This window comes from Guptibacillus hwajinpoensis, from assembly GCF_001039475.1.
In the GTDB taxonomy this organism is placed as follows: domain Bacteria; phylum Bacillota; class Bacilli; order Bacillales; family Guptibacillaceae; genus Guptibacillus; species Guptibacillus hwajinpoensis.
This window is the reverse complement of record NZ_LELK01000004.1, coordinates 403284-1326029: the sequence shown is the minus strand read 5'-3', so window position 1 is coordinate 1326029 and position 922746 is coordinate 403284. Positions and strand designations below refer to the sequence as shown.

The following is a 922746-nucleotide window of genomic DNA, read 5'->3' as shown; positions in this document are numbered from 1 at the left end:
CACATCTTTTGCAGCTTGAATTTGAGCAATTCCACCATCAATAATAATTAAGTCCGGTAGGGGGCCACTTTCCTTCAACATTCTTGAGTAGCGTCTACGAACGACTTCTTTCATCGATCCAACATCATTTGGACCTTCAACCGTTTTAATTTTGTATTTACGATACTCATTTTTCTTAGGCTTGCCATCTAGGAAAACAACCATAGCCGATACAGGATTTGTCCCTTGTATATTAGAATTATCAAATGCTTCGATTCGGAGTGGTGCGTCAATTCCGAGTTGATCCCCTAAATTCTCGACTGCATCAATTGTTCTCTTCTCATCACGCTCAATGAGAGAGAATTTCTCATTAAGAGCAATCGTAGCATTTTTTTCTGTCAATTCAACGAGCTCTTTTTTCTTTCCTCGCTTCGGTTGGTGAACAGGAATCTCTAACAATTCTTGTGCCATCTCAGCATTAACATGCTGTGGCAAAAGCAATTCTTTCGGTTTTGGATGGTTTTTCTGTAAGTAGAATTGACCGAGATAGGTTAAGAAATCCTCTTCCGCATCATTATAGAATGGAAACAGTGAAACATCTCTTTCAATAAGCTTTCCCTGACGAACAAAGAAGACTTGAACACACATCCAGCCCTTATCGTAGCTGTAACCAAAGATATCCCTATCAATTCCGTCATTGGATTGGATCTTCTGTACTTCCATTACTTTATCGATATGAAACATAAGATCGCGGTATTCTTTTGCTCGCTCAAAATCCATATTCTCAGCAGCAAGACCCATCTTCCGTTCAATGTCCTCTTTAACCTCTTGATGGCCGCCATTTAGAAAACGCGTGATTCCATCAATCATTTCCTTATTTTGTTCTTTCGTAACATCTTTCACGCAAGGTGCAAGACATTGACCAATGTGGTAGTAAAGGCAAACACGGTCAGGCATTTTTCTACATTTCCGTAGTGGATAAAGACGATCTAGCAACTTCTTTGTAGCACTAGCTGCATACGCATTTGGATAAGGTCCAAAATACTTTCCTTTATCTTTCTTTATCTTTCTCGTGGTAATTAGACGTGGCTGCTCTTCAGATGTGATTTTAATGTATGGATAGCTTTTATCGTCTTTTAACATGACATTATATTTAGGATCATGCTTTTTAATCAAATTAAGCTCTAGAATCAGTGCTTCAAGATCTGTAGATGTAACAATATATTCAAAATCCCGGATTTCACTTACTAGACGCTGTGTCTTTCCATCATGTGATCCACTAAAATATGAACGTACTCTATTTTTCAGAACCTTTGCTTTCCCAACGTAAATAATCGTTCCCTGGCGATCTTTCATTAAGTAACACCCGGGCTGGTCAGGAAGGATTGCTAGCTTGTTCTTAAGATTTTGCTCCATGCTGACTCACCTCACTATTCCCTTTAAAGGCGTATCTATGTTCGCCTCTCATTGTACCACAATCCCGCTATTTTCTTTATTCGCGATACTCATATAAAACAATGTTGTCATAAATAGGATCATACAAGGATGATGAATCAAAGTTTATGACTCTCTTTATTGAATTCTCAATTGGAATTCCCTGTTCTTTAAATCCATCTACAACTTCCCCTGTTAAGAAGATTCGATGGTTTTCGTAATAGCTTTTATCTGATCGAAAAGTAGAATACGTATAGATCTGTTCATGTTCAAAGTCGGCATCTACATATCCCATTACCCTTGTTTCTTCCCATGTATACACGATAACCGGTTCATTGATCTCTTCTAAATAATCAATAAGTTGATGAACAGCTGCTGGCTTTTCTGCCTCTTTCATAACGACGTACGAGAAAGTAGTTTGTGTAACCACTACGAATAATAAAAAAACCATTACTCTAGTACGAAGAGTATGCTCACTCACAATAATGGTAGCAAGGCCAAACAGTGCCATCGTTGGTAGAGGAAGGATATGCCTTGGCTTATCAACATTTTGCGCAAATAAAGCCCACAGGAAATAACCAATAAACATTGCTACGTAAGCCCAAACGAACGGAGTACCACTAGACTTTCTTATTCTTTTCACTAATGCAATCGCTGCATAGACAGAGAATAGTGCAATCACGCCTAACAACAAAGTAGATTGTCCAGCGAAACCAGTCCAAGCGATATTATAGAACAGCAAATTGGAAAGTCGTTCAAGAATAGATGAAGAAGCTGAAACCGCCGTTCCTCCCCAATCCTGAAAATGTCCATTCGAGAAACCGAGCGCTAATTGAATAAACGCTGCTACTCCGCCTTCTGAGACTGCAAGTCCAGCCACCCATATCAACTGAAACAATAAAGCAATGCTTATTTGAATAATTAAAAACGAGGCGTACTCTCGGGTTTTGAATTGCTTTTTTCGTGATAATAGAAGGAGTAAAAGTCCGATCCCAAACGGTAGGTACGAAAGGCGTATACCTAATAAGAAACTAAATAATAAAGATGACAAGACAACAAATACTGTCGAGTTCTTGCGTTGAAAGGCACTCTGTAATATCCAGATATACCACCAGAGGATCGCTACAGCAGCTGCTTCACTCATCGGTTGAACAGCCATAACATTTAGAAAAACCATTGATTGAATGATCGCTACCGCTACTACGCTCCCTGTCGCCCAGAGATAGGATCGACTAAGTTTGTAAATCGGATAAACAGTCGTTAATAACAAAAGTGAATTCCAATTTGCAAGAGCCTGAGTTGGATTCACAACCCACTCGTTAATAAGCATCCCACCCAGGATGAAATAAGGATACCCGGGGAAATGTGGCTGCATAGCAAATAGGTCAAACCTCGTTAATGCCAAAGAAAAGTCAACTTGATCCCACGAACGCGGTACATCGAGTGCATAGACAAATCTCCACCACACTACAAGGAATATACTACTAATGGAAACAATCCATAGTGTACATATAAGAATCTTGTTCCATACTAATTTCTCATCTAATCGATTCAAACCACATCACCCTTTAGTTAGATCCATTATAAGACGTTTGTAATAATAAAGAAGGCTATGTTAATCAACAGTGTTGATTTTTGGCTCATTTATGCCCTGTGGTGACCAATCGCCTGAGCAAATGAATTTGCTCGAAGCGATTGGTCATCACAGGGCGACCTTTCAGCAGAGCTGAAAGGCGAGTAAAACTGAGGTTTCACTCGAATGAGCCAAAAATCGAGAAATTAACAATATGAGCTAACATAGCCATAAAGAAAAAGCACAAGACGATATGCATCGCCTTGCACCTTAGTTAATTATTTAACTGCAGATTCATTCATCTTGTTTGATGTGTTATAAACAGCCGTTTTTGGTTCTTTTACGCTAGCTTTCGCAGGTTCTTTTTTCGTATTAACAAGTAGGTAAATGACGGTGAAGTATCCGATATATCCAACAATTTCTTCAAGTGATGGCATAGATGAATATCCAAACAATGCCTTAAAGAATATCCCTATATCACCAGAGAGCAGTGGCGCCACACCATGATCACGAACGTAGTGAGCATAATCAATCGGATGTTCAGGTAGGAACCACGTTAAGTCGTATACGTGAGGCATTACGCTACCGATCATTTTAATATCTTGCATCATCGAAATGCCCTGAACAAACAATCCACCTGCAATCAACACAATGAAAATCCCTGTTACTTTAAAGAAAGATTTAAGTGGAATACGCATTGTACCCTTAAAGAAGAAGTAGGAAACACCAGAAGCAATTATGACTCCTGTAATGGCACCCCAACCTTCAAACCCTTTGCCGATATCCCCACCTGTAATGGCAGCGAAGAAGAAGACAGTCTCAACACCTTCTCGAAGAACAACAAGAAATGAGTGAATCACCATTCCTACAATGTTACCTGTTGTAATGAGCTGGGTCATCTTACCTTCAGTTTTACCTTTAAGATCGCGGCTATGTGAAGCCATCCAGAAAACCATTTGAGTAAGTAGTACAGCAGAGATTAACATAATGGAAATCTTCAGGTAGATCTCACTTCCCATCGCAGCGAACCCTGTGAAGACAACCTGGAACAACATGGCTACCCCAACGCTTGCTAATACGGCAAGCCCTGCACCGAGCCAGACAAATTTATTATACTGGCACTGTCCCATTCGCTTCATGTATGTTGTAATGATTCCAATGATGAGAAGTGCTTCAAGTACTTCTCTGAACATAATCAGTAATGCCTGAATTTCCATTATGTTTTCCCCTTTCTACAATCAAATGTTACGAGCGACGACGCCTTTTTGTATAGATCACAACGCTCGCAATCACGACAATAAGCAATACAAGCGGTAACCAATTTGATAACTGACCAAGATCTGTCCATTCTGTTTTACCGTTGCTTGCTGTCTCTTCATCTGTGGCGCTTTCGCCAAAGTGCCCAATTTCAACTGATTTCATATCGAATTGAGCCTTTAAACCATCAAGGATAATCTTTTTGCTTTCAATAAATTGTTCTTTATCTGATTCTTTCTCACCAACACCGAATAATCCCGGGTTACCTAGAGAGTTAAGAAGCGTTTCAAATTCAGCTTTAATCGTTTCATCTAGATCCTGGTTATCTTGTTTAACAACTGGTGAAAGCTTTTTGTATGTCGCATCTGCTTTACCTACCAGTTTTCTAGTTGTATCATATTCTTCAAAATCCTGTTCAACGCCTTCGAGTCGACGTGAAATATTGAGAACAAGAATCTCCTGCATATTTTTAATGACAGCTTCTTTATTCTCATCATCAAGCTCGCTTTGAACTGCTTGAACAGCATCATCACCCATATGTAACTTTATTTCGTCACTTACTGAAGCAAATATTTCATTCGCTTCTTCATACTTTGGAGGAGACTCGTTTAGTTTAGCAGACATTTCAACATATGCTTCAGCCACAATCTCTTCTGTTGGGTCACCATAAGAATAGGCCTGAGCCAGATCAGGAACAGAAAGTGTACTGATCAATACTACTATGAATGCTATTGAAAAAATACGTTTTATCATTGAAAATCCTCCTCATTGATAATGATAATGATTATCAGCTCTTAAGTCAATAAATGATCTGCAATTATTGTGACTTTTCTGCCACGAAATCCGGAATAGGATTTCTCGCTAATACATGCGCATTCTCATCGATTTTCACTTTTTCTACTGGTCGCATTATCTCTTTCATAATGGCTGGTAAAACCGATGTAACATACGCTTTAAATTTAATATAAGATTCTCCTGTAGAACGAACCTGATAGGCGATCGGCACTTCCTTCACCCTAAACCCTTTTCTAACAAGGTTTAAGGTTAAGACCTGTGCATAGTTGTAATCATGAATAATTTCGCCGTGCTCCATCGCCTGTTTTGAGAATACTCTCATTCCGGATTGACCGTCATAGATCCACTTCTGTAATAGAAGAGATTGTAGGAAAGTAAAGCAGTAGTTTCCTAATCGACGATGAAGACGCATTCCATCAATCGTTCCTTTAAAGCGTGAACCCATTACATAATCCGCTTCACCACGTAATAGAGGATCTAAAAGTTCGGGAAGTTGCCATGCTGGATACTCATTATCAGCGTCGAGCATAACACCAATATCCGCGCCGAGTTCAAGAGAATGGGATAGACCCTTACGCACTGCAGCACCTAGCCCTTGATTTTCAGTAAAAGAATAAACATAGTCTGCGCCATAATGTTTTGCTACTTCAACTGTTCGGTCAGTTGATCCATCATCGATAACGAGCACACTCACACGAACATTCGAGTGAAAATGACGTGGAATCTGCTTAATAACTTCTCCGATCGCATGTTCTTCATTATGAGCAGGTAAAAATACTATTACGTGTTGTTTCATTACCTTATTTCTTCCTTCCTATCTTGAAAAGCATCTTCTAGAATAGCTCCCCTACTATGAGAAGGGATTGGAGCTCCTAGCAGATGAGCAACAGTTGGTGCTACAGATGTAAGGCTATGCTTGTCCTCAATGATTTTCCCTTTTGCTATTGAAGGACCATTCATGAAGAAAGGTACGTACCTTTCCCCTTCATCGAGATGGCCATGCCCACCAATTCCATCTGCTTGACCATGATCAGCACAAACAATTAATGTTGTATTTTCCATGAATCCTTGTTCCTCTAACCATCCAACATATTCCTCAACTAGTTTATCTGCTTCTTCAATTTTTTGAATGTAATCATCATACAATACACCTCTTGCATGGCCAGTTTGATCGGTACCGATTAGCTGTACTGCGAAGAAGTCAGGATTTTTATCCAACATGATTCGGCGTGCGCCTTCCATGATTTTGGTATCAGCTATATCGTTGTTCATAACAGCTGTTACTGTGTCAACATCGTCACCCATTGCATCAACAAGATGAGCGATACCAAGGAGACGTCCGCTTTTTCCAACTTTACGTAAAGTATCAAAAATGGTTTCTACCTTTACCCCAAGCTTCCAAACCATATTTGACTTTATACCATGCTCGAGAGGGTAGGTGCCTGTCATCATGGAAGAAAAACACACCACCGTTCGTGCTGGGTAAACAGTTTCCATTTGACTGTATTCTGTCCCGTTTTTCTTTAATGAATCGAGAAATGGTGTATTCGCTTCTTGAAAACGTTCTTTACGCATTCCGTCAATGACGATCATCATAACGCGTTCATTTGTAGAAGTATTCGGTATCGCCTTTGTATAATCAGGTTTGACCTCAGGTTTCCAATCAAATAAATTCCGATGCAAAACAAAGCTAAACAACCAGATCCCAGCGTATAAGTATAGAAGGTTGCTCCACTGGAACGAAGGCCCAGAACCCATTGATGCATTAATGACCATCGACCATATTGGTATGATCAATAGAAACTTAGGCAATTGTTCTTGGGCATTTCCACTTGTTGAATCACTATTCTTAAGCACTAACTTCCAGAAACGTGTGAAGTTCAGCCAGCTTGTCCCGATTCGTAGGTGGTAATAGAATGTTCCCCAGAAAAAAACGGTAAAGAAGAAATACAAACCAACTCCAAGCAATGCTGCTGATAAGGCGTATGTATCAAATAGTAATAAATATGCCATTAATGGTAGCCATAAATAATTCCTTAAAAAAAGTGGAAAATCGTATACGTAATATAAAACAAGAAGGGGAAGAATGGCACCAAGTCCAATAATAAAGGCTTCCCAGAACTCGATTGAAGACCACTGTGTTAGATACACTAACAATACAGTCCCAGTAACAAAGATTGGGGTGAATGGCTTACCTTCATTAAGAAGGTTCCAGCACCTCGCTGCTATTTTCTCAAAACCTGATGCTTGCTTCATGATGTTTCTCCTTTCTTAGTTAGAAACGTCTTCAATCTACGAAATTGAAGAGGATAAAGGTAAAACGCTACCAGACCGGCAGCAAAAGAATAGAGGTATTTAAATGCATGTGTAATAAGCGCAATCGAAAGAGCTTCCTCCCAACCAAAACCGACCTGGTTTAAAGAGAAACTCATAACACTTTCATAGGTTGCAAATCCTCCTGGTGCTAGCTGAAACACACCTGCCCCCACCGATAGTGCCGTTACCCACATCGCATTCCAATAAGTAAAAGTGTATTCAGTTAGGCTTGCAACACCGAAGACCACAACCCCTTCAGCAATCCAACTTATACATGATAGCACGATAACGACAGGGAAATACGATGAAATCATAAGGTCTCTTAACGTGAGCCACTGCCTTTTGAATACGGATTGCAACTTACTTTTTTTAAGAAATAGAACGACTAGTACACCTAAAGCTACTAAACCAAAAAGCAATCCAATTAGAAAATTTAGATGAACGTTAATTCCTATCCAAGCAGCACCGACAATCGCAAATACACCCAACCAGAACATATCAACCATGCGTAATAGAATAACCGATTGAATAGCTGTTCCCCATTTCCCTTGCTGTTCTTGTGCCAAGACTCCCATTCGAACGGCTTCCCCTCCTTTAAACGGAAGAAGATGATTAAAAAACAAGCTATAGAAAATTCCTGCTATGTATACTTTGAATTTGATCTTCTGATCAACAAGAAGTTGCCAGCACCAGCCTCGCAATAAGAATGAGACTGTATACCCTCCAACCATCGTAAGAAGCACAATTGGATGAGTTAGGAGTTTAAAGCTAAAAGAGGTTACCATCGATAAACTAAACTTATTTAATAGAAGAAAAATAAACAGCATGACTAGGAGCAAGCCAACATTCCACTTTACTAATCGTGATAATTTTTTGCCCATTCGACTGTTCTCCGCAACCCTTCTTCGAATCCTATTTCAGGAACATACCCAAGATCTTTCTTCGCCTTCTCTATGTTACTCCACGTGTGTCTAACATCGCCAGCACGAAACGTTTCGTCTACTACATTTGCATCAGGAAAATAGTTCATTAAAAGACGAATTAAGTTTTCAAGACGAACCGGTTTTCCAGAGCCGAGGTTATAAATTTCAGACTGTTTCGTTTGATTAAGTGCAAGGGATATACCGTTTACAATATCATCGATGTATGTAAAATCCCTAGATTGATGACGACCGTATATATGGATTGGCTCTCCATTTAAAAGTTTTGTTAGAAAGAGTGGAATGGCCATATCGGGTCTCCCCCATGGTCCATAAACAGTGAAAAAACGAAGGATTGTTAATTTGAAACCATAAAGCGACTGATAGGCATGGCAGAATGACTCTGCTCCTGCTTTAGCAGCTGCATAAGGTGACTTTACTTTGCCATTAGCTATGGATTCTGAAACTGGACCATCTTGATCACCGTATACCGAAGAAGAAGAACCAAATAACACTTGGGATACACCTGAAATTCCAGCAGCCCTTAACACGTTAACAGTAACCTTTATATCCTGATCAATGTAAGCATGTGGATCCGTTAAAGAAGGCTGTACGCCAGGTAGTGCAGCCAGATGAATAACGGCATCATAAGAGTGTTCATTAAAATGAGCGATTGTTTTCTCCTCATCTAGTAAATCAAACTCATGTATCGCAACAGGACCGATCTTTTTAATTTGTTCAACCTGCTCCAATTTCCTTTCAACATGGTAGGATGTTGAAAAGTGATCGATAATTGAGACTTCGTGGTTTGCTTTTAATAGTGACTTGGAGAGACTACTTCCAATAAAACCAGCTCCACCTGTAATCAATATGTTCATAAATTGCACCCTTCACTTGAAATACCTCATATAAATAACCTTTATACAAGAGAAACGGCCGCATTTAGCGGCCGTCAAATTCTATCATTATTCTACTACACTTTGTAATTCGGACAAAATTTGCTCACTTAGCTTGTTTGCTTCTTCAGCATTATCGTTATCAATTGCTTCATACCAGCTTGTTGCATCTGCGTATAGCGCATCGGCTTCCTCTTGACCGATTGCATCAGTTACTGGCATTTCAATAGCTTTCAAAAAGACATTTGCTTCCATAGCAGCTTCTTTTGAATCAGTAATTTTGCCCTCTTCAGCCATTTCTGCAACTTTTTCGTGATAGCCTTTGATTTTCCCTGCAAATGCCTTCACGAATAGGTTAGAAACTTCGTCTGCTTTAATAGAAGCAGGCTCATTACTAATATCAAATAACTCACTTAGTTTAGCTGCTGCTTCTTCATCTCCACCAGCTAGTGACCCTTTAATTGCCTGATAAAATCCTAATGCTTCCGTTTGCATGATTTGTAGTTCCTCGGAATCACCAGCATTTACTGCTTCTTCAATTTTCTCAGCGTAAGAATTTGAAGCAAGGTAATAGCTTCTATAAATTGACTTATCCGTAATTTGCTTCGCTACCGCAAAATCTTCCATACCTTCTTCACTAGAAAGAGCTTCTTCCTGTGCAGTCAATCCACTGTTAATGTTCTCCACGATGCTTGACTCTCCTTCAAGCTCATAATAAGAATCACGTTTTTCAGCTGTAGGAACAAAAACATTTTCTACAAGTAACTTAATTTCTTCAAAATGAAGCATTGCTTCATCATTTTTATCAGCGTCTTTCGCATCAATAACTGCTTGCTGCAAAGACTTTTGTTTCTGGTAGAAATAAGACTGAGTGCCTTTATCAATCATCTGGCGTGCCACATTCTCTTCAAGCTCTCCTGATGTTCCAGCCTGAATACCTGTTGTAATAAATTGATCAAACTCATTATCGATTTCATTTACAGCGCTTTTCAAGTCGCTAGTATAAGTCGATTCAACAAGATCCCAATCTACTTCTTGATCTTCCTTCATTTTATTCAATTCGTCTGTAATCGCTTTATATGCATCGACTTGTTTAGCAGTTGCCGATTCATCAACTGACATCTCCTTGCTTTGATCTGAAGATTGAGAATCTGTAGATTCTTCCTGAGAATTATTCTCTGTATTCGCAGTATTTGCAGCATTTTCTGAATCATTACCACAAGCTACAAGTACTGTACCTGCTAGTGTAATTGAAGCGAATAACATCATAGACTTTTTCATATGTAAAACTCCTCTTCGTATGGTCTTTTATCCATGACGATTATATCGAGAACGATTATCAGTGTCAATACCGTAAATTTGTCAGAAAATAAATCACCACAAAAAAAAGCCCTGTTCTTTTGAGAACAGGGCTCTTTAAACAATTATTGATGTTTTGAAAGTGTTTGTGCAAGTGCTTCTTTTGGTTGGAAGCCAACTACTTGGTCAACTACCTCACCATTTTTGATTACTAGTAGTGTTGGGATACTCATAACACCGAACTTGCTTGCCGTTTCCTGATTTTCATCAACGTCAAGTTTAACAACTTTAACGTCGCTCATTTCAGCATCAAGCTCTTCAAGAACTGGTGCAATCATTTTACATGGGCCACACCATGGTGCCCAAAAATCCGCTAGTACAAGACCTTCACTTGTTTCTTCTGTGAAACTTTGATCTGTTGCGTGTACAATAGCCATTCTATATCTTCCTCCTTCAAACATTTATCACTTGAGAATACCAGGTTAAGGCCGGTTGCCTCAATGTGCTCTGCCATGTTGGTATCGATCAACTGGCTCAAAATGAGTATATCATTAATACTCTTCATGATTCCATTTTTTTGACTCACATTCATTGTTCCCCATCTTTCTTTTAATAAAACGAGTCATCGTAAATAATACAAACAAATTTAGAGACTGTTCTTTTAAATCGGTTGTTATATTAGACTTTGTTTCTATACGATAAGAGTAGTAGTTGATTTCCGCTCTAGGTGCTCGCTTTCTGCGGGGCGGGACACTTGAGCCTCCTCGTCGCTTACGCTCCTGTGGGGTCTCACCTGTCCCGCTAGTCCCGCAGGAGTCGAGCTCCTTCCGCTCCAATCAACTATGGAATGTTGTTCTCTATAGGGAAATTCTTTAAAAACTACTAGCGTTTAGATAAGAGCCTTTAATAAAAAATTCATTATATAAAAACAATCTTTCAGAAACTTCTCGGCACATAAGAAAAAGCGAGCTATATAGCTCGCTTTGTTCTTAGCTTGTTTGAAGTACCTTCTTAAATTCTTGTGTAAGCAATGGTACAACTTCGAAAAGATCGCCTACAATACCATAATCAGCAACGCTGAAGATACTTGCTTCAGGATCTTTATTAATTGCAACAATTACTTTGGAATTAGACATACCTGCTAAGTGCTGAATTGCACCTGAAATACCACAGGCAATATAAAGATCTGGAGTTACTACTTTACCGGTTTGCCCAATTTGGAGGGAATAGTCGCAGTAATCGGCATCACATGCACCACGAGAAGCTCCTACTGCTGCGCCAAGTAGATCTGCTAGTTCTTGTAGAGGTTCAAATCCTTCTTCACTCTTAACACCTCTACCACCAGCAACAATCACTTTTGCTTCAGAAAGATCAACGCCTGAAGTCGATTTACGAACAACTTCTTTCACAATCGTACGCAAATCTTTAATCTTTATGCTCTCTTCAAAAACTTCACCAGAACGAGACTCATCTAATTCAAGTGGAGCAATATTGTTGGGTCGAATTGTTGCAAGAATGATGCCCTCTTTAATCTTCTTCTTCTCAAAAGCTTTACCTGAGTAGATTGGACGAGTAAAGACTACGTCTTCTCCCTCAAGTTCAATTCCTATAGCATCTGAAACAAGTCCAGCATCAAGTTTACTTGCCAGTCGAGGAGCTAAGTCTTTCCCTATTGAAGTATGTGGCATAAGAATAGCATCAGGATCAACGGAATCAACGATCTGTATGAAAGCCTGTCCGTACCCATCACTCGTATAGTTTTTAAGTTTCTCATCTTCTACTTTAATGACGCGGTCTGCTCCGTAATGGAAAAGAGGATCTGTTAGAGAGCCTACATTTTCTCCCACTACTACTGCGATGACTTCACCACCAGCTGCGATTTCTTTCCCTGCACCAATCGCCTCAAACGATACGTTACGTAGTTCATTATCACGAGCTTCTGCAAATACAAGTACTTTTTTAGCCATAATTGTCCCCTCCTATATAACTTTCGCTTCCTGGCGAAGTAGTTTCACTAGTTCTTCTACTTGATCACCTAACTCACCTTCGAGAACCTTACCTGCTTCTTTTTTAGGTGGAAGATAACGCTCAATCGTTTCTGTTTTAGCTTCAATTTCATCATCTTCTACATCAAGTTCATCATAATCTATATTTTCTAATGGCTTTTTCTTTGCCTTCATAATACCTGGAAGTGAAGGATAGCGTGGCTCGTTTAATCCTTGTTGAGCCGTCACAAGAAGTGGTAGTTGTGCTTCAACAATTTCCATGTCACCTTCAACATCGCGCTCCATTGTAGCTGTTGTTCCATCAATATCAAGCTTAGTAATCGTTGTTACGTAAGCGATTCCAAGTTTCTCAGCAAGACGTGGTCCAACTTGTCCAGTACTATTATCGTTCGATACGTTTCCTCCGAGAATGATGTCGAATTCTTTATCCTCAAAATATGCTGCTAGAAGGGCCGTTGTTGTATATTGATCGCTATCGTCGAGATCTTCGTTATTAATAAGAACCGCTTTATCTGCTCCCATTGCAAGGGCTGTTCTTAGCTCTTTCTCAACTTCTTCATCACCAATACTTACAACTGTTACTTCACCGCCATGATCATCACGGAGTTGAATCGCTTCTTCAATGGCATATTCATCATAAGGGTTGATAATGAATTCAACACCTTCTTCACTAATTTTTCCGTTTTCGATAACGATTTTTTCCTCAGTATCAAAAGTTCTTTTCATGATTACATAAATGTTCATATCTTTATCCCTCCCTGAGATAGTTCACTTTATTTATCTTGGAATTGCGGCTTACGTTTCTCAATAAATGCACGAATACCTTCTTGTCCATCTTCTGAAGCAAATGCCTTCCCAAAATACTCTCTTTCTTTTTGAACACCTTCATCAAACTGCTCTGACTTAGAATAGGTGAGAAGTTTAAGAGCATAGTTAACTGCTACAGCACTCTTTAAAGCGATCTTCTCAGCAAGTTCTTTAGCTTTAGGAAGCAGATCTTCGTCGCTATATACTTGATTCGCTAGACCTGCAGCCACAGCTTCAATGCCTGTAATTGGCTCACTTGTTAGTAGCATTTCAGTTGCTTTTGCTTTCCCCACAAGTGCTGGTAGTCTTTGAGTTCCCGCAAATCCAGGAACAAGACCAAGTTGTAGTTCAGGAAGTCCAAGCTTGGCGTTTTCAGTTACTAATCGAATATGACAAGCCATCGCGAGCTCCAAACCTCCACCAAGCGCAGCACCATGAATAGCTGCAATGATCGGTTTTGGGAACGCTTCCATTTTATCGAATAATTGCTGTCCAAAACCACCTAGCTCTGCAAATCCCTCTTCACTACTAACTGTAGTAAATTCCTTAATATCAGCACCTGCTGAGAAAAATTTGCCTTCACCTGAAATAAGGATTACTTTTGTCTCGGGATCTCCTTCAATACTTGAGAGCACTTCGGACAGTTCTTTTAAAACATCAGATGCAACTGCATTAGCTGGTGGTCTATTCAATGTTACATGCGCAACCTTGTTCTCATTCTTTACTCTAATAAATTCCACTTCTCCACTCCTTTCATATGGTGGTCCCGGTCTAAGCCGGGACATCTTTTTATTTACTCAAGCCGTTTATCAATAAATTGTGAAGCGGCTTTGCGAGTGCCTCTAAATCAAACTTGTGATCTTTCATAACCCAGTTTGTTACGGTTTCATCCAACGTCCCAAAAATCATTTGTCTAGCTAGTCGAATGTCCAATTCCTCTATAAACAAACCTGATTTAATACCTTCATCGAGAATATGATCAACTAGGGTGAGGTATTTCTTCAGTACCTCGCCGATTTGAGCACGAAGCGCTTTGTTTGTTTGTCTAAGCTCTAGTTGTGTAACGATAGCAAGCTCATAATCTGAACCAAGGTGTTTAAAATGCATATCAATCAGCGTGAACAGTTTATCCATTGCGTTGTCTTTGTTGGCAATTTGCTCTTCCGTTTTGTCGATAAAGCTGCCCATCTTTTTCTGGAATAGCGAGATTAAAAGATCTTCTTTGTTTTTAAAATAAAGATAGATTGTACCATCAGCAACTCCTGCTTCTCTAGCAATTTTGGAAACCTGTGCTTGATGATAACCATTTTGAGCAATGACAACAACTGCTGCGTCTATGATTTTATCGTACTTTGGTCCTCTTTTTTTCCCCTTTTCAACCATAATAGTTTCTCCTTTATTCTTTATCCGGCGCTCATCCGAAAATGAATGAGCGTTCATTCATAATCTTATTGTAGCGATACGAACCATCCGCTGTCAACATAAGATTTCTGAGCGAGCGCTCGTTTAGAATCAGGAGATTTTTTACAAAATAATCATACCATAATAAGCAGAAATGTGCGAATCTTTCCAGAATATTAATGATTAATTTTAGACATTAAATCAGAAGGCTATGTTTGCTCATATTGTTGATTTCTCTATTTTTGACTCATTCGGGATGACCAATCGCAGGGCGTAAATAAGCCAAAAATCAACACTGTCCATTGACATAGCCAATCAGAAAAACCAATCGCTAGAGCGATTGGTCCTTTTTTGCCTTTTCTTCATCTACTAGAACACGACGGAGAATTTTACCAACCGTAGTTTTCGGAAGCTCTTCTCTAAATTCATAAAGTCTAGGCACTTTATAAGCAGCAAGGAATTTACGACAGAATTGATTCATTTCTTCTTCAGTTGCCTTTTCATTCTGCTTTAATACGACAAATGCCTTTACCGTTTCACCGCGATAAGCATCAGGTATGCCGATGATAACAGCTTCTTGTACTGCTGGATGTTCATAGAGTACTTCTTCCACTTCACGAGGATAAATATTATAGCCACCTGCAATAATCATATCTTTCTTTCGATCCACTACATAGAAGTAACCTTTTTCATCTCGATAGGCCATATCACCTGTAAAAAGCCACCCATTCTTTAATACCGCATTCGTTTCATCAGGTCTCTTCCAATAGCCTTTCATAACTTGAGGTCCTTGAACAATAAGCTCTCCAATCTCTTTAAGAGCCGCTTCATCTCCTGTTGGCAATACAATTTTAGCATCTGTATCTGGCCAGGGAAGGCCTATACTTCCAACTACCGTTCCATCCGAAAGTGGATTCGAGTGCGTTACAGGGGAAGACTCCGTTAGGCCATATCCTTCTACGAGTCTACCAGTGATTTTCTCCTGAAACTTTTGTTGGACCTCAATTGGGAGTGGCGCAGAACCGCTTATACATGCTTTAATCGATGATAGATCATACTTATCAAAGTCAGGTTCATTTAACAATGATATATAGATGGTTGGTGCCCCAGGAAATAATGTGGGCTTCTGCTTCTCAATCGCCTTAAGCGTATCTTTTGGTTCGAATTTAGGAAGAATAATCATTTTAGCCGCATACATAATTGAAAGGTTCATCACACATGTCATGCCGTAAACATGGAAGAACGGAAGAATACCCATAACACTTTCCTCACCGTACTTCGCATCAGGAATCCAATTCTTACACTGCATTGTATTCACTACAAGATTGAAATGAGTTAGCATGACACCTTTCGCAAGACCTGTTGTTCCACCCGTATATTGAAGAAGAGCAAGATCTTCTTTCGGATTAACATCTAATTCAATGTCATCCTCACTCCCATTTGCTACCCAGTTCTTGAATGTATGAATTTCATCTGTAGATGGCATTTCAACAAGCAATCCCTGCTTCTTTTGCTTTTGGATAAGCGGAAAAAGTAGATTTTTAGGAAATGGTAAATAGTCCTGGATTTTTGTTACAACAATATGTTGAAGCATTGTCTTATTTTTCACCTTCAATACTTTTGGTAGTACAAGGTCAAGACAAATCATTATATTCGCTTCTGAATCGGTAAGCTGATGCTCCAATTCTCTCTCCATATACAGAGGATTGGTTTGAACGACTACTCCTCCTGCCATAAGGACAGCATAGTAACTAATAACAGCTTGCGGACAATTCGGAAGCATAATGGATACACGATCACTCTTCTTGAGCCCATTCTCACGCAATGAATTTGCTAGTCGCTTCGACCGGCTAAGTAGTTCTTGAAACGTTAGTTCTTTCCCAAGGAAATGAACAGCTGTTTTGTTAGGATGTTTTGTGGCTGCATCAATCAGATAAGCTTGCAGTGGTTTATTCTCATATTCAATTGAGCTAGGAACTCCTTCTTGATAATAGCTAAACCACTCTTTTTCAACGTTGTTCGTCATATATCGTCAACCTCCCTTTTACGACTCCTTCCAAACCAAATATTCTCTCTATAAGATAATTATAATGAAAACGCTTAAAATATCCTATCTTTTTTTGATTTTTTTGAATACATTGGCAATTTAAGTCGGAAAAAGGAGACAAGCGTCACTCTTATCTTTCTTTAGCAAAGGCTCTTTTAGTAAACATTGTTACTATATGAGTAGGTTAATTTCCGCTCCAGGATGCTCGCTTCCAGCAGGGCGGGCGGGAAGCCTCCTTCCGCTCCAATCACTAAGTGTGTTTTTTTATATATGTTTTAAAAGCAACAATATTTTAGAAAAGAGCCTTAGCAAATAAAAAAGAAACAGGCATTTCGCCTGTTTCTTCATGATTACACAAAATAAAGTAAATAAACTATACCTGCAATAAAAAACACGATAGATACGACTATAAGTACTTTCCATAACGTTTCCATACCTTGCTCCTCTTATGAAATCCCAGCTCCAATAACGAAGGACAGGCCAATCGATATCACCATCGAAATAAAACCTACTGCTCGATTATCTGCTGCTATTTGTTTATCAATCTTAAATTTAGGCGTTAGAAATTCAAAGGTAAAGTATCCGATTAATAGAAGGAAAAAACCGAAGACTCCCCATCCCATCATCGTGACAAGCGAATCATTGTGTTCAATTGAAAACCGAAAGATATTGGCTATTCCGAATATCTTACCCCCAGTAGCCATTGCAACAGCAAGATTTCCTCTTTGAATTTCCTCCCAGTTACGATAGGATGTGACAAATTCAAAAAGCGCAAGAAAAACAATCATACAAACAATAACAACACTGTAATTAGCGGCTGTCTGAAATGCTACACTCTCCCACAATTGATCCATAATGATAATTCCTTTCTCTACTTCAGTTCCACAACGGTAACACCACCGCCGCCTTCATTCATGCCGCCCATTCGGAGATTTTTCACGCGAGAGTGACGTTTCAACCATTCATGAACACCTTTTCTAAGCGCCCCAGTACCTTTCCCATGGATAATCGAAACCTGGCTATATCCCGCAAGTAGTGCATCGTCAATATAGCGCTCTACTTCCATTTGAGCGTCTTCGTATCTTTTACCTCTCAGATCAAGCTCTGTCTTTACTCTGCTATCGCTTCCCCGAACAGTAACAAAGGGCTTTCGTTCAACGGCTGGTTTTGATTTAATCGCTTCAAGGTCGTTTGATTTTACGTTCATCTTCATTATTCCAAGTTGAACCTGGTATTCGTTCTTGCCCACTTGTTCGACAATATGACCCTTTTGGTTAAAGCTAATCACTTTCACTTCATCACCAGGTTGGTAGGATCTAACTTTTGCTTTCTTTTGTGTAGGCTTTTCACTTCGAAGTTCAGGCTTTGCATCCTCAAGCTGTTTCTGTGCATCGATTAACTGATGTTCTTTAACAGCTCCCTTTTGGAAGGTACGCAGATCATGGATAATTCGTTTAGCTTGTTCCTGTGCTTTCTCAACTTCTTCTGCAGCCTTCTGCTCTGCTTCTTCAAACATACGTTCACGCTGTTTCTCAAATTTCTCTAATTGAGTTTCCAAGTCTTTTTTAAGTAATTCAGCTTCTTTTCGGAGATCAGTTGCAACCTCTCGATCGCGCTCAGCCTGCTTCTGACTATCTTCTAAAGAAGAAATCATGCGATCTACTTTATTACTCTCACTAGAAATCTGTGACCGTGCATCGTCAATAATATCATCCATTAATCCTAGACGTCTTGAAATTTCGAATGCATTGCTTCGTCCAGGTACACCAATTAAGAGACGATAGGTTGGACGAAGGGTCTCCACATCAAATTCTACACTAGCATTCATAACCCCTTCACGATTATAAGCATAGGCTTTTAATTCACTATAGTGGGTTGTGGCAATCACTCTAGATCCACGGTTATATACGTAATCAAGAATGGAGATGGCAAGCGCTGCACCTTCTTGAGGGTCCGTACCAGCACCAAGCTCATCAAACAGAACAAGACTATTGTGATCAATGTTCTCTAGAATAGTAACGATATTCGTCATATGAGAAGAGAATGTACTTAGACTTTGTTCAATAGATTGCTCATCGCCAATATCAGCAAATATTTGTTGGAAAACGGACATCGTAGAGCCTTCATCAGCTGGAATATGTAAACCCGACTGTGCCATAAGTGTTAAAAGACCAGCTGTCTTCAGTGTAACAGTTTTCCCCCCTGTATTTGGACCTGTAATAACAAGTGATGAATAATCACGTCCAAGATAAAGAGAAGAAGGTACGACTTCATCCTGAGGAAGAAGCGGATGTCGACCGTTTCGAATCTCAAGCTCGCCTTCATCATTCATGGATGGATGAGTTGCTTTCAGTTCATTTGCATACAAAGCTCGTGCGAAAATAAAATCGATATCTGCAAGCGTATCGACATTATGACGCAACGTTTCTGAAGACTCTGCAACTCGTCCTGTCAATTCAGTTAAAATACGCTCAATTTCAAGCTTCTCTTTCACTTTCACTTCTTTAAGCTGATTGTTGATCGATACAACTGATTGAGGTTCAATAAACAACGTAGCTCCTGAGGATGATTGATCGTGAACCATACCTCCAAATGAACCACGGTATTCTTGCTTTACAGGGATCACATAACGTTCATTGCGAATGGTAATCAGAGCATCGGAAAGCATTTTTCTAGTACTTGATGACCGAATCAAGCTCTCAAGCTTTTCCCTTACTCGTGATTCAAAACTTCGTAACTGTGTACGTAGACGACGTAAAGCATCGCTAGCTGAATCTAATAAATCTCCGTCTTGATCAATGCATGCATTAATCTCCTGTTCAAGCTCCGTTTCATGCATAATTTGACTTACAAGATCGTGAAGAAGCGGAAGTTCTACCCCATCTTCAACCATATTCTCTAGGAATGTCTTAAATCGTCGTCCGCCATAGATTGTACTTGAAATATCTAATAATTCGGACGGATTAAGCATTCCACCTATTTCCGCTCTCTTAACACTCTGGCGTATATCTCGAATGCCGCCTAGTGGTGCCTGACCACGAAGTCGGATTACTTTTCTTCCTTCTTCTGTTCCATCTAGCTGATGCTTTACATCTTGTAGAGAAAACATTGGAACGAGCTGTTCCACCCTTTGCTTCCCTAATGAAGAAGATACATGTTTACCGAGTCGTTCTTTAACTTTGTCGTATTCGAGTAGCCGCAAGACTCTTTTTTGCAATGGTCGTTCCTCCTAGAAGCTTAAATTTAGTTAACGATGACGGTTAAAGAATGTTTCTAGTTCTTTCACCGTGAATGTGTTTAAGACGCTCTCTTTTCGTAGCCAACCTCTTCGTCCAGCAGATACGCCAATTTCCATATGTTCAAGCATGTCCATGTGATGGGCATCTGTATTAATCATGATTTTAACATCTTCATCCTGTGCTTTCCGAAGCCATTCAGCAGCAAGGTCCAATCGATTTGGATTAGCATTTAATTCAAGGGCCGTATTGGTTTCTTTAGCAAGTTGGATCAACTTCTCATGATTGAGTGCATAACCTTTTCTTCTGCCAAGAAGCCTTCCAGATGGATGGGCAATAAGATCAACATGATGACTCTTTAGCGCTGTCTCAAGACGTGCCATAATCGTCTCTTCATCTTGAGTGAATGAAGAGTGAATAGAGGCAATAACAAAGTCCATCTCAGCAAGTAATTCGTCATTATAATCGAGCGTACCATCTGGTAATATATCCATCTCTACTCCTGCGAAAACTCTAAAATCGGTCCATTTTTTATTTAACCGATTGATCTCGACTCTTTGTTCGCGCAGTCTTTCAGCAGTTAAACCATTCGCAACCTTTAAATACTGTGAATGATCTGTTATTGCAATATAAGAATAGCCCTTCTCTCGCGCACGCTCAGCCATTTCTTCTATTGTATAAGCTCCGTCACTCCAAGTAGAGTGCATATGGAGATCACCTTGAATGTCTTCTAATTGAACTAACTCCATCTTCTTTTCGGCAGCTTCCTCAATCTCACCAGTATCTTCGCGGATTTCAGGTGGAATAAAGGACAGACCAAAATGGTGGTAGAATTCTTCCTCACTCTTAAAGGTAAGAACTTCTCCAGTTTCTAAAGATTCAACTCCATATTCACTAATTCGCTCGCCATTTTTTTTCGCAATCTGCCTCATTTTTACATTGTGTGCCTTTGAACCTGTAAAATGGTGAAGCGTTGTTGCGAATTCTTCCGGTTTCACTATTCGGAAATCAACTGATACGCCATACTCGTCATCTAATTCGAGCGTAATCTTCGTTTCTCCTTTTACGACAATCTTGGAAATACCGTCAAGCTCTAACAACTTCTCTGAAACGTCAGCAGCTGTTGTAGTCGCAATAATAAAATCAAGATCTTTAATAGTCTCACGAACTCTTCGCAAGCTACCTGCTCTTGCGAATTTTTCTATACTTGAAATTTCATTTAATTGAGCCTCAATTTTCTCTGCAAGAGGGAGCATGTAAGCAATCGATAAACGATCCGGTCTTTTTCCAACTTCCTCAAGCGCTGCAAGTATCTTTTCTTCACTTTTCTTGCCGAAACCAGGTAGTTCTTGAATCTGCTCTGCTTCGCATGCTTTTTTAAGTGAAGCTAGATCAACAACTCCGAGCTCCTTATATAGTTTGGCAAGTTTTTTACCCCCAAGGCCTGGCAATTTAAGGAGCGGAACAAGTCCTTCTGGCACTTCTTTCTTTAAAGACTCAAGAGTTTCAGATTCACCGTTTTCTATTATCTCATTAATAACAGCTGCCGTTCCCTTACCAATGCCTGTTAGTTCAGCAGGATCATCGATTTGATCCATGCTTCGATCATCCGTCTCTAACGCACGAGCTGCTTTACGAAATGCCGATATTTTAAAAGGATTCTCACCTTTAAGTTCCATGTACACTGCAATTTTTTCAAGGTATTGAATGACGTTCTTTTTGTTCATTGTCTTCTCACCCTTCTTAATGAAATCATTACCTCTATCGTATCCATATTTACAGCTAAATCCAATTATTTAATCTTATTTATTATTAAGTGTTATTTTAAATATTGTTGCATAAAAGTAGTGGCTAATCTGCTAAGTGCAGTTTTCACTAATATTTTAGAAAGTCTCTTTACTAACAGATTGTTACTACCAAAAGAATTTTTGTATAAGAGCCACACTTCGCTAATTGGAGCGGAAGGATGCTCGACTCCTGCGGGACTAGCGGGACAGGTGAGACCCCACAGGAGCGTAGCGACGAGGAGGCTCAAGTGTCCCGCCCCGCGGAAAGCGAGCATCCTGGAGCGGAAATTAACCTCTCTTATAGCATTAATTTCTATAAAAAGAACTTCTATAAAAGCTTATAACAAACAAATAACCCTTCTATGCGAAGGGTTATGCTACATGCGTACTCCAGAGATCTTTAATTTGTTCTGTTAGCACAGGAGTGTGCTTCACAATACTCTCTGCAAGAATTGAATTGGAAATAGCGGTTTGAACCGTCTCATTTGGAAGAAGGGCAGCAATGAAGAGAAATAGAAATACGACAATGTACACTTCTACAAACCCAAGTACACCACCAAGCCAACCATTCACAGTTCTCAAAATTGGAAGATCCGCAAGAAAATCGAGCATGGACCCTATTATTTGCATAATGATTTTTGTACCAAAAAACAAGAGTGCAAATGCAATTCCACTATAATATGTAGCTTCAAGATTAATAGCATCAAAAATCATGGCTGTTGATGCAGCCTCATTACCAAAAGATGGATATGGAATCCAGAGTTTTAGCTGTGGTGCGAGATCTTTAAAGTACATGTAAGCGACGATAAACGAAACAATAAATCCGGCCAAATGGACTACCTGTAGAATAAGACCTCTTCGAAGCCCTACTAGGAAGCCTCCAACCAGTATTATTAAAAGAATTAGATCAACCATCTTACGTTATTCCTCTTCTCTCAGTTTTTTCTTCATTTCTTCGAGTTCTTTTTTAATCATAACGTATTCATTTACTATATTTACTGCTGTTAACACAGCGAGGCGCTTTGTATCTAGATACGGATTTAAACCTTTAATCTCACTCATCTTGTCATCGACTAAATTTGAGACTTCACGAATATGTTGATGACTTTCATCGCCGACGATTGTATATTGTTCACCATAAATCTCAACAGTTGTACGTATTTTTCCATGACTGTCTGTCACCCAATAAGCCTCCTATCATGAGAGAGAATCCTAACGTATATCATAGCATGAATAGTGTGGTAATGAAACACAGTGCTCTTGAACCGTTCCGATTCACAAACACAGTCTGATATAATAGGATGTAAGCACAGTTCACAAAGGAGTTTTGTTATGTCACAGGTAGTTTTAACTGTATCACCATCCATTATGAATGAAATTAAAAAGAAATACAACAGCCTCTTAAGCGATAAACAGCCACCAGGTAGCATTTTCGTAGCAAAGACACCTTCTTGTACGATTACAGGATATCGTTCGGGAAAGGTTATGTTTCAAGGTACAGCGGCAGAAGCAGAAGCAAAGCCATGGCAATCTTCTAGTAAGCCCTCTACATCAAGCAAATCATCTGCAAAGAAAAAAGTAGGAGATCATCAATTCGCACCACCTGCTCACATTTCTACCCTTTCAGCTATTGGAAGTGATGAAGTAGGAACTGGAGACTTCTTTGGACCCATTACAGTAGCAGCTGCATTCGTAGACCAAAAACAGATTCCACTTTTAAAAGAGCTCGGTGTACGAGATTCTAAAGGAATGAAAGATCCCGAAATCATTGAAATTGCAAGAAACCTGATTAAAACAATTCCATACAGTCTGTTAGTATTACCAAACCAGAAGTATAATGCGATGCAGAAAAAAGGAATGAATCAGGGGAAGATGAAGGCTTTATTACATAACCAAGCTATTCAGAACGTACAACGCAAAATCCCTTCTTACGATGCTATTTTAATTGACCAATTCGCTAAGCCAGAAATCTATTTTAACTATTTGAAAGGTCAATCGACTATTGTGAAAGAAAACGTATATTTCGCTACCAAAGCTGAAGAAATTCATCTCGCTGTTGCAGCTGCTTCTATCATAGCAAGATATTCTTTTGTCATGGAAATTGATAAGCTTGGTAAAGAAAACAACGTTAAATTACCTAAAGGAGCAGGTGCAGCTGTAGATCTTGCAGCAGCCAAATTAATTCAAAAGCATGGTGAAGACGTACTAAATCAACTCGCTAAGACTCACTTCGCTAACAGCTTAAAAGCAAAAAAAATCGCCGAGAAATCTAATCGAAATTAATCAAACTTTTAAATGATGAATGAAAGGCTGGCTCTGTTGAGCCAGCCTTTTTGATCTCTAAATTATAGGAATAGTTGTGGCGCTTCTAGTTGATCTTCTGCCTGATGCATAAGTGCTGTCAAATATTGAAAGAACAGGTCACGATCGACGTCATTGACTACAGTAACTTCTCTTCCCTTTTCATCAAGAATCGTTCTACCCTGACTTACTCCGTCTTTTTCAACATAACAGTTAACCACTTTCGAATGAATGAACGATTGAGGCGTTAATGATACCGTTGTTAACACATCCCAGAGGTAATATGTAGAGTTTGTTTCGATATGAACAAGTGGTGGACACATGGCATAGCATTGCCCAATAAAATCGACTCCTATATGCTTTCGTTGTGACGCCCACATATTACGAATTTCATTGGTTAAAGGAACTTGATTTGTGCTTTCAAGAGCAACCATGTTTATTTCTATTTCAGTAGCAAAAACCGCTGCGACTGCCTCTGGATCCCAGAAAGCATTCCATTCTGCCGTTCCATCATGTTCAGGCTCTTCGACATTCCCTTCATTAAGAAATGTGCCTCCCATCCAAACTAACTTTTCGATCTTCTTTTCAATTCCAGGAGCGATCTCTAGAGCTCTAGCAAGATCTGTTAATGGACCTGTGAAAAGAAGTGTGATTGGTTCTTTGCTTTGTTCAAGAGTTTGGATAAGGTGTACGTGTGCTGGCAATTCTGATTTCAGAGTATGAACAACGTTTGACTCATTTAATAAAGGTAACGCATCTACATAGAATGCGTGCATACGCCACTCTTTCGGGAATGGATTGACACCACGTGAAGTTGAAGCAGCTACGTTAAGGTCTTCTCCCTTACCAAACCGATCAATTATTTTTCTGCTTGCTGAAACAGCTGGCTCTAAATAGCAATCTGCCGGAATAACAGAAACACCTACTAACTCTATTTCCTCCATTGTAAGCAATAGAAATAAAGATGCTAAATCATCAACGCCACCATCATGGTTAAAATACACTTGTTTTTTACTCATAAGTCATCTCCCTAAATTTTAAAAACAGCTGTCATTCAGCTTTTTACTTTGTACTCTATCAAAGCTTGTGAAGAGAAACAATCCCTCGTATTTTGTCGAACGCTTACATAGTGAGCATGAATTTTTTAAAGATTCCTACTATCTAAACAGGTCTTGCTACCTACTATTTCTTCTGCTAGATTGATTAATACAACTTCACATTTATCTCTATATAATTTTGGAAATAGGGTCCAATAAGTTTCTACCCGGCAACCGTTAATTGCTGGACTATAGGGAAGGTACGCATTGTTTATACATACACATGTGTTGTATTTACTGTTGTGACTATTCTTCCTATAAACTCGGACATTCTTATATGTTCGAGTTTTTATATTTTTTTATTTGTGGAGCAACACTTATTTAACAGGGGGATTCAGTCATCATGAATATTATCACAGGGTTTCTATCAATTGCAGGCGTACTCGCGATTGCCTGGTTATTAAGCAATAGAAAAAAATCGGTTAGATGGAAAACAATTGGAATTGGCCTACTCATAGAAGGACTATTTGTTTTATTTGTCCTTAAAGTAAATACAGGAAAGCTACTACTAGAAAAAGCATCAGCAGCCGTACAGAATGTCATTAATTACAGTAACGAAGGCATTCAATTCGTATTCGGCGGATTATACGAACAAACCGATTTAACGTTTGTTTTTGCTATTAACGTACTTGCCGTTATTATTTTCATATCTGCGCTCGTCTCAGCTCTCTATTATTTACGCATCATTCCAATCGTCGTTCAGGTAATCGGGGTAACGGTTGGGAAACTTATGGGTACAACAAAAGTTGAGACTTTTAATGCTGTTGGCAACTCTTTTCTTGGACTTGCAGAAGCGCCGCTTCTCGTTAAACCCTATTTGAAGTTATTAACGAGATCTGAAATATTCGCTATCATGGTGGGAGGTACAGCTTCCGCTAGTGGAGCAATTCTTGTTGGCTACTCCCTGATGGGAATTGATCTGAAATATTTATTGATTTCCGTATTCAGCGTGCCGTTCGTGTCACTGATTATTTCAAAAATCATGGAGCCTGAAACTGAAGAATCACAAACAAATGATAACGTAACGATGAAACGATCAGAACATGCTAATATTTTTGAAGCAATCGCAGACGGTACTGTTAGTGGTGTTACGCTTGCATTAAATATTGGTGGGCTGTTAATTGCATTCATTAGTATACTTGCCGTTGTAAACGGGATGCTTGGTGAAGTTGGAACTGACCTTGGCTCAATACTCGGTTATATCTTCTATCCGTTTGCTTTACTTGTAGGTATCCCACTAGATGAAGCCTTCCGTGCTGCTTCAATCATTGGTACCAAAATGTCTATAAATGAATTTGTTGCTTATCAGAATTTAACTTCTATACAGGATGGATTATCTGAGAAGACAGTTGCGATTCTATCAGTTGCTCTTTGTAACTTTGCTAATTTCTCATCAATTGGTCAATTGATTATTGGACTTGGGTCACTTGAACCCTCTAAGCGTTCTCAGGTATCTCGTCTTGGGTTCAAAGCTATTATTGGTGGAACGCTTGCTTCGTTTATTACGGCTATTTTTGTTGGTATGTTTATGTAAAATAACTCTTTTCGTAGACATTGTTGCTATAAGCGCGGGTTAATTTCCGCTCCAATTAGCAAAGTGTGGTTTTTTATTCAATAATTATTTCAAAAGCAACAACCTTTTAGAATTTGGTCACAAAAAAAGACTCCTTTCTTTTAAAAAGAAAGGAGTCTTTTCTATTAGCTACGAAGCGCAGCACCGAATTGTTCTTCTACTGCAGTAAGCACGCGATCATGCGCCTTCTTTACTTCTTCTTCTGTTAATGTTTGTTCAGGGTTGTAGTACCGCAAGGAGAAAGCAAGTGATTTCTTACCTTCTTCTAAGTGTTCACCCTGATAGACATCGAATAAATTAATTTCTACGAGCTTTGCTCCGCCAGCTTCTTCGATGACGCGTTTCACCTGACCTGCTTCAAGTGATTCATTGACAACGAGTGCAACATCACGAGTTACTGAAGGGAAGCGAGGAAGCTTCTTGTATTTAAGATGATCAACATCTGCTTTCAACAATGCTTCAAGATTGATTTCGAAAACATATGTTTCACTTAAATCAAGCTCTTTCTCAACTTCGGGATGAAGTTGACCAATATAACCGATCAATTCATCATCTAGATGAACTGCTGCTGTTCTACCCGGATGCAGCTTCGGTTCATCTGCTCTAGCAAATGTAAGGCGATCTTCCACACCGAATTCTACGGCAAGTTCTTCAAGAATACCTTTCACAACGAAGAAATCAACAGGCTTCTTTTCTTTCTGCCATAGATGCTCTTGCCATAGGCCAGATACTACACCAGCAAGATGTTCCTGCTCTTTAGGAAGCTCTCCTTCTGGTAAGAAAACAGAAGCTGTTTCGTAAAAAGCCAGGTTCTCTAGCTGACGATTCTTGTTATACTGCGCCACCTCGAGAAGATGTGGTAGCAAACTAGTTCTAAGTTCACTTCGCTCTTCACTCATCGGCATCGCTAGACGAATGGCATCTGTTGTCTCATTAGAGAAGAATACACGTTTTGAAGGGCTAGTTAGGGAATAAGTCACCGTCTGATATAGTCCCGCTCCTTCTAAAGCTCGACGAACACGACGGCGTTTCTTCTGGTAATCAGAAAGTTGACCTGGCGTGCTTTCGGTAATTGGTAGCGTTGCAGGAACATTGTCATAACCGTAAAGACGGCCAACTTCCTCAATCAAGTCCTCTGAAATCGTGATATCAGGACGACGAGGAGGAACCTGAACAGTAAACGTGCCACCAAAGTTCTGATATGAGAATTGAAGACGCTCAAAAATAGCCGCAACTTCTGTTTCAGAAATCTCAGTACCGAGTACTTGATTAATTCTCGTTACTTCGATACTAACTTCTTTCCCTTCAACTGTACGATCACCCTGTTCCGCTGTACCTTTAAGAACGGTTCCACCGGCAATCTCTTGAATAAGCTGTGCAGCACGCTCGCTTGCACCGATTACGCGATTACGGTCTATTCCTTTTTCAAATCGTGCACTAGAGTCACTTCTTAACCCAAGATCTTTCGATGCTTTACGCACAAGCTTACTATCAAAATAAGCCGCTTCGAGCAAGATCGTCGTTGTATTCTGTTGAACTTCAGAATCTGCTCCACCCATTACTCCTGCAACAGCAACTGGCTTGGAACCATTCGTTATCACAAGATGATCACTTGAGAGCGTACGCTCTGTATCATCAAGTGTAACGATTTTCTCTCCTTCTGCTGCACGACGAATAACAACCTCTTTCGATCCAAAGCGGTCATAATCGAAAGCATGTAATGGCTGCCCGTATTCAAGAAGAACATAGTTTGTAATATCAACTACGTTATTAATTGGGCGAATTCCTGCAGACACTAGTCTATTAATAAGCCACTGAGGAGATGAAGCAATGGTTACATTTTTAATAACAGTTGCCCCATAATACGGGTTATCATCTTCGTTCTCTATTTGAACAGACACATAATCTTGTGCGTTTTCCTCAGAACGAACAAGCTCAGGTGATGGGAGTTCAATCGATCGATTTAGTACCGCTCCAACTTCATAAGCAACACCGATCATATTCATCGCATCTGCACGATTTGGCGTTAAACCTAATTCAAGAATTTCATCATTCAAATTAAGGTAATGAAGTGCATCCTCACCTGGTGTTACATCATCACTGAATACAAAAATGCCATCTGCATATTCTTTATGAACAAGCTTGCTTTCGATCCCAAGCTCTTGGAGTGAGCAAATCATACCATGCGATGCTTCACCACGAAGCTTCGCTTTCTTAATTTTGAAGTTTCCTGGTAGAACAGCTCCAACCTTTGCCACTGCTACGTATTGTCCTGCTGCAATGTTCGCAGCTCCACAAATAATTTGGACTGGTTCTTCTTCACCAATATCTACACGGCAAATGTTTAGCTTATCCGCATCAGGGTGTTGTTCACAAGATAGAACGTGTCCGATTACCACTCCACTAATTCCTTTATTAAGCTGTTCAACTGTCTCAACTTCAATTCCGCCCTTAGTAATAAGGTCTGCTAGTTCATCAGCTGAATAACTATCTAAATCTACATACTGTTGTAGCCAGTTCATTGATACGAGCATTCTTTTCTCCTCCTAACCATCATCTATAGTGTGTTAAATTGTTTAATAAAACGACTGTCATTTGTATAGAAGTGACGAATATCATCAATTCCATATTTGAGCATTGCAATTCGTTCAGGTCCCATACCAAATGCAAAGCCAGTTACTTTCTCAGGGTCAAATCCTGACATACGGAGAACATTCGGGTGAACCATTCCTCCACCAAGAATCTCAATCCATCCTGTACCTTTACATACAGAACAACCATTACCAGAGCAAATAAAACATGAGATATCCATTTCAACAGAAGGTTCTGTAAATGGGAAGAAACTTGGACGGAGACGGATTTCACGCTCGTCACCGAACATTTTCTTTGCGAATGATTGCAACACGCCCTTCAAATCACTCATTCGAACATTCTCTCCAACCATTAACCCCTCAATTTGCATGAATTGATGAGAATGTGTTGCATCATCTGTATCACGACGGTAAACCTTACCTGGAACAATAATTTTAACTGGACCTTCACCGTTAAGCTTTTCCATCGTTCTTGCCTGCATAGGAGATGTATGTGTACGAAGTAAAGTTTCCTCAGTAATATAGAATGAGTCCTGCATATCACGAGCTGGATGATCTTTAGGGAGATTCAGTGCTTCGAAATTATAGTAATCTGTTTCAACTTCAGGACCTTCAGCAATTGAAAAGCCCATTCCAAGAAAGAGATCTTCAATTTCTTCAATGACCCTCGTTAGCGGATGGTGATTGCCTCTCTTGATTGGACGACCTGGAAGAGAGATATCAATTGTTTCTTTCTTAAGTCTTTCTTCAACAGCTGCTTTCTCTAAACCATTCACTTTCGCTTCAAGTTGGTCAGATATGGCTGTGCGAATTTCATTAACCAGCTGTCCCATCTTAGGACGCTCTTCAGCTGAAAGCTTGCCCATCCCCTTTGAAATTTCCGTAATTGGTCCTTTCTTTCCAAGGTAAGCAACTCGAATATCCTGTACTTCTTTCATTGAAGAAGCTTTCTCAATTTGTGACAGGGCTTCCTCTTTTAACGTTTGTAAACGTTCCTGCATCGTTTTGACCTCCACTTCATACTTTTCTTTCAAGTAAAGCTTTTTTAAGCAATAAAAAAATCCTCGCTCCCAGTAAAGGGGCGAAGATTTGATTTCGCGGTACCACCCTAATTCACTGATAGAATGAATCTATCAGCCTTAAGCAAAGAATAACGGTTTGTCACCGATCCGCTTTTGTATACCAACTAAGCGGCAACTCCAGAGCGAATTCGGCGGCTTCCCTGTAGAAATGCTTCCAGTCACGGCATTTCCTCCCTGCAAAGGCAGCGGCAGCTTACTACTCTCTATCATTGTTTTTAACATATATAAGTTGCTTCTAATTATAGAAAAAAAACCATCACTCTGCAAGCCTGATTATGAACGAAGTAAACCATACATAAGAATTCCAGCGGCTACAGCTACATTTAATGACTCAGCATCGCCATATATCGGAATATAGACATTTACATCTGCCAGCGTTTGAAGTTCTTCTGATACTCCATTTGCTTCGTTACCTAGAATAACAGCAAAGTTTGACTGATGTTCAACTTCTTGATAAGGCGTGCCTCCACTTACTTCAGTTGCGTATATGTGCATACCTGATTGCTTGAGTGATTTAACTTCCTCAACTAAATTCGCTTTTCTAACTGGCAAATGAAATATAGAGCCTTGTGTAGAACGAAGCACTTTACTATTGTAGGGATCTACTGTTCCTGCCCCTAACAATACACCATCATATCCCGCACTATCTGCTGTACGAATAATCGTTCCTAGATTTCCTGGATCCTGAATCGCATCAAGAAGAAGAAGCTTTCCATTTTGAGGTGATACAGGCTCGGCCATTTTGCATACTGCCATTATTCCCTGTGGGGTTTCTGTATCGGTTAGCTCAAACATGACTTTCTCTGTAACAGTATAGACAATAGGACTTTCTTTAAACGGATAGGAAGATAAATCCATACCTTCTGTTAGAATGACTTCTACAATTGGAGCTTCTGCTTTTGCAGCTTCTTCAATAATATGCGGACCTTCAATAAGGTAAGATTCTGCTTTCTCTCTTCCTTTTCTTGTTTGGAGCTTTTTCCAATCTTTCACTTTTTGATTTTTTACGGATTCTATAATCATTATGCTCTCCTTTGGTTCTCAATGTTTTCATTATAAAGGGTCACAACGGAAGATTCCAACAAAACTCATGAAATTAAACTGAAACGCTCATACTAATGGTGCTTGTTCTAACAAGCGAATGAGAAAGGTGAGGTGTAAAGTATGGACCTTAACTTACGAAAAGCGATCCTCGCTAATATTGATGGAAACAACGAGGAGCAGCTTGAAGCTACAATCCTTGACGCTATGCAAAGCGGAGAAGAGAAGATGCTTCCTGGACTAGGCGTTCTTTTCGAAATTCTTTGGAAAGAAGCTCCAGAGAATGAACGTGAGCAAATGCTTTCTTACATGGCACAAGGGGTTAATTAACGAGCAAAATCCGGTGGAAAAATTCCACCGGATTTTGTGTTTAATTAAATGTAATTTCTTTAACTGTATCAGCGTCTAGCTTTTTAATGACTTCAACAATTAAGTTTACTGCATTTTCGAAATCATCGCGATGCAGAATCGCTGCGTGAGTATGAATATAACGTGTGGCAATTGTGATCGATAATGCTGGTACTCCATTTGCAGTAAGGTGAATTTTACCTGAATCTGTTCCACCACCTGCAATCGCATCGAATTGATAAGGAATGTCTTTCTCATCAGCTGTGTCAGTCACAAGATCACGAAGGCCTTTATGACTAACCATTGATGCATCATACATAATGATTTGTGGGCCTTTACCCATTTTGGATTGAGCATCTTTATCACTAACTCCTGGAGTATCTCCAGCAATACCAACATCCACTGCAAAACCGATATCCGGCTTAATCATATTGGCAGCTGTAGTAGCGCCTCGAAGACCTACTTCTTCTTGAACTGTTCCAACTCCATAAACAGTGTTCGGGTGGTCACCATCTTGAAGCTTTCGAAGAACTTCTATTGCAATCGCGCAGCCGATGCGGTTATCCCATGCTTTTGCCATAAGCATCTTCTCGTTGTTCATGACCGTGAATTCACAAACAGGTACAACAGAGTCACCAGGTTTAACTCCCCACTCCATTGCTTCTTCTTTACTTGAAGCACCAATATCAATAAACATATCTTTCTTATCAACTGATTTCTTGCGCTGTTCTGCTGGGAGAATATGTGGAGGTTTTGAACCAATTACACCCATGATATTCCCTTTACGTGTCATAACATTAACACGCTGAGCCAGCATTACCTGCTCCCACCAGCCTCCAACAGTTTGGAACCAAAGAAATCCTTTATCATCAATTCGTGTAATCATAAAGCCAATTTCATCAAGGTGACCAGCTACCATGATTTTGGGGCCTTCTGCTTTTCCTTTTTTAACAGCAATTAAACTACCCAAGTTGTCATACATTAACTCATCCGCAAGAGGTTCGATGTACTTTTTCATAACATCGCGAGGTTCACGTTCATTGCCCGGTACACCATTCGCATCTGTTAGTTCTTTAAGCATCTGCAATGTTTCATCTTTCGCCATATGTATTGCCTCCTTGATATGTATTCTTTATTTATTATAACGGTTTCCGAAATTTTTCACAATTGAGAGCGCTTCACACTTCTAATATCCGTGATCCTGTCGATTATGATTGACTTCATTTTTCTTTAAATAAGCTTGATCAATTTCATTGAGACTTAAACCAATTCGGTCGCCGAGTTCAAGGTAACATTCGATAAGATTTAGATAGGCACCTTCTTCTTTCTCATTTGCAACCCGATCTATTGCACGGTAAACATCGTGAAAAGCTTGGACAGCTGTGAGTCGCTCGTCAGATTGTGTTGGAATAACACCTTCAGTATAACCAAGTTCAAGGCCTAATGAGAGAATGAAATGAATGCCATCAACATACTCCTCAAGAACTGTTTCTTTAGGAGAAGGAGCTTTCTTACTCCAATATTTGAAACACCGCGTTTCATTCGCAAGTTCACCCACTTCTACTTTTAAAGCAAGTAACTTATTTTCAAAAAGATCTTCGCCTTCGAGGTTATGCTCCTGCACGATTCGATCATCTAATTGTTTCTGTAGTGTGAATAATTTGTTGAAATTCAATTTAACCGTCCTTTCTAAAACATTTCTTTTTATGAAACCTTTCTTTATCATAAACGTATAAAGAATAGAAGCATAGTGAAAACGAGGTGCTGACTAATGATTATTATACTTTTTCGTCTTGTCATTCTTGCTGCAATGGTCTTGATTGCCTATTCTGTCATTCGCTTTTTTCTCGATCCAAAACGCAAGCTAGAGAAGGCCTATGATCATAAAGATTACTATTTTTTTGATGACCCGTCCAACGTTAGAAAGAACTTTCTCCTCACGTATAAAGGAGCGCTATTTGAAGGTGAGAAATACCTTGGAACGACAGATCATTCATTCGACATCATTACCATATCTGTTGGCGTGAAGAATGCATCAGAGCTTTATTTACTTGAAAAAGAAGACTTCTATTTCCTTGAGAAAGAGATGGACCTTCGTTATCCAAGCGCCAAAATTGAATGGAAAAGTCCAGTGAAAGAATTTCTACGTCATAGAGAAAACTCATAAACAAAGAAATCCCCCTGATGCCAGGGGGATTTCTTTGTTTATACGATTACCTAGCCGGCTGAAAGAATTCATCCCACTTCATAATCCATTCTCGTCTTCTTAATAAATAGAAAAGAATAGCAAGGCCTGAAAGGATTAAAACAATTAGTACAGGTTCGAACCCCCTAATTGCTGTTCCAAAAAAAGAATACATCAACGCAAGTGGTAAGTTGGAAATAATGGATGAACGTAAGTAATCCTGAAAGTCCTTTGAAACCTCAATTAAGCAAAGCGATATTAAATGAAAATGAACGAAAGGAACCAATCTTAAGATGGCGATTTGTCCTACAGACATCGGCATTCGTTTACGCATCCATTTCTCTTTCATCCGAGTAATTTTCTTAAACAATGAAGGCACTCGCTTAACCACCAAGTAGAAAACAGTACTTACAACCGTAATGCCGATCACGGAATAGATTGTACCGTAAAGCGCTCCGAACATAACTCCTCCAGCAATACACACAACACTAACCGGTACAAAGAAAAACTGACGAATAAAATGAAGAACAATAAAATAGAACGGGGCGTATATTCCGCTGTTCGACACAACTTCGACAAGCGGTAGGACAAGCTCATTCATGATGTTCCCCCCTTCCATTAACGTGTATGACAGCAGACGAGTTGTTATGTCAAAAAATGAGTGAGTTATAAGAATATTTTCTGGCAATACGTGGACAATAAGGGGAGATTTGAACAGAACGGTAAATGGAGGAGATTGCTTTGGATGAACTCGTTATCGCCCGCTCGCTATTTGGTATGACAATGGGTGTACATATTATTTATGCAACGCTAGGTGTAGGTTTACCCTTCATGGTTCTCATTGCTGAGCTAATGTATCAGAAAACAAAGGACAAAGACTACGCTTTAATGGCTAACCGTTGGACGAAGGGATTTGCTGTCTTACTTGGCGTTGCGATTCCGACTGGAACTATTGCAGGTGTTCAGCTCTCTCTTTTATGGCCTGGATTTATGGAAGTTGTAGGAAGAGTTATTGCATTACCTTTCCAGATTGAAATCTATGCGTTTTTTCTAGAAGCTCTTTTTATGTCGATTTATGTTTATGCAGCTGACCGTCTTTCGCCTATTATGCGTATCGTTAGCGTAACACTCGTTGCATTCGGTGCTAGCGCGTCCGCTATTTTAATAACAAACGTACACGCCTTCCAAGGAACTCCAGCTGGGTTTGAAATTGTAGATGGAAAATTCGTGAACGTTGATCCTTGGGAAGCATTTTTCAATCCTTCCTTCTTCGTTACAGCTGGACATGTAACTGTCTCAGCACTAATGACAGGTGCTTTTGTCATTGCGTCTATTGCTGCTTACAAGATGATTCGTCAGCGAGGAAATACGAGAGAATATAAGTTTCATCATAAAGCACTAATGATGGGGCTTGTAATCGGAGGTATTTTATCAGTTTTGACATCATTAAATGGACATGAATCTGCTCAACAGCTGTATCAGTATCAACCAGAAAAGCTTGCCGCTGCAGAGGGATTATTTGAAACACAGAGGTATGCGCCACTTGCTATTGGAGGTTATACAGATAAGGAAGATCGCGAGGTAAAGTGGGCCATTGAAGTACCATGGGCGCTCAGTTTCCTTTCAGATGACGCCTTTGATACCAAAGTTCTTGGACTTGAAGAATGGCCTGAAGAGGAATGGCCACCTTTGTTTGTCCACACTTTATTTAACTCTATGGTAGGAATCGGTTCACTGTTACTTCTATTATCCATCGTAGGTTTTACATGGTACAAAATTCTTAAGCGAAAAGAGTTCCCACGCCCGCTCATGTGGGGGTTTATCGCCGCAGGACCTCTCGCAATGACTGCTATCGAATTTGGTTGGATTTTCGCCTGTACAGGAAGGCAACCATGGATTATCTATCACATAATGAAGACAGAAGAGGCAGTGACGACTTCAGGTAATATCGGCCTGCTTTTCGTGCTCTTTCTCATAGTCTATATCATTTTAATGATTTCGACAGTGCTCGTTCTTCGTTATTATTTCAACCGAAATCCTATATCCGAAGAACTCGACCAATAATTCACTGCAGGTGTTTTACCCTACTCTAAAAAAGATCAAGAGGTGAACAACATGTCAGAAGCATTCTACGCAATCACGTTGATTTGGGGACTTGTCTTTATTTACGCGGTTATGGCAACCATCGATTTCGGGGCAGGGTTTTGGTCTATGATTTATTTAAATCGTAACAATACGAAAGCAACAAATATAGCCAACCGCTACCTCTCCCCTTCATGGGAAGTAACCAATGTGTTCATTGTTGCGATTGTAGTGGCTCTTTTTAGCTTTTTCCCTGGCGCAACGTTTACATTAGGTACTGTTCTTCTCATCCCAGGTAGCATGATCATTCTTCTACTTGCTCTTCGAAGTGCATTTCTCGTATTTTCACATTCAGCATCTTCAAATTACAAACGGATTTTAACGATTATCTCAGGAGTCACTGGATTTCTTATTCCGGCTCTCTTAATCTGTGTTTTGCCCATTACACATGGAAATTTCATCGAAACAACGAATGGAGCAGAACGTCTACTACTTGGTGAGTTATTAACCAGTCCTAGCGTATATGCATTCATGGCCTTTGCCGTTTCTAGTACACTTTTTCTATCATCCTTGTTGCTTTCGGACTACTCTAACGTATCAGGAGATCAAGAAGCATATGAGACGTATAGAAGAGACGCTATTCTCGTTGGTCCGATTTCACTTGCAATGGCGGCCTTGCTTGTTCTTACCATTCGCAATGAAGCACTCTGGCTATATGAAAACCTAATGAACTACATTCCCTGGCTTATAGGATCAATTGCTACATTCGCTCTCGGCTACGCTTCACTCTTTATTCCGAGAAAAACAGGAGTCGGCATCCCAAGACTCGCCATGATAAGCATCGTTGTACAGTATTTACTAGCTAGTTATGCATATGGCTCAGCCCATCTCCCTTATATCGTCTATCCAAACGTCACAATCGAAACCGGATTCACAGATCCCGCCACATTCCGAGCCCTAATCGTCACCTACATCGTAGCCTTCTTCATCCTAACCCCAGGCTTCATCTACTTCTGGCGCCTGTTCCTAAAAGACAAAAGGTACCTAAAACAAAATGAGTCTTAATACGAAAAGCGGAGACGAGCGTTTAGAAACGGAGATATTGGAACTCTTTCACAGGAACACGTTTTTTGTGTTCCTGTGAAAGAGTGAAATATCGCAGTTTCTGCGAGTCGTAGCTGGATCTAACGAAAAGCGGAGCAGGGCTGCTTAAATCCGCAGGATGTTGGAGCCCGTGAAGATGAGACTCCTTTTGTCTCAACTGAACGAGCGAAACAGCCGGAGGATTTGGCCTGCGCAGCTGGATCTAACGAAAAGCGGAGCAGGCCTGCTTAAATCCGCAGGATGTTGGAGCCCGTGAAGATGAGACTCCTTTTGTCTCAACTGAACGGGCGAAACAGCTGGAGGATTTCATCTGAACACAGTCTTTGTGTTCCGATGAAATCCTGAAGCGACTCGAGGACCTGCCCACTGCACCTAGACACGAAGAAAACCGGAGACAAGCGCTTAAAATACAAAAACATTCACCAATTAAAAAACGCCTACACGGCGTTTTTTTCTAACTAAAGAAATAAACATAGACAGCTACTAAAAGTAAATGAACAACAATGATTGCAGGTGTGCCGTACACAAATTGCTTGTGTTTCGTTTTATGCCTAAAATATTTCATCCCAATGTAGCCACCTATGCTACCTCCAATGATAAAAAAGAGCCATAATGTTTTTTCAGGAATTCGTTGTTTACGTTTTTGCGCTTTCTTTTTATCAACGCCCATTGCTATGAAGCTCCAACTATTCATGATGATGAGGTAAACAAGAAAAAGGGTGAGAACATCCATAGTAGAATTACCTCCTTTCCTTTTATGAAATAAAAAAACCATTCTCACAAGTGAGAATGGTTCAAAAAACTTACTTCAAGTTTTCTTTTGCTTTTGATGCTAGTTCAGTGAACGCTTTTTCGTCGTTAACTGCAAGCTCAGCAAGCATTTTACGGTTGATGTCGATACCAGCTGTTTTAAGACCAAACATCAAACGGCTGTAAGAAAGTCCATTCAAACGAGCTGCCGCATTGATACGAGTGATCCAAAGCTTACGGAAGTCGCGCTTTTTCTGGCGACGGTCACGATAAGCGTACATGTTTGATTTCATAACTTGCTGATTAGCAACTTTGAAAAGCAAAGACTTAGATCCGTAATATCCTTTTGCGAGTTTTAACGTTCTTTTACGTCTACGACGTGTTACGTAGCCACCTTTTACTCTTGGCATACTAAACCCCTCCTATTTCTGTGTCTAAATAATATAAAAACCGATTACTTCTTGTTGTAGATTAAAGTCTTAATGCGCTTGAAGTCACCTGCGGAAACAAGAGAAGCTTTACGAAGCTTACGCTTCTGCTTTTGAGACTTGTTACCGAACATATGGCTAGTGTAAGCACGGCTGCGCTTAAGTTTACCTGATCCAGTTTTCTTAAACCGTTTTGAAGCTCCACGGTGAGATTTCATTTTTGGCATGAGTGAGTTCCTCCTTCAAGAATTACTTTTCTGCGATAGGTGCCAAGATTAGGAACATGCTGCGCCCTTCCATTTTGGGTTTGGACTCAACAGTTGATATATCTTTGCAATCTTCTGCTAGGTGCTCAAGCACCTTTTTACCGATATCAGAGTGTGTAATCATACGTCCGCGGAAACGGATCGATGCTTTCACTTTGTCGCCTTTTTCAAGAAACTTACGTGCATTACGAAGCTTCGTATTGAAGTCGTGTTCTTCAATGTTCGGGCTCAAGCGAACCTCTTTAACGGTAATGATCTTTTGTTTCTTACGCGCTTCTTTCTCTTTCTTCTGCTGCTCGTAGCGGAACTTTCCGTAGTCCATAATGCGACAAACAGGAGGTTTCGCGGTTGGAGCAACCATAACAAGATCAAGATTTGCATTACGAGCCATATCTAATGCCTCAGTTTTGGATTTCACACCAATTTGGTTTCCGTCTGCACCAACAAGACGTACTTCCCGAGCACGAATGCCCTCATTGACGTTCATATCTCTACTAATAATCAGCCACCTCCATGGTTATTGTTCGATGATGATCATCTAACATGATGTCATTAAATGGTTTATATATTCGGTTCAAAGCATAAAAAAAGCGTCGGCGCATACGACACCCACACATTACACAATTATAAAAACAGTGTACCTGCAAACTACCAGTTACGGCGTCAATCAGGTGAGAAGCGGGCGCTTCTGCTTGCTTTGTTTCCGATATTTAATTACCTAAGACAGTATACCATGCTGACCAAATTTATGTCAAGGTGATAAGATTCGTTCGAAGTGCACTTGATTATCATAACGAATCTTTCTCTTTGTGACAAGGGTTTTTTGTAAATTTGTTTCATCTTAAATTAAAAAGCCGGCATTTTCGCCGGCTCTTCATTACTTTTTGTTTTTAATTTCTTCTTCAATTCTAGCAGTGAATTCGTTTAGAGAAACAGTCTCTGAATCCTGTTGGCTATAACGGCGAACGTTAACAGCTTCACCTTCAACCTCTTTATCTCCTACGACAAGCATATAAGGAATTTTCTGCATTTGTGCTTCACGAATTTTGTAACCAATCTTTTCGTTACGCTCATCTACTTCTACGCGAATGCCTGCTCGTTGAAGTTTCTTTTGAACTAATTTTGCATAGTCCATATGCACTTCTGATACAGGGATGATTTCCGCTTGAACTGGTGAAAGCCATGTTGGGAATGCACCTTTGTATTCTTCAATTAAGAACGCAACAAATCGTTCCATAGTTGATACAACACCACGGTGAATAACAACTGGACGGTGATGATTACCATCTTCACCAATGTAGGATAGATCGAATCGTTCTGGAAGCAAGAAATCAAGTTGCACTGTAGATAATGTTTCTTCTTTTCCAAGAGCCGTTTTCACTTGAACATCCAATTTAGGTCCGTAGAACGCCGCTTCCCCTTCTGCTTCAACGTACTCAACATTAAGGTCACCCATTGCTTCTTTAAGCATTCTCTGAGCTTTTTCCCACATCTCATCATTGTCGATATACTTCTTCTTATCTTCTGGATCACGATAAGAAAGACGGAATGAGTAATCATTAATACTAAAGTCTTTGTATACTTCTTGAATGAGCTCAACTACTTCTATAAACTCTTGCTTGATCTGATCAGGACGACAGAAAATGTGAGCATCATTTAATGTCATAGAACGGACGCGCTGAAGTCCAGCGAGTGCACCTGACATTTCATAACGATGCATCGTTCCAAGTTCTGCTACACGATATGGAAGGCCACGATAGCTTTTCAGATCGTTTTTGTAGATCATCATATGATGTGGGCAATTCATCGGACGAAGAACTAACTCTTCTGTTTCATCCATTTTCATTGGAGGATACATATCGTCTTGATAGTGCTCCCAATGACCGCTTGTTTTGTAAAGTTCTACATTTGCAAGATGTGGCGTATAAACATGGTTGTAACCAAGTCGCTCTTCAAGATCAACAATATATCGCTCAATCGTACGGCGAATTGTTGCCCCTCTAGGTAACCAGATTGGCAATCCTTGTCCTACCTCTTGAGAAATAGTGAAAAGCTTTAGTTCTTTGCCGAGTTTACGATGATCACGTTCCTTCGCTTCTTCTAATAAGTGAAGATATTCTTCAACTTGAGATTGCTTAGGAAATGCAGTTCCGTAAATACGTTGGAGCATTTGGTTATCACTATCTCCGCGCCAATAAGCGCCTGCTATTGATAACAGTTTAAAGCTTTTAATCTTACTAGTAGAAGGGACATGTGGTCCACGACAAAGATCAAAGAATTCACCTTGCTCATATATTGTTACTTGTTCATCAGCTGGAATGGCTTCTAGTAACTCAAGCTTAAGGTCATCACCGATTTCTTTAAACATTTTCTCAGCTTCTTCTCGGCTTACGACGATGCGCTTCACTTCAAGATTCTCATTAATGATTTTCTTCATTTCCTTCTCTATCTTAGGAAGATCCTCAGGTGTAATGGAGACAGGGCAATCAATATCATAATAGAAACCACTATCAATAACAGGTCCTACGCCAAGCTTCACATCACTATAAAGTCGTTTAATCGCCTGCGCCATAAGGTGAGCAGTACTATGACGAAGTACTTCAAGACCATCTTCGCTTTCTTGAGTAACAATTTCGATTTGAGCGTCTTCTTCAATTCCACGACGCAGATCAACTAATACTCCGTTCACCTTCCCAGCAAGTGCCTTCTTCTTCAATCCCGGGCTAATTGAACTTGCGATATCTTCAGTTGTTGTTCCTTTATTAAATTCCTTTACAGAACCGTCAGGAAACGTCATTTTAACCATTTCAGCCATGCTACTTCACTCCTTTTTTGCATATAAAAAAACACTCATCCCAAAAAGGGACGAGTGTTAATCTCGTGGTTCCACCCTGCTTCCCGCATAGAGAAATCCTACGCGGCTCAGACTGCTATAACGTAGCAGAAACGCTACCCCATTTCCAGGGTAGAGTTCAAAGGTGGTAAGACTGTTTGTCCGGCTAGGAAGTTCGCACCATTTCTTCCCTCTCTGAAAGCTGACAGAACATCTCATGTCCTTATCGTAACAATAACGTATATGCGTGTATGTAGGTATTATAAGTAGTGTACTTATGAAAATCAAGCCTATTTTAATGATTGCCCGAAAAAAGTATTTTAGACATACAATATGGGAAAAAATATATTCGCTCTTCAAATACGTTGCGGATTGTCTGAGCAAGTCCCTCTTCGTTATCATCTGTATAGAAATGAATCTCTTCTGGAGCAGCAACAAGCAAAGGTAGCAAAATGTCAGGATCTATATCTTCTACACTAAGTCCATTCGGAAGATCTTCTATCCGTAAACCCTCCTGACACGTCAAAACCTGTCCTGTTGCATTATACAAATGGTAGCTTCCATTAAACACAAGGATAGCACGTTTAGTAACAGTATCTCTTGATTTTAGTAGTATCCTTAATGCCTGGACAAAATTTTGATATTCCTGTTCTAATTTATATTCATCAATTGCTTCTCCAATAAGCGATGCTAATAGAGAACGATAGGGCCCTGTACGAAATCGTAAAAAAGAATCAAATGAGATGGTTCCACCCTGCTCGATACAAGACACGGCCGCTTCAAGCAGTAAGTCATGTCGATTCGAATAGCGAGAAGCACCGGGAATATCGTCTATATTTCCATCACCAATGTTTCTTGCAATGGCTGAGATCTCTGCGATTTCATCTTGATCTTGAAAGTAATAAGTGGACTTTAGAAGCTGGTCCATCCATCGCTTCTCATAAGTGGTGCCCAAAAGGGCAAGGCATTGAGAAATAAGATAACACATTCTTGTATCGTATGGTTCAATTGCAATGGATACTTTCAGCGCTTCTCTATCACTTTTCACACGTTTTGGATGATCCGTAACTTTAGTCAATTGTGCAGTCATAAATTCGAAGTCTTCTAGATCGCTAAATGTTATCGAAACCAACGCTTTCCCCCCTGTCCATCTTCATATTAAAATCTATATGGTCATAATGAGGAAATCATGTATAGAACCGTAAAAAAAAGCCCTCCAACAGGAGGACTTTATACTCGACGATTTTTTCCTTCGAGAAAGACTGGTGTTGTAAAGTGCTTAATTCGCTCCATTATTCGTTTCGCTTTCGTTTCCTCTATCCCACTCTTGTGAGAGTAGGCAAGGTGTTCCTCAAGCAAACTATAATCTAAATTAGAAGAATAAAGAGTTGGAAGACCTTCAGTCATTCGGTATTGAAGAAGAGCTCCGAGAATATCATCACGCACCCAGCTCGAAATATTCTCTGCTCCAATATCGTCAAGAATCAGTAGCGGCGTTTCTTTCAGATAATCAAGTTTTGCATCAATAGACTGATCTTGGATCGCACTTTTCATCTGACGGAAAAAGTCAGGCGTATAAATAAACTGAGAACGAACTCCTTTATCTTTTGCAAGTTGATTTGCAATCGCACCTAGAATAAAGGTTTTTCCCACTCCAAACCCGCCATGTATATAAAGACCTTTTGATGTCTCCCCAGGAACAAATTCCTCTACATACTGAATGGCTGTCCCAATCGCTTCAACACGGACAGGGTCTTCATCATCTAAGTCAGCGAATGTAGCTTGAAGAATTTCCTTTGGAATGTAATAGCTTTGAATCATTTCATTCCGCTTCTTGTTTTTCTCATCTTCCATTCTAGTTGGACAGCGATTGTAACGTATATCTATCACGGAACGATTGATGAATAACTCAGGCTCATACCCTTGCATCATATTGATACAGTTTGCAAGTCCCGGACATCCTTCACATCGTTTCGCCTGTGTTGTATATTCGTATAGCCTTGCTAGACTTCGATCAACCATTTTATCGTCAACCTCATCATGTTCCTCAATGAAGGCACGGATATCAGCGTCTGCCATAATGGCCTTCTTCATCTCTTGATACTGCTGTTGGAATTTTTTATTACCAGGCATTTTATTAAATGATTCCTGGATGGATTCCATCCCACTTCACCCCGCTTTTAAACGACTTATTTTTTGTATTTACTCAACATTTTCTTAAGCTGGTCCTGTTTTTCAGATCGCTCTTCTTTAGACATGTCCGGTTCCTTCTGTTCAGAAATCCATTCCGGAACTTTATCCTTACGAGCTGTAGACTTTCCTCGACTATTAGAATTCCCAGATTTCCCTTTTGGCTTAGCAGGCTGCTGAAGTTCTTTAATGGCAAGATTCATCGCATCTCTAACTGTCTTTACCCTTGCTCTAGCCCAATGACTCGCAAACTTTTCCACATAATTTTTGGATAGTTTCTTGTCTTGAGTTTCAAGAATAAAGTCAAGAAGAACATTCATAACTCCTGGGGTTAGCTTTTGCTCATCCATTATACGCTCTACCAATTTCATATCAGCTTCAGATGGCTTCCCACCTTCCGCAGCACGCTGCAAGATGTCGTAAGGAGTCATTTGCTCATATCGCTGAGCAGCTTTTTCCTCTTCTGTGACGGGTTCTTTTGTATGGAATTCCTGCAAAGAAGTAGGTTGATGCCTATATTGAAGAGCTGGCATTTTCCCCCGATTTTCAAGAGCAAACCAGCTACTAACTTCTTTACGTAAAAGGTCATCAGATAATTCTTCGTGATGAATGGCCGCTTGTTCCACAATTCGGCCCATTTCATACGGTTCTATTTTGTAGACGAAAGCAAGGCGCTCTATTGTCTTTTTAACATTATCTGTTAACATTCGATCTGATACAATCATATCAGAGATATGCTGTTTCATCACCTCGAAGTCAAACTGAGACGAAGTAAAAATGAGTCCTTTATTATCGCTTCGTTTCTCAATAGCATCATGATTCTCCTCTTCTTCATGTAAAGATGTCATTTCAGAAGGGTGAAGAGAGTCATATACCTCATTGAATGATGCTGTAATATTACTGTACTCACTGGGGTTTAGTTTATCAACCGTAAAGTGTTGTTTAAGGTCGTTGTATCTGTTTCGACCAAGTCTGTTAAACAAATAAATGTTGAGTACGCCGTCGTTAAAGAATCGATCAGGTGTAAGAGGTGGTTGAAGTTCATATGTGAAGTGCCTTGGGTCTTCCCCAGACTTTAAATAAGTTTTCAATAATCCTATTCCTTCTAACTTCCTACGTTCTTCAAGTATTCTCTTTAAATCCCACCTCATCATAAGTAATAAGTTGTGATGAGTCATTGTAGTAACAAGCGTATCTTTCTGCTCATGGGCACTCCAAAGGGTCATATAAAGACTGTATGCACCTGCACCAATTAGAGGTTGATATAAAAGAGTTAGCACTCGTCTGTCATATTCATGCAAGAGTCCTGACGCTTCAACCTGAAGTGTATCGACAGGTAGTAGTTCTTTCCAATGCATATGCTTCACCTTTTTATTCTCTCGTGAATTTTAAAGCTTAATCTTTTTTTGCTGTTTTCGTAAACTTTGTTGTTATAAGAGTAGAGATTGATTTGCGCTCCAGGATGCTCGCTTTCCGCAGTGCGGGCGGTGAGCATCCTTCGACTCCAATCAACTTTGAAGTGGGGATCTCTAATTAGTCGTGTATTAACGTACAAAAAAAGAGCTTACATTAAGCTCCCCTTTCGTTACTCTGCTCTGTTGATTAAATCTTTTAATTCCCGAATAAACACATTAATGTCCTTGAATTGACGATAGACGGAAGCAAATCGAACGTATGCAACTTCATCGACTTTAGCCAATTGGTCCATAACGAGCTCACCAACGACATCACTGCTAATTTCGGATGCTCCTTGATTACGAAGATCTCGTTCAATTTCATTAACAATTGTTTCAAGAGTTTCAAGTGGGACAGGTCGTTTCTCACAGGCTTTTATTAATCCTCTAAGAATCTTATCCCTGCTAAATTCTTCTCTAGTTCCCTCTTTTTTAACAACAATAAGCGGTATTTCTTCAACTGTTTCAAATGTTGTAAATCGGTACGTACAAGATTCACATTCCCGGCGTCTACGGATCGAACGACCTTCATGAACCGGTCTGGAATCAAGCACTCTTGTACCATTCTGATTGCAGTTGGGACAACGCATTAGATCATCTCCACTAAACGAACAAGATTTCTACCTTCTATTTTAGCATACAATGCGCTGCTACACATCTATCTCTAAAATTGTTCAGAAATACCCGTTCCGATTAACGTTAACTTATTTTGAATATCACTATATACTGTGCCTATTATTTTCTTGCTATATCCGAAATCAACTGGAAGAGGTGTCTCAGTTGAAACTGAAAAATCAACTGCTGTTTTGTAAGCACGAACGGATACTACCGTCACAACGATTAGTGCTTTCTTAGGTGATTTAACTTGATAGACAAATTCCCCACGCTCAGGAGAATTTGTAACAACCTCACCTTGGTAATGTTTCTGAAGAACAGCTTTTGCTTCAGTAAAAGCCTGTTCCTTAGTTGCTTTAAAATAATGTGTTTTTAATGCATCATTAGGATGCCTTTCACTTGTTTCTGAACGGTTGCTAAAAAAGTCTTTAATTCCCACCCTTGTCCTCCTCTATTTTTTTTAAGAATAGCAATAATTGAATGATAAATCAATTGCATAGAAGTTAATTAGCAAGGAAGGAAAGAAAAAAAAGGAGTGCGTTAGCACCCCTTTCAGTATTTGTATAATTATGAAGTAAACGCTGATTGCTCTTTTCTAACTTTAGGTTTCACTGGACCCATGCCTCGAGGAAGCTCAATGTTCTCACGTGTATCTGCTCCAAGAGCGTCAGCGATATAATTAGCTGCAACGTTAGGATCAAGATCACCACATGTGTATACATCGATGCTTGCGTAACCATGTTCTGGAAAACTGTGGATCGTTAAGTGTGATTCAGAAATAATAACCACACCACTAACGCCTTGTGGCGCAAATTTATGAAATGCTACCTCACGTACTTCTGCACCAGACTTTAGAGCAGCTTCTACAAACGTTTCTTCAATTAATTTCATGTTGTTAAGTTTTTCAATGTCACAGCCCCATAATTCGGCGATAACGTGACGTCCCATTGTATCCATAGCAAATTCCCCCTTTAAGTTTACTCATGCGTAGTCAGCATGCGGTATTGAAAATCCACCACGGGGGAAAGTTAGTCCGATGAGGTCCTAACCCTTTAAGTAGTTTCCAATGCCAAATTGCTATAAAAGAAGTTCACGAAAAATAGTATAATGCTTTTAAAAATGATTTGCAACAATAAATTAAGTCTTCCTCCTTAGTACCTAGACGTTTAGTCAAAATGAAAAGCGGAAGTGTAGCACTCCCGCTTTTATCTTATTATATTATTAAACGCTTACTTTCATTCTCCCGGGTATCTTTTCTCCCACATATTTTGCCATATCGACAACTCTGCAAGAATATCCCCACTCATTGTCATACCATGCTAGAACTTTCACCTTCTTATTCTCAACAACCATCGTTGAAAGTCCATCAATGATGGAAGAATGATCATTTCCATTATAGTCAATTGAAACTAGCGGTTCATCAGAATAAGCGAGTATGCCACGGAGAGGTCCCTCTGATGCTGCTTTTAGTACATCATTAACTTGTTCCACTGTGACTTCCTTCTCCAAATCAACTACGAGATCAACAAGTGATACATTTGGAGTGGGTACACGTAAGGACATTCCGTTTAATTTCCCTTCAAGGTGAGGGAGAACTTTTGATATTGCTTTCGCTGCTCCTGTGGAGGTAGGAATAATTGACTGTCCGCATGCACGAGCTCTTCTTAAATCTTTATGTGGATTATCAATGTTTTTCTGATCATTCGTATAAGCATGAACAGTTGTCATCATACCTGAAACGATCCCGAACGATTTATCAAGTACTTGCACAACAGGAGCAAGACAGTTTGTTGTGCATGAAGCATTTGACAATATATGGTGTTTTTCGCTATTGTATTCGCTTTCATTTATGCCCATTACAATCGTTAAATCTTCATTTTTCCCAGGCGCTGTAATAATCACTTTTGTTGCACCGGCATCCAGATGGTAAGCTGCTTCATCTCTAGTCCGGAATTTACCAGTTGCTTCAATAACAATATCAATGCCCATTTCTTTCCATGGGAGATTTTTTGGATCGCGGTTGTTTAGCACTACTACTTTTTTATTATTAATCTTGATACCGTTTTCAAAAGGACTAACGTCTCCATCAAACGTACCATGAATGCTATCATATTTAATTAAATGGCTGAGCGTTTCCGGCGGATAGCTAGCGTTAATTGCTACTACTTCCAAATCCTCATCCATCATTGCCTTTCTAAAAACCATACGCCCAATTCTTCCAAAGCCATTAATCGCTATTCTTGTGTTCATCCAGCGTTCCTCCTGCCATATATGTGTTATACTTAATTCCCCTATCACAAAATTAGTATAACATATAATATGCAAATGAAAAGATATATTTACACTATTCACAAACAAAAGTACATATCTGGTTTATCGTCTACAAAACAGGTTAAGAAGAATCAAAAAAACACGTCAAATGACGTGTTTTTTCGGAAACATTGTTACCTTTTGAGAGAGGTTGATTTCCGCTCCAGGATGCTCGCTTTCCGCGGGACTAGCGGGAGTCGATCATCCGCTCCAATCAACTTCGATATGTGAATTTCTAAACCTAAAACAAAAATCTCCATCATTTCAAAAGAACTTTTTCTAGATAATTTCCCATTTTCTTAGAACATGAACTAGCTGTTCTTCAGATTCTTTTCTTGATCCAGTGTTATCAATAACGGCATCAGCAAGTTCTTTCTTCTTCTCAATTGGCATTTGTGATTGAATCCGATCGGATGCTTCTTGTTCAGTACTTCCATCTCGTTCCATCAATCTCTTCAACTGTGTTGAAGGATCAACATAAACAAGGAGCGTTCGATCAACTAAATGATTCAATTCACTTTCATATAGAAGTGGAATATCAAGTACTACGTGCGGTTCTCCTTGGTTCTTGTATGAAGCTACCTCTTCAAGCATGCGCTTTCGAATGGCTGGATGCAGAATACTGTTGAGAAGCTCACGCTTATCTTCATTGTTAAAAATAACTGAACCAAGTCGTTTTCGATCAAGACCTCCATCTTCTGCCTTCATTTCTGAACCAAATGACTGAACGATCTCTTCTAATGCGGACTCACCCGGCTCAACAACCTCCCTAGCAATAACATCTGCATCGACGATTGGTATGTTATAGTTTCTGATCATATCCGCTACAGTACTTTTTCCACTAGCAATTCCACCGGTCAGTCCTATATCCATTGTATCCTCCTTGAGGGCTACATCCTCATGAAGCCCAGTATTATTAATAAACAACCAGGTAAATACGATACTTTATCCATCCACTTAATAGAAGAAGTGAGATTTCCAAACTTAAGTCCGAGTAGAACAAAAAACGAACTCATACATGCGATGAGTAGTGACGTTTCAATGGGAGCATACCCAATCATAGAAGCACCCACACCTGCTCCAAATGCATCTAGTGAAAGAGCAGCACCAAGCATAATCGCCTCAATACCTGTTATTGTGCCAGAATCATCAAAATCCGCTGTCGTCGGTTTTCGTAATATACTAATAACAACACCGAGAGAGCGTATTTCAAAATGCAGTAGCATCCGTTCTGAAACCGTTCTTTCTCCTTCATTTGTTTTCCTGATCATTTGGTATAATACCCACGCACCAAGAGCAATAAGAATAAACCCTCCAACGCGCTGAGCCACAACGTCTGAAATCCAGAGCTGCAGAAATGATCCGAGTCCCATTGCGATCAACATGGAAAACGCCGAGCAGATTGTAATGATTAGAATCGACTTAAAAGGAATTTTCATTCTTCGTAAGCCATATGTTAAGCCAACTCCAAAACCGTCAACACTAACAGCAAATGCTAAGAAAAAAAGAGAAACCCAGTACATTGGCGAACTCCTTCCATACTGAAATCTTAAATAGTATATGAAAGGAGCCCATCCAACGCTACGAGTTACTCATTTACCTGGCATACTGGACAATAAGTAGTTCCTCGTCCACCTACTACAATTTTCTCAAGCACATTGCTACAAGACTTACATTCTAATCCAACTCGCCCGTAAACAAACAAATTGTCCTGATAGGTACCGATTTTCCCCTGGCTGTTTACATAGGAGCGAATTGTACTACCACCTTTATTTACAGCCTCCATTAGCGTGTCAACAATTTCGAATTGGAGACGCTCCATTTCACGTTCATTGAGTGTGGAAGCAATTCGCTCAGGATGAATTCCTGCCTTAAAAAGCGCTTCATCTACATAGATGTTACCTAATCCAACGACTAGTGTTTGATCAAGTAGGACCGTTTTAACTTTACGAGTCGTCTTCTTAAATCCCTCTTTCAAAACATCTACAGTAAACTCAGGTGAAAAAGGTTCGTGACCTAACTGAGCAAGTGGCAATACTAATTCTTCTGTTCCAATCGGGAACAAATGCATAGTGCCAAATTTTCGTACATCATGGTAACGAAGCTCAGTTCCATCATCAAAAACAAAGAAGACATGTGTATGATGATCTGCTTCTTCCCCAGATTGATTCATCCGATACTTGCCTTCCATCCGAAGGTGAGAGACAATGACATCTTCTTCAAGGAAAAGCTTTAGAAACTTTCCTCTTCGTTCCACACGTTTGAACGACTGCCCAACCACTTTCATTTTGAATTCTTCAATGTCATCTGGGCGTTTAATTATTTTCGGCCATTTTACGTGTACTTCAGTGATTTTCTTACCTATAATTAGTTCTTCTAGCGTTCGTTTAACCGTTTCTACTTCTGGTAACTCCGGCATATCCCCATCTCCTTTGATGCCTACTTCGCATCATACCAGGTGGAGCCATACTCATAATCAACCTTCAAAGGTACATCGAGTTTGATTGCAGATTCCATCACTTCGGGTACGATACGTTTTAACGTTTCAATCTCTTCTTCAGGTGCTTCAAAAATGAGTTCATCGTGTACTTGAAGTAGCATACGTGCCTGAAGATTCTCTTCTTTAAGACGAGTATCCATTTGAACCATAGCTAGCTTAATAATATCTGCAGCTGTTCCTTGAATCGGTGTGTTCATCGCTGTTCGCTCAGCGAAACCTCGCTGATTAAAGTTTCTAGAATTGATCTCAGGAAGATATCTTCTTCTTTGCATCAATGTCGAAACAAAACCATCTTGCTTCGCTTCTGAAACAACATCTTCCATATATCTTTTTACCCCTGGAAAACTCTCAAGGTAACGGTCTATAAATTCTCCTGCCTCTTTTCTAGATATTCCAATACTTTGTGAAAGTCCATAATCACTGATTCCATAAACAATACCAAAGTTTACAGCTTTTGCATGTCTTCTCATGTCTGAAGTAACATCATCTTTCTGAACATCAAAAACATTCATCGCTGTTTTCGTATGGATATCCTCGCCTTGTTGGAATGCCTCAATTAGATTCTCATCTTTAGCAATGTGTGCAAGAACTCGCAATTCTATTTGAGAATAATCAGCAGCAAACATAACCCAATTCTTCGTTGAAGGAATAAAAGCTTTACGTATTTTGCGTCCTTCCTCAAGGCGAATGGGGATATTTTGTAAGTTAGGGTCGATCGAACTTAATCGTCCTGTTTGGGTTAATGCCTGATTAAATCGCGTATGGATTTTACCAGTATCTGAATAAATAACTTTAAGGAGACCCTCAATGTACGTTGAATTCAACTTTCCAAGCTGGCGATAGATAAGAATTTCTGGTATTACTTCATGCTTACTCTCAAGCTTTTCAAGTACATCAGCTGAAGTAGAATATCCTGTTTTTGTTTTCTTAATAACTGGAAGCTCTAGCTTTTCAAACAGAACTTCACCTAATTGCTTAGGAGAATTAATATTGAACTCCACTCCTGCTAGTTCGAAAATACGAGATTGAATAGCGCTTAACTTCTTGTTTAACTCTTCGCCCATTTTCTCAAGAAACGCTGTATCAACAGAAACACCTTTTGTTTCCATTTCTCCAAGCACTAGGGTTAAAGGCATTTCAAGATCTTGGAACAATTCGAATTGCTCATTTTTTCTCAGCTGTTCTTCAAGCGTTTCCTTTAACTGATACACAGCATATGCCTTTCTAACTAGATGATCTGCAAGCTCATTTTCTTCAGGTAACTTCCGCTTGGCTCCTTTTCCATAAACGGTCTCATCTGATGAAACTATGGAGAAACCTTCCCGCCTTGAAATGGCAGATAAGTCATGGGTTGATTCAGATGGATTGAGCAGATAAGATGCAATGACTAAATCGAACGTAATCCCTTTTAGCGCAATTCCTTTCCATCCAAGTGCAACAACTGCGCTTTTCGCATCGAATACCCACTTCTTCTGTGACCCGTCTTCTAGAAACGTTTTGAATACGTCTGAAGACAAAGCAAGATCAGTAGGAAGATAGAAATTCCCATTCTCATTAATAATAGAAAATCCTTGTATGTCCGCGTTATGGTAATTTTCTTCCATCACTTCTACAATCATTGCTGATGGACTGACTAAATGTTTTTCTTCAATTTGATCAAGTGTTTCAAAATTTAATTCATCAATTTCAGTTTCTTCCTCGACTTCTTCGGCACCTATCCGGGTAAGTAGAGACTTAAAGCCAAGATCACTAAATAATGCTGCAACAGTATCATGATCAAATCCGCTGTACGTTAAATTCTTCAATTCTAGATCAAGAGGAGTATCTTTATAGATCGTAACGAGCTCTTTGCTCATCATCGCTTTATCTTGATTCTCTTCTAGCTTTTCTTTCAATTTCTTTCCTGAAACCTCATCGAGTGACTCAAATACTGCTTCCACTGTTCCAAACTGTTTTAATAGTTTAAGCGCTGTTTTCTCGCCTACACCTGGTACGCCAGGAATGTTATCGGAATTGTCACCCATCAACGCTTTCATATCAATTATTTGATCTGGTGTAAGTCCATATTTTTCATTTAAAAACGCCGGATCATATGTATCAATATCCGTGATGCCTTTTCTTGTTAAAGCAACATGAACATTTTTTGAAACAAGTTGAAGAAGGTCTTTATCTCCTGAATAAATCTTAACATCCCAATCTTCTTTATCTGCAAGTAACGCTACTGTACCGATAATATCATCGGCTTCATAGTCTTTAATCTCATATCGTTTAATATCAAAAGCATCAAGTACTTCACGAATAACAGGGAATTGTTCACTTAATTCAGAAGGAGTCTTCTGACGACCACCTTTGTACTCGGTATACGTTTTATGGCGAAATGTTGTTTTACCAGCATCAAATGCAACAAGCATATGTGTAGGCGACTCATTTTCAATAATTTTCAAAAGCATCGTTGTAAAGCCAAGTACAGCGTTTGTGTATACGCCTTTATCATTATTTAACAGTGGAAGTGCAAAAAATGCACGATACGCTATACTGTTTCCATCAATTAGTACAAGTTTATTCTTCAATAGAAAGCCTCCCGTTCGAATGCAATTAGCGTCTCTTATCATCAACTAAAAAACGCCTGCTTTCTTCATTTTACCACGTTGGCAAAAAGAAAGAAAAACAAGCGACAGCTTATAAATACCGTAAACAAAAAAATGTATTCTTAGTACGTACAATAAATTCGTATACCATAGGCTATATTAATGCATTGTTGACTTTTGGCTCATTCGAGTGAAATTGAAGTTTCACTCGAATGAGCCATCGAGAAATAAAAAAGGAGACGAGATAAACTCGTCTCAAAAATTTGCTCTCGTCATGATGAAGGGGTCAATTGTTACTATACAGAAATAGTTTAAAGGGCATATAAACAAAGTGTAAAGAAAACGTAAAGATTAAAATTTACGTTTCTTTAATAGCGAAATGCGAAATGTCGTTCCCTTTCCTGGTTCACTATCCACTTGAATCTTTCCGTTATGTGCCTCAATAAGGTGCTTAACAATCGCAAGACCAAGTCCTGTACCACCTGAATTTCTGCTTCTTGCCCGATCAACACGATAGAACCGTTCAAATATTCGAGGGATTTCCTGTTTCCTTATCCCTATGCCGTTATCGGATATGTTGAACTCAACGGTTTCGTTTGTTTCTTTAACCGAAATATCAACTTTTCCGTTCTCTTGAGTATAAGTAAGGCTATTTGCAATTAAGTTAAGAAAAACCTGTTTTAATCGGTTAGTATCTCCTTTAACACTAACATAACCTTCATACTCGACGGATATTTCTATGTTCTTCTCGTCTGCCTTGCTCTTAGTCATCAGCAGACAATCATCTATGATTTCTTGTAAATCTACGTCTTGCCAGCTTAGTGAAAAATGCTTTTGTTCCATTTTTGATAAATCTAACAAATCTTGAATGAGACTTTGAAGTCGGTCACTTTCATTGAGGATAATTGTTAGAAACCTAGTGCGAAATGCTTTGTTTTCCATCGCGCCATCTAATAATGTTTCAGCAAATCCTTTTAATGAAGTAACTGGTGTTTTCAATTCATGAGAAACATTCGCAACAAAATCTTTACGCATTTGTTCAAGTTTTTTCAGTTCAGTAATATCGTGAAAAACAAGCACAACGCCTTTTAATTTATCATCATGATCTAGAATTGGCGCACCCGAAACATCAAAATGACGAATTTCGATTCCTACTTGAAGCTCAACTTGTTTCCTTACTGTTTTCTCTACCAAAAGCGTTTCCTCTACAAGACGTATAATCTCACGATACGGAATTGCATTATAGTAGAGAGAATCAATATATTCTTTAGAGTCAATCCCAAACGTTTCTTTATAGAAACGATTCACAAGGTTAATAAAACCTTTTGTATCAATTAGGATTAACCCACTGTCCATGTTTTCAATTAACGTCATTAATCGATTTTGCTGCATTTCATATGAGCTTGTCATATTTTGCAAATTGCGAGCTAAAATGTTGAGAGCATGACTTAATTGTCCTGTCTCATCTAGCTTATACTCGTAAGTCCTTGCCTGAAAATTTCCAGAAGCAAGTTCATTTGCAACTTTAAGCGCACCTTCAAGTGGCTTTGTTAGCTGGTTGGAGATGCTCAGGCTTATATAGATAATGACGAAAAAGGCCGTTGCAAACGAGCTAATTAATATAAGCCACATATTCGTTAAAGCTTCTTGACTCGCATCCTCGAACAGGATTCCCTCAAATAGATTTCCAAGAAAGACAATCATGATTATAAAAACAATAAAGAGGATTACAAACTGCGCATTAAGAAACCGCGAGCGAAACTTTTTCATTAAATTGAAGGCTCCTCTAACTTATAACCAAGTCCTCGAATCGTCTTAATATATTCAGGTTTACGAGTGTTTTGTTCAATCTTCTCCCGTAGATGACTAACATGAACATCAACAATTCTTGTATCACCAACAAAATCATAATCCCAAACTGCACTTAGAAGCTGCTCTCTAGTCAGAACACGTCCTTTGTGACGAACAAGGTATACCAACAATTCAAACTCTTTTGGTGTAACTTCCATTATTTTTCCTTGGAAAAATGCTTCATAGTTATTTGGGTAAACTGCTAACTGCCCAACTTGAATTTTCTCTTCTTCTTGCATTTCAGAAGCTGTTTTGGATTCTTCTAGCTGCTTCACTCGCCTTAGTATGGCTTTCACTCGAGCAACTACTTCTCTTGGACTAAAGGGTTTGGTCATATAATCATCAGCCCCAAGTTCGAGACCGAGTACCTTGTCAAATTCGTCGTCCTTCGCGGTAAGCATAAGAACAGGTGTGTGAATATGCCGTTGTCTTAATTCTTTACATACTTCTAATCCATCCATTTCAGGTAGCATAAGATCAAGAATGATACATTTAGGATTTTCAGCAGTAACAACTTCAAGAGCTTCAGCCCCATTTTCAGCTGTAACAACCTCATAACCTGCCTGTTCAAGATTAAATTGAAGCAATGTCAAGATTGATAGTTCATCATCGACAACTAGAATTTTTTGACTCATTGTAAAGTCCCCCTAACGAATTTCCCCATTCATCAATGCCGATACCGTAGATCAGGCATGTTCTATTATTTTTGCCTGATTACACTCATCATACTATTATTTTTGATAAGGCAAAAGAAGAACTTACAGCAAACCCGTTTATTAAGCGCTTACTATCATAAAAACATACATAAAAAGAGCCTACGGAGTAGGCTCTTAAAAATTATCAAAGGATGTTGTTTTAGTTAATGGCTTTACAGGATATGGAGGACACACTGTGAACTCGCCTTCAAGAACTGAATGCCCCGTTTCATTTGTACCGTTCACACGAATAAGAACTTCATGAGCTTCTTTTGAAACATCAATTACCTCAAACTGGTAGTGTACCGTCTCATAGTGATAAACCGGATTGTTATATGTCACATCACTCTTTTTAATACTACTACCAGGGCCGGGTAGGTATTTAGAAATCGCGCCAGTTACGATGGCAAGAAGCATAATCTGTGGAACAATTGGTTTTTTGAATGGTGTCATAGATGCATAATCATGTTGAATAAATAGAGGATTGTTATCATTAGAAAGCCCTAGAAATAACAGTAAATCACGATCTTCTATTTTCTCTGTTACTTCAAGTTTTTCTCCTACAGAAATCTCTTCAATCATCCGACCTATTTTACGTTTTTTGCCTAAAATCATAGCTACTCCCCCTTCTCATAAAGAAAGCGCTTTCTGTTTTTGTGTAAAAAGAGATCCGGCTTGCACCGGACCTACTTATTTAGCTTAATACAGTCATCACTTTACGAACAGAATCAGCTGACTTATCTAGTTCTTTCTTCTCATCATCAGTTAGATCTAATTCGATAATATCTTCAATCCCACTTCCACCAAGGATCGTCGGAACGCCAAGGTAGAGTCCGTTATAGCCGTACTCTCCCTCGAGATAGGCGATGGTAGGAAGAACACGACGCTGGTCTTTTAAGATTGCTTCAGCCATTTCAACGAGAGAAGCGGCTGGCGCATAGTACGCACTACCATTTCCTAATAGACCCACTATTTCTCCTCCGCCTTTACGCGTACGTTCTACAATTTCTCCAAGGCGTTCTTCAGAAATGAGGCTTTGAAGAGGAATACCACCAGCGAACGAATAGCGTACAAGAGGTACCATATCATCACCATGGCCTCCAAGAACGAAACCAGTAATATCTTTAACTGATAAGTTAAGTTCTTCAGCAATGAACGAACGGAATCGTGCAGAATCGAGGATTCCTGATTGACCAATAACACGGTTTTTAGGAAGACCAGATTCTTTGTAAACTGTGTAGGTCATCGCATCAACCGGATTTGTTAGGACAACAATGATAGTATCAGGAGAATACCTCACAATTTCCTTCGTTACGCTTTTCATAATCTTAGCATTAGTATTAACCAGATCATCTCGGCTCATTCCAGGTTTTCTAGCGATACCTGCAGTAATTACAACAATGTCTGAATTAGCTGTATCCTCATAGTTTGAAGTACCTGTAATTTTAGAATCAAATCCTTGTACAGGGCTCGCTTCAAACATATCTAGTGCCTTTCCCTTTGTGGGACCTTCCTGATTTGGAATGTCTACAAGAACGACATCAGCAAGCTCTTTTTGAGCTAGTAAAAAAGCTGTTGTTGCTCCAGTAAAACCAGCACCAATAACGGAAACTTTTTTGCGTTTCATTGTCATTTGTAAGCCACTCCTTTAATCCAGTTCTTAATGGTATCGCTCTTATTCCATGTTGTTGATGAGTTCATCACCAAACTCTGAAGTTTTAACTTCTGTTGCTCCATCCATTAGACGAGCGAAGTCATACGTTACAACCTTATTAGCGATTGTTTTCTCCATTGAATCCAGAACAAGCTTCGCTGCTTCTCCCCATCCAATATGTTCAAGCATTAGAACACCTGAAAGAATAACAGATGAAGGGTTTACTTTATCAAGTCCTGCATATTTCGGAGCAGTACCATGAGTCGCTTCGAAAATAGCATGTCCAGTTTCATAGTTAATATTTGCTCCAGGCGCAATACCGATTCCGCCAACCTGTGCTGCAAGAGCATCAGAAACATAATCACCGTTCAAGTTCATTGTTGCTACTACATCGAATTCAGCTGGACGAGTAAGGATCTGTTGCAAGAAGATATCCGCAATGGAATCTTTCACGATTAACTTGCCTTCTCCTTCTGCTTTCGACTGTGCTTCGTTAGCAGCATCCTTACCTTTTTCTTCAACAATACGGTCATACTCTGCCCAAGTAAACACCTTATCACCGAATTCTTGCTCAGCAACTTCATAGCCCCAGTTTTTAAATGCACCCTCTGTAAATTTCATAATATTCCCTTTATGAACGAGCGTTACATTTTTACGGCCTTCATCAAGTGCATATTGAATTGCTGCACGAACAAGACGTTTTGTTCCTTCTTCAGATACAGGCTTAATACCGATTCCTGAAGTTTCAGGGAAACGAATATTCTTAGAACCCATCTCATCTTGTAGGAAAGAGATGATTTTCTTAACTTCATCAGTTCCTTTTTGGAATTCGATTCCAGCATAAATGTCTTCAGTATTTTCGCGGAAGATAACCATATCCGTATCTTCAGGGCGTTTTACTGGTGAAGGAACTCCTTTAAAGTAACGCACTGGACGAAGACATGTAAACAAATCTAATTCCTGACGAAGGGCAACATTAAGAGAACGAATGCCTCCCCCTACTGGAGTTGTTAGAGGTCCTTTAATCGCAATTATGTATTCTCGAATTGCATCAAGAGTATCACCTGGTAGCCATTCACCTGTTTTATCAAATGCTTTTTGACCAGCGTATACTTCTTTCCACACAATTTTCTTCTTACCGCCGTATGCTTTATCTACTGCACCTTCAAGAACTTTAGAAGCTGCTGCCCAAATATCAGGGCCAGTGCCGTCGCCTTCAATAAATGGAATGATTGCATGATCTGGAACGTTTAGTACCCCATTATTTACGGTAATCTTCTCTCCATTAGCCATTATTAATTCCTCCTACTGAATTTACTTTATCTTTTTTGAAAAAAGGGAAGATGATGTCTTCCCTATTGATTTCTTCTATCGATTTTCCACACTAACATAAGTTTGGTTCGTTGAGCCGACATACTCGGCACGTGGACGAATTAAGCGATTATTGCTGTACTGTTCAAGAATATGTCCAATCCATCCTGATACACGGCTTACCGCAAATAATGGTGTAAACAAGTCATGATCGATGCCAAGGCTATGATAAACAGAAGCTGAATAGAAATCTACGTTTGGTGGAAGTCCCTTTTCATTCGTGACGACTTCTTCCATTTTAGTAGACATCTCGTACCACTTTGTTTCACCAGTAAGATCAGTTAGTTTACGAGACATTTCTCTTAAATGTTTCGCACGAGGATCTCCGGTTTTGTAGACACGGTGTCCAAAGCCCATAATCTTTTCTTTATTTTCGAAAGCGTTCTGTAAGTAAGGTTCTACATTGTCTACGCTATCAATTTCACTTAGCATAGCCATTACGCGCTCGTTAGCACCTCCATGAAGTGGACCTTTAAGTGCTCCGATAGCAGCTGTTACACCAGAATACATATCTGAGAGCGTAGCCACACATACGCGAGCAGTAAACGTTGACGCATTTAACTCATGATCTGCATGAAGGACAAGAGCCTTATTAATGGCTGTTACAGCTACATCTTCAGGAATTTCTCCTGTTAGCGTATACAAAAAGTTAGCAGCAAAGCTTAGATCTTTCTTTGGCTCAACGGGATCTTTTCCTTCACGAACACGTGAAAAAGCTGTTACAACTGTAGGGATTTTCGCTTGTAAACGAATTGCCTTACGATAGTTTGCTTCTTCACTCATATCGTCAGCTTCTTCGTCATAGAGTGCAAGTGTAGACACAGCTGTGCGAAGAGCAGCCATTGGATGCACTTTATCAATAGGATAAGCTTTCATTTGATCTACAATCTCTTTAGGGATTGTCGCATTAACTGCGAGCTCTGCAGTGAACTGATCAAGTTCTGTCTTATTTGGAAGTTTATCATTCCATAATAAATAAATTACTTCTTCAAAACTAGCATTCGTAGCGAGGTCATCGATGTTGTACCCTCTATATGTTAAGACGTCGTTTACGATGGAACTAATCGATGATGTTGTTGCAACTACGCCTTCTAAACCGCGAGTAGTCGTCATACGTTCCCCTCTCCTTTTCCATATTATTGGCTCTAGTATTTTCTAAAAATTCTGCTTTGATAACGCTTTTAAAACGCTCCAAAAAAATAAGAACCTATGTACAAAGATGGTGCGTCAATTCTCATTATAAACAATTCTCTGATATTTGTGAATGAATATGCATGATTTCGTCCATTCCTTTTTTTCTCAGGTTGTCTAATTATGCTCTACCATGAAGAGTGCTATAGCGCTAAAACACTTGTCTGAACGGTTGTTCAGGTAAAAAGTTCGACAACTTTCATAGCCATGTAAGCAATACCAGCACCAATAAGCGGCCCAACAGCTATTCCTTGGAAAACAGCTACAGCAAAGATCGTGCCGAACACAAGTGCAGTAGTGATATGAGGATCATTTTGCAGTAGGACAATTCCTTTTGAAGCGATGACTGCAACAAAAATTCCAGATGCCATCGCAATCCAAGCATATGAGGACTTTACAGCTTCGCCAAGTTGCTTGAAACCGATCTCACCTGTTGCAATTGGGACAAGAACTGCAATCGTAATAATTGTAACTCCCCAGGAAATGCCTTTTGATTGAATGATTGGGAATATCCTGTCACTAAGTCCAAAGACTTTTACTACAAGTAGAAAAGCAACTGCAATAATAAGCGTACTATTCTTTGCAATCATTGCGATAACAAGCAAAATGAGCAGGAATATAAAGGACTGAGAAAAAATGGTCATATTGTTCCCTCTTTCACATTAACAGAACTACTTTAGCATAACAAACTTTTACAAATTAAGCACGAAAACAGCAAACATACGATTGATTGTATGGAATCACGAGGTGTAATATATAGGAAAAGCTACAGAAGGAGGTTTCCGATGAACTGGAAATACGTACATAGATTTCTACGTTTCTTATTAGTGGTTGCTCTCATTATTCTTACCTTGATCGCCTTTTATTATATCTGGCACCTAGCATTTCCGTTCGTCATAGCACTTTTCCTTGCATTCCTAATAAATCCGATGGTAGATCTTCTAGAAAGAAGGGGGAAAATCCCGAGGCCACTTTCTGTTGCAATAGCTATTCTATTCCTAATTGGAGTTCTTGCAGCGTTCATTGCACTTCTCGTAAACGAAATCGTACAGGGTATCGTATATATCGCGAACGTACTGCCTGGAAACTTTCAAGAGATTGTTTTATTCGTTGAGAATTTGTTCGTTTCACATGTTTTACCGCTTTATAATCAACTTGAAGACCTCTTTAAAGATTTAAACAAAGACCAACAAACAACTGTTATGGATAACATTCAATCGATCGGCACGACGGTAACTGCAACCGTTACAAACATTCTTCAATCTCTCGTAGAAGGAATTCGTTCATTAATTCTGAGTTTGCCTACAATTTTAACAGTACTTGTTTTTTCGATGCTCGCTACCTTTTTCATTAGTAAGGACTGGTATAAATTCATAAACTGGGTCAAGAAGAAAGTATCTACAAACGTTCAGAAAAGCATTGGAACGGTTTATGTCGATCTGAGGAGAGCACTGTTCGGGTTTCTTAAAGCTCAACTGACGCTAATCTCTATGACAGCAGTTATCGTTCTTGTTGGTTTACTAATACTAAGAGTAGATTATGCAATCACGATTGCGATTATCATTGGGTTTGTTGATCTACTACCTTACCTTGGAACTGGGGCAATTTTTGTTCCATGGATGATTTATTCATTCCTTACAGGAAATTATGGGTTAACCATCGGTCTTTCGATTCTATACGGTGTTGTGGTTATTCAACGTCAAGTAATGGAGCCAAAGGTACTTTCCTCTAACATTGGCCTGGATCCTCTCGCTACGTTAATCGCTTTATTTGTGGGGTTTCAGGTGCTAGGTTTTCTTGGCTTAATAATCGGCCCTGTTTTACTCGTTGTGGTTAAAACCCTATACCAAGCTAATGTATTTAAAGACACTTGGCGTTATATTATGGGATAGTTCAAGTAATGCTTTATAAAAAGAAAAGCTTGCAGGGGAATTCACCTGCAAGCTTTTTGAATTGATGTTATCTTTTTACTTCATGACCTTCGTAGCTATTCACTTCTAGAGGGGCAACCAAATATTCAGGTGCTTTCTGCACGAAAGCTTTGAAGTGCTCGCTTTGACCATGCTCTTCTACTGCATCAAGGCTCTCCCAAATTTCTACCATAGTGTAGGCATTATCTTGCTCTACATCTTTCATAAGAGTGTAAGAAATGTTACCTTTTTCTTTTCTAGATTCCTCAATAAGAGTGCGAACCTCTTCAAGAAATGCTTGCTCTTTATCTACGTTAATTTGTAGTCCTGCATGTGTAATAATCATCGTTTAATTCCCCTTTTCTAAAGTTTTATTTCCATTCAGTAATCGATTCAACTGGTAAACGAACGGATTGATAACCCGTATCTGCAGCTTTACCGATCGAAATTAACATAACTGGATAATAGCGATCTTTGTCCATACCATATGCTTCAGCGATTTGATCTTTTTCGTACCCACCAATTGGATTTGTATCATAACCATGTGCACGTGCTGCAAGCATCAGCTGCATCGAAACCAAACCACCATCAATAACATTCATTTCTCTAAATTGCTCAGTTGACAAGGTTCCCAATAAGCCTTTAATAGATGGAAGCTGTCGATCTCGCACTTCTGCAGGCATATACCCTTTTTGCACAGCAGTATCGTAGATTTCATCTGCATAGTCCAAACTATTCATGTCAACAAATACAGCGATCATTGCTGAAGACGTTTCTACCTGAGTCTGATTAAATTTAGCAAGTGGTGCTAATGTAGCTTTCCCTTCTTCGCTATCAATAACCACAAAACGCCAAGGCTGAAGATTTACCGAAGATGGAGCAAGAGTAGCTTCTGTTAATATTTCCGTCATTTCTTGTTTGCTAATCTTCACTGATGGATCATAGTTGCGGATCGAACGTCTTCCAGTAATAATTTCATTAAAGTCGTTGATTCTTGTTGCATTCATTCTTATAATCTCCTTCTAGAAGTTCTAGTTAATATTGAATGTCTTTCACATTCTTTTGAATACGAGTAAGCATATTTGATAGTGAAGTTTGTTCTTCTTCACTAAAGTCCTTTAATACCTTTGTGATGAACTGCTCTTTCTCTAACCGATAAGATACAATCCGTTCACGACCTTCTTCAGTTAAGCTTACAAACGTAAACCGATTATCATTGGGGTTCTTTCGACGAGCCACCATCCCTTTCCCCTCAAGTTGCTTTAAGTGTCTTGTCACAGCGGCAGAATCAATGTTCACTTCTTTCTGCAATGCCGACTGACTAGTTTCGTCCACTTCAAACAGCTTGTGCAGAAGATCTAAGCGAGACTGACTGATACCAGTGCATCGTTCGAATTTAGGACTCATTTGCTTAAATATCTCATTCAACTGGTATATTATCTTACCTTCGTCTGAACATCGATTGGACAAAAAACATTCCTCCTTAAATCAATTGACGGGTCAATAGTTGACTCATCAATTAATATAATACAAATTTGAAATACGTTCAACTAATACGACTTACACTTTAATTAAGTCTACTAATAAATGAATGGAGCTTGAATTTTCATTCAAGCTCCATAGAGATTTAAAGTACATTATTAATGTGGTATTCAATATTTATCTTTCGTTTATTTCTTAGAGATTCTTGTTCTTGACGATAAAACATTATCGCTATAAAAGTAGTTGTTGATTTCCGCTCCAGGTGCTCGCTTTCCGCGGGGCGGGCGGTGAGCCTCCACGTCGCTAACGCTCCTGCGGGGTCTCACCTGTCCCGCTAGTCCCGCAGGAGTCGAGCACCTTCCGCTCCAATCAACTTTGATGTGCAATTACTTTCATTCAAAACCCCAATCGAAAATATCCTAATATCCTTATCTTCTAATAAACATAAACTGTCCATTTTTCATTTTGCGTTCAATGAATGTCAACATCCAGCGTTTGAATGGCTTTCTAGTTGCTGGAATAAGAAGTAAGAAACCTACTGCATCTGTAATAAAACCGGGAGTTAGTAGCACAACACCACCGATCAGGATACATAACCCATCAAGAATCGCATCACCCGGCATCTGACCGGTTTGCATTTGACGATTCACTTTCTGAATAGCTTCCGATCCTTCTCTTCGAGCAAGCCAGGCTCCAAGCACTCCGGTGCTAATAATGAGTAGAACCGTTGGAAGAAGACCAAGCGTTCTTCCTGATAAAAGCAAAAGGGCAATCTCTAGAGCTGGTACAATTATAATAAACAGTAATAATATTCGAAACATATGAAAGCTCCCTCAATCATAATCGGGTACTCTTCCCGTTACCTCTATTATACGCGATATTTACTTCTTTTCGAACCAACACGCATTATGTAATCATCAATCGACTTATCATTTCATAGATCTATTCGTTTCTGTAAGATAAAAGGCTGTCGATTAATCGACAGCCTTTTAAATAACTCTATTTTATAAAATACTTGTTTTGCCGTTATAAACAATGCCTGTTGTAGCATCTAGAGTAACTTGCTGACCTTCTTCAAAGAGAGTTGTTGCATTTTCAAGGCCAACAATAACTGGAAGTCCAAGGCTTAATCCAACAACAGCTGCATGGCAAGTAAGACCGCCTTCTTCTGTAATAAGTCCAGCTGCTTTCTCGAGTGCAGGAACCATATCTTTGTCAGAAGCGATTGTTACAAGAATCGTATCTGCGTCAGCTTTTTCAATTGCTTCTTCAGCTGTTCTTGCGATGGCAATCTTTCCAGAAGTCGATGTTCTACCGATTCCCTGTGCTTTTGCAAGAATGTCACCAATGACATGTACTTTCATCAAGTTCGTTGTACCTGATTCTCCAACCGGTACTCCCGCTGTAATAACAACCGTATCACCGTGGTTTACAATACCAGATTGAATAGAAGCATCAACAGCTACTTCAAGCATTTCATCTGTTGTTGCGACTTTATGGCCTTCTTGAGCATGTACACCCCATACAAGAGCAAGCTTGCGGCATACGCTAGCTGTATTCGTTACAGCAACAATTGGTGCTTTAGGGCGATATTTAGAGATCATACGAGCTGTATGACCGCTTTCTGTAGCAGTAATGATTGCTGGTACATTCAAGTTATAAGCTGTATGAGCAACAGATTCACTAATTGCATTTGTCGTGTTTGTCTCAGTTTCCTTACTTCTTACAGAAAGAAGTTCACGGAAGTTAAGTGATTTTTCAGTGTATGAAGCAATGTTATGCATCGTTTGCACTGCTTCAACTGGATAAGAACCAGCTGCTGTTTCACCAGATAGCATAATTGCATCTGTCCCATCCAGAATAGCGTTTGCTACGTCACTTGCTTCAGCACGTGTTGGACGCGGGTTACGTTGCATAGAATCAAGCATCTGTGTTGCTGTGATAACAGGTTTACCAAGAGCGTTACATTTCTTAATAAGCTGCTTCTGTACAAGAGGCACTTCTTCAGCTGGAATTTCAACCCCAAGGTCACCACGAGCTACCATCAATCCGTCAGAAATTTCAAGGATTGAGTCAATGTTATCTACACCTTCACGGTTTTCGATTTTAGGAATGATCTGAATGTCAGTTGCTTTATGCTTTTCTAGAAGTTTACGGATATCAAGAACGTCAGAAACACGACGTACGAAAGATGCTGCAATGAAATCAACACCCTGTTCAATACCGAATTCAATATCAGCTGCATCTTTATCAGTAATACCAGGAAGGTTTACGCTAACGTTTGGTACGTTAACACCTTTTTTATTCTTTAATGTACCGTTGTTAAGCACTTCAGTATAAAGTTCATTCTTCCCTACTTCTTTAACTTCAAGCTCAATCAAGCCGTCGTCTAGTAGAATCTTAGATCCTACATGTACATCATTTACAAGATCAGGATAAGTTACTGAAATCTTTTCAGTTGTACCAAGTACTTCTTCCATTGAAACAATTAGCTGCTGACCTGCTACAAGGTCAATGCCGCCGTTTTCCATTGTGTTAGTACGAATTTCTGGTCCTTTTGTATCAAGAAGAATTGCTACGTTCTTGCCTAGCTTTTCTGCTACAGAACGGATCGTCTTAATACGTGCACCATGTTCTTCAAAATCACCGTGTGAGAAATTAAGACGTGCAACATTCATACCTGCTTGAATTAATTTTTCTAGTGTTTGTGCATCCTCACTTGCTGGTCCTATCGTACAGACGATTTTCGATTTACGCATGGGCCTGTCTCCTCCTAAAAGCTATTCTTCGCTTAGTTTTCATCAATAGATGACTGTTATACAATATAAATTAAGACATTACGATACACCCCTTACTCGAAGGGGTGAACCAACGTTCTAACTATTAAATAGATAATTCTCTCGCTAGCTGACACATTTTCTGATTCACTTCATGTGGCAGTGCGAGTGCTTCGTTAATATCAAGGTCAACAATTTCATTCTTTTGAATGCCAACCGTTCTACCTTCCGCACCTTCGAGAAGCAGTTCTACTGCACGTGCGCCAAGACGACTTGCAAGTACGCGGTCAGATGCAGTTGGAGAACCACCACGTTGAACGTGACCAAGCACAGTTACTCGGGTCTCCATATTCATTTCTTCTTGAATTTGTTTACCAATTTCAACTCCGCTTCCAACACCTTCTGCAACGACAATGATGCTGTGTCGCTTACCACGGTCATGTCCTCGCTTCAATCGGCTCAAGATGTCAGCCATTTCGAACTTTTCCTCAGGAATTAGGATCGATTCTGCACCGTCAGCTAGTCCTGACCATAGCGCAATGTCACCTGCATCGCGACCCATAACTTCAATCACATATGTACGCTCATGAGAGGTCGCAGTGTCACGAATTTTATCAATAGCTTGAATAACAGTGTTAAGAGCTGTATCAAAGCCAATTGTAAAATCAGTTCCTGGAATGTCATTGTCGATTGTACCTGGAATCCCGATCGTTGGGAAGCCGTGTCCAGTTAGTTTCTGAGCTCCACGGTATGAACCGTCCCCTCCAATAACAACAAGTCCTTCAATTCCGAACTTTTTCAGATTCTCTACACCTTTTAATTGTCCTTCAAGCGTCTTAAACTCAGGACAACGAGCAGAATAGAGCATTGTTCCGCCACGGTGAATTATATCAGCTACAGAACCTATTTCCATTTTCTTTATATTTCCATTCATCAACCCAGTGTACCCGTGGTAGATGCCATATACTTCAATATCATGGTAAATCGCCTTACGAACAACAGCACGGATGGCTGCATTCATTCCCGGTGAGTCTCCTCCGCTGGTTAAAACACCAATACGCTTCATACCTGTTCACCTCATTAATTCTTTGTGTTACTAAAATATCAAATACAACCGTTTAATACAATAGCTAAGCTAGCTCGTAAAAAAGTGCTTTCTCTTTTTTGAGAAAGCACTTTCCTTATTTTAAGCCAATGGTATCGGTTACAAACGTATATTGTCCAATATTTCTGTATTTTTCATAGCGATGCAGAACAAGCTCATCTTTGGTAAGTTGTGTCAATTCTTCAAGCGATTTGGAAAGTGCCTGTTGGATCGACTTGGCTTGCTCTTCTACATTACGATGTGCCCCACCTTTTACTTCTGGTATGATCTCATCGATCACATTAAGCTCTTTCAAATCAGGCGCTGTGATCTTCATCGTATCGGCAGCTTGCTGTGCAAGTCCTGAATCTTTCCAAAGAAGCGCCGCAGCTCCTTCTGGAGATATAACAGAGTACCAAGAATTCTCAAGCATGTGAACGTGATTCCCTACACCAATAGCTAGAGCCCCTCCACTTGCACCTTCACCTATAACCATGCAGATAATCGGTACAGTTAATCCAGCCATTTCTATCAGGTTTCTAGCAATCGCTTCACTTTGCCCTCTTTCTTCTGCTGCTTTACCAGGGAATGCCCCTTTTGTATCTAACAAGAATACAACTGGACGATTGAATTTCTCCGCCTGTTTCATCAGGCGAAGCGCTTTACGATATCCTTCTGGATGAGGCATACCAAAATTTCTTCGTAAATTTTCCTTCGTGTCTTTACCTCTTTGATGACCTATTACCGTCACAGGCTTTCCTTCAAACGTTGCAATACCTCCAACTATCGCTTCATCATCACCGAAAAGACGATCACCGTGTAACTCAAGAAAGTCTTGAAAAATACGGTCAATGTAGTCATAAGTAGTCGGGCGTTCTGGATGACGAGCAAGTTGCACACGGTTCCAAGCTGTGAGGTTCTCATATATTTCTTCTTCCATTTTGGAAAGTCTTTTCTGTAAACGTGAAACCTCATCAGTTAGATCAACGTTTTTCTCTTCCATAAAGGAATTAAGTTCAGCAATTTTGTCTTCAAGCTCTTGAAGTGGTCGTTCAAAATCAAGGCGTTGTGCCATTATTTCTCACCCCTATTTCCATGAATCATTAATACTTTACAAAGCGTCTTCTTCATATCAGCACGGTGGATGACGCGATCAAGCTGTCCGTGATGCAAGAGGAATTCTGCTGTTTGAAAATCCTCTGGAAGGTCTTCACGTATTGTTTGCTCAATAATACGTCTACCTGCAAATCCGATTAATGCCTTTGGTTCTGCAAAATTAAAATCACCCACTGAAGCAAAACTAGCAGAAACTCCACCTGTTGTTGGATGTGTCATGATTGAAATGAACAGTCCTCCACGGTCGCTGAACCGCTTTAGGGCAACGCTTGATTTCGCCATTTGCATAAGGCTCAAGACACCTTCCTGCATACGTGCACCACCTGACGCAGTGAAGATAATGAAAGGTATCTTCTCTTTATCAGCGTGTTCAATTGCTCTCGTGATTTTCTCACCAACTACTGACCCCATACTCCCCATACGAAAACGAGAATCCATAACAGCGATTGCTGTTCGATATCCATCGATCGTTCCTTCACCTGTCACAACAGCTTCATTAAGAGAAGATTTCTTTTGATCTTTCTCGAGACGTTCGACGTAGTCTGGAAAAGAAAGGGGGTTCTCAGAAATCATATCAGCATCCAGTTCCTTAAACGATCCCTCATCAAGCGTATTCTTTAACCGTTCTGGAGCAGACATTTGGTGATGATACCCACACTTCACACATACTTTATGTGATTTTTCGAGTTCCTTCGTATAAATAATACTTTTGCAGCTAGGACATTTCGTCATAATGCCTTCCGGAACATCCTGTTTTATTTTATCGGAGGGAACCGTCGCATACTTTTTCTTTTTATTGAATAAATCCTTTAACAATGTTGACCATCCCTTTCACCATTTAAATCATGTTGTTTATTCATCCGTTCTTTTCATTTCATACTTGTCTAATAGTCGTATGGCTTTCTCCTGGTCTTTAATAGAAAGTGCTTCAATGAGTTGCTTATAATAAATAGATGGACGAAATGTTAGATGATGCCAGATTGTCTGGTGATAATCTGCAAGCTCGCTCCATAATCTCATTAATAAATAGTTTCCGGTGGATGAAACAATGATTCGAAAGAAAGCTGTATCAAATTCAGTAGAGAAGATCTCCCCTTCTGAAGAGTTGTCCTTATGTTCCATCATAGTTCTTAATCGCAAAAGATATTCATCTGATATTCGTTCACAAGCTACTCTAAGAATGTCTTTTTCGATTAGCTTTCTAGTTTCTAGTAGATCTTCTCTAGACTTCGTGTCTTTAAGAATAAAAGAAGCGATAACTTCAACTAATCGATGATCTTTTGCATTTGCTATAAATGTACCTTCGCCTCGTCTCGTTTCAATGAGACCAAGCATCTCCATCGATCTTAATGCTTCTCTGACAGAAGATCTCCCGGCATTTAAGCGTTCAGAAAGCTCCCTTTCTGAAGGGAGCTTATCACCTGTCTGCAAACCATCATTGTAAATAATCGCTTTAATCTTCTGAAGGATATCCTGATAAACTTTTCTCTGGGTTGTCATAGAAAATCAACACCCTTTCCTATCCCTAACCAATCATTCGCCATCTTTGTTCCAAACAGATCTTTCATTCGTCTTTTACAAAGTAACTCTGTACTTGAACCGCAAGAAAAAAGTGAGAAAGTCAAACTCTTCCCCACTTACTCGTTATCTTCTTCAATAATAGCAAGAGAACGCGTTTTTTCTTTAACAGCTTCAGGGTCTACGTTTATACGTGCTACTCCAGTCTCCATTGCTGCCTTTGCTACGCTCGCTGCGACAGCAGGTGCTACTCGTGGATCAAATGGAGCAGGGATTACATAATCTGAATTGAGGTCTTCTTCTGCAACTAAGTCAGCGATAGCATGAACAGCAGCAACCTTCATATCTTCATTAATATGTGTTGCACGAACATCTAGCGCACCTCTGAATATACCTGGGAATGCAAGAACATTGTTTATTTGGTTTGGAAAGTCCGAACGTCCTGTTCCAATGACTCTAGCACCCGCTTCTCGTGCATCATCAGGCATAATTTCTGGATTAGGATTGGCCATGGCGAAAATAATCGGTTCTACATTCATTGATTGGACCATTTCTTTCGTTAATGCTCCTTCAACAGAAACACCAATAAACACGTCCATATCAGCAATCACTTCTTTTAACGAGCCCTCTGCTTTATCGCGATTCGTATATTTTGCTACTTCAGCCTTCACGTCATTCATTCCGTATGAACGACCTTCATAGATAGCACCTTTTGAATCACACATGATAATGTCCTTGACACCAAAACGATTCAGTAGTTTGATAATGGCAATTCCAGCTGCTCCAGCCCCGTTAATAACAACCTTTATTTCACTCATTTTTTTATCAGATAATTTAAGTGCATTCACAAGACCAGCAACGGTCACGATCGCCGTACCGTGTTGATCATCATGAAAGATTGGTATATTTGTTTCTTTTTTGAGACGTTCCTCAATGACAAAACAATTTGGTGCAGCAATGTCTTCAAGGTTAATCCCACCAAAAGTAGGTTCCATCAACTTAACGGTTTGAACAATTTGATCTACATCAGTTGTATTTAAGCAGATCGGAAATGCATCTACACCCGCAAAACTTTTGAAAAGTACCGCTTTCCCTTCCATTACTGGAAGTGCTGCCTCTGGACCAATATTTCCAAGCCCAAGAACTGCTGTCCCGTCGGACACAACTGCCACCATGTTGCCTTTCATTGTATATTCATAAACTTTATTCTTGTCATCATAAATTTCTTTACATGGCTCAGCAACTCCCGGTGAATAAGCAAGGCTCAAATCTGTTGCATTTCGAACTGGTACTTTAGACTTTGATTCTAGCTTTCCCTGTCTCACGCGATGAATATGTAGAGCTTCTTCTCTTGTAATGGACAATAAACCCACTCTCCTTTTTTCAGAAGCATTATTAGATTATGATATTTTCCCTAGCACATTTGGGCAGTGGTCAGACCACTCTATTTTCACCATTATAACAAATCATCATTTGCTGTAAAGATTTTCATGACGTCTTTTTTACAACATTTGCTTCACCTAGTAACTCTCTTAACTTTGTTAAGGACGGAGAATCAGCGTTAACAAGCCACTCTTTGCCTAGCTTAACGGTTTTTTGTGTCTCGCTATAATAGATTACGACAGGTGTATCACCAGGGCTTTCCTTAAGTACTTGTTTAACCTTATTCAGAATACCTTTATCGTGGTGTTCCTGCTCTATTTTCAGAAAAAGCGTTTTTTTCGTTATCTTTGGTGATATGTCTTTTAATTTCATAGCCCTTGAAACAATAATATTGGTTTGATCATTTCTTTTTTGAGACAAACCATCAACATATACGAACTCGCCTTTTTCTAATACGCTTGACGTTTTCTCCCAAACATCAGGGAACACAACGCCTTCCATTTCTTCTGTTTCATCTTCAAACGTAACGAATGCCATCATTTGTCCTTTTTTCGTACGGATACTTCTCGCTTTCTTTACCTGAGCTGCAATTCGTAATGGTTCACGATCTGAAGTCTTATGAGCATCCACAATGACGGTTCGTTGGTATCCTTTAAGGTTCTCTAAATAAGGGTCGATCGGATGTGCTGTTAAATAGAATCCAATGGCTTCTTGCTCAAAGGCAAGCATTTCCTTTTCTTCAAAAGGAGGAACACTTTCATAGGCAGGTTCAACTTCTCGATCAAGAAAAAATCCTGCTTGTTCGCTTTGCTCAGCACCGTAGTTCATTGCCCCTTCAAGAGATGCAAGCATAGACGATCGGCTCACGTTAAATTCATCCATGCATCCGGCAAATATCATAGATTCTAACGCTCGCTTATTGACAATCTTTAATGAAATTCTTGCACACAATTCAAATAAGCTTTTGTAGGAAGATTCACTGCGTTTAGCAATAACTTCTTGAATCGCATTTCTACCAACATTTTTGATGGGTAGCAATCCAAAACGCAGACCATCTTCTTCAACCGTAAAAGTCTCGAAACTTTGATTGATAGATGGTGGAAGAATGGTAATGCCCTTTTGTCTAGATTCAGTTAAATAGACCGACAATTTGTCCTGGTTTCCAATCGCTGAAGTTAAAAGACTGGAGAAGAAGTAGCGTGAATAGTTAGCTTTTAAATACGCTAGTTGATATGCAATAACACTATAAGCAACGGCGTGACTTCTATTAAATCCATAATCAGCAAAACGCACAATATACTCATAGACTTTTAGAGCTGTTTCACTAGGATATCCTTTTGCTATACACCCATTTACGAAGTGCTCTCTTTCTGATTCGAGTACCTCTCGCTTTTTCTTTGAAACTGCGCGTCGTAAAAGATCTGCTTCTCCAAGTGAAAATCCTGCTAGTTTTGAAGCAATTTGCATAATTTGTTCTTGATAGACAATGACACCGTATGTTGATTTCAAAATCGGCTTAAGGTCAGGGTGAAGGTAATCGACAGCTCTCTCTCCGTGTTTTCCTGAAATAAATAACGGAATATTTTCCATTGGACCAGGGCGATAGAGCGCATTCACTGCTACGATGTCTTCAAATTCTGTCGGTTTCAATCTACGTAATACTTGACGCATGCCGTCTGATTCTAGTTGAAAAACACCTGTAGTATCCCCCTGTTGAAGAATTTGAAATGTTGCTTCATCATCCATCGGTAGATCTGAGAGAGTTGGGCGCTCTCCGCTTTGCCCTTCGATATCATTCAATATGCCTTCGATTAATGTTAAATTTCTTAGTCCAAGAAAATCCATTTTGAGTAGCCCAATTTCTTCAAGATCGTTCATCGGAAATTGCGTCAGACTTATCTCATGCCCACCGAGTAAGGGGACATGCTGTGTCAGTGGCTCAGCAGAAATCACAACTCCAGCTGCGTGAGTAGATGTATGACGTGGCAATCCTTCAATTGTGCTAGCAATGTCAAAAACTCGTTTTCCGTCTGAAGATGAAGAAAGAAGATTTTCAAGATCTTTTGACTCTTTTAAAGCCTGTTGAAGCGTCATGCCAGGTCTTGAAGGGATCGCTTTAGACATTGTATCAAGAACTTTGTTATCTACTTCTAATACCCGTCCTACATCACGGATTGCCGCCTTCGCTGCAAGTGTTCCGAATGTTACAATTTGCGCGACCCGATTGTTACCGTATTTCTTATGAACATACTCGATCACTTCATCCCGTCTTACGTCTGGAAAATCAATATCGATATCAGGCATTGTTACACGTTCAGGGTTTAAAAATCGCTCAAATAATAGGTTATGCTCAATTGGATCCACGTTCGTTATGTTCAGTAAGTATGCAACAAGTGAACCAGCCGCAGAACCTCTTCCAGGGCCAGTAATCATGTGGTTGTCATGTGCATACTTCATAAAATCCCATACAATTAAAAAGTAATCGTTAAATCCCATTTCATTTATAATGGAGAGCTCATAATTCAATCGTTCTATAATTTGTGTTGTAGAGTTTTCATATCGAGACGAAAGGTTCTCTCGGCATATCTTTTCAAGATACTCAAACGCAGTTAAGTCACCTGGAACAGGGTAAACTGGCAAATGAGTGTCCCCAAACGGCAGCTCCAACTTACATTGCTCGGCAATATGTACTGTATTTTCTAGCGCTGCTTCGTATCCTTTAAAGCGACTGTTCATGTCATCTATTGATGTTAAATAATATTCGTGATTAGGAAGGGCCACCTTACTTTTCTCTTCATAGCGCTGCCCTGCATCTATGCATCTTAAACAATCGTGTGCTTCACCATCTGATTTACTTATATAATGAACGGCATTTGTAGCTGTCAGGGGAATTGTCGTCTCAGCTGCAAATTTAGAAATCAGGTGGTTCAGCTGTCTTTCTTCTCGCAAGGCATGATCCTGCATTTCTAAATAGAACCCTTGTGAGAAAGCGTTTTGATAGCGAGTTGCAAGTTGTAGAGCAGCCGCTTCTTCTCCATGGAGTAGCTGCTGTCCAATTCTACTATCTACAGTTCCTGACATTGCAATTAGACCATCAGTTAAATTCAACAGCTCTGCTTCGTTTATGTATGGCGTTCGACCTTCCGCATGCTGCATAAGTGTACTTATTTTCAATAAATTCTCGTATCCTTCACTATTTTGAGCAAGCAACACAAGGTTATCATAATTCCTTTCTTGCAGATATAAACCACTATCGCCAGCTCCAACACGTACATCAAGGCCAATTATAGGCTTAATCCCATGCTCTTTACACGCTTTATAGAAAGGAATCGTTCCAAACATCGTTCCTTTATCTGTTAAGGCAAGTGACTGGTATCCCTTCTCTTTCGCAGACCTAACAAGAGATTCAATTCGACTTGGGCTGTCGAGAAGGCTATATTCACTGTAGACACGAAGATGCACAAATTCCATAACTAATCCCACTTTCGCTTTGCTATTACTTTCTATTATAAATACTTGATGCATCCCGAACAAACATTATCAAGCATAACTGGCTCTCCTTTTCGCATAGGCTTTACTAGATACGTAAACTTGTCTAATTAAAAGGTTATGTACTACAAGTATAACAATCAGAAAGAAGGAATCATAATGGAGAGAGTAACACTCGTCACTCTAATTATTGCTTTTTTCGTAGCGTTCGGTGTTATCGTCGGCGGATCTATTATTGGTGGCATCGGCGCTTTCCTCTCTGGTGAACCGCCGCTACATTGGATTTACATTGTTGCTCAGCGTTTGAAAATCTGGGCAATTGCCGCAGCCATAGGGGGAACTTTTGATACGATAAACAATATGGAAAGAAGCTTTCTGAGTGGTTCTCCAGATGAAATCATGCGCCAGTTCCTATGGATCTTCTGCGCTTTAGGTGGTGCACAGGCAGGGATGGAAGTCATCAATTGGTTAACTCAGGAACGCTCATCTTTATGAGAGTACCACCTATTTATTCAAGAAAAGGCTGGCAAAGATTCCTCGCAGGGTTTTCAGTAGGCGTAATCTTCGGTTGGCTATTCTTTCTAATGCTGTTCGGAATCATGTACGAAAAACAGATTACCTCCATCAAAGAACACAAAATCGAGATTTATGACCTTAAAACCCAAAACAAGACGTTATTGGATGATATGAAAAGCTATGATAACCAAGATATTGAAAAAACCCTTCTCGTAAAGAATATCCACGTCACATTTGAGAAGGATGAGGATCTTCCCTTAAACTCATTAACACGTCATGAACTTAAAAAAGATGTTCAAACTGAACTAAATGATTTATTAAATAAGGACCTTGGTTCCGTTGCTAGAACTAGAAGCTTTGTTATTAAGTCACTTGAGAATAAGACGCTCACCATCGATAACATTAAATACGGCTTCGAAGTGAGGGAATTTATTCTATGGACAACAGTTGAAGTTGTACTCACTATAAACCTTGTTCAATAAAAAGTCGCAATTTATCGTGAATATTTGTCAGACAAGTCGCAATTTTCGCCCGTGTAGTATATGATAAGAGTACCGTAAAAATTGGAGGTGGCACGATGGTTATAGATCGCAAGCAACTTGCTAGAACCAAAGTTGCTGATTTGCAGAATGGGCGATCCGCTTACGCTGAGACGCGTGAAATGACAGCTCTAATTAAGAAAGAATTGCAGTCACTTAACATCGACGTGCATGAGGACGTGACAAGCTTTGGCTCCTGGTTCATTCCCAAAACTCAGGATCAACCTTAACTAGAAAAGACCGACTATCTCACTACGGAGATGCCGGTCTTTTGTTATTGTTATGAAGTTAGGAAAGACATGCTTCTTCAAGATCAGCCAATACACGATCCGCTTCTTCCCACGTGTAAACCGTAGCACCAGCAGCCCTTGGATGACCACCACCGTTGTAGTTTGCTGCAATAGTGTTTACAACCGGACCCTTAGAGCGAAGACGGACCCGTATTTGATCGGCTTCTTCAATGAAAAACACCCATGCTTTTAAACCAGCTACATTTGAGAATGAGTTAACGAGCTGAGAGGACTCGCTTGCAGTAACTCCAAATGATGCGATGGTTTCTTTCGTAATTTTAATCCACCCTGCCCCATTCTCAGAGGTTTCAAAGTTCTGTAATACATGACCATTTAATCGAGCAATATGCTTTTCCGTTTTGTATAATTCATTGTATAAAGAATCTGTATCGACTCCAAATTCCAAAAGTTCACCAGCATACTGGAATGTGCGCTGTGTTGTATTAGAAAACATGAAGCGACCAGTGTCTCCTACAATGCCAGCGTAAAGGAGAAATGCTCCTTTGTCCGATAGCTTGTACCCCCGCTCTCTTGCAGTAACATACAAGTCTACAATCATCTCACTCACCGAACTTGAATTTGTATCAACCCAGAGTAGATCACCGTATGGGTCCTCATTTGGATGATGATCAATCTTAATCAATAGCTTTCCATTACGATAGCGATCGTCACTAATTCGAGGTTGATTGGCTGTGTCACAGACGATAACAAGCGCACTTTCATATTCTTCATTTGCAACTTCATCCATACGATTTAAAAACAGTAGCGATGGTTCTTCTTCACCTACGATAAATACCCTCTTCTCAGGAAAAGTGGTTTGAATGAGCTCAGCAAGACCGCCCTGTGAACCTAGAGCATCAGGGTCTGGTCGAACATGTCGATGAATAATAATTGTTTCGTGTTCTTCAATTGCAGCTAATATTTGTTCTTTCATCAAACTTCTCCTTTCGGTTGCCTTCCGAATTGTTCTACTTCCGCCATAGATTTTCACGTTTAAGTTCTATACAATAGAAGTGAAACTGTTATCTGGAGGAAAGCTACCATGCCGATCTTTATCATTTTAATTGTCTTTTCAATCGTTTTCTATTTATTTTACCGAGTAAAATCTTTTAGAACCAACGGTGTAGCGACAAAGCAATGGCTTAGCTCGAAAGCAAGCATTGCGCTTGGACTATTCCTTATTTTTTTTGCTATCAATTCATTTACCGTATATATCTCGACAGTCACTTATATCGTTGGTGCTGCATTTATCATACTTGGTGTAGCTAACGTCGTCGTTGGGTATAAGAAATATCGCCACTATCTTCCTTTTGCTATCGAAGAAGCAAATAGCATGAAGTAGCAATAAGCACGGAAACCGCCATTGACTCATGGCGGTTTTTCTTTTTATCGATCAATAAGCTGCGCCATCATAAGTGCTTTACCCACAACCGAACCTTCGTGATAAATCTCAACATCAACTTTACCAAACTTCCGTGACACCTCAAGAACTCTTGGTACAATCTCAATCGTATGATCAATTTGAACCGGCTTAATAAAATAAAGAGTGATATTCTCGACAACAAGGTCACCTTTTTTATACTTCTTTAGTACTCTGCTCCCCGCTTCCGTTACAAGCGTTGTCACTACCCCATAAGATAATGTACCAAGAAGGCTTGTCATTTGCGGAGTCACTTCACAACTATATCGACTCTCATTCCCAACCGAAACGTCCTTGATCTGACTTGTTATTAAGTCATCAAACGTCTCTCCAATTTGTGGCTGTTGCTGAATCATTTGTAGCGCTTTTAGTACATCTTGCCTGCTAATAATACCAATTAATCGCTGATATTGATCTAGAACTGGCAGCATTTCAATCCCTTCCCAGATCATCGTATGTGCGGCAGATGCTACAGAAGTTTGTTCATTAACTGTTAGTGGATGCTTTGTCATCACCTTTGTAATGATCGTTTCGTGCTGCTCTCCAAGAATATCCTTTGACGTTACAATTCCTTGAACCTTCATATTTGGATCAACTACAGGGTACCGACTATGCATTGTTGATTCATTCAGTTCATGCCAGCGCCCAACATTCTCAGTAGTTACAAGGAAACTTGTTTTTGTAAGTGGTGTTAATATATCACTTACAAGTGCTATTTCCTTCTTGATTAATCGATCATAAATGGCACGATTAATCATTGTAGCTACGGTAAAGGAATCATATGATGTTGAAATGATTGGAAGGTCATACTCATCTGCCATTTTCTTCACATCATCCTGTGCATCGAATCCCCCCGTAATTAGAACGGCAGCCCCTGCCTCAAGTGCGATTTTGTGAACATTATCGCGATTACCGACAATCAGCAAACTACCAGGATCTACATATCTCATCATTGCTTCTAGTTTCATCGCGCCTATGACAAATTTATGGAGGGTTTTATGTAATCCATCTCTTCCTCCAAGCACTTGTCCATCTACAATGTTCACTACTTCTGCATAAGTTAATTTCTCAATATTTTCTTTTTCTTTTTTTGTAATACGAATTGTACCCACACGTTCAATCGTGCTTACCGTACCCTTATTTTCTGCATCTTTAATTGCTCTGTACGCCGTTCCTTCACTGACTTTCAATTCTCTTGCAATTTGACGGACAGAGATCTTGCTTCCTACATCAAGCGTTTCAATATATGCCAGAATTTGTTCATGTTTCGTTGTCAATGTCTCTCACCATACTTTCTACGTGCACATCTGTATCAGTAGCTAAACTTCTTCTGTTATAGTGGTGTTAGAATTGACTTCATTATACATAACTCACGGCTATAACTTCAACGGCTGTATTGTTTTTTTCTCAATTCCGTTACCGAATCTTCTTCTGGCATGCTCTGAACCCTAGTCCGATCAAAGAATAAGCCTGCAAGATTGCCGCCTAGCGCCATAATGGCAAAAACAAGCCACAGACTGAAAAAGGCTCCTTCTAGTGTTAAATCAATTTGGAATCGTGGTATAGCATCATACATCAGAAATAAGATACAAAGGACCGATAGAAACAAACGCTGTTTCACTAACATTCCCCCTCATCGTCTTTATAACAGGGTATGTTAAAGTGTTGCTATTTAATACGTTATTCAAACACAAAACCGATGCAATGCATCGGTTTTGTTCAACTTATAATTCAATTGTTTCACCTGGTCTTAATGCTTTCCCTTTTGTTTCTTCGAGACTATCTATAAATGAATCTGGATTCTGCTCAATAAGAGGGAATGTATTGTAATGAACCGGAACTGTTAAATCCGCTTTTATCCATTTTGCTGCAATAGAAGCGTCTTCAGGTCCCATTGTGAAATTATCCCCTATTGGAAGGAATGCTAGATCTATACGTTCATTAGCTAAAAGCTTCATATCAGAGAAGAGACCAGTATCTCCAGCATGATAAATTGTCTTTCCTTCCGCACTCAATAGAATTCCCGCAGGCATTCCAGTATAGATAATTTGCTTCGTATCTTCTTCTGTATAACTCGATCCATGGAATGCTTGTGTAAGTTTCACTTTACCGAATTCAAATTCGTGTGCGCCACCAATAGCCATAGGATGTGCATTAACACCCTTCCATCCTAAATATGTAGCAAGCTCGAACGGTGCTACAACTAGCGCATCGTTACGTTTGGCAATCTCAACTGTGTCACCTACGTGATCATTATGTCCATGTGTAAGTAAAATAACATCACATTTGACCGTGTTCGCATCTAAATCGCACTGACCGTTTCCTGAAATAAATGGATCAATTAGAATTTTTGCCTTGTCCGTTACAACTTCGACAACCGAATGACCATGAAACGTTACCTTCAATTGAATCGCTCCTTTAACGGTTTGAGATTACTTCCCATCTTGGCTTTAGTTGATGGGAAGGTTGTATTTAACTAATTCCCTTTCACTCATGAACTAAACTAATGGCAATGTTAATGAACAATGTTAATTTTCGGCTCATTTACGCCCTGTGGTACCGAATGACCCAAAATCGAGAAATCAACAATATGAGCTAACATAGCCAAACTAATAATACAACCAGGCAGCTTCATACTTCTCAATTAAATGAGGGCGAATTAAGGTGTTCGGTTCAAAGGTAACTTCTTCTCCATCTTTTATGATATGCTCATCCTCATCTTTGCCAAACGAGGTAAGAGAAGGAATCATATCAGATGATAAATAATCCGTCTCAACAGCAACATCTAATTTGTTCTGTTGGATTGGCTTCCTCGTCCCCATTACAAAGCCCCAGTTACCAAAGCTCGGGATATCAACGTGATAATTTGACGTGATTAGCCCTGTTTCTTCAATTGTTCTAGAAATGGTCCAATACGCTTCCCTTGCAAAAACAGGACTTGTCGCCTGCACCATTAAAGCACCGTCTGAACGGAGATGATTTCTCAACATAGAATAGAATTCCCACGTGTATAGCTTATTTAACGATTCATTATTCGGGTCTGGAAGGTCAGATATAATAACGTCATAACGATTATTATCTTCCTCAATATATTGAAAAGCATCCTTATGAATGACCCTGACACGTTCATCCTCAAAAGCATGTCCATTTAATTCTGTTAACAAATGATTTTCTGAAGCAAGCTCCACCATTCTAGGATCGAGGTCTACAACTGTAATCGATTTTACCTCCTCATATTTTTGGAGTTCTCTTACAGCCAATCCGTCGCCACCGCCAAGAATTAAAATATCTTCTGTTTTTGTAGCAGCAGCCATAGGGATGTGAATAAGCGGCTCGTGATACCTGTGTTCATCACTTGAGCTAAACTGAAGTTGCCCATTTAAAAAGAGTCGAACATCACCCTGCTCTTTCGTAAGGATAATTTTCTGATAGGACGTTTCTTCTGAGTGAATAATCGGATCCTTATAAAGACGTTGTTCAAATGAAAAAGCAATTTCTTCACCAAAAATCGTTCCAGCAATCATTAATAGAAAGATAAGAATCGCCACGACTAGATAGCTAACTCGATGCACGATCTCCTTACGAAAAGCATAAATCATCCAAAAGGCAACGGAAATGTTAACAAGCGCGACAAGAAACGCAGACTTCACTAATCCAAACTCAGGTCTTAAGTAAAAGGCAAAGAGTAACCCACCGACAAGCCCACCTGCATAATCAGAAAACAACACACGGGCAGTACTTTTATTCATTTCAACGCCAATCTCATTTGCTTTTCGAATGAGTATAGGTAATTCAAGTCCTGTAAGACCACCAATCACCAAAATAATGCTATACAAAACTATAGCTGTTGCTTCTTCACCAGCAACAGCTGTAATACCGAAAACAGTGAAACTTGATAAGCCACCAATCAAACCAATAAGAAGCTCGATGGCTATAAATCTTGTAATAAGTCTTTTAACGACCCTTTCGCTTAAGGATGCACCAATACCCATCCCAGTTAGAAAAAGAGAAATAGTTAGCGTATACTGCTTAACTCCGTCACCAAGTATGTATGAGCCAAGCGCACCGAATAACACTTCAAAAATAATTCCACAAATGGATACAATTCCTGAAGCCCAGTACAGCTGACTGCTTTTATTCATTTTCTTGCTCATGTATTTCACCTTCAGCTGTGAATTTCTTCTACGTAATAGAAGCTCCGACTACCAACCCTAATCCAATCGATACGCACATTGATAGTATGCCTACTGATACAACGCCCTCATTGAGTTTCTGTTCTACAGAGAACCGTCTCGTAAGAAAGTCAAAAATGTAGTAAGCAACCAGTTGTAAGACAACTCCATAAGCGCCCCAAATTACAGTATCAAGTACATCTGAGCTATGATAGATGGAAAAGGCGAGAATCAAACAAATACCAACGATCTTGCCTCCGATCGAGAGGGCTACAGCTGTATTCCCTTTTTCAATTTGTTCCCAATCTTTGTATTTCGTTGTGATTAATTCAAATATAACAAGTCCAATCGCTACCACTACGATGGATGCAATAAAATATAAAAACGTTAATAAAAATGGCCCCATATCTAAACTCTCCTTTAATTATTTTCCTGTTCCTGGTCCGCCACCACGACTACTAGATCCTCGAAATGATGGTGTATTTGTAGGACCTTTATATGCCCCACCAGTTGCACTGTAGCCTCCATAGCAATTTCCGCTACTACTATTACAACGATTTTTTTGCTTTTTACCCCAGTCATCAACGTCAAGTATTTCGTCTAGTATGTAATAAGCTAGTAAACCATCAAAAAAGCTCGGTTGGTAGTTATCTCTAACAAAACCTACAGTTGCTACCTCAACAAGGGTATTAGAGTCTTCTTCAGATAACGTAACAATATAATCATCATAAACAAGAATTTGCTTTCCTTCTTTAACTTCACTGACTTCATTCGGCTTAATTTGATCCTGAAGATAGGAGGCAACGGATGCGAGATCTTTATCAGCCTTATAGACTTTAGAAACATCTCCCGAATCAACGCTGCTCTCAATTACATCTTCAAGCTGATATCGGTCCTCCACGATTTCTTGAATATCCTTCGTGATTCCACATGCCGATAAGAGCAGAATGAATGCTGTCAGCAATCCTGTTAGCCATTTCATTCTTCCACCCCATTAAAGGGGAAAGTATTATTCTTTCCCCATTTTTTTCTTAAGTTCTGAAAGCTCATCATCAATTCCGTTATTCTTATCAAGCGAATCTAGCTCGTCATCAAGAGAACGACTGCTCGAACGCATATCCTCACTTGTTTCTGCTTCAGCTTCATACTGAAGAACCTTCTCTTCCATACGATCAAAGCCACGTCGGGAATCGTCTCCACCAATGTCAGACATTGCGCGATTTATTTTTGTTTTTGTTTTTGCAGATTCTGCACGTGCTTTCAAGCTATCCTTCTTCAACTGCATTTGACGGTATTCCTCTTTCATCTCATCAAGCTTCGAGCGTAGAGTATCCGCATCTGTTTTTGCTCTCTCATAAGACTCTTTCAACGTCTCTGCCTTTGTTTCATGATCTTTCTTATCTTGAAGCGCTCTTCTTGCAAGGTCATCATTGTCTGCTTCAAGGGCTTTTACAGCTTGATCTTGTCGCTTTGTGACCATCGCACTTGCATCATCCCATTTTTTCTTTAGCATTTTCTCATTAGAAATTTGCTTTGCAACTGCTGTCTCTGCTTCCCGAATGTCCGTTTCCATATCACGCATGAATTGCTCGAGCATTTTAACTGGATCTTCCGCCTTATCAAGAGCAGCATTTAACTCAGACGACATAAGTGTTTTAACTCGTTTAAACATACTAAACATTAATACTCATCCTCTCATTTGCTTCCAGCAAGAATTTTGATTTCATATTCTTCAATTTCATAGCCTTTGCTGACTTCTATCTCAGATCCCCAAATCTCAATTGATAGAAATTCCGTTTCTTCCTCATTGGAGAAGTCATAATATTCGACATCCTGGCCATTCACATTACTTCCTCGGCCTTTACCAGACACATTAGCATGCCCATGTTCATCCTGATAATAAACAACACCATCTATCGTTAATTCTTTTGGTATTGGTTTTGATACTTTTTCTTTAACTGTTTTGTAAATGCCAAGCTCTAGCTCATCATCCATTTCAACACTAAGCCAGATCGATGATCCTTCAGATTGAAGCTGATAGGCCTGCCATTTATACCCTCTTACAGTATAAGTCAATGTTCCTACAACCTGATAATCTTCAAGATCATACGTTATAATATCCCCGACCTGGATATTCATTACTGTTCTTTCTTCAACTGTATTTTCTTCTTCTTTCTTCCCAAACAATTTCGATAGAAATCCCACCTTCAAACCCTCCTCTCTTCTATTTACGAACTGATTTCAATAAAGTTTCGCTTATTTTTCTGGCTTACGGTGCGATACCATTTGTTCTTGCTCTGTTAAATAGAAATCAATTGGAGGTCTCTCCTGTAGCATAGCCTTTTTTTCAAGCTTATAGAAACTGAGCTTACGAAACGGATCCCCATCAATAACCGGAAGTTCCTCCTCCGTTCGAATATAGGTATCAACAGCTTTTTGCATTTTATCAATCCAAAAAGGAATGTGTTTGTCTTTACCCTCAAAAAGTTCAAAAGTCTCTTTAGACATAAAAAATGGCTCTGAAGGAATTCCTCCTAAATAAGAACTTAGAAGGGAATGGTCAATCGAGTTGTCTTCTAGCACTAGAATTTTTAGTGAAATGCCATCCCTTTTCTCTTCAGCAAATGTGCTAATCGCTCTTCTAACCTCTTGAATGGAAACATCTATTACTTTCGCTTGAGTAGATTCCTTCTTTTCCTTACCTTTTTTATTCCAAAATGCCATCGTGCATGCACCTCCTCTTCTTCTGTTCGAGCAAGAAAGGCAAATACCTTTCGATCGATTCAAGCTTTACATAATTATGTAATCTCATTCACATTATAGTGTAGTCTTCGTCTACAATATTAGCTATATCCGCAAAAAAAATAAAGCAGCTCATCGGCTACTTTATTTTTTATCTTTATTCCGTCGGAGCAAGCATTGCTCGAGCACTTTTATACTCAAGCTCATTTGCCTCAGCAACTGCTTGGTACGTCACAAAACCATCCATTGTATTAATTCCTTTCAACAATGGTTCATTTTCTAGACAAGCTTTCTCATATCCTTTGTTAGCAAGTTGAACCGCATATGGCACTGTTACGTTCGTTAATGCAATTGTAGATGTGCGTGGAACGGCTCCAGGCATATTTGCTACTGCATAATGAACAACATCGTGCTTCGTATATGTTGGGTTGTCGTGCGTAGTAATGCGATCAGTTGTTTCGAAAATTCCTCCCTGATCAATTGCAACGTCCACGATAACAGATCCAGGCTTCATATCCTTAATCATCTCTTCTGTTACAAGCTTTGGTGCTTTAGCTCCTGGTATAAGCACGGCACCAATGACAAGATCAGATTCCTTTACTGCTTCTGCAATGTTTAAAGGATTCGACATCATCGTGTTGATCTCAGTACCAAAAATATCATCAAGTTGACGCATACGTTCAGGACTTAAATCCATAATAGTAACATCTGCACCTAGACCCATTGCAATTTTGGCTGCATTTGTTCCAACAACACCTCCACCGATGACAGTTACTTTGCCCCGTTTAACGCCTGGAACACCACCTAGAAGTATACCAAGTCCGCCTTTAGGTTTCTCAAGAAATTGAGCGCCAATTTGAGCAGACATACGTCCTGCCACCTCACTCATTGGAGTAAGTAGCGGTAACGAATGATTTGGAAGCTGAACTGTTTCATATGCAATCCCGATCACTTTTTTCTCAACAAGTGCTTTTGTAAGCTCAGACTCAGCTGCAAGGTGAAGATATGTAAATAAGATCAGTCCTTCTCGGAAGTAACCGTACTCCTGTGGAAGAGGCTCTTTCACTTTCATCACCATTTCCATAGACCAAGCTTCTCTTGCTGTTTCTACTATATTAGCACCAGCTTCAAGATATTGTTCATCTGTAAAACCAGATCCAACTCCTGCACCTTTCTCGATATATACCTCATGTCCAAAGCGCATTAGACTCAAAACACCAGCTGGAGTCATAGCTACACGATTTTCATTATTCTTTATTTCTACAGGTACACCTATACGCAATTAAATTCCTCCTCTATATCCTTCAAAATCTTTACATTGTAAGGGCTTTATCAAAAACCTCTATCATCATAACACTTCGACTCTCGTTTCGAAACCATAAGTTATAACAAATTGAAAACCCTTTCAATACCCTCTCGCATTACCCAATCATTAAGTAACCGAACACTACCATTAACAGCCCGCTTATCAAACTTATTAAGATGTAGAAAACAGAAAGCCACAACTTTTCAGCAGCAATAGTAACGGCTTCATACATGAAGGTTGAGAATGTAGTCAAAGCGCCTAGAAAACCCGTAGAGAATGCCGGTCCAAAATCACCTGCTGCATATGCCATTCCCATTAGAAAGCTACCTGCTAAATTCACAATGAAAGTTGCAAAAGGGAAAGGAGAATGATCCCACTTGCTTACCACTAGTGCAATCATATAACGCAACCATGCTCCTGCTCCACCTCCAACCGCAATCATCACCCATTCCATGCAGGATTCCTCCTCATTTTGCGTGCAATTGTCATTCCTAGGAGGATGCCTATTATCCCTAAAAGAATGCTTCCTATTCCGTAGAGAAATGCAACGAAAAACTGACCTTCTCTTACATACACGAAAAGGTCTAGTGAATAAGTAGAAAAAGTTGTGAACGAGCCCAAGATGCCTGTTGCTATAAATTTCTTAAGGGTTCCTGAAATTCGATGATTGGATTGTACAAATTGATAGAAGAATCCAAGGATAATTGAACCTGTTACATTCACTAGAAATGTTGATACAGGAACTCCGTTCAAACCTGTTCCAATCATAGCTCGAAGCGTTGCACCAAGAGCGCCTCCAGATACGATTGCTAGACTATTTTTCAATTGAATGCGGCTCCTTTCACCTCTTCCCCATCTTAACGAAACCGCCAATTAAAGTCTACTTGTCTTCTTCATTCCAAACCCATGTATAAAGCCTACCATTTGAATCCATCCATTTCATTTCGAATCGTTCAACATCCTTATAGCCATAGGTACCCATCTTCTCAACTAGCTCATCAACTTGTGCTAATTCACTTACATTAAGATGTTGAAATAGAGCTGACACTTTCTGCTTAGCTGCAGATCCTTTCTCAACGGTATTGCCTTTTTCGAACTCATATTCATTAGGACTTGAGAATTCCCACTCGTGTTCAACTCCATTTGTCATTACCATACATTTAAAAGAAAAACTATTTCCAAGTGTGGTTGCTTCAGAGTGAATAGGAAAAGTAAAAAGATATACAGCGAATGCTAAACAAACAACCTTTTTCATCATTCATCACCTCTATCTTAGATTGACGGAAAACAATGAATATTATTCACCTAAAAAGTAAACAGGATTGCATCCTTCTCTTACTGCAACTAAAATGAAACATAAGTCCGCGATCGTAAAGGAGAAAATATGAGCACAATCAGTAAACAAACAACTAGTATACAAATCGAGCGATATGGACTGGAATCAGTACCGCAGAAGTTACGAACAACTTCCTGGTACGAATACGCCATGATTCAAATGACCGTTTCCGTTAACGCTGGTAATTTTCTCGTTCCCGCTCTTGCCGTACTTGAAGGTGGTCTTAGTTTTATTTGGGCAGTTCTTTCAACTATACTTGGAGCAACAATTGCTTTTCTATTCGTTTCCTATCTTTCTTTTCCAGGTGCTCGTATGGGAATCCCTTCTCAATATGCTGTTAGATCATTTGTCGGCATTAAGGGCGCACAGTATTTCGCCTCACCTGTTAGAACCATTACCTCGCTCTATTGGTTTGCTGTTCAAACAATCGGCGGTACTTACATGGTTGTAGAACTAATGAAACGAGCTTTTAACTTTCAATTTCAATTCCTTCCTACCGCTTTATTTCTAGCAGCTGTCATGGCAGCACTTGCATTAGTTGGATTTGATGCCGTTAAAAAAGCAACTAAATACTTTCTCCCGCTTCTTTTTGCAGGAGGCGTGGCGATGTTCTTTGTTTATTTTACTACTTCAGTTGAAGGAAACCATTATTCATCCATTCTTTCCATGAATGAGCAGCCTGATCTAAGCTCATTTCTTTTTTTCTCAAGTCTTGCTTTTGTTCAATATGTATCTGGAGTGAGTAGTTCGTCTGACATGGCTCGATACGCGAAATCCACCGGCCATGCTTTTTGGGGGATATTCTCTGGTAATACAATTGGGTTTACGCTCACTGCATTGCTCGGTGCTTATACAGCTGCCGTTGCAGGAACATGGAATCCTTTTCTAATTACAAGTCAGCAGACAAATTCAACTCTGCTACTGATTCTTATCTTTGCATCAGCTCTTTGCTCAATGATTATGATTAACATTAGTAATGCTTATACAGGAGGGTATAGCCTTCTCAATACCTTCCCTTCACTTGGTAGAGTTAGAAGCGCACTATTGCTTGGTTGTGCAGCAATACTACTAAGTAGCTTCCCTGAATTTGTTGATCAAGCTGAGACGTTCATCTCCTTTCTAGGAGCGTTTGTCATTCCACTCTCTGCCGTGATTGTTAGCGATTTTATTGTGGTGAAAAAAGGACGATTCACGACAGAAATGCTTCAGGAACTATCTGAACGCACCAACACCTTAAATCACCCTGGTTTTGTGGCTATAGGTTCTGGTCTTCTTCTATATCTTTTACTCCCAACAGCATACTCACCAGGATTCCTGTCATTTATTGTAACAAGCATCGTCTACCTCGCTTCTCGAAAAGCGATGGTTCGATGACAACAGATTTTCCCTAGTTCATTTTCAAAACCTTTTAGTTTTAGGCTCTGTTAATGGACTATGTTGATTTTTGGCAGCCTAGTTATAAAAAGGTTTGGTATAAAAACCACTCATCAAGTGGATTGTAGCGGAAATCGAGCATCTGGAGCGGAAATCAACCACTTTATAACAAAAAATATTTTCACTTCCACTAAACAAAAAAGTTCATGCTATAAGGCATGAACTCTCAGTATTCTAATAGTAACTTTTTCGGTCTTGCTTCCGAGGCATCTTTTTTGCATTTTCTTTATTCTCTTCCTGATCAATAACTCCACTTTGGTACGATTCACTTAGTTGTTGGTGAACGGCCATTTCGCCGCTTTCATCGTAAATTAGTTCATTTCTCTTGTCTGGCATATGAGCAACCTCCTGTGATTTCGGACTCTTGCCTTCGTATTCTTTCCGATAACACGTAGGATTACTTAATATGAGTGAAGTTGATTATTTCCAAATAAAAGGGGATACATGTTATGTATAAATTTCAGTACGATCATCGGCTGCAAATTACGCTACCAATGCTTGACGACAGCTGGGAAAACCTTTCAATAGCAGATCAGGAGGCTATCCTCCTTAAGTGGGAACAAATCAAAAGCTTAATACCCGATCGCATTGCTGAACTGGAACAAATGATTTGTTATAAGCAAGCTAAATTAAGTGATGAAGCCAACTTCCAGCAGTCATGTCTTCTGAACACAGAAATAGCTGACCTCGCTTCTATTATTAATGATTTATGGCTCTGGTATCGTAAAGAGATGTTCATTTCTCCCTACAAACCAAGAAGATCGTCCTCATCATTTATTTAACTCTCTAACTATATGTGGAAGTTCCGGTAACAACAGTCTCGACATCGCAAGCTTAACTGCTCCTGAAGATCCCGGCATAGCAAATATTGCTGTATCTCCAACAACGCCTCCTATCGCTCTGCTTAGCATTGCAGGAGTTCCAATATCATCTGTATAGCTGATCATACGAAACAACTCACCAAATCCAGAGAGCTCTTTCTCAAGCAATCCTTGAACTACTTCATATGTAACATCTCTTTTTGCTATGCCAGTTCCACCATTTAAAAGAACAATGTCTACCTCTTTTGCGTTGACCGCCCATTGTATGGCATCTTTAATGTCATCCTGGACGTCTTTAACGATGATTCTGTCACTAACCACATGTCCGCTCTCAGTAAGCATAGATGAGATTAGCTGGCCGCTTTTGTCTGTAGTAAGTGTTCTAGTGTCGCTGACTGTAATAATAAAGCATCTTACAGTGGAAGGTGCCTCTTTCTTGTGTTCACTTGCACTCAATCCTATTCACCCCTTTCAAGCTCTGATAGAAAGCGTTTTTGATAAAAGTGATGAGCAGTTTCGCTAACAGACCTCGTAAATCTGTAATTTACCCCTGCACCAATTGCAATACCGAAAAGTGGAATTCCCTGAATGATTTTCTTCCTTAACATCATTAGCACTGTACCTTTTACAACTTGTTTCAGTGGTCCTTGTATCCATTTGGCATCTGCAATTTCTTCAGGACCTTCATAAAAATAAGGATGAGCTTGATTGTAATTCACCTCTTCTTCAAGAGAAACCCAGGCTTTTTCCTGCATTCCCTTAGGAAGTGTTGCCATATGAAATACTTTAAGCGCTATCATCATTTCTGAAGGGTAATTGACCGGATAACCGTATGTCATCGCAATTAACTGCACCGTCCTAAGATTGATCGCGAGTACAGCAGGCAAATCAAGACCTAATAAGAGAAGACTTCCTGTACCTGCGAGCCCACCTTGAGCAAACGAAACCATTCGCTGCCTTGCAATTTGTTGATCTGCTATATAACTAAGCTGATCAATCGTTAACTCTTTCATATCCTGAATCTGTTCAATTGCTGGATTGAATAACCGAGCTTCCGTTAACAGACGATGGCTCGCATCAACCTGTGATTGGGAATTCTGAATAAAAGAATGCGTATGAAATAGAGCAGAGTCAATAACTGAATAAACGCGATTTTTGGTAGTTGGTTCCAACTGATTAATTTTGTAATCATACCATTTCTGAAAGGTACGTTCTATATCAGTTGCATTTTGCGTAAAATGCTCTTGTTCCCATTGTTTAATTGCATCAAGCTTCTTTTGTTCTCTTTCTGTCCAGGCCAAACGAATTCGCTCCCTTCAAACACTTTCTTATATTGTAGCTTTTTCAATCAAAAACTTCCAATAAAGGTGCAAAACACACAAAAAAGAGCACCCTTTTGGATGCTCAATTATTTTTAGACTTTATACTATTATGATTAGAGAGTTAACACTAGCTGAAATCAACAACTCTTATCGCAACAGAAGAGCTTATTTTATTGTGAAAGCCTTACAGTATCTCTTGCAATAACGACTTCTTCATTTGTAGGGATAATCATAACTTTAACAGGTGAATGAGGATAGTTAAGGAATGCTTCTTTTCCTCTTACCTTGTTAAGAGTCGGGTCCCAATATACACCCATAAATTCAAGTCCGCGAAGAACACGAGCGCGAACAGCTTCACTATTTTCACCGATACCAGCAGTAAAGATAATAGCATCAAGGCCAGACATACGAGCTGCATAGGAGCCGATGTATTTGTGAATGCGTGAAGTAAATACTTCAAGTGCCAATTCTGCACGTTCGTTTCCTTCTTCAGCCTTAGTTGTAATATCTCGAAGATCGCTTGAGAATCCAGAAACGCCTAGAAGTCCACTTTTCTTATTTAACGTATTCATTACTTCTTCAGCAGATTGCCCTGTTTTCTCCATAATGAATGGAATCAATGCTGGATCAATGTTACCAGAACGAGTTCCCATTGTTACACCAGCTAGTGGAGTAAAGCCCATTGACGTATCAATTGATTTACCACCTTCAATTGCTGCAATACTCGCACCATTTCCGAGGTGACAAGACAGCAAACGAAGCTGTTCTAATGGACGACCGAGCATTTCAGCTGCTCTTTCAGAAACATATTTATGAGAAGTACCGTGGAAACCGTACTTACGAATTCCAAAATCTTGATAGTACTCATATGGCAGGCTGTATAAGTATGACTGCTCCGGCATTGCCTGATGGAAAGCAGTATCAAATACAGCAACAGATGGCACATCTGGAAGGATTTCACGAAATGCACGAATCCCAACAAGGTTAGCAGGGTTATGCAATGGAGCAAGTTCAGAAACTTCCTCAATACCCTCTAATACTTCTTCAGTAATCATAGCGGAGTCGTTAAACTTCTCTCCACCGTGAACTACTCGATGTCCGACACCTTCTATTTCATCATAAGAAGAGATAATTGAGAAATTAATAAGCTTGTCCAGAAGCATTTTAACTGCCACTGCATGATCAGGAATATTTGTTACTTCTTCGTTTTTCTCACCGTTTACTTCTATTGTGAAAATGGCGTCATCAAGGCCGATTCTCTCCACGAGTCCTTTTGTGATAACAGTTTCTTCCGGCATGTTTAAAAGTTGAAACTTCAATGAAGAACTACCGGCGTTGATTGCGATTATTTTCGCCATATGTGACAGCTCCTTTAATTCAATTAATGATAAATTGACGTACGACACGAAAATAGAAGGGAAGGTCCCTTCTATCTTTTAACACTCTTATTATTTAAACACCCACCATTACTTTATTCAAGGCGAAAACCGCTTACATATAAGTATTCCGCCAATTCAGAAATGTAAACGTTTCAAACCGCTTATGAAAGTTGTGAGAACCAGCCATTAATTTGAGACATCATGTTTAACATCGCTTCACGATTGGAGAAGGACGGTAATTTCGCCATCATTACCTGCTTCGGTTTTAACGTATGCTCACCGTTCTTCTGAACAACTAGAATGCTTTTTGCTTGAGATTCATTTGCAAAAAGGCTAGTAGGTAATTGAATAATTCCATGAATGACAGAGCGTTCATTCAATAAGTTCCTTACTTGTTTCGCTCCATCGTCACCGAAGAGAAAGTTTGGAATCATAAAGAAGAGCATTCCTGAGTCTTCTGTCATATTCAAACTTTGCTCAATAAGAAGATGATGGACGTAAGACATTCCTTCGCTAGCTCTTAACGTGTAATTCGCAGCAGCTTCCTCGTGTGGGTAATAACCTACAGGAAGATCCGTAACAACCGTATTCACCTGCGGAATGTACAGTGGCTTCACGCTATCCTGGTGGAGAAATTCAACTTGGTGTTTTTGCAAATTAGCATTTGCAAATCCTAGGTGCAGTAGTAAATCATCTGGTTCAGCACCATATGCCTCAACAGTCTCTCCTTCTAACTGGTTGAGAACCGAGGTTAATAAATTTCCAGTTCCTACTGCAGGATCCAGAATTCTCATTTCGTCTATGCCTAATACATCTTTATATTTTTTCACAAGGTATCCGATTAGATGTGCAACACTATCTGGTGTCATTGCATGGTGAGGCTGAATACCTTTTTTCATCCCTTTCAGTAGGGCGAGTTGGATTCCTTTACGAATGGTTTCTTTCTCAACACCTTCCAAATCACATGAGTCATACAGATTTTTAAGGCGCACAACCGTATCCGCATCCAATTCTTCTTGAAGTACCTTATTTTCAAAAAGGTTTAGTCCCGTTTCAACAAGTCCCTCAAGATAAGACATTTCTAATTTATTTTGTAGAACAAGCGTCGATTCATCTAGTACTTTATATAAAGCTTCTACAGTCATATCAGACATCATTTGGCCTCCTATCAGTTTGCCGTCTCTATTGTAAACAGTCTTGAACGCTTTCGCAACAATGCAGGATAATCTTGCTTAATTGCAGGTGATCAAGAACTCCTAAAAAAAGACCTCGATGAGTTTTTCATCGAAGTCCTTCTCTAGGTTCGTTTCTTTATTCAGCTTGCTTCGCAGCCTTTAATGCTTCTTCATAATCAGGATGGTTTGTTGCTTCACTTACATACTCTGCATGAACCACTTCGTCTTTACTATCTACGACAAAAACAGCACGCGCCAACAAGCGAAGTTCCTTAATAGCAACGCCAAACGCCTTACCAAATGATAGATCACGATGATCAGATAAAGTAATGGCATTCTCAATGCCTGCAGCACCGCACCAGCGTTTCTGTGCGAATGGAAGATCAGCACTTATCGTTAACACGTTAACATTATTCAAACCAGCTGCTTCTTCGTTAAATTTACGCGTCTGAGCATCGCAAACACCCGTGTCAAGTGATGGAACTACACTGATAATACGCACGCCTGAATAGTCATTAAGTGTTTTTTCTGATAGATCATTTGCTAGTACTGTGAAATTCGGAGCTTTATCACCCTTTTTCACTTCTTCACCAAGAAGAGTCATTGGATTTTCTTTAAATGTAATATTAGCCATGTTCATACCTCCTTTATAATTGGTCGTATGTACGACTGCTTTCATCATATATGTGCTGAGATTATATTTCAAGAAATTAGCTAATCTGGTTATCCTCTTAATTGATACATATGAAGAGGATATTTTCGTGCGGATGGGCGATGAGCCTCCTCCACTACAATCAACATCGAAGTGAGGATTTTTGATACAAAATCCTTTTCAAAAACAACTTTTTTAAAGCTCTTTTCGTAAACTTTGTTGTTATAAGAGTAGTGGTTGATTTCCGCTTCAGGATGCTCGCTTTCCGCGGGGCGGGCGCTGAGCCTCCTCGGCGCACAAAAACATTGCGGCTGTGGGGTCTCACCTGTCCCGCTAGTCCCGCAGGAGTCGAGCATCCTTCCGCTCCAATTAGCTAAATCTGGTTCTTTATACAAAACTTCTTTCAAAAGCAACAACCTTTTAGAAAAGAGCCTTTTTTAACCTATTAAAAAGCCGCTTAGATATAAGCGACTTAGAAGTTTAAATCCTGCTTTTCGTCATCATGTTGTCCGCGTTGGTGCGAGCGAAAAAGATTCTTGGACTGAGTTGTATGTTTTTGGCCACTGCCCTGTTGTCCATTTGATTGATCCTTTTTCTCTTTGGAATCTTTGTTCATGTTCTGAAGCATACTTTGCACCTTTTCAATCGCTTGAGGTGCAAGGTCCAATAAGCGTTCATATAGATGTGTTGTGTTATCAAGATGTATCATTTTAATATCGCCTGCGCTAACAATTAGAAATGCAATTGGAGTGATGGACACGCCACCACCGCTCCCTCCTCCAAATGGCTCTCCTTTACTTTGGTTCTGATCACGGCTCGAGCCCGACTGCTGTTTCAACATAAATTCACTTCCACCTGCTGCAAAGCCAAACCCTACCTTTGACACAGTTAGAATAACACTGCCATCAGGCGTTTCAACAGGATCTCCAATGATTGTATTTACATCGATCATGTCTTTAAGGTTCTCCATTGCAGTTTGCATAAGTCCTTCAATAGGATGTTCAGCCATCTCGTTTTCCTCCTTCACCTACTAGACCGTTAAGTCCCTTGAATATTCTTCTGAGACTTCAATAATTTAATTACCGCGATCATAGCATGCCCCAGTTTAAAGGTGATCATGCATTTAATATATGTTTGGATTGTTTTCATTTCATAAATAGGTGTAACAATTAATTGGGGAACGGTAAGTAAGTTCGAATAGTGAGATAGAAGCGCAAATAAAGCAATTTTTGCATTTAACAGTAGCTCAGCTCCCACCGCCGTATTTGCTGCGTTGGTCATTCCAAAATTAGTTTCCCACTGAATTTTTCTTACACTTGTTTTCTCTAGAATAAATTGAACAGCATCTTTCGCTCCATGCGTTTTTTTAAATAATTTCAGAAGTTCTTGTATGTCCCCTTTAAAAGTTGTTTCTTCAGCTTTGTCTTTAATTGCTTCTTCTCCGCTTTCTAGCAGCTCTTTAAGCGGAATAGCTGTAGAGTAAAACAATAGACCAAACAGCGCCTTAACATCGATCTGTAGCTCCTCTACAGCTCTCGAATGTTCAATTGTTACTGTGACTTTAACAGTTGAAAAGATAATGAGAGGCACGGAAGCAATTAGAAGCAAACCAAATACAGCAACAATTGCTATAATCAATAAACATGCCCCTCCTTTTTATAGGCTTTTTAAAGCACCTTTTATATACGAATGATTAATAAGCAAAAAAATGCCACATAGAATAAACCTGCCCAGTGTGGACAGGTTTATACACTAAACGTTATTTTTCATGAACAACGATCGTATCTGCAAATAGATCATGTATCCCTTGTTTCTTCTTTGTGAATGCCACTACTATAAATCCGACAAAAAAGATGGTTTTGCTTATAAAACGGCCAATACCTTCTCGGAAAATAACAGTTCCCCATGTTAACTTAGCAACTTTATCAGACTCAACTCTTAACCCGAAAAGCATCTTCCCAAGCGTTTGAGACAGAAACTTCGTCATCAAGATAAAATAAGCATAATAGACAGTTCCTGTTAAAATGGCTTGAAGTGGTAAAAATGCCGGTTCACCTGCAGGGATATCAAACCCTCTTATAGCAGGAGTAATTAAAATACCATTTAGACTTGCTACAACAATAATATCGACTAAATATGCCCAAAAACGCATCCAAAATCCAGCAAATCGAACGTTCGACAATTCATTAGAAACGGATGCAGGAGGGGCAGTTGTATTCATTGTTTCGTCCATTCTGCCTGCCTCCTTATTCAGAGTATAAATACATTAGTTTCGGTGATTGCGGCGTAGACAGTAGCTGCTGAATACCTAGTAGGTCTTTATCTGGCCCCATTAATTTGGCAGCTGTCATTTCGAATAATGAGTTAAAACCTAGGTTCTGTTTGTATTGAATAACTTGAAGATTGCTATCCCCTAAGTCTTTCTTCATCGCTTCGAAGGTGTCTTCTAGGTTGCCAAGATCATCAACAAGATCAACATCCTTTGCCTGTCTTCCATCGTAGATTCTTCCGTCAGCAAGCTCTCGAACTTTGCTTTCGTCTATCTCTCTTCCTTCACTTACAACTCGAACAAATTCGTCATAAGAATTATCAATCATAGACTGTAGAATATCACGTTCTTCATCAGTCATCTCACGATTAGGAGACATGATATCTTTATGAGGACCACTCTTAATAGTCTCCCACTTCACTCCAACTTTCTCTGCAAGCTCAGAGTAATTCATTGACTGCATGATAACGCCAATTGACCCTGTAATTGTTGATGGACTAGCATAGATTTTATCAACAGGAGCTGATATGTAATACCCTGCTGATGCTGTCATACTACCCATTGAAACATAAATCGGCTTATCTGTTTTTTCTTTCAACTCTAAGATCTCATCATGAATCTCTTCACTTTCAACAACACCGCCACCTGGCGTGTTCAAGCGAAGTATGATTCCTTTAACACTGTTATCATCCCCTGCATGTTCAAGACGCTTAAGAAAGACATCGTGATTGTAACCCGCCTGTGGCAAAAAGCTATTATTCGCTCCCGTATCCTGAATAACGCCTTCTACATTCAGCACTGCGATTTTGTTTAAACCGCTCCCTTCTTCAATAACCGTCTCAGCGAACTGATCTGATGAATTTATTTCCTCTTTCCATCCGCCAAAAGCAAGACTAGAAACGAAATTAAACCCAATTGATACGATGATAAGAACGACAGCTATACCAAGCGCTATCCACCGTTTTCCATTCATAATAAGCCTCCTCTATATCCTGATGCTATAGTATGTACGATGAAGCCATATTATTGGTTTCATATTTTCGAGAATATCATACAAAATAAGGAACCGCACTCTTTAAACTTGTTGTATCATTTCAAAAAGAAGCGCTAAACTAATAGATATCCGATTAAAAAATGAAATTTTTTCTTTTTTCTAAAAAGAGAGAATGATAAAGTAAAGAAGACTAACAGTTGGACAGGGAGGAATTCAAATGCCAAATCGCCGTAATTTATTCTTTTTCTATAAACAAACAAAAGAATTGCAGGAGAAAGTAGAACCTCTAAAAGCGCTTGCTGAAAAAAACGATTTTCATATCGTTGAAGAAGCAAAAGATGCAAGCATTATTGCAAGCATAGGTGGAGACGGTGCTTTCCTACAAGCAGTTAGACAAACAGGATTTCGAGAAGACTGTCTATACGTAGGAATCTCAACCGGAGAGCTTGGCTTCTATTGCGATTTTCACATCGATAACTTGCAGGAAATGGTAGGAGATATTTTGTCAGAGGGCATTGAAGTTCGTCGGTACCCAACCATTGAAGTTAAGGTAAATAATGAATCCTCTTTTTACTGTTTAAACGAATGTACAATTCGATCTTCTATTATTAAAACGCTTGCAATGGAAGTGTATGTAGAAGATTTCCACTTTGAGACATTCAGAGGAGATGGGCTGATCGTGTCGACTCCTACTGGGAGCACAGCTTATAACAAATCAGTAAATGGAGCAGTAATGGATCCTAAACTAGCTTGTATGCAGGTTAGTGAGCTCGCTTCACTAAATAATAACCACTACCGTACACTCGGATCGCCATTTGTACTAAGTGATGAAAGATCACTAACACTTCAAGTTATCCAAGACGGTAATGATTATCCGGTTATTGGAATCGACAATGAAGCGTTAAGTATTCAACATGCGAAAGAAATCCATATCCACATCCCTGAAAAACGAATCAAAACAGTGAAGCTAAAGGATAATTCCTTCTGGCACAAAGTTCAGAGAAGTTTCCTGTAAAAAAGCTGAATCGCCAAGAAAGAAGCACCGCTATATATAGCGGTGCTTCTTTCGATTTAACCATTAAACTTCCGTCATGCAACTAATTAAAGTCACTATACACAACAGATTCATTAACCACCGTCATAACTGCTTTTGTTTGTAGGAGTAAATCCGAATCGCATGCGAATATATCACGGTTTAGAACAGTGAAATCAGCATCATAGTTCTCCATTATTTTCCCCCGCTCATCTTCACGACCAATTGCGTATGCGCTTCCTGTAGTAAATAGTGACACTGCCTCAAACATGGATAGCTTCTGCTCAGGGTAATAGCCTTCATGCGTATCATTTGGACGTTTTCTCGTAACGGCTGCATGAATCCCGAGCAGCGGATCAACCGGCTCAATTGGGGCGTCAGATCCACCTGCTATTGGGATGCCACTATGTAACAAGGTTTTCCACGCGAACGACATAGCCATTCTCTCTTCTCCTAAACGCTCCATCACCCACGGGAAATCAGATGCAACGAATCTTGGTTGAATATCAAGAATGACAGATAGTTGGTTAAGACGATCTATTAAGTCTGGTCGAACAACTTGTGTATGAATCAAGCGGTCTCTCAAACCGTATGGGGCAGGGAATTGTTCAATTGCTTCAATGGCATATTCTAGTGCTAAATCTCCAATGACATGAATGGCAACAGGCATATCATGAGTTCTCGCTTCTCTAACGAGCGTTGTTAACCCTTCTATGCTGTGTATCGCAACTCCTGATGTGTCAGGAGAATCATTGTATGGATGACTCAATAATGCTGTTCGACCTCCAAGCGCACCATCAGCAAATATTTTCATGGCACCAAGTTCTACGTATTCCGTGCCATCACCATAACCTAATCCTTGCCTTCTCATCTCATCAATGACTTCATGATGAACGAGCAAATTCGCTCTAAACTTGCGTTTGCCATTAATTACATTCATAAAGGTTTCATATGTTCGGGTAAAGCCACCATAGTAATTTAGGTCTTCACTATGTCCACCTGTGACACCTTTTGATACAAGATCATCAACGGAAGATGAAAGGGCTCGTTCAAGGAATCCTATACTCACTTCTGGCATAGCATTTTTCACTAACTCCTGAGCACGATCAAGAAGATAACCAGTCGCCTTGCCATTACTATCTCGCATAATGACTCCACCTTCAGGATCTTTCGTCTCATCGGTGATACCAGCCAGATCAAGCGCTATGGAGTTTGCAAGAATGGCATGTCGACAGACGCGCGTTAGCATCATCGGATGGTTTGGCGAAATTTCATCAAGTTCATCACGATGAAAAATCTTACGATCAGCGAAGTTATTCTCGTTCCATCCTTCACCAATAATCCACTCATCTGAAGAAGCATTGCTTACTTTCTCAAGAAGTAGCCTTTTCATTTCCTCGGCTGATTGAGATTGAGATAAGTCCAAACGCAGAAGTTTCTCGCCATGACCAATCATATGGAGGTGACTATCAACAAAACCTGGAATCATAACGTGACCTTTAAGGTCACGGCGCTCATTTATTTGACTGCCAAAAAGAGATCTTAGTTCAGCTTCAGTACCTGTTTTTTTAATACGTCCGCCTTCTGTATAAACTGCTTCTACTGTCTCATTCTCTTGATCAAGCGTATATATTTTCCCACCAAACCAAAGCGTTCCCAATGATTTTCTCCCCTTTATATCTAATGTCAATTGTTCACTTATTGTATCACTCTACTCTTATGCTGTGAATCTTCTGGATTTTAAATTGAACTCTTTGTATTTTTTTAATCATGATACAATAGGGAGAGTGAATAAAATGAGCAAGACAATTGTTGAAGGTGAGGAAATCTCGTTGAAAAAGAAAATTTTATTTACCGGTGGCGGTTCTGCCGGACATGTGACAGTTAATCTAGCTCTTATTCCACGTTTTCTTAAAGATGACTGGGACATTCATTATATTGGTTCAGAAAATGGCATCGAACGTCAGTTAATAGAACCACTGAAAGGCGTAACGTACCATCATGTTTCAACAGGAAAATTACGCAGGTATTTCGATTGGAATAATTTCAAAGATCCATTTAAGGTTATTAAAGGGGTAGGAGAAGCGTTCTCTATTATTAAACGCGAAAAACCTTCTGTAATTTTCTCAAAAGGTGGATTTGTTTCTGTTCCTGTTGTAATTGCAGGCAAAATGAATAGCGTGCCTGTTATTATTCACGAATCTGATTTAACTCCAGGTCTTGCTAACAAAGTTGCCATCCCATTCGCTTCAAAGGTGTGCACAACATTCCCAGAAACGGTGAAACACCTTCCAGAAAATAAGGCTGAATACATTGGTGCTGTTGTTCGAGATGAACTAAAAAGCGGAAATCGAGCTAAAGGATTGTCCTTCTCTGGGTTTACCGGTAGCAAACCAGTCATGCTTATTATGGGTGGAAGCCTCGGAGCAAAAAGAATCAACGAAGCGGTTAGAAACCAGCTTGATGAACTTCTAAAAACGTTTGATATTCTCCACCTAACTGGTAAGGGTCAAGTAGATTCAACGATTCACATGAATGGATACAAACAGTTCGAATATGTAACAGATGAACTACCTGACCTATTAGCAACGGCAGATTTGATTATTTCAAGAGCAGGTTCAAATTCAATCTTCGAATTCCTTGCTTTAAAGAAACCTATGCTTCTTATTCCTTTATCGAGAGCAGCAAGTAGAGGTGATCAGATTTTGAATGCCCAATCTTTCGAGAAATCTGGTTATGCAAATGTCCTATTAGAAGAAGATCTTACTGAAGAATCTTTCATGAAGTCTGTTCGTGAAACCTATCAAAATCGAGAGACATATATTCATTCAATGGAACAGGACAATGCAGGAGATCAAGCAAACAAAATTGAGGCATTAATTAAGAACAAAGCCAAATAGAAAGACGAGGACCATAACGGTCCTCGTCTTTCTTACTGTTTAGGAAACACTCTGTGTTTCTTTTTGACGAAGTTCTATTCTCCTAATTTTACCCGAGGTCGTTTTTGGGAGCTCTTTAATAAACTCTATTTTACGCGGGTATTTGTAAGGTGCAGTTAGCTCTTTCACATGATCCTGTAAATCACGAACTAGTGCGTCTCCAGCCTGACTTTGATCCTTAAGTACAACGTATGCTTTAACAATATTGCCACGTACTTCATCTGGACTTGCAACTACTGCACACTCTTGGACAGACGGATGCTTTACAAGAGCATCCTCTACTTCAAATGGTCCAATCGTATAACCAGAGCTAATAATAATGTCATCTCCTCTACCCTCGAACCAGAAGTAACCATCAGCATCTTTAGACGCTTTATCGCCAGTTAAGTAGTAATCACCCCGATATGCCATTTGTGTACGTTCTTCATCTTTATAATAATGTTTAAACAAAGCAGGCACATCTTTATGAACAGCGATATCACCAACTTCTCCGACTCCGACAGGGTTACCTTCATCATTAATAATTTCAACCTTATTCCCAGGTGTAGGCTTACCCATCGACCCTGGCTTCACTTCCATCCCCTTAATAATTCCAACAAGAAGTGTGTTCTCAGTTTGTCCATACCCATCTCTCACGTCTATATTGAAATAACGTCTAAACGTGTCAATAACTTCACGGTTCAGCGGTTCACCTGCTGAAACAGCACTTCTTAAGGACGGGAGGCTGAAGCGATCTAACTCATCTACTTTCGCCATTAAGCGATATTCTGTAGGTGTACAGCAAAGCACGTTAATATCATATTCAGCTAGAAAGCCAAGATAGGTTTCTGGATCAAATTTGCCGCTATACACAAATCCTGTAGCACCACTACATAATGTGGCTACAAAAGGGCTCCAGATCCATTTCTGCCACCCTGGTCCAGCTGTCGCCCAAACATTGTCTCCTTCTTGTATATCTAACCATGAAGCTGACGAAGTTTTGAGATGAGCATATGCCCAACCGTGACTGTGAACAACACCTTTCGGATTACCAGTTGTCCCAGATGTATAAGATAAGAATGCCATATCGTCCCTAGATGTTTTTACCCCTTCAAATAAAACGCTTTCATTTTGAGCTTTATCAAGTAATGAAATCCAACCGTCTTGCGCATCCCCAACAACATATTTCATTTTCAGTGAAGGCGCCTCAGCTTCTACATCTTCGAATGAGCCTGTTAGCTTAGAGTCACAGATAACCGCCTTAGCTTCTGAATGATTAATTCGATAAACAAGGTCTTTCTTTCTTAACATCTCTGATGATGGAATAACAACTAGACCTGCTTTTAGACAAGCGATATAAACCGCGTATGTATCGATAAGGCGAGGCATCATGATTAGTACACGATCCTCTCTCTTTAACCCTTCTGATGTTAAAGCCCCTGCAATTTGGTTCGCTTTATCCATTAAATTATTGTATGTAATCTCATGGAATTCTCCTTTATCACTTCGCCATTTAAGAGCAATCTTATGTTCTTGTTTAGTAAAACGCTCGATCTCGCTTGTTAGATTGTAATAGTTAGGTGCAATTAAATCTCCCATGCTATTCCTCCTCTTGTATGTAATAGTTTCATTATACATAAAAATGGGAAAGTTTTGAACATTTCTGAATAAATCAAAAAGCGGAAGATGCTATATGCACCTTCCGCAAGCCATGAGTATTCAATTATTTAGAGTATCCTCCAAATTGTTGTTCAGACTGTTGTACAAGACGCTTAGTAATCTCGCCACCAACTGAACCGTTTGAACGTGAAGTTGAATCTGGACCAAGCGTTACACCAAATTCAGAAGCAATTTCATACTTCATTTGATCAAGAGCCTGTTGTACACCTGGTACTACTAGGTTGTTTGAGCTGTTATTTGCCATGGGATGTTCACCTCCTTGCCTATAGAATTTGATAGACAGGGAGGTGTTATTCCTTTTAACTTATGGGAATATGGTCAAATGTTGGAAGCTTTATAGCAAATCGCTAAATTCTTCGTCTTTTTCATTGATAATAATTGTTTCAACGCCAGCAACAGCTTCCTGCACTAATTCATCTACAGGTAAGTATTGTTCAAATTTGTTCGCATGCTCTCGTTTTGGCTTTGTTTTCGGTGCTTCAGGTAAAAATACGGTACAGCAATCTTCATAAGGGCGAATGGAAATATCATATAAATCAATTGCTCTTGAAATTTTCATGATCTCAAGTTTGTCCATTGAGATAAGCGGACGAAGAATCGGGTAGTTTGTCACTTCATTAATCGTATTCATACTTTGAATCGTTTGGCTTGCAACCTGCCCAAGGCTCTCTCCTGTTGCAATTGCAAGGGCATGATTTTGCTCTGCTAATTTCTCAGTAATACGCATCATCATTCTTCTCATAATTGTCATGCTGTAGTTATCAGGCATTTCTTTCTGGATGGTTTTTTGGGTATTTGTAAATGGTACGATATGAAGACGTATATCTCCACCATAACGTGTTAGAACTTTCACGAGATCTTCAACTTTTTGACGAGATCGTTCGCTAGTAAAAGGAGGACTATGAAAATGAACGGCTTCTACCTTCACTCCTCGCTTCATTGTAAGATACCCAGCAACCGGACTATCAATCCCGCCTGATAACATTAGCATCACTTTGTTGTCCTGAACCGTCGGTAGGCCACCAGCACCAACTGAGTTATTGCAACTCAAATAAGCACCATCTTGCTTAACCTCTACTTTAAGCTCCATACCAGGGTTGTGCACATCTACTGTAAGATTCTCAGTATTCCGAAGAACGAACCCTCCAATATCACGATTCATATCCTGTGAACGGTGTGGGAACTGTTTAAACGGTCGTCTCACCGTTACTTTAAATGTCATGCTTTCCCCTCGCTGTTGATCCTCAACTAGCTGCAATGCTTTCTCTTTAATAAGGTCTAAATCATGCTCCGTCTTAATAGCCACACTAAGCGAATGAATGCCAAACACTGTTTTAAGTTTATTAATAACCGGTTCATGATTTGCTCCATTTAATTTAACGACCATACGATCAAAAGATTGGTGTACTTCAATCGAATCGTAATCCGTTAAAACCTGCTTTACTCTTTTTTTCAAAGAAGTAATAAATCCTTTTCTGTTTTTACCTTTAAGGGAGATCTCCCCGTATCGAATAATAATATGATCATACATAGCTATTACCTCATTACATGTTTTAGTTTAGAAATGGCGTTTTGAAGCTCACTAAGAAATATGCCGATCTGATCGTCAGTTGTATCGTATGACAAGCTAATCCTTATTGCCGTTTTGGCTCTTTCCACCGGAAAACCAGCAGCCGTTAACACATGACTAGTTTCTGTAGCTTTTGAAGAACAAGCAGATCGTGTTGAAACATAGATGTCTTTTTCTTCTAAAGTGTGAATCAAGACTTCTGGCTTTATGCCACGAACCGAAAAATTAATAATGTGTGGAGCCGCAAATCGAGACGTATTAAGTTCAACTTCTGGAATCTCAGGAAGTTCATCGACCAGTTTCTTTCTCCATTCTTCAAGCTTACCCTTCTTTGCATCAGCTGTATCAAAATATAACCTCAGAGCTTTAGCCATCGCAACAATGCCTGGTACATTCTCTGTTCCTGAGCGTATTTCACTCTCCTGCCCACCACCAGATAACAAAGGAAAAAGCGCAATGTTTTTCTTCTTTAGGAGAAGTCCATTTCCTTTTAATCCATGAAATTTATGAGCGGAATAAGAAATGAGATCCGCTTTAACATTATTAAAATCGAGCGGAACCTTCCCTATCCCCTGAACATCATCAATATGGAAGACAGCACGTGATTTCTCTTTAATGATGTGACCGATGTCTTGAATGGGCTGTATCGCACCTATCTCATTATTAACATGCATAATTGAAACAAGTGTTGTCTCAGAAGTAAGGGCATTTTCAAGATCGTGTATGGAAATTTGTCCGTTTGTATCAACTGGAAGATAAGTCACTTCAAAGCCCATGTCTTCAAGCTGGTGAAAAGATTGCATGCTAGAAGCATGCTCAATTTGTGACGTAATGAGATGCTTTCCGCGACTCATATATTGAAGTGCTACACCTTTTATTGCTAAATTGTTACTCTCTGTTCCACCAGAGGTAAAGACAACTTCACTTATCGAAACATTTAATAATTCAGAAATGCTTTTTCTAGCTTGTCTAAGTAGCCTTTCTGCTTCTCCACCTTTTCGATGAAGAGAGGAAGGATTTGCAAAGAAATCTTCTGCTACTGTTCGATAAGCATCTAGAACTTCTCGGTATGGTTTGGTCGTTGCACTATTATCCAAATAAATCATATTATGACACCTTCAGTCATCTTATATTTCCAACTAACAATCTTACCACAGCGTTATAGAAAGACCAAATAAATTCCACATGAATTTTTAGCTGAGGAAATCATTTTAAATCCTATGCATGCCTGGTTAACATTCCCAACAGTCGCTCCCTCCCCGTTATCATTGATGGATAATTATTTGAATAATTAATCATTTCAGAATCATTATGATTTGTCGGTTAATTGTGTTAATATAAAGTCCGAAAATTAGGACAGGTTAAACAGTTTAATCAGGAGGCATTTATGAAAGCAAAATTATCAAATCAAGATACGTTTACAATAGGGTTAATGCTCTTCGCGCTTTTTCTCGGAGCAGGAAACATGATCTTTCCTCCAGCACTTGGTCAAGCTGCCGGTGAAAATATCTGGGTTGCGATTGCTGGTTTTCTTTTTACAGGCGTTGGACTTCCTCTGCTTGGTGTAACCGCCATCGGCTTAACAGGCGGTAGCTTGAATGATATTGCTTCTAAGGTACATCCCGTGTTTGGACTTACCTTCACAGCAGTTCTTTATCTTGCGATTGGACCATTGTTTGGGATCCCTCGTACCGGTACAGTTGCTTTTGAGATTGGTGTCGTTCCTTTCCTAGGTGAATCTACAAACCCTACTGGTCTACCTTTACTTCTTTATACAATAGTCTTTTTCGGGATCACTTTCTTGGTAGCATTGAATCCCACTAGGTTAGTTGATCGGGTAGGTAAATTCCTTACTCCTATGTTAATTCTCGTACTTGGAAGTCTAATTGTCGGTGCGTTCGTTAATCCACCTGGATCACTTTCGCCACCCTCTCCTAACTATGAGAACGGCGTATTTTTCAAGGGATTCCTTGATGGGTATTTAACAATGGATGCCATCGCAGCGCTTGTATTCGGAATTGTGGTCATTAAAGCAGTCAATGATCGAGGCGTAACCGATCGAAAAACGGTTTCTCTAGCAGTTCTAAAGGCAGGTATGATTGCTGCAGTCGGACTAACAGCTATTTACTTATCACTTGCCTATATTGGCGCTACAAGCCTTGATCTTGTAGGGAAAGCCGATAATGGAGGGGAAATTCTCTCACGTGTCGCTAGTTACTTATTTGGATCATTTGGAACAGCATTACTAGGTGCTGCCATTACCTTTGCTTGTTTAACGACTTCAGTAGGGTTAGTAACAGCTTGTGGTGAATACTTCTCGAAGGCGTATCCAAAACTCTCTTATAAAGTAGTGATCCTACTCGTAACGCTGTTTAGTGCATTCGTCGCAAACTTAGGCCTTACACAGCTCATCACATTTACTGTGCCTGTTTTAATCGCAATCTATCCAGTTGCAATCGTACTGATTTTCTTAACCTTCATTAACTATGCGATTCCAGTTCACACCTACGTTTACAGGGGGGCTATCTTACTTACAATCCTGATTAGTATTCCTAACGCAATTGAAGGAGCAGGATTGGTCGAGTTTGGATTCTTGCACGCTTTACCATTATACAGCGAAGGGGTAGGCTGGCTCATTCCTGCAGTTGCTGGTGGAATGATAGGATTCATTATGCTGCAGTACAAACAGAAAAAATAAAGAAAAACGCAGGCATTTGCCTGCGTTTTTCTTTATTAGCTCTTCACATGTTACAAAAAACTCTCCTCATATGAGGAGAGTTATGTTCTAACAGGTTCTCTTACATCATCTTTTAGTGATTGAAGAACTTCAGGATCCACTTTTTCAATGGCTGCTTCAGCTGTTGAAAGAGCTTCATCATATTCGTATCTTCTAAAGTGATCTTCTGCTTTCTGAAGCAATTCATTCATACTTTTGTACTTACCACGATAACGATTACCAAATTGTATTAGTCGTTCAGTTAAGATTGCGTCTTCCACTAACTTCTTGGTTACTTCGGTACTATGTTCAACTGCACGCTCTGCATCTGCTAACACTTCGTTTACTTGATAAATATCTAGCGGTACATCCGATAATCGATCATTTAATTCGATAATGATATCCTCAGCAAGTTCAAAACCGTCTATATAAGATTCTGGTATACCAGGAAGGTTGCTAAGCTTCATCATTCTCCTTGATTCAATCAACCTTCGTTTCAATTCTTTGATTGTTTCAAGTGCTTTTAATTCATCTTTCCTTAACATATGCAAATTCTCTTTCTGGATTTGCATATCGTGATCGATCGTTGCTAGATCCTCTTTGAGTGTCAGAACAGTTTCGGCTAAAGTAGTATACGCCTGTTTATTCCCTTCTACCGCTTCACGAACTGCACTAAACCTAAGATGCATATCTGATATTTTACTCTCAACTTCTTTAATCATCTTAAGTTCTTGCTCTTCTAATCGATAGCTAAGCTGAACAACATTTGTTTCTTCCTGCAAATCTTGAAAATGATTATTCGTTTTAAACAATTCACGCTCGAGTTCTTCCACTTTCTCGGTAACAAGTTGTCTAGCGTCAACTTCAGATTCAAGCTGGTCATAAAGTCCTTCAATACTTCTTCTAACTGCATCGACTTCCGTCTTCACTTCTTCTATATCCGTTTTCTCAATGGCAGAATCCCATTTCACGAGATCAGATTCTACATTCTCAATGTGTTCTTGAATTTCAAGATGATCAAGAACATATCCTTCAGACTCCATAGCAGAAGTGCCATCTTCAAGCTCTTTAAGCTGAGCAGGGATTTGCGTATGAACTAGTGTAATGAGTTCTGGCGTGATCACAATCTTCTCTTGTACTGCAGTTAAACGATCTTGAATTTCTTTCAGTACATCCCTTGCTTCAAGATAATTCCCATCCTCTGTTAACGTTTCATACTGTTGAAGCTTTTGTCTTAGTTCTTCTAACTCAGCTTCTAGCGTAGGAAAAGCTTTACCCAGCGAACGGTTTTGAGAAAGCAATTTCTGTTTCGCTTCTCTGAACACTTCCTGTACTGAAACGATTTCAGTTCGGTTCTGTTCTTCACTAGAAACAAGTTCGTTTATGTCATTTAACATAAGCTCGATTCGTTTTTCAATTTGCTCAAGTCGATCGCGCGTTTCAACAAGCGTGTTTTTGGCTTTTCGAAATTGATATCTCTCAGCTGCATCCTCTGTGTCCATGAGCTGATCTTCAAGATTAGGCAGCTTCACAGCAACAATTTCATCCCACTCTTCACGCCATTTCTCGAATTTCTCTTCCGTTTGGCCTGACATGATAAGCCCTTTTACTTTCGAGATCTCATCGGTCACAGGTCTGTTTAATATATCAATCTTCCATTCCTCAAGACGATCGATTTCATTGTATATTTTTCTTCTCGCAAAAGTGCCGTATAATATGACGGCTACCAATATAATAATCGCAATGACAATATACTCCAACGGAAGCACCCCTTCTTCCACATCATCAATTTATGTAATCATGCTAATTTAGCAGTCTAAATCGTCAGATATAGATCGTTTGTAGACGAATATGTACGAAATTTAGTAATGTTTTTATGATACCATGTAATTACCTGTTTGACTAAGTAAATTCAATATTCGGCATGTAAAATCCTTGATATTATTATAAACTTTTTCATAATCAGAAAGAAGGTGCTTTAGGATGAGTATTTCATATGATGGTCATGTTCACTCTCCATTCTGCCCACATGGAACGACTGATCAATTAGAAGAATATGTTGAAGAAGCAATTACGTTTGGTTATAAAGGAATGACATTTACAGAGCACGCTCCTTTGCCTCAAAATTTCAATGATCCGGTTCCCAATAAGGATAGTGGCATGTCAGAAAAGAACTTAAACGAATACCTTAAAGCTGTACATCAGTTGAAAAGTACCTATGCTGGAAAAATCGAAATAAGATGTGGTCTTGAAATCGATTACATCGAAGGCTTTGAAGATGAGACTAAGCATTTTCTTCAAAGGGTAGGACCTCAGTTAGATGACGCTATTCTTTCTGTTCATTTCATTAAACACGGTGACCAATATACTTGCCTCGACTATAGTCCGACTGCATTTAAAGAGTTGGTAGACTCTCTTGGATCAATTGAAAGCGTCCATCAGAAATATTATGATACTGTATTAAAATCCGTTCACGCTGATTTAGGTATATATAAACCTAGGCGGATAGGCCACATTACTCTTGCAAATAAATTTCAGAAAGAGTTTCCTTTCGAAAGTCGTTTTCAAGCAGAAATATCCTCACTTCTTGATGAAGTAAAAAATCATGGCTATTCCCTTGATTATAATGGGGCTGGAACGGTTAAGCCTCTATGCGGGGAACCCTACCCACCTGATTGGGTGATCAAGGAAGCAATAAATCGAGAAATCCCTCTTGTCTATGGATCTGATGCCCATAGCGCAAAAGGGATAGGTCAGGGAACTGAAATGATCATGACACAAACACTTTCTTCTCCATATAGGGTTAGCCGTTCATAACGAGCGGTCTTACTCCCCAGCTTTCAGTATCGCATATATATAGTTCAATCCATTCCTTTAATTGCTTCGTGTATCGGTCTATAAAGTAATGCTCATGCGGTTGTATATGATGAACTTCAAGTATATATTGGGGATGCAAAAACGGCATAGACAGCATGCCTTTCATTTGCATAATTATATAATCTATTGATTGTGGTCGAAATTCCTTTCTCGCAAAACCAACTTCATATATTTTAGAGAAATAGAACTTCTCCTTTGAAAGGTATGTTGTCATAATCTCACGAACTAGGACAGAATCAAATGTGATTTCTCGATGTACAAAACGAGCCAACTGTCTGTTTTGATGCTGATATTCCATTACACGCTGAATAGCATCGATCAGACATGTTTTCGCTGATTTCATGTCCAGTTGCTGATAGGCCGCTTCAATTTCTTTCACATATCCTTCAAGAAAAGATGTCATAAGATATTCTGCGAGTCCTTTTTTTCCATTAAAATAATAAGAAATTAGCGCCACATTTACTTCGGCTTTGCCTGCAATGTCACGAACAGAAGTACCGTTGAATCCTTTCGTATTAAAAAGTTGAATGGCGGCCTGTATAACACTTCGCTTCGATACTGTATCTCGCTCCTGTTTCACTAGTAACCACCTCCAAATTGATCGATCATTAACATATTCGAGAAATTCTAACCCGTTCCTTTACAAATCGTGCGACAAAATATGTGTATTAACCGTCAGGATTTGATATGATTAGCATAATTTCGAGTTAAGGAAGAGGTGCATTGACGTGTTTGAAGTCGAATCCTATTCAGGAAAAAGAGAAAAAGATTATCAAATGGTTATTAAACAACTAAGAGCGCTGTTAGATGGCGAGCAAAACCAGCTAGCTAATTTGGCAAATGCGTCTGCTTTATTAAATCAGTTTTTGTCTGATGTAAACTGGGTTGGATTCTATCTTTACGAAGAAGAAACAGACCAACTTGTGCTCGGACCGTTCCAGGGACTTCCAGCTTGCGTTCGAATTCAAAATGGAAAAGGCGTTTGTGGGACAGCATCTAAAGAAGGTAAAACGATGAGAATCGAAAATGTACATGAATTTCCTGGCCACATTGCTTGTGACGCTGCTTCGCAGTCTGAAATCGTCGTACCAATATACAAAGCTGACAACTTACTTGGCGTGCTAGATATCGATAGTCCAAATGTAGGACGATTCGACGAAATTGATCAAGAGTATCTAGAAAAGTTCACTTCCGCTTTACAAGATCACCTATAGTACAAAAAAACAGTCTTGGTTCCAATCTGGAGCCAAGACTGTTTTTACTATGCTTCGAGGGCTTGAAGAACGTCTTCCCAAATATCTTCCCATGCTTCGAGTCCAATTGATAATCGAATTAAAGAATCACTGATTCCCATTCTTCTTCGTTCACCTTCAGGAACAACAGCATGCGTCATTGTTGAAGGATGTTGAATTAATGTCTCAGCATCTCCTAGGCTTACGGCAATTTTGATCATTTTTAGCTTATTCATAAATTCTTGTGCTTCCTGCTTCCCTCCATCTAATTCAAAGCTTATTAATCCTCCAGGGTACTTCATTTGTTTCTTTGCAATAGCGTACGAAGGAGATGTTTCAGTTCCAGGATACATAACCTTTTTTACACGTGGATGACTGCTAAGGTTCTCGACAATACTTCTTGCGTTCGCACAATGTCTGTCCATTCGTAATGGTAATGTTTTTAACCCACGTAGTAGCAACCAGGCATCAAACGGAGACAGAATTCCTCCAATGTCCTTCTGGGTGCTTTTTGCAATGGATGTCATCGCATCCTTACTTCCTGCTACAAGTCCCGCTACCACATCTCCATGTCCTCCAATGTATTTCGTTGCACTATGCAACACAATGTCACATCCAAATTCAAGAGGTCTTTGTAAATATGGAGTAGAAAACGTATTATCGACGACAACTTGTATACCATATTCCTTTGCAACTGATACGATCATCTCGAGATCAATCAACTTTAGCGTTGGGTTAATTGGCGTCTCAATATAAATCACAGTTGTGGTAGGGCGAATGGCACTACGAATTTGTTCCACTGAATCTAAAGGAAGTAAATCATGATCTATAGAAAATTTTCCCTCTAGCATTTTAAGTAATCCAAACGTACAGCCATATACTCCTTCAGAACAAAGAATATGGTCTCCTGATTTAACTAGATTCAATAGAACGGCAGAAACGGCTGCCATTCCGGAACCAAACGCTAATCCTGCTTCCGCATTTTCAAGAGATGCAATGCGCTCTTCTAGCATCCGAACAGTAGGATTTCCAAGTCTTGAATAAATGTAGCCCGGATCCTCGCCTGCGAATCTTCGTTCTCCCGCTTCTGCCGTTTCAAAAGTAAACGTGGATGTTTGGTATATTGGTGCCGCTAAACTATTATGATGTGATTTATCTTCATATCCATCGTGAATTGTTCTTGTTTCAAAGCGATGATTGTCTGTCAAAGTATTTCCCCCTTATGATCGGTTTACTCTGTCCTTTATTATTGTAAGCGCTTTCTTAAATAAGGTGAAGGGGTAATCACTTATAATTAGAAATAAAAATTTTGGGTCTCATAACTCTAGTAGTGTTAAAATAGTTACCCAAGTTGACAGAGTAACGTGAAAGAGTTACAATTGCATTTGTGTAAAATAAGAATGGGCAGCAGCGTGACGGGCTGCGATTTCATTGTGTTCCTTTAAATAGGTACGCCGCGTACCCTCCGGCTGTCGAGGTGAAGGCGTGTGAAAACACAATGTGCGCAAACCGGAATCACGACACTGTTTTTATTTTATACCAATCTAAATGGTATAAAGGAGGAGCTAATTATGGCTCGATATACAGGACCAAGTTGGAAGATTTCTCGTCGTCTTGGTATTTCTCTAAGTGGAACAGGTAAAGAATTGGAAAAGCGTCCTTACGCTCCAGGTCAACACGGACCTAACCAGCGTAGAAAGCTTTCTGAATATGGACTTCAGCTTCAAGAGAAGCAAAAGCTTCGTCACATGTACGGCATGACTGAGCGTCAATTCCGTCGTCTTTTCGATGATGCTGGTAAAATGAAAGGTGTTCACGGTGAAAACTTCATGATCCTTCTTGAAGCTCGTCTTGATAACCTTGTTTATCGTATGGGTCTAGCTCGTACTCGCCGTCAGGCTCGTCAGCTAGTTAACCACGGCCACATCACTGTAGATGGCAAACGCGTTGATATCCCTTCTTACCGTGTAGCAACTGGTCAAGTGATCAGTGTTCGTGAGAAGTCTAACAACCTTGACATCATCAAAGAAGCAATCGAAGTAAACAATTTCGTTCCAGAATACCTTACTTTCGATGCAGATAAGCTTGAAGGTACGTTCTCTCGTCTTCCTGAGCGTTCTGAACTTCCTGCTGAAATCACTGAAGCTCTTATCGTTGAGTACTACTCTCGTTAAGCTGTTTCACAAAAACCCCGGAATGGTTTCCGGGGTTTTTATATTGCTTACTAATTGTTAAGGGCTCTTTTCTAAAGGCTCTTTTCTAAAAGATTGTTGTTATGAAAGGATTTTCTTAAAAGAACCTGATTACGCTAATTGGAGCGGAAGAATGCTCGACTCCTGCGGGACTAGCGGGACAGGTGAGACCCCGCAGGAGCGTTAGCGACGAGGAGGCTCACCGCCCGCCCCGCGGAAAGCGAGCATTCTGGAGCGGAAATTGACCAGCTATAGCAACAATGTCTATGAGAAGAGCCTTGTTAATAAATCTTTATAACCAAAAAAGGTGCACTCCTTTATCTAGGAGTGCACCTTTACTATCGATTAATAAGTAAGAAGGAAGTATTTCTTCTTACCTCTTCTAATAATGACATATTGATTCTCGATTTGGTCAGTTTCTGAAATGACTTTATCCATTTCCTGACAGCGTTCGCCGTTAATGTAAACAGCTCCGTTTTTAATATCTTCCCTTGCCTGACGCTTGGAAGGTGAAATGCCCGCTTCAACTAGAAGATCTATCAACCCTTTTTCATGATCTTCTACATGATAAGAAGGAACATCTTTAAAGCCTAATTTGATTTCTTCGGCAGTTAACTGCTTAATATCTCCGCTAAAGAGCGCTTCAGAGATATTTATTGCCTGTTGAAGCTTCTCTTCCCCATGAACGAGCTTTGTAACTTCTTCTGCTAACTTACGATGAGCTTCTCTTTTCTCTGGGGCTTCCTCGTGCTTAGACTCAATGTCTTTAATTTCTTCAATTGTTAAGAAAGTAAAGTAATTAAGGAATTTCACTACATCACGATCATCGGCATTGATCCAGAATTGATAGAATTCATAAGGAGACGTTTTATCAGCGTCTAACCAAATTGCGCCACCTTCAGATTTACCAAATTTGGACCCATCACTCTTCGTTACGAGTGGGAATGTTGCACCAAATGCTTTTGTGGATTCGTCAGTACCTTCTTCTTTACGAATTAATTCAAGACCAGCAGTAATATTGCCCCATTGATCACTACCACCAATTTGAAGGCGACAATTCTCTTGACGGTAAAGTTGAAGGAAGTCATATGATTGCAGAATCATATACGTGAATTCAGTAAAGGAGATACCCGCTTCAAGACGTGAAGTAACTGAATCTTTTGCAAGCATATAATTCAAACCGAAATTCTTACCAACATCACGAAGGAATGGAATAACGTTTAACTCTCCGATCCAGTCGAAGTTGTTTACAGCTTTAGCTGAATTTGCTTGATCACCAAAGTCCAGAAAGCGAGCAAGCTGTCCCTGTAACTTATTCGTCCATTCCTTTACGATATCTTCTGAATTTAATGTACGTTCGTCTGAGCGTCCACTTGGATCTCCAATTAACCCAGTGGCTCCGCCTACAAGCGCAATCGGTGTGTGTCCAGCGAGCTGAAATCTACGAAGAGCTAGAACTGGCAAAAGATGACCGATATGCAGACTATCTGCTGTCGGATCAAAACCAGAATAAAGAGCAATTCTGTTCTCTGTTAATTCCTTTTCTAGACCTTCTCTATCTGTTACTTGATTCAAAAGGCCTCTTGCTTCTAATTCATCCAAAATGTGCATGTTTTCGACTCCTTTTGTTATGAGTTTAATGATAGTCATATGGCGAACGTTGACCAAAAAAGCATATAAAAAACCCGCCCCAGGTAAAAGGGACGAGTTTGATCGCGGTACCACCCTTGTTGAAGAAAGCAATCTTTCTCCCACTCAGTCAGATTAACGGCCTGAACCGTCTAATGCTACACAGACGTTAAGTCTTTCCCATTAGATGCTCATGGAGGTAATTCACATTTTCCTTTATGCTGATTCACACCTACCACCAGCTCTCTGAAAAAGGGAGAAAAACGTTACTTCGTCCAATCAATGCATTTCGTTCTTAAAAATCACTAGTTAAATTATTATCACAAAGGAGAAAATGTGTCAATTTTAACCTACTATCGTTCCTTACCAGTTTATACAAATCTCGACGACATATGCTATAATAAACAGGATTAATTTGAGGGGGTATAAGAATGCGAGAGCTTTTTTCTACTGTCAGGCAGAAGTGGAACGCGTTCATTGATAGATTACAAGAATACAACGTTTTGACCGGCTCGAGAATTGCTTATAAAGTGATCTGGAATCTTTTGTTAATTTTTCTTGTACTTGGTCTAATGGGCACCTTTTTTGCCGGCGGTGTTGGTGCGGGATATTTCGCATCTCTTGTGAAAGATGAACCAATTCGTTCTTATGATGAAATGAAAAAAGATGTCTACAACTACGAAGAAACGAGTGAAGTCTACTTCGCTGGAGACGTCTTTCTTGGAAACTTCAGGTCAGATATTGAACGAAAAGAAGTTGAGTTAAAAGATATTTCACCTCTTCTTCAAAAAGCAGTTATTTCTACAGAGGATGAATATTTTTATGATCATGACGGCATCGTTCCGAAAGCGATCGGACGAGCTGTTCTTCAAGAGGTCACTAATTCAGATGATCGTAGTGGTGGTAGTACACTCACTCAACAGTTAGTGAAAAACCAAATTCTAACGAGAGAAGTGTCATTCGAACGAAAAGCTAAGGAAATGCTGCTAGCTCTCCGTCTCGAGAACTTCTTTAATAAAGATGAAATTCTAGAAGCATACCTCAACATTGTACCTTATGGACGAAATGCATCAGGGAACAATATTGCAGGTGTTCAAGCTGCATCACGGGGAATCTTCGGAGTTGATGCAAGTGAATTAAACTTACCGCAAGCTGCTTTTATTGCTGGTATTCCCAAAAATCCTTATACATACACCCCGTTCACAAACTCTGGGGGAGTTAAAGAAGATCTTTCTGCAGGAATCGAACGAATGGAGTTTGTTCTTTATCGTATGTATCAAGAAGAAACGATTACGGAAGCAGAATACAACAAAGCACTTGAGTATGATATTGAGAAAAATCTAACTGAGTCATCGCCTTCACCAGTAGAAGAATACCCTTACCTTACATTTGAGATTGAAGATCGTGCGAAGCGAGTTCTTGCCGAGCAGATTGCAGATGAAGAAGGATATGATGGAGAAAAACTTGGTAAAAGTTTAGATAACTACAATCAAATTACTTACGAAGCTAACATTTATGGAAAATCAGCTACAGAAGTTGCGAAACAAAAAGAACTAAAATGGAAAGGAATTCAAGAAGATTCAGAGGTCTTTCTCGAATTTATGAGTAACGCAGAAATTGCACTTAGAAAAAACGGTTATAAAATTCATACTACAATTGACAAAGATATGTATGAAGGTATGAATCAAGCAAAAGATGAAGTACTCGATAATCCTAACTATTTTCAGGGAACTAAAACAGTTTCTGTTCAAGATCCTAAAACTGGCGAACTCGTTAACAAAGAGCTTCCAATGGAAGTTGGAAGTATTCTAATTGAAAACAAATCCGGAAAAATCCTATCTTTCATTGGTGGCCGTGACTTCAGTACCGAACAGTTGAATCATGCTACTGGAGCTTATCGCTCTAACGGTTCGACAATGAAGCCGATACTAGACTATGCTCCAGCTATGGAGATGGGGAAAGTTCAACCAGGTTATATTATACCGGACCTTCCTTCTGACGATTTATGGCTGCCTGACAATTACGGAAAGAATTTCCACGGATTAGTAACTGCTCGTAAAGCATTACAACAGTCCTATAACGTTCCAGCTACTAGGATTTATTCAAAGATGGATCCTTATCAAGCTACAAATTATTTAGTGAAAATGGGTTTTAATACGTTAACTCAGCCTGATCGTTCAAATGCTTCCACTTCCATCGGTTCTCTAGATCGTGGAGTTAGCGTAGAAGAGAACACAAATGCGTTTGGCACTTTCGCAAACGGCGGGAAATTCGTCGATGCTTATATGATCGATAAAATAGTGGACAGTGATGGAAATACGATTTTCGAACAAAAACCTGAACCTGTTGAGGTTTTCAGTCCTCAAACAGCTTATCTTACGATTGACATGATGCGCGATGTAATCAGTCAAGGTACCGCTCAAGATATTCCTGGTAAGTTGAAGTTTGCTTCCGATTGGGCAGGTAAAACAGGAACTGGACAAAACTACAAAGATGCCTGGTTTGTTGCCGTTAATCCAAACGTCTCACTTGGTGTTTGGACAGGGTACGATCTTGAATTACCAATGGATCCAAACCTTTATTCTAAACGGAATAAAAACTTATGGGCACTCTTTGCAAATGCAGCATACGACGCAAAACCAGAAATAGTCGATCCAAAGGAATCGTTTAAGATGCCAACTGGAATTGTACGCAGATCATTCTGTGGTATTTCAGGCAAGCTAGCTTCTGATTTATGTCAAAAAGCCGGCCTCGTTCAAACGGATCTATTTAATGCGAAGTATGTTCCCACTGAAGTTGATGACAGCCTCACTGAAGGACGTTACGTCGTGATGAATGGTAATACCTATCAAGCACTTTCAACTACTCCACAGGAGTTTGTATCAAGTGGTGTTATGATTAAAGAAGATTACTTCTCTGGAGTTGATCTTGCACAATTATTACCATCTGAATTTAGTAACCTTAACATTGTCTCAGAAGGGACAACTGCTAAAGAAAATGGCAAGAATCCTGGTGCTGTTGGAGGCGTTTCTATTAGTGGCTCCACATTAAACTGGAGTGCTTCAGGCGAAAGCGATATAGTAGGTTATCGAATCTACCGTGCATCGAATGGTAGCAATTCTTTTACAAAGCTAGGTAGTATCAAGTCTTCAGATGGAAGTTCATTTAGCATTCCCTCTGGTGCTTATGCTTTCTACGTTACAGCAGTTGACGTAGCAGGAAACGAATCTGGACCATCCGCTAAAGTTATAAGTGGCGATTGGTCAAACGAGCCTGAAAAGAAAGAACCAAAACCTAAAGAACCTGAAAACAAGCCCGATCCTGATCATGAACCAGAGCCTGAAGATGAAGGAAATGGAAATGCAAATGGAGATGGCGCCTCTACTAATGAGGAGAATAACAACAGTTCCAATGACTCCAATGAAGCGGATGAGTCTGAGGAATCTACCTCTACAAATAACAATGAAGGCAACAGTAACAATTCTAATAGTAGTGGTAACAGCAACACTTCCAATAGTGGTAACGGTAGTTCCAACGGTAATGGTGGTTCGAATAGTCCGGACGGAAATACAGCACCAAATAACAATTCGAGTAGTCAGAACAATTCTGAAAGCACAGAAACTACGAACAACAGCAATCAATAGAAAAACAGCCTGCAGCAATTGCTGCAGGCTGTTTTATTAATCTTCCATTGTAGATAAATCACCTGTTGGGAGGTCTAATTCCCAAGCTTTTAAGACGCGTCGCATAATCTTACCACTTCTTGTTTTTGGTAACTTATCTCTAAATTCGATTTCACGAGGTGCAGCATGTGCTGCAAGACCCTTTTTCACGAAGTTACGAATTTCCTCCATTAGCTCATCTGTTGGCTCATGTCCATCTCTTAGCGCTATGAAGGCTTTGATAATTTCCCCTCGCACAGGATCAGGCTTACCAATAACACCTGCTTCAGCAACCGCTGCATGCTCAACAAGCTTACTCTCAACTTCAAATGGTCCTACTCTCTCACCCGAAGTCATGATTACATCATCTACGCGACCTTGGAACCAGAAGTATCCATCTTCGTCTTTATAAGCTGAATCACCTGAAACGTACCAATCACCTTTTAGGAAATAGCTTTCATACTTCTCAGGACGATTCCAGATCGCTCTCATCATGGAAGGCCATCCCTTTTTAATTGCTAGATTCCCCATTCGATTAGATGGCAGTTCATTACCCTGATCGTCTACAATCGCTGCATGAACACCAGGAATAGGTTTCCCCATGGAGCCAGGCTTAATTTCCATCGTTGGATAGTTACTAATAAGCTGAGCTCCAGTTTCCGTCATCCACCAGTTATCATGAATGCGCAGTTCCAGAACTTTATTTCCCCACTTAATAACTTCTGGGTTTAACGGCTCTCCAACACTTAGGACGTGGCGTAAAGATGAAAGATCATAACGTTTTACAATTTCATCTCCTGCTCCCATAAGCATACGGAAGGCAGTTGGAGCACTATACCAAACTGATACTTCGTACTTCTCAATTGTTCCGTACCAATCATCTGGGCTAAATCGCCCTCCACGAATGACGTTAGATGTTCCAGCAAGCCACGGCGCAAAAATTCCGTATGAAGTTCCCGTTACCCAGCCAGGATCAGCTGTACACCAGTAAACATCGTCCTCTTTAAGATCAAGCACCCACTTTGCAGTCTGATAGTGCTGTATCATAGCGTTATGAACATGGAGTACGCCTTTCGGTTTTCCAGTCGAACCAGAAGTATAATGAAGAATCATCCCATCTTCGCGATCTACCCATTCAATTTTAAGCTTTTTGTCGGCAGTCTTGAAATGCTTATTAAAGTCTAAATAAGGTCCTTCTTCTTTAATATCATCACCGACAAGTATTACGCTTTCTAAATTTGGCAGCTCTTCAACAGGTACACGTTCAAGTAGTTCAGGCGTTGTAACAAGCACTTTTGCCTCACTATCTTCAAGTCGATCACGAACCGCACCTTCCATGAATGCTTCAAATAAGGGACCAGCAATCGCTCCAAGCTTTAGAGTACCTAGTAGAATAAAATACAGTTCAGGAGAACGTGGCATGAAGATAAATACTCGATCTCCCTTCTCCACGTTCACTTTCTTTAGAACATTACCTGCTTTGTTACTCATTGTTTTCATTTCATTATACGTGTACTTCTCGTCTCTTTTTGGATCCGAAAAATACAGCGCTACTTTGTTCTTTCGATCGGACTCAGCGTGCTTATCAATTGCCTCATAGGCCATATTGACGTTACCTGTTTCATTCCAAGTAAATGCCTTTTCCACGTCTTTCCAATCAAAGTTCTCGTATGTAGCTTTATAATCCTGTAAATTATGATTCCCTAATGTAGCAGAAAGCGGTTTCAATTCCATAATTAATCTCCTCCCTCTCCTTCATTTCTTTCCCTGATAGTATAACATAAATTCCAAATTTTTTAACAAATGACAAAACTTAATGAATTCGCATTGAAACCCCTTACATTTCCTTTGTTTCATGTATAATAAGAGCTGAGGTCATTATTAAAAGGTGGTGACTAAATGGAACATAAGAAAACCTATAATGCAATTGAATGGAACACACCTCACGGAAAGTTAATTATTGAAGGACCTATTTCACCCGACAGACTTGCCTCCTATCATTTACATAGCGATTTGGTAGCATTTCGTCCACCTGCCCAGCAGCATAAGGCACTTGTCGAAATAGCTGGACTTCCAGAAGGTAGAATTATCGTTGCTAGAGAACGAGAAACGATTGTTGGATATGTGACATTTTTATACCCTGATCCGCTCGAGCGTTGGTCAGAAGGGAATATGGATGATTTACTAGAACTTGGTGCGATTGAAGTCATACCAAAATACCGAAACGCTAAAGTTGGCAAAAGTCTGCTAAGAACATCATTCATGGATGATGCAATGAACGATTATATCATCATAACCACTGAATATTACTGGCATTGGGATCTTAAAGGCACCGGTCTATCCGTATGGGATTATCGAAAGGTTATGGAGAAAATGATGAATGCCGGGGGACTTGAGTGGTATGCAACAGACGATCCAGAAATCAGTTCTCACCCAGCAAATTGTTTAATGGCAAAGATCGGAACGAGAATTGATCAGGAATCGATTCAGGCATTTGATCGACTTCGATTCCATAATCGATTCATGTATTAAGAACGAAAAGGAGTGAAATAAGTTGCTCATAGAGGAAATTATGAATCGAAACGTTTTTTCATTAGAAGAGAACCAGACAATAGCAGATGCGATTAAGATGATGCGAGAAAAAAATATCCGTCATCTTCCAATCGTCAATCAAAAAGGGGAACTAACTGGGATTGTTTCGGATCGAGATTTAAAAGATGCAAGTCCTTCGATTCTAGACTCTGATCCAAACAAAGAGGTTCTAGAGTCACCCCTTTCTTCTATTATGAAAAGAGACGTAATTACTGCACACCCATTAGATTTTGTTGAAGAAATTTCAACTATTTTTTATGAGCAACGAATAAGTTCTATTCCAATAGTTGATCAACGAAAGGTTATCGGAATCCTTACTGAAACAGACATGCTACATACGTTAATACTGTTAACTGGAGCACACCAGCCAAGCTCACACATTGAGGTTCAGGTAGCTAATGTATCTGGTAAGCTTGCTGATATCACTCAGATTATAAGCAAACGAAATGTTAACATTATTAGCGTATTAGTTTATCCATGTAGCCATGATGAACAATATAAGAATATCGTCTTTCGTATTCAAACAATGAACCCAACTACCGTTATAAACGATATCAAAAATGAGGGTTATCAAGTACTCTGGCCAAACATGCCGGGTGTGACAAAATGAAATGTGATTCTCTTTTCATTTACTCCAAAGACTATTTAAACTATAAGTTCAGTGACGACCATCCGTTTAACCATATTCGAGTACAGCTAACCCAGGATCTCCTAACCGAAATAAATGCTCTTGCTAGTGAAGAAATGATCGCCCCTCGCATGGCGACTGATCAAGAGATTGCCCTCATTCATGATCCTGCTTATATCGAAGCAGTCAAAAAAGCAAGTAAAGGAGAACTCCCATCAACAACTGCAGCAAACTATGGACTAGGCACAGAAGACACTCCTATTTTTGCGAATATGCATGAAGCTAGTGCCTTGATTGTAGGTGGAACGTTAACTGCAGTCGATGCTGTAATGACTGGTAAATCAACACACGCATTGAACATTGGCGGAGGACTTCATCATGGATTTCGAGGAAAAGCTTCTGGTTTTTGCATATACAACGATAGTTCAATTGCAATTGAGTATATGAAACAAAAATACAATGCTAAAGTTCTTTACGTTGATACCGATGCGCACCATGGTGATGGGGTTCAGTGGGCCTTCTACGATGACCCTAATGTATGCACGCTATCAATCCATGAAACAGGGAGATATTTATTTCCTGGGACAGGTAATCTGAATGAAAAAGGACATGGCAAAGGGTATGGGTTTTCTTTTAATATTCCCATCGATGCTTTTACAGAAGACGAATCATTTCAAGAAGTGTACGAAGCTTCCTTTCGAAAAGTCATTGAGTTTTTTAAACCGGATGTTATTCTAACCCAAAACGGTGCCGATGCTCATTATTACGACCCGTTAACACATCTATCCGTATCAATGGCAACCTACGAATTCATTCCTAAACTCGCACATGAACTTGCGCATGAATACTGCAATGGGAAATGGATTGCCGTCGGCGGGGGAGGATATGATGTGTGGAGAGTCGTTCCTCGTGCGTGGTCTAGAATTTGGCTAGAAATGAAAGGGCTTACCATTTCAGGAAGTCTTCCAAAAACCTGGCTCGAACGCTGGCAAGCTCATTCTCCTCTTGAATTACCAGCACACTGGCATGATCAAAAGAATTTATATGATCCTATTCCAAGGAAACAGGAGATAACAGAAAAAAACAAGCTCACTGTCGAACGTGCGCTATATCAAATTGTTAATTAAAACGCTCTTTTCTAAAAAATTATTGTTTTTAAACAATTTTTTTAAAACAACATTTAGTGATTGGAGCGGAAATTAACTCACTTTTATAGCAACAACGTATACAAAAAGAGCCATTAAAAAAACGAGCCGATCGGCTCGTTTTTTGCTATTCTTCATTATGCATTGTTGAATTACGATGCTGCAATCTGTGTGGAAGCACAACCGTTTGATCTTCAACTGTCTCTTTGTTCATTAGCTTCGTAAGTAAACGCATAGCAACGGCACCAATGTCATACATTGGTTGAACTACTGTAGATAGTGTTGGACGGACCATTGTCGCAAGACGAGTGTTATCGAATCCAACTACTTCGAAATCTTCAGGTACATTAAATCCGTTGTCCTGAGCTGCATGAATGACGCCTAGGGCCATTTCATCTGTACCAGCAAAGATAGCTGTTGGTTTCTCACTTAGCTCAAGGAAGCCTTCCATCGCTTCTATACCAGAATCATACGTGTAGTCACCGATAGCAACACAATCTTCGTTAACTTGCATGCCTGCATCTTCAAGTGCTTTACGATAGCCGAGGAATTTCTCCTCACCATTAATCGGATCTTCTAGTGGTCCACTAACAAGACCAATCTTCTTATGACCTTTGTTAATAAACTCAGTTACAAGTTCGTATGCCGCTTTTTGATAGTCAATGTTAACAGAAGGAATCTCCTGCCCCTTTTCAAGTGTTGCAGCTAATACAACCGGAACAGGAGAGCGCTTAAATTCTTCTACATGCTCTTCGGTAATTTTTCCACCCATAAATACAATACCATCAACCTGTTTACCTAGCATTGTATTAAGAAGATGAATTTCTTTCTCTTTGTTTTGATCTGAATTACTTAGAATAATATTATATTTATACATCGTCGCAATGTCTTCAATTCCACGCGCTAACTCTGCGAAGAAAATACTCGAAATATCGGGAATAATAACCCCTACTGTTGTTGTTTTCTTACTAGCTAGTCCTCTTGCCACGGCATTTGGACGGTACCCTAGTCTCTCAATTGCTTCAAGAACTTTCTTTCTAGTGGCAGGCTTTACATTTGGGTTACCATTTACAACCCTTGATACAGTTGCCATTGATACTCCCGCTTCTTTTGCTACGTCATAAATCGTTGTATTCACAATAATCCTCCTTCATGCTCTTTCGGACTTTAATTTACTTAATGATACGATACTATTTGTTTCACTGCAAACGTTAACCTTATATCTACTATCGCTAATGAACGAATCTAAATGTCTGCCTCTACAAGTGGTATGTAAACTATTTCACAAATACATACTTTATTAAAGATAGCATATTTACTCACTTTTTGCTTTAGATAAGAATTAATTTTTATGGACAATCTACGAAATCTAATCAAAAACGACTTATATGCTATATGATGACACGTTAACATAGATTTATTCAATTTATAAAAAGGAGATGGATTTTTCATTCTATCAATCATTTAAGATTTTAAGCGAAGGCTATGTGAATGAACAATAGCTCTAACATAGCCTAAGCGAAAAAAAACCTTCTACTTATAAAGTAGAAGGTGTAACTTTCGCAGGATTGAATAATCCGCTTGTTTTAAGATCATCAACAAATTTCTCGTATTGTGGAATATCTAGCTGCTGTGCTGCATCCGATAGAGCTACTGCTGGATCTGGATGTACTTCTACCATGATACCATCAGCTCCAATCGCTAGACCTGCCTTAGCTGCTGGAAGAAGAAGATCTTTACGTCCAGTCGAATGTGTTACGTCTACGAGTACTGGTAAATGAGTTTCCTGCTTAAGGATTGGAACAGCCGTAATATCTAGTGTATTACGCGTTGCTTTCTCATACGTTCTAATTCCTCTTTCGCAAAGCATAACCTGTGTATTCCCGTTGGATACAATGTACTCTGCTGCGTTAATAAATTCTTGAATAGTAGCTGACAGCCCTCTCTTTAGAAGAACCGGTTTGTCTACAGAACCTGCTGCTTTAAGAAGTTCAAAGTTCTGCATGTTTCTTGCACCAATTTGGATAACGTCAACGTACTTAACAGCCATTTCAATATCCGCAGGGTTTACAATTTCACTAACAACAGCAAGATCATACTCATCAGCCACTTGCTTAAGAATCTTCAGACCTTCTTCACCAAGCCCTTGGAAATCATATGGTGATGTACGTGGCTTAAATGCTCCTCCACGAAGCATTTTGAAACCTTGCTTCTTAACAGCTTTTGCTACTTCAGCAACCTGCTCGTAACTTTCTACTGCACATGGCCCAGAAATAAGAACTTGCCCACCGTTTCCGATTTTTTCACCTTTAATGTCGATGACAGTGTTATCGGGTTGTCTCTTTCTTGATACTAAAAGAGCTTTACGGTGATCATCTTCTTGAAGCTCAAGGCTTGCCTTAAAAATTTCTTTAAAAATATGCTGAAGAGTGGAAGTGTCAAACGGTCCACGATTTTTCTCTGAAAGTAAATCAAGCATTTTACGTTCTCGTACCGGATCGAAACGATTGATCCCCTGTGCTTTTTTTACTCTACCTATCTCTTTTGCCAACTCAGCTCGCTCATTAATTAAATCAAGCAACTGTAGGTTAATATCGTCTAACTTCTCTCTCAACTCATCAATCTGGATATTCGCCATACTATCTCCACTCCTTATCTGTTTAGGTGATTAGGGTCATTATATACGATGAAAAATAAAATGTCACTACTTTTCTTTTAATTCTTAAACGCTTTTAAGCATTAAACCATGTCAGTGAAATAAAAACGGCTAGTATGAGCCGTTTTATTTCAAATATTGTTTCGCAGCATCTGATAAGGAAGAATAAGTGATACGCCAGTGTGAATCATTCCAAACAACGTGATCACCATTAAAGACAAGAGCTTGGGGCGACTGGTGTTTAACGCCAAATGTATCAGCAACTTCTCCTGACAGTTCTCTCGATTCTTGGACATTTAAATAGTAAACTTCTTGATTTATATCTTGTGAAAACTTCTCGAATTCCTCGAATGCCTGAGCACTAATTGGACATGTTGTGCTATTTTTAAAAAGTAAAAATGCATTGTTATTTTCTTTCACGCTTTTAAATTCTTCAGAAGTTGATAGTTTTGTTATAGCCATGTGTAAATCCCCTTTCTGATTTCTATGTCTATTATAAAAGAAAGCACCGAAAAAGAAAAAGAAGAAGCCTTATGCTTCTTCTTTTGTAACACGATACACTTCTTATTAAGGTTTTGTTGGATTCTCCATTGAAGCAGGCTCTTCCTCAGAGAAATGGTCATTAAGGTCCTGTTGGAAGCTTTCCACATCCTCATCAGCTTGAGCACGAATAGCGTCATTTTCTTCTGTTTCTAAGTTTCTGTCTTTGATTTTAGATACAAGCGTATTGGATTGATCAGAAACTTGCTTGTAAATTGTATTGGATTTCTCTTTTGCACGGTTAGCGAAATCTGAACTGCGCTCTACTGCTGAATCACGGAATTGAGATGTTTTTTCTTTAACTACTCCAGCTTGTTGGTTAAGATCGCTTCTTAGCTCTTTACCTGACTTAGGTGCAGATAATAATGCAGCCGCAGCTCCTACAATCCCACCGATTAGTGAACCGATAATAAAATCTTTCGTATTAATATTGTTGTTGTTATTGTTATCTGACATATAAATACCTCCTATTATTTTGAATCAATATACTGATCTGTTGCTTTTTTCTTAACTTGCCATTTTTGCCAAATTTGCATAGCCGCATTACCCCATTGAACTACTTTAGTTACTTGTTCAGATTGGCGCTCTGCCTCTTCTGTTACTTTACCGGTAATATTCTGGAATGAATGATTCATCTTCCCAAGTGATGTCCCGACTTCTTTTACTTGTACGAAAACAGTATCCAGCGCTTCAGATTTACCCTGAATATCCTCTGCAAGCAAGTTTGTCTTATGTAACAATGCAGTTGTTTCGGTTGTTAAACCATTCATTTGTTTTTCAAGGCTATCAAGTGTTTTCGCGGTATTACTAAGGGTGTCCTTTAAAGATTTTAACGTTTGGGCCACAAAATAAACAAGTACTGCAAATGCAATTGCGATAATAGCTACACTTAAATAAAGTATTATTTCCATATGTGTTGGCACCTCCCTTTTTTTAATCTGTTCCCTTGTTTACTTTCAACTAAACACACGCTTATCATTTCACAGGTATAAGTAAAATGAGTCCACCTTACTACGTACAATTCGTTACACGTTTCATTATTCCTTTTTTAATTTTTTTTATAACATCTCTGATTTGTTTAGCAAAAGCGATTATCAAAACCTTAACCAAAAAAAGAAAAGGCTCTTGAGCCTTTTCTTTAAATAGATGTTTTCTCTGCTTCATATGCTTCTTGGTATTTCTGGATATCACCAGCACCCATGAAAAGAAGCACACCATGATTGTGTTCACTTAATTGCTTGAGCCTTTTCTTTAAATAGATGTTTTCTCTGCTTCATATGCTTCTTGGTATTTCTGGATATCACCAGCACCCATGAAAAGAAGCACACCATGATTGTGTTCACTTAATTGTTGGATGGATTCTTCTGTAATTAGATGTGAATTAGGAATTTTTTCCATCAACTGGTCTATCTTTAACTGACCAGAATCTTCACGTGCAGATCCGAAAATATCACACAAATAAACGACATCTGCTTCTTTTAAAGTATCAGCAAATTCATTTAGGAATGTCTTCGTTCGAGTAAACGTATGCGGTTGAAAAATCGCTACTACTTCACGATCTGGATACTTTTGTTGAGCTGATTCAATAGTTGCTTTAATTTCAGTAGGGTGATGTGCGTAATCATCAATTAGAACCTGACCATCAACCACCTTTTCAGTGAACCTACGCTTAACACCTTCAAAGTTCATTAACTGAGCTGCAACAGCATCACCAGGGAGATTCTCGTAATGGCAAAGAGCAACGACTGATAAAGCATTCAACACGTTGTGCTTGCCATACATAGGAATTTGGAACGTACGATAGTAATCATCACGCACATGTACATCAAACGTTGTTCCATTCTCATCTATTTTAATATTTGTTGCTTGGAAATCGTTTTGGTCATCAAATCCATAAAATACTACAGGTACTTTGGTCTGGATTTGCTGTAAATACGCATCATCTCCATAAGCAATAATACCCTTTTTCACAAGCATTGCCATATCCTGGAATGCTGAAAACACATCATCGACATCTACAAAATAGTCTGGATGGTCAAAATCGATATTTGTCATAATGGCATAGTCCGGCTGATATGATAAAAAGTGACGACGGTATTCACAAGCCTCAAATACAAAATACTGACTGTCTTTGACGCCTCTTCCAGTGCCATCTCCAATTAGGTAAGAAGTTGGCTCAGCAGCGCCTACAACGTGTGAAAGCAAACCAGTTGTCGACGTTTTCCCGTGAGAACCAGTTACCGCAATACTAGTGAACTTTTGAATAAAGTCACCAAGAAACTTATGATAACGATAGACAGGAAGGTTCAGTTCTTTTGAGCGTACTAACTCTTCATGCTGATCATCAAATGCATTGCCGGCGATAATAATCATATCTTCTTTTATATTTTCTTCTCCAAAGGGGAGAATAGTGATACCTTTTTGTTCAAGGGCCTCCTGAGTAAAAAAACGTTTATCTACATCTGATCCCTGTACGTTATAACCCATATCATTAAGGATTTGTGCTAGGGCACTCATACCGGATCCCTTAATGCCAACAAAGTGATATATAGTCATTTCAGAACCTCCACACTTTCATTTCTTCTCCGCTTAACCTTCTTTAGTATATGATGTCATTACAAGTATGCTCTGCTTTTCTTTTCAATACTACATTATAGCAGAAAAAGAGACAGGCCTACAATATAAATTATTTCATTAAAGAATCGATACGGGCGCAAAAAAGACAGGATTTTGTTCCTGTCTTTTTTGGTTATTCAACACGCTCTAGGCGTGGATTATGACGGTATTTTCTACCAGCTTTAGCTTCTGGCTCATCATCAAGAATCACATTGTCACCTGTAAAACCTATGTCTACCTTAAGTAGGCTACTACCTACTCCATAAATATCAACGGGAACATTCTGAGATTCGAATGTTCTTATTCTTTCTTCAGTAAAGCCACCGCTTACTACAATTTTGACGTGGCTATAGCCTTCTTCATCAAGTGCTTCTCTTAAAGCAAAAATTAGCTCAGCATTTACACCCCTAGGGTCAAAAGTACCTAGCACATCCGGGTTTCTCCAGAAATACTGATCAACCATTGTACGAGATGTATCTACACGTACGCCCTTTAATGTATCACCGAATTCCCTAGCAACTCGTAAAGCATCTTTTACAACGTCATTATTGTAATCAACTAGAGCAATTAATTCATCTTCAGGATACTTAGCATAATACGCTTTAGATGCCTCAACTACATCACCTTTGAACAATTGAATAAGTGCGTGAGGCATTGTACCCATTCCTCTTTTTCCCCACCATTCGTTCATTGCATGAGTAGCCTGTGCAGTAGAACCACCAATATAAGAAGCATACCCATCTCCAGCCTGCTGGGTGTAGTGATCGTCACGGTCACCCATGAAGATAACAGGCTTCTGTATGCCAGACGAGCGAGCAGCTTTAACTACATGATATACATTGGTAGCGACAGAAGTCCTTCTGCCTAGAATACCATCGATTATTCCTTCGAGAAAACCAAAGTTTTGATAAGGTCCTTTGATTTTGAGAACCGTTTCGAATGGTGAAATTTTATCTCCATCTTTAAGAGAGTCGATTTCAAGGTCGTCTGGATTTTTGGCAAATGTTTTAATCAATGCAATTGCTTCATCTGTTCCACAAAGCACTGCGTCGTGTTTTTGAAAGAACTGCATGGTAACCACGTTATCTGGTTTGAACTCTTCCACAATCTCACATGTTTTTAGAAAGTATACTGCAGAAAACCATCCTTCTCTTACACGCTCATCAAATTTAAAGGTTCGATTTGTTAGCCTTTTTATTTTGCCTTGCATCTTAAGTTCAATTTCTTTCATAATGGGGCTCCTTCAAGTAGTTTCGTCATTCGAATGTGAGCTCTCTATGTTCAACCATTCACTTACCTGACTATAAATCCAATACTAGTTTAACACTATATATCATATAGAACTAGCTTATAGAAAACAAGTAGAAAAGATATGCACTAGACGTGCATATCTTTAAAGAAGGCATCTTCAAAATCTGTTTTATTCATAAGAATGCTTCTAGGCTTACTACCCATCGCCTCAGATACTAGCCCTCGCTCCTCCATCATTTCGATCAATCTTGCAGCGCGGTTGAAACCAATTCTGAAACGTCTTTGCAATGCTGAAGAAGAGGCTTGCCCTTGCTCAAAAGCCCACATGCAGGCTTCTTCAAATAAGTCATCTTCTTGATCATTGTATTGCTGTTTTTTCATCAAATCTTCTTTTTTAATTAAATAATTTGGCTTTCGCTGTTTTCTAACAAATGAAGTGACGCGTTCAATCTCCTCATCTGATACAAAATTGCCCTGCAATCGTACCGGTTTAGATGAACCATTCTCAAGGCAAAGCATATCGCCTTTCCCGAGTAGTTTCTCAGCTCCACTAGCATCCAGGATTGTTCTGGAATCAATTTGTGACGATACTGAGAACGCAATGCGCGTTGGGATGTTAGCTTTGATAAGTCCAGTAATCACATCAACTGAAGGACGCTGTGTTGCAACAAGCAAGTGAATTCCACATGCTCTTGCTTTCTGAGCAATTCGACAAATAGCATCTTCGACGTCCTGAGGAGACACCATCATTAGGTCCGCAAGCTCGTCTATAACGATTACAATGTAAGGAAGTTTATGCTGCGGTTCCCCATGATTAATCGCTCTTTCATTGTATCGCTTAATATCCCGAACCCCAGCAGCCGCAAACTTCTCATAACGCTCTTCCATTTCATCAACTGCCCATTTTAATGCGGTTGTTGCTTCTTTAACATCATTGATGACAGGAGTCACTAAGTGAGGAAGACCATTGTAAGGAGCTAATTCAACCATTTTTGGATCGATCAGCAACATTTTCACATCGCTAGGATTCGCTTTAAGAAGCAGACTTACTAGAATAGAGTTAATGCAAACACTTTTACCTGAGCCTGTTGCACCTGCTATCAGACCATGAGGCATTTTTTGTATGTCTGTTATTTTTGCCTCGCCCGCAATATCGAACCCAAGGGCTGCATTTAAGAGGGACCCTTCGGATTGAAATGCACCACTTCTTACAATCTCTCTAATGAACACTGGCTTACTTGTCGGGTTTGGCACCTCAATCCCTATGGCGTTTTTCCCAGGAATAGGAGCTTCCATTCGAATGTCTCTAGCAGCTAGACTAAGTTTAATATCATCACTTAAGTTCGTTATTTTATTTACTTTCACTCCAGGACTTGGTTGAACTTCAAATCTTGTAACTGTTGGTCCCATCGTAGCCCCAACTACACGCGCTTGGACATTAAAGTTTTCTAGAGTTGACTCCAATAGCTCCCGCTGCTCCTGAAGCCATTGGTCATCAGTACCCTCATTTCGAGGGGGAATATCTAGAAGCGATATTGGAGGAAGCTTGTATTCAGCTCCAGATACTGGTTTCTTAGAAAGATGTCTTCTATCATTCGCAAGCATCATCACATTGTAAGGAACCTGTGGTTTTGGCCTACCTTCTTCTCGTTTTGACTGTGGTTGTTGCTCTTGAATTTCTTCTTCACCATTCTGATCTTCTTGCTTATCTTCTAATGTAGTTGCTGTTTCAACATTACTAATTTGAGCTAGTTCAGCTGTCTCTGATTCATTTGATTCTGCATGGATAACTTCACGCGACTCATGATTTTCAGAACGATCGACATACTGAGATTCATACTGGACTGAGTCTTCCTCTAAAGCTACCTGATTCTCAAGTTCTGAGTCTTCTTCTAAAGCTATATGTTCTTCTACGTCTATGTCTTCTTCTAAAGTTACATCTTCTTCTACGTCTGTGTCTTCTTCTAAAGTTACATCTTCTTCTACGTCTCTGTCTTCAGCCATTGCTGGTTCGTAGACTTCTTCAACGGGCTCATATTCTTCGTGCTGAATTGGTTCTTCTACTACATTTCCATCTGCATGTTCTGCGGCTACGTTACCTACTTCTTCAATTACTGACGAATCAATTTGTGTTTCATGCTGATCATTAGTAGCCTGAGTCTGAGAATCGTTCAATTGGCTTACTTTCTTCTCGAACGTACTTGCTTCAACACTGATCGATTGGTCAACCTCTTCTTTAGGAGTATAGGTTTCTGTATCTCGAATTAACTTCTCCATCGTTTTGTTTTCATCTAGAGAAGTGTAGTAGTTACTTGGTGCGCTTTTGGCAGCTTCTTCCATCTTTTCAACGACAGGGCGCTTACTAAATCCATAGATCGGTGATGGAATATCTGATGGTTTAAAGTTTACACCAGTAAACTTTTTGCTTTTCTCGGTTTCAGGTTCAGCTGATTTAGTATTTCTAGTAGTATTCCTAGCATTATTTTTAGCCGGGCCCTGTTTCTTAGACTGATGCTGCTCCGACCAAGAAGGTGCCGGTTTTTCATTTTCATTCCGTTCTTGTTTTTCAGTTTTCACATCTTTCCTTGTTCTATTGTTCGATTGATCAGGAATAAGAGGAAAGCGGAAATTACCTTCCCTTGGATATTGGTGAACAACTCTCGCTTCACTCTTCCGATTTGCATTTTCCATTCTTCCAATAGAGTGCTTTCGATCAATCGGATTGTTATCCTGTGCTCGCTTCCGAACTGGAGGGTCTTCCTTTCTCTTCTCAATCGTTTCTTCTTCTTCATCAACATCAAATAATTTATTCCACACTTTTTTCATCCAATTATTATCCAATTACTATCACCTTTTCTAATTAAGCCCTTTTATCTCGCTCTGTTCTTCTATTTTATCGGAAAATCCCCTATCATTGTAAGGCTGTTTCTAAAATCTTTCGTTAAAAATGCTACTTCTTCGTCTAAAAATGGTAAAACAGGTTCTATATCCCTATTACCTTCTTTACAGAAAGAAAAAACCTACTAGAAAAAATCCTAGTAGGCTTTGAATTCAGATCCGATTTCATAATCATCAGGTAAGACAAGAATCCCTTTTTCCTGAGGTGCATCCGGTAGGTCAAGTTCTCGAGCTGAACAGATCATTCCAGTAGACTCGACACCACGCAAGCTAGCATCTTTAATAATCATTCCAGAGGGCATTACTGCTCCAACTTTTGCAACAACAACTTTTTGCCCCTCGCCGACATTAGGTGCTCCACAAACGATTTGTAGCTTTTCTTCTCCAACGTTCACCTGACAAATGTTTAACTTATCAGCATTGGGGTGTTTTTCCATTTCTTCAACAAAGCCAACAACAAATTTAGGAGACGCATCGAATGTAAGTTCATCTGTGAATCCATTCTCTTTAATTACTGTATTAATTGATGAAATGAGCTCCTCATTTCCATCAACTACGCCAGCTGTTTCAATTTGATCGATTGTAGTAAAATCAAACACATTATAACCAATTGTTTTGTTTGTCTCTTTGCTGTAAATACGTGCTACATTTCCATTTCGTTCAACAGCTTTATCATCCCGTTCGGTGCTACTTAGCGTGATAATTAAAGTGTCTCCAATGCCTTCTTTGTTGTAAAACATGTTCATATTCCTTGTACTCCTTTTACCAGTGATTATTTTTTTGGTTTGTTCTTAGCCATAATAAATATTGGTTCAAGCTTCCCATCTTCATAAATGAAAGGTAGACCAGTTACTGGCACAAGGCCGCTTGAAAAGAAGTGCATTGTAAGTTGGGCTAGTGCATCATATCCGCGTTCATTCTCAAGATCTGCAAAAATTAACACGTCTTGATGTGGTACAGCAACCGCAAGCTCTCCTTTTACTTCACTCGCCATTCGCTCGAGTAACGAGTCATTTAGAATTCGACTCGCATCATATCCATCATTCGTATTTAAGAAATAAAAAGTATTTCCAGCAACAGTATCTGTCTTCATTTCTGTAGAAAGCCCGCGAAGATTAAACATGGATACTTGATGTAACGCTTCTTTTGTCCAACCTTCTTTCTCAAGCCAATCCTGATCAATCAATCGATAAGAATTACCAAGGTCAAGAGCGAAATAAATTCTTGTTTCTGCAGTATGTTCTACAAATACAAATGGAACACCCGCCTCTGTTTCAGAAGCAAATGAGCCTGATCGTATAACAGGAAATATATTATTTTCTTTCCCATTAAGTTCTTGGGTTTCTTTCATTGCTTTAAGGGTTTCTTCTACATGATGAACCACTTCATCAAGTAACTTCTCTTTCCGCTCCTCATACTTTGCGGAGAGCCCCTTAAGTCCAAGACTCATTCCTTTTCCAGATGTCTTATCTTCTACCCTTAACTTCTCTTCTTTCCTATCGTATGTAAGCTCACGCTCTTCATGTTGAAGTCGATTCTCGAGCAGTTTTTTCAAATCTTTTGGTTCCATCTTTTTTCACCACCATATACGTACTAAGCTGTCACTTTATCATACCATGAAAAGCAATAATACAAAAACAAAGCTACGCAGAGCGTAGCTTTGTCCATTATTACTTTACAGTAGTAAGGAATTCTTCAATTTCTTCTTGTGATTTGCTAAGCTTACTTACAAAACGACCACTTTCTTCGCCGTCTTGGAAAGCAACAAAACTTGGGATACCAAAAACATCCATTTCTTGACAAAGGTCAATATGGTCGTCTCGATCCACATAGTAGAAATCTAACTCTGAATATTTCTCTTCTAACTCTGGAAGAAATGGTTCAATAACTCTACAGTCCGGGCACCAGTCTGCAGAAAACAGTAGTACAGACTTCCCTTCTTTAATTGCCTCTAAATATTCTTCGTGTTTTTCGAATTTCTTCATAATGATCCTCCTATGATTAATCTGTATTTATTTTCATATCACCTGGGCGAATGAAACCTTTTCTTCTCATTAATTCGGATATTAGCAGACTTATCACTGCGGGTCCAATGAAATGCAACAGGATGATTGCAAGCCATACTCCTCCACTTGCTCCCATAACGTTTAACGTCATAATCTGTCCTACAAATCCACTTGTACCCATTCCAGCTCCTGCAGAGTTGTTCATCATCATAATCCAACCGCTACCAAATGGAGCAATAATTGCACCTGCTACTGTTGGAGGAATTAATATCAATGGATTACGAACAATGTTTGCTACTTGTAGCATGGATGTCCCAATCCCCTGCGCGATGACACCACCGAAACCATTTTCACGATAACTGCTTACAGCAAAACCAACCATTTGAGCAGCACAACCGATTGTCGCAGCTCCTGCAGCTAGTCCTTCTAAGCCAAGCATAATGGCAATTGCAGCACTTGAGATTGGGGCTGTTAAAGCGAGTCCCATCAGAACCGCAACGATAACACCCATTAAGATCGGACGTTGCTCTGTTGCCCACATAATAAGTGAACCAAAATTCGTCATAAATGTATTGATACCAGGTCCAATTAGCGATGCAGTTCCAAAACCAGCGAAAATTGTAACAAGCGGCGTAATAATAATATCTAGTTTTGTTGATTTTGAAACAATCTTCCCTGCTTCGGCTGCTACAATGGCTGCTACGTAACTTCCAGCTGGCCCTCCGAGTTCAGCTCCTGCAGCCCCAGCTAGTAATGAAGCAAAAAGAACAAGTGGAGGAGCACCAAGACCATAAGCCACAGCCACACCAATGGCAGGACCCATTAACTCCATAGCGAGTGTACCAATTGGAACCAAGAATGATAGGGAGGAAACTTGTCCCCCTATCGTTTTAAGAATAAGTCCAATAATAAGCGAAGAGAAAAGCCCAAGCGCCATATAGCTTAAGGCAGTAATAAAATACACCCTAGGTGACAGTGTAATTCCCTTCTTCTGCAAATAATCTTTCATCTTACTCTCCTTCCAACATAACTACGAATAGTATACTCTTCATTATTAGCACAATACGGCATTCACTTTACTGGGAATATACTGAAACACCATGATACAATCGTTTCGTTACCAAATTTAAGGAGGCGTTACCAATGGAATTAACTGTTTATCTTGCTGGACAAATTCACGATAACTGGCGCAGTGAATTAAAGAACAAAGCTAAACAAATGGAACTTCCTATTCATTTCGTAGGTCCAATGGAAAATCACGATCGCTCTGATAACATTGGCCAAGAAATTAAAGGTGAACAGCCGAGTGCGATCTTTAAAGATGAAGCGGCTTCTGAAATAAATAACCTTAGAACACAAGTACTCCTTAATAAATCGGATGTTGTGATTGCTTTGTTTGGGGAGAATTATAAACAATGGAACAGCGCGATGGATGCTGGCACCGCAATTGCTCTTCAAAAGCCACTGATTCTTATTCGTCCTGAATCACTGCATCATCCATTGAAAGAGATTGCAAACAAAGCACAAGTTGTAGTAGAGACTGAGGAGCAAGCGCTTAAAGCATTGTCTTATATTTTCGAAACAAACTAACGAGTATAGAAGTGATATTGACCGAGCAGAACTTCTACGATTTGTTTATACATGTTCGTCCTCGTTATGGCGCCGTTGGTAAAGATACCGATTGCGCCTTCTTTTTTGTTTACTTCGGATCTTTTAGCAAACGCTGAAATAACTGGACCTAATTCCTCACCTTTAACCATTTTTACTTTAATCTCCTCTGGAAGTGGCAATCTTGCTCCACCAGCAACAATCTCCATCCCACCTTCATCAACAAGCACACCCCAATTGCATAAATAAAGGCGGTCATCAATTAACTGTACTCCACCTTCAAGCCCTATTCCGATAGTAGCTTTTGCTTGTTCCATCGCTGCCTTCGCTCGTTGTTTTGCACCAACTATTGTTTCTTCATCACCCCAGGGTTGATCTCGCACTCCAGATGGAACGGAGATACCTTCTACCGCTTCACCAAAACAGGCGATTACAGCATTCACTTTCACTGGATTAGTCGATCCTACTGCAATTTGCACTTAAAACGAACCTCCCTAGATTGACATTCAATTCTTTTAATAGGTTCTTTTCTAAAAGATTGTTGCTTTTGAATCAATCATTGAATAAAAAACCACACTTCGCTAATTGTAGCGGAAGGATGCTCGACTCCTGCGGGATTAGCGGGACAGGTGAGACCCCACAGGAGCGTAAGCGACGAGGAGGCTCACCGCCCGCCCCGCGGAAAGCGAGCATCCTGGAGCGGAAATTAACCCACTCTTATTGCAACAATGTCTACGAAAAGAGCCTTATAATATAATCCATTTCCACAAACAAAAGGAGCCGCTAAGGCCCCTTTCACTTACACGTTCGAACGAATGCTATCGACTGCCGTTTGATCAGTTGATTTAACGAGCTTGATAAGCAATTCTTTTGCTGCAGCATAATCATCAACATGAATAATAGAAGATGACGTATGAATGTATCTTGAACAAATCCCAACAACAGCTGAAGGTACGCCATTATTTGATAAATGAACGCGTCCTGCATCCGTTCCACCTTGTGAAATAAAGTATTGATAAGGGATTTCATTGCTTTCAGCAGTATCAAGGACAAAATCTCTTAATCCTTGATGCGTTACCATTGAGCGGTCATAAATTCTTAATAACGCTCCTTTTCCAAGCTGTCCAAATTCATTTTTATCGCCGGTCATATCATTTGCTGGACTTGCATCAAGGGCATAGAAAAGATCTGGATTAATCATGTTCGCCGCCGTTTGCGCACCTCTTAAACCAACTTCTTCTTGGACGGTTGCTCCAGAATACAATTCATTTGGAAGTTCTTCATTTTGAAGTTCCTTAAGAAGTTCGATCGCAAGTCCGACTCCGTAGCGGTTATCCCAAGCCTTCGCCATGATCTTCTTATTGTTAGCCATTGGCGTAAATGGACACGTTGGAACAATTTGTTGTCCCGGCTTAACACCAATTCGCTCTGCATCTTCTTTGTTATCTGCACCAATATCAATAAGCATGTTTTTAATCGCCATTGGTTTATTACGTGTTGCATCATCAAGCAAGTGTGGAGGGATCGACCCAATGACACCTGGAATCGGTCCATTCTTCGTCATAACTTCGACGCGCTGTGCAAGAAGCACTTGACTCCACCATCCACCAAGTGGCTGAAAACGTAACATGCCATTTTCAGTAATTGAAGTAACCATAAAGCCTACTTCGTCCATATGTCCTGCGACCATAATTCTTGGGCCCGAATTTCGTTTTACTCCAAAAACACTTCCAAGGTTATCCTGAATGATTTCATCACTATATTTACTAATTTCACCCTTCACAAACTTTCTCACATCATGTTCGAATCCTGGTGCTCCCTGTAATTCTGTTAGCGTTTTAAATAGTGATAGCGTCTCTTCTTTCATATGTATCCCCTTTCATCATTCCTGTTTTCCCTTTCTATTGTATCGAATCTGAATAAGTGTTGCTAGTGTGATGAATTTTCAGCATAAACATTTGGTTGGAACCAGAACTTCCGATATACTGAAGAAGGAAACGAAATAGGTTAGTTTTAGAAGGGAGACTTCAGGAGAATGAGAACGAGAGATGTTTTAGTAGGTGCGCTTATAGGCGCCAGTGCTGCAGCTATTTCAGCGGCTTCAATCGCTTCAAGACAAACGTATCTATCACCCGAGAAAGCACTAAAAGCTGTAAAAGGTGCTGTAAAGCCTGTGTATACAATTAAAGGCTCATGGATTCATATGAAAACAGATTCAGTACAGAAATACAATCTCCCATTTACCGTCTATTCTGGCGGTCTCACTTGTGAGAAAGATGGACAGCTTCTACAGCTTGATTTCATGGTTGATGCAGAAACAGGAACACTCGTTGACTTGCAATCTCAATAAAAAATCCCTCTTCGATCCAAATCGAAGGGGGATTTTAATTCATTCTACATTTAGAACGTAGAATTTGTTTCATATACATTGTTTTTCAATTTAAAGCTTAGTGTAGAATATTTGTTTTTTGACCACATGTAACCAATAAAGAATGGAACTACAAACATAATTGCACTTAGAAATAGAATGACGCCCATATTAAGATGCTGACCACTTTCATGGCTATCTTTAAACTCTTTTGCTTTCTCCAAATCTAAAACTTGCGTATCAGGAATAATAGCATTTGCATCTGTGTCATAGAAAAGGACCTGAGTATGATCTTCAAAGAAAATGTTGTCACGTACTGTACCAAAGTCTACTACCATCATAGTAACCTGGCTGAATTCTTTATCTGCTGAACTATCAACCTTGAGAGTTTCAGCCTCCTGAATTTTGAGAGAACCTTTATCATAATCATAGTGTTCCTCTTCCAGGTAACCCGTAACACCTTTTTTAACTTCATCGCTAACCTGCGCTTCAGCATTCGCTGCTGTACCCGCAAAAGGAAATGCGACTAAAAATGCAGCAATAAGAGCAAAAATTCCTTTTTTCATCATTTTTTCCTCCTCTAACAAACAAATTATCCAATTCTTATCATATCATATTCCCTCTATTATTCTACTAACATTTTGAAGAAAAGAACATCCAATACGAGGAAAACCCGGACAGATCATCCAGCTCACTACTGATTGTACCCCTCATATTAGGATCTCTAACTATCTTATCGAAAAAAAAAGAACCGGTTTTTACCGGTTCTTACTGTGTAACTGGTTTTTTATTAAATTGATTACTAATTTCTTTTGAACGAGTAGCCGCATTTTCGACTGCAGCTTCAATCGCTTCTCCGCCACCGTTCTCATACAATGCTTCAAGTCCTGCTTGAGTTGTACCATTTGGAGAAGTCACTTTCTTCCTAAGAGCTGAAGGAGAATCTTCCGATTGCTCTGCCATCATTCCTGCACCAAGTACAGTTTGGACAGCCATTTTACGAGCGGTTTCGGTTTCAATGCCTCCCTCGACTGCTGCTTTTTCGAGGCTCTCAATTACATGATAAATATAAGCTGGTCCGCTTCCTGCAACACCTGTAAATACGTCCATTTGTTCTTCTTCAATCACAACTGTTTCACCGATTGAACGAATAAGTGCGCGGGCAATTGTTACCTGCTCATCAGATACATGTTCTCCTGCTGCAAGAGCAGAAATTGATTTCCCAATCATACTTGATGTGTTCGGCATAACGCGAATAACTGGCTGTTCACCTTCCAGTTTTTCTTCAATAAATGATGAAGGTACTCCAGCAAGAACGGAAAGTAGAAGTTGTTCATTTGTAATGAAATCTTCAATTCCTTCTAGCGCACGTTCAACATCTTTTGGCTTCATAGCCAGGATAACAACGTCAGCTTCACGAACTGCGAATTCTATACTCTGAGTCGCCAATACGCCATGGTTCTCCATAAGTTCCTGACGACGTTGTTCATTACTTCTGTTTGTCATAATAATACGTTCAGGTTCAATAGTACCTGACTCAATCATTCCTGCTGCCATTGCTTCTGCCATTGAACCCGCTCCGATAAACGTTACGGTTTTATTTTCTAGCATGATTGCCTCCTTTGGATTTCCGAAAAATCATCTACGGTCATTTATACTAACACTGCTTTCAGAACGCTTCAACCTTAATACAGTAATAAATGAGCATACTCGTAAGATAGTAAGTGAAAACGCTAACATTTGTATCTCAGCATAAACTGTATTTACGAGATGGGCATATATCGTGTCTCACGCCTTCTCACACTCTCTCATCCCGACTGGACTTTTTACACATTATGGTAATATAGCACTTCTTCATCTTTTTAGAAAGCTCTTTTCGTAGACTTTGTTGCTTTTACTGTATAGGTTCGCTTTCCGCGGGGCGGGCGGTGAGCAGCCTTCCTCTCCAATCAGCAAAATATGGTTTTTTATTCAATAATTGTTTCAAAAGCAACAATATGAGCTAGCATAGACTAGAAATAAAATAAAAAGGCCCCTTGTTGGGACCTTTTCATACTTTTATGCCTGTACTTCTGGTTTCGACTTCTTCAATATCCCTACCAATAATGCTGTAACGATCGTACCGATTACGATCGCAAGAATATAAAGAAGGATATGGGAAAGTGAGATATTATTTACTGACCACATGACAAACGCTCCACCATGTGGCGCTGGTAGTGCAATGTTAAATAGCATCGTTAGCGCACCAGCAAGTGAAGATCCAACAATGATGGAAGGGATCACTCGTCCAGGATCAGCTGCCGCAAATGGAATCGCTCCCTCTGTTATGAATGATGCGCCCATCACATACGCAACTTTCCCTGCTTCTTTTTCTGTTTGGTTGAAACGCTTCTTAAATAGCGTTGTAGCAAGTGCTAGTCCAAGTGGGGGCGTCATACCACCTGCCATAATAGCGGCATGATAAGTAAGGTTACCAGCATCAATCATCGCAATCCCAAACGTAAAGGCTGCTTTATTAATTGGACCACCCATATCGACTGCCATCATTCCACCTAGAATTAAACCAAGTAGTAATTTGTTCGTTGTGCCCATACCACTTAACCAATTCTCAAGACCAGTATTAAGAGCACCCACAGGTTCGATTACAACATACATCATAACAATTCCAGTAATAAAGATACCAAACAATGGATAGAGCAATACTGGCTTTAATCCTTCAAGTGACTGTGGTAGATTTGAGAACAGCTTTTTAAGAAGAAGAACAGCATAACCGGCTAGAAATCCGGCAATTAACCCTCCTAGGAATCCAGCACCATTCGTTGAAGCCATTAGACCACCGACAAGACCAGGAGCAAGACCAGGACGATCAGCGATACTCATTGCAATGAATCCAGCAAGGACAGGAATCATTAGGGCAAACGCATTTCCACCGCCAATTGTGCTAAGCGCTGCTGCAAAAGCGTTATAACTCGGATCATCAGGATCAGCGGCATTAATACCAAAGATAAAGGAAAGTGCGATTAAAATACCACCACCAACAACGAGAGGAAGCATGTTTGAAACACCATTCATTAAGTGTCTATAGAAAGGAGACTGCTTGCCTTTTCTTTCGTTTTTCTTCTCGCTAATTTGATCTTCATATGAACCTGTCGCATTGTAGATTGGCGCATCACCGCTAGTAGCTCGATTTAATAGCTCTGCTGGTTTTCGAATCGCTTCTGCGACAGGTACTTCGATCACCTTTTTGCCTTTAAAGCGATCCATTTCCACTTTTGTATCTGCTGCAACAATTATGGCTGGCGCTCTCTGTATCTCTTCATCAGTAAGACGATTCTTAACTCCACCTGACCCATTGGTTTCCACTTTAACGCCATATCCTAATTCAGCTGCTTTTGCTTTTAATGCATCTGCCGCCATATAAGTATGAGCAATACCTGTAGGACAGGCAGTTACAGCAAGAATTTTCCCAGATAGTTGATTTGATTCTTCCTCTTCTTCTGTCTCTTCATTTTCTTCTTCTTTTTGATCGAACGCCTGAATAACTTCCTCTTCTGATCGCGCTTTCAAAAGTCCTTTGCGAAATTCTGTATCCATCAAGAAAGAAGATAATCTTGAAAGAGCTTCAAGGTGAGTTTGGTTTGCACCTTCTGTTGCTGCAATCATAAAGAACAAGTGAGCAGGTTGACCATCAAGAGATTGATAGTCTATCCCTACTTCAGAGCGGCCAAATACAATAGCCGGTGCCTTTACAGCAGCAGTCTTTGCATGCGGGATCGCTATACCTTCACCAATACCTGTTGTACTCTCGTTCTCGCGCGCGTGTATGGCCTTTTTAAATGCTTGCAGGTCTTGTAAATGACCAGCTGAATCTAGTTTTGCAGAAAGTTCATTAATAACCTGATCTTTGGAACTTGATTCAAGGTCTAGAATCATTGTCTTTTTAGTTAATAATTCTGTGATTCTCATTATCTTTGACCTCCCCCATTATCATACGGTTTAACCGAAATTTTTTTTCGTAATGTCTGGACTTCCTCTTCCGTACAAAATCCTGATGAAAATGCGCTAGCACTTCCTGCTGCAATACCTGATTGGAATGCTTCCTTGAGGTCTCCTGTTTCTATATAAGTACTTAGAAAGCCAGCAACCACTGAGTCACCTGCTCCAACCGAGTTTTTAACGTGACCAACTGGGACATTTCCAAAAAGAATATCTTCTTGTGTAATTAATACTGCGCCATTTCCCGCCATAGAAACAATCACATTCTCTGCGCCCATTGCTTGAACTTTCTTGCCATACTTCACAGCATCATCAACTGTTGTCACTGTAACTCCAAATAAATCGCCAAGCTCATGATGGTTTGGTTTAACAAGAAATGGTTTTGCTTTCAATGTTTCTTCCAGCGCTTTTCCTTTCGTGTCTACAATGGCTTGTACACCATCTGGTAAAGAATGAAGAATGCGTGAATAGATTGACTGATTAATGCTTGCAGGAACGCTACCTGCCATCACGACCAAATCACCTGGGACTGTTTGAGAAAGTTGCTCAAATAATTTATCCACATAATCTTCCGAGATAGATGGGGATAATCCATTGATTTCAGTTTCTTCACTGTTTTTGAGTTTAATGTTGATGCGTGTGTCGCCTTCAACGTGAATAAATTTGGTAGATAATTCCTCATCATTAAGGGACTTTTCGATAAACTGACCTGTAAACCCACCCACAAAACCTAAAGCAGTGGATTGATGACCGAGCCTTTTAAGAACTCGCGTTACGTTTACACCCTTACCGCCAGCAATTTTCGTTTCTTGATCAACCGTATTAACTAGCCCTGTCTTGAGGTTATCAAGTTGGACAATATAATCTACAGATGGATTTAAGGTAATTGTATATATCATATCTTCACCACTTCTACTGTTGTATGTTTAATTGCATCGTAGTTAATATCAGGATGTTCATTCGTTATAATTGTGCATTCTTCTATGTCCGCCACTTTACTGAAGGCTGATTCACCTATTTTGGAGTAATCCGCGACAATGTACGGCTCTCGTGAGAGCTTTATCGCGGCTCTCTTGATAATTGCCTCATCTGGGTCAGCTGTTGTGTACCCGAGCGTTTCATGAATACCATTTATTCCAATAAAACATTTATCAAATCGATAAGTTTCAATGCTTTCAAGCGCCTTTGAACCTGTCATAGCTCCAGTTCTTGCTTTAAACTTTCCACCTACGATATAAGTTGTAATTCCTTCTGCCATAAGATTCTCAATAACCTGATACCCATTCGTGACGACAATAACCTCTTTACCATGCAAGAACTCGCCAATTTTTTGTGTCGTTGTTCCCGCATCAAGAAAAATACAGTCACCATCTTTTACTAACTCAGCGGCATAAGCTGCAATCTTAGCTTTCTCATCCAGATTCTGACTGGATTTCTCACCGAGTGACGGCTCCGTCCACTTTGAGCGAAAAAGAGATGCACCTCCATGAACGCGTTTAAGCTTATTCTCGTTCTCTAGTTGGACAAGATCGCGACGTATTGTCGACATCGAAGCACCTGTAACCTCACTTAAGTCATGTACAGTCGCTGTTTCTTGTTCCTTCAAAACTTGTAAAATGATGAATTGACGCTCTGCATTTAACAAGTCATCACCTACTTTCTAATCACAGTATAATGAAAGCACTTTCAGAAGTCAATCATTTCCGATCAAATTAATTCAAAAACAATCAATATCAATCAAATATATTCACCAAAAGAGTTATCTAAGAAATTGCAAAATGACTGTTGGTTATGAAAGACAATTAATAAAATCGATCAGACATAGCTTAATGGAGCGGAAACTTCCAAATAAAAAAGGAAGACTGCGCAATCTCCAGTCTTCCTTACACTTATCTTTCCCGCTTCACTTCATCCAATACTTTATAGGATTCATCCCATTTAAGCCCTCGATAAATCGCATCGTGATAAAAGATAAACCACGCGTTCTTCTCAACAGCATCTTTAATCCATTTTTCTTTTGCATAAATGGATGTCATAGGGTAATCATCATACGCGAGTACCCAGAGTGGATTTGCATGAGCATGAGTTGGCATTAAATCAGCCATGTGAATTAGATACTCGTCGCCTTCTTCCATTGTAATAATGGAATGCCCATCACTATGTCCACCCGTATGGTGCATCATTAACCCTGGAAGGACTTCATAAGAACCACTGAAAGTGCGCACCTGATCTTCTACAGCTTCCCAATTTTCTTTCCAATATGTATTCTTTGAACGAATGTTAGGATCTCTCATCTCGTTCCATTCTACTACAGAGGTATATATCACAGCATTTGGAAAAGTCGATTTGTATCTATTTTCAACCGCTTCTGTTAATCCGCTCGCATGATCAAAGTGGAGATGTGTCATTAGAATAATATCAATGTCCTCTACCGATAGCGAAAGTTCTTCTAACGAGGAACGAACATCTGATTCTTCATGTACACCATAATTTCTCTTTTGCTTATCATCGAGTTTCCCTAATCCAATACCTGATTCCACTAGAATATTCTTTCCCTGCCATTGGAGTAGCAAGGGATCTGTTCTAAGCTCTATTTGATTCTTTTCATTCACAGGGTACTTCTTGCTCCAAAGTGGTTTTGGAACGACACCAAACATGGCGCCTCCATCCATGTGCGTTACGCCACCTCTAAGCCATGTGATCGATAATGTCCCAACTTTTAACTGTTCCATCGATATCCCCCTCTTATTGAATTCCATATTATTTTCTCATTAAAAGAAACCGCTTTCAAATATAATTAAAAAAAAGCCGTTTAAACAACGGCTTACGATCTAAATTGTGCTTCACAACGATATATTCGACTGCCTTTTGCAGAGAACTTTTCCTCATATTCAGTCATCACATTGTTTTCCATCTCGCTTCGATGCAAATCGAGACTCACTTCGTTTAATGTCATGCCATATGCAGAAAAGCTATGAAGAGAATATTCAAATAGTCCTTGATTATCCGTCTTAAAGTGAACCTCACTATTCGGCTTCATCACAACACGATATAGATCAAGAAACGTTTTGTACGTAAGTCGTCTTTTCTCATGGCGATTCTTAGGCCATGGATCAGAGAAATTTAAATAAATGCGACTTACTTCGTTCTCCTCAAAAATAGTCGTTAAATCCTGGGCATTTTCATTTAATAAACGCACATTTGGAACGTCTTCCTCCAGCAACTTCTCAAGTGCTGATACCATTACACTTGAAGAGAGTTCTAAACCGACAAAATTCACATCAGGATTCTGTTTTGCCATACCAATAATAAACTGACCTTTCCCAATTCCTACTTCTAAATGAATTGGATTACTATTATTAAAAACGTCATTCCATTTTCCTTTTCTTTCACTAGGGTTGGTTGGAACGAGTTCAGGATTTTCTGCAAACATATCCTCCGCCCATGGTTTGTTTCTTTGACGCATGCTTTCACTTCCTTATTATCTTCTTTCCGTTTGGCTCTTTTCTAAAAGATTGTTGTTATTGAAAGAGATTTTGCAATTTCAAAGTTGAATGGATTAGAAATCAACCAATACTCTTATAGAAACAATGTCTTAGAAAATAACCTTCCGTTTTCACACAATCGACATTTTACCATGAAATCAACAGAATAGAAAGCGCGTTCGACGGGTATTAAATAGTAATAAAATTGTAGCAAAATCATGTTGAATCGAAAGACAAAGAGGTTATGATGAAGACAAGGAGGCATGATTTTAATGGAACACTTTCTAATTATGTGGGCACCATGGATTGTTATCGTTCTTTCAGTAGCTGCTTTATTCGGATGGGCAGCAAAAGGAGATACACATTAATATCATTTCATATAAAACACGGATGACTCCGTGTTTTTTTACTTTCTTAGCAGGATAATTCTCCATAAGCTGTACACGCTACTAAGTAGTACTGTTAAGGAGGAAAGGATATGCCACTCTCACACGAGGATCAGCTCTACGTTCTAACTGATATTCTGAAAAACCATCACATCGATTGTACAGGAACATCATCCGAATGCCAGCAAATTCAAAGGTTAGCATCGGCACTGCAACGAAACAATTTCATCGCTCCAGAAATTAAGCAAGTTCTTGGACAAATTGAGCAATACAGCTCAGCTGGGGCTCTTCATAAGGATCTGCTAGAACACATTGAAACCCACCAGCCTCATCTTAGCCAGTGGGTAGATACAATTAATCAGTATCAATAAGTCGGTAATGGTTTAAGTTCTCAAGATCTTTCTTCCAGAATTCCACTTCTCCGTTTAATCCTTTATGATCATACCAGTAGATTGACAGTAAGGTCTGAGCCAGCACATACCAATACATGCGTTGGCGAAGACCTTCTGTATTTGTAAGACCATAATGAGTGAGCCAATCTCCCCACTCCTCTTTTGGCAGATACCAGTATAGGAGCATGCCTATATCTAATGCTGGGTCCGCAACAACTGCTCCGTCCCAATCAATCAAATACAAATTCCCTTCCTCACTGAACATCCAATTATTATGATTAACATCACAATGGCAAACGACCTTTTGCACATGTTCAAGGTCGTTTTTGTTTGCTGCAAGATAAGAAAGAGCCCTTATAACCTCTACGTCCGTACGATGATGATTCTCGAACTTCTGCATAAGATCGAGGTAGATCACGTCCGGGGATAAAGGCTTTTTTCCGAGACGATTAAGCATCCTGAGAAGTTCTGAAGACCGATGAATTTTATAAAGCATTTGTGCCACTCTTGGCTGCTTCATCTCATGTGACTTCAGTTCCCTCCCCGGCAGCCACTTCTGGGCTGTAATGACGTCTCCATTCTCAAGTCGCTTGGTCCAGAGAAGTTTCGGTACAATTCCTTCCGCCGACAAAACAGCCAGAAAAGGCGAGGAGTTCCGCTTGAGGAATAATTTCTCGTCTCCATATTGAGCTAAGTATGCTTCGCCTGTCGCTCCGCCAGCAGGCGTCACCTGCCAGCCTTCGCCTAAAATGTTCTCCAACAAATTCACCTTCGATTCCCGTTAGTTTGTAGATTCTGGAAGTTTTACTTTTGTCTTTAGCGGTACGTTCTCCGGACTTAGCTAAAAACCGCCTACGAATAAAAAATTATAACACAGGTTGACGAAATCTTCATGTATTAGTCGTTTGTCATTAAAACAATCGTATTAAACGGAGCAATCGTTAGTACTTTATCGCTCGTTTTTCTGATAGGTTCGACACCTGCTAAATCACCTTCAGCAAGAATCCATTTCTCTCCATGACCAATATCAATCACATCAGAGTGAAATCCTCCGTTATGAATAACAATCATCGTTTCATTCGTCTCATCTTGATCAATTCGATACGCAAGTAATGGACCTGGAGAGTCAAGGAAAGTAATTCTTTTAAGATCATGTACTTCGGCCATTCTAAATGCTTTAAAGTGTTTACGAATGGCGATAAGGCCTTTTACATACTTAACGTTTTCCTGAACTGCTCTCATTCTCTGCCAATCAAAGCGATTAATTTTATCTGGTGATTTATAACTGTCTTCTACACCGTTCTTCGTTCTGAAAAACTCCTGTCCCGCGTGAATGAAAGGAATGCCTTGCGAAAGGAGTGTAATGGCTGTGGCAAGCCTGTGCATTTGTTTCTTTACTTCTTCATTCACATCCGGATGACTCCGGTTTAAGCGGTCCCATAACGTATGGTTATCATGGCACTCAACATAATTAATTGACTGAGAAGCGGTAATGAAATAATCTTCAACACTCCCCATTATACACTTCTTCACCTCTTCTTTAACTGAAAAGTTTCCAGTCGCAAAACCGTTCGATCGCGTATCGAATAATTTCCCTTTCACAGAATCACGGTAGTGGTCATTAAAGAAACCGATACGAGGCATTTCACTTGCATGAGAAATCATAGCTTTACGGTGATCAGGTAAAATCGTATTCATATGCCAGCCTTCACCGAATAAGAGAATTGTCGGATCAATACAATCAAGTGCATAACGAACATCATTCATAGTCTCTTTATCGTGAATTCCCATTAGATCAAAACGGAAACCATCTACTCCGAACTCCTTTGCCCAGTAAACAACAGAATCGATGATTAGCTTTCTCATCATCTTTCGTTCAGAAGCAGTATCATTTCCAACTCCCGTTCCGTTTGAGGGTTTACCACCTTGATCGAATCGAAAGAAATAGCCTGGTACTATTTTCTCGAGGTTCGAAGCATGAAGCTGATAAACGTGATTGAATACCACATCCATTATTACTCTAAGTCCTTTACGGTGAAAGCTTGCAATCATTTCTTTCACTTCTCGAATTCTAGTATAGGGCTCATGTGAGTTCAACGAATAGCTACCTTCAGGAACAAAATAATGAATTGGATCATAACCCCAGTTATAAGACGGCTCCGGCTTCATTTCATCTACACTTCCAAAATCCTGAATTGGCAATAACTCAACATGAGTAACGCCAAGCCATTTGATGTAATTTAATCCGGATGGAATTCCATTCTTTTCAGGTGGTTCTTCCGTAAAGGCTTTATATTTTCCTTTGTTTTGTAAACCACTCTTAGCTTGAGAGCTGAAATCTCGTACATGAAGCTCATAAATAATCGTATCCGAAGGCTTTTCTAACGACGGCTTTGCCATTGGATCCCAGTTTTCTGGATTTGTATTAGCTGTATTAACAACCATACCAAATTTACAATTTGACGTTGCAGCTTTGGCATAGGGATCGATAGTCTCCCGCCATTCACCGTTTACATATACGCTGTAAGTATAGAGCGTTCCCTCTCCTTCCGTGGAAGAGCATTCGAATACACCACGATCTTGTTTTAACATTGGAAGTTCAATTCGCTTCTGAAAGCTTTGATTGTAGATGTTTACAATCACTTCCGTTGCTGTTGGTGCCCACACTCTAAATATCGTTCCTGTTTCTGTTAATAAAGCTCCTAGTTCACCATCATAATAATAGCGATCATCAAAAGCCTCTGTTCGAACAACTTTCCCTGTGAAAACAAGGCTAGACTCGCCACTTGAATGAATTAGAAAGTAGTCATTTCCAGGAACGTATTCGTCACTTACGTATAATGTAACGAGCCTCTTCTTTCCCATTTTGGAATTCTCTTTCACTTCAACTGGAAGATCTAAATGACCATCAGTAAGGGTGTAGGCATCATGAACATCTAACGAGATATCGGCCATAACCGTAATTGTGCGAAAATCATCCCAATATGCTGTAAAAGCCTGGCTTACTTTTTTAAATGCAGAATAATCTCGTATCAAATAAATCCCATCCTTTGCTGAGGTGCTTACAACCTTTTTCTGTATCTATCTTATTTAACAAAGCCATTTTTGACATCTTGTCTTTTCAGTAAAATTAAGAAATCCACGTTAATATAATCGGTCCTAGGACAGATACACAAAGTGCGCACAAGCCTAATCCAACGGAACTTACAGCGGCTTCTTCCTCACCGTATTCAAGTGCTTTTGCTGTACCAATCGCATGCGATGCTCCACCTAACGCCATACCAATTCCAAGGAAGTTAGATATCCCAATAATATTAAACAACCACGGTCCGGTTACAGCGCCACCTATTCCCGCAATCATAACAAAAATAACTGCGATCGCTGGTTCTCCACCCGTCATACGTGCAACCTCCATGGCAACGGGAGTGGTGACATTTTTTGAAATAATAGTTGATGTAATCAATTCATTATACCCACTCATTAACGCAAGCCAATAACCGGTTAAAATACCTAGTATGCTTGAAGTTAGCACAGTTGCCAGAATCTCGACCTTGTATTTACTTATTAACTTGCGCTGTTGATAAAGCGGAAAAGCTAGGGCGACGATAGCTGGACCAAGCAAAGCATCAATCCATTGACCGCCACTGAAATAAACATCATAGCTTAGGTCGAACGATGTTAAGATAAAAACAAGGAAAACGGTACAAGTGAGCACTGGAATCATAAATGGATATGGCAGTAGCTGATAAAGCCTTCTGAAAATAACATACAAAATAAGTGTTAATAAGAACCAAAATAACATATGAAAAACAACCAACATTCTCTACTCCTTTCGATTCGCAAGAAATTGTCCAAGCAATCCCGTTATTCCCATTACAATCCAAGTACTTAGGAGAACAATCGGGACCAATAGAAGACTTTTTCCGCTAAAGAAGTCGAGATGCTGCATTATGCCAACAGTTACTGGTATAAAAAGCAAAGGCAGATGGTTCAATAAAGTCGAAGCTCCCTTTGCTATCCAGCTAATCGGCATCCATTTCAAATAAAGCATAATAAGTAGAAGTAGCATCCCAACAACACTTCCTGGAACCGGAAGTGCAAATACGTATTGAAGATAAACTCCTGCCAAATAAAAGCCAAACAGAAGGCCGATCTGTATGGTCGTAATGAGAACGTTATAGCTTATTAAACGCATACGTTCTAACAACTTGATATCTTGGTTTCTCTGTGGGAGCTACCTTGTAGAGGTTTAAACAAGATACTTCCTGACTATCACAGATAAGTGTTGGCCAATCAGGTGTTATCTCTTTGTTTGAATCTCGCCATTTTTTTGCTAATGTAATATGCGGTCGATACTCTCTTTGATCAACAATAAAGCCTGATTTCGAACAAGCATGAACAACAGCACGATGAAGTTTGTCCAACCATGCATTTATTTGAACACTTGCATAAAGTACGCGAGGCTTCTTCTCTCGACCAAAAGCAGCTATTCGTTCAGCTTTTAGTTCAAACGGCGGAAATGTCGTTACCACATCACTCAACTGCTCATGAAGAGAAGAGAGTTGCTCTTCAGAAGCATCCCCTAGAAACGCTAAGGTAACATGATAATCTTCAGGATAAACAATATGCTTAAATAAATCTAAATCAATCTCACGGCTAACTTGCTCTAGCATTTGCCTTAGTTCGGGTTGGATGGGGAGCGCAAAGAAATAATGAGTACCCAAGAACGTTCACTCCTTCTATCCTAGTTCTATTCTATCAAAAATCTGAATTCTCTTTCACTTTTTTATTCATAAGCGCCATTTTATTCAGTTTGCTCATGTTTTGCTATAATGGGGAACAGTAATAGGAGTATGATTTAAACCTAACCAGACTTCTACAAGTGAAAGTGACTACTTTCTCTACTTTAACCATTTCATTCAGAAACTTAACCTTAATTTATATGAAAAGGATGTGCTTATATGATCTATGAAAATATGGCTGATCTCATCGGCGACACACCACTGCTTAAATTAAACCGGGTTCCAAATCCAGATGGTGCAAAAATTTATGCTAAGCTAGAATACTTTAACCCTAGCAGGAGCGTAAAAGATCGTGCAGCTTACAATATGATTGTAAAAGCTGAAGAGGACGGCCTTCTAAAAGCAGGTTCAACCATAATTGAACCAACTTCAGGTAACACCGGTATAGGTCTTGCAATGAACGCTGCCGCAAAAGGCTATCCAGCTATCATTGTCATGCCTGATAACGCAACCGAAGAACGAATTAAACTACTTAAAGCATACGGTGCAAAAGTCGTTCTCACGCCTTCATCAGAAAAAATGCCTGGCGCAATCAACAAGGCGAAGGAAATTGCTGAGACAATTGAAGGTAGCTTTATACCGATGCAATTCGAGAATGCTGCTAACCCTGATGCACATCGCACAACAACTGCACTTGAAATCATTGAAGGAATGAAACAACTTGGCGTTACGCCAGCTGCTTTTGTTTGTACAGCTGGAACAGGCGGAACAGTTACTGGAACTGGAGAAGTATTGAAAGAACACTACCCTGACTTAACAGTTCACGTTGTTGAGCCACAAGGATCTCCTGTACTATCAGGTGGCAAACCAGGTAAGCACAAATTAGTTGGAACAAGCCCTGGCTTCATTCCTGACATTCTTAACACTTCTATTTACGATGAAATTATCCAAATCACTGATGAACAGGCGTACGACGTAACTCGCAAACTCGCTCGAGAAGAAGGATTGCTCGTTGGACCGTCTTCCGGGGCTGCTGTATACGCTGCTATGCAAGTTGCAGGTCGGCTTTCACCTGATCAAGTTGTCGTTACAATGACGTGTGATTCTGGAGAACGGTACCTGTCAAGCGACTTATTTAGTTCATTATAATTTCTAGCGCCATGCCGAGGTTCGGCATGGCGCTTTCTTTATTATTTAGCAAGCTCATAGATAGCTTCTGCATAGATAGCAGCAGCCTTAAGTAAATCGTCCATTTCGACATACTCATCTTTTTGATGAGCGAGCTGTGGTTTCCCTTTAAACAGTGCTCCAAAAGCAACTCCCGCTTCAAGAGAGCGCGCGTACGTGCCTCCGCCAATGGATAGTAGATCTGCTTTCTCTCCCATTTGCTTTTCATACACTTGTTGAAGCTTTTGGATGAGCTGGTGATCTTTTGGCACGTGATGTGGTGTCATATGGTCAAGAACATTCATGGTCAAAGCTAATGGATCTGTTACCTTTTCGAATAATTTCTGAACGTCCTCGAATTGACATGTAACAGGATAGCGAAGATTTATTCCGATCTGACCACCCTCACTGTAGCGATAGGTGAACGTACCTGCATTCATTGTAAGAGGTCCTGTGATCTCGTCTTCGAATGAAACGCCTAATCGTTCACCTCTACTGTCATCAACAAGCCATGTTGTTATAAACTCGATATAAGCTTTTCCATTTTGATCAAGTTCCTGACTTTCTAAGAATTGCGCCAGTCGAAACGCGGCATTAATTCCTTCTTCTGGAGCAGAACCATGAACAGATATGCCGTGCACTTCAAGTGAAAGCTCTGTTTCAACAGATGCCTGTCCTTCCAAGTCATGTTGTGCAAGGAATTGTTCAAAACTCTGCTTCATTTGAAATAAAGTGTTTTCATCACTCTTACATACTGCCTTCGCATAATCAGGCACCATATTAAGGCGTTGTCCTGAATGAAAAGAAGAAAGAATGATATCTTTTTCATCTCCTTCATTTACTGGGAAAATCCATTCAAAATCAGCAATCCCTTTTTCAGCATGAATGATTGGAAACACTGCATCAGGAGCAAATCCCATCGAAGGCATCTCTTCATGTTTGAAGTAAGTATCAACACATCGCCAAGAGCTTTCTTCATCTGTTCCAATAATCATACGAACACGTTTTGATAGTGAAGGATATAGTTCTTTAACAATGTTCATTGCCCAATAAGAAGCGATTGTTGGTCCTTTATCATCGATTGCACCTCTAGCGAATAGCTTGCCGTCTCTCAAATCTGGTTCAAAAGCAGGTGTTGTCCAGCCATTTCCTGCTGGGACTACATCGACATGACACAATATACCGATAAGTTCTTCTCCTTGGCCAAATTCAAGATGTCCTGAAACGTGCTTAACGTCTTTTGTTCGGTAACCGTCTCGATCTCCTAGCGCAAGCATGTAATCAAGAGCTTCACGTACCCCTGTACCAAAAGGCGCCTGATCACTTGCATTCTCTTCATCTAGAACACTTTCAATCTTTAATAATCCCCTTAAATCATTCAACAGATCATCTTTTCTTTTCAGGACTTCTTCATGCCAGTTTACTTCACTCATCCAGCCCATTCCTTTCCTTTTAACTTCTCATATACAGCTTTATCACATATGACAAGTAACTTTGCCTCTTCCGAAATAGGTTCATCAAGTCTTCGGTTGATGTCCATTCTGTTTCCATCAGCAATTAAGGTTGCTCCCTCTTGTAACAATGCATCAAACGCTTCACGATATGTATGCCAATTCGCATGAACGAAAATTTCGTATAAATTGTCTCCATGCCCTCTGCTTAATAACTGCGAATAAATTCCCGCGATCCCTTTTGTGAAAGCGGATCTAACGGCCATTCGTGATACTGCTTCATGTGACAGGACAAACTCGTCAACTTGAACATGAGTAAAGTTTTTAATGTGCTCTTCCTTCTTTATTTCAACTGTTGTATGAATATCAGTTGACATTCGTTCAATAGAACTTGCAATAATTAATGACTTGCCGTCCGCTAATAGCGAATCATGAATCGTATCGTCAGAAAAAACAAGAACTGCTTTGGCATTTGTGATATCTGCATTACGAAGGACTTCCTCTTCTGCTGCATCGCCTTGAATATAGTGAATATATTCCTCAATAACTGGAGCTTTAGGTAGTTTATCAATAATCACGATTTCACATTTTTCGGATTCAATAATTTCAGCTACTGCGTAAGATGCTTTTTGAGACCACCCAATGATGACAATGTGATTCTGGCCCTGATATGGCAACTTCCCTTCCTCCCTTCGCTTTTTCAATTCTGCAAATCCATCCACAAACTTTCCGATCACAACCCCAATTAATCCAATCCCAATGATATAGAGAAACATTGCATAAATTCTCCCGCCTACTGAAACAGGATAATAATCTCCATACCCTACAGTTGTCACCGTTGTCATAACCCACCATACTGCTTCAAATAAAGTAGGAAATGTTTCAGGCTCTATGACTCGCATAATGACTGCACTTACTCCAACGAGTACTAACGACGCATAGAATATAAATGCGGTGTTCATTTTTACAGCCTTTTTAATAAACATCCTCAAAAACATCCTTTGCCCTCCCTTCTCCATACTGTTTCTACAGTTAAGAATAGCAAATGATGGTTTCAGAAGGAAGAAGAACCCAATTGAAATGAATTTTTTTGCCGAAGTTACTGAATTATTGTAAAATATATTTTAACGAAGGGGGTGTAAATTGTTTCGAAACAGGGAATTGGCAAAACAGTGGATTGAAATCTATAATGCCGATCAATCGCTTATCTTATGAAAGTGGTATGACCCTATTCGTCATTACACCTTGTTGGGAACCCAACACATCTAGAAATCACTTCCAGTCATAATCGGAGCACTCAACCAACTAAACTTTCATGAATAAAACGAAGTAATCCTTAGAAAATTAAGTATATCTTTACGTTTCCTTCATATTGTTTTAATAGTCAGAATTTATTCTAGGGGTAAGGCATTGATTACATGTTAGGGAGTGGTTCTTTGAGTATTACTTCAACTGATCGTATGATGACCCGTATCAAGTCTATCTACCTATTTATTAGCAAGCATGGTACTGTCAGCACAAATGAGTTAGTTGAAGAGTTTGGGATTACCCAGCGAACTGTTCAAAGAGATTTAAACGTACTGGCCTATAACGAATTAGTCAAAAGCCCAAACAGAGGAATCTGGACGACTACAAGCAAGAGAGTAAAAGTTGGATAAAAAGTAAAAAACGGCTTTTCGTCATGGTTATTCTGACGAAAGCCATTGTTTTTGCTATTATTTGTAGCTTGAAGAAGGATAGAAAGAACCCGGTGCTAGCACCGGGCTTTTCTTTTTCATTGAATTTAGAACGATGAAGAGAATCAACCAAGCCTTTTGATGAATATGCACGTCCCCTCTTGTTAGTGCCTTGAAACAAACAACCCACACTTAACAAGAATAAAGCTATAACCCACCAATCATAAAGACTGAGAGAATGGTCTAGCTTCATTTCTCTCCCCTTCATATCAGTTCTATCCTTAGTTCAAATAATAAGGATAACTTCAACTGTGATTTCCATGACTATGTAACAAACGAAATTTAGTACACAAAAAAGAATAGAGAAGATTAGAACCCTCTCTATTCTCACAACCGGCATATGCTTTTAGGACAGCCTTCACAATGACAAATATCTTTTAGTTGATCCATATCATTTATCGTAATAATTCCACATTCATATCCAATAATATTGTCTTTTTTCATTTGGTTTAACATTCTATTAACCGTCTCTCTAGTCGAACCAATAAGATCTGCTATTTCTGAATTTGTAAATTTATTAGAAATGCGAATGGAATCTCCGTCACTAACACCAAACGTGTTAGACATTCTAATCAATGTAGAAGCAAGTGCACCATGTTTCCCAAAAAACAATAGATCACGAAGCTTTGTTTGCAAGAACCGTTGCATATATCCGAGCCATTTCATAAAATCAATCGCCAAATCACCATTTTGCCACAACAATGTCTCTAGATCCTTTTGTTGAATAACTCCTAAGGTACAATCACTCATTGCTTCAGCACTGTAACTATTCGTTGTGTTAATGTTATCTCTCAAATCACCAAAAAGATCTCTAGGTTGAAAGTAATACAATACAAGGTCTTTTCCATCGTCCGAACTTTTCGTAAGCTTTACTGAACCTTGTTTTAAATAATAGAGATACTCGCAACCTTCACCTTCCCAGTAAATCTTCTCTCCTTTAGAGACATGGCGTTCATACATAACACCTTTTAGTTTAGAGAAATTATTCTTATCAAAGGACTGTGTGTTATATCCAGTTGTGCTTAAAGGGCACTCCATTATATTAACTCCCTTCGATCCATCGAATCATTAAAAATAGTATAACAGATGATGTAGTAGTAGGGTGTGATAAATATCACACTTCAGTAAGTGTGACTAAGTACACATATTAATACCCCATCAAAATGTATCATTAGAGAAAAATACCGATGGGAAGTGAGAACATGGTTACAGGGATTTTAATATTCAATACCTATAGTGAAGACTTTTTCTCAGCTGATCGTTACGTAGCTAAATTAAATCAAAAACTCAAATTTATTAAAGCTTATTCAGAAGAAGTTATTATCGTATCTAATGTTCCAGAACTTCTTTTACCTCATACACCGCGTAATATTCGAATTATAACAGAATATTATAAAGGCAAGGGAGTTATAGGGCGCCTTCATGCAGGGTTATCACTCTCTAGCTACCCTACGAACATCGTTATTCATTTTGACACCCTTCCAGATGATATAAATTTACCTCATGTCCTAAATCGTTTTTATCTAACTAAGTCTGACTTAATTCTTTTTGATCCTTCTTATTTGAATGGCATCTACAGAAAATCGATTGTACCATTACTAGCACACGCCCTCGAACAGGAAAGTTCAACACATAACGCGTTTGAAAAACTAAATTAGTTAGCACAGTTATAGGTGCCTAAAACAGAAATAACGTCATCCCTTTTTAAGAGGAATGACGTTATTTACTTACTTTGATGATTTCCTTACTATTTTCATTTCGAAATTTTTTCAACGTATTTATCAGGCACAATTACTTTTCCATGTTCGAACTGAATTGACTCGTTCAATTCAAGAAGAGGCTGATCGCTTTTCAGCAAATCAGTAAAGAGGCCCTCGGAAAGCTCAAGTCCTTCAACTAGACCATGCTGATTAATAACAACCTCTTTCACTTTACCTAGCTCTTTTCCTTCTTCCGTGAGAACCTCCGCTTTATTTAATGCTGCAAACGAGTTCTGATCAACAAGTATTGTAGATTGAACTTCCTTTTCAGTATCCATAAGTGAAAGGGAACCCTGCTCCCATGAAAGTGAATCGTAAGAAACGATCATGCTTCCATTCGCATCGTGCGCTTTACGATCATCATCTGTCACAGGGTAATTATCCGGTGTGAATTGTCCTCCTGAAGCTTCAATAGAATGCAGCATTTCACTTGAATAATGATCAGGAACTGCATCTTTATAATTAGAAGCTTCTCGCTTATTAACCTCTACATAAGTTACCTTACTTAACGTTTGATTGAAATAGACTTGATTAATACTTAACTCAGCTGTCGAGTCATTTGTAAGCTTATGACCTATTAATTCATTACCAACCTTAATCACGATTATCCTCTCCTCCGCAACTGTATAAGGTTGCTATTCCCTATGTCTGCGAAAAAGAAACGAATAATCATTTTTGTAACAAATTCACTTCTTCTACTGTTAACTCACGATACTCTCCAGGTTCTAAATCTTGATCAAGATGAAGATCGCCCATTTGAATACGCTGCAAGTAAGTGACTTTTTTATCAACCGCTTCAAACATCCGTTTTACCTGATGAAACTTGCCTTCATGAATCGTCAACTCAATTTCAGACTGATCATGATCATTTGCGTCTAGGATTGTTAATTCCCCTGGCTTTGTTACGTATCCATCATCAAGAGTGACACCTTTTTGGAAAGCTTGTACATCGTCCTCCGTGACGTGACCACTTATTCTTGCATAATACGTTTTGGGTACGTGATGCTTAGGTGAAGTTAGATGATGGGCAAGTTTCCCATCATTTGTGATTAAGAGTAATCCTTCAGTATCTTTATCAAGGCGCCCAACAGGGAAAGGTTCAAAAACTTGATCTTCAGGGATGAGGAGATCGATTACAGTCTCATCTTCATCTTCAGTTGCTGAAATAACTCCACCTGGTTTATTCATCATAAGATAGATAAACTCACGATATTCAACCGTTTCCTCGTGAACCGTAACATGATTCCCCTCTGGATCAACATGTTGTTTAGGGTCCTTCGTTACCTCTTCGTCTACACGGACAACACCTGTTTTCAGAAGCTTCTTCACTTCCTTTCTTGTTCCATATCCCATATTGGCAAGCATTTTATCTAAACGCATCTAATCGCTCCTTTACCATAATTCTTCCAAATTTTCTTTTATTTTAAAGCATAGTTTCAAGGAATCAAGGGTATGTAAATAACAGATGTCAAATTGCACGTTTGGAGTGAATTGAATGACTGTTAAGGTTGGACTTCTAGCAACTGCAAGAAAGAAAAGCCAAAAATCAGCACCTGTTATAGAATTCTATCAAAGTCCATTGTTTCAAAAGACACTTGAGTATGCTTCACACAACTATGATCGCATGTATTTCTATAATGCCAAAGACGGTCTACTATTACCAACCGATATAATGGATCCGTACGATGTTTCCATTAAAACATTTACACATCAACAACGAGAAGAGTGGGCTCAAAAAGTAATTGAGCAGTTCTCAACCTATGAAACCTCTACGAAAATAACAGTTTGTTTGCATGGTGGTTCTGTGTATCGTAAACACCTCGAGCCTCAACTGAACCGTTTCAACTACCATTACGAAGTCCCACTTAAAGGACTCGGCATCGGAGAACAGCTAAGCTGGTATCAGAGAAACTCAGTATAACACGGGCAAAAGCCCAGAAACACTGCCTAGCTTTTGCATACACTATCACGTACCTAATTAAAGGGGGAATCGTGTATGTATGATCGACAGCAAGGGCAAGGTTATCCTGGATATCCGGGAGGGTTTCCGGGTCAGCCAGGCGGATTCCCTGGTCAGCCGGGTGGATTTCCTGGTCAACCGGGTGGATTCCCTGGTCAACCAGGTGGATATCCTGGTTATCCTGGTAATATCGAGCAGCAATTAAGAGAGATCGAACGCCAACTTAGAAGGCAGAATAGAAGAATTAGACGTATTGAAAGACAGATCGGAATAAGGGAAGAAGAAAACGACTATTGAAAAAAGCAAAATTCTCTTCATTAAAAATGAAGGCCAACATGGCCTTCATTTTTTATCGTCGTTTTAAGAATGTGAACCGTTCACCGAGTATTAATCCTGCAAGGTTTGAACGATATGAAAGCCAGAGGTAAACAATCCCGCCAACCGTTAGTCCTACTAGCAGATTGATAACCGAGTAAAGCATGCTTCCACCTTCACTGTTAGAAAGGTAAAGGTCAGGGTACACCGATTCAAGTGGCAGGATAGCAGCTCTCGCAGTTACTGCCATAACTGTAACGAAAATCCCTATTAACAATAGTCTTCTAAAGAGAAACCCAAATTCATACTCCGTATATCGCTTAATGATCGTGATCGTAATCACGACTGATGTAAACAATCCGATATTCGTTGCAATGATTGCCCCTTTTCCCTCGAAGATCGTAACGAGTGGATACGTTAATCCTGCTTTAAAGGCAAGACCAGCAAGCAAGCTATATACAGCGAATTTTTGTTTGTTAATCCCCTGAAGAATAGCTGCCGTAACTGAGAAAAGGGCAAATAAAATTGCTGTTGGAGCGTACCACATTAACAATGAACTACCCACTTCTTGATTTACAGTAGGATAAAGCACACGGAAAACGGGCTCTGCTAGAATTGCAAGGCCAATCGCTGCAGGTACTGTTAGAAATAGTAGAATCTGAAACGTTTGGGTTAACTGATTCTGAAGTACACCTTCACGATTAGCTGTAAATGATTTTGTAATCGCAGGAATTATCGTCATAACGAGCGCCGTTGCAAGTGAAACTGGAATCATAATCAACTTGTGAGCAAGTCCAGTGATAATAGCAAACACTTCTTCATAAGATGGCTGACTATATCCTATACTCTTAAGTGCAGGATTAATAAGAAAAGTATCAACTTGAAGGTACAATGGAATCGCAAGACCAACAACTACGAATGGTAGAGCATACGTAATAATTTCTTTGTACATATCTTTCAATGACACGTCATGGTCTACTGTACTTTCAGCAAGCTGTCGATCAAGTTCAGGCTTACGCTTTCTGTAATACCAAAAAACCACCATTAAGCCGCCGACAGCACCTACGAATGCGCCAAACGTTGCATATGTTGCAGCAGTAGCTGCACTTCCGTCCATGAACTTAATGATAATAACGCTTGATGCAAGGATAAAGACGATACGGAAAACTTGTTCAATAACCTGAGAAACAGCAGTAGGCCCCATAGACTGAAGGCCCTGGAAAAATCCTCGTGTTAAACTCATAATTGGCACAATCAACAGCGCCATACTTACAACCCGAATAACAAGGGTCACATCCGCTATTGTGTTACCTTCTTTACCTTCATCAATAACAATCCTTGCAATTGGCTCCGCTAATAAGAACAGAACAAGGAATGCGACGAAACCAGTTAAAGCCATTAGCACTAGCCCAGATTTATATAATCGCCTTCCAGTCCTATAATCTCCGAGCGTATGGTATTTTGAAACAAACTTCGAAACAGCTAGCGGTATTCCAACTGTAGACAAGCTAAGCATAATTGTATAAGGGGTATACGCATACGTATATAATGCTACTCCTTGTGTTCCTACAAGAGCAGTAAAAGGGAACATGTAAATCATCCCGAGCACTCTTGAAAAAAGGGTGGCAGCTGTTAACAGCATCGTCCCTCTAATGACATTTGAATCAGACATTTCTCCATCTCCTACTTCTAACCATTCATCTAACTCTATTCGTCAACTATCAACATTTTTCAACAGTTCTTTAAAATACACTTCTTCATTTTAAGCTATTTGCCTAGTAACAACAAATATAAATTTCTGCGAAACTTTAATATGTAGTATTAAATATGGTATGTTTGTCTTTAGCAAAATGAGAGAGGTGTAAGCATGAAATACGATGTCATTGTGATTGGCGGGGGTCCGTCCGGACTCATGGCGTCAGTATCAGCCGCAGAGCACGGAGCGTCTGTGTTGCTCGTTGACAAAGGAAATAAACTTGGGCGTAAGCTAGCTATTTCTGGAGGTGGAAGATGCAACGTTACAAACCGCCTACCGCTAGATGAACTTATTAAATTCATCCCGGGTAACGGGAAGTTTCTATATAGTGCGTTTAACATCTTTAATAACGAAGATATCATTACATTCTTTGAAGATCTAGGCATTAGACTGAAAGAGGAAGATCACGGGAGAATGTTCCCGGTAACAGATGATGCCAAATCAGTTGTAAATGCACTTCTTGAGAAAGTACGCAAGCTGAATGTGACAATTAAAGTAAATACGCCTGTTGAGAAAGTTATTTATCGTAACGGAGCTGTTACAGGAGTAAGACTTCAATCAAAAGAAGAGATCGAGTCGTCGAATGTTGTCATTGCCGTTGGAGGAAAATCAGTTCCTCACACTGGGTCAACTGGAGATGGATATGCTTGGGCAGAAGAAGGCGGTCATACTATTACTGATCTTTATCCTACTGAAGTACCTCTCACATCCAGTGAGCCTTTTATTAAGGATAAGGAACTTCAGGGATTATCTCTTAGAGATGTCGCATTATCTGTTCTTAACCCTAAAGGTAAAGTGATTAAAACGCATCGATGGGATATGATTTTCACTCACATTGGCTTATCTGGACCTGCAGTCCTAAGATGTAGTCAGTATGTTGTTAAAGCGATGAAGAAGTTTAATGCGCAATATATTCCTCTTCAAATTGATTCCGTACCCGATCAAAACGAAGAAGAATTATATCGAGAACATATGAAGATCGCAAAAGAAGAGCCTAAAAAAGCAATTAAGAACATCTGGAAAAGTAAAGTTCCAGAGCGATATATGCTTTTCTTATTGAGCAAAGCAGAACTTTCTCCAGACACCACCTACGCTCACTTATCAAAAGAAAAAGTGCGAGAGTATGTCCGTCTGTTGAAACAATTCCAGATTGCAATTGACGGTACTCTTCCAATTGATAAGGCCTTTGTTACAGGAGGCGGCGTCTCTTTGAAAGAAATTCATCCAAAGGAAATGGGTTCTAAATTCACAGAAGGTCTCTATTTCTGTGGCGAAGTTCTCGACATCCACGGCTACACTGGCGGTTATAACATTACATCTGCTTTTGTAACAGGTTTTACAGCAGGAAAGAGTGCAGCAACAAGAGCATAATAAAAAGGAGGGGACTTTGTTCCCCTCCTTCATTTATTTCTATCGCTTATTTCGATTTCTTCCACCGCTTCGATTGTTAGATGAACCCGACCTACGATTAGGGCGATTGGTTCGACCTCTATGATCACTTCTCTCCTTATCCTGCTCTTCATGTGCAGGAAGTGCGCCTTCAACCGTTTTACGAGCTAGCTTCTTTCCGATCCCTTTTTCGATCATTTGAATAAAAGCCTGGTCTTTTGCTGCAATAAATGTGTATGATGCTCCATCTTCTCCAGCGCGGCCCGTCCGACCAATCCGATGAATATAGCTTTCAGTATCTTGTGGGATATCATAATTGAAAACATGTGTAACGCCCTCAATATCTAGCCCTCTCGCTGCTACATCCGTTGCTACAAGCAATTGAATTTTCGCATCGCGGAATCGTTTAATAACACTTTCACGCTTAGCTTGTGAAAGATCTCCGTGTAGCTCATCTGATAAGTACCCTTTTGATTTCAAATCTCCATTAAGCTTACTAACCCTGCGTTTTGTTCGACAGAAAATAATTCCTAGAAATGGACGCACTTCATCAATGGTTTCGGTAAGGGAAGGAAACTTTCTTCGATCTGTTGTCTCGATAACATATTGTTGAATTTCCTCAACCGTTTTTCCTTTTTCTTTCCCCTTAATAGTTTGCGGAGAGTTCATAAATCGCCTTGCAAGCTTTTTAATATCACTTGATAACGTGGCAGAAAAAAGAGCTGTTTGGCGATCGTCAGGCGTTTCACTTATAATATCTTCAACTTCTCTAAGGAAGCCTATATGCAACATTTGATCCGCTTCATCTAAGACAAGAAATGACGTGCGAGACAAATCAATCGTTTCTCTTCTAACATGATCAAGCAAGCGTCCAGGTGTGCCGACTACAATGTGGACTTGCTTGTTAAGACGCTTGATCTGTCTCTCTACGTCTTGTCCTCCATAAACTGCAAGAACATTAACATCCTCTCGTTCTTCAACAAGCTTCATTAGCTCAGTTGTAATTTGGATGGCTAACTCTCTTGTTGGTGTCACGATTAATGCCTGTACTTCTTCAGCTTCAGTATCTAATTTCTCCAATATTGGTAGTAGAAACGCAAACGTTTTACCAGTTCCTGTCTGCGCCTGCGCAATGACATCATGCCCTTGTAACATGACAGGAATCGTTTCTTTTTGTATGTCTGTTGGGGTCTGGATTCCTTGATCTTCTAATGGTTTAATAAGCTTAGAGTCTAAGCCTAACGTTTTAAATTCGTTCAAATTATTCACCTCATATATAGTATATCAATTGTCTCTATCTTCTCTCAGCTAATGTGAAATTTATTTAGTAGACATTGTAGCCTTACCCATAAAAGTAGTAGTTGATTTGCGCTCCAGGATGCTCGCTTTCCGCGGGGCGGGCGGTGAGCCTCCTCGGCGCGCTTGGGCACGCCTGTGGGGTCTCACCTGTCCCGCTAGTCCCGCAGGAGTCGAGCACCTTCCGCTCCAATCAACTTTGAAGTAGATATTAAACCACTTCTAGTAACACCAACCATTCATAAAAAATAACTAAAAAACAAAAAACTGTCTTCATTCGACTGCTGGAGAGCGGTCGTTTGAGACAGCTTTTCTCTTTATGCTAAATAATTACCCATCACTTTTGAAACATAATTCTGCGTTTCTTTAAAAGGTGGAATTCCTCCATAACGATCAACATTACCAGGACCTGCGTTATATGCTGCTAGAGCAAGCTCGGTGTTACCGTCGTATTTCTCAATCATCTGCTTAATGTATTTCACGCCACCTTCAATATTCTGCCCTGGATCAAATGGATCTTTTACCCCAAGATAAGATGCGGTGGCAGGCATTAGTTGCATTAATCCCATAGCGCCTGCTCCACTAACGCTATCTGATTTATAGCCGGATTCCTGTTTAATAATAGAATGAACTAATTTTGGATCAACGTTGTACTTGTCTGATAATTCTTCAATATATCCATCAATCTCAAGCGAAGAAGATGAGTATGAAGCGGAACGAGTATGTACAACTGGTGATGTATTTGTTTCATTTGTTGCATTTATAGGGGGAACAGTAACTGTCGACTGCTGCTGTTCGGAGTTTTGGTTCGAAAGAGCTGCTTCAAGCATGTCAGTAAAGGAAAAGGCTGATGACTGCTGACTAACCATTGTTTTACCTGGTTGCAGTTGGCGTAATGCCTGTAAGTCCATCATAGCTCGCATAAGTTCTGCCTTCATTTCAACACCTCAGTGTAGTCTTTTCCATCATTATATCAGATGAAGAACACAAACAAATGATTTTAAGTCAATATGCTTGGATAAAGAAGAAAAAAGTGCTATGATTTATTAATCTTATCAACTTACTTGGATTAAGGCTCCAGCAAAGCGCCTTTATGGATAACTCATTCCACAAGGCGCTCGTAACAATTAAGAGGTAACTGTCATGTAATAAATCTGTTGTTTGCGCTGCTTCATTAAGATCTTTACAGCAAGTCTTGCTGCCTTACGATCTTCTGCAAGTACAACGATATCTTTATCACAAACTTCTTTTTCTCTTGTTTGTCTTCCCAGGTAAGAAAGCGGGATATTTTTTGCTTTCTCATACGGCATTCTATGTGAAAGAATGTAATCTCTCACATCGATCAGACAGTATTTATCATCGTCAAACCGATCAAGGTTAATCGGCTTCATATAAGAATAAGGATAAACAACTTTCCATAAACCTAATATGAATGCTGCAAAAGCAGCTACAGCCGTTCCCACTATTGCCATTCGTTTTCTCTCCTTTTCAGGAAGGGCTACTTAACCTTACCCTCCCATTTCATCATACCGCCAACCATGTTCTTCACTTCATATCCAGCTTCTTGCAGATATTCACAAGCACGTTCACTGCGTCGACCAGATCGACAAATCATAATATGCTCTTCATCTTTGTTTATTTCGTCAAGACGTTCCGGAAGTGTACCAAGACGAATGTGAGTCGCTTCAGGAATAATACCTTCTTCCACTTCTTCATCCTCACGTACATCAATTAATGAAACATTTTTACCTTGATTTAATAGCGCTTGAACCTCTTCAGGTGTTACTGTCTTAATTTCATTACTCATAGAAAAACATACCCCTTTCGATACATATCATATGATTTTTCATTATTATTTACTTCAACAAAATCAATCGTACATGATTCGTACTTTCAATACAAGAAATCTAACTTACGTATAGTAGTATTCTTTCCCACTTCGGGTGGTTATTCAACCTTCCATTTTTAAAACCCCTCTTCTGCTAAAAAAGAAGAGGGGTTTCGGGTTAATTGGCAACTATATTAACAAGTTTTCCTGGAACAGCAATCACTTTACGAAGCGTCTTGCCGTCAAGTTGGCCTTTAATTTTCTCATGCTCTAGTGCAATTTCCTGCATTTCGTCACGAGATGCTTCAGCTGGAATAGAAATTTTTGCGCGAAGCTTGCCGTTAATTTGGACAACAATTTCAACTTCATCCTCGACTAACTTGCTTTCATCAAACATTGGCCAATTTGCATAAGCTAACGTTTCTTCGTGCCCTAGTGCACTCCAAAGCTCTTCAGCAAGGTGTGGAGCAATCGGTGAAAGTAGCTTAACAAAGCCTTCCATTAAGCTGACTGATACGGTTTCCTGCTTATACGCTTCATTAACGAAGACCATCATTTGAGAAACGGCCGTATTGAAACGTAAACCTTCCATATCTTCAGTAACTTTCTTCACAGTTTCGTGGTAAACACGTTCCATTTCTTCACTTGAATCCGTTTCAGAGAGTGATGACTTACTAATATCACCTTCACCAAACAATCGCCATACACGGTCAAGGAATCGACGAGCACCATCAAGTCCATTGTTAGACCATGCGATTGACCCTTCGAAAGGCCCCATAAACATTTCATAAAGACGAAGCGTGTCAGCTCCGTGACTTTCTACTATCTCATCAGGGTTTACAACATTACCTTTGGATTTACTCATTTTCTCATTGTTTTCTCCAAGAATCATCCCCTGATTACGAAGACGCTGGAAAGGCTCTTTCGTAGGTACAACGCCAATATCATAAAGAACTTTATGCCAGAAACGGGCATATAGCAAGTGAAGAACAGCATGCTCAGCTCCACCAATATACATATCTACTGGTAGCCATTCATCCAATTTCTTCGGATCAGCTAACATTTCATCGTTATCAGGATCAATGTAGCGAAGGTAATACCAGCAGCTACCAGCCCATTGCGGCATAGTATTTGTTTCACGACGACCTTTTTTACCTGTCTCTGGATCAACAACGTTCAACCAGTCCTCTATGTTAGCAAGTGGTGATTCACCAGTACCTGAAGGTTTAATCTCAGTTGTTTCAGGAAGTACAACTGGAAGCTGTTCTTCCGGTACTGCACTCATTGTGCCATCTTCCCAGTGGATGATTGGAATAGGCTCGCCCCAGTAACGTTGACGACTAAATAACCAGTCTCGTAGACGGTACGTCGTTTTTTTCTTACCTTTACCCTTTTCCTCTAGCCATTCGATACTCTTCGTAATGGCTTCTTCTTTCTCTAGATCGTTTAAGAAATCAGAATTAACATGCTTTCCATCTTCTGTATAAGCTTCATTCAATACATCTCCACCTGCTACAACTTCAATAATTGGCAAGTCAAACGTTGTCGCAAATTCATAATCACGCTCATCATGTGCAGGAACAGCCATAATGGCACCTGTTCCATATGTCATTAACACATAATCCGCCACCCAAATCGGAAGCTTCTCATTATTAATTGGGTTAATCGCATAAGCTCCTGTAAACTCACCAGTCTTTTCTTTCGACAATTCGGTGCGCTCAAGATCACTCTTAGTTTGCACTTTTGAACGGTAGCTATCTACTTTAGCTAGTTGCTCTTCAGTTGCAATCTGCTGCACAAGAGGATGTTCTGGTGCAAGTACCATATAGGTAGCACCAAATAATGTATCTGGGCGCGTTGTGAATACGTCGATGGATTCATCATGACCATCAATTTTGAATGTCACTTCTGCTCCTTCAGATTTACCGATCCAGTTACGCTGCATTTCTTTAATACTTTCTGACCAATCAAGCTCTTCAAGGTCTTCCAGTAAACGATCTGCATATTCTGTAATTTTAAGAACCCATTGTTTCATTGGTTTGCGTACGACAGGATGGCCACCACGTTCACTTAAACCATCAATGACTTCTTCGTTGGCAAGCACCGTCCCAAGAGCCGGACACCAGTTCACAGCAACTTCGTCTACATAAGCAAGTCCTTTTTCATATAGCTTTGTGAAAATCCACTGCGTCCACTTATAGTAGCTCGGATCAGTTGTGTTAACTTCTCGATCCCAGTCGTATGAGAAACCTAGTTCTTTAATTTGTCGACGGAATGTATCAATGTTTGTTTGTGTGAAATCTCTCGGGTTGTTTCCAGTATCTAGCGCATATTGTTCTGCGGGAAGCCCAAATGCATCCCAGCCGATTGGATGGAGCACATTATAGCCCTGCATTCGCTTCATACGGGACAGTATATCAGTCGCAGTATAGCCTTCAGGATGTCCTACATGAAGACCCGCTCCAGATGGATAGGGGAACATGTCGAGAATATATACTTTCTCTCCACTTGCGTCATGATCTGTTTTAAATGTTTTCTTTGTTTCCCAGTAGTGCTGCCACTTCTTCTCAATTGTTTTGTGATCAAATGCCATTGCTACTCTCTCCTTCCAGTCCTTAAAAAAATGACTATGTTAGCTCATATTATTGATTCATCGAATGAGCCGAAAATCAACACTGTTCATTAACATAGCCCAAAAAAACAAAAAAACCTCTCGTCCCCGTTGTTTATCAACAGGGACGAGAGGTTCTGAATCTAAAATTCATAATCACCCGCGGTACCACCCGGCTTAGTGCTAGAATCAGCACTCACTTCAAACCTTTAACGCAGGCATACGGGTAACCTTACTCCATTCAGGTTCCGATTCAAAGGCGAGTTCATAAAAGTTCTATGTTAACTTCCACCAACCGTTAACTCTCTAGTAATAGAATCTTTATTACTATTCCTTATCATAATCTTTGGTTTCGATAAATTACGTATATAATTTTCATTGTATGAAGACTTGTGAAGATTGTCAAGAACATTATCAGAATAGACGATGTTTTCGTTTTTTATACATGTGGCAGTGTTTCCTCAACTGTTGGATTTTCTCGTAATCCTTATCATAAAAAAGGGTGAAAAGCGATGCAATCAATACGACACCATAACTATTTATGACCTTGCGATGGTTCCAACAAAAAAAACGCACCAAGATCGGTGCGTTATCCTTCTCTATATTTCTTTTGACTAGCTGAATCATCTTTGGAATGAGGTTTGTCTTTTTCTTCTTTCTCTTCTTCCTTTAAATCTTCCAGTGGAATAGCATCAACATTCATTTCTGCATCATCACGATCGAGCTGATTCCTTTCTTCATCTGGAAGTTGCTCTGGATTATTTGTTTCTCCTTTTTTATGGCGCTTTTCATTACGTTCCATATGATCACCTCTTTCTACATGATACTTGCATGTACCACGAACCATTTATTCCTAAACTAAAGAATAGGCTATTGGAGGATTAACCTTGGAAGTGGTAAAGTGAAATTAGTCATTTAGGGTTTATAGCCCACGAGAGGAGTCATAATGGATCCACATCAACTAGATATACCAACTTATTTTGGTTCAGAAAAACGATACTATACACTTAATACCTTTCTTCAACATAAATTTGGACATCGCGTTATGAAAGTTCCGTTAGATGGAGGATTTGATTGTCCTAACCGAGATGGTAAGGTTGCACATGGTGGCTGTACTTTTTGCAGTGTCAGTGGCTCAGGTGATTTTGCGGGAGATCGACGAGAAGATCTTGCTACACAATTTCAGACAATCAAAAACAGGACAAGCGGGCGTAAATGGAAAGGCGCAAAATACCTTGGGTACTTTCAAGCATACACAAATACATATGCTCCTGTTGAAGAGTTGCGGAATAAGTTCGAAATCATATTAAAACAGGATGATGTTGTTGGACTTTCAATTGCTACAAGACCCGATTGCTTACCTGACGATGTTATCGATTACCTTGCCGAATTAAACGAACGAACATATCTTATCGTCGAACTAGGTCTACAAACGGTTCATGATCAAACAGGCGAATTAATCAATCGCGCACATGACTTTACTTGTTATGTTGAAGGTGTTGAAAAACTTCGTAAGCATAACATAACTGTTGTCTCACACATCATTAATGGACTGCCGGAGGAAACACCTCAAATGATGATGGAAACAGCACTAGCAGTAGCTAAGTTAGACGTACAGGGGATTAAGATCCATCTTCTTCATCTACTCAAAAAGACTGCGATGGTGAAGCAATATGAAAAAGGCAGACTCGAATTTCTTGATCAAGATACTTATGTAAATCTGGTAGTTGACCAACTAGAAATTCTTCCACCAAATATGGTTATTCATCGATTGACAGGAGATGGTCCAGCTGACTTACTCATCGGACCTATGTGGAGTATGAACAAATTCAGTGTCTTAAATGCAATCCAGACCGAGCTGATCAAACGAAACAGCTGGCAAGGTAAATTTTATTCATCAGAAAGGATTCATACAACATGACGCTAGAGCGAATATTACCTTTTACAAGAACACTTCTAAATGACGTTCTCACTGAAGGCGACGTCACCATTGACGGCACTTGTGGCAACGGCCATGATACGCTTTTTCTTGCTAAATCTGTTGGCAAAACGGGCAAAGTATACGGATTTGATATCCAAAAGGATGCTTTAGAGTCAACCTATCAACGGCTTTTGGATGCTGAACAAACGGCACAAGTTATACTAACCCACGCAAGTCATGCGACAGTAAAAGACGTAATGGACCCTGAGGATATCGGAAGGGTTTCAGCCGCTATCTTTAACCTTGGATACCTACCAGGTGGAGACAAGTCCATTGTGACGAAACCAGAAGAAACATTACAAGCAGTAACAGACATGCTAACTCTTCTTCGATCAGGTGGTTTACTCATCCTGGTCGTTTATCCGGGACATCCTGAAGGAAAAATCGAGAGTGAAATGGTTACCGACTTTGCATCAGATCTTTCGCAATCTGACTTTCAGGTTCTTAAATATCAGTTTATTAACCAAATCAATGAGCCACCTTATATTCTTGCTATCAGTAAGAAATAAAGCCAGTGCACCTGCACCGGCTTTTTTCTATGTTTACTCTAGAATTCCCATTGATTCGATGTGATCTCGCGTTCTCTTTGTTCCAAGGTCGTGAATAAGCTGATAAATTTGCTTCATATGATCATCATAATCATCGTTGTTTTTATCCTCATGGTAGCTCATTGCTGGTACGTGAGCGCGATAAAGAGAAAGCCGACTGTCTGTGTCAGTTATATCAAATAGCTCGCTTAACTTGAAAACATCTGCCTCATCCGCGTCTATTTCAAAATTATAGCTAGATGCTCCCTGTTCTTCTAATATTTCACCTGAGCTCACAGCGACGTAATAGCGCTTCTTCATATAAAGAACCCCTTTCAAAATCCTATAGGCTTCTTTTCTCACGAAACAGCATATTTTATACGTGGTTTATTGCGAAGCTTTGTGAAGCCTTCTATACACCCACCCATTAAAGTAGAAGAAGATGCTTGATCGGCCGCCTTTTCGAATAATCTTGCGGGCTAAAGAACGAACATCTTTTTGTTCTGTTACTTTTCGATCAGCAAGATATATGCCGAGCAATCCTTTGTTTATAAGACGGTGAAAGGAAGCGTGCGGCAGTCCTTCAACACTTCGATCAGCTTCTTTAATAAAGTGAGCAACACGGCGTGCTAGCTCATCATTATCTTTATAATAAAAACAGAAATTCAAATCTCCACCGACTCGATCTTCCTCCTGATCAATAAAGTAATCGAGCATAATGTGAAGGCCTTGTACCCAAGGGAAATAGCCATCTTTTATAACAGCTGTTCCACCTTTAGGAAGGTTGTTCCCAAGTGAATAAGAAACAAGACAGAAAATCCCTAGTGTTGACCCTGCACACGCTGAGAATTCATTCCAGGTCATATCAGGTAACTGTGGTTTATGTTGATCAAACCAGCTTTGTAATCTTGGGACTCTGTCTTCCTCAGTCACATGCTTATGTACTTGTAGGTCGCAATAGTAATGACAAAGTTCGAGTAATGGTGGTTGCACTTCTTCACGGTTAGGTAGTTGTCTGATAACATTTTGACACGTTTCTACGAGTGCTAGTAAATAACCCCCATCATCTTGTTCCTTTCTATATCGATAATAATTATTAGAAGCTTTAATTTCCGGGGAAAGTGCCTCGACCATTGATTCATGCAATGCACTGAAGTCTTGAGGATCTAATGAAGTACTACGATCACATAAGTTATCTAAGTAGTCGCTGATCGTTTGATAAGCTGCTACGAATTCAATCGATTTACCAATCTGATTTCCTGCAAGAAGACCATAAATCGCACCTCCTTCGCAGTGAAACGTCTTAGATTCAATACTCGCGAGAGCTTGCTTTCTTAATTCGGAATCAGGAATTTCCTGAGCTCTCCTTTTCCAGTGATCAAGCTCTTGATGAATTCTTGGTAATACGCGTTTGTATATACTGTACATTAACGTCCAGGGATGACTTGGTACTTTCAACCGATTCCACTCCTGTATCATTTATTTGCCTTCTTGGTCGTTTGCTTGATAATCCAATAATTCAAGTTTCAACTCAACAAACGCTTGGGCTGTTTTAAAAACTGTATCACGCTCTGGTTCATTAAACACTTCATGATAAAGTCCATCCCATTCTTTATAGGACTTCTCTGTTAATGGGATCCGATTGAACCATGATCTCACTGCATGTTTATCAACAATTCGATCATCACCGCCTTGTAAGACAAGCAATGGTAAATTCTGAAAAGATTTAGATCCTTCGTTTGCAATTTTCATCGCCTTAAGAAGTTCTCGATACCATCTTACAGATACTTTATGAACCATTAAAGGATCTTCCTGATCTCGAGTATGAAATTCCGTATTCCTCGTTCCAATATTCGATTCGATTTTGGAATTTAATCTAAGTGTAGGAACGATAGGATTTAACATTTTCGAAAGAAGATCTACTCCTTTATTCGGTGGATTTACAAGACCAATACAAGGTGAGGACAAAATGACACCTGTTAGGGAAGGTCTTTTTTCCATAATCGTACGAATTGTTGCTAGCCCACCCATACTGTGGCCGAGTAAAAAAACTGGTAGTTCATATTCAAATGCTCGTTTAATCCATTTATCAATTGTTTCGATATACTGATCAAATGAATCAATGTGCCCGCGTCGTCTTGTGCTCTCTCCCTGACCAGGTAAATCACCAAGTACTACGTGATAATCTGCCTCAATCCATTTTGAGACAAGCCAATCGTAGCGGCGATGATGTTCATTAGCTCCATGAACTAAAACAATAACTCCCTTTGCATATTGCGCTTCTTTAATTCTCATTGTTATAAGCCCCCTTATGTAGGTCGTCGCTTTTTGATAAACTACGTTTGAAAAGGATTTCATATATTATAAAGGAAAGTTGGGATTGAAATGCTCTACGCTTATCGAGATAAAAAACCTTCGATACATGAATCAGTCTATATTGCGGATTATACTACCATTACAGGGGATGTGACAATTGGTGAGCAAAGTAGCATCTGGTTTAACACCACTATTCGCGGAGATGTAGCTCCTACAGAGATTGGTTCAAGAGTAAATATTCAAGACAATTGCGTTCTCCATCAAAGCCCTAACAAAAAGCTTATCCTAGAAGACGGCGTTACTGTTGGACATCAGGTTATTCTTCATAGCAGTATTATTCGAAAAAATGCACTTATTGGAATGGGATCCATCGTTCTTGATGGTGCGGAAATTGGTGAAGGAGCTTTTATTGGTGCCGGTAGTCTTGTTCCGCCCGGAAAGAAAATCCCACCGAACTCACTCGCCTTCGGACGACCTGCAAAAGTCGTAAGAGAATTAACACAAGAAGATCTACTTGATATGGAGCGAATTCGAAATGAATATGTAGAAAAAGCAGCTTACTACAAAGATCAGAAACCACTCTAGAATTGTGCATATTTCATGTAGGTTTGAGGAAGGTTACCAATACAATCCTATTGGATAGAGGTGCCTTCTATGTACAAACTGACCCTCGTCTTAATCGTGTTAGTTGTTATCACGTTATTAATAGGGGCTTTTATGACTTATCGACTTGGCAATAACCAAAAAGGTGAATACGATAACCAGGGAAACGCCCGAGCTAAATCGTCCTACTTCAGCAATCCGATCTTCCTTGTGTATATCGTTGCAACCGCACTTGCGATTGGATACGTCATTTATTTCACATTACTTTAAAGAAAAGATCAGGAGAGTTTTTCTGGTCTTTTTTTGATGGTTTAAATGCAACTTCTTACTAAACGCTTGGCTCCGCTTTTGGTGTCTAGCTGCAGTGGGCAGACCCTCGGTCACTTCGCCTTTCAATCTGAACACAAAGAACGTGTTCCAATTCAAGAGTTCCAATATCTCCGTTTCTAAACGCTCGTCTCCGCTTTTCTTGTCCAGCTGCAGCGGCCAGGGTCTCGATCGCTTCAACTCCCTTCTAGAACACAAAGGGCGTGTTCCAGTAGGGAGGTTCCAGCGCTTGTCGACCCTAAACGGCCGCTTTCGCTTTTCATCTTAACAATCATTTTAATTTTCTTTAATACTACCATTATATTTCCTCTTTAAGATAGAAGTAACATATACCTTAAGGGGGATTCTTTTTGGGCAGAGTAGTTTGGTGGCTTTATGAGCAGGAGTGTTCGGTGTTTCGGTTTGTGAATTTAAGGTGTCATTCTCGATTTCTGACTTCTTTTTTTGGTTGGGTTACGCATGTTGGTGGGGCTAGGGCGACGATTCTTAGTACTCTTTTGTTGTGTCTATTCTTACCTTCTCCATCTAGTTTATGGGCAATTCAGAGCGCGATTGCACTTACAATTAGTCACTTGCCTGTTCATTTAATCAAGAAATACTACCCGAGACACCGCCCTTATCTTTCTATTCCAGAAACGAAGATGCTCGTGCTTCCACTTAAAGACCATTCATTTCCGTCGGGTCATACGACAGCTGTTTTCTCTGTTTTAACACCGTTTATGTTACACGTACCTTCGCTTTTCATTCCTTTACTTACTCTCGCAAGTCTTGTTGGGCTGTCGCGAATTTATCTAGGTCATCATTATCCTTCCGATGTCTTAGTTGGGGCTTTACTTGGGAGCGGGAGTGGCGTTCTTGTATCAATTTTATTCGGTTAAAACATGAAACGGGAGGTACTAGTATGAAGCTTGCACTTTTTACGGACACGTATTTTCCTCAAGTAAATGGTGTATCACGTACACTCGGTAAATTAACTTCCTATATGGATAAACAACAGGTCGAATATATGTTATTCGCGCCCGATTGCCAGACAGAGGAAGATCTCTTCTCAAGTAATATACATCGATTTGCAAGTATGAAATTCTTTCTATATCCAGAATGTCGAATCGCTTTACCGAAACTTAACATGATACGAAAACAGTTACGGGGATTTTCTCCAGACCTGCTTCATATCGCAACTCCATTTAACATCGGACTAAGTGGTCTTCACTATGGGAAAAAGCTTAACATTCCTATGGTCGCTTCGTATCACACGAATTTCGAGGATTACTTAGAGCACTATCGTCTTGACTTGTTGTCTCCATTTGTTTGGAAATACATGATGTGGTTTCATCAACCCTTTTCATCGATCTTCGTTCCATCCACAGAAACACGTAATCGCTTAAGTAGTCAGGGCTTTGAGAATTTACACTTATGGCGACGTGGGGTTGATTGTGATCTTTATTCTCCACGTAGAAACAACGCATCAATTCGAGAACGATATCAAATTAAGGAGAAGTACATCCTTCTATTTGTCAGCAGGCTTGCACCAGAAAAAAACCTTGGCACGCTCCAAAAGATAATGTGGAAGCTTCCGAAAGAAATGAAGCGAGAGATCAGATGGCTTGTTGTAGGAGATGGACCAGCAATGCCTCATTTTCAAGAAAACCTACCTTCGAATGTAACCTTCACAGGCTACAAGCAGGGAGTTGAGCTAGCTGAACTATACGCTACAGCTGATCTATTTCTCTTTCCATCCGCAACTGAAACGTTTGGTAATGTAGCGTTAGAATCACTCGCATCGGGGACTCCTGTCATCGCAGCAAACGCCGGGGGGTTAACAGACGTTATATCAAATCAACGAAACGGTCTCCTCTGCTCACCTTATGATGAAGGCGAGTATATCCAAGCGATTCGTCGACTCCTATTGGATCAAACAGAAAGAAAAATGATGGGATACGAAGGTCGACGTTATGCACTTACACAATCTTGGGACGCTATATTTGGAAAGCTAATAGAGGATTATGAAACAACAATCGGACAGAAAAAGATTGCTCAATATGCTTAACAAAAGTAAAGGAGGAAAAGTGATGAAGCTAGCAGTATTTGGAGCAAATGAAATTGGTTTAACCGTATCTGCTGTATTTGCATCTCATGGGTATGACGTAGTATGTACAGATGAGGATCGTGATCAAATTACAGCGCTTAACTCCGGAGAATTACCAATCTATGAAGAAGGACTACCCGAACTCATCATGAAAGCTAAATCAGTTGGAAAATTAAGTTATTCTGTAAATCGACTTACTGCTGCATCTGAATCAGATTACCTTCTTTTCACTGAACCAATTCCAGTAGATGAAAATAATAAGCCTGATTTATCAGCATTCTACCGATTCATTAGACAGATCACCATTACTGTCAGAACTCACAAAACCTTTATTATTAAAAGCGCTGTTCCACCGGGAACAGCTTCTGAAATAGAGGCTATTCTACTTGAACAAGGATTACATGATCGTTCCTTTGATGTGGTGAGCAACCCTGATTTCATAAGAAAAGGATCGGCAGTGAAAGACTTCCTGTTCCCCTCAAGAGTCATTCTTGGTACCTCTTCTCTACGAGCTTGCAGAATAATGGAAACGTTCTATGCTCCACTTTCTAATGCTCTTACTTACATGGATCATTCGAGTGCAGAATTAATGCGTTATGCTTATCATACGTACCAATCAATGAAAGTATCGTGTTTAACGATGATTGCTGGAGTTGCAGAAAACTTTGGAGCTGATGTCGAAGCAATTCAATCAGCACTACCTTCAGAACCAAGAAGCCATGATCATTCATTACATCCTGGATCCTGCTTTCTAGGATTTGAGAAATCCGTTGAAGCAGCCTCTTATCGTACAATGATTAAAGAATCATCATCAGCTAATAAAATGTTTGAAGCTCTAGAGGGAATCGATCAATATCAACCAGAGCTGTTAATACAGAAATTGAAGGATTTTCTAGGTACTCTTCAAGGAACGACGATTGCTATCTTTGCATCAGCCACCCTAAAAGGTTTTCCTGCTCTTCCACCTTCTAACTTTGTAATTAAACGACTTGAAGAAGAAGGTGCAACCGTTAGAACGTTTGATCCAATCACAGAAGAATTCCAATTGAGAGAAAACACTGTCTCCCCTATGTACGAAACAGTTCAGGATTGCGATGCACTTCTGCTTATGACAGAAATCCTTTCGCTTCAGCATGTAAACTGGGGTAAGGTTGTAGATGGTCTTAAACTACCTTTACTCGTAGATGGACATAATTTGTTTACACTCGATGAGATGAGAAAAATTGCTAACTCATTTGACCTGATCTATTGTTCAATTGGAAGACCTAATATCTATAAAGGACTTGGATCGATCTCTGTTCAGTCGGTTCAGTAATTCTGATGGCATATACACGCTTCTCCCTATGAGTGCTTTCTGTCTTTCACAATCTCCCATCACTTATCCCCTCTATTTATACTCTACTTCCATTAAGCTCGCGATAAAAAAAAGAGAAGCCATTAAGGCTCCTCTTTTATGAAAATTAAATGCCAGCACCCTGTTTTAAGGATTCTGCACGATCCGTTTGTTCCCAAGGAAGCTCAATATCTGTACGTCCAAAATGACCATAAGCAGCCGTTTGCTTATAGATTGGGCGACGAAGATCAAGCATCTTAATGATTCCAGCTGGGCGGAGGTCAAAGTTCTCTCTTACAAGCTCAACGAGGCGCTCTTCTGATACTTGACCTGTTCCAAACGTATCAATCGCAATAGATACAGGCTGAGCCACACCAATTGCATAAGCGAGTTGAACTTCACAGCGGTCTGCAAGACCTGCTGCTACAAGGTTTTTTGCAACATAACGAGCTGCATATGCTGCAGAACGGTCTACCTTCGTTGCATCCTTACCAGAGAATGCTCCACCACCGTGACGAGCATAACCGCCGTAAGTATCAACAATGATCTTTCTTCCTGTCAAACCTGCGTCACCTTGTGGTCCACCAATAACAAAGCGTCCAGTAGGATTGATGAAGTACTTCGTTTCATCATCAATCAATTCAGCTGGAACAACTGGTTTCACAACGTGTTCTTTAATATTGCGCTGAATCTGTTCAAGTGAAATCTCAGGATGGTGCTGAGTAGATACAACAATAGTATCAACACGAACCGGCTTGCCAGTTTCATCGTATTCCACTGTTACTTGTGTCTTACCGTCTGGACGAAGATAAGGAAGAATTTCTTCTTTTCTTACTTCGCTTAATCGACGAGCTAATTTATGAGCAAGAGAAATTGGAAGTGGCATAAGTTCTGTCGTTTCATTACATGCATAACCGAACATTAAGCCTTGATCTCCTGCACCAATTGAATCAATCTCATCTTCAGACATCGTACCTTCACGCGCTTCTAAAGCAACGTTTACACCAGCTGCTATATCTGCAGATTGCTCATCAATAGATGAAAGTACTGCACATGTTTCCGCATCAAAGCCATACTTTGCACGAGTATAGCCAATGGTTTGAATCGTCTCACGAACGACTTTTGGAATATCCACATAGTGGGATGTTGTAATTTCACCAGAAACTAACACAAGACCGGTTGTTACTGTAGTTTCACAAGCTACGCGCGCATTTGGATCATGCGCAAGAATATCATCTAGAATGGCATCTGAAATCTGATCTGAAATTTTATCAGGATGCCCCTCTGTAACTGACTCAGAAGTAAACAAACGACGATTACTCACTCAAGTACCTCCTTAAGGAATTGGATCCTATCAATAATGTAGTAATGGATACGGTACTCATTTCCCTATTATTCTTAGCCGAAACGAGAGAACGAATTCAATTTCTTATCGTTTAACCTATTTAATTACATCATAAATCGTAACGACATTAAAAAAGCCCTTTCCTTCTATGTAGAGGGAAAAGGAGCTGATATCTCATGCCTTTCGCCTCTTATCTTCCAAGACTATTGTCTTGCAGGTTAGCACCTTAATCCTCAATTTATAGGAGTTGGTTGCTGAGCTTCATCGGGCCTGTCCCTCCGCTTGCTCGGGATAAGAGTATCCATTCTCGACATATAATAACGCAGTTAAAAGACCGTGTCAATAACGAAAGGCGGAGACGAGCGTTCAGAAACGGAGATATTGGAGCTCTTGAATTGGAACACGCTTTTTGTGTTCCGATGAAAGAGTGAAATATCGCAGTTTCTGCGAGTCGCAGCTGGATCTCACGAAAAGCGGAAGCGGCCGCTTAGACGCGGCAGGCACTGGAACCCTCCAACTTGAACACGGTCTTTGTGTTCGAGTTGGAGGGTGAAGTGACAGAGGGTCTGGCCGCTGCAGCTGGACATGAAAAGCGGAAGTGGGCGATTAGGTCCGACAAGCGCTGGAAGGATTTCATTTGAACACGTTCTTTGTGTTCGGATGAAATCCTGAAGCGACTAGAGGACCTGCCCACTGCAGCTAGACATGAAAAGCGGAGACGAGCGTTCAGAAACGGAGATATTGGAGCTCTTGAATTGGACTTTTTGTGTNAAAGAGTGAAATATCGCAGTTTCTGCGAGTCGCAGCTGGATCTCACGAAAAGCGGAAGCGGCCGCTTAGACGCGGCAGGCACTGGAGCCCTCCAACTTGAACACGGTCTTTGTGTTCGAGTTGGAGGGTGAAGTGACAGAGGGTCTGGCCGCTGCAGCTGGACACGAAAGGCGGAGACGAGCGTTCAGAAACGGAGATATTGGAGCCCTTGAACTGGAACACGTTCTTTGTGTTCGGATGAAATCCTGAAGCGACTCAAGGACCTGCCCACCGCAGATGGATCTCACGAAAAACAAAGCCGCCCCACAGATCCGTAATATGGTTGCGTCCAATCAACCGACACTCATACCCTCACTCGATTGGGCGAAACAGCCGGGGGATTCCCACCGCTAACTCCACCTTCGACAATTTCTAGTTCTCCTCTAAAGCAATCCAATATGACTCTCTTCCTATTAATAATAGGCTAAAGTCGAGCCTAACTAAATAGGTATTAGCCTTTTTTTCTCTTTTTATGCAAAAAATACGTAAATTAGTATAGAATAATTAAATAAATGTGTTATACTATTTTTGAGATTATTTAGACAGCATAAGACAGCAAACGAAATCTTCAAAAAAGGATGGGTCTAACGTATGAAAACAGCTTCCTTCTCCTCACCGTTATTGGATGAGACTTTAAATAAGAACAATCCACATGTGAATTTATCAGTCTCTGAACTTACAGAGCATTCTCTTTTTAAAAACGAAGGAACTTTGTCTTCGACAGGTGCACTTCGTGTTGAAACCGGAAAATACACTGGACGTTCTCCCGCGGACAAGTTCATTGTTAATGAAGACTCCGTTAAAGATAAGATTAATTGGAAAACAAACCAGCCTATTTCCGAGAAAAGTTTTGAAAACCTTTACACAAAAGTACTGAATTATCTCGGTGAGAAAAAAGATCTTTATGTATTTAAAGGATTCGCTGGAGCTGACCAGTCTTCTAGACTTCCTATCCAAGTTATTAATGAATATGCATGGCATAACCTATTCGCACACCAGCTATTCATCCGTCCTAATGAAACAGAACTTAAAGAACATGAAGCTGAATTCACTGTCATCTCTGCGCCTGGCTTCCAAGCAGATCCAGAAGTAGATGGTACTAATTCAGAAACGTTTATCATTATCTCTTTTGAGAAGCGCACCGTTCTTATTGGTGGAACAGAATACGCTGGTGAAATTAAGAAATCGATTTTCACCGTTATGAATTACATTCTTCCAGAGCGAAACATTCTATCTATGCACTGCTCTGCCAACGTTGGAAAAGAGGGCGATGTTGCTTTGTTTTTCGGTTTATCCGGCACTGGAAAGACAACGCTTTCAGCTGATGCCCATCGTTCTCTCATTGGCGATGATGAGCATGGTTGGTCCATGAATGGCGTGTTTAATATTGAAGGCGGTTGTTACGCAAAATGCATTAATCTTTCGAAAGATAAAGAACCACAAATATGGGATGCTATTCGATTTGGAACCGTCCTTGAAAATGTCATGATGAAAGAAGAAACACGTGAACCGGACTATGATAATACGAGTTTAACCGAAAACACGCGTGCTGCCTACCCTATTGATGCAATTCCGAATATCGCAATTCCTAGTGTTGCTGGGCATCCTAACACGATCATTTTCTTAACAGCTGATGCATTTGGCGTACTTCCTCCAATCAGTAAGCTGACGAAAGAACAGGCGATGTTCCATTTTCTTTCAGGATACACAAGTAAACTAGCAGGAACTGAACGTGGCGTAACATCACCTGAAGCAACCTTCTCTACTTGCTTTGGAGCTCCATTCCTTCCTTTACCTGCCCATCGCTATGCTGAGATGCTGGGCGAGAAAATCATGGAGCACGATGTACAGGTATTCCTTGTTAACACTGGTTGGTCTGGTGGGGGCTATGGTGTTGGTGAGCGTATGAAATTATCTTACACAAGAGCGATGATTCAAGCTGCGTTAAACGGCGAGCTAGATCGTATTGAAACTGAAACAGATCCAATCTTCGGTTTGCATATTCCATCGCATTGCCCTGGTGTTCCAGCTCAAGTCTTGCAACCAAAACAAACTTGGGAAAATCAAGAAAGTTACGACATAAAGGCAAAAGAACTAGCTACTCAATTCGTAAAGAACTTCGAGAAGTTTACTAATGTATCGAAAGAAATTAAGCAAGCAGGACCTAACATTTAATTCACTTGTGAAAAGCACCTTAGCGGGTGCTTTTTTTGTTTGAAATGAATATCTCTCATGCTCAAAGTTTGTGGGGCAAACACACAAATCCTCCCTGTACATAGGCTATAGTATCTTAAAACATGAGCCTATTTCATGTGACAGCGGGGGCTAGATTATGACAAAATATTGGTTTAACCGGATAACACTTTATACAAGTATCCTCTTTCTTATCATTCTATCTGCATGTGGAAATAGCAGTGAAAATGATCAAGTGCGAGTAGCTGAAGTAACTCGATCAATTTTCTATGCGCCACAATATGTTGCCATTTCTGAAGGCATTTTCGAAAAGCATGGAATTGATGTAGAACTAACAACCACATGGGGTGGCGACAAAACGATGACGACGCTACTTTCAAACGGAGCAGATATTGCACTTGTCGGATCAGAAACATCTATTTATGTGTATGCTCAAGGAACAAACGATCCTGTAATTAACTTTGCTCAGCTTACACAAACAGATGGCACCTTTCTTGTTTCAAGAGAAAAGATCGATCATTTTGCATGGGAAGATTTGAAAGGCAGTACCTTCCTCGGCCAACGTAAAGGTGGTATGCCTCAAATGGCGGGTGAATTTGTCTTAAGAAACAAAGGTATTAATACACAAGATCTCGATCTCATTCAGAATATTGATTTCGCAAACATCTCGAGCGCATTTGCTTCAGGCACAGGAGATTTCGTTCAGCTTTTTGAACCGACTGCAAGCATATTCGAAGAACAGGGTGTTGGGCATATCGTAGCGTCATTTGGTAAAGAATCCGGCAAGATACCATATACCGTCTTTATGGCCAAAGAAAGTTACCTGAACAAAAATCCTGACACTGCCAAACGATTTACTAAAGCGCTATATGAAGCACAGCAATGGGTCGATACTCATTCAGCGGAAGAGATCGCAACGTCAATTGAACCATTCTTTCCTGATACGGAACTGGGCCTCATCACAACGGTCGTTGATCGCTACAAAAGCCAGCATTCTTTTGCGACAAATCCGATGCTTGATGAAGAAGAGTGGAATAACCTTCAAAATATAATGGATGAATCTGGTGAACTACCGAAGCGAGTCGATCACAGTAAGTTAGTAGATAACAGTTATGCAGAAGATGCGCAAAAATAGGAGGGATTGAACTCATGTCTTTCCTTCAAGTTAATGGCATTAGCCACGTTTATTTAACAAAAACGAAAGCTAAAGAAGCCATTGCTGACCTGTCATTTTCCATTGAGGAAGGTGAATTCGTATCCTTGCTCGGTCCAAGCGGATGCGGTAAATCTACGTTACTCTCCATAATATCTGGACTGTTACAGCCAACCGAAGGAAACGTTATTATACAGGGGAAAACTAAGCATAAACCGGGCGAATCGATGGGATATATGCTTCAGCAAGATTATTTGTTTCCATGGAAAACAATTGAAGACAATTGTTTAATAGGTTTAAAGCTAACCAACAGACTCACGAAAGAATCGATAGATGGGACCTTAAATCTTCTTGATCAAATGGGGTTATATGATGTCCGGCACGCTTACCCCGATCAGTTATCAGGCGGTATGCGCCAGCGTGTAGCACTTGTACGTACGTTAGCAACTGGACCCGACCTCCTTTTATTAGATGAGCCATTCTCGGCACTAGATTACCAGACAAAGTTAAAATTAGAAAATCTCGTTTCCGCTACTTTAAAAACACACAACAAATCAGCTCTCCTTGTCACTCATGATATTGGAGAGGCCATTGCGATGTCAGACCGAGTCATTCTACTTTCACCTAGACCTGGAAAGATCGCTAGAACGTTTCAAATGCCTTCTCACCTACGTGAGTTAATACCATTTGATGCGCGGAACGATCCAGAATTTGCTGAGCATTTTCAAGTTATTTGGAAGGAGCTTGATTCTCTTGAACAATCTCCAACTTGAGAAACAACACTCGGCTTACCTTAAACGACTTAGGAAAGAGAAATATGAAATAACGGGATGGCAACTTTTCATTCTACTAGCTTTCTTAACGCTCTGGGAAACAGCGGGTCGCTTTAACTGGATTGATCCATTGTTGTTTAGTTACCCTAGCAAAATCTCTTCTCTATTCGTAGCTAAACTAAGCGATGGCTCATTGGCTTTGCACACTAGTGTCACTCTCCTTGAAACAATTGCTGGATTTATCCTTGGAACGGCTTTAGGAACTCTCTTTGCAGCCGCACTGTGGTGGTCAAGGAAGGCATCAAGGATCTCAGATCCCTACCTTGTTGTTTTAAATTCAATGCCGAAAGTAGCTCTAGGACCAATCATTATCGTCGCTCTAGGTCCCGGCTACCTCGCCATTATTACAATGGGTGCTTCTATTTCCATTATCATCACTACCCTCGTCATCTATCATGCCTTTCATACCGTTGAACCTAACTATGTTAAAGTGATTCAATCTTTTGGAGGTAACAAAAAACACACTTTTCTTGAAGTTATCCTCCCAGCTTCTTTTCCCGCGATCATCTCCACACTTAAAGTGAATGTTGGACTGTCATGGGTTGGGGTGATCGTGGGAGAATTTCTTGTTTCAAAGCAAGGACTTGGGTATATGATTATTTATGGTTTTCAGGTGTTTAACTTCACGCTTGTTTTATTAAGTCTCTTCATGATTGCTGTTTTCTCATCTCTAATGTACCTCGGAGTTGAATGGTTAGAACGGAAGTTAATAAAGAATTAGCCTTCTCTTTATCGAGAGGCTTTTTTTGTTGGGATTGGGCAAACTAGTTAGCTAGAACTTACAAAACTGACACGGTCCTAAACGTCTAACCGATGGCAAAATGATTGCTCTAGACCCACCCGAACGCCATCTGATAGCATGTAGAGGAAGATAATTAATAATGAAATCAGGTGAAGAAAATGAATGCACTGCGGGGAGTCTGGATTAGCATCACAGCATATTTGCTTCTTTCAATCGCTAAGCTTTTTGCTGGATATTTCTTGGGATCAGAGGCTTTGCTTGCAGATGGTTGGAACAATGCTTCAGACATTGTGGCATCAGTTGCTATATTAATTGGAATGAAAATATCGCTTAAACCACGTGATCGAAATCATCCTTATGGACATTCTCGAGCTGAAACAGTTTCTTCCCTATTCGCCTCGTTCGTTATGATGGCAATTGGTTTGCAAGTACTCTTTCACACAGCTTCTATTCTCATTCAAGGTCCTAAGTCCCCTCCACCGTTAAGCTCAGCGTGGATTGCTTTACTTGGTGTTTTGGTAATGAGTTCCGTTTACTTCTACAATAAAAAGCTGGCTATCAAAACAAAAAGCCACGCCCTCATGGCCGCAGCGAAAGATAACTTATCAGACGCCCTTGTGAGCGTAGGCGCATTTATAGGCATTATCGGAGCTAGTTTACACATGTACTGGCTCGATCCACTTACTGGATTTATTGTCGGGCTGATCATATGTAAAACAGCTTTTGGGATTTTCAAAGAATCTTCCCTAATGCTAACAGATGGATTTGATACAGATAAACTCAACGAAATTCAAACAACCATTAAAGAGATCGATGGTGTAGAAGCACTGGTTGATATTAAAGCGCGTATGGCTGGTAGTAGTGTTATTGTCGATGCCATTGTGGAAGTAGCTCCTGACTTAAACATTAAGGAAGGACATTTTATTACAGATGAAATTGAGGCGCGCCTTGAGAAGGATTATGATATTAGAACCGCCCACATTCATATTGAACCTGGTCAACGAAGCCAATAATAAAAAGCCCAGGAAGAGACTGGGCTTTTTACTTTGATTGATTAAGATATTCAAGACTATAAGGAAGCACCTGATCCTTCATCATAAAACTAAATCGTTCATTTAGATGAAGTTCTTTCGGCAGATGCTTCAACAAAACAGGACCTCTAGTTTCCATATAGTCGTTCTTGTCGACAAGGCGTTCAATATCAGCATAATAAACATTCTTAATAATAGTGCCACCTTTACCTTCTACTCGATACTGGCCAACATATCGAAGGTTTCTCACTACGCCACCAGTTTCTTCATATACTTCACGAACAGCTGCGTCTTCAGCCGTTTCCCCCTCTTCCACCTTACCACCAGGAAATTCTATTCCACGTCTCGAGTGTTCCGTTAATAACCACTTCTCATCCAGACGGCAAATCACCCATACATGTTTAGGTTCGGAAGAATAAGGATGATCTTTGAAAGAATATGTGACTTGATTATGATAGTAATCTGTAAACGTAAATTCGCTCATTTGATAACCTCGTCTTTTAGTTTCTAACTTTATTGTAAAAGAGTCCGTTGATGTTGTCCAATTTGCCTATATAAAAACGAAACGCACGGACATATTGTCTCGTGCGTTCGCATTACTTAATTTTGAAATTTTCGATAATCCAGTGATTGTTTTCATAAAGGAAATTGATTTCAATTGTGTAAGTGCCGTATAGATCTGATTCAGTTTCTTGAACCAATTGATATTCAAATTTGTTTAATTGATTCAATTCATAAGGCTCTTCGCCGTTCATCCATGGAAATAGCTCAGTTGGAATAAGATAAAGCGAACCTTCTCGTTCTTGATAGTAAGTGTTTGTTATGTTTGTTGCAAGATCTTCAGAAGCAACTTCTTGCAAATGCTTATTTAGCTCTTCTTTTGTATTGAAATTTTCCACTTGAAAGTTTTGATTGGTATTTTGAATGATGCGATTCATTAGTTCATTTGAAAGCTTCTCTACATCTGGCTTTTCTATTGCAGTTGTTTTTGCTTCTGCTTTGTTATCTATTGAAGCTAGCACTATTTCAGAATGATTCTTTGCTAATTTCCCTACGTCCGAGCCACATCCTGCTGTAATACTTAGCATCCCTGCCATCACTATAAAGCTTATGTATCGTTTCACGTTACCCATCCTTTTAATTAGTAAATTTCGGTTAGATCCAGTTGCGCTTTTCAGCTCTACTTTCAACATTCCTCAAGGATTAAGGTATCAAACTAACTAGAGGTAGATTAAGACTTTTTTACCATGGAAGTTATTGTTGTTATAAGATTAGTGGTTTATCTCTGCTCCAAGATGCTCAGTCTTGTTTTTATACAACATTTATTTCAAGAAGAACAATCTTTAAGAAAAGCTCTTTTCTAAAAAATTGTTGCTTTTGAAAGAATTTAATATAAAAAACCACACATCGCTAATTGGAGCGGAAGGATGCTCGACTCCTGAAGCGTCCCGCCCCGCGGAAAGCGGGTAGGAGCGGAAAATTACCCACTTTTATTTCAGACAATGTATACGAAAAGAGCCTATTAAAAAGATGAACCGGAAAAATTCCGGTTCATCTTTTGATTTAGCAGTATGGGTTGTAATTTGCTCCACCGACGTTACCAGGACCTGGTCCACAGTATCCACCCATTGCACCAGCGCCTACAATGATTAATAGAATAAACAATACAACAATTAAAGCAAAGCCTTTTCCGTATCCTCCGCTCATCTTTATCCCCCTCAATAAGTTTGTTTAACTACATTATTAGATTATGTATGTTGTCTGTTTTAGGAAGGGCAGGAGCGGAGTTCTGGAATAAATCGTGGTCAATTAACAAGTTTTGTTAGTAAAGTATCATCAAAACACAAAAAATAGAGGCCTGCAGCCTCTATCTCTTCGTATTATGATTCAGAGCGGATAACACGCCCATTTCATCAATTTGTCGCTTCGTTTTGTCAGTGCCTAATTGATGCATGAGACGATAAAGTTCATAAACTGCATCATCAGTCCAATTACGATGACTGTCCACTTCTTTCTCATTAAAGTGATTCAATGAAAAGAAGTCATTCTGCTGCACATATTTCTGAGATCTGAGCTTCTCGATAACCCTCTCAACTTCCATTTTTTCCTCTTGACTTGCACGGATTTCAAAAGAGTTTAATTGATTATCGACCTTCGTTTCATGAAGTTCACCTTTTGGTGTTACATAATAGGTTTCTCGTACCATTATCTTTCACCTCCAAGAAGATTTAGACTGGACTTTCTTCAGTATGACTGTAACCTTTGTATTCGTGTTGTGCTGCATCGATCGTTTTTTCTACTGTGTCTAAACGGGAACGAAACGTCCCGACATCGCGACCATTATTTTTAGCCTTCTTTACACGTTCATCATAGTTGCTCTCACCAGTTGCTTCTGACTCAACATGAAATTTCTTTTTATCATGATCGACGACGACCTGAATAAATTTCTCCATTTGTCAGTACCTCCTCATTTTCTTATCCTGCTAGTCTCTTTACCCGAATCAATACAATATTAATCTTTCCTTTGAAACGAATAGACGCGATTTTATGATAAAATAAACGGATGAATCTATAAAGATAGTTCAGGTGATGATCATGAATTTTACAACAACGCCACATCGTGCAGTAACTGAATTAGACCTTTCTGCGCCGTTAACACGTCTCAAGGCGACAGAGCCTTTTCAAAATGCAAAAGAGCAAGCCTTTTTTGAATCCTTGGAGGAAAAAGGAATCCGTTTAAACAGACGACAAACTGAGGCCGTTCAGCATACAGAAGGTCCACTACTTACTATAGCTGGGGCAGGGAGTGGCAAAACCTCTGTTCTTACAGCACGTACCGCTTTTTTAATGACCGTAAAAGAAAAAGATCCTAGTAGTATCTTACTTATTACATTTACTAGAAAAGCTTCTGAAGAAATGCGTGAGCGAATTAGTAGATTACCAGGCGTACATGCTCAGGATGCTAGAAGATTAACAGCTGGCACATTCCATTCAATCTTCTTAAAGCTGTTGAGAAGTCTCGGCTATAATCAAAAAATACTGAACAGCGAACGTCACAAGCAAATAATTATGAAAAACATCCTTAAAAAGATGAAGAGTCCCGAAGCATCACTACCTGAAATTATGTTGTCTTCTATTTCTTCGTGCAAAGTAAAAATGATGGAACCAGTAGATGTGCCAGACAGTAAGGAAACGAAAGAACTTAAAGCAGCATTTACAGCGTATGAAGAATGGAAAACAAGCAATGGATACATGGATTTCGACGATATTCTTGTATTCACTTACCGTGAATTTGTTAATAATCCAAATCTGCTAAGCAAAATGCAAAATCGTTTTCAATACGTTCTAGTCGATGAGTTTCAAGATACGAATCCTATTCAATACGAACTCATTAAACAAATTGCCGCACCTCAAAACAATCTCTTTGTAGTTGGTGACGATGACCAAGTTATTTATTCATTTAACGGGGCGAACAGTTCCATTATTCTAGAGTTTGATAAAGCTTACCCAGACGCTTCAGTGGTTACACTTAATACCAATTATCGATCTGCTCCACCTATCGTTGGGCTAGGAAACCACGTTATCAAGCACAACACTTACCGAAGAATCAAAACGATGAATGCAACTGACAAAAACGGAAAGCAACCATTCTACTTACGCCCTGCTACAACAGAAGATGAAGCAAGTCATGTTCTCACTCATATGCGTGAGCAGCAGCGTGATTGGAAAGATATAGCCATACTAACAAGAACCTATACAAATGCACGAGCCATTTTTGAGCAGTTGATTGAGCAGGATATTCCTTTTAATGCTCAAGGAATGAAGCAGATTTTCTATGAACAATCCATCATTAAGGGAATGATGGATCACTTGAGACTTGCTTATGAGCACCATAACCTAGACGCTACTGCTGCGATTCTACCATCCTTATTTATCAATCAGGAAGCAGGGATGAGGCACATTGAAATGGAGAATTTTGTTGATCCGGCCGATTTCCCACTAGTTCATTTAAAATCTTGGAAAACGCTTCGTGACTTTCAAAAAAAATCCATTGATCGACGCATCCGTTTAATCGAAGAAGCCAAACGGCACCGTCCTGAGAGAGCGATCCAAGTGCTTCGCGATGATTACATGAAGCATTTAGACAGTGCCAACGACGAAGCCCTAACAGTTCATAAGACAACGCTTAAAGAAATGATGGACGAGCTTGAATTCTCAAGCTCTCGTTTTGAAACGATTCCTGAATTCCTTGCTTATGTTGATCGAATCATACAACGGTTTCATGAACACAAACAAAATGATCGTTTTTCAAACGCACTATCACTGCTATCAATCCATCAAGCGAAAGGTCTGGAATTTCCCATCGTATATGTTATCGGAGCTTCAGAAACGATATTACCTCACGTTTCTGCTTTGAGTGCGATGAAGGATAAGGAGACCTCTCATAAACAACTATATATGAAAAATCCAACAGCAGATCTAGAAGAAGAACGTAGACTTTGTTACGTTGCTATTACAAGGGCTAAAGAAGAACTTTATATCAGTTCGCCAGAAAAACACCTTGGTAAACAAACACCTGTCTCACGATTTCTAACAGATGCATTCAAAAAAATCGCTAAGGCAGAAGAAGGCAAAACAGTAAAGGCCTGGATCTGCACAAGCGAATTCTGCAAAGGATGGATGAAAATCGATGAGGATCAACACCCAAATGAAAAACAATGTCCCCTTTGTAGTAAACCGATGATTATTTCGCAAAAAGCTGTAAAAAAGGACTGAATCATGTTTCATACACAACAAACTATGTCATCCTGTTAAGCATTGTTGCGCTTTGATTACAAAACATTTAAGAGAAGTTTAACTTAGGTTTTTTGTTTATCAAACATGCTATAGTAGAAAAAAACGCGCAACAGGAGGGCTCCTATGAGCAGCATACGTTATGAAACAATTTTTCAGAAACAGCTTGGTAACGGTACAGAGATCGGCATCATGGACTACCTTGAAGGCAAGCTGATTAAACTGAACTTAAATGACAAGGAGCCGGAATATCTGAATCCGGAATTAAAAGAATTCTTCCAGCAAGAGCGCATGAAAGTAAACCCTAAACAATAGTAAATAAATGGAGCCTTCCAAATGGAAAGGCTCCTTTTTCATTAATTTCTTTACAAAAGGCTCTTCTCTAATAGATTGTTGCTTTTGAATCAATTACTGAATAAAAAAACCACACTGGGCAATTGAAGCGGAAGAATACTCGACTCCTGCGAGATGAACGGGACAGGTGAGACCCCGCAGGAGCGTTAGCGACGAGGAGGTTCAAGCGTCCCACCCCACGGAAAACGAGCATCCTGGAACGGCAATTCACCTAATCCTACAGCAAAAATCTCCATTAGAAGAGCCTTATTAATAGAAATCCAAATTATGTTCGTCTTGCATAATTTTACGTTTTTACGGAACGCTAATAAAAAATATATAGGCTTTATTAACTATTATTTAAGAAATAGGTTTGATTTAAAAATTAATTAGGGTATATCAATAGTAGCAACGAGCATTGCTATATTGAAGGAGGAAGTCATTATGCTAAAACAAGTTCTAGTTATTGTCGGAATCGTAGTTGTAGTTGCATTTGTTGTTAACGCGTTATTCTAGAAGACAACAAATACTAATGGTATGAACGAAGAAATAAAATGACTTATGCAAGGAGGAAGACTAATGGTACGTACGATCCTAATGGTTATCGGTGCAATTGCCGTAATCGCTGCAATCCTTTCATTTATCTAAGTGCTAACATACACTCAATTACTTTTAAATTGAAATTGAAATTTTTCTTATTTTTTATTCAAAAAGACCGTCAAGCGATTACTGCTTGACGGTCTTTTACAATCTATTAATCATTTTTCTTCATGTTATTTTTGGCTTCATCAACTTTGGACTTAGGAATGTATATAAAAATCGCCTTTTTTTTGTTGTTCATACAAATCTCCTTCAAAGTTTAGTATATCATCCATATTCATTCTACTTGATTAGACGTCGAATAATCAAATATCACTCAAAAAACAATTAAAAACGATGCATTAGTACTAAATGTTCTGTCAATCTGAGCAAAGAAGTGAATTGCTTATTCTAAAGACTATGGTAATGAGCCAAAAATCGATAAATCAACAGTATGAGCTTCATAGCCATTCTTAATAACTGTCAATAAATCGATAAATCTCATGCTTCTATCGAAACAAGCATGCTGATATACTAGTTGTATACTGCTTGTATCTGTTATTGTGAAAAATATCACAACAGTTGTTAATAAAGGAGTGAATACGTTTGTTTAATCAACCATTAAAACTATTTCGAGGTATCGGCTATGCTGAAGGGATTTCTTTTCTACTATTGCTTGGAATAGCGATGCCACTTAAATACTTCATGGGTATGCCAATGGCTGTAACGATTGTAGGAGCGCTTCATGGAGGATTATTTGTTCTATACCTTGCTGTTATTCTCTATGTAACGATTGTAAAGCGATGGTCCTTCTTAAAAGCTATTCTCGCTGTTATCTCTTCAGTGATTCCATTTGGGCCATTTATTTTTGATGCACGTCTCGTGAAAAGTTCTGAAGCATAAGAAAAGAAAGAGAGGCAGAACCTGCTAGGGTTCTGCCTCTTTTCACTTTTACTGTTTACTTATCGTATTTCCTTCGCTAACGTTACCCGCTCTAGCTCTTTCCTATTTAACTCGAATCCAATCCCACTTCCATCTGGCACGGCAATAGACCCATTTTCGACTATCACTTCAGGAAGTATGATATCTCGTTCCCAATAACGTGAAGAAGCAGAAACATCCCCTGGTATTGTGAAATTAGGTAAACTAGATAACGCTATATTGTGCGCGCGCCCGATACCAGATTCGAGCATGCCACCACACCATACTGGTATGTTTTGACTAGCACACAAATCATGAATTTTTTTACTTACGCTCAATCCACCAACTCGTCCAGGTTTAATATTAATGATTCTACAACTGCTAAGACTGAGAGCTCTTCTTGCATCATCATATGAAGCAATGCTTTCGTCAAGGCAGACAGGTGTCTCAAGCTCTTTTTGTAGAAGGGCATGGTCGACAATATCATCTGCTGCAAGTGGCTGTTCAATCATTAACAATCCATACTGATCGAGTTCCTTCAGTCGTTCTATGTCATTTAATGTATAAGCTGAATTCGCGTCTGCCATTAAATCAATAGAAGGATGAGACTTCCGTATAGCTCGAATGAGAGACAGGTCCTGTGATGGTTTAATCTTCACCTTAATCCGCTCATATCCTTCTTCAATTCTTTTACTTATCTCATTTAGCATTACTTCAGGTTCAGATGCACCAACAGCGACACCAGCTTTAATCCTTTTAGCAGTACCTCCTAACGCTTCTGCAAGCGAAATTCCTTCTCTTTTAGCATAAAGGTCCCAGATTGCTCCTTCAATCGCATATTTCGCCATAGGATTACGTCGAATTCCTTTAAGCAGATGTTCAACATCAGAAGGGTGAGGTAGAACTTGTGCTTTCAGAGTTGGTATCATAAAGTCTTTCAGCATGTGCCATGATGTTTCAAGGGTTTCTTCGGTGTACCATGGAGATGTGAAAGCAACCCCTTCACCAAATCCTACATAACCATCTGTATCAATTGCTTCAACAATGATAAGTTCTCTGTCATTAACTGTCTCAAGACTATTCACAAAAGGGGTTTTAAGAGTCATTTTAATATGATGAAGTGTTACTGAGTGTAGTTTCATTGTTTTGTTTCTCTCAAGTTTGTTAGTTGATTACGTTGAAGTTTGTTGGCGCCGTTTCTAGGAAGCTCATCGACAAAGGAAATTCGTTTAGGCAATTTGTAGTTAGCCAGGCGTTCAGAAAGAAATTCAAGTAGAACGGATGACGAAAGTTCGAATTGGTCACTTACAACATATGCAACAGGAACTTCTCCCCATTTCTCATCTTGTATACCTGTCACACCAGCATCTTTTACAGCATGATGCTCAAGAAGCGCGGACTCAATTTCAGCAGGGTACACGTTCTCTCCTCCTGAAATAATAAGGTCTTTTCTTCGATCTAAAACAAACAGAAATCCATCTTCATCCATGTAACCAATATCACCTGTATGTAGCCAACCATTTCGGAGAGCCTCTTGTGTGGCTTCATTTCGTTTCCAATATCCGCTCGTAACAGTTGGTCCCTTCACTCGTATTTCACCGTGTTCTCCTGGTGGAAGATTATCAGCAATAACCACTTCTGATGGAAAAAGCGCCTTACCTGCCGATCCTTGCTTCTGAAGCATATATTCTGGGGAAAGCGTTACAAGTTGTGAAGCCGTTTCTGTCATACCAAACGTCTGATAAACCGGTATCCCTTTCTTCTCACAAGTTTTAAGAAGTGGATATGGAGCAGGTCCTCCTCCAAGAAGCACACATCTTAAGGTAGGCGCGTAGCCCTCTTCACCAAGATCATCAAGCATTCTTCTTAGCATAGCGCTTACTACCGATACAATGGTTACTCCTTCATGTTGAATCGATTGATTAACGACATGCGGGTCGAATCGCGGCTTGATTATCATCGTAATCCCATAAATAACACTACGCAATAGAATCGATAGTCCACTCATATGAAACATGGGTACAGCGCACAACCAGCGATCCTGAACCTCATGACCAAGATTAAGACTTGAACTGATAGCACTCCACCAATGATTACCGTAAGTTAGCATAACCCCTTTTGGTTTACCAGTAGTCCCTGAAGTGTACATAATCGTGTGAAGTTGATTCAGTTCTATCGTTACCTCAAGGTTACTTAACTCTTGACTACCTTTTTGTAATTCTTGATAAACAAGCAGTGATACATTTAAATCATTCAGTGCCTCACTTGCTTTGCCTTTTAGTTCATCATCACTTATGACATACGTTAACTCTGCATCATTTAGTTGAAACGAGAGTTCAGATGCTGTTAAGCGATGATTCAGTGGAACGATAACCGTACCAATGTACATAAGGGCATGTAAACAAACAGCCGCTTCTAGGCTATTTTGCATGAAGAAACCAACATGATTTCCCTTAGCGATTCCTTTTGTTCTTAAAGCATTGGCAACCTCAACTGACCTCATTTGTAACTCTTTATATGTCAATTGTGTATCATTCTCTATAATCGCCACTCGATCAGGCGTCATTAAAGCTCGTTTATGTAGCCAGTTCGGCATCGTTTCCATCCTAGACATCCTTTCTATATCTGTCTATATCTGAAAAAACAGCTTGATGGGATTCCATCAAGCTGTTTATGAACAATCGATTTAAGGAAAACGAGGGAATTGTTTAAAGTCAGGCTTACGCTTTTCTTTAAACGAATCGCGTCCTTCTTTTGCTTCATCTGTTGTGTAGTAAAGAAGGGTAGCGTCTCCACCCATTTGTTGCAGACCAGCAAGACCATCAGTATCTGCGTTAAGAGAAGCTTTAAGGAAACGAAGTGCTGTTGGTGACTTATCAAGCATTTCTTGTGCCCACTGAACCGTTTCAGCTTCAAGCTGCTCAAGTGGTACAACCGTATTTACAAGTCCCATATCAAGCGCTTCCTGTGCATTGTATTGACGGCAAAGGTACCAGATTTCTCGAGCCTTTTTATGACCTACAATACGAGCAAGGTATCCTGCACCATATCCAGCGTCAAAGCTACCTACTTTAGGGCCTGTTTGACCGAAGATTGCATTATCAGCTGCAATCGTTAAATCACATACAACATGCAGTACATGCCCTCCACCAATTGCATAGCCAGAAACCATCGCAACGACTGGCTTAGGGATAACACGAATTAAACGCTGAAGATCCAGTACGTTCAAGCGAGGAATTTCGTCATCGCCAACATACCCACCGTGGCCACGAACACTCTGGTCTCCTCCTGAACAAAATGCTTTGTCTCCTGCACCTGCAAGAACAATTACCCCGATGTTTGAATCGTCTCTTGCAAAAGCAAAAGCAGTAATAAGTTCATTAACCGTTTTCGGGCGAAATGCATTGCGAACTTCTGGACGGTTAATAGTAATCTTAGCGATTCCATCATACGTTTCGTAAAGGATGTCTTCAAATTCGCGTTCTGTCTTCCATTGAATCATAGTGAAATACTCCTTCCATATGTAGCGAAATTTACAGAAATGAATCTGCATGCTTTTTTAGAAAAGCTACTACCATTTTATCAAAGATTTGCGGTTCTTCTACATGAATTGTATGTCCTACGTTATTAATTTGCACAAAATCCGCTCGAGAAAGGGATTTTTTCATTTGTTTCGCAATGGAAACAAACTTTTTATCTAGTTCACCGGTCAAAAGGAGTACGGGAAATTCCAGATGATCTAAGTGATCCCAATAGGAAGATTGTGCACCTGTTCCCATTCCGATTAAGCTATTTGCAAGTCCGATTTCCGAATTTCTTAGCCTTTGTTCTCTCACCTTACTCTGAACGGACTGAGACAAATTCTTCTGAGAAGCAAAAAGAGGAATTGTTTCCCAGAACTGAACAAATTCTGATATCCCTTTTTCTTTAATACGGTTTGCAAGCGCATTGTCTTTTCTTACTCTCTCACCCCGTTCTTCTATGGTAGGAAGACCGGGAGAACTACTCTCAAGAATGAGTGATTTAACCAGAGAAGGATACTGAATTGCAAATGATAAAGCAAGCCTTCCTCCCATTGAATACCCAAGTAAATGAACTTTATTAACGTTCAGACGATCAAGTACCTTCTTTAAATAGCCACTCATCGTTTCCATCGAATAGAAGGAAGGATCATCAGGCTTACTACTCTTACCATGTCCAATGAGATCAACTGCAATAATTTGAAATGACGAAGACCATTTATCAATAAAAGGTTGCCAGTTCGAACTTGACCCTGTAAAACCATGCAGGAGAAGAATCGGTTCACCTTCTCCCTTCTTTTCAACGTAAAAAGAAAGATCCTCTACGTCAATCATCATGCTAGGACACTCCCTTAGCAATGTGTTTGACCTTAGCAAACACTTCCTTATGAAGTGAAAGATTCGTATTGCGGTTAGTAGGTACCTCAATAATGCTTAGTCCCTTAACTTTACGACTAGTGATGAAAGCACTTCTAAAATCTTCCCAATTTGTCACACGGTCAAAACGTGCACCATAGAGTGAGGCAACATGTTCATAATCAAGACCAAGAGGAGTACCGAATAACTGTTCAAAATGCGTCTCTTGCTCTCGCTGTGGTAAGAAGGAGAAGATTCCGCCTCCATCGTTGTTCACCACAATAACAGTGAGATTTAACTGATGTAATTTAGCAAGTAACAAACCGTTCATATCATGATAAAAGGAAAGATCCCCAATAACGAGAACGCTGAAAGGAAAGGCGGTACTCGCTCCAAGTGCTGTTGAAACGATACCATCGATACCATTAGCTCCTCTGTTCCCCATCACTTTAGGTGGATGATCAACAGGATAAAAGAAGTTATCAAGATCTCTTATCGGCATGCTATTACCAACGAAGAGAAGTTCATCTGACCGCATCATTCCACTTAATTCACTAAACACATGGCCTTCAAACAGCTCCTCTGTGTCTACTGACGTTAGCACGTCTAGTGTCTTAGCATTCATCTCTTGCCATTTCTCTATCCATTGGGAATTGTTATGATTTACTCCTTGAACAGCGCTGTGTAACGCATCCGTAAATTGAACAGGTGAAACGGTAAGCATATCTGTACTGAAGAGTGTAGGATCTCTCCATCCGGCTTCATCCACTACAATACTTCTAGCGTCTCTCAATTGCTTAACAAACAGCATATAGGCTTTTGAGACAGGCATTGCTCCAAAACGAAGAATAACGTCTGGATATAAATCAGGTTTCACTTCCCCTCTAAGAAAAGCGTCGTAACTTTCTACTAAAAGAGGTTCATCCGTTCTTCGACAATTGGATAGCGGATCAGCTAGGACCGGATAACCTAAGGCATTCGCTAGACTAAACACCGACGAAGCCAACTCTTCGTTTTCTTGAGGACCGACTACAATGATTCCCTTTTGACCGGCGAGTCTGTCTGCGTATTGCTGTATTCCTTCTTCTTTAAGAACACGTACTTGTTCCGGAACACTCACCCATGGTTCGTTCTCTTCACGACCGTTAGAAAAGAGACTAGGATAAGATAAATCAGGAATGAGTGGATCTCTAAATGGGAAATTAAGGTGAACAGGTCCAGCAGGCGCATCAGATGAAACAGATGACGCTCTTGAAGCGGCCGTTCTTATGTAACGAGTTAAGTCTGATGAAGAATCTGGTAGTGACATTTCCATGAACCATTTAGGATAGTCGCCAAATAAATTAATTTGATTAATAGCCTGAGGCGCACCATTATCTCGAAGTTCATGAGGTCGATCTGCCGTTAAAACAATAAGTGGCACTTTTGATTGAGCAGCCTCAATCACAGCGGGATAATAGTTCGCACCAGCTGTGCCTGATGAACACAAAACAGCTACAGGCTCTTTCTGCGCTTTTGCTATACCTAGCGCAAAAAAGCCTGCAGAACGTTCATCCACATGAACCCAAACGTTTAATGAAGGATGCTCAGCCATTATCATTGCGATAGGGGTTGAGCGAGATCCAGGACTTATGACAGCTTGTTTTACTCCTGAGCGAACCAATTCATCTACGAATGAACCAACGTAGCTTGAAAGTATTTCATTATCAGTCATATTGATTCCCTCCAAGAGCGGTTAGCATCGGTTTGAACTTCATCTTTGTTTCTTCATATTCACTTTCGGGATCAGAGTCTGCTACGATGCCACAACCAGCATAAAGAGTAGCTTGATCTCCATTCAATAAGCCTGAACGTATCGCTACCGCGAATTCGCCATTACCTTGATAATCAATCCAACCGACCGGACCTGCGTACCAACCTCGATCAAGATTCTCAATACGCTTAATTTCTTCGACCGCCTCTTCTTGTGGATACCCACCAAGTGCAGGTGTAGGATGTAAGCGCTCAACCATGCGAAGCAAACTTGTTCCTACGCCAGCTCTTGCAACGACTGGTGTGAAAAGATGCTGAATATGCGGCGTCTTTAACAATTCAGGCTCAGAAGGTACTTGGACAAAATCACATTCTTCTTCCATCGCCCTTCGAATCATCTGTACGACCAAATCATGCTCAATACGATTCTTATGGTCATTGAGAAGAATATAACCAAGTTCAATATCCGTTTCTGGCGTTTCACCTCTCTGAATCGATCCAGCAAGACATGTTGAATATACCTGTTGCCCTTCTCTCTTCACTAGTCGTTCAGGCGATGCGCCAAGAAAACACTGTTTTCCATATTCAAAAGCAAACAAGTAGCTGTCACTTTGCTGTTTTTTTAGATTCATTAACGTTCGTGAAGATGAAAATGAACGAGAGGATTGCACTCTAATCTCTCTAGCAAGTACAACTTTCTCAAGTTTTCCTGTTCTTATATTAGCAGCAGCACTTCTCACCGTTTCTTTCCATTCTTGAGGTCGAATCTCTTCTATAGAAATAGCATCTACTTTTGAAGAAATATCTGTAGATGAGTGAGCTAGAATACCATGATGTTTTAACAAAAGGTCTTCCGCCACTGCTTCTAAATCATCATCTTCATTTACAATTGCGTTGATCGTAAGCCACCCTTGACTGCCTGCAGATGTAAGCATTAACTCTGGAAGTACCATACCTCCCTCAGGAAAGTGATCCCAATCGCCACTTTCTGGAGCTGTAGGATCAAACGCAAATCCACCAAGCAGAACAGGACCAACACCAGGTCGGGATGGCGCACCATCAACAATAGAGAATTGAAGAAAGCTTTGCCACTCGTTCTCTATCGTGCGAAATCTGTCTTTGTATGCCTGGAATTGTTTCACACACCCAAGACCAACAATAGTTGTATCATTTTCTGGATCTGACCAGAATGTTCGATCATTGTCATACTTATTCGGACCAGCTGCATAAAAGGAGAAGGGATCGACTGCAGCTACTGATAGCACCTGACTAACAAGCACGGACGTTCCCCGCTTTTCTGCCTTACGAATACCTTGATGAAGCAGGCTATATAGTTCTTGATGTTGTAATGTAGACACCGTCTTTTCCCCCCAACTTTCTTCCATGCAAAAGCAGACCGAGTCAGCCTCGGCCACAGTTACTTAAAGGATACACCTGTGCGGCTTAGACTGTCAACGAAGCAGATTCACCTTGCATCGACTTTTCATCTATAGATTCCCCATCTCTAGAAAAAAAACCATTTCGATGCTCCGCAGATGCCTTTAGCAAAATAAATAGTCTGCATAGACTGATAAGAGTAGACGCTGCATAGCAGTTGTTTATGGACTAATTAAGAAGGAGGTTCTTAAATGTCCAGACACTATTACCATGGCGTTTGCCGACAGCATATTGGACAATGTGTTGAAATCAGGTGTCATGATGGCCAACTGCACAGAGGTCATATTGAAGATATTGACGATGAATTTGTATATATTCGTCCATTAAATCGACAGTGTGATGGTCCTCAACAGCCAGATGGACCCGGTCTGTTTTTCTTTGGAGCATTCGCAGGAGGCTTTCTTGGAGGCCTGCTTGGTGTAGGGTTGGGTAGTATCGCTTTCTTTAGACCTTACCCTTATTACTAGTCAAGAGGCGCTCATCTTTAACGAGGTGAGCGCTTTTCTTCTTTATTCAAGGGCAACTGACTCTAAAGGTCCGATTGATTCATCTAACCATCAGAGGAGGTGAAAGGCCCCCCTGATGGAAGTTTCGCCTTAAATTGACAAAATGATTGACACCCCCTATCCGTTTTTTTAAACTATAATGGTTACAGGGGTAAATTAGTAGAAGGTCATTATTTAAGGGAGAGACATAAATTTATGGAAGAGCGTATGAATAACAGCCACGATAAGCTGGGTAAAGTCACGCCTTCAAAACCAACATGGCAAGTGTGGTGGCGATTACTTAGACCTCACACATTAACCGCTTCATTCGTCCCGGTTTTCCTGGGCACAATGGTTGCCCTTCAAAATCATACATTACATTTTGGATTGTTTATGGCGATGATGATCGCATCCATTCTTATCCAATCGGCTACGAACATGTTTAATGAGTATTATGATTTCAAAAGAGGCCTTGACCATGCAGAGAGCGTTGGAATTGGCGGAGCCATTGTTCGAGATGGAGTTAGCGCAAGAACAGTGCTTAACCTTGCATTTATTTTCTTTGGTATCGCTATTGTGTTAGGAATATATATTTGCTTATTAACAACGTGGTGGATTGCTGTGATCGGCACAATCTGTATGGCTGCTGGGTATTTCTATACCGGTGGACCCTACCCTATTGCCTATACACCTTTTGGAGAAATTGCAGCCGGTATTTTTATGGGATTAATTCTTGTTTTACTATCAATTTATATTCAGGCTGAGGTTATTACAGCAGACAGTGTACTTTTATCAATTCCAATCTCAATCCTTGTTGGTGGAATTCTAATGGCGAACAACATTCGTGACCTTGTAGGAGATAAAGAAAAAGGCCGTCAAACGGTCGCCATTCTTCTCGGTCATGATAAAGCTGTTACATCGCTAGAATTGATGTTCATTGTTTCTTATCTTTGGATTGTTGGTTTGATTGTTACCATTGATGCATCTCTATGGCTTTTGTTAGTTCTTCTAAGTATTCCAAAGGCTTACAAAGCCATTAAATTATTCGAAGGCAAAACAAAAGCAGTCGAAATGGTAGATGCCATGAAAGCAACAGCTCAAATGCACACTCAATTTGGATTGTTAATGGCAATAGGATTGTTGGTCGCTTATCTTGTTTAGGTCGCGACGTAGAAAAGGCAAAAGTTCGATTGGCGAACTTTTGCCTTTTTGTATGCAACGGGTCGTGTATACTGGAAATAGAAATACATAGAAATGGGGAGATTGAATGGAATTTGCAAACACTTTGCTCGAAGCACTTGGGATTAAAGCAATCACATTAACGCCAGAAAAAGTTGTGCTAGAAATGCCAGTAGGCCCAAGTACGCATCAGCCACTCGGTTTTCTTCACGGTGGTGCATCAGTAGCGCTTGCTGAATCAGCCGCTAGCATTGGCGGAAGCTTGAATCTTGATTCAGATAATGAAGCGGCGTTCGGGATGGAGATTAATGCAAACCACCTTCGTAGCAAAAAAGATGGAGTCGTTCGGGCGATTGCACAACCGATTCATATCGGTAGAAGAACGATGGTATGGGAAATTAACATTGTTGACGAAGAGGAAGAATTAATCTGTATCTCACGCTGCACACTTGCAGTGAAAAGGTACTAGTCATTTACCTCACACCACGAAGAAATCCCGTCAAACCTGACGGGATTTCTGTTCTATTTTCCTTTCACTTATCTCTCTATAATCTTCATGATAACTGTCTGATATCGCATAATGGCATCCATCACAAACCAACCTTCGTCTTTCCCATAGGAAGAGCAATTCTTTCTCACAGTAGATACATCCGTGATTCACTAAAGATCACCCCCATTTAGCTTATGCGATGGATAGAGACGTAAGACCATAATTACTTCGAAAGGAACTCACAGATGAGAACACATGTAATGCCTTTATTTATCCTTTTTATCTTTTTAACCGCCTGTACCACTATTTCTTCAGAACCAGTGAAAGACAATACAATCCCTGCGACCGTGGATCGTGTTGTTGACGGCGATACCTTAAAGGTCCAAGTTGAGAATCGCGAAGAGACCGTAAGGCTGCTTCTTGTGGACACCCCCGAAACCAAACATCCGACTAAGCCAGTCCAACCCTTTGGTCCTGAAGCGTCACAATTTGCAAAAGACATACTAGAAGGCAAGGAAATTGGTATAGAGATAGATGTCTCAGAACGAGACAAGTACGGAAGACTTCTCGCATACGTTTGGATTGGGGATAGCATGTTTAATGAAATGCTTCTTGAAGAAGGACTTGCAAGGATCGCATACATCTATCAACCAAATGTAAAATACGTCGACCATTTTCAGTCCATCCAGCGTGAAGCTCAGGAGAAAGGCATTGGAATTTGGAGTTTGGAGAACTACGTTCAAGAAGAGGGTTTTAACGAATCATCAAAGAAGAAATCAGAAAAACCATCCTCCACAGGTTGCGACATAAAAGGAAACATCAATTCAAAAGGAGAGAAGATCTATCATACTCCAGATGGAGCGTATTACGATATGACCATAGCGGAAGAACTATTCTGTAGCAAGGCTGAAGCTGAAGCAGCTGGATTTCGTCCATCTTCGAGATAAACTAGTGAACGTTTTTGCCTTACATAAATAACTTCATTCTGAACCAGTATAGAATGAAGGAGGTTCTAAAAATGAAGAAAATATATAGTTCGATGCTAGGTATTCTTCAATCGTACAAAGACGACACTCCAAAACCACCATTGCACGTTGGAGAAGTGATGAGCTGTTGGACAGCTTATGCAATCTTTAGGGAAGCCCAGATTTTCTACAAAATGGCTCTTAATACGACTGAAGATAAACCACTGAAAAACATAACTCAGGAAATTTTTGACGGTAGTATTAAGGATTGGAATAAGTTAAGAGATTTTCTAATTAAAGAAGGGGTACAGCTGCCTCCTACCTCACAAGCAAAGCCGGACTCAAAACCATCAGACATACCGCTTGGTGTAAAATTAACAGATGATGAAATCGCTAATGGAATTGCACTGAAACTTGCTTCTGTTAATGTCTTGTGTGCGAGCTCCATTTCTCAATCAACTAGAACTGACGTCGCCTTAATGTTTCTAAAGGTTCAAACCAATATTCTTATGTTCTCTGCAGAACTTAAAACCTTAATGGAGAAAAGGAGCTGGCTGAAGACACCACCATTTTACCTGCCACCTGGCGCCCCAACACAAAAACCGTAGCTGTATACAGCTACGGTTTTGCTCTTTTTGGTTTGATTTCATTCGAAACAGTTCAAACCGCCTGCTCAATCTTCTTCCCCTGCTGAAGCTGATACATTTGATAGTATCTACCTTTACGCTGCATTAAATCATCGTGATTGCCACGCTCAACAATTTCACCTTGATGGAGCACAAGAATTTGATCTGCTTCTCGAATTGTTGAAAGACGGTGAGCAATAATAAATGTTGTTCGCCCCTTCTTTAAGATATCAAGCGCATTTTGAATCATCATCTCTGTCTCCGTATCAACATTTGATGTCGCTTCATCAAGAATCAATACAGCTGGATCAAACGCTAATGCTCTTGCAAACGAGATCAGCTGTCGTTGACCAGATGATAGCGTACTTCCTTTCTCAATGACTGGTTCATCAAATCCTTTTGGTAGCGAACGTAGAAGCTGATCCGCTCCCACATCTTTTAGTGCTTTTTCAATTTTCTCACGTGAGATGGATGGATCATCGAGACTAACATTAGATGCAATCGTTCCTGTGAAAAGAAATGGATCTTGTAGAACAATTGCCATATGTTGTCTCAACTGCTGCTTCGGAATATCCTGAATATCCCTTCCATCAATTGAAATGGTTCCTTTTTGATTGTCATAAAAGCGGAATAATAAATTCATGATTGAACTTTTTCCGGAACCTGTATGACCTACAAGCGCAACAGTTTCACCCTTTTTCGCTTCAAAGGATAAATCTTTTAACACATAGTCATCACATTTGTAAGCAAAGGAAACCTGTTCGAAGGTAACGTTACCTTCATAACGCTCCAGCTTTCCATCTGAAACATCTTCACCTTTTTCATCAAGCAGTTCGAACACACGATCAGCGGCTACCAAAGCTTGCTCTAGATTCGCTAGCTGGTTAACCATATTTGTAACAGGCTGAAATAAACGATTCATATAATCAACGAAGGCATACAGAACACCTAGACTAATGATGGCCCCTGCGGTAAGCGAAGCTCCACCAAAATACCAGATTAATGTAACGAATGCGATATTACGAAGAATATTAACTAGGTTATGCGACATTAAGGCATTTAGATTTAAGAGCTTATTCTGGTACGTGAAATGACTATCATTCAACTCTTCGAATTCCTTCTCAGTCTCATTCTGACGTTTGAATGCTCGAATAATAGACATACCCTGAATAGACTCATTAATCATCCCGTTAATATCACTAATTCTAGTCCGAATGACCTTATTAAACTTAGAAGCATATCTCCGATAAACAATAATCCAGATAAATAGGAGCGGAACAATGGTTAACGTAATAAGAGCTAGCTTCACATCTAATAAAAAGAGTGCAATAAATATCCCGGTCATATAAAAAATACTCGTAAAAAATGTGGCAAGTACTGTTACATACAGTTCACGTATCGCTTCAGTGTCGTTTGTAATTCTCGCTACTACTTTTCCTGCAGGCAAGTTATCAAAATAATTGATATGCAAACGCTGAATTTGCCCGTAAACATCAGTCCTCATTTTCTGAATGATTCGATTGGCAGATGTTTGTAACAGAAGACCCTGCCCATATTCGAAAAAGGAAGCAAACACAAGCAATCCAAAATAAAGGGCAATTAACCAGATCATTGGTTCAATTTGAGGTTGATAGAATGCCAGAAGTTCGTCGTTACTTAGCTCATCTGCTACATACGTTCTTTCTTCACCATCTTTAGCTATCGTTAGCTCATTACCTTGAATTAATCGTTCACCATCATAAGCAATTGATTGATCAATGAAATAATAGTCCCGACCCACCTGAAGGATGCGTACTTCACTTCCTTTTTCTTCTCCACTTTCAAAATTGTCACTTCGTTTGTACCATTCTCCGTCATACTTAACGGCGTTCTCTCCTTGATCTGATTCATACCAGGATTTCTCGATACCAAGGATATGAACATCGATCATTCTCTTAGCGATAAATGGACCCGAGAGCTCTGCCGTCACCGCAACTGTTAAGAGAAGAAGAGCAATGATAATACTTTTCTTGAATCCAAGTGCGTACTGAACCAAACGCTTCCCTACATTACGATTCACTTACAGCACCTCCTTAAGAGAATCTTCAAGCTGCTGTCGATCATATTGCTCTCTATACCAGCCTTGTTGTTTAAGCAGTTCATCATGCGTACCTTCTTCAATCACCTCTCCATTATGAAGCACAACAATCCAATCAGCATGCTTTACACCTGATAGACGGTGGGTTGCGATAAACGTCGTCTTACCTGCACGCTCACTACGAATATTGGAGATGATCTGAGCTTCTGTTTTTCCATCTACAGCACTCATCGCATCATCAAGAATAAGAATTTCGGGATCAATCATCAGTGCTCGTGCAATAGATACACGTTGTTTTTGCCCGCCAGAAAGAGCAACACCCTTCTCACCAACTAACGTTTCTAGTCCCTCAGGAAGAACATGAACATCTTTCTGAAAATCAGCAAGTCTAAGAACTCGTTCAACATCCTGATCTGTACCTGAACTTTTTCCAAAAAGGAGATTTTCACGAACAGATCTAGAGAAAAGCATTTGATCCTGCGGGACATAACCAATCCAGCTCTGTAGTGTACTAAGTGGCAATTCTTCAATCGGAACGCCAGAGAAAAGAATCTTCCCATTTCCTACGGGATACTCTCTTAATAGCTGTTTAAGTAGAGTTGTCTTACCACTTCCAGTCTTACCTACAATTCCAAGCGTTTGCCCTTTCTTTAACGTGAAAGAAACGTTTTGCAAATTCTTGACAGAAGACGTAGGATACGTAAACGTCACATCATTGAATTCAATCGTTCCTGGGATTTCAAGATGCTGTGGCTTTGAATGTTGCTTCACATCTTCTTCCTGTGAGAGCGTTTCTAGCACGCGATCAAGTGATGCGTTACCACGCTGCATTACATTAATTAATTCACCAACCGCAATCATCGGCCAGATAAGCATTCCTAGATATACGTTAAATGACACCAATTCACCAAGTGTTAGTACTTTATGAAAAACGAGATATGCCCCATACCCTAAGCCAATTAAGTAACTAATCCCTACGAGAACTTTAATCGTTGGCTCAAATAGCACATCAACTTTCGCTACATCGATGTTCTTTTTGTAAACATCCTCGGTTAGGTTTAGAAATTTCCTTTGATCCGCTCTCTCCTGCACGTACGCACGTGTTACTCTTACGCCAGCAATAGACTCTAGAACCTGATCATTCATATGACCAAAAGAATCCTGAGCTGCTGTAAACCGCTTATGAATAATGCGGCCGTACCTGTTCATGGCTAATGCCATTAACGGTAATGGGATAATCGCAGCAAGTGTCAATTTCCAGCTAATCAACACCCCCATTGTTGTGAGGATGAGGAACATAAAGATGGTCGAGTCCACTAACGTCAATATTCCGAAGCCAGCTGTCATCGACACCGCTTTCAGGTCGTTTGTTGCCCTCGCCATCAAGTCACCTGTACGGTTCTTCTCATAAAAAGAAGGCGTCATCTTTAAAAGATGCTTCATAAACTTTGAACGGAGCGTTCGTTCTACAAGGAAGGCTCCTCCGAAAAGTTTATACATCCATACATACGTGATGAAGTAGACAACGATTAGTAATCCTCCATAAATGAATAAATAAGTTCGTAAGCTTTCCCATGTTAAGCTTCCAATATTAATCTCATCAATAGCCATACCAATCAGTTTCGGAGGAATTACTTCAAGTATTCCGCCAAGAATCAATAAACCGATCGCAAGACTATAACGCTTCCAATGCTGTTTAAAGAACCAGCTTAACTTTCCTAAAATTGAGAACAAAAAACCACTCCAATCACCATTAAAGTTGGATACAATTGAGTTTTAACTACTTGAAAACCAACTACTTCACCTCCGAAATTTAATCAAATTCATTTTAATAAAAGGCTCTTTTCGTAAACATTGTTGCTATATGAGTGGGTTAATTTCCGCTCCAGGATGCTCGCTTTCCGCGGGGCGGGCGGTGAACATCCTTCCGCTCCAATCACTTAGTGTGGTTTTTTTCAATATTTGTTTCAAAAGCAACAATTCCTTAGAAAAGAGCCTAATAAAAAACAAAAAAGGCATAACCGCGTGCGGTTATGCCTAATTGCTTCTGAAGACATAGAAAAGAGCACACGTCTAGACGCGTGCCCAATCCTTTTGAAGCCAAGGATTACATGACAAGAAAAGTGCGTCTATGAGGATATACAGTTAGTTGAATAGAACGTTCTACTACATGTCTCATCAAACACACTCTCCTTTACCGTTATTTTCACTCTGTAAGCTTAGCACCATTGTCACAATTTTGTCAATATTATTATTTACTTAATGGATTGACACTTTCTTCACCTGTTAAATTAGCAATCATTTCCACAAGAAGATCAATTTCTTCTTTCATATCCGTTAGACTGACTGTTTCAACAGGCGCATGCATGTAACGAAGCGGTAATGACACGAGTGAAACAGGTACACCATGTCCTGTTAAACGTAGCTTATCCGCATCGGTTCCTGTCATTCTAGGAGTAAGTTCATATTGTAGTTTAAGATCAAGTTTCTTCGCTGCATTTTCTAACAATTGATTAATTTTATGATTAATCGGAGCACCTTTCGCTAGAACTGGTCCTCCCCCAAGGTTCACTTCGGTATGCTTACTTGAATCCACTCCAGGGTAATCCGATGAGAATGTAACGTCACATGCAATAGCCATCGTTGGCTTTATTCCTGCACCAGCGAAATAAGCTCCTCCCATGTTTGTTTCTTCGTTCACAGTACTTACCGCATATACCCCGACTTTGGGATTACGCTTTGCAACTTCACGAAGAACTTCAGCTACAATGAAAGATCCTGTACGATTATCCAGTCCTCTTCCGCTAATTTTGTCGTTCAGCAGAAACTCAGTTTCACGCTTATATACGGCTAAATCTCCGATTTGAACGTACTTTTCAACCTCTTCTTTCGTGTTGGCACCACAATCTATGTAAAGATCCTCGAACTTAAACTCTTTTGCACCACCATGATGTTCCGCATTCACACCAAATACACCAGTTAGTTTACCATGTGTACCAAGAATCGTTACCTTCATCCCAATAGCAGGTTTTTGGCTAATACCGCCTAGCTTCTCGACGCGTATAAATCCGTTGTTATCAATACTCTTAATCATGAAGCCGATCTCATCACAATGCCCTGCAAGAAGAATTTTGAAGTCAGCTTCGGGATTCAGAACACCAATTGCATTCCCTGCATTGTCGGTTCTCATTTCATCTGCAAATTCGCTAACATAATCCATCCATTTGTGTTGAATTTCCATTTCTGCCCCTGATGGAGAGGGTGTGGAAAGTAGTTCTAGTAGAAAATCCTGGTTCATTTAAAGCACCTCCGATTAGTATTAAAAACCTTATTTCATTGTATCGCACCACGGTTCTTCAATCTAGTTTCTCCCTGTTCATCGAGACATACAAAAAACCTCGCCTAAGCGAGGTTTCTAGTTATTTCATCTCTTTCATTAGTATATCTTCCACTTCAGCTTTTGTCGGAAGAGCCGTCATTGCCCCTTTTGTAGCAGCTGCAAGCGCACCAGATACACTAGCGAATTGCGTCATGCTTTCAAGTTCTTCTCTTGTTAGCTCAGAAAGTGATCCCTCATACTCATTAAATCCATGAAGAATACCTGATACAAAGGCATCCCCTGCACCAGTCGTGTCGACTGCCTTCACTTTCATAGCCGGCACTCTTAGTGAATAGTCTGGAGTGAAAACAAGGCTACCTTCTCCACCCATCGTTATGAAGATAACGGGTATTTTATAATGTGCAAGCTTTTTAATTCCTGCTTCAACGTTCTCTTCTCCTGTAATGAATGTTAGCTCTTCTTCAGAAAGCTTCAAAATATCTGCTTCTGACAGCATCGAAACAATCGTTTCTTTCGCACGCTCTTCACTTTCCCATAACCCAAGACGAAGATTAGGATCATACGAAACAAGCATTCCTTTTTCTTTTGCTGTTTCAACAGCTTTTTTCGTCGCACTTCGAGAAGGTTCGCTAATCATGGAAATAGAGCCGAAATGAAGAATTCGATGATGAGCAAACAGTTCCCCACTAATTTCTTCAGCATTCAAAAAGCGATCTGCACTTGGGTTTATGTAAAAGTCGAAGCTACGCTCCCCATTTTCCGCATTCGTTACGAAAACAACCCCTGTTCTTGCAGATTCGGTTAATATCAAAGTCGAAACGTCCACACCGTAATTTTTAAGGGTATCTTGAAGAAAACGCCCAAGAACATCATCCCCTACTTTACCGAGGAATGTGGATTTGACACCGAGACGTGCAAGTCCTACTGAAACATTAGCAGGTGCACCTCCAGGACTTTTTTGATAAGTAAGATTTTCTTGATCAAGAGGGATAAAGTCAATTAATGCTTCCCCTAGACTAATAACTCCTTTATTCATATGAACTACCTCCTATATCGATCATTACTATCGCAGAATGTACTTTACCTGAGTACAGCTTTGCCGCAATCATAACATGACTGATTCTAAGACTAAAGAAAAAAAAGGAAGGCTGATGCCTACCTTATCCCATAATTCGCTTAATCATTTTTAAACCGTTTTTAGCAGATGGATAGCGAAACGAGAAATCAAAATTCGTCGTTTGTTTTACGATACTTTTACGATGGGAAAAAGCTTCAAAACTTGATTTCCCATGATAGCTACCTGTACCACTCGATCCAACTCCTCCAAACGGAAGATGAGGTGTTACAATGTGCATTAATGTATCATTCATACACCCTCCACCGAACGAAAGGGACGATGTAATCATATCCTGCTTTTCTTCTGATTCTGAGAAGAAATAAAGAGCAAGCGGTTTAGGACGACGACGCACTTCGTCTACAACTTGATTAAGATCAGTAAATTCAAGCACAGGGAGAATTGGTCCGAAGATTTCTTCCTGCATGACGGGATCGTCCCATGATATGTTATCAATAATCGTCGGAGAAATAACGCGTTCACTCTCCTTATGTTGCCCACCGATTAACACATCGCCATTCGTTAGAAAACTCTTCAGTCTTTCAAAGTGCTTATCGCTAACGATATGGCTATACTTGTCACTTAATAATGGATCTTCTCCGTAGAATTCTAGAAGAGCTTCACTCATATGTTGAAGTAACTCTAGCTTCACATCACTATGAACATATAAATAATCAGGAGCAACACAAGTTTGTCCTGCATTTGTAAACTTCCCCCATAGAATTCGTTTGGCAGCAAGTTTCAAATTTGCATCCTGATCTACAATGGCAGGGCTTTTTCCTCCAAGCTCAAGCGTAACAGGGATTAACTGCTTCGCAGCTGCTTCCATCACGATTTTTCCGACAGGCACGCTACCTGTAAAGAAAATGTGATCAAACGGCTGTTTCAATAGCTCTGTACTCGTTTCTACGCCACCTTGAACAACGGAAACATATTCGTCAGGAAAAACCTCTCGTATCATTTTAGAAATGACAGCTGATACAGCTGGCGTCAACTCCGAAGGCTTTAAAACAGCACAGTTCCCAGCAGCGATCGCACCAACAAGTGGCGCTAATTGTAACTGAAATGGATAGTTCCATGGGGCAATAATTAAGGTCACACCATAAGGTTCCTGGTGAATCATACTTTTCGACCCAAGGTGCGTAATAGGTGATTTCACCTTCTCAGGACTCATCCACTCTTTCAAGTGCTTTAATGTAAACTTGATTTCTTCAAGTAAGAATCCTATTTCCGTGGTATAAGCTTCCCATTCAGATTTATGAAGATCTTCTTTTAAAGCTACCAGCACTTCAGGTTCATATTCCTTAATAACTTCTCGTAAGGTTTCAAGCTGTTTTTTCCTGAATTCATATGATTTTGTTTCACCTGTAAAGAAATATTGTTTATGTCTGTTAAGTAGTTCATGCAGCATGTCCATATCGCAATCTCCTTTAACACATTGTAATAGTTCTTGAGTTTAATCTTTTAAACAAAAAGAGTCAAGGAATGTCACCTCTTCCTTATCATTATACGCCCATTCGCAATTCCCTGTTTAACAATGTGCTGTATAGGGGAGAAATCCTGTATAAATCAAATTCCTGAAATGAACACTATAGGGAAAGTCAAAAAGGGAGGCTATCATCATCGAAACATTAGGTCATCATATCATTGCCGAAATGTGGAATTGTAACAAAGAAAAATTAAACGATCTAATCTATATAGAAGAAACTTTCGCTAGTGCTGCACTCGAAGCAGGTGCAGAAATAAGAGATGTTGTTTTTCACCCGTTCGAACCACAGGGAATAAGTGGGGCAGTCATCATCGCCGAATCTCATCTCACAATTCACAGCTTTCCTGAACATGGTTATGCTTCAATAGACGTTTATACGTGCGGTGATAAAATTGATCCTAGTGAAGCAACAAATGCGATTGCTCGTGCTCTAGAAGCTCAAACCATTCATACTGTCAAAATCCCAAGAGGGACTGGCGAAATCGTTGTGAAGGAAGTCGAAAAGACTGGAATAGAAGGAAATTAAAAAACGAGTGCAGCGCACTCGTTTTTTTACGCCTTCTTTCCTAGGCATAGCACGTTAATCCTACCAATAAATAGACAATAACCATTTTCCAACAACATCTCACAGTATGAAATTCACAAAGTTTTTAGCTATTTTAGAAATAATATTGTAAATTTTTTGAAACTTATGTAAAATGCAAATGGATTGAAAATTTAAGGGGGACTATGATGAAAAAATATGGGATACCAATTCTAACTGCTTTCGTTATCTTATTACTCATCTTTCTTCATCAGCTATCAATACTTCAAGAGAAGCCTGATGAAGGATGGAGTCGAACGGTTGATCTTAATGTTTCAGCTCAGGACAGCCAAGTGTTTACAAAGAACGAGAGTGATGAGACGGAACTTTACTTTAGTGGCGATCCAGTGCGTAAAGTAACCGTTAACGAACAATTAGATGTTGAAACGGAGGATATGAATTACGCCATTCCGGAAGGCTACTCTTTCTATGTGGATGATCAGCAAGCCATCTACAAGAAGAGCGATGCGCTCGTATACTCTACTAATGGTAAAGAGAAAACAATTGCTGAGAACATCGAAGGTCTACATGCATCTGACAATGGCATTGTTGCCTGGTCACGTCACCAGCTAAATTTCGTTACACCTGAAGGTACAATTGAATCAGCAACAACCGTATCACCTTACATAAAAAATGCCGTTGTAACAGAAGATGGAAAAGCTCTACTCTATGTTCAAACAGATGCCATGAATCAATTTTACACCCTTGAGCAGGGTAGTGAGCCTGAAATGATTTATGAAACGGCTCTCTCCTCAGGAGAACTATTTAGTAACCTTCAAGCGATTTCCACAGATAATGGCTTAGTATTTACCTATACGGCTTTCGCTTCAAGGCAAGGAACAAGAATTGTTGACACGTATTACGGAGAAAGCGCTAATGGAGAAGCAGCTGAGGTTAATCTTCTTAAAATCGCTAATGGAGAAACTGGATCTGAAATTACGAGACCTAACTATTTCTCATTAAATGAGATAAATGGCGAGCCCCATCTGTTGTTCAGTGCTAATGGTGCCATTTCACCAAAACGAGAAGTCATTAGTATTTACGAAGCCACTCAAAAGAACGATAAATGGGTTGCGTCACGAAGAAGTACGAGCGAGGAACTTTCCATTCGCCCAATATCTGTATCCGGAAATTCAGTCATCTGGATGGATAAAGAAAAAAGCGGTTTTGTGTTACACGGATCGAGCACTTCACAGGAGGTTGTCGAGAGTAGTAATGCAACAAGTGGAGAGGACTTAAAGATCGCCCTCTTTTATACCTTCACAGCTGTCGTTGGGATGTTCGCAATGCTCGCTTTCTCATTCGGATTCCTAATTCTTCCAGCAGTTGGTTTAATGTATTTGTATTTTGCCAATACAACAGCCATTGAACAGGACAAGAAGTGGGTGGAATGGACCATTGTACTGTTATGTGTAGCATCTCAAATGATATTTCTTCCTTCAATACTTGATGGACCATTTCAGTACCTTGCTCCTACCTATCTTACGTTTCCAGGAGCTGCTTTCATCTGGCCTATTATTATCTTCCTTATTTCCTTTTCAATTAGTCGTCTTGGACAAGATCAGGAATGGACGATTCTTCAACGAACCTCTTACCAACTTGGACTTAATCTCGGAATTTTAATCTTCCTTTTAGGACCATATATTTTGTAACTAAAAAAGCATGCTCAGGATTCCTGAGCATGCTTTTTTTATTTGGCCTGTTCTGCTGCTTTGGCATTAACAGCAAGCACAGCTTGATGTAGAAGATCACTAAAGTTTCCATTCTCTAGAACCTCAAGCCCCGCCGCAGTTGCTCCACCAGGCGTTGTCACTTGATCTCGTAAATCACCAGCTTCACGCCCATCTTTTAACATCGAAGCAGATCCATAAATCATCTGTACGACAAGCTTCCTAGCCACATCTGTTGACAAGCCGTAAGATTTTGCTGTTATTTCAAGTGACTCAGCCATATGATAAACAAAAGCAGGAGCGCTTCCCGTCACAGCAGTTAAATGATGGATTTGCTCTTCTGTTAACTCAGTCGATTCTCCTATTGCATAAAGAATCGTCTGCAACACTTCTCGATGCTCTGATAAGACATGCTTCCCGCATGCAAATAAAGACATGGATTCACCGATATCAGCTGCTGTATTTGGCATAATCCAGGCTGTTGGTCGGTTTGGAAGAGCTTCTTCAAGAACAGACGGTCCGATTCCCGCTGCAACTGTTATAATAAACTGATTGTCTACTTTATTAGCAAGCTCAGCAAGAACTGCAGGGTGAGCTGAAGGAGGCATTGCAAGAATGATCACCTCATGGTCTGAAATAACTTCTTGCCACGAAGCTGTTTCAACTTCATATGTATCTTTTAACTGTTCCAAACGTTCTTGATCTGATTGATTTGAAATCGTAATTGTACCGATTGTGTTTGGCTGTTTAAGACCAGCAAAAATAGCTTCTGCCATTCGACCAGCACCTATAAACAGGATATTCGGTTTATTCATATGCATCTCTCTCCTTCCTTTTTCCTTATTAACTATATCAAACGAAGCAAGATAAGAGCTAATGTGTAGGTTGGACAATATAACAGAGTTTTAGCTAATATATTGGATTTTTGGACAATAAAAATCGATTTCGGACAATAAATGGATTTTTTGGCTATGTTAGCTCATATTGTTGATTTCTCGATTTTTGGCTCATTCGAGTGAAACCTCAGTTTCACTCGCCTTTCAGCTCTGCTGAAAGGTCGCCCTGTGGTGACCAATCGTCTGAGCAAATGAATTTGCTCGAAGCGATTGGTCACCACAGGGCGTAAATGAGCCAAAAATCAACACTGTTCATTAACATAGCTTAATTCTTTTTAAAGAGGAATATCCTTGATTTTGTCGAAACTTAAGTTTGTACATACTAATACTCAATGAATGAATATAGGAGAATTACATGAAAAAAATAACAATTGGAATACTTATCATGCTTGTTATCGCCGTTGCAGCTTTATTGCTACAAGGGGAAGACGAATATTCTGCTGAGAGAAAATCTTTAGACCTTTCTACTTATAACACGGACATCTCCCCTGCTAAAAGCAACCAACCTCTTACAACTTCGTCGATCACTCTTGCTGCAGTTGGAGATATTCTTATCCATGATCGCGTCTATGAGAAAGCCGTTGAAGGGAACAGCTATAACTTCAATCCAATGCTCTCAAAAGTACAAAAGCAGTTACAAGATGCAGATATAACTTTTGCTAATCAGGAAACGGTCATTGGTGGAACTTCTATTGGTTTATCTTCCTATCCTTCCTTTAATAGTCCTACGGAGGTTGGGGACGCCCTAAAGTCATCAGGCGTCGATATTGTTTCAATGGCGAACAACCACACGCTTGATCGAGGAGAAAAAGCGATTCAAAATGCAATTAAACACTGGAACAAAATTGGAATTCTCTATACTGGAAGCTATCTTTCAGAAAAAGATCGTAAAGAAATTCGCACCATAGAGCAGAATGGTATCTCTGTTGCCTTTCTTGCTTACACTTATGGAACGAACGGGATTCGGCCTCCGTCAGGAAAACCCTATCTCGTTAACTACATAGATCGAGAGTTAATAAAGAATGACATTCTAGCAGCTAAAAAAGAAGCGGATGCGGTAGTTGTTAGTATTCATTTCGGAAACGAATATGAGAGATACCCTAGTAACGATCAATTAGCTCTCTCATCGGATATAGCAGAAGCAGGCGCTGATCTTATTCTTGGGCATCATCCACACGTATTGCAACCACTAGAATGGATAGAAACTTCAGATGACCGTAAAGTACTTGTCGCTTATTCACTCGGTAATTTCCTCTCAGGTCAACGGATGGATTATAAAGATATAGGTGGAATTCTGAAAGTGAACATTGTAAAGAAAGAATTCAGAGGAATTTCAACGATTACTGTCACCTCTCCTTCGTTTACACCTACGTTTGTAGATAAGAATTACCACGTTAATCCATTGAGCGAAGTGAACTCCGAGTTATTAAACGAGATCAATCAACATATGAAGCAGTGGATTCCTGATTTGAAAGTACCTAAAGCATAAGAAAAACCCGTGCATTGCACGGGTTTTCCTTATGCTAGCGTGTAACCACCATCTATAACTAGATTGTGGCCGTTTATATAACTCGACTCATCACTTGCAAGGAAATACACAGCTTTCGCAACTTCTTCAGGTCTTCCGAATGATCCTCTTGGGTGCTGTTTATACGCTTTCTGAAAGTTTTCTTCAGATCCATAAAGCTTTTGAGCAAGAGGCGTATCGATTGGTCCAGGTGATATCGCATTAACACGTATTTTGCGTTTGGCATATCGACCTGCCAATGATTTTGTCAGAGCAACTACACCTGCTTTTGCTGCACTATATGCTGGAAGAGCTGAAGGATATTTTATCGTTCCAACAATCGCTGCATTGTTAATAATAGTAGACTCTTTTACAAAAAGTCTTTCAGCATGATTCACCATATAGTAAATGGATTTCAAATTAATATGAAATAGCCGATCCCAATCTTCGTCCGAAACGCGACTTAGCGGACCAATGCCAACATCTGCGACCCCTGCATTATTAAATAGTACATCCAATTTCTCATATGTTTCTTTAAATTCTTCAAAGAACTTCTTTACTTCGGACTCTTTTCCTACATCTACTTGATAGAAATCAATAGATCCCGCGAGTGATTCCCCTTTATGTTCTAGCGCTTCGCCACGCTCTTTAGAACGTCCAATCCCAACAACCTGTGCTCCTTTTTCTGCAAAATTAAGGGCTGCTGCCTCTCCTATTCCTGACGTTGCACCTGTTACAATAACAACTTTGCTCATCTAGACCATCCTCTCGACTTTGCTACTTCAAGCGTAACGGAAGTAGAGAGTTTGCACTATTTTCAATCTGTTTTCGATGTGCTTGCTAGAAGAGCATATTCCACGTTGCAGGCCCAACGATTCCATCTACGGAAAGTCCCTTCCTTGCTTGATACCTTTTAACTGCACTCTCCGTGTTGGGACCAAAAATCCCGTCTGGTTTAACATTAACAGCTCGTTGGATCGCCTCTACATCTTTTCCTCTATCTCCAATCATCACGTAACTACCCGGATAAGGACGAACGGGCGTTGAAGAATTGAATTGTCCTTTACGAACGCGTTTTAGAGCTGCAATGGTTTTAGGTCCAACGATTCCATCCTCAATTAGTCCCGACAACCTCTGGAATTTCTGAACTGCTTCAAGTGTTTCTTTACCGAACACTCCGTCGGCTCCGTATTCACGAAGATCCATTCCTGCACGGATAAGAAGCTCTTGAATCTTTTCTACTGCAGCACCTCGATCACCATAAGTTACAAGTAGTGTGCTGTTCGTAGATCTCACTTTTTCATCTGAACTCGTTGTTCGAAACGTCTTCCATTCTTCTACCACGTCTTCAATAAAGGCTCCCCACGTTATACCATAGCGATTTAACGCATTTTGAGGATCTGTTCTTCTCGTTGGATCAAGAGTTGAATGAGCTACAATATCTGATTGTGGGTCAAGATTGAATTTGTCACACAAATAAGCATGATACCAAACGTAGCGTTTATACGCTTCTGAAAATGAAATACTACCTCCCCAGCATAATTCAACACCAATTGCCTTATCATTCGCATCACCATCAAATAGAATGTTGTCCATTGTCGAGACATACCTGACATGCCAAGCTTTTTCGGTAAGTGGGATGATTTCAAGGATGACTGAATCATCGATGAAGGTATGCGCTGAAGCAGAGACAACATTCTTTGCAAAGTACGCACGGTTTACATATGCACTCGATCCCGGGTTACCAGTGTCATGCGCTACAATAAATGTGATCCCGTCATTTTTTTCTTTTGGTCTTGATTTTCCTTTTCCTATATAATCTCTCGTTATTCCATAATTGGCCATATCCTATTACCTCCTGAATTTATCCTCCTCCGCTCTTTATTACCATCATATGTAAAAAAACAGCTTGTGCTATTACATAATGAATGTGATCGTACGAAAACGGGCGAAACCATTATTACTATCCAAAACTCACTTGCTTATTGATCCGAAATATTTTCTTCTCATTCATAATAATGAGCTCTTATTGTAAGAATAACGATGAGGTGAATGTGATGAATCGAGGAATTGGGACAGCGATCTCTGCAATCTTGCTAGCACAGGGCCTAAAGATTGCGACGTATAAGGTTACAAAAGGGAAATGGGACTGGAAACCATTCTTCCAGACGGGTGGAATGCCTAGTTCCCACTCTGCTGGTGTCTCGGCACTTGCAACATATACAGCGTTAGAAACAGGCAAACATTCAGTTGAGACGGCACTAGCTGTCGTATTTGGTGTAATTGTCATGTATGACGCTCAGGGAATCAGAAGACATACTGGGGAAATCGCGAGACTTGTGAATGATTTAGACGAAGACATAGAGTTATTATCAGGTCACTATCCTGATCTCTTTCATGCAAGAAGAGACGTTGAGCTTAACGAATTGCTTGGTCACCAGCCTGTCGAAGTTGGTGGAGGTGCCGCTCTCGGTATCGTACTAGGGTTGATCGGATACTTTTCAGGAAAAAAATAACAACAATGTTGACAATATAACTGAACCGTGTATAATGTGTAGTTGGGGTATCAATAAACCCGATATTAACAACTAGCTCCTTTAGAATAAGGAGAACTAAAATTCATAACTGGAAAGGTATGAACAGCATGATTCTAATTGGCTTGTATCAAGTTAATGGCCATACTACAATTGCTGTTGATCCTCCTCACTCACACTGGCGCGGCTTCGGAGCCGTAAGGATGGAAGAGAGGTAGGGCTTTCGTTGTTTGAGAGATCAACAGATCTCTATGGTATGTTTACCGCGGCAATGAAGGAGTTACTGTTAATAACTAACGATCGTTATATATAAAACGAAGAAAGAGCGCATCCAAGCGATGCGCTCTTTGTCAATTTAAAAGGAATGTTCTTATTTATTCTGAGTCATGATAGTAGCAAGAACACTTCCGGTATAAAGAATAGATGATATAATGGCCGAAATTCCGAATGCACCCATAGCAAGGATCCACCTTAGTGGATAAGGCTCTTCAATCGTTGCATAATCTGGTAAGTTATTGCCAAGAGTGATTCCGATATAAAGAGCAGCAACAATCCCTGCTAGTAATGTATATACTGACATTTTTCTAAGTAAATAGCCGTTCACGATACCAACCTCCTTGTTTCGTTTATTCCCTTTCTCTTTTGAGCGAAACATCAACTCGTTTCATTATCTATCATCCGAACTAATGACTAAACCGCATCTATGTTAAAATAAAATGCACATGATTAAAAAGGAGCAAACATATGAAAATGTTCGATCACCACCCATTTCTTTCAGAGAATTGGCAAGCTGCAGGATTTACTGATCTGTCACAAGTTCAGGAGAAAGCCATTCCTAGAATTATGGATGGAGAAGACCTTCTTGTTGAAGCGCCAACTGGAACTGGTAAAACACTTGCTTACCTTCTACCAATTCTTCAAAAAATGGATCCTGAGAAAAACAAAACTCAAGCTATCATACTTGCCCCAACACGAGAGCTTGCTATGCAAGTCTTTGAAGTCTCACAAGGCTTCTTAAAAGGAAGCGGAATGACAGCTGCCTCACTTATTGGTGGTGCTGCTGTGAAACGTCAGCTAGAAAAGCTTAAAAAGCACCCTCAACTAATTGTAGGCACGCCAAATCGTATCGCTGAATTAATTGATATGAAGAAGCTTAAAATGAACGAAGTGAAAACCATCGTTGCAGATGAAGCCGATCAGGTTCTTCATCCTTCTACAATAGAAGATGTTTCCTACATTTGTCAGTCTGCGCTTCGCGACTGTCAGCTCCTTTTCTTTTCTGCTACGATTAGCGATAAAGTTCTTGTTCAGGCAAAGAAACTTTCTGACGACCCGTCAGTTCTAAGCATAGCTGCTACAGACGATGAAAAGAAAGCAATTGATCACAGTTATTACGTTACAAATCGACGAGAAAAGCCTGAACTTCTAAGAAAGCTCGCCCGCAAAGATGGCGTGAAAGCACTAGCATTCGTAAACAATAGTAACTACCTTTCACGACTTAAAGATATACTTGCCACTAAGAAAATATCGTTCGATGTGTTAGATAGTTCGACGAATAAAACAGAACGTAAAAACGTGCTGAATCGTTTTCGTAATGACCAAGTCCAGCTTCTGCTTACAACAGATCTTGCTGCTAGAGGTCTAGATATTGATAATATCACCCACGTTTTTCATTATGATCTGTCAGAAGATGCTAGAACTTATCTCCATCGTTCTGGTCGAACAGGTCGAATGGGCAAAGAAGGTTCAGTTGTGACACTCCTTCTTCCTGGAGAAGAAAAGTACTTGGAGAAAATCACCCAAAAACTTGAGCTTGACCTAAAAAGAAACGTTGCACCAAAATCAGCTAACAAACCAAATAACAAGCGCGGGAAAAACAAATAATACACTATCCAAAACAAAAAGCTGTTACTAGTCGACTGACTAGTAACAGCTTTTTTTCTACCTATTGTAATCTGAAGCGTTGTGAAAGTTATTTTGAGCGCACCAAATCTTTCGCATCGAGAGGAATAACACGTTTAACCGTTCTACATACTTCTTCAATATCAAACGGTTTTGCAAAATGAGTGATCGCACCTAAATTCATGAATTCTTGCACAAGTTTTAGTTCGCCGTACGCAGTCATGAAAATAACCTGGACTTTTTCATCGAATTTCTTTAAGGCTTTAAATACTTCTAATCCATCCATACCGGGCATTTTTAAATCAAGGAGTACTAAATCAGGGCTTTCTTGTCTTACAAGCTCTATTGCCGTCATTCCATTTGCAGCTTGAAGTGTCTGGTACCCTTCCTTTTTGAAAACCTCGCTCAACAAAACGCGAATTCCATACTGGTCGTCCACTATTAATACCTTTTTCATCTTTATGCCCCACCTTTTTTGCGATATAGTCTCAGATCATTCGACTTCTTATGATCATTGTGCATCAAAAAACGGGCTGTGGAAATAACTTCGTGGAAACTAGTCATGAGATTACAAAATCCGCACATTTTCGTCCTTTCACGTGTTCATTATAAAGAAATGAAAGCGTTTTATTTAGAATAGAAAGACTTTATTACCATTTTCTAACTTTTAAGCGATTTTGTGTTTTAACTTATACGAGAGGGGAACTGTCTAGTAGAACAAATTAGGAGGGTTTATGTTATCATGATTGGTCCAACCAAGCAGGACATTAAGCAAATCGAGAACAAAGCTAAGCAGGAACAACAAGAGGCACTAAAAGCAAGAAGTGTTGTGAAAGAAGCGACTAAAGTAAACTCGATTCACCATTCCTAGACGTGCAGACAAAATCACCACAAAAAAGCCAACCGCTCATGCGGTTGGCTTTCTAACGTTTATCGTTTACGCTTTGTGCGTTTTAGTTCAAGTTCAGCTGCTTCATTCAATGTTTCAGGATGATCTGGATCTCTTTCTAACGTACGCTCAACATCAGCCTGAATCACATCTTCCATCGTCTCTGCACCTTCTGTTTCAACGATGATTTTCTCGACATCATGTTCAACAATTGTTGAAGTTGGAACTTCAGTCTCATCGAGTTCAGCAGCCCGTTTAATAGAATAACCACTAGCAGTTGCTGCCGCTGCTTCTTCTTCAGGCGAACTTGTATCGCCTTTTCTGTTTTTTACTTTACTTACTAAATCATTAGACTTTGTCTTTACTGATTGTGCAAAAGCAGTCGACTTATCTTTCACATTTCCTGATACTTCAACACTTTTGTCTTTCGCCTTTGTGACGCCATCGCTAATGTCATGTCGTAGGTCTTTCCCAGCTTTTGGTGCAAGTAGCACACCGGCTGCTGCCCCTACAACACTACCAGCGATCGCAGCAATGGTTGGTGCCTTAATTTGTTTTTTAGGCTTTTGTGGAGCGGACTTATTAATCTTAATAACCTCTCTTGTTGGAGATGAATACCCTTCTGGAGCTGGCTCGTGTTCAACCTTCACTTCATGATCAGATGAGTTTGATTTCTTCATTGTTATCCTTCCTCCTTGGCCGTTTGTACGTTCATTTTCTTCAAGCGATACTTCTCCCACATTGCTAAAGCAGTACTACCCCAATTCGCCGCCTCGGCAGCCTTTCCCTGCTTTGCATCCACACCTTTTTCTACAGATTGTCCAAGTTTAGATAATGAGTTGGTCAAATGGTGCAGTGAATCTCCTGTTTCTTTCACAGATTGAAAGACAGGTGAGAATTGTCCAACCTTTGTTTGAACATCGTCAGCAAGGACGTTTGTTTTGTGAAGAATCATTGTTGTTTCCTTTGTTAATCCATCAATTTGTCCTTGAAGAGAGTCAATTGTTTTCGCTGTGTTTGAAAGCGTCTTTTCAGTCGATTTAAGCACTTTAATTAGAAAAACGCTTAAGACTGCAAATACAAGTGCAATGACTGCTACAGCTACATATAATATGAGTTCCATGATAAATCCTCCTACTGTCTAAGTATAATTACCAATACCCTTCCATAAGAAAGATAATCATTGAAATTCGATATGATTTTGATTTCTTATTAATGAAACACTGCAGCAATCGTTTTCTGCAGCTTTTCAAATAAAGGAAAAGAAGATTGTTCTGATGAAAGATCCGTCATGAGACTTGTGTAAATCGTGTTGTAATACCACTGCTGTTGGTCTCTCCCTCGATTAAACCGCTCCCAGACTAAGGGTCCTTCATTCCTAAGATCACGTTGAATAGTTCTTAAATTATGTAATTTATCTGCACATGTAATTTGTTTCACTGAAAAAGACGCTGTTTTTAGTTTATTAATGGTATGGAGCTTTCTCTCCTCCCACTCAAGACTTTTATCTGGCTCAGAACACTCGAATACAAGATTTGCAATAACTTCTCCGAACTCTGCTTTTACATTATCAAATGATAGCGACGTATCCTCAAGAACATCATGAAGAATGCCAGCTGCAACAACTTCTTCTGATGATCCTGACTCTAGCAAATAGAAACCAACTGTTACAGGATGAGACAGATAGGGGAGCGTCGATTTTTTTCGATATTGTCCATCGTGCGCGATACCAGCTGTTTCAATCGCTTTTTCAATGATTTTCATGAGAATTACCTTCTTTCCTATTTCGTTTAATAGAAAACCTCTTTTGATACGTTACCATCCTCCAGACCCATTCAACTGGTCCGTATTGATACGCCTTTAACCAACTTCTGCTCCCTAGCACTTGTAAAACAAAGAACCCTATTAATAAAACAACACCTGTACTGATTTCAACACTGCCATACAACCCAAGACCATAATGATAGAAAAGGAACGTGCCAAGAATGGACTGCAGCAGATAATTAGTGAGAGCCATTTTACCAATCCATTCGAATACCTTTAATCTTCTACCTGAGTAATAGAGTAGCGATAAGGATGAAAGATAGAATAAAGATACAAGCGGTCCACCTAGACTATCTTGAAGATGTGAGAATGCATAGGAATCGAATACGAATGGACTAACTTTAATCACGAATCCAAGTGCACCAATGAACAACATTTTTTTTATTAATGGTAAGTGACTGACATCCCCATTAAACCAGCCTTTTTTCGCAAACCCTGCACCAAATAAGAAATATGGGAAAATCGTGAATAGTAGAAAAGCACCGTTCAATCCACCATTAACATAGTACCAATCACTAAGACGTTGAATCATGATTTCAGTATAACTACCAGAGCCGTATACTAGGATAGACTGTTCTATTGCAGAAGGATTATGAGTTGTTAAATCTGCGTTAGCGAACGGAAGCATCAGAAGAAAGAAGATCGTAACATAGAATAGCCAAAGGCTAAGACCGATTTTGATTAATGTCTTCCCTTCCAGATGAATAAAGAAAAGGAGCAAAAACCCACATAAGCTATAAGTAAATAGAATGTCTCCATGCCATATGAGAGTGAAATGAATGATACCAAGGGCTAATAGAAACAGCAACCTTCTAACTATAACCGACCGAAACGCCTCACCTCGATCAGTGAGCCGATTCCTCAAAATAAGAAATCCATAACCAAATAGAAACGAGAAAAGGGGATAAAAGCTAGCCTGAGCAAAAAGATCGATTGCATTCATTAGAAATTGATTCCAGTCATCCCCCCAATAACTAATTTGATCAACATACATCCATGGTGAATGAAAATCAACCATATTAACAAAGAAGATCCCTAGCAGAGCGAGACCTCGCATGGCATCAATGGAATGTATTCGTTCGTTAGGTGCGGTTGGAGCTAGTGTTGATTTCGTCATCTTGTTCATCCTTTATTTATATGTATTGTTCTTCTAAAATACCTTTCCACACCCACATGTTGTTCTCCTCTCCCCCTGCCAATTCCCTACCTAGGTACAAATAACCACTTATAAGAGAATAAGCTTCTTTTTCTATTTAATTTCAGGAAAATCCACCCAGTTTTCCTCATTCTATTCTATAATGTACGAATACCCACAAATTATGGAAAATAGACGAAATGAAACCCTTCAAGCATGAGCATCGTCATTTGTTTGGAAGGGCTGAAAAAGGAGGGCCAGCCTTGGGGAGAAGAGAATTCACAGATCTATTAGACATTGACCTCACGGATAAGGATGCGGTCCTTGAAACAATTATGGAAGACTATGGAGAAAGTGTTGTATGGCTTGCCTATAGTTATTTAAAAGACAAAGGGAAAGCAGAAGATATCGCCCAGGAAGTGTTTATCATATGCTACACAAAACTTGATAGCTTTAATAATAATGCTTCTCTCAAATCATGGGTCCTCACCATTACTGCGAATAAGTGCAAAGATGTACTAAAAAGCTGGTCCCATCGCAATATTGTTTTCGCTCAATCATTATTATCAACAATTAAACACCAGGACTCTTCACCCGACGCTCAACTAGTGGGTTTAGAAGAAAATAAAGAGCTAACAAGAAATATTCTAAAGTTGCCAATGAAATACCGAGAAGTTATTTTTCTGCATTATTTCGAAGACTTAAAAGTCCAAGAAATGAGCGACCTATTATCCCTTAAAGAAAACTCTGTCAAAACAAGATTAAGACGCGCAAGAATGCTTTTGAAAGAAATGTATTAAGGAGGTGTGACAATGGATGAGAAGCTAAAAAGTCTTCGAGCTAGAATGATCGATACAAAAGCCGTTTCCTTTGAGGATCATCACAAAAAACGTGTTCGATCTCGTCTTCAACATCCTGATACGCCACCAAAGACAAGAAGGTTTACAATCTTTATTCAAGAAAAATTCCCTGCTTATCTCACATACATTGTTCTCCTAGTCATGCTAACCGGCACTGGTCTTTTCGCTGCTTCTGAAATCGGATTTCTTTATACTGAGACAAATAATACAGAAACAAAAATGCAAGCGACTCCGTCAAAAGAAGAGTTGTATACTGCAATTTTTCAATCACTTGAAACAATCAATAGCGAAAGTGACCGAGAGCAAGCTAGGTCATTTATTGAATCTTACCTTACTAATCTTGATAACTGGAGAATAAGTGATGCAAATGCCGATTTTACAAACCGTAAAGCTATTCTTGCTCAAGGCAGAATAACAGAAGGATCTTTTGATAAAACAACTTTTAGTCTATGGGTTGAACCAAATTCAGGACTTCCTCTAGAATTCGTCATTCGAAATCAAGAAAGTAGTGTATTAGAAGAGTTCAAGCTTTCCAATGACACAATTGCAAAAGCATATAAACAAAAGTAAAGACTTCTGTTACGACCAACAGAAGTCTTTATTATTTGGCTATGTTAATAAATAGTGTTGATTTTTGGCTCATTTACGCCCTGTTGTGACCATCGTTTCGAGCAAATTCATTTGCTCAGACGATTGGTCATAACAGGGCGACCTTTAAGCAGAGCTGAAATGCGAGTGAAACTGAGGTTTCACTCGAATGAGCCAAAAATCGAGAAATCAACAATATGAGCTAACATAGCCTATTATTTTATAATTTACATATTCTATTCAGTTCATCGGAGGTATGTTGTAACAACTCCCGATCCAGGTCAGGAAAACCGTTAAGGTCAATACTATTGATGACATAAGAATGAAACTTCTGTACATCTCGCTTGATTGCCTCATTTTGTCCATCTGCTGTTAGGATTAATGCGTCTAATATCCCATTAAGCATGGCTACATCATCTTGACCGTAATGTCTAATTTGATAAAAAGATTTGTAAAGGTATTGAAAGAATGGTTTTGGCTCCGTTAATACGCGAAGATTCCTCTTATCATCGAAAAAGGCTTCTTTTGGTTGATACGTGTGCCCTATCTTCGAAAGAATAGTACCTATTCTGTTGGTGCAATTGATAGCAGTGTGTGGGTCATTAATCGATGGTGAGATGGCTCTAAGAGCGATCTCCACAAGTTTCTGGATAGAGAATTCTAGATCCTGCTCATTAATACGTTCTGTTCCAATAGCAATCGAATTGATAACATTACTTTCAGAGAAAGAAGACAAATCAGCTGACCAGACAGTTGCTAATCTTGTTCCAGGATTTACGTAACGACCAACATCGGCGTCGATTCGAATGACGCTTTCACTTTGAGTAGCGATTTGAATCAATTTCTTATAAGGAATGAACTGAATATAGCCCATTTTTTTGCTGTATATGGGTAAGCCTTCATCTTCCTTTAACTCGCTTATCTCCCAGCTATCCCACTTTTCAAACGGCTCTCCTTCATGCAATTCGCTTTTATTCTCTACAAGGGATAATGATTTCCTAGCAATTTTCTCGATTAAATTATTAACCTGTACAAATGCCGCTGAGTGATGAATAAATAGAACAAAAAACAATAAACAAGTAATAGCAAGAATAACAGTTAACAATGGTGATACAATAATGCGGCTGTCTTTTCCAGTAAGGAGAAGTAAATTAACTAGTGCAAAAACAAACCCCGCAACGAAGATACCAAGAACATGCTGTGTAAAGCGATCAGATATGAAATCCTGGAGAACTCGTGGGGAAAATTGACTTGAATAGGTTGTGAGCACCACCATAATAGAGGAGAACGAGATCGTTGTCATCGTTAAGATCGCGGTTACAAGCGGCCCGTATAGAGACTGTGCAACCTTTTCAGTTGAAAGGAATAGTTTCGGTAGTTGCCCTTCAAGCTGCGAAACGTATAAGAGATCAACCCATGTACTGAGTGCAACCACTACTAGTGATATAAGTCCATAAACGACTGGAAGAAACCAGAAGCTGTTACGTAAATTGATGGATGCTTTAGATAAATTCATACAGTATCCTCTTTCATTAATATGTCGTCCTCTTCTTGTTCCCTAATTCATTCAACCTAATCCTAAATAGCGGATATGTCTATCATTACCACTTTAGGGATTCTATCTTAATAGATATAAGGTACAAGCCGATAACGTTCTTTCCCCCACTTACGATAAGGCTCCCCAACTGAATCATAGAGCATCCTTTCTTCAAGGCGTATGCGAAATAGTAGCGCAGGTGTAATCAATAGGACTACTAGTATGACACCACCCCACACTCCAATATAGATCGGAATTCCAATTGTAGTTAAAAGCAGTCCTGTATATAGCGGATGTCTTAATATGCGATATGGTCCAGAACTTACAAGGTCCACTTTACTCTCTACAATGACGTTTCTAGAGAAGAAATGGCCGAGTTCCTTTATTCCCCAGTATCTTAGCGCAATACCTCCACCATATAGAAGCAAACCAATTCCATTCGTAACCGGACTTTTATTAAACAGAAAAACTTCTAGCTCATTCAATAGGAGCGTAGCTGCGATTGAAGTGATAATCATAGATAGGATGAGGAGGAAGGAACGCTTCTCAATTGACGATCCGCTCGTGCTTTCTTTTCCCCGTTTCATAATAAACTCGCCTATCCATGTAGCTGTTAATAATACGAAAACAATATCAAAAAAGTTCATCTCACCGCCCCTTTGCATCGTGTTTATGAGCAGTATACCAAACTTCATAACCCTTGTCTGATACAAGTGTGGTGGCAATGTATAAAAAACAAATTTTATTCACCACAATAATGAAAGCCCTTACATTTTGCGCTTTATCAACTTTCAACCTATGCAAGGATACGAATAAATTGGATATTAATGGTATTAAGGAACGTTTTCCAATCGTTATATATAGTGGTAAGCCCTCCTCTCATCTTCTAAGCCAATGTAAAGTGAGGTTAGAACTCATATCGTCCATATTCTTAGTTATTCTCCATTTATCCGGACTATTTGAGCGAGTCATATTGTATGACAATGAGCGTTTGTTATACTCATAGAGTCAGTTGATTAAACGAAATCACACATTTAACGGCAAGTTATAGGAGTGAAATGATGAGTCTAAACGACGAAAAGAAACGAATCGTAATTAAAATAGGAAGCAGCTCTTTAACGAGCAGACTTGGAGACATTAGCCGAAGAAAACTTGAAAAGCTAGTTGATGACATTGTTATGCTTAAAGATGAAGGACATGAAGTTCTACTTGTATCATCAGGTGCAGTAGCCGCTGGTTACCGTAGACTTGGTTGCCTTGAACGTCCAACATCACTTTCAGAAAAACAGGCCGCGGCATCAATCGGTCAAGGACTGTTAATGGAGGCTTATTCAGAACGGTTCATATCTCACGGCTACACTGCTTCACAAATTCTGATTACGCGCAGTGACTTTTCTGATCGAAAAAGATACAACAACGCAAGAAATACCATCAATGTATTGTTAGAACGAGGAATCGTTCCTATCGTTAATGAAAATGATACTGTAACTGTAGAACGATTGAAATTTGGAGATAATGACACACTTTCAGCAAAAGTTGGAGCTCTTGTAAGTGCGGATCAACTTATCATTCTATCTGATATAGATGGGCTTTATAATGATGATCCAAGGAATAATCCAGATGCTAAGCTTCTCGAACACGTAACAGAAATCACACCTGAAATCGAAGAATCAGCTGGTGAACCGGGTAGTTCAGTGGGTACTGGTGGCATGAGATCCAAAATTGATGCCGTCAAAATAGCGATGGCTTCAGGTACGCCATCTTTCCTTGGTAATGCAACAACAAAAGGCATTATTTATGATGCAGTACACGAAACAGCAAAAGGAACGTACTTTACACCTGAAGGACAAACAGAACTTGATAACAAGAAACAGTGGATTGCATTTAACTCTGGTCCTGAAGGCGAAGTTATTGTAACAGATAAAGCAAGCTCAGAAATTTCCGAACATGAACGAAGCCTACAGCCAAAAGGTGTTCATTATGTACACGGACACTTCAAACCAGGTGCAGTTGTTAAACTCACTGATATGGATGGAGAAGAAATTGGAATTGGCGTAACAAACTATTCTTCCAAGCATCTGAAGATGATCAAAGGATTATCAACAGATGAAATTTCGGAACTCATTGATACCTCAGTTAAAGAAGCTGTTCATATTAATGACTTTGTTTACCACGATCAATTAGCTATTCCACTCGGATCATAGCATTACGTCAGAGGGGGACATTTACTCCCTCTGTTCGTTTGTTATGCAATTTACTAATCTTAAAAATGATATAAAATAAAAGAAAACTATAGGAGGCGTTTGATGACTACTCTAGATCGTACAGTCAATGTAAAGGAACAAGCAAAGAAAGCACAGGTAGCTTCTAAATCTCTATCCCTACTAACAACGGAAGAAAAAAATGAGGCTTTACTCATTATTGCAGATGAACTTGAAAAAGAAACAGAGTTTATTCTTAACGAAAACAAAAAAGATTTAGATCGCGGTACAGAGAAAGGATTCACTGAAGCGTTTATGGATCGTCTTCGCTTGACTGAAGAGCGTGTAAAAGATTTCGCAAATGGTCTTCGTGAAGTTGCAGAGCTTGAAGATCCTGTAGGAGAAGTTATTTCCGACTGGAACCTTGATAATGGCATGCAGGTTGAACAAGTACGCGTACCTCTTGGTGTTATTGGTATGATCTATGAAGCTCGACCAAACGTAACAGTAGATGCAACTGGGTTAGCTTTGAAATCTGGTAACGCAATTGTGCTGAAAGGTGGTTCAAACGCACTTAATTCCAACAAAGGAATCGTTCGTGTGATTCACGAAGCACTTCCAAAAACAAAAATTCCAGCTGAGGCCGTTCAGTTAATCGCAACAACTGATCGCGAAGCAACAAGTCAGCTATTCACTATGAAAGATCATATCGATGTACTCATCCCACGCGGTGGCGGAGCTCTTATCAACACGGTTGTTAACAATGCAACGGTACCCGTTCTTGAAACAGGAGTCGGGAACTGCCACATCTATTTTGATGAAACAGCTCAACCAGAAAAAGCAATTGATATTCTTATTAACGCAAAAACAGACAGACCTGCTGTTTGTAATGCGGTAGAAACCCTTATTGTTCACACTAAGTGGCTAGAAGAGAACAAAGATCTTTTAGAAAAATCACTTGCTGACAATAACATTAAAGTCCATGGTGATGATCACATCGTGAACACATTTAAAGAAGCCGTACCAGCAGATGAAGACGACTGGAGCAATGAATATCTCGGTCTTGAAATTGCGATTAAAACAGTAAACAACACTCAGGAAGCAATTGACCATATTGAAACATATGGCACAAAGCACTCTGAAGCAATCATTACTGAAGATGCTAAATCAGCTTCACTTTTCCGTAATCTTGTAGACGCTGCAGCTGTTTATCACAATGCGTCTACTCGTTTCACAGACGGATCGGCTCTAGGCTTTGGTGCAGAAATTGGTATTTCTACACAGAAGCTTCATGCAAGAGGACCAATGGGCTTACCAGCTCTTACAACGATCAAGTATTGCATGACAGGTACAGGTCAAATTCGATAAATCTTTTAAAGATAACTCCATTTAATGGGGTTATCTTTTTTTAGGCTTCTTTTTCAACGTTTGTTAATCCTGAAAGAGTTTTATATAAGTAGCAAATTTTGAGGTTGGTTGGAGCGGAAGGATGCTCGACTCCTGCGGGACTAGCGGGACAGGTGAGACCCCACAGGCGCAATGTTTTTGTGCGCCGAGGAGGCTCACCGCTCGCCCCGCGGAAAGCGAGCATCCTGGAGCGGAAATCAACGGCTTCATTTGCTAAAAAAATCACATTTTTAAAACTCTGATTTGCTCTGTGGGTATGAAGAGTGTAAAAATGTGGAACCTATTGTAGTGAGCATAACCTTCGTTTATTCAATAGGTTTCCCATATAATGAGTACCGTAATGACTTAGTGAAAGGATGATAATAATGGCACATGAGAATTTATATACTTCTAAGCAACTAGGAAAGATATCAATGAACAACCGTTTTATTGTTGCGCCTATGACACGTATTACTGCAACAGATGATAGTAGCGCAACGACAACAATGCGTGATTATTATGAGCGATTTGCAAAAGGTGGTTTTGGTGCTGTGATTACAGAGGGCATCTATACCGATGAGTTATATAGTCAGGGGTACTTAAATCAACCTGGCCTTACAAACAATAATCACGTTGAAACTTGGAAGAACGTTGTTTCTGCTGTTCACGAACATGATACTGCGATCATTGCGCAACTGATGCATGCAGGTGGTCAAAGTCAAGGAAACGCTTATACTGACGAGACAGTAGCACCATCAGCAATTCCACCAAAAGGTGAACAGCTTGGGTTCTATGGCGGTTCAGGTACATTTGATGTTCCAAGAGCCCTTACACTCGATGAAATTGAAGAAGTTCGTCACTCTTTTGTTCAAGCAGCTCGTCTTGCTAAAGAAGCAGGCTTTGATGGTGTGGAAATACACGGTGCGAACGGCTACCTTCTTGATCAATTCTTAACCGATTATTTGAATGAACGCGACGATGAGTACGGCGGTTCACTTGAAAATCGCTTGAAGCTACTTGTTGAAGTTATTAAAGATGTACGAAATGAAGTAGGAGAAGACTTTACTGTAGGCATGCGCCTTTCTCAAATTAAAGTAACTGATCCTGCTTATAAATGGCCAAATGGTGAAGAATCAGCTAAAACCATTTTCACTACTCTTGAACAAGGATTAGATTATATTCACGTGACTGATCCAGATGCTACTCAACCTGCTTTTGGTGAAGGATCAAAATCATTAACAGCAGCTGCAAAAGCATTTAGCAGCTTACCGGTTATTGCCAACGGACAACTTGGTGATCCAGATAAGGCAAGTAAGCTCCTCGATCAAAATGATACTGACTTTGTTAGCCTCGGTACGAGCGCACTCGCTAATCCTGATTACCCAAATCGGCTTGCAAGCGAACAAGAATTAAAAGCATTTGATTTTGAAAGCACACTTCTTCCTCTTGCTTATATTAAAGAACATGAAGTTAATGCAGAAATCATTAAAGCATAGTGAACGTTTAACACCCTCTCCAACCAATGGAGAGGGTTTTGTATTAAACTACTTTCTTATAGACAAACGCTAAAATCAATGAAAACATTAGGTGTGTAAGCAGACTCATTAATTGACCCGATGAAAAGGCTTGACTAAGCATCGTTCCCATCCCCATCATCATGGGCATGACAACAAGTGGCCCGATAATCCAGATCGCAATACCATGAAGAATACCGAGCATATAAATTTTGTTCGTGTTTACTGCAATCAAACCAAAACCTATAGCAAAAACAACGCTAATTACCATATGAATGCCCCACCCAACGACTAGGCTTTCACTTCCCATCATTGAAGCGATCATACCGATGCGCCCCATCATCTGCATTAGAATTCCAAAAATAATACCTGCAACGATTCCACCAATAACGGATGCTTGAACTGACTTCGTTAATGCTGGTTTTACCTGAGCTTCTGATTTAGCAGTCATTGTTTCAGCCACCTTTAACACTCCTTTTTCATTTGATACTTGTATAATAAAACAAAACCATCAACTGATCTGTAATCTCCATTACTAATTAATTGAATATTCAAAACAAAACAAAAAGCCCACCATCTCTGGTAGACTTTAACAATATTAATTGGTAGATTCTTTTGCTGAGGTTGGATTTTGATAGGAAAGCACAGCTGAAAGCATCGTTTTGCATTGTGGAATGGAATAACGAATAATGTTACCAAGCATAAAAGCAATCACAATACTTCCGATTCCAACAGGCCCACCAAGTGCCCATCCTCCTAATAACACCACTACTTCAATTCCATTTCTTACCCAATCAATTCGCCACCCTGTTTTTTCGACAATGAGTAGCATAATACCGTCTCGTGGACCAGCTCCTAGCCCAGATGTAACATATAGTCCTATGCCATATCCAATTACGATCACACCGAAAACAAAAACAATCCCCTGTATTACTAGCGATTCTGGAGTAGGTAGAATATATAGAAATAAATCGATAAACAATCCGAGAAATAGCATATTCAAAAATGCGCCTAACTTCGGATAGGTTTTTGTATAAAGGGATGTGACGCCCAGTAGGATAAAACCGGTAATAATAGACCAGGTACCAATCGTTAAACCAAACTGTTCATATAATCCATAATGGAATACATCCCAGGGACCAATCCCGAATGCTTTCCCTTTTATCGTCATGGCAATTCCGAGACCAAGCACGGCTAGACCTATGAAAAAGAAGCTCCATCGAATCATTGTGTTACGCATAAAAAAGGCTCCTCTCGTGCACAATTAATTCAAACCTTTGAAACTATATCACACGAGAGAAAACATAAAAACCACCCGGGAAACTTGGTCATTCCAGTAGTTTACGAGTAAAGTTGCTAGAAAAACGCAAAAAAAGACTGCCTGATTATTAATCAGGCAGTCGGCTACTTACTTTTTAATTAGTCAAGTACTGTTACAGTTAATGTCTTACGGCCAAAGTCTAGCGCATCTTGACGTTCAGGCATGAATAGATCAATGCGGTTTCCTTGGATAGCACCACCAGTATCACCAGCGATTGCTGTACCATAACCTTCTACATGTACTTTAGATCCAAGTGGGATAACGTCAGGGTCAACAGCGATTACTTTTTGATTTGGATTAGCTCTTAAATCAATACCAGTTGCTGTTACACCTGAACAACCTGTACAAAATGCTGTGTAGGCTGTAGCTTCTACGCTAATTTCTTTACCACTCTGCTCTGAAGATTTGCTTTCTGAGTTAGATTGCTTTGCAGATGTGGAATTAGAATTTGAAGTAGTTGTCTTCACTGCTTCTTTATTAGTAGTTTTAGCAGGCGCAGCTCCACCGTTCAATACTGACCATGTGTTCTTACCAGCAATACCATCTACTGATAGGCCATTGTCAGCTTGGAACGCACGTACAGCTTGTGCTGTAATAGGGCCATATATTCCATCTACTGAGTAGTTATAGTATCCACCAAGCTTCTCCTGTAGTGCTGATACTGAATGACCGCGGTCACCCTGTACTAGCGTACGTTGAGCTTGTCCATTATTAACGTTTTGAATTGCTGAAAATGTATTTGGACCTGCGATGCCGTCAACAGAAAGACCGTGATCTTTCTGGAATTGCTTCACTGCACCTTGAGTAATTGGTCCGAAGTATCCTGTAGATTCATCATAGTTGAAATACCCTTTGGCTGACAGTACATCCTGTAACTCGACAACGTCGCCGTGTTTTTCACCATAAGAAAGTGTTTGATCTCCTAGAGCCGCCTCTGAAACTACCGGACTAGCAAACATCATTCCAGCTAGTGCTGTGGATGTAACCACGTTTCTTACAATGTTTTTACGAGCTACCATGTATACATTCCTCCTGAGAGTTTTAATATTGGTGTTGTTTTGTTTCTTTCTCAATCACCCATGTTCCACATGATAACAGGGAAATATAACACAGCGATTTTAGTCCAGTAACAAGTCAGTTACATAAATGTGACAGATTAATACGGTTTTTATAACCTTTGCACAATATAGTACCATATACCTATTTACCTCATGTCTTTATTACAATTGTTTCAATAATCGAGTTAAAACCCATGTTTTTGGTTCTTCAATAAGAACGGATTTTAATCAAATCTTTTAATACAAACTATTACATTCTTTTTTACCAGGTCTTTTAACCTATCATTTTTTCTTTAATTAAAACCTATGTTAATGAACAGTATTGATTCTTGACTCATTCGAGTGAAACTGCGGTTTCACTCGAATGAGTCAAGAATCAAGAAATCAACAATATTAGCTAACAGAACCTAATTGAAAAGGAGCATCTAATTTATAACAATAACAGCTCGACATTAGCAGTTCATCATGATTTCCTTCCATTATAATTTCACCCTCCTCCATAAATACAATATGATCTATTCTTTTCATACTTACCTACAAGGTAATGCGTTACCCAAACGACCGTTTTCCTCTCAAGTACTTGAAAGATCGTGGCAAACTAAGGCAATGCAACACTAATGAAGTTAGACGCTTTTCACAGGCTTCGTAGACCAAATTCGACAAAAAAGCACATAAATCGGGTGGTGACAGGCACTTTTCCTCAATTAACCATTGCTATAAGCATCAGTAATGCGATATATTTGTTTTTGTGTTTTTTGAATCAAAAGCGCTTTCATCGATCACATAAAGATGAAGCAAATGTTTAACTGGAGGCAAACATTAAATGAAAATGTACTTATATCCGTTGCTCGTCATTATTGGGGCAAGCAGCTACGGTATCGTTTCAACCATTATTAAATTAGCTATGAGCAGTGGCTTTACAGCATCTGAAGCTGTTACAAGTCAATTCTTTATTGGTTTTGTGATCGCAGTGCTTATTTTTCTCATCACTAACCGACAGAAGCTTAGCTTCGCTGGAATTAAAATCTTAATTTTCGCGGGGGTTTTTACAGGCTTAACGAACATTTTCTATGGGCAATCATTAAATTTCTTACCAGCGTCCCTAGCTGTTGTTCTGCTTTTTCAATTCACATGGATTGGCATGGTAATTTCCAGTATTACAAAACGAAAGCTTCCAACTCGTATGGAAGTGCTCTCTCTTGTTATCTTAATCGGAGGAACAATTCCTGCAGCGGGACTCCTTGATGCCAACTTATCAAACATTCCTTTCCAAGGCTGGTTATGGGGACTTGGCGCGGCACTTTGTTATTCACTCTTCCTTTATTTTAATGGGAAAGCAAATGCCAAAATGAATACATCAAACCGATTAGTCATCGTGTCGTTTTTCGCATTCCTGATCTCAGCAGTTTTTCAATCTCCAGAAATCATCTGGAATGGCACATTGCTCGCAGAAGGACTTTGGATCTATGGTATAGCTCTAGGGTTATTTGGAATGATCATTCCTGTTTATCTATTTTCCATCGCGATTCCAAAGGTGGGACTTGGCAAATCCTCCATTCTGAGTGCAATTGAGCTTCCAATCGCTGTCATGGTTTCCGTCATCTTATTAAGTGAAACAGTTTCTGTGCTGCAAGTCGCGGGTATTGTGATCATCATCATCGGAATGACGCTGCCAACTCTCTTCAGCGAAAATATGAGCCTAACTCAGAGAAAAATAATCGAGCAACAATAGCAAAACACCTCATCCAACTGGATGAGGTGTTTTCTATTTAAACTCAATTGGACCAACATTCATCTCAAACGACCCATCTTGATACAAAAGTGGTGATCGCTCTGTTCCGCTTTTCGAATACTTCTCAACATGACTAACGCTCATATCTTGTGCATCCGTGAAATCAATTTTTGCGATAGCCACCCAATAAGCAAAGTTATTCTTTTCGAAAAGTGGTGAAGTTACGTTTTGTCCCATTTGATTATCTACAACTGCCTTTGCTTTCATAGATTTAAAGCTGCCTATTCCATTCGAAACTGCGCTATACGCTGAAAACAAAACGTATTTGAGTTCAGAAGGTTTATGAACAATAACCGTTTCCTTTCCTGCTCCCTTTGCATCTCCATCTAATGTGATATATGGTTGTTTATTGGCATGTCCAGGTGTCCGATAGTACACTTTTCCTTCCGTTCCATCTTTCAATACATAGAAACAGTACAGGTCTAAGTCTTTCTTACTTTTCCATTCAAGCGTAGCAACGACTTTCTCTGACTTTCTAATAGAGATCGCTTCTTTTTTCTTCAGAGTGACCGTTAATGGAACAACCGCTTCCTGTGTAGCCGCTACTGGTGCGCTTACCATTGATTCAAGGTGTTCCTTCTTTGTATCATTACTCTCAACTTCTATTCCGAAATTCTCACATAGCGCCGCTAGTCCTCCAAAGAACCCACTACCAACTGCACTAAACTTCCAATCTCCATTATGTAAATACACTTCACCTACTACAATTGCCGTTTCCTTGGTTAACTCTTCACCAAATGCAAACGTGACAAGGTTCTCTCCAGTTGCTTTATCTGCAATGCGAAGGGATAAAGAAGACACTTGTCCGAAATTCTGGCCCTTTTCTTCACCTTCATGAATCGTTAACGTAAAGGCTACCTTCTGAGTATCAGGCGACATCTTTCTTAATGAAAGGTGTGTTTCATTAAGGTTATCCCCCTGTTTAACTTGCTTCACACTTTGATCAACACTGACCGGCTGTCCATAAAATAAGAAACTTTCATCCCCGTTGCATCTATTTTCTTCATTTAATAGAAACGCAGCTGCGTCTATTTCTATTGGTTGATTATTATTTTGCCATTCTAGCGTTACAACGAGTTCTGATACGTTCCTCCCTTTAGTGATCGGAACTTTCTGACCTCTACTTACGTTCATTCGATCTCCTCCTACCTAACCTGTTCGTAAATAGTATAGCTTATTTTGGTAGAAGTCGTAGTTTTAAAATAGAAATCGCACGGTATTCTTACAGATTTATTAAATGGAATTTCTTATATAATCACTCCATTATTTACATTTTAATGTTAATGATATGAAATTAAAAAGGTACTATGTCATGGGCTATTTGCATCATTTTATGCCATTGTATACGCAATACCTATCAAGTTATTACAAAATATGCTAATTATATATAGGAAAGACTACTGATTTACGATTATTTATTTGTAAATTATTAAATTAAGAGGAGTGGTTACAAATGGCAGGTCAAATTCGCGTAACACCAGAAGAACTAGTAGCAATGTCCAATCGTTATTCAACAGAATCCGGTAGAGTGGGCGAGCAAATCGGAAACTTAGACGGAATGATTAATGAGTTGCGCGACATGTGGGAAGGTCAGTCTAGTGTTGCATTTAGTGAGCAGTATGAAGCTCTTAAACCTTCATTCCAGCAAATGCAGCATTTACTAGAAGAGATTTCTACTCAGCTTAGAAGTACTGCTAACTCTCTTGAAGATGCAGACGCACAAATTGCTAACCAAATTCGCGGATAAGCGATAAAGAATTAATCAGGAGCGCTTAACATAGCGCTCCTTCCTTATGAGGTGAACGAAATGTATATTGAAGTAACCATCGATCTCGGCCGTTATAAGAAAGATCATTTCATTGACCTAAGACTTTCAAACTATCACTCCGTTAAGAAGCTTATTGAAATAGTTTGCCAGACCGAAGAAATCAATACGCCTCCTAATCCAAATCAATGGATTCGGATTGTGAATAAGCACAAAATAGTAGCTGCTAATGAGCGTTTGATTGAAGCTGGTATTATGACCGGAGATCGAATTGAAATACTCTGAAGGAGATCACAACCATGTCCAATCAAGTGAAACCCTATCTTGAAACACAAATAGATGCGAATATCTTAAAAGAAAAAGAAGCGATTACCTTTCTGTTCCAGAAAGAGAAAATCAAACTTGATGATTTATCAGAAATCCATTTTCTAAGTCAGATCAATACAGGAATTCATAAAACGATTGAGATGAATGAAGATGAGGTAAGTATTCAGCACGAGCTTTTACCCTCGATAGCACCTTTTCCAATTAAACTGAAGAAGATGAATGAAAGCGATCGCCTTGCAAGTGCCTATCAACTTGTGCAGAAAGTAAAAGATCACCGCTACACACGTCTTCACTTAATTGTTTGCCCTGATAACATTGTCATAGATCAGGGAATGACCCCATATTTCATGCATTTTGGGGTGAAGGAAAGCCTTCCTCCTTACGAAGATGAGCCAGAACGTATTCTGGAAGAAACACGGGCTACCGTTGCGACTATGATGAATCCTGAGCAATCATTCGAACAATATCTCTATTATTCTGAAACACTCACACTCTCCCCGGAGCTTAAACAGGTTCTACAAGTCAAAACACTAGATGAGCTACAGCCTATTATTCATTCCAGAATAGAAGAGTTACATAAGAAAGATTCAGAGTTTGTGAAGGTTAAGAAAAATAAATGGAAAACGAGCCGTTATGTGCTGCTTGGCATATCCATTTTCTTACTCCCAACTTTACTTTACTCTCTGTACTCGCTGTTCCTTCTTCAACCGAAGCAAGAGAGCATTGTACAGGCACAGGAGAATTTCTTAACAAATGAGTACAGTGAAGTTGTCAATTCTCTACAATCTTATGACATTGAGGATATACCAAAGGTGACGCAGTATCAGCTTGCTCTCTCCTACATCATTAACGAGTCACTCACCGATGAGCAAAAAGAAAGTGTGCGAAACACAATCTCACTTCAATCTGATCCAAGATACTATGAATATTGGATTTATATTGGTAGGGGTGAAGCGGAACAAGCACTCGAAGTTGCACGTTATTTAGAAGATCGCGACTTATTAATGTATGGCATTCTGAAACGTAAGGAACAAGTTAAAGCAGATTCAGATCTTGATAGTGAGAAGAAACAGCAGATGATTAACGATTTAGAGCAAGAGTTCGAAGAATATGAAAGAGAACTTAACGAACAGCAGGCAGAAGAACAGCCACAAGAGGATACGACAGAGGAAAATCAAAAAGAAGATGAAAACGACCAGAAGAAAGATGACAAATAGATTGGAGGTGGAGAAATGGATCAACTGTGGACTTTCTTTCGAGATACATATCAACGAGTTGATTTAGACGAGAGTTCAAACCCTATTAGAATCGGATCAAGTACGAATGATGCCATAACAATTCCCACAGAACAGATGGAACATGTAACGATTGAATTTGTTAACGACGGCTATTATCTAACCGGTCAAGAGGAAAAGATCGTTGCATTGTTGCCAAATGAACGTACGTCCTTCCAACTTGGATCTGAAGAAATTGTTGTAATGGTAACATCTCAATCACAGAAACAATCCTATTATATTGGTGACCATGAGGAGATTAAGGTTGGCAGAACGTTAACTGAAAGTCATGTTGTACTCAAAGCTCTGGAAGAGAACACCGGATTAGCGATCATCCGCAAGAGTAAACACTGGACACTTAAACCTTCAGGTCATTCACCTGTTTATGTAAATGGATCACTACTAACTAGAAGCACGGAATTGATGATTGGCGATATCATTTTCCTTCCTATGTTGACGTTTACTCTAATGGCAGACGATATGATAGAAATAACCTGTCCGGTAGAATTTGAAACATCTTTACCAGAAGCGATCATTCCGACATCTGAAATGAAGAAGAAATACCCTAATTATCGTCGAACGCCAAGAATGATGTATGAACTACCAGAGGATAAGATTGATTTATCATTTCCAACGCAAGAATCAGAGAGAAACAATCGGAGTTTATGGATTATTATCCTCCCTCCGCTAATGATGTTAATTGTCATGGGGTTAGTTGCAATCCTTATTCCAAGAGGTATTTTCATTCTTATTTCTGTTGTGATGTTTACAACGACTCTTGTTACATCTACTGTGCAATATTTTAAAGATAAAAGTCATCAGAAGAAATCCAAAGCACGGAAGAAAAGAATATACAAAAGGTACCTCGAGGATAAACGCCAAGAACTACACGAATTAGCTCAAAAGCAGCGGAAAGTACTAACGTTCCACTTCCCTTCTTTTGAACGAATGAAATATTTAACGGAACAAGTTTCTGACCGCTTATGGGAGCGAAGTTTTGAGAGTCCTGACTTTCTTCAATTTCGCTTAGGTACTGGGACGGTCCCAGCAAGCTATAATATATCGGTCAATTCAGCAGATATGTCAACGCGAGAAATGGATGAACTTTTAGAAGAATCTCAGAATCTGAAACAAGTCTATAATGAACTCCATTCACTACCTATCACTGCCAATCTATTCCAGGGAGCGGTTGGCTTCATCGGTAAAGAAGCGGTAGTGAAAAATGAACTTCATCAAATCATTGGGCAATTGGCCTTCTTTCATAGCTATCATGACGTCAGGTTTGTTTATATTTTTCATGAAGATGAATACGCAGATTGGGAATGGATGAAATGGCTACCACACTTCCAAATGCCGAATTCGTTTTCAAAAGGATTTATTTATAATGAACAAACGAGAGATCAGCTACTCTCTTCACTCTATGAAATGATCCGGGAACGTGATCTTGAAGAAGATAAAGAAAAGATACGATTTGCCCCACATTATGTCTTTGTTATATCAAATCATAACTTGATCTCAGATCATGTGATTCTAGAATACTTAGAAAGTGAACATACTCATCTTGGTTTATCAACGATCTTCGTTGCAGAAGCAAAAGAGAGCTTATCAGATAATATCCATACACTGATTCGCTTTATTAACAAGAACGAAGGCGATATTCTGATACAGGACAAGAAAGCTACACAAATCTCATTCGAACTTGATGAGCATAAGCAAAATGGAAATGAACAATTCTCTCGAATGCTTCGCACGCTTAATCATCAGAGAGGTATGACGAATTCCATTCCTGATAAAGTATCGTTTCTACAAATGCTGAATATAGAGGATATTAATGAATTACCAATCTCACATAACTGGGTAACGAATCAATCGTCGAAGTCACTTGCAGCACCAGTTGGACTTAAGGGACGGCAGGATGTTGTAGAGTTGAACCTTCATGAGAAAGCTCACGGTCCACACGGTTTACTTGCAGGTACAACGGGGTCAGGTAAGAGTGAATTTCTACAAACCTATATCCTTTCACTAGCTGTCCACTACCACCCACATGAAGTGGCTTTTCTGTTAATTGACTATAAAGGCGGAGGAATGGCGCAACCGTTTAAACAAATTCCACACCTTTTAGGAACGATAACGAATATTGAAGGTAGCGAAAATTTCAGTGCGCGGGCACTCGCCTCCATTAAAAGTGAATTAAAGAAACGACAAACGATTTTTGATCAGTACGAAGTCAGTCATATTAATGACTACACAAAGCTATTTAAAAGTGGCGTAGCTGCCGAACCAATGCCTCACCTTTTTTTGATTTCAGATGAATTTGCTGAATTAAAAACAGAGGAACCAGAATTTATTAAAGAGCTAGTCAGTGCAGCTCGAATTGGTCGAAGTCTTGGTGTCCACCTTATTCTGGCTACACAAAAACCAGGTGGCGTCATCGACAATCAGATCTGGAGTAACGCTCGTTTCCGCGTCGCTCTTAAGGTACAAAACATAGAGGATAGTCGTGAGATTCTAAAGAATGGCGATGCTGCCTCGCTAACAGTTACAGGTCGCGCTTATTTACAAGTTGGAAATAACGAGGTGTACGATTTATTCCAATCTGCTTATAGCAGAGCAACCTATATGGAAGATACGTCAGATATGGAGGATGAAGTGGCTCTTGTTACTGATCTTGGTCTTGTTCCACTATCAGAACTATCTTCATCTAAAGAAAGCAAGAAAAAGAAACAAAGTGAAATTGAAGTGATTGTCGATAAAATTGTTAATGTTCAGCAAGAGCTTGGCTTGAATCGATTACCAAGTCCATGGTTACCACCCTTAGAAAAACGATTGTATCGTCATCAATTCGATTCAGATCATATGAAAATCACTTTTGCCTTACTCGATGAACCCGAAAAGCAAGCACAGTCTCCTTATGAATATGAACTAATAAAGGATGGAAACGTTGGTGTATTTGGGTCGTCAGGGTTTGGAAAAACGCAAACGCTCCTAACTTTATTAATGGGTATCGCATCAACGAACACACCTGAAGAAGCACAATTCTATGTACTCGATTTCGGTAACGGTGGCTTATTATCGATAAAGAATTTACCTCATACGGCAGATTATTTCTTAATTGATGAAGAGCGGAAGCTAAATAAATTACTGAAGTATATTCAAGAGGAATTTACGAAGAGGAAACAACTCTTTCAACACCAGGAAGTGAGTTCGATTACAATGTACAATCGAATGAATGAGCACCCTCTTCCTCTGCTATTCATTACGATTGATAACTATGATCTCGTCAAAGAGGAACTAATGGATCTCGATCCAATCTTTACTCAATTCGCAAGAGACGGTCAATCACTTGGTATCTACCTAATCCTAAGCGCTACGCGGATGAACTCAGTTCGTCAGGCACTCATGAATAATCTCAAAACAAAGATTGTGCATTATTTACTTGATAGTTCTGAAGCATACACCGCACTCGGAAGACTACCGTTTGCTCCAGAAGCGATTCCTGGCAGGGCAATTATGAAGAAGGAGAAAACACACTTTGGACAAGTTGTTTTGCCTGCTGAAGGCGAAGACGACTACGAGCAGCTTGCTTCCATGAAAGAAGAAGTTCAAATGCTCCAAGAGAAATACCGAGATGCTACTAAACCAGTGCCTATTCCTATGCTACCGACAGATCTTACATTAGAAACATTCGATACGTATATGAAAGCATCGCAATCAGTTAATGATTACGCGATTGGATTGCATGAAGAAAATGTTAAGCCCGTCTACCTATCCTTTGCGCAGACTTCCCACTGCCTAGTGCTTGGACAGGCTCAGAAAGGTAAAACAAATATTATGCGTCTTCTTACTCATCAAGCGTTACAAGAAGAAGTCGATCATATTGCCGTATTTGATTCGATTGATCGAGGTCTTTTCCATTTAAAAGAAGAGGATAATACGACTTATCTAGAGACGAAGGAACAAATCGAACAATGGCTTGAACAAGTGACGACCGAATTTAAGGCTAGAGAAATCACTTATCATGAGAGTATTAATAGTGGACAACCCACTCCTGAATTCTCGAAAATCTTCCTCTTCATTGACGGATATGGTCGATTTTCACAAACGGTAGGAACTCTCAATCAGGATCGGATGACCGCTCTAATTAAAAACTATAGCCATCTCGGCTTAAGTATTGTCGCTTCAGGAAATAGCAACGAACTAACAAAAGGTTACGATCCACTAACGGTTGAATTGAAACAAATTCGTCAAATTATTCTATTAATGAAGAAATCAGATCAAACACTAATAAGTTTGCCATTTGACCGAAAAGAACCTGATATTAAACCTGGATTTGCTTACTATGTAAAAAGCGATAGCGCACAAAAAATTCAGGTTCCACTTGTACAGACAGAAAGGAAGGTACATGCGTGAATGAAAAGAAAAGCATTCTTAAATTAATTCTTGTGACAGCGATAATTCTTGTTCTTCCTCTTGTGTACTTCACTTCAATTGGTGAAAATCCAATGAAGACGAAAGAAAACGCCACGAAAACAATCGCAGTCGTTAACGAAGATACTGGAACAGAAGAAGACGAAGAATTAGTCAAATTCGGAAATGACGTCCCTCCTATACTTAAATCTGATTCTACCTACAACTGGGAGGTCGTTGGACGCAGTGCAGGAGAAAATGGATTAACGAACCAGAAGTATGATGCGATCGTCTACATTCCATCTACTTTCTCTCAGAAAATATTAACGTATGACGAAAACCAACCTGAACAAACAAAGCTTGAATTTACTGTTCAGAACCAGCTAAATGCCATTAACAAAGAGAAAGTATTACTTGAAATTGAGCAGGCGACGAACCGAGTAAATACGAAGATGTCATCTCTCTATTGGAACTATGTTTCAAATGACCTTGCCAATATTCAGGAAGAATTTGATCAAATCGTAGAGAAAGAGAAAGCATTCCAGCAGACGATGCTCTCTTTCTACACGCCAAGTTCTAAAGACCTTGCAGATCAAATGGAGCAGCAAGTCTCCATGCTCGCTACTCTTCAATCCTCTTCAGAAAATGCTGAGGAGCGTGCAGCAGATCAAGCTGACACAATGGAAGGTTTCCAAGAAAAACTCGCTACCTTTGTAACCTCTACAAATGACTACCGCGAGTATCAACAGAAGCAACAAGAAGTCCTAGAGCAAGTTCAAGCTGATTCAGTAGATTCCATTTCACAAGCTACTGAAATGCCTCAGCCTATGTTCATGAACAATAAAGAGTTATTTGAAGGTGAATCTGAGAGCGTACTTCAAAATATGTCTCAAATGGAAAACCAGTTAGTTGAACAACAAGAGATGTTTTCAGGACTTAAGGAACTACGTTATAACCAGGTCGAACGCCAAGTTGACGATTTTTACACCCTACAAGATCGGATTATTAACTATTATCAACAGTTAAAAGACTCAATGGTTCTGAACGATCTTGAAAGTGAAATCGCAACGCTAAGCAACAGATTGGGAAATGGGGACGATATCGTTATCCCTGATGATCCTGAACTTCCAGAGGTCCCTTCTGATCCAGAAGAACCTGTTAATCCTGAAGAACCATCCGAAGATGAGGATCCATTGAATGAATTGAATCAACTTCTTGAAAGCCTACAGGATGAGGAACCACCAGTTATAGAAGAAGATAATACGCAAGAAGGCTCTACTCCAGTGGATTTAAGTGTTGAACGGAATGAGTTATTAGCCATTGCACAGGAGATTCTAGCAATACAAGAAACATTAATCGCACTTGAAGAACCAAAAGTTGAAGATCTTGAGAAGGCTTCTACTAATTTAGTAACCCTCAAAGATCGAATTCAACAAACAGAAAAGCAACTTCTAGCAAAAGAAGATGGCGACAATCCACTTGACGGTGAACTAGAAGAACTGAACAAGCTACTTGAAACGCTGACAGAAGAAAAGAAAAGCCTTCTTGTACAAATTGGTGAACTCACTAAAGAAGTTGATGAGCTAACAAAAGAAAATGATAAGCTCACGACTCAGAAAGAGACACTAAGTGAACAAGTAGATGTTCTAAAAGACTCAAATACTGAACTGAAAGATTTACTAGTGATGGTATCCGATAAAATCTACCGTATCTCATCAGGAATTAATGAGAAAGAAAATGCAATTCTAGCATCTCCTGCCTTATCTCAAGCAAGAAAAGATAAGCTATCCGTCTATTTCCAGCGTCCAATCAAAGGAACTAACTTAACGGATGTCCTGCAGTACTATGCTTATCTTGATCGTTACGAAGCTACGCTGAATGGCATGCTTTCTAAAAATGACGTGAAAGAAACTGTTCTTCAAGACAACGAACTACGCGAAGAAGTGAATAGCATGTTAGAACTTACAAGTGAAGAAAAAGGTCAGTGGGATGCTGTTGGCACACAGGTGCCAAAGACGAGCGATGCCCTAACTACTTTACAAGATGATTTCACTGTATTTCTAGCTGACTATAAGAACGTCTTAGACACGCAGCAAGCGAAGTTACTAGAAAGCTTAAATGGCATTGAAGAAGAAGCAGGTAATGTTCTTACTCAAATGCAGCAGTCAGAACAGCAGGCACCTAATGAAACAACACAAGGTGGAACACAGATCATCAGTAATCACGATCAGATCAAAAGTCAGATGAGTTCCCTGTATGATTGGATGGATTCCGTAGAAAATAGTCAGTCAGAAATTCTAACGTATACGGATGAACTCCAATCTCGAGTAGCAGAAGTTCAAACTGATGCGAACACGCTTAACAACAAGTGGGATAACAACGTAGCATCTACACTTATGATTCGTGATGATGTCTTCAATGTGATGGGCAATGCATTCGTAGATGGACAATCGAATGATTACGTCTACGATTTCCTTGCTACTCCTATCGACGTGACGGGTAGCGTGTTCACAGATAAGAAAGACACCAATCTTCCACCGGTTGTGATCTTGTTCGTTATTCTCTTAAGCAGCTTGTTAATTGGTTATGCTAGCTACTATTTCCAACACGGGCCATGGTGGTTACAAACCATTCTTTTCTTAATGCTTACGAGTATCGTAGGTCTTGTTATAAGCTTATACAGCTTATCAATTTATCCATTAGGAAACGATCGCTCGCTAGAATGGACAATTTTCACTATTTTACTCTTACTAAGCTGTTCCGGCTTAATACGAGTCGCCTTCATGGGGCATCATTTAATAGGATGGTTTGTTACAGTTGGGCTTGTTGCCTTGTTTGTGACTCCATTACTAGCACTATCAACGCCAAACTTTAGCTTTACTGATCCAATGTCTAGAGTGTATATGTCGATCCAGAACAGTACACAAACACTCTTTACAGAGGGCGCAATGATTCTAACAGCCGTGTTGATCGTCCTGATTATTCTTCAATATGCGTTAAGCAAACGATTATCATGGACTCAAAATAAAGAGGATGAGGCTCATGAAGCGTAAGCTTATCAGCCTCATCACCCTGATTTTCCTCTGCGGCCATCTTGTTCCTGTAGCAGTTGGAGCGAACACGGACATTAACGAGCTTTTACCGAATGAATACCAGAAGAACAAGTTCAAGAAAAATACTGACTTCATTCATGACTCTTCGAACACCAAAGAAATGGGAGAGATTACGGAAGAGCAGAAAACCATTGTATTTAACGGTGATAAATCTTTTAATCCTGAGCCTACGATCAATCAATTGTTTCTCTCGATGAGTACAGAAAACAGTACGATTAAAGATAAAGCAGAAAACCTGAAGCTATTCTCAAACACTGAGACGACCGGCTTCCAATCTAAGATAAACGAGGATACTCAAACAAGCTCATCTTCCTTTCAATTATTGATTGGCGTATTAATTGGTATATTTCTGCTTGGGCTTGTCATTGTATTAGTGATTTATAATCGACTTTCTCCAACAACAAAGTAAAAAGAGACAAAAGAGATAAAAGCCACGGACCAAGGGTCCGTGGCTTTTATCGTAATTTCATGTGACATTCGACATAATCCAACATATATCGGGTGGTGACAGGCACTGTTATCTACCACCGGCAATGATCGTTCTCAGCATATCTTTGTTAAGATCGAGTGTTTGGACATTGCTTTCAGATAATAGCTTTCTAGTATTCGTATCATCAAATGTTAAGGTTTTATCCAGGTATTGATGGAAAACTTTCATAGGTTCATTGAATTTCATTTCTTGCTCTGTTAATTCCCCATCATAACTGGTTGACACCAATTCCACTTGATTGAAATCAAGCACTGATTTCAAAGTCTCAAATACGAGTAGATTCGTAGGTGGTTGAGAATTCGTAATATGATAAATTTCCTTATTCTTAGAATTCTCTAGACCCGCTACTAGTACATCTACAACATAATCAACTGGGACCAAGTTTTGCGCTGTATCTTGGGCACATAGGAATTTGATTCGATCAGAAGGCATTTCCTTCTTGCGTTCTATTCTCTTCTTCATGATTTCAAAGCTTCTAATAACGCCATATAAAGCAAATGTAGTCTCAGCTTCTCCTGTTTTGGAGTCGCCTATTATAATAGAAGGTCTGAAGATCGAGACATTGAAATGATCCTCATATTCAAATACAAGATGTTCTGCATAACATTTGCTTTGCTCATAATAATTAACGAAACCATTATCGACAGAATGAAGACTTTCACTAGCATACAGCTGATCGCCGAGTGTATAAGCTGTACTAACATGGTAGAAGTTCTTCGCTTGGATGACCTTAGAGAATTCTAATATATTTCGTGTACCATTCACATTTATATCAAAGGTTTTTTCCTTTTCACTATCATCAAACGAGAGATACGCGGCGATATGATAGACCGTATCAACCGTATCTTTTAATCGATCAATATTCTCAGCTGAAACGCCAGCACGATCATTCGTAATATTACCTTCTATAATGAATAACTTATTTTGTAGTTCAGCTGGCAATGATTCGATTAAGGTATCAGCTTTTCGCTCATTTCGGGCTAATGCATAGACTGTATGTCCCTCATTTAGTAACCTGATCGTCAGTTGCTTCCCTACAAAACCTGTCGCACCTGTTAAAAGTATGTTCATGTTGTTCGTTATCCCACCTAAACTATCAATTAGATTTTATTGTGATACATCTTATCAAAGTTTAGCATAGAAAGCTTCATGAAACAGTAGAAGGATATGGATTTGCAATATAAAAGCACCTATTCAAGATTCTGAATAGATGCTCCTGCATTACTTTACCTTATCAGATAATAATTCCAATTGTGATTCTACTTCTTTCATCACATCAAATGCCCCTTCACTACAATTAGAAGGAATCGCAACCGTAACATTTGACTGAGGGTAATAAGCTGAGTGGAAACAAACACCAGGATCATATCCCATTACATGGAACTTCACAATACGATCATTCCTACGGTTGATCCAGACCCCGTAGCCGTACTCTACACCCTCTTTCACACTAACGTGTGGGTGTAAGAACAACCTGGTATTCTCTTTATTTAATAGATGATACGAAAATAATCCATTCCAAAATCTAACCATTTCAGGAGCAGTCACATACGCACCGCCGTCTGCCCCCCCAATAATTGGGATAGAGTACGTATTTGTTCGAAAAGATCCATCCTCTTCATCTATATAGCCAATAGCTGTACGACGTGGAAGGCAATCTAATGAAAAGTAACCAGAATCAGTCATTCCACAACGCTCAAATATATGCTTTTCTACATATTTTTGAAATGTCATTCCAGACTGCTGCTCAACGATTAACCCTAATAATATGTAGCCCGCATTATTGTAATGAAACGTTTCTCCTGGGGTATCAAGCATTTTGTTCTCTTGAAAAAGTGGTAGGAAGTCTTTAAGCCGTTTTAAAAGGTACATCGGCGTTTCTTTCCATAGATCTTCAAAATCATCCATCACATCTTCATCGAAATAATCCGGTATACCTGACGTATGTGTTAAAAGGTGATGGACGGTAATAGCTTCATGAAAGTTTGGAAAAGAAACATCCAAGCAATCACTTAGTTTAGTCGTATAGGAAAGAACATTTCTCTCAACTAATTGAGCGATTGCTATAGCGGTAAAGATTTTGCAACCTGAAGCGATTCCAAATCGGGTGTCCACACTATTAACGATCTGTTCTGCTCGATTGGCATACCCAGATGCCGCTTCAATGAGAAGTTTATCTTCTTTTTTTACAAACGCCGCTCCCGAAAATGTAGATTTCTTCATGAATTCCTCGATTGATTTCTTAAGATTATGATCAGACATATAAAATCTCCATTCTATTAGATGAATAATAAAGCTTAGTACTTCTTCTCTTCTAGCTAATCTATCAATTCCCTTCTATAACGTCTATTAGATCCATCAACGCAGTACTATAGGCTTATTTTTCCATTATTTTATATTTTAAGATAATTACAAATACTCATGAACTACGACTATATCCCCGCTATAATTGTAAATAGATTACATTTAGGAGGGGTTTAGTTGAGAAGAAAAGTCTTTGCACCACTTGTTTTAACTACTGCACTACTATCTGCATCACTTCCATACAACAATGTACTAGCCGTACAGCCTGATCATCAAATTGAAAATCATGCTGTGAAGAAATGGAACGAGAACGCTAACGTTCCACTCTTTGTTAAGGAAAAGCATGCCAAGCGTCAATCTGCTACTTCAAATGATGCACTTAACTATCTTGAAGAGAATAAAGCTAAGATCAAAATAAAGAACCCGAAAGCTGAACTTAAAGTGGAAAAATCCGATAAAGATGAGCTTGGAATGACCCACGTTCGCTTTAATCAAACTAAAAATGATGTACCTGTTGAAGGTGCAGAAATCATTGTTCATTACAATGCAAACGATGAAATCACAGTTGTAAATGGTGCATACAACAATCAACTAGAGGAAAGCGATTTAGATACCACTCCAGCTGTAACATCAGAAAAAGCGATGGAAGCAGCAAAATCTTCCGTAAAGGCACCTAACGAGTTAGATCAGCTTCCAACTTCTAAGCTTGTTATTTATCCTTTCGAAGGACAAAATCACCTTGCCTACAAAGTAAATGTAAACTTTATAGGAAATGAGCCTGGTAACTGGTTCGTATTTGTAGACGCAGAGACAGGTAAAGTCATCGATAAGCACAACGCTATTATGGACGTCGATCAATACAAGACACAAAACGGATCTGGTACAGGTGTATTAGGCGATCATCGCCTTCTTCATATCTCAAAAAGCAAAGCTGAGAATGAAGGAACGACTTTCCAGTTAGCTGACTATAGTCATGAAGGTTTGGATGGAATCTTAACATACGACTATTCCAATAATAAGCTGGAATTGTTCTCAAATAAGAGTGCATCATTTAAGTCCGAATTCGACCGACCTGCCGTAGATGCTCACTATAATTCAGAACAGGTCTATGACTATTATTTAAACGAGCATGGTCGTAATTCTCTTGATAATAACGGGATGCCTATTCAATCGGTCGTACATTACGGCGATAACTACAACAACGCTTTCTGGAACGGAACATATATGGTTTATGGCGACGGTGATGGAGAATTCTTCATTCCACTATCAGCTAGCTTAGATGTAGCCGCACATGAAATGACACATGGAGTAACATCTAATTCAGCCAATCTGATTTATAAATTCCAATCCGGCGCACTGAATGAAGCATTCTCGGATATTTTCGGTGCTCTCATCGACGATTCTGACTGGGAAATTGGAGAAGATATTATGGCTCCTGCTGCTGTTGCGGATGGTAGAACATCATTAAGAAGCTTAAGTGATCCTAGTAAATATCCTGTTGGATCTAAATATGCTCCATATGGTAATGGTGAAGGGATGTATCCTTCTCATATGGATGAATTCTATGATTTGCCTGGTGATCTAGATAACGGAGGCGTTCATATTAACTCGTCTATCATTAATCATGCTGCTTATCTAACAGCTCAGGACATTGGACGTGAGAAGCTTGGGGATATCTATTACCGTGCGCTAACACACTATTTAACACCAACGTCTGACTTTAGTGATGCGCGCCAAGCGATCATTCAGTCTGCTGTTGATCTTTATGGTGAAGGAAGTTCAGAAGTTGAAGCCGCTACAGGTGGCCTTGATTCTGTAGGTATCACTGAATAAATCACTTTATATGAAAGAAAGCATGAAGACATAGTGTCTTCATGCTTTCTTTCATTGTCAATTTGCTCACCTGCAAATTTCTGGAGGATCACTTTTATAACAATCATTTTGGATAAAACTATTCTCCTTATTGTCTGCTTTCATATCATAAGGTGCGTTCTGAAATAGCTTATTTCTGAGTAGTAGATTATTACTTGCTTTATCTGTTAAGTAAATACCGTTACCTTGGTTAATTAAAATCTTGTTATTCTGGACATTGTTGTATTCAGTATGAATAAAGATCCCACCCTGTGAATGGGATTGTATTTGATTACCAGCGACTTGATTTCCTACACTATTTAAGGTTACTCCTCTTATGTTTGAAGAAACTCGATTGTTAATAACAGCACCAGAACCAATACCCTCTACCTCGTACATACCATTATTACCATTCTGACTCAACTCATTATTGTAAATAAAGTTAAAGCCAGCATGGTCTTCGATGCCATTTACCGCATTCGATTTGATACGATTTCGTGTAACGGTACTCCCAACCGTTGTGTTTCCTTCAAATTGAATTCCATTACCTCCGCTCGAGAAAATATCATTGTCAATAATCCAGTTATTCATTGCTTTTACTCTGATTCCATCTTCACGTGCATCGATGATTTTATTTCTCCACATTAAGGTTGAGAATGCTAATGACAACTCAATTCCATTGCCATCAGTAATATTCCTTATTCTATTTTCAACCATAGATATACCAATGCCTTTTACAAAGATCCCTGTTTGAACATAATTTCTAATAATAAACCCTTGTATAAGTAAGATATTCGCAGAAAGCTCAAAAGCAGTATTAAGCTTCCCTTTTCCATCAAGAATAACTTTATCTCCATTTGCAACGAGACGAATTCCAGATTTAGTAAGTGGAATAGAAACTTCTTCTTGGTAAAGTCCGTTGTTTACTAGGACCGTATCTCCAGGAGATGCCGCATTCACAGCTTCAGAAATGGTTGGAAAATCATCTGGAACTACGATCACACGAGCATTTTGAGAAGAATGATCCTTCGCGTTCTGAAGAATTGTATTGTTCGGATTCGTAATCACTAAATGATTGTCTTTATTCCCATGAAACAAGTTACGTAAAACGAGATTTCTAGTCGCTTTTTTCTTCATCACGAGACCGTTCTTGTTTTGAATGAGTTTATTTAGCTCGACCACATTAAGCTTACTCTCTACAAGAACACCCGATAAGTAGTTACTTGAAATTTGGTTATCTATTACTAAGTTTCCGGGGGTTTTAACGAAAACGCCATTTCCATTGTTCTTTTCAATCGTGTTAGTTAAAGACATTGAACCTCCTAGCTTAGTTGGTAAGTTAATACCTTCATTGCCATTCTGAACAATCTCATTCTTATATACGAGATTAAAACCTTCATCTTCTAATACGCCGCTCTCTTGATTACTATGAATTTTATTCTCAACAATGTGATTTCCAGATGTCTCTATACGTATGCCATTTTGTCCATTGTGACTAAATTCATTACCAACCACCCAGACGTTTTTAGATTGAAGATGTATTCCGTCCTTATAAGCATGAGAGACGTTATTCTTCCAAATTAAATTAGAGAATGTTCCCTGATCAAGTTGAATTCCGTGCCCCTTTGTAACATGAATGGTATTCTGAATAAGTTTCACTCCATATACCCCTGTCACTTCAATACCCGATTCTACATAGTCTCTGATTTGAATTCCGTTTAACTCGATATTATTTGCCATTAACGTAAATCCTGTATCTAGCTTTCCTTGTCCATTCAAAATAACACTCTTACCGTTCGCAATAATACGGAGAGATGATTTGGTAGAAGGAATAGAAATACTCTCATGATACATACCATTAGCTAGTAAAATCGTGTCACCAGCGGCTGCTTTACCTACTGCTTCTCCGATCGTTGGAAAATCTCTAGGTACATGGTAAACGCTTTTCTTGGTGATTTCTTCCTCCCGTTCTACTGCCTCATTCCTATTCGTAATAGAAACCAAATCTGAATGGTAAGCTTTAATGATGCTATTCCACTTTTCAAAAAGTTGCTTTAAACCTGAATATGCCATCTCCACACCCTCTTTAGAATATCCAATCATTTGTCTGATAAAAGAAAAAATGAAGAAAACCATAGTCTTCTTCATTACCAAGTGAATTGCTTATATCATATATATTACTGATGGGATGGAATGATTGGGTATTTACCTATCCTTTCGATTTATTAAAGAAAAGGAGACTGCCTACTGCTACGCTAAAGCATTAGAACAACCTCCACCCCCTATTAAGTATCCTTTTAATTGATCTAGTGTCGAAATAAATTGAAGCAATAAATCGCTAGAATTCTTCAAATCGTTTAAATCGACGACTTCATGTGGCGTATGAGTGTATCGTGACGGAATAGACAGAGCCCCTGTTGCTACACCTTCTCCAGTCATTAGTACATCATTTGTATCACTTGTTGGTGTAGTATCAATCGCTATGGCATAATCAGGCCGTTAACATAGTCCAGGTGTACTACTGACTGATCTAAAATGTTTATGTTACCGCGGCTAAAGTAGACGCAAGAAGCTGATTCTCATCCCCATAACTTGCAAAAAAACGTGTTTGTAATAATTCGAGATCATAACCCGCTTTTTTTGCATACTTAGCGTATCGCTTGTTAGCTTCAAAGGTCCAATCTGTTTTCTGTGGATGCTACGAAACAACAATTCCACTGCTAACATTAGGTACCCAATAAACAAATTCCAAACTCTTCCACATACGAAACCGTCCCCCTTCGTAAGTAGACGGACATTCTCAGCTCATGATAAAGTAACTGTAATGAGCTGGTGTGTCCGTAATTGTCGCGTGTCTCATCGTTGATCGTCCCTTGAGAAGAGGTGTTGCAGCAGCTCTTCTTGCTTGCTTTTCAACAAGAATATCAATCAAAAAAGCCCCTTCTGCTCTCACGGAGCAAGAAGGGGCTTTATTACGATATAGAAATACTCTCGTATCTTAATAAGCACCTACAGCCATTCTATATCGTCACAAGCTTTCCTTTATTCTCAACAAAACTTCTATTGATTTTTATTCCTAGTCCTGAACCTTGAGGTACATCTACCCAACCATTTTTATGCTCAATCGGTTGTTCAACTAATTCAGTGCGAAATGGATGCATAGAAGTATCATATTCAAAAACTGGTTGTTGAGCAAATAGAGAATGGTTGGAAACAGGAGTGGCTGCAAGAAGATGTAATGACGCATATTGCCCAATAGCAGTTCCCCAAACATGTGGATTCACTTCTACTCCATATGCATACGCCAGAGCCATTATATGTTTACAAGCTGTAAACCCACCAACTAGACAAACATCAGGTTGAGCTATATCAATTGCATTATTCTCTAATAAATTTTTAAATCCGAAAACTGTATATTCAGCTTCACCACCAGCTATAGGAATTGACAGTTTTCTCTTTACTTCTTGATATGCTCGAATACTCTCAGGAACCACAGGTTCTTCAAACCATCTTAGGTCCATTTTTTCTAGTGATAAACCTAATCTCACTGCATCAACTGCACTATAGGCATGATTTGCATCGATCATTAAAGTAATTTTATCACCAATTGCGTTTCTCACTCCATTGATTACATCTAAATCATCTTGTATGCCAAATCCAATCTTAACTTTCATAAGATCAAAGCCGTCTGAAGCATGTTTCATTGCTTCATTTGCCATTTCCTTCGCTTCACCTTGTCCTTTGGTTCGGAAAAACCCAGTTGCATAAGCTTGTATCTTCTCTCGAAATGCACCACCTAACAATTTATATATAGGCTGATTTGTTACCTTACCATGGATGTCCCATAGTGCGATATCAATAGCACTAATCGCTCCAATGACTACTCCCTTTCTTCCATAGTCACGTGTATGATGATACATTTTATGCCATAGAACCTCTGTATTAGTTGGATCCTCTCCCATCAGCAATGGTTTGAAAGTTGATTCAATAATAGAGGCTGCAATTTCAGGGGTCTGCAATCCAACCGAAAACGTCTCTCCCCATCCACTTAATCCTAAATCTGTCACAACTTCCACTACTGTCGTTGAACGGTGGGTAACCCACCCTTGAGAATAGGCAAAAGGTTGTTGAAGTTGATTACTAAGAATATAGGTTTTAATATCAATGATTTTCAAAATACTACATCCTTTTCAATTAGGTATTTTCACTCTAGTAGATTCACTCAATTCAAATAACAAAACGAAAATATTAATCCCTGATATTAAAGTCTTCTCTGTTCACCAAACAAATGGAGCCATATCCTGCAAGATCCTTTAAATCATCATTTTCCACTTTCTCTATTTCAGTGAAATAATCATCATGATAAAGTAATGTTGTAAAAGCATCACGCAGGATTTCTTTCCCCGCAACAACAACTTTTGTATTCCTATTGACAGATAGTGTACTACTATTTTTAATAGCAACTAGATCAGTTGCGAGAACTGCACCCAATAAAAAATTTGCCATTTCATTCGTGGTAGAATCTGTAGATTGGTCTAATATTCTAATAGTAAATAATGTTCGATTCAGTCCCGTTCGCATACATTGCTCAAAGCCTTTGACAGCAAACCTCTTATTAAATTGCTCTACAAAAGACTTTCGTACAGAATTTGCTATAATTGTATTATGAGTAATTACTGAGATCATTTCACCAGCTAGAGAAGTACAACAACCAGTAATTTCATTTTCTTCATTAATAGAGACGAATTTGGAATGCGAGCCTGGAAGTATAATCAACGCCGGTCCTTGAAGGTTTATTCGATTAATTAAACCAACCGTTTCAACTTCTTCTCCTCGCATAACATCCATTTCTTCACAATTTTCAATCGATATGTCTTTCACATTATTTTTAATACCAGGAATAAACCATATATCTTTTTCTATAATTTCAGAGACTCTCTTTCTCATAATACCTTGAGTAAGATCTTCGCTCGTGACGGGAGTAATTAAGTGAGGAACTTCAACAATCCCTAAATTAGATGTAATCATACCTGAAGCCAAAATATAGTCTATCTCTTCCAACAGTACGCCTGTTTCTTGCATGACTTCCTGTATTACTTCTTTAACGGCTGCTTTTAATCGACTATTATTCCCATCAACAGCAGTATTCTTCACACCAATTTCTCTTTTTCTAGTATTAATAACCTTTCCACTTTGCCATAAGGTTGCTCTGGTGTTAGTGGTTCCAGAATCTAATGTAATGGTATACATAGTTCTTAAATACGTCCAAATTTATTTAACAATTCTTCTACAGTTGCTCCATTCAATATCTCTTCACGTGTAGCAATTTCTTTATCAGCTTGTTCACGAGCAATAGGATAAACTTCTTCTAACTCTTCATAAGGAACAACTGAGACACCAATCTCATCTGCAACAATAAGATCTCCTGGATTCACAATAATTCCTCCGCATGAAACTGGAACATTAATAGAAATTGGTTCTTTGCGCCCTGAGTATGCGGTATGGGCTGCTCGTGGTCCTGATACTTTCGCAGTTATTGGAAATCCTAACATAGTAGATTCATCAGTATCTCGACAACTTCCATCAATAACTGCTCCAACAACACCCGCATTCCTAGCCAGTCCAGACATCAAACCTCCCCAGATCGACGTCTCAGTTTCTCCAAAAGCATCAATAACAATTACATCTCCAGGCTGGGCAAGTTCAAATACCTCCAGGCAATCTACTATATCGCCTGCTGTTAATTTAACTGTAATAGCTGGCCCAATAATTTTTTTATTTGCTGCTTTTGGTTTCATATCATGACGCATTACGTTACTTCGCTCCATTGCATCTCCAACGACACAAGATAAAGATAAAACATCTTCCATTTCACGAAAAGGTGCGATACGTTTCTCATCAATTGCTGGTCTAGTATTAATTACTTTTTTCATATGTGTTCCCTCCAAATTGATAAATATTAGAATTGAATAATTTTGCTACTTCTGTAATTTTCCTATAATCATTTTTTTCAATTGCGTGTGCTAGTACTAAACTTCCACCAACGCCCACCCCAGTTATACCAGTATTTAAATACCTTTGAATGTTAGTTGGTGAAATTCCACCAACCGCAAGAAAAGCGAGATGATTTAGTGGACCCATAAAAGCCTTTATAAAATCGTGACCTAATTCTCCAGCCGGAAACAGCTTAATGTAATCAGCACCATGACGATCTGCAATCACAGCTTCTGTCGGTGTTAAAGCTCCAGGTATCGATATCTTTCCAAGTTCAATCGTTTTTTCAATAACTTTTTCATCAACATTCGGAGAGATGATAAATTCAGCACCAGCTTTGACGGCTTCTACTACTTCTTCAGGTGTCAGTACAGTACCCGCACCTACTTGAACATCCTCACCAAACGCTTCCTTAATTCCCCTAATCTTATCCGATGTATTTGTTATATAGTTGGAATGATTATGGTCAAATGTAACTTCTAGAAGAGAAACTCCCCCTTCAATAAGCGCCTCTACTGTAGGAATGATTTTGTCTTCAGAAACATTTCTCAAGATAGCAATCATTTTCTTTTCTGAAATAAGCGATTTTATATCCTCTTTACGCATTTTGCAAATTCGCCTTTTTTTTAGGCATGACGATGTTGGGTGGACTCTGACCGAGTAAAACTGCTTTAACATTCTCTGCTGCCGTTCGCCTTGCTTCATTTAATGAAGACTGAGATATATAAGCAGAGTGTGGCGTTATAATGCAATTTTCAAGTTTAAACAACGGGTTCATTTCCGGACTCCATCCATCTACCTTGGCTGGCTCTTCTTCTGTATCATCTAAACCAGCTGCAGCTATCTTTCCTTCTTTTAATGCTTTATACAAAGCCTTGTTATCTACTACTTTACCTCGTGCACAATTAATTAGAATGGCGTCATTTTTCATTATTTCCAAAGCTTCTTCATTAATTAAGTGATGGGTTTGAGGAGTATACGGGCACATAACATCTACTACATGTGAACGTTTAAGTAGTTCCTCTAACGTTACTTTTTGGACCCCAAACGTAGCCATATAACTTTCAGAAACATATGGATCGTAAACGAGTATTTCAAATCCAAAAGGCAAAAGTTTTCTAGCAATGTTTTGAGCAATCCGACCAAATCCAATTAAACCAAATGACATTTCTCTCATTCGATGAACTGGCGAGTTCCAATCATTCCAATGCCATTTCCCCTCGTGGGTTGCCTTATTATAAGCAGGGATAGACCGTATTAAAGTAAATGCCATTGAAATTGAATGATCTGCTACTTCATCAATACAATAATCTGATACGTTTGTGACAATCATTCCATTTTCATATGCAGCTTCCACATCTAGAATATCTACTCCTATTCCATAGCGAGCGATCACTTTACATTTATTCAACTGTTCAATCGTCTCCCTAGAAATTTTGGCGTATTGTTGAATAATGGCATCCGCATCCTTAGCCATTTCAGCCAGATTAATACCGGTTTTGCATTGCAGTCCAATTACCTCAGCTCCAATTGGTTCTAATACTTCTTTTTCAATACTAAGGTCTGAATAGTCATAATCGCTTACATATACTTTGTAATTTGGCATCTTTTTCTCTCCAATTCTTTTTTTACTTTCCTATCAATAGATCTGGCAAATAAAGTGATATTGAAGGTACATAGGAAATAAGTAATAACAGAACAATCATTATCACAAAATATGGTAGTATCGCTCTCGATAATTTTTCAATCGAGAGACCGCTAATACCACTGGCCACAAATAGGTTAACCCCCAGTGGAGGAGTACAAAATCCGATGGCCAAATTAACCGTTAAGATGACACCAAATAGAACTGGATCTATACCTAATTGCATAACTACTGGTAACAAAATAGGAGTTAAGATAATAATGGAAGCAATTGTTTCCATAAACATACCGACAAATAACAAGAATATGTTAATTAACAATAGGATTATGATCGGGTTATCTGATATGTTTGTTAAGAAGTTTGCTAGATTAGTAGGTACTTGTTCTAACGCTAGAATACGACCAAAAGTTGATGCAAACACGACTAACGAAAGAACTGTCCCAGTCGTTAAAGCGGACTTTGCAAACACATTAGGAATATCTCTAATTTTCAAGTCTCGATAAATAAAAATTCCAACAATAAGTGAATAGAATACAGCTACCGCAGCAGCTTCTGTAGGTGAAAATATTCCTCCATATATCCCGCCAAGGATAATCACTGGTGCCAACAATGCCCAAAAAGCTTTTTTGAACGTGTGAACAGTAGTTGTTAACGATAGGGCTCCTGATACGGTAACGAATCCTGATTTGATATATAGAATATAAGCTGTCATCATGAAACCAACCGCAAACAATAGTCCAGGTATCACTCCAGCAATAAATAACGCACTAACGGATTGCTCCGCTGATATTCCATACATAATAAATGGAATACTTGGTGGTATCATAACGCCGATCATCCCTGAAGCAGCCGTTAAAGATGTGCTATACTCCTTCGAATATTCTCGTTTTTCCATTTCTGGAATCATGTTCGAGCCTATAGCTGCAACAGTAGCAGGTGAAGACCCTGAAATAGCAGCAAAAAATGTAGAAGCTAGGACATTCACATAAGCTAACCCTCCCCTGAAATGACCTACCAATGAATCAACAAAAGCTATTATTCTTTTCGAAAGCCCTCCAGAATACATTAAATCTCCAGCTAAAATGAATAGAGGTACCGCAAGTAAAGGATAAGAGTTTATGGATGTTACAATAGATCGTGCTTGAAACATTAGCGTCGTTGTATCGAACAACATAATAACGATAACGGAGCTCATACCTAACGAAATCGCTATAGGTACACCAATCGCAATTAGAAAGAACAATAAACCAAATAATAAAAGCGCTTCCATCTTTCCCCTCCTCTACTACTCACTTCTCAATGATCGTATGTCTTCGAATGTATTTTGAACAATTCTAACTGTAGATAGCGCAGCTCCTAATGGAGCAGAAAAATAGAATAGCCACATTGGGTATTTGAGCAGCAAAGAAGTCTTGTTTTGTACAGAAGGTTCACTCATCCAATCGATTCCAACCTTAATCAATAGGCAAAAGAATAAAATAATCATAATGCTTACGATTACTTCTAAGATTTTTCGCCACTTTACTGGCAAGAACTCTGTAAGTGCAGTTACTCTAATATGTTTTCTTTCTTTAAAAGCGTAACTAATCCCAATCCAAACGAAGAATACAAAAATAGTTAAAACAGCTTCTGAAGCCCAGGCTATTGCACTTTGAGTAATGTACAACATTAAAACATTTAATATCATCAGAAAACTAAACAACATGAAGAGAACAATGGACAAAAACCGTTCTATATTCTCATTAAGCCAGTTAAGCGTTGCCACGTCTTTTCTTCACCTCTCTCTATATAACAAATAAATTTATTTACCTGCTATATAAATAGCTTAAGTGTTTTATTTTGTACTGTTTTTTATGCTTTCAATAAATTTATCGAATTCCTCAGATCCCAATTCATCCCGATAATGATCAAGTGTAGGTTGAGCAGCCTTTATAAACGCTTGCTTCTCTGAATCATTCAATTCAATAACCTCTGTAGGAAACTCGGTATTATTTTTAATTTCTTTCAGCTGTTCACTTTCTTCATCCGCAATCAATTGCAACTGGTACTCCTGTGCAGCTTGATACGCTGAATCAATTTTTTGCTGTTCCTCTTCGTCTAAACTGTTCCAAAAATCAATATTCATAACTGGAACATATGTTGTGTATACATGACCAGTCAAACTTAAGTAAGATTGAACTTCGTAGAATTTTTGAGAATAAATATGAGCAACTGGATTTTCCTGACCATCAAAACGTCCTGTGCTGAGATTGTTATACAATTCTGCAAAAGGTGCTCCTTCTGCTGTTGCTCCAAGATCATTCCACAAATATACATGTGCCGGAACTTCCATAGTTCTTAGTTTTAGTCCATTTAAATCTTCTGGTTTTCTAATTGGTAACTTACTATTTGTAATATGTCTTAATCCATTTTCAAGATATCCCATACCATACAAACCATCATCTTCTAGTTCAGTTAATTGCGCCTGTCCCCATTCACCCGAAAGCGTACTCAATGCAGCTTCTCTAGTAGGAAACACATATGGTAGTTCAATTAAAGCCATACTAGGCGCCTCATCTGTTAAGAAAGATGAAGGTGGAGTAGCAATCGTTAAATCACCTGTCTTTACGTTTTCAATCATCTCAGCATCATTTCCAAACTGAGATGATGGATAAATTTCAACTTCAAAGTCTCCTTCTTCTTCTAAGACTTCCTCAAATTTCAACCAAGCTCGATTCATGTGATATGATTCGCTTGCTCCATGACCAACTTTGATTGTTTTTACTTCATCTGCTGATGAAGATGACCCTTCGCTTCCACAAGCAGTTAAAGAAAATGCTACCAGTAATAAAAATAATGAGCTAAGATAATTTTTCATTTTAACCCTCCACGTATTATTTTTTATTTAATAAGTAGTAAATACTTTCATTTCACTTTTCTCACTCAACAAGGTTTTCTAGAGCTTCTTCCAAATGTCTCACCATGAGCAAGGAAGCCATTTCCGTATCTCCTTTCTCAATAGCCTTTAGTATTTGCTCGTGATAATGAAGTGCGATATCTGGACCAACATCATGATAAAGTTGCTTCATGTTGTATTTTAAAATGCTCTGTAGAATTTCATTGATACTTATCACAATTGGATTTTTCGTTCCAATCGCAATCTCTTGATGAAAATAAAAATCATATAGATAGTATTTTTCGGGATTGTCATAATTAAGTTTCATGTCTTCATAGTGATTTTTTAACTTGTTAATTTCTTCTTGACCACAATTCTTCATAAACATCTTTATATTGCCATATTCAAACTGAATTCTAAATTCGAGAATATCTTTCACATCGTTCTCACTTAGCGTAATAATTGGCACTAAATTTTTCAGTAACATAGAGGGCTTGATTTCGTTGACTACCGTTCCTGAACCACGTTTCTTTTCTAGAATTCCCAAAGCTACTAGTTTTTCCAATGCATGGCGTACTGAAATCCTGCTAACATTAAGATCAGAAGCTAACTGGATTTCGGATGTAATCCTCGTTTTTGATTTCCATTCATTTGAAACAATTTTCTCCATGATGTATTCATATACTTTTTCAGTTGCACTATTTTCTTGACTCATACGGTCCTCCTTGTACTACAAATTAATTTCTGAATATTATTTGTATTACAAATTGTTATGTTTAACAACATACTAACACCCTATTAAAGCGTTTTCAATCCTTTTTAAAGGAAATTTTAATACATATTTATTTTGTTTTAAAAAACCTGTACTACAACTCAGGTGTTTTACAGTATTCTAGAAAAAACTTTTTTCCAAAGATTGAAGAATTTTATTCGTAATATATTGATTTCAACGAAAAAAAACGCTTAGTTTAAAAACTAAGCGTTTTATCATATGGTTGGTTTGATTAAACTTTTAAAACCTAATATTTTTAATAAGCACCTTCAGAATAAGTTAACTCGTAGCTATGCGTATAGATCTCAAAAATGTTACCAAATGGATCCTCTACATAAACCATTTTAAATGGCTTTTCATCAGGATAGTATTCACGGATTGGCATACGCTGCTTTCCGCCATGCTGCTTGATTTTCTCTACGATGCCTTCAATATCAGGGTCCTGGATACAGAAGTGGAAGATTCCAGTTTTCCAGTATTCAAAGTTGTTTTCTGGCTTTTCGTTTTCAGGGAACTCAAACAATTCTACCCCAATTTTATCTCCTGTTGATATGTGGGCAATTCTAAATGAATCCCAATCGTTCCCAAAGACGTCACGGCACATTTGACCAATCGGAGTATCATCATTTTTAACTTCAGATGGCTCCATCAAAACATACCAACCAAATACATCCGTATAGAATTTAACCGCTTCTTCTAAATTTGGAACGGACAGTCCAATATGAGAAAAACTTCTTGGATATGTTAACATAGTTTTGAACTCCTCCTTGATTATTACTATCTTCTAACACAGCTTCATTATACTTAGAATTATTAGACCATGTAAGAACGCACTTTTTTGTGCGATACTATCCAAAAGGTAAGTAAGGAGTCGAACCAATATGAATTCTCCTGTAGATGAGAACGGTAAACTGAAATGTTCAATCGAATATACGCTGAAGAAAATCGGAGGTAAATGGAAGACGGTTATTTTATGGCATTTAGGAGTTGAAGGAACGCTTAGATATAGTGAATTGCGCAAATTACTTCCCGGCGTAACTCACAAAGTAATGACTCAACAGCTAAAAGAAATGGAAGAGGATGGTTTCATTAATCGCACCCAATACGACACCATTCCACCAAAGGTAGAATACAGTATGACCGAAAGAGGGAAAACCTTGATGCCTATACTCGAGCAGATGCATTTATGGGGAACAGAAAATCAAATATGAAAAAAAGTACCTGTCCTCACTGCGGACAGGTCTTTTACATAACCAACCAGTCACTACTACAACCCAAAATAGTCCCTTAAAATCTTTATATTCATTCCATCAATATCTCACGGATATCCTCTTCTGTTAGGGTTGTTGATGCTTGTTCTTCTGAATCAATAATGTCTGCAATCAGCTCTCTTTTTTTGTCTTGGAGCTCATTCATTTTTTCCTCAATGGTTCCACGCGCAACGAGCTTAATCACGTTCACAACCTTCTCCTGTCCAATTCGATGCGTGCGATCCGCTGCTTGCTCTTCAACTGCCGGATTCCACCAAAGATCATACAGAATGACCGTATCTGCACCTGTTAAGTTAAGTCCAGTCCCTCCAGCTTTTAAAGAAATGAGAAACAACTCTCTCTCACCTTCATTGAATCGATTGCAGATTTCCACTCGCTTCTCTGCGGCCGTTTCACCGTCAAGGTAGAAATACGGTTGACCTTGCATTGCTAACTCTTTTCCGATCAGCTTAAGCATTTTTGTGAATTGGGAGAAGATCAAGACTCTTCTACCCGTACGTCTTGATTCATCTAGAATGTGTAGCAGCTGTTGGAATTTCGCTGAGCTTCCTTGATAACCATCTACAAACAATGAAGGATGACAACAAATTTGTCTTAATCGTGTTATTCCAGCTAGGATTTTAATACGATTCTTTCGAATGGTGTTTCTGTCGAGGTGCTTTAACGTATCCGTTCGTAACTTCGCTAAATAAGCTGCATAGAGCTTCTTTTGTTCAGGTAAAAGCTCGGTTAACTCAAGCGACTCCATTTTTTTAGGAAGCTCAGCAAGTACATCCTCTTTCATTCGACGAAGCAAGAAAGGTCGAACTCTTCTGGCAATCGTTTTCCTTGTAAGGTGGCTGTATTCTCTTAAGCCCTGGAAGAGCTGCGGGAAAACAACATGAAAAATGGACCAGAGTTCTTCAATGGCATTCTCAACTGGTGTCCCTGTAAGTCCAAACCGATGATCAGCTTGAATCTTTTTAACAGTACGAGCTGTTTGGGTCGCAGGATTTTTGAAGGCTTGAGCTTCATCAAAAAACACTGTGTGGAACGATTGATTCTCATACCATTTACTATCTCGACGAAGCAGTGGATACGACGTAATCATCACATCCATTGCTTCGCTATTCTGTATTAGATTTTCTCGTTTCGATTGATTTCCATCTATGACAATCGCTTTCAAATTCGGAGCAAACTTTTTCATTTCATTTAGCCAGTTATACGTAAGAGATGACGGGCAGACGATGAGAACTGGTTTCTTCTGCTCTCGAATAGATGAAAGTTCTGAAACAATATACGTGATGCTTTGCAGTGTTTTACCAAGCCCCATATCATCTGCTAGTACACCACCAAATCCATAACTAGCGAGGGTTTTCATCCACTTGTATCCTTGTTTTTGATAATCACGCAGGATAGGGTCTAATTCCGCTGGCACTTCAAAATCTAACTTACCTGGATGAAGTAGATGATCAAGAAACTGTCGAAACGACTTCTCAGCCGTGAACACCTCGCTATCATCAATGGAACTAAGAAGATGGAGACTTTTTGAAACTGGTAAATTCCACTTTGCTTCAAAATTCTCATCTTGAATCGGTACAGTAGTTAAAAATCGGTGAATTTCTTCCATTTCCGTCGTCTCGAGCGACAGGAGAGACCCGTTTCGAAGACGATAATATTTCCTTTTCTCTTCCAATGCCACTAAAATGTCACGAATTTGATTGTCAGAAATACCGTCCATTTCAAATTTGAATTCCAACCAATTTGTTCGTTCTCTTTTCTTATGTTTGACCCTTATAGCGGGGTGAGTCTCTTTTCTCACAAGGCGATTTCGAATAGCTGTCGTCGCATACAGTTGAACCAATTTCTGAAGCTTTGGAACAACATGATAGAGAAATTCATACTCAAGTGCTTCATTCTGCATATAATATCCGCCATCCGTCTTCGAGAACCCACTTTCATCCAAAAGCTCCAGGATCTCCTGTTCTTTTGCAATATCTCTTATTATCATTGGACCGGTGGGAACATCTCTGCTTTCAAGCGGTTGAATCACGACTCCTTCATAATGAAACTCAAGTCCAGCAAGGAGACGGTTTCGTAAGCGATCGAGATACAACCTTGCCTTAAGAGGTGTTTTGAAGAATCGCTGATTTACCGCCCTCGATAGTTCAACATGTCCAATCTTTTTCAGATCAGGAACAATTTTTTGGAGAAAATAAGTAATATCCTTACTAGGAATCGGTATGTGATTCGTATCAAGAAATGGAAGCATTTGCTTGAGTTCGAATAATCGATCACAGTCTTCTCCATCCAATTGGAAGACTTGACCGTCGCATAGAACCGAACGATATGAGTTCAAAACAAGCATACCCTCAAAGCCTTTGACCGTTAATTGGAAGTTATCCTGACTCGTCTCATCCAATAGAAACTGGATAGGCGGTGCCCCCTCCACAACTCGTAAGTGATCGAAAAGGCGTTCATTATACTCTAGCTTCGCAGATGAATCTATAAGCAAAGGAACAAGCCTCTTCCAAGAGGATGGGGGAATAATTAGAGTTTGATTCGTGCCTTTATAACCGGTTGTATGCGACATCGATTCTAGTAATGATTCTTCATCATGTACCACACGAATGAGATGCTGAATGATCGCATCTGTCTTCGTTGAAAAGCAATGAAGATCAGGATCATATGTAAATTCAGAAGATAGTCTAATCGGTTCTCCTTCATTAACACCAAGAAGAAAGTCTCGAATATGAAGTACATTGGTGCTTTTAAGTGCTACTTCAAGTCCAAGCATATACTGTCCGTTTCCTACAGATAATGCTTTACATGTAAACGAAATATCCAGTACAGCTCGTTTTTCGAAATAGCGATGATGGCCACTCGCTTGAGTCGGTTTGTCATTGAAAATCGTCATGAACCCTTTTGTAAGATCTCCGCCATTCGTTTGCTGCAATCGACTATTCGTTCCTTTTTGTTCATGATCATAAATCGCTAATAGAACAGCAGCAATATGCTGACAATCCTTTTGAAAATTAGCTAATGAAGGACAGCTACATTCCCCCCGAAAACCCCCATTTCTATCTTTCACAATAGATACGTGAAACTCTTCCGTTCCAAAAACTGTAGCGTCACAAGAGTTCTCATTGTATTCATCAAATTTCACTTTATCCGAACGATAATAAGCTTCCCCTCTTTTGAAGGAAAGGGTACCGCACATTTCTTTAATGATTTTGTTGTTTACTTTTATATCCATGTACTCCGTTCCTTCTATTCCGTATTAAGGCGAGCGTATTCATCTTTTCGCACTAGTCTTTTCACATTTTACCATATGTTGCTCTGGTCAATCGAAAAACACTGGGTTAATGCTATAAGAATACGGAGCGTAAATTTTTTATCAGTCCACGTATAATTTTAGCGAAAATCACCAAACATTAAAGTACTTGGAGCATAGAATAAGTAATAATGAAATTGGAGATGATCGTTGTGTGGGTGATCACGGTAATTGGAGACAACGGTGTTCGTACCACGTTAGATGTTTGCTTCAGCACGTTTGATGAAGCTGCATCGTATGCTGAAAAAGCTCAGTTTCCCTCGTTTACGATTAAAGTTGCAGCTAGATAGAATCACCGGACATTTCCAGGCTGATTCAATAACAACTCTCACAAGATGGACTTGGGATGACTGCCAGGTCTTTTTTTATGCTTAATAACAAAAACACCTGCTAAGACCGTCATATTCATTGATATTGCTCAATATACTTAAACGTTCTAGAAAAAATATAAAGAGGGGGATACACTATGAAAGTTGGGATTCTATTTCTAAAATTGGCAGCTCTTTATTTTCTAATCGGAGTTAGTATGGGGTTATTGATGGAAATTATAAAAGACCACAGTTTGTCTGGTGCACACGCTCATATTAACCTGTTAGGATGGGCATCCATGGGCATGTTCGGAATCATATATCTTCTATTCCCAAAAGCTTCCGAAACGCTGTTAGCAAAACTTCATTTTTGGCTTTATAACATTTCACTACCCTTATTTATGATTGGGTTATCTTTCTTTCTAGTAGGCAATACTTCGCTAATGTTTCTTCTAATTATATTCCCTAACATACTCGTATTGAGTGTCATTCTGTTCGTGATCAATATCTTCTTGAATGTAAAAGGAGAAGATGTAAGTCCCTTCTTAAAGCAAGGGCAGAATACATCTGTATAAAAACGTAAAATAGCATGACATCCAAGAGATTGGAGTCATGCTCTTATTTTGATTCTCAACAAAGTTATTTTCCATATTATTCTTTTTTAGATGCCCTTCACACTTAGGAATGAGGTATAATGACCTAAAGGATTATAAGAGGAGGGTTTCATATGTTCTGTCCAAATTGCGGGACAAAAAACATAGAAAATGCACTGTTCTGCATCCAATGTGGTCACTCTTATACAAGTAAACAGAAGAACAACCGATGGTGGTTGGCCGGTATCATTTTTACCTTTCTCCTGATGAGCGGAGGATTATTTTATTTTATCGTTCTTGATAAAGAACAAATTGGTGAAACTGCCGTTACAGAAACACTTCCTATTCAAGTTGAAAGTGACGCTGACTCTACTAAATCGGAAGAACAATCAAAAGTTGAAAAAGATAGGAAAACAAACACTTCTGCAAATGCTGAACAGAAAAAGAATACAACCGACCAGAAAGCACCTCCCGCTTCTACATTCACTCAAAAAGATAAGAAAGAAATTATACAAGATGCACAATCCAAAGTGTATACAATCCGAACAACAGATGGTCAAGGTTCTGGGTTTTTGTTTCAGAAAAATGGTACTGTTGTGACGAATGCCCATGTTGTGGCAGGCTACATTGATGTTCTTGTGAAAGACCAAAACGGCCAAGAAATGAACGGGAAGGTTATTGGCATATCAAATCAATATGATGTTGCGCTAATTGAAATCAAGGATCTAGCGGGAACAACTCCTTTAGCACTGGAAATGAATGTATCAGACATTGGTACAGAAGTTATAGCACTCGGAAGCCCCCAAGGGTTGGAGAATACAGCATCCATTGGATACCTAACGGGTCTCGATCGATCAGTTGTTTCAGAATTCCAATACGAAAATGTGTATCAAATTGATGCCCAAGTCTCACCTGGAAGCAGTGGAGGACCGTTGTTGGATGGGAAAACAGGAAAAGTGATCGGTATCAATTCAGCCTTGTTAATTAGCGATGACTCGATTGCATTCTCAATACCAATGTACACGATGGCTGATCTCTTAACTAGTTGGTCGACGTCACCGATGACTGAGAATGAAGTAGCTAGCACATTTGATTTTTATGATGAATATGACTACGATGATGGTTTAGAAGGTGACTATTCCGAAGAAGAAGCTTATGATATTGCGTATGATGAAGCGAGTTTATCTGACTTTATCCTCAATTTCCGAGGAGACTATGAAGTCGCATTGCAAAATGAGGACTTTAGTTATATTGAAGATATGCTGCTAGATGACAGCCAGGTCTATTATGAAATGGCTGACTACATTGATGAAATAACCGGTCAGGGAATGGTCTTCGACTTCACCTCAAATGAAGTAACGAATATTGACATCCAAGCAGATTATGCCATTGTCAGCACCTTCGAGGTTTTTGACTTTATGAACGCTGCAGGTGAATGGAGCGTGTACGAACGGATTAAAGATTATGTTATCGTGATTGATGAAGATGGCTATTATAAGATTACGAATATAGAGATCTACCAATAAAATCTGGCTCTCGATCCTTTGAAATCACAAAACTTCACCCTTCGTAGTAATAAGGTGAGGTTCTTTATTGTTGGCTATGTTAGCTCATATTGTTGATTAACATAGCCTTATTGTTAATTCCTTTGTAATTCTGAAGACACTGGCGTTTTCTCTACGATAAGTTCATAGTGTTTTAAGGCAAGCTCACTAAGCAAGTAAGGGTCACTTTGCAAGGTATGTTCAATAAAGATACGAGAGATAGCTTGTTTCCTTTCACCATACTGAGCCGCATCCTTTAGCGCAATCGTAGACTCAAAGATATTCGTTAACCATTTTGTCATCCGCTTCGAATGATAGGTTTGCATCGACTGATTCATCTGAGAAATCTGATTGATACGGGCATGAGCTGAATCGATGGCTTTCATTACTTTTGTTTTCTCTAGAGCTAGGTTTTCAGGTAGATTGTCTAATTCCCTTTTCATTCTTGCGAAAAATAAATGGTGCACTTCATACTTATGAATTAAACGAAGCACTTCAAGTCCTAGTATATTTGCTGTTCCTTCCCACACGGTTAATACTTGAGCATCCCGAAGTAAGCGTGGTGTTACAAAATCTTCTATATAGCCATTTCCCCCATGCATTTCAATTGCCTCATGTGAAAAGTGAACAGCCTGTTCTGCCGTTTCTTTTTTCACTAATGCAATAAGTAGTCGATTTAACGCCTGCTCTTCTTCGCTACTTTGACCGCTTGCTACTTTTTCAAAAAGGGCAATGCTTGAGAACAGGGCGCTCATTTCAACTTCATGCTTTACTTTCATATTCACGAGCGATTCTCGTATCATCGGGAAGTCTTTTAGCTTTTGCTTAAAAGCGCCACGTTCATAAGCATAGCTTTTCGCTTCCAGGTACGCTCGCTGCATAATACCGACTGAAGCAACAGCATTGCAAAGGCGAGATAGATTTAACGCTTCTGCCATGTAAGAGAAACCTTTTGATGCATCTCCAACAAGGTATGCTTTCGAACCTTCAAGCAAAACCTCAGCGGAAGGAACAGCCTTTACGCCTAATTTGTCTTTTAACCTTCTAATGGAAAGATTGTTGTTAGATCCATCATCCTTTTTCCATGGCACTAAGAACAAGCTAAGCCCCTTAGTACCTTGCTTTTGATCATCAATTCGAGCGAGGACCATCGCAACACCACATGCCCCTGCATTACTCGCAAAATATTTCTCACCAGTTAAAAGGTAGTTCTCTCCTTCTTTCACAGCACGTGTTTCATTCGCACCTACATCAGAGCCTCCCTGGCGTTCGGTTAAGAAGGTCGCTCCTTCATAAAGCTCGACATCTCCAGTTGCAAGCACATGAGGGAGAAATTTCTCCTTCAACTTTTCATCAGCATAGTGATCAATTAAGTAAGCTGTTGCCATCGTCAAGGTTACTGGGCAATAGAAGCCAGGTTCTGATTGCGAAAGAAGATACCCTTGTGCAAACGAGTAAATGTAGTTTCCCTTATGCCCCAAAGCTGGTATCTCTTTATGAACATAGCCAACAATTCCTCGATCGTATGTCTGTTTAACCGTTTTAAGATAGCCTTCATTTTTCCAGACGAACGAAATATCATTGCCCATCTTGTCATACTTCAACAGTTTCGGCTGTCCCTCTCGATCGGTATGACGAGCGCGATCATCTATCTCATTTGCACATAACGCTCCGTATTCCACCAGTTCTTCCTCAGCCCATTGAAAGAAGCCGGGCTCAAGATAAGCTTTTAATAGAGTAGCTAAATTCGGATCCTCGGTATAAAAGTTTCTCATTGTTTCACTTCCCCTCTTTTAATTTCGCCTCAAAACTCTCAAGATACCACTTCATGTCTTCTCGAAGTTGGTTCAGCTCCTTAATCTTATTTTCTACCTCAAGAAGCTTCTCTTTCCCGTATTCAATCGTTCTCTTCAGCTGTCGCTCCCCTGTTCGATCTTGATCGAACAGTTGAATCATCTCTTTGATTTCTTCAAGCTGGAAGCCAAAGTTCTTCCCTCTAAAAATAAGCTCAAGTCGCGTTCTTTCTTTTCTTGCATATTCTCTCTGTCCATTTTCTTTTCGTACAGGCGAAAGTAATCCAAGTTCTTCATAATAGCGAATCGTCCGCGTACTTACCTTAAAGAGGCTAGCGATTTCAGATATTGTGTATTCCTCCAATGGAATCACCTCTTATGACTGAATTTTCTGATGTTTCAAGCATACCATTGACGTTAACGTTAAGTGCAAACATTTTTTCATATAAAAAACCACCGTTCTCCATTACTGGATAAAACGGCGGCTTTTGTAAGGATTGGGACGTTCACGCGATTCATAACCCATTATTTTACTGTTCATTTAACAATGACTTAACCCGGTCAATAATCCAGATTCATTTTCTTTCTATACTAATATGTAATCAGTAGAACCGTCCCCCACATGAATACATTTCTAACACCCCTGAATGCCTCTCCAGAAAATACGCCAGGCGTTTTGAAGTCGCTCCTCATGTACCACTTCAGAATAATAAAAAAGCTGTTCAAATGTGCCATCTAGTAAGCATATATAAGCATCAATTGCCTCACTTTGATCTGCCTGGATATCTCCTCTTCGCTTTCCTTCTTTTACAATCTCAATCAATACATCCGTTAATGCTTTCTCTGATTTAATAAACTGTTCATTAAGTGTATCTTTCAATACTAGCGGTGGGAAAAGCATAAATCTCTTGAATAGAAGACCTAGATCTTCATTTTCAAGATAAGTTGTATGATCTTTTAACAAGCAATATAACTTCTGCTCCGTTCTCATATTGCGATACTTATGTGCTTGCCTTTCTAGAAAATCCCGATAATCTCGATTCACTTTTTGAAGAATAGAGAGAAAGAGATCTTCTTTACTATCAAAATGGGCATATAAGGAGGGTTTTTTAATTCCGACACTTTTAGCAATTTTACTTAATGATGTCCCTTCAAAACCTTTTCTCGCAAACAATGGTAGAGCTGCTCGTTCGATTCGTTCAATCATAGGAAATGTTGTAGATGACATGTATGATCACTCCTTACGTACCTCAGACTAATGAGCTCATTTGTTACCTACTAGATTTCATCACTATCTTAAAAAGGCTCTATTTTCAACAATCTCCGAAACGCCTTGAACCGTTCCGTATACAATTAATCTATATACCTTCTAACGACTTCTTCTTTTCTTCATTTGTTTCATAATCAAGAACTAATGCCAATTCCATTTATAGTATCCATTGAGCTTTCGACGTTATTAAATACAGGAACATGCCTAAAGAAGTTAATTTTGTTAAATGTTTTTTAAACGTTTTCAACGAACTTAAATGCTATCATCTATGCTTTTATCTGTCAAAAAGTTTAAGCAATCTACCACCGAAATTAGATATTTGTATACTTCTTGCCCAACCTTAAAATAGTGATCTATGACTATTTATATATCGATAGTGTATTTGACAACAAAATCTAATCATGTAATATTTATTAAATACGTTAAGAAAATATTTAACAAAATTAACTTTCTGAATGAAAGGAGCTTTAAGAAGTTGAATAAAATGAATAGGAAATGTGATTCCAATATAATTGACTTGGCGCAAAACCTCACAAAATTTTATAGAGACTAAAACGATTTGTTTACAGCTTCCAATCAGTAAAAAATGAAATTTATCGATTAAAGAAAAATCAAACCTAAGCTTCCCAAACAGGGATACGACTAGAAATGATTTTAATTTAAAATTACTAGAGGTGAAGGTATTTGAGTGAACGAAAAGGAAATCTTTTAAAAATAGGTACATTTGTAGCAGCTGTTTTAATAATGTTTATTTATTTAGGAACGTCAAATTCAAATATTAACTGGGGCTCATTTATTGCCATGTTAGTATTCTATGGAATAATCTATTATATCGGTGCTTTTATGGCCAGTGGCAAATCTGAATCTGCATCAGATATGATGGTAGCGAAACGGTCCTTACCATTATGGATCTCGATGTTTACAATGGCTGCCACCTGGGTCGGCGGGGGTTACATATCTGGTACTGCAGAATCAACGTATTCACTTGGATTAGCATGGGCCCAGGCGCCATGGGGTTATGCACTAAGTTTAATTATTGGCGGTATCTTCTATGCTAGAAAAATGCGTCGATACGAATTTATGACAATGATTGATCCACTTGAACAGCGCTTCGGTAAGAAAGTTGCTGGTGTCTTATATATCCCCGCTCTATTAGGTGAAGTCTTTTGGAGTGGTGCGATTTTAACAGCTTTAGGAACAACTTTTGGAACGATTCTGGGTTTAGACTTTCAAACATCTATTATTCTATCAGCGATAATTGCCGTTGCGTACACTGTCGTTGGAGGTATGTGGTCAGTTGCCTTTACTGATGTTTTTCAAATGCTCGCAGTCATGATCGGTCTGTTCTTAGTACTTCCTTTTGCCCTATCAGAGGTAGGTGGCTTAAGTTCGGTTTGGGGTCACTATCAATCAGATATGGGGAGCTATGCAAGTCTGTTTCCACCACTAGATGGGTGGAAAGATCCTGAGTGGGGAAACTATTATTGGAACTGGTGGGACTTTGCATTATTACTAATATTCGGAGGAATTCCCTGGCAGGTATATTTCCAGCGTGTTCTTTCTGCTAAAACGGAGAACACTGCAATGTGGCTTTCAATCATAGCAGGATTTATCTGTATTATTGCAGCCATACCAGCCGTTATCATAGGTGCTATCGGATTAGATACAGATTGGGCAAGTCTCGGTTTAGAGGCTCCCGAAAACCCATCTATGATTCTTCCTTATGTTTTGCAATATTTAACGCCTGATATTATTGGTGCAATTGGATTGGGAGCTCTCGCTGCAGCCGTGATGTCTTCAATGGACTCTTCCATTCTATCAGCATCTTCCATGGCTGCGTGGAATGTGTATCGACCACTTTTCAAACCCAATGCATCAAGCGATCAACTTAAGAAAATGATTAAGCGCTCGATCATCCTTGTTGGTATTGCAGCCACCATCATTGCACTAAATGTTCAAAGTGTTTATGCTTTATGGTATCTTGCTGCAGACCTTGTATATGTTATTCTATTTCCTCAGTTAACTACCGCTTTGTTCTTTAAAGATGCAAATAAATACGGTTCAATTGCAGGATTAATCGTTTCTTTCATCCTTCGAATTGGTGGCGGAGAACCAATCATTGGACTTCCAGTCTTCCTACCATATCCCATGATTGAAGACGGCATAGTACTGTTTCCATTTCGTACGCTCGCAATGGTTGCAGGCTTAGTTACGATTATCGTTGTTTCTAAAATGACTAAAAAAATGTGTCCACCTATGCCTTTATTAATGCCAAAAGAGAGAGAGAACGGTAATGAAAAGATTGCCTCATAATTTTTAAATGGGTGATAAAATAAAAAAGCTTACTTCATTAATTTTTATGAAGTAAGCTTTTTTTATATGTTTACGTTCTATCAACCTTACATAGATTCCAGAGACATCATAACTGCACCCTCTCAAAATTAACAAGAGCGCCATACAAGGCACTTCATCATTGCTTAGAGGGATATTCCTTTTCTTGAGATATCATTCTTTGAGAGAAAGCCTAAGCTTTGTTGCATCTTAACAGTTTCTAGGCGACGATGATCTCTAGAACTATCAAAGGGTTTAAAGTTCATCTATCCAATAAGAACACTCTTTCCTTTTTAACTACTCTTATAAGTACATCTGACTTGTGGATAACCTTCAGTATAATCAATTCCTTCCAGATGAAACCCTATAAATAGTAAAAGCCAAGAATGCTTTTACTTAACACTCTTGGCTTTCGATTTGCTTCCTTCTAGCAGAAGGGTGGATTTATGGCACCCCGATAAAAAAGAGAAGGCACTCGATCATCCATGTACGCTGCATAAACAAATACATGTTGAAAGAGTCCTTCTCATGAAAAGCGTTATTCTGTTACTGTTCCTGCATCGGCCGGATGTACACCATGACGATAGAAGTCCGCATCAATTGGATCCAGCGGTTTACGTCCAAGGATGAGATCCGCTGCCTTTTCCGCTAACATCAATACTGGTGCGTGGATATTGCCGTTCGTAACGTAAGGCATAGCAGATGCATCGACCACTCGTAGGTTTTCCACTCCGTGCACCTTCATCGTTTCCGGATCTAGGACAGCCATAGGATCTGACTTAGGTCCCATTTTACAAGTACATGATGGATGAAGTGCCGTCTCAGCATCTTCTTTCACCCACTCAAGGATTTCTTCCTCTGTTTGCACAGAAGGACCAGGTGAGATTTCGCCGCCATTATATTTTTTCATGGCTGGTTGAGACATAATGTCACGAGTAACTTTAATCGCTTCTACCCACTCACGCTTGTCCTGTTCTGTAGAAAGGTAGTTGTACACCATGCTCGGATGTTCTTTCGGATCTTTCGAGCGAATTTTCAATGAGCCGCGGGCATCAGAGTACATCGGTCCGATATGTACTTGGAATCCGTGTTTTGTAGCCGCTTTTTGACCATCGTATCGTACCGCGACAGGAAGGAAGTGGAACATTAAGTTCGGGTAATCAACATCCTCGTTTGAACGTACGAACCCTCCACCTTCGAAGTGATTGGTTGCTGCTGGTCCAGTTCGTCCAAGCATCCACTGCAAGCCAATCCAAGGCATACGCGCTTTACTTAGATTAGGCTGTTCAGAAACAGGCTCTGGACATGTATGTTGCACATAGACTTCCAGGTGATCCTGAAGGTTTTCGCCTACTCCAGGAAGGTCTACGATCGGTTCGATGTCAAGGGAGCGAAGATGTTTAGCATCCCCGATTCCTGCTAGTTGAAGCATTTGCGGCGTGGCGATCGCACCGCCTGAAAGAATTACTTCACCTGCTTCAACTTGATGAGTTTTTCCGTTTCGGCGATACGTCAATCCTTTGGCACGTTTACCATCGAAGTCGATGCTCGAAACAAAAGCACGTGTTTTCACCGTTAAGTTCTCACGATCCATAAATGGATGTAGGTAGGCACGTGAAGCGGACAGACGCTGACCTTTGTACACATGCTTATCAAACGGTCCGAAACCTTCCTGACGAAAGCCGTTCACATCCGGAGTACGTGAATAACCAGCTTCTACACCCGCATTGAAGAATGCCTGGAATAATGGATTCTTGGCAGGTCCGCGTTCTAATTTGATCGGACCGTCGTGACCGCGAAGATCATCATCCGGTGATGCCAGAGCATTTTCCAATCGTTTGAAATAAGGAAGACAGTGAGCAAAATTCCAACTTTCCATACCTGTGTCTGCTCCCCATCGCTCATAGTCCATCGGATTTCCGCGTTGATAGATCATGCCGTTAATAGAACTAGAACCGCCGAGCACCTTCCCTCTAGCATGCGGGATATTCCTTCCCTTCATGTATGGCTCAGGGTCCGTCTCGTATTGCCAATCGTAGAGATCTTTTCCTGATGGAAAAGGTAGAGCTGCTGGCATTTGGATCAGGAGATCCCATGAATAATCACTTCGTCCAGCCTCTAATACAAGCACACTTTTCTTTCCATCTTCACTTAGGCGGTTGCCGAGTACAGAACCCGCACTACCACCACCAACAATTACATAATCATATGATTCAGTCATACACTGTTCCTCCTTGATGTTGAAATAGGAAAAAGGTATTCAGACAATAAACGCATTGCCAGGTATTCCTTCATCCCTATTACATGTAGTTTCTAGTTTGCTATATTTTATGTTTAGACGATTTATCAGCTTGATTTCATCCTATAGAATAGTAAGAAGAGATCGTTCTCTTAGAACCAGTTGATCGTTTCAGGCTTAAGGTTTTGGAAGATATGCTTTGTTTCTGTATATTCTTCCATACCTAATTTACCTAGTTCGCGCCCGATACCAGATTGCTTATATCCACCCCACGGTGCGTGTGGGAAATAAAGGTTGAATTCATTGATCCAAACAGTACCCATGCGCATTTTCGCTGCACAGCGTTCCGCTTTTGCAATATCGTTTGTAAAGACGCCGCCAGCAAGTCCGTAGATCGAGTCATTCGATAGTTTGACCGCTTCTTCTTCTGTACTGAATTTCTCAACCGTAATAATTGGACCAAACCCTTCTTCTTGTACAACACTCATGTCTGTGGTGCAATCTGTGAAGATCGTAGGCAAGTAGAAAAAGCCTTTTTGCAATTCAGGATCTTCTGGGCGTTTACCGCCTACTGCTACTGTAGCACCTTCTTGAATCCCTGCTTCTACATACTTTTCTACTTTCTCAAGATGTTCTGCCGAAATTAGAGGACCCATTTGAGTATCTTCATTAAATCCGCTTCCTAGTTTGAATTTCTTCACTCGCTCAACAAGCGCGTTAACGAACTCATCGTGAATGCTTTCTTCTACAATCAATCTAGTACCAGCTGAACAAATTTGTCCTGCGTGGAAGAATACTCCGTTTAACGCTTGATCCACTGCAATATCAAAATCAGCATCAGCGAAAATAATATTCGGGTTTTTCCCGCCAAGCTCAAGTGCAAGTTTCTTCACATTCATGCTTGCAGCTTGCATAATTTTCTTTCCGGTTGCAATCCCACCTGTGAAAGAAATCAGATCTACATCCTCATTACTAGACAGCTCGCTGCCAATTGTATCGCCAGCTCCAAGAACTAGGTTTGCAACACCGGCAGGCACTCCTGCTTCTTCCATCAGTTCAAAGACTTTTATATGAGTGAGCGGTGTAATTTCACTTGGCTTTATAATCAACGTATTTCCTGTCGCAAGCGCAGGAGCTAGTTTCCAGGACGCTTGAAGAAGAGGATAATTCCAAGGAGTAATTTGGCCACATACACCAACTGGTTCACGGACCACTTTGCTGATCGAGTTAGGTACTGGGGAATCGATTAGTTCTCCACCATCTTTATCTGCTAGTTCAGCAAAATAACGAAATACTCCAGCGATATCATCCATGTCTCCACGGCTTTCTTCAACTGTTTTACCTGTATCCAACGATTCTAAGTGAGCTAGTTCTTCACTGTCTCTTTCAATGAATTCAGCAATTTTTCTTACGATAGCTCCTCGCTCAGTTGCTGGTGTAGTAGCCCATTCTCCGTTATCAAATGCTTCTCTTGCTGCAGCAATCGCTGCTTTTGCATCTGATTCATCACCTTCTGGAACAGTAGCAATAACCTCCTGGTTAAATGGATTAATAATAGTACGTGTATTCCCAGAGTTCGCTTCTACCCATTTGCCATTTATGTATTGTTGTAGTTTTAGATTCATATCTATCAACTCCAATTTTGAATTAAGTTAAGTTTATTAAAAATTTATTTAACACACTTAACGTTAACATGCTATGTTAAGGCTGTCAAAATTTATTCAGAGATGAGGTATAGTAAGAATTAAAATTAACTAGAATGATTATAACTAGTGATGTCATAGGTGTTTTCAATTCGCGAAATGAAAACCTTGCATTTGACATTTTATCTGAACACGTTAACATTAACTTTGTAAAGAATATTTTTTAAATATTTAATGTGGTTTACTTTATACCGAAGGAGCGACCTAATGAGTGAATCTATTGAAAGACACGAAATTAAAATAGAAGAAGCCAAAGATAAAGTTATTGGCGCCATTGCAGAGACTATGGATTTATATGGTGTAACACCAGCTGCTGCAAATTTATACGCAACGATGTACTTTAAAGATCAGATGACACTTGATGAAATGCGTACAGAACTCGAAATGAGCAAACCAAGTATGAGTACTAGCGTCCGAAAGCTTCAAGAAATAGAAATGGTAAAAAAAACATTCACACGCGGTTCTAGGAAACATACTTACGTAGCGGAGAAAAATTTCTTCCGTTCCTTTATGGCGTTCTATTGTCAAATGTGGGAACGCGAAGTAAAAATGAATTTGGAAGCAATTGAGGAGTCACAAGAAGATTTCATAGATATCATAAAAGATTCCACTAGTACACCAGAAATTGTTGCAACCGCAAAGAAACACTATGATCAATTAGAAGAGTCTAAAAAATACTATTACTGGTTGGATGACTTAGTTGAAAGTATAAGAAGCGGCAAGATATTCGAATTCTTACCGAAGGATCAACAAGATTAAATTAATAAGATGTGATTAGGTAGTCTAATCAAACTCTGCTATAGACTACCTAGTTATAACAATGTTCCACTATTACATAAGAAAGGTAGATTTGTTTTGTATTTTCGTTAAATAAATTCTTAATGAATTAAATTATTTGGATGTTTTGGAAATAATACTAAATACAACAGGGGAGTTAATCAACATGAAAAAAGGACTTAGTTTTATTTTAGCCATTATAATGGTTGCTGTACTGACAGCATGCGGAAACAATGACCAAGCAGGTACAGCATCAGAGGAAAAGGATAAAACATTATCAATTGGTCAAATTAGTTGGGCTGAAAATATTGCCGTCACAAATATGTGGAAAGTTATTCTAGAAGATAAAGGGTACGATGTGGAGTTTAACTATTTGAACATGGGTTCAACAATGACGGCCTTAGACAGTGGCGATTTAGATGCTAGTTTAGAAGTATGGTTACCCGTCCAGGATGCTAACTATTTGGAGAAATATCAAGATACGGTTAATTTCTCAGATGCGACTTGGTTTGACAATGCAAAAGTAGGCCTTGTTGTTCCTACCTATTTAGAAGACATTAATAGCGTAAAAGACTTAAAAGAACATAAAGAAATGTTCAATAGTGAAATTGTTGGTTTTGATCCAGGAGCAGGTACGATGGAAGTGACGGAACAATTAATTAAGGACTATAATCTTGATTTTGAATTAGTACCAAGCTCTGAATCCGCCATGTTAGCTGAAATTAAAAAAGCAGTAAAAGATGAAGAACCAATTGTAGCGCCACTTTGGAGCCCACACTGGGTATTTTCCAAATATGACTTAAAATTTCTGGAAGATTCACAAAATACATACGGAGGTGTGGAAAAAATCCACCATGCTACAAGACAAGGATTTGAAAAAGACTACCCAGAAGTAAGCAAGTGGTTCAAAAATTGGAAGATGAATGATCAACAAGTCGCCGAACTTATTCACTATGTAGAAAGTAGCGATGAGCCTGTTGATGGGGCTCGGAAATGGGTTAAAGAGAACCAAGATTTGATTAATGAATGGGTAAAATAAAGGCATAGACGTAAGAAAAAGAGAAGTTGGTCACTCGTTATTTTAGGGTGGCCAGCTTTTTTCGTTATGGAATGATTTGATGGTTCTACTAATTCGTTCACATAAATTAAGGAGAGATCTAGATGATCGAATCAATATGGTTGATTCACCCGAGTTTTCTTTGAGTATATTTGCAAAGTATTTATTTATACTGAATCTGAAGAATCGTAATAAATGAATGTTTTCTTCCCCACCTTAAATGTCGGATATAACGATCTATTAACCCCTACAAAAGTCATGCTAGTCTAGAAAAACACAAAAAGCAGGGCAAATGCCCTGCTTAAATACCTGGTAAAATTCCAGAGAAAACACTAAGGAGATATACCATACCTAGTGCACTTAATCCTGCGATAAAGCCTCCAATGGTCCAAGCTTTAATTGTCTCAGGTACTGTTAATTTACCAAAACGACTAACCACCCAGAATCCAGAATCGTTCGGTAGCGAAAGTCCAACACCACCGGCACAAATAGCAAGACCCAATAAGACAGGTGATACACCAAGATCAAGAGCAAGTGGACCAAGTATGCTTGATGTCGTTACAAGCGCAACAGTTGTTGATCCTAATGAAGCACGCAGAATTTGAGAGAAAATAAAGGCTAGCAGTAGAGCAGGAATACTCCAGTTCTGCATCGTTTGGATTAAATGATCACCAATACCGCTCTGATTGATTACTGCTCCAAATGCACCACCTGCACCAGTGATAAGTAGAATAACACCAGCTGAGTTAACGGCATCTGTATACAGTGTTTGCTTTGGTGCATTGATATAAGGAGTTAGCACTAGAATGGCAACGATTACACTTATGAACAGCGCCATGTTTTTATCCCCAATAAAAGCGAGTGTTGATGCAAAAGTAGTGCCAGGAACAAGAAGCTGTGAAACGGTATTTGCTAAAATAAGGGCGATTGGTAGCACTAGCATCGCATAAGCTAATCCCGTACTAATTTCCTTCGACGGTGTTTCACTCGCTACCGCTACTTCTTGTTCTGCTTCATCAGGTTTAGACTGAACGCGCTTTCCGATAAACATTCCATAGAAATATCCACCTACTAATGTCGCAGGGATCGCGCAAACGAGTCCGTAGATTATGAACAGTCCTAAATCTGAACCAGTATTCTCAGCGACAACTAGCGGTCCTGGCGTTGGAGCAATCATGCTATGTGACACGATTAAACCTACACCGAGAGCAGTTACAAACGTGACAATTGAAATGCCCGTTTTTCTTGAAAGACTCTTGATTAAACCTGTTAATATAACGAATGCAGCGTCAAAATAAACAGGAATTGATACGGCTGTTCCGGTAAGTGCAAGTCCAGCTGCTGATTTCTTAGCTCCGAAAACTTTCAGTACCGATTGGGCAATTTTCTCAACAGCTCCTGAAGAAGCTAGAAACTGTCCAAAAATCACACCAAGTCCAATTAGAATTCCAACTCCAGCAAGAGTATTACCGAAGCCGGTCGTGATAATGCCTGGTATTTCAATAATTGGAATTCCAATGATAAGTGCTGTCCCAAACGCAACGCCAATCAATGCCAGAAAAGGCTCAAGCTTGAATTTTAATATTAGAACAAACAAGGCGACGAGCGAAAGCAAAAAGATTAAGATAAGCATGTTACCAGTTACCATACTGTCAACTCCTCCGTTTGAAAGGTTATACCCTCTCTATATTTTGAACAATATCTCTAAGCGTTGTGACTGCCCCAACATTTCCGGGGAAAATGATATAAGGAAGGTGTGGAAATTTACTATTTTCATCCGTTTCCCAAACGGGAATGCCAGGCGCCGCCTGTCCGAGAACAGTCGCTCTCTTCACTTGAAGACCATTCGTTCCAACATCACTAGACGTAATGCCGCCTTTCGCAATAACATATTTAGGTGCAACGGAGAAGTCTCTTACAATACTCGTTACAGCATTCGATATCTCAACTGAAAGTTTAAGCTCCTCTTCCTTCATTCCTTCACCGAGATCTAATCGCTCTCTTCTCGTATAGATGACAACGGTTGTTCCTTCTGCAACCTTCGCTTCTGCTTCTTCCCTAACGCGCTTTACTTCGGATTTGAACGCTTCAGCTTCCAAAACTAGGTGACAGTCAAATTCAATCGCATGCACTTGAGAGAGTTCTTTTAATGCATTTAGTTGATCAGTTGATTTCTGTACGTGAGAACCAACAACAATAAGTCCTCCACTGGTGGCGTCTTTCGCAATTAATTGTTCACTTGTCAGAAGAGGCTTAGATGAAATATCACCAATGATCTTTGTGAACGTTGCTGCTGTTCTAAAAATAAAGCGTTTTCCATTTTTCATAGCTTTCATTAATGCAATTGTAAATACTTTAATATCTTCTTCTTCAACCGCATTGACAATAACCTTTCCAAAATCAGATACATCGGCTAATTGGTCTACTATTTTATCAATTCGCAGTTCACGAATATCCTCAAGAGATATCGAAGTAACCTCTTCTTTTGTAAATTCTCCAGCCGTTTTTTCCTCAACCCACTCAGTTAAGTCGCTTGATTTAAATCCAAACGTTCGATCTTTAGCAAATTCCGTTTCACCTGCCGGAATTAGAACGCTCTCATTTTGAACATAGTGAATGTTATCGATCGTCAAGCGGCCGCCTTCTTTAAAAAATGGGATAATCACTTCACCATCTATCGGTTCATCGCTCTCTTCGATACGGTCTTTCATAACTTCTGTTTCGAGAGGATAGTGCCCTCGTAAAGTTGAATCCCCTCTACTAATAATGAGATAAGGTTTATTTAGGTCACGTGCAACGCGGCCAACACGTTCTGCAATCGTATGATGAAGATTTCTAGTGTCTTGCTCAGACAATGCCCGTGAATTCGTAAGAATGAAAAATATACTAGTCTCTTCTTCAAACCCCAGGTTAATTGTTTTTTCTGTCCAATCTGTATAAACGGATACCCCATGAACAGTCTGTACTCCAGTAGGATCATCATCTAACACCACGATCTGATGGTTAAAATCAGATCGCTCTTTTTTCCACAGATTAGAAATTGCCTCGTAATCTATCGATTTTAATTTCGGAATCTCTTCGATTACTAACTGGTTAGACATGCTCTTTCACTTCCTTTTTTACGACTGTATTTGCCAAACTCTCATAATACTGCACAAGACCACCGTGGTCATCACCAGCTTTGCCATCTACTTTAAGAGCACTAAACATCTCAAGAACTTGACTTGAAAGAGGAAGTGGAACACCCATTTCATGAGCTGTTTCCATCACGTTTGTTAGGTCCTTCATATTAATATCTATTCTTCCTCCAGCTACGAAGTTTCTTTCAAGAATGAGCGGAACCTTCGCATCCAATACGGCACTTCCTGCAAGGCCTCCACGAATCGCTTGATACATTTTCTCAATATCAATTCCCGCTTTTGAAGCTAGAACAAGCGCTTCAGACATTGCTGCTATATTCACATTAACCATAATCTGATTAGCTAACTTTGCTGTAGCACCACACCCATTTCCTCCAACTAAGGTAATGTCTTTACCAAGATGTTGCAGAACAGGAAGCACTCTCACATACACTTTCTCTTCTCCACCTACCATAATTGCTAATGTTCCATCGATTGCTTTTGGCTCCCCACCGCTTACAGGTGCATCGAGCATATGAATGCCATTGTTGCGTAATTCATTAGCTAGCTCTTCTGAAACAACGGGAGATATAGAACTCATATCCACAACTACCGTTCCTTCCTTAGCTCCTTGAATGATTCCGCTTTCATTTGTAATAACACTTTTCACGTGATTGGAATTAGGAAGCATCGTCAAAATGATTGAACTCTCTGCTGCAACTTCTTTTGGGGAGTGAGCACCACTTGCTCCAAATTCAACACATTCTTGCACAGCTTTTTGATTAATATCAAAGACGGTTACTTTCATGCCGGACTTCACTAAATTTTTTACCATCGGCTTACCCATAATTCCTAAACCAATAAATCCTATATTTTCATTCATCATAACCTCTCCTTTTTTAATAGCGCTTTCATTTCTTGTTTTGAGTGTACACGATATTTTGTATTTTGTATACAATTTTAATTAAATTGTATACAAAATTACTGATCGCTTTTCATTAGGGATGTTTCGCTCTATAATTTAAGTGATAGAATTGGTAAGTGAATAGTTTATTTAGAAACTAAATTGTTACTAACAGGAGTTCATTATGAAAAAAAATGCTTCACAATCTGCTTATCAGCATGCCTATGAAAGTATTCGAGATAAAGTTTTAAACGGAGAGATTGCAGGCGGTACAAAGTTGGTAGAAGAAAAGCTTGCTAAAGAACTTGGAGTAAGTCGGACGCCGATTAGAGAAGCGATTCGTAAGCTTGAGCAAGAAGATCTAATTCAAGATAAACGAGTCGTCCTGCCAACTGAAAAAGATATGAGAGAAATTTTTCAAGTTCGTATTCTTTTAGAAGGATTTGCTGCACGCGCTTCAGCTACGTATATGAGTGAGGAAGCGATTGAAGAGTTACAAAAATGTGTAGACATCGGACGAAATGGAACAACCGAAGAAATTATGAAAGCTAACAAAGCATTTCATGAAATTATTTTAGACACGAACAACAACAAAGTAATGATTAAAATAATGGACCGAATGCAATCGATCATTTACCTTTTTCGTAAAACCGTTGTCTATCATAAGCGGCCACATTTGATTGATGAGCATGATCAGATTTGCCAGGCAATCAGAAACCGGAATCCAGAAGAAGCAGAAGAACTAATGAAGAAACACCTTGAAGCGGATCTCGCATTTTTCTTGCACTTTATGGGACAAAATTAATCAGAAATTTATAGCACTTCTTAATTGGGAGCTGCTGTTTCTTGAAACAAAAAAAAGAGTCCAACCATTCGTGGTTTTGGACTCTTCGTTTTGCTTAACTATATACCTTATGGAACCTCATAGTTTCTACGCGTTTAACGCCACATCTTCAGTTTGGTCCTTCGACAGAACTTCCACTTGAATTTTTCTTACGCGACGTTCTTCAACCTGTTCGACTATGATCTTCAAATTCTCATAATAAAAAGAATCTCCGCTGTTAGGAACTGTACCGAGGCTTTCAATGACCCATCCGCCTATCGTGTGATAAGAACTTTCAGGAGGGGTCGCATTCATTAGTTCAAAGAAATCATCTAGCTGATGTTGCGCATCGAAGTGATAGTTGCTATCAGAGATTCGTTGCATCGTGGTGAATTTCTCATCTTGCTCATCCCAGATTTCCCCGACAATCTCTTCTAGAACGTCTTCTAAAGTCACTAACCCTGACGTCCCACCAAATTCATCTAGGACAATGGCCATATGCACTTTTTCCTTTTGTAGCTTAGGTAGCAAAGTGGAAATTTTCATAGATTCTACTACAAACAGTGGCTCTCGAATTAGCTCTTTAACATCAACGTTTTGATACTTTATCAAATGTGTAAGAAATTCTTTCTCGGTTAGTATTCCAATAATATTATCAATACTATCCTGGTAAACAGGTATTCTTGAAAATCTCTCTTCAAAAAAGATCTCTTTCATTTCGTCAATTGATTGATCGATATCAATCGCTACAATGTCAATTCTCGGCGTTAATACCTGACCCGCAAGCGTATCATCGAAGTCCATCGAGCGATGGATAAGGTCTCTTTCTTCCTTATCAATAACGCCCTCTTCTTGACTAATGTCCAACATCACTTTAAGTTCTTCCTCTGTAACGGATGGCATTGTGCTACTTTTTGCAAAAAGTCTTGATACCCATACTTTCAATTTAACAAAAAAGAAGTTAATTGGGGCAAGCAGTTTGATTAAAACGTATAACACAGTAGCAATCAACAATGAATAAGATTCTGCGTGTTCCTTAGCTAACGATTTAGGAAGTATTTCGCCAAAGATTAGAATTAAGATAGTCATAACAACCGTACTCACAACAAGTCCCGTGTTTCCGCCAAATAAATCGGTTGCTACAGCAGCTGAAATACTTGCAGCAGCAATATTGACAATATTGTTTCCAATCAGAATCGTTGATAGAGCTTTATCGAAGTTTTCGGCAATCGCTAAAGCCCTTTTACTCCCACGTCTTCCTTCATCTGCAAAGTTTCTTAGCCGAATCTTGTTTACGCTTGAATAAGCAGTTTCAGCTGATGAGAAAAAAGCTGATAAAAGAATTAAGGAACCTAATAAAAGAATCGAATCCAGTGGTATGTCATTCAAAAATTTTCACTCTCCTGAGTTTATTGTTTCTATTAATTTACTATTTTCTATTTTCATTATTGCAACGTCAATTTGAGTAAAGAAGTAGCGATTGAATAAGTGCTACAGTCTGAGGTGAAAGACTCTTCTTAATCTTCATCTGGGTAGAGGCATCTAACTTTTCAACGCTTTCGTGAATATCCTCTAATTCAGCACTCAGATATGTCATTCTATCCATTACTTCCCTCACTTGATTACTAATCATTTCTGTATCAACCTGATTAGACTTCTTTACTAGTAACCGTTGTTCAATTTGCTTTAAAGTCATTTGCATTTCTTTGCATTGTTCAATGAATCTAATATCCTCAATCGCATCTTTCCCATAAAAACGATAATTCGTATCAGATCGCTCACACTGCAACAAACCTATTTTTGTATAATAATCAACTGTACGTTTTGATACATCACATAGTTCAGCTAATTCACCTATTTTTAACAACACCCCAAGATCAATCACCTCATCTTAATTCTATGTTAAAAAGGGCAAACTGTACAGTAGAACGTTATGCTTTTTCTTTACCAATTGGGTGAAACTCTGTTTGTACTGTTTCATTCAATTAAGAACACATGAAATTATCTCATCTACCAATAGGTTAACGATTAATTTTGAGGAAAATACCTTGAAAACCTATAATTCTTTTGCTAAAAAAAGAGAGCCAATAATAGGCTCTCTTTATTAATCTTACTTATTCAGTGTAAGATCTACTTCTTTTGTTTTTGCTACTGTGTCCATGCCTTCCTCAGTATATACATCTGAGAATGATAGTTTCACATTGTCTGCATCAGGATTGGAAACGAGAACACCAACAGTTCCATTGTATTCCGTACCACTAAGAATAGTATCAGTGGGCTCATCATTAGTCATGATGAAGTCATTCATCATAACATCAATCTGTTTCTTTCCAAATAGAATTTGATCAATATCATTCCACCATACAGCAGTGTCAGTGTTATTCTGAACAGTGTATTCTACTTGTAGATATTGTGCAGGCGTTTCTAACTCATCAGTGCTAGTCATCATCATGATACCTTGCTTAAACTCTTCATCAATCTCTTGAAGTTCAATCAATTTAACTGAATTAAGAGTTACACTGAAATCTCCTTCATGCACTGGTTGTCCTTCATTCCAAAGACCCAGAAGTTTAGCCTTAACACCCTCATTTTCTTCTATTTCTCCAATTGTATCGAGAGTATCATTGCCATCATCTTCAGCTGCTTCGTCTTTAGGCTCTTCCTGCTTACCTTCCTCATTCGAATCATTGGCACTGGAGTTAGCATTAGTACTAGTATTTCCTTGACTCTCGTTGCTACCACACGCACCTAAAACTAGGATAGCCCCCATAAATAGTAATACGAGACTCTTTCTCATATTAACCCCCCTTAAATTTAAAAATAATGCCTGGCTACTATATCATTTGCGTCATCTGATTACCAACGGATATGAAGATATCGAAGTTCTTCTGAAAATTCAAAGCCAGTCCCATACGTAACGTACACGGAACTGGCTCTTTTTCATAACTTACTCAACTCATTTTTCACAGATTCAACTTTTGTTGAATAGCCTGCAACCTTCTCACCTAAATCGTTCCAATACGCTTTCCTTTTCTTCACCATTTCTTCTACAACCTTTGGATTAGGCCCACCTGTCACGCTTCTTCGCTCGATGAATTTCTTCGGATCTATAATGTTCTTCCAATCTTTCTCCGAAATCTGTACGTCTACCATCCACTCATTTACTTGAGCCGTGGTTACTTCGTCTAACTCTTTCTTTAACTCATTTGCTTTTTTACTTACTAGACTTGATAGATGGTGAGCTTTTCGAAATGGGACATCATAGTCTCTAGCTAAGACGTCCGCGAGTTCAGTGATCGTAATCATATTTGTTTTGGCTTGCTGGAGTGCTCGTTCCTTATTGAAGGTCATTGTTGTAATAACTGCTGTTAAGAGCTTTGACACGCGACTTGCTTTATGGAACCCATTATAGAGATGTGGCTGTAAGTCATCCTCTGTATCTACAATATCTCCATACGGCGTATTGTGAATCATTTGGATGACGCTTAATCCTTCACCTACTGCACTGCTAGCTAGAGCTCTGGAATGTTCTAATGAGACAGGATTTCTTTTCTGCGGCATAATGCTACTCACTTGAACGTAAGCATCAGAAACTTTCAACAGCCCTACCTCATTTGACGCCATTCGAAGAAACTCTTGAATCCACCTGCCCATGTTGGTCATTAAGCTAACTAACGAAAGAGCTGTTTCGATTAAGTAATCTCCAGTTCCTATCGCATCGTATGAATTTTCCATCATGTCATCGAAGCCTAGTAACTCTACCATTCGTTCTCGACTAATTGGAAATCCAGTTGTCGTAATGGCAGCTGCCCCCATCGGTGACTGGTTTACAGTATGGTAGGTTTGCCATACTCTTTCCACATCTCTTGATAGATTATCTGAAATCGCAAGCAAATAATGACCAAAAGTGGTCGGCTGAGCCGGTTGCGTATGAGTATGTGCAGGCATAATAGTATGGATATGATCCTCTGCTTCTGTAACAAGTGATTGACCTAGCTTCTGTAAATGTTCTAAAAGGTCGATCATATGATCTCGGATAACAATGCGATACATCGCTTCTCCCATATCATTTCGACTCCGAGCAATATGCATCTTCCCAGCTAAATCGCTACCAATGAGTTTCGCAATCTCTGCCTCCACAAGAAAGAAGAGATCTTCATACTCAGGCATATAGTTTAGTAAATCCTTCTCCATCTTAGCAACTTGATTCACTCCGTCTAGAATTTGCTTAGCATCTTCTTCCGTAATAATTCCTTGCTCTTTCAGCATCGTCGTATGGGCGCGGTGAATCATAAACATGGCATCAAACAAGTAGTCCCGCTGATCTTTAAAGACCGGTTTAAGGAGTTCGTTTACATATGTTTTCCCTGGAAATGCTGCACCGTCTTCTAACTCGAAATCTACCTTCCTCTTACTCACGTTTCCACCTCACTTTACTAAAGCGTATTTTCTGATTTAACACCAAAGAACTTATACGAAATGATCATAACGATCGCGATTAGTCCAACCTGAATCATGCCGTAAGCTGCTGCTTGTCCAAGGTTGAACATCCTCAACTGGTTCATAATTTCGATTGAGATCGGTCGATTATCGAGCGTATACAGCAGTACAGATGTTGGAAATTCTCCTACTGCCTGCACAAATGCAAGAAGTGTTCCACTTAAAACGCCTGGCATAATGATCGGCAAGACAACCCTTCTGAATGTATATAACCATCTCGCACCTAGATTCTGAGCCGCTTCTTCAATCGAATCATCCATTTGCTCCAATACAGCGTTCGTAGATCGAACCACCAGTGGAATAAATCGAATAAAATAGGCAAGTGGCAAGATCCAGAATGTCCCTACAAGAACCTGTCCAAAGGAGAAGATAGACTTGCTGTTAAAAGCCAGTATTAGGTTCATCCCTACAACGGTTGCTGGCAATGCCCAAGGTAGCATAACCAGAATATCAAGTAAGTTCTTACCGAAGAACTTCCTTTTCACAAGAGCATAGGAAGTAATGATCCCAAACACAAAACATCCTAAACATGCTACGAATGCCATGATTAAACTATTACGAACTGGGTCCCAGATATTTGGATCTTCAAACAACAAACGATAATTTTCTAAGTTGAAAGTTGAAGGGTACTTTTGCCACGTCCATGCTCCTTCTGGAACAAAAGATAGAATCGCCAATACAGCGTGTGGCAATAATAGGACAACCATAGCTACGATTCCAATCGTCACCATAATCCATTTCAAAATTGGATTGTTTACTTCACTGCGATGAGCACCGATCCCCTTTGATCCCATTCGATAGTCTCTGCGATTCTGAAACCAGCGCATAAACAATAGAAAACTAATAGAAACAGCTGAAAGAATAACAGATTGAGTAGCTGCCATTTCTAGATCTCCATTAATTTTGGAGAAATAGATTTGTAAGCTTAGAACCCGATAGCCACCCGCTAGAAGAAATGGTGCACTAAAGGACGCCATCGACACCATAAAGACAAGCAAGGATGCAGCAACTAATGCAGGAGTTAATAAAGGAAACGTAACTTTCCAGAACACACCAAAGCGTCCTGATCCTAGATTTGCTGCAGACTCTTCAAGCGACGGATCAACATTATTAAGTGCGGATGAAACCGTCATGTAGAAATAAGGGTACATCGTATAGGCGTGGACCAGGAGTATACCTGTAACACCACCAATACTAAATGGGACTTCTTCTAGATTGAATAGATCTTGAATGGCAAGGGGAACAAGCCCTACTTCACCATACAACCACATAAACGCCATAACTCCGACAAGTGACGGGAGAACGATCGGCATAATTGCGATTCCCGAAAAAAAGGATCGCCCCGGAAAGTTATATCTAGTAAAGATAAAAGCTAAAGGGATACCGATACATGCGCTTAACAATACCGATAACAATGATATGTATACCGAATTCCATAGGGCTTCTAAATTTGCCTGCGCTTTAGGTCCGAAAAAATCTACATAATTTTGAATTGATACTATTCCGTTTTGTTTAAAACTCTCGATAAACGTTTCTATTGTTGGGTATAGAACATAGCCAACCAATACAAAGATGATCGGGATCAGTAACAGAATTGTTTTTCTCTTCTCTGCAGTTAACATCCTAGATCACTCCTTCGCCACAGGTACAATACGAACCTGGTCAGGTGGTAATTGAACATATAGTTCAAATCCCTCTTTCAAATATGTACTCGGTCCGCGATTTAAATCTGTTACTTTTAAGGTAGTGCGACCATTGTTTACTTTAATGAAACTATGAACTGATTCACCTGTGAATTGAACAAGATCCACTACTCCTACTAAAACGTTATCTCCTTCAAGCCGAGTTTTAGAGATAGCTATTGCTTCAGGCCGTACAGACATCTTGAATCTTTTGTTCTCATCAAATTCTTCTTGTATACTGCTATCAGCAACCACTTGAAGATTTAATGCATCACAAAACAGGTTAAGACTCCCCTCACTTCTTTTCACCTCAAAGAGGTTTGTCTCCCCAATAAATTCAGCAACAAAATCATTCACCGGCTGATTGTAAATCTCCGTTGGAGTACCGATCTGCTGGCAGTTTCCAACATTAAATACAGCGATGCGATCACTCATCGTAAGCGCTTCGACCTGATCATGCGTCACATAAATTGTTGTGATACCATACTCCCGCTGCAGACGAAGAATTTCATTTCTCATTTCATCTCGTAATCTCGCATCAAGGTTACTAAGTGGCTCATCAAGTAAGAGAATGTCTGGCTCAATTACCAGTGCTCTTGCTAAAGCAACCCGTTGCTGCTGTCCACCACTTAACTGACTCACCTGGCGATCAATAAAAGGCTTTAAGTGCACTTTTTCTAATACATCCTCTACTCTTCTTTTCACTTCACCTTTATTCACTTTCCTTACTTTCAATCCAAAAGCCACGTTTTCAAAAACTGTCATATGAGGGAAAAGGGCATAGTTTTGAAAAACCATGCCCGTATTTCTTTTTTCCGGCGACACTGTCGTCATATCCCGATCATTGAACTTCACTTTTCCTGTAGAGGGATAATAGAATCCTGCAATCATCCTAAGGGTTGTTGTTTTTCCGCATCCACTTGGCCCAAGAAAAGTAAAAAACTCCCCTTCTTTGATTGTGATATCTAACTCTTTAACGGCCGTTACATCGCCAAACTGTTTTGTTATATTTGATAAGGTTACTGCTGTCATAACCAACAACTCCTCTTTCTGGAGGTCTATTCCTCTTTTTGCTTATCACTGTTCTTAATGTTGTTATCCCAGTATTCCATCCACTCATCAGATTTCTCTTGGAAAACCTCCCAATCAATCTCCATCGCATTAATTTCTGTCTCTTCAATCCACTTCGGAAGATCACTAATATCGTCACGCGTCGGAATTCTGTAATATTTCTCAGCTAATAACTTAGCAGCTTCCTCTGAATTAACAAACTCGTAAAATGCTTTTGCTGCTTCTGGGTGTGGAGCATCTTCAACAATCGCAATACCTTCCGTCAACACCGGCGTCCCACTCTCTGGAATCACATAGCTAAACGGGTAGCCTTTTTCTTCAGCAAGCATTACGGTATCTGGCATATTCCAAACGGATAGATTCCCTACACCTTTCGCTACTTGGTTGTACATAATTTCTGGATTCGCCGCGTATTCCTTCGTATTCTCGTCTAATTTCTGTAGCCATTCATATCCAGCATCAGGGCTATCAGACTCTTTAAAATCCTTGTAAATGATAGACGAATAGATTGTTCGCATTGTCCCTGATGCAAGCGGATAACGAATAATTAATTCATCTTCCCACTTAGGATCGATTAGATCATCCCAATCCTTAGGAGCTTCTTCTTCCGATATCTCTTTGTTGTTATAAAGGATCACTTCAGGTGTTTGGGAAGTACCTGTCCAATACCACTCTTCATCGTGGTACATATCATCTAACGAATCAGCATAGGTTGGCTCATATTTCTGAAGAAGTTCATCCGCCTTCGCTTCGTCAAACATCACTTGGGGAGCCCCCCACCAGATGTCTGCCTGCGTGTTATTCTTCTCTGATCGAACTCTGTCTAGAATTTCTTGTGAACCAAGATCAAGGAATTCCATATCAACATCATATTCAGCTTCGAATTGCTTCTCAAATTCACTCAAGATATCTTTTCCATGAGGAGAATAAACAACAACCTTATCTTCTAAATCCCCTTCACTATCAGACCCCGAATTACCATCTCCACTCGCTTCCTCATTTCCTGCCATACATCCAGTTAGGATTATTCCAAACACAAGCATAGCTACCAGTAAACCCATCCAACGACGATTTCGTTTCATAAACAAGTTGCTCCTTTCTCATAATCGAATAATCGAATCATGTTCCTCTAGAAATAGTGCCACTGCTCCCACGATTCCTGCTTCTTTTCCAAACGTTGACCGCACAATTTTGCAACTCTGAGGTGTGAAATGCTCAACAATCTCAATCAATGATGCCTTATAATCATCGAACGACTCGCTTACACCACCTCCTATAATGACTAGATCAGGATCGAATAATGATACGTAATTTGCGATACCATAACCTAGTTGCTCTACCGCTTCTTCAATGACTTTCTGCGCAGATTCATCACCTTTTTTCCAAAGGGTAAATGCTTCCTTTGCTGTTACCGTTTGATTCTTTACAGCAGAGAGCTTATGACCAATGGATGAACCACTTGCTACACTTTCCAGAAAGCCATACCCCTCATAAGTAGGATGATAGCTTTTAGCATTTTCATAGTCTGTCACAAGGTACCCCATCTCGCCTGCACTGAAATTACTACCCCGGAACAGCTTTCCGTTAATGATCATGCCGCTCCCAATTCCAGTCCCAACAGAAATAAAGATGATATTCCGTAACGACTTGCCAGCACCAAGCCATTGCTCACCAAGAACGCTCGTATTCACATCATTCTCTACATAAACTGGAAACGAAAAATACTCACTCGCTATTTTGCGAACGGGGTAACGCTTCCACTTCAAACTTGGAGCATCCAGCACAATGCCCTGCTCCACATTTGTTACACCTGGAACGCCAATCCCCATGCCAAGAATCTCACTATTGCTTAACCAAAGATCTTCAAGCATACTCGACACGTCTTTCTGTAAGCGCTTAAACAAGTCTTTTGACAGGTAATCGCTAGTTGCAAATTCCCGATAGGCGTGAACCTTTCCATTTAGACACGTTATTCCTGAAGCGACTTTTGTTCCCCCGATATCAACTCCAATCACATAAGCTGCTTTCGGATTAAAAACCAGCTGAACAGGCTTTCTTCCGCCACTAATCGTTGACTCTCCAGGACCTTTCTCCTCAATCCATCCCTCCTGTAGCAACTGCTCTACCATAAGAGAAACAGATGGTTTACTTATTTGAATCCTTTTGGAAATTTGCGAGCGAGAAATGGGTTCGAAATGACGTATGCAACTCAACACAAGTTGTTTATTTATATTTTTGATAGATGCGGCATCGCTCTTTTGCATAAAAGTGTGCTCCTTTATAGATGATAAAAAATAATATCCGTGTCTTTGGTTAGTTAAGATTACTAACTAACGATTACTTTCATTTATAACGGGTGAGATAAAAAATGTAAAATACTGTTTATTATCCTTCTATCAAACTTAGATTGAATATGCTCAATAATGCTTCAAATTGCTGTTGTTTAATATAAATTTAGAAAATTATTTATATTTTGTTAAATTGTGACTAATTGACTATCCATACAGTACGAAAGTAGGTTCCATTTATTGGATGATTCTGGTTACAATGGTTTTAAGTTAGTTATAAATCTTTACTAACTAATTCGAATTAGGAGATTAAGGAGGATTTAGTTGAAGAACCTGGGGAAGATGTTATTGTCGTTGGTTTTGATCCTTTCTGCCTTTGGTCCAAGCTCCACCCTTAGTTTTGCAGAAGAGTCATCTACACAAGATTCAAACTTAGCACTATGGGAATCTGTTGTTCCACTTACAACAACCGCAAGCTTTATGAACACGGGTGCTCATCCTGATGATGAGCGTAGTCATTTCCTTGCTTATTTATCTCGAGGACAAGGAGTGGATACGTCCTTTCTTCTTGCTACTCGTGGACAGGGTGGTCAAAATGAAATCGGTAGTGAACTCGGCGATGGATTAGGGATCATTCGAACAAACGAATTACAAGCTTCATCAAGAGTACTTGGAATTGACACCTTTTTCTTAAATGAAGACTTTGAAGACAGTATTAAAGACTTTGGTTTCTCCAAAACACCTGAAGAAACACTGAACAAGTGGGGTGAAACGGAAACCTACGAACGACTCATTCAAAACATTCGTGCATTCAAACCAGACATCATGATGCCCTCTTTTCGAAACGTTGACACCCAGCATGGTCACCACCGCGCTATGACAGAACTTACCCTAAAAGCATATGAAGGTGCAGCCGACTCTTCTGTTTTCCCTGAACAGCTTGAAGATGGCTTAACCACATGGCAAGTAAAGAAACTTTACCTCCCTGCTGAAACAGAAGATCAAACCACAACTTACATTCAAATCGGAATCTATGACGAACACTATGACATGACCTACCCGCAACTTGGTGAAAAAGCCCGCTACTTACACGAATCTCAAGGAATGGGAAGAGATGTTGGAGATGGTCCAGAAACTGTCAATCTAGAGCTAGTTAAATCAACGGTTGGCGATATTCCAGAACATGAAGAGAGCATCTATGAAAACATTCCCTACGATTTCGCGGATTACGCTAACACCCTTTCAAAAGGGGGCAATAAGTACAAACAGAAACTGATCCACCTTCAACAAGATCTTGAAAAGGTGAAAAGCGCCTATCCTAATCATCAAAAAGTACTATCGCAAGGTGAAAATGCGTACAAACAGCTGCAAAAAATCAAAAAACATATGAATAAGGATAAGAAACTTTCTGATGATTTGCGTAACACCCTAACCCATAAGCTTCAAGTAAAAGAAGAACAGCTATCAACCACTATTTTTACAGCTGCACAGTTGGAAGTAGATGTAGAGGTAGCCGATCCGCAATTAACTCCTAATGACTCTACAAATGTAAGCGTCTCTATTACGAATAATGGTACTTCTAAAATCAAGGATCTATCAGCTACGCTTTCCATACCTAAAGAATGGACCGTTAAAGGACAGCACTTTACGTTAACGTTAGCACCTGGCGATCATCAAACATTCGATTTCAACGTAACTGCTGCTTCACGAAACTATTATGACGCCTACACGCCAAACGCCATTGAAGCTGATATAAGTTTTAAAACAAAAGGTGGAACTTTAACCAAAACGTTTACACCAGAAGAACGAGTAGCATTGCTTCCAGAGGTATCAGTGAAACCCGCCCCTGAAAACTTAGTCATAAACACAAAAGAAGTTGAAGACCATGTTGCGATGGATGTAAACGTAGAGAAGTTTGTGGAAGGTGCTATGGATACAGACGTAACACTTCAACTCCCAGAAGGATGGACATCTGAACCAGAATTGCAGCAAGTCTCATTTGCGTCAGATGAAAAGATGAAGACCGTTTCGTTTACACTGTCCCCTCCACAAAATGTAGAAGAAGGAGAATTTCAGATCGTTCCACAAGCTCAAATTGGAAACGAGACAATCAGCAAAAACATTCAACTCATTCAATATGACCATATTGGAACAAACTATTATGTATCTGATGCTGCTGTTAATGGCGTTGCTTTTCCACTTGAATATCCTGAGGGTCTTAAAATCGGTTATGTCGATAGCGGCTTTGATAAAGTTGCAGATCAATTGTCAAACGTTGGTATGGACATTACCCAATTAAGCGAGCAGGACTTAGCTCAAGGAGATCTTTCCAAATACGATACGATCGTAACAGGAATCAGAGCTTATCTATCAAGAGATGATCTGCTACAGCATAACGAGCGCTTATTAGAATACGTCAACAATGGCGGTCACCTAGTTGTGCAATACAACAAACCATGGGATAACTGGGACACGAACACAACGGCACCTTATAAACTCGAAATCGGACAGCCTTCCATCAAGTGGCGCGTTACCGATGAAGATGCTCCAATTAACGTATTAAAACCAGAAGCGACGATCTTCAATTATCCCAACTCGATTAAGCAATCTGACTGGGAAGGCTGGGTACAAGAAAGAGGACTTTACTTCCCAATGAACTGGTCAGATGAATTCGAAACATATGTAAGCGTCGCTGATCCAGGTGAAGATGCATTTGAAGGTGGACTACTGAAAGCAAACTACGGAGAAGGAACGTACATTTATACGAATTTAGTATGGTACCGTCAGATTCAGAATCAGGTACCTGGTGGATATCGGATTTTCACTAACTTGATTAGTTATCCTTATTATGAGGAGTGAGGTAGATAAGAAAACCGCCTGGAGATTTTCCAGGCGGTTTTGTTTAGATATGAGCACGTCTCTAATCTACACAAAAGTCGTCGTTAAATAAATTACGACTGGCATAGTGACTAGGCTAGATAAGGTTGAAACCAATGTTGCACTCGAAACATTCTGTGGTTCAGTATGAAACTGAATGGCATACATCGTTGTATTTGCGGCCGTTGGAGTTGCTGCCATGATGATCATGATTTGCTTTGTCATGGTATCAACCGGCATTACCAGCACGATGCATGCTGCGATTATTGGTGCAATCATTAGTTTAAGAGAAAGAGCTGTCGATAGTTTTTTCCAGTCAATCGATTTCACTGTAATGTTCCGAAGCTGCATCCCGAGCGTTACCATGATGACCGGTATTGCAGCGTCTGCGATTAAATCAACCCCTCCAGCTATCGTGCCAAGAGGAATATGTAACCATTGAAACAACAAGCCAATAATAGCACCATATACCATCGGCATGCGCCTCACTGCTCGAAGTGCTGCCTTAAATCCATCGTGATCTGGACTGCCTTTTGCAGCATAATAGACGCCAAGCGTACTCATCAACAGCTGCTGGAGTACCATCAGAACGATTGCCGTATCCATTCCTACCGTCCCAAATAAAAAGAGTATGAGCGGTGTTCCATAGTTTCCATTATTCATAAATGCGCTCGATAGGACAAGCCCGCATCGTTCTGACTCTGTGAATCGATAGATTTTCGATAGAATGCTAACGATCGCGATCAATGCGAAACAGAGCCCCAGCATGTAGAGCGAGAGGTAGCCATAAGATGAATCGATTTCCTGTTCATAGAACGTACGAAACACAAGGAATGGCACTAGAACATACAACGCAAGATTAGAAAGAACCTTTGTTTCAAGCTTCAAAAAGCGCTGTGCAATATACCCCACACCAAATACAAAAAAGATCGGTAACAAAATCGTGACGATCGACATACTCATTCTCCTTTACCTTTTAACGCGGCTATTACTTAGAAAAAGGGATCCAATAATCTGGATCCCTTCTCATTCTAACCGTTAAATACGACAATTTTCTCTTCTGTCATTTCTTCAATCGCATAGCGGGGACCTTCTTTTCCTGTGCCGCTCTTCTTAACTCCGCCATATGGCATGTGATCCACACGGTAACCGGATGTATCATTGATGATAAGGCCACCTACGTGAACTTCATTGATTGCTTTCAACGTAAATGCGAGATCGTTCGTAAACAAACCTGCTTGAAGACCGTATTCCGAGTCGTTTACTCGAGCGATCACATCATCCTCTGAGCGATAGGTACTCACCGCAACGACCGGACCAAAGACTTCCTGACGGCATACCTTCATATCGTCGTTCACGTTTGAGAGAATTGTAGGTTGATAGAATACCCCGTCACGCTTTCCGCCACTTTCAATTGTAGCACCCTGCTCGATCGCTTCGTTCACCCAGTTCTCCACACGAATCGCTTCACGCTCAGCGATCATAGGACCAATGTCCGTAGCTTCATCCATCGGATCTCCGAGAACCAAGCTCTCTGTAACTTCCTTCATTTTCGCAAGGAATCGTTCGTAAATATCTTCATGTACATACACACGCTGAACAGAGATACATACCTGACCAGCATTGTTAAAGCTTTTCTGAGCAGCAAGCGTCGCTGCAGTTTCAACATCAGCATCACTGTGAACGATCGTTGCTGAGTTGTTTCCAAGCTCGAGTGAAACATTACGAAGACCTGCTTTTTCACGAATGTACTGTCCGACACGTGGACTTCCTGTGAAGGTAAACATATTCACGTCTTGATTCGAAATCAACCATTCGCCCACTGTAGCACCTTCACCTGTCACGAGGTTTAAACGTCCAGCAGGAAGACCTGCTTCTTCCATGATTTCCGTTAAGATGATCGCGCTGACCGGTGTCACTTCTGCTGGTTTCAATACAACACTGTTTCCAGCTGCGATTGCTGGTCCAATCTTATGACAAACAAGATTTAGTGGAACATTAAATGGTGTGATTGCGGCTACAACACCGATCGGAAAACGTCTTGTAAATGCCTGACGCTTCTCAGATCCTGGTGCTGCTTCAACAGGAACGCCTTCACCGTGGATGCGTTTTGCTTCCTCAGCAGATACTTCAAGCGTCAGGGCCGCACGTCCGACTTCCCCCTTACACTCAGCAAGTGGTTTTCCAACTTCTTTCGCGAGTACTTCACCAAGCTCATCTTGACGTGCACGAAGCGTAGCCGCTGCCTTAATCAATACACTATAGCGATCATATGGTGAGAAAGGTATCTTTAATGCTTTTTTAGCCGAGTCAACTGCGTCAATTACATCCTGTTTTTCAGCTGCCGCTGTTTTTGCACTTACTTCTTGTGTGTACTTATTCAATACATCGTCCGTCTGTGATTTCTCCCGCCATTCGCCATTAATGTACAAGCCATATGTACGTACTGAAGTTTGTGTACTCATCGATTCATCATCCTCCTTAGGAAATGGTAATGACCTTTTTGTTTGTTAAAAGTTCTTCTGCCTTGTTCTGGCTACCAAATACACGAATCTTCTCCTGAACTTTCTCCTTCATACGCTCTCGACCGCGTCCCAGTGTGCTTGCAAGTACGATATCATCACGATTCTCAGCAAATGCTTCTTGTACGCCTCTTGTAAATGCCTGACGAAGTTCTGTATCCACGTTAATCTTCGCAATTCCAAGTGAAATCGCACGTTGTACTTGCGCATCTGGTACGTCAGAGCCTCCGTGAAGAACAACCGGGCGTTTTACCGCGTCTACGATTTCTTTTAAGCGATCAAAGCGAAGGTTCGGCGTTTGTTTATAGATGCCATGTGCCGTTCCGATCGAGACAGCAAGATAATCAACATCCGTTGCCTCAACGAATGAAACCGCTTCTTCAGTCGACGTGATTAGTGCATCTTTTTCATCGACCGTGATGTCATCCTCAGTACCACCGATCTTACCAATTTCACCTTCTGATCCAATGCCAAGTGCTCGTGCGATATCAACAACTTTTTTCGTTGTAGTGGTATTCTCTTCGAATGAAAGACCAGAGCCATCGAACATAACAGACTGAAAGCCCATTTGAACAGCTTGCATCGTTTGTTCGAACTGACGACTATGATCGAGGTGGATTGCGACCGGCACGTTGTAGTCTTTTTCGTACGTATCGATAAGTCCTTTCAAAGCTTCCATTCCAAGTGTTTGGATGACCTTTTGCCCCACCTGAATCATGATAGGGGCTTTTTCTTCATGCGCCGCCTCCAAGATTGCAACAACCGTCTCTGCGTTATGTGCGCTGAACGCACCTACTCCGTATCCGTTTTGAAAAGCGTGGTCAAGCATCGTTTTTCCATCAATAAATGGCATGTGATATGCTCCCTTCTTATCGTTTCAGTTCAATATGATAGTGGTACTGATCACTTCTATATTTCGTTCTTGTGTATTCCATCGGATGATCATTTAGTCCGTAGCTTAGACGCGTCATCTCGAGCAACGCTTCCCCAGGTCGAATCGCAAGCAAATCTGCTTCATCGATCGTCGCATTCATAGCCGCGATGCGTTCGTTTGCGCGATTTAAGTAGATTTGATCGTTCTCCAAGATTTCATAATACTTCGCTTCATTTAAATCATGCTTCATTAAAAGTTGCCCAATTTCTTCTGGCCAGCAGCTTCGCTCGAGTGCAACAGGCGTATCATCTGAAAAACGGATTCTTTCTATTAATAGTATAGGCGCATCTTCAGGCACTTGAAGCATTTCCCTTTCGTGATAAAGGTTCGTTTTGAATTCAGCTCGAATCAGTTTCGATCGTGGAACAGATCCGCGCTCCATCACTTCCTCTGCGAAACCTTTTAGCTGCCCGAGATTTCCAACGAGCTGTTGCGGTTTCACGACCGTACCTCGCCCCTGTTTCTTTTCAAGTAGACCGTTTTGTACAAGGACCGTGATTGCCTGGCGTATCGTTGTCCGACTCACCCCAAATTCTTTAATTAATTCCTGTTCGGTAGGAATCAATTCGTTTGCTTTCCACGAGCCATTTTGAATACGATCGATTAAGATATCTTTTATTTGTAGGTAGAGTGCTTCACCTTTAGTAAACTGTTCATTCGACATATACTTCGTCTCCTTTTAGCGGTGGAGGATAGATTGACACATCCTCTCCTATCAGCGGCTTCAACCACTCATAGTACAGCTTTCGATTCTGGATGAACTGCTCTGGCATGACACGTTCGCCCGCTTTTACAACATCCTCAAGCTGAACGGGAATCATACGAGCAGTATATCGATGGTGGGAATGACGAGTGATCGAAACCATCACATTGGACAATCCATCACGAATCCATTCTGCACCAACTCTACCTACAGTATAAGCTTCTTCGCGATCGATGTCAGATACAACGGCTGAAAAGCTGCGCTGATTCATTCCGAGAAGCTCTGCTCTCGTCATCACATTGCATTCTTTTTTCAAAAACGCTGCGATTTCATTTGAGATACCACCAAGAACCGGTCTCCCATCGACGATTTCTCGTTGTACCTGTGACCCTTCACTCCAAGTCACGCCTTCACTCACAACAACAGTCGCATGGCCGTAGCGACTAAGGGCATTCGTTACACCTTCTAAAAGGGTCTCCTTCTTTAGCGGGCGTTCTGGAATCGCGATAACGTGCGGGCCTTCTTCATCATACTGTTGAAGTAGCCCTGAGGCAGCAGCTAACCAGCCAGCATTTCTTCCCATCGTCTCGAGCACGCGTACCTTTTCAAAATTCTTCATCGATGCAAGATCACGACTCATATCTCTCGTCGCCTGTGCAACATACCTTGCCGAACTTCCGAATCCAGGTGCATGATCCGTTTCACCGAGATCATTGTCGACCGTTTTCGGAAGTCCTAACACCTGCAAAGGGTATTGTTGCTTTTTTGCTTCTCTATCTATTTTTTTCAGTGCCTCCATCGTGCCGTTCCCGCCAATAAAAACGAGCGCATCTACACCCTCTTTTTTCAGTCGACGAACGCCACTTTCAATGTGGTCATCCGTAAGAGGGAAGCGTCCTGAACCGAGGCACGCACCTGGTACATCGCGATGAAGGGAAATGCTCTTCAACATCTCCTTATCGCATTCATAGTAGCTTCCTTTTGCTAATCCTTCATAGCCATTCTTAATAAAAAGCAGGGAGTGATCGCGTTCAACCTCTTTTACAAACCCTGCGAGAGTAGCATTGATTACGGCCGTAGGTCCCCCGGCCTGGCCAACGGCAACCTTCTTCATGCACCCCACTCCCTTCAGTTCTTTGTATAGACAGTGGTCTTTAGTCCTAGCTGTTTTCCAAGCTCGACTAACTCGTCAGCCACATCATCATAAACGATCGCATAGTGCGGTTCGAAGCCTTCTTCCATCAATCCGTACAACGTATCGTTAATTTCTGTTTCTAGCTCTACTTCTACTGACGTTCCGTTGAAACGCTGCGGTGTATCGAGTGCGTTTCCTCTCATTACGAGAAGGCGGTAACCATCTGGTGTGTACCCAACACGGAACATCGTCACGCGACCTGGCTTTAAACCAAATTCCATCGTAAAGCCAAGCTTACGGTTCGGATGCACCCCTGGTTTTGCTCCTTGATCAGGGTGTGCTAGTGAATATGCTCCTGCCCCGCAGTGCCAGAACACAACAGAGTTACTTGCTTCATTCACATGTACCATGTCACCAAGATACGGTGCGCTTCCTGTTAACTGCTGAAGGATGAACATGGAAACAGAGCCGTGAATATCTGATTCACATGACGACACCACACCATCTTCGGTGAACTGAGAAAGTGTCGAACAAGCAGCTGCGCCAAGTTCATTGAAAAAGTCTGGCCAGCAGCGTATCGCAAGTGCCGATACATCTGCTTCATCGATCTTCTCCTGAACATATGTAGTGAACTGAGCGAAACGTTGAACCGTTTCTTCATTGCGGTTAAGGCCGATTACCTGTTGCTCAGCTCGTTCAATCGCCCCTTCCCATTTTTCACGAGGAAGCTTCACACATTCTTCAAACGCTTTGTTGAGATCAAAATTTTTCACCGTTACCCCAAGCTGTTTATGAAGCGCTTCTTCATCTGTTCCTGAGAAGAAGAAGCCTGGAGGATGCTCTCCGATAACACCGATGCGTAGGCCTTTCAGATCTTCGATTACTTTCTGAACTTTGAGTTGAACCTTCACACGCTTTTGAACCTGTGCTTCGTCTGCATTTCCAAATACAAAGCTGAACGGGTGTTTCGCACAGCGGAGAACATGGCTTGTGCTGTTTCCACCAGTAAGTGAATTCAGTCTTAACCTTCCGCCAACACTCGGTTCTCTAACAGACCAAACGATAACTGGTGCGTCGTCTACCTTTTTAATGAGCGCTTCAACAAATTCCCCATCCGCGAATGTGACGCTTTGATAGATGCTTGCGATAATTTCTTCACTGTTAACGGTTTCAAGAAACTTTTCAAGATCCTCCGGAGACGTGATGATTCCCTCTGGTTCAATAACGTTCTCTGTTACGCTGTGGAGAAATTCAGAGCTTTTCTTTCTCTGAACTTCACCCGCTTCAAGATCAAATGTTTTTCTTCCGATCGGTACGTATAAAATGCTCGTTTTTGGCATGATTGGTCACAACCTTTCTTAGCTGTTCGTTACACACACTATATCATAAGTAATAACCTTTTTAAATAGGTTATTACCTTTCATTCTTCTTCATCACCATTTCCTTTTGGCAGCTTCTTTAAAAAGCTCCCCATATGAAGAGTTTTTACGATAAAAGACTGGCGTTTCTCCAAGCGGTGCATCAACTTCAACCGTTCCGCCATTCGTCTCTTTTCCGCTCCAGAAGTGAACCCATTCATCTTCAGGCAAATAGACACTCCACTTGTCCTTTCCTTCTTCATAAACAGGTGCGACCACAAGATCAGATCCGAGCATGTATTGATACTTGATATCATAAGCTTTCTTGTCGTTTTCATATTCCATAAATAATGGACGCTGCATCGGAATTCCTTTCTCAGCATTTTCTTTCGTGAGTGCTTTTAAATAAGGCTTTAACGTCGTGAATACGTTCGTCATCTTCACAAAATGATTCAGCGTTTCCTCGTCATGATCATACTGACAGCAATCACCCGGGCGATTTCCTTCATGTGAACGCATCACTGGTGTAAAGGCAGCCATATCGACCCAGCGAAGCAGAAGCTCTTTGTCTCGCTTGTTCCCATGAAGGCTGGTGTAGCCACCGATGTCACTATGATGAACTCCGTTTCCACTCATCCCAGCAGAAAGTGCAGCCGGAATAACGGATGCGAGACCATCATCAAGACTCCAATCCACACTCTGATCTCCTGCCCAAAGCAGTGGACAATATCCTTGCGTTCCGGAATAACCCGCACGCATGAAGTAAACGATATCGCCCCAGCGACCGGCTTTCTTTACAGCGTCATGATTGACCTTCGCCCACATCACTGGCCATGCATTATGCATCATTGTTGCGGACTCTCCGCTATGAAGCTTAAGGTCTGTCGGGAGATACTCACCAAAGTCAGCCATCCAGCCGTCCATACCAAAATCAATCATATTTTCTTTGATTACGTTCTGATACCATTCACACGCATCTTCATTCGTAAAATCTACCACGCCACAATCGAACTCACCGAAGTCTACAACATAATCGCTTCCATCGAGTGATGTCGCAAGGTATCCTTTTTCATATGCTTCTTTATAAAGGTGTCCTTCAACTGCAACATACGGATTAATGTAGCCGAGAAATTTGATTCCTTGCTGCTTCCACTCTTTGATTTTCTGGTCTAGTTCAGGATACATCTCAGGGTTCCATTTCCAATTCCACATAAGGCGCTTACCGAACGAAGTTTCACGTTTCCCTTGCCAGTCCTGGCACCACAGCGCCCCGATCTTCATCCCTTTCTCTAGCGCGCGATCAATTTTTTCCTGAACGATCTCCGTTCCACCCTGCATACCAAGCCAGATACCATCGAACGTCCAGTCTGGAAGCTCAGGCTGTCTTCCCAGACGAGCGGTTAGCTTCTCTACTAAACTTTTATACGACTCACCCGTTTCAAAAAGAATCGACGCTGGTGCTTCCCAAATGTGTAGCTCGTGGAAATCACCTCGCTGAAAATCGAAATCTGCAAACGCTGTTGTCTCAACATGACAGAAGTATTTATTCGTAGATACGTAGGTTGGCTGAGGATAGTTCGTATTATAGTAATCTCCTCCAGCCTGATCTTTCACGTCAGCCTGCCAAGTCGTGTACGTTGATTTGTTTCTTCCAACCCCAGGCTCTGAGGTCCACAGTGGAAAGTTCTTTCCTCGCAGGTTAAAGTAGGAAAGCTGTTCACCACAGCCATAGATTTTCTCGCTCTCGTCTGCAGCGACCCGGACCCAGAAACGATTAAATAGAGGATCGACTAGCTCAAACGAAACGCGTAGACCTTCTCCATCTTTTTTCAGTACCATCGTAAGGAGTTCGTGATCGTGGGAGAAGTGACGGAATGCGATCCGGCACGTTTCTCCCTCATGTCTTACTGTTGCATAACGAAGTGCAACTCTCTCAACCACGTAATCTTTTATTTTGAAATTTCCTCTGTACATATCGATCGTCTCTTCACCACTGCCAACAAATATGAATGGTTTTGCTGGAGAATGCTTGAACAATAAACGACCATCGAGTTGAACGTTGAACTCTTCTCCCTGTTGATTCACTTCAAATACATTTTGAACTTCTTGTGTTCTCAACATAAACGCCTCCTACAACCTAATTAATTATGCACTTCTAAACTTTTTATCTACTTCAACGGCTTCTTCGTGCTTACGCGTTACATAGCCTGTATATTTTTTGTTCCAAGATTTGAGAGCAAGTACGTAGCACAATGTTCCTACGATCGTTGTTCCAATAATAGATGGCCAGAACCAACCTGATACGATCCCATCAGCATACGCAACACCGATTGGTGAGAACAGGATATAAACCATCACGACAAGACTGATAAGAACAACCGCAACGGGCATGGTGTATTTCCATGGCACCATGTCGACCTTCGGATTCGCACGGAACTGATACGCTTCTTTAAGCGGACGAATGCGACCAACAACCATCATGATTGCTACCTCGATTAGGAAGAGAATCGCTGAGATGTGAATGAAGTTCATAGTAATTTCGATACCGAACAGCTGCGTTAAGCCCCACACGAGCATGTAATATGTGATGACGTGGAATATGATTGCAATCTTAGCACCTAGCGCTGGAATGCGTTTTGACATGATACCTACAAGTACGATCGCAATGATCGGAATGTTAAAGAATCCAGTAAAGCGTCGGATGAGGTCCCATAGACCATCTGGCGCGTTCATCAACATCGGTGCGATGAAGAACGACACGAGCGCGAGAACGCTTCCAAAATATTTACTTACATTGATAAGCTGACGATCAGTCGCGTCTTTGTTAATGCCAGCTTTGTACACATCAAGTGCAAACATTGTTGCTGCACTATTTAATAGTGAATTAAAACTTGAGAATACCGCACCAAGAAGAACAGCTAAGAATAAACCCGACATAAAGGTTGGTAGCAAGTTCGATACGACAGTTGGATACGCAAGATCGACAGGGTCCATCGAACTTCCATATAGATGAAATGCAATGACACCAGGAATCATCATCATGAACGGAACGGTTAGCTTATAGAAACCTGAAAGGAGTACACCTTTTTGTCCTTCAGCAAGGTTCTTCGCACCAAGTGTACGTTGAATTACGTACTGATTTGTGCCCCAGTAGAACATGTTCATAAAAATCATACCGGTAAAGATCGCTGAGAACGGAACGGAGTCGGTACTCGATCCGATTGAGTTTAACTTCTCAGGATTTTCAGTTGCAATCGTCTTCATTCCTTGTAGAAAATCTCCATCACCTAGAGCGAAGAACCCTAACACAGGAACAATTAAACCTATGAAAAGAAGGCCGATTCCATTTAGCGTATCCGAAACCGCAACCGCTTTCAATCCACCAAAGATTGCGTAGATAGCACCGATAATTCCAATCACCCAAATAACGACCCAAACAGATGATTCGAATGAGATTCCAAACAGGCCAGGAACATCAAACAATCTCAAGATCGCAAGTGCACCAGAGTATAAAACAGAAGGGATCGTGACGAACACGTATCCTAGCATAAATAGAATTACTGTGTATCTACGAACGCTTTCATCATATCGTTTACTTAGAAATTCAGGAAGCGTAGAGAAGGCACCGCCTAAATAACGCGGAAGTAAAATCAGAGCCATAATTACAATTGCAAAAGCTGCCGTAACTTCCCATGCCATATTGGATAAATTGGTTCGATAAGCTTGTCCATTTAATCCGATGAGCTGTTCAGCTGATAAGTTTGTAAGTAGGAGAGAACCAGCGATGAACCCCCCTGTTAACCCACGACCTGCCAGAAAATACCCATCCGAATCATCAACTGAATTTCTTGTTTTTAAATAAGAGACCCAGGCGACGAGTGCCATGAAAAAAACGCATGAGACTAGTGTAAAAGTGATGCTAGACATTCAATTTCCTCCTTTGTTCTTTACTCGGGTATGCAAGAGTTAGGTTTTCACCGATAATGCCGTCATGTGCTCCCTGATTCATGAACCGCTCATGTTCTCGATGGGCAAGTAGCCACTTATTCCTCATGAAGAGAAGTGGGTCGAATGCTTTTTCTTCTTCTTGTAGAGGCATGTTTGTTCCCTTTGGCAGAATCACCGCACATTTAAAACCATCTTCCCTCACTTTGCAAGGCGCAAGATGAAGTGTGGTTTGATACATTTCAATCGCAGTTCCTGATGGAACAAAGAATGCCTTGATCTTCCTCACATCGTAGCTATTGTCGACAATATCATTTGTATGACCAAGTAATAACACGAAATCGGTTACGGCTACGTTTATTTCACTTCCTTTGTGAAACTCAAGACCGCCGAGCGAAGAATTTTTTCCATTACAGTAACCTATTTGAACAGGCATCCCACCATAATAGCGTTTTTCAACGAATCTTTTGAGAGCTTCATCTTCTAGCTCTTTAAAAGAAGGAACGTATTGGTTACCTTCTTCAGGGATAACTGTCATATCCATTCGTTTGGCCATTTCATCATAAGGAAAATCATAAAGAACTCCACCATAAGGTAAGAATGAATGATTATGTACGCTTTCTAACTCGAGATGCTGATTCAATTCTTTTAACACATCAATCATATTAATCCCTCCACCCATAAGTAATAACGTTTACGAAAACATCATAACCTTTTAACACATTATATTGTAACCGCATACATAATTGCAACAGTTTTTAGAAAATTATATCAAATGAATTAGGTGAACCATGTACCATATAATAATGGGAAAGCTTGACGTGCATTGTAGTTAAGGTTTAGAACAAACATAAGACACTACCTTTTTGGGAGTGTCTTTTGTTTGTTTTATGGGCAAATCATCGGGACGGTTCTCGCAATTCATAGTCCAATCATTTGTACAGAATTTCAATCTCATAAATGCTCTAAGCATCCTTGTTTTTCTATTTAATATAGAATGAGGAGAACCCCCCACTGATTCCGGTGGGAAACTCTAAATGAATGTATTCTTCACTCAATCATAGTCTAGCCCGTACTATTCCTCTAACCCCGCAATCCCAAAGCCCCCGGCTCCAGAATGAGTCGAAATCATACCTCCCGCTTGGATCCATTTTATATTTTGGAATCCGTTTTCTTTGGCAACTTCATCCATCCGCTGCTTGATCGTTTCATCGAGTCCAATAGAGTAGATAAAATAAAGCTGCTCTCGATCGATGTTGAATTCATTTAAGTAATCACTCAAGAGTTTTTCACTAGCTCCACTCATTTTCCCGCGGTACTTCTTTGTAGACATAAGCTTTCCATCCTTCAACTCGATGCATGGCTTAATTTTCAATAGAGCTCCAATTAGAGAAGCCATATTGCTTACCCGTCCTCCTGCTTTAAGAAACTCCAGGCTGCCTGGGATGAAAGCCAGTCTTGATTTAGGAACGATTGCCTCTATTTTTTCGACTAGGGTTTCCGGTTCGATATCAGGTTCTTTTTCTAGAGATTTAGCCGCATACAATACAATCGCAGCTAATCCACCAGTCACGTTTAGTGCATCAATAAGAAAAACGTCTTCAAATTCTTTCGCAGCAATGACAGCATTCTGAAAAGAAGAAGACGCTTTTGAGGTATAACCAATATGTATGATGATGCAGTCTGGGAAATTCTCTCTTATAGTTGCGAAAAACTCTTGATACTCATGAGCATTTGTAGAGGTGGTAGAAGGTATTTTCTTCGTACGTCCGTAATAGTCATAAATATCCTGGACCGGCAATGAACCGTCTAAATAATCTTTTCCGTCCATAATAATATGCATAGGAACGACTTGAACATCGTACTTTTCAGCTAAATCACCCGGTAAGTCTGCTCCGCTTTCAGTCGATAAGATGATTCTACGCATTCTATTTCCCCCTTGGTTGTATTTAAGGCCACCTTCACTCTTCCTACATTATGCTTTAACTATACATGATAAAACCGTATTAGCATGGTGATAACTGTAATTTGGTATTAATAGTGCACGTTTCGTGGATTTGATTATGTGAAGATCTCTGAAAAAACTGCTTCACTAGTTTCTACTGGATACAGGTCTATGCAAAAAATCTTCCCCTCATGTATCTAGTTCCTCTAGAATCGTGGGACGATTCTCAACTAACCAATTGCGTTTAGATTAAATGATTGAACATAAGTTGTCCCTATGAAAAGAATAGGGACATACATCCAAAAATGGTTAATTCTTCTTTAATATCTATGATATTATGGTCATAAAAAAGATACTGAGGCTGCGAAAATGAATGAATTAATATTTGAGAAGGACGATTTCACTCCTAATTCTGATACTATCATGAAGTCAGTACACCTAAATAATTTTCCAATTGTATATATTCTATACAACGAAAAAAAGAGACCTTCAGCATATATTGGTCAAACTGTACAAGCTAGAAGAAGGATAAAAACTCATTTAGAGAATAAAAAAAGAAAGAATTTGAATCGCTCTATTTTAATTGGCCATAAGAAGTTTAATCAATCAGCAACTTATAATATCGAAACAAATTTAATTAACTATTTTATCGCTGATAACCACTTCCAATTACAAAATGTAAGCCAGACTAGCTCTAGAGTAATGCACAATTACTATGAGAAACCCTTTTATAACGAGGATCTTTTTCACGATATTTGGGAGAAGCTTCTCAATGAAAATATAGTAAGCGATACACTTGAGAATCTTAGAAATAAAGATATTTATAAACTATCTCCTTATAAGGAACTTTCGCATTTGCAACTTGATATTAAGAGCGAAGTCCTTGACTTCTGTAAGGAATATATCCAAAAGGAAGGCAACCATGTTATTACTATTGAAGGTGATGCTGGGACAGGTAAAAGTGTACTATTAAGTTCTTTGTTTAATACTCTTCAGGATTTATCCAAGGATAATAGCTCTCTTTTATTTGGAACTGATAATTACTTACTAGTGAATAATGGTGAGATGCTGAAGACTTATAAAAGTATTGCCAACAGCTTGCCAAACATTAAGAAAAAGAGTCTTATGAGACCAACACCGTTTATTAATGAGAAAACTAGACAAGGGACAACAGCTGATATTGCATTAATAGATGAAGCTCATCTGCTGTTGACGAAAGAAGACACCTATAATAATTTCAATTATAATAATCACCTCGATGAAATCATTAAAAGAAGTAAAATAACGATTGTCATTTTTGATCCAAAACAAGTATTGAAAATTAAAAGTTACTGGAACGACGGATTACTTGAGGAAATTTCAAACCAGTATTCTAGTAAAACCGTAAAGCTAACAGACCAAATGAGAATGAACGCTCCTCCTGAAACCATCAACTGGATTGATCAATTTGTAGCCAAAAAAATCATTGCATTGCCGACTACAGAGACCGAGTCTTCTTTTGAGCTAAAAATATTTAATGATGCTGAATCGTTTAAAACGGCGATTCAAAATAAAAATAACAAAGTTGGTTTATCTCGTATTGTCTCAACTTTTGATTACTTACACAAAAAAGATAAGGAAATTTACATAGTGGATAAAGAAGGCATTAACATGCCTTGGAACAACACACAGAATAATGTTGCTTGGGCAGAAAACCAAGATTCCATTAAAGAAGTCGGCTCCATATATACTGTTCAAGGATTTGACCTGAACTATGTAGGAGTTGTACTTGGGCCTTCCGTTGGCTATGATGAAGAAAAAGACGAGCTAGTCATACACCCTTCCAAATATAAAGATACCGGCGCGTTCACCTCACGCCAGGACTTTTCAATTGAAAAAAATCAAGAAATAAAGGAAGAAATCATCTTAAATTCCATCAATGTATTGATGAAAAGAGGAATTCATGGTCTTTACATTTACGCAACCGACCCTGCATTGAGAAAACGATTATTCGATTTAGAAAGGTGCAAAAAATCATGAGCGATATACAAAAATTAATTACTTTAGTTAACGAATTTAGAGACGAGCGAAACTGGAGACAGTATCATAACCCTAAAGATCTCGCCATTTCTATATCCATTGAAGCTGCCGAATTACTAGAAGACTTTCAATGGATCAATAGCGAAGAGGCTCTAAAAGAAAACAAAGAAAACATCCGTGAAGAAATCGCGGATGTCTTGATCTATTCGTTGATGCTTTGTTCTGATTTAGACTTAGATGTTATAGAAATTGTAGAAGAGAAGATGGTTAAGAATGGCAAGAAGTATCCGGTTGGTTAAGAGGTGGATACTTCCTCTCTAATGTGTTTCAATTCCTATTAAACAAGGCACGGAGAAACACAGGGAGACCGTTCCCACTATGATTTATACCATAATCCTTGGCGGGACTAGTAACCTGTCTTGTTTACCATCATCATAACTTGTGATATGGCTCTCTGTGGTGTATCTAAATAAGTTTTCTATTTTCCAAGTGTTGCAAATTTCACAAATTACTATCTAATAAGAAAAGAGTAACTGTAACGTCACAGTTACTCTTTTCTTATATGTTTGACTTAAGATTTTGGTCTCAAATAACCTAGATATTGCTCAATTAGTTCACCTCAAAAAGATGCTAGGTATAAGAATTTAATTCGGAAACAACTACCTATATAACTCCATATGTAAGATGAAAATCTATTTCTACTCCAGTGTTAATTGCATATTCAATACATTAAATTCTCATTTAATTACTATTATAATCATGCATAATCGAAATCGTTTTATTTGCCACATCACTTCCAAGTGAAGCATACAATTTCTTGTCGCCTATAACATAAAATTCTTCTTTAGCTCTTGTAGCTGCAACATTCATCATATTTGGATCAGCAACAGCCCATCTTGCTGATCCACTGTTATTAGAGTCCGCTCCAAGAACAAAATAGACAATTTTTGCTTCCTTCCCTTGAAAAGTATGAACAGTTCCAATATTTGTTATTTTATCGTTTTCTCGTTTGGTGAAGTTAATACTGTCTAAAACTTGTGCAAGTTTATAAGCCACATTTCTGAATGGGGATATAACATAGATTTCTTCTGCTAAACCTGGATCTCCCTGCAAACGTTTATCAATGAGACTTTTCAGTAAGTCAGCTTGTTCTTTAACAAATTTGTCATTTGCTTTGCCGATTGAATCGTACCATTGCGATTTACCTTGTGATTCATCTTCTAACTTACCTTGTACCATCAGCCCATCATAAGAGATTTCATTTGAAATCGTAAACATTGGATAGTTCGAACGTCTGTGTACCCAAAGTGGTATACCAATCCATTCATCATCATTTTTTAGGAAACCATACTGACTTGTGGCATCCACAATTGTTTGAGTAGATGCATCAGCAGAGACAAACATTTCATCAACTTTGTAAAATCTTCTTATCAAGCTCAGAACATTTGAGTCTAACGTCATTACTGGTTTTATTTGTGATGGATCTCCAACAACCATAACCTTCTTACTTCTAAAAATTGCGCCAACACTGGCTTGTGGTAATGCTTGACCAGCCTCATCTATGAATAGATTACCAATTGAATTTTCATTTAGGTTTTTAAACATTCTACCAAAACTAGCAAAAGTAGTACTGACAACAGGGATAGTGAAATTTAACCATTGCCAAGATTCTGAAATCAACTGATGTCCATTCTCTTTTCCAATGTATTCAGACTGTTTATTCCAAATAATCCTTGCTGCTTTCAAACTCTTTCTATTTTCATACAGGAATTGCTTTCTAACTTTTAAGGCCGAAATAAATAACTCTGATTGTAAAATACGTATCTGCTTGGTAAACCATGGATTAGCCTTTTGAAGTTCGTCATATGAAAGTGAAAAATCTAGTTCATTTATATCACTTTGGAGTTTGAGTTTTTCCAAAAACGCAATTTCTTGTTCCAATTTCTTCATTTCATTTTGTTGAGTAGTCCTCCACCGGTCAAAGTCAGCTTTGGTTTCCTGAATTTGTTTTTGAGCATACTCACTTTTTGCAACAATCCCTTTTAACTTTTTTTCGAGTTGCATATGATCATTCAACAATTTAGTCTTTTGTTGAAAAAGATAGTTTAAATGATAATTAGTATTATTGAGATTTTTAAAATAATGCTTAACTCTCGACCTATTAAATATTTTCTGAAACCATAAAAAACTTGGCTTTTGTGAAATAACTACATGATAATTCCTTTCAGCTTGAGCTTGTACATTAGTTAATTCTTTTATTTTAATGGAACCATTCGATAAATCTTTTTGGAGATTTACGCTTTCATGTCTCAGTCTTTCAAGTTCACGATTCGCTTCTTCTTGCTGTGAAATCAAATTTGTTTTTTTCTTCTTTTCTTCTTGTTCAACAGCAACTGCTTGCTCCTTATGCTTGGTTTTTAATTTTCTAAGAGAATACATTTTCTCATTATATTCTTGAATTTTTTCTCTTTCAATTATTAATTCATCGTAGAGACGTGAGAATTCCTGATATACACTTACACCTGCATTTGCTTGATAATTTTCTTCTAAATCTTTTTCAATTACTTCAATATTTAAAAGTAACTTGTTAATGTTTGTTGATGCTCCACCTTCTAACGAGAATGCACCCCAATTTTCCTCATTTAAAAGCTCACTTTTAATCTCTCGATTCTTTCCGAAACCTTCACCGGTTAGTTTAGAATTAGAAATATCTTTAAAATAATTCGCTTCCTCAAGTTGACTTTGAAAATTGTCAGCAATCTCTTCCTTTTTTGGCAACTCCTTAACAATGTTTTGAACTGCTCCATTGTTTGAACTTGCAACAATAATATTCTTATCTGAAATGGTATGCGGTAAAACACCAAGTTTAGCATTTCGCCAATAAACTAGACTACCTTGAATACTTTTATCAGAAAGCTGCAAAATTTCTACTGCCTGTTGTACTACTAAATCAGCAAATATGTCTTTTAAAAGTGTTGTTTTCCCTGTTCCTGGTGGCCCATTGACACTTCGAATATCATTTTTATCATTTAAAGCTAGATTTACCGCAACCTGTTGCATGAACGAAAGCGCATAATCTGGTTTACTTGGGAACCGACCCAACGGATAAAACTTAGGTTGTAAAATTGTCTCGAAAATATGTGAGTTAAAATGAATTGATTCATTATTACCATCCAGATTTTTCTTATTTCCAGAAAAGCCATTAAAATATCGATTCAAATTTTTATTAGTAATTGTCTTTGCTCTATTTAGATCTTCAATAAAAAACGAATGTAAATTTGCATCTCCATTATCCAAGTTTTTCACAAATGCATAGCGAAAATTTTCTGTAGAAATATTATACTTTTGTAAAATTTCAGAAAGTGTGGTATTAAAATCCTCATTAAATTTCCTATTTAAATCTTCTCTAAATGAGTTTTCAACTTTTATAATATCTTTCGGAAAATAACCATGCTGGTGGATATAACCACTCATTGTAAAGAACAATTTGTCTGCTATAAAATTTAATTGGTTATCAAAATATATAGAGAAGGTGAAATTGTCAGAGTTACTAACTTCTTCGTAAGTTTTAGTAATATTGTATTTCTCCCTCAATATATCAACAACTTCTTGAAAATTGAAAATATCAAAATATAATACTAAACCCGATTTCTTAAAGAACTTATCTGATACATTTTGTTGTTCTTTTTGTTCGGTTAAAAAGTCTGAAAAAAATTCATTCCAGTCTTCCTCTTTTATATGTATAGACTTTAGTGATTTGTCTTTTTTATTAATAGAACCTTCTGATAGTTGCTCTATAGTAATCCAAGCATTTAAAATATCTTTCCTTCTATTCATATTCTCTCCCCAATATCATTCTCGTATTTTCAAAACATTTATAAGAAATAAGTTATAGAATCCTATTGTTGGGGTTTTATAATCAATCCCCCCCCTGAAATTTAAATCTAAGGATAATTAAGGTTACCACACACATAACTACCTTAGATAGGAAGTGACAATTTGTACCATCAAATTACAACCTATTTATTAAGTACGAAGATAAAATTAATCAACATTACTTATCCTACTTCTTGGGAAAAGCATGTTCGAAAGCTCTTCGAATAAAAAGGTAGATCCCGTTCAAGTGCTCCTTCAGGATCATATAAAGAAAACAGGAAAAGTTTTAGAATAATAAGGACGGTTCTCGTGATTCATTGCCTATTAATTTTTTATTGATTTACTCGGCCCGCCTTTAATCCGAAGAATTCTCGATTTTTTTCCTTAATATAGAAAACTAAGGAATCAGCGGGCCGGGTCTACTGGTTCACTCATATACATAAAAAGAAACCCAGATGATCTAATCGATATGATTAGTTCATCCCGGTTTTCTTTAAATATATTTGCGGAGTATCTATTTAAAGTTAATCTTGAGAACCGTTAATGATACTAGTATGCTGCTATATCTGATCTCGATCTACAACGCCACCATTGTTATTTCTAGATAGCATCACTAGAACCGTCCCCGTGATTCCTAGCGCACATTTCGGTTTTTTTGATTAATACTGCAGGTTGAGGGTCTTGGAAAGTGGGGACAGTTCTCACGATTCATCGTTATTTTTTATTCTTTCACTAACCTTTAACACAACGAAGATCAAGATTTGTTATTTCATATATAAAGTATAAGGATAATCAGTACGATTTATAAAAAAGAAACCCTCTTGCATACGCAAAAGGGTTTCATCGATGGAGCATAGCGGGCTCGAACCGCTGACCTCTACACTGCCAGTGTAGCGCTCTCCCAGCTGAGCTAATGCCCCGTATAATGACAGCGATTTCCTGTCGACAAAATTTATTTTATCATAGCTTTTAATGTGAGGGCAACTTGTTTTTTGAAATATGTGAAAGTGGTCCTCAACATACTCAAAGAATAAATCTATATTGAGGACCTATTAAACATTGGACTCTTTTTAAAGCATTTCTTCTTCTGGCTCTTGAGATTCTTCATTGAGCTCTAACTTTCTCTTTTCCAAATCTAGTTTCTTTTCTTCTATCTCTAATTTTTTCTTTTTCAAGTCAAAATTGAGTACAAAATATAAAAAGATATAAGTCATACCCACAATTACTGAAATGAAGAAAAATAGAGTCAAACAGATCTCCTCCTTAATTTACCTTTGTTCATTAAGTATACTAATGAGTATAAACATCATGTTTATTTTTTTGCGAATTTGTTTCGTTAGTTAAATATGATGTTATAGCCCGCCTTACCTCTACCTGTTTATTATTGAAATACTTACGTGTAAATACAATTTTTGATAAGGGAGAAGACTTTCATGAGAGATGCCCTTATCCAGTATACGAAAAAACCCTCATGCAAATGCAAGAGGGCTTCTTCGTATATTTATTACATATTAAAAGAAACGCCCTTCTCAGGCGTTCCCTCTACCTTATCTTCTCTCCCGTTCAGTCAATCCCATTGCAACAAACCTTACAATCAATGATGCCACAATACTATACACAATCAGTGCAAACACCGCAGAGAATTCAACGACATATTGTCCGGCGAATTCTGTTGTAGGAAAAATGTTTCTGAATGGAGATAACAATGGATCTGAGAAATCATAGATCCACTGCACAAATGGTGCAGCTGGGTTTGCGCTGAATAGTTTCAATAATATACGAATTCCTAGAATCGCTTCGATGATGCCGAAAATGAGGCGAACGATCGATACGAGGAATGATGAAATAGCTCTCATGTTGATCACCCTTTTTTAAACTGTCATACCCTTTCTTTACCCTATTGTGATTGATCAAACACGTGTCGTTTTTTTCCAGTGTTTGATGGACATAATGGAAATAGAGAAAGGAGCGTTTAGTTTGAGGTTACGTAACTTAGTTTATTATATATCGCGGTATCCACCTATATTACAACTCGGCGTTTTAACTGCACTTATTCTTATTTCCATGGGCTTTATCATGCATCTTGTTGAGCCGGACATGTTCCCTACTGTATTTGATGGGGTCTGGTTTGCAATTGTGACGGCATCCACTATTGGGTATGGGGATGCTTCACCTGAATCCGTGAAAGGAAAAGCGATTGCAATCGTGTTTATCATGTTCGGTGCGGGCTTCATGACTTTCTATATGGCAAAGCTCGCTTCGACTTTTGTGGTGAAGCAAGGTTCAATCGGGCGAGGTGAGCGAGGTTACACCCGTAGCAATCATGTGGTTATTATTGGATGGAATTCGCGAAGCAGGTATACAATCAGTGACCTGCTAGCTAACCAGCCGGAAAGGTCAATTGTTTTGGTCGACCAATCGTTAACTGAAAATCCTCTTCAGAAAGAAGGGATTCATTTTGTAAAAGGGAATCCTGGTGAAGACAGGACGTTAAAGAACGCGAATGTAGAAGAGGCTCATACCGTTCTGATTACTGCGGATCAGTACAAAAGTGAGCTCGAAGTTGATATGCAAACGATCCTGACGCTTTTGACCGTAAAGGGGATTAATCCTACGGTTTATACGATTGTCGAGATTCTATCTCCAGAACAAATCGTGAATGCTGAACGTGCTGGCGCTGATGAAATTATTGAAAGTGCCCATCTACTCAGTACCGTGATGACGAATAGTGTTTTCTCACACGGGATTTCAACAACACTACTCGAGATACTGACACATTTGAAGCCAAATCAAATTGATTTTATGAGTGCGGAAGCGTTCAGCGACGATTCATTTTGTGATGTGGCACAGCGCCTAAATGAAAAGGACATTCTCATGATTGGAGTTAAAAGAGGGGAGGAACTCGTCATGAACCCCTCCCCTTCGTTTATCATTCAACCCGATGACTATTTGCTTGTTATTCACACATAAGGCATGAGCGCTGCGTCGAGTTCTTTTAGATAGCGCTCACCGTATTTCAACCATTTCTCATCGATTTCAGCATCTTTATCGGTTGGCTCCTGAAACTGATTAAAAGAAGCGGTGATATTTGTGATATTTCCTTTTGGATCGACTCCTGCCTGATACATATGAGAGAGCATGAACGGCTGACCGATTTCAACGATCGCGCCATCCGCATCAAGCTCTTTTTTGACAGCCTTAATCGGCACTCGTAGAAAAAGATAGCCGTCCTCGTCATCGATTTTATAGTCAAAATAGCCATGATCGTATTCCCAACCGCCTCCATAGCTATACCCTAATTGTCGGAGCTTGTCTTCCATAATACTAAGTTCAATCGTTTTGCCTTCGAGCACGGAATCCATTGTAATCATAAGTGCTTCCTCCCTGTTTTACATATTCTATTCTTATCGTGTCCAAACAGGGTTATTTCATGAATAAAGCAAAAAGAAAAGAGAGTGCCCTCGGCACTCTCTTCTAACTTCTATTCGTGGGACTTAAGGCGATCCTCAAGTTCTGCTTTTTCTTTCTCGAAACCTGGCTTGCCTAGAAGAGCGAACATGTTCGTCTTATAAGCTTCAACTCCTGGCTGATCAAATGGATTCACGCCTAGAAGGTATCCAGATACCGCACATGCTTTTTCAAAGAAGAATGCAAGGTAACCGAAGTGATAAGCTGTCATTTCTGGAATGTTCACGATCAAGTTCGGAACGTCACCATCTGTATGTGCAAGCATTGTACCCTCGAATGCTTTCTGGTTTACAAAGTCCATTGTTTCACCAGCAAGGTAGTTCAGCTTGTCCAAGTTCTTGTCGTCTTCTTCGATTGTGATTTCATGGCGTGCATTCTCAACGTTCAATACTGTTTCGAATAGGCTACGACGGCCATCTTGAACGTATTGACCCATTGAATGAAGATCCGTTGAGAAATCAACTGAAGCTGGGAATAGACCTTTGTTGTCTTTTCCTTCACTTTCGCCGAATAGCTGCTTCCACCACTCAGAGAAATAGTGTAGAGATGGCTCGTAGTTCACAAGTAGCTCGATGTTCTTGCCTTTGTTGTAAAGAGCATTACGAACAGCTGCATACTGGTACGCCTGGTTTGATGCAAGATCAGGTGTGTTCAAGTCATCTTGAGCATCTTGTGCACCTTTCATCATCTCTTCAATGGAGATTCCGCTAGCTGCGATTGGAAGAAGTCCTACTGCAGTTAGAACAGAATAGCGTCCACCAACATCATCAGGAATTACGAAGCTTTCGTATCCTTCTTCGTCAGCAAGTGTCTTAAGAGCACCTTTGGACTTGTCAGTTGTAGCATAGATGCGGCGTCTTGCTTCTTCCACACCGTATTTCTCTTCAAGGAACTTACGGAAAATACGGAACGCGATTGCAGGCTCTGTCGTTGTACCTGATTTTGAAATTACGTTAACAGAAACGTCTTTTCCTTCAAGTACGCTGAAGAGATCTTTCACGTAAGTAGAGCTAATGTTGTTACCTACGAAGAAGACCTGTGGAGTCTTGCGTTCTTCTTTTGTAAGAACGTTATAGAAAGAATGGTTAAGCATTTCAATCGCTGCACGTGCTCCTAGATAAGATCCACCAATCCCTACAACAAGAAGAACGTCAGAATCTGATTTGATTTTCTCAGCAGATTTCTGAATACGTGAAAATTCTTCTTTATCGTAATCGTGTGGAAGAGTCAGCCAGCCAAGAAAATCGCTGCCCGCTCCTGTTGAATTATGTAGCGCGTCATGTGCAGCCTTCACTGCATCCGTCATGTATGTTACTTCATGTTCGCCAACAAACGACAATGCTTTTGAATAGTCAAAACTTACTTTTGAAGTCATAGTTAGCCTCCAATTATCAATTTTTGTTCTTCTCTCACATTTTACTTTAGCCCAAGAACTATTCGAAATCAAGAACACCGACCCATGTAAGCGTATACCTTATCAATTTCTTTCTAAACTCTTTTGACATTTATTCTTTTTAACTTCATGAGACAAATTTCTTCGCTCGATTTTTAGCTCATTCGATTGAAACGCTTCGTTTCAATCGCCTTTCAGCAGAGCTGAAAGGTCGCCATGTGTGACAGCCACGGTGAGCAAATTCATTTGCTCTAACCGTGGCTGTCACACATGGCGTAAATGAGCTAAAAATCATTCCCAGCTAATGCAAAAAAAGACCGCTCCAAACGGAACGGTCCTTAACTACATTCTTCTTATAGAGAAGCTTTCAAAATCGCAATAACATCGTCGCGCTCAAGGGACTTGAAATTACCAAAAGCACCATTAGCCATTGCACGATCTGCCATTAGATCAATTTTGCTATCATCAATATCGTAATCAGCAAGACGGTTAGGTGCACCTAGGCTGCTCCAGAACGCGCTTAGCTTATCGATACCTTCAAGTGCGATATCACGATCTGTTTTGCCTTCTTCGCTTACACCAAGAACCTTAACAGCAAGACGCTTGAACTTACCTACATTGACATCAAGGTTGTGTCTCATCCAGTTCGGGAACAGGATCGCTAGACCACCAGCGTGTGGAATATCATATACAGCTGATACTGCGTGCTCGATGTTATGAGAAGCCCAGTCACCGCGAACACCCATCTGTAGAGATTGGTTAAGAGCTACTGTACCACTTAGCATGATTGTTGCACGGTGATCGTAGTTTTCCATATCTTCAAGAAGTTTCGGAGCTGTATCCATTACCGTTTCAAGAACAGAGAACTGCATGTTTTCTTGAAGCTCAGTTTCTGTTTCAGGGTGGAAGTACTGCTCAAGTACGTGAGACATCATATCTACCATACCGTAAACGGTGTGGTTCTTTGGTACAGTGTACGTGTTTTCAGGATCAAGAATAGAGAATTTAGGGTGTACAAGTGGGTGTCCCCAGCCGTATTTCTCTTGTGTCTCCCAGTTTGTGATAACAGAACCTGGATTCATTTCAGAACCAGTTGCTGCTAGCGTTAGAACTGTACCGAATGGAAGAGCTGCTTTAGGAGCTGCTTTCTTCGTTACGAAGTCCCATGCGTCTCCATCATATTTAGCACCTGCAGAAATAGCTTTTGTGCAGTCAATTACACTTCCGCCACCTACTGCTAGGATGAAATCAATATCGTTCTCTTTACAAATATTAACACCTTTATGAACGGTAGTTAGTCGTGGATTCGGTTCCACTCCACTAAGCTCAGATACTTCTGCACCGATTTCGTTCAAGGTATTCATTACGCTATCGTAAACACCGTTTTTCTTAATGCTTCCTCCGCCGTAAACAACGAGGACTTTCTTCCCGTATTGTGGAATTTCATTCTTCAGTGCTTCAAGTTGCCCTTTACCGAAGATCAATTTTGTTGGATTTTGGAAAGTAAAATTATTCAATGTTATGTCCCCTTTCAATTCAAATCAGGTATACCCCAGCCTAAGGCGCAGTAAACACTCACCTTTACCTTTCAAGAAGTTTAAATGAGCGTTAACTACCCAAAGGTGCGATTCGTTCAACTAACCATCAGAATAAATATCTCTGGTGGAAGTTTCACCTTATTATGTCTCATTCTCTTTTTAAAATAAAGTAATCTGATTGGCAAAACTTTTTAATTCGCTGTGCATAATGAATGACTTTGTGAGTTATCTTATGAATGAACCGCTATGTTTCCTAATAAAAGGAGGTAGTCTCATGAGCACATTACAAAGGGTTGCTCTTGCATTAGTTATCATTGGTGCAATCAACTGGGGCCTCATTGGATTTTTCCAATTTGACCTTGTAGCTGCTATTTTCGGCGGGCAAAACGCTGCGCTTGCTCGAATTGTATATGGTCTTGTTGGGTTAAGCGGACTTTATTGCCTAACTTTACTATTCAAGCCCACTGAAGAGCTTTCACATGAACCAGATCGAGCAACAACATAATTAAGAAAAGCGGAAGCGCCCCGAAAGGTTCGACAAGCGCTGGAAGGCTTTCCGGTGAACACGTTCTTTGTGTTCATCGGAAAGACTGAAGCGACTCGAGAACCTGGGCGCTGGAGCTAGATCACGAAAAGCGCAAGCGCTTGTTCACCCGCGACAAGCTTAAGGCGAACCTCAATGTGGCGCTTTTTGCCACAATGAGGATTGACTTAAGACCTCGAGCGGGTAGGCGCTGAAGCTAGATCACGAAAAGCGTAAGCGCCCAATAGGTTCGACAAGCGCTGGAAGACTTTCAAGTGAACACATTATTTATGTTCATCAGAATTTTATCAACAAAAAAGAAGGCAGCCATAAGGCTGCCTTCTTTCATCACTTACTTCTTAAGACGTTTGTTCAACTGTGCTTGACGGTCGTTAGACTCTTTCAACCAGTCTTTAAGCTTATCTTCAAGCGTGTTGAAGCCTTGTGGAGAAGAAGTCTGTTGTGGCTTCTTGTTTCCACCGCCGCTTGGTGCTGCTGGGCGAGGCTTTCTTTCCGGACGCTCAGGCTTAGGCTGAGTAGCACGGATTGATAGAGAGATTTTACCAGAACCCTCTTCAACGTTAAGGATTTTAACTTTTACTTCGTCTCCAACAGTAAGTTGGTCTTCGATATTTTTTACGTATCCGTGAGAGATTTCAGAAATGTGAACTAGACCTTGCTTTTGGTCGTCAATTGCAACAAATGCGCCAAAAGGCTTAATACCAGTTACCTTCCCTTCTACGATATCACCGACGTTATATTGTTCTGCCATGAAAACACTCCTAACAAATTTTTTCAACTTAACTAGTATAACATAGATATTGTGTCAAGACAAAGCATCCTACTAGACCTTTTTTTAAAATCATACATCTCCACTATAGGAATAGCAAGAATAATTATCACTGTCTTTATAAGGATTTACTTTGAAAATAAAATTAACCATGGAAACTCTTGAAAAACCAGTCCCATCAAGGCTTACAACTAGTGGTAAATAAATACAAGAATATTTGATATTGACTGAATACTTTCTGCTCGCTATAGTGATAAAATGCATTAGGACTTATTACATAAGAGGTGAAACAATGAAATCAAATGATCAATGGTCATCCAGGTTCGGATTTATACTTGCTTCAGCAGGATCTGCAATTGGACTTGGTGCACTTTGGAAATTCCCATACATGGCTGGCACGAACGGTGGAGGCGCCTTTTTCCTTGTTTTTCTACTTTTCACATTTGCCGTTGGTGCACCGATGTTACTCGCTGAATTTGTAGTCGGTCGACACTCACAACAAAACGCTGTATCTTCATACGAATCCATTTCAGGAAATCCGAAATGGAAGTGGTTAGGTTACCTAGGCGTGACGGCTTCCTTTATTATTCTTTCCTTTTATAGCGTTATTGGAGGTTGGGTAATCACCTATTTGCTTAGAAGCTTTTCAGGATCCTTGACGGGGCTTTCTAACAGCAGATACGCAGAATTATTCGGTGAGATTATCGGTAGCCCTTCTACCTCACTCCTTACACAGGCGGCTTTTCTCGCAATCACGATCGCGATTGTACAATTCGGTGTTCAGAAAGGGATTGAAAAAGCAAGTCGCTATATGATGCCAGCACTATTTGTGCTCTTCATAGTTCTCGTTGCTCGTTCTCTTTCACTTGATGGTGCAATGGAAGGAGTCGCATTCTTCTTACAACCAGATTTAACAAAGCTCACAGCTGAAGGCGTCCTTGACGCACTAGGACAATCATTCTTCGCGCTTAGCGTCGGAATATCGTTAATGGTTACGTACAGCTCTTATCTTGATAAGAGTGCTGACCTAACAGGATCTGTCATTTCTGTCGTTTCCCTGAACGTGTTTATTTCGTTTCTTGCTGGGCTTGCGATTTTCCCTGCTGTTTTCGCATTTGGATTTGAACCTTCAGGTGGTGCTGGATTGATTTTCACAGTATTACCTGCTGTATTTAACCAGATGGCATTTGGTGGATTGTTCTTTACCATTTTTATGGCGCTTCTACTTTTCGCCACGTTAACGTCAGCTTTCTCACTTATGGAAATCATCGTGTCGACAGTAACACGTGGCAAAGGAAACCGTAAAAAAGTAGCATGGATCGCCGGCTTTTTTGTTTTCTTACTTGGTATTCCTTCAGCCCTATCTTTCGGAACATTAGCGGATGTATCGATCTTCGGAAGAACAATTTTTGATGCGATGGACTTTCTTGCAAGTAATGTATTGATGCCAGTCGGTGCCCTCTTCATCTCAATCTTTGTCTCACGTAAGATGAAACGAGACATTCTTTCAAGCGAAGTCATGATGTCATCCAAAATTGGACGAGTCATTTTCCCAATCTGGTATATCTTAATTCGCTACATCGTTCCCGCGGCAATCGTCATTGTATTAATTACATCATTACTTGCTTATTAATTTTGCTAATTAGCTATATTGTTGAATCCTCGATTTTTGGCTCATTCGAGTGAAACCTCAGTTTCACTCGCCTTTCAGCTCTGCTGAAAGGTCGCCCTGTGGTGACCAATCGCCTGAGCAAATTGATTTGCTCGAAGCGATTGGTCACCACAGGGCGTAAATGAGCCAAAAATCAACACTGTTAATTAGTATAGTCATTAATTTTAATAAAAAAGGTATATATTTTATTAACTATGGGAATAACAGGAGTAGTAAGCTATCTATATTCCCCCTTTTGATAGACGAGGCACATGCCTCGTCTTTTTTTTGTGCCTACACCACCATGTGTAATCTTCACACGCTCTGTCGGATAATCTTCTCGAATTTAAGCCAAACTTTAGATAGACAGACCGTTGGAGAGGAGCGTTGATTCGTGTTTGCCCACATGAAAGAAAAGAGAAAAATTGGAAATGTCACAATTTCGTATGAGTATTACAGGCGGCCGAACAAAAGCGCTCCTACACTTGTCTTCATACACGGCTTTCTTTCATCATCTTTTAGCTTCCGTAAACTACTTCCGCTTCTACAAAAAGAGTACAATCTCCTCTGTTTCGATTTACCTGGTTTCGGTGAAAGTGAAAAGAGCTGCGATATTCATTATTCCCTTCATGAGTATGCCGTTCTTACGAATACACTACTTGAAGAAATGAGCATTGATAAAGCCGTTCTAGTTGGTCACTCGATGGGCGGTCAAATTGCGCTTCGTACGTGTATTCAACATCCCGAACGAATTGAGAAGTTGATTCTTTTATGTAGCTCAAGTTACATCAAGTCATCTTCAGCAGCACTTAGACTATGCTCTTACCTTCCCTTTTTCCCTTATTGCTTGAGCCTTTCCATGAGTGCGATTAACATGCAGAAGAATTTTGAACATCTGGTTTATGACAAAACGCTTCTAACAAAAAAGGTTATTGATGGCTACACAACATCCTTTAATGAGAAGGGCTTCTACCTAGCTCTTTGTCGCCTCATCCGAGAACGTGAAGAAGACTTATCAACAAAAGCATTAAACAAAATTAATTTCCCAACTTTATTAATTTGGGGAAGTGACGATCGGCTCGTACCGATCCGAGTTGGTGAGCGCATGAAAAAAGATCTGCCGGATGCAGATCTTCTTGTTTTCTCTCATACAGGTCATCTCATTCCAGAAGAAAGACCTAAGGAAACGACAAAAGCAATTCGCGAATTCCTATCTAAAACATAGCAAAACCGCTCTTATATAAGAGCGGTTTATTTGTTCGCTACCAATTGCGTTTCTTCTTTTAGGAGAATGCTAAAGAATCCGGATATAACAAGAAAAGCAGCTGGAATGATATAGAAAATAGATAGAAAAATAATTCCGCCTGCTGCTGATACGAGTAAACTGAATCCACCAACAATCGGTCTTGCTTTCATTAAATAACAGCCTACTATTGCAACTATAGGAAAGATAAAAGCAGTTAGAAACGATATATCTCTGACCTGTATTAGAGGTACCACACTAAACCGCGAGAGCACTGCTGCTACGATGCCTAGAACACATCCTGCAAGAGCCAGTTTAAACATGCGTTTTTGTTTCATTCTATTCCCTCTCTCATTGAAAACCTTACTCATTATACTCTATTCGATTTCATTTACCTTTCATCCTTCTCAAAATTGAGACTTTCCACTAATCTTCTACATTTTAACATGAAATTTCAGTCTCTAGACGGAGAAAAAATCAATCTTAAACTACAGTTCATGTTTCTGAAAATCTACTATACTAATAGTAACATTTAATCCCTGAATCTTTTAAGAAGCACTGTTTTAGTAATCGTTGTTTTTATAAAGGTAGTGGTTGATTTCCGCTCCAGTATGCTCGCTTTCCGCGGGGCGGGCGGTGAGCATACTTCCGCTCCAATCAGCTAAGTGTGGCTTTTTTTCAATACCACTTAAAAAAGAACAAAAGGCTTTACTAAAGAATATTACACGATTCTTATGAAGAGCAGGATTAATGAATATTACTGTCAAATATGTTTCCTAGGAGACAGAATGAATTGAGGAGATCGTATGAAACATTTTCCAACAGGACAATTCCTGGTCGCTATGTCATTTGTAGCGCTTGGTATTTTTCTTCTTTTTATAAATATCGGCATTATTTCCATGGAAATGACGGAAGCCTTTGTCTTTTTTTATCCTTTTCTGTTGCTTTTACTCGGAGGAAAGTACGTTGTAGACGCCATTTTACCTTCAACGAAACGAAATAAGTTGTTCCAAGGAATACTACTCCTAACACTTGGTTCACTCCTTGTTATGGATCGCTTTCAAATTATCAACTTTAGTCTTTGGAGCATATGGAAACTTTGGCCACTTGTATTTGTGTTAATCGGGATTAAATTGCTTGGGAAATTTCGACACAACCAGGGGTTCAGTCTCGTTCGTTCACACTCGTTTAAGAAAGCCAATTGGAAAGTTGAAGCCATTCATGATTGGAGCTTTGTTTGCGATTATGACTTCGACTTTTCGACTACGTTTATTCCTGAGGAAGAAACGGTTATTAACCTATCCGGCTTTGTAGGTGACATTTCCATTCTCATCCCAGAAGATATTCCGTTCAAAGTTGAAGGAAGTGCTCATGTTCTTTCAGCAAAGATTGATAAACATAACCAGGATACCGTTGGACGCGGGCACGGAATCAATTACAGCACAGTTGATTTCGAAGATTCACTACAGCGTCTCGTTTTTCAATTAGACTTCTCGGTACTTGATGTAAGAGTGGATCGAATATAAAGGAGGATACACAAGTGTGAAAACCTTAACGTTAAGGTGGAAGTTTCTCAAATCCACTCTTTATCTAGCAGTATTTGCTGGCCTTATCTTTTTTCTATTTGTACAAATCTGGCTTTTCTTCTCACCAGTTTCAAAGCTCATTCTTAGTCTAGTCTTCCCGATTATTATTATGATTATTGTCTTTATCGCAGGAAGCTATTTCAGTTACAGAGATACAAGTTCCATTAAAGATCGACTTGAAGATCTTTCCATGCACATTAAAAGTTTATCAAACGGGAAATTTTCAGAAAGAGTGGAAATGGTAGAGCAAGACGAGATTGGAACCATTAGTGAAGAATTAAATGAGCTTGCTGAGAAACTTCAAAAGCAAGTGACATCCTTACAAAACCTTGTAAATCAAAAAGCTGATCTAGCCGATCAAGCTAGAGGAGCAGCAATTATCGAAGAGCGCCAAAGGTTCGCACGCGACCTCCATGATGCAGTAAGTCAGCAGCTTTTTGCATTGAACATGATGTCCTCAGCTGCCATTAAAGTAATGGACAGAGATATGGAAACAGCTAAAACTCAGATGGTTGATGTTGCTGACCTTGCAAGTAAAGCTCAAGTGGAAATGCGAGCACTTCTTCTTCACCTAAGACCCGTGCAACTTTCAGATGATTCATTAGGTGATGGAATTGAGAAACTTGTAGAGGAATTACAGAAGAAGTCAGGAGTAGACTTTCACCTCCTATTAGACGATCTACCTGAACTCTCAAAAGGAATTGAAGATAATTTATTCCGAATTGTTCAAGAAAGTCTTGGTAATGCATTAAGGCATGCTAATGCATCGGATATTCACATCACAGGGAAATTAAAAAACAATCAATTGTTACTACAAATTAAAGATAATGGTACAGGATTCACGATTGAGCAAGATCGAAAAGGCGCATACGGGCTTGGCTCTATGCAAGAACGCTGTGACGAAATAGGAAGTAAGCTGCGCATTGTTTCACGCATTGAGGAAGGAACGCTAGTCGAAGTTCGCGTTCCATTGGAGGGTTCAAAACATGGGGAACACTATTAATGTCATGATTGTCGATGACCACGATATGGTCAGAAAAGGCTTGAAAGCTTATTTGTTAACAGAGTCAGATTTACTTATAACAGGTGAAGCGAGTAATGGAAAGGAAGCCGTTACGGTGGCTAACGAGCTTAAACCTGACGTTATTTTAATGGACTTGATTATGCCTGAGATGACTGGAATTGAAGCAACACGTGAAATCATGGCAAATCATCCATCCATAAAGATTATTATCATTACAAGCTTTTACGATGATGAACAGGTTTTTCCTGCCATTGAAGCTGGAGCATTCAGCTATCTTCTGAAAACAGCTTCAGCAGATGAAATCATTTCCACAATACATAAAGCCGTTCTAGATGAAAGCGTGATTGAACAAAAAGTAGCTCAACGAATGATGAATCAACTTCGTACGAAACAGCAATCAAAGCTACATGATGAATTAACGAGAAGAGAAAAAGAAGTCCTTCTACTCATTGGTCAGGGCAAGACAAATAGTCAAATTGCAGAAGAATTATTTATCGGTTTAAAAACAGTTAAAACTCACGTTAGCAATATTCTAAGTAAGCTCAATGTACAAGATCGAACACAAGCTGCTGTATATGCTATTCGGAATGGTCTAACACGTTAAGTCTCGCTTTTTGCACCTCCTCCTTCTAGGTCGTTAGTTATTAAAAGGAATTGTGATTTGGGAGTTATATTCTAAGAAAATGGAAATCCCATAATAATAGAATGGTATATTTCCCAATGTATGTACGAGGAAATGGGCCGTTATTTTAGGCATTCATTCCGTGCAAAAATCTTATTCTCCGTTATAATAGATGGAAGATTAGATGATGAAAGGACCTTACATATGAGGCAATTTCTAACACTCTCTCTTCTCCTATTTATTCTTTCCGCTTGTGGGACAAATGGAGAGGAACAGACGACTTTAACGATCGCTGCAGCTTCGAGTTTAAGTGATGCTATGGAGGAACTGAGTGCAGCATACGAAGTAGAACATCCTGACACAGAGATTGTACTTAACTTTGCATCTTCTGGCGTTCTAGCGAATCAAATAAAGCAGGGTGCACCAATCGATGTCTTTCTATTAGCTTCCAAGGACCACTATAACGAGCTAGTGAAAAGTGATCTAATTGACCCCGAACTACATACAAACTTACTAAGCAATAAGCTCGTTTTGATTTCAAATGAAGCGACATCACTCGCGGGGTGGGATGACTTACTGTCAGATCGTGTTGACCGAATTGCAATTGGAACACCTGAAACCGTTCCAGCGGGCGCTTATGCGAAAGAAGCATTGCAATCCCTGCAAATGATGGACAAGCTAGATGAGCAACTGATCTTCGCCAAAGATGTTCGCCAGGTGCTAACCTATGTCGAGACAGGCAATGCTGATGCTGGTATCGTGTATCAAACGGACTACTTAACATCAAACAAAGTAAGTCTAGTAGCAGAGGCTCCTCTTGATGCTAACTCACCGATCACTTATCCGGCAGGCGTTGTGAACGATGCGCAAGAAGAAGCCAAGACCTTCTTTACCTATCTACAAAGTGAAGAAGCTATGACTATATTTAAGAAATATGGATTTCAAGGAAAGAAGTGATAGTAGATGGCTACCTTTCTTGATCCCATCTGGATATCACTGAAAATCTCACTTGTAGCAAGTGTTATTGTGACCGTACTTGGGATCACCCTTAGCAGATATATGGCCGGGAGGAAGTTTAGAGGAAAAAGCATCATAGATACGATTATCATGCTCCCTCTCGTACTCCCACCATCGGTGGTGGGTTTCTTACTACTTGTTCTTTTCGGAGCCTCAAGCCCCATTGGACAGTGGATTGAAGAAATCTTCAACCACCCCCTTGTCTTTACATGGCAGGCTGGTGTTATCGCTGCGAGCGTTGTCGCCTTTCCACTCATGTACCAATCAGCGAAGGTCGGTTTTGAATCAGTCGATTCAGATATTGAAGATGCAGCCCGCGTCGACGGGGCAGGAAGATGGAGAGTGCTTCAAAAAGTGTCGATTCCGCTTGCTTCTAACGCTTTACTATCTGGCATCATCTTGAGTTTTGCTCGGGCACTGGGAGAATTCGGAGCGACGTTAATGTTCGCTGGCAATCTCCCGGGGAAAACACAAACCATGCCAACAGCCATTTATGTTGCGATTGATTCCGGACAAATGACGCTCGCCTGGTCATGGGTAGCGGTCACCGTCTTCATCTCTACACTAATGCTTCTCCTTTCTTACAGGATTGCTGTTAGAACATGAAAAAACTCGCATACTCTGCGAGTTTTTTAATCTTCTGCCTCTTCATCGTCTGATTGAATGGTAGGCTTATAATATTCTTTCTTGATATAAATTTTCTCGATTTTTGGATTCTCTTCAACCTCTTTTTCCCCATAGATCGTAACATCAGAAAAGCCATCAATTAAATAAATGGTAACTGGTGTTTCGAATGGATTGGAACCCTTCCTCAACTCTTGAACTTCATAACCAAGACTTGCAAGTAACAGTCGATTGTCTCCTGGATATTGTAACGCTTCTGGATAATAGGTCATAGAAATGGCAATGTTGTTTTGAAACGTTACCTCACCATTCTCAAAAACCATTTTCATAGGATCCTTTTTATCAGGATTAATCTCCTTCGGGAAGTTTGATAGAAATTCTTCTCGTGATAACCCTAGTACTTCTTGGGCATTTACAATTACTTCAATGGAAGCTGGATCAAAATCAATTTCTTCCTCAATCTTTGCTAGCTCTTCTTTCTCTTCAATCGGTGCTTCATCTTGATTTTGTTGATTCTCAGATATCGCTTCATTCCCGCCACCACTTACTTCATCAGGCGTGGAACCGAAGGAAGGAATGCCCCAAACAGCTATGTACAAAGCAAGCCACAAAATCGCAAAGATTGCTGCTCTTTTTCTTGTGAGAGAAGCAATAAAAGGTTTAATCACATTTGCAGTCATGATTAGAAAAGCAAGCAAAACAATAAATTCAAAAAAGTCCATTACGATTCACCTCACTTCTTACTATAAAACCAATCATTCTGAAAGCACAACAGTTTATTTAACTGAAACAACTATACCTTACGACCCATTTAACTAATCATTTACAATTCTAATAAAGGAAAAACAGGATTATGTATCTAACTAGAATGGTAGACTGACCTTAAGGAGGTAACCATGTCGACTGATCGTTATACAGGTTTACCCATACACAACTACCAATCCGTTCGAGGTGAGATTCAAACAGGCGATCTCCTTCTTTGTAGTGGCAATTACCCTGTTAGTAAAATTATCAAGAAGGTCTCACAGTCTCGGTTTAGCCACGTCGCCCTTATTTTCCAATGGGTAGATCGCATGATGATTCTAGAAAGCGTGGAAAGCTATGGTGTACGAATTGTGCCGCTTTCTCATTATTTCACTGACTATCGAAATTCAGATCAACCATACAAAGGGAACCTTTTTCTTGCAAGGCATTCAGCCGTCAAAAATCTAGGTCCTATCAAAATGAACGCCATGTTGAGGCGCGGAGCTGACTTAACAGGTCAACCCTATGATATTGAAGAAATCGTCAAGATCCTCGCAAGCGTAGTGATCGGTGACCTTACATCCATCCCAAATGATAAATACATTTGTTCAGAATTTATACAAGAGTGCTATAAAAAAGCGGGGATTTTTTTCCAAGATGATGGTCGAGGTTTCATCTATCCTAAGCACATCTCAAAGGATCCATCCGTGCAACCTTTATATGAGTTAATTCCTGAATAGCCTATTTATTCCAAAAACCTCCAATTTATTCGGGTTTGTCCATACCAATTCTCGTTTTTCTAATATACTACTAGTATTCGACATAGATGGAGGGAGTATATTGAAATTAATAGTTATTGACCCTGGTCACGGTGGTTCTGACCCAGGTGCGACATACCAGACTTACAAAGAGAAAAATTTCAACTTTCTTATTTCAAGTATGGTTAGAGATCGTCTTCTATCTAAATATGATGTAAAAGTTGTTCTCACTCGAGATTCTGACAAAACCATTTCATTAAAAGAAAGAACAGACCTTGCGAATGCATTAAAACCAGATTTCTTCTTAAGCATTCACAATAACGCTGCTGGGGGAAGTGGATTTGAGAGCTATATTTACAATGGAACAATTCCAAAAGAAACGGTACAACTTCAAGCGACGATTCACGACAGAATCGCAAACTCAGTTCTCAAGAAGTATCAAGTTTTGAATCGCGGAAGAAAACGTGCAAATTTCCATGTCCTACGCGAAACAAACATGAGCGCCTTGCTGATTGAAGTGTTGTTTGTCGATAATGCTTCAGACCTTAAGCTTCTCACGAATCCAGCCTTTATTACGGACATGTCAACGAGCATTGCAGATGCAACAGCCGTTGCTATGAATTTGCCACTCAAACCTGCTCCACCAGAAGGTTCATTGTATAAGGTAATTGCAGGTTCATTCAGTAAACGGGAATTGGCTGACGACCAACTAAATCGTCTGATTCAAAAAGGATTTAACGCTTTTGTTGCATCCGCAGTTGTAAATGGTCAAACCGTTTACCGGGTACAAGCAGGCGCATTTAAAGAAATGGAAAATGCAGAAGCCCTTGTCGAAAGATTGAACAAAGCAGGCTTCGAAACGTTTATATTAATTGAAACAATTGCGCCACCAGAAGAACCGCCTAAGCCGGAGCCTGAACCAGACAAAGGACATCCTATTGAAGGATCTACGATCTTAACAGCAGCTCAAATGAATGCCTATGTTCGTTCGGTTAATCCAAAAGCTCCAGCCCTTGGAGCACTCTATCTTTCTCACAGTAAACGCTATGGTATTAGCGGAGATATTGCATTCGCTCAAGCCATTCACGAAACGAACTTCTTCCGCTTTACAGGCGATGTTAAACCAGAGCAAAACAACTTTGCCGGTATAGGCGCGACTGGTGGTGGCGCTGCTGGTGCATCATTCCCTGATGCTTCAACAGGTGTTACCGCTCAACTACAGCATTTGTACGCCTATACTTCAACGAAGCCTTTACCAGAGGGTAACAAACTAGTTGACCCGCGCTTCTCACTCGTTCAAAGAGGATCTGCAACAACATGGCAAGCTTTAAACGGTAAGTGGGCTGTTCCTGGAACAACGTACGGACAACTCATATTAAAGCACTATGAACGAATGCTAGAGTTCTCGATTAATGAATTGGTTAAGCAACAAGGAACACTTCAATCGACTAAAGATAATCTCGAAATCGAAATTTAGTATGCTACACCAAAAACGTTCAGCTCATTGAGCTGAACGTTTTCTTATGATTAATCCCAAGCAAATCGCTGTTCTTTCCACGGGTCGCCATACATATGATAGCCATTTCGTTCCCAGAATCCTTGCTGATTTACCGATCGGAATTTAATCGCTCTTACCCATTTGGCGCTTTTCCAGAAATAAAGATGCGGGATCACGACACGTAATGGATACCCGTGTTCTGGTGTTAACGATTCTCCATTATGTTTATATGCGAGGAGACTCGTTTCAGCTAGAAAATCTTCAAGCGGCACGTTTGTGGTCCATCCCTCTTCCGCTTCTACCATCACAAATTTTGCTTCTTCTCGAATTCCTACATGATCCGCTATCGCACGGGTTGAAATGCCTTGCCATTCATTATCGAACTTCGACCACCCCGTTACACAATGAATGTCATTTTGTTGGGACGTTTCAGGTAAGGAGAGCAATTGCTCAAATGTTAGAACAGTAGGACGATCAACTAATCCTCCTATGCGTAAATCCCAATTCGATAAATCTTTGTTGTAGTAAGGAACATCACCTACATGCAGGACAGGCCAACCAGATGTAACTTGCTGATTTGGCGGTAGGCGATCATGATTTTGATGCTTTACTTTCCCAAAATACATACAGCACCTCATTTCATTTCTTTTCGTTTCGTTTCGTTTCGTTTCTCTAGTTTACCAGATGGCTAACTGGATTCAATGATGAGCAAATACCCTTTTTTAGAAGATTGTTTTTTATAATATGTTTTTTTAAAAAAACCTCATATAAAATTGGATTGGAGCGGAAGGATGCTCGACTCCTGCGGGACTAGCGGGACAGGTGAGACCCCGCAGGAGCGTAAGCGACGAGGAGGCTCACCGCCCGCCCCGCGGAAAGCGAGCATCCTGGAGCGGAAATCAACCGCTGTCTACGAAAACAGCTTAATTAAAAAAACACAGGGTAAACATCCCCTGTGTTCGTTACCTTAAAAGATCATGGCTGCAATCCAACCAAATAGGATCAATGGAATATTGTAGTGAAGAAACGTCGGAACAACTGAGTCCCAAATGTGATTGTGCTGTCCATCCGCATTCAATCCTGAAGTTGGTCCAAGCGTACTATCAGAGGCAGGTGAACCTGCATCACCAAGCGCAGCAGCTGTTCCAACAAGCGCAATGGTTGCCATCGGACTAAAGCCAAGCTCGATTGCGAGAGGTACATAAATCGCTGCGATAATCGGAATGGTTGAAAATGATGAACCGATTCCCATTGTGATGAACAAACCAACAATCAACATAAGCATGGCAGCAAGTGCTTTATTATCACCAATAATATCGGAAGCTTGTGTGACTAGCGTTTGTACTTCACCTGTTTCCCTTAGTACTTCTGCAAAGCCATTAGCCGCAAGCATGACGAATCCGATAAATGCCATCATTTTCATACCTTCTGTTAAGACAGCTTCAGATTCTTTTAGACGAATACTTCCGGTTACATATAGAACAATAATTCCTGAAAGAGCACCTAGAATCATAGACTCCGTCGGAATTTGCACCGCTAGCGTTACGATAACAGAAATAGCAGCAAATAGAATGGAACGTCTGGAATAGACATGTTTCTCCGGAAAATCTTCTTGTGAGATAGAAAGCTGTTTGTACGACCTCTCACCACGATATGAAATGAACACGGCGATCAATAGACCTACGACTAACCCAGCTGTTGGTAGTAACATGGCTGTTGGAATAGAAGATAATTCGATCTGCATTCCACTATCAGCCATGTTTGACTGAAGAATTTCGTGAAATATCTTCCCGAATCCAGCAGGTAGTAGAATATAGGGTGCAGTTAAACCGAATGTTAGTACAGCAGCAACTGCCCGACGATCGATACCAAGTTCATTTAGTACTTGCAAGATCGGTGGAATAAGAATTGGAATAAAAGCAATATGAACTGGTACGAGATTTTGAGAGAAACATGAGATCAATAGAATAATGAATAGAATAAGAACCTTCGCAAGTCCTTTCTTACGATCGCCTCCCTGGCGATTCACTAACTTAAGTGCACGTTCAACAATTAGTTCTGGTAAACCTGTACGGGTTAGACCAACTGCAAAGCTCCCAAGTAATGCATAGCTTAGAGCAACTGTGGCTCCTCCTCCGAGACCCGAACTAAATGCGGTAATTGTAGCGTCAAGAGACAAACCGCCAAGCAAGCCTCCAGCAATCGCTCCTATCACAAGAGCAATAACGACATGTATACGAAATAAGCTAAGACCTAGCATAATGAGAACAGCTATAATAACGGCATTCATAACGTAACAACCTTTCAACAAATCCTTTAGTTTGGTAAATCACTAATAAGTTAACATGTAGGAGCGAGAGTGTCAATGGAAGGACCCAATCTTGGTTTGAGTTCAGATAACTCAGCAAATTCGTAGGTCTTTAAAGTACAGCGTCTACACAATATGGTATAATTGACTGATAATTTCTATAGAAAATGCTTACTCCACTATGTATAAAGGGTTAAGAAGAATCTGTCCTACATATGCTCTTACACCGATTAAACTGGAGTAACTTAGGGTAAATCACACAAAGGTTCAATTTAGAAAGGAAGATGTTGTCACTCATGGATATTTTGTTTAACTTCCCACTTTGGGCAGCGTTATTTGGCGTCTTCTTTGCCCAATTTCTTAAAGTACCCATTTATTTTATTGCAACAAAACAAATTAATTGGTCACTATTCAATGCTACTGGTGGTATGCCAAGTTCTCACTCTGCTGCGACAACCTCGCTCGCAACAGGCGTCGCACTTGAATCTGGACTTGATTCTCCCGTTTTTGCAGTAGCAGCCATGTTTAGTATTATTGTAATGTTTGATTCAACCGGCGTTAGAAGACAAACTGGTGAACAGGCAATTGTACTAAATCAGCTTGTTATGAATTTCAATAGATTTGTTTCTGAAGCGAAGAACTGGCAACAAAAGCAGGAGCGCGAAAAGATCGAAGAATTAAAAGAGCTATTAGGCCATAAACCAATTGAGGTTCTCGTAGGTGGTTTACTTGGTATTATCGCAACGATTATTCTTTATTATGCCCTTCAACTTGGTTAGAAAGGAGACATTTCATGCGTATTGTTTCTCTCTGTCCTAGTAACACGGAGCTTTGTGCTTTTCTAGGAATCACAGATCAACTTGTTGGCGTTGATGATTTCTCAGATTGGCCTGAACAGATTCATACATTACCGCGACTCGGTCCCGATCTTTCAATTGATATGAACAAGGTTGCAGATTTGAATCCTGACTTAATCCTTGCCTCACTAAGCGTACCTGGTATGGAGAAAAACATTGAAGCCCTTGATCGTTTAGGACTTTCTTATACGGTTTTGAACCCTAACTCACTAGACGATATTTGTAACGATATTGTTACGCTTGGTGAATTAACGAATAAACGTGAGGAAGCGACCACCTTATCGCAGCGTTTCAGAAACGTCCTCAAAGAATACAAAGACATTAGTGATTCGATTGAAAGCAAGCCTGAGATATACTGGGAATGGTGGCCAAAGCCTATTTTTACACCTGGCCAAACAAACTGGCTTACTGAAATCAGTGAACTTGCTGGAGCTAGAAATTGTTTCCGTGATGTTGAGCTTGCATCTGTTCAAACCGACTGGAACGATGTTGTGAACAGAAAGCCTGACCATATTTGTCTTGCATGGGTTGGCGTGAGGAAGAATAAAGTGAATCCCGCCATTGTAAAGAAACGTGAAGGTTGGGAAAAGCTCAATGATTGTCCTATTCACGTTCTCGAAGAGTGGCTTTACTGTAGACCTTCTCCGCGTCTTCTCACAGGTCTCATTAAGCTCGCATCCATTCTTCATCCTGATCGCTATCCCGCTTATAAGAGTGAAGAATCATTGCTTCAAAGTTAATCACATACAACAAAACGACGGAGCTAGAGCTCCGTCGTTTCTTTTTTACATAGTAACATACCTAACCGAACCTATTGTTATTCTACCTCTTTCAGTAGCTCCTGCCTGAACACCTGCATCGATTCTTCTTCATTCATAACTTGTAGTGCTTCTTCTGTTAGCGTACCCTTTCCTTTTTGTATAAGGTACACGTTTAGCGTCTTTTTACCCCATTCATTGTACACATCTTGAACCGTATCGTAGTATAAATCAATTCGATTTCCCTTTATAGCACTTCCTGTATCTGCGACTACACCAAATCCATATTCAGGAATAAACAAGACACTTCCAATTGGAAAAACCGACGTATCTGCTGCAATGGTAGAATATAAATCTCGTTTTACTTTCACACCAGAATACGTGATACCATATGCAGGATGATCTGGCGTTTTACCGGTTGATTCTTTTCCCGCAGTATATCCTGTTGCTGTCACCTCAAGTGCAGGATACTGCGTCCAATCTTGAGATGAATCAAGACTTTCAGGCTTATCTTCCTCACTTAGTACTACCTGATCTCGAAACATCCACTTTGTCGCCTCGTTTAATGACACACCGGATAATAACAAATACGTAGATAACAAAGCTGCTGCAAATAGACCTGTGAAAAACAAGCCTTTTACCATCAGCACGATAACACGCACGTTCTTCACTCCTCTCATGGTCTATTCATTTCCAGAGAACAGTGATGCTATTCATCCATTTCGGATCACAACAAGCTTGTCTAGTAAAAACCACAGAGTTTGAGCCAAATAAAAAAAGCTTCTGCCAGCTATTGGCGAAGCTTTTAGAACATCTGATACCCTCTAACACGCAGCATACGTATCGCAACACCCGCAAAAACAGCTCCAACAAGTCCTGCTGATAAAATAATGGCATCTGCACTACCAAGTGAAAGAAGATCAGTTCCCAACGCTTTAAATGCAGCGCCTGGCATTGAGAAGTATTGGAAAAATGAAACGTTATCAATAATCATTATGACGATAATTGGATAGGCAACCGCCATAACCCATGTTGAACGTAACAACATATTAAGCAGAAATCCAATTCCAAAGAAAAGCACTATAAATAATAGCATTGAGATAATTAGCTGTGGAATAGCCATTGCTTCACCCCCTTGTAATCATTGTTAGTTTACTGGATTGTATCCAGTTAGTCAATGAACGGAAGGTGAACGGTTCCAACAGAAAAGCTAAGCGCACATTGCGCTTAGCTTGTTAAATTAGGCTTTAGCTCCACTTCCTGAACAGCTATCACATGTTTCTGATCCGCCTAGAAGCAGTTGAAAATACCCCTTCCCCTGGCAATAAGGACAGTCCGTTGCTTTACCCTTATCCTGCTGTCTTCTCAATTCAACCACTCCTTTTGTTTCAATTTTCTGATAATATATCAAGAATGACAGAAAAAGAAAAACCCCAAATTACCTCGGGATTGCTTGTGTAAGCGGATACATGATATATTATCAGAATATTTCGTCCTTTTTCTAATCATTTCTCTGATTTGATAACAATTTATAGGAAGTGTAGCCAAATTGAGCTCCGGGGTCCATTTCGGTCTTGTATTTCTCTAATCCATTTATAAAGGGAGGAATCATAGACGACGTTCTTGTATCTGTTAATAACTCATCCTTCGTTTGAAATGAGCTCTCTTCGATCTCAGTTGTGGCAGACGAGAGTTGACCTCCGACTCTACGCATATGAAACACAACTAAGTTATCACTTATGTCGTTGTTAATAACACCCGATCTGATACCTGCAATTCCTACCGTCTCAGCAATGATACCCGTTTCTTCGAATACTTCTCGGACAGCTGCTTCGTCGACTGTCTCACCTGGATCTACGAAGCCGGCAGGAAATGACCACTTTCCCTTCAGTCCACCGTATCTCTTCTTTACAACTAGGTATTTCCCATCAGATTCAACAATGCCAGCAGCGGCAAGCCAAACCTTTCCTCTTTCAGTCAAGATCTATTCCTCCCTGGCATATTCTATATCGTTTGAACATAAGCTGTACCATAGCCCCTATTCCTTTGAATAGATTAGAAAAACTGGCATATCGCCATTTCGATTCTGGCGATAGCCTTGGTTTTTCTAATGCTGTCATTCCAAAGAATACAAGCTTTTGTAAAGTATAAAAAAGGCAAAGACATAGCGTCTTTGCCCTCTTTATCCTGCAATCTTAAAATAACTTTAGCTTACCTTTTTTCCAGACAAGCCCTGGTCCACCCAGCATGAATAAATAACGGTTATCGATAATTTTCTTCATTGCTGAAGCTGTAGAACCGTAAAGTTTCTTGTTTCCAACTTTACCGATTGCTTCGCCTTTACCAAGTGAAGCGACTGTACCCTTAATGTCTGGAGTAAAGCTCTCAAGCTCATTACCACGCACAAGGCTAAGTAGGTTCTTAGAAACCGTTCCAGCAGCTTGAATGGCTACTTGTGCAGTTGGAGGATATGGACGATTGATCTCTTCGTTGATTAAGAGCGCACAGTCACCTACAACAAATACGTTATCGTAATCAGGTGTACGCTGGTCTTTACGAACAGGTACTCGACCACGATTCGTTTCGAAGCCTGAATTTGCAACGATGGAGTTACCTTGAACGCCACCTGTCCATACAACAGTTGCAGATTTCACTTCTTCATCTTCACCTAGGATAACGCCATCTTCTGTCACTTCTTTAATCATTGTGTTCGTACGGAACTCAACGCCTTTACGCTCAAGAAGGTTCATTGCATATTCAACTAGCTCTTCATCAAATCCTGGAAGAACCGTTGGAGAAGCTTCAACGTTAATGATCTTAACGCGGTCGCGTGGGATATCGAACTCTTTACAAAGTTCAGGAACACGCTCAGCAAGCTCACCTACGAATTCAATTCCTGTGAAACCTGCACCACCAACGATAATTGTTAGAAGGTCGTCACGACGCTCTGATTCGTTGTTATAGCTAGCGAATTGGTATTCAATGTGCTCACGAATTTTGCGAACAGAATTCACACTACGAATGCTGAAGGCGTTTTCTTTAAGACCTTTAATACCAAACGTTGCCGGTTCAAAACCTAGTGCAAGTACAAGATAGTCATATACAAGCTCACCTTTTGAGAGAATCACACGTTTCTCATCTGGCTTCACTTCAACTACTGTATCTTTAACGAATTTAATTTTGTTCGTGTCAATTACGTCATTGATCATGATACGTGTTTTATCATGATGCATTGTTCCAGCTGCTGGCTCATGAAGCCATGTTGTTTGATAGTGATAATCATGCTTGTTTACGAGGGTTACTTCAACTTCGTTTGTACCCATTTCCTTTTGAAGACGAGCCGCTGTCATAATACCGCCGTAACCTGCACCTAAGATCGCAATTTTTGGTCTACTCACTAGTATCACATCCACCTTTTTTACCGATATTTTTTAGGACATAGTAAGGAAATTCCCTTATGTGTCCAACCGTGAAACGTCATAAACGTTAAGAATAAGGATATTATCCCTCATATAATAGATAATAATAGGAAAGATTGAGAGACATTGTTAAGGATTTCACGTTCTAGATCAAAAAAAAGACGATCTAATACGCACTTTGTCATAAATTTTTCAAATCTGACGCTCAATTTTAATCATATTCTTTTTTATTTTGTTTTTCAACCCTTATAATGAAACTTCTAGACGTGTTTTCACGTTAGGGGTTTAGTTCCGTTTTTATTATGATTATAATAATGAAAGCACATCGATTAAATTTAAGGGGGACTGACAATGACAGACCAGCAAGAACTATATGATATTACAATTATTGGCGGAGGTCCTGTCGGATTATTCACTGCTTTCTACGGTGGTATGCGCCAGCTTCGCGTCAAAATTATTGAAAGTATGCCACAGCTTGGAGGGCAGCTCTCTGCTCTTTATCCTGAAAAATATATTTATGATGTTGCGGGCTTTCCGAAAGTACTCGCTCAAGAGCTTGTTGATAATTTAAAAGAGCAAGCGAATCAATTTAATCCAGAAGTGGCTCTAGAGCAATCGGTAGAAGAAGTTAAAAAGCTTGAAGATGGCACACTTTACTTGCGCACGAATACAGGTGAGGAGCATTACACACGCGCGGTCATTATTACGGCTGGCGTTGGTGCATTCCAACCTCGTCGTCTTAAAGTAGAAGGCGCAGATCAGTATGAGGGGAAAAACCTTCACTATTTCGTAAATGACCTTACGAAATTCGCTGGACAGAAAGTTCTCATTGCTGGTGGTGGAGATTCTGCCGTAGACTGGGCTAACATGCTAGAACCAATCGCTGAAGAAGTAACGCTCATTCACCGCCGTGATAAGTTCAGAGCACATGAACACAGTGTTGAACAACTTATGAATTCCTCCGTCAACATCCAGACTCCTTATAACATCAGTGAGTTCATTGGAGATGGCGAGAAAATCAATCAGGTTGTTCTGGAACAAGTTAAAGGCGAAGAAACGATCACGAAAGACGTTGATGCCGTTATTGTAAACTATGGCTTTATCTCTTCTCTTGGACCAATTAAAGAATGGGGCCTTGATATCCAGAAGAACTCCATCGTTGTTAATTCTAAAATGGAAACCAATGTTGCAGGAATCTATGCTGCTGGAGATGTAGCTACATACGATGGTAAAGTGAAGTTGATCGCCTCAGGATTTGGTGAAGCACCAACCGCAGTTAACAATGCAAAATCCTATATGGATCCAGATGCGAAAGTTCAACCTCTTCACAGCACAAGCTTGTTCGATAAGAAGAAGTAATTTAAACGGGAGGAAGGGATAGATATGGACGAAATTATTTTTATTATAGTCATGGCTGCAGGTCTTGGTTATTCCCTATTCCGAAGCTTGAAAGAAACGCCTAAACCTGATTGGAAATCTGTTAAGCAAAACCTCTTCCATTCTACACATTAAAGGTAATAATTCATTCAAAATCGCCCTGTGAATCCACAGGGCGATTTTTGTTATTACTTTAACGTTTCTCTTAAGCGTACAGCAGTTAATAACCCTGCAAAAAGAGGTAATAGTGCGACTAAACCAATGGCCCAATTAACGTCTAGAAGATCAGTAATTACCCCAGCCATAATTGCACCAAAGGCATAGCCACTGTCACGCCAAAAACGGTAAATACCCATTGATGTTGCTCTCCAATCCGGATGCGCAACGTCACCAATAGATGCCATAAGCGTGGGATATACCATAGCTGTACCTATCCCTAATAGAATAGCCCCGATCATCCACAATGAATAACTATCTACAACTAATATCCACCAAAGTGAGAGAGCTTGTAGCCACATTCCGAATGTAATAAGCCATTTACGACCTATTCGATCACTCAATACTCCTGTAAAAAGTTGAAAGAATCCCCAGGAGGCTGGATAAACAGCTACAATGGTTCCAATTTGACCGACTGACAAGCCTTGAGCAGCTAGGAAGATCGGAAAGAGTCCCCAGGCCATCCCATCTTTTAAATTTGTTGATAATCCCGCAAAACTAATACTAGAAAGGTTCTTGTCCTTCCATGTTGTCTTTTTGAACACTTCTTTTGAATCAATACGTTCAATAGTGCCTTTTTGCTGAGCTTGAACCTTTACTTGTTTCTCAGTATTTTTCACGAACATGGAAAAGACAAATCCTAGAATAACGATCCCAATACCAATATAAAACGGTTCCGGGCTCATTGAATACGTTGAAGCGACATACCCAGATATAACGGCCATTAGAGCAACACCAAGATATCCGGCAAATTCATTAAATCCTACAGCTAACCCTCGCTGGGTAGGCTTTGCCAGATCCACCTTCATGTTAACAGTCATCGACCATGTTAACGCCTGATTAACCCCTAAAAGAACGTTAGCAACAACAATAACCCACCAGGAGTGTGCGAAGATGACAAGTAAGGGTACGAATAATCCGATTCCCCAACCTAATAAAAGAACCTGTTTCCTCCCAATTCGATCTGCAAGATTACCAGCAATAAAGTTAAAAACAGCTTTCGAGAAGCCGAAGCTAACAATGAACGATAGAGCAGCACTCGCCGAAGCTATTCCGAATTGTTCTTCTCCTATAATCGGCAAGATGGTCCTCTCAAGACCAACCATAGAACCTACAAATAAGTTGATAACGACTAATAATGAAAATTGCATAAGATTTTCTTTAACGCCTACTTGTACGTTATTTAACGACCTTTCCATTTCACTCACCTCCACACCTAAAAATCACGAATCTATTTTTTCATCACTGAAAATTGCTGCGCCTTTGGTTCCATTCATGGATACCAGCTTCTAACCGTTTCGCGTTGTAACCTTCTGCTCTAAGAAACTCTACAGCCTCTGTCGCATATACACAGTATGGTCCACGACAATAAGCAATCACTTCTTGATCTTTTGGTAAATTGCTTAGATGCTTCTCTATTTCATGTATAGGCATTGAAATCGCTCCAGTAATGTGACCAGTTTCGTATTCGTTTCTAGGTCTAACATCAACTAGTATGTGATTACCTTCTTCCATCCGCTCCATCAACTCTGCAAGTTCAAGAGTTTCTAGCTCATCGGATCTTAAAATGAATTCATTTCGTAACGTATTAACCTCGTCGATTTGTTCTGCACCAACCGCTTTTATCGAAAGAAGTAAGGATACTACCATTGGACTTGCTAATTTATAAAACACAAAGTTTTTTTCTTTGTAAAATGTAACCAAACGAGCATCAAGAAGTGCTTGTAAATGTTTAGAAGTATTAGAAACACTCATCTTCGTAGCTTGCGAAAGTGATTCAACGGACTTAGGAGAATGAGAGATCAAATCCAATAACTCCAAGCGCTTAGGACTTGATAATACTTTCCCAATACGTGAAAACTCACCATAAACATTATCTTTAAACTCTCTTGAATCCATAGAAACATCTCCTTCCTTCTATTCAACTCAATGGTTGAATAGTAGCACGGTCGTAATTGACCTGTAAATGAATACGTTTGAACTGTTATTGCAGAATGTGGCTCTTGAGACAATTATTTTTAAAAAACCACACTTCGCTAATTGGAGCGGAAGGATGCTCGACTCCTGCAGGACTAGCGGGACAGGTGAGACCCCACAGGCAAAGCCGAGGAGGCTCACCGCCCGCCCCGCGGAAAGCGAGCATCCTGGAGCGGAAATTAACCTCACTCTAATAGTTAACAAAAAGAGTGCATTTACATAATCGTAAACGCACTCTTTTTATATCCCTTTATGCAATTATCCATCAAATCGATTACTTCTATTTTTATTTACAGAAGCATTGCTTGATATGTATTACCAACCGAGTCCAACTTTAGTTGTAAGAATCAATTCACCTGAATTTTCTTGCAACGAAATTTCATAACGTCCAGGCTTATTTGAATAGGCTAGCGTTTGCTTCTTAAATTCAACATTAGCACGATAGCGCACCTCGATATTCTCGGTTTCAAGATCACCTGAATCTTCCTCACGTATCTTTAATAAGTACACAATATATCCCCCCATAACAAGAATTTATACGTTCATTTTATCACCAGGAGGGATCCTGAGATATGAAAAATAGTTTACAATAAGTCCACTATTTTCCATCAGAACTAATTTCATATTACTGATTTGAATAAAAACCACACTTCGTTGATTGGAGCGGAAGGATGCTCGACTCCTGGAGCGGAAATACCCCCCCTACTGCAATAACAACAGTGTCTACGAAAATAGCCTTTCAAAAAGATTATTCTTACGCAGTAGCGGGTACTAGCCATATTAGTTGATATAAGACTTTACTGAGGAGGATAAATCATGAATAGATTACAAAACAAAATTGCCGTTGTCACTGGCTCTGCAACAGGGATCGGGAAAGCAACGGTCGAGCTTTTCTCAAAAGAAGGTGCGACAGTTCTATGTGCAGATGTTAATACAGAAGAACTGGATAAGACAGTAGAGGAATTAAACAAAGACGGAGGCAACGTTAAACCGTTTCAACTAGATGTTTCTAATGAAGATAGCGTCACCCGTTTTGCCAATCAAGTAAAAGAAGAGTACGGCACGATTGATGTGTTATTCAATAACGCAGGTGTGGATCAAGAAGGTGGAAAAGTTCACGAGTATCCTGTTGAACTGTTTGACCGTATTATTTCAGTCGACCTACGCGGGACTTTCTTAACGAGTAAATACTTAATACCACTTATGCTTGATCATGGCGGTTCAATCATTAACACTTCTTCTATGTCAGGGCGAGCAGCTGACCTTGATCGATCTGGTTATAATGCAGCTAAAGGTGGCATTACAAACTTTACGAAAGCGATGGCAATTGATTACGCTAGACAAGGCATTAGAGTAAATTCAATCTCTCCTGGAACGATTGAAACACCGTTAATTGATAAGCTCGCAGGATCAAAAGATGAGGAGATGGGTCAGAAGTTTAGAGATGCGAATAAATGGGTCACTCCTATGGGACGCCTAGGTCGACCAGATGAAATGGCCAAAGTAGCTCTCTTCCTTGCTTCAGACGATAGCTCCTACGTAACAGGTGAGGATATTACAGCTGATGGAGGAATTATGGCTTATACGTGGCCAGGTAAGATGTTAATTGATAAGGAATGGAAAGAAGAAACAGAATAAAACCTAGTGAAAACCCCGCATCCTATGGATACGGGGTTTTCTAACTATTAAGCCCACCACATCTCAGTTGGCTGGTCTTCAATTAATACAGATTGAAGGTTCTTCACAGCGCGCTGGAAACCTTCTTCAATCGACATCAGTGGATCTTCGTGTTCAATACTAACCACATGATCATAACCAAACATGCGAAGTGCGCTCATCATATTCGACCATTCTTGATTGCTGTGGCCACAGCCAACAGATCTGAACGTCCAAGCGCGAGATTTCACTTCTCCATAAGGTTGCATATCTGTTAATCCATGCATGTTCACATTATCTTGATCGATATACGTGTCCTTCGCATGGAAATGATGAATCGCATTCTCTTTACCTAGAATCTTAATGGCTGCGACAGGATCAATTCCCTGCCACCACATATGACTTGGATCAAGGTTCGCTCCAACGGCATCACACGTAAGTTCACGAAGCTTCAACATCGTGTACGGTGTATGTACTAGGAATCCTCCATGAAGCTCAAGACCGATCTTCACATTGTGATCTTTAGCAAACTGTCCCCACTCTTTCCAATATGGAACAAGCTTCTCTTCCCACTGCCACGTTAGTACGTCAGAATACTCAGCAGGCCATGGTGTAACTGGCCAATTCGGAAACTTCGCTTCCTCATGATCACCAGGTGTTCCTGAGAAACAGTTTACGACTGGTACATTCATAAGAGAAGCAAGCTTCACTGTTTTCACGAACGCATCGTGACACTGCTGTGCAAACTCTTTATCAGGAGAAATAGGGTTACCATGACAGCTAAAAGCACTAATTTCTAGACCTCTCGACTGTATTTTCTCAAGATATTCTGCGCGTTTTTCTTCGCTATCCAACAACTCATCAACATTACAATGAGCATTACCAGGATAGCCTCCCGTTCCAATCTCAACCGCTTTTAGACCGGATGCTTTCGCATGATCGAGCATTTCTTCAAATGATTTATCCGAAAATAGAACCGTAAATACGCCAAGTTTCATCTTCTCACTCCTATACTTTCTAGTTATTATAATTGAACGCTTTTTCCTGTAGCACAGCTTTCATAGATTGCTTCAATCACCTGTGAAACAGTGCGTGCTTCTTCTGAACTCACAATAGGTTCCTCAAGACCGAGACAACTGTTTACAAAGTTTGCAGCCTGAGGCAGTCCTGGATCTTCGTCACCGGGAACCCACTCGCTACTGCTGTTTAACAGCATGCCATACTTTGCTTGGTTCAGTTGAAACGGAAATACCTCTAGGCCACCATTGCTACCAGAAAGACTAACTGACTCTTTATCTTCTGCAATATTAGCTGACCACGACGTTTCAAATAGCATCGAAACATTGTTATCAAATTTAATATACGCCGTCACATGATCATCCACATCGAATGTCTCATGATCAAAAGCACCCCATAAATTAACTTGTTCAGGCGTTTTACTTAATCGATTATACGTTGTTCCTGATACTTCTACTGGCTTTGGATTTCCCATAAGCCACATACTTAAGTCGAGAAAATGACAACCATAGTCGATTAAGCTACCGCCACCTTGTAGCTGTTTATTCGTAAATACGCCCCAACCTGGTACTTTACGACGGCGAAGCGCCTGTACTCTTGCTACCATTGGATCGCCAATTTCTCCTTCTTGAATAACCTGATGTGCTGCGCGCGGCTCTTTCATGAAACGATAATGATAAGCGATCGAAAGGACTTTTCCTGACTCTTTTTCTGCTTCGATCATACGATCACATTCTTCTACGCTCATCGCCATAGGCTTCTCACAAAGCACATGTACGCCCGCTTCTAACGCCTGAACAGCAAGATCTGCATGGAATTTGTTCGGTGTGCAAATCGTTACAGCATCTACGTCTTTTAGCATATCTGACACTTGCTCGTACACATTTGTGATGTTAAATAACACTGAAGCTTCCTTTGCTCTCTCATAGTCAACGTCATAAACACCAAACAACTCTACCTGTTCAGTGAGTTGTTGGTATGAAGGGATATGACGTGACTGAGCGATTCCACCAGACCCGATAATTCCCATTCGTAATTTAGTCACGTAATCACCTCAAACTAATCATTTTCTTCGTTTCATTTGATTCAAGAGCCGCTAGGACAACTTGAAGTGAATTCATTCCTTCAAGACCACTTACAGGTGACTCTTTATCAGAAGCGATACTATCTACAAAACGATCAATCACCTGCGAATTCGACTGACCACCTTCGTCATTCGATTGGATTCCACCTAGTTCATACTTCACAATTTCGCCTGTTTGATACTGAACGACTAGTGAATTTACTGGATCATCTTCAAGTCGTAAGATGGCTTTCTCAGCATAAATGATCGTCGAGTTATCTTCTTTTGCTGTATAAGCCCAGCTTGCTGCAAGCGTGCCAATGATGCCGCTTTCTGATTTCAAAATGCAAACTGCATTGTCATCAACCGTTGCAAATTCCTTTGCACTCGTTTCAACAAAAGAACCTACTTCTACGATTTCTTCACCTAGTACATAACGAATAAGGTCCGTTTTGTGAACACCAAGATCTCCCATTGCTCCAATAAATGCCTTCTCTTTCTCGAAGAACCAGCTATCTTTCCCATCAACGCTCCATGCTTCTGGTCCAGGATGACCGAAAGCTGTACGGAAACTATAGACTTTCCCTACTTCACCACTAGCTAGAATCTCTCTTGCTTTTGCGTGGGAAGGCACAAATCGTTGGTTATGAGCAATCATTAGCTTCTTACCGCTCTCTCGGGCTGCTTCAATCATCTGTTCTGCATCTTCTCGTGAGGTTGCCATCGGCTTCTCACAAAGAACATGCTTACCCGCTTTTAATGCAGCAATGGAAATCGGGGCGTGCAAATAGTTTGGCGTACATACGCTCACTGCATTAATTTCTTTGTTCTGAAGCAATTCTTCCACACTTTCATAAGAGACTGCTCCATAAAGTGCCGCAATTTCATCAGCTCGCGTTTTAACGATGTCACAAACAGCAGCAACTTCTATTTGTTTGTTTGCTGCGTATTCTGGAAGATGACGATGTTGTGCGATGCTTCCGCATCCGATTACACCAACTTGTAGTTTTTTCATGGTTTCTCCTCCTCTATCTTTCTTTTATTTAGATGTAATAGTTTCGAGTGGTTTTGCATTTCCATAGACTGGCTTTGCTATTGTTGTAGGCTTTGCCCAAGCAACAGCGTTCTTCATCACTCTCTGAATATCTTTGTGATAATAAGTCGGGTACGTTTCGTGTCCAGGTCTGAAGTAGAATACTTTGCCTTGTCCACGTTTATATGTACAACCGCTTCTGAAAACCTCTCCGCCTTCGAACCAGCTAACAAATACAAGCTCGTCCGGCGCAGGAATATCAAAATGCTCTCCATACATTTCTTCTTTTTCAAGTTCGATCTTCTCTCCAATTCCTTCTGCAATAGGGTGAGTAGGATCGATAACCCACATTCTTTCCTTCTCATCCGCTTCACGCCACTTGAGATCACAGCCTGTCCCCATTAGCTTTTTGAAGATTTTGGAGAAGTGACCTGAGTGAAGTACGATGAGACCCATTCCATCAAGAACGCGCTGATGAACACGTTCAACAATTTCATCTGATACCTCTTCATGGGCAATATGGCCCCACCAAAGAAGAACATCGGTACTATTTAATACTTCTTCTGATAAACCGTGTTCTGGCTCGTCTAGCGTCGCTGTTCTTACTTCGAAATCTTCTTTCATAAATTCAGCAATCGCTCCATGAATGCCGTTCGGATAGACACTTCTTACTTCTTCACTTTTTTGTTCGTGTCGATTTTCATTCCATACAGTAACGTTAAGCATATGATCCACTCCTATTATATCTATTCTTTTACTGAACCTGATGTTAAGCCAGAAACAATTCTACGTTGGAAAATGAGTACCATAATAACAAGCGGAACCGTTACAACAACAGTTGCTGCTGAGATCTCGCCCCATGGAATTGTATATTGTCCCTGGAATAGAGCAATTCCGACTGGTACGGTTTTGAACTTATCAGCTGTGTTGATCGTAAGGGCAAAGAGAAATTCGTTCCATGCAGCGATAAACACGAGTATAGCTGTTGTGAAAATCCCTGGTACCGCTAGCGGCATAATGACTTTCCAATACGTTTGCCATAGTGATGCACCATCAATTCTTGCTGCTTCTTCAAGATCAAATGGAATTTTTCTAAAGAACGTCACGAGTAACCAAATGGATAATGGAAGCGTGATTGTCGTATACGGGATAATAAGTCCCAGGTAGCTATTCGTAAGACCTAAGTTTTTAAGAAAGATGTAGATTGGTGAAATCGTTGCAACCTGTGGAAACATCGATACTGAAAGGACCACTCCAAGAATAATTGGTTTTCCTTTAAAATTAAGACGCGCAATCGCATAAGCTGCGAAAGATGCTACAAGAACGGTATAAACGGTTGTAATCGTAGCGACAACAGTACTATTCCAAAGATAGCGCATGAACGGATAATCTACGAAAACGGATACATAGTTTTGTAGTGTTGGGTTCGATGTGAATGGATTGAACGCTCTGTCTCCAAATAGCTCAGACAGCGGCTTAATCGAGCTTGCAAGCATCCATAGAAATGGAAACATAACCAAGAAAACAAACACGACTAGAAAAACATAAAACATCGGTCCAGCTTTCTTATTCATCTGGCAGACCCTCCTTCTTCATCATAAAATACATTATCATTATTTTCCAGAACCATCTTTGATCAAATCAGATCCAAGAAGTTTAATAAAGATTCCTGAAATGATGGCCACACAGATAAAGACGACAACTGAAATAGCTGATCCCTCTCCAAAGTTCGTTTGCTTAAACATAAGGGTATAAGCGTACATGGATATGGTTTCAGTTGAGTTCGCTGGACCTCCACCAGTTAATACGTAAATTAAGTCGAACACTCGGAATGCATCAAGCGTACGGAATAATAGAGCTACAAGAAGGCTTGATTTCAGTAGCGGCAACGTAATCGTAACAAACTGCTTCCATTTATTTGCTCCATCAATGGATGCTGCTTCATAAAGGGATCCAGATATTGTCTGTAATCCTGCAAGAAGAAGTAATGCCATATATGGCGTTGTCTTCCAAACATCCGCAAAGATAACAGAGAACATCGCACCTGTATCAGTTGTTAATAGCATCGCCATTCTGTCAACAAGTCCAACATCTTCAAATAGCTTTGCGACAATCCCGTTTTGACCATCATATAGAAACTTCCACATAAGGGCCGCAACTGCAGTCGGGATCGCCCATGGAATAAGAATACTCGCTCGAATTAATCCTCTTCCAAGGAAAGCTTTGTTAATAAGGAGGGCAATAGCAAGACCAAGAATAAGCTCTGCTAACACGGAGATAAATGTAAACACGCTTGTGTTCCAAAGAGAGCGCCACATCCGTTGGTCAGTTAAATTCTCTTTATAGTGTTCAAATCCGACAAAGTTAGGCTCTACCACAATCTCAGTAAGTGCTGATGATAACCCAACGATTTTGTCACCTTGTTCTAGATTGCCGTTCTCGTTAATCGTTCTTAAATCAGCATTAATTTCTTTAACAGACGTAGTAAATTCTTGTGCAACATCTTCTTCGATTTCAATATACTTCATGTCGGCTGGGATATTCTCAAAGTTATCTAATTTTGCATTAATTGTGTCGTAGTTCTCTTGTGCTTCAGGCTTTTCTTTAATACCTTCATCGAGGTTCTCAAGCGTTGATTTAATCGTTGTTAATTCCTCACTTGAATTACCTTTATCAATTTCAGAGTCAATGGCTCCGACTAGAAAAGGGAAGTTCTGTAAATAACGATCTAAATCGATTTGGTAATCTAGATGAACTTCTGATTTAGTCGGCTCATTGAGCTGAAGGTCGAAAAGACTAAAATAAAAGGATTGAATAACTGGCCAAATGGAAATGGCTAGAATTAGGATAAGTGCTGGCGCTACAAGTAAGTAACCTACAACAGAATCATTCTTCTTCTTCTTCTTAGGCCGCTTCTCAACTTTGATCGGCTCTTTCGGATCGATTTCCGTTTGCATACCACCGCTCCTCTCTTAGGAAAAAACATTAGCCTTCGGTTAGAAGGCTAATGTATATCACATTTACTTTTCTAATTTCTCATTCATTTCTTTCTCCATTGCAGCAGCAGCTTCTTCAGGTGTTTCTTCTCCTGCGATTGCTTTTGATACATGGATTTGAATGATTTCAGAAATTTCAGGATAGTTCGGTGCTACTGGTCGGGAAACAGCTGCTTCAAGAGCAGTTTGGAACCCTTCTTCACCAAAGAATGGGTTTGCATCAATGATTTCTTGGTCATCGAATAGAGCTGGAAGTGTTGGTGCGTGTGAACCTACAATTGCATCAATTTTCTGTCCTTCTTCACTAGTCATGAACTTCAATAGTTCCCAAGCTTCTTGTGGATGCTCAGAGAAGTTGTTGATAGCTGACATCCAACCACCAAGAGCCGCTGCAGAACCTGCGTCACCTTCAGGAAGAGGAGCTACTTCTACGTTACCAACAATTTTAGATTGCTCTTCATCATTAGCAAGTGCGTACTGGTAAGGCCAGTTACGGATAAATGGAGATTGACCTTCAATAAATGCAGTGTGAGATTCTACTTCAGTGAACGTGTTAATGTTTCCTGGAACGAAATCTGAGTTTGCAATTTCAACCAACTTAGAAAGTCCTTTAATTGCTTCAGGGCTATTGATTACAACTTCGCCATTCTCATCGATGAACGCGCCACCATAAGAAGCTACGAATTCTACAGCATTTGTAACAAGACCTTCATATTGCTTCGCTTGCATAAGGTAACCAAACTTCGTACCATCTTGACCTTTTAGTTCAGAAGCTTGAGTCATAAGATCGTCCCATGTTTTTGGAGCTTCAGACACTAAATCAGTACGGTAGAACAGCATACCTGCATCAATAAACTTCGGCATTGCCCACTGCTTACCATTAAATGTTGCTGCAGAAACTGGACCCTGGTTATAGTCGTCCATGTTAATGCTATCTTTCTGGATGAAGCGATCAAGAGGTAATACATAACCTGCTTGTGCGAACTCAGCTGGCCAGATTACATCGATATCGAATACATCAATCTCAGATGATTCTGCGTTCAGCATCGTTACATATGCATCGTGTTGTGCACCTGTATCAGTTGGCATTTCACGGAATTCTACATCGATATTAGGATTCTGTTTCTCAAATTCTTCAATCATCGCATCAGTTGCACCTGTTGCATCTTTACCACGTGCATAAACGATTGTGACCTTTTCTCCTTCTCCAGAACTCGCATTTTCGTCTCCTGAATTAGTGTTGCTGTTTGAAGATGAATTGTTTGAAGAGCTACAGGCAGATAGTACTAGAATTAGAGCCAATACGATAAAAAGAAGCTTACTATTCTTCAAAATTCTCATAACAGTTTGTCCCCCTTAAGTTTGGTTGTAATCGATTTCAATAAGTTGTAATCGATTACAATAAAGATAGCGCTTACAATGTTGTTATTATGTTGAATCACGAATAACTAGTGATAGAGGCAGTTCAATAACGGCTTGACTCATTCGTTCCCGTATACCATTCAAACACTCAATGAAAACGGTCATCGCTCTTGCGCCGATTTCGTCACCTGGTTGATAGATGGTTGTTAGTTCTGGTTCAATTAAACTCGCGATCGGTTGATCATCAAAACCGAGAATAGCTATATCCCGCGGTACATGAAGACCATGTGTTCTAGCTTCCTTCACCATTGCTGATGCAACCTCGTCCCCACCAGTAAAAATAGCAGTTGGTCGATCGGAAAGCTGAAGGATTTGCTGAAATACTCGTTTACCATCTTCCATCGTGTATGTATCACGGAAGATCCAATCTGACTTCATGTCAATTCCAGCTTCTTCTATCGCTTTGAAGAATCCAAGGCGTCTGTCAAAGGACAAGCCACTCGTTGAGCCCATGCAGTATGCGATTTTCTTGTGGCCTTTCTCTATCAGATGCCGAGTACCTAAATAGCTACCCTGTATCTGATCCAGACGAACCATTGGAACAGTCGCTTCGTGATGGTATTCATTGCACAAGATAATTGGTCCATATGCTGTATAAGGCTGAATATACTCCCACTCATTTTCAATAGAAGTAAAAATAACGCCATCAACTTGTTTTGTTTGGAGCAAGTTAAGAAAGTCAATTTCCTTCTTCTTACTTGATTTAGTCTGACAGATAATCAGCTGAAACCCATTTGCTTCAGCTACTCTCTCAATTCCATCTAGGATTAAAGTGAAAAATGGATTAGTCAATCTTGGAATTAAGACAGCTACTACATTCGTCTTGCGATTACGTAGATTTCTAGCAGATGTGTTGGGAAAATACCCAAGCTCTTTCATTGCATCATGTACTAACTTGCGCTTGTCTTCAGATACGTGTGGATAATCATTAATGACGCGTGACACAGTTGCACTTGATAAACCTGTATACTTTGCGACATCAGCAATTGTAGCCATGTTAAATCCTCCCCCGAAAGTTCAAAAGACCCTCCCTTCTTTTGTAATCGATTTCATGAAATCGATTACATTTATCTTAGCTCAAGTTCACAAAATGTTCAACATTATTTTTAGAATTTTTCTAAAAATTTATTTCTGAAGCTGAAGTTTCCTTAGATACTGGTAGCTTTGTGTAACACTCTCGATTGGATCGTAGTCACAATTATCCTGCTCAACAACCCACCACTTAACGCCACTTTCCTTACCTTGCTCAAGGACTTCGTCAATCGGTATGTTACCCGTACCAAGAATGACAGTCTCTTCCCTCTCATCATCCGAGCGATCTTTCAGATGAACGATTGGCGTTCTTCCAGCAAATTTCTTCATCCATTCAACAGGATCATGTCCGACCATATTAAGCCAATAAATATCAAACTCAGCTTGAATAGATTCATCTGCTTTAAGAATGTAATACAGTTCGCTTCCATCTAGATTACGTCCAAGTTCAAAATCATGATGGTGATAACACAGCTCAAGGTTATGCTCAGCACAAATGGCAGCTGCCTTTTTCATGATGTTAGCCACTTCTTTAAAATCTTCACTTGTTCTTCTTTCAGGTGGCAACCACGGACAAACGATACGAGAATTACCAAGCGCAACTTGCTCCTTAATCACTTCGTCTAAATCATTCTCTATTCGCTCAATTGGAATATGATGCCCAATAACAGCTAAATCAAGTGCATCCAATTTCTCCTTCACTTCTTCAGGATTATAGTTGTATAAGCCCGCTAACTCTACTCCTTCATACCCAATCCCTGCAACTCTCTCAAGAGTTCCAAAGAAATTTTTCTCACATTCATTTCTCAATGTATAAAGCTGTAAACCAACACCTATTTCGTTCATTTGTCTCTCTCCTTTTTCAATAACGTTACAATTAGAAATTGCTCAATGCAAAGGTCCAGTGGTGACCTACTCCACATGTTTCGATAAAACGACTTGAAACCCTTTTTTATTACAAAAAAACCTACGTTTCATTATGAACTTTCTCTGTATTCTGTCGAATTTGTTCACCGATGTATTTTAGCGAAGCACTTGATCCATATGTTCCATGACTTAAACCATTTTCATCCCGTTTGCTTCCGAGACCGATAAACTGTTCAGATGGTTTAAAGTATAGACCTAACAATGGAATTTTCTTTGATGAGTAATAGCCTATTTGATAAGCAGCGTCTGGAAACTCACTCAAAAACTGAACCTCTCCAAGGTATGTCTCCTTTTCAATACGCTCAATCCTTTCACAGTGTTCTTTTCCTAATATGATAATCAGTGATGGCTCTAGAAAAGCCAAGAGATCGACTACCGAATTCTTTACGAAGTCTGAGTTAAGCAATTCTTCTTTTTCCTTCATTCGCCCTATCTGCTTTTGAGTTGGAAAAGGGAATAAATCCATGTGAATTACAGGGGTATATGCATTAGCATCATAAAACGATCCTCCCATGCCATTCATGAACGCTTCGAGCTTACCGCCACCTTTTCTTCCAAACCAACTCCTATAAGCGGTGTCCCGTTCGAAATACGTACGATAGTAATCAATCGTTTTCTCTAACTTCGAATCATCATAACGATATTCTTCTAGATTCACATGATTCTCTCTAATAAAGAACCTGGCTTTTTCGTTTTCTAAAAGCTCGTTATGTTGATTCAAAAACTCTTTAGCAGAGGGATTTGTGCCAACCGTCACGATATTTCCTGGCACGTTTTCACCACGCCACAGTACAGGTGTAGATCGTTTAATGAACTCATTATCAAAAGGCGATTCACTAATCTCCTTTTGATAATCAATAGCTCGTTTAAGTAGGGATTTTGCGATGCTCATCTTGGATGGTGATAAGTTAGGCGTATGTTGATTCATTTCACTCACTCCTGTAATAGTCGTTTCTTTTCACTTCATACCCTCTTTCCGCTTGTTGATTCAGATCCAGTGTTCTAGAAACAAAAAAAGCCTTCTCTAGTCGTAATGTACGTTCCATTACTTTCGAGAAGGCTTTACTAAAGCGTGATTAACAATTCTCCGGCGTACCAGCGTTCGTCGCTGTTTTAAACGAAGAACCACAGCCGCATGATGCGATCGCGTTCGGATTGTCGATTGTGAATCCGCCGCCCATCATGTTTTGTTTATAATCAATATTCACACCGTTTAAGACCGGCGCACTTTCTTTATCCATAATGATTGTAACGCCGTGCTGAGCATCAAGTGCTTCATCGTCGTCATTGATTTCTGTGTCAAAACCCATGCCGTAGCTTAAGCCTGTACAACCTCCACCTTTAACACCTACACGAAGATATAGACTATCGCCTTCTTCTTGCTTCATCATTTCTTTTACCTGTGCTGCTGCAGCTTCAGATAAATGGATCATATAAATCCCTCCAATCACCGTATTGCTACTATTAGTATACCGCGCCTTTTAATTGAGCTCAACAGATGACACTTATCTTACAGCTGTGCTCAATTCTTTAGCCTGGTATTTATATTTCAACTGCAATATTAGATTATGCGTCTCATCGAGTTTTTGACTATACTCTAGTACATCGGGATGATTTAAACCGAGGACCATAGCAGATTGTGTCATTTTTGCTCGTAGAATTTCAATTTCATTGTTGTATCGCTGCATTGTTTCACAGTCCAAGACTTGAGTCCCCTCTCTAATCACTTCCTCCTATTATTCTACATGATTATCCTTTTATTTACAAACCATTACCTAACCTTGTGAATAAAAGACTCCTGTCGTGATCGTTACAGCAGGACCTGTCATCCAAACATGATCATCTTTGGCCCAAGTAATGAAAAGGTCACCACCAGCAAGATGAACCGTTACTTCAGTTCCTTTAGACGTTTTCTCATTTAATACGCCAGCCACAACAGCAGCACAAGCACCAGTACCACAAGCCTGTGTGATTCCTGAGCCACGTTCCCATACGCGGAAATGAAATTCCTTGTCCGAAACCACTTCTACAAATTCTACGTTAATGCTTTCTGGGAACATCTCATGATCTGTAAAATAAGGTCCGGCAGTTGTAAGGGGTGCTGCTTCAATCTCGTCTACAAACATCACCATATGTGGGTTCCCCATTGAAACACCAGTCATATGAAATACGTTTTCCTCAAATTGAACTGATTCGTTAATCACTTTATCATTTGATTCACCACTCATTGGGAGACTGCCTCTTGTCCACTGTGGTTTCCCCATATCAATCGTAACCGTATCAACGCGATCATATTTGAGATGAACTTCTGCCTGTACAATTCCACCTAGTGTTTCAATGGCGAATTTCTCAGCAGATACAATGCCATTCTCATAAGCATATTTCGCCACACAGCGTAATCCATTTCCACAGTTTTTACCTTCAGATCCGTCTTTATTAAAAATCCTCATTTTAACCTCAGCAAGCTCAGACGGACAAATTAGAATCATTCCGTCTGAACCAATGCCAGTATAGAGATTTGAAACTTCAATCGCGTACTGTGGAAGCTTCTCTTCTGGCAATTGTTCTTCAAATTGGTTTATATAAATATAATTATTTCCTAATCCGTGCATTTTTGTATAAGTTATTTCACGCAATGCTTTCACTCTTTCTGTCATTTAATGGCTCTTCCGAACAGCTTCTGTTGTCCAGAAATAATCATGATCTATTTTTTCAATTACAAGCTTTCCGTTACAGCAAGGCATCACGAGCCTCGTTTTAATTTCTTCACAACCCTGTTTGTAATCTCTCTCCGTCATAGGTGTTAGAACGTTCTCACTATGACAAAACGGGCATTGCGGAATATAGACGTCACCCATCATACGATCGTATGGCAGTGTATGTTCAAAGCTACTCAACAGTGATCCCCTCCTGTCTTTTATTTAGACAAGTATACCGTAATCAAACGAAAAAACAACATTCCTTTGCCTATATTAATTCGTTTAGTATTATTGAGATGATTGTTAGGAGATAAGGTCCTCCGGGGGATGACTCGCTTTCCGCGGGGCATGCGCTGAGCCTCCTCCGGATCTTGCCGAAGTTGGCGCTTAAAATCTCTCTCTTTTGACGTTAACAGGAACTAGAATTTTTGGACTTCTGCTTTTTTTATGTTCTTATTTTTCAGTCCTCGATGATTGGAGTGCAAATCACCCACCCTCTCATTGCAACAAAGTATACGAAAAGAGCCAATAAAAAAAAGCCTCTATATAAGAGGCTTTCAATTTAGAAGATAAGCATACCAGCAATCGCTGCGTTTAACAGGTTAGCAAGCGTACCTGCAAGGATCGCGCGCATTCCAAATTTCGCAATTTCAGGGCGACGGCTTGGTGCAAGTCCACCAAGTCCTCCAAGAAGGATTGCAAGAGATGAGAAGTTCGCGAATCCACAAAGAGCGAAACTGATAATAGCGACTGATTTATCAGTAAGAGTTCCTGCACCAATTTCAGGACCGAATGCAGAGAAAGCAACGAATTCGTTAAGAATAAGTTTCTGACCGATATAGTTACCAGCTTGAACTGCATCCTGCCATGGAACTCCAATGACAAATGCTAATGGAGAGAAAACATAACCAAGAATTTGTTCAATCGTAATATCTCCGTATCCGAAGAGTCCACCAATTCCACCAAGTAATCCGTTGAAAAGTGCAATAAGTGCGATAAACGAGAGAAGCATTGCCCCTACGTTTAATGCAAGTTTAAGACCATCAGATGCACCGTGTGCTGCTGCATCAATTACGTTAACGTGATCTTCGTTACGTTCCATTTTAATCTCATTTGCTGTTTCAGATTCTTCCGTTTCAGGCATGATTAACTTCGCCATCAATAGACCAGCTGGAGCTGCCATGAAACTTGCAGCAAGCAAGTACTCAAGTGGAACACCTAGAAGAGAATATCCAATAAGTACTGAACCCGCTACTGAAGCAAGTCCACCTGTCATAACTGCAAATAACTCAGATTTCGTCATTTTATCAATATAAGGTTTGATGACTAGTGGTGCTTCCGTTTGACCGACAAAGATATTAGCTGTTGCAGAGAGTGACTCAGCTTTACTTGTTCCAAGTGCTTTTGAAATCGCTCCACCAAGAATTTTAATTACCCACTGCATAATACCCAGGTAATAGAGGACGGAGATTAAAGATGAGAAGAAAATAATGATGGTTAATACTTGAAAAGCAAATATAAAACCGATGCTCTCATTCCCAATTAGTCCACCGAATAGGAAAGCTATTCCGTCATTCGCATAATTTATAATATCTTGCACTCTTAATGAGAGCCATTTCAGTCCAGCTTTACCCGCTTCCCATTTTAATACTACGAATGCGAACGCTACCTGAATAGCAAGTGCACCAAGAACCGTACGGAGATTAATCGCTTTGCGGTTTGTAGAAAAGATAAGTGCGATGGCAAATAGGACTGCCATACCACCTAATCCCCATAGAATTTGCATATTTTACACCCCTCGTGAATTATTGAATCCGTTTATAAGCTTAGACTACCCCATTACCAGATTTAAAATAGAAATATTATAGCAATCAGCTAAATATAGCGCTTACAAACAGTCTTTTGTGTCTGAAAATTCGACATTTTTCGCACACATGCGGAAAATAAAAAGTCTGCTCTCTCTCTATCAGACTTCCGAACCTTAGTTATTATAACACAGAAAAAAATGAATGAAAGCCCTTAATTACGTTCATCTAATATTCTAATTATTTGGCTATGTTACCTCATATTGTTGATTTCTCAATTTTTGGCTCATTCGAGTGAAACCTCAGTTTCACGCGCCTTTCAGCTCTGCTGAATGGTCACCACAGGGCGTAAATGAGCAAAAAATCAACATTGTTCATTAAGATAGCCAATTATTTTATCGATTAACGCTTCAGCGCTATCCGCATGAATGAGAACGCCTGCCACAATGGCAAAGGCTTCAGAGTAACAATTTCCACAATAACCAAGACATCCATAGTCCACTAAATTCGTATTCGGTATCTTTTCCAATTCTCTCCAAACAACCATATTTTCTCTAAGGTTGCCGGCACAAAACTCAATTGTAGTCAAATGAAAGCAACTCCTTTTGATACTCATTTTAGAAATTATATTGTACATATGTAGCAGTTTCGCTATACTTTTAACTGTCAGAACTGAAAGAATAGTTAGTATCATTATAGCGCGTGTCGCTTTCTTTTTTCATATTAAATTCTAAATTCTTCGTGCTATTCAAATCTTAAACGGACACAGCGTTATCGAATTTTACCAAAGGGGACCTCTTATCATGAAAAGGCTAGTGCTTTTAGGCGGCGGGTACGGTGGTATGCGCATCCTACAGAAATTATTTGCATCTGAACTCCCAGAAGACCTCACCATTACGCTTGTTGACCGCAATCCCTATCATAGTATGAAAACAGAATATTATGCCCTTGCTGCAGGGACAGCGAGTGATCACCATATACGTGTTCAATTCCCCGTCAATGAGAAGCTTGAAATGAAGTACGGAGAAATTTCAGGCATTGATTTAGAACAAAATGTAGTCAGTTTTAAAGACGATGACGATCTTCCATACGATACACTCGTTATTGGATTAGGCTGTGAAGACAAATACCATAACGTGCCTGGGGCAGATGTTCATACCCTCAGCATTCAAACCATTGATTCGTCCAGACGAACGTATGAAGTATTAAACAATCTCGGCCCTCGCTCGATCGTTGGAATTGTTGGAGCTGGGTTAAGCGGTGTTGAACTCGCTAGTGAGCTTCACGAAAGTCGACCGGATCTTCAAATTAAATTATTTGACCGAGGACACACCATTCTTTCTGCCTTTCCAGAACGGCTCGGTAAATATGTTCAATCCTGGTTTGAAGAACGCAATGTAGAAGTAGTAAGTGAATCGAATATCACAAAAGTGGAACCACAAACCCTCTATAACCATGGCGAACCCGTTCATTGTGACTCGATTGTATGGACAGCCGGTATTCAGCCAAACAAAGTTGTAAGAGAATTAGATGTAGAGAAAGACGCACAACAGCGTATCATCCTTAATGACTACCATGCGATGTCAGATTACAACAACGTATTTGTTGTAGGAGACTGCGCAAGCCTACCACATGCACCAAGTGCACAGGTTGCAGAAGAACAAGCTGAACAAATCGCTCTAGTTCTACAAAAACAATGGAAACAAGAAGCACCACCTGCTCTTCCACCAATTAAAATCAAAGGCACACTAGGATCCCTCGGAAGCAAACACGGCTTCGGAGTAATGGCCAACCGCCCACTAACCGGCAGAGTTCCAAGACTTTTGAAATCCGGGATATTATGGATGTATAAGAATCATAATGGCTAGAAAAGCGGAGACGAGCGTTTAGAAACGCAGATATTGGAACTCTTGAACTGGAACACGTTCTTTGTGTTCCGGTGAAAGAGTGAAATATCGGAGTTTCTGCGAGTCGTAGCTGGATCACGAAAAGCGGAAGTGGGCGGTTAGACACGGCAGGCACTGGAGCCTTGCAAAATGAACACGGTCTTTGTGTTCATTTTGCAAGGTGAAGTGACCGAGTGTCTGCCCACTGCAGCTGGAGACGAGCGTTTAGAAACGCAGATATTGGAATGACCAGCACTTGAGCCACTCAAAAAGCCAGCAAGCTAAAATCGCTTGCTGGCTTTTTACGATTCACGCTGTTGCAGAATGATCTTCTAACACAGCATATAAGTCTTTCAATTTCGGATTTCCTTCAGATACGATCTCATTTCGGACAACAACGACAGGATAGAACAAATCTTCATCAATAACTTTTGCAGCGAATGCAGCTTCCGTTCCTGAAAGTTCACTATGAATATCTATATACCGAACAGCTATCTTTCGATCAGGATATTTACGTTCAAGTGCAGCTCTCAACCATTCGGCTGTTTCCTCTGATGAGGGGAGGTTAACACAGCTTGCACAACGTTCTCCCGCTCCATAGACAAGTACTTCTTCCATGTTGCAATACGCCCTTTCTGTATCGTCACTTTTCTTTATTGTACCTTATTCATGTTAGGACGAAAAGAACCATTCGTCTATTTCCTTTTTCAATCTTGAATGTGGCATCATTGCGTGATAAAGTTATAGTGATAATTATAATCATTCCACGTTAGCACATAGATTTTTCAGTTAATTATCAGTATAATGGAAGTATGAAGGGAGTCGATGAATGATGCAAGAACAAGTACAGGATGTATTGAATAAACTGCGTCCATTCCTACTGCGCGACGGCGGAGACGTAGAGCTTGTAGACATCGAAGAAGGCGTTGTAAAAGTACGTTTAATGGGAGCGTGCGGCAGCTGCCCTAGTTCCACTATTACACTTAAAGCAGGTATCGAGCGCGCACTTCTTGAAGAAGTTCCAGGCGTAGTCGAACTTGAACAGGTATTCTAAATCTAACAAATTCATCCCCTCCAGTTATCTGGAGGGGATTTTTTAATGTATTTCATTTTTCAATTAGGCTCTTTATTATTGCTTTTGAAACAATTTTTGTTTAAGACCTTACTTAGCTGATTAGAGCGGAAGATGCTCGACTCTAGCGGGACAGGTGAGACCCCCACAAGAGCGGAAATGAACCACTATTCTACTAGCAACAATGAGTACGAAAAGAGCCTTCCATTAAGATAACCACTCGATTTTTCTCATTTGGCTTCCACGATCACCAACTAATTCTTTAAATAACATACGATATAAACCTTCACGTTCACCTTCACTTCTAACGAACTCCTTCATATAAGCAAGACTTCTTTCCTTTTCCTTTAAGTTCCCATCACTATAATAATGCTCGACCGCTTCAACATAAGGAAGTGGAAACAATAGCCTTGCGTAAAGTAAATTCCAATCCATCTGATTTAAGGTGCGCCGCTCATGGTAATCCCATAGAAAGGTTCGAATGTTCGTAAAGTCACCGTTGCTATGGATTAATTCATTCCTAATCCACTCGGCAAGGTCTCTTGCAGGGTGATCGAGAATGAACTCATTTGGAAAGAGTGCTTCAGATGTTCTTTGAGAAGTAGATGTATATCGATTGAACGCAAGTGTTCTCACCTGAAAAGGATTTTCACCAGTATCCATTCCTGAGTCTACAATATACTGAATGGCATTTTCTGATACACCTGAGTAATAAGGAAACGTTTCGATAAACCACACATCGAATTCTCTTAAGCTTTGTTGCTGATTTTTTAATTCCTCACGAAAAGCCTCAAGCTGATCCATCCGAAACTGCCATCTCGTTTGCCACGGTTGAATCTCTGGTAAATCACTGTAGGCTGCTAGAAGATTTCCTCCTTTACGATGCAGAAGAGCAAGGCGCTGCCCATCACTTAATCTGCTATAACCGCGATTGTGTGGTTTTTGGTACAGAGTATGAGCTTCATTGTTAATCGTCTCGATGTACTTTCCTCGTCTAGATTGAATAGGCATCATTGTTGGTTCATTTTGCTGATTGTAATACTGAGCAACCATCACAAACCACGGAAAGTCTACTTCTTGTTCCATGATCGTACGTCTGAGTACATATTCGGACATATCAGCAGTTCTAATTTCATACCCTTCATTTCTCTGAATTTGCTGTTCAACTACGATGCCATACTGATGAAAAAGCTCCCGTTCAAGCATGATGACCCTCCGACATTACGTCATTATATTCGTAACATATGCTCTAAACGCCCAATAGGTGTATTTGATCATCAAATATTCGTTGTCATATTTGAAGCGTTCCTGCCATATACTAATAAAATCAATAACCTACAATACCAATTTACTATAAAGTTAGGTGGGACAAGAATGGGCGAAAAACCTATGGATCTTGTGGAGCAAGCAGCTAGAACAAAATTAAAAGAACGCGGAGTAGAAATTAGCGATATTGCAGACTTAGTCTACTATCTTCAGGAGAAATATCACCCTAACCTTAAAATAGAAACATGCGTGGAAAATATAGAACGAGTACTGTCAAAAAGAGAAGTTCAAAATGCAATCCTAACGGGAATTCAATTAGATGAACTAACAGAAAAGAAGATGCTAGATCAACCTTTGCAGGATATCCTAATGAAAGACGAAGGGTTATATGGTGTGGATGAAATTATCGCCCTATCCATCGTGAACGTTTATGGCTCAATCGGATTTACTAACTATGGTTTCATCGATAAACAAAAACCTGGCATTCTCGAGAAACTGAACGACAAATCATCTGGTATGTGTCATACGTATCTTGACGATATTGTCGGAGCTATTGCAGCCGCAGCATCCAGTCGTCTTGCCCATCGAGCTCAGAAACTCGAATAGCTTACAACAAAAAAACGCCCAATGGGCGTTTTTATATTTTCCATTCATCCAACGTTAGTGCTGTATAAGTCGGTTGTCGTTCTACCGATACAAGATGCTCTCTAGTCGTAACTCCGGTATGCACAAGCAATGTATCAAGGCCTGCGTTCATCCCAGCGAGAATATCCGTTCTATAATTATCCCCAACCATCAATGTCTCTTCTTTCGAAGTTCCGAGTTGAGCAAGTGCTTGTTCCATAATAATCGGTTCAGGCTTTCCAATGAAAATAGGATCAACTTCAGTCGATACAGATACAACTGACGTTAACGAACCATTTCCAGGAAGCAAACCACGTTCAGTTGGAATCGCAATATCACCATTTGTTGAGATAAAAGTAGCGCCATTCCGAACAGCTAAACATGCTGTAGCAAACTTCTCATACGTAATCGTCCGATCAATACCAACTACTACGTAATCAGGTCCTTCGTCTTTCAATGTTAACCCCTTATCTGTTAAGGCATCACGAATTCCTTCTTCGCCTATAACATAAATAGAGGCATCGCTCTTCTCATTTGAAATGTAACTTGCAGTCGCCATACTCGTTGTAAATACGTGGTCTGGTGTACATGGAACACCGAATTGCTGGAGCTTCTCAGCAACCTGCTCTTTCCGTTTCGATGAGTTGTTAGTTACAAATAAATATGGAATATTTGCCTCTTGGAGACGCTTAACGAATTCCACAGCTTCCAGAATCTTTTCAGTACCACGATACATTGTACCGTCAAGATCGATTAAATACCCTTTATACTTTTTCAATTGACTTCCTCCTTTTAACCATAAGAAAACCGCTTCCCATTATGAAAGCGGTTGATTTATTGGTGTTGTCACATGATGAACAAACGTATGCTGTTTAAAATAGCTGTTCATCATCCAAAACACCTCTCAGTCTACAAACAGTTTAGCTTATATCACTGTCCCTCATCAACTATTTATCGTCTTCAGGTATAAAGGCGGATACTACTCCTAGCTCGTCATTTAAATAGGTTCGAACATATTTAGGGAAGCTTTCAATGGCTTCAATATTCTTTCTTATATTCTTTTCAAGCGCAGTATGATCAAGACCAATATACCTTTGCATAAGAGGCTTTCTCATCAAAACGATTTCTTTCAAAGCTTTAGAGCTGTCGGTAGGGATGACTTTCTCATCTGCTAATATTTCAATGATGTCTTCGTAACTTCCCGGATCTCTCATAATAAAGCCATCAATAAGATTGTTACCAACATCAATTATACTTTCAATAAAAACATGATGAACTCTCTCCAAGCCCAATTTCTCAATCGGATTCTGAAACGTACTCTCTTTGAAAAGATCAACGCCATTCGTTAAATAAACAAGATGCTCTTCAATTTTCTTTCGATCAACAAAATACATGGATACCCACCTACCTAATGAACAAATTAACAATCATGGAGCCTATGTAACACTAGTTGTACCTTAACCCTAAGTGTACAGCTTCATTCTATCATAATCTAAAATGAAAAAGCTTACATTTAGAACGGATGTTATATGAGAAATCGTAAGAATTTGGTATGATAACGGTAACTAGAAAAAGGAGGGTGTTAAGATGGAAGACGATAGACTTATCTATGACGAACAGGAAGCAACTGAAGCAAGGTTCGTATGCTTCATGGGAAGCAATCATCGGTTTGATCTTTGCATTGTGAAATCGGATCGATTTTTTGGAAAATCACTCGTTCTTGACATTCAGGGAGGTAAATTCGCTATTATTGGTCACGACGACCTTAATGAGCCAGGTAACATCGAGCATGCTTATTCCCTTAATGAAGAAGATGCAGAAGAACTTCGAACCTTTCTTCGCGAGAGATTAAGCGCTTAATATTTTCATCCTGCAATGAATACACTACCTGTTAAAGGTGGTGTTTATTCATGTTTGATGATGAAAACTATACAGATTTTGCTAATGTAGAAAAGGGACGGAACTACGTGTTACCTGAAGATACACCTGAAGGACCATATGGTTCACCCGTTAATAAAAAATTGGGTAAAACCACTCCTTGGCGTGAAGGTCAACGTTCTTACAGTGCGTTCAACTACGAGAATAAAAACCTTCACCAGAACCTTCCAAGGCAAGATCCAGCCTCACACCCTCCACATGATGATTCTGAAAAAGACTCTGAGAAACCATATAAAGCATAAGCCAAATGGCTTATGCTTGTTGTTGTTGTTGTTGCTGCTGTTCCTGTTGCTGTTGCTTCTTAGGTTTTTCCTTTTTCTGTTTCTTTAATACAAAATAAGGACATCCAAAATTACAGTATTCATATAAATAATCCAGCACAGTGCTGAACTTCGTATCAAACGTGGCTTTTTGATTACGATCCTCGAAAAACCCCTTTAGCCTCAATTGGCCATATCCCCAGTCACCGACAATGTAATCGTATTTATCTAGAATTTCGCTGTATCTTGCCGTGAACGCTTCTTCGTTCCAGCCTTCCCGCTCATCTTTGACCAGCTCAAATGTTTGTTGATTAACTGTTATCACTATACTTCCCTCATTTCATATGGGCTCATTAGTCTTATGATACCTTTTTTATATGAATTGTCCAAGTAATACCAGTAAAAAAGAAACGACAATCGGTCATGATAACCGTATGGAGGTGAATGTGAGTGAAAAAACAAGTACTGTTCATTTTGCCACTTGCACTAGGACTTGCTGCATGCCAGGGGCAAGATGCAACTGATTCTTTCGACCATGCAGATCTAACACCAGTCAAAACGGACCCTGAAGAATACGGAATGAACATGGCAAACTCTCAAGAAAAAGCAAAAAAAGGAAATTTTGGATTCGTACGTGAATCTAGAAATACAAACAACATGAATTCACAGGCAAAACCGAGAGATGTCGTCTATCTTGATCGAGAGCGATTGGCAGACATGATAACATCAATGGCCATTGTTCTTCCATACGTAAATGATGTTGCTACGCTCGTAACAGATGAAGAAGTGTTAATTGGTTATAAATCAACAACCAAAGACCGTGATGGCACTGCAGACCAAGTTAAAAAGACAGCCCTTTCCGTTATTCCACGTTATTACCATGTCTACGTTTCAGACGAGCAAGGAATGATCGCTGAAGTTGAGCGCTATCAGAACGGTTCTACTGCAAGTGGTGAACTCGATAAAAGCATCGAGCAAACAATCGCAAAAATGAAAAAATCACCACAAGGGAATAAGGTTAGTGAAGGCGAGAATGAGAACGGTGAAATGAAGGGCGAAATGAATGATGAGTTAAACGATTCAAACGGAAACGAAATGATGTCGAAATAAAAATCGGCCCTGGTTAAGGGCCGATTTTGTCTTATATTTATTGACTGATTTCCGCTTTTTTTGCTGCGTTTACTTGTTCGTCGGCGTGGTAGGAAGAGCGTACCATTGGGCCGGATTCACAGTGTTTGAATCCTTTTTCTAGCGCGATATCTTTTAGCTCAAGGAATTCTTGTGGAGTCCAATATTTTTCAACTTTCAGATGCTTTTTAGAAGGCTGAAGGTATTGGCCAAGGGTCACAATATCAACATCATGTGCACGAAGATCGTCAAGTGTTTGGATAATTTCTTCCTTCGTTTCACCAAGTCCCAGCATGATACTTGATTTTGTAGGTATTTCTGGATTCATTTCCTTCGCACGTTGAAGAAACTCAAGTGTACGACGATATTTTGCACGTGCGCGAACTCTTGGAGTAAGACGTTCTACCGTTTCAATATTATGGTTCATAATGTCTGGTTTCGCATCCATTAGTGTTTCAAGTGCTTCATATTGTCCACCCATATCGGAAGGAAGTACTTCAATCGAGCAGAATGGATTCTTTCTACGAATTGCACGAACGGTCTCAGCAAAAACTGCTGCGCCTCCGTCTTTTAAATCGTCTCTTGCAACTGCTGTAATAACAACGTGTTTTAAGCCCATTTGTTCAACGGAATCTGCTACACGTTCTGGCTCAGCCCAATCAAGCTCAGTTGGAAGCCCAGTCTTAACCGCACAGAATCGGCACGCACGAGTACAAACGTCCCCAAGGATCATAAAGGTCGCAGTTTTTCGAACAGCCCAACACTCATGAATGTTTGGACATTTTGCCTCTTCACATACAGTATGTAGCTTTTTCTCACGCATCATCTTTTTAAGGCCTTTGTAGTTCTCGTTTGTATTCAGTTTTATTTTCAACCACTCTGGTTTACGTAGATATTCTTCTTTCTTACTCACTATTATCACCCCACCAATTCCTTTTCTGTATTAAAGAATAACATATCCAATATGTGTATTTCTAGGAAAAGTGTGAATCTAATGACGATTAGGGCTTTTTACCTTCCATTATTTAGATCTAATGTTTTAGAAGATGAAAACCACACTAAGAGTAATGACAATTTACGAAAGGAGAAGAAACGCTTGAGAAAATACAGTTTTCTTATCCTTATTCTTTTCTTTCTCTTACCAACTAACATTTGCTTATCTGCAGAAGTAGACGAAGATAAATTAAGAGCAGAACGAATGATGTTGTTTCACAAAATGGAAACCCTGACACATGTACCATGGTACATTTACGCTGGAATTGATCAATATGAACGAAGTATTAGACGTTCTCAAAAAGATATTCCGCGTGAAAAGGGCGCTATTGCGATCTATATTCCACCTGAAAAATGGGCTGGAGGAGCTAACCCAAACAAAGCAGATACTTCCGCTAATTCCATCTCATTCTTTGGAGGGATTGGGCTTGATGGCAATGGTGATGGTAAAGCAGTTATAACGGATGATGAAGACCTTCTCTATACGATAGGGCATTTCTTACAATCTTATGGGACAACGATTGAGGATATACGGATTGGTTTGTGGGATTATTATCATCGTGATCAAGCCGTTCGAACAATTATTAGCAATAGTGCTGTTTATCGGACTTTCGAAACACTGAAGCTAGAAAAACACGCTTTTCCTGTTCCACTACATGCGAATTATAGCTATCGAAGCACATGGGGAGACCGTAGAGGCTGGGGCGGGCTACGAATTCATGAGGGAACAGATATTTTTGCATCCTACGGTGTAGCAGTGAAGTCAACGAGCTACGGTACGGTTGAGACAAAAGGTTGGAATCGATACGGTGGTTGGCGTATCGGTATTCGAGATATCCAAGGCAATTACCATTATTATGCACATTTAAATGGTTTTGAAAAAGGCATTGAAAAAGATAGCGTTGTTCAACCCGGTCAAGTGATCGGCTATGTTGGAAGCTCTGGGTACGGTCCTAAAGGAACCGCAGGTAAATTTCCACCTCACCTCCACTATGGTATTTACAAAGATAATGGAAGAACAGAGTGGTCATACGATCCCTACCCTTCTTTGCGCTTATGGGAACGCCAGGAACGATCAAGAAAAAAGTAAAAGAGGAACTAACAACTCGTTAGTCCCTCTTTCTTTTTTATTGTTTTCTAGATACTCTCACAGCATTAAGGATACTCGCTGTAAGACCACCCCATATAATAACCATACCAACAATCATCATAAAAATTGCGCTACCACCCATATTAGCTTACCTCCTTATACTTTTGCTGTTCTACTTTCGAGTCCCATTTCTTTAGGCTGAATAGAATTCCAACCAGAATGGCGAACCCTGCGACAGCCCAGCCACTGTAAAGAATAAAGCCATTTGAGTAGCCTTCATAGTTTCCAGTTGGTGTATCAAACTGACGAAGTAGGTTTGTTTTAAAGAGATCGAACATCATGTAGCCAAGGACAAGCGGTGTAATGACTCCAAGACAAGCTTTCCACCAATATTTCAATGAAATGTCTGAAATACCGTTTGCGTGTGATTCAAGCGTATTAAGTTCACGAAGTACCCAAGCTACGACAACGACTTCCACTAGTCCTACGAACGCAATTCCAAACTGGTTAATAAAGTAATCTGCTGCATCAAGGAAGAACAATCCGCCTTGCGTTGCAAACAATATAGAGATAATAGAGGAAACTCCTCCACCAATTAGAACAGCTTTTGTACGAGATATGCCAAATTTCTCTGACACACCCGCTACATATGTTTCAGAAATAGAGATTAGTGAAGATAAACCAGCAAGAACAAGTGATGCAAAGAATAAGAAACCGAACAAACCGTTCAAGGCTGGGAACTCATTAATAATTTGTGGGAAGACGACGAAAGCTAGTCCAACTCCACCACTCACAACTTCACCAACAGTAAGACCCTGCTGCTGAGCCATAAATCCAAGCGCCGAGAATACTCCAATACCTGCTAGAAGCTCAAACGCCGAGTTACCGAAACCAGTAATAAACGCATTATTTGTGATATCGGATTTCTTCGGTAAATAACTAGAATAAGTAATCATAATAGCAAAAGCAATGGATAAACTGAAGAAAATCTGTCCGTAAGCTGCAACCCAAACGCTTCCAGACGTAATGCTGTCAAAGTTCGGTGTAAAGAAAGCATTTAGACCTTCAGCAGCTCCTGGTAATGTCACTGCACGAATAACAATAATTAAGAAAAGAACAACCAATGTAGGAATGAAAATTTTGTTCGCACGCTCAATTCCTTTTTTGACACCTGCAAGAAGAACACCGAGCGTAATGATCCAAACCGCAATCAATGGTAGGAATACGCCTGGGACAATACTACCTGTTTGTCCTGGATCAACTGTAAGCTTTAAGTAATCATTGAAAAGGAACGCTTCTGTATCAGAACCCCAACTTTGATTAAACGCAAAGTAGCTATAAGAGATTGCCCAAGCAATAATAACTGCGTAATATGTCGAGATAACAAAAGCAACAATAACGCCCCACCAACCAAGCCACTCCATCTTTTTGTTCATTCTAAAGAATGAAAGTGGTGCAGATCCTCTAAATTTATGACCAATTGTGAATTCTAGTATTAAAATCGGGATACCAGCTGTAAGTAATGCGAATAAATACGGAATAAAGAATGCCCCACCACCGTTGTCATATGCTACGGCTGGAAATCTCCATATATTACCTAAACCTATTGCTGAACCAACAGCTGCTAGAATAAAACCAGCCCTTGTCCCCCATTGCGCACGATTCTCCAAATCAATTACCCCCTTAGACAATTTAAATCCTTTTTTAACTCCAAGCCTCCTCCCAGAAAAAGGTTGTGACTTTTAAGTAAATTCAGATTATTTTGTTTATAGTATATCTAGTACGAATGTCCATGTCAAAACAATCTTTTACCTTTTTTAGTATAAATCGTTCAATTTCTGATAAAAATCTACACTTTTTTGTGAATTCATATAAAAAAGCAGGAGGAATGTCCCCCTGCTTCATTAATTTTTAGCTACTTCAACTGGTCGATTGGCATATTTTGTTTTTAACATAAAAATCAATATTCCAAAAAGAACCGCAGTAGCTAGTAAGCCAAGTATTGAGCTTCCTGTAAATCCAAGTACAAGATAACCAAGCAAGGATATACCTGCGACAAGCACTGCATAAGGTAGCTGAGTCATAACATGATCAATATGATGGCTTCCCGCACCTGTTGATGAAAGAATCGTTGTATCTGAGATCGGTGAACAATGATCTCCAAAAACGGCACCTGCGAGAACAGCTGCAAGTACTGGGAGCATTAAGGTTGGATCAGTTGCAGCAGCAATCTCTCCTGCAATTGGTAGCATGATGCCAAACGTTCCCCACGATGTACCAGTTGCGAACGCCATAACGCCTCCAAGGAGAAATAGAATTGCAGGCAAGAAACCAATCACGATATGCTGATTAACTAGTCCAGCTAAGTACTCACCTGTTCCAAGTGATCCAATAATCTCAATTAATGTCCACGCAAAGAAGAGAATATAAACTGCTGGGAGCATAGACTTAATCCCTTCCCAGATTCCTTTGCCTAGGATAGCTCCTCCCATACGCTTCACGAAGAAGAAGATAAGTGATGTAGCAAGCCCAATCAATCCTCCGTAAAGAAGTGAAGTAGCAACATCCGTGTTTTCAAAAATAGTAAGTGCCGTAACTGCTGTATCAGTCCCACTTACAGCCTGGATACCAGTCACAATCATAAACGTAACTGTTCCCGCAATTAGCATGATAATCGGCCAAGCAAGATCAGCAACACTACCTTTGTCACTTTCAGGTAGTCCAGTTGTTTCCCCAGGAACCGCGCCCTTTTCTGGATCAAGAACTTCTCCTGTCTTTTGGGCACGATCTTCATGTACTTTCATAGCCTTAAGATTTATATCGAAATAACTTACAAAGAAAACCATGACTAAAGCAAACAGAGCATATAAATTCATTGGAATCATTCTCATGAATGCTTCCAAAGCACCAACACCTGTAATACTATGTGTAGCGAGGACGCCACCAATAATGGCAATAATATAAGCACCCCAGCTTGAGATTGGAGAAATGATACACATTGGTGCAGCAGTCGAATCAATAATGTACGCAAGCTTCGCTCTAGACACGTTATGCCTGTCCGTAATTGGTCTACTAACATTCCCTACTGCAAGGGAGTTAAAGTAATCATCAATGAAAATAATAATACCGAAAACGGCTGTGACAATTTGAGCTCCAACTCTTGTTTTGACACGCTTCATTGCCCACTCACCAAATGCACGGCTACCACCAGATATGGAGATAAATGCGGTCATCATACCAAGTAATAGTAAGAAGAAGATAATGTACATGTTCCAGGTATTTAGCCCACCGCTTTCAGAATCAATAAAAATTCCTTTTACGATTGTATAAATTTCCTGAATGGAACCTGTTACACTCCAATTATTGATCATAAGTGCACCGAGAATGATCCCTACTCCTAGAGATGGCAGCACTTTCCTTGTCACAACGACCATAAGTAATGCAACAAGCGGCGGAATAATAGATAAAAACGAGTTTTCCACGGAAACCCTCCTTATATTTAATAGTAGATTGCGACAGGGGTAAGCTCATCCAACATTACTCTTCAAATTTTGCATAATGTAAATCGAAATTTCGATTTACAAGCACAAAAAAAACGAGCAATGATAGGATTGGTCCTATCATTGCTCGTTTCACCGAGTCAATGTTAAGTGTCCACCCCGATCAGTAGTTCACCATTACAAGTTAGACTTATAATGACAGTTCGACATTTATTCAATGCCGCCCCAACAAAAATAACGTGACAATTATTCTTGCTTCGGCAGATCTCCCTTTCGATGCTGATCATTGGTGTCATTCTCCCAACACGTACTAATGAGGATCTGCTCCTCTACCTCATCGTAAAAGATAAGGAACGATATTAAGTTCAGTTTAAAAGTATACCTTATCTTACTCCTTTCTGCAATTAGAAATTATTGCATGTCTTTCATATCAATAGATGGATTTGGCGCATCATCGCCTCCACTGTTATAAAAGTTCGGAACATCTCCCTTAATAATCGTTGCGATAACAGGAATATCCGTCGTAACAACGTCCGAATCGCTCGCAAATGGAATAACGATTTTAACATTCACTTCGATGTGAACGCGAATATCGACCCATATATTGTTAATTCCTACTGGCTCAATCTTATGTTTAATATCTGATTTCACTTCTCCAATCGCAGTAAAACGCACTGGAACTTTTGGTCCAAAGTTCGCAAGTAGCGTATTGTTGAAAGCCTGACCGATTGGAATATAATGTATAATACCTGTATTGACAGGCGTATCTTCATCCACTTTAAGATCAACACCATTTTGCTCTGCCCAATAATCGATCTTACCATCTTCAATGCTTTTTAAGAACTTTTGAACTTTATCCGTGGATTGAGCGAGAACTTGACTAACAGCTCGCTGATTAATCTGAACAAGCACAACTTTTCCCTGATCATCTTTCACTTCGGTTATTAGCGTTTCCTGGTAATTGTCTACTTCTTCTACAATCTTTTGATTGATCGCCTGGTTAATCGCAAGTGTTGCAATACGATTTGTCTCTGTTCTAGCAATCTCAATAAGCGTCGGCTTGATTCCCTTTTCAACGATCCATAACCCCTGCACTGTCATGAATATGAAAAGGATGAAGGAGATGATAAATACATAACGAAAGGGAAGTGGACCCTTTCTAAAGAATCTTCTACGAGTTCGAAACAAACATGAACCCTCCCTTCTCTCCAACATGTATATGCTATGAAGTAAGGAAGTATGGACAAAATTATCACGAAAAGCGAAAGCGCTAGGTAGACCCGACAAGGGCTGGAACCTTTTTGGATGAACACGTTCTTTGTGTTCAACCAAAAAGGTGAAGCATCTCGAGGGTCTGAGCGCTGTAGCTGGATCACGAAAAGCGAAAGCGCTCGGTAGACTGTATCCGAAAAGCAAAAGAAGCCGCAGCATTGCTACGGCTTCTTTCACATCATTTTAAGCATGGCATCTCTGCCTATTGTGCCGACTGTAATGCCCCTTGCTACTGCTTCATGTGTAACAGATTCAAGGGGAGCATCCAGCAGCTGTTCGATCGTCCTCACGCCTACAGCTCTGCCTGCAATAATCTTCCGCTCACTTAATTTCTCGTTAAGTAAAGCTATATCAAGTGCTCCACACATGATATACCCATTCTCATTCATTACTGCAAGAAAATTCGTTTTCGGAAGTTGCATGCTCACAGCCGTAAAAGGATGACCGTCAATCATAATAGGTGACATAGTAATCAATTCATTCTCGCCTCCTGACTTGAATGATTAACACTATATCTATATGAAAGTTTCTAGTATCTGTTCTCAAGTCTCCATTCAAGAAGATCCCTTAACATCTCAGGTAAATAATATTTCTTTTTCGCATGTTTCATTTGAGGATAGAATTTCCCAAACGTAAACATATCAGCTGTGGCAACAGCATATTCTTCATCAGATATCAACTGCTGTCCATTATGAAGAATGTCAGTTACATGGTGAAGACCATCTTCCATTAAAACAGTTTTTACTTCTAAGCCATCAAACGCCATAATCCCCATCACTTCTCCGCGAAAGCCAAGTCCCTTAAAACTTAAGTTCACAATCTCATCTGTCATAGCGTAAGAAATGATTTCTCGAAGTTCACTGCCTTTTAAGATGACTTTGCAAGGGTTTACCGGATGCGGGCAAATACGGTGAATGTTCTCACGAGAAACGTTCCCTTCAGAAAGCCCATCAAGCAGCATACCAGAGTTAATCATACCGATATCAGCATGACACCACTCCCTTAACGCTGCGGCTAATTCATCAGGTAATACAGACGGTTTAAACCACTCTGCTTCTAACGGTTGTTCTAGTCGACAAATGACTTCGTCTAACAAAGCCTGTGCTTTTAAACCCAATTGTTTTATGCTCTCTCTTGTAAGGTCGTCTTCCTTACGATTACGGACAGAAACGGCATAGGCTTCTTTTTCAAGAACATGGTCGTTTTCCAAATCGAAACAAATCGTCACTTCTCCTACATAGTTGCCGTTTTTTCCTGACTGCGTTATGAGCGTGTCCTCTACAATTACTCCGTGCTTTAGAACATGATGAGTATGAGCGCCAATGATCACATCAATTCCTGTCATCTCTCTTGCTAATTGCTCGTCATTTCCTAGCCCCATATGAGACATGAGGATAACAACGTCAGATTGTGAGCGAACGTCATTCACAAGCTCCTGAAGGTAGTTGTATGGGGAATGGATTGTCCACCCTAGGAGAGAATAGAACTGCTCATATGGTATCGTAATCCCAATGATACCTACTTTCACACCATTTAGTTCATGAATCTTATATGGGATTGCAAAGGAGGGTCTTGTACCATCTTGATGATAGAGATTGGATACAATCACTTCGAACGTTGCTTCTGTGTATAATTCCTCAAGCTCCTTCTTAGAGAACGTAATTCCTTCATTGTTTCCGATCGTAGCATAGTCATATTGAAGTTCATTTAGTAACTGCACATTCCCTTTTCCAACCGTTCCTTCCGTGATTGGATGAACTTTATCAGAATGGTCACCAAGATCCAGAAGTAAGTAAGGTGTTCCCTGGAGTTCATGCATTTTCTTTTTCTCTTTGAGAAAAGAAGACACTTTAGACCAGTTCTCAAAGTGACTATGAAGATCATTTGTATAATAGATATTTAGTGTTTTACAAGTCAAGTCAATCTTCCTTTCCTACCCCATAGTTCCCTGCCAGATCAGTCGAATTCCAACAATGATTAACATCCATCGCAAAATAACTACAACGGTCTGGTCTGATAGTTTTTGATTAATAAATGCGCCTAACTTGGCTCCGACCCATGCTCCTGGAACTAATCCGATTAAGAGAAAGCCTCCCACGTTTCCGAGTACTAAATGGGTCAGTGTACCTGTTATGCTTGAGAGGAAGATCATAAACATCGAAGTTGCAACTGCAACTGACATCGGAAAGCCAAATAGCAAGATCATCGCAGGAACCATTAAGGAACCCCCACCAATTCCAAACAACCCTGAGATAACTCCTACAACAAATGAAACCGCAACTGCTGCTGGAGCTGAAAATTGATAGGTTACTTTCTTTCCATCAGAATTAGTGAACGAACGAGTGAATTGTCCATTCAACTTCATTGGGCGTAAACGATTCCTTATCATTAATAATATGGAAACAAGCACCATAAATAACCCAAAATAGATAGAAAAATAATCTACTTCAATAAATTTATTTAACCAGGCTCCCAAAACGGCTCCAGGACCACTTCCTAGAAAGAAGAGCGCACCACTTTTATAATCCACACTTTTCTTCTTCATATAAGCTAATGTAGATGAAAGACCAATTGCAACAAGGACGACGATCGAACTTCCGACAATTAATTGAGGAGATAATGGCGGTAGCCAATTTGTATATTGATCAATAATAAGAAGAACAGGAACGATGATGATCCCGCCACCAAGACCAACAAGACTACCGATTGTCCCAGCAGCAAGACCAATAAGTACTAACAGAATCCAAGTTATCATGAGTCAAACTCCTTATTCTTCAAAAAGATCCAGCTGTTTCGGATTTAAATTTGTATACTCAATATCAAGCATTTGAATCATCTTCTTCGCATTTCCTGAAGCATGACCACCTGAGTTGTTGTTAAATAAAATAGACACATGCTCACATTCATTTGCCAATTGATGAATCCGCTCTTTCCATTCCATTAACTCTTCCTCGTTATAATCATACAAATAACGAACATCTCTCCAATTATGACGATTGCCAGGGTTTGTCCAACCATTCACATTTCGTCCGTGAAGACGCACAAGAACTTGCTTCGAATGGACTGTTTCCATAACGAGAGGAACGGACCCTTCTCCTGCCTGTGGCTCATCACAAATCGTGTGGATATATCCCTGCTCTTCAAGAAAATGTAGCGTCTTATCGCGAAAAGCTTCATGATACCAGGATTGATGACGAAATTCGACTGCACAAGGAATATCGCCCATTCGTTGCTTACAGTCTCTTAATATGTCCACGTTCTCTTTATTCACATCAAACCATGGTGGAAACTGAAAAAGCACCATCGAAAGCTTACCAGCTTTCTGAATGGGACCAAGGGAATTTATAAACGCCTGGAACATCTCTTCTCTTGTTTCAAACGGTACGTCTCCTCTTTGATGACCCGTCATGCCTTGATAAGCCTTGACTACAAAGCGAAAATCTTCAGGCGTTTCATCCGCCCACTTCTGAAAATTCCTCGTAGGCTGAACCGCATAAAAAGATGAATCTACTTCAACAATTGGAAAATGCGATGCGTAGAGTGAAAGCTTCTCATTGCTTTTGACATCGGGTGGATATAAATCATCATGATCGCCCCATCCTGTAACGCCTATGTATATCATGCAATCCTTCCTTTCATCTTCGATGGAACATCCGAAATAATTATATCGTTAGTAATAGTAAAGTTATAATTAAAATGATTCTTCTTCTATTTTCATGTGAAGGCGAAAAAATAGCAAGGAAGAAGCATAAGAGTTCTTTGCTCTAGGCTTCATTTTAAATAATCTATTCCCTATATTAAAAGGCTCTTTTCTAAAAGATTGTTGCTTTTAAAAAATTTTTCTATAGAGAACCCCATTTCATAGTTGATTGGAGCGGAAGGTGCTCGACTCCTGCGGGACTAGCGGGACAGGTGAGACCCCACAGGAGCGTTAGCGACGAGGAGGCTCACCGCCCGCCCCCCGGAAAGCGGGTAGGAGCGCAGATCAACTACCACTCTTATGGCAAAAGCAAGAATGTTTACGAAAACAGCACAATAAAAAAACGAACCGGAAAATCCGGTTCGTTTCATAATAGTGCTTAACCGATTGAACCTTCCATCTCAAATTTAATGAGACGGTTCATTTCAACCGCATACTCCATAGGAAGTTCTTTCGTAAATGGCTCGATAAAGCCCATTACGATCATTTCAGTAGCTTCTTCTTCAGATACACCACGGCTCATCAAGTAGAAGAGCTGTTCTTCCGAAACCTTCGATACTTTCGCTTCGTGTTCAAGTGAAATGTTATCGTTAAGAATTTCGTTGTAAGGAATTGTATCAGAAGTTGACTCGTTATCCATGATGAGCGTATCACACTCAACGTTAGAACGAGCGCCTTCAGCTTTACGGCCAAAGTGTACAATACCACGGTATGTTACTTTACCGCCTTGCTTCGAAATGGATTTCGATACGATTGTTGAAGATGTGTTTGGTGCTAAGTGAATCATCTTAGCTCCTGCATCCTGGTGCTGTCCTTTACCCGCAAGAGCGATTGAAAGGGTCATGCCTCGTGCGCCTTCACCTTTCAAGATAACAGCTGGATACTTCATCGTAAGTTTTGAACCAATGTTACCATCGATCCATTCCATCGTTGCATTTTCTTCCGCAACTGCACGCTTCGTAACAAGGTTAAACACGTTGTTAGCCCAGTTCTGAATGGTTGTATAACGGCAGTATGCGTCTTTCTTAACGATGATTTCAACAACAGCACTGTGTAGAGAGTTTGTTGTGTAAACAGGTGCAGTACACCCTTCAACGTAATGAACAGAAGAACCTTCGTCTGCAATGATAAGCGTACGCTCAAACTGTCCCATGTTTTCAGAGTTAATACGGAAATACGCTTGAAGAGGCGTATCTACTTTAACACCTTTAGGGACGTAGATGAACGATCCACCAGACCATACAGCAGAGTTTAGCGCTGAGAACTTATTGTCCGTTGCAGGGATTGTTTTAGCAAAGTACTCTTTGAAAAGGTCTTCGTTTTCTTTAAGAGCAGTATCTGTATCTTTGAAAATAATACCCATATTCTCAAGATCTTCTTGCATGTTGTGGTAAACAACTTCAGATTCATACTGTGCAGAAACACCTGCAAGGTATTTTTGTTCTGCTTCAGGGATACCAAGCTTATCAAATGTTGCTTTGATTTCTTCTGGTACTTCATCCCATGATCGCTCAGACTTTTCAGAAGGCTTTACGTAGTACGTAATTTCATCGAAATCAAGATCAGCAAGATTACCGCCCCACTGAGGCATTGGCATGCTGTAGAAATGCTCTAGCGATTTCAAACGAAAATCAAGCATCCATTTAGGCTCTTCCTTCATACGAGAAATTTCTTTAACGATTTCAGGAGTTAACCCACGCTCTGAGCGGAAAATTGAAACGTCTTTATCACTAAAACCATACTGGTATTCGCCAACTTCAGGCATTTTTTTAGCCATTATATTTCCCTCCTTGACATTACACATGTCAGTGTTTGGCTGTTGTTCTCTTTCAACCATTCTAGTATGAAAAAGAAACGATGACAACACCTGGAAGCGAGTTACGCCTCACCCTGTTCCTTAAAGCCCTTCTCCATGGCTTTCCAAGAGAGTGTTGCACATTTAATTCGAGCAGGAAATTTCGAAACGCCTTGAAGTGCTTCAATATCACCAAGATCGAATTCTTCTTCGTCATACTCTTTGCCCTGCATCATATCAGAGAAAATTCCAGACAACTTCATCGCCTGATCAACCTCAAGCCCTTTGACTGACTGTGTCATCATTGACGCAGATGCCAGGCTTATAGAGCAACCTTCTCCAATAAACTTCGCATCCGAAATTTTCCCATCATCTACTTTCAACTGTAGTTGAATCGTGTCTCCACATGTAGGGTTATTCATATTTATTTTAAGATCGTTTCCTTCAAGTTCCCCTTTGTTTCTTGGGTTCTTGTAATGATCCATAATGACCTGTCGATATAACTGGTCTAGATTGTTAAAAGACATTACCGAAAAACTCCTTTGCTTTTCGTAATCCCGCTACAAATGTATCCACGTCTTCTTCTGTGTTATAAAGATAGAAGCTAGCACGTGCTGTAGCCGATACTTCAAGCCACTTCATAAGCGGCTGAGCGCAATGATGTCCGGCGCGAACCGCGATGCCTTCTGTGTCTAGTACAGTAGCCACATCGTGTGGATGAACTTCGTCACTATTGAAGGTTACAACGCCAGCACGCTTTTCAGGTCCGTATATTGTTACGCCTTCGATTGTGGATAACTGCTCTATTGCATACTTAGCAAGATGTGACTCATGCTGCTGAATGTTATCCATTCCAATTTCATTTAAGAAGTCAATGGCTGCACCAAGACCGACTGCACCTGCAATAATTGGCGTACCACCTTCGAACTTCCAAGGGAGATCTTTCCATGTCGAGTCATAGAGACCTACATAATCAATCATTTCCCCTCCGAATTCAAATGGGTCCATCTTTTCTAGTAATTGTCTCTTACCATAAAGAACACCAATTCCAGTCGGACCGCACATTTTATGTCCAGAGAATGCAAAGAAATCACAATCGAGATCCTGTACGTCAATGTTCATATGCGGTGTGCTTTGAGCTCCATCAACAACCATAATGGCACCATTTCGATGTGCAATAGCCGCCATTTCCTTGATTGGATTAATTGTCCCAAGCACGTTAGAAACCTGCATAACAGACACAATTTTCGTGTTCTCAGTTACCGTTTTTTCTACGTCTTCAAGTGCAATTGTTCCATCAGGTTGAAGCGGAATATATTTAAGAGTAGCACCAGTTGCCTTCACAACCTGTTGCCACGGGATAATGTTACTGTGATGCTCCATTGGTGTGATGACAACTTCATCACCCTCTGAAAGATTTGCACGTCCATAGCTTGAAGCTACCATATTAAGCGCCGTAGTTGTTCCACGAGTAAAGATAACTTCTTCTGTTGAGGAAGCATGAATAAACTCACGTACCTTTTCACGTGCGCCTTCATAGGCGTCAGTTGCATGTGTACCAAGCGTATGAACACCACGGTGAACGTTTGAATTAATTTCCTTGTAGTAACGCTCCACTGCATCAATCACTTGAGCTGGCTTCTGAGACGTTGCTGCACTATCAAGGTATACAAGAGGATTCCCATTTACCTCTTGATGTAAAATGGGAAACTGCTTGCGAATGTCTTGGACATTCATCATTAATTTACTTTCCCTTCAGTAACCTCTACCGCACGTTTACGAACGCCTTCAATCGGAAGTTCGTTAATAACTGGTGCAAGGAAACCGTGGATTATCAAACGTTCTGCTTCATGACGAGAAATTCCGCGACTTTGCAAGTAGTAAAGCTGAATTGGATCAACTTTACCTACAGAAGCAGCGTGACCAGCCATAACATCATCTTCATCGATCAGAAGAATTGGGTTAGCATCTCCACGTGCTTTCTCATTCATCATAAGAACACGCTGAGTTTGCTCACCGTTTGATTTGGCAGCGCCATGCTCAATCTTTGTTACACCGTTAAAGATCGCACTTGCACTATCTTTTTGAACACCGTGAACAAGCAGCATACCTTCAGAATTTTTACCGTGGTGGATAATCTGATTCGTGAAGTTCTGTTTCTGATCTCCGCGACCAATTGTAACCGTCTTAGAATCAGCGTTCGAACCATCACCAATTAGGTGCGTTGTATTCGTAGATACCGTATTACCGTCGTTCATCTGAGCAAGTGCCCAGTCAACTTTACCATCACGAGCAACATTCGCACGACGATTCACGTAAGTTGTTACTCCCTTAGAAAAGTTATCAACAGAACCAAACGTTACACGAGCGTTCTGACCTACGTGTACTTCAGCAATGATATTCGCAACAGACTCTTCATCATTTCCGTAAGAAAGATAGTTCTCCACATATGTGACTGAACTATTATCTTCAGCAACGATAATCACGTGATTAAATAGACCTGCTTCAGGATCTTCCTGCCAGTATAGAGCTTGAACAGGAACGTCTACTTCAACATTACGAGGTACATATAAGAATGTTCCTCCGTTTAGTAGTGCCGCATGAACAGCAGTTAGGCGATTCTCGTCTACCTTCATAACGTCTTTCATGAAGTACTTCTCGACAAGGTCACCGTGCTCTTGTAGAGCTGTTTGAATATCTGTGAAAATAACTCCCTGTTCTTTCAGCTCTTCAGAAAGCTGATGAAAAACAGGTGTAGAATTACGATGTACTAGAAGATTACCTGATTGCTGATCTTTCGCAACGAGTTCACGTACGTCTTTTGGAAGGTCATCCAGTGAAGAAATAGCGTCTGCAGGTACATCGTGTTTAAATGAAGTGAAGTTCCACTTATCGATTTTCGTTTTATCAGGCTTTGGCATAGGAAGGTTTTCTGACTTCTCTAAGGCCTTTAAACGCAGGGATTCCATCCATTTCGGTTCCTGGCGTTTTTCTGAAAAAGATTTAATGTAATCTTGATCGAATGCAATCTTCGTATCCACTGACATTGTCATCCTCCTTACCGCTTACGCTTCTTGACCAACTGTTTCGTCTTTAATTCCAAGTTCTTGTTTAATCCAATCATAGCCTTCTGACTCAAGACGCTGAGCTAGTTCTGCGCCGCCAGATTTCACAATACGACCTTGCATCATTACGTGTACTTTATCAGGCGTAATGTAGTTCAATAGACGCTGATAGTGTGTAATGATTAGGCAACCAAAGTCATCGCTACGCATAGCGTTAACGCCTTTTGATACAACTTTAAGTGCATCGATATCAAGACCAGAGTCAATCTCATCTAGAACAGCGATTTTTGGTTCAAGCATCATAAGTTGAAGAATTTCGTTACGCTTCTTCTCACCGCCAGAGAAACCTTCATTCAGGTAACGCTGAGCGAATTCTTCACCCATATCAAGCTCTGCCATTTTCTTGTCTAGCTTCTTGATGAATTTCATTAATGAAATTTCATCGCCTTCTTCACGACGAGCATTAATTGCAGAACGAAGGAAATCAGCGTTTGTTACGCCACTTACTTCACTTGGATATTGCATAGCAAGGAAGAGTCCAGCTTTTGCACGCTCATCAACTTCCATTTCAAGTACATCTTCATTATCAAGGAAGACACTGCCTTCAGTGATTTCGTATTTAGGATGCCCCATAATAGCTGACGCGAGGGTAGATTTACCTGTACCGTTCGGTCCCATTACTGCGTGGATTTCTCCACCATTTATTTCAAGGTTTAATCCTTTAAGAATCTCTTTTCCCTCAATGGAAACATGAAGATTTTCAATCTTAAGAGTTGATGCTGCCATTTGTGAATACCTCCAATAACGTTTATACTATTCCTTCCTTATTGTAGTATCTATAAGGTGTATGTCAAGGAATGTGTGCTGAGTCATTCTCAATCTATTTTCATTCTAATTTTATAACAAATCCAAACTAATATCAAGGAACCGAAAGATCATACCTTTTAGCGTTCTCCACAAGAACTACCACTATTCCTCAATGAGAATGAAAGATGATTTTTTCGTTTATCCCTAGTTAAGACTACCATTTAATAGTAGACCATTCAATGAACACACAACATTAGTTCAATACAAAAAACCAGTCTGGCGACTGGTTTAAAGTGTTATGTTCTTTCTGGATGCTGATTCATTTTGAGAGTCTACGGTCGAATTCACTTACCATTTTAAGACTTCGACGGTGATTCATCTCACGGTCTCTTTCGATTTCCATTCGTTTATTGAAATTCCGGCTATACTCTGCATAACCTACTCCGTGAGACTGGTACATCGCCTTTTCCATTTCAGGTGTGTGGTTTAACCGCATCGAACTAATAATGAATCAATCCTTTCGATATCTTTTTGCTTACACAGATACTTTACCACGTTGAATTAGTAGCTACAAACAGCATTTAAAGGATTGAGGAAGTCTATGGAAGGATGAGTAGAGTTCTGAATAAACAAAAAACTCTTTCTCTTATTTTCTCTCCCATATCCACCCTATTTCATTAGCTCCCGTATGAACTACATTTATAATAGAAGAAAGTCGATTTATTAATGCGCCATTTGATCAAGATCTTTGATGCATTCTTGAACTAAGGTAACCGCTTGACTCATTGCAGCTCCACCGCCGAAAGCAGCTGTCACTCCAACAGTTTCAAGAATTTCTTGTTCAGAACATCCTTGATCAAGGCACCCCTTTGTATGGTAGATAATACAATACTCGTCTTGTGAGAAAATCGAAATACCAAGCGCAATCATTTGTTTCTCTTTCTGACTTATTGCCCCTTCTTTAAAACAGGCTTCTGTAAATGCATTATACTTCTTCGCAAGCTGAGGCATTTTCTCAGTAAACATGCCAAGTCCTTCTTTATAATCATGCAGCGCCGCTTCTGAGAAATTGTTGAATTCTTGTTCTTGCTTCAAGACGCATTCCTCCTTCTAGTTATTCCATGTTAGTATGAGAAGACAAGAACTATGCTATCCATGAAATTTTCAAGGAGTTTGTTTTATAGAGAGGTAGTGGTCGATTTCCGCTCCAATCAGCGAAATGTGGTTTTCTCACAAAACTTCTTTCAAAAACAACTTACTTTCAGAAAGAGCCTTCCAGAAAAAGAACTAGCGAGTGTTCCCATGTGAGCGACGCCCAATTAATGGGTAGAGTATTACTTATAACCTTAAATAACCTTGGTACTAAACCTAAAAAGGAGTGGATCTCATGTCTGAAGGAAAAACGACTCGTGTAGCACTTATTGGAACAGGTTTTGTGGGAACAAGCTATGCCTTTTCATTATTAAACCAAGAACTTGTGAATGAACTTGTATTAATCGATTTAAATAAAGAAAAAGCGGAAGGTGAAGCTAGAGACTTGAATCACGGCCTTCCTTTTGGTGCTCCTATGAAAATTTGGGCTGGGGATTACGAAGATTGCGCTGAGGCTGACATCGTTGTGATTTGTGCAGGAGCAAACCAGGCTCCAGGTGAAACAAGACTGGATCTTATTGATAAGAATACTGCGATATTCGAAAAGATCGTTACAAGTGTTATGAAGAGTGGTTTTGACGGGATCTTCATCGTGGCCACTAACCCTGTAGACGCTCTATCCTATGCAACTTGGAAGTTCTCTGGTCTGCCAAAAGAACGGGTAATTGGCTCAGGTACTATTCTTGATACAGCTAGATTTCGATACTTATTAGGTGAGTATTTCGATGTAGATTCAAGAAATGTTCACGGCTATATTCTCGGAGAGCATGGTGATACTGAGGTTCCAATTTGGAGTCATACGACAATTGGAAGTAGACCGATTCTTTCTCTAATCGAGAACAATAGTAGAGCAAAAGGCGAACTTGATGATCTTTTTGTTAACGTACGCGACGCTGCTTATCATATCATTAACCGCAAAGGTGCTACCTATTACGGCATTGCAATGGGGCTTGTACGATTAACAAAAGCCATTATTCGAAATGAGAATTCAATTCTCACCATCTCCACGCTCCTTCAAGGAGAATATGGACAGAACGACATTTACATCGGTGTCCCTGCTATCGTAAATAATAATGGGATAAGAGAAGTAATTGAATTAGATCTTGATCCAAACGAAAAGGAAAAATTCCATCACTCAGCACAAACCTTACGAAAGGCAATGGAGCCTATTCAAAAATACGAATAATTACTATAACAAAAGGTTCTCCACAACTGTGGAGAACCTTTTGTGTGACTTATTCGTTTACTGGCACAACAGCACCGTTATATTCTTCTTTAATAAAGTTTTGAATGTCTTCAGAACGAAGAACTTCAACTAGTGTTTTAACAGCTTCGTTGTCTTCGTCACCTTTATTAACAGTAATGACGTTCACGTATGGTGAATTTGAATCTTCAAGTGCAATGGCATCTTCTTGCGGATTCAAACCAGCGTCAATTGCATAGTTTGTGTTGATCATAACTGCATCGCCTTCACCCTGCTGATAGATCTGAGGAAGAAGTGATGCTTCAACATCTGTTTTGAACTCAATGTTTTTAGGGTTCTCTGCTATATTTTCTACAGTAGCATCTGCTGCTTTCACACCCTCTTCAAGAGTGATTAGCCCTTGTGCTTCAAGAAGAGAAAGCATACGCCCGTGGTCAGATACAGAGTTACTCATTATGATTTGTGCGCCTTCTGGAAGCTCTTCTAGGCTTTCATAATCCTCTGAATATACACCGATTGGTTCAATGTGAATGCCACCAGCGTTAACAAAGTCATAGTTCTCGTTCTCTTCCATCTGAAGATCCATGTAAGGAATTGTTTGGAAGTAGTTTGCATCTAACTCGCCATTAGCAAGCGTCTTATTTGGAAGAATGTAATCTTGGAACGTCTTAATTTCAAGCTCTACGCCTTTTTCTTTCAGAACCGGCTTTGCTTCTTCAAGAATTTCAGCGTGTGGAATGTTTGATGCACCTACTACAAGCTTGTTCGAATCTTCTCCCTCGCCTGATGAACCTTCACTGTTGCTGTTGTTTGCTCCACATGCTGCAAGTACAGCCAAAGCAAGGACAGCTAAGATTGACAACAATTTCTTCATAACTGAATCTCTCCTTTTCTCCTCTTTATCTTTTATCTATTGCTCTTGTTGTTAAGTCTCCACTAACTTGAAGAATAGCAACAATAACTAATATTAAGACCGTAGCAACTAACGTAACATCAGGATTATTTCGTTGAAAACCTTCTAGATAGGCAAGGTTTCCAAGACCACCTGCACCAACGACACCTGCCATCGCCGTATAGCTGACAAGCGCAATTGCAGTTACTGTAATACCAGAAATAAGCGCTGGCATCGCCTCAGGAAGTAGGACTTTAAAAACAATAGCTCCGTTTGATGCACCCATAGATTGAGACGCTTCAATAACTCCCTTATCAACTTCTCTTAACGCAATTTCAACCATTCTTGCATAGAATGGGGCTGCCCCTGCAATTAGTGCTGGAAGTGCGGCATTTGCTCCTAGCATTGTACCGATAATATAAACGGACAATGGGATAAGCAAAATGATCAAAATGATAAACGGAATGGAACGGAACAAGTTAACAATTCCAGCGATGATACCATTCACAAACTTATTCTCCCAAATATTACCTTTAGCTGTTAGGAATAGCAGTAGACCAAGGGCAATACCTAAGATAAACGTTGCTAGGACAGAAATGGCCGTCATATACATTGTTTGTAGGGTCGCTTCCCACATGTTTTCCCAATTAACGTTCGGAAATAGTGACTCAGTCATTCAAAATCACCTCCGCTTCAACACCTTGCCCGCGAACATATGCAAGCGCCTCATCTATAACAGGTTGCGATCCTTTAATGAACACAGAAAGCTTCCCGTATGGTCCGTCTTGCGTATGGGAGATCTTCCCTTGAATAATGTTTACTTCAACATCATATCTCCGTATTAAGTCTGTCACGAGAGGTGAACCTGTTTTTCCTTTAATGAATGTAAACTGGACAAGTTCTCCATCGTTACTTGCTGCCAGATGTGCAATCGATTCCTTCATTTCTTCTGGTTCGCTCAATTGGTTAACAAAATCTTTTGTGATCGGTTCCTTTGGATGATGAAAGACCTCTAAGACAGAACCTTCTTCCACAACATTGCCATTCTCCATTACAGCAACACCATGACAAATTTTTCGAATCACGTGCATTTCATGTGTAATTAAAACGATAGTAAGACCTAATTTTTTGTTGATTTCCGTCAGTAGTTCGAGAATGCTATCTGTTGTCTTAGGATCAAGCGCAGATGTAGCCTCATCACAAAGTAGTACTTTAGGATTGTTCGCAAGTGCTCTTGCGATACCAACCCGCTGCTTTTGACCACCGCTTAGCTGTGAGGGATAAGCATTCTCACGACCTTCAAGTCCAACAAGCTGAATCAGCTCGTCGACACGCTTTTTACGGTCTTCTTTCGAAATACCTGATATTTCAAGCGGAAACGCAATGTTATCTCTTACTGTACGAGACCATAATATATTAAAGTGTTGAAAGATCATTCCAATTTCCTGTCTTGCTGATCGGAGCTTCTTCTCATTTAGAGAGGATAAGTTATTGCCAGCTACCGTGACAGTACCATCCGTTGGTCTTTCCAGTAGATTTAGCATCCGAATGAGTGTACTCTTCCCAGCGCCACTGTATCCAATGACTCCAAAGATTTCGCCCTTCTCAATTGAAAGGTTAACGTTCTTTACGGCTTCCACTTTTCCAGATTTCGAAAAAAATGTTTTGTTAATGCCTTTTAGCTCAATCACATGTCTCACTTCCCTTATATTAAAAGATCATCACTACGGATATCTTCCTTATTTAGCATTAGCACTTATAAAATAAGGCTCTTTTCGTATACATTGTTGCTATAAGCGTGGGTTAATTTCCGCTGCAGGATGCTCGCTTTCCGCGGGGCGGGCGGTGAGCCTCCTCGGCTTCGCCTGTGGGGTCTCACCTGTCCCGCTAGTCCCGCAGGAGTCGAGCATCCTTCCGCTCCAATTAGCGTAGTCAGGTTCTTTTACGAAAATAATTTCAAAAACAACAATCTTTTAGAAAAGAGCCTAAAATAATAAATGCCCTTCTGCTATGAGCAGAAAGGCATGGAATAAACAATGTCTTCCTCTCATTTCTCAAAGCATACGCTTTGCAGGAATTGGCACCTTTTCAAACAGTTGTTTGACGGTTGCCGGGCTTCATAGGGCCAGTCCCTCCACCTCTCTGAATAAGAGATATAAAATTCTAATTACTTTACTGTGGTTAAGTACTAAACTGAATTTTAGCATGGGACTATGTGACTGTCAATTACTGAGCAAAAAGTCGCAATAATCTAAAACATTTGGTTTATAAAGGCATTGAGAAAACCATCAGCTTATTCTTCTGATGGTTTTGGCACGCTCAGAAAGTTTCTTATACGTGGAGAATTTCTCGATATCGGCATTTCCTCCACTAATAACTGCGCCAATTCTACGGCTTTTCAAATGATTTGATTTGCAAAGAATAGCTGCTAAGGAAGCTGCCCCCGCACCTTCGACAAGTGTTTTGTGCCGCTCAAGCATAAAAATGATTGCAGTAGCAATTTCCTCTTCTGATACTGTCACCATATCGTCTACTAGCTGCTCAATAATAGGGTAAGTTAATTTACCAGCTTCTTTAACAGAAATTCCATCTGCAATCGATTTACAGGAGTGAAGGACTTTAGGTCCAGTACCTTTAAAGCGATTCCACGTCGCAGATGCCTCTGAAGCTTGCACACCAATGATGTTCACGTGTGGAAAGTACGTCTTAACGGCTAATGCCATACCAGCGAGCAAACCACCTCCTCCAACCGGAACAAGGATGGTATCTAGATCTGGGCACTGCTGCATCATTTCGAGCGCAACCGTTCCCTGGCCTGCCATTACATCAGGGTCATCAAAAGCATGAACAAATGTAGCTCCACGCTCCTGCTGCTCTCGCTCTGCTCCTTTGAAAGCCTCGTTGTACGATTCACCTTCAAGCACAATTTCTGCACCGTACGAACGAGTTGCGTCGATTTTACTAGTCGGAGTATGAACAGGCATGAAAATCTTAGCTTTAATTCCTCGCTCACTTGCTGCAAGAGCGACTCCCTGAGCGTGATTTCCAGCAGATGCTGCAACAATCCCTCTTGCTGCTTCAATGTCCGTCAGCATCGATACCTTATTATAGGCACCCCTAATTTTGAAGGAACCGGTTCGCTGCAAATTCTCCATTTTCAGAAAAACATCTTTGTGTGTGACTTCATTAAGTGTAGTCGACTGCTGTAAGGGTGTTCGATGAACTGCTTGCAGCAGATTTTCCATTGCATTTACGACATGTACGCCATATTTCTCCTGGTAATTCCCAACATCATTCACTCTCCTACTAATTGTTTTTCTTCGTACTGTTTAATTTGATCTTCTAATGAAAGTGTTCGTGAGACTTCATCCCATCCATTTAATAACATCTCTTTCCAGTACGGATCGATATTAAAAGTAGCGACTGCACCACTAGCATCACTCACTTGCTGCTTATCAAGTTCAACGAAGAGTTCATATCCGTTCTTTGATTTAGAGAAAAGTTCTGAGACAGTATCTTGATTCAATGCGATCGGTAGAATACCGTTCTTCACACAATTATTATAAAAAATGTCGGCGAAGCTTGGAGCGATAACAACTTTGAACCCATAATCTAGAAGCGCCCATGGCGCATGTTCTCTCGACGATCCGCAACCGAAATTCTTGCCGGCTACTAAGATCGATGCGTTTCTATACTGGTCTTCGTTTAAGTTGAAATCGTCTCTAGGATGACCATCATCATCAAATCGCCAGTTATAGAAAAGGAACTGACCGAAGCCCTGTCGCTCGATCCGCTTCAAGAACTGTTTTGGAATAATTTGATCTGTATCAACGTTTACCTTTTCAAGAGGGTAAACAACACCTTTGTATTCATTAATTGGTTCCAGGACTGCTCACTCCTTTTACACTACTAACGGTTTTACTTTCCTTGCATCCGTAAATCTTCCTTCAATCGCAGCGGCAGCGGCCATTGCGGGACTAACGAGGTGTGTTCTTGCTCCATTACCCTGTCGACCTTCAAAATTACGATTTGACGTTGAGGCACAGCGCTCACCTGGAGGTACAATATCATCGTTCATTGCAAGGCACATACTACAACCAGCTTCTCGCCACTCAAAACCTGCGTCCTTGAACACTGTATCAAGACCTTCTGCTTCAGCAGCATTTTTAACAGATTTCGAACCCGGTACAACTAGTGCTGTTACACCTTCGTGAACTTTTCGTCCTCGTACGATCTCAGCAGCTGAGCGAAGGTCACTCAAACGAGAGTTAGTGCAAGAACCTATGAATACATATTGGATATCAATGTTTTGTATCGGTGTACCTGGTTGAAGATCCATATAAGCTAGTGCTTGTTTAATTGATTTTTGATCTCCCGGGTCTTCATAATCTTCCGGAAATGGAACTCTTGCATAAACAGAAGATCCCATTGAAGGATTCGTTCCCCACGTTACTTGGGGTTCAATTTCTTCAGCACCAATTTCAAGCACTTCGTCATATTCTGCTCCAGGATCTGTTGCAAGCTTTTTCCATTCAGCAATTGCGTCGTCAAATGCTTCCCCTGAAGGAGTATGCCGTTTTCCTTTCAAGTATAAAAAGGTTGTTTCATCAGGACTGATTAGCCCCGCTTTCGCACCCGCTTCAATAGACATATTACAAACCGTCATACGTTCTTCCATCGTCATGTTACGAATCGCTTCTCCGGTGTATTCAACAACAGCGCCTGTACCAGCATTCACACCAAACTTCGCGATGACAGCAAGAATTAAGTCTTTGGCCGTAACACCTGATCCTAAATGACCATTCACTCGTATTTCAATTGTTTTTGGTCTTGATTGCCACAGAGTTTGTGTCGAGAGCACATGCTCAACTTCACTTGTACCTATTCCAAAAGCAAGTGCACCGAACGCACCGTGTGTGGAGGTATGACTATCGCCACAAACAATCGTTTTTCCTGGTTGAGTCAACCCAAGTTCAGGTCCAATAACATGAACAATTCCTTGATCGGGATGATTTATATCCGCAATTTCCACTCCGAATTCATTACAGTTCTCTTCAAGTTTCTCCATTTGAACTTTAGATACAGGGTCATTGATAATATGACGCGCTATAGTTGGTACATTATGATCCATCGTTGCAAAGGTTAAATCAGGTCGTCTAACTCGGCGTTTATTCATCCGCAGACCTTCAAAAGCCTGCGGAGAAGTAACCTCGTGCACAAGATGTAAATCGATATATAAAAGATCCGGACTACCTTCTTCTTGATGAACAACGTGTTTATCCCAAATCTTCTCAATAATTGTTTTTGGCTCCACACCCATCCTCCTCTTACCTTTCGTCATCAGGCATATGCTTCCATGATGCCCGCTGTTGCACCAGCTTCTTCTAATTGATAAATAACTTTCTTAATCATCGCATCGGTCCCAAGTGCTTTCGTTGAACCATTCGCTAGATCACTTGTGTAGTAACCCGCATCAAGCACTTCTTTAACTGCCTTCTCAATCGCTTCTGCTTCATCGTGCATTTCAAACGAATACTTTAGCATCATTGCGCCTGACAAAATCATCGCAAGTGGATTCGCAAGGTTTTTACCGGCAATGTCTGGTGCAGAACCGTGAACGGGTTCATACATTCCAAAGCCATCACTTCGTAAACTAGCAGAAGGAAGCATTCCTAACGATCCAGTAATCATAGAAGCTTCGTCACTAAGGATATCTCCGAATAGATTCTCTGTTACGATGACATCAAAGTGAGACGGATTTTGAACCATTTTCATCGCTGCAGCATCGACAAGCATATGCTCTACTTCAACGTCTGGATAAGCTTTTGCTTTCTCCTCCACAACTTCTCTCCACATTCGGCTTGATTCAAGAACATTTGCTTTATCCACACTTGTTAGCTTCTGTCGTCGTTTACTTGCAGCTTCAAATCCTTGCTCAACAATTCGTTCAATTTCAGATCTTGTATAGTGAAGGGTATCAACAACTTCGTCCCCACCGTTTCGACGTTCACTTGGAGTACCGAAATAAAGACCTCCTGTTAATTCTCGAACAATTAACATATCAACACCTTTAATTCGATCAGGCTTTAGTGGAGAAGCATGCAGTAAACTGTCGAACGCTGTAACTGGTCGAAGATTTGCAAATAATCCAAGCTCTTTACGAATACCAAGTAGACCACGTTCAGGACGAAGATGACCAGGAAGGCTCTCCCACTTTGGACCGCCTACAGCACCTAAAAGAGCAGCATCGCTTTCTTTACAGATGCGAAGTGTTTCATCTGGTAAGGGCATGCCATCTTGATCAATAGCGTCCCCACCGATCCTTCCTTTGTGAAATTCAAACGTATGGCCAAATCGATCTGCTACGGCACTCAGAACTTTCATCGTACCTTCCATTACTTCTTTACCAATACCATCACCGGGTAATACCGCAACTTTTCTCTTCATCCATCAAACCTCCTTGTTATACGTGCGCTTGTTTTTTCACTTGATAACTTTCACGTACAAGTACGCGATTCACTGCATTCAAGTAAGCAATAGCTGAGGATTCAAGCACATCCTGGGCTGTTCCCCGCCCATTTGACTCCACTCCGTTATACGTGACACGTACATGAACTTCAGCAAGAGCATCTCTTCCTCCACCAACGGAATTGATCCGATAATCTTGAAGTTTAAGCGTTCCTGGCATCATCTCTTCCAGCGTATTGTAAATGGCTTCAACACTACCTGATCCAGTGCCAGCTTGCTGCAGCATCGTTCCATCAGGCGCTTCAATTGAGATGGTCGCTGTTGGAATGTTTGCAGTACCATATTGCACCTGCAAGCTATGAATCTCATATTTCTCAGCGATTTCATCTGTTTGAATATCCGTTAATAGCGCGAACAGATCATCCTCTGTTACTTGCTTCTTCTTATCAGCAAGATCTTTAAATTCTTTGAACGCTTCATTAATTTTCGTATCATCTAATGTAAAACCAAGCTCTTTCACTCGATCTCTGAAAGCATGTCGTCCAGAGTGTTTACCAAGTACAAGACTGGTAGATTGGACACCAATCAGTTGAGGGCTGATAATTTCATATGTTGTTTTTTCTTTCAACATACCATCCTGGTGAATCCCTGATTCATGAGCAAATGCATTTGCTCCTACAACCGCTTTGTTACCTGGAACAGCCATACCTGTTAGTTTACTAACAAGATTGCTTGTTCTCTTGATTTCATCAAGCTTCAATCCAGTTTCTGCTTGATAGAAATCATTGCGAATGCGGAGTGCTACAGCTACTTCTTCGATCGCAGCATTACCAGCTCGCTCTCCAATGCCATTAATTGTGCCTTCGATTTGAGTTGCCCCACATTCGATTGCAGCAAGCGAGTTCGCAACGGCCATGCCAAGGTCGTTATGGCAATGCGCTGAAAGATCCACACCTTCAATATTCGGCACGTTGTTTCTTAAATAAGTGAACAGCTCTCCATATTCCTGTGGACTTCTGTAACCTACTGTATCTGGAATATTAATGACTGATGCACCAGCATCAATTACTTCTTTAATAATTTTGGCAAGAAAGGAACGATCCGATCGACAAGCATCTTCAGCCGACCACTGAACTTTCGGGAAGAACCGCTTTGCATACTTTACAGCTTCTACTGCTGTTTCCACGACTTCGTCCGGCGTTTTCTTAAGCTTATGCGTCATGTGAATGGGAGAAGTGGCTAGAAAAACGTGAAGCCTTGGATCAGCACCACCTTTCAACGCTTCCCAGGCTGCATCAATATCGCCTACATTCGCTCTCGCAAGTCCAGTTACTGATGCGTTCCGAACCGTATCCGCGATATTTTTCACGCCCTGGAAGTCTCCACTGGAAGCAGCAGGAAAGCCTGCTTCCATAATGTCGACTCCAAGTCTTTCTAGTTGTTTCGCGATCTCCAGTTTCTCTAATGCATTCAGATTGACTCCGGCTGACTGTTCTCCGTCACGAAGCGTTGTATCGAATACATTAATCTTTCGCACTGGCAACCACTTCCTTTTTCGATTTTGGTTTCACAAACGGCATCATAGCGCGTAGCTCTTTCCCTACTTGTTCAATTGGATGCTGTTTTTCTTTCTCATTGATCGCATGGAATTCAGGACGATTTAGCTTATTTTCTAAGATCCATCCTTTAGCAAACTTACCAGTCTGGATATCTTCAAGAATATCTTTCATGCGTGCCTTTGTATCAGCATCAACAACACGTGGTCCTGATACGAAATCGCCCCATTGAGCTGTATCAGAGATTGAGTAGCGCATACCAGCGATTCCATCTTCATACATCAAGTCAACGATTAGCTTAAGTTCGTGTAAACATTCAAAGTAAGCAACTTCTGGCTGGTAGCCTGCTTCTGTCAGCGTTTCAAATCCAGCTTTCACAAGGGAAGATAGTCCACCGCAAAGGACCGCCTGTTCGCCGAATAGATCTGTTTCTGTTTCTTCTTTAAATGATGTTTCAAGAACACCAGCGCGTGCACCGCCGATTCCTTTTGCGTAAGCAAGTGCTAGTTCTTTTGCGTTACCTGAAACGTCTTGATAAACACCGAATAGTGCCGGCACACCAGCTCCGTCTTCAAATGTTCGTCTTACTAAGTGACCTGGACCTTTAGGAGCTACTAGGAACACATCAACATTTGCTGGTGGCACAACCTGATTAAAGTGAACGTTGAATCCATGTGCGAATACTAATGCGTTACCTGCACGAAGACCAGGTTCAATCTCCGCTTTGTACACTTCAGGTTGATACTCATCCGGAAGAAGAACCATGATAACATCCGCTTCATCACTTGCTTCTTTGACCGTTTTTACATCGAAGCCATCCTTTTCTGCTTGATCCCATGAACGTCCTTTTCGTAGACCAACTGTTACATCAAACCCACTTTCACTAAGATTTAGCGCGTGTGCGTGACCTTGAGAACCATAACCAATGACTGCGATTTTCTTCCCCTTTAGAGTTCCTTCGTTGATATCACCGTTATAATATACTTTTGCCATTTTGATTCATCCCTTCTCGATTAGGTTTTTTGGTTAATTTAGGCTGTTTTCGTAGATATTGTTGCCTTGAGAGTAGTGGTTGATTTCCGCTCCAGGATGCTCGCTTTCCGCGGGGCGGGCGGTGAGCCTCCTCGGCGCTTAAAGGCGCGCCTGTGGGGTCTCACCTGTCCCGCTAATCCCGCAGGAGTCGAGCACCCTTCCGCTCCAATCAACTTTGAAATGTGAATAGGTTTACACTATCTCTTCCATAATCAAATCTTAGGTAGCTAATTTAATATAGAAAATTGCTTTATATCTGTTACTGATTTTTGACTTCCTCGTGGGAAGGCTGTGATTCCAGTTCGGACCATTTCTTTGATTCCGTATGGTCTTAGGAGATCGATAATGGCTTCGATTTTCTCTGAGTCTCCGGTCACCTGTACTGTAATGCTCTCGCGACTTACATCGATAATGGATGCACGGAATGGTTCGATAATTCCTGATATTTCACTTCTGATCTGCGCGTTACTAATGACTTTGATTAAAGCGAGCTCTCGGACTACGATTGCCTGATCTGTTATGTCCGAGACCTTTAAGACATCGATTTGCTTATTCAACTGCTTGATAAGCTGCTCAATTTTCCCATCTCCGTCTACGTTTACAACGAATGTCATCTTCGAAACGCCTTCTGTTTCTGTATGACCTACCGTGATGCTTTCGATATTAAACTGCCTCTTCGTCATCAAGCCTGTAATACGATTTAGAACACCGCTTTGATTAATGACTGTTGCGGTAACGATTCGTTTCATGGTTTCACCCCAATCATCTGATGAAGCCCTTTACCAGGCGCAATCATTGGATATACATTTTCCTTTCCACTCACTCGACAATCGATCAATACGGGATCTCGGTGTGAAAAGGCTTCTTCAAAAACACCTCTAGCTTCTTCTTGTGTTGTTACTTTATAAGACTTAATCCCATATGCTTCACCTAGCTTCACAAAATCCGGTTGAACAGGAAGCAACGAATGAGAATAACGCTTTTCGTAGAACGCTTCTTGCCATTGCCTTACCATACCAAGTGTGTGGTTATTCATGATAACGACCTTAACAGGTAGGTTCAGTTCTTGAAGTGTTGATAATTCTTGCAGAGTCATTTGGAAACCACCGTCACCTGTTAGCGCAACTACCGTTTGATCTGGAAATGCTAGCTGTGCGCCAACTGCTGCTGGGAAACCGAAGCCCATCGTTCCTAATCCACCTGATGTGACCCATCGATTGGCATCTGTAAAGGCGTAATATTGAGCGGCCCACATTTGATGCTGTCCAACGTCTGTCGTTATGATTGCGTCGCCTTTCGTATACTCATGGACAAGTTCAACGACCTGCTGTGGTAGAAACTCATCTGTATTCGTTTTTTTCCAGAGAGGATAATTCTTACTGTTCTCTGTTAATTGACTTCGCCATTCCTCTGTATCTGGTGTTTCTGAATCAACATCTACTAGTTTCCTAAGAGCTTCTCTTGCATCCGATACGATCGGTATTTGCGTTGGTACGTTCTTTCCGATCTCAGCTGGATCTACATCAATGTGGGCAACGACTGCATTCTTCGCAAAATGAGCAAGGTTTCCTGTTAATCGATCGTCGAATCGTGCGCCGATGCTAATGAGCAGATCACATTCATATAAGGCCATATTCGCTGTATACGTTCCATGCATTCCTCCCATTCCTAGGAAGAGAGGATGCTGTCCTGGATAGCTTCCTAAACCGAGAAGTGTGTTGACCACTGGAATCTTATTTTTCTCAGTAAATGTTAAAAGCTCTTTACCAGCATTGGCATGGAGGATACCAGCACCGGCTAGAATAACTGGTTTCTTTGCCTGACCAACCGCATCTGCAAGCTTCTTAATCTGCAAGATATTCGGTGAAAACGTTGGTTGATAGCCAGGTAAATGAATAGTTGAGTCGTAGTCGGGTGAAATGGTTTTGTTTGCCACATCCTTAGGGATATCAACGAGAACAGGACCGGGACGTCCTGTTGACGCAATGTGAAACGCTTCTTTAATGATTCTAGGTAGATCTTGAACGTCTCTAACCTGATAGTTATGCTTTGTAATTGGTGCCGTTATCCCCATAATGTCTGCTTCCTGAAAAGCATCTGTGCCAATGACAGTACTAGCAACCTGACCTGTGAAAATAACGAGTGGCAACGAATCCATCATGGCATCTGTAATGCCTGTTACTAGATTAGTAGCTCCTGGTCCTGAAGTTGCAATGACAACACCAGGCTTACCACTAACTCTTGCATAACCTTCCGCTGCATGAATGGAACCCTGTTCATGTTTTGAGAGAATGTGCTTAATTGGTGATCGATACAATGCGTCATAGATTGGAAGAACCGCACCTCCTGGATATCCAAAGAGCACTTCTACATTTTCCTTTTTTAACGAATGAATCAACACTTCTGCCCCGGTCATTTCAGTTGTTATCGCTTCGGCTTCTGGTTTCGCCTTCGCCCGCATACTCATACCCTCCAATGCTTTATTGTCTAACAGACTAACTTTCCTACCTTATAACTATAAAAAAGCCTTCTCATCCCTACGCCGCATCTTACGGTCCATAGGGGTGAAAAGACTTCACGGTACCACCCTATTTTGCGACCTATTTGAACTAGTCGCCTCATGAACAGCTATGCTGCTCGCTTTGATAACAAGTGTCAAAGGACACTTGGTTGATCCTAGCTTACTCATTTCAGATCAACACTCGGAGGGGATGTCGATTCAGGGGGTAATACCGGCTTCCACCACTACCGGCTCTCTGGTTAATACCAAATCCTGATTCTTTTGCCTCGTCATCGATTATGAATATTTATTTGTTATCCTTATCCTGCTTGCACATCACGCTTAGACGGGTAAACACTTACGCCATCTACAGTGACAATGTTACGAAATGCTCCAAGAAGTTCATTTGTTGTTTTACCAGGTTTTCCTTCGCCGATTACTCGACCGTCTACTTTCACGACAGCAATAACCTCGGCAGCTGTACCAGTCAGAAACACTTCATCTGCAACATAGACATCATGTCGCGTAAATGTTTCTTCCCTCATGTCATAACCTTTCTTTCTTGCGATCTCCATGATGGCATTTCTCGTAATACCTTCAAGCGCCCCAACGTAGCCAGGCGGTGTTTTAATAACGTTGCCTTTTACAATAAAGATGTTATCAGCCGATCCTTCAGCAACATATCCTTGATCATTTAACATTAGAGCTTCGCTTACACCAGCAAGGTTGGCTTCGATTTTAACTAGAATGTTATTGAGGTAGTTCAATGATTTAACCTTTGGACTAAGTACATCCGACCGGTTCCTTCGACTCGCCACCGTTACGATATCAATTCCCGATTCATATAGATGCTTAGGGAACAAGGCCAGTGATTCTGCAATAACAATCACTTGAGGCTCCTTACATGTGAATGGATCAAGCCCTAGATTACCAACACCGCGTGACACTACGATACGAATGTACGCATCTTGAAGTTTGTTCTTCTTCAGCGTCTCAACAATAATGTCAGTCATTTCCTCCTTGGTCTGCTTTATTTTCAGCATGATCGAATGAGCTGAATCATAAAGCCTCTCTAGATGGTGCTCTAGTCTGAAGACGTTGCCGTCGTACATTCTAATTCCTTCGAACACCCCATCGCCATAGAGGAAGCCATGATCGTATACCGATACTTTGGCATCTTCTTTTTTTACAAATTCTTTATTAAGGTAGATCCACTGTTCACTCACCTTGTTCACTCCTTTCTGTTTATTAGATAGACGCAGTAAAGCATCAAGATGTTATTTAAGGACCATTTCTTTTAAGTTCGGCCCTTCGCTTGTTTAGTGTGAGTTGTTTGAATACTTTGTTTAATTGAGGATTATATTACGCCGGTTTGAAGTGTAGGTCAACACCCCTTTTGAAAGTTTTTTGATAATTTAGATATATCAGTCTTTTTGGAACCGCTTACATCATTGCCAAGCGTGAGATTTCATAACACAATATTTTTTATTGTAAATTTTAATAAAGCGCTTACATAAATAGAATTGAAAAAACCCCTCTATTTTTGAGGGGAATGAATACTTATACAAGAGCCAGATTAGACCTATCATGCTCCTTAATCAAACCCTTGAGCGGATATAGCTTGAGGAAAGGGTTTTGCTCGAGATACGTTTCGATATCGCTTCTATTACCACTAGCATAATATGCACCATTTTCTGATAAAGGGAGAAGTTCAATCGACATCACTTCTGAGATCTCACCTAACAATAACCAGTCAGGTACTTCAGCTCCATTCTCCTTAGATGGAGAATAAAAGACACTTTCGGAACTGTTGCGGTAGAGGCTAAGTAAATCCTCAATCATAGCGCTAGCAGTTGGATAAGCACCTGCACCAGGTCCATTTAGTGTAATACTACCTGCTAAGTTACCAGTTACTTGGAGTGCGTTGTTGACACCCGCTACATGGAAAAATGGATGAGATGATGTGACCGCGACTGGCTCTACTGAAATGACAGGTCCATCAGCACTTGGCTTGAGCGATGCGATGTGTTTTATTCGAAAGCCAATTGATTCCGCTTTTTTGATGTCTGCAGACGTCACTTCGTCAATTCCCTTTCTTATAATTCTGTCCCATTCGGGCTGCTCGCCATAGACAAGGTCTGAGAGAATGAGAATTTTATAGAAAGCATCCCATCCCTTAATGTCATTCGTCGGATCAGCTTCCGCATAGCCTTTCTCTTTAGCTTCATTAAGCGCTTGTTCAAATGAGAGCTCTTTTTGCTGTAGTTCACTAAGAATGAAATTCGATGTTCCGTTTAAGATTCCGCTGATTTCTTGAATTTGATTGCTCTTTAATCCTTCTCTCAATGTGCTTAAGATTGGGATAGACGCTGCCACTGCCGCTTCGTACCTTAATCCAACCTTGTATTTGGTCGCAAGGCTCCTTAGCTCTTTGCCTTTATGTGCTAATAACTCTTTATTAGCACTAACAATATGACAGCCTTTTTCGATAAATTTAGCTAAATACGTTCGAGCAGGTTCAACACCAATAATCGCTTCAAAAACGACATCAAGCTGAGGTAGACTCAGTAGATCTTCGACATTAGTCGTTAGTAGTACATTATTGTCTACTTCTCTATTGATGTCTCCATCTTTAATTAATATGGCATCTATTGAAATTGTCTTACCAAGCAAACTCTCTAACTGCTCTCGCTGTTCTTCAATGCTTTCGTATATCCCTTTACCGACTGTCCCGAAACCAATCAGTGCTACATGAAGTGTTTCCACTGACATCACCCCCATTATTGTATTGACCGCTCTTTCAATACTCTACGTAAAATTTTCCCGCTGATTTTTGTTTTCGGAAGCTCATCTAGTACTTCTATTTCTCTAGGAGCAGCATGTGCAGCGAGATTCTTTCTTACGTGAAGTCGAATATCTTGGATAAGTTCATCCGTTTGTTCATAGCCTGTACGTAAGGTGATGTATGCTTTAACGATTTCTCCCCTTACTTTATCCGGTTTCCCCACAACACCTGCTTCTGCTACTGCTGGGTGGGTAATCAGCCCACTTTCGACTTCAAACGGTCCAATTCGCTCCCCAGAAGAATTAATCATATCGTCGTCACGTCCCTGAAAGAAAACATATCCTTCCTCATCTTGATAAGCAAGGTCTCCTGAGACATACCATCCTTTGTATGGAAAGTAACTTTCGAATTTCTCCAAGTTATTCCACACGGTTTTCATCAAGCCTGGCCACGGAGCTTCAATTGCAAGCTGACCCGTTTGCCCTGCCGGCAACTTATTTCCATCTTCATCAAGGATCCCTACCTTTACACCTGGAAAGGGACGCCCCATTGATCCTGGCTTAATAACTTCACCCGGAAAATTAACAATGAGATGCCCTCCCGTTTCTGTCATCCACCATGTGTCGTGAATTCGCTGCCCCCACACTCGGAATGCCCAATCAATTACTTCTGGATTCAGTGGTTCGCCTACACTCAAAATGTGGCGAAGCGAATTCAGATTATAGTTTTGTACGATATCTTCATTTGCCATTAACATCCGAAATGCAGTAGGTGCACTATACCAAATTGTGACATTCAATTGATCAATTAGGCTATACCATTGATCTGCATCAAATCGTCCACCTGAAATAACAATAGTTGCTCGATTCAACCATGGTGCAAAAAGTCCGTACACACTTCCCGTCACCCATCCTGGATGAGAAGTACACCAGTATACATCTGTTTCCTTTATGTCAAGAACCCAATGTCCAGTCTGATAATGATGAATAATAGAACGATGAGCGTGTAGTACTCCTTTAGGTTTGCCTGTCGATCCGCTCGTATAATGAAGAATTAAACCATCTTCTGGATCAACCCATTCAATCGGAGATTTACTCCCAACAATGGTGTTCTCTATTTCCGTTGCTGTAAGAATAAGATTTAATGAAGGAATGTCTTTCACAGGAACACGTTTCCAAAGCTCCTCATCTGTAAGGAGAACGGTTCCCTCACAGTCATTGATACGATCCTTCACGGCTTCTTCCATAAAAGCTTCAAAGAGTGGTGCGGCAATAGCACCGACTTTAATAACAGCAAGAATGGCAATGTAGCATTCAGGATTTTTCGGTAGAAAGATAAAAACTCTTTCTCCTCGTTCAACTCCGTGCTTCTTTAATACAGCAGCATAGTGATCTGTTTTTTCTTTTATTTCACTAAACGTAAGCGATTGTTTTGTGTCTCCATTAACATAATGTAAAGCTGTTTTATTTCCGTACCCATTTGCGACATGCCGATCAATGCATTCGTAAGCGGCATTCATTTTTCCAGTAGAATGATTAATCAATCGATTCTCTTGATTTTGCCATTCAAATGTAGAGTAGATTTCCTTATAGCTCCCTAGATTTGTTTCTAAAGCTTGTGAAGGAAGTTGGTTTGTCGTCGTGGTCATATGCTGATCCCTCCTGGCTAGTTTACAGGTGTCGTTAATTCCAACCTGTTTAGAATATGTTCTTTATACGCGGCTAGCTTTGCGCTTCCACGGGAGCGAGGTCGTGGTTCATCAATTAGTAGCTCTTCATCTATTGTTCCAGGCTGTCCTTTCAAGATGATAAGTCGGTCACATAAATAGAGCGCCTCTTCAACATCGTGTGTTACAAGTAGAATCGTAGTTTGGTAAGCTTCCCAAATCTCTAATAATAAGTCTTGTAGCTTCATCTTCGTAAAAGCATCAAGGGCACTAAACGGCTCATCAAGCAACAAGTATTCAGGTGAGGTGACAAGAGCACGTGCAATCGCAACGCGCTGCGCCATCCCCCCTGAAAGTTGTTTAGGATAGTCACTTTCGTTTCCCTTAAGCCCTACAAGATCCAAGTATCTTGCTGCGTTCTTTTGCTTCTCATCTTTTCTTCCACTTAAGCCAAACGAGACATTCTCTATTACCGATAACCACGGCATAAGTCTTGGCTGTTGAAAAATAAAGCCGAGTCGTTCATCAACATGTCTGCAAACCTGACCATCTAGAAGAACATCACCACTGTAAGACGTATCTAACCCTGATACCGCTCGTAACAGCGTACTTTTTCCACAGCCGCTCGTTCCTAGAATGCCGATGATTTCTCCGCGCTCAGTACTAAATGAGATGTTTTCAATCGCTTTTCTATTCTCAAATTCCTTACTAACGTTCCGAACTTTTAGACTCATCATGGACCCTCCTCACCGTTGTTCCATCCGATCTTGCCAATGGAGTGATCTATTTTCTATCTTTTTCAATAATGCATCAGTCGCTTTGCCGAGCACCGCAAACAGAACAATGCTTGCAATAATAAGTTCAGGAGAGTACGTGTTCTGTCCAAGAACAAGCAAGTAGCCAAGTCCCTGACTTGCTCCCATTAATTCTGCCGCTACAACAAACATCCAACCAAGTCCCAGTCCGCTTCTCAGGCCTACTAGAAAAGAAGGAAGTGATGCAGGAAGAATAATTCTTTTAACAAGTTGAAAACTGCTTAGTCCGTACATTTTTCCTACCTCAATTAATTGACGATCAACGCTCAAGATTCCGCTCACAACATTTAGATAGACTGGGAAGAAAACACCAACGGCAATTAACGTCACTTTCGATGCTTCAGCAATGCCCATCCAAAGAATAAAGAGGGGAACCCACGCTAGAGATGGTATGGAGCGGAACGCCTGAATAATAGGATCAAAAAGCTGTTCCGCTTTTCGATAAAAGCCTACAAATGAACCTAGTATTAAGGCAGCAAAAGCGCCTAAAAGAAATCCAATAAATATACGATAAAGTGTAATTCCGATATGCCCCCAAAGCGAGCCATCAGCACCCAGCTCGATTATCGTGTTTACAATAACTGTTGGTGCTGGTAGCAAATAGGTGGGGAGGATGGCTAATCGACTTAGTGCTTCCCAGATCAAAAGCAATAGAATAGGAAGGATACTCCCGATAATGGCAGGGTGTACTGTTAGTTTCTTTTTATTAGGCGCCTTCTCTAGACTTCTAAGCGGTAAGGCTTCCGAATGCCCTTGTCTCGCCATATCAACCGCTCCTTTCTATTTCGTAATAACTTCTTCTGCGAAGGTTGGATCAATTAACTCATTCGTTAATTCTTCAACATCTGCTTCAGCGTCAATAATCTCACTTTCTTGCAGAACGTTACCTGCTGCTATAATCGCTTCTTTCTGCTCTTCTCCTGGAATCGGATTTGAGAAATCATTACGTTCTAACTGTTTCTTGGCTACATCTAACTGAATGTCCGCTTCTTCAGCTAGTAGCTCAGCTGCTTCTTCTGGATGATCAAGGATCCACTGTCTAGCTTTCTCGTAGACGTTAATCACGCGTTTCACATGTTCAGGATATTTTTCAGCAAACTCTGTGCGCGTATTCAAAAACCCGTACGTGTTCAAATCTGCATTTCGATAGAAAAGTTCAGCATCTGTCTCAAGTTCTACCCTTGCCATATGAGGATCAAGACCAGCCCATGCATCAACTTGACCGGTGCTTAGTGCCGAAGCCCCATCTCCGTGCTGAAGGTTTACCAGCTCAATGTCATCCTGAGATAATCCAGCTTCATTTAAAGAACGAAGTAAGAAAATGTATGGATCTGTTCCTAGCGTCGCAGCTACTTTTTTTCCTTTTAAATCTTCTACACTACTAATCTCGGAATCTTTATTAGTGACGAGCGCTGTCCACTCAGGCTTTGAATAAATATAAACGTTCTTAACCGGCGCTCCTTTTGCTTTTGCCATTAAAGCAGCTGCGCCTGCAGTCGAACCAAAGTCAACGCTGTTACTCGTTAGAAATTCCAATGCCTTATTACTTCCTTGACTGAGCACATATTCGATTTGAATGTTGTCGTCCTTAAATTCTTCTTCAAGGAACCCAAATTTCTTTACAACTAGACTAGTTGGTGAGTAATAAGCATAGTCAACTCGAATTTCCTCTGGTGCACTTGAATTAGCTTCTGACGAAGAGCAACCTGCACTAATTAGAACGACAACCGCTAGCAAGAGTACACTTAACCTTCTAACATCAATCCATTGAATTTTTCTCATAATGGTTTCTCCCTCTCCTTATTTAGATCTCACACGCATACGTTGATATCGTTCCTCTGAGCCTCTGGGCTTCTTTATAAGTGCAGCGGTTATGAACAACCTGTAATCCAGCATCCGCTGCTATTTGTGCTGCTTTCTCTGAAACGACACCTTCCTGAAGCCAGAACAAGCGCGGTTTAACTTCTGCTGCTTCTTTCGCTACTTCAATGGCTGCTTCAGGGCTTCTAAATACTTGAACAACATCAATTTGATTTGGAATACTTCGTAGATCTGGGTATGCTTTTTCTCCGAGAATCGTATGAGCCTTTGGATTGACCGGAATGATTTTGTAACCGAGTCTCTGCATTTTCCTTGCTAGACGATGACTTGGACGGGCTTCATTGCCACTGAGACCTACAACGGCAAGTGTTTTTTGTCTTTGACTTTCTTTCCCATCGATACTTTCTTTCACGTAAGGACTTTGCAACGCCCACCTAATCTCGCCTTCATCATTTATGACAATTCGACTGTCGTTCTCCAATCCTGTTGCTTTTCGAAGCGCCTGATCCAGATCAAAGATCAAATCATCCGAACCTTCCACTCCAACAGATAGACGAATAAGTTCCTCTTTGACGCCGGCTCGTTCCAACTGCTCCTTCTTAAGCTGTTGATGAGTTGTACTTGCGGGATGAATAATTAAGCTTTTCGCATCTCCTACGTTCGCAAGGTGAGACCAGAGCGATACATTATCTATGAGCTCTCTACCTGCGGATTTTCCACCTTTAATTCCAAAGTTCACAACTGCACCAAATCCATTTGAAAGAATCTCCAGGGCATCTTGGTGAGATGGGTGAGAAGGCAATCCAGGGTAGCTTACCCACTCGACAGCAGGATGGTTCTGCAAGTATTCTGCTAGTTTCAATGCATTTTGATTGTGTTTTTCTGCTCGAAGGTGAAGTGTTTCAAGTCCCTGTAGAAGTAGAAAAGCATTAAACGGACTAAGACATGATCCGAAATCACGTAGCAATTGAACACGAAGCTTTGTGCTGAAAGCTAGCGTTGCAAAGTCGATCGCATAGCGAATGCCGTTGTAACTTTCATCCGGTTCAATGAATGCTGGATATTTGGATGAGTTCCAATTAAAGCGCCCACCGTCAATCACGACGCCACCAATTGATGTGCCGTGTCCTCCAATCCACTTTGTAGCAGAGTGAACAACAATATCAGCTCCTAGCGTTAGTGGCTTACATGCATATGGCGTTGCAAATGTATTGTCAACGATTAGCGGCACTCCTGCTTCATGGGCAATATCTGAAACTTTTTCCACATGAAGAACGGATAAGCTTGGATTACCAATAATCTCTGCAAATACAGCTTTTGTTTTGTCTGTAATAGCATCTCTGAAATTTTCAGGATCTGTAGGATCAACAAACGTAACGTTTATTCCATATCTCGGAAGCGTAACGGCAAATAAGTTATAAGTACCGCCGTATAAATTCGAAGCTGCCACGATTTCGTCGCCTGCGCTTGCTATGTTCATAATTGAAAGGGCAATGGCTGCTTGCCCTGATGACGTCGCGACAGCTGCAACACCTTCTTCGAGAAGAGCCATCCGCTTTTCAAAAACATCTACAGTTGGATTTCCTATTCTTGAATAAATGTTTCCAGGTTCATCGAGTGAAAATAGCCTTTCTGCATGCTCACTATCGTGAAATACATAAGAACTCGTTTGATAGATCGGTACTGCTCTAGAGCCTGTTGTTGGATCTGGTGACTGTCCACCATGTAGGGAAAGCGTGTCGAATTGATATGATTGTGTCATCGGTATTCCTCCAATTTTTAGTCAAAAATAATTCAAAAATGCCCTCTTCAATAAGAAGAGGGCATCAGCCTCCCCTTATCTCTCAGAATAGTAGCTATTCTGCTGGAGTTAGCACCTTATTAAGCATTGCTTAATGGTTGCCGGGCTTCATCGGGCCAGTCCCTCTGCCTCTCTGGATAAGAGTGAATTATTTAGTTTGTTTTTCGTTCCTACTTACGCGTTCGCTTCAATTTTGGCCTTTGCAATTGCCTGATCAAGATCTTCAATAAGATCATCGATGTGTTCAATTCCAACAGAAAGTCGAATTAAATCATCTCGTACGCCTGAAGCTTTTAATTCATCTGCGCTTAGCTGCTGATGCGTCGTGCTTGCTGGGTGGATAATTAAACTTTTGGCATCTCCAACATTCGCTACATGCGACCAGAGATCAACTGCATTAATAATTTTGGCTCCTGTTTCTCGACCGCCTTTAATACCGAAAACAACGACAGCGCCAGCTCCCTTAGGAAGATATTTCCTCACAAGATGATTGGACGCGTGATCTTCTTCTTCAGGATAGCTCACCCATTCAACTGCATCATGATTCTTAAGATGTGAAACAATTTTGCGAGTGTTAGCCACATGTTCCTTCATACGAACGTGAAGTGTTTCAACACCAAGTGCAATTTGAAATGCATTAAAAGGACTCAATGAAGCGCCTGTATCCCTCAACAGTTGTACGCGGGCCTTAACAATGTATGCTGCTTCGGGAAGTGCTTCGGCAAATACAATACCATGATAGGAATGATCAGGCTCTATGAACCCTGGAAACTTGGAAGAGTTCCAGTCAAATTTACCGCCGTCTACAATTAGTCCGCCCATTGTAGAACCATTTCCACCAAGCCATTTCGTTGCGGAGTGAACGACAATGTCTGCTCCATGTTCAATTGGTCTACACAAGTAAGGAGTAGCAAATGTATTGTCTATAATTAACGGAATTCCTGCTTCATGAGCAATTTCTGCTACCTTCTCAATATCTAGTACGTGAAGCCCCGGATTTCCAATTGTCTCTGCGAAAATCGCTTTTGTATTCGGTGTAATCGCACTTCTAAACGATTCCGGATTTTCCGGATCTACAAAGTTGGTTTTTATACCGTATTTAGGAAGCGTCGATGCAAAAAGGTTATATGTTCCACCATAAAGTGTTGAGGCAGATACAATTTCATCACCACTATTCGCGATGTTAAGAATCGAAGCCGTAATGGCAGCCATGCCACTCGCAAATCCAAGCGCTCCAATTCCACCTTCAAGCTGAGCAATTCGTTCTTCAAGTGTACCGACAGTTGGGTTACCAATACGAGAATAAATGAACCCTTCTTCTTTTAACGCAAACAAGTCTGCGGCATGATCCGTATTATTAAATCGGTAAGCATTAGATTGATAAATCGGCAATGCTCTTGCTCCTGTTGCAGGATCTGCCTGTAGTCCTCCATGAATACCAATCGTTTCTAAATTGTAACGTTTCTCTGCCATTCTCCATTCACTCCTTTAAATTTTTAATGTTTCCTTCAGCTGTTCTTTAATCAATGGACCCCATTTATCAAATTCGACGAGAAATCCATCATGACCAAATTTGGTATCAACAATATAGAATTTCGCTAAGCTTTCGAGTGTGAACATGCTATCTAAGTCACGTGGAGGATAAATTAAATCTCCTTTGAAGCTTATGGCAAGTACATTGGATTGAATTTGTTTAGCTGCACTAGCTATGTCACCTCGGCCCCTACCAATGTCGTGCATATCCATAGCTTTAAGTAAGTATAAGTAACTATTTGCATCGAAGCGGTGAGTAAGCTTATTTCCTTGATAATGAAGGTAGGATTCCACATCATACGAGGCTTCCGTATGACTCTCATCTGAACGTCTATTCCCATTTCGACCAAATTTCTTTTGAAACATGTCATCGGTGCGATAAGAAATCATGCCAACCATTCTTGCTGTCGCAAGTCCTGCAGTAGGTGGATGATCGGGGTTGTAATACCCATCTTTCCATGCTGGATCTTTCGTAATTGCAAACCTAGAAATAGAATTATAAGCAATACCATATGCGCTTAGAGACGGCGTCACAGCTAACGGAACGAGATGGTCCATCCAATCTGGATAAAGAATACCCCATTCCAATACTTGCATTCCTCCAAGTGAACCACCGATGACCGCATGGAGATGATGAATGCCTAACTCCTGTAATGCTTTGTTCTGAGAATGAACGATATCTCGTACGGTGACGAATGGAAAATCCGACTGATACGCATGACCTGTTTCAGGGTTAATGGACAGTGGACCGGTTGATCCATTACATCCGCCAAGAACGTTAAACGTAATAACTTGAAACTCAGAAGTATCAACGTACTTACCGTGACCAATTAATCCTTTCCACCACCCTGGTTCCGATTCCCCTACTGTATACTGATTCCCTGTTAAGGCATGACACACTAGGATGACTGGTGCTTCAGTTGGCCCAACTCGCTCATAAGCAAGTTCTACACTTGGAAGCTCCTCACCAGACTCGAGCACAAAAGGCCCAATAGATACGTTACGGTCCTCGTATCTCTTCTCTCTCTCCAAACCCTTATCACTCCTTTCAAACAATTAACATGCTTCGCAAAACTCAATTAATCATGGTATAAGTCTGTTTTCTATTAGGTTGTTGCTTTGAAAAGAATTTTTTTGTGAATACCACACTTAGCTAATTGGAGCGGAAAGATGCTCGCCCCGCGGAAAGCGAGCATCCTGGAGCGGAAATTCACCCACTCTTATAGCAACAATGTCATAGAAAAGATCCAAAAATAAAAAGCCTCTCTGAAAGACAGAGAGGCTTGATTTAATCATCAGCTCCGCTTATCTTCCAGGATTTCTCCTGCAGGAATTGGCACCTTTTCAAACCACGAATGGTTTGACGGTTGCCGGGCTTCATAGGGCCAGTCCCTCCGCCTCTCTAGATAAGAAAGAATATTTCGTTTTCATTTAATTTTCATTTAATTGTGTTCATTTTAGCAAGGTACCGTATCAGTGTCAAACAATTTCTGAAATTTAATATAGAATCATTGTACGGTAGTAATATTTTGATTAGAACTAGAATTTTGTTAAAGTGATGGTAATATAAACCGGTGAGGTGAGAAACGTTGGATGCACCATATTTTGAATTAGAAGAAATGAGAAGCGGTGAGATCATTCGTCTATCAGACTTTGCAGGCAAGCCAGTTATGATTACATTCTGGGCTTCCTGGTGTCCAGATTGCATGAGAGATTTACCAATGAAGGAGCAATTCTATCAGCATGCCGATCTAAATAAACTTGGTTTTATTACAATTAACGTGACCGGGAGAGAGCGATCTCAAGAAGCGGGAAAAGAATTTACCACTAAACATCAACTCCCCTTCCCTGTCTTAAAAGATAACGGTCGTACCACTTACGACATGTATAACTGCACAGGCGTACCTACAACGGTCTTACTTGATAAAGAGCATCGTATTTTCAAAGTATTTGATGATCAATCGTCCTTTGTAGATGTTGTAGGAGCACTTCCACAAATTATGCTCTAGAATCATAAAAAGCCAGAGGGAATCCCCTCTGGCTTTTCTATTAAATAATATAAGATAATAGCGTTAAACTTTAGTCGTCTTGTTCTTCATCATCTTCATCTTCATCTTCATCTTCATCTTCATCTTCGTCTTCGTCTTCGTCATCATTGTCTTTCTGTTTCTTTGCTTCCTTAGCCTTTTTGCGATTTTCTTTCTCTTGCTGCTTCTTTTTCTTTTCCTGCTGTTTATCTATTTTAACGTTTTCCTTGTTTTCTTTATTTTCTTTTTTTTTGTCTTTCTTGTCAGCTTTTTCATCTGCTTTATTTTGTTTCTTTTGACTATTCTCGATCTGCTTATCAATCTTTTTGTCTGCTTTATTTACTCGATTTTCAGTTTTTTTTTCGGTATTTACGACTTCATTTGAACTGTTATCGTCAAGGTTTTTTTCTGCTGATTTAACAGACTCCTTGTTTATTTCTGGGGTTTCATCTTTCACTTTTGGGTCCGACTCTTCTGAACGATCCTTCTTCACGTTATCTTCAGTTTTACGTTCAGCTGGTTCTTGTAAAATCAATTCGTTATCGCCAGTTTCATCATCCGAAGCTGCCTTTTTGTCATTCAGTTGAACAACTGAATCTTCTATTTCTGATGAGCTTTTAATTGGATCAGCTGCATCTGTTTCATGAGCTGTCATGTTTTGGGATTCTAGCGCTTCAATTTTCTTTACTGATAAATCGCGCACGTCACTTAAGGTAAGAGAAACGCCTCGATCTAAAGCACTTAAATATGTTACATATTTACCAGGTGAAACACCCTTCTCCAAAGCTTCTTGACGGGTACTATGATCTGAATTTAGAACCGTTGTGATGGCTATAGACTGGCTTTTTAACGCTTCACTTTGTTCAATGTTACGAATTGCTTTTTCTAGGGCAGCTTTGATGTGTTCAGAGCGTTCTTTTTTCTCTACATCTGAGGCGACAATTAACAGCTGTCCCCCGTCCGAAAGGTACCCATCTTTATCTAAACGTGATACAAGGAGACCACCAAATTCACTAAGTGGCATATTCTTCGTTTCCTTGCTTAAATTCAACCCTTCACCGTCTGAATTCCAGGCTTGATAATGAACAACCTCAAGATCAGAATTCACTCCAACCTCAATACTAGGATTAATATCAAAGCTGATATAGGCTGCAACTGCATCGTTCTGAGTTACAGGAATAACGCCTGTAACAAGAACAACTAATAGCAAAAGCGCCGTCATTCCGGCCAGGGTGGGCATAGAAGGGGTAAAATATCCCTTTTTCTGTTTCAGTGGTTTTGGTGTAAGTTTAATTTCAGAGCCTATTGTTAACGTATGATTTCGCTTAAGATTAATTGTTGTAAATTCACCATCAGGCGTTAAAACAACAGCTTTTCTCCCACGAATATCCATAATGACCCCTTGTTTCATCCCCTGGCCCCCTTAATTCAACTACTGTATATACGATTTCAGAGCATTAAAACCACCGAGATGGATTAACGCAACTGCTATTATATACTTTCGATTACGTTCGATTGTTTTGCGACTGCATGTAACGAGTGCTAACAAATCTTTTATTGGGAGCTGTTTCTTTTCCAACAAATAGCTTGATAATACGTGATCGTCTGCGATTAACTTTGCAATCATCTTAGCGTTCTCTCTAGCATCAATATGTTTCGGACAATTTTTGCTAAGCACTTTAAACGTAATACTGAATTTCTTCAACAATTGTTCATATTCTTCAATCTCAAACATACGCATCTCGCTTTGCTTGTCCATTTCATAGACATCAAGCGCTGCTTTTTGTTCTGCATAACTATCTTCAAGACGACCTTCTTCATCAAGTTCTTCAGGTTCAAGATAGATGTATTTGTTTTGTCTTGCTTCCTTACGAATGTAGTCAATCACTCTTCTTCTAATAACCATATCTGCAAAGGTCAGAAAACGGCTACCCTGCCCTCTTCTATATTGATCCATGGCTTCATTAAAAGCAGACAGGCCGATACTAAATTCGTCCATCGTATGGTTAATATAACGATTGCAAACTTTGGATGTGATTTTCTTTATAAACGGCTGGTAGTCTTCTAGTAACTGGTTTCTTAATAGTTGATTTCCATTTTGGATACTGTCGATTTTATCTTCTAATGTAATGCTATCTTTTTTATTCGCGAAATTTCCCATTTTCGTGCTGATTGAAATGGTTGTCATGTTTTACACCTCTCATTTTGCAATCAATTTCTAATCGATTGCTTATACGGGTTGGATTCTTAGATGTTATTTAGCTGGATTAGTAAATCAAAGCTATGAAAATGAAATGTGCCACCGTTCGAGACGAATGGTGACTCTATATTCAGTTATACCATTCAATCAGCATTAACGAAAATACAATTATATGACAATGTTACTGTTTCTTTACTGGCTGTTATATTAATTTATCATTGTTAATATAACGAAATTTTCAGGATATTAACGATCTACAAAATCCCTCTATACCGGCATTCATCAGATTTGAAAAATAACAAACAAATGGTCAACTATAATCAGATGAATTATTCATTACTTAAAAAAGTATCTACCTTAATAACCGATTCAAAAGCAAAAAGGATGTCACCTGGACTACCTTCTCGATAAATCGTCAGTGCAGGTACACTTTGTATTTTAAGATCTTCAGCTAACGATGGGAAGTAATTTAAATTACAAACGTAAACCTTCTCTTGCAGATCTTTTGACTCAATCACAACTTGAAGCATTCTCTGGGCAATTTTACACGTTCGACAAAATGGGGTATAAAAAAAGAAAATACAATAAGGTTGGTTCATCAACTCTCGTAACTCATTCTGTTCAGTAATTTCTTTCATTCCTATCTCCTAACTAGATAAAACCTCAGAAAAGCTGAATTCAGCTTTTCTGAGGTAATATGTTCATTCCATCCATTAGATGGTCATGACTTTAAATTTAGCTGCTCTTAATATTCGAGTTAAATAATTCAGTGGTGTTTCCGCCACCTCTCGATGAAGCATTGTAATATAAAGGTGTTCTGCATGAGGAATTTCTCGCGATAATTGCCTCCGTAGTTTCTCACCAGCATCATCTGCATCTACTAATACGTAGACGTCCATTTCTTCAAGCTCTTCACTAAGTTCTTCGAGTCTTTCAAAACTAATCGTACCATACGTACAGATAATACTTACAGGCTCATCTAAAACCCTCATTAACTGCTCTTTATCTGTCTTTCCTTCTACAATAATAACTTTATCATTCATGGCACAACGCTCCATTTCAAGCTGTCGTAACAATGCTTTTACTATAGTATATGGATGTTGAGGCAGATCGTTTCTAGCTAAATAGTTTGTTTGGTTGAGTAGCGACCTTAGCAACAGCTATTCAGTAGAGCTTTGAGGATTACTCTTCCTTATTGTCGGGGTTATCCTCTTCCAAGTATGTTTCTGAAGTCGAATTACCGTGCTCATTTTGCAGATCGTCCGCTGTGCGAATTCGATCATCTACCCGATTACCAGGTGTTTCAAATGTCGCCTCATCATCCGGTCTACTATCTTCTTTTGCTGCTTCTAAGTCATCCTGAGCCTCTTTTGTTCGAATAGCATAGGGAATCGCTTCTAAACGTTCTTTATTAATCTCTTCTCCTGTATCAATACATATACCATAGGTACCTTCACGAATTCGATCAAGCGCCGTATTAATTGCGCTTAAACGTTCTCTTGCAGCATCCTCTAACGTAATATCCTTCTCACGTTGATCCAATTCTGATGCCATGTCAGCGAAATGATTATCGTATGAAGTCAGTTCACCTGTTTCATCAGTTAATGCTATATTTTCATCATGTGTTGTTGCTCCACTATCCAAAAGGTCCTTCTTTAAATCAAGAAGCTGTTTTTTAAAGTTCTGTAGTTCTTCTTTCGACAAAGCCATTATCGTTCCCTCCATTAGTCAATTTCTTTTCTTCTACCTATTTTCCCTTAACACTGTTCCAGTTAAACCATACAATTATGTTTTAATAGGCTCAGATGGTGGAAATAGGAAGTTAAGAATAGAGATTGGAGTGTTATTAATGACAAAGTTAAACCTTGGACAAGTTGCACCATCTTTTTCTCTCATTAACACTGAAGGTGAATTATTCCAATTCGAAGAGCACCAAAAAAGCGATAATCGCTGGCATATGCTCGTCTTTTTCAGAGGCGAATGGTGTCCAGTATGTAACGAACAAATGGAAGAACTTCAAGAGCATCTTGGTGCATTCCAGAAATTAGACGTTCATCCGATCGCAATTGCAAAAGACAGTTTAGAATCTCTCAGAAAGATGAAAGAAAAACACAGCTTAGAATTCCCGGTATTAAGTGACAATGAAAATGCTGCAATTGATGCTTATGGCGTTATGATGCACAGTGAAGATGATCCTTACGAAGACCATGGTGAACACGGTGAACCCGCTATCTTCCTCATTGATGAGAACGGAAAACTGATGGCACAGTACCTACAGTCAAGCCCATTTGGTAGACCATCACCTGATGGCTTAATTACAACAATCAAGTACATTAGAAAAAATAAAGCATAGAAAAACCCGGCCGTTAAGGCCGGGTTTTCTAACACCATCCAAGGTCACAATCTTCTACATACCTTCCGTTTTTCTCCATTACACGTTCATAACGGAAGACTCTGTCCTGATCGAATTCAAATCCATCGGAGAATTCATAACGATTACCCTCATTTGTAAATAAGATACGGCCGATTTGTTCCTTGTTTAAGAAAAGGTTCATCGAGTTCTGATCGAACTTACCATATACTTTACTCGTAATATCAATTCGTTCCATAGGAAGAGATTGATCATTCATCCACATCATCCCCTTAGTTATAGTGTATTTCAAACCGCCATTACCTAACGAATAGATGACAGAACTTTAAATACATGAACGTTTTAAGGTTACCGATGAAAGATTGTTATCCTGTAACTGTCTTAGTCTTCGCTTACCATCTTCTCGTAAGCTTCAGCTGTCATAAGCTCCTCAACTTGAGAAGGCTCAGTTGGTTCAACTACAACCATCCATGCTTTTTCGTATGGAGATTCGTTAACGAATTCAGGGCTATCTTCTAATTCTTCATTTACAGAGAGAACTTTTCCTGAGATTGGTGCATATAGTTCGGAAACAGTTTTCACTGACTCAACACTACCGAAAGGCTCGTCCGATTCAATTGTATCGCCTTCTTCTGGTAGCTCCACGAAAACAATGTCTCCTAATTCTGATTGTGCGAAATCAGTAATTCCAATGCGGATGTTTCCGTCCTCTTGTACTTGTACCCATTCGTGTTCTTCTGAGTAACGAAAATCTTTTGGTAAATTCATTTGTAATTCCTCCCTGAAATAGTTTCTCTAGTTAAGGTATTAATATTATTTACAATAACTATCGTATAATAGTTATTATTAAATAAGCAACCATTTTATCATTTCCATGTTTCCTCAAACGTATCTTCTTTAAACCCTACTGTTACTTCGTGTCCATTCGTTACGATTGGACGTTTTATTAACATACCATCTGATGCCAATAGTTCAAGTAACTCATCTTGTGTAGACGTAGCAACGCGATCTTTTAAACCTAGTTCGCGATACTTTTGACCGCTAGTATTAAAGAACTTTTTAATTGGCAATCCACTATGATCAACCAACTGTGCTAATTCCTCTTTAGATGGTGGATTTTCTACGATATGAATTTCATTTACTTCTACATTATTGTCAGCGAACCATTTTTTTGCTTTACGACAAGTCCCGCATTTTGGATACGCATAAAATGTGATGGCCAAATCTGTTCCTCCTTAAAACACATCAATGTGATGATGTCGTTAGTTTACCATATGTGATGAGTTCGACAAATTCAGACGCACCTAAAAGTAGCTTTCGTCATTCAAACAAAAAATCCTCTTTTTACCCCAATCTTTATATTTCCTTAACGAGATAAAAAAATCCCTCCAAATTCTTGGAGGGAATAAGAGAGAATATGGTTTGGAGGTTATTTACACTGTGTAACGCTGGTTATTAAGAATAGTAGCAGCAATTTCTCGCTTCTTAGCAATAACGTTAATTGGAGTATAACGTGTTAGCTTACGAAGAGCAGAAATCATCATTCGAAGAGTATCACCCGTTTCAACAGCAAGTAATGTTTCCTTCGCATGTGCTTCAATTCTGTTGAAAGATTCTTGACAGAATACTTGGGTAAGAAGTAGCTTATTCTGTTGCTTTTCAGCAGTTGATTTGTTCAATGCTTTTTCCGTACGCAATACAGCAGATTCCATAGAATAGATTTCGCTCACGATATCAGCAATGTTTGATAGAACTTCTTGCTCTTTATCAAGTGCTTTACCATATTTCTGTACAGCTGTTCCTGCCGCCATTAGCATAACCTTCTTAGCCATAGCAACAAGGTACTTCTCTTGCTCAAGCGGCGCATCGCCAATCTCTTGTGGAGTTAGCATCATCAACTCTTCTTGAAGTGCTTTTGCTTTCTCAAGTAATGGAAGTTCACCTTTCATCGTTTTACGGATTAGTGTTCCTGGAACGAGAAGACGATTAATCTCATTTGTTCCTTCAAAAATACGATTGATTCGTGAATCACGATACATCTTCTCTACTTCATACTCGGACATAAATCCGTATCCACCGTGAATTTGAACAGCTTCGTCTACTACGTAGTCAAGCGCCTCAGAAGCAAATACTTTATTTAGTGAACACTCGATGGCATATTCAGCAATAGCTTCAGCCACTTTCGCGCCATCTTTTTGTTCTTCATCAGAAAGCTTCCCTAGCTTCTGTTCAAAAAGACCACCAGTACGGTAAGTGGAACTTTCTGTTGCGTAAGTTGCAACAGCCATGTTCGCAAGCTTCTCTTGGATTAGAGAGAACTTTGCAATTGGTGTGTTAAATTGTTTACGCTCAGTTGCGTATTTAGCAGAAAGCTCGATGCCACGCTTCATCCCACCAATTGTACCTACTGCAAGCTTATAACGACCAACATTCAGGATGTTAAATGCAATAACGTGACCTTTGCCAGCTTCACCAAGAAGATTTTCTTTTGGTACAGCTACGTCATCTAGGATTAGTGTTCTTGTAGAAGAACCTTTAATACCCATTTTCTTCTCTTCTGGACCTGTTGAAAGTCCTTTCGAATCGCGTTCGACGATGAATGCAGAGAAGTGCTCTCCATCAATTTTTGCATAGACGATAAAAACATCGGCAAATGCTGAGTTTGTAATCCATTGCTTTTCACCACTTAGAAGGTAATGAGTTCCTTCTTCATTTAGCTTAGCAGTCGTTTTCGCACCAAGTGCATCAGATCCAGAACCTGGCTCAGTTAAAGCATACGCCGCAATCAATGCTCCTGAAGCAAGACCAGGAAGATACTTTTGCTTTTGCTCTTCATTACCAAAGAATACGATTGGAAGAGAACCAATACCAACATGCGCACCATAACTTAATGAGAACGAACGAGCGCGAGCAAACTTTTCTGTAATAACAGAAGAACTTATTTTATCAAGCCCAAGACCACCGTATTCTTCAGGTACGTCAGCTCCTAGTAATCCAATATCTCCTGCTTTTTCGAGAAGCTTACGAGAGATCTCAAACTCATGTTCTTCAATCTTATCAAGCTCTGGAACAACTTCTTTAATAACAAAGTCTTCTGTTGTTTTCCCCATCATCACATGCTCATCAGAGAAATCCTCCGGTGTGAAAATATCCTCAGCAGTTGGGTCCTCAACTAGAAAGCTCGCACCTTTAATAATTTTGTTCATTGTATTAGACATGCTTGTGTTCCTCCCTTTTCATCGTTATGAATACTCACTTTAAAGAATTTCAAACACACCGGCAGCACCCATTCCGCCACCAATACACATCGTCACGACACCGAACTGTTCTCCTCGTCTCTTCATCTCATGAATCAGGCTAAGAGTAAGCTTCGTACCCGTACATCCTAGTGGATGACCGAGTGCAATTGCACCTCCGTTAACATTCACTTTGTCTTCATCAAGACCAAGTTTCCGGATCACTTGAAGTGACTGTGAGGCGAATGCTTCATTTAATTCAAAAAGGCCAATATCAGATAGCTCAAGACCCGCAAGTCGCAGTGCCTTCGGGATCGCTTCGATAGGTCCAACACCCATGATTTCTGGTGCTACACCAGCGACTGCGAAGGAACGGAATTTTGCCATTGGTGCTAATCCTTCACTTTCTGCTTTCTCACGATCCATGACAAGAACGCTTGCAGCGCCATCACTCGTTTGTGATGAATTCCCGGCAGTCACAGATCCTCTTACGTTAAAAGCAGGTCGTAACTTCGCAAGCACATCTAATGAAGTATCTGCACGAACGCCTTCATCCTGAGAGAAAAGGAATTTCTTTTCCTGAAGTTTGTTCTGCTCATCAACCCATCGTTTCGTTACTTCAACAGGTACGATTTCATCATTAAATTTACCGTCTTTGATTGCCTGTGCTGCACGTTGGTGACTTCTTAGAGCAAAGGCATCCTGATCTTCTCTGCTAATTTCAAAGCGTCTTGCTACTTCTTCTGCCGTATGTCCCATACCCATAATGTACTCTGGCTTTTCTTGTACAAGAGTAGGATTTGGTTTAATCACATGCCCACCCATTGGGATAAGACTCATAGTTTCTACACCACCGGCAAGGATCGTTGCCGATTGACCAAGCATAATTCGCTCTGAAGCATATGCAATGCTTTGAAGTCCAGATGAACAATAGCGATTGATTGTAATAGCAGGAACAGTCTCAGCAAGCCCTGCTCGTGCACTGATCATTCGAGCTACATTTAGCCCTTGTTCTGCTTCCGGAATGGCACATCCCATAATGACATCATCTATCTCACCATCATATCCACCCGCACGCTTCAACGTTTCGGCAACCGTAATCGCTCCTAGGTCGTCGGGACGCATTTCAGCAAGGGTTCCACGATTTGCTTTTCCAACAGGTGTTCTAGCACCAGATACAATAACTGCTTCTTTCATCAAACTTCCCTCCTCCATACTAGTTGCGCAGCGGTTTTCCTTTTACTAACATGTGCTGCATTCTTGCTTGCGTTTTTGGCTCTCCTAGCAGGCTGAGGAACGCTTCACGCTCGAGATCTAGAAGATATTGCTCATCTACATAAGTGCCTTCTTTAACTTTTCCGCCCGCAATGACGTACGCAAGCTTTTCTGCGATTTTCAAATCATGATCTGATAAGTAGCCGCTCCACTTCATCGTTTTCGCTCCCATTAACATAGCTGCGTATCCAGCTTCTCCAGCAACAGGAATCTTCTTAGCTACCGGTGGCTGATATCCCTGCTCAGCAAGGAAAAGCACCTTTTCTTTCGCATCATGGAGAACATGATCTGCATTTGCACTAATGCCGTCTTGAGGACGAATAAACCCTCGTTCCTGTGCTTCATGTGCCGAAGTTGAAACCTTCGCCATTGCAATTGTTTCAAACACATTTGCTGCAATATCGGTTAGGTTCACATTTACGCCAGAAGGAATTTGTTCAAGCTGGCGCAAGTAAAGCTCTTTATTACCGCCTCCGCCAGGAATTATTCCAACGCCTACTTCGACAAGTCCCATATAGGTTTCAAGTGATGCTTGAATGGATGCAGCAGGCATACAAACTTCTGCCCCGCCACCAAGTGCCATCTGAAAAGGTGCAGCAACGACTGGTTTCTTCGAGTAACGAATACGTCCCATTGACTGTTGGAACTTCCTTGCAACCATTTCGATTTCGAAGAAGTTATCATCCTGAGCCTCCATCAACATATAAGCAACGTTAGCTCCAACGCAGAAGTTTTTCCCTTGGTTACCAATTACAAGACCTTCGAAATTTTTCTCCGTTTCATCAACTGCCTCGTTAATCATTTGGAGAATATCCATTCCAATCGCATTGTTTGGTGAGTGGAATTCAAGTCCAGCTACGCCATCTCCAAGATCAAGAAGCGTGGCACCTGTGTTCTTTTTAATCACCCGATCCTGAGCTTTTAGCCCTTTAAGGTGAATAATTTTCTTACTCTCTACAACGTTCTTTTGATCACCTTTATGGTAGAATGATTGACTTCCACCTTCCTGCTTGTAGAAGGATGTAATACCTGAAGCGAGCATCTCGTCTACCCAGGTAGGAATCGTTTCGCCCTCATCCTTCATACGTGCAACTGACTTTTCAACTCCGAGTGCATCCCATGTTTCAAAAGGACCCATCTCCCAGCCAAAGCCCCATTTCATGGCACGGTCGACTGCGTCGATATCATCTGCAATTTCATATACCTTCTCAGCAGAATAAAGCAATACAGGTTTCATAATGTTCCAGATTAACTCACCGGCACGGTCATTCGCATACGCAAGCGCTTTCAGTTTATCTGCTTTAGATTTGGCCTGCTTACTTGCCTCTACAGACGCCGTCTTCAACTTCTGTCTCTGTTCATATTCCATAGTAGAAGGGTTTAATTCGAGAATTTCGCTTCCTTTTGCTCCTTTTTTCTTTACAAAGAAGCCTTGCCCTGCTTTAGCTCCAATCCATCCTTGTTCCTTCATTTGTTGCATAAAGTCAGGAATGCGGAAAACTTCTTTCTCATCACCTTCAACTTGATCGTAAACATTATTCGCAACGTGGATAAATGTATCAAGTCCTACAACATCAAGCGTCCTAAATGTTGCACTTTTTGGTCTCCCTATAGCTGGACCTGTTATCGAGTCAACTTCTCCAACTGAGAAATTACGAGCTAACATCTCCCTAACTGTTACGAGAAGACCGTATGTTCCAATTCGATTGGCAATAAAGTTTGGCGTATCCTTGGCTTCTACTACCCCTTTACCAAGAACATCCTCACCAAATGTTTTCATATATGAAAGCACTTCAGGATTAGTGTCCTTCGTTGGGATCACTTCAAGAAGCTTTAAATAACGAGGCGGATTAAAAAAGTGTGTGCCTAGAAAATGCTTTCTAAAGTCTTCGGATCGCCCTTCAGCCATTGCCTCAACGGAAATACCTGAGGTGTTTGAGCTAACAATCGTTCCAGGACGTCTGCATTCATCTACTTTTTTATATACTTTCTTTTTGATTTCTAGATTTTCAACTACAACTTCAATAATCCAATCAACTTCTTTGAGTCGCTCCATGTCATCTTCCATATTCCCTGCTTCAATTAATTGAATATGGTCTTTCTTAGAAAGTGGTGCTGGCTTTTGCTTCTTCAGCTTCTCAATCGCATCAGCTGCGAGGCGGTTTCGAACTGCCCGATCTTCAAGCGTCAGGCCCTTTGCTTTTTCTTTTTCATTCGGTTCTTTTGGTGCAATATCTAATAAAAGACTTGGTATTCCTACATTCGCCAGGTGGGCGGCAATGCCTGATCCCATTACTCCTGCTCCTAATACAGCGACTTTATGAATGCTACGTGTCATAGCGAACCTCCCCTGTTGAATGAATGCTCATTCATTTTTAGTTCAAAAAAAAGAGCGAGATTATTTCCTCTGTTTATACTATAAAATATATTCTGAAATTTAGCAATATAATGCGAGGATTTTTTTGACAAAATTCATTCTTTTTCAAAAATGGTTGAAAGCGGACATTGGCCCGCTCTCTTTTATTTCATCATTCCTTTTAGAACAAAGGCTACGTTTGCTGGACGTTCAGCAAGACGTCTCATAAAGTAACCGTACCAATCTTTCCCATAAGGAACATAAACCCTCATCTTATAGCCGTCTTTAAGAAGAGCTTCCTGACGATCGACACATATGCCGTATAACATTTGAAACTCGAATTGACTTCGGGGAATATTATATTCCTTAACAAGCTCCTTCGTGTATTCAATAATTTGGTCATCATGCGTTGCGACCGCAGTATAATTTCCATTCAATAAATGCATTCTTATGATTTTCTTAAAGTTCTGATCAACATCTTTTTTGTCTGGAAAGGCAACTTTAGGTGATTCTTTATAAGCGCCTTTTACAAGTCTTAAGTTAGGAGAAAGATCGTTCAAATTGGCTACATCATCAGCTACTCGATAGAGATAAGCTTGAAGCACTGTACCAATGTTCTCAAACTCCTTCTTCAGCTCAGTAAATATCTCAATTGTCTTGTCACATCTTTCAAAATCTTCCATATCGATCGTAACAAATACGTCGTGCTGATCGGCAGCTTTAAGAATTCTGCGCATATTCTTTACTGTCATATCATAATCAATGTCTAGCCCCATTGACGTTAATTTAAGTGAAAGCTGCGAATCTAGGTTCTCTTTTGCAATTCGTTCAATAGCTTCAATGCAGTGTTTTGTCATTTCGTCAGCTTCTGCTGCATTATCAACAAATTCGCCAAGGTGATCTATAGTGACAGATAAACCTTTTTGATTTAACTTCTTAATCGCATGAACTGAGCTATCAAGAGAAGCCCCCGCTACAAAACGGCTTGCCCCAAAACGCATACCGTATCGTTTGGCTACTTTAGTGGCTACCCTGTTCTTCCCCATGTATAAAAAGAAATTACGCATTACTTGTTCCATCATAACCCCTCCGTGAAAACGCATACATCGCGTTATAAAAATATATAGTGGAGAAAAACGGCATATAAACCCAAAAACCGCCATATTTCGCCTTCAATGCTATTCTACCATGTTATGCTATCAATAGGTCTATATATGATAGATTTTCTCTTGAATTAATTTTGTTAAATAATGACGATCATACATAACCATACCCTTAAATACCAACTCTAAAAGGCTTTTTTCGTATACCTTGTTGCTATATGAGTGGGTTAATTTCCGCTCCAGTCGCTTTCCGNCTCGCTTTCCGCGGGGCGGGCGGTGAGCCTCCTCGTCGCTAACGCTCCTGTGGGGTCTCACCTGTCCCGCTCATCCCGCAGGAGTCGAGCATCCTTCCGCTCCAATTAGCGAAGTTTGGTTTTTCTTTAATTGTTTCAAAAGCAACAATCTTTTAGAAAAGAGCCTCTAAACACATGGAGATAGGATAGTATATTTCAATCCTTACTCCGTTGATACTAGTAAAGGCCCTCAACCAAATGCTTCGTTCAGTGAGACTGTAGCTATAAAGGTGATGATTTCCTCTGACTCTGAAGGGTGCTTGCTTTCTACTCTTACCACCTTGAAATGTGAGTCTTTATAAAAACCTCTCAAATCAAAATGACACAAAAAAAGAAACCAGGTTTCCCTGATTTCTTTAATCTGTTTTACTATTTTCCTGTGATTTGCGATGCTCTTCATTCAGCGTCTTTATTTCAGACACTAACTCTTTCATCGCATCTTTCGCTTCAGGGTATGTTTGATTCCAATGCTTTGCAAGCGGTGGCATTGTCTTAGATAGATGTGTGTACATGGCCCAAAGTTTCACTTTCTCCTTAAGCTCATCATTACTGTCACCTAGGAGCAATTCAGTATACTTTTCCATTAAGCCATCGACTTGTTCCTGAAGTGTTTCTATGCTCATTTCAATCACTCCAATCACGAGTAGAATATCCTGATTGTAACATAATCAGTTTGATACTCGACCGTTCATCTGTAGATCTCGCAACCTTCCGTAATCAATTCGTTCCTGATTCTCTTTAATAGCTATTATTAACTCTTCAATGAGTACTTTCTCATCTGTCACAATAAAGAAGCGACATGAAATCATGGCAAAGTCTCCGAAGAATGCTTTACAACCTGCATATCGTTTCGCATCTCGAACGGGTTGATATGGAAATATGAAATTTCCGCTTTGTTCAAAACCAGGATCAAGAGGATGCTCTTCAAGCTTCTTAATCAACTCACGGATCGTTAACTCACGTCCGTGTTCATTCTTCCCTATTTCGATAATTTCCAGCAAGGTCATTCCCCCTTCTTTAAGAAGGTTCGTAGCTACTCGAGCGTGATAGAGGGCAGAACGTTGGAAACAGTCGAATTCTGTTAAATAAAAAATTGTTTTCGTAGACATGGTTGCTATAGGAGAGAGTTAATTTCCGCTCCAGGATGCTCGCTTTCCGCGGGGCGGGCGGTGAGCCTCCTCGTCGCTAACGCTCCTGCGGGGTCTCACCTGTCCCGCTAGTCCCGCAGGAGTCGAGCATCCTTCCGCTCCAATTAGCGAAGTTTGGCTTTCTAACAAAAACTCATACAAAATCAACTCTTTTCTTCGGAAAGAACCTTTCAAAAAGGATGTTGTTAGTGAATAAAAAAAAGGAGCCAGGGAAATCCCTGACTCAATATGGGCCACAAAGAGTGAGTTTTGCGAAGGGGGGGACCTAACCTCACTCTTACCTTATCTTATGTCCTATCATATAAGTTGGCTGGACAAGTACCACGGTACAAACATGGAATTTTCATTTTTTCTAATTCAAACACTTATCGTGAGTACAACACTACACACATTCATACATGCTTGTCGTAAGTTCAACGTCTATAATAGAAACTAAAAGAAAGTTCGTACATCATTGGGGGGATTACTTTGGAAATCATCATTATAGGAGGCGGCATCGGAGGATTAACAGCTGGTGCTTTTCTTGCCAAAGATGGGCACAACGTCACATTGTTAGAAGCTTCTAATGAATGGGGTGGATCCGCAGGCAAGTTCAGTAGAGGTAAGTTTCTATTCCCAGTTGGGGCTACGATGGGAATGGGGTTTGAAGAAGGTGGTATTCATCACCGAATATTTCAAGAGCTGAATTTATCGTTTCCAGCACTAGCGCTTGACGAAATTATGCGAGTTTATCATGGTCGTCGCGTCATGCCCTATTATGCTGATCGTAATCGACACCTTTCCGAGTGTTCATCTCAATTTCCGGAGTACGCTAGTCAAATCATCTCCTTTTATAAAGAAGCTTGGAAAATTGGTGCTGAAGTTCGAAAGTTAATTAAGCCGCTCCCTGTTGTGCCACCTGTTACCTTTTCTGAGTGGAAGAAGCTAATTCTTTCTCTTAAGCCTGGAACTCCAGGTCTCCTGCCATACCTACGTAAAACGGTAGGTGACCTTTTAAAGAAACACGGTTTAGATGAGGCAGCTTCGTTCCGGCATTTTATTGATGGCCAATTAATTGATAGTATGCAAACAACGAGTCAGGATTGCTCTGCCTTAATGGGCGCACTTGCTCTCGACATTTATCATGAGGGCGCCTATTATACCGAAGGTGGATTATACAAAATCGCAGAAACACTTCAGAAATATATTGAGGATAACGGTGGGAGAACTTACAAAAGAAAACATGTTCAAACAATACGAAAAGAAAATGGACGTTGGGTTGCAGTTGATCAGAAAGGAGAAAGCTGGAGAGCAGATCATGTAGTATGTAATTTGCCTATACAAGGTTTCGTTCCCTTACTCCCAGAACCCCTTCAAGAACAGCTGCCTGCTAAGCTAGTGAAAAGAAGTAAAGTAGCGCAGTGGGGTGCTTTTACAATGTATTTTGCGTTAAAAGAAACCGTCATTCCTCCATACACCGCTCTTTTCAATCAGGTGCTATCGGATCGGTCAATGACAGAAGGAAATCATCTATTTCTTTCACTTTCAAAAGCCAATGATACAAATCGTGCTCCTGAAGGCTTTCGAACATTAACGGTAAGTACTCATACTGAGCTTCATCATTGGGATACGAAAGAGAAATATGACCAATACAAAGAAACGTTAACTGAAAAAATGTTATTAGGTATTGAGCGCGTTATTCCGGAAGTAAGAGACGGCATCGAACTGCAAATGACTGGTGCTCCACGAGCATGGGAAAGATTCACAAAAAGGCCTAAAGGAATGGTCGGCGGTTTCCCACAAACGAATGAATATAGTTTATTTAACAGCCTCTCTCATCGAACTGGGATTGATGGTTTGTGGCTTTGTGGAGATAGCGTCTTTCCAGGTGCAGGTACAATTGGTGTATCAACTAGTGGATACCATGTGTACCGTTCCATCGTCCAAAAATAACGTGACCTGATTGGACTCAGTGTGAAATCCGACCTATTGGAATAAATTTCGCTTTCCTTAGGTAGAATGATACTATCATTCATTCTATAAAGGAGCGTAATAAAATGAAGGATCCTAAAAACAAATTGGTAACGTCAGATAGTGAGAAACTTCTATCATCTGTTCGGGAAGAAATAGCTGAAGAATTTCTGGTCATGGAAGCCGTTACAGAACAAATAGAAGAAAAGGATTTCTACACGTACCATTTATTAAATGAAGCAGAAAAAATGAGAAAGAACAAGAATTAATCAATTTTTCACATGACGAGCATGATTCCATGATGTATACTGCTTGTAACTGATTTAAAGGAATGATGCGAAACATGACAACCCATACGTTTACTGTCGAGGAAGAGCGTGCGAACTATATTACTCATGGAATTGGTGCTTTAATTAGCGTAGCTGCCCTTGTCATTTTAATTGTTTTTGCATCCCGTTACGGTAATGCATGGCACATAGTTAGCTTTACACTGTTTGGAGCAACGATGCTATTGCTCTACACTTCTTCCACTCTGGTGCATAGTTTCCCAGAAGGAAAAGCGAAAGACTTATTTGAAATACTCGACCATTCAGCCATTTATTTTTTTATTGCTGGAACCTATACGCCATTTCTGTTTATTGTCATTGAAGGCCCTCTTGGCTGGACTCTATTTGGTATCGTTTGGGGCCTTGCGATAGCTGGAACCTTCTTTAAAGCTTTTTTCGTCAAAAAGTTTCTATTTATTTCTACCATTTTATATGTCCTAATGGGCTGGCTAATTGTTCTAGCCTGGAATCCATTAACTCAGAATTTACATCCGAACGGCATGATGCTTCTTATCGTTGGAGGGCTACTCTATACTATCGGTGCGATCTTCTATGTTTGGAGAGCTTTTAAATTTCACCATGCTGTATGGCATTTATTTGTTGTAGCAGGCACATTAGCTCATTTCTTTTGTGTTCTGTTCTATGTTCTTCCACTCTAAGTGTTCTAATAGAAAGAAGACCTTTTCGCATCACGAAAAGGTCTTCTTTTTATTTATTCGATTTAGTTAGTTCTTCGTTCTTCACATCTTGTTCATTCCAAGCTGTCGTATAGATACTAAACAGTGATTCCAGCTGCTTCACTAATCCTAATGCAAGCAGTCCATTACCTTCAGCTTGCTTCGTACATCCCATCGGAATAGTCCTTCTAATTAACTGTGCATAAATTTCAGCTTCACTTAACGAACGCTCGAACTCTTTTTCTGATATGTTCATAATAAGCGCTAATGCACCTGAAACATGCGGTGTAGCCATTGACGTTCCAGACAGTACAGCATATTTACCACCAGGATAAGTAGATAAGATATTAACTCCTGGTGCAACTAAATCAATTTCGTTATTCGTATTAGAAAATGGTGCAAGCGTCCTTTGAAATGACGCAGCCCCTACTTCGATCACTTCATTATATGCACCTGGATATGCAAATTCTGGCGTATCTTCTCTTGCATCGCCTTCATTCCCAGCTGCACAAACAACAGAAATATTTTGGTTAATTGCGTCCTTAATAGCTTCATGAAGCTCGGGCAAATCGGATGGACCACCAAGTGACATTGAAATGACATTGACACGCTCACCATCTGGACCTTTCCAATCAGTTGCATAGCGAATGCCTTCGATAATGGATTGATAAGATCCGCTACCTGCTTCGTTAAGAACTTTCACGATTAGAAGCTTGGAATCAGGTGCTACACCAACCACACCGTTTTCTCCTCCCACACCAGCAATCGTTCCAGCAACGTGTGTTCCATGACCGTTGTTATCATCGTACTGGTCTTTGTCTCCTCCAAAATCTTTAGTGAAATTTCTACCATCAATGATACGAGATTGAAGTTCAGGGTGGTCAATCTGACAGCCTGTATCGACAATTGCAATAACTCGACCTTTTCCTTTTTGGGATGCATCCCAAACTGCTGGAGCTTGAATCATCTCAACACCATCTGGAATAGCATCAGCTTGGTTTACGACAGAATTAACGACGAATGGTATTAATTTTACTTCACTAATAATCAGCGCCTCCCTTTCCTTTACCAGAATTATCTGATAAAAAAGGTTAGTCTGTCCAGTCCTTAATGGTCTATTTTCCCATTTAATTTCTTCACGGGACTCATCCTATTTTACTAGTTAAAAAGGAAGGCGTCGTTCTATCCTCTACTTGCGTGAAACGGGTGTTCTAGAAACATTTGCTTTGATTTCGCAGCTTTTACGAATCTAATTGGACTATTGGTTAGGTACATACTGTTTGTAAGTAGCATACTCTTGAAAACCTACTTTTCTAAGAATGGGCTCAGATGTATCCTTTTTTGCCTGAGTCACTGCAATCTGACAGCCTCTACTAATCGCTTCATTTAATCTTCTTGCTACCATCTCACGATAAATCCCTTTTCCTCTATAACGTGGGATTACACCAGCACCATTCAAGTAGAGAACACGATCATCATGACTATAACGATAATTGGAATAGGCAATCGGTAACTCGTTGTCTACTACAATCATATATCCTCCTCGTCGATCAGGTATCTCTATATACTTCACTCTTTCACTGAAGGCAGCCTCCTCTGTCCTTCTATCATAATTCCAAATAGAGCTCGCTACTTGTACATGCTGAGAGACTTCTTCTTTTCCCGTTACTTCTTTATAACTATGTTGTGTATCGACCTCATTCTCTTTCTTATGAAGTACCTTAGCTAATCCAACATAAGTATCAAAATGATACAGCTCACGTTTCATTAGCTCATCCTCAAGTTCACGATGATTCTCTTTACGAACCCACCATGAAAATGGGGATTCTCCAAAAAAAGCAAACACTTCCTCTATTTCTTCAAAGCTCTTATCGAAACGAACAACTTTATTTGCATAGATACTCGTTGATTTTTCATTTTTTATCATCACAACGTCATCTTTTTGAATATAGTGAATAGATTCAGGTACAAGAGCATCTTCATAATCCCATTGAATCGCCTCAATGGCTTGTACGATTTGTTTCTTATTCATTGCGTAACATCCTTTATGTATGTAGTAAGCGACAGTCGTTCATGATTACACGAATAAAAATTGTCAATACTGTCACATCAGATTGCGATTAAAACACATGATCTCAGGACATACTGGGAATAAAAAATTGATAAGGAGGTTGTGCTCATGGAAGTAAATCAGCTCAGAAAAGCTCTTGAACAACGACGTCACTATTACATCTCTAAACTTATTGAAGCAGGAGCTTACTCTACAGCAGATCAACACCTTTACCACTGCACGCTGACTGACCTCGAAAAAGAGTACAAACAACTTTCTAACTACTAAGTTAACAAACGAGCCAGAGATTCGCTTAAGAATCTCTTTTTTTATGCCATTAAATCATGAATGAGATGTATAAAAACGCGATAGGCTGGTGAAAATGGAGCTATAGAAGTGAAACTAGCAAAATTAGAAAGGATGAATGAGATGAATAAAGCAGAACTATTGACGACTGTTGCAGAAAGAGCAGAATTATCAAAAAAAGATACTGCAAGAGTGGTAGACACACTAATGGATACGATTGCTGAGGCACTTGCAAAAGGTGAAAAGGTTCAACTAGTAGGCTTCGGTAACTTTGAGGTAAGAGAACGTTCAGCTCGTAAAGGACGTAACCCACAAACAGGTGAAGAAATTCTGATTCAGGCTTCTAAGACACCTGCCTTTAAGCCAGGTAAAGCATTAAAAGAAAAAGTAGTCTAACATTTAGAGAAGCTGGATCCATTTGGTTCCAGCTTTTCTCGTGAGGAGAAAGCCATGGAGCTTATGCAAGTCGTTAAATATAGTTTCACTATCGTTACGATTATCATCTTGATCATTTTCTATTATCGCATGGCCAAAAAGTAAAAGCGCGCTCTTATAGCGCGCTTAACTGTTTTCTTAACTTATTATACCAACTCTCAGACAGTTCTTTCGCAAGCATAGCCTGTTCAAGGCCTACTCGATCTTTTTTGTCATGATACGTTAATCGATTGATTAGGGCCACAGTTACACCATGTGTTGGTCGATGTTCAACCGTTATGTCATCACCTTCCTTAACATAGCCTTCTTCCAATACACGAAGGTAATAGCCACTATATCCATTTTCCATTACAAAAAGATGCATATTGTTGACCTCAAACTTCTTCGAGAGCTTGAAACAGGGCTGCCTTGGGAGACTCACCTGAACTCTCGTTTCACCTATTTTGTATATATCCCCAATAAGTGCTTCCTTCTCATCTAAACCAGACATGGTGAAATTCTCACCAAACGCACCAGGCTTCAATTGACGTTGCAACTTCTCTTCCCAGTAGGAATAATGCTCGATAGGATAGACACAAATTGCTTTTTCTGAACCTCCATGATGAACAAGATCCGCCTGACCATCACCTTCTACTTGTTCACGAGATACATAAACCTTTTCGCATACTGACTGTTTGTAAATTCCTGTTTCAATGTTCTTTCCTTTGTAATCCGTTTCAATCGGCTTGCCTACATTTACGCTAAGTAATTTCACAACTAGGTCGCCTCCTTATCGTTAGTTTAGCACAGGATTTCTTTGCTTCTATATACAAAAAAGCAGCCTACAGGCTGCTTTTTCAACTACTATACGTGTTTATTATCAATTCGCTTCTCAATCTCAGCAAGTTCTTTTTCATTCTTTAGAAGTTCTGCTCTATTTTGATCGACTAGCTGCTTAAAAGTCAATTTCTTTAGTTTCTTCAACAGAATTCACCAACTTTCCCTCTGGATGACTTCATTATACAACAGGAATAGGTAAGATAACGTTACAAACTGTTAAAATTTTGTGAAAATTTACACACATTTAGTTTATGAACACTTATTCAGAATTATGACTGTCAGGCTTCCCATTTAAACCATAGAAAAAAAGGTGTAGAACATCTTGAAGGAACTTTTCTCGCTTGGACCACTCTTCTACTGGCACACGTTGTGCTTCAGCTTTCATCGCATTGAGATAAAATATAACAGCTTCCATCGAAAGGGAAGGATTCACTTCTCCACGTTCCTGAGCCCTTTGCAGAAGTTGAATAAACAGTGGGAGTGTCTTCGTTTGATAGAAGTGATCAACGTACCCTTTCAACTTCTCGTCAGTGGATAACATTTCTTCTAAAAGTGAAGGATTAATCTGTTGAACAGCTTGGTTCTTCTCAAGGATAATCATCTCAATAACTTCAGAGAAACTCTTCTCTTCTTGAAGTAAATTCATAAACAATGTGAATTGAGTATTCATGTAATCCTTAATCACTTCTCGTACAAGTTCTTCTTTACTATTGAAATGATTGTAGATCGTTACTTGAGAAACCGATGCGTCCTTTGCAATATCGCTTACCTTCACTGCCTTAACACCTTCTTGGTTAAAAAGCGTAAAAGCTGATGCTATAATTTCTTTCCGTTTCTTTTGCTTACGTAATTCAAACCCATTCACATTATCACAACCTTAACAATTTACTGAACTATTTTTATTTATAAGTTCATTTTATATTGTATCGAACCTATTTGTCATTTATTATTAAAGTGAAATATAAGTATAATAATAGTTCAAAAATTAGTTCAAGGGGGACCTTATGATTGAATTAAATGGGCTGACGAAAGAGTTCTCTAATGGAAAAGGGATATTTGATGTTCACTTTTCTATCCCACAAGGGGAGGTTTTTGGATTCCTTGGACCGAATGGAGCTGGCAAGTCTACGACAATCCGTCATTTAATGGGGTTTATGAAACCATCAAGCGGATCGGCTTCGATCTTTGGCTTGGATACTTGGAAAGATGCGGCAAAAATACAGAAAAGAGTTGGGTATCTTCCAGGCGAAATTGCTTTTCTTGATGGAATGGATGGAATGGAATTTCTTAAACTAATTGGTGGCATGCGTGGTCTTAAGCAAACGAACTACCGTGATGAATTGATTCAACGACTGCAATTCGATGTCAAAACACCTATTCGAAAAATGTCGAAAGGAATGAAACAGAAAGTAGGAATCGTTGCTGCATTTATGCACCAACCTGAAGTTATTATTCTCGACGAACCAACTTCAGGTCTTGATCCTCTTATGCAACGCATCTTTATTGATTTGGTTAGCGAGTTAAAAGCAAAAGGCACTACTTTTCTCATGTCATCCCATAGTTTCGCAGAAATAGAACGAACCTGTGATCGAGCTGCGATTATTAAAGATGGCAAAATTGTTGTTGTTGAAGATATACATGCTCTTCAACAGAAGCAGAGAAGGCTGTTTGAAGTTACCTTTAGTTCTGCTGAAGAAGCTGAGCAAGTAAGACATTACCTTGATGTGGTATCTATCAGCGATAACCGAGCTGAAATTGCTGTACAAGGGGATTATAATCAATTTATTTCAACACTCGCTGAATATGAGATCCGTAACATTGATATACATGAACAGCACCTTGAAGAAGTCTTTCTGAATTACTATGACAGGGAGGCGAGCATATGAACTTGACGTTATATGCCAAAATGTTAAAGGTTCATGCTAAATCAATCTCAAGCTACGCGATTGGATCTGCCCTTTATTTACTTCTCATTATTGGTATCTATCCGTCTATTGCAGATGCTCCGGGACTTAATGATTTAATGGAATCTATGCCTGAGAGTTTCCTAGCTGCATTTGGTATGGAAGGTGGCTTTCAGCACGTTAGCGACTTTATTGCTGGAGAATACTACGGCTTATTGTATATTGTCATTCTTTCGATTTTCTCATTAATGACTTCATCTCAACTCATGGCACGACTGATTGATCGTGGTTCGATGGCCTATATACTAGCTACACCAAATTCCAGAAAGAAGATTGCCTTCACTCAAAGTCTCGTTCTTCTAACAGGTCTTCTCATTATTGGTTTAACCACAATGCTTACAGGTGTAATCGGAACCGAACTATTAATCGACAATAAACCGTTTGAGGCTATGAGTTTCCTTAAAGTGAATCTGGTGGGAGTTCTATTATTCTATGCTATCTCTGCCTACTCTTTTCTCTTCTCTTCATTATTAAATGATGAACGGCAAGCACTTGGAATTTCTGGATTATTAACGATCCTATTCTATGGGATGGATCTGATAGGGAAAATGAGTGACAAGCTCGATTGGATGGTAAACCTTTCTATCTTCGCTACGTTTAGACCAGTTGAGATTGCGAGGGGTACTGTCGAGATTTGGCCTTCTGTCACGTTTCTATTCATTCTTGGAACCTTACTTTACGCACTTAGCATCATCCTGTTCTCAAAAAGAGATCTTCCTTTATAATAGGTTCAAGGAGGAATGCAATGAACTATGTAAAAGAGTTACGTGAATTAGTTGGGCATCGCCCGCTTATTCTTGTTGGTGCCGTAACATTAATTGTTAACAGTAAGAATGAGGTCCTCCTACAGTTACGGAATGAACGTAGTAAGAGATGGGGATTGCCTGGTGGATTAATGGAGCCAGGTGAATCAACAGAAGAAACAGCTAAAAGAGAGACGTTTGAAGAAACCGGCTTATCTGTTGAAAACATGACTCTGTTCAAACTATACTCAGGAGAATCATTTTTCACTAAAGCTGACAATGGAGATGAATTCTACTCTGTTACAACTGCTTATTACGTGAAAGAATATTCAGGTTCGATTAAGTTAAATCCAGATGAGAGTTTATCGTGTGACTTTTTCTCCTACAATGAACTACCTGAAAATATGGTAGGCAGTCACAAACGGATGATTAATGATTATTTTAATACGAACTAGCCGAAAGCAATAGAGGGCTCTGCCTTCCATTGCTTTTTTATTTTGTGAAAAAACTAAACTGTGTTGAAGAACACGAAAAAGAGCCTGGACTACAGGCTCTTTCGAAATATCGATATAGAAGCGATCACCCTGCTACTTTCTTCTCTTCACGCTTTTCTTCCCACGCTTCTGTTCCTTCAATTCCAAGAGCCGTAGGGTCGAATACAGGATTCTTTCCTGCCTTACGCTGCATTTCATAATCCTTTAACACCTTCATTGCAACCTTCGCTAGCATTCCGATCGCTATTAGGTTAATCACTGTCATAAGCGCCATGAATAAATCTGCCATTTTCCATACAAGACTTAGACTGGATACAGAACCGATCAAGACGAAGGCCATCGTAGCAACACGGTAACCTAGAATCGCTTTCTTGCTTTCTTTAATAAATTCAATGTTCGTTTCTCCATAGTAGTAAGAACCGATGATCGAGCTAAATGCGAATAGGAAGATTGCTACTGAGATAAAGACTGCTGCCCATCCACCAATGTGTGAATCAAGAGAATTCTGAAGCAACTCGATACCAGATACTTCTCCTGTTCTGAATTGAGGAGCAAGCAAGATGATAAATGCTGTAGCAGAACACACAAGAATGGTATCCACAAATACACCTAGTGACTGAATAAGGCCTTGCTTTGCAGGGTGTGAAGTCGTTGCAGTAGCTGCTGCATTTGGCGCACTACCCATACCAGCTTCATTAGAAAATAATCCTCGTTTTACTCCGTTCATGATGGCTGCACCAATCGCACCACCAACCGCTTGTTCAAATCCAAATGCACTTTGAACGATCAATGCAATAACAGAGGGTAATTCTGTAATATTCATAAACATAACTACAGTTGCGATCGTTAGATAAAGAACAGCCATCACAGGAACGATGACACTTGATAAGTTTGCAATACGGTGGACGCCACCGAAGATAACTATGCCTGTAACTGCCGTTATGATTAATCCAACAACCAGGCGATTCATACCAAACGCGTTTTCAAATGCTAATGCAATGGTGTTACTTTGAACTGAATTAAATATGAGTCCGAACGTTATGGCTATGAGTACGGCGAAGATAATTCCTAACCATCTTTTCTTGAGACCTTTTTCTATGTAATAGGCAGGTCCACCACGGAATGCTTTGGAATCTTTAATTTTGTAAACTTGAGCTAACGTACTTTCAATAAATGCTGTCGCACCACCTAACAAGGCTACGATCCACATCCAGAAGATTGCACCTGGACCACCAAGCGTGATCGCTACTGCTACACCCGCTAAGTTACCAGTTCCTATGCGAGTAGCTGCGCCAACGCAGAACGATTTAAATGGTGATATATTCTTCGAACCATCTTTAAATTCTGGTTTTTCTCCAAGTACTCTTACCATTTCTCCAATGTACCGAAACTGCACAAATCGTGAAGCAATCGTAAAGTAAATCCCAATTCCGAGTAGGCCAGCGATTAGAACATATCCCCAAAGAATTCCATTCCAAGCATCAATCACACCAGACACAAACTCTTCCATACCTCATTCTCCCCTTAGTCTTTCGTTTTAATTTTCTGAAATTTCTATACTTTTATTATACAAATAAGTAAAACAAAAGCAAGACATTTTTCGACAGTTTTTAAACCGCACTCTCATTCTTCAAAACGGTGCGTTCTATTATGTCATTTCGACCTCTTCAATTGAACTGAAATATGAGATTATTACTGATTACTAGAACAACAAAAAGCTCAGCCCTCCACTTAGCGTGATAGGCTGAGTTCTCTTAAATAATTAAATTTTTTGAGGTTAACGAATCAACACTTGTTTTATAGATCTACCTTTCCTTGGCGTATCCCATTCTACACATTGACCACTTAAATGTCGTTCGTTGAATCTTATCACCAATATCCCACAAGTTATTCACAACACGTAATTCAACGTTTCGTGAAAATAATTCTTGGAATAGATCAACCACTTCGAATTTCCCAATTGGATTTTGGGTTGTTTCACTTATGTAGTAACCCGCATTTTCATCTTGAAGTGTGAACTGCTCTGGATTAAATTCGTACAAATACAATTTTGTGTTTTTCATTGTTTCAAACCATTTGTACTCTATGACAATCACATGTGAACAGGTTTTTGATGATAAAAAGGTTCCCTTATCACTTTCAGAAGTGTTCGGCCCAACATGAAAACAAACCCGGGGACAGTTCCTGGGCGTTAAGAAATTCGGCAGTGTTTTGTCATCAATTGCCCACACAAATTTCTTTGTTTGATCCATGTCCATTCGCGTTGGTTTTCGTGGTTGAAAGACTGCAATCTGATCTTCTTCGCTTACATGAAATAACCGCACTGAGGAGCCTCCTCAAAATAAATTTTCTAGTACATTTCATACTAGCTTTCGAGCGATTTAACCATCGTATAATAACTACTTCCTGGAGGATAATCCTTTATTTCACCAACAACTCTATATCCATTCAACTCGTAAAAGTTCCGCGCTTGAAATTCAAATGTTGTTAACAGCGCATTTTTCGCTCCCTTTTCTGCTCCTATCATTTCTACTCTCTTAAGCAACTCTGTTCCGATTCCCATTCCTCTAATTTGATCATTTAACCAGAGAACGTCTATTTCAACCCAATTCCAATATAGTTCAGCTGTTATGCCACCAATCCATTGGTCATTTTCATCAGAAACAATCAGGTTAATTGGTACGACATAGCCTTTTTTCCTTGATTCTTTATGATGAAAAGAACGGTCATTGTTAAACTCTTTTATTTGATTCGTCATAAACAATGAGAACTTATTATCTTGCTCAAGTAAAACCTCCAACTTATAGTCCATTTTCATTCTCCCTACCTACACGTGATTTATTTTCACTCAATTCCAATTATTTCAAAGCAATTAATCTACTGCAATCTTTAGTTGCATAAAAAAAGAACTCTTCCATTCAGGAAAAGCCCTCTATCATACAAATGACTGTTCTTATTCACTTCAACTAACTCCGGTTTTACATTAATAAAAAGTAGACGATATGCCTGTAACTAGTAAATAAATTGTAAAGAGTGAAAGTAAGATGGTTGTTATCACATATGAACGCTTAGACTTGAAATCAATCGCAACACCATTGTTTGGATCAACGAACCAACTGTACTGCACAAGCCCATTCGCTAACAATAGAAATATCCCAAATGCAATATTTGTCATGGTTATCTTCCTCCTTACTTTGATTCTATTCCACATTGTATTCCTTCTAGTATGTTCTACGACAGAACGACAAAAAAGTTTCATTATAAAGGTGAAACTTCATGAACAAGGATCTCACTTTTAGACCGCTACAAGCTCTAAAAACAAAAAATGGGAGTTTCCCCTTCATCAGGGTTAACTCCAGGTGTCTAAGTGGTTGATTTCCGCTGCAGGTGCTCGCTTTCCGCGGGGCGGGCGGTGAGCACCTTCCGCTTCAATCAGCTAAGTGGGGTTCTATATAGAAAAATCTTTTGAAAGCAACAATATCTACCAAAACAGCCTAAATAAGAGCGGCAGTATCTTATTAATTTAACGGTTATCGATTAAATAAAATGCTGCACAACTGTTCCTTTACCATTAGTCAATTCTACTTCAGCATAACTTCCATTTATAAACGTGTTCTGCGGTGGAACGTGTCCACAATCAATATCATAAAGAATTGGAACTTGTATTTCTTCATACAAATCGTTATAAACGTCCTCAATCTCATAGTTTCCAACAGGTGTATTCGCGGGACTTCTTCCAAAGAGAATTCCTGCGCAATTGGTAAACCAGCCTGCTAATTTCATATGCACTAACGTTCTTCGTAAATCCGTTGTCGACATACCGCAGTTTTCGAAATACCAGACAATCGGCTCATTAGTAATAAAGTGCTCTCTGAAATGAGTTACATTACCAAATGGAGTACCTATTAAATGTCTAACTACATCAATACATCCTCCAAGTATTCGACCCTGCACTTTTGCATTCTTGCTTGAAACTGATTTCCACTCTGTTTGCTCCGTTAGATCGAAAACACAAGCTGTAGGGCTATCAAACTGCCATTCTTTTTGGTATTTCTCTGATGAATATTGGATGACAGATCCACCAGCTTCAGTGGATAGTACAGATTCCCACATGTCAGTCGTATCATCTGAATATTCGCCTCTAAGATCGACTAAGTTTGTGCCATGAGCAGTAGCTATTCCAGTGTTTAACGTAATCGCCAATAATAGAAGACTAACATCCGAATAACCTAATACCCACTTCGTTTTCATGTGATCGAAGTCAATATATTCAAGCGCTTCAATCAGTAGTTCACCGCCCCAGGGTGGGATAATGAGCTGTATCTGTTCATCTGACATCATTTTATTAAACTCAGCAGCACGTATTTTGGCAGATGCAGACTTTGCTTTGTCTTGCGTCCAACTAGTATCTCCAAAAAGTACTTCGTATGACTTTGATTCTAAGCGATCACGTGCAGTGGTTAAAAGTTTATGTAATTCAGTAGGAGCACCAGATGATGGTGCAGTTACTCCAATTGTTGCTCCTTGATTTAAAAACGGATACTTTATTTTATTCATGACGATCCTCCTTCACTAATGCTACACATTTCTTCTCATTTCTATTTCATTACCAGTTTGCTTTATCCTTCTAAATCCTGCTTTCTCATAGACACGGATTGCAGCAACGTTTGTGGTTTCTACTTCCAATTTAATCACATTCACTTTAGTTTCGTAGTGTTCTAGACCAAATTGAATTCCTTGATTAACGAAATCCGCTCCAATCCCTTTCCCTACGAGACTTGGTGGTAATGCAAGTCCAATTTCCATCTCCTCTTCGCATAAAGTGAATTCAAATAATCCCGAAACATGATTATTTACTAGCGCAACAAACCCATCACATTCCCCAGGTCCAATTAAAACTCCACCTTCCTCAAACGATGTAAAATAAGGTGTCATGTATAGAGAGTCGAATTCTCCATTATAATCCCAGTTCTTGATTTCTCTTGCATCATCTATTGTTAGAGGAACAAAGGTAAAGTCCATTAGTAACCCCTCCTATTAATTGTTGTTATCTCTAGTCTTTCTTTGCGTCTCAACTAGTAGGTTACTCCTACACTAAGTATAGAGTCCCTTTCTTCAAAAAAAGATCGTCTCCTTCTTATCTACAATAGTTTATTTGTAGAAGTTTTAACTAGGGATAGGTTAGTAATAAAACAGGTTAAAATTTTCTAACCTGTTTTTGGCACCTGTAGCGGAAATTAACCACTACTCTAAGAGCAACTAGGCCAATGAAAAAAGCCTTTTATCTTAAAAGTTATGTTCAAATTAAGTATTTAGTTTAATAACGATCAAAATAACATATAAAAAAAGCCATCCAAATCACTTAATAATTTGGATGGCTTCTTCTACTGTCTTTTAATATTTTGCCTTTCAAAGATGAACTACTTATCTTAAATCAGATCTCTACTTCTATTCCTCATCACCTAAGTCAACATTGTGATATACCTGTTGAACATCTTCTAACTCCTCAAGAGCATCAATCATTTTTAAGAACTGCTCCTGATCTTCATTTGATAGCTCAACATCATTTTGTGCAAGCATTGTTAGTTCTGCGATCGTGAATTCTGTGATGCCTGCGTTCTTGAATGCCTCTTGAACAGCGTGGAATTGGTCCGGTTCAGCATAGACAATGACAACATCGTCTTCTTCCATAATGTCGCGTACATCAAGATCCGCTTCCATTAAGAGCTCAAGTACTTCGTCAGCAGATTTTCCTTCAATACCAAAAACAGCCGTAGCATCAAACATGTAGGCAACTGAACCGTTCACACCCATGTTGCCCCCGTTTTTGCCAAATGTTGAACGTACATCAGATGCCGTACGGTTCACATTGTTCGTTAGCGTGTCAACGATGACCATCGATCCGCTTGGACCAAATCCTTCATAACGAAGCGTGTCATAGTTCTCATCCGCTCCACCTTTTGCTTTTTCAATTGCACGGTCAATAATAGCTTTTGGTACGTTGTATGTTTTCGCTCGTTCAAGTACCAATCGTAGTGCCTGGTTAGCAACTGGGTCTGGCTCTCCCTGTTTTGCAGCTACGTAAATCTCGCGTCCGAATTTCGCATAGATCCGACTTGTATTCGCATCCTTGGATGCTTTCTTTTCTTTAATATTATTCCATTTACGCCCCATATCATTTCACTCTTTTCTACTTTAATCTTTAACAAAATCTTACGTTACTAGCACTCTATGTCCTCTCAATTATACCATATTTTTCAGTTCTCATTCGTTAGTAGCTTTGTTCCTTTAGACGTGTTTGGAAAGGATCTTTTTGTAGACATTGTTGCTATAGCGAAATTCCCGTTCCAATCACTACCTGTGGATTTTCAATAATTGATTCAAAACCACACTTCGCTAATTGGAGCGGAAGGAGGCTCACGGCCCGCCCCGCGGAAAGCGATCATCCAGAAGCGGAAATTCACCACTTATCAAAAGGCAACAATGTCTACGAAAAGAGACTTTAGAAAAGGGAAAAGAATAGTAAGATAATAGTAGAAAGGGGCGATTTGCATGAAACAAAAAAGGTTAAGAGATTTTGGGATTGAGATTGGTGAGTTGGAACCTGGGTCGAGGAATGCAATCTCGGATGTAGAAGGTGTGACGGTAGGTCATACAACATTAAGTAAAGGTGACATCCAAACAGGTGTAACAGCCATTCTTCCGCATCAAGGAAACTTATTTCAGCAAAAGCTCATCGCATCTAGCTATGTTCTAAATGGCTTTGGGAAGACGATGGGAACCATTCAGCTCAATGAACTTGGAACGATTGAAACACCGATTATTTTGACGAACACGTTAAGCATCGGAACTGCTGCAGATGCGGTCATTGACTATATGCTCGAGCACAACCCCGAAATCGGAAGAACGACAGGAACTGTGAATCCAATTATCGGAGAATGCAATGACATGTTTCTAAATGATATCAGGGCACGAAACGTTCGTCAGGAACATGTTCATCATGCGATCGCAAGTGCCACTTCCACAATCGAAGAAGGCTCAGTCGGTGCTGGAACAGGGATGCTTTGTTATTCGCTAAAAGGGGGAATTGGCACATCATCGAGAATAATGGAACTGAAAAATAGTACATATACAATCGGCGTATTAGTTGTAACGAACTTTGGAATTCTGCGTGACCTTCGCGTGAATGGGAAAGCAGTTGGCAAGGATCTTAAGGATGCTCTAGTTCAATCATGGGAAGAGAAAGATAAAGGATCTGTGATGATTATAGTTGCGACAGACCTGCCCGTCTCAGAACGCCAGCTTCACAGAATTATCAAAAGAGCATCCACAGGCTTAGCTCGAACGGGGTCGATTATGACAACAGGTAGCGGGGAGGTCATTCTTGGTTTCTCAACAGCTAACAAGATTCCTCATCAGTCCACAGCTGGCATTTTCATGGAAACGATTAACGAAGAGGAAATTGATACAGCTTTTCGTGCAGTTGGAGAAGCAACTGAAGAAGCCGTCCTAAATTCGTTAGTTACAGCTACTCATGTGATTGGTCGGGATGGCAATGAGAGACCTGCACTATCTGATCTGCTTAATCAATTTGATAGACAGCTCACATAAAGAGAAGCCCTGTCATTCACCTGACAGGGCTTCTCTCACTACTTATTATCGATTTCTTGCAGCATAAGGATAGATCGGGTCTTTCAACTCGAAATCATATGTTTCTCCATCAACAATTCCAACGACTTTATTGCTATCGTAAAGATCTAGCATAAAGTCTGCCATTTCTTTAGCTGTATGGAACTTTGGAACAGTTCCTTCATATTCGAAGTTATTGATATCCATTGCGCGATTCGCAAATTCTGTTTCTGTTGCAGCAGGTGCCAATACTTTCGCTTGCATCTTCGCATCTTGTCCTTTAAGTTCCTGAGCCAAGCCTTCTGTGAAGGCACTAACAAAGAACTTCGTCGCACAGTACGTCACCGCACCCGCTACAATCGTATAGCCTCCACCAGACGATACATTGATCAATTGTGTTCCTTCAACATTTGCATAATCACGAACATATAGAGATGAAAGGATCGTTAGTGCCTCATTATTTAAGCGAAGCATTGTTTCGATTTTAGGAAGCTTTTGTTCGCTAATTGGATCAAAATTACCAAATCCAGCATTATTAATGAATGTTTCAATCTCAATATTCTCAAGACTTTCATAGAACGCATATACATTGTCATTCAAAGATAAGTCCGCTTCACGAATAATCACATCAAGATCCGCATTAATCTTTTGTACTTCGTTTTTCAATTCTTGTAATTTAGCTGTTCGACGTGCAGCGATGACAAGATTCTTCCCTCTTTCGGCAAACTTAAGTGCTGATTCATATCCAATACCTGAACTTGCTCCTGTAATAACCGTGTACTTCATGACAATCCCTCCACAAATTAATAATATATGCTACGATCTTATTGTAGACGTTTGAGTGCACTCTAAGTCAACTAATAACCAATACAAGTGAGGTCGATTGCATGTACACAATAAGTGAGATTGCCAAAGTGGTTGATATTAGTGCACATACCCTTCGTTATTATGAAAAAGAAGGGATTATTGATCCCATCCGAAATGAAAGTGGTATAAGACAATTTGACGAACAGCATGTTCAATGGCTGAAGTTTGTTAAGAAATTACGAGAAACCCAAATGCCTGTATCGCAAATTAAAGAATACACTCGGTTGTTTCTTGAAGGAGAGCATACCGCAAGTGCACGCTTCAGGCTGATTGAAGATCATCAGCAGTACATTCGGGATCAGATTGACATCCTTCTTACAACAGATGAAATGTTAACGAAGAAAGTGGCAACTTATAAAGAACTTATGCAGAAATCACTCTCCTAAAAGTAAGGCTATGTTAGCTCATATTGTTGATTTCTCGAATGAGCCAAAAATCAACACTATTCATTAACATACCCAAAAGTAAAAGAAGCCCTCCTTCTTTACTATTGAAGAAAGAGGGCTTTTGACTACCTTACCTATCTGCCACTACTTATGATTCGTATAACCTGTTCAGGTACATCCCATTTTTCAGATCCGTTATTACTTCAACGCTTCCGCCACCCAATAATCTCTGTGAATCACTTCAGCCATTTGGTTTTCCTTTTCATGATCTTGAATGACTTTTTCTAAGAAAGCAGATGAATAGCGAACCTGTCCTTTTCCTAGCTTTCCATTCTTGCCGTATACCTCAACAACGTCGCCTTCACTAAAGTGACCAACAACCTGACGAATTCCACTGTAAAGCAAACTTCTACCATTCCATAGAATTGCATTCTCCGCACCTTCATCAATATAAAGTTGACCTGATACATGAGAGTGCATCGAAATCCATTGTTTTTTGATTGGAAAAGAAGTTTGTTTCTCTCGGCTTATATACGTTCCATCTCCGACACCTGAAAGGATTCTAAGTAATTTGTGACTACCTGTTTCATAGCCAATAAAGATTCGCACTCCTAAATTCAAGGCTGTCTTCGCTGCGATTAGCTTTGACTTCATGCCTCCTGTTCCGGCGCTTGACCCAGCACCTCCAGCTTGTTCTATCATATATTCATGAATCTCTGTAAGAGAATGGTATTTATTTGCGTTAGGATTCGTTGCAGGATTCGAATCATAGATGCCGTTCACATCCGTTAGAATGATCAGTTCATCTGCATGAACAAGCCCACTAACAAGACCTGACAGCATATCGTTGTCACCGAATTTTAATTCTTCAGTTGAGACAGTATCGTTTTCATTAATAATCGGCATGACACCTCTTGCTAGCAATTCAGATAGTGTATCAAAGGCATTTTTGTATCGTTCTTGATTTGAGAAATCAGGACGAGTTAATAGAATTTGAGCGACAGAAATATTTCGCTGATTGAATTCTTCAATATACGACTTCATTAATAAACTTTGTCCTAAAGCTGCAGCAGCCTGCTTTCCTTTTAAGGTTACGGGTCTTGAAGGATAGCCTAGCTCTTTGAACCCTGCTGCTACTGCTCCTGAAGACACAAGTAACACCTCATGTCCTTCCTTTCGAAGCAATACAAGTGCGTTAACATGATCGATCAGCTTAGCAAGATCAATTTCTCCCCTGCCGTTCGTTAAGGAACTACTTCCAATCTTTACTACAATTCTCTTCTTTCCCATGGTACATCTCCTTATTTGAATACGTTCAATGACGTGTAGAAACAATGATGAAATTTCTAAAATCTTACCACAAAAACGGAGGATTGTATTGCCCTCTAACATTTAAAACTCACTTTTATTTATTATGCAGCTATGAAGATGAAAGGTTAATCAACTTATAAAAAAGCACCCTTTGTCAGTGAACAAAGAGTCCTTTTCAAATTCAATTTTGAAGATTACTCAAAACTGAGAGAGTTCGATTGTAGGCGTTCCTAAAAGAGTCCAGGTTAGCGTCGAATGAATAGGAACAGTAGAATTAGCATCTTGTACTTTCATTTCTTCCAGTCGCATTTGATCTTCAGATTCAATCCATTCCTGTAAACGCATGTTAGGGATAGCATCCTCCATCACGATACCCGTATTGTCTCATACATTGATAGACACAAGCTTGGTACATTTGATCATTTTGTGCATAATTCTGATAGCAGTTGTTCAGACATTGTCTATAAAGATTATGTGTCTGCGCAGGCGGCAATCCACCAGGTCCAAGCCATGGCTGTTGATGCGGGTAAGGCTGTGGATATGGTTGTGGCCAAGTTCCTCCATTGTAACCTGGAGGTAGACTACCTGGACCAACCCACTGTTGTTGTGGAACATTCCAACCGCTTGGAATAGATTCACCATTAAAAGTAATACGTTGATGAGGTTGATGATTGTAATTATTTTGCAACCAATATTCTCCCTTCTCACAAATATGATGAAGTTCTTTATTAATTTATTTGGTCGCCTACTGGATTGTGCCTGATTTTTGGCAAAACAAAAAGAAGGAATCCGTGGATCCCTCCCTTTTCAACCCTATAAATCATCAAACCCATTATCATCAGAAACCTTCGTATACTGACGGGACTTCTGTTCAAAGAAATCACTTTTACCTGCGTTCACATCGGCATAAGCTTTAATCCATCTCATCGGATTTTCTCGGTATCCTTCGAAGGGACGCTCGATTCCGAGCTGGTTCACACGCGTATTGGCCATAAACTTAATATAATCGCTCAGCTCACTCATCGTAATACCAGGAAAACGATTCCCAATGATGTATTCCCCCCACTTTATTTCAAGCTCCGCTGCTTCACGAAATGTGTTAGTGATGAAATCATGATTTGCTTTTGTATCTAGCTCAGGATGTTCATTGAATAATTCCTTCACAATGTTAACAAACAATGTAACGTGAAGCTGCTCATCCCGGTTGATGTAGTTAATCATTGTTGATGTAGACACCATTTTTTGATTCCGAGCAAGGTTATAAAAGAATGCAAAACCAGCGTAAAAGAATAGTCCTTCAAGAATAATGTCATAGACTATTGATTCAAAAAAGGTCTGTGGTGATGGGTTCTGCACAAATGCTTCATACCCAGAAGCGATAAATTGGTTTCGTTCTAATAGCACTTCATCATGCTTCCAGTATTCAAAAATTTGATCCTGCTCATGTTTATTGACGATGGACGAAAGCACATAGCTATACGACTGGTTGTGCACAACTTCCTGGAACGAAAGCACCTGCATGAGCGCAGAAAGACTTGAATCTGTTAAATAATCCGCTACTTTACTCGAATAATCCGTTTGGATGGAGTCTAGGAAAGCAAGAAGTCCTATAATTTTTTTGAACGTATCTTGTTCATCATCACTTAACGCTTCCCATTGCTTCACATCATTGGACATATTGATTTCAAATGGTGTCCAGAAGTTCCCCAACATATTTTTATACATAGGATATGCCCAGCTAAAACGAACATCATCCCAATTTAGTACGTTTGAGCTCTCACCATTAATGATCCCTGTTGAACTATTCGGTGCAGACACATCATAGAGTTTTCTTTTCTGTATCCTCGCCATTCCGATTTCCTCCTTTAGCTTGCGCAGCTTTCACAGTCATCAATGTCGACTGAAGTACTTCTTGTGTAATACGTTGTTTTCAACCCTTTTCTCCATGCTGTCATATGAATATTCAACAAGTCTTTTGCCTTAACCGTGCTTTGTACATAGATATTGAACGAAATTGATTGATCAACATGACGCTGTCTTGCCGAATTTTGATCAATACTCCAAAGCTGATCAATGTGGTAGGCTGATTTATAGAACCAGGTCGTTTCTTTGGAAAGGTCAGGCGCCGTAACTGGAATTTTATAATTCTTCTTTTCCTCTGAATATTCTTTCTGGAATATCGGATCTATAGATGCTGTTGATCCAGCTATTAAACTCGTTGAACTATTAGGTGCAACTGCTAGAAGATAGGCGTTTCTAACACCATTCGCTTGAACCTTCTTCTGAAGTGAGCACCATTTCTCACTATGATAACCCCGTTGCGTAAAGTACTCTCCACTTTGCCAGTCAGACCCTTCAAAGAGAGAATAACTTCCTTTCTCTATAGCAAGCTCATTGCTCGCCTTAATGGTGAGGTAATTAATCATTTCATACAATTCATCTGCGTAGGCTGTCGCTTCATGACTTTCCCAAACAATTCCTTTTTTCGCAAGCAGGTGATGCCAGCCAAAGGTACCGAGACCGATGCTTCTATATTTCTCATTCGTTAACTGCGCTTGAGGCACTTCAATCGAATTGATATCAATCACGTTATCTAGCATCCTCACTTGAATTGGTATTAATCTTTCAAGCACATTCGCTGTAACTGCGCGGCCCAGATTAATGCTTGATAGGTTACAAACAACATAGTCACCAGGTGTTTTCGTAATGATAATTTTACCGTCTTTCGTAATCTCTTCTTCCACGGTGGTGGCACTCATGTTTTGCATAATTTCTGTACAAAGATTTGACGCATAGATCATCCCAACGTGTTTATTTGGATTAGCACGGTTGACGGTATCACGGTAGAACATATACGGCGTTCCTGTTTCCAATTGAGACTTCATCACGCGCTTCATAATTTCAATCGCAGGAACAGTTTTCCTTGAAAGTTCAGGGTGGTTCACGCACTGCGAATATTTCATGCGAAACTCTCCTGCCCCCTTCTCCTTGTCATACACATCTTCAAGTGAGAAGCCCATCACCTGACGTACTTCATGTGGATCAAATAAATGCCATTCTCCACGTTTCTCAACAGCTTCCATAAACACATCAGGTATACAAAGACCTGTGAAAAGATCATGCGTTCTCATACGCTCGTCACCGTTATTCAGCTTAGCATCCAGAAATTCGAAAACGTCTTTATGCCAGACATCAAGATAAACTGCAACAGCGCCCTGACGCTGCCCCAATTGATCAACGCTTACGGCAGTGTTATTCAACTGTTTCATCCATGGCAAGACGCCTGACGAATTCCCTTTAAATCCTTTTATATCACTTCCGCGCGAACGAATTTTTCCAAGATAAGCACCAATTCCTCCACCATTTTTCGAAACAGTTGCTACATCCGTATTGCTGTCATAGATTCCTCGCAAACTATCATCAACGGTATCTATGAAACATGAACTAAGCTGACCATAACTTTTCCCAGCATTAGAGAGGGTTGGCGTAGCCACCGTCATATATAAGTTAGATAGTGCCCAATAAGCTTCCGCGATGAGATCTCCACGTTTGTCTTTTGGTTCATTCATCATGAGTGATAGTGCAATAACAAGAAATCGTTCTTGAGGAAGTTCGTAACTATTCTTATGATGATCTGTTGCAAGATAGCGATCAGCTAGCGTTCGCAATCCGATATATGTAAAAAGACGGTCTCTTGAAGGAACGATTAATGATGCTGCCTGATCTATTTCTTTTTGGGAATAAGACTGAAGAAGCTCCTTTGAGTAGATGCCTTCTTCTGTTAGTTTTTGTAACAGTCTGTAGAAACTTCCTTTTCCATAAACCTTGGAATCACGGCGGTTTGTTAGTGCAGAACGGTAGAGAGACTGGAGATGAAAAGCTGCTGCAACGTAAGTCCAGTCGGGTTCTTCTGTAGTGATCCGTTCGAGAGCATTTAGTATGAGAATGTTTGTGATATCCTCTTGCTCTGATTGTTCTGTCACACTCGCCATTGTTTTCTCAATAAAGCTTTCACTCGTAAGCTTTGGGTATCCTTCAATAAGGGTCTTCGCTTCATTCAGCAGATCTTCCTTTGTGAATTCTACGATTGTACTCATATCATTCTCTCCTTTTAAACCAAATTAAAAAGCTCACCCCGGAAGAGTGAGCTAAGAGTAAATGACAAGTTAAGAATGCAGAAAAATCCCATTCCGTCTGCCATTTCTCATCCTCAATCCCCGAAGAATAGAAACGTTCTTGAATACACGGCAGGTCTACTGGCTTGTGCTTCTTCCTCGGCAAGCCTTCCCGGAGAAATCTCCAGTGGCTTCTTGCCTCGTCCACACGACAGTTGCGGGGACAGCTCCGGATTAGACCGGATTCCCTATTAAGTCGTCATACGACACCGCATATTCAATTCGCTTATTATGATCTTTTACCCATATATAGTAGTTTTAATCCAAAAATAACACTAAATATTGATACACTCATCTTACATCAATGGAATGTTTCATACAAGGTATATTTTTGCATGAATACAAAATAAATTCTATGATCAGGACTAGAACCTATCACTTTACCCTTCCACCTGCATATATTGTTGGTACTAAAAAAAGTTTCCCTAAGGAAAAAGGAGGATGGGCCCTGTGAAGAAACCACTTGATTCCTGCTTTAAAAAACTAGCTGGCTACACACAGCTCTGTCAAAAAATTGGATTGCTGAGTGAAGAAGAAAGTAAAGATATTCTTCAGAAATTAACCCAGCATAAAGACTAGTTAGAGTAGGGTAGAGAGATGACAACCTTTGCCCCTACGTCACTGTCACATGCAAGAATATTACCTCCATGCTTTTCTACTATAGTCTTTGTAATAGAAAGTCCGATTCCTGAGCCTTTTTGATCGCCTGTAAAAAAACGGTCGAAAACACGATCAGCAACATCGCCAAAACCTGCTCCATCGTCTTGAACTTCAATAGTAACAAATTCTTTCTGTTGATAGACATGTACTTCGATCATCGTTGTAGCAAATCGAAGAGCATTACCTAGTAGATTGATTAATGCTTGCGTCATTTTATCAGCATCCACCGTTACGAAAAAAGACTTTTCATAAGTATCGATAATCGTTATATCGCGCTTATCTGCGAGAGCTCTAACGGATGTTAAAGCATCATGGATTACTTTATTCACATCGATTTGTTCATACTCAAATGCTTCTTCCACCGTTTCAAGCCGAGTTAAATAGGAGAGATCTTGGACTATTTTCTTTAATCGCTGCGTTTCTTTCACAATGATTTCAAGACTAGCATCGATATCTTCCCCAACGATTACTTCATCCAACATCCCTTCTGCATTTCCTTGAATGGCCATCAGTGGCGTCTTTAATTCGTGTGACGCATTTTGAAGAAATTCTTTTTGATCTAAATCATATTTATATAATTGCTCAGTCAAGCCCTGGAATGTCTCAGCCAGCTCATTAATTTCATCATTTGTTTGAAGTGTTAATGGTTGTTGTCTTTTCTTCATCGAGAACTGTCGCATGTGCTCAGCGAGTAACCGAATTGGTCTTGTTAGTCCCCTTTGCATGAAGGCTGCGAGAATAACAGCAACAGCTGCAGAAGCAATTAAACTAATGGTTTGTGATTGCTGAATAATTTGATTAAATCCAACAAGACTCTCAACCTTTGTAAAAAGCACAACGCTACCAATTTGTTCACCTGATCGATTAATCGCAACTTGCTCTATGACAAAAGACTTTCCTTTGTTTTCTTGATATTCTGTTTGAACTTCTTCCTCCACGTTAGAATAAATAACATCATCATCGCGGTTATAAATGATAAATTGGGACGAGATTAGGTTACCTGCTAAATCAATTCGTCTTCGATCTAGCCAATTTTGCGGAGATCTTTCCCCATTCCACCGTTTATCTTCTAACATCTCACTGATTTGTAGACCTTCTTTTTGTAGTTGATCTCCTGCTTCCCTAATAAGGTACTCTTGAAAAAGGTACCGAAATGAAACGGTTGTAATCAGAAGAATAACGGCTATGAGAACAAGATAGCTTAGAAATAATTTCGTACCAATATTAAATTTCTTCATCCAGTTTATAACCATACCCCCAAACCGTTATAATCTTAACTACTGAGTTAGCTTCTGCCATCTTCTTTCGGAGGCGTTTGACGAGATCATCTATTATTCTTCCGTCGCCTGCGTACTGATATCCCCATAACACCTCAATTAACGTCTCTCTTGTAAAAGGTTGACCTGGATATTGAATAAGATATGAAAGCACATCGTACTCTTTTGGAGTTAGAACTAATTCTTGATCTTCAACAAGGACCTGTCGCTTTTGTTTAAGCAACTGAACGTTCCCAACTTTCCAACCGTCAGATAATGCCTGCTGACCTGTTCCATTTACACGTTTAAACAGGTTCTTAATTCGTACGACAAGCTCTCTTGGGCTAAACGGTTTTGTTAAATAATCATCAGCACCGAGTTCGAGCCCAAGAATCCGATCAAGCTCTTCGTCTCGAGCAGACACAACAATTACTGGTACAGTCGAATGCTTTCTAAGCTGTCTCATTAACTCCAGTCCATCTACTTTCGGCATCATAATATCTAACACTAATAAATCCGGTTCGATCGTTTCTAATGCCTTAAGAACTTCAGCACCATCAGTGAACGTTGATACTGCATGGCCTTCCTTTCTAAGGTACTTTTCTAAAATATCACGTATATTCTGTTCATCATCTATAACAAAAATATGAGGCACCTTATTCAACTCCGTTTCTCATGTGAGAACCTTTTTTCATAGTTTATCTTACCTCGAATAGTCCGTAAATCCTTCGTAAGAATGTCCTACTCTATCCAAGGACTTTCAATTAAAAAGGATTTTTGAATGTAGTGGTTGATTTCCGCTCCAGGATGCTCGCTTTCCGCGGGGCGGGCGGTAAGCCTCCTCGTCGCTTACGCTCCTGTGGGGTCTCACCTGTCCCGCTAGTCCCGCAGGAGTCGAGCATCCTTCCGCTCCAATCAACTTTGATGTGTGGTTTCTTTACAACAAAAGTCTATGAAAGAACTCTTTCAATAAGATTGAAAAACCACTCTAATAGCATAAACTCTACGAAAACAACATAAAAAAAGAGATAGGCGCACCCCTACCTCTTCCTCTCGTTAGCTAAGTTTCTTTATTAACTCATCCATTACTTCATTTTTCTTTTGTACGAGCTCGTATGCCTCTGCTCTCTTTTCTTCCATTTGGGCACGTTCCGCCTCATGGGCTGCTTTCTCTTCATCTGTTAACTGCGGGCGTTCTCCGCTGTCTTTCGATTCTTGCATTTGCGCTTTTCTCTCATCTCGAGCTGCCTGCGCTTCTTCATGAAGGGTCGTTAGCTGACTGTTAATATCCGCTAGCTCCTGTTGAAGCTCATCAACTCCCTCAATGCTTGATGCATCTTGATCTAGTAGTAGATCGATTAGTTGATTCTGTTTGGTGTATGTTTCCATAATCGCTTCACGGTGTTCAGAATTCTCTTTGAAGTGTCCTCTCTTACCATGATGACCTTTAACTTCTTGACCCTGACTTTGCTCCACAGCTGGTTTCTGACTCTCGGCTGAACTGTCATCTGCAGCATATACATTCGCTCCCGCAATCCCTCCAGCTAATACGATCGATGCAAACGTTCCAATCATCCAATTATTCATATCCTTCAATCTCCCTTCGTAGGTCTTTCTTACATTCTTTATTATGGACAACAATCTACGAAGAAATTTGTAAGAAGTATGTGAAAAGGATGTGAGTTACAATTACTTGTCTTTTAACTTTTGAATAATACGGTCATCGAGACTCCGGACATGTAAATCTCGTTGAGGGAATGGAATTTCAACGCCATTGTCTTCTAGAATACGGTTCAAGCGGAAGTTCAGGTTACTCTTTGTTTCAACTGCTGCTTTCGGTGTGGAAATCCAAATGAAAAGTTGGAAATCAAGTGACGAATCTCCAAAGCCAAGAAAATTAACAATTGGTTTTGGTGTGTTCAGAACATACATTGATTGTTCCTTCTCTTCCTCTGCAACTTGCAAGAGTAGGGTACGAACGAGTTCGACATCAGAACCATAGGCAACGCCAATTGGAACGACTAGCCTTAGTCTTGAATCGCCATATGAATGATTCACAACCTGTTCTTCAATAAAATAGGAGTTCGGCATGATGATACGTTCGTTATCAAGCGTCCTGATGATCGTTGCACGCATATTAATTTTCTCTACATCGCCAATTACATCATTGATGATGACACGATCGCCTACTTTTATTGGCCTTTCAAATAAAATAATTAAGCCGGATATAAAATTATTCGCGATATTCTGCATCCCAAAACCGATACCCACTCCAAGTACACCAGCAAACACAGTTAATGCACTAAGATCAAGACCGACCGTCGTTAAACTAATTACAACTGCCACGACCATCAATGTGTAATGAAAGATACGATTGAAAGTAAATTGCAAGCCTGTATCAAGGCTGTATCGATCATAGAGAGGCGGCATTAGAAAGGAAGTGATTATTTTCGATAGTCTATTAGCTAGTGTGATAATAAACAGTGCAATTAATATAAGAAAGAGCGAGATCTCAACACTCCCAATTGCAAACAGTTTACTAAACATCCACCTTGTATCTGAGAAATAAAATAACACAAAGAGAAGGATTGCATAGACGGTTGTCCAATTAATAAAAGACAAAACGGCTGGTCGAATTCCATTCGGATATTGATCTTCCCTATCTCTTCTTTTAAGCCATAGTTTAATTAGGAATCTAATAAAAAAGAGAACAGCCATTACGGCTAAGGTAATTAGAATATCTCTGATCATCCTGTTATCGATTAAAGTGACCAAGACCTGCAACTCCTTTTTGGTGAATTCAGTTATCTTTCATCATACCATTTTTTGTGTAACCCTTTTACAATCAATGTCGTCTAAATACGAAAAGAAGCCAGGGGGGCGAAATCATGGGAAGATGGATTCTCTGTTTCAGTATGATATTTCTACTATTAACAGGATGTAGTTCAACAGATGAGCATTCTTCAGAAAGTGCAGATATGGCAGGGTCTGATCATAGTGCTAGTAAAATAGAAGAAGCACCTAATGAAGACAGTCAATTGCAAGGCAGTGAAAGCTCGCAACTCTCGCCTTTGCAAGCTGAACGTAAGGTTGTATTTAACGCAAATCTTTCCTTAACTGTGGAAGATTTACCTCAAGCAACGGATAAACTAAACGAGCTCACTACTTCTTATAAAGGCTATGTTGTAGAAGAGAGCACATATACCGAAGGGGAGTCAGTGCTAGGATCTATGACAGTGCGCATTCCACAAGGTCAGTTCTATGCATTTCTAGATCAAGCTGAATCGATTGGTAAAGGCGTATCACAAAAGTCCATTACTGGAGCTGATGTGACCGAGCAATACATCGACCTTAACTCGAGACTCAAAGCGAAAGAAGCCGTTATGAAGAGACTTCAGGGATTCCTTGATGACGCAACGAAAACCGAAGATCTTCTTTCCATTTCAAATGATCTATCGCGTATACAGGAAGAAATCGAGCAATTGAAGGGACAGATTAACTATTTAGATAATCAAAGTGAATTTTCTACTGTTACTCTCTCACTCGAACAAGAGAAAATCACCGTACCCACTTTTGCAGAGAATGAATTTAGTACGTTTACCGAAGCGAAAAAGCTTTTCATGACAACTGCAAATGGATTATTATCTTTTGGCTCAAAATCAATCGTATTCTTGATCGGTCTTTCCCCAATCTTCCTACCTCTTCTTGCAGTAAGTCTTTTCTTCTATATCCGCTATCGTAAGAAAACGAAAAAAGTCGATCAGAATCTCTGATCGACTTTTCGCTATGCGGCCACGTCTCGCTTCGTAAACAATAGCCAAGATAATAGGAGAAATACAATTAAGTAAACAAAGAGCATCACGACAGAGAATCCTAACGTCATGCTATCTACAATTGGAGAGCCATCGAAATAGACACTCAAATCAGTATTAGCAAACAGGATATATTTCACCCAGTCGTATTGGCTCAGAATGTAGGTTAACTGACTTCCTGAAAACATTAAGAAAATCGCAAGTCCAATCGCAAGGGAAGAGCTTCTAAATATGCTCGACAGCATAAAGGCGAATGTCACCATCATCAGAAGATTAACACTTGCAAGTGCATATTCTATAACAAAGTGCAAAGCCATACTTGCTTCTGTTACTTCTCCATTCGAATAAGTCAAATAAGGTTGATCAATTGATTCAAACCCGAGAAGCAATCCTCCAATGAGGAACGAAGATATGTAAAGGACTACAAGAGAGAGCAGTGCAAACAATAGTGTTGCAATAAATTTTGAAGCTAATATTTTGGTTCGTGATGCAGGTCGAATGAGGAGTAGCTTAATCGTACCCCAAGAGTATTCACTCGCGATAATGCCTGCACCAATGATAATGGTAAAGATGGATATGAAAGTTACAATCTCTGTTGAGTTACTCATGAAATTCCATAAAGACCCTCTCTCGAGAGGTGGAATATTCTCTTTTAATCTGTACTCATTTAGTGCAATCGTGCGCTCCAGGCTATCTTTATATGCTTTAGGCATCCCTTCAGAATCATTTAACGTTTGCTCAGAATCTTGTATCGCATTTTGAGCATTTGTTCGCCAATCGGCTGATTCATCACTACTGTTTAAACTTGTGAAAATCCCTGCTGTTAATACAGCTACAACAACAAGGGCAATCATCACCCAAGTACCCACTCGACGATAAATTTTCATGTTTTCATTTTGAATAAGATTGATCATACTAGACAACTTGTTCACCCCCTGTTACTTCAAGGAAGACGTCTTCCAACGTCTTGACTGAAGACTGAATGCTATAGATCCGAATCCCTTTCTCAACTAGCAACGCAGTCACTTCAGGTATCATTTCGTGCTCCATTTTCATGATCAACTTTCGATCAGAAGGATCAATTTCATGCGTTGGGAATGCCTCTTTTATTGCCTTTACAGCAGACTCAAGAGGATCAATTTCAAATGCTACCATTATAGCTGTATCATTTTGAATGAAGTCATTCACTCGCTGCACATCAACAATCTTTCCTTTCTGAATAATACCAATGCGATCGCACATTAACTCAATTTCAGAAAGCAAATGACTGGAAACGATGACGGCCACATTCTCCTCTCTTGCAAGAGTACGTAAATACTGTCTGATCTCACGAATTCCGGCAGGATCCAGACCATTTGTTGGTTCATCGAGAATAAGAAGCTTTGGTCGATGAAGAAGTGCCTGTGCAAGTCCAAGACGTTGTCTCATTCCAAGCGAGTAGCCCTTTACCTTTTCTTTAATGCGTCCTTCCAGTCCAACGAGTTTAATAACCTCTTGAATTCGCTCTTTCGTTATCCCCTTCATCATTCGAGAATAATGAACGAGATTTTGATAACCTGTAAGGAATTTGTACATTTCAGGATTCTCTACAATTGCTCCAACTTTCACAATCGCATCCTCGAAATTTGTTTTGATACTACTCCCGTCGATCAACACTTCTCCCTCGGTCATGTCCATTAAACCGACCATCATTCGAATTGTCGTCGTCTTACCCGCCCCATTCGGCCCAAGAAAGCCGAATACTTCTCCTGGATAAACATCGAATGACAAATGATCGATAATCGTTTTCTTGCCAATTACTTTTGTTAAGTCACGTATTGACACAATTGGTTCTACTGACATCGTCACACTCCTTCCTCAGTTTGGTAGACTCTTTTCATCCACTCCACTAATCTAATACGATCTTATTTATAATTAGTTTCAATATCTTCCATTTTTATAAAATTTCAATAAAGAAAATTGTATAGAAAGTGATCCATTCCCCCTTTAATTTCGTTAGCTTACTATGATTATGATGAAGATAATGAGATGAATAGATTAAAAGAGGTGAAGATCATGAAGAAGTTCATGTTACTGATTATTGGTGTGATTATCTGGCTTGTACTCGCAGGTTACAACAATAATTATGCCAATACAGAACAAGTCGAGGAAGCGATGAATGAAGTAGTGAAAGAGGCACAGACTTCTGAGGTTAACGTGGAGGAGGTAGAAAAGCCTGACGTATTGTCAGATGAATTTCTTCTTTTAGATTCTCAGAAAGAGAAAATCGAACAAGCTAAGAAAGTTCAAAATACGCAAGAAGGCATCAATCCTGTGAAAGTAGAAATCCCAGCCATTGATGTAAGTGCAAATATTGAGAACGTAGGGATTCTAGACAATGGACAAATGGGCGTTCCTGAAGACATTAGTGAAGTGGGTTGGTTTGAACCTGGATTCAAACCAGGTACAAAAGGAAACTCTGTTCTTGCTGGGCACGTCGATAGTAAGGAAGGACCTGCTATCTTCTTCAATCTAGACAAACTCTCAAAAGGCGATGAAATCATTCTAACGGGCAAAGATGGAGAAAAACTTACTTTTGTCGTAACTGGAAAAGAAAGCTATCCTTATCAGAACTCACCTATTGAGAAAATCTTTGGACCAACAGATTCACGAAGCTTAAATCTCATCACATGTACAGGAACATTCAATCGTTCGGAAGGTACACACGAAGATCGACTTGTTGTATCAACTGTTCTTAAAGAAGATGTACAAGAGAAAGAAGAGAAAGTGAATCCAAACGAAGTGCCAGATGCTCCAACAAACGTGAATGCTAGTGGTAATTTCTTATCATGGCATGCTGTTCGTGATGAAAACGTAGTCGGTTACCGTATCTATAAAGCTGATCAAAACGGATCATATAAGCAAGTTGAAAGCATTTCAAGTATTGAACGAAAAAGCTATACAGACGAAAATGCATCTACTTCTTCTTACTATGTAACAGCCGTTGATATTTTCGGAAATGAGTCTGCTCCTTCTAAGAAATACATTTCTGAGAAACAATGAAATCGTTAATTTAATAGAAGGCATTTACACACATTGCATGATATGGCGTTCTCTATCGAAAAATCTTTGAAAAACAACAATCTTTTAGAAAAGAGCCTAATAGAAACAGACCCGCAAATCGAAGCTAGATTTGCGGGTCTGTTTTTGTCTACCAATAGTTCTAGATACGCAATTAATATATGGGTGGAAGATTCACTGTCACATTAGGACAATCTGACATAAAGTAACAATAAATGAACTTATTATGAAGGAAGTGAATAGATGAAAAAGGGAAAAGGTATTTGTAGTAAATTTGAAGACTTACCACCTGGAACTTTAGTTTCCATAATGGTCAAAGGCTCTTCAAGTATGATGACCTTTACGTTTGAGAGGATTCATAAGAATTGTGTATTCGGTACGTTAGATTCTGGTGCACCAATCGTACTAGATTGTAAATGTATTTGTTCTATCACATTCCCAGAGCCACCACCTTGTACACCAATGGTTACCTTATTTGTTCCTGAAGAAATATCTTGTAGTGGTATGATTAGCGGATGCGTAAGTTGTGGGGGCGAGTTAGTCGCTAACGCTCAAGTTATATTGAGCAGTAACTCTGGGAATGTATCATTTGATCCGAATCCCACTACTACTGACGAGTTTGGAACATTCATGGCACTTGTAATGGTCGACCCTGATACTAATTCACAAAATGCGACGATTACTGCCACAACGACTGTTCAAGGACAAGTCGCTTCCGATACGAAAACAACAGTAATTGATTGTCCACCAGAACCTTGTAGAAATCCAAACATTACGCTTACAATTCCAACTGCGATAGAATGCCAAGCAGAGCTTACTGGAACGGTCACATGTGATGGTGATCCAGTAGAAAATGCAATGGTGAACTTTAGTAGTAATCCTGACATTGTCACGTTTCTTCCTAATCCAGCCACAACTGATGCTAGTGGGAATTTTACAACGACAGCAATGGTGCCAGCTGGAACTGACCCTACAGCAGTTACCATTACAGCAGTAACCATTGTAAATGCTGTCGAAGCCACAACTTCTGAAGATAGCACGGTCTCGTGCCCAGGTGAAGAATGTCCTTGTAAAGTTAGAATTGGAACACAGGATTCTGACACTACAGCCATGATCACCACTAGTGATGGACCATCTACTATAGAGGGACAAATTAACATATCAGCTGTAGAATGTTTCACAGCTGCAACAATGTGTAATCCTGCAGTGGATAATTTCCAAGTTGCTTTCAGCAGACAAGGCACGACAATAAACTTTGTAATGGGAAGACGTACCTCCCTCAGCTGTACGAATGGTACCCAAACTACTATTGAAGGAACAGCTAAAGCTGCTGGAAATGTGTATCCACCTAACACCACATTCATGGTCAAAATCGATCTGATGATCTCAGGACCAACCGCAACCTGGACCGTTATGGCTACTGATGGCGGAAGCAACACATTCTCAACCACATTCATGGATGATGTAACACCTGAGACCTTTATCGGAGATTGTTCTTCTACTCCATAGAACTACCAATGGTTCTATTCTCATAAAGACATCTTGTATTTAGCTAAGTAGTTCAAATGTGGAGTACAATATGTCGAAGGTAATAGAAAATGCCCCACAAATTGCAAGATAATTTGTGGGGCATTTATATATCGTAGCAACGATTCTTATTGTACTTGTATGGTTTTTAAAAATCAGCCAAATTAATGAACACTTAATAGGTAAACTTCAATTTTTCACGCCACTTACTTGTAGCCTAATAACAGAAGATGCAATTGCTGTTCCTATTTGTTCAATATCTCTCCATATAGAGGTAAGAGGAGTGTAATTTAAAGACCTAAAAGAATTTATTCCGTACGTGTTATCACCTAATACCACTGGGAACAGCGTTACTGAAATAACCATAAATATGTATATTACAGCCAGCATTCTTATTAATTCTTTCTACCATTTAAAAGACTTTTTGTATTTAAGTTTTAATGCGAAAATTATCCTCACAGCTATGTAACATATAATTCCAATGACAATAACCACTTCTCCATCAACTAACAAACTTACCAACCATCCTTAATACAGTGAGAATAATGTATTTTAAACCCTTCATCTGATCACTCCACTAGAAATCTTGAATAATGGAAAAAGAAGTATATTCACTCCTTTATTCCAGAAAACTTCCTTATTGGGTAATTGAAATTATTTAAACCTATTCTTGAAAGAAAAGACGTCATTCCTTAGTGCGGAATAACGACTGATTGTTGAAGCAAGTTCTTAAACATTTACGCTACTATGAAATTGCAGAATTGCTCGGAGATAAATGAATATCTACTACTAAAATTTAGTGTAGGAATTATCCTGTAGTATTTTCTCTGACAGTTTGATGTTAACCTTTAAATATTCCGGCAACTCTGTATTAGCAAGAATTTCTGAAGTAGTCATCCAAACAACATCATCTACTTCATCACTGCTTTTAGGATAAGGCTCAATTGACTTATGGTGACATAGAAAAACAATATCAATGACATTGATTCCAGAATCAGTAACAAAAGAAGAACTATTTACGTATTTAAGTCCTGTTACTTCGCAGCCTACTTCTTCAAAAATTTCTCTTTTCAAAGTTCTTTCTAGAATATCAGATGAAAAGCCTTCAAGTTCACATTTTCCACCAACTAGTGTAAGAGTACCTCCAGCGTGTTCTTCCTTTTCACTTCTCAAGATTAAAAGCCATTTACCGTTGCGCTCTATGGCACCTTCTACATTTACTACAAACATAAAACGATCCCCCTAAACATCACTTAATACCAATTATTACTAAAAACCCCATATAACTCAATCTTTTATTTCAGATAAAAGGAGCCCATCTTATTACAGATAAGCTCCGATTTAATTGAAGATGTGGAATTAAAACTTCTTAATTAATTCTATGTCAGCGTAATGATCAGCTCTATATTCATTATCTCCATAAAATCCATTAATCGTATCTAATCCAAGTCCAGTCCAAAATCTAATAGCTGGCCAATTTTTTATTGCTACACTTGCTCGGACCTCTCCAAATTTATACTCTCTTAAAAAACTTAACAATTCACTAATTACTTCTTTCCCTAGTCCTTGTTTGTGATATTCCTTGTCGATGTATAGATAGTTAATATAATAGGTTTCATTCTTCGGATATCCTTGATAGGTGGTAAGTATTCCAACAATAGTATCCGTTTCCTTCACTCTAATCACCTGGATTTTAAACTTGTCTTTGGTTCCATTGGGAGGTAAGTCGCCATCAGTAAAACAGCGATAAGCATATTCATAATCTAGGCTACCGCCGTCCCATTGGTGTATGTATCTCCCTTGTTCATATAACTTTTGAACAATATGAATTTCATTTTCACTAAGATCTTGAATTGTAAGCCTTGCTGTTTCCCACACACTTGGAATTAATTTCATCAGCACTCTTAACTCACTCCTGTATTCTTGAAGATCGTTCTTCAACACTTATGTTGCTATGATATTCCAGAATTGCTCCGAGTTTGCTTAACATCTAATATATCTATAAAGGCATTAATGATGAAGTGGTTAACTCTTCACTTTCTATTACAATTGCGGTTAGTCCAGTATCAGTTTTGGTTTCGTGCCACTCGTCTTTTTCCCAAAATACTGCTTCGCCACAATGAACTTTTATGAATTCATCTGATTCACCTCTAACCAAGCCTTCTCCGTTTACAATTAAAAGAAGCTGAGGTACTACTGCTTGATGATAACCGATTATCCCATTCTCATCTAAGTGCATGCAACCTATATGAGCTGCTTGTTGTGTTTGGGTAATACGAGACATAATAAAATCAGAATCGAATTTCGTAATTTTCTTACCTGTTTCTTTTTTAAATTGGTAAATTTCCATTTAGTACCTCCAAATAGCATCTAGTTTACTACGATACTCCGAATTGCATTGAATATGAAAATTAGAATATTAAGGTTTGATAGCATCAACTATGACAGAAACAAAACCTAATTCTCCTTCTGCATTGCGATGATCAAACCTCTTTGAGCGATAGATGAACCCTTCTTTCTCATCCCAATCATTATAAATAAACTCTCCGTTTTCATTACAATATTCTAGTAAGTTAACTTTATATCCAGCCTCTTCAAACATTGATTTTAACGTTTTATAATTATGTACAATTTTATGACTCGCTGCTGGATGATCACTTGGACCAGGTCCTCCTACTTGTACTACCTGTTGGTAATCTTTATCAGGAAAATAACCATCTGGAACGGCACAACGAATGTAACCACTTGGTTTTAGATAGTTAAAGCAATTTAATGCGGCTGCCTTCCCTTCTTCGTATGTTAAATGCTCCCATACGTGTTCCGCTAAAATAGCCTCTATCGAATTCACTTTAAATCTGCTTTTCCAATGGTTTTCATTAAATAAATTTAATTCTGCTTCTTGAGTTTGAATCCAATCAGGATTATTCGAGTGTTCTCCTGCTCCAATAACAACTTTAATTGATTCTTTTGTTTTAATTGTAGACAACCCCTTTGAAATTAATGAAATATATCACATTCTATACATTTATAGTTAATACCTTTTAATTCCAGTGTTTTTACACAAATTTTGTTATTATCTCGAATTCGAGTCTTCCACAATCCTGCCCTTTAATTGAACACTATAACTTCCACACAACACCTTAATTTTACCATTTCACCACACTGATTAACTTACAATTTTTCTGTACATTTCCATAAATCATTCGTGATGCGATTATATGTTAAAAAAAGTAGTCCATTTAAAAGTACAAATAAAACTTTTGTACTCCTAAACTGAACTACTTTGAACTTCTATATTATTCTATTGGTGTGTTTTCGCAATCACTTCAATTCAGCTAGCCTGTTTCATTTCATACTCTACTAGATAACGATTAAAGTAATCGTCTGTTTCACTCTTAATGACTTTATATAGTAGTAGCAAAGCAATTAAGTTAGGAATCATCATTAGAGCGTTTGCCATGTCGGCGAATGCCCAAACTGTGGTAAGATTCGCGACGGTTCCAACAAAGCAAGCAAGAATATATACCGCTCCGTAGTAAACCGTTACTTTCGTGCCGACCAAGTATTCGAAACATTTATATCCATATACATACCATCCAATAATGGTTGAGAAACCGAAGAAGATGACAGAGAATGTTACGATATACTCTCCGATTAGACCAAGGCTTGATCCGAATGCCGCAGTTGTTAGTGCACCCGCTTCAAGAGTTGGATCATGTACTACACCAGAAAGGTCACCACCTGTTGGATCCCAGAATCCAGTCATGATGAGAACGAGTGCTGTCATTGTACAAACAACGATCGTTACGATAAACGTACCTGTCATCGCAACAAGAGCTTGTCTCACTGGATGTTCTGCTTTTGCATTACCTGCAATAAGGGCTGCCGTACCAAGACCAGCTTCGTTGGAGAAAATTCCTTTCGATACGCCAGATCTTACTGCTTCCATTACAATAACACCAGAAAATCCTCCTACTGCTGAAATAGGTGAAAAAGCATAGGTGAAGATTAATTTCATTGCTGGAATAATTGAATCGACATTTAGGCCAATAATAATGAGTGAACCTACGATATATAAAACAGCCATAATTGGCACAAAGAAACCAGCTACTGAACTGATTCGTTTCACTCCGCCAAATATGATGAGTGCAGTAAGAACTGCAAGTATCACTCCAGTCACCCAACCGTCGATATTGAAGCTTTCATCGACAACACTTGCGATAGTATTGGATTGTACACTGTTCCCAATTCCTAATGAAGCAATCGCACCAAATAATGCAAAGGAGATTGCAAGCCATTTCCATTTTGGGCCAAGTCCTCTTTCGACATAATACATGGGACCCCCCGCATATTCGCCTCTGTCATTTTTCACACGATACTTCATCGCAAGTAGGGCTTCCCCATATTTCGTAGCCATTCCCAGCAACCCTACAATCCACATCCAGAAGATTGCACCAGGTCCGCCAATGGTAATGGCCGTAGCTACACCAGCAATATTACCATTTCCGATTGTAGCAGCAAGTGATGTCATTAACGCTTTATAATTACTTACGTCACCTTCAGCACCACTATCTTCTTCCTTCTCCTTTGAAAAAGCTAGTTTGAACGCATATCCAAGTTTGCGAAATTGAAGTCCTTTAAGGACCATTGTCAGAAATACGCCTGTTCCAAATAACAGAATAAGGCTCGGCGCTCCCCACAGAATAGCATTAATTTTCTCTAGCGATTCTAAGATGTTCATTCTCTCTCTACCCCTTTTTGTTAACGCTTTCAACGATCAACCTTTACCACATTATCATTACTTAGATTTATTCGCAATTTCTATTGAATAAATGATGATATAGTCACTATTTATTTTTTACTATAGTTATGTAGATATGACAATTAGTAACTTTCTCCAAGCGAAAAGAGACTTAATGGGAATCCCATATCCCATCAAGTCTCTCCTGCACTTGCATTATTTCTTATAATTGGCCGAGTGCGTCACTAATGCTCAGGTCACCATTTAGAATTTCAAACGTGCGATGGTACGTATTTTCATTTTCCAGAATTTCAGTTAATACAGCCGCAACATCTTCACGTGGAATTTGACCTGATTTATCTTCAAGGCTTTCTGCAGCTCTAATTTGGCCTGTGCCCGGATCATTAGAAAGGCTACCTGGACGAAGAATTGTGTAATTTAAATTCGTCGCTTTCAAATGCTCATCGGCGCGCTTTTTCGCATATAGATAAGGCTTCATGTTGTCAGGACCTTTTTCAGGATCGTCAGAACCTACTGTACTCAACATAACAAAACGCTTAATTCCCTGCTGTTTCGCTTCGTCGATTGCTTTAATAGCACCTTCCTGATCAATCATAATCGTTTTATCAGCACCTGTATGTGGACCAGATCCGGCTGCAAAAATGACTGCTTCACACCCGTATAACGCTTGAGAGAAATCTTTCTCAAGATCGCCTAATACAGTTTTACCGCCGGCATCTTCAATCGCTTTGACTTGATCTGTATTTCGAATCATACCTACTGGTTCATGGCCACGTTCAGCTAGAGATTTAATTAAATGTGTACCTACTTGTCCGTTTGCTCCGATCACTAGTACTTTCATTAATAATTCCTCCTTTAAAAACCTTCACAACTGTTATATTCCGCAAAATAACTTTTTTAAAACCCCTTGATGTTTTTTTAGTGGATATAACAAGCTCTTAATGTAGAGAGGATTACGCCCAAACTTGATTTCTTCCGTTTTTCTTTGCCAGGTAAAGGTGTTGATCGGCTTGATCAATGGTGAACATTATCGATTGAGTTCGCTCTCGCTCAGCTAGCCCAATTGAAACCGATACCTCTTCAATTGTTTCCCCTTTTTCGGTTGTAAAGAGATGGTTGTTCAATTCGCTTTGGAGTTTTTTCATCCGATTACATGCATCGGATAGCTTCTCAACTTCAATTAGCAAGATAAATTCCTCACCACCATATCTTCCCACGAGCCACTCATCACTCTGTCGAGACAAAAATGATGAAAATTCCTCAAGAACTCGGTCACCATTCAAATGGCCATACGTATCATTAATCACTTTAAAAAAGTCTAAATCAATCATCGCTACGACTTGATTCATCTTGCTTTCTTGTTCTTCAGCTCGCTTAAGGAAACTTCGTAAATTAAGAAGACCCGTTAACGGATCATGCTCTGCATAATAACGAAGTTTTTCACTCATCTCTAAATTCTTTGTACTAGTTTGAATGAAGAAATACATGATCATCGCTGACAGTTGAAACGAGAGAAAGTGAAGCGCGTAAGTAGAGAAGGTGGAATTGGCTCCAAAAATCATTAACCCTAATACTGCATCTGAAATAAGCCATATGCCTGTAAAGTAAATGAACAGGCTCAAATACGAAATAGCATTCATTACTTTTTCTCGAAAGACCAACGTCACAAGTGTGGGAATTACGACTGTATAAAGGAGCTCAACGAAGATAAAATCTCCTGGGAACGCAAATCTTGCAATAAATATAATAAAAAGCACAGAAAGGCCATATTTGTATCCATGATATAAAACAATAAAAACTAACGGAATTGTTCTTAAATCAAAGCGATATCCATTCAACGTTACAGGAAGCATAAATAATACGATAATGCCTACAACTACAATTAAAACATGGAGTATTGCAACAAATCGATCCGGCAAATGTTTGCGAAATGCAATATAATATACGCTTTGAATACATAGATGCATAAACAAAAGAATCGAGAAATTAGCCAACAATGATTGCATCATATCTTTCACTTCCACTCTATTTTCCCTTTACTCTACCATCAATCCAACAAATGATACACATCAAATGAACCAGATGAATGTGCTACATTTTCTAGAAAGCATGTGAGGTTGTTCCACCGTCTATTACTAAGTTTTGCCCTGTTGTGTAAGTTGAATATGGGGAAGCAAGATAAAGCACAGCTGGAATTAATTCTTCTAACTGCCCAATCCGATGCATCGGGTTACTTCCATTAATTTTGTTTACTAAGATGTTGTTTTCAAGTGCTTTTTCATTAAATGGCGTTCTAATAAACCCAGGACTAATAGCATTAACGGTAATGCCAAGTGGTGACAACTCCTGCGCCAGCTGCTTTGTTAATTGCACAACTGCAGCTTTACTAGGTCCATAAGGAGTAGAGAAAGGCAACCCAACCTCACTAGCCATGGAAGCAATGTTAATCACCCTTGTCCCTTCACCTTCTTTCAAATCAGGTAGCACCGCACGTGTCATCATATATACGGATTTAGCATTCGTTGACATTACTTCATCCCATTCATGTGGTTCAAGCTCTTCAATCGTTTTCCGAATCGTCTTGCCAGCGTTGTTCACAAGAATATGGATTACCCCAATTGTGTGATGAATTGTCTTTATGACGTCATTGATGCTCTCTTCATCTGTTACGTCCCCTACAACTGTATATACGTTCCGATTTGTTTCCCTATTTATTTCACTCGCTGCTTCATCAAGCACACTTTTGGTCCGACCAACGATGGCAACGGTAGCACCTGCTTCTGATAAAGCAAGCGCGATTGTTTTACCAATTCCTCTTCCTCCACCAGTTACAACTGCCACTTTATTTGATAAATCAAAGTAACGCATGTTCAGTTCCTCCTTTTACACTCTCTACACTATCTAATTCTACCCATTCCCTCCATCTGAATGCTTATGACTCCAATAAAAGAAAGTGCTTTCATATAATTACGACATTTTTTTCTGAAATTTATTTGGCATTATAAAGGTTTTTGCGGTAATTTGTTAGAATATTTAGTATTAATGTACATAAAAGGAGGAGTTTGTATTGGAAGCAGCATTAAATACAATAAGTGGATTTGTGTGGGGGTGGCCGTTGCTCATCTTGCTTGTAGGAACGGGTGTTTACCTCACCATACGTCTTGGTTTTCTTCAAATCACGATGCTTCCATATGCTTTAAAGCAAGCATTCTCGAAGCGACAGGATAAGACGTCTGAAGGAGATATATCACACTTCCAGGCGCTCATGACAGCACTAGCAGCAACGATCGGAACAGGGAATATCGCTGGTGTCGCAACAGCTGTTTTTGTTGGTGGTCCTGGTGCCGTTCTTTGGATGTGGATTAGTGCTCTCTTCGGAATGGCAACGAAATATGCAGAAGCCATACTAGCTGTTAAGTATCGTTCGGTTAACTCGAAAGGTGAAATGTCAGGTGGCCCGATGTACTACCTCGATAAGGGTCTAAACATGAAGTGGCTTGGTATGACCTTTGCCTTTTTTGGAGCTTTTGCTGCATTTGGGATTGGTAATATGGTGCAGTCTAACTCTGTTGCGGATGCAGTCGAGACATTTGGTATTGCGCCATGGATTACTGGCCTTGTACTAATGATCTTCACCGGCATGGTTATTCTAGGTGGTATTAAAAGCATCGGAAAAGTAACAGCTTTCTTCGTTCCAATTATGGCTTTATTCTATGTAGTCGGTGGATTAGTCGTTATTTTCATGAACCTTGATTTAGTTCCTGCAGCAGTATCTCTCATTTTCTCTGATGCCTTTACAGGCGAGGCTGTAGCAGGTGGTGCAATCGGTGCCGTTATCCGTTTTGGTGTAGCACGAGGCGTATTTTCGAATGAAGCTGGTCTGGGATCCGCTCCAATTGCAGCCGCTGCTGCGAAAACAGACTATCCTGGGCGTCAAGCACTTGTTTCCATGACACAAGTATTTATTGATACAATTGTTGTCTGTTCCATCACGGGAATTGCGCTTGTTATGGGTGGCCTTTACAAGGGAGATTTGAATGGTGCTGCCTTAACGACAGCCACTTTCGAGAAATTCCTAGGTGTTCCAGGCGCACTTATTGTAACAATCGGACTTATCCTTTTTGCTTACTCTACTGTTCTTGGCTGGTCTTATTATGGTGAGAAGTGTTTCTCTTATCTTTTTGGAGACGCATCAATTAAATACTATCGCTATGTGTTCGTCCTTGCTGTATTTGTAGGTACGACACTGAAGTTAAACGTTGTCTGGCTACTTGCCGATATCTTTAACGGCTTAATGGCTCTACCAAACTTAATCGGTCTTCTCGGACTATCCGGAGTAGTCGTAGCCGAAACAAAACGATTTATGGAGAAAGTTAAAGAAGAGAAACGCGCATCACAATCAACTGGCGTATCGAACTAAAAGCATTACAAAAGAAAGACGATGCATCCATTTATACTGGAGGCATCGTCTTTTTTTAAAAGGCTCTTTTCGTATATATTGTTGCTATAAGAGTGGGTGAATTTCCGCTCCAGGATGCTCGCTTTCCGCGGGGCGGGCGGTTCCTCGTCGCTTACGCTCCTGTGGGGTCTCACCTGTCCCGCTAGTCCCGCAGGAGTCGAGCATCCTTCCGCTCCAATCCTAAGTATGGTTTTTTCACTTATTTTTTCAAAAGCAACAATCTTTTAGAAGGAGCCTTTCTTTAATTAGATGATGGTTTTACGTTTATTTAAACCGTTAACGAACTACGAAACCCCCTGGCTGCGTAGTAAGATTCTGCACCATTGTGATAGACGAAGACGTGACCGAATCGACGATCGCAAAAAAGTGCCCCGCCAAGTGTTCTAATATCATCCGGTGTCTGCACCCAACTCGACGTTTTCATATCGAATTCCCCAAGTTTCTGCAAAGCTCGATAGTGTTCTTCAGTCAAAAGTTCAACACCCATGGACGTTGCCATATCAACAGCGCTATGTTCAGGTTTGAATTTCTTTCTTGATTCTAGCGCTTTACGATCGTAACAAACACTTCTGCGACCTTTAGGACTTTCTGCTGAACAATCAAAAAAAGTGTATTCGTCTTTCTTTTCATCATAAGCCACAACGTCCGGTTCGCCGCCGGTTATCTCCATCTCATTGAGCGACCAAAGTTTCTCAGGTTGATCGTTCAATTTTGGATGAATATTAGCCCACTTAAGATCTTCATGGCGATTCATGTTTTTCTCAAAACGTCCTTTTAATAGTCTCAGTAATTCTTCAGTTTCCTCTGATGCCAATGCTTTTTTATTTCCGGTTTTATTAGTCATAATCGCCCTCCTATATTTATATAAAAGATATGGCAAAGATTACATGCTATACAATTACATCCTTAACGCACTTCAACTGGATTAGTATTCTTTATATCTTCTTCCTTTAAGCTTTATATACCTCCAAACGGATTAACTATTTCCTACCAAGTCTACAGTTAAAGTTGGTACACTTCTAATGAAGAAAAGTATGCAATGTGGTATAAGAATTGAAGGTCTAGCTCAAACCATCTAATTATACAACCGTGATCAAAAAACATTTATTTACAACTCACCAGCACCTCATTCAGAACTAAAAAGTCCACCGTTTTTTAACGGTGGATCAATGTGTGAACGTTATGCTGCGCAACAAGAAAGTTTGGAAACATCCAAATCAATGAAACTAGATTTCTATCTCTCATCTAACTGACCTTTTATCCTTCCACTTATAGCCGATTCCCCAGATCGTTATCAAATGCTCCTCAATCTGAAAGCCAGATTGACGACATTTCTCTCTAAGATTTCGAATATGGGAATCAATCGTACGGCCTTCAGTATTGGATTCAAATCCCCATATCAGTTGTATCAGGTGCTCTCTGCTGAATACTTTATCAGGATTTCTCATAAAAAGGCCAAGAAGGTTAAATTCGATTGGTGTCATTGTAATCGTTTTTCCCTTATAAGAAACCCTGTGCTTGTCCATTTCCCACTTTAATCCATTCATGACTTGCATGTTTTTGTCTACCTGATGAATACGCCTCGTAATCGCTTCTATCCTTGCAAGGAGGACTTCTTCATCGAATGGCTTCGTTATGTAATCATCTGCTCCAAGCTTTAGTCCTTTTACAATTTCGTTCGATTGATCTCTAGCTGTTAGCATAATAATAGGGATATCAGACATACTACGAATCTCTTTACAGGTTGCCCACCCATCCAATTCTGGCATCATAACATCTAGTAGAACAAGATCCACTTTCTCTGTTTGTATTTTCTCTATTGCTTCAAACCCTGTGCTTGCTTTATAGACCTTATAGCCATGTGGCATTAAGAACAGAGAAATTAGATCTACCATCCGTTCCTCATCATCTACGATTAAGACACTTTGCATATTACTCAACTCCTGGAATCACAATTTGTACCGTCGTTCCTTTTCCAACCCTACTTTTAGCAGAAATCGTTCCATGATGCTTTTCAATAATATCCTTTGCAATGGCAAGACCAAGTCCTGATCCCCCATATTTACGAGACCTAGATTTGTCTACACGATAAAGACGATCAAAGATATATGGAAGATCTTGTTCTGGAATTCCTTCTCCTTCATCAATAACGTCTATTTTTACCTCATTCTCGATTTGGACTGCTTCAATACGAACGGTTTTTCCTGCTCCTGAATAATGGAGGGCGTTGTCCAAAAGGTTAAGCAAAACTTGAGAAAATCTATCGGAATCAACTGAAATCGTGATATCATTTTCACAATTTGTATATAGGGATAAACCTTTGTTTTCGAATGCAGGCTTCACTTTTTCTCTTACTTCATCAATTAATGGACAAAGCTTAATGTTCTCACGTTCGATGGAAAACCCTTTTTGGTCCATCTTTGCCATATCAAATAAGTCTTTCACTAAATTCGTAAGGTTTTGGGATTCTTCTTTAATAATCGTCAAGTACCTGCTTCGATCTTCAGGAGAAAGATTCTCTCTTTTAGCAATTTCCGCGTAACCGCTTAAATAGGTTAAAGGGGTTCTCAACTCATGAGAAATACTTGCTAGAAAATCACTTCGCTCGTTTTTCAAACGAAGCAAGTCATTTGATAAACGTTGAATCGCTCTAGCCAATTCTCCTAATTCATCATTTCTATTTTCTTTTAAAGAAACATCATGCTCACCACTGCTCATTTTCTGTGTAGCTTCCTTCATATGAATGAGAGGTTTCGTAATAATTCTAGACAAGTAGATTATTGTAATAATTGTGAGAAACAATGCAAGACCCATGACAATCAAGAATTGAGACGTCAATCTGTCACGAACATCTCTGATTCCAGAAGTGTCCAGAAACATATAGACATATCCGACTTGCTCCCCTTTTATTTTCACAGGTGAAATTGAAGAAATGAAAGGCGCTTTCCCCCAATCGCCTTCAATAATCCCACCATCTACCACAGTACTATTAACTGATTCAATGGTATTTTCTATTTCTGAAGTCATTTCATTAGAGTGTGAGAGAACATTGTTTCTTGTATCGGTTATGACAACCTGTGTTTCAGCTTCAGACTCCATTAGCGCAACGTGCTCTCTCGTACTTCGATCGAAATGTTTCTCAAGAACATCTCGGTGACTGTTCCCACGAGCAATCAATGCATCCGTCTCCACCATCACTCGCTCATTTAAAAAGCCAAAATAGAGCACCACAAAAAGAATTCCTTCTAATAGCATGATACTCGTAAGAAATAACACACCTAACTTTGTCGCTAATTTATTCTTTCTTTTGAATCCCATACTAAACCCCTTTTACGATTTATCCTATCACTAGTATATCGAGAAATTGTGCATGTCGCTTCATTTATCACCATCTGCTATAACATTAAAAAAGCTACAACATCGTTGTAGCTTTCTCTTTAAGTAGGTATTTTATTATGATACTAGTTTTTTACACTCTTCCGCACATTTGAAACAAGCGTCTGCGCATTTCTGGCAGTGTGTATGATCGTGTTTCTTACACTCGTTACCACATGCTTCACAGATTGCTGCACAAGCCTGAGCAAGTTCTGCGGCAAAAGGGGTCCCTCTGACTAATGCTTGTTCAAGGAATCCACAAATATCTGCACATTCTCGATCAAGACGGATGCATTCAGCCATCATCTTAACATCATCTTCTTTTAAACAAGAATCATAACAATGGTTACAAGCAGTCATGCACTCATGAAGCGTTTCAATAATGGATCCATATTTTTCGTGCGACATAACTAAACTCCTCCTATTTATTATTGTTTACATTGTAGTATTTTGCCAAGAATGATCTAATTAAAACGGATAATTTAAATAAAGTTACTTCATGATAAATTTCACATTCACTGCACATTTTCTCGACAAACTAGGGGTAATCTAATATGTTACGCCGTTGAAGTACTTGATGAACTCTTGTTTAAATGTGTATTTAAAACCAGTAAGTGATGGCATCTACTATTCCGATTGTAACAAGAATTATTCCAGCGATTTTCTGAAGAACAGAACCAACTTTCCTGCCTTTCTTTAAGAACGCTCCACTTAAACCGAAATACCAGATTAAGAACATCGCAGTAATAAAAGGCAGCGACGTCCCTATTGCAAAAGTAGCCGGTAGAACTGCACCATACGGACTTGCCAGAGTAAGAGGCATCAGTAGTATAAAAAACAATGAAAACATAGTAGGACAAAACCCTAACGAAAAGCTTCCTCCCATAAGAAAAGCTCCCCATTTCCCCTTCTTCAGAAACCTTTCTGGAACTTCACCAAGATTTACACTCCAGTTCATTTTGAATACCCCAAGTAAATATAGTCCTATTAAAACAACAAGAGGCCCGAAGAATTTCCTTGCTACTGGTAAAATCTTTGTAAGACTTTGTTGAAACTCTTGACCTAGGATCCAAACGATTAACCCCAGGGTAGAGAAAACAACGATTTTACCTAGAATAAAGCAAACTACTTCGCTCCAGACAATGCCTTTTTGAAATGAACGATTTCCATAGAACGTAATCGCGCCAATATTGCCTGTGAATTGGCATGGTGCAGTCGCTCCAAGCACTCCAAGAATGAATGCTGATAACAAAGGAATTGAGTTTGTCTGGTATGCAAGTGTAGTCAAAGGCCCACTAAGCATTTGACTTAATGAATTAAACACATCATACATAGTAAGACTCCTTACTTCAGACTTACTTACTCAACGATCTCTCCATTTTTAACAAGTTGTTTCCATTCGCTTCCTAAATTCGTTGTTATATAGATCGATTCGCTTGCGGTATGAAATACAATCTCTTCTTCATTCTGTGGATTGACAGCGATATAATCGATCGTTTTAATTTCATCTTTTGGCATTGGCAATTCCTTCTCATCCCCATTACTAAGATTTTGAATGACTAACTTGTTATTTCCTTTTGAATAAATTAGTTGGTTTGGCCTTAATGAAACTGAGCTGACAGATATTTCATCCGAAACACGATCAAATGAACTTCCCTTATTACTTGAAAGATATAAACCCGTTGGGGATGTTATCGCTAGTACATTTGAATCAATTGGATGAGTCGCTATACCAGATAGTTGATTAGGAATCCCATTTAGCTGAATTTCCTCCCATTTAGCTGCATCCTCGCTATAATAGACACCAATATCCATCTCACTATTCTTTTGTTGATTCACTGCATATATAGCATGACTCTCATACCCTACTGAGAGATAATGAAAATCTGATTCTCCCTGAAACCCTAGCTCTTCTAATGTTTTTCCTCTGTCCGTACTTTTAATTAGACCAAGTGGGTTAGGAAGATCAGATCCTTCTCCTGGATGCCCGCTACTATAAAATCCATCAGAAACAGCATTAAAACCCATGTAATCATTTTTATTCTCTTTCCCTTCATACCAGAAGTCCTCATAATAGATAATCGGGCCATTATGAGTCGCAATCATTAATTCATTGCGATTCCCTGGGTATCCCATACCATGAACATGTTCTATTTGTTTATTTTGTAATTCACCATATAAACTGGAATCCTTTAAAGAAACGAGATTATCTTCACCATCTTTGACTTGAATCATCTCAGTATTCTCTTCAGGTTTCGCTTCATCATTATTCTGACATCCTGCGCTAATTAGTAAGGTTGTTGTTCCTACTATAAAAAACCATTTTGATTTCAAATCATGACCATCCTTCTTTTTCAATTTTGACATTCACTAATACTCTAGCACTTAATTATTGAGAAGTTGTGCAAAATGAATTGTTCCAACTAGAAGACTCCAAAAAAACCTTTAACAGGAACATGAGAAGGATGTTTTGCACTAGATCAAAAAAAAACATGCACCTATCTTTTGATCAGAATAGGTGCATGATAAAAAGACAAGGCATGGAATCTATTTAACCGTTAGTTCAGATTCTGTAACCCATTTATGATTGGTTACTTCTTCCCCTCCAGAAGCAGACATATAATCTACCATATAGACAGTCGTAGGATTTGATGATTCAATGATACCTTTAGCTCCGTTCATACCTTTCATGTGCGAAGCTGTAATGGTAACTTCTTTTCCTTTTTCTAAATTTTCATCTCCAGCTTCTTCTATTTCCTCTTGTATAATCCACTTGTGGTTATTTACTTTTTCACCACCGGAAGTAGGCGTATACGAAATCACATATGCCGTCGTCTCATAAGCACCTTTAATTGTAGCTTCAGCACCTTCCATTCCTTTCATATGACTTGCAGTGATGATCGCTTTGCTACCAACTTCAAAAGTTGGGTTTTTTGCTTCCTTTAAACCTTCTGGAATATCACTAGAGCCTGAATGATTCATGCCGTCCATACTTTCCTCTGAATTAGAATTCATTTGTGAAGATTCCTTATTTGTCTCCTCATTCATCATGCTTTCATTATTACCGCATGCAACCAATAATAACGAAAGAATAGCAATGGTCATAGCTATTGCGCTTTTATTCTTCATCGTATTCCTCCTACTTCCCTTAACTTTTATTTAGTATGGCCGAAAGAGATGGCCAAGGTAAATATTACCTTCAGAGTATGAATTTATTGTGCAGAAAACATTACTTTTTTACGACAATAATTATGAGGAATCAAATCGGAATTTTGTGGTCTGTTCAAACAAATCAAAAAAAAACATCATTTCGAATCAAGATGAACGAAATGATGTTTTATTATTATATTTAAATTGGCTATGTTAGCTCATAATGTTGATTTCTTAACTTTTGGCTCATTCGAGTGAAACCTCAGTTTCACTCGAATGAGCCAAAAATCAACACTGTTCATTAACATAGCCTTTAAATTAAGCTAACGCTCCCAATAGGTGGAGAGTTAATTATCCAAAACTACGTTTATAGAGGAGGGAGCACCTTGGAAGCACTTTTAGAACTGACTCGTTGCAGCATATATTCAAGGAGGAAAAGATAATCTTTCTGATTCCCTGTGTTTTTAGAAAGCTCGGATAATTGCTCTAAAATATACAAACAGTCATTTTCGTATAGGCTATAGTTATCAAATCCTAAAATTGTCTGGCGAGCAAATTCCCATAGGTCTTTGTGTACTTCCTTATCCATCGTTTTACTTAGAAGGGAAATCATCGTTAACAGCTCTGTCAGAACTGTCGAATTCTGATTTGCAAACTCACGAATGGAGGCAAATCCTTTATGAAGAAAGTAGGGAAAGTCCTTCTGATTTAAGATAATACGAAGCTCCTGTTTCTGGTCGAAAAGGTAAGGAGAGAAATTCCTAGACTGACCAATGCTTTTCAACAAATCAGCAATCTGATGTATTGTATTTGTAACCGTAAGAGGGTCATTATGACCTAAAGCCTTAATGGCTACTTCGGCAAGCTTTATTAGGCCATACTCGAGGTCTTGAATTTCTGTTCGTTTGACTCCAATCTCAATGGACTTAAGGTAGCGGTCGGGATTAATGGTTTGTCCGTATTCCCAATAAGTCAGCAACGGGGTTCCTTCTATTACAAATTCTCCAATTCTGACATCGAACCTTAGGATGATGTCATCTCTATTCGCCTGTTTAATTAATCTTGAAAAGTCAGCGACTTGAAGATAACCAGATTGACTGGTTTTTATAATTTTGCCATCAGCATCAAGTGGAAGGGATTCTTTCTCTATCTCCTTCTCAAGGTGGTAAGGATTTAATTCTTTTTCTAGAGAAGCCTGGACTGATTTTGACTTGGCATTCATATTGAAGCTGATATTGTGAACCTGCATCCAAGTAGCTGTATGGTTTATAAAATAAATGAAGGTCACAGCAGCTGTAATAGCTGTCAGAATGGATAAGACCGGTGTCGCAACGACATACTCCTCTTCTCCATGCGTCACGTATAAGAAGTTTAAGAGCACGTAAATAAAACTTCCGTTAAAAATACCGAGTACGTGCTGGGTCGCTCGGTCACTCACAAAGTTCACTAGCATTTTGGAAGAGAACTGCCCGCTAAACGTCGTCAGGGCGACGAGCAAGGAGTTAAGTGTAAAGGCACTTAAGGTCAGCACCCCTCCTACGAGTGCACTCAATAGAACTTGCAGAGTTTGTCCGCTGAAACCAATCCCAATTGGCAGATACAAGCTAACATCCACTACATAATCGAGATAATAGGTAAAAGCGGATAAACCGACAGCTCCAACGATATACCAAAATGGCATAAACCAAATGGTAGAATTTAATTCACTTTTCCGCTGACGTCTCGACATTCTTAAATATTTCCTTATATAGTAAAAGAACCCCATTTGATCACCATTCTGTTTTTATGAATTTCAATACTTCTATCTTGTCCTACCCCACAAAATAGCAAACTAACCTGGATTTTAATGTCATCACAAAATTAAGTGAACAATCGAGTTCTCCAAGGCTCCTTCGTCTTTCGGGATGTGCAATTCACGATAGAAGCGCTTATAGCAGAACCTATCGCCCTTCCATCGTTCAATAGTGTGGTCTTTATCTATAAAAAATGACCTCCAATTTTATGGAAGTCATAATATCGTTTATTTAACTAACGCTCCTATATCTCATTACGATATAAGGTCTTGTTTTTTCTTCCTCTTTTGTTTGAATATAATAGGGATCAGTTCCTTTATAATCTATTTCTATAATTTCCTGACCTTTAAACTTGTGATCTTTTGAGATAAATTCTTTAAGTCCATTTTCTTCATTAAAATCTTTTAATAGGTTAAATGAACCACAAGAAGATATTCCTAATATAGTTAGTAGAAATATCCCATTAGTATAATTTCCTTCATTCCAACCCCCCAAATACTTTTTGCATCTAAATCTCTTAAGCTATCCTAAGGGAAAGGGAATCTCCTATGCTAATTATTTCTAATCAGTCCACATAAATCAGTCATTTGTTTCCTCCCCACTTAAAAAGTTACATAGATCCTACAAAATTTATACACTTATTATTACAATTCTTTAAATTATAATTAAAACTTTTAGTATAACATTATTTTTATAGTTTGCAGATTGGGAAACTAGTTCTATTAACAACCAATTAAACCTCTCGTCGGACGGTACATTTCCCAATATTATTATTTTCTGGGTCATGTTACCATAATATTAGTAATAGTCGAACTTTTCTGACATACATATTCGGGCCCGGGACCTGAACACCACGAGTACATAGTTTGATTGTTATACGCTATAAAATTATGGGAGGAAATGAAATGAAAGCTACTTTAAGAACATTAAGTGCTTTGTTTAGCCTGGTTCTCGTTCTATCCTTATTGGTAGGAAACTTACATTTCTCTACACCGTCTGCCTCTGCCGCTCCGGTAGACAAAGGACCGAAAGACTTCCTCGTTGGTTTTAAATCAGATATTAAAACAACTCAAATCAATAACATTAAAAACATAGGTGGACAAGTTAAACATCAATATAAATTTATGGATACGATGCTTGTCTCTTTGCCCGAAAAAGCAGCAGAAGCTCTTAAGAAAAACCCTAATGTGTCGTATGTAGAAGAAGACCAAATGGCGTATGCGATCGGACAAACAACGCCGTGGGGTATCTCTCACATAAAAGCAGATCAAGTTCACGCAACTGGAAACACTGGCTCTGGTGTTAAAGTTGCTGTTTTAGATACAGGAATTGAAGCTAGCCATGAAGATCTTAATGTGAGTGGCGGTGCAAGCTTCGTTTCTGGTGAGCCAGATGCTTTCACTGATGGAAATGGCCATGGTACGCACGTTGCAGGAACTGTTGCTGGACTGAATAACAACGTTGGCGTCCTTGGTGTTGCGCATACTGCTAGTCTATACGCTGTAAAAGTATTAGACAGCTCTGGAAGTGGAACTTATAGCGGCATCATTCAAGGAATTGAGTGGGCAGTGGACAACAATATGGATGTGATCAACATGAGTTTGGGCGGTAGTTCTGGATCAACTGCACTTCAAGAAGCGAATGACAATGCTTACAACTCAGGTGTGTTAGTCGTTGCGGCAGCTGGAAACGAAGGAACAAGAGGTAAGAAAAACACAATCGGCTATCCTGCAAAATATGCTTCTGTAATGGCAGTAGGTGCAGTAGATTCAAGTAACAACCGTGCTTCGTTCTCTAGCGTAGGATCTGAACTAGAAGTAATGGCTCCAGGTGTTAACATCTTAAGCTCTGTGCCTGGTAATAGCTATGACAGCTATAATGGTACGTCGATGGCCTCTCCTCACGTAGCTGGAGCAGCTGCGCTTATCATGGCAGGCAACTCTGGGTTATCAAACGCACAGGTTCGTCAAAAGCTTATTGATACAGCCATTCCGCTTGGAGAATCTTTCTATTATGGTAACGGCGTAATCGATGTGTACGAAGCAACCAGATAATAAGTTAATAGAAAAGCATGGATCGATAATTATAATGATCCATGCTTTTTGTCTTGTTTTCCATACCTAGATTATACTCAATACTTTTTTCAGCAGTGATGTCCGTCTTTTCCAACCACTTATATCCTTTTTAGATTAACGCTCCAAGATTGTTGAATAAGTTTAAATAATCCAACCATTGAAAACCATACCTAAATTAATGAGCATATGAAAGACTATAGATGGGTAAATACTTTTTGACTTTATTACCACGATCGCATAGAAAAGCCCACCGAAAGAGAATAGTATACTCAGCATTACAGGTATTCCGATTGATATATGTAAGAGACCAAAACCGACACTTGTAATCAAAACAGCATATAAGGTGGAGACATTCCTTTTTAAACTTGATAACATCACACCTCTCCATAATACTTCTTCCAAAGTAGCATTTATAAGGGCAAACAAAATCCCAAAGAGGAATAGTGATTTTATATAGCTCGTCTCCTGAAAGAGAGCTGGTAAAAGGATGATGCACGAACCAATCAATCCAAAAAGCAAGAAGCGCGCTACCTTTATCTGATGAAAGGGCATAATAATTTGATTGTTCCAATTAGGTAAATGAGAGTATAAGAATATTTTTTGCTTGGAAATTTTGAGTGAAATGATGGTGCTAGTAAGGATAAACAATAGGAAGCTTCTATTTATTAAAACTTTCGTTTCTTGAGAGATACTTAACTTATACATATAGGCACTCCCAATTTGAAAGATAAGTAGCCCTAACAAAAAGAATATAAACAAAGAAACTGAAGAACGGTAGTCCTTATTTAGAAAGTATAATAAAAACAAGCATGACAGTGGTATTAATCCTAAAACAAACAGTTTAAAAGAAAAAAGAGTAATCCCCCCAAAAAATAGGGCTGCAGAAAGCAAGAAAAATGTATTCTTTCTCAAATTGATGATTTAAACCTCCACCTTTTTCAATATCCACTGTTAAGGGACATTTCCAATTTCAGATAAGCTCCGAGACTGTTTAATAATTAGATTAACTGTAACCCTATTATTTGAGATTAAACATACCTTTTCCAGTTTTCATATCTATTGGTAATGATGAATGTTCGTGTGTTATGAGCCAAGATTCATTTACTTTTCTTAAGCCTAATGTAAAACGGTTTGTCATTTCACGAAGTTTTTCTTCAGGCTGTTCTCTGTAAGCAACGAACGTAACAGCACAATGAGCAAATGCAACATTAGTATTTTCCTCAATAGTTAAGTCATCAAAATCTACTTTTAGAACATCTCTTTCTTCACTCAAGCCATTAAACCACTCTATTACATTTTGTCTCCATGACGAAATCCCCCTACACTCCCATTTTCCCCAGCAATCGTAAATATGTACATCAGCAGCATAGGTAGATAGGAATTTTTCAGCATCTTGTTCATAAACGGCAGATTTGTAATTTTCAAGAACGTCCTGAACCGTACTAATACCAATCGTCATAAGTTACCTCCTTTATAAAAAGTGAAGTTCATTATATTATTTCCCTATTCAATCCTTTTTTCCTTCTTCAAAAATCCTGCCCAAAACATGCTAGGTCGCTTATCTATTTATTAAGCAAGCGCTCCAAAATTGTTGTAGATTTATTGATTTCGAGGGTCAATTTACGGCATCCCCCGGAGGACCTTTGTTGAAGATGCACCTGATTACAGTTCAAGCTATTTCTTGAAGATCTCGTTATCTACATCAAAAAATCCTTCATTAAAGAAAGGCTATGTTAATTGACAATGTTGATTTTTGGCTTATTCGAGTGAAACTGAGGTTTCACTCGAATAAGCCAAAAACCGAGAAATCAACATTATGAGCTAACATAGCGTAAAGAAAAAAACGGCACCCCTATGAAATAGTGTGCCGTTTTGCTTCAAAATAGGAAAACTATTCAAGTTCATCTGATAAATTAGCAAGCGGTTTATCTGCTGGACCTTCCACAACTTTACCATCGTATCCGAAACGAGAACCATGACACGGACAGTCCCACGTTCGATCGCCATCATTCCATTCAACTTCACAGTATAAGTGTGTACAGGTTGTATCGACGAGATGAATACAACCTTCAGAGTCTTTGTAAGCTCCAGCACGTTTTCCGTTAACGCGAACAACCGCTCCTTCATCGTCCTTTAACTCAGAAAGTTTTTTCTTCGGAATGGACAATTTCCCTTTAACGAAATGTCCTGCTACATCAGCATTTTGGACCAAAAATGTTTTCATGCTTGGGTCAGCATAGAACCTAGAAGGGATAAACAAATCCATATAAGGATTATCGTTTGCTAGTACATAATCTCGGAAAAGAAGCGCTGCAGCTGTACCATTCGTCATTCCCCATTTATGGAATCCCGTCGCTATCAACACATTTTCCTGTCCTTTTGTGACAGGACCTATGTAAGGCAGTTTATCTAATGTATAAAAATCTTCTGCCGACCATCTGTAAGCAACTTTCTCTATCCCTAATGTTTCTTCGCCGAAGAATTTAAGCGCTTTGTAGTGATCGCTCAATCGGTTACCTTGACCCGTTTTGTGGCTTTCACCACCGAATAGCACAAGTTTCTCACCGTTAAACGTATGACTTCTTAGCGATCGCTTTGGATCCTCAGCACTTAAATACATGCCCTCAGGAAACTTCTTCTTAGTCGAAGCAGCGACAACGTAAGAAGCTTCGGCATACATTCGTGTGAAATAGAGAGCATTTCCGTCATAGAACGGGAAATGCGAGCATGCTAGAACATGTTTACATGTAACAGTGGACCCGTTTTTCGTCACGACAACTGGTTTTGTCCCTTTTTGAACATCGATTGCGACCGTTTGTTCATACAGTTGTCCGCCCTTTTCTAAAAACGCCTCTACAAGCGGGGTTAAATAAGCAACAGGATCAAACTGAGCCTGATTTTTCATTACGATTCCAGCTTTGATCGAGATGTCAATTGGCATGCTGTTTACGAACTCTCCTTCAATACCAAGCTGCTGGTAAGCCCTCATCTCGCTTGTCAGCTTTCTTGCATATTCGGGAGTTGTCGCATAGAGGTAAGCATCTTCTTCAGAGAATGTACATGAAATGGAATTTTTCTCAACCGTTTGCTTAATGTACTGCATCGCTTCTGTGTTTGCTTGATAGTATTGCTTTGCTTTTTCCTTACCGAAGTGATTTAAGAACTCATCATAAATAAGGTCATGTTGAGCAGTTATTTTGGCTGTGGTATGACCGGTTGTTCCGTTTAGAATCTGATTTGCTTCAAGTAGGACAACTCGTATCCCTTCATTTGCAAGAAGATAAGCTGATGTAATACCTGTTATACCACCACCTACAATGACAACATCTGTTTCAATATTTTCTTTTAAAGGTGGATGAGAAGTACGTTTTTTATTAACTTGCCAGACTGGTTCTGGAGCATCTGGCCATTCTTTACTCGGTGTCAATTGGATAACCTCCTTTATGGATCAACTTTCCTATTTTCACCATTATTTAGCGAATCATTCTTTATAAAAGCTCTTTTCGTATATATTGTTGTTGAAAGAGTAGGTCAATTTCCGCTCCAGCGGGGTCTCACCTTTCCCGCTAGTCCAGCAGGAGTCGAGCTTCTTCCGCTCCAATTAGCGAAGTCGGGTTCTTTTAAGAAAATCCTTTCAAAAGCAACAATCTTTTAGAAAAGAGCCTTATAAAAAAAAGACACCTCTCGATGAAGAGAGATGTCTTTCCTTTTTCGAACGATTACGAATGCTTTTCTTCTATTTGAAATTGTTGCTGAGCTAATTTCTTATAGAGGCTACTCTGTGTCATAAGTTCTTCGTGCGTTCCTTTTCCTGAAACTTTCCCATTCTCCATCACAAGAATTTGATCCGCGTGAACAACTGTAGACAGTCGGTGAGCAATGACAATGGTCGTTCGTCCCTCCATTAAATTATTCAATGCTCGTTGAACCTGAACTTCAGACGTACTGTCGAGACTTGATGTTGCTTCATCCAACAGCAAAAGATATGGATTTCTTACAATGGCTCTAGCAATAGCAATACGCTGTCGCTGGCCACCGGAAAGCTTAATTCCACGCTCACCTATTTCAGTATCGAAGCCTTCTGGGAGATCCATTATGAAAGGAAGAGCAAAGGCTTGTTCGGCTGCATCTATTAATTCTTGCTCTGAAACGTTCTGTTCCAAGCCGTATAGAATGTTATCACGTATTGATCCTCCAATAAGCGGGCTTTCTTGAGACACATACCCGATTTGCTTACGCCACGATTGAAGCGAGAATGTATGAATATCCTTGCCGCCAAGCGTAATGGACCCTTCCTGCGGTTTATAAAATCGCTCGATCAAGGAAAACGTTGTCGTTTTCCCGCTTCCACTAGGACCTACAATAGCTGTCACTTTGCCAGGTGGAACATCGAAAGAAGCCCCTTTCAGTACTGCTTCTTTACCGTATGAGAATTCAATGTCGTTAAACATTAGCGACTGAGCTGGATCGACGACTTCATCGCCACTTGTTCGTTCTTCGCTATCGTGGTGCAACAGAACTTGAAGGCGTTCGGTTGCTCCCATAGCTTTCTGGATCGCGGTTAAGAAACGCGCCATCGAGCTAAAAGGAATGATGATTTGGAACAGATAGAGTAAGAAGGCAACAAGTTCACCTGCTGATAGTTCCCCCGTTGAAACCCGAACGCCGCCGTACCCTACAATAATAACGAGAACGCCCATTAGTAATAACGTGATAAGTGGCATTAATAGTGCGTATATTTTAGCTTCTTTCATACTGTAAGAGAAAACGTTATTAATTCCCTGCTTACCATTCTCCTCTTCAACATTTTCCGCCATGGAGAATTTCACAAGGCGTACTTCTGATAGAACCTGTGTAATGGTTGCGGTGAATTTAGCCGTTTCCTCCTGAAGTCCCTTTGATACTTTATACATTCGCTTACCAATGAAACGAATGCCGATCATCATAATTGGGACAACTGCAAGTAAAATAGCTGTTAGTTTCCAATCAAGATAGAGAAGTATACCGATTGATCCTACAATAGAAAGAGTGCTAGTTAATAAATTGATTAAGTGATTGGAAACTAAGTCTTTAATGACGCCTGTATCATTTACAATACGACTTGTTGTATCACCGACACGATTGCTATCAAAATAAGCGACCTGAAGAGATAGTACCTTATTCATTAAACGCTCACGAAGACGAGCGACTACCGTCTCACCAATATAGAGAAGTAGATACATTGAGAGACCAGAGAAAATAGCTTGAACGATAAAGGCCGTAATTAATAAAGCAATCACACTGGATGAAAGCGAGTTTGCAGACAGCTGATCAACCAAGTTTTTAGTGAAGAACGGCACAATTAACCCTGCGATTGTCCCCACCACGCTCATGAAAATCGCAATTGACACTAAAGGTTTGGACGGTTTTGTCTCTCGAATCAGTTTAGAAAGATCGCGCCAATTCATCCGTTTTTCTGTATTGTTTTCTTTCATACTAGCTTCCCCCTTGATTCCCTAGTATAGCTCTATTTCTTTACCAATGAAATCTAGCTCTTTTTTATACAAGCCTCTTTTTGTAGACAATGTTTCTATAGTGAGTTCATTTCCGCTTCAGGATGCTCGCTTTCCACCGGGCTGGCGGTGAGCCTCCTTCCGCTCCCATTAGCAAAATGTGGTTTTTAATTTGTTCCAAAATCAACAATCTGTTAGAAAAGATCCTCATACAAAAAGAAGGAAGGGGTTTTCCCCCTCCCTTGCTTTCAAACGTATTTTATTTAGAAGCTTTCTTTCACAACGACACGCTCTAGTGGAAAACGAGCTGTACCGTGTGCTTCTACTGCTGCTTTACCAACAGATATGAGCATAGTCGGAACATAACGTGTTGGAATGTTAAACTCTTCTACCAGTGCAACCGGATTGAAACCGCCCATTGCAACCGTGTCGTAGTCTTTAGCTTTTGCTGCTAGCATAAGCTGCATAGCTGCGAGTGAACTGTTTTTGATTGCTTCGCTTAGAGCAAAGCCTTCTCGTTCATAAGCACCATTGATCTGACTAACGAGTGCTTCTTTCACAGCATCTTCCATAAAGCCTAGTTCAACAGCTTGACCATATATTTCTTCTGCGTGTAGGTTAGCTTCTGTGTCACCTAGAATCACAATTGTTGCAGAACTATCAACAATTTGTTGTTGGTTAAACGCAATTGGCAGCAACTTTTCTTTCTGCTCTTGATTTTGAATAACTAAGAACTTCCAATGTTGCAGGTTCCAAGATGATGGTGCTTCAATAGTCGCATTGAGCATTTCATCCATTACGTCTTCAGGGATTTCAACACCCTTTTCAAACTTTCTTACTGAGTGTCGATCTTTCATAACTTCTAATACACTTTGCTTTTCTTGAGTATCTACAGACATGATTTCGCTCCTTTAAGTTATCTAAGGTGTAGTTTAGTCCAGTTAACAGTCGATGCTGTTATCCACAACCATAATGTAACATATTAAGTTACAGTTAGTAACCAAAAATACTTAGCAATTATGACAGTATCTTCCCTTTTTGCCTGTCGTTTTATTAACCCAGTTTTGGATACCGCTTTTCACTTGTTTCATGAATGAGTTTGCTGTTCGCTCTGGAAAATCAATAATTAATTTCAATCGCGAAAGTTCCGTCGTTAACTTGATTGCGAGTTCTGGATATGACAGGTATAAAGCTCGATACGATGCTTGATCGAGTTGAATGAGCTCAACATTAGTAATGGTTTTTGCATACAAATTCTCATGTACAAAAATGGATCGGTTACCAAGAACATCATTTGCACCTAGCACCGCGAGTGGTGTTTCCATATTGTCGGCATGGTAGATTGCCACACTTCCCTTTTTGATAATGTAAACATCGCGATTTGTATGTTCTGGCTTAATTAGCATTCTAGCTTCATTTCGTTTCATCAACCGACCAGAACGTTCTAACTTGTTCCAATCCTTCATGTTCAACTTGCTTTCTACATTTCTTTCTGCCAGACCTGTACTCATGTCTGCTCACCCCCAATAAAATATTGAAATTATTTTTATTACAGTTTAAACAATAAACAAAAACAATCGATTACAATTGTTTTTGTTTTAGGCTTTGAATAATATCACGAATCGTGTATTGTTGCAAAAATGCTGTTAAATGATTCTCAGCATCTGTAAATATGTCGCCAAGTACACTAGACAAATTCGCTCCTACGAGGCAATATTCATTTGAATCAGGACACTTTGGCTTAAGAGCCCCAACAGATGTTAAGTTGTAGATCTTATCAAGCGTAACATCTTCTACCCTACAAGCGAGGGTGAAGCCACCACCCGCGCCTTCTTTAGAAGCGATATAATCGCTTTTTTTGAGTAAACTAAGAATTTTCCTCATACGAACGGGATGGACTGAAGCACTTCCAGCTAGGTAGTCACTTGTCGCCATTTGTCCAGGCTTTATCGCAAGCAACGCCAGGCTGTGCACGGCGAGAGTAAAATCACTATTCAATTCCAGCGCCTCCCTACACTTTCTTCCACTTCCATCCTACCGTATTTCTTTTATAGCTTGCAAGAAAATTTTAACAGGGAATGACTTCCTCTGATTCATTTCGCAGCTGGTTGAGCTGATCGGAAAGTTCCATAAACCATTCCTTATCTTTCGTAATTAAGGATACCTCAATTAAGTTTAAAAGATATGATTCGTCTTTTTCGAAATCTGGCTCTTCAAGTTGAGCAATACGATTTTGGAAAGTTTCAATTGTTTTGCCTACTGTTTCTGGATTATCGCACTCAAGAACGAAGATTTTAATCGTTCCGAGATAGTTATTAACTGATTCTACATAACCATGAATCAATTCATCATGGACTGACTTTCCTTTAACCCAATCACCTTTTTGGTAAAGAGATTGTTGATGTAGTTGGTTCATCATTGTTTCTCCCTCCTAATTTGGAAGACTAGTTTGTGTTCCAACTGATTCGAGCTATAGTGTAATTTTAATTATTACAGTTGGTTTTGTCAAGACTAGCGTTTTCCTTTAATTCGAACGCTTCAGCAATGAGTCTATATGACTTCAGACGTGATTCAAAGTCATGAGTGATCGTATTAACAATAACTTCCTGGGTTTGGTATTTCGAGGCAAGTTCCTCGATTTGTTGCTTTACCTGCCTAGGGTCGCCTACGATCATTCTACTTCTGTTTTCCCGAATACGTTCTTTATCAAACACGCTATAAGGAAACTGATGTGCTTCATCTGGAGATGGGAATCCTTCCCCAGATTTCCCCTGTTCAATTAAAAGAATAGCAAGGTCAAGACTTGAAGCTAAGTATTCTGCTTCTTCTTCCGTTTCTCCGCAAATAACAAAGATAGCGACGTTTGTTTTGGGTGTATCATTGAATTCTGACGGCACAAAGCGATTCAAGTAGCGATCGACTACCGTGGCTCCCCCGTCACCATTAATGAAATGTGCAAAGGTGTAACCTAGTCCACGCTGAGCTGCCATCATCGAACTTGCGGCACTTGAGCCAAGCAACCACATGTCAGGAGTTGTATGACCTAGCGGCGTTGCTCGTACATTCATTCGATGTGGATCTTCACCTTTTAGATAAGAAGCTAATTCATTCACTTGTTCTAAATAGCGATCCATACCCATACTATTTCCACCGGCAAGTGCTTTTGTAACGTTAGGCATGCCACCTGGAGCTCGTCCTAGTCCTAGGTCTATTCGATTGGGATTCAGTGTTTCTAGCATTCGGAAATTTTCTGCTACTTTATATGGGCTGTAATGTGGCAATAGCACGCCACCTGATCCGATTCTCATTGTGTTTGTATTTGCAGCCAAATGTGAAATCAACACCTCTGGACTAGATCCTGCAAGGCTTTTCGTACTATGATGCTCAGAAACCCAAAAACGATGATACCCAAGCTTCTCTGTCTCTTGAGCTAACTTAGTCGTTTCTCTAAGTGCATCTACTGGTGTATTACCTCTTGATACAGGAGATTGATCAAGCACACTTAATTTCATATCAAATTGCCCCTTTAATGTAAATTGAATAATTACAGTTTATCGTAACAGCTTTTCTTAATCTGACCAAGCTTTCTGCTTTTAACCCGTTCCCCTTATCGCATACAAAAAAACGGACCGTCACGCCCAATTGGTTACGCCGGTCCGTTTCTATTATTCCAGCAGCCTAAGCTGTTACTGGCTATTCACTACTTCTCTGCAATGATAAGTTTCACGTGATGAGCATCGAGCATTTGCTCAACATGCTGATCAGGTGTTTTATCCGTAATAATCAGATCCACATCTTCTAGCTTTGCAAAACGGAAGAATTCTGATCGCCCAAACTTTGATGAATCTGCGAGAGCTATTACATAGTTCGATTGCTCAATCATTTTTCTTTTAACCATTCCATCTTCTTCATGAGCAATTGTTAATCCTTGCTCAGAAATTCCAACAACCCCTATAAAAGCAATATCGGCATTATAAGAAGATACTTTCTCAACAACTGCTGATCCGTATAGAAAACGGTGATCCTTCTCAAGCTTTCCTCCAAGAAGGTGAATATTAAGCAACTCACCATTCGAGAGAATATCAGCTTGGTGGATTGAATTCGTAATCACAGTTGCTTGCTTATCGAGCAGAAATTCAGCACACGCCTGAACAGTAGTAGACGCATCAAGAATGACGACATCCCCATCTGTAACAAAAGTGGCGGCTTTCTTTCCTATCCGCTGCTTCTCTTCAGATACGACATTCAATCGATCCTGATAAGACTTAATTTCATGCCGAAGCTGCGGAAGCACCGCTCCACCCCTCGTTCTTGTTACAGCACCTTCTTCTTCAAGCTTCACCAAATCTCTTCTAGCCGTATCTCTTGAAACGAGAAATAGATCGCAAATCTGATCAACAGAAATACGCTCATGCTTTTTAAGATAGTCCAATATAGCTAACATTCTCTCCTCTTGATACATCCCATTCCCTCGTTTCCATTCCCTTACATTATAAGTTAACGTAAGTATATAATCAATATAAATAAGTATTATTAATTTTTATTAAGCATTTGTAAGTTAATTAAAGATTTTATCATGTTTTCAAAAGGCTCTTTTCGTAGACATTGTTACTATAATAGGTGAATTTCCGCTCCTACCCGCTTTCCGCGGGGCGGGCGGTGAGCCTCCTCGTCGCTAACGCTCCTGTGGGGTCTCACCTGTCCCGCTAGTCCCACAGGAGTCGAGCATCCTTCCGCTCCAATTAGCGAAGTGTGGTTTTTATTCAATAATTATTTCAAAAGCAACAATCTTTTAGAAAAGAGCCTTTCAAAACCACTTATCATGTAACCCGCTCGATTTTTGACTCATTCGAGTGAAACCCCAGTTTCACTCGCCTTTCAGCAGAGCTGAAAGGTCGTCTAAGAAGGACGGTGCGGTGAGCAAATTCATTTGCTCAAACCTCACCGTCCTTCTTAGGCGTAAATGAGTCAAAAATCACTCCCACAGTCCTCGCAAAACCTTAAAATCCTTTTGCGCTTCACATCGAAATAGTGTATGATTTTAACTATTTAACACCAATAGGAGGCCAGTGATGAACCAAACTGAAAAAGGTATCTTACTAGTATCATGCCCAGACACCGAAGGAATTGTAGCCGCAGTCTCCACCTTCCTTTTCTCTAACGGGGCAAACATCGTCCACTCAGATCAGCACTCCACAGACCCTGTTCAAGGTCATTTCTTCATGAGAATAGAATTTAGTCACCCAAACTTGCTTGAAAAACTACCAGAACTTGAAGCAGCTTTTGCCGAAACAGCTTCTCCCTTCTCCATGCAGTGGTCCATCACAGCCACATCGAAAAAGCCTCGCGTTGCCATCTTTGCTACGAAAGAAGATCATTGCTTACAAGAATTAATTTGGAGATGGCAGTTAGGTGAACTTCATGCTGAAATTGCATTGGTGATTAGTAACCACAATCACTTCAGAGAATTAGCGGAGTCAGCTGGGATTCCTTTCTATCACGTGCCTGTAACAAAGGATACGAAAGCAGAAGCAACAGCAGCCCATTTCTCAATTCTCGAAGAAAATCGAATTGACACGGTCATTCTTGCACGATATATGCAAATTATTCCTGAACAGCTTATTCAACGTTATCAGAATGAAATTATTAATATTCATCATTCCTTTCTCCCAGCTTTTATCGGTGGAAACCCGTATCAACAAGCATTCGACCGTGGTGTAAAGATCATTGGTGCAACCGCACACTATGTGAACGAGCAACTGGACGAAGGACCTATTATTGAACAGGACATCACACGCATTACACATCGCTACAATGTAACCGATCTTAAACGACATGGTAAAGACATAGAACGAATTGTGTTATATCGTGCGGTCAAATGGCATCTTGAAAAACGAGTGATTGTTCACGGTAATAAGACAATTGTTTTTCAATAAGGCACTGTTACTATAAAAGTAGTGGTTGATTTCCGCTCTAATCAACTATGATATGGGATTCTCTATAGAAAAACCTTTGAAAAGCAACAATGTCTACGAAAAGAGCCTTTCTAAAAGACTTTGTTTTCAAAAGAGGTATTGTGAATAACTATATTTAACACAACAATATGTACAAAAACGCCCCTCAATTAATAACTTCACCGCTATAACCAACTTTATATCAAGGAAAAAAGCACCCAAATTGGGTGCTTTTGCTTATATTAGTAAGCCCATACTGCGCCAACGATAATCAAAAGAATAAACAATACAACGATTAACGCAAATCCTTGACCATAACCGTAACTCATACTTATCCCTCCTTTCATGCTAGTTCAACAAGAAAGGTTTAGTAGCCATAACCGCCGTAGCCGCCGTAACCACCTTTTCCGCCACATGGACCGCATCCGTAACCTGCTCCGCCAACTGCTGCTGCTCCTACGATAATCAAGAGGATGAACAATACAACAATTAACGCAAATCCTTTACCGTAGCCGCCGCCACGTACTTGCTCTTTTCCACTCATTAGAAAACCCCCTTTCCTGGAAGGTTACTAATACTATATGTTGCAATGAAAAAGAAGGGTAGGCAGGTGTCCATATTCTGTTAGAAATATCCTAAGCCTATTTGTATGTTTTTAGATGATCCCAGCTACTGCAAGCAAAATAATGATGAGAAGAATAAAAAGGACAAGAAACAAGATCAGTTCTTCCACTGAAATCCCCCCATTTTTGTTTATCTTCTATCTTATGGAATACTGGGCACCCCGGTGAATGAAGGAGGATCTTGAACCAATAAAGAACTCCCTCCTATTAAGAGGAGGGAGGATAATGATCTATTCCATTGTGTTTCCTTTAGCTGGGATTGGGTTATCACAAAAAATTCGTGCGAAATGTACTAAATTATGTGCCATTGTTTTGGCGTGACCTGTAGCGAAATCATTTTTCTGACCATTCGCTTCAATATACGAATCACCTGGTCCTGCTTCACCTACCCAATAAGCATCTACATTCGGAGGCACGGTTATCCCAATATGTGAGAAGCCGTATAGGACAGAAGCTGCTGCATGCTTTGCTCCATCCTCATTACCTGTAATGACTACTCCGCCTACCTTATTATAGTAAAGAGATTGTCCGAGGTCGTTTGTTAATCCGCTTCCGCCATATAGGCGCTCAATGGCAAGCGTCGCGATACTACTTTTCTCACCAAGCCAAAGGGGTGTTCCAAGTACAACGATATCCGCAGCTTTTACTTTCTCAAAAATCGCTGGCCACTCATCACCATTGCCTTCATCATCAGATATCCCATAAGCGATTTTATAATCAGCTAATCTGACACTCTCGGTTTCAACACCTTCTTTATCAAAGATAGCTTCCGCCTCTTTATATAAAGCGTCTGTGTTTGATGGTTCATCGCTCGTTTTTAGTGAACAGTTAAGAAATAATGCTTTCATGCGATCGTCTCCTCTCTAAATCATCGTCTTTTCAAACCTATTACCTTTTGAAGCGAAGCTTAAACAAAAGAGCACTCGAATTGTATAATCGAGTGCTCTTATTATTCTTATTCTGTAATAAGTAGAAGTGGTGGCTCATCAAGAAACTTCATCATGTTCTGGCCATCTTCCGATACTTTAGCCCATGCTGGTGACTGCATTGCATCTTCTAACTGCTCTTTCGAACCAAATTCAATTGTAGCTGTTAGAAAATATGGTTTGTCCGTGTTCATCGCAGCAGAAACATAATTCACTTCCGCATGCTTCACGTTTGGCACATCTTTTACAAGTGCCATGTGGTTGTTCTCGTAATATTGTTTGAACTCAGCAACGTCCTTAGGTTCTTGATAAATCACCATAATTTTAGCCAATGCAAATCTCTCCTGTCATTTTTATTTCTTTCTCACGTTCATCATAATCTCAAGAATTAAATTAAGAAAGTGAAATGCATTTTTATGAATTAGCTTTCGTTTGATTTGCCTTTTGAGAACTTCTCAGCTTTCCAATGATTAATAAGACAACTAGAACAATGCTTGTCCATATGAAGCGATCCTGGTATTGATCAAGGTTTGCAATATCATGCCCAACAATCGTATATAGAACTGTACCAGGAATCTGTCCTATACCAGTTGCAATAACAAACGATCGGAACTTAATGTTACTTAGTCCAGCAATCAGGGAAATGATATCAAAGGAAACAATTGGAATAATCCTTGCAACAAGAATTAAGAAAAATCCATTCTCACCACTATACCTGTTCGCTTTAGCAAGCAGATCGCTTTTCTTCGTTATTTTTTCAACAAACGAAGCCCCAAGTATTCTAGCTAGAAGGAACATAACAAGTGCAGCAGCCATTCCACCTGTCCATGAAATAATTATTCCAAGCGGTATTCCAAAAGCAAGTCCATTTGCTGCTGTAATAACAAATGAAGGTAGAGGTGCAATGATACCCTGAGCAATCATTAAGGCAATACTAATAAAAGGCGCCCAGATCCCAAGCGACCGAAAATAATCTGCAAGGAGCGACAGCGATTCAAGTGATAGAAACGAACGAATCGCAGTAAACCATTGTGGATTTATAAAGAAAATAATTGGAATCATAATGAGTAAAGCTAACCCTGTCCATTTAAGGGGAGATACGTTCTTTTTCATAATTAATCCCCTTTCTGAAAAAACTAGTATGTGAAGAGGCATTTAAGTGACTTTATAAGGCTGTTTTCTAAAAGATTTTTGTATAGAAAACCAAAATTCGCTAATTGGAGCGGAAGGATGCTCGACTCCTGCGGGACTAGCGGGACAGGTGAGACCCCGCAGGAGCGGAAATTACACCACTCTTATTGCAACAATGTCTACGAAAAGAGCTTTAATTAAGACAAAGCTTATCATAGCACCAGATCTCATTGTAATCCATTAATATCACTTAAAAGACCACTACCCAATCAAGTATTATGAGAAAGTTAGTTTCACATTATCCCTATTAAGGAAAACATCATTATGCTAACGATAAACATACTACTACATAGGAGGTGAACCCTTACACTACTGTAAGGGCATCATTGGAAATTATTAAAATAATTGCTGTACTTCTACTTATTGTATTAACGGCGTTCTTTGTGGCTTCTGAATTTGCAATCGTCAAGATTCGAAGAACGAGAATCGATTCACTTGCACGTGAGGGAAACAAAAAAGCAAAAGCTGTTCAAAAAGTGCTAGGAAACCTGGATGGGTATCTCTCTGCTTGTCAGCTAGGTATAACCATTACAGCACTAGCACTCGGTTGGCTTGGTGAATCAACAGTTGAACAGCTACTGCATCCACTATTTGAACTTATTGACGTTCCAGAAGCCATTGTATCACCGCTAACTATTGCTCTCTCTTTCAGTATTATCACTTTTCTCCATGTTGTACTTGGTGAACTTGCGCCTAAGACATTTGCCATACAGAAAGCAGAGAAAGTTAGTTTACTTCTAGCAAGACCACTTATTTGGTTCTATTGGATTATGTATCCATTCATTTGGGCACTAAATGGCTCAGCGAGAGGCGTTGTTAAACTGTTCGGCTTACATTCCGCCAATGAACACGAGCAAGCTCACTCAGAGGAAGAGCTTCGTCTCATTTTATCGGAAAGTTATAAGAGTGGTGAAATAAACAAGTCAGAGATGGAATTCGTTAATAATATTTTCGAGTTCGATGAGCGTATGGCGAGAGAAATCATGATTCCCCGTACTGAAATGACGTGTCTATTTGTAAACAATACGACCGAAGAAAATCTAGAAATTATGAAAAACGGTAAGTACACTCGCTATCCAGTCGCAGATGGAGACAAAGATAAAATCATCGGTGTCGTTAATATTAAAGAGATTTTAACTCAATATAAGTGGGGCGAAGAGCTTATTCTTAACGACTACATTCATCCAATCAACCACGTTATTGAGACTTCGCCAATTAAAACGCTTCTTAAAAAGATGCAAGAAAGCCATAATCATATTGCGATCGTCGTTGATGAATATGGTGGTACGGCTGGGCTTGTTACTGTAGAAGATATTCTTGAGGAAATCGTTGGCGAAATTCAGGATGAGTTTGATTTTGATGAGAAACTTCCAATACGTGAAGATGGAAAAGGAAAAACAATCGTTGATGGCAAAGCGCTAATCACTGATATTAACGAACTTCTCGGAACTTCGCTTGATCATACGGACGTGGATACGATTGGCGGGTGGGTCTTGACACACGATATTGAACCTGAACAAGGAACCACATTTACAGTTAATGAATACGAATTTACCGTTCGCGAAATTGATGGACATCAGATCAAAGAGCTCGAGATTAAGAAGCTAGAATAACGGAATTCAACTTATCATGATGAAACAAAAAGCTGTCTCCCTGGTTTATAAACCAGGGAGACAGCTTTTCGATTATTTAACTAGTAAATCAAACCATATTTTAATCGACGTTCCAAGAATTAGGGCTGCAAGAACCCATTGGAGAATCTTAGTATTTATTTTCTTACCTGCATTTGCACCAAGTGGTGAAGCAATTAAGCTCGCAACAATCATGATTGCAGCTGGAAGCAGTAGTACCTGCCCTGTGGCTAGCTTACCAACCGTTGAACCGATTGAAGATATAAACGTAATCGCTAGTGACGATGCGATCGTCATGCGGGTAGGAATTTTCAATACGACAAGCATAATCGGAACGAGTAGAAACGCACCAGCCGCACCAACAATACCCGCGCCAATACCTACGATAAAGGCAAGACTAGCTGAAAGCAGCTTATTGAATTTCACTTGATCAAGTGGAATATCATCAATACCCTTTTTCGGAATAAACATCATGACTGCAGCAATCGCAGCTAGGGCACCGTAAACAACATTGATTCCCTGTTCAGACATAATCGTTGAGCCGTACCCACCGATAAAACTACCGATCAGAATACTAACACCCATATAAAGAATCAATTGTTTATTTAAATAACCACCCTTACGATAGGCCCAAACACCACCAATCGTAGCAAAAAACACCTGCACCGCACTAATTCCTGAAACCTCATGCGCACTAAATGCGGCAAATCCAAGTGCAGATGGGATATAAAGAAGCATTGGATATTTAATAATCGAACCACCAATACCAACCATTCCTGAAATAAACGAACCTATAAAACCAATCGCAAAAATCGTAACAATAAAACCAAAATCCATGGTGTTTCACCTCTTTTCAAATAAAAAGGAGGTACTGAATCAGTACCTCCTTATAATGCTGTTAGGCTTTTTTGATCCAGAAATAGAAAACGCCATCTGCTTCTTCTGATTTCATAAGATCGTGTCCGCCAGATTTTGCCCATGCTGTAAGATCACTTTGTGCACCTTTGTCAGTTGCTTGAATTTCAAGAACCTGACCAGATTCCATATCTTTGATTGCTTTCTTCGTTTTAACGATAGGCATTGGGCAAGCTAGCCCTTTTGCGTCTAGTGTTTTTTGTGCTTCCATTGTTAAATCCTCCTTATTAGTTAACCGCACAGCGGTTTGGTCCAATTTCCATTTCTCTTCTTGTTTCTTCATCTGGGGTGATTTTCCCCATATTTGTTTCACGTATTTCTTGGTAAGCGTTCGGCTGTGGTGGAAGGTTTTCTGTTACCATTCTACGGAATTCAGCTTCTTCTTCCACATGAAGTCCCTCGTTTTTCTCGTAAAGTTCTTCAAGCTTAGCTGAAACGACACCTGTCTCACCAAGCTCAGCCATTTTTGAAAAGTGAGCTGGTAAAACGACTAATTCGCCGGCCATTTCTTTGTAACGGTTATAAAGCGTAGTACGAAGGTCAAGTACCCAATCCTCAGCTTTTCCAGCTAGATCCGGACGACCAATTGATTCAACAAACAATATATCACCAGTTAAAAGATAAGCATCATTAATCATTAACGATGTACTACCGATTGTGTGTCCTGGAGAATAGATAGGCTCAATTGTAACTTCACCAATTGTAACGTTATTACCCTCTTTAAGAGCAGTAAATGGGAACGTTACTTCTCCTGCATCTTCTTCCGGTAGGTAGTAAGTTCCATTAACTTGATCAGCTAATGCTTTTCCCCCAGAAATGTGGTCTGCATGCAGGTGTGTATCCATTGTTGCTTTAATAGTAAGACCTTTGTTTTCAGCGAATGTCGTATAATTCTCAATCATGCGAGTTGCATCAACAACTGCAGCTTCTCCGTTTGATTCAACTAGGTAAGAAAGACATCCTTTACCGATTCGAACAAATTGATAGAGCGCTCCTCCAGGAAGATCACCTACTTTAACAGGCTCTAGATACTCACTCCACGCTTTCATCCCACCTGATAGATAAGATACATTCTCAATACCTGCTTCAATCAGCTCTTCACCAACGAATACCGAAGAACCTTCTTTCGCACATACGACTAGAATTTCCTTATCTTTCGGAAGTTCAGGAAGAAGATCTTCTACTCCATCAATCAAATCAAAATATGGAACATTAATTGAAGTAACAGATTCCCCTTCAATCTTCCAATCCCCGTATGCTTCTTCGTTACGCACATCGAGAATAAAGAGATCTTCCTTGTTCAATACTTTTGAAGCAACTTCACTTGCTTGTCTTTGTTTCAAATCCATTCTTTATACCCCCTGCGGTATTATTGTTTTTAAATTTTTTTATAGACTTGAAGTTGTTGGTCCAGCCCATTCGGACATTCCTGGAACAACATTGATTACATCATAACCGCTATCAGCTAGTTGTTGAGCTGCAAGGTCACTGCGTGTACCTGTTCTGCAGATCACATAAATTTGTTTGTCAGAAGAGAGTTCAGACATACGATTTTCCATTTCTCCAAGTGGGATAGAAATCGCATTCGGAAGATGACTAAATACATATTCTGCTGGTTCTCTTACATCAACGATTGTGATGTTTTCATCAGCCAATTTCGTTTCAAGGTCATCATTTGAGATAATGTTTGGGTGATTCTTTTCGGATTCTACTTCACTATCTGACGCTTTACGAAGATAATGCTTTAGAATCTCTCCTTCTTCTACTGTTCCAAGATAATGATGTCCTACTTTGTCTGCCCATGCTTTAATATCTGCCTTAGAGCCTTTATCTGTAGCCTGGACCTCTAAAACAACACCAGCTTCAAGATCTTTCATCGTTTTCTTCGTTTTGACGATTGGCATCGGACAAGCGAGCCCTTTCGCATCCAAAATATGATCTGTTTTAATCATAATCTACCTCCTGAAAGTTATTATTCTGTATCTCCTGACCATTGAAGCATACCGCCGGTCATATTCAATACTTTATATCCATTTGATTTCAGCACCATTGAAGCCATACTACTTCTTCCACCAGATTGACATACAATAATATGCTCTGTATCTTTATCAAGTTCATCCATTCGTGATTGAAGCTCATTTACAGGTAGATTGTATGCGCCAGGAATTTTACCGCTTGCCACCTCTTCTGGTCCACGAACATCTACAACACTAATGGATTTATTTTGTTTAACCATTTCGTTTACTTCTGTAGGTGTCACATCTTTTACATAACCAGACATTCTTATTCCTCCTCTTATCTCCACATATTCAATCCGCCACGAACGTTAGACACATTCGTAAATCCCTGTCTCTTCAGTTCGCTACAAGCTTTGGCGCTTCTCATTCCACTTTGGCAAAGCACAACAACTTCTTTATTAGGATCAAGTTCATTTGCGCGTTTTCCAAGTTCGTGGAGCGGCATATTTTTGAACTGCTTTACTTTTTGTCCTTTATATTCACCTTTTGTTCGAACATCAATAAATTGTACATTAGGTTCTTTCAACTTCGATTTAGCTTCTTCAGAAGTAATCGTTTTAACATTTTTTCCAGGGCCTACTTTCTTATACAAAAGCCAGCCCACTATCAATACTGCCGCCACAATAACTAATTCCATAACCTATCGCTCCTTAGATGAAGAGATTTACATTACCATCTTCAGCATCGCCTAGATATGCTGCAACACCTGCATAATCGATTTCTTCTAATAGTTCTTCTTTCTGAAGTCCAAGAAGGTCCATCGTCATGGTACATGCAACAAGCTTCACTTCTTGTTCCTGAGCAAGTTCAATAAGCTGTGGTAGCTCGGTTACGTTATGTTTCTTGATAACATCCTTAATCATTTTCTTACCCATACCGCCGTAATTCATCTTAGAAAGACCCATTTTATCAGCGCCACGTGGCATCATTTTACCGAACATTTTTTCTAGAAAGCCTTTATTCACGTCAACTTGCTGATCTTTTCGAAGTGCGTTTAGGCCCCAGAACGTATGGAAGATCGTCACTTCATGATCATATGCAGCTGCACCGTTTGCAATAATGTAAGCTGCCATTGCTTTATCATAGTCACCACTAAATAGTACAATCGTTGTTTTCTTCTGTTCACTCATTCTATTTCCTCCTAATATACACCCTAGGGTATATTTGTTTTTAAAATTTTTTTATCTACTTCTTACAAGTAAGTTAACGGCTTCTTTCACAACATCATCTGTTGATTCACCTTTTTCAATTTGGTCCTGCAGGCATTGTTCTAGGTTAGAACTTACCATCAGTCCAATTGAACGATCTATACCTGACCTTGTAGCTGAAAGCTGCGTAACGATCTCATCACAACTTTTTCCCTGTTCGATCATATTAATTACGCCGCGAAGCTGACCTTCAATTCTCTTCAATCGATTCGTAACGGCTTTATCGTATTGCATTTATAATCCTCCTCATTTTTACCCTAAGGGGTATAAAATAAAGTAAAAAAATATGAATGTTGCCTTGAGTAGTGATTGATTCTCTATACGAAGTTCTTTAAATAATAATCTTTCAGAAAGCAAAATGTTCATACAACGTTTTTGATTAATTAAATACCTATAGGGGTATTATAACGTATGTGATTTATTTGTCAATAGGCGGGAATGAACTCAGCCAATTGTCTATAATGAAAAGTACATCTCAGTAAAGCGATAACCATCAAAAGAACGTTGGCTTGTTGTATTACTCTTATTACTATATACCCCATTGGGTATATAGTCAACCAAAAAAATTTGTGAATTAATTGCTTTCTTCGAATACCTATAAGGGTATTATAACGTACATGATTTACATGTCAATAGGCTCGTATTAGCTAAGCCAATTGATTTGAATGATAAAGTACGCTGCTATTAGAACAATGATTAATAGTACAACTACCATTAGGAAGATGACGATCCATGAAGAGGATGGAACTTCAAATTTCAAGATTCTTTTCTTGGTTTGGTAAAACTGAATCGCTCCACCTACCATCGTTAGCAATCCAAAGAAGAGAGAAGAAAAACTAATAAAAACGGCTACTTGATCATCTGCTCTCTCACCTACTGCCCTTGTAAAGTGAAGACTCGCAGTTAAAAAGCCAATCCCTATAATCGCAATTGAAGTTCGTACCCAGGCAAGAAACGTTCTCTCATTCGCAAGAAGCTGTTGTACTCTGCCATCAGCTTTTTTATTTTCAATGCTCACATTTTATACCCCCGCCTGTATTATTGTAATATCCTTTACTATATCTCTCATCTATAATTCGTGCAACCAACCTCTCTTTTATTATGTCCCATATAATGAAGAAAAGCAGAACCCTATTCGGATTCTGCTCCATTTTTCACAGTTTCGATATACTCTCCGTACCCTTTTTCCTCCATCTCATCTAACGGAATAAAATCCATTGCAGCTGAGTTCATACAGTAGCGAAGACCCGTTGGTTCCGGTCCATCTTCAAACACATGACCAAGATGGGAATCCGCTTCTTTACTTCTAATTTCAGTTCGTACCGTAAAAAAGCTTTTGTCTTCTTTCTCTACGATATTCTGAGGAACTAGCGGCTTCGTAAAACTAGGCCAACCCGTTCCGGATTCATACTTATCTGAAGAGCTGAACAGTGGTTCTCCTGATACGATATCTACATAAATACCTTGTTCTTTATTGTCCCAGTACTTATTATCAAATGCCTTTTCTGTACCATCTTCTTGAGTCACTTCATATTGTATCGGTGTTAACATCTCTTTAAGTTCTGCTTTTGAATAGGAAGTTGACTTTACTTCTGGGATATCCACTTCTCGTTCATTACCCCAGTATTTATCAAGAAACTGATCTCTTCCTGAATTCTTTCGGTAGAATTTATAACGTAACTCATTCTCTTTGTAGTAATCCTGATGGTAATCTTCAGCTACATAGAATGTTGTTGCTTCTTCAATCGGCGTTACAATTGATTGATCGAATCGACCAGAGTTTTGTATATCCTCCTTCGATTGCATTCCTGCTTTTTTCTGATCTTCACTATGGTAGAAAATAGCTGACACATACTGATCACCGCGATCCACGAACTGGCCGCCATCATCTGTAGGATCAATTTGTCTCCAAAATACATCTAACAGTGTTTCATACGAAACAACATCGGGATCATAGTAAACTTGGACGGCTTCAATATGTCCCGTTTCTCCTGCAGATACTTCTTCATAGGACGGATTTTCAGTTTCTCCTCCAATGTAGCCAGATACGACTTCACTGACACCATCCAACTTCTCAAATGGCGGTTCCATACACCAGAAACAGCCACCTGCAAATGTTGCTACCGAATCATTATTTTCAATTGCCTGTGCAGGTTCGCTACCATAAGACCGTTTGAATACAACATCATATAATTTCGGTACTGCAAAAATCAGTACGACAGCTATACCAACTAATAGAATCCATCTCGTTGCCTTCATTTACAAATCCTCCTTCTTTTCCAATGGAAGTGTAAAATAGAACTCACTTCCCACTCCAATCGTGCTTTTCACTCCAATTTCACCGCCGTGTAGTTCAATTAATTGTCTTGAGATAGCAAGCCCGAGTCCTGATCCTCCATGTTTACTATTACGTGATTTCTCAACACGATAGAAACGATCAAAAATACGATCTAACGATTCGGTTGGAATCCCGCTTCCTTCATCTCTTATAAGGAAGAGTGCTGCTCCATCTACTTTTTTCAAGCTAATGTGAATCGTTGATTGATCGTTAGAATAAGCAATTGCATTCTGGATTAGATTTGTTAGTACACGCTTGATTGAATCTGGCATCATGGGGATGACTTCGATCTTATCATCAACATGTACTTCAAATTCAAGTTGCCGCTCTTGTAACTTTCGTTCAAATTGCTGCAGCGTTTCAACTAGCACCACGTCTGGATGAACGAGTGAAGGCTCATACGGAGACGTTCCGCTTTCAAGCTGTGACAAATTTAAGAGCTCCTCAATTAAATGACTAAGTCGTTCAGTTTCCTGCTCAATGGTTTGTAAGTATTTTTGCTGTGTTTCTTCATCTGTAATGACTCCATCTTGAAGTGCTTCAGCAAATGACCGAATAGACGATACTGGTGTACGCAGATCATGAGAAACATTAGCAATAAGCTCTGTTTTATATTGTTCAGAACGCTTTACTTCTCTGAACATTAAATTTAATTTCTCAGACATTGCATTAAAATGTTGTGCAAGCTCCCGTATTTCCGTCGGCCCCTCTTCTGCAACCTTCACATCAAATTTCCCTTCTGCTATTCTGCTAGTATCAGCCGTCATTTGGTTAACCGATTTAAGGATTTTTGAAGTGAAAACAAAGTGCGCAATCATTGAGAGAGAACCTGCACCTATTGTGATAAGCGTGAGTGTTAGAATAAGCTCAGGTGACAGCAACATACGTGCATAACTAATAATGAGGAATACTAGAATGAGCACAATGGATAAGGCGTTGGCTAACATGAGCATCGTTCTAAGATTCATGTAGATTGTCCTTCAAACTTATATCCAATACCCCATACGGTCTTTATCCACTTTGGTTCTGCCGAATCTTTCTCGATTTTCTCACGAAGTCGTCTAATATGAACGTTGACGGTGTTACCATCTCCATCAAATTCGTAACCCCAAATGGCCTCAATTAACTGTGATCTTGGGAAAACAAGAGTTGGATGACTTGCAAGTAAGAATAGAATATCGAATTCTTTAACCGTAAGTTCGATTTCATTCCCACTCAGCATCACTTTTCGTCTTGATTCATCAATTACTAAATCTCCATAAGTGATAATGGAAGGACTCTTGTCTGATTCAACCTTCTTTGTACGGCGTAAGATATTTCGAACTCGGAGAACCAGTTCCCTTGGACTAAACGGTTTCGTTAGATAATCATCTGCTCCTACTGTCAGTCCGAGAAGGCGATCACGTTCCTGCCCTAAAGCAGTAAGCATAATAATTGGAACATCTTCCACGGCACGAATTTCCTCAGCTGTTTCAATCCCATCTTTTAACGGCATCATGAGATCTAGCACGATAAGATCTGGCTTTTCATTTCTCCACTTCACAATGGCTTCTTCCCCATTTGCAGCAGTTATCACTTCATAACCATCTCGCTGTAAATACCTTGTGCTAACATCAATGATCGATTCCTCATCATCAACAAGCAATATTTTCTCAGCAATCGCGCTTCACCTCGATTCAGTATTCTTATTAAGATAGATAACCTTATAATAAAAAATAAAAATTAGTGTTTTCTGAAGAAAGTATTACGATTATATTAACTTTCATTTAGTGTAACGTATTTTGTTTCTAACCCTTAATTTTTTGATTGCAGAAGAAGATCTTTTTAAACCGAGTAAATGCAAAAAGCGGTACGCCATATGGCGTACCGCTTTTTACTATCTACGTGCTGACGTTAATTTCTCAGGTGAAGGAAGCCATCGATCGAACGCAAGTAACTTCGAGAACAACGGCATGCTTAGTATTGCTGATATGAATATGGTGAATATAACAATAAACGGGACACCCCATACCGTAGCAATAACGTCTGAGGACTGCTGTTCTAAGAACCATTTAATGATAAATCCATGGAACAGGTAAATAGCAAATGTACGTGACCCAATCGGTGTAAACACCATTGGACCTTCAGGTATCATAGAGAAAAACAGGAACATTACAAGTGCAGTTCCAACATAATAGACTAGACGTACAAGAAGATCGCTATTGGAGTCGTACACGTAAGTACCATAAAGAAGATTCGTTAAGCCTTCAATTTGGTAAAGATAAAATATTACGAATAGACCACTTAATACAATTGGCGCAACCCACTTCATTTGTGGCATGCGAATTGGCTGTTCTCTTCGTCCCATCATCATACCTAGCACGAAAAATGGGAGGAATACGAAGAGACGATCTAGTGATAGGAACCTTTCAATATCAAAGTATCCAACAGCTAATCCAGCCGCAATACTTAATGGAAGTAACGTGCTTGCTCTCATCTTCAGTAGGATTGGCGAGATTAGCTTGTATGCTGCAATACATAACAAGAACCACATCGCCCATCTAGGCGTTAAGAGCTCGATCGCAAACGATTTTTGATAAAGATTTGTGTAATAAATAGAATAAACCACTTGAAAAATAATATAAGGCAACAAAAACGTTGTGAATATCTTCCAGAAATATTTAGTTCCGGACGCTTTCCTCGTGAAATAACCTGTTAGAAAGATAAATGCAGGCATGTGGAAAATAAAGATCACATGATAAAGACTATAAAGGAAACGTGAGTCATCAAGATAAGGCGTGAGCAAATGTCCCCCCACAACTAACAATATTAATATAGCTTTGCTGTTATCAAAAAATGCAATTCGCTTTGACACGAAAACAACCTCCTCAATGATACAAGAGACGATTGTGAAGATTCGTCTTCTTCTATATACCCATTTTTTCATGAATTCAACTATATTCTTTGTAGATTATTCGTACTAAATGTTTATTATTCTGTCATTCAAACGAAAAGTAGAACTATTCGAACTATAGTTCTCATGAAAATATGACATATTTACTAATTAAAACAAGGTAAATTGAACTAATTTCATTTGGAAACGTTTTAATTAATAGAAAAATTAATTTTTTCTGAATAATCATGTTGTTTTTTCTAGATTAGGTGAGTAAAATGAATGTTATATTTTCGAACACGCAAAAGGAGGCGGGAAACATGATCACATTTGTCGGAGCTATCTGTTTATTGATCGTAGGTTATTACGTTTATTCAAAGGTGGTTGAGCGAATTTTCGGCATAGACGATGATCGTGAGACCCCTGCATATACAAAAGAAGACGGAATGGATTATATGCCGATGAGCTGGTGGAAAGGTAGTTTGATCCAGCTTTTAAATATTGCTGGACTTGGACCTATCTTTGGAGCAGTATTAGGGGCACTATACGGACCAGTTGCTTTTATCTGGATCGTCATTGGGTCAATTTTTGCAGGAGCTGTTCATGATTACTTCTCAGGAATGATGTCGCTTAGACACAATGGCGAACAATATCCTTCACTTGTTGGACGCTATCTTGGAAAAGGTGCAAAAGGAACAATCAACATTATTTCTATCGTATTGATGATTCTTGTGGCAGCTGCATTTACTGCAGGTCCCGCACAGCTAATGGCACAAGTTACACCACTTAGTTTCACAATGTGTTTGGTCGTAATTTTCGCTTATTTCGTACTAGCTGCCGTGCTTCCTGTTAATAAGATCATCGGTCGAATCTATCCTATTTTTGGTGTCATTCTTATCTTGATGGCTGTATCTATCGGTATTGGGCTTTTCTTTATGGACAATCCTGTTCCCAATTTAACAATGGCTAACCTTCATCCTGATAATCTGCCACTATGGCCACTCTTAATGATTACCGTCTCTTGTGGAGCGATTTCAGGTTTTCATTCTACACAGAGTCCAATTATCGCTAGAACGATGAAAAAAGAGAGCGACGGAAAAAAAGTATTCTATGGTGCCATGATTGCTGAAGGTGTTATTGCTTTGATCTGGGCAGCTGCAGGAATGACTTTCTTCGGAAACACAGGTGGTCTTCAAGGTGCACTTGCTGCTGGTGGCCCGTCAGGCGTTGTAAATGAAATCAGTTCATCCTTACTCGGCACATTCGGTGGTGTGTTAGCGATCATTGGCGTTATCATTTTACCAATCACAACTGGGGACACATCGCTTAGATCTTCTCGAATGATGCTTGCTGATTTATTCGTAAAGAAAGAAAACAAGGGTAATGGCGGCAAAGGTAAAACGTTGCTACTAACTGCAGTAGTTGCAACACCGACCTTCCTATTAACACAAATTGACTACACATTTTTGTGGAGATACGTAGGCTTTACTAATCAACTAGTTGCAACCGTCATGCTATGGACAGCCGCCATGTATCTTGTCAAAAAGCAAAAATTCCACTGGATTTGTTCTTTGCCAGCACTTTTCATGACCATGACCGTCTCAACCTATCTATTCCTTGCACCAGAAGGATTTGAACTGCCATACAATGTGTCAATGATGTTTGGCGCAGGCATTACAGCTTTAACAGCCGGATGGTTTGGTTATCAACTATGGAAAGCTCGTAGAAGTAACCCTGTTACGGTAGAACAAGTTGCATAAACAAAAACAGCTACCTTTTCACTAGTGAAAAGGTAGCTGTTTTTTTGTGTAAGCTTTTCGATTGCAGATGGCTCTTCTCGTAGATATTGTTGCTTTAAGGTAGGGGGAATTTCCGCTCCAGGATGCTCGCTTTCCGCGGGGCGGGCGATGAGCCTCCTCGGCGCACAAAATCATTGCGCCTGCGGGGTCTCATCTGTCCCGCTTGTCCCGCTAGTCCCGCAGGAGTCGAGCATCCTTCCGCTCCAATTTGCGAAGTTTAGTTTTTAAAACAAAACCTTTTTTAGAAAAACTAGGCGTCTTTTGGTGAAGGGCTCTTTTCGTAGAGGGTTGATTTCCGCTCCTATCTGGTTTCAACAATCTTTTAGAGTAGTATCATTATAGAAAGAAGCTACCATCTGATCCATTACTCTGCTTGTTCTGAGTGCTGATTGACCGGTACTTGGTGATTCTCCTTCACCGTTTAACTCATTTACAATGGTTTGAATGAGCGGCTGCTGAACATGCTCAGGGTAGATCATGTTAATTTCCTGTTCACCATCAGCATTTTTCAAAATCATCGGCTTTTCCTGTAGTGTGGAAAATCGTAAGGAACCTTTGTCCCCCACGATTTCATTCCAATCTTCATTCTTATAAGAATTAAAGCACCACTGCCCTGTTCCTTGTACACCTGAACGAAATATATATGACCCAGAGACCATATCTTCTGCCTTATATAGACCGCCCTGGTTACTAGCAACCCCATTTACTTTGTCGATTGGACCTAATAGGAAATCCAAATAGTCGAGCGTATGACTCGCGAGATCAAAGAAGTGACCACCACCAGCAATTTCAGGCTGTACTCGCCAAGGCAATTCACCATTTTTCTCCTGCTCTGATGCCTTTTTGTGATGTACAGTTGTAACAAATCGAATGTTACCAATCGCGCCGCTTTCCACTACTTCCTTCACTTTCAGAAATGCAGGCATTGCCCTACGGTAGAATGCGACAAATAATGGAACACCGTTTTCGTTACACGCTTCAATCATTTCACTACACTCTGTACTATTTAACGCCATGGGCTTTTCAACATAAACTGGTTTCGAAGCTTTTGCAGCGAGGATCGCATACTCTTTGTGACTCGAAGGAGGTGTTGCAATATAAACCGCATCCACGTCTTCATCGTTCACTAGTTCTTCAGCATTTGTATACCATTTAGGAACATTGTGTCGTTTGGCATAATCCTCTGCTAGCTCTTTATTTCGTCTCATCACCGCTACAAGCTCCGAATGATCTGCTTTCTGAAACCCAGGTCCGCTTTTCTTCTCTGTTACATTTCCGCATCCAATAATGCCCCATCTAATCGTTCTCATTTCTCCACCCCCATTTCTTCTAATTCAGCTTCTTTTTCATGTTCTTTGAACTCTGTAACCTCTTCCATTATTCGGATCATTTTTGAATCCAGGTAATGAACAATATCAGCTGCTTCTTTTAATTCAGTACTAAGATTACCTGGTATTTCACCTTCGAATTTATAGTAGATTTTATGTTCCAAACTCGCCCAGAAATCCATTGCGATCGTACGAATTTGAATCTCTACTTTTACATACTCAGGTCCTTTTGATAGGTATACTGGTATTTCTACAATTAAATGAAGACTTTTATATCCATTAGGTTTGGGATTCTTAACATAATCTTTTACGTTAATTACCTTAATATCATCTTGGCTCTCAATCATGTCATAGATTCGATAGATATCTGTCGTAAATGAACAGGTAACCCTGACGCCTGCAATATCTTTAATGTGCTTTTCTACATTTTCTGTTGTTACTTCAAGACCTTTTCTCTGAAGTTTAGACATGATGCTTTCTGGTGATTTTATACGTGACTTTACATGTTCAATTGGATTATGTTGGTGAACAAATTGGAATTCATCGTTTAATATCGTCAATTTTGTATTGATTTCATCTAGTGCGAATTTATATATAAATAAAAAATTCTTCCACTCTTCAATTCTCTCTTGGAAATCCTTATTCATTCCTAAATCATCCTCTCAACAGATAACATATCATAGCTACATAGAAGAACTAGTTACGTTCTATGACGAACTCATAACAATATTCGTTTCGAGAGGTGATTTTAGATCTAGTCTAAAAAAAAAGAGGTATCTATGATAGTATTAAATTACGAGGAGGGAAATAATGGATAAAACTAAAATACAACCTCTTATTCTTATTATTTTGCTTATTAACGCACTAACAATGGGGATGTTAGCTCATGATATGTACACTGAAAACAAAACCGGGTATAGCCTAACATTTATCGGACTCTGTATCTTTTTCATCCTCTTTTTAGCTTACGGATTGATTAGAAATCGACGTGTAAAACAGTCGATTCGATAGCCTTAGATAAAGGAAAAAGCATCAAGATGCTTTTTCCTTTATCTAATTAATTAATTAATTAATTAATTAATGATTACTAACCCTGCAGAGATAACTACCCCACTTACTAGTAATACAATGAAACAATAACCCATAATATCTTTTGCCTTCAATCCCGCTATAGCAAGGGCAGGTAACGCCCAGAATGGTTGAATCATGTTTGTCCAGGCATCTCCCCATGCTACCGCCATTGCGGTCTTCGGGATAGAAACACCAAGCTCTTTAGCTGCATCAAGCATAATTGGCGCCTGAACCGCCCACTGTCCTCCTCCAGAGGGGACAAAGAAGTTCACGATTCCTGCGCTTAGAAACGCAAAGAATGGAAAAGTGAATTCATTCGAAATTGATACGAAACCTTGTGAAAGCTGAGCAGCAAGACCAGAAGCAACCATCATCCCCATAATTCCCGCATAGAATGGAAACTGAATAATAATTCCACTTGCTCCTTTTACGGCATCACTCACTGACTCAAGAAAGTTTCGTGGAGTTCCATGAAATAGAATCCCTAAGAAGAGAAACCCAAAGTTAACGATATTGAGATTAAGTTCAAATCCTGCATTTACAAAATAATAGACCAGATATGAAAGACCTACAAAAGCTATTATGATTGAAACAATTTTGCTATTTTCTAAACGCTCAGCAGGAGTCCATTCCATCTCCGAGGCTGCAGCTTGAAGATTGTCCTCCCTCAGTAAAGAGGGGTCTACATGTACTCTTTCATCTTCAGAAGGTGACATCAAATAATTGACAACAGGTAGAACTACAAATAGAGAAGCAACAATCATTAAATTAAAAAATGAAAAGATTGTTTCACTCGTTGATATCACACCAATGAGCTCCTCTGTAAAATGGCCAGGTGTTGCAACCGTTAGTGGAATTGATCCTGCAAGTCCGCCATGCCATACAAGAAAACCACTATAAGCGCTCGCAATGAGTAAACGATAGTCCACTTTCTTTATTTTCCTTGCAAGTTCCTTTGCATATAATGCGCCAATAACAAGTCCAAATCCCCAATTAATCCAGCTTGCAACAAGTGAAACTAGCGTAACGTAAATGATAGCTTGTCCAGGTGTTTTTGCAAGAGTAGCTAAATAGCTAAGCCCTTTTTTAAAAAGGGGACTGCTTGCTAGCACATAACCTGTCATAAGAACAAGCACCATTTGCATGGAGAAGGCTAGAAGACTCCAAAATCCTTCCCCAAAGTATTGAACCATCTGAACAGGCGAACTACCTGTAAAGATCAATCCAAGACCAAACACTACTAACGTTAAAATGACAACAAATAAGAATGGATCGGGTAAGTAACGCTGCATGATTCGATTCGACAACGCAATAGAGGCTTTTAGCATAACGACAACTCCTTTAATCAATGATCCTATCCCAAATCCATTCGTGGAATTTCACCACGATTCCTCCACAAAATCAGAAAACGCTTTCATAAATAGGCAAAAAGCCGCATAAATGCGACTTAATTCTCCTCTATTCTGTTAAGAAACTCCTGTACCTGATCAACAAAAGGCTGCATAGGATAACTATTGTAATGCACAGCCTGCAGGCGAACAGGATCTCCAAAGAAAAACCTCTCAAACTGCGTTTGTCTTGATCCGAATGCACTCATACTCAAATCCCACGCCACTCGAAACAGCCTTACACGTTCTTTTGCTTCAATATTTGCTCCTTGAAGATAGCGCTCAAGATCTTCTTTTATCTCCGATTGAAAATCCTCTTGTGTTGGGATAGAGATGAGCCCACTAGCGCCTAACATCTCAATAATTTCGATCAGTCTTGGATAGACACCTGGAAAATATTGAATAGCTGCTTTCAAAGGGGTACTTGCTGGAATAACTGTACCGTAACGATTCGGTTGGCTATTAACTTCTGAGGATAATAGAAGTGCTTTCATAATTTCAAGAGCGTTAATAATCTCACTCATTTTCAGCTTCACGTGTTCATACTCTTGTATTTGAATCGCATCTCCGATCATTTCACAGAGACCTAGAATGTATTCGAGCTTTACAATTTGCCTACAAACAGATTGGTACTGTAAAAAGGCATACATACCTGTTTCCTCATCAACAGTTGACATCGCTTCGAGGTTCTTGTAAACGAAAACACATTCCCACGGAACAAGAACTTGTTCAAAAACAACGATGGAATCGGTCTCTTCAAATTGCGATGCAAGTGGATGATCGAAAGTACAGTCACTGTAGCAAAAGGATTCTCTACATAGAAATTTCAACCCTTTTGTATTCGCCGGAATCATAAACCCAAATATATACGAATCATCAAAACTAGGGCCGCCAGCAGGAAGAACAAGTAACTCGTCAGTTAATCCTCCCTGTGTTGCAAGTAATCTGGCACCTTGAATAACAATACCTTCCTTATTCTCTTCTACTACTTTTGCTGCTGTGACAGTTGAACTATTCAAGTAATGTCCCATTGACCTGTTAACTTGAGGATTAATAAATGTATGGGTAATCGATAGATCTTCGTCCCTTGCACGTTCATACAACCGTTTAATGTTATCCCCAAATTCTTGTCTATCTTTTGCAAAGTGAGGTGCTGCAGTACCTAGTGCCATGAGTAACGTATTCATGTAATCTGGGGAACGTCCCATGAGACCCGCACTCATACGCGCCCATTCCTGAGTAGCTTTCCGTCTATTAATTAAGTCTTCCAATGAAAGAGGCTGATGATAAGAAAAGCCATATTCTCCTTTGCCGTCAGGATGAGAATAACGAAAAAGCTCGCGATTTTCTTCTTGACACTGGTAGTCATAAAGAGCAGCCTTGCTCTTCAGTATTCCTTTAAAAGGAGCGAGTTCTGTAAGCTTCCCTGAACACTTCTCTCCCTTAATCCAAATTTCACTTTGAAGAGCATCCATTCTATTAATATACTCCTTACCATTAATCACACAGTCACCTCCCTTATAGCTTCTTTACTACACTATGCACTAATGATAGGAGGAGACAGTGCACATGCCTTTATCCTGTAAAATGTAATAATAATATGGTTTTTATCCCATACTTATGCAAAAGGGTTTTCAATTCAGTATATATGTGGAACAATAGACACAGCATTTCGAAAGGAGCATGTGAATTGCGTAAATTAACTTATCTACTTATCACAGGATTATTGTTAGTCGTTCTAGCAGCCTGTGGAGGTAATGAAAACAGCAGTAATGACAAGAAACAAGAAGATACAAAAACAGAAGAAAAAGCCGGGGAACAGAAACAACCTGAAGTTGATGAAGTAGATGCAGATAAAGTGATGGCTACCGTCAATGGAACAGAAATTACTGGGGAAGACTTTAATCCGGTCTACACTCAGAATCAAATGCAGTACGTTCAGATGGGACAAGAAGTTCCTAAAGAACAGCTTGAACAGATGAAAACACAAATCGTTGAAAGCCTTGTTGGCCAGGAACTAATCCTTCAAGATGCAAAGGATAAAGGCTACGAAGCTACTGAAGAACAAGTTGATGAAGAGCTTAAAGGTGTAAAAGAAAGTTTTGAGAGCGAAGATCAATTTGAAGCTGCACTTAAGGAAAATGATATGAAGGTTGAGGAACTTAGAGAGCAACTCGCGAATAACGTTCTATATACCACTTACGTAGAGAAAGAAATAAAAGTTGATGATGTAACTGAAGAAGAAATGAAAGAATCTTATGATAAAGCAAAAGAGCAAGGAAGCTCTGAAGAGATGCCTGCTTATGAAGACGTTAAGCCTCAGATTAAAGAAGGCTTAGAAAAAGAGAAACAAGGTAAGAAAATGCAAGAACTCGTAGAGAAGCTTAAAAAAGATGCAGATGTTGAAATGAACGTCTAATCGATGAAAACCGCTAGAGATTTATTCTCTAGCGGTTTTTTTATTGTCATAGAGATGCGCTTCAAGTTGTTCACGAATGTGCTCAGGAATCGGTTCACTTTTCTGAACATCGAAATGATAATTCACATATGTAGCGCGTCCCTTAACACATACGGAATCCCCTTGGTGAATTTCCTCATACACCTCAAAGCTTTTGTTACCAATCCGACTGATCCACGTCTTAACCGTAACCACTTTCCCATAATAGAGCTGGGCAAGATATTCCACATTCATTTTCAATAGAACGCAATGCCAATCATGAAACGCTAGATCGGGATTAAACATACGAAAAATATCATCCCGACCTGATTCAAACCATACTGGTATAACCGTATTGTTAATATGCCCGGCCCCATCTGTTTCAGAAACGCGGGGCTCAATAACTTTCTCAAACATAACGTCACTCCTTTTTACTATGTATTCGTTATCACTATAAACCTTCCCTTTTTCAAAACGTAAAGAGCTTCCAGGTGCATAACCTGGAAGCTCTAACGTGGTGTCTATGATTGATATTGTTCTTCGTTAATAAATTGCTTGAAGTTCACATCCGCTTTCTCTCCAAGCGTATTTCCTAACTCCTCATCCGCTTGATAGAAGTTAGCAATCGCTCGTCCAACAATTGCTCGATCTTCTATACCATCGAAATCATTCATTAAGTTCTTGATTAACGTCTCTTTCGTATTCTGATCCCAACTGCGATAAATACGTCCAGTCTGACCGAAATGGTTTACTTTATCGATTACTTGACGTCCAGCTTGACCAGAAACTGGCTGCATAGCGTCTTCATAACCTGGCACTTCAGAAGGAGCACCAGAAGCACTATTTGGCTCATAGTTAACATGACCCATATCTTTATTGTCGTTCATGCTTCCTTCTTGCTGATAGTTGTTCACTTTAGTCTTTGGTTTATTAATATCCAATTGAAGGTAGTTTGTACCGACACGATGGCGCTGTGTATCAGAATAAGAGAACAAACGACCTTGTAGCAACTTATCTTCTGAAGGAAGCATACCCGGTACTAGTACACCAGGATTAAAGCTAACTTGCTCGGTTTCAGCAAAGAAGTTATCTACGTTACGGTTAAGTGTCATTGTACCGACAAACTCCCATGGAACGTCCTCTTCAAGCCAGTCTTTCGTCGCATCAAGTGGATTGAAGTCAAAGTTATTCAATTCGTCTGGGCGAAGAACCTGTATATATAGATCCCACTCAGGAAATTCTCCTTTTTCAATGGCATTATAAAGATCACCCGTCGCATGATTAAAGTCCATCCCCTGAACTTTTTCAGCTTCTTCAAGCGAAAGGTTCTTAATACCATCTTTCGGCTGCCAGCGTTGCTTCACGTAGAATGTCTCGCCATCTTCATTAAACCACTTAAACGCATGGACGCTCGATCCGCGCATGTTACGGTAAGTTGCCGGAATTCCTTCATCTGTGAACAGGTGCATCGCCATGTTCGTTGTCTCTGGGGAAAGTGAAAAGAAATCCCAGTAGCGTGCAGGATCTTGAATATTTGTAACCGGATCTGGTTTTAATGAATGAATAACATCCGGGAATTTAATCGCATCGCGAATAAAGAAGATAGGCAACGTGTTTCCTACGAAATCATAGTTTCCTTCTTCTGTATAGAATTTAATAGAAAAGCCACGTGGGTCACGCGCTGTTTCGGGCGAATGCTTCCCATGAATAACTGTTGAGAAACGAGCGAATAGCTCCGTTTCCTTTCCTTCTTCTTGAAGAAATGCAGCTTTTGTATATTTTTTCATGCTATTTTTCGTTACAAAAACACCGTGAGCGCCTGCTCCTCGCGCATGAACGACGCGTTCAGGAATACGTTCTCTGTCAAAGTGAGCAATTTTTTCAAGTAATTGATAGTCTTCTAAAAGTGTTGGACCATTCTGCCCGGCCGTTTTTGAATTCTGATTGTCTGAGATCGGTACACCTTGATTGGTCGTGAACTTCTTTTTGTTTTGATCGTCCATGCAAAACACTCCTTATTATATAGATATTCCCTGCAGAAAATAATGCAGGAAAAGTAATCCTTAGTCACTTAGGATATGTTCCCAGAAGCTACCATTCGTAAACTTGAATTTGAATAATAATAGATAGGAATTTATATGAAAAGAAAACAAATGTTCTCGTTTTTCTTTTCGATTCACTTAGACTATAATGAGGAAGGAAGCATCCTACTTAATCACAAAGGAGAGTGAAGTAAATGAAGCACCATCCTATTCCCTATTTCTCATTTGAAGGAACAGCGCGTGAAGCATTAAATTATTACAAAGAAGTATTTGAAGGTGAGATTACTGATATCCAAACGTTTGGTGAGGCAGATTTCGAATCTCCACCTGAACTCGATGATCATATCATGCATGCTCGCTTCAAAAAGGACGACCTCTTTTTCATGGTCTCAGACGTATTCTTGAATCAGAAAGTGACTGTCGGTAACAACATCTCACTAGCTCTCGAACTTGATAGTGAAGAAGAAATCCAAAAGCTATACTCTCGTCTAAAAGAAAAAGGAACAGTGTACATGGAGCTTCAAGATACATTCTGGGGAGCAACATTTGCTAAAGTGAAGGATGCATACGGTGTAATTTGGGATCTAAACTACGAAAAAGCGAAATCTAAATAAGGTATTTGAGTCTGTCACGGTGGTGGCAGGCTTTTTTGGTGGGTGGATTTAAGGGAGGGGTGGTGGGGACGGTGAGAGGGGGCGAAATAGTGAGATATCCGCGAAATATTGAATATATCCGCGAAATTTTCTTTTTATCCGCGAATTCGGATGATATATCCGCGATTTTTCAAATATATCCGCGAAACCTTAAAGTTGATGTATTTCGAGCAAATACCGCCTACCTTTGTTTGCACCACTAAATTCGAGATTCATCGATTTTAATAGTCTTGTAGCCGCATCCTCTGAACTTAATTCCAGGAATCCTCTCAACTCTTGATTCGTAATCTCCTTTGAAATAAGCAGTGCATAATCATTTATAGCTTTTAAATGAGCATTCTTAGAAGCAAATGAGCAACTCTCACAAAACCACTTTCCATGTACTCTTAGCATAGGCAACCGCGCACAACCTGAACACTGAACACCAACTAACAAATCAGCAACGGGAATAGAAAACTGTTTTAATATATCCCGGTCAAGAGGATCATGTTGTTTTACTAAAAAGCGACCTAATTTACGTACTTCTTTCATCGTTAGAATCTCAATAGGATACCGTTTATCAATAGATCTAACTTTTGTAGGCAAATACTCACTACGAATCACTTTAGAAGTGATAGCATCGATTTCATGAGTGGCTTTCAAGACCGTGCTTCGATTACTTATTACAATCAATGTTTCAATTGGAATTTTGCGTAACTTTAATTTTGATAAAAAGAGTTGAAGCTGGTATCTCTGTCTCTCGACTTGTGTAAGAGGATCTGGGAAAGCTTCTTCTTTTGTATTAGAAATACGAATCATTTGATTAAAGTTCGGATCAAACATTAAAGTTCCTGAAATGTTCTTCACTTCAATAATTAGAATATAGTGTTGAGAGATCACGAGCGTATCAATTTGAAAGTGGTGGGCGCCATCGTATAAACGCAAATCATGATAGATCATAAACCGTTTCTCTTCTAAAAAGCTAAGTGGGAAACCTATTGATTTTTCACCATAAAATCCTGCGCTATACATTTTCAGTTGTTCTTTCACTTCTTCATATCGGTTGTGATAAGGCGGCAGTCGACGCAATAGTGCGTCCATCTTGAGGAGGTTAAGCGGGGCATCATGTAGCTTTCCAATCAATTCATTTATCGCTCCTTTTTCAGTTCTTCCTTCCTCTTCTCCTCTCCCTATCCAATTCCCTTCTCTCCCCCTCACAAAAAACCAGCTCCCCAAAAAAAGGAAAGCTGGCTGAACTCTTCTCTTCTATTCTATGCTCTACTCAATATCCAGATCCGTTACCGCACCTTTTGCAGATGAGGAAACGAGTCTTGCGTATTTTCCTAGGATGCCTGTTTTGTATCTTAGCTCGGGTCTAACCCACTCTGCTCGGCGTCTTTCTAGCTCTTCGTCGGAGACGGCGAAATTGATTTGTTGTTTGTCGCTATCAATTGTAATGGTGTCTCCTTCTTTTAATAAGCCAATTGGTCCGCCGACGAACGCTTCTGGCGATACGTGGCCGATTACGAATCCGTGTGAACCGCCTGAGAATCGGCCGTCCGTCATAAGGGCTACCTTACCGTTCAATCCTTTTCCTACAATCATAGATGTGATGGAAAGCATTTCTGGCATACCTGGTCCGCCTTTTGGACCAACATTGCGGATAACGAGAACGTCACCTTCTTTAATATCATCGGCTTCAATCGCTGCTGTCGCTTCCGCTTCGTTATTATAGACACGAGCAGGTCCTTCGAAACGACTGATCTTCTGACCGGACATTTTCGCAACAGAACCTTCTGGAGCTAGATTACCACGAAGCACGACAAGTGGACCGCTTGCTTTAATTGGATCGTTTAGAGAACGAATGATTTCCTGTCCTTCTTTTAATGAAGGTGCTTCTTCCAAATTCTCTGCAACTGTTTTCCCTGTTACTGTTAGACAATCACCGTGAAGCAATCCATGTTCATGAAGAAGCTTCATTACAGCTGGAACACCGCCAATTTCATAAAGGTCCTGCATCACGTATTTACCACTTGGTTTCATGTCTGCGATATGTGGCACGCGCTCACGAACACGCTCAAAATCATCAAGCGATAAATCGACACCCGCTGAATGAGCCATCGCTGTTAGATGTAGGAAAGCATTTGTTGACCCACCAAGCGCCATGACGACTGTGATCGCATTCTCAAAAGCTTCTTTTGTCATGATATCGCGAGGATAAATGTCTTTTTCAAGAAGATTCACGACAAGTTCCCCAGCTTGGCGACATTCTGACTCTTTGTAATTATTTACTGCTGGTGTTGATGAAGAGCCAGGGATACTCATACCGAGCGCTTCAACTGCTGAAGCCATTGTGTTTGCAGTGTACATTCCACCGCACGCTCCAGCACCTGGACAGGCATTGCATTCGACTTTGTGAAGTTCTTCGTCATTTATTGTGCCAGCTTTATATTGTCCAACGGCTTCAAAAGAAGAGACGATATCGATGTCATTGCCATTTAATTTTCCAGGCTGAATGGTTCCACCGTATACATAGACAGATGGGATATTCATGCGCCCAATTGCCATTAAACAGCCTGGTGTTGTTTTATCACAGCCACCAATTGCAACGATGCCGTCTAAGCGCTCGGCATTTGTCACGGTTTCGATGGAGTCAGCGATGATTTCACGACTCGGTAGTGAATAGAACATTCCTTCATGTCCCATGGCGATGCCATCAGAAACTGTAATCGTGTTAAAGATCATCGGCGCGCCACCATTATCCTTCGCTCCACTCTTCGCCTCGCGAGCAAGCCCATCAATATGTACATTACACGGCGTAACTTCACTCCATGTACTTGCAATGCCAATCATTGGTTTCTTGAAATCCTCATCAGTAAACCCAACAGCTCGAAGCATGGAGCGGTTTGGAACACGGTTTACTCCTTCACTGATCACTTTGCTTCGAATACGTAAGTCTTTCTTTCCTTCCATTCCAATCACCCTTCCAAGTCGCATATGAAATTAGATAATTTACTCAATTCAAAATTTATATTCTTTGATGATACTAGTTTTCACACGTTAACGCAAACAATTATCAGAAATTTTATTTCACAACCAATAATTACATGTATGCGATTGTATAAAGAGTACTTTCACCATAACCGTTACACGTGTAGTTGAACTTGTAGAAATGGAGCAGAGGTTACAGCTTTTGTAGAAGGAAATCCTGGCAACTTATTTAAGCTCGCAAAACCGCTTATGAAGAAAATGGTACAAAAATCTGTGACTAACGATTATAGAAATCTAAAAAAGTTGTTAGAGAAATAACAAACAAGCCGGTCCCCATAGGTACCGGCTTTTACTTATATCATTTGAATCACGCTATCGAGAAGATGAAGAAGCCATCAGGTGTGCTGCTTTCGAATTATAAGGTTCCAGGTTCGAACGTCTTACAATCCGTTTCTTCACTATTGCTAGCTTGTTTTCCTTTATGGCTAACAACGAATATTTCATCAGCACCGCATTTCTGGCCGTTACGGTTGTGGACACAGTTTGCAACTTCACACAATACATCCAATGCCATCCCCTTCACCTCCTTAGTCTTAGCTTGCCCACTCTATAGGACACCATACCACTATCCAATAAACAATCGCATAAAAGACGATTACTGTTCGTGGTATGATAATAAAAAAAGATCAAGGTAGTGAAACAATGTGGAGAAATAAAAATGTATGGATTTTGCTTATTGGAGAATTTGTGGCAGGTCTAGGGTTATGGCTCGGAATTATAGGTAATCTTGAATTTATGCAGGAAAAGGTTCCATCTGACTTTATGAAATCTGTGATTTTGGCTGCAGGGTTATTAGCAGGGGTCGCGATAGGACCGCTTGCAGGAAGGGTGACTGATCAGCATAAGAAGAAAACGGTCATGCTTGTAGCAGGTTTCGCCCGAACAATTAGTGTCGTTTTTATGTTAATTGCGATCCAAACTGATTCAGTGTTATGGATGGTGGTGTTTCTTGTCATGATTCAAGTATCTGCCGCTTTCTACTTCCCTGCTTTACAGGCTGCGATTCCGCTTGTTGTGAAAGATCATGAACTATTGGAAATGAACGGTGTACACATGAATGTAGCAACATTGTCACGAATCCTCGGGACAGCTGTTGCAGGTATTTTTCTCGTTATGATGTCGTTATCGATGATGTATGTTGTTTCATTAGCAGCTTACTTATGTTTAGTTATTATGACATTCTTCATTCAAATTGATGAAGATCAAGATCAGAAGCAAAGCGCTTCGAACAATCGCGGTGGGTTTAAAAATCTATTTCCGATCGTTAAGCAGCTGCCGATCGTAACGATGACACTTATCATGACAATGGTGCCGTTATTATTTATCGGTGGCTTCAATTTAATCGTTATTAATATTAGTGAAATTCAAGACAGTTCGTTAATAAAAAGCTGGATCTACACAGCAGAAGGTCTTTCATTCATGATTGGCGCGTTCACAGTTAAGCGATTATCGAAGCACATGTCACCTTATACGATCTTATTCCTTTTCTCATTTATCATCGGATTATCACAGCTCTTATTATTTTTTGCGTCCAGTCCAGTGTTAGCAATCATCGCATTTGTCACGTTTGGTTTCTCTGTCGGATGTTTCTTCCCAACCGCTGCGACCATCTTTCAAACAAGAGTTCCAAAAGAATATCACGGTCGATTCTTCTCGTTTCGAAATATGCTTGACCGGATCATCTTCCAGGCTGTTCTTTTACTCACAGGATTGATGCTAGACTTAATTGGCTTACAAGCAATGGCGATCGTTTTTGGGGTAGTATCACTTACCATCACGATAACGTTCTTCTCAAAGTACCGTCGAAGCAATACTTCTGAAATTGTAAATGTGAAAGCAGGGTAATCAATAAAGGAACTTTTTAATAAAGAACACACTTAGCTTATTGGAGCGGAAGGATGTTCGACTCCTGCGGGACTAGCGGGACAGGTGAGACCCCGCAGGAGCGTGAGCGACGAGGAGGCTCAAGTGTCCCGCCCCGCGGAAAGGGAGCATCCTCGAGCGGAAATCCCCCTACTCTTATAGCAAGATGTATACGAAAAAAGCCTTAAAAAATGATATAAGTTTTAATTAACCAATCGCTTATCGTTTGTATAGAATACTATAGGACGACTATAGAGTAGGCGATTCGGTATGGATAATGAAGTAAAAGCAGTATTTGGTTCTTGGGTTCAGGCAATCGGAACCATTTTATCAGCAATTGGAAGCACGCCGATAAAAGAACTGAGCACAGACCTCCTTGATAGCCTTAACTTAATCGGTAACGTTATGCAGGGAACAGGCAATGCTCTAATTGCCGATACAATAGAAACTGAAACGCTAGATAAATTAGGGAATCAGATTCAGGCTGTTGGTAACTCCACTGTCATTACTGGTATATTAATCGACTTTACTAACGATGTGAAACAAATATTAAATATTGATGGAAACTGGCTTCAAGCGCTCGGTGGGGGTGTCTCCCTTGCGGATGCGTTAGGTGGGGAGCGTTCAACAAGTGCACTCTACTCAATCTACGGAAACTTATTACAGGCTATTGGTAACTCCCTACAATCAATATCAGGCATTAAAGAACTTCAAGGTAAAGAAGGGCAAGAACTAAATGTAGTCGGAAGCTGGATTCAAGCTGTTGGATCGGTTATTTCAGCTATTGGGCAAACAAAATATCCATAAGAAACCCCTGGACTTCACGCCAGGGGTTTCTTCGTTTATCTTAATGGCTCTTTTCTAAAAGATTGTTGTTTTTTGAACAAATAGTGAGATAAATCACACTCAGTGATTGGAGCAGAATGAGGCTCATCGCCCGCCACACGGAAAATGGGTGTGTGGCAAATCGACTACAGGTTTTTTTCTCCTCAAAGTAGTGTCTAACCAAATTGGACACATGTTCGTTTAAGAGAATATAGTCAGGTGCCCTTCCACCTGGAATCATTAATCCGTCGTATTTAGACGGATCGACATCACCAAAAGAACCGTAAGCATCTACTTGTTCTAATAGTTACGATTACTACTGAAGTAAAGCGTGAACATCTTCCATAATTTTATCGTTATCAACATTCTGTTTAATTGTTGCCATATCATAGATCCCCCGTATTTGTTGCTTTCCATCTACTAAATACATATTCGTACTATGTGTTACAAAGCCATCATCCATCTTCTTAGCAACCATGTTAAACGTAGTAGTCACTTCTTCGATTTTCTCTTTTGAACCAGATAACCATTTCCATCCTTGAACGTCCGCATCATATAAAAGTGCGTACTCTTTGATTTTTGCAAGATCGTCCACTTCTGGATCAAGCGTAATCGCTACAAGTTCTACTTCTGTCTCGAATAAGCCCTCTTCCTTTAAAGTGGTTTGCAATTCCTTCATATCAGAGAGAGTTAATGGACAAATATCCGGACAATTCGTATAAAAAAAGCTTATAATTTTCACTTTTGAGTTATCTAACTGATAGGTCTCTTCTTCGGTCGAAATTAATTCAAATGAATTAACCTTTTTGATCACTGGTAATTCATCTTGTGGCCAAAAAAAATAAACTAAGCAAAACCCTAATAGGAATAGAAACAAATAAATCATTTTCCTCATTTGCTCCGCCCCTCCCTTAGTAGTAAACGTATGAACAACTGTAGTGAATGAGAACAGAATAGATTCTCATTATCCAATTGTTTGTAAATTACTTATTTAAAATCATGATAATGAACCAAGCACCTAATTGAAGTTCACATAAGCTATTAGTGGTGAAACAGATTGGGGGGTATTAGATGGATTATCATGCTAACGGCGAGTATTGTATGTGTGATGAGTATTGCGTTTGTGAAGAATATTGCAATTGCGATGAATACAACTTTTGCACTTATCCACAGGCTGATTTATGTCATGCCAATCAGAAGGTTAAAAGTAAGAGGAAGTGGAGATCCTCTTCACTCTTTGACGAACCTGTAAAAAGACCTAGATCTACAAGGAGAAAGTATCGTTAAAATTATTATTCAATAAAGGTGATTCCATTTAAATAAATGGCTATGTTAATGAACAGTGTTGATTTTTGGCTCATTTACGCCCTGTTGTGACAAATCGATCAATCAACATTATGAGCTAACTTAGCTAGATAAATAAAACAAAAATAGAGGAGGAATAGAATTGAGTTGTTCTTATGATTCAAATTGCCCAAAATGTAGAAAACCTTATTATGATAAATACCATAGTCGGTACGATAGACATTCAAAATGCGATCGTTTTATTTGTGATGATCGATTTAAAGTTCGTTTAGGTGGTTTACAAAGTGGATTGAATTTCCGGCTTCGTCAACTTATTGACTGTGAAGTTAAATTAACAGTTGAATGTGGTGGAGAGTGTGAAGAGGTTATTGCGAAAATTTGTTTTGTTGGCAGTGACTACGTAGAGATTAGAAAAGTAGATTCTGACCCAGGTGATGAATGTGAAGTAAATAAAAAAGACACATTTATTATTCCAATAAAGAACATTAGCGGAATAAAAGTTAATAATTGCTGCAGATGCGATTGTGATTGCAACTGCAAATAAAGATTATAAAGAAAGTATGCTTAATTAAGCATACTTTCTTTGACTTTTTACTTCTTTAATTCAATAAAACATAGATCACCAAACGAAATAAGTTGATTCTCTTCTTCTATACATAGAACGAGTGAACTTTTGTCTACACATTTTAATATCCCCTGATTTTTTTTATTTCCTATATGAACAACTAGATCTTCATTAATGAACCGCAACAAATATACCGCTAAATCTAAACCATAGAATAGTTGGATTAACTCAGGTGAACCAGAGACAATTGAACCGAAGTCTGTTGTAAGACATTTACGAAAAAGAGGACCAATATCAAGTAGCGCTGGCTCATGAATGGGCTTAGCAAATCGATTGTTAGGATAGATAAAACAAATACTTTCATAAGGAACTAATCGTTCTTTTTCATCTGATTTCAATGAACAAAAGTTGGTGCCTGCTAGAAATACTCGACCTGTAACGGTTAAAGTGTCTTCCTCTCCCTCTTCCTCTTCCTCTTCTTGAACCTCACATTCGTTCTCACAATTTAATTTCAACTCTACAACCTGACCTATTAACCCTTTAAACGCTTCACTGAACGATTCATCTAGAGTCCTTTCTCCGGATAACGCCAAATCTAACAGTAATTCATTCGCTTCTTTAATCTCAGCTTCTAGTTTTTCTAGAACATCTTTAGGTAAACAACTATTTGGTGATGGGAATTGTTCCTTTTTGCATTCCTTTGAACGTCTTGACTTTGCTTTCTTTTTCTTCCCCAAAAAAGGTGACCTCCTTTACCACTCCCCAAAATAGAACAACCGCCGTATACTCTATTTTTCCAAAGGGGGTAAGTGTGCCTGTATCGCATCATAAACTCGCATTATCCCCCATATTCCCTGTTCGAGATCCCAGCGGATATTGCCAGAACGATACATATAATCTCCTGAGAGGTTATAGAAACTACCAGCACCATAATGCAAAGGTAAGTCAGCAGTGAATCCTGTTACGATTCCAGGTGAGAATGACCTAATTTGTGAAGATAAATCCGTATCATCTGAGTTCCAATAGTGACCATGAAGGTGGAACCCATGGGCACGTCTTCTTTCCGAAGGATTTAATAATCGTATCGTAATAGGATCTCCCTTGTAGGCTTCAAGCAATGGAGTTGAAGGGTCTCCATGTACGTTTGAACTAAACAAATCCTTCAATACTGCACGTTTAGTATAGCGATTAATCAAACGCTCAGTACGATAATTAAACCCTCTCGATCCATTATCATACGTATCAACAAGATCTTCATCGATTTCATCAAGAAGAAGAATTCCATCAACTGGATCGACAATTAGTTGTTTTGATTTATCCACCAATCTTGCACCGTCATACATAATGAGGACGAATTCTCTTGTAACAGGAAGTAGTGGATTTACTACGATCACTTGAGCTCCGCTATTGACTGGCTGAAGGGTATAAGGGTCATAATACTTTGTTCCTTTTGGTTCAGCGATGAAAGCTCCATATGTTCCAAGGGACCGATGATTTCGAATATCGGTCATATCCCACATACCACATGTACCAACTGGGTTATCCACATACCACCGATACGTAACGGTTTCATTCGGACCTGCTGTTTGATCTGGATTAAATCCTACTGTTTCTCCAGAAGATGTTTTAATATCGTAATCAATTAACTGAGGATGAAGTGAAATTCGAACCGATGGTGGATAGAATGCCTGTTCTTTAACTGGTGGATATGGCCAAATACCATCGAGAAATGGAAATTGATTAAAATTTAAGAAACTCGTTAAGTGAACTTCAACCTCGTCTCCTACATTTGCTCTTATAATAAGCGGTTCTGGATCCTTATAACCTTTTAGAATATCATTCATGTCTTTTTCTAACGCGAATACAATCCCAAATGGATCACGTTCACCAAAATGGCTATATAGAATAGGAATTTGAAAAGCGACAATTTCAAAGCGCTTTAAAGGTGCATTAGATGGAGCAGCGCTTTCAATCACACTCGGTGGAGCCGGCGGACACCCAGTACATTCAGGTAGGGGCTGCGTTCGCTTCGGTGGTGGGTCTCGATCTTGAAGTGGTATGAGGAAATCAACTTTTTCGTCATACGCACGAATTAAGCCCCACAACCCATTCCATAAGTCCTCCTCCGTTTCAAATGTCCACAAATAATCTCCTGAGTTCTTTGCGTATGTCTCAAATGTAAACGATTCTGAAATGGCAATATGCTGTTGAGAATCAAATCGTGATTCTACGTCAGGTCTTTCTGTCTTCCACCTTAGTCCATGAATATTAAAGCTATGTGACTCTTCTTGAGCACCTTGCAATAAACGAATGCGCAACGAATCACCTTTGTAACAATGAAGAATAGGCGTAACTGGATCACCATTAACAAAGGAACTAAATGAATAAGCAGGATCACATTCAGGACTATTTAGACGAAATTGGAGTGGTTCACATTTATAATTCACCCCGAACAATCCTGGATCATCAGGCGAACTTGGATACTCTGGTGGATTGAGAGGACATCCATCTTGATCATAGATAAGTGCAAAGTCATGGACCATTAATGTTAGGTCTCGATAATCTGGAATAAGAGGCTGCGTCGCAGTAACCTGTGCTCCGCTATCAACTTCTTTGCCTGAACATGAATCGAGAAGCTTGGTGAACCTAGGATGAACAACGCCTGATCCAAACAACCCATGCTGCTGATGATAATTGGCAAACAAATGGTCGTGAAAAAACCATGCTTTTAATTCAACATCAGCAAAATATTCGTATCTAATTGTTTCTCCTGGTAAAACACTTGAGTCATAGTTCCATCCCACATTCGCACCATCGTTTACCAATACATCAAATTTCACGAAGTGGATATGCATACCTACCTCATATGTCCGCGTAACTAACTGAAAAACATCGCCATCTGCTACATGTGGAAGGCGATTCGTGAAATTAATTCTAATACACGTTCCTGCTGTCATGTGAATAATGAGTGGTTCTGGTTCTTTCCTTCCTGCACATATATCTTCAATATCTTCATCTTTCACAAAAATCCTACCTTTTGGATCATTCCAACCCTGACGGTTGTAGATAAGAGGCAATTGAATAACTGATATATTAAACTCTTTCACAACTGGTGCATCCGCTACGGCACATGGGTCGGCAAATACGGCGCCAGGTCTTGGATTTCTCACCGCAGCATTCTTTTCTAATTCTGTTAAACCTCTTCCACCAACAATTCCGAGTGGTGGTCTTGGTGCCTTGCATCCTACTTTACCTGGAATAAAATTAGGGAATCCTGGTCTTTTTTTCGTCGGAGAAGGGGGTCTAGGACGATCAGGTAGTGGTTGAAGAGCATCAATCCGTTCTCCATTTGGATAGCATTGACTCCCATCCTGAAGCGTGTCAAATATTCGATTCATCCCCCACATACCAACAGCAAAATGTGGATAAAGATGACAGTGTATAATCGCATCGCCTATTGCTCCTTGTAGACTTCCTAGTCCATAAAATGGCTTAATATCGTACCATGTTTGAGGACTGATTGCCTGTGAATCAAAGATCTCTGAATCCTGGTTTGTAGGATCATCAAACCATTGATGGACATGGTAGTGAAAAGCATGAGTTTCTTTAACGCCACCATGAACGATTCGTATCGTCGCTGGATCTCCAACATACCCTCTTAGAATTGGAGATGCGGGATCTCCAAACACCCATGAGTCATGGTGGACTTCCTCCCCATCGCAATCTGGACATACCACTCCTTCGTCAATCAGTTTTTTCCGATTCTCAAGTGGTTCGTATCGATAGTTAATAGCATGAGTCGACTCTCTTTCCTGATTCGTAACAGGATCGAGAGGTTTATTACCAGTTAAATCCACAGTAGGCATTTCATCATGAAATATCCAAGCATATTCGCGAAAAGAAGGTAGAAAGGGATGGTGGATATCCGCATACATTCCGCTTTCAATACATCCCCCTGTTATCGGATCTGTCCATGAAGATCCTCTTGATTGAACAAATAACGCTCCAAATAATCCGTTAATATTTGATCCCTGATCACTACTAGCAGGATTACCTAAATCCGAGAAAAAATAGACACCCTGATGATAGGCGGTTATCTGGTACAGTGTTTGTTCGCCGCAATCTACTAGTGTATTCTCGTTAAATCCAACATTCGCCCCATCCGAAGTTTGAACATCATAATCTGCTTCCTGAAAATTCATTCCCGTAGCAAAAGGGAGTTGGTTTTCAAAAAGGATTTCTACTTCATCCCCCTCATTCGCACGAATCACTAGTGGCTGAACTAAGTCGACTGGACTAAATGGATGCTTCTCTACCAATTCTTTTACTTTACATTCATTTTCTTTGAGCACATACATCATGCCATTTGGATTGTAGTCACCAAAATGATTAAGAACAATCCGAATGGGAATGGCAACGACATGATAACAACGTTTCATTCCTCACCACTCCTAATTTTTAATCTCCGTCTCTTAACTCAGGAATTCGTGGCCCTTCACCATCTTCAATATAGAAAACCTCTATATCATGAATATGAATATACCAGTCCCTGTCTTCTAATTGAGAAATACTCGTTGTCTCTACATCAACAACCACATAGTCATCAATGACCTCTATAATAACTCCTATAAAAACAAATGGAAAAGAAGAACATAAGATTATCGCTTTTCTTCCTACTTCATCTTCAAAGTACTTAATTAACATTTGATCGTGTATATCATTTATGGTAGGAACCTTCACAATATAATCTTCATTATTTGGCACTTAAAATCATTCCACCTCTCTAGTTTAAGTAAGAGGAAATTGTCTGTCACAATCAAAATCCAACGTGAATTGCGAAACTTTTTCTAATGGAACACAAAGGGGCGTCGGAAATTCAAAAAATGGTGCATTTACCATTTTAATAATGACCGGAAATAACTCGATATGACCACGATAAACATCTATCAACTTCCCGCAGAAAATAGGTCGAAACGTTTGCCCGAATAAATTCAATTGATCTGATTCAGTTATAATCAATACCTCTTTCCCCAAATGAGATTTTAACTCTTTATATAACCGATCCTCTTGTTTTGGATGACGTTTACTCTCCACAAACAGACCTCCCTTTTCACTGCTTCATTCTTCATTCCATTACTCACTACCCTTTAGTACTCTTCTAAATAAAAAAGCCGTCACTTGAAAAAAGCGAAGGGTTTTAATAAATTGTATATTTTGCATTTCCACACCATCATCTTTCACCTGAGAATAAAGGGTAAGCTTTCCTTGTTCAGAATTTGTAATCCTTCCTTTCTTCTTGGCCCCATCCTTAATGTGAACATCTACCCAGGAACCTTTCCATGAGCTAAGATTGGTTTGCAACGTCTCTTCATAGAATTGTTGCCGCAAAACTTCTCGTTTTGAAACCGTTTCTCCAAAGTTCCTTAAGAGTTTGGTCCGTAGATCATTGTCATAGATATAATGTTGATGCGAATTGGAATAATTCGGTATACCAAACGGAATATTCGCTCTGTCAATATAGTCATATGGAATCCAAATACGGTCTTTTAGATTTGTAAGCATTACAAAATCTCGCCCAATAGCACTCACCTTCCCTTCTGTGTAGATTTTCTCGTTGACACCAGATCTTGAGTAAACTTCAACCTGTTGGTTCCGTTTCGACTTAAAAAACTTCTTAAGAGTCAAATACTTCCCTTTTAATTCATCTGTACTTGCGATATTTTGCAAATTACTAAGCGACATGTATTCCATAAAAAGCCTAGTTTCTTCTGTAGTGGTTGAAGTCGTCGGAGATGTTAACTGATCATCACTATCTGCAAGATTGTAAAGGTCTTCTGTAATCACTTCTCTTTCACGTTTTTCGAGTAACTCCTTTGTATACTCCGGTAATCGAATCGTTTTATTTTGCTTCATAAGCTTCCCCCATCATTCTAACCTCAGCTATATATATCGAATTCTCTTCACATATATGTCATTCTTTTTCAATACAACTTATTCCACAAGTTAATGTAATGGTTATGTACGAAGGTTTAACTTAATATTATAACGTTATGCGGTGTTTTGATTTGCTCTAGGAAAAAATCGTGTTTCATGGGGGAGGGAGATATTCATTACTATACTTGGTTGGATTTTGTACGGAAATTTCTTAATGATGTCTATTAGTTACTATTATGTAAATAAAAATCGTAAACTAATTGGTTTTCAACTGGGTATGAATATTTCGACCATTATAGGTGGAATGGCTGCAATGACAACTGGTATCCTTTTGATTTACCAATATCCTTTCCACTTTACTTGGATAACCATTATCTCAACCTTAACAGGAATTTTTATTGGAAGTTTATTCGGGGGTATGTTTGATTATCAAACCCTTTTAACAGGCTATGGAAGTGGAATGACGATGGGATTAATGGCACCCATGATTGGAGCATCTGCAAACTTTAGTACATTATTTATTGGACTAGTCGAAGCAGCATTTGGTATATCGTTCATTATCTTGTTTCTAGCCATACGAAATTCATAAAAGAAGGTAATGTAAATGGAGCACTATGTATTAGGATCATTGCTATTTACCTTATTATTAGGCCTGCTACTATTCAGAAAAATGTTTCAATCTCGTAAGTTATTTAGTGATCGATTCGGGATGATTGTAGCAACTACTTACAGCGGTGTATTCAACTTCTCTATTGGAATGCACCTTTATCTTCTGCTGCCTGATTATGCTGAATTCATTAGTTGTGTAGTTGTTGTAATTGGGGGTGGGTCTGGGGTCATAATTGGATCTATCGTCAAGTTCCACTCTGTTTTGGCCGGCTTCTTCCATGGCACAGTCGGAGCGCTAATGGGCATGATGTTAGGAGTAGTCGTCTATAATCCTTCTCTATGTCGCTTGCCAGCGGTTAATGAAGCGATGTTAAATCAGTCTATTATTGTTCTATCCTCCTTTATATCATTCTTAACGGTTTCGACACTTGGGTTACTTTACTACTCCTTTAAAGTATGAACATACCAATGGAAGCGAACTTCAAAACAAAAGCCACCAAATTATGATTTGGTGGCTAAACTTATGACATAATCCCATGAATAAGCCCGAGCAAGGTGAAAACAACAAGGTGATCACCGATAGCCATCAAAAATGCTCTCGTTGACATCAGCCCGAATAATTGATTTTTAAAATATACGATTGAGATCAGCAGGCCGATGACAAAACCTATAGCACCTCCCGTAAGGATGTTGTCAGAACCAGTTGCTTGTACTAGAACAGCTACGAAAAATGAACTAATAAATGCAATGATGACAGCGAAAACATATTTGCCTAAACCTTTACTTTGATTGCTTATAATTTCCTCGTTATGAGCTCCTTTTTTATCAGAAAGTAAAATAGAATAATAAATTCCTCCGTACATCATGTATACGATTGCCCCTATAAGTACTGCTAAATAATTAATTGCTAACATATTGTTACCCCCTATTATTTTGGCTCTATGGCTAAAGCGATCGCCTTTATTTTCGTGACTACTGTTAAAGAAGAATTTTGCTGTTCAAATTGAACTAGTTCAATGGGATTGCCAAGATACTTATAACCACTTCCCGGTAACCAGTAGCTATACAGCTCTGCATAGCATTCAATTAATTTGTTTCGTTCAGCGTAATCAACTGGCTCAGCGAATTCATACAAAACGTGTTTTCCACCTGTAAATTGAGTTACAATCTCATTTTCAAGGTCTTCTGCATTACCTTTCTTTATTTCAATGCAGTAATCATAGCGACTTTTACTTGGTGGTGTAATATATGGATTATTCTTTGGGGTACCAAAGACCATCCCTTGATTGAGCAAACCTCTCGCATTGGCGTAGTGAAAGAATTCTTCCCAAACTTGCGGGATCCCTTCTGTGTATGGTCCTCTACTGTACCTTTTCACAATGGAGCGGTTCGGTAATTCAACTACTTTCACTCTCTCTAACGCCAACCACTTAAATGTAGTATACGTGCTACTGCTACTATTATCTTTCACATTATGGCTCATTTGTTTAGATTTCTTGCTATGATGATATTCTCTCGAAAAATGCTCTAAATAAGCACCCTCTCTCCATTTCTTCGGGCTAACCTGAAAATAGGTGTTAAATGAATACGTAAAATAGGATAGCGATGTGAAACCACACATAAACGCTATCTCTGTAATCGGTATGCCTTGTTCATAGATTAATAAATGGGCAGCTCTCTCGATTCGGAGTCGTTTAACGTAGTTAGCTGGTGTTTCACCAACAATGCCTTTGAACAACTTTTGAAAATAAAAAGACGAATAGGTTGAAACTTTGGAGAGTCTTTCGAGAGGCAGTGATTCCTCTAAATGCTCTTCTATGTATTCTAGTACAAGATAGATCTGTCTTTGTTGATCAGTTCCGTATATCACTGGATAACTCCTTTGTTAATTGCATTTGCGGGTATGTCGTTTCGCTATATTTAAAGTATCGGACTTCGAAGTTGAGATGTTAAGGTCTTCTTTCATTATTAACGATGCACGATAAATCAATACAAAAAAGGATTTGCCTGAGGTGGCAAATCCTTGGTCATTTAGGTATGATCTTTTCGTATATATTGTTGCTGAAAGCGGGAATTAGCTATGTGTGACTTTTTTTCTTTTAAGAACAACAATCACATAGAGAAAGTTTTTAGATATAAAAAAACCACCAAATATGTATTTGGTGGAGACGGTGGGAGTCGAACCCACGTCCAGAAGTATCGGCACTTAAGCTTCTACGAGTGTAGTCGTTATATTATTGTTTCACTACAATTCTGCCTAACGACAGGCGTCTTTGTAGCTAGTCTGGTTAATCTCTTCCAACTTTCCTCAGACGGTGGATTGTTGGCGTATCCCACTTAAGTTGAGTCCCTTACCCTACCACATGGGCGATGGAGGGAGGAACCGCAAAACAGCTTACGCTGCTAGTGCGAAGTTGTTGTTTTCTTTGCCAGTTATAGGCATGGCGTTTTTAACGTAGCTCGCCAACTCGACTCGCGACTTAAGCTCGACCTACCCCTGTCGAATCCGTAACGTCCCCATATAAGAAATGAGAACCGAAAACGGGTAAGCAGTTAAGCTTAGTAATGTGTTTCGGTAATTTTAGTATAACATAAACGAACTTCCAATCAAATGGAAACTATATCCGTTGACGCTCTTTCAATGCTTTATCTACTTCACGCTTCATCGTCTTATCTTTCAGATCCTGACGCTTGTCGTACTTTTTCTTACCTTTGGCAAGACCAAGAAGCACTTTAGCGTAACCATTCTTGATGTAGACTTTAAGCGGAATGACCGTATAACCTTGCTCTTTCGTAAGGCCTATGAGCTTATCAATCTCTTTGCGTTTCATCAACAGCTTACGTGTACGAGTTGGATCGTGATTAAATCGATTGCCCTGCTCATACTCGTTGATGTGCATATTCAAGAGAAAGATTTCACCTTTACGAATGATCGCATGAGAGTCTTTCAGGTTTACGCGTCTTGCCCTGATGGATTTGATTTCAGTACCTTGTAGAACCAATCCTGCTTCGTATGTTTCAATAACTGAATAATCATGTCTAGCCTTTTTGTTTTGTGCAATGAGTCCACCATCACCTTTTGGCATGACCGTCCCCCCTCTCAAACGTCGAACTCCAGTATATCAATTTGGTCAGAATAAGTCAAGATGACTTACTCTGACCGATGACTTGCTTCTTTCTATTTAAGCATTGTTATTTCGACGCTTTTTCTTTTTGTTTTTCGGCTTCTTTTTCGTTCCTTGACCGTCTTTTGGCGGAGAGAACTTTCGCTTTTTAGAGCCGGCATCTGTTGTTTTGTTTGAAGACTTACCGCGTTTTTTACGCTTACCGCCTTCAATAACTTTCGGGGTCTCTCTTCTGCGACGTTCTTTCGGTGGCTTCATACCAACGATCTCAAAGTCAATTGCGCGATCATCAATGTTAACATTCAATACGCGAATCGAGATCTCATCACCGATGCGATAGACATTACCTGTCCGTTCGCCAATCATCGCATAAGCACCTTCGTCATAATGGTAATAGTCATCTGTTAAATAACTAACGTGAACAAGACCTTCAATTGTATTCGGTAATTCAACAAACAAACCAAAGTTCGTTACGCCACTAATGACACCTTCAAACTCTTCCCCAATTTTATCTAACATAAACTGAGCTTTCTTCAGATCATCTGTTTCGCGTTCTGCCTCGACTGCACGTCTTTCCATTGCGGAAGCGTGCTGAGCGATTTCACCTAGCGATTCGTTCCATTTGGAAATCGTCTGATTATCAACCTTCTTCTCGAAGAGGTACGTGCGAATTAAACGATGCACAATCAAATCAGGATAACGACGAATTGGTGATGTGAAATGTGTATAGAAGTCTGTAGATAGTCCAAAGTGACCTAGACTTTCAGGGAAATACTTCGCCTGTTGCATAGAACGAAGCATCACTTTACTAATAACAGCTTCTTCAGGCTCACCTTTCACTTCTTCTAAAAGCTTCTGCAACGCGCGAGGATGAACCGTATTGGCATTCCCTCTCACAACATAACCGAAGTTTGTAATGAACTCGAAGAACGTATTAAGCTTATCCGCATCTGGATCTTCGTGAATACGATACATGAACGGCACTTCCATAAAGTGAAAATGCTGTGCGACGGTTTCGTTTGCGACAAGCATAAATTCTTCAATTAATCGCTCAGCTACTGAACGTTCACGCTGTACAATTTCTTGTGGAGTTCCTTCTTCATCGACAAGGACTTTCGCTTCAGCGAAATCAAAATCAATTGCGCCTCGTTCGAAACGACCTTTACGTAGAATTTCTGCAAGCTCACCCATGCCATCGAAAAATGGTACAAGAGATTTGTAGCGCTCAAGCACTTCATCATCTTCACGCTGAAGGATTTTACGTACATCTGTATAAGTCATTCGTTCATTCGTACGAATGACACTTGGGAAGATCTCATGGTTTACAACTTCACCCTGTGGCGAAATTTCCATTTCACAAGAAATGGTCAAACGATCGACTTGAGGATTTAAGCTACAAATACCATTTGAAAGTCGATGTGGAATCATTGGAATAACGCGGTCTACAAGATAGACACTCGTTCCACGATCAAGAGCTTCCTGATCAATAGGAGAATTCTCTGTTACATAATACGTTACGTCAGCAATGTGAACGCCAAGCTTATAGTTACCGTTTGGAAGCTTCTCAACATTAACAGCATCATCCAAGTCTTTCGCATCGGCACCATCAATCGTAACGATGGTATCTTCACGAAGATCTCGTCTTCCTTCAATTTCTTTCTCATCGATTTGATCTGGGGTTTTATGAGCTTGATCCATCGCAGCTTCAGGGAATTCACCTGGAAGCTCGTGCTTATAGATGATTGATAAAATATCGACGCCTGGATCGTTTTTGTGGCCAAGGATTTCGGTAATACGTCCTTCAGCACTCATGCGACCTTCAGGATATTTGGTAATTTCGACAACTACTTTGTGGCCATCAACAGCACCACCGGTTGAACCTTTTGGAACAAAGATATCGTGAGGGATGCGTTTATCATCAGCAATAACAAAACCAAAGTGCTTGCTATCAGAATACGTACCGACCGTGCGCTTCACACCACGCTCAATAATCCGGATGACTGTACCTTCCGGACGAGTTCCTGATGATTTTTGATGAAGACGAACGATCACGCGGTCGCCATTCATTGCTCCTTCTAAATCACCTTGATTAATGTATACATCTTTCTCACCTGTATCACTATCGGAAATGAGAAATGCAAATCCTTTCGCATGAACCTGAAGCTTACCTCGTACTAGGTTCATCTTCTCAGGAATACCGTAGCGATTGCTTCTTGTTCTAACGATTAACCCTTCATCTTCCAAACCATTTAACGTTTTAACAAATTCCTTAAATTCACTGGAGTCTTTTAGACCAAACACTTCTTCAAGCTCCTGAACGGTAAGAGGCTTGTATGCCTCGTCTCTCATGAAGCTCAATATTTTCTCATAATGTTCTTCTGCCATTGTCTTCCACCTTCTTTCTAGTTAACTAAATTATTACTCTGACCACTCAAGGCCATCTAAAAATGCATGTACATCTTTATGAAGCTGTTCTTTCTCTTTACCAAGCGTGATGGCATGCGTCGAGTTCTCGTACCATTTAAGACTTTTCTCATCCGCTTCAATATGATCGTGAATAATAGTTGCGCTTTCTGTATTGATCATTTCGTCATGACGAGCTTGTGCGACAAATGTTGGTGCATAAATCATATCAATGTTTTCGCGAACGTCGTAGATTAAGTCTCTTAATTCACCAAGCGTGTTCATAGGCGTTTCCTTAAATGCTTCCATTTCCTCTTCAATTTGTTCAGGAGTTTTACGTTCGAATTTCTTATATTCTCTCGCATAGGAGAGGACACCCTGATACATCGTTTCTTCATCTTTCATATCCATTGGAGCGCACATGGGTACGATTCCCTTTACAGGAACAGTATAGCCTAGCTTTAGAGAAAATACGCCTCCAAGAGATAACCCAACAACTGCAATTTCATCATGGCCCATCCCCTTAAGCTTTTCATAGCCATCCATTACGTTTTTCCACCAGTCTTTTGGACCTGTATGTACTAACTCCTCAGGTGGCACACCATGTCCATCATATTGGGGCGCATGACATGTGTAACCTTGCTCCTGTAGATATCTTCCCATCATTCTTACATCAGCTGAATTTCCTGTAAAGCCATGCAACATTAATACCGCGCGATTGCCTCCCTCAAATGTAAATGGCTTGGGTGCAACTACTTTCATGCTGTAATCCTCCTCATAGTGATCCGGTCATAATATTAGTTTTACCTTCAAAAATGCGGTTTATCCTGCCCTTGAAAGTTGTAATGTATCTCTCTTACTATATTTTACCTGTTTGGAACGGAAGGCAAAAGAAATTCGTCTTCTCTCTTCTTTCCCTCTTCTATTCGACAAAAAACCAGCTTTTTGAATTTAGCTTAATCGTTGGTGTCATAGACATTGTTTCTATGGAGAAATGTTAATTTCCGCTCCAGGTGCTCGCTTTCTACGGGACTTGCATCCTTCCGCTCCAATTAGCGTAGTCAGGTTCTTTTACGAAAATACTTTCAAAAACAACAATCTTTTAGAAAGGCTCTTTTCGTAAACAATGTTCCTATATGAGTGGTTCAATTTCCGCTCCAGGATGCTCGCTTTCCGCGGGGCGGGCGGTGAGCCTCCTCGTCCCTAACGCTCCTGCGGGGTCTCACCTGTCCCGCTAGTCCCGCAGGAGTCGAGCATCCTTCCGCTCCAATCACTAAGTGTGGTTTTTTATTCAATAATTGTTTCAAAAACAACAATCTTTTAGAAAAGAGCCTTTAGAAAAGAGCCATTTAAAAAAATCATTCTTTATAAATGAAAAAAGCAGCAAGTGGATCACACCTGCTGCTTTCTCTAATACGTTACACAAGATACGCAACGAGAATTGAAAGAACGAAGAACAAAACGGCGAGTACGACCGTTACTTTATTTAAAACCGCTTCAAACCCACGGGCTTTCTGTTTTCCGAATAATTGTTCCGCTCCACCTGTAATCGCTCCTGATAATCCAGCGCTTTTACCTGATTGAAGCAAGACAACAGTGATTAATAAGACTGATACGATAACTAACGCAATTGTTGCTGCAAGATGCATGATTCCACCTCCCGGACTATAGCCTTTCCAATACTATAAATTTACCATAAAATTTTCAGTAAAAGCAATCTATTTCGGGAATAGAGGACATTCTCATACCTTCTTAACATTGTGTTAACACTTCTTGAGTGGTACCAACTGTTTTTGTAGACCTTGTTGCGATAAGAGTGGTGGCTGATTTGCGCTCCAGGTGCTCGCTTTCCGCGGGGCGGGCGGTGAGCCTCCTCGTCGCTTACGCTCCTGTGGGGTCTCACCTGTCCCGCTAATCCCGCAGGAGTCGAGCACCTTCCGCTACAATCAGCTGTGAAGTGTGGTTCGTCATACAAACCCGTCTTCAAAACAAAATCACTTAAAAAAGGCTATGTTAGCTCATATTGTTAATTTCTCGATTTTTGGCTTATTCGAGTGAAACCTCAGTTTCACTCGCCTTTCAGCTCTGCTGAAAGGTCGCCCTGGGGTGACCAATCGTCTGAGCAAATGAATTTGCTCGAAGCGTTTGGTCACCCCAGGGCGTAAATGAGCCAAAAATCAATACCGTTTATTAACATAGCCTAGAAAAAGAAAAGCACCCATCAAAAGAAACCCCCGCGCTTTCACGCGGGGGTTGTTCAACTTACTTCTTATCTAAGTTGTAGAAGCTAGTGCGACCACCGTAGATTGCAAGGTGCTCAAGCTCGTCTTCGATACGAAGAAGCTGGTTGTACTTCGCAACGCGGTCCGTACGAGACGGTGCGCCTGTTTTGATTTGTCCAGCATTTGTTGCAACAGCGATGTCAGCGATTGTTGTATCTTCTGTTTCACCAGAACGGTGAGAGATAACAGCTGTGTAACCAGCGCGTTTCGCCATTTCGATTGCATCAAACGTTTCAGTAAGTGTACCGATTTGGTTAACTTTAATTAGGATCGAGTTACCTACGCTACGCTCGATTCCTTCAGAAAGTTTGTTTGTGTTTGTAACGAAAAGATCGTCACCAACAAGTTGAACTTTCTCACCAAGAGCTTGAGTAAGTTTCTCCCAACCTTCCCAGTCGTTTTCATCAAGACCGTCTTCGATCGAGATGATCGGGTATTTCTCACAAAGCTGGCTGTAGAATTCGATCATTTCTTCAGACGTTTTTACAACGCCTTCTCCAGCAAGGTTATATTTACCGTCGCTGTAGATTTCAGAAGATGCAACGTCAAGTGCGATCATAACTTCTTCGCCTGGCTTGTAACCAGCTTTTTCGATTGCTTCAATGATTGTTTGGATCGCTTCTTCGTTTGAACCAAGGTTAGGAGCGAATCCACCTTCGTCACCTACAGAAGTGTTAAGTCCTTTTGCTTTAAGAACACCTTTCAAGCTGTGGAAAATTTCTGCACCTGTACGTAGTGCTTCTTTGAAAGAAGGTGCGCCAACAGGCATAACCATAAATTCTTGAATGTCTACGTTGTTATCAGCGTGCTCTCCACCGTTAAGGATGTTCATCATTGGTGTTGGAAGAGTTTTCGCGTTGAATCCACCAAGGTATACATAAAGTGGTAGTTCAAGTTCTTCAGCAGCAGCACGAGCTACAGCCATAGATACACCAAGGATAGCGTTAGCGCCAAGGTTACCTTTGTTGTCAGTACCGTCAAGGTCGATCATCATGTGGTCGATTCCTAGTTGGTCATAAACGCTCATACCTACTAGCTCAGGAGCGATTGTTTCGTTAATGTTCGATACTGCTTTTTCTACACCTTTACCAAGGTAACGATCTTTGTCACCGTCACGAAGCTCAACTGCTTCGTATTCTCCAGTGGATGCACCAGATGGTACCATTGCGCGTGCTTTTACGCCCGCGTCTGTAAATACTTCTACTTCAACTGTTGGATTACCACGGGAGTCTAGGACTTCGCGTGCATATACGTCAGTAATGATTGGCATAATGTCATCTCCTTTAAATGTTCGTTATTTAATTAATGATTTTCCTGTCATTTCTTTCGGTTGCTTGCCGCCAAGCAAATCAAGAAGGGTTGGTGAAAGGTCCGCAAGAATACCATCTGTACGAAGCTCAGCACCGTCTTTTGTAACAATAACAGGTACAGGACTCGTTGTATGAGCAGTCATCGCATCGCCATCAAGCGTTGTAACTTCATCTGAGTTCCCGTGGTCAGCGGTAATAATGGCATGTCCGCCTTTTTCAGTAATTTTGTCCACGATCTTACCAAGACATTCGTCTACAGCTTCAATCGCTTTGACTGTCGGTTCAAGCATTCCGGAATGCCCTACCATGTCAGGGTTAGCAAAGTTCAAAATAATCGCATCGTGCTTATCGGCATCGAGTTCTTTCAGTAACGCGTCCGTTACTTCGTAAGCGCTCATCTCCGGCTTCAAGTCATAGGTTGCAACCTTCGGAGAGTCGATAAGAATACGTTCTTCACCAGGAAACTCTTCTTCGCGTCCACCGCTAAAGAAGAAAGTAACGTGTGGGTATTTCTCTGTCTCAGCAATACGAAGCTGAGTGTAATCCTGTTGTGCTAATACTTCGCCAAGCGTGTTATCAAGATTTGTTGGTTTGAAAGCAACGTCGCCTCCAACTGTTTCACTAAAACGAGTAAGTGAGACAAAGTGGAGATTTTTAGGACGTTCTTCTCCACGATCGAAACCGCGGAAATCATCATTCGTAAAGACTTGTGAAATCTGGATTGCTCGGTCAGGACGGAAGTTAAAGAAGATCACTGCGTCTTCATCATCTACCGTCGCAATCGGTGAACCGTCTTCTTCAGTCATGACAGAAGGAAGAACGAATTCATCATAGATTTCATTTTTGTAATTATCATCAACTAATTCGTATGGGTCTTTGTAAGAAGGACCTTCACCGTATGCCAGGGCACGGTAAGACTTCTCTACACGATCCCAACGCTTGTCACGGTCCATGGAATAATAACGGCCTGATAGCGTCGCTAGACGACCAACGCCGACTTCTTTCATTTTGTCCTCTAACTGCTCAATGTAGGTTTTCGCAGATTGTTGGCCAACATCACGACCATCAAGGAATCCGTGAACATAGACATCTTCTAGTCCTTGCTTTGCAGCTAGTTCAAGAAGAGCAAAAAGATGTTTGATGTGACTATGAATACCACCGTCAGAAAGAAGTCCGAACAAGTGTAGGCTTGTCCCCTTTTTCTTCGCATGGTCAATAGCCTCTAGAAACGTTTCGTTCTCGAAGAAGTCGCCTTCTTCAATAGAAAGATTCACTCTTGTTAAACTTTGGTACACAATACGGCCTGCGCCGATATTCAAGTGACCAACTTCAGAGTTACCCATTTGTCCATCTGGAAGTCCAACAGCTTTACCACTCGCCTGTAGGGTAGCGTGTGGGTATTGGTTCCAATAACGATCAAAGTTAGGTTTGTTAGCGTGTGCTACGGCATTTCCTTTTTCCTCATCCCTTAGGCCGAAACCATCAAGGATAATTAAAGCTTCTGGCTTTTTAGGCATTCTGACCAGCCTCCAAAAGCTGAAGGAAAGATTTCGCATCAAGGCTCGCGCCGCCGACTAAAGCTCCATCAATGTCGGATTTACCCATAAGCTCTTCAATGTTACCAGGTTTAACACTGCCACCATATTGGATACGAACCGCATTAGCTGTTTCGTCAGATGTTTCATCTTTTAGTACGCCGCGGATAAACGAACATACATCGTTCGCTTGATCGCTTGTTGCTGTTTTACCAGTTCCAATTGCCCAGATAGGCTCATATGCAATAACAGATTGAGCTACCTGTTCATTTGTAAGACCAGCAATTGCTTTTTGAACTTGTGCTTTCACGATATCTTCTGTAACGTCGCTTTCACGCTGTTCAAGCGTTTCACCAACACAGATGATCGGTGTTAGGTTATGTTTGAACGCAGCATGAGTCTTCTGGTTAACAACTTCGTCCGTTTCACCAAATAGCTCACGACGTTCTGAGTGGCCAAGAATAACGTAGCCTACTCCAAGATCGTTAAGTGCTACAGGGCTAATTTCACCTGTAAACGCGCCGTTTTCTTCAAAGTGCATATTTTGAGCACCTACATGAAGTGCTGTTCCTTCTAGCTCATCCGTTAAATAATCAAGGAAAAGAGCAGGAGCACAGACAACGGAATCTACGCGATTGCCATCAGGAATAAGTCCTTTCACTTCGTCAACAAAGCTTTTTGTTTCCGTAAGTGTTTTGTTCATCTTCCAGTTACCTGCGATGATTGGTTTGCGCATGTTCACTCACCATCCTTTTTAGAATTAAACATAAGTATTTTACTTGTCATTAAGTGCGACAACGCCTGGAAGTTCTTTACCTTCCATGAATTCAAGAGATGCACCGCCACCAGTAGAAATATGACTCATTTGATCAGCATATCCGAATTTCTCTACAGCTGCTGCAGAATCTCCGCCACCGATAACAGAGTACGTGTCATTTGCATTTGCTAGAGCTTCAGCTACAGCTTTTGTACCATTAGCATAAACTTCTAGTTCAAATACACCCATTGGTCCGTTCCAGATAACGAGTTTAGAGTCAGCGATTACTTTGCTGTACGTTTCTCTCGTTTTCGGTCCGATATCAAGTGCTTCCCAATCGGAAGGAATTTCTTCGATGCTTACGACTTTCGTGTTTGCATCATTTGAGAAATCATCACCAATGATAACGTCTTCTGGCATGTAGAAGTTAACGCCTTTTTCTTTTGCCTTATCCATGAATGATTTAGCAAGATCGATTTTGTCTTCTTCAAGAAGAGACAAACCAACTTCATGTCCAAGTGCTTTCACAAATGTATAAGCAAGACCGCCGCCAATGATCAAGTTATCTACTTTATCAAGTAGGTGATCAATTACACCGATTTTGTCTTTTACTTTTGCTCCACCAACGATAGCTGTGAAAGGACGAGATGGCTCTGTTAGAGCACTACCAAGTACTTCAAGCTCTTTTTCCATCAAGAAACCAGCTACAGCAGGAATATGATGAGCAATACCTTCTGTTGAAGCATGCGCACGGTGTGCAGCTCCAAAAGCATCGTTTACATAGAGATCTGCCATTGCAGCAAATTTCTTCGCAAGTTCTTCATCATTCTTCTCTTCTCCAGCTTCAAAACGAACATTCTCAATAAGAAGAAGATCGCCTTCTTGAAGGTCTTCAATAGCACGGTCTACTTCTTCACCATAGACAGCGTCTGTTTTTGTAACGGTTTTGCCAATGAGATCACTTAAGCGGTCTGCAACCGGATCAAGACGTAACTCATCAACAGCTTCACCTTTAGGACGACCCAAATGACTTGCAAGGATTACTTTTGCTCCTTGATCAGACAAATGCTGAATCGTAGGAAGTGCAGCTTTAATGCGTGTTTCGTCTGTTACCTTTCCATCTTTCATAGGTACATTGAAATCAACGCGGCAAAATACCTTTTTGCCTTTTAACTCGACGTCGCGAATTGATTTTTTGTTCATCACGCGTGTCCTCCTCTGCAAAAATTAATAAAGGTAATCTCTCAAACCTTTTAAATGGAGCTATAATTCCTAAAATACATGGAAAAGGAGGAAGGCTCAAGACTTCCTCCTCCTCTATTAACAATTCTTATTATAGCCCTTTTGCAGCAATGTAGTCGACTAGGTCTACAACGCGGTTAGAATAACCCCACTCGTTGTCGTACCAAGAGATAACTTTTACCATGTTACCATCGATACCCATTGTAGAAAGACCATCTACGATTGAAGAATTAGGGTTACCATTGTAGTCTTTTGATACTAGTGGCTCGTCGCTGTAACCAAGGTATCCTTTAAGGTCGCCTTCAGCAGCTTCTTTAAGAGCAGCGTTTACTTCGTCAACAGATACATCAGCATCAAGTTCAGCTACAAGGTCAACGATTGATACGTTTGGAGTAGGTACACGCATAGCCATACCATTCAACTTACCATCAAGCTCTGGAAGTACAAGAGATACTGCTTTAGCAGCGCCTGTAGATGTTGGAATGATGTTTTCAGCTGCCGCACGTGCACGACGGTAGTCTTTATGTGGAAGATCAAGAATTTGCTGATCGTTTGTATAAGAGTGAGTTGTTGTCATTAGACCACGCTTGATACCGAACTTGTCGTTCAATACTTTAGCAACTGGTGCAAGACAGTTTGTTGTACAAGATGCGTTTGAGATTACGTGGTGGCTAGCTGCATCGTACTTGTCTTCGTTAACACCAAGAACAACTGTGATGTCTTCGTCTTTAGCTGGTGCGGAGATGACAACTTTCTTAGCGCCTGCTTCAAGGTGCTTCGCAGCGTCTTCACGGTTTGTGAAACGTCCAGTGGATTCGATAACCACTTCAACACCAAGGTCTCCCCAACCAAGTTGTGCAGGGTCGCGCTCAGAAAGAACTTTGATTTCAGTTCCGTTAACTACAAGGTTCTCACCGTTAACTTCTACTTCTACATTAAGTTCTCCGTGTACGGAATCGTATTTAAGAAGATGCGCAAGCATGTTTGCATCTGTAAGATCGTTTACAGCTACGATATCAACACCAGGGTTGTTTAGTGCTGCGCGGAATACATTACGTCCAATACGTCCAAAACCGTTAATACCTACTTTTGTTGCCATTGTGTAGTTCCTCCTTGAATTTCCTCGTTTCCCGAGGTGTGTTTTATTTATTAAAGGGATGTACCCTCTAGTAACGCTTTTGCTGCACCTTCATCAGTGACGAGGATGCTTTGAATGCCAGTCTTTAGATAGGCTTCGATGGCTTTCGCTTTCGAACGGCCGCCGGCTACCGCAATGACTAGTTCACTTCGTTCCAAATCTTCGAGTTGCAGTCCGATTGTCTTCACTTTATGAACGACTTCTCCTGACTGATTGAAGTAATACCCGAACGCTTCAGCGACAGCGTGTTCCTGCTCAATCTTGTCAATCACATCAAGCGTGGATTTACGCCTCTGCGCCATTGTTTTAGCTTCTCCAATCCCATGAATCACAATACCGGCTGACTTGATAATTCCAAGTAAATCTTTCACACCAGGTTCTTCAATTAAAGATTGATAAGCCTCTTCGCTTAATTGATCAGGTACATGAAGCAAACGATAATCAGTATGGGCTTTTCGCGCCATCTTCGCACATATGGTGTTTGCCTGATTTTCAACCTGTTCGCCAAGACCACCACGGGCCGGTACAAACAGCGTTCCTTCCATATCAGACGAAGGAATCATCATGTCGGCTACACCTGCGAGTGTGGTACCGCCTGTTACAGCAATCACTCTACGCGTGAGCTGAAACTTTTTCAAGCGTCCCACTGCGGCTCTACCCATTTCTTTCTTTACCCAGGGAGTATCATCGCTATCACCAGGAACAATAAAGACTTCTGGAATGTTGAGCGCTTCTTTCAAACGTTCCTCAAGGTTATCAAGACCGGATACTTCATTCATAACCGGTTCCAATTCCATTAGAAGCTGTTCGCCTTCCTCGGTCAAATGCATGCCTTGGATAGACATTTCAAGCAACCCCTGATCTTTCAGGAAAGTAACTTCACTTCTAAGTACCCTTTCGGTTATATCGAGACTGTTCGCAAGACTGCGTCTACCAATTGGCTGCATCAGTCTTAACTGTCTCAATACTCTATAGCGCTTATTCATAACCTCCAGCATGTCCGGTAATAGTTTTTGTTGAAGTGACAATAATGAGCGCATAATTCGTCTCCCCTGTGATTCTTTTCTTTTCCTAACTGAGACGTATTATGTCCCGCTTAGACATTTTTAGTCCCACCTGGATCAAAAAAGAACTTCTTACAATTTTCATTGTAGCAGTTGCCAAAAGCATGGGCAACTATGATATACTGAAAATTTTAAAGTAAGCGTTTTCTTAGCGATATTTTTGATAATCGCCCATAATCGACTACTTCTCCATCCACTTCAACTACTGGAATCATCACCATAAACTTCTCCAAAAGTTCTTCATCTTGATAAATATCCTCTGTTTCAAAGGTAAAGTCCACCTCTTCTTGGAGATCTTGGAGAAGGTAATATGCTTCATCGCAAAGAGGACAATTCTCCTTCGTATACAAAATAACCGACTTTCCCATCTACTAAACCTCCTGTCTTTCTTTAGTTTACTGAATAGAAGAATTCTAAGCAAAAAAAATCAGCTGCCTCTGCAGCTGTTATACAAACCTTTTTCGTTTTGAAGAACTAACGATGTTCAATTCATCTCGATACTTCGCAATTGTTCTTCTCGATACTTCCACGCCTTTCTGGATATGAAGCGCTTCTACTATTTTCTGATCCGAGAGTGGCTTTAGCTTACTCTCATTCTCAACAAGTTCCTTAATGAACAATTTTACACTAGATGAAGAGGTACCTTCTAATGAGTCACTCGATAGTCGTGAAGTAAATAAATCTTTTAATGCAAACAAACCATGAGGCGTTTGGACATATTTACTTTTGATTGCTCGACTCACCGTTGACTCATGAACGTTCGCTTCCAACGCCACTTCTTTCAATGTTAAAGGTGCAAGATCAGCTACACCATATTTCAAGAATCTTTGCTGATGCATTATAAAAACTTTCATAATTGAACGCAGCGTTTGCTTCCTTTGCTCGATGCTTTTTAATAGCCAGTTAACCTGCTGGTACTTATCTTTTAAATATTCAGCTGCTTCAATCGTTTTAAATGATTTATAGTCGTTACTTACTTTCATAGCGGGTAATTCGTCATCTAATAAGGTGATTGTAAATGTACCGTTCTTTTCGACAATCATTACATCTGGCACAACGTAAGACGGTCTCTCAACAGCCCATTTTGACCCTGGACGAGGATCGAGTGTTGCAATTAGGTCAGCTGCACGCTGTATTTCTACTGTGGATACGCTGTACTCTTTAGCAAGGTCTCTAAACTTTTTCTCTGCTAGCGCTTTCAAATTCTCTTGAACTAAAACACGAGCCAGCTCATTTAATGAATTCGATTCATTAAGCTGTAAATAAAGACATTCCGAAAGAGAACGCGCGCCAATTCCTATAGGATCAAGAAGCTGAACATGTCGAACCGCTTCGTCTATTTCGTCTTTCTGTACATGAAGTAAAGACATCATTTCAAATTCATTCAATCTTAAATAGCCGGCATCATCCACGTTATCGATAAGGTAATGAACAAGACTTTCAATCCTGGGTGTCAGCTTTAAACATCTAGCTTGTTCGTGAAGCTCATCCTGTAAGGTTTTTCTTGATTCCGCATACTCGAGTGGATCCTTCTTGGTCTCCCCATCATATACTCGTTTCGAAGAACGAACGCCACCTTCCCAGGATGAAGTCTGCAATTCTATAAGAGGATTCTCAAGAGCCTGCTCTTTCACATACTCCATTAATTCAGCCGTAGAATATTGTAGTATCGAAATTGCCTGATGCAACTGGGTTGTCATGACTAGTTTCGTTGTCTGCTTTTGAATCAATCCTAATTCCATCGCAATCCCTCCACCTTTATCATACTATATAGCTTTATCTTATGGTATGGAAAAAAGAAAATCACCAGAATTTTCTGTTACTTAACGGCAGGTCTTGACACCTTTTTTTATGTAAATTGATGAAAAAGCCCGTCCTTAGGTCAAATTTCTACATAAACTGTCTTATAGAGAGAAAAGGAGGCAAATACCATGGATTTAGCTGTATATGGAATTGCTTTGCTTCCAGTCATCATTGGAATTGTTCACCTTTTTAAGGTGTTTGGTTTTCCGTGTAGATTTTCACCCATCCTTTCAATCGTTATCGGAATTGTGATGAGTCATGTTTATGTCGATCCCGGAGATTTCAAGAAAGCCTTCTTTGTTGGATTATGGCTTGGTTTATGCGCTACTGGAATGCACTCAGGCTTCAAAAACACGATGATTGGAGCAAGCAAAAAACAAAAAGACGAAGATGAAAATAAGCCGTGTTAGAAGGTAAGACTAATAGCACGAAGAGTGGACGAGTTCTACTCTTCTTTTTTATTGGCTTTTTTCTAAAGTCTCTTATCTAAAAGATTGTAGCTTTTGATACAAATATTGAAAAAAAACCACAATTAGTGATTGGAGCAGAAGGATGCTCGACTCCTACGGGATGAGCGGGACAGGTGAGACCCCTCAGGAGCGATAGCGACGAGGAGGCTCAAGTGTCCCGCCCCGCGGAAAGCGAGCATCCTGGAGCGGAAATTACCCCACTCCTATAGCAACGATGTTTACGAAAAGAGCCTTTTTATTTCATAGAAAACAAGAAACCATCCATAACAGTCTTTATCGCACCCTGATCTATTGAGCACAAAAAATCCCCCTCGCATTGCGAGAGGGATTGTGAAATTATGTAATTGGTGCGCCCGGAGGGATTCGAACCCCCGACTGACGCGGTACCGGAAACCACCGCTCTATCCGACTGAGCTACGGGCGCATGTTCAGCGCAAGGATTATTATACGTGATGACCCTCTTTTTTGCAAGATGAGTTTTCCCTATCCTACCGGCTTTACTTATTCAAATACCCTATTGCTTTTATACTACTTCTTGACGTCTCAAACGTCTCATAGTAAAGTTGAACCAAACACATGTTCTCAACAGGCGGTGGCATTCATGTTCCAATTAAGTAAAGAAGAGACTAAGGCTGTACGAAATTACATCATACTTCCTTACCTTAAAAAAGTGCTGGAACTCGATATGAATTGGATTGCACATTCTCATATGAAACTTCCACGACCTTATTTGGAACTTTTACGTCATGTCGTTTCACTTGCTGTTCAAGATTTAAAACAAGCAAAATCGCTTCTCTATTCGAAAGGTATTCGAGTTTATATAGAGAATACAAAAGATGAGATTGTTATTTGTACAGTGTATTGTCGTGGCTATAATCAAACGTACCGTTATAGTTCTGTTCAAATAAGAAATCAAGTAGAGAGAAGAATCACCGCATACTTTCTTACGGATAGTCGCTTTCAAAAAAGGAACAGTCGATCCGTTTAAAATAAAGGAACGCGGGGAAAATGGATGTAGGTGGACGGGGGAAAGCAACCTCTATTCCTCTATTGATAAAATCGCACAGCACTTCATTTGACCTATATTGACCTTTTAGGTATGATGAACGTACAGCAACTACATATTTAATGAAAATAAGGGAGGAATTTAAAATGGTTTTAATTCCAACGGTAATTGAACAAACAAACCGCGGTGAAAGAGCGTACGACATCTATTCTCGTCTTCTTAAAGACCGCATCATCATGCTTGGTACTGCAATCGATGATAACGTATCAAACGCAGTAGTAGCACAGCTACTTTTCCTAGCAGCTGAAGATCCTGACAAAGATATTTCACTTTACATTAACAGCCCTGGTGGTTCAATCACAGCAGGAATGGCAATTTACGATACAATGCAGTTCATTAAACCAAAAGTTTCTACTATCTGTATTGGTATGGCAGCTTCCATGGGGGCATTCCTTCTTGCAGCTGGTGAGCCAGGAAAACGTTATGCACTTCCAAACAGTGAAGTTATGATTCACCAACCATTAGGTGGTACGCAAGGTCAAGCATCAGACATTGAGATTCACGCAAAACGCATTATCCAAATGCGCGAAAAGCTTAACAAAATTCTTGCTGAGCGTACAGGTCAGCCACTTGAAACAATTGATCGCGACACTGATCGTGACCGTTTCATGGAAGCAAATGAAGCGAAAGAATACGGCTTGATCGACGAAGTAATGGAGAAAAAAGCTTAAAACGTTCAAAACGCCTCTCCCGAAATGGGAGAGGCGTTTTTTTGTCGTGTTTTAATAGAAGCTTCTTTCTAAAGAGTTTATTGCTTTCGAACGGTTTAGTATATGAGAAACGCACGACATAATTGATTGGAGCGGAAGGGTGCTCGACTCCTGCGGGATTAGCGGGACAGGTGAGACCCCGCAGGAGCGTAAGCGACGAGGAGGCTCACCGCCCGCCCCGCGGAAAGCGAGCACCCTGGAGCGGAAATAACACCAGAAAACATAAAAAAAGGCTTCTGCTAGGTTTTAGCGGAAGCCTGTCATGCTAACCTTTTTGTACAAATTCGATTAATGAAGAGATCGCATCTTCTTCATCATTGCCGTCTACTGTCAAGATAACAGAAGCTCCTGTTCCAACAGCTAGGCTCATGATACCCATAATGCTTTTGGCATTTACTTTTTTCCCATCTTTTTCGAGGAAAATGTCCGAGTTAAATCGATTTGCTTCCTGAACGAATAATGCCGCAGGGCGTGCTTGCAATCCTGTATCTAACGTAACAACAACTTCTTTTTGAACCACTTCTTCATTCCTCCCATTAAATAGAGCAGATGATTAACCTACCTGAGCGTTATGGCAAGACATCACTGAATTCTATACTTTCTTATTATTTGGATAAGTAAGCGCTATCTCAAAATCAGAAAAAGTTAGAAAAACGTGTGCTCCATTCTGAAGACAACGTTTTTCTTATTGTAACTTACTTATTAGTAGAAAAAGTAGCTCTCCACCAACTGCTGGTGGAAGCTTTTCTTTTTCAACTGTTCATTTATGAAATAGGACTACCTGTTCGCAGTTTGTCGGCAATCTGATCAATCTTACGCAAACGATGATTGATGCCCGATTTGCTTATTGCTCCACCAGTTACCATTTCACCAAGTTCTTTCAACGTGACATCCTGATGCTTTACACGAAGAACAGCGATTTCCCTCAATTTATCAGGGAGAATCTCAAGTCCAACCTCTTTTTCGATGAAACGGATGTTTTCAACCTGACGAAAAGCTGCGCCGACAGTTTTGTTCAAATTGGCAGTTTCACAATTTACAATTCGATTAACCGAATTGCGCATATCTTTCATAATGCGGACATCTTCGAAATAGAGGAGCGCCTGATGTGCACCTACTACACTTAGAAACTCTGTGATTTTCTCGCCTTCTTTGATATAAACAATATAGCCTTTTTTTCGTTCAAGCATTTTAGCATTTAATCCGAACTCATTCATTAAGTTACAAAGAGATTCTGTATGCTCTTCATACATGGAGAAGATCTCTAGATGGTAAGAAGTTTCCGGATGGTTAATGGATCCTCCAGCAAGAAATGCTCCTCTTAGATAAGAACGTTTACAGCAATTTTTTTTCGTAAAATCGATAGAAATAGTTCTAGTGAATGTGAATGCACTATCCATAATACCAAGATCCTCAAGTAATTCTCTCGCCTTCGCGGATACACGAACAATGTAAACATTGTTCTTCTTAAGTCTCATTTTCTTACGGACTAGCAGTTCAACATCATAATTGTAAATTCGCTTAATAAGCGTATAGATCCTTCTTGCAATGGCAGCATGTTCAGTCGGAATATTCAGGATCAATTGTCTGTTACCAAACGATATAGATCCGTTCATTCGTATGAGTGCTGCTAGCTCTGATCTTGCACAGCATGCTTTACTTTCTAGCTGTGTTAACTCTTTCTTTGTATCAGCAGCAAATGACATTGCCATCCCCCCTTTTCCATGCAGGGACCCCACTGACCCTTCACCCTGATTTTTTATCGTCTAATAACGATAAAAGAATAGATGATATCTTCTTCGCATCATGGCGTACATACTTCTCATCGTATTGGATAATCTTATCACTTATAACTTCAAAACCAAAGCTCTTTAGACGATTTTCGTCGTATTGCACAACTTCTGCTCGTTCTTGTGCATAGCGTTTTGCATAAAAAGATGGAATAATCTGTTCGTTAACAATAATGGTATCCATAAGTTTATAACCGATGTGGTCAATGAGTGCCTGCACGTGGTCACTCGCTGTATAATTTTCTGTCTCACCTAACTGGGTCATCACGTTACATACGTATACTTTTCTTCCCTTTGCTTGCCGGATTTCATGTGCAACGCCCGGCACTAGTAAATTTGGAAGGATACTTGTATAAAGACTCCCTGGACCAAGTACAATGAGATCCGCTTCACGAATCGCCTGTAACGATTCCGGAAGAGCTTTAATACCAGGTGGTGAGAGGAATACTTTTTTAATGGTCTTGTTCATTTTTGGAATTTGAGATTCGCCTTTAACAAATGTACCATCAGCCATTTCAGCATGTAGAACAACGCTTTGATTAGATGCAGGAAGTACCTTACCGCGTACGTTAAGAACACGGCACATTTCTCTCACACCTTGAACAAAATCTCCGGTAATATCAGTCATCGCTGCAAGCATTAAATTGCCAAGTGAATGTCCTGATAGACCATTTCCATTCTTAAAGCGGTGTTGCATAAGTCCTTCTAGTAAAGGTTCAACCTCTGATAAAGCCGTAATTACGTTTCGCACATCGCCTGGCGGAGGAATATCAAACTCTTCACGCAAACGTCCTGAACTTCCTCCGTCATCTGCGACCGTAACAATTGCAGTAATGTCTACAGGAAACGTTTTAAGTCCACGAAGTAGTACAGATAGGCCTGTTCCTCCACCAATGACAACAGCCTTTGGCAGATTAGTGTCATCCATATTAGTTATGACCCTTCCCTTTTTCAATATCCCTGTGGGTAATGTTGGTTCGGTACTCCAATTCGAAATGCTTTCCAATATGCTCAGCAAAGGCAACAGATCGATGCTTACCACCAGTACATCCTATTCCAATCACTAACTGGCTTTTCCCTTCCCTCTTATATTGAGGAAGCATGTAGGCTAACATATCAATCAATTTCGCAAGAAACGTTTGCGTTTCTTTCCACTTAAATACATAGTTCGCGACTTCTTCTTCCACTCCTGTTTTTGGACGCAAATGCTCGACATAATGAGGATTTGGAAGGAAGCGAATATCAAAGACAAGATCGGCGTCAATTGGTATACCGTACTTGAACCCAAATGACATCACATTAACTCCAAAGTTCTCTTTCTCGTTATTGGTGAACCGATCCATAATTTTTTCTCTAAGCTGGACCGGTTTAATGTCACTCGTATCGATAATTTGCTGAGAGCGTCCCTTTAACTCTTCAAGCATTTCTCTCTCTTTCTTAATTCCTTCGAGCGGCAAGCCTTCAGGTGCAAGTGGGTGAGATCGTCGTGTTTCCTTGTAGCGTCGCACTAATGTTGAATCTTTTGAATCTAGGTAAAGAATTTCCGCATCGAGGCGGTCATGTGTATCGAGGTGATCAACAGCTTCGACTAGATGATCAAAGAAGTCACCACCGCGGAGATCCATTACAAGCGCTACTTTATTCAGCTTTCCCTCTGATCCGTCGACCATTTCAACGAACTTCGGTAAAAGCGCAGGTGGTAAGTTATCAATACAGAAGTACCCGATGTCCTCAAAACATTGCATGGCAACTGTTTTACCAGCGCCGCTCATGCCTGTAATAATGACCATATGAATGCGTTTGTCGTTAGATTCGGTCATTTTCCCCACTCCATTCTCAGTTTCTCTTATTGTTCCACTTTGATTAAGACGGGTCTAGCCTATAAGAAAGTAGCTTGAAGTCAGGTGTATAAGTAAATGTGCCGTAAATAATACCGTGACCTTTTAACATGTAATCAAGAATATGATAATCACCTGGAGCCATAGGAAGTTCGCTAACTTCTTCTGTTTTAACCCAGGAAACTTTGCCTTCATCTGACTCTTTCACAGACTCCCCATCGTATTCAGTTGCGAGGAACGTGAACATCATCCATTCTGATTTTGTAACATCATTTTCTTTAATAATAAACGTGAAAATCCCTTTAAGTTTCGGGTTCTTTAAGTAGACTCCCGTTTCTTCTCGAAACTCTCGAATCACCGAATCGCGAATCGATTCTTCCGATTCCATTTTGCCACCTGGTGCAACCCACCATCCGCGTCTTGGCTTTTTCAGTAGAAGTACTCGATCATTAGCTTGGTCGTTTAAAATACAGTTTGTTACGCGTTGCACAATTGTCACCCCAATTCGGTCATCCGATTTTTAATACGAGAGTCTGAACGTACGACAGACTTCAATATTTTCTAACCATAGTATACTATGATTAAAGTTCATGAACAATGAGAGCGGTTCGGAAGGTAGAAGATGGTGATTTAAAATCTGTCATTTTCGTCATTTTAATGGCTGTTTTCGTAATCATTGTTGAAATAAGAGTAAGGGGATTTCCGCTCCAATCAGCTAAGTTTGGTTCTTTATACATTTTTTTCAAAAGCAACAATCTTTGAGAAGAGAGCCTAGTTAATTGAATTAAGCTGATCACATTACCCCTATACAACCATTGTGTTTTAAAGTACAAAAAAAAGCGCGGAGCAAATGTCCGCGCAATGACTAACTATGTTAAAGGGGGTTAAATCTAATTCAAGTTTACCCCACTTATATTGCATCGCTGTTACAGGAGAATTAAAACCGAATTACGCAAAAAAACCGCGGGTGACAGGCACCTGCGGTTACCTGCGGTTTTTGTCAAAAAAAGCAGAGAATCCTTAGATTCTCTGCTTTTGTACGTTATTATACGACCGCTTCTTTTCCTGCATCTTGAAGTGTTTCGATATAGTGCTGAACGGATTGTGCAGCGATACTGCCATCACCAGTTGCAGTTACGATTTGACGAAGCATTTTGTCACGGATATCACCAGCTGCAAAAATTCCTGGAACGTTTGTAGCCATGTTCTCATCCGTTACAATGTATCCTTCTTCATTCGTAATATCTAGACCACTTACTGCTTGGTTCAGTGGAAGCATACCGATGTAGATAAAGACACCATCTGCGCTAAATTCACGTTCTTCACCAGTTTCAGTGTTAACAAGAAGGGTTTTGCTTACTTTACCGTTCTCACCGAGAATTTCTTTCACTGTGTGGTTCCAGATAAAATCAATTTTCTCGTTATCAAATGCACGCTGTTGAAGAATCTTCTGAGCGCGAAGCTGATCACGTCTATGAACGATTGTTACTTTAGAAGCAAAACGTGTTAAATAAACGCCTTCTTCAACTGCGGAGTCTCCCCCACCAATAACAACAAGTTCTTTATTCTTAAAGAAAGCACCGTCACATACTGCACAATAAGATACGCCACGACCGCTGTACTCTGCTTCTCCAGGTACACCGATTTTTTTGTATTCTGCACCGCTTGTTACGATTATTGCTTTTGCGTGATACTCTTTATTACCGGCAACAACTGTTTTATAGTCGCCGTTATCACGGATTTCCTTCACATCACCATACTGGTATTGAGCTCCAAATTTCTTCGCATGTTCAAACATTTTTGTTGAAAGATCCGGGCCTAGAATGTGATCAAACCCTGGATAGTTTTCTACGTCTTCTGTATTTGCCATTTGTCCGCCTGGAATCCCGCGTTCAATCATGAGAACATCGAGATTTGCGCGAGAAGTGTATACAGCTGCAGTCATACCTGCAGGGCCAGCACCAACAATAATGACATCATGAATTTTTTCAGTCATCTGTTTCACTTCCTTTGATTTATATGAATTATTTATATTAATTATTAAAAAGTAATGTTTCTTGTCTAGAATAATAGCTCAATGTGCTTTAAATGTCTACCCGTTTGCTCACAGCTCTTCGCTCTCAAGTAAACTTGCTATTTTTTTGCGGTAAGAGTAAACAGTAGAAGTCGAGATTCCGAACGCATTAGCTATTTCAGTCTGTGATACGTGTGACTCATTCGCACTCTTCCACATGTATAGCATAGCTGCAGCTGTTCCTTTTGCATTCTGGAAAGAAAGCTTTCTTTCTGAAAGTTTAACATAGCAGCGTAGCCAAGTGGTTGCAATAAGCTCATGCAATTCAGAGTCACTAATGTTTGCCTGTTCAAGTTCAGCAATCACACGCATTCCAGAAAGTACGTGTTCTGGAAAATCATTAACGTTAGTCACTGTAAACTCATTGTCCTCTGTTAAAACGCGAACAGGTTCACCAGATAGGGTTAACGCAATGTAGGCTGAAAGCTCTTTAATAATCGTGGGCTCGTCCTTCCGTTTACAATACGTTTGAAGAAGAGAAGCACTCTCCGCGTCGCGTCTCGTATAAAGAAGCATAAGATGCGTCATTCTAGCGTGATAATCATGCTTTTTCTCTTTTTCATCTTTAACTTCAGTGGCTTGAGAACGATAGGAAACACGATTTTTCTTTAGCGTTCCTTCTTCTAATTTAGTAAGATGGCCTATCGCAATCTGATTAGTTGGGTCTAGTTCTTTCATTTTGTTCCAGTAACGCTTAGCGAGCTCTGGACGATCAAGTTGAAAAGAAGAGACAGCCATCCAATGGTAGAAAGAAACATCCCATGAGTGGCGCGTTACTTCTACTTTACGAAGCCAGTGAAATGCTAGCTCATGCTCACCAAGAAACCCAAATGTACTACCGAGCTTATAAGAATGATCTGGATGGATCGGATAGACATTCTTTAATCGCTCTAGCATAAGATCACGTTTTACATGCTGACCAAGGAAGTCATAGAACAATGCAAGGTTACAAACCGCATTCAGATTGCCCTCGTTTTTCGTAAGAACGAGATCAAGGACACGTATCGCTTCCTCAAATTGCTCATCATAGAAATACGCAAGTGCAAGATTATTATAAGCTGGCCAGAATTCAGTGTAAGCGTCCGTCATATTCTCAAGCAGATCGATTGCTTCAGAAAATCTTCCCGACTCAATCGCTTTTCGTGCTTCTTCATGCTCAAGAATAAGCTGTTCTTCGTCCCCGAGTTCTTGAGGTAAATCCTCAGATTTCTCAAGTAAAATCAAGTCAACAAGTTCTTCTGCATCTTCAACAAACTCACCATCTGGTTCATGGTTAAGGTATTTTTGTGCATTTTCTTCGGTTTGTTTAAAAAGACCCATATGAGCGTAATTATTTGCTAGAAAGAAATAGCAATCATAATACTCAGGATCAAGATCATCTAGAACGAATGTTAACCATTCGTTGGATGCTTCATATTCACCTAATTCCGACAGGACCGCTGCAAGTTGACATATATAATCGACTTCTTCGGGTGAAAGTTTGACAGCACGTTCAAGGTGCTGTTTTGCTTTATCGAGGTTTCGCTGCTGATAGGCTCTCATCGCCTTTTTATAAAAATAATCTCCGCTCTGTACGAACGGAATCAGCCGGCCTTTCATTTCCGAAGAAGCAAGAAGTTGTTTCTTCATGTTTTCCCCCATTAATTTCATCAAAATAATTCTACTACCAGTCATATCCGTTCAAAAGTATAACATACATCTTCACCCAGTCGTGTAAGAAAAAAGTAGAAATACTTGCCTATTAAAAGGTTTAAGGCAGATGCCTTATTTAAAGGGGAGAACCACACGCAAACTAAAAACGAGCTCGAAAGCTCGCTTTTATTTCCACATATCTTTCCTGCGCTTCATAATCTCATCAGCAATGAAGCCTACTCCCATACCAAGAAGCACACCCGGTCCCGGTTGACCGAGAAACAAGCCTATTGCAAGTCCAACAAACATAAAACCTACAAACATGATTTTACTCCCCATTTCATTACTCTCATTTCCTATTTCTACGAGTATAAGGGGAAAAGGTTTCATTATTTGGAAGCGTGACGTTTTTCAAGCACGTTGAGTACATCATCAAGAGGACATCCCTGCTCTCTTAATAGAACCATAAGGTGGAATAGAAGATCCGCAGACTCCCAGGTTAATTCTTCAAGATCGCGGTTCTTCGCAGCAATAATCACTTCAGATGCTTCTTCCCCAACCTTCTTCAAAATCTTATCTACGCCTTCACTAAAGAGATACGTTGTGTAAGCTCCTTCTGGACGTTCTTCGTGACGCTTTGCAATAATTTCTTCTAGTGTATTTAGAATAGCGAAGCGATTCTCTTCAGGCGTTACCTCATTACCTAGTAACGAATCAGAAAAACACGTGTAGTCTCCTTTATGACAAGCTGGTCCAGCCGGCTTAACTAGAACGAGCACCGCATCCTGATCGCAATCATAGCGAAGGTCCGTAACGGTCTGCGTGTTTCCTGAGGTTTCGCCCTTATGCCATAACTCTTCACGTGAACGACTATAAAACCACGTTTCTTTCGTTTCAATCGTTTTAGTAAGCGATTCTTTATTCATATAAGCAAGGGTTAATACTTCCTTACTTGCTGTATCCTGCACAATAGCTGGAACAAGACCTTTTTCATCAAATTGGATCATATCTAGATTCATCGAATTGCCACCCCGTTTTGTTTTAAGTACTCTTTCACATGTGTGAGTGAGGTTTCTTTGTAGTGGAAAATAGATGCTGCAAGTGCCGCATCTGCAGAAGCATCATTGAAAACATCTAGAAAATCGTCTGAAGAACCAGCACCACCTGATGCAATGACTGGAATCGTGACCGCATTTCCAATCGCTTTCGTAAGGGAAATATCGAAACCGTCTTTGCTACCGTCCGCATCCATACTCGTTAGAAGAATCTCACCTGCTCCCATTTCCTGTGCCTTCAAAGCCCATTCTACAGCATCCCATTCTGTTGCTGTTCGACCACCATGCGTATAGACACGCCAAGACCCGGTCTCTTCTTCCCACTTTGCATCGATTGCAACGACCATGCACTGTGTTCCAAAATAGTCTGCACCTTCACGAATTAGTTCCGGACGAAGTACAGCTGCTGTATTCATGGATACTTTATCAGCTCCTGCGCGAAGAACACGTTTCATGTCTTCAAGCTTGTTGATGCCACCGCCAACTGTAAAGGGGATAGCAAGCTCAGCTGCGACCTGGCGCACAACATCAACCATTGTTTCTCTTCCTTCATGTGATGCTGAAATATCGAGAAAAACAAGTTCATCTGCGCCTTCTTTATCGTACACTCTTGCAAGCTCTACTGGGTCTCCAGCATCACGAAGACCGACAAACTGAATCCCTTTTACAACTCGGCCTTCTTTCACATCAAGACACGGGATAATTCGCTTCGTTAGCATCCTTATACCTCCAGTGCTTGTTCTAACGTGAACTGATTTGTGTAGAGCGCCTTACCAATAATAGCACCACTGATTGAATCACTTCGTTCACGAAGACTTAGCACATCATCAAGTGAGCTCACACCACCAGATGCGATAACTTCCTTACCTGTTGCTTCGCCGAGTTCAGCAATCGCCTCGACGTTCGGTCCAGATAGTGTGCCATCTTTTGAAATGTCAGTGAAAATGAACACCTCTGCTCCGTGATTAGCAAGCTCCTTACCAAGGTCAACCGCCTTAACTTCCGATGTTTTTAGCCAACCTTCAACAGCCACGTATCCATCGCGCGCATCAATTCCAATTGCGATTTTTTCTTTATAACGAGAAAGCATTTTCTTAACGAAATCGGGGTCTGAAATCGCACTACTTCCTAGAATAATGCGGTCAACTCCGTTATCTAAGTAATACGCTACATCTTCTTCTTTACGAATTCCGCCACCAATTTGAACGCGAGCGTTTAGTTTGTCTGCAACTTCCAAAACATAACGATCGTTCACTCGTTTGCCTTCTCGAGCTCCATCAAGATCAACCATGTGAATCCATTCTGCACCGTCGTCAGCGAATTTCTTTGCCATGTCAAAAGGTGAATCTCCATAAATTGTTTCCTGATTGTAATCGCCTTGAAGGAGACGAACGCACTTGCCGCCTCTCATATCAATTGCTGGATAGATTGTCATTGCCATATTATGCGTCATTCCTTTCAACGTATTGGGCATAGTTTCTGAGAATCGTAAGTCCTGCATGACTGCTTTTCTCTGGGTGGAATTGTGTACCAAACACGTTTCCTTTTCCAACAACCGCAGGTACTTCTTCTGCATAGTCTGCAGATGCGATCAGCACATCACGATCTTCTGTATCAACATAATAAGAGTGAACAAAGTAGACATGTTCATCCCCTACTTCATTCATAAGGAAAGATTCCGGTTTCTTAATATCTAGCTTGTTCCACCCCATATGAGGGACTTTATAAGATGTTCCGGATGAGTCTTGACCTGGAAACTTCTTCACTTTACCTGGTAGAAATGAAAAGCCTTCTGCAAAGCCATTTTCATTACTTTCTTCAAAAAGAAGCTGCATGCCAAGACAAATGCCAAGAAGGGGTTTACCACGAGCTACTTCTTTATCTATAAACGCTTTTAATCCTGTTTCATTCAATATCGCCATTGCATCTCGAAAAGATCCTACTCCAGGAAGAAGAAGACCTGTCGCTTTTGATAGTTCTTCCTCTTCTTCTGAAACGAAGTAATCATATCCGAGACGTTCAAGCGCTTTACTCACGCTATACAAATTGCCCATTCCATAGTCAATAATACCAATCATCTATAGCATCCCTTTCGTTGAAGGAACACCTTTTACACGAGGATCAATCAGCGTTGCTTCATCCAATGCTCGTCCAAGTGCTTTGAAAATCGCCTCAATAATGTGATGCGTATTATGGCCGTAGTGAACGATGACATGCAAATTCATTCGTGCTTCAATCGCAAGCTTCCATAGAAATTCATGAACAAGTTCTGTATCAAAGGTACCAACTCGTGTGGATGGTAATTCAACGCGATATTCAAGATGTGGACGATTGCTTAAATCAACAACAACCTGGGCAAGCGCATCATCCATTGGTACAAACGCATTGCCATATCGCTTGATGCCTTCCTTCGAGCCAAGCGCTTGCTTTAACGCTTCGCCAAGACAAATACCAATATCTTCAGTTGTATGATGATCATCAATTTCTGTATCGCCATTCGCTGCGATCGCTAAGTCGAACTTTCCATGCTTTGTGAACAGGTCGAGCATGTGCGTTAAAAACGGAACGCACGTCTGTAGATCTGACTTCCCTTCTCCATCTACCCCGAAAGAAAGGTTAATAGACGTTTCAGATGTTTCTCTAGCAATGGAACTTACTCTCTCTTCACTCATTTCAAATCCTCCAATCGAAGTTCAACCGCTCTTGCGTGAGCACCGAGCCCTTCAAGCTTTGCAAGCGCAGCAATGCTATTGCCGTTCTGCTTCATTGCTTCTTTACTATACGAAATCACACTCGATTTCTTAATAAAATCATCCACTGAAAGAGGACTAGAAAAACGAGCTGTCCCATTCGTTGGTAGAACGTGATTTGGTCCTGCAAAGTAATCACCAACCGGTTCCGAGCTATAAGGTCCAAGGAAGATCGCACCTGCATGACGAATTTTCCCAAGTAACGTCATTGGCTCATCTACCATAATCTCAAGGTGTTCAGGTGCTAGATCATTCACTGCTTCAACGCCTGCTACCATATTGTCAACAACGTAAATGACGCCATAATCTTCAATCGATTTCGAAGCGATTTCGGCACGTGGAAGCTCTGCAAGCTGCTTCTCTACTTGTTCTTGAACGCGCTCAGCAAGTACTTGAGATGGTGTAACAAGTACTGCGCTTGCGCGTTCATCATGCTCAGCCTGTGATAGCAGATCTGCTGCAACATAAGCAGGATTCGCTTGTTCATCGGCTAGAACGACGATTTCACTCGGTCCTGCAATCATATCAATATCGACAATACCAAACACTTCTCGTTTGGCAAGAGCGACGAAGATATTTCCTGGACCGACGATTTTATCAACTGCAGAAATCGATTCTGTTCCATAAGCAAGGGCAGCGACAGCTTGTGCACCACCCGCTTTAACAATCTCGGTAACGCCTACTTCATTAGCAGCAACAAGTACGCCTGCTGGCACTTTTCCTTCTGAATCAGGAGGTGTAACCATTACAATTCTCTGAACGCCTGCCGCTGTAGCAGGGATAACGTTCATTAGAACAGAAGAAGGATAAGCAGCTTTGCCTCCTGGCACATATACGCCAACAGAATCTAGTGGCGTTACTTTCTGGCCAAGTAGCGTACCATCCAGAGACGTTGTAAACCATGACTCTCGACGCTGACGCTCATGAAATGTTTTGATGTTCGAGGCGGCTTCTTGAATAATTGCAACAAGCTCGTCAGACAATTCCCCATACGCTTGTTCAATTTCTTCACTCGTTACGCGCAAATCATCGAGTGTAGCACCGTCAAATTTTTTCGTGTATGTTTTAACGGCATCATCACCGTTTGTTTTAACCTGCTCAAGGATCGAGAGCACAACCTGACGTTGCTCCTCTGTTCCTTCTTCAATAGACCGCTTAATGGAAATCCCGTCGTTCATGTTAACGATTTTCATCTCCGCTACCTCCTTCCACAACAGCTGAAAGACGCTCGACCATATCATCAATAATGGCATCTTTTGTTCGATAGCTTACTGGGTTTACGATAAAGCGAGATGTTATCGGCTCAATAAACGCCGTTTCCATTAGTCCGTTCTCCGTTAACGTTCGTCCTGTTGAAACAATATCGACAATGCGATCCGCAAGGCCTATTAACGGCGCAAGTTCAATAGATCCGTTCAATTTAATAATCTCTACTTGCTCACCTTGCTCTCGAAAATAATTAGAAGCAACGTTCGGATACTTCGTTGCAATCTTTGGAGCAACTCCTTTGATTGGACCATCTGAAAGCCCAGCCACAGCGAGATAGCAGCCGCTGATTTTCAAATCAAGTACTTCATAAACATTGCGTTCTTCTTCAAGCATTACATCTTTTCCAGCAATCCCAACATCAGCAACACCGTGTTCAACATAAGTTGGAACATCCATCGGCTTCGCTAGAATGAAACGGATATTCTCTTCCTCAATATCTAGAATCAGTTTTCTTGAATCATCAAATTCAGGAGGGAGCTTGTAACCAGCTTGACGAAGCAACTCAGATGCTTCGTCAAAAATACGTCCCTTTGGCATTGCGATCGTAAGCATTACAACGTCCCCTTTCCGTTCTTACCAATCATATATACAACATCATCAAAACGTTCTGAGTACTCATCAAGATTCGTAATGCCGCTCAGTTCCTGCATAACGACTTTTTCGCCTTGAGCTCGTCTTTCTGAAGCCTGCTGGATAGCTTCCTCTCTCCGTTCTGGACTAAATATAATCGCATCAGGTAGCTTTTCATCACCCGTTAGGCCAAGCGCTTCAGCCAAATGATCAAGACGAATCCCAAATCCAGTTGCTTGTGCCGGACGATCAAAGCGAGATAATAATTCATCGTAACGACCGCCATTACTTAATGGAACGCCAAGCTCATTTGCGTACCCTTCGAATACGACACCTGTGTAATAACTCATGTGACTAACAAGCGTGAAATCAAACTTAACCTGATCTGCAACCCCATAAGCCTCAAGCGTTTGTATAAGCGTCCGGAGCTCATCTAACACACGTTCACCCGCTTCAGTAGGAAGAAGTTCGATGGCGTCACTTAGCTTAGAACCATCTCCTCTAAGGGTTAGAAGATCCATTAGTCTTTTTTGATCAATTGATGAAAGCGGCATTTCGCGAACGTGCTGACGGTACCCAACGTAGTTCTTCTCATATAAATAGCGACGAAGAACAGCCGCACGATCTTCATTTCCAACAATTGAAAGAAACAGCTCTTGGATAAATCCAACATGTCCAATTGCGATCTGAAAATTCTCAAGCCCTGCTTCTTTTAGAACAGCAGCCATTAAGGCAATGACTTCTGCATCTGCACTAGTCGTGCGATCTCCAATTAACTCGACACCAATTTGTTCAAATTCAGCCGGTTTGCCACCTTCGTCCTCTTGTGCACGGTACACATTAGAATCATAAGCCAAGCGCAATGGAAAAGGCTCTTTCTTCAAACTAGACGCAGCTACGCGGGCGATCGGTGCCGTCATATCGGGTCTTAACACAAGTGTATTCCCACGCTGATCAAGCAGTTTAAAAAGCTGCTGATCTAGAATTGCTGACGCCTCACCTACTGTTTCGTAGTACTCAAGAGTAGGTGTATTCATAAACCGATATCCCCACGTTTCTGTTACGTGTTGAATTTTTTCTCGAATGCTTGTTTTCAGATCGTATAGTAACGGTAGCGTATCTCGCATACCGAGTGGTTTCTCAAATACAAATGGTCTCGTCATTTTTTGCACCTCGCATTTACTTTAGTTCGCTTTACTTTAGTTCGCTAATATACTAACAAGATGAAGTTATTTGTAGTTTACACGCCTAGAAAATTTTCGTCAACCAATATGAAGCGATTATTCCCCTTACCCTTCCCGAGTACTCTTAATCAATCCTTTTTGTTGTTTTTGAAAAGGAAGCTAAGGGTTGAAGCCAAACTTCATCGTTGATTTGCTCTCTTTTCACAGCAACAATCTTATAGAAAGGCTCTTTTCGTAAAGATTGTTGTTTTTAAAGTTTTTCTATAGTGAAAACTCCTTCATCGTTGATTGGAGCGGAAGGTGCTCAACTCCTGCGGGATTAGCGGGACAGGTGAGCACCTGGAGTGCAAATCAACTGCTATATAGCAACATTACGAAATGAACCTTTCACGAAAAGACCCTACTGGTAAAACTTTCTTTCCCAATAAATGAAAACTATAATAAAGACAGAATAAACTAATGATAAAAAGTAGAAAGGATGTGCACCGTGGTAAACAAAATCTTCTTTATCTTAATTGTTATAGGAGTTCCTCTGTCTGTAGCGGGAAGTCTACTTCACTGGTCACAAATTCTTATGTTTACTGTTTATTGTTTAACCATCGTATCCCTCGCTGCATATATGGGTAGAGCCACTGAAAGTCTCGCGATTATATCAGGCCCAAGAATCGGTGGCTTATTAAATGCAACTTTCGGTAATGCCGTTGAACTCATTATTTCAATCTTTGCCTTAAAAGAAGGATTAGTAGAAATTGTACTAGCTTCCCTCACAGGATCTGTACTTGGGAATCTTCTTCTTGTTGCCGGACTATCGTTCTTCGTTGGCGGCATTAAGTTCAAACGCCAGAAGTTCAATGTTTACGACGCAAGGCACAACTCTGGACTATTAATGTTCGGTGTAATCGTAGCATTTGTCATTCCGGAAGTATTTGCAATGGGAATGGATGATGCTGAAGCGATTTCATTAAGTATTGGAATTTCAGTTATTCTAATCGTACTTTATCTTGCCGCTCTCTTCTTTAAGCTTGTTACACACCGTGGTGTCTACCAGCATAATGAAGAAAACGGAGCAGAGCCTCATCATGAAGAGCCTGAATGGAGCAAGAAGAAGGCGATGATCGTTCTAGCACTTTCAACAGTTGCGGTCGGTTATGTAGCGGAAAGCCTTGTTCATACATTTGAAACTGTAGGGGAAACCTTTGGATGGAGCGAGTTATTTATCGGGGTTATTATTGTAGCGATTGTAGGAAACGCAGCTGAGCACGCTTCTGCCATTATTATGGCTTACAAAAACAAAATGGATATTGCTGTTGAGATTGCAATAGGCTCTACTCTTCAAATTGCCATGTTTGTTGCTCCAATACTTGTGTTGATCTCACTGTTCTTTCCTGTACAAATGCCGCTTGTCTTTACTTTACCAGAATTAGTGACAATGGTAACCGCTGTTTTATTAACAATTGTGATTAGTAATGACGGTGAAACAAATTGGTTTGAAGGAGCAACATTGCTTGCTGCGTACTTAATTATGGGAATTGGTTTTTATTTACTCTAATTTCGAAGCCTGCAATTTGCAGGCTTTTTTGTTACAGTAACTGAGGGAAGATCCTCTGCATAACGTGTTAGTAAATTTACTAGGTCACACGCAAATACTTAAACAAACCGCAGAAAGTAGGCGAAAACATGATTCATCGTAAAACAAAAAGAGAAATCGAATTAATGAAAGAGGCAGGAAAGGTTCTAGCTGACTGTCATAAAGAGTTACGCAACATTATTAAACCTGGCGTAACAACGAAGCAAATTGACGATTTTGTAGAATTCTTTCTAGAAGAACGTGGCGCTACTCCTGAACAAAAAGGCTATCATGATTATCCTTTCGCAACTTGCGCTTCAGTGAACGACGTCATTTGTCACGGGTTTCCTGGTACTCAGAAGCTAAAAGAGGGAGACATCGTAACAGTAGATATGGTTGTAAACTTAAACGGCGCTCTTGCTGATTCAGCATGGTCCTATGCTGTAGGTTCCATTTCTGATGACGTGCAACAGTTGCTTGATGCTACGAAAAAGTCTCTATACCTTGGAATAGAACAGGCCGTTGTCGGCAATCGCATTGGAGATATTGGCCACGCCATCCAAAAATACGCTGAAAGTAAAGGATATGGCGTAGTACGCGACTTTACAGGTCATGGCATAGGACCAACACTTCATGAAGAGCCAATGATTCCTCACTTCGGGGAGCCAGGAACTGGTCCACGGTTAAAAGAAGGTATGGTTATTACAATTGAACCAATGCTAAACATAGGAGCTCCTTTTAGCATAATAGACGAAGATGGTTGGACTGCTCGTACAGTAGATGGCTCTATTTCTGCACAGTATGAGCATACTCTCGCAATTACAAAAGACGGCCCTGTTCTGTTAACAGATCAAGGCGACGAATAAGTGAACACAAAGAAACCCGTAGCGCTCGCTACGGGTTTCTTATATGTCTTCCTTCGGCTGTTCTTTAATATGAATTACTTGCATTGGATTTCCACCAACGAAAGCACCTGCAGGTACGCTTTTGTGTACAAGCGTTCCAGCTGAAACGATGGCTCCGTCACCAATCGTAATACCAGGAAGCAGGGTGCTGTTAGCTCCAATCATACAGCGATCACCAATGATCACTTCACCAAGACGATATTCATCAATTAAATATTCGTGAGCTAGGATCGTTGTGTTGTACCCGATAATGGAATTTTTACCAACCGAAATTTTTTCAGGAAACATAATATCTAACATTACCATTAATGCAAAAGCGGTTTGGTCACCAATTTTCACGCCAAGAAACGTTTTATATAGCCAGTTTTTCACCGGAATAAACGGCATGTACCGGGCAAGCTGAATAACGATAAAGTTTTTGACCACTTTCCAGAACGGAACGGTCTTATAAATTTGCCAGAGCGCGTTGCTGCCAGTAACGGGGTACCGCTCCGTGTTTCTCACTTTCCTACTCCTGCGATCTCGAGTAGTTCTCCCATATGATCAACTAAGTAATCAGGCTTATACGATGCAAGGAACTCACTTCCTTTAATCGTCCACGAAACACCAACAGTCGTAACGTCCGCGTTTTGTCCAGCAAGAATATCGTATTGGCTATCTCCAACCATAAGCGTTTCTTCTCGAGCAGAACCAAGCTTCTTCATTGCTGTTTCAAGCTGCTCGGGATGAGGTTTAGGATTCTCTACTTCATCAACAGTGATAACAACTGGGAAGAACTGATCAAGCTTCGTTAATGCTAGTCCCATTTCAACTGTGTTTCTCATTTTTGACGTTACAATCGCAAGCTTATACCCGTTTTCAGATAACGTCTTCACGGTTTCAAAAACGCCATCGAATTCCGTTACGAGGTTATCGTGATTCGCGATATTATGTTCACGATAGAAAGCGACCATTTCTTCTGCTCGCGATTCATCATGCTTAGCAAATGTATGGTAAAGTGGCTCCCCAATAAACTGCTTTAACTCTTCATCCTCATAACGCCCAGGATAAAAATGCTCAAATGTATGTTTAAATGAGGCCATAATTAAATCATTTGTATTAATTAGAGTTCCATCTAAATCAAATAGTACTGTATTAATGCTCATACGTTGGTTCCTTTCTTTCTGAAGTGCTAACGTCGCGACGCTTCCAAATAACTGAGACAACAAGAGTTAGAAGAATGGCTGTTACGAGTCTAACAAGCAAAAGCCATATAACTGGAATCCCTAGCGGAATAAAAATGAGCGTATCTTCAATGACAGCATGACACGCAACAAGAAAAATAAACGCTAAATAAAGATCCTTCTTCTCTACTCCATCTTCTTTAACGGCCTGAATCATAACGCCAGCGCCATATGCAAGACCGAAGACAAGACCTGCCGCTAAAGTCGTTGAAGTATTTTCTTTCATCCCAAGACTCCTTGTTACAGGAGACATCCAACGCGAAAATGTTTGCAGCCATGAGAAGTCTTTCATAACCTGGATAAATAGCATAAGTGGGATAACGATAAGGGCAAGCTGAAGGACACCGAATGAAGCCTTTTCAAGTCCTTGTAACAGAATTGCACTGAAGCCTTGAACCGTTTCACTCGTCTGTGAAACAAGGCCATAAGAAGCCTGCTCCCCACCGCCATTCCATACTAAATTAATCACAACGGCCGAAACGATTGCAAGACCGATTCTTACTACTAGCATAACCCACAGTTTCACACCTACTCTTGCTGCTACGCCTGACTCAATCAATAAGTTATGAGAAAACGAGAGCATAACCGCAAGAATAAACACTTCTTTTACAGTAAGATCAAGCGTTAAAATAGCACCGATTCCTGCGTACAGATTTAAGAAGTTTCCGATTACTAACGGAATAGCTGCTTCCCCTGAAAGTCCGAGCCATTTCATCGCAGGTGCAATAAAACCGATGAGCCATTCGAGGACAGGAGTATAGCGAAGAATTGTCACAGCAAGCGTAATTGGAAAGATAATTTTACCTAATTCCCACGTTGTGGTAAGACCTGCTTTCAATCCACGTCGCAATGTTCCCATTCTCCCACCTCCTTTTTAAACTTTTTCGTTGTAAGGCTTCGTCGACTTTTTCGTACGTCGATATACAATAAGTGCAATTGCAACAATAACGAGAACAACTGAAATCACCTGAGCCACTCGCAGTGTTTCTGTTAACATCAGGCTATCTGTGCGAAGCCCTTCAATGAAGAAACGTCCGAAAGAATACCAGATGACATAAGGTAAGAAGATTTCCCCTCTTTTAAGAGCTGCTCGTTGAAGAACAAGAAGCAGTATAACTCCAGCAAGATTCCACAGTGATTCATATAGAAAAGTAGGGTGGTAGTAGGTACCATCGATGTACATCTGGTTCACTATAAATTCCGGTAGCATTAAATTCTCAAGAAATTCTCGAGTCACTGGACCACCGTGCGCTTCCTGGTTCATAAAGTTACCCCAGCGCCCTATCGCCTGACCAAGAAGGAGGCTAGGGGCAGCGATATCAGCAATTTTCCAGAAAGATAGTCCGCGTTTTCTAGTGAAAACAATTGCAGTTATAACAGATCCGATTAAAGCACCGTGAATCGCTATTCCACCTTCCCAGATCGCAAAGATATCACCTGGGTTGTCTTTGTAATAGCTCCATTGGAACAAAACATAGTATAGACGTGCAGATACAATGGCAATTGGGACAGCCCAGAGGATTAAATCTACAAACGTTTCTTTTGGAAGCCCTTGTCGCTGCGTTTCTCTAATCGCAAGTAGTAGGCCGAGATAGGCACCAAGTGCAATAATGATGCCATACCAATAGATCGAAATCGGCCCAAGCTGAAGCGCGATTCGATCAAGCGGCTGAATGGAAGCTAGCATGATTTTGTCTCTCCTTTATTGTTCGAGTATTAAGTTTAAATGCTATCGTGTTCGTCTCCATCTTCAATTTCTCTCGTTAACCTTTCAGAGAATTGCTTGGCAGCGTTCATTCCCATGTTCTTCAATCGGAAGTTCATAGCTGCTACTTCGATGATGATGGCAAGGTTACGTCCCGGACGGACCGGAACGACAAGTCTCGGAACATTAGAATCAATAATTTTCATATACTCTTCTTCTAAACCAAGACGATCGTATACTTTCTTGGAATCCCATAACTCAAGATTCATAACGAGAGAGATCTTCTTATAATTTCGTATCGCCCCAGCGCCGAACAGCGTCATCACATTAATAATACCAAGACCTCGAATTTCAAGGAGATGCTGAATTAGTTCTGGAGCACTACCTACAAGCGTATTTTCTGCTTCTTGACGAATCTCAACAGAATCATCCGCTACAAGGCGATGACCACGTTTTACAAGCTCTAGTGCTGTTTCGCTTTTTCCTACTCCACTTGAACCTGTAATTAAAACACCAACACCATAAATATCAACAAGAACACCGTGAATCGCCGTGTTTGGAGCAAGCTGACTTTCAAGATAATTCGTTAAACGACTGCTTAATCGAGTTGTTGTCATCGGTGAACGAAGAATAGGAACATCATTCGCTTTTGAAGACTTCACAAGCTCCTCTGGCACTTCCATATCTCTTGAAAGAACAATACCAGGCGTATCATCCGTACAGAGTTTCGCCATTCGTTCTCCCTTTTGCTCGTCAGTTAACCCATGAAAAAAAGACATCTCTGTCTTCCCTAGAAGTTGTAAGCGCTCTGCTGGGTAATACGTGAAAAAACCAGCCATTTCAAGTCCTGGGCGCGAAATATCGCTCGTTGTAATCGGGCGATGAATTCCTTCTTCACCACTAACTAATTCAAGATTAAATTTCTCCATAACATCTTTCATACGAACTTTAACCATGCGTGATCCTCCTATGTACGAACCGTAAACCACGATTCAATTTCAACTATCCCCTATTGTACCACTTCCTATTTGAAAGGACATAGAAAAGCAGACGCTACATTTATAGGGAGGGTGGGGGTCAGGTCCGGACCTGACCCCTCCTTCCCCTCTACTACATAAAAAAAGAACCGATGCACCCGCATCGGTTCTCCTATCTCTACTTATTAAGCATTCACTGGAACGACAGAATCATGAATCTGTTGATCAAGTTCCTGCATATGTGCTTCTTTTCTTTCTTGTGACCAGTTCAGGCGTTTTGCCATGTACTCGATAACCGGTTCCTTCCAACGACGAACCCAATCAATGTCGAAATACAGAGCACTGGTTCTGCGGTTGAAGTAATCAAGTGGTGTTGCTACCATTTCTTCTTCAATACCATAGATAAGCGTTGAAAATACTTCAAGGCTTAAGTGATGGAAATTTGCTTCTGTTCCAACTGTTTCAATGATTTGATAAATGCGTTCAATGTTTGAACCGTAACGTTGCACAAGTGTTTCGGCTTCATTAACAGTTAGACCAAGCGTCGTTCCGCGACGAACCTGCTCCTTCGCATACTCTTTGAAGCCTTTACTTCCGCCAACATATCCACCTGAAAGAACCATGTTTTTCGTAGTAGACGCAGGGAACTTCCCGTGCTTTTCTTCTTTCAATTGATCTGCTACAAGATTAATGACACTTTCAGCCATTTTACGATAGCCTGTTAACTTACCCCCTGCAATTGTAATGAGTCCAGAGTCTGAAATGAATATTTCATCTTTACGTGAAATTTCAGATGGATCTTTTCCTTCCTCATGAATGAGTGGGCGTACGCCTGACCAGCTTGATTCCACATCTTTCTTCGTTACGTTAATGCCTGGGAACATGTAATTGGCAGCATCAACAATGTAATCACGATCTTCAACAGTCATTTGAGGATGCACCGGATTTTTGGAATACTGTGTATCCGTCGTTCCGATGTACGTTTTACCAGCTCGTGGAATCGCAAACATCATTCGACCATCATCAAATGGTGTATCGAAGTAAACCGCTTGTTGAAGTGGAAATTTCGATTGATCAAACACAAGGTGAACACCCTTCGTTAAGAACATGTGCTTACCTTTTCTAGATTTATCAAGCTCTCTAATCTCATCCACCCACGGTCCAGCAGCGTTAACGACTTTTTTAGCTCGAATTTCACGCGTTTCACCAGTGATCACGTCTTTTGCACGAACACCAACGACTTTACCATCTTCATATAGTAGCTGTTCTGCTTTCACATAGTTAACAGCCTTGCCACCACGGTGGACAGCCTCTTTCATAACTTCAAGTGTAAGACGAGCATCATCTGTACGGTACTCAACGTAATACCCACCGCCTTTGATGTCACTCTTACGAAGCAATGGTTCTTTATTTAAAGTATCTTTTTTCGACAGCATCGTTCTTCTTTCTTTTCGTTTAACTCCTGCTAGTCTGTCATATAGAGCTAGTCCAGCGCTTGTTGAGAATTTACCAAACGTACCGCCTTTAATGATCGGAAGTAACATCCATTCTGGTGTTGTCACATGCGGAGCATTTTCGTATACAATAGCTCGCTCTTTCCCTACTTCAGCAACAAGACCAACTTCGAAATTCTTGAGATAGCGAAGGCCACCATGAACAAGCTTTGTTGATCGACTTGATGTACCAGCCGCAAAATCCTGCATTTCAATAACGGCTGCATTCATGCCTCTAGAAGCTGAATCAAGAAGAATACCCGCTCCGGTAATCCCACCTCCAACAACAAGAACATCTAGCTCTTCAGATACGATTTGATCGAGGACTACGCTTCTTTGTAATCCGGAAAATGGTTTAACCAAGATGATCACACTCCCTGTTTTTATCTTAAGTTTCACTAGTTAACATTTGTCTTCAAAATAACTCTCTTCAGTACTTTACCCATAAACTAGGGTAGCTTAAGCATCGTAATACACATTGTTTGAACAGACCTGCTTGAAAGGACAAAAAAAGACCACAACACATCAGAACATGGACTTTCCATGTCTGAAGGCTGTGGTCTTCTCCTATTCTCCGACCAAGTCATTATTAACTTATTTTAATTGTAGCACAATGACGGAACGTTGCCTACTCTTAAAGCTTATTTAAATGCCATTGTAGCATGCACAGCTTTCTTCCAACCACTGTATAATTCTTCTTTTTCCTCTTCTTCCATTTTCGGTTCAAACGTTTGATCAATCATCCATTGTTTTTCAATTTCTTCACGATTTTCCCAATATCCCGTTGCAAGACCAGCAAGGTAAGCAGCGCCAAGAGCTGTTGTTTCACTAACTGTTGGACGTTCAACTGGCACGCCAATCATATCACTCTGGAATTGCATTAGGAAATCATTATTAACTACGCCACCATCTACGCGAAGAGTTTTAAGATCAATTCCTGAATCAGCTGTCATTGCATCTAGTACGTCTCTTGTTTGATAAGCAAGAGATTCAAGCGTAGCGCGGACAAAATGCTCTTTGCTAGTGCCCCGTGTTAAACCGAAGACCGCTCCTTTAACATCACTATCCCAGTAAGGAGTTCCAAGTCCAACAAACGCTGGTACCATGTAGACCCCTTCCGTTGATGTGACTCTTTCTGCATAGCGTTCACTTTCAGGTGACTCATTGAACATACGAAGCCCATCGCGAAGCCATTGAATAGCAGAGCCGGCTACAAAAATACTACCTTCTAGCGCATATTCTACTTTCCCATCGACACCCCAAGCAATTGTCGTCAATAAACCATTCTCGGACTTAACTGCTTTCTCTCCTGTGTTCATCAGCATAAAGCAGCCTGTTCCGTAAGTATTTTTCGCCATACCTTTTTCATAACAAGCCTGTCCAAACAGAGCCGCTTGCTGGTCACCCGCTACGCCTGCAATCGGAACGTTTTGTCCAAAGAAGTGATAGTCAACTGTATTCGCATATACTTCTGAAGATGGACGAACTTCGGGAAGCATTGATTTAGGAACGGATAGCATGTCTAGTAACTCATCGTCCCATTCGAGATCGTAAATGTTATACATCAGTGTACGAGATGCATTCGAATAATCCGTTACATGAGCTTCTCCACCTGAAAGTTTCCAGATTAACCAGGAATCAATTGTCCCAAAAAGAAGATCACCGTTCTCCGCCTTCTCTCTTGCTCCTTCAACGTTATCTAGGATCCACTTTACTTTTGTTCCAGAGAAATAAGCATCAATGAGCAAACCAGTTTTGTTTCGAACCATTTCCTCATGCCCTTGTTCTTTCAGTTCATTCACAATACCTGCTGTTTGACGTGATTGCCACACGATCGCGTTGTAAACAGGTTTACCAGTGTTTTTATCCCACACGACTGTCGTTTCACGCTGATTCGTAATTCCAATTGCTTCAATATCTGATGCCGATAAGTCAGACGCCGAAGAAAGCACCTGTGCCATTACGGAAAGAATTGAACTCCAAATTTCCTGTGCATCGTGCTCGACCCAACCCGATTTCGGAAAATGCTGTTTAAATTCCTTTTGTGCTACGTTTACAATTTCACCTTTCTTATTGAAAAGAATGGCACGTGAACTTGTTGTTCCTTGATCAAGTGATAAGATATACTTTTTCTCCATGGTAATTCCTCCCTAAATAAAGTTAAGTTTCGTCTTTAATTCTTCGCCTCTGAATTTGCTTTAACCGTTTCCTGCAACTTGTCCCCTATTTGATAAAGGCCAATGAGTAGTACGGCCACTGCTACGGTCCAAATCCAGAATAGTGTGCCGTAACTTGCTTCGGTCACTGCTTGATAAAAGACCGCGCCATACATTCCTCCTGCTACAGGGCCAACAACAGGGATCCAAGCATATTGCCAATTTGAATCACCTTTTCCTGGTATCGGTAAGAAAAAGTGAGCAAGTCTTGGTCCAAGGTCTCGTGCTGGATTAATGGCATAGCCTGTTGTACCACCAAGTGACAGACCAATCGCTACAATTAGAAAACCGACAATAAAAGGATTTAATCCTTCAGTAAACTCATTGGAACCGATTGCAAGTAATCCAATCAATAACATCGCTGTTCCGATAAACTCACTAAGAAAGTTGCTGAAAGTATGCGGAATCGCAGGGTCGGTAGAAAAAACAGCCAATTTAAGCGCTTTATCATCTTCTTTACGGAAATGAGGAAGAAAATGAAAATACACAATACATCCACCGAGAAATGCACCAATCATCTGGGCTGTTATGTAGCTCGGTACATCACTCCATGGAAAATCACCAATTGCTGCTAGTCCAAGCGTTACGGCTGGATTAATATGGGCGCCACTGACCTGACCAGCTGCGTATACAGCCATTGTAACACCAAGTCCCCACCCAAGAGCTACAACAATCCATCCGCCTCCCTGAGCTTTTGAGTCCTGTAGGTTGACGTTAGCTACAACACCTCCGCCAAAAATAATTAAAATCATCGTTCCTAATATTTCACCAATAAATGGAGACAACCTGATCACCTTCCTATGAGTTTAGATAAAACCCTTCCCTGAAACTATTCCCTATTTTTTCGTTTTAAAAATAGAAATTAAAAAAACCACACAAATTCCCCCATCAGCTGATAGGTTTCTTGTGTGGTTCTCCTCATCTCAGGCACGGGCTATTAACATAGTACTTATTAAAACAGACAAATGTAAGCGATGTCAAGATATTTATTTAGGTTCATAATGTTTCCAAAGATCTTTCTTGGATGTTGTAACAGCAGCTGCACCGCCTCTTAACGCTGCTTCAACGTCATCTACTGAGCGAATAAATCCTCCAGCAAAGATCGGTACTTTAATTTGCTCATGTAACTCTTCAAACACCTGCGGAATAATTCCTGGCATCACTTCTACGCAATCAGGCTTCGTATTTCTGACCATACTATAGCTAGTATCTAGCGCCATAGAGTCGAGCATAAATAACCGTTGCACAGTAAGAAGACCACGTCTTTTTGCAACGGAGAGTACGTTTGACCTTGTTGAAATCAATCCTGCTGGCTTAACTTCCTGACACAGAAACTCCGCGCCATGCTCATCGTTTCGTAACCCCTGTACGAGATCAGCATGAAGTAATATCTTTTTACCGGCACGATTGGCTTCCTTAACAACCGATTTTAACTGACCAATATGGGTATCAAGAAGTACGATATATGTGTAGGAACTAGTAAGCAACGTCTCAAAGTCCCTCATTTTCCTTACGGCTGGCAGGATACTCTGGTTATGAAATGTCATAAGACTACCTCTCCTTTACTTTTATATCTTACCAGAAATTACGATATGATACGCTAAAAAGAGCACGCCCTCAAGGAGAGCGTGCTCTTAGCTGTTACTTATTGGTTTTACAATGATTTTATCAATTAAGAGATTCAATACTCCGATTACAATGGAAGCTAGAATGGCCATTAGAAAGCCGTCTATTTGAAATGCATCTCCCATAAGAGCAGCGGTCATTGTTAGTGTTATCGCATTAATAACAATGAGAAATAACCCTAGTGAAAGAATCGTAACAGGGAGGGTCAACAAGATTAGAATTGGTTTAATTAGTACATTCACGATTGCAAGAATAACACTTGCAAGTATCGCGGACCATACACTTTCAATATAGAAACCTTCAAAAAATCCTGCTACCACCATTAAAACAATGCTACTAACAAGTAAGCTTACGAGCCATTGTCGCATAAGAACCCCCTGCCTTCCACTTTTCATTGAAGCCTAGTATTCACCAAAAAGAGGAGTATTAGCCTAAATTAAAGATAGGAAACAGTAATTGAACCTGCAGTTGAATTCGCTTCAATTCGATAATTATGTTCTGATTCCTCTTCTGTTTTGAACTTCTTCATACGATGAGAAATTTCCTTTTTCTCGCGAATAATACTCATATTGTCAAGATCCGTCGTAATTGCACCAATGGTAGATTTCAAGTCACCTTTAATAGTCATTCCTTTTGGTACAACAATTTGAATCGTTCCGTTTACTGTTTTGAAATCTGCACGACCACTTACAGGCTTTTGTAGAGTATGGCGAATTGCGCCATTAAATGATTGAGCTTCTGTGTCTACGAACGTTCCATCAATCGTTATTGGTCCATTAGCTGTTTCAAGTTCACAAACTTCGCCAGCCGTCCCTTCTATAACAATCGCTCCGTTACCCGTTACAGCTTCTAAGACGTTAATCTTTGATTCACGAATACCGACTTTCCCATTCGCTGTTTTTAACTTAACTTTTTCTGCAGAAATATTCTCACCTGTCACATCACCGTTAAACGTCGTCATCCAGACCCCTTTGTAATCAGTAGCCGGAACATAAATAACGAGATTAGCCTTTATATCTGCACGCTCTGACTTAAACGTCAACTTGTCGTTATCTACAGAAAAATACGTTTCACGCAATAGCTTATCCGTCGCTTCTTGTACATTGGACGCTCGGTATACATTTGCACGACAATCAATCTTCACATCATTTCGATCCCACGTTTGAAAAGTGATTTCTCCATTTCTTACATGAACATCTAACGTGTTTGGATCAACTTCAGACTGTTCAAAAACATGTGAAACTTCTTCTGAAGAACCAAAATTAAAATCAAAGTCCATATCTTTCACTTTTTGAATCAACGTTTCGACGAATTGGCCAACCTTATAAGTAGGGGCAGTGCGCTCTGAGTAAGATTCTGATTCTTTTGTATACTTCTGTTCTTCTTCTTGAGGCCCAATCGCTTTTAGTAGCTTTGCACCTTCATCTGCTGAAATCTTGCCATCCTCGATCATCTTAAGAATCATTTTACGTTCTTCATTCATTCTACACATCTCCTTTTTATCGATTGTTGTAAACATGCACTAGACCAACTACCAGCGTAGAACCTGAATGCCTTTAACAATGTTCCATATGAACACAATGACATTTAATAAACCAAACAGTATCATACCTAAAAAGATAACCGATCCCGCATCCATAACAAACACCGCAAAAAGGGCAAGTACGAAAGACAGGAAAGGAAACAAGTGAGATAATACGGCACGTTTGGCGTGGTATGAAACCTCTTCATCTCTCATCACAAAAAAGACGATGATCGGAAAGAGAAAAGGCGCGAAAAACACACTGAAGTAACAAAGAGAAGACATTACTTTTTCAACGGACATTGTTGTTTCCCCTTTCAATAATCTCTACCTATCTATACGATTTGGTAAAAAGAAAGTTTCATAAAGGGAAAATAAATATCATAATTGATTAGCTAATGATGTGTAGTTAATTTCCGCTCCAGGATGCTCGCTTTCCGCGGGGCGGGCGGTGAGCCTCCTCGTCGCTTACGCTCCTGCGGGGTCTCACCTGTCCCGCTTGTCCCGCAGGAGTCGAGCATCCTTCCACTCCAATTAGCTGAGTGTTTCTTCAAAAATCGTTTTAAAAACGACAATCTTTTAGAAAACTCTTTTCGTAGATAATATTGTTATAAGAGTGGATTAATTTCCGCTCCAGGATGCTCGCTTTCCGCGGGGCGGGCGGTGAGCCTCCTCGTCGCTTACGCTCCTGCGGGGTCTCACCTGTCCCGCTTGTCCCGCAGGAGTCGAGCATCCTTCCGCTCCAATTAGCTACGTGTGGTGTTTTTACAAAAAATAGTTCAAAACCAACAGTCTTTTAGAAAAGCTCTTTTCGTGGGCGTTGTTTCTATAAGAATGATTAATTTTCGCTCCAAGATGCTCGCTTTCCGTAGGGCGGGTGGTGAGACTCCTCGTCGCTACTGCGGGGTCTCACCTGTTCCGCTTGTCCCGCAGGAGTCGAGCATCCTTCCGCTCCAATTAGCTAAGTTTGGTCTTTTATTCAATAATTGCTTCGAAGTAACAATCTTTTAGAAAAGAGCCTATAAGAAAGAACCAAATATAAGAAAAAAGACAGCCAGAGGCTGTCTTTTCCCTCTTATACAGACTGAGTTTGCTCTAATCTTTTCTTCATGCGATTTTTGTCTCGTTCAAGAATAGGGGCAAGGTAGTATCCTGTATAAGATCTTTCTTCTTTCGTGATCTTTTCTGGTGTGCCTGTGGCGATCACTTCACCACCGCCGTCACCACCCTCAGGTCCAAGATCAATCAAGTAATCAGCTGTCTTAATAACATCTAAGTTATGCTCAATGATTAATACTGAATCACCATTCTCAACTAGACGCTGTAATACTTCTAGCAATCGAGATATATCGTCAACGTGCAAGCCAGTAGTAGGCTCATCTAAGATGTAGAGCGTCTTACCAGTCGAACGTTTGTATAACTGAGAAGCGAGCTTCACGCGCTGAGCCTCTCCTCCAGAAACAGTGGTTGCTGGTTGCCCTAGCTTAATGTAACTTAGACCAACATCATATAAGGTTTGAAGCTTTCGATTGATTTTCGGGATATTTTTAAAGAAATCCAGTCCATCTTCAACCGTCATCCCAAGGATATCGGCAATATTCTTCCCTTTATACTCAATCTCAAGCGTCTCACGGTTGTATCGTTTACCATGACAAACCTCACATGGTACGTATACATCTGGTAGAAAGTGCATTTCGATCTTGATAATGCCATCTCCACGACACGCCTCACAACGACCGCCTTTTACATTAAAACTGAAACGCCCTTTTTTATAACCGCGAACCTTAGCTTCATTCGTTTGTGCAAATACATCGCGAATGTCATCAAATACACCCGTATAAGTTGCAGGATTCGATCGCGGTGTACGTCCAATCGGTGACTGATCAATATCAATAACTTTATCTACATATTCTAAACCATTGATTTTCTTATGCTCACCTGGCTTATCCTTTGCTTTATGAAGCTTTTGTGCGAGTGCTTTATATAAGATTTCATTAATTAACGTACTTTTGCCTGAACCTGAAACACCTGTCACACACGTAAATAATCCAATCGGGATTTTTGCTTTCGTGTTCTTAAGGTTATTCTCTTTTGCCCCAACTATTTCAATATATCGTCCATCGGGTTTCCTTCGCTCAGCCGGAACAGGGATGAACTTTTTGCCTGAGAGGTATTCTCCAGTTAACGATTCTTTATCATCCATAATCTCTGCTGGGGTACCTTCTGACGTAATGTAGCCGCCATGCGCACCAGCACCAGGACCAATATCAATAATATGGTCAGCTGCAAGCATCGTATCTTCATCATGCTCGACAACAATTAGCGTATTACCAAGGTCTCTCATGCTTTGAAGCGTCGCAATTAATCGATCATTGTCGCGCTGATGAAGACCAATTGAAGGCTCATCAAGAATATATAAGACACCCATCAACCTGGAACCAACCTGAGTCGCAAGCCTGATTCGCTGTGCTTCCCCTCCTGATAAAGTTCCTGCTGAACGATTTAACGTTAAATAATCCAATCCTACGTTCACGAGGAAACCAAGTCGATCCTGAATTTCTCGTAATATCATTTTACCGATCGTCGCCTCTTTTGGCGTTAAATCAAGCTCGTCAAAAAAGCCAGCAGCATCTCTAATGGCGTATTCTGTCGCTTCGCCAATATGCTTTCCATTAATTAAAACGGAACGAGATTCTTTCTTTAAACGATAGCCTTTACAGCTTGGACACGGTTTCTGTGACATGTAAGCTTCCATTTGCTCGCGTATATAGTCAGAACTTGTTTCACGATAGCGTCGCTCTACGTTAGGAACAACACCTTCAAAGATAATATTGTTTTCACGTACTTGGCCAAAGTCATTCTCATATCTGAAATAGACCTTCTCTCCATCACTTCCGTACAACACTTTATCAAGCTGCGCTCTTGGAATTTTATTAACAGGTGTATCCATATCAATTCCAAAATGATTACACACGCTTTGAAGAAGCTGTGGGTAATAGTTAGAACTAACTGGCTCCCATGGAGCAAGCGCATGCTCGCGTAGTGACTTATCCCAGTCTGGAATAACTAAGTCTAGATCAACCTCAAGCTTAAGTCCTAGACCATCACAAGAAGGACAAGCTCCAAACGGACTGTTGAATGAAAACAATCTTGGTTCAAGCTCACCGATCGAAAAACCACAGTATGGACAAGAATGGTGCTGATTAAAAAGCAGCTCTTCTTGACCCATCACGTCAACAATTACCTGACCACCGCCAAGATTCAGCGCTGTTTCTAGTGAGTCCGCTAGCCGGGATTGAACACCGTCTTTTACAACAATCCGGTCAATCACAACTTCAATTGAATGCTTTTTATTTTTCTCCAAATTGATTTCTTCTGCAACTTCCATCATTTCGCCGTCCACACGAACACGAACGTACCCTTGCTTCTTAATATCTTCTAAAACCTTAACGTGCTCTCCCTTTCGTCCTGATACGACTGGAGATAGAATTTGAAGTTTCGTCCGTTCTTCATATGTTAAAATGCGATCCACCATCTGCTCGATCGTCTGTGACGTAATTTCCACACCGTGTCTCGGACAGACTGGTCGACCTATTCTTGCGAATAATAAACGGAGGTAGTCATAGATTTCGGTTACGGTACCTACAGTAGATCTAGGATTCCGACTTGTTGTTTTCTGATCGATTGAAATAGCCGGTGATAAACCTTCAATCGCATCCACATCAGGCTTATCCATTTGTCCAAGAAATTGTCTTGCATATGCTGAGAGTGATTCGACGTAACGTCGCTGTCCTTCAGCATAAATAGTGTCAAATGCTAATGAAGACTTACCCGATCCAGATAAGCCAGTAACAACGACTAGCTTATCTCTTGGAATGGATACGTCTATATTTTTTAAATTGTGGGCCCTCGCCCCTTTGACGACGATCTCATCGTTTGCCATCTGTTCGTCATCCTTCCGCTTTAAGCTCTAATAATAGGTCACGAAGTTCAGCAGCACGCTCGAAATTAAGTTCTCGTGCAGCTTCCTTCATTTCTGTTTCTACGTTTTCAATTACTTTAGCACGTTCTTGCTTCGTCATTTTACCTTGCTTCGGTACTGTGTATTCTTCGCCATCCTCAGCAGCAACAGTAGCGCGAATACCTTCGCGTACTTTCTTTTTAATCGTTGTTGGCGTAATGCTATATTTTTCATTGTATTGTTGCTGTATTTCCCGACGTCTATTTGTTTCACCAATTGCAAGCTCCATGGAATTTGTCATTTTATCAGCGTATAGAATAACATGTCCTTTGGAGTTACGTGCTGCCCGACCGATTGTTTGGATTAATGAACGTTCTGATCTTAAGAACCCTTCTTTATCAGCATCCAATATTGTAACAAGCGATACTTCCGGAATATCAAGACCCTCTCTGAGGAGGTTGATTCCAACAAGAACATCGAATACACCTAAACGCAAATCACGAATGATTTCAATTCGTTCAAGCGTCTTAATTTCAGAATGAAGGTAACGAACCTTTACTCCCATTTCTAACAAATAATCTGTTAAGTCCTCAGACATCTTTTTCGTAAGCGTAGTAACAAGGACTCGCTCATTCTGCTCTGATCGTTTGTTTATTTCATCTAACAGATCATCAATTTGTCCTTCAATTGGACGAATTTCGATCGTTGGATCAAGCAATCCTGTAGGACGGATAATTTGTTCTACTACCTTTGTTGAATGCTCCTCTTCATAAGGACCTGGTGTAGCTGATACGTATACAAATTGATGAGCTTTCTCTTCAAATTCTTCAAAGCGAAGCGGACGATTATCCTTTGCAGAAGGAAGACGGAAACCGTGATCAACAAGAACTCCCTTTCTTGCCTGGTCACCATTGTACATTCCTCTTACCTGAGGAAGTGTTACGTGGGACTCATCGACCATAATTAAGAAATCTTCAGGAAAATAATCCATCAGCGTATATGGAGTAGCACCAGCATCTCGTAACGTTAAATGTCGTGAATAGTTCTCGATTCCTGAGCAAAAGCCCATCTCAGCCATCATTTCAACATCATATCTAGTCCGTTGTTCGAGACGTTGAGCTTCTAATAACTTTCCGTCATTGTTTAAGGCTTTAAGTCTTTCTTCAAGCTCTGCTTCAATTCGTTTAATGGCGATTTTTAATTTCTCTTCACGAGTTACGAAGTGGGAAGCAGGAAAGATCGCTACGTGTTCTCGTTCTCCAAGAATTTCTCCAGTTAACGAGTTCACCTCTGTGATTCGGTCGATTTCGTCCCCAAAAAACTCGACACGAATGCAATTTTCATCGCGTGAAGCAGGAAAGATTTCTACTACATCACCGCGAACCCGGAATGTTCCTCGCGTAAAATTGATATCATTACGTGAATATTGAATATCAACCATGTCTCGAAGTAATTGATCTCGATCTTTCTCCATCCCTTTTCGAAGAGAGAGCACAAGGCTTTTATATTCTTCTGGATTACCTAGACCATAAATACACGAGACACTTGCTACTATAATAACGTCGTTACGCTCAAACAAGCTGGACGTAGCCGAGTGACGAAGCTTATCAATTTCATCATTGATACTCGCATCTTTTTCAATAAAAGTATCAGATTGAGGTATGTATGCTTCAGGCTGATAATAATCGTAATAGCTGACAAAATATTCGACAGCATTATTTGGAAAATACTCTTTAAACTCACTATACAGCTGTCCGGCGAGCGTCTTGTTATGGGCAATAATGAGCGTTGGTTTATTTACTTCTTGAATGACATTTGACATCGTGAAGGTTTTACCAGTCCCCGTTGCACCGAGAAGAGTCTGATGTCGTTCATTGCTTTGAACGCCTTCAACAAGCTTTTTAATTGCTTCAGGCTGGTCACCTTGCGGTTCATAGTCTGACACCAATTCAAACTTTCTTTCCACCATCTTCGCCTCCGTTCGAATCATCTATAGGAATTATTATATCACATTACGTGGTCATTTCTTCAATTAAAGCGAACTGATATTCCCATTTTTCTTTCTTATCGAAATCTTTCTCTTCTTATTAAACTGAGGTATGCTATAGAGTGCAGTCTTGCCCAACACTATTCATCCACTCAGAAGGAGTTTTGACATTGTTTGTCTTATGGGCTTTGCCACTCGGCATCGCAATTGGTGCAATATCCGGTTTCTTTGGAGTAGGAGGCGGCTTCTTGCTAACACCGATCCTACTATTGCTTGGGTACTCACCAGCAACGGCGATTACAATCAGTTTATTATATAGTATGAGTACCTCTATTTCAGGAGCGCTAACCTATATTAAGAAAAAGCGTGTTCTCTGGACACAAACACTGATTCTTTCAATAAGTGGAATGATTAGTACTCAAGTTGCCAATCCACTTGTAATAGCAATGGAAGGAACCGGTATTGATACTTTCATTATTCCACTATTGTATGTTGTTTTACTTTCCTATTTCGCACTGACTATGCTTTCTAAAGAATCTTCAGTCGGCGAACGAAATACCACTTCCCCCTATTCCCCAGTTCTTACGATTTTAATCGGTCTAGCTGGTGGCTTTATTTCATCCATTCTTGGAGTAGGTGGAGGATTTGTTATGGTTCCATTGTTAATACGCGTTCTACATATGCCTGCAAGATTAGCGATCGGAACTTCTCTCGCAACGATTTTCTTAATTGTTACAACAGGATTCTTTACGTACATACGAACAGTTGAGATTCCGTTGTTTCTTGCATTTACTCTTGTCATTGGTGCTGTTATCGGTTCTCGTTTTGGAGCAAGTTTAACTGACTCTTTTTCAGAGAGTACGATTAAGAAACTATTAGGCACGCTATATATCTTTACATTAACTAGTATCGTCTTTAAACTTCTCCATCAGCCCCTATTGGGATTATTTATTGTTGGAGCTTATGTTCTTGCTTTAATGACCCTCTTCACTTACCAGTATCGAACGAAAAAAAAGCGTCTACTCCAGTCGGAATAGACGCTATTTCATCTTTTTTTTGTTTTGTTTTTGTGTTTTCTTAGATAAATAGAAACCAACAACTGCTGATAAAATCGTTAGCAGAATGAGATGAATCGGATGATCTAATCCACCAAACACAGCCCACATAAATAGAAGCGTTAACGCAAAGCTAACAAATGTATTATATGTAACGCGTGTAAACACGACCGTAATAATCGCTGGAACGAGTAAAGCAATTAATATCTCTTGCATAAAAGTAATTCACCTCTCAAAGTAAAGCGTCTCCCCCCATCTTACAACAAATAAGGGAATGAATGCTACGATGAGCTAAAAGAGATTAAATTAAAGTCAGCGTTCTATAAGATTGTTGATTTAAAAAGGGTTCTGAATAAAAACTACATTTCGCAGATTGGAGCGGAAGGATGCTCGACTCCTGCGGGATTAGCGGGACAGGCCCCGCAGGAGCGTTAGCGACGAGGAGGCTCACCGCCCGCCCCGCGGAAAGCGAGCATCCTGGAGCGGAAATCAACCGCATTAAAGACCCAATTATATTTATTTAATTATTGCGCTTCTTCAATGTTATGAAGGCGGTGTTCTTTTACGAATAACAAACCTAGCTCATGATGCTCGTTGTGATACAGCGCTTTTTGTACAAACCTTACTTCTCCGTTAAAATCGAGAACCTCTAATTTGCAATGTGCCGCATTTCTTTGGAGTGCGGTATAGAAGTCAGTCCCTTTTCCTAGCGGAATACCGTTCACTTTGGAAATCACTTCACCAACATGTAAATTCATTTGATCTGCTGGAGACTCGGGTAGAATACCGAGAATGACGAGACCTTCATTTCGTTCGTTAAAATAGGCTGCTTTATTTTTACCGCGATGCAGCAGGAGAATTGTCGCTCTCATAATAACTACAATACCTAACGTAATCAATGCAAGCCAATGACTATTCATAACATAACTGACTAATCCAATAGCGACAGCACTGATTCCTAACAGCAATACCTGTCTTCCATTCCGTTTAAGTTCAGGAACTGGTAGTGCATGGTGAATGAGTTTTTGAAAACCAATTGGGAGTGGGATTAACAGAAATGAATAGGTTTGTTCTCCAAAGTGTAAAAGCGGCCACCATGAGAATGCTTCGACATTGCCAATTGGAAGAAAGAGAAAGAGTGGAATCAACCAGAGTCGCTGAACTTCATGACCCCCGACAAGCTTTCCACGTTTACTTTCCACTAATCTTGGCGATGTCTGCCTAACAGCATTCCTAGAAATGAGTATACCTTCCATGATCACAAGAATCCCAACTAACAGGACGATCGCAATCATTGAGCTTGAACCTATACCGTCTTGAATGGAATTTATTTGTTCACTTCCAAAATCAATTGGTGTGTAAAATATAGCGGCAACGACTGGTAAGATAAACGTAAACGCCGGAGAAAGAAATCGAATTTGTCCTGTCACAAGAAGTAAGAAAGCAGCAATGCTTAAAGCTACCGTACTACTGAATGGTAGCGTAATGCCTAAAAATAAGTTTGCTACCATAAATGCTGCACCGGCAATTATTCCCGGTACAATGGCAAACGCCACATCATCAAGAGCATCGTGTACGCGTGTATGAAAGTCACGACGATCTCGTTTCACACGTGAGAGCCCAAGGATGAATGCCCCAATTAGGGTGATATACGTTAAGGGATGTACAAAAAAGCTGATTATCCCCTTTAGTATGGAAAGACCAATAATGTCCATTTAATATTCCTCCATGCTTTTGCCCCTGTCAGAAAAAAATTCCGCAGAATTTCCTGCGGAATAGCTTCGACATCAACAGTTTGTTTCCTTCTTGGAATTATTTAGCAAGTAGCTCCACAGCTGTTTCAAGCTGAACATCGTTCTCAGGATTACGAATCGAGTCTATGATATTCTCTTGAAGTGTCTGAGCCGTTTTTTCGTCGATTTTTCCAGATACATCGATGTTGTTAGAACGCTGGAATGCTTTCACAGCAGTAACCGTTTTGTCACTATAGTAGCCGTCCGTTCGTCCAGGTTCAAAACCAAGTCCCTTTAACATGACTTGCGCTGATTCAACTTGTTTGTTGTTCTGATCGAATTCAAGTGTCTTCTCTGCTGACAATGGATTAACATAGAAATAAGCAGGCTGTTCAGCTTCTACAGTCGGTTTAATGCCTTCTTTATGAATCCAATTTCCATCTGGAGTAAGCCATTTGAACATTGTGAGCTTAATATTGCTTCCGTCTCCTAGATCAACTGTCGTTTGGACTGTGCCTTTTCCAAACGTCTTCTCCCCAACAAGATCATATCCACCAGCTTCTTTAAGAGCTCCCGCTAGAATTTCAGCAGCAGATGCACTTCCACGATCAATTAAACCAACGATTGGGTAGTCTTTTTTCTGTTCTAATGAAGAGACCGAGCGCTGTTTCTCTCCCTGACGATCTTCAATTTGAACGTATGGTTTATTACTTGGAATAATCTCTTCAGCCATATCAGATACAACGTTTAAGAGACCACCTGGGTTATTACGAACATCAAGTACTAGTCCTTCAATACCTTCATCTTCAAGCTTTTTAAGCTCTTTAGAGAAATTTTCTGCTGTGTTTTCTGAGAAAGAAGTCACTTGGAGAACGCCGATTTTCTTACCATTTTTCTCAACCGTTTCGGCATACACCGTTTCAATTGGAATCTCGTCTCTCGTTACCTTCACTTCCATGATTTCAGATACACCTGGACGTTGAACACCTAACTCTACAACCGTGCCTTTTTCGCCGCGTATCTTTAAGACAGCATCATACAGATCAAGTCCTTCCGTACTTTCACCGTCAATTGTCATGATTTTATCGTTTGGACGAAGACCTGCTTTTTCAGCTGGAGAGTCTTTATAAGGTGACACGATTGTCACTCGACCATCATCCATATTAACCTCGGCACCGATTCCTTCAAATGAAGAGCCTAGTGATTGGCTAAACTGCTCTGCAGTTTTTGGATCCATATAAATGGAATAAGGATCATCGAGGGTTTCAATCATTCCTTTGATTGCCCCGTCTAGTAGATCTTTTTGATCGACATCTTTCACATAGCGATCAGTAATCAGCTCATACGTTTTATTTATTTTCGAAAGTTCCTCTGACTCCATGTCGTTTCCTGAGCCGAGCGTCATCGACTGTTCACTTCCTTGAGACTCGTCCTGAAAGAGTGCGAAAGCCGCATATGTACCACCAGAACCCACAAGTAAAGCAATCACGACGAGTAACGCGACAACTTTCCCCTGTATCTTCAATGTACTCACCTCTTCTGATTTGAAGGAAAAGGCACCCCATCATAACGATGCGATGCCTTTTCATCTTATTGTACTATATGATTCAGTTGTTTTCATTATGTTTCCATCTCAGTTTGTGACAGAAGAGTCGATACTTTCGATAGATTAACGAAGGTAGTTCATTGGGTTAACAGAATTTGACTTGCTAGCATTCCATCCACCTTTGTGGATTTCAAAATGCAAATGCTTCCCAGTTGATCTACCAGTATTACCCATCGTACCTAGGTAAGTACCTGCACTTACCGATTGACCAGTAGATACAGCACGGTTTTTCAAATGAGCGTAAACTGTTGTATACATTTGACCGTTAATGCTGTGAGTAATAAATACTACATTACCGTATGAACTTGAGTGATAAGATTTAAGAACTGTACCTGCTGCAGCTGCACTTACAGGTGTATCTCCAGCTCGAGCAATATCAATTCCTTCGTGCATGCCACCCCAGCGGCTTCCATATCCAGATGTGATCGGACCTGCTGCTGGTTTGTTAAAGATTGCGCTACCTGTTGGGGCAGGAGCTGGTGCTGGTTCCGGCTCTGGTGCTGGAGCTGGTGCAGAATTTGAGCTACTTTCACTTGAGCTAGAAGATTTCTCTGCTTTTTTAGCTGCCGCTGCTGCTTCGGCTGCTGCCTTCTCTTTAGCCGCTTTCTCTTTAGCTGCCTTTGCTGCAGCTGCTTTGCGTGCTTCTTCTGCTTTACGCGCTTCTTCTTCAGCACGCTTAATTTCTTGCTGAACAGCCTTTTCTTGTGCTTGTAAAAGTTCAGCACTTTCGTTTAAATCCATCATATGATTATGAAGTTCGCCTTCTTCTTCTTCAAGGGATTCCATAAGTTTATCTTTTTCAGCTTTTTTAGCATCAAGGTCTTTTTTAAGCTGTTCAAGTTCAGCTTTTTGATCTTGTAGTGATGCTAGCTTCTCTTCGACTTCCGCTTTTTTCTCTTCAACAGAAAGCTTGTCGGCTTTATGTTCTTCTAGAATCTTTTTATCTTGATCCGCAATTGTATTAAGAGCTAGAACACGTTCCACTAGATCTCCAAAGTCTTTAGATCCAAGTAATACTTCCATGTAGTCGACAGTTCCGCCACCGTTTTGTTGCATGGAACGAACGCGATCTTTCAGTAGCTTGTCTCGTTCAGCAATGCGATCTTCAAGAACAGCAATTTCTTCTTTAAGCTGATCAATTTCTTCATTTGTTTTATTGATTTCATTTTCTTTTGCTGAAATCTGATCGTCCGTTTCAGCTATTTCGTTTTCAAGACGTTCAATATCTGCATGCACGTCTTCTTGTTCTTCATGTACATCAGCAAGCTCAGACTCTTTTTCTTTAAGCTCCTGCTCATTTTCTGATTGCTTCTTTTTTACGTCATTTAATTTCTCATCAAGATTTGCTGCGACCGTAGTTTCCGGAAGTGCTGCGGCTAATCCGCCAAATCCTAGAGTTAATGTTAATGCTGTTGCGATCAATTTACTCTTCAATCTTTGTTCCTCCCCCGATATAGATGAATCTATTTATCTAGTAATTGTGTCATTAAACTTTCAAGAACTTACGCATTGACGTAAGGCTTCCCCAGACCCCGATAATAACTCCCAGAACGACGAGAAGTCCTGATAGCTGATAAACGAAAGGCGTTACTGGTAGTAAGTCGATAATAAAAGTCGGAAAACGATTTGCGATTAAGTCGATTAAATAATAGTAACCGTAAATTAAAATTCCAATTGGTATGAGCGCACCCAATATCCCAATTAAGACTCCTTCTATTAGAAATGGCCAACGAATAAACCAATTTGTTGCACCTACTAATTTCATAATCTCTATTTCATGACTTCTAGCAACAATTGTAAGTTTAATAGTGTTTGAAATGAGGAACATAGCTGTAAATAGTAATCCGATTACGAGAGCTAGTCCAACATTACGTGCGATTTCCAGAACTTTAAATAGCTTGTTCACCGTATCTTCTGCGAATTCAACGTTCTGTACATTTTCTAGTTGCTCAATTTCTTCCGCAACTTTGTTAACGTCTTGAGGATCCTTTGTTTTCACAAGAAAAGCATCGCTCAATGGGTTTTCTTCTCTTAAGGATTCGAAAACTTCGCCTTCATCCCCAAGATTATCAATTAATTGATCTAGCCCCTCTTCTTTCGATTGGAAAGTGGCTGATTCAACTTCTGAAATATTCTCAATTTTACTCTTTAGTTCGTCCTGTTGTTCTTGTTTAGCTGTTATGTCAACAAATGCACTAATTTCAACATCACTTTCAAGCTGATCACCAAAAGCATTTAAGTTGAGTAGCAGTGCTAGACAAACACCTACAAGAAGTAACGTCACGGTTACAGCTGAAATAGAAGCAAAGGTCATCCAGCCATTTCGACCAAGATTCTTGAAACCTTCTTTTCCATGACGACCAAACGTTTTAATTTTCATACCCGTACTCACCTCTTGCTTCATCACGGGTCACTAAACCGCCATCAATTGCAATAACACGTTTTCTGAATGTATTCACAATATCTTTATTATGAGTTGCCATAATAACAGTCGTACCGCGATTGTTAATTTGATCTAATAAATCCATAATCCCCCAAGCCGTTTCTGGATCCAGATTCCCGGTTGGTTCATCCGTTAACAGAATGCTAGGATTATTCACGATCGCTCTTGCTATTGAAACCCTCTGCTGTTCCCCTCCAGATAGTTCATCTGGTAGAAACCTTGCTTTGTTCTTCAAATTTACGAGACTTAGAACTTCCATGACTCGCTTGCGAGTAGATGCTTTGCTTTCTTCGATGACTTCAAGAGCAAAAGCGACGTTTTCGTACACGGTTAGCTTTGGAAGAAGTTTGAAGTCCTGAAAAACAACGCCGATTTCGCGACGAAGTTTAGGGACGTGCTTGTTCTTCATTTTGCCAACATCTTTTCCATTGATAATGATTGTTCCGCTTGTAGGCACTTCTTCACGATACATCATCCTCATGAAGGTGGATTTACCAGCTCCACTTGGTCCTACTATGTATACAAACTCACTTTTACCTATTTTAATATCAATTCCATTAATGGCTTTAATTCCATTGTTGTATGTTTTCCATACATCTTTCATTTCGATCAAAATATACCACTTCCTACTTGCTTAATTTCTCGATGCAAACTCTTAGGATTCAGGTTTTTAAGTATAGTAAATATCTAATGTATCTTTTACATCTGTAGATATTATAACAGACAATTTCGCTATTTTAGGACAAATTTTTATTACATTTCTGTTTCAACTTCGTGCTAATATGACATCTTCTGCAATGACGCATTAATATTTTATAGAAACTTACACAATCTACATTTTTATACAATCCGTTCTGTTTAAACTTTATTACTACTCTTATTTTAAAGCTCTTTTCCTAGACATTGTTGCTATATGATTGGGTTAATTTCCGCTCCAGGATGCTCGCTTTCCGCGGGGCGGGCGGTGAGCCTCCTTCCGCTACAATTAGCGAAGTGTGGTTTTTATTCAATAATTGATTCAAAAGCAACAATCTATTAGAAAGGAGCCTTTAGAAAATAGACTTTCAAAAAATAGTTGTTCTTGAGTTGGTTCAAAATAAAATTTACATACGAACGGTGGCTGGGGCGGAAATCAACCATTCTCCTTGTAGCAAAAAAAGCTACGAAAACAATCTATTCTAAAGAACCTTAATAAAAAAACACTCACATTTATGCGAGTGCCGACTGATCTTTATTTCATATCTGCTAGCCATTTAGCTACATTTTCTTCTTTTTCGGTATCTCCTCTAAGAATATTACCTGGCATTTGGCCTTTACCGTTTTGAATAATGTTCAAGATTTCATCTTTTGAATAGCTTGAACCAACAGCAGTTAACCCAGGACCTACTTTACCTTGCAAATTCTCACCATGACAGCTTAAGCAATTAGCTTCGTACGTAGCCCGTGCTGCTTCAGCGTCATATTCTCCAGAAGACTCGCTCGTCTTATCTGAAGAGTTGTTTGTGGATCCATCATTCATAGAGCTTTCATTTCCACCGTTTTCGTTACCGCCACCACACGCAGCTAGTCCTAGAATCAGAACCATTCCAAGCACCATACTCATCCACTTTTTCAATTATTTCACTCCTAATGAATCTTTTTACATTACTATTACCTGCTTACTCTCTTTTAAAACCTTCACCCAACACTTCAGTTGCATTTGAAACAATTACAAATGCAGAAGGGTCAACATCTTTAACAAGTTGCTTCAATTTCGTTACTTCGTTTTGTGCGACAACGACCATTAAGATCGGGCGCTTATCGTTTGTATAGCCACCCTGTCCTGAAATTCGAGTTACACCGCGATCGACTACTGTTATAATTCCTTCACGAAGCTCTTCCTCTTTATCTGAAATTATGAGAGCCATTTTGGAATAACCTAGGCCTAGTTGTACAACATCAATCGTCTTTCCTGTTAAGTACATTGCGATGAGCGCATAAAGTGCTTCTTCAAGGCTGAATACAAAAGCTGATGCGACGACGATCAGCCCATCAATCATAAAGACGCATGTTCCTAGCGAAACACCACTATATTTGTTTACAATCTGTGCAGCTAAATCTGTTCCACCAGTAGACGCTTTCCCTCTAAAAACGATCCCAAGACCAAGTCCTACTCCAAGACCGCCGAATAATGCAGCTAGTAATGGATCTGTCGTAGCTGGTTCAACGTTCTCCGTTAATTTAACGACAAATGGAAGAAACAGAGTACCAACAAGGGTTTTCGGACCGTACTTCTTTCCAAGAAAAATCAATCCACTTATAAATAAAGGAATGTTAAATGCCCATTGGACGTATGCAGGTTTCCAATCGAACACCCCTTTCGTAATCGTACTAATTCCGCTTACGCCACCTGAGGCAATACTATTCGGAAGTAAGAAGAGGTTAAACGCAATCGCAACAATGGCAGATCCTACTATAACGCTTATGTACTCTAATATTCTGTGTGATAATGAAACTCTTTTGGCTGTAAACTTCGCTAACGTTGCAATCATAAAGGCATTCACTCACTTATTGTATGTTTTTCGTCCCTGCCGAATTTTCAGCAAAATCCTTCAGTAGTATATCACCGGGCATTTAGGGTGTAAACCGCATTGTAGCAGCGCGTTATCAGATTGAAGTGTTGCATTCCCCTTATCAATTTCGAAGTAACTCCAAGGTTTCATTATCCCTTTTCTTCTTTTTTACTTTGCCCCACCTCAGTTGAAATTAGTTAAACAATTGAAAAAGCCTCTGTTCGAAACAGAGGCTTTCGTATTTTTATTTATTCTCATTTAAACGTGATCGTAGGTAAGCATCAATAAATGGATCGAGGTCTCCATCCATAACCGACTGAGTATTCCCAACTTCTACATTTGTTCGGTGATCTTTCACCATGCTGTAAGGATGAAAAACATACGAACGAATTTGGCTTCCCCAACCAATTTCCTTTTGTTCGCCTCGGATCTCATCAAGCTCTGCTTCCTGTTCCTCAATTTTCAATTGATACAGTTTAGCTTTCAGCATTTTCATTGCTTGTTCACGGTTTTTGATTTGAGACCGCTCTCCCTGACAACTAACGACAACATTTGTAGGCAAGTGCGTAATTCGGACAGCCGAATCGGTCGTGTTGATATGCTGTCCACCAGCACCACTTGCACGATACGTATCAACTTTTAAATCTTCTGTTCGAATATCAATTTCAATTTCGTCGTTAAATTCAGGCATAACCTCACAGGAAACAAATGATGTATGACGTCTCCCACTTGAGTCGAACGGAGAAATACGAACGAGACGATGAACGCCTTTCTCAGCCTTTAAATAGCCGTAAGCATTATGTCCTTTAAAGTTCAAGGTTACGCTCTTTACTCCCGCTTCATCACCAGGTAGATAATCAAGCGTTTCTACTTTGAACCCTTTTTTCTCTCCATAACGTGTATACATACGGAGAAGCATAGATGCCCAGTCCTGCGACTCTGTGCCACCAGCGCCAGGATGAAGTTCAAGAATCGCATTATTCTTATCGTGCTCTTCACTTAAGAGAAGTGTTAATTCGAATTGATTGACTGTTTTTTTCAGATCTTTAATTTCAACCTCAAGGTCTTCAAACAGTTCCTGATCATTTTCTTCCTTTACTAGTTCATATGAAACTTCAAGATTTTCGTACCCTTCTTGAAGCGAATCAAATTCATGAACAACCTCTTTTAAAGCATTTGATTCATTAATAACTTTCTGAGCAGCATTCTGATCATTCCAAAAATCAGGATCTGTCATTTGAATATCTAATTCATCAATCCGAGCTCTCTTATTTTCGAGGTCAAAGAGACCCCCTAAAATCATTTAATCTTGTTTCTATTGTGTTTAGTTCGCTACGAATTTCATGCATTTCCATTGCGTACACCTCAGCTTCGTTATTTTCCATACAATCGAGTGAACCTGCTAGAGCGGCTTGAAGCATACTCCAAGTTCAGTTCGTTTAGTTACAAAGGTGAACCCCACCTCAACGTATTGGTTATACGCTTTAAGATGGGGGACTTCACCAGATAGGCGAGACAGGAAAGTGCTCAGTTGAACACGATATTATTCTGCTTTGCCGTGACAATTCTTATATTTCTTACCGCTTCCGCACGGACAAGGGTCGTTACGACCAATATCCTGCTTCTTCTTAACAGGCTTTGCTTTAGTGCTTCCTTCTTCTTTTGGATTAACAGCTTTTCCTTCAGCTACTTTTTCGCGCTTCAGATTACTTTCAACCTGTGCTTTCATAATATAAGTAGCCACTTCTTCTTCTATTTCTGCAACCATATCTTCAAACATCTCATAACCTTCGAATTGATATTCACGAAGAGGATCGTTTTGACCATATGCTCTTAAATGAATTCCCTGTCGTAGCTGATCCATAGCATCAATGTGATCCATCCATTTACGATCAACACTGCGAAGAAGAATAACTTTCTCAAACTCACGCATGCGCTCTGGCTCAAACGACTCTTCTTTCTCATCGTAATTAACCTTCATTTTCTCTACAAGTAGTTCAACGATTTCCTCTTTATCAAGACCTTTAATGTCTTTTACAGTAACCTGGCCTTCTTGAAGGAAAATTCCTTTAGCATGGTCGATGATCGCTTGGTGATCCCATTCTTCCTGAATATCTTCATCACCTGTATGTGCATCAACCACGCGATTAATAACAGAAGTTAACATCGTTTCAACAATTTCACGTAGATTATCAGATTCAAGCACTTCTGCGCGCTGCGCATATATGATTTCACGCTGTTGTCTCATAACATCATCATACTGAAGAAGCTGCTTACGAGCATCATAGTTGTTACCCTCTACTCGTTTTTGTGCTGATTCAACTGCTCTTGAAACAAGTTTTGATTCAATCGGTTGATCTTCTTCCATACCTAGGCGATTCATCATATTCATCATATTCATCATGTTATCTGAACCAAATCGACGCATCAGTTCATCTTCCATTGAAATATAGAATCTTGATTCACCTGGATCACCTTGACGACCCGAACGTCCTCGGAGCTGATTATCTATACGTCTACTTTCATGACGCTCCGTTCCAAGAATAAACAGTCCACCAAGATCAAGTACACCCGTTCCTAGTTTAATATCTGTACCACGACCAGCCATGTTCGTCGCAATTGTAACAGCACCTTTTTGGCCGGCTGATTCAATGATTTCCGCTTCGCGAGCATGGTTTTTCGCATTCAATATATTATGTGGAACACCCTGTTTTTTTAGGAATTGCGAAATCAATTCTGACGTTTCTACAGCAACTGTACCAACTAGAATTGGCTGTCCTTTACGATGACGTTCTTCGATTTCTCTTGAAAGAGCCTGAAACTTTCCTTTTGTTGATTTATAAACAAGATCAGGATAGTCCATACGAGCAATCGGTTTATTCGTAGGAATCGCAATAACGTTCATATTATAGATGTTACGGAATTCTTCCTCTTCCGTTTTAGCAGTACCTGTCATGCCAGAAAGCTTGTCATACATTCTAAAGTAGTTCTGGAACGTAATCGTAGCAAGCGTCATACTCTCTCTTTGGATGACAAGACCTTCTTTTGCTTCAATAGCCTGGTGTAGTCCATCACTGTAACGGCGGCCAGCCATTAAACGACCTGTGAAGGAGTCAACGATTACAACTTCTTCTTCTTGTACAACGTAGTCCATATCCAGTTGCATAATGAAATTCGCTTTCATCGCCTGGTTAATATGATGATTTAACTGCACATTTTTGTAATCGTATAAGTTCTCGATCGCGAAGAATTTCTCAGCTTTCGTAATTCCATCTTCCGTTAGCTGAACGTTCTTTGTTTTGATATCGACATTGTAGTCGTCTTCTTCTTTTAGTGTCCTAACAAATTGATTCGCTTGAATGTAAAGCGTCGTTGATTTTTCAGCACTTCCAGAAATAATGAGCGGCGTTCTCGCTTCATCAATTAAAACCGAATCCACCTCATCAATGATGGAATAGTGAAGCGGGCGTTGCACCATTTCTTCTTTATAGAGAACCATGTTGTCACGCAGATAGTCGAAACCAAACTCGTTGTTTGTTCCGTAAGTGATGTCAGCAGCGTATGCTTCAGCTTTTTCTTCTTTTGAAAGACCACTAACATTTAAACCAACCGTTAAGCCAAGGAAGTTGTAAAGCTCACCCATTTCTTCTGCGTCACGCTTCGCAAGGTATTCGTTAACTGTGATGACGTGTACGCCTTTACCAGTTAACGCATTAAGATAGACGGGCATTGTGGCACTTAGCGTTTTACCTTCACCCGTTTTCATCTCAGCTATGTTTCCTTCATGTAGCGCTGCCGCTCCCATAATTTGAACAGGAAATGGACGCATGCCTAGAACACGTTCAGATGCTTCGCGAACGGTTGCATACACTTCTGGTAACATTTTATCTAGCTTTTCACCTTTTTGAATTCGCTCTTTGTACTCTTCCGTTTTGTTACGAAGTTGATCATCTGATAACTTTTTCATTGCATCTGAAAAAGTTTCCACTTGATCAGCAATCTTTTGCAAGCGGCTTATCTGACGCTCATTGCCATTCGGTATAATCTTACGTAATAAACCCTTCATAGAAACGCTCCTCTTTTGTTGTCAGTAGAGTGCTATCATGTATCTAACTAAACTTTGAATTTTTTATACTATGTAGTTATTTTAACAATTAGTTGCTAGAGGTACAAGAAAGTTAAAAAACCGTACCTTCATATTCGTATCATGATGAGCAATAGAACGAAAGCTACTTGCATATTTAAAGGGCAGGGGGAAAAATCCCCTGCCCTAGTTCATTTATTCTTTAGTCCTGCTCAATTAATCCGTATTTTCCATCTTTACGGCGGTAGACAACACCTGTGCTACCAGATACGGCATTAGAGAAAACGAAAAAGCTATGACCAAGCATGTCCATTTGTAGAATTGCTTCCTCTACGTCCATTGGCTTGAATGTAAAGCGCTTTGTTTTCACAACCTGTAGTTCGTCTTCATCTACCTCAGCTTCAGCAACGCTTGTTGTTGTAGGATTAAGTTCATCGCGGAACATATATTTAACGCTACCTTCCTGACGGAATTTGCGGTTTACTTTTGTTTTATGCTTGCGAATTTGACGCTCTAGCTTCTCTACAACTAAATCAATTGCTGCATACATATCTTGATGCTCTTCTTCAGCTCGAAGTAGAAGGTTAGGCATTGGAATTGTTACTTCGATCATTTGCTGATCGTTGTAAACCTTCATATTTACATGAACATCAGAATTAGGTGGAGTATCGAAATACCTTTCAAGTTTACTTACCTTCTTCTCAGTATATTCTCTCATTGCAGGTGTAACCTTAATGTTTTCACCACGGATGTTAAAATTCATCATGTGGCACTCCTCCTTCCATGCTATAACTATATATTCGTTATACCCTTCTGATTACCCTCTATAAACTTAAAAAAAATCCAATTATTTTTACGTTTTTTTCACAAAACACCCTATTATCCGACAAAAATTTACACAATTACTTTTTATTACCTTTTTTGGGCATATAAAAAGCTTCTATCGATGATGATAGAAGCTTCATGATTGGATTTTTTATTTAAGATACTTTTTCTACGTTAGCAGCCTGTGGACCGCGATCGCCTTCAATGATTTCGAATTCAACAGTTTGACCTTCTTCTAATGATTTGAATCCTTCGCCACTGATCGCAGAAAAGTGAACAAATACATCGTCACCGTCTTCTCTCTCAATAAATCCGAAACCTTTTTCATTGTTAAACCATTTTACTTTTCCCTGCATCTTGTTCAACATTCCCTTCAGAAATCTTCATGGCATTGCCATATATCAACTATACGCCCAGCTTAAAGTACTGTCAAAGGGGTGTTTTTGTTGATTTAGCTCGAATGAAGGCGTTTTCTTAATAAAGTTTCGACAAAGGGTTAGCCACGGCATAATGTTAACGAACATACGTGCGATGCGCCAGCATGTTTAAGGGTTTTTGCAGCATAATGAAGCGTCGTTCCAGTCGTATATAAATCATCAATCAGTAAACATGCTTTGCCTGTCATGGTCACATTAGGAAGCAACTGAAACATGTCTTCTTTCCGATTCATTCGCTTTGCTCTTGATTTCTTACTTTGCTTTTCTTCATGGTTAACTCGGCACAAAATAGGCTTCTCATGAAACTCAGTTCCTTCAATCCATACCTCGCATTGATTAAACCCTCTTTCATATAGCCTTTCTAAACTAGAGGGAATTGGAATGACGTAATCAACATAGGCATAAGACTTCTTGATTTCATCCTGAAAAATAGCAGAAAATACTCTTCCCGCTTCAACATCACCTCGGAATTTATAAAGAGCAAGAATGTCTTTCATAAAATCGTTGTATTCATAGAAGGATCGATTGAACTTTAGTACATCGCCAAATTCACTAGTACGCCACTTCATGCAATCTGAGCAATCGTGATCGTAGATGTATTCAGGTTTAAGTTTCGAAAGTGGACGACCGCACGTTAAACAAAGTTCACCTGTAATCGGAACAAGCTCCGCCTGACAGGTGTCACAAATAACGCGTTGTGCTGCTAATCCCAATAGGATGCGCCACGATACCTTTCTGTCCAAATCTTCTCCACACCAGACACATCTCACTATTTGAGCCACCCTCTTTCATCCGCTTCTCGATTCATATCGTTAATATGGCAAATAGCTGCTATCATATCATTTGTCTTTCCATAATGAAAGAATCTTACAGAGCCATCAGGATAATCCTTGCTTCTTCCCGCTCTTCCAGCAATCTGAACTAATGCACTTTCAGTAAATACGTCATCCTCAGCACCAATTACAGCAACCGAGACATTTGGAATAGTAATGCCCCGTTCGAGTATGGTTGAGGACAGAAGCACTGGTAGCTCATTGTTTCGAAACTTCATCACTTTATTTACACGATCTTTATCTTCAGAATGTACACCTTCGCACTGAATGTATTCGTTTAAGAGAGGTGTTATTTTATCAATTAACTTAATAGAAGGAAGAAAAAGCAATACCGGTTTTCGGTCATCAATTTGTTGTTGGATCCATTCGATTAAAATAGAGGGTAACTTCTCTTTCTCTATTTTCTTCCTCCAATTTCCTATCCATGTTAAAGATGGAATTGGAAGTGAGAAGCCGTGAAACCTTGCTGGAATACGAACGATATTCTGCCGATTCCGAATCATGGATTTAGGTGGAGTAGCCGTTAAATAAATGAGGGAACTAGTCTTTTTTCGGGATTTTTCAACCGCATACTGGAGAGAAGAATCAGCGTTGTAGGGGAATGCATCTACTTCATCGATAATCATGACATCAAAAAATTCCTTATACCTGATCAATTGATGTGTAGTTGAAATGACAAATCGGGAAGAGTCTTTAGAACTTCCACCGTAAAGAGCCGATAGATCAATAGAAGGAAATACTTTTTTAAAGCGTGGAAACAACTCGAGAACAACGTCTGTTCTTGGCGTTGCAATACATATCGTTTTGTTTTGAGAAAGAGCTTCTTCTAAACCTCGGAATAACACTTCCGTTTTTCCACTGCCACATACCGCCCAAACAAGTAGATCTTCATTTCGTTTGATTGCACGAGTTACAGCTTGAGAAGCTTCTCGTTGGCCACTTGATAATGTCCCCGTCCATTCAAGTGAGATTGAAGATTCCTTTGGTTGGAAAGAAGCAGAAGCAGAATAAAGCGGTGAACAAGAACTAACTTTTCCCATCACGATACAATTTCTACAATAACGGCAGTCTTTCGTTTTACATCGTGCACAAGAAAAGGAGGAGAATGACCGCTTGCTTCCACATCTTATACACGTAAGCTCGCCTTCTTTAAACTGAAGACCAGCTTCTATATGGATAAATCCGTTCAAATAATGAGCATGTAAATCCAAGAGAGGAAAAGGGATTTCATCTATTAAAAGATGTTTCCCTTGTAGAACCTGGAGAAGTTGAAAATTTGGCTTGAAGGACTTGCCTATTGGTTGAAGAGGAAACGACTTATAGTAACTAATGGGATGAAGTAAGGATGAATCTTGTGTCGGGGAGAGTTGCTCAGGGATGAGGACAGTTGAATTGTTAAGTTGAAGGGAAGCAAACCTCATTAGCCTGCTCCCCTTCCTAAAAGGGTAATCATGTCCGGTACCAGCCAAGGCCAAGCGAACCTTCGCCAAGGTGGGTTGCAATAACTGGCCCGAAGTAGCTTAGAATAATTTCTACGTTCGAATACTTCTCTTCTAATTCAGACTTCAGTTTGAGTGCTTCCTCTTTATTATTTGCATATATGACAGTCGCTTTTATAGGTGCGCCATCCTTTGCTGATTCATCAAACAACGAAAGAATTTTGTTTAACGCCTTCTTTCTCGTTCTGATTTTTTCATAAGGGACTATTTGTTTATCTACGAATGTCAGAACAGGTTTAATTTGTAGGAGATTCCCAACAACTAGCTGTGCCGCATTTAATCTGCCTCCTCTATGGAGGTTACTTAAATCGTTTACGAGAAAATAAGCATGCATTCCTTCGCTCTTCATTTCATTAAGTCGTTCTAATATACGATCACTTGAATAACCTTCCTGCGCCATTCGAGCCGCTTCAAGTACATAAAACCCTTGGACCATACAACTAATCTCAGAATCAAACACATGAACATCAGCACCTTCAACCATTCCACCTGCCGAATAAGCAGACTGGAATGTTCCACTTATTCCACTCGAAAGAGTAATGGTTATAATTTCCTCATGTGTTTTCGATAATCTCTCATATGTTTCTATGAAACTTCCTATAGACGGCTGGGATGTTTTAGGGAATTCATTTTCACTCCTGAGTTTTTCGAAGAAGTCGTCTACACCGATCTCCTTCTCTTCTAAAAACGATTCATTTCCAAAAACAACATTAAGCGGGATCATGCTAATGTCATATTCAGAAAGCATTTCGTTAGGTAAATATGCGGTACTGTCCGTAACGATTGCTACTGTTTTCATAAAAACGCCTCTCTTCAATCTATTAAGTGCTTACTTTCATTCTAAACTCAGTCAAGTTAATGATAGAGTATTTTTGTAAATGTGCCAACAGGAGCTTATAATATTTTTGATAATATTTGTCAACCATTATACCCCACATTTTTTAATGTAAATGTCGTAAAATGATGCAATTAGTAAATTAGGCAGTTATTTTGTTACCTGATTGTAATGTTATATTCATCGTTCTGTTATCTCAATCATGTAGACTAGCATTTGTGATAGAGAAAATTTAATGTTTAAACTTATAAATCAGGGGGAATTACATAATGTTTAAGAAAGTCGTGATCACTACTACACTCGCAGGTACTCTTTTGTTTGCACCATCCGTAAGTGAAGCAGCTTTAGGCGACCGTACCCTATACAATGGCATGAGCAACTCTGACGTAACTGAACTTCAAAACGTATTAGACGATAAAGGATATTTTGACTACCATAGAGCAACAGGATATTTCGGAACGGTAACTGAAGACGGTGTACGTGATTTCCAACGTAGCGCAGGAATCAGTGTTGATGGTGTTGTTGGTCCACAAACAGTAAGCGCGCTTACTGGATCTAAATCATCTTCCTCTAAATCTAGCAGCTATTCTTCAAACAGCGGAACAGTTCGCTACGGTGACCGCGGTCAAACTGTTAAAAATCTTCAAAGCCAACTTAAATCAAAAGGTTATTACAGCTATTCAGTAGATGGTGTTTTCGGCTCCATTACTAAACAGGCTGTTCGTAACTTCCAAAGTGCAAATGGTTTAAGCGTTGACGGTGTTGCTGGACCAAACACATTTGGAGCACTTTCTGGTGCTGCATCTGCTAGCAAATCATCTTCTTCAGTGAAGAGTGCATCAACTTCTAACTCTTCTCTTGTATCCATTGCAAAGCAATACATCGGCGTACCTTATGTATGGGCAGGGACTACACCATCAGGATTTGACTGCAGCGGTTTCCTACAATACGTATACAACAAAGCTGGGGAGTCAATCCCGCGTACTGTAGCAAGCATCTGGAATGCAACAGATAGCGTTTCTTCACCATCTGTTGGCGATCTTGTATTCTTTGAAACTTACAAAGCTGGACCATCTCACGCTGGAATCTATATCGGTAACGGTCAGTTCATCCACTCTTCTTCTTCTTACGGAGTAACAATTAGTGATATGGACAACTCTTACTGGGCTCCACGTTACCTTGGTGCTAAGCGCGTATAATAAAATAAGAGAAAGAACCTTCGAATCGGAGGTTCTTTTTTTTATGTTCAAATAATTAGCTGTGTGCGACAGCATTGTTACTTTTGCTATAAGGGAAAAGTAACTTTGTATGAAAACCACACTTCGCTAATTGAAGCGGAAGAATGATCGACTCCTGCAGGACGAGCGGGACAGGTGTGACCCCGCAGGAGCGTTAGCGACGAGGAGGCTCAAGTGTCCCGCCCCGCGGAAAGCGAGCATCCTGCAGCGGAAATTACACCACTCTTACAGCAATAGTCTTTAAGAAAGGCTATGTTAGCTCAAATTGTGGCTTTCTCGATTTTTGGCTCATTCGAGTGAAACCTCAGTTTCACTCGCCTTTCAGCTCTGCTGAAAGGTCGCCGTGTGGTGCCCATTCGCCTGAGCAAATTCATTTGCTCGAAGCGAATGGGCACCACACGGCGTAAATGAGCCAAATATCAACATTGTTCATTAACATAGCCTTAAGAAAAAGCCAATAAAAAAGATGCGCCTCAGCGCACCTTTACCCAACCTTTTTTAATTGCTTCAACAACAGCTTGTGTACGGTCATTAACATTCATCTTTTGAAGAATATTAGACACGTGGTTTTTAACTGTCTTCTCACTAATAAACAAATCTTCACCGATTGAGCGGTTACTCTTTCCATCTGTTAGTAGCTGAAGTACTTCGCATTCTCTTCGCGTTAAGATATGAAGCGGTTTGCGGTATTCAACTTCTTTATAACCGATTTGCGTAGAAGGTCTTTTTCCTTCTGTTGCAAGACGTCTATACTCATTTACAAGGTTGTGCGTCACCTTAGGATGAATGTAAGCTCCACCAGAAGCAACTACTTTCACCGCTTCAACAAGAGAGTTAGCATCCATCTCTTTAAGGAGATAGCCAGCTGCTCCAGTTTTCACAGCATGAGTCACGTACGTTTCGTCATCATGAATCGATAAGATAATAACCTTTGTTGCGGGTACTTGATCAATAAGCTGTCTCGTTGCTTCAACTCCATTGACGTGTGGCATATTGATATCCATTAATACAACATCAGGTTTGTAATCTTCGACAAGACGAAGAGCGTCTCCGCCATCATCACCTTCAGCGATTACTTCAAAATCGTCTTCCATATCTAAAATACGTTTAACTCCCTCGCGAAACAAGCGATGGTCATCTATTATAACAATTTTTGTTTTGGTTTTTGCTGCATACATCGTTTACACGCCCTCCTGTTCATGAATCGGGATTCTGATTAATATATATGTACCCTTTTTCGGCGTTGAACGAACCTGAATCGTACCATTTAATAATCCCACTCGTTCTTTCATCCCGATTAATCCAAATGATTGATCTTTCCGTTCGTTTACATCAAATCCAATTCCATTATCTTCAATGGCTACCACAATCTTATCACCATCAAGACTCAGGTCAACATTTATTTCACTTGCTTCTGCATGCTTTAAAGCATTTTGCACCGCTTCTTGCACAAGACGGAATATTGCTGCTTCTAATCGAACATGAAGTCTTTGAATACGTTCATTATAATCAAAGTAAATAATTGCATCAGAGCGGTCATCTACCTTGTTCAAATACTTCAACAGTGTAGGAATTAATCCCAAATCGTCCAACGCCATTGGACGAAGGTCATAAATGAGTCTTCTCACTTCTTTCAATGCATCTTCAATTAAAGATCGCATATCCTTAATTTCTTTAAAGGCCTCGTCTTTACCCTTTTTCTCGTAAATTCGTTCAATTAACTGTGAGCGCAATAGAACATTCGCTAATACTTGAGCCGGACCATCGTGGATTTCACGCGACAGACGCTTTCTTTCTTCTTCTTGCGCCTCAATAATTCGAAGCCCATACTCTTGCTTTCTACGAGCATCTTCAATCACTTCGCCATAAAGTCTGAGCTCCCCTCCCAAGTAACTTAGGACAGTTGAGATCTGACTCATAAACGACTCTGCTTTTTCTGACGTATTTTGGAGAGAACTTATACGGTTTTCGAGGTCAGAAATTTGATCTCTCAACATTATTTCCTTCTCACTACTTACAGATAGCTTTATTTGGGCGTTGGAAGCCTCCTCATACGCTTTTCTGATTACCGGTTCCCCATAGTCATGGAAGTTCTTACTGATCTTCACAAGCTCCGCACGAGCGATTTGATCTTGCTTAATGCACTCATGCTTTTGGTTCTTCACAGTTTCAAGCTCTTCTCTTAATAATAGAAGCTGCTCATTAATCTCCTGGCGTTCATCATGTGAATGCTCTCCAATTTCGAACAATTTCGACTTACTCGTGTTGATGCTCTCCATTGTCCTGTCTAGAATGACATCTAACGCATTTGGATCCAGCTTTTGACTATCCAAGCTAAACTCCTCCATTCCTTCAAGGGACGGCCATTGGGAAAAGAAAAGATAGTCCAAAAGTACTTCTTTTACAAAATTCGTATGTGGCCGTCTGTTTATGACTTGAGGATATATATTTGATGGATTTATTTAAGGCACTTATAATAAGAAAGACACACGTCGGACTTTTCTTAGGCTTTTATTAATAGATTGTTGCTTTTGAATCAATTATTGAATAAAAAACCACACTTTGCTAATTGTAGCGGAAGGCTGCTCGACTCCTGCGGGACCAGCGGGACAGGTGAGACCCCACAGAGGCTCAAGTGTCCCGCCCCGCGGAAAGCGAGCATCCTGGAGCTGAAATTCTCCCACTATTATAGTAACAATGTCTACGAAAATAGCCTATTCTTATCCATTATAGAAAACCTTTAATTATGTAGTATTCGATGATAACAAACAAATCCCTTTCATTCCTAGTAATGTTCAAGGATTATCTGGAGGAATCAACATGCTCACTTCATATTATACCGTCAAAGGTGATGGACAAAATGAACTTGTGATACAGAAATCACGGTTTATTACTCATGTGAAAAGAACAACAACAGAAGAAGAAGCCCAGGACTTTATACAGTATATTAAGAAAACACATCACAGTGCGAACCACAATTGCTCTGCATATTTAATTGGTGAGCACGACCTTATACAAAAAGCAAACGATGATGGCGAACCTTCAGGTACAGCGGGCGTACCTATGCTTGAAGTATTGAAAAAGCGTCATCTAAAAGATACTACTGTTGTCGTTACCCGTTATTTCGGAGGAATCAAACTTGGGGCAGGGGGATTAATCCGGGCTTATGGACAGGCTGTTTCTGAAGGCCTTAATGAAACAGGTATTGTCGAGCGCAAACTCATGACAAGGATATCTATCAAAATTGATTATACTTTATTAGGTAAAGTCGAAAATGAAATTCGATCATCGAATTATTTATTGAACGACATTCATTATTTAGAGCAAGTTCAAGTTATTACATTTGTGGAAAGCGGTTCTGAAGATACATTTAAAGAGTGGATAACGAACCTTACTAGTGGTCAAGCTTCAATCACTGAGGATGGACAATTATATAATGAGTATGATGTCTAAAATGGTTACTCCTTAGCAGAAAAGGGTACTGGTAATTATATGAATCGCTCCATTTCAACATGAAAGGCCCTCATCAGGGGAAACTGTAGTTAATTGACGAATTTCGAGAAAAAGGGACCACAAGAAACATCTTGCAATAACTACTTATTTTGATATGATATGGAAGGAATGAGTTACTATTCCTCAATTAGAGGGGGATTTCATTGTATTCGTTAACGGAATATATAATAGCGTTTTTGATCTCAATAGCCGTTGCAATTATTGCGACACCTATTGTTAAACGTTTATCGCTTAAATTTAAAATTGCTGACAACGCAAATCAACGTAAAGTCCATAAAGGCGTTATGCCTTCAGCTGGCGGACTCGCTATTTTCGCTGGTACTGCTGCTGGTTTTCTTTACCTCATGCCTTATTCACCGTATATGACCGAGGTTGTTATTGCTGGAACACTTATTATTTTCCTCGGTGTTTTTGATGATAAATTCGTTATTTCACCTAAAGTAAAGCTAATTGGTCAAATTATTGCAGCTGTTATCGTTGCAACCTCAGGACTGCAGGTTGAATTTGTTTCACTTCCATTTGTAGGTCGAATAGAATTTGGCTTTATGAGTTTCATCATTACTGTTCTTTGGATCGTAGGAGTCACGAACTCCATTAATTTAATTGATGGATTAGACGGTTTAGCAGCAGGCGTTTCTACAATTGCTATAGGATCCATTTTAACTATGGCTGTTCTCGATCAACAGTTAGTTGTTATAGCCCTTGCCGTGATCCTTATAGGTAGTACGCTCGGATTCTTGATCTTTAATTTTCATCCAGCCAGTATTTTCATGGGAGATACGGGAGCGCTTTTCCTCGGTTTCTCTATATCGGTCATTTCGATGTTAGGTTTATTTAAAAGCGTTACAGTCTTCAGTCTTATTATACCTGTCATTATTCTCGCTGTTCCAATATTTGATACATTCTTTGCTATTATAAGAAGAATTATGAAGAAGCAAAAAATATCAACGCCTGATAAGTTTCACATTCACCATTGTTTATTAGCCATTGGATTTTCTCATCAGTCTACCGTTATCATCATTTATCTACTCAGCTTCTTCTTTGGCGTATCAGCCATTCTTTTCTCAGCATCTACCCTTTGGGGATCTCTGTTCTTGCTGGTGTTACTCCTAGTCGTGATTCAATTTACTGCTGAGCTAATTGGTGCTATGGGAAATCAGCGTAAACCACTGATCAATACTCTGAAGAAAATTCTGATCTTTACAAGCACGATGAAACGTTAAAAAAGCATCCGCACATGTGCAGATGCTTTTTTCTTTGGCTCTTTTCGTATACATTGCTGCTATAAGAGTGGGGGGATTTCCGCTTCAGGTACTCGCTTTCCGCGGGGCGGGCGTTGAGCACCTTCCGCTCCAATTAGCAACGTGTGGTTTTTTATTTTAAATTCTTTTATTAGAAAAGAGCCTTTCTTTTGTCTATTGAGCTAACGTAAGACCTCATTGGGTCAAAATAGCGTTTAGCTCCTGACTTAATGAAGCAACACTCTCATCTGTTGGGATAAAGTAATAGACGCCGTCTATTCGTTGGTCCGTTCCATCGAACGTCATGCTTTCAATGCTAGATGAGCTAACACCTGAGTATGCTTTTTGCAAAGCAAACAATTCAGTTGGTTTAAGATTCGTTTCAATGTTGTTGCCGATATGTTGCGCAATATCATCTAGCTTCATTAAACCTGAAGCTGAAGAGACTTCATCCATAGCAGCTTTAATCACTTGTTTCTGTCGATCGCTTCTTCCAAAATCGCCTCGTGGATCACTTTTCCGCATTCTCGCATAAGCAAGAGCTTCCGTTCCATCAAGGTTCATTGGACCTTCCGTAAACTCTGCCCTACCACCCGGAACATCTGTGTGAGCAATGAAGTCAAATGGAACGTCAACAGTAATGCCGCCGATCTCATCAATTACATCTTTAAAACCTTCGAAGTTTACTTTTACATAATAATCGATTGGTATATTTAGAAAGTTCTCGACTGTATTAATGGTCATTTCGGTTCCACCATATGCATGAGCATGGGTGATCTTATCTTCGATTCCCTTGCCTACAATTTGTACTCTAGAGTCACGAGGGATACTTAGTAATTTTACTTTTTTCGTATCTGGATCAATCGTTGCGACCATCAACGTATCAGTACGTCCATTCTCTCCACCTGTTGAATAGTCTTCAATACCCATAATAAGAATTGATATAGGATCCTTCGTAACCGCGACCTCTGCTTCTCGTAAAGCTGATTTATCGCCTCGTGAGAGCCCCTGATAGGAGCCTGATGCGGCATCATAGGCATTATAAGCAAGATATGCGCCATACCCGATAAGGATCAAAACAACGAGAAGTACAAAAGTTAAAGTTCTGCGAAAAAAACTCTTTTTTCGCCTTCTTCTCATCCTTGATTGCTTCTTTTTCATTATTCATTCCCCGCTTTTTCCAAACTTCTCATTCTTTACCGTTACCTTCGTAACAAAGTGTGGTAAAATTCAAGGAGTTTTTTTTCTTCGCATGACCAATTATACTTATTTTCAAAGGCTTTTCTAGCGTTATCGCCCAGTTGTGCCGTTTCGTTAGGTTGATTTAATAGTTGTGTAATTTTTTCGGCAATGTCTCTAGAATCTTCAGGATTAATCACAAGTCCACCCTGACTATCTTCCATCACCTTCCTATAATGAGGAAAGTCTGAAGCAATAATGGCATTGCTTGCTGCCATGTATTCAAATAACTTGTTAGGTAGCGCTACAAGATGGTTAGGATATGGCAAATATGGAAGAATACCAATCGATGAGCGATTAACATAGGAGGATATTTGTTCGTAGGGTACCCTGCTTATAAAGGATACATTCTCTTCAATCCCCTTTTCCTTAATCAGGTTAAATACTTCTTCTTTAAATGCATCAGATTCAAAACTTCCTAGAAAAAGAAGCTTTGCTTGAGGAGCATTACCAACTGCTTGACTAAAACCATCCACAAGCTCAAGGACGCCTCTAATTTTTGTAATCCCACCTAAATAGATAAGTTGATGCGGATCTTTCTCTCTTTTTCCTTCTGGAAACATTTGTTTAAGAGGATAATTTTCAATTTTGCATCCCTTATAAGATGAATAACGGCGACCAATTTCCTCCGTTGTATAGATCACACCGCTTATTTTCATAAGCGCGATTTTTTCTACTGCAATATAAGCAAATTTCATCGGTACTTTAATGACGGAAGGAATATACTCTCTTCCCATTATTGTATTTGGATAATGTTCATGAACATCATAAATAACGGGCTTCTTTAGCACCATTTCAATCATTACGCCTACAATCATAAGTTCTGGATCATGAAAATGGTAGATGTCCGCATTTGTATTTTTTGCTAATTTATATAGATGGAAAGTAGATAGTATTCGTTCCTTAATACTTGAAGGACGCTTAAAAGTGATAAGAGGAATGTCTTCAGACTCCTGAACTTCTGGTTCAGGAGCAATGAGAACAACATCGTAACCGGCTCTTTTTAAACTTTTACACTGTTTGTGATAAATACGTCCATCATAAGGTGAATGGATGGAAGTGATGACACACGCTTTTTTCATTGAGACCAACCTTTTACACTATAGAGAGTGGATTGCAGTAATTGAGCTAAATTCTTCGATAGCTCCTGACGGTTATACCTTAAGAGCATTTTGCTCCTAACGTCCTTTTCTAGGAGCTCCATGATTTCTGGATTGGACGCCGCTTCGACAACGACATTGGCAAGTGACTCGGCATTTTCAGGTTCAAAAAATAATCCTGCATTCAAGCTTTTCACAATATCCTTTGATTCTCCACCAATTCCTAGTAAAACAGGCTTATTCATTGCTAGGCAATCAAATAATTTAGATGGAATGGTGATTTCGAAAAGCGGATGATTTTTCAAGATCACTAAACAAAGATCTGCTGCTGCATAAAACCCATTTAGCTCCTGCTTTGCTCGGCTATCTAGGATTAATACATTATGAAGACCTTTTTCTTCTTTGTAGGTCTTCAGTCGATCCTTCTCAGCACCTTCTCCAATAAGAACAAACGTTATAGAATGATCTTGTTTAAGGCGCTCTGCCGCTTCGAGAACTGTATTAAGCCCCTGCGCAATTCCCATGTTGCCTGCATAAAGAATAATGAATTGATCTTCAAGTCCATATTCATTTCGAATTGTTCTTCCATCTTCAGGCAACAGTTCACCCGTTTCGTTAGGATTAACACCATTTGTAATTACATCAATTTTGTCTTCCGATATCCCTTTTTCAACAAGGTAGCGCTTGTATCCATGCGTCACAACGATAATATGATCTGCCTGGTTAAACAGAAACCACTCAAGCTTACGCGCAAGTGTTAATAGCTTTTTATTATTGATTTGGTTTAAAACCTCGGCAAAGTCGACCCATAGATCTCTCACTTCGATGACAAATTTCGCACGCTTCAGTTTGCTTAGTACATAACCAGATAGACCAGCAAACAGCTGAGGTGTTGTAGCAAATACAACATCAGGTTTGCTTACAAATAAACCTGAAAGAATCGACGTCACCATAAACGATAAATAATTCAACATTCTACGTAGCGTACTTTTCTTCGTATCTTGTACGACGAAAGAACGAATAACCTTCAAACCAAGATGTTTGCTGGATTTGATGAACTTTTTAGAAGAAATATGATTAGGAAAAGCAGTAACAACCGTTACATCACAGCCTTCTTCTACTAAATTCATTGACATATCATAGGCACGCGCTTGCGCTGCACCTATCTCCGGGGGGAAATGTTGAGATATATACAGAATCTTCATAATAAATCCTTTCCCTCTTAACAAGAATACGACATTTAAACACTTCTTCCATTATACTTCGTTAAGATTCGAATGAAAAGTTGATTACTGAAACCGTTGAAGCTGTAAAGGAAAATTTACAGCTCCTTAACATTTGTTTCTTTAAATGAGAGCGTAATTTCCGCTCCAGAATGCTCGCTTTCCGCGGGGCGGGCGGTGAGCCTCCTCAGCACGCTTGGGCGTGCCTGTGGGGTCTCACCTGTCCCGCTAGTCCCGCAGGAGTAGAGCATCCTTCCGCTCCAATTAGAGAAGTATTGCTCTTTAATTAAAACCAATCTCAAAACTAAAACCTTTAAGAGAGACTCTTTTCATAGACGTTGTTGATATAAATGAGATCGTAATTTCCGCTCCAGGATGCTTGCTTTCCGCGGGGCGGGCGGTGAGCCTCCTCAGCACGCTTGGGCGTGCCTGTGGGGTCTCACCTGTCCCGCTAGTCCCGCAGGAGTCGAGCATCCTTCCGCTCCAATTAGAGAAGTATTGCTCTTTAATTAAAACCAATCTCAAAACTAAAACCTTTTAGAGAGACTCTTTTCATAGACGTTGTTGATATAAATGAGATCGTAATTTCCACTCCAAAAGAAGAAACCTGGTGAGGTCACCAGATTTCTTGCGTTTTGGTTAGCTTATGAAGTAAGTCATAATAGCGGGAAACCACATGTTCAATTGAATAATGCGACCGCACTTTGGTCAAACCATTACTTATTTGTACAGATCTTTCATTAGCGTCATCTAGAAGATGATTCACAATCGTTGCACAAGAATCAATATCGTGGAGTTCATAAGTTAGCCGTTCAAGCGTTTCAGTGTAAATCTCAGGAATGGCTCCAACTGTAGGCGCTACTGCAGGGCATCCACAAGCCATTGCTTCAATTAAGCTCATCCCAAAGGATTCTCCTTTAGAAGTACTAACGGTACAGCCTCCACTTTCGGCGACCATAGAATAGAGTTCAGGCATTTCACTATACTCCATTCGATCAATCCAGTTAATACTCACCGTACGCTTATTTACTTCATCAAGGAAATGCTTTGTTGCTTTCAGTGAAGCCGTCTCACCACCCACAATCCAGAAAACACAGTCATCTCGATATTGCGCAAGTTTTTCAGCTAGATCGAGAAATCCAACCCAATTTTTGTGATCGTTTAACTTTCCTACCCAACAAATGATCTTCTTATTGGTGATCAATTCTGTCTTTCTTGGAGTAAAGAGGGTCGTATCCAAACAGTTCGGAATCACAAAGGTCTTTTCCTCTGGTGCATGGTAATCTTCTATGATTCGTTCTTTGCTAAATGATGAAGGTACAATATAGCCCTGAAAAGCGTTCGAATCCTCTTCGACTAAGTAGTTAAGCTTATATGATATACCATGAACTTCCTGGATGATTGGCGTTTGACATTTTTGTTCGATTAAGTAGTCTGTTATTTCTTTCGTATCAATCGCAATAATTAAATCAAATTGCAGCTTGGTAATATACTCGTATATAGGAGCAGGCTCTGATAGAACCTTCAATTTCTCATAATCTCCAAATGCTGTTCTTCCCCCATGGTCTGATAAAAAGACAAAATGGGGATCGCTAACATTTCGTAAATAACCAAGTCTGTTTGCGAGTTGCGTAGTAACACCGCCAAGCAGTAAATAGCGGTAGATATAAAGTATTTTCATAGACTGCCTCCCCTTTCACCTGAATGGAGACACTGCTCTATACCATCACTCATTGTTTCCACATTTGTAGAACGTAAGAAATCGTTCTCTTGGATGGGATCGCTCCAATCCTTGATATCATAAATCGGTAAACCAATCGCATGCATCATTCGAATAGCCGCGTTTTGAGCTTGATGAGAAAGTGGTACGATTCCACCAGTCCACCTTTGGATCCGTTTCGTCACTTCATCACAATGCGTGTACTCTCGAATTTTCAATCTGTTTGAGCGAATAGGCTTGGTTTCTGGAACATTGTAGCCGATTAATTCAATGGTTAGATCTGCATTTGCCACTAGCAATTGCTTTAGAAGATTGTAATTTAAATGATCCTTCGCTAAGTCTCCAATAAAACCTACGATTCGTTTCGTAGTTTCAGTAGAGCCTTCATATTTGGGAAGGCGACTCTCTTCTATTGCTTCAAAAGGAACCATACTCCCCATTCCAGCAATAAAGTGATCTGGTTGAAGCGTATCAACTAAAAATGAGTGAGCCTCACTCTGAGACGATATATCCGATGCATTAAAATAATAGATCCCCCATCTTTTCCATTGAAGGCGACCTATTTTTTTGGCTAGCTGAAGAGCTGCTTCTGTTATGACTAACGTCGGTTGTTTGAAGAAAGAAACAAGTTCCCAGAATTCTTTCTGACTGATTTGCCATAACTTACTTGCTTCATTAAAAACTGGCTGTATCGTATGTTGTTCTTCACTAGAAACATAAATAACCTGAGAACCTTTATTCAGTAGAGAGCGCGTTAGTTGATGGGAAAATTTAAGACTATTTTCACTGTAGTACTCTGCTTCTCCCATCACAATTGTGACGTTCTCGTTACTAAAATAATTAGACACTACTGTATGTTGATCCATGGTTTTTGTATGTAGGTTAACCTCTTTTGAATGAGGTATAAGTTCTAGCTTCTCTTTATGGCTGAGCTCCATTAACTCCACCTGGTCTTGCAGTTTTTTCCTCATAAAAGGAATACTCATCTTAAGCTTACTCTCTTCTTCCAACCGTGCTAACTCAGCTTCTTTTTTGGATTGAAGAGCTGCTTGAATCTTCAATTCTACCTCTTCATCAATTTGATCGATTTGGCCTTTTATTTCACATAGAATTTGCTCTACTTTTCCTTTTGGCGGATCTGTGTTTCTCCCAACCCAATTCACATATTCTGCATCAACACGTTTATCAAGTTCTTCAAACGCAGTTAACAGAGAGGTCCATTGCTTTGATAAATGAAGAGCTTCTCTAAGTTTATGAGTAACAATGATTTTCCCGTTTGGTTTAAGCAATCTTTTTACATTCTCTATATTTTCAGTGTCCGCTATAGCTTCGAGACGTTCATCAATAATGACCGTGTCAAAATAGTTTGTAGGAAAAGGGATGTGATCGGATACGTTTCCCGTCCAGAAAGACGAACAACTGCTAAATGACTGATCAATTATTCCTGAGCGATCTGGATGGAATAGATTAACCATATCTAACTCATCATCCTTATTTATAAGGGACAAGATCCCTGGTGATTGACTAATTTGGAGGATATGACGACCTGAAGCTCTAGAGCCACACCATCTTAGCCTGGCTATTTGAGATTTAGGTAAAGAAAGACGTTCACTTTTCAGGTGTTCTAACTGATTTTTTAACATGCCATTCTCCTGATTTTTACTGCACATGCAGTTTATTAATGGCTCTTTTCTAAAAGGTTGTTGTTTTTGAAAGAGTTCTTGAAAAAAATCACACTTCATAGTTGATTGGAGCGGAAATTAACCGTTACTCTTATCGCTAAAGCAACAACGTCTATGAAAACAGCCTTATTAATTGAATACCATTTATTAGAATTATATATGATTCAGCATGTTCAAAAAAGGCTAGTGTCCTAATTCGTTAAACAATCGAAAGAAATAATTGAAAAAGCTGTCGGAAGAGCTACTCCGACAGCTTTCAATCTCAAGAATATTATCCCCAGAAATTACTGAGAATTTGATTTTTCTCATTCTCATCTTCAATCAGCCCATCAATATATCGGTTTTCAAATGACGTCGACATATTATTGGAGTGAATTACCTGTACATAGTTTCTAGGCTCTAACAATTCATGATTTAAGTTATGAACAGATAGATGTCCTTTTACAGGGTGGCGCTTTCCTTCAAGGTACTCAGCTACGTTATAAATTAACGTGTAGAAAGGAGGAGACTGGATCTTTGCAGTCGCCACTTTATCTGAATACTCGTCATAGAAGTAGCCATACTGATTGATGAGAGCCTCAGTACCTTCTTGTGGTTCGTGATTCTTAAGAAATTCAAAGTAACCTTTATGGTACATATCATCAGAATCAATTCGAGCAAAATACACTTCATCATAATCCTGGATTTCTCGTTCAAGTGTTTTGTTATAAGCATTTTTAGGCACAAACTTAATGTTTTCAGGAAGTGGATCATGTTGTTTAAGAGCGTTTAATACATGTTCTTCTGAGCGCTGATCATATTGAAGGATCGTCGTAAAGTCTTGATTCGTTTGAGCTTTAAGACTTTTACACGTATATTTCATAAAGATCCCCATGCGGTGATCAATCCATTCCTTCGTCAAACGGTTGTCATTCACATCAGTTAATGCCCAGTTATTAAATGCGATTGGTACTAAGATCTTACGTTTCACCATCATCACTCTCCCAAAAATATTCTAGTTGTTTGCTACGACATTGGCCACAATCATTTCAGCCATTTGCTGAGCACCATTTTCTTTCATAAGAGCAAGTGCATTCTTCCTCATGTCGCGATTGTTATCTTCATCTAACGCTTTTTCAATCGCTTGTTCAAAGTCAGAAGCTCCAGGTTCTCTTAATACAATTGCAGCCCCAGCATTTCCAGCGATCATTGCTCTAGCTACTTGATCATCTGTTTTCGTGTTTTCATTTGGAATTAAGATTGAAGGGACTCCAAAGTACATCACTTCATGGAACGTGTTGTATCCAGTCGCAGTAACGATTAGATCAAACGCATTGAAATAAATCGAGTTGGGATAATCCCTTAGCGTAAGGACACGATCCATCTTAAGATCCATTCGGTTACCAATAATGGATTCGCCGATGACCACAAAAACATCGTCTCTCTTTAGTAGCTCATTGAGCAAGATTGAAATGGTGGAGTGAATGTCGTTGATTTTACCTGCACCTAGCTGCACGTAAACCATCTTCATGCCTTCTGGAATATTCCATTGCCTACGGACACTTTCTCGGTCCTTAAGCTCTTCTCGATCAAGATACAGGACTGGTTCACAGTACGTTTTAATACCTTCTTTACGTAAACTGTTTTCCCCACCAGCTTCACCAGGTACATACACTTCGTCGAATTCACTTTCCTTCGATTCAACAAGCTCAGCCTTACCTTCTTTATGCTGTCCACGCTTGACCCAAATTTTCCTAAGGCCATCTTTCTTACGCATTGAAGCCACAAGACCCGCATATGGAAATGCACCATCAAACACAATCGTCTCTGGTTGGTGGATACTAATCACGGTTTCAAGATGGTCACGCAACATAGCATTCCATTGCTTTGCACTCATTTCCTTTGGAAATAGCATTTTCGAAGGTAAATGATATCCGAGAAAACCTTCCTGTAGAATTAAGTGCATCGCAGAACTTGTTGTGTGAAAAATGATTTTCTTAGATGGGTCGATTCGCTTCACTCGTCTTGCAATCGCAAGTAAGCGCGTTAAATGACCAAGACCAGCTCCGTTTGTAGGTACAAAGAGAATTGCATTTCCATCATCAATTGGTTCAACCTCAAACGAACCTGAACCATTTATATTCCGTCCTAACTTACCACTCTTCGCATCGCGATAAATCCGAAGTAGACGCTTCGGAAGGCGAATGGCTCGACCGAAAGATTTCGAAGATCCCATAACCGCATCACCGATTAGGTACCTTGCGGAGGCATTAGAATTCATATGATTGACGATATGCTGAGCTCGATTGTACCTCTGGGTTACGCGAGCAAGCTGTTTATCTTTCTTAGTTGTTTCATTCTTCACACTCTTCAACTGTTGTTTAAGTTCGCGAATCTGGAATTGCTGTTGAATCATCTGTTCAAGATTTTGGTTCGCTACTGCTTTCGCAATAGCGTCTTCCTCGTCTTCATTTTTTGTCTGTACTTCTTGCTGAGTCACATTCAACTTCTGCAGTGATTTCTCCAGTTTCAAAATCGATGCGAGAAGATCGCTTGTTACTTCTTGCTTGATTCGTTCCTCAGAAAGTACAGTCCTTGGTTCACCTATAAAGTAGAAGTAGCCATCTTCAAATCCCATTGAAGTTGCGATGAAAAATTGATTTAAACAAAGAACGACTTCTGAGATGTCTTCAGTAATATTAACATTTAACGGCAGTTTCACTGCTACGGATCCGTTTAGTTCATCTGCTAGAAGCGTATGAACACCTTTCAGAAAAGCTTCTTCAAAGAAACGCTTTGTAAACGATCCTTCGAGAATAACCATATCTGAATTGTAAGATCGAAGTATTTCTGAATCATAGAAATTACTCTGTTGTAGCGTTACTTTTTCACGAAGTTCACGCGGCAATGTTTGGTACATTTCACTTTTGGTTTGCAGTTCCTCATCATAACGAACGAGTTCAATGACCTGTTGATCAAGCTTTACAAGTTCTAGTGAAGATTGTGTTTCCCCATTTCCAGAAAGAACTAGAAGGGAATTCGCTTTTTTCCCCTGTGAAACCAATTTATTATTTAAGCAACCCTCATTAACCGAAACTGTTATATTTTCTGTATAAAATGGGCTAACATCAAAATTCATTCAGAATTCTCCTTTTACTTCAATTACTTTGGATTGACGCTAGAATTTTCTTCAACATTCGTAGGTAAATCAAAGTTCTGCTGTCCGCCTAGAAGCGTTACTTTACCTTTCGAATCTTTGTAGTTCTTCGTCACATTCCGCGTATCATAGATAAGCTTAGAACGACTAATCACATAATCGTAATCCACTGTTGTATGGTCAGTTGCAATCACTACCAAATCAGCGTCATCTAGATTCTGGTCGTTCAGCTCAACGGAATAAACCACTTCATCTCCATTCTTGAAGCTAGATACAAACGGATCATGGTAATACACATGAGCTCCCTTGTCTTCAAGAAGGCGATAAATTTCAAGTGCAGGAGATTCACGAAGGTCATCAATGTTTTTCTTATAAGCCATACCAAGGATAAAGATCTTAGAACCTTTAATCGACTTCTCATTATCGTTTAAGATATCTGCTGCTTGGTTAAGAGCATATCTTGGCATATTCCCATTCACATCGCTTGCAAGCTCAATGAATCGGTTGTAGAAGTTAAACATTTTTGCTTTCCAAGAAAGATAAGCTGGATCAAGCGGGATACAGTGTCCGCCAATCCCTGGTCCAGGATAGAATGGCATGTAACCGAATGGTTTTGTCGCTGCGGCATCAATTACTTCCCACGCATTAATCCCCATTCGATCACACATCATTGTAAGTTCGTTAACTAGTCCGATGTTAACACTACGGAACGTGTTTTCAAGCAACTTCACCATTTCTGCCACGCTCGTTGAGCTAACAGGAACGATGTTTTCAAGGAAAGAACTGTAGAGAGCAACACCTAGTTCAAGGCATGGCTTTGTTGCGCCACCAAGTACTTTTGGTGTGTTCTTCGTATTAAATTGCTGGTTACCTGGATCGACACGTTCAGGTGAGAAACAGAGGAAGAAATCTTCTCCAGCACGGAAAGAAGTTTGTTCTTCAATAACAGCTTTAATTAACTCATCTGTTGTTCCAGGGTACGTTGTACTTTCAAGAACAACAAGTGTGCCTTCTGTCATATACTCAACTAACTTTTCTACAACAGCATTGATATACGATACATCTGGTTCTTTCGTCTTTGCAAGCGGTGTAGGAACACAAATGCTTACAGCATCAAGCTTAGAAAGAACAGAAAAGTCATCACCAGGGAAGAAGTTTTTACCGATGATCGCTTCAACTTGCTCATCGGAAATATCCATCACATAACTCTTCCCTTTACTTAGAATGTCCATTTTTTCTGTAGATACATCGATTCCATATACTTCAAAGCCTTTTTGAGCCATTTCCACAGCAAGCGGAAGTCCTACATATCCTAGTCCAATAACCCCAACACGTGCATTACCTGTTTCAAACTTATTTAGCAAAGATTCCTTCATCTCATTCATCCTTTATAAATGTAATAAATTCGTGTTGATTTGGGATTTACCCACTTTTTCATACTTAAATCCAGCACGTTCTGCTTTCTCTTTATCGATCATGTTCTTTGTATCATAGAGTAAAGCATGACGCATGAGAGGCGTAAGTGCTTTTAAATCAAGCTCTTTATACTCATTGTGATCTGTCAGCAGCACAAGACAATCGGCATCTTGTACAGTTTGTTCGACTGTCTCACATTGATTAGTAATTCGTTTATCTAGAACATATGGATCATGAACAGAACAGCTAATTCCCATCTCTTGTAAGTGTTGCAAAATAGTGATCGATGGACTTTCACGAGCATCGCCAATATTTCCTTTATAAGCTAGTCCAAGTAGCGCCACTTTGGGTTGATCTATACCATCAATGCACTCCTTGATTTGGGTTGCAACAATTTCTGGAACACCATCATTAATGGATCGTGCTGTTCTAATTAGCGTCGCATCTTCTGGACTAGCTTCAACAAGAAACCATGGGTCAACAGCGATGCAGTGACCACCAACACCAGGACCAGGCGAATGCACATTCACTCTTGGGTGACAGTTAGCTAATTCAACAGCTTTCCAAATATCGCAACCAACATTTTCTGCAATTCGTGCTAGCTCATTTGCGAGCGCAATGTTCACATCACGATAGGTGTTCTCCATTAATTTTACCATTTCTGCTGTCGTTGCATCAGTTTGGTGAATAATTCCTTTTACAAAGATTTTGTAAATTCGCTCCGTCATTATGCTCGACTTAGCATTAACTCCTCCTACAATGCGGTTGTTATTCACAAGTTCCTCTAGCAGCTTACCAGGTAAGACCCGTTCAGGGGAGTAAGCTACATGAAGATCTTTACCAACCTTTAATCCTGTTTCCTCAAGAATAGGCGCAAGAACCTTCAATGTTGTTCCAGGTGGGCTTGTTGATTCAAGAACAACAAGATTGTCCTTTTGTAAAAATGGATTAATCATCTTTGTTGCAGACCTAACGTAGTTCAAGTTTGCACTTTTGTCAGGATTAACTGGAGTCGGAACTGCAATAATAAAGCCATCTGCAGGTACCGGTGTTGTGCCAAACGTTAAGTTACCAGAATCAATTGCTTCAACAAGCATCTCACCTAGCCCAGGCTCTTCAATATGAAGCGCCTTATTCTGTAACGTCTCAACTACTTGTTCATTTATATCGACACCATGAACCTTAACACCATGCTTTGCGAACATCACAGCGGTAGGAAGGCCAATGTATCCTAAGCCCATTACGACAAGTTTCATCTTTACAACTCCTCACTTACAGTACTCAACTTCTGAATTAGCTCGTGATGATCTAAGGAAGCAACTCATTGTACATATGAGTGAGCTTGCGTGATTCATTCGGCCAATTCAACACTTTACTTGCTTCGTGACATTTTTGAACATAATAGTCTCTTCTTTGCCCAATCGCTTTGATTGCTCTAACAATGGCATCTTCGGTTTCATCAACGGCTAAACCAAAATCATATTCCTCTAGTAAATAAGCTTTCCCTGGATGATTAGAAGATACTACCGGAAGTCCCATAAGCATGTATTCGAATATTTTGTTCGGTGTCGAGTAATAATTATTTTCACTAACATTTTCATACATCACGAGACCGATATCCGCTTCTTTCGTAAGTGAAAGAATTTCTGCAGGTGATACTTTAGGATGAAAATGAACGCGAGAATCAAGATGATTTTCTGTAACCAGCTTTTCAAGATCCCCTTTTATATCGCCATCACCAAGTAGAACGAGATGATATTGTTCATCCAATTGCTTCATTGCATTCACACAAAGCTCAATGCCTCTATTTCTTGAGAAGCCCCCCTGATACAAAAGGACAATTTTATCTGTGCTTAATCCGTAAAGATGGTGGAAATACTGATTGTTTTTCCTATCCTTTTCGTCTCTTAACAGTGGGATATTCTGCAAATAAATAGAAGGTGGTAATTCACCGTATCTCTTCTTAAATTTATCTAACAAAAATGGGTTAACCGAAATGAGGCGATCGACTTTTTTAAGTAACTTCCCTTCAATAAAGTAACCGTAGCGTCGATCCACATTATTTCTTCCAGTCATTTCATTAAAAAGTTCATGTGAGTCATACACTAACTTACCCCCAAAGTGGGCAGCCAAACGTTTCCCCGCAGGGAGTGTATTTAAATCATGACAGTGAACAGCATCAATTTGATGACCACCCATTACCTGCTTTACTTTAGTGTAGAATTCGTACCCGGCATACTGATCTTTCGCGAGTTTAATTAGTGGACTCCTCACTACTTTCGTTACGAAGGATGGCTTTCTTGATGGTCCGGCCACCATTCCTTTCTTTGCCTGCTTTGTTGAGATCGACAACTTGTGTATCGTAATCAACTCATGCAAGAAAGGAGGCTCTGTATCGTGCTCATTCAAGCAGCAAATCGTTACCTCATATCCACTGTCTGCAAGGGCAATCGCTTCACGCTGTACCCTCGCATCGTATTCAATGTCTTTAAACAGAACCATAAGAATCTGCTTCATTTGCGTTTTGCCTTCATGAATTCATCGTACTGATCAACGATTTCCTTAGTTTCACCAACAGCTTTCTGTTCACCGCGATGAATCCAAACAACCCGATCGCAAATTTGCTTCACGAGCCCTGAGGAGTGCGTAACAAGTATAACTGTCCGTTCTTGTTGGATTTTCTCCAGAATCGCATCCTTACATTTCTTTTGAAAAGCAGAATCACCAACGCCCAGAACCTCATCTATTAATAAAATTTCAGGATCAAGCATGATCGCAGTGGAGAAGGCAAGTCTAGCCTTCATTCCTGAAGAGTAGGTTCTTACAGGCTTATAAATAAAATCGTCTAATTCAGAAAATTCAATGATCGATTCAAGATTGTCATCGATTTTCTTTTTGCGATTTCCTAGAAGGAGAGCATTTAGATAGATATTCTCAATTCCTGATAATTCCGGCTGAAAACCCGCGCCAAGTGAAAGCAACATTGGACGCTTTCCTTCTACATGGTAATCACCCTTATCAGGTTCAATCAAGCCACTCATCAGTTTCAAAAGCGTACTCTTACCAGATCCATTACGACCAATAATACCGAGCACTTCTCCTTTTTTAACAGTGAAATCAAGTCCCTTTAATGCCCAGAACTGCTTTTTGTCTTTACTAATTAATTGTTTAATTGGATTATCCGAGTGTTCAGGATAGGAAACCCATATGTTATTAAGTTCAATGATGTCCTTTTTCAATTAAATCACCTTAGCGTATTGTTTGTCGTATTTGTTCAAAATGCGAAGTCCGATGAACAACAGGACTAATGAAAAAGCTAGAATAATGAAGAGATTGTCCCAAAGAGGTTGTCCTTTGTATAAGAAGATATTTCTGTAAGAGACTAGGAAATTTGTGAATGGATTTAAGTAAAGCAGTTCTCGCAGTCTATCAGGGACATCCTCCATTCTGAAAAGAACAGGAGATAAATAAAGCAATGTTCGTGAAATGTATTGCATCATGTTCTTAATATCTTTCATGTACACTCCGATATGAGCCATGATAATCATGATTGGGAGCAATAAAAGAAGGTTTAATCCGATTAATATAAAGAAATTCAGCGCATTGACGGTTAAGTCCACTCCACTAAAGTAGAGGAATAAAACCATAATGAACGAACTTACTAGAAACTTAAATGTATTCACGCCAAGCCTAACCAAAATAAACGTTAGCTTTGGCACGTATACTTGTTGAAGAATTCTCGCTTTAGACGAAATTGCTGTCGTTGCATCAACCATACACGCTGTTGCCCATTTCAGTGGGATTAACCCGGTGAAAAGATAGACAGCGTAATCGTCGCCACCTTTACCAAGAATAACGCCAACGAGAAAGTAATAAATCGCCATATATAAAATGGGATCGACAATCCACCATAACGTCCCGAGATACGTTCTTGCTGTATTCGATTTGAGTTCAGAAACTGTTAGATGATAAAGCAAATCTTTGTTGTTTCGCCAATCATTGATTAATTTTTTAAACATTCGTCAATTAACTCCTAATCTAACTGCATTTATAGTTACAAACGTCTTTATATAGTTTATATAATTCCACTTCAACCGTCTACTATAACAAAATAAGCTCAATTCTTATCGAAAACCCTTGATAAGCGGGCATTTCTCTACATTTTTTCGTCAATACACCTCCTTATTCAACCGTAATTTACAAAAACTTAACGTTTTCATATAGTAGCAATCATCAACTCATTCTTACATAATTAAACCTGAATTACCATCTTTTGCAGATTGGATTGTTAACTCGCGAAAAAAAGAAAAAGCAACCCTTTAGGCTGCTTCTCTTGTTTTACTTAATGGAAGAGAGTTCTGCAATTTCTTTTTGTGGATTTTCACCTGTTGTTTCATGGATCTGCTTAATAAGTCCGACCGATTCTGCGTAATACGTTGTGATGATTATGCCTTCTTCTCCTGCTGCTTTTCTTACCTTCAAGACATTCTCAAAACTTCCGAATGGAACTTGAAGGCTGTCTACTTTGGATATCTCCAAATCTGACCCACCCGATGGTTGTTCAACAAGGGTATCAACCTCTTCCATCGCTTCGAATTCATCTAGAATACTTGCAATATCTCCACCAGAACTCTCATCTTCGTAAACGACTGTTACATTTTCATCAGACCACTTTAAAATTTGCGTTGTCTTCATACTACCAAGCGTGATGATCCGCTGAACATATTGATCATCCTGGTCTATAATCTCCTCTGTAAAAAGTGTTTCATTATTCGATGTGAATACTTTAGTATCCCCTGTTTCAGGACGATATGTTGTTAATTGAACGTCTACTTCATTCGCCTCTCCATTTGCTTCTGTGGATGTTGCGCTTTGATTCTCTAACGGTGCCGTGCCACATCCAGCCGTAATGAGAAGCAGTAGAGCAATCACTATTCCTAATGTGTTCTTCATAGATCCCTCCATACAATCTGACTTTAATCTACATAGGAAATGAATCAATACAATCGATTCAGCACTTGATCTTGCGCTCGATCCTCTACTCTTCCTCCAATGATGAGTAGCGACGTCACACGATTATCAAGCCCATATTGCCAAAGCGCATCTTGAACAGATGCCTTTAGATCTTGATTCACAAGGATTAGCGGGGCACCTGATTGAACCGATAAGGAAGACGATACAAGCGCATCCGGGAAATCATTCCCTATCGATAGGAGGACTTGATCTGACTTCATTTCATTACTAAATTCACTTACAATAGCTGCAAGGGTTTCATATCGGTCTTCTCCAGCTAAACGTTCAACACTTGACGCTCCGTTCAAATCGGAAAGCTGGCGTTCAATGGTAGGAGACATAACAGCCTCCCCACCAAGAACCTTCGTTTGCTTCCCGTCCAGGTATGCTAATGCTTGCTCAGATAATCCATCTTTATCAGACAATAGAATAGACCAATTAGCTGATGATGCGATTGGAGCACTTGCTAATGCATCTGCATAGCTGTACCCATTTGCCACAAAAACGCCTTCTACATCATTGTCTAACTTTTTATTAATCATTAAGTTCGTTTCATAGCGATTCTCTCCACCAATACGCTCAACCGCTACACCTAACTTCTTTACTTTCGTTTCAACGGATGGTGATATAGCATTTGGACCACCAATAAGAATAACTTGATCTGCATCTAATCGTTTGATTTCGTCTTCAGTAAATGAATCTAGTGCTGAAGTTCTTGTAAGAAGAATTGGCGCATTACCTAATTGGGCAGCAAGAGGTCCAACTGAGAGCGCATCAGCATACCCGAACCCGTCAGTCAGTATGACCGTCTTCTCTTCTTTACTAGCCTTAAAACCATCCGGATAAAGTTCCTTCGATATCTTTACAGCTGTTTCAAAGCGATCAATTCCAGCAAGGGATGAAACATCCACTGACTTCGTGATCTCAACACCTGAGATGTTCGTCCATAAAATATCACCTGAGGAACGTTTGACGATTTTCATGTTGTCCTTTACTTTCGCACTCGCGACAGCCTGGGACAATTCATAGTAGCTTCCCTGACTGACTCCGTTGTCATTCTGGATTTGGTATGGGCGATACAGATAGTTTGACCATTTCACAGTACCTGTTTCTTGATCTATTACTTTTGCATTTGTTCGGTCGTCAGCATACTGAATAGCATCTGAAAGCTCAGTGAATGCTTTAACAGTATCTGTTCCTTTAACAAATACTTCGTACCTTTTCGTAATAGAGTCATAAATTGTTTTCTGCTTATCTTTATCAAATACTGTCACGTTATCTAATTTCTTAGCATAGTTAATCGCTTCATCTTGCGACTTAAATTGTTTAATGACTTTGCCTTTTTCATCTTTCACTTCAAAAACTTTAAAGAATTCAATCGCCGCTTTCGCAAGTGACTCTGCTGCATCATTTTGAAAACGACTTGATTTAAGTAAGCTTTCTTCATTCGGATTGGACATATACCCTAATTCAACAAGTACTGAAGGCATCTGTGCATTACGAATGACATAAAAAGCTTGATCGTTATGTATATCTTTGTCTTGTAATCCCGTTCCTTTCAGAACGTGAGGATGAACAATAGTAGCTAGACGACGACTCTCTGACTCATAGCCAACTTGAATAGGATCTGGTGGATATTCCTCGTCCCATGCAGCCGCTTTACTATAATAGTACGTTTCATAACCTCTCACGAGCGTACTAAACGGATAGGCATTATGATGGATCGACATGAATAGCGAATTATCATTATTTCCTTTTGCATATTGATTCGCGACTTTCGTTCTTTCAATAAGATCCTCTTTCGAATCATTCGCGAAATCCCGATCGGTATCTCGCGTCATAAAAACCTTAATATCTGTTCCTTTCAATTCTTCCCTGAGCTTTAACCCAATCTTGAGCGTACCTACTTTCTCATAGTAGCCTGTCTTGTCACCAGAGTAGCCTGATGTACCAGTAAAGCTCCCTCCATGTCCGGGATCAATAACTAGAAACTTCTCTGCATTAGCAAATGACGGTAGCTGAAAAAGCATCAACATAAATATAAAACTACTAATAATATAACGTTTCCTCATGGTTCACTCCCCTATCAAGGTATTCTATACCATTTTATTACAGAGAGTGGTTGAGTTCTATGCTAGTTTAATAACTTTTCTAAAATAAGAGTATTCTACTAGGGAATTAACATCTTAAGAGAATCTTATTGCTATAAGAGTGGGGGATTTCCGCTCCAGGTGCTCGCTTTCCGTGGGGCGGGCGGTGAGCCTCCTCGGCACGCTTTGGGCGTGCCTGTGGGGTCTCACCTGTCCCGCTAATCCCACAGGAGTCGAGCACCTTCCGCTCCAATCGACTATGACGTGTGATCCTTTATACAAATATTTTAAAGAAAAATTTTTTTGAATATGCTTATTTAAAAGATCCTAATAAAAAGAATCATTCTGGTATATCAGAATGATTCTTTACTAAATATTATTCAACAAATGATGCTGGTTTTGTGTTAGATAACTTGAAATAGTAGAGGATGGCATCGACAATTCGTTTAGATGCTAATCCGTCACCATATGGGTTAGAGGCTTTAGACATCTTATTGTACTCAACCTCGTCAGTTAGGAGTGTTGTTGCGGTTGTATAAATCGTTTCTTCATTCGTTCCAACGAGCTTAAGGGTCCCAGCGGATACTCCTTCTGGTCTTTCTGTATTTTCTCTTAGCACAAGCACGGGGCTTCCGAGGGATGGGGCTTCTTCTTGGACACCGCCGGAGTCTGTTAGGATAAATGAAGCTCTTCCAGCGAAATTATGAAAGTCGATAACGTCCAGCGGCTCAGTGAGGTGTATTCTTGGGTTTCCACCTAAAACCTCATCTGCCAATTTACGAATCATGGGATTTAGATGAACAGGGAAAACAACGTGAACATCTTCATGTTCTTTCACAATTCGATTAACCGCTTTGAAAATATTCTTCATTGGCTCACCGTGATTCTCGCGTCGATGGGATGTAAGTAAAATCATTCTTTTTCCAGCAACCTTCTCTAATAAGGGATGAGAATAATCTGAACGAACCGTATTTTTCAATGCATCGATTGCTGTATTTCCTGTGACATAAATGCTATTTTGTTCTTTACCTTCATTTAATAAATTGTCGTAAGCTCGCATTGTAGGGGCAAAATTAAGATCTGCAAGCACTCCAGTTAACTTACGGTTCATTTCTTCAGGGAACGGAGACCATTTATCATGAGAACGGAGACCTGCTTCTACGTGACCTACCGCAACTTGATTATAAAAAGCTGCCAAACTTGCCGCAAAGGTCGTTGTCGTATCACCGTGTACAAGAACGAGATCTGGTTTCTCAGTTTTCAATATCTCATCGAGCCCATTTAGTGCTCGAGTTGTAATATCTGCAAGCGATTGTTTGCTTTTCATAATATTTAAATCATAATCTGGTTCGATATCAAAAATAGATAGAACTTGATCAAGCATTTCCCGATGCTGGGCTGTTACTGCAACAAGTGGAGTTATGAATTGGGGATGCTTTTTCAATTCATTCACCAATGGTGCCATTTTAATTGCTTCAGGTCTTGTCCCAAAAACACTCATTACTTTAACAGGTGCCATGTCGACTCTCCTTTTGTCCTTAGGTTCTTTCCTTAGACATTGTAGCTTTTTCTATAAGAGTTGTGGTTGATTTCCGCGGGGCGGGCGGTGAGAAGTGTAGATTTATAGACCTCTTACAAAATTACGTTCTGTTCCATCTTATAAAAACAGATCACAAAAAGCAAAAACCTTCCCTTTAATAAGGAAGGTTTTCATTTACTTTCCACTCATATAATTTACAATAGCGTCTCCCCAGACTTCAAATCCTCTATCATTTGGTCTATAGTCCTTTACATAATCTTTAATCTTTTCGCCATCTACAGAAGGCCATTCTTGCCAATGATTCAAATAAACAAGATCTTTTACTTCTGCATATTCACCCAGCGCATTGATTTGAAAAGAATAATACTGAGGATCTGGAATAGGGTTTGATGGCATTAAGATGATACTAACTCCGGGAATGCTTTCCCTTAGTTTTGAAATAATTGTCGATATATTCTCATGACCTTCTTCAATCGTCACGTTCCCATTATCATTAAGCGTAAAGGCTTCCAGTAATACGACGTCTGGATTCTTCTCAATGACATCTTTATATAATTCTCCATCAACTATTGTGTCTGTTGTTTCCTTCTTAAAGGTTAATTGCTCTACAGTAAAAGCACCATCCCAATAGGAAGTTGCTAAACCTTCTTCTACAATTGATTGAAGTCCGGATTCTTTTGTTCCAAATGATTCAGAACCCATCAGAACAACGGAAATTGGCTCATTCGAACTCATCATCTTCTCTTGAAGTTGTTCAGGAAAATTAGCTACCAAACCTTTTAGTTCATCATTTGATATAGGTTGTTCGATTAGCTTTGCGCTTTCACTTGCAGATGAGGACTCCTCCTCAGCACTTACTGGCTGTATAGACTGTTCAATTTTCTCATCCCAATGAACTTTACCAGCCCCCACTAGTGCGATGCAGCCAATAACCGCAAGTAGGAATACTACATTTTTCATATCTTCCCCCTAAAAATCTGTCGAATAATGGTATCTACTAGTATTATTGTAATAAAAAGAAAATGATTGCAAGTATAAATTAAGGTTCTTTTCTAATAGATTATTGTATTTGAAAGATTTATTATATAAAAACCAAACTTAGCTAATTAGAGCGAAAGTTGCTCATAGCCCACCTAGCGGAAAGCAAGCATCCTGAAGCGGAAATTAACCCACGCTTATAACAACAATGTCTACGAAAGGCTCTTTTCTAAAAGATTGTTGCTTTTGAAAGAATTTAATATAATAAATCCACACTTAGCTAATTGGAGCGGAAGGTGCTCGACTCCTGCGGAATTAGCGGGACAGGTGAGACCCCGCAGGAGCGTAAGCGACGAGGAGGCTCAAGTGTCCCGCCCCGCGGAAAGCGAGCATCCTGAAGCGGAAATTAACTCGATTTAGTAACATTGGCTACGAAAAGAGCCTAAATTAAAAAGCCGCTCATGAATGAGCGGCTTCTAAAAGATTAGTTATTTAACCACTTATTAAACTGATCTCTTACTTCTTTGTTAACTGCATTATCTCCACCAAGTACTGTAGCACCACTTACATCTGTTGTTGTAAAGTACTTAACAAGATAAGATTCAATTTCTTTCGGAATCTTATTGCTTTCAACAAGGAACATGCTACCTTGATCTTTCACAACAAGCGGAGAAGCGGCAAGAGCATCTGGGAAGTTACGTCCATTTGCAACGAACAGGTTATTCGTTGTTGATCCAAGCTCTTTGTGGATCTCAACAAGCGTTCCATATCGGTTCGCACCAGCAAGACGTTTTGTTGTCGCAATTTCATCAGCCATATCAACGACTTGATCAGAAATGACAGCATCTCCACCAAGAACATATACCAACTTACCTGCCATTAGCTTTTTCGCATCGTCAGTTAGTGATTTACCATCGGTTAAGATGATTGGCATATCATTTGCACCAGCTATAGAAGCTGCGCTAAGAGCATCTGCAAAGTTTTTGCCTGTTGCTAAGAATACTGCTTCACTCTTTGAACCTTTTTCTGCAAGCTTATTGATAATTTGTACGTTCGTGTCATAACGATTGTCACCGCTTAGACGCTCAATATCAGCCGTACTAATACCAATGTTAGCAAGCTGGGTATTTACTTTCTTCGAAATCGCATTCTCTCCACCTAGAATGACAACATTCTTCGCTTTCAAGCGGGAGATCTCATTTAGAACTTCATCTGATAGCGTGCCTTTGCTTCCAGCAAGAAGGATTGGCGCATCATAAGCACTTGCAAGTGGCCCTGCAGAAAGTGCATCTGGGAAGTTATATCCTGTTGCAATGAAGACTGTGTCTGTTGTTTCTCCTTCAGGATACATTTCCTTAGACACTTCAATAGCTGTTTCAATACGATTCTCACCAGCTACAACATCAACCATTTCACCGTCAGTTTTCACAGGGACAATGGATAGTACTTCACCTGTTGCTTTATCCGTCAAGAATATTCCAGCAGTATATTTACCGCCATCTTCAGGAGTTGTGATCTTTACATCTGTTGTTGCTTTCTTACCAACACCTAAATCGAAACTGGATTTTCCAGTAACTTCAATGCTACCAGCGCCTTTTTCACCTGGCTCGAGTACTTGTGCTTCGGTAATTGAGAAATCGAAATCAGTTGTAGGATCAACAGTTGAATACCCGTCTACTCTGATTGTGTATTCTCCATCAGCTAGGTTTTTAAGAGAAATCGACTCTTCTGAGTCACCATCTGCGTCAATTGCAATATAGTCTCCAAGAAGTTTACCGTCTTTCGAACGATATAGATAGAGATCTAGATCGTCTCCACCATTTGTTGTGTTTCCGATCGATACATCTAGTGAAATATTGTTTTTCACTGTAATTGTGCGATCATAAGCACCTTTATCAGCTACTGTTTCACGCGTTTTAGACGTTTCTGGCTTGCTAAACGCACCGCCTACTACTTCAACTGAGCGCTTAGTAGATAGATAGTTTTCAAATGTGATTGATTTAGATACTTCAGTACCAGGGATAACACTACCAAGCTCAATTTTACCTGGGCTAGATACAACATCTTGAACGAATGCTTCAAGCTTATACTGGTTCATTTCATAGCCCTCTTTAGGACCTGAAGCACCATAAACGGCTACTTCCCATACGCCTGTTTTAGGGCTTTTCACTACGTAGTCTTCTACACCAATACCAGGAGAATCCTCTTCATCATAGCCGGCATATCCCTGGAATGGGTTAACTTTGTCCCCATCTGGATTAATGACCATCATTCGGACCCGGCCTTGGAAGTCATCGTTTTCTTTAAGTGCTTCAAGTGCAAATCGAATTTCCTGCGCACCTGGTTTCACATTAAAGAAATAGCTCTTTGTCTTAGAAGCTTGTACTTCATCTTCGTGAGTAATGCGGAAGCGATCCTCAGATTTGAAATCTTCACCAAGAATGATTGTCTGGAAAGAACGAGCTTCTGCATAAGCAGTATCAAGATCATCAATCATTAATGTACCAGCGTTAACGCCTACATTCATTTTGCTCTTATCATAGCTTACAGTCATTTCTTTGTATTCACCTGGTGCAAGCTTAATGTTATCTACTGAAGGTGAGAACCATTCAGAATCTGATGAGATGGTAAGGTTTTTTGTTTCATCAGTTGGGTTCTCCACCATAACAGTTACTTCTTCTGGTACGTCTTTGTTACGTACATAAAGACCAGGGCCTCCAGAAACTTTCTCACCATGATAAACCGTTACATTTACTTCTTTCACTTCGTTAATGTAGTGTTTACGAATGTATTCGTAAGCAGCCGGTACGTCAATGAGTCCAGCTCCTTCAGCTACACGCGTATAGCCGTCGATATGAACAGCTGTTTGAATAAGCGCTTCGCGTGCAAGCTCGAAATCAAAAGGAATACGGTCCTTTAAAGCTGCTTGCTTTAATACCGCTACAGCTCCTGCTGCGTAAGGAGAAGACATACTTGTTCCCTGAAGAACTTCATAATTACCTAAGTGAACAGGGAATGAAGCATAAGCTGATCCCGGTGCAACGAAGTCTGGTTTTTGCTGACCATCTTCAGTAGGTCCATTCGAAGAAAAATACCATAGTCCTTCTCCATCTACTGGAGACCCATCGGCATTTTTACCGTATGGATAATCACCATACTCTGTCGCCCACATCTTGCTGTTAATATATGCACCTATAGATAAAGCCTTAACACTATCTCCAGGAGCACCAACCGAGTCAACACCAGGCCCAGCATTACCAGCTGAAGTCACATAGACTGTATCGTATAACTCACCCATATCTTCAATGATCTTCCCATATGCTCCAGATCCATCATTTAAATCAGGAGAGGAACCAAGACTCATATTAATAACGTCTGTTCCAAACCCACCAAGCTCTTCTGGGATTGCAGCTAGATACATAGCATTTGCAATGCTCCATCCATATGTTCTACCAGCTGAATCAAATACTTTTAGTCCATAGAGATCAGCCCCTGGTGCAACACCGTCTACTGCAACAGCACCAAATTCATTTACTTGAGTAGCTTTTTCTTCTTTTTCTTCATCTTTAACTTCTTCTTTTTCCTCTTCCTCTTCCTCTACTAAATCAGGACCATTGGCAGCTGCAATACCTGAAACGTGCGTACCATGACCATCTCCGTCAAAAAAGACTGTCGCTACTGGCCATGGATATTTTGTAGTGTTAGGGAATTCAGTTCCAGGATAAGCAGGACTTGGTGAAGCAATTTGGAAGTTTGCCCCTGCAACATCATCCTCTTTGTCTACATCAAGATTGTCTATATCCCCTTCTCCGTAAGGCTTTTCATCAGTAAAGTCCTGATCTTGGTCCGTATCAATATAGACTTCATCATCAACTAAAAGAACGTCGAAATAAGAATCCCCTTTACCATCTCCATTTAAATCTCGATATAATTTCTTCCCTTCTTGATCTGTTTCATAAGAAGCCGGCTCTAAACTACCGAAATAATATGTATCATCTTCATCATCGATACCTTCGGTTTTATAAGTGCCTTCGTTAACTGTTATTGTAGCTCCTTCACTTGCTTTTTGGCGGAACCACACATCTCCCTCACCGACAGTATCCAATACACCTTTAACTTTAGTAGATACAATTTTTCCATCTTCATCGTACTGAGTAAATGCTTCATGCCCAGGGTCAATTCCAGTATCAATAATACCTACTTTAACCCCTGTGCCATCGTACTTACTATGAAATTCATCAACACCGGTTGCTGAATGAGTTTCTTCTGTTGCAGGTTTCACAACTTCTCCAGGATTTTTATCAATTGGTTTAAGATCGGTATCTTCTTGATTATTTTTATCTAGCACAATTTCATTGTTAGCTCCAAGCATTCCAACTGAGTCTAAACGGTAAACTTGTAAAATTTTGCGAGTAGGAACTTCTGCTAGATAAAGATAGTTGTTAGTATTCTCTTTCACCTTAACCCCTAGACTCTCAAGCTCTTTCGTTAGATCAGGGCCACCATGCTTATTCGCTACAATAATCAGTTCCTGCTTTGCTTGTTCACTAGCTGCAAGTGATGCAATTTCCTGTGTAACTGGAAGCTTGAATTTCTTTGTTTCTGTTAAAGCTGCTTCAGCTTTTTCAGGATTATAAGTCGTCACCCCAGCAAATGAAGAAGCAATTAACGATGTCCCCGCAACAACTGTAAGAAACTTTTTCTTAAACTTCATTTATTAAAATCCCCCTTTTAATTTGTGAAAACCTGCAACTCGCCCCTCCCTAAGCGGTATATTATTATAATAATTCACTATTTTCAGTTTAATTTGAAAATAGTGCCTAGTCAATAAATAACTGTAAAAATTGTGAAAAAATTTGATATTTTGTAGATAATATAGGACTTTTGTCCATAAAAGTGTAATAAAGGAAGGTGCCTTCCTCCCCCTAAACATACAAAAAACGCCAGTATCTGTACTGACGTTTTCCGGTCACTTTTCTATTTTTCTAGTAATCGATCAATCTCCCATGCCTTCTCAGGTAAAATGGCTTCGGGTCCTCCTAATATTCGATAGTCACTAATGCCCTTGTTCGTTAAGTACAATAGTGATTTTTCTATTGCCTCTGTATACCTCGTTGGATGAAGCAAAAGGATCGCATCTCCAGATCGTGACGCAGCAGCTCCACCTGTTAAAGCATCAGGAAATTTAAGTCCTGTAGCAAAGTACGTCTTTTTACTCGTTTTAGATGCGCCGAACCGCAGTAGTACTTTAAAATTCGTATCATAACGGTTCTCTCCACCTATTCGTTCTAGCTCATTTGAAGGAATAGAAGCATAGGTATCTTCACTAACTACCTCTTTACCACCTATCACGTATGCTCGTTTTGGAACCTTTTTACCAAGGTAACCTTTCGTTTCTTTTGGTAAAGTGTTTTGCTTTGTAAAAAGAACTGGCGCTCCGAACCTGGCCGCAAATGATGAAATCGAGAGAGCATCAGGGAACTTTTCACCTGAAACAATAAATGCTTCGTCTACATTCTCAGAATCAATTAGACTTGCAATTTCAGTTGCGGTTTCGTACCGATTGGCTCCTGCAATGCGAATTGGAGTGATTCCAGTTGATTTTAATTCATCTGAAACCTTTTCTGGTATAGCATTTTCGCCACCTATAATAAATACACGATCAGCTTCTAATCTCTTTAATTCTGCTAACACTTCAGGAGAAATACCGGTCTTTTTCGTTAATAATATTGGACTGTTCAGTTTGGAAGCAAGTGGAGAAGCTGCGAGACTATCAGGAAATTCATCAGATCGGGCAAGGATGACAAACTTACCTCTAATGGTATCTCCTTCCATATTCAGCGTTTGTTCTTCAAGCTTGTCCCAGTTATTCTTAGCGATTTCAACAGCTGTTTCAATAGCTGTGTTACCGTATATTCGGTTGTACTCTGTTACACCTTGTACAGCTAAATCGACATTCAACAACCCACTACCGAGAGAATAACCAGGGTTGACTGGATCAGCCGTCTCTTTCATGAGTTTAATCGTCTGTTTATTCGTTAGATAGGGGGCAGATTCATTTATCAGCACGGCGGATGACGTTGCTATTGGAGCCGCCATACTTGTTCCCTTATCAAATTCATATGTACCATTCAGAGAAGTACTATAGATTTCAGTTCCTGGCGCCGCAAGATCAATGAGTGACCCATAATTTGAAAAGGAAGCTTTCTCCTTTGAACCTGTTTCAACAGCGGCAACAGCTAAAACGTTTGGGTATGCTGCCGGATAGACGGCGGATGACTCATTATCATTCCCCGCCGCCCCAACGACTAGAATGTTTTCTGCTATAGCCTCTTCGATAACTGTTCTTAGAGCATAGGAGTGATTGTAGCTTCCTAAACTTAAGTTAATCACGTCTGCATCGTGATCGATTGCATACCGTATTCCTTGTACAACGTTTGATAAATCACCTTTGCCACTCTCAATAACCTTAATCGGCATGATTGAAGTGCCTCGAGAAGGAGATGCCACGCCTAGATTGTTGTTTGTTTCCGCTCCAATGAGTCCTGCTACTCTAGTTCCGTGTCCATCAACGTCCTGAGCGGATTTACTAGGAGTTACGAGATTAACGCCGTCTACGATATTCGCCAACAAATCTGGATGTGTTAAATCAATTCCCGAATCAATAACAGCAACCGTCTGAGTGCTTTTCTTAGTAGATGCTAGATTCCAACTCTGAGATAGATTAATTTGATCAATCCAAGGCTTTTGGTAAGAGTAGAGAGAGTCATTTGGTTCAGCGTCTCCCATAAGATAGACTGGCTGATCTTTCTCAACGTGTTTTATGCCTTTTTTGGAGGTAAGATGATCAATGGTTTCTTCCACTTCTGTTACTGGTACATCAATCACATCTACTTTCGATGGCTGTTCAGAAGTGCGAGATGGAGCTTTTGTCGTTTCATATGTAACGAGTAAACGCTCTGTGCTGTTCTCTGATTCTGCTTTTGAAACATCAGGATGTAATGAAAAGAGTAAACTCAAAAGAAATAAGACTAGTATTTGTTTAGATTTCAGTTGTGACACCTCTCCCGTGGTTTGTTACTTATTCATTAATACGAGTATATAACGAATTTTTCGACAAATCACTTGAATAGTATCACATTAAGAGTTAGAAAAAAATGGTGAATTGTATCGATTTAGTGATAGAGGACGTAAATGGGATGATTGAAGGATTAAATACGTTCGTGAAGTAGGTGCTGCTGTTGTTGCTTTAGAGTTTGAAGTTTTTCTTCGAGGATGTGCTGTTCTTTCCGCATGCTTCCAATAATCTGAATTAAATTTGTAATCATATTCTCTACTCGCTCAAGTCGATCATCATGCATTTTTTGTCACCACCTTTTCATTTACATCTATCAACGAATGACATTTCATTTTTATCATATTACCGATTGTGTTAGTTATCAACAAGAAATTACAATATTTTGAATTTGTTGCTTTTTATTGTGTTCTTTCTAAAGGGATCTCGTTATGAAAAAGCACCTTTGCAAAAGGAAGGCACACCATCATTTAGGAGTTTTATGAACAAACGTCACTTTAAACTTCTGAGCCTCCTCTTTACCAACTTCTTGAGTGAGATAATGAATGAGCGCAGCTTCTCGCAACGAATACTCCCAGCTCGTCAATTGATCGTTGAGTTTATTTCTAAGCTTTTCATTTGAAATTCCCTCAAGTTTCTCAAAGGATATCTTCCCTTCCTCCCTTATCATCGAAAACGTTACCTTGTAGTTATTCATCATGAATCCCCCCTTACTCATACCTATTCCATTAGTAGTCAGGGACAAACCTGTCAATTTCACACACTCATGACATGAGCTTTCATCTCATATAAATGGGACGAGACGACGGTTACAAGGAGGAAGCAACATGGAAAGTAAGCCACCAGAACACGCCAATCGTTCCATTGCCCTTTATTGCCGTGTTTCAACGGATGAACAAGCAAAAGATGGCTTATCTCTTCACGAGCAACAGGAACGCTTGGGATCTTATTGCAGGGCAATGGGTTGGGAGAACCCCATGCAAGTCTATGTAGAAAAAGCGATTTCCGCTAAAAATACTGATCGGCCAGAATTAACAAAATTAATGAAAGCCGTTAAAAACAATAAAATTGCTAAAGTACTTGTTACAAAGCTCGACCGGATTAGCCGAAAGCTTCTAGATCTTTTGAATTTGATCAATATTTTTTATGAGTACAAAGTTGATTTTGTATCAATCAGTGAGTCCTTTGATACAAATACTCCTTCTGGCAGATTGACAATGCAGGTGCTTGGTGCCGTTGCCGAATTCGAGCGAGAAAGCATCCGGGAGCGTGTCTTTGAAACGATGCACTATGCTGCAAGGCAAGGGAAATGGATGACGCAAAGTCCTTACGGCTATCAACTGCTGGACAAAAAACTTGTTGTATTTGAACCCGAAGCAAAGATTGTAAAACTCATTTTCGAAGATTACTTGAATAAAGGCATGGGTTACCAAGCGATCGCAAAAAAACTAAACTTCGAAGAAATTCCTTCTAAATTCAATAAAGGATGGTCAACTCAAACAATTAAACTATTGTTGTCCAACCCGGTATATAAAGGAACGCTCGTATGGAATCGGTCCGACTCCACTAAAGAAAAGCGCACATCAAAAGACGATGGTGAATGGATAACCGTTGAAGAAGCTCATGATCCGATTATTGATAAGAAAACATGGGATGCCGTACAAAACAGAATGAAAGAGCGACAAATAGCCCCACGCGCAAAGTCCAGTCCTCATTTACTAGGAGGTCTATTAAAGTGCGGAAAATGCGAAGCAAGCATGATAATCGGATGGTCCGGTTCCAAAAACAATCGCTATCGCGTCTACCGCTGTTCAACGAGTAAAAACAAAGGAACATGTAGCATGAAACAATTTCGTGCAGATGACGTAGAAGCCTGGTTCAAACAAGGGTTAGTAACCTTATTTCAATCTGTTGATCATAAGGCTGAGATAAAGGTGATTCCGAACGAAGATCAAACTCACGCCAGTATCAAACAAAAAATCCGCACCTCGAAAAAAAGGTACGAAAGGAAAGTGGAAGCTTATGCTGCGGGGTTGATTTCGTTGGAAGATTTGAATGGGGAGAAGGAGGGGTTGGATGGTATTCTAGAAGGGATTGAGAATAATCAACTATATGATTTAGAAGCCATCAATTCACTTGTTCTCGAATTTTATGATCAACGTGAGAGTATTGGAAAAATAATTGACACTCTTCATATTCAAGAAATTAAGAAGTTAATTCAGACATTTATCTATCAAGTCAACTTAATTGAAGGAAATAAAATCGAGATTGTTCTGAGACTTTAGAAGAGACTAAAAAATTTTCGGCTCATTTACGCCTTGTGGTTACCAATCGCTTCGAGCACATTCATTTGCTCAGGCAATTGGTTACCACAGGGCGACCTTTCAGCAAAGCTGAAAGGCGAGTGAAACTGAGGTTTCACTCAAATGAGCCAAAAATCGAGAAATCAACAATATGAGCTAACATAGCTTTAATAAAAAGGCTGTATACCTGATGAATATGCCGTCTCATATTAACTCCTTCTTGCATTTATTATACAAGGAACTAGCAAAGTGCTAGCTTCACTATAATATATTAGGAGGAAAAAATATGGGTTTTAAACCTATTCGTAGATCTGCATCTACAAACTTTTGTGATAATACTACAAACAATCCCCCAGTTCCAGCTCCCGGTAGTCCGGACTATATCAAGGTCCCAGTTGTTCTAGGACAATATAATATTCAAATCCCAATGCATGCAGAGATTGATTTCCCAGAAGGGCAAAACGTACTTGAAATCAAAGACATCAAGAAAAGAGCCTATTTAACTCAATGCAAATTGATTTCAGTTGCACGTGATCCTGAAGGCGGTGACACTGTTACAACGGGGAAACTATATATCAGTGGGTTTGTACGCAAAAACATTAAATATGCAGCTAATCCACGTGTTGTATCAGGTGAATTTGACACACAATTAAGTTCCAACATTCGCTCTCTAACAGTGCCGGTTCCTTTCGATTGTGTTACTGAAGTAACGTTTCAAGGAAATGCTTCACCTGTTGGTCCATTTCTAAATCAACGAGCTGAGTGGGAATATTTGATTTCTCAAGATCTTCCTTCAGGGTTTCCGGAAAAAGATGAGTTGCTTGGAACAGACTTATCTCAGTTCCATCAGCAAAGCACACAATACTTTAATGAACTTCCATTTTGTGAGCTAAACCGAGCAGAGTTCCTTCAAATTGATGAATCATTGAACCGAGTTCCAATTTCAGCTTCATCTGATGGCGATGTACTAGGCGAAGGAACATTTACTCAGTTATCAGAAAAAATGGTTTTAGACTTAACTCTTACTTTGCTTCAAAAGCAAACTGTCGTAAGGCGCTAAAAAACTTTTCTGAAGCTGGTCCATTTGGACCAGCTTTTTTCCATTCAATAAGAAATGTTTTTCAATTCTAAATAATGAAGCATGTAAAAAGGCCGATGACTAGAGATTCGTCCAAACGACTGTGTAGATACCGCATAAAATATCATGAAATGAAGAATGAAGGGGGAATAATAAATGGAAATAGAACCAAGGATTCGAAGCGCGGCCATTAACGAATGTATAGCTGATGAAGTTCCAGTGGTTGCTACTTCTGGGAGTGGTACGATTGTAAAAGTTCCAGTCTTATTACAAAAGCTCACCATTCAAATTCCAACTCATGCAACTATTGAGTTTCCAGAAGACGAACATGTACTGGAGATAAAAGATATTAAAAAGCGAGTGTTTTTAACTCAATGCAAAGTTTTGCATGAACCAGGCAAGAACGAAGGAACTCTTTTTATGAGTGGCTATGTTCGTAAAAATATCCACTATGCCTCTAATCCCATAAGTTGTAATCGTAATGAGATCCAGACAAAAGATAAATCTCTTACGGTTAATATTCCATTTGAATGCTACACCACGATTGAAAGTTTTTTGACGCAGCCAGTCGGCCCATTTTTTAATACAAGAAAAGAATTCAATTTTAAGATTTCCGCTCAGCTCCCTTCAGGGTATCCAGAAAAAGACGAGTTGCTTTCAGATGATTTGTCACAATTCAGCCAACAAAGCACAGAGTTCTTTAATGAGTTACCATTTTGTGAACTAGTGAAAGCCGAAATATTAGAGATTGATCAATCTCTTAACCGCAAACCTGGAAAGATTATTAAACCTTTTCCAGAAAAAAAGATCATTCTAGAATGCACCTGTACTGCAAAAGAAGAAATGCGTCCCAAAAAGAAAAAAAATCGTAGAAAAAAGAGTTCTTTGTTTGACGATCGATTCACTGTTCATATTGAGCTTCCTAAAGAAAGAGTAGGTAAGACTAAAAAGGAATGTTTACACTGTAAAGAAAAAAACAAAAAGAAAGAGACGTCTTTTGAAGGTATCTTCACTGAAATGTCAGAGAAAATGATTCTTAACCTTACTGTTACCTTGCTTCAAAAACAGCTTGTTCAATTATCTTAATGGACGATTTTTACATTCAATTATGTTCTGACATAACACCTTTTAACAAGGTGTTTTTTCAATAGTACACTTGATAAAATGGTTACCTGTATTAACTCATTTACCTATACCTCATCCAAGCTCAAACATAAACTATTAATAAGCCAGGATAAGAAACGAGGTGAAGATAAATGTGCAAAGAATACAGAACTCTTTTTTATGATTGTTGTTGTGCTAAAGAAATAAAATTCATATGTAAATGTGAACCTATCAAAAAGGAACATGGATGTAGAAAAAAACAGGACAAACACCTGATTTGTAAATGTAAGCCAATTGAGCATTGTTCATGGAACCACTCCACAAAACACGAAAAACGTTTTATATGCAAATGTAAAAAAGTTGATAGTGATACTTGTTGCCACCAGTCCTATGAAGATGAGATTATTTGGGATTACTAGGTCTACACGTTCTTCCTAATTATTAAATCTATAATCTATAAAACTCCATCCTCTCAAGCAGGATGGAGTTCTATTTTAATCTCGAATATGAACTGCAACACCTTTATCCACATTGTTCAGTACGGACAGCTTTTTTATTCAATATGAATCAATAGAATTATTACAACAAAGATACCAGATAACAAAAGCCATCCTATTAACAGGATGGCTTTTGTATTACACCTCTAACCGATTCGAAATTACACTATTACGTACTTCACTATTTACAACCTTAATCTCCCTCTACAACCTCACGTAACTGCTCTAAAACATCTTTCGCAGCTTCAGGACTCAACACGATATTTCCTCCTGCTAGCGAGATGTTGCGACTGGACACGTCACCGGTTACCTGGCATGTCATACGAGGTGTATATTTTTTCAGAATGACGGCGTCATTCTCGACGAATATTTCTAAGGCGTCGGTTGTTTCAATTCCGAGAACCCTTCTTAATTCAATTGGAATAACGATCCTACCCAATTGATCAACTTTTCTTAAGATCCCAGTTGATTTCATAATTGCCTCCTCCCTCTCCCACATTAAAACTGAGTCCATACAGTTTATGGGAGTAAAGGTTGTTTTGTTAATGGGATTATGAAAATAACTATTGATCAGGTATTTCAGATAAAATTTTCTTTAATTCCTTTATTTCTTCTTCACTTAAATAAACGATTTGCTCGCTCTGTTTTTCACTACTCTTCTGAATTATTTTTATAGACCCGTTGTCTTCTAAAAGGAAATAGAGATATTCCCTGGAGTCATCCTTGATAATATATGTTTTCATTGCCCCTCCTCACTCCATAATGGAGTTGCTGAAGTGTAGAAATGCTTACCTATTATTGTTGAACAGATCTTAATTATTTTAATTTAAAAGTAATTAACACTCAAAAAAAACCACCCTTCTATTCAGAAAGATAGTCGGTTGCACTACTGGCTCCATCGAATCCAAGTGCCCATATAAAGACTCGATTTCATTGCCTCTCTCTTCTAATTAATTCGAAAGCTTTTTAACTAATCAAAAAATAGGCTTTAATTATAATATATTAAAAAGTAAGCGCTTTTACCATTGGTAATATTTTCTTTACCATCATTAGGTAATTAAATTCCTTTTAAAAAAATGCTGAACCAAATTAAAGCATTCAAATGTAAACAAATGGGTATGCATTTCTAATCTATTTCATACCTATAATTAAACTAGCCTTTAGAAATGGGATAACTCAACTAGGCAGGTGGTTATAAAATGGAAGAGCTAGCAGTCGCTGTAAGTAAGACGGGAAAATTAAAATTTGTTTCTTATTTAATTCAAAAGACTCTAGGTCCAGAGCATAAACTATTTAAGAGTCCCTCCGTCTTTCATTTAGTTCATCCTGATGACATTCCTAAAATCGAACTAGCTCTTATCAAAACAATCGAAGCAAAGGAATGCCATACCATTAAATTCCGATATAAAAGGAGGTCCGGAGAATGGATCATCATTACAGCTAGTGCAGTGCCCTTAATGAATGGGAATGAAATCGACGAACCCCTTGTTCTGGTCAATCAGTTCAAAACGGCTGATGGAAAATGTTTAATATCAGGAAAAAACACTTCGATTGATCATCTTAAAAGCAAATGCAATTTACTGTTTGAAAAGAATCCGGATGCAATGTTTTCACTAGACCTCGAGGGTAGATTCACTTCTGTAAATAACGCCTGTAGTCAGATTTCAGGATACAGTAAAGAGGAACTAGCAAGTTTACGTTTATTTGATTTGCTTAGTAAACCACTTAGAGAAGCAGCAATTGAGAAATTCAATGAAATAATTCAGGATAGCGATGATCAAGTTACTTCCGTCATTCAAATCTTTCATAAGCATGGCAAAACCATTGATCTTAAAGTAACTTGCATTCCTATAATAGAAGAAGAGAGAATCAGTGGCGTTTATGGAATTGCGAAAGACATTACGGAACGAAGATATCTAAAAAATGAACTCCTTAAAGCAAAAGAGAATTTTCGAATGCTTTTAAACACGTTTCATTCAGGTATATTTATAAGTGAATTTAACCCCAATGGCCCAACTTGTCGTTTTATTGAAGTGAATAAAATGGCGTGTGAAATACTTGGCTATACGAAAGATGAACTTCTCGAAATGTCGTACATTAATCTTCATCCACCAGATTTACATCAAATCCTATACAAGCACGTTAAACGATTCCGGAAAAATGAGAGCATCTCATTTAAATCCGTCCATATAACTAAACATGGAGAGAAACTCCCTGTCGAGATTACTACACAACTTCTTACTTTAAATCACAATAAGGTAATCGTTTCTATTGTTGATTACCAATCAATGAGGATGAAATACCTCTATAACGAAGAACAATACCCTAGAGACCCTGGGAAAAACTTAAGACTTCTAATGGCTGAAATGGATATCAACACGACGGAACTTGCTACAATAACAAATCTTACTCAAGCGACAATTTCAAACCTTAGAACAGGAAAAGTAAAGAAGCCTAATATCGAAACAGCCAGAAAGATTTCGGCTGCATTAAACGAAAAAGTCTCAACTATTTGGCCTTCTCTTGATTATTAATTCCCGATCTTTTAAATTATTCAAACATAAGCGTTTCCCTTAGATAATCGGACTATATATGTATTAAGAATATGGTATTCATAAGATCAGCGTTCCACTACATTCACAAATGGATCGCTGATTTTGCCATGTTTTTGTGGAGAAAACCATCTTTCTAAATTCGACTTTCCAGGGGGGATTGGATTGAGTGGTTATCAGTCAAAAAGGAAGGGATATCGCGGTGAGGCAGAATTTGCAAAATTGACGAAAGGAGATCGCGTGCCTTTGTCCGGTAGTACAGCACAATACAAACATGACGTCATTCTACCCAACGGTTGGTCAGCAGAAGTTAAGAGGAAGAAATCTGGTTTAACTACTTTATATAACTGGCTCGAAAAAGACGATGTCGATCCCCCAGATATTGTGGCGTTTCGTGCAGATCATAAGCCCTGGGTTGTAGCGATGACCTTGGATAAATTTCTATGGTTATTGAGACAAAACGAATAAATCGTTAATTCAGTAGCAATTACTGACTCATGAGTGAGAGAAGCTTAAGCTTATGAGTCAGTTTTATCCAATCCCCCACCTCAGGCAGAAAAAGCATCTTTACCAAATGAAGGCTTCCCTTCCTTTAGATTCCCCCCTGAAAGTAAAGGAGCTGAACAAAACAGCTCCTTTACAGAAAAGTCTTTCCTACAAATTCCAGACCCTCTTACAGTATACTTTCGACAAGAAGCGGCAATTTTCTCATCGACCTACTATGATCATGTCAGCGACTCTTCCCTTCTCTCTACTCTTTCTAGTATTTTTTTGATTATTTGTAGTTGTCTGGAATCCATGATATAAAAGAAGGGACATCTTGTTTACTTTATTCATTTATAAAGATTACCTTTGAGCAGGAAAGCGCTTTTCTAGCGTATAACCTGCAAAAGACCGTACAAAACTTGTCTAGTGAGTAATTCAAATCTCATTTAAGATGAGGTCGACAAAGGCATGTTGGGAAACACATCTCGAAAAAGGGCCATAAAACACCAAAAATCGATGTATATTTCCCAACCACAAAACTATTCTCTTTTCTGTGAATTTTTAGTAAACTATAATCAAATAGTTCTAGGAGAAAGGGAGCAAAGAATGATAGGGGCAAAAATTCGTTACTTTAGACAAATGAAAGGCATCACCCAAGAACAACTTGCTTCCGGGATCTGTTCTATTCCATATTTAAGCAAAATCGAACACGGACTTGCCCAGCCGAGTGAAGAACTTGTCGAACACTTGTGTAATGAGTTAGGCGTGTCTCTCGATCAAGTGGATGATGAGGATAAAATGAAAAGGCTTCATAATGATCTCGATGCGTGGTACAAAGAAATGCGTCTACGTAATTTTGATGAAGTCACAAGCTTCAAAAAGCGTATTGAAGAAGAGATTGAAGGTGTAGAAGATCCTGATATGCTAACAAAGTATCTACTTCTAACTTTCAGATATCATATTCTCTTCAGGGAAACGGATAAGGCCAATGATATTTTAGAAAGACTTTATCATGTGCAGGAAAGACTATCTGAAGATCTTGAATACTTCTATTTTTATTTTCTTGGTTTGTATTACTATCAAAACCGGAAATTTCGTGAAGCTGGAGAAAAGTATAAAAAAGCTAATAAACTATTAACTTCGATGAAGTCAAACAATGCAGAATGGGCTGAATTCTATTATCAACAGGCTTTAGTGCACAATCGACTTAGTCAGATCACACTATCCAATAACCTTGCTACAAAATGTTTGGACTTATTTAATAAAGAGTATAACTTCAAGAGAGCTGCTGATACTGAAATCCTTTTAGGAGTCAATAACAGAGTTATTTTAAATTACGGTGAAGCAGAGCATCATTTTCAAAATGCATTAAAGTATGCTGAATCCTTTAACGATAAGCGCCTCAAAAGCATTATTTACCATGATTTAGGGTATGTCTATTCTTGTCAGAATGAATCTGAGATTGCATTGGATTACTATCAATCTGGTCTCCAAAACAATGAAGACCACGAAATAGAAGATCGTGCAAAAACTGTTTATCTTATAGCGTCTGAATATCTGAAAATCAATGATTTGGAGCTCGCTAAATATTGGATTGAAGAAGGTATGAGGATTGTAAAGAAAACAGAGTTCTTGGAGTACATCTATCACTATAACGTGTTAGAGTTAAAGCTCTCCAATTCAGAGGATGAGCATACTGAATCCTCTTTGAGAGATGCTGTTGATTACTTCGAGAATAAAAATTACTGGAATTACGTATCTGAATATGGGGAAATGCTGGCTGATTACTATTTTAATAGTAGTCAATATAAAAACTCCAGCTTTTACTTTAAACTAGCAAATGATGCTAGAAAAAAAATTATGAATTAGAAAGGAAGAAAATCTATGAAAAAGTTTCTTGTTAACATGTTATTAGTTACTGGTGTTGTAGGAATGGTTATTGTACCAAATCATGACAAAGTACCTGATTCTCACGATAAGGTACCTGATTCAAGCCCTGCTAAAACTGAAGTTCACATCTAATAATCCAAACCTGGCGCGGTGCGCCGGGTTTTTATTTGCCCTCGTTTCCCCTATAACGCTATAATACGGTCATACTACTAGGCTCTTTTCCAAAGATTATTGCTTTTGAAAGAATTTAATATAAAAACCACACTTAGCAAATTGGAGAGGAAGGTGCTCGACTCATGCGGGACTAGCGAGACAGGTGAGACCCCGCAGGAGCGTTAGCGACGAGGAGGCTCAAGTGTCCCGCCCCGCGGAAAGCGAGCACCTGAAGCGGAAATTACCCCACTCTTATAGACTGTATACGAAAAGAGCCTACCACTAAGACAGGAGCGTGCTAAAATGGCATTTTATATGTTTGATGTTGACGGTGTTCTTACGGATGAGAATGCTAGACCTGATCAAGATGCGGTGAACATGATTGAGAAACTAGCGGAAGATGGACATGTTATTTCATTTGTCACAGGACGTTCAAGAGGATGGCTTGGGGACAATTTATTTCCTCTTTTCAGAAGCGACTTGGATTGGTCTTCACTTTATTGCGTATCTGAACACGGTGCTATTAAAGGACGCGGCACGGATATCTCTTCATGGAACCTTGATAACGAGTATGTCGTTTCTGATGAGGTTAAAGAACAATTATATGAGGTAAGTCAAAAAGACGACTATAGCGGGTTGATTCAATGGGATCAAACGAAGGAATCGATGGGTACGGTGGAAGCTGTTCATGGCGATCCCGGTGACAAAGAGCACTTAAACAAAACTCGCGAAGCCCTTCGCGACTACGCAGATGATGTTGAATCTATTTCAACGAATTCTGGTAACAAAACCGTCGTTTCTACATACGGTGTAGACGTTATTCATCCAGACTTATCTAAGAAAATTGGTGCGAAGTGGATTCTGGAGGAGATATCTACACCAGAAGAAGTATATGTTTTCGGTGATAGTAGCGGCGATCTAGTGATGGCGGTCACAGCAAGAGAGCATGGACTTTCTAATATCACATTTCACTGGGTTGGCGAAGGTGAAACTCCTACAGAAGAAAATATTGCAACAGAAGCAAGTTCTTCTCCTTACTCAGAAGGAACAAAAGAATTACTGAAAAAGCACATTGGCTCATAAGCCAATGTGCTTCTTTCCTTATGTCATTTCAATCGGGCTATTGTTGTCTAGTGATCGATAACAAGCTTCAATTGCTTTCAGATTGTTAACCGTTGCTTCACCTGAATAAGATGGTGTCTCTCCAGTCGCAATACAGTGCGCGAAATGATCAACCATTAACGTATACTGTTCCCCGTCAACCGTTTCTTCTCTCACTTCGCCTTCACTGTTTATGACCTGAACAATACCGCTAGCTCCAGGTGCATCTGGACGATAGGCATGCGGAACTTTAATGCTTCCTTTTGTTCCGAGTATTTCGTACGTATTGCTCATTTGACGCTCAAAGCTACAGTCGAATGAAGCAGTAACTCCGTTCGCAAATGTTAAAATACCCATTGCAGATAGATCGACACCTATTTCTGCAGGTACGTTTCCTTCTACATATACTTTGGTCGGTTCATTTCCAAGAATGTTACGAGAGGAATGGATGCAATAACAACCAACATCCCAGATGCTTCCTCCGCCCAATTTTCGGTTCAGACGAATATTTTCAGGTCGATCGCCTAAAAAGAACGAGAAGGTAGAACGCATGTGTTTAACATCACCAATTTCACCTGAAGCGATCACGTCTCTGACAACATCGTGTTGAGGATGGAATTGATACATAAAGGCTTCCATGAAAGTAACTCCATGATCTTCACAGGCTTGTACCATTTCCATCGCATCTTCAACTGTAATGGCAGCAGGCTTTTCACATAACACATGTTTTCCTTTTCTAGCTGCTTCAATTGTCCATTTCTTATGTAGTGTGTTAGGCAGTGGAATATAGACTGCATCAATTGAATCATCATCAAGCATCGCTTCATAGCTATCGTGGAACCGTTCAATACCCATTTCTTCTGCAAATGCTTCTGCGCGGCCGCTACCACTTGCAACACTGACTACTTTAGCATGTTCAGAGTTTTTTATTGCAGGAATAACTGCTTTCCTAGCAATATTCGCTGTACCCATAATTCCAAATCTCAATACCAATTCAATCTCCCCTTTCACTCATTCATACTACATGATTTGATCGCTATTTTGTTCTCATCTGCTAGTTTTATCTTCCTTTTTCATCTACCCCCATCTCCCAATTCAATAAACCGAAACATTAAGTAATCCCTTTAATCCCCCCTTTTGATTATATGGATAACAAGAGCCGGACCCATTCCCTGGGACCGGCTCTTTTCTTTAGTCAACGAATCTTCTAATAACCTCTATTAATTCAGGTCGTATATGTTTTTCTAGATTGCTAATTTGCGTTTCATTTCGGTATTTCTTCTCAATGATGTCTCTTTGCTTACTATTCTCTAACATCCAGTGTAGCCAATTTAGATCTTCCGTTTCTTCGAATGCTTCTTTTTCTTCATACTTATCATGTAAATCCTTTAATAAATGTCCGAGATTCTTCTCAGGATGTTCATTCCAATAAGTTCGTAAAGCATCGCAAAGAATTTCAATTTCCTGCTTCTCGTGCACTACATCACATCCTTATTCATTCGCTAATGTCATCTCTCTATAGCCTTTACTAATCGAGAAGGACTTTTAGCTATTTTTATATTTATTCTATAATAACACAAAACACCTCCCATTCATTTGAAATGGGAGGTGCCTCTCATTTATTTAGTTAAAATACTCACTCGTTCTTCTATTGGCTTACTAATGGCAGCCTCACCGCCAAGGAAGTAGAACTCTCTGCTTAGCGTTGACTGAAGATACTTCTCTAACTCGGTTGTAAGTGTATTTTGCTTTGTAAGAATAACTGGCGCTCCCATTGCTGCTGCAAAAGGTGAACCTGGAAGTGCATCAATAAAGACATCACCATTTGCAAAGAAGACACCTTTGTTCTCAAAATTAAACGTTTGTGCAATTTCCAAGCTTGTTTCATATCGGTTTGCTCCAGCTACACGATCAACGATAGAAGAAGTCGCAAGCTGATCCCTAACTACGTTAGATACTGCATTTTCACCACCGATAATCGTCGCTTTAACAGGATTCGATGCTGTCATATATTCTGCCGTATCTTCACTAAGCTTCTCTTTGTTAGTTAAAATAATCGGAATTTGCTTCGATGCTGCGTAAGAAGCGATGGAAAGAGCGTCGGGAGATTTCCCATCTCCAGTCGTTACAAATACCTGATTGCTATTTCCAATTTCATTCGCAACAGCAACAGACGTTTCATAGCGGTTATCTCCACTAATTCGATCTATTTTTGCAATGTAACCTTTAGCTGAAAGTTGATTAAATACCTTTTCTGAGATAGCTGCAGGTCCGCCAAGAATATAAACTTTTTCTGGCTTTAAACGATCTAACTCCGCTTCCACAACAGACGGAAGTTCCTTACTATTCGTTAATAGCAAAGGCGCATTGTGCTTTTTAGCAAGTACACTACCTGTTAAAGCATCTACAGACAAGTCACCTCTACCAAGAACAACAACATTCGAAGCTTGTTTCCATCCTGCTTTAGAGATCTCAACACTTGTTTCATAACGATTATTTCCAGCAAGTCTATTCATAGGGCTTGAACTTGCTTCAGTAGTTAGCTCTGTACCTGGATAATAGAATGATAGAATTTGATCGTGCGAACGGCCCTCTTTAGACTGTTGATACGCTCCGTATTGGCTCATACCAATCCCATGACCATATCCACTACCAGAAACAACAATAGAGTCTTCTTTATCTTGGATGCTCTTTACATATGGGCTCTTCATAATCGTTGTTCCGACCATGAATCGAATATTGTAAGAAGAGTCCTGGATTGTCATTGTATGTTTCTTCAACTCACCTTTTGAGTCAAATACAAATCCATCTTTGTTTTTAAGGAAATAGTCAATGGTCATACTTCCCTTTAATACCTGATCTGATTTAAAAGGTGGAAGTGTAAATGACACGTTTGAGATATTCGTAATTTTTATTTCATCTGTCTTCGCAATTTTACTCTTTGAAGTAAGCCAAGATTTGATATTCTTAATCTCAGTCACATCTGAACTCAGTTCAGAAACGCTTGACCACCATGTATCCGGCTTTTTCAAATCTAGTTTACTTGAATCGATTTGTTCTTTACCGAGCGTATACTCCCAATGATCATATTTCGTGACCATTTTCTCATCGTATGGATCGACTTTACTTTGTAAATAAGGAACTAACGTGCTTCCCCAGGAGTTTGTATTCGACATAACCATACCGCCGTTAGTTGAAGAGTAAAAGGCACCTATGTAGTTAGCCCCGTGCTTTAGAACCTGGCCAGCTGTATCATCAATGGCCTCATTCGTGGTTTTGTACCACTCATACCCTTTATACACCTGACTTGATTGACTATCTGTTAATTTGTCTTTTCGTGGTAATGCAAACGTTCTTGCTGCAACAACTTGAGCTTTTAACGCTTCCATACCACCGTTATTCCCCCAATAAGCTGGCATTTCACTTGGAACCACACCTTTTAAATACTCTTCCATCGAAAGCGTATTTATTGGTCGAATGTAGTTTCCTTCTACTTTGAATTCCATCTCACCAAGGTATCGCTTATCACCAAGTTCAACAAAGCTGTCCATAGCGTTTGTAACTGTAGGAACTAACTTCATCGCACTTCCAAAATTCTTAAGCTTCGAGTCGCCCATGTATAGCACTACATTGGTACCTTCAGCCTTAACATGATATTGATTCAAACGATTGCTGTCTAACACAATGTCGCTACCTTCAATTTGATAGCTACCATACACATTGAATGATAAGTCATTACTATTTTTCGTATAATTTACTAGTTTGACAGAAACCGTATCCCCCGCTGCCTGAACGTCATGCATCGACAATGAAAATGCTAGAATGCCAATCAAAAGTGACATCAAAATCTTCAAATCCCTTTTCCCCCTAAATAGTATTAAAGAAAATTTTAGATATATTCTCCCTTTTTAACACTTTAGCATAAATTTGCCATAAAACAGATTTCAATTTGCTGATTTTATAAAAATAAAATAGAAGACCTATGAACGGTGTCGAATACATAGGATATTTTTACTATAAAAGTATTACTTTTGCTCGACTGATGTAGAATTCAAAAACCCTCTCCGTATGGCGGAGAGGGTTTTTGAAGCTTATTTTCTTTGTAAAAAAACCAAAATTAGCAGATTGGAGCGCAAATCACCCGCATAGTATCTATTTTTCTAAGTAAAAAGCCTTACTGAATAACACTTTCGCCATACACTATACAAAATCAAACTGTGTAAGCTTCCTAAGAGATCAACGACCACATCCATTACTAATGACGTCCTTCCTGGAATAAAAGCCTGTACAAATTCGTCGCTAACAGCAATTGTGCTTACAATCATAAAAACAAGTATTGGTTTAAAGAAAGGGGATTTTGTGAGAGGAAGATAGAGTAGAAAGATAGTTAAGAAACTATAAACGAAGAAATGACCTAGTTTACGAATGATAAAATGCGTTAGTCCTAACTCCCCATTGTTGATCACACTAAGGGTCAGTGGACCATATTGGAATTCCTTTGCTTTGACAACTGATGTAAACACCTTCACCAAGAAAGGGGATGGCTCATGTCCAACTAACGTGAGCATGGCTACAGACGCTAGAAATAACCCTAGACATAGCCAGCACCTTACCATTACTGTCACGAACATCGATACGCTCATCAGAACCCCTCCTTTCAAAGCAATTCAAGTATTGCCTAAAAGGAGGAGTGCTATTCAACGGTTTTCAGCCATGCTTTTTAACTGAAGCGCTCTTTTTTCTAACAGTCCTTTCATGTATTTCTTTAAAAACAAAACATTAGCTATGGACCCTACTACGCCAAATGGCGCTTTGTAAATAAATTGATCAATCATAAGGGTCACTTGCCCCATATCCTCGAACCGGTGTGTATGTACAAAAGACTTAAAAGCACCAGAGACCATTTCATCAATAAACCAATCAGGTTTATGCATAGCGGTAATCTCAGCAGTTAAACGCTGCTTTATTCCAAAATGTGTAGCTTCCCATGTGACGGAATCACCATTTTCCATTAAGCCAGTTGTTACCCCTCCAACTGCTCGTTCTTTTGTTTGTTCAGTACTTTTTACATGTGCTTCAACGTTTCTAGCATAATTAAAGCATGTCTCAATTGGGGCTTCTATAAAGGTTTCAAGATAAATAACAGGCATTAGTCCACTCTCCTATGACAAATGACTCTATGTACTACCATTATTTTGAATAAATTCAGGACATAAAGATTATTTTTCATGTTTCGACAAAAAGACCTATTTTCAGACTTGGATGTAGCCGATAATAAAAATAAAAGTCTAAATTACTTTTCCCGTTATTATATCAAACAATAACAGGTGCAAAGAGACTACGCTAAGACGGAGGGGCAAGATAATATGAATAAAAACTGGCGAACACCTGAAGAGATCCAATTCCAGAAAAAACGCAAGGAAAAAATGCTTTTCCTTGCCATTCCGATCTTTTCAATCATACTAGGTGTTTTAATTGCGATCATTGCGAATCAAGGTATTTAACACACACTTACTGCTCTAATTTAGGAGCTGTTACTTCTTTATGTTTGCTTCGCTTATATTCTGATTCAGGATTAGGAAGACTTTCTACAGGAGTTTGATTGTTTGTTATTGCTGCATGTGGTTGAGCTTTACGTTTCTTCATAAAAAACGACCTCCCTTCACACCTTAGTTTGAACTTACTTTGCACTTTCATGTGCAACATTAAAATATCTGAATTTTCTGTTAAGTACACCCATAAACATAACTCCTTACACGAATTGGCTTTGATAGTGGAAGTTCATTCATAAATTAAGGGGGAGAGATTTATGGAACAATCAATCATTCACCTTACGTCATCTTCTGAATCACGCTACAGAGAATTGGTTTATGAATTTGAAACGAAGCTTGGTCGAAACCTTCAAGTAAACGAACGCCACTTGCTTTTATCCATTATAGAGCGTGAGTTGTCAATACAGGAAAAGTCGACTCCTTAACGCTTAAGAGGACGAAAGGCTATTTGCCTATCGTCCTCTTCTCTTTCGATCCCAATATCCTGTAAGAAAACAAAGCATCACGTGTACACCTGCTTTTACAGTTGCTTCCCTCACATCTAATCGCGGATCAAGACATACAAGATCCATTGCGGAAGTTTTGGGTGCTTGACCTGCAAGAAATACAGCCTCAAAGAGCTCGTCTGTCCTCATTCCACCTGGTGTTGACGCTGGAGCACCAGGCGCATATGCCGTATCCAGTACATCCATATCTACCGTTATATAAATAGCATCAACGTTCTGACTTAGCACTTCGAGCGATTCTTTCACCGTTCTTGAAATGCCATTTCTTCGCATTTCGTTCATCGTGCGATACGTAACACCAGCTGAATCAGCATACTCTTTCAGTGACCGACTATTGAAAAACCCGTGTAGACCAAGAGTATGAATGTGTTTTCCGTCTACAATTCCTTCTTCAATTAAAAAACGCATCGGTGTGCCATTCGAAGGTCCCTGATCAAGCGGTCGCAAATCAAAGTGCGTATCAAATTGCAAAATTCCGATCGTCTTCTTTGGATGGGCTCGTTTCCATCCCTCAATTAGACGTGCTGTAATAGAATGATCCCCACCAATGCATACAGGTAATGCCTTCGGATGGTTGGTTCTCATTTCATACATCGCTTCACTAATGGAGCGGTGAGATTGTGCTATATCGGTAATGGACTGTTTTACATCACCTAAATCAACGATTTGCATATCAGCTAGGTCAATATTCGTTTCAATCTGATAGGTGGAGAAATATTTCCATGCGTTTCTCAGTGCGTTAGGAGCTTCGCTGGCTGCAGAGGCACTGATTGATGAACGTGAAAGTGGTATCCCAAGATGAACAACATCAAAGTTCTCCAAGTTATCGTAACCTGACATTGGTAACGTTTGAATCCACTCATTCACCGTCTTTTCCTTTTTTTTATCATTTTTTCGAAAAACAGCAAACGGTCGATCCAGCATTGGATAAGGATACTGACTCATATCAACATCCCTTCTTTAACTCGTACGACTCCATTCTTAATAACACTTTTTACATGATTTTCTCCAAAATGATAATGAAGATGATGATGAGTTGGGACCGAAAATAGAAGAAGATCTGCTTTTTTCCCTACCTCAATACTTCCAATTAGACTTCCTCTATTAATCGCATGTGCAGCATTAATGGTTACTGCTACAAGAACTTCAGCAGGCGTCATTCCCATTTGCAAACAACCAAAATTCATCATGAGAGCTGTTGAAACGGTTGGTGAGGAACCAGGGTTACAGTCAGTTGAAAGAGCTAAAGGTACACCGCGATCAATCATTTTCCTCGCATTCGCCATCTTTTTCTGTAGAAAGAAGGCTGTCCCAGGAAGTAAAACAGCTACTACTCCCGCCGCAGCCATTTGATCGATTCCTTTATCAGAAGCGCACAATAAATGATCGGCAGAAACAGCTTCGAGCTCTGCCGCAAGCTCCGCTCCACCATATGACTCCAACTCATCCGCATGAATTTTGGGAGAGAGACCAAGTCGTTTTCCAGCTTCTAACACACGTCGTGATTGTTCAACTGTAAAGACGCCGTTCTCACAAAAAACATCGTTGAATTCAGCTAACCCTTCCTTTGCAATGACCGGCAATACGTCGTTTATTAAATAAGCAATAAACTCATCTGGATTTTGTTTGTAAAAGGATGGAACAGCATGGGCTCCCATAAATGTACTAACAAGATCTAGAGCGTGTTTTTGATTTAATTCCCGAGCCACTTCAAGCTGCTTTTTCTCATTTTCAAGATCTAGCCCATAACCACTTTTAGCCTCGACCGTCGTTACACCCTGTTTCATTAACCGATCAAGACGCTCAAAGCTTTGAGTATATAATTGTTGATGACTAGCTAGCCTTGTCTGCTCAGTCGTCGCATAGATTCCTCCACCAGCGTTCATGATGTCCATGTACGAAGCACCTTTTAACCTCATCACAAATTCCTTTTCCCTAGAGCCAGCGAACACAAGATGCGTATGAGGTTCGACGAACCCTGGTGTTACGAGCGATCCGCTTGCGTCAATTACATCTGCTGCACTCGTCTTTTCGGGATACATTTCTTTCAATTCAGTTGTTTGGCCGACCGCTAGAATTGTTCCATTATCAATCAGAACACTCCCGTTTTGAATAATCGATAGATCAGATTCAACTGGTTTAACTAAAGGAGCATTAGAAAGTCCTTTAAGGGTAATCAACTCACTCGCATTTTGTAGGAAAATTGGTTTCATGTGACTCCCTCCCTAATCAAGCGATGGCATATCAATCCCATTGTCACGGGCAAACTTAATTGCTGTTGGATAGCCAGCATCCGCATGTCGGACGACACCCATTCCGGGATCTGTCGTTAATACTCGACTTAACCTCTCTTCTGCAGACTTCGTCCCATCCGCTACAATGACCATACCCGCATGTAGCGAGTATCCCATCCCAACTCCACCTCCATGATGAAATGAGATCCAGCTAGCACCACCTACTGCATTAACGAGTGCGTTTAAGATAGGCCAGTCGGCTATCGCATCGCTTCCATCAAGCATATTTTCTGTTTCTCGGTTTGGTGATGCTACTGATCCAGCATCGAGGTGATCACGACCAATGACGATTGGAGCTGCTAATTCTCCTGAAGCAACCATCTCGTTAATAATCGTTCCAAATCTAGCTCGTTCTCCATAGCCAAGCCAGCAGATTCTAGCTGGAAGTCCTTGAAATGCAATTTTATTCTGCGCCATCTTAATCCAATGACAGAGATGCTTATTATCTTTAAATTCCTTCAGCATTCGCTCATCAATTTTCCGAATATCTTCTTCGTCACCAGAAAGCGCGACCCAGCGGAATGGTCCTTTGCCTTCACAAAACTGCGGTCGAATGTATTCAGGTACAAAACCTTTTATTGAAAAAGCGTTCATAACGCCTTGATCATACGCAACTTGGCGAATATTATTTCCGTAATCAAAAGCGATTGAGCCTTTATCCTGCATCTCAAGCATTGTCTTTACATGAATCGCCATGCTCTCCGTTGAACGTTTACAATATTCATCTGGTGAAACGCTTCTTAAACGCTCTGCTTCTTCCACTGTAAAACCTGATGGAATATACCCGTTAAGTGGATCGTGAGCAGACGTTTGATCGGTTACGATGTCAGGTACGACACCTTTTCTCAGTAGTTCCGGAAGCAAATCTGCTGCATTACCAGGAACGCCAATTGATAAAGGAATCCCAGCCAATTTCGCCTCATTTACTTCCCGTATCGCCTCATCTATATCTTCAATCATTCGATCAAGATAGTGAGTCTCAATTCTTTTTTGAATCCGTTGTGGATCGGCTTCAATACAAAGGCTAACCCCTTCGTTCAGAGAAACCGCTAATGGTTGCGCCCCACCCATGCCACCAAGTCCAGAAGTTACTGTAAGCGTACCTTTCAGTGTCCCACTGAAATGCTGTCTAGCACATTCTGCAAACGTTTCGTACGTTCCTTGCACGATACCTTGACTCCCGATATAGATCCAGCTTCCTGCCGTCATTTGCCCGTACATCATGAGACCTTTGCGATCTAATTCGTGAAAATGGTCCCAAGTTGCACGTGAAGGTACAAGATTGGAATTCGCTATCAGTACTCTCGGAGCCTGTGAGTGTGTACGAAAAATGGCTACAGGTTTCCCTGATTGAATGAGTAGCGTTTCGTTTGATTCAAGTCTTTTCAGAGATTGAACGATGTTCTCAAACGCTTGCCAATTACGAGCAGCTTTCCCTATTCCTCCGTAGACAACAAGATCCTCTGGTCGTTCTGCAACATTCTCATGAAGGTTATTTAATAACATGCGCAGTGCAGCTTCTTGCTCCCATCCTTTTGTATGAAGATCCACACCAGTATATGGATGATTCACTACATATCGCTCATAAAGATCAGACATACCTACACCTCATTTCAATTGACGTTAGATATTGGGAAACATTGTTTACAAAACCTTAATATTACAAATCATATTAAATGCATTTTCCCAATATACACCCCCACAAAAATACGCTATACTAATAAAAGAAGTCATTTTTCGACAATTTCTACTTATTGATGACCTTTATTCTAAAACAACTACTATGCAAATCGTACGAGAATGGCAAAATCATTGAAAAGTGATGACGCAAAGCTAAAGGGACTTAGCGGACCGAAAGACCGAAAGTCAGCCAGTTGCCGAATACGGCCTCCACTGCGATCGATGCAAAAAACCAGGGGGATATGACATGAAAGGTTCATGGTTAACACCAGAAGAAATTCAATATAAAAGAGAACGCAAAGAGAAGATGATTTATCTTCTTTTACCTGTTACAGCAATTATGATTGGAGCAGTTATTGCATTCCTCACTCAAATGACCTATTAAAGATAACGAATGGAGAGCTTAAACGGCTCTCCTCTTTTACTATCATGAAATACATTACCTCGAGTAAAAATCCGAATATTTACACTTCTTACTTCTACTCTTACTTCTACGCAAGATGCAACCAATCCTTTTTTGTCCATATTCTTTCATCACAACAAAAAAAGAAAGCCCGAATAAGGACCTTCCTTTATAAATGCTATTTGGTATGATTGTGCTTATTAGTAAACGAGTTCGTCAACTTTTTACTCCAAACGAGTAGAAGACGTATGACTAGATACACTAGGAACAGGACAATAAACCCTTGAATTCCAATGACTGCATCGGCGAATTCCATATTACCTCTACCTGTAATCTTCTGCTGAATTTCGATTGCAAATACGACCACTAAGAGTACCGTTATTGAATAGATAAATGAAATGGCTGTAATACTCCATTTTGCGAGAACGCGAAACAGTAGTTGAACAACAATGAATCCACCCATTCCGAGTAAGCCGATAACCCAGAAATGCAGTTGCTTATCGGTTACGTTGAACCCAAGCCCATACATAATCGTGATGACGATGTCATGAAGTTCATTGACGATGGCAACGATAAACTTAATAATTTCTCCCATTCTCCACGTTCCTTTTCTTTTGACTATCTCTATTTTAGAGTGGTAACAAGATTGTAGCAATAGCAAGATTTAACAAAAAGCCTATGTTACTGGACAGTGTTGATTTTTGGCTCATTTACGCCCTTTGGTGACCAATCGCTTCGAGCAAATTCATTTGCTCAGACGATTGGTCACCAAAGGGCGACCTTTCAGCAGAGCTGAAAGGCGAGTGAAACTGATGTTTCACTCGAATGAGCCAAAAATCGAGAAATCAACAGTATGCGCTAACATAGTCAACAAAAAAAGAAGCGCATATCGCTTCTCACGTTTTATTTCTTCATCACTTGCTCATTCATATAATCTTCATTGTTTACAGGAATGTTTGTCATATCAACTCCACAATACGGACAAATCCACTCTCCTTGATAGTTGCTGCTATAAGAAGGCTTTTTACATTTTTCACACGTTTTCTCTACCATACTCCCACTCCATTCGGTGGCATTCTTCTTCACTTGTAACTAATAGAATGCAATTCCTAAGTCAACAAACATATTTTACCAGACTGAAGGATTAATTCAAGTACTAATATTCTGAATTAATGAGTAAAACGTACTAGTCAGTGTGACGTACGAACCATTTTATCTTTATAAAGGGTTATGTGAATATAAGGCTCTTTTCTGAAAGATTGTTTCTTTTGAAATAATTATGGAATAAAGAACCACATATAGATGATTGGAGCGGAAGGATGCTCGACTCCTGCGGGACTAGCGGGACAGGTGAGACCCCGCAGGAGCGTAAGCGACGAGGAGGCTCACCGCCCGCCCCGCGGAAAGCGAGCATCCTGGAGCGGAAATCAACCACTACCACTACTCTAACTATCACTACGAAAACAGTCTAAAAGAAAAAAGCAGGGATTACCTGCTTTTTTATCTCATCTCGTATTCAGTGAGTTTCCTACAAACCGATTTTGGACTTCAGGTCGTCCAATCGAAATGTAATGAATGGGGTGCCTTCTCACTTCGTCTAATGAATAACAGTTCCTTCCATCAATCACGATAGGTGATGTCATAAGAGTTGTGTATGTTATGAGATCGATTGACTTAATGACCTCCCATTCTGTAATGATCAGAGCAACATCTGCTCCGCGTAAAGTTTCTTCAATCGTTTCTTTGAATTGAACTTCTTCTGGTAGAAACGATCTGGCATTGGGAATTGCAATAGGGTCATAACCTACTACATCAGCACCCTGGTTCACAAGTTCTTGTGCAATTGGAATGGAAGCAGCTTCTCGCATATCGTCTGTGTTTGGTTTAAATGAAAGACCAAGTAGCGAAATTCGCTTACCACTTAGATCACCTACCGCCTCTCTAGCTCTTTCAACTAATTTCATTCGTTGCGAATTGTTTACTTCTATCACTGATTTAAGGAGCTTAAAGTCATGCTCGTTATTTCCTGCGATTTGAACCAATGCATTCGTATCTTTAGGGAAACACGAACCTCCATAGCCGATTCCCGCATTTAGAAATTTGTCCCCAATTCGGTTATCTTTTCCCATTCCCAAAGCAACATCTTCAACATTTGCACCTACTTTTTCACAGATGGCAGAAATTTCGTTAATAAAGCTAATTTTGGTCGCAAGAAAAGCATTGGAAGCATATTTAATCATTTCAGCACTTTTCAGATCTGTGTGATAGATAGGGAGACCAAATGAAGCATTAATATCGTCTAGAATTTCTCTCCCTTGGTTGTTTTCGGTACCAATCACGATGCGGTCTCCGTTGAACGTATCATAAACCGCAGAACCTTCTCTCAAAAATTCCGGATTCGAAACAATCGTAACCTTAATCTCCTCAGGTGCTGCTTCTTCAATGAGTGTTTTAATCCAATGATTTGTTCCTACTGGCACAGTACTTTTGGTGACCACAATTGTGTCTTTCGTGAGCGAGCGTGCAATAACTTGTGAAGCTTGTTCAATATACTGCAAATCTGACGTTCCATCTGGAAGTTGTGGTGTACCAACCGCGATATAAATGACATCTGCTGAAGAGAAATGAAGCTCGGTTGTAAAAGACAGGTGTCCTGATTGAATATTCTTCTCCATCAGATGTTCCAATTCCGGTTCATAAATAGGAGATATTCCACTTGCCATCATCGCTACTTTCGCTTCATCAATATCAATACAGGTGATGTGATGTCCTATTTCAGCCAAACTAACTCCAGTCACAAGTCCTACATAACCGGTTCCGATTACAGAAATGCGCATCGAAAATCTCCCTTCGTTTTCATCTATTCCTATTATAAAAAGTTTCTACCTAGTAAAGAGCACATTCACTATTTTCAAACAATACTTTAACATTTCTCTAAACATCCACTACCTATTATGCACAAATTTCGATATGATTGTGACTAAACTGATTTAGAATTAGGAAAGAAAGTGTGTTGATCACCATTACGATGATTAAGAATTGGAAATGGTCCATCCTCTCAGTTATGATGATGGGAATTCTCTTTATTTCATCCCATACACCTTATCAACAGCAGGATATGAAACCATTTTTTAAAGATTACGTTACTCTATCTCAAGAAGACTTACCGCAGGTTGAGTTTACGTATGACGGTTCGCTCGTTACACCTTCAGAACCGTATCAGTACGTAGAGTTTTTTATTAGAAAAGCGGCGCATGTCGTATCATTTGGTCTTCTTACGCTTCTCTGTGTGATGGGCTTTAAGGAAAGAGGACGACATCCATCCTTACTGCTAGGATCTCTTTCGGGATTTGGATATGCATTGTTTGATGAATTTCATCAAAGCTTAGTGAAAGGGAGAACGGGGCATTTGATAGATGTGTTTATTCCAGACACATTAGGGATTCTTCTAGCAGCACTTCTTTATATGATTTTTAATCGATTCCATTTAAAAAAGTCCCGCTAAGCGGGACTTTAGTTAAACGTATTGATTTAATCTTTAAGCTGTCCTTCGTTTTCAGTATCCTTCCCCATTCCCTTAAGAAACGTAATGAGGATTGTTAGAGAACGATTCACTTCAGGATCTTTTAAAGTTCGTAGCAAATCTAAGTATCCTGTTTTCTTAGTATCTTCTCCGTGCTCTGCAACATTTTCAATTCCAGAGTTAATTTTTAATAGTAGAGGCTCAAGCTCCTTAACATTAATGTTTCCCATGGTTCCAACTAACAGAAGCATATTCTTTAAGGCTGCTGTATTTTCAGGTTGGTTCAACAAATCAACAAGTACTTTTAGAACTCGATCTCCTTCTCCAAACAAACCGTTAAGGAGAGATAGAATACCCCTCTCCTTCATCCCACCAACAACTTGAAGCGTCTCAAGAAGTGCATCTTTATTTTCAAGCAAAGCATCTTCGATTTCGCGTAAGTCATTCGCCCGTTTTTCCTCTTCAGTAACTTCGATCCGTCTAATCTGCTTAATGGCTTTTGCCATATGAGTTTGCCTCCTTGGTTACCATATCTCCAGGGAAAATATAGTCTTTTCGTGCCCATTTCCGCTCAACCATCACGCCTTTTTGTGGCTGCGGATTACCGTAACGATGATTAACCTTAGGAAGTGGAGAAGTTCCTCGATCTTTCAAGATCTCCATCTTTGCTTTTACTTCTTTATAAACTGGTGTATCTGTATCTTTATCCGCTCGACTACTCGTTAATAAATTGACCGCTGCATCGTCTGTATCATTGAGGGGAATGTAGACTTCTTTTCCTTGAACACGATCCGTTACGAGACACTTGATTTTCACAGCACCATAAGGCGAAGTTAGCCTTACAAGTGTTCCATCAGTAAGGCCCCGCTCATCAGCTAGTTCTGGTGATACCTCGACAAATGTACTCGGCGTCTTTGATTTAATTCCTTTATTCTTATATGTCATATTGCCTTCATGAAAATGCTCGAGCAGTCGACCATTGTTAATGTGAAGATCGTATTCGTCGTCATACTGAAGCGGCTGTGTCCATTCAACAGGAAAGAGTCGCGCTTTGCCATCAGGGAACGGGAACTCATCTTCAAATAGAAGTGGAGAATCTGTCCCATCGGCTGCTACCGGCCACTGTTGACTGTTATACCCTTCAAGACGATCATAAGAGACGCCTGCAAACATATCGGCAAGCTGAACGGCTTCTGCCATGATCTCACTAGGATGAGAATAATCCCAACCTGCTCCCATTTCATTCGCAATCTCCATAATAATCTGCCAGTCTGGCTTCGAATCGCCAAGCGGTTCAAGAGCTTGATAGAGGCGCTGGAAACGGCGTTCTGTATTCGTAAACGTTCCTTCTTTCTCAAGACTTGGGCTCGCTGGAAGAACAACATCTGCGAATTCAGCCGTCTTAGTGAGGAATAGATCCTGCACGACAAAGAAGTCTAGTTTCTCAAACGCTTTATGCACATGGTTCATATTGGAGTCAACAATCCCCATGTCTTCCCCTTTTAAGTACATCGCTTTCAGCTTGCCTTCATGAATATGCTCAACCATTTCATGATTATTTAAACCAGGCTCTTGTGGTAATGGCGTACCCCAGGCTTTTTCATACTTGTCACGAACCTTCTCATCCATTACATTCTCATACCCAGGCATTTTATCTGGCATACTGCCGAAGTCACTTGCTCCTTGAACATTGTTATGTCCACGAAGCGGGTATGCACCTGTACCAGGTTTACCGTAGTTTCCTGTTACAAGAAGCAAATTCGAAATCGCGGTACTCGTATCTGCACCACCGCTATGCTGTGTAACACCCATTGCCCAGAGCGCAACTGTTGTTTTTGCTTCATGAATCATTTCAGCGATGCGAATTAACTCCGCTTCATCGATTCCAGTTACTTCTGATGCATAGCTCATGGTGTACTGATCAAGACTTGCAATATAATCATCAAGACCATTTACACGATACTTCAAGAAAGCTTCATCAGCCCAGCCTTGATCGATGATGTACTTTGTAACAGCTGAAAGCCAGATAAGATCTGTTCCAGAAGATGGACGGATAAATAGATCAGATCGTTCTGCCATTTCATGCTTTCTCAAATCAGATACAATGAGCTTTTGACCGTGAAGTTTATGGGAGCTTTTCACTCGTGTTGATAGAACAGGGTGAGATTCAGACGTATTTGAACCGATGACAATAACAAGTTCAGACATTTCGATATCTTTAATCGATCCAGCGTCACCACCATGACCAACTGTTCTAAACAAACCTACCGTTGCAGGAGTCTGACAATAACGTGAGCAGTTATCAATATTGTTTGTACCAATAATGCTTCTACCAAGCTTCTGCATTAAATAAGATTCCTCATTTGTACATTTGGAAGAGCTAATGAAAGAAAGCGCATTTGCACCATGATCTTCTTTAACTTCTGTGAACTTGCTACTAATTAGCTTAAGCGCTTCATCCCATTCCGCTTCTCTAAACGTATCGCCTTCTCGAATTAATGGTTTTGTTAGGCGTTCTTCACTGTTTACGTAATCCCAACCAAATTTACCTTTCACACACGTTGAGATCCCATTTGCTGGCGCTTCCACTTGCGGCTCTACTTTAAGAATATCTCTTCCTTTTGTCCATACATCGAAACTACATCCTACGCCACAATACGTACAAACGGTTTTTGTTTTCTTAATTTCATTTTCTCTCATAGCAGATTCCATATCTGAAATAGCAAGAATAGAATCATATCCAGTTTCTACGTTTTTCGTCAGTTCAATCATCGGACGAAGGGTATCCTGTTGAATTCCTGTTAGAAACCCTGTTTCACCCTCCATGCCTTTCTCCATCATTGCGTTACATGGACATACGGTTGAACAGTGTCCACAAGAAACGCACGATGATTCATTAATATCAACGTCATTGTCCCAAATGACGCGTGGACGCTCTCGTTCCCAATCAATTGTTAGTGTCTCCGTTACCTGCACGTCCTGACAAGCTTCTACACATCGACCGCATAGAATACACTGATCAGGATCATAGCGATACCAGGGGTTAGAGTTATCAACGGATTCTGGCTTTGCTTCAAATGGGATACTTTGATGATTCTTTTTCATCTCTTTGACTGTGTTATGTACTTCACACGTTCCATTATTGTAATCACAGACTGTACAATAAAGTTCGTGATTGTAAAGAATGCGATCCATCGCAATGTCTTGCGCTTGCTTCACATGAGAAGCTGTCGAGTTAATGTTGTCACCGTTCGAAAGGGTAGTTGAGCAACCTCTCACGATCTCTCCATTAACTTCCACCATACACGTATCACACGTTTCAATCGCACCAAGACTAGGGTGATAACAAACACTTGGTAAATCTAAATTTTGTTCATTTAACGCTTGCAATACACTTTGTTCCTTAGACACTGCTACACTTTTACCATTAATCACGACCTGAATTGATCCCTGCAAATCACATCACCCTTTTTTGTATAAGCTATTTTTGTAACCATTGATAGAATTATAATAGTAGTTGATTTCTGCTCCAGTCAGCTAAGTATCGTTTTTTCAGAAAACCGCTTTCAAAAAAAGCTCTTTTCGTAGACATTGTTGCTATAGCGGAAATTAGCGAAGTGTGGTTTTTTATACAAAAATCGTTTCAAAAACAACATTCTTTTAGAAAAAACCTTTTGAAAAGAGCCTTCGTAATTTGATGCACTATTCTATCCCTTTCCCTACTTCAGGAATATTTAGACAATCCATTTCGAAAAAATTCATAATTTTGCACATTTAAGATAATAGCTATCCAAAATTAAAAAAGCACAGCTCATATCGAGCTGTGCTTCAATTGATTTTTTAAGTGATGGAGGAAAGAGTCTTTCATAGGTAAATCAACTTTTCCCGTTACGCCATCAACCATATAGACTTCTCTTCTATTCCCTTTAATATAACCTACCCAATAGGGCAAATAGAGCTGTGATGGATTTTCCAAAGAAATGCTAATCTGCTTTCTCTTTTTTTCTTTTCCAAACGCTTCCCAATATAGCGCATGTTTTGCCTTTTCTGGATTTGGAGGACAATGAGCAAAAATTTCTCCAGGAACTTCTCCTTCTTGAAGAGGATAATCAACTGGTAGAATAGCAGCTTGCTCAGAGATCGATTCAATCGCTATTCTCCCATTAATTTCTTCTTTTAATGAGGTAGTTTCCAGATGATACTCATACATCCAAAAAGGGAGATAGACGAGTTCACTCGATTCAATCTTTTTTTTATTCTCAACGATGCGCAGCAGAAAACTCGAAGTATATTGCTTCATAGCTTTCAATGCTTTCTGCCGATTAATTGTAGGTTCGATATAATAAGTCATCTTCTTGATAACCCCTCTCTAGATCAACCCTATTAGATAAAGGACAATCATAACAACAACGAAATACCCAATTAAATATAGCGGCCATCTTGATGTACGACGTTCTTCTTCAATTTCTTCATCACTTAGAGACGTTGCAGCTTCCGAACGTGCTTTTAATACTTCTTGTATGTCGTCATCTAGGTCGAACAGTGTTAGCCCTGCTAGCTTCTCGGCTTTAGGTTTTTCACCAATAAAGCTAACAACATATCCAACTCCTACTGAAATAATCGCTCCGACGAAATTATTGTATAACCATGATACTTCCGCAAACTGTGTGACGCCCCAAACGGACAGCATCCCGGCTATAATACCAGTCACAGCACCTACTCCATTTGTACGTTTTGTAAATATAGCAAGGATAAACACGCCCAAAAGTGCACCATAGAAATAAGAGCCGATCTTATTTACTGCTTCAATAACCGGGCCAAGATTAGCGGCAAAGAAAGCGAAAATTGTTGCGTAAATTCCCCAAAAAATCGTTGCCCAACGAGAAGCTTTTAGATAATGCTCATCCGATGCGTTCTTCTTCACAAATTGACCATAGAAATCACGAATTGACACGGCTGACAATGAATTAAGAGCTGAGTCTAAGCTAGACATAGCAGCTGCGAAAACTCCTGCAATGATCAGACCCGATATTCCTGCCGGTAACTGATTCACAACGAATAGTGGAAATAGCTCATTCAAGTTATCAATATTTGGATCACCAAACGTTTGGTAGAATGCAAACAAAAGAATACCGATAAAAAGGAAAAGTAGCATTTGCGGAATTAAAAGAACGCCGCTTAGAACGAGTGAAAGCTTACTTTCGCGTATTGACTTACTTGTTAAAACACGCTGAATTTGACTTTGATCTGTTCCAAAGTAAGCTGCATGAAGGAAGAAACCGCCAATCACACCTGCCCAAACGCTGTATTCAACGGAAAGATCAAACGAGAAATTGAGTGATTGAAGCATACCAGCGTCTGAAGCGCTGGTAAGAATACTACTCATACCGCCCGGAACTTTCACTAGAATAACAACGATACTAATCGCAGCTCCTAACCATAAGACAAACATTTGAATGACGTCAGTCCAGATAACCGCACTGATCCCACCAAGCACCGTATAAGATACTGCGATCACAGCCATTAGAATAATCGTTAGCTTAATGTCCCATCCTGTTACAACTGATAATACTAATGCTGGTGCATAAAGAACAACACCTGTCGCTAGTCCTCGAGCTACTAGAAAGAGGGCAGCCGACAATGTTCGTGTCCCCGCTCCAAAACGTCTCTCCAAATACTCATAAGCCGTATAAACTTCTGCTCGATAGAAAAAGGGGACAATTGTTGCGATAAGAAAAGCCATTGCAAGAGGTACGTTAATAAACGTATTAATTCGCTCTAGCCCGCCTTCATACCCCCAACCAGGAGCACCTATAAAAGTAATCGCACTCGCTTGTGTCGCCATAACTGAAAGTCCAATAGCCCACCATGGGATGCTTCTGCCTCCAAGAAAATAGTCTTTTGTCGTGTTTTGCTTTTTACCAAAACGCGCTCCAAACCATGCAATCCCCAGAATATAAACTACAAGCACAATGTAATCAAGCATCGTAAATTGACTCATCTTTTATTCCCCCTTTTCTTCACTAATCCATTGGTATAGCGTCATAAAGCGTTTGCTGGCACGATATAATAAATCAGGTCCTCGTCTTATCGCTTCCTTCAATTCCATTGGTTCATCAATAATAGGTAGAACGGTCATAATGCCCTTCTCTTTATCTTCTAAAATCGTTGAAGTTCCAGCGAAAGCGATTGCAGGAACGTTAACAGATTTAGCTAGCTCAGAAATACCTGAAGGCACTTTCCCATATAACGTTTGGGAATCTAATTTTCCTTCGCCTGTAATCACCAAGTGACTCGACTTCATTTGTTCTTTAAGACAGCTATGCTCAGCTATTAAAGAGAATCCGCTCATAAAAATGGGATCTAAGAAAGCTAGTAAGCTAAAACCAAACCCGCCAGCTGCTCCGCTCCCCTCGCTATTCTCCAAATTCATACCGATTTTTTCACTCACTCTACTTGCATAATTGTTCATTCCAGCTTCAAATCTAGTAATATCACTAACACCTTTTTGTGGTCCGAACACAGAAATAGCGCCTTCCTCCCCAAGTAAAGGATTCGTTACGTCAGACGCTACGACAATTTCCACATCTTTTAGACGAGAATCTAATAAGGTCAGATCGATAGAAGAAATATGAGCCAGTTTAGCTCCAGTAGCTTTTATTCTCTCGCCGCTCTGATCGCGAAACTGAACGCCTAACGCTTCAAAACAGCCCGTTCCTGCGTCTACAGTTGCGCTCCCCCCCAAACCGAGTATGATTTTTCGTGCTTTCTTATCCAGAGCGTGTTTGATTAACTCTCCTGTTCCATAAGTAGACGCTTGATCTGGATCGAGTTCACTTTCTTTAAGCAGCGGAAGACCTGATGCAGAGGCTGTTTCAATAATCGCTGTAGATGTTGATTCCACCCAACTATATGTCGCTCTGATCGGGCGACCCAGGGGATCGCTGATGCCATCAACCGCGACCTCTTGTCCATTAAGAATAGTCGCTAGGGCTTCAACAGTCCCTTCTCCTCCATCAGCCATCGGAACGAGAATCGTCTCGGCATCAGGAAACACTTCCTTTATCCCACGATTAATCGCTTGAGCCGCGGTAAGACTGCTCATAGACCCTTTAAAAGAATCAGGAGCTATCACGATTCTCATGAACTCACCTCCAATGTTGAGTGCAACCAAATCACTTCATAAGGAGATAACGTTATATCTGAAGAGATTTTACGATCGGAAATAAGATCGTGAGCGGTACCCTTAACGTAAGAATCAAATGTTTCTTGTTGAACCGGAACGGTTTCGTCTGAAACATTGATTATTGCTACCACTCTGTCTCCCGTTTGCTCATTCGTTCGAACAACAGAGAATACGCGACGATCCATTTCCAAAACTTGTTGAGATGCATTTGGGTGAAACGCTTTAGTTGATTTGCGAATACTGATAAGTGCCTTAAGATCATTGAAAACTAGATTCCGCAAACTTCCTTCTGTTTGAAGCTCTTCTTCAAGACTTGATCTTGTTAGCTTCTCGCGATTAATGGAACGATAACGTCCTGTTTCTTTAACGCCTTCCAGATCGTTTTGAGACCCTAGTAAACTATGAACGTAAATGCCAGGAACACCCATCAATGAAAGAAGTACAGATTGAGCTGCAATAAAACGCTTTGCTTTCTTCTCAACCGATTCCCCGTTAGTTGAAATCGCATCCAAATAATTGATGTTCAATTCATACGGGCTCTTAGTACCGTCTCCATTATCTTTATAAGATACGTATCCACCATTGGTTTGTACTTTATCTGCCATTCTCTCCACTTCAGACGGTGTTAGGATCCCTTCTACTGGTCGAACTCCTATTCCATCATGAGAAGCAAGAAAGTTAAAATACGTCGTTGAATCTGTAGTCGGTTCAAGGGATTTTGCCCACTGCGTTAACTCCGATGCCTCTCCTGTTTGAAACGAATGAAGCGTTAATGGAGGTAAAGGGAATTGATAAACAAGGTGTGCTTCATTTGAACCGTTTCCAAAATAACTGATGTTATCTTTATGAGGAACGTTGGTCTCTGTAATAACGATCGTGCCTGGTGCCGCTTCCTCAAGCACTTCTCTCATAACCTGTACTAGCAAATGTGTTTCTTCCAGGTGAATTGATGTTGTGCCGAGCTTCTTCCACATAAAGCCTATCGCATCTAATCGTAAAAAACGTGCTCCTTTCTCAACATAAGTGAGAAGAATATCAAGTACTTCGAGAAGCACACGATCACTCTCATAATTTAAATCAATTTGATCTTCACTAAACGTTGTCCAAATGTGCTTTTCTCCATTACTCGTTTCAACTTTTGTTAAAAGAGGAAGCGCGCGAGGACGCGTCACTTTGCTATAGTCTGCCTTAGGATCCGCTTCAACGAAGTAATCCTGATACGCCTCGTTTCCTTTCAAATACTCTTTAAACCATTTGCTTTTACTTGAAATATGGTTAATAACCGCGTCAAACATTAAGTCTGATTGATGAGAAAGCGCTCGAATATCATCCCAGCTGCCAAGCTCTTCATTTATCGTTCTATAGTCCATTACAGAAAAGCCATCATCACTCGAATAAGGATAAAAAGGAAGAATATGCACCGCATTAATTTCATTTGTAAGGTGATCAGATAAAAATTCTCGAAGCGTTTTGAGAGGGGCCTCTCCCTCCTCTTTAATAGAATCACCATATGTGATCATCATAATATCTTTTTCATCCACCCATTTTTTCTCAGGCTCGATTTGCTTCTGCTTATATGTTTGAATTAACTCCATTACTTCTGATGTCACAGAAAGCGCTCGTTGTTCCCCGTAGAGCCGCTCTAATTTATTGACTAAGCTTTTCTTCACTGTCGTTTCCATATGTCCTGCCTCCCGGTTGTTATTCTACTATTAGTGTAGTAAAGCTTCCAAAAGCATTCTATGTTACACAAAACCAAAACAAACAATAATTTAATCTACTTTTTAGTACACATAACAAAAGACACCTTCTCAAAGGTGTCTACGCAGGGTTTGATTTATAAAAAGCAAGAGCCACTTGCAGAAGAACAGCATCCTCATAGTTTCGAGGGTCATATCCAGTCAATTCACTGATTTTCTTTAAGCGGTATTGGAGAGTGTTCTTATGAATAAATAACTCACTAGATGCTTTTTGGATGGAGCCGTTTGCTTTGTAAAATGTTTCAAGCGTTTGAATTAATTGATCTTTTTTCTCTACTCTTTCTAAAGGGAGAATACGCTCAACAAAATCTAGTCTCACTTCTGGTGAAAGATCATACAAGAAAGATTCAATACCTAGCTGATCATAGAAAAATAAATTACTCTGCTTTCTGGAATGGAGCAAGGCTTTCTCAGATTCTTGTACAGATTTTGAAATTTCTCTTGGCGTGTTATACATTCTTCCAATACCGGCCGCCATTGTAAAAGGATAAGTTGATTCAATTGCCTGTTGGATTTGTTCCAATCGAAATTGAATCTTACGTTTACGATTCGATTCAGGTACCTGATCGTTAACAGATAGTAAAAGTGTATATCGAGTACTTCCTGTTGGAATGATCACATGCTGACTATTAGGTGGGAACCTAGATTGAATTTCTTGAAGAATATCACGACGAAAACGTTGAATCTCAAGTTCTCCTTTAACATCAGCCTGATAGCTTGATAGTTTCTCATAAATTAGATCATTCATCCCAATCATATCAAGAATAACAGCCACTCTAGGGATATGAACATTGATACCAAGTATCCAGCCTCTTGAGGCAAATAATTTATCGTTTTCCCACTTACCATCAATCCATTCATCAATAAACGCTTCTTTTGCTCGATCTTCTAGCTCAAGCTGTTCATCCAGATACGCTTCCTTAACAAGGATTTCAGTCATTTTTTGAATAACCTCACCCATCTGTTTAATTTCTTCAGGAGCACCGGTTATGCCTATTACTCCAATAATTTGATCATGAAGAAAAACAGGAAGGTTTATTCCCTTTCTCGTTCCTTCTAACTCATCATCCTCTTCAATCACAAGGCTTTGATGCCGTTGCAAGACAGTATAGGCTCCTCCATGAAAATGTCCAATTCGATTAGGATCAGTGCTAGCAATAATTTTGCCTTCTCCATCCATGAAATTAATATTACGACTAATGATTTTTTCTGTTTCTTCCACGATCGATTGAGCAAGCGGAGGAGAAATAATCATCCATTTCCACCTCTTTTCAAATGATTTAAAGTTAAAGGGTCTACTCTATTACATGCTAGCAAATTTCTTATACCTAAGGAATTCGACAATAAAAAAAACGAGCAGCTCGTTATCAGCTGACCCGCTCTTCTAAATTCTTAACACCTACGCTCACATTGAGTGTATGTGCCCCGCCAATATAAACGCCTTTTAACGGTGAGATGTCACGGTAATCTCGACCGACTGCGATACGAATATGCTGCTCCGCTGCAATCGCATTGTTCGTTGGGTCGAGGCCAATCCAAGGTAACCCAGGAACCTTAACTTCTAGCCATGCATGTGTAGCTGCGTCGCCGCGATAAGCGGAATTTTCACCAATGTAGATATACCCGCTAACATAGCGAGCTGGAATTCCGCGGTACCTGCAAAGCGCAAGCATCAGATGCGTATAATCCTGACAAACGCCAGTTCGATGCGTTAGAATTTTCTCAGCAGTCGTTTCCACATTGGTTGCGCCGGAAACATACTCCATTGTGTTATAAATATGCTCGTTCAATTTAACGGCAAATTCAAGCTCGTCACGAGCGTCTTTCCACAAACCCTCTGTCTCGGCTTCCATCACACCATCGGACATGCTCGTATAGTCCGTTTCAATCATAAACTCCGTATGTGCTTGCTTAAAAGCTTCAGAATGAAGTTCTTTTCGCTGCTCATCTGTTAGTGGCAAGCTAAGGTCAATCTCAAAAGGCTTTGTTTCAACAGTCGACACGGTTTCAATCGAAAGATCCTGATGCTCTCCCCAAAGATAGAACGTTTCAACATAATTACCCCAATAATCAGTATGACCATATGTTTGACTAGCAGGTTTAATCAGTACATTGTAATCATGAAGGATTTGCTGCTGATCATGTAGTGGCTTTAACCTGAACTGATTAATGCTCTGTCTTACTGGCAAATCATATTGATAGGTATTCGTTTGGGTAACTTCGTATTTCATGGTATCACAACTTCCCCCAGATAATAGGTTTTGGTAATGTGCATGCCAATTGTCATGCACCTGTGTTGAAAGCTTTGAAGAAACGCATGTGCTCCCTGACCTAGAATTTCTTCAATTGAGAAATCGATTAAGTCATTCGTAAGGTGCTCAAGTTCCTGTGCAAGCGATTCTGAGTAATGTTCAACATGACCATCTTCAAGGGCTACGAAGGCATTTCTAACTTTGTGAATACAATAAATCATAGACCTAGGAAACTCAGCATCAAGAATGAAAAACTCAGCTACGTTACGGCTCTTAATTAGCGGCCTGTACGTTTTAATATACGCCTCATGGCCACTAACAGACTGAAGAACGGACCACCAGTGGTGATACTCAACAATTTCTTTGTTCTGGTAGCATTCTAGATCTTTATGATAGTAGACATCCAATATGCGTGCTGCTTTTTCCGCTCTTTCCAGATGTTTACCCATTTCCATGAAAAGGTAAGCATCTCCTCGTGGCATTGTTGCTTCTACAATCCCCTGAAAAAGAAGGGACTCCTTTTTAACAAGCTCACATAAATCATTCACTTCTTCCATCGTCCACGGAGTGTGACTATGACGCTTTAGTTTCAGATAAAAAGAGTTTATGCTTTCCCACAGCTCATTCGGTATGATTTCACGAACAGCCCGTGCATTTTCCCTCGCAATCGTAATGGTATTGAGAATAGAGTTAGGATTCTTCAATGAAAAAAGTAAGAACTCTAATACATTACGGTCGCTTGAACGGTTATATTCCTCATCAAACACTTCCTGAAATCCACTTATTTCTACTAGTTCATACCAGTTTTGATTCGTTTCCTCGATTGGGTTTGCATTCTCTAGACGGCTTGTTAACTTAACGGCAATTAACCTCGCATTGTTTTCAGCACGTTCCACATTACGTGTTAGCCAATACAATGAATCTGCAACTCGACTGAGCATAAGCACCTCTCCTCTCTATCGTTAAACTTCCAAAGGATTTTCTTCAAGTACCCACGTATCCTTTGCACCGCCACCCTGTGAAGAGTTAACGACGAGCGATCCTTCTTTTAAAGCAACACGTGTTAAACCACCAGGGAATACATGAGTTTTCTCTCCACCAAAAATAAAAACGCGTAGATCAACGTGACATGCTGCAAAGCGATCGTCTTTAAATGCGGGAAGACGAGATAGCTTGATCGTCGGTTGAGCAATGTACTCAGACGGATTCTTCAAGATTTGCTTCTTGTATGCTTCGATCTCTTCTTTCGATGCATGTGGACCAATCAACATGTTATATCCACCCGACTCGCTTGTATGTTTAACGACGAGTTCTGAGATATGATCAAGTACATAATCCAATTGATCCTGATATCTCAGAAGATACGTATCCACATTCTTCACTAGGGGTTCTTCATTCAAATAATAGCGAATCATATCAGGTACAAAATGATAGATTGCTTTATCATCTGCAACACCATTTCCGATGCCGTTTAGAATCGAAACATTTCCTGCACGATAAACATCGATTAGTCCTGGTACACCAAGAAGGGAGTCTTCTCGAAATTCAAGTGGATCAAGGAATTCATCATCAATCCGACGATAAATCACATCAACTTTTTTCAAGCCACGTGCAGTTTTCATAAACACTTGACGCTCGCGCACCACAAGATCTTTCCCTTCAACTAGCTCAATTCCTGTTCGCTGAGCAATGAAAGAATGATCATAATAAGCTGAATTGTGGACGCCAGGGGTAAGCAATACTATCGTTGGATTTTGGCTAGGTGCAAGAGAAGCCATAGCAGAGTGAAGATATGAGAATTGTTGTTCAAGCGATTGAACGGAATACTCATTGAAAAATTCAGGGTAAACCTTCCTCATTACATATCGATTTTGAAAAACATAGGAAAGACCAGAGGGATTACGAAGGTTATCTTCAAGAACACGATATTCTCCTTGATCATCTCGAATTAAATCAATACCCGCCATGAAAATGTGCTGTCTTCTTGGCAGATCAATTCCGGCTACTTGTTCGAAGAAATGTTGACAATTGACAATAAGGTCTCTTGGAATAACGCCATCCTTCAGTATATTTTGTTCGTGATAAACATCATCAAGGAAAGCATTAAGTGCATCAAAACGCTGTATTAACCCGCGCTCAAGTTCTTGCCACTCATCTGGAGGAATAATTTTGGGAACGAAATCAAACGGCATTGTTCGCTCAGTTCCTTCATTATCACTATAAACGGTAAACGTAATGCCCTGACGCAGAAAATCACTCTGCGCAAGTTCGTATCTTGTTTGAAGTTCTTCAGGCGAGATATCCGTTAACTTCTCATGGAACGGTTTGCAATGCCCTCTCGGTTGTTGACCTTTCTCAAGCATTTCATCAAAATACCCTTCCAGCTTGTAAGAATGAAACACTGACATTCCCCCTTCACATATGTAGTAACATCAAACTAATTTTACCATTTTTCTAACTTTTCTAACAAATTTCAATATGAAAGATCGAAATTCCTCTATTTCACGGGAAATAAGATGATTTATTTGTTACTAGATGGAAAAGTACTAGCACGGAAGTCACTTTTCCATAATCCTCCTCATAAGCTAGTACATCCCCTATAAAAGGTTCCTTCCAACAAGAAGCGAATCATTAGTATGAGAGAGTATAAGTCCAGATCGAGGTGAAAAAGTCATGCGATTATCAGAATTGAACCCTGATCGTCTTTCAAGAGAGCAGCTCACGTCATTTATGTTTGATGACACGTGCGATGACGGAAATAGCGGCGACTGCATTCTAGTATTTGGAGCCAAAACCATCCATCGAGTCGAAAAGGCAGCGAAGTTATATCACGATAAACGCGCACCTACTATTCTCGTGACAGGATCCGCTGCAAGATGGGGGGTGAACGAAACGCCTGAGGCGATCTGGATGAAAGAGCATTTAACGAAGTTAGGTGTGCCAGAAGAAGATATTCTTGTTGAGCTTGAGGCTGCTAATACGACTGAAAATGTGATTGCTTCAATGATGGTACTTCAACAAACGTATGGTCTTCATATGATGAAGAGACTACTTATTGTAAGTTCACCCTTTCATATGAAAAGGTGTTTGTTGACGTTGAGAACCTATATGCCAGACTGGATCACCTATACGTTCTGCTCAGATGATCGAAAAATCGGCCAACGAGGCAATTGGTGGACAGATTCAACTGAAAAAGCAAGAGTAATAAAAGAAGTCCATTCCATCTCAAAATACGCAGGTCTTGGGATCATTAAGGATGTAGATGTTCCACAACTTTAATTCCGTTTCAGTACCTTTATAAAAGGCTCTTTTCTAATGGATTGTTGCTTTTGAATTAATTAATAAATAAAAAACCACACTTCGCTAATTGGAGCGGAAGGATGCTCGACTCCTGCTAGCGGGACAGGTNGGTGAGACCCCGCAGGAGCGTTAGCGACGAGGAGGCTCACCGCCCGCCCCGCGGAAAGCGAGCATCCTGGAGCGGAAATGAACCCACTCATATAGCAATAATGTCTACGAAAAGAGCCTTATAAAAAAAGCTGTCTCTAAACGGTACACTCCGTACCGTTTTAAGAGACAGCTTTTTTAACGCCATTCTTTCCAATTATCTATTACCTTCTGCTTTTTCAATTGAAGAAGCGTATTACCTTCATTGTCTCGGTTTTGCTTCTGCCATTCATAGAAACTTGCAACAGCAATAAGTGTCGAACCAGCAATTAATAGATACGCCCACCATGGCATGTTCCCCCAGTATGGTCTTGTTTGAACAAAGACATTAAGCAACAGGACGCTACAGCCAATAATAAAGTAGGACTTGATGCGATAGAGGAAACCTCCGAGAACAGAAGCGAGTGACAACCCTCCCGCAATAATCGCATCATAGATTGTGTTGCTTATAAGCGCATCCGCTACTAGGATGGAAGCGATAATCGTTAGCACCGCCCATTCAATGAGCATCATTCCTCGCTCTTCTTTAGACCACGTTCGTTTTACTAGATAAATAGTAAGTGCAAGCCACGGTAACACATACACTTCAGCAATAATGTATTGATTTAGTTCAATATGGTTTAGCAATGTATAGTAAGGAATCAAAAATGTTGCCGCTGTAAGACTTTTAACGATTCTAGAAGCCAGTCCACTCGGTACCCTTTTTATTTGAAGGATAAAGAGAACAACAAGCATGATAGCTGGAAGTTCATCTATCCAAAGCGCTGTTCCGTTTGGATAGAGAGTTAGCACAGTTAACAATGCTGCAACCGAATACCAGTCTACATGATTACCCTCTATGTTCTTAGACTGCATTGAGTAAAGTGTGCGATGAATGAGTAATCCGGTTACGAAAATGATCGTTGCTGAAAGAACACGAACAATCGTTACAACTTCCACCGTTTCGAATGGAAGCATCAATATAAACATCACCATAAAAAGAAGGGGTGCGATTGTAAACAATTGCCATCCTGACTTGTGCATCACATAAAGTACAAGGACGCTATACGAAACACCTAGCGCGAACGGAATCATTGACATGTTAATCAATTCAGTTGTAAACGGAACAAGTCCGATGATAGAAAATGGCACGGCGTACCATTTGATCCGTTCCTTCCACTTTTCATCCAGCATGAACCAGAGAGCAAACATCACGAGGCTTGCGGAAAAACCAGTATAAGTGAACGCATCACTAGTTAATTCAAACCAACTTACAATGGAAATGTAGAGCAGCGGCACCATTGTAAAGCCTGCATAAAGAGATGAACGAATTTCCCATTCCTTCATTCTCGTTAAGATCGTATACAAATAAATCACGAGTGCTATTGCATATAGAATCGGAACATTTCCTTGCTCACTTACCGTATAGATGATCGCAATTGGTAAGTATAAATGAGAGAGATAGAAAAAGATCCGTTGTACAAATTCGTTTTTCTTCGTGATGGTATCCGCAATGATGATGAGAAGAACGCTTCCTAAGATCCACTGAAAAACTCCCTGAATTGGAAAAGCTTCCGCTGCCGAGAGATACGCGCCGAGCGTAAAGATGCTCATAAGATACCAAAGCGATAATTCGTTCGTTCTCTTCAACATAAGGTAAAAGATACCGATTGCTCCGACTAGTAAACTTGTTCGAACAAACAACTCATTGACTGGTGCAACAAGTAGCATAACTAACGAAATGCCGTAAGCACTCACTCCTGTCCAGAAAGCAGTCGCTTCCAGCAACTTCTGCTCTTTTCTTCTCCATAAGTAGTGAAGAGCAATGATCACACACGCAGTAATACCTGAATGAAGTGGAAATCCATACCCTTCATATCCATTGTCATTCGTAAATAGAAGGTAGAGTACAAGTAAAGAAAACGTCCAAGCAATTGGATTTAAAACAGCGCCAGCATAGCGAATCCATAACCATTTTCCTTTTTGGTAAATACTTAAGTAAATGATTCCGATTACGTATAGCATGACACTTTCAAGCCACCACTTCTCAGTAACCGCACCAAGTAAGAGCGCAATTCCCATTGGACCAAATGATACAAAAAGCGAGCCCGTTCGAATTCTGATTGTGTACTGCCATTTATTCCAGTAGAAGCCAGCTGCGTATAAGACAAGTCCTGTTAGAAATTGATGAACTAGTAGGGTTGTATTAGAAGGATTCTCGTAAACCAAACTAATCGGATAAAGAAGCGCTGCTGCAAGAAAGAAGGGTGAAAGGAACCCAAACATTCGATAGCGTGAAATGTTTGCAAGGTACAGATAGTTTAAGCTGATGATGAAGTACCCGAGCACCAGCAACCAAGATGGATCATCATAACGCAAGACAAGCCCTTTGTAACTAATAAATACAAAAGCACAGAATGAAACGACGCCGCTTGTAAGTTGAAAAGTTTTTTTCAAGTATGGATTTTGGAGAGGGCCAGCATTCTGCAGACCGATGAAAACAAATCCAACGAGTGCGTATAACATAACATCCAAGGAACCAAGGATGGAATGTTCAATTAATTGATAGATTCCATATACGAGTAATGCAGTGAACACAAAGTGATATTCTTTTTGTTTCCCAATATAGATCATCGAAAGGTAGAGTACAGCAGTAAGAATAACGTTAAAGCTGTAGAACACTTCGCTTTCGAAGAAAAAAAGCAGCAGTAGGGTTGAAAGAATTAAATTCCCTTGAGCATATAGTGGTAATTCTTTCGTAAAAATCGCTAGATTCTGAGCATTTTTCGTTTTAGCATACGCTAAAAGCAAAAGACCATTAAACAGAACAATGCCGAGATAAAATACGTCTACTGTTGGATTAAACAGATTGATGAAAAAAGCGGCACCAATGCTGAGTGTGACAAATGAAAACCAAACGAACAATCTTGAAGTTTGGCGTATAGCGTGGAAGGCATACAGCGGTAAACAGATGAGTGCACCTATGAGACCAAGCACGTCATTTCCTGCACCTGTTACCGATAGCCACTCACCAAAAAGCTGGAAGTAACCGGCTGACAACACCACGATCGGTAGAAACAAGCTGCCAAGAATCAAAAATGCAAAAGCTGTTTTCTCGATTCTCAACTTATGCCCGCTCAGCCAGCTGATTCCAAAGAACACTCCAGATATGCCCCCGATTAAGGCTGTTTTCATAGCTGAGGTCATCACATCCCACGTACTTGTCGCGAGTACTAACGCACCTAGTAGAAGAAACACAACGCCAATAACTAATATCCAAGTTAGATTACGGTCTCGTAATTCCTGAGGTGATTTCACTTTCGTTTCTTTGACCGGCGGTTGTTTTTTCACCGGTTCTGATGGCTGCTGCCAGGTCTTCTTACTTTCTACCTCTTTTTTCTCGACGCTAATCTCATCAAGCATTTCCTGATAAGCAGCCGCAACAAGTTCGTACGTCTCACCCTCTATGTAATCGTGGAGCCTTAACCTTTTTAATTCATCTTGAAATACAGTTTCTCTTTCTCTCTCATTCACCTTCCCCACCTCCATACATTAACATTATTTTCCTCTTTTTATTCCTGCCTCTAGTGTACTCATACTCAATTCAACCTTGCAACATGCTCATTGAATTTCGCTTTTTTATACGAAAGAAAGTGTCCGCCTGGGGCGGACACTTTCTTTGATTTGTCTTTGAGGGGGGTCAGGTACCGACCTGACCCCCTAAGGTTAATCCTGCATAATACCCTCCACGGGCGAGTAGTTCTTTGTGATTTCCTCTTTCGATGATCTCACCGCTGTTCAATACGATAATTTGGTCAGCTCGTTGAATTGTATTAAGGCGATGAGCAATGACGAAGCTTGTGCGTCCTTCCATTAGCGACCACAGTGCTTTCTGAATTTGAATTTCTGTTCTTGTGTCGATGCTGCTTGTTGCTTCATCAAGAATTAGAATCGCGGGATCTGCAAGAACGGCTCTCGCAATGGAAAGGAGCTGGCGTTGGCCATGGCTGATACCACCGCCATCCTGCTTTAAGATCGTGTCGTAACCGTCAGACAACCTTGAAATAAACGAATGAGCATTAGCGACTCGTGCTGCTTCCTCAACTTCCTCATCCGTTGCATCAAGTCTTCCATAGCGAATGTTTTCTCGAACCGTTCCATTAAATAAGAACGTATCTTGAAGAACAAACGCCATATTTTCTCTTAGACTAGTTCTCTTTATCTTCGTAATGTCGTGTCCTTCTACTTCAATTTCTCCACTCGTTACTTCGTAGAAACGCATAAGTAGATTAACAATTGTCGTCTTTCCGGCACCAGTCGGGCCAACGATTGCAATTGACTCACCAGGATTTGCTTCAAATGAGACACCTGACAGCGTGCTATCTTGTTCATAGGAAAATGAGACATCTTTAAAAGCAACCTTTCCCTTTACATGCTGAAGTTGAATCGCGTCATCGTCATCCAACTGTTCTTCTTTCTCATCAAGTATAGAGAAAACCCGCTCCGCCCCTGCCACCGCAGACAAGATCGTATTAAATTGGTTAGCAAGATCATTCAGCGGTCGTGTAAACAGCCTAGAATATTGAATGAATGCAACAATCACACCGATTGATACCATCCCTTTAAGAGACAGCCACCCTCCAGCAGCCGCAATTAACAAGAAGCTTACGTTGTTCAACACGTTCATCAGCTTTGGAATAAACCCTGAATACGTCATCGACCAGAAACCAGACGTTCGAAGTTCTTCATTTCTATCAGCCATTTGCTTTAATACACGTTTTTCCTGCGAAAATGATTTGATAATCTGCTGTCCAGACAGCGTTTCTTCTATAACACTATTAAGCTCACCAAGGTTCTTCTGCTGCTCCTTAAAATAATAACCCGTCCGTTTCGTGATCCATTTCATACCCATAAACATAACGGGAATGATTGTGAATGTAATCGCAGTAAGCACTGGGCTGAGCCATAACATCAATCCGATCGTTCCTGAAAGGGTCAGTATACTAGCAAAAATCTGAATAACTGAGCTATTTAATGTTTTACTCACATTTTCGATATCATTCGTTAATCGACTCATGAGCTCACCGTGCGTTTTTTTATCAAAAAAAGGAATGGGTAAACGATGGAGGTGGTGAAATAAATCTTTCCTCATGCGATACACCGTTTTTTGTGCAATACCGATCATCCAGTAATTCTGAAAAAAAGTGGCAGCTGACTGCAATATGTAGACAGCGATCAGAAGTCCCAAAATCAGCGGGAGCCCAGTGAGTTCAGTCGGAACAAGATACTCATCTATTGCAATACTTGTTAAGTATGGTCCAAGAAGACCAAAGCCTGAGCTTGCGATGACCATGATGATGACAAGCGTTAAAAGCCATTTCTGTTCTGAAAGGTAGCGCCAGATTCTTGCGACAGTACCTTTCAAATCGTCGGGTCGCTTTTTACCGTTATGATTAGGTTTGCCGGAGCTCATGATACGCCTCCTCCCCATACTGAGAAACAAAAATATCCCGGTAAATGGAATGATGCTGTAGCAGTTCGTAATGAGTGCCTTCACCTATTAGTTCCCCGTCTTCAATAAGAAGAATGGTATCTGCATCTTTAATAGAGCTTATCTTCTGTGCAATCAAGATCACCATCCCCTGCAAACGAGTTAACTCCCTCTGCAAGGCAGCTTCAGTATTTAAATCGAGTGCACTCGTACTGTCATCCAAAATAAGAATTTCCGGCATTCGAATCAGAGCACGTGCTATCGCAAGGCGCTGTTTCTGTCCACCAGAAAGGTTAATCCCTTTTTGCCCTAGCACCGTCTCATACTGATTCGGTAGTGACATAACAAACGAATGAATCTGAGCAGCTTTTGCAGCAGAAACGATTTCATCTAAACTGGCATCTTCTTTCCCCCAGCGAATATTATCGCTAATCGATCCACTGAAAAGAATCGCTTCTTGCGGAACCATTCCTATTCGATTACGTAGCTCTTCTAGCTGAAACTCCTGAATACAGCGTCCATTCAGTGTGATTTCTCCCTCTGTTGGGTCATATAATCTTGGAATAAGCTGGACAAGGGATGATTTGCCTGATCCTGTCATGCCTATGACTCCAATTAATTGTCCCTGAGTAGCTGAGAAACTAACTTGATTCAAGACATTGTCCTGTGATCCAGGATAGTGGAAGCTCACGTTATGAAATTGAAGGGTTTCAATTTCGTTCAGTGAAGTTTCTAATTGCTCTTCCTGAGCTGTAGGAGTCGAGAGTACTTCTTGCATCCGTGAAGCTGAAGCCTTAGCACGCGAAAGAATCATAAGGATAAAAGAAAACATCGTAAGTGCCACTGTAATTCTTGTGCCATACGTAATAATGGCGGATATTTCACCAACTTGTGTGTTGCCAGCTACGACTTTTAACCCACCAAACCAAACAACAGCTACAATGGCGATATTCATTAGAACGAGAAGAACGGGTGTAGCGAGCTCAATAAGGCGAAGCGATGAGACGGTTTGATTCATTAGATCTCCGTTGACACCTTTGAAGCGACGCTGCTCGTGCCTCCCCCGGAGATAAGCTTTAATAAGCCTAACGCCAACAAGATTCTCTCTCATCACACCATTTACTCGATCAAGTTTATCCTGAACTGAACTGAAAAGGGGAACGCCTTTCTTCATGACGTAATACAGAAAAACCATAACGAGTGGAATCGCAGCTGTTAAAAGAAGAGCAAGTTGCACATCAACAACGAAAGCCATGACAATACCACCGACTACTAGTAGCGGTGCTCTGACCATAATACGTAGACCCATAAACACAACGAGCTGCACTTGATTCACATCATTTGTCAGTCTCGTAATGAGTGAAGAAGTAGGAAATCGATTAAAATCTTTGAAAGCGAACGACTGAACTTTCTCAAAAAGTGCTTTCCTTAAATCGAAAGCAAAATGCTGACTAACGTATGCTGCAAGAAATGTATTAATGATCGAAGCAATGAATGAAACCACCGTTAGAACAACCATGTAAATTCCTAACCTTGTAATGACACTAAGATCTTCGTTCACTATACCGTTATCAATAATGTCTGCCATCATTAAAGGAAGCCACAGCTCAACAGCAAGCTCAACTAACATTAAGAGCGCTGCAATAATTGCAGCAACCCGGTACGGTTTAATATAGGCCAATATTTTCTGCACAGCATCCTCCCCTATTCATAAGGCGTCTAATTGTATTTATATTGTACAGGATATTTAGGGACTCGAACAAATATGTACTTTTAAAGTAGACATTGTTGCAATAAGAGTAGGTGAATTCCGCTTCAGGATGCTCGCTTTCCGCTCCAATTAGCGAAGCGTGGTTTTCTATACAAGAATCGTTTCAAAAAACAACAATCTTTTAGAAAGGCTCTTTTCGTAGACATTGTTGCTATAGGTGATCAATCTCCGCTCCAGAATGCTCGCTTTCCGCGGGGCGGGCGGTGAGCCTCCTCGTCGCTAACGCTCCTGCGGGGTCTCACCTGTCCCGCTAGTCCCGCAGGAGTCGAGCATTCTTCCGCTCCAATTAGCGAAGTCAGGTTCTTTTAAGAAAATCCTTTCATAGCAACAATCTTTTAGAAAAGAGCTTTTGATAAAGAGTTAGCAACCTAAAGAGCCAGCTCACGAGTTGAGCTGGCTTCTCTTTTATTCTTTATTGCTTTTCGAAACAATCATTTCAAGATCACCCTCGAAATGGCATTCTTTCATTGTAGATGGAATGATAAAGTGATCTCCCTGGTTCAACGAGTAAGAAGCTTCACTTGACGTTATATTCCCCTCACCACTTAGTACACTTACGAGCAAATAAGGATGATCAGAATGAAGAGCATATTCTCCGTCAACTTCCCAGCGGTACACAGTAAAATAATCCGAATTAACTAACTGGATTTGCGTAAGTCCATTCTCTTCAGTCGTAACAGGATGGAATGGAGGATCCTGATGCGGAATTGTAGATACATCAATGGATCGTTCAATATGCAACTCTCGAGTATTACCACTAGCATCTTTGCGATCATAATCATAGACGCGATAAGTTGTATCAGAGCTTTGTTGGGTCTCAAGTATCATCGTTCCTGCACCAATGGCATGAATTGTACCGCTTGGAACAAAGTAGAATTCACCTGGTTCGATTGGTACGCGACGAAGAAGCTGGTCCCATTCTCCGTCTTCTATCATTTGTTCAAATGATTCTTTTGTTTGTGCGTGGTGACCAAATATTATTTCAGAACCTGGATCACAATCGATAATATACCAGCACTCTGTTTTGCCATAATTCTCGCCTTCAATTTCCCGTGCATATGTATCATCAGGATGAACTTGTACAGATAAATCTCTGTCCGCATCAAGGATTTTAACTAACAGGGGAAAATGCTCTCCCGATTCATGACCAAATAGTTCTCGGTTGCTCTCCCATACTTCGTTCAGCTTTTTACCTGCAAGTGGTCCATTTCTAACTTCACTCGGACCATTTTCGTGAGCGGAAATACCCCAGCATTCTCCTGTCGTTTCCGATGGAATTGTGTAACCAAATACATCTCTTAGCTTTGTGCCTCCCCAAAGCCGATCTTTAAATTCAGGATTTAGAAAAAGCGGTTCATTTTGATACATCTTCATGTCCCCTATCCGTTCGTTATTGTTCTACCATTCGGCGTCCGTGCATTGCTGCGCCAATAATCCCAGCTTTGTCATCTAGCTGAACAGGTTCAATTTCTATTTTCCCTCGCAAACCTTCATACACATACTGATTCACTTTCTCCTTAAGAAGTGGAAGAATCATCTCTTTCGCTTGCATGACCCCACCTCCTAGAATGAAAACGGCTGGATCTACGGAATGAGCAAGATTAGCGATCCCGATTGCTAGCGCATCAATAGCTTCATCTATAATGAAGATCGCTTCTTCATTTCCTTCCTCAGCAAGTTGAAAAACCTCTTCAGCTCCACCAGTAATGCCCATTCTTGCTTGTCCTTCTCGTGCAATCGATGTGCCAGATGCCAATGCTTCAAGCGACCCTGCATTCATGTTGGCATGCTTCTGTCCGCCGGGTTTAATAATCATATTTCCAATCTCTGCACTATAGCCGTGCTCACCTTGGATGAGACGATCGTCCTGAACATACCCACCGCCTATACCAGTACTCACTGTTATGTAAAACGAACTACTTCTTTTCTTACCGGCTCCGAATAGCGCTTCCCCAAGAGCGGCAGCATCTGCATCATTCACAAGGAATGTGGGAATATTTAGTTCTTCTTGAACAATAGACGTAATCGGAACATCTTTCCATCCAGGTAAATTAGGAGGTGCTACCACAATACCATCAAATGGATTTAATGGACCAGGTGAGCCTATCCCGATTGATACAGCTGAATAGGCTTTTTTCACGTCCTTTATTAAAGCGATCATTCTTTTAATAATCGATTCATAGCCTGTTTCCGCATCTGTTGGAATTTGTTTAACGTTAAGCATCTGCCCCTTTTGATCTACAATCCCAACTCGAAGGTTCGTTCCTCCTAGATCCACTCCAATATAAACGTTCTCCATTGATCTAGCCCCCTCTTTTCTTTTCTATAATACTATCATGAATTTCCTTGATTAGGACATAGCTCACATTCTATCTGTATACTCCTCTACAAAAGAGTACAAAAAAGAATATAAACTCGTGAAAACTGATAAATAAATACAATAATTTTCAGAAAATTATTCCTAACCAACTCTTCCTTTGGTAAACTAGTACTAAATTCTTATAAATAAGGTGACGTAAATGGTATTTGACGGAATTATATTGTCTATCCTTATCGGTTTCCTGCGAAGAGGAAGCATAAAAGGATTTGCCTATCTATCATTTCGAGCGGGTTGGATTTTCCCTTTATTACTTCTTGTCGAAATCCTTGTTTTTGCATTCCAAACTTCTTATTCCTGGGTAGCTACTCTAAGCGCTCCCCTATTTATGATCATCTACATAGTAGGGCTTATCTTTCTCTGGCTAAATAGAAAGATGAACATCGGAATATTGCTTCTCTTTATTGGTGTTCTTTTGAATTTCATTGTTATGTTCGTAAACGGAGGGCGCATGCCAGTTTCACTTGAAGCTGCAACCATTCTCGACCCAGCGTATGCTGAAGCCATCAAAAATGGTTTGTATGGAAAGCATGCTGTTCTAACAGATCACACATTAGTCGGTTTCCTAGGTGACGTAATCCCGATTACTGACCCCTATCCAAAAGATCAAGTCATTAGCATTGGCGACATTGTTATGAATATCGGAATTTTCATTTTCATACAGCACGTTATGGTCAAGACCAATCATCCAGAAGAAGTCCTCACCTCGACCCAAATTGAAGGGAGGTGAACGTGTATGGAACGTAAAGAAGGAATTAAGCTAACAGGTATCCTTATGAATATTGCTATTATTACTACAGCTGTTATTGCACTAACTTCTGGATTTAAATTGGTTTAATACGAAGGGAGAAGCTTAACTAGCTTCTCTTAAAAAACTACATTTAAATGAGCGTGATAGAGACATGAAGGGCATATTTCAGAAAAACTCACAAGTTGTAGGCGCATATATACTATTAGCTTCAATCGCAGGAACAACTTTGTTTACCACACAATACTTGCTTTCATTTACATCGCCAAACTGGAGTCTGGCCTTCACGTTTATAGTAGCCATTCTACTTCTTAATCACTATACAATTCTTCTACCGCCTAGCGGAAATTCACTCTCAATGGATTCCTCTATCTATTTGGCAGTATTATTTGTACTTGGACTGAACTTGGCACTTACAATCTTGCTCGTAACCTCGATCATCTATGCCTTATTTAAAAGGAGCGTTGTTTGGTGGAAGCACCTCTTTAACTTCTCTATTTATAGCATTATGATTGTTGGCGCTTATGAGATTTTCATCCTTTCAGGTGGAGCACCTGAATCGCTATCATTTTATAACGTAACGAGTTATATTTCTTCATTAAGCATCTACTTTCTATTAAATGTCTTATTAATAGGTATTTTCTTTCTCCTTACAGCAACGGAAAACTTATTAACTATTTTTCACAGCATTTTTAAAGAAACGATATCAAGTTATTTAATAACACTCGTCCTTTCACTAATTCTTGTTTTATTAATGCAACAGGAAATTATCATTGGTCTCGTACTATTTACTTCAGTAGCGGTTCTACTTTCTATGTCATTCAAGCAATATTTTGAATTATACTTGGAAGTCTCTCAAAAAGCCGATGTCGATCATCTAACAGAGTTGTACAATCATGGTTATTTCAAATCCCTTTTAGAAGAAGAGATTCGAACGGCTAGAGCAACAGGTCAACCGATTTCCATAGGGCTCATTGACCTAGACGATTTCAAAAAGTACAACGACCAACATGGCCACTTACAGGGAGATAAATTGCTCAAGCACTTTGGAGCTGAACTAAAAAAGAATGCGAGTGAATCATCTACCGCTGCAAGGTATGGTGGCGAAGAGTTCGCCATATTAATGCCCGGGAAAACGGAGCTTGAGGCTTATCATTTTGTGAACCAATTCCGGAAGACAGTAAATGATATTTATTTCAAAGGTGTCGAAATTCTACCGCACGGCTGTTTATCCTTTTCAGCAGGCGTCGTTCAATTCAATAAAGATATGTTCCACACGTCTGAAGTGCTTGAGAAAGCAGATCAAGCGATGTATTACGCTAAGACAAAAGGCAAAAACAACGTCTGTATTTACAAAGCAGAACACATGGCGAGAGAAATGCACTACAATAAGAACGAAATGGAGCTCCTAGAGCAACAGTTGAAAATCTTCCTATATAAAGATGTTTACACGTACAAACATAGTCGACGAGTATATGAATACGCCATTGAGTTTAGTTCGAAGCTTAACTTAAACGCAACTGATGAGAAGACACTGGTGATGGGTGCCTTAATTCATGACATTGGTAAACTTGAAATACCACGTGACGTTATCAATAAAGTGGGGAAACTCACAAAAGATGAATGGACCATGGTTCAAAAACACGTGATTTGGGGTAGGGAAATTGTCGCAACCAACCGAGAGCTTCACCATCTCCTGCCACTAGTCGAGCTCCACCATGAACGTTATGATGGCAAAGGCTATCCTTATGGACTAAGCGGAGAAGAAATCCCAAGACTTGTGCGGATGCTAACAATCATTGATTCTTTTGACGCAATGACCACAGAAAGACCTTACCAAACAACCAAATCATTTAATGAAGCCATTATAGAGTTAGAGAAATGCGCAGGAACACAGTTCGATCGCGAGCTTGTTCAACAGTTTATTCCAGTGATCAAAGAAAATCCAACACTGTACGAGAAAACAAATGAAGAAACCGTTCATATTGGTATGTAAGAGAAAGAGGCTGGGACATAAGTAAATAACAATGAGAAAGACCCGAACAATTCATTTGAATTAGGTCGGGTCTTTCGTAAAGATAAACAACNCACGGCCTCAGTCTCCTCAGAAAGCAAAAAACGCTTTCTTGCGGGGTCTTCGGACTCGTGCTGTTCCCGCAGGAGTCTACGTATGTTGGCTACGCTAAGGTCTTACTCTTAACATTCAATATTCGCGATTTCCTTCATGTATTTTAGTTTTGTCCCAGCCTCTTTTTTAATTTAGATTGTTTTATAGAAAATGTGGTTTAACAGGTTGTTACGTTTGAAACAAGTAAATCAAAAACCACAGTTAGTCGATTGGAGCGGAAATTCATTCACTCTTTCAGCAACAATGTCGATGAGAAGAGCCTTTTTAAAAGGATTATTTTTGGGGAAGAATTTTAGTAGAAAACACCACACTTCGCTAATTGAAGCGGAAGGAGGCTCGACTCCTGTGGGACTAGCGGGACAGGTGAGACCCCACAGGAGCGTTAGCGACGAGGAGGCTCACCGCCCGCCCCACGGAAAGCGAGCATCCTGGAGCGGAAATTCACCACTACTTTTTTATAAACTTTTGTTAAAAGCTAATATAATTAAATCCTCCCCCTCTAATTAATCAGTCAAATGGTAAATTGAATCAATAATATGAGCGCTACCGGTAGAAACAGGATAAGGTAACCAATTGGGTTTGCTAAATTTATTGTATAGCCTATACCAAACCGTTTTTCTACAAAGATAGATGGGTCATTTGGATTATAGTAGATAAGCCCACCTTTCCAATAGCGATCCTCATCTATACTATCCTGCTTTTTGGTATGATCCATCACTAGCGTTCCTTCTAAATCGGAATCCACTTTTCCAACCTTGATCGCCAAGCCTAGTGCACCAGCTAAAATGATTGCGAAAAAGGCAAATGGGACAAGCATTAAGACGGAATCGTTGAATAAGTTCTCATATAGTAAATTCAGCTGTAAAAAGCTAAACAAAATTGTTAAGAGTATGTTAGTGATAAATAAAAACCAGCTCGTATATTTACGTAACCGCAATTGTCTTAGCTTTGCTGAAGTGACATTAGCTGCGTTCAGCTTAATTCCAGATCTCTTTGTATAATAATTAATTCCAAAAAACATCGTTTGAAAGATGAACAAAATCAAAGGCAAGCTTATAACAGACATCCAACTTTTATCCGTAAAAGCATCAGGCTGACCATTCGGCCCCCAATGAGTTGGGATTTGGTTAGGTAATTGGTCAAACAATTGCGCTGATAAAATAATAAGCATAACCGTAATTAGTGATGGAATTAGATGTACGTATGAAGGTAGCATTTCATCCTTTGAGCGCAATGCTAAATCCGCAACACGAACTTGCTTGACTCCACGAAACCATTCTTCTCTTTTTTTAAGATTCATCGTTTTATAATGGAAATAAAAATAAAGGGACAAGCTTGTTAGTAAGACGACAAAAAGTGAAATCATACCAAAAAGGACAAGTTTCGTTTCTTCCATGGCGCTTTGATTCCCCAAAATATAGCTAATCATTACAGTGATTCCTACTAAAAATGTAAGAATGGCATATTTACGTTTATAAGATTGAAGCATAGGATGACTTGCTTGCTCATACGGAATAGTCACTCCAAAAACGACAGTTCTCTTTATCAAAAATGGGATGGCTACCTGAATGACACTTATAAATAAAATCGTAATCAACAACATGGTAAATGCCATTGTTAATCCTCCTTTATATTGTTCATAATCGTTGTGATCAATCTTTGCAGTTCTTCTTCTTTCATTCCTCTCACGAGTGCCTCCGCTAAAAGCGGTCTAAACTCTGCTGACATTAATGCAAGTCGCTGATTCGAGACACCTTCATCGACGATAATAACAGCGCCTTTTTTCGGAACGATTTCAATGATCTCCTTTGAAACGAGTTCGTGATAGCTCTTGTTTACCGTGTGCATGTTGACTCCAAGATCTCCAGCTAATGCGCGAACAGAAGGTAATGTGTCACCTGTCGAAAGATCTCCTCTTGCAATAGCCTCCATAATCTCATTCCGTAACTGTAAATATATTGGCACGGTTGATTCTGGATCAATCGTTAGCATCTAAATCCCATCCAATCTTTGGTTTTCTTTTATACGTAAACCACAACTTTTTGTTCTATATATACTATAACAAAACTGTTCTATATTGTGTATAACAAAATTAGCACACAAAAAAGTTTAGGCTATTCCAAAACTTTTTTGTGTGCTAATTTTTATGTTAAAAAGCTGACCCGTCGCGGATCAGCTTTTGCTTCATTTATCATTAGAAGGATGAACGTTAATCATCGGAGAGTGCATAAATCATAAGCTTAATCGAATCACGAATGCTAGTATACGGAAATCCTGTGTGTGCTGAATGATGAAGCGTCATCTCGAATGTAGGAGGGACATGAATGAATCCTGCAGGAATGTCCATTTCTTTTTGTTCAAGAGCGTAAAGGACACTATACATCACATTGTTGCAAAGATACGTACCAGCTGTATTTGAAACCTCTGCTGGAATGCCATTTTCTACAAGCGCATCGGTCATTTTCTTAATTGGGAGCGTTGAGAAATATGCAGCAGGTCCGCCTTTAACGATGGGTTGATCAACAGGAGCATTCCCAGAGTTATCTTCAACACTATCATTGACGTTAATGGCAATCCGTTCAGGTGTGACCTTCGTTCGATCAGCAGCAAGTCCAAGCATCATAATAGCAGCAGGTTCACATTGATCAACGTATTCAATCAACATCTCTGCTGCCCTTTCAAAATCGACCGGAAGAACACGAGAAATAACCTCAAATTCTCCGACTACCTCTTCGTCTAGTTCAAGAACAATTTGTTCTGTAGGATTGTGACGATTCTCTAAAAAAGGTTCAAATCCAGTTAAGAGTAATTTGCTCATCCTGCATTCTCCTTTCTCATAGTAGCGACAAGTTAGAAGGAAGATCTTCTATTATTATATACTGTGTATTACCTAAATCAGCGTAGTTCAACCTTGTAATTATAGTAAATTTTTACCACTAATTGAGAAGGTGTCTCCGGTGACGGGTCTGTCCCCCACTGCTTTAAAGCAGGGATCGATATCTTCAATCGAGAATGCTTAGTTATAGAAATGAGATAATCTGAGGAGGACGCTACATGTATTCAAAGATTGTTTTTACTCCGTTAAGTTATACAGGCTGGGGCTCACTTGAACAGCTGCTCCCAGAGGTTGAGAAATATTCACCCCAGAGAATTCTCGTTGTGACTGACCCTGCTCTAGAAAAGATCGGACTAGTTGATCGCGTGCGGGAACCGTTAGAACAAGCCGGCTATACGGTTGATGTCTATACCGATACCGTTCCTGAGCCTCCTCTTGCTGTTGGTGAGAAACTCGTAACTTATACAAGGGACAACGCATTTAATCTTATCATTGGTCTTGGAGGCGGGAGTGCCCTTGATCTTGCTAAATTAACGGCCGTTCTTTCAAGTCACGAAGGATCTGTTGCTGACTACCTTAATTTATCAGGCAGTAGACAGATTATAGAAAAAGGACTTCCCAAACTATTAATTCCTACAACAGCAGGTACAGGATCAGAAGTAACAAATATCTCTGTTCTCTCACTTGATCGAACAAAAGATGTTGTCGCACATGACTACCTACTTGCTGATGCAGCCATTGTGGATCCTGAATTAACAATTTCAGTTCCATCTAAAGTAACTGCAGCAACCGGCATTGATGCCCTAACACACGCCATTGAAGCCTATATATCTGTTAATGCGAACCCAACAACTGACGGACTTGCTCTACAGGCGATTCGACTGATCAGTCGCTCGATTAGACGAGCTGTTGTAAACGGAGAAGACAAGGAAGCGCGTATTGATTTGAGCAATGGGAGTTATATCGCTGGTCTCGCTTTCTTTAATGCAGGCGTTGCAGGCGTCCATGCACTCGCCTATCCTCTTGGTGGACAATTTCATCTTTCTCATGGTGATTCGAATGCGGTTCTTCTTCCATATGTCATGGGTTACATACGAAAAAGTTGTGCAAAACGAATGAACGACATCCTTAATGCGCTTGGAGGAAACTCCCAGTATTTATCTGAAGCAGAAGGTTCTTACGAGTGCGTCCGAGAGCTCCAACGACTCCTTCGAGACGTAGGCATTCCAGAAACGTTAGGCGGATTCAATATTCCAGTATCCGCACTCGATTCATTAACAGAAGATGGAGTGAAGCAACAAAGATTGCTTGCTAGAAGCCCACTTCCTCTTCATAAGGAAGATATTCGCGCCATTTATCAATCTGCATTTGATGGAGAGATCGTTGAACAGACACATTCCAATATTCATCATCCATAATTTTAATGATTGATACGTAACTTCATAGGGAACACGTATAGGAAAAGCAGAACTGGTGGTGTATCCTTTGGGCTATTTTTTACTTCTCATTCTTTCACTCGCAATTCTTATTTTTCTAATACGGGTGCCATTAACTGAGCGCTTTCCCCCTGCTATTCGGAAAATGGGGATTGTCTTCCTCGTTGGGTTATCTGTTATATTTCTAGTACTACTGATTGGATCATTTTTATAGCACTCTAAAAAAGCAGGGGTGAGATATCTCGCCCCTGCTTTCAAATCCTTCTCAACTTTCCAAAAGGAATGGAGTATTTTGTTCATCCATACACCGAAGTAGCCTTTCCTTATACCGTTCAAGTTTAATTTTGCTTAGAGATTCTCCACGTGTAAAATAACCCACATCCCACGTTTCATTTGATAAGCTTAGCTCTCCACTTATAGGTCTTCCCTTAAAAACAAACACGTTCAGTCTTTTTGAACTGATTTGTTCAACACCAACTAAATCAGTGACTTGGATTTCAATCCCGGATTCTTCTCTCACTTCTCGTGTTGCAGCATGCTGTAGTGTTTCTTCTTTATCAACGTATCCCCCAGGAAACTCCCACCCTCTATTAGGATTTTTAACCAGTAGAATGTCACCCTCTTCATTTACTACCATCACAACTACGGCTATTTTATATAAAACCAACTTGCGCACTCCTCCTATCCATTAAGATATTGATCAAGAAGAGTAAGAAAACACTCCATGTCTTTGTATGTGATATCGCCTATATTTGCTACTCGAAATGTATTTAAATTGTCTATTTTACCAGGATAGATCGTGAACCCACGTTCATATAGAAAATCATGCAGCTTATTAAAATCGTAGCCTTTGTGTGGAGGTTCAACAATGGATGTAATAATTCTAGAATGATTGGCTTCATCAATTAAATGCGTCAAACCTAATGCCTTTATTCCCTTCAGGAGCGTTTGCCAGGATTTCGAGTATCTATTATATCTCTTCTCAATACCCTCCCACTGCGTTTCCAATATCGCTTGCTCGAGAGCATAAAGGGTCTGAACAGGCGGAGTAAATCGCATTTGCTTCGTTTTAACAAAATGCTCATATTGTTCATATAGATTCAGATATAAATTTCGTGGCTTAATTTCCTTAATCTTATCAAGTTGCTCATTATTTGCTATGACAAACGAGACGCCTGCCATCCCCTGAAGATTTTTGTTCGAGCTTGCTGCAAGATAACTAATGTTCATGCGTTTCATCTCAATAGGGATCGCACCATACGAACTCATCGCATCAACAATCATAGCAACGTTGTATTTCTTGCATATGTTCCCAACTGCTTCAATGTTATTTAACAATCCTGTTGTTGTTTCACAATGAACAATTACAAGGTGAGAAATCGTAACTCCTGCATTCTTTATAAGCAATTCTAGCTTAGTTAAATCTATAGCACTCTCAAGTGGTGATCGATATTCAAGCACATTTAGTCCATAGACCGTTGCTATCTTCAGTATTCGTTTACCATATGCACCATTGTTTACAATGACAATTGCTTCTTTATCAACAACAGAACTTAGAATGGACTCAACAGCTGCTGTACCCGATCCACCAAACAAAATAGTCGAATACTCATTAGGATTTCCAACAAATTCAGTAAGTGCATGTGAAACAAAAGTCATCGTTTCTCCAAAGTCCTGTTCTCTTGGGCAAATGTCTGCTACAAGCTGTGCATGTTTTACTGTATCTGTTGTGGTTGCAGGTCCTGGATTCAATAAGATCTTTCGTTCGACGGGATAACAGGATTCCCTTGCCTTAATAAGTGGGGCAATCAGGCTAACAGCTCTTTGCAAGTGTTTTTCATCGTCTACCTCACACCAGACTAAATTGCGTACGTTCTGAACATATAAGTCTACTTCTTTTGCGATTTGAACAAGACCATCTTCATAGTGAAGATCCTTACTCGATTGAAACATCTGACTCCCTTTCTTACATAAGGTTTTGAATGTAGGAAGAGAGAGCTTTGATATCCCTACGAGCTCAGCATATACTGAATTCAACTCATTAGATTTCTTTGACATCTTAATAAGGTTTTGATTCTTATCTACTTCAATAAACACTTCATCTCCCGATCTAGTTAGCTCACTTGCCAGGATGGTATCTGGTTGTTTGTTAGAAAGTATAGTCTGCAAAGCCTTCTTCTCATAAAGTAAATCGGATTCAAGAAGCAAGAAATCGTCTTGAACATACGATTCCATTTGATAGAGTGTGAACATGCTTCCACTTGTGTTGTAATCTGGATTATTAATACAACTAATCTGTGTATATTTTTGAGTTAAACGTTCATATTCTTCTTTTTTGTAACCAGTTCCAATATAGATATTCTCGATTCCCGCTTCCAGCAATTTTTCAATCGAATGTTCAATGAGAGGCTTTCCTTCGATCGTTAAAAATCCTTTAGGACGTCCCTCGCTTCGATCCCGGATGCGACTCCCCATACCTGCCGCTAAAATAACAGCTGTTTTAATCACCTAAAAACACCTGCAATCTCTCTTTCACTTCATAGGGCTTTAGGGTCGGTCGTCCAAGAGATGACTTGCTTCCACCTGCAATACGCATATATAGAAAAGTTAATTTTGGATCCTGTCTCCAGCTTTCAATGTGCTCCTTTAACTCTTCTAGAGTGTGAACATAGATTGCTCGGTCATACCCGCATGCTGAAGCAACTTCCACAAAATCGACGTTGGCTGAAACGGTTTGCTGTCCCCCGGTTGAGTCATGCATGTTATTGTCGAGAAGAATGTGTAGCAAATTAGGTGGAGAACAATAGCCATTTGTAGGTAAATTACCGAGCCTCATTAGTAATGCACCATCCCCATCAATTGCGATAACTGATTTATCCTCTCTCGCAAGCGCAAGACCTAACCCTATTGAACTAACACACCCCATCGATCCAACCATATAGAGATTATTAGCTGCATCTTCAATGTCATAAAGTTCTCTTCCCGTTTTTCCAGTCGTTGCTAGCTGAAGTGTTTGATCGTCTTTTAAAGAATTGATTTCACATAAAGCTCCATACCTCGTTGGAAGCTGGTCTTCACGACTTTTATGAGAAGCCAATGACGTCGTTACTTTCGTATCTTGAGCTTGAAGAATCACAGGTTCAAAGGTGCCTTTTTTCACTATGAAAAAGTAAGGTTCATTCCGCTCAACCTTTTCATTAGCTCGATGCAATTGTTGCTTCGCTTCTTCTAGATTAGTTGATAAGTAATCCCAACTAATCTTCAGTAGATCAAGGGTATGAGGAGTGATCTCTCCCATTAATTCATGCTGCGGTTCATCTTGGACACCAGGTTCCCCTCGCAAACTAACAAACCCTAGTATTGGAATTTGAAACGGTTGTATGAGCGAAACGAGTGGAGAAACCGCATTCGTTAATCCTGAATTTTGCATTAATACAACAGACTTCTTTTGACCTAATGCAGCTCCAGCAACGATCGCTACAGCTTCACCTTCATTCGTAGCTGCAACATATTCACATTCATTGATTGCGTAATTAATGAAATGCTTTAAATAAGAACAAGGAACGCCACTATAGAAATCAAACCCCAGTCGTTTTAATTCAGCGCCATACTCAGGAAGTGAAATCACATTTTTTCACCCCTTATCCCGTATCGATAAATAGGTTTTACGATCTAACCACGAGCTTTTAATGTAGGTCACAGAGATAGAATGCGAGCTTTGAATATGATTTAGAAGATCTGCAAAAGTAAGTTGGTCAAAATTCGATTTCGCACCTAAAATCTCAAGAGATTCCTTTAGAACCTCTGCTCCTTTTCCTTTGACCCTCCACAATCCAAAAAACTCTCCATGAATTTGGTCTTCACTTAGACTCGTATCAACTTCAACGAGATTAACAGACTGATCATATAGCTCACGAGAATAGGGAATGTCAGCTTTCACATAGTAACCTGACTCTTTGTTCGCATCATAATCAACATCAACAACAATCGAAATATCATGATCAGTAGCCAGTAACTCAGTCAGGACGTGAGGTTTATACATCATCTCGCTGTGACTTATGATGACATCACCGTTAATTTTTTCTTTTGCACGATGTAGAAATTCCAACTCATCACCTTGAGGCATACTGGCCCCTTCTCCATCTTCATCTGTGTCTCCTATTACAGAAACATGATGTATGTTGTGAGACTTCAGTTGGGCTATTTGATCAGTTAGAGTCTGCTGATTCTCTACGCCTTTATTAAGGATAATTGAATGAATAGTTGCTTCAGAACCTTTTAGATAGATGCTTTCAGCATGAGCAAGCTCTTCTGCACCTTGAAGTTGAAAAATTTCATCTACAGATGTAACGTTACCTTCCACATTAGCAAGGCTTTCCTCGAGGAAGATTTGGTTAGACGTCCTTTGCATCGCTTTAATAGAAGCTCGTAAATTATGATTCGCCCATATGGCCACACTTACGCCTATATCACGGAAGCGTTCAGTAGGTACTGAATAGTATTTGGTTGGTACAATTACAACCGGTAAACGATCTCCCCACTCCTTCATAAAGGCCTCAATTTCCAGACTATCCGATCGCTTGCTATGCATAAGAATCGCATCACTTCCTGCTAACCTATAAGCCTCAGCGCGTTTCAGAGCCTCTTGAAGTCCCCAGCCCGCAATTAACGCTTCAACTCGCGACACTACAACAAAATCATCGTCCGTTTGACTATCTTTCATCGCTTTAATCTTGCCACAGAATTCATCAATACGGGCAAGCGGTTGCGCTTCACCTTTAATAAAAGAATTTGTCTTTGGGAAAATTTTATCTTCAATACAAACCCCGGCAATATCACGCTGCTCTAGCTTCTTTACAAGTCTTCTAGCATTATTAAAATTTCCATACCCCGTATCCCCATCAAGAAGGATTGGAATAGATGTCGCATCACTCATAAACTCTAAAACGTCTAAAACCTGTGTCCATGACGCCTCATTGTTGTCTCTTACACCTAATGATGCTGAAATTGATAATCCACTGCCCCATATCCCTTTAAAGCCAGCTTCTTCTACGATTTTTGCAGAAAGGGCATGGTGGGCTTCCATAATATATTCTAACGATGAGCTTGTAATGATGTTTCTAAGTTGTGTTGTTTTCCTCATATCGGTCACCTCTATTTGAACTCCTTACAGGATGAGCTTATTTCTCAATTCTTGAAAAGACGGTTGTTTCATAACACGGTGCGTTACTTTCAACAAAATCGTCGTATCTTTATTCAAATGAGGTTGCAATACCTTGAATACCTCATCACCAGTTTCGCAAAAGTGAACCTTTTCTTGCTCCATTCCAGCTTTTATTGCTGCATGACCGATTTCTTCAGCTCTCTCTCCGACAATGATCAACAAATCAATTTTTGCCTCAGCTGCTTTTTGCCCCATTTGTTCATATTGTTCAGTAGCATACTTGCCCTTCCCCAACTGAGGCATATATCCTAATAGACCTATCGATTTCTTACCATCTGTAACGGCCGAGAGTACGTCAAGACCAGTCGCCATTGAAAGAGGTGCAGAATTCCATGTGTCGTCAATTATGGTCGATCCATTAGCTCCTTTTTTAAACTCAAGATGCTCTTTCACTTGCTTATACGACGCCAGCCGTTTAAGCGTTATCGGAATATCAACGCCAACTGATGAGACAGCAGCGATCGCTGCAAGTGCATTGTAAATATTGTGAATGCCATAGCCAGGGACGAATGCATCATAACTCTTTCCTTTGTGGAGGAGAGTAAACGCCATTCCACCTGAATCATATCGAGCATTTATTGCACGGTAATGGCATTTTTCGTTCATTCCGATATGGATAGCATTTGGAAAACGGCTAAGATCAAGAACCTGACGAATATTCTTGTCATCTGAATTTAGAATGAGCGTTCCATCCTCCGGTAACCCTTCCACAATTTCACCTTTTGCTTTCATGTATTCTTCTGGCGTATCGCAATCAGCTAAATGGTGAACACCTATGTTTAACAAAACACGGATTTGCGGCTTGAAGTACCGGCAGGCAACTCGTAAATAGCCGGGATAGGCAACTGGCATCTCAAACACTGCGACTTCCGTATCATCGTCTAGTTTATTTAAATAGCGGAGATTCACAGACATTGAATTCATACTCATCCAAGTTGCTGTCACATTGAAATCTTCTAATAGTATTTGTCGGACCATTTCTTTCGTTGTTGTTTTACCACAAGTACCAGTTATTCCGATGATAGGGAAATCAAAAAGGTTCCGATAATACTCAACGAATTTCCAATAATCTTCTTTTAAGTGTTCAGTTTGAATCAATATGATGTTTTCTCCCAAATCAATGCATTTGTCTGGACGATCCGTTATAACAACTACAACTTCATATTTTATCCAATATTTACCTTTAATACGTTCATGATCGAGATGGAATAATAGGGTATGATCTTCAATATCTTTCTTCGTGCGATTTACAACGTGATGGATCATCGGGTCTCCGGAACCTTGGATAACCTGACCGTCAGTAAGCTTGAGAATTTCGCTTAACCTTAAGTTTCTCACCTGTCATCACCTACCGTCTTTTTTTTCATAACCCCTCGTAACCTGCTAATATGCTTGCATAGTTTAAAAGGCGATGCCCAGCTAAAGTTCGTAATTTATAAGCCCTGATTTGTGAGAATAAATTATCAGGTTTTGCATTTATTTCTAATAGTTTGATTGAGTCATACTGATCGATACATAAATCAACTGCGATTTCTCCAAAGGTGCCAACTTCATCTTGAACGGTTTCAACAATCCCCCCTGCAAGCTTCCCTATCTGTTTAGATATCAATTTCCTCTCGGTACTATCTGGATATAGATGAAGTAGCACTTTGCTGACTCGCAAGTTAATTTCGGATTCTTCCGTCAATACATCCTCGTTTGATAGGCGAGCTACCATGCCTGTTCTTAACCAGCGATTTTTTATTCCTTTTTGCATATAAACACGTATTTCAACATTGTATCCGTTGTATTGTTTGCGCCGAATCCCTTCTTGAATAACATAGTCCGTGTGTTTAATATGGGGAGCCATGTATATGAGTAATTCATCGATATTCGCGAAATCATGACTTGTATTTTGTTGTACATCTGTCATGATGATGTTCGTTGGTTTACGAAGAATCCGATTAATTCCCATACTCAGAGCTCCACCTACAGGTTTCACAAATACTTCTCCATGTTTATTCAACATGTTAACTAAATCCTCAGGCTGCTTTAGTGATTTTGTTTCGGGCAAATGGTTGCCATAATCATTTGAAAGTAGTTGATGAGTCTTCCATTTATCACCTGTCAATTTGAAGAGAGAAGGAGAATTGATGAATGGAATTTTGTAAGTGTATTGAAATTTAAACCGTACATCTTTAATAACCTGACTCTTATCGCGAATTAGCAAATAACGATCATAAATCACAGCCGGAAATGGAAAAATACCTTCCCCATCGATTGACGTACCTTTAATAGTCATTTGATCCCAATCAATATCATCAGGTTCAAATGCATAAACGAGCATCTGTTTTTCCTGTGCCAGATTGAACAAATGTTGAAAATAGGTTGTTTGTCTATCAAACGGTCTATTTGCCAAAATTCCAACGATTGGTCCAAGTGTCAGTACATCATTTGACGAAAAAACGGTGGGACTCCACCCCTCGGGCAATGAGAGTTGATCTCGTAACACTTTTGAAAGATGGACCTTATCCGAATTTTGGAACGCAAAAGGATAAGGTTTAATGGTTGCTGGCACAAGTTTGATGCCTGCTCTAACGTGAGTGGTATCCCCTTCATTAAGGTTATGCTTCATTCTTAACTTTTTGGGAATTTGAATGCTTGCATCTTGTTCATATCGTTCCGTTGTCTTCTCTACTCCCCAGTTCACTCGAAAATCGCACTCTTCTTCAATTGGACAACCACGTTCAATCGCTTCAAATAACAATGTCAATTCACTCTTATATTGAGCGTAGGTTGATGTAGTTTGAATGTTTTTTTTGATATGTGGCCATAGTTGTTTAAGAACAGGGTAGTTCCCGTTATAGTAAGCCCTCTGAATAACCGGGTAAAAAACAAAGTCGTCTTGGAATTCATGGTGGTGATTTCCAACAAGCTTCGCGAGACACAGAATAGACAACGACAAGGTTGGCTCGATCACCCATGAACTCAGTGACAAATACTCCATTCCATACGGCTTCACGCGATAACGACCTAACCCGCCATGGTTTGTTCTCCTTCTTCTTTTTGCTGTTCTAGAGTTTTCAATCATAGCTATAGGAATGGCAAGGTATTGATCTAACGCTTTTAACAGTGATGCAGAACATGGAATTCCAAAGTGCAAATGTCCTCCACATTGATAACCGACAAATGGCATGCTCCCTGCCCGAAACGCTACGTTTTCGTAAGGAACAAGTGCTGATGCCTTTTGAACAAGGGTTTTCATATTTTGAAAAACTTCATGAGGTGTTTCAGCTTCTACTGGTCTCAGTTCAGCTAAAGCATACTGACCACTATCTTGCTCAATCTGCCTCTCGTCACAGCCCACTGATCCTTGTATAGGGAAGAAAGTGGAAGCAGGTAGTAATTCATTGTCGCAGCTCAACATGAACTCAATATCTGCACCGATTGTAAATGGGCTTACCGCTTTTGTAACAGGAGCTTGTTTAAAACGATTGGATTCATTAATGTCTAATACAATGTGGGATTCATTAGGTAATACGCCTATCTTGACCACGCCTTGAGGCAGTCCGACTACATAAAGAGCGCGTATTGCGGTTTTGATCCATTCCTCAGGAATGTTGTGAAGTTCGACCTGCCTCGATGTCCAACCATATGCCTGCGTCCTAATAGGTAACTCAGTGTATATGACTTTATCTTCCTCAGTAATGAAAACTTTTTCAGCCTTAAGACCTTGAATATGAAACAGGTATTCTTTCTCAACGATGCATAATTTTGTGAAAAAATCATATCCTTTTTCAATTGCCTCAGACTGAGTGTGAATGATTGAAATGTCCTTCCCCTGGTAGTGACCATATTTACGCCCAACAATTGGATACGTGCACGTTTGGGGATTTACTAATTCAAGAGATCGAATGTTGTTTAGTGCTAAAGTTTGAAGCATAAGTTCTTTATCAGAACTTATGCTAAACTGCTCTCTCAACAGGTTCATGTTTTATAACCCTCCATTGTGGAAATTTAATTTTCCACCCACCTCTACAAAAGGTCGTATCGCATTTAATATATTGAGATTTCATCACTTTGTTCCTGTACATCTGTATAAAGATTCTTTATATACAACGGAACGTCAAAGAATTGGTAAGTAGGAGACTACTTTCACCAATTTCATTTCTTTTGCATTTTTTAGTAATAGACCACTTCTTGAAAATAAAGGAGCTTTTCTTATGGCAGTGAAGTTTATACAAAAAAATTATGTGAAGTATAACCTCGGAAATGGATATATGTGTTGCCATGTAGAAGCTTTACATGCGACACCACCTGCCGCTGATCTCTATACCGACTTACTTGTTAGGAAGTTAATACAAAAAACCGGGTCTGCCGGTATTATTAGCACCGTTTCAAGAACTGTTATTGACCTTAACCGACCACCTACTGATGATAACCAAGAAGCTTTAACAGAATACCGGAAATGCATTGAAGAGATTTTGAATCAATTAGGAATATGTGAAGAGGGAATAGATCATATCACTGTCCCTTATTTGCATCTATCATTCCACGGAATGAAGGACACCCATTTCGGCCCCCTTGCAATTGAAATAGGCACATCACGAGGAAGATCCTGTTCTAAAGAAGTTAAGAAATGGTTTGAAGAAAAGCTAACGGAGAACCTCCATACCATTCTTCCGAATGCTACAGTCATTTTCGACAATAAATTCGCTGGAAATAAAGCGATTCACCTTCATAGAGTAGGAGATGGAGAGGCTTACAAAGGTTACAAGGAAAACTTTCATTCATTTCAGATTGAATTATCACGAACCATTCGTAAAAAGCATAGAACTAAGATGGTTCAAGTCTTTTCAAATTTAATTGATGAGTTTCAATTGAAGTTTGTACTTGACTCAAAATGATGAGGTACACATACGTAATGAAAAAAATGAAGGATGGAGGTTATATCCTCCATTCTTCAAATACAAGATAGTCGTATTTTAAAGCATGTTTCTAATATAGTTCGGCAGTGTGAAAGAGGAAGTAAAGATCTCTGGATTAATATAGTTCGTGTCCTTATCCATCAATTTCGTCAAATCCGCCTCCAACGGATCTGGTTTTTTTGAAGCCATCGTAAAACTCCATATTCCACAAGGAAAAAGTGGAATGGTGAGGATATATGTCCGAACGATTGGAAATAGCTTCTTTAATTTATACCTCGTTTTTTTAAGTATTGATTCATTGTAGAATGGAGATCCCGATTGGAATGTCACCACTCCATCTTCTGACAGGGCATCATAAACATATTGATAGAAATCTGAGCTAAATAGCTTTTTACCTGGCCCAACTGGATCTGGTCGATCAATCATGAGGACGTCGTAAGAATTCTTTTGCTTCTGAATCCATTCATACCCATCTTGATGAATCATCTGGAATTGTTTATCTGACTTAAAATCTTCTTCAGGTGTTAACCATTTTCGACAAACAGACGTAACCCTCTCGTCAATTTCAACAACGTCAATTTTTTCTATGCTTTTATACTTCATCGCCTCACGTGCGTGTCCACAATCTCCTCCACCGATCATCCCGACGTTTTTAGGATCAGGGTGTGTCACTATAGGAATATGGCTTATCATTTCGTTGTAGATGAAACCTTCATTTGTTGAAACCTGCGGAATTCCATCCAAAACGAGCATTCGACCGAATCCTTTTGTTTCAACGACACTAATCTCCTGAAAAGCAGACTGCTCATAATGCAGTAAAGATTTAACTTTGTAAGCCACCTTCATTCTTGTTTTCCCTACATAATTTTCAATCCAAAGTACATGATAAGGATCTTTTTTGTATCCATGAAACGTTCCATTATCCTCCACCCTAACCACCATCCATATCCTAATTTCACTTATTTTTATTCTTATGTAATGAAAGGGATGCCTGTCACAGCAGATGTATATTGAATATTAAATAAATGGCAAAATAAAGGGGGGGCCAGGCTCGTACCTGACCCCCACTGTGCTACAACGTTAATAAGCAACAGAATTTGTTAAGTCAATGCCGTCAATTTCTCTCCGACTATCGATCAGCCATTTCCCTCCACTATTCACTAACTCGTAGCGAAAAGCACTAGAAGTTACTTCTGTTACGACATTTTGATCTCCAGGCTTGTGATTGGCAGAATCCATCGTTACGAGAACATCGACGACAGCTTTCTTACCAGAAGAACTTATGGAGAGGCTATCCATATCAAAAGCTGCTTCTAGGACATCTCCTGTGAAGGCTCCGTTATTTTGCTTAACCGATACAAAACGATCTTCAAAATAGGAGTATAGCTCAGGTGTAAGGTTTGTGAAATAACTGGCATCTACATTCTCGTAAGCATTAATCCAATCTCTTAAATACGTATTAACTGCATCAATAACTGACTCAGAGTAATCTGGATCTGAAGAAATTTGCTCTCTCTGCACCTCCTTCTCGATCACAACCGGATCTGGTTCACTATAATCTACTGCTAAGTAGACTTCCCCTCCATCAAATGGAACCGAGGGGCTTTTCACTACGCCTGCTTCAAACTTCTTTTCAGCATGCATTACAACTGAACCATCAATAGGAAATGGTCCTATTTTTCCAGCTTCATCGATTGTAACGCCTGTATCTTTGCCATTCACAAACAGAACCGCATCGTCATGATTGGATTCTGGTGATACATAAGCTCCGTTTACGGAAAGATCGATTTTCGCTGTTTCCTCTGATGTCATTAATTCAATTTCTGCTTTTCCCTTCATCGTGTAGCTCTCATTCTTAATCTCTGATGCAAATTGATAGAGACCAGGGAGAAATGGCCCTACTTTCTTCCCATCTTCCGTTCCTCCGAATACACCTCCGTCTTGACTATTAATCTTAAGAGACGTACCCGGAAACTGCGTATACACGCTTGCATAGATTGGGGCTGGTGCAATCATATAGTCATCGAAAAGAAGAAATTTCTTACCTGATTTGGTTAGCTTCATGTCAACAAATAACGCCTCATCCCGTTTACCAAACTCACGATCCGTTAAACCTCTAGCCTGACGATCAAGATCTTGAATGAGAAGAGAACGTTGCTCAGGATGGTTCTTCATTAACTCAACAAATCCTTGTAATTCAGCTTCGTGTGAAAGAAGAGGATTAACTTTGGAAACAACCTTTTTCATTTGTTCATAGTTTCCTTCGAACATAGCCTCACGAAATTGGTCAATCGTTCGTTCCGGTGATGCTAGCATCCGTAACGTATAGTAACTGCCGACAAAAAGAATAACGAGTGCACCTATACTGATTAACCAGATTGTCCATTTCTTACCCCTAATCGGAGTTGTTTCCGTAACCTTTCGCCCACACTTTACACAAAAGGCTCCGGTTTCTTCCCTATTACAAAACTCGCAAAACCCATCTTTCCACCTCCTACCATTCATTCCAATCATATGGTAGTTATTTCATTTTATGATCGCTTTTTGTATCCCTTTTTCTATGTATTTTTCTAACATGATTCAAGACTTTGGACATAACTATGAAAAAGTACACGCTAAAAAAGGGGGGACTGTCATGTCAGATTTGCAAACAAAAATCGGTGGAGGAATATCTAAACTCCAAGATGGACTACAACAAGGAAGGAACAAACTTCAAACCGCTCAAGAAGTGTCTCAATTAAGAAAAGCAGCAAGTGAAGCGGCTATGAATCGAGCCAAAATCATCAGACAGCTGGGTGAAATGGCTTATCGCCTTGTTCGAAAAGGAGAAGTTCAGCATACCGAGTTAAATGAGCAAGCAGAGCGAATCATCCAATATGACCTAGAACTCTATCAAGCTAATAAAGAACTTGAACAACAACTTCGTAGGGAATCAAATGGACAGACGTGTGAATGCGGTGCATCGGTGAGCGAAGATGATACCTTCTGCGGAAGTTGCGGAAACAAAGTGCATGTGCCTGAAACACCGATCGTTTCAACCGTTTTTTGCACAAGCTGTCAGGAAAACATACCAGAGGGAGCCCAATTCTGCGGTTGTTGCGGGATGAAAAACGGGTAGGAGGTGTTTCGGGATATGTATTGTACAACCTGCGGAAATGAAGTACCGTTTGGCGATAATTACTGTCCGAATGACGGGACATTTCAACAACATGATCTGCAGCAGCACGTCACATCCGGGGCAACTCCGAAATTCTGCTCTGACTGTGGCACGTCTAATACAGATGAACACCTTTATTGCATGAAGTGCGGGGCTTTTCAACTAACATTCATTCCATTTAAATTCGAGCGAACGAAGGAGAAAGTAGCAGCCCCATCTCAAGCCCTTCCAGACCTTAGTGGCATCAATAAAAGGATGGCTCTTCTATGCGCATTTCTTGCCTTTCTACTAGTAGGAATTGCATCGTTTATTATTGCGGAGAGTTTTCAAGGGGAAACTGTTTCTTTGCAAGAAGCGATTGCAGAGTATGCAAGAGTAGGGCAGGAGGGGATATTATACGATTTCTATGATAATGGAGAAGCTAACCTACCTACTGATCCTTATACAGGGATGACAGATTACTGGATGGCCACTCATTTGCTCAACTCTAAGGTTTCATTTGATTCCACATTTGATGATGAGACCTATAAAGGTGGCGTTTATTTAGAGTCTGGCTACATCATACTCCTTCTTATACCACTGATTGCGCTATTACTTAGCGGCTATTTATACGGCAGGAGAAATCCTTTAGATACACAGCAATACTGGATATCCTCCCTTCTCATTGGAGCGGTTTACGGTGGACTAACAGCTATAGTTGCCATCTTTGCAGGCTTTTCATTTAGTGGGGAAGTAGCAGATGATTGGTACTCGGCAAGCTTAGCCATTGAAAACAACTACCCATTTTTAAAAGCATTCTTTGTAGCATTTTTCATTGGGACAGTTTTTTCTTTTATCGGATGCTTACTTGGAAGTGGCACGTTAAAGTCACTTACTTCTTCTCCTCTTAAAGAAGGAGTAAGAACCATAACCATGGGGATCACATCCTGTATTGTAATAACGATGGCTGTGTTCTACGGATTTATTGTAGATGATTTAAGGTTGCTTGGATTGGAAGACATACCAACAAGCGTATTTGTCTTTACTATCGTCCAGCTTGGTTTTCTCTTGTGGAATGTTCTCAACCTCTCATCACTTTCACTTAATATGAGTGGATACGGTGAAAATGTTCAAATTGATTTCTCCACGCTAGCAGGAATGAAAGTCATTCCAACAGTTACAGATCAAGATATCACAATGTTATTGAACAACGTTCAAGATCTACGATTCTATTTGCTACTTGGATTACTCCTCCCCATCACACTCTTTGTCTGGGCAGGCTATCGAATGCAGCAAGAAGGCTCGGTTCGAATTCATCAGATTGCAATGTTTGGTTTCATATACGCTTTGTTTATGTCATTACTAGTGGCCGGAACAAATATAGGAATTGACTTCTATAGTAGTCCTATCACTGACTCTTCCTTAGAAATGGAAGAGTTGCCGACTCTTTTCTATGGCTTCTCCGCGATCAGCACGTTCTTCAAATGCTTTATCTTCTCAACCCTCCTCGCAATTGGGGGTGCTTATTGGAAGAAGCAACGAACAAACAAATAGAAGTCAAACAAATAGGGGTCAGGCACGAGCCTGACCCCTAATCTACTTTCTTCTCTCCGTACTCACCGCTCCAACACCGCAGGACGCACAAACGTTACGCCATCTACTTCAACTTCCTGATACACCCACTCGCCTGTATGTGTCATAAATTCGATTCCTTCTTCCGTAAGGAGAATCGTATCTTCTGACTTCACACCTGGTAAAGAAGGGTTCCAAGCATAGGCTTGATTCACCACAACTTGATTCGTAGTTTCAGGGTTTGCTAGAAATTCGCGTGAGTTATAACCTGTTAATCCACCCTGGTGTAGTAACTTCCAGTCATCAGGAAATCCCTGGTTTGCGTACTCATTCACACCAGCTACAATCACGTCACCCGCTGTAACGCCTACTCTCGTTGCTGCGTTCATCACACTATCGATTTTAGCGACTGAAGCGCTGTTTCTTCGTAGTTCTTCTGGCAATTCCCCGAAATAGACGAGTCTTGTGACATTGGCTACAAGACCACCTTCTTCTGCACAAAGTACAAGCATCGCATGTCGCTCAAGTTTCTTTTCAGTAGGAATTGGATGACGGTAGCGGTAAATTCGTTCATCAGTTGCTACAAGTAGCACTTGAATCGACATCCCACTACTCAACACCTTGGAAGCGAGATGTGCTTCAATTTCATTCTCGGTTTGTCCAGGTTCCAATTCCCAACACGTCTCTTCCACCGCTTTCGCCGCTTTTTGACAAAGATTTCTGTATCGCTCCCGTTCACCCTCTGTTAACACTGAGCGATAATGTGAAAGCTCTTCATCTACGACATCCCAGTCAGAATAGATCATATCTGTTGCCATTCGCTTATTAGAAGTAACCTCTTCAATTAAACCGTCAACTGATGTGTACCAATCAACAGAAAGCACTTCAAATGAAAAGGACAACTCCCTGCATTCTTCCTCGACAATACGCCGTTCTTCCATTTTTGACGTAACAAGGTACGCTTTCTCAGGAGTAATGATCCAGTCCGCCACGCCCGCTTCCATCGTCTGGACGATATAATTCGTATTTCCACCCGTTACCCACGAGAAATTATTTCTTCTTCGTAACAGAATGCCATCATAGTTCTTCTCTTCTAGAAACATCCGCACTTTCTCTATACTCATTCGTTATCACCATACCCTTTTGGATTGTTCTGATGCCAGCTCCAGGCATGTGCAACAATTTGAGATAGTTCAGGGTAGACGGGATTCCACCCAAGCTCATTGATCGCTTTAGATGAGGAAGCGATCAGCGTAGCTGGGTCTCCGGCGCGTCTTGGTGCTACTTCAGCTTCTATCGTTTTCCCCGTAACACTTCTACACGTCTCGATTACTTCTTTTACCGTAAATCCTTTGCCATTACCAAGGTTATAGACGCCACTTTCATTCGTTTCTTTCATCTTCTTTAACGCAAGGTAATGCGCTTGAGCAAGATCAAGAACATGGATATAATCTCTAACGCACGTTCCATCCTTCGTATCGTAATCATCTCCAAAAATGGACACCTGTTCCCTTTGACCGAGCGCTGCCTGAAGAACAATCGGTATTAAATGAGATTCAGGATCATGATCTTCCCCGATTCTACCTTCAGGGTCAGCTCCTGCTGCATTAAAATAGCGAAGTGATACGGACTTTAAGCCATATGCATCATCACACCAGCGCAGCATCTTCTCAATCGCAAGCTTCGTCTCCCCATATGGATTCGTTGGTGCAGTCACATCACTTTCTTCAATCGGCGTGCGTTCAGGGTTACCGTACGTTGCAGCCGTTGATGAAAAGACAATGTGCTTTACCCCATGCTCGACAAGCTTTGAAACAAGCGCATGCGACCCTGCTACGTTGTTGCGATAATACTCGAGCGGGTTCGTCACGCTCTCTCCGACAAGTGAACTCGCTGCGAAATGAATGACCGAATCAATGGAATGGTCCTCGAAAATTTGATCAATCACTTTGCCATCCGTTAAGTCTCCCTTATAAAAAGGAACGTCAACGACAGCCTGCTCATGACCTTTCGTTAAATTATCTAGCACAACGACTTCTTCATTCTGTTCACGTAAATACATTACGGTGTGGCTACCAATATATCCAGCTCCACCTGTGACTAATATCGCCATGATTCTCCCTCCAATTCGTAAAATCAGCGTCGAAAATGATCGTTATTTCCCGGAAAATACTACTTATCTTGAACGAAACACGTGCGCTGCAAGCGGTTCTAGCGACAGTTCACCCTTAACAACTTCTTCTGATACAGGATCGACCCATGTTCCTTCAGGCAATGTTAATGATCCTTTATTCTCAGTAGAATGATTAACAACGCTCAAGAACACTGAGCCATCCTCTGCTGTACGGGTAACTGCTTCTACCTCTTCCCCGCTAGAAGACATGATGGTCACACCAGCGTCTTTGAAAATGTCAGCATAAAGGGCATCCATGATCTCATTTTCAAGCGCAGTGCCAACGTAATAGACCGTCCCTTTACCAAATTTATTTTTCGTAATCGCTGCCGTTTTCTCATAGAAACAGCTACGGTATTCAGCAAGTACTTCAGCTGTTGTCGGTTCTACTAAATCACACCAAATCGATGCAACAGAATTCACCCCAGAAACAGAGCCCTGAACACCCTCAACGCTATTATTCTGACCAAGCTGAAGCGATTCGTATTCGTTGATTTCAACACCAGCAAGCTCTCGCAAAGCGCCTGGTAGTGTGTCTTCTACTACGAAATTATTCTGCTCTTTCACACCTGCTCGGTAGGAAAGAATGACAGTTCCGCCATCCTTTGCGAAGCGAGTGATTTTCTCATTTACGAGAGGATCTGTTAAAAAGTAAACAGGAACAACAAGCACTTTATATCCATCCAGATTGCTTTCTTTCGTTACAATATCCGTCAGCGCATTCATTCGGTGTGCTGGGCTATAGAATCGTAGGAATTCATGCTTATAGTCAAAGGCATTGCTTTGTGGCTGAATTCCCCAGGCCCACGCATTCTCAACATCATAATAAACCGCTACATCAGCTTTGTACTCTGACGCAATCCAGTCATCTCCAAACACACTTAGCGAATCAATAACTTCTTTAACTTCTCTATATTTCCGTTTTGGTTTCCCATCGTGATCAAGTACACCATGGCAGAATTCTTCAGTACCAAAACGAGCAGCGCGCCAGCGGAAATAAACAATCGCTTCTGCACCACGGGCAATCGCTTGATACGTCCAAAGTTTAATGTGTCCTGGGCGAGGCAAGTAGCCGATTGAACTCCAGCCCTGCGCACCTGAGAGCTCTTCCATTACCCAGAAGCCTTTGCCATCTTTGGAGGAACGACAAAGATCATGCTGATGTGCAATCGCAGCTGGAGCGATCGGTTCAGGAAGACCACCCCAAACTGGATAGTTATCGAACGAAATAAAGTCGAGATCTTTCGCCATGTCCCACTGATTAATGGCTTGACCTGTGTAGACGAAGTTATGTGTGATCCACTGTTCTGATCGAATATGTTTTCGAAGAAGATCCGTTTGAAGTTTGTTATAAGATGTATAGGCATCAGCACAGAAGCGGTCAAAGTCTAGAAGTAGGCTCGGATTGTGTTCCTGGAACACTTTACGCGGAACAGGAATTTGCGTCCATGCGGTGTACGTTTGACTCCAAAAAACCGTTCCCCACGCTTCATTTAACGTATCGAGCGTTTGATATTTCTCTTTTAGCCATGTTTGAAATGCTTTTTGATCTACATTCCCATAACTACGGTCGGACTTCTCATGTCCATATTCATTATCTGTCTGCCAGCCAATGATGCTTTCATGCTGACCATACCGTTTTGCCATTTTCTCTACGATTTTTGCTGAGAAGTCTCGGTATACTTCACTGTTCACTGTATAGTGACGTCTAGCTCCAAAAGAAATCACTGTTCCATTCTGATCGACTGGAAGAATTTCAGGATACTTCTCAATCATCCATGCCGGCGGCGTTGCTGTTGGTGTCCCAAGGACTACCTGAATTCCGTTTTTCGTTAGAAGTTCAATTGCTTCATCATAGAGCGAGAAATCATATACCCCTTCTTCTGGCTCCATCAGCTGCCAACCGAATTCTGCTAGTCGCACGACATTTACACCAAGTTCTTTCATCAACCTTACATCTTCTGTCCAGCGCTCTTTCGGCCACTGTTCTGGATAATAATCGACACCAATATACAATGCAATCGCTCCTTCTGCTTCTTTAATTATATTGATCTACTATTACAATGAGAAAAGAAGCCAGCCACGCTCGGCCAGCTCTTATTGATTTAAATGATTGTTTAATGCTTCTGTGAAGCGATCAAATGCAGCCCGACCAGCAGCATCCTGCTTAAATACACCAGCATGGCTGAGGATCTCTCTGAATATCAAACCAATTTCATCTTGTAGAACCTCATCTACAGTAGCTGATGTTAGCTCGGGATACTTTTCTAAAAGCGATTTAGCCCAATCAATATGCTTAGAGATGCGTTCATCTGTTGCAATTCGATCAAGAGCCTTCTCACCAACAAGCAAATCACCAAGAAGTTGAAGTTCTTCTTTCAACCTTCCAGGTAGCACCGCAAGTCCCATCACTTCAATTAAGCCGATGTTTTCTTTTTTAATATGATGAACCTCTGCGTGAGGATGGAAAAGCCCCATTGGATGCTCCTCTGTCGTACGGTTGTTGCGAAGAACAAGATCAAGTTCAAACAACTCACCACTGCGACGTGCGATTGGGGTAATCGTGTTATGTGGCTCTTCACCAGTATAAGCATGAACATCCGCTTCTTCGTCGCTGTATCCCTTCCAAAACGTGAGGATAGCATCAGCAAGCTCTCCAAGCTCTTCCCTGCTTTCACCCTGCAAGCGAAGAACAGACATTGGCCATTTCACAATTCCGGCATAGACCTCCGGATAAGAAGAAAGATGAACAGATCGCTCGATTTCTGCTTTCGCCATCGGGAAATCATGCTTTCCTCCCTGAAAGTGATCATGACTTAAAATCGATCCTCCTACGATCGGAAGGTCAGCGTTCGATCCTATGAAATAATGAGGAAACTTCGTGACGAATTCAAGCAGTCGATCAAAGGTGCCACGAGAAATTTTCATCGGTTCGTGTTCACCAAACAAAACGATCGCATGCTCGCTATAGTAGACATATGGAGAATACTGCAAATACCACTGCTTGTCTTCAAGTGTTACAGGAATCATACGAAGATTTTGCCTTGCAGGATGAGTTAAGTGTCCCGCATAGCCAACGTTCTCCTTACAAAGCAAACAGTCAGGATAACTACTTGCTGTGGTTGTTTTTGCAGCAGCAATGGCTTTCGGATCTTTCTCCGGCTTAGAAAGATTGATCGTTATTTCCATGTCGCCATACTCTGTAGGCGTTAGCCAGTGTTCATTTTTTGCGATTCGATCGGTTCGAATATAATGAACGTCTTTAGAGAATTGATAAAAAGCGGCGGTTGCTGCTTCCGCTCCAACCTCTTGATACGTTTGTTCAAAACGATCAATCACACTCGAGGGACGCTCAGTTAAGCACCCCATAATTTTCGTATCCAGTAAATCACGATACGTGACTGTGTTATCTGTTAATCTTCCATTCTCATAAGCCCAATCAAGGATGTTCTCAAGAATCTCAACTGGACTGTCAGGACTGTCGCTAACAATCAGTTCAGAATCAACCTCTGATAGGTGAAGAACATCTAGTATCTGATTTCGAGCATAAGATCTGTCCCACTCACGAATGATCTCTTTCTTTATCGCGTAGTGGAGGAGTCGCTCAATTTCGTGATTAATTGTCATGGTTTCTCTCAAGCTCCTCCCTACAGCGCTTCGCTTAATTGTTTAATTTCTCTTGCACCATTACCAATTTCAACAACATAAAATTCAGGTGATAACCCTGTTTTCTCTTTATACACTTCTGCTGTATTCTTTCGGAACGACTCAAGAAACTGATTTTCAACAATACTAATTGTACAGCCACCAAAGCCCGCACCCGTCATACGAGAGCCAATGACACCTTCTTCAGACCAGGCTGCTTCAACTAACGCATCAAGTTCATCTCCTGTTACTTCATAATCATCACGCAGTGAAATGTGAGATTCATTCATCAACTGACCGAACGCCTCAATGTCCCCTGCCTTCAACTGCTTCGCAGCTTCAATTGTACGTATGTTCTCGGAAACAGCGTGTCTAGCACGCTTGCGATCAACTGGATTTGTAATATGGTGCTCATTTGCCTCAAACGCTTCAATTGTTAAATCACCAAGCGCTTGAATATCCAGGTGATCTTGAAGCTGAGCAAGCGCCCTCTCACATTCAGCTCGGCGTTCATTGTATTTCGAATCAGCAAGCCCTCTTCGTTTATTCGTATTCGCGATGACGAGAGATGCATTTTCGAGTTGAACCGGACTATAGCTATAATCAAGCGTGTTGCAGTCAAGAAGAACCGCTGCATTTTCTTTTCCCATTCCAATTGCGAACTGATCCATGATCCCGCAATTGACACCAACGAATTCATTTTCAGCACGTTGACTCATTTTAACCATTTCCACCATATCAACCGCTAATCTATTTAGCTCATTAAGTAAAACAGACGTTGCGAGCTCGATCGAAGCCGATGAAGAAAGGCCAGCGCCGTTTGGAATGTTTCCATAATAGAGAACATCAAATCCAGTCACGCGATAACCGTTCTGCTTGAAAATGGAGACGACACCTTTCGGATAATTCGCCCAGTCGTGCTCCACTTCATAAGTGAGGTTCTCTAACTCCACCTCAATGACACCTTTTTCTTCAAAGTTCATCGAATAGAAACGAATCAACGAGTCCTCTCTCTTCCGAACGATGGCATATGTTCCAATGCTGAGTGAACAAGGAAAAACATGCCCGCCATTATAGTCAGTGTGCTCTCCGATTAAATTGACGCGACCCGGTGAGAAAAAGCTTTTTATTTCTCCACCATCTCCAAACACGTTCTGAAATTGTTCGTATAATGTTTTCATTTCAATCACCGACCTCGCCGTATTATTTACTACTTTTTCTTAGCTTGAGCTTTGTACCCATCGTGACTTTTTTTGCGACCTTGCGTCTTAGCAAGCGTTCCATCAAAAGTCCTACTGCCGTTTCACCCATTAATTCTGTATACACTTTTACTGTACTTAAAGCGGGATAGACGTATTTAGACACACTAATGTCATTCACGCCAATGAGACTCACTCGCTCAGGTACCGATATACCTTGTTCATGAAGCGCACGCAAGCATCCGATCGCCATCGTGTCATTTCCAACGAAAAAAGCAGTAGGGAGCTCTTCGCCAAGTTCATTTATCGCTTTATTCATAAGGGAGTATCCATCATCAACGGTAAAAGATCCTGTATAAATATAGGATTCGTTCCCCTCGCCGCGGGCTTCAATATAAGTACGGAATGCCGATTCCCGCTCATCTACAATCGCAGCACTCGCATCACGAAACGTTTCTCTTCCTCCAATATAGCCAATTCGTTCATGGCCTTTGCTCACAAAGTAATCCAGCACTTTATCTGTTGCCTTCTTGAAATCAACAACAACTGAATCGTATTTCTCATGACCAGGATCATAATCGACGAAGACTATGTTTGGTGTCACTTTGCTAAGAGAAGCGATTTCATTCGCACTAAATTTACCGACTGCTATCATACCTTGAATGTTTTCTTTCTCAAGCTCATCGTAGCTATCTTTAAAAATCTTTACGAGTTCAAGCCGCTCTTCCTGGCAACGCTGTTCAACGCCAAGTCGGATCGACATATAATACAGGTCATTCAATTCTTCCTTTTCTGTATACCAGTGAATAATAGCTATCTTCGGTGTGAGCGACTTTTTCCCTCGTTTCTTACTGTAAGATAGCTCTTCTGCCACCTCGAAAATCCGTTTTTTCGTATCATCTGAAACAGATAACGTCTCGTCATAGTTCAAGACTCGTGAAACAGTTGATGGTGAACATTGCACTTTTTGTGCGATATCCTTAATCGTTGCCATAGCCATCATCCTTTGTCATTCTCTTATTCTGCTTTTAAATAGCCTCTTTTTGTAGACATTGTTGCTATCAGAGTTAATTTCCGCTCCAGGATGTTCGCTTTCCGCGGGGCGGGACACTTGAGCCTCCTCGTCGCTTACGCTCCTGTGGGGTCTCACCTGTCCCGCTAGTCCCGCAGGAGTCGTGCATCCTTCCGCTCCAATCAGCTACTTGTGGTTTTGTTTAATAAGTAATTTAAAAGTAACAATTTTTAGTAAAGAGCCTTTAAATAAAACACCTTCGACTGAAAATCTCCACCGCGCTCTGCGAATGCTTGATTCGCTCCATTAAATTCAATGGGAAGCGGTAAACCGTTCTGCATTAATTCATCGCCGTAATAGGTACGGCTTTCCACTTGATAAGCCAAGTCATAATGAAGTCCTTTTAATTTCAATACTTGATTCGTCCTAGGATTCGGTGTACTTGAAGCTTTGTACCACCCAACAATGGCTTCCTTTTGATCACTAGAAACGATCATCCATGCTGTTTCATTTCCTTCAAACGGACTTTGCAAACGAATAAACGATCCATCTCGCACGAGTGGTCTGAATGATTTGTAACGACGAATTTGCTCTTTCACAATGTCTTTCTCTTCATTCGATAGACTAGAAGGATCGAGTTCATATCCGAACGTTCCAAAATAGGCAACATCCGCTCTTAGTGACAATGGCGTTGAGCGTAATGTTTGATGATTTGGTACAGCTGACACATGAGACCCAATACTATAGATTGGATATGCCATTGACGTGCCGTATTGAATTTTCAAACGTTCAACGGCATCTGTGTCGTCGCTCGCCCAAGCCTGAGGTGCATAATAGAGAAGTGCGGGGTCAAAACGACCTCCACCTCCCGCACATGATTCAAACAGTACATTTGGAAACTCTGATGTTAAGCGTTCATAAAGATCATAGACGCCAAGGATATACCGATGGAAGAACTCACCCTGGTGATCTAGTCCTGCAGAGTAGGCCTCGGTAATGTTTCGGTTCATATCCCACTTAATGTAATCAAGATCTGTTGCTTGAATGATCGCTCTCATGCGTTCAAAAATCGTATCCACAACGATAGGATTTGTATAATCAAGCACACGTTGATTGCGACCAAGCGTGTAATGCTCTTCTGGTACACCAACAGCCCACTCAGGGTGCTCGCTATAAAGGTCGCTATCCACACTAATCATTTCAGGCTCAAACCATAACCCGAACTTAAGACCCGCTTGTTTCACTTTTGAAGCAAGCGACGCAATCCCTTCAGGTAGCTTCTCACGGTCTACAAACCAGTCTCCTAGAGAGGTTCGATCGTCATTTCTTTTCCCAAACCAACCGTCATCTAGCACAAACAGTTCAACGCCTAAATCCTTTGCTTCCTTCGCGAAGTGAATCAGCTTTTCTTCATTAAAATCGAAATACGTTGCTTCCCAATTATTAATAAGAACTGGACGTTCCGCTGTTTTCCATTGCTCAGAAATTAGATGGTTTCGGTACAACTGATGAAACGTTTGACTCATCCCATTTAAACCTTCACCAGAATAGACCATCACCGCTTCAGGTGATTGGAATGCTTCACCAGGCGCAAGGTTCCACTCGAAACCGATAGGATGAATACCAAGCTGAACCCTTGCAACTCCATAATGATCGACTTCTGTTTGCGCAAGGAAGTTGCCACTATAAACAAACTGGAATCCAAACACTTCACCGGTATGCTCGGTTGCATCCTTCGCCTTTAGTGCAAGGAAAGGATTATGATGATGAGAACTAGCACCACGTATACTTGAGATAGACTGAATGCCTTGTTCAAGAGCGCGTGTTTTCACATGACGCTCACGCGACCACGTTCCAGAAAGATGAAGCAGATCCATCTCCGCCTCTGGAAGATCAATCGACAGTGACATCATCCGCTCCACAGAGAGTGCAGTGGTTGACTTGTTCACAACTCGAGCATTCCGAGCAATAACCGCTTCATTCGCAAAAATCGTATAGCTTAAATGCAGCTCAACACCACTGTACACGTCTTCAAGCACGATAAGCACCGTTTCTGCTTCAGACGATGCGGCATACGTAGCAGGTAGACCACTTAGGGCGGGCTTCCCTTCTAGAATGTCATGCGATTTGTAAACAAAGTTCGCTAAGTATTTTTGCTCCTGCGACATTAGAATAGCCGGTTCTCTAAAATCGCCTTTTCCATACACCGGATACTCCTGTCGAATCGTTTCAAGTGAAAACGCTGGATCATCTTCATACGTGTGACAGCTTGCAGGTGTCGGATTGTGATACTTCTCAAAATGAGTATAATCGCGATCTGGGCGGAGCGCTTTTCCAAAATAAAGGTGCCCAAGCTGGCCGTTTTTCAAGACGTGAAAAACGTAGCTGATCTTTCCATTTGTCAGGTGAAATTGCTGTTGATTAACCAGTATGCTCATTACCATCGATCCTTTATCCGAGTTTAGGTTCGTTCGTTAACGTTACACTGCTTGCAGTATGTTCTTCTAACTCAAGAACAACAAGCTCATTCTCCCCTTCATGTAGAAGAGGTCCAGGCACGTAAAGACGCTGCTGCGGCCCCATCGTCTGCCAGTACCTACCAAGGTTAAATCCATTAATATAAACATTCCCTTTCGTAAATCCTTCTAAATCAACGAACGTATCACAACAAGCATTCGCCTGGAATGTTCCTTTCAAATACTTTGGATATCGCTCACCAGCTGAGAACGTGGTCGGTAGCACATCGCCTTCAATGCTTACCATTTCCCAGTTAAACCAGTACTGATCGTTAAGCCAGAGATTGCTAACAATCCCCTTCTGATCAGATAAATGCTTGCCATAATTAACTCTTCCAAGGTTTTCAACAAGAATTTCAAGCGTATTCGTTTCGTTAGGAAAGTGGAGAGAAACAGATTTTCGATCATCATTCACGGAAACCGTCCCTTCGTGCTTTCCATTCACGTAAATGAAGGCCCGATCACGGATTGGCGTTGTATCAAGTTCAAACGTTCCTGTGTCGTTAACCGTCGTGCGATATAGCGTGTAACCAAAGTTCTGATCGAGCTTCTCCATGCTAAGTGGTGTGATGTGCTGAACGTTATGGCCTACTTCTCGCAGAACATCGAATAGACTCGCACTCTCAGTAAGCGTTACTTCTCCATAGCTCTCCGTCTCAACTTTAGTAACATTTGTCTCGCTTTTTAATACGTCCGCCATGGCGAGGTACTTCTTTGTCACATCGCCCCACTCTGTTAGGAGGGAATCATAGTCGTAGCTTGTAATCGTTGGTGCATATTTTTCATAATGATTGGCGCCGTTATAGAAGCCAAAATTCGTCCCACCGTGAAACATGTAGAAATTCACCGATGCACCCATGTCCATTAACTTCTGGAACACTTCTGATGCTTCCTTCGGGTCACGCGTATGATGCTCACCGCTCCAGTGGTCAAACCACCCAATCCAGAATTCGGCAACCATTTTCGGTGAATTAGGCTTCATCTCTTCAAGTGCCGCAAAAGCTTCTTCAGGTCGTGAACCGAAATTCAGCGTTGTTACGACGTTATCCATTGAACCTTGCTTAATGAAATCAGGACCGTCAGATGTGAAAAAGAACGTCTCAATGCCAAGCTTCTCATATTGTTCTTTATGAAAAGTGAGATAGTTCTGATCGTTTCCATATGCCCCGTATTCATTCTCGATTTGAAACGCAATAACGGGTCCGCCATTTTGTAATAAGTAAGGCTTCAATCGTGGTAGAAGCTCATCAAAATAGTCTTCCACATGCTTCAGAAAAGCTGGGTGGCTACAGCGAAGGGCCATATCATCTTCTTTTAGTAGCCAGGAAGGAAGGCCACCCATTTCCCACTCTGCGCAAATATATGGAGAAGGACGAAGAATAACATAAAGTCCAAGAGCCTGTGCTTCAGCTATGAATCGTTCCACATCAGCCATTCCTTCAAAATGAAACTGACCTTTCTTCGGTTCATGAAAGTTCCATGGGATATACGTTTCTACCGTATTCAATCCAAGGGCCTTCAGCTTTTGAAGACGATCTCTCCAGTACTCCGGAACAACCCTGAAGTAATGGAGACCTCCTGAAAGAATCTGAAAAGGTTCGTCGTTTAAATAAAATTGGCTCCCTCTCGCTTTCAGCATAACAGCCTCCTCCTATTTCAAAGCGCTTCCGAGCATACCTGAAATGAATTGTTTTTGTAGTGTTAAGAAGAATGCAATGATCGGAACAGTTGCGAGTGTAACGCCCATCATCACTTGCCCATAATCGATATAAGATAGTCCCATTAAGCTAGATAGTGCAACCGGGAATGTGTACATGTCATTCGTATTCAAAACAACAAGCGGCCACATGAAGTTGTTCCACTGTGTCATGAATAGGAAGATCGACGCCGCAGCTAATGCCGGTCGCATGGATGGAATTACGATTGAAATAAAGATGCGTGTTTCGCTCGCACCGTCAAGACGCGCTGACTCCATAAGCTCTGTTGGGAAAGCTAGGAAGTTCTGTCTTAATAGGAAGATCGCGAACGGGAAACAAAGTTGCGGAGCGATAACCGCGAAATAAGTGTTTAGTAGATTGAAATCAGACATCATTTGGAAAAGCGGAATTAATGTTGCTTGATAAGGAATCATCATGGACAACAAGAACGCTGTGAAAATGAATTTTTTCCCTTTGAAATTGTATTTCGCTAGAACGTAAGCTGCGCTCGCACAAACGGCAAGAGCAATAACAACGTAGAGTCCTGATACGAATAGAGAGTTAAATAGAACTCTGAAAATCCCGATCGATTCATTTAAATTTGTTAGATTTGTCATAAACTGATCGCCAGGTAAAAGCGTCGGCGGGTTCGTAAACATTTTACTTGAGTCGTTCGTTGCCCCGATAAACATCCAATAGAATGGGAAGATCGACACCACAAGGAAAATACTTAGAAGCGTGTACATCCATACTGCTTTTAACTTCTTTTTCGTTTTCTTCGGCTTCTTCTGCTGCCTCTCAGCAAGCGTGAGTTCATTCGTAGACTGTTCAATTACCTCTAGGTTCTTAGCCATTAATCATCACCTGCTATCTTGAATTGGATAATGGAGAGAATACCAACCATCACGACAACCGCGTATGCAATGGCGGAAGCGTAGCCAAAATCGAAGTATTCAAATCCACTTTGATAGATATAAAGTCCAAGAGTCATAGTCGAATCGGCCGGGCCACCACCAGTTAAGTTAAACGGTTCGTCGAAAAGCTGCAGTGTCCCGATCGTTGATAGGATCCCTGCAAATAGAATAACCGGCTTAAGCTGAGGAACAGTAATATAGAAAAATTGCTTAAACTTGTTTGCTCCATCAAGCGAAGCTGCTTCATATAAATCTTCTGGAATGTTTTGAAGAGCTGCAAGGAAAATAACCATGTTGTACCCTGTCCATCTCCAAGTCATGGCGATAATAATCGAAGCCTTCGCCCAAAATGGATCAGATAACCATGGGATAGCCGTAATGCCAATGTAACTTAGCGCCGTGTTAATAATTCCTTCCTCTTGAAGCATGATTGAGAAAAGAATCGAATATGCAACGAGAGAAGTAACGGCTGGAAGGAAGAATGATACTCGGAAAAAGCCTTTGAGCTTAAGTAACTGGTTGTTTAAGACATTAGCAAGCACCATCGCTAGAATAATCATAATCGGCACTTGTACGACAAAAATAATGAATGTGTTCTGCATAGCTGTCCAGAAAATATCGTCGTTCCAAAGACGCGTATAGTTCTTCAATCCTGCGAAGACGTACTCTCCACCAACACGCTCCTGAAAACTTAGAACAAACGAAGCGATAATAGGATAAACAGTAAACGCAAGGAACAATAGAATGGCCGGAGCTGCGAAGAAATAAGGAAATGTTTTCGCTTTATTCATTAATACCCCTCCTTAACATGAAAGGGGTTGACGCGAATCAACCCCTAATGATTTCAGTACTTATTGAATACGGTTTTTCAAACGTTCTTCTGATGCTTTCAACGCCTCGTCAATGGCTTTACCGTTCGCAATTTCAGACTGTGCTTTCACAGCTTCATCTTTTGCAACAGCATAATCACCTGTATAATTCACTGCCGGAATGTTTTCCATTTCGCTAGCAAGCAGATTCCAGATTGGCTGATTGTTAAAGAACTCAACTTCTTTCGTGAAAGCTTCGTTGTCATAAATCGTGTTAAGAGAAGGGAATAACCCACCTTCCATTGCGCTTAGTTGAACATCTTCATTCGTTGAGAAGAATTCCATGAAATCATAAGCAAGATCTGCATTAGCACTTGCACTCGGTATCATATAGTTACTTCCACCAAGGTTGGAAGCGCGATTTCCGCCTTCTTCAAATGCAGGAAGTTGAATCATTCCCCAGTTACCAGAAGTGTCTTTCCCTTGTTGCGTGATAGAACCATATAGCCAAGCACCAGACGGAGCAGTTGCAACATCGCCTCCTACCATAGCGCTAATCCATGCGTCCCAACCTACCGTTTCCTTCACAAGGCCTTCTTCATTAAGCGTTTGTTGAACTTCCATCGCTTGCTTTGATTCTTCAGATGTTAGCGCAACATCTTTGTCTTCGTTAAAGTAGAACGTGCCTTGCTGATTTAACATCATGCGATAAAGACCGTCATCACCGTTAAGATCAAGACCAATCATCGCTTTGTCCGTTTTTTCTTTAATTGTTTTACCAGCTTCGATGTAGTCATCCCACGTCTTAATGTCTTCTGCCTTTACACCCGCTTCTTCAAAAATGTCTGTGCGGTAGAAAACGCCTGTTGGTCCACCATCAAACGGGAAGCCATACATTGCGCCGTCTTTTGAAAGAAGCTCTGTCTTATAAGACGGGAAGCTATCTTTCATCTCATCGAATCCTTTATCTGAAACGTTTACAAAAGCATCTGGAAACGCATTCATATAACCTTGAACACGATCGTCTTCAACAAGAACGATATCAGGTAATCCTTTACCGCCAGCTTGAAGTCCTGTTGTTAATTTGGAATAAACATCGTCAGTTCCCATTTCAACAACTTCTAGTTCAAAATCAGGATTTTCTTCTTTAAATTTCTTAGCCGCTTCTTCGAGAACTGGTACGTTAATGTTCCAAGCCCAAGCCGTTACTTTATTGCTATCTCCTGCTTCACCGCCAGTTTCGCTATTTCCACAAGCCGCAAGAAACATACTCAAAACAAGTAGCATACTAACAAGACCCGTTACCTTTTTCATCGACTACCCCTCCATTTGTTTACTAAACGATCATTGATGCGCTTATTGAAAGCGCCTACACATATTAGAATAGTAGAAGGGGTAAACATAGTCAAGTAAATGTTTACTAAAAGTTTACTAGAGTTTTTACTAATGGGGTCTGACCCCTCTCTGACCCCCTGCTTATAAAAAGAAGAAAGTGTCCACCTATGATGGACACTTTCCCCATTTTGTCTTTATAGGGGGTCAGGCACGTACCTGCCCACCCTTTTCACTATTGAATCCGATTCTTCAACCGATCTTCCGCTGCTTTATACGCTTCTTCAATCGATTTCTGATCATTCATAATTTCAGATTGTGCTTTGATCGACTCATCGCTCGCAATCGCATAGTTGCCAGTAAAGTTAACAGAAGGAATATCGTTCATTTCACTTGCAAACAGCTCCCAAATCGGTTGATTACTAAAGAACGAAACTTCTTTTGTGAATGCTTCATTCTCATAAATCGTGTTCAACGTTGGGAACAAACCGTTATCCATAGCAGTTAACTGTACGTCATCATTTGTTGAGAAGAACTCCATGAAATCGTACGCCATGTCCTGATTGTTGCTCGCACTCGTAATTACATAATTACTTCCACCAAGATTTGATGCTCTGTTTCCATCTTCTTCAAATGCTGGTAGCTTGAACACACCCCAGTTTCCTTCTGTATCTTTCGCCTGTTGAGTAATAGATCCACTCAACCATGCTCCAGATGGTGCAGTTGCCACTTCACCTTGAGCCATCGCACTTATCCATGCATCCCAACCAACCGTATCTTTCACAAGTCCAGCTTCTTTCATCATTTTCACTTTTTCAGACGCCTGCTTTGACTCTTCAGACGTAAAGTTCACATTTTTCTCATCATCAAAATAAAACGTTCCCTGCTGCGTCATCATCATACGATACAGTCCATCATCACCATTCAAATCAAGACCAAGCATCGCTTTACCCGTTGCATCTTTGATCTTTTTACCTGCTTCTATAAAGTCATCCCACGTCTTGATCTCATCAGGGTTTACCCCTGCTTCTTCAAAATAGTCGGTGCGGTAGAATACACCTGTTGGTCCACCGTCAAATGGGAAGCCATACATCGCACCATCTTTTGAAAGGAGATCTGTTTTATACGTAGGAAAGCTACTTTTACTCTCATCAAACCCCATATCCGATACATTCACAAATGCATCCGGAAATGTTTCCATATACCCTTGCACACGATCGTCCTCTACAAGGATGATATCAGGTAACCCTTTTCCACCGGCTTGAAGACCAGTTGTTAATTTCGAGTAAACATCTTCACGTCCGAGTTCCACAACCTCTAGTTCGAAATCAGGATTCTCTTCCTTAAATTTCTTAGCTGCTTCCTCAAGCACTGGTACGTTAATGTTCCACGCCCATGCCGTTACTTTATTGCCTTCGCCGTCTCCTGCAGATCCTTCACTTGAGCTGTCAGAACTTGAACATGCCCCAAGAACGAGAATTAAAATAAGCATTAAACTAATACGACCCGCTACCTTTTTCAAATTTACCCCTCCAATTTGTTTACTACACAACTTGCGAAAAAACTTAATGAAAGCGTATACATAAATTTAGATTAAGTGACATTCGAAAGATAGTCAAGTAAATATTTACTATAATTTTTACTTTTTATTGCACAATGTTTTTTATTTTCTTTACATAAAAAACACCCTCTTCCTAAGAAGAAAGTGTTTATGTTTGAGAATGTCCACAGTGGGAGGACACTTGTATTTGGAGGGGGTCAGGCACGTGCCTGACCCCCTCTGCCCCTCTCACTCCCCTTTTAAACCGTCGCCGCTACCGCATAAACGGCTTCATTGAAATGCTTAACCACTGGTTCTAATCCATTCTCCACAAAAATCTCCTTCATCATCGCAGAAGATATCCGTTCCTCAATCGGAGGACCCATATCCATTTCAATGGCTTCCCATTCGAGAATGAGCAACTTCTGTCCTGGCTTAATGATTCGCTTAAACTCTTGAAATGCTTTAGTAAGATCGGGAACTTCATGAATTACAAAAGCCGCAATGGCTTTGTCAGCTACGCGATCAGGCAGGTTAATTTGCTCAAGACTACTCACAACATAGTCAATATTGTCTGCTCCATCCGTTTCAGATGCACGCTTTCGAAGAAGATCTAACATCTGCTTTTCAATATCAACAGCATATACCTTTTCAACTACTTCAGCTAATGGCAATGTAAAGTACCCATTTCCTGCTCCAAGATCAGCAACATGATCCGTTGCCTTTACGTCAAGCTCTGTCATCACTTGCTCAGGTGAAATGAACTCTCGTCGTTTAGGATCAAGAAGTCGATCCGCCTTACTAGGTTTGAACCGTTTACCAGCCACAATCAAAACCTCCTTGGGATTTATTTTTAATTATTGATACCATCGCAGGTATTATAACAAAAGAAGCTCATCCTAAACAAAAAACCCGCTCTATTAAAGAGCAGGCCTAGGTGTCCTCCGTGGAGGGACATCTGTCTTTCGAGGGGGTCAGGTACGCACCTGACCCCTTTTATAACCGTCAGGGTTCTTAGACTGCCAGCGCCATGTGTCTTGGCACATTTCTTCGATTCCCTTCTCTGCGACCCAACCAAGTTCTTCTTTTGCTTTTGTTGGATCTGCATAGCATTCTGCGATGTCGCCTGGGCGACGTGGTGCAACGGAATACTTTACTTCTTTACCTGTTGCTTCTTCAAAAGCTTTCACCATCTGAAGAACGCTATAGCCATTCCCTGTACCTAGATTATATGCCTCAACACCTGTTGTACCAAGAATATGCTGGAGCGCTTTAAGATGGCCGTTCGCAAGATCTTCAACGTGAATGTAATCGCGGACGCCTGTCCCATCTGCCGTATCGTAATCATCACCAAACACGCTGAGCTGCTCAAGCTTACCAACGGCTACCTGGCTAATAAACGGCATCAAGTTGTTTGGAATGCCATTAGGATCTTCTCCAATTCGACCACTTACATGTGCACCAATTGGATTAAAGTAGCGAAGAAGCGCAATGCTCCAATTGGAATCTGCTACATACAAATCGCGTAGAATTTGTTCGATCATGAGCTTTGTCTGACCGTACGGATTTGTTGCACTTAGCGGCGCTTCTTCCGTAATCGGCATCGTATCAGGCATACCATATACAGTAGCAGACGAACTAAATACGATGTTACGAACGTTGTACTTTTCCATCACTTCACATAGAACAAATGTACCTGTTAAGTTGTTGTGGTAGTAATGAAGCGGTTTGGAAACAGATTCACCCACTGCTTTTAACCCAGCAAAATGGATTACAGCTTCAATTTCATTCTCTTTAAACACTTGCTCAAGAGATGCGCGATCGAGTAAATCAACTTCATAGAAAGGAAAATCTCTTTCCGTTAGCTCGCGTACACGATCAAGCGACTCCATTTTACTATTCGAAAAGTTATCCACCACGACAATATCAGAGCCGTGATTTAAAAGCTGTACACACGTATGACTTCCAATGTACCCTGCTCCACCTGTTACCAAAATAGCCATTCCTTTTCCCCCATTCACTAATCGAACTACAAAAAATCTCTTCTCATCATACCATAAATATCCTAATTTTTGATGTGCTGTTTAGGAGTGATTCGGTGCAATTATACAAAAAACCGCCCTACACAAGGACGGTTTAAGACAAGATATCAATCGGAAAGAAGCAAGTATACTAAAACAGAATCCAGGACTTTTTACGTTTCTCTTTCTCTTCGCTACTAGCTGATTCAGCCGTCGCGAGTCCTTCTTGTTTCTTAGTTCCCTCTTCTCTAAAGCGTCGTTTCTCTTCTTTCGACCACGATTTGTATTCTTTAATGAATGCCTCATAGTGCGGCATCACTTCTTTCATTGGCCCGTACTCACGAATTGTTCCATGCTCAAGCCACAATGCCTTGTTACAGAATTTCTTCATCTGTCCGTTCGAATGACTGACGAAGAAGATCGTTTTGCCACGTTCTTTAAACTCATTCATTTTCACAAGACATTTGTCAGCGAATGTTTTATCACCGACTGACAGCGCCTCATCCACAATGAGAACGTCTGGATCAACACTAATGGAAATGGAGAATCCAAGACGAGACTTCATTCCGCTTGAATATTTCTTCACAGGCATATCGATAAATTTACCAATGTCGGCAAATTCAATAATGTCAGGCTTCATTTCTTCAATCTTATTTTTCTTATACCCCATCATAAGAAGCTTCAACTCAATGTTCTCACGGCCTGTTAGTTCTTTGTTCAAACCAGCAGACACCGCAATAAGCGAGACATCACCTTTCACATCGATTTCGCCACTTGTAGGTGGTGTAATGTTTGCTACAAGATTGGAGAAAGTGGATTTACCCGAACCGTTTACGCCGATAATGCCAACAACGTCACCTTTACCAGCTTCAAAGGTCAAATCGCGAATCGCATAGAAATCTTCCCCATAGCCACCAGGTAAAATAATGTCCTTTAGCTTATCGGAATTCTGTCTGTGCATTTTATATTTTTTGGTAATACCGTTTAGTTTTACTGAATAACTCATAAACGACAGTCCTTATTAGATATAGTCTACGAAATGACTTTTGAACTTCATGTGAAGGTAGGATCCAATCATCAATAGTAACACCACAACCACCCAATAATAAAGGGTGTATTGAAGCGATTGATGAACCCAGCCCATTCCTAGAAGTGCATCTCTGTAGCCCTCCACTATATAATACAGTGGATTAAGTTTCATTCCTACTTGGATAAATTCCGGTAGGGAATCAATTGTCCATAGAATTGGAGTTAAATAAAGAAACATACGAATAAACGACTGCAACATTTTGTGCACATCCCGAACGATTGTCGATAGCGTCGACGTAATCAGCGAGATCGCAAAGATTAAGATAATTAGTGCAAACATATAATAGGGCAGTTGAATCAAGTGCCAGGACAATCCCTGACCTGTCATTAATACCGCCGCAAAGTAAATGCCAAGTAAAATTAAATGTTGATAGAAAACCGACATGATTACAAAACTAGGAATCGTACTCATCGGGAAATTCATCTTCGAGACCATCGACAGTCTCGTGTAAATGGATTTTGACCCTTGAATTACAGCTGGATTAAAGAAGAACCAGACGACAAGTCCTGCTGACATCCATAAAACAAAAGGAATGCCATCGACAGGTTCACCCTGTCTAATCCCAAATCCAAACACAAACCAGTATATACTCATCTGGAACAGCGGATTAAGTACTTCCCAAACCATGCCTAGATAGTTATTATTATTTGTACTTTTCACCTGATAAACCGAAAGACGGTTAATTAGGTAAAAGTTACTTACCTGTTCTCTTATAACTGCCATCATCGAATTCATGCTTATTTTGCCTCACTAACAAAAATTTGGTCAACAACCTTTTTGGTAGCAGACCCTCCTTCGAGGTAACAATACGTATTATAGAAATCATTGTATCTTTCCTCGAATGCGCCAAATCCTTCGTTCTCAAACGTTTGGATGGCTTTTAACACTTCTGCAGAGGTTGTAACGACTGGACCTGGGGCTTCTACTTCTAGATCAAAATAGAAACCGCGTAATTTGTCTCGATAAGATGCGAGATCATAAGTGAAGAATATAATCGGACGTCTTAAATTCGCATAATCAAAGAACACCGACGAATAATCCGTAATGAGTACATCTGACATTAAATACAGATCGTTCACATCAACGCCTACAGACAAATCAAACGCAAATCCTTCATAACGCGATAAATCAAATTGCTCCGCGATTAAATAGTGCATCCGCAAAATAATAACATACTCATCGCCTATTTCACGTTTCAGCAAATCCAGATCAAGCTTCAACTCATGCTTATACTTCCCTGCTTGATAGAATTCATCATCGCGCCAAGTTGGAGCATAAAGAACGACTTTTTTCTCAACTGGAATATCATAGATCTTTTTGATTGCATCAATATGATCATGTGCATTATCCAAATGAAGACGATCATTACGCGGATAGCCTGACTCAATCATGTTTTTCTTAAAGCCAAACGCCCGCTTGAAAATGTCACTTGAATAGCGATTTGGTGAAATAAGATAGTCCCACTTGGCGGCTTCCTTATAGAAATTCTCCTTATAAGAAAGCGTGTTAGTTCCTGGCATATAGACTTCATCCATATCTCCAGCAAGTTTTTTTAGCGGTGTGCCATGCCACGTTTGAACGTATACTGTATGAGCTGGCTTTGGAATCCAAAGTGACATTCGACTGTTCGTCACCCAATACTTTGCACGCGCCATAAGATAGAACCACCTAAGCGAAAAGCGCCTTACCGTTGGTATACCCCTTTTGCGAAAAGATTCAGCATTAGCTTCCTCAACGCTCCAAATCATTTCAAGATCGTAACCATGTTCTTCAAGGTACTCATAGATTGCCCTCGGATTACAGCTGTACTGTTTTCCCGAAAAGCTCTCAAAAATGACGAGACGCTTATTTGCTGGAAAGCGACCAAGCGCCACAAAAAGAAGTCGACTAAACGCCTTCATCATTGGATAGATTTTCAACATCTTCAATAGCTTTTTCATGAACTTGACACCTTACTCTCAACAAATAGTTGATGCTTCTATTGTTCTGAAAAACAGGATAGTGCCTTACCAGCGGCAGTATCCTGTTCTAACGTATTCATTAAAGTTAAGCCTTTTCTGGCTCAAACACTCTATTAATAACTTTCTGTGCAGCATGTCCATCATCAAGATGGCAATACTTATCATAAAAAGCATTGAATTTGCTTTCATAGTCGTTCTCAATTCGTCCGATGTTCTCAATCGCATCGAGAACAGCATCAGACGTTTGCAGTAATGGACCAGGGGCTTCATTCTCGAAGTCCATATAAAATCCGCGAAGTGAATCACGATACTTCGCAATATCATATGTGAAAAAGAGAATCGGACGGCGCAAGTTTGCGAAATCAAAGAACACAGATGAATAGTCCGTAATTAACACATCTGATAGTAAATAGAGCTCTGCAATATCTCCATAATCAGATAAGTTATAAACGAAGTCGTCCATACCCGTTGTATCAATATGATCAGCAATTAAATAGTGCATCCGTAAGCCAATAACGTACTCATCACCAAGTCGTTCCTGCATTTTCATGAGATCAAGCTTAATTTCAAACTTGTACTTCCCTTTTCCATGAAACTCGTCATCACGCCATGTTGGCGCATATAAAATGACTTTCTTATCTAACGGAATCCCAATACTAGCTTTGATTTCCTGTTGACGACGAGCTTTCTCCTCATCATCAAGATAAAGAATATCATTCCTTGGATAACCTACATCTAGCATTTCATTCCCGAACTTGAAAGCTCTTCTGAAGATGTTCGTTGAATAATCGTTCGGAGAAACAAGGTAATCCCATTTCTGCGACTCTTTATAGAAATTCCGCTTATATTTCTCTGTTGTTGTACCAGGCATGCGCACTTCTTTCATATCAGCAGCAAGCTTCTTCAATGGAGTACCATGCCACGTTTGCAGATAAACCGTTTCTGGTCGTTTAATTGCAAAGTTAGGCATTCTTGCATTCGATACCCAGTATTTTGCTGTAGCTAAGTGATAATAATACGCTGGACTTAAGCGCCGCACTTGTTTCGGATTACCTGGTATGTCTTTCTTCTTTTTATCATAAACCCACAAGTAGTTATACTTGTGATCACTCTTTACTAACTCTTCGTAAATATAGCGAGGACTATCTGAATAGCCTTTACCGCCAAAGCTTTCAAGAAGAACTTTTCGCTTTTTAATGGGCATTTTAACAAGAAAAGATCGATAAACCTGACGCATAAGAAGATGCTTCTTCCTAAATGCTCTGCGCCACTCACGTAAGCTTCTTCTGAACTCCATTGATTTTAGAACAGCTTCCTTATTCCCCTTTTGAATCAAGCGATGCTCTCTTCTTTCAATGATATTCCGTCGCTTTATTCTTCCAGGTGCAACAAGTGAAAGACTATTTTTCAATGAAGTGAAGTGATCGAATAACACGTCTGGTTCCTTCGCTGCTTTATTCGTAATACTTCTTGAATAGTAATTCAATAGAAGAAGATCAAGGTAACGACTAATGCTTTTCTTGTCTCCATACGATAACTTCATTTTGTGATAAATGTAGAATAAATCCGGTAGCTTCTCTTCTACAGCATGAAGCATGAGGGTAGGATGATCGATTGGATCATAACACTCCCCTTTTAGATAAGTTGGAAGTCCCGTTATCATTGGAATGCTCTCAGTGTTCACAATGGCAGGAATTGAAAACGAAAGATCTGTGTAGAACGTTGCTTGCTCATCAAATTGAAGGTCATGCTCCTCTACATAGTCTTTACGAATTAGAAAGTTAACCGAACTTCTTCTGCGAAGTGCTTTTACCTTCTTTCCGCCACGTAACTCACGTAGATTATATGAATCTTCTCCAATGTCGAGTGAAATTTCAACCTTTCCACCTTTGAAAATGGAACCACCAATTAGTGGGGAATCTCCAATGTTCTGAATAAAGAGCTCTAGGGTATATGGTGCAAGGTAATCGTCACCGTCCACAAAATAGATATAGTCTCCTGAGGCATACCCAATCCCAATATTACGAGCTTTCGCTACGCCAACATTTGTTTCGAGATGATGAATTTTCAGCCTCGGATCGGTGTACCCCTGAATGATCGCTCTACTTTCATCAGTTGAGGCGTCATCAATCAGGATGATTTCAAAATCCCTGTACGTTTGGTTGAGCAGTGACGCTAAACAGTTCTCAATATAATCTTCTTTATTATAAACGGTTAGAATTACGCTGATTTGTCCCATAAAAATTCCTAGCACCCCAAATAATTATTATCTACTGCTCGACCGTTATCCGTTAGATACAAGCAGTTCTTCTTTTATTTTTGTTGTTGAAATTCCTGCAGTTCTCGGTAGATAAACAACTTCACAATGATCCTTTAGGAAATCAAATTTACCTTCCCAGTCGTCACCCATTACAAAGATATCTACCTCATGGTTCTTAACGTCATCCACTTTTTGTTCCCAATGTTCTTCAGGGATAACTTCATCAACATAGCGAATGGCTTCTAGAATCATTTTGCGATTTTCATAGCTATGATACGCTTTTTTATTCTTGATTTTATTGAACTCATCAGTAGAGATGGCTACAACTAAATAGTCGCCCAAATCCTTTGCTCTTTTTAATAAATTAATATGTCCCCAATGCAATAAATCAAACGTACCGTAAGTCAAAACCTTCTTCATTTCGACCCCTCCAGTTATTTTTTTTCATTTCTTCACGAGACACGAATTAACAAACAATTTACAATCTTTATTAAGACTTAACATCACAGTCGATGTTATTGATTTATACTAAAAGTGTAGAAAATTAGATGTACTAGCTTCTATCAAATGAACGCGATGTAATAAATACGCGAAGGCCTGTCTTAATAACAAGCATCGCTAGGAAAAACAGCACATAGTAAAGCATTAAATCAAAACTTGTTACCTGCTCAATGAAAGCAATAATGACAATAACAACGAAGAAACCTGGTAAACCAAGTAGAACAGCAACAACATCGAAAAAGAACGAACCATCTCGAATCGAGTTAACAGGATCTTGAGTAGTTGATTGCGACATTGTTAAGTTCGTTAACTGATACGCAATAGGTACAAGCAGCGCCATTATTATCGCTACAAAGGTCACGTAAACAAGTGTGATTTCGAGTGTTGTAACATCAAGCAAACCACTCTTCCTTAGTACCGTTAAAACCATCGATAGAAAGACCGGAAGTGCTGCAGCTTGTATGATAATGTCGATATAGTAGCCTTTAGATGACGTTTGTTTCGTTATTCTTGCAAGCTCTCCATCAACACAGTCGAATAAATATCCTATATTATAGAATAACGCAGCGAACACAATTGAGATCGGCGTCGCCATAACAAGTGATAAGCCAGATAGCAATATGAAGAATGCGCTCATCCAACTGACTGTATTTGGTTTTAAGCGTAGCTTACAAAATAGTAGTGTAATATAAATCGAGATTCTTCTTAATACGTACCATGACCACAAATCTTCTTTGTAGCTTAGTGATTGAGACTGCTTTCGATAAGAAAGAATGGTCTCATTATCAAGAAACGTGGTCGGTAGTAATTCTTGCCCATTTTTCATGCCCGGTTTTCACCTTCCAGTATTGTTTGCTAAAGTATCCGCCCACAAGTCCAAGTCCTCTAGTAAAGTGAAGCAGGAAAAACTGCATCACGGTTGGAACATAGGCACGGAAACCATGTTTCTCAATGACCCCGAGTGAAGACACTCCGATCATCATTAGATAGACAGCTGAAAGGGTAAGCAAACTAATCAGAAACGCATCGTTAAACAACGCTCCCACTCCAAGAGCTGTGCCAGTCATGAACGCCATCAGCGGCGCGAGCTGTCGAAACCTCATCACACCACGAGTACCACTTGAAGCAATAATACCCCATTTACCATCAGCATAAGATTTTTGAACAAATGCTTTCAGGCTATCTCTCGCAAAGTAGGTAGAAGCAATATCACTTGATAAGTAAAATTGTCCTCCATCATTTCTAACCCTTGCATGAAACTCTATATCTTCACTTCTTCTTAAATTTTCGTTAAACAAGCCGACTTTTTGGAACACCTCACGTTTATACGCACCATATGGCACTGTATCAACTTGTCCTTCCCACTTACTCGAGCTTGATGTAATACGAAACATTGAATTTCCAACGCCCATTGGATGCGAATAAACATACGCATTAATGGTGCCCCAGAAACCTTTTCCTTCTGTACGAATAACGCCGCCAACACAGTCCATATCAGGCTTGCGCTGAATCAAATCATAGTAACTCATTAGGAAATTAGTTGGAATCATTGTATGGCCATCGACTCTCAAGATATACTGGCCTTTTGCATTATTAATAGCTAGATTCCATCCTGTTGGCAGAGTTTCTTTTGGATTATCAAACAATCGTATTTTTCCCGGGTTCTTCTGGCTGACATCTTCTACAATATCCTTCGTTCGATCAGATGACATTCCATCAACGACTAGAATTTCATATGAATCTTGAGGAAACTCCTGTTGCAGGACACCGTCGAGCAACTTACGAATATACCTCTCTTCATTCTTCACGACGAGAAGCACGGAAAAGAACAATTCTTTCATTTCTTTTCATCCCTTCACAACTTCGCCTTATCTCTCTATCTTTCTATGAGACTATTTCAGATAAACCTTTTCAATCTAATATTTAAGTATACATGAAAGCAACACAATAATCATTGTAAAATTTAGGAGAAACGAGATTTTCACTGTCAAATCTGTGAACTTTCTTGAAGAAATAAGACGAATTATTTGACTCTAACACTTTTCGTATTCAATCTCGATTTATGATCTTAAAGTGATCGTAATAGAAATTTATCCTTTAAGAGCACATTAGTACAGAACGACTTACATCTAACATTACCATTACCCCATTTGGATAACTGAAAAACACAAAACGTCAGCTGCTCGCTATATAGTTAGAATAATCAGTTAATTATAAATGTAATTACGTACCCTCTTTAATAACTTAGTACACCCTAACTACGATTCTATAGGAGTATTTTCTACAAATTGATTTTATAAGGTTCTTTAGAGGGTATTTGTTGCTTTTGAAGCCATTATTGAATAAAACACCACACTTCGCTAATTGAAGCGGAAGGATGCTCGACTCCTGCGGGACTATCGGGACAGGTGAGACCCGGCAGGAGCGTTAGCGACGAGGAGGCTCAAGTGTCCCGCCCCGCGGAAAGCGGGTAGGAGCGAAAATTCACCCCACTATAGAACCAATGTCTACGAGCTGAGAAGAGGATAGTATTCCTCCTACTACATGCACAGATTGTGTAAAATTTGTAACACCGAATTTAATTATCTTTAATAATAACATTGGTAGATAAAGAAGGAAACCTACACTCCCTGTCGAAAATTCTGTTAGCGGACGTTATTTTAGCTACTAGTAAGGCCTTCATTTTATATGGCAAAAGACACTGTACGTATTGGCTCAATCTTGAAGAAGCAGGAAAAAAGTCTTGAAATATGTTAATATTAGTAAGCACTTATTAGGATTTCAAATTAGTTAGTTACTGGGAGGATTCAACATGAGAGTTAGGAAGGCGATCATACCAGCTGCTGGTCTGGGAACAAGGTTCTTACCAGCAACTAAAGCACAACCAAAAGAAATGCTACCAATCGTGGACAAGCCAACGATTCAATATATTGTAGAAGAAGCTGTGGCAGCTGGAATTGAAGATATTATCATTGTCAGCGGACGTGGTAAACGCGCCATTGAAGATCACTTTGATAAATCGTATGAACTTGAAGAAACGCTAATTAAAAAGCAAAAGAACGACATGTTAAAAGAAGTTCAGCAAATTTCTAACCTTGCGAACATCCACTACATTCGCCAAAAAGAGCCAAAAGGACTTGGCCATGCGATTAATTGTGCAAGCCGTTTTATTGGTAATGAGCCTTTCGCTGTTCTTCTTGGAGATGATATCGTCAAATCTGATCAGCCTTGTATCGGCCAACTAATGGATAGCTACAATCGCTATCGCACTTCAATTGTAGGCGTTCAACAAGTTGCAGATGATGCTGTTTCTAAGTACGGTATTATTGCACCAAAAGGTGAGCAAATCGATAATGGCATTATTCCGATTAAATCACTTGTTGAGAAACCATCTCTTGAAGAGGCACCTTCTAACTACGCCATTCTAGGACGTTACATTTTAACACCAGAAATCTTCTCAATTCTTGAAGATCTCCCTAAAGGAGCTGGTGGCGAAGTTCAATTAACGGATGCGATCAAAGTGCTGAATGAACAGCAAGCTGTATTCGCACATGAGTTTGAAGGACAGCGTTATGACGTTGGCGATAAATTCGGCTTCATTAAAGCAACAGTCGACTTCGCTCTTAACCGTACAGACCTCCAAAAAGAAGTTATGAATTATCTAAAACAAGTTGTTGACCATGAATTGACAACAAAAAAATGAACAAAAACCGCATGTCCTCTTACCTGAGGACATGCGGTTTTTCTTTTACTTTATTTTCTCGAGCTGTTTTTCTGAAAAATCACCAATCCATGGAATTTTATACAAATGACCCTGGTACGCTTTTACCATTAATACGATCCAGATAATCATGCTTAGTGGGGGCAAGAGGAAAGACGAAGCTATAACTCCAATAACAGGAATAACATTTAGAACAAGACTGACAACGAAAAGTGATCCGAACACGATGCTTGATTGCATAGCGTGAAATCGCACAAATTTGTTTTCCTTTTCAATAATAAGAAAAAGAATACCCGTAATGAATCCAAGCGTGTAGGTCAACAGTCCTGCGATGTTTTCTTCCATCCCGTTTGACGTCTTGCGAGGAGTTTGACTCTGTTTCCCAGCTTCCATTTACTTCTCCCCCTTTACTCTTTAAATTCAGAATATTCATTAATTTATTCTATCAAAAGCAGGGATTCCATGGTAGTATACAAAAGTATACTACTTATACGTTTTTTTGTAATTTTATGCATCGGAGAGTGATAGGATATATGCTTCCAGAACCTTCAATAAATGATGAATCTCCCAAGTCTTTTCCATTTAATCTAACGAGAGAGAAAGAACTAGCTACTTTCTCTGAATTACTTGATCGCAACGGAAGTGGTATTCTATCCATATTTGGTCAACCGGGGACAGGAAAAAGTGAATTAATGATACATTATCAGCGAGAAGCAACTAGAAAAGAAGCCGCCTTCTATCTTGTGAATGCGCAGTACTCAAAAGCGGAACCAGCTGTTTTTCTTCAAGCACTACTTGAACAGATGGGTGCCTCTAACCCCTATGTCTCAACACTTGAAGCCATTACGATGCACATTCAAAATCTTGAACAACAGGGGAAAAAATTTGTTATTGCGATCGATTCATATGAGCGTTTTGAAGCGCTTGATGAGTGGTTCAGGCAGTCGTTTCTTCCTTCACTACCTTCGACAACCATCCTCATTTTTTGCGGTCGGAAGCCTTTGAATGATTCCTGGCGAGCGTCGATCTGGTACCCTTTTATACACTCCATTGAGTTGAATGGATTTAGTATTGGGCAATTTGACTTTGCCTTTCAAACACTAGCGCCTGAACTCATCAAAAAAGCATGGCAATTCTCAATAGGAAACCCCTACGCGCTCTCGCTTTGCGTTCAGAAGCTTAAAGAAACCAACGAATGGAACTCAACTGATGAAAAGTCTATTTACCGAACAGTTGTAAAGGAGTGGCTGAGTGAGTTAGAAGATGATCGACTCCTTCCGTATATTGAAGTAGCTTCAATCGGTCGTTACACTCAACAAGAAAAGATAGAAGTCATGCTTGATCATCCAATCTCCCGTCATGATTTCGAAGCGCTCGTTTCACTTTCTTTTTTCGAAGAGACAGAATACGGTTGGAAGCTGAATGCTCTTTTTCAAAGAGCAATGAGAGATGATCTGAAGCGAAGAAAACCTGCCTACTATCATAAGCTCTGGAAACGAGCACTGATGTATTGTCGAACATTCTTTGAACATGACAGGCTAATGGATTCTTCTGAAATTAGCGAGTTTTTCTATTTGCTAGGAGAACCAATGATGCAAGCGGCTCCGTACGATCCAGAATCCCTTTCCACGTACAGTCTATCTTCATCAAATCAGAACGATTGGGCACATATAGAACCTTACTTAACAGAAAGCTCTTTCTTGAAAGATAAGCCAGATCCCTTTTTGTCGAAAGAAATGATCGAAGCGATCGGTATTCAACACGTGAAGTTGCTCCGTAACCGCGATGGGGATGTAGCCGGAATGGCTTTCCTTATTCCGATTCAATCGTCAACGCTCCCAAATCTTAAAAGTAGCCCTGTTACACGAAGCTACTTCGAAGGACTCCCTTCTATAGAAGAGAAACGAATCATGGCTGCCACAAAACCATTCGGATGGGTCATTCGCTACCTTGGAGTAAAAGATAGCGAACGAAGCGAGGATCGAAAAGCGCTTCTCTATCACCTTCTCCCACTCGTTCTAACAGATGGAATCCTTGTAGCATCAACACCGCTTACTTTCTATCAATCGTTATTAGATCAATTTCGCTTCAAAGAAATTCCAGAAGCGAAGCACTTTGACTACGGCCCATCACGACCATCGAAAACATATGAACTAGACTTAAGGAATTCGCGCCTCCCGCTTTATCTTGAATCCTTTGCAAAAACAATTGGCGTTAATTTAACAGAAACGCCGCTAGATCATTTCAGCTTCACACCAAGGGAAAAAGAAGTCGTCGAGCTCGTCATCCAGGGTTACTCAAACGCAAATCTCGCAGAAGAACTCTCCCTGAGCGAAGTGACCATTAAAAAGCACCTGAGCCGGATCTATGAAAAAACGGGAGTAAAGAACCGAACCCAGCTAACGCGGGTAATCATTGGGGGTCAGGCGCGTACCTGACCCCCGCTACGTTAATGAGGTGAAGCGCTACAATGAACGAAACCGAAATTTATTTAGTTCGCCATGCTCATTCGACATATACATCTGATGAGTATGGAAGAGAACTTTCACAGAAAGGACGAGAGGATCAAGAACGACTGACTAACGTAATGAAAAATGTAACTATCGATGCAGTTCTCTCGAGTCCTTATATGCGTGCGGTTCAGACTGTACAAGGAATCGCAGATAACAATGACTTAGACATACAGCTTATTGAAGAATTTAAAGAAAGAATTCTCGCACAAGAGCCAGTGGACGATTTTAATAAGGCAATTGAGACTGTCTGGGGTGATGAAACCGTTCAACTTCCTGGAGGAGAATCAAATGAAATAGCTCGCCTAAGAGGGGTGCATGCTTTTAAAAAAGTGTTACAAACCTATCGAGGAAAAAGCGTTGTAATCGGCACACACGGTAACCTTATGGTATTGATGATGAGCTATTATGACAGTCAGTATGATGTATCTTTCTGGAGAGAGCTTGATATGCCCGACGTATACCAATTATCATTTGTTGGTGACACATTAAGAGCGGTTAATCGTATCTGGGATCGTGAAAAAAAAGAAGACGAATGAGCGGCTACGCTCATTCGTCTTCCTTTTTCTATGTTAAACAAACGTTTCATTAACTTTGAGTACGACACGATTCTATTACTCTAGAAGTCCTTCTTCTCTTACCTTTTCTTCCACGTTTGCCGCTACATTACGATTGGCTGTATTCTCAGGCCCTCTTCCATAGAACTCTTCACTACAATGAGATTGAGTTAAATAATAGGCACTATAAAGGAGTCGTCTGTCCGTGATCGTAATGCCACTGTTAGGAAAAAGATACGTACAGTTTTGTTCAATCTGGGTGCGCTTATCTTTTTGGTCCACGTAATAAAATTCATCAGTCACTGCTCCATATTCCATATCTTCCGTAGATGTTAAATAGAAACCGTCGTCATGATAAGGGATCAAGGTGTACCCCTTTTCCTTTTTTAATTTAGGAGCTCCCTCAACGTTATAAATGACAATTAACTGACCTTCAAATCCTTCAGGGACGAGATGAATCGTATCCGTCTTCTCATGCTGAACAGTAGGCTCTGACGCACATGAAGCAGTACCAACAACTACCAGTATCATCACAAGCAGCAGCCTCACCCATTTCATACACTTCTCCCCCAGTATTGTAGATGTCCCTTTCCTTTTCGACGATCATATCCCCTCTTCCTTCTTTGTGCGGAGTTCGCGGATTCACGTGGCGCTTAGTCGCAGGTCGCAGGTGCCTGTCACCACCCGCTTTTTGACGAAAGAAGTCGAAGTGAAAATAGTCTTAACTCATCTCCATCTTTGGACTGAGGTGAAAACCATTCCCGTGGCTGGTTTAGTTTGGAACACTTCAGCGTACACTAAAAGTAGCAACAGAAAGGGAAGGAGGAAACGACGACTATGGATAATCTTTATGTATTGGAACAAGAAATCATCAACCGCCGCTAATCAACTCATAAATAGAAGGAGAATACGCAATGACCCTAGCAAAATCCAAACACTACGATCACGATTAACCCCTGGATATCAATTATGATAACCAGGGGTTTTTTCTACTAAATCGTAATTAGTAAGTATATAGAAAAAGCCTGCTTCTGCTTCTAAAGCGAAACAGGCAGGCTATGTTTATTGTTTATACTGCTATGTCTTTTTCAACAGCGTGTGAATCGTTGAATTTATCATGATTCAACTTCCCAAGAATTCGAGAGGTAAGCGTACCTGATGTCATTGCACCGTTCACATTGAGTGCCGTACGTCCCATATCGATAAGAGGTTCGACTGAGATCAGAAGTCCAGCTAAGTAGACTGGTAAGTTCATAGAAGAAAGAACGATTAGTGCTGCGAACGTTGCTCCACCGCCAACTCCTGCCACACCGAATGAACTAATGCCAACGATGAGGACAAGCTGAATTAAGAAGCTAGGACTAAGCGGATCGATGCCCACAGTTGGGGCAATCATAACAGCTAGCATTGCAGGGTATATTCCAGCGCAACCATTTTGACCGATAGTTGCTCCAAATGAAGCAGACATGTTCGCTGTCCCTTCGTCAACACCCAGACTATTTTTCTGCGCAGAGATGTTTAACGGAATTGTTCCTGCACTTGAACGAGATGTGAAAGCAAATGTAAGAACAGGCAGAACTTTTTTCAAATAAGTTAATGGATTTAGACCACCAGTAGCAATCAATAGTAAATGAATGATAAACATAACAAGTAACGCTAAATAGGAAGCTAGAACGAACTTTCCTAACTCGAGAATACCACCTACGTTTGTTTGAGCGACAGTTGTAGCCATCAAGCCCATGATGCCAAACGGAGTTAAACGAAGTACTAGCGTAACAATACGCATTACAATCGCATAAACAGCATTCACGCCTTTTGTGAAAACAGCGGCTTGCTCTGGATTTTTTCTCCGTACACCAAGCGCAGCAATCCCAACGATCGCTGAGAAAATGACAACGGCAATCGTAGATGTGGGGCGAGCACCTGTCATGTCTTCAAATGGATTGGCAGGGATGAAAGCTAGAATCTTATCCGGTGTACTCATATCCTGAACACTACCAAGCGTTTCTTCAAGATAGCTTCCACGATCCTGCTCTGCCTGACCTGCTTCAATTTGCTCAGCGTTTAAATCGAAAACGAGAGAGCTTCCGACACCAACGATCGCTGCAACCATTGCTGTCGAAACAAGGATTCCAATGATCCAACCTGACATCTTCCCAAGCTCAGACGTCTTCTCAAGGTTCGTAATCGATTGAATGATTGAAACCATGACAAGTGGAATAACAATCATCATCAGTAAACGAACATATCCACTTCCGACAATGCTATACCAATCCGATGTTTGGCTTACAATGTCTGAACTAGCTCCGAATACGACTTGCAAATAAACACCAAGCGTAACACCAAACCCTAATCCAGCAAAAACACGCTTACTAAACGATACATGTTTCTGCTGCATCTTAATTAAAACACCAATAAGAACAAGTAAAATGGCAATATTCAAAATGACTAAAAATGTGTTCATTCTGTTTCCTCCTTTGTTATTCCGCTTCTAAATCTAAACAATATAATTCGCATGAGTTTAGTCGGCATTAATCTAAAATACTACCATATTGTGGTACTGTCAAGCAGGAAAGCGAATGGGAGTGCCTGTCACCACCCGCTTTTTGTCGAATGAACTTTCCTTTAACTCAGTGTAATCTTCAATGCTTCTAGTGCATGAATCGCTTCACTCACGTCTTTCTTTGTAACAACAGTAGACGTTGGAAAGTGAATTGACTCTCCTTCTCTCGTTGCGTAATCTGCGATGACCTCGCTTACTCTTTCTATCTCTGTTGGCTTTATTCCGATCGATTCTAAAGAGAGTGGCAAACCAACTTCTTTATAGAAGTCAAATAACCCCCTCACCTCTTCCCACTCACCTTCAAGCACGAGTTGTACAAGAATGCCATACGCTACTTTTTCACCATGTAGGAAAGTGTGCGCTTTCTGAACGTGAGTGAGTCCATTATGAATCGAGTGCGCGCCAGCAATTCGACCGTACTGATCACCGAGACCTCCAACCATTCCTCCTGATAAAAGATTCGTTTCAATCACGCGCACAAACGCATCGCTCAATTCACCATTCTGTTGATCGTGAACAGCTCTTTCACTATCCGTAACAAGCACATCTCGACAGCGTTTTGCCACTTCATACGCTAATTGAATCGGGACAGAAGGTGACGGTAAACCTTCAATTAAAGCTCTAGCTTCGTACCATTTGGCAAGCGTATCACCAATTCCAGCCCGCAGATATGAGACAGGTGAACGTAAAAGTATTTCAGGCTCTACAAGAACAAGATATGTACTTCTTGGAAAAATAGTATACGTAATAAATTCACCTTCATCTGTGTATTTCACACTAAGAGGCGTCGTCGCTGCACATGTGGAGGCAAGCGTTGGAACGAGACCAACGTCCTTAATGATTTTGTTTCCGACTGCTTTCGCAACATCTAGAACTTTGCCGCCTCCCACACCTAGAATGAAATCTGCACCGTGTGCGCTAGCTAATTCAGATTGCCTTGCAATTTCCGCATCGGAACATTCTCCATTATACGTCGAGTAAGCTGCTTGATAATCAGTCAGATCTGGAATGTACTCCTGAGCTGCCTTCCACGATCGTTCGCCTGAAATAACAAATACTCTCTTAAATTCTCCTTCACGAAGAAGACGAGGTAACTCTTTAAGGACGCCGACGCGACATTCATAATAACCAGGGGTTGCTCTAACTTGAATAGGTTCCATTGCTCTCTCCTCCTTCCATTAATCTTTTTTCAACCGAGCTGAGAGTACATTTCCGAACGATTGGAGCCCTTGAACAAGAACAATTAGGAGAAACACGGTAACGTACATCACATCAACTTCATACCGCAGATGACCATATCGATACGCAAGATCCCCAAGACCACCAGCGCCGACAAGACCTGCCATTGCCGTTGCTCCAATCAATCCAATGGTTGCAATCGTTAACCCTAGAACAATCGAAGACCGAGATTCTCTGACAAGAACATGCCAGATGATATGCCGTGTTTTCACCCCCATTGCTTCATAGGCTTCAACGACACCACGGTCCACTTCAAGAAGCGCTGACTCCATTAATCTCGCAATATAAGGCGCCGTAAAGACAACGAGTGGAACAATGACACCCTTCACTCCGATTGTTGTGCCGGCGATCATTTTCGTAAAAGGTAAAATGAAGAACAATAGAATAATAAATGGAATTGACCGGATAACGTTAATGACCGCATTTAATAGACGAAAGAAAAATTTATTCTCAAGCGCTTTTTCTGGTCGCGTTAAAACTAGAAGTACACCTAATGGAAGGCCAATTAATACCGAGATTAAGAGTGAAATTCCAACCATTTGAAATGTTTCAATGATCGCTTCCCATATATCTACTCCCCAGAGATCAATAAATTCCGAAATTCTAGCCGACATGTGCTTCCACCTCCTGAACATAGCCTTCTACGACAACACCATTTTCTTCTAAAAAGGCGACGGCCCGAGCAGTTTCTTCCGCTTCTCCATCCAAATGAACAACAAGCCTACCAAAAGGCTGATCTTTCAGCTGCGTAATATTCCCTGCTAAAATAGACGGATACACGTCGAATTTCTTACTAACAAGCGCAAGGGCAGGACTGCCGGAGCTTTCCCCTATAAATGAGAGATTCACAATCTGACCGCGTTCTTTCAAACGAGAGACAAGCGATTTTGGTAGCTCATCCTGGAATAACGACTGTACAAATCGTTTCGACGTCGTCGTCTCAGGCTTACTAAAAATATCAACGACTCTGCCTTGCTCAATGACTTTCCCATTTTCCATAACAGCCACTTCATGACAGATTTTCTGTACAACGTGCATTTCATGTGTAATAAGTAAAATTGTAATCCCAAAATCACGATTAATTTGTTCTAGTAGTGTCAAAATCGATTCTGTTGTATCTGGGTCAAGCGCGCTTGTTGCTTCATCACATAAAAGCACTTCAGGCTCATGTGCAAGAGCTCGCGCAATCGCAACCCGCTGCTTCTGTCCTCCTGAAAGTTCTGAAGGATATGCTTCATGCTTATCAGATAACCCGACAATCTCTAAATATTTATCCACTCGCGCTTCGATTTCTTTCTTCGGAACGCCAGTCAGCTTAAGGGGAATAGCGATATTTTGATAAACGGTACCTGTTTTCAATAGATTAAACGATTGAAAAATCATTCCAATTCGCTGCCTAGTTTTTTGAAGCTTACCCGTAGACAAAGAAGTGAGCTCAATGTCATTAATAAACACTTTTCCATCCGTCGGTCGCTCCAGCAGGTTCACCATTCGAACGAGCGTGCTTTTTCCTGCACCGCTATATCCAATGACGCCATAGATACTCCCTTTTTCAACCTGAATCGAAACGTCATCAACCGCCTTCGTTACCGTTCCGCCGCTCTTATACGTTTTCGTTATGTTCTCTAATCGAATCATTTCGCTCACTCTCCTTCCAACTTACCAGGATGCGACAACAGAGTCTTTGAAATCGTCCTGAATAAATTGCTTCACTTCATCTGATTGATAGTACTCCACTAGTTTCTGAATACGTTCGTTATCTTTGTTTTCCGTTTTTGTAGCAATTACGTTCACCCATGGAGAATTCTCTGGCTCGATCACAAGTGAGTCCTCTTTAGGGACACGTCCACTTTCCATCGCAAAGTTTGTATTAATAGCTGCAATCGCAAGCTCGCCAAGCTGTCTAGGAATCTGAGAAGCTTCTAATGGAACAAACTCAAGATTATAAGGGTTTTTCTCAATGTCTTTAATGGTTGCTTTCACGCCAACACCATCTTTCAACTCAATAATGCCAGCTTGCTCAAACAGCATAAGCGCTCTCGGTTCACCTGTTGAATGGTTTGGTAATCCGACTTTGTCACCTTCTTTTAATTCATCAAGACTTTCATATTGATCGGAATAGATACCCATTGGAAAATTAATTGTTGTAGCTACTTTCGAAAGCTCTAATCCTCGCTCTTGCACAAAATCATTTAAATACGGCTCATGTTGAAACACATTTGCATCAAGTTCTCCTTCGTCGAGTGCAGTGTTCGGCATTACGTAGTCATTAAACGCAATCACTTCAATTTCAAAGCCATCTTCAGCTGCCACTTCTTTCACTTTGTTCATTACATCTTCATGCGGGCCAGCCGTTACCCCTACCTTGAGTGGACCATCTTCCTGATCCCCAGAAGCCTCATTGCCTGAACAACCTGCCAAAATCACCAAAATAAGTGCACCTAATAAGTAGAACGATTTCTTCATCTCTCAATCTCCTCCCGAATCTTCTAATAATGTAAAGCGTTCTAGCGCTAAAATGTAAAAGCTTAAAAATCCCTTTCGCCTTGAAAATCCCCTCCCAATAAAAAAACTCCCTCTGTAAAGTACAGAGAGAGTTGTGTGTTTTCATCATAATCAGCAGCGCTGAACTCTCTCTTATCTTTCAAACGATTGCTCGTTTGCTGGAATTAGCACCTTTCTCACGATCTGAGATGGTTGCTGGGCGTCATAGGGCCAGTCCCTCTGCCACTCTTGATAAGAGTTTTCAATATTATTTAACTATTTTTAATAGTATAGTATCTTACACAACTGGCGTCAAGGGGCAGAAAGTGCCTGGCACCACCCGCTTTTTGTCGAAACGTGTATTATTCACTTTCTCCTAGATGGGTATCAAACCAACCTGCTAAATGCTTTAACCTCTCCACTCGTAGCTCTGGGAGCCCACTACGAGATAAGTTATGATCTGAATCTGGGAATCTCACAAACATGGTTTTCTTTCGACGATGTTTCAATGCCACATACAATTGCTCACCTTGTTCAATTGGACAACGGAGATCGTTTTCGCTATGAAGAATCAAAAGAGGCGTTTCAATCTGATCGACATATTTAAGAGGCGAATGATGCCATAACTTTTCAGGATTCTCATCCAAATCGCTTCCTACTTCCCACTTTGTGAAAAAGTAGCCAATGTCGCTAACGCCGTAAAAACTTTGCCAATTTGAAATGGAACGTTGTGTAACAGCCGCTTTGAACCGATCCGTCTTTCCAACAATCCAGTTCGTCATAAACCCACCGTAGCTTCCACCTGTCACCAAAAGTCGTTCTTCATCAATGAACGCATACGTCTTAAGCGCAGCATTAACGCCTGTCATTAAATCCTCATAATCGCCACCGCCATAATCACCGCGGCATCCATTTACGAACGCTTGCCCGTAGCCCTGACTTCCTCGTGGATTCGTATAAAGAACAGCATATCCTTTCGCAGCAAGAAGCTGAAATTCATGCATGAATGAATTTCCGTACATCATATGTGGACCTCCATGAATTTCAAGAACCAAAGGATACGTCTTATCTTCCTTAAATCCTACTGGTTTCATAAGCCAGCCCTGAATCTCCAAACCATCTTCGCCCTCATATGTAAACATTTCTGGTTTTGACAGTGGATAGGATTGAAGAACCTCCGCATTTGAAGTAGAAATACACTGCTCCTCCACCCGATCTCCACTAAATGAGAGCGTATAAATATCGCCAATATTCACAGGATCACTTATCGCAACAGCCGCTTCATTCACATGGGCCACATAATGAAAAGCGTAGTGGTGCCTGTCACCACCCGATATTTGTCGAATTGTGGAATCAACTCCAGCATAGTAAATGCCAGTGTTCCCTTGTTCACTTGCAAGGAAATAGACGCCACTCCCATCTTTGTTCCACATCGCACCAGGTGAAGCACCTCCCCAATGCATATCTGAAATTAACGCATCCGTACACTCAAGATCAACCGCTTCTGTTATGCATGCAAACTTCTTAGAAGCGAGATCAACGGTCCATACCTTATTTAGCGTTGCTCCTTCATGTTCAAAAAAGTGACCTATAAAAGAGAGGCTCCTTCCATCTGGTGACCATCTTGGTGCAACAAAGCTTCCTCCCTTTTTGTTTAACTGCTCAGGCTCTCCCTCATCCTTTAAGTGCTGGATGAACAAGTCTGTTCGCATATAAGAGCCTTGCTCTTCATAGCGACTTCTTACATAAACAATCGCTGATCCATCTGGAGACCAACTAGGATTCGAATGGTTAAAAGGAGCATCCGTTAACGCTTCAACTTGCTCAGAATCTACCGTTACAGGAACGAGCATAACCTGTGTATGCTTACCATCAAGAAACCCTTTGCCATCTGCTTTGTAATGCAAATCATTTACTACAAGCGGTTTCCTAGCATCCTCTTCCTTTTCTACCCCGTCTTTACTCAACACAAGGAGAGCAGATCCATCCGGTTTCCATATAGGATCTACCGCTCCATTAGTCAGCTCTGTTAGCTGACGAGCTTCACCGCCCACAGTTGATATTAACCAGATTTGATTCTTTCCTGATCGATCAGAAACAAAAGCAAGCGTCTTTCCATCCGGTGACCAGCGTGGGGATTGATCTTTATACTTCCCAGCCCCTGACGTAAAATCATGCTGAATTCCTGTTGCGCGATTCACAAGCACAAGGTTAGAAGCGTATTCTTTTTCCTCATTGATGACTCTCTTAACATACACAACGTAGGATCCATCTGGTGACAACTGCGGATCTCCAACAAATGTGAAATCGTACAGCCATTCTTCTTTCATCATCGCTTGCTCCATACTCATTTCTACTTCCATCGCTTACACTTCCTTTCATTAGTTCTACTTCCATTAAGTGGGTAAAATTCCTGCAATGGAAAATCGTTTAGTAGCCTATTGGCATGTAGCGAATCATTTAGCGACAATCATTTTTCACCATATATAAAAGGAAGTTATTCCCTTTTATGCAAAATTTTCAATAAAAAAAAGAAAAATAAGAATACACGTTCGCGTTTCGCTCCTTTTTCTCTGAACCTACGCTCACTTTCATAGCAATTTCACATCGTTTTTATGCAATACATCTCAAAATGGTATTTGAATCATCTCATTGTGAGATGTATAATGAAATTAATAAATGAAAGCGGTTACCGAGCTTGTCCTACCGCTTAAAATACAGGGAGGATTTACAATGAGCCAGCAAGCACGAAACCAATTTGTTGAAATTTTGTGCGACAAAACGACGATGAACAGGGACGATGTTCTAAGGATGTCTGATGCTGAAGTAGAATATTTTCACTGGCTCTACTTTGATGAATCACCAGCGGACTTAATGTAATCTAATTAAACATTCACACCCCCTGCAGGATCTCGCCTGCAGGGGGTGTTTTGGTATGATATAAGAATTCTCTATACAAATAAAAAACATCCCAAAGCCCTGCTGCAATGGGATGTTTCGTACACGTAATACTTTTCTACACACATTCATCTAGATAACTGATTTTTTCACTTTCGGATTCACCGAAAAAATTTCTCCCCTACTCATTTCGATAACCGTGTCACAGTTTTCTATTGTACTTAATCGGTGCGCAATAATGATCAATGTTTTCTGGCCTTTAAGTAAGTCTATTGCTTTCATAATCTCTTTTTCTGTTCCATTATCTAATGCTGAGGTCGCTTCATCCATAAACAATATTTCTGGATTTTGGTATAAAGCCCGTGCAATTCCAATTCGTTGTCGCTGTCCTCCGGATAACTTTACTCCTCGCTCTCCAACAATAGTATTCAATTGAGCTGGTAGTGACTCAACATAGTCTTTTAACATGGCTTGATCTAAGGCCCTCCATACTTCTTCATCTGTAATCTGATCTTTGTTTATTCCAAAAGCAACATTATTTCGAATTGTATCATCGCATAAGAAAATTGATTGTGGTATATAACCTATTTTTTGTTGTATAACTGACCTTTGATCTTTAATGTTTGTTCCATCTATTAACACCTCGCCTTTTTCTGGAGCAAGTAATCCCAACATTATATCGACTAATGTAGTTTTCCCCGCCCCAGATTTACCTACAAAAGCAACAGCATCCCCGATTGGAATCGTGAAAGAAACGTTATTTATTGTTAAGTCCTCTTCATTTGGATATCTATAACAAATGTTTTTCAATGTAATATTATCAGTAAACGTTTTTTCACCCTGAACATTACTGAATGATGGATTCTGTTTAGAGACTTGTTTTCCCTCATTCTTAAGATCTTCATATACCGCAGATAACGCTGGATAATTGTAACGAATGGCAGTCATCATTGAGAGAATTCGATTAATTGAAGGCAATAGTCTAAAAGCAGCCATACAAAAGAGAGCCAATGTCGAAACGATTTCACTTGTTCCCATATTTTGATACACAATAATTACCATTGTTATTAACACGATCACAATTAATACCGTTTCAATAAAAGGTCTAGGCACGTACTCTAGTAACTTTATATTTCGATTGTTGCTCGCTATAATTTTGCCCTGTGTAGAATATGCATTTACAAAAAAGCTCTCTCTACCGGTTACTCTTATTTCTTTGCCTGCTCCTAGCCCCTGTTTTACCCATTTAATCATAGAGCCAGTTAATTGTTGTTGTTCTTTTCCTAAATCTAAAATTTTTGTGCGAAAGAACTTAAAGAAAACAAATACACTTGCACCTAGTAGAACGCAAGCCGTTATAGTAGCAACTGGTGCTACCAAAAACAATAGTGCTAGTATACAAATTGCTACAAGCAGCTCTGTAACTAATTGAAATGCTGAGATAATAAATTTCTGAAATAACTTTGGTACCTCAATCGTAATATTTCTAAGTAAGTCAGCTGAATTTCTCTGCAAATGAAACGTATAAGGTTTCTTTAAGTAGCTTTCAAACAATTTCTCGGAGAGTTTTAGTTCTTGGTTAAAAATCAATTTATATTGAGCATAATGAAAAACTAGTAAATATAAATTTTTCAATACAAAAATTGACAGGAACATCATCGCTATAAGAATAATAAAAGAGTTTAATGATTCAAAACCAAAATTATCGTAAATATAAGCTAGAAATTGTATGTCATGGATAGATTCAGGATTAGTTATGATTCCAACGAAAGGAACAATAATACCTATTCCGAGTGTTTCAAATAAGGCTGCTACAACCATCATGAAAAACAGTAATAATAACTTTACCTTTTCCTGTTTTTCAAAAAGAGACATCGTTTTTTTAATTGTCTTCTCCATTTTTGACCACCTTTTGATTTAGTAGTTTCTTCGGTTAATTGCTACCATATCCTAAATTAATCAAAGATTTTCGATCCTCTACTATTTCCTCGTAATATTCAAAGACTTCAATCCATTGAGTGATATCTATTCGCTTATCATGGTTAACTGAAAACTCTTCTAATCGTAAAGTGATGAACTCTAAGTAAAATAAATATCTATAATTACGTTTACTAGAGAGATCTCCTACTTTATCTAAGTGTGCTTTAATAAAATGATTAAAATTAATAAGATCCATTTCCAAGTTTTTCGCTATATTGTTCTTGTACTTTCCACGTGCCTCTGAGAGCCTAATAAATAAAATGAAATAGAAGTCAAAATAACAACTTCTTTTTCCTAACGTACTCCAGTCAATAACCTTGATATCCTTCTTACTTTTTAATATATTCCGATCACAAAAGTCACCATGTGAAAATACTAGTGGAATATCTCCTATAACATTACGTTCATAATTATCTTGAATCATAGATATAAATGCTTTTATACGATTAACATGTTTGTGGTTCTTGTTATATTTGTTATTTAATTCATGTATATCCTTTACTAATCTCTGAAAATACAATTCAGATGAAATCACTTTCGGCACTTGGCTTGTCATAATGTTTACCAAGGCAGGAAAGACTTCAACGTAAAACTTCTTCTTACTTTTAAATTGATAAAAAGGAATTCTGTAATTGATATAAGATTCTACAATGCACCGTTCCTGTAGATTCCAATTAAGAATTTCAGGTGCTAAATCACAAGACTGAGCTTTAATTAGATTATTAATTTGCTTCTGTACATCTTCTAGTTGAACCTTTTCTGGAAATATCGTGACAACTTTTTTATTCTTAAAATTAATAACTTTATATTCACCCTGACGTAAAGCGATCAAGCATTGTCCATTAATATTAGATGAAATAATAGAGGAGAGTTCACTGTGGTTTTTTAACAGTTGCTTCTTCTTATAATAGATATAGCTTATTTGTGTTACTCGTATAGTCCTTACTAATAACACAAAGGAATTTATGAAGGGGTATTTATGTATACGATCAAGAAAGTAAATCGATTTAGCACTAAAAAGTAAATAAATGATTAACATTAACATTCTTGTGTTTGAGTTGATATAAAGTGAACTATGAACCTGTAGATAATTGTATTTATTTTTCTCCATTGTTGATCTCCCTTCTTATAGTTGAACCTCCTTGAGTAAATAAACTTAGAAGACACTGAGCCAATCAAACACCAACTAACCTATCCAAAAACTACACTAAATCCGAAAATGATGAACAAGCTTTTTAATAAAGACTTTTATCATTCTTTTTAAAGAACAGAAGATCAGTAACAAAGTAGACATCCACACAAAACTAGCACTTTATAGCTTATTAACAATAAAAAAATAAAACTTAACGACAAAATAATTGTATTTTTCCGACTTCTAATATATACTATTTTAGTTCTTTATAAAGAACGTGTCAACATGAAAAAGAGAAGTAAAGAAACGGAAGACTTTCTAGTTATAGCAAAGTCTTCCTTTGCTTTCATAAAGGCTCTTTTCGTGAGTCGAGCATCCTTCCGCTCCAATCAGCAAAATGTGGTTTTTATTCAATAATTGTTTCAAAAGCAAAAATCTCTTAGAAAAGAGCCTTCATAAAAGACTATCCATTATCACAATCTTCCACAACCTCTTTCATCACTTCTGCAAAATTGTTTTCTTTCTTTTTTAAAATATCTCTAGCCTCCTCAACTTTTATTTTCAACAAGATCATTAGAACTGCAACACGTGGATCTCCCCCTCCAAGTTGTGTATACCGCTCTGCCTCCTCCTGCGTAACCCCAGTCAACTCCTGGACAATCGAAATAGTCCTTTTCCTAAGCTTTTCATTCGAAGCCTGCACATTCACCATCAGGTTCTTATACACTTTCCCGAGCTTAACCATCGACGCGGTTGTGATCATATTCAGAACCATTTTTTGCGCCGTGCCCGCTTTTAATCGCGTTGATCCTGTCACAACTTCCGCTCCTACCGGCAATTCAATGGGATACGTGACAAGTGTAGAAAGCTCTGATCCTCTATTGCACGCAATACCCGCTGTTGGCAAGCCCATTTCATTAGCTGCTTCTATAGCGCCAATAACGTACGGCGTTCGACCACTTGATGCAATCCCGATCACCATATCGTTTGACGTTACGTGCTTTCGAACATCTTCTGCTCCCATTTCCTTACTATCTTCTGCTCCTTCAATCGGGAAACGAAGCGCCCGATCACCACCAGCAATAATCCCATTCACTAGGTCTGCTGCAACGCCGAAGGTTGGAGGGCATTCGGACGCATCCAACACGCCGAGGCGCCCGCTTGTTCCAGCACCAAAATAATAGAGTTTCCCTCCATTTTTCATCACCGCCACTGCCTGATCAATCACTTTCTCAATTTCTGGCAGTGCACCTTTTACAATAACGGGTACGCTATGATCTTCTTCGTTCATGAGCTCTATAATTTCAAGCGTCGTAAACTGATGAAGACATTCCGATTTCGTATTTCTCGTTTCCGTATTCGCTGGGTTCACATCCGTCATCATCATCTCTCCACTCCGTTAGCTGCCGTCGATTGTCTGATGAGACGACAGTAAATTTTCTTTCTGTTGCTTTGTGATCGATTGATTCTCGGAAATAAGTGCACAAATACACGCACCGACTGCTGGAGAAAGGGTTGGATAGCAAATCTCGCCTACCAACTTCCTCTCTTTTCTCAACTCAATAAAGCACCTTCTAAAGTAGTCAGATTGAAAGAGACCACCACAAATGACAAGTTTGTCGTCCTCTCCGTCTATCTCTTTCGTTAAGTCCATCAGGTGATCCAATGCTTTGTTCAAAATAGTCGTCGCTTGCCGGTTCTTCTGTTCAGCAAGCTGAATCACAACTTGCGCAAGCGAAGCGATTTTCATGCGAGGATAGGGATCTTCATAAATGGTCGTTATCAGTTCAGTGGCGTTTCTAAGTTTCAGAAAAGAAAGCACTTCTGCTATAAACGTCTCATCTCGCTTTTCCCTTCCATCGTGCATGGACGCGACAGTACGAAGCGCCTGTCTTCCAATATCATAGCCGCTGCCTTCATCTCCGAATAAATAGCCCCAACCACCTACTCGTCGCGTTGCGTTAGCACTTATCGAATAAGCAATTGTACCTGTTCCCGCAATTAAAACCGTGCCTTCCATGGCGAAGGTTCCACTTGCTAAAGCTCCGTAAGCATCATTCTTCACGACGATAAATCCTCTGAAATCTGAGAGAGCTTCGTTAATCCATTTCTTCCATCTCAACTGATCCTCTTCTCGATCGCCACCAGCCGTTGATACAAAAATGCGTTCGAGCTGCTCCACATGTAAGTCGGTAGTTAACTCCTTGATGACATTCTGAACTGCTGAACGAACGGCATGCTCTGAGCGCGATTTCAGATTCGTAGATCCCGCCGTGCTTTGTGCTAGAATCACACCATCTTCCTTGCACAAAAGTCCAACTGTTTTCGTTCCGCCGCCGTCTATTCCGATATAGTACTTTTTATTTGATTGCACCTTGTGTTAGTCCCTCCATAAATTGTTTGGAAGCGATGAAGAAGAGAACAATCATCGGGAGTGATGCAAGCGTGAGTCCCGCGAACAGTGCTCCCCAGTCTGCAGAATATTCACCGAATAGGGAAAGCATGCCAACTGGAATCGTCTTCTTCAAATCATCCGTTATGAAGATAAGCGGGAAGAAAAAATCGTTCCAGGATTGGATGAATTGAATAATCATCACCGTTCCGAGCGCGGGTCTCATAAGAGGAAGAACGACATTCCATAGAATACGAAGGTTGCCAGCTCCGTCAATACGCGCTGCTTCTTCAAGCTCACGTGGCATCGTTCGAAAGAATCCGGTTAAGATGAGAATCGAGAGTGGAATCCCTGTCGCAACATACATGAAAATAAGGGACCAGAGGGAGTTTAATAGATTCAAATCTTTCATAAGAATAAACAATGGTACGATTCCTAGCTTGATTGGAAGCATCATCCCCATTAAGAAGAAAAAGAAGATCATGTTGTTCCACACAAATGTAAAACGAGCAATGTAGAACGCTGCAAGTGACGATGTGATTAGAATTAATAAGACAGATACGACACTTACAAATACACTGTTCATGAAATACGTTGTAAATGGAATCATTTCAAGCAGGTTTCGATACGTATCAAGGCTGAACGTTTTTGGTAATGAGAGCGGACTTGTGAAAATCTCTGCACTTGTTTTGAATGAAGAGAGAATCATTAAAAGAATCGGGTAGATGCTGATTGATGCGATTAGGAAAGCAAATACATAGTAAAACGGCCTCGTCCAGATTGTATGATTCATCGAATTCCCCCCTTACATATCCACTTGTTTTTTCTGCATGTATCGTAAATAGAGTGCGGTAAAGAATGAAATAAAGATAAACAGCACCACCGCAAGCGCCGATCCTAATCCGACAGCAGTTGTTGATCCTCCAGCTGATCCACCAAATGCAAGGCGATAGAAATAGATCGCAAGCGTGTCTGTGGAATGATACGGTTCTCCCTGTGATCCCTGCATCGCATACACAAGTTCAAATGCTTCGAACGACTGGATAAATGTAAGGACGGTCATGATCATGAAAGAAGGAACCATTAAAGGAAGAACAATTTTCCGAATCATCGACAGTCCATTTGCACCATCGAGTTTCGCTGCTTCGAATAACTCTTTTGGAATTGATTGTAACCCAGCAAGGAAAATAAGGACTCCGAATCCAATGCCATACCAGCAGTTTACGAGAATAATTGAAATGAGCGCAGTATCCGGGTCTCCAAGCCACGCTTTCTGCAAATGCTCAAGTCCTAGCGATTCTAGAATTACATTTAACGCACCGTAGTTTGGATTGAGAATGAGTTTCCATAGAAAACCAACGACAATGACCGATAAAAGCCGCGGCAAAAAGTATGCGATTTTCAAGAATTCAGATCCTTTTACTTTTTTATAAATAATATAAGCAAGGATAAAAGCGAGTCCGTTCTGGAAAATCATCTGTAATACGAAATAAAGAATGTTGTGGCCGAACGCATTCCAGAACAAGCCTGAAAAAGGTTCAAGCGTAAACAGGTCTTTAAAGTTCTTTAAGCCAACAAAATCGCCACGCACGATTCCTTTCCAATCAAAGAAACTGTATGTAAGTGCTGCAAACAATGGATAGACAACGAACATCCCATAAATAAGCAAGGCGGGAATAGGGAAAAGGTGGATGGTCCACCTTTTCCAGTCCCTCTGCTTCTTAATTTTCACGACTGAATTCATGGCTGGTCTCATATTCTCCGCCCCTTATTACTGTAGTGGTTCATACCACGACTTCGCGCTCTCCTGTACAGTGTTCGCTACTTCTTCCGGTGTACGTTCACCGAGATACATGCCTTGAAGTTCTGTTTCAATCGTCGCTTTCGTTGATGGGTTACCACCTGCGAAGTGAACGAGCATCATGTATGGTGTTGACTGATTTTCGACTGCTTGACTAAGCGAATTAACAAGCTCATCTTCTGATGCAATTCCAGGAATCGCGCTGATCATTTTAAATTCTTCCGTGAACATCGTTCCGAACTCTTCCGTTGTCATAAATTGAAGAAATTTCTTCGCAGCTTCTTTCTGCTCGGAACTGGCATTGATCGCATACGAACCATCCACCCACGTTGTAATCGTTGGGTCTTTTCCAACGGCTGAAGGCATTGGGAAGAAACCTAGTTCGAGCTCCGGATTCATTTCACGAAGCACTTCAATTTCCCAGCTACCAAGCGGGAACATCGCAGCATCGCCTGTAAAGAACATTGTTCGGATATCTTCCATCCCCAATCCTTCAAAATTCTCAGGGAAGAACTGTTTGATTTCATCCATTGCATCAATTGAACTCTGGAATTCGTCACTTGTAAAATCGGTTTCGCCAGCTGTGATGCTATCGACGAATTCATTTCCACCATAATGCGCCGGTCCAATGATGCCGTGCGAAAGGGACAGCAACCAGCCTTCTTTTGTTCCTAGTGAAATCGGGGTGATGCCTTCATCTTTAATCTTTTGACTTAGCGTTAGGAACTCATCCCATGTTTGCGGCTCTTCTAATCCAAGGTCATCGAAAATCTTCTTGTTGTAGAACATTTGGGTTGTACTAATATTCAGCGGCACCCCGTACTGCTTGTCATCCGATCCTTTTGAAGCAGCGAGCGTTTCTTCAGGATACTGATCAAGTCCTTCTAGGTCATCAAGCGGTTCAAGATATCCTGCATCGGCAAGCTCAATACCCGGTGTGTACGGACGAAGGTGAATAATATCAGGACCTTCACCACTTTGAAGCGCAGTATTTAGAATCGTATTGTACTCGGTATTCTTAGAAGGTTTAAACTCCACGTTAATATCAGGATTTTCTTCATTAAACTTGTCGATAACCTTCTGATAGCTCGCTTTATCTTCTGTTCGCCAGCTGCCAATGGTTAGCGTAACCTCTCCTTCTGATTCTCCTGAATCGCCACCGCTTTGTGAACTACATGCGGATATAATAAGAATAAAGGCTAGAAAACCGACAAACGTAATCGCTTTCATTTTCTTCAAAACGTTTCCCCCTTAGTTAATGTAGTTGAAATCAATGAATGAAGATGAGGTCGAATTTGTTTCATGTTGTGCTGCCTCCCGTAATGAACCACGTTCGTTAAGAAGGTCACAATCAGTTCTTCCTCTGGGTCAATCCAAAGACTTGTTCCAGTAAAACCCGTGTGGCCGAAGCTTCCTTCTGACCACCTCCTTCCACATGAAAGTGGTGCTCCATGTCCACTCCATACTTCAAAACCAAGACCTCTGTTTCCGATCACATGAGTTCTTGCACGTTTTATGACTGCATCTGAGAGTACGTCCTGGCTATCAGGAAATAAAAAATAATGACCAAACTTTGCAACATCACGTGCCGTCGAAAAGAGACCGGCACTACCGCTCGCTCCACCAAGGAGGAGCGCTTTCTCATCATGAACGTCTCCTTGAATGTAATGATCGCTATGCCATTCCGTTGAAGCGGTATTATCGCGCGAAGGTGGATTGAAGGCTGTTTCTGTCAGCCCCCATGGCTTATATAAATGATTGGTAGTGAACGTTGGAAGGTCCATTCCGCTCATTTCCTCAATCACTTTTCCTAATAAAATCATGCCGATATCGCTGTACTGAACCTTTTTTCCAAGTTCGGATGCGACTGTTGTTTGATTAATTTGTTTAAGAATATCCCTTTTCTCCCCGCGCTTAACAGGAGGTTCAAGATCGGCTGGCAGTCCCGCTGTATGCGTGAGGGCGTGCCAAATTGTAACGTCTGGATGCTGATAGTCTTTGAGGTAGGTTTGAATGTTCTGATCGAGTTCAAGTGATGTATGCTCAAGCAGCCATAGAATAGAAGGAAGGGTAGCCATCACTTTTGTTAGTGAGGCAAGATCAAACTTTGTATTCGTTGTAGCGGGACAGGTTTGTTGATAACGGTCGATATAATGACCAAACGCCTTATGAAAGACGGTCTTTCCATGATGCTGGACATGTAGAACAGCTCCTGGGAGTTTCTTTTGATCGACTAGATTTTGCAAATAGGTATGTACATTACCCATGCTTTTTAACATCCTCGACAGCTTTTCGAGTTCGTTCAAGTGCTGCGACGCTTTCGTCATAATTGCGGCTTGTGATGCCAACATAAAGAATATCAATCACGTTCAGCTGTGAAATACGAGAGCTCATTGCCCCACTACGAATGCTTTTCTCTAGCGAGCTTGTGAAGAGCTTAATTTCAGCTAGATCAGATACTGGGTTTGCACCGTATTTTGTTAACGTGATCACTTTGGCACCGTTATCCTTCGCAATTTGAAGGGATTCAATAATATCTTTCGTCTGACCAGAGTAAGAGATGCCAAACACAACATCCTGCTCACCAAGGTTTGCGCTAATGGTGCCCTGAGTGTCATAATCAACTGCCGCTTCACACCAGCGATTAATGCGCGAGAGCTTCTGTTTAAAATCTTGCGCAATCAAGCCAGATGCCCCGATCCCATAAAGCGCAATTTTTCTTGCCTGACCGAGTACTTCAATGGCCTTCTCAACCTCTTCTTTTGATAAAACTGAGATCGTGTCATTAATCGATCGAATGTTGTTGTTTGATACATTTGCGATAAACGAATCGACTGTCCCATCAATTGAAATTTCCTGATAAGACTTACTCGAATACTTTGTCGCAAGATCACCTGCTATGCGAAGCTTTAATTCTTGAAATCCCTTGTAACTAAGAGTGCGCGCCAGACGAATGATCGTGGCTTCGCTAACCTCAGTTCTTTGAGAAAGCTTCTGAATCGACAGGTTAATCACTTCTTCTGGATAATTGATAATATATTCTGCGACTTTTCGTTCTGATGGTTTTAATGAAGTGATGGATTCCTGGATGCTAATTAATCCTCCGTTCACTAGTACCCCCCTCACCTTTTTGTTGAATTTTCTAATAATTTACTCTAGTATATCAAGTTTTATTTATTAAATAAATACTTTTTTTGAAGTTTTGTTACATCTATATAAATCCATTTTTGTATACTTTGTTGTTATAAAGCGGTTGATTTGCGCTCCAGGATGCTCGCTTTCGGCGGGCGGTGAGCCTCCTCGTCGCTTACGCTCCTGTGGGGTCTCACCTGTCCCGCTAGTCCCGCAGGAGTCGAGCACCTTCCGCTCCAATCAACTAAGTGAGGTTCTCTATAGAAGGTTTTTTTCATTAGTAACAACATTTTAGAAAAGAATCTTTATAAAAGAAACACTTGTGACATGTCATCACAAGTGTTCTCTCCCTAACTTTAATAAAGCAAGTAATTTTCTCTTACTTCGTTAAACTCTCTTAAATCACCCTGCCACTTTTGTTCCATCTCTTCAACTGTTTCCCCATCTTCAATCGCATCACGAATCCAACCGTTCCCTACGAGAAGATCAAAGAATGAGACGCCTGCACTGTTTTCTGCGCGGAATTCGAAGTCTTCTGGATAAAGATCATGGATCGTTTTAACAAGACTTAGTCCTGTTGTTACTGGTTCAAACGCTTCTTTATCCGTCACGTGAATTTGAACCCCGTGCGTTAACTTACCAGCGTGCTTTGAGAAGGAAGGCGTAAAAGAAGCGGCTCGAAAATCAACGCCTGGCAGCTTAAGACCATTTAACTCATTTGCGAGTTCTGTTGCGTTAATGAAAGGTGCACCGATTAATTCAAATGGTTTTGTCGTTCCACGACCTTCCGACACGTTCGTTCCTTCGATTAATGCGGCACCAGGATACACAAGTGCCGTATCAAGCGTTGGCATATTTGGTGAAGGAAGCACCCATTCGAGTGGCGTGTCATCGTAGTACATGTCGCGCTTCCACTTATCCATTTCAACAACTGTCAGATTGGCACCAATGTCAAATTCTTCATTAAAAAGTTTGGCAAGCTCTCCAACCGTCATACCGTGGCGAAGTGGAATCTCATATTTTCCGACGAAAGACGAATACTCATCATCAAGAACAGGTCCTTCGATCGCTTCTCCACCAAGAGGATTCGGGCGATCAAGAACGATAAACTCAATGTCATTCTCCTCTGCCGCTTCCATCGCATAAGCCATCGTATAAATGTACGTGTAGAAGCGCGTTCCAACATCTTGGATATCAAAGAGAAGAACATCAATACCTTCTAACATCTCAGGTGTTGGCTTTTTTGTAGATCCATAGAGGCTGTATACAGGAAGACCGGTTTCTTCATCAATATAATACTCCACATATTCACCAGCCTGAGCGCTACCTCGCACGCCATGTTCAGGTCCATAGAGCGCTTTAAGATCAACATCTGGATCGTTATGAAGTAAATCAACAATACTCGTTAGATCTTGATCAACCCCTGTTGGATTCGTAATCAGTCCAACGCTCTTCCCTTCAATCAGCTCTTTTTGTTCATCTAAAAGAACTTCAACACCAAGCTTGAATTTCTTCTTATGCTTATGATGTCCATGAGCATTTCCTTTTCCATTGTTATCAGCAAGAGCCACCGACAACGAAGACAGAATGAGAATCGACGTTAACAACATAACCAACCATTTTTTCATCGTAATCCTCCCCTATTGAACTTAGTACGTTAACCCATGACCAAAGTGATAGAGCACATCGTCATTTTCCCCAGGTATAGTAATCGGCAGCTTACCAGACGGTTGATTGCTACCATAAATCGTCGAAGCCGTTGCCTCAAAGCTTGCTGTTCTAAATCCATATTGCGCAATATAGCCCTCTACGTTCGGATACGCCATGATGTCGTATGGATTACGAATGCCAACTGCGATAACAGGAGCATCCGCCTCTGTCATAATGCTTTCTACCATCTTCATTTGTGGATGATCTGGTGATCGCGTTCCCACGCTGTACGTATACGTTCCGATGATAATTTTATCTGCGGCATTGAGTGTCTCGCGCTGTTCATCCGTTAGTTTGTACGTTGAATTCACCGAAATAACAGAAGTGTTATCGTGGTGAGATGTAACGGCATCTCCAAGCGAATCGACAAAGCTCCTACCAACCACGACTACGTGCTCGTCGCTAGCTGGATCAAGCGGAAGAACGCGATCGTTCTTAACAAGCGTGATCGATTTATTTGCTGCTTCTTTTTCAACAGCTTTGTGCTCCTCGGACCCAACAACTTGAAGTGCACGGTCGATCTGATCGTTCACGTTAGCTGGTTGTTCTGATTTAATGATGCCTCGCTTTACTTTTAGCGTAAGAATACGTTCAACGGAAGCCTCAATTCGTTCTTCTGAAATTTCACCTTCGTCGACTGCATCAAGCAAGCCATGAGCTACTTCTGAAAGTCCAACGGGCATCAACACAATATCCGTTCCAGCTTTAACTGCACGAATCGCTGCATCGACAGATCCGAAATGATCCTGAATTGCCTTCATATTCATCGCATCTGTCGTAATCACGCCCTCGTATCCCATTTCATCTCGCATTAGCTCTGTGAGTACTTTGTGAGAAAGAGTGGCTGGAAGAGAGATTTCAGTCCCATCTTTTTGAGAAATCACTTTTGTATCATCGATTTTCGGGAAAGTGACGTGAGCAGTCATAATCGCATCGATACCTGCTTCCATCGCCTTCTGGAACGGGTAAAGCTCTACTTCCATAAGACGTTCTTTATCATGTGGAACTTCCGGAAGACCTAGATGTGAATCGACTGCTGTGTCACCATGACCAGGAAAATGCTTGGCCGTTGCTGCAACGCCTGTTTCCTGAAGACCTTTCGTGTAAGCAATTCCGAGATCAGCCACAAGCTTAGGATCTTCTCCAAACGAGCGAACCCCGATGACCGGATTATCTGGATTGTTGTTCACATCCATATCTGGCGCGAAGTTCATGTTCAAACCAAGTGACTCTAGCTCTTCGCCAATGGCATGTCCTACATCATGTGCAAGACTTTCTGAACGCGTTGCGCCAAGCGCCATGTTCCCTGGCATATCGGTTCCAGACTGAAGCCGCGTCACAATTCCACCTTCCTGATCAATTGTCATCAGCATCCCGTATTTCTCAGATGCTCTCTGATAATCCGAGACAAGCTTCGTTGTTTGTTCTGTCGTTACAACGTTTTCTCTAAATAAAATAACGCCACCAAGATGGTATTCTTTAATTTGTGCTTCAATTTCAGGAAGCATTTCAGTCACATTTTTACCATCCCAGTTTCGGTAATCCGGCATAAGCATTTGACCAACTTTTTCCTCAATTGTCATCCCATCGATCGCGTTTTGGATGATATTGTATTGCTGTCCTTTTTGCTTAACGAGTCTAGCTTTTGACGCTTTTTTGGAGGATTTGTCTACCTTGTAATCAAGCGCCATTCGATCGGAATGCAAGCCATCCGAAACGCTAATAAACGTACGACCGCGCTTCCCTGTTAGCGTTACATTTCCATCATCATCAACTTTAGCCACTTTCTTGTTGGATGATTTCCACTTTAGGTTTTGATCTGTTTTCATAAAATGACCGTCATCATAAAGATGAAGAGCATTTAAGGTGATGGTATTTCCATCAAACTTCGAGCTTACTTCAGGGACATTTTCCAATAAAATTAAATCCCTCGCTTCACTATCTTCGGCAGCTGTTTTCATTGGTAACATTCCTTGCGAGAAAACCATTAGTAACGCAAGCAATCCTACGATGATTCGTTTCGGCCATACTCCCATTTCTACCCCTCCTGATTTTGAGAATTAATATGAGCGTTGTATCCATTTATCACTTTCAAAATGAAGATCCGTTCCATTCAATTTGACTTGATCGACATACCATCCGCGTTTGTTAACAGATCCGTCCGTGCTGTAGGTAAAACGAATGGCGGTCGTACCTGCTGGAATGATAACGTCTTCTTGCTCCCAGTCAAGACTACTTCCGGTAAGCGTTGCAACTTCAGTCCATTCACTACCATTCTCAGTTACCTCAACAGTCCCTAGATCATAGCCTTCCTCGATCCGATACCATGTATGAAACGTTAAAGCAGTATCTTTCGTAACATCGACTTCAGCAGTAAGGTGCTTCATCTGTTTATCTCCGTATCCCGCAAACCACGGATTCGCTTTCTTATCCATTGCAACAGGAATCGCGTCAGCAACTTTTCTTGCAAACTCACGCCGTGTTGGTGAAGTTGAGACCGTGTTTCGCGTTGGGTGCACTCGGTTTGTTAATAAGATCGCGATCGTTTGGTTTGTCGGGCTAACAACAATGGATGTACCTGTATAACCAGTATGTCCAAGCGTCGTACTCCCAGAAAGAGCGTCCATAAACCATCCCTGTTGAAGCTCCCAGCCAAGACCATGATCATCACCAGGAAATTCAGGAATACGGTTTTCAGTTAACAGTTTAACCGTCTCAGGTTCGAGGATGCGCGTACCACCGTAGCGCCCTTCCAACAGAAACATGTGAGCGAACTTTGCTAAATCTGAAGCGGTGGAAAAGACACCTGCATGACCCGCAACACCTTCAAGTGACCAGGCGCTTTCATCATGAACCTCACCCCAGACAAGACCTCGATTCGTCCACGGCTGATATTCCGTTGCGGCAATTCTTTCTTTTAAATGTGATGGTGGATTGTACATCGTATCGTTCATTTTGAGAGGCTTTGTGATTTCCTGTTTCACATACTCATCGAGTCGCATACCTGATAAACGCTCAACAAGAGCACCAAGCGTGATCATGTTAAGGTCGCTGTATGTATACGCTGTACCTGGCTCAGACTGTAGTGGATAGTTGAAAACATATTGAAGTCGATCTTCTCGGCTTCCATCAACTGTATAAAGAGGGATCCACGGCTTAAATCCAGACGTATGCGTCATGAGCTGTTCAATCGTAACGCTTTCTTTTCCGTTCGCAGCGAATTCAGGAATGTAGGTTGAGACAGGATCATCAAGCTGAAACTTTCCTTCTTCAAACAGTTTCATAGCAGCGGTTGTGGTAAAAAGTTTGCTAATCGAGGCAAGATCAAAAATCGTATTCTTACTCATTGGAATGGGGTTCTTCATTTCAGTGAATTCATCATCTGTGTAGCGTGCTGAATATCCGTACGCTTCCTCTTTCACAATATGACCTCTTCGAGCGACAAAGGCCACTGCACCTGGCATTACCTTTTCGTCAATGGCATTTTGAAGCATGTCGTCAATTTGCTGAAGAGGTTGCTTCCGCATACCAGCTCCTTTTAATGACCCTTTGTGAAGAACCGGTGATGTAGGACCTGGGTTATCCCATGAAAAATTCGGATGGGCTTTGTTGGATGGATTGTGCTTTTGATGATGATTTACCTTACCTTTTTCTTCAATTGTCGGACCTGGAGCAGCTAATCCGGACGGAGCTAATAAAGACATTCCAAGTACAGTTGAAAGCAACAGTGACAGCGGTTTTCTTCCCATAGTGCCCTCCTTTTTGCTTAAACTTGTCCCAAACGTAAAGTCTCCTCTCATAATAATTTACAGAATATTCTTACCAAAGTGTAACTCGATCCAATATAGTCGTCTATACCACTATTGTCACGTATATAGAAAAAACCACTGGATTTACGCATCCATCTACCCAGGTCTTTGGAAGGAATTTGAAGTATTATGTTTCTGTTTTGAAACGGGGTTTGAAGCATTGTTTCAAAAAGTAGACGATAAGTCGTTAAACAAACGTTTGATTAATGAGTAAAAAACGTAGTGGGGTCAGACTGGTGCCTGACCCCACTACGTTTTTTAGAATGGCTCTTTTCTAAAAGATTGTTGCTTTTAGAAGGATTTTTTTAAAAGAACCTGACTTCACGCTCGACTCCTGCGGGACTAGCGGGACAGGTGAGACCTCGCGACGAGGAGGCTCACCGCCCGCCTCACGGAAAGCGAGCATTCTGGAGGGGAAATTGACATACTCTTTCAGCAACAATATTTACCAAAAGAGCCTTTAGAATAAATTAGGATTAATCACTTTTGGTAGATAAAAAGCGACATCAGGAATAAAGGCAACGACTAGCAGTACTACGAGTACGATTGCGATATACGGCATTACGGCTCCTAATGAACGTTCGACTGGTAACTTTCCTATTTTGGCAGCTAGGAGTAAACACAATCCATAAGGGGGTGTTACTAGTCCAACTGCTAATGTCATGATCGTCACTATCCCTAATAAGATAGGGTCAATCTCGAAACCGATCGCAACTGGAAGTATGACTGGGATAAATAATATCATGGCTGGAATAGCATCCATAAATGTCCCTACGAATAGGAAGAAAGCAATGATGATCAAAAGAAAAATCCATTTGCTATCAATGTTATTAGCAAAAAATTGTTCAGCCCATAATGATAATTGATAATAACTCATCAATTCTCCTAAAGCATTTGCTGCCGCTAAAGCAAATAGAGACAAAGAACTAAGTGTTAGTGTATCGACTAGAATTTTAGGAAAATCTTTTATTTTAAGTGTTTTGTAATAAAAAACGCCAATGATGACTGTATAAAGTGAAGCAAATGCAGCTGCTTCAGTTGCTGTGAAAATACCTGTAATGATTCCTCCAATTAAAATAACTGGTGTCATTAGGGCTGGTATTGTTCCAATAAACTGTTTCATGAAATTTTTCATAGAAGCTTTTTGGTAGGTTGGATACCCTCTTTTCCTAGCTAGAATATAAACTAAGACCATCATGCCGATGCCAACTAAAATGCCAGGAATGATACCAACTAAGAACAAAGCACCAACTGATACATTTGTTAGTCCTGCAAAGATAATCATTGGAATACTTGGAGGAATGATAACTCCAATCGTAGATGAAGCGGCTGTAATACCAACGGCTGTTTCAGTGTCATATCCCTGTTTCTTCATATTAGGGATTAAAATCTTCCCCACTCCAGCCGTATCAGCTTGAGCAGCACCTGAAACTCCTGCAAAAAGCATGGATACTAGAATATTGGCATGTGCTAATCCGCCTCGGATATGTCCTACAATCGCCAGCGCTAAGTCAATTAACTTTTGTGAGATTTGACCGCTATTCATCAAGTTTGCTGCTAATATAAACAGCGGAACTGCCAGTAAAACAAATGAATCGAGACCGTTTAGCATTTTAACAGGTACAGTTACTTCAGGTATATAAGGAACATTCATAATTCCTAGAAGAGCAACAATTCCAATGACGAATGCAATTGGAATGCCTAGAATCATTAAGATTATGAATAAACCAACTAACAGAAGACCAATCATTCTGCGACCTCCTTTTTGGAGAAATTCCTTACATTACGAAGAATGTGTGCAAATGTATAAATAACCATCGTCCCACCCATAATTGGGATGGAGATCCATACATATCCCATTTTCAGTTCTGGTATAGATACCCAGGTGTAGTTCCAAAAATTTTGAACCGCTTCGATCCCTAAGTACAATAATCCGATACTAAAGAGTAAGAGAATTAAGTCATTCACGAGAAACAAGCTATTTTTGCTTTTTCCTTTTAACTTGTTCAATAAAAGATCAAATTTAAAATGTTCTCTTCTATTAAGCATCACAGAAGCTCCCATAAACACAGCCCAAATAAAGGAATACGTCGCAACTTCCTCTGTCCAAATGGCTGAAATCCCCATATATCGAGTAATAACTTGAATCACAATCGTGATAAAAAAGACAACAAGAAACAATACACCGATAGTTAATTGAATTCTCTCAAGCAACTTAATAAGCACACCGAGTTCCCCTTTCCAAAAACCTGAGACGAGCGATTAAATTAAGGGCGAAGGCATAGAATCATACCCTCGCCTCTCTATTCTTTACTTATTTCAGATCACGGATTTTCTCCAATAACTCTGTCGCACCAATTTCTTCTGCAGTTTTGTCCTGAATGGGTTTTGCTAATTCAATGAAAGGTTCGCGATCAATTTCATTCACTTCTGCCCCTTCATCCACCGCTTTTTGTTTGTACTCTTCTTCTTGCTTGTGAAGAACTTCAATTTCTTTCGTTACTGAAGCTTCTGCTGCTTGTAGTACAGCATCTTTTTGTTCGTCTGTATAAGTATCGAATTTCTCCCCATTGATCAGTAATAAGCGAGTGGTGTAGTCATGAGCTGTTTCTGTGATGTACTTTCCATTTTCAGTTTTGTGGTGATTTTGCTGAACAAAATAAGGATAAGCATTTTCAGAAGCGTCCACTACACCCTGTTGTAAAGCTTGGTACAATTCTCCCCAGGCTACAGATGTTGGAACTGCACCTGTTTCTTCCCAATAGTCTGCGATTGCTCCGGAAGTTTGGGTACGGAACTTCATACCTTTAATATCTGACATGGTGTTTAGCGGTTCTTTACCATAATAGTGACGAACGCCTGCAGTCCAATAACCTAGTACTTTAAAAGTATTCTCGGACTTTTCATTAATCGTTTCAGCAATCTGATCGCCTACTTCTCCATCCACCGCTTTCTCCCAATGCTCATAACTATCAAATACGTAAGGCATGGCGAATAAATCAATCTCTTTAATACCTGTTTTCGACATAAATCCAGGAGACACTAGCACAACGTCTGCTCCGCCGAGTTTAAGCTTTTCAACGAGTTCTGATTCACTTGTCCCTAAAGTTCCTGCATGTACTTCTACTTCTATACTTCCATCGCTATTTTCTTCCGCTACTTTCTTAAATTCTTTCATGCCATATTGGTACGGGTTTTCTGGTGATGTTTGGTTATGCGCCGCAATGATTTTGATCTTACCGTCTTCGTTCGCTCCAGCATCCTCACTATTCCCACACCCTGCTAAAACGCCGAGTGATAAAACCAAGACTAACAATAAAGTCGCTACATACTTCATAAAAAGTCCCCCTTTATTTAGTGAATTCGCTTTCAAAAATTCTGCTTTTATTCGATTCCGCTTTGTCAACATATTGCCTTGCCAACTCTTTTAAACTCTCAAAGTCTTCTTTTGTTGATAACTGATCAGGTTTAACAAGCTGACTCCCAATCCCAACAACCTTAGCTCCTGCATTGAAATAATCCAACATATTTTCCTTATCAATTCCACCCGTTGCCATGATTTGAATTTGAGGAAGTGGTCCAAGAATATTTTTAAGATACCCTGGTCCCATGCTGTTGGCTGGGAAAACTTTCACCATATCCGCTCCCGCATCATAAGCTGTCACCATTTCCGTTGGAGTCATGGCACCCATTATGCAAGGGACTCCATATCTGTTTGCGATCTTAACTGTGCTTACATTAACCGTAGGCGAAACGATAAACTGAGCACCTGCCATAATAACTGCTCTTGCGGTTTCACCGTCTAATACTGTTCCTGCACCTACTAATAATCCCTCAATATTGTCTCTAACATTTCTAATTAGTTTTTCAACCTCTGGCGTTTCTGCTGTGATCTCAATTGCTTTAATACCACCCTCAAACAAAGACTGAGCTATCGGGATAATATTAGTATTGTTCGCCTTCCTGATAACAGGTATAATTTTTGCTTCTTGTACCTTTTGCAAGCTAGTCATTCATACACCCCTATTCCATATTTGCATGCTTGGCGGTCATTTTCGCTTGATCTGCAGTCTTTGATTGTTTGACTGTGTAGATAATAATGGCATCCAATAATAAATGTAGAGATTGATCAAATTGATTTCCTAACGGTTGAATCGTATCAGGCTCTTCTGGTAGTCTTTTTTTCGTAGCTGCAGGAACGATTAGGAAATGATCACTTATTTCAGCTAACTTGGAGTGCTTATTTGTTGTAATAGCTGAAACGCACGCACCACTCTCTTTTGCTCTTTTAGCAAAATAACAAATTGACGTAGTTGAACCTGAACCAGAGATAGCAATTAGCAAATCCCCTTTTTCGATATTTGGAGTGATCGTTTCCCCAGTCACATACACATCATATCCACCGTGCATTAATCTCATGGCAAATGCCTTTCCCATCAGTCCAGAACGTCCTTCACCAGTTACAAATATTCGATTCGCATCCTCTATGTAGAATGAGAGCTGCCTCGCTTGATCGTCATTCACTTCTGTTAACACCTGTTGTATTTCATGAACGACTGTTCGAATCACTTCTTTCATACTTCTGAATCGCCTCCTTTAGTTGTGCAGCAGCTAGTTTACGATTGTTCTGTTTCGTAATACCTCCACCAACGATTAAGGTAGTGGGGTCGTAAGAAAGGATATTTGGAAGAGAATCAAGCGTAATTCCACCAGCAACAGCGACCTCTAACCCAGAAATACCATTAACAAGTTCAAAGATATCTCCGGTGATGTTCCCATTCTGCTGCATGTCTTTTCCGAAATGAAGGCTAACCAGATCTACTCCAAGTTCTTGAAGTTGTGTAATCCGCTGTTTCGAAGTGACGCCCAATAAATCAACCATCACTCTACCTTCATGTTCTAAAGCTACATTCAACATGTCTGAAATGGTTTGATCTGACGCGAAAGCCATAACAGTCGTAATGTTAGCGCCCGCTTGAAAGGCCTGAGCCGCTTCATATTTGCCTGCGTCACAGGTTTTCATATCTGTTACGATAGGTGTTTCAGGAAATGTCCTTCTAATTTCTTTTACAATCGACATGCCATATTCTTTTATAACTCCTGATCCTATCTCAATCCAATCAATGGATTCAGAGGTCTCAGTAAGAATGTCTAAACACTCGTCATGCGAAAGCCTGTCCAAGGCCAATTGAAGTTTCACCTTATTCACCTCTCAATAAAATCTCTTTCTCCAAGCTTAGTAAGCACTTCACCAAGCTCTGGCAACCCTTCATTATCGCCATATACACTTACTACCAAAGAACCAATGGCATTAGAGAACTTAAGGGTTCTTTCAAGAGTCCAGCCATTTAGTAATCCATAAGCAAACCCGGCATCAAATCCGTCTCCCGCTCCTACTGTATCCACTACTTTCTTCGGCGGAATGGCAGACGAATGAACAAGTTCACCATTTCGAATGGCGCTAGCACCGTTTTCACCTTTTTTTATCGCAATAGTGGAGATATCATACTTTTGACAAGCCTGAGCAATTTGACTAGGATCATGGACATCAAAAAGCAATTCAGCCTCATCTTCGCCAGTAAGCAAAACATCTACATAAGGAAGAAGCTCTGTTAAGCCTCTTTTTGCTTCTTCAGATGACCACAATTTCAAACGAATATTAGGATCACATGTAATCATCGCACCATTATCTTTCGCGATTGTAGCAGCTCGTTTGAGAAGGGGAATGTTTTTATCAGGATTAATTGCAGCGAAAACACCTGTAATATGTAACAGTTTGCAATTTCTTAAAGTGAGTTCATCAAGAGTAGTTTCCGTCAGCGCTTCCGTAGGAGAATGATGACGGTAGTAGAACGTTTTACCGCTTCCGTCCTCTCTTATTTCCTTGAAATTTATTGAGGTAGAATAGTGATTTAGCAGCTGTACACCAGAAACATCAATCCCCTCTCCTCTCGCAAAATTGCGAATATATTTTCCAAACTCATCATTTCCTAATCTACTAATCCAGGCTGTTTGTAACCCGAGCCTCGCGCACCCAATTGCGAAATTAAATTCAGCACCTCCTGCTTTCCGTTCAAAGGTGGATGCATATCTCATCGGGCCGTGATGTGACGGATCAAATGTGATCATCGCATCACCAATTGTTACAACATCTATTTTCATACCTGGTCCCCCTTCTAATTAGTTCACTGATTCTCTCACCATTAATGTTGGCTCAAATCGATATTCTGATAGATCATCCTGTACCTGTTTTTTCTTAATTTTTTCTAGCAAAAGTTCAGCTGCCATTTTCCCCATTTTAAAAGTCGGCTGAGCTACAGTCGTAATGGATGGATTGTAAAAACTTGCATAAGGTACATCATCAATTCCGATCACCGACAAATCTTCTGGGATACTTAAAGACTCTTGTTTTGAGAAGCGGAGAATTTCTTTTAGGACAAAATCATTTCCTGCAATAATGCAATCTGGTGGAGTAGATAGCGCCAACATTTGCTTAAGAGTTAACGGAATGATTTCGGGATCGACACATTGAATGTACTCTTCATTCACTTCAATGTTTCTATTGCGCAACGCTTTTTTATAACCCTCAACTCTTTCATATCGTGGTGTGACCTTATCTATGAACGAAGTCGTCATGATCGCGATACGCTCGTTGCCTTTCTGAACAAAATGATCAACTGCTAATTCAATAGCTTTTTCATTGTTCAACATAATAGAAGATGCAGGAATATCCGGAACGGAACGGTCTAAAAATACTAGAGGATACTGCTCATCCAACATCTTTTTGTACAGGTCGCGATTATCACCAGTCGGAAAGACGATCAAACCGTCTACCTGTTTAGCACGAAGCATTTCAATATAACGCTTTTCTTTAACAGGATCGTCATCTGCATTACAAATAATTGTATGAAAATCTTCACCATGACACACATCTTCTATTGCTCTACTCACTTCTGTAGAAAATGTATGAAGGATGTTGGCAACAATAACCCCTATCGTTTTCGTGGATTTTTGCTTTAAGCTTCTTGCCACAATGTTTGGTTGATAACCAAGTTCACTAATGGCTTCTTCAACTCTTACTTTCGTCTGTTCACTCATATAGTCATACCGTTTATTCAAATATTGAGAAACGGTACTCTTAGATACTTGTGCTTTGCGTGCTACATCTGCCATCGTTACAGGTTTCATTATTCAATCTCCATATCTTTATATAGTTTACTAAACCGATTTAGTAAATCGATTTATCTGTATTATAAAATGATTGTAAGCGTTTTACAACCTTTTGACTGAAAAATTAGATTTTTTATTTTTAGTCAAGTGCGTATGAAGAGGATCAGATGGATAAAGAGGAGGGTTACATAAAAGGGGGCAGGCGTGTGCCTGACCCCTCTTTATCCTTGCGACATTCTTCGACCAAAACCGGGTGGTGCCTGTCACTCGCGGTTATTCTTACTTCGCTTGCTCGGACCCGTCTCTTGCTGCATGCCTAAGTTCATATGGTATTCTTTATTTGTTTATAGATAGATAAAAAGCTACTAAGTGTCCTGTGAGCGCGGACATTTAGTAGCTTTTTGTTTGTGAGGGGGGTCAGGTACGTCACCGGTACCATCACCGGTAACGCACCTGACCCCTATTTCATGACCCCTATTTCAAAGCACTAAGAAGCAGCACCCAAAACTTTTCGAAATCAAGGCTATACGCAAACTTTACATTCGGCTCTCTTCCAGTCACATGCAGTCGATCAACACAGGTTGTGCCGTATGTGTACTCACCCTTTGTTTCAATATCAACTCGAACCTTCTCAAACTCAAAGATGGATTCATCGATTAAGTATGCAATCGTACATGCGTCATGAATTGGGGCCCCTTCAAAGCCAAAGACTTCTTTATAGGTTTTCGTAAAATAAACGAGGAGGTCTCTAACAAATTCTGAAACCCCAGTTTCGATTGAATTAATTCTATCTAGAATAGCTGGAGTTGTAATTGCCTGATGAGTGACATCAAGCCCAAACATCGTTACAGGAACACCACAGTTGAAGACGATCTCCGCTGCTTCGGCATCCACATAGATATTAAATTCGGCTGTAGGTGTCCAGTTTCCAAATGTTCCGCCACCCATCAATACAATCTCCTTGATCTTCTCCACAATCGTCGGTGCTTTTTGGATTGCTAGAGCAATATTGGTGAGTGGACCCGTTGGAACGAGCGTGATCTCTCCATCAGACTTCAACACTTTTTCAATGATAAAATCGACTGCGTGCTGTTCAATAGCTGTTTTCTTTGGAACTTCAGGAAGCTGTGGACCTTCCAATCCCGAATCCCCATGGATATCAGGCGCAAATTCTCGTGTTTTCACAAGAGGCTGTTCAGCTCCACGAGCAACAGGGACATCTAGTCCTAGCAATTCGCAAACTCTTAATGCATTAAGTGTCGTTTTCTCAACCTCCACATTACCTGCTACCGTTGTAATTCCTTCAATATGAATACGGTCACTGGATGCCGCCAGAATGATTGAAATTGCATCGTCATGACCAGGATCACAGTCGATTATTACCCTTCTCATTCAGCATACCTCCTAGGGTAGGGGTCAGAGAGGGGTCAGACCCCAACTCTACCTTTCACCTCTTTCTACAACTCAACAAACGCCTTCTTCCGCTCTCGAAACACTGTCCATTTCTTGAATCCAATCTCCTTCAACGTATCACGCACTTCTTCAAACTCATCTCCAACACGCGTAGGCCAGTGGGCATCAGATCCAAACGTCACGCCAACACCATAGTGACAGGCCATCTCGAGCATGTCATTCGCAGGATACCAGCCACCGCAATCTTTATTTTTACCTGACGTATTGATTTCGATCGTCGCCTCCACTTCACCAAGGCGTTTCAACGCTTTCTCCACTTCTGGTGTATGCACATTGGTGAAATCTGGATAAAACCCTTTCATCGCATCGATATGACCAAGAATATCAAACACGCCGCTCTCAGCAGATTCTACAATAAGTTTGTAATAATGTTCCTTCTGCTTTCGAACATCTTCCTCCGTTACGTTCTCCCATCTTCTTTTATCGAAAATGTTGGATTCGTTACTGAAATGAACAGACCCAATAATGTAATCAAAAGGATACTGATCGTAAATGCTTTTGTACAGTGGATGATGGTCTCTAAAAAAGTCTGACTCAACGCCAAGAAGCACCTCTATTTTACCTCGGTACTTTTCCTTAAGCTTCAACACTTCCTCAACATAAGATGAAAATTCACTCTTTGCCATCGCAATACCCGGCATAGCCATATCTTTTTCACTCGCAAAGAACGGCGAGTGGTCAGAAATACCTATCATCTGTAAGTCATTTTTGATCGCAGCTTGGATATAATCTTCAATCGTATCCTGAGCATGCCCGCAACGTTCATGGTGTGTATGGTAATCGAATTTCATAGAATCACTCCTTAATAGGTGGAAGTTTTTGTTAACGTCATCCTATCATAAAAATGGGCCTCCAACTGAAGATTCTCTCACTTCAATAATACCTCGACAAATTATGACTGGATGTGCCAAAAACCGGGTGGTGCCTGTCACCCGCGAAACGCGAAGCGCGATTCACCCTCCTTTAGACTCAGGTATATAGATCTGTTTTCACTAAATTCAGACATTCCCTCTCCTTTCTGTTTACGGGTACCTTTTCTTTTTGTATACTAGTAATCGAAACGTTTCACTAATTTATGAAGGGAAGTGCATTGATGAAGAAATTCTTTTTTCTGTTCCTTGCTCTCGGGTTAATTATAAGTGGAGCTTTGCCATCATTCGCAGGTGCTCATGAATTTTCTAAAGGTAAGCAGCATGCTTTTTCTAAACAATTGAAAGCGATTTCAAAGAAAACATATCGATATTTTGAAGATTTTACGAATGAAGAGACGGGACTTCCATATGACGCTGTTCGAATGGAAGATGGTGAAATCAGTCCTCAAGATTTCACTTCGCCTACCAACATAGGAATCTATTTCATGAGCACTGTTTCAGCTGAAGAAATCGGACTTATCTCAAGAGAAGAAGCTGTGTCTCGTATTCAAACAAGCCTTAAAACATTAGAAGAGGCAGAGAAATGGCATGGCCTTTTTTATAACTGGTACTACACGAAAGACGGTTCATTGATGACAGACTGGGGCGAATTCATTTCTACCGTTGACAACGGTTGGCTATCTGCAGGACTGATTGTTGCTGGACAGGCTTATCCGGAATTAAATGACCAAACAAGCAAGCTAGTAGATGCGATGGATTATTCTACTCTTTATGATCCAGAAGTTGGGCAAATGCGTGGAGGCTATGATGTTAAAACGGAGAGCTTAACCGCACATCATTACGGCGCGTTTTATACAGAACCACGCGTTGCTAGTTATATCTCTATAGGGAAAGGCGATGTTCCAGAAGAACACTGGTGGAAGATGTACCGCACGATGCCAGATAGCTGGGATTGGCAGTCGCAAAAGCCAGAAGGATACACTGAGACCTACGATGGTGTCGATGTGTTTGAAGGTCACTATACGTACAATGATCAGAAATTTGTCCCTAGTTGGGGCGGAAGCATGTTCGAAGCATTAATGCCAGGGCTTGTATTAAAGGAAAAAGAACTTGGAAAGAATGCTCTTGGACTTAACAATAAGCGTCATGTGGACATTCAGATTGAATACGCGACAGAAGAAATGGGTTTCAGTGCATGGGGTCTTTCACCCACTGCAACACCAGATGACTATTCGGAATTTGGCGCTACTCCTCTTGGCATGAGCGGCTATAGTGCAGAAGGAGCGATCGTTACGCCTCACGCAACGTTTCTCGCACTTGATTATGCTCCAAAAGAAGTGTACAAAAACTTGAAAACATTGAAAGACTTTGGTGCTTACGGTAAATACGGATTCTATGATTCTGTTAACGTGAAAACTGGTGAAGTGACACAAGCTTATCTAGCTCTTGATCAGGGAATGTCGATGGTTGCCATTGCTAACTATTTAGAAGATGGCATCATTAAAGATTACTTCCATCAAGATGAAATTGGAAAGAACCCTGAAGACTTATTAAAGAAAGAAACGTTTTCTATTAAATAGCACCGTTAATTAAAAGGAGCCGCTACCCAGCGGCTCCTTTTTTCGAAACGTTTTGATCAATTCTCCAAGACTATCTCCAAATCTCGATCACATTTGACTCATCATTCAATTGCTCTTCCACCATATGTTTAGGAAGCACATCTCCACCTTGACGATATGGGTTCTCAGCATCGACTCCCTTGACTTCCTCACCGTTAACCAGAATTTGTCGCTCCCCTTTTGTCAGGTGATAAACAAACGTTATTGGCTTATTCCAAAAGCGATATCGGAACTTTAAACCATCTAGTTTTTGTGGGAGAACCGGATCGACAATCATTTCTTTTGCTTCTTGCCTAATACCAAGTGTATTCGTTATAAGTTGATTCATATAAATTCCTGGGCCGCTCGAATAAATACGCCAGCCACCTTTTACAGGAACAGTCCCTTTTCTTAGTTCATCAAACCGTTCCTGTGCTTCATAACGAGTTTTGAATTTACCATCAGAACTGCTGAAATACGCATTGCTCTGACGTTTCTCTGCATTCGTTACAACGTCCGTTATCCCAACAGGATTGATGATCTGCAGACCCTGCCACACTTCATCCTCTTTACCCAACTTCGCCATAGCTTCAACAAAACGAATATGAGCATGAACATATTGAAGTCCAATTTCCCTACCAAAATTCGCGGCTTGTTCCGCTCTTTTAAAATGGGTGCTTACTCCACCTTCGTATTTAGCAGGCTTGTCCATGAGACGCACGCCATCTGGACAATAGAGGTTTTCTTTAATAATTTGATAATGCGTCTCAGCTTCTTCCGCTGACAACAGCTCACTAATCATCCCTCGAATCATTGGGAGTAACCTATACTGGATGCCTGTCTTCGTATCTTCCGGGTGCAACATTTTCTCAGGATTTTTTTCATCCTCCATATACAAAAATCCGGGCAACACACCTGAGTTTAGAATGAATTTCTTGTAATCTTCCTGAATGCCTTCAGCAAGCTCTTTCAACTCTTTACCCAGTTCCCCCTTCGTCCCTAAAGCTTTCGAAAGCTTCAACACCGCCTGATAGGTAAGGGCGACCGTCCAGGAACTGACCATATAAGTCTTTAACTGGGCGTTGGCTGGTTGGAGCGTGTCATCCCAGTCCCCATCTCCGTAAGAAGAGAGGTGCGTATGATGAAGAAAATTCTTTTTAATGTAAGTAATCTGCTTTTCAATATGAGCATGTAATGTGTCGGTGTGATCTGTCAAAACGAAATCCTTCTGGCTAGTAAATGGTATCTTCTCTTCCAAAATAGCGACATCGCCTGTTGCTGCGATATAATCCCCAACAACTTTCAACGGCCATACGATGACATCGCCATGACTATCAGCCTGCTGGACAGTTGAATACTCATCAAACATAAACCATTGTGGCCAATTTCCATCCTTTTCGTACTGATGAGCATACACTGTTTTGATGATTTCTTTCACCGTATCGTAGTGCTGAGTTGCCATAAAATACTCCATTGGCCCCTGGCAGACGTCACGTGTTCCCCATGCTGCCCCAATATATTGCTCAAGCCCTCTTGGAACAGAATAGTGAACGAGCATGTTGTGCGTGTACCACCAGGCAACTGCATTTACCCTGTCCAGTTCAGCGTTATTCTCTTCAAGACTAAGCTGAAAATCGTTCATCACATTTTGATAAAATAACCGATACCGCTCAATCTCAAGTTCTGCAACTCGTTCATCAGGCTCAAAATCCCCAACACGTGAACCCTGAATACAGAGTGACCATTCCTTATCTGCATTAATCTTTAAAACCGATAGTGAAGCAGATCCTGGCTCAACATGATCAGCTAGTAAACGCTCATCTCCAACTAAAACGTCGCCACCTGAGACGTATAGATGATAAGCTAGCTCGGGATTCATTTTGACACTATCAGCACCATCTCCACTTCTAAAGGTTAAGAGATTCCCATCACGACTAACATTGTAAGTTCCTTCATATTCATGGTTCGACATTGTGATCTGATTTGTTACGAGATAACGATACTCTTTACCATTTTTAGAACTTACATCTAACTGTACCTGTGTAGAATCAACTGTCGTAAAGTTTGTTATAACAATTAAATCGTCCTCAAATTTGTAAAACCACCGTGCATAGTTAAAGCCCATTTCAAACATCGATGGCATAGCAAGCAACCTGTATGTTCCTTCAAGCTCCACATAAATCCGTTGGCCCGATGTTTTGAGAATGTTAAGAGGATTGCGTGCGTTGCTCATCATTTTATGAAAAGATGTGTTTCCTAACGAAATTTGAGAATTAAAAATGCCGTACATGTAAGCTGTCGTAGAAATAACATTCTCATTCATTCTGTCGTTTTCACCTGACATAAGAATATGCCCGTGCGGACGCTCGACGAGAGTTTCTTTTGTCTTCAACACAATGTGCTCAAACGTTGGGGTGAAAAAGGATAATAACTCCCCTTGCTCCCGCTCCTCTTGTATGCGATTAGGAAATAACGTCTCGATTTCCTCTTCCGTCATAGAGAGGGAATGAACCGGATCGCCAGTGAGACAACGGACAGGAGTTCTCGCTGTTTCTAGTTCTTCTTCGATTTCAAGTTGATTCCACGCTTCCAAAATCTCACTTTCAAACTCTCGCTTTTCTACGGCTTCAGGATGATCTTCTTGAAACAGTCCGTAAAAGACAAACTGTTCCTCTCCATTTAAGGTAACCCGCTCGGATTGTAGAGCAGTATAAGCAAATTCGTATTGATACGTTTCATTAGAAAGGGAATCGCTTTTCAATGCTTCTGGCTCGTTCGTTTCCTTATATGATAAACCAAAGAACTGAAACCCATCTGTTGAGTAGCCGGATGTTCTCCCCAATGATCCCTGCTGAAGGTATGGAAATGTATCCTGTTGTGGCTGATTTTGTCGTGTACAGACAACATAGCCATTGTCTGTTTGAAATACAGCATGATCCATATACTGAGACATGTACGCTTCATTTGTTCTTACAGCCCCCTTCTCAGCAAGGCCGAGATCCTGTCCATAAATAACATCAACTTCAACGTCGTTAGCTTCTAACGTAATGGACCAGAACCATACTTTTTGCTCTGTAAGTATGAAGGTTACTTCATAACGCACATTTGCTACCTCACCAGTCCAAACAACTTGATTCTCCCCAAATTTCACCGTGCTATTCGTATGTACACCAATCATCGGGTATGCTTGAATGCCCTTTGATGAAAACACTCGTAAATAAATATTATTTAGCGCTCCGTCAATTGAATTAGAAAGCACTTGGTTAATCATCGTAGTTTTAGAGTGCAATTCAAACAAATCACCACTATCCATAAAGACAGCTTCCATATCACCAACATGCAAACGCCTTTTACCACTCTCTGTTTTAATCAAGTTAACACATCCCCTTTATTTCACTAATTGGAAAGGCAATTCAATAACATCGCGACTGTTAGAACCAACATAGGCAACGAAAGCTCCTGGATCACTTTCAAATGATAAATCACTATGATGGTAACGAAGCTGCTCCTCGGATAGTGTAAACGATACTTCCTTCTCTTCTCCGCGACGCAGCAGTATCTTCTTGAAATCTTTCAGTTCTTTCATAGGTCGCACTACATCTCCGGCGATATCTCTTACATAAAGTTGAACAACCTCTTCGCCTTCTACACCGGTGTTTTTAACAGTGACACGAACCTCTAGCTCTTCCGTCATTTTTGTAGTTGATAGAGACGCATTATGGTAAGAAAACGAGGCATAACTCAAACCATAACCAAATGGGAAAAGCGGCTCGTTTGGGATATCAAGGTATTGTGATACATAGCGAACCTGTGCATCAGGGGCACCTTTGGGACGACCAGTGTTGAAGTGATTGTAATAAACAGGCACTTGCCCAACCGAATAAGGAAATGACATCGACAATCGACCGGATGGATTCGCATCACCATAAAGCAAATCAGCAATCGCAGCACCGCCTTCTGTTCCCGGATACCAAGCCTCCAGAACCGCATCCGCTTCCTCAATAATCCCGTGCAAATCAAGCGGCCTTCCATTAAATAGAACCACTACGATTGGTTTATTAAGCTCTTTTAACCGAGCGATTAGTTCTAGTTGAACCTGCGGAAGACGAATATCAGCCCTGCACCCTGCTTCACCACTCATATCGGAGCGCTCTCCAAGCGCAAGCAATAGAACATCAGAGTTCTTAGCAGCTTCTATTGCATAAGCAAGCTCTTCTTTCGTCCCACTTTCCACACCGCACCCTTTAGCAATCTGGAGTTGGTTAGGAGAAATTTTGGATAATAGACCTTCTTTTAGAAGAATTGCATCTTCCCCTGAGCCTAACCAGGACCATGGACCAAGAAGATCATCGCTCTCTGCAAAAGGTCCAATCAGTGAAACACGCTGACTTTTTTGGAGAGGTAATACGTTCTCGTTTTTTAGAAGAACGCTTGACTTCTGCGCTAATTTCCGAGCTGTCAGACGGTGGTTTTCACACAAAACGACTTCCTTCTCAAGCGTAGGATCGGCACCTCTGAAAGGATTTTCAAATAAACCGAGCTTATGCTTCAACTCCAAAATTCGAAGGACTGCTTCATCAATGATTTCTTCTGAAACTACGCCATCTCTTACGAGTGAACTCAAATGATGTACATAAGTTGTTGTCATCATTTCGATATCTACACCGGCCATTATCGACTTGTACGCAGCTTCACGCTCGTCCTCAGCAACTCCATGTGGAATAAGCTCCTTAATAGCACCCCAGTCCGAAATGACAACCCCATTAAACCCCCATTCATCACGAAGTAATTCTTTCATCAAGCGCTTGTTCCCACTTGCCGGGATACCATCAACTGTATTAAAGGCAGTCATCACCATCTCACACCCCTCGTCAAGGGCTGCTTTATAAGCTGGTAAGTATGTTTCACGAAGCTCCCGTTCTGACAGATCAACATAGTTGTAATCACGTCCCGCTTCCACCGCTCCATATGCAGCGAAATGCTTCACACAGGCAGCCACTCGCTCAAGGTCGCTTCCTAAGTCATCTCCTTGAAAGCCTTTTACAAAGGCACGTGCAAATTCACTATTTAAATGTGGATCCTCTCCTGAAGACTCCATGACACGACCCCATCTCGGATCTCGCACAAGATCAACCATTGGTGCGAATGTGACATGTATGCCAGAGACCGCCGCTTCTCTTGCTGCAATTCTCGCGCTCTCTTCAGCAAGTTGCATATCCCATGAACAACCAATTGCAAGAGGAACCGGAAATATCGTTTTGTATCCATGAACAATATCTGACATAAAAAGAAGAGGAATACCAAGCCTACTTTCTGCTAGATAGGTTTTCTGGATATTTCGTATATTTTCTGCACCAGATGCTCCAAGAACTGATCCACTATTTCGGACGTGATCCTCATTGATATCGAGCTCCTCTAATGGACCTGTAATTTCGCCTGCTTCTTTTGCCCCTTTATAAAAAGGTGTCGCAAGCTGCATGAGCTGCGCTGTTTTTTCTTCTATTGTCATTTGATTAAGTAAATTCATTAACTCACTACGATCCATTTCAATGCGCCTCCTTCTATATATCGAAACGTTTCAATTTTATCTTAATTGGATTATATGCATGAACATTTCTATTCGTCAAAGAGATAATTTTTCGTTAATAGTACTATAATCAGCTATATCAGTGTCTGACTAAAATTTTTGAAACTATTTTGACAAAAACGTTGAAAGCGGATTCATGTTTGATTATAATCGAGTTATCGAAACGTTTCAATACTTTGAGCAAGATGTTATGTGAAATAAAAAAGGAACTCTGTAGTGATCATGAAAATAAGCTTTTTAAAAGGAGATGGAACGAAATGAAGAAGAAAACGTCAGCGCTTTTAGCAGTTTGCCTACTTACAATCTCAATGATTCTCGGGGCATGCTCAAACGAAGACAGCAGTTCAGGAGACGGAACAAAGGAAATAACGGTATGGGCAATGGGGGAAGAAGGAAAGAAGCTTAGTGAGCTTAGCAAACAATTCGAAGAAGATAACCCTGATATTAAAGTGAAAGTACAAGCCATTCCCTGGGAGAATGCACATGACAAGCTGTTAACAGCCGTTGCATCACAAAAAGGACCGGATGTTGTTCAACTTGGAACAACGTGGGTGCCTGAGTTTGCAGATGCTGGAGCTTTACTTGATCTTTCATCCTATCTTGAAGAGTACCCTGAATTTAAACCTGAGAATTATTTCGCAGGTGCAGCTGATTCTATGACATTTAATGATCAAGTGGTTGGTGTTCCATGGTACGTGGAAACACGCGTTCTATACTACCGTACAGATCTTTTAAAAGAAGCTGGATATGAAGAACCTCCTGCTACATGGGATGAATTGAAAGATGCAGCGACTACCTTATCGGAACGTGGCGATGATTATTACGGACTTGATATCGATATGAATGATCAAATAACGCCATTTATCTTTGCTTGGCAGAATGGTTATGAAATGGACGTTGAGAATAAAGAACTGAATTTTGATAGCCCCGAGTTTAGAGAAGCACTGAAGTATTACAGTAGCTACTTTGATGAAGGTCTCAGTCAGACAACAGCCGGCGTTGATATCGTACAAGCTTTCAAAGATGGCAAGAAACCAATGTTCTTCAGTGGCCCATGGATGATCAACATCCTTAAAGACCAGGCTCCAGATCTTGAAGGTAAATGGGATGTTGCTGTGATGCCTGAGAAGGAATCGAACACTTCCAGCATCGGCGGATCAAACTTCTCTATTTTCCATAACTCAGAAAACGTTGATGAAGCACTGAAGTACCTTTCTTATATGAATGAAGTTGATACTCAACTTGAATGGCTTGAGATTTCAAACACACTTCCATCACGTGTAAAAGCATGGGAAGATCCTGCTTTAAGTGATGACGAAATGCTCGCGACATTAGGTGAACAGCTTGAGAATACAAAAGGCGCACCACAAATGAAAGAATTTGAAGCAATGGCACAAGAATTACTCTCATCCATTGAACGAATCAATGTTGGTGACGCTGATTTAGATAAAGAGCTTGACCAATTCAGCAAAAAAGCCAACGAAATGCTAGAAGACTAATCAAGACGGAGTAACAGGCAGATAACTGCCTGTACTCCGTTTTATAGAAGGAAAAGCTTTCTTCAGATAGGTGGGATAACATGCGCAGTATAATAAAGAATGCTAACCAGGCAAAACACGGACTAATGTTCATCGCTCCTGCTGTACTTATTTTAGTTGTATTCAGCATTATTCCGATTCTAATTGCGTTTTTTATTAGCTTTACGGATCTAAACTTAAAAGGGCTTGCTGACTGGTCAAATATTCAATTCATAGGCTTTGAGAATTATGTAGATCTTTTCTCAGACGAACTATTTCATAAATCGATTTTTAATACTGTTTTCTATGTCCTAATTGGCGTACCACTCGTCATTATTTTTTCACTAGGCATTGCTCTTCTATTAAATTACGGAACTTCAAAACTCTTTACATTCTTCCGAGCTGTTTATTATATGCCTTCTATTACAAATATTATTGCAGTAGCGGTCGTTTGGGGCTATCTCTACAATACAGAGTATGGACTCTTCAACTACCTTTTATCCTTGCTTTCAGTAGAGAAAATTCCCTGGTTAACTGACCCTACGATAGCAAAATTATCGCTCATTATTCTTGCTGTTTGGAAAGGCATTGGGATTAACATGATCATTTTCCTAGCAGCTCTGCAAGGAATACCTAAGTCATACTATGAAGCAGCAAGAATCGATGGAGCTAATCGGATTCAGGTGTTGTTCAATGTCACCATCCCTCTCCTTCGATATGCAACGTTTTTCGTAACGGTTACAACTTTAATCGGCTGGATGCAGTTCTTCGAAGAGCCATTCGTAATGACTGATGGTGGACCATTAGATGGTACGATCTCTATTGCCCTCTTCATTTATAAGAACGGGTTTCAGTTTAGTGAATTCGGTTATGCCGCAGCAGGTTCATTTATTCTATTTCTCATCATTATCATCACGACTCTCGTACAGTTCAAACTACGTAAGTCGGATACAGAATATTAATTTAATAGGATCGGAGTGAGAAAGATGGAGTCAAGATCCTTTTTACAAAAGATCGAAAAACCGGTGGTAGCTTTATTTTTAATTGCTGGAGGCGTTCTCGTCTCAATTCCATTTCTATGGATGATTTCAAGTTCCTTTAAACAGGAAAGTGACGTACTCAACATTCCACCGCAACTTATTCCTAGTAATCCAACCTTTGATAACTACATCAATTTGTTTCTAAGCTTAAACTTTGGTGTGTATTTAAAAAACACGCTCATTATCGTGTTCTTCTCATTTATTGGCCTTCTATTAAATGCGATGGCCGGATATGGATTTGCGAAGTTCAAATTTAAGGGTAAGGAAAAGTTATTCTATATCGTCCTTGCTACCATGATGATTCCAGCACAGGTAACAATGATTCCAGTGTACCTTTTATTAAATGAAATGGGATTAACAAATACAATGGCAGGAATCATACTCCCAGGTCTCGCTGTGGCTTTCAGTATTTTTCTTTTCAGGCAATTTATGACCACAATTCCGACTGACCTTATTGAAGCCGCAAGACTTGACGGTGCAGGAGAATTCTATATTTTCTTTAAGCTCATTATCCCAATCGCCAAACCAATCTTTGCAGTTCAGGGGATACTGACCTTTATTGGCGCATGGAATAGTTTCCTCTGGCCACTTATTATTGCAAATGATGAAAGTCTCTACACCCTTTCCGTAGGACTCTCCCTCCTTCAAGGGCAGTATGCGAATAATTACGCTCTTCAAATGGCTGGAGCTGCTTTCATGGTTGTGCCAATCGTCATCATTTTCGCCTTTTTTCAAAAGTATATCGTCGAAGGATTTACGATGTCTGGTCTGAAATAATGGCATTAGGAAAGCACTGGACAGTGACAATTTTCATCCATAAGAGGTAAACTAAATGTAAACTTACAAATGAGTTGTCAAGTTAGAGGATGTGAGAAAATGGCAACGATTAAGGACGTAGCAAAACGGGCAGGCGTCGCCGTATCAACGGCTTCCTATGCCTTGAATAACATTAAAAAGGTTAGTCCTGCTACAGTTAAAAAGGTACAGGATGCCGCAAGAGAATTGAACTATCAAAAAAACGGTTTTGCTTCAGATCTGAAGCGAACCAAAACGAATACCATTGCTCTAATTCTTAAAGACCTTTCAGGACCCTATTATTCTGAACTCATTAAGGGTGTTCAAGAAGTTACGATGACAAATGGCTTCGACTTAATTGCCTGTAGTTCAATAGGTGGGTCACAATCAACAGCAGTGAAGTTCTTAAAAGAAAAACGTGTTGATGGTGCCATCATTCTTGCGCATAACATTACTGATGAAATCATTCATGAATCAGCAAGAGAGGGCTTTCCAATTGTCGTTCTCGATCGAAACCTAGACAATGATCACATTATTCAGGTTGAAGTCGATAATACCCAAGGTGGCTATATCGCAACGGAGCACCTTATTCAAAACGGACATCAGGAAATTGCCTATATTAGCGGACCTTATGACTCGCACGATAACGAAATGCGATATAACGGATTTCAGCAGGCATTAAAGGATCACGAATTAAGGTTTCAAACAAGGTGGAAGATATCTGGCGACTTCACCCGCGAAGGCGGCTACCGCGCAACCAAAATGCTAATTGCTCAAGGTAACCTTCCAACCGCTGCTTTCTATGCAAACGACGAAATGGCGCTTGGTGGGATACAAGCATTTAGAGAAAATCGAATTTCAGTCCCAGAAGATATATCAGTGATCGGCTTTGATGATATTCAGCTATCAGAATATGTTTCACCATCACTCACAACGATCAAACAACCTAAATACGAAGCAGGTGCCCTTGCCGTTCACCTTATTTTCCAGCAACTTTCACTAGAGAAAGTAGAAAGGTACTACAAACTTCCTACTGAACTGGTTGAAAGGAAGTCTGTGAGAACAAGAAGTCTAGATAAAGAAACGGAACGTCCAATCAATTAAAGCAAGAAATATTGAATACCCCCATTCCACTAGTGGAATGGGGGTTCATTTTATTTTATTTCAGCACACGCTCCAATCACTCTTCTTCATCCAACGTCAAACCTTCCAAATACTTTCTCCCCATCAACTTTTTCGTTTTTCGATAGTCCTTCGACTTAAAGATAATATCGAAATCGTAATCCTCTGGATAGAGTTCGTATGCTGAAATATGAAGACGGAGGCGTTTATGATTGTAAGTCTTCTTCTCACCTTGAACTTGAACAATATAGTTTCCTAAATCATCGGGTCCTTTATACACAATTCCCATCTCTTCCGTCGCTTGGATGATGACATTGTCACCCTGCTCATACGAAGCGATGTCCGCTTTCTCTTCCTTCTTTTCTTTTTTCCTTCCGTACCGATTGACCGCTACCTGCTGCTGATAATCGGTCGTTGCTAACAATTCCCTCTCAACCTCAAACTGCTGCTCTTTGTTGTATGTGATCATACTCGCTTTTCTTAGTATGTCAGGGTGTAGGCCAAGCTTATGCGCGATCGCAAATGCCTGACTCTTCCCTGTCGTATCAAGCAATAATTGATAAGTCGGCTGCAGCGTTTCTAAATCGAATTCCATTGCTCCATTAATAAAGCCAGACTTTTCGTTAGCATACTGCTTCATCTCACTATAATGTGTTGTCGCAAGAATGGTCGAACCCTTGCCTGCAAGCTGATCAAGAATGGCCGTCGCAAGTCCCATTCCCTCACCTGGATCAGTACCAGAGCCGATTTCATCTAGAAGAAGCAAGGAGTGATCGTTTGCTTTTCGCAGAATGGCGATCAGATTAACGAGCCGTGAACTAAACGTACTCAAGTTCTCTTCAAGACTCTGACCATCACCAATATCGACAAAAATCTGTTGGAAAATCGGCAACACTGTTCCTGCTGCGGTCGGTATTGGAATGCCTGATTGAGCCATCATACAGAGCAAGCCTACTGTTTTTAACGTCACTGTTTTACCGCCAGTGTTCGGACCGGTAATGAGAAGTGCTTGATCCGTTTCCGTCATGTTTAACGTTAGTGGAACGGCTTTTTCTCCTAATAAAGGGTGTCTTGCTGATTTAATATCAATGGTAAAACCATTCGAAAACGCCGGCGTAATCCCATCAATTTTCCTGCTATATTTTGCTTTCGAGAAAATAATATCGTATTGATGCATCGTTTCTAAGGCAATGTTAATCTCCCTTTCATAAGCAAGTACCTCACCGGTTAAACCGTAGAGAAGCTGTTCAACTTCTTGCTCTTCCTGTAAGTGAAGGAGCTGCAGCTCATCGTGTATATTCGCTAATTCTTTAGGCTCAATGAACAGCGTTGCACCTGAAGAGGATTGATCGATGACACTACCATTTATTTTCTTACGATACTCTCTCTTTATAGGAAGTGTTTGCCGACCGGATTTCTCTACAGGACGAGATTCTTGCATCCAATTCGAATATTTCTTCGCCTGTGCTTCGATTCGTTCCTTCAATTTATCTTTCTTAGTACTAAGCTGCTTTCTGATTTTCAATAGCGTTTTCGATGCATAATCATCAATCTGACCGTGTTTGATCACAGAATGAATCGTCTCTTCTAATGCGCTTAAATCTTCAATTGAATCAGCATACAAGCTGATAGTTGGTGCAACCGTCCCTTTGTCCTTCATAAACCGTTTCAGTTTCGTGCAATGCTCTAGAAAAGAAAGAACCTCTGAGAACTGGATTGCTCGAATAAAAAGTCCCTTTTTCCCCTGTTCGATCAGAAGGCTAATGTCGTTCAAGCTATGCAAAGGAACACTTCCGCTCACGTTTAAGATCGCGACGCCTTCCTCTACCTCTTCTAACCATCTCTCGATCAGCTTCTGATTCGTAGACGGTCGCAATTGCCTTATCGACTCTTTTCCTCTATTTGTTAAAGCGTAAGAACTGATGTCCTCTACGATTTGATTAAATTCTAATGTTTCAAACGTTTGTGTATTCATGTGTTACCTCCTCAATAAAAAAAGCCACGACAAGCTTTTTAGCTCGTCGTGGCTTATGATAAACAGATCGATCCAACGTATGAATCGACTTTCTACCGCCACTACACCAAAAAAGCTATGACTGAATAAGCCAGTCATAGCTTTCTTAATGATAAAAATTAGCTACGCTTATGCTTGTTCTTAACTGCCCTGTTTTGGCATAACGAACTAAACGTCCCAGAGGCACGTTTTTTTCATTACAACAGGTGCTATCCAATTAGTGGATTAGTTAAGAACAGTCACACTCATAAATCATTCTCCTCATTTTTTATAGCGGTAGAAAGTTCTGTTATTGCTACTATCATATTAAATTAGTTTATAGTTGTCAATCGCTTACAAAATGAGGTACAACCATCACCCAAAGTATCATCGACACTAAATGACATAAATCGGGTGATGCCTGTCACCCGCGAATTATGTAGAATTCATTAACGTTTTTATGACGAATCTCCTAAATATGCACCGCAACCGTTCATACCATTTGTCCTACTACCTACTTTAAGATACTAGACTTCATCGCTATCCACCCTATCCTCTTAAACTTAGCAACTCCCAATTCTCTGGGTAATTTGTAAATCGTCGTTTACATCTATCGAATATACTATTACTCGAAAGACGATTTGAAAGGATGATAACAATGAAACGCGGAATGAAAATAGCATTTCTATCATTAAGCATGTTCTTGATTGGTAGTATGTTTGCAGGTGGATTGGCTTCTGCAGATACGAAGGGAAGCAAGCCAGGAATGAATACTAATAAGCTAGCGAATGTTGCCCATCGCGGTGCATCTGGACATGCACCTGAGCATACTATCCCATCTTATAAACTTGGCGATGAAATGAAAGGCGACTACATTGAAATTGACCTTCAGATGACAAAAGACGGTGAATTAATTGCGATGCATGACGAGTCTGTTGATCGTACAACAAACGGGACAGGCCTTGTGAAAGACTATACTCTAGAAGAAATTAAACAACTTGATGCAGGCAGCTGGTTCAATGAGAAATACCCTGAAAAAGCGAAGAAATCTTACGAAGGACTTCAAGTGCCAACGCTTGAAGAAGTGATTCAGACATTTGGTAAAGACGCTCGTTACTACATTGAAACAAAATCTCCCGAAGTATACCCAGGCATGGAAAAGGAACTACTTCGCGTATTAGAAAAGTACAAGTTAACAGGCGTTAACGAACGCTCAAGCAAAGTGTTGATTCAATCGTTCAGTAAAGAAAGTCTACTAAAGATGGAAGATCTTAACCCGAATCTACCATTGGTTCAACTGATTTCTTATAAAGAGCAAGCTACGATCTCAGATGAAGAATTGAATGAACTAACCGAGTACGCTGTTGGTGTAGGGATGTCTTACACGAAAATTGACGAAGATTATGTACAACAGGTAAGAAACGCGGGGTTACACATCCATCCCTACACAGTAAATGAAAAAGAAGACATGGAGCGCCTGTTGGATTGGGGCGTTACTGGGATGTTTACAAACTATCCGGATCGCTTGAATGAAGTACTAAAAAAGAAGTAAACAACTTGCACGAATGAAAAAGGAGAAGAGACCATTTGCTTTTATTGCAAAAGTGTCTCTTCTCTTTTTATGTGGATTTGTATTCACAAACAAGGCAATTCTACCTGAACCATTCACATATTTTCATTTCATAGTGGTACTTGTCCAAACGTTACCTCTCAACATGCGTAAGATGAACAAGAAATGAAAAACATTTCTAATTCGTTTAAGGGAGGATAATCAATGAGGGAATTTTTGCAAACTTTAGTGGAAGATCTATTCGGAAGCAACAAAAAAAGAAAGAAGCGTTGCAAGAATAAGAAGAAGTCTAGATCAAACGACTCAGAGTAAATGTACTATTAAGCTAATGTAGACTCTACATTAGCTCTTCTTTCTTTCACGTGAACGATTCTATTAAGGAGAATGTGCATGTATATTAGGAAAAGAAATCCAAAAAAGGATGATTCTGCGTTAATTTCTATTGTCCTAGAAAACTTTGAAGTATCAGCTAATCGAATTCAAGGTGTTCTAGACCAATCTCGCGAAGTACTTATCGTTTGTCATGATGATGGTAAAATAGCTGGATTTATTTGCTATCGATTCAAAATCAATCAGCTTATTCTAATTGATTATCTTGTGCTTGATCAGAACTATCAGGGAAAAGGTATCACCCGTTCTCTTCAACCAGCGTTCGAGGATTTTTTAGTTCAACAAGAAATCTATTTCATTTACGCTTTGGTAGATGAAGAGAATAAACAGGGGATCGAGAGTTTAAAAAAGTTGGGGTTTGAAACGGTGTATAAGATTAATTCAAATTTCATTATTCGGAAACATCTGAAAAGGAAAGTTTCCGACAGTCTTTCAGTTAGAAGACTCACTGCACCACGTAGGCTTTCCAACAGGTAGACGGAAAAAAGTGTTCATTACCAACCGTATTGCATAAGAAGGTCAGTAATTTCTTTATATTCCTCTCCATCTGCAAGTTTAAAAGCTTGTGCGCTTTCTTTAGATGATGGTGGCGTAGCACCAGATATAAGCATCACTTCCACGAGGGATACATTATTTTGTTTAATAGCTTCGAACAGTAATGGGGCATTTTTGTAGTATACATTAGCATCTCCACCTCTTGCTAAAAGAAGAGAAAGAAACTCTGATGATTTCTCCTCTATCACTGCGACAACAACTGCACTTTCGTTCTCGCTATCAACAGCAAAGTTCGGATTTGCTCCAGCATTCAAAAGCATTGTCGTAAGATCCTCATTTTCTTCCACAATGGCATAGTTAAGTAACGTGGACTTCGAGCCATCTAATTCAGCTTCCAGGTTAGGGCTATATCCGTTATGAAGTAAAGTTTTAATAAGGTTTAAGTTTTCCGCCTCAACTGCCTGTATTAACATATTCTCATTCCCAACTTCAAAATGAGCACCCATTTTTAAAAACAGGTCGACGATATCGTAACTTTTATTATTCGCTGCCAACTCAAGGAGGCGATCGTTTTCTACACCCTCATGAACGTCTGCTCCTGCTTGTACTATCCATTCTACTAATTGAGGATCCTTTTTCATGACGGCATATGTAAGAGGAGTCGTGCCTTCTTCATTTTTCGCATCAATATCTACACCGAGTGAGATAAGACGTTCCATTTCTGAATGATCTGCGGGTTCTATATTCTCTTTATAAACGAGCTCCCAAAAATGATCACTATGACTAAGCTCTGCTTCCACTTCCGAGGATTTAGCAGTACTCTCTTCTTTAATCGGCTCTGAACTAGTTGCTTCTGACTCACTGACACTACAGCCAACAGTAGCTAGAAGAAATGGAATAAGAAACAACAATTTATTGTTCATTTTCAACCTCCAACACAGGGTGCATTTCTAACGAACGGGACTTTTATACTATTATACCGTGTATTCAACCTGTAGAGAGCATCTATCTCTTCTTTTTACAAATAGTTTGCGAGCGGCATGGGACAACTTATGGTTGTCATACACTTCTAGTAGTCAAGCTTCAAGGAGGAAGGAACCTTGTCGCACTTTAAAACGAGTCGTCAGCATGGAGGTCACACAAAAATAATTGTTATCCTCTGTGTGTTGTTATTGCTAGCTGGAACAATCACTTTCTTCATACTCCAACAACCCAAATCCAAAGCCACTGCAACAGTAAAAGAATTTTACCTATATGAACAAAGTGGTGATTTCAAGAAATCCTGGCAGCTCTTTCACACAGAAATGAAAAATCGATTTTCTGATGAACAATACAGTCAGCTACGTTCGCAGCTCATCACACAAGATATTGGCTCTACATCTTTTACTTATAAAGTTGGAAAAGTGAAAACGAAGAAAAACTGGAGATCTGGTGTAAATGGAGTCATTATGAAGAAAGTATACGTCATGAAAGTCACGCAAAATTTCCATAATCAGTTTGGGAACTTTTCACTCGTGCAGGAAGTTTTTGTAGCGAAAGAAGATGGAGAATACAAAGTGGTATGGGATTATCAATAGAAATAGAGTTAATTAAACGTTTGATTAAAGGAAGGCGCCGATCTATTTGGTGTCTTTTTTTGTTTGGTTCATAACTGAATTTCATCGAACGCTACACTTCTCTTAGCATTCACAAAATCACAATAGCTTTTACACTTCGTTTTATAACTGCCAGGATACCCTTCTACCAAAGGAGATAAATTCATATAAGACTTGATTCCGTTGTGACGTGAAAAGTAAAAACGATAGCTCGACCACGGATAGTCTTCTGGACGGAGAACGAGGTTTGCTTTAAGAGGATTGAGATGAATATAACGACTAACTTCAAGCATATTTGCTGACGAATTTAACGGTTCGTCAAAATAGCGCTTCTCAAAAACGTGACCGGTTAACTCGTATCGGGAATTAAAATAGGTAGCGTAGCGTTTGTTCACTAGTGACATGATTTTTGAGATGGGTTGGTCTTTTGAGCGGAGTTGAAGATGAAAGTGATTGTTCATTAAGCAGTAGGCAGCTATTTCAAAGGAGTGTGTTTCGTAGACTTGCTGAAGAATGTATAAGAATGTGCGATAATCTTGGGGATCTTTAAAAAGCAGATCTTTGCGGTTCCCTCGGCTAACGATGTGATAAAAGTGATTGGGAAGCCATAACCGTGTTTTTCTTACCATAGAAAAACGTAATGAAATTCATGTAGCGATTTTCCAATCTTACACCGTCGGTTATCTGTCATATCTCTCCATCTCCTCTTGCATTATTCTACTCTTTCTCTAAGAATAGTTCTCCTCCCTTATCGCCGTCAACACTAACCTCTCGACACTCTTCTACCATATCCAACATAAACCGGGTGGTGCCTGTCACCCGCCGCTGTAATCACCCAGTAATATTGAAACCTTTTTGTAATTTAACACCCAAATTAATCCATAAATGTGGTAGGATGGTTAACGATTAGTCTTAAAGGGGGATGGAATTGAAAAAAATTTACTTATTTGGTTTATTAATTCTAGCAATTGTCGGGAGTTTAGTAGGATTCGGATTTAATGAAGAAAGGGATTTCGGTTCGAAATACCTATCTCAGAAGGAGAGTAGCGCTACTGTAGACGCTGCTGACTCAGATGAAGAACAGAATAACGTTACCGAAACGAACGAGCTTGAATCACAACTTAGAGAACAACAACTCGCAGAGGCAGCAAAAAGAGCTCCTGCTAAGGAAGTGCCTGTCTTAACTTATCATCACATTGTTGCAGAGGAGGATCTAAGGGATCGACATTATAAAGAGGATGGTAGTCTTGTAAACTCAGTCGTTGTCTTAGAAGAATTTAAGAAGCAGATGAAATGGTTACATGAGCATGAATACCTCACACTAACACTTGATGAATTCCAACAGTACATAGAAGGTCAGATTCCTTTACCTAAAAATAGTGTGTTACTTACGTTCGACGATGGTTACAAAAATAATTACATAGAAGCCTATCCCGTTATGAAGCAGTATGGGTTTACTGCGGTTGAGTTTTTAATTACTAGCTTAACGGACGATGAGACCGTGCCTTATACTTCAGAACACAATCAATACTTAAGCGTTGAGGAAATTGAAGCGACAAGTGATGTTTTCGAATTTGCTAGTCATACGAATACCTTTCATAACTCAGAAGAAGACGGAACAGCTTACCTTATTTCCAAAACGCTACCTGAAATACAAGAAGACGTTCTAGCTAGTATTGATTTAATAGGTAACACAAGCGCACTCGCCTACCCTTATGGCGCTTATGATGATGAAACGATGGAAGCGCTTGAAGCTATTGGAGTTGAAATGGCCTTTACTGTTCAAGGGGGTAATGTTCAACCAGGAGATGACATGTTACAGATTCATCGTAATTCCGTAAGACCACATCATTCAATTGATGATTTTGAAGCGATTGTTAGTGTGAGATAGAGAGAATTGAGATAGAGATATTCGACATATTTCGGGTGGTGCCTGTCACCACCCGATTCAGGGGGATTAAGATAAATTGAAGAAAAAGCACCTACTTATTGCACTCGTAGTTTTATGCATGAATCTAGTTATTTTATCAGCTAACAATGCGGAAGCCGCAACACTACAAGTCGATCGTCTTGCAGGAGAAACTCGCTTACATACTGCCATTGAAATAGCAAACAAAGGTTGGCCAGATGGTGTTGATAACGAAGAAAAAGCCGTGATTCTTGCACGCGCTGATAAGCCTGCCGATGCTCTTTCAGCAGCAGGTTTATCAGGTGTAAAAGACGCACCTATTCTCCTTACCTATCCTTCTAAACTACATCAGGACGTGCTTGATGAAATCATGCGTTTAGGGACAAGCAAAGTTTATGTACTTGGAGGAACTACCGCCATTTCAAATAACGTAATCATTCAATTACAGGACGCTAACCTGGATGTAGAACGTATCGAAGGGAAGAACCGCTTTGAAACTGCTGTCGAAATTAACCGAGAAGCTGGTCTTGATCAAAATGAGCATGCTTATCTTGTAAACGGTGTAACCGTTGCTGATGCGCTATCAGCATCCAGTTCTGCAGCGATTAACCAAACACCAATCTATTTAGCAACGAAAGACACTATACCTGCTAAACTACCTAAGACTATTAAAGAAATTACTATTGTTGGTGGGAATGCAGTAGTTAGTGCAAATCTTGAGGATGAACTTAAAAACAATAACGTTATCGTGAATAGAATAGAAGGATCAAATCGGTTCGAAACGAATCTCGAGCTAATTAAAACTACTGAAAGTTCCAGTAAAAACATTCTATTCGTAAGAGGGATTTCTTCTAAAGCTGAAACAGAAGACTATCCAGATGCTGTAACAGCTGGTGGCCTCGCTCATCGGTTGGATGCAACTGTCTTCCTCCTTCATCCTAAGGGAAGCAATCAAGATAAAGCCGTTAAAAATCACCTTAATCAACAAGACTACAACGCCTATATTCTCGGAGGTTTGAACGCAGTTCCTGACAATCCTCTGAGCAAAATCGGAATCGAAATCCCAGATTACGCTGAGGAAGTACCTGTCCTAACTTATCATCACATTCTCAAAAAAGATGATTTACGAGATTCTCTTTATTATCCTTCAGGTCATTTGAACAACATGGTCGTACTGTTAGAAGAGTTCGAAAAGCAGATGAATTTGTTAAATGAAGAAGGATACCAAACCATTACCCTAGAAGAATTTGAATCGTTTATTAAGGGAGTAAAACACGTTCCTGAGAACAGCGTCCTCATAACCTTTGATGATGGTCATAAGAATAATTATATTCGCGCCTATCCTGTTTTGAAGAATCACGGCTTTACCGCTGTCGAATTTCTTGTCACTTCACGCTTAACAGAGAAAACTGTTCCTTTTAACACGGATTTTAATCAATTCCTTAGTTGGAGTGAAATTAAAGAAGGCAATGATGTTTTTGAATACGCCAGTCACACACATGATTACCATTCAAGAGAAAAGGATACTCTCCTACCTTACCTGATCTCTAAGTCAAAAAAAGACATTAAAGAGGATATTAAAAAAAGTATCGAGTTAATCGATAGCAATCCGATTGCATTTGCATATCCATATGGTGCTTATAACGATACTACGATTCAGGCGTTGAATGAACTAAACGTCGATATGGCGTTTACTATAAATAAAGGGAACGCGAAACCAGGCGACAACACCATGGAAATTAGACGACAGTCCGTTAGACCTTATCATTCGCTGAAGGATTTCGAGCAATTGATTGACGTTAACTAAATTGAAGTGCAATAGGCAGAAGGAAAAGTGACCCTTTTCTTCTGCCTATTTTAATATTCTCTTTATACTCCACCGTTCGACACAAACCGGGTGGTGCCTGTCACTCGCGGATTTTATTAGGTGCTTCTTCCCCATCCAACACGCACATCATATTCATCGCAGCTACCTCTGCCATCTTCATTCTTGTTTGAATACTAGCACTCCCAATATGAGGTAATGTTACAAGATTTGGTAGCGTTAATAGTCGATGCTTTACTGAAACAGGTTCCTTCGCAAAAACATCCAATCCGGCTGCCCAAATCTCGTTATTCTTAAGAGCATCGTAAAGCGCGTCCTCATTTACAATTCCACCTCTAGCGGTATTAACCAGAATAGCCGTTTTCTTCATTTTTGCTAGCTGTTCTCGCCCAATCATATTTTCCGTTTCTTTTGTTAGAGGCGTTAAGACACATACAAAATCAGACTCCTTCAACAGCTCATCAAACTCAACATACTGCAGACCCTGCGCTTCCTCCGCTTCGTGATGTCGACTCCGATTGTGATACAGCACGTTCATATCGAACCCTTTCGCTCTCCTCGCAACGGCTTCGCCAATCCGTCCTAATCCAATGATTCCTAGAGTAGCTCCATGAATGTCTTGGCCAGTTAATTGCATCGGTGACCATGTTTCCCATTTTCCATGCCGCAAATACTCAGATGCTTCTGGAATTCTTCTAGCGGTTGCCATCAGCAACGCAAACGTTAAATCAGCCGTTGTTTCAGTAAGAACACCAGGTGTATTCGTAACAACTACTCCTCTAGCTCTCGCCTCATCAACATCAATATTGTTATAACCAACAGCCATATTTGCAACGACTTTAAGGTTATTAGCGTACTTGAGCAAAGGTTGATCCATTTGCTCTGTTAACAAGCAGAGTAGCCCATCAACCTGCTCGATTTCCTTTTCTAACACCTCTCGCGGTACAGGGATTTCTTCTTCTTCCCACATCCTGACTTCATATTTCTCCCTCATCCTATCGACAATTTCATCTGGCAATTTTCTTGTGATATAGACCTTTTGCTTCAACTTTTTCCAACTCCTTGAGTAATAATCGCTGTATCTACACCTTTCACTTCATCTCTCGAATTTCCTTCTCTCACTTTAGACATTACCCGGGAAATTTCGGATTACCGACTATCATTCCGTCAATAAAACTGAATATTGTGTTAACATGAAGAAAAACGAGGTGTTTCATGTTACAGAAGTACCGTTTTTCCCACCGTCTTCGCGTTCGTTATTCTGAAATTGATGGTCAAAAAATTGTTTTTAATGCTCATTATTCTACTTACATCGACATTGCAACAACTGAATATTTCCGAACCATTCTTGATGATCAGATGCTCTCATTAGCCCAATCTCGCACCTTTGATCCTGTCCTTAAGAAAATCACACTCGAATTTAATAAGCCAGCTAAGCTAGATGATTTCCTGGATATACACTGTAGGATTTTCAAAATAGGAACCACGAGCTTTCAGCTCCAGCACACGATTACACGAGGAGAAGAAATTCTTGTTGAAGCTGAGGTAGTGCAGGTAAATTACAATACAGAATCTAGTCAGGCAATACCTATTCCAGAAGAGATTAAGCAGCGGATCACTCGATACGAAAAACTCCCTACGCAATAATGTCCAAGGACTGCATATCAAAAAGCTGAGACGCTTATCATTGCGCATCAGCTTTTCTTCAATTTCAATAAAGTTACAATCACTCCTTTTCACCCTGGGCAATGCGTAACGCCGTCTGATAAAGCAATTGAACACCTTTCTCAATATCATCCATCTCAGCAAACTCAAGCGGATTATGGCTAATCCCCTTTTCACAGCGAACGAAAATCATCCCGTAATCACTGATATACGACATAAATAGCGCATCGTGAAAAGGCCCACTCATTAAAACGGGCGAATCCAAGCCAAGCTCCTTGTCTTCAGCTTTCATGATGTTTTTAATCCAATCCGCACAATACCTCGGTTCACTCCTCGTATCTTCACTAATCGTGTGAGTTAAATTGTATGAAGAAGTTGTTTCCTCAATTATCGTATAAAGCTTTTCCTCAAGCTTTGTTCGATGTTCGAGATCAATGTCACGAAGGTCAATTGTAAACTCTACTTTTTCTGGAATGATGTTTCGCGAATTCGGGAAAACCTGTACGCTCCCGACTGTACCAACAGTCGTATCTTTGCCTTCTTCTTTAATGAGGCGATCAAATTTTGATATGATCTCACTCGCACCAACCATCGCATCTTTTCGTAAATGCATTGGAACAGATCCTGCATGCCCTGCGAATCCTTCTAGCGTTACCGTTAGCCAGGTCGGTCCTGAGATACCAGACACAATACCGACCGGTTTATTCTTTGACTCAAGAACAGGACCTTGTTCAATGTGAAGCTCTATGAAAGCTTCAATGTCTCCTTTTTGATAAACAGGGCTCTCGGATAGATCAGGCTCAACACCAAATTCTTTCAGCGCTTCTTTTCTTGTTACACCGTTCTTATCTTTCCTCTCAAGTTCACCTTCTTCAAGTAAACCAGCCAGTGCTCGAACACCAAAAACACCTTTGTTAAAGCGCGAACCTTCTTCATCTGAAAAGCAGATCACTTCGATCGTCCGCTTTGGTATTACTGCATTATCTTTCATTGTATGTACCACTTCAATAGCACCAAGCGCACCAGCCGTCCCATCAAAGCGACCGCCATAGGGCTGCGAATCGATATGAGAGCCGATCATGAGAATGGGCTTATCTTTCTCCGTGCCCTTCATTCTTCCGATTAGATTACCGAATCCATCGATCTTGGTAGTGAGCCCCGCTTCTTCCATCCAACCTTTTACAACCTCAACAGCTTCACGGTCCTCCTTCGAGTGAGCTAGTCGACAAACTCCCGTCTCTCCGATCTTTCCGATTTCAGCCAGTTTTTCAAGATGCTTCTGTAAACGAGTCCGATTAATCCTCACATTCTCACCCTTTTCACTGTTTTCATCACTATAGCAAAGTTGAATCTATTCCACATTAGTCAAAGCGTCACTCTATTTAGTGACTATGATATATATTTCGTCTATTCGCCTCAGTACCTTTCTTACCTCATTAACTTTCGTTCGACATAATACCCGATAAACCGGGTGGTGCCTGTCACCTGCGAATCCTCTGGACCTCGGTTTTCCCACCTTGTCAGAAGCACCCTGATTGCATATAATAAAACTAGATCACATAAAGTAAAAAAAGAACGCCGGTGCATTCGCACCAGCGTCCATACAGCTGCTCCGCATGAAGAGCGGCGGCTCAGAAGGCAAAAGAAAAAGTAACTCACCTTAAACCTTGGCCGGGGCAGGGTGGGTTACTTCTTTTTATTACTAGAAACCGTAATAATCGTGACCACGAGAGAAGCAAAGCTAATCATTAAAACAAGCGCTTCAAATGTGCTCATCATTATAGGCAGCACCCCCTTTCATTAACGGGGTACCGCCGCCCACCCTGCATTGCAGCTGATACTTACCATCTTACCACAGACTTCCAGCTGAATTAGACAGACCATTTACCTATGTTGGTCTCAAAACACAAGTAACGAAATTCATATCACAAAGAAGGCTTGAAGAGCTGGCATGTGCCCAACTCTTCAAGCCTTTTTCATTACAATGGACGATCATCAAAATCGTAGTCTGCTGGAGACGGCGCAACTCGCGCGTTCTCAAGAGCAGGTGTGTCCGGCCTTGCAATCTGATAGACAGCAGCTCCTACGATTTCAGCTACATTCTGAAGTTTCTCTTTGCTTATTTTATCAATCGTATCATCAGGAGAATGGTACCAAGGTTCAAGTGGAGCATGGATGAACAAAGCGGATGGGATTCCTTTTAGAAAGAATGGAACATGATCGCTTCGCCCAAGCTGTCCATAATCAACTGCGCCTGAAATCCTTGCTCCAGCTGAAGCACCAAGATCAGTTACTAGATTTTTGTTTCCGTCAGGAGTGAACATGATTAATTCTCCTGCATCACGACTTCCTACCATATCCATTTGAAAATGAGCGACCATGTTATCTATCTCTTCATCCGTTAATGTGTCGGCATAATGATAAGATCCGACTAAGCCTTTTTCTTCTGCTCCAAACGTAACAAATCGAAGCTCAGTATCTGTAGGAGTTTTGGCCATAATTCTCGCTAATTCAAGCGTCGCTGCAACACCTGATGCATCGTCGTTTGCTCCTGGTCCATTAGGAACTGAATCGTGATGTGCGCCCACTGTGACGATTTGACCGTTATCTTTTTTAGGGTGAGGTTCTTTCTTTGCAATCACATTATACGATGTTTTATCAATCACACCAGCATTCGTAACGCTCACACTTGCTTGAACGTCTTCATTTTGTAGCTGCTCCACAAGACTAAGTCCAGCTTCCCTTGTGATGGCTACTGCCGGGATATCCTGACCTTCATAAGCATATCCAAACGAGTTACCAGACCGTCCTTCGCCGTTAAACATGATTACACCAATAGCACCTTTATCATAGACGTTTTGAATCTTTTCATAAAAACTATAAGAGCCACGTTCAATTAAAGCGATCTTTCCTTCTACTTCATCACCTACTTCACTTGCAGATGCAAGACCAACATAAACGAGAGGTCCTGTCACACTTCCGTTGATAGATCCTTCGAAGGAGTTAACATCGAAAGAGGGCTCTTCATCATTAAAAGAAATCGCTGAAGTTCCCCCATCCCACTCTTGAATAGTAAAAGGCTGCAATTCAGTCTCATAGCCATAGCTCTCAAACTCACTTTTTATGTACTGAACCGCTTTATACTCCCCTTCTGTACCCGCCGCTCGAGGTTGTTTAGATAGTAAAGCGATGTTGTTATACATGCTATCAGCATTGATTTTTTTGATCACTTTGTTATCAAATGCGTGATCAGACTGTTCATTCGGAGCAGGTTTAGCTGCATCAACCGAGAAAGACATTGGACTTAGAACCAGACCAGTTGCCAGAGCTACTGTAAGCGTTTTCTTATACAATCACAATTCCTCCTTCAGAGTTAAATTACCATCCTTATTATTCCATTAATTGAATGTTTAGTAAATTATTAATTAAATATACAAGTTACTCTACTATTCAAAACTAGACTATTCACCTATGAAAAATTGAGCTAATTCACTCTAATTCGGTCGGAAATTGTATGTTGGTGTAGAGAAAATGAGTACTTTTGGTCATCTTCATAAGTGCTTCGAAAGTACGCAGGATCGCCAGTTCGCAGGTAGTTCGCAGGTGCCTGTCACCACCCGGTTTTTGGAGGAATCTGTCGAATGCTTGATATTCCTTAAGTTAAAAAGCACCTTGCTTGAATAGTGAAGAATAACAAAAACCAGGTGATTTCCACCTGGTTTTTGATTTATCAAACTTTCCACAACCTCATCATAACGGCTTCCTGCACCACCGCATGCTTCCTCGAAAACATCAAGCTAACAATCACGTAACTAACGAACGAAAGAGCGACCGGCAATACGACCGTATGCATCCCGAACGCATTCGGCAGAAACGTATTAAACCCAATATAACTTCCGACCCCAACTAGAATCGAAGCCATCGCTCCGCTTGCGTTGCCTCTCTTCCAATATAGCCCCATCACAACAGGCCAGATAAATGCAGCTTCTAACCCTCCAAATGAAAAGAGGTTCAACCAGATCAATAGCTCTGGTGGATTGACGGCCATCGCAAAAACAAGTACACCGAGCACTGTTGTAACACCGATGCTAAGCCGCTTGATCGTTTGATCATTCGCATCAGGTTTCACGTAATTCAAGTAAACGTCCTTTACAACGGCTGAACTCACAAGCAATAACAGAGAATCAACTGTCGACATAATGGCAGCCATAGGTGCTGCGAGCACGATCCCCGCGAGCCACGCCGGCAAAACTTCCATCGCGAGCTTCGGCATGACGGTGTCCCCAACTTCAATTCCAGGTAGCACCGCCCGTCCAAATACCCCTGCTAGATGCATACCAAGCATAATAACACCAACAACAACCGTTCCGATGATTAGCGCGCGGTGCATGCCTTTTGAACTTTTATAAGACATTGCACGAACCGCAACTTGAGGAAGTCCGACGACTCCTACACCTACTAGAATCCAGAACGAGGAAACATATAGCGGTGTTAGCGATTGATCGGCACCAAATGGTGAGATCAACCCAGGATTCTCAGCAGCAAGTGTGGAAACGATATTCCCTACTCCGCCTCCCGCTATCACGGTTCCAATGAGAATCACGAGCGTTCCAACTAACATCACCACACCCTGGACCGTATCGGTGATCGCAACCGCTCGGAAGCCTCCGATGATCACGTAGACGAGGACAGAAACAGCAAATATAAACAGCGCTCCTGTATACGACAACCCTGTCAGCGACTCAATCAGCCTCGCGCCACCAATCCACTGTGCTGCCATTGCGGAGAAAAGAAAGATGATAATACTAAGCGCTGATAAAATCACAACAGCTTTGCTTTCATAACGTGCCTTCAAAAAGTCAATCAGCGTAACAGCACGAATTTTACGAGCCATGATCGCAAACTTTTTTCCAAGGACGGACAAGACAAAATACCCTGTCGCAAGCTGCGTCATCGAGAGCAGCACCCAGCCAAGCCCCATCGTATAAGCAACGCCAGGACCACCGATGAAGCTACTCGCACTTCCATATGTAGAAATCATCGTCATCGCAAGAATGAATCCGCCAAGCTGACGACTCCCTAGAAAATATTCTTGCAGAAAGTTCGATGTGGATTTCAAATGAGTTGATGCATAAAAGCCGATCACAAAAATGGAAATAAGAAAAAGGATGAGTGGAATTACAACTTCCCAGTTCATTCATCACCCTCCTCATCGAACGGCACTTCTTTAAATAAGAAGACGACCGCTAGAATAACGAGTGAGATGATGATCACGGTTCCAATAATGCAACTATAGAAAAACCATGCGGGCAGTCCCCAAATATAACTGTATTCCTCAACAGGCTTAGACCCAATCCCGTAGGCGAATCCGTACCACAGTATAAAATTTATAATAACAAGTCCAACACCTAGTAGAGCTTCCCGGTTCGCCACGCGATACCTCGGATCATCTTCGGGCATTTTATCATGCTGCTTCATGCTTTTCCCCCTTAAAACAAAACCTCATTCTATTATAACCAGTAGATTTGACGAAATCATAACGATCCGTTTCCGACGTTCATTTTATCACTTTTCTAATGGACCGTAATCTTAAATAAAGGCTTTTTTTGGCAGGAGTTTTGAAATGGGGTTCTATGAAAAATCCTAAATAAAAAACACCATTACTATGGTGTTTGCAAACAAGTATCTATAAAAAAGCAATTAAGTTAATTTATTCATCAATTTCCCAAGTACATTTAATCTGTCTCTTCCCTCACCAAGAAATTCATTTAGCACTCTATTTTTTTCAGAAGTATCATGTATCATACCTTTTTCATATTTTTCTTTGAAAGTAGTCGACGTATTCTGCGCATGAACAATAATCGTATAATTACGGTTAGTTAGAATGTGGTGAGGCATCTCAATAATGGATCGATGACCTTTCATTTCATATCTAAATCCATTTAGAAAGTCTTCTGTTTTATAAATTAACGTGTAAAATGGCGGCGATTTAAACGAAACAGTTGCAAGACGATCTTGAATAGCATCATAGACATATCCTTTTTGGTTGATTACCACATTGATATTTTCACTATCTTGGAAATCATGGAGTTGCTGAATAAATGACTCATGGTAAAGGTCGTCAGAATCCAAACGGACAAAATATCCGAATTTAGCATCTCGAACATGATTTTCAAACTGCATTTTCAATTCACTGTGAGGGATCATTTTTATATTGCTTGGAAGTCGCTTATACTTTCTCATCGCTTTCTTCACAAGGTGTTCAGTATGATCATCATATTGTACAAGTGCAGTGAAATCCTGATTTGTTTGGTTTTCTAAGCTCTTCGCTGTGAAAGACATAAAGATTTCCATTCTTCTTTCAATCCATTCTTTTGTCCAGCGTTGATTCTCTGTATCATTTAACGCCCAATTATTAAACGCAATATCCACTACTATATTCTTTTCTTTTAATGACATACTTATCTCTCCAGTACAGTTAGTTATCGCTTCTGAACATACTATCTCACTTTCAAATTATAGCATTTATTCCCACACGCCTCTAACAGATGCGGAACCTCTTAAAGAAAAGACTTGTGCATACCAAAAACCCGAGAACTGATAAACAAGGACTCAGGCTGATCGTCTGTCATTTCCACTGCTCTTAACTCGCGTTTATTCACTCCCCCTAAGCCTTCCGATACGCTCTCCGCTCAGCATACGAAACGCACTTATAACAAACCGGCTTGCGATTGTCTTCATCATCTAAATAATAGTGAGCACGCGTCGGCTTCTTCTTGCAGATCATGCACTTCTCCCAACCCAGTAACTTTTGAAAAAAACGTTTCATACTTTGTAACACTCCCCATCTTTAGTAAACTAATATAGAGTATTATCTCAATTTCGAACGGTTCTCTCTAATCATACGCATATGACATAGTTTGACAAATATCGGGTGGTGACAGGCACCGCCCGAATGACTAAAGGATGAGCATTCATGAAAGTAATTCTCGCAACTCCTTTCTATCATCAGCTTCGTGGCAATACGATTACAGTGCGACGTATTGCAGAAGGTCTATCGGAAGCTGGGATAGAAACGGAAGTCATTTCAATAACCGAGCAAATTGATGACCTGCATTCCCTAAAGGATGCTGATCTGATTCATGGTTTCAATGCTTATCGTTTTTATCAGTTTATGAAAACAGTAAGCACTCCGATCACGAATTATACAATTACACTTACTGGAACGGATCTCAATCATGATCTACAGAATATAGATCGGAAACAAGACGTCATCACCTGCTTGAATGAGTCACTAGCCGTTCATGTATTCGATGAAAAGGCAAAAGAACACGTGCTTGAAGTGTTACCTGAAGTAGAAAGCAAGCTGTACGTTATAGCTCAAGGCACGAGCACATCCAACAAGCGCGCCCCCCTTCAGCATAACCAGCAGGATCCTTTTACATTTCTACTACCTGCAGGAATTCGTAAAGTCAAAAACGTTCCATTTGCTATTGAAGCTCTTAAACAATTACGTCAGACTCACCCACAAGTGCACTTGAAACTTGTAGGTCCGATTATTGAGTCTGAAGAAGGCAAGATTGTTCAGCAGTTAGTCTCAGAGAACAAAGTATGGGTAACGTACGATGGCGTTATTCCCCACACTGAAATGCAATCGCTATATGCAAATGCGGACGTTGTTATAAATACGTCCCATAGTGAAGGACAATCATCTGCCGTTCTCGAAGCAATGAGTCATGGTCTACCAGTCCTCGTTTCTTCTAATAAAGGAAACCGAAGCATTGTGACCCACGACAGGACAGGTTTCGTTTATGACGGTATGGAGAATTTCCAGAACCTTGCTCGCTCGTTAATGGAAGATTTTTCTTTGCGCCAGGAACTGGGACAGAACGCCGTTGACTATATAGAAAACTACCACTCAGCTAATAGTGAAATAAAAGCGATGATCCGCATGTACGAAAAGAGCTTAACGTTAAATACCTTAGGGGGAGAGTAAATGATTAAAAGTCCATGAATTGTTGATCAAACAAGGGTCGTGTACGACTCTAACGAGAAAGATATTATTACAAAAGGACATACAGGTTCTAAGAAAACGGTTATTTTATCCTTCGATGATGGCCCGGGACGGGCTCTCCCGGAGCTACTTGATATCTTAGGTAAAGAAAACGTTCGTGCCCTCTTCTTCTGGCAATCACGCCTCCTTTACGGTGAAAGACCGTGGAAAAGAGTGATAGACGAAGGACACATCATTGGATCCCATTCGTGTAAGCACCCTAACTTACCAAACCTGGATTATGCACAGCAATACAGGGAGCTTTTATACAGTAAGCAAAAAATTGAAAGCATCACAGGCACCCCTGTCACTTACTTCAGACCCCCTTTTGGTCAGTATAATACGGATACCATTAACGTTGCACAAGACCTCGGTCTCACTACCGTCATGTGGCGAATTGGTTCAATGGACTGGGAACTCGCCAACGATCCTGAGCAAATCACGAAAAACGTCGTTTCGAATCTTGAAGATGGTGCCATTATTCTGCTTCATGAACTGAAGCAAACCGTACAAATTCTTCCTACCTTAATAAAAGAAATTCGAGCACAGGGCTACGAGTTTGCATTATTACCATGACAATAAAGAAAGGAGATGATGGATTCAGCCATCATCTCCTTTCTTCTTGCTCTATCCTTCTACTTCAATCTCATTAACACCCTTAACGTCCTTGAGAAGCTCGTAGATGTCTGTTGTTGCATTTTCTTCAAATGTCATTAATTTAAGTTCTACTTGTGGATTTTTATCTTTCGCATCTCTAACCCGCACATGACGTATTTCAAAATCATGCTCCACAATAGCTCTCATAAATTCAGTCAAATCCACGTTTTTCTTCAGTGTAATCTTCGCACGCATTTCACGTTGCCTGAGCGCTTTCGGACCGATCCGTTTAATAATCCAAGGAAGAATATTTACACTAAAAAGAATTAAGCCAGCACCCACAAATGCCTCATAATAAAACCCAGCACCCGCCGCAATTCCAAGACCTGAAGCTCCCCAAATGATGGCGGCTGTCGTTAACCCGGAAATCGCGTCATTGTTTCTTCTAAGAATAACGCCAGCACCTATGAAACCGATTCCCGAAACAATTTGCGCCGCTAACCGCATCGGATCTGTTCTGATATTCTTTGAAAGTTCCGCGAACGATTCCGCAGATTCAATCGAAACAATCGTTAACAAACAACTACTTACAGCGATAACAATACACGTTTTTAAACCAAGCGGCTTGTGCTTTAACTCCCTCTCAATCCCGATCATTAACCCCAGCAAAGCAGATATACTCAATTTAATAAGTACAACAACCATCGATCGTCAACTCCAACGTCTAAATCAGACTAATAGTCTCCTCAAGTTACTCTATTCAATAGAAGGAAACATTAGAATGAGACCCTGGATGCAAACATCAATTCAACACAAGATGACATTATTGGAGTTCAGTCGACTTAAACCGGGTGGTGCCTGTCACCCGCTGTCTTACCCATCAACCTCCACGAACGTAGTGCCGTCAAGGTCTCGCAGTTGTTGATAAATACTCGTTATGTGGTTACTTTCAAACGTTAATAATCGAAGATCTATCTGATGATCCTTCTCTTTTGTATCGCGCACTCGCACGTGTTTGACCTCAAAATCAGCAGCCTGAATCGAATTCATGAACGCTGTAATATCCGTTCCTTTTTGAAGGGTAATTTTCGCTCGCATCTCACGCTGTCTTAATTGGCTTGGACCAATTTTCTTAATAATAAGCGGTAGTAAATTAACACTAAACAGAATTAGCGCCACTCCGACAAATGCTTCAAAATAAAATCCAGCACCTGCCGCAATGCCAAGACCTGATGCACCCCAAATAATAGCTGCCGTCGTTAATCCTGATATCGCATCGTTATTACGTCTTAAAATAACCCCAGCACCGATGAAACCAATTCCTGACACTACCTGTGCTGCAAGACGCATCGGGTCTGTTCGAATGTTAGGTGAGATTTCAGAAAACGTCTCAGCAGACTCAATTGAAACAATTGTTAATAAACAGCTACTAACCGCAATCACCATACACGTTTTTAAGCCAAGCGGCTTATGCTTAAGCTCCCTTTCAATTCCGATCATTAATCCTAAACAAGCAGATATACAGAGCTTTACAATGACAACAACCATAGTCCCCCACCTCTTCACTATCGATTTTTCTTTTATTTTACCAAAAATATCATGTTCATTCGAAAGAGCATTAGTAATAATCGACCACATTCAAACTTCGAACAATAAAAAAAGTCGCAGGAAGTTAAAGCCTCCTGCAACCATCATTATTCGCAACTATTTAAAGTACACCATTAGAGTCTTTAGAAAATGCTGTCCCGTCAGTTCTGCGGATAAAAAAATCATTCCCCAAAAGGGGATAACGAACAAACAAATCCACCCAAAACAGTCTAACGCGTCTTTCATATTAGATGATTTCTTCTTCATCTTCTCCACCTCAACTTAGATTAGTTTAACTCGAGCTTATCTAGTAAAGGATGGAGTTTGAAAAGTAATTCGACTGAAAAGCATATGCTCCTAAAAAGCCATGTGCATCAGGATGAATTTCTTTCAACGAAAGATTCCTCATTATAAAAGGGGGATGGATTTGAACATTCACAGCTGAAAGAAGTGGAACAAAATGACGAAGAACCTTTTGTTTTTCAAGAGAAACAGACTGTGTATAAGGCGTCATGTTGACGTCAGGAAGATAGTCCAATTCAGTGATTGTAGGCTGCTCAATTGGTTGGTAATCGAATTGATTGAGCTGCTGTGCTGGATATATAAACACGAGAAAGCTAAACAATACGACCAAGAAAAGATGCTTCACCTCGTCACTCCTCCACAATCACCGTAATTCACATATTTTTCTTATTTTAGCACCGTTATACTATTAAAGTCTATTTGTATTGAACGCTTTCCCATCGCGCAATTCGACAAATAATGAGTTCATTCGGGTGGTGACAGGCACCCGCCGCAATAACACAGGGATAAAGACCTAGATCTTTATCCCTTATTTTTGTATTTATTATGTAATATTGTAAGCGTTATCTTTCCTTCGATTAACAAACCTAAGTGAAATCAACACCCTATCAAACGCAGTAGATAAAAGGGTTTATTTTCATTAAATTTGTAAATTCAAACAAATACACCTTCGTAATATCGATGTAATTTTTACAAATTTACAAACATTTTAAAAAGATAAACATTTCTTTTACATCTTTAAATTGACAAATAATTTGCTAAAATGGAGAAGTTCTTAAAAATTGGAGGTTAAATATATGGATACCACCATTCAGGGAAAACCAGCTAAAAACGGAAAAATGAAACACCCTCCTGGTTTGTACCTTTTGTTTATCACAGAAATGTGGGAACGCTATAGTTATTATGGTATGCGTTCAATTCTAGTTCTTTATTTAACAGCTGAATTATTCAGCGGGGGACTTGGTATGGATCAAGGTAAAGCCCTACAGCTTTACGGTATATATACAGGTCTTGTCTACTTTACACCTTTGATTGGTGGTTACCTAACCGATAAATTCATCGGACTACGGACAGCCATTACAATCGGCGGTATTACAATGGCCGTTGGTGATTTTACCCTTTTTGCGATTCAAGAGCAATGGGGACTTTACATTGGACTACTCTTACTTATTATCGGTAATGGATTTTTCAAGCCGAATATCTCCACTCTTGTCGGAGAACTTTATAGTAAAAATGATAAGCGAAAAGATTCAGCATTCACGATTTTCTACATGGGTATTAACCTAGGTGGACTCATCTCGCCATTGGTTGCAGGCTTGTTGTATGCGAATATTTTCTATACAAATACAGGTGGCGTTCCAGTATACGGATTTAAATATGCATTTCTTGCTTCATCAATCGGTATGATTATCGGACAGGTTACATTTAATCTACTTTCGAAAAAATACCTTGGCGACATTGGCCGCACACCATCAAGCAATCGTGTAACACCAACAGTTAAAGGAAAAGCGAAACCACTTACTAAAATTGAGAAGCAGCGTACAGCCGTTATTCTAATCCTAGCTGTCTTTACAGTTACATTCTGGGCTGGATTTGAACAAGCTGGTGCTTCGTTCACATTATACACACGTGATTTCCTAGACCGAACCGTATTCGGGTATGAAGTACCTGTTTCATTCTTCCAGTCACTTAATCCATTGTTTGTGCTATTACTAGCACCAATTGTTTCAGCAATTTGGTTGAAGCTTGCGAGATCCAAGCGTGGAGACTTCGCAATTCCAACAAAAATGGCATTTGGCCTGATCTTACTTGGAGTCGGATTTATGGTGATGGTTCCAGCTGTATTGATGACAGGAAGTGACGAAGGAAACGTTGCAGTTAAGGCAACGATGCTATTTATGGTTGTCACTTACTTCTTCCATACACTTGGTGAGCTTTGCCTTTCACCAATCGGACTTTCTCTTGTTAGTAAAATGTCGCCAGTGAAAATCGCTTCATTACTAATGGGTGTTTGGTTCCTAAGTAACGCAGCAGCAAACTATCTTGCTGGACAAGTTGCAGCACTCACAACATCAGCAGGATATCTTGAAATCTTCATGTATCTAGGCTTTGCCGCTCTTGGACTCGGCATTATCCTTCTGCTACTGTCTAAGAAACTACAGAAGCTTATGCATCTTGAAGAGTTTGATGATGATCATGTTGCGAAGCAAATGAACGAATAAATAGAAGTCAAAAATCGGTTCCCTCTATATAAGATGGGAACCGATTTTTTGTATTCGACAAAAATCGGGTGGTGACAGGCACCCGCAAACCTGCGAACCGCGAATCCCCTCAAGTGCTAAACCCACTCACCTGACAATATACATAAGTTGAAAGCTTAAACAGACATGTCTGGGGGAGTCTATCATGAAAAAAGGAATGATCATAACCCTCTCCATTACTGGAGGAATTGCTACTATACTTGTAAGTGTCCTAATCGGCGTACTCATTGGCAATGCAGATCTCGAGGAGAACTACACAGATCAACTTAAGAAGATCCAATCAGATATCACTAGTGCAGAAGCCAGAGTAAAAGACGAAGAAAGTAAATTACTATCCATTAAAAAACACACTGATGCTGCTGAAGATCAACAAGATGTCGAGAATAAAAAACTAGAAAAGCTGCAAACAGAAGTGAAAGAAGTAGAAAAATTAATTGATCAAAAAGACACGATCACGAAAGAAATCGACTCTCTAAAAAAAGATCAAGATAGCAATAAAAAAGAACTCAACAAACTGAGTGACAAAGTTAAAGAAAAAAAGGCTTACGTAAGCGAACTAGATGATACGATCAAAGCAAAGGAAAAAGAAATCGAGAAACTCGATAAAACCATAGTCCGAAAAAGCGAAGAACCAATCGAACTCATTGCTGGTCAATATCTAGTTGGCACAGATGTGCCTGAAGGTCGATATCAAGTAACAAATACTGGTGACGGCACAAACTTTTTTGTCTATGACTCTAGCGGAATGCCCATCGTCAATACAATACTAGGTGATGGTATGGTCGGAACTGGAGACTACGTCTTCTTCACAACTACAGGTGATATGATTGAAACGCTTGGACCAGTTAAATTACTTCCAATAGAATAAGAGAAAAAGAGCTCCCGCGGCCTGCCGCAGGAGCTCTTTCATTTCGACATAATACGCGCTATTTCGGGTGGTGACAGGCACCCGCGAATCACCCCAAAAACACCGCACCATACGCGAGCGATCCAACAATCACAAATGCAGGATGTACCTTCATTCGCTCCATCAACACGTAACTTGCACCAATGAGAAAGGTCGTTTGGTACAGTCCCGCTCCTTCATAAGACGTTGTAAAAAACTGAAACGCCATGACGCCTAATAGAATGGCGATTGTAGGACGTATGAGCGCAGTCATCTTTTTAACTTTCGGCGAGTTCTTGAACTTAGTAAGCAAGCTCAATAACAAAATCATTAGTATTAATGAAGGTGCTACCGTAGCAAACACGCCAACGAATGCACCGAGAACACCTCCCTGTTGAAAGCCAATGTACCCTGCCATTTTCGTTGCAATCGGTCCCGGCAGTGCATTCGCCATCGCAAGCATTTCACTAAATTCATTCACACTCATCCAGCCAAAGCGACCAACAACTTCATTTTCAACAAGTGGAATAGAAGCAGGTCCACCACCGTATCCAACAATCCCAGGTATGAAAAAGGCAACAAAGATGTCCCAATAGATCATGATGACTGCTCCTCCTTCACCTGATTATTTTCCTTGTCCTCATCCTGCTTTCCACGTGACGGTTTCAATAACGCATAAAGCAACAAACACGCAATAACAATCCCTGGATGAACGCCAGCTAACTCAATCAGTCCGTAGGACGCAACAGTTAAAATAATCGTCAAAATCCATCCCAAATTCCCCTGAGCTTTTCGGAAGAAATCATACGTTAATACCGCTAGCATCACCCCAACAACCGGGACAACTGCCTGGGTCATTCCCTGCACCCACGCCTTTTCACGAAAAGTGGATAGAAACGTTAGGAGGAAAATCATAATGCCAATCGTTGGTACAATCGTCGCTAGAACGGCGTTAAACATCCCGCCTATCCCTGCCACACGATGACCAATGTACCCTGCCATTTTCGTCGCAATCGGACCTGGCAATGAATTACCCAATGCTAAAACATCAGCAAATTCATCATCATCGAGCCATTTGTATTTCTCTACTACTTCTTTATGAACAAGTGGGATGGAAGACGGTCCACCACCATATCCAAGCATTCCCACCCTGAAAAAGGCGAGAAAAAGATGCCACTGTTGCATGAGACACCACCTTTCACATTCTCAGCACCGCCTAACCTAGTAAGCAGCGATTGTGCCATCTGTTCGAGATTCGGTACCTCCAAACAGTGTACCAGATTGGTGATCACGCCAGATAATCTGCCCTCTTCCGAACGCGCCTTTTTCCAATTGAACTTCAATCTTGTGCCCTTTTCGACTGAGCGCTTCTGCAAGATAAGATGGGAATGTCGATTCGACCCATACTCTCTTCCCCTCTACCCACTGCCATCTTGGTGCATCAAGCGCCGCCTGAGGATTCAAGTTAAAATCAATCATGTTTGTGATCACTTGCAAATGACCCTGCGGTTGCATAAAGCCGCCCATTACACCAAATGGACCGACCGCTTCTCCATTTTTACTTAAGAAGCCAGGAATAATCGTGTGATACGTCCGCTTTCCTCCCGCTAGAGCGTTATCATGCTCAGGATCCATCGAGAAATTATGCCCTCGATTTTGCAATGCGATACCTGTCCCTGGTACAACAAGCCCAGAGCCGAATCCCATGTAGTTACTCTGTATAAATGAAACCATGTTACCTTCAGCGTCTGCCGTCGCTAAATAGACCGTTCCGCCTTTTGGTGGCTGTCCTGGTGAAGGCATCAATGCCTCATCCCCTATTAACGCACGGCGACTTTCTCCATACGTTTCTGAAAGCAAATCGTCAACTGCAACTGACATTTGCTCGTGATCTGTTATGTACTTCTGTCCATCGGCAAATGCCAGTTTCATTGATTCAATATGTTTATGATACGTTTCAGCAGATTCTTTATGATCGAACTCGAATCCTTTTAAAATATTTAACGCAGAAAGAGCGATTAGCCCTTGTCCGTTCGGTGGAATCTCCCAAACATCATACCCTCGATACGAAACAGAAATCGGATCCACCCATTCAGGTTGGAAGGAAGCAAGGTCTTCCTCTGTAAGGTAGCCATTGTACTTAGCCGAAAACGCAGCAATCTTCTCAGCAATTGCTCCCTGATAAAATGACTTTCCATCCGTATCCCCGATTTCTCTCAACGTCTCAGCATGACCTTTCGAACGAAAAATCTCCCCAACTTCAGGCGCACGTCCTTCTGGAGCAAACGTTTCAAACCAATGCGTGAACTCATCATCTGTTAAAATTTCTTTAAACTGAGCGTGTGCATTTTGCCAGAACTTACTTAGTATTGGTGACACTGGGAACCCTTCTTCTGCATAATGAATCGCAGGCTCCAACGTCTCTCTTAATGAAAGCTTCCCGAAGCGACGCGATAATTCCGCCCATGAAGCCGGAACGCCAGGAACAGTTACTGGAATCCACCCGAACTTAGGAATTTCATCGTATCCCCGTTCTTTCAATGACTCAATAGAAATCGATTTTGGTGACGGACCGCTTCCATTTAAGCCATGCAACTGTCCCTTTGTCCAAACGAGCGCGAACGCATCGCCACCAATCCCGTTTGACGTTGGCTCAACAACCGTCAGCACAGCCGCTGTTGCGATCGCCGCATCAATGGCATTGCCCCCTTTTTTCAGAATATCTAATCCCGCCTGTGCCGCTAACGGCTGCGACGTCGCAACCATCCCTTTATTTGCAACCGTCGTCATGCGCTGTGAAGCGTATGGGTAATGCAAGTAATCAGTCGTCATAGGAATCTCCTTTCATTATCAAAAAAATAGATCTATCAAATGATATCATAGGCTTACTTTATGACACGCTACATAGTGACCTTCTTTAACCTCTCGCCAATCTGGTCTCTTCTCACGACATTCCTCTGTTCCAATTGGACAACGTGTATGAAAAGGACAACCCGTTGGGTAGTTAGCTGGATTAGGTAGATCCCCTTTCAAATGTACACGCTCTCGTTTCTTGCCTGGAACCGGTCTTGGAATCGCAGATAGCAATGCCTTTGTGTATGGATGAAGTGGATTTTTATATAGCTCATCAGCCGGTGCTAGTTCAGCGGTAGCTCCAAGGTACATAACGAGTACCCGATCACACGTATGTCTCACAACACCAAGATCATGGGATATAAATAAATATGTTAATTGATGCGACTGCTGTAGCTTCTTTAAAAGTGAGATGATCTGCGCTTGGACAGAAACATCTAGCGCTGACACTGCTTCATCACACACGATGAAAGAAGGATTGAGGGCAATTGCACGAGCAATGCCAATCCGCTGACGTTGACCTCCGCTAAATTCGTGAGGATACCGTTCATAGTGCTCCCCTTTTAATCCAACTTCCTTTAATAATTCTCGCACCCTCGCCTGACGCTCGGCTTTTTTCAAGGAGGTGTGGATGATGTAAGCTTCTTCAAGACTATCTCCAATCCGCTGTCGTGGGTTTAAAGAAGCATACGGATCTTGGAATATCATTTGCATTTCTTTTTTGAATTTCTTCAATTTCCGATCTGAGAGGCCACCTATTTCCTGACCTTTAAACTGAATTGTACCCTCAGTTAACGGCTCGAGCCCAAGGATTGTTCGACCAAACGTTGATTTTCCGCAACCAGATTCACCTACAACACCAAGTGTCTCGCCTTCTAATACATCAATCGAAACACCCTCGACAGCTTTCACGTTGGCCATTGTTTTACGAAGCAAGCCGCTTTTTATCGGAAAATACTTTTTCACATCACGCACTTTAAGAAGAGGTTGCGGACTGTTTATCATAGTGCTTCACCTCCTGTAGCCAGCATTTTGATTGATGTTCTGAGCTCAATTCAAACAGTGGCGGTTCCATTTCCATGCATTTATCCATCGCAAAAGGACATCTCGGATGGAAACGGCATCCCTGTATTTCTTCACTTAAATTTGGTAGCGAGCCAGGAATCGCCTCCATCGAGTGATCAGGGTCATCGATGTTCGGAACAGAAGCCAATAACCCTCTTGTATAAGGGTGCTTCGGAGCTTCAAAGATTTCAGTAACAGTCCCTACCTCGACAACTTCACCCGCGTACATAACCATGACGCGATCAGCTACCTCAGCCACCACGCCCATATCATGCGTCACCATTACAACACCCATGCCAAGATCTGCTTTCAAATCATCGATTAAATCAAGAATTTGCGCCTGTATTGTTACATCAAGTGCAGTGGTAGGTTCGTCTGCGATAAGAAGAGAAGGATTGCACGCGAGCGCCATCGCAATCATCACTCGCTGCCTCATTCCACCACTTAATTCATGCGGAAATTGCTTTAGCTTGCTTACAGGATGAGGAATTCCCACTTGATCTAAAAGGGTTATCGCTTTTTGAGTTGCCTCTCGCTTCGATAGTCGTTTGTGTATCATTAGTGGCTCTCGGAGCTGGTAACCAATCGTAAACACCGGATTCAACGCCGTCATTGGCTCCTGAAAAATCATAGAGATCTCGTTTCCTCTAAGTTTTCTCAGTTCTTCTTCGTTTTTCGTTGTTAGTTCTTCACCTGAGAACTGGATTGATCCACGTGAGATTTCACCATTGCTCGGTAAAAGTCCCATTACCGAAAGTGTCGTAATGCTTTTCCCACATCCAGATTCACCTACAATACAGAGGGTTTCCCCTTTGTCTACCGAAAAAGATACTCCCCGTACAGCAGAGAGTTTACCCTCAGCCGTACGAAAGGAAGTAACAAGATCATTCACCTCTAATAATTGATTCATCGTTCACCCTACTCTCTGTGTACGTTATATAACGACCACTGACCTGTCGGATCTAGTTCTAGTCCTTTAACAGATTGATCATATGCCGCAGTCACAACGCCATGGTGCATCGGAATCCAGACAGCATCCTTCATTGCCATCATGTTCGCTTCATGAAGCTTCTCTTCTCGTTCTGCCTGATCGACTGAGACACGAGAGGCATCAACTAACGCATCGAATTCACCATTGTCATAACCTGTTCGATTCGATGATCCAAGGTTATCGGAGTGAAGGTTAGGATATAGTAATTCACTTCCATCAGCCGTACTATTTGACCAGCCTAGGAAGGTCATTTCGAATTTGCCCTGAGTTGTTGTATCAAGGAACGTTCCCCACTCCATAGACTCGATGCTCACATCAAGTCCAACATCACTAAGCTGCGCCTGAACGATTTCTGCCATCTTCATATAATTACCTGTGTTAGCAGCAAGCAACGTGATTTTCTGACTAGCATAGCCATTGTCTTCAAGCATTTGCTTCGCTATTTCCGTATCAAAATCATATCCAGCATCCTTTGCTTCTTCTTTGTATCCAAATACTTTCGGACCGATAATGCTATCATTTTGAATACCAAGACCACCAAGCTGATTCACATAAGCTTCTCGATCGATCGCATGAGCAATCGCTTCACGAAACTTTGGATCGTTGAATGGCTCTTTATTCATATTAAAACCAAGATAGTAGACTGGGGTTCCTTCTTTTGTATTGATTTCAACATTTTCCATTGATTCAATTCGTGGTAAATGCTCACTTGAAATATTATCAAGGAACTGGACTTCACCAGTCTGAAGCATCGAAACGGCAGTTGAATATTCTGGTACAACTTTCATTGTCACTTTCTTAAGATCTGGCGCACCTTGCCAGTAGTCTCCATTTGCTTCTAACGTCACTTTATCTCCCTGTACCCATTCAACAAACATAAAAGGCCCCGTACCAACTGGTTGCTTATTAAGATCACCATTCTGATCGGCTTCAGGACTTACAATTGAAGCATTCGTATGTGAAAGTGCTGCAAGTAAAGGACCGTATGGCTCTTTCGTATTAATTACGACTGTATACTCATCTTCCGCTTCAATCGACTCGATTGGTTCAAGTAGAGATGCACGCGGAGCAGCTCGTTCTTCATTGAGGAATTGCTCGAATGTGTATTTCACAGCTTCTGCGTTAAGAGGAGTACCATCATGGAACTTAATATCCTCTTTTAACTTGATTTTCCAAGTTGTATCATCAGGATTTTCATACGACTCTGCAAGCTGTGGCTTGATTTCCATCGTTTTAGGATCACGTACGAAAAGCGTTTCATATACTTGTTCGATCATGGCAGATGAGACAGAATCATTTGTATCAATTGGAGAAAGACCAACAATATCGGACGTAGCCGCATACGTTAATTCTTGAGATACGTCATTTCCTCCATCGCCTCCAGACGACGATTCACCACTGCAACCTGCTAAAGCTAGAACTAAAATAAAAAGGACGAGAGCGATCGAGTTATTCCATATTTTTTTCATTCAATAGACCTCCATTTGTTTTAAGTATCAAGCTCCATATTCGGATCAAGTGCATCACGTAAACCATCTCCAACAACGTTAAAAGCAAAAACAACGAGCATAATCGCGATTCCAGGGATAACCGTCATATGTGGTGCTGTCCACATAAAATCCTGTCCAGCTGCAATCATGGCGCCCCACTCTGGTGTTGGTGGCTGTGCACCAAGCCCGAGGAAGCTTAACGCAGCAGTTGAAAGAATTGCTGTTGCCATTCTCATTGTCGCGAACACAATAATCGGTGCTGTGCAGTTTGGTAGAATATGCTTCATAATAATTCTTAAATCACTCGCACCAAGAGACTTCATCGCCACCACATATTCTTGCTTTTTAACCGAAAGGACACTGCCCCTTACAATCCTTGCACAGGTGGGAATTGACCAGATGCTAATCGCAATCACAACGTTCACAAGGCTTGTCCCGAGCATCGCAATAATCAACATCGCAAGTAGAATACCTGGGAAAGCGAAAAGTAAATCTACGAACCTCATAATAACTCCGTCTAATTTTCTATAATAACCTGAGATAAGACCAAGAAAGAGCCCTCCAAGTAAACCAAGCGTAACCGATGTGATCCCAACTATTAATGAAATCCTTGCTCCATAAACTAATCGTGCGAACATATCGCGACCGTAATTATCTGTACCAAGGAAATGTCCCTCTGCGCCAGGACCTAATTGAGCTTTCGATAGATTTTGAACGACCGGGTCATACTGAGCAATCCACGGAGCGAAGATTGCTAATAGAATCTGAAAAGCAATCACGATCATCCCGAAAACAGCCAGCTTATTTTTACATAAACGCTTAAACGTTTGGAAAAGCATTCTTTCCTTTTTCGGCTGTTTCACGCTAGTATTTGCAGGACTTATAACTCCAGAAGCCATCGTATCCCCTCCTTATCAGTCATAGCTAATTCGTGGATCAATTACTGCATAAACAATATCCACAATCAGATTCACAACAACAAACAGCGTAGCAACTAGTAAAACCGTTCCTTGAACTACCGGGAAATCTCGTGCAGCAATGGCATCAATCATTAATCGTCCAACCCCATTAATTGCAAAAACCTGTTCTGTGATAATTGTGCCGCCTAATAGAAAACCAAAATTCAATCCAATAACCGTAATAACAGGGATCATTGCATTTCTTAATGCATGTACCCAAGTAACAGCGCGTTTCCGAACGCCTTTCGCTCTTGCAGTTCGAATGTAATCGGCCCGAATCACTTCCAACATCGTCGATCGACTCATTCGCGCGATCATAGCGGCAGATGCTGTTCCTAGCGTTATCGCTGGGAGAATTAATTGCTTCATCCCTTCAATTGTCCAAAACGGTGCACTTAACCCTCCAACCGGAAGCCATTGAAGCTGAACGGAGAAAATCAAGATAAGCATCGCACCAAGCCAGAAGTTTGGAATTGAAATCCCCGCCAAAGCAACTGTTGTACTTGAAACATCAAACCACGAATTTTGTTTCGTAGCTGAAATAATTCCTGCAGGTACACCAATAAGTATCGCAACAATCATGCTCGCAATCGCTAGATTAAAGGTTTGTGGAAACCTCGTCATAATAGCCGAAGAAACCGACTGATTGTTTTGAAAGGAATACCCAAGATCTCCATGCAACACACCCGCTATGTAATCAACGTATTGCGTTAACACTGGACGATTTAATCCTAGCTCCTCACGAATTGCAGCTAAGTCTGACTCAGTAGCTGTCGGTCCTCCAATAATCGAAGCTGGATCCCCTGGTGCCAGGTGCATACTCATAAACACAAGAAATGATATACCAAAAAGCAATAATACGAGCTGAAGCAAACGTCTAACAATTAGACCAAGCATGTAATCCCTCCCTTAGCTAAGTTTTTAGCAAATAATGAATTTACCTATATTTATTTAACTTTAATTCATTTATTCACCTCTTTTTCATACTTTCGTTAACTTAATTTATACTTTTAATTAACAAATGTTTTTATTATTCTAGATTATAAAGGATGATCTATCAGAATAAAAGGTGTTTTGACTAAAAATTTTAATTTTTGTATAATTTCTTCATATTCTGATAAATTATCCAATTCATCGTCGCATCATATGCAAAATGTAAGTAAAGATTTCAGTGTGGTATGTTATCTATAGATCATTAGTGTTGGGGTGTGTAAAAATGAATGAGGATAAAAAACTAAAAATTGATGATACAGATAAGCGAATTATCGAGTTACTTACTGAGGATGGCAGGTTGTCGTATGCAGATATCGGAAAAGAACTCGACCTATCTCGTGTTGCGGTGAGATCTAGGGTTAATCAATTAATTGAGTGTGGCGTAATTGAAAAATTTACGTGCGTCGTGAATAGCGAAAAAGTAGGAAAAGGAGTCTCCGCTTTTTTCGAAGTTGATTGTGAACCACGATCTCTTGTCGAAGTAGCTGAAAACCTCGCGAACAATCCTTATGTCGCTAGCTGTTACCAAATGACGGGACCAAGTACGCTACATATGCATGTGCTCGTCAATGATTTTACACAGTTAGAGTTCTTTGTGAATAATGAATTGTATGCACTAGAAGGAATTACGCGCGTTGAGTCACATATTCTTTTGCGCAGATTTAAGAGTAGAAGCGGATTGAAATTGTAACAAAAACTACAAAAAAACTCGTCATCGGACGAGTTTTTTGTCAATCAATATCCTTCATCACCTTATTTAATCAACAAGGCCATTCGCTATGTATTCCCCGTTATCCACATCAGCAAAAACGGTGATAGTGTTTGTTGAAGAACCACTTCTAATTGGAAAATCAATAGCATACACTTCGTTTCCGATGTATAGAGTCTCACTCATATCATGTAAATCGGAACTCATTATACCCTCTCTTAGCTCTATTTTAGAAACAGTTGCATCTTCCCAATTACCATCAATGAAATCTTTTTGTTCTGATGGTAACTGCCCCCAAACAACTTCACGAACATCCTTGTCATCAGAAGCATCGTTCTCATTCGTACAAGCGATTACTCCCATTGACAGTACTACGATCAGAATCAGTAACATGACTTTCTTCATCCTATAACCTCCATTCTAATAACTCAAAAGTGAAAACCGGTTCAACCCGAATCGCAACTTCACAAACTGTACTACAAATCTCAAATGAAATAAACAACACATCAACCGTGATACATGAGATGAACCCCTTCTATCACAGACTAATCATTCATCTCTTTTAGCAAGGTTTATTACGGAAAAAAGCGCTGCATCGCTATGAAACAGCACTTTAAACTTGATACAAACCCTACCGACTAACCAACTCACTCACCCGCTCAATACTAGTCGAATAGGTAACAACGTTATTTCTCATTTTCTTTGCTTCGTAAAGAGCCAAATCAGCGTTTTTGATGAATTGTTCTTTTGTATCCGCCATCTCTGGATAGGTGGAAATTCCAATCGAAACCGTAATATGACCCATTTCCATAGAATCCGCGCCATAGAAGTCTTTCTCTGCAATAGCTTGTCGTAATTTCTCAGCGAGAGCGAGTGCTTCCGTCTGATTAAAGTCTGGTAGAATCAACGCAAATTCTTCTCCACCGTATCGAAACGCATCAACACTCTTTGGCGTTTGATCAAGGAGGAGTCGGGATACCTCTTTTAACAACTTATCTCCTTCAGGATGGCCGAACTGATCGTTGTACAATTTAAAGAAATCTAAGTCGATCAACAAAAGCGATACCTCTCGATCCAATACAACCACCTCTTCTACTTTCTCTTGAAAGTGGCGGTGATTATAGAGATTTGTTAATCCATCTTTAATCGATAGAATCTTAAAATCATTATACATCGCGTAGTATGTTCGATAAGAAATTCCGAGACCCCAGAGAACAATGACGAAAAGAACGATCCCAATGATCTCCCCCTGCTCAATCACCTTAGTTACGAGCGTTGCAAGTGCCATTAAATTCAGATAAATGATATTCGATTTAACATCAGTTGAGATAAACGTTTGCGTGCTAATGTACATAAAAATCGTAACGAATAGAAAATTTATTACCTGGTAGCACAAAATGTAGAGTGAATACGACAGAACGTTATTCAGATCAAGCGTTCCGATTATGCCCCCTGCGAGTTGATAGACTTGTAGAGCGACATAAACAGAAAGGGCATATTGCGCTCCATTGAATAAAATCGGCTTCCACGATGAAGGTTTCATACATGCGAGAATAATTGTGGAGCCTAATAAGATACAAGCGGTTGGAAAGAATCCATAAAGGACACTCGAAGTGAAAAGTAGCGGAGAGACTAGGGAAAGCTCTTCCCCACTTGGTAGTAAAATCGGGCGCCATTCAAACCAAATCGCAACTAATCCAATGACTAAAATAACAATTACTTCATCTTGATTCAAAGGTCTAAGATGAACGAGCGTTAGACTAACAAATACTCCAAGGCAACAGTACAGGTAAATCCTCAACAGCATATTTTGTTTCAATGTCATTGCTACGAAATTCCTTTCAGAACGATAGAGTACGAGCGTTATAACGTGTCTCAACAACAATCTATTCATATGCATGCTGAATCTCTTATGGTGTAAAACAAAAAAATGCTACTCCAAATGGAATAGCATGACGTCTCTTCGCTATTCGGCAACCTGGCAATCATAGTAACAAACGTTACGTTAGACCCACGGCTTTGTGTCCTTACCTTTCGATAAGTTTACCTTTGCGTTATTGTGTATATTGCTTGTTCTAATCCGGGCGTGTTTTGGTTCTTTGTACCTATGAACACATGTTATGGTATTTTTTACTAATAAGCAAGAAAATTCTTTCGACATTAATAGTATTTTTCTACATTTTATGACATTACTGATCGATCATGGAACAACTGCTGTTCATACTTAAAAGATGCACCCCCAAAGGGTGCACCTCTCTATTCATATTAACCATTTAACTAAAAGCACTACCTGGATGATAATCCTCTAACGGAAGCTCATTTCGTTCTCCAAGAACAAGCCGAGCAATCTCCGCACCAAGAAAGGGCCCGCTCGTTAAGCCGGACGCTCCGAGCCCGTTTCCAACAACTAACCCTTTCACATGAGGTATTGCTCCAATCATCGGCACATTTCCAGGCGTGAATGGACGAAATCCAACTTTGGTTTCCACGTATGTGCTGTTCTCCAATCCAGGCGCAACCTTCAATGCTCGGTCGATAATATGGTTCACGCCACCCATCGTGACACGCAAATCAAAACCAGCTTCATCTTCCTGCGTCGCACCTACGACAATTTTCCCATCTTCAAATGGCAAGAAATATTGAATAAAAGGAGGCATCACTATTGGCCACTTATTTGTATCGGTATCCGGAAGCTTTAGATGAACAATCTGCGCTTTTTGAGGGGAGACGAGAAACTTCATACCAAGCGGCTCTAGTAGCTCTTTCGACCAGGCACCCCCAGTAACGATCGTTTGATCGGAATGATAGAGCTCTCCATCTACCACTGCACCTTTTACTCGTGAACCATCCCAATCAAGCGTTGCATCGCCTTGTAACACCTTCGCGCCGTTCTTTTCCGCCGCTCGAATCAGCGCATTTCGCAATGCTGCTCCATTTACTCGAGCCGCGCCACTAAGATGGACGGCACTGTAGTGATCCGATAGCGGAGGAAATAGCGCATTCGTTTCAGCAGCTGAAAGGCGAGACACATCCCCCATCTCTGGTGTATCTTTTCGTCGTTCCATCGCAAGCTTTAATTTCTTTTCAAGCTTCTTCTCACCTGAATAGATATTAATGGCACCAACACGGGAATAGCCCGTGTCTTTTTCACCATCTTTTCGTAGTTGTTCTATTAGAGTGGGATAATAGCGTGCTCCCGCTTCTACCAATCGATAAAACGCTCCACCGCGACGATTCGTCAGCCATGGACACACAATACCAGCTGCAGCTTCAGTCGCTTGCCCCTCATCTTTTCGGTCGACCAGCATCACATCCGCTCCTTGCTTAGCCAGGTGATAGGCAGCGGACGCACCAAGTATGCCTGCTCCTATTACAATAATTGATTTCATATGTTGCACCTTTTCTTCATTTGTCTGTTACGTCATTTTACAAGATAACGCCAACGGACTCAATCACGGGTTAGTTAATTAAACGTTTGATTAACGATTCAATCCTTAACAAATCTAACATCTACCCCTAATACTTTGTAATTGAAAGTTAACACTTCCTTCACAGTACCCCTTTACACTATAAGTATCACCATCACTAGGAGGACACAACTTGAATAATCGTAGAAACGTTTTAGCAGCCATCATGATTGCTGTTATGTTTATTGGTCCGTTATCAGTATTTTCCGCTAGTAGCCCACTAGGTACTGTCGATCAACAAGATGGAGGAATTGGTAACACAACTCACTTCACTGATGATGCACTAAACATTTCAGTAGACCCGAAAGTAAATGACATCATTGCCCCTCTTTTTGGAACACCTGCGATTAAAGAAAATGGACAAACGTTAACTGTGAAAATGGATAGTCAGGGGAAAGAGGCAGCTGGCTGGAGCGTGAAACTAAAGCCAACAAATCATTCTGCTTTCACAGAAACGTATGAATTGCCTGTTGAAAACGTAACGGCAGGACAATCCCATTGGAAAGACGCCTCGAACATCTATGATGTAGAAGTAGTTATTCCCAAAGACGTACCAGAAGAATTATATGACCTTGAAGTATCCTATACAGCAAACGGACAACGAAAAACGGATGAGCAACCACACTCCGTCAAAGTAGTAAAAGAGTTTAATAAAGATTTTACATTTCTACACTTAACAGATACGCATGTTGGTTCGCCACGTAATCTAGGTAGCACAGATGATCCATCAACTGTGAACGCAGGCCGCTTGAAAGAAGCGGGCATGTGGAATCCTGATGAAGACAAGCGCTGGCTATACCTACAGAAAGCCATTGAAGAAGTGAACTTGAAAAATCCCGATTTTGTTGTGGTGACTGGAGATTTAATGTTTGGTCAAATGAATCCACAAGAATACATCTACGAATATGAAGAAACGTACAGAATGCTACAAAAGCTAGACGTACCTGTCTATCTTGTTCCAGGAAATCATGATTACTATGCGCAAGACGCAACACTAACGGATGGCGCAAAATACTGGGAAGAATACTTTGGACCTCAATACTTCTCATTTGATTACGGCCCATACGCTCACTTTCTTGGGTACAACTCGTTTGATTGGCACAAGTTCGATCGAAGCGGAAACGGTACTGTTTCTGTACCAACATGGGGTGGACAAATTCGCGAAGAACAGCTGAACTGGGTGAAACAAGACCTTGCCGATAACGCCAAAACAGCCCATCCTGATCAAATCAAAGGACTGTTCTCTCACCACAATCCACTCTGGCAGGATCGGGACATCTGGCCAAAAGATGACCCAGACGTACAGAAATATTGGAAGCAGTATGACGAGCAGCACAACCCACAAAAGCTCGATACTCTTATTCTTGGCGAAAAGCTGGGTATCGATTACGACCAGCAGTGGCACGGAGAAAACGCAAACGAACTAATCGATGTGATGAAGCAAAACAACGTTGACCTAAGCCTTCATGGTCATACACACATTGATAATGTGACCGAAAAAGACGGCATCCTCTATACGACAACAACGTCTGTAGAGCTTAGCGGCAAACCATGGGCTGGCTTCCGTCCTTTCGAAGTGAAAAACGGAGAAGTCACGAATTACAATTACGAAGAACCAAGGCACTCTGTTCCTGTTTACCAAAATGGCGACACCGAAAGTGGCGTTATGTCACTAGAATCGACGTATCAAAACCCGAACGACGGAAGTGCTACGAAGCAAACGGTGACAGTCTTTAATCGCTTGAAGAAAGAGATGACGGTAACCATACCTATGTATTTAGTGAAAGGTGACTATGCTGTATCAGAAGGAACAGTGAAGCAAGACGTTACTTCTGGTGATAAGCAGTATATTGAGGTAGAGGTTACGGTGCCAGCGAATAGCACGAAAGAGATCGTTGCAAACGATTAGCCAAACAAACACCCGAGGATTACCACATCCTCGGGTGTTTTCTTTCGACAAAATACGAGCTAAACCGGGTGGTGACAGGCACCACCCTACTATTTACCCATTACGGCTTCACCTCAAGATGGTCAAACGATTTCAACTACCGAAAAACAGTATGATATCATTACTGCAAACACAGATAATCACTTTCGGAACGAATTGAAACAAACATTCTTCTCCATGCTAGAAGAACGAAGAACTGACATCTACAGCTAAGGAGCCCATCTCATGAACTTTAAACAGATTATCGACTTATCCATTCCAATCAACAATGAAACGCCCGTTTACCCTGGAGATCCTAAACCCAACATTCATCCTGCTGCAGAGCTTGATAAAGACGGCTACCAGGTAACCCAGCTTAACATTGGCTCACACACCGGAACACACGTTGACGCACCCTTTCACTTTCAGAAAGAAGGCGAACGAATCGATCAATCAAGCCTAACGAAATTCATGGCGCCTGGACTCGTAATTGATGTAACCGGTAAGGCACCAGCCGAACAAATCACAATGGACGATGTAGCTGACCAAATTGAAAGCGTCGTTCCAGGTACAATCGTCCTCTTTCACACCGGTTGGGCTAAGCATATTGGAACAGAAACGTATTTCGAGCATCCGTACCTTTCTGTAGACATCATCAACAGTCTGCTCGATAAAGGCGTAACGACCTTCTTTATCGATGCCCTTAACGTCGACCCACCAGACGGCTCTGCGTTCCCTGTACATGAAGCGATCACGTCAGAGAACGGCATTATAGGCGAGAATTTCTGTAACTTCGACCAAATCGATTTTGCGAATCCGCTCATCATCGCTTTACCGCTAAAGCTAGAAGGCCTAGATGGCTCTCCAGTAAGGGCGGTTGCAGTTGAAGTTGAGTGAAACGATACAATCATAACAAAAAGCCCTCTTTCAATTAAGAAAGAGGGCTTTTTGTTGCGTTCGACACCGTTCGTGCTAAATCGGGTGGTGCCTGTCACCGCTCAGTTAAATCGAATTCTTCAGCGACTTCAGCCATTCGTGACGGCATTTTCTTGTCGTTCATCACATTTTGAGATTTTTTGAAGTTAGCAGGATTAATTTTGTGCACCTTTGTGTTGTTACTTACTCCATCACTCGCGCCATACCCGACATAAGAGGGATACTTCTCCTGCTCTTCCGCTGGCTTCCGCTCTATATTGCCTCGTTTAGCATACTGGCCAACTTTCAAGGTCGACGTTTTTAATTGCTCTCCATACTTCATAGCCTTTTCAGATCCGTTTAGAATGACATCGCGCGTATTTTTCCTCGCTGTTTTAGAAAAAGCGAGAACGAGCGCTCCTGCTGATAACAATCCTAATGAACCAAAAACTCTTTTCTTCATGGTATGACCTCCTGATATTTCTTTCTCCACTTATCTATTGTGTAACAAGAATTACCAAATTATTCATGTCGCTTCGTTTTGGTTTAATACCCTTAATCCATTCGTTTATAACTTCTGAAGGCACACCTAATCGCTAAGACTAAAAAAAAAAACCTTTCCCCCATTCGAGAAAGGCTCCTTATAATAATCCTAACGTTTAATCTCACTTACCACTGATGAGCTTTCATTCTCGCAAAATGCCTCTCCAATAACTTATTTACTTCATCAGGCTTTTCAAGGGAAATAGAATGTCCCGCTTTCCCTAGTACTTCACATCTACCATTCTCTACTTTCTTAGCAATATTCTCAGAGAGTTTGATCGAATACGCATGATCCTGCTCTCCAGCAACGGCTAGAACTGGAATCTTCACACCTTCTAATTCCTCAAGAATGCTCGTCCGATGGATCACTTGATGCGCAGCATCACCAATCGATGGTTCAAGTTTCTTCATATAGTCGTACCAATAATTCCGTTCCTTCTCAAATACAGGATCATCTAGTGAAGCATCACCGAACATGATGTACATGAGCGTATCCACAACGCCTTCAGCTCCATGCATCTGAAGCTGTGATACGAGGGGCTGAAATTCAGCTCTTTTGTATTCTTCTTCACCCGAACTTCCTAGCACAACACAGGAACTTAACAAGTCAGGACGTCTCGCCGCTAGACGCAGTGCGATAAATCCGCCCATTGAATTTCCGATAAAATGACACTTTTTAATTCCAAGCTCTTCAATCAATGCAGCCGCATCGTCTGTAAGCGTATCCATATCAAGATTCTCCAAAAAGGACCGACCGCTTCTACCTTGTCCGCGATGGTCATAACAAATCACACGATAATTTTTTGAGAAATGTGCTACTTGATTGTGGAACATATACGACGTAAAGAATAGCGAATGACTGAATACCATGACAGGTGCATCTTTTGGACCATAATCTTCATAATAGAGCGGTGTATCGTTTACATCAATAAACGGCATGGCAAACCCTCTCCTTCAATATGAGTATACATATGGCGTATCAAGTAAAAAATTCCATACAAACCACCAAATCCCTGCTTTTTGGCGCAAACGACAAAAGGTTACACCGTTCGGGTGGTGACAGGCACCACCCGACCACCAGAACTAGGCGCAGCGACTAAAAAAGCCCTCTTCATTTAGAAAAGGACTTCTTCTCTCTACTACACACCTTTAAGGCGTCGGATAGCTCTTCGTATTATCATCAAGCATCAAAACCCAGTCGTTCCCTCTATTTGAGCTAGGAGCTGTAAAGGTTCTTGTACCTGTATTCGTATAGGTACCAATAAACGTTGTGGTTCCATTTCTAGGATTGTACCAGTGTGCTTTTACAGATCCTCCGCTGATTTTACTCATATTAACCGTTACCGTTCCTCCAAATGGTGTGTAGACGAACGCGTAACTTCCATCTGAAGCTCGAGTAGCCGCAATATAAGCACCACTTGTAGAAGGTTGGCTGGATGCAATGATTCCCTGATCTGGAATGCGGTTAAGAAATGGCCGACTTAACATTAGCTTTCGAATATGTGACATCTGGAATGCACCAGGGCTGTCCAATTCATCGTACCAGTTCGAATTTGCTCCTATCCACGGCGAATAAAGTGATTTCACATACATTTGCCAGATATCGTTATGACCATAAGTGATACCAAATGCTCCAGAAAATAGCGCCCAATATTGTGCCTGTCTGACATCAAAATCTCTTAATCTCGGATTACCTGCAGTATAGTTATTTGGAATATCTTCGTACCTATTCTCCGCATTCAAAGTTGGCTTTGCTGGAGATAAGCCCCAATCATTAGCGACTGGTGGGTAGTTAGGGAAATCAAAAACCTGCGCAGTCTGATTTGAGTTGAAGTCCAACATTTGTTCCCCATTACTCAACGTAATCGTATGCAGATACTTAGAGGATTGTGTTCGTGGGTGATAAGTTCTTAAGAAACGGCCTCCATCACCATCAACGATACCGTTAGCCATGGCTTGGTAAATCGAAATAAAGTCAAAACTTCCTGGGACTGCAGGATCTCCATCTCCTCCGAGCATCCAGATGATATTTGCTTTACCCTTATATCTCTTAGCAAGAAAGTTCCCGTGGAAGTAGGCTTTGTTCTTCGCTTCTTGTAATCCTTGATTGTTTGTTGATGGATTTAGAGCTGGGTTAGGAAAACCTCTTGATGGACCTTCTAACTCAGCACTTCCCCATAACGGCAACATAACAATATAGAGACCCATTTCCTCAGCTTTATCAACAATCCAGTCGACGTTCTGGTAATAAGCTTCATTCGGTTGGTAAAAGTCATTGTTCAATATTGCCTTATCACCATAAATGTTAGGAGCTACACCAAAACGCTCAAACTGCGTCACAACAACAGCCTGTATGGCATTAAAACCTTTTTGCTTTCGGTTCGAAAAATACATCTCTGCTTGTTCCCTTGTAACCCTTCCGAATAGCTCCCAGGCTGTGTCTGCCATATAGAAAAATGGCGTTCCATCTTCATGGATAAGAAAATGACCATTACCGCTCACTTTAAGATGCCCACGATTAAATGGCTCATTTTGTGTTGGCGAATCTGGATCCGGATCTGGATCTGGGTTAGGAGCACCTGATTCTACTACTAAGCTTGGATTACGGAATACAAATGTTCCTGAGGAAGCTGTTCCGTTTGTTAATCCTATGCGAAGACTTTTCGTTGTACTTTGTGTTTTAAATTCAAGGTCTGCTGAAATAGCCAGGAATTGTTCTGCACCTGATTGATTTCGTTCAAAAATAAAGATAGTCCCATTGTCTTGGTTTCCTACTTTGAAAGTATACTTTGTATTAGATTGAACTGGTTGGATAATCTCAAACACATGCCACTGAGCATTTGCTCGAATCGTGATCTGATTTTGACCCGTAACTGCAATCTGACCTGGGCTGTTATTAACCCATTGACTATTTGAAAGCTCAGGAAGAAGTTCTACCGTATCACTTACAAGTTCTAATGAGGGATTACGAAAGACATATGACCCGTTAGGAGTCGTTCCATTAGATAATCCGATCCGAATGCTGTCTGTATCTTTTTTCGTAGTGAATTCGATATCTAGCGAACCTGTCAAGTAAGTCTCTTTGCCGTTGCTTCTTTCAAAAATGAAGACGGTTCCGTTGTTCGGCTTTTCGATTTTAAAATGATAAGCAGTATTCGACTGAACAGGGAGAGTAATATCCACCACGTGCCACTGTGAAACAGCATTGATGACCACTTCATTACTTCCAATCAGTTCAGTTTGGTTAGGGCTGTGCTTCACCCATTGACTGCTCGAAAAATCTGGCAGCAAATTCATAGCTTGTCTCCTTTCGCATTTACTATATTCTATGGATTAATTCATAAATAGAAAGGGCTATTCGCCATATACATACTATTAATTGGTAAAATTGGTTATTTCGCACACGTTATTTGTGAGTTAAACAAACGTTTATGTAACCAAAAGAAAAACGACCACAATTGGCCGTTTTGTTGAAATCCACATTTAATTAGTTAGACAGCTTCTTTAAAAAGTCATCTCTGCTTTTTCTTCCATTTAATGTAGTCGATTACTTGTTTGTACTCGTTTAAATCGACTTCTTCAATACCTGCCTTTTTTGCTTCTTCATTAAACAGTTCCAATCCTTGACTTTCTTGTGCTGGACTCGCTTGATCTTCCCCTGTCCCGATGATATCGTGCAGATTTGTATCTAACACATCGGCTAATCGATTGATGACATTAATAGAAGGGTTACTTTTGATGTTTCTTTCAAGGCTGTTAAGGTATGACTTAGAAACACCGGATTGTTCAGCTAATTCGGTAAGAGAGATTCCTTTAGCCAATCTGTATTTTTTTAAATTTTCTCCTATCATACACATCTTCACCTTCCAGTATCTCACCCCTCCTTAACGGTAAGATACTATTTGATAGCTACCCGCTCCTTTAGAACACTCCTCCAAGCTTTCAGTGCGATGCTTTCAGGAATATCCACATCTGAGAATTGAATCATTTCTCCCTCTTCAATTGGTTTCTTTAGTCGAGCATTACGAAGAACACCGATAGGAACGTGATTCTCATTCTTTTCAATTCGTACGGCTTCACCCCTTAGATCAAAGCTACCAATTGCCCGTTCTATAAATTGACCAACATCAAGCTTTCTTTTGGCTATTGCCGCTACACTTATGGTTGGCTGCTCGCTATTATTTAGCAATACGCCTTTCCCATCTAGTACTCGTCTTATTGTTTTCAGTATTTCTAGATGACATAAATGAGAGTTTGTAAGGGAAGTGTAATAAGGGCCCATGCCCATTTTGTAATAACGAAGCGCGTCCTGCTGATCCTCATCATGGGTGGCAGTAATGAAAACTCCTGGCGGAAGTTTAGAAGATAGAATATAATCACTAATTGGTAAACTGATTCCTTCGGCTGCTCTCGCTAATTGTTCTCCTCCCTCCTTAGCATCATCAGACGCAAAACCAAGGAGCCCATCTTTTGCAATTGTTGCCCCAAGCCCATTTGCTACAAGCGCCTGTTCAATTTGTACCTTTGTACCATCAGTGAAGGAAGTCGTCATACCGATAGTGGTGCCGTTGCGCTTGGACCAAAACTCCATATCTTCCTTTGAAGGATTCGTTTTCAAAAAGCCTTTTATATTACCATAAACCACTGGTTTAAAACCCATTTGCTTAACATTTTCATCAAGGGCTGCAATACATCCAGGCTGATCGCCTTCAGCTTCTGTTATGAAACCTTTTCGAGCAAAGTAGGAACCCGTCGTTACCTGAAGTTCGGCATTCATCGTAACAATGGGCAAACCAGCTTCCATTGCTCGTTCAATCACTTTACTTCCATAGATAACATCCCCACTGCATTCTACAATTAGATCACTATGTTCAATTAACTCATCAACTGAATTTGTTAAACGCTCTTGAAAAGGATAACCCACCATATCTGTTGTATTTCTTCTGGTCAAAATCCGTGAGACAGATACATCTTCTTGTTTACCTATAAGCCGAATCAATCCAGTGGCTATTAGGCCAGTACCAATAACTCCTATTTTAGCTCGTTGCATGCATCTCACTCACCTTCATTGTTATAATTTCTAGATTTCAATTTCTAACTAACACGTCTTTTTCTTGCATTGATAAGGTCTTATTAATTTACAGAATGCCACCTAGCAATTCAATTGACTATGATTTCATTTCAAGAGATTTGTGTCGCTGCCATCTTGGCATTCCAATTCCCCTAGTAATAAAAAATGGATAAAAACTCTTTCCTTTCACAGGTTGTAACAACTTGACACCAATGAGAGCTGTTTCAACCACTTCAATTGGAAATTGCTTGGGATATCAGATCTATATAAACTATTATACTGTTCATTATAAAGAACACAAGTGTATTTTTTTATAAAACCTCACTTGAATTTGGTGACCCTACTGATTTATATACTTATTAAGAGGTTTCTTGCGTTTTAAGTGAAAATGCTTGGCATCGGTGTGTACTTAAAAACTATAACTTCCTTTTCAAAAGAAAAAGATTAGTGTCAATTCAGTTTATTAAATTAAGGCTATGTTAGGTCATATTGTTTGTTTCTCGATTTTTGGCTCATTCGAGTGAAACCTCAGTTTCACTCGCCTTTCAGCTCTGCTGAAAGGTCGCCCAGTGGTGACCAATCGACTGAGCAAATGAATTTGCTCAAAGCGATTGGTCACCACTGGGCGTAAATGAGCCAAAAATCAACAGTGTTCATTAACATACCTAAATTAAAAACTTTATAAAGAACGGAAGCATGCAAAATAAAGACTACACTAATTATTCTTATTTATTTTTATTCTATATAAAGAACAAAACTCCTTTTTATTTTTCTAATTAGTTCGTTCTAAACATTTTTTCACTCTCACTATAGTGAATCAGTAAAATAAAATTATATTTTATAAATAATACTTTTTATTAAAGGCTCTTTTCGTCGCCCCGCGGAAAGCGAGCATTCTGGAGCGGAATTAAAAGAACTGACAGAAATTATCCTGTCAGTTTGAAAGTTTAGTAGAAATTCTTCACTTATATTTTCCTTGCTTTAATAACACCATTTTCAACAGTTATTTGATACTTTCCATCATTGCCTGGCACAATCAGGTATCGATCTTCATCATTGAATTTCACTAATTTAGGCTTTCCATTTGCATTCAACTGAACTGGTGGCTCTATAGTAGAAATACTACGGTATCTTATGTTTTCTAAATAAAAATAGTCTTCTCCGCTTGAATTTGTATGAATAAGTCTAAGGTTACCTTGTGTTACCTGCTCGTTCATATCACTCGCATAAATAACACCATTGTTTACAGCTTGAAAAACGTAGCCTGGAACATCACAAGACACATTATACAGATCTAGTCCCTGTATACGCAGTGATCCCTTTTGAGATGGAGACCCAGCGATTCCTTCTACTCGAATTAATCCCATATTGGAATTCTTCATATTCAGTCCTTCAATATGGCCGGAAAGGAGATTGATGTTTCTGCAGTACTTGAAATGAAATGCTGAGTCAACATTAGACCATTCTGCATTTAATTGAATCATTGTGCTCTCAGACAATTCCTCGAAATAGTAAGGAGTCACTGCAGCCGACAGGCGGTTATCTCTTCCACCATTGTGGCAGTACAAGTTCGAGAATACATTACCTGTATTAGCACCGCTTCTTGCTTTAAGATGATAAGCATTTTTTGAATACCAGAACGTATAAAGATTCTCGAAATTATTCGAAAACACGTTTCCACCAATTGTACTTGTTGGGTCAATGTAGAAAGCTCGTGTTACCGAAATAAAACGTAAGTTCTTGAAGCTTGAATGAGCAATTTGGCCACGGAACAAAATCGCATTACGATTCTCACCTGGTGACCAATCACCATAAGAAAGTTCCATATCACTAAATTGGCTATTGAAACCATTCTCCATAATAAAAAGAGGAGCGTCCATCCCTGCTACTCCAATAACGCCACTCGTTCTCATACCTCGTCCAATAGTGTATTTCGAAGAACCCGTTTTAAGAGGAGCATTAATATAGTATTTACCCGGAAAAACAAGATAGTTGTTTTCATCGATTGCCTTTTGAATTGCCGCTCGATTCTGTGAAGCTTTTGAAGGATCGTTTGGCACAGCACCATAATCTTCTACTGTAACATCAATCACATTCGCGCTTGCAGGGGGTTCTACCGGAGGTTCCTGTGGATTTCCATCACTATTATCTTCAAATATATTTGAAGGAACTTTCAAGTCAAGGTTACCGTTCTGATCAAAGGAATACGAAAATACTCTCTCCATTCATACCACCTTATCTGTATTGTTATTCACCTCTCCAGAAGTAGTATTGAAGAAAATTCCCTCTATATTAAATAGAGATAAACATTCATTTGTAATACCTACAAATTCTATTCAATTTATCATCTCATTCTATTGAATTTAGTTATTTAATTATAAATAAAGGGTCTTTCAAACTATCGGATTGGTGTTGATTTAGTATATTCCAGCTAATGTCCATTGCTTGTACAAATATTGGGAATTAGTTAAAAAAGGGAATTAAAGCTTCTTAATCACTCGATATTGTGCATATCATCTTAGTTTCGGGTTATTAATTCATTGAACTAATCCTAATATTTTAAGTATTAAACATTAAAAATAGTGACCAGATAAACCCCGGTCACTCTTAATCTTATTTTTTCAGTTGTACATCATGCTCCTCCGCCAGCGATTTAACATCCTCCTGATACTCCCTCATCATTTTCCCGGCTTCATGTAACTTCGCATTAGCAGCATCCATCTCACCATAATCCTGGTGCTCAATGGCGCTCACCACACCGAGAAAAGCACTGTGCTGAAGATGAAGGGCATCGATGTAGTTCTCATGAATTTCCCGTAGTTCACTTGTCTCAATTTCAACTTTTTGCACGCGATCCATGTACCCTACATACTGGGGGATCACTTCTGTTGTTAGCGTTTGATAAGTTATGGAATCATCCTGATGATTTGGCCCGATTACGCTATCGTACAAATCAATAATCGCTGTCTCTTCTTGCACAAGCTCAGGCATCTCGTCATTCACGTAATGTAGAAGATCATCTTGAACAGGATCAGAACAACCGACAAGAGCAAGTAAAGCGAACAACGCTAACAACAGCCATTTCTTCCTCATTAGAACACCCCCTGCTTACTTTATTAGAAGAAGAGGGAGTCCTATTACCAATCCGCTATAATAATTAATTTAAGAGGTTAAGAAGACGGAATGGTCTTAATCAAACGTTTAATTAACATGAAAGCTACAGCTCAAACCCATCTTTCCGAACGATAAACCACGGGTTCAGCAAATCCTGCTTGTTATACGAAAGTGGTTTACGTGATTCAGGCTGGGTAACCGTTCCGCCTGCACAAGTTACAATCGCATGGCCCGCCGCTGTATCCCACTCCATTGTTGGCGCAAAGCGAGGATAAACGCTTGCTGTTCCTTCTGCTACAAGGCAAAGTTTAAGAGAGCTTCCTGCTGAAGTGATATCAATTTCGCCATACTTCTTTTTCACCTTACATAAATAGTCCTCTGTCTCTTTCGAAAGGTGCGATCGACTAGCAACTGCAGAAATTTTCTTTTCTTTACAATCTAGAGGTAACTTCCTAGCTACGGTTATAAATTCTTCGATTGATTCAAACTTCTTTTTAGTTGCTTCCTCTACTTTAAATGAACCTAATCCTTCCTTTGCCACATAAAGCGTATCGAGCACTGGCGCATAAATAACACCTATGACTGGTTTCCCATTATGGATGAGCGCAATATTAACCGTAAACTCTCCGTTTCGTTTAATAAATTCTTTCGTACCGTCTAACGGATCAATCAGCCAGAAATACTCCCAATTTTTTCGATCCTCATACGTTAACTGCTTTCCTTCTTCACTTAGAATTGGAATATCTAATTGTAGAGCTTCGAGACCTTTCACTATCGTTTCGTGCGATAGTTGGTCTGCTAAGGTTAGAGGCGAGGCGTCTTGTTTGGTTTGAACGTGGAAATCTTCAGTTCGATAGATTTCCATAATGTTCGCTCCTGCTTCTAGAGCAATTGGGATAATTTCTTCTACTTTCATCTTTTCTAACATAGAAACACACCCACCTTCACTTTAATTTTCAACACAATTCTAGTATTACCCTATTCACCTGAAGATCGCTTGGTGTAGGTTGTCCTTTTAGCTTAAATAAAAAGGCTCTTTTCTAATAGATAGTTGTTTTCGAATCAATCATTGAATAAAAAACCACACTTCGCAATTGGAGCGGAAATTAACTCGATATAGCAACAATGTCTACGAAAAGAGCCTATAAAAAAAGACCCCATTAACATGGGCCTTAATCTGTTGATTGATATTTCATTAAGTTACCGGCCTCAGTTCACACTTAATTCCTTCGTTTTCATCGTATAAGAATGAGAAACTGAACCATTCTTATTTGCTTCCTTCACGGTAGATAACGACATGGCTTTATTAATAAAGACGGACGTTCCAAGAACGAGTGCGAAAACGAGAACAAAATATCCCTTGCTCCACATCTCCTCAGGAAGTACAGTCGAAAAGACAAACAGGACGAGAGGATAGATGAGATACACTCCGAACGTATTTCTTCCAATAGCTTCTAAAAATAGATCTAGCAAAATGACTTTTTTAATCGATTCATACATCGCTAATAGTGAAATCGTTAGAATCGGAATGCTTAGCATGAACGTCCAACTTGAAGTTCCCATTGCTTGACGGTCATAAATGATGAAACCAATTATCCCTATGAAGCTTGCAAACCCTGTCCAGTTAAGCTTCTTAGCAATGCATTGAACAAGTTCACTATGATGTGCAAGAAAGGCTCCAAATACAAAGAAGAAAATCCACTTTACTAAGATGGCTTTCTGTCCGAGAATTTGTCCAATTACAGTAGCTGTGTCAGGTGAATGTACGAAAAGAAAATACGCATTCACGACAAAAGAAATGACTAATAGAATGGACCAGCTCATTTTTGAGCGGATCAATTGTAGCAACGGAAAGATTAAATAGAATTGAAGAGCAGCTGCAACAAGATAGAGATGAAAATAGGAGTTGCCCATTGCGAAATCAAGAACGTGTGTCTTCCAACCAGTAAATATCGATATTTCCATTACGATTTTTGTGATTGCAAGATATAGAATACTAATTCCTATAAACGGAAGAACGATCTTTACGAACCCTGATCGATAGAATCGTTTACGATCAGATCCTACACTTCGCTCTAGCATCACAAACAGCATCCCACCTATGACGGCAAACATGGCAACGCCTGGAAGGTCGGCTGTAACTAATGGAGTCGTTACTGTCTCACTAAACAAGCTAGATACGTGAATAAGTAGTATTCCGATACAGGTTATCGCACTTAAGAAAAAGATCATCTTCATTTCTTGATTCGCTTTCTGCATGAGCTCACATCCTGTTCTGAGTTTGCTTTATATACTCATTATAAAGATGGAAAACGCATTATGGAGATACAATGGGTAATCTTTACAAAACATTAACAGGCGTGTCATGAAGCTTACATGAGTTAATCAAACGTTTAATTGAATAGTCTACTTCAAGAAAAACCCTGGAGAAATGACTCTCCAGGGTTTTTTCAATTCACCATTTCTAAATTATTTTTCATACCATGCCCCTTTTTCCATTTTCAAAACGATATATAGGGTGAAAGGAGGTGATCAACATGGCAACATCATCACTCATGAACACGCAGCTTCGCTTGGTTCTAGAAACTGGCGTTGACGAGAATGGTAAGTCGATCTTCCGCAGCAAGAACTTTAACAACATCAAACCGTCCGCAACTCCAGATGCTCTTTTCGCAGTAGCTCTTGCGCTAGCACCACTTCAGCAGCACAGCCTTTTCGCAGTTGAGCGTAACGATTCATCTGATTTACAAGCTTAAAATCACCAAACACTAAGAAAGGAGGTTAACCACAATGGCCAAAACACTTGAACTTCAATTCGATACGCGTGACAACAAACCATTCTCGATCACGCTAAGCGATCCAGTTGAACCTGTTAATCCAGCCGCTATTGCAGCAGCAATGGACGCGATTATCGCTCAGAACTGCTTCACAACAAGCGGTGGTGATGTCACTGGAAAGAAAGGCGCACGAATCGTTGAACGTAACGAAAATGAGATCGTCATCAGCTAATGATTTTGAGGAAGGGCACTGTCCTTCCTCTTTCGTAAGTTCATAAATGAAACGAACAAGGAGGGAAAACGATGGAATCCTGGATGTCACTCATTAGCGATGTTGGCTTTCCGATTGTGGTGACGCTCTACCTTTTACACCGCATCGAACAGAAACTAGACACGCTGAATGATACCATTCTGCAGCTACCAGATCAGTTGAACTCGCAACGTTCCGATGCTCTAAAACAAACATAGATAGGAAACGGAGGTTCATCACGCAGTGAACCTCCCCCATACATACTTCTTCAGCTATACATGCTTGCACCTACAACTTCATATCGAACAACGGCTTCCACCTCTTTTTAAATTGAGAGTCTGTGAGGTTTCTTTAAATGCGCCGTTATTCAGAACGTGGAAGGCCTACCACACGTTTCAAAACTAAACTTGTCAGGTGAGCTGAAGCCGATGCAGAAAATTCAGCGTTCTCAAATGATCACAGTTCCCGGTTTCTGTGTTGAGAAGCTATGGCGAGAACGGCCCTAACGGTTCGGTAAGGTAACCAGGCGTACTACGGTACGGGTAGCAGCGCGCAGATCACGCACACTGGTTTGATGTGTAGAAAGCGCACTGTTGAAGAAATTCAAGCGTTCAAATCGGGTGATACGGTGGAAACCTAAGACGGTCTCAGTATACTTCAGTATGAAAGAACGGCTACTTTTACAGCGCTGATGCTTCTTATCAGCGCTGTAAAGGAAGTCATTCTCTGTCCAATGTTTCCTATCGAATCTAGTGCCTTCAGTGATTTGAGGAGCACCTAAGCTTTGAAAGGTTTATCTATTTAAGGCGGGATGCATGATCTCTTAAAGGAAAGACAGTAACTAGAGAAAAGTTAAGAGACAAGCGATAGCAACTTGGTAAGGAAGATGGTGGAAGCGGATCAGAGTTTGACGTTGGTTTATCAGAATACATACTGAAGTGGTACCTCAGAAGTCAATTTCAAGCACGCCTAGTTATTTTGTTTCATAAGCTGTTTTGATGAAATGAATAAGCAAGTGAGAAAAGTGAAGGAATGGTCAAAGCAGCGTTTCTGGAATGAGAGACGCGCCTATCAACCAGTAACTGCATATACGGTAACTCAACCCGTCATAGTTGAAGGTCAAAATCTAACAGATGGCTCCTATCCACCGCTAAATTACCAACCACAAGGAGAGCCCTACCCTATTATTTAAGTTCCAATTGCATCGTTCGATAAAGTTGGAGCGAAAGTGAAATGGAATTCTGATACTCAAACGTTAAACGTAGAAGCTGGGGATTATAATAAATTGAAACAAGATTATGATTTACTACAAAAAGGTGCAAGAGCGTTATATAAATCTTATGAGTATGAAACAAGGGGTCGTAACCCTACTAAATGGCGCTATTATGGGGACGGAGTATTTGAAGGTTTTCCATACACTAGTCGTCCTAAAGGATTTACAATTGGGAATTACTACAGTGTAAGGGAAGATGCAACGGCAGGTACAACCTACTATTTCATTACAAATGATTTTGGTGAAGAAGTAATGTATTCTCTTTCTAATCAAGAAAAACTTATGATAACTAGTCAATATACGTAAACGGTTATTTGTATGGAAAATTTAGAAGGCAGTCGTTAATCACGTGTTTGATTAACGACTGCCTTCATTGTTATAGAGTGGCTCAATAGTCGCTATACCAACACATCCCCATTCTATCTAGTCTCTTCCATCATTTCTCACCTATTTTACTAGCTACTACAATCATCTAGTAATCTATTGAATAAACTAGTAATGCCTTACAACTATAGGAGGTGTTACCAATTACTATGAATTACTTGCCAGACAGAATAATCATTGGATTTATACCCGGCGTTTCACGTAAACGTGCGTTAGAAATTATTGCTCATGTTGGTGGTCTTACACTTATAGACGAAATCCCAGTGCTCAATGTCTACACTGTTTCAGTTGACCCTCTTCTCCTAAACATTAAAATGACGATTCTCTCTAACTTCTCAGGAGTTCAATATGTAGAGTATGATGGTATCCTAGCTACTCAATTGACACCTAACGACCCTCTATTCCCTCAGCAGTGGGGACTATTAAAGATCAACTCTGTAAGGGGTTGGAACGTTACGCGTGGCTCAACGCTAGTCAACATAGCGATTCTAGATACTGGCATTCAAACGAGTCACCCCGATTTAGTGGACAAGATTGTACTAAATCAAAACTTTTCAACCTCTTCATCCGTTCAAGACTTGAATGGTCACGGTACACACGTAGCAGGAATTGCCGTAGCTACAACGAAAAATGACCTTGGCGTTGCAGGACTAGGAATTAACCCTAGAATTATGAATATAAAAGTATTAGACGACACCGGAAGCGGATCGTTTAGTGACGTAGCGCAAGGAGTTGTTTTTGCGACTGATAATGGAGCAAAGGTCATTAACATGAGTCTTGGAGGTACTATGTTTAGCACGACGATGCAAAATGCTGTGCAGTACGCGAAAGATAATGGCGTACTACTTGCTGCGGCGGCTGGAAATAATAATTCCAACGACCTTTTCTATCCGGCCGCATATGCACAGTGCATTAGCGTAGCAGCATTGAATCGAGACGATACGAAGGCTTCTTTCTCAAATCACGGCTCTTCTTGGGTTGATGTCGCCGCTCCTGGGGTCGATATTCTATCAACACTTCCTACCTATGCGAATTCAACAGGTCAAACCAATTACGGTTCGTTATCAGGTACATCAATGGCAACTCCATTTATTAGTGGCCTAGCAGCGCTAATGCTTTCTCTAGATTCGAACGTTAACAACGTTATCAACGCTATTGAGACAACAACTGTACCGTTAAATGGGACAGGTTCTCTTTACGAAAGAGGGCGAATCAATACGTATGCTGCATTGTTGAAAATCAAAGGATAAATTTATCCACGCTAAAACAGGCTCCACTCGTGAGCCTGTTTTTTTCGTGTTCTTTACTTACTCTAACAGTAGATCATAAGAGTCGTCCCCGAATTCTGCTCATTTCAAAACCCGAATATTCTTCTTCACATACGCCCAATTCTGTGGAAAAAGAAAACGTAACCGCCAATAAGTACTTCCAAGTAAATTATAAGCTTCTAGTTGTTTGTATTTCGCTGTCATACTTTTGATGTCTTCAAACCAAACGACATGACCTTGATTCACAAGATTATAACTGTAGTTTGGAGCCTGCGCTATCGAATTGTATTGAATTGGAATCCAACCATTCAGCGCACGATTCTGAGCATTTAGACTTGAAAGCATTTCGGCATCTGCTAGACGGGGAACCGTCCAATCATACCCATAAAGGCTCATCGCCATCATGATCTTCCTTCTGTCGATCTGACCGGTCGCATACATCAACACCTGTTCAATCCACCAAACAGGTGCAATCGGATCAGGTGGTCCAATCGCATAGCCATAGTCAATTGTCATGATGGATACAATATCCACTACTTCGCCAGTTGCTTTGTAATCAAGAAATCCAACCAATCGATTCGTTGGCATGTCACTGCTTTTCGCATGTGCATTAAGTTGGAGAACCAGGTTACCAAGGCCCTGCTTTAATTCCTTTAAGAATGCTGTAAAATCATTTCTTCTCTCAGGAGGAACAAACTCAAAATCAATGCTAACACCTGCATAACCCTTTTCCTTTACTTTTACAACAAGATTTTGTACCAACCTCTTTCGTTTTGTCTCATCCTTAAGAACCGCATCGGCTAATGTAGAGCTGAACATTTGCACGTCGTAGTTACTGATGACGAGCAGCGGCTTAATATTCAACGCTTTCGTTCTTTGTAGGATCAGATCATCATCTATCGTAAGAAGGTCCCCTTCAGAATTAAAGGAATAGGTGAATATCGCTAAATACGTAATCGAATCTGCGAGATCAGTAATGGTTTCTAGGTAAGATGCACCCGATAACGCATCAAAAAAGACGAGCGTTTGCATAGAATACTTCTGCGCAGTAGGAATACGGATTCTGAGTCCAATCGGAAGTGTATTTGGATCTACAGTTGGATTGGCTGTCATCATATCTTGAATTGTAGTCTGAAATTGTTGAGATAGCTTCCAATACGTATCCCCTGGCTTAATCTGATAATACCGTTCAGGCAGTGCCTGATCTGGAATATATAAATTCAATCCGGGAACGAGTCGATCAGAAACAAGACCGTTCACAGCCTTCAACGTCGCTATCGGTACACCATAAGCAATTGAAATGCCCCATAGGTTATCACCCAGCATCACTGTATGGATCGCCATTGAATCCCTCCGTTGCTCAAAAGCTATTAATAATAGTCTATTTTGTAAGAAGGATCTTAAGAATCACTGCAACTGAATTAGCGAAAAAGGGTCGTTGATTCACTTGCTTTTAATACAACAAAAAAGCCAGGTGTGCTACTAATAAGTTAGTTAGCTACCTGGTCTTTCTTTTCATAATTCTAACAGTGAATCATGAGAACCGTCCCCGTAATTCACTTTTGTTTTGTACTTAATATCGTAATAGTAATGAGAATAATAACGAGTCCTATACTTTGCGTGACTGTAAGAACCTCTCCCAAAATCACTAATCCAAATAGAGAAGCTGTAACCGGTTCTACCATTGCTATGATCGCTGCAACGGATGCTGATGTTTTCTTCAAACCTTCTATATATAAGTAAAAAGAAATTCCTGCACCAATTATTCCAAGAGTTACAAACCAAATCAAATCCTCAGAAAACATTACGTCGAGCGCTTCTTTATGGTCAATAAGTAGAAACATAACAATGGTAAATGTAGCAAAAGCAACGGTTAGAACAAAAGGAGGACGTCCTTCTTTTGAAGCATTCTTAAGTCCAAAAATAAACAGAGCGTATGAAAGACCTGATAGTAGCCCACTCATAATCCCAAAAATATTTAAACTTCCAATCCCTGCCTCATAAACGTTTGTTAATAAACTAATTCCAACCATCACGATTACCATTGCGATCACCTTAAAAGGAGTGACGGTCTCTATTCGAAATAGAAATGAACTAAAAAGAACGAATAAGGGTGCCGTGTACATCAAAGTTGATGCTATTGCTACACCAGATTCTGAAATACTAAGAAAGTAAAAACTGAAATTGCAAGCAACAGCGAAACCTGCTACTATCGACCACTTCACTGCTTTAGATGAATACTCTCCTTTATTTCCTCTACGATGAAGAAGCAGCCAAACAAAAATACCAACAAATCCTATCGCACCTCTATAGAAGGAGATGACGATCGGACTCCACCCTTTATCCATTAATATTCCTGCTATCCCCCCTGAAATGCCCCATAAAACAGCTGCCATGATAACTAAACCTATATGATATAAATGCATTGCAATCCTCCTAAACTAAAGCCTTAATGACTTGTTCAGAGGAGATTCCCATCAATTTATACACTAAAACGAAAAGTATGAAAATCCATTCACTTTCGATACTTTTTACTACTTTGCAGTAAAATAACCGTGACCGTTTTACTGATTTATTTGCTTCTATACAGATAAAACCAGGTGAACTATAAACAACATAGTTCACCTGGTTTTTCATGAAAAATTCATTGTCGATCATTTTTTAAAAAGAATCATTCCCGTGAAGCTACTCACCATCATAATTACTCTCCGGCAACGTGTCCCAGAAAGATGTATCCGTCGAATCAATTGAATCATCTGCCAAAGCTTCTAAACTAGCTTTCATTGCAGTAACCGCCTGTTGAATTAAGTAGCCATTGCTCTTTTGACCCAGTACATAATCATCTCGATAATGATCGGCCATTCCACGCATTTCGAACAGCAGTGTTGCAATGCCGTATTCCATCGCTAAGCCGTTTCGGCTAATCGTTGGCGCACTGCCTCCTGGATACTTCGAAAGTAGGCCATAGCCTTTCGCATCTACTGCATTATAAACGACCGCTCCAAGTTGCTTGGATTGCTCTACTACAGTAGGATCAACACTCTCGTTCGTTGGATAAAGAATTGACCCAGAGACGAGTTCTCCTGTGTCACCGAGCGTCGTTTGCGTTCCCTGATGATGGAGATCAATCATGTAATCCGGTTGATATTTCTGCAATATGTTCTCGTGCAACGCCTTCGTTTCTGGCTGTTCACGATCCACGTGATCACGATTAAGATCGACTCCATTCGCATTATATCGAGTATGAGTTCCAGAGACGTAGTCTTCTAATGAGAAATCAACATCCCCTTCTGCTCCATCCACGTTTAAACGTGGAGCGATTAGAACATTCACATTCTCTAAAATATCTTGTACATTCTTCCCATTCGAAGACAAATACTTAATCATTTCAAGAGCGCCTTCTGTCGTTAAAGCCTCATTCCCGTGCTGCTGGGTTAAGAAAAGTATTGTTGGGTTGTCTTCGTTCATAGTTCCAAACTTAGCGAGGTACAAATCTCTCCCTTTCACTGATTGACCGTAGACTTCTAATTCAAGAGCTTCAGAGCGCTTGTCTACTTTTTCTAGAAAGCTTACCATCTCTTCATAAGAGTGAAGTCGTTCATTCTTGATCGTTTCATTGCCACCATAGTTCGGTCCATTAGGTCCATTATCTCCAGCTAGTACCGTATTTCCTGTTAGGAATGACCCTGACACCAGCATCGTTCCCGCTACTGTTAACGGTAGAATTTGTTTTTTCACATTCATCCTCCTAGAAATAAAATCGCACTTATTTTTCAAAACAATTTAATGACCATAATCCTGATCGCGATCTGTTAGTGGGATATCGTCATATTCTTCAGGATTAATCGAATACACATCACCACTCGTGATGCCATCAATAATTCCGTAAAGGCCAAGTTCAACCACTTTAACCAATTGACCAATTTTCTTTTGTCCATAGCTTTGCGTTTGCCCCGTAACTTCAAACAGCACAGCGCCACTTCCATTTAGCGCAAAAGAACCAAGTGCTGTACCAGGTAAATCAAGATTTTGTGGATAAAGTGTAATGTTATCAAATGGAGAATTACCCCTCTCCTGTAAGGCGTTATAAGCAGCTACATTTAACTGTTTTGAGAATTCACCATCATATGTATCTGCGTACTCGCTATATTTTGCTCCTTCAGCACTATCAGGATCAGGAATAAAGTCTCCTGAAATCGAGAGCGTTACTTTATCATCTGTCCCTTCCACATAGTACTCACCCTGGTGATGCAAGTCGACAAATACATCCACTTTGCCATAGTCATTCATCAATCCTTTATAAACATCACGGACTGTTTGGGCTTCAGGGGTAATGTACCACCCTGGATTGGATGAGTTATTTGGAAAATCTTCAGGTTGAGGCTCATAATCGAGATCTGGATTGAAATCCCGGTTCACGTCAAAGCCAGGGTTCGAAGCATAATTCCAATATTGGTTTGTATACGTGTAATAGTTCCAAGAAGGTGACGCACTAGCTAGCTGTGGAAAATCTTCAACAACTTCGCTCCACGACATATCATTACCACGTCGATTTAATTCCGTTGCATCAGGATTCACCATCGGCATCGCAACGATCGTCACTTCACTTCTGATTTTCTCAGCTTCTGGAGAATTCGAGCCTAGCTGCTGCAAAATCTTCAATAGCGCAGCCGTCCCGGTTTTCTCATTCCCATGAATCTCACTTTGCAATAAGATCACTTTGTCTCCTGAACCAACAGTTGCTTTGTAGATTTCACGCCCCTGATTCGAGTATCCCACTACATCTACTTGAACTTGTCCCTGGCTGCTCTTATCAATCTGCTTTAGCTTCTTACTCAACTCCGCATGACTAATAAAAGCAGATGTGGCGTATTGTTGAGTTTGCGCTTCCGCACGCTGCTCACTTGGCGCCGCCATTGCAGGACTTACTAGGACAGATGACAATAACAGCGTGCTACATACGTACGTCATTTTCTTCTTTCGACTCATTTGATTCCTCCTCAGTTTTAAAAGTCTACAACTGAGTATTTCTCGTTTTTCGTCGCCTCTACCTTTTGATTACTTTTAAAACAAAACGTTTGAACTAGGTATTTTTTGGTAAATAGTTCGTTTTACATGGGAATTAGCTTAATGAACGCGAGATGAATAGTACATTAGAGGGGTGTGGTTTTTTGTTAAACAAGAGAAGAAATATAGGCATCCTCAAAACTAATTCTGATAAATCTTTGTGCAAACGGTTGCTTAAACGCATTACTATAGTATATACTTTTCAAGTATAATTTTTTACCAATAATAAGCATGTATTTCTTGTTAATTGAACAGGTATTACATAAGTGTTTTTCTGACTAAGTTAGGAAATCTACCTTTACACTGCGTTAGTAAACGATGTTAAAAGCAATTGAAAAGCGCATTATTTTTCAGTTATGTGCAAACGATTGCAATAAAACTGTAAACGCTTCGATGAATATCCGTTTCATCTATTCGTTACGTCACAGGAGGGAATTAAATGTTAGAAGAAAGAGTTGTTGAATCCAGCGAAAAAAGATATCAAAAAGAATTACCATCCCTACCAATCAGCACAATTTGGTTAATTAGTTTCGGTTTTCTAGGTGTGCAAATGGCATTCTCACTGCAAAGCGCGAATATGGGACGTATTTTCCAAACACTTGGGGCAGATCCTCATAATTTAGGATTATTCTTTATCCTGCCACCCCTTGCAGGTCTAATTGTCCAACCGTTAGTTGGTTATTTCTCTGACCGGACCTGGATGCCGAGGCTTGGCAGACGGATACCTTATTTACTAGTTGGAGCTGTTGTTGCTGTTATTGTGATGTGTCTACTTCCTAACTCAGGTAGTTTTGGATTTAGTGCTGTAACAGCCATGACATTTGGAGCCATTGCCATTCTGTTTATGGATGTATCATCAAACATGGCAATGCAACCTTTTAAAATGATGGTTGGCGACATGGTTAACAAAGAGCAAAAAGGATTTGCTTATTCGATCCAAAGCTTTCTATCAAACAGTGGTGCTGTATTAGCAAGTATTTTCCCTTTTGCACTAACCGTTATTGGTGTGTCAAATAGTGCTCCAAAAGGTGTTATTCCACAATCTGTTGTTATTTCATTCTACGCTGGTGCAGCTGTTCTCATCATTTGCAGTCTTATTACAGTCTTTAAAGTGAGAGAGTATGATCCAGATGAGTATGCTATGTATCACGGAATTTCAAAGGAATCTACGAAAGAAAAAGCAAACCTTTTCAAATTACTTGGAAGCGCTCCAAAAGTGTTCTGGACCGTTACACTTGTTCAGTTATTCTGTTGGATGGGTTTTCAATACTTATGGACGTACGGAACAGGAGCCATTGCCCTGAACGTCTGGAATACGAGTGATCCTGCGAGCGCAGCTTATCAAGATGCAGGGAACTGGTTTGGTATTATGACAGCCGTTCAATCAATTGGCGCTGTTATCTGGTCACTTGTACTATCTCGTATGCCAAACAATCAGAGAAAACCATTTTATGCGATCAGCTTATTCTTAGGTGGGATCGGATTTGGTTCCGTCTTCTTCATTCACAATCAGTGGGCATTGGTTGTTTCCTTTACCTTGATTGGGATCGCATGGGCAGCCATGATGACATTCCCATTCACGATCTTGACGAATGCACTGAAAGGAAAGAATATGGGAACTTACCTTGGACTGTTTAACGGTAGTATTTGTTTGCCACAAATCATTGCCTCTCTTCTAAGTTTCGTGTTGTTCCCATTAATCGGATCTTCCATGCCGTTCATGATCTTGCTTTCAGGTGTTTTACTTGTTGTAGGTGCTTTATCAGTACCGATTATTAAGGAGACTTATGCGAAGTAAGTAAACAAAATCTAGTAATTAAACACGTTGAACCAGGTGAGCTTGATAGATAGCTCTCCTGGTTTTTCTATGTTCTAGTACTGATTCCCGTATTCTTTCATGACTCACACCTATTTCTTCTACTATTACGATCATCTCGTAATCTATTGAATAAACTAGTAATGCCTTACAAATACAGGAGGTGTTACCTAATACGATGGATTATTTTCCAGATCGATTTATTATTGGATTTATACCTGGCGTTTCACGAAACCGCGCCTTGGAAATTATCGAACATGTTGGAGGTCTTACTCTTCTAAGTGAAATCCCCGCACTGAAAGTTTATACCGTTTCAGTTGCTCCTGCTCTCTTAAACATTAAAATGACGATCCTCTCCAATTTCTCTGGAGTTGACTATGTAGAATATGTTGGTATTCTTAATGCACAATTGACACCCAATGATCCTCTTTTCCCTCAACAGTGGGGGCTTCTAAAGATTAACTCGGTAAGGGCATGGAACATTACCCGTGGATCAACTCTCGTTAATATCGCGATTCTAGATACCGGCATTCAAACGAACCATCCTGATTTAGTGGACAAGATCGTATTAAGTCAGAACTTCTCAGCTTCTTCTACAGCTGAAGATTTACATGGTCATGGAACACACGTAGCCGGAATTGCCGCAGCTACAACAAAAAACAATCTCGGTATTGCTGGAATGGCGATTAATCCTAGAATCATGAATATTAAAGTATTAGACGATAGTGGCGGAGGATCGTTTAGTGATATCGCTCAAGGTGTCATCTACGCTACAGATAATGGCGCAAAGGTCATTAACATGAGTCTTGGCGGTACGTTATTTAGTACAACCCTTCAAAATGCTGTGCAATACGCAAAAAACAATGGCGTGTTGATCGTTGCAGCTGCTGGAAACAATGATTCAAACACCCTCTTCTATCCAGCCGCATATCCCGAATGCCTTAGCGTAGCAGCCTTAAATCGAGACGATACGAAGGCACCATTCTCAAATTACGGCTCTTCCTGGGTTGATGTAGCCGCTCCTGGAATCGATATCCTCTCTACTCTACCAACCTACCCAAACACATCAGGACAAACTAGTTACGGTTCATTAGCTGGCACATCGATGGCTGCTCCTTTTGTAAGTGGACTAGCTGCACTAATGCTTTCATTAGAACCGAACGTGAACACCGTTCAGAATGCCATTGAGACGACAACCGTTCCACTTGCCGGAACAGGAACACTCTATGAAAGAGGTCGTATTAATACGTATGCAGCGTTGTTGAACATCACACAGTAAGAAATCATCGGGATGGAGCTTATCATTCGCTTGCTTACGTCTAAAAAAACAGGTGAGCTACTTGTACGAATAAGTAGCTCACCTGTTTTTCTGCACGGTGAAACCGGCTAATCTTAAAAACGCAACTCCCTGATAGAAAGGAAGTTGCGAATGAATTACTTCTTAAATTGTTCTTTCAGTGACTCTGAAATGACGCTTTCTCCACCATAAAGATAGATGGACTTCACTTTTCCTTTTAGGTGATTCCTAACTTCTTTTTTGACTTCATCTTTGTCTGTCAGTATGACTGGAAGATGATGATCAAATGCAAAGCGCGAGCCACTCAAAGCATCTGCAAAGCTATAAGCATTTGTTAAAGCGATCGCATCTGTTTCAGGATAAAGTTTCTTGGCAATTTCCAGTGACGTCATATACCGCGTTTCCCCAGAAATTCGCTCAATGGTTTTAATACCAAGCTTTTTTAATTCTTTTTCTACTGCTGTTGGAACGACCTCTGTCCCACCAATGATCGTTACTTTTTTCAACGTGTTTTTATTCTGAGTCATGTACTTAGCTACATCTTCTTGAAGATGATTCCCTTTCGTATTTAGAACGATTGGAATTTCTTTTTCAGTAGCATATGGTACGATGCTAAGCGCATCTGCAAAATCTAATCCGTACGCTACTATTACTTCATCAGGATTGTCATTCACTTTGTCAGCGATTTTCAATGCTGTTTGATAACGAGTATCACCACCAAGACGTTCGACAGGGAATGCTTTTGCAAAAGCATCTTCGACTTTCTTTGAAACCGCAGCTTTCTCTCCTAAAATAACCACTTTCCCGTCTTCTTTTAGTACACGTTTCGCCTCTTTCAGTTGTTGTTTGATAACGGATTCGCTATCGTTTACAAGGAGTACATTCCCATTCAACTTATTATTTAGAACCCCACCAGCTAAGGCATCTGGAAAGTCTAATCCAGAAGCCAGAATGACTGTGTCCAACGAGTTGGATGGAAGCTGTTCTGAAAAGGCTCTAGATGTTTCGTATCGATCATCACCAGAAATTCTCTTAAACTCTACTTCTTCTGATTCTGTTTCTTCAACTACTTCTACTAATCTCACATTGTCGATAAAAACATCATAAGGTACTGCAAGTTCAGGATCATTTTCTCCTCTTCCTAATCCAAACATTAAGCTGTAATCACCATCAGATCCTACTTTGATGTACGTTTCATATGTTTCCATTGTGCTTCCTACATCAAATTCCTTAATGCCTGATTCTGATCCTACAAGCTCAACACTCACATCGCGATCACGTTCACTTCTCATGTCAAATTCAACTTTATAGATACCACTTGGAACAGTAACATCTTGCATCAACTGAATATGCCACCAATCCCAACCAACTTTTTGAACTTCAGCTTTTAACTCTTCATTTTCAATGGAGAAGTCAGCTAATCCTGCCCATGTTTCATAGTCTCCTAAGTTGAAAACGTTCCATACTTTGGGCGTTTTTTCATCACCAAACTCTGATGTTGCTTCAAATGTTCCATCAACGATTAAGCTATCGCCAACTTCTTTCCAATCCTTCGACTCATCTACTGGATCCGCACCATCTCCTGGCTCTTCACCATCTCCAGGATTAGTAGGTTCGCCTGGTTCTGGATAGTCAGCTGCCAGATCTTCATACACTCTGACATAGTCTACTTCCATTTGACCTGGGAATCCTGTCGTTTCATCAGGTTCGCCACCGTACCAGCCACCAACTGCCAGATTCAAAATCATATAAAATTCTTGGTCAAATGGTGCTGGATAGTCGCCGTTCGCTGTGTGCCACTCGGTTTGCGTTGTATACAATTCATCATTCACATACCAACGAATTTCACCTGGTTCCCACTCCACACTATAAACATTAAAGTCCGTCGTCGATTGCCCTTCAGGAAACTCGTACTCTCCCGCTGAGTATGAATTTTTTGGCCATAAATCACCATAATGGATCGCCGCTCCGACTTTATTCGTTTCAGAACCTCTATTTTCCATAATGTCGATTTCACCTGAAGCTGCCCAGCCACCATAAACGTCATCTTGAGGCATCATCCAAAATGCTGGCCAATAACCTTGTCCTTCAGGAAGCTTCATTCTTGCTTCGAACTTTCCATAAGCTTGGCTAAACAAATCTTCCGTTACAATTTTCCCTGACGTATGATCATAGGTACCATGCTCATCACTAGCCGCTTCTTCTCTCGCTTCAATAATCAGCTTGCCGTCTTCCAATTTCACATTATCTTCAGCGTAATATTGTGACTCATTATTTCCCCAGCCACTTACCCACTGATCGCCACTATAGAAACCATTTCCTATGCCATATTTCCATTTCGATGTGTCCAGTTCTGTCCCTTCAAACTCATCATTCCAAACTAATTCCCAATCCTGCTCTGCACTCGGTTCACCATCAGGAGGAGTGGAAACTTGTCCTAAGAACGTCAAATCATCAAAGGAATACGTTTTCCCAGTTCCTTCTTTTCCAAAATCAAAAAAGATGGAAACCATGTTAAACGTATAATTTAAATTTAATGCTTCTGTTCCTTTAGACTGATTCGCAAAATCAAACACGAGTGTTTCCCATTCATTTGATTTCGTCGTTACCGCACTCGTTTCACCTGAATGAGTAGGATCGCCTTTTTCTTCAACCTTAAGTCTTACTTCAATCCCTTTATCCGGTGAAAATACGCGAACTGACATGTTCGTATCCGATTCTGAGAAAGGGATAGGAGAAATTGTGTTATTCGCTGCATTTCCAAAGGTCGTTCCAGCCCATGTTGCAGCCCCCTCACCTTTCACTACTTCTACCACATGATTTGAAGCAGCATCATGATCTTCTTTAATCGTCGCTGTTGCTCCTCCAAAGCCCTCAACAACATACGAGTTTCCACTTTCATCAAAGTCTACTAATACTATTTCATCACTACTTTGTTCATTCGCATTAACAGGAATGCTAAAGCTTGGTGCTACTAGTAAAATGGCCAGTAACCAACTAATACCTTTTAATTTCATCCATTTTTCCCTCCAATTTATTAAAACTACGATTCTAGTTTTTCTATTAGGGCTAGCAGACAACCCTTGTCAGAAACCCATCACCTCCAATAATCAGAGCATTAGGAAAGCGCTTTCCAAAAGAGCGACGATAACCCTTCTCCGTTTCACCTTAAGTTTCCGTTCTGATCTTTCAATCCACTATCGAAAGCGGTTTCGATTTGTTGTAAAAAAAGAAACAATTAGATAGAACTTTCTCAAAAAAAAGAAGGTATGTTAATGTATTGTGCTGATCTTCAAAGGCTCATTTACGTCTATGAAACTAAGGTTTCACTCGAAATAGGCAATAGTTGAAACAGCAACAATATAAACTAACATATCCTTATAAAAAGAAAAAACAATGAGAACACCAAATCATCTTATTGTACGTTCTTGCTCTTATAGACACTTCTCTTCGTATTGGTTTCCTTTATTAAGTTCGTAAGCATAGATGTTATGTACCAGGCGATCCAATAGTTATTAAGCAATAATTAAAGATCCTCAATGTTTTATCCTTACTAGCTTTTTTTCGAGAACATAAAATACAGGTAATAACGAAAGCGCTTTCGATAGTATGAATTATAATCTATTGGAATCAAAAATAGCAAGGTTAATTATCAGTTTTTTCTAAAAATAAGGACTTTACTACTTGTTTATTTCCCACCAACGTGATTAATATTGCAATTCACCTTGGTTGACCCTTCCTTTATCCTTCTCCCAACATTTGTAATGAATTCTGAAACTTTATAGACTAGTAAAACGTATTCATAAAAAAGGGGGAATGAACATGACAGCATTTTTTGTGATTTTGCTAGTGATTGTTTTTATTGCAGTTGGGACTTCTAAGGCGTCTTCCACTCGTCGTTCTTCAGGTGGAACGGATCATTCAACCTATACTAGTAGTGTACATCACAGTTCAGATTGTGATAGTGGCGGTGGCTTTGGTGGAGGCTGCGGTGGAGATGGCGGTGGCGGTGCCTAAATAGCTGCGTTTCCCTACATAAGAGAAACACAGCACCTAGATGCAAATAAAGCCTGTGGTTCGTGGAGGCATATCCACGAACCACAGGCTTTATTGATTGTTGCGGGGGTTTGGCTAATAAATCTCGAATTTGGCTAATATAATCTCAGTTTAGCTAATATATTCCGATTTTGGACAATAAATTGGGATTATGGACAATATATCATAATCATCAGCTAGTGATGGTCACATAATTCACGGCCAATGCAATAATTGCAATAGCCAAGCTGCCGGACATGCCAAAATAGAGTAGAGCACGCTTTTTGTTACCCTCTGCTCGTTCCCGTATCGCACCACGTAGACTGAGAATAAAAACGTACACCACGAAAAGCCCAGTTGCAATAAGGTTATTATCGGAATTGGAGTCGAACATCAACAAAAAGAAGCCTCCTATTAAGGCAATATAAATGATTCCCATCACAATTTTACTACGTCTCTTTTTCAAATTGTCTTTGTCCATTTTCATCTCTATCCCCTTACTATGTAAAGCACTTACTTCATTCTATTAATGATGGAATACCCCACAAAACGAGCAAGTAGTCCTGCGACTATTGCAATTGCGATGCTTATGACTGTATTTCCAGTCAGGGCTTGTCCCATGTTAAATCCAAGCGCTAATGCAACACCTATCGCTATTCCAAGCAACAAACCTTGCTTTTGACTCATATTTTCACCGCTTTCTTCTGAAACTCATTGTTTTCGTTTCTATTATTCTCTCAGAGATAAAAAGGTAATCAAACGTTTGTTTAACTTCCAATGCACCATCTATTTAGTCGTCTTTCGAAACCCTCTTCACCTCTTGAAGCAACGGCTCATAGAGGTCTGAACCCTTTTTCACATAGTGAAGTTCTTTCACTCCTGGAACTTTGAGGTGAATCCCACCGCTTTTTTTGTCATACCACAATCGCAGTCCATCAAGGAAAACGGACTTTTCCGTTTCGGAAACTTCTAGCTTCATCATATTTAATCCCATCCTTTTCAATCTAATAAGTTATCATTATCAATTACTTTTAGTTGTAATGCTCTTCGACAAACGCTTGCTCCTCTTCAGCTGTCAGTAAGCGATCCGCTCTTCCTACTGTACCGCCTTTCATACTCCAGAGCTGATTATGAATGTCTACAGCATTGTCAAAATTACCATTCTTCCATTGTGTTAAGGCTTTGTCGTATAAATCATAATGTTCATATTGTCCTGTATCTTTTACTTTATCGAGAATCGAGAGCATATCATCAATGCGCTTATCCGTCATTTCAACGAGCGTCCACTTCTCATCCGCAAAAACTTTTTGGTGTGTCATGCCGTGAAGGGTCTTAATAAAATGGTTCTCAGTAGGTATGTTGTCATCAGCTGTTGAATTTGTTCCGTCATCGACGTAGCGCTCTGGATCAATCTCCTCTTCTGACTCCTCCCCGGACTGCTTTGTTACACCCTTTTCTTCCATTAAGTTTGTGTTCAGATCTGAGATCAACCAGTAAGTAAGGCCTAGAGTAAGGATGACAATGATGGTTATGGATAGTAGTAACGTTTTGGTTGATGGCATTTAATTAGACAACTCCTTAATTATTTATAGTGCAATTCTATAAATTCTTGTTCCTCTTCATCAGTTAACAACCGTGTCGCTTTGCCCTTTGTACCGCCATTCCACCTCCAAATTTGATTATGAACATCCACAGCGTTTTCGAAATTCCCTTTCTTCCATTGAGTTAATGTCTCGTAGTAGAAGTCATAATGTTCATAGGTTCCCTGTCCTTTTATTCTTTCTAGAACTTCCAACATCTCAACAATGCGCTTATCCGTCAATTCAACGAGTGTCCACTTTTCATCCGCAAAAACTTTCTGGTGTGTCATGCCGTGAATAGTATTTATGAAATGCTCTTCTGATGGAATTGAATCACGTTCATTGGTTGTATTTTCTGATGGAGATAATGGTAACTTCTCCCCATCGGGTAATTTACTTGCTTCCGAATCCTCAGTTTCGCTCATACGAGTCATCTCTTCAGATCTTTCCTTATCACCTATTTGTTTTTTCAAGATATTGTTTGAATACCCATATGAAGTAAAGATGATAAGAAGAATAAAACATGAAGCAATAGAAAGAACAGGCACGAATCGCGCACCTTTCCGCTTCGGCTTCTTCGAATGAATAACCGCTTGATAGATCCGCTCCTTATCCACTCTACTTACCTCACCCTTCCTCAGCACCGTTTCATCCATTTTACTCCGAAGGTTTTTTAGCTTTTCATCCATTTATTCAACCTCCTTATAAAGCTCACGAAGTTGTAATTTGGCACGCCTTAATCTAGTTTTTATTGTCTCTGTTTTAACACCTGTTAACTGTTCTATTTCTTGAATGCTTAGGTCCTCATAATAGAACAAAATAATCACTTCTCGATATTTAATCGAAAGCGAAAGCACTTTCTGAGAAATTTCTTCCCCTTCACTTTTTTGAATAAGACCGTCATCAAGACTACCTACTGTTTTCAACTTTTCCTCACTGCGAAGAGGCATTATGGCCCTAAACCACTTGCTCTTCAAATAATCTTTACAGCGATTGACGGTAATTTTGAACAGCCAGGTTTTATAGCTACTGTCTCCCCTAAAATGATCTATGTTTTTAAAACAGGATATAAACACTTCCTGCGTGATATCATCCGCTACCGCCCAATTTTTCACATATGTATAAGCAAGTCGCTTGATCTGCTCAGCATAATCATCAATTAACTCCCTTAATAATTCATTTCTCTCATTCCTGTTCTCCCGTTTCTTCTCCCCCAACTAGCTCCCCCCTGGATTAACCTACCTGATAGACGATTTGCTTTCTAAAATCGGTTCAAAAATTTCACTTTTTAGTTTTGAACCACCAAAATTTCCGTAAATTGGATTAACTTAAGTAATATAACACATGTAAGAACCACAAAAATCCTCCACCGTTTCGCTGCTAGAAATGATTAAGATAGCGCGACTCTTTTTCCATATCGGTTCAAAAAGAAGAACCTTCCATCACTTTCAGCAAATTGATGGAAGGTCCACTCTATGTTATCCCCAAACCTCTTCTAACGTTCTCCTAAAAAGACCATTCAGTTGTTCTGTCGGATCCTCTATCTCAACATCTAACGTTTTTGCATAAGCTTCTAATTGCTCAATCTCTTTCTGTAAGTAGGTTTTGATCAGATTAATTCTCGGTTCAACAATCCATTCCTCACCAGCTCGTTTACGTTTCAACAAATTCATAATAGCTTCCTTGAGCTCTGTAGGAAGCGAAGCATCTTCAACTAGTTCTTCAAACCCAATTGGCGGGATCGATTGATACTTTTTAATCCAATTGCCAGCAAGAACAGGTCGCAGGACATTGAAATACATCTTAATCCGAACGTCTTCTCTCTTCAGACACTCACGAAAATTCCCTTTCGCCATGTTTACGTAATGATACAAACAAGACCTAGGTGAGAAAATCGTTTGTGCCAAGTCTCTGATCTGCTCAGCCGTCGAAAAGGGTTCATGGTAAACAATAGTTGAATGTAACCATTCCAGCAAAGGTGGATTCGACTTTCGGAACAGTTTAAGTGCTTTTGTAAGCTCCCAGCCGCTCATATCCAATCCATCATCAACCGGAATTGACACCTCGTCCCGATTCGGGACTTCGATCACATCTCTTTCTTGATCGATCGACAAGTACCAATTTTTCTTATGTAAGTAAATAAACCGAACATCGTAATCAGAATGCTTAGAAGGTAACCCCCATGCTCTACTTCCCGCTTCACAAGCATAAAGGATTTTAATATCATGATCCTTTTCCGTTTGTTTAATCACATTGATTATATGTTCATGCACAAAAACCACCCGCTTCGCTTGTTTGTCTCACATATATGCAGACAAAGATACTTTTTTTTATTCTATATTGAATGAATGAGAAACTCACTATTAACAAAATTACCTCTTTTTAACATATTCACCACCTCTTTGTGATAATATAGATCTTTCCCCTGACTCAACTTCACATCCAACTAGTCACTTTAGGAGGTACTCGTGAAAAAGCAATGGATAAGTCAACTGGTTATATCGATTAGTCTTATACTAATTATATTGAGTCAAATAGGCTTTGGAGCGAATTGGAGTGAGTTGTCCTCTCTTCGACAAGGGATCTATATAGCTTTAATATGTATATGGGCACTGCATCTAATAACTTTTGTAACAGCAACTGTGTTTAGCAACAAAGCTAAAGCTAACTAATCATAAAGACACATGCAAAAACCAGGCGAGTTCATCATGTCATTGATTAGCTCCCTGGTTCCTATGACTATTCATTTTCGATTTTTGATTCTAAATTCCATTATCCCATCCTCGCCACACGCTCATACACCTCACGCAAGTTCGTAAACCCTAGCTCCTGAACTTTTTTCACATAATAACTCCAAAGATCTGCAGTCATTTTGGCGTCTCCTAATGCATGATGGCGGTCTTTGACTTCGACTCCGCAATTTGCACAGCAGTCTTCCAATTGATACCCTCTTTGCTCCGGATCAACAATTCTTATTAAAAAAGAAGTATCTACAATGCGATGATCAAAATTAGCGCGCATTAAACTCCAACTCGCATGCTGCATGAAAGCTTGTTCATGCTTGGCATGATGCGCAACTAAGGTATGGCCCTTCATAAACTGATAGAAACGAGCCAGTACATCTGAAAGAGGTGGTGCTGATTCCAGATCTTCCTCTGTAATTCCCGTTAATGTTGTAACCTCATCAGAAGGGGCTGTACTCGATTGGACTAACGAATAAAAAGTATCCTTTTCGATTGTTTCACCGGTTACTTTCACAGCCCCAATCGAGAGTATTGCATCCCCTTTATTCGGATAAAATCCTGTTGTTTCAAGATCAAAGACCACAACTCGTAATTCATTTAAAGGAACTTCTAACGTGTTTTTCATTTTCATTTCTTTTTGCATTTGCCTTAACATCGAAATATGATGAGGATTTGACTGATCTTGCATCGAGGCGTACATACTCGGATTGACCTTTCCGGATAGCTGCTTTAAATAGTGAATCATGTGATTCATCCGCATTTACGAACACCCTTTTTCGATTACCTTTTTGGTGTGGTTGTACAGTTCAATTCCTTTTTTCATCATGTCCTTTAGTTCCTTCTTCTGTTCTTTAGGAAGAGAGTCGATCGTCACATAGTGAACGGCATCATAATTTTCTTGTTTACCGCACTCTAGACGAAAGTGTAAGAGCTTCCTAAATTTATCTTCATACTCCCTCCGTTCTGAGCGACCGAGCGTATGATCAGAAATAGAAGCGAGTCTTGATAACGTAGTCGTACTCATCAGTCTCTCCTTTAAGGCAAGAAGCCTTACTGCATTAACATAGGGGAAGAAAGCGGTCTGTTTTAAATTAACATCGCCAGCGTGCGAACCGTGTGTTTCGGCGAGCAGCTGGCCGAATACACCGACTCCCTTTTTAACATGCATTGTATTTTTCAACATTCTCTTTAATAAATACGGCGATTCGTCCATTTTATAGTGAATTTCTTTCTTTAAATCATCAATAAACTCATCACGCCCAACGATCACTCTCGCATCAACAAAAATCAATAGATGGCGGACAGCTTCGAAAGTTTCTTCCTCCATCCAACCGTCAAGCTGACCTTTCCACTGTTCGAATGATTTACACCACAATGGATTTGACGCCATTACATGTCCATCACAAAGTTCATAACCCACAACATTTAATCCATCCGAAATTTCTTTGCCAAGGTTGAGAAAATAATCATGTGACTCATCGCTTGTACTCTCATAAACAATGCCATGATCTTGATCACTCCATAACGCTTGTTCAAACCGACCTCCGCTTCCCATCAGAAAAAATGAAAAAGAAGAGGGGGCTGGACCCCACTCTTTTTTCACTTTCTCTTGAGCAAGCTGAACAACTTGAGTCATCAGCCCATCATGGAAGCGATTCAGCTCAGTATGATTCTTAGCAACTTGCTTTATTTGTTTATCTCTCATTTTTCTTAGATCCTCATAAGTGTCACAACCATCATACATACGACCAGCCTCCATTGCCGTTAAATAGGTAGCTAGTTAACTAGATTTTGTGCTGCCTAGCTGTTGGTCTGACTGGTAGTTTGTTTGCAACAATTCTGGATAGCCGTAGCTACCGTGCTCACTGAGATCAAGACCAATGATTTCTTCTTCTTCACTCACACGTAAACCGTTGAGTACTTTCTTGATGATGAGTAGAAGAATAAACGATACAACAAATGCGTAAGCACCACTAGCACCAACACCTAGTGCCTGAACTCCCAGCTGTGTGAAACCGCCACCGTAGAAAAGTCCCGGTTGACCAACCGTTGCAAGTTCTGGAGTGGCAAAGAACCCAGTTGATAACGTACCCCAAACACCAGCTAGCCCGTGAACGGATAAAGCAAAGATCGGATCGTCCACTTTACGTTTTTCAAAGAATCTCATGCTATAGAACACGATCATACCCGCAACTAATCCAATCACGACGGCACCCCACGTGTCGACAAAAGCACAAGACGCTGTAATTGCAACTAATCCCGCTAATGCACCGTTTAACATCGTTGGCACATCCGCTTTTCCTGTTACGGCCCACGCGACAAGTAAAGCGGCTACTGCTCCAGCACCTGCTGCTAAGTTGGTGTTCATAGCGACAAAGCCAAAGAATGCTGCGTCAGCAGATAACGTACTACCTGCATTAAATCCAAACCAACCTACCCATAGAACAAGCACGCCAAGTGCCGTGAATACCTGGTTATGGCCGGCAATATTGTTTGGAGATCCATCTTTGTTGTATTTCCCAATACGAGGTTTAAGGAGAATCGTTGCAGCAAAAGCACCCATTGCACCTGTTAAGTGCACGACCGTTGATCCAGCAAAGTCTTGTTTACCATGCTCTGCTAACCAGCCTCCACCCCAAATCCAGTGCGCAATAACGGGATAGACAAGAACTGAGAAAAGAATCGCAAACAGAATATAAGCAGTTAACTTCGCGCGTTCGGCAAAGCCACCAAATGCGATGGTTAATGATATCCCCGCGAACGCTAGTTGGAATAAGAAGAAAACAGGTGCGGATAGCCCTAATCCTTCAATTTCATAACCTGAATAGAAAAAGTCCGTTAATCCGAAGAACGCATTTCCTTCACCGAAAATCAACCCATATCCAACTGCCCAAAACACTAATGAGGATATCCCAAATGTAAAGATGGTCTTACCCGCAATATGCCCGGCATTTTTCATTCGCGTTGACCCTGCTTCAAGTAAAATAAAGCCACCTAACATCAAAATAACAAGCACTGCTGAAAACATCACCCAAAGACTATTCATCAGAAACATCGAATCCATCCTAACTTCCCCTTTCAATTTTCAGAACCCTAAAATACAATCGTTTTTGGAATATGCCAATTAATCTGATATTTATTATTATTAGTATTTTTGCATGAACTTAAATCCACTACAACAATCATGTCACATTATCTCTCCTACAAATCGTTAGCACAATTCAGTTCTGATTCGTAAGTCTTTTTGAGCCAATTAAAAAATAGATTAATAACAATACACTCTACTGCATAAAGGTGGCGAGGAACAATCCTACATCATCTTGGAAGGAAGAATGAGTATCCTGTTGTATTTGTACCTGGTCTTTTTGGTTCAATGAGTGATGAAATTATTCCAGGGACTGGAGATTGGCACTTTGGTGTTGCCGGTATTGTTTATAAGCCTTTTATCGAGTTGCTCCAGAAGGAATTAGGGCTCACTGAAGGGGAAAATCTATTCATCGCTTATTACGATTGGCGAAAACCTATTCGTCATTCAGCACAACATTATTTATATGAATCGATCCAAAGAGCTAAGGAAATATCAAAACAGAAGAAGGTGCACATTGTTTGCCATAGTATGGGGGGATTAGTGAGTCGAACCTATGCGCAAAGCTCTTATTACAGTAACGATATCGATCAAATGATCATCATGTGTACACCGAATGCAGGATCACCTCCTAACTTTAGCTATTGGACTGGCGGCTCTCTTCCGATCAATTCAGGAGAAAAGATCAATCTCGTTCGTCTTTATATGGAGGCGTATTTATGGTTGCTTCCAAAGGTCCACCATTCCAACGAACTAACGGCGATCCATCACTATTTTAAAGGGCTACACGACATTGTCCCTAGTCAATCATTCGGAAACTATTTGCTATGTAAACAGAGCGAATACACCCCCATCCCCTATGATTCAATGAAAACCAAAAATCACTTCCTAGATCACCTTAATTCGAAAACGAAGAAGTTACAAAAGAGAAAGATCACGGTCACACTAATTGCTGGGATTGGAAAAGAAACAATTGAATACTTCGAAGTAGTGCCTTCCTCTTCCAAACAAGAATGGGTCGATGGTAAAGTGATCAACGCAATCAAAACGGATGCTGGAGATGGGAACGCAGCGTTAAAAAGCGTGTTTGCGATCGATGGAGACAAACATGTTGTAAAAGGAACTCATAATGAAGTTCTCTTTAAAAGTCTTCCGATCATTTCGCAAAAGCTCGAAATCAGTGATACCAGAGCAAACGAATCGTATCTTCTTGATGAGGACTATTGCCTTTTACTACTAAAAGGGAAAGGCAAGATTAACATTACGGAGAATGAAGAGAACTGCAAGACGGATCCGGACAACACTGGTTATTATCAATTAACTGTTAACGATTTAACTAGCCTGTTTCTATCAGAAAAACTTCTTCAATCACACAGCGTGAACTATGCGCCAACAAGGAAAGAAACAGTTAGCTATATGATTATCAGGGGTAACGAAAGAGTAGAGAAGACAGTAAAGATGAGCGATCATACTCCGTTTATAATTTTATAGTTGATCACGAGGAACAGTTCCACTCATTTACTGCTCTTCTACCCAAAAATAGTGGTAGGATAGCGTAGGATGGTTTAAAATAGTGCATTAACAAGATAGCTTTACAAAAAGGTAGTGATTAAGAAACATGTTATATATATGGGATGTCGAAAAAATTATTAAAGACACGTTGGAAGAACACGATTTAGCGATCAATTATGAATTCAATAACGAGCTAAACGCTCCAATGAGCTATAACGTATCAACGAACACGATTAAATTTAACTATTTACAAATCAACGGGTACCAAGCAAAAGTAAACTTTAAACTAAAAGAAAACGAAGAAAATATCGCTCTACTCCTTCTCTACCACGAGATCGGATATTATTTAGACTTTAAAAAGCACAGGCATGACTTGAGGATCTTAATGTACGAAGATGAGGAAGTTCAGCAAAAGCTTCTCGCTGAAATTGAAGAGAACGCCTGGGAATTCGGGCGGAAGTTTGTTCCTGATCATTTGAAGGAGTCTTATGATAAGTTGCGGGAGATCGATCGGGAGTTTTAGAATGGGTTGGTACAGAAAAGGGCAAAACCAAGATGGTTTCGCCCTTTTCTTTAAGGGATTAGCAGTACGGGACTGTTGATTCACTTGTATTCATAAAACAAGGAAAGCTAATTATTCGTGCAGATATCGTCCTAGCTCTACTTTACCTTTACATACTTTGAAATGAATCATGAGGACCTTCCCCTGACTCTCTAAACCACAGCTCTACCAACATCCACCTTAACAACACGACCGGTTTCATTCGCTTCAAGCGCAGCCAGGATAACGTCCAATGACTTCATTCCTTCTTCCCCACTCACTTTTGGAACTTCATCATTTACAATGCAATCCACAAACTTCTCAATCACATGGGTATTCAGTTGTCCACCTTCTTCGTTCGTCTGGATTTTTTGGAGTTTATTCTTTACCACGTCACCGTTCTTATACTCAACAACTAATGAATAGTCCGGGTCATCTTCAAGACGCAGAACAGCATTTTCACCATAAATAATCGTAGAATTGTCCCCGCCTGATACATAAGACCAGCTAGCTGCTAGAGTACCTACAACACCTGTTTCGGTCTTAAGAATACATACTGCGTTGTCATCCACATTTGTATTTTCCTTGGCATTCGTTCCAACAAATGCTCCTACTTCAACAATTTCTCCAAGAAGGTATCTCAACAAATCTGATTTATGTACACCAAGGTCCCCCATGGCACCAATAAATGCTCTTTCTTTATCGAAAAACCAGCTAGTCGCTCCATCAATGCTCCAGCTCTCAGGTCCCGGGTGGCCGAATGTAGTCCGAAAGCTATAGATCTTACCAACTTTTCCACTTTCAATCAGCTCTTTTGCTTTCACATGAGAATCTACAAACCGTTGGTTATGAGCAATCATCAGTTTTTTGTCATTTGCCTTTGCAGCCCGAATCATAGATTCAGCTTCTTCACGTGAGGTCGCCATCGGCTTCTCACACAACACATGCTTCCCTGCATTTGATGCAGCAATGGAAACAGGGGCATGCAAAGAGTTTGGTAGACATACACTTACTGCATCGATTTTATTATCCTCTAATAAATCACGATAATCCGTATAGGCCACCCCGCCATATTCCCTCGCCATTTCCTCAGCACGGTCCTTCACAACATCACAAACCGCTACGATTTCAACCTGTTTATGAGACCGATATTCCGGTAAGTGACGTCGCCTTGCAATACTTCCGCATCCGATAATAGCTACTTTCATTTTCTGCATCTCCATCCCTCTTTCATTTTGTAATTTCACTCGGAAGTGCTTCAGGTTGACGGCACGTGCTTGTCATCCGGTAATGCTCACCTTTTATTGACGATTCATGAATGCCATGCATGGTTTCCAGTATATGATAAGCAAGTTCTCCATTTGCTCGATGCGGCCGCCTATTTTTCAAAGCATCTACCATATCGATTACACCGATTCCGCGACTATTATCAATAGAGCCATGGGTAATAGCAATTTCAGACCATTCTACTTCACCAGGTTTCCTCAAGAGCACTTGTCCGCCGAACGTATTCGGATCGGGTACACTCAGTGAACCTTTCGTTCCATAGATTTCTATAAAGTGTGTTTTAGATCCCCACACATCAAAGCTCGTAATCAGCGTTCCAATCGCACCATTTTCGAAGTCCAGAATCCCCGCTACATGCGTAGGCGTCTCCACCTTAATTTTCTGACCGTACTTTGGCTCGCTTGTAATCGTCCGTTCAGGTGACGTCACTCGCGTCGATCCAGTGAGACGCTGAACAGGTCCAATTAAATTGATAAGAACCGATAAATAATAAGGACCCATATCAAACATTGGTCCGGCACCAGCACGATAGAAGAATTCCGGATCTGGATGCCAGCTCTCAGGACCATGCCCCATCATAAATGCTGTCGCAGCAATTGGTTCTCCGATTGCGCCGTCCTGAATGAGCTTCTTGCATGTCTGAAGACCCCCACCCAGAAATGTGTCCGGAGCCGATCCGACTAAGAGACCCTTCTCTTCAGCCTTCGCTAACACTTTTCTGCCATCCTCAAGCGTAATCGCGAGCGGTTTCTCTGAATAGACATGCTTTCCTGCTTCTATTACACGTAAACTGATCTCTGCATGTGCCGCCGGAATAGTTAAATTAAGAACGAGATCAATCGCATCATCATCAAGTAATTCATCTACCCCGAGCACTAGATCAATCCCGTATTTATTCGCTTTCTCAACTGCTTTCTCATGATTCAGATCGGCTACTGCAACCACTTCAAGACTCTCCAGTTCTCGAAGGTTCGTTAAATAAATATCGCTAATATTTCCGCAGCCAATCACACCAATTCTAATTTTGTCCAACTTCTCTCACTCCTTTTAAACCTCTCTATCCTTTTACCGCTCCACCTGTTAGTCCTTTAACAACTTTTTCTTGCGAGAACAAGTACACAACGAGCATTGGTAGACTTGCCAATGATAACGCTGCCATCAAACCTGGTACGTTGACTGAGAATTCCCCATAGAAGTCCTGTAATCCTAATGGCAATGTCATATTTTCCGGACTGGAAACAAGGACAAGCGCAAAGATAAATTCATTCCACAGATGGATAAAGTTATAAATGAAAACCGTCATGAGTGCAGGTGTTAGCATTGGAAGCATAATACGCCAAAAGATTCCAAAATGGGAGCATCCATCGATCTTCGCTGCTTCTTCCAGTGACTTCGGAATTTCCTGCATGAATTGCGTTAAAATAAAAATTGAAATCGGTAGACTGAATGCGATGTATGGTCCAATCAGGGCAAGCAATGAATCATATAATCCCATATCTTGTGACAACTTGAAGATCGGAATTAACGTAGCATGAATCGGAAGCATCATTCCTGAAATAAAAAGAAGAAACAATCCGCGGTTCAAGCGAAATTTCATTCTGCTTAATGGGTAACTCGCAAGAGCGGCAATCAACATAACCGCCACAACAGCTACAACCGAAACAAGAATACTATTCAAGAAGTATCGTGTTAATCCCATCTGAAAGACATCAGCATAGTTTCCTAGTTTTATGCTAGTAAAGATGGCGAACGGCTTCTCAAAGAATGTGCTCTGATCTTTTAAGGAAGTCGAAATCATGTAAACAAATGGATAACCAGTAAATACGAGAAGCAGTAGACCTACTAGATATAAAGGCGCCTTTCTTAGTGATTGAACCATTAGAAAGCTCCTTTCTTCTTACGGTTATAATCAACAACCTGAATTAGAACCGTGACAACCAGCGCAATCAGAAACATAATAAACGCGATGGCACTTGCATATCCCATATTGAAGTTAATAAACGCCTGTTTAAACATGTATGTTCCCATTAACTCTGTCGCATGGTTCGGGCCACCGCCGGTCATAATGTAGAAAATATCGAACGCTTTAAGTGATCCAACTATCGCTAGAATCGATGAGCTAACGATCGTGGGCATAAGCAAAGGCAATGTAATATGAAAGAATTTCTGCCACGAATTCGCCCCGTCAATTTGTGCGGATTCATAGAGTTCCTCTGCAATCCCTACCATTGCAGCCTTAAAGAGAATCATGTAGAATGGCGAGAACTGCCATACCACAACTAGTAGAATGGCAATCATAGCCGTATTATCATCACTCAGCCACGCTACATTTTCAAAACCTAGCACGTTCACAAGTTGATTAATGATGCCATTAATCGGATCAAACATGTACACCCACAATAACCCGATTGCAACAGTTGACATTAAGAATGGTAGAAAATAAACACTACTAAATAATCGAATCCCTCTAATGGGTGCAAACAGCATCAGCGCCATAATCATACCTAAAGGGATTTGAACAAATACGGATGTCAACACAACCCAGACATTGTTCGTAAGCGATGTCCAAAAAATCGTATCATTGAATAATTGAATATAATTATCGAAGCCAATGAACGTTTTATCACTTGTTCCATCCCAGCTGTAGAAGCTATAGCTGAGCGTAGATAGAATAGGGTATACGACATAAACGAGATAAACAATCAGTGCAGGTGCCGTGAACAGTCCAATCGTTACGGCTTTCCTGACATTTCGTTTTTTCGTTCCTGCCATAACCCTGGCCGTATTACTTCTTCTCGTCACCTCAGCAGTCTCCATGTGTAACACTCTCCCTCCCTATGATAAGAAAAAGGGGATGCCCCCTCTTTCTCTTATTCAAGAAGCTCTTCAGCCTTCGCTTCCATTTTCTTAGCCGCTTCTTCTGGTGTCATGGATAAGCCAAAGAGTGCCTGCGTGGTGTCTTTATGCAGTTCAGCAAGCTCTGGAGGTAGTGTTTGGTCATAAGGCATTTGGATATGGGAAGCATTCTGTGCCACCTCATAAAACTCTTTCACAAAATCATCCTTCGGAACTACTCCCTTCACAGCTGTGAGTGTCCCTGTTCGATCCGTAAACTTTTGTGAGGTTTCTTTAGTTGTAAGTGCCTTAATAAATTCAGCAGCTAGTTCAGGATGCTCTGACTCTGATGCCACTGACCACACTGGCCCAGTTGCACCACCAACTTGTGTTTGATTCCCTTCACCGCCAGGGATCGTTGGAAAAACGAAGAAACCAAGCTTTTCCTCAAAATCTGGAGCTTCCTCACGGACATTATTTAAGAAGGAAATCGTCATGTCCATCATTGCAGCCTGTCCAGAATACATTAACTGACGGCCACGCCCTTCATCATATGGAATGCCATTAAATCCTTTGTTAAAAGCATCCATCTCAACTAATTCCTGAATGTATTCTCCCGCTTGAACGTATGCCGGGTCATCAAATCCACGTCCCTCTCGGTTAAATGCGCTCTCGAATAAATCGGGTCCACCAATACGACTCGCAAAGTTCATTAAGTAATACGCTCCAGGCCACTTTGTTTTATTCGTTAACGCAAGAGGCGTCACATCATTCTCATTCAACGTCTTGATTACATTGGTAAATTCCTCATATGTTTTCGGTTCTTCAAGATTGTATTTCTCGAAAATTTCCTTATTATAAAAGATGACATCAAGCGATAATCCCATAGGCACACCATATACCTTGTCATCAAACGTTCCGTTATTTAACGCCATCTCCAAGTAATGGTCCTGATCCACATTCGCCGTAATATCTTCAACATTTCCCTGATCAACGAAATGCTTCAGCCATCCGCCGCCCCAGCTCTGGAAAATATCTGGCGGATTACCTCCCGACATGGAAACAGCTAACTTCTGTTTGTATGCATCATTTGGCGCTTGCAACAACTTCACTTTCACACCGTCATTTTCTTCTTCAAACTGCTTGGCAACTTCCTCAAAAAGGGCTTCACGCTCACCCGTTTCAATGTGCCACATTTCAATAACCTTCTCATCTCCATCACCTGAACCGGTACTTGTCGAAGCACCTTGATTCCCACCACAAGCTGCTAACAAAAGCATTGCAATTACTGATAATAAAGCCGTTAGTTTCTTCATGCTTTACCCCCTCATTTGTAGTAAAGACAACAATCGAATTCATTAAGAATGCTTGCTAAGGAAATAGTTCATGCTGATTTCAATACTTTCTAAAGGAGAGCGATTACATCTATCCTGTTCAACAATCCACCATTCAACGTTCGACGCATTTCCCTGATTCAATACCGCGTTAAGATCAACTCCGCCCGTTCCGAGTTCAGCAAAGACTTTCTCACCATCCGTTGTCATATCTTTTAAATGAACAAGTGGTGTTCGATCCTGATAACGTCTCATCCACTCCACCGGATCCTCTCCAGCGCGCGTTAACCAATAAATATCGAATTCTGCTTTCACCCATTCTGGATTCGTCTCATCTAAAATAGTTTCAAGCGCCGTTTTGCCATTTCTTAAACGCTCTAATTCGAAATCATGATTGTGGTACGATAACGTGATACCTTCTTTCGAGCATTCCTGTCCAATGTCATTCAAGCTGCGAATAAGTTCCGAATAACCTTCCTCCGTTCGTTGTTCCGGTGCAATAAACGGGCAAACGATCTTGTTACTTCCAATTTCACGCTGGTACGCTATTACACTTAGAAGATCTTCTTGTAACGAATCGAGTGGAATGTGGCTAGAAACTGCTTTTAATCCAAGTTGATCAATTACTTTTTTCAAATCTTTTGCAAGCATGCCGTAATAACCAGCAAATTCCACACCTTGATATCCGATTTCCGCAACTTTTTCTAATGTACCAACAAAATCTTTCTCACACTCTTCTCGTAACGTGTACATCTGTACTGCAACAGGTATATTTGCCATTTTTCTAACTCTCCTTTGTAAAATAGATATGACTTTCTAAACTGAAGATCAGTCATTCACCTCCCGAAAATAGTTAACCGACAAAATGTAATGGATTACATTTTAAGCCATGATAGAACACAAGAAATCATATTAATCAACGTTCTGCACTTCTCTCAAAAAGTAAACGATTACATTTAATTGTAACAGAATAGTCATAAGACTAATCCTGATTCTGAGATCCACATGACTCCCTGATAATAAGCTTTGTATCAAGAACATGCTGTTTCTTCTCGAGAGGTTCCCCTTTAATCTGCTTTAGTAGAAGCTCCATTGATCGCTTTCCCATCTCAATAAACGGCTGTGCAATTGTTGTTAGAGCAGGTTCAAAGATAGCAGAGAATTGGATGTTATCAAAACCAACCACAGCAACATCTTCAGGTACACGAAGCCCATGTGCTTTAACCGCTTTAATCGCCCCCATCGCCATTGTGTCGTTTGCTGCAAAGATCGCAGTTGGTGACTTATCTAAAGCTAGAAACTTCTGCATCTGATTGTATCCGGACTCATAGGAATGACTACCTTCCTGGATCAAAACACTTTCTACTCCTATGTCACGCTCAAGAAGCGCTTGTCTGTAGCCTTTTAACCGATCCCTGCTTAACGGAATATCCAAAGGACCTGTAATGATGCCTACTCTTTGATGACCAAGTTGCAGTAAGTGTTCTACTGCAACACGTGCACTGCTAATATTATCAATCGCCACAGTAGGTGCGGTTAATCCTTCAATATAATCTGAGGTTAAGACAACAGGATAATCGTCTCCTAACTCTGAAATGATTTGGTAATCTAATCTTGTTGTTAATAAAATCATTCCATCAACTTGCTTCTGCTTCAGCTCCTCTATGTAGCTATAAGCTTTATCAGGTTCCTGATTTGTATTACCAAGAAGAACTTTGTAACCCGATTGATTCGCGACGAGATCAATTCCTTCAATCATTTGAGGAAATACATTATTTGCAATAGACGGTACCATAACAAGAATCGTTTTTGTCTCCGTCCTTCTAAAATACCGAGCTAAAATATTTGGCTGATAATTCAACTCATCAATTGCCTTGAGAACCTTAGTACGCGTCTTCTCTTTTACCGTCTCAGGGTTTTGTATCACCCGAGATACGGTCGCCGTCGATACATTCGCAAGCCTTGCCACATCTATCATGTTCGCCATTATGCTTGTCTCCCTAGTGTTTAAAATACGTGTCCTATTTTAAACTATAAATGGCTGTTCGTCATAATTCAACCCAAAATGTAATGGATTACATTTTATGAGATGGTTTCCCTTAGTTGTGTCGTTTGACCTCATTATAGAGGAACATTTGGAGTATCACAATGGTTTTTTGAAAATTAATTATATTTAGTTTATTTAGTGTATAGGAATCATCATTGAGTGACTGGGACGGTTCTGCTGATTCATTAGAAAAATATCAAAAAGAAGTTGAACGAATCAAATTCATGATTCGTCCAACTTCTTTCTCTCGAATTACTTAATATTATTTATCCAGTTAATAATTGAATCACCAGAACCGCTTCCGTGATTCACAGTGTGAGATTCATCACATAAAGCTATCTCCTATTCATATATACTCATTTGTGTAAAGTATCACAATCAACTAAGCATACATTAGGGTGATAATCATGAATGGTTACGAACTTTTAACAGCTTTAACCCCCGTCCTCGCGGTATTTATTCTTCTTGTTCTATTGAGACTTCCGCTACAAAAGCGATGCCGGTTAGTTTGTTGCTTACTGCTATTTTGGCTTATGTTGTATGGAAAATTTCTCTTGTACAAATTGTAGCGGCTTCTCTTGAAGGGCTTATTATTTCAGTATCGATTCTTTGGATCGTCTTTGGTGCGATCTTGTTATTAAACACGTTACGGAATAGTGGTGCTCTCGATGCGATTCGGACGGGTTTTATGGGAATTTCAACGGATCGAAGGGTGCAACTGATTATTATTGCGTGGTTGTTTGGGGCATTCATCGAAGGCGCAGCTGGTTTCGGAACTCCTGCAGCGATTGGCGCTCCGCTGCTTGTCGCACTTGGTTTCCCTCCGCTTGCTGCTGTCGCGCACGCTCTGATCGCTGATAGTAGTTCAGTATCATTCGGAGCTGTCGGAACGCCTATTATTGTAGGTGTTGACCAGGGGCTTCGTCAGGGTCCTGCTGTCGCGGATCAAGTCACAGCATCCATTGGGAATCAGTCTATGGGGGACTATTTGCAGGCTGTGACGCAAAGTGCCGTATTTATTGATTTATTCGTAGGTACGTTTATTCCACTTATTTTAGTCATGATGTTAACACGCTTTTTCGGGAAAAATCATTCTTGGAAAGAAGGATTAGCTCTATGGAAGTTCGCTCTATTCGCTGGACTTAGTTTTACCGTTCCAGCTTTTATTGTCGCAAGCCTCCTAGGACCTGAATTTCCTTCGATCATTGGCGGACTTGTAGGGCTTGCCATTGTCATTCCTGCCGCAAAACGAGGATTTCTACTTCCTGAGGAGTCGTGGGATTTCGAAGAATCTACTGTAAACACACCGAATATAAGTAGAACCCTTCCGCTATGGCTTGCCTGGATCCCTTACCTTTTAGTAGCAGTTTTCTTAGTTTTGACACGGTTAGATTTCCTACCGATCAAAGACTGGTTAAGATCAGTGAAAGTAGGCTGGCAACAAATTCTCGGTACAGAAATTAGTACATCATTTGAACCACTGTATTTACCCGGATCCATTTTCCTTGTCGTCATTCTCATTACCATCTTCATTCATAAAATGTCTATGAAAGCAGTCAAAGTAACCGTTGTTGATTCTCTAAAAACAATGGTTGGGACCGTTAGGTACAGCTGTACCAATGGTTCGGATCTTCATCAATTCAGAATTGAACGGTGCTGATTTAATGAGCATGCCAATGGAACTAGCAACAATGGTTGCGAACTCTGTAGGAGATGCCTGGCCACTCGTTGCGCCCTTCATCGGAGCACTCGGATCATTCATTTCAGGAAGTGCAACCTTTAGTAACATGATGTTTTCCCTCTTTCAATTCAGTGTAGCCGATCAGCTCCAAATGAAAGAGCAACTCGTGCTGTCTCTCCAAGTTCTTGGAGCAAATGCAGGTAATATGATCTGTGTCTTGAATGTTGTTGCTGCCGCGTCTGTTGTTGGAATGGTTGGGAAGGAAGGTACGATTATTCGGATGACGATTGGGCCTATGCTGTTTTATGCTTTGGCTTCAGGGGTGTTGGGGTTTGTTTGGGTTTGAATCACGTGAATCACCGTTTCCCTTTATCATGTGGAACGTCTACTGTGACTACTTCAATCGAATCATTACCAGCATAATCTGTTACTAAGTAAGTTATTGTATACACACGCCCCGATTTTTTTCCTGACCGCTCTGCACGTAGGGAAAACTCTGTATCCTCGGTACCATACTCTACACCTTGAATGTCATCTTGACGTCCATCATCTTCATTACTTGTGATTGACACTAGCTCAACAGAGTCGACTTCTGAAGTGGTATCAGAAGAGGCCAACGTGGCTAAGATCTCATGCATCTTTTTATTCGGTGACCATAAATTATACTTGTTCAATCCGACTTCTAGCTCCGGTACAGTAGTATCTACGTTCAAATCTATCGTTTGTGTATCTTCTACGTTTCCTGCAACATCAGTTGAACGAAACTCTACGTAATGCATTCCCTCTTGCAATGTAACTGGAATCTCATAAGACATCCATTCTCCTTTATTTAACCTAAACTCTGTAGTATCAATTCCAGAGCCTCTATCTTCAGGTGAGAGAGTGAGTGTTGGATTTGAAACATACCAGTCGTTCTTTCCTTTCGTTCCTTCTACTGAAAAGTTTGATAGTGGTTTGGTTGTATCAATCTTCAGTTGAACCGTCTTTCTATCTTCTACATTACCCGCTTCATCTGTCGAAAAATATTCAACTGTCCATACACCATCACCTAAGGATTCAGGGGTAGTATATTGGATCCAATCTTCACCATTTTTACGATATTGGATAGTGGCGTCTTCGTTTACTGAGAATTCTAGTGGAATGTTTTTATTAAACCAACCAGTTTCAGGAACTTCAGGAATGACCATTGATGTGACCGGTGAAGTTTGATCTTTCATCAATGCTTTTAACCGAGGGAGGTTGTTCCCAGTTCCGATGGTCCATATTGTGTTATTCCATTCTGGGTAGATTAGCTCGCTTACTATTGAATAATTATTTTTTTCTACCAAAAAGGAGTTGTTAATAGTATTTCCCCGATCATCTCCAAGAAAATTTACTTTTCTTCCCACCGGTGCTATTACTCCAAATGAATTATGAATTGAACTATTGTCTGCTATACCTATAAAATGTTTATATGTTTCGTCTTTCATAGTAGTATAAGAATTTTTTATAGTATTTTTATAAGAGTACCCAATCATTCCTCCAGTTTGGATCGTATTAGAATCTAGTGTCCCTTCAACAAATACATTTTTAACTTGAACGCTAAACGAGTAGCCAATCATTCCTCCCACCATATATGTGCCGTGTACATCTCCTATAAAAATTGACTCCGACAATGTACCTCTCATGTAATTCCCAACAATTCCGCCAGTATAATTAGCACCACCACTTTCTACAGTCCCATTGACAGCTATTCTTCTTATTATAGATGAATCAGCCCCTCCAGCGATCCCTGCAGTGTAATACTGCCCTCCTGTAATTGAAGCGTTTAGTAGATATAAGTCTTCTATTGTAGAGGATTTAATGTACCCAAATAAACCTACCTCCCATTCATCTGGTCGTTTGATAGTTAAATTTAAAATGGTATGCTGATTTCCATTAATACTGCCAGTAAATGGGGAATAAATAGCACCAATCGGATTCCAGCCTTTACCATCAAGATCGCCGTATCCACTTAAGTCAATGTCAGCACCTAATTCGAAATGTGCGTCCAAATAATTTCTTACTTGATCTAATTGGTCAGCCGTTTCGATAATATAGGGATCATTTTCTGTACCTGCTCCACTAGCAAAGGGATGATCAACATTCGCACTGACTTCCCCTGACAGGCTTGACAATGCTACAAACATCAATGAGGTCAATACAAAAAGTTTGATAACTGATTTGTTCATTCGTTAGTCTCCTTACTTGGTTTAGTTAAAAATCTAATCCGTTCTCAATAAAGAACAAAATAACATCCCCCATCAAATAGTAAAACAGAAGGACGGTTCTAATGATTTCCTTTCCCTATAATTAAATTAATCAAGAAAACCAGTATAACCTTCCTTTAGACCGCTCTTTCTCTTTTTATCCTTAAAACCGTAAAACCAGGTGGCCTAATGTAAAAGGGTTAGCCACCTGGTTTGCTTGTGTCTTAAGATGAAACCAAGAGGAACTTACTAAGGTTCTTCATCTATTTACTACTACTTTGAATTACCACACCGCTATCCCCCTTTAGGTTAAGTGGTAAAGCTAAGTGTTTCGGAATTATCTGCAATAACGGAATTAAGAGATCTTTGCGTTTCAACATCTTTAAGATCAATTGTTGAGTTTGCATAAAAACCAACTAAGATGTTCTCTGTGACAATGATGGAATTTGGGATTTTATTAGTATTAAATACCTGATCTATGTTAAAACGCCAAAAATGATGTTTTTTCCATTTGTTTGGATAATTAGTCCAAAAAGAACCAGACAATTTTGCTTCGTACACTATTTCCACTTTCATACTCCCTCGACTTGCATTTATTATCGCTTCTACTGCTTGTCCTGGTTCTAAATTCACATGCACGCCAGAAGAACGGCCCACCTCTATTTGTTTTGAATGAGATGTTTCTTCTCCCCATGAATGGGAGTAAGCTATTTTAGTTTCACCTCCAGCATCACCACCTGGGAAGCCTACTGTATAATTAATAGCTTGCGAAGCCTCAATCTTATTTGAACTACTCCATGAACTTTCAACTGTTTCACTTACTGAATCTTTAATTGCACAGTCAAATGTAGCATGACTACTACTGTCGTTCTTAAACGTTTGGCTTGATATAACAACTGGTTTAGAGGTAATATCAATTACTTTAGCGTCCTTAACCTTCAAAACAGTTGAGGTTTCATCTCCACCAAATTTTCTAAACAGATCACCCCATGGTGTCGGACTATAAAGAAATACATCCTTAGGCGCTTGGCCGAAAAAATTTCCTACGGATTTCTTTAATTGATCTCTCTCAACTCCAAAATTCTTCATTTCCTTTTTGGTAATAATGTGACGAACACTTCCAACTGCTGTCACGCTAGATGATTCTTTGTCCAGACCAGGCTTGATACTAATCTCAATACCGTCTTGGCTCATTAAAATACATCTCCCTTTTTTTATTACCATTTGCTACAGAACAACTGGACGAAAGGTCATACCATTTATAACATACTAAAACATTTACTTCAATAAATTTACAGATTATTCCGAAAATAAAAAGGTCACGGGTACGGTTCTACTAGAATCAGCGGGACGGTTCTCGTGATTCCCTACATTTCTGATTGATTTAATGCAAACGACTTGTTATAACTGTTAATCATCACCGGCAATGTACCGTGAACCTATTCATTCAAGCCCTTTTATTAAAGTCTGCGAAACTCCCAGTATTCTTGCCATCTGCCTTTGTAATAACCCCTCAACACGCTTCAACCTCTATAAAATCGGATCTCGTTTCTCTATCTGCAAACTTTTCACCCGAGCGCTTCCCACCTTTCCAAGTATTTCTACAATAACAACAGCCCTTACCATTTTATAGAAAGTAGTCATTTATTTTGATGAAGAATATAGTAGCATGGAGTAACTCGTCTTTTGGGGGAATAACGATGAAGTTGTGATGAGTAGATAACATTTTAAAGGTTAATCTTTCAGAAGATAATTGCACTTTATCTTATTCTCCTTTAACGAGACATTTCCTAGCACTACTCGTCAAGGCGCTTTAATCAAACGTTTGTTTAACATGAAGATCAGTTGTGTCATTAGGAATGGGTGAATCATGAGAACCGTCCCCGTGATTCCTTCATAATTATTTGTTACTTACATATAGTCACTGTATGCTGGAAATTTCAATTATTGGAAAAAGAGGGAGGAATATGGATGAGTAGTACTGAGGTTGGATTTATTAAGGGTATGGAACTGGGGCAAGGATTTAACACGGCAACTTATGATATTAATCCTCCAGGGTTAGATCATGTAGAAGTTTCTAAGGGTGATACGGGTACTGGAGGTCAAGATGTTTCATACCAGGTAGACGTGAAAAGCAGTACACAAGAGGTCAAAAAAGTATTGAATGTATCAGCTAGTGCATCATTTAAGTATGAAATGAGTTTTAGTGGATCGGCGGCAGCAAAATTTGCTAATTCAATTGAACAAAAAAGCTACAGTCTTTATATTATTGTTCGTGTTAAAGTGATAAATAAACAGATTATGATGAATTTAGGTGAAATTAAGTTAAAAGACCATGCAAAAACTCTGTACAAAGATGATCCCAATGCGTTTATTAATAGGTATGGTGACTCCTTTGTATATGGAAGAATTAACGGTGGAGAATTCATGGGCGTTTTAGAAATTGAGACTCAATCTGAATCAGATTTTAAGGAAGTTCAAGCCTCCCTTTCTGCTACCATTAATACTGGAGAGCTTAATGCAAAAGGTAAAGCTGAATTTCAGGAATCATTGAAGAATTTAAATTCATCCTATCACATGAAAGCTTATGTAAACCGGCAAGGTGGAAATGGTGAATTAAACAAGGTAACACCTGAACAGCTTCAAAAAGATTCATTGGCTTTTCCTGGTACAATTAATGATAAGGATGCATCCCCCCTTTCGGTTTTAGTAATGTCATATAGCAACATTCCTATCGAAGGTGTTGACGAAGATAAAATCTCTTCCATAGTTTCTTCACAGGTATCAAAGATTGATGAATTAGGAGCATTACAACAAAAGTTTGTCAGCTATCATACCAAGCTGAACAATTCATTGAACAAGCAGGAACTTTATCCTGGGATAAAAGTAAATGAAATTCAAGAACGTATATACAAAATAAGCGAACAGATTTCATCTATTAATGAAACGGCAAAACTCTGTTTCTCTGATCGTACACAATGTAACTTACCAGAAACGATTGATAAAACATTATTAGAGGATATTCTCCCCACTCAAATTCCCAACTTAGGTCAACTTTGGGTTTCATCAGAAGGAGGTTGGCGTGGAGAATGGGTTCGAAGGGATAATACTAACAAATTTGATGCTACTTGGACGAAGAATGGTAATAAGAATAAAGCAGTGTTAACAATAAAACGCAACCAAAATAAGATACTTATCGAAAGGGTGGAAAAAGGAGTAAAAATTATGTATACAGGTATTATAAGTGGAAATACAGTGAAAGGCACACAATTTTATGCTGGAAGGGAAACCCAATGGAGCGCTGAAATTTATGGTCTTGTTTAATCTTAAGTTTTCTGAATAACCGTGAATCACCGCGTGAATCACCGGGACGGTTCTGCTGATTCGCTCGCTTATACAAAATCAAATGAACAGGGGTGCTAATCAATAGTATGGTTAGCACCCTCTTTTTGAGTCAACTAGTAATAGATATTATAAAAAACTCACTAGCGAACTTCATTAATTATTTTCTTACACTTTGAAGTGAATCACGAGAACCGTCCCCGTGATTCCCAGAAGACAGTAATAGTAGTTCTTTTATCCAGAAAAAACAATTTTCTTACACCACATTTCATTCTCCTGATACCACTTAATCGTCTCCACAATTCCTGTATCAAAATCAAAACGAGGTTTCCAACCTAATTTCTCTATTTTGGAGGGATCAATGGCATATCGTTTATCATGCCCCAGGCGATCGTCTACATACGTGATTAATTCTTCTGATTTCCCTAAGCTAGATAGAATGTTCCGTACAACCTCCAAATTAGTTCGTTCATTATTTCCACCAATATTGTATACTTCCCCCACCTGTCCACTGTGTAGGACAACATCCAATGCAGAACAGTGATCATATACGTGGAGCCAATCACGAACGTTTTTTCCATCACCGTAGACCGGAATCTTTTCATCGTTCAGTGCTTTTGTGATGACAAGAGGAATGAGCTTCTCCGTATATTGATAGGGACCATAGTTGTTGGAGCACCTAGTAATAACAACCGGCATTCCAAATGTTTCGTGATAGGAACGAACAAGCAAGTCTGATGATGCTTTGCTTGCGCTATAGGGGCTGTTTGGTTGAAGCGGCGTATTTTCGTGAAAAAGCTCTGTTGAGTTAAGCTCCATCTCTCCATACACTTCGTCAGTAGAAACGTGGACAAACTTTGATACACCATACTTTTTCGAGGCATCAAGCAAAACCTGAGTTCCAAGTACGTTCGTTCGAACGAAAACCTCAGGGTCTACGATTGACCGATCGACATGACTTTCTGCAGCAAAGTGAACAACGTAATCAAAGCAAAACTCAGAGAAGAGTGCCATCATTTTTTCTCGATCCGCTATGTCTGCCTTAATAAAATGATAGTTATCACTTTCCTCTAAATGGCTGTGCTTAAGTAAGTCACCGGCATAAGATAAAACGTCGACATTATAGATAGTGTACTCCGGATAGTGCTTAAGCATATATTGAACGAAGTTCCCACCAATAAAGCCCGCTCCACCGGTTATTAACAGATTTTTTCTCATGATTTGCTCACACTCCCACACAAACTACTTATTGTTCTTCCACTTGATATAGGAAATGACTTAAATGACTTCACAATACTCACCTACATGGTCACTTTCAATCGAATTTTCTTTGTTCCAGTCTAGTATCACTACACACACTATTCTACAGAACTTGCACCTCTTCACTTTCAAAGTTGATCTCCGCATCCTTCAGCATTGGATGCAATTGATCTTTGTTTGAAAGAATCGGCTCTTTAACAGGCCAATCGATTCTGAGTTCGGGGTCATTCCAGATGATGCCACGATCATGTTCAGACGAATAATACTCATCTACTTTGTAACAGACGTTCGTTCCTCTTGTTAGCGTACAGAACCCATGGGCGAAACCCTTTGGCACAACCAGCATCCGGTGGTTATACTGATTTAAGATATAGCCTTTCCACTGCTTGTAAGTCGGCGATTCTTTTCGAAGATCCACAACGACATCGTAAATCGCACCTGTTATGACACGAACTACTTTTAGCTGAGCTTTAGGATTCAGCTGATAATGAAGACCTCGAAGTGTCCCAGCTTCCTCTGAGAGAGAATGGTTGTCCTGTACATATTTGGTTTCTAAACCAAGATCCTCAAAGCTACGCTCGTTGAAGCTTTCTAAGAAAAAACCTCGTTGATCACCGTACACAGTCGGCTGAAGAAGTTTTACACCGTTTAGAGATGATTCGATTACCTTCACTATCCTTCTCCTTTCCTAGGGCGAACTCTTTTCTACTATCGATCACTAGTGTTCTATACTATTATTATAACGTTCATTATTGAGAACACAAGGATAATTTTAGAACTCTCTAACGAACAGGAATCACGGGGATGGTTCTCGTGATTCAACCCTAAAAAAAGAAACACAGGCGAACGAATCATAAAATGATTACGTCCTCCTGCTTTTCTTTGGGTAATCATGAGAACCTTCCCCGTTATTCTCTATGCAGATGATCTTACACTTGATATGTTCGAATCTAATCTAGTAGCAACATCTTTGAACAATACGATGCCTATAATAGCCGTTATAAGAAGTATGATGAACAGGATCGAATGATGAATGAATCCTGCAACGATTACAAGTAATGAAGCCCACATTTCGGCTGCGTAATACCCCATTCCCTCTAAAGCCTTGTAAGTGCTCATTTGATCTTTTGGTGGAATTCTAGAAGAATAAGTAGATCTCATAGGTAAATACATTAGCTCACCTATGGTTGCAATCAACATGGCAAACAGTAAGATCCATATATTTAATGATGCCGCAATCATTAGATATCCTGCAGAATATAGAATTAATCCGGCTACTAATATAGTTTTTTCTGAAAGATATTTAAATAAGTAAGTAATGAATAAGCCTAATAGTACCACTAATACTGTATTCTCAGTTAACAAGACACCTAAAAATTCTTGACCAGACATAGCTATTGACCATTTGGCTATCTCAATAGGTGACGAATCATGCATTTCTTGTGAGAGACGAATGCCAACAGAATAAGTTAAGTGTAACTCTAATGAAATGATGAGAACTAGAGCAACGAGGTATTTACTCATCAGTTTGTCTTTTAGTAGGATACTATACGTTTTTATAATGCCGAACTTTGTTGTACGAATTGTATTGTTTTTCACGGGTTGGGTGTCTTTAATAAAGCATTTGAATACAAATGAAAGGAAGCAAACTAGACCATATAAACAAAAGAGCAAGAAGGTATAACGATTAAACATGAATCCTCCTGCGACACCCCCTAAAGCTACTGCTAGATTTGCAAACCAATTCGCTATCGTAAACATATATTTTCTCTCATTGGTTCCTGTTGACTCGATAAGTAGAGCTTGACCAACAGGGCCTTCTACTCCATTAGCAATCCCTATTAATGTAAATAAGGGGAATGTGAAATAGATTAGAAGGTAGTTGTTAACATCTAATAACGGAGAGTGCAGTAAGATAATGCAGATGCTAAAGAAAAGTCGGAAGACCGATGCATATATTAATAATTTCTTCCTACCCATTCTGTCAGAATAATGTCCCCCTACCATTGAACCTGCCATAGAGAAAATGATGCTGACTAAAAGGATTAGACCAGCCATACTTTCTCCAAGATTCTTCGCATAATAAATAGCAAGAAAAGGAAAGATCATAGTTGATAATAAAATATTTATGGTGGAATCCATTAATCTTAATTTGACATTGCGATGAAATGATAAGAACTTCATATAAACCCCCTTCAGCACTAATTATATATAATTTTCTCAATATTTGACAAGTTATGTATATTTAGGTTATTCTGTTAATGTACTGCTATCCGGGTAGTTAATTTATCATTGAGAGGAGTGATTTTTTTATGAAAAAGACTAATGAAGTAGTAGTAATGGCAGATTGTGAGCATACATGGGCGGGACCAAGATAATAACAACTAGCGGAAAACACTTCAGTGTTTTCCGCTTTTTATGGGGGTTAACATGAGCAATATTTTACGATATAAACCATATATAAAATGTATTTTAAATTCTGATGAGAAAAAAGTGATTTTCAATAGACCGTTACAGGACGGCAATCAAGGAACCGTTTATGAATTATCAGATGTAGGAGTAACTGTGATTAAATGCCTTGAAGGTGGAATTACTCGTGATCAATTATTCGTAGAAGTTCTCTCTCGATTTCCAGATGCACAAATGGAAGTTGAATCTATCTTGCATCTTTTATTAGAAGAAGGATTTGTGGAAAAAGAAAATCATACTCAACCAGATCTTGAGCTAGAAGAAAAATACAATCGTATTCTACCTCTTTGGGCTGAACTAGAGGCAAGCGATACAAACCGTTATCAAATACAACGTTCACTAATGAAGAAAAAAATCGGAGTAATTGGATGCGGAACAATTGGTTTCGGTGTTATTAGTAAATTGCTTTCAATGGGTATCTCTCATTTCTATCTTGTCGATGGAGACAATGTGGAACGTACTAACCTTACTAGACAACCCCTTTTCACCTTAAAGGATATAGGAAGACCGAAAGTAGACTGTGTAAAAGAATTTATTGAAGCACGCATTGAACATCCGATTGTGGAGACCCATATCAAGACGGTTCAATCAGAAGATGATTTATCTATTTTAAGTGACGTTGATTTAATCGTAGTAGCTGCAGATGAAAATAACATAGAGATTATGGCAGAAAGATTTGGTGAAAAGGTAAATAAACCAATCTCTTATACTGGAGGATACATAGGTCATACTGGCAAAATCTATCCTTTTTATATCCCAAACCAAACACATAGTCACTCCTGTTTAGTTAATCGCTTTCAAAACACTAGAATAAATAAAGGAACTACCCTCAATGAGGATAAAAGACTAATTAGTAGTACGTCCCAGATGGCAGATTACATAAGTAGTATTGTATCATTCGAAATTGTTAAGTTTCTCATTGGCTTAGTTGATCTATATTTAATTGATAAACTAGTCATTGTTGATTTTAAATCCTATTCGAATCATGAGATTTCTTTAGGGGAAGGTGAGTGCATCTGCCAGTTCGGCTGATTCGAATCACCGGGACGGTTCTCGTGATTCAATCGCGTAAAGAAGAAACACAGGCGAACGAATCATACAATGATTACGTTCACCTGCTTTTCTTTGGGTATTATTTGTGAGTAATCAGAGATGAATCATGAGAGCCTTCCACGTGATACGGAGCAAATATTTAATGAATTGTAAGCGCTTCAGTCCTATAAGGTCTAGTTAGTAAAAAGGGTATTTACATATTAATAACGAGTTGTTGATGAATAGAGTATGAAGGATAGTGTTGAAAATGAAATTCAGACCGTGTAAAGACATTGAATAGTGATAAGTTGATGATCGGAATAAGTATAGCAACGAAGTGGGAATATGAAGCGACATTGGCATATTTCGGCGTAAAAGATAATGAACGTATCGGTTATCCTTATGGGGAGTATTTCATAAGAACGATTAATGCTACCGACCTTGTTTTTTATTGTACTGGTGTAAGAAAAGTAAATGGTGTTGGTGGTAATCAGTATATGATTTCTAAATTCAATTTAATTAAAGTAATTGTTGCTGGAACATGTGCAGGAATAGATGATAGGTTCAGTAATTTGGATATTTTTGTACCCAATAAAGCCGTTCAGTATGATTGCACAGTAAAAGAAGTCGAGCCTCTGATTAAACAATCCTTCATAGTTGATATGGATCTATCAAAATATGAAAAAGGTTTTTATACCGGAACGATTGGCACTGCTGATAAAGCAGTCGTTATGTGGAAGGACTATTTAGAACTGAAAGAAAACGAAATAACAATAGCCGATACAGAAGCGGGTGCAATTGCTTATATCTGTCAGAAGAATGATGTTGAATGTATTATTATTAAAGGAATATCTGATTTCCCAACAGATGAAAGCACCTCTGATAAATTTCACTCAAACATTGAACAAATGAGTGTTTATTTAGAAAACACACCCAAAGTTATGAGCAAAATATTTGACGAATATTTAACACGATTTATATAAATAGATTTGGAGTTTGAATCATGGGGACGGTTCTCATGATTCATTATCTGTTACAACAATTAAAGACTCCCTGTTATTCAATACGTACATACTTAATCATTCAAGCCCTATAAATCAACGTCTGCGAAACTCCCAAAATCCTTGCTATCTGCCTTTGCGACACACCCTCAATACACTTCGCCTTCCGTAAAATCGGATCCCTTCTCTCTTTCGGTAAACTCTTCACCTGTGCAATTTCAATCTTTCCAATGATTTTTTCAATAAAAAACCTCGCTTCATCGTCAGTCAACCTTCTCCTATAAGACTCCACATCCTCTAAACAACGATCATCGTTTACTATCTCGTTAAACTCTTTAAACCGCTCAATCGCCGGCGATCTGTCTTTTCCAAACATGTTTAATATCACATCATAATCTACCAACCGCGTTACCGAAGTTAATTGATAATACTGCTTACAGCTACTCCACTCCCATTCCTCCACAGTCCCTTCGTTCCCTTCTTTCATAAGAAGGTGAACGTGATTGCTCATTAAACACCACGCATAGATTTTCACCTTGTACAGGGTTGAATACTTTTCGAGGGTTTGAAGGAATTGAAGCCGATCTTCATCATCATGAAAGATTTCCTGTCTGTTTGCTCCTCTATAGATAATATGATAGATTCCTGTATGGCTTTTTTGTCTCGCTTTACGTGGCATGACGCATCACCACAAGCTTTCTATTTGTAGTGCACATCTTGGTTTTCTCCCGTTATTGATCTCTTATGAAATGATTTAATAGAACGGAGGGATAACTTTCTTAAGACTAGCGCTTCTTCAATGGCTGCATCTGATATGCTAGATTCACCATTCAAGTCAGCGATTGTTCTGGCAAGGCGTATGATTTTGATTTGGACGCGATTGCTGAATCCCTGTGCACTTGATAAGGACTGGAGGTTTTGTTGCTGGAGTGGTGTGAGAGGGCTACTGCTTGTGAGTTGTTCAAATGAAACGCTCCCGTTGCAAACTTCTTTTCCATAACGATCATATTGTCGCTCTCTTGAAGCAATCACCCGCTTTTTCACCTCTTCTGATGGTTCGATACCACTAAAATTGTGTTCCTTTAGATTCACCGGTTTTAGCGAAAGTAAGATGTCAATTCTATCTAAAATTGGACCAGATACGCGACTTTTATATGCTTTGATTTGCTTTTCTGAACAAGTGCAGTAGTGGTCACTTGAGCCCAAATACCCACATGGACAGGGGTTTATAGCAGCGATGAAGATAAATTTCGCAGGATACGTAACGGTGGAATGCACGCGGCTTATCGTCACTTTCTCATTCTCCATAGGTTGCCTCAACATATCGAGCGTCTTCTTTGAGAATTCACCTTGTTCATCTAGAAATAACACACCTCGATGAGCAAGCGAAACTTCGCCTGGCTTGGGATTGGTTCCTCCACCAATGATCTATACAGATGAAGCAGAATGATGAGGGTGACGATACGAAGGTAAAGTAAGCGAGTCGTACGGCGCACCAGCTAATTGGTATAAGTTGATTTTTTCAAGCTGGGCTTCCTTTGATAGTGGCGGGAGGATGGATGAGAACGTTTCAGCTAAAAGACTTTTTCCACAGCCTGGTGGACCATCCATGAGAAGATAGTGTTCTCCGTTTGCGGGAATTTCTAAAGCTCGCTTTGCGAAATCATGCCCTATTACTTGATTGAAGTTTCGTTGAAAGTGAATGAGTTCATCTGTCGATTCTTTTGGCTTCGTCACCGACAGGATCTGTTGACCCGAGAGTAGATCAACTACATCCTGAATGGTCTGGATGTATACCAATTCCAGCTCGTCAATTTCCACCACAGGAATCGTGGGGTCAAATGGTAGGAATAACGTTTGAAGCTGTAACTTTTTTGCGGCCAGGATTGCGGCTATCATACCTTCAACTGGTAAAATCGTTCCGTCTAAGGATAACGCACCAATAAATCCGGTGTTGGGAGGGATTTTATCATTAATCGCTTTAAGTTCTTTCAAAATCCCAATAGCGATAGGAAGATCAAATAACGGACCGTTCTTTTTTTGCTCAGCTGGTGAAAGATTGATGACAACTTTGGAATCGACTAAAGGAAAACCTATACTATAAAGCGCAGCCGATACCCGCTCCTTCGATTCTTTAACAGATGCATCAGGTAATCCAACCATAATAACGGTCTCAATCCCTTCCGTTACTTGCACTTCTACCTGAACACGGTAACCTTCTAAACCTTTTAATCCTATGCTTGTGATTTTTGCGGACATGGATTAGCTCCTTTGTATTTTGTTTTTTATTAATAATTGGTTTTATAAGGCATTTTGGGAGGGACTATCATTCATAGAAAGGAATGTGGAGTGGTTGTGGTGTTGGGATAAAGAATGAGTTGTGATGTTAGCACATATTAGGCTTGCTCTGTCACTAGTGGTATTCGTAACATTTTACTTAAGAGGTTAAAACAAAGAGCTTAATCATTCTCACGTGTATAAAGGTTAGGAGAATATCGTTTCCTAGTTGAGTAGTTGATACATCGATATTAAATTCTCTCTTCGTACATGAAGTCCTTCATTAAAGCCATTAAAAACGATCCTTTATTTTCAAGTTCCAATACTCAACATAAGTAACATACCTTTGCTTCTCTGTAAAATAAGGTAAGAGTTGCTCTCCTTTTAGTTTATACGATTAGATTGTAGGGATATTCTGTCGATATGCTTTTTCAATTCGATAGTTTCCATCTATAATTTCATACATTCAGGTCTGATTTCAGCTTGAATAATGGTTTGTTGACGTCGACTGTTAGAAGGTGCTCCTCGTTTATTCTGCTATGGAAGTGATGTTTGAACCACACCTTTAATTCAATTGTTTCTAATTCTACTTTAATACTTCCGGATTGGATGTGCTCTGCTATTCGAGTAATATTGAAATGAAAGATTCCATTTGGATAAATTTCATCGCCTATATTACAAGAGAGCGGAAGATAGTTTTGGTTCATCTGAATTTTTCTATGCTTCATTCTTACTCTCCATTCTGGTGTTGTTAGTTACTTTTATTTTATCACTCCTCCTACAAATTGAGGGATCATCTATAGAAAAGTGATTTAATCAAACGTTTGTTTAATAAACTGGATGTTTGCAATGAGAGTCAATAGTTATAACCACTCCTTGATACTTATCACTAAAAACTCCGGTTTAATAGACTTGCAACTTGTTGTGCGAGTTTATTAAATCGGAGTTTGGTCCTTACAATGGCATAGGCCGATGAATGATATGGCATTGCTACGACTATAGTCTTTGACTTTATTTAAGCTGTCTTCTGTTGCAAAGGTCTGCACTTCTATATTGCAACAAACAACATGTCTAATTGCAATAAACACTAGCACTAATTTTATTTCAAACAACTAAAACAATCAGAAGCATCTTCCTATTGATTCATGACTCCCCAAAATAATAAAAAATGGACATATCGTTAGAATGGTTAGTTCATTTAGTATTCTTTACCAAAGTATCAATCAAATAACCTTTTACATACCATTAATATCCATAAAGCGTGAAGTGAATCAGGAGAACCGTCCCAGTGATTCCCCTCTTATGATGGAAGAGAGAAAGCTATACAAGCTCCTTTTTTGTTACAGGCCTCCACTGTACCTCCATGAGCTTCAACAATTTTTTTCACTATGAACAATCCCAACCCTTTATCTTGATCTCCATTATTGGATCGTTTTGAGTCTTCATTTTGGTAGTACTTATCAAAGATATGGGGGATATCTTTGAATTCAAATCCTGGTCCACTATCGTGAATAGTTATGCTTACCTCATAAGAGTATAATTCTAATAATACGGATATTTCTCCCCCTTTAGGGGTGTATCGTACTCCATTAGAAATAATGTTGTCTAAAACTTGGCGAATGCGCTGAGTATCTATTGCAACTAGTTCAGAGCTTTCACGATGATCTATACATTCTATACAGAACAAAAAACCTTTAATTTCAATAAAGCGTTGATACTCTTGGAATTCTTGCAAAAAATAATGTTTAGGTTCAATAAAGGTAGTTTTCAATGGCATTAGTTCTTGAGGCATATCTTCAGCCCCTACTAGTTCTTTAACTAGCATGGTTACCCTAGCAACTTGTTTCCGAATTGCTTTCGTATACTTCATGTTACTTTCATCAATTTTTTTTGAAAGGATTTCTGCATTCGCACTCATGATTGTCAAAGGTGTTTTGACATCATGAATGATAGCATCCACGAACTCTTGGCGGTCCTGCTCCAGTTTCCATTGCTTCTTCAATGATTTTTGAAGAGCGATCTTCATCGTCTCAAACGCAACCGTTAAGTCACCAATTTCGTCATTCTGTTTTGGAGTAAGCGTAAAGCTTAAATTCTCCTCTCGTACCTGGTTGGTAGCTTGTAGCAATTCATTGATTGGAGTATAGATTCTGCTCCATAAGCGCCCTCCAAAAAGGTATGTAAATAGTACAATAAAGATAAACGGTAAAATAAATACTAACAAGAAGACATAACGCATGATGTTTTCAGCTATCGACTGAATTTGGTATTGAATTCGAACAGCTCCAATCAAGACGTTGTCCTCGTTCGTGATAGGGATATATTCTGTTACCCTTTCCTCATCTAATTTTGCAGTATTTATACTATTTACTACGGAAGAAGAATCTTCCATTGGGTGCATATATTTGTATTGATAATACACATTTCCCTCTGTATCCATAACTTGATAGTTCATACCTGAAAGTGGTATCACATTGTCTAATTTTTCTTTAATAGTAGAATCATAAGTTAATAATCTCCCCCCCATTTTATGTACAAATGATTCTACAGTAGGCACTTGTGCTTCATAATAATTTGCATAGTATTTATTATCGATCGATTTTATTACGAGAATAAATACTATCACTACACCAACAGTAGACAAAAAGCTATACAATATCGTTTTCAATATTGTATTTCTAATTTGTTTTTTTAGGGGTTCTCTCTTATCATTCAATCTTATAACCTACTCCCCAGACGGTATGGATCATATTCGAGGTAGATTCGATTCGCCTCAATTTTGTTCGAATGTTACGTACATGTTCTGTGATGGAAGAAGAATCACCTATAGCATCTATCCCCCAAATCGTTTCATAAATTTGCTCTTTGGAGAATACCTGTCCAGGACGATTGGTCAGAATATCAATAATAATGAATTCACTTTTGGTCAACGTGAGTTTTTCACCATGATAAAACACTTGATGTCCTACTGAATCAATAGATAACCCCTTGAACATCTTGTAGTTATTCTGTATTTTAGATCTTTTTTCTCTGCGAATGTGAGCTTTGATCCTAGCCAGAATCTGGTGGACGGAAAACGGTTTTTCTATATAATCATCAGCTCCCTCACTCAGCCCCTCTATTTGATTTCTTGATCCTGTTTTAGCCGTTAAAAATAGTATAGTGACATTAGCAATGAGGCGTATTTCTTTACAAACCGTAATACCATCGATGTTGGGCATCATAATATCAAGAAGGATGAGATCATAGCTTTTTGATTTCACTTTCTCGATAGCCTGTGCACCGTCGAAAGCTATGTCGACAAGGTAGCCTTCTTCTGTCAAGAACTCCGCTAGAATATCTACTATTTCTTCCTCATCATCAACTACCAATATCCTTTCCATGTGATAACTCCTTTTTCTTCCATATTACTTATATTATAAGTGACTTTTCACCAATTTCAAACACTTCACTTAATCAATAAAAGTCTCTATTTTTCCACGTTAAGGAAGAAATCGGAACGAAAAGGGCAATCGTGAAAAACATCAGTACATACATATTAGGGAGTCCCTCAACAGATAATGATTCAAATATAAATTGTGTAGGTAGTAACAAATACAAAAAATCATCCATGAAATAAACCGGCATAATAAACATAAATAGAGTTGAGAAGAAAGCAATCATCGCGTTCGGCATGAGTAATGCGATCGAAGAACATAAGCAAATATTGGCCACAAGAATGAAATAGAAAAGTGTATAGTACTTAATTGTGTATAGGTAGCCTTCTACTATATTGTATCGAATAGGGTCATCAAAGAATTGAACATACTCTGGCATCGAATAAAGTAATGCGCCTCCAATGATGCCTGCAAGCAATATGAAAAGTGTCACCCCCGCCATCAACATAAAGAGTGTAATCCATTTTGAAAGCAAGAGCTTCATTCTGTTAAAGGGACGGCACATGATGAGATAGTATTTTTTTGATTTCACTTCGCTATTGAACATGATGATCGTAAGGATTGGGGTAAGTATTAACGATACAAAAAATGACACCTCACGTAATACAAACCAAGAGAAGTTCACAGCATTTAGCTGTGTGTTCACCTCTGGAGTGAATTGTCCATTATCAAATAGTGTTAAAAAATAAATACAAGCTCCCGTCGTGATGAGTGTAATGAGCAAAAGCCCCTTAACAATTTTCATTCTCCACATACGTTCAAACTCACTTTTAACCAATTGAACCATTAGATAACCCTCCCTAGACAAAGTAACTTCTTCGAGTAAAAATAAGATAACTTAGTGTGCTGAAAATAATAATATAAGAGCCCGTTACGCCTACGATCCAATACCAATGTTCCCAGCCTGACAGAAACAACGAAATTCCTGTGTATTGAATCTTCATGATGGAGGCATAAGCAAGAAATGTAACAAATGTGGATTCGCTTCCAAATGCTGTGGATTGCTCTAGCAATTGCGGAGCAGCAATTAAGAATAAAATCAATGATGCTCCACATCCAAGAACCGCGTTGATTGTTGGGCAAATGATTCCTATAAATAAAAACAAAGCTAACACCGCTACGATCGATATGAAGGCGAGTATATAATAGTAAACGATATAAAACACCATTGCTCTATTCGATATAGGCTCATCTGATATGAATAATATGGATTGCTGAGGTATATCAAAGAGTACCCACCCTGTGAAAAAGGAAGAAATCCCATAAACGAGCAACACAATTAGTACCGTTAACGATATAACGATAAATTTAGCTCTATAAATTTGAGCTAACGAGTATGAGCGTAATAAAAGCAGACGCAAATGACCATGTTGATATTCCTCCGTGACTGTAAAACCAATCAGCATAAGAAGTAGAAGATTAAATGTTATAAATAAGTGTTCCGCCAACCCCAGAATAGGGAAGTTTAAAGCTGTCGCAAAATCTGGTTGAAGTTGAATAATTTCCTCATTATTCGATTTATAGTACATACCTAAAGCAAACGTTAACGCAGGAATACTTAAAAACAGAATGATTATAAACTTTCTAGACCACAGACGTTCAAATTCACTCACTATTAATCCCTTCATGATGACATCAACTCAAAAAAGATATCTTCTAGACGTTGGTGATCGTCTTTTAACACATCCTTTGCACTTCCTTGATATTTGATCTCTCCATCCTTAATCATCACGAGTTCGTTACAAACGTGTTGTAACTCATCTAGTAAATGGCTCGAGATAAAAAACGTAATGTTCTTTGTAGAGTTTAAATAAAGAATAAGTTCTCTAAGATCCCTCATACCGATAGGGTCAAGTCCATTAGCTGGCTCATCCAAAATGATCACTTTCGGATTTCCTAATAATGCTTGGGCTATCCCTAGCCTTTGTTTCATACCTAGAGAGTAAGTTTTTATGATGTCGTCTCCTCGTTCCTTTAAGTTAACGATCTCAAGTACTTCCTCTACTTTTTGTTTCCTTTCAGATTTTGACAATTGATGTAAACGAGCTAAATTATTCAACATCTTCCTGCCTGATAAATACTCAAAGAAAACAGGAGCTTCAACGATTGCACCTATATGTCTTAATGCTTCTTCACGGTCTTTGTTCACATTTTTACCGTTTAATAACACTTCACCTTTATTCGGCTTTACGAGCCCCGTTAATAATCTCATCAATGTTGTTTTACCAGCTCCGTTCGGACCTAAAAAACCACAGATTACTCCTTCTTTAATACTGATAGAAGCATCATTAATTAGTGTTTTACGCTTTATCTTCTTCGTTAAATTACGTACTTCGATCACATTTTCCATAACTGTTCCTCCTTCATTCCTGTATAAAATAAAGATAACGAGAAAATCCCAAGGAATTATCAAGATTGGGAACTTTCTCGTTATGATTTAAAAACTTTTTCGATTATGTAATTCACTCTTTAGGTCTTTTAAAATAGATGGTACGTCCGGTATTATAAAGTTTGTTTTAATAGTACCAGATGCCACCTCATACGCGGATTTTTCTTCTGGCTGAACAACCATATGACCATCTTCTTTTAAGTAGTCAATATTTCGCTGTAAGCTAGCCTTTTCCCACATAAGTTTGTTCATGTTCGGATAAAAGATTACTGGATGATGGTGAGCTAATATGGTCGATAATAGTAAATCTGGGGCTAAACCGTGGGCAGCCTGCCCAATGGTATTAGCTGTAGCAGGGAGAATGATGAATAGATCTGCCCACCTAGCTAGTTGAACGTGATTATACTTATTTTGTAACTCATCCTCGCTCGTCACCATAACATCATCACAGAATAAGGAGATCGTTGAGGATGGTAGCATCTTGCTGGCTGATTCTGACATAATAACTTTTACGTTTCCGAAGTTATGTTTGATTGCCCCTAAATAGGTTGGCAAACTCAACACAGATATAGAACCAGTTATTCCTATTAATATATTCGCCTCTTCTCTCATAGGAAGCCCTCCTTAATCTATCCTTTTAAGATAGTAAAAATGCTTTGTCCCATCTAGGCGTCCCATTACCTAGTAGGCCCATTAAACTTAATCCTGTTCCTGAACTTCCTTCCAATAGACCAGCTTTGGTGATCGTATTTCCTTGGCCACCAAACTCTTCTATATCATAAAACCCTAACGGATTTTCTTTATCATATTGACCTAAAATGGAATCAGTTAAAGACCAAATTTGTTCATCCAGCCACCCTTCACCAGTTTCTGACCTCATTCTTACAAGACATTGGAGCAACCCTGATTTACCATGACAAAAAGATGCACTAACTAAGTCATCATTGGGTTGACTAACAATCCCTTTAAAACCATTCATAGCCACTTGTTTGTATCTTTGATTTCCTAAAACTTCCCCAGCCAAGTATAGAGATCTAGCTACACCGGGATTTCCATAACACCAACCGTTCCGTGTATCTTGTATGACAAAATCATTAGAGAGCATTTCTTTATAGGCTAATCTGTGTGGCCAAACCGGATGATTATCCGAATCATACCTCATTACTCGGAATAAATCTTCTGACATACTCTCAATCGTTTCTTTTTGGAGTGGAACCTCTACCCCTTCAGAGGCTGCCAATGTTAATAAGTTCATTGGACCTAATACCCCATGCGCTAATCCGAAATTAACGTTACCCTCAGGATATTTCACTTTATCCTTCTCTAAGAATTGGTCCTCTCTAATCACATGCCAGCCAAGTAATGGGTTCCTGTCTTTTTCCAATTGATAATACGTAAAAAGCTTTAAAAATTGTTTTAGTGGAGCGTATAATTCTGGGTTTTGTGGAGCTCGCTCAAGAAGGTATCTACCGATTCCTGTTCCTCCCTGTATCACATCATAAAATGCTGGTGTTACACCTTTTTGTTCTTCTAATCTCTCATTTTCGAGTTTCAGCATATTCTCGGCTTCTCTCTTGATAAACGTATCTAAATTGAATAATAAATTTTGATACCTTTCTCCATTCTTAGAAACATTTAATATAGAAAGAGCTAATCCTGTAACTCCGCCAAACAGCGAAATGGAATGTACCCCCATTTGTAAGTATTGGGTTAAGTACACAATATGTTTATGTGCGATTTCATCCCAGCCTTGATTTGGAAAGAGATCATCAAGCTCCCCAAAAAACATGATCGTACCGGGGAATCCGTGCGATAAAGATAAAGGCCCCCAAGGATTTACCTTCCCTATTAATGTTTTATTGTCTTTGGCCATCACCTTCCTTTCAACTTCCTCAGGATTATTTAGTTTCTTTGCTAAGTTAAAGACAACATCTTGAATTCTACCCTTCATTTCTTCATCTCGTACTATGGGATGTTTGACGTTCTGAACCATGCAAATTCCTCCTTATGATGACGAACTAACAAGTTTTTGTGGTCGATAAGTTTTGACGTAAGATTCAGCTTGAGTCTCGTACAGCTTCGCATATTCGCCTTTTTTTCGAATCAACAATTCATGGTTCCCTTGCTCTACAATCCTCCCGTCTTTTAACACAATGATGTTATCTGTGTATTGGACTGCAGAGTAGCGATGGGAGATGAAAATACCAATCTTACCTTTTGTAACTTCATTAAATTTCTTGAAGACTTCCGTTTCTGATTCCGGATCTAGTGCTGCAGTAGGCTCGTCTAATATATAAATTTCAGCATTCTTCATGTAAGATCTGGCGATAGCTATCCTTTGCCATTGTCCTCCTGATAACTGATAACCATCTGCAAACCACTTTCCTAACTGAGTATCCAGACCATATGGCAGCTTCTCGATAATTTCAGATGATCCTGATAAGATTGCCGATTCGTTAATTGCATGTATGTCATCGCTTTTCTCGAAGTTTCCAAACCCTATGTTATCCTTAACATCCAATTCGTATTTCACAAAATCCTGGAATACAGCCGTTATCACTTGACTCCACTCTTTGGCCGTGTAGGACCGTAATTCCTTGCCGTTAAGTAAGATCAGACCATCATACTCTGTGTATAATCGATTTAACAATTTAACGATGGTCGACTTTCCAGAGCCGTTTTTTCCTACTAATGCTAATGTTTCTCCAGGCTTTATTTGAAAGCTCACATTTTTCAACACATAATGATTGGTATTGGGATATTTAAAAGACACATTCACAAACTCTATTCCAGTGTTGGTAAAACCATTTGAAGTTTCTGGTTGTTTTAAAGAAAGTGGACGATCTGTTTCTTCTTCAACGTCAAAGAAAGTGAAAAGTTGACTAATATAAAGGTTGTTCTGATGCATTTCAAATATGTTATACATCAATCTAGTAGAGGTGGTTTGAGAGGTGGTCATCGCTTGAAAATACGCAATCAAGCTCCCAATAGCTATCAACCCCAGCAACGATTCATAAATAACTAATAGTTGGATGCCAACCACTACGATTAATGTGAGGATTTGAAAAACCAGGTCGATCTTCATCCTTTTCAACAATAAAAACTTATCTTGAGCAAAAAACTTTTGATATAGCCCTTTATACTTACCTAAAATCAATTCTCCTAGTTGGAACGTTTTGATCTCTTTAACATTCGCATCAGTAGTCAACAAATGCATAAAGTAGAATTGTTTTCTTTTTTCAGTAGCACGTTGATAATCCACCTGAAAGATTTGTTGCCCCACTTTTAAGACAGACCATGCTGATGAAATGGGGATCAATAGTAAGATAAATCCTATCCACCACTTCCAAGCTATCAAAATACCCGCGACTGAAAATAAGGTTACCGTTCCTTGAATGATTCCCATGACTTTTTCAAATATTTGATACGGTTTATAGGTCGCATCTTGTCTAGCTCTTTGTAAATTGTCATAGATTCGATCATTTTCAAAACTAGCATACGAAAGATTTATCGCTTTATTCATTATTTTGATATTGATTACATTCGAAAGTAATTCACGATAGATAGATTTAAATGTTTCCAGTATCAATCCAGATATCCCAGAAAGGATCGTGACGATTGCAAATACACTAAATATAGGCCCAAATTCTCCCAAGGAAGTAGAAAAATCTAAGTCTTCAGAATAGGAGGATTGAACATAATTGACCAATATTTGAGTCAAAAAAATTAGCAGGGCTGGTAAAAGCCCGCTAAATATATTCAAAAAAATAACAAGAAAGAAGTAGCCCCGGTGTGTTTGCCATAGTAATGAGAAAATTCTTGGCCAGTATTTAAATGTTTTAAAAACTTCTCTCATAGACAAGTTAGATACTTCGGGAATAGACGCTTTCACGCTCTTGCTCCCTCCAATACTTCTGTCCTTCTAGCACATGCCTAACTGTAGCCATAACTTTCTTCTCGAGCTCTCTGTTCGTACCGAAAATCCTATTACAATGCATATGAATCAAACTTCCAATAATCCTCTCTGGGTTATTAGTTAGGGAGTTTGTTTCCAGATTTCGATCAATCTTTTCTGCAAGTACAGATAGGATTTGGTCTTTCATAGAAAGCAGTTTATACAGATTGTAATCACTCTTTTGTAAATGTGCCCACCCGTCAAAGGGTAGGGTGCGCGATACAAGCTCTTTTCTAATTGGTCTTACTTCATCTATATAATCAAGCTTGTCTGTACCAGTCTTGATCCAAGTTAGCTGTTTATCATATGGCCACCCGATTTTATCTAGTAAATGTAAAATGTTCATGGCAGCAATATACGGTAGATCAAATTCTAATTGGTTGAACTTCTTCATCTTAAGTAGTTCGATTGCGATAAAGCTATCGACCTCGAAGTAATCTTCAATAGTATCGATTAGACCTAGACCGCCGTACCTTTCGATTTCTCTTTCAAAAGTATTTATTGAAAAGTCTCTTACATATCCTTTTTGCTTTGTAACATTGAACCAATTCCTAAATTTCGGTAACACCGATCCTATTAATTCTTCTGGTGCACCTTTCATCCGCAACCGAATATGGGGTTGTGGGTCCTGATATCTAATAAAAAAGACATTTTCCACACCTTTTTGAGATTTAATCGTTTTGACGAACTCATAAAACTCTTGAGCAATTAATGGTTCTTGTCGACTGAAAGGTAAGTATATTTTAAAGTACAGCCACTCAGAGCCGATCTCTTTATAAATATCTTCTTCAGAGATTTCCGATGTAGTTAGCAACCTAACTTTTGGCTTAGGGTGTACTACTTCATTCTTCTTAAAAGGAATAATCAGTTCAGAGTTATATGACCTACTATTATTTTTAACCCAGTGATGGTCTTTGTAATTGCTTATAACCTCTCTTAGTTGAACCCTTCCCTTCTTCCTTAACTCTCCTCTCAGTTCTTTTAAATGAAAGTCATTTTGCAGATCGATTAGTATCCTATTGTCTCCAAAGGTTAAAAATACTACCTCAGGGACTTTCCATTTAGCTTTCCACTCTTCAAAATTCTTCTTCCATTCTTGAAAGTCGAGGTCTGGATCAGCTAGTTCTACTATCGATTGATTGATTTTCCATAGTGCTGGATTTAAGATCAACCTTCCAACTCTGACTCTCGGTAAAAATGGTGAATGTTCTAAAACTCCCCAGTTAAAGGGTTTAATAGGTTTGGTATCTTCCTTGGAAACTTCCTGTAAAAACCTATATATATTTGGTGCATTATTGAAGTTGAACATATTGTTCGATTTAATAACTAGGCGTTTGTTTAATGATTTCGATTTTAGGTAGAGTCTTCCCAATGTTGCACCCACCATGATATCGTGAATTGCAATCGATTTTCCTGACGAAGAAGTATTTGTGCCCAAAGCCAGTTCGAATTTTTGAGATGAGTAATTTACAGAGACATTTCCAGTTCTACCAGAGTTCGGTAAAAAAGTTGCTTCTACGAATTCAACAGAATCATCAGTGAAGTTTTTCTGAATTTCTCTTTGATCGTTAGTTATATTAAGTAATGAATGCTCATCCAACATGTCAGAGAATCTACCAAAAGTTTGTCCTACTTCCATAGAAGCTGCATTACTGCCTATCGCTAATAAGTAATCCCCATTATCAAGATCTTCTTTTGAAGGCGATAGTAACTCAGTATATAATTCGCCTGAATCAGGAGCGAACATATCAACTGTTTCATCATCTAATATTGGTTGAAGCTCACTCTCTGTAAGAACTACTTCTAAACTTTCACTTGCGACACATTCATGGTATTTTCCAAATAAGAGACGGTCCATTTGTGAATTAGAATAGTGGTCATCACTAAAACTTCTGAAACCTTGCGGGTGTTTGTATGTCGCAGGTGCCCCTAATCCTTTTTCCTCACTAAGCAACTCTAATACGCTAATTTCTCTATTTGTCCCATACTTTTCAATAAATTCCATATGATAGTCTTTTAGATGTTTATATCCTATGGTAGGTTCTGATAGTTTCCATAATAGTTCAGCAGCAAAAGCTGCATCTTGCTTTACATTTTTATGTATCTTAACCTCTTCAGGAAAATGAAGCTTAACATCCACTTGTAACGGTGTGTTGATTTTATGTAAACTCTTCATATTACTGGTTATTTGCTCATATTTCTCTAAACCTTCACCAATAGATAAGCTATTATATACATCTATTTCACGAGCTATCTCAACCAATTCGTCTACCAGAGTCTTTGCTCCATCAACGTTTTTTAGCTTATTAATTATGTAGGTAAAAGAATTTGTATTAGTAAACGGAGGTCTTAACTCACTAATCAAAAATTCTTCTTTAAATAATTTCCATATAAAATCTCTAATTTGATCCTTTTCTACACCTGGATATGCTTCGTGTATATTTCCTACTAAATCAGAGAAATAGATATAACCATTAGCATGAGCAAACACTTTCTCAACTGCCTCACTGTACTTAATCGAAATATTCTCTGTTTTTTCAACTTTGTCGTTGTTGCTCTTTCTTCCTCCATTGGAATGATAACCTAGATAAACTCTCTCTCCAACGAAATAGACAGTGTCATTCACCTTCACTTTTACATCTTTCACAATGCTATACTCATCTTCGGCTATTCCTACAATTCCCAACAGCCATTCCATATCTGGCCGCGCCCTCTTGATATGCTGGTCTATTTCTCCTATATTTCCCATCGTTTCTTCGCTGAAATGACCACTGGCAAAGCCTGAAAATAAACCAAATGGAGTTGGGCGTGTCGACATTCTTATTAAAAACTTCATAACACTTGAGATTGCGTTTCTTGTCTTTTTAGATTTAGGATCACCGTTTAGCTTGTGTAAAGATTTATATAGTGTTGGACTAGATACTGCAATAGCCTCCTTAACTTCAGGCATATCAGAAATCATTTTGATATTAGCAATAAATGAGTCACTTCCTGCGTGTCCATAACTTTCTGATATCGGGAGTAAAGGTGCCCTGAGCATAAAATAATCCATCGTTCCGTATAGTTGGCTCGTTTTTTGAGAAAACTTATCTAATCCCATCTTCTTTCCTCCTTTGGACAGAAAAATAATTAAAGGGCTGCTCTATGTATTAAACCTCTAAGGTTTGAAATCATGGAGTGCAGCCCTTTATGTATTACTTATTAACAGCAGTAACTGTTAAAACTACCTGTTTCCCCACAACCAGGTGTACAGAAGCTATAACTAGTGATGTTAGGCTCAACTACATCCTTAGATTTTGTTACTTCAAGATCAAGGTCAAAAGCATTTTTCGCATTTTCCATTTTACAATTCCTCCTAAATTTTATTAGTAGCTCGCGAGTACAATTTAATCTTAACGGTTATGAGAAGAATTGATATCCGTATATACCGCAAATATTTCACTGCATTTACCGCAAAATCTTTTTAGAAAAACTTGTAATTTATGTAAGACTTCCTTAACATGATGTTTGGTGGATTAATTTATAATAATTTTCCATTTTAGTCTAAAACTCTTAGTACATAGCTGCTATCTTATTGGATTGGGGGATTCTAATGACAAGCAATGGGAAGAATAAATTGGTTATGTACAGTGTAGGCATTCTGTTTCTAGGATGCGTATACTTTTTCACGCCATTCGTATTTAACTTTAGTTCAGGATATATATCAATAAATCCTAAAGTTTCTAATATTGGAATAGGTGTTGCCTCAGGAAACTCTTCTTTTAAGAGTGTTGAAGAAGGAGATATCATCATCAGCATAGATGGTAATCCATATGCTAGTGAAACAGGAAGTGTGTGGGGAGTTGTATCTGGAATTGATTATGCTTTGCTTAAGGATTCTTCGAATAACATTTATTCTGTCACTCTAAAAGAAGATCCTCAAAAAAACCTTTATCTATTACATGTTTTCATTTCAGCCTTACTTCTAATGTTTGCATCTTATACATATATAAGAAAATCGTATATAAAAGAAGCCCTAGTTTTTTATATTTTATGCTCAAGTATGGCTTTTACGATCATTAGTATTACTCCTTCACAGATGGGGTTACCTTATGCCCATGTCATAGGGGTGGTATCGATTTTGTTAACGTCTCATTGTTTAGTTCATTTTTTTACAACATATCCTACGCAAATTAGAAAAGTATTGAAGAGTAAACTTCTACATATATCCTATTTCTTTATTGGTTCTTCGTTAATCTTTTTATTGTTGATTTATTTCACGAAATTCTCTCCTATACGAGTAATCATCGAAGGATTAGTAATAGGACACTTCTTATTTGCAGGCACGACCAGTATCTTTTTATTGATTATGTACCAGAGATTCACTTCTGCAGTAGAAACGAAAATTTACTATATAATCAGCTGTTTACTTATTGGGTTTGTACCAGTAATACTATTCGTCATTATTCCCATAATGATGAATTGGAAAAGTATAAATTCCGAATTAACCATTCCATTTATATTGGTACTTCCAATAACCTTGAGTCTACTTTTAATGAACAAGGGGTTAAGCATTTATATAAAAGAAATAATCACTACCGTTCATTATGTGGTCTCTATTTTCCTAACCTTGACTCTTATGTACCTTTTATCTTTCTCTATGAAACATAAAATTGGATCGATTGAAAATCTATCAGGTAGAACGTATGAAACAATAATTATAATAAGTTCAATCGTTCTCTTCATTTTTTCTTATAAATTCATTAAATATCTACATAACAAACTATTGCCTGATGTTTTTTCTATCTCTCCTCCATCTCCTGTACTAAGTAATGTCATTAAAGGAGAACATGCCTTACATATCGGTAGGACAATATGTAACCTTATCCATAGCATCGCACGTGTAAATGGCGTTTGCTTAGTTTGGAGAGATCGAGAAACTCAAAAGATACTCCATTCGACCGGTGTATTGCATGGAAAGGACATTCTTACACTGAATATAGAAAAAAAAGATAAAGATTCTGACTTACGATACACATCATTTGTTTTACGTGATTTTGAAACAGAATTAGGAGTTCTATATTTAGCTAAATATAGTAGTGAACCTCCTTTAAAACCTAAAGAATTGAAAATCATACGTTCGTTTATAAAGGATATTGTCGAACTATTAAGAAGCGTAAGAAATTTAAAATACACACAAGAACACTCTAATTCTTTTCAATTTTCAAAATCATCACAATCATTCAAGAAAATTAGTGACCTGTTAATTAAAACAAAAGAAGATGAGAAAAAAGAGTTATCGAACTGGTTACATGATGGTGTGCTGCAAAACCTAATCTTTATCTCGAACGATATAAAGCTCAGCCAGAAAAACAATCATGAATTAAATCTAGTCCATTTAAATCAACAGATCGTTGAAACCATTTCGATGATTAGAAAAATGTGTAACGAATTACATCCTATCATGGTTGATGATTTTGGATTAAAAGCAAGCATCAAATCATTTCTTAATAAACTTAATCCTCCAACCACTGAACTTTCCTTTGTATTTGAAGGGAATTGTCATGAATTAACCAGCTATGTAAGAGTGCACGTTTTCAGAGTGATTAGAGAACTCATAATCAATGCTATAAAGCATGCACAAGCCTCTAAGGTCTCCCTTTATGTAGAAATATCTAGTAATACTATTCATGTCAAACTCTCAGACAACGGGGTAGGTTTTCAAGTGCCAAAGGAAATTACGGAATTATTACACAAGAAAAGTATGGGATTGTTCACGACTTATAAACAAATAGAAGAATTGAATGGAAACTTAGAAATCTATTCAACTATTAACGAAGGGACAACCATTTATTTTGAGGTTCCTATCGAGGGGGAAAATGCTAATGAGGAAAATAAATACCGTATTAGTTGATGATCACCATATGGTTATATCCGGTATTTTAAAGTCTTTGGAGAACGAGCAGGATATTAAAGTAATGGATGCAGTTGATAATCCTGAAAAGTTGTATGACATACTATTAAGAAAAGAAGTTGACGTCTTGGTCATGGATATAAGAATGAACGATTACAACGGCATTGAACTTACAAAGCAAATTACTCATGAATTCCCTAATACCAAAGTAATTATTCTTTCTGGTTATAACTTTGAAGAATATGTACGTTCGGCTTTCAAGGCTGGAGCTAAAGGCTTTATAGCCAAAGAAAACTCGATAAATAAATTAGCAGATGCTATTCGAAAAGTAAACGATGGAAAAACAGCAATATCGATCTCCTTAACAGACCCAACTTATTCAGAGAATCGCTTAACAGAAACAGAAACAAAGGTATTACACAACATTGCTAAAGATATGACTAATTTAGATATTTCTTTGTCTCTAGGGATGAGTAAGCGTACTGTAGAACATCACGTTTCAACAATCATACAAAAACTCAATTGTTTTTCACGAGTTGGTGCTGTGGTGGAGGGAATAAAAAGAGGAATTATCGACCCTTTCTATTCCAAAAGTTAATTATGAATCAGCGGGACGGTTCTACTGATTCATTAGTACATAAAATTCAAAAAACCAGGTGAACTAATCAGTAGATTAGTTCACCTGGTTTTTCTTTGAGATTAAAGAGATTTAATTAAATGTGGGAATGAATCACAAGAACCGTACCCGTGATCCCTTAATCTTCTTTTATGTATAATGGTCCTATTTCATCTTTTTGTATGTTTATTGAATCATTTATGATGGCTTTAATAGTATATTTTGGTGTTATCTTATTTCCATCTCTCTTTGCGATTATATAAGTATCTTCAAAGTAATCAATAATGACATTATTCTCATCCGTTGATTCATATGTTTCTTTTGACATAGCCTCAAGATATCCATAATTATAGGCTGCAAAACTCATTCCTGAGAAAATTATGATAATACTAATTAAGTAAAGTCTCAATCCTAACGAAATATATAATAGAAGACCTGTAGTAATAAATGTCATTACTATTAGGCAAACCAAAATATTATAATAATTATCAAGATAAATATATATTCCACCTACTATTATATATAATAGTGCCAAAATTCCTGGACAACTAATTTCAGTTCTATTCTCCTTTATATAATCCTTATACCAATTATATTTACCTTTCACTTCTTTCTGAGCTTCTTCTTGTTCTATCACATAAGTATTATAGGGCATAAATTTAGTAAAATTATGCTTTGCTGCACTATCAATGATCACAACAGCAATGTAGATAAAAGCTAAAACTATTAATATTAGTGGTAGCTTGATTGCTAAGTAAGTAACATTAAGGTTCATATACATAGCAGGTATTTTATAGTAGGAAAAAAATCCATATTTATAATAATAGGCTGTGAAAAAGATTCCCACGGATATTATGGGGATCATCAAACTTGTGAATTTCTTAATATAGCTAGATACACTACTAGTATTATATTTATCTTCACCACTCATTAGATCGCCTCTCCTCTATTGAAAATAAAATTATTCCTTGATTATATGTCATCCCAAACTCTACGATCCTTATATCTCTAACCAAAGTTCTACTAGTCACACTTTGTGAAGGAACAGCTTCCAACATAATAGCCTATGTTCCAATCATCGGAACAGTTCTGCTGATTCTTAGCTAATAAAATAGAAATAAGTCAATAAACCTTGTGAAATGTGTAGTGAATTAGTTAACTCATCTGGTGTTTCTTGAAGTAATATTATACTTAGAAGTGAATCATGAGAACCGTCCCCGTGATTCCCTGGAAACTCCCGATCTAACTGCCACACAATCTATCATAAGACTCCTTTAATAACCGCACAATGAAGTTGAGCAATTAAACTGAGACGGTATAAATAAAGATGACTATCTCAACCATTATTATTCATTCCAGTAAGGTTACCCCCTTACAAAAACAAACTACCAATCATGATCGCTACTACCATTGCTCCTAAATAAATTAGGAACACTCTCTTTCTTGTTGGCTCATCTTTAGAAAAGTTAATAGGGATTAACGGGTTAAAAAGCGCTAATATAGCCATTGCGCAACAGAACCATCCCATAAAGAGAAGTGCTCCAGAAAACTTATCAGGGAAGCTTAACTCGGGATTAAGAATGAATGCACCAAGACAAATCGATATAATCAAAGTAGCGCTGTACGTTTTGAAAACTAGTAATCTTGATCTCATTTTTTTCGTTATCCAAGGTAAAACTAGTCGTGGATTAATCATTCCTATTAGGAGTGCAAAAAACGAAATGATTAACGTTATAAAGAATAAAATATCCATGTTTCCCTCTCTTTATATAGTCCTAAATTATTGTTTCACAAATTCTAAAGCCTCACAAATAACATCAATTATTTTACCATCATTAGTGATGTCCTTCTATGCTAAGATGATTCCCAATTCATTGAATCATGGGGAGGATGTTGTCGATTCAATCGGGGAATCACCGGGACGGTTCTACTGATTAACACGGGTAAACAACATAAATAAACCAGGGGAGCTATTCATTAAAATGATTAGCCTCCTGGTTTTTGTTGACTCATATTTGTTTAAACTCTGAAATGAATCATGAGAACCGTCCCCGTGATTTTAGGTTATTCAATATATTTATTAATCAGCTATTTTTACTTTTACAAAAAAAGAAGGATATGGGATATTGTATTTTATTTTGCTTTGGTCATAGCACTAGTTATTGCATTAATGCTAACTTCTTAGGTATTGTGGTATTTAATTTGAAATCAACAGAGAAGGTTCTCGTGATTCAAAACAAAAAAAGATCGTATCAAATTCGATACGACCTTGAAAAGCTACATGAGATTGAGGACTACAATATTCATTATAACTATCCCCAATACAAGAGATATAAGAAGTTGTTTGACTGGGACCTTCTTGTTTTGTTGTTTTCTTTTCCTGGATGAAAGAAAAAGTATTAACACAATAATCATACTCGATATTGAAAATAGTAAATATAGAACTGTTATATCCACAATCCCACCGCCTTTCTTTTATTGAGGATCAATATTGAAGAATTGAGCATAAGTGATCTCTACGATAATTCCATAACCGTGATTGTTTGCAGAAGCACGAACTGACATTATTGTAGCATGCATACCCATGACACCGGCAGCAACTCCTGCTGGAGGGAACCAAAGAGCTGCGGCAGTTCCTGCTCCACCTGCTCCAGCACCAACAACTGCCATATCGTACGCAAACTTCTCTGCTCTACAGCTATCCATGTATCGTGAATAACCCCACCAGTGGTATTTTACAGAAGTATTCTTGCCAAGACAACTACTAGCTTTTGCATATGGCACAGCAGATGCAACAACATTATCATCTGGCGAATTAGGTTCGATTACAGGCAGATCAGGATTAGCCTGTTCAACTTCGACTTTAGAATCAGAATCTACTGTAACAATCTCAAGATTGTTTTGAGCCTTTAGCTTACCATTTTTAATCTCTTTGTTCATACCAGAAAGGTGTTCTTTTTGCATTTTAACTAATTCTTTATCAAAACCGTCTTTTTTAGCTTGGCTTGAATCAAATTTGAACTTGCCATTCTTAACAGATACATAAGGCTTTAATTCCTTGATGTCTTCATATGTATATTCAGTAATCTGATGCTGATCAATACCATTCGAGTTTGCTGCTTGTGCATTGTTACTCGCGAATGATGGCATGATCATTAATACTGCCATTAAAGCTACTAAAAACTTTTTCATTTGTGTCATCCCCCTGAGTGTTTTTTGAACTTCCCAAATATTAAAGGAGATTTTTTGTAAAAAAGAGCCTGGTAATATGTTTCCATTTATGGTAACTAAGTGAAATTTTTAGGGGGAAAATCAAACAGACGGAATTTTCCTATTAATCATTTGATTTAAAAAAAGAGCCACCCTGTCGAAGAGGAGCAGCTCACTAATATATTCATCAGATAATACCCGCAAATGTATACGTATTTTCAATGGGAGAACATGTATTACAGAAATCACAATACAGACATTCGAATGACGTAGGTTCAAACTCCTTAAGTGGCATCTCATCTTTGTCGATAAATTAAATCACATAATGAATGTCTGAAATAACTTCCAGCTAGCAAAGGGAGACTAAATTACAGCATAGACTTTTGGGTTTTCTAAACCCAGCTATAAAGGAACAGTGGAAGAGGTACCTACTCCCAGCACCAGCAAATATCTAATATTAAAACACAGCAGACATAATCATAAATTTTCTACAATTACTGAAGCATTACTGTATTGTATTGATACTAAAACAGCGATTCCCTGTGGGACAGGTAACCTGTCCCACCTGGTTATACTTAGAAATGATTCACGAGAACCATCCCCGTGATTCCCCGTTATTCGAATCCAAGGGAAACCCAGAGAATTATTTCTTAAACAACCCCAGATATACCTATCTTGGAACAATAAAGGATGTGTTGAAATGAGCCATTTTAAACAGGTGTAAACGCTAAAATAAAGTGAACACTTTCTCCTCTATAAAAATGAACACAATCACACTCTTATAGAATGCAGGTACTATTATTCCTAGATAGCCTCACGAGAACCGTTCTCGTGATTCCTGCATTATTGCAGAAAATCCCCTGTTAGTTTATTACGAAGACACTCCTTCCTAAATTTCACGGTACTACTAAATGCATAAGCGAATCAGCGGGACGGTTCTACTGATCCACTTGCTTGCACAAAAAAGAAAAACCAGGTGGACTAATCAATAGAAAGATTAGCCTCCTGTTTTTTTCTTTGACTCATATTTAAACCTGTTTAAACTCTGAAAATGAATCACGAGAACCGTCTGATTCCCTGTGGTTGGTCCTTACAAGGCAAAGGTGAATCAAAATCATTCTCTAAGTTTATTAATAATATGGCAATACATGGTCTAGCTCATCGCTTAATTCAAACTGTTATTGCGATATAGACTCTTGAGAATTGTCTCTATGATTCTGTGTTCGACACAATCTAGTACTTAGAGAAGTGGATCAACGCATTTTCTAATTGAATCAATGAAATTCTATTTAAATCTTACATTCTTTTACCGATATAATTTCATGGAAGGAGTGAAGTTATGCAACTAAGAGGATCTAAGGATATTTATAAATACATGAGAAAGTATCAAAGTGATGTTATTCAGAAAAAATCCAATTTTGAAAACATATTGTTTTTAACTAATAACATTAGTAAAAATCATAAAAAAGAACATTTAGTCTTTATCAGAGATATGTTGATAGTAGAAATTGAAAAGCATAAACATACTTCCCCATTACATAATAATTTTAATACAATGTTCTTTACTGTTTTAACACTTTTTGCTGCTAATTTGTTCATATTTTCAGCTAATTACATTTCTGGTCTTAGTGAGAGAACCTATGATTTGTCAGATAGGTATGTTGATATTTGGCTTTCAGATTATAATTTGATTGTATCAATTGGAGGATGTCTCTTATTAGCTGTTGTAATTAGTATGGTACTTTCATATAGTATTGACATATCTTTGAGCAAAAAATATAAAAAACTATTACTATTTAAACAGATAGTAGAAAATGCTCTCAGTAAAAAAAACGAAAGCTAATATTAAACAATCTATTCTGTAACATAAGTGCTTTAGATGTTAAAGGAAGTGCAAGCCTGAGTAATTGATCACATGGTATTTTTATTTTATTTGGTAATGTATTTTTGGGGATCCACTATTATTATTACCGAATCATCCGAACAGTTCTGCTGATTTACTTGGTTTCACAAAAAACAAAACCAGGAGGCTAATCACTATATGGTTAGACTCCTAGTTTTTTTCTGGATCTTAATTATAGAAAATTGTCTGTACTTTGAAATGAATCACAAGAAACGTCCCCGTGTTTCATCTTAATATGATTTTATTGTTTATTTTTGTTATACAAATGACAACATGTGGTTGAACCAACGACATTGCTAACTTAATAAAATCATGAAGGAACAACGTCAAAACTATTGCGTTCACGGTCTATACCCAACCACTGATGACCACCTTGATTAAAGAATTTAAAGTACATATTAAAATTGTGCTCTCCTCCACCCTCGGTGTAAATATGTTGCAATGTATCTATATTAAGTATCCAAGGTGTTGCATTTTCACGTTTGTCGAGATACACCCAATTCTTAGAGGACTTAGTAAGGTAATCATACCCAGGATAGTTACACTTAGTCATTTTTATTAACAACCCCCCTTCAGCTTGTTCGAATTTCACTGGTGTGCCCTTAGAATTATCAGATAGCCTAACGTAATCCCACTTATCAGATGATTGGAAAGTGAGCCCTATCTTTTCATAATCAGTAATGTAATATGTTTTACTCAACTTCTCCATATATTCCTCGTGTCTCTTTTTAGCTGCTTTAGTAGAATAATCTCTAGTAATGATGTTAATCTTTTTTATTGTTTCATCGCTTATTAAAGTATTTCCTTTTAATTTTTGAATCATCAGATACTCATCAAGAACATGCAATGCCCGTATATTATCTTCATTTAATTCACTATCTTCAACTTTTTCTATTAACTCCATCAAATACAGCATATCTTCCTCATTAACATTTCTATTTCCGTAGGTTAATTCATTTACCATTAAATTTAGGTTCATAAATACTTCGCTCCCAACGATTGAATGTATAGTTACCTCTAAACATTATCATGGATAATATTGTTTATAAATCCAACAAATGGTATATGTTGGATTTATAAAAATAGTGCTAATTACATGAATGGTTTAAATTTCCATATGTAGTTTTATAGATTCCTAGTTAGTTATACTCACCGAAGTCATTCATAGTGATAGGCTAAAGGGGATATTATCGAATTTTTTTATCATTAATCATTATCGGTCTTTGCTAGAATTTCGAGGTTAATATAGATTTAGGCACCAATAAAAGCATAGCAAGGGCTATGTGTAAACGCTAAAATAAAGTGAACAATTTCTGCTCTATAAAAATGAACACAATAACACACTCTTATAGAATGCAGGTACTATTATTTCTAGTTAGCCTCACGATAACCGTCCACGTGATTCCTGCTTTATTGCAGAAAAGCCCCTGTTAGATTATTACGAAGACACCCCTTCCTAAATTTCACAGTACTTCTAAATACATTTAACGATTTTTAGATTACTGACATTCCAATTATTAGGATTATAACTCTCACTACCAGCATAAGATAGTTTGTATTATATTCTATGATATTAAGAGTATAGGAGGATGAGGGATGGGGGTCTTTGATGATTTATTGTACCCAGACAACAAGAATCGAGGTAATCGAGCAAGTGAGTTAGGCAATGATTGCGCTATCATTACACACGAATTAGTTGAAAAGAAACAAACGATTGACCTTCTATTACAAGGTGCAAACGAAGCGATAAAAGAAGCTTATCAAAACATTGGACAGTCTGCTATTCCAGTAAAAGAAGTTGACATAGGTAATGGAGAATGGATTACATTTGTAGCTGAGGGACTTGGTTCTGTCGTTACTTACTATGGTGTGACAACAGCTCTGGAAACAGCTGCAAAATCCTTTTTATTATCTGAAGGACGAATTGGAGAAGCTGCATTTGCAAGTTTGGTAGGGCTTCCAAAATGGTTTAATGTTGGAAAAGTAATGGGAGGCATAGCAGCTGTTGTGGCTGTTGAAATGCTTATTGATGCTGGAATGGGCGCCGAAAATCGAAGCAATTTAAGAGATGCCATTCATAGCCTTATCCCTCCACGAGTAACACTGAAAAAGTCTGCAATGATTAATGAGGTAGTTTGTATTTCGTTGCAATCGGCTATTAATGCTTATGATGCGGTAAAGAATGTACCAGGATTGACCCCAGAACAACTGGATAACATTTTACAGAACATAATTGACCAGCACAAAGCAAAAGTCGATGACATAACTGATGACAGTGCAAAAGCAGCCCTACAAGAATTAGACAGTAGTCGAGGATCTTGGACAAACGAGGATTCATAGGAAGGAGAAAACCATATGTCATTCTGGGATGATATCGGAGGACTCTTTACCGGAGACACTTATTTTCCGGATAATCCAAAAAGAGAACATCGCGCACAGGAACTAGCTCAGGATTGCGGTGATTTTACAAGTAAACTATCATCATTGGCGGAAAAGGTTAAGAATGATCTAACTCAGTTGAATGATGAGTTAGCTTCATTGTACGGTGACCCAACCAAGCTCCCATCAGATGTTAAACCAGTTGAAATGGAATTTGGACAGTGGGGAGTCGATGTCGCCCAACTAATTGTTCCATTAATAACAGTTCCTGTCGTATCTGCATCATTAACCATTGCTGCAACGAGTTACTTACTAGCTTCAGGGGAAATTGGAGCGGCCGCATTTGCCGGGCTTGTTGGATTACCTGCTGCTTTTGAAATAGGAATTGGTGCTGCAGCAGGAGTTGCTGCTATCGGTCTTACATTTGCCATCGGTGCGATTTCCGGATCGATTAAGCGAGATAAACTTAGAGATACAATTCATGAAGGTGTTAGATCTCGTGTTAAACTAAAAAAAGCCTATCTGGTTAACTATAAATTATCTATTTCAATTCTTGCTATGTCAGGGACGATTAAAGCGCTAAAAGAATCTAAAGTAACAATTCCAGAAATCATTGAAACACTAAAAGAAATGGTAAAAAAGACAATATCTGAGTTAGATAAGATGAATGATCAAGACGCAATTGAAGTATTAGCTGGTTTGGATAAAGGACGAGGATCTTGGACATCTGAGGATCAGTGAGGAATTTAGACTATTATTACGCAACCGCCGTGTATATTCGTGTAGATTTAAAATAATGTTTGATTAAATATACTTTGCATGCCCTTTTATTTTACGATATAAAGGGCTGTTAGTTTAGAAAAAAGTTTGATTAAAAATGTATTTAAAGGCTGATTAAATAGGGAACGAAAAGAACCCGTTTTGAACAACGTGAACTATACCCCGAATAAGGGACACTTTTAAAAAGTGCCCCTTATTCGGGTTACAGTTCAATGCCTGCGTTTTTCTTTATTTTTTCTGTTTGTACTGAAGCATAATGAATCCTATCATTCCACCAGCAACTGCAGGAATGAGCCAGCCTACCCCTTCGCTGTCTAATGGTAAAGCGTGTAAGAATCCAAACTCGACCAATCCTGCTCCTTCAATTGCGTTAGGAATACTAATCAAGATTGTAAGTAAGATAGCCCCCCTGTAAACGTAGGTGTGAACTGGAATCGCATAGTTAATGAAGGTTAAGAAAATCAGAACGATTGCAACTGGATAGATTGCGATTAAAACAGGCACAGTGAATCACGGGGACGGTTCTGCTGATTCACCTACTAATACAAAACGGAAAAACAAGGAGACTAATCGATAAAACGATTAGTCTCCTTATTTTCTTTTGAATCTTATTTGTTGACACTTTGTTTATACTCGGAAATGAATCACGAGAACCGTCCCCGTGATTCTAAGAAGGACTTATCCAACGTATTATCAAGCGTTACTGTCGTCCAGATCTACTTATTATGGATGAAATAGGCTATTTTGCCTTCGATGAGGTAAGTGCTCACACCCTGTTTCAAATCATATCACAAAGGTACGAACAAGGAGCTATGATCTTAACTTCAAACAAGTCTTACGTAGAATGGGGAAAGATTTTTGGTGACGATGTGCTGGCTACGGCAATGTTAGATCGAATTGTTCACCACTCTACTACATTTAATATCAAAGGTGGATCTTACAGATTAAGAGAAAAAGTAAAAGCTGGCATACAGCCAGCTAAGATGCGCTAATATTAGGGAATTTGTTTCCGTTGAAATTAGGGAATTTTAAACCGTTATTGACACGAGCTACCGAATGAATGAAAAAAGCATCAACTAAGGTGCCACTTTTGTATAATTTTAACCCGACGATTTTGTATAAAATTAAACGTCATTGACACCGTTACAAACATTGCACACAAAATACAAATAAACCAAGTGATCTAATAAGTAGATTAGATCACTTGGTTTTTATCTGAGGTTGAAGAGATTTAATTAAATGTGGGAATGAATCACAAGAACTGTCCCCATGATTCTGGATTCTGGGGTATTTATATTTAGTAATTACCTTTTATGATATCTATTTCTTTATTTACATTATTTACTTTGTCATACAATGTTAATTCATTTGAATTTGTTCCAACCCAACAGAAGCGCGCGAACCCTCCCCGGGCTTCGTACTCAACCCATTTCTAGATAAAAATCCTTATTAGAATTGATTAGGACTTTTAAAAAAAACTATTTGCTAACTAAGAAACATTTAGGTTCTTGACTCCCCGATTATTCCTAATACTTTTTTCCTTTACAAGACTTTTAAGTTTCGAGCCAAACTTATCCTCTATTAATTTAAAGGAAATATACGATCCTATTATTGCAAAAACCAAACCCATTAATCCAAATAATGTAATTCTCACATACTCATTAACTATAATCATCTTAAGTTGTTCAGTACTGAAAATTATTTTTAAAGGAAATAAGACCAAAGGATGAATTAAATAAAGGCTGTAACTAATTGTACCTAAGAATTGAAATACACTGTGTCTCAATATTTTTGATAATAGCCCTTCTTCATTAACCACAATCCAAAATAATATTAAGCTTAAAGCTAAAATCAAAATAATATTATATTGGTTGTAAATATAAAATATTACTGGTAACATAACTATACCATTTAAAGTAAAGTATTTTTTATATGAATACTTACTTTTGATAATATCCTCTGCATAAAATATAATTACACCAAGCACAAAAAACATGGCTGTATTATGGAAGTAAATTATTACACATGACAGTAATATCAACAATGAAAAGGATACAACTTTTAATAGTCTATTTTCCAGCCTCAATATTACTAAGAAAAATAGTGCCGAAACAATATAAAATGTAAATTCATAACTTAAAGACCACGCATTTTTTTGTGCGATTGGTAGATTAAATATTCCAGGTAAAAAGAACAGATTAGATAAAAACCCAGCAACATATCCTTTGAAATCTACCTCTCCAAGCCATTCGTAGTTTATCACTGGTCCAACCAAAAATATAATTAAGTGTAAAATTAAAAACACTGGATAAATCCTAATAATCCTATTAATGATGAAACTTTTAACATTACCATGTCTTGCTAAACTTCCAATAATTAAGTAACCACTTATTATGAAAAATAGATTGACTCCCATTGCTCCAAAATTATGAAATATAATAAAAAAACCTTCTACGTCTCTTTTCTCAAAGAACCCTCCCAGATATGCCATACCGTAAATATGATAGAAAACAACTAATAAAGATGCCATCCCTCTTAATCCATGTATGGTATAATTCTGTTCACCCATGATTTTTTCTCCCTCTAATTAATACTTATAATAGTATATCATAACTAATTGTATTCAAGTAGTTACTTTAAGGACATTGGAATCTTATTAGACTTTCATAAAAAAGTTGTTATTTCACAATAACAATATCCTCCTGTTTCTAATGTTAACCTTAGATGACTATATCCTTCACTATTACTAAAACTGTTTCACCAATTTCACTATTGATGAATCTGATAATCGATGCTCTCCTTATTCTAATTATCTAACTTTAGCTGCTCGTGTAAACCATGTCTTTTAAAGAAGTGGTTTGCAATGTAACCCCCCCATCTTCTCCCCCGCCCTTTTTAGTTAGAATGTAACTTTGTCCTCGTAACCCCTATTTAATAGCTTCTAACGAGATTTCCTTTAGCTCTACTAAATTACTAACTTCCTTCTGAAGCCATTCACTAATGAGACCTTTTATTCCTTTTTGAAATAAGTCATCTTAATTCGTGAAAATCAGTTTTATCTTTTTTTATTCACCAGATCATTATTCTTTGATAAAACGGAAAAATCTAAATAAGCTAAACTCATTAAATAAAAGAAGCTTACTTGTAAAACGTCTAAGATTTGTACAGTAAATGCTGAAGTTATTACTACTATTTGGACTCCTAGAATAAAATAAATTAGTTTGTCTGATAAGAATTTTTTTGAAAATATCATTCTTAAGTTTAGAGTGATATTTCTTAGGAAAAAGATACAAATAAATACGAAGCCAACGAGACCGTAGTAGTAGGAATACTGGACAAAGGTATTATCAAAAACCAAATCATTACTTTTCTGTATCCCCACTCCAAACAAAGGATTAGCAAGAAATTGTTCATAGTACTTCTCCCATATTTCTAACCTTCCTCCAAAGGTGCGCCATTCATTTATGTTGTACTGTAATCTCACGGAAAAAAAGAATTCTTGAAAGTGAAAGCTTACATAATAGAATATAAATGCAATAAAACCGAATAAAAGAATTGAAGAATTTTTTTGTTTTTTCATTCTCACTGATTGAATAATAATGACTGTTACTAAAGAAATAAGACATGCTACCAAAGAAGTCCTCGACCCAGTAAAATATAGGAAAAACCCACTTAAACTTATTAATACTATTTTATATACAAGTCTCATTTTTACTATGTAAAAGAACAAGAGCATAAACGATAACCAAATACCATAATAATTTGGATTTCTAAGTGTTCCCACTATGCGGTTATAATATTGATATATATTTCCTGATTTATCCATATCATATAGACTTCTTAATAGTTCTTTTAAAGGTAGATTAAATAGCTCTATTATTGAAACAATAAAAACTGTTACAGCGATCTTAATTATATTTTTCTTAAGTAGCTCCTCTATCGACATCCCTGCGTTCTTTATCAATATAAAAATATTACTGAAATACATATAGATAATAATATATTCTACTGATCTAATAGCTTCTGCTATAACACGAATACTAGAGATATTTCCACTGATTAAAGAATTTGTCATACCAATTATATTTAACAAAAGGAACCCGCAAAAGAATAGAAACGTTTTAGTCTTTGGAATGTTAAATTTTTTTAATAAAATCATAAATAGTAAGTACCCCATTAGCAAAAGATCACTAATCCATAGTGCCATTGAGTACCCTATAATTTTAGAAGGGAATGGGAATAAAATTAATAAAAATAATGGAATGAAAATTAATATCGTACTATTGAAACCATTATTATTTTTCATGGTAAAACTACCCTTTCAATGTTTCACTATGCTCATCTAAGTGAAACTTTTTCTAATAGAAATTAGATCATTCTAAATGTTTATTCTACATGTCAGTTGTAACTATATTTTCAATGACATTAAAGTGCTTACTCCATGTATAATTTTCCATTACATAATCACGTCTGTATTTTTGATTCTCATTACCTTGTTCTAAGCAATTACTAATTGCCTCAATTATTTCTTTTTTTTGATCATAATTGACTAAATAGCCTATTTTATCATTAATTATTATTTCATCACTAGCCGTAATTGTAACTGGGGGATTAGATCTGGCAGCAATGCAGGGTAAACCGCAAGATAATGCTTCAAGATATACATGTCCAAACCCTTCGTATTTTGAAAGAAGTATAAAAGTATCAGCCATTTTATAAAAATCTTCAACGTTCTGCCTTGCTCCCCAGAGTTTAACTCTTTGTTCTAATTTATACTTAGAAATTAGTCGTTCTAGATTGCCTCTAGAGTGTCCCTCACCAACAATTGCCAGTTTTATATTAGCATCTTTCATATCATTTATTGTATGAAATAAGATTTCTAAATTTTTTTCAGTAGATAACCTACTAACGCAAACAATTATTTTATCCTCAATTGAGTATCCTAAAGAAGACCTTATCGAATTCTTCTCATGGGAACTAGGAAGATTGAAACGGGACATATCCACACCAGGAGGTATAACTGAAATAGACTTTTGATCCTTTATATTATAATAATCTGCTACTTCTTTTTGTTTCGAATTACTTAAAACCGCAATAAATGGAGAAAGCTTAATGGCCATTTTATCCAGAAAAGCTAACTGTGGTAGTGTGAAATATAAATATATTTTTTTGAATTTTTTTGTTTCTTTAGCTTCAATATATTGAAGCTTACTAGCAATCAAAGGACTGATAAAAATATGCTTTTTAATTTTTTTTGCTAATGCAACTGCCAATGCAAATGTATAAAACCTAGATATTACTATATCGTTTTCCTTTATATCTATGTTTTTTATGTGTTTATAAGTAAGATAAAAGTAAACTAGAGGAGCAAACGGTTTAAGGAATATAGGTACACTTGAATAGTCTATCCTAGAAACTTCTACACCTTCTATCTCCTCTATTCTCTTTAAATTCTTGTCTTTTAGGTTGGAAGTAATAATACCCACATCTTTACCCTCTTTAATTAGTTGCAGGGCTAAATTTCTCGTATAAGTTACCAAACCACCTTTTTCGGGTAGATAGGCATTTGTAACCAGCCATACCTTCAAAATATTCACACCTTTCCACTTTAAGCTTCTCCTTTAATATATACGTCTTACTTCTTAAGAAGCTTTTTTACAACAATTACTGTTTTATTAAAAAATACTTTTCTTTTAGTTAACACGTGGTTTTCATAGCCTTGATATTCGCATTTATTTAAATTCTTTAAACCTGTATTTATCATCTCTTTGATATTTACATCACCGTTAATCAATATATACTCACTAAAGGCATGTAATAACCATGCATCTGACCTTGGGTAATAGCAATCTTCTACAATTTCACCTGTTCTCTTTATTACAGGATAAAAATAAGACCTTTTATTCCACATTTTTTCATACATAAAGTTTTTAATATCGTTCGTTAACTTTTGATTATTCCAATAGAGTGAACAAGCTAGTAAAGCACAATATCCCCAAGTATGAATATCACTGGAAGCCTTATCTTTTACTTCAATATAAGGTACAGCAAGTGACTTGTTAAGTTTGTCCTTTAGATAATTGGATACACATTCAATAATCTCTTTGTTATCCTCATTGTCATAAAACTGATCAATGCATTGATGGAAGAACAATTGTTGGGCAATATGATAATTATCTACCTTTATATAGAAAGGGTCGCCCATTAGCTTTTTATCAAAGTAATTCCAATGTCCACTTTGGCCTTCTTTGATTAACTCATCGTTCATGAACAGAAGCATACCATCACACATTTCTTTTACACTTTCATCCTTAAAGACATACATATAGTAAGCTAATGTTGCAACTGTAAATGTAATTGCATTTGTTATATGAACTTCCTTATATGAACAAGGGGCATAAGGAATAACCCAGTAATTATTTCCAATCTTATATGAGTAGTTTTTAACCCAGTTTATCCCCTTCAATATTGCCTGTTTCACAGAATCATCTTGATATACACTGTAATATTTGATAAGTGCATATATAGACAATATTTCAGGTGCTGTAGATTCTTTTTGATGTTGTTTATTCATGTTTTTTCCAAAAGAAAAATTATATCCAATATCAAATCCGCCATCTTCAAGCTGCGTTTTAATAATTAGCTTTGCAATCTCCTGTGATTGTATTTTATATGTTTCATCCCCATATTTTAAATCCATATTTATTGTAGTAAATAATGCTTCATATAAAGTTTGAGAACTTAGAATATTAGCAACGGGCTTATTTACAAATTTCAGTATATTATCTTTAATCATAGTTCCTCCTCATAAACATTTGAGATGACTTTATTAATTCCTACTTTACTATTGTTTAATATATATATATATTTCTTTTGGTAAAAAAATTAAGGACGCTCAGTAACACTATTTAATGTAATTTTATAACAAACAAAAGAAAGCTCCCTTTGCAATCTAGTAACTCATAACAAAATAAGATAATCTTTTATCTAACCTGATACTCAAAAATAAGTGCATATGATATTAACCCTACCTAATAATTAATTCTTTGATACTTGCTCTATTAAAGTAAATGTACGTAACTAGAAATAGTATTGTTATTAAAATTTCATAGAACACTGAGAAATCTAGTAAATTACTAAATAAAATTAGGAATATTGCCATGATTGAATAGAAGAAGTAATTTCCAGGTAATTCAATATTGTATTTTTCCTTTTTAAGGTAGAAAAGACACATTGTAATAATTAAAACATTTGTAAGACCCTTTGCAATTACTAGTCCTTCTACACCTAGCAAAGACATTAAAGGGAACATCACTGCAAGCTGAACAATAACCGATATAGTACTTATTACAAAATATTGTTTAGATCTTCCTAATGCAAAAAGACAATTATTTAATACCATTCCGGGAACTCCGATTATGATAATACCCATGAATATTTTTAAAACATTCGAGAATTCAAGATAGTCTTTTCCAAATAGTAATTGGATAATGAGTCCAGCATTTAGGATTACAACAAATATAATCGGTACTACTACTAGTAAATTTCTATTTAACAAGCTTCGACAAAGCTCATTTGCATTTTCTTTTCGAAGTTCTCTACAGAAATAAAGGTAGAACGTGGAATTGTAAATATTAGGAAGTAATTTAACCATAGTAGATACTTTAAACATTAAATAATATCCACCTAACACAGCAACACCTAGTGAATTTAGGATGAGAATCTGGTCAATCCTGTCAAAAAGAAAGGCAACTATTGTAGAGGCATGTAGGAAAATAGTATATTTAAAGAATTTGTATTCCGAGCTCTTTATTCCTTTAATATTTGGCAAACTAAAATTCAACTGAAAAATAGTAACCGGAATAATGAGAATATAACTAATTATCATTCCATAGTAGAATACATTTTGCATATTTTCCATAGGATTAACAAAGATAAAAATGGTTGCAAATAACATTACAAAATGAAAAAGCTTAACTCCTATTGAGTAGTTTAAAAATTGTTCTTGCTCTTTTTGGAAAGAAAGCAATATATTATGAAGTACTATTAGTACTCCAACAACGTACATTAAAAACGATGTATTAGAATTTGAGCCTATTATTAATTTTATAATATCTATATTCAGTAATCTTAAAACACCAGCAAATACTAGAAAATAACCTATGCAAATGCCGATATAGTATAATATAAAGCTTTTTTTTGAGTTATTCCCTTTAAAATCTGAGAGTAATTTTACAATCGCAGTTTCCCCGCCAAAAAGAAAAAACGTTACAATGGCATTATAAAATAGTTCTACCACACCTAGAGTTCCTGCTGCTTCAGGAGAGACTCTACTAATTAACATAGAAGTTAAGAGCTGTATTGGAATAGCAGACAATGAGATTAATAAAATTATCTTTGCACCTTTACTATATTTAACTTCTTTTGATTGATTTTGAATGGTACTCACCTCTAATTCCAAATGCTAAAAATAATGGCATGTCTAGACCTAACTTAATTATTTTATATAAGAACTGATATCTTTTTTCGTAATAGGATAGATTTACTTCCCTCATTTGATTCTTTATCTTATTTTTAATTGTTTTTCTGTAAAGTTTATAACCGGGTATAATTTTATATTGCTCCGCTAGTAGTTTTATAATCTGAATATACGATGCAAAACTATAGTTACTAACTCCTATTGGGTATTTGTCACCATATTTTTCTCTCAATGAGGTTATAACTTTCTCTCTAATTTCATATAATTCCAAGCCCTCGTGCCCTGTTGATAGAGAATTGACTGTTTTCACATACTTATAGACCATTAAATCTGTAAAGAGAATTTTGTTCGCTTTCTCGATACAAGAAATAGTAAAAATTAATTCTTCAGAATCAACAATAGTTTCATCAAATTTTATATCATAATCCTGTAATATACCTCTTTTAATCAACTTGAATTGGCCCCATGGCAAATTCCAAGATAAAGTATTCGTGATGATATCTTTTTTGTCCAGTCCATTAAATTTATCTAATAGAAATCTTCTTAGTGAATTTCCATCTTGATCAACCTGTTCAAAATTGTAATAAATAATATCGGCATTCAAATTTAAGCTCGTATCAATTAATTTTTCCAACTCAGATGATTTAAGATAATCATCTGAGTCCAAAAACATTATGTACTTGCCTTGAGCATGACTAATTCCATTATTCCTTGCAGCACCCGGACCGCTATTTTCTTGGTAGAAATATTTAAATTTAGAATTTCCACTTGTGAATTTTGTGCAAATTTCACAAGTGGAATCACTAGAACCATCGTCAATTAAAATGACCTCTATAGGCTTATTAATACATATGGAATCCAGGCATTTAGCGATTGTATTATTAGCATTATACATGGGGATAATAATTGATAAATCAAAAGTACTATTCATTCCTTTTTTATAACCTCCAATAACTATATCCACTTTCTTCTGGTTGTTTTTTATCAAACATCCCTTTTACATCAACTAATATTTTATTTTCGTTATTCTCCAAAGCATACATACCTTCTATTTCGCTCCACTTCAACTCTTTAAACTCCTGATGTGTTACAGCAAAAACTAGACAGTCTGCATCTTTAATATCAGTCATATCTCTTAATTCAACACCATACTCATGTTGCGCATGTTCTTTACTAGCCCATGGATCAACAATAATAGGTTCGATACCATATTCTCTTAATCTAGTAATAATATCTTCTACTTTGGAATTTCTTATATCAGGACAATTTTCCTTAAAGGTTAATCCAAAAATAACTACTTTTGCTTGCTTAACGAGTTTATTTGCTAAGACAAGTTTCTTTATGATAGAGTCCGCCACAAACGCACCCATTCCATCGTTCACTTTTCTTCCTGATAAAATGATTTGACTATGGTATCCTAGATTTTCTGCTTGGTAAACAAAATAGTATGGATCTACACCAATACAATGCCCTCCTACTAGTCCAGGTCTAAAGTTCAAAGCATTCCATTTAGTATTCATTGCCTCGACCACTTCGTTTGTATCAATTCCCATACGATCAAATACCATTGCAATCTCATTCATGAACGCAATATTAATGTCACGTTGGCTATTTTCTATTACTTTCGCCGCTTCTGCAACTTTGATTGTTGGTGCTCTGTGAACACCCGCTTCAATAACAATCTCATATACACTAGCAATTTCTTTTAGAGAATCTTCATCCATACCTGATACAATTTTAATAATATCCTCTAGTGTATGAACTTTATCTCCCGGGTTTATTCTCTCAGGTGAATAACCAACTTTAAAATCATCTCCGCATTTTAAACCTGATACTTCTTCAAGTATTGGAATACAAATATCTTCTGTTACTCCAGGGTAGACTGTAGATTCATAAACTACTATTGAACCTTTCGTAAGGTTACGCCCGATAATTTCACTAGCACCAATAACCGGGGACAAGTCGGGCGTTTTATCTAGGTTAATAGGAGTTGGGACTGCAACTATATGAAATTTTGCTTCCTTTATTTTTTGTTCATCTAATGTAAATTCAACTTTAGTATTTCTAATTACATCATTACCAACTTCATTCGTTGGATCAATCCCCTGATTTAGCAAGTTTATCTTTTCTTCGCTTATATCAAATCCAATTACGTTTACTTTCCTGGCAAAGGAAATTGCAATGGGCATCCCTACATACCCCATACCAATAACAGCTATCTTCTCTTCTTTATTTAATAACTTTTCAAATAGCATCATCGTTTTACACCATCCAATTTACATTTTTTCTATATTCTTGAATAGATAGTTTTCATTATTTTTTGAACATTAACTAATTCGAATTTTTTGATATATTCCACATTTCTATTTTTAAATTGTTCTTTCAAAGAATAGTCAGACATAACTTTCTCTATGGCAATTACGTATCCATGAACGTCTGAATGAGATACTAAAAATCCACCTTCCCCATTACTTATTAAGTCCGTATTCCCTCTTATCTTCGAAGCAACTACTGGTAGCCCTGTTGAGATTGCCTCCATTAGCGCTACTGGCAGCCCTTCTTGCAAAGAAGGGAAAACAAATAAATCTGCAGCTTTATATATGTCCGAAACATCCGTACGATATCCAAGGAAGAAAACTTGATCTTCTACTTGATTATCTTTTGCCAACTTTATTAATTCAGCTTCTAGTTGGCCTCTTCCACAGATATAATACTTTACATTCGGGTTGGCTAACTTAGCTAAAGCCTTAATCACGACACTGTGATTTTTTCTTTCAATAAGCTCTCCTACTGAAAGTAGTACCGTATCTGTACTAGCAACACCCATTTCAGTTCTTTTAGACTCTCTATCAATTGAACTGCCACCAAATTTTTTAGTATCAATACCAATACCAGGTATATAGGTAATATCCTTTGCTTTAAACTTTTTATTAGCAATATCGTGGTCTTCTTTATTAATGGTAATTAATATATCTGTGTATTTAGAAAGATAGTGTTCAATCGGATAATACAACAACCAATTTATAAGCGGAGCACTTTTAAAGAAATGAAAGCCATGAGCAGTATATATTACTTTAGTTCTTGTACTTCGAGATACTAGTCTTCCGATTACACCACCGATAGGCGAATGACAGTGTATAAAATTATATTTTTTTTCCTGAAGTAGCTTTTTAAGTTGTTTATACGCAGTGACATTTAATCTTACTTTGGTAATATTCCTTGCAAAATCTATTTGGAAATAATCAATATTTAGTTGTCTTAATTCTTCTTTAAAATCATTCACTCTTTGCTCCGAGCTAGTATTTCCTTCTTTCATGTTACAAGCTACATCTACTTTATAACCCATTTCTTGAAGAAGTTTTATATTAGGCATATTAAATTGATCTAACATTGAGGATACAGAAGCTAACATTAATACTCTTCTCATAATTAAACTATCCTTCCGTTTGTTTCACAGACTCTTCCAATGAACTTATTCTATAATTACCCTTTTCATAAAAACTTAGAGATTTATCATATACTAAATTTCCAAATGCCTTATTTACTAATTCACTAGGTTTACCTGGAATATAACCGATAAGTCTAACAAAAA

Annotated in this window: 853 protein-coding genes, 2 tRNA genes, 1 other RNA gene, 9 pseudogenes, 11 riboswitches and 4 other annotated features (2 of these 880 running past the window's edge); of the genes and pseudogenes, 210 read left to right on the top strand and 655 right to left on the bottom strand. The window is 39.9% G+C overall.

What is annotated here, in order from left to right; translation table 11 throughout:
- From uvrC to zapA, 20 genes are all read right to left on the bottom strand, one after another.
- Window positions 1-1395 carry the 5' portion of an excinuclease ABC subunit UvrC gene (gene uvrC, locus AB986_RS16605; protein WP_048312487.1) on the bottom strand. The gene continues 387 nt to the left of window position 1, outside the view, so only the first 1395 of its 1782 coding nucleotides appear in the window; its start codon is at window positions 1393-1395; its stop codon lies beyond the left edge, outside the window.
- Between the two features lie 76 nt (window positions 1396-1471).
- Complete coding sequence (locus tag AB986_RS16600; protein WP_084006612.1) at window positions 1472-2968, bottom strand: hypothetical protein; 1497 nt, start codon at window positions 2966-2968, stop codon at window positions 1472-1474.
- Window positions 2969-3264: 296 nt separating this feature from the next.
- A complete protein-coding gene (locus tag AB986_RS16595; RefSeq protein WP_048312485.1) occupies window positions 3265-4203 on the bottom strand; it encodes an FTR1 family iron permease in 939 nt (312 codons plus the stop codon).
- A gap of 28 nt (window positions 4204-4231) precedes the next feature.
- The gene (locus AB986_RS16590; protein ID WP_048312483.1) at window positions 4232-4996 is read right to left on the bottom strand and encodes a hypothetical protein; all 765 of its coding nucleotides are present in this window, start codon (window positions 4994-4996) and stop codon (window positions 4232-4234) included.
- A 64-nt stretch (window positions 4997-5060) separates the two neighbouring features.
- Window positions 5061-5834: a glycosyltransferase family 2 protein gene (locus tag AB986_RS16585; protein WP_048312481.1), complete on the bottom strand. Its 774-nt coding sequence runs from the start codon at window positions 5832-5834 to the stop codon at window positions 5061-5063.
- Window positions 5834-7294 carry an alkaline phosphatase family protein gene (locus tag AB986_RS16580; RefSeq protein WP_048312478.1) on the bottom strand — a complete coding sequence of 487 codons (1461 nt, stop codon included), beginning with the start codon at window positions 7292-7294 and terminating at the stop codon, window positions 5834-5836. Before AB986_RS16580 ends, AB986_RS16585 begins: the two co-directional genes overlap by 1 nt.
- Window positions 7291-8235 carry a lysylphosphatidylglycerol synthase transmembrane domain-containing protein gene (locus AB986_RS16575; RefSeq protein ID WP_048312475.1) on the bottom strand — a complete coding sequence of 315 codons (945 nt, stop codon included), beginning with the start codon at window positions 8233-8235 and terminating at the stop codon, window positions 7291-7293. Before AB986_RS16575 ends, AB986_RS16580 begins: the two co-directional genes overlap by 4 nt.
- Window positions 8211-9152, bottom strand: coding sequence for an NAD-dependent epimerase/dehydratase family protein (locus AB986_RS16570; RefSeq protein ID WP_048312472.1), 942 nt, complete (start codon window positions 9150-9152; stop codon window positions 8211-8213). Before AB986_RS16570 ends, AB986_RS16575 begins: the two co-directional genes overlap by 25 nt.
- A gap of 87 nt (window positions 9153-9239) precedes the next feature.
- Entirely contained in the window at window positions 9240-10451 is a 1212-nt protein-coding gene (locus tag AB986_RS16565; protein WP_048312469.1) for a hypothetical protein, read from the bottom strand.
- A 143-nt stretch (window positions 10452-10594) separates the two neighbouring features.
- Window positions 10595-10906, bottom strand: a complete 312-nt coding sequence (gene trxA, locus AB986_RS16560; protein WP_048312467.1) for a thioredoxin — start codon at window positions 10904-10906, stop codon at window positions 10595-10597.
- 552 nt (window positions 10907-11458) lie between these two features.
- Complete coding sequence (locus tag AB986_RS16555) at window positions 11459-12436, bottom strand: electron transfer flavoprotein subunit alpha/FixB family protein (protein WP_048312464.1); 978 nt, start codon at window positions 12434-12436, stop codon at window positions 11459-11461.
- Window positions 12437-12448: 12 nt separating this feature from the next.
- The gene (locus AB986_RS16550) at window positions 12449-13219 is read right to left on the bottom strand and encodes an electron transfer flavoprotein subunit beta/FixA family protein (protein ID WP_048312461.1); all 771 of its coding nucleotides are present in this window, start codon (window positions 13217-13219) and stop codon (window positions 12449-12451) included.
- Window positions 13220-13248: 29 nt separating this feature from the next.
- The gene (locus AB986_RS16545) at window positions 13249-14022 is read right to left on the bottom strand and encodes an enoyl-CoA hydratase (protein WP_048312459.1); all 774 of its coding nucleotides are present in this window, start codon (window positions 14020-14022) and stop codon (window positions 13249-13251) included.
- Window positions 14023-14071: 49 nt separating this feature from the next.
- A complete protein-coding gene (gene fadR / locus AB986_RS16540) occupies window positions 14072-14665 on the bottom strand; it encodes a fatty acid metabolism transcriptional regulator FadR (RefSeq protein ID WP_048312457.1) in 594 nt (197 codons plus the stop codon).
- A gap of 349 nt (window positions 14666-15014) precedes the next feature.
- The gene (locus tag AB986_RS16535; RefSeq protein ID WP_048312455.1) at window positions 15015-16709 is read right to left on the bottom strand and encodes an AMP-binding protein; all 1695 of its coding nucleotides are present in this window, start codon (window positions 16707-16709) and stop codon (window positions 15015-15017) included.
- Window positions 16710-17176: 467 nt separating this feature from the next.
- The gene (locus AB986_RS16530; protein WP_048312453.1) at window positions 17177-17584 is read right to left on the bottom strand and encodes a DUF350 domain-containing protein; all 408 of its coding nucleotides are present in this window, start codon (window positions 17582-17584) and stop codon (window positions 17177-17179) included.
- 17 nt (window positions 17585-17601) lie between these two features.
- On the bottom strand, window positions 17602-19947 hold the full coding sequence (locus AB986_RS16525) for an endonuclease MutS2 (protein ID WP_048312451.1): 2346 nt from the start codon (window positions 19945-19947) through the stop codon (window positions 17602-17604).
- 30 nt (window positions 19948-19977) lie between these two features.
- Window positions 19978-21693: a DNA polymerase/3'-5' exonuclease PolX gene (polX, locus tag AB986_RS16520; RefSeq protein WP_048312449.1), complete on the bottom strand. Its 1716-nt coding sequence runs from the start codon at window positions 21691-21693 to the stop codon at window positions 19978-19980.
- Window positions 21694-22125: 432 nt separating this feature from the next.
- Window positions 22126-22668 carry a CvpA family protein gene (locus AB986_RS16515; protein ID WP_048312446.1) on the bottom strand — a complete coding sequence of 181 codons (543 nt, stop codon included), beginning with the start codon at window positions 22666-22668 and terminating at the stop codon, window positions 22126-22128.
- 6 nt (window positions 22669-22674) lie between these two features.
- Window positions 22675-22935 (bottom strand): cell division protein ZapA, encoded by a 261-nt coding sequence (gene zapA, locus AB986_RS16510; protein ID WP_048312443.1) that lies wholly within the window; start codon window positions 22933-22935, stop codon window positions 22675-22677.
- Between the two features lie 150 nt (window positions 22936-23085).
- On the opposite strand from zapA, the gene rnhC reads away from it, so the two are divergent.
- Window positions 23086-24036 (top strand): ribonuclease HIII, encoded by a 951-nt coding sequence (gene rnhC / locus AB986_RS16505; RefSeq protein WP_048312440.1) that lies wholly within the window; start codon window positions 23086-23088, stop codon window positions 24034-24036.
- Between the two features lie 62 nt (window positions 24037-24098).
- Here rnhC and AB986_RS16500 read toward each other — a convergent pair whose 3' ends face one another.
- On the bottom strand, window positions 24099-25073 hold the full coding sequence (locus AB986_RS16500; protein WP_048312437.1) for a nucleoside hydrolase: 975 nt from the start codon (window positions 25071-25073) through the stop codon (window positions 24099-24101).
- 187 nt (window positions 25074-25260) lie between these two features.
- Window positions 25261-25363: riboswitch (purine riboswitch) on the top strand.
- Between the two features lie 131 nt (window positions 25364-25494).
- Between AB986_RS16500 and AB986_RS16495 the strand changes: the two genes are divergently transcribed.
- Window positions 25495-26685 carry a NupC/NupG family nucleoside CNT transporter gene (locus AB986_RS16495; protein WP_048312435.1) on the top strand — a complete coding sequence of 397 codons (1191 nt, stop codon included), beginning with the start codon at window positions 25495-25497 and terminating at the stop codon, window positions 26683-26685.
- Window positions 26686-26849: 164 nt separating this feature from the next.
- Here AB986_RS16495 and pheT read toward each other — a convergent pair whose 3' ends face one another.
- The 3 genes from pheT to AB986_RS16480 all read right to left on the bottom strand — a co-directional run bounded on the left by pheT (window position 26850) and on the right by AB986_RS16480 (window position 31423).
- Entirely contained in the window at window positions 26850-29258 is a 2409-nt protein-coding gene (gene pheT / locus AB986_RS16490; protein WP_048312433.1) for a phenylalanine--tRNA ligase subunit beta, read from the bottom strand.
- 23 nt (window positions 29259-29281) lie between these two features.
- Window positions 29282-30316 (bottom strand): phenylalanine--tRNA ligase subunit alpha, encoded by a 1035-nt coding sequence (pheS, locus tag AB986_RS16485; protein ID WP_048312430.1) that lies wholly within the window; start codon window positions 30314-30316, stop codon window positions 29282-29284.
- A gap of 73 nt (window positions 30317-30389) precedes the next feature.
- Window positions 30390-30616: a binding site (T-box leader), on the bottom strand.
- Between the two features lie 54 nt (window positions 30617-30670).
- Window positions 30671-31423: a TrmH family RNA methyltransferase gene (locus AB986_RS16480; RefSeq protein WP_152671017.1), complete on the bottom strand. Its 753-nt coding sequence runs from the start codon at window positions 31421-31423 to the stop codon at window positions 30671-30673.
- A gap of 138 nt (window positions 31424-31561) precedes the next feature.
- Here AB986_RS16480 and sspI point away from each other — a divergent pair, with 138 nt between their 5' ends.
- Window positions 31562-31768: a small acid-soluble spore protein SspI gene (gene sspI / locus AB986_RS16475; protein WP_048312427.1), complete on the top strand. Its 207-nt coding sequence runs from the start codon at window positions 31562-31564 to the stop codon at window positions 31766-31768.
- A gap of 40 nt (window positions 31769-31808) precedes the next feature.
- On the opposite strand, the gene AB986_RS16470 is transcribed toward sspI, so the two are convergent.
- Together AB986_RS16470 and AB986_RS16465 are read right to left on the bottom strand one after the other, a co-directional pair.
- Window positions 31809-32891 carry a M42 family metallopeptidase gene (locus AB986_RS16470; RefSeq protein WP_048312424.1) on the bottom strand — a complete coding sequence of 361 codons (1083 nt, stop codon included), beginning with the start codon at window positions 32889-32891 and terminating at the stop codon, window positions 31809-31811.
- Window positions 32892-32972: 81 nt separating this feature from the next.
- Window positions 32973-33461, bottom strand: a complete 489-nt coding sequence (locus tag AB986_RS16465; protein WP_048312421.1) for a dUTP diphosphatase — start codon at window positions 33459-33461, stop codon at window positions 32973-32975.
- A 96-nt stretch (window positions 33462-33557) separates the two neighbouring features.
- Between AB986_RS16465 and AB986_RS16460 the strand changes: the two genes are divergently transcribed.
- The gene (locus AB986_RS16460; protein WP_048312419.1) at window positions 33558-33953 is read left to right on the top strand and encodes a hypothetical protein; all 396 of its coding nucleotides are present in this window, start codon (window positions 33558-33560) and stop codon (window positions 33951-33953) included.
- A 46-nt stretch (window positions 33954-33999) separates the two neighbouring features.
- Here the strand turns inward: AB986_RS16460 and AB986_RS16455 are convergent, their stop codons facing one another.
- Window positions 34000-34572 (bottom strand): TVP38/TMEM64 family protein, encoded by a 573-nt coding sequence (locus AB986_RS16455; protein WP_048312416.1) that lies wholly within the window; start codon window positions 34570-34572, stop codon window positions 34000-34002.
- 140 nt (window positions 34573-34712) lie between these two features.
- Here AB986_RS16455 and AB986_RS16450 point away from each other — a divergent pair, with 140 nt between their 5' ends.
- Both AB986_RS16450 and AB986_RS16445 read left to right on the top strand, forming a co-directional pair.
- Window positions 34713-36035, top strand: coding sequence for a cytochrome ubiquinol oxidase subunit I (locus AB986_RS16450; RefSeq protein ID WP_048312413.1), 1323 nt, complete (start codon window positions 34713-34715; stop codon window positions 36033-36035).
- 42 nt (window positions 36036-36077) lie between these two features.
- Complete coding sequence (locus tag AB986_RS16445) at window positions 36078-37118, top strand: cytochrome d ubiquinol oxidase subunit II (RefSeq protein WP_236690399.1); 1041 nt, start codon at window positions 36078-36080, stop codon at window positions 37116-37118.
- Window positions 37119-37611: 493 nt separating this feature from the next.
- Here the strand turns inward: AB986_RS16445 and AB986_RS16440 are convergent, their stop codons facing one another.
- The 23 genes from AB986_RS16440 to AB986_RS16330 all read right to left on the bottom strand — a co-directional run bounded on the left by AB986_RS16440 (window position 37612) and on the right by AB986_RS16330 (window position 60491).
- A complete protein-coding gene (locus AB986_RS16440; RefSeq protein WP_048312407.1) occupies window positions 37612-37890 on the bottom strand; it encodes a DUF1294 domain-containing protein in 279 nt (92 codons plus the stop codon).
- A 70-nt stretch (window positions 37891-37960) separates the two neighbouring features.
- On the bottom strand, window positions 37961-38317 hold the full coding sequence (rplT, locus tag AB986_RS16435; protein ID WP_048312405.1) for a 50S ribosomal protein L20: 357 nt from the start codon (window positions 38315-38317) through the stop codon (window positions 37961-37963).
- A gap of 44 nt (window positions 38318-38361) precedes the next feature.
- Complete coding sequence (gene rpmI, locus AB986_RS16430; RefSeq protein WP_048312400.1) at window positions 38362-38562, bottom strand: 50S ribosomal protein L35; 201 nt, start codon at window positions 38560-38562, stop codon at window positions 38362-38364.
- A 22-nt stretch (window positions 38563-38584) separates the two neighbouring features.
- Window positions 38585-39088 (bottom strand): translation initiation factor IF-3, encoded by a 504-nt coding sequence (gene infC, locus AB986_RS16425; protein ID WP_048312399.1) that lies wholly within the window; start codon window positions 39086-39088, stop codon window positions 38585-38587.
- Between the two features lie 91 nt (window positions 39089-39179).
- Window positions 39180-39301 (bottom strand) — a sequence feature (ribosomal protein L20 leader region).
- Between the two features lie 177 nt (window positions 39302-39478).
- Window positions 39479-41416 (bottom strand): threonine--tRNA ligase, encoded by a 1938-nt coding sequence (gene thrS, locus AB986_RS16420; RefSeq protein WP_048312398.1) that lies wholly within the window; start codon window positions 41414-41416, stop codon window positions 39479-39481.
- Between the two features lie 313 nt (window positions 41417-41729).
- Window positions 41730-42566 carry a sporulation protein YtxC gene (ytxC, locus tag AB986_RS16415; protein ID WP_048312395.1) on the bottom strand — a complete coding sequence of 279 codons (837 nt, stop codon included), beginning with the start codon at window positions 42564-42566 and terminating at the stop codon, window positions 41730-41732.
- Window positions 42567-42664: 98 nt separating this feature from the next.
- On the bottom strand, window positions 42665-43597 hold the full coding sequence (dnaI, locus tag AB986_RS16410) for a primosomal protein DnaI (RefSeq protein ID WP_048312393.1): 933 nt from the start codon (window positions 43595-43597) through the stop codon (window positions 42665-42667).
- Window positions 43598-43623: 26 nt separating this feature from the next.
- Window positions 43624-44982 carry a replication initiation and membrane attachment family protein gene (locus tag AB986_RS16405; RefSeq protein WP_053216226.1) on the bottom strand — a complete coding sequence of 453 codons (1359 nt, stop codon included), beginning with the start codon at window positions 44980-44982 and terminating at the stop codon, window positions 43624-43626.
- Between the two features lie 227 nt (window positions 44983-45209).
- On the bottom strand, window positions 45210-45668 hold the full coding sequence (gene nrdR / locus AB986_RS16400; RefSeq protein WP_048312389.1) for a transcriptional regulator NrdR: 459 nt from the start codon (window positions 45666-45668) through the stop codon (window positions 45210-45212).
- Between the two features lie 74 nt (window positions 45669-45742).
- Window positions 45743-46132 carry a hypothetical protein gene (locus AB986_RS16395; protein WP_048312387.1) on the bottom strand — a complete coding sequence of 130 codons (390 nt, stop codon included), beginning with the start codon at window positions 46130-46132 and terminating at the stop codon, window positions 45743-45745.
- A 128-nt stretch (window positions 46133-46260) separates the two neighbouring features.
- Window positions 46261-46650 (bottom strand): adenosylmethionine decarboxylase, encoded by a 390-nt coding sequence (gene speD, locus AB986_RS16390; RefSeq protein WP_048312385.1) that lies wholly within the window; start codon window positions 46648-46650, stop codon window positions 46261-46263.
- 264 nt (window positions 46651-46914) lie between these two features.
- Window positions 46915-47943, bottom strand: coding sequence for a glyceraldehyde-3-phosphate dehydrogenase (locus AB986_RS16385; RefSeq protein WP_048312383.1), 1029 nt, complete (start codon window positions 47941-47943; stop codon window positions 46915-46917).
- 339 nt (window positions 47944-48282) lie between these two features.
- Complete coding sequence (gene coaE / locus AB986_RS16380) at window positions 48283-48876, bottom strand: dephospho-CoA kinase (RefSeq protein WP_048312382.1); 594 nt, start codon at window positions 48874-48876, stop codon at window positions 48283-48285.
- Window positions 48877-48893: 17 nt separating this feature from the next.
- Window positions 48894-49526: a sporulation membrane protein YtaF gene (ytaF, locus tag AB986_RS16375; RefSeq protein WP_048312381.1), complete on the bottom strand. Its 633-nt coding sequence runs from the start codon at window positions 49524-49526 to the stop codon at window positions 48894-48896.
- Window positions 49527-49591: 65 nt separating this feature from the next.
- Window positions 49592-50422 carry a DNA-formamidopyrimidine glycosylase gene (gene mutM, locus AB986_RS16370; RefSeq protein ID WP_048312380.1) on the bottom strand — a complete coding sequence of 277 codons (831 nt, stop codon included), beginning with the start codon at window positions 50420-50422 and terminating at the stop codon, window positions 49592-49594.
- Window positions 50423-50442: 20 nt separating this feature from the next.
- Window positions 50443-53073, bottom strand: a complete 2631-nt coding sequence (polA, locus tag AB986_RS16365) for a DNA polymerase I (protein WP_048312379.1) — start codon at window positions 53071-53073, stop codon at window positions 50443-50445.
- Between the two features lie 369 nt (window positions 53074-53442).
- Window positions 53443-54861, bottom strand: coding sequence for a two-component system histidine kinase PnpS (gene pnpS / locus AB986_RS16360; protein WP_053216225.1), 1419 nt, complete (start codon window positions 54859-54861; stop codon window positions 53443-53445).
- On the bottom strand, window positions 54861-55577 hold the full coding sequence (locus AB986_RS16355; RefSeq protein ID WP_048312377.1) for a response regulator transcription factor: 717 nt from the start codon (window positions 55575-55577) through the stop codon (window positions 54861-54863). The genes pnpS and AB986_RS16355 overlap by 1 nt, the downstream gene beginning before the upstream one ends.
- A gap of 195 nt (window positions 55578-55772) precedes the next feature.
- On the bottom strand, window positions 55773-56252 hold the full coding sequence (locus AB986_RS16350) for a MaoC family dehydratase (RefSeq protein WP_048312376.1): 480 nt from the start codon (window positions 56250-56252) through the stop codon (window positions 55773-55775).
- Window positions 56253-56331: 79 nt separating this feature from the next.
- Window positions 56332-57270 (bottom strand): malate dehydrogenase, encoded by a 939-nt coding sequence (mdh, locus tag AB986_RS16345; protein WP_048312375.1) that lies wholly within the window; start codon window positions 57268-57270, stop codon window positions 56332-56334.
- 42 nt (window positions 57271-57312) lie between these two features.
- Window positions 57313-58584: an NADP-dependent isocitrate dehydrogenase gene (gene icd, locus AB986_RS16340; protein WP_048312374.1), complete on the bottom strand. Its 1272-nt coding sequence runs from the start codon at window positions 58582-58584 to the stop codon at window positions 57313-57315.
- 75 nt (window positions 58585-58659) lie between these two features.
- Entirely contained in the window at window positions 58660-59775 is a 1116-nt protein-coding gene (gene citZ / locus AB986_RS16335) for a citrate synthase (protein ID WP_048312373.1), read from the bottom strand.
- 254 nt (window positions 59776-60029) lie between these two features.
- On the bottom strand, window positions 60030-60491 hold the full coding sequence (locus tag AB986_RS16330; protein WP_048312947.1) for a DUF441 domain-containing protein: 462 nt from the start codon (window positions 60489-60491) through the stop codon (window positions 60030-60032).
- Window positions 60492-60638: 147 nt separating this feature from the next.
- Here AB986_RS16330 and ytvI point away from each other — a divergent pair, with 147 nt between their 5' ends.
- Window positions 60639-61745: a sporulation integral membrane protein YtvI gene (ytvI, locus tag AB986_RS16325; RefSeq protein WP_048312372.1), complete on the top strand. Its 1107-nt coding sequence runs from the start codon at window positions 60639-60641 to the stop codon at window positions 61743-61745.
- Window positions 61746-61812: 67 nt separating this feature from the next.
- On the opposite strand, the gene AB986_RS16320 is transcribed toward ytvI, so the two are convergent.
- The 11 genes from AB986_RS16320 to AB986_RS16270 all read right to left on the bottom strand — a co-directional run bounded on the left by AB986_RS16320 (window position 61813) and on the right by AB986_RS16270 (window position 74594).
- A complete protein-coding gene (locus AB986_RS16320; RefSeq protein ID WP_048312371.1) occupies window positions 61813-62109 on the bottom strand; it encodes a putative quinol monooxygenase in 297 nt (98 codons plus the stop codon).
- A 25-nt stretch (window positions 62110-62134) separates the two neighbouring features.
- Window positions 62135-62770, bottom strand: coding sequence for a nitroreductase family protein (locus AB986_RS16315; protein WP_048312370.1), 636 nt, complete (start codon window positions 62768-62770; stop codon window positions 62135-62137).
- A 28-nt stretch (window positions 62771-62798) separates the two neighbouring features.
- Window positions 62799-63233 (bottom strand): MarR family winged helix-turn-helix transcriptional regulator, encoded by a 435-nt coding sequence (locus AB986_RS16310; RefSeq protein WP_048312369.1) that lies wholly within the window; start codon window positions 63231-63233, stop codon window positions 62799-62801.
- Window positions 63234-63673: 440 nt separating this feature from the next.
- A complete protein-coding gene (locus AB986_RS16305) occupies window positions 63674-64066 on the bottom strand; it encodes an FxsA family protein (RefSeq protein WP_048312368.1) in 393 nt (130 codons plus the stop codon).
- A gap of 183 nt (window positions 64067-64249) precedes the next feature.
- Window positions 64250-66004, bottom strand: coding sequence for a pyruvate kinase (pyk, locus tag AB986_RS16300; RefSeq protein ID WP_048312366.1), 1755 nt, complete (start codon window positions 66002-66004; stop codon window positions 64250-64252).
- Window positions 66005-66128: 124 nt separating this feature from the next.
- Window positions 66129-67088, bottom strand: coding sequence for a 6-phosphofructokinase (gene pfkA / locus AB986_RS16295; RefSeq protein ID WP_048312364.1), 960 nt, complete (start codon window positions 67086-67088; stop codon window positions 66129-66131).
- A gap of 115 nt (window positions 67089-67203) precedes the next feature.
- A complete protein-coding gene (gene accA, locus AB986_RS16290; RefSeq protein ID WP_048312362.1) occupies window positions 67204-68181 on the bottom strand; it encodes an acetyl-CoA carboxylase carboxyl transferase subunit alpha in 978 nt (325 codons plus the stop codon).
- Window positions 68181-69038, bottom strand: coding sequence for an acetyl-CoA carboxylase, carboxyltransferase subunit beta (gene accD / locus AB986_RS16285; RefSeq protein WP_048312361.1), 858 nt, complete (start codon window positions 69036-69038; stop codon window positions 68181-68183). The genes accA and accD overlap by 1 nt, the downstream gene beginning before the upstream one ends.
- A gap of 36 nt (window positions 69039-69074) precedes the next feature.
- Window positions 69075-69722, bottom strand: coding sequence for a FadR/GntR family transcriptional regulator (locus tag AB986_RS16280; protein ID WP_048312360.1), 648 nt, complete (start codon window positions 69720-69722; stop codon window positions 69075-69077).
- 137 nt (window positions 69723-69859) lie between these two features.
- Window positions 69860-71098 (bottom strand): NADP-dependent malic enzyme, encoded by a 1239-nt coding sequence (gene ystJ / locus AB986_RS16275; RefSeq protein WP_407921928.1) that lies wholly within the window; start codon window positions 71096-71098, stop codon window positions 69860-69862.
- Window positions 71099-71228: 130 nt separating this feature from the next.
- Complete coding sequence (locus AB986_RS16270; protein ID WP_048312946.1) at window positions 71229-74594, bottom strand: DNA polymerase III subunit alpha; 3366 nt, start codon at window positions 74592-74594, stop codon at window positions 71229-71231.
- A 177-nt stretch (window positions 74595-74771) separates the two neighbouring features.
- On the opposite strand from AB986_RS16270, the gene AB986_RS16265 reads away from it, so the two are divergent.
- From AB986_RS16265 to AB986_RS16255, 3 genes are all read left to right on the top strand, one after another.
- Entirely contained in the window at window positions 74772-75107 is a 336-nt protein-coding gene (locus tag AB986_RS16265; RefSeq protein WP_048312358.1) for a YtrH family sporulation protein, read from the top strand.
- Window positions 75104-75610, top strand: coding sequence for a sporulation membrane protein YtrI (ytrI, locus tag AB986_RS16260; protein WP_048312356.1), 507 nt, complete (start codon window positions 75104-75106; stop codon window positions 75608-75610). The genes AB986_RS16265 and ytrI overlap by 4 nt, the downstream gene beginning before the upstream one ends.
- Window positions 75611-75705: 95 nt before the next feature.
- Window positions 75706-75897: a YtzJ family protein gene (locus AB986_RS16255; protein WP_048312354.1), complete on the top strand. Its 192-nt coding sequence runs from the start codon at window positions 75706-75708 to the stop codon at window positions 75895-75897.
- Window positions 75898-75955: 58 nt separating this feature from the next.
- Here the strand turns inward: AB986_RS16255 and AB986_RS16250 are convergent, their stop codons facing one another.
- Complete coding sequence (locus tag AB986_RS16250) at window positions 75956-76891, bottom strand: DHH family phosphoesterase (RefSeq protein ID WP_048312352.1); 936 nt, start codon at window positions 76889-76891, stop codon at window positions 75956-75958.
- A 108-nt stretch (window positions 76892-76999) separates the two neighbouring features.
- On the opposite strand from AB986_RS16250, the gene AB986_RS16245 reads away from it, so the two are divergent.
- Complete coding sequence (locus tag AB986_RS16245; protein ID WP_048312350.1) at window positions 77000-77299, top strand: YtpI family protein; 300 nt, start codon at window positions 77000-77002, stop codon at window positions 77297-77299.
- A 44-nt stretch (window positions 77300-77343) separates the two neighbouring features.
- On the opposite strand, the gene AB986_RS16240 is transcribed toward AB986_RS16245, so the two are convergent.
- From AB986_RS16240 to AB986_RS16180, 13 genes are all read right to left on the bottom strand, one after another.
- Window positions 77344-78654, bottom strand: coding sequence for a DRTGG domain-containing protein (locus tag AB986_RS16240; protein ID WP_048312348.1), 1311 nt, complete (start codon window positions 78652-78654; stop codon window positions 77344-77346).
- Between the two features lie 107 nt (window positions 78655-78761).
- Complete coding sequence (locus tag AB986_RS16235; RefSeq protein WP_048312347.1) at window positions 78762-78998, bottom strand: hypothetical protein; 237 nt, start codon at window positions 78996-78998, stop codon at window positions 78762-78764.
- Window positions 78999-79101: 103 nt separating this feature from the next.
- The gene (locus AB986_RS16230) at window positions 79102-79782 is read right to left on the bottom strand and encodes a metal-dependent hydrolase (RefSeq protein ID WP_048312346.1); all 681 of its coding nucleotides are present in this window, start codon (window positions 79780-79782) and stop codon (window positions 79102-79104) included.
- A 204-nt stretch (window positions 79783-79986) separates the two neighbouring features.
- Window positions 79987-81531, bottom strand: a complete 1545-nt coding sequence (locus AB986_RS16225; RefSeq protein WP_048312345.1) for a polyamine aminopropyltransferase — start codon at window positions 81529-81531, stop codon at window positions 79987-79989.
- A 28-nt stretch (window positions 81532-81559) separates the two neighbouring features.
- Window positions 81560-81955: a DUF350 domain-containing protein gene (locus tag AB986_RS16220; protein ID WP_048312343.1), complete on the bottom strand. Its 396-nt coding sequence runs from the start codon at window positions 81953-81955 to the stop codon at window positions 81560-81562.
- Window positions 81956-81973: 18 nt separating this feature from the next.
- Entirely contained in the window at window positions 81974-82531 is a 558-nt protein-coding gene (locus AB986_RS16215; protein ID WP_053216224.1) for a DUF4247 domain-containing protein, read from the bottom strand.
- A 27-nt stretch (window positions 82532-82558) separates the two neighbouring features.
- On the bottom strand, window positions 82559-83230 hold the full coding sequence (locus AB986_RS16210) for a PspA/IM30 family protein (protein WP_048312342.1): 672 nt from the start codon (window positions 83228-83230) through the stop codon (window positions 82559-82561).
- 14 nt (window positions 83231-83244) lie between these two features.
- A complete protein-coding gene (locus AB986_RS16205; protein WP_048312341.1) occupies window positions 83245-83754 on the bottom strand; it encodes a DUF4178 domain-containing protein in 510 nt (169 codons plus the stop codon).
- A 51-nt stretch (window positions 83755-83805) separates the two neighbouring features.
- The gene (locus AB986_RS16200; protein WP_048312340.1) at window positions 83806-84273 is read right to left on the bottom strand and encodes a DUF3939 domain-containing protein; all 468 of its coding nucleotides are present in this window, start codon (window positions 84271-84273) and stop codon (window positions 83806-83808) included.
- 175 nt (window positions 84274-84448) lie between these two features.
- On the bottom strand, window positions 84449-85573 hold the full coding sequence (gene ald, locus AB986_RS16195) for an alanine dehydrogenase (RefSeq protein ID WP_048312337.1): 1125 nt from the start codon (window positions 85571-85573) through the stop codon (window positions 84449-84451).
- A 139-nt stretch (window positions 85574-85712) separates the two neighbouring features.
- The gene (locus AB986_RS16190) at window positions 85713-86051 is read right to left on the bottom strand and encodes a fluoride efflux transporter FluC (protein ID WP_048312335.1); all 339 of its coding nucleotides are present in this window, start codon (window positions 86049-86051) and stop codon (window positions 85713-85715) included.
- Window positions 86039-86422: a fluoride efflux transporter CrcB gene (gene crcB, locus AB986_RS16185; RefSeq protein WP_053216223.1), complete on the bottom strand. Its 384-nt coding sequence runs from the start codon at window positions 86420-86422 to the stop codon at window positions 86039-86041. The genes AB986_RS16190 and crcB overlap by 13 nt, the downstream gene beginning before the upstream one ends.
- Before the next feature lie 55 nt (window positions 86423-86477).
- On the bottom strand, window positions 86478-86855 hold the full coding sequence (locus AB986_RS16180; protein WP_152671016.1) for a hypothetical protein: 378 nt from the start codon (window positions 86853-86855) through the stop codon (window positions 86478-86480).
- Between the two features lie 126 nt (window positions 86856-86981).
- Here AB986_RS16180 and AB986_RS16175 point away from each other — a divergent pair, with 126 nt between their 5' ends.
- The gene (locus tag AB986_RS16175; protein ID WP_048312333.1) at window positions 86982-88307 is read left to right on the top strand and encodes a purine-cytosine permease family protein; all 1326 of its coding nucleotides are present in this window, start codon (window positions 86982-86984) and stop codon (window positions 88305-88307) included.
- Between the two features lie 234 nt (window positions 88308-88541).
- Here the strand turns inward: AB986_RS16175 and AB986_RS22460 are convergent, their stop codons facing one another.
- Window positions 88542-88703: a hypothetical protein gene (locus AB986_RS22460; protein WP_161797393.1), complete on the bottom strand. Its 162-nt coding sequence runs from the start codon at window positions 88701-88703 to the stop codon at window positions 88542-88544.
- A 113-nt stretch (window positions 88704-88816) separates the two neighbouring features.
- Between AB986_RS22460 and AB986_RS16170 the strand changes: the two genes are divergently transcribed.
- Window positions 88817-89149 (top strand): hypothetical protein, encoded by a 333-nt coding sequence (locus AB986_RS16170; RefSeq protein ID WP_048312332.1) that lies wholly within the window; start codon window positions 88817-88819, stop codon window positions 89147-89149.
- On the opposite strand, the gene AB986_RS16165 is transcribed toward AB986_RS16170, so the two are convergent.
- From AB986_RS16165 to sppA, 10 genes are all read right to left on the bottom strand, one after another.
- Window positions 89138-89644 carry a MogA/MoaB family molybdenum cofactor biosynthesis protein gene (locus AB986_RS16165; protein ID WP_048312331.1) on the bottom strand — a complete coding sequence of 169 codons (507 nt, stop codon included), beginning with the start codon at window positions 89642-89644 and terminating at the stop codon, window positions 89138-89140. The two genes, AB986_RS16170 and AB986_RS16165, sit on opposite strands and share 12 nt — an antisense overlap.
- Window positions 89645-89646: 2 nt before the next feature.
- Entirely contained in the window at window positions 89647-90489 is an 843-nt protein-coding gene (locus AB986_RS16160) for an EcsC family protein (RefSeq protein WP_048312330.1), read from the bottom strand.
- A 191-nt stretch (window positions 90490-90680) separates the two neighbouring features.
- The gene (locus tag AB986_RS16155) at window positions 90681-91868 is read right to left on the bottom strand and encodes an acetate kinase (protein WP_048312329.1); all 1188 of its coding nucleotides are present in this window, start codon (window positions 91866-91868) and stop codon (window positions 90681-90683) included.
- Window positions 91869-92050: 182 nt separating this feature from the next.
- Window positions 92051-93043: a class I SAM-dependent methyltransferase gene (locus AB986_RS16150; protein WP_236690410.1), complete on the bottom strand. Its 993-nt coding sequence runs from the start codon at window positions 93041-93043 to the stop codon at window positions 92051-92053.
- A 157-nt stretch (window positions 93044-93200) separates the two neighbouring features.
- Window positions 93201-93698, bottom strand: coding sequence for a thiol peroxidase (tpx, locus tag AB986_RS16145; protein WP_048312328.1), 498 nt, complete (start codon window positions 93696-93698; stop codon window positions 93201-93203).
- 89 nt (window positions 93699-93787) lie between these two features.
- Window positions 93788-94123: a hypothetical protein gene (locus AB986_RS22605; protein ID WP_048312327.1), complete on the bottom strand. Its 336-nt coding sequence runs from the start codon at window positions 94121-94123 to the stop codon at window positions 93788-93790.
- Window positions 94124-94188: 65 nt separating this feature from the next.
- A complete protein-coding gene (gene ytfJ, locus AB986_RS16135) occupies window positions 94189-94725 on the bottom strand; it encodes a GerW family sporulation protein (protein ID WP_048312326.1) in 537 nt (178 codons plus the stop codon).
- A 29-nt stretch (window positions 94726-94754) separates the two neighbouring features.
- Window positions 94755-95354, bottom strand: coding sequence for a DUF2953 domain-containing protein (locus AB986_RS16130; RefSeq protein ID WP_048312325.1), 600 nt, complete (start codon window positions 95352-95354; stop codon window positions 94755-94757).
- A gap of 121 nt (window positions 95355-95475) precedes the next feature.
- Window positions 95476-95949 (bottom strand): RDD family protein, encoded by a 474-nt coding sequence (locus AB986_RS16125; RefSeq protein WP_053216222.1) that lies wholly within the window; start codon window positions 95947-95949, stop codon window positions 95476-95478.
- A 13-nt stretch (window positions 95950-95962) separates the two neighbouring features.
- Window positions 95963-96958: a signal peptide peptidase SppA gene (sppA, locus tag AB986_RS16120; RefSeq protein WP_048312324.1), complete on the bottom strand. Its 996-nt coding sequence runs from the start codon at window positions 96956-96958 to the stop codon at window positions 95963-95965.
- Window positions 96959-97196: 238 nt separating this feature from the next.
- Between sppA and AB986_RS16115 the strand changes: the two genes are divergently transcribed.
- The gene (locus AB986_RS16115) at window positions 97197-97994 is read left to right on the top strand and encodes an NAD kinase (RefSeq protein ID WP_048312322.1); all 798 of its coding nucleotides are present in this window, start codon (window positions 97197-97199) and stop codon (window positions 97992-97994) included.
- Between the two features lie 82 nt (window positions 97995-98076).
- Here AB986_RS16115 and AB986_RS16110 read toward each other — a convergent pair whose 3' ends face one another.
- A complete protein-coding gene (locus AB986_RS16110) occupies window positions 98077-99672 on the bottom strand; it encodes an amidohydrolase (RefSeq protein ID WP_048312320.1) in 1596 nt (531 codons plus the stop codon).
- A 172-nt stretch (window positions 99673-99844) separates the two neighbouring features.
- Here AB986_RS16110 and AB986_RS16105 point away from each other — a divergent pair, with 172 nt between their 5' ends.
- Window positions 99845-100912 (top strand): undecaprenyldiphospho-muramoylpentapeptide beta-N-acetylglucosaminyltransferase, encoded by a 1068-nt coding sequence (locus AB986_RS16105; protein WP_048312941.1) that lies wholly within the window; start codon window positions 99845-99847, stop codon window positions 100910-100912.
- A 39-nt stretch (window positions 100913-100951) separates the two neighbouring features.
- On the opposite strand, the gene mbcS is transcribed toward AB986_RS16105, so the two are convergent.
- The 4 genes from mbcS to AB986_RS16085 form a co-directional block, all read right to left on the bottom strand.
- Window positions 100952-102529, bottom strand: a complete 1578-nt coding sequence (gene mbcS, locus AB986_RS16100; protein ID WP_048312318.1) for an acyl-CoA synthetase MbcS — start codon at window positions 102527-102529, stop codon at window positions 100952-100954.
- Window positions 102530-102653: 124 nt separating this feature from the next.
- Complete coding sequence (locus AB986_RS16095; protein WP_048312317.1) at window positions 102654-102854, bottom strand: alpha/beta-type small acid-soluble spore protein; 201 nt, start codon at window positions 102852-102854, stop codon at window positions 102654-102656.
- A gap of 90 nt (window positions 102855-102944) precedes the next feature.
- Window positions 102945-104147 carry a tRNA uracil 4-sulfurtransferase ThiI gene (gene thiI, locus AB986_RS16090; protein WP_152671015.1) on the bottom strand — a complete coding sequence of 401 codons (1203 nt, stop codon included), beginning with the start codon at window positions 104145-104147 and terminating at the stop codon, window positions 102945-102947.
- Window positions 104147-105286 carry a cysteine desulfurase family protein gene (locus tag AB986_RS16085; RefSeq protein WP_048312314.1) on the bottom strand — a complete coding sequence of 380 codons (1140 nt, stop codon included), beginning with the start codon at window positions 105284-105286 and terminating at the stop codon, window positions 104147-104149. The genes thiI and AB986_RS16085 overlap by 1 nt, the downstream gene beginning before the upstream one ends.
- 281 nt (window positions 105287-105567) lie before the next feature.
- Between AB986_RS16085 and brnQ the strand changes: the two genes are divergently transcribed.
- Window positions 105568-106878 (top strand): branched-chain amino acid transport system II carrier protein, encoded by a 1311-nt coding sequence (brnQ, locus tag AB986_RS16080; protein WP_048312313.1) that lies wholly within the window; start codon window positions 105568-105570, stop codon window positions 106876-106878.
- Window positions 106879-106958: 80 nt separating this feature from the next.
- Here the strand turns inward: brnQ and ezrA are convergent, their stop codons facing one another.
- On the bottom strand, window positions 106959-108656 hold the full coding sequence (ezrA, locus tag AB986_RS16075) for a septation ring formation regulator EzrA (protein ID WP_048312312.1): 1698 nt from the start codon (window positions 108654-108656) through the stop codon (window positions 106959-106961).
- A gap of 223 nt (window positions 108657-108879) precedes the next feature.
- Between ezrA and hisJ the strand changes: the two genes are divergently transcribed.
- Window positions 108880-109713 (top strand): histidinol-phosphatase HisJ, encoded by an 834-nt coding sequence (gene hisJ / locus AB986_RS16070; protein WP_048312310.1) that lies wholly within the window; start codon window positions 108880-108882, stop codon window positions 109711-109713.
- Here the strand turns inward: hisJ and refZ are convergent.
- The gene (gene refZ / locus AB986_RS16065; RefSeq protein ID WP_048312308.1) at window positions 109700-110353 is read right to left on the bottom strand and encodes a forespore capture DNA-binding protein RefZ; all 654 of its coding nucleotides are present in this window, start codon (window positions 110351-110353) and stop codon (window positions 109700-109702) included. The genes hisJ and refZ overlap by 14 nt on opposite strands.
- Before the next feature lie 148 nt (window positions 110354-110501).
- Here refZ and AB986_RS16060 point away from each other — a divergent pair, with 148 nt between their 5' ends.
- On the top strand, window positions 110502-110987 hold the full coding sequence (locus AB986_RS16060; protein WP_048312307.1) for a GAF domain-containing protein: 486 nt from the start codon (window positions 110502-110504) through the stop codon (window positions 110985-110987).
- A gap of 47 nt (window positions 110988-111034) precedes the next feature.
- Here AB986_RS16060 and megL read toward each other — a convergent pair whose 3' ends face one another.
- On the bottom strand, window positions 111035-112213 hold the full coding sequence (megL, locus tag AB986_RS16055) for a methionine gamma-lyase (protein ID WP_048312306.1): 1179 nt from the start codon (window positions 112211-112213) through the stop codon (window positions 111035-111037).
- Window positions 112214-112576: 363 nt separating this feature from the next.
- On the opposite strand from megL, the gene rpsD reads away from it, so the two are divergent.
- Window positions 112577-113179, top strand: coding sequence for a 30S ribosomal protein S4 (gene rpsD / locus AB986_RS16050; protein ID WP_048312305.1), 603 nt, complete (start codon window positions 112577-112579; stop codon window positions 113177-113179).
- A 363-nt stretch (window positions 113180-113542) separates the two neighbouring features.
- Here rpsD and tyrS read toward each other — a convergent pair whose 3' ends face one another.
- Window positions 113543-114808, bottom strand: a complete 1266-nt coding sequence (gene tyrS, locus AB986_RS16045; protein ID WP_048312303.1) for a tyrosine--tRNA ligase — start codon at window positions 114806-114808, stop codon at window positions 113543-113545.
- 85 nt (window positions 114809-114893) lie between these two features.
- Window positions 114894-115118: a binding site (T-box leader), on the bottom strand.
- 139 nt (window positions 115119-115257) lie between these two features.
- Between tyrS and AB986_RS16040 the strand changes: the two genes are divergently transcribed.
- Window positions 115258-118470 carry a transglycosylase domain-containing protein gene (locus AB986_RS16040; protein WP_084006604.1) on the top strand — a complete coding sequence of 1071 codons (3213 nt, stop codon included), beginning with the start codon at window positions 115258-115260 and terminating at the stop codon, window positions 118468-118470.
- Between the two features lie 36 nt (window positions 118471-118506).
- Here the strand turns inward: AB986_RS16040 and acsA (AB986_RS16035) are convergent, their stop codons facing one another.
- On the bottom strand, window positions 118507-120222 hold the full coding sequence (gene acsA, locus AB986_RS16035; protein ID WP_048312301.1) for an acetate--CoA ligase: 1716 nt from the start codon (window positions 120220-120222) through the stop codon (window positions 118507-118509).
- 165 nt (window positions 120223-120387) lie between these two features.
- On the opposite strand from acsA (AB986_RS16035), the gene AB986_RS16030 reads away from it, so the two are divergent.
- From AB986_RS16030 to AB986_RS16020, 3 genes are read left to right on the top strand one after another with little or no spacing between them, the layout of a single operon-like run.
- The gene (locus AB986_RS16030) at window positions 120388-121020 is read left to right on the top strand and encodes a GNAT family N-acetyltransferase (protein WP_048312299.1); all 633 of its coding nucleotides are present in this window, start codon (window positions 120388-120390) and stop codon (window positions 121018-121020) included.
- A gap of 22 nt (window positions 121021-121042) precedes the next feature.
- Entirely contained in the window at window positions 121043-121690 is a 648-nt protein-coding gene (locus tag AB986_RS16025) for an acetoin utilization AcuB family protein (RefSeq protein WP_048312297.1), read from the top strand.
- Window positions 121687-122835 carry an acetoin utilization protein AcuC gene (locus AB986_RS16020; protein WP_048312296.1) on the top strand — a complete coding sequence of 383 codons (1149 nt, stop codon included), beginning with the start codon at window positions 121687-121689 and terminating at the stop codon, window positions 122833-122835. The genes AB986_RS16025 and AB986_RS16020 overlap by 4 nt, the downstream gene beginning before the upstream one ends.
- 145 nt (window positions 122836-122980) lie before the next feature.
- Here the strand turns inward: AB986_RS16020 and ccpA are convergent, their stop codons facing one another.
- The 12 genes from ccpA to AB986_RS15955 form a co-directional block, all read right to left on the bottom strand.
- Window positions 122981-123991: a catabolite control protein A gene (ccpA, locus tag AB986_RS16015; protein ID WP_048312294.1), complete on the bottom strand. Its 1011-nt coding sequence runs from the start codon at window positions 123989-123991 to the stop codon at window positions 122981-122983.
- Window positions 123992-124390: 399 nt separating this feature from the next.
- Window positions 124391-125491 (bottom strand): bifunctional 3-deoxy-7-phosphoheptulonate synthase/chorismate mutase, encoded by a 1101-nt coding sequence (locus AB986_RS16010; protein WP_048312292.1) that lies wholly within the window; start codon window positions 125489-125491, stop codon window positions 124391-124393.
- A gap of 144 nt (window positions 125492-125635) precedes the next feature.
- Entirely contained in the window at window positions 125636-125971 is a 336-nt protein-coding gene (ytxJ, locus tag AB986_RS16005) for a bacillithiol system redox-active protein YtxJ (RefSeq protein WP_048312290.1), read from the bottom strand.
- Window positions 125972-126076: 105 nt separating this feature from the next.
- Window positions 126077-126505, bottom strand: coding sequence for a YtxH domain-containing protein (locus tag AB986_RS16000; RefSeq protein WP_048312289.1), 429 nt, complete (start codon window positions 126503-126505; stop codon window positions 126077-126079).
- Between the two features lie 14 nt (window positions 126506-126519).
- Window positions 126520-126960: a DUF948 domain-containing protein gene (locus AB986_RS15995; RefSeq protein ID WP_048312288.1), complete on the bottom strand. Its 441-nt coding sequence runs from the start codon at window positions 126958-126960 to the stop codon at window positions 126520-126522.
- Between the two features lie 340 nt (window positions 126961-127300).
- A complete protein-coding gene (gene murC, locus AB986_RS15985) occupies window positions 127301-128605 on the bottom strand; it encodes a UDP-N-acetylmuramate--L-alanine ligase (protein ID WP_048312286.1) in 1305 nt (434 codons plus the stop codon).
- Window positions 128606-128798: 193 nt separating this feature from the next.
- On the bottom strand, window positions 128799-129896 hold the full coding sequence (locus AB986_RS15980) for a nicotinate phosphoribosyltransferase (protein WP_048312285.1): 1098 nt from the start codon (window positions 129894-129896) through the stop codon (window positions 128799-128801).
- A gap of 146 nt (window positions 129897-130042) precedes the next feature.
- A complete protein-coding gene (locus AB986_RS15975) occupies window positions 130043-132742 on the bottom strand; it encodes a DNA translocase FtsK (protein WP_084006630.1) in 2700 nt (899 codons plus the stop codon).
- 209 nt (window positions 132743-132951) lie between these two features.
- Window positions 132952-133560 carry a YtpR family tRNA-binding protein gene (ytpR, locus tag AB986_RS15970; protein WP_048312284.1) on the bottom strand — a complete coding sequence of 203 codons (609 nt, stop codon included), beginning with the start codon at window positions 133558-133560 and terminating at the stop codon, window positions 132952-132954.
- Window positions 133561-133586: 26 nt separating this feature from the next.
- A complete protein-coding gene (locus tag AB986_RS15965) occupies window positions 133587-134384 on the bottom strand; it encodes a DUF1444 domain-containing protein (protein WP_048312283.1) in 798 nt (265 codons plus the stop codon).
- A gap of 100 nt (window positions 134385-134484) precedes the next feature.
- Window positions 134485-134799 (bottom strand): thioredoxin family protein, encoded by a 315-nt coding sequence (locus tag AB986_RS15960; protein ID WP_048312282.1) that lies wholly within the window; start codon window positions 134797-134799, stop codon window positions 134485-134487.
- Between the two features lie 16 nt (window positions 134800-134815).
- A complete protein-coding gene (locus tag AB986_RS15955) occupies window positions 134816-135829 on the bottom strand; it encodes a PTS sugar transporter subunit IIC (protein ID WP_048312281.1) in 1014 nt (337 codons plus the stop codon).
- A 134-nt stretch (window positions 135830-135963) separates the two neighbouring features.
- Between AB986_RS15955 and AB986_RS15950 the strand changes: the two genes are divergently transcribed.
- Window positions 135964-136410, top strand: coding sequence for a YtoQ family protein (locus tag AB986_RS15950; protein WP_048312280.1), 447 nt, complete (start codon window positions 135964-135966; stop codon window positions 136408-136410).
- Here AB986_RS15950 and AB986_RS15945 read toward each other — a convergent pair.
- The gene (locus AB986_RS15945) at window positions 136407-136907 is read right to left on the bottom strand and encodes a DUF84 family protein (RefSeq protein ID WP_048312279.1); all 501 of its coding nucleotides are present in this window, start codon (window positions 136905-136907) and stop codon (window positions 136407-136409) included. The genes AB986_RS15950 and AB986_RS15945 overlap by 4 nt on opposite strands.
- A 320-nt stretch (window positions 136908-137227) precedes the next feature.
- Complete coding sequence (locus tag AB986_RS15940; protein WP_048312276.1) at window positions 137228-138295, bottom strand: M42 family metallopeptidase; 1068 nt, start codon at window positions 138293-138295, stop codon at window positions 137228-137230.
- 168 nt (window positions 138296-138463) lie between these two features.
- Between AB986_RS15940 and AB986_RS15935 the strand changes: the two genes are divergently transcribed.
- Window positions 138464-138778 (top strand): hypothetical protein, encoded by a 315-nt coding sequence (locus tag AB986_RS15935; RefSeq protein WP_048312274.1) that lies wholly within the window; start codon window positions 138464-138466, stop codon window positions 138776-138778.
- A 50-nt stretch (window positions 138779-138828) separates the two neighbouring features.
- Here the strand turns inward: AB986_RS15935 and AB986_RS15930 are convergent, their stop codons facing one another.
- The 7 genes from AB986_RS15930 to trmB all read right to left on the bottom strand — a co-directional run bounded on the left by AB986_RS15930 (window position 138829) and on the right by trmB (window position 146258).
- Window positions 138829-139365 (bottom strand): hypothetical protein, encoded by a 537-nt coding sequence (locus AB986_RS15930; protein ID WP_152671014.1) that lies wholly within the window; start codon window positions 139363-139365, stop codon window positions 138829-138831.
- A gap of 199 nt (window positions 139366-139564) precedes the next feature.
- The gene (gene proC / locus AB986_RS15925) at window positions 139565-140407 is read right to left on the bottom strand and encodes a pyrroline-5-carboxylate reductase (RefSeq protein WP_084006602.1); all 843 of its coding nucleotides are present in this window, start codon (window positions 140405-140407) and stop codon (window positions 139565-139567) included.
- A gap of 447 nt (window positions 140408-140854) precedes the next feature.
- Entirely contained in the window at window positions 140855-142762 is a 1908-nt protein-coding gene (locus tag AB986_RS15920; RefSeq protein WP_048312271.1) for a PTS fructose transporter subunit IIABC, read from the bottom strand.
- On the bottom strand, window positions 142762-143691 hold the full coding sequence (pfkB, locus tag AB986_RS15915) for a 1-phosphofructokinase (RefSeq protein ID WP_048312269.1): 930 nt from the start codon (window positions 143689-143691) through the stop codon (window positions 142762-142764). The genes AB986_RS15920 and pfkB overlap by 1 nt, the downstream gene beginning before the upstream one ends.
- A complete protein-coding gene (locus AB986_RS15910) occupies window positions 143688-144437 on the bottom strand; it encodes a DeoR/GlpR family DNA-binding transcription regulator (RefSeq protein WP_048312267.1) in 750 nt (249 codons plus the stop codon). The genes pfkB and AB986_RS15910 overlap by 4 nt, the downstream gene beginning before the upstream one ends.
- 244 nt (window positions 144438-144681) lie before the next feature.
- On the bottom strand, window positions 144682-145524 hold the full coding sequence (locus AB986_RS15905; protein ID WP_048312266.1) for a YtnP family quorum-quenching lactonase: 843 nt from the start codon (window positions 145522-145524) through the stop codon (window positions 144682-144684).
- Window positions 145525-145616: 92 nt separating this feature from the next.
- Window positions 145617-146258 carry a tRNA (guanosine(46)-N7)-methyltransferase TrmB gene (trmB, locus tag AB986_RS15900; protein ID WP_048312265.1) on the bottom strand — a complete coding sequence of 214 codons (642 nt, stop codon included), beginning with the start codon at window positions 146256-146258 and terminating at the stop codon, window positions 145617-145619.
- 291 nt (window positions 146259-146549) lie between these two features.
- On the opposite strand from trmB, the gene cydS reads away from it, so the two are divergent.
- On the top strand, window positions 146550-146645 hold the full coding sequence (gene cydS / locus AB986_RS22985; RefSeq protein ID WP_394174332.1) for a cytochrome bd oxidase small subunit CydS family protein: 96 nt from the start codon (window positions 146550-146552) through the stop codon (window positions 146643-146645).
- Window positions 146646-146755: 110 nt separating this feature from the next.
- Entirely contained in the window at window positions 146756-147034 is a 279-nt protein-coding gene (locus tag AB986_RS15895; RefSeq protein ID WP_048312263.1) for a YtzH-like family protein, read from the top strand.
- Here AB986_RS15895 and AB986_RS15890 read toward each other — a convergent pair.
- The 5 genes from AB986_RS15890 to thpR form a co-directional block, all read right to left on the bottom strand.
- A complete protein-coding gene (locus AB986_RS15890; RefSeq protein ID WP_048312262.1) occupies window positions 147018-147815 on the bottom strand; it encodes a phosphotransferase family protein in 798 nt (265 codons plus the stop codon). The genes AB986_RS15895 and AB986_RS15890 overlap by 17 nt on opposite strands.
- Window positions 147816-147952: 137 nt before the next feature.
- Window positions 147953-150091, bottom strand: coding sequence for a type I pullulanase (gene pulA / locus AB986_RS15885; protein ID WP_053216219.1), 2139 nt, complete (start codon window positions 150089-150091; stop codon window positions 147953-147955).
- A 94-nt stretch (window positions 150092-150185) separates the two neighbouring features.
- On the bottom strand, window positions 150186-150875 hold the full coding sequence (locus AB986_RS15880) for an LrgB family protein (RefSeq protein ID WP_048312260.1): 690 nt from the start codon (window positions 150873-150875) through the stop codon (window positions 150186-150188).
- A gap of 3 nt (window positions 150876-150878) precedes the next feature.
- Entirely contained in the window at window positions 150879-151250 is a 372-nt protein-coding gene (locus AB986_RS15875) for a CidA/LrgA family protein (RefSeq protein WP_048312258.1), read from the bottom strand.
- The gene (thpR, locus tag AB986_RS15870; RefSeq protein WP_048312257.1) at window positions 151231-151779 is read right to left on the bottom strand and encodes an RNA 2',3'-cyclic phosphodiesterase; all 549 of its coding nucleotides are present in this window, start codon (window positions 151777-151779) and stop codon (window positions 151231-151233) included. The genes AB986_RS15875 and thpR overlap by 20 nt, the downstream gene beginning before the upstream one ends.
- 237 nt (window positions 151780-152016) lie before the next feature.
- On the opposite strand from thpR, the gene cysK reads away from it, so the two are divergent.
- A complete protein-coding gene (gene cysK, locus AB986_RS15865) occupies window positions 152017-152946 on the top strand; it encodes a cysteine synthase A (RefSeq protein WP_048312256.1) in 930 nt (309 codons plus the stop codon).
- Between the two features lie 41 nt (window positions 152947-152987).
- On the opposite strand, the gene pepV is transcribed toward cysK, so the two are convergent.
- Both pepV and AB986_RS15855 read right to left on the bottom strand, forming a co-directional pair.
- Window positions 152988-154397: a dipeptidase PepV gene (pepV, locus tag AB986_RS15860; RefSeq protein ID WP_048312254.1), complete on the bottom strand. Its 1410-nt coding sequence runs from the start codon at window positions 154395-154397 to the stop codon at window positions 152988-152990.
- Window positions 154394-155413, bottom strand: coding sequence for a potassium channel family protein (locus tag AB986_RS15855; protein WP_048312252.1), 1020 nt, complete (start codon window positions 155411-155413; stop codon window positions 154394-154396). Before AB986_RS15855 ends, pepV begins: the two co-directional genes overlap by 4 nt.
- A 420-nt stretch (window positions 155414-155833) precedes the next feature.
- Between AB986_RS15855 and AB986_RS21865 the strand changes: the two genes are divergently transcribed.
- On the top strand, window positions 155834-156073 hold the full coding sequence (locus AB986_RS21865; protein ID WP_084006601.1) for a DeoR family transcriptional regulator: 240 nt from the start codon (window positions 155834-155836) through the stop codon (window positions 156071-156073).
- Here AB986_RS21865 and AB986_RS22770 read toward each other — a convergent pair.
- Together AB986_RS22770 and AB986_RS15845 are read right to left on the bottom strand one after the other, a co-directional pair.
- A complete protein-coding gene (locus tag AB986_RS22770; RefSeq protein WP_236690411.1) occupies window positions 156045-156344 on the bottom strand; it encodes a hypothetical protein in 300 nt (99 codons plus the stop codon). The two genes, AB986_RS21865 and AB986_RS22770, sit on opposite strands and share 29 nt — an antisense overlap.
- A gap of 134 nt (window positions 156345-156478) precedes the next feature.
- Window positions 156479-157189, bottom strand: a complete 711-nt coding sequence (locus AB986_RS15845; RefSeq protein WP_048312246.1) for a Crp/Fnr family transcriptional regulator — start codon at window positions 157187-157189, stop codon at window positions 156479-156481.
- A gap of 164 nt (window positions 157190-157353) precedes the next feature.
- Between AB986_RS15845 and AB986_RS15840 the strand changes: the two genes are divergently transcribed.
- A complete protein-coding gene (locus AB986_RS15840; RefSeq protein WP_152671013.1) occupies window positions 157354-157809 on the top strand; it encodes a glycosyltransferase family protein in 456 nt (151 codons plus the stop codon).
- 95 nt (window positions 157810-157904) lie between these two features.
- Here the strand turns inward: AB986_RS15840 and AB986_RS15835 are convergent, their stop codons facing one another.
- Together AB986_RS15835 and AB986_RS15830 are read right to left on the bottom strand one after the other, a co-directional pair.
- Window positions 157905-158513 (bottom strand): PRC-barrel domain-containing protein, encoded by a 609-nt coding sequence (locus tag AB986_RS15835; protein ID WP_048312243.1) that lies wholly within the window; start codon window positions 158511-158513, stop codon window positions 157905-157907.
- Between the two features lie 67 nt (window positions 158514-158580).
- Window positions 158581-159291, bottom strand: a complete 711-nt coding sequence (locus AB986_RS15830; RefSeq protein WP_048312241.1) for a pseudouridine synthase — start codon at window positions 159289-159291, stop codon at window positions 158581-158583.
- A 115-nt stretch (window positions 159292-159406) separates the two neighbouring features.
- Here AB986_RS15830 and AB986_RS15825 point away from each other — a divergent pair, with 115 nt between their 5' ends.
- A complete protein-coding gene (locus AB986_RS15825; protein ID WP_048312239.1) occupies window positions 159407-159832 on the top strand; it encodes a DUF6884 domain-containing protein in 426 nt (141 codons plus the stop codon).
- A gap of 75 nt (window positions 159833-159907) precedes the next feature.
- On the top strand, window positions 159908-160168 hold the full coding sequence (locus tag AB986_RS15820; protein WP_048312238.1) for a hypothetical protein: 261 nt from the start codon (window positions 159908-159910) through the stop codon (window positions 160166-160168).
- A gap of 52 nt (window positions 160169-160220) precedes the next feature.
- Here AB986_RS15820 and AB986_RS15815 read toward each other — a convergent pair whose 3' ends face one another.
- Complete coding sequence (locus AB986_RS15815) at window positions 160221-161858, bottom strand: putative polysaccharide biosynthesis protein (RefSeq protein ID WP_048312236.1); 1638 nt, start codon at window positions 161856-161858, stop codon at window positions 160221-160223.
- A gap of 195 nt (window positions 161859-162053) precedes the next feature.
- Here AB986_RS15815 and AB986_RS15810 point away from each other — a divergent pair, with 195 nt between their 5' ends.
- Window positions 162054-163313 carry a BaiN/RdsA family NAD(P)/FAD-dependent oxidoreductase gene (locus AB986_RS15810; protein ID WP_048312234.1) on the top strand — a complete coding sequence of 420 codons (1260 nt, stop codon included), beginning with the start codon at window positions 162054-162056 and terminating at the stop codon, window positions 163311-163313.
- Between the two features lie 39 nt (window positions 163314-163352).
- On the opposite strand, the gene AB986_RS15805 is transcribed toward AB986_RS15810, so the two are convergent.
- From AB986_RS15805 to AB986_RS15780, 6 genes are all read right to left on the bottom strand, one after another.
- Window positions 163353-164591, bottom strand: a complete 1239-nt coding sequence (locus AB986_RS15805) for a DEAD/DEAH box helicase (protein WP_394176215.1) — start codon at window positions 164589-164591, stop codon at window positions 163353-163355.
- Between the two features lie 353 nt (window positions 164592-164944).
- Window positions 164945-165565 (bottom strand): lytic transglycosylase domain-containing protein, encoded by a 621-nt coding sequence (locus AB986_RS15800; RefSeq protein WP_048312231.1) that lies wholly within the window; start codon window positions 165563-165565, stop codon window positions 164945-164947.
- 189 nt (window positions 165566-165754) lie between these two features.
- On the bottom strand, window positions 165755-166099 hold the full coding sequence (locus AB986_RS15795; RefSeq protein WP_048312230.1) for a rhodanese-like domain-containing protein: 345 nt from the start codon (window positions 166097-166099) through the stop codon (window positions 165755-165757).
- A 26-nt stretch (window positions 166100-166125) separates the two neighbouring features.
- Window positions 166126-166434, bottom strand: a complete 309-nt coding sequence (locus tag AB986_RS15790; protein ID WP_048312229.1) for a rhodanese-like domain-containing protein — start codon at window positions 166432-166434, stop codon at window positions 166126-166128.
- A gap of 199 nt (window positions 166435-166633) precedes the next feature.
- Window positions 166634-169048, bottom strand: a complete 2415-nt coding sequence (gene leuS, locus AB986_RS15785) for a leucine--tRNA ligase (RefSeq protein ID WP_048312228.1) — start codon at window positions 169046-169048, stop codon at window positions 166634-166636.
- A 138-nt stretch (window positions 169049-169186) separates the two neighbouring features.
- Window positions 169187-169416 (bottom strand) — a binding site (T-box leader).
- Between the two features lie 239 nt (window positions 169417-169655).
- Window positions 169656-169868, bottom strand: a complete 213-nt coding sequence (locus AB986_RS15780) for a hypothetical protein (protein WP_048312227.1) — start codon at window positions 169866-169868, stop codon at window positions 169656-169658.
- Window positions 169869-170012: 144 nt separating this feature from the next.
- Here AB986_RS15780 and mnmL point away from each other — a divergent pair, with 144 nt between their 5' ends.
- On the top strand, window positions 170013-170987 hold the full coding sequence (gene mnmL / locus AB986_RS15775; RefSeq protein WP_048312226.1) for a tRNA modification radical SAM protein MnmL/YtqA: 975 nt from the start codon (window positions 170013-170015) through the stop codon (window positions 170985-170987).
- Window positions 170984-171556 carry a tRNA 5-(aminomethyl)-2-thiouridylate-methyltransferase MnmM gene (gene mnmM / locus AB986_RS15770; protein WP_048312224.1) on the top strand — a complete coding sequence of 191 codons (573 nt, stop codon included), beginning with the start codon at window positions 170984-170986 and terminating at the stop codon, window positions 171554-171556. Before mnmL ends, mnmM begins: the two co-directional genes overlap by 4 nt.
- Window positions 171557-171589: 33 nt before the next feature.
- Here mnmM and AB986_RS15765 read toward each other — a convergent pair whose 3' ends face one another.
- The 3 genes from AB986_RS15765 to AB986_RS15755 form a co-directional block, all read right to left on the bottom strand.
- Window positions 171590-171895: a hypothetical protein gene (locus AB986_RS15765; protein ID WP_048312222.1), complete on the bottom strand. Its 306-nt coding sequence runs from the start codon at window positions 171893-171895 to the stop codon at window positions 171590-171592.
- Window positions 171896-171961: 66 nt separating this feature from the next.
- The gene (locus tag AB986_RS15760; protein ID WP_048312936.1) at window positions 171962-173032 is read right to left on the bottom strand and encodes a tetraprenyl-beta-curcumene synthase family protein; all 1071 of its coding nucleotides are present in this window, start codon (window positions 173030-173032) and stop codon (window positions 171962-171964) included.
- 21 nt (window positions 173033-173053) lie between these two features.
- Window positions 173054-173869, bottom strand: a complete 816-nt coding sequence (locus AB986_RS15755) for an alpha/beta hydrolase (RefSeq protein ID WP_048312220.1) — start codon at window positions 173867-173869, stop codon at window positions 173054-173056.
- A 90-nt stretch (window positions 173870-173959) separates the two neighbouring features.
- Here AB986_RS15755 and AB986_RS15750 point away from each other — a divergent pair, with 90 nt between their 5' ends.
- From AB986_RS15750 to AB986_RS15725, 5 genes are all read left to right on the top strand, one after another.
- Entirely contained in the window at window positions 173960-174475 is a 516-nt protein-coding gene (locus AB986_RS15750; protein WP_048312218.1) for a gamma carbonic anhydrase, read from the top strand.
- A gap of 69 nt (window positions 174476-174544) precedes the next feature.
- On the top strand, window positions 174545-174763 hold the full coding sequence (locus AB986_RS15745; RefSeq protein ID WP_048312216.1) for a hypothetical protein: 219 nt from the start codon (window positions 174545-174547) through the stop codon (window positions 174761-174763).
- A gap of 407 nt (window positions 174764-175170) precedes the next feature.
- Entirely contained in the window at window positions 175171-175698 is a 528-nt protein-coding gene (locus tag AB986_RS15735) for a phosphatase PAP2 family protein (protein ID WP_048312212.1), read from the top strand.
- A 23-nt stretch (window positions 175699-175721) separates the two neighbouring features.
- On the top strand, window positions 175722-176867 hold the full coding sequence (locus tag AB986_RS15730; protein ID WP_048312211.1) for a glycosyltransferase family 4 protein: 1146 nt from the start codon (window positions 175722-175724) through the stop codon (window positions 176865-176867).
- A gap of 22 nt (window positions 176868-176889) precedes the next feature.
- Entirely contained in the window at window positions 176890-178221 is a 1332-nt protein-coding gene (locus AB986_RS15725; RefSeq protein WP_048312210.1) for a nucleotide sugar dehydrogenase, read from the top strand.
- 145 nt (window positions 178222-178366) lie between these two features.
- On the opposite strand, the gene metK is transcribed toward AB986_RS15725, so the two are convergent.
- Window positions 178367-179563 carry a methionine adenosyltransferase gene (gene metK / locus AB986_RS15720; RefSeq protein WP_048312209.1) on the bottom strand — a complete coding sequence of 399 codons (1197 nt, stop codon included), beginning with the start codon at window positions 179561-179563 and terminating at the stop codon, window positions 178367-178369.
- Between the two features lie 208 nt (window positions 179564-179771).
- Window positions 179772-179882, bottom strand: a riboswitch (SAM riboswitch).
- 1103 nt (window positions 179883-180985) lie between these two features.
- Here metK and pckA point away from each other — a divergent pair.
- From pckA to AB986_RS15695, 5 genes are all read left to right on the top strand, one after another.
- Window positions 180986-182569, top strand: coding sequence for a phosphoenolpyruvate carboxykinase (ATP) (gene pckA / locus AB986_RS15715; protein WP_048312208.1), 1584 nt, complete (start codon window positions 180986-180988; stop codon window positions 182567-182569).
- A gap of 157 nt (window positions 182570-182726) precedes the next feature.
- On the top strand, window positions 182727-183722 hold the full coding sequence (locus AB986_RS15710; RefSeq protein ID WP_048312207.1) for an ABC transporter substrate-binding protein: 996 nt from the start codon (window positions 182727-182729) through the stop codon (window positions 183720-183722).
- Between the two features lie 14 nt (window positions 183723-183736).
- On the top strand, window positions 183737-184513 hold the full coding sequence (locus AB986_RS15705) for an ABC transporter ATP-binding protein (RefSeq protein ID WP_048312206.1): 777 nt from the start codon (window positions 183737-183739) through the stop codon (window positions 184511-184513).
- A complete protein-coding gene (locus AB986_RS15700; protein ID WP_048312205.1) occupies window positions 184494-185294 on the top strand; it encodes an ABC transporter permease in 801 nt (266 codons plus the stop codon). The genes AB986_RS15705 and AB986_RS15700 overlap by 20 nt, the downstream gene beginning before the upstream one ends.
- A 179-nt stretch (window positions 185295-185473) precedes the next feature.
- On the top strand, window positions 185474-186328 hold the full coding sequence (locus AB986_RS15695; RefSeq protein WP_152671012.1) for a cation diffusion facilitator family transporter: 855 nt from the start codon (window positions 185474-185476) through the stop codon (window positions 186326-186328).
- A gap of 28 nt (window positions 186329-186356) precedes the next feature.
- On the opposite strand, the gene ytkD is transcribed toward AB986_RS15695, so the two are convergent.
- The 5 genes and pseudogenes from ytkD to AB986_RS15675 form a co-directional block, all read right to left on the bottom strand.
- A complete protein-coding gene (gene ytkD / locus AB986_RS15690; protein WP_048312202.1) occupies window positions 186357-186830 on the bottom strand; it encodes an RNA deprotection pyrophosphohydrolase in 474 nt (157 codons plus the stop codon).
- A gap of 112 nt (window positions 186831-186942) precedes the next feature.
- Window positions 186943-187470 carry a hypothetical protein gene (locus AB986_RS15685; protein ID WP_152671011.1) on the bottom strand — a complete coding sequence of 176 codons (528 nt, stop codon included), beginning with the start codon at window positions 187468-187470 and terminating at the stop codon, window positions 186943-186945.
- Between the two features lie 511 nt (window positions 187471-187981).
- A pseudogene (locus AB986_RS22765) lies at window positions 187982-188053 on the bottom strand (YjcZ family sporulation protein); the annotation flags it as partial.
- 160 nt (window positions 188054-188213) lie between these two features.
- Window positions 188214-188552: a hypothetical protein gene (locus tag AB986_RS15680; protein ID WP_048312200.1), complete on the bottom strand. Its 339-nt coding sequence runs from the start codon at window positions 188550-188552 to the stop codon at window positions 188214-188216.
- A 22-nt stretch (window positions 188553-188574) separates the two neighbouring features.
- A complete protein-coding gene (locus AB986_RS15675) occupies window positions 188575-188799 on the bottom strand; it encodes a hypothetical protein (protein ID WP_048312199.1) in 225 nt (74 codons plus the stop codon).
- Window positions 188800-188941: 142 nt separating this feature from the next.
- On the opposite strand from AB986_RS15675, the gene AB986_RS15670 reads away from it, so the two are divergent.
- From AB986_RS15670 to AB986_RS15660, 3 genes are all read left to right on the top strand, one after another.
- Entirely contained in the window at window positions 188942-191122 is a 2181-nt protein-coding gene (locus AB986_RS15670) for a UvrD-helicase domain-containing protein (protein WP_048312198.1), read from the top strand.
- A 144-nt stretch (window positions 191123-191266) separates the two neighbouring features.
- Window positions 191267-191455: a hypothetical protein gene (locus AB986_RS15665; RefSeq protein WP_048312197.1), complete on the top strand. Its 189-nt coding sequence runs from the start codon at window positions 191267-191269 to the stop codon at window positions 191453-191455.
- Between the two features lie 1203 nt (window positions 191456-192658).
- The gene (locus AB986_RS15660) at window positions 192659-192955 is read left to right on the top strand and encodes a DUF3817 domain-containing protein (protein ID WP_048312196.1); all 297 of its coding nucleotides are present in this window, start codon (window positions 192659-192661) and stop codon (window positions 192953-192955) included.
- A 59-nt stretch (window positions 192956-193014) separates the two neighbouring features.
- Here the strand turns inward: AB986_RS15660 and menC are convergent, their stop codons facing one another.
- The 6 genes from menC to AB986_RS15630 all read right to left on the bottom strand — a co-directional run bounded on the left by menC (window position 193015) and on the right by AB986_RS15630 (window position 200459).
- Entirely contained in the window at window positions 193015-194115 is a 1101-nt protein-coding gene (gene menC / locus AB986_RS15655; protein ID WP_048312195.1) for an o-succinylbenzoate synthase, read from the bottom strand.
- A complete protein-coding gene (locus AB986_RS15650) occupies window positions 194112-195578 on the bottom strand; it encodes an o-succinylbenzoate--CoA ligase (protein ID WP_048312194.1) in 1467 nt (488 codons plus the stop codon). The genes menC and AB986_RS15650 overlap by 4 nt, the downstream gene beginning before the upstream one ends.
- Before the next feature lie 81 nt (window positions 195579-195659).
- Entirely contained in the window at window positions 195660-196475 is an 816-nt protein-coding gene (menB, locus tag AB986_RS15645) for a 1,4-dihydroxy-2-naphthoyl-CoA synthase (RefSeq protein WP_048312193.1), read from the bottom strand.
- A gap of 31 nt (window positions 196476-196506) precedes the next feature.
- Window positions 196507-197331, bottom strand: coding sequence for a 2-succinyl-6-hydroxy-2,4-cyclohexadiene-1-carboxylate synthase (gene menH, locus AB986_RS15640; protein WP_048312192.1), 825 nt, complete (start codon window positions 197329-197331; stop codon window positions 196507-196509).
- Between the two features lies 1 nt (window position 197332).
- Window positions 197333-199063 carry a 2-succinyl-5-enolpyruvyl-6-hydroxy-3-cyclohexene-1-carboxylic-acid synthase gene (menD, locus tag AB986_RS15635; RefSeq protein WP_048312191.1) on the bottom strand — a complete coding sequence of 577 codons (1731 nt, stop codon included), beginning with the start codon at window positions 199061-199063 and terminating at the stop codon, window positions 197333-197335.
- Window positions 199056-200459: an isochorismate synthase gene (locus AB986_RS15630; protein WP_053216218.1), complete on the bottom strand. Its 1404-nt coding sequence runs from the start codon at window positions 200457-200459 to the stop codon at window positions 199056-199058. The genes menD and AB986_RS15630 overlap by 8 nt, the downstream gene beginning before the upstream one ends.
- A gap of 270 nt (window positions 200460-200729) precedes the next feature.
- On the opposite strand from AB986_RS15630, the gene AB986_RS15625 reads away from it, so the two are divergent.
- The 5 genes from AB986_RS15625 to AB986_RS15605 all read left to right on the top strand — a co-directional run bounded on the left by AB986_RS15625 (window position 200730) and on the right by AB986_RS15605 (window position 204265).
- On the top strand, window positions 200730-201005 hold the full coding sequence (locus AB986_RS15625) for a hypothetical protein (RefSeq protein ID WP_048312189.1): 276 nt from the start codon (window positions 200730-200732) through the stop codon (window positions 201003-201005).
- A gap of 234 nt (window positions 201006-201239) precedes the next feature.
- Complete coding sequence (locus AB986_RS15620; RefSeq protein ID WP_084006594.1) at window positions 201240-202184, top strand: 1,4-dihydroxy-2-naphthoate polyprenyltransferase; 945 nt, start codon at window positions 201240-201242, stop codon at window positions 202182-202184.
- 106 nt (window positions 202185-202290) lie between these two features.
- Window positions 202291-202671 carry a hotdog fold thioesterase gene (locus AB986_RS15615; protein ID WP_048312186.1) on the top strand — a complete coding sequence of 127 codons (381 nt, stop codon included), beginning with the start codon at window positions 202291-202293 and terminating at the stop codon, window positions 202669-202671.
- 266 nt (window positions 202672-202937) lie between these two features.
- Window positions 202938-203639, top strand: a complete 702-nt coding sequence (locus AB986_RS15610) for a thermonuclease family protein (RefSeq protein ID WP_053216217.1) — start codon at window positions 202938-202940, stop codon at window positions 203637-203639.
- A gap of 71 nt (window positions 203640-203710) precedes the next feature.
- Window positions 203711-204265, top strand: a complete 555-nt coding sequence (locus AB986_RS15605; RefSeq protein ID WP_048312184.1) for a DUF3231 family protein — start codon at window positions 203711-203713, stop codon at window positions 204263-204265.
- Between the two features lie 52 nt (window positions 204266-204317).
- On the opposite strand, the gene AB986_RS15600 is transcribed toward AB986_RS15605, so the two are convergent.
- The 5 genes from AB986_RS15600 to AB986_RS15580 all read right to left on the bottom strand — a co-directional run bounded on the left by AB986_RS15600 (window position 204318) and on the right by AB986_RS15580 (window position 212231).
- Window positions 204318-206342, bottom strand: coding sequence for an ABC transporter ATP-binding protein (locus AB986_RS15600; protein WP_048312182.1), 2025 nt, complete (start codon window positions 206340-206342; stop codon window positions 204318-204320).
- Window positions 206343-208094 (bottom strand): ABC transporter ATP-binding protein, encoded by a 1752-nt coding sequence (locus tag AB986_RS15595; RefSeq protein ID WP_048312180.1) that lies wholly within the window; start codon window positions 208092-208094, stop codon window positions 206343-206345.
- Between the two features lie 517 nt (window positions 208095-208611).
- Window positions 208612-209658 (bottom strand): M20/M25/M40 family metallo-hydrolase, encoded by a 1047-nt coding sequence (locus AB986_RS15590; RefSeq protein ID WP_048312179.1) that lies wholly within the window; start codon window positions 209656-209658, stop codon window positions 208612-208614.
- Window positions 209659-209779: 121 nt separating this feature from the next.
- On the bottom strand, window positions 209780-210736 hold the full coding sequence (locus tag AB986_RS15585; RefSeq protein WP_048312177.1) for an aminoimidazole riboside kinase: 957 nt from the start codon (window positions 210734-210736) through the stop codon (window positions 209780-209782).
- A 124-nt stretch (window positions 210737-210860) separates the two neighbouring features.
- A complete protein-coding gene (locus tag AB986_RS15580; protein ID WP_048312175.1) occupies window positions 210861-212231 on the bottom strand; it encodes an aldehyde dehydrogenase in 1371 nt (456 codons plus the stop codon).
- 205 nt (window positions 212232-212436) lie between these two features.
- Here AB986_RS15580 and speD (AB986_RS15575) point away from each other — a divergent pair, with 205 nt between their 5' ends.
- Both speD (AB986_RS15575) and AB986_RS15570 read left to right on the top strand, forming a co-directional pair.
- The gene (gene speD, locus AB986_RS15575; protein ID WP_048312174.1) at window positions 212437-212829 is read left to right on the top strand and encodes an adenosylmethionine decarboxylase; all 393 of its coding nucleotides are present in this window, start codon (window positions 212437-212439) and stop codon (window positions 212827-212829) included.
- Between the two features lie 203 nt (window positions 212830-213032).
- Complete coding sequence (locus AB986_RS15570; RefSeq protein WP_152671009.1) at window positions 213033-214538, top strand: hypothetical protein; 1506 nt, start codon at window positions 213033-213035, stop codon at window positions 214536-214538.
- A gap of 38 nt (window positions 214539-214576) precedes the next feature.
- Here AB986_RS15570 and proC (AB986_RS15565) read toward each other — a convergent pair whose 3' ends face one another.
- Window positions 214577-215371, bottom strand: coding sequence for a pyrroline-5-carboxylate reductase (gene proC / locus AB986_RS15565; protein WP_048312172.1), 795 nt, complete (start codon window positions 215369-215371; stop codon window positions 214577-214579).
- Window positions 215372-215807: 436 nt separating this feature from the next.
- Between proC (AB986_RS15565) and AB986_RS15560 the strand changes: the two genes are divergently transcribed.
- A complete protein-coding gene (locus AB986_RS15560; protein ID WP_048312171.1) occupies window positions 215808-216941 on the top strand; it encodes a CapA family protein in 1134 nt (377 codons plus the stop codon).
- A 29-nt stretch (window positions 216942-216970) separates the two neighbouring features.
- Here the strand turns inward: AB986_RS15560 and AB986_RS15555 are convergent, their stop codons facing one another.
- The 3 genes and pseudogenes from AB986_RS15555 to AB986_RS22755 form a co-directional block, all read right to left on the bottom strand.
- Entirely contained in the window at window positions 216971-217714 is a 744-nt protein-coding gene (locus AB986_RS15555) for an SDR family NAD(P)-dependent oxidoreductase (protein WP_048312170.1), read from the bottom strand.
- 85 nt (window positions 217715-217799) lie between these two features.
- Complete coding sequence (locus AB986_RS22760; RefSeq protein WP_269082709.1) at window positions 217800-218255, bottom strand: peptidoglycan-binding domain-containing protein; 456 nt, start codon at window positions 218253-218255, stop codon at window positions 217800-217802.
- Window positions 218256-218276: 21 nt separating this feature from the next.
- Window positions 218277-218804: pseudogene (locus AB986_RS22755) on the bottom strand (peptidoglycan recognition protein family protein); the annotation flags it as partial.
- 203 nt (window positions 218805-219007) lie between these two features.
- Here AB986_RS22755 and AB986_RS15545 point away from each other — a divergent pair.
- Window positions 219008-219475 carry a divergent PAP2 family protein gene (locus tag AB986_RS15545; RefSeq protein ID WP_152671008.1) on the top strand — a complete coding sequence of 156 codons (468 nt, stop codon included), beginning with the start codon at window positions 219008-219010 and terminating at the stop codon, window positions 219473-219475.
- A gap of 388 nt (window positions 219476-219863) precedes the next feature.
- Here AB986_RS15545 and AB986_RS15540 read toward each other — a convergent pair whose 3' ends face one another.
- The gene (locus AB986_RS15540) at window positions 219864-220097 is read right to left on the bottom strand and encodes a hypothetical protein (RefSeq protein WP_048312167.1); all 234 of its coding nucleotides are present in this window, start codon (window positions 220095-220097) and stop codon (window positions 219864-219866) included.
- A gap of 140 nt (window positions 220098-220237) precedes the next feature.
- Here AB986_RS15540 and AB986_RS15535 point away from each other — a divergent pair, with 140 nt between their 5' ends.
- Window positions 220238-221377 (top strand): DEAD/DEAH box helicase, encoded by a 1140-nt coding sequence (locus tag AB986_RS15535; RefSeq protein WP_048312166.1) that lies wholly within the window; start codon window positions 220238-220240, stop codon window positions 221375-221377.
- A gap of 88 nt (window positions 221378-221465) precedes the next feature.
- On the opposite strand, the gene AB986_RS15530 is transcribed toward AB986_RS15535, so the two are convergent.
- Window positions 221466-221852: a response regulator gene (locus tag AB986_RS15530; RefSeq protein ID WP_048312165.1), complete on the bottom strand. Its 387-nt coding sequence runs from the start codon at window positions 221850-221852 to the stop codon at window positions 221466-221468.
- Window positions 221853-222137: 285 nt separating this feature from the next.
- Between AB986_RS15530 and AB986_RS22875 the strand changes: the two genes are divergently transcribed.
- Entirely contained in the window at window positions 222138-222266 is a 129-nt protein-coding gene (locus AB986_RS22875) for a hypothetical protein (protein WP_269082704.1), read from the top strand.
- A 59-nt stretch (window positions 222267-222325) separates the two neighbouring features.
- Here the strand turns inward: AB986_RS22875 and AB986_RS21270 are convergent, their stop codons facing one another.
- From AB986_RS21270 to AB986_RS15510, 4 genes are all read right to left on the bottom strand, one after another.
- Window positions 222326-222964 (bottom strand): YtxH domain-containing protein, encoded by a 639-nt coding sequence (locus AB986_RS21270; RefSeq protein ID WP_053216216.1) that lies wholly within the window; start codon window positions 222962-222964, stop codon window positions 222326-222328.
- 2 nt (window positions 222965-222966) lie between these two features.
- Window positions 222967-223407: a DUF948 domain-containing protein gene (locus AB986_RS15520; RefSeq protein WP_048312164.1), complete on the bottom strand. Its 441-nt coding sequence runs from the start codon at window positions 223405-223407 to the stop codon at window positions 222967-222969.
- Window positions 223408-223496: 89 nt separating this feature from the next.
- Window positions 223497-224048: an HD domain-containing protein gene (locus AB986_RS15515; RefSeq protein WP_048312163.1), complete on the bottom strand. Its 552-nt coding sequence runs from the start codon at window positions 224046-224048 to the stop codon at window positions 223497-223499.
- The gene (locus tag AB986_RS15510) at window positions 224035-225225 is read right to left on the bottom strand and encodes a DUF418 domain-containing protein (RefSeq protein WP_053216215.1); all 1191 of its coding nucleotides are present in this window, start codon (window positions 225223-225225) and stop codon (window positions 224035-224037) included. Before AB986_RS15510 ends, AB986_RS15515 begins: the two co-directional genes overlap by 14 nt.
- 281 nt (window positions 225226-225506) lie before the next feature.
- Here AB986_RS15510 and AB986_RS15505 point away from each other — a divergent pair, with 281 nt between their 5' ends.
- Both AB986_RS15505 and AB986_RS15500 read left to right on the top strand, forming a co-directional pair.
- Entirely contained in the window at window positions 225507-226043 is a 537-nt protein-coding gene (locus AB986_RS15505) for a sigma-70 family RNA polymerase sigma factor (RefSeq protein ID WP_236690397.1), read from the top strand.
- A 12-nt stretch (window positions 226044-226055) separates the two neighbouring features.
- Window positions 226056-226673, top strand: a complete 618-nt coding sequence (locus AB986_RS15500; RefSeq protein ID WP_048312160.1) for a hypothetical protein — start codon at window positions 226056-226058, stop codon at window positions 226671-226673.
- 238 nt (window positions 226674-226911) lie between these two features.
- On the opposite strand, the gene AB986_RS15495 is transcribed toward AB986_RS15500, so the two are convergent.
- Both AB986_RS15495 and AB986_RS15490 read right to left on the bottom strand, forming a co-directional pair.
- Window positions 226912-228207 carry a DUF2254 domain-containing protein gene (locus tag AB986_RS15495; RefSeq protein WP_048312158.1) on the bottom strand — a complete coding sequence of 432 codons (1296 nt, stop codon included), beginning with the start codon at window positions 228205-228207 and terminating at the stop codon, window positions 226912-226914.
- A gap of 107 nt (window positions 228208-228314) precedes the next feature.
- On the bottom strand, window positions 228315-228875 hold the full coding sequence (locus AB986_RS15490; protein WP_048312157.1) for a methyltransferase family protein: 561 nt from the start codon (window positions 228873-228875) through the stop codon (window positions 228315-228317).
- Between the two features lie 414 nt (window positions 228876-229289).
- Here AB986_RS15490 and proB (AB986_RS15485) point away from each other — a divergent pair, with 414 nt between their 5' ends.
- The 3 genes from proB (AB986_RS15485) (at window position 229290) to AB986_RS15475 (ending at window position 233311) form a co-directional block, all read left to right on the top strand.
- The gene (proB, locus tag AB986_RS15485) at window positions 229290-230432 is read left to right on the top strand and encodes a glutamate 5-kinase (RefSeq protein WP_048312156.1); all 1143 of its coding nucleotides are present in this window, start codon (window positions 229290-229292) and stop codon (window positions 230430-230432) included.
- Between the two features lie 102 nt (window positions 230433-230534).
- Complete coding sequence (locus AB986_RS15480) at window positions 230535-231797, top strand: glutamate-5-semialdehyde dehydrogenase (protein ID WP_048312155.1); 1263 nt, start codon at window positions 230535-230537, stop codon at window positions 231795-231797.
- A gap of 404 nt (window positions 231798-232201) precedes the next feature.
- The gene (locus tag AB986_RS15475; RefSeq protein WP_053216214.1) at window positions 232202-233311 is read left to right on the top strand and encodes an NADH:flavin oxidoreductase; all 1110 of its coding nucleotides are present in this window, start codon (window positions 232202-232204) and stop codon (window positions 233309-233311) included.
- A gap of 43 nt (window positions 233312-233354) precedes the next feature.
- Here the strand turns inward: AB986_RS15475 and AB986_RS15470 are convergent, their stop codons facing one another.
- The 3 genes from AB986_RS15470 to AB986_RS15460 form a co-directional block, all read right to left on the bottom strand.
- Window positions 233355-233792 (bottom strand): hypothetical protein, encoded by a 438-nt coding sequence (locus tag AB986_RS15470; protein ID WP_236690396.1) that lies wholly within the window; start codon window positions 233790-233792, stop codon window positions 233355-233357.
- Between the two features lie 135 nt (window positions 233793-233927).
- A complete protein-coding gene (locus AB986_RS15465; protein WP_048312153.1) occupies window positions 233928-234569 on the bottom strand; it encodes a YczE/YyaS/YitT family protein in 642 nt (213 codons plus the stop codon).
- Between the two features lie 179 nt (window positions 234570-234748).
- Window positions 234749-235669, bottom strand: coding sequence for a peptidoglycan-binding protein (locus tag AB986_RS15460; protein WP_048312151.1), 921 nt, complete (start codon window positions 235667-235669; stop codon window positions 234749-234751).
- A gap of 868 nt (window positions 235670-236537) precedes the next feature.
- Here AB986_RS15460 and AB986_RS15455 point away from each other — a divergent pair.
- Window positions 236538-237440 carry an EamA family transporter gene (locus tag AB986_RS15455; RefSeq protein ID WP_048312929.1) on the top strand — a complete coding sequence of 301 codons (903 nt, stop codon included), beginning with the start codon at window positions 236538-236540 and terminating at the stop codon, window positions 237438-237440.
- A gap of 33 nt (window positions 237441-237473) precedes the next feature.
- Here AB986_RS15455 and AB986_RS15450 read toward each other — a convergent pair whose 3' ends face one another.
- On the bottom strand, window positions 237474-238634 hold the full coding sequence (locus AB986_RS15450) for a TerD family protein (RefSeq protein WP_048312149.1): 1161 nt from the start codon (window positions 238632-238634) through the stop codon (window positions 237474-237476).
- 319 nt (window positions 238635-238953) lie between these two features.
- Between AB986_RS15450 and AB986_RS15445 the strand changes: the two genes are divergently transcribed.
- The 6 genes from AB986_RS15445 to essA are packed head-to-tail and all read left to right on the top strand — an operon-like array spanning window position 238954 to window position 248795.
- Window positions 238954-239247 carry a WXG100 family type VII secretion target gene (locus AB986_RS15445; RefSeq protein ID WP_048312147.1) on the top strand — a complete coding sequence of 98 codons (294 nt, stop codon included), beginning with the start codon at window positions 238954-238956 and terminating at the stop codon, window positions 239245-239247.
- Between the two features lie 60 nt (window positions 239248-239307).
- Window positions 239308-239550, top strand: a complete 243-nt coding sequence (yukD, locus tag AB986_RS15440; RefSeq protein WP_048312145.1) for an ESX secretion system protein YukD — start codon at window positions 239308-239310, stop codon at window positions 239548-239550.
- 14 nt (window positions 239551-239564) lie between these two features.
- On the top strand, window positions 239565-240809 hold the full coding sequence (gene essB / locus AB986_RS15435) for a type VII secretion protein EssB (protein ID WP_048312144.1): 1245 nt from the start codon (window positions 239565-239567) through the stop codon (window positions 240807-240809).
- A 15-nt stretch (window positions 240810-240824) separates the two neighbouring features.
- Entirely contained in the window at window positions 240825-245276 is a 4452-nt protein-coding gene (gene essC / locus AB986_RS15430) for a type VII secretion protein EssC (protein ID WP_048312142.1), read from the top strand.
- Window positions 245273-248326, top strand: a complete 3054-nt coding sequence (gene esaA / locus AB986_RS15425) for a type VII secretion protein EsaA (RefSeq protein ID WP_048312140.1) — start codon at window positions 245273-245275, stop codon at window positions 248324-248326. Before essC ends, esaA begins: the two co-directional genes overlap by 4 nt.
- Window positions 248316-248795: a type VII secretion protein EssA gene (gene essA, locus AB986_RS15420; protein WP_048312139.1), complete on the top strand. Its 480-nt coding sequence runs from the start codon at window positions 248316-248318 to the stop codon at window positions 248793-248795. Before esaA ends, essA begins: the two co-directional genes overlap by 11 nt.
- A 108-nt stretch (window positions 248796-248903) precedes the next feature.
- On the opposite strand, the gene AB986_RS15415 is transcribed toward essA, so the two are convergent.
- Both AB986_RS15415 and AB986_RS15410 read right to left on the bottom strand, forming a co-directional pair.
- Window positions 248904-249947 (bottom strand): SDR family NAD(P)-dependent oxidoreductase, encoded by a 1044-nt coding sequence (locus tag AB986_RS15415; protein WP_048312138.1) that lies wholly within the window; start codon window positions 249945-249947, stop codon window positions 248904-248906.
- A 150-nt stretch (window positions 249948-250097) separates the two neighbouring features.
- On the bottom strand, window positions 250098-251138 hold the full coding sequence (locus tag AB986_RS15410) for a serine hydrolase domain-containing protein (protein WP_048312137.1): 1041 nt from the start codon (window positions 251136-251138) through the stop codon (window positions 250098-250100).
- Window positions 251139-251357: 219 nt separating this feature from the next.
- Between AB986_RS15410 and AB986_RS15405 the strand changes: the two genes are divergently transcribed.
- Window positions 251358-253013: a M4 family metallopeptidase gene (locus AB986_RS15405; protein ID WP_048312136.1), complete on the top strand. Its 1656-nt coding sequence runs from the start codon at window positions 251358-251360 to the stop codon at window positions 253011-253013.
- Window positions 253014-253079: 66 nt separating this feature from the next.
- Here the strand turns inward: AB986_RS15405 and AB986_RS15400 are convergent, their stop codons facing one another.
- The 14 genes and pseudogenes from AB986_RS15400 to AB986_RS15350 form a co-directional block, all read right to left on the bottom strand.
- The gene (locus tag AB986_RS15400) at window positions 253080-255104 is read right to left on the bottom strand and encodes a right-handed parallel beta-helix repeat-containing protein (RefSeq protein WP_048312134.1); all 2025 of its coding nucleotides are present in this window, start codon (window positions 255102-255104) and stop codon (window positions 253080-253082) included.
- Between the two features lie 177 nt (window positions 255105-255281).
- A complete protein-coding gene (locus AB986_RS21855; RefSeq protein WP_269082708.1) occupies window positions 255282-255509 on the bottom strand; it encodes a hypothetical protein in 228 nt (75 codons plus the stop codon).
- A 70-nt stretch (window positions 255510-255579) separates the two neighbouring features.
- Window positions 255580-255795: pseudogene (locus AB986_RS22750) on the bottom strand (dimethylsulfone monooxygenase SfnG); the annotation flags it as partial.
- Between the two features lie 36 nt (window positions 255796-255831).
- Window positions 255832-255963, bottom strand: a complete 132-nt coding sequence (locus AB986_RS22870; protein ID WP_269082703.1) for a hypothetical protein — start codon at window positions 255961-255963, stop codon at window positions 255832-255834.
- An 88-nt stretch (window positions 255964-256051) separates the two neighbouring features.
- Window positions 256052-257206 carry a mandelate racemase/muconate lactonizing enzyme family protein gene (locus AB986_RS15395; protein ID WP_048312132.1) on the bottom strand — a complete coding sequence of 385 codons (1155 nt, stop codon included), beginning with the start codon at window positions 257204-257206 and terminating at the stop codon, window positions 256052-256054.
- 73 nt (window positions 257207-257279) lie between these two features.
- Window positions 257280-258281 carry a 2-dehydro-3-deoxygalactonokinase gene (locus AB986_RS15390; protein WP_048312130.1) on the bottom strand — a complete coding sequence of 334 codons (1002 nt, stop codon included), beginning with the start codon at window positions 258279-258281 and terminating at the stop codon, window positions 257280-257282.
- Window positions 258282-258286: 5 nt separating this feature from the next.
- Window positions 258287-258964, bottom strand: coding sequence for an RraA family protein (locus tag AB986_RS15385; RefSeq protein ID WP_048312128.1), 678 nt, complete (start codon window positions 258962-258964; stop codon window positions 258287-258289).
- Window positions 258948-259631 (bottom strand): bifunctional 4-hydroxy-2-oxoglutarate aldolase/2-dehydro-3-deoxy-phosphogluconate aldolase, encoded by a 684-nt coding sequence (locus AB986_RS15380; RefSeq protein WP_048312126.1) that lies wholly within the window; start codon window positions 259629-259631, stop codon window positions 258948-258950. The genes AB986_RS15385 and AB986_RS15380 overlap by 17 nt, the downstream gene beginning before the upstream one ends.
- The gene (locus tag AB986_RS15375; protein ID WP_048312125.1) at window positions 259624-260631 is read right to left on the bottom strand and encodes a C-terminal binding protein; all 1008 of its coding nucleotides are present in this window, start codon (window positions 260629-260631) and stop codon (window positions 259624-259626) included. The genes AB986_RS15380 and AB986_RS15375 overlap by 8 nt, the downstream gene beginning before the upstream one ends.
- Before the next feature lie 22 nt (window positions 260632-260653).
- Window positions 260654-261940 (bottom strand): TRAP transporter large permease, encoded by a 1287-nt coding sequence (locus AB986_RS15370; protein WP_048312123.1) that lies wholly within the window; start codon window positions 261938-261940, stop codon window positions 260654-260656.
- Window positions 261941-261955: 15 nt separating this feature from the next.
- The gene (locus AB986_RS15365) at window positions 261956-262435 is read right to left on the bottom strand and encodes a TRAP transporter small permease (protein ID WP_048312122.1); all 480 of its coding nucleotides are present in this window, start codon (window positions 262433-262435) and stop codon (window positions 261956-261958) included.
- A gap of 69 nt (window positions 262436-262504) precedes the next feature.
- Entirely contained in the window at window positions 262505-263527 is a 1023-nt protein-coding gene (locus AB986_RS15360; RefSeq protein WP_048312121.1) for a TRAP transporter substrate-binding protein, read from the bottom strand.
- A gap of 61 nt (window positions 263528-263588) precedes the next feature.
- A complete protein-coding gene (locus AB986_RS15355) occupies window positions 263589-264260 on the bottom strand; it encodes a FadR/GntR family transcriptional regulator (RefSeq protein ID WP_048312119.1) in 672 nt (223 codons plus the stop codon).
- 313 nt (window positions 264261-264573) lie between these two features.
- Window positions 264574-265068, bottom strand: a complete 495-nt coding sequence (locus AB986_RS15350) for a lactoylglutathione lyase family protein (protein ID WP_048312118.1) — start codon at window positions 265066-265068, stop codon at window positions 264574-264576.
- A 130-nt stretch (window positions 265069-265198) separates the two neighbouring features.
- Between AB986_RS15350 and AB986_RS15345 the strand changes: the two genes are divergently transcribed.
- On the top strand, window positions 265199-265528 hold the full coding sequence (locus tag AB986_RS15345) for a winged helix-turn-helix transcriptional regulator (protein WP_048312117.1): 330 nt from the start codon (window positions 265199-265201) through the stop codon (window positions 265526-265528).
- Window positions 265529-265619: 91 nt separating this feature from the next.
- Here AB986_RS15345 and AB986_RS15340 read toward each other — a convergent pair whose 3' ends face one another.
- Window positions 265620-268823: a DEAD/DEAH box helicase gene (locus tag AB986_RS15340; RefSeq protein WP_048312115.1), complete on the bottom strand. Its 3204-nt coding sequence runs from the start codon at window positions 268821-268823 to the stop codon at window positions 265620-265622.
- A gap of 209 nt (window positions 268824-269032) precedes the next feature.
- Between AB986_RS15340 and AB986_RS22455 the strand changes: the two genes are divergently transcribed.
- The 3 genes from AB986_RS22455 (at window position 269033) to AB986_RS15330 (ending at window position 271328) form a co-directional block, all read left to right on the top strand.
- A complete protein-coding gene (locus AB986_RS22455) occupies window positions 269033-269191 on the top strand; it encodes a hypothetical protein (protein WP_161797391.1) in 159 nt (52 codons plus the stop codon).
- A 176-nt stretch (window positions 269192-269367) separates the two neighbouring features.
- The gene (locus AB986_RS15335) at window positions 269368-269784 is read left to right on the top strand and encodes a cytochrome-c oxidase (protein WP_048312113.1); all 417 of its coding nucleotides are present in this window, start codon (window positions 269368-269370) and stop codon (window positions 269782-269784) included.
- Between the two features lie 152 nt (window positions 269785-269936).
- A complete protein-coding gene (locus AB986_RS15330) occupies window positions 269937-271328 on the top strand; it encodes a trypsin-like peptidase domain-containing protein (protein ID WP_048312111.1) in 1392 nt (463 codons plus the stop codon).
- A 113-nt stretch (window positions 271329-271441) separates the two neighbouring features.
- Here AB986_RS15330 and AB986_RS15325 read toward each other — a convergent pair whose 3' ends face one another.
- From AB986_RS15325 to AB986_RS15315, 3 genes are all read right to left on the bottom strand, one after another.
- Window positions 271442-273121 (bottom strand): acyl-CoA dehydrogenase family protein, encoded by a 1680-nt coding sequence (locus AB986_RS15325; RefSeq protein ID WP_048312109.1) that lies wholly within the window; start codon window positions 273119-273121, stop codon window positions 271442-271444.
- A 4-nt stretch (window positions 273122-273125) separates the two neighbouring features.
- A complete protein-coding gene (locus AB986_RS15320) occupies window positions 273126-273503 on the bottom strand; it encodes a MerR family transcriptional regulator (protein WP_048312108.1) in 378 nt (125 codons plus the stop codon).
- A 270-nt stretch (window positions 273504-273773) separates the two neighbouring features.
- Window positions 273774-274367: a TetR/AcrR family transcriptional regulator gene (locus AB986_RS15315; protein WP_053216213.1), complete on the bottom strand. Its 594-nt coding sequence runs from the start codon at window positions 274365-274367 to the stop codon at window positions 273774-273776.
- A 786-nt stretch (window positions 274368-275153) separates the two neighbouring features.
- Between AB986_RS15315 and AB986_RS15310 the strand changes: the two genes are divergently transcribed.
- The gene (locus AB986_RS15310; protein WP_084006628.1) at window positions 275154-276722 is read left to right on the top strand and encodes a high affinity choline transporter 1; all 1569 of its coding nucleotides are present in this window, start codon (window positions 275154-275156) and stop codon (window positions 276720-276722) included.
- Between the two features lie 556 nt (window positions 276723-277278).
- Here AB986_RS15310 and betA read toward each other — a convergent pair.
- Window positions 277279-278961 (bottom strand): choline dehydrogenase, encoded by a 1683-nt coding sequence (gene betA / locus AB986_RS15305; protein ID WP_048312105.1) that lies wholly within the window; start codon window positions 278959-278961, stop codon window positions 277279-277281.
- A 170-nt stretch (window positions 278962-279131) separates the two neighbouring features.
- Window positions 279132-280604, bottom strand: a complete 1473-nt coding sequence (gene betB, locus AB986_RS15300; protein WP_048312103.1) for a betaine-aldehyde dehydrogenase — start codon at window positions 280602-280604, stop codon at window positions 279132-279134.
- A 285-nt stretch (window positions 280605-280889) separates the two neighbouring features.
- On the opposite strand from betB, the gene cudC reads away from it, so the two are divergent.
- Both cudC and AB986_RS15290 read left to right on the top strand, forming a co-directional pair.
- Window positions 280890-281441 carry a choline uptake/conversion transcriptional regulator CudC gene (cudC, locus tag AB986_RS15295; RefSeq protein WP_048312100.1) on the top strand — a complete coding sequence of 184 codons (552 nt, stop codon included), beginning with the start codon at window positions 280890-280892 and terminating at the stop codon, window positions 281439-281441.
- 184 nt (window positions 281442-281625) lie between these two features.
- Window positions 281626-282498: a glycine betaine ABC transporter substrate-binding protein gene (locus AB986_RS15290; RefSeq protein WP_048312099.1), complete on the top strand. Its 873-nt coding sequence runs from the start codon at window positions 281626-281628 to the stop codon at window positions 282496-282498.
- 319 nt (window positions 282499-282817) lie between these two features.
- Here AB986_RS15290 and AB986_RS15285 read toward each other — a convergent pair whose 3' ends face one another.
- From AB986_RS15285 to garR, 3 genes are read right to left on the bottom strand one after another with little or no spacing between them, the layout of a single operon-like run.
- Window positions 282818-284164 (bottom strand): GntP family permease, encoded by a 1347-nt coding sequence (locus AB986_RS15285; RefSeq protein ID WP_048312098.1) that lies wholly within the window; start codon window positions 284162-284164, stop codon window positions 282818-282820.
- A gap of 25 nt (window positions 284165-284189) precedes the next feature.
- Complete coding sequence (locus AB986_RS15280) at window positions 284190-285617, bottom strand: four-carbon acid sugar kinase family protein (protein WP_048312097.1); 1428 nt, start codon at window positions 285615-285617, stop codon at window positions 284190-284192.
- Window positions 285610-286521 carry a 2-hydroxy-3-oxopropionate reductase gene (gene garR, locus AB986_RS15275; RefSeq protein WP_084006586.1) on the bottom strand — a complete coding sequence of 304 codons (912 nt, stop codon included), beginning with the start codon at window positions 286519-286521 and terminating at the stop codon, window positions 285610-285612. Before garR ends, AB986_RS15280 begins: the two co-directional genes overlap by 8 nt.
- A 202-nt stretch (window positions 286522-286723) precedes the next feature.
- On the opposite strand from garR, the gene AB986_RS15270 reads away from it, so the two are divergent.
- Window positions 286724-287344 (top strand): GntR family transcriptional regulator, encoded by a 621-nt coding sequence (locus AB986_RS15270; RefSeq protein WP_048312095.1) that lies wholly within the window; start codon window positions 286724-286726, stop codon window positions 287342-287344.
- Between the two features lie 126 nt (window positions 287345-287470).
- On the opposite strand, the gene AB986_RS15265 is transcribed toward AB986_RS15270, so the two are convergent.
- The 8 genes from AB986_RS15265 to AB986_RS15230 all read right to left on the bottom strand — a co-directional run bounded on the left by AB986_RS15265 (window position 287471) and on the right by AB986_RS15230 (window position 296879).
- Window positions 287471-288751: a hemolysin family protein gene (locus AB986_RS15265; RefSeq protein ID WP_048312094.1), complete on the bottom strand. Its 1281-nt coding sequence runs from the start codon at window positions 288749-288751 to the stop codon at window positions 287471-287473.
- A 67-nt stretch (window positions 288752-288818) separates the two neighbouring features.
- Window positions 288819-289232, bottom strand: coding sequence for a MerR family transcriptional regulator (locus AB986_RS15260; protein WP_053216212.1), 414 nt, complete (start codon window positions 289230-289232; stop codon window positions 288819-288821).
- 240 nt (window positions 289233-289472) lie between these two features.
- A complete protein-coding gene (locus AB986_RS15255; RefSeq protein WP_048312093.1) occupies window positions 289473-290159 on the bottom strand; it encodes a DUF4352 domain-containing protein in 687 nt (228 codons plus the stop codon).
- A 143-nt stretch (window positions 290160-290302) separates the two neighbouring features.
- Window positions 290303-291781 carry an argininosuccinate lyase gene (gene argH, locus AB986_RS15250; protein ID WP_048312091.1) on the bottom strand — a complete coding sequence of 493 codons (1479 nt, stop codon included), beginning with the start codon at window positions 291779-291781 and terminating at the stop codon, window positions 290303-290305.
- A gap of 17 nt (window positions 291782-291798) precedes the next feature.
- Window positions 291799-293484, bottom strand: coding sequence for an ABC transporter permease (locus tag AB986_RS15245; protein WP_048312089.1), 1686 nt, complete (start codon window positions 293482-293484; stop codon window positions 291799-291801).
- 6 nt (window positions 293485-293490) lie between these two features.
- The gene (locus tag AB986_RS15240; RefSeq protein WP_048312088.1) at window positions 293491-294576 is read right to left on the bottom strand and encodes an ABC transporter ATP-binding protein; all 1086 of its coding nucleotides are present in this window, start codon (window positions 294574-294576) and stop codon (window positions 293491-293493) included.
- A gap of 26 nt (window positions 294577-294602) precedes the next feature.
- Window positions 294603-295697 (bottom strand): extracellular solute-binding protein, encoded by a 1095-nt coding sequence (locus AB986_RS15235; protein WP_048312087.1) that lies wholly within the window; start codon window positions 295695-295697, stop codon window positions 294603-294605.
- A gap of 18 nt (window positions 295698-295715) precedes the next feature.
- Window positions 295716-296879, bottom strand: a complete 1164-nt coding sequence (locus AB986_RS15230; RefSeq protein WP_048312086.1) for an ROK family transcriptional regulator — start codon at window positions 296877-296879, stop codon at window positions 295716-295718.
- 348 nt (window positions 296880-297227) lie between these two features.
- On the opposite strand from AB986_RS15230, the gene AB986_RS15225 reads away from it, so the two are divergent.
- Entirely contained in the window at window positions 297228-299762 is a 2535-nt protein-coding gene (locus AB986_RS15225; protein ID WP_152671005.1) for a PIG-L family deacetylase, read from the top strand.
- A 66-nt stretch (window positions 299763-299828) separates the two neighbouring features.
- On the opposite strand, the gene AB986_RS15220 is transcribed toward AB986_RS15225, so the two are convergent.
- The 10 genes from AB986_RS15220 to AB986_RS15175 all read right to left on the bottom strand — a co-directional run bounded on the left by AB986_RS15220 (window position 299829) and on the right by AB986_RS15175 (window position 312304).
- Window positions 299829-300737 (bottom strand): AEC family transporter, encoded by a 909-nt coding sequence (locus tag AB986_RS15220; protein WP_048312085.1) that lies wholly within the window; start codon window positions 300735-300737, stop codon window positions 299829-299831.
- 74 nt (window positions 300738-300811) lie between these two features.
- The gene (locus tag AB986_RS15215; protein WP_048312084.1) at window positions 300812-302245 is read right to left on the bottom strand and encodes an aldehyde dehydrogenase family protein; all 1434 of its coding nucleotides are present in this window, start codon (window positions 302243-302245) and stop codon (window positions 300812-300814) included.
- Window positions 302246-302261: 16 nt separating this feature from the next.
- Window positions 302262-303155, bottom strand: a complete 894-nt coding sequence (locus AB986_RS15210; protein WP_048312082.1) for a class II fructose-bisphosphate aldolase — start codon at window positions 303153-303155, stop codon at window positions 302262-302264.
- A 16-nt stretch (window positions 303156-303171) separates the two neighbouring features.
- Window positions 303172-303900 (bottom strand): GntR family transcriptional regulator, encoded by a 729-nt coding sequence (locus AB986_RS15205; protein WP_048312080.1) that lies wholly within the window; start codon window positions 303898-303900, stop codon window positions 303172-303174.
- Window positions 303890-305053, bottom strand: a complete 1164-nt coding sequence (locus tag AB986_RS15200; protein WP_048312078.1) for a diphosphate--fructose-6-phosphate 1-phosphotransferase — start codon at window positions 305051-305053, stop codon at window positions 303890-303892. The genes AB986_RS15205 and AB986_RS15200 overlap by 11 nt, the downstream gene beginning before the upstream one ends.
- 14 nt (window positions 305054-305067) lie before the next feature.
- Window positions 305068-306414, bottom strand: coding sequence for a sulfoquinovose isomerase (sftI, locus tag AB986_RS15195; protein ID WP_048312076.1), 1347 nt, complete (start codon window positions 306412-306414; stop codon window positions 305068-305070).
- Window positions 306415-306507: 93 nt separating this feature from the next.
- Window positions 306508-308553, bottom strand: a complete 2046-nt coding sequence (locus AB986_RS15190; RefSeq protein WP_084006584.1) for an alpha-glucosidase — start codon at window positions 308551-308553, stop codon at window positions 306508-306510.
- A 24-nt stretch (window positions 308554-308577) separates the two neighbouring features.
- Window positions 308578-310359 carry a solute:sodium symporter family transporter gene (locus AB986_RS15185; RefSeq protein ID WP_048312074.1) on the bottom strand — a complete coding sequence of 594 codons (1782 nt, stop codon included), beginning with the start codon at window positions 310357-310359 and terminating at the stop codon, window positions 308578-308580.
- Window positions 310352-311041: a DUF4867 family protein gene (locus AB986_RS15180; RefSeq protein WP_048312072.1), complete on the bottom strand. Its 690-nt coding sequence runs from the start codon at window positions 311039-311041 to the stop codon at window positions 310352-310354. The genes AB986_RS15185 and AB986_RS15180 overlap by 8 nt, the downstream gene beginning before the upstream one ends.
- A 411-nt stretch (window positions 311042-311452) precedes the next feature.
- On the bottom strand, window positions 311453-312304 hold the full coding sequence (locus AB986_RS15175; RefSeq protein WP_048312070.1) for a DegV family protein: 852 nt from the start codon (window positions 312302-312304) through the stop codon (window positions 311453-311455).
- 387 nt (window positions 312305-312691) lie between these two features.
- On the opposite strand from AB986_RS15175, the gene AB986_RS15170 reads away from it, so the two are divergent.
- Both AB986_RS15170 and AB986_RS15165 read left to right on the top strand, forming a co-directional pair.
- Window positions 312692-314341 carry a DUF2075 domain-containing protein gene (locus AB986_RS15170; RefSeq protein ID WP_048312068.1) on the top strand — a complete coding sequence of 550 codons (1650 nt, stop codon included), beginning with the start codon at window positions 312692-312694 and terminating at the stop codon, window positions 314339-314341.
- Window positions 314338-314640, top strand: coding sequence for a nucleotide pyrophosphohydrolase (locus AB986_RS15165; RefSeq protein WP_048312067.1), 303 nt, complete (start codon window positions 314338-314340; stop codon window positions 314638-314640). The genes AB986_RS15170 and AB986_RS15165 overlap by 4 nt, the downstream gene beginning before the upstream one ends.
- 442 nt (window positions 314641-315082) lie before the next feature.
- Here the strand turns inward: AB986_RS15165 and AB986_RS22745 are convergent, their stop codons facing one another.
- From AB986_RS22745 to AB986_RS15145, 4 genes are all read right to left on the bottom strand, one after another.
- Complete coding sequence (locus AB986_RS22745; protein ID WP_048312065.1) at window positions 315083-318178, bottom strand: DEAD/DEAH box helicase; 3096 nt, start codon at window positions 318176-318178, stop codon at window positions 315083-315085.
- A gap of 886 nt (window positions 318179-319064) precedes the next feature.
- Window positions 319065-319137: transfer RNA gene (locus AB986_RS15155), tRNA-Ala, on the bottom strand.
- A gap of 150 nt (window positions 319138-319287) precedes the next feature.
- Complete coding sequence (locus AB986_RS15150) at window positions 319288-319467, bottom strand: hypothetical protein (protein ID WP_048312063.1); 180 nt, start codon at window positions 319465-319467, stop codon at window positions 319288-319290.
- A gap of 297 nt (window positions 319468-319764) precedes the next feature.
- Entirely contained in the window at window positions 319765-320073 is a 309-nt protein-coding gene (locus AB986_RS15145; RefSeq protein WP_048312061.1) for a YggT family protein, read from the bottom strand.
- A gap of 121 nt (window positions 320074-320194) precedes the next feature.
- Between AB986_RS15145 and AB986_RS15140 the strand changes: the two genes are divergently transcribed.
- Window positions 320195-321187 carry a potassium channel family protein gene (locus AB986_RS15140; RefSeq protein WP_053216211.1) on the top strand — a complete coding sequence of 331 codons (993 nt, stop codon included), beginning with the start codon at window positions 320195-320197 and terminating at the stop codon, window positions 321185-321187.
- Here the strand turns inward: AB986_RS15140 and AB986_RS15135 are convergent.
- From AB986_RS15135 to AB986_RS15125, 3 genes are all read right to left on the bottom strand, one after another.
- On the bottom strand, window positions 321178-321588 hold the full coding sequence (locus tag AB986_RS15135; protein WP_048312057.1) for a YugN-like family protein: 411 nt from the start codon (window positions 321586-321588) through the stop codon (window positions 321178-321180). The genes AB986_RS15140 and AB986_RS15135 overlap by 10 nt on opposite strands.
- 110 nt (window positions 321589-321698) lie before the next feature.
- Window positions 321699-323060, bottom strand: a complete 1362-nt coding sequence (locus AB986_RS15130; RefSeq protein ID WP_048312056.1) for a glucose-6-phosphate isomerase — start codon at window positions 323058-323060, stop codon at window positions 321699-321701.
- A gap of 371 nt (window positions 323061-323431) precedes the next feature.
- A complete protein-coding gene (locus tag AB986_RS15125; protein ID WP_048312054.1) occupies window positions 323432-324595 on the bottom strand; it encodes an iron-containing alcohol dehydrogenase in 1164 nt (387 codons plus the stop codon).
- Between the two features lie 295 nt (window positions 324596-324890).
- On the opposite strand from AB986_RS15125, the gene AB986_RS15120 reads away from it, so the two are divergent.
- The gene (locus AB986_RS15120; protein WP_048312053.1) at window positions 324891-325121 is read left to right on the top strand and encodes a DUF378 domain-containing protein; all 231 of its coding nucleotides are present in this window, start codon (window positions 324891-324893) and stop codon (window positions 325119-325121) included.
- A 370-nt stretch (window positions 325122-325491) separates the two neighbouring features.
- Here AB986_RS15120 and yugI read toward each other — a convergent pair whose 3' ends face one another.
- The gene (gene yugI, locus AB986_RS15115; protein ID WP_048312052.1) at window positions 325492-325911 is read right to left on the bottom strand and encodes a S1 domain-containing post-transcriptional regulator GSP13; all 420 of its coding nucleotides are present in this window, start codon (window positions 325909-325911) and stop codon (window positions 325492-325494) included.
- Window positions 325912-326221: 310 nt separating this feature from the next.
- On the opposite strand from yugI, the gene AB986_RS15110 reads away from it, so the two are divergent.
- Both AB986_RS15110 and AB986_RS15105 read left to right on the top strand, forming a co-directional pair.
- Window positions 326222-327562 (top strand): sodium-dependent transporter, encoded by a 1341-nt coding sequence (locus tag AB986_RS15110; RefSeq protein WP_048312051.1) that lies wholly within the window; start codon window positions 326222-326224, stop codon window positions 327560-327562.
- A gap of 412 nt (window positions 327563-327974) precedes the next feature.
- On the top strand, window positions 327975-328805 hold the full coding sequence (locus AB986_RS15105; protein ID WP_053216210.1) for an alpha/beta fold hydrolase: 831 nt from the start codon (window positions 327975-327977) through the stop codon (window positions 328803-328805).
- 26 nt (window positions 328806-328831) lie between these two features.
- On the opposite strand, the gene AB986_RS15100 is transcribed toward AB986_RS15105, so the two are convergent.
- Window positions 328832-329161, bottom strand: a complete 330-nt coding sequence (locus AB986_RS15100; protein WP_053216209.1) for a hypothetical protein — start codon at window positions 329159-329161, stop codon at window positions 328832-328834.
- A gap of 468 nt (window positions 329162-329629) precedes the next feature.
- Between AB986_RS15100 and AB986_RS15095 the strand changes: the two genes are divergently transcribed.
- The 5 genes from AB986_RS15095 (at window position 329630) to modB (ending at window position 333678) form a co-directional block, all read left to right on the top strand.
- On the top strand, window positions 329630-330349 hold the full coding sequence (locus AB986_RS15095) for a LiaF domain-containing protein (RefSeq protein ID WP_048312049.1): 720 nt from the start codon (window positions 329630-329632) through the stop codon (window positions 330347-330349).
- 16 nt (window positions 330350-330365) lie between these two features.
- Window positions 330366-331412 (top strand): sensor histidine kinase, encoded by a 1047-nt coding sequence (locus AB986_RS15090; protein WP_048312048.1) that lies wholly within the window; start codon window positions 330366-330368, stop codon window positions 331410-331412.
- Window positions 331396-332037 (top strand): response regulator, encoded by a 642-nt coding sequence (locus tag AB986_RS15085; protein WP_048312047.1) that lies wholly within the window; start codon window positions 331396-331398, stop codon window positions 332035-332037. The genes AB986_RS15090 and AB986_RS15085 overlap by 17 nt, the downstream gene beginning before the upstream one ends.
- Window positions 332038-332259: 222 nt before the next feature.
- Window positions 332260-333012, top strand: coding sequence for a molybdate ABC transporter substrate-binding protein (gene modA / locus AB986_RS15080; protein ID WP_048312045.1), 753 nt, complete (start codon window positions 332260-332262; stop codon window positions 333010-333012).
- Window positions 333013-333018: 6 nt separating this feature from the next.
- Window positions 333019-333678 carry a molybdate ABC transporter permease subunit gene (modB, locus tag AB986_RS15075; protein ID WP_048312042.1) on the top strand — a complete coding sequence of 220 codons (660 nt, stop codon included), beginning with the start codon at window positions 333019-333021 and terminating at the stop codon, window positions 333676-333678.
- Between the two features lie 26 nt (window positions 333679-333704).
- On the opposite strand, the gene AB986_RS15070 is transcribed toward modB, so the two are convergent.
- On the bottom strand, window positions 333705-334418 hold the full coding sequence (locus AB986_RS15070; RefSeq protein ID WP_048312039.1) for a hypothetical protein: 714 nt from the start codon (window positions 334416-334418) through the stop codon (window positions 333705-333707).
- A gap of 174 nt (window positions 334419-334592) precedes the next feature.
- Here AB986_RS15070 and AB986_RS15065 point away from each other — a divergent pair, with 174 nt between their 5' ends.
- Window positions 334593-335180 (top strand): YiiX/YebB-like N1pC/P60 family cysteine hydrolase, encoded by a 588-nt coding sequence (locus tag AB986_RS15065; protein ID WP_048312037.1) that lies wholly within the window; start codon window positions 334593-334595, stop codon window positions 335178-335180.
- A gap of 100 nt (window positions 335181-335280) precedes the next feature.
- Window positions 335281-336675 carry an N-acetylmuramoyl-L-alanine amidase gene (locus AB986_RS15060; RefSeq protein WP_048312035.1) on the top strand — a complete coding sequence of 465 codons (1395 nt, stop codon included), beginning with the start codon at window positions 335281-335283 and terminating at the stop codon, window positions 336673-336675.
- Between the two features lie 50 nt (window positions 336676-336725).
- On the opposite strand, the gene AB986_RS15055 is transcribed toward AB986_RS15060, so the two are convergent.
- Window positions 336726-337322 carry a sulfite oxidase-like oxidoreductase gene (locus AB986_RS15055; RefSeq protein WP_048312033.1) on the bottom strand — a complete coding sequence of 199 codons (597 nt, stop codon included), beginning with the start codon at window positions 337320-337322 and terminating at the stop codon, window positions 336726-336728.
- Window positions 337323-337663: 341 nt separating this feature from the next.
- Window positions 337664-338986, bottom strand: coding sequence for a Na+/H+ antiporter family protein (locus AB986_RS15050; protein WP_048312031.1), 1323 nt, complete (start codon window positions 338984-338986; stop codon window positions 337664-337666).
- 314 nt (window positions 338987-339300) lie between these two features.
- Here AB986_RS15050 and AB986_RS15045 point away from each other — a divergent pair, with 314 nt between their 5' ends.
- Window positions 339301-339783: a divergent PAP2 family protein gene (locus AB986_RS15045; RefSeq protein ID WP_048312029.1), complete on the top strand. Its 483-nt coding sequence runs from the start codon at window positions 339301-339303 to the stop codon at window positions 339781-339783.
- A gap of 14 nt (window positions 339784-339797) precedes the next feature.
- Window positions 339798-340601: a cobalamin-binding protein gene (locus AB986_RS15040; protein ID WP_048312027.1), complete on the top strand. Its 804-nt coding sequence runs from the start codon at window positions 339798-339800 to the stop codon at window positions 340599-340601.
- 77 nt (window positions 340602-340678) lie between these two features.
- Here the strand turns inward: AB986_RS15040 and AB986_RS15035 are convergent, their stop codons facing one another.
- The 5 genes from AB986_RS15035 to AB986_RS15020 form a co-directional block, all read right to left on the bottom strand.
- Window positions 340679-341263: a 3D domain-containing protein gene (locus AB986_RS15035; RefSeq protein WP_236690406.1), complete on the bottom strand. Its 585-nt coding sequence runs from the start codon at window positions 341261-341263 to the stop codon at window positions 340679-340681.
- A gap of 161 nt (window positions 341264-341424) precedes the next feature.
- Window positions 341425-341742, bottom strand: a complete 318-nt coding sequence (locus AB986_RS15030; protein WP_048312024.1) for a YuiB family protein — start codon at window positions 341740-341742, stop codon at window positions 341425-341427.
- 117 nt (window positions 341743-341859) lie between these two features.
- Window positions 341860-341988 carry a YuiA family protein gene (locus tag AB986_RS22450; protein ID WP_161797390.1) on the bottom strand — a complete coding sequence of 43 codons (129 nt, stop codon included), beginning with the start codon at window positions 341986-341988 and terminating at the stop codon, window positions 341860-341862.
- Between the two features lie 132 nt (window positions 341989-342120).
- Window positions 342121-342600 (bottom strand): NUDIX domain-containing protein, encoded by a 480-nt coding sequence (locus tag AB986_RS15025; RefSeq protein ID WP_048312023.1) that lies wholly within the window; start codon window positions 342598-342600, stop codon window positions 342121-342123.
- A gap of 214 nt (window positions 342601-342814) precedes the next feature.
- On the bottom strand, window positions 342815-344017 hold the full coding sequence (locus AB986_RS15020) for an NAD(P)/FAD-dependent oxidoreductase (RefSeq protein WP_048312021.1): 1203 nt from the start codon (window positions 344015-344017) through the stop codon (window positions 342815-342817).
- A 372-nt stretch (window positions 344018-344389) separates the two neighbouring features.
- Between AB986_RS15020 and AB986_RS15015 the strand changes: the two genes are divergently transcribed.
- Both AB986_RS15015 and AB986_RS22865 read left to right on the top strand, forming a co-directional pair.
- Window positions 344390-345397, top strand: a complete 1008-nt coding sequence (locus AB986_RS15015) for an NAD(P)/FAD-dependent oxidoreductase (protein WP_048312020.1) — start codon at window positions 344390-344392, stop codon at window positions 345395-345397.
- A gap of 24 nt (window positions 345398-345421) precedes the next feature.
- The gene (locus AB986_RS22865; RefSeq protein ID WP_269082702.1) at window positions 345422-345550 is read left to right on the top strand and encodes a hypothetical protein; all 129 of its coding nucleotides are present in this window, start codon (window positions 345422-345424) and stop codon (window positions 345548-345550) included.
- A 53-nt stretch (window positions 345551-345603) separates the two neighbouring features.
- On the opposite strand, the gene AB986_RS15010 is transcribed toward AB986_RS22865, so the two are convergent.
- From AB986_RS15010 to AB986_RS15000, 3 genes are all read right to left on the bottom strand, one after another.
- Window positions 345604-346830: an MFS transporter gene (locus AB986_RS15010; RefSeq protein ID WP_048312019.1), complete on the bottom strand. Its 1227-nt coding sequence runs from the start codon at window positions 346828-346830 to the stop codon at window positions 345604-345606.
- Between the two features lie 43 nt (window positions 346831-346873).
- A complete protein-coding gene (locus AB986_RS15005; RefSeq protein ID WP_048312018.1) occupies window positions 346874-347530 on the bottom strand; it encodes an ArsR/SmtB family transcription factor in 657 nt (218 codons plus the stop codon).
- Window positions 347531-347923: 393 nt separating this feature from the next.
- Entirely contained in the window at window positions 347924-348118 is a 195-nt protein-coding gene (locus AB986_RS15000) for a hypothetical protein (RefSeq protein ID WP_048312016.1), read from the bottom strand.
- Between the two features lie 306 nt (window positions 348119-348424).
- Between AB986_RS15000 and AB986_RS14995 the strand changes: the two genes are divergently transcribed.
- Window positions 348425-349246, top strand: a complete 822-nt coding sequence (locus AB986_RS14995; RefSeq protein WP_048312015.1) for an SDR family oxidoreductase — start codon at window positions 348425-348427, stop codon at window positions 349244-349246.
- A gap of 47 nt (window positions 349247-349293) precedes the next feature.
- Here the strand turns inward: AB986_RS14995 and AB986_RS14990 are convergent, their stop codons facing one another.
- The 16 genes from AB986_RS14990 to AB986_RS14915 form a co-directional block, all read right to left on the bottom strand.
- Complete coding sequence (locus AB986_RS14990; RefSeq protein WP_048312013.1) at window positions 349294-350262, bottom strand: sugar phosphate isomerase/epimerase family protein; 969 nt, start codon at window positions 350260-350262, stop codon at window positions 349294-349296.
- Between the two features lie 26 nt (window positions 350263-350288).
- Window positions 350289-351326 carry a Gfo/Idh/MocA family protein gene (locus tag AB986_RS14985; protein ID WP_048312011.1) on the bottom strand — a complete coding sequence of 346 codons (1038 nt, stop codon included), beginning with the start codon at window positions 351324-351326 and terminating at the stop codon, window positions 350289-350291.
- Window positions 351327-351330: 4 nt separating this feature from the next.
- The gene (locus AB986_RS14980) at window positions 351331-352359 is read right to left on the bottom strand and encodes a Gfo/Idh/MocA family protein (protein ID WP_048312010.1); all 1029 of its coding nucleotides are present in this window, start codon (window positions 352357-352359) and stop codon (window positions 351331-351333) included.
- A 24-nt stretch (window positions 352360-352383) separates the two neighbouring features.
- Window positions 352384-353103 (bottom strand): ThuA domain-containing protein, encoded by a 720-nt coding sequence (locus AB986_RS14975; RefSeq protein WP_048312009.1) that lies wholly within the window; start codon window positions 353101-353103, stop codon window positions 352384-352386.
- A gap of 20 nt (window positions 353104-353123) precedes the next feature.
- A complete protein-coding gene (locus AB986_RS14970; protein ID WP_048312008.1) occupies window positions 353124-353951 on the bottom strand; it encodes a carbohydrate ABC transporter permease in 828 nt (275 codons plus the stop codon).
- Between the two features lie 39 nt (window positions 353952-353990).
- Window positions 353991-355334, bottom strand: a complete 1344-nt coding sequence (locus AB986_RS14965) for a carbohydrate ABC transporter permease (RefSeq protein WP_048312006.1) — start codon at window positions 355332-355334, stop codon at window positions 353991-353993.
- 63 nt (window positions 355335-355397) lie between these two features.
- Complete coding sequence (locus AB986_RS14960; protein ID WP_048312004.1) at window positions 355398-356714, bottom strand: ABC transporter substrate-binding protein; 1317 nt, start codon at window positions 356712-356714, stop codon at window positions 355398-355400.
- Between the two features lie 87 nt (window positions 356715-356801).
- On the bottom strand, window positions 356802-357791 hold the full coding sequence (locus AB986_RS14955) for a LacI family DNA-binding transcriptional regulator (protein ID WP_048312002.1): 990 nt from the start codon (window positions 357789-357791) through the stop codon (window positions 356802-356804).
- 129 nt (window positions 357792-357920) lie between these two features.
- Window positions 357921-358673, bottom strand: a complete 753-nt coding sequence (locus tag AB986_RS14950; RefSeq protein WP_048312000.1) for a sugar phosphate isomerase/epimerase family protein — start codon at window positions 358671-358673, stop codon at window positions 357921-357923.
- Between the two features lie 121 nt (window positions 358674-358794).
- Window positions 358795-359682: a hypothetical protein gene (locus AB986_RS14945; RefSeq protein ID WP_053216208.1), complete on the bottom strand. Its 888-nt coding sequence runs from the start codon at window positions 359680-359682 to the stop codon at window positions 358795-358797.
- 148 nt (window positions 359683-359830) lie between these two features.
- Complete coding sequence (locus AB986_RS14940; protein ID WP_048311998.1) at window positions 359831-360187, bottom strand: HesB/IscA family protein; 357 nt, start codon at window positions 360185-360187, stop codon at window positions 359831-359833.
- Window positions 360188-360259: 72 nt separating this feature from the next.
- Entirely contained in the window at window positions 360260-360457 is a 198-nt protein-coding gene (locus AB986_RS14935; protein WP_236690395.1) for an aspartyl-phosphate phosphatase Spo0E family protein, read from the bottom strand.
- Between the two features lie 72 nt (window positions 360458-360529).
- Window positions 360530-361390: a diaminopimelate epimerase gene (dapF, locus tag AB986_RS14930; protein WP_201779286.1), complete on the bottom strand. Its 861-nt coding sequence runs from the start codon at window positions 361388-361390 to the stop codon at window positions 360530-360532.
- A gap of 21 nt (window positions 361391-361411) precedes the next feature.
- Entirely contained in the window at window positions 361412-361651 is a 240-nt protein-coding gene (locus AB986_RS14925) for a hypothetical protein (RefSeq protein WP_236690394.1), read from the bottom strand.
- Window positions 361652-362015: 364 nt separating this feature from the next.
- The gene (locus tag AB986_RS14920) at window positions 362016-363239 is read right to left on the bottom strand and encodes a NupC/NupG family nucleoside CNT transporter (protein WP_048311992.1); all 1224 of its coding nucleotides are present in this window, start codon (window positions 363237-363239) and stop codon (window positions 362016-362018) included.
- 383 nt (window positions 363240-363622) lie between these two features.
- On the bottom strand, window positions 363623-363847 hold the full coding sequence (locus AB986_RS14915; RefSeq protein WP_236690393.1) for a DUF1450 domain-containing protein: 225 nt from the start codon (window positions 363845-363847) through the stop codon (window positions 363623-363625).
- 214 nt (window positions 363848-364061) lie between these two features.
- Between AB986_RS14915 and AB986_RS14910 the strand changes: the two genes are divergently transcribed.
- Window positions 364062-365126, top strand: a complete 1065-nt coding sequence (locus AB986_RS14910) for an NAD(P)/FAD-dependent oxidoreductase (RefSeq protein WP_048311991.1) — start codon at window positions 364062-364064, stop codon at window positions 365124-365126.
- 327 nt (window positions 365127-365453) lie between these two features.
- Here the strand turns inward: AB986_RS14910 and AB986_RS14905 are convergent, their stop codons facing one another.
- A complete protein-coding gene (locus AB986_RS14905) occupies window positions 365454-365762 on the bottom strand; it encodes a DUF1462 family protein (protein ID WP_048311989.1) in 309 nt (102 codons plus the stop codon).
- Between the two features lie 211 nt (window positions 365763-365973).
- Here AB986_RS14905 and AB986_RS14900 point away from each other — a divergent pair, with 211 nt between their 5' ends.
- Complete coding sequence (locus AB986_RS14900) at window positions 365974-366198, top strand: NifU family protein (RefSeq protein WP_048311987.1); 225 nt, start codon at window positions 365974-365976, stop codon at window positions 366196-366198.
- Between the two features lie 225 nt (window positions 366199-366423).
- Here the strand turns inward: AB986_RS14900 and AB986_RS14895 are convergent, their stop codons facing one another.
- On the bottom strand, window positions 366424-367422 hold the full coding sequence (locus AB986_RS14895) for a protein kinase family protein (protein WP_048311985.1): 999 nt from the start codon (window positions 367420-367422) through the stop codon (window positions 366424-366426).
- A 168-nt stretch (window positions 367423-367590) separates the two neighbouring features.
- Here AB986_RS14895 and AB986_RS14890 point away from each other — a divergent pair, with 168 nt between their 5' ends.
- Entirely contained in the window at window positions 367591-368088 is a 498-nt protein-coding gene (locus AB986_RS14890; RefSeq protein ID WP_048311983.1) for a phosphatidylglycerophosphatase A family protein, read from the top strand.
- Between the two features lie 31 nt (window positions 368089-368119).
- Here AB986_RS14890 and AB986_RS14885 read toward each other — a convergent pair whose 3' ends face one another.
- Together AB986_RS14885 and AB986_RS14880 are read right to left on the bottom strand one after the other, a co-directional pair.
- Window positions 368120-368884 (bottom strand): TIGR01457 family HAD-type hydrolase, encoded by a 765-nt coding sequence (locus AB986_RS14885; protein WP_084006581.1) that lies wholly within the window; start codon window positions 368882-368884, stop codon window positions 368120-368122.
- Between the two features lie 169 nt (window positions 368885-369053).
- A complete protein-coding gene (locus tag AB986_RS14880; protein ID WP_048311981.1) occupies window positions 369054-369500 on the bottom strand; it encodes a DUF86 domain-containing protein in 447 nt (148 codons plus the stop codon).
- 193 nt (window positions 369501-369693) lie between these two features.
- On the opposite strand from AB986_RS14880, the gene AB986_RS14875 reads away from it, so the two are divergent.
- Window positions 369694-369966 (top strand): DUF3055 domain-containing protein, encoded by a 273-nt coding sequence (locus tag AB986_RS14875; protein ID WP_048311979.1) that lies wholly within the window; start codon window positions 369694-369696, stop codon window positions 369964-369966.
- Window positions 369967-370016: 50 nt separating this feature from the next.
- Window positions 370017-370286: a hypothetical protein gene (locus tag AB986_RS14870; RefSeq protein ID WP_048311977.1), complete on the top strand. Its 270-nt coding sequence runs from the start codon at window positions 370017-370019 to the stop codon at window positions 370284-370286.
- A gap of 10 nt (window positions 370287-370296) precedes the next feature.
- On the opposite strand, the gene AB986_RS14865 is transcribed toward AB986_RS14870, so the two are convergent.
- Window positions 370297-370629 carry a YutD family protein gene (locus AB986_RS14865; protein ID WP_048311976.1) on the bottom strand — a complete coding sequence of 111 codons (333 nt, stop codon included), beginning with the start codon at window positions 370627-370629 and terminating at the stop codon, window positions 370297-370299.
- A 125-nt stretch (window positions 370630-370754) separates the two neighbouring features.
- On the opposite strand from AB986_RS14865, the gene AB986_RS14860 reads away from it, so the two are divergent.
- Complete coding sequence (locus tag AB986_RS14860; protein ID WP_048311974.1) at window positions 370755-371414, top strand: YhcN/YlaJ family sporulation lipoprotein; 660 nt, start codon at window positions 370755-370757, stop codon at window positions 371412-371414.
- 37 nt (window positions 371415-371451) lie between these two features.
- Here the strand turns inward: AB986_RS14860 and lipA are convergent, their stop codons facing one another.
- Window positions 371452-372345, bottom strand: a complete 894-nt coding sequence (gene lipA, locus AB986_RS14855) for a lipoyl synthase (RefSeq protein ID WP_048311973.1) — start codon at window positions 372343-372345, stop codon at window positions 371452-371454.
- Window positions 372346-372528: 183 nt separating this feature from the next.
- On the opposite strand from lipA, the gene AB986_RS14850 reads away from it, so the two are divergent.
- Entirely contained in the window at window positions 372529-373515 is a 987-nt protein-coding gene (locus AB986_RS14850; protein WP_407921925.1) for a M23 family metallopeptidase, read from the top strand.
- A gap of 37 nt (window positions 373516-373552) precedes the next feature.
- Here AB986_RS14850 and AB986_RS21835 read toward each other — a convergent pair whose 3' ends face one another.
- The 15 genes from AB986_RS21835 to AB986_RS14785 form a co-directional block, all read right to left on the bottom strand.
- The gene (locus AB986_RS21835; protein WP_084006579.1) at window positions 373553-373657 is read right to left on the bottom strand and encodes a methionine/alanine import family NSS transporter small subunit; all 105 of its coding nucleotides are present in this window, start codon (window positions 373655-373657) and stop codon (window positions 373553-373555) included.
- Window position 373658: 1 nt separating this feature from the next.
- Window positions 373659-375185 carry a sodium-dependent transporter gene (locus AB986_RS14845; protein WP_048311972.1) on the bottom strand — a complete coding sequence of 509 codons (1527 nt, stop codon included), beginning with the start codon at window positions 375183-375185 and terminating at the stop codon, window positions 373659-373661.
- A 234-nt stretch (window positions 375186-375419) separates the two neighbouring features.
- Window positions 375420-376997 carry a Na+/H+ antiporter NhaC family protein gene (locus tag AB986_RS14840; protein ID WP_048311971.1) on the bottom strand — a complete coding sequence of 526 codons (1578 nt, stop codon included), beginning with the start codon at window positions 376995-376997 and terminating at the stop codon, window positions 375420-375422.
- Window positions 376998-377174: 177 nt separating this feature from the next.
- Window positions 377175-377355, bottom strand: a riboswitch (Lysine riboswitch).
- A gap of 71 nt (window positions 377356-377426) precedes the next feature.
- Window positions 377427-378203 carry a sporulation protein YunB gene (yunB, locus tag AB986_RS14835; RefSeq protein ID WP_053216207.1) on the bottom strand — a complete coding sequence of 259 codons (777 nt, stop codon included), beginning with the start codon at window positions 378201-378203 and terminating at the stop codon, window positions 377427-377429.
- A gap of 257 nt (window positions 378204-378460) precedes the next feature.
- Complete coding sequence (locus tag AB986_RS14830; protein ID WP_370874641.1) at window positions 378461-378754, bottom strand: YunC family protein; 294 nt, start codon at window positions 378752-378754, stop codon at window positions 378461-378463.
- Between the two features lie 62 nt (window positions 378755-378816).
- Entirely contained in the window at window positions 378817-380205 is a 1389-nt protein-coding gene (locus AB986_RS14825) for a bifunctional metallophosphatase/5'-nucleotidase (protein WP_048311969.1), read from the bottom strand.
- A gap of 15 nt (window positions 380206-380220) precedes the next feature.
- The gene (locus AB986_RS14820) at window positions 380221-381039 is read right to left on the bottom strand and encodes a sulfite exporter TauE/SafE family protein (RefSeq protein WP_201779285.1); all 819 of its coding nucleotides are present in this window, start codon (window positions 381037-381039) and stop codon (window positions 380221-380223) included.
- Window positions 381040-381054: 15 nt separating this feature from the next.
- Complete coding sequence (locus tag AB986_RS14815; RefSeq protein WP_048311967.1) at window positions 381055-381909, bottom strand: DUF72 domain-containing protein; 855 nt, start codon at window positions 381907-381909, stop codon at window positions 381055-381057.
- Between the two features lie 457 nt (window positions 381910-382366).
- A complete protein-coding gene (sufB, locus tag AB986_RS14810; protein ID WP_048311966.1) occupies window positions 382367-383764 on the bottom strand; it encodes a Fe-S cluster assembly protein SufB in 1398 nt (465 codons plus the stop codon).
- A 101-nt stretch (window positions 383765-383865) separates the two neighbouring features.
- Window positions 383866-384309, bottom strand: a complete 444-nt coding sequence (gene sufU, locus AB986_RS14805) for a Fe-S cluster assembly sulfur transfer protein SufU (protein WP_048311964.1) — start codon at window positions 384307-384309, stop codon at window positions 383866-383868.
- Window positions 384299-385519: a cysteine desulfurase gene (locus AB986_RS14800; RefSeq protein WP_048312916.1), complete on the bottom strand. Its 1221-nt coding sequence runs from the start codon at window positions 385517-385519 to the stop codon at window positions 384299-384301. Before AB986_RS14800 ends, sufU begins: the two co-directional genes overlap by 11 nt.
- 2 nt (window positions 385520-385521) lie before the next feature.
- Entirely contained in the window at window positions 385522-386829 is a 1308-nt protein-coding gene (gene sufD, locus AB986_RS14795) for a Fe-S cluster assembly protein SufD (protein WP_048311962.1), read from the bottom strand.
- Window positions 386830-386847: 18 nt separating this feature from the next.
- A complete protein-coding gene (gene sufC, locus AB986_RS14790; RefSeq protein WP_048311960.1) occupies window positions 386848-387633 on the bottom strand; it encodes a Fe-S cluster assembly ATPase SufC in 786 nt (261 codons plus the stop codon).
- Between the two features lie 340 nt (window positions 387634-387973).
- A complete protein-coding gene (locus tag AB986_RS23010; protein WP_486606315.1) occupies window positions 387974-388114 on the bottom strand; it encodes a YuzK family famiily protein in 141 nt (46 codons plus the stop codon).
- A 263-nt stretch (window positions 388115-388377) separates the two neighbouring features.
- Window positions 388378-388680 carry a carboxymuconolactone decarboxylase family protein gene (locus AB986_RS14785; protein ID WP_152671024.1) on the bottom strand — a complete coding sequence of 101 codons (303 nt, stop codon included), beginning with the start codon at window positions 388678-388680 and terminating at the stop codon, window positions 388378-388380.
- Between the two features lie 361 nt (window positions 388681-389041).
- Here AB986_RS14785 and AB986_RS14780 point away from each other — a divergent pair, with 361 nt between their 5' ends.
- On the top strand, window positions 389042-389992 hold the full coding sequence (locus tag AB986_RS14780) for an L-lactate dehydrogenase (protein WP_048311956.1): 951 nt from the start codon (window positions 389042-389044) through the stop codon (window positions 389990-389992).
- Window positions 389993-390041: 49 nt separating this feature from the next.
- Here AB986_RS14780 and AB986_RS14775 read toward each other — a convergent pair whose 3' ends face one another.
- The 20 genes from AB986_RS14775 to metX all read right to left on the bottom strand — a co-directional run bounded on the left by AB986_RS14775 (window position 390042) and on the right by metX (window position 413911).
- The gene (locus AB986_RS14775) at window positions 390042-390884 is read right to left on the bottom strand and encodes a MetQ/NlpA family ABC transporter substrate-binding protein (protein WP_048311954.1); all 843 of its coding nucleotides are present in this window, start codon (window positions 390882-390884) and stop codon (window positions 390042-390044) included.
- A 25-nt stretch (window positions 390885-390909) separates the two neighbouring features.
- Window positions 390910-391578 (bottom strand): methionine ABC transporter permease, encoded by a 669-nt coding sequence (locus tag AB986_RS14770; RefSeq protein WP_048311951.1) that lies wholly within the window; start codon window positions 391576-391578, stop codon window positions 390910-390912.
- Window positions 391571-392593 (bottom strand): methionine ABC transporter ATP-binding protein, encoded by a 1023-nt coding sequence (locus AB986_RS14765; protein ID WP_048311950.1) that lies wholly within the window; start codon window positions 392591-392593, stop codon window positions 391571-391573. The genes AB986_RS14770 and AB986_RS14765 overlap by 8 nt, the downstream gene beginning before the upstream one ends.
- Before the next feature lie 353 nt (window positions 392594-392946).
- Window positions 392947-393055: riboswitch (SAM riboswitch) on the bottom strand.
- Between the two features lie 135 nt (window positions 393056-393190).
- Window positions 393191-394201 (bottom strand): threonine ammonia-lyase, encoded by a 1011-nt coding sequence (ilvA, locus tag AB986_RS14760; RefSeq protein ID WP_236690392.1) that lies wholly within the window; start codon window positions 394199-394201, stop codon window positions 393191-393193.
- Window positions 394198-394788, bottom strand: a complete 591-nt coding sequence (leuD, locus tag AB986_RS14755; RefSeq protein ID WP_048311944.1) for a 3-isopropylmalate dehydratase small subunit — start codon at window positions 394786-394788, stop codon at window positions 394198-394200. The genes ilvA and leuD overlap by 4 nt, the downstream gene beginning before the upstream one ends.
- A gap of 15 nt (window positions 394789-394803) precedes the next feature.
- Complete coding sequence (gene leuC / locus AB986_RS14750; protein WP_407921924.1) at window positions 394804-396216, bottom strand: 3-isopropylmalate dehydratase large subunit; 1413 nt, start codon at window positions 396214-396216, stop codon at window positions 394804-394806.
- A 26-nt stretch (window positions 396217-396242) separates the two neighbouring features.
- Window positions 396243-397349: a 3-isopropylmalate dehydrogenase gene (leuB, locus tag AB986_RS14745; RefSeq protein ID WP_048311941.1), complete on the bottom strand. Its 1107-nt coding sequence runs from the start codon at window positions 397347-397349 to the stop codon at window positions 396243-396245.
- A gap of 16 nt (window positions 397350-397365) precedes the next feature.
- Window positions 397366-398907, bottom strand: coding sequence for a 2-isopropylmalate synthase (locus AB986_RS14740; protein ID WP_048311939.1), 1542 nt, complete (start codon window positions 398905-398907; stop codon window positions 397366-397368).
- A complete protein-coding gene (gene ilvC, locus AB986_RS14735; RefSeq protein WP_048311937.1) occupies window positions 398894-399919 on the bottom strand; it encodes a ketol-acid reductoisomerase in 1026 nt (341 codons plus the stop codon). The genes AB986_RS14740 and ilvC overlap by 14 nt, the downstream gene beginning before the upstream one ends.
- Window positions 399920-400185: 266 nt before the next feature.
- A complete protein-coding gene (ilvN, locus tag AB986_RS14730; RefSeq protein ID WP_048311936.1) occupies window positions 400186-400707 on the bottom strand; it encodes an acetolactate synthase small subunit in 522 nt (173 codons plus the stop codon).
- The gene (ilvB, locus tag AB986_RS14725) at window positions 400704-402425 is read right to left on the bottom strand and encodes an acetolactate synthase large subunit (protein ID WP_048311934.1); all 1722 of its coding nucleotides are present in this window, start codon (window positions 402423-402425) and stop codon (window positions 400704-400706) included. The genes ilvN and ilvB overlap by 4 nt, the downstream gene beginning before the upstream one ends.
- 353 nt (window positions 402426-402778) lie before the next feature.
- Window positions 402779-403684, bottom strand: coding sequence for a branched-chain-amino-acid transaminase (gene ilvE / locus AB986_RS14720; protein ID WP_048311933.1), 906 nt, complete (start codon window positions 403682-403684; stop codon window positions 402779-402781).
- A 334-nt stretch (window positions 403685-404018) separates the two neighbouring features.
- On the bottom strand, window positions 404019-405224 hold the full coding sequence (locus AB986_RS14715) for a homoserine dehydrogenase (protein WP_236690391.1): 1206 nt from the start codon (window positions 405222-405224) through the stop codon (window positions 404019-404021).
- A 14-nt stretch (window positions 405225-405238) separates the two neighbouring features.
- The gene (gene acsA / locus AB986_RS14710; protein ID WP_048311932.1) at window positions 405239-406891 is read right to left on the bottom strand and encodes an acetate--CoA ligase; all 1653 of its coding nucleotides are present in this window, start codon (window positions 406889-406891) and stop codon (window positions 405239-405241) included.
- A gap of 17 nt (window positions 406892-406908) precedes the next feature.
- Window positions 406909-407646 carry an ABC transporter ATP-binding protein gene (locus AB986_RS14705; protein ID WP_407921923.1) on the bottom strand — a complete coding sequence of 246 codons (738 nt, stop codon included), beginning with the start codon at window positions 407644-407646 and terminating at the stop codon, window positions 406909-406911.
- Window positions 407647-407655: 9 nt separating this feature from the next.
- A complete protein-coding gene (locus AB986_RS14700; RefSeq protein ID WP_048311929.1) occupies window positions 407656-408489 on the bottom strand; it encodes an ABC transporter permease in 834 nt (277 codons plus the stop codon).
- A gap of 15 nt (window positions 408490-408504) precedes the next feature.
- Window positions 408505-409506: an aliphatic sulfonate ABC transporter substrate-binding protein gene (locus AB986_RS14695; RefSeq protein ID WP_048311928.1), complete on the bottom strand. Its 1002-nt coding sequence runs from the start codon at window positions 409504-409506 to the stop codon at window positions 408505-408507.
- A 22-nt stretch (window positions 409507-409528) separates the two neighbouring features.
- Complete coding sequence (locus AB986_RS14690) at window positions 409529-411307, bottom strand: PLP-dependent aspartate aminotransferase family protein (RefSeq protein WP_048311926.1); 1779 nt, start codon at window positions 411305-411307, stop codon at window positions 409529-409531.
- A gap of 72 nt (window positions 411308-411379) precedes the next feature.
- A riboswitch (SAM riboswitch) is annotated at window positions 411380-411490 on the bottom strand.
- A gap of 30 nt (window positions 411491-411520) precedes the next feature.
- A complete protein-coding gene (locus tag AB986_RS14685) occupies window positions 411521-412819 on the bottom strand; it encodes an O-acetylhomoserine aminocarboxypropyltransferase/cysteine synthase family protein (RefSeq protein WP_048311924.1) in 1299 nt (432 codons plus the stop codon).
- Window positions 412820-412834: 15 nt separating this feature from the next.
- On the bottom strand, window positions 412835-413911 hold the full coding sequence (gene metX / locus AB986_RS14680; RefSeq protein WP_048311923.1) for a homoserine O-acetyltransferase MetX: 1077 nt from the start codon (window positions 413909-413911) through the stop codon (window positions 412835-412837).
- 270 nt (window positions 413912-414181) lie between these two features.
- A riboswitch (SAM riboswitch) is annotated at window positions 414182-414292 on the bottom strand.
- A 176-nt stretch (window positions 414293-414468) separates the two neighbouring features.
- Between metX and AB986_RS14675 the strand changes: the two genes are divergently transcribed.
- A complete protein-coding gene (locus AB986_RS14675; RefSeq protein ID WP_236690390.1) occupies window positions 414469-414888 on the top strand; it encodes a TlpA family protein disulfide reductase in 420 nt (139 codons plus the stop codon).
- 70 nt (window positions 414889-414958) lie between these two features.
- Here AB986_RS14675 and AB986_RS22595 read toward each other — a convergent pair whose 3' ends face one another.
- The 5 genes from AB986_RS22595 to AB986_RS14650 all read right to left on the bottom strand — a co-directional run bounded on the left by AB986_RS22595 (window position 414959) and on the right by AB986_RS14650 (window position 418816).
- Window positions 414959-416317: an anti-sigma factor domain-containing protein gene (locus tag AB986_RS22595; RefSeq protein ID WP_048311922.1), complete on the bottom strand. Its 1359-nt coding sequence runs from the start codon at window positions 416315-416317 to the stop codon at window positions 414959-414961.
- A gap of 21 nt (window positions 416318-416338) precedes the next feature.
- Complete coding sequence (gene sigI / locus AB986_RS14665; RefSeq protein WP_053216206.1) at window positions 416339-417094, bottom strand: RNA polymerase sigma-I factor; 756 nt, start codon at window positions 417092-417094, stop codon at window positions 416339-416341.
- Between the two features lie 341 nt (window positions 417095-417435).
- On the bottom strand, window positions 417436-417744 hold the full coding sequence (locus tag AB986_RS14660) for a thioredoxin domain-containing protein (protein ID WP_048311920.1): 309 nt from the start codon (window positions 417742-417744) through the stop codon (window positions 417436-417438).
- Window positions 417745-417819: 75 nt separating this feature from the next.
- Window positions 417820-418149: a toprim domain-containing protein gene (locus tag AB986_RS14655; RefSeq protein ID WP_152671003.1), complete on the bottom strand. Its 330-nt coding sequence runs from the start codon at window positions 418147-418149 to the stop codon at window positions 417820-417822.
- Window positions 418150-418288: 139 nt separating this feature from the next.
- The gene (locus tag AB986_RS14650) at window positions 418289-418816 is read right to left on the bottom strand and encodes a TraR/DksA C4-type zinc finger protein (RefSeq protein WP_053216205.1); all 528 of its coding nucleotides are present in this window, start codon (window positions 418814-418816) and stop codon (window positions 418289-418291) included.
- A gap of 139 nt (window positions 418817-418955) precedes the next feature.
- On the opposite strand from AB986_RS14650, the gene AB986_RS14645 reads away from it, so the two are divergent.
- Window positions 418956-419459, top strand: a complete 504-nt coding sequence (locus AB986_RS14645) for a peroxiredoxin family protein (RefSeq protein ID WP_048311918.1) — start codon at window positions 418956-418958, stop codon at window positions 419457-419459.
- A gap of 28 nt (window positions 419460-419487) precedes the next feature.
- Here the strand turns inward: AB986_RS14645 and AB986_RS14640 are convergent, their stop codons facing one another.
- From AB986_RS14640 to AB986_RS14600, 9 genes are all read right to left on the bottom strand, one after another.
- A complete protein-coding gene (locus tag AB986_RS14640; RefSeq protein WP_053216204.1) occupies window positions 419488-419736 on the bottom strand; it encodes a YusG family protein in 249 nt (82 codons plus the stop codon).
- Window positions 419737-419858: 122 nt separating this feature from the next.
- A complete protein-coding gene (gene gcvH / locus AB986_RS14635) occupies window positions 419859-420245 on the bottom strand; it encodes a glycine cleavage system protein GcvH (protein WP_048311916.1) in 387 nt (128 codons plus the stop codon).
- A 98-nt stretch (window positions 420246-420343) separates the two neighbouring features.
- Window positions 420344-420700 (bottom strand): arsenate reductase family protein, encoded by a 357-nt coding sequence (locus AB986_RS14630; RefSeq protein WP_048311915.1) that lies wholly within the window; start codon window positions 420698-420700, stop codon window positions 420344-420346.
- Window positions 420701-420910: 210 nt separating this feature from the next.
- On the bottom strand, window positions 420911-422695 hold the full coding sequence (locus AB986_RS14625; RefSeq protein ID WP_048311913.1) for an acyl-CoA dehydrogenase family protein: 1785 nt from the start codon (window positions 422693-422695) through the stop codon (window positions 420911-420913).
- A gap of 39 nt (window positions 422696-422734) precedes the next feature.
- Complete coding sequence (locus AB986_RS14620) at window positions 422735-423910, bottom strand: acetyl-CoA C-acetyltransferase (RefSeq protein WP_048311912.1); 1176 nt, start codon at window positions 423908-423910, stop codon at window positions 422735-422737.
- A 19-nt stretch (window positions 423911-423929) separates the two neighbouring features.
- Window positions 423930-426326 carry a 3-hydroxyacyl-CoA dehydrogenase/enoyl-CoA hydratase family protein gene (locus AB986_RS14615; RefSeq protein ID WP_048311911.1) on the bottom strand — a complete coding sequence of 799 codons (2397 nt, stop codon included), beginning with the start codon at window positions 426324-426326 and terminating at the stop codon, window positions 423930-423932.
- A gap of 182 nt (window positions 426327-426508) precedes the next feature.
- Window positions 426509-427423: a proline dehydrogenase family protein gene (locus AB986_RS14610; RefSeq protein WP_048311910.1), complete on the bottom strand. Its 915-nt coding sequence runs from the start codon at window positions 427421-427423 to the stop codon at window positions 426509-426511.
- A 673-nt stretch (window positions 427424-428096) separates the two neighbouring features.
- Window positions 428097-428363: a YusU family protein gene (locus AB986_RS14605; protein ID WP_048312908.1), complete on the bottom strand. Its 267-nt coding sequence runs from the start codon at window positions 428361-428363 to the stop codon at window positions 428097-428099.
- Between the two features lie 45 nt (window positions 428364-428408).
- Complete coding sequence (locus AB986_RS14600; protein WP_152671001.1) at window positions 428409-428741, bottom strand: hypothetical protein; 333 nt, start codon at window positions 428739-428741, stop codon at window positions 428409-428411.
- A gap of 615 nt (window positions 428742-429356) precedes the next feature.
- Here AB986_RS14600 and AB986_RS14595 point away from each other — a divergent pair.
- The 3 genes from AB986_RS14595 (at window position 429357) to trhA (ending at window position 431823) form a co-directional block, all read left to right on the top strand.
- The gene (locus tag AB986_RS14595) at window positions 429357-430820 is read left to right on the top strand and encodes a phytoene desaturase family protein (protein ID WP_236690389.1); all 1464 of its coding nucleotides are present in this window, start codon (window positions 429357-429359) and stop codon (window positions 430818-430820) included.
- Between the two features lie 104 nt (window positions 430821-430924).
- Window positions 430925-431107 carry a hypothetical protein gene (locus tag AB986_RS14590; RefSeq protein ID WP_048311905.1) on the top strand — a complete coding sequence of 61 codons (183 nt, stop codon included), beginning with the start codon at window positions 430925-430927 and terminating at the stop codon, window positions 431105-431107.
- A 74-nt stretch (window positions 431108-431181) separates the two neighbouring features.
- The gene (trhA, locus tag AB986_RS14585; protein ID WP_394171816.1) at window positions 431182-431823 is read left to right on the top strand and encodes a PAQR family membrane homeostasis protein TrhA; all 642 of its coding nucleotides are present in this window, start codon (window positions 431182-431184) and stop codon (window positions 431821-431823) included.
- A 49-nt stretch (window positions 431824-431872) separates the two neighbouring features.
- Here the strand turns inward: trhA and AB986_RS14580 are convergent, their stop codons facing one another.
- Together AB986_RS14580 and AB986_RS14575 are read right to left on the bottom strand one after the other, a co-directional pair.
- Complete coding sequence (locus AB986_RS14580) at window positions 431873-432886, bottom strand: S8 family peptidase (RefSeq protein ID WP_048311901.1); 1014 nt, start codon at window positions 432884-432886, stop codon at window positions 431873-431875.
- Window positions 432887-433099: 213 nt separating this feature from the next.
- Entirely contained in the window at window positions 433100-433873 is a 774-nt protein-coding gene (locus AB986_RS14575; protein ID WP_048311899.1) for a GNAT family N-acetyltransferase, read from the bottom strand.
- Between the two features lie 147 nt (window positions 433874-434020).
- Here AB986_RS14575 and AB986_RS21825 point away from each other — a divergent pair, with 147 nt between their 5' ends.
- Both AB986_RS21825 and AB986_RS14570 read left to right on the top strand, forming a co-directional pair.
- Window positions 434021-434179, top strand: coding sequence for a Fur-regulated basic protein FbpA (locus AB986_RS21825; RefSeq protein ID WP_084006575.1), 159 nt, complete (start codon window positions 434021-434023; stop codon window positions 434177-434179).
- Between the two features lie 108 nt (window positions 434180-434287).
- Complete coding sequence (locus tag AB986_RS14570) at window positions 434288-434593, top strand: HU family DNA-binding protein (protein ID WP_269082700.1); 306 nt, start codon at window positions 434288-434290, stop codon at window positions 434591-434593.
- Between the two features lie 154 nt (window positions 434594-434747).
- Here AB986_RS14570 and AB986_RS14565 read toward each other — a convergent pair whose 3' ends face one another.
- The 3 genes from AB986_RS14565 to AB986_RS14560 all read right to left on the bottom strand — a co-directional run bounded on the left by AB986_RS14565 (window position 434748) and on the right by AB986_RS14560 (window position 436316).
- The gene (locus AB986_RS14565; protein ID WP_048311896.1) at window positions 434748-435386 is read right to left on the bottom strand and encodes an MOSC domain-containing protein; all 639 of its coding nucleotides are present in this window, start codon (window positions 435384-435386) and stop codon (window positions 434748-434750) included.
- An 89-nt stretch (window positions 435387-435475) separates the two neighbouring features.
- A complete protein-coding gene (locus AB986_RS21820) occupies window positions 435476-435595 on the bottom strand; it encodes an FbpB family small basic protein (RefSeq protein WP_136948021.1) in 120 nt (39 codons plus the stop codon).
- A 115-nt stretch (window positions 435596-435710) separates the two neighbouring features.
- Complete coding sequence (locus tag AB986_RS14560) at window positions 435711-436316, bottom strand: TetR/AcrR family transcriptional regulator (protein WP_048311895.1); 606 nt, start codon at window positions 436314-436316, stop codon at window positions 435711-435713.
- A gap of 139 nt (window positions 436317-436455) precedes the next feature.
- Between AB986_RS14560 and AB986_RS14555 the strand changes: the two genes are divergently transcribed.
- From AB986_RS14555 to AB986_RS14545, 3 genes are read left to right on the top strand one after another with little or no spacing between them, the layout of a single operon-like run.
- Window positions 436456-437337, top strand: coding sequence for an ABC transporter ATP-binding protein (locus AB986_RS14555; RefSeq protein WP_048311894.1), 882 nt, complete (start codon window positions 436456-436458; stop codon window positions 437335-437337).
- The gene (locus AB986_RS14550; RefSeq protein ID WP_048311893.1) at window positions 437334-438140 is read left to right on the top strand and encodes an ABC transporter permease subunit; all 807 of its coding nucleotides are present in this window, start codon (window positions 437334-437336) and stop codon (window positions 438138-438140) included. The genes AB986_RS14555 and AB986_RS14550 overlap by 4 nt, the downstream gene beginning before the upstream one ends.
- 20 nt (window positions 438141-438160) lie before the next feature.
- Entirely contained in the window at window positions 438161-438613 is a 453-nt protein-coding gene (locus AB986_RS14545; protein WP_048311892.1) for an NUDIX hydrolase, read from the top strand.
- Between the two features lie 124 nt (window positions 438614-438737).
- Here the strand turns inward: AB986_RS14545 and AB986_RS14540 are convergent, their stop codons facing one another.
- The 7 genes from AB986_RS14540 to AB986_RS14510 all read right to left on the bottom strand — a co-directional run bounded on the left by AB986_RS14540 (window position 438738) and on the right by AB986_RS14510 (window position 444826).
- Window positions 438738-440162, bottom strand: a complete 1425-nt coding sequence (locus AB986_RS14540) for an alanine/glycine:cation symporter family protein (RefSeq protein WP_048311891.1) — start codon at window positions 440160-440162, stop codon at window positions 438738-438740.
- 295 nt (window positions 440163-440457) lie between these two features.
- Window positions 440458-440976, bottom strand: coding sequence for a DUF6886 family protein (locus AB986_RS14535; protein ID WP_048311890.1), 519 nt, complete (start codon window positions 440974-440976; stop codon window positions 440458-440460).
- A gap of 41 nt (window positions 440977-441017) precedes the next feature.
- Window positions 441018-441464 (bottom strand): GNAT family N-acetyltransferase, encoded by a 447-nt coding sequence (locus AB986_RS14530; protein WP_048311889.1) that lies wholly within the window; start codon window positions 441462-441464, stop codon window positions 441018-441020.
- Between the two features lie 171 nt (window positions 441465-441635).
- Entirely contained in the window at window positions 441636-441827 is a 192-nt protein-coding gene (locus AB986_RS14525; protein WP_048311888.1) for a hypothetical protein, read from the bottom strand.
- Between the two features lie 362 nt (window positions 441828-442189).
- Entirely contained in the window at window positions 442190-443209 is a 1020-nt protein-coding gene (locus AB986_RS14520; RefSeq protein WP_048311887.1) for a S66 family peptidase, read from the bottom strand.
- A gap of 21 nt (window positions 443210-443230) precedes the next feature.
- Window positions 443231-443674 (bottom strand): GNAT family N-acetyltransferase, encoded by a 444-nt coding sequence (locus AB986_RS14515; protein ID WP_048311886.1) that lies wholly within the window; start codon window positions 443672-443674, stop codon window positions 443231-443233.
- 426 nt (window positions 443675-444100) lie between these two features.
- The gene (locus AB986_RS14510; protein ID WP_048311884.1) at window positions 444101-444826 is read right to left on the bottom strand and encodes a YebC/PmpR family DNA-binding transcriptional regulator; all 726 of its coding nucleotides are present in this window, start codon (window positions 444824-444826) and stop codon (window positions 444101-444103) included.
- Between the two features lie 378 nt (window positions 444827-445204).
- Here AB986_RS14510 and AB986_RS14505 point away from each other — a divergent pair, with 378 nt between their 5' ends.
- Window positions 445205-446263, top strand: a complete 1059-nt coding sequence (locus AB986_RS14505; protein WP_048311882.1) for a DmpA family aminopeptidase — start codon at window positions 445205-445207, stop codon at window positions 446261-446263.
- Window positions 446264-446308: 45 nt separating this feature from the next.
- Here AB986_RS14505 and AB986_RS14500 read toward each other — a convergent pair whose 3' ends face one another.
- Window positions 446309-447067, bottom strand: a complete 759-nt coding sequence (locus tag AB986_RS14500) for an SDR family NAD(P)-dependent oxidoreductase (protein ID WP_048311880.1) — start codon at window positions 447065-447067, stop codon at window positions 446309-446311.
- Window positions 447068-447168: 101 nt separating this feature from the next.
- On the opposite strand from AB986_RS14500, the gene AB986_RS14495 reads away from it, so the two are divergent.
- Window positions 447169-447534 carry a MerR family transcriptional regulator gene (locus AB986_RS14495; RefSeq protein WP_048311879.1) on the top strand — a complete coding sequence of 122 codons (366 nt, stop codon included), beginning with the start codon at window positions 447169-447171 and terminating at the stop codon, window positions 447532-447534.
- 198 nt (window positions 447535-447732) lie between these two features.
- Here AB986_RS14495 and proB (AB986_RS14490) read toward each other — a convergent pair whose 3' ends face one another.
- The 5 genes from proB (AB986_RS14490) to AB986_RS14475 form a co-directional block, all read right to left on the bottom strand.
- Window positions 447733-448824 carry a glutamate 5-kinase gene (gene proB, locus AB986_RS14490; protein WP_048311878.1) on the bottom strand — a complete coding sequence of 364 codons (1092 nt, stop codon included), beginning with the start codon at window positions 448822-448824 and terminating at the stop codon, window positions 447733-447735.
- A gap of 219 nt (window positions 448825-449043) precedes the next feature.
- Window positions 449044-449190 (bottom strand): hypothetical protein, encoded by a 147-nt coding sequence (locus tag AB986_RS22445; RefSeq protein ID WP_161797389.1) that lies wholly within the window; start codon window positions 449188-449190, stop codon window positions 449044-449046.
- Window position 449191: 1 nt separating this feature from the next.
- Window positions 449192-449533, bottom strand: a complete 342-nt coding sequence (locus AB986_RS14485; protein ID WP_048311877.1) for a hypothetical protein — start codon at window positions 449531-449533, stop codon at window positions 449192-449194.
- A gap of 125 nt (window positions 449534-449658) precedes the next feature.
- Window positions 449659-450696 carry a ribonucleotide-diphosphate reductase subunit beta gene (locus AB986_RS14480; RefSeq protein ID WP_048311876.1) on the bottom strand — a complete coding sequence of 346 codons (1038 nt, stop codon included), beginning with the start codon at window positions 450694-450696 and terminating at the stop codon, window positions 449659-449661.
- A gap of 14 nt (window positions 450697-450710) precedes the next feature.
- Complete coding sequence (locus AB986_RS14475) at window positions 450711-452942, bottom strand: ribonucleoside-diphosphate reductase subunit alpha (protein ID WP_048311875.1); 2232 nt, start codon at window positions 452940-452942, stop codon at window positions 450711-450713.
- Between the two features lie 132 nt (window positions 452943-453074).
- Window positions 453075-453249, bottom strand: a riboswitch (cobalamin riboswitch).
- A 221-nt stretch (window positions 453250-453470) separates the two neighbouring features.
- Between AB986_RS14475 and AB986_RS22860 the strand changes: the two genes are divergently transcribed.
- The gene (locus AB986_RS22860) at window positions 453471-453599 is read left to right on the top strand and encodes a hypothetical protein (RefSeq protein ID WP_269082699.1); all 129 of its coding nucleotides are present in this window, start codon (window positions 453471-453473) and stop codon (window positions 453597-453599) included.
- Here the strand turns inward: AB986_RS22860 and AB986_RS21265 are convergent.
- The 4 genes from AB986_RS21265 to AB986_RS14455 form a co-directional block, all read right to left on the bottom strand.
- Window positions 453596-454918, bottom strand: coding sequence for a sensor histidine kinase (locus tag AB986_RS21265; RefSeq protein ID WP_053216203.1), 1323 nt, complete (start codon window positions 454916-454918; stop codon window positions 453596-453598). The genes AB986_RS22860 and AB986_RS21265 overlap by 4 nt on opposite strands.
- The gene (locus AB986_RS14465; RefSeq protein ID WP_048311873.1) at window positions 454905-455591 is read right to left on the bottom strand and encodes a response regulator transcription factor; all 687 of its coding nucleotides are present in this window, start codon (window positions 455589-455591) and stop codon (window positions 454905-454907) included. The genes AB986_RS21265 and AB986_RS14465 overlap by 14 nt, the downstream gene beginning before the upstream one ends.
- Window positions 455592-455992: 401 nt before the next feature.
- The gene (locus AB986_RS14460; RefSeq protein WP_048311871.1) at window positions 455993-456523 is read right to left on the bottom strand and encodes a hypothetical protein; all 531 of its coding nucleotides are present in this window, start codon (window positions 456521-456523) and stop codon (window positions 455993-455995) included.
- 102 nt (window positions 456524-456625) lie between these two features.
- Complete coding sequence (locus AB986_RS14455; protein ID WP_236690388.1) at window positions 456626-457711, bottom strand: mechanosensitive ion channel family protein; 1086 nt, start codon at window positions 457709-457711, stop codon at window positions 456626-456628.
- A 113-nt stretch (window positions 457712-457824) separates the two neighbouring features.
- Here AB986_RS14455 and AB986_RS14450 point away from each other — a divergent pair, with 113 nt between their 5' ends.
- Complete coding sequence (locus AB986_RS14450) at window positions 457825-458709, top strand: DUF4349 domain-containing protein (RefSeq protein ID WP_048311869.1); 885 nt, start codon at window positions 457825-457827, stop codon at window positions 458707-458709.
- Window positions 458710-458720: 11 nt separating this feature from the next.
- Here the strand turns inward: AB986_RS14450 and AB986_RS14445 are convergent, their stop codons facing one another.
- Together AB986_RS14445 and AB986_RS14440 are read right to left on the bottom strand one after the other, a co-directional pair.
- Entirely contained in the window at window positions 458721-459662 is a 942-nt protein-coding gene (locus tag AB986_RS14445) for an ABC transporter permease subunit (protein WP_048312904.1), read from the bottom strand.
- Between the two features lies 1 nt (window position 459663).
- Entirely contained in the window at window positions 459664-460590 is a 927-nt protein-coding gene (locus AB986_RS14440) for an ABC transporter ATP-binding protein (RefSeq protein ID WP_048311867.1), read from the bottom strand.
- Window positions 460591-460803: 213 nt separating this feature from the next.
- On the opposite strand from AB986_RS14440, the gene AB986_RS14435 reads away from it, so the two are divergent.
- Both AB986_RS14435 and AB986_RS21260 read left to right on the top strand, forming a co-directional pair.
- Entirely contained in the window at window positions 460804-461790 is a 987-nt protein-coding gene (locus AB986_RS14435) for a class F sortase (RefSeq protein ID WP_048311865.1), read from the top strand.
- Between the two features lie 261 nt (window positions 461791-462051).
- Window positions 462052-463317: a hypothetical protein gene (locus tag AB986_RS21260; protein WP_053216201.1), complete on the top strand. Its 1266-nt coding sequence runs from the start codon at window positions 462052-462054 to the stop codon at window positions 463315-463317.
- Window positions 463318-464124: 807 nt separating this feature from the next.
- Here AB986_RS21260 and AB986_RS14425 read toward each other — a convergent pair.
- From AB986_RS14425 to AB986_RS14390, 8 genes are all read right to left on the bottom strand, one after another.
- Window positions 464125-464565, bottom strand: a complete 441-nt coding sequence (locus tag AB986_RS14425; RefSeq protein ID WP_048311864.1) for an NUDIX domain-containing protein — start codon at window positions 464563-464565, stop codon at window positions 464125-464127.
- Between the two features lie 129 nt (window positions 464566-464694).
- Complete coding sequence (locus tag AB986_RS14420; protein ID WP_048312902.1) at window positions 464695-465231, bottom strand: GNAT family N-acetyltransferase; 537 nt, start codon at window positions 465229-465231, stop codon at window positions 464695-464697.
- A 103-nt stretch (window positions 465232-465334) separates the two neighbouring features.
- Window positions 465335-465685: a hypothetical protein gene (locus tag AB986_RS14415; RefSeq protein WP_048311863.1), complete on the bottom strand. Its 351-nt coding sequence runs from the start codon at window positions 465683-465685 to the stop codon at window positions 465335-465337.
- Window positions 465686-465754: 69 nt separating this feature from the next.
- Entirely contained in the window at window positions 465755-466312 is a 558-nt protein-coding gene (locus AB986_RS14410) for a class I SAM-dependent methyltransferase (RefSeq protein ID WP_048312901.1), read from the bottom strand.
- Between the two features lie 354 nt (window positions 466313-466666).
- Window positions 466667-468076: an alanine/glycine:cation symporter family protein gene (locus AB986_RS14405; protein WP_169525658.1), complete on the bottom strand. Its 1410-nt coding sequence runs from the start codon at window positions 468074-468076 to the stop codon at window positions 466667-466669.
- A gap of 223 nt (window positions 468077-468299) precedes the next feature.
- Window positions 468300-468938 carry an SDR family oxidoreductase gene (locus AB986_RS14400; RefSeq protein ID WP_048311861.1) on the bottom strand — a complete coding sequence of 213 codons (639 nt, stop codon included), beginning with the start codon at window positions 468936-468938 and terminating at the stop codon, window positions 468300-468302.
- Window positions 468939-469050: 112 nt separating this feature from the next.
- Entirely contained in the window at window positions 469051-470121 is a 1071-nt protein-coding gene (locus AB986_RS14395) for a GGDEF domain-containing protein (RefSeq protein ID WP_048311859.1), read from the bottom strand.
- A gap of 76 nt (window positions 470122-470197) precedes the next feature.
- The gene (locus AB986_RS14390) at window positions 470198-470965 is read right to left on the bottom strand and encodes an SDR family NAD(P)-dependent oxidoreductase (protein ID WP_053216199.1); all 768 of its coding nucleotides are present in this window, start codon (window positions 470963-470965) and stop codon (window positions 470198-470200) included.
- A 199-nt stretch (window positions 470966-471164) separates the two neighbouring features.
- On the opposite strand from AB986_RS14390, the gene AB986_RS14385 reads away from it, so the two are divergent.
- Window positions 471165-472517, top strand: a complete 1353-nt coding sequence (locus tag AB986_RS14385; protein ID WP_048311857.1) for an alanine/glycine:cation symporter family protein — start codon at window positions 471165-471167, stop codon at window positions 472515-472517.
- A 307-nt stretch (window positions 472518-472824) separates the two neighbouring features.
- Here the strand turns inward: AB986_RS14385 and AB986_RS14380 are convergent, their stop codons facing one another.
- From AB986_RS14380 to AB986_RS14340, 9 genes are all read right to left on the bottom strand, one after another.
- Complete coding sequence (locus AB986_RS14380) at window positions 472825-473400, bottom strand: DUF4256 domain-containing protein (protein WP_048311856.1); 576 nt, start codon at window positions 473398-473400, stop codon at window positions 472825-472827.
- A gap of 397 nt (window positions 473401-473797) precedes the next feature.
- Complete coding sequence (locus AB986_RS14375; protein WP_048311855.1) at window positions 473798-474487, bottom strand: response regulator transcription factor; 690 nt, start codon at window positions 474485-474487, stop codon at window positions 473798-473800.
- 1 nt (window position 474488) lies between these two features.
- Window positions 474489-475874 carry a sensor histidine kinase gene (locus AB986_RS14370; protein WP_048311854.1) on the bottom strand — a complete coding sequence of 462 codons (1386 nt, stop codon included), beginning with the start codon at window positions 475872-475874 and terminating at the stop codon, window positions 474489-474491.
- Between the two features lie 135 nt (window positions 475875-476009).
- Window positions 476010-476339, bottom strand: a complete 330-nt coding sequence (locus tag AB986_RS14365) for a four-helix bundle copper-binding protein (protein WP_048311853.1) — start codon at window positions 476337-476339, stop codon at window positions 476010-476012.
- Window positions 476340-476532: 193 nt separating this feature from the next.
- The gene (locus AB986_RS14360; RefSeq protein ID WP_048311852.1) at window positions 476533-477264 is read right to left on the bottom strand and encodes an urease accessory protein UreH domain-containing protein; all 732 of its coding nucleotides are present in this window, start codon (window positions 477262-477264) and stop codon (window positions 476533-476535) included.
- Between the two features lie 26 nt (window positions 477265-477290).
- Window positions 477291-478298 (bottom strand): F510_1955 family glycosylhydrolase, encoded by a 1008-nt coding sequence (locus AB986_RS14355; RefSeq protein ID WP_048311851.1) that lies wholly within the window; start codon window positions 478296-478298, stop codon window positions 477291-477293.
- 180 nt (window positions 478299-478478) lie between these two features.
- Window positions 478479-479060, bottom strand: coding sequence for a YdhK family protein (locus AB986_RS14350; protein WP_048311850.1), 582 nt, complete (start codon window positions 479058-479060; stop codon window positions 478479-478481).
- A 388-nt stretch (window positions 479061-479448) separates the two neighbouring features.
- The gene (locus AB986_RS14345; protein WP_053216198.1) at window positions 479449-480810 is read right to left on the bottom strand and encodes a DUF2254 domain-containing protein; all 1362 of its coding nucleotides are present in this window, start codon (window positions 480808-480810) and stop codon (window positions 479449-479451) included.
- 295 nt (window positions 480811-481105) lie between these two features.
- Complete coding sequence (locus AB986_RS14340; RefSeq protein ID WP_048311848.1) at window positions 481106-481369, bottom strand: hypothetical protein; 264 nt, start codon at window positions 481367-481369, stop codon at window positions 481106-481108.
- Window positions 481370-481779: 410 nt separating this feature from the next.
- On the opposite strand from AB986_RS14340, the gene AB986_RS14335 reads away from it, so the two are divergent.
- A complete protein-coding gene (locus tag AB986_RS14335) occupies window positions 481780-482928 on the top strand; it encodes a S8 family peptidase (protein WP_048311846.1) in 1149 nt (382 codons plus the stop codon).
- A 162-nt stretch (window positions 482929-483090) separates the two neighbouring features.
- Here the strand turns inward: AB986_RS14335 and AB986_RS14330 are convergent, their stop codons facing one another.
- From AB986_RS14330 to AB986_RS14280, 10 genes are all read right to left on the bottom strand, one after another.
- Complete coding sequence (locus AB986_RS14330; RefSeq protein ID WP_236690387.1) at window positions 483091-483654, bottom strand: CPBP family intramembrane glutamic endopeptidase; 564 nt, start codon at window positions 483652-483654, stop codon at window positions 483091-483093.
- 313 nt (window positions 483655-483967) lie between these two features.
- Complete coding sequence (locus tag AB986_RS14325) at window positions 483968-484408, bottom strand: YybH family protein (RefSeq protein ID WP_048311844.1); 441 nt, start codon at window positions 484406-484408, stop codon at window positions 483968-483970.
- A 432-nt stretch (window positions 484409-484840) separates the two neighbouring features.
- On the bottom strand, window positions 484841-486376 hold the full coding sequence (locus AB986_RS14320) for an FAD-dependent oxidoreductase (protein WP_048311843.1): 1536 nt from the start codon (window positions 486374-486376) through the stop codon (window positions 484841-484843).
- Window positions 486377-486668: 292 nt separating this feature from the next.
- Window positions 486669-488423, bottom strand: a complete 1755-nt coding sequence (locus AB986_RS14310; RefSeq protein WP_048311841.1) for an ABC transporter ATP-binding protein — start codon at window positions 488421-488423, stop codon at window positions 486669-486671.
- 281 nt (window positions 488424-488704) lie between these two features.
- Window positions 488705-489340, bottom strand: a complete 636-nt coding sequence (locus tag AB986_RS14305; RefSeq protein WP_048311840.1) for a nitroreductase family protein — start codon at window positions 489338-489340, stop codon at window positions 488705-488707.
- A gap of 111 nt (window positions 489341-489451) precedes the next feature.
- Window positions 489452-489952, bottom strand: coding sequence for a Crp/Fnr family transcriptional regulator (locus AB986_RS14300; RefSeq protein WP_048311839.1), 501 nt, complete (start codon window positions 489950-489952; stop codon window positions 489452-489454).
- A 70-nt stretch (window positions 489953-490022) separates the two neighbouring features.
- On the bottom strand, window positions 490023-490439 hold the full coding sequence (locus AB986_RS14295; protein ID WP_048311837.1) for an RrF2 family transcriptional regulator: 417 nt from the start codon (window positions 490437-490439) through the stop codon (window positions 490023-490025).
- A 70-nt stretch (window positions 490440-490509) separates the two neighbouring features.
- Window positions 490510-490860, bottom strand: a complete 351-nt coding sequence (locus AB986_RS14290) for an IDEAL domain-containing protein (RefSeq protein ID WP_053216197.1) — start codon at window positions 490858-490860, stop codon at window positions 490510-490512.
- 64 nt (window positions 490861-490924) lie between these two features.
- Window positions 490925-491953 (bottom strand): LLM class flavin-dependent oxidoreductase, encoded by a 1029-nt coding sequence (locus AB986_RS14285; protein WP_048311835.1) that lies wholly within the window; start codon window positions 491951-491953, stop codon window positions 490925-490927.
- Window positions 491954-492141: 188 nt separating this feature from the next.
- Window positions 492142-492903, bottom strand: a complete 762-nt coding sequence (locus AB986_RS14280) for a DeoR/GlpR family DNA-binding transcription regulator (RefSeq protein ID WP_048311834.1) — start codon at window positions 492901-492903, stop codon at window positions 492142-492144.
- A 610-nt stretch (window positions 492904-493513) separates the two neighbouring features.
- On the opposite strand from AB986_RS14280, the gene purU reads away from it, so the two are divergent.
- Window positions 493514-494377 (top strand): formyltetrahydrofolate deformylase, encoded by an 864-nt coding sequence (gene purU / locus AB986_RS14275; RefSeq protein WP_048311830.1) that lies wholly within the window; start codon window positions 493514-493516, stop codon window positions 494375-494377.
- A gap of 260 nt (window positions 494378-494637) precedes the next feature.
- Here purU and AB986_RS21815 read toward each other — a convergent pair whose 3' ends face one another.
- The 5 genes and pseudogenes from AB986_RS21815 to AB986_RS14260 all read right to left on the bottom strand — a co-directional run bounded on the left by AB986_RS21815 (window position 494638) and on the right by AB986_RS14260 (window position 497057).
- The gene (locus tag AB986_RS21815; RefSeq protein ID WP_136948892.1) at window positions 494638-494724 is read right to left on the bottom strand and encodes a YjcZ family sporulation protein; all 87 of its coding nucleotides are present in this window, start codon (window positions 494722-494724) and stop codon (window positions 494638-494640) included.
- Window positions 494725-494837: 113 nt separating this feature from the next.
- Window positions 494838-494939, bottom strand: a pseudogene (locus AB986_RS22740) (YjcZ family sporulation protein); the annotation flags it as partial.
- 309 nt (window positions 494940-495248) lie between these two features.
- Window positions 495249-495866 (bottom strand): flavodoxin family protein, encoded by a 618-nt coding sequence (locus tag AB986_RS14270; RefSeq protein ID WP_048311828.1) that lies wholly within the window; start codon window positions 495864-495866, stop codon window positions 495249-495251.
- A 107-nt stretch (window positions 495867-495973) separates the two neighbouring features.
- Window positions 495974-496276: an EthD family reductase gene (locus tag AB986_RS14265; RefSeq protein WP_048311827.1), complete on the bottom strand. Its 303-nt coding sequence runs from the start codon at window positions 496274-496276 to the stop codon at window positions 495974-495976.
- A gap of 82 nt (window positions 496277-496358) precedes the next feature.
- Complete coding sequence (locus tag AB986_RS14260; RefSeq protein WP_053216196.1) at window positions 496359-497057, bottom strand: TVP38/TMEM64 family protein; 699 nt, start codon at window positions 497055-497057, stop codon at window positions 496359-496361.
- 404 nt (window positions 497058-497461) lie between these two features.
- Between AB986_RS14260 and AB986_RS14255 the strand changes: the two genes are divergently transcribed.
- On the top strand, window positions 497462-498748 hold the full coding sequence (locus tag AB986_RS14255) for a hemolysin family protein (protein ID WP_048311826.1): 1287 nt from the start codon (window positions 497462-497464) through the stop codon (window positions 498746-498748).
- A gap of 72 nt (window positions 498749-498820) precedes the next feature.
- Here AB986_RS14255 and AB986_RS14250 read toward each other — a convergent pair whose 3' ends face one another.
- The 13 genes from AB986_RS14250 to AB986_RS14190 form a co-directional block, all read right to left on the bottom strand.
- Window positions 498821-499603: a sulfite exporter TauE/SafE family protein gene (locus AB986_RS14250; protein ID WP_048311824.1), complete on the bottom strand. Its 783-nt coding sequence runs from the start codon at window positions 499601-499603 to the stop codon at window positions 498821-498823.
- Between the two features lie 61 nt (window positions 499604-499664).
- Complete coding sequence (locus tag AB986_RS14245; RefSeq protein ID WP_048311822.1) at window positions 499665-499892, bottom strand: sulfurtransferase TusA family protein; 228 nt, start codon at window positions 499890-499892, stop codon at window positions 499665-499667.
- Between the two features lie 16 nt (window positions 499893-499908).
- A complete protein-coding gene (locus AB986_RS14240) occupies window positions 499909-501030 on the bottom strand; it encodes an MBL fold metallo-hydrolase (RefSeq protein WP_048311820.1) in 1122 nt (373 codons plus the stop codon).
- Window positions 501031-501069: 39 nt separating this feature from the next.
- Window positions 501070-501633 (bottom strand): sulfurtransferase TusA family protein, encoded by a 564-nt coding sequence (locus tag AB986_RS14235; RefSeq protein ID WP_048311818.1) that lies wholly within the window; start codon window positions 501631-501633, stop codon window positions 501070-501072.
- A 20-nt stretch (window positions 501634-501653) separates the two neighbouring features.
- Window positions 501654-501962: a rhodanese-like domain-containing protein gene (locus AB986_RS14230; protein WP_048311816.1), complete on the bottom strand. Its 309-nt coding sequence runs from the start codon at window positions 501960-501962 to the stop codon at window positions 501654-501656.
- Window positions 501963-501976: 14 nt separating this feature from the next.
- Window positions 501977-502336: a rhodanese-like domain-containing protein gene (locus AB986_RS14225; RefSeq protein WP_048311815.1), complete on the bottom strand. Its 360-nt coding sequence runs from the start codon at window positions 502334-502336 to the stop codon at window positions 501977-501979.
- A gap of 13 nt (window positions 502337-502349) precedes the next feature.
- Window positions 502350-502829 (bottom strand): DsrE/DsrF/DrsH-like family protein, encoded by a 480-nt coding sequence (locus tag AB986_RS14220; RefSeq protein WP_048311813.1) that lies wholly within the window; start codon window positions 502827-502829, stop codon window positions 502350-502352.
- A 51-nt stretch (window positions 502830-502880) separates the two neighbouring features.
- Entirely contained in the window at window positions 502881-503141 is a 261-nt protein-coding gene (locus AB986_RS14215; RefSeq protein WP_048311811.1) for a metal-sensitive transcriptional regulator, read from the bottom strand.
- Between the two features lie 409 nt (window positions 503142-503550).
- Window positions 503551-503925, bottom strand: coding sequence for a YidH family protein (locus AB986_RS22640; RefSeq protein ID WP_053216195.1), 375 nt, complete (start codon window positions 503923-503925; stop codon window positions 503551-503553).
- 113 nt (window positions 503926-504038) lie between these two features.
- On the bottom strand, window positions 504039-505166 hold the full coding sequence (gene msrB, locus AB986_RS14205; protein ID WP_053216194.1) for a peptide-methionine (R)-S-oxide reductase MsrB: 1128 nt from the start codon (window positions 505164-505166) through the stop codon (window positions 504039-504041).
- Window positions 505167-506213 carry a sensor histidine kinase gene (locus tag AB986_RS14200; RefSeq protein WP_048311809.1) on the bottom strand — a complete coding sequence of 349 codons (1047 nt, stop codon included), beginning with the start codon at window positions 506211-506213 and terminating at the stop codon, window positions 505167-505169. It lies immediately after the preceding gene.
- On the bottom strand, window positions 506210-506905 hold the full coding sequence (locus tag AB986_RS14195) for a response regulator transcription factor (RefSeq protein ID WP_048311808.1): 696 nt from the start codon (window positions 506903-506905) through the stop codon (window positions 506210-506212). Before AB986_RS14195 ends, AB986_RS14200 begins: the two co-directional genes overlap by 4 nt.
- Before the next feature lie 216 nt (window positions 506906-507121).
- A complete protein-coding gene (locus tag AB986_RS14190) occupies window positions 507122-508099 on the bottom strand; it encodes an acyltransferase family protein (RefSeq protein ID WP_048311805.1) in 978 nt (325 codons plus the stop codon).
- Between the two features lie 338 nt (window positions 508100-508437).
- Between AB986_RS14190 and AB986_RS14185 the strand changes: the two genes are divergently transcribed.
- Window positions 508438-509877, top strand: coding sequence for a carbon starvation CstA family protein (locus AB986_RS14185; RefSeq protein WP_048311804.1), 1440 nt, complete (start codon window positions 508438-508440; stop codon window positions 509875-509877).
- Between the two features lie 350 nt (window positions 509878-510227).
- Here AB986_RS14185 and AB986_RS14180 read toward each other — a convergent pair whose 3' ends face one another.
- Window positions 510228-511226 (bottom strand): Gfo/Idh/MocA family protein, encoded by a 999-nt coding sequence (locus AB986_RS14180; RefSeq protein ID WP_048311802.1) that lies wholly within the window; start codon window positions 511224-511226, stop codon window positions 510228-510230.
- Complete coding sequence (locus AB986_RS14175; protein ID WP_048311800.1) at window positions 511223-511891, bottom strand: GTP pyrophosphokinase; 669 nt, start codon at window positions 511889-511891, stop codon at window positions 511223-511225. Before AB986_RS14175 ends, AB986_RS14180 begins: the two co-directional genes overlap by 4 nt.
- Before the next feature lie 163 nt (window positions 511892-512054).
- Between AB986_RS14175 and AB986_RS14170 the strand changes: the two genes are divergently transcribed.
- A complete protein-coding gene (locus AB986_RS14170) occupies window positions 512055-512255 on the top strand; it encodes a hypothetical protein (RefSeq protein ID WP_048311798.1) in 201 nt (66 codons plus the stop codon).
- 62 nt (window positions 512256-512317) lie between these two features.
- Here AB986_RS14170 and AB986_RS14165 read toward each other — a convergent pair whose 3' ends face one another.
- Together AB986_RS14165 and hpaB are read right to left on the bottom strand one after the other, a co-directional pair.
- Window positions 512318-513643 (bottom strand): short-chain fatty acid transporter, encoded by a 1326-nt coding sequence (locus AB986_RS14165; RefSeq protein ID WP_048311796.1) that lies wholly within the window; start codon window positions 513641-513643, stop codon window positions 512318-512320.
- A gap of 119 nt (window positions 513644-513762) precedes the next feature.
- Entirely contained in the window at window positions 513763-515208 is a 1446-nt protein-coding gene (hpaB, locus tag AB986_RS14160; protein WP_084006566.1) for a 4-hydroxyphenylacetate 3-monooxygenase, oxygenase component, read from the bottom strand.
- Between the two features lie 185 nt (window positions 515209-515393).
- On the opposite strand from hpaB, the gene AB986_RS14155 reads away from it, so the two are divergent.
- Window positions 515394-516122 carry a SurA N-terminal domain-containing protein gene (locus AB986_RS14155; RefSeq protein ID WP_048311794.1) on the top strand — a complete coding sequence of 243 codons (729 nt, stop codon included), beginning with the start codon at window positions 515394-515396 and terminating at the stop codon, window positions 516120-516122.
- A 21-nt stretch (window positions 516123-516143) separates the two neighbouring features.
- On the opposite strand, the gene AB986_RS14150 is transcribed toward AB986_RS14155, so the two are convergent.
- Complete coding sequence (locus AB986_RS14150; protein WP_048311793.1) at window positions 516144-516557, bottom strand: acyl-CoA thioesterase; 414 nt, start codon at window positions 516555-516557, stop codon at window positions 516144-516146.
- 104 nt (window positions 516558-516661) lie between these two features.
- Window positions 516662-518143 (bottom strand): catalase, encoded by a 1482-nt coding sequence (locus AB986_RS14145; RefSeq protein ID WP_048311791.1) that lies wholly within the window; start codon window positions 518141-518143, stop codon window positions 516662-516664.
- Between the two features lie 233 nt (window positions 518144-518376).
- Between AB986_RS14145 and AB986_RS14140 the strand changes: the two genes are divergently transcribed.
- Window positions 518377-518796: a VOC family protein gene (locus AB986_RS14140; RefSeq protein WP_048311790.1), complete on the top strand. Its 420-nt coding sequence runs from the start codon at window positions 518377-518379 to the stop codon at window positions 518794-518796.
- A 189-nt stretch (window positions 518797-518985) separates the two neighbouring features.
- On the opposite strand, the gene AB986_RS14135 is transcribed toward AB986_RS14140, so the two are convergent.
- From AB986_RS14135 to AB986_RS21805, 3 genes are all read right to left on the bottom strand, one after another.
- The gene (locus tag AB986_RS14135; RefSeq protein WP_053216193.1) at window positions 518986-520032 is read right to left on the bottom strand and encodes a nuclease-related domain-containing protein; all 1047 of its coding nucleotides are present in this window, start codon (window positions 520030-520032) and stop codon (window positions 518986-518988) included.
- 60 nt (window positions 520033-520092) lie between these two features.
- Window positions 520093-521787: a dihydroxy-acid dehydratase gene (gene ilvD / locus AB986_RS14130; protein ID WP_048311788.1), complete on the bottom strand. Its 1695-nt coding sequence runs from the start codon at window positions 521785-521787 to the stop codon at window positions 520093-520095.
- Window positions 521788-522220: 433 nt separating this feature from the next.
- On the bottom strand, window positions 522221-522379 hold the full coding sequence (locus AB986_RS21805) for a DUF1540 domain-containing protein (protein ID WP_084006564.1): 159 nt from the start codon (window positions 522377-522379) through the stop codon (window positions 522221-522223).
- 128 nt (window positions 522380-522507) lie between these two features.
- On the opposite strand from AB986_RS21805, the gene AB986_RS14125 reads away from it, so the two are divergent.
- Entirely contained in the window at window positions 522508-523710 is a 1203-nt protein-coding gene (locus AB986_RS14125) for an MFS transporter (protein WP_048311786.1), read from the top strand.
- 288 nt (window positions 523711-523998) lie between these two features.
- The gene (locus AB986_RS14120; protein ID WP_048311784.1) at window positions 523999-524535 is read left to right on the top strand and encodes a DUF6944 family repetitive protein; all 537 of its coding nucleotides are present in this window, start codon (window positions 523999-524001) and stop codon (window positions 524533-524535) included.
- 40 nt (window positions 524536-524575) lie between these two features.
- Here AB986_RS14120 and AB986_RS21800 read toward each other — a convergent pair.
- Window positions 524576-524824: pseudogene (locus tag AB986_RS21800) on the bottom strand (DJ-1/PfpI family protein); the annotation flags it as partial.
- 45 nt (window positions 524825-524869) lie between these two features.
- Window positions 524870-525448 (bottom strand): SCO family protein, encoded by a 579-nt coding sequence (locus AB986_RS14115; protein WP_048311782.1) that lies wholly within the window; start codon window positions 525446-525448, stop codon window positions 524870-524872.
- A 162-nt stretch (window positions 525449-525610) separates the two neighbouring features.
- On the opposite strand from AB986_RS14115, the gene AB986_RS14110 reads away from it, so the two are divergent.
- Both AB986_RS14110 and AB986_RS22110 read left to right on the top strand, forming a co-directional pair.
- Window positions 525611-525805, top strand: coding sequence for a hypothetical protein (locus AB986_RS14110; RefSeq protein ID WP_048311780.1), 195 nt, complete (start codon window positions 525611-525613; stop codon window positions 525803-525805).
- Between the two features lie 195 nt (window positions 525806-526000).
- On the top strand, window positions 526001-526402 hold the full coding sequence (locus AB986_RS22110; RefSeq protein WP_152670999.1) for a hypothetical protein: 402 nt from the start codon (window positions 526001-526003) through the stop codon (window positions 526400-526402).
- A gap of 47 nt (window positions 526403-526449) precedes the next feature.
- Here the strand turns inward: AB986_RS22110 and AB986_RS14100 are convergent, their stop codons facing one another.
- From AB986_RS14100 to AB986_RS14080, 5 genes are read right to left on the bottom strand one after another with little or no spacing between them, the layout of a single operon-like run.
- On the bottom strand, window positions 526450-527160 hold the full coding sequence (locus AB986_RS14100; protein WP_048311777.1) for a hypothetical protein: 711 nt from the start codon (window positions 527158-527160) through the stop codon (window positions 526450-526452).
- A 51-nt stretch (window positions 527161-527211) separates the two neighbouring features.
- On the bottom strand, window positions 527212-530862 hold the full coding sequence (locus AB986_RS14095) for a multicopper oxidase domain-containing protein (protein WP_048311775.1): 3651 nt from the start codon (window positions 530860-530862) through the stop codon (window positions 527212-527214).
- Window positions 530863-530881: 19 nt separating this feature from the next.
- Window positions 530882-531187 (bottom strand): hypothetical protein, encoded by a 306-nt coding sequence (locus AB986_RS14090; protein WP_236690386.1) that lies wholly within the window; start codon window positions 531185-531187, stop codon window positions 530882-530884.
- 24 nt (window positions 531188-531211) lie between these two features.
- Window positions 531212-531517, bottom strand: a complete 306-nt coding sequence (locus AB986_RS14085; protein ID WP_048311771.1) for a hypothetical protein — start codon at window positions 531515-531517, stop codon at window positions 531212-531214.
- 39 nt (window positions 531518-531556) lie between these two features.
- Entirely contained in the window at window positions 531557-532336 is a 780-nt protein-coding gene (locus AB986_RS14080; RefSeq protein ID WP_048311770.1) for a hypothetical protein, read from the bottom strand.
- A 235-nt stretch (window positions 532337-532571) separates the two neighbouring features.
- On the opposite strand from AB986_RS14080, the gene AB986_RS14075 reads away from it, so the two are divergent.
- Both AB986_RS14075 and AB986_RS14070 read left to right on the top strand, forming a co-directional pair.
- Window positions 532572-532946: a hypothetical protein gene (locus AB986_RS14075; protein WP_048312891.1), complete on the top strand. Its 375-nt coding sequence runs from the start codon at window positions 532572-532574 to the stop codon at window positions 532944-532946.
- A 15-nt stretch (window positions 532947-532961) separates the two neighbouring features.
- Window positions 532962-533426, top strand: a complete 465-nt coding sequence (locus AB986_RS14070; RefSeq protein WP_048311769.1) for a hypothetical protein — start codon at window positions 532962-532964, stop codon at window positions 533424-533426.
- A gap of 61 nt (window positions 533427-533487) precedes the next feature.
- Here the strand turns inward: AB986_RS14070 and AB986_RS14065 are convergent, their stop codons facing one another.
- From AB986_RS14065 to rpoN, 15 genes are all read right to left on the bottom strand, one after another.
- Window positions 533488-533880, bottom strand: a complete 393-nt coding sequence (locus tag AB986_RS14065) for a DUF1761 domain-containing protein (RefSeq protein WP_048311767.1) — start codon at window positions 533878-533880, stop codon at window positions 533488-533490.
- A gap of 14 nt (window positions 533881-533894) precedes the next feature.
- Window positions 533895-534836, bottom strand: a complete 942-nt coding sequence (locus AB986_RS14060; RefSeq protein ID WP_236690385.1) for an AraC family transcriptional regulator — start codon at window positions 534834-534836, stop codon at window positions 533895-533897.
- Window positions 534837-535126: 290 nt separating this feature from the next.
- Window positions 535127-535485: a transfer-messenger RNA gene (gene ssrA, locus AB986_RS21795) on the bottom strand.
- Between the two features lie 99 nt (window positions 535486-535584).
- On the bottom strand, window positions 535585-536052 hold the full coding sequence (gene smpB, locus AB986_RS14055; RefSeq protein WP_048311765.1) for an SsrA-binding protein SmpB: 468 nt from the start codon (window positions 536050-536052) through the stop codon (window positions 535585-535587).
- A 96-nt stretch (window positions 536053-536148) separates the two neighbouring features.
- Window positions 536149-538476, bottom strand: coding sequence for a ribonuclease R (gene rnr / locus AB986_RS14050; RefSeq protein ID WP_048311763.1), 2328 nt, complete (start codon window positions 538474-538476; stop codon window positions 536149-536151).
- Between the two features lie 33 nt (window positions 538477-538509).
- The gene (locus AB986_RS14045; RefSeq protein WP_048311761.1) at window positions 538510-539256 is read right to left on the bottom strand and encodes an alpha/beta hydrolase; all 747 of its coding nucleotides are present in this window, start codon (window positions 539254-539256) and stop codon (window positions 538510-538512) included.
- 656 nt (window positions 539257-539912) lie between these two features.
- Window positions 539913-540143 carry a preprotein translocase subunit SecG gene (gene secG, locus AB986_RS14040; protein WP_048311759.1) on the bottom strand — a complete coding sequence of 77 codons (231 nt, stop codon included), beginning with the start codon at window positions 540141-540143 and terminating at the stop codon, window positions 539913-539915.
- 613 nt (window positions 540144-540756) lie between these two features.
- The gene (gene eno, locus AB986_RS14035) at window positions 540757-542046 is read right to left on the bottom strand and encodes a phosphopyruvate hydratase (RefSeq protein ID WP_048311758.1); all 1290 of its coding nucleotides are present in this window, start codon (window positions 542044-542046) and stop codon (window positions 540757-540759) included.
- 24 nt (window positions 542047-542070) lie between these two features.
- Window positions 542071-543603, bottom strand: coding sequence for a 2,3-bisphosphoglycerate-independent phosphoglycerate mutase (gpmI, locus tag AB986_RS14030; RefSeq protein WP_048311756.1), 1533 nt, complete (start codon window positions 543601-543603; stop codon window positions 542071-542073).
- Window positions 543596-544357, bottom strand: a complete 762-nt coding sequence (tpiA, locus tag AB986_RS14025; protein ID WP_048311754.1) for a triose-phosphate isomerase — start codon at window positions 544355-544357, stop codon at window positions 543596-543598. Before tpiA ends, gpmI begins: the two co-directional genes overlap by 8 nt.
- Window positions 544358-544396: 39 nt before the next feature.
- Window positions 544397-545581 (bottom strand): phosphoglycerate kinase, encoded by a 1185-nt coding sequence (locus AB986_RS14020; protein WP_048311751.1) that lies wholly within the window; start codon window positions 545579-545581, stop codon window positions 544397-544399.
- Window positions 545582-545711: 130 nt separating this feature from the next.
- A complete protein-coding gene (gap, locus tag AB986_RS14015; RefSeq protein WP_048311749.1) occupies window positions 545712-546719 on the bottom strand; it encodes a type I glyceraldehyde-3-phosphate dehydrogenase in 1008 nt (335 codons plus the stop codon).
- A 50-nt stretch (window positions 546720-546769) separates the two neighbouring features.
- Complete coding sequence (locus AB986_RS14010; RefSeq protein ID WP_048311748.1) at window positions 546770-547798, bottom strand: sugar-binding transcriptional regulator; 1029 nt, start codon at window positions 547796-547798, stop codon at window positions 546770-546772.
- 155 nt (window positions 547799-547953) lie between these two features.
- On the bottom strand, window positions 547954-548190 hold the full coding sequence (locus AB986_RS14005) for a glutaredoxin family protein (protein ID WP_048311746.1): 237 nt from the start codon (window positions 548188-548190) through the stop codon (window positions 547954-547956).
- A gap of 78 nt (window positions 548191-548268) precedes the next feature.
- Complete coding sequence (gene rpoN, locus AB986_RS14000) at window positions 548269-549564, bottom strand: RNA polymerase factor sigma-54 (protein ID WP_048311744.1); 1296 nt, start codon at window positions 549562-549564, stop codon at window positions 548269-548271.
- Between the two features lie 189 nt (window positions 549565-549753).
- Between rpoN and AB986_RS13995 the strand changes: the two genes are divergently transcribed.
- The gene (locus tag AB986_RS13995) at window positions 549754-550035 is read left to right on the top strand and encodes a hypothetical protein (protein WP_048311743.1); all 282 of its coding nucleotides are present in this window, start codon (window positions 549754-549756) and stop codon (window positions 550033-550035) included.
- Window positions 550036-550440: 405 nt separating this feature from the next.
- Here the strand turns inward: AB986_RS13995 and AB986_RS13990 are convergent.
- A tRNA-Arg gene (locus AB986_RS13990) sits at window positions 550441-550519 on the bottom strand.
- A 177-nt stretch (window positions 550520-550696) separates the two neighbouring features.
- Here AB986_RS13990 and AB986_RS13985 point away from each other — a divergent pair.
- Window positions 550697-551083: a YhjD family protein gene (locus AB986_RS13985; RefSeq protein ID WP_048311742.1), complete on the top strand. Its 387-nt coding sequence runs from the start codon at window positions 550697-550699 to the stop codon at window positions 551081-551083.
- Window positions 551084-551247: 164 nt separating this feature from the next.
- The gene (gene clpP, locus AB986_RS13980) at window positions 551248-551832 is read left to right on the top strand and encodes an ATP-dependent Clp endopeptidase proteolytic subunit ClpP (protein WP_048311741.1); all 585 of its coding nucleotides are present in this window, start codon (window positions 551248-551250) and stop codon (window positions 551830-551832) included.
- Between the two features lie 304 nt (window positions 551833-552136).
- Here the strand turns inward: clpP and AB986_RS13975 are convergent, their stop codons facing one another.
- The 17 genes from AB986_RS13975 to AB986_RS13900 all read right to left on the bottom strand — a co-directional run bounded on the left by AB986_RS13975 (window position 552137) and on the right by AB986_RS13900 (window position 566012).
- The gene (locus AB986_RS13975; RefSeq protein ID WP_048311739.1) at window positions 552137-552391 is read right to left on the bottom strand and encodes an HPr family phosphocarrier protein; all 255 of its coding nucleotides are present in this window, start codon (window positions 552389-552391) and stop codon (window positions 552137-552139) included.
- Between the two features lie 244 nt (window positions 552392-552635).
- Window positions 552636-553577 (bottom strand): DNA-binding protein WhiA, encoded by a 942-nt coding sequence (gene whiA, locus AB986_RS13970; protein WP_048311738.1) that lies wholly within the window; start codon window positions 553575-553577, stop codon window positions 552636-552638.
- Between the two features lie 40 nt (window positions 553578-553617).
- Window positions 553618-554589, bottom strand: a complete 972-nt coding sequence (locus AB986_RS13965) for a gluconeogenesis factor YvcK family protein (protein WP_048311736.1) — start codon at window positions 554587-554589, stop codon at window positions 553618-553620.
- Between the two features lies 1 nt (window position 554590).
- A complete protein-coding gene (rapZ, locus tag AB986_RS13960; protein WP_048311735.1) occupies window positions 554591-555481 on the bottom strand; it encodes an RNase adapter RapZ in 891 nt (296 codons plus the stop codon).
- Between the two features lie 43 nt (window positions 555482-555524).
- Window positions 555525-555998: an 8-oxo-dGTP diphosphatase gene (locus AB986_RS13955; RefSeq protein ID WP_236690384.1), complete on the bottom strand. Its 474-nt coding sequence runs from the start codon at window positions 555996-555998 to the stop codon at window positions 555525-555527.
- An 82-nt stretch (window positions 555999-556080) separates the two neighbouring features.
- Window positions 556081-556245 carry a hypothetical protein gene (locus AB986_RS22435; RefSeq protein ID WP_236690383.1) on the bottom strand — a complete coding sequence of 55 codons (165 nt, stop codon included), beginning with the start codon at window positions 556243-556245 and terminating at the stop codon, window positions 556081-556083.
- 299 nt (window positions 556246-556544) lie between these two features.
- The gene (gene trxB / locus AB986_RS13945; protein WP_048311732.1) at window positions 556545-557495 is read right to left on the bottom strand and encodes a thioredoxin-disulfide reductase; all 951 of its coding nucleotides are present in this window, start codon (window positions 557493-557495) and stop codon (window positions 556545-556547) included.
- Window positions 557496-557603: 108 nt separating this feature from the next.
- Window positions 557604-559202: a helix-turn-helix domain-containing protein gene (locus AB986_RS21255; RefSeq protein WP_053216191.1), complete on the bottom strand. Its 1599-nt coding sequence runs from the start codon at window positions 559200-559202 to the stop codon at window positions 557604-557606.
- A gap of 189 nt (window positions 559203-559391) precedes the next feature.
- Window positions 559392-559529 (bottom strand): hypothetical protein, encoded by a 138-nt coding sequence (locus tag AB986_RS22590; protein ID WP_169749940.1) that lies wholly within the window; start codon window positions 559527-559529, stop codon window positions 559392-559394.
- A 65-nt stretch (window positions 559530-559594) separates the two neighbouring features.
- Window positions 559595-560224 (bottom strand): bifunctional phosphoribosyl-AMP cyclohydrolase/phosphoribosyl-ATP diphosphatase HisIE, encoded by a 630-nt coding sequence (gene hisIE / locus AB986_RS13935; protein ID WP_048311731.1) that lies wholly within the window; start codon window positions 560222-560224, stop codon window positions 559595-559597.
- Window positions 560221-560979 (bottom strand): imidazole glycerol phosphate synthase subunit HisF, encoded by a 759-nt coding sequence (hisF, locus tag AB986_RS13930; RefSeq protein ID WP_048311730.1) that lies wholly within the window; start codon window positions 560977-560979, stop codon window positions 560221-560223. Before hisF ends, hisIE begins: the two co-directional genes overlap by 4 nt.
- A 2-nt stretch (window positions 560980-560981) precedes the next feature.
- The gene (gene hisA, locus AB986_RS13925) at window positions 560982-561701 is read right to left on the bottom strand and encodes a 1-(5-phosphoribosyl)-5-[(5-phosphoribosylamino)methylideneamino]imidazole-4-carboxamide isomerase (RefSeq protein ID WP_048311728.1); all 720 of its coding nucleotides are present in this window, start codon (window positions 561699-561701) and stop codon (window positions 560982-560984) included.
- 1 nt (window position 561702) lies between these two features.
- Window positions 561703-562338 carry an imidazole glycerol phosphate synthase subunit HisH gene (gene hisH, locus AB986_RS13920; RefSeq protein ID WP_048311726.1) on the bottom strand — a complete coding sequence of 212 codons (636 nt, stop codon included), beginning with the start codon at window positions 562336-562338 and terminating at the stop codon, window positions 561703-561705.
- Window positions 562339-562932, bottom strand: coding sequence for an imidazoleglycerol-phosphate dehydratase HisB (gene hisB / locus AB986_RS13915; RefSeq protein WP_048311724.1), 594 nt, complete (start codon window positions 562930-562932; stop codon window positions 562339-562341).
- The gene (gene hisD / locus AB986_RS13910; RefSeq protein WP_048311722.1) at window positions 562929-564203 is read right to left on the bottom strand and encodes a histidinol dehydrogenase; all 1275 of its coding nucleotides are present in this window, start codon (window positions 564201-564203) and stop codon (window positions 562929-562931) included. Before hisD ends, hisB begins: the two co-directional genes overlap by 4 nt.
- Complete coding sequence (gene hisG, locus AB986_RS13905) at window positions 564190-564831, bottom strand: ATP phosphoribosyltransferase (protein ID WP_048311720.1); 642 nt, start codon at window positions 564829-564831, stop codon at window positions 564190-564192. Before hisG ends, hisD begins: the two co-directional genes overlap by 14 nt.
- The gene (locus AB986_RS13900) at window positions 564831-566012 is read right to left on the bottom strand and encodes an ATP phosphoribosyltransferase regulatory subunit (protein WP_048311718.1); all 1182 of its coding nucleotides are present in this window, start codon (window positions 566010-566012) and stop codon (window positions 564831-564833) included. The genes hisG and AB986_RS13900 overlap by 1 nt, the downstream gene beginning before the upstream one ends.
- Window positions 566013-566511: 499 nt before the next feature.
- Here AB986_RS13900 and cax point away from each other — a divergent pair, with 499 nt between their 5' ends.
- Both cax and map read left to right on the top strand, forming a co-directional pair.
- Window positions 566512-567582: a calcium/proton exchanger gene (gene cax / locus AB986_RS13895; protein ID WP_201779281.1), complete on the top strand. Its 1071-nt coding sequence runs from the start codon at window positions 566512-566514 to the stop codon at window positions 567580-567582.
- A 128-nt stretch (window positions 567583-567710) separates the two neighbouring features.
- Window positions 567711-568466 (top strand): type I methionyl aminopeptidase, encoded by a 756-nt coding sequence (gene map, locus AB986_RS13890; RefSeq protein WP_048311715.1) that lies wholly within the window; start codon window positions 567711-567713, stop codon window positions 568464-568466.
- Between the two features lie 39 nt (window positions 568467-568505).
- Here map and AB986_RS13885 read toward each other — a convergent pair whose 3' ends face one another.
- From AB986_RS13885 to uvrB, 14 genes are all read right to left on the bottom strand, one after another.
- Window positions 568506-569009, bottom strand: a complete 504-nt coding sequence (locus tag AB986_RS13885; protein ID WP_048311713.1) for an acyltransferase — start codon at window positions 569007-569009, stop codon at window positions 568506-568508.
- Entirely contained in the window at window positions 569006-569650 is a 645-nt protein-coding gene (gene ppaX, locus AB986_RS13880; protein ID WP_048311711.1) for a pyrophosphatase PpaX, read from the bottom strand. The genes AB986_RS13885 and ppaX overlap by 4 nt, the downstream gene beginning before the upstream one ends.
- Window positions 569640-570587 carry a nucleoside recognition domain-containing protein gene (locus AB986_RS13875; RefSeq protein WP_048311709.1) on the bottom strand — a complete coding sequence of 316 codons (948 nt, stop codon included), beginning with the start codon at window positions 570585-570587 and terminating at the stop codon, window positions 569640-569642. The genes ppaX and AB986_RS13875 overlap by 11 nt, the downstream gene beginning before the upstream one ends.
- Window positions 570588-570602: 15 nt before the next feature.
- Window positions 570603-571415 carry a prolipoprotein diacylglyceryl transferase gene (lgt, locus tag AB986_RS13870; protein WP_048311707.1) on the bottom strand — a complete coding sequence of 271 codons (813 nt, stop codon included), beginning with the start codon at window positions 571413-571415 and terminating at the stop codon, window positions 570603-570605.
- A gap of 35 nt (window positions 571416-571450) precedes the next feature.
- Window positions 571451-572389 (bottom strand): HPr(Ser) kinase/phosphatase, encoded by a 939-nt coding sequence (hprK, locus tag AB986_RS13865; RefSeq protein ID WP_048311706.1) that lies wholly within the window; start codon window positions 572387-572389, stop codon window positions 571451-571453.
- 206 nt (window positions 572390-572595) lie between these two features.
- Window positions 572596-574269 carry a glycerol-3-phosphate dehydrogenase/oxidase gene (locus AB986_RS13860; protein ID WP_048312888.1) on the bottom strand — a complete coding sequence of 558 codons (1674 nt, stop codon included), beginning with the start codon at window positions 574267-574269 and terminating at the stop codon, window positions 572596-572598.
- A gap of 275 nt (window positions 574270-574544) precedes the next feature.
- A complete protein-coding gene (gene glpK / locus AB986_RS13855; RefSeq protein ID WP_048311705.1) occupies window positions 574545-576041 on the bottom strand; it encodes a glycerol kinase GlpK in 1497 nt (498 codons plus the stop codon).
- Between the two features lie 35 nt (window positions 576042-576076).
- Window positions 576077-576904: an MIP/aquaporin family protein gene (locus AB986_RS13850; protein WP_048311704.1), complete on the bottom strand. Its 828-nt coding sequence runs from the start codon at window positions 576902-576904 to the stop codon at window positions 576077-576079.
- A gap of 201 nt (window positions 576905-577105) precedes the next feature.
- Entirely contained in the window at window positions 577106-577666 is a 561-nt protein-coding gene (locus AB986_RS13845; RefSeq protein WP_048311703.1) for a glycerol-3-phosphate responsive antiterminator, read from the bottom strand.
- Window positions 577667-577753: 87 nt separating this feature from the next.
- Window positions 577754-578113, bottom strand: a complete 360-nt coding sequence (locus tag AB986_RS13840; protein ID WP_048311702.1) for a phage holin family protein — start codon at window positions 578111-578113, stop codon at window positions 577754-577756.
- 68 nt (window positions 578114-578181) lie between these two features.
- Complete coding sequence (locus tag AB986_RS13835; protein WP_048311701.1) at window positions 578182-579228, bottom strand: DUF4097 family beta strand repeat-containing protein; 1047 nt, start codon at window positions 579226-579228, stop codon at window positions 578182-578184.
- Window positions 579229-579276: 48 nt separating this feature from the next.
- Window positions 579277-579570, bottom strand: a complete 294-nt coding sequence (locus AB986_RS13830) for a magnetosome magnetite crystal formation protein family (RefSeq protein ID WP_048311699.1) — start codon at window positions 579568-579570, stop codon at window positions 579277-579279.
- Between the two features lie 772 nt (window positions 579571-580342).
- A complete protein-coding gene (gene uvrA, locus AB986_RS13820; RefSeq protein WP_048311694.1) occupies window positions 580343-583210 on the bottom strand; it encodes an excinuclease ABC subunit UvrA in 2868 nt (955 codons plus the stop codon).
- Between the two features lie 7 nt (window positions 583211-583217).
- The gene (uvrB, locus tag AB986_RS13815) at window positions 583218-585194 is read right to left on the bottom strand and encodes an excinuclease ABC subunit UvrB (protein WP_048312887.1); all 1977 of its coding nucleotides are present in this window, start codon (window positions 585192-585194) and stop codon (window positions 583218-583220) included.
- Between the two features lie 191 nt (window positions 585195-585385).
- Here uvrB and AB986_RS13810 point away from each other — a divergent pair, with 191 nt between their 5' ends.
- Window positions 585386-586252 carry a sulfite exporter TauE/SafE family protein gene (locus tag AB986_RS13810; RefSeq protein ID WP_048311693.1) on the top strand — a complete coding sequence of 289 codons (867 nt, stop codon included), beginning with the start codon at window positions 585386-585388 and terminating at the stop codon, window positions 586250-586252.
- A gap of 3 nt (window positions 586253-586255) precedes the next feature.
- On the opposite strand, the gene AB986_RS13805 is transcribed toward AB986_RS13810, so the two are convergent.
- From AB986_RS13805 to AB986_RS13735, 15 genes are all read right to left on the bottom strand, one after another.
- Complete coding sequence (locus AB986_RS13805) at window positions 586256-586486, bottom strand: DUF2198 family protein (RefSeq protein WP_048311692.1); 231 nt, start codon at window positions 586484-586486, stop codon at window positions 586256-586258.
- Window positions 586487-586794: 308 nt separating this feature from the next.
- Window positions 586795-587985 (bottom strand): PDZ domain-containing protein, encoded by a 1191-nt coding sequence (locus AB986_RS13800; RefSeq protein ID WP_048311691.1) that lies wholly within the window; start codon window positions 587983-587985, stop codon window positions 586795-586797.
- Window positions 587986-588082: 97 nt separating this feature from the next.
- On the bottom strand, window positions 588083-589522 hold the full coding sequence (locus AB986_RS13795) for a S41 family peptidase (protein ID WP_048312886.1): 1440 nt from the start codon (window positions 589520-589522) through the stop codon (window positions 588083-588085).
- A gap of 150 nt (window positions 589523-589672) precedes the next feature.
- Window positions 589673-591043, bottom strand: coding sequence for a murein hydrolase activator EnvC family protein (locus AB986_RS13790; RefSeq protein ID WP_048311690.1), 1371 nt, complete (start codon window positions 591041-591043; stop codon window positions 589673-589675).
- Between the two features lie 52 nt (window positions 591044-591095).
- Window positions 591096-591989: a permease-like cell division protein FtsX gene (ftsX, locus tag AB986_RS13785; RefSeq protein WP_048311689.1), complete on the bottom strand. Its 894-nt coding sequence runs from the start codon at window positions 591987-591989 to the stop codon at window positions 591096-591098.
- The gene (ftsE, locus tag AB986_RS13780; protein ID WP_048311688.1) at window positions 591979-592665 is read right to left on the bottom strand and encodes a cell division ATP-binding protein FtsE; all 687 of its coding nucleotides are present in this window, start codon (window positions 592663-592665) and stop codon (window positions 591979-591981) included. Before ftsE ends, ftsX begins: the two co-directional genes overlap by 11 nt.
- Window positions 592666-593283: 618 nt before the next feature.
- On the bottom strand, window positions 593284-593667 hold the full coding sequence (locus tag AB986_RS13775) for a c-type cytochrome (RefSeq protein WP_053216190.1): 384 nt from the start codon (window positions 593665-593667) through the stop codon (window positions 593284-593286).
- A gap of 43 nt (window positions 593668-593710) precedes the next feature.
- Window positions 593711-594583, bottom strand: coding sequence for a YitT family protein (locus AB986_RS13770; RefSeq protein WP_048311687.1), 873 nt, complete (start codon window positions 594581-594583; stop codon window positions 593711-593713).
- 265 nt (window positions 594584-594848) lie between these two features.
- A protein-coding gene (gene prfB, locus AB986_RS13765) for a peptide chain release factor 2 (protein ID WP_152670995.1) occupies window positions 594849-595959 on the bottom strand; the annotation gives its coding sequence in 2 pieces (ribosomal slippage) (window positions 594849-595886 and window positions 595888-595959; 1110 coding nt in all).
- Between the two features lie 188 nt (window positions 595960-596147).
- Complete coding sequence (secA, locus tag AB986_RS13760; protein WP_048311686.1) at window positions 596148-598670, bottom strand: preprotein translocase subunit SecA; 2523 nt, start codon at window positions 598668-598670, stop codon at window positions 596148-596150.
- 220 nt (window positions 598671-598890) lie between these two features.
- On the bottom strand, window positions 598891-599451 hold the full coding sequence (gene hpf, locus AB986_RS13755) for a ribosome hibernation-promoting factor, HPF/YfiA family (RefSeq protein ID WP_048312883.1): 561 nt from the start codon (window positions 599449-599451) through the stop codon (window positions 598891-598893).
- A gap of 217 nt (window positions 599452-599668) precedes the next feature.
- Window positions 599669-599869: a cold shock domain-containing protein gene (locus tag AB986_RS13750; protein WP_048311685.1), complete on the bottom strand. Its 201-nt coding sequence runs from the start codon at window positions 599867-599869 to the stop codon at window positions 599669-599671.
- 140 nt (window positions 599870-600009) lie between these two features.
- Window positions 600010-600720: a ComFC family protein gene (locus AB986_RS13745; protein WP_053216189.1), complete on the bottom strand. Its 711-nt coding sequence runs from the start codon at window positions 600718-600720 to the stop codon at window positions 600010-600012.
- The gene (locus AB986_RS13740; RefSeq protein ID WP_048311684.1) at window positions 600720-602204 is read right to left on the bottom strand and encodes an ATP-dependent helicase ComFA; all 1485 of its coding nucleotides are present in this window, start codon (window positions 602202-602204) and stop codon (window positions 600720-600722) included. The genes AB986_RS13745 and AB986_RS13740 overlap by 1 nt, the downstream gene beginning before the upstream one ends.
- A gap of 28 nt (window positions 602205-602232) precedes the next feature.
- Window positions 602233-603081 (bottom strand): DegV family protein, encoded by an 849-nt coding sequence (locus tag AB986_RS13735; RefSeq protein ID WP_048311683.1) that lies wholly within the window; start codon window positions 603079-603081, stop codon window positions 602233-602235.
- A 305-nt stretch (window positions 603082-603386) separates the two neighbouring features.
- Here AB986_RS13735 and AB986_RS13730 point away from each other — a divergent pair, with 305 nt between their 5' ends.
- On the top strand, window positions 603387-604316 hold the full coding sequence (locus AB986_RS13730; RefSeq protein WP_048311682.1) for a C40 family peptidase: 930 nt from the start codon (window positions 603387-603389) through the stop codon (window positions 604314-604316).
- Window positions 604317-604828: 512 nt separating this feature from the next.
- On the opposite strand, the gene AB986_RS13725 is transcribed toward AB986_RS13730, so the two are convergent.
- On the bottom strand, window positions 604829-605533 hold the full coding sequence (locus AB986_RS13725) for a response regulator (protein ID WP_048311681.1): 705 nt from the start codon (window positions 605531-605533) through the stop codon (window positions 604829-604831).
- A gap of 3 nt (window positions 605534-605536) precedes the next feature.
- Window positions 605537-606688, bottom strand: a complete 1152-nt coding sequence (locus AB986_RS13720) for a sensor histidine kinase (RefSeq protein WP_048311680.1) — start codon at window positions 606686-606688, stop codon at window positions 605537-605539.
- A 487-nt stretch (window positions 606689-607175) separates the two neighbouring features.
- Between AB986_RS13720 and AB986_RS13715 the strand changes: the two genes are divergently transcribed.
- On the top strand, window positions 607176-607808 hold the full coding sequence (locus AB986_RS13715) for a YigZ family protein (protein WP_048311679.1): 633 nt from the start codon (window positions 607176-607178) through the stop codon (window positions 607806-607808).
- Between the two features lie 203 nt (window positions 607809-608011).
- Window positions 608012-609091 carry a glycosyltransferase family 4 protein gene (locus AB986_RS13710; RefSeq protein ID WP_048311678.1) on the top strand — a complete coding sequence of 360 codons (1080 nt, stop codon included), beginning with the start codon at window positions 608012-608014 and terminating at the stop codon, window positions 609089-609091.
- Between the two features lie 213 nt (window positions 609092-609304).
- Here AB986_RS13710 and AB986_RS13705 read toward each other — a convergent pair whose 3' ends face one another.
- The 20 genes from AB986_RS13705 to AB986_RS13615 all read right to left on the bottom strand — a co-directional run bounded on the left by AB986_RS13705 (window position 609305) and on the right by AB986_RS13615 (window position 638021).
- Entirely contained in the window at window positions 609305-610270 is a 966-nt protein-coding gene (locus AB986_RS13705; protein WP_048311677.1) for an LCP family glycopolymer transferase, read from the bottom strand.
- A 41-nt stretch (window positions 610271-610311) separates the two neighbouring features.
- On the bottom strand, window positions 610312-611430 hold the full coding sequence (locus tag AB986_RS13700) for a glycosyltransferase family 4 protein (protein WP_048311676.1): 1119 nt from the start codon (window positions 611428-611430) through the stop codon (window positions 610312-610314).
- Window positions 611427-612653 (bottom strand): glycosyltransferase family 4 protein, encoded by a 1227-nt coding sequence (locus AB986_RS13695; RefSeq protein ID WP_048311675.1) that lies wholly within the window; start codon window positions 612651-612653, stop codon window positions 611427-611429. The genes AB986_RS13700 and AB986_RS13695 overlap by 4 nt, the downstream gene beginning before the upstream one ends.
- Before the next feature lie 634 nt (window positions 612654-613287).
- Window positions 613288-614352, bottom strand: coding sequence for a glycosyltransferase family 4 protein (locus AB986_RS13690; RefSeq protein WP_048311674.1), 1065 nt, complete (start codon window positions 614350-614352; stop codon window positions 613288-613290).
- Window positions 614349-616034 carry a methyltransferase domain-containing protein gene (locus AB986_RS13685; protein ID WP_048311673.1) on the bottom strand — a complete coding sequence of 562 codons (1686 nt, stop codon included), beginning with the start codon at window positions 616032-616034 and terminating at the stop codon, window positions 614349-614351. The genes AB986_RS13690 and AB986_RS13685 overlap by 4 nt, the downstream gene beginning before the upstream one ends.
- Window positions 616035-616344: 310 nt before the next feature.
- Window positions 616345-617046 carry a glycosyltransferase gene (locus AB986_RS13680; protein ID WP_053216188.1) on the bottom strand — a complete coding sequence of 234 codons (702 nt, stop codon included), beginning with the start codon at window positions 617044-617046 and terminating at the stop codon, window positions 616345-616347.
- 21 nt (window positions 617047-617067) lie between these two features.
- Entirely contained in the window at window positions 617068-619191 is a 2124-nt protein-coding gene (locus AB986_RS13675) for a glycosyltransferase (protein ID WP_048311672.1), read from the bottom strand.
- A gap of 23 nt (window positions 619192-619214) precedes the next feature.
- A complete protein-coding gene (locus AB986_RS13670; RefSeq protein ID WP_152670993.1) occupies window positions 619215-620585 on the bottom strand; it encodes a nucleotide sugar dehydrogenase in 1371 nt (456 codons plus the stop codon).
- 12 nt (window positions 620586-620597) lie between these two features.
- Complete coding sequence (locus AB986_RS13665) at window positions 620598-621881, bottom strand: nucleotide sugar dehydrogenase (protein ID WP_048311670.1); 1284 nt, start codon at window positions 621879-621881, stop codon at window positions 620598-620600.
- Window positions 621882-621933: 52 nt separating this feature from the next.
- Complete coding sequence (locus AB986_RS13660; protein ID WP_048311669.1) at window positions 621934-623142, bottom strand: glycosyltransferase; 1209 nt, start codon at window positions 623140-623142, stop codon at window positions 621934-621936.
- The gene (locus tag AB986_RS13655; RefSeq protein WP_048311668.1) at window positions 623139-623864 is read right to left on the bottom strand and encodes an ABC transporter ATP-binding protein; all 726 of its coding nucleotides are present in this window, start codon (window positions 623862-623864) and stop codon (window positions 623139-623141) included. Before AB986_RS13655 ends, AB986_RS13660 begins: the two co-directional genes overlap by 4 nt.
- Window positions 623865-624644: an ABC transporter permease gene (locus tag AB986_RS13650; protein ID WP_048311667.1), complete on the bottom strand. Its 780-nt coding sequence runs from the start codon at window positions 624642-624644 to the stop codon at window positions 623865-623867.
- A gap of 319 nt (window positions 624645-624963) precedes the next feature.
- Window positions 624964-625578, bottom strand: coding sequence for a hypothetical protein (locus tag AB986_RS13645; RefSeq protein ID WP_048311666.1), 615 nt, complete (start codon window positions 625576-625578; stop codon window positions 624964-624966).
- A 44-nt stretch (window positions 625579-625622) separates the two neighbouring features.
- Window positions 625623-627710 carry a cell wall-binding repeat-containing protein gene (locus tag AB986_RS13640; RefSeq protein WP_048311665.1) on the bottom strand — a complete coding sequence of 696 codons (2088 nt, stop codon included), beginning with the start codon at window positions 627708-627710 and terminating at the stop codon, window positions 625623-625625.
- 394 nt (window positions 627711-628104) lie between these two features.
- Window positions 628105-629247 carry a non-hydrolyzing UDP-N-acetylglucosamine 2-epimerase gene (gene wecB / locus AB986_RS13635; RefSeq protein ID WP_048311664.1) on the bottom strand — a complete coding sequence of 381 codons (1143 nt, stop codon included), beginning with the start codon at window positions 629245-629247 and terminating at the stop codon, window positions 628105-628107.
- A 195-nt stretch (window positions 629248-629442) separates the two neighbouring features.
- Window positions 629443-630228 carry an SGNH/GDSL hydrolase family protein gene (locus AB986_RS21250; RefSeq protein ID WP_053216187.1) on the bottom strand — a complete coding sequence of 262 codons (786 nt, stop codon included), beginning with the start codon at window positions 630226-630228 and terminating at the stop codon, window positions 629443-629445.
- Window positions 630229-630730: 502 nt separating this feature from the next.
- The gene (locus tag AB986_RS13625; protein WP_048311663.1) at window positions 630731-634960 is read right to left on the bottom strand and encodes a cell wall-binding repeat-containing protein; all 4230 of its coding nucleotides are present in this window, start codon (window positions 634958-634960) and stop codon (window positions 630731-630733) included.
- 263 nt (window positions 634961-635223) lie between these two features.
- The gene (locus AB986_RS21245; protein WP_053216186.1) at window positions 635224-637308 is read right to left on the bottom strand and encodes a cell wall-binding repeat-containing protein; all 2085 of its coding nucleotides are present in this window, start codon (window positions 637306-637308) and stop codon (window positions 635224-635226) included.
- Between the two features lie 149 nt (window positions 637309-637457).
- Window positions 637458-637607, bottom strand: coding sequence for a hypothetical protein (locus tag AB986_RS22430; RefSeq protein WP_161797382.1), 150 nt, complete (start codon window positions 637605-637607; stop codon window positions 637458-637460).
- Window positions 637608-637787: 180 nt separating this feature from the next.
- Window positions 637788-638021, bottom strand: a complete 234-nt coding sequence (locus AB986_RS13615) for a hypothetical protein (RefSeq protein ID WP_152670992.1) — start codon at window positions 638019-638021, stop codon at window positions 637788-637790.
- Window positions 638022-638148: 127 nt separating this feature from the next.
- Between AB986_RS13615 and AB986_RS13610 the strand changes: the two genes are divergently transcribed.
- The 3 genes from AB986_RS13610 to AB986_RS13600 all read left to right on the top strand — a co-directional run bounded on the left by AB986_RS13610 (window position 638149) and on the right by AB986_RS13600 (window position 641788).
- Window positions 638149-639606 carry a recombinase family protein gene (locus tag AB986_RS13610; RefSeq protein ID WP_048311661.1) on the top strand — a complete coding sequence of 486 codons (1458 nt, stop codon included), beginning with the start codon at window positions 638149-638151 and terminating at the stop codon, window positions 639604-639606.
- Between the two features lie 304 nt (window positions 639607-639910).
- Window positions 639911-640684, top strand: coding sequence for a CsxC family protein (locus tag AB986_RS13605; protein WP_048311660.1), 774 nt, complete (start codon window positions 639911-639913; stop codon window positions 640682-640684).
- A gap of 174 nt (window positions 640685-640858) precedes the next feature.
- Entirely contained in the window at window positions 640859-641788 is a 930-nt protein-coding gene (locus AB986_RS13600; protein ID WP_053216185.1) for a CsxC family protein, read from the top strand.
- Window positions 641789-642496: 708 nt separating this feature from the next.
- Here AB986_RS13600 and AB986_RS13595 read toward each other — a convergent pair.
- Together AB986_RS13595 and AB986_RS13590 are read right to left on the bottom strand one after the other, a co-directional pair.
- The gene (locus AB986_RS13595; protein WP_048311659.1) at window positions 642497-642778 is read right to left on the bottom strand and encodes an AbrB/MazE/SpoVT family DNA-binding domain-containing protein; all 282 of its coding nucleotides are present in this window, start codon (window positions 642776-642778) and stop codon (window positions 642497-642499) included.
- 88 nt (window positions 642779-642866) lie between these two features.
- Window positions 642867-643046 carry a hypothetical protein gene (locus AB986_RS13590; RefSeq protein ID WP_048311658.1) on the bottom strand — a complete coding sequence of 60 codons (180 nt, stop codon included), beginning with the start codon at window positions 643044-643046 and terminating at the stop codon, window positions 642867-642869.
- A 123-nt stretch (window positions 643047-643169) separates the two neighbouring features.
- Window positions 643170-643253: riboswitch (cyclic di-GMP riboswitch) on the bottom strand.
- Window positions 643254-643502: 249 nt separating this feature from the next.
- Here AB986_RS13590 and AB986_RS13585 point away from each other — a divergent pair.
- From AB986_RS13585 to AB986_RS13565, 5 genes are all read left to right on the top strand, one after another.
- The gene (locus tag AB986_RS13585; RefSeq protein WP_048311657.1) at window positions 643503-644837 is read left to right on the top strand and encodes a PAS domain S-box protein; all 1335 of its coding nucleotides are present in this window, start codon (window positions 643503-643505) and stop codon (window positions 644835-644837) included.
- A gap of 183 nt (window positions 644838-645020) precedes the next feature.
- Window positions 645021-645323 (top strand): hypothetical protein, encoded by a 303-nt coding sequence (locus AB986_RS13580; protein WP_048311656.1) that lies wholly within the window; start codon window positions 645021-645023, stop codon window positions 645321-645323.
- A 624-nt stretch (window positions 645324-645947) separates the two neighbouring features.
- The gene (locus AB986_RS13570) at window positions 645948-647210 is read left to right on the top strand and encodes a helix-turn-helix domain-containing protein (RefSeq protein WP_048311654.1); all 1263 of its coding nucleotides are present in this window, start codon (window positions 645948-645950) and stop codon (window positions 647208-647210) included.
- 15 nt (window positions 647211-647225) lie between these two features.
- A complete protein-coding gene (locus tag AB986_RS22425) occupies window positions 647226-647363 on the top strand; it encodes a hypothetical protein (RefSeq protein ID WP_161797381.1) in 138 nt (45 codons plus the stop codon).
- A gap of 324 nt (window positions 647364-647687) precedes the next feature.
- Window positions 647688-648467 carry an HAD-IIB family hydrolase gene (locus tag AB986_RS13565; protein ID WP_048311653.1) on the top strand — a complete coding sequence of 260 codons (780 nt, stop codon included), beginning with the start codon at window positions 647688-647690 and terminating at the stop codon, window positions 648465-648467.
- An 18-nt stretch (window positions 648468-648485) separates the two neighbouring features.
- Here AB986_RS13565 and AB986_RS13560 read toward each other — a convergent pair whose 3' ends face one another.
- From AB986_RS13560 to AB986_RS13540, 5 genes are all read right to left on the bottom strand, one after another.
- The gene (locus tag AB986_RS13560; RefSeq protein WP_236690381.1) at window positions 648486-649478 is read right to left on the bottom strand and encodes a Gfo/Idh/MocA family protein; all 993 of its coding nucleotides are present in this window, start codon (window positions 649476-649478) and stop codon (window positions 648486-648488) included.
- A gap of 198 nt (window positions 649479-649676) precedes the next feature.
- On the bottom strand, window positions 649677-649964 hold the full coding sequence (locus tag AB986_RS13555) for a hypothetical protein (RefSeq protein ID WP_048311652.1): 288 nt from the start codon (window positions 649962-649964) through the stop codon (window positions 649677-649679).
- Window positions 649965-650104: 140 nt separating this feature from the next.
- The gene (locus tag AB986_RS21240; RefSeq protein ID WP_053216184.1) at window positions 650105-652339 is read right to left on the bottom strand and encodes a SpoIID/LytB domain-containing protein; all 2235 of its coding nucleotides are present in this window, start codon (window positions 652337-652339) and stop codon (window positions 650105-650107) included.
- Window positions 652340-652645: 306 nt separating this feature from the next.
- Window positions 652646-653128 carry a VanZ family protein gene (locus AB986_RS13545; RefSeq protein ID WP_048311651.1) on the bottom strand — a complete coding sequence of 161 codons (483 nt, stop codon included), beginning with the start codon at window positions 653126-653128 and terminating at the stop codon, window positions 652646-652648.
- Between the two features lie 54 nt (window positions 653129-653182).
- Window positions 653183-653635: an SRPBCC family protein gene (locus AB986_RS13540; RefSeq protein ID WP_048311650.1), complete on the bottom strand. Its 453-nt coding sequence runs from the start codon at window positions 653633-653635 to the stop codon at window positions 653183-653185.
- Window positions 653636-653851: 216 nt separating this feature from the next.
- On the opposite strand from AB986_RS13540, the gene AB986_RS22420 reads away from it, so the two are divergent.
- On the top strand, window positions 653852-653989 hold the full coding sequence (locus AB986_RS22420) for a hypothetical protein (protein WP_161797380.1): 138 nt from the start codon (window positions 653852-653854) through the stop codon (window positions 653987-653989).
- A 7-nt stretch (window positions 653990-653996) separates the two neighbouring features.
- Here AB986_RS22420 and AB986_RS22855 read toward each other — a convergent pair whose 3' ends face one another.
- Complete coding sequence (locus tag AB986_RS22855) at window positions 653997-654131, bottom strand: hypothetical protein (RefSeq protein ID WP_269082697.1); 135 nt, start codon at window positions 654129-654131, stop codon at window positions 653997-653999.
- Between the two features lie 163 nt (window positions 654132-654294).
- Here AB986_RS22855 and AB986_RS22415 point away from each other — a divergent pair, with 163 nt between their 5' ends.
- Window positions 654295-654462: a hypothetical protein gene (locus tag AB986_RS22415; RefSeq protein WP_161797379.1), complete on the top strand. Its 168-nt coding sequence runs from the start codon at window positions 654295-654297 to the stop codon at window positions 654460-654462.
- Between the two features lie 27 nt (window positions 654463-654489).
- On the opposite strand, the gene AB986_RS13535 is transcribed toward AB986_RS22415, so the two are convergent.
- The 3 genes from AB986_RS13535 to hutU are packed head-to-tail and all read right to left on the bottom strand — an operon-like array spanning window position 654490 to window position 658436.
- Window positions 654490-655488 carry an agmatinase family protein gene (locus tag AB986_RS13535; RefSeq protein WP_048311649.1) on the bottom strand — a complete coding sequence of 333 codons (999 nt, stop codon included), beginning with the start codon at window positions 655486-655488 and terminating at the stop codon, window positions 654490-654492.
- The gene (hutI, locus tag AB986_RS13530) at window positions 655485-656756 is read right to left on the bottom strand and encodes an imidazolonepropionase (protein ID WP_048311648.1); all 1272 of its coding nucleotides are present in this window, start codon (window positions 656754-656756) and stop codon (window positions 655485-655487) included. Before hutI ends, AB986_RS13535 begins: the two co-directional genes overlap by 4 nt.
- A 12-nt stretch (window positions 656757-656768) precedes the next feature.
- Window positions 656769-658436: a urocanate hydratase gene (hutU, locus tag AB986_RS13525; RefSeq protein WP_048311647.1), complete on the bottom strand. Its 1668-nt coding sequence runs from the start codon at window positions 658434-658436 to the stop codon at window positions 656769-656771.
- A gap of 193 nt (window positions 658437-658629) precedes the next feature.
- A riboswitch (cyclic di-GMP riboswitch) is annotated at window positions 658630-658719 on the top strand.
- 45 nt (window positions 658720-658764) lie between these two features.
- Between hutU and AB986_RS22410 the strand changes: the two genes are divergently transcribed.
- Window positions 658765-658902 (top strand): hypothetical protein, encoded by a 138-nt coding sequence (locus tag AB986_RS22410; protein WP_161797378.1) that lies wholly within the window; start codon window positions 658765-658767, stop codon window positions 658900-658902.
- 196 nt (window positions 658903-659098) lie between these two features.
- On the opposite strand, the gene AB986_RS13520 is transcribed toward AB986_RS22410, so the two are convergent.
- The 3 genes from AB986_RS13520 to AB986_RS13515 form a co-directional block, all read right to left on the bottom strand.
- Window positions 659099-659515 (bottom strand): hypothetical protein, encoded by a 417-nt coding sequence (locus tag AB986_RS13520; protein ID WP_048311646.1) that lies wholly within the window; start codon window positions 659513-659515, stop codon window positions 659099-659101.
- A 308-nt stretch (window positions 659516-659823) separates the two neighbouring features.
- Window positions 659824-659973, bottom strand: coding sequence for a hypothetical protein (locus AB986_RS22405; RefSeq protein ID WP_236690380.1), 150 nt, complete (start codon window positions 659971-659973; stop codon window positions 659824-659826).
- Window positions 659974-660425: 452 nt separating this feature from the next.
- Window positions 660426-661757 carry a UDP-glucose dehydrogenase family protein gene (locus AB986_RS13515; RefSeq protein ID WP_048311645.1) on the bottom strand — a complete coding sequence of 444 codons (1332 nt, stop codon included), beginning with the start codon at window positions 661755-661757 and terminating at the stop codon, window positions 660426-660428.
- 173 nt (window positions 661758-661930) lie between these two features.
- Between AB986_RS13515 and AB986_RS13510 the strand changes: the two genes are divergently transcribed.
- A complete protein-coding gene (locus AB986_RS13510; protein WP_053216183.1) occupies window positions 661931-662425 on the top strand; it encodes a VanZ family protein in 495 nt (164 codons plus the stop codon).
- 26 nt (window positions 662426-662451) lie between these two features.
- On the opposite strand, the gene AB986_RS13505 is transcribed toward AB986_RS13510, so the two are convergent.
- The 10 genes from AB986_RS13505 to AB986_RS13460 form a co-directional block, all read right to left on the bottom strand.
- Complete coding sequence (locus AB986_RS13505) at window positions 662452-662949, bottom strand: helical membrane plugin domain-containing protein (RefSeq protein WP_048311644.1); 498 nt, start codon at window positions 662947-662949, stop codon at window positions 662452-662454.
- Window positions 662933-665899 (bottom strand): formate dehydrogenase subunit alpha, encoded by a 2967-nt coding sequence (gene fdhF / locus AB986_RS13500; RefSeq protein ID WP_048311643.1) that lies wholly within the window; start codon window positions 665897-665899, stop codon window positions 662933-662935. Before fdhF ends, AB986_RS13505 begins: the two co-directional genes overlap by 17 nt.
- 355 nt (window positions 665900-666254) lie before the next feature.
- Complete coding sequence (locus tag AB986_RS13495; RefSeq protein ID WP_048311642.1) at window positions 666255-666794, bottom strand: hypothetical protein; 540 nt, start codon at window positions 666792-666794, stop codon at window positions 666255-666257.
- A gap of 18 nt (window positions 666795-666812) precedes the next feature.
- Window positions 666813-668444, bottom strand: coding sequence for a sodium:solute symporter family protein (locus tag AB986_RS13490; RefSeq protein ID WP_048311641.1), 1632 nt, complete (start codon window positions 668442-668444; stop codon window positions 666813-666815).
- A gap of 3 nt (window positions 668445-668447) precedes the next feature.
- On the bottom strand, window positions 668448-669587 hold the full coding sequence (locus tag AB986_RS13485; RefSeq protein WP_048311640.1) for a glycerate kinase: 1140 nt from the start codon (window positions 669585-669587) through the stop codon (window positions 668448-668450).
- Window positions 669584-671311, bottom strand: coding sequence for a sugar phosphorylase (locus tag AB986_RS13480; RefSeq protein WP_048311639.1), 1728 nt, complete (start codon window positions 671309-671311; stop codon window positions 669584-669586). Before AB986_RS13480 ends, AB986_RS13485 begins: the two co-directional genes overlap by 4 nt.
- A gap of 139 nt (window positions 671312-671450) precedes the next feature.
- A complete protein-coding gene (locus AB986_RS13475) occupies window positions 671451-672644 on the bottom strand; it encodes a CdaR family transcriptional regulator (protein WP_048311638.1) in 1194 nt (397 codons plus the stop codon).
- A gap of 112 nt (window positions 672645-672756) precedes the next feature.
- Window positions 672757-673620 (bottom strand): transglutaminase family protein, encoded by an 864-nt coding sequence (locus AB986_RS13470; protein WP_048311637.1) that lies wholly within the window; start codon window positions 673618-673620, stop codon window positions 672757-672759.
- Entirely contained in the window at window positions 673617-674582 is a 966-nt protein-coding gene (locus AB986_RS13465) for an alpha-E domain-containing protein (protein ID WP_048311636.1), read from the bottom strand. Before AB986_RS13465 ends, AB986_RS13470 begins: the two co-directional genes overlap by 4 nt.
- Window positions 674583-674603: 21 nt before the next feature.
- The gene (locus AB986_RS13460; RefSeq protein WP_236690379.1) at window positions 674604-676043 is read right to left on the bottom strand and encodes a circularly permuted type 2 ATP-grasp protein; all 1440 of its coding nucleotides are present in this window, start codon (window positions 676041-676043) and stop codon (window positions 674604-674606) included.
- A gap of 271 nt (window positions 676044-676314) precedes the next feature.
- Here AB986_RS13460 and AB986_RS13455 point away from each other — a divergent pair, with 271 nt between their 5' ends.
- A complete protein-coding gene (locus AB986_RS13455; RefSeq protein ID WP_048311634.1) occupies window positions 676315-676920 on the top strand; it encodes a YdcF family protein in 606 nt (201 codons plus the stop codon).
- A 306-nt stretch (window positions 676921-677226) separates the two neighbouring features.
- Here AB986_RS13455 and AB986_RS13450 read toward each other — a convergent pair whose 3' ends face one another.
- The 5 genes from AB986_RS13450 to AB986_RS13430 all read right to left on the bottom strand — a co-directional run bounded on the left by AB986_RS13450 (window position 677227) and on the right by AB986_RS13430 (window position 686628).
- Window positions 677227-680601 (bottom strand): hypothetical protein, encoded by a 3375-nt coding sequence (locus AB986_RS13450; RefSeq protein ID WP_048311633.1) that lies wholly within the window; start codon window positions 680599-680601, stop codon window positions 677227-677229.
- Between the two features lie 166 nt (window positions 680602-680767).
- Window positions 680768-682540, bottom strand: a complete 1773-nt coding sequence (locus tag AB986_RS13445) for an ABC transporter ATP-binding protein (protein ID WP_048311632.1) — start codon at window positions 682538-682540, stop codon at window positions 680768-680770.
- Complete coding sequence (locus AB986_RS13440; protein ID WP_048311631.1) at window positions 682521-684251, bottom strand: ABC transporter ATP-binding protein; 1731 nt, start codon at window positions 684249-684251, stop codon at window positions 682521-682523. The genes AB986_RS13445 and AB986_RS13440 overlap by 20 nt, the downstream gene beginning before the upstream one ends.
- Window positions 684252-684734: 483 nt before the next feature.
- Window positions 684735-685697: a mannose-6-phosphate isomerase, class I gene (gene manA / locus AB986_RS13435; protein WP_048311630.1), complete on the bottom strand. Its 963-nt coding sequence runs from the start codon at window positions 685695-685697 to the stop codon at window positions 684735-684737.
- A 22-nt stretch (window positions 685698-685719) separates the two neighbouring features.
- Window positions 685720-686628, bottom strand: a complete 909-nt coding sequence (locus AB986_RS13430; RefSeq protein WP_048311629.1) for an ROK family protein — start codon at window positions 686626-686628, stop codon at window positions 685720-685722.
- A gap of 220 nt (window positions 686629-686848) precedes the next feature.
- On the opposite strand from AB986_RS13430, the gene AB986_RS13425 reads away from it, so the two are divergent.
- Window positions 686849-687436, top strand: a complete 588-nt coding sequence (locus AB986_RS13425; protein ID WP_048311628.1) for a DUF5317 domain-containing protein — start codon at window positions 686849-686851, stop codon at window positions 687434-687436.
- Between the two features lie 172 nt (window positions 687437-687608).
- Window positions 687609-689450 carry a diguanylate cyclase gene (locus AB986_RS13420; protein ID WP_048311627.1) on the top strand — a complete coding sequence of 614 codons (1842 nt, stop codon included), beginning with the start codon at window positions 687609-687611 and terminating at the stop codon, window positions 689448-689450.
- 643 nt (window positions 689451-690093) lie between these two features.
- On the opposite strand, the gene AB986_RS13410 is transcribed toward AB986_RS13420, so the two are convergent.
- The 3 genes from AB986_RS13410 to pcp form a co-directional block, all read right to left on the bottom strand.
- Complete coding sequence (locus AB986_RS13410; RefSeq protein WP_236690378.1) at window positions 690094-691197, bottom strand: DUF1648 domain-containing protein; 1104 nt, start codon at window positions 691195-691197, stop codon at window positions 690094-690096.
- A gap of 2 nt (window positions 691198-691199) precedes the next feature.
- A complete protein-coding gene (locus AB986_RS13405; RefSeq protein ID WP_048311625.1) occupies window positions 691200-691574 on the bottom strand; it encodes a GntR family transcriptional regulator in 375 nt (124 codons plus the stop codon).
- A 217-nt stretch (window positions 691575-691791) separates the two neighbouring features.
- Window positions 691792-692400 carry a pyroglutamyl-peptidase I gene (gene pcp, locus AB986_RS13400; protein ID WP_048311624.1) on the bottom strand — a complete coding sequence of 203 codons (609 nt, stop codon included), beginning with the start codon at window positions 692398-692400 and terminating at the stop codon, window positions 691792-691794.
- 236 nt (window positions 692401-692636) lie between these two features.
- Between pcp and AB986_RS13395 the strand changes: the two genes are divergently transcribed.
- Complete coding sequence (locus AB986_RS13395; protein ID WP_048311623.1) at window positions 692637-693836, top strand: iron-containing alcohol dehydrogenase; 1200 nt, start codon at window positions 692637-692639, stop codon at window positions 693834-693836.
- A gap of 283 nt (window positions 693837-694119) precedes the next feature.
- Here the strand turns inward: AB986_RS13395 and AB986_RS13390 are convergent, their stop codons facing one another.
- From AB986_RS13390 to AB986_RS13365, 6 genes are all read right to left on the bottom strand, one after another.
- Complete coding sequence (locus AB986_RS13390) at window positions 694120-694521, bottom strand: NUDIX hydrolase (protein WP_236690377.1); 402 nt, start codon at window positions 694519-694521, stop codon at window positions 694120-694122.
- Between the two features lie 14 nt (window positions 694522-694535).
- The gene (locus tag AB986_RS13385) at window positions 694536-696362 is read right to left on the bottom strand and encodes a 2-aminoethylphosphonate aminotransferase (protein WP_048311622.1); all 1827 of its coding nucleotides are present in this window, start codon (window positions 696360-696362) and stop codon (window positions 694536-694538) included.
- Window positions 696355-697482 (bottom strand): phosphonopyruvate decarboxylase, encoded by a 1128-nt coding sequence (gene aepY, locus AB986_RS13380; RefSeq protein WP_048311621.1) that lies wholly within the window; start codon window positions 697480-697482, stop codon window positions 696355-696357. Before aepY ends, AB986_RS13385 begins: the two co-directional genes overlap by 8 nt.
- A gap of 6 nt (window positions 697483-697488) precedes the next feature.
- Window positions 697489-698997, bottom strand: a complete 1509-nt coding sequence (gene aepX, locus AB986_RS13375) for a phosphoenolpyruvate mutase (RefSeq protein WP_048311620.1) — start codon at window positions 698995-698997, stop codon at window positions 697489-697491.
- A 24-nt stretch (window positions 698998-699021) separates the two neighbouring features.
- On the bottom strand, window positions 699022-700344 hold the full coding sequence (locus AB986_RS13370; protein WP_407921927.1) for a Mur ligase family protein: 1323 nt from the start codon (window positions 700342-700344) through the stop codon (window positions 699022-699024).
- A 97-nt stretch (window positions 700345-700441) separates the two neighbouring features.
- A complete protein-coding gene (locus AB986_RS13365) occupies window positions 700442-703048 on the bottom strand; it encodes a putative amidoligase domain-containing protein (RefSeq protein WP_048311618.1) in 2607 nt (868 codons plus the stop codon).
- Window positions 703049-703280: 232 nt separating this feature from the next.
- Between AB986_RS13365 and AB986_RS13360 the strand changes: the two genes are divergently transcribed.
- Window positions 703281-703964 (top strand): N-formylglutamate amidohydrolase, encoded by a 684-nt coding sequence (locus AB986_RS13360; RefSeq protein ID WP_048311617.1) that lies wholly within the window; start codon window positions 703281-703283, stop codon window positions 703962-703964.
- Window positions 703965-704042: 78 nt separating this feature from the next.
- On the opposite strand, the gene speE is transcribed toward AB986_RS13360, so the two are convergent.
- On the bottom strand, window positions 704043-704915 hold the full coding sequence (speE, locus tag AB986_RS13355) for a polyamine aminopropyltransferase (protein WP_236690376.1): 873 nt from the start codon (window positions 704913-704915) through the stop codon (window positions 704043-704045).
- A gap of 150 nt (window positions 704916-705065) precedes the next feature.
- On the bottom strand, window positions 705066-706499 hold the full coding sequence (locus tag AB986_RS13350; RefSeq protein WP_048311614.1) for a zinc ribbon domain-containing protein: 1434 nt from the start codon (window positions 706497-706499) through the stop codon (window positions 705066-705068).
- A 121-nt stretch (window positions 706500-706620) separates the two neighbouring features.
- Between AB986_RS13350 and AB986_RS13345 the strand changes: the two genes are divergently transcribed.
- Both AB986_RS13345 and AB986_RS13340 read left to right on the top strand, forming a co-directional pair.
- Window positions 706621-707103 (top strand): zinc ribbon domain-containing protein, encoded by a 483-nt coding sequence (locus AB986_RS13345; protein ID WP_048311613.1) that lies wholly within the window; start codon window positions 706621-706623, stop codon window positions 707101-707103.
- 15 nt (window positions 707104-707118) lie between these two features.
- Window positions 707119-708675, top strand: a complete 1557-nt coding sequence (locus tag AB986_RS13340; RefSeq protein WP_048311612.1) for a zinc ribbon domain-containing protein — start codon at window positions 707119-707121, stop codon at window positions 708673-708675.
- Window positions 708676-708737: 62 nt separating this feature from the next.
- On the opposite strand, the gene AB986_RS13335 is transcribed toward AB986_RS13340, so the two are convergent.
- From AB986_RS13335 to AB986_RS13235, 21 genes and pseudogenes are all read right to left on the bottom strand, one after another.
- Window positions 708738-709817, bottom strand: coding sequence for a M24 family metallopeptidase (locus AB986_RS13335; RefSeq protein WP_048311611.1), 1080 nt, complete (start codon window positions 709815-709817; stop codon window positions 708738-708740).
- Entirely contained in the window at window positions 709814-710806 is a 993-nt protein-coding gene (gene galE / locus AB986_RS13330; protein WP_048311609.1) for a UDP-glucose 4-epimerase GalE, read from the bottom strand. The genes AB986_RS13335 and galE (AB986_RS13330) overlap by 4 nt, the downstream gene beginning before the upstream one ends.
- Window positions 710807-710869: 63 nt before the next feature.
- Window positions 710870-712882, bottom strand: coding sequence for a beta-galactosidase (locus tag AB986_RS13325; RefSeq protein WP_048311608.1), 2013 nt, complete (start codon window positions 712880-712882; stop codon window positions 710870-710872).
- A gap of 81 nt (window positions 712883-712963) precedes the next feature.
- Window positions 712964-714493 carry a UDP-glucose--hexose-1-phosphate uridylyltransferase gene (gene galT / locus AB986_RS13320; protein WP_048311607.1) on the bottom strand — a complete coding sequence of 510 codons (1530 nt, stop codon included), beginning with the start codon at window positions 714491-714493 and terminating at the stop codon, window positions 712964-712966.
- 20 nt (window positions 714494-714513) lie between these two features.
- Window positions 714514-715692 carry a galactokinase gene (locus AB986_RS13315; protein ID WP_048311606.1) on the bottom strand — a complete coding sequence of 393 codons (1179 nt, stop codon included), beginning with the start codon at window positions 715690-715692 and terminating at the stop codon, window positions 714514-714516.
- A gap of 22 nt (window positions 715693-715714) precedes the next feature.
- Window positions 715715-716704, bottom strand: a complete 990-nt coding sequence (locus AB986_RS13310; protein WP_048311605.1) for a LacI family DNA-binding transcriptional regulator — start codon at window positions 716702-716704, stop codon at window positions 715715-715717.
- Window positions 716705-716952: 248 nt separating this feature from the next.
- On the bottom strand, window positions 716953-719160 hold the full coding sequence (locus AB986_RS13305; RefSeq protein ID WP_048311604.1) for an alpha-galactosidase: 2208 nt from the start codon (window positions 719158-719160) through the stop codon (window positions 716953-716955).
- Window positions 719161-719173: 13 nt separating this feature from the next.
- Entirely contained in the window at window positions 719174-720877 is a 1704-nt protein-coding gene (locus AB986_RS13300; protein ID WP_048311603.1) for a glycoside hydrolase family 35 protein, read from the bottom strand.
- A gap of 12 nt (window positions 720878-720889) precedes the next feature.
- Window positions 720890-721681 carry a carbohydrate ABC transporter permease gene (locus AB986_RS13295; protein WP_048312872.1) on the bottom strand — a complete coding sequence of 264 codons (792 nt, stop codon included), beginning with the start codon at window positions 721679-721681 and terminating at the stop codon, window positions 720890-720892.
- Window positions 721682-721788: 107 nt separating this feature from the next.
- On the bottom strand, window positions 721789-722640 hold the full coding sequence (locus tag AB986_RS13290) for a carbohydrate ABC transporter permease (RefSeq protein WP_048311602.1): 852 nt from the start codon (window positions 722638-722640) through the stop codon (window positions 721789-721791).
- Between the two features lie 60 nt (window positions 722641-722700).
- Window positions 722701-723972, bottom strand: a complete 1272-nt coding sequence (locus AB986_RS13285; RefSeq protein ID WP_048311601.1) for an ABC transporter substrate-binding protein — start codon at window positions 723970-723972, stop codon at window positions 722701-722703.
- A gap of 253 nt (window positions 723973-724225) precedes the next feature.
- Entirely contained in the window at window positions 724226-725512 is a 1287-nt protein-coding gene (locus AB986_RS13280) for an ABC transporter substrate-binding protein (protein WP_048311600.1), read from the bottom strand.
- 278 nt (window positions 725513-725790) lie between these two features.
- A complete protein-coding gene (locus AB986_RS13275) occupies window positions 725791-726357 on the bottom strand; it encodes a class I SAM-dependent methyltransferase (protein ID WP_048311599.1) in 567 nt (188 codons plus the stop codon).
- A gap of 147 nt (window positions 726358-726504) precedes the next feature.
- Window positions 726505-727533, bottom strand: a complete 1029-nt coding sequence (gene galE / locus AB986_RS13270) for a UDP-glucose 4-epimerase GalE (RefSeq protein ID WP_048311597.1) — start codon at window positions 727531-727533, stop codon at window positions 726505-726507.
- A gap of 202 nt (window positions 727534-727735) precedes the next feature.
- A pseudogene (gene tagH / locus AB986_RS13265) lies at window positions 727736-728557 on the bottom strand (teichoic acids export ABC transporter ATP-binding subunit TagH); the annotation flags it as partial.
- 15 nt (window positions 728558-728572) lie between these two features.
- Window positions 728573-729376 (bottom strand): ABC transporter permease, encoded by an 804-nt coding sequence (locus tag AB986_RS13260; RefSeq protein ID WP_048311595.1) that lies wholly within the window; start codon window positions 729374-729376, stop codon window positions 728573-728575.
- A gap of 2 nt (window positions 729377-729378) precedes the next feature.
- On the bottom strand, window positions 729379-730581 hold the full coding sequence (locus AB986_RS13255) for a CDP-glycerol glycerophosphotransferase family protein (RefSeq protein WP_048311594.1): 1203 nt from the start codon (window positions 730579-730581) through the stop codon (window positions 729379-729381).
- Window positions 730582-730687: 106 nt separating this feature from the next.
- Complete coding sequence (locus AB986_RS13250; protein WP_048311593.1) at window positions 730688-732841, bottom strand: bifunctional glycosyltransferase/CDP-glycerol:glycerophosphate glycerophosphotransferase; 2154 nt, start codon at window positions 732839-732841, stop codon at window positions 730688-730690.
- A gap of 45 nt (window positions 732842-732886) precedes the next feature.
- Window positions 732887-733282: a glycerol-3-phosphate cytidylyltransferase gene (gene tagD, locus AB986_RS13245; protein ID WP_048311592.1), complete on the bottom strand. Its 396-nt coding sequence runs from the start codon at window positions 733280-733282 to the stop codon at window positions 732887-732889.
- Between the two features lie 133 nt (window positions 733283-733415).
- Window positions 733416-734189 (bottom strand): CDP-alcohol phosphatidyltransferase family protein, encoded by a 774-nt coding sequence (locus tag AB986_RS13240; protein ID WP_048311591.1) that lies wholly within the window; start codon window positions 734187-734189, stop codon window positions 733416-733418.
- The gene (locus tag AB986_RS13235; RefSeq protein ID WP_048311590.1) at window positions 734149-735204 is read right to left on the bottom strand and encodes a glycosyltransferase family 2 protein; all 1056 of its coding nucleotides are present in this window, start codon (window positions 735202-735204) and stop codon (window positions 734149-734151) included. Before AB986_RS13235 ends, AB986_RS13240 begins: the two co-directional genes overlap by 41 nt.
- Before the next feature lie 971 nt (window positions 735205-736175).
- On the opposite strand from AB986_RS13235, the gene galU reads away from it, so the two are divergent.
- Window positions 736176-737066 carry a UTP--glucose-1-phosphate uridylyltransferase GalU gene (gene galU, locus AB986_RS13230; protein ID WP_048311589.1) on the top strand — a complete coding sequence of 297 codons (891 nt, stop codon included), beginning with the start codon at window positions 736176-736178 and terminating at the stop codon, window positions 737064-737066.
- Between the two features lie 45 nt (window positions 737067-737111).
- On the opposite strand, the gene AB986_RS13225 is transcribed toward galU, so the two are convergent.
- On the bottom strand, window positions 737112-737477 hold the full coding sequence (locus AB986_RS13225) for a DUF4870 domain-containing protein (RefSeq protein WP_048311588.1): 366 nt from the start codon (window positions 737475-737477) through the stop codon (window positions 737112-737114).
- A gap of 140 nt (window positions 737478-737617) precedes the next feature.
- Here AB986_RS13225 and AB986_RS13220 point away from each other — a divergent pair, with 140 nt between their 5' ends.
- Together AB986_RS13220 and AB986_RS13215 are read left to right on the top strand one after the other, a co-directional pair.
- The gene (locus AB986_RS13220; RefSeq protein ID WP_048311587.1) at window positions 737618-739522 is read left to right on the top strand and encodes a LuxR C-terminal-related transcriptional regulator; all 1905 of its coding nucleotides are present in this window, start codon (window positions 737618-737620) and stop codon (window positions 739520-739522) included.
- A 32-nt stretch (window positions 739523-739554) separates the two neighbouring features.
- On the top strand, window positions 739555-740133 hold the full coding sequence (locus tag AB986_RS13215; RefSeq protein ID WP_048311586.1) for a histidine phosphatase family protein: 579 nt from the start codon (window positions 739555-739557) through the stop codon (window positions 740131-740133).
- Between the two features lie 75 nt (window positions 740134-740208).
- Here the strand turns inward: AB986_RS13215 and AB986_RS21235 are convergent, their stop codons facing one another.
- From AB986_RS21235 to AB986_RS13180, 7 genes are all read right to left on the bottom strand, one after another.
- Complete coding sequence (locus AB986_RS21235) at window positions 740209-740709, bottom strand: DUF6843 domain-containing protein (RefSeq protein WP_053216181.1); 501 nt, start codon at window positions 740707-740709, stop codon at window positions 740209-740211.
- 511 nt (window positions 740710-741220) lie between these two features.
- Window positions 741221-742615, bottom strand: a complete 1395-nt coding sequence (locus tag AB986_RS13205; RefSeq protein ID WP_048311585.1) for an L-cystine transporter — start codon at window positions 742613-742615, stop codon at window positions 741221-741223.
- A 161-nt stretch (window positions 742616-742776) separates the two neighbouring features.
- Window positions 742777-743874 (bottom strand): iron-containing alcohol dehydrogenase family protein, encoded by a 1098-nt coding sequence (locus tag AB986_RS13200; protein WP_048311584.1) that lies wholly within the window; start codon window positions 743872-743874, stop codon window positions 742777-742779.
- A gap of 18 nt (window positions 743875-743892) precedes the next feature.
- Window positions 743893-744567, bottom strand: coding sequence for a methionine ABC transporter permease (locus AB986_RS13195; RefSeq protein WP_048311583.1), 675 nt, complete (start codon window positions 744565-744567; stop codon window positions 743893-743895).
- A complete protein-coding gene (locus tag AB986_RS13190; RefSeq protein WP_048311582.1) occupies window positions 744557-745591 on the bottom strand; it encodes a methionine ABC transporter ATP-binding protein in 1035 nt (344 codons plus the stop codon). The genes AB986_RS13195 and AB986_RS13190 overlap by 11 nt, the downstream gene beginning before the upstream one ends.
- Window positions 745592-745612: 21 nt before the next feature.
- A complete protein-coding gene (locus tag AB986_RS13185; protein WP_048311581.1) occupies window positions 745613-746419 on the bottom strand; it encodes a MetQ/NlpA family ABC transporter substrate-binding protein in 807 nt (268 codons plus the stop codon).
- A 168-nt stretch (window positions 746420-746587) separates the two neighbouring features.
- Window positions 746588-746696: riboswitch (SAM riboswitch) on the bottom strand.
- A gap of 103 nt (window positions 746697-746799) precedes the next feature.
- Window positions 746800-748800 carry a S9 family peptidase gene (locus AB986_RS13180; protein ID WP_053216180.1) on the bottom strand — a complete coding sequence of 667 codons (2001 nt, stop codon included), beginning with the start codon at window positions 748798-748800 and terminating at the stop codon, window positions 746800-746802.
- Between the two features lie 370 nt (window positions 748801-749170).
- Between AB986_RS13180 and AB986_RS22095 the strand changes: the two genes are divergently transcribed.
- Entirely contained in the window at window positions 749171-749317 is a 147-nt protein-coding gene (locus tag AB986_RS22095) for a BH0509 family protein (RefSeq protein WP_161797376.1), read from the top strand.
- 150 nt (window positions 749318-749467) lie between these two features.
- Here the strand turns inward: AB986_RS22095 and AB986_RS13175 are convergent, their stop codons facing one another.
- The 22 genes from AB986_RS13175 to AB986_RS13070 form a co-directional block, all read right to left on the bottom strand.
- Window positions 749468-751234 carry an ABC transporter ATP-binding protein gene (locus AB986_RS13175; RefSeq protein ID WP_048311580.1) on the bottom strand — a complete coding sequence of 589 codons (1767 nt, stop codon included), beginning with the start codon at window positions 751232-751234 and terminating at the stop codon, window positions 749468-749470.
- A 34-nt stretch (window positions 751235-751268) separates the two neighbouring features.
- A complete protein-coding gene (locus AB986_RS13170; RefSeq protein WP_048311578.1) occupies window positions 751269-752426 on the bottom strand; it encodes a phosphotransferase in 1158 nt (385 codons plus the stop codon).
- 484 nt (window positions 752427-752910) lie between these two features.
- Window positions 752911-753834, bottom strand: a complete 924-nt coding sequence (gene murQ / locus AB986_RS13165; RefSeq protein WP_321212252.1) for an N-acetylmuramic acid 6-phosphate etherase — start codon at window positions 753832-753834, stop codon at window positions 752911-752913.
- Between the two features lie 12 nt (window positions 753835-753846).
- Window positions 753847-754821 (bottom strand): N-acetylglucosamine kinase, encoded by a 975-nt coding sequence (locus AB986_RS13160; RefSeq protein ID WP_048311576.1) that lies wholly within the window; start codon window positions 754819-754821, stop codon window positions 753847-753849.
- Entirely contained in the window at window positions 754808-755632 is an 825-nt protein-coding gene (locus AB986_RS13155) for a carbohydrate ABC transporter permease (protein ID WP_048311575.1), read from the bottom strand. The genes AB986_RS13160 and AB986_RS13155 overlap by 14 nt, the downstream gene beginning before the upstream one ends.
- Window positions 755633-755644: 12 nt before the next feature.
- A complete protein-coding gene (locus AB986_RS13150) occupies window positions 755645-756595 on the bottom strand; it encodes a carbohydrate ABC transporter permease (RefSeq protein WP_048311574.1) in 951 nt (316 codons plus the stop codon).
- 15 nt (window positions 756596-756610) lie between these two features.
- A complete protein-coding gene (locus AB986_RS13145) occupies window positions 756611-757870 on the bottom strand; it encodes an ABC transporter substrate-binding protein (RefSeq protein WP_048312869.1) in 1260 nt (419 codons plus the stop codon).
- A gap of 5 nt (window positions 757871-757875) precedes the next feature.
- The gene (locus AB986_RS13140) at window positions 757876-758907 is read right to left on the bottom strand and encodes a serine hydrolase domain-containing protein (protein WP_048311573.1); all 1032 of its coding nucleotides are present in this window, start codon (window positions 758905-758907) and stop codon (window positions 757876-757878) included.
- A complete protein-coding gene (locus AB986_RS13135) occupies window positions 758900-759751 on the bottom strand; it encodes a MurR/RpiR family transcriptional regulator (RefSeq protein WP_084006552.1) in 852 nt (283 codons plus the stop codon). The genes AB986_RS13140 and AB986_RS13135 overlap by 8 nt, the downstream gene beginning before the upstream one ends.
- Before the next feature lie 377 nt (window positions 759752-760128).
- Complete coding sequence (locus AB986_RS13130; RefSeq protein ID WP_048311571.1) at window positions 760129-761400, bottom strand: exo-beta-N-acetylmuramidase NamZ family protein; 1272 nt, start codon at window positions 761398-761400, stop codon at window positions 760129-760131.
- 21 nt (window positions 761401-761421) lie between these two features.
- The gene (locus AB986_RS13125; protein ID WP_048311570.1) at window positions 761422-763518 is read right to left on the bottom strand and encodes a glycoside hydrolase family 3 protein; all 2097 of its coding nucleotides are present in this window, start codon (window positions 763516-763518) and stop codon (window positions 761422-761424) included.
- 24 nt (window positions 763519-763542) lie between these two features.
- Entirely contained in the window at window positions 763543-765231 is a 1689-nt protein-coding gene (locus tag AB986_RS13120; RefSeq protein WP_048311568.1) for a serine hydrolase domain-containing protein, read from the bottom strand.
- A gap of 520 nt (window positions 765232-765751) precedes the next feature.
- Window positions 765752-767041 (bottom strand): TRAP transporter large permease, encoded by a 1290-nt coding sequence (locus AB986_RS13115; protein ID WP_201779280.1) that lies wholly within the window; start codon window positions 767039-767041, stop codon window positions 765752-765754.
- Entirely contained in the window at window positions 767038-767517 is a 480-nt protein-coding gene (locus AB986_RS13110) for a TRAP transporter small permease (RefSeq protein ID WP_048311567.1), read from the bottom strand. The genes AB986_RS13115 and AB986_RS13110 overlap by 4 nt, the downstream gene beginning before the upstream one ends.
- Window positions 767518-767605: 88 nt before the next feature.
- Window positions 767606-768628 carry a TRAP transporter substrate-binding protein gene (locus AB986_RS13105; protein ID WP_048311566.1) on the bottom strand — a complete coding sequence of 341 codons (1023 nt, stop codon included), beginning with the start codon at window positions 768626-768628 and terminating at the stop codon, window positions 767606-767608.
- 13 nt (window positions 768629-768641) lie between these two features.
- Window positions 768642-769304 (bottom strand): bifunctional 4-hydroxy-2-oxoglutarate aldolase/2-dehydro-3-deoxy-phosphogluconate aldolase, encoded by a 663-nt coding sequence (locus AB986_RS13100; protein WP_048311565.1) that lies wholly within the window; start codon window positions 769302-769304, stop codon window positions 768642-768644.
- Between the two features lie 10 nt (window positions 769305-769314).
- Window positions 769315-769869 carry a 6-phospho-3-hexuloisomerase gene (hxlB, locus tag AB986_RS13095; RefSeq protein ID WP_048311564.1) on the bottom strand — a complete coding sequence of 185 codons (555 nt, stop codon included), beginning with the start codon at window positions 769867-769869 and terminating at the stop codon, window positions 769315-769317.
- Window positions 769838-770491: a 3-hexulose-6-phosphate synthase gene (gene hxlA, locus AB986_RS13090; protein WP_048311563.1), complete on the bottom strand. Its 654-nt coding sequence runs from the start codon at window positions 770489-770491 to the stop codon at window positions 769838-769840. Before hxlA ends, hxlB begins: the two co-directional genes overlap by 32 nt.
- Before the next feature lie 5 nt (window positions 770492-770496).
- Window positions 770497-771453, bottom strand: a complete 957-nt coding sequence (locus AB986_RS13085) for a sugar kinase (protein WP_048311562.1) — start codon at window positions 771451-771453, stop codon at window positions 770497-770499.
- An 18-nt stretch (window positions 771454-771471) separates the two neighbouring features.
- On the bottom strand, window positions 771472-772479 hold the full coding sequence (locus tag AB986_RS13080) for a LacI family DNA-binding transcriptional regulator (RefSeq protein WP_048311561.1): 1008 nt from the start codon (window positions 772477-772479) through the stop codon (window positions 771472-771474).
- A gap of 456 nt (window positions 772480-772935) precedes the next feature.
- Entirely contained in the window at window positions 772936-773853 is a 918-nt protein-coding gene (locus AB986_RS13075) for a nucleoside hydrolase (RefSeq protein ID WP_048311560.1), read from the bottom strand.
- 65 nt (window positions 773854-773918) lie between these two features.
- Window positions 773919-774725: a histidinol-phosphatase gene (locus tag AB986_RS13070; RefSeq protein ID WP_048311559.1), complete on the bottom strand. Its 807-nt coding sequence runs from the start codon at window positions 774723-774725 to the stop codon at window positions 773919-773921.
- Window positions 774726-775027: 302 nt separating this feature from the next.
- On the opposite strand from AB986_RS13070, the gene AB986_RS13065 reads away from it, so the two are divergent.
- Window positions 775028-776386, top strand: a complete 1359-nt coding sequence (locus tag AB986_RS13065) for a glucoamylase family protein (protein WP_048311558.1) — start codon at window positions 775028-775030, stop codon at window positions 776384-776386.
- A 70-nt stretch (window positions 776387-776456) separates the two neighbouring features.
- Here the strand turns inward: AB986_RS13065 and AB986_RS13060 are convergent, their stop codons facing one another.
- Together AB986_RS13060 and AB986_RS13055 are read right to left on the bottom strand one after the other, a co-directional pair.
- Complete coding sequence (locus AB986_RS13060) at window positions 776457-779732, bottom strand: GH36-type glycosyl hydrolase domain-containing protein (RefSeq protein ID WP_048312867.1); 3276 nt, start codon at window positions 779730-779732, stop codon at window positions 776457-776459.
- A 60-nt stretch (window positions 779733-779792) separates the two neighbouring features.
- Window positions 779793-781949: a glycoside hydrolase family 3 N-terminal domain-containing protein gene (locus tag AB986_RS13055; RefSeq protein WP_048311557.1), complete on the bottom strand. Its 2157-nt coding sequence runs from the start codon at window positions 781947-781949 to the stop codon at window positions 779793-779795.
- A gap of 299 nt (window positions 781950-782248) precedes the next feature.
- On the opposite strand from AB986_RS13055, the gene AB986_RS13050 reads away from it, so the two are divergent.
- From AB986_RS13050 to AB986_RS13035, 4 genes are all read left to right on the top strand, one after another.
- Window positions 782249-783490: a sugar ABC transporter substrate-binding protein gene (locus tag AB986_RS13050; RefSeq protein ID WP_048311556.1), complete on the top strand. Its 1242-nt coding sequence runs from the start codon at window positions 782249-782251 to the stop codon at window positions 783488-783490.
- 80 nt (window positions 783491-783570) lie between these two features.
- Window positions 783571-784470 (top strand): carbohydrate ABC transporter permease, encoded by a 900-nt coding sequence (locus AB986_RS13045; protein WP_048311555.1) that lies wholly within the window; start codon window positions 783571-783573, stop codon window positions 784468-784470.
- Between the two features lie 24 nt (window positions 784471-784494).
- Window positions 784495-785325, top strand: coding sequence for a carbohydrate ABC transporter permease (locus AB986_RS13040; protein ID WP_048311554.1), 831 nt, complete (start codon window positions 784495-784497; stop codon window positions 785323-785325).
- A gap of 99 nt (window positions 785326-785424) precedes the next feature.
- Entirely contained in the window at window positions 785425-786447 is a 1023-nt protein-coding gene (locus AB986_RS13035; RefSeq protein ID WP_048311553.1) for a LacI family DNA-binding transcriptional regulator, read from the top strand.
- A gap of 76 nt (window positions 786448-786523) precedes the next feature.
- Here the strand turns inward: AB986_RS13035 and AB986_RS13030 are convergent, their stop codons facing one another.
- Entirely contained in the window at window positions 786524-788440 is a 1917-nt protein-coding gene (locus AB986_RS13030) for an endonuclease MutS2 (RefSeq protein ID WP_048311552.1), read from the bottom strand.
- Between the two features lie 676 nt (window positions 788441-789116).
- On the opposite strand from AB986_RS13030, the gene AB986_RS13025 reads away from it, so the two are divergent.
- Together AB986_RS13025 and AB986_RS13020 are read left to right on the top strand one after the other, a co-directional pair.
- A complete protein-coding gene (locus AB986_RS13025; protein ID WP_053216179.1) occupies window positions 789117-790010 on the top strand; it encodes a glycerophosphodiester phosphodiesterase in 894 nt (297 codons plus the stop codon).
- Window positions 790011-790418: 408 nt separating this feature from the next.
- Complete coding sequence (locus AB986_RS13020; RefSeq protein ID WP_048311551.1) at window positions 790419-790895, top strand: GNAT family N-acetyltransferase; 477 nt, start codon at window positions 790419-790421, stop codon at window positions 790893-790895.
- Between the two features lie 17 nt (window positions 790896-790912).
- Here AB986_RS13020 and AB986_RS13015 read toward each other — a convergent pair whose 3' ends face one another.
- Complete coding sequence (locus tag AB986_RS13015; protein ID WP_048311550.1) at window positions 790913-791836, bottom strand: ankyrin repeat domain-containing protein; 924 nt, start codon at window positions 791834-791836, stop codon at window positions 790913-790915.
- Between the two features lie 177 nt (window positions 791837-792013).
- On the opposite strand from AB986_RS13015, the gene AB986_RS13010 reads away from it, so the two are divergent.
- The gene (locus AB986_RS13010) at window positions 792014-792490 is read left to right on the top strand and encodes a hypothetical protein (protein ID WP_053216178.1); all 477 of its coding nucleotides are present in this window, start codon (window positions 792014-792016) and stop codon (window positions 792488-792490) included.
- A 68-nt stretch (window positions 792491-792558) separates the two neighbouring features.
- Here AB986_RS13010 and AB986_RS13005 read toward each other — a convergent pair whose 3' ends face one another.
- Window positions 792559-793137 (bottom strand): REP-associated tyrosine transposase, encoded by a 579-nt coding sequence (locus tag AB986_RS13005; protein WP_048311549.1) that lies wholly within the window; start codon window positions 793135-793137, stop codon window positions 792559-792561.
- A gap of 299 nt (window positions 793138-793436) precedes the next feature.
- On the opposite strand from AB986_RS13005, the gene AB986_RS13000 reads away from it, so the two are divergent.
- Together AB986_RS13000 and AB986_RS21230 are read left to right on the top strand one after the other, a co-directional pair.
- A complete protein-coding gene (locus tag AB986_RS13000) occupies window positions 793437-794399 on the top strand; it encodes a polysaccharide deacetylase family protein (protein WP_053216177.1) in 963 nt (320 codons plus the stop codon).
- Between the two features lie 76 nt (window positions 794400-794475).
- Window positions 794476-796224 (top strand): cell wall-binding repeat-containing protein, encoded by a 1749-nt coding sequence (locus tag AB986_RS21230; RefSeq protein ID WP_053216176.1) that lies wholly within the window; start codon window positions 794476-794478, stop codon window positions 796222-796224.
- Window positions 796225-796324: 100 nt separating this feature from the next.
- Here AB986_RS21230 and AB986_RS12990 read toward each other — a convergent pair whose 3' ends face one another.
- Window positions 796325-797290, bottom strand: coding sequence for a 2-hydroxyacid dehydrogenase (locus AB986_RS12990; RefSeq protein WP_048311548.1), 966 nt, complete (start codon window positions 797288-797290; stop codon window positions 796325-796327).
- Window positions 797291-797457: 167 nt separating this feature from the next.
- Between AB986_RS12990 and AB986_RS12985 the strand changes: the two genes are divergently transcribed.
- Window positions 797458-797889, top strand: a complete 432-nt coding sequence (locus AB986_RS12985) for an acyl-CoA thioesterase (RefSeq protein WP_048311547.1) — start codon at window positions 797458-797460, stop codon at window positions 797887-797889.
- 79 nt (window positions 797890-797968) lie between these two features.
- Here the strand turns inward: AB986_RS12985 and AB986_RS12980 are convergent, their stop codons facing one another.
- The 6 genes from AB986_RS12980 to AB986_RS12960 all read right to left on the bottom strand — a co-directional run bounded on the left by AB986_RS12980 (window position 797969) and on the right by AB986_RS12960 (window position 804366).
- On the bottom strand, window positions 797969-799213 hold the full coding sequence (locus tag AB986_RS12980) for a M20 family metallo-hydrolase (protein ID WP_048311546.1): 1245 nt from the start codon (window positions 799211-799213) through the stop codon (window positions 797969-797971).
- A 380-nt stretch (window positions 799214-799593) separates the two neighbouring features.
- On the bottom strand, window positions 799594-799686 hold the full coding sequence (locus tag AB986_RS22735) for a putative holin-like toxin (RefSeq protein WP_224594651.1): 93 nt from the start codon (window positions 799684-799686) through the stop codon (window positions 799594-799596).
- 200 nt (window positions 799687-799886) lie between these two features.
- The gene (locus AB986_RS12975; RefSeq protein ID WP_048311545.1) at window positions 799887-801260 is read right to left on the bottom strand and encodes a M20/M25/M40 family metallo-hydrolase; all 1374 of its coding nucleotides are present in this window, start codon (window positions 801258-801260) and stop codon (window positions 799887-799889) included.
- Between the two features lie 377 nt (window positions 801261-801637).
- Complete coding sequence (gene panF / locus AB986_RS12970) at window positions 801638-803104, bottom strand: sodium/pantothenate symporter (RefSeq protein WP_048311544.1); 1467 nt, start codon at window positions 803102-803104, stop codon at window positions 801638-801640.
- Window positions 803101-803367 carry a YhdT family protein gene (locus AB986_RS12965; RefSeq protein WP_152671020.1) on the bottom strand — a complete coding sequence of 89 codons (267 nt, stop codon included), beginning with the start codon at window positions 803365-803367 and terminating at the stop codon, window positions 803101-803103. The genes panF and AB986_RS12965 overlap by 4 nt, the downstream gene beginning before the upstream one ends.
- Before the next feature lie 240 nt (window positions 803368-803607).
- Complete coding sequence (locus AB986_RS12960) at window positions 803608-804366, bottom strand: glycosyltransferase family A protein (RefSeq protein ID WP_048311542.1); 759 nt, start codon at window positions 804364-804366, stop codon at window positions 803608-803610.
- Window positions 804367-804883: 517 nt separating this feature from the next.
- Here AB986_RS12960 and AB986_RS12955 point away from each other — a divergent pair.
- Both AB986_RS12955 and AB986_RS12950 read left to right on the top strand, forming a co-directional pair.
- Complete coding sequence (locus AB986_RS12955; protein WP_048311541.1) at window positions 804884-805903, top strand: glycosyltransferase; 1020 nt, start codon at window positions 804884-804886, stop codon at window positions 805901-805903.
- Between the two features lie 39 nt (window positions 805904-805942).
- Complete coding sequence (locus AB986_RS12950) at window positions 805943-806536, top strand: polysaccharide deacetylase family protein (protein ID WP_048311540.1); 594 nt, start codon at window positions 805943-805945, stop codon at window positions 806534-806536.
- A 51-nt stretch (window positions 806537-806587) separates the two neighbouring features.
- On the opposite strand, the gene AB986_RS12945 is transcribed toward AB986_RS12950, so the two are convergent.
- The 3 genes from AB986_RS12945 to AB986_RS12935 form a co-directional block, all read right to left on the bottom strand.
- Entirely contained in the window at window positions 806588-807262 is a 675-nt protein-coding gene (locus AB986_RS12945; protein ID WP_048311539.1) for an MgtC/SapB family protein, read from the bottom strand.
- Window positions 807263-807430: 168 nt separating this feature from the next.
- A complete protein-coding gene (locus AB986_RS12940) occupies window positions 807431-808105 on the bottom strand; it encodes an MgtC/SapB family protein (RefSeq protein WP_048311538.1) in 675 nt (224 codons plus the stop codon).
- A 346-nt stretch (window positions 808106-808451) separates the two neighbouring features.
- Complete coding sequence (locus AB986_RS12935; RefSeq protein ID WP_048311537.1) at window positions 808452-808793, bottom strand: hypothetical protein; 342 nt, start codon at window positions 808791-808793, stop codon at window positions 808452-808454.
- Between the two features lie 451 nt (window positions 808794-809244).
- On the opposite strand from AB986_RS12935, the gene AB986_RS12930 reads away from it, so the two are divergent.
- Entirely contained in the window at window positions 809245-810669 is a 1425-nt protein-coding gene (locus AB986_RS12930; RefSeq protein ID WP_048311536.1) for a peptide MFS transporter, read from the top strand.
- Between the two features lie 184 nt (window positions 810670-810853).
- Window positions 810854-811576 carry a coiled-coil domain-containing protein gene (locus AB986_RS21225; RefSeq protein ID WP_053216175.1) on the top strand — a complete coding sequence of 241 codons (723 nt, stop codon included), beginning with the start codon at window positions 810854-810856 and terminating at the stop codon, window positions 811574-811576.
- Between the two features lie 88 nt (window positions 811577-811664).
- On the opposite strand, the gene AB986_RS12920 is transcribed toward AB986_RS21225, so the two are convergent.
- From AB986_RS12920 to nikB, 8 genes are read right to left on the bottom strand one after another with little or no spacing between them, the layout of a single operon-like run.
- A complete protein-coding gene (locus AB986_RS12920; protein WP_048311535.1) occupies window positions 811665-812195 on the bottom strand; it encodes a chromate transporter in 531 nt (176 codons plus the stop codon).
- A complete protein-coding gene (locus tag AB986_RS12915; protein ID WP_048311534.1) occupies window positions 812192-812779 on the bottom strand; it encodes a chromate transporter in 588 nt (195 codons plus the stop codon). The genes AB986_RS12920 and AB986_RS12915 overlap by 4 nt, the downstream gene beginning before the upstream one ends.
- 36 nt (window positions 812780-812815) lie before the next feature.
- Window positions 812816-814426, bottom strand: a complete 1611-nt coding sequence (locus AB986_RS12910) for a gamma-glutamyltransferase family protein (protein ID WP_048311533.1) — start codon at window positions 814424-814426, stop codon at window positions 812816-812818.
- A gap of 45 nt (window positions 814427-814471) precedes the next feature.
- A complete protein-coding gene (locus AB986_RS12905) occupies window positions 814472-815452 on the bottom strand; it encodes an ABC transporter ATP-binding protein (protein ID WP_048311532.1) in 981 nt (326 codons plus the stop codon).
- Entirely contained in the window at window positions 815424-816422 is a 999-nt protein-coding gene (locus AB986_RS12900) for an ABC transporter ATP-binding protein (RefSeq protein WP_048311531.1), read from the bottom strand. Before AB986_RS12900 ends, AB986_RS12905 begins: the two co-directional genes overlap by 29 nt.
- 8 nt (window positions 816423-816430) lie before the next feature.
- Window positions 816431-817972 (bottom strand): glutathione ABC transporter substrate-binding protein, encoded by a 1542-nt coding sequence (locus AB986_RS12895; protein ID WP_048311530.1) that lies wholly within the window; start codon window positions 817970-817972, stop codon window positions 816431-816433.
- A gap of 20 nt (window positions 817973-817992) precedes the next feature.
- Complete coding sequence (locus AB986_RS12890; RefSeq protein ID WP_048311529.1) at window positions 817993-818892, bottom strand: ABC transporter permease; 900 nt, start codon at window positions 818890-818892, stop codon at window positions 817993-817995.
- Window positions 818893-818907: 15 nt separating this feature from the next.
- Window positions 818908-819849, bottom strand: a complete 942-nt coding sequence (gene nikB / locus AB986_RS12885) for a nickel ABC transporter permease (RefSeq protein ID WP_048311528.1) — start codon at window positions 819847-819849, stop codon at window positions 818908-818910.
- A 319-nt stretch (window positions 819850-820168) separates the two neighbouring features.
- On the opposite strand from nikB, the gene AB986_RS12880 reads away from it, so the two are divergent.
- Complete coding sequence (locus AB986_RS12880; RefSeq protein WP_048311527.1) at window positions 820169-820636, top strand: Lrp/AsnC family transcriptional regulator; 468 nt, start codon at window positions 820169-820171, stop codon at window positions 820634-820636.
- A gap of 66 nt (window positions 820637-820702) precedes the next feature.
- On the opposite strand, the gene AB986_RS12875 is transcribed toward AB986_RS12880, so the two are convergent.
- The 3 genes from AB986_RS12875 to AB986_RS12865 all read right to left on the bottom strand — a co-directional run bounded on the left by AB986_RS12875 (window position 820703) and on the right by AB986_RS12865 (window position 824043).
- A complete protein-coding gene (locus tag AB986_RS12875) occupies window positions 820703-821059 on the bottom strand; it encodes a hypothetical protein (RefSeq protein WP_048311526.1) in 357 nt (118 codons plus the stop codon).
- Window positions 821060-821285: 226 nt separating this feature from the next.
- Entirely contained in the window at window positions 821286-822554 is a 1269-nt protein-coding gene (locus AB986_RS12870; RefSeq protein ID WP_048311525.1) for a GGDEF domain-containing protein, read from the bottom strand.
- 69 nt (window positions 822555-822623) lie between these two features.
- A riboswitch (cyclic di-GMP riboswitch) is annotated at window positions 822624-822712 on the bottom strand.
- Window positions 822713-822927: 215 nt separating this feature from the next.
- Window positions 822928-824043 (bottom strand): NAD(P)/FAD-dependent oxidoreductase, encoded by a 1116-nt coding sequence (locus tag AB986_RS12865; RefSeq protein WP_048311524.1) that lies wholly within the window; start codon window positions 824041-824043, stop codon window positions 822928-822930.
- 211 nt (window positions 824044-824254) lie between these two features.
- On the opposite strand from AB986_RS12865, the gene AB986_RS12860 reads away from it, so the two are divergent.
- Together AB986_RS12860 and AB986_RS12855 are read left to right on the top strand one after the other, a co-directional pair.
- The gene (locus AB986_RS12860) at window positions 824255-826030 is read left to right on the top strand and encodes a metallophosphoesterase family protein (RefSeq protein ID WP_048311523.1); all 1776 of its coding nucleotides are present in this window, start codon (window positions 824255-824257) and stop codon (window positions 826028-826030) included.
- Between the two features lie 264 nt (window positions 826031-826294).
- Window positions 826295-826945 carry a cyclase family protein gene (locus AB986_RS12855; protein ID WP_048311522.1) on the top strand — a complete coding sequence of 217 codons (651 nt, stop codon included), beginning with the start codon at window positions 826295-826297 and terminating at the stop codon, window positions 826943-826945.
- A 94-nt stretch (window positions 826946-827039) separates the two neighbouring features.
- Here the strand turns inward: AB986_RS12855 and AB986_RS12850 are convergent, their stop codons facing one another.
- The 9 genes from AB986_RS12850 to AB986_RS12810 form a co-directional block, all read right to left on the bottom strand.
- Entirely contained in the window at window positions 827040-827426 is a 387-nt protein-coding gene (locus AB986_RS12850; RefSeq protein WP_048311521.1) for a hypothetical protein, read from the bottom strand.
- Between the two features lie 206 nt (window positions 827427-827632).
- Window positions 827633-828445, bottom strand: coding sequence for an alpha/beta fold hydrolase (locus tag AB986_RS12845; RefSeq protein WP_048311520.1), 813 nt, complete (start codon window positions 828443-828445; stop codon window positions 827633-827635).
- 210 nt (window positions 828446-828655) lie between these two features.
- A complete protein-coding gene (locus tag AB986_RS21220) occupies window positions 828656-830803 on the bottom strand; it encodes a glycoside hydrolase family 140 protein (RefSeq protein WP_053216174.1) in 2148 nt (715 codons plus the stop codon).
- 215 nt (window positions 830804-831018) lie between these two features.
- The gene (locus AB986_RS12835; protein WP_152670990.1) at window positions 831019-831384 is read right to left on the bottom strand and encodes a helix-turn-helix domain-containing protein; all 366 of its coding nucleotides are present in this window, start codon (window positions 831382-831384) and stop codon (window positions 831019-831021) included.
- A 20-nt stretch (window positions 831385-831404) separates the two neighbouring features.
- The gene (locus AB986_RS12830; protein WP_048311518.1) at window positions 831405-832556 is read right to left on the bottom strand and encodes an NAD(P)-dependent oxidoreductase; all 1152 of its coding nucleotides are present in this window, start codon (window positions 832554-832556) and stop codon (window positions 831405-831407) included.
- 986 nt (window positions 832557-833542) lie between these two features.
- Window positions 833543-834802, bottom strand: a complete 1260-nt coding sequence (locus AB986_RS12825; protein WP_048311517.1) for a hypothetical protein — start codon at window positions 834800-834802, stop codon at window positions 833543-833545.
- Between the two features lie 388 nt (window positions 834803-835190).
- Complete coding sequence (locus tag AB986_RS12820) at window positions 835191-835670, bottom strand: hypothetical protein (protein WP_048311516.1); 480 nt, start codon at window positions 835668-835670, stop codon at window positions 835191-835193.
- A gap of 124 nt (window positions 835671-835794) precedes the next feature.
- Entirely contained in the window at window positions 835795-836619 is an 825-nt protein-coding gene (gene cysQ / locus AB986_RS12815; RefSeq protein WP_048311515.1) for a 3'(2'),5'-bisphosphate nucleotidase CysQ, read from the bottom strand.
- A gap of 281 nt (window positions 836620-836900) precedes the next feature.
- Window positions 836901-837950: an acyltransferase family protein gene (locus AB986_RS12810; protein WP_048311514.1), complete on the bottom strand. Its 1050-nt coding sequence runs from the start codon at window positions 837948-837950 to the stop codon at window positions 836901-836903.
- Between the two features lie 278 nt (window positions 837951-838228).
- Here AB986_RS12810 and AB986_RS12805 point away from each other — a divergent pair, with 278 nt between their 5' ends.
- From AB986_RS12805 to AB986_RS12785, 6 genes are all read left to right on the top strand, one after another.
- Entirely contained in the window at window positions 838229-838447 is a 219-nt protein-coding gene (locus tag AB986_RS12805) for a DUF1659 domain-containing protein (RefSeq protein WP_048311513.1), read from the top strand.
- 34 nt (window positions 838448-838481) lie between these two features.
- Entirely contained in the window at window positions 838482-838700 is a 219-nt protein-coding gene (locus AB986_RS12800) for a DUF2922 domain-containing protein (RefSeq protein ID WP_048311512.1), read from the top strand.
- Between the two features lie 71 nt (window positions 838701-838771).
- Window positions 838772-838936: a YvrJ family protein gene (locus AB986_RS12795; RefSeq protein ID WP_048311511.1), complete on the top strand. Its 165-nt coding sequence runs from the start codon at window positions 838772-838774 to the stop codon at window positions 838934-838936.
- Window positions 838937-839721: 785 nt separating this feature from the next.
- Window positions 839722-839910 (top strand): hypothetical protein, encoded by a 189-nt coding sequence (locus AB986_RS22090; RefSeq protein WP_152670989.1) that lies wholly within the window; start codon window positions 839722-839724, stop codon window positions 839908-839910.
- Window positions 839911-839946: 36 nt separating this feature from the next.
- Entirely contained in the window at window positions 839947-840297 is a 351-nt protein-coding gene (locus AB986_RS12790) for a hypothetical protein (RefSeq protein ID WP_048311510.1), read from the top strand.
- Window positions 840298-840524: 227 nt separating this feature from the next.
- A complete protein-coding gene (locus tag AB986_RS12785; RefSeq protein ID WP_053216173.1) occupies window positions 840525-841625 on the top strand; it encodes a S8 family peptidase in 1101 nt (366 codons plus the stop codon).
- A gap of 99 nt (window positions 841626-841724) precedes the next feature.
- Here the strand turns inward: AB986_RS12785 and AB986_RS12780 are convergent, their stop codons facing one another.
- From AB986_RS12780 to AB986_RS12765, 4 genes are all read right to left on the bottom strand, one after another.
- Complete coding sequence (locus AB986_RS12780; protein ID WP_048311509.1) at window positions 841725-842987, bottom strand: LysM peptidoglycan-binding domain-containing protein; 1263 nt, start codon at window positions 842985-842987, stop codon at window positions 841725-841727.
- Window positions 842988-843199: 212 nt separating this feature from the next.
- Window positions 843200-844069, bottom strand: a complete 870-nt coding sequence (locus tag AB986_RS12775) for a DMT family transporter (RefSeq protein ID WP_048311508.1) — start codon at window positions 844067-844069, stop codon at window positions 843200-843202.
- Window positions 844070-844328: 259 nt separating this feature from the next.
- Window positions 844329-845381: a M14 family metallopeptidase gene (locus AB986_RS12770; protein ID WP_048311507.1), complete on the bottom strand. Its 1053-nt coding sequence runs from the start codon at window positions 845379-845381 to the stop codon at window positions 844329-844331.
- A gap of 45 nt (window positions 845382-845426) precedes the next feature.
- The gene (locus AB986_RS12765; RefSeq protein ID WP_048311506.1) at window positions 845427-846632 is read right to left on the bottom strand and encodes a M14 family zinc carboxypeptidase; all 1206 of its coding nucleotides are present in this window, start codon (window positions 846630-846632) and stop codon (window positions 845427-845429) included.
- Window positions 846633-847149: 517 nt separating this feature from the next.
- Here AB986_RS12765 and AB986_RS12760 point away from each other — a divergent pair.
- Together AB986_RS12760 and AB986_RS12755 are read left to right on the top strand one after the other, a co-directional pair.
- On the top strand, window positions 847150-848508 hold the full coding sequence (locus AB986_RS12760; protein ID WP_048311505.1) for an SLC45 family MFS transporter: 1359 nt from the start codon (window positions 847150-847152) through the stop codon (window positions 848506-848508).
- 196 nt (window positions 848509-848704) lie between these two features.
- Window positions 848705-849805 carry a S8 family peptidase gene (locus AB986_RS12755; protein WP_053216172.1) on the top strand — a complete coding sequence of 367 codons (1101 nt, stop codon included), beginning with the start codon at window positions 848705-848707 and terminating at the stop codon, window positions 849803-849805.
- A gap of 155 nt (window positions 849806-849960) precedes the next feature.
- Here AB986_RS12755 and AB986_RS21215 read toward each other — a convergent pair whose 3' ends face one another.
- Window positions 849961-852840, bottom strand: coding sequence for a cell wall-binding repeat-containing protein (locus tag AB986_RS21215; protein ID WP_053216171.1), 2880 nt, complete (start codon window positions 852838-852840; stop codon window positions 849961-849963).
- A gap of 805 nt (window positions 852841-853645) precedes the next feature.
- Here AB986_RS21215 and AB986_RS12745 point away from each other — a divergent pair.
- Window positions 853646-853840, top strand: a complete 195-nt coding sequence (locus tag AB986_RS12745) for a hypothetical protein (RefSeq protein WP_048311504.1) — start codon at window positions 853646-853648, stop codon at window positions 853838-853840.
- A 211-nt stretch (window positions 853841-854051) separates the two neighbouring features.
- On the opposite strand, the gene AB986_RS12740 is transcribed toward AB986_RS12745, so the two are convergent.
- The 10 genes from AB986_RS12740 to AB986_RS12695 all read right to left on the bottom strand — a co-directional run bounded on the left by AB986_RS12740 (window position 854052) and on the right by AB986_RS12695 (window position 861246).
- Window positions 854052-854345, bottom strand: coding sequence for a hypothetical protein (locus AB986_RS12740; RefSeq protein ID WP_048311503.1), 294 nt, complete (start codon window positions 854343-854345; stop codon window positions 854052-854054).
- 26 nt (window positions 854346-854371) lie between these two features.
- Window positions 854372-854545 (bottom strand): hypothetical protein, encoded by a 174-nt coding sequence (locus AB986_RS22400; protein ID WP_161797373.1) that lies wholly within the window; start codon window positions 854543-854545, stop codon window positions 854372-854374.
- Window positions 854546-854648: 103 nt separating this feature from the next.
- On the bottom strand, window positions 854649-854840 hold the full coding sequence (locus AB986_RS12735) for a hypothetical protein (RefSeq protein ID WP_048311502.1): 192 nt from the start codon (window positions 854838-854840) through the stop codon (window positions 854649-854651).
- A 49-nt stretch (window positions 854841-854889) separates the two neighbouring features.
- Window positions 854890-855420 carry a DUF6241 domain-containing protein gene (locus AB986_RS21210; protein WP_053216170.1) on the bottom strand — a complete coding sequence of 177 codons (531 nt, stop codon included), beginning with the start codon at window positions 855418-855420 and terminating at the stop codon, window positions 854890-854892.
- A gap of 20 nt (window positions 855421-855440) precedes the next feature.
- Window positions 855441-856127: a DUF6241 domain-containing protein gene (locus AB986_RS21205; protein WP_053216169.1), complete on the bottom strand. Its 687-nt coding sequence runs from the start codon at window positions 856125-856127 to the stop codon at window positions 855441-855443.
- Window positions 856128-856655, bottom strand: a complete 528-nt coding sequence (locus AB986_RS12720) for a sigma-70 family RNA polymerase sigma factor (RefSeq protein ID WP_048311501.1) — start codon at window positions 856653-856655, stop codon at window positions 856128-856130.
- A 261-nt stretch (window positions 856656-856916) separates the two neighbouring features.
- Complete coding sequence (locus tag AB986_RS12715) at window positions 856917-857711, bottom strand: nucleotidyltransferase domain-containing protein (RefSeq protein ID WP_048311500.1); 795 nt, start codon at window positions 857709-857711, stop codon at window positions 856917-856919.
- A gap of 499 nt (window positions 857712-858210) precedes the next feature.
- Entirely contained in the window at window positions 858211-858942 is a 732-nt protein-coding gene (locus AB986_RS12705; RefSeq protein WP_048311498.1) for an exonuclease domain-containing protein, read from the bottom strand.
- Entirely contained in the window at window positions 858943-859926 is a 984-nt protein-coding gene (locus AB986_RS12700; RefSeq protein WP_048311497.1) for a DUF294 nucleotidyltransferase-like domain-containing protein, read from the bottom strand. It lies immediately after the preceding gene.
- A gap of 36 nt (window positions 859927-859962) precedes the next feature.
- Window positions 859963-861246 carry an ammonium transporter gene (locus AB986_RS12695; RefSeq protein ID WP_048311496.1) on the bottom strand — a complete coding sequence of 428 codons (1284 nt, stop codon included), beginning with the start codon at window positions 861244-861246 and terminating at the stop codon, window positions 859963-859965.
- Window positions 861247-861555: 309 nt separating this feature from the next.
- On the opposite strand from AB986_RS12695, the pseudogene AB986_RS12690 reads away from it, so the two are divergent.
- Both AB986_RS12690 and AB986_RS12685 read left to right on the top strand, forming a co-directional pair.
- Window positions 861556-862440: pseudogene (locus AB986_RS12690) on the top strand (lipase family alpha/beta hydrolase); the annotation flags it as partial.
- 445 nt (window positions 862441-862885) lie between these two features.
- On the top strand, window positions 862886-863302 hold the full coding sequence (locus AB986_RS12685) for a hypothetical protein (RefSeq protein ID WP_048311495.1): 417 nt from the start codon (window positions 862886-862888) through the stop codon (window positions 863300-863302).
- 191 nt (window positions 863303-863493) lie between these two features.
- Here AB986_RS12685 and AB986_RS12680 read toward each other — a convergent pair whose 3' ends face one another.
- From AB986_RS12680 to AB986_RS12650, 7 genes are all read right to left on the bottom strand, one after another.
- Window positions 863494-864537 carry a Gfo/Idh/MocA family protein gene (locus tag AB986_RS12680; protein ID WP_048311494.1) on the bottom strand — a complete coding sequence of 348 codons (1044 nt, stop codon included), beginning with the start codon at window positions 864535-864537 and terminating at the stop codon, window positions 863494-863496.
- 13 nt (window positions 864538-864550) lie between these two features.
- Window positions 864551-865639, bottom strand: a complete 1089-nt coding sequence (locus tag AB986_RS12675) for a Gfo/Idh/MocA family protein (RefSeq protein WP_048311493.1) — start codon at window positions 865637-865639, stop codon at window positions 864551-864553.
- A gap of 25 nt (window positions 865640-865664) precedes the next feature.
- Complete coding sequence (locus AB986_RS12670; protein WP_048311492.1) at window positions 865665-866486, bottom strand: carbohydrate ABC transporter permease; 822 nt, start codon at window positions 866484-866486, stop codon at window positions 865665-865667.
- Entirely contained in the window at window positions 866486-867424 is a 939-nt protein-coding gene (locus AB986_RS12665; RefSeq protein WP_053216168.1) for a carbohydrate ABC transporter permease, read from the bottom strand. The genes AB986_RS12670 and AB986_RS12665 overlap by 1 nt, the downstream gene beginning before the upstream one ends.
- A gap of 53 nt (window positions 867425-867477) precedes the next feature.
- Window positions 867478-868758 carry an ABC transporter substrate-binding protein gene (locus AB986_RS12660; RefSeq protein ID WP_048311491.1) on the bottom strand — a complete coding sequence of 427 codons (1281 nt, stop codon included), beginning with the start codon at window positions 868756-868758 and terminating at the stop codon, window positions 867478-867480.
- A 42-nt stretch (window positions 868759-868800) separates the two neighbouring features.
- Entirely contained in the window at window positions 868801-869556 is a 756-nt protein-coding gene (locus AB986_RS12655) for a sugar phosphate isomerase/epimerase family protein (RefSeq protein WP_048311490.1), read from the bottom strand.
- A 202-nt stretch (window positions 869557-869758) separates the two neighbouring features.
- The gene (locus AB986_RS12650; protein WP_048311489.1) at window positions 869759-870763 is read right to left on the bottom strand and encodes a LacI family DNA-binding transcriptional regulator; all 1005 of its coding nucleotides are present in this window, start codon (window positions 870761-870763) and stop codon (window positions 869759-869761) included.
- A gap of 571 nt (window positions 870764-871334) precedes the next feature.
- Here AB986_RS12650 and AB986_RS12645 point away from each other — a divergent pair.
- Window positions 871335-872483, top strand: a complete 1149-nt coding sequence (locus AB986_RS12645) for an L-lactate permease (RefSeq protein ID WP_330218550.1) — start codon at window positions 871335-871337, stop codon at window positions 872481-872483.
- Between the two features lie 4 nt (window positions 872484-872487).
- Entirely contained in the window at window positions 872488-872850 is a 363-nt protein-coding gene (locus AB986_RS22920) for an L-lactate permease (protein WP_330218549.1), read from the top strand.
- A gap of 10 nt (window positions 872851-872860) precedes the next feature.
- On the opposite strand, the gene AB986_RS12640 is transcribed toward AB986_RS22920, so the two are convergent.
- Both AB986_RS12640 and AB986_RS12635 read right to left on the bottom strand, forming a co-directional pair.
- Window positions 872861-874714: an OmpL47-type beta-barrel domain-containing protein gene (locus AB986_RS12640; RefSeq protein ID WP_048311488.1), complete on the bottom strand. Its 1854-nt coding sequence runs from the start codon at window positions 874712-874714 to the stop codon at window positions 872861-872863.
- 327 nt (window positions 874715-875041) lie between these two features.
- Entirely contained in the window at window positions 875042-875926 is an 885-nt protein-coding gene (locus AB986_RS12635) for a hypothetical protein (RefSeq protein ID WP_048311487.1), read from the bottom strand.
- 777 nt (window positions 875927-876703) lie between these two features.
- Between AB986_RS12635 and AB986_RS21200 the strand changes: the two genes are divergently transcribed.
- On the top strand, window positions 876704-878056 hold the full coding sequence (locus AB986_RS21200; protein WP_053216167.1) for an MAC/perforin domain-containing protein: 1353 nt from the start codon (window positions 876704-876706) through the stop codon (window positions 878054-878056).
- Window positions 878057-878308: 252 nt separating this feature from the next.
- Here AB986_RS21200 and rfbB read toward each other — a convergent pair whose 3' ends face one another.
- The 3 genes from rfbB to AB986_RS12615 form a co-directional block, all read right to left on the bottom strand.
- Window positions 878309-879292: a dTDP-glucose 4,6-dehydratase gene (gene rfbB, locus AB986_RS12625; protein ID WP_407921922.1), complete on the bottom strand. Its 984-nt coding sequence runs from the start codon at window positions 879290-879292 to the stop codon at window positions 878309-878311.
- Window positions 879293-879437: 145 nt separating this feature from the next.
- Window positions 879438-880007 (bottom strand): dTDP-4-dehydrorhamnose 3,5-epimerase, encoded by a 570-nt coding sequence (rfbC, locus tag AB986_RS12620; RefSeq protein ID WP_048311486.1) that lies wholly within the window; start codon window positions 880005-880007, stop codon window positions 879438-879440.
- Between the two features lie 242 nt (window positions 880008-880249).
- Window positions 880250-881518: an MFS transporter gene (locus AB986_RS12615; RefSeq protein WP_048311485.1), complete on the bottom strand. Its 1269-nt coding sequence runs from the start codon at window positions 881516-881518 to the stop codon at window positions 880250-880252.
- A 246-nt stretch (window positions 881519-881764) separates the two neighbouring features.
- On the opposite strand from AB986_RS12615, the gene AB986_RS12610 reads away from it, so the two are divergent.
- The 3 genes from AB986_RS12610 to AB986_RS12605 all read left to right on the top strand — a co-directional run bounded on the left by AB986_RS12610 (window position 881765) and on the right by AB986_RS12605 (window position 883818).
- A complete protein-coding gene (locus AB986_RS12610) occupies window positions 881765-882835 on the top strand; it encodes a ThiF family adenylyltransferase (RefSeq protein ID WP_048311484.1) in 1071 nt (356 codons plus the stop codon).
- Window positions 882814-882945 carry a hypothetical protein gene (locus AB986_RS22850; RefSeq protein WP_269082695.1) on the top strand — a complete coding sequence of 44 codons (132 nt, stop codon included), beginning with the start codon at window positions 882814-882816 and terminating at the stop codon, window positions 882943-882945. Before AB986_RS12610 ends, AB986_RS22850 begins: the two co-directional genes overlap by 22 nt.
- Before the next feature lie 201 nt (window positions 882946-883146).
- Complete coding sequence (locus AB986_RS12605; protein ID WP_048311483.1) at window positions 883147-883818, top strand: 5'-methylthioadenosine/S-adenosylhomocysteine nucleosidase family protein; 672 nt, start codon at window positions 883147-883149, stop codon at window positions 883816-883818.
- Between the two features lie 100 nt (window positions 883819-883918).
- Here the strand turns inward: AB986_RS12605 and AB986_RS12600 are convergent, their stop codons facing one another.
- The 14 genes and pseudogenes from AB986_RS12600 to AB986_RS12540 all read right to left on the bottom strand — a co-directional run bounded on the left by AB986_RS12600 (window position 883919) and on the right by AB986_RS12540 (window position 899236).
- Entirely contained in the window at window positions 883919-884515 is a 597-nt protein-coding gene (locus AB986_RS12600; RefSeq protein WP_048311482.1) for a transposase, read from the bottom strand.
- 20 nt (window positions 884516-884535) lie between these two features.
- Window positions 884536-884928: a magnesium chelatase subunit ChlI family protein gene (locus tag AB986_RS23005; protein WP_321212311.1), complete on the bottom strand. Its 393-nt coding sequence runs from the start codon at window positions 884926-884928 to the stop codon at window positions 884536-884538.
- A 3-nt stretch (window positions 884929-884931) separates the two neighbouring features.
- Window positions 884932-886095 (bottom strand): annotated as a pseudogene (locus tag AB986_RS12595) (YifB family Mg chelatase-like AAA ATPase); the annotation flags it as partial.
- 476 nt (window positions 886096-886571) lie between these two features.
- Complete coding sequence (locus AB986_RS12590; protein WP_048311481.1) at window positions 886572-886841, bottom strand: hypothetical protein; 270 nt, start codon at window positions 886839-886841, stop codon at window positions 886572-886574.
- Between the two features lie 572 nt (window positions 886842-887413).
- Window positions 887414-888829: a sensor histidine kinase gene (locus AB986_RS12585; protein ID WP_048311480.1), complete on the bottom strand. Its 1416-nt coding sequence runs from the start codon at window positions 888827-888829 to the stop codon at window positions 887414-887416.
- On the bottom strand, window positions 888822-889496 hold the full coding sequence (locus AB986_RS12580) for a response regulator transcription factor (RefSeq protein WP_048311479.1): 675 nt from the start codon (window positions 889494-889496) through the stop codon (window positions 888822-888824). The genes AB986_RS12585 and AB986_RS12580 overlap by 8 nt, the downstream gene beginning before the upstream one ends.
- Before the next feature lie 73 nt (window positions 889497-889569).
- Window positions 889570-890337, bottom strand: coding sequence for an ABC transporter permease (locus AB986_RS21195; protein ID WP_053216166.1), 768 nt, complete (start codon window positions 890335-890337; stop codon window positions 889570-889572).
- Window positions 890338-890350: 13 nt separating this feature from the next.
- A complete protein-coding gene (locus AB986_RS12570; RefSeq protein ID WP_048311478.1) occupies window positions 890351-891163 on the bottom strand; it encodes an ABC transporter permease in 813 nt (270 codons plus the stop codon).
- Between the two features lie 11 nt (window positions 891164-891174).
- Window positions 891175-891900, bottom strand: a complete 726-nt coding sequence (locus AB986_RS12565) for an ABC transporter ATP-binding protein (protein WP_048311477.1) — start codon at window positions 891898-891900, stop codon at window positions 891175-891177.
- An 87-nt stretch (window positions 891901-891987) separates the two neighbouring features.
- Window positions 891988-892551: a flavoprotein gene (locus tag AB986_RS12560; RefSeq protein ID WP_048311476.1), complete on the bottom strand. Its 564-nt coding sequence runs from the start codon at window positions 892549-892551 to the stop codon at window positions 891988-891990.
- A 25-nt stretch (window positions 892552-892576) separates the two neighbouring features.
- Window positions 892577-893932, bottom strand: coding sequence for a lanthionine synthetase C family protein (locus tag AB986_RS12555; RefSeq protein ID WP_053216165.1), 1356 nt, complete (start codon window positions 893930-893932; stop codon window positions 892577-892579).
- A 12-nt stretch (window positions 893933-893944) separates the two neighbouring features.
- The gene (locus AB986_RS12550) at window positions 893945-895831 is read right to left on the bottom strand and encodes an ABC transporter ATP-binding protein (RefSeq protein ID WP_236690375.1); all 1887 of its coding nucleotides are present in this window, start codon (window positions 895829-895831) and stop codon (window positions 893945-893947) included.
- Window positions 895803-898994, bottom strand: coding sequence for a lantibiotic dehydratase (locus tag AB986_RS12545; RefSeq protein ID WP_053216164.1), 3192 nt, complete (start codon window positions 898992-898994; stop codon window positions 895803-895805). The genes AB986_RS12550 and AB986_RS12545 overlap by 29 nt, the downstream gene beginning before the upstream one ends.
- Window positions 898995-899095: 101 nt before the next feature.
- Window positions 899096-899236, bottom strand: a complete 141-nt coding sequence (locus AB986_RS12540; RefSeq protein ID WP_048311475.1) for a gallidermin/nisin family lantibiotic — start codon at window positions 899234-899236, stop codon at window positions 899096-899098.
- A gap of 250 nt (window positions 899237-899486) precedes the next feature.
- Here AB986_RS12540 and AB986_RS12535 point away from each other — a divergent pair, with 250 nt between their 5' ends.
- Entirely contained in the window at window positions 899487-901787 is a 2301-nt protein-coding gene (locus tag AB986_RS12535) for a sensor histidine kinase (RefSeq protein WP_048311474.1), read from the top strand.
- A complete protein-coding gene (locus AB986_RS12530; RefSeq protein WP_053216163.1) occupies window positions 901759-902385 on the top strand; it encodes a response regulator transcription factor in 627 nt (208 codons plus the stop codon). The genes AB986_RS12535 and AB986_RS12530 overlap by 29 nt, the downstream gene beginning before the upstream one ends.
- A 157-nt stretch (window positions 902386-902542) precedes the next feature.
- Here the strand turns inward: AB986_RS12530 and AB986_RS12525 are convergent, their stop codons facing one another.
- The 3 genes from AB986_RS12525 to AB986_RS12510 all read right to left on the bottom strand — a co-directional run bounded on the left by AB986_RS12525 (window position 902543) and on the right by AB986_RS12510 (window position 905595).
- Window positions 902543-903334, bottom strand: a complete 792-nt coding sequence (locus tag AB986_RS12525; protein WP_048311473.1) for a hypothetical protein — start codon at window positions 903332-903334, stop codon at window positions 902543-902545.
- Window positions 903335-903775: 441 nt separating this feature from the next.
- Entirely contained in the window at window positions 903776-904156 is a 381-nt protein-coding gene (locus AB986_RS12520) for a hypothetical protein (protein ID WP_048311472.1), read from the bottom strand.
- A gap of 722 nt (window positions 904157-904878) precedes the next feature.
- Entirely contained in the window at window positions 904879-905595 is a 717-nt protein-coding gene (locus tag AB986_RS12510; RefSeq protein WP_048311470.1) for a hypothetical protein, read from the bottom strand.
- A gap of 1357 nt (window positions 905596-906952) precedes the next feature.
- Between AB986_RS12510 and AB986_RS12505 the strand changes: the two genes are divergently transcribed.
- Window positions 906953-907456 carry a hypothetical protein gene (locus tag AB986_RS12505; RefSeq protein WP_048311469.1) on the top strand — a complete coding sequence of 168 codons (504 nt, stop codon included), beginning with the start codon at window positions 906953-906955 and terminating at the stop codon, window positions 907454-907456.
- Window positions 907457-907826: 370 nt separating this feature from the next.
- Here the strand turns inward: AB986_RS12505 and AB986_RS12500 are convergent, their stop codons facing one another.
- A complete protein-coding gene (locus AB986_RS12500) occupies window positions 907827-908495 on the bottom strand; it encodes a hypothetical protein (protein WP_048311468.1) in 669 nt (222 codons plus the stop codon).
- A 617-nt stretch (window positions 908496-909112) separates the two neighbouring features.
- On the opposite strand from AB986_RS12500, the gene AB986_RS12495 reads away from it, so the two are divergent.
- Complete coding sequence (locus AB986_RS12495) at window positions 909113-909856, top strand: hypothetical protein (RefSeq protein ID WP_048311467.1); 744 nt, start codon at window positions 909113-909115, stop codon at window positions 909854-909856.
- A 15-nt stretch (window positions 909857-909871) separates the two neighbouring features.
- Window positions 909872-910636 carry a hypothetical protein gene (locus AB986_RS12490; RefSeq protein ID WP_048311466.1) on the top strand — a complete coding sequence of 255 codons (765 nt, stop codon included), beginning with the start codon at window positions 909872-909874 and terminating at the stop codon, window positions 910634-910636.
- Window positions 910637-910903: 267 nt separating this feature from the next.
- On the opposite strand, the gene AB986_RS12485 is transcribed toward AB986_RS12490, so the two are convergent.
- Window positions 910904-911179 carry a branched-chain amino acid transport system II carrier protein gene (locus tag AB986_RS12485; RefSeq protein WP_048311465.1) on the bottom strand — a complete coding sequence of 92 codons (276 nt, stop codon included), beginning with the start codon at window positions 911177-911179 and terminating at the stop codon, window positions 910904-910906.
- A 176-nt stretch (window positions 911180-911355) separates the two neighbouring features.
- Here AB986_RS12485 and AB986_RS12480 point away from each other — a divergent pair.
- Window positions 911356-911667, top strand: a pseudogene (locus AB986_RS12480) (ATP-binding protein); the annotation flags it as partial.
- 497 nt (window positions 911668-912164) lie between these two features.
- On the opposite strand, the gene AB986_RS12475 reads toward AB986_RS12480, so the two are convergent.
- The 9 genes from AB986_RS12475 to AB986_RS12435 form a co-directional block, all read right to left on the bottom strand.
- Window positions 912165-913244, bottom strand: coding sequence for an acyltransferase family protein (locus AB986_RS12475; protein ID WP_048311464.1), 1080 nt, complete (start codon window positions 913242-913244; stop codon window positions 912165-912167).
- A 486-nt stretch (window positions 913245-913730) separates the two neighbouring features.
- The gene (locus tag AB986_RS12470; protein WP_048311463.1) at window positions 913731-914981 is read right to left on the bottom strand and encodes an O-antigen ligase family protein; all 1251 of its coding nucleotides are present in this window, start codon (window positions 914979-914981) and stop codon (window positions 913731-913733) included.
- Between the two features lie 85 nt (window positions 914982-915066).
- Entirely contained in the window at window positions 915067-916263 is a 1197-nt protein-coding gene (locus tag AB986_RS12465) for a glycosyltransferase family 4 protein (protein ID WP_048311462.1), read from the bottom strand.
- 47 nt (window positions 916264-916310) lie between these two features.
- Window positions 916311-917471, bottom strand: a complete 1161-nt coding sequence (locus AB986_RS12460) for a hypothetical protein (RefSeq protein WP_048311461.1) — start codon at window positions 917469-917471, stop codon at window positions 916311-916313.
- 231 nt (window positions 917472-917702) lie between these two features.
- Entirely contained in the window at window positions 917703-919124 is a 1422-nt protein-coding gene (locus tag AB986_RS12455; RefSeq protein ID WP_048311460.1) for a lipopolysaccharide biosynthesis protein, read from the bottom strand.
- The gene (locus AB986_RS12450; RefSeq protein ID WP_152670988.1) at window positions 919090-920085 is read right to left on the bottom strand and encodes a glycosyltransferase family 2 protein; all 996 of its coding nucleotides are present in this window, start codon (window positions 920083-920085) and stop codon (window positions 919090-919092) included. The genes AB986_RS12455 and AB986_RS12450 overlap by 35 nt, the downstream gene beginning before the upstream one ends.
- Before the next feature lie 7 nt (window positions 920086-920092).
- Window positions 920093-921412 carry a nucleotide sugar dehydrogenase gene (locus AB986_RS12445; RefSeq protein WP_048311458.1) on the bottom strand — a complete coding sequence of 440 codons (1320 nt, stop codon included), beginning with the start codon at window positions 921410-921412 and terminating at the stop codon, window positions 920093-920095.
- 29 nt (window positions 921413-921441) lie between these two features.
- Window positions 921442-922581 (bottom strand): glycosyltransferase family 4 protein, encoded by a 1140-nt coding sequence (locus AB986_RS12440; RefSeq protein ID WP_048311457.1) that lies wholly within the window; start codon window positions 922579-922581, stop codon window positions 921442-921444.
- A gap of 7 nt (window positions 922582-922588) precedes the next feature.
- Window positions 922589-922746 carry the end of an NAD-dependent epimerase/dehydratase family protein gene (locus AB986_RS12435; protein WP_048311456.1) on the bottom strand. It continues 730 nt past the right edge of the window, so 158 of the gene's 888 nt are visible here — the last part of the coding sequence; the start codon falls outside the window, past its right edge — the gene reads right to left on this strand; the stop codon is at window positions 922589-922591.

What these genes read in the sequence shown, in the direction of transcription:
- AB986_RS14695 (WP_048311928.1), bottom strand. Translation starts at nt 409,506, where the DNA reads ATGAGAAAAATTCAATGGATTGATGTTAGAAGGTTAAGTGTACTCTTG.
- AB986_RS13705 (WP_048311677.1), bottom strand. Translation starts at nt 610,270, where the DNA reads ATGAAAAAGAAGCAATCAAGGATGAGAAGAAGGCGAAAAAAGAGTTTT.
- leuB (WP_048311941.1), bottom strand. Translation starts at nt 397,349, where the DNA reads ATGAAGAGAAAAGTTGCGGTATTACCCGGTGATGGTATTGGTAAAGAA.
- hutU (WP_048311647.1), bottom strand. Translation starts at nt 658,436, where the DNA reads ATGTCTGATCTTTATGAGCGATATGTAGTGAATCATCCATATACTGGT.
- AB986_RS22405 (WP_236690380.1), bottom strand. Translation starts at nt 659,973, where the DNA reads ATGGTAGAGAAAACGTGTGAAAAATGTAAAAAGCCTTCTTATAGCAGC.
- AB986_RS22875 (WP_269082704.1), top strand. Translation starts at nt 222,138, where the DNA reads ATGATTGGTCCAACCAAGCAGGACATTAAGCAAATCGAGAACAAAGCT.
- AB986_RS21270 (WP_053216216.1), bottom strand. Translation starts at nt 222,964, where the DNA reads ATGAAGAAATCAAACTCATCTGATCATGAAGTGAAGGTTGAACACGAG.
- AB986_RS16150 (WP_236690410.1), bottom strand. Translation starts at nt 93,043, where the DNA reads ATGTCTGATATGACTGTAGAAGCTTTATATAAAGTACTAGATGAATCG.
- essA (WP_048312139.1), top strand. Translation starts at nt 248,316, where the DNA reads ATGAAGCGTAAGCTTATCAGCCTCATCACCCTGATTTTCCTCTGCGGC.
- AB986_RS16585 (WP_048312481.1), bottom strand. Translation starts at nt 5,834, where the DNA reads ATGAAACAACACGTAATAGTATTTTTACCTGCTCATAATGAAGAACAT.
- glpK (WP_048311705.1), bottom strand. Translation starts at nt 576,041, where the DNA reads ATGGAGAAAAAGTATATCTTATCACTTGATCAAGGAACAACAAGTTCA.
- AB986_RS14365 (WP_048311853.1), bottom strand. Translation starts at nt 476,339, where the DNA reads ATGTCGCACGAAAAATATGGATCCATTATTGAAACGCTTCATGAGTGC.
- AB986_RS13595 (WP_048311659.1), bottom strand. Translation starts at nt 642,778, where the DNA reads ATGAAATCAACTGGGATCTTAAGAAAAGTTGATCAATTGGGTAGGATC.
- AB986_RS13605 (WP_048311660.1), top strand. Translation starts at nt 639,911, where the DNA reads ATGGGTTTTAAACCTATTCGTAGATCTGCATCTACAAACTTTTGTGAT.
- AB986_RS15135 (WP_048312057.1), bottom strand. Translation starts at nt 321,588, where the DNA reads ATGATTACAATGGATTCCGTGCTCGAAGGCAAAACGATTGAACTTAGT.
- AB986_RS12910 (WP_048311533.1), bottom strand. Translation starts at nt 814,426, where the DNA reads ATGACGACTGATTACTTGCATTACCCATACGCTTCACAGCGCATGACG.
- AB986_RS15400 (WP_048312134.1), bottom strand. Translation starts at nt 255,104, where the DNA reads ATGGCATATTCAGGTTTAAAGCAACTTTTTGAAAAGTGGAATAGCATC.
- AB986_RS14165 (WP_048311796.1), bottom strand. Translation starts at nt 513,643, where the DNA reads ATGCTAAAAGCCTCTATTGCGTTGTCGAATCGAATCATGCAGCGTTAC.
- hisH (WP_048311726.1), bottom strand. Translation starts at nt 562,338, where the DNA reads ATGATTGGTATTATTGACTATGGAATGGGCAATTTGTATAGCGTGAGT.
- AB986_RS14920 (WP_048311992.1), bottom strand. Translation starts at nt 363,239, where the DNA reads ATGCAAATTCTATGGGGATTAGGTGGTATGGCAGTCCTATTTGCCATC.
- AB986_RS15710 (WP_048312207.1), top strand. Translation starts at nt 182,727, where the DNA reads ATGACAAAATATTGGTTTAACCGGATAACACTTTATACAAGTATCCTC.
- galE (WP_048311597.1), bottom strand. Translation starts at nt 727,533, where the DNA reads ATGGCTATTTTGGTAACAGGTGGAGCAGGGTACATTGGAAGTCATACG.
- AB986_RS12530 (WP_053216163.1), top strand. Translation starts at nt 901,759, where the DNA reads ATGAGGAAAATAAATACCGTATTAGTTGATGATCACCATATGGTTATA.
- nikB (WP_048311528.1), bottom strand. Translation starts at nt 819,849, where the DNA reads ATGCTTGGTCTAATTGTTAGACGTTTGCTTCAGCTCGTATTATTGCTT.
- manA (WP_048311630.1), bottom strand. Translation starts at nt 685,697, where the DNA reads ATGTATCAAAATGAACCGCTTTTTCTAAATCCTGAATTTAAAGATCGG.
- AB986_RS14940 (WP_048311998.1), bottom strand. Translation starts at nt 360,187, where the DNA reads ATGATCCATTTATCTGAAGCTGCAGCAGCACAGGTAAAAGAAATGATG.
- AB986_RS13205 (WP_048311585.1), bottom strand. Translation starts at nt 742,615, where the DNA reads ATGAACACATTTTTAGTCATTTTGAATATTGCCATTTTACTTGTTCTT.
- AB986_RS13670 (WP_152670993.1), bottom strand. Translation starts at nt 620,585, where the DNA reads ATGAAGGAATCTTTGCTAAATAAGTTTGAAACAGGTAATGCACGTGTT.
- AB986_RS15055 (WP_048312033.1), bottom strand. Translation starts at nt 337,322, where the DNA reads ATGTATTTTGGGAAAGTAAAGCATCAAAATCATGATCGCCTACCGCCA.
- tpx (WP_048312328.1), bottom strand. Translation starts at nt 93,698, where the DNA reads ATGGCTAATATTACATTTAAAGAAAATCCAATGACTCTTCTTGGTGAA.
- AB986_RS13995 (WP_048311743.1), top strand. Translation starts at nt 549,754, where the DNA reads ATGGATTTAGCTGTATATGGAATTGCTTTGCTTCCAGTCATCATTGGA.
- AB986_RS12765 (WP_048311506.1), bottom strand. Translation starts at nt 846,632, where the DNA reads ATGAGTCGAAAGAAGAAAATGACGTACGTATGTAGCACGCTGTTATTG.
- AB986_RS13480 (WP_048311639.1), bottom strand. Translation starts at nt 671,311, where the DNA reads ATGGAAACGACAGTGAAGAAAAGCTTAGTCAATAAATTAGAGCGGCTC.
- AB986_RS15035 (WP_236690406.1), bottom strand. Translation starts at nt 341,263, where the DNA reads ATGGTAAAAGGCTTGTTTTTCACAGGTCTATTTGCAGCAGCTTTGTTA.
- dnaI (WP_048312393.1), bottom strand. Translation starts at nt 43,597, where the DNA reads ATGGAATCCATCCAGGAATCATTTAATAAAATGCCTGGTAATAAAAAA.
- AB986_RS15560 (WP_048312171.1), top strand. Translation starts at nt 215,808, where the DNA reads ATGAAAAAAATAACAATTGGAATACTTATCATGCTTGTTATCGCCGTT.
- AB986_RS15515 (WP_048312163.1), bottom strand. Translation starts at nt 224,048, where the DNA reads ATGAAAATCATTGAAAAAGCGATTGAAACAGCTGGTATCGCGCACGAT.
- sufU (WP_048311964.1), bottom strand. Translation starts at nt 384,309, where the DNA reads ATGTCTTTTAACAATCTAGACCAGTTATATCGACAGGTCATTATGGAT.
- coaE (WP_048312382.1), bottom strand. Translation starts at nt 48,876, where the DNA reads ATGGATATAGGACTGACCGGTGGAATTGCTAGTGGAAAAAGTACTGTA.
- murC (WP_048312286.1), bottom strand. Translation starts at nt 128,605, where the DNA reads ATGACTATATATCACTTTGTTGGCATTAAGGGATCCGGTATGAGTGCC.
- AB986_RS12445 (WP_048311458.1), bottom strand. Translation starts at nt 921,412, where the DNA reads ATGATGCTATTTGAAAAGTTATTAAATAAAGAAGAGAAGATAGCTGTT.
- AB986_RS13965 (WP_048311736.1), bottom strand. Translation starts at nt 554,589, where the DNA reads ATGGATGACACTAATCTGCCAAAGGCTGTTGTCATTGGTGGAGGAACA.
- AB986_RS14345 (WP_053216198.1), bottom strand. Translation starts at nt 480,810, where the DNA reads ATGTCGAGACGTCAGCGGAAAAGTGAATTAAATTCTACCATTTGGTTT.
- AB986_RS13425 (WP_048311628.1), top strand. Translation starts at nt 686,849, where the DNA reads ATGGTATTTGACGGAATTATATTGTCTATCCTTATCGGTTTCCTGCGA.
- AB986_RS12745 (WP_048311504.1), top strand. Translation starts at nt 853,646, where the DNA reads ATGACAGCATTTTTTGTGATTTTGCTAGTGATTGTTTTTATTGCAGTT.
- AB986_RS12475 (WP_048311464.1), bottom strand. Translation starts at nt 913,244, where the DNA reads ATGGGTGAACAGAATTATACCATACATGGATTAAGAGGGATGGCATCT.
- AB986_RS15015 (WP_048312020.1), top strand. Translation starts at nt 344,390, where the DNA reads ATGACAGACCAGCAAGAACTATATGATATTACAATTATTGGCGGAGGT.
- AB986_RS15670 (WP_048312198.1), top strand. Translation starts at nt 188,942, where the DNA reads ATGAATTTTACAACAACGCCACATCGTGCAGTAACTGAATTAGACCTT.
- AB986_RS14225 (WP_048311815.1), bottom strand. Translation starts at nt 502,336, where the DNA reads ATGGAATTAGTTATTGTGGCGGCAGTATTGATAGTGGGCTGGCTTTTG.
- AB986_RS13020 (WP_048311551.1), top strand. Translation starts at nt 790,419, where the DNA reads ATGTATATTAGGAAAAGAAATCCAAAAAAGGATGATTCTGCGTTAATT.
- pfkA (WP_048312364.1), bottom strand. Translation starts at nt 67,088, where the DNA reads ATGAAGCGTATTGGTGTTTTAACCAGCGGAGGAGACTCACCGGGAATG.
- AB986_RS13340 (WP_048311612.1), top strand. Translation starts at nt 707,119, where the DNA reads ATGTATTGTACAACCTGCGGAAATGAAGTACCGTTTGGCGATAATTAC.
- AB986_RS15230 (WP_048312086.1), bottom strand. Translation starts at nt 296,879, where the DNA reads ATGCAAAAGAGCGATGCCGCATCTATCAAAAATATAAATAAACAACTT.
- AB986_RS14975 (WP_048312009.1), bottom strand. Translation starts at nt 353,103, where the DNA reads ATGCTTAACGTTACTGTATGGAATGAAAATCGACACGAACAAAAAAGT.
- AB986_RS16500 (WP_048312437.1), bottom strand. Translation starts at nt 25,073, where the DNA reads ATGAGTAAAAAACAAGTGTATTTTAACCATGATGGTGGCGTTGATGAT.
- AB986_RS16460 (WP_048312419.1), top strand. Translation starts at nt 33,558, where the DNA reads ATGATTATTATACTTTTTCGTCTTGTCATTCTTGCTGCAATGGTCTTG.
- AB986_RS12495 (WP_048311467.1), top strand. Translation starts at nt 909,113, where the DNA reads ATGGGGGTCTTTGATGATTTATTGTACCCAGACAACAAGAATCGAGGT.
- rapZ (WP_048311735.1), bottom strand. Translation starts at nt 555,481, where the DNA reads ATGACCGAATCTAACGACAAACGCATTCATATGGTCATTATTACAGGC.
- AB986_RS14115 (WP_048311782.1), bottom strand. Translation starts at nt 525,448, where the DNA reads ATGAGGAAAATGATTTATTTGTTTCTATTCCTATTAGGGTTTTGCTTA.
- AB986_RS13680 (WP_053216188.1), bottom strand. Translation starts at nt 617,046, where the DNA reads ATGGTGAAACGTAAGATCTTAGTACCAATCGCATTTAATAACTGGGCA.
- AB986_RS15920 (WP_048312271.1), bottom strand. Translation starts at nt 142,762, where the DNA reads ATGAGAATCACAGAATTATTAACTAAAAAGACAATGATTCTAGACCTT.
- AB986_RS12795 (WP_048311511.1), top strand. Translation starts at nt 838,772, where the DNA reads ATGGAATCCTGGATGTCACTCATTAGCGATGTTGGCTTTCCGATTGTG.
- AB986_RS13080 (WP_048311561.1), bottom strand. Translation starts at nt 772,479, where the DNA reads ATGAAACCTGTAACGATGGCAGATGTAGCACGCAAAGCACAAGTATCT.
- AB986_RS15750 (WP_048312218.1), top strand. Translation starts at nt 173,960, where the DNA reads ATGCTCTACGCTTATCGAGATAAAAAACCTTCGATACATGAATCAGTC.
- AB986_RS15615 (WP_048312186.1), top strand. Translation starts at nt 202,291, where the DNA reads ATGGAATTTGCAAACACTTTGCTCGAAGCACTTGGGATTAAAGCAATC.
- AB986_RS14980 (WP_048312010.1), bottom strand. Translation starts at nt 352,359, where the DNA reads ATGAAAAAACTACAAGTTGGTGTAATCGGATGCGGAAGCATCGCACAA.
- AB986_RS15380 (WP_048312126.1), bottom strand. Translation starts at nt 259,631, where the DNA reads ATGCGTAAAGAGGATATAAAATCGCTTATTTCAGAAAAGAAAATGATT.
- AB986_RS15200 (WP_048312078.1), bottom strand. Translation starts at nt 305,053, where the DNA reads ATGAAGAAGGTTGCCGTTGGCCAGGCCGGGGGACCTACGGCCGTAATC.
- AB986_RS15520 (WP_048312164.1), bottom strand. Translation starts at nt 223,407, where the DNA reads ATGGAACTCATATTATATGTAGCTGTAGCAGTCATTGCACTTGTATTT.
- eno (WP_048311758.1), bottom strand. Translation starts at nt 542,046, where the DNA reads ATGCCAATCATTACTGACGTATATGCACGCGAAGTCCTAGACTCCCGT.
- ytvI (WP_048312372.1), top strand. Translation starts at nt 60,639, where the DNA reads ATGAACTGGAAATACGTACATAGATTTCTACGTTTCTTATTAGTGGTT.
- fadR (WP_048312457.1), bottom strand. Translation starts at nt 14,665, where the DNA reads ATGGTTGAAAAGGGGAAAAAAAGAGGACCAAAGTACGATAAAATCATA.
- ytaF (WP_048312381.1), bottom strand. Translation starts at nt 49,526, where the DNA reads ATGTACTGGGTTTCTCTTTTTTTCTTAGCATTTGCTGTTAGTGTTGAC.
- AB986_RS15410 (WP_048312137.1), bottom strand. Translation starts at nt 251,138, where the DNA reads ATGTCTGATCATAATCTTAAGAAATCAATCGAGGAATTCATGAAGAAA.
- AB986_RS13350 (WP_048311614.1), bottom strand. Translation starts at nt 706,499, where the DNA reads ATGATTGGAATGAATGGTAGGAGGTGGAAAGATGGGTTTTGCGAGTTT.
- AB986_RS15390 (WP_048312130.1), bottom strand. Translation starts at nt 258,281, where the DNA reads ATGTATACCATTACATTAGATTCTGGAACCACTAACACCAGAGCAACC.
- brnQ (WP_048312313.1), top strand. Translation starts at nt 105,568, where the DNA reads ATGAAAGCAAAATTATCAAATCAAGATACGTTTACAATAGGGTTAATG.
- betA (WP_048312105.1), bottom strand. Translation starts at nt 278,961, where the DNA reads ATGACTGAATCATATGATTATGTAATTGTTGGTGGTGGTAGTGCGGGT.
- AB986_RS15280 (WP_048312097.1), bottom strand. Translation starts at nt 285,617, where the DNA reads ATGTCTAACCAGTTAGTAATCGAAGAGATTCCGAAATTAAAATCGATA.
- AB986_RS13600 (WP_053216185.1), top strand. Translation starts at nt 640,859, where the DNA reads ATGGAAATAGAACCAAGGATTCGAAGCGCGGCCATTAACGAATGTATA.
- AB986_RS15675 (WP_048312199.1), bottom strand. Translation starts at nt 188,799, where the DNA reads ATGGAGAAATTTATTCAGGTCGTCGTCGATCATGATAAAAAGAAATTT.
- AB986_RS16320 (WP_048312371.1), bottom strand. Translation starts at nt 62,109, where the DNA reads ATGATTATTACACATGCAGGACTACAAATTAACGTAGATAAAGAGCAA.
- AB986_RS21865 (WP_084006601.1), top strand. Translation starts at nt 155,834, where the DNA reads ATGTTAGGGAGTGGTTCTTTGAGTATTACTTCAACTGATCGTATGATG.
- AB986_RS15120 (WP_048312053.1), top strand. Translation starts at nt 324,891, where the DNA reads ATGAGCACATTACAAAGGGTTGCTCTTGCATTAGTTATCATTGGTGCA.
- AB986_RS13475 (WP_048311638.1), bottom strand. Translation starts at nt 672,644, where the DNA reads ATGATTATTTCTCCTCCGCTTGCTCAATCGATCGTGGAAGAAACAGAA.
- AB986_RS15345 (WP_048312117.1), top strand. Translation starts at nt 265,199, where the DNA reads ATGAATTCTCCTGTAGATGAGAACGGTAAACTGAAATGTTCAATCGAA.
- AB986_RS15810 (WP_048312234.1), top strand. Translation starts at nt 162,054, where the DNA reads ATGAAATACGATGTCATTGTGATTGGCGGGGGTCCGTCCGGACTCATG.
- AB986_RS15650 (WP_048312194.1), bottom strand. Translation starts at nt 195,578, where the DNA reads ATGGAAACGATGCCGAACTGGCTACATAAACGAGCTTTAATGACGCCT.
- ytfJ (WP_048312326.1), bottom strand. Translation starts at nt 94,725, where the DNA reads ATGGCTGAACATCCTATTGAAGGACTTATGCAAACTGCAATGGAGAAC.
- AB986_RS14590 (WP_048311905.1), top strand. Translation starts at nt 430,925, where the DNA reads ATGAAGGATCCTAAAAACAAATTGGTAACGTCAGATAGTGAGAAACTT.
- citZ (WP_048312373.1), bottom strand. Translation starts at nt 59,775, where the DNA reads ATGACGACTACTCGCGGTTTAGAAGGCGTAGTTGCAACAACATCATCG.
- AB986_RS16225 (WP_048312345.1), bottom strand. Translation starts at nt 81,531, where the DNA reads ATGAGCAAGAAAATGAATAAAAGCAGTCAGCTGTACTGGGCTTCAGGA.
- AB986_RS13660 (WP_048311669.1), bottom strand. Translation starts at nt 623,142, where the DNA reads ATGAAGCAGATTCTTATGGTTCTGTTTAAAGACATTGAATACGATGCG.
- AB986_RS13240 (WP_048311591.1), bottom strand. Translation starts at nt 734,189, where the DNA reads ATGAAAAATGGGCAAGAATTACTACCGACCACGTTTCTTGATAATGAG.
- AB986_RS16535 (WP_048312455.1), bottom strand. Translation starts at nt 16,709, where the DNA reads ATGACGAACAACGTTGAAAAAGAGTGGTTTAGCTATTATCAAGAAGGA.
- AB986_RS13585 (WP_048311657.1), top strand. Translation starts at nt 643,503, where the DNA reads ATGGAAGAGCTAGCAGTCGCTGTAAGTAAGACGGGAAAATTAAAATTT.
- AB986_RS15045 (WP_048312029.1), top strand. Translation starts at nt 339,301, where the DNA reads ATGGATATTTTGTTTAACTTCCCACTTTGGGCAGCGTTATTTGGCGTC.
- hisIE (WP_048311731.1), bottom strand. Translation starts at nt 560,224, where the DNA reads ATGAATCTAGATATGATCCAATTTGATGAAAAAGGTCTTGTTCCAGCT.
- hisJ (WP_048312310.1), top strand. Translation starts at nt 108,880, where the DNA reads ATGAGTATTTCATATGATGGTCATGTTCACTCTCCATTCTGCCCACAT.
- mutM (WP_048312380.1), bottom strand. Translation starts at nt 50,422, where the DNA reads ATGCCGGAGTTACCAGAAGTAGAAACGGTTAAACGAACGCTAGAAGAA.
- AB986_RS16125 (WP_053216222.1), bottom strand. Translation starts at nt 95,949, where the DNA reads ATGGACGAAACAATGAATACAACTGCCCCTCCTGCATCCGTTTCTAAT.
- AB986_RS12525 (WP_048311473.1), bottom strand. Translation starts at nt 903,334, where the DNA reads ATGAGTGGTGAAGATAAATATAATACTAGTAGTGTATCTAGCTATATT.
- yukD (WP_048312145.1), top strand. Translation starts at nt 239,308, where the DNA reads ATGTATATTGAAGTAACCATCGATCTCGGCCGTTATAAGAAAGATCAT.
- AB986_RS15460 (WP_048312151.1), bottom strand. Translation starts at nt 235,669, where the DNA reads ATGGTAGCTCGTAAAAACATTGTAAGAAACGTGGTTACATCCACAGCA.
- AB986_RS12800 (WP_048311512.1), top strand. Translation starts at nt 838,482, where the DNA reads ATGGCCAAAACACTTGAACTTCAATTCGATACGCGTGACAACAAACCA.
- AB986_RS15450 (WP_048312149.1), bottom strand. Translation starts at nt 238,634, where the DNA reads ATGAACGTAAGTAGAGGTCAGAAAGTTCCGATCACTAAAGGGAGGAAC.
- AB986_RS15930 (WP_152671014.1), bottom strand. Translation starts at nt 139,365, where the DNA reads ATGATGAAAAAAGGAATTTTTGCTCTTATTGCTGCATTTTTAGTCGCA.
- AB986_RS14800 (WP_048312916.1), bottom strand. Translation starts at nt 385,519, where the DNA reads ATGAATGTCCAAGACATTCGCAAGCAGTTTCCCATTTTACATCAAGAG.
- AB986_RS13190 (WP_048311582.1), bottom strand. Translation starts at nt 745,591, where the DNA reads ATGATTCGATTAGAGAACATAACGAAAACGTATAAGAGCGGCGGAACG.
- AB986_RS15235 (WP_048312087.1), bottom strand. Translation starts at nt 295,697, where the DNA reads ATGAAACGAAATCGTCGTTGGATGGGTTTACTGGTAGCTATGCTTGTG.
- AB986_RS14960 (WP_048312004.1), bottom strand. Translation starts at nt 356,714, where the DNA reads ATGAGAATTTTGAAGAATAGTAAGCTTCTTTTTATCGTATTGGCTCTA.
- AB986_RS13195 (WP_048311583.1), bottom strand. Translation starts at nt 744,567, where the DNA reads ATGTCGGCTAGAATTTCGGAATTTATTGATCTCTGGGGAGTAGATATA.
- AB986_RS13420 (WP_048311627.1), top strand. Translation starts at nt 687,609, where the DNA reads ATGAAGGGCATATTTCAGAAAAACTCACAAGTTGTAGGCGCATATATA.
- AB986_RS15145 (WP_048312061.1), bottom strand. Translation starts at nt 320,073, where the DNA reads ATGAGAGCTATTTCATCATTCCTCGTATCGATCGTTCGCCTCATTTTC.
- AB986_RS15445 (WP_048312147.1), top strand. Translation starts at nt 238,954, where the DNA reads ATGGCAGGTCAAATTCGCGTAACACCAGAAGAACTAGTAGCAATGTCC.
- AB986_RS13035 (WP_048311553.1), top strand. Translation starts at nt 785,425, where the DNA reads ATGGCAACGATTAAGGACGTAGCAAAACGGGCAGGCGTCGCCGTATCA.
- AB986_RS14525 (WP_048311888.1), bottom strand. Translation starts at nt 441,827, where the DNA reads ATGACAAATATTGCATTTGGGATATTTCTATTGTTAGCGAATGGGCTT.
- modA (WP_048312045.1), top strand. Translation starts at nt 332,260, where the DNA reads ATGAGGCAATTTCTAACACTCTCTCTTCTCCTATTTATTCTTTCCGCT.
- whiA (WP_048311738.1), bottom strand. Translation starts at nt 553,577, where the DNA reads ATGTCATTTGCTGCTGATACAAAGAAAGAGTTAACACAGCTAGAAAGT.
- AB986_RS13505 (WP_048311644.1), bottom strand. Translation starts at nt 662,949, where the DNA reads ATGGCAAAAGCCATTAAGCAGATTAGACGGATCGAAGTTACTGAAGAG.
- AB986_RS14520 (WP_048311887.1), bottom strand. Translation starts at nt 443,209, where the DNA reads ATGAATAAAATAAAGTATCCGTTTTTAAATCAAGGAGCAACAATTGGA.
- AB986_RS13335 (WP_048311611.1), bottom strand. Translation starts at nt 709,817, where the DNA reads ATGAGTATAGAGAAAGTGCGGATGTTTCTAGAAGAGAAGAACTATGAT.
- AB986_RS21805 (WP_084006564.1), bottom strand. Translation starts at nt 522,379, where the DNA reads ATGGCATTGGATGTATTGTGTGAAGTTGCAAACTGTGTCCACAACCGT.
- AB986_RS14370 (WP_048311854.1), bottom strand. Translation starts at nt 475,874, where the DNA reads ATGGGATTCAAAAGAAAGAATAAATTAGCGACAAAGTTAGGTGTGTTA.
- AB986_RS15555 (WP_048312170.1), bottom strand. Translation starts at nt 217,714, where the DNA reads ATGAGCAAAGTTGTTATTGTAACAGGTGCAACGTCAGGAATAGGAGAG.
- AB986_RS14200 (WP_048311809.1), bottom strand. Translation starts at nt 506,213, where the DNA reads ATGAATCTTAGAACGATGCTCATGTTAGCCAACGCCTTATCCATTGTG.
- AB986_RS21220 (WP_053216174.1), bottom strand. Translation starts at nt 830,803, where the DNA reads ATGAATTTGCTGCCAGATTTTTCGAGCAGTCAATGGGTGAAGCACAGC.
- AB986_RS15765 (WP_048312222.1), bottom strand. Translation starts at nt 171,895, where the DNA reads ATGAAGAAGCGCTATTACGTCGCTGTGAGCTCAGGTGAAATATTAGAA.
- AB986_RS15085 (WP_048312047.1), top strand. Translation starts at nt 331,396, where the DNA reads ATGGGGAACACTATTAATGTCATGATTGTCGATGACCACGATATGGTC.
- AB986_RS16495 (WP_048312435.1), top strand. Translation starts at nt 25,495, where the DNA reads ATGAATATTATCACAGGGTTTCTATCAATTGCAGGCGTACTCGCGATT.
- AB986_RS14270 (WP_048311828.1), bottom strand. Translation starts at nt 495,866, where the DNA reads ATGAAAGCATTATTTCTTAACTGTTCACTAAAAACGAGCGATGAACCA.
- AB986_RS16515 (WP_048312446.1), bottom strand. Translation starts at nt 22,668, where the DNA reads ATGGTTGATCTAATTCTTTTAATAATACTGGTTGGAGGCTTCCTAGTA.
- AB986_RS12760 (WP_048311505.1), top strand. Translation starts at nt 847,150, where the DNA reads ATGTTAGAAGAAAGAGTTGTTGAATCCAGCGAAAAAAGATATCAAAAA.
- AB986_RS16350 (WP_048312376.1), bottom strand. Translation starts at nt 56,252, where the DNA reads ATGATTTTAGGCAAAAAACGTAAAATAGGTCGGATGATTGAAGAGATT.
- AB986_RS15385 (WP_048312128.1), bottom strand. Translation starts at nt 258,964, where the DNA reads ATGAAAAAAGTAATTAATACTAGACCAGCAATTGATGAGAAACGTATC.
- AB986_RS12660 (WP_048311491.1), bottom strand. Translation starts at nt 868,758, where the DNA reads ATGAAGAAACTAACGGCTTTATTATCAGTAATTGCAATGCTTTTGTTA.
- AB986_RS15330 (WP_048312111.1), top strand. Translation starts at nt 269,937, where the DNA reads ATGTTCTGTCCAAATTGCGGGACAAAAAACATAGAAAATGCACTGTTC.
- AB986_RS22735 (WP_224594651.1), bottom strand. Translation starts at nt 799,686, where the DNA reads ATGATGAGCACATTTGAAGCGCTTGTTTTAATGATTAGCTTTGCTTCT.
- AB986_RS15270 (WP_048312095.1), top strand. Translation starts at nt 286,724, where the DNA reads ATGAAAAAAAATGCTTCACAATCTGCTTATCAGCATGCCTATGAAAGT.
- nrdR (WP_048312389.1), bottom strand. Translation starts at nt 45,668, where the DNA reads ATGCGTTGTCCCAACTGCAATCAGAATGGTACAAGAGTGCTTGATTCC.
- AB986_RS14175 (WP_048311800.1), bottom strand. Translation starts at nt 511,891, where the DNA reads ATGAATAAGGATTTCCAAGAGAGAATTGAAGAGTGGAAGAATTTTTTA.
- AB986_RS14545 (WP_048311892.1), top strand. Translation starts at nt 438,161, where the DNA reads ATGAACTATGTAAAAGAGTTACGTGAATTAGTTGGGCATCGCCCGCTT.
- AB986_RS13315 (WP_048311606.1), bottom strand. Translation starts at nt 715,692, where the DNA reads ATGAAAACATTATACGAACAATTTCAGAACGTGTTTGGAGATGGTGGA.
- AB986_RS22745 (WP_048312065.1), bottom strand. Translation starts at nt 318,178, where the DNA reads ATGAATAGAAGGAAAGATATTTTAAATGCTTGGATTACTATAGAGCAA.
- AB986_RS12930 (WP_048311536.1), top strand. Translation starts at nt 809,245, where the DNA reads ATGGATACCACCATTCAGGGAAAACCAGCTAAAAACGGAAAAATGAAA.
- gpmI (WP_048311756.1), bottom strand. Translation starts at nt 543,603, where the DNA reads ATGCCTAAAAAGCCAGAAGCTTTAATTATCCTTGATGGTTTCGGCCTA.
- AB986_RS12510 (WP_048311470.1), bottom strand. Translation starts at nt 905,595, where the DNA reads ATGAAAAAGTTTTTAGTAGCTTTAATGGCAGTATTAATGATCATGCCA.
- ilvB (WP_048311934.1), bottom strand. Translation starts at nt 402,425, where the DNA reads ATGAGTATGCGGGCGAAGGCGAAACCAGAAGCCGAAGCGATAACAACT.
- AB986_RS14480 (WP_048311876.1), bottom strand. Translation starts at nt 450,696, where the DNA reads ATGGCGAGGATACAGAAAAGAAAACTCTATGATGTGTCTGCACCGAAT.
- AB986_RS13770 (WP_048311687.1), bottom strand. Translation starts at nt 594,583, where the DNA reads ATGATTGCAACGTTAGCGAAGTTTACAGCCAAAAGAGTTTCATTATCA.
- AB986_RS15050 (WP_048312031.1), bottom strand. Translation starts at nt 338,986, where the DNA reads ATGAATGCCGTTATTATAGCTGTTCTCATTATGCTAGGTCTTAGCTTA.
- sspI (WP_048312427.1), top strand. Translation starts at nt 31,562, where the DNA reads ATGGACCTTAACTTACGAAAAGCGATCCTCGCTAATATTGATGGAAAC.
- icd (WP_048312374.1), bottom strand. Translation starts at nt 58,584, where the DNA reads ATGGCTAATGGAGAGAAGATTACCGTAAATAATGGGGTACTAAACGTT.
- AB986_RS14610 (WP_048311910.1), bottom strand. Translation starts at nt 427,423, where the DNA reads ATGGAACAAGTAATGCGTAATTTCTTTTTATACATGGGGAAGAACAGG.
- AB986_RS13495 (WP_048311642.1), bottom strand. Translation starts at nt 666,794, where the DNA reads ATGACTTATTATATCGAACCTACAATTAATCGGCAGAAAGCATTGAAA.
- AB986_RS15335 (WP_048312113.1), top strand. Translation starts at nt 269,368, where the DNA reads ATGAAAGTTGGGATTCTATTTCTAAAATTGGCAGCTCTTTATTTTCTA.
- murQ (WP_321212252.1), bottom strand. Translation starts at nt 753,834, where the DNA reads ATGATGATGACGGATGTGAACCCAGCGAATACGGAAACGAGAAATACG.
- AB986_RS16085 (WP_048312314.1), bottom strand. Translation starts at nt 105,286, where the DNA reads ATGATTTATTTGGATAATAGTGCAACGACCAAACCATACCGAGAAGTT.
- AB986_RS14990 (WP_048312013.1), bottom strand. Translation starts at nt 350,262, where the DNA reads ATGAAACTTGGCGTATTTACGGTTCTATTTTCGGATAAATCATTTGAA.
- AB986_RS12565 (WP_048311477.1), bottom strand. Translation starts at nt 891,900, where the DNA reads ATGGAAAATGTGATCGAAGTACGTAATTTAACGAAGAAGATAAAGCGT.
- proB (WP_048311878.1), bottom strand. Translation starts at nt 448,824, where the DNA reads ATGGGAAAGAAGAGAATTGTAGTAAAGATTGGAAGTAGTTCCTTAACG.
- AB986_RS13085 (WP_048311562.1), bottom strand. Translation starts at nt 771,453, where the DNA reads ATGAAAATAGATGTTGTAACAATTGGTGATGCGATGATCACATTTGAT.
- AB986_RS13285 (WP_048311601.1), bottom strand. Translation starts at nt 723,972, where the DNA reads ATGAAAAAGGTAACGGGTCTTGTTAGTATGCTACTTGTTTTGAGTATG.
- AB986_RS15490 (WP_048312157.1), bottom strand. Translation starts at nt 228,875, where the DNA reads ATGAACTTTTTTGATATTGTTTTCGTATTATTAACAGCTACATGGATA.
- AB986_RS13675 (WP_048311672.1), bottom strand. Translation starts at nt 619,191, where the DNA reads ATGAATTTTGATGTTAGCCCATTTTATACAGAAAATATAACAGTTTCG.
- AB986_RS15495 (WP_048312158.1), bottom strand. Translation starts at nt 228,207, where the DNA reads ATGAATTTATCTAAAGCATCCATCAATTTACGTAACAGCTTCTGGTTT.
- AB986_RS14250 (WP_048311824.1), bottom strand. Translation starts at nt 499,603, where the DNA reads ATGGATTTTGGTTTTATTGTTACGATTTTTGCGATTGGTTTTATAGGT.
- AB986_RS15880 (WP_048312260.1), bottom strand. Translation starts at nt 150,875, where the DNA reads ATGTTGGTTGTTTTTCATATGTTATTTTGGTTCTTATTAACACTTATT.
- AB986_RS12505 (WP_048311469.1), top strand. Translation starts at nt 906,953, where the DNA reads ATGCAACTAAGAGGATCTAAGGATATTTATAAATACATGAGAAAGTAT.
- AB986_RS16315 (WP_048312370.1), bottom strand. Translation starts at nt 62,770, where the DNA reads ATGAATGCAACAAGAATCAACGACTTTAATGAAATTATTACTGGAAGA.
- AB986_RS14065 (WP_048311767.1), bottom strand. Translation starts at nt 533,880, where the DNA reads ATGTTAGCAATTAATTATTTAGCAGTACTTATAGGGGCAATCGTATAC.
- AB986_RS15730 (WP_048312211.1), top strand. Translation starts at nt 175,722, where the DNA reads ATGAAGCTTGCACTTTTTACGGACACGTATTTTCCTCAAGTAAATGGT.
- AB986_RS16210 (WP_048312342.1), bottom strand. Translation starts at nt 83,230, where the DNA reads ATGTTTAGTATGTTTAAACGAGTTAAAACACTTATGTCGTCTGAGTTA.
- AB986_RS12895 (WP_048311530.1), bottom strand. Translation starts at nt 817,972, where the DNA reads ATGAAAAAAATATGGAATAACTCGATCGCTCTCGTCCTTTTTATTTTA.
- ytrI (WP_048312356.1), top strand. Translation starts at nt 75,104, where the DNA reads ATGAGAGTACCACCTATTTATTCAAGAAAAGGCTGGCAAAGATTCCTC.
- AB986_RS12945 (WP_048311539.1), bottom strand. Translation starts at nt 807,262, where the DNA reads ATGGTTGTTGTACTTATTAAATTGAGTATATCTGCTTTGCTGGGGTTA.
- AB986_RS13105 (WP_048311566.1), bottom strand. Translation starts at nt 768,628, where the DNA reads ATGAAGTATGTAGCGACTTTATTGTTAGTCTTGGTTTTATCACTCGGC.
- uvrA (WP_048311694.1), bottom strand. Translation starts at nt 583,210, where the DNA reads ATGGCAAACGATGAGATCGTCGTCAAAGGGGCGAGGGCCCACAATTTA.
- gap (WP_048311749.1), bottom strand. Translation starts at nt 546,719, where the DNA reads ATGGCAACAAAAGTAGGTATTAACGGTTTTGGACGTATTGGACGTAAT.
- hisF (WP_048311730.1), bottom strand. Translation starts at nt 560,979, where the DNA reads ATGCTAACGAAGCGAATTATCCCGTGTCTTGATGTGAAAGAAGGCCGA.
- AB986_RS22770 (WP_236690411.1), bottom strand. Translation starts at nt 156,344, where the DNA reads ATGAAGCTAGACCATTCTCTCAGTCTTTATGATTGGTGGGTTATAGCT.
- AB986_RS15780 (WP_048312227.1), bottom strand. Translation starts at nt 169,868, where the DNA reads ATGGAACGTAATGAAAAGCGCCATAAAAAAGGAGAAACAAATAATCCA.
- AB986_RS13840 (WP_048311702.1), bottom strand. Translation starts at nt 578,113, where the DNA reads ATGCGACAATGGCTCGTAAGCTTACTTGTTAGTAGCATTGTTTTAATG.
- AB986_RS13545 (WP_048311651.1), bottom strand. Translation starts at nt 653,128, where the DNA reads ATGAGCGTATCGATGTTCGTGACAGTAATGGTAAGGTGCTGGCTATGT.
- AB986_RS16590 (WP_048312483.1), bottom strand. Translation starts at nt 4,996, where the DNA reads ATGATAAAACGTATTTTTTCAATAGCATTCATAGTAGTATTGATCAGT.
- AB986_RS21835 (WP_084006579.1), bottom strand. Translation starts at nt 373,657, where the DNA reads ATGGGTGGTAGCGCAATTTTTATGATGATTGTTGGTATGGTTATTATA.
- AB986_RS14180 (WP_048311802.1), bottom strand. Translation starts at nt 511,226, where the DNA reads ATGAGAACGATTAGATGGGGCATTATTGGATGCGGAAATGTAACAGAG.
- AB986_RS22095 (WP_161797376.1), top strand. Translation starts at nt 749,171, where the DNA reads ATGAGCCAGCAAGCACGAAACCAATTTGTTGAAATTTTGTGCGACAAA.
- AB986_RS13625 (WP_048311663.1), bottom strand. Translation starts at nt 634,960, where the DNA reads ATGAAGTTTAAGAAAAAGTTTCTTACAGTTGTTGCGGGGACATCGTTA.
- AB986_RS14330 (WP_236690387.1), bottom strand. Translation starts at nt 483,654, where the DNA reads ATGTATAAGTTAAGTATCTCTCAAGAAACGAAAGTTTTAATAAATAGA.
- AB986_RS15285 (WP_048312098.1), bottom strand. Translation starts at nt 284,164, where the DNA reads ATGGTAACTGGTAACATGCTTATCTTAATCTTTTTGCTTTCGCTCGTC.
- AB986_RS14005 (WP_048311746.1), bottom strand. Translation starts at nt 548,190, where the DNA reads ATGGGAAAGTCGGTTATTTTGTATACGAAGGAGAATTGTCCTCTTTGC.
- ytpR (WP_048312284.1), bottom strand. Translation starts at nt 133,560, where the DNA reads ATGAACATGTTTTACAACAAAGAAGGCATTGGAGACACTTTAATTATC.
- AB986_RS13730 (WP_048311682.1), top strand. Translation starts at nt 603,387, where the DNA reads ATGTTTAAGAAAGTCGTGATCACTACTACACTCGCAGGTACTCTTTTG.
- AB986_RS13145 (WP_048312869.1), bottom strand. Translation starts at nt 757,870, where the DNA reads ATGAAAGCGATTACGTTTGTCGGTTTTCTAGCCTTTATTCTTATTATA.
- AB986_RS16305 (WP_048312368.1), bottom strand. Translation starts at nt 64,066, where the DNA reads ATGTTTCGAATATTATTACTGTTTATTATAATTGTACCAGCTCTAGAG.
- AB986_RS14355 (WP_048311851.1), bottom strand. Translation starts at nt 478,298, where the DNA reads ATGTCAAAATTGAAAAAGAAGGATGGTCATGATTTGAAATCAAAATGG.
- AB986_RS14780 (WP_048311956.1), top strand. Translation starts at nt 389,042, where the DNA reads ATGTCTGAAGGAAAAACGACTCGTGTAGCACTTATTGGAACAGGTTTT.
- AB986_RS13665 (WP_048311670.1), bottom strand. Translation starts at nt 621,881, where the DNA reads ATGAAACTTGTCGTAATGGGCTTAGGATACATTGGCCTTCCTACCGCT.
- AB986_RS14125 (WP_048311786.1), top strand. Translation starts at nt 522,508, where the DNA reads ATGTGGAGAAATAAAAATGTATGGATTTTGCTTATTGGAGAATTTGTG.
- AB986_RS15755 (WP_048312220.1), bottom strand. Translation starts at nt 173,869, where the DNA reads ATGAGAATTAAAGAAGCGCAATATGCAAAGGGAGTTATTGTTTTAGTT.
- AB986_RS12805 (WP_048311513.1), top strand. Translation starts at nt 838,229, where the DNA reads ATGGCAACATCATCACTCATGAACACGCAGCTTCGCTTGGTTCTAGAA.
- AB986_RS13875 (WP_048311709.1), bottom strand. Translation starts at nt 570,587, where the DNA reads ATGGGAACATTGCGACGTGGATTGAAAGCAGGTCTTACCACAACGTGG.
- mdh (WP_048312375.1), bottom strand. Translation starts at nt 57,270, where the DNA reads ATGACAATGAAACGCAAAAAAGTTTCCGTTATTGGTGCTGGTTTTACT.
- AB986_RS15205 (WP_048312080.1), bottom strand. Translation starts at nt 303,900, where the DNA reads ATGTCGAATGAACAGTTTACTAAAGGTGAAGCACTCTACCTACAAATA.
- AB986_RS13395 (WP_048311623.1), top strand. Translation starts at nt 692,637, where the DNA reads ATGTATTCAAAGATTGTTTTTACTCCGTTAAGTTATACAGGCTGGGGC.
- aepX (WP_048311620.1), bottom strand. Translation starts at nt 698,997, where the DNA reads ATGAGGAAAACAACACAACTTAGAAACATCATTACAAGCTCATCGTTA.
- AB986_RS21255 (WP_053216191.1), bottom strand. Translation starts at nt 559,202, where the DNA reads ATGAAGAAACAACTTCTTGCTTCTTCGGAAATGAAAGGCCGGCTGATT.
- AB986_RS15215 (WP_048312084.1), bottom strand. Translation starts at nt 302,245, where the DNA reads ATGAGTACACAAACTTCAGTACGTACATATGGCTTGTACATTAATGGC.
- AB986_RS16250 (WP_048312352.1), bottom strand. Translation starts at nt 76,891, where the DNA reads ATGAAAGAACAAATATTAGCTGCAATTGAAGAACACGAAACAATTATT.
- mbcS (WP_048312318.1), bottom strand. Translation starts at nt 102,529, where the DNA reads ATGGGAGATTTAATTGCACCTAACTATTACAATCTAACAAGCGAGATC.
- AB986_RS13985 (WP_048311742.1), top strand. Translation starts at nt 550,697, where the DNA reads ATGTTCCAATTAAGTAAAGAAGAGACTAAGGCTGTACGAAATTACATC.
- AB986_RS16440 (WP_048312407.1), bottom strand. Translation starts at nt 37,890, where the DNA reads ATGGATGTTCTCACCCTTTTTCTTGTTTACCTCATCATCATGAATAGT.
- AB986_RS22415 (WP_161797379.1), top strand. Translation starts at nt 654,295, where the DNA reads ATGGAACAATCAATCATTCACCTTACGTCATCTTCTGAATCACGCTAC.
- menB (WP_048312193.1), bottom strand. Translation starts at nt 196,475, where the DNA reads ATGATTCAATGGAAGACAGAACGCGAATTTGAAGACATCCTTTACGAA.
- AB986_RS14020 (WP_048311751.1), bottom strand. Translation starts at nt 545,581, where the DNA reads ATGAACAAAAAATCAATTCGCGACGTCGAGTTAAAAGGCAAAAAGGTA.
- AB986_RS14185 (WP_048311804.1), top strand. Translation starts at nt 508,438, where the DNA reads ATGATCACATTTGTCGGAGCTATCTGTTTATTGATCGTAGGTTATTAC.
- AB986_RS13740 (WP_048311684.1), bottom strand. Translation starts at nt 602,204, where the DNA reads ATGAGGTTTGCTTCCCTTCAACTTAACAATTCAACTGTCCTCATCCCT.
- AB986_RS12700 (WP_048311497.1), bottom strand. Translation starts at nt 859,926, where the DNA reads ATGTATGATGGTTGTGACACTTATGAGGATCTAAGAAAAATGAGAGAT.
- AB986_RS21250 (WP_053216187.1), bottom strand. Translation starts at nt 630,228, where the DNA reads ATGAAAAATGTAGTATTCCTACTTGCGGTTATTGGCTGCATCGCACTA.
- AB986_RS16270 (WP_048312946.1), bottom strand. Translation starts at nt 74,594, where the DNA reads ATGGAATTTGTGCATCTTCGTGTCTACAGTGAATATAGCCTTCTCGAC.
- AB986_RS13015 (WP_048311550.1), bottom strand. Translation starts at nt 791,836, where the DNA reads ATGAACAATAAATTGTTGTTTCTTATTCCATTTCTTCTAGCTACTGTT.
- AB986_RS15950 (WP_048312280.1), top strand. Translation starts at nt 135,964, where the DNA reads ATGGAATTAACTGTTTATCTTGCTGGACAAATTCACGATAACTGGCGC.
- AB986_RS14380 (WP_048311856.1), bottom strand. Translation starts at nt 473,400, where the DNA reads ATGACTAATAAAACCGGAAATAAAAAAGCATTGGCATCAGAGGAAACT.
- AB986_RS15820 (WP_048312238.1), top strand. Translation starts at nt 159,908, where the DNA reads ATGTATGATCGACAGCAAGGGCAAGGTTATCCTGGATATCCGGGAGGG.
- AB986_RS15605 (WP_048312184.1), top strand. Translation starts at nt 203,711, where the DNA reads ATGAAGAAAATATATAGTTCGATGCTAGGTATTCTTCAATCGTACAAA.
- AB986_RS14775 (WP_048311954.1), bottom strand. Translation starts at nt 390,884, where the DNA reads ATGAAGAAATTGTTGTCAATCTTAGCTGTCCTTGCTTTGGCTGTACTT.
- AB986_RS15995 (WP_048312288.1), bottom strand. Translation starts at nt 126,960, where the DNA reads ATGGAAATAATACTTTATTTAAGTGTAGCTATTATCGCAATTGCATTT.
- AB986_RS15895 (WP_048312263.1), top strand. Translation starts at nt 146,756, where the DNA reads ATGCCACTCTCACACGAGGATCAGCTCTACGTTCTAACTGATATTCTG.
- AB986_RS14965 (WP_048312006.1), bottom strand. Translation starts at nt 355,334, where the DNA reads ATGCAAACGGAAATCGATCCGAAAGAGCCGATCAAAGTTGAGAAGCGG.
- msrB (WP_053216194.1), bottom strand. Translation starts at nt 505,166, where the DNA reads ATGAAGGCAACGAGATGGATTCTATTAGTTGGTATAGCTGTCGTACTG.
- AB986_RS14615 (WP_048311911.1), bottom strand. Translation starts at nt 426,326, where the DNA reads ATGACACGTAGCATTCATAAAGTCGCTGTATTAGGAGCAGGAGTAATG.
- AB986_RS13405 (WP_048311625.1), bottom strand. Translation starts at nt 691,574, where the DNA reads ATGCTAACGATTGATCCAGAATCAACCGTGCCAATATATTTACAGTTA.
- pyk (WP_048312366.1), bottom strand. Translation starts at nt 66,004, where the DNA reads ATGCGTAAATCGAAAATCGTCTGTACGATAGGACCAGCAAGTGAGGAT.
- AB986_RS14945 (WP_053216208.1), bottom strand. Translation starts at nt 359,682, where the DNA reads ATGAATCAACATACGCCTAACTTATCACCATCCAAGATGAGCATCGCA.
- AB986_RS15190 (WP_084006584.1), bottom strand. Translation starts at nt 308,553, where the DNA reads ATGTTGAGAACACAAGAAGTTCAAAATGTATTTGAAGTGAATCAACAG.
- hisB (WP_048311724.1), bottom strand. Translation starts at nt 562,932, where the DNA reads ATGAGTGAAGAGAGAGTAAGTTCCATTGCTAGAGAAACATCTGAAACG.
- AB986_RS13715 (WP_048311679.1), top strand. Translation starts at nt 607,176, where the DNA reads ATGCTCACTTCATATTATACCGTCAAAGGTGATGGACAAAATGAACTT.
- menH (WP_048312192.1), bottom strand. Translation starts at nt 197,331, where the DNA reads ATGATGATTGACGTAGAGGATCTTTCTTTTTACGTTGAAAAGAAGGGA.
- pheS (WP_048312430.1), bottom strand. Translation starts at nt 30,316, where the DNA reads ATGCAGGAACGTTTACAAACGTTAAAAGAGGAAGCCCTGTCACAAATT.
- AB986_RS14815 (WP_048311967.1), bottom strand. Translation starts at nt 381,909, where the DNA reads ATGATATACATAGGCGTTACAGGATGGGGCGATCATGATGATTTATAT.
- ilvD (WP_048311788.1), bottom strand. Translation starts at nt 521,787, where the DNA reads ATGGAAGGAAAGAAAGACTTACGTATTCGAAGCAAAGTGATCAGTGAA.
- AB986_RS14095 (WP_048311775.1), bottom strand. Translation starts at nt 530,862, where the DNA reads ATGAAACGTTGTTATCATGTCGTTGCCATTCCCATTCGGATTGTTCTT.
- AB986_RS15840 (WP_152671013.1), top strand. Translation starts at nt 157,354, where the DNA reads ATGGTTACAGGGATTTTAATATTCAATACCTATAGTGAAGACTTTTTC.
- AB986_RS14550 (WP_048311893.1), top strand. Translation starts at nt 437,334, where the DNA reads ATGAACTTGACGTTATATGCCAAAATGTTAAAGGTTCATGCTAAATCA.
- AB986_RS14645 (WP_048311918.1), top strand. Translation starts at nt 418,956, where the DNA reads ATGACAAAGTTAAACCTTGGACAAGTTGCACCATCTTTTTCTCTCATT.
- proC (WP_084006602.1), bottom strand. Translation starts at nt 140,407, where the DNA reads ATGCTAGAAAATAAAACCGTAACGTTTATCGGAGCGGGTTCAATGGCA.
- AB986_RS16570 (WP_048312472.1), bottom strand. Translation starts at nt 9,152, where the DNA reads ATGAACATATTGATTACAGGTGGAGCTGGTTTTATTGGAAGTAGTCTC.
- AB986_RS14080 (WP_048311770.1), bottom strand. Translation starts at nt 532,336, where the DNA reads ATGAAGCAAAATAAAACGATTCGATTACCGGAGTATACAAAGGAGTTA.
- proC (WP_048312172.1), bottom strand. Translation starts at nt 215,371, where the DNA reads ATGAATAAACCGAATATCCTGTTTATAGGTGCTGGTCGAATGGCAGAA.
- menC (WP_048312195.1), bottom strand. Translation starts at nt 194,115, where the DNA reads ATGAAACTACACTCAGTAACACTTCATCATATTAAAATGACTCTTAAA.
- ytkD (WP_048312202.1), bottom strand. Translation starts at nt 186,830, where the DNA reads ATGAGCGAATTTACGTTTACAGATTACTATCATAATCAAGTCACATAT.
- AB986_RS12650 (WP_048311489.1), bottom strand. Translation starts at nt 870,763, where the DNA reads ATGGCGAACATGATAGATGTGGCAAGGCTTGCGAATGTATCGACGGCG.
- clpP (WP_048311741.1), top strand. Translation starts at nt 551,248, where the DNA reads ATGGTTTTAATTCCAACGGTAATTGAACAAACAAACCGCGGTGAAAGA.
- menD (WP_048312191.1), bottom strand. Translation starts at nt 199,063, where the DNA reads ATGACTGATAATGAAATACTTTCAAGCTACGTTGGTTCATTCGTAGAT.
- AB986_RS22445 (WP_161797389.1), bottom strand. Translation starts at nt 449,190, where the DNA reads ATGCGTTTACAGGAATGGATTGAATCTGAAGATCAAATGCGACTGGAA.
- AB986_RS15825 (WP_048312239.1), top strand. Translation starts at nt 159,407, where the DNA reads ATGACTGTTAAGGTTGGACTTCTAGCAACTGCAAGAAAGAAAAGCCAA.
- AB986_RS13170 (WP_048311578.1), bottom strand. Translation starts at nt 752,426, where the DNA reads ATGGAGAAAAATAAATACAATTATCTACAGGTTCATAGTTCACTTTAT.
- AB986_RS14685 (WP_048311924.1), bottom strand. Translation starts at nt 412,819, where the DNA reads ATGGCAGAGAAACGTTACAATTTAGAAACGATTGGTATTCATGGAGGA.
- AB986_RS14460 (WP_048311871.1), bottom strand. Translation starts at nt 456,523, where the DNA reads ATGAATAATTGGATGATTGGAACGTTTGCATCGATCGTATTAGCTGGA.
- pckA (WP_048312208.1), top strand. Translation starts at nt 180,986, where the DNA reads ATGAAAACAGCTTCCTTCTCCTCACCGTTATTGGATGAGACTTTAAAT.
- AB986_RS14875 (WP_048311979.1), top strand. Translation starts at nt 369,694, where the DNA reads ATGGAAGACGATAGACTTATCTATGACGAACAGGAAGCAACTGAAGCA.
- AB986_RS12685 (WP_048311495.1), top strand. Translation starts at nt 862,886, where the DNA reads ATGTTATATATATGGGATGTCGAAAAAATTATTAAAGACACGTTGGAA.
- AB986_RS21195 (WP_053216166.1), bottom strand. Translation starts at nt 890,337, where the DNA reads ATGGTTCAATTGGTTAAAAGTGAGTTTGAACGTATGTGGAGAATGAAA.
- AB986_RS13260 (WP_048311595.1), bottom strand. Translation starts at nt 729,376, where the DNA reads ATGAATTCGATGATGGCAGTTATAAGAGAACAGGTAAGTAACTTTTAC.
- AB986_RS12600 (WP_048311482.1), bottom strand. Translation starts at nt 884,515, where the DNA reads ATGCCACGTAAAGCGAGACAAAAAAGCCATACAGGAATCTATCATATT.
- AB986_RS12655 (WP_048311490.1), bottom strand. Translation starts at nt 869,556, where the DNA reads ATGGCAAATATACCTGTTGCAGTACAGATGTACACGTTACGAGAAGAG.
- AB986_RS14575 (WP_048311899.1), bottom strand. Translation starts at nt 433,873, where the DNA reads ATGAATAAGAAACAAATCGTACAAGCCATTGAGGCGATTCAATGGGAT.
- AB986_RS13470 (WP_048311637.1), bottom strand. Translation starts at nt 673,620, where the DNA reads ATGAAATACGAAGTTACCCAAACGAATACCTATCAATATGATTTGCCA.
- AB986_RS13805 (WP_048311692.1), bottom strand. Translation starts at nt 586,486, where the DNA reads ATGCAAGAGATATTAATTGCTTTACTCGTTCCAGCGATTATTACGGTC.
- AB986_RS15570 (WP_152671009.1), top strand. Translation starts at nt 213,033, where the DNA reads ATGATGAAAAAATATGGGATACCAATTCTAACTGCTTTCGTTATCTTA.
- acsA (WP_048311932.1), bottom strand. Translation starts at nt 406,891, where the DNA reads ATGACCACGACGACAAACCAACTTCCTTCACAAGCTTTAGAAACAAAT.
- AB986_RS14435 (WP_048311865.1), top strand. Translation starts at nt 460,804, where the DNA reads ATGAAGAAGTTCATGTTACTGATTATTGGTGTGATTATCTGGCTTGTA.
- AB986_RS12490 (WP_048311466.1), top strand. Translation starts at nt 909,872, where the DNA reads ATGTCATTCTGGGATGATATCGGAGGACTCTTTACCGGAGACACTTAT.
- AB986_RS15795 (WP_048312230.1), bottom strand. Translation starts at nt 166,099, where the DNA reads ATGGCAATAGTGGGAACGGCTGTAGCTGCTTTTGCAGCATTCATATTA.
- AB986_RS13290 (WP_048311602.1), bottom strand. Translation starts at nt 722,640, where the DNA reads ATGAATAAAGCGAAAACATTTCCTTATTTCTTCGCAGCTCCGGCCATT.
- AB986_RS12740 (WP_048311503.1), bottom strand. Translation starts at nt 854,345, where the DNA reads ATGAAAATGGACAAAGACAATTTGAAAAAGAGACGTAGTAAAATTGTG.
- AB986_RS12560 (WP_048311476.1), bottom strand. Translation starts at nt 892,551, where the DNA reads ATGAGAGAAGAGGCGAATATATTAATAGGAATAACTGGTTCTATATCT.
- tagD (WP_048311592.1), bottom strand. Translation starts at nt 733,282, where the DNA reads ATGAAGAAGGTTTTGACTTACGGTACGTTTGATTTATTGCATTGGGGA.
- AB986_RS13700 (WP_048311676.1), bottom strand. Translation starts at nt 611,430, where the DNA reads ATGAAAAAAGCGTGTGTCATCACTTCCATCCATTCACCTTATGATGGA.
- AB986_RS16265 (WP_048312358.1), top strand. Translation starts at nt 74,772, where the DNA reads ATGGAGAGAGTAACACTCGTCACTCTAATTATTGCTTTTTTCGTAGCG.
- AB986_RS14555 (WP_048311894.1), top strand. Translation starts at nt 436,456, where the DNA reads ATGATTGAATTAAATGGGCTGACGAAAGAGTTCTCTAATGGAAAAGGG.
- AB986_RS14075 (WP_048312891.1), top strand. Translation starts at nt 532,572, where the DNA reads ATGATGTCTATTAGTTACTATTATGTAAATAAAAATCGTAAACTAATT.
- AB986_RS16115 (WP_048312322.1), top strand. Translation starts at nt 97,197, where the DNA reads ATGCCAAATCGCCGTAATTTATTCTTTTTCTATAAACAAACAAAAGAA.
- proB (WP_048312156.1), top strand. Translation starts at nt 229,290, where the DNA reads ATGAGTCTAAACGACGAAAAGAAACGAATCGTAATTAAAATAGGAAGC.
- AB986_RS14145 (WP_048311791.1), bottom strand. Translation starts at nt 518,143, where the DNA reads ATGGACGATCAAAACAAAAAGAAGTTCACGACCAATCAAGGTGTACCG.
- AB986_RS13305 (WP_048311604.1), bottom strand. Translation starts at nt 719,160, where the DNA reads ATGAGCATACTGGTTAATCAACAGCAATTTCACCTGACAAATGGAAAG.
- garR (WP_084006586.1), bottom strand. Translation starts at nt 286,521, where the DNA reads ATGATGAATGAAAATATAGGATTTATTGGTTTAGGAATTATGGGTAAG.
- AB986_RS13535 (WP_048311649.1), bottom strand. Translation starts at nt 655,488, where the DNA reads ATGAGTCAGTATCCTTATCCAATGCTGGATCGACCGTTTGCTGTTTTT.
- AB986_RS15290 (WP_048312099.1), top strand. Translation starts at nt 281,626, where the DNA reads ATGAAAAAAGGACTTAGTTTTATTTTAGCCATTATAATGGTTGCTGTA.
- AB986_RS14220 (WP_048311813.1), bottom strand. Translation starts at nt 502,829, where the DNA reads ATGAGTGAACAGAAGAAAACAACGATTGTACTATTTAGTGGTGACTAT.
- AB986_RS13185 (WP_048311581.1), bottom strand. Translation starts at nt 746,419, where the DNA reads ATGAAGAAATCGTTCTACTTATTAGGTGCACTTATTTTGGTGATTTTG.
- cysQ (WP_048311515.1), bottom strand. Translation starts at nt 836,619, where the DNA reads ATGTTAGAAAAGATGAAAGTAGAAGAAATTATCCCAATTGCTCTAGAA.
- AB986_RS13485 (WP_048311640.1), bottom strand. Translation starts at nt 669,587, where the DNA reads ATGAGAATCGTGATAGCTCCTGATTCTTTTAAAGGGTCTATGAGCAGT.
- AB986_RS13445 (WP_048311632.1), bottom strand. Translation starts at nt 682,540, where the DNA reads ATGAGCTCCGGCAAACCTAATCATAACGGTAAAAAGCGACCCGACGAT.
- galU (WP_048311589.1), top strand. Translation starts at nt 736,176, where the DNA reads ATGAGAGTTAGGAAGGCGATCATACCAGCTGCTGGTCTGGGAACAAGG.
- AB986_RS13200 (WP_048311584.1), bottom strand. Translation starts at nt 743,874, where the DNA reads ATGGAACCTATTCAAGTTAGAGCAACCCCTGGTTATTATGAATGTCGC.
- rplT (WP_048312405.1), bottom strand. Translation starts at nt 38,317, where the DNA reads ATGCCAAGAGTAAAAGGTGGCTACGTAACACGTCGTAGACGTAAAAGA.
- AB986_RS14400 (WP_048311861.1), bottom strand. Translation starts at nt 468,938, where the DNA reads ATGAAAGTACTAGTGATCGGAGCAAACGGACAAGTAGGTACACATTTA.
- AB986_RS16255 (WP_048312354.1), top strand. Translation starts at nt 75,706, where the DNA reads ATGGTTATAGATCGCAAGCAACTTGCTAGAACCAAAGTTGCTGATTTG.
- hxlB (WP_048311564.1), bottom strand. Translation starts at nt 769,869, where the DNA reads ATGAAAGAAGTGATTCGAACAGTCGTTCATGAAATACAACAGGTGTTA.
- AB986_RS14895 (WP_048311985.1), bottom strand. Translation starts at nt 367,422, where the DNA reads ATGCTTGAACGGGAGCTTTTTCATCAGTATGGCATCGTAGTTGAACAG.
- AB986_RS14300 (WP_048311839.1), bottom strand. Translation starts at nt 489,952, where the DNA reads ATGAGTACAGGTCTGGCAGAAAGAAATGTAGAAAGCAAGTTGAACATG.
- AB986_RS13255 (WP_048311594.1), bottom strand. Translation starts at nt 730,581, where the DNA reads ATGAAAAAGCTATTGAAGATGTTGAAAATCTATCCAATGATGAAGGCG.
- AB986_RS16405 (WP_053216226.1), bottom strand. Translation starts at nt 44,982, where the DNA reads ATGCATTGGAAAGAACTACTACCTGTCGATACACTTCAGGTTGAAGCG.
- AB986_RS15185 (WP_048312074.1), bottom strand. Translation starts at nt 310,359, where the DNA reads ATGTCTAGCATCACTTTTACACTAGTCTCATGCGTTTTTTTCATGGCA.
- AB986_RS12875 (WP_048311526.1), bottom strand. Translation starts at nt 821,059, where the DNA reads ATGAAGAAAGTCATGTTACTGATTCTGATCGTAGTACTGTCAATGGGA.
- AB986_RS14515 (WP_048311886.1), bottom strand. Translation starts at nt 443,674, where the DNA reads ATGGACTTTACCTTTGTTCCTCTAACAATAGATGATGCAAGAGAAATC.
- yugI (WP_048312052.1), bottom strand. Translation starts at nt 325,911, where the DNA reads ATGGCAGAACAATATAACGTCGGTGATATCGTAGAAGGGAAGGTAACT.
- AB986_RS15465 (WP_048312153.1), bottom strand. Translation starts at nt 234,569, where the DNA reads ATGCGTAACACAATGATTCGATGGAGCTTCTTTTTCATAGGTCTAGCC.
- AB986_RS16200 (WP_048312340.1), bottom strand. Translation starts at nt 84,273, where the DNA reads ATGGCATTTTGGAATAAAAAAGGTAAGGAAAAGAAGGAATCTACTCAA.
- AB986_RS22855 (WP_269082697.1), bottom strand. Translation starts at nt 654,131, where the DNA reads ATGAAGAAACGTAAAGCTCAACCACATGCAGCAATAACAAACAATCAA.
- AB986_RS14540 (WP_048311891.1), bottom strand. Translation starts at nt 440,162, where the DNA reads ATGGAAGAGTTTGTGTCTGGTGTGATTGATGCTTGGAATGGAATTCTT.
- speD (WP_048312385.1), bottom strand. Translation starts at nt 46,650, where the DNA reads ATGGATACAATGGGACGTCACGTTATCGCCGAATTATGGGGCTGTGAC.
- mnmM (WP_048312224.1), top strand. Translation starts at nt 170,984, where the DNA reads ATGACGCTAGAGCGAATATTACCTTTTACAAGAACACTTCTAAATGAC.
- AB986_RS15415 (WP_048312138.1), bottom strand. Translation starts at nt 249,947, where the DNA reads ATGAACATACTTTTAACAGGTGCGACAGGTTTTGTAGGGAAGCAACTG.
- cysK (WP_048312256.1), top strand. Translation starts at nt 152,017, where the DNA reads ATGATCTATGAAAATATGGCTGATCTCATCGGCGACACACCACTGCTT.
- AB986_RS13835 (WP_048311701.1), bottom strand. Translation starts at nt 579,228, where the DNA reads ATGAATGAAGAACGTAAAATGATTCTTAAGATGATCGAGGATGGCAAG.
- map (WP_048311715.1), top strand. Translation starts at nt 567,711, where the DNA reads ATGATTCATCGTAAAACAAAAAGAGAAATCGAATTAATGAAAGAGGCA.
- AB986_RS23010 (WP_486606315.1), bottom strand. Translation starts at nt 388,114, where the DNA reads ATGTACCAGTCTCACGGAGTAGGTTATGCAGAGTATAGCCGGAATTTC.
- sufC (WP_048311960.1), bottom strand. Translation starts at nt 387,633, where the DNA reads ATGGCAGCATCAACTCTTAAGATTGAAAATCTTCATGTTTCCATTGAG.
- AB986_RS16095 (WP_048312317.1), bottom strand. Translation starts at nt 102,854, where the DNA reads ATGGCAAATAACAGCTCAAACAACCTAGTAGTACCAGGTGTACAACAG.
- cydS (WP_394174332.1), top strand. Translation starts at nt 146,550, where the DNA reads ATGGAACACTTTCTAATTATGTGGGCACCATGGATTGTTATCGTTCTT.
- polX (WP_048312449.1), bottom strand. Translation starts at nt 21,693, where the DNA reads ATGAACAAAAAGAACGTCATTCAATACCTTGAAAAAATTGCAGTGTAC.
- galT (WP_048311607.1), bottom strand. Translation starts at nt 714,493, where the DNA reads ATGACAATTAATCACGAAATTGAGCGACTCCTCCACTACGCGATAAAG.
- trxB (WP_048311732.1), bottom strand. Translation starts at nt 557,495, where the DNA reads ATGACTGAAAAAATTCATGATGTCATTATTGTTGGTGCTGGCCCTGCA.
- AB986_RS15815 (WP_048312236.1), bottom strand. Translation starts at nt 161,858, where the DNA reads ATGTCTGATTCAAATGTCATTAGAGGGACGATGCTGTTAACAGCTGCC.
- AB986_RS15095 (WP_048312049.1), top strand. Translation starts at nt 329,630, where the DNA reads ATGAAACATTTTCCAACAGGACAATTCCTGGTCGCTATGTCATTTGTA.
- AB986_RS14245 (WP_048311822.1), bottom strand. Translation starts at nt 499,892, where the DNA reads ATGGAAGCACAAAAAACACTAGACGCAAAAGGGCTAGCTTGCCCAATG.
- AB986_RS13130 (WP_048311571.1), bottom strand. Translation starts at nt 761,400, where the DNA reads ATGAAAAAATGGTTGGTTATGTTGTTAACGTCGATTCTCATTCTGTCT.
- AB986_RS13100 (WP_048311565.1), bottom strand. Translation starts at nt 769,304, where the DNA reads ATGACTAGCTTGCAAAAGGTACAAGAAGCAAAAATTATACCTGTTATC.
- AB986_RS15965 (WP_048312283.1), bottom strand. Translation starts at nt 134,384, where the DNA reads ATGGAACCAAAAGATTTGAAAAAACTGCTCGAGAATCGACTTCAACAT.
- thrS (WP_048312398.1), bottom strand. Translation starts at nt 41,416, where the DNA reads ATGGCTGAAATGGTTAAAATGACGTTTCCTGACGGTTCTGTAAAGGAA.
- sftI (WP_048312076.1), bottom strand. Translation starts at nt 306,414, where the DNA reads ATGCCAAAAACGAGCATTTTATACGTACCGATCGGAAGAAAAACATTT.
- AB986_RS15010 (WP_048312019.1), bottom strand. Translation starts at nt 346,830, where the DNA reads ATGGAAAGGTCGTTAAATAACGTACAAGTAGGCGTTAAAGAAAATCTT.
- AB986_RS13515 (WP_048311645.1), bottom strand. Translation starts at nt 661,757, where the DNA reads ATGCGCATTTCTGTAATCGGAACCGGTTATGTAGGACTTGTGACTGGA.
- AB986_RS15585 (WP_048312177.1), bottom strand. Translation starts at nt 210,736, where the DNA reads ATGAATAAAGGAGTTATTAGTCTAGGGGAAGCATTAATTGACTTTATC.
- AB986_RS21815 (WP_136948892.1), bottom strand. Translation starts at nt 494,724, where the DNA reads ATGAGTTACGGTTATGGTCAAGGATTTGCGTTAATCGTTGTATTGTTT.
- AB986_RS15905 (WP_048312266.1), bottom strand. Translation starts at nt 145,524, where the DNA reads ATGGAACAGTTAAAAGTTGGGACATTATCGATCACATGGCTTAGAGGT.
- AB986_RS14170 (WP_048311798.1), top strand. Translation starts at nt 512,055, where the DNA reads ATGGATAAAACTAAAATACAACCTCTTATTCTTATTATTTTGCTTATT.
- AB986_RS14705 (WP_407921923.1), bottom strand. Translation starts at nt 407,646, where the DNA reads ATGATGAGTCTAAAAGTTCGGAACGTTAGTAAGGAATTTGAGAATAGA.
- AB986_RS15535 (WP_048312166.1), top strand. Translation starts at nt 220,238, where the DNA reads ATGAAAATGTTCGATCACCACCCATTTCTTTCAGAGAATTGGCAAGCT.
- AB986_RS12670 (WP_048311492.1), bottom strand. Translation starts at nt 866,486, where the DNA reads ATGGTTCAATCACTAAGAAAGGCGCCTTTATATCTAGTAGGTCTACTG.
- AB986_RS21825 (WP_084006575.1), top strand. Translation starts at nt 434,021, where the DNA reads ATGGAAGTAAATCAGCTCAGAAAAGCTCTTGAACAACGACGTCACTAT.
- AB986_RS14605 (WP_048312908.1), bottom strand. Translation starts at nt 428,363, where the DNA reads ATGAGCATAGAAACACTTCAGGAACAAGTCGATGGCTTAATGGAAAAG.
- AB986_RS14450 (WP_048311869.1), top strand. Translation starts at nt 457,825, where the DNA reads ATGGGAAGATGGATTCTCTGTTTCAGTATGATATTTCTACTATTAACA.
- AB986_RS15175 (WP_048312070.1), bottom strand. Translation starts at nt 312,304, where the DNA reads ATGCGTAGAATCATCTTATCGACTGAAAGCGGAGCAGACTTACCGGGT.
- AB986_RS14690 (WP_048311926.1), bottom strand. Translation starts at nt 411,307, where the DNA reads ATGACACAATCATATCAATTCGACACGCTTTCCCTACATGGTGGACAG.
- AB986_RS13800 (WP_048311691.1), bottom strand. Translation starts at nt 587,985, where the DNA reads ATGGACATTATTGGTCTTTCCATACTAAAGGGGATAATCAGCTTTTTT.
- AB986_RS15040 (WP_048312027.1), top strand. Translation starts at nt 339,798, where the DNA reads ATGCGTATTGTTTCTCTCTGTCCTAGTAACACGGAGCTTTGTGCTTTT.
- AB986_RS13175 (WP_048311580.1), bottom strand. Translation starts at nt 751,234, where the DNA reads ATGGAGAAGACAATTAAAAAAACGATGTCTCTTTTTGAAAAACAGGAA.
- AB986_RS14830 (WP_370874641.1), bottom strand. Translation starts at nt 378,754, where the DNA reads ATGTCACCTATTATGATTGACGGTCATCCTTTTACGGCTGTGAGCATG.
- AB986_RS16170 (WP_048312332.1), top strand. Translation starts at nt 88,817, where the DNA reads ATGTATAAATTTCAGTACGATCATCGGCTGCAAATTACGCTACCAATG.
- AB986_RS13025 (WP_053216179.1), top strand. Translation starts at nt 789,117, where the DNA reads ATGAAACGCGGAATGAAAATAGCATTTCTATCATTAAGCATGTTCTTG.
- AB986_RS15590 (WP_048312179.1), bottom strand. Translation starts at nt 209,658, where the DNA reads ATGAACCAGGATTTTCTACTAGAACTACTTTCCACACCCTCTCCATCA.
- AB986_RS12520 (WP_048311472.1), bottom strand. Translation starts at nt 904,156, where the DNA reads ATGGATATTTTATTCTTTATAACGTTAATCATTTCGTTTTTTGCACTC.
- secA (WP_048311686.1), bottom strand. Translation starts at nt 598,670, where the DNA reads ATGAAGGGTTTATTACGTAAGATTATACCGAATGGCAATGAGCGTCAG.
- AB986_RS13140 (WP_048311573.1), bottom strand. Translation starts at nt 758,907, where the DNA reads ATGGGTAATGTACATACCTATTTGCAAAATCTAGTCGATCAAAAGAAA.
- AB986_RS16040 (WP_084006604.1), top strand. Translation starts at nt 115,258, where the DNA reads ATGCGAGAGCTTTTTTCTACTGTCAGGCAGAAGTGGAACGCGTTCATT.
- pfkB (WP_048312269.1), bottom strand. Translation starts at nt 143,691, where the DNA reads ATGATATATACAATTACCTTAAATCCATCTGTAGATTATATTGTCCAA.
- AB986_RS12555 (WP_053216165.1), bottom strand. Translation starts at nt 893,932, where the DNA reads ATGGTTCAGAACGTCAAACATCCCATAGTACGAGATGAAGAAATGAAG.
- AB986_RS15800 (WP_048312231.1), bottom strand. Translation starts at nt 165,565, where the DNA reads ATGAAGGCAGAACTTATGCGAGCTATGATGGACTTACAGGCATTACGC.
- AB986_RS14650 (WP_053216205.1), bottom strand. Translation starts at nt 418,816, where the DNA reads ATGGCTTTGTCGAAAGAAGAACTACAGAACTTTAAAAAACAGCTTCTT.
- sppA (WP_048312324.1), bottom strand. Translation starts at nt 96,958, where the DNA reads ATGAATGGAAAACGGTGGATAGCGCTTGGTATAGCTGTCGTTCTTATC.
- rpoN (WP_048311744.1), bottom strand. Translation starts at nt 549,564, where the DNA reads ATGGAATTAGGATTGATTCAAAAGCAGACAACGAAACTAGTCATGACA.
- AB986_RS12870 (WP_048311525.1), bottom strand. Translation starts at nt 822,554, where the DNA reads ATGCATATGAATAGATTGTTGTTGAGACACGTTATAACGCTCGTACTC.
- tyrS (WP_048312303.1), bottom strand. Translation starts at nt 114,808, where the DNA reads ATGCACATTTTGGATGAATTAGAAGCAAGAGGCCTTTTGAATCAAGTA.
- AB986_RS14420 (WP_048312902.1), bottom strand. Translation starts at nt 465,231, where the DNA reads ATGAAATTAATTCCAAGTGTGTGGGAAACAGCAAGGCTTACAATTCAA.
- AB986_RS13345 (WP_048311613.1), top strand. Translation starts at nt 706,621, where the DNA reads ATGTCAGATTTGCAAACAAAAATCGGTGGAGGAATATCTAAACTCCAA.
- sigI (WP_053216206.1), bottom strand. Translation starts at nt 417,094, where the DNA reads ATGACAACCATTTCAATCAGCACGAAAATGGGAAATTTCGCGAATAAA.
- AB986_RS14625 (WP_048311913.1), bottom strand. Translation starts at nt 422,695, where the DNA reads ATGTCTAATACAATGAACAAAATTATTAAAGGTGCGAGCTTTCTAGTT.
- AB986_RS12845 (WP_048311520.1), bottom strand. Translation starts at nt 828,445, where the DNA reads ATGCCGTTTATTGATGTAAACGATACACCGCTCTATTATGAAGATTAT.
- AB986_RS14010 (WP_048311748.1), bottom strand. Translation starts at nt 547,798, where the DNA reads ATGCGCTCATTATTGTCACTTCAACAAAAACTATTACCGGACATGCTG.
- AB986_RS12785 (WP_053216173.1), top strand. Translation starts at nt 840,525, where the DNA reads ATGAATTACTTGCCAGACAGAATAATCATTGGATTTATACCCGGCGTT.
- AB986_RS22410 (WP_161797378.1), top strand. Translation starts at nt 658,765, where the DNA reads ATGAAAGGTTCATGGTTAACACCAGAAGAAATTCAATATAAAAGAGAA.
- modB (WP_048312042.1), top strand. Translation starts at nt 333,019, where the DNA reads ATGGCTACCTTTCTTGATCCCATCTGGATATCACTGAAAATCTCACTT.
- AB986_RS15100 (WP_053216209.1), bottom strand. Translation starts at nt 329,161, where the DNA reads ATGAAACAAAAACGCATGTTTAAACTGGCTCTTGCAGGATGTGTTCTA.
- AB986_RS15110 (WP_048312051.1), top strand. Translation starts at nt 326,222, where the DNA reads ATGAAATCAAATGATCAATGGTCATCCAGGTTCGGATTTATACTTGCT.
- AB986_RS15500 (WP_048312160.1), top strand. Translation starts at nt 226,056, where the DNA reads ATGGATGAGAAGCTAAAAAGTCTTCGAGCTAGAATGATCGATACAAAA.
- AB986_RS14905 (WP_048311989.1), bottom strand. Translation starts at nt 365,762, where the DNA reads ATGGAAGAAGTACTTGTCTATGGAGCGGGAGAACGTTGTGCAAGCTGT.
- AB986_RS12820 (WP_048311516.1), bottom strand. Translation starts at nt 835,670, where the DNA reads ATGAGGAAGAAATGGCTGTTGTTAGCGTTGTTCGCTTTACTTGCTCTT.
- AB986_RS16000 (WP_048312289.1), bottom strand. Translation starts at nt 126,505, where the DNA reads ATGTCAGATAACAATAACAACAACAATATTAATACGAAAGATTTTATT.
- AB986_RS16220 (WP_048312343.1), bottom strand. Translation starts at nt 81,955, where the DNA reads ATGGGGCCATTTTTATTAACGTTTTTATATTTTATTGCATCCATCGTA.
- AB986_RS14425 (WP_048311864.1), bottom strand. Translation starts at nt 464,565, where the DNA reads ATGTTTGTAGTAAATGTAGAAGGTGCCATAGAGCGCAACGGTAAATGG.
- AB986_RS15340 (WP_048312115.1), bottom strand. Translation starts at nt 268,823, where the DNA reads ATGGATATAAAAGTAAACAACAAAATCATTAAAGAAATGTGCGGTACC.
- AB986_RS21235 (WP_053216181.1), bottom strand. Translation starts at nt 740,709, where the DNA reads ATGAAATGGGTGAGGCTGCTGCTTGTGATGATACTGGTAGTTGTTGGT.
- AB986_RS14310 (WP_048311841.1), bottom strand. Translation starts at nt 488,423, where the DNA reads ATGAAAGAAAACAATACAGAAAAACGGATGAATTGGCGCGATCTTTCT.
- AB986_RS15130 (WP_048312056.1), bottom strand. Translation starts at nt 323,060, where the DNA reads ATGACTTCAAAAGTAAGTTTTGACTATTCAAAAGCATTGTCGTTTGTT.
- AB986_RS14970 (WP_048312008.1), bottom strand. Translation starts at nt 353,951, where the DNA reads ATGAATAAGAAAGCTGGACCGATGTTTTATGTTTTTCTAGTCGTGTTT.
- AB986_RS12735 (WP_048311502.1), bottom strand. Translation starts at nt 854,840, where the DNA reads ATGATGAAGCTAGAAGTTTCCGAAACGGAAAAGTCCGTTTTCCTTGAT.
- AB986_RS16575 (WP_048312475.1), bottom strand. Translation starts at nt 8,235, where the DNA reads ATGGGCAAAAAATTATCACGATTAGTAAAGTGGAATGTTGGCTTGCTC.
- AB986_RS16595 (WP_048312485.1), bottom strand. Translation starts at nt 4,203, where the DNA reads ATGGAAATTCAGGCATTACTGATTATGTTCAGAGAAGTACTTGAAGCA.
- AB986_RS12635 (WP_048311487.1), bottom strand. Translation starts at nt 875,926, where the DNA reads ATGAGCCAAGACGGTATTGAGATTAGTATCAAGCCTGGTCTGGACAAA.
- AB986_RS21225 (WP_053216175.1), top strand. Translation starts at nt 810,854, where the DNA reads ATGAAAAAAGGAATGATCATAACCCTCTCCATTACTGGAGGAATTGCT.
- AB986_RS14045 (WP_048311761.1), bottom strand. Translation starts at nt 539,256, where the DNA reads ATGAAAGTAGTTGCACCCAAGCCATTTACATTTGAGGGAGGCAATCGC.
- wecB (WP_048311664.1), bottom strand. Translation starts at nt 629,247, where the DNA reads ATGGCACCTGTTAAAGTAATGAGTGTTTTTGGGACAAGACCTGAAGCA.
- AB986_RS15350 (WP_048312118.1), bottom strand. Translation starts at nt 265,068, where the DNA reads ATGTTAACATATCCAAGAAGTTTTTCTCATATTGGACTGTCCGTTCCA.
- AB986_RS13725 (WP_048311681.1), bottom strand. Translation starts at nt 605,533, where the DNA reads ATGTATGCAGCAAAAACCAAAACAAAAATTGTTATAATAGATGACCAT.
- pcp (WP_048311624.1), bottom strand. Translation starts at nt 692,400, where the DNA reads ATGAGCAAATTACTCTTAACTGGATTTGAACCTTTTTTAGAGAATCGT.
- AB986_RS15375 (WP_048312125.1), bottom strand. Translation starts at nt 260,631, where the DNA reads ATGCCAAATTACAAAGTATATGTAAGCGATTATGACTATTCAGACCTT.
- pnpS (WP_053216225.1), bottom strand. Translation starts at nt 54,861, where the DNA reads ATGAAAAAGTTTCGCTCGCGGTTTCTTAATGCGCAGTTTGTAATCCTC.
- AB986_RS13695 (WP_048311675.1), bottom strand. Translation starts at nt 612,653, where the DNA reads ATGAAGATTCTGTATATATCTCAACATTTCCCCCCGGAGATAGGTGCA.
- AB986_RS15530 (WP_048312165.1), bottom strand. Translation starts at nt 221,852, where the DNA reads ATGAAAAAGGTATTAATAGTGGACGACCAGTATGGAATTCGCGTTTTG.
- AB986_RS15955 (WP_048312281.1), bottom strand. Translation starts at nt 135,829, where the DNA reads ATGAAAGATTATTTGCAGAAGAAGGGAATTACACTGTCACCTAGGGTG.
- AB986_RS13150 (WP_048311574.1), bottom strand. Translation starts at nt 756,595, where the DNA reads ATGAGACCAGCCATGAATTCAGTCGTGAAAATTAAGAAGCAGAGGGAC.
- AB986_RS14955 (WP_048312002.1), bottom strand. Translation starts at nt 357,791, where the DNA reads ATGGCTACAATTGCTGATGTCGCAAAGTATACAGGTTTATCAAGTGCA.
- AB986_RS14235 (WP_048311818.1), bottom strand. Translation starts at nt 501,633, where the DNA reads ATGATTAAAACAGATCATATTTTGGATGCGAAAGGGCTCGCTTGTCCG.
- AB986_RS12855 (WP_048311522.1), top strand. Translation starts at nt 826,295, where the DNA reads ATGAACTTTAAACAGATTATCGACTTATCCATTCCAATCAACAATGAA.
- AB986_RS16190 (WP_048312335.1), bottom strand. Translation starts at nt 86,051, where the DNA reads ATGGAATGGGTGATGATTGCGGTTGGAGGTGGAGCAGGAGCATGGTTG.
- cax (WP_201779281.1), top strand. Translation starts at nt 566,512, where the DNA reads ATGTGCACCGTGGTAAACAAAATCTTCTTTATCTTAATTGTTATAGGA.
- AB986_RS14870 (WP_048311977.1), top strand. Translation starts at nt 370,017, where the DNA reads ATGTTTGATGATGAAAACTATACAGATTTTGCTAATGTAGAAAAGGGA.
- AB986_RS13180 (WP_053216180.1), bottom strand. Translation starts at nt 748,800, where the DNA reads ATGGAAGTAGAAATGAGTATGGAGCAAGCGATGATGAAAGAAGAATGG.
- AB986_RS14350 (WP_048311850.1), bottom strand. Translation starts at nt 479,060, where the DNA reads ATGAAGAATAAAAGCGCAATAGCTATGACCATTGCTATTCTTTCGTTA.
- AB986_RS14280 (WP_048311834.1), bottom strand. Translation starts at nt 492,903, where the DNA reads ATGTATCAAGAGGAGAGAATGTTAGCTATATTGGACTATCTTAAAAAG.
- AB986_RS14230 (WP_048311816.1), bottom strand. Translation starts at nt 501,962, where the DNA reads ATGTCTGGTTATGTAAAAGATGTGACACCTACAGAAGTAAACGAAATG.
- AB986_RS15935 (WP_048312274.1), top strand. Translation starts at nt 138,464, where the DNA reads ATGAGAACGAGAGATGTTTTAGTAGGTGCGCTTATAGGCGCCAGTGCT.
- AB986_RS14620 (WP_048311912.1), bottom strand. Translation starts at nt 423,910, where the DNA reads ATGAAAGAAGCAGTTATTGTATCTGGTGCTAGAACACCTGTTGGAAAA.
- AB986_RS15845 (WP_048312246.1), bottom strand. Translation starts at nt 157,189, where the DNA reads ATGGAGTGCCCTTTAAGCACAACTGGATATAACACACAGTCCTTTGAT.
- AB986_RS14285 (WP_048311835.1), bottom strand. Translation starts at nt 491,953, where the DNA reads ATGAAATTAAGTGTGCTTGATCAATCTCCTGTATCAAGAGGTAATACA.
- AB986_RS13610 (WP_048311661.1), top strand. Translation starts at nt 638,149, where the DNA reads ATGGAAAGTAAGCCACCAGAACACGCCAATCGTTCCATTGCCCTTTAT.
- AB986_RS13365 (WP_048311618.1), bottom strand. Translation starts at nt 703,048, where the DNA reads ATGAACCTGTTGAGAGAGCAGTTTAGCATAAGTTCTGATAAAGAACTT.
- AB986_RS14910 (WP_048311991.1), top strand. Translation starts at nt 364,062, where the DNA reads ATGAAAAGGCTAGTGCTTTTAGGCGGCGGGTACGGTGGTATGCGCATC.
- AB986_RS12615 (WP_048311485.1), bottom strand. Translation starts at nt 881,518, where the DNA reads ATGAAGTTCTTATCATTTCATCGCAATGTCAAATTAAGATTAATGGAT.
- AB986_RS13005 (WP_048311549.1), bottom strand. Translation starts at nt 793,137, where the DNA reads ATGGTAAGAAAAACACGGTTATGGCTTCCCAATCACTTTTATCACATC.
- AB986_RS13900 (WP_048311718.1), bottom strand. Translation starts at nt 566,012, where the DNA reads ATGACGAGACCATTTGTATTTGAGAAACCACTCGGTATGCGAGATACG.
- AB986_RS12905 (WP_048311532.1), bottom strand. Translation starts at nt 815,452, where the DNA reads ATGATAAACAGTCCGCAACCTCTTCTTAAAGTGCGTGATGTGAAAAAG.
- AB986_RS14150 (WP_048311793.1), bottom strand. Translation starts at nt 516,557, where the DNA reads ATGTTTGAGAAAGTTATTGAGCCCCGCGTTTCTGAAACAGATGGGGCC.
- AB986_RS21260 (WP_053216201.1), top strand. Translation starts at nt 462,052, where the DNA reads ATGAAAAAGGGAAAAGGTATTTGTAGTAAATTTGAAGACTTACCACCT.
- AB986_RS12470 (WP_048311463.1), bottom strand. Translation starts at nt 914,981, where the DNA reads ATGAAAAATAATAATGGTTTCAATAGTACGATATTAATTTTCATTCCA.
- AB986_RS15830 (WP_048312241.1), bottom strand. Translation starts at nt 159,291, where the DNA reads ATGCGTTTAGATAAAATGCTTGCCAATATGGGATATGGAACAAGAAAG.
- AB986_RS14325 (WP_048311844.1), bottom strand. Translation starts at nt 484,408, where the DNA reads ATGACGATTGGTATTAGTACGGTTCAGGACGTTCTTGAAAATTACAAA.
- AB986_RS13410 (WP_236690378.1), bottom strand. Translation starts at nt 691,197, where the DNA reads ATGGCATTTACCATGTTGTTGATTACGATTTTATTTATAAGTGTCATT.
- AB986_RS13115 (WP_201779280.1), bottom strand. Translation starts at nt 767,041, where the DNA reads ATGATTGGTCTTCTGTTAGTTGGTTTATTCATAATCTTAATGATTCTA.
- AB986_RS13030 (WP_048311552.1), bottom strand. Translation starts at nt 788,440, where the DNA reads ATGAATACACAAACGTTTGAAACATTAGAATTTAATCAAATCGTAGAG.
- AB986_RS14290 (WP_053216197.1), bottom strand. Translation starts at nt 490,860, where the DNA reads ATGATGAACCAACTACATCAACAATCTCTTTACCAAAAAGGTGATTGG.
- AB986_RS13590 (WP_048311658.1), bottom strand. Translation starts at nt 643,046, where the DNA reads ATGAAAACATATATTATCAAGGATGACTCCAGGGAATATCTCTATTTC.
- hisG (WP_048311720.1), bottom strand. Translation starts at nt 564,831, where the DNA reads ATGCTTACGATCGCAATGCCAAAGGGACGTATTTTTGACGAAGCATCT.
- ilvN (WP_048311936.1), bottom strand. Translation starts at nt 400,707, where the DNA reads ATGAAACGAATCGTTACCGCAACAGTCATTAATCAAAGCGGTGTTCTA.
- AB986_RS12460 (WP_048311461.1), bottom strand. Translation starts at nt 917,471, where the DNA reads ATGATTAAAGATAATATACTGAAATTTGTAAATAAGCCCGTTGCTAAT.
- AB986_RS12775 (WP_048311508.1), bottom strand. Translation starts at nt 844,069, where the DNA reads ATGCATTTATATCATATAGGTTTAGTTATCATGGCAGCTGTTTTATGG.
- AB986_RS13300 (WP_048311603.1), bottom strand. Translation starts at nt 720,877, where the DNA reads ATGCTGAAAGCGAGAGGGAGCCAATTTTATTTAAACGACGAACCTTTT.
- trxA (WP_048312467.1), bottom strand. Translation starts at nt 10,906, where the DNA reads ATGGCTATTGTACACGCAACAGATCAAAGTTTCACAGAAGAAACAAGT.
- AB986_RS12880 (WP_048311527.1), top strand. Translation starts at nt 820,169, where the DNA reads ATGAATGAGGATAAAAAACTAAAAATTGATGATACAGATAAGCGAATT.
- AB986_RS13455 (WP_048311634.1), top strand. Translation starts at nt 676,315, where the DNA reads ATGCGATTATCAGAATTGAACCCTGATCGTCTTTCAAGAGAGCAGCTC.
- AB986_RS12940 (WP_048311538.1), bottom strand. Translation starts at nt 808,105, where the DNA reads ATGGTTGTTGTCATTGTAAAGCTCTGTATATCTGCTTGTTTAGGATTA.
- AB986_RS15455 (WP_048312929.1), top strand. Translation starts at nt 236,538, where the DNA reads ATGTACTTATATCCGTTGCTCGTCATTATTGGGGCAAGCAGCTACGGT.
- AB986_RS12500 (WP_048311468.1), bottom strand. Translation starts at nt 908,495, where the DNA reads ATGAACCTAAATTTAATGGTAAATGAATTAACCTACGGAAATAGAAAT.
- AB986_RS13830 (WP_048311699.1), bottom strand. Translation starts at nt 579,570, where the DNA reads ATGTCCGTTGAAAAAGTAATGTCTTCTCTTTGTTACTTCAGTGTGTTT.
- AB986_RS14655 (WP_152671003.1), bottom strand. Translation starts at nt 418,149, where the DNA reads ATGAATGATAAAGTTATTATTGTAGAAGGAAAGACAGATAAAGAGCAG.
- AB986_RS16245 (WP_048312350.1), top strand. Translation starts at nt 77,000, where the DNA reads ATGCCGATCTTTATCATTTTAATTGTCTTTTCAATCGTTTTCTATTTA.
- leuS (WP_048312228.1), bottom strand. Translation starts at nt 169,048, where the DNA reads ATGGCATTTGATCACAAAACAATTGAGAAGAAGTGGCAGCACTACTGG.
- AB986_RS12680 (WP_048311494.1), bottom strand. Translation starts at nt 864,537, where the DNA reads ATGCAGAAAATGAAAGTAGCTATTATCGGATGCGGAAGTATTGCAAGG.
- AB986_RS12865 (WP_048311524.1), bottom strand. Translation starts at nt 824,043, where the DNA reads ATGAAATCAATTATTGTAATAGGAGCAGGCATACTTGGTGCGTCCGCT.
- AB986_RS15705 (WP_048312206.1), top strand. Translation starts at nt 183,737, where the DNA reads ATGTCTTTCCTTCAAGTTAATGGCATTAGCCACGTTTATTTAACAAAA.
- AB986_RS16580 (WP_048312478.1), bottom strand. Translation starts at nt 7,294, where the DNA reads ATGAAGCAAGCATCAGGTTTTGAGAAAATAGCAGCGAGGTGCTGGAAC.
- AB986_RS14770 (WP_048311951.1), bottom strand. Translation starts at nt 391,578, where the DNA reads ATGACTGAGTCACTATTTCCGAACGTTAATTGGGAAAACATGTGGGAA.
- AB986_RS15070 (WP_048312039.1), bottom strand. Translation starts at nt 334,418, where the DNA reads ATGGACTTTTTTGAATTTATTGTTTTGCTTGCTTTTCTAATCATGACT.
- AB986_RS13310 (WP_048311605.1), bottom strand. Translation starts at nt 716,704, where the DNA reads ATGGCAACGATTAAGGATATCGCACAAAAAGTGCAATGTTCACCATCA.
- AB986_RS14950 (WP_048312000.1), bottom strand. Translation starts at nt 358,673, where the DNA reads ATGAACGAAATAGGTGTTGGTTTACAGCTTTATACATTGAGAAATGAA.
- AB986_RS13565 (WP_048311653.1), top strand. Translation starts at nt 647,688, where the DNA reads ATGGCATTTTATATGTTTGATGTTGACGGTGTTCTTACGGATGAGAAT.
- AB986_RS13075 (WP_048311560.1), bottom strand. Translation starts at nt 773,853, where the DNA reads ATGAGAAGGGTAATAATCGACTGTGATCCTGGTCATGACGATGCAATT.
- pepV (WP_048312254.1), bottom strand. Translation starts at nt 154,397, where the DNA reads ATGAGTGAAGTAAACTGGCATGAAGAAGTCCTGAAAAGAAAAGATGAT.
- AB986_RS16215 (WP_053216224.1), bottom strand. Translation starts at nt 82,531, where the DNA reads ATGAAATGGCTAACAGGATTGCTGACAGCATTCATTCTGCTCTTATCG.
- ppaX (WP_048311711.1), bottom strand. Translation starts at nt 569,650, where the DNA reads ATGAGCATTAATACAGTACTATTTGATTTAGATGGAACTCTAATTAAT.
- AB986_RS12605 (WP_048311483.1), top strand. Translation starts at nt 883,147, where the DNA reads ATGATCGGAATAAGTATAGCAACGAAGTGGGAATATGAAGCGACATTG.
- AB986_RS14360 (WP_048311852.1), bottom strand. Translation starts at nt 477,264, where the DNA reads ATGTATGATGTGTTTAATTCATTAAGTCAAATGCTTAGTGGGCCTTTG.
- AB986_RS12590 (WP_048311481.1), bottom strand. Translation starts at nt 886,841, where the DNA reads ATGAAGCATAGAAAAATTCAGATGAACCAAAACTATCTTCCGCTCTCT.
- accA (WP_048312362.1), bottom strand. Translation starts at nt 68,181, where the DNA reads ATGGCACAACGCCTTGATTTTGAACGACCACTTCAAGAGCTTGAAGAC.
- AB986_RS14495 (WP_048311879.1), top strand. Translation starts at nt 447,169, where the DNA reads ATGTACACAATAAGTGAGATTGCCAAAGTGGTTGATATTAGTGCACAT.
- AB986_RS13225 (WP_048311588.1), bottom strand. Translation starts at nt 737,477, where the DNA reads ATGGAAGCTGGGAAACAGAGTCAAACTCCTCGCAAGACGTCAAACGGG.
- infC (WP_048312399.1), bottom strand. Translation starts at nt 39,088, where the DNA reads ATGAACGTCAATGAGGGCATTCGTGCTCGGGAAGTACGTCTTGTTGGT.
- AB986_RS15255 (WP_048312093.1), bottom strand. Translation starts at nt 290,159, where the DNA reads ATGAGAAAGAGTCTCGTATTACTATTTATGGGGGCTATCCTAGTTTTA.
- AB986_RS13615 (WP_152670992.1), bottom strand. Translation starts at nt 638,021, where the DNA reads ATGATGAATAACTACAAGGTAACGTTTTCGATGATAAGGGAGGAAGGG.
- AB986_RS15975 (WP_084006630.1), bottom strand. Translation starts at nt 132,742, where the DNA reads ATGAAAAAAGTGTGGAATAAATTATTTGATGTTGATGAAGAAGAAGAA.
- AB986_RS13070 (WP_048311559.1), bottom strand. Translation starts at nt 774,725, where the DNA reads ATGAAATTCGATTACCATACACACCATGAACGTTGCGGGCATGCTCAG.
- AB986_RS14475 (WP_048311875.1), bottom strand. Translation starts at nt 452,942, where the DNA reads ATGAGTACAATCGTAGAATTCACAAAGGAAGATCTGCTGAATGAAGCG.
- hisA (WP_048311728.1), bottom strand. Translation starts at nt 561,701, where the DNA reads ATGGCAATGACAATCTATCCAGCAATTGATATGAGAGGCGGCAAGTGC.
- AB986_RS12640 (WP_048311488.1), bottom strand. Translation starts at nt 874,714, where the DNA reads ATGAACAAATCAGTTATCAAACTTTTTGTATTGACCTCATTGATGTTT.
- AB986_RS13220 (WP_048311587.1), top strand. Translation starts at nt 737,618, where the DNA reads ATGCTTCCAGAACCTTCAATAAATGATGAATCTCCCAAGTCTTTTCCA.
- AB986_RS13645 (WP_048311666.1), bottom strand. Translation starts at nt 625,578, where the DNA reads ATGAAGAACACATTAGGAATAGTGATTGCTCTACTGCTTCTCATTACG.
- AB986_RS14070 (WP_048311769.1), top strand. Translation starts at nt 532,962, where the DNA reads ATGGAGCACTATGTATTAGGATCATTGCTATTTACCTTATTATTAGGC.
- AB986_RS14440 (WP_048311867.1), bottom strand. Translation starts at nt 460,590, where the DNA reads ATGTCAGTAGAACCAATTGTGTCAATACGTGACTTAACAAAAGTAATT.
- AB986_RS12580 (WP_048311479.1), bottom strand. Translation starts at nt 889,496, where the DNA reads ATGGAAAGGATATTGGTAGTTGATGATGAGGAAGAAATAGTAGATATT.
- AB986_RS14510 (WP_048311884.1), bottom strand. Translation starts at nt 444,826, where the DNA reads ATGGGGCGTAAATGGAATAATATTAAAGAAAAGAAAGCATCCAAGGAT.
- AB986_RS16180 (WP_152671016.1), bottom strand. Translation starts at nt 86,855, where the DNA reads ATGATGAAAAAGGTTGTTTGTTTAGCATTCGCTGTATATCTTTTTACT.
- hisD (WP_048311722.1), bottom strand. Translation starts at nt 564,203, where the DNA reads ATGAAAATCGTTAACATGAACGACGGGATTTCCATTAAGCGGTCTATT.
- ytxJ (WP_048312290.1), bottom strand. Translation starts at nt 125,971, where the DNA reads ATGGCTATAACAAAACTATCAACTTCTGAAGAATTTAAAAGCGTGAAA.
- AB986_RS12830 (WP_048311518.1), bottom strand. Translation starts at nt 832,556, where the DNA reads ATGCAACGAGCTAAAATAGGAGTTATTGGTACTGGCCTAATAGCCACT.
- AB986_RS22400 (WP_161797373.1), bottom strand. Translation starts at nt 854,545, where the DNA reads ATGAGTCAAAAGCAAGGTTTGTTGCTTGGAATAGCGATAGGTGTTGCA.
- AB986_RS12610 (WP_048311484.1), top strand. Translation starts at nt 881,765, where the DNA reads ATGAGCAATATTTTACGATATAAACCATATATAAAATGTATTTTAAAT.
- AB986_RS14375 (WP_048311855.1), bottom strand. Translation starts at nt 474,487, where the DNA reads ATGCAAAGTGTCTTAATCGTAGATGATGAGGAACGGATGGTAGATCTA.
- AB986_RS21265 (WP_053216203.1), bottom strand. Translation starts at nt 454,918, where the DNA reads ATGAAGAAATTTAATATTGGTACGAAATTATTTCTAAGCTATCTTGTT.
- AB986_RS22595 (WP_048311922.1), bottom strand. Translation starts at nt 416,317, where the DNA reads ATGAAACAAGGGGTCATTATGGATATTCGTGGGAGAAAAGCTGTTGTT.
- AB986_RS15620 (WP_084006594.1), top strand. Translation starts at nt 201,240, where the DNA reads ATGGAAGAGCGTATGAATAACAGCCACGATAAGCTGGGTAAAGTCACG.
- AB986_RS13215 (WP_048311586.1), top strand. Translation starts at nt 739,555, where the DNA reads ATGAACGAAACCGAAATTTATTTAGTTCGCCATGCTCATTCGACATAT.
- AB986_RS14260 (WP_053216196.1), bottom strand. Translation starts at nt 497,057, where the DNA reads ATGAAAAAGAACGTATCTCCCCTTAAATGGACAGGGTTAGCTTTACTC.
- essC (WP_048312142.1), top strand. Translation starts at nt 240,825, where the DNA reads ATGGATCAACTGTGGACTTTCTTTCGAGATACATATCAACGAGTTGAT.
- AB986_RS15325 (WP_048312109.1), bottom strand. Translation starts at nt 273,121, where the DNA reads ATGAGAAACTTTTATACCGAGGATCCGAATTTAGCTACTCTATTAAAA.
- AB986_RS22460 (WP_161797393.1), bottom strand. Translation starts at nt 88,703, where the DNA reads ATGCCAGACAAGAGAAATGAACTAATTTACGATGAAAGCGGCGAAATG.
- AB986_RS21215 (WP_053216171.1), bottom strand. Translation starts at nt 852,840, where the DNA reads ATGAAATTAAAAGGTATTAGTTGGTTACTGGCCATTTTACTAGTAGCA.
- gcvH (WP_048311916.1), bottom strand. Translation starts at nt 420,245, where the DNA reads ATGAATTTACCAAAAGATTTTCGTTACTCAGAAGAACACGAATGGGTA.
- AB986_RS12755 (WP_053216172.1), top strand. Translation starts at nt 848,705, where the DNA reads ATGGATTATTTTCCAGATCGATTTATTATTGGATTTATACCTGGCGTT.
- AB986_RS15005 (WP_048312018.1), bottom strand. Translation starts at nt 347,530, where the DNA reads ATGGATTCAAGAGAGTTTAAAGATAATGTTTATGGTGAGTTTTCACGT.
- AB986_RS15510 (WP_053216215.1), bottom strand. Translation starts at nt 225,225, where the DNA reads ATGACGAAATCAACACTAGCTCCAACCGCACCTAACGAACGAATACAT.
- AB986_RS13045 (WP_048311555.1), top strand. Translation starts at nt 783,571, where the DNA reads ATGCGCAGTATAATAAAGAATGCTAACCAGGCAAAACACGGACTAATG.
- rpmI (WP_048312400.1), bottom strand. Translation starts at nt 38,562, where the DNA reads ATGCCAAAAATGAAATCTCACCGTGGAGCTTCAAAACGGTTTAAGAAA.
- AB986_RS14505 (WP_048311882.1), top strand. Translation starts at nt 445,205, where the DNA reads ATGAAACAAAAAAGGTTAAGAGATTTTGGGATTGAGATTGGTGAGTTG.
- AB986_RS16470 (WP_048312424.1), bottom strand. Translation starts at nt 32,891, where the DNA reads ATGGCGAAAGATGAAACATTGCAGATGCTTAAAGAACTAACAGATGCG.
- AB986_RS12955 (WP_048311541.1), top strand. Translation starts at nt 804,884, where the DNA reads ATGAAAGTAATTCTCGCAACTCCTTTCTATCATCAGCTTCGTGGCAAT.
- acsA (WP_048312301.1), bottom strand. Translation starts at nt 120,222, where the DNA reads ATGGAATTGAAACCGCTTTCTGCTACATTAGGGAATCATAATTTACAG.
- sufD (WP_048311962.1), bottom strand. Translation starts at nt 386,829, where the DNA reads ATGTCAGTGGATACGAAGATTGCATTCGATCAAGATTACATTAAATCT.
- AB986_RS15170 (WP_048312068.1), top strand. Translation starts at nt 312,692, where the DNA reads ATGAATGAATTAATATTTGAGAAGGACGATTTCACTCCTAATTCTGAT.
- AB986_RS22430 (WP_161797382.1), bottom strand. Translation starts at nt 637,607, where the DNA reads ATGCATGATGATCGACTTGAGCGAGTAGAGAATATGATTACAAATTTA.
- AB986_RS12890 (WP_048311529.1), bottom strand. Translation starts at nt 818,892, where the DNA reads ATGGCTTCTGGAGTTATAAGTCCTGCAAATACTAGCGTGAAACAGCCG.
- AB986_RS22455 (WP_161797391.1), top strand. Translation starts at nt 269,033, where the DNA reads ATGAAATTGGAGATGATCGTTGTGTGGGTGATCACGGTAATTGGAGAC.
- betB (WP_048312103.1), bottom strand. Translation starts at nt 280,604, where the DNA reads ATGAATCTAAAACTACAACAATACATAAATGGCAAATGGGTAGAAGCG.
- AB986_RS14785 (WP_152671024.1), bottom strand. Translation starts at nt 388,680, where the DNA reads ATGTTTACTGAGAAAATGCCTCAGCTTGCGAAGAAGTATAATGCATTT.
- smpB (WP_048311765.1), bottom strand. Translation starts at nt 536,052, where the DNA reads ATGCCAAAAGGTGATGGTGGACTCATTGCACAAAACAAAAAGGCTAGA.
- AB986_RS12440 (WP_048311457.1), bottom strand. Translation starts at nt 922,581, where the DNA reads ATGAGAAGAGTATTAATGTTAGCTTCTGTATCCTCAATGTTAGATCAA.
- AB986_RS16385 (WP_048312383.1), bottom strand. Translation starts at nt 47,943, where the DNA reads ATGAACACAAGAATAGCGATTAATGGCTTTGGAAGAATTGGGCGTATG.
- cudC (WP_048312100.1), top strand. Translation starts at nt 280,890, where the DNA reads ATGAGTGAATCTATTGAAAGACACGAAATTAAAATAGAAGAAGCCAAA.
- trmB (WP_048312265.1), bottom strand. Translation starts at nt 146,258, where the DNA reads ATGCGTCAAAGAAACAAACCATGGGCGGAGGATATGTTTGCAGAAAAT.
- AB986_RS15695 (WP_152671012.1), top strand. Translation starts at nt 185,474, where the DNA reads ATGAATGCACTGCGGGGAGTCTGGATTAGCATCACAGCATATTTGCTT.
- AB986_RS16155 (WP_048312329.1), bottom strand. Translation starts at nt 91,868, where the DNA reads ATGGCGAAAATAATCGCAATCAACGCCGGTAGTTCTTCATTGAAGTTT.
- lgt (WP_048311707.1), bottom strand. Translation starts at nt 571,415, where the DNA reads ATGCTAGCTTCCATTCAGCCGCTTGATCGAATCGCGCTTCAGCTTGGG.
- AB986_RS21200 (WP_053216167.1), top strand. Translation starts at nt 876,704, where the DNA reads ATGAGTAGTACTGAGGTTGGATTTATTAAGGGTATGGAACTGGGGCAA.
- AB986_RS15315 (WP_053216213.1), bottom strand. Translation starts at nt 274,367, where the DNA reads ATGTCATCTACAACATTTCCTATGATTGAACGAATCGAACGAGCAGCT.
- hprK (WP_048311706.1), bottom strand. Translation starts at nt 572,389, where the DNA reads ATGGTTAAAGTTCGTATGAAAGATGTTATGGAGAAATTTAATCTTGAA.
- AB986_RS14305 (WP_048311840.1), bottom strand. Translation starts at nt 489,340, where the DNA reads ATGTCTGTAGATACTCAAGAAAAGCAAAGTGTATTAGAAGTTATGAAA.
- AB986_RS15370 (WP_048312123.1), bottom strand. Translation starts at nt 261,940, where the DNA reads ATGGAAGCGCTTTTATTATTTGGTTTATTGTTCTTTCTAATTGCGATT.
- AB986_RS14700 (WP_048311929.1), bottom strand. Translation starts at nt 408,489, where the DNA reads ATGGCGAGACAAGGGCATTCGGAAGCCTTACCGCTTAGAAGTCTAGAG.
- AB986_RS15165 (WP_048312067.1), top strand. Translation starts at nt 314,338, where the DNA reads ATGAGCGATATACAAAAATTAATTACTTTAGTTAACGAATTTAGAGAC.
- rfbB (WP_407921922.1), bottom strand. Translation starts at nt 879,292, where the DNA reads ATGAGAAAAAATCTGTTAATAACCGGTGGAGCGGGCTTTATTGGTGGG.
- purU (WP_048311830.1), top strand. Translation starts at nt 493,514, where the DNA reads ATGAACCAAACTGAAAAAGGTATCTTACTAGTATCATGCCCAGACACC.
- AB986_RS16030 (WP_048312299.1), top strand. Translation starts at nt 120,388, where the DNA reads ATGGAACATAAGAAAACCTATAATGCAATTGAATGGAACACACCTCAC.
- AB986_RS13430 (WP_048311629.1), bottom strand. Translation starts at nt 686,628, where the DNA reads ATGGAGAACGTTTATATTGGAGTGGATCTAGGAGGAACGAACCTTCGA.
- AB986_RS15580 (WP_048312175.1), bottom strand. Translation starts at nt 212,231, where the DNA reads ATGGACATGCTGCATGAACTACTTAACAGACATAAACAATATTTCTTT.
- AB986_RS12535 (WP_048311474.1), top strand. Translation starts at nt 899,487, where the DNA reads ATGACAAGCAATGGGAAGAATAAATTGGTTATGTACAGTGTAGGCATT.
- AB986_RS13750 (WP_048311685.1), bottom strand. Translation starts at nt 599,869, where the DNA reads ATGCAGGGAAAAGTAAAATGGTTTAACAATGAAAAAGGTTTCGGATTT.
- AB986_RS16020 (WP_048312296.1), top strand. Translation starts at nt 121,687, where the DNA reads ATGAAATGTGATTCTCTTTTCATTTACTCCAAAGACTATTTAAACTAT.
- AB986_RS22425 (WP_161797381.1), top strand. Translation starts at nt 647,226, where the DNA reads ATGAAAAAGTTTCTTGTTAACATGTTATTAGTTACTGGTGTTGTAGGA.
- AB986_RS15745 (WP_048312216.1), top strand. Translation starts at nt 174,545, where the DNA reads ATGTACAAACTGACCCTCGTCTTAATCGTGTTAGTTGTTATCACGTTA.
- AB986_RS13735 (WP_048311683.1), bottom strand. Translation starts at nt 603,081, where the DNA reads ATGAAAACAGTAGCAATCGTTACGGACAGTACCGCATATTTACCTAAC.
- AB986_RS15210 (WP_048312082.1), bottom strand. Translation starts at nt 303,155, where the DNA reads ATGCCATTTATTGATGGAAAAACGATGCTTGACCACGCTTTTCAAAAC.
- rnr (WP_048311763.1), bottom strand. Translation starts at nt 538,476, where the DNA reads ATGGCAGAAGAACATTATGAGAAAATATTGAGCTTCATGAGAGACGAG.
- AB986_RS16555 (WP_048312464.1), bottom strand. Translation starts at nt 12,436, where the DNA reads ATGGCTAAAAAAGTACTTGTATTTGCAGAAGCTCGTGATAATGAACTA.
- AB986_RS14445 (WP_048312904.1), bottom strand. Translation starts at nt 459,662, where the DNA reads ATGATCAATCTTATTCAAAATGAAAACATGAAAATTTATCGTCGAGTG.
- AB986_RS21210 (WP_053216170.1), bottom strand. Translation starts at nt 855,420, where the DNA reads ATGCCATCAACCAAAACGTTACTACTATCCATAACCATCATTGTCATC.
- AB986_RS22920 (WP_330218549.1), top strand. Translation starts at nt 872,488, where the DNA reads ATGAGCATGCCAATGGAACTAGCAACAATGGTTGCGAACTCTGTAGGA.
- AB986_RS13125 (WP_048311570.1), bottom strand. Translation starts at nt 763,518, where the DNA reads ATGGGAGTATGGCCGAAACGAATCATCGTAGGATTGCTTGCGTTACTA.
- AB986_RS13120 (WP_048311568.1), bottom strand. Translation starts at nt 765,231, where the DNA reads ATGGGAAGAAAACCGCTGTCACTGTTGCTTTCAACTGTACTTGGAATG.
- AB986_RS16355 (WP_048312377.1), bottom strand. Translation starts at nt 55,577, where the DNA reads ATGAGTCAAAAAATTCTAGTTGTCGATGATGAACTATCAATCTTGACA.
- AB986_RS14405 (WP_169525658.1), bottom strand. Translation starts at nt 468,076, where the DNA reads ATGAACATCTTAGAATCGCTAGAGAAAATTAATGCTATTCTGTGGGGA.
- AB986_RS16175 (WP_048312333.1), top strand. Translation starts at nt 86,982, where the DNA reads ATGAGCACAATCAGTAAACAAACAACTAGTATACAAATCGAGCGATAT.
- ilvC (WP_048311937.1), bottom strand. Translation starts at nt 399,919, where the DNA reads ATGGCAAAAGTATATTATAACGGTGATATCAACGAAGGAACTCTAAAG.
- AB986_RS15665 (WP_048312197.1), top strand. Translation starts at nt 191,267, where the DNA reads ATGAGCAGCATACGTTATGAAACAATTTTTCAGAAACAGCTTGGTAAC.
- AB986_RS16455 (WP_048312416.1), bottom strand. Translation starts at nt 34,572, where the DNA reads ATGAATGAGCTTGTCCTACCGCTTGTCGAAGTTGTGTCGAACAGCGGA.
- AB986_RS21205 (WP_053216169.1), bottom strand. Translation starts at nt 856,127, where the DNA reads ATGGATGAAAAGCTAAAAAACCTTCGGAGTAAAATGGATGAAACGGTG.
- AB986_RS13570 (WP_048311654.1), top strand. Translation starts at nt 645,948, where the DNA reads ATGATAGGGGCAAAAATTCGTTACTTTAGACAAATGAAAGGCATCACC.
- AB986_RS12915 (WP_048311534.1), bottom strand. Translation starts at nt 812,779, where the DNA reads ATGCAACAGTGGCATCTTTTTCTCGCCTTTTTCAGGGTGGGAATGCTT.
- hpf (WP_048312883.1), bottom strand. Translation starts at nt 599,451, where the DNA reads ATGAATTTTAACATCCGTGGTGAAAACATTAAGGTTACACCTGCAATG.
- AB986_RS14415 (WP_048311863.1), bottom strand. Translation starts at nt 465,685, where the DNA reads ATGGAAATTTACCAATTTAAAAAAGAAACAGGTAAGAAAATTACGAAA.
- pheT (WP_048312433.1), bottom strand. Translation starts at nt 29,258, where the DNA reads ATGCTCGTATCAATGAACTGGCTACAACAGTATGTAGATTTAGATAGT.
- AB986_RS12665 (WP_053216168.1), bottom strand. Translation starts at nt 867,424, where the DNA reads ATGGAGACTGCTGAGGTGACGAGAAGAAGTAATACGGCCAGGGTTATG.
- AB986_RS13235 (WP_048311590.1), bottom strand. Translation starts at nt 735,204, where the DNA reads ATGAAAGAATTGTTCTTTTCCGTGCTTCTCGTCGTGAAGAATGAAGAG.
- rpsD (WP_048312305.1), top strand. Translation starts at nt 112,577, where the DNA reads ATGGCTCGATATACAGGACCAAGTTGGAAGATTTCTCGTCGTCTTGGT.
- AB986_RS16010 (WP_048312292.1), bottom strand. Translation starts at nt 125,491, where the DNA reads ATGGCGAATATCCAGATTGATGAGTTGAGAGAGAAGTTAGACGATATT.
- AB986_RS15180 (WP_048312072.1), bottom strand. Translation starts at nt 311,041, where the DNA reads ATGATTGATGTGTTAAAAGAATTGAATCAGCATCTCGAGTTAGAAAGC.
- trhA (WP_394171816.1), top strand. Translation starts at nt 431,182, where the DNA reads ATGACAACCCATACGTTTACTGTCGAGGAAGAGCGTGCGAACTATATT.
- AB986_RS15790 (WP_048312229.1), bottom strand. Translation starts at nt 166,434, where the DNA reads ATGAGTAATGAAATTAAGACAGTAACACCTGAAGAGGTTCAAGCGCTA.
- AB986_RS14530 (WP_048311889.1), bottom strand. Translation starts at nt 441,464, where the DNA reads ATGGACTATAAGTTGGAGGTTTTACTTGAGCAAGATAATAAGTTCTCA.
- AB986_RS13640 (WP_048311665.1), bottom strand. Translation starts at nt 627,710, where the DNA reads ATGAGGAAACGTTATATTATTAGTAGTTTTATATTTATGTTGATGCTT.
- AB986_RS15475 (WP_053216214.1), top strand. Translation starts at nt 232,202, where the DNA reads ATGGCACATGAGAATTTATATACTTCTAAGCAACTAGGAAAGATATCA.
- AB986_RS12965 (WP_152671020.1), bottom strand. Translation starts at nt 803,367, where the DNA reads ATGCCCGAAGATGATCCGAGGTATCGCGTGGCGAACCGGGAAGCTCTA.
- AB986_RS15725 (WP_048312210.1), top strand. Translation starts at nt 176,890, where the DNA reads ATGAAGCTAGCAGTATTTGGAGCAAATGAAATTGGTTTAACCGTATCT.
- AB986_RS13465 (WP_048311636.1), bottom strand. Translation starts at nt 674,582, where the DNA reads ATGCTCAGTCGAGTTGCAGATTCATTGTATTGGCTAACACGTAATGTG.
- AB986_RS15875 (WP_048312258.1), bottom strand. Translation starts at nt 151,250, where the DNA reads ATGCGTTTAATAAGCTATAACGTTCTCATTACGACCATACAGATCGGC.
- AB986_RS13065 (WP_048311558.1), top strand. Translation starts at nt 775,028, where the DNA reads ATGAAGAAATTCTTTTTTCTGTTCCTTGCTCTCGGGTTAATTATAAGT.
- AB986_RS15240 (WP_048312088.1), bottom strand. Translation starts at nt 294,576, where the DNA reads ATGACAGCAGTAACCTTATCAAATATAACAAAACAGTTTGGCGATGTA.
- AB986_RS14140 (WP_048311790.1), top strand. Translation starts at nt 518,377, where the DNA reads ATGAAGCACCATCCTATTCCCTATTTCTCATTTGAAGGAACAGCGCGT.
- AB986_RS15940 (WP_048312276.1), bottom strand. Translation starts at nt 138,295, where the DNA reads ATGAAAGAAGAGACGCTATCACTATTTAAAACGCTAACAGAATTACAG.
- AB986_RS14335 (WP_048311846.1), top strand. Translation starts at nt 481,780, where the DNA reads ATGAAAGCTACTTTAAGAACATTAAGTGCTTTGTTTAGCCTGGTTCTC.
- AB986_RS13050 (WP_048311556.1), top strand. Translation starts at nt 782,249, where the DNA reads ATGAAGAAGAAAACGTCAGCGCTTTTAGCAGTTTGCCTACTTACAATC.
- AB986_RS13360 (WP_048311617.1), top strand. Translation starts at nt 703,281, where the DNA reads ATGGCAGTGAAGTTTATACAAAAAAATTATGTGAAGTATAACCTCGGA.
- AB986_RS13650 (WP_048311667.1), bottom strand. Translation starts at nt 624,644, where the DNA reads ATGTTTAAAAAATTAATCAATGATTGGCGAAACAACAAAGATTTGCTT.
- AB986_RS13370 (WP_407921927.1), bottom strand. Translation starts at nt 700,344, where the DNA reads ATGATCCATCACGTTGTAAATCGCACGAAGAAAGATATTGAAGATCAT.
- AB986_RS15220 (WP_048312085.1), bottom strand. Translation starts at nt 300,737, where the DNA reads ATGTCGATCGTCACGATTTTGTTACCGATCTTTTTTGTATTTGGTGTG.
- AB986_RS12695 (WP_048311496.1), bottom strand. Translation starts at nt 861,246, where the DNA reads ATGGATTCGATGTTTCTGATGAATAGTCTTTGGGTGATGTTTTCAGCA.
- AB986_RS13540 (WP_048311650.1), bottom strand. Translation starts at nt 653,635, where the DNA reads ATGCCTGTTATTTATCTTGAAACCTTTATAGAAGCCCCAATTGAGACA.
- AB986_RS15480 (WP_048312155.1), top strand. Translation starts at nt 230,535, where the DNA reads ATGACTACTCTAGATCGTACAGTCAATGTAAAGGAACAAGCAAAGAAA.
- AB986_RS12540 (WP_048311475.1), bottom strand. Translation starts at nt 899,236, where the DNA reads ATGGAAAATGCGAAAAATGCTTTTGACCTTGATCTTGAAGTAACAAAA.
- AB986_RS22865 (WP_269082702.1), top strand. Translation starts at nt 345,422, where the DNA reads ATGGACGAAATTATTTTTATTATAGTCATGGCTGCAGGTCTTGGTTAT.
- AB986_RS16565 (WP_048312469.1), bottom strand. Translation starts at nt 10,451, where the DNA reads ATGAAAAAGTCTATGATGTTATTCGCTTCAATTACACTAGCAGGTACA.
- AB986_RS12850 (WP_048311521.1), bottom strand. Translation starts at nt 827,426, where the DNA reads ATGAAGAAAAGAGTTTTTGGTTCATTAGGATTGTTATCAGCAGGAGCG.
- AB986_RS22590 (WP_169749940.1), bottom strand. Translation starts at nt 559,529, where the DNA reads ATGTTTGTAGGTTTTATGTTTGTTGGACTTGCAATAGGCTTGTTTCTC.
- AB986_RS12985 (WP_048311547.1), top strand. Translation starts at nt 797,458, where the DNA reads ATGTTACAGAAGTACCGTTTTTCCCACCGTCTTCGCGTTCGTTATTCT.
- AB986_RS15680 (WP_048312200.1), bottom strand. Translation starts at nt 188,552, where the DNA reads ATGGTACGAGAAACCTATTATGTAACACCAAAAGGTGAACTTCATGAA.
- AB986_RS12960 (WP_048311542.1), bottom strand. Translation starts at nt 804,366, where the DNA reads ATGTCATTAAAAGAAAAGAATATAGTAGTGGATATTGCGTTTAATAAT.
- AB986_RS13295 (WP_048312872.1), bottom strand. Translation starts at nt 721,681, where the DNA reads ATGTACACGCTTCTAAGTATTTTCCTTGTGGTGTCGATCTTCCCATTC.
- AB986_RS12705 (WP_048311498.1), bottom strand. Translation starts at nt 858,942, where the DNA reads ATGCGGATGAATCACATGATTCACTATTTAAAGCAGCTATCCGGAAAG.
- AB986_RS15310 (WP_084006628.1), top strand. Translation starts at nt 275,154, where the DNA reads ATGTTTATTTATTTAGGAACGTCAAATTCAAATATTAACTGGGGCTCA.
- AB986_RS13520 (WP_048311646.1), bottom strand. Translation starts at nt 659,515, where the DNA reads ATGGGAGAAATTATTAAGTTTATCGTTGCCATCGTCAATGAACTTCAT.
- AB986_RS15980 (WP_048312285.1), bottom strand. Translation starts at nt 129,896, where the DNA reads ATGAAAGAAATTGAACTTAAGATGCAAGGCAAAATAAAAAGGCTAACA.
- AB986_RS13060 (WP_048312867.1), bottom strand. Translation starts at nt 779,732, where the DNA reads ATGGAAGCTGTCTTTATGGATAGTGGTGATTTGTTTGAATTGCACTCT.
- rnhC (WP_048312440.1), top strand. Translation starts at nt 23,086, where the DNA reads ATGTCACAGGTAGTTTTAACTGTATCACCATCCATTATGAATGAAATT.
- AB986_RS13490 (WP_048311641.1), bottom strand. Translation starts at nt 668,444, where the DNA reads ATGAGTCAATTTACGATGCTTGATTACATTGTGCTTGTAGTTTATATT.
- tpiA (WP_048311754.1), bottom strand. Translation starts at nt 544,357, where the DNA reads ATGCGCAAACCAATCATCGCAGGTAACTGGAAGATGAACAAAACACTT.
- AB986_RS13250 (WP_048311593.1), bottom strand. Translation starts at nt 732,841, where the DNA reads ATGGGACAAATCAGCGTAATTCTAACCGTTTATAATAAAGAAGATTAT.
- AB986_RS13690 (WP_048311674.1), bottom strand. Translation starts at nt 614,352, where the DNA reads ATGAAAATACTTTATATCTACCGCTATTTACTGCTTGGCGGTGTTACT.
- AB986_RS14120 (WP_048311784.1), top strand. Translation starts at nt 523,999, where the DNA reads ATGGATAATGAAGTAAAAGCAGTATTTGGTTCTTGGGTTCAGGCAATC.
- AB986_RS12825 (WP_048311517.1), bottom strand. Translation starts at nt 834,802, where the DNA reads ATGGAGAGAGTATTTTCGTATTCCTTTGATCAGAACGGTAACCTTGAC.
- AB986_RS15030 (WP_048312024.1), bottom strand. Translation starts at nt 341,742, where the DNA reads ATGGCTATTCCACAGCTAATTATCTCAATGCTATTATTTATAGTGCTT.
- secG (WP_048311759.1), bottom strand. Translation starts at nt 540,143, where the DNA reads ATGCATCTTGCAGCAACAATTGCGTTAGTTATCGTATCAGTCTTATTA.
- AB986_RS13685 (WP_048311673.1), bottom strand. Translation starts at nt 616,034, where the DNA reads ATGTTAAAAAATCAGTTAGAACACCTGAAAAGTGAACGTCTTTCTTTA.
- AB986_RS14500 (WP_048311880.1), bottom strand. Translation starts at nt 447,067, where the DNA reads ATGAAGTACACGGTTATTACAGGAGCAAGTTCAGGTATTGGATATGAA.
- AB986_RS15360 (WP_048312121.1), bottom strand. Translation starts at nt 263,527, where the DNA reads ATGAAAAATTATCTTAGCTCATTATTTTTATTACTGGTAGCATTTTCT.
- AB986_RS14880 (WP_048311981.1), bottom strand. Translation starts at nt 369,500, where the DNA reads ATGTATTTTGTTGATCGAAAGAAAATTGAAGAGCATCTTGTTTATTTA.
- AB986_RS15355 (WP_048312119.1), bottom strand. Translation starts at nt 264,260, where the DNA reads ATGAGTCAAGAAAATAGTGCAACTGAAAAAGTATATGAATACATCATG.
- AB986_RS15065 (WP_048312037.1), top strand. Translation starts at nt 334,593, where the DNA reads ATGTCGACTGATCGTTATACAGGTTTACCCATACACAACTACCAATCC.
- AB986_RS14890 (WP_048311983.1), top strand. Translation starts at nt 367,591, where the DNA reads ATGGGCGAAAAACCTATGGATCTTGTGGAGCAAGCAGCTAGAACAAAA.
- AB986_RS13055 (WP_048311557.1), bottom strand. Translation starts at nt 781,949, where the DNA reads ATGGATCGTAGTGAGTTAATGAATTTACTTAATCAAATGACAATAGAA.
- AB986_RS22090 (WP_152670989.1), top strand. Translation starts at nt 839,722, where the DNA reads ATGAATAAGCAAGTGAGAAAAGTGAAGGAATGGTCAAAGCAGCGTTTC.
- AB986_RS15245 (WP_048312089.1), bottom strand. Translation starts at nt 293,484, where the DNA reads ATGTTAACTGCAGAGAAGAGAAAAACAATTCTGTTACTGATCCCGATC.
- AB986_RS15855 (WP_048312252.1), bottom strand. Translation starts at nt 155,413, where the DNA reads ATGTTTTTGAGGATGTTTATTAAAAAGGCTGTAAAAATGAACACCGCA.
- AB986_RS12920 (WP_048311535.1), bottom strand. Translation starts at nt 812,195, where the DNA reads ATGATCTATTGGGACATCTTTGTTGCCTTTTTCATACCTGGGATTGTT.
- AB986_RS12545 (WP_053216164.1), bottom strand. Translation starts at nt 898,994, where the DNA reads ATGGGATTAGATAAGTTTTCTCAAAAAACGAGCCAACTATACGGAACG.
- AB986_RS14640 (WP_053216204.1), bottom strand. Translation starts at nt 419,736, where the DNA reads ATGAATGATCAATCTCTTCCTATGGAACGAATTGATATTACGAGTAAA.
- AB986_RS12450 (WP_152670988.1), bottom strand. Translation starts at nt 920,085, where the DNA reads ATGAATAGTACTTTTGATTTATCAATTATTATCCCCATGTATAATGCT.
- AB986_RS12780 (WP_048311509.1), bottom strand. Translation starts at nt 842,987, where the DNA reads ATGGCGATCCATACAGTGATGCTGGGTGATAACCTATGGGGCATTTCA.
- AB986_RS16530 (WP_048312453.1), bottom strand. Translation starts at nt 17,584, where the DNA reads ATGGATCAATTGTGGGAGAGTGTAGCATTTCAGACAGCCGCTAATTAC.
- AB986_RS15960 (WP_048312282.1), bottom strand. Translation starts at nt 134,799, where the DNA reads ATGAAGAAATTCGAAAAACACGAAGAATATTTAGAGGCAATTAAAGAA.
- AB986_RS12810 (WP_048311514.1), bottom strand. Translation starts at nt 837,950, where the DNA reads ATGCAGAAAGCGAATCAAGAAATGAAGATGATCTTTTTCTTAAGTGCG.
- AB986_RS13040 (WP_048311554.1), top strand. Translation starts at nt 784,495, where the DNA reads ATGGAGTCAAGATCCTTTTTACAAAAGATCGAAAAACCGGTGGTAGCT.
- AB986_RS16280 (WP_048312360.1), bottom strand. Translation starts at nt 69,722, where the DNA reads ATGACAACCCAGAGAAAAGTTTATCAGGATATCCTTCAGAAGATTAAA.
- panF (WP_048311544.1), bottom strand. Translation starts at nt 803,104, where the DNA reads ATGAACTGGGAAGTTGTAATTCCACTCATCCTTTTTCTTATTTCCATT.
- AB986_RS13845 (WP_048311703.1), bottom strand. Translation starts at nt 577,666, where the DNA reads ATGACATTTCATAACCAGAGTATCCTGCCAGCCGTAAGGAAAATGAGG.
- hutI (WP_048311648.1), bottom strand. Translation starts at nt 656,756, where the DNA reads ATGAAACCAATTTTCCTACAAAATGCGAGTGAGTTGATTACCCTTAAA.
- AB986_RS14240 (WP_048311820.1), bottom strand. Translation starts at nt 501,030, where the DNA reads ATGGATTTGAAACAAAGACAAGCAAGTGAAGTTGCTTCAAAAGTATTG.
- AB986_RS14995 (WP_048312015.1), top strand. Translation starts at nt 348,425, where the DNA reads ATGAATAGATTACAAAACAAAATTGCCGTTGTCACTGGCTCTGCAACA.
- AB986_RS13155 (WP_048311575.1), bottom strand. Translation starts at nt 755,632, where the DNA reads ATGAATCATACAATCTGGACGAGGCCGTTTTACTATGTATTTGCTTTC.
- AB986_RS14215 (WP_048311811.1), bottom strand. Translation starts at nt 503,141, where the DNA reads ATGCAATACGATAAAGCCGTTACGAATCGATTGAAGAGAATTGAAGGT.
- AB986_RS12900 (WP_048311531.1), bottom strand. Translation starts at nt 816,422, where the DNA reads ATGAATCAATTATTAGAGGTGAATGATCTTGTTACTTCCTTTCGTACG.
- AB986_RS14390 (WP_053216199.1), bottom strand. Translation starts at nt 470,965, where the DNA reads ATGCGTTACTTTGATTTATCAAATAAAGTGGCAGTTGTAACTGGTGGA.
- AB986_RS15610 (WP_053216217.1), top strand. Translation starts at nt 202,938, where the DNA reads ATGAGAACACATGTAATGCCTTTATTTATCCTTTTTATCTTTTTAACC.
- ftsX (WP_048311689.1), bottom strand. Translation starts at nt 591,989, where the DNA reads ATGAAAATTAAAACGTTTGGTCGTCATGGAAAAGAAGGTTTCAAGAAT.
- mnmL (WP_048312226.1), top strand. Translation starts at nt 170,013, where the DNA reads ATGGATCCACATCAACTAGATATACCAACTTATTTTGGTTCAGAAAAA.
- essB (WP_048312144.1), top strand. Translation starts at nt 239,565, where the DNA reads ATGTCCAATCAAGTGAAACCCTATCTTGAAACACAAATAGATGCGAAT.
- AB986_RS14660 (WP_048311920.1), bottom strand. Translation starts at nt 417,744, where the DNA reads ATGAAAGAAATTACTGAACAGAATGAGTTACGAGAGTTGATGAACCAA.
- galE (WP_048311609.1), bottom strand. Translation starts at nt 710,806, where the DNA reads ATGGCGATATTAGTCACAGGTGGAGCTGGATATATTGGTAGCCACACC.
- AB986_RS15625 (WP_048312189.1), top strand. Translation starts at nt 200,730, where the DNA reads ATGTCCAGACACTATTACCATGGCGTTTGCCGACAGCATATTGGACAA.
- sufB (WP_048311966.1), bottom strand. Translation starts at nt 383,764, where the DNA reads ATGGCTAAAAAAATGCCTGAAGTTGGCGAATACCAGTATGGTTTTAGT.
- AB986_RS16550 (WP_048312461.1), bottom strand. Translation starts at nt 13,219, where the DNA reads ATGAACATTTATGTAATCATGAAAAGAACTTTTGATACTGAGGAAAAA.
- AB986_RS14900 (WP_048311987.1), top strand. Translation starts at nt 365,974, where the DNA reads ATGATGCAAGAACAAGTACAGGATGTATTGAATAAACTGCGTCCATTC.
- AB986_RS22420 (WP_161797380.1), top strand. Translation starts at nt 653,852, where the DNA reads ATGAATAAAAACTGGCGAACACCTGAAGAGATCCAATTCCAGAAAAAA.